This window comes from Actinomyces viscosus (assembly GCF_900637975.1).
In the GTDB taxonomy this organism is placed as follows: domain Bacteria; phylum Actinomycetota; class Actinomycetes; order Actinomycetales; family Actinomycetaceae; genus Actinomyces; species Actinomyces viscosus.
The window spans coordinates 2,018,036-2,940,781 of sequence record NZ_LR134477.1 but is presented as its reverse complement, the minus strand read 5'-3'; the positions used below and the strand labels follow the sequence as shown (position 1 = coordinate 2,940,781).

Annotated in this window: 729 protein-coding genes, 14 tRNA genes, 1 other RNA gene, 26 pseudogenes, 1 CRISPR repeat array and 1 riboswitch (2 of these 772 only partly in view); of the genes and pseudogenes, 420 read left to right on the top strand and 350 right to left on the bottom strand. The window is 68.6% G+C overall.

The genetic code is table 11. The features are described from left to right. Together EL340_RS12495 and EL340_RS12490 are read right to left on the bottom strand one after the other, a co-directional pair. A protein-coding gene (locus EL340_RS12495; protein WP_126414889.1) for a peptidoglycan-binding protein crosses the window boundary here: on the bottom strand, positions 1-191 show its start. 919 nt of this gene lie to the left of the window's left edge; 191 of the gene's 1,110 nt are visible here — the first part of the coding sequence; the start codon lies at positions 189-191; its stop codon lies off the left edge, out of view. A gap of 2 nt (positions 192-193) precedes the next feature. Next, on the bottom strand, positions 194-586 hold the full coding sequence (locus EL340_RS12490; RefSeq protein ID WP_309340516.1) for a hypothetical protein: 393 nt from the start codon (positions 584-586) through the stop codon (positions 194-196). Between the two features lie 327 nt (positions 587-913). Between EL340_RS12490 and EL340_RS12485 the strand changes: the two genes are divergently transcribed. After that, on the top strand, positions 914-1,573 hold the full coding sequence (locus tag EL340_RS12485) for a response regulator transcription factor (RefSeq protein ID WP_126414885.1): 660 nt from the start codon (positions 914-916) through the stop codon (positions 1,571-1,573). Continuing rightward, positions 1,570-2,808: a sensor histidine kinase gene (locus EL340_RS12480; RefSeq protein WP_126414883.1), complete on the top strand. Its 1,239-nt coding sequence runs from the start codon at positions 1,570-1,572 to the stop codon at positions 2,806-2,808. Before EL340_RS12485 ends, EL340_RS12480 begins: the two co-directional genes overlap by 4 nt. Positions 2,809-2,899: 91 nt before the next feature. Here the strand turns inward: EL340_RS12480 and EL340_RS15575 are convergent, their stop codons facing one another. From EL340_RS15575 to dnaK, 11 genes and pseudogenes are all read right to left on the bottom strand, one after another. Next, positions 2,900-3,166 carry a hypothetical protein gene (locus EL340_RS15575; protein ID WP_232023074.1) on the bottom strand — a complete coding sequence of 89 codons (267 nt, stop codon included), beginning with the start codon at positions 3,164-3,166 and terminating at the stop codon, positions 2,900-2,902. Positions 3,167-3,627: 461 nt separating this feature from the next. Further along, positions 3,628-4,950 (bottom strand): DUF418 domain-containing protein, encoded by a 1,323-nt coding sequence (locus EL340_RS12470; protein WP_126414881.1) that lies wholly within the window; start codon positions 4,948-4,950, stop codon positions 3,628-3,630. Positions 4,951-5,139: 189 nt separating this feature from the next. Next, a complete protein-coding gene (locus EL340_RS12465) occupies positions 5,140-6,570 on the bottom strand; it encodes a DUF418 domain-containing protein (RefSeq protein ID WP_126414879.1) in 1,431 nt (476 codons plus the stop codon). Positions 6,571-6,860: 290 nt separating this feature from the next. Beyond that, positions 6,861-7,610 (bottom strand): integrase core domain-containing protein, encoded by a 750-nt coding sequence (locus EL340_RS12460; protein WP_232023073.1) that lies wholly within the window; start codon positions 7,608-7,610, stop codon positions 6,861-6,863. Next, a complete protein-coding gene (locus tag EL340_RS15570; RefSeq protein WP_232023072.1) occupies positions 7,585-7,770 on the bottom strand; it encodes a hypothetical protein in 186 nt (61 codons plus the stop codon). Before EL340_RS15570 ends, EL340_RS12460 begins: the two co-directional genes overlap by 26 nt. A gap of 211 nt (positions 7,771-7,981) precedes the next feature. Then, positions 7,982-8,170, bottom strand: a pseudogene (locus tag EL340_RS16000) (helix-turn-helix domain-containing protein); the annotation flags it as partial. A 104-nt stretch (positions 8,171-8,274) separates the two neighbouring features. Then, positions 8,275-9,547, bottom strand: a pseudogene (locus EL340_RS12450) (DUF418 domain-containing protein). 87 nt (positions 9,548-9,634) lie between these two features. Next, entirely contained in the window at positions 9,635-10,162 is a 528-nt protein-coding gene (locus tag EL340_RS12445) for a heat shock protein transcriptional repressor HspR (protein WP_126414874.1), read from the bottom strand. Then, positions 10,159-11,199 (bottom strand): DnaJ C-terminal domain-containing protein, encoded by a 1,041-nt coding sequence (locus tag EL340_RS12440; protein ID WP_126414872.1) that lies wholly within the window; start codon positions 11,197-11,199, stop codon positions 10,159-10,161. The genes EL340_RS12445 and EL340_RS12440 overlap by 4 nt, the downstream gene beginning before the upstream one ends. 226 nt (positions 11,200-11,425) lie before the next feature. After that, positions 11,426-12,061 (bottom strand): nucleotide exchange factor GrpE, encoded by a 636-nt coding sequence (locus tag EL340_RS12435; protein WP_126414870.1) that lies wholly within the window; start codon positions 12,059-12,061, stop codon positions 11,426-11,428. Continuing rightward, on the bottom strand, positions 12,058-13,914 hold the full coding sequence (gene dnaK / locus EL340_RS12430; RefSeq protein WP_126414868.1) for a molecular chaperone DnaK: 1,857 nt from the start codon (positions 13,912-13,914) through the stop codon (positions 12,058-12,060). The genes EL340_RS12435 and dnaK overlap by 4 nt, the downstream gene beginning before the upstream one ends. Positions 13,915-14,423: 509 nt before the next feature. Here dnaK and EL340_RS12425 point away from each other — a divergent pair. Next, the gene (locus tag EL340_RS12425; protein ID WP_126414866.1) at positions 14,424-14,840 is read left to right on the top strand and encodes a serine/threonine protein phosphatase; all 417 of its coding nucleotides are present in this window, start codon (positions 14,424-14,426) and stop codon (positions 14,838-14,840) included. Positions 14,841-15,006: 166 nt separating this feature from the next. On the opposite strand, the gene EL340_RS12420 is transcribed toward EL340_RS12425, so the two are convergent. Next, positions 15,007-16,311, bottom strand: a complete 1,305-nt coding sequence (locus EL340_RS12420) for a multidrug effflux MFS transporter (protein WP_126414864.1) — start codon at positions 16,309-16,311, stop codon at positions 15,007-15,009. Between the two features lie 130 nt (positions 16,312-16,441). Between EL340_RS12420 and EL340_RS12415 the strand changes: the two genes are divergently transcribed. After that, positions 16,442-17,797 (top strand): AAA family ATPase, encoded by a 1,356-nt coding sequence (locus tag EL340_RS12415; RefSeq protein ID WP_126414862.1) that lies wholly within the window; start codon positions 16,442-16,444, stop codon positions 17,795-17,797. Further along, the gene (locus EL340_RS12410) at positions 17,794-18,867 is read left to right on the top strand and encodes a tetratricopeptide repeat protein (RefSeq protein ID WP_126414860.1); all 1,074 of its coding nucleotides are present in this window, start codon (positions 17,794-17,796) and stop codon (positions 18,865-18,867) included. Before EL340_RS12415 ends, EL340_RS12410 begins: the two co-directional genes overlap by 4 nt. A gap of 17 nt (positions 18,868-18,884) precedes the next feature. Here the strand turns inward: EL340_RS12410 and EL340_RS12405 are convergent, their stop codons facing one another. The 6 genes from EL340_RS12405 to EL340_RS12380 all read right to left on the bottom strand — a co-directional run bounded on the left by EL340_RS12405 (position 18,885) and on the right by EL340_RS12380 (position 24,260). Beyond that, entirely contained in the window at positions 18,885-19,643 is a 759-nt protein-coding gene (locus EL340_RS12405; RefSeq protein ID WP_126414859.1) for an ABC transporter ATP-binding protein, read from the bottom strand. Further along, positions 19,640-20,863 (bottom strand): FecCD family ABC transporter permease, encoded by a 1,224-nt coding sequence (locus EL340_RS12400; protein ID WP_126414857.1) that lies wholly within the window; start codon positions 20,861-20,863, stop codon positions 19,640-19,642. The genes EL340_RS12405 and EL340_RS12400 overlap by 4 nt, the downstream gene beginning before the upstream one ends. After that, on the bottom strand, positions 20,863-22,035 hold the full coding sequence (locus EL340_RS12395) for an ABC transporter substrate-binding protein (protein ID WP_126414856.1): 1,173 nt from the start codon (positions 22,033-22,035) through the stop codon (positions 20,863-20,865). The genes EL340_RS12400 and EL340_RS12395 overlap by 1 nt, the downstream gene beginning before the upstream one ends. A 164-nt stretch (positions 22,036-22,199) precedes the next feature. Next, positions 22,200-23,351: a hypothetical protein gene (locus tag EL340_RS12390; RefSeq protein ID WP_126414854.1), complete on the bottom strand. Its 1,152-nt coding sequence runs from the start codon at positions 23,349-23,351 to the stop codon at positions 22,200-22,202. Then, the gene (locus EL340_RS12385; protein ID WP_126414852.1) at positions 23,326-24,042 is read right to left on the bottom strand and encodes an ABC transporter ATP-binding protein; all 717 of its coding nucleotides are present in this window, start codon (positions 24,040-24,042) and stop codon (positions 23,326-23,328) included. Before EL340_RS12385 ends, EL340_RS12390 begins: the two co-directional genes overlap by 26 nt. Then, complete coding sequence (locus EL340_RS12380) at positions 24,039-24,260, bottom strand: hypothetical protein (protein WP_232023071.1); 222 nt, start codon at positions 24,258-24,260, stop codon at positions 24,039-24,041. Before EL340_RS12380 ends, EL340_RS12385 begins: the two co-directional genes overlap by 4 nt. Before the next feature lie 227 nt (positions 24,261-24,487). On the opposite strand from EL340_RS12380, the gene EL340_RS12375 reads away from it, so the two are divergent. Both EL340_RS12375 and EL340_RS12370 read left to right on the top strand, forming a co-directional pair. Further along, positions 24,488-25,522: a phosphodiester glycosidase family protein gene (locus EL340_RS12375; protein WP_126414850.1), complete on the top strand. Its 1,035-nt coding sequence runs from the start codon at positions 24,488-24,490 to the stop codon at positions 25,520-25,522. 1 nt (position 25,523) lies between these two features. Next, on the top strand, positions 25,524-26,936 hold the full coding sequence (locus tag EL340_RS12370) for a bifunctional glycosyltransferase family 2/GtrA family protein (RefSeq protein WP_232023070.1): 1,413 nt from the start codon (positions 25,524-25,526) through the stop codon (positions 26,934-26,936). 244 nt (positions 26,937-27,180) lie between these two features. Here the strand turns inward: EL340_RS12370 and EL340_RS12365 are convergent, their stop codons facing one another. The 4 genes from EL340_RS12365 to EL340_RS12350 form a co-directional block, all read right to left on the bottom strand. After that, positions 27,181-27,450, bottom strand: coding sequence for a hypothetical protein (locus tag EL340_RS12365; protein WP_126414848.1), 270 nt, complete (start codon positions 27,448-27,450; stop codon positions 27,181-27,183). Positions 27,451-27,461: 11 nt separating this feature from the next. Further along, positions 27,462-28,178, bottom strand: coding sequence for a RelA/SpoT domain-containing protein (locus EL340_RS12360; protein WP_126414846.1), 717 nt, complete (start codon positions 28,176-28,178; stop codon positions 27,462-27,464). Between the two features lie 234 nt (positions 28,179-28,412). Then, positions 28,413-29,111: a response regulator gene (locus EL340_RS12355; protein WP_126414844.1), complete on the bottom strand. Its 699-nt coding sequence runs from the start codon at positions 29,109-29,111 to the stop codon at positions 28,413-28,415. Then, positions 29,104-30,132: a sensor histidine kinase gene (locus EL340_RS12350; protein ID WP_126414842.1), complete on the bottom strand. Its 1,029-nt coding sequence runs from the start codon at positions 30,130-30,132 to the stop codon at positions 29,104-29,106. The genes EL340_RS12355 and EL340_RS12350 overlap by 8 nt, the downstream gene beginning before the upstream one ends. A gap of 130 nt (positions 30,133-30,262) precedes the next feature. Here EL340_RS12350 and EL340_RS12345 point away from each other — a divergent pair, with 130 nt between their 5' ends. The 4 genes from EL340_RS12345 to EL340_RS12330 all read left to right on the top strand — a co-directional run bounded on the left by EL340_RS12345 (position 30,263) and on the right by EL340_RS12330 (position 33,736). Continuing rightward, the gene (locus tag EL340_RS12345; RefSeq protein WP_126414840.1) at positions 30,263-31,039 is read left to right on the top strand and encodes an ABC transporter ATP-binding protein; all 777 of its coding nucleotides are present in this window, start codon (positions 30,263-30,265) and stop codon (positions 31,037-31,039) included. Then, complete coding sequence (locus EL340_RS12340) at positions 31,036-31,845, top strand: ABC transporter (RefSeq protein ID WP_126414838.1); 810 nt, start codon at positions 31,036-31,038, stop codon at positions 31,843-31,845. The genes EL340_RS12345 and EL340_RS12340 overlap by 4 nt, the downstream gene beginning before the upstream one ends. Then, complete coding sequence (locus EL340_RS12335; protein ID WP_126414836.1) at positions 31,842-32,585, top strand: cupin; 744 nt, start codon at positions 31,842-31,844, stop codon at positions 32,583-32,585. Before EL340_RS12340 ends, EL340_RS12335 begins: the two co-directional genes overlap by 4 nt. 206 nt (positions 32,586-32,791) lie before the next feature. After that, positions 32,792-33,736, top strand: coding sequence for an HNH endonuclease (locus EL340_RS12330; protein WP_126414834.1), 945 nt, complete (start codon positions 32,792-32,794; stop codon positions 33,734-33,736). A 302-nt stretch (positions 33,737-34,038) separates the two neighbouring features. Here the strand turns inward: EL340_RS12330 and EL340_RS12325 are convergent. After that, a pseudogene (locus EL340_RS12325) lies at positions 34,039-35,428 on the bottom strand (IS1380 family transposase). A gap of 142 nt (positions 35,429-35,570) precedes the next feature. On the opposite strand from EL340_RS12325, the gene EL340_RS12320 reads away from it, so the two are divergent. After that, entirely contained in the window at positions 35,571-36,011 is a 441-nt protein-coding gene (locus EL340_RS12320; RefSeq protein ID WP_126414832.1) for a hypothetical protein, read from the top strand. Positions 36,012-36,362: 351 nt separating this feature from the next. On the opposite strand, the gene EL340_RS12315 is transcribed toward EL340_RS12320, so the two are convergent. Continuing rightward, positions 36,363-36,590: an excalibur calcium-binding domain-containing protein gene (locus tag EL340_RS12315; protein WP_126414831.1), complete on the bottom strand. Its 228-nt coding sequence runs from the start codon at positions 36,588-36,590 to the stop codon at positions 36,363-36,365. A 709-nt stretch (positions 36,591-37,299) separates the two neighbouring features. Here EL340_RS12315 and EL340_RS12310 point away from each other — a divergent pair. Together EL340_RS12310 and EL340_RS12305 are read left to right on the top strand one after the other, a co-directional pair. Then, complete coding sequence (locus tag EL340_RS12310; protein ID WP_126414829.1) at positions 37,300-38,097, top strand: CPBP family intramembrane glutamic endopeptidase; 798 nt, start codon at positions 37,300-37,302, stop codon at positions 38,095-38,097. A gap of 458 nt (positions 38,098-38,555) precedes the next feature. Further along, positions 38,556-39,194 carry a malonic semialdehyde reductase gene (locus EL340_RS12305; RefSeq protein ID WP_126414827.1) on the top strand — a complete coding sequence of 213 codons (639 nt, stop codon included), beginning with the start codon at positions 38,556-38,558 and terminating at the stop codon, positions 39,192-39,194. Here EL340_RS12305 and EL340_RS12300 read toward each other — a convergent pair. From EL340_RS12300 to EL340_RS12265, 7 genes are all read right to left on the bottom strand, one after another. Continuing rightward, positions 39,189-39,590, bottom strand: a complete 402-nt coding sequence (locus EL340_RS12300; protein WP_126414825.1) for a type II toxin-antitoxin system VapC family toxin — start codon at positions 39,588-39,590, stop codon at positions 39,189-39,191. The genes EL340_RS12305 and EL340_RS12300 overlap by 6 nt on opposite strands. Then, positions 39,587-39,898, bottom strand: a complete 312-nt coding sequence (locus EL340_RS12295) for a type II toxin-antitoxin system Phd/YefM family antitoxin (RefSeq protein WP_126414823.1) — start codon at positions 39,896-39,898, stop codon at positions 39,587-39,589. The genes EL340_RS12300 and EL340_RS12295 overlap by 4 nt, the downstream gene beginning before the upstream one ends. Positions 39,899-39,997: 99 nt before the next feature. Then, positions 39,998-40,387, bottom strand: a complete 390-nt coding sequence (locus tag EL340_RS12290) for a hypothetical protein (RefSeq protein ID WP_126414821.1) — start codon at positions 40,385-40,387, stop codon at positions 39,998-40,000. Positions 40,388-40,521: 134 nt separating this feature from the next. Then, positions 40,522-42,273 carry a catalase gene (locus EL340_RS12285; protein ID WP_126414819.1) on the bottom strand — a complete coding sequence of 584 codons (1,752 nt, stop codon included), beginning with the start codon at positions 42,271-42,273 and terminating at the stop codon, positions 40,522-40,524. A 297-nt stretch (positions 42,274-42,570) separates the two neighbouring features. Then, positions 42,571-43,509 (bottom strand): anaerobic ribonucleoside-triphosphate reductase activating protein, encoded by a 939-nt coding sequence (locus EL340_RS12280; protein WP_232023069.1) that lies wholly within the window; start codon positions 43,507-43,509, stop codon positions 42,571-42,573. Positions 43,510-43,656: 147 nt separating this feature from the next. Further along, complete coding sequence (locus tag EL340_RS12270; protein ID WP_126414818.1) at positions 43,657-45,654, bottom strand: ribonucleoside triphosphate reductase; 1,998 nt, start codon at positions 45,652-45,654, stop codon at positions 43,657-43,659. A 450-nt stretch (positions 45,655-46,104) separates the two neighbouring features. Continuing rightward, the gene (locus EL340_RS12265) at positions 46,105-46,998 is read right to left on the bottom strand and encodes a putative endonuclease domain-containing protein (protein WP_232023068.1); all 894 of its coding nucleotides are present in this window, start codon (positions 46,996-46,998) and stop codon (positions 46,105-46,107) included. Positions 46,999-47,221: 223 nt separating this feature from the next. On the opposite strand from EL340_RS12265, the gene EL340_RS12260 reads away from it, so the two are divergent. Then, positions 47,222-48,814, top strand: a complete 1,593-nt coding sequence (locus tag EL340_RS12260; RefSeq protein WP_126414814.1) for a serine hydrolase domain-containing protein — start codon at positions 47,222-47,224, stop codon at positions 48,812-48,814. Between the two features lie 227 nt (positions 48,815-49,041). Next, positions 49,042-50,811, top strand: coding sequence for a M20/M25/M40 family metallo-hydrolase (locus tag EL340_RS12255; RefSeq protein ID WP_126414812.1), 1,770 nt, complete (start codon positions 49,042-49,044; stop codon positions 50,809-50,811). Between the two features lie 131 nt (positions 50,812-50,942). Here the strand turns inward: EL340_RS12255 and EL340_RS12250 are convergent, their stop codons facing one another. The 4 genes from EL340_RS12250 to EL340_RS12235 all read right to left on the bottom strand — a co-directional run bounded on the left by EL340_RS12250 (position 50,943) and on the right by EL340_RS12235 (position 58,084). Beyond that, the gene (locus EL340_RS12250; RefSeq protein ID WP_126414810.1) at positions 50,943-51,608 is read right to left on the bottom strand and encodes a response regulator; all 666 of its coding nucleotides are present in this window, start codon (positions 51,606-51,608) and stop codon (positions 50,943-50,945) included. A 35-nt stretch (positions 51,609-51,643) separates the two neighbouring features. Further along, positions 51,644-52,909 carry a sensor histidine kinase gene (locus tag EL340_RS12245; RefSeq protein ID WP_126414809.1) on the bottom strand — a complete coding sequence of 422 codons (1,266 nt, stop codon included), beginning with the start codon at positions 52,907-52,909 and terminating at the stop codon, positions 51,644-51,646. A gap of 189 nt (positions 52,910-53,098) precedes the next feature. Next, positions 53,099-54,748, bottom strand: a complete 1,650-nt coding sequence (locus EL340_RS12240) for a hypothetical protein (protein WP_126414807.1) — start codon at positions 54,746-54,748, stop codon at positions 53,099-53,101. 90 nt (positions 54,749-54,838) lie between these two features. After that, positions 54,839-58,084 carry a DEAD/DEAH box helicase gene (locus EL340_RS12235; protein WP_126414805.1) on the bottom strand — a complete coding sequence of 1,082 codons (3,246 nt, stop codon included), beginning with the start codon at positions 58,082-58,084 and terminating at the stop codon, positions 54,839-54,841. 435 nt (positions 58,085-58,519) lie between these two features. Between EL340_RS12235 and EL340_RS12230 the strand changes: the two genes are divergently transcribed. The 3 genes from EL340_RS12230 to EL340_RS12220 are packed head-to-tail and all read left to right on the top strand — an operon-like array spanning position 58,520 to position 65,007. Continuing rightward, a complete protein-coding gene (locus tag EL340_RS12230; RefSeq protein ID WP_126414803.1) occupies positions 58,520-61,156 on the top strand; it encodes a DNA 3'-5' helicase SftH in 2,637 nt (878 codons plus the stop codon). A gap of 18 nt (positions 61,157-61,174) precedes the next feature. Then, on the top strand, positions 61,175-62,908 hold the full coding sequence (locus EL340_RS12225; RefSeq protein ID WP_126414801.1) for an ABC transporter ATP-binding protein: 1,734 nt from the start codon (positions 61,175-61,177) through the stop codon (positions 62,906-62,908). Then, positions 62,905-65,007 carry an ABC transporter ATP-binding protein gene (locus EL340_RS12220; protein ID WP_126414799.1) on the top strand — a complete coding sequence of 701 codons (2,103 nt, stop codon included), beginning with the start codon at positions 62,905-62,907 and terminating at the stop codon, positions 65,005-65,007. The genes EL340_RS12225 and EL340_RS12220 overlap by 4 nt, the downstream gene beginning before the upstream one ends. A gap of 181 nt (positions 65,008-65,188) precedes the next feature. Here the strand turns inward: EL340_RS12220 and EL340_RS12215 are convergent, their stop codons facing one another. The 4 genes from EL340_RS12215 to EL340_RS12195 form a co-directional block, all read right to left on the bottom strand. Further along, positions 65,189-65,602: an Rv3654c family TadE-like protein gene (locus tag EL340_RS12215; protein ID WP_232023315.1), complete on the bottom strand. Its 414-nt coding sequence runs from the start codon at positions 65,600-65,602 to the stop codon at positions 65,189-65,191. A 149-nt stretch (positions 65,603-65,751) separates the two neighbouring features. After that, the gene (locus EL340_RS12210; RefSeq protein WP_126414797.1) at positions 65,752-66,066 is read right to left on the bottom strand and encodes a TadE family type IV pilus minor pilin; all 315 of its coding nucleotides are present in this window, start codon (positions 66,064-66,066) and stop codon (positions 65,752-65,754) included. Positions 66,067-66,269: 203 nt separating this feature from the next. Then, a complete protein-coding gene (locus tag EL340_RS12200) occupies positions 66,270-66,521 on the bottom strand; it encodes a DUF4244 domain-containing protein (protein WP_126414794.1) in 252 nt (83 codons plus the stop codon). Positions 66,522-66,854: 333 nt separating this feature from the next. Then, entirely contained in the window at positions 66,855-70,670 is a 3,816-nt protein-coding gene (locus EL340_RS12195; RefSeq protein ID WP_126414792.1) for a DEAD/DEAH box helicase, read from the bottom strand. A gap of 270 nt (positions 70,671-70,940) precedes the next feature. Here EL340_RS12195 and EL340_RS12190 point away from each other — a divergent pair, with 270 nt between their 5' ends. After that, positions 70,941-71,600 (top strand): GOLPH3/VPS74 family protein, encoded by a 660-nt coding sequence (locus EL340_RS12190; protein ID WP_126415486.1) that lies wholly within the window; start codon positions 70,941-70,943, stop codon positions 71,598-71,600. A gap of 269 nt (positions 71,601-71,869) precedes the next feature. Here EL340_RS12190 and EL340_RS12185 read toward each other — a convergent pair whose 3' ends face one another. After that, a complete protein-coding gene (locus tag EL340_RS12185) occupies positions 71,870-72,517 on the bottom strand; it encodes a TetR/AcrR family transcriptional regulator (protein WP_232023066.1) in 648 nt (215 codons plus the stop codon). A gap of 67 nt (positions 72,518-72,584) precedes the next feature. Here EL340_RS12185 and EL340_RS12180 point away from each other — a divergent pair, with 67 nt between their 5' ends. Together EL340_RS12180 and EL340_RS15565 are read left to right on the top strand one after the other, a co-directional pair. Beyond that, on the top strand, positions 72,585-73,544 hold the full coding sequence (locus tag EL340_RS12180) for an NAD-dependent epimerase/dehydratase family protein (protein WP_232023065.1): 960 nt from the start codon (positions 72,585-72,587) through the stop codon (positions 73,542-73,544). Then, positions 73,541-73,717, top strand: a complete 177-nt coding sequence (locus EL340_RS15565; protein ID WP_232023064.1) for a hypothetical protein — start codon at positions 73,541-73,543, stop codon at positions 73,715-73,717. Before EL340_RS12180 ends, EL340_RS15565 begins: the two co-directional genes overlap by 4 nt. A gap of 149 nt (positions 73,718-73,866) precedes the next feature. On the opposite strand, the gene EL340_RS12175 is transcribed toward EL340_RS15565, so the two are convergent. Further along, positions 73,867-75,492 carry a cation:proton antiporter gene (locus tag EL340_RS12175; protein ID WP_232023063.1) on the bottom strand — a complete coding sequence of 542 codons (1,626 nt, stop codon included), beginning with the start codon at positions 75,490-75,492 and terminating at the stop codon, positions 73,867-73,869. A gap of 191 nt (positions 75,493-75,683) precedes the next feature. Here EL340_RS12175 and EL340_RS12170 point away from each other — a divergent pair, with 191 nt between their 5' ends. From EL340_RS12170 to EL340_RS12160, 3 genes are all read left to right on the top strand, one after another. Next, complete coding sequence (locus tag EL340_RS12170; RefSeq protein ID WP_126414790.1) at positions 75,684-75,914, top strand: DUF2191 domain-containing protein; 231 nt, start codon at positions 75,684-75,686, stop codon at positions 75,912-75,914. After that, complete coding sequence (locus EL340_RS12165) at positions 75,901-76,341, top strand: TA system VapC family ribonuclease toxin (protein WP_126414788.1); 441 nt, start codon at positions 75,901-75,903, stop codon at positions 76,339-76,341. Before EL340_RS12170 ends, EL340_RS12165 begins: the two co-directional genes overlap by 14 nt. A gap of 148 nt (positions 76,342-76,489) precedes the next feature. After that, the gene (locus EL340_RS12160) at positions 76,490-77,836 is read left to right on the top strand and encodes a DUF4921 family protein (RefSeq protein ID WP_126414786.1); all 1,347 of its coding nucleotides are present in this window, start codon (positions 76,490-76,492) and stop codon (positions 77,834-77,836) included. 230 nt (positions 77,837-78,066) lie between these two features. Here the strand turns inward: EL340_RS12160 and EL340_RS12155 are convergent, their stop codons facing one another. After that, on the bottom strand, positions 78,067-78,807 hold the full coding sequence (locus EL340_RS12155) for a transposase family protein (protein WP_126414785.1): 741 nt from the start codon (positions 78,805-78,807) through the stop codon (positions 78,067-78,069). 300 nt (positions 78,808-79,107) lie between these two features. Between EL340_RS12155 and EL340_RS12150 the strand changes: the two genes are divergently transcribed. The 3 genes from EL340_RS12150 (at position 79,108) to EL340_RS12140 (ending at position 82,408) form a co-directional block, all read left to right on the top strand. Further along, positions 79,108-80,070 carry an IS630 family transposase gene (locus tag EL340_RS12150; RefSeq protein WP_232022928.1) on the top strand — a complete coding sequence of 321 codons (963 nt, stop codon included), beginning with the start codon at positions 79,108-79,110 and terminating at the stop codon, positions 80,068-80,070. A gap of 304 nt (positions 80,071-80,374) precedes the next feature. Next, on the top strand, positions 80,375-81,739 hold the full coding sequence (locus tag EL340_RS12145) for a hypothetical protein (RefSeq protein WP_232023062.1): 1,365 nt from the start codon (positions 80,375-80,377) through the stop codon (positions 81,737-81,739). A 3-nt stretch (positions 81,740-81,742) separates the two neighbouring features. Continuing rightward, positions 81,743-82,408, top strand: a complete 666-nt coding sequence (locus tag EL340_RS12140) for an SMI1/KNR4 family protein (protein WP_126414783.1) — start codon at positions 81,743-81,745, stop codon at positions 82,406-82,408. A 730-nt stretch (positions 82,409-83,138) separates the two neighbouring features. Here the strand turns inward: EL340_RS12140 and EL340_RS12130 are convergent. Then, positions 83,139-84,528: pseudogene (locus EL340_RS12130) on the bottom strand (IS1380 family transposase). Between the two features lie 252 nt (positions 84,529-84,780). Between EL340_RS12130 and EL340_RS15560 the strand changes: the two are divergent. From EL340_RS15560 to EL340_RS12110, 4 genes are all read left to right on the top strand, one after another. Continuing rightward, the gene (locus tag EL340_RS15560) at positions 84,781-85,887 is read left to right on the top strand and encodes a hypothetical protein (RefSeq protein WP_232023061.1); all 1,107 of its coding nucleotides are present in this window, start codon (positions 84,781-84,783) and stop codon (positions 85,885-85,887) included. Positions 85,888-86,025: 138 nt separating this feature from the next. Next, a complete protein-coding gene (locus tag EL340_RS12120) occupies positions 86,026-86,637 on the top strand; it encodes an Imm5 family immunity protein (protein ID WP_126414781.1) in 612 nt (203 codons plus the stop codon). A gap of 279 nt (positions 86,638-86,916) precedes the next feature. Continuing rightward, positions 86,917-87,222 (top strand): type II toxin-antitoxin system TacA family antitoxin, encoded by a 306-nt coding sequence (locus EL340_RS12115; RefSeq protein WP_126414779.1) that lies wholly within the window; start codon positions 86,917-86,919, stop codon positions 87,220-87,222. Continuing rightward, positions 87,219-87,389 (top strand): hypothetical protein, encoded by a 171-nt coding sequence (locus EL340_RS12110; RefSeq protein ID WP_232023060.1) that lies wholly within the window; start codon positions 87,219-87,221, stop codon positions 87,387-87,389. Before EL340_RS12115 ends, EL340_RS12110 begins: the two co-directional genes overlap by 4 nt. Positions 87,390-87,485: 96 nt before the next feature. Here EL340_RS12110 and EL340_RS12105 read toward each other — a convergent pair whose 3' ends face one another. The 14 genes from EL340_RS12105 to EL340_RS12040 all read right to left on the bottom strand — a co-directional run bounded on the left by EL340_RS12105 (position 87,486) and on the right by EL340_RS12040 (position 110,122). Continuing rightward, positions 87,486-88,352, bottom strand: coding sequence for a glutathione S-transferase C-terminal domain-containing protein (locus tag EL340_RS12105; RefSeq protein WP_081381267.1), 867 nt, complete (start codon positions 88,350-88,352; stop codon positions 87,486-87,488). 256 nt (positions 88,353-88,608) lie between these two features. Continuing rightward, positions 88,609-91,644: a tetratricopeptide repeat protein gene (locus tag EL340_RS12100; protein ID WP_126414777.1), complete on the bottom strand. Its 3,036-nt coding sequence runs from the start codon at positions 91,642-91,644 to the stop codon at positions 88,609-88,611. A 392-nt stretch (positions 91,645-92,036) separates the two neighbouring features. After that, complete coding sequence (locus EL340_RS12095) at positions 92,037-92,894, bottom strand: NADH-quinone oxidoreductase subunit E (protein ID WP_126414776.1); 858 nt, start codon at positions 92,892-92,894, stop codon at positions 92,037-92,039. Continuing rightward, positions 92,895-93,335 carry a YbjN domain-containing protein gene (locus tag EL340_RS12090; protein ID WP_126414774.1) on the bottom strand — a complete coding sequence of 147 codons (441 nt, stop codon included), beginning with the start codon at positions 93,333-93,335 and terminating at the stop codon, positions 92,895-92,897. It lies immediately after the preceding gene. Between the two features lie 163 nt (positions 93,336-93,498). Continuing rightward, positions 93,499-93,972, bottom strand: coding sequence for a hypothetical protein (locus EL340_RS12085; RefSeq protein WP_126414772.1), 474 nt, complete (start codon positions 93,970-93,972; stop codon positions 93,499-93,501). 163 nt (positions 93,973-94,135) lie between these two features. Continuing rightward, on the bottom strand, positions 94,136-95,191 hold the full coding sequence (locus EL340_RS12080; RefSeq protein ID WP_126414770.1) for a hypothetical protein: 1,056 nt from the start codon (positions 95,189-95,191) through the stop codon (positions 94,136-94,138). Positions 95,192-95,746: 555 nt separating this feature from the next. Then, positions 95,747-99,466: a DUF4011 domain-containing protein gene (locus EL340_RS12075; protein ID WP_269471634.1), complete on the bottom strand. Its 3,720-nt coding sequence runs from the start codon at positions 99,464-99,466 to the stop codon at positions 95,747-95,749. 336 nt (positions 99,467-99,802) lie between these two features. Next, positions 99,803-101,884 carry an ATP-binding cassette domain-containing protein gene (locus EL340_RS12070; protein ID WP_232023058.1) on the bottom strand — a complete coding sequence of 694 codons (2,082 nt, stop codon included), beginning with the start codon at positions 101,882-101,884 and terminating at the stop codon, positions 99,803-99,805. After that, complete coding sequence (locus EL340_RS12065; RefSeq protein ID WP_126414766.1) at positions 101,881-103,557, bottom strand: ABC transporter substrate-binding protein; 1,677 nt, start codon at positions 103,555-103,557, stop codon at positions 101,881-101,883. Before EL340_RS12065 ends, EL340_RS12070 begins: the two co-directional genes overlap by 4 nt. A gap of 107 nt (positions 103,558-103,664) precedes the next feature. Further along, positions 103,665-104,651, bottom strand: coding sequence for an ABC transporter permease (locus tag EL340_RS12060; protein ID WP_126414764.1), 987 nt, complete (start codon positions 104,649-104,651; stop codon positions 103,665-103,667). Beyond that, positions 104,648-105,730, bottom strand: coding sequence for an ABC transporter permease (locus EL340_RS12055; RefSeq protein ID WP_126414762.1), 1,083 nt, complete (start codon positions 105,728-105,730; stop codon positions 104,648-104,650). The genes EL340_RS12060 and EL340_RS12055 overlap by 4 nt, the downstream gene beginning before the upstream one ends. 371 nt (positions 105,731-106,101) lie before the next feature. Next, positions 106,102-107,169, bottom strand: a complete 1,068-nt coding sequence (locus tag EL340_RS12050) for an ABC transporter ATP-binding protein (protein ID WP_126414760.1) — start codon at positions 107,167-107,169, stop codon at positions 106,102-106,104. Further along, positions 107,166-108,968, bottom strand: coding sequence for an ABC transporter permease (locus tag EL340_RS12045; protein ID WP_126414758.1), 1,803 nt, complete (start codon positions 108,966-108,968; stop codon positions 107,166-107,168). Before EL340_RS12045 ends, EL340_RS12050 begins: the two co-directional genes overlap by 4 nt. Next, positions 108,965-110,122 (bottom strand): thiamine ABC transporter substrate-binding protein, encoded by a 1,158-nt coding sequence (locus tag EL340_RS12040; protein ID WP_232023057.1) that lies wholly within the window; start codon positions 110,120-110,122, stop codon positions 108,965-108,967. Before EL340_RS12040 ends, EL340_RS12045 begins: the two co-directional genes overlap by 4 nt. A gap of 699 nt (positions 110,123-110,821) precedes the next feature. On the opposite strand from EL340_RS12040, the gene EL340_RS12035 reads away from it, so the two are divergent. Further along, complete coding sequence (locus EL340_RS12035; RefSeq protein WP_232022928.1) at positions 110,822-111,784, top strand: IS630 family transposase; 963 nt, start codon at positions 110,822-110,824, stop codon at positions 111,782-111,784. 264 nt (positions 111,785-112,048) lie between these two features. Here the strand turns inward: EL340_RS12035 and EL340_RS12030 are convergent, their stop codons facing one another. After that, positions 112,049-112,900 (bottom strand): NAD(P)H-binding protein, encoded by an 852-nt coding sequence (locus EL340_RS12030; protein WP_126414757.1) that lies wholly within the window; start codon positions 112,898-112,900, stop codon positions 112,049-112,051. A 112-nt stretch (positions 112,901-113,012) separates the two neighbouring features. Here EL340_RS12030 and EL340_RS12025 point away from each other — a divergent pair, with 112 nt between their 5' ends. The 6 genes from EL340_RS12025 (at position 113,013) to EL340_RS12000 (ending at position 119,560) form a co-directional block, all read left to right on the top strand. Then, positions 113,013-113,456, top strand: a complete 444-nt coding sequence (locus EL340_RS12025; protein ID WP_126414755.1) for a winged helix-turn-helix transcriptional regulator — start codon at positions 113,013-113,015, stop codon at positions 113,454-113,456. A gap of 436 nt (positions 113,457-113,892) precedes the next feature. Further along, positions 113,893-114,942: a YdcF family protein gene (locus EL340_RS12020; RefSeq protein ID WP_126414754.1), complete on the top strand. Its 1,050-nt coding sequence runs from the start codon at positions 113,893-113,895 to the stop codon at positions 114,940-114,942. An 89-nt stretch (positions 114,943-115,031) separates the two neighbouring features. Further along, complete coding sequence (locus EL340_RS12015) at positions 115,032-115,499, top strand: TetR/AcrR family transcriptional regulator (RefSeq protein WP_126414753.1); 468 nt, start codon at positions 115,032-115,034, stop codon at positions 115,497-115,499. A 102-nt stretch (positions 115,500-115,601) separates the two neighbouring features. Further along, entirely contained in the window at positions 115,602-115,967 is a 366-nt protein-coding gene (locus tag EL340_RS12010; protein WP_126414752.1) for a hypothetical protein, read from the top strand. Positions 115,968-116,156: 189 nt separating this feature from the next. Continuing rightward, a complete protein-coding gene (locus EL340_RS12005) occupies positions 116,157-116,474 on the top strand; it encodes a DUF4235 domain-containing protein (protein WP_126414751.1) in 318 nt (105 codons plus the stop codon). 440 nt (positions 116,475-116,914) lie between these two features. Beyond that, positions 116,915-119,560 carry a (Fe-S)-binding protein gene (locus EL340_RS12000; protein ID WP_126414750.1) on the top strand — a complete coding sequence of 882 codons (2,646 nt, stop codon included), beginning with the start codon at positions 116,915-116,917 and terminating at the stop codon, positions 119,558-119,560. Positions 119,561-119,767: 207 nt separating this feature from the next. On the opposite strand, the gene EL340_RS11995 is transcribed toward EL340_RS12000, so the two are convergent. After that, positions 119,768-121,276 (bottom strand): replication-associated recombination protein A, encoded by a 1,509-nt coding sequence (locus EL340_RS11995; protein WP_126414749.1) that lies wholly within the window; start codon positions 121,274-121,276, stop codon positions 119,768-119,770. A 317-nt stretch (positions 121,277-121,593) separates the two neighbouring features. Between EL340_RS11995 and EL340_RS11990 the strand changes: the two genes are divergently transcribed. Both EL340_RS11990 and EL340_RS11985 read left to right on the top strand, forming a co-directional pair. Further along, on the top strand, positions 121,594-122,586 hold the full coding sequence (locus EL340_RS11990; RefSeq protein WP_126414748.1) for an SPFH domain-containing protein: 993 nt from the start codon (positions 121,594-121,596) through the stop codon (positions 122,584-122,586). Positions 122,587-122,650: 64 nt separating this feature from the next. Beyond that, positions 122,651-122,908: a type II toxin-antitoxin system antitoxin gene (locus EL340_RS11985; protein ID WP_126414747.1), complete on the top strand. Its 258-nt coding sequence runs from the start codon at positions 122,651-122,653 to the stop codon at positions 122,906-122,908. Positions 122,909-123,189: 281 nt separating this feature from the next. On the opposite strand, the gene EL340_RS11980 is transcribed toward EL340_RS11985, so the two are convergent. After that, positions 123,190-123,606 carry a hypothetical protein gene (locus tag EL340_RS11980; RefSeq protein ID WP_126414746.1) on the bottom strand — a complete coding sequence of 139 codons (417 nt, stop codon included), beginning with the start codon at positions 123,604-123,606 and terminating at the stop codon, positions 123,190-123,192. A 385-nt stretch (positions 123,607-123,991) separates the two neighbouring features. Between EL340_RS11980 and pulA the strand changes: the two genes are divergently transcribed. Beyond that, complete coding sequence (pulA, locus tag EL340_RS11975; RefSeq protein ID WP_126415480.1) at positions 123,992-126,901, top strand: pullulanase-type alpha-1,6-glucosidase; 2,910 nt, start codon at positions 123,992-123,994, stop codon at positions 126,899-126,901. Between the two features lie 9 nt (positions 126,902-126,910). On the opposite strand, the gene EL340_RS11970 is transcribed toward pulA, so the two are convergent. Together EL340_RS11970 and EL340_RS11965 are read right to left on the bottom strand one after the other, a co-directional pair. Beyond that, complete coding sequence (locus tag EL340_RS11970; RefSeq protein WP_126414745.1) at positions 126,911-127,651, bottom strand: response regulator transcription factor; 741 nt, start codon at positions 127,649-127,651, stop codon at positions 126,911-126,913. 127 nt (positions 127,652-127,778) lie between these two features. Further along, positions 127,779-129,365 carry a sensor histidine kinase gene (locus tag EL340_RS11965; protein WP_164719391.1) on the bottom strand — a complete coding sequence of 529 codons (1,587 nt, stop codon included), beginning with the start codon at positions 129,363-129,365 and terminating at the stop codon, positions 127,779-127,781. A 144-nt stretch (positions 129,366-129,509) separates the two neighbouring features. On the opposite strand from EL340_RS11965, the gene EL340_RS11960 reads away from it, so the two are divergent. From EL340_RS11960 to EL340_RS11950, 3 genes are read left to right on the top strand one after another with little or no spacing between them, the layout of a single operon-like run. Beyond that, positions 129,510-130,628, top strand: a complete 1,119-nt coding sequence (locus tag EL340_RS11960; RefSeq protein WP_126414744.1) for an ABC transporter ATP-binding protein — start codon at positions 129,510-129,512, stop codon at positions 130,626-130,628. After that, a complete protein-coding gene (locus EL340_RS11955; protein ID WP_309340771.1) occupies positions 130,628-131,557 on the top strand; it encodes an ABC-2 transporter permease family protein in 930 nt (309 codons plus the stop codon). Before EL340_RS11960 ends, EL340_RS11955 begins: the two co-directional genes overlap by 1 nt. Positions 131,558-131,562: 5 nt before the next feature. Next, positions 131,563-132,468, top strand: coding sequence for an ABC transporter permease (locus tag EL340_RS11950; RefSeq protein ID WP_232023054.1), 906 nt, complete (start codon positions 131,563-131,565; stop codon positions 132,466-132,468). Between the two features lie 301 nt (positions 132,469-132,769). Here the strand turns inward: EL340_RS11950 and EL340_RS11945 are convergent, their stop codons facing one another. The 3 genes from EL340_RS11945 to EL340_RS11935 form a co-directional block, all read right to left on the bottom strand. After that, positions 132,770-133,606, bottom strand: coding sequence for a DUF5979 domain-containing protein (locus tag EL340_RS11945; protein ID WP_126414743.1), 837 nt, complete (start codon positions 133,604-133,606; stop codon positions 132,770-132,772). 337 nt (positions 133,607-133,943) lie between these two features. Then, positions 133,944-134,948 carry an alpha/beta hydrolase gene (locus tag EL340_RS11940; protein WP_126414742.1) on the bottom strand — a complete coding sequence of 335 codons (1,005 nt, stop codon included), beginning with the start codon at positions 134,946-134,948 and terminating at the stop codon, positions 133,944-133,946. A 219-nt stretch (positions 134,949-135,167) separates the two neighbouring features. After that, positions 135,168-135,518 (bottom strand): winged helix-turn-helix domain-containing protein, encoded by a 351-nt coding sequence (locus EL340_RS11935; RefSeq protein WP_126414741.1) that lies wholly within the window; start codon positions 135,516-135,518, stop codon positions 135,168-135,170. A 155-nt stretch (positions 135,519-135,673) separates the two neighbouring features. Here EL340_RS11935 and EL340_RS11930 point away from each other — a divergent pair, with 155 nt between their 5' ends. The 19 genes from EL340_RS11930 to EL340_RS11855 all read left to right on the top strand — a co-directional run bounded on the left by EL340_RS11930 (position 135,674) and on the right by EL340_RS11855 (position 156,868). Beyond that, positions 135,674-138,697, top strand: coding sequence for a lysylphosphatidylglycerol synthase transmembrane domain-containing protein (locus tag EL340_RS11930; protein WP_126414740.1), 3,024 nt, complete (start codon positions 135,674-135,676; stop codon positions 138,695-138,697). Between the two features lie 400 nt (positions 138,698-139,097). Then, positions 139,098-139,235, top strand: coding sequence for a hypothetical protein (locus EL340_RS15015; protein ID WP_164719318.1), 138 nt, complete (start codon positions 139,098-139,100; stop codon positions 139,233-139,235). Between the two features lie 116 nt (positions 139,236-139,351). Next, the gene (locus tag EL340_RS11925) at positions 139,352-141,694 is read left to right on the top strand and encodes a class III lanthionine synthetase LanKC N-terminal domain-containing protein (protein ID WP_126414739.1); all 2,343 of its coding nucleotides are present in this window, start codon (positions 139,352-139,354) and stop codon (positions 141,692-141,694) included. Positions 141,695-141,707: 13 nt separating this feature from the next. Further along, a complete protein-coding gene (locus EL340_RS15010; protein ID WP_003788668.1) occupies positions 141,708-141,881 on the top strand; it encodes a hypothetical protein in 174 nt (57 codons plus the stop codon). A gap of 71 nt (positions 141,882-141,952) precedes the next feature. After that, positions 141,953-142,951: a quinone oxidoreductase family protein gene (locus tag EL340_RS11920; protein WP_126414738.1), complete on the top strand. Its 999-nt coding sequence runs from the start codon at positions 141,953-141,955 to the stop codon at positions 142,949-142,951. A gap of 168 nt (positions 142,952-143,119) precedes the next feature. Continuing rightward, on the top strand, positions 143,120-143,248 hold the full coding sequence (locus EL340_RS15750) for a hypothetical protein (RefSeq protein ID WP_267892485.1): 129 nt from the start codon (positions 143,120-143,122) through the stop codon (positions 143,246-143,248). A gap of 74 nt (positions 143,249-143,322) precedes the next feature. Continuing rightward, a complete protein-coding gene (locus EL340_RS11915; RefSeq protein ID WP_020992116.1) occupies positions 143,323-144,057 on the top strand; it encodes an ABC transporter ATP-binding protein in 735 nt (244 codons plus the stop codon). Next, positions 144,054-144,896, top strand: a complete 843-nt coding sequence (locus tag EL340_RS11910) for a hypothetical protein (RefSeq protein ID WP_126414737.1) — start codon at positions 144,054-144,056, stop codon at positions 144,894-144,896. Before EL340_RS11915 ends, EL340_RS11910 begins: the two co-directional genes overlap by 4 nt. Continuing rightward, positions 144,889-146,511 carry a zinc metalloprotease gene (locus EL340_RS11905; RefSeq protein ID WP_126414736.1) on the top strand — a complete coding sequence of 541 codons (1,623 nt, stop codon included), beginning with the start codon at positions 144,889-144,891 and terminating at the stop codon, positions 146,509-146,511. Before EL340_RS11910 ends, EL340_RS11905 begins: the two co-directional genes overlap by 8 nt. Next, positions 146,511-147,419: a helix-turn-helix domain-containing protein gene (locus EL340_RS11900; RefSeq protein WP_126414735.1), complete on the top strand. Its 909-nt coding sequence runs from the start codon at positions 146,511-146,513 to the stop codon at positions 147,417-147,419. Before EL340_RS11905 ends, EL340_RS11900 begins: the two co-directional genes overlap by 1 nt. After that, on the top strand, positions 147,412-148,155 hold the full coding sequence (gene mpaM / locus EL340_RS11895) for a daptide-type RiPP biosynthesis methyltransferase (protein WP_126414734.1): 744 nt from the start codon (positions 147,412-147,414) through the stop codon (positions 148,153-148,155). The genes EL340_RS11900 and mpaM overlap by 8 nt, the downstream gene beginning before the upstream one ends. A 27-nt stretch (positions 148,156-148,182) precedes the next feature. After that, positions 148,183-149,424, top strand: coding sequence for a daptide-type RiPP biosynthesis aminotransferase (gene mpaD / locus EL340_RS11890; RefSeq protein ID WP_126414733.1), 1,242 nt, complete (start codon positions 148,183-148,185; stop codon positions 149,422-149,424). Continuing rightward, positions 149,421-150,557 carry an iron-containing alcohol dehydrogenase gene (locus EL340_RS11885; RefSeq protein ID WP_126414732.1) on the top strand — a complete coding sequence of 379 codons (1,137 nt, stop codon included), beginning with the start codon at positions 149,421-149,423 and terminating at the stop codon, positions 150,555-150,557. Before mpaD ends, EL340_RS11885 begins: the two co-directional genes overlap by 4 nt. Continuing rightward, entirely contained in the window at positions 150,550-151,281 is a 732-nt protein-coding gene (locus tag EL340_RS11880) for a YcaO-like family protein (RefSeq protein WP_126414731.1), read from the top strand. The genes EL340_RS11885 and EL340_RS11880 overlap by 8 nt, the downstream gene beginning before the upstream one ends. 83 nt (positions 151,282-151,364) lie before the next feature. Beyond that, positions 151,365-152,114, top strand: a complete 750-nt coding sequence (locus EL340_RS11875) for a transposase family protein (RefSeq protein WP_197722279.1) — start codon at positions 151,365-151,367, stop codon at positions 152,112-152,114. A 531-nt stretch (positions 152,115-152,645) separates the two neighbouring features. Then, the gene (locus EL340_RS11870) at positions 152,646-153,695 is read left to right on the top strand and encodes a sensor histidine kinase (RefSeq protein ID WP_232023053.1); all 1,050 of its coding nucleotides are present in this window, start codon (positions 152,646-152,648) and stop codon (positions 153,693-153,695) included. Next, a complete protein-coding gene (locus EL340_RS11865) occupies positions 153,692-154,384 on the top strand; it encodes a response regulator transcription factor (protein ID WP_101559211.1) in 693 nt (230 codons plus the stop codon). Before EL340_RS11870 ends, EL340_RS11865 begins: the two co-directional genes overlap by 4 nt. A 433-nt stretch (positions 154,385-154,817) precedes the next feature. Beyond that, positions 154,818-155,498, top strand: coding sequence for a hypothetical protein (locus EL340_RS11860; RefSeq protein WP_126414729.1), 681 nt, complete (start codon positions 154,818-154,820; stop codon positions 155,496-155,498). Between the two features lie 104 nt (positions 155,499-155,602). Next, complete coding sequence (locus EL340_RS11855) at positions 155,603-156,868, top strand: SGNH/GDSL hydrolase family protein (RefSeq protein ID WP_126414728.1); 1,266 nt, start codon at positions 155,603-155,605, stop codon at positions 156,866-156,868. A gap of 126 nt (positions 156,869-156,994) precedes the next feature. On the opposite strand, the gene EL340_RS11850 is transcribed toward EL340_RS11855, so the two are convergent. From EL340_RS11850 to EL340_RS11835, 4 genes are all read right to left on the bottom strand, one after another. Further along, the gene (locus tag EL340_RS11850; RefSeq protein ID WP_126414727.1) at positions 156,995-158,863 is read right to left on the bottom strand and encodes an alpha/beta hydrolase; all 1,869 of its coding nucleotides are present in this window, start codon (positions 158,861-158,863) and stop codon (positions 156,995-156,997) included. A gap of 115 nt (positions 158,864-158,978) precedes the next feature. Next, positions 158,979-160,541: an MFS transporter gene (locus EL340_RS11845; RefSeq protein ID WP_126414726.1), complete on the bottom strand. Its 1,563-nt coding sequence runs from the start codon at positions 160,539-160,541 to the stop codon at positions 158,979-158,981. A gap of 156 nt (positions 160,542-160,697) precedes the next feature. Further along, positions 160,698-161,564, bottom strand: a complete 867-nt coding sequence (locus EL340_RS11840) for an inositol monophosphatase family protein (protein ID WP_126414725.1) — start codon at positions 161,562-161,564, stop codon at positions 160,698-160,700. Continuing rightward, positions 161,561-163,030, bottom strand: a complete 1,470-nt coding sequence (locus EL340_RS11835) for an amino acid permease (protein ID WP_197722307.1) — start codon at positions 163,028-163,030, stop codon at positions 161,561-161,563. Before EL340_RS11835 ends, EL340_RS11840 begins: the two co-directional genes overlap by 4 nt. An 80-nt stretch (positions 163,031-163,110) precedes the next feature. Here EL340_RS11835 and EL340_RS11830 point away from each other — a divergent pair, with 80 nt between their 5' ends. The 10 genes from EL340_RS11830 (at position 163,111) to EL340_RS11785 (ending at position 173,055) form a co-directional block, all read left to right on the top strand. Continuing rightward, positions 163,111-164,739: a DUF2079 domain-containing protein gene (locus EL340_RS11830; protein ID WP_126414724.1), complete on the top strand. Its 1,629-nt coding sequence runs from the start codon at positions 163,111-163,113 to the stop codon at positions 164,737-164,739. 163 nt (positions 164,740-164,902) lie between these two features. Next, positions 164,903-165,298 carry a fluoride efflux transporter FluC gene (locus EL340_RS11825; RefSeq protein WP_197722306.1) on the top strand — a complete coding sequence of 132 codons (396 nt, stop codon included), beginning with the start codon at positions 164,903-164,905 and terminating at the stop codon, positions 165,296-165,298. Beyond that, positions 165,295-165,780: a fluoride efflux transporter FluC gene (locus tag EL340_RS11820; RefSeq protein WP_126414722.1), complete on the top strand. Its 486-nt coding sequence runs from the start codon at positions 165,295-165,297 to the stop codon at positions 165,778-165,780. The genes EL340_RS11825 and EL340_RS11820 overlap by 4 nt, the downstream gene beginning before the upstream one ends. A gap of 110 nt (positions 165,781-165,890) precedes the next feature. Continuing rightward, positions 165,891-166,766 carry a DsbA family protein gene (locus EL340_RS11815; protein WP_126414721.1) on the top strand — a complete coding sequence of 292 codons (876 nt, stop codon included), beginning with the start codon at positions 165,891-165,893 and terminating at the stop codon, positions 166,764-166,766. A 160-nt stretch (positions 166,767-166,926) separates the two neighbouring features. Then, positions 166,927-167,874 (top strand): ROK family glucokinase, encoded by a 948-nt coding sequence (locus tag EL340_RS11810; RefSeq protein WP_126414720.1) that lies wholly within the window; start codon positions 166,927-166,929, stop codon positions 167,872-167,874. 182 nt (positions 167,875-168,056) lie between these two features. Then, positions 168,057-169,082, top strand: coding sequence for an iron-siderophore ABC transporter substrate-binding protein (locus EL340_RS11805; protein ID WP_126414719.1), 1,026 nt, complete (start codon positions 168,057-168,059; stop codon positions 169,080-169,082). Positions 169,083-169,107: 25 nt separating this feature from the next. Then, positions 169,108-170,151 carry a FecCD family ABC transporter permease gene (locus tag EL340_RS11800; RefSeq protein WP_232023052.1) on the top strand — a complete coding sequence of 348 codons (1,044 nt, stop codon included), beginning with the start codon at positions 169,108-169,110 and terminating at the stop codon, positions 170,149-170,151. Further along, a complete protein-coding gene (locus EL340_RS11795; protein ID WP_232023051.1) occupies positions 170,148-171,251 on the top strand; it encodes a FecCD family ABC transporter permease in 1,104 nt (367 codons plus the stop codon). The genes EL340_RS11800 and EL340_RS11795 overlap by 4 nt, the downstream gene beginning before the upstream one ends. Next, a complete protein-coding gene (locus EL340_RS11790; protein ID WP_126414718.1) occupies positions 171,248-172,102 on the top strand; it encodes an ABC transporter ATP-binding protein in 855 nt (284 codons plus the stop codon). The genes EL340_RS11795 and EL340_RS11790 overlap by 4 nt, the downstream gene beginning before the upstream one ends. After that, complete coding sequence (locus EL340_RS11785; RefSeq protein WP_126414717.1) at positions 172,099-173,055, top strand: siderophore-interacting protein; 957 nt, start codon at positions 172,099-172,101, stop codon at positions 173,053-173,055. The genes EL340_RS11790 and EL340_RS11785 overlap by 4 nt, the downstream gene beginning before the upstream one ends. 2 nt (positions 173,056-173,057) lie before the next feature. Here EL340_RS11785 and EL340_RS11780 read toward each other — a convergent pair whose 3' ends face one another. Continuing rightward, the gene (locus tag EL340_RS11780) at positions 173,058-174,353 is read right to left on the bottom strand and encodes an AI-2E family transporter (protein ID WP_126414716.1); all 1,296 of its coding nucleotides are present in this window, start codon (positions 174,351-174,353) and stop codon (positions 173,058-173,060) included. A gap of 213 nt (positions 174,354-174,566) precedes the next feature. Then, the gene (locus tag EL340_RS11775; protein WP_126414715.1) at positions 174,567-175,391 is read right to left on the bottom strand and encodes an alpha/beta fold hydrolase; all 825 of its coding nucleotides are present in this window, start codon (positions 175,389-175,391) and stop codon (positions 174,567-174,569) included. A 40-nt stretch (positions 175,392-175,431) separates the two neighbouring features. Here EL340_RS11775 and EL340_RS11770 point away from each other — a divergent pair, with 40 nt between their 5' ends. Together EL340_RS11770 and EL340_RS11765 are read left to right on the top strand one after the other, a co-directional pair. Further along, entirely contained in the window at positions 175,432-175,914 is a 483-nt protein-coding gene (locus EL340_RS11770; RefSeq protein ID WP_126414714.1) for an S-ribosylhomocysteine lyase, read from the top strand. Positions 175,915-176,241: 327 nt separating this feature from the next. After that, positions 176,242-177,216, top strand: a complete 975-nt coding sequence (locus tag EL340_RS11765; protein WP_126414713.1) for an AlbA family DNA-binding domain-containing protein — start codon at positions 176,242-176,244, stop codon at positions 177,214-177,216. 145 nt (positions 177,217-177,361) lie between these two features. Here the strand turns inward: EL340_RS11765 and EL340_RS11760 are convergent, their stop codons facing one another. After that, entirely contained in the window at positions 177,362-179,599 is a 2,238-nt protein-coding gene (locus EL340_RS11760) for an MMPL family transporter (RefSeq protein WP_126414712.1), read from the bottom strand. A gap of 131 nt (positions 179,600-179,730) precedes the next feature. Between EL340_RS11760 and EL340_RS11755 the strand changes: the two genes are divergently transcribed. The 5 genes from EL340_RS11755 to EL340_RS11735 all read left to right on the top strand — a co-directional run bounded on the left by EL340_RS11755 (position 179,731) and on the right by EL340_RS11735 (position 184,965). Further along, positions 179,731-180,366, top strand: coding sequence for a TetR/AcrR family transcriptional regulator (locus EL340_RS11755; RefSeq protein ID WP_126414711.1), 636 nt, complete (start codon positions 179,731-179,733; stop codon positions 180,364-180,366). A 371-nt stretch (positions 180,367-180,737) separates the two neighbouring features. Next, positions 180,738-181,691 (top strand): hypothetical protein, encoded by a 954-nt coding sequence (locus tag EL340_RS11750; protein ID WP_126414710.1) that lies wholly within the window; start codon positions 180,738-180,740, stop codon positions 181,689-181,691. A gap of 524 nt (positions 181,692-182,215) precedes the next feature. After that, positions 182,216-182,956, top strand: coding sequence for a 5'-methylthioadenosine/S-adenosylhomocysteine nucleosidase (gene mtnN / locus EL340_RS11745; protein ID WP_126414709.1), 741 nt, complete (start codon positions 182,216-182,218; stop codon positions 182,954-182,956). 198 nt (positions 182,957-183,154) lie between these two features. After that, the gene (locus tag EL340_RS11740; RefSeq protein ID WP_126414708.1) at positions 183,155-184,306 is read left to right on the top strand and encodes an AAA family ATPase; all 1,152 of its coding nucleotides are present in this window, start codon (positions 183,155-183,157) and stop codon (positions 184,304-184,306) included. After that, a complete protein-coding gene (locus tag EL340_RS11735; RefSeq protein WP_126414707.1) occupies positions 184,303-184,965 on the top strand; it encodes a DUF4276 family protein in 663 nt (220 codons plus the stop codon). Before EL340_RS11740 ends, EL340_RS11735 begins: the two co-directional genes overlap by 4 nt. A gap of 12 nt (positions 184,966-184,977) precedes the next feature. Here EL340_RS11735 and EL340_RS11730 read toward each other — a convergent pair whose 3' ends face one another. Then, the gene (locus EL340_RS11730) at positions 184,978-185,325 is read right to left on the bottom strand and encodes a winged helix-turn-helix transcriptional regulator (RefSeq protein ID WP_126414706.1); all 348 of its coding nucleotides are present in this window, start codon (positions 185,323-185,325) and stop codon (positions 184,978-184,980) included. 65 nt (positions 185,326-185,390) lie between these two features. Here EL340_RS11730 and EL340_RS11725 point away from each other — a divergent pair, with 65 nt between their 5' ends. Then, positions 185,391-186,248: an NmrA family NAD(P)-binding protein gene (locus tag EL340_RS11725; RefSeq protein ID WP_126414705.1), complete on the top strand. Its 858-nt coding sequence runs from the start codon at positions 185,391-185,393 to the stop codon at positions 186,246-186,248. Positions 186,249-186,431: 183 nt separating this feature from the next. Here the strand turns inward: EL340_RS11725 and EL340_RS11720 are convergent, their stop codons facing one another. Beyond that, positions 186,432-186,740 carry a thiamine-binding protein gene (locus EL340_RS11720; protein WP_126414704.1) on the bottom strand — a complete coding sequence of 103 codons (309 nt, stop codon included), beginning with the start codon at positions 186,738-186,740 and terminating at the stop codon, positions 186,432-186,434. Positions 186,741-186,828: 88 nt separating this feature from the next. Between EL340_RS11720 and EL340_RS11715 the strand changes: the two genes are divergently transcribed. Together EL340_RS11715 and EL340_RS11710 are read left to right on the top strand one after the other, a co-directional pair. Beyond that, positions 186,829-187,359, top strand: a complete 531-nt coding sequence (locus EL340_RS11715; RefSeq protein ID WP_126414703.1) for a MerR family transcriptional regulator — start codon at positions 186,829-186,831, stop codon at positions 187,357-187,359. Positions 187,360-187,498: 139 nt separating this feature from the next. Next, positions 187,499-187,927: a carboxymuconolactone decarboxylase family protein gene (locus tag EL340_RS11710; protein WP_126414702.1), complete on the top strand. Its 429-nt coding sequence runs from the start codon at positions 187,499-187,501 to the stop codon at positions 187,925-187,927. 28 nt (positions 187,928-187,955) lie between these two features. On the opposite strand, the gene EL340_RS11705 is transcribed toward EL340_RS11710, so the two are convergent. Then, a complete protein-coding gene (locus EL340_RS11705) occupies positions 187,956-189,539 on the bottom strand; it encodes an aspartate:alanine exchanger family transporter (RefSeq protein WP_126414701.1) in 1,584 nt (527 codons plus the stop codon). Between the two features lie 877 nt (positions 189,540-190,416). Here EL340_RS11705 and EL340_RS11700 point away from each other — a divergent pair. The 5 genes from EL340_RS11700 to EL340_RS11680 all read left to right on the top strand — a co-directional run bounded on the left by EL340_RS11700 (position 190,417) and on the right by EL340_RS11680 (position 195,866). Continuing rightward, positions 190,417-191,109 (top strand): TetR/AcrR family transcriptional regulator, encoded by a 693-nt coding sequence (locus EL340_RS11700; RefSeq protein ID WP_126414700.1) that lies wholly within the window; start codon positions 190,417-190,419, stop codon positions 191,107-191,109. After that, complete coding sequence (locus EL340_RS15550; protein WP_126414699.1) at positions 191,106-192,431, top strand: Acg family FMN-binding oxidoreductase; 1,326 nt, start codon at positions 191,106-191,108, stop codon at positions 192,429-192,431. The genes EL340_RS11700 and EL340_RS15550 overlap by 4 nt, the downstream gene beginning before the upstream one ends. 190 nt (positions 192,432-192,621) lie before the next feature. After that, positions 192,622-195,012 carry a carbon starvation CstA family protein gene (locus EL340_RS11690; RefSeq protein ID WP_126415473.1) on the top strand — a complete coding sequence of 797 codons (2,391 nt, stop codon included), beginning with the start codon at positions 192,622-192,624 and terminating at the stop codon, positions 195,010-195,012. Further along, positions 195,009-195,344, top strand: coding sequence for a CstA-like transporter-associated (seleno)protein (locus EL340_RS11685; protein ID WP_126414698.1), 336 nt, complete (start codon positions 195,009-195,011; stop codon positions 195,342-195,344). The genes EL340_RS11690 and EL340_RS11685 overlap by 4 nt, the downstream gene beginning before the upstream one ends. 75 nt (positions 195,345-195,419) lie before the next feature. Further along, positions 195,420-195,866, top strand: a complete 447-nt coding sequence (locus EL340_RS11680; RefSeq protein WP_408608548.1) for a VanZ family protein — start codon at positions 195,420-195,422, stop codon at positions 195,864-195,866. 80 nt (positions 195,867-195,946) lie between these two features. On the opposite strand, the gene EL340_RS11675 is transcribed toward EL340_RS11680, so the two are convergent. Continuing rightward, positions 195,947-196,030 (bottom strand) — tRNA-Leu (locus EL340_RS11675). 256 nt (positions 196,031-196,286) lie between these two features. Here EL340_RS11675 and EL340_RS11670 point away from each other — a divergent pair. From EL340_RS11670 to pknB, 7 genes are read left to right on the top strand one after another with little or no spacing between them, the layout of a single operon-like run. Beyond that, positions 196,287-196,994, top strand: coding sequence for an FHA domain-containing protein (locus tag EL340_RS11670; RefSeq protein WP_126414696.1), 708 nt, complete (start codon positions 196,287-196,289; stop codon positions 196,992-196,994). Continuing rightward, positions 196,991-197,467 (top strand): FHA domain-containing protein FhaB/FipA, encoded by a 477-nt coding sequence (locus EL340_RS11665; RefSeq protein WP_126414695.1) that lies wholly within the window; start codon positions 196,991-196,993, stop codon positions 197,465-197,467. The genes EL340_RS11670 and EL340_RS11665 overlap by 4 nt, the downstream gene beginning before the upstream one ends. Next, positions 197,464-198,888: a PP2C family protein-serine/threonine phosphatase gene (locus tag EL340_RS11660; protein WP_126414694.1), complete on the top strand. Its 1,425-nt coding sequence runs from the start codon at positions 197,464-197,466 to the stop codon at positions 198,886-198,888. The genes EL340_RS11665 and EL340_RS11660 overlap by 4 nt, the downstream gene beginning before the upstream one ends. A 1-nt stretch (position 198,889) precedes the next feature. Then, positions 198,890-200,617 (top strand): FtsW/RodA/SpoVE family cell cycle protein, encoded by a 1,728-nt coding sequence (locus EL340_RS11655; protein ID WP_126414693.1) that lies wholly within the window; start codon positions 198,890-198,892, stop codon positions 200,615-200,617. Beyond that, entirely contained in the window at positions 200,614-202,116 is a 1,503-nt protein-coding gene (locus EL340_RS11650) for a peptidoglycan D,D-transpeptidase FtsI family protein (protein WP_126414692.1), read from the top strand. The genes EL340_RS11655 and EL340_RS11650 overlap by 4 nt, the downstream gene beginning before the upstream one ends. Next, positions 202,113-203,240, top strand: coding sequence for a serine/threonine-protein kinase (locus EL340_RS11645; RefSeq protein WP_126414691.1), 1,128 nt, complete (start codon positions 202,113-202,115; stop codon positions 203,238-203,240). The genes EL340_RS11650 and EL340_RS11645 overlap by 4 nt, the downstream gene beginning before the upstream one ends. Beyond that, positions 203,237-205,237, top strand: a complete 2,001-nt coding sequence (gene pknB / locus EL340_RS11640; RefSeq protein ID WP_126414690.1) for a Stk1 family PASTA domain-containing Ser/Thr kinase — start codon at positions 203,237-203,239, stop codon at positions 205,235-205,237. The genes EL340_RS11645 and pknB overlap by 4 nt, the downstream gene beginning before the upstream one ends. Positions 205,238-205,351: 114 nt before the next feature. Here the strand turns inward: pknB and EL340_RS11635 are convergent, their stop codons facing one another. Continuing rightward, positions 205,352-206,104, bottom strand: coding sequence for a response regulator (locus tag EL340_RS11635; protein ID WP_126414689.1), 753 nt, complete (start codon positions 206,102-206,104; stop codon positions 205,352-205,354). Positions 206,105-206,219: 115 nt separating this feature from the next. Next, complete coding sequence (locus tag EL340_RS11630; protein ID WP_232023050.1) at positions 206,220-207,698, bottom strand: sensor histidine kinase; 1,479 nt, start codon at positions 207,696-207,698, stop codon at positions 206,220-206,222. A gap of 591 nt (positions 207,699-208,289) precedes the next feature. Between EL340_RS11630 and EL340_RS11625 the strand changes: the two genes are divergently transcribed. Both EL340_RS11625 and EL340_RS11620 read left to right on the top strand, forming a co-directional pair. Beyond that, positions 208,290-209,060: a DUF4352 domain-containing protein gene (locus EL340_RS11625; RefSeq protein ID WP_232023049.1), complete on the top strand. Its 771-nt coding sequence runs from the start codon at positions 208,290-208,292 to the stop codon at positions 209,058-209,060. A gap of 385 nt (positions 209,061-209,445) precedes the next feature. Further along, on the top strand, positions 209,446-210,540 hold the full coding sequence (locus EL340_RS11620; RefSeq protein ID WP_232023048.1) for a Fic family protein: 1,095 nt from the start codon (positions 209,446-209,448) through the stop codon (positions 210,538-210,540). A 147-nt stretch (positions 210,541-210,687) separates the two neighbouring features. On the opposite strand, the gene EL340_RS11615 is transcribed toward EL340_RS11620, so the two are convergent. Continuing rightward, on the bottom strand, positions 210,688-211,878 hold the full coding sequence (locus EL340_RS11615; protein WP_126414686.1) for a phosphoglycerate dehydrogenase: 1,191 nt from the start codon (positions 211,876-211,878) through the stop codon (positions 210,688-210,690). 90 nt (positions 211,879-211,968) lie between these two features. Beyond that, the gene (gene serC / locus EL340_RS11610; protein ID WP_126414685.1) at positions 211,969-213,048 is read right to left on the bottom strand and encodes a 3-phosphoserine/phosphohydroxythreonine transaminase; all 1,080 of its coding nucleotides are present in this window, start codon (positions 213,046-213,048) and stop codon (positions 211,969-211,971) included. Between the two features lie 490 nt (positions 213,049-213,538). On the opposite strand from serC, the gene EL340_RS11605 reads away from it, so the two are divergent. Further along, complete coding sequence (locus EL340_RS11605; protein ID WP_232023047.1) at positions 213,539-214,978, top strand: DUF4832 domain-containing protein; 1,440 nt, start codon at positions 213,539-213,541, stop codon at positions 214,976-214,978. Positions 214,979-215,383: 405 nt separating this feature from the next. Here the strand turns inward: EL340_RS11605 and EL340_RS11600 are convergent, their stop codons facing one another. From EL340_RS11600 to cas3g, 7 genes are all read right to left on the bottom strand, one after another. Continuing rightward, positions 215,384-216,127, bottom strand: coding sequence for a zinc transporter (locus EL340_RS11600; protein ID WP_232023046.1), 744 nt, complete (start codon positions 216,125-216,127; stop codon positions 215,384-215,386). 92 nt (positions 216,128-216,219) lie between these two features. Continuing rightward, positions 216,220-216,795 carry a DUF6318 family protein gene (locus EL340_RS11595; protein ID WP_309341050.1) on the bottom strand — a complete coding sequence of 192 codons (576 nt, stop codon included), beginning with the start codon at positions 216,793-216,795 and terminating at the stop codon, positions 216,220-216,222. Positions 216,796-217,188: 393 nt separating this feature from the next. Beyond that, positions 217,189-217,827: a CRISPR direct-repeat array (repeat unit 28 nt; unit sequence CCTCTACCCCCGCGTGCGCGGGGCTGAC). 19 nt (positions 217,828-217,846) lie between these two features. Further along, positions 217,847-219,163 carry a type I-G CRISPR-associated protein Csb2 gene (csb2, locus tag EL340_RS11590; RefSeq protein ID WP_232023045.1) on the bottom strand — a complete coding sequence of 439 codons (1,317 nt, stop codon included), beginning with the start codon at positions 219,161-219,163 and terminating at the stop codon, positions 217,847-217,849. Next, a complete protein-coding gene (gene cas7g, locus EL340_RS11585; protein WP_232023044.1) occupies positions 219,156-220,325 on the bottom strand; it encodes a type I-G CRISPR-associated RAMP protein Csb1/Cas7g in 1,170 nt (389 codons plus the stop codon). The genes csb2 and cas7g overlap by 8 nt, the downstream gene beginning before the upstream one ends. Positions 220,326-220,431: 106 nt before the next feature. Next, on the bottom strand, positions 220,432-221,007 hold the full coding sequence (locus tag EL340_RS11580) for a type I-E CRISPR-associated protein Cas6/Cse3/CasE (RefSeq protein WP_126414681.1): 576 nt from the start codon (positions 221,005-221,007) through the stop codon (positions 220,432-220,434). A 24-nt stretch (positions 221,008-221,031) separates the two neighbouring features. After that, positions 221,032-221,943: a hypothetical protein gene (locus tag EL340_RS11575; RefSeq protein WP_232023043.1), complete on the bottom strand. Its 912-nt coding sequence runs from the start codon at positions 221,941-221,943 to the stop codon at positions 221,032-221,034. Further along, positions 221,936-224,707, bottom strand: a complete 2,772-nt coding sequence (gene cas3g, locus EL340_RS11570; protein WP_232023042.1) for a type I-G CRISPR-associated helicase/endonuclease Cas3g — start codon at positions 224,705-224,707, stop codon at positions 221,936-221,938. The genes EL340_RS11575 and cas3g overlap by 8 nt, the downstream gene beginning before the upstream one ends. 388 nt (positions 224,708-225,095) lie before the next feature. Here cas3g and EL340_RS11565 point away from each other — a divergent pair, with 388 nt between their 5' ends. Further along, the gene (locus EL340_RS11565) at positions 225,096-226,406 is read left to right on the top strand and encodes an ATP-binding protein (protein WP_126414679.1); all 1,311 of its coding nucleotides are present in this window, start codon (positions 225,096-225,098) and stop codon (positions 226,404-226,406) included. An 18-nt stretch (positions 226,407-226,424) separates the two neighbouring features. Here the strand turns inward: EL340_RS11565 and EL340_RS11560 are convergent, their stop codons facing one another. The 3 genes from EL340_RS11560 to EL340_RS11550 all read right to left on the bottom strand — a co-directional run bounded on the left by EL340_RS11560 (position 226,425) and on the right by EL340_RS11550 (position 230,974). Next, complete coding sequence (locus tag EL340_RS11560; RefSeq protein WP_126414678.1) at positions 226,425-227,933, bottom strand: glycoside hydrolase family 36 protein; 1,509 nt, start codon at positions 227,931-227,933, stop codon at positions 226,425-226,427. A 273-nt stretch (positions 227,934-228,206) separates the two neighbouring features. Further along, positions 228,207-229,406, bottom strand: coding sequence for a Gfo/Idh/MocA family protein (locus tag EL340_RS11555; RefSeq protein WP_126414677.1), 1,200 nt, complete (start codon positions 229,404-229,406; stop codon positions 228,207-228,209). 77 nt (positions 229,407-229,483) lie between these two features. Then, positions 229,484-230,974 (bottom strand): CCA tRNA nucleotidyltransferase, encoded by a 1,491-nt coding sequence (locus EL340_RS11550; protein ID WP_126414676.1) that lies wholly within the window; start codon positions 230,972-230,974, stop codon positions 229,484-229,486. A 174-nt stretch (positions 230,975-231,148) separates the two neighbouring features. Between EL340_RS11550 and EL340_RS11545 the strand changes: the two genes are divergently transcribed. The 8 genes and pseudogenes from EL340_RS11545 to EL340_RS11510 all read left to right on the top strand — a co-directional run bounded on the left by EL340_RS11545 (position 231,149) and on the right by EL340_RS11510 (position 244,082). Further along, entirely contained in the window at positions 231,149-231,658 is a 510-nt protein-coding gene (locus EL340_RS11545) for an NUDIX hydrolase (protein WP_126414675.1), read from the top strand. Next, the gene (locus EL340_RS11540) at positions 231,655-234,180 is read left to right on the top strand and encodes a DUF6049 family protein (protein WP_126414674.1); all 2,526 of its coding nucleotides are present in this window, start codon (positions 231,655-231,657) and stop codon (positions 234,178-234,180) included. The genes EL340_RS11545 and EL340_RS11540 overlap by 4 nt, the downstream gene beginning before the upstream one ends. After that, positions 234,177-238,484, top strand: coding sequence for a lipid II flippase MurJ (locus tag EL340_RS11535; protein WP_126414673.1), 4,308 nt, complete (start codon positions 234,177-234,179; stop codon positions 238,482-238,484). The genes EL340_RS11540 and EL340_RS11535 overlap by 4 nt, the downstream gene beginning before the upstream one ends. Positions 238,485-238,570: 86 nt before the next feature. Next, complete coding sequence (trxB, locus tag EL340_RS11530; RefSeq protein WP_126414672.1) at positions 238,571-239,497, top strand: thioredoxin-disulfide reductase; 927 nt, start codon at positions 238,571-238,573, stop codon at positions 239,495-239,497. A gap of 109 nt (positions 239,498-239,606) precedes the next feature. Further along, positions 239,607-239,939 (top strand): annotated as a pseudogene (gene trxA / locus EL340_RS11525) (thioredoxin); the annotation flags it as partial. Positions 239,940-240,152: 213 nt separating this feature from the next. Beyond that, the gene (gene thrC / locus EL340_RS11520) at positions 240,153-241,592 is read left to right on the top strand and encodes a threonine synthase (protein ID WP_126414670.1); all 1,440 of its coding nucleotides are present in this window, start codon (positions 240,153-240,155) and stop codon (positions 241,590-241,592) included. A 220-nt stretch (positions 241,593-241,812) separates the two neighbouring features. Next, the gene (locus tag EL340_RS11515) at positions 241,813-243,126 is read left to right on the top strand and encodes an aminotransferase-like domain-containing protein (RefSeq protein ID WP_126414669.1); all 1,314 of its coding nucleotides are present in this window, start codon (positions 241,813-241,815) and stop codon (positions 243,124-243,126) included. A gap of 8 nt (positions 243,127-243,134) precedes the next feature. Continuing rightward, positions 243,135-244,082, top strand: a complete 948-nt coding sequence (locus EL340_RS11510) for a D-alanine--D-alanine ligase family protein (protein WP_126415468.1) — start codon at positions 243,135-243,137, stop codon at positions 244,080-244,082. 367 nt (positions 244,083-244,449) lie between these two features. Here EL340_RS11510 and EL340_RS11505 read toward each other — a convergent pair whose 3' ends face one another. From EL340_RS11505 to rpmH, 9 genes are all read right to left on the bottom strand, one after another. Further along, a complete protein-coding gene (locus tag EL340_RS11505; RefSeq protein ID WP_126414336.1) occupies positions 244,450-245,664 on the bottom strand; it encodes an IS256 family transposase in 1,215 nt (404 codons plus the stop codon). 3,042 nt (positions 245,665-248,706) lie between these two features. After that, entirely contained in the window at positions 248,707-250,344 is a 1,638-nt protein-coding gene (locus tag EL340_RS11500) for a ParB/RepB/Spo0J family partition protein (RefSeq protein ID WP_126414668.1), read from the bottom strand. Continuing rightward, positions 250,344-251,246, bottom strand: coding sequence for a ParA family protein (locus EL340_RS11495; RefSeq protein WP_126414667.1), 903 nt, complete (start codon positions 251,244-251,246; stop codon positions 250,344-250,346). Before EL340_RS11495 ends, EL340_RS11500 begins: the two co-directional genes overlap by 1 nt. A 107-nt stretch (positions 251,247-251,353) precedes the next feature. Beyond that, positions 251,354-251,998 (bottom strand): 16S rRNA (guanine(527)-N(7))-methyltransferase RsmG, encoded by a 645-nt coding sequence (gene rsmG, locus EL340_RS11490; RefSeq protein ID WP_126414666.1) that lies wholly within the window; start codon positions 251,996-251,998, stop codon positions 251,354-251,356. Beyond that, a complete protein-coding gene (locus EL340_RS11485) occupies positions 251,995-252,624 on the bottom strand; it encodes a Jag family protein (RefSeq protein ID WP_126414665.1) in 630 nt (209 codons plus the stop codon). The genes rsmG and EL340_RS11485 overlap by 4 nt, the downstream gene beginning before the upstream one ends. Before the next feature lie 53 nt (positions 252,625-252,677). Next, positions 252,678-253,889 carry a membrane protein insertase YidC gene (yidC, locus tag EL340_RS11480; RefSeq protein ID WP_126414664.1) on the bottom strand — a complete coding sequence of 404 codons (1,212 nt, stop codon included), beginning with the start codon at positions 253,887-253,889 and terminating at the stop codon, positions 252,678-252,680. A gap of 77 nt (positions 253,890-253,966) precedes the next feature. Next, positions 253,967-254,284, bottom strand: a complete 318-nt coding sequence (gene yidD, locus EL340_RS11475; protein ID WP_126414663.1) for a membrane protein insertion efficiency factor YidD — start codon at positions 254,282-254,284, stop codon at positions 253,967-253,969. Between the two features lie 22 nt (positions 254,285-254,306). Then, positions 254,307-254,687 (bottom strand): ribonuclease P protein component, encoded by a 381-nt coding sequence (gene rnpA / locus EL340_RS11470; protein WP_126414662.1) that lies wholly within the window; start codon positions 254,685-254,687, stop codon positions 254,307-254,309. A 1-nt stretch (position 254,688) separates the two neighbouring features. Then, complete coding sequence (gene rpmH / locus EL340_RS11465; RefSeq protein ID WP_026426261.1) at positions 254,689-254,826, bottom strand: 50S ribosomal protein L34; 138 nt, start codon at positions 254,824-254,826, stop codon at positions 254,689-254,691. Positions 254,827-255,433: 607 nt separating this feature from the next. Between rpmH and dnaA the strand changes: the two genes are divergently transcribed. The 18 genes from dnaA (at position 255,434) to EL340_RS11385 (ending at position 271,352) form a co-directional block, all read left to right on the top strand. Continuing rightward, positions 255,434-257,167 carry a chromosomal replication initiator protein DnaA gene (dnaA, locus tag EL340_RS11460; protein WP_126415467.1) on the top strand — a complete coding sequence of 578 codons (1,734 nt, stop codon included), beginning with the start codon at positions 255,434-255,436 and terminating at the stop codon, positions 257,165-257,167. Between the two features lie 552 nt (positions 257,168-257,719). Then, positions 257,720-258,850: a DNA polymerase III subunit beta gene (dnaN, locus tag EL340_RS11455; protein WP_126414661.1), complete on the top strand. Its 1,131-nt coding sequence runs from the start codon at positions 257,720-257,722 to the stop codon at positions 258,848-258,850. 13 nt (positions 258,851-258,863) lie between these two features. After that, positions 258,864-260,081, top strand: a complete 1,218-nt coding sequence (gene recF, locus EL340_RS11450) for a DNA replication/repair protein RecF (RefSeq protein ID WP_126414660.1) — start codon at positions 258,864-258,866, stop codon at positions 260,079-260,081. After that, positions 260,074-260,811, top strand: coding sequence for a DciA family protein (locus EL340_RS15150; protein ID WP_197722305.1), 738 nt, complete (start codon positions 260,074-260,076; stop codon positions 260,809-260,811). Before recF ends, EL340_RS15150 begins: the two co-directional genes overlap by 8 nt. A 336-nt stretch (positions 260,812-261,147) precedes the next feature. Next, entirely contained in the window at positions 261,148-263,175 is a 2,028-nt protein-coding gene (gene gyrB / locus EL340_RS11440) for a DNA topoisomerase (ATP-hydrolyzing) subunit B (protein ID WP_126414659.1), read from the top strand. A 68-nt stretch (positions 263,176-263,243) separates the two neighbouring features. After that, positions 263,244-265,925: a DNA gyrase subunit A gene (gyrA, locus tag EL340_RS11435; protein ID WP_126414658.1), complete on the top strand. Its 2,682-nt coding sequence runs from the start codon at positions 263,244-263,246 to the stop codon at positions 265,923-265,925. Then, positions 265,922-266,407 carry a DUF3566 domain-containing protein gene (locus EL340_RS11430; protein WP_126414657.1) on the top strand — a complete coding sequence of 162 codons (486 nt, stop codon included), beginning with the start codon at positions 265,922-265,924 and terminating at the stop codon, positions 266,405-266,407. Before gyrA ends, EL340_RS11430 begins: the two co-directional genes overlap by 4 nt. Before the next feature lie 49 nt (positions 266,408-266,456). Next, positions 266,457-266,530: transfer RNA gene (locus tag EL340_RS11425), tRNA-Ile, on the top strand. A gap of 30 nt (positions 266,531-266,560) precedes the next feature. Then, positions 266,561-266,695, top strand: a complete 135-nt coding sequence (locus tag EL340_RS15545) for a DLW-39 family protein (protein WP_009396342.1) — start codon at positions 266,561-266,563, stop codon at positions 266,693-266,695. A 31-nt stretch (positions 266,696-266,726) separates the two neighbouring features. Further along, positions 266,727-266,799 (top strand) — tRNA-Ala (locus EL340_RS11420). 95 nt (positions 266,800-266,894) lie between these two features. Beyond that, positions 266,895-267,401, top strand: coding sequence for an HXXEE domain-containing protein (locus EL340_RS11415; protein ID WP_164719390.1), 507 nt, complete (start codon positions 266,895-266,897; stop codon positions 267,399-267,401). Positions 267,402-267,521: 120 nt separating this feature from the next. Beyond that, positions 267,522-267,911, top strand: a complete 390-nt coding sequence (locus EL340_RS11410) for a hypothetical protein (protein WP_126414655.1) — start codon at positions 267,522-267,524, stop codon at positions 267,909-267,911. After that, the gene (locus EL340_RS11405; RefSeq protein WP_126414654.1) at positions 267,908-268,117 is read left to right on the top strand and encodes a helix-turn-helix transcriptional regulator; all 210 of its coding nucleotides are present in this window, start codon (positions 267,908-267,910) and stop codon (positions 268,115-268,117) included. Before EL340_RS11410 ends, EL340_RS11405 begins: the two co-directional genes overlap by 4 nt. A gap of 1 nt (position 268,118) precedes the next feature. Next, positions 268,119-268,619 carry a MarR family winged helix-turn-helix transcriptional regulator gene (locus EL340_RS11400; protein WP_126414653.1) on the top strand — a complete coding sequence of 167 codons (501 nt, stop codon included), beginning with the start codon at positions 268,119-268,121 and terminating at the stop codon, positions 268,617-268,619. A 194-nt stretch (positions 268,620-268,813) separates the two neighbouring features. Continuing rightward, positions 268,814-268,984: a hypothetical protein gene (locus EL340_RS15000; RefSeq protein ID WP_164719389.1), complete on the top strand. Its 171-nt coding sequence runs from the start codon at positions 268,814-268,816 to the stop codon at positions 268,982-268,984. A gap of 36 nt (positions 268,985-269,020) precedes the next feature. Further along, positions 269,021-269,992: a quinone oxidoreductase family protein gene (locus EL340_RS11395; RefSeq protein WP_126414652.1), complete on the top strand. Its 972-nt coding sequence runs from the start codon at positions 269,021-269,023 to the stop codon at positions 269,990-269,992. Positions 269,993-270,057: 65 nt separating this feature from the next. Further along, positions 270,058-270,507, top strand: coding sequence for a GyrI-like domain-containing protein (locus EL340_RS11390; RefSeq protein WP_126414651.1), 450 nt, complete (start codon positions 270,058-270,060; stop codon positions 270,505-270,507). After that, positions 270,504-271,352: an AraC family transcriptional regulator gene (locus EL340_RS11385; protein ID WP_126414650.1), complete on the top strand. Its 849-nt coding sequence runs from the start codon at positions 270,504-270,506 to the stop codon at positions 271,350-271,352. The genes EL340_RS11390 and EL340_RS11385 overlap by 4 nt, the downstream gene beginning before the upstream one ends. Before the next feature lie 97 nt (positions 271,353-271,449). Here EL340_RS11385 and EL340_RS11380 read toward each other — a convergent pair whose 3' ends face one another. After that, on the bottom strand, positions 271,450-274,065 hold the full coding sequence (locus tag EL340_RS11380; protein WP_331860825.1) for a CshA/CshB family fibrillar adhesin-related protein: 2,616 nt from the start codon (positions 274,063-274,065) through the stop codon (positions 271,450-271,452). A gap of 508 nt (positions 274,066-274,573) precedes the next feature. On the opposite strand from EL340_RS11380, the gene EL340_RS11375 reads away from it, so the two are divergent. Beyond that, positions 274,574-275,332, top strand: a complete 759-nt coding sequence (locus EL340_RS11375; RefSeq protein ID WP_126414648.1) for a Rossmann-like domain-containing protein — start codon at positions 274,574-274,576, stop codon at positions 275,330-275,332. Between the two features lie 32 nt (positions 275,333-275,364). Here the strand turns inward: EL340_RS11375 and EL340_RS11370 are convergent, their stop codons facing one another. Further along, positions 275,365-276,219 (bottom strand): aldo/keto reductase, encoded by an 855-nt coding sequence (locus tag EL340_RS11370; protein WP_126414647.1) that lies wholly within the window; start codon positions 276,217-276,219, stop codon positions 275,365-275,367. A gap of 88 nt (positions 276,220-276,307) precedes the next feature. Next, complete coding sequence (locus EL340_RS11365) at positions 276,308-276,853, bottom strand: hypothetical protein (RefSeq protein ID WP_126414646.1); 546 nt, start codon at positions 276,851-276,853, stop codon at positions 276,308-276,310. A 176-nt stretch (positions 276,854-277,029) separates the two neighbouring features. On the opposite strand from EL340_RS11365, the gene EL340_RS11360 reads away from it, so the two are divergent. Then, positions 277,030-277,551, top strand: a complete 522-nt coding sequence (locus EL340_RS11360; RefSeq protein WP_034473845.1) for a peptidylprolyl isomerase — start codon at positions 277,030-277,032, stop codon at positions 277,549-277,551. A gap of 199 nt (positions 277,552-277,750) precedes the next feature. Then, positions 277,751-278,590 carry a rhomboid family intramembrane serine protease gene (locus EL340_RS11355; protein ID WP_126414645.1) on the top strand — a complete coding sequence of 280 codons (840 nt, stop codon included), beginning with the start codon at positions 277,751-277,753 and terminating at the stop codon, positions 278,588-278,590. Positions 278,591-278,880: 290 nt separating this feature from the next. On the opposite strand, the gene EL340_RS15145 is transcribed toward EL340_RS11355, so the two are convergent. After that, positions 278,881-279,450 carry a cell division protein CrgA gene (locus EL340_RS15145; protein WP_197722304.1) on the bottom strand — a complete coding sequence of 190 codons (570 nt, stop codon included), beginning with the start codon at positions 279,448-279,450 and terminating at the stop codon, positions 278,881-278,883. Between the two features lie 194 nt (positions 279,451-279,644). Between EL340_RS15145 and EL340_RS11345 the strand changes: the two genes are divergently transcribed. Then, positions 279,645-280,418, top strand: a complete 774-nt coding sequence (locus tag EL340_RS11345) for a class E sortase (RefSeq protein WP_197722303.1) — start codon at positions 279,645-279,647, stop codon at positions 280,416-280,418. Beyond that, positions 280,418-280,576, top strand: a complete 159-nt coding sequence (locus EL340_RS14995) for a hypothetical protein (protein WP_164719388.1) — start codon at positions 280,418-280,420, stop codon at positions 280,574-280,576. Before EL340_RS11345 ends, EL340_RS14995 begins: the two co-directional genes overlap by 1 nt. Positions 280,577-280,683: 107 nt before the next feature. Here EL340_RS14995 and EL340_RS11340 read toward each other — a convergent pair whose 3' ends face one another. The 3 genes from EL340_RS11340 to EL340_RS11330 form a co-directional block, all read right to left on the bottom strand. Further along, on the bottom strand, positions 280,684-283,578 hold the full coding sequence (locus tag EL340_RS11340; RefSeq protein ID WP_126414643.1) for a cation-translocating P-type ATPase: 2,895 nt from the start codon (positions 283,576-283,578) through the stop codon (positions 280,684-280,686). A gap of 303 nt (positions 283,579-283,881) precedes the next feature. Beyond that, positions 283,882-287,298: a PPi-type phosphoenolpyruvate carboxykinase family protein gene (locus EL340_RS11335; RefSeq protein ID WP_126414642.1), complete on the bottom strand. Its 3,417-nt coding sequence runs from the start codon at positions 287,296-287,298 to the stop codon at positions 283,882-283,884. A gap of 101 nt (positions 287,299-287,399) precedes the next feature. Then, positions 287,400-288,776, bottom strand: coding sequence for an anaerobic C4-dicarboxylate transporter (locus tag EL340_RS11330; RefSeq protein WP_126414641.1), 1,377 nt, complete (start codon positions 288,774-288,776; stop codon positions 287,400-287,402). Between the two features lie 527 nt (positions 288,777-289,303). On the opposite strand from EL340_RS11330, the gene EL340_RS11325 reads away from it, so the two are divergent. From EL340_RS11325 to rplI, 5 genes are all read left to right on the top strand, one after another. Beyond that, positions 289,304-291,802, top strand: coding sequence for a transglycosylase domain-containing protein (locus EL340_RS11325; protein ID WP_232023041.1), 2,499 nt, complete (start codon positions 289,304-289,306; stop codon positions 291,800-291,802). Positions 291,803-292,052: 250 nt separating this feature from the next. Beyond that, positions 292,053-292,340, top strand: coding sequence for a 30S ribosomal protein S6 (rpsF, locus tag EL340_RS11320; protein WP_126414640.1), 288 nt, complete (start codon positions 292,053-292,055; stop codon positions 292,338-292,340). A gap of 27 nt (positions 292,341-292,367) precedes the next feature. After that, complete coding sequence (locus tag EL340_RS11315; protein ID WP_126414639.1) at positions 292,368-292,967, top strand: single-stranded DNA-binding protein; 600 nt, start codon at positions 292,368-292,370, stop codon at positions 292,965-292,967. An 88-nt stretch (positions 292,968-293,055) separates the two neighbouring features. Further along, positions 293,056-293,292: a 30S ribosomal protein S18 gene (rpsR, locus tag EL340_RS11310; protein WP_003783656.1), complete on the top strand. Its 237-nt coding sequence runs from the start codon at positions 293,056-293,058 to the stop codon at positions 293,290-293,292. 16 nt (positions 293,293-293,308) lie between these two features. Then, positions 293,309-293,764 (top strand): 50S ribosomal protein L9, encoded by a 456-nt coding sequence (rplI, locus tag EL340_RS11305; protein WP_003783683.1) that lies wholly within the window; start codon positions 293,309-293,311, stop codon positions 293,762-293,764. Positions 293,765-294,004: 240 nt separating this feature from the next. Here the strand turns inward: rplI and EL340_RS11300 are convergent, their stop codons facing one another. After that, on the bottom strand, positions 294,005-295,471 hold the full coding sequence (locus tag EL340_RS11300; RefSeq protein ID WP_126414638.1) for an MATE family efflux transporter: 1,467 nt from the start codon (positions 295,469-295,471) through the stop codon (positions 294,005-294,007). A gap of 799 nt (positions 295,472-296,270) precedes the next feature. Here EL340_RS11300 and dnaB point away from each other — a divergent pair. The 3 genes from dnaB to EL340_RS11285 all read left to right on the top strand — a co-directional run bounded on the left by dnaB (position 296,271) and on the right by EL340_RS11285 (position 300,760). Next, a complete protein-coding gene (gene dnaB / locus EL340_RS11295) occupies positions 296,271-297,692 on the top strand; it encodes a replicative DNA helicase (RefSeq protein WP_126414637.1) in 1,422 nt (473 codons plus the stop codon). A gap of 703 nt (positions 297,693-298,395) precedes the next feature. Beyond that, positions 298,396-299,358, top strand: a complete 963-nt coding sequence (locus EL340_RS11290; protein WP_232022928.1) for an IS630 family transposase — start codon at positions 298,396-298,398, stop codon at positions 299,356-299,358. Between the two features lie 652 nt (positions 299,359-300,010). Next, entirely contained in the window at positions 300,011-300,760 is a 750-nt protein-coding gene (locus tag EL340_RS11285; protein WP_197722279.1) for a transposase family protein, read from the top strand. A 478-nt stretch (positions 300,761-301,238) separates the two neighbouring features. On the opposite strand, the gene EL340_RS11280 is transcribed toward EL340_RS11285, so the two are convergent. The 4 genes from EL340_RS11280 to thiD form a co-directional block, all read right to left on the bottom strand. Beyond that, the gene (locus EL340_RS11280; protein WP_126414636.1) at positions 301,239-302,066 is read right to left on the bottom strand and encodes an ABC transporter permease; all 828 of its coding nucleotides are present in this window, start codon (positions 302,064-302,066) and stop codon (positions 301,239-301,241) included. Next, positions 302,063-303,106 (bottom strand): ABC transporter ATP-binding protein, encoded by a 1,044-nt coding sequence (locus tag EL340_RS11275; protein WP_126414635.1) that lies wholly within the window; start codon positions 303,104-303,106, stop codon positions 302,063-302,065. The genes EL340_RS11280 and EL340_RS11275 overlap by 4 nt, the downstream gene beginning before the upstream one ends. Beyond that, entirely contained in the window at positions 303,103-303,453 is a 351-nt protein-coding gene (locus tag EL340_RS11270; protein ID WP_126414634.1) for a PadR family transcriptional regulator, read from the bottom strand. The genes EL340_RS11275 and EL340_RS11270 overlap by 4 nt, the downstream gene beginning before the upstream one ends. 330 nt (positions 303,454-303,783) lie before the next feature. Continuing rightward, complete coding sequence (gene thiD, locus EL340_RS11265) at positions 303,784-304,602, bottom strand: bifunctional hydroxymethylpyrimidine kinase/phosphomethylpyrimidine kinase (protein WP_126414633.1); 819 nt, start codon at positions 304,600-304,602, stop codon at positions 303,784-303,786. A 330-nt stretch (positions 304,603-304,932) separates the two neighbouring features. Here thiD and EL340_RS11260 point away from each other — a divergent pair, with 330 nt between their 5' ends. Next, positions 304,933-305,532 carry a DUF1269 domain-containing protein gene (locus EL340_RS11260; protein ID WP_126414632.1) on the top strand — a complete coding sequence of 200 codons (600 nt, stop codon included), beginning with the start codon at positions 304,933-304,935 and terminating at the stop codon, positions 305,530-305,532. Between the two features lie 129 nt (positions 305,533-305,661). On the opposite strand, the gene EL340_RS11255 is transcribed toward EL340_RS11260, so the two are convergent. Further along, positions 305,662-306,273: an NAD(P)-dependent oxidoreductase gene (locus EL340_RS11255; protein WP_126414631.1), complete on the bottom strand. Its 612-nt coding sequence runs from the start codon at positions 306,271-306,273 to the stop codon at positions 305,662-305,664. Positions 306,274-306,515: 242 nt separating this feature from the next. On the opposite strand from EL340_RS11255, the gene EL340_RS11250 reads away from it, so the two are divergent. From EL340_RS11250 to EL340_RS11240, 3 genes are all read left to right on the top strand, one after another. After that, positions 306,516-306,902 carry a winged helix-turn-helix transcriptional regulator gene (locus EL340_RS11250; RefSeq protein WP_126414630.1) on the top strand — a complete coding sequence of 129 codons (387 nt, stop codon included), beginning with the start codon at positions 306,516-306,518 and terminating at the stop codon, positions 306,900-306,902. Between the two features lie 268 nt (positions 306,903-307,170). Next, positions 307,171-309,174 carry an alpha-amylase family protein gene (locus tag EL340_RS11245; RefSeq protein WP_126414629.1) on the top strand — a complete coding sequence of 668 codons (2,004 nt, stop codon included), beginning with the start codon at positions 307,171-307,173 and terminating at the stop codon, positions 309,172-309,174. A gap of 266 nt (positions 309,175-309,440) precedes the next feature. Continuing rightward, positions 309,441-310,181 (top strand): hypothetical protein, encoded by a 741-nt coding sequence (locus tag EL340_RS11240; protein WP_197722302.1) that lies wholly within the window; start codon positions 309,441-309,443, stop codon positions 310,179-310,181. 88 nt (positions 310,182-310,269) lie between these two features. Here EL340_RS11240 and EL340_RS11235 read toward each other — a convergent pair whose 3' ends face one another. The 5 genes from EL340_RS11235 to EL340_RS11215 form a co-directional block, all read right to left on the bottom strand. Beyond that, positions 310,270-312,057, bottom strand: a complete 1,788-nt coding sequence (locus EL340_RS11235; RefSeq protein ID WP_126414628.1) for a carbohydrate-binding domain-containing protein — start codon at positions 312,055-312,057, stop codon at positions 310,270-310,272. Positions 312,058-312,137: 80 nt separating this feature from the next. Continuing rightward, the gene (locus tag EL340_RS11230) at positions 312,138-313,124 is read right to left on the bottom strand and encodes a polyphosphate polymerase domain-containing protein (protein WP_126414627.1); all 987 of its coding nucleotides are present in this window, start codon (positions 313,122-313,124) and stop codon (positions 312,138-312,140) included. A 42-nt stretch (positions 313,125-313,166) separates the two neighbouring features. Continuing rightward, positions 313,167-313,988 carry a DUF4956 domain-containing protein gene (locus EL340_RS11225; RefSeq protein WP_126414626.1) on the bottom strand — a complete coding sequence of 274 codons (822 nt, stop codon included), beginning with the start codon at positions 313,986-313,988 and terminating at the stop codon, positions 313,167-313,169. Positions 313,989-314,275: 287 nt separating this feature from the next. Further along, the gene (locus EL340_RS11220) at positions 314,276-315,097 is read right to left on the bottom strand and encodes a polyphosphate polymerase domain-containing protein (RefSeq protein WP_126414625.1); all 822 of its coding nucleotides are present in this window, start codon (positions 315,095-315,097) and stop codon (positions 314,276-314,278) included. 170 nt (positions 315,098-315,267) lie between these two features. Continuing rightward, positions 315,268-316,158: a DUF4956 domain-containing protein gene (locus EL340_RS11215; RefSeq protein ID WP_126414624.1), complete on the bottom strand. Its 891-nt coding sequence runs from the start codon at positions 316,156-316,158 to the stop codon at positions 315,268-315,270. A gap of 720 nt (positions 316,159-316,878) precedes the next feature. On the opposite strand from EL340_RS11215, the gene nrdH reads away from it, so the two are divergent. Genes nrdH through nrdE form a run of 3 tightly spaced genes read left to right on the top strand, consistent with a single transcriptional unit; the run spans position 316,879 to position 319,692 of the window. Next, a complete protein-coding gene (gene nrdH, locus EL340_RS11210; protein ID WP_003788409.1) occupies positions 316,879-317,124 on the top strand; it encodes a glutaredoxin-like protein NrdH in 246 nt (81 codons plus the stop codon). 16 nt (positions 317,125-317,140) lie between these two features. After that, on the top strand, positions 317,141-317,551 hold the full coding sequence (gene nrdI, locus EL340_RS11205; RefSeq protein ID WP_126414623.1) for a class Ib ribonucleoside-diphosphate reductase assembly flavoprotein NrdI: 411 nt from the start codon (positions 317,141-317,143) through the stop codon (positions 317,549-317,551). Continuing rightward, complete coding sequence (nrdE, locus tag EL340_RS11200) at positions 317,536-319,692, top strand: class 1b ribonucleoside-diphosphate reductase subunit alpha (protein ID WP_126414622.1); 2,157 nt, start codon at positions 317,536-317,538, stop codon at positions 319,690-319,692. The genes nrdI and nrdE overlap by 16 nt, the downstream gene beginning before the upstream one ends. A gap of 249 nt (positions 319,693-319,941) precedes the next feature. Here the strand turns inward: nrdE and EL340_RS11195 are convergent, their stop codons facing one another. The 3 genes from EL340_RS11195 to EL340_RS11180 all read right to left on the bottom strand — a co-directional run bounded on the left by EL340_RS11195 (position 319,942) and on the right by EL340_RS11180 (position 323,700). Then, complete coding sequence (locus EL340_RS11195; RefSeq protein WP_232022928.1) at positions 319,942-320,904, bottom strand: IS630 family transposase; 963 nt, start codon at positions 320,902-320,904, stop codon at positions 319,942-319,944. An 806-nt stretch (positions 320,905-321,710) separates the two neighbouring features. After that, positions 321,711-322,808, bottom strand: coding sequence for a bile acid:sodium symporter family protein (locus tag EL340_RS11185; protein ID WP_126414621.1), 1,098 nt, complete (start codon positions 322,806-322,808; stop codon positions 321,711-321,713). A 184-nt stretch (positions 322,809-322,992) separates the two neighbouring features. Further along, the gene (locus EL340_RS11180) at positions 322,993-323,700 is read right to left on the bottom strand and encodes a nucleoside/nucleotide kinase family protein (protein ID WP_126414620.1); all 708 of its coding nucleotides are present in this window, start codon (positions 323,698-323,700) and stop codon (positions 322,993-322,995) included. 488 nt (positions 323,701-324,188) lie between these two features. On the opposite strand from EL340_RS11180, the gene EL340_RS11175 reads away from it, so the two are divergent. Both EL340_RS11175 and EL340_RS11170 read left to right on the top strand, forming a co-directional pair. Further along, a complete protein-coding gene (locus EL340_RS11175; RefSeq protein WP_232023040.1) occupies positions 324,189-326,690 on the top strand; it encodes a DUF7926 domain-containing protein in 2,502 nt (833 codons plus the stop codon). Between the two features lie 368 nt (positions 326,691-327,058). Beyond that, positions 327,059-328,546, top strand: coding sequence for a sugar porter family MFS transporter (locus EL340_RS11170; protein WP_126414618.1), 1,488 nt, complete (start codon positions 327,059-327,061; stop codon positions 328,544-328,546). Between the two features lie 36 nt (positions 328,547-328,582). On the opposite strand, the gene EL340_RS11165 is transcribed toward EL340_RS11170, so the two are convergent. The 6 genes from EL340_RS11165 to EL340_RS11140 form a co-directional block, all read right to left on the bottom strand. Next, positions 328,583-328,954 carry an ImmA/IrrE family metallo-endopeptidase gene (locus tag EL340_RS11165; protein ID WP_232023311.1) on the bottom strand — a complete coding sequence of 124 codons (372 nt, stop codon included), beginning with the start codon at positions 328,952-328,954 and terminating at the stop codon, positions 328,583-328,585. A 160-nt stretch (positions 328,955-329,114) separates the two neighbouring features. Continuing rightward, the gene (locus tag EL340_RS11160) at positions 329,115-330,653 is read right to left on the bottom strand and encodes an IS1634 family transposase (protein WP_126413947.1); all 1,539 of its coding nucleotides are present in this window, start codon (positions 330,651-330,653) and stop codon (positions 329,115-329,117) included. A 315-nt stretch (positions 330,654-330,968) separates the two neighbouring features. Next, entirely contained in the window at positions 330,969-331,286 is a 318-nt protein-coding gene (locus EL340_RS15540) for a HigA family addiction module antitoxin (RefSeq protein ID WP_232023039.1), read from the bottom strand. Between the two features lie 159 nt (positions 331,287-331,445). Continuing rightward, positions 331,446-333,980 carry a S8 family peptidase gene (locus EL340_RS11150; RefSeq protein ID WP_126414617.1) on the bottom strand — a complete coding sequence of 845 codons (2,535 nt, stop codon included), beginning with the start codon at positions 333,978-333,980 and terminating at the stop codon, positions 331,446-331,448. 3 nt (positions 333,981-333,983) lie between these two features. Then, complete coding sequence (locus EL340_RS11145) at positions 333,984-334,958, bottom strand: AAA family ATPase (RefSeq protein ID WP_126414616.1); 975 nt, start codon at positions 334,956-334,958, stop codon at positions 333,984-333,986. A 744-nt stretch (positions 334,959-335,702) separates the two neighbouring features. Then, on the bottom strand, positions 335,703-340,796 hold the full coding sequence (locus tag EL340_RS11140; protein ID WP_232023038.1) for a DEAD/DEAH box helicase: 5,094 nt from the start codon (positions 340,794-340,796) through the stop codon (positions 335,703-335,705). A gap of 461 nt (positions 340,797-341,257) precedes the next feature. Here EL340_RS11140 and EL340_RS11135 point away from each other — a divergent pair, with 461 nt between their 5' ends. After that, positions 341,258-342,199 carry a hypothetical protein gene (locus tag EL340_RS11135; RefSeq protein ID WP_232023037.1) on the top strand — a complete coding sequence of 314 codons (942 nt, stop codon included), beginning with the start codon at positions 341,258-341,260 and terminating at the stop codon, positions 342,197-342,199. A 40-nt stretch (positions 342,200-342,239) separates the two neighbouring features. Here EL340_RS11135 and EL340_RS11130 read toward each other — a convergent pair whose 3' ends face one another. From EL340_RS11130 to EL340_RS11120, 3 genes are read right to left on the bottom strand one after another with little or no spacing between them, the layout of a single operon-like run. Then, positions 342,240-343,013: an ABC transporter permease gene (locus EL340_RS11130; protein WP_126414614.1), complete on the bottom strand. Its 774-nt coding sequence runs from the start codon at positions 343,011-343,013 to the stop codon at positions 342,240-342,242. Beyond that, a complete protein-coding gene (locus EL340_RS11125) occupies positions 343,013-343,822 on the bottom strand; it encodes an ABC transporter ATP-binding protein (RefSeq protein ID WP_126414613.1) in 810 nt (269 codons plus the stop codon). The genes EL340_RS11130 and EL340_RS11125 overlap by 1 nt, the downstream gene beginning before the upstream one ends. Then, on the bottom strand, positions 343,819-344,427 hold the full coding sequence (locus tag EL340_RS11120; protein ID WP_232023035.1) for a TetR family transcriptional regulator: 609 nt from the start codon (positions 344,425-344,427) through the stop codon (positions 343,819-343,821). The genes EL340_RS11125 and EL340_RS11120 overlap by 4 nt, the downstream gene beginning before the upstream one ends. A gap of 184 nt (positions 344,428-344,611) precedes the next feature. Between EL340_RS11120 and nrdF the strand changes: the two genes are divergently transcribed. The 8 genes from nrdF to EL340_RS11080 all read left to right on the top strand — a co-directional run bounded on the left by nrdF (position 344,612) and on the right by EL340_RS11080 (position 350,845). Next, positions 344,612-345,586, top strand: coding sequence for a class 1b ribonucleoside-diphosphate reductase subunit beta (nrdF, locus tag EL340_RS11115; protein ID WP_126414612.1), 975 nt, complete (start codon positions 344,612-344,614; stop codon positions 345,584-345,586). A gap of 50 nt (positions 345,587-345,636) precedes the next feature. Further along, positions 345,637-346,164 (top strand): hypothetical protein, encoded by a 528-nt coding sequence (locus EL340_RS11110; protein WP_126414611.1) that lies wholly within the window; start codon positions 345,637-345,639, stop codon positions 346,162-346,164. Positions 346,165-346,177: 13 nt separating this feature from the next. Continuing rightward, the gene (locus EL340_RS15995; RefSeq protein ID WP_126414610.1) at positions 346,178-346,606 is read left to right on the top strand and encodes a helix-turn-helix domain-containing protein; all 429 of its coding nucleotides are present in this window, start codon (positions 346,178-346,180) and stop codon (positions 346,604-346,606) included. After that, entirely contained in the window at positions 346,603-347,058 is a 456-nt protein-coding gene (locus EL340_RS11100) for a hypothetical protein (RefSeq protein ID WP_126414609.1), read from the top strand. The genes EL340_RS15995 and EL340_RS11100 overlap by 4 nt, the downstream gene beginning before the upstream one ends. Before the next feature lie 68 nt (positions 347,059-347,126). Further along, positions 347,127-348,527, top strand: coding sequence for an LssY C-terminal domain-containing protein (locus EL340_RS11095; RefSeq protein WP_232023034.1), 1,401 nt, complete (start codon positions 347,127-347,129; stop codon positions 348,525-348,527). A gap of 110 nt (positions 348,528-348,637) precedes the next feature. Beyond that, positions 348,638-349,246, top strand: a complete 609-nt coding sequence (locus EL340_RS11090) for an NAD-dependent epimerase/dehydratase family protein (RefSeq protein ID WP_126414608.1) — start codon at positions 348,638-348,640, stop codon at positions 349,244-349,246. A gap of 61 nt (positions 349,247-349,307) precedes the next feature. Continuing rightward, on the top strand, positions 349,308-349,778 hold the full coding sequence (locus tag EL340_RS11085) for an RrF2 family transcriptional regulator (RefSeq protein WP_126414607.1): 471 nt from the start codon (positions 349,308-349,310) through the stop codon (positions 349,776-349,778). A 197-nt stretch (positions 349,779-349,975) separates the two neighbouring features. Beyond that, positions 349,976-350,845, top strand: coding sequence for a hypothetical protein (locus tag EL340_RS11080; RefSeq protein WP_164719387.1), 870 nt, complete (start codon positions 349,976-349,978; stop codon positions 350,843-350,845). A gap of 66 nt (positions 350,846-350,911) precedes the next feature. Here the strand turns inward: EL340_RS11080 and EL340_RS11075 are convergent, their stop codons facing one another. Further along, positions 350,912-351,898 (bottom strand): LacI family DNA-binding transcriptional regulator, encoded by a 987-nt coding sequence (locus EL340_RS11075; protein ID WP_126414606.1) that lies wholly within the window; start codon positions 351,896-351,898, stop codon positions 350,912-350,914. Positions 351,899-352,150: 252 nt separating this feature from the next. On the opposite strand from EL340_RS11075, the gene EL340_RS11070 reads away from it, so the two are divergent. The 6 genes and pseudogenes from EL340_RS11070 (at position 352,151) to EL340_RS11045 (ending at position 362,481) form a co-directional block, all read left to right on the top strand. After that, positions 352,151-355,327, top strand: a complete 3,177-nt coding sequence (locus tag EL340_RS11070; protein WP_126414605.1) for a glycoside hydrolase family 2 TIM barrel-domain containing protein — start codon at positions 352,151-352,153, stop codon at positions 355,325-355,327. Further along, positions 355,324-356,895 (top strand): MFS transporter, encoded by a 1,572-nt coding sequence (locus tag EL340_RS11065; RefSeq protein WP_126414604.1) that lies wholly within the window; start codon positions 355,324-355,326, stop codon positions 356,893-356,895. Before EL340_RS11070 ends, EL340_RS11065 begins: the two co-directional genes overlap by 4 nt. A gap of 763 nt (positions 356,896-357,658) precedes the next feature. Beyond that, positions 357,659-358,460: pseudogene (locus tag EL340_RS11060) on the top strand (FTR1 family iron permease). A gap of 49 nt (positions 358,461-358,509) precedes the next feature. Next, positions 358,510-359,325 (top strand): annotated as a pseudogene (locus EL340_RS15830) (imelysin family protein). Positions 359,326-359,390: 65 nt separating this feature from the next. Next, positions 359,391-360,524: pseudogene (locus tag EL340_RS11050) on the top strand (Dyp-type peroxidase); the annotation flags it as partial. A gap of 571 nt (positions 360,525-361,095) precedes the next feature. After that, positions 361,096-362,481 carry an amidohydrolase gene (locus EL340_RS11045; protein ID WP_126414603.1) on the top strand — a complete coding sequence of 462 codons (1,386 nt, stop codon included), beginning with the start codon at positions 361,096-361,098 and terminating at the stop codon, positions 362,479-362,481. A 163-nt stretch (positions 362,482-362,644) separates the two neighbouring features. On the opposite strand, the gene EL340_RS11040 is transcribed toward EL340_RS11045, so the two are convergent. Both EL340_RS11040 and EL340_RS11035 read right to left on the bottom strand, forming a co-directional pair. Beyond that, positions 362,645-363,871, bottom strand: a complete 1,227-nt coding sequence (locus EL340_RS11040) for a diacylglycerol/lipid kinase family protein (RefSeq protein ID WP_126414602.1) — start codon at positions 363,869-363,871, stop codon at positions 362,645-362,647. 93 nt (positions 363,872-363,964) lie between these two features. After that, positions 363,965-364,909, bottom strand: coding sequence for a LysR substrate-binding domain-containing protein (locus tag EL340_RS11035; RefSeq protein WP_126414601.1), 945 nt, complete (start codon positions 364,907-364,909; stop codon positions 363,965-363,967). A gap of 560 nt (positions 364,910-365,469) precedes the next feature. On the opposite strand from EL340_RS11035, the gene serS reads away from it, so the two are divergent. The 4 genes from serS (at position 365,470) to EL340_RS15745 (ending at position 370,153) form a co-directional block, all read left to right on the top strand. Next, positions 365,470-366,750, top strand: a complete 1,281-nt coding sequence (gene serS, locus EL340_RS11030) for a serine--tRNA ligase (RefSeq protein ID WP_126414600.1) — start codon at positions 365,470-365,472, stop codon at positions 366,748-366,750. Positions 366,751-366,762: 12 nt separating this feature from the next. Then, entirely contained in the window at positions 366,763-367,950 is a 1,188-nt protein-coding gene (locus EL340_RS11025; RefSeq protein ID WP_126414599.1) for an HAD family hydrolase, read from the top strand. After that, complete coding sequence (locus EL340_RS11020; protein WP_126414598.1) at positions 367,950-369,668, top strand: ABC transporter substrate-binding protein; 1,719 nt, start codon at positions 367,950-367,952, stop codon at positions 369,666-369,668. The genes EL340_RS11025 and EL340_RS11020 overlap by 1 nt, the downstream gene beginning before the upstream one ends. Positions 369,669-370,027: 359 nt before the next feature. Continuing rightward, a complete protein-coding gene (locus EL340_RS15745; RefSeq protein ID WP_269471633.1) occupies positions 370,028-370,153 on the top strand; it encodes a hypothetical protein in 126 nt (41 codons plus the stop codon). 2,264 nt (positions 370,154-372,417) lie between these two features. Here EL340_RS15745 and EL340_RS15525 read toward each other — a convergent pair. From EL340_RS15525 to EL340_RS10985, 5 genes and pseudogenes are all read right to left on the bottom strand, one after another. Then, a pseudogene (locus tag EL340_RS15525) lies at positions 372,418-373,285 on the bottom strand (IS1380 family transposase); the annotation flags it as partial. A gap of 47 nt (positions 373,286-373,332) precedes the next feature. Beyond that, complete coding sequence (locus tag EL340_RS11000; protein WP_126414336.1) at positions 373,333-374,547, bottom strand: IS256 family transposase; 1,215 nt, start codon at positions 374,545-374,547, stop codon at positions 373,333-373,335. A gap of 100 nt (positions 374,548-374,647) precedes the next feature. Beyond that, a complete protein-coding gene (locus tag EL340_RS10995; RefSeq protein ID WP_126414594.1) occupies positions 374,648-375,238 on the bottom strand; it encodes a transposase in 591 nt (196 codons plus the stop codon). A 119-nt stretch (positions 375,239-375,357) separates the two neighbouring features. After that, entirely contained in the window at positions 375,358-376,566 is a 1,209-nt protein-coding gene (locus EL340_RS10990) for an IS110 family RNA-guided transposase (RefSeq protein ID WP_126413232.1), read from the bottom strand. Between the two features lie 297 nt (positions 376,567-376,863). Further along, the gene (locus EL340_RS10985; RefSeq protein ID WP_126414785.1) at positions 376,864-377,604 is read right to left on the bottom strand and encodes a transposase family protein; all 741 of its coding nucleotides are present in this window, start codon (positions 377,602-377,604) and stop codon (positions 376,864-376,866) included. A gap of 525 nt (positions 377,605-378,129) precedes the next feature. Here EL340_RS10985 and EL340_RS10980 point away from each other — a divergent pair. From EL340_RS10980 to EL340_RS10970, 3 genes are all read left to right on the top strand, one after another. Further along, positions 378,130-378,873 carry an ATP-binding cassette domain-containing protein gene (locus tag EL340_RS10980; RefSeq protein WP_164719385.1) on the top strand — a complete coding sequence of 248 codons (744 nt, stop codon included), beginning with the start codon at positions 378,130-378,132 and terminating at the stop codon, positions 378,871-378,873. A gap of 175 nt (positions 378,874-379,048) precedes the next feature. Next, positions 379,049-380,323 (top strand): hypothetical protein, encoded by a 1,275-nt coding sequence (locus EL340_RS10975; protein ID WP_164719384.1) that lies wholly within the window; start codon positions 379,049-379,051, stop codon positions 380,321-380,323. After that, a complete protein-coding gene (locus EL340_RS10970) occupies positions 380,310-380,624 on the top strand; it encodes a hypothetical protein (protein WP_126414591.1) in 315 nt (104 codons plus the stop codon). The genes EL340_RS10975 and EL340_RS10970 overlap by 14 nt, the downstream gene beginning before the upstream one ends. A gap of 1,175 nt (positions 380,625-381,799) precedes the next feature. Here EL340_RS10970 and EL340_RS10965 read toward each other — a convergent pair. After that, positions 381,800-383,189: pseudogene (locus EL340_RS10965) on the bottom strand (IS1380 family transposase). A gap of 123 nt (positions 383,190-383,312) precedes the next feature. Between EL340_RS10965 and EL340_RS15520 the strand changes: the two are divergent. The 3 genes from EL340_RS15520 to EL340_RS10950 all read left to right on the top strand — a co-directional run bounded on the left by EL340_RS15520 (position 383,313) and on the right by EL340_RS10950 (position 386,155). Further along, positions 383,313-383,552, top strand: coding sequence for a transposase family protein (locus EL340_RS15520; protein WP_331860013.1), 240 nt, complete (start codon positions 383,313-383,315; stop codon positions 383,550-383,552). A gap of 962 nt (positions 383,553-384,514) precedes the next feature. Further along, the gene (locus EL340_RS10955; RefSeq protein ID WP_126414590.1) at positions 384,515-385,864 is read left to right on the top strand and encodes an AGE family epimerase/isomerase; all 1,350 of its coding nucleotides are present in this window, start codon (positions 384,515-384,517) and stop codon (positions 385,862-385,864) included. A gap of 205 nt (positions 385,865-386,069) precedes the next feature. Continuing rightward, positions 386,070-386,155 (top strand) — tRNA-Ser (locus EL340_RS10950). A gap of 23 nt (positions 386,156-386,178) precedes the next feature. Here EL340_RS10950 and EL340_RS10945 read toward each other — a convergent pair. Together EL340_RS10945 and EL340_RS10935 are read right to left on the bottom strand one after the other, a co-directional pair. Beyond that, entirely contained in the window at positions 386,179-387,303 is a 1,125-nt protein-coding gene (locus EL340_RS10945) for an ISAs1 family transposase (RefSeq protein ID WP_126413142.1), read from the bottom strand. An 889-nt stretch (positions 387,304-388,192) separates the two neighbouring features. Continuing rightward, complete coding sequence (locus EL340_RS10935; RefSeq protein WP_126414588.1) at positions 388,193-388,546, bottom strand: hypothetical protein; 354 nt, start codon at positions 388,544-388,546, stop codon at positions 388,193-388,195. Positions 388,547-388,914: 368 nt separating this feature from the next. Here EL340_RS10935 and EL340_RS10930 point away from each other — a divergent pair. The 5 genes from EL340_RS10930 to EL340_RS10910 all read left to right on the top strand — a co-directional run bounded on the left by EL340_RS10930 (position 388,915) and on the right by EL340_RS10910 (position 392,189). Then, a tRNA-Ser gene (locus EL340_RS10930) sits at positions 388,915-389,001 on the top strand. Between the two features lie 188 nt (positions 389,002-389,189). Then, complete coding sequence (locus EL340_RS10925) at positions 389,190-389,555, top strand: hypothetical protein (RefSeq protein WP_232023030.1); 366 nt, start codon at positions 389,190-389,192, stop codon at positions 389,553-389,555. Between the two features lie 128 nt (positions 389,556-389,683). Continuing rightward, entirely contained in the window at positions 389,684-390,982 is a 1,299-nt protein-coding gene (locus tag EL340_RS15140; RefSeq protein ID WP_232023029.1) for a hypothetical protein, read from the top strand. Positions 390,983-391,153: 171 nt separating this feature from the next. Next, positions 391,154-391,229 (top strand) — tRNA-Arg (locus tag EL340_RS10915). A 138-nt stretch (positions 391,230-391,367) separates the two neighbouring features. Continuing rightward, a complete protein-coding gene (locus EL340_RS10910) occupies positions 391,368-392,189 on the top strand; it encodes a shikimate 5-dehydrogenase (RefSeq protein ID WP_126414586.1) in 822 nt (273 codons plus the stop codon). A gap of 57 nt (positions 392,190-392,246) precedes the next feature. Here EL340_RS10910 and EL340_RS10905 read toward each other — a convergent pair whose 3' ends face one another. Both EL340_RS10905 and EL340_RS10900 read right to left on the bottom strand, forming a co-directional pair. Continuing rightward, positions 392,247-393,467 (bottom strand): PLP-dependent transferase, encoded by a 1,221-nt coding sequence (locus tag EL340_RS10905; RefSeq protein WP_126414585.1) that lies wholly within the window; start codon positions 393,465-393,467, stop codon positions 392,247-392,249. Positions 393,468-393,594: 127 nt separating this feature from the next. Beyond that, positions 393,595-395,055 carry a MalY/PatB family protein gene (locus EL340_RS10900; protein ID WP_126414584.1) on the bottom strand — a complete coding sequence of 487 codons (1,461 nt, stop codon included), beginning with the start codon at positions 395,053-395,055 and terminating at the stop codon, positions 393,595-393,597. 567 nt (positions 395,056-395,622) lie between these two features. Here EL340_RS10900 and EL340_RS10895 point away from each other — a divergent pair. Further along, complete coding sequence (locus EL340_RS10895) at positions 395,623-396,627, top strand: alpha/beta hydrolase (RefSeq protein ID WP_232023028.1); 1,005 nt, start codon at positions 395,623-395,625, stop codon at positions 396,625-396,627. A gap of 169 nt (positions 396,628-396,796) precedes the next feature. Here the strand turns inward: EL340_RS10895 and EL340_RS10890 are convergent, their stop codons facing one another. The 5 genes from EL340_RS10890 to EL340_RS10870 all read right to left on the bottom strand — a co-directional run bounded on the left by EL340_RS10890 (position 396,797) and on the right by EL340_RS10870 (position 404,039). Further along, on the bottom strand, positions 396,797-399,574 hold the full coding sequence (locus EL340_RS10890) for a heavy metal translocating P-type ATPase (protein ID WP_126414583.1): 2,778 nt from the start codon (positions 399,572-399,574) through the stop codon (positions 396,797-396,799). 129 nt (positions 399,575-399,703) lie between these two features. Then, positions 399,704-401,722, bottom strand: a complete 2,019-nt coding sequence (locus EL340_RS10885) for a family 49 glycosyl hydrolase (RefSeq protein ID WP_126414582.1) — start codon at positions 401,720-401,722, stop codon at positions 399,704-399,706. A 455-nt stretch (positions 401,723-402,177) separates the two neighbouring features. Next, a complete protein-coding gene (locus tag EL340_RS10880) occupies positions 402,178-402,447 on the bottom strand; it encodes a heavy-metal-associated domain-containing protein (RefSeq protein WP_126414581.1) in 270 nt (89 codons plus the stop codon). 97 nt (positions 402,448-402,544) lie between these two features. Further along, positions 402,545-402,826 carry a metal-sensitive transcriptional regulator gene (locus tag EL340_RS10875; RefSeq protein ID WP_009405316.1) on the bottom strand — a complete coding sequence of 94 codons (282 nt, stop codon included), beginning with the start codon at positions 402,824-402,826 and terminating at the stop codon, positions 402,545-402,547. Between the two features lie 445 nt (positions 402,827-403,271). After that, positions 403,272-404,039 (bottom strand): response regulator transcription factor, encoded by a 768-nt coding sequence (locus EL340_RS10870; RefSeq protein WP_126414580.1) that lies wholly within the window; start codon positions 404,037-404,039, stop codon positions 403,272-403,274. A gap of 266 nt (positions 404,040-404,305) precedes the next feature. Here EL340_RS10870 and EL340_RS10865 point away from each other — a divergent pair, with 266 nt between their 5' ends. The 8 genes from EL340_RS10865 (at position 404,306) to EL340_RS10825 (ending at position 414,565) form a co-directional block, all read left to right on the top strand. Next, entirely contained in the window at positions 404,306-405,670 is a 1,365-nt protein-coding gene (locus tag EL340_RS10865) for a YcaO-like family protein (protein WP_126414579.1), read from the top strand. A 60-nt stretch (positions 405,671-405,730) separates the two neighbouring features. Next, a complete protein-coding gene (locus EL340_RS10860) occupies positions 405,731-406,483 on the top strand; it encodes a cyclodehydratase (protein WP_126414578.1) in 753 nt (250 codons plus the stop codon). Between the two features lies 1 nt (position 406,484). Next, entirely contained in the window at positions 406,485-408,293 is a 1,809-nt protein-coding gene (locus tag EL340_RS10855; protein WP_126414577.1) for a TOMM precursor leader peptide-binding protein, read from the top strand. Next, the gene (locus tag EL340_RS10850) at positions 408,283-409,047 is read left to right on the top strand and encodes a hypothetical protein (protein ID WP_126414576.1); all 765 of its coding nucleotides are present in this window, start codon (positions 408,283-408,285) and stop codon (positions 409,045-409,047) included. Before EL340_RS10855 ends, EL340_RS10850 begins: the two co-directional genes overlap by 11 nt. Before the next feature lie 208 nt (positions 409,048-409,255). Beyond that, positions 409,256-409,459 carry a thiocillin family RiPP gene (locus tag EL340_RS10845; RefSeq protein ID WP_126414575.1) on the top strand — a complete coding sequence of 68 codons (204 nt, stop codon included), beginning with the start codon at positions 409,256-409,258 and terminating at the stop codon, positions 409,457-409,459. 98 nt (positions 409,460-409,557) lie between these two features. Further along, a complete protein-coding gene (locus tag EL340_RS10835; RefSeq protein WP_126414573.1) occupies positions 409,558-410,757 on the top strand; it encodes a PqqD family protein in 1,200 nt (399 codons plus the stop codon). Then, a complete protein-coding gene (locus tag EL340_RS10830) occupies positions 410,754-413,393 on the top strand; it encodes a lantibiotic dehydratase (RefSeq protein ID WP_408608547.1) in 2,640 nt (879 codons plus the stop codon). Before EL340_RS10835 ends, EL340_RS10830 begins: the two co-directional genes overlap by 4 nt. After that, entirely contained in the window at positions 413,390-414,565 is a 1,176-nt protein-coding gene (locus tag EL340_RS10825) for a thiopeptide-type bacteriocin biosynthesis protein (protein ID WP_126414572.1), read from the top strand. Before EL340_RS10830 ends, EL340_RS10825 begins: the two co-directional genes overlap by 4 nt. Before the next feature lie 206 nt (positions 414,566-414,771). Here EL340_RS10825 and EL340_RS10820 read toward each other — a convergent pair whose 3' ends face one another. Beyond that, positions 414,772-416,310: an IS1634 family transposase gene (locus EL340_RS10820; RefSeq protein ID WP_126413381.1), complete on the bottom strand. Its 1,539-nt coding sequence runs from the start codon at positions 416,308-416,310 to the stop codon at positions 414,772-414,774. A gap of 669 nt (positions 416,311-416,979) precedes the next feature. On the opposite strand from EL340_RS10820, the gene EL340_RS10815 reads away from it, so the two are divergent. Further along, entirely contained in the window at positions 416,980-417,471 is a 492-nt protein-coding gene (locus EL340_RS10815; protein WP_408608587.1) for a transposase, read from the top strand. A 112-nt stretch (positions 417,472-417,583) separates the two neighbouring features. Here the strand turns inward: EL340_RS10815 and EL340_RS10810 are convergent, their stop codons facing one another. After that, complete coding sequence (locus tag EL340_RS10810) at positions 417,584-418,849, bottom strand: integrase catalytic domain-containing protein (RefSeq protein ID WP_232023027.1); 1,266 nt, start codon at positions 418,847-418,849, stop codon at positions 417,584-417,586. 114 nt (positions 418,850-418,963) lie between these two features. Here EL340_RS10810 and EL340_RS16035 point away from each other — a divergent pair. Continuing rightward, a pseudogene (locus tag EL340_RS16035) lies at positions 418,964-419,563 on the top strand (IS1634 family transposase); the annotation flags it as partial. A gap of 30 nt (positions 419,564-419,593) precedes the next feature. Here EL340_RS16035 and EL340_RS15990 read toward each other — a convergent pair. Beyond that, positions 419,594-420,364 carry an IS256 family transposase gene (locus EL340_RS15990; protein ID WP_408608546.1) on the bottom strand — a complete coding sequence of 257 codons (771 nt, stop codon included), beginning with the start codon at positions 420,362-420,364 and terminating at the stop codon, positions 419,594-419,596. Positions 420,365-420,428: 64 nt separating this feature from the next. Further along, a pseudogene (locus EL340_RS15985) lies at positions 420,429-420,740 on the bottom strand (transposase); the annotation flags it as partial. Positions 420,741-421,007: 267 nt separating this feature from the next. Between EL340_RS15985 and EL340_RS15515 the strand changes: the two are divergent. Then, a pseudogene (locus tag EL340_RS15515) lies at positions 421,008-421,548 on the top strand (integrase core domain-containing protein); the annotation flags it as partial. A 784-nt stretch (positions 421,549-422,332) separates the two neighbouring features. On the opposite strand, the gene purB reads toward EL340_RS15515, so the two are convergent. Beyond that, positions 422,333-423,778: an adenylosuccinate lyase gene (gene purB, locus EL340_RS10775; RefSeq protein WP_126414569.1), complete on the bottom strand. Its 1,446-nt coding sequence runs from the start codon at positions 423,776-423,778 to the stop codon at positions 422,333-422,335. 545 nt (positions 423,779-424,323) lie between these two features. Here purB and EL340_RS10770 point away from each other — a divergent pair. Continuing rightward, positions 424,324-425,709: a hypothetical protein gene (locus EL340_RS10770; RefSeq protein WP_232023026.1), complete on the top strand. Its 1,386-nt coding sequence runs from the start codon at positions 424,324-424,326 to the stop codon at positions 425,707-425,709. 737 nt (positions 425,710-426,446) lie between these two features. On the opposite strand, the gene EL340_RS10760 is transcribed toward EL340_RS10770, so the two are convergent. The 3 genes and pseudogenes from EL340_RS10760 to EL340_RS10745 all read right to left on the bottom strand — a co-directional run bounded on the left by EL340_RS10760 (position 426,447) and on the right by EL340_RS10745 (position 430,248). Continuing rightward, a complete protein-coding gene (locus tag EL340_RS10760) occupies positions 426,447-427,985 on the bottom strand; it encodes an IS1634 family transposase (protein ID WP_126413381.1) in 1,539 nt (512 codons plus the stop codon). Between the two features lie 715 nt (positions 427,986-428,700). Next, complete coding sequence (locus tag EL340_RS10750) at positions 428,701-429,111, bottom strand: hypothetical protein (RefSeq protein ID WP_126414566.1); 411 nt, start codon at positions 429,109-429,111, stop codon at positions 428,701-428,703. 130 nt (positions 429,112-429,241) lie between these two features. Beyond that, a pseudogene (locus tag EL340_RS10745) lies at positions 429,242-430,248 on the bottom strand (IS481 family transposase). Positions 430,249-430,469: 221 nt separating this feature from the next. On the opposite strand from EL340_RS10745, the gene EL340_RS10740 reads away from it, so the two are divergent. After that, a complete protein-coding gene (locus EL340_RS10740) occupies positions 430,470-430,895 on the top strand; it encodes a GNAT family N-acetyltransferase (protein WP_232023025.1) in 426 nt (141 codons plus the stop codon). Positions 430,896-431,064: 169 nt separating this feature from the next. Here the strand turns inward: EL340_RS10740 and EL340_RS10735 are convergent, their stop codons facing one another. Next, positions 431,065-431,436 carry a hypothetical protein gene (locus EL340_RS10735; RefSeq protein ID WP_126414564.1) on the bottom strand — a complete coding sequence of 124 codons (372 nt, stop codon included), beginning with the start codon at positions 431,434-431,436 and terminating at the stop codon, positions 431,065-431,067. Positions 431,437-431,614: 178 nt separating this feature from the next. On the opposite strand from EL340_RS10735, the gene EL340_RS10730 reads away from it, so the two are divergent. Beyond that, positions 431,615-432,085 carry a helix-turn-helix domain-containing protein gene (locus EL340_RS10730; RefSeq protein WP_126414563.1) on the top strand — a complete coding sequence of 157 codons (471 nt, stop codon included), beginning with the start codon at positions 431,615-431,617 and terminating at the stop codon, positions 432,083-432,085. A 248-nt stretch (positions 432,086-432,333) separates the two neighbouring features. Here the strand turns inward: EL340_RS10730 and EL340_RS10720 are convergent, their stop codons facing one another. The 3 genes and pseudogenes from EL340_RS10720 to EL340_RS15980 form a co-directional block, all read right to left on the bottom strand. After that, complete coding sequence (locus EL340_RS10720) at positions 432,334-433,092, bottom strand: siderophore-interacting protein (protein ID WP_126414562.1); 759 nt, start codon at positions 433,090-433,092, stop codon at positions 432,334-432,336. A 159-nt stretch (positions 433,093-433,251) separates the two neighbouring features. After that, complete coding sequence (locus tag EL340_RS10715) at positions 433,252-434,229, bottom strand: C1 family peptidase (protein ID WP_408608586.1); 978 nt, start codon at positions 434,227-434,229, stop codon at positions 433,252-433,254. Between the two features lie 181 nt (positions 434,230-434,410). Next, positions 434,411-434,626: pseudogene (locus tag EL340_RS15980) on the bottom strand (C1 family peptidase); the annotation flags it as partial. Between the two features lie 136 nt (positions 434,627-434,762). On the opposite strand from EL340_RS15980, the gene EL340_RS10710 reads away from it, so the two are divergent. The 3 genes from EL340_RS10710 to EL340_RS10700 all read left to right on the top strand — a co-directional run bounded on the left by EL340_RS10710 (position 434,763) and on the right by EL340_RS10700 (position 438,416). Continuing rightward, complete coding sequence (locus EL340_RS10710; RefSeq protein WP_126414561.1) at positions 434,763-435,449, top strand: SAM-dependent methyltransferase; 687 nt, start codon at positions 434,763-434,765, stop codon at positions 435,447-435,449. 721 nt (positions 435,450-436,170) lie between these two features. Further along, entirely contained in the window at positions 436,171-436,398 is a 228-nt protein-coding gene (locus EL340_RS10705) for a hypothetical protein (RefSeq protein WP_126414560.1), read from the top strand. Then, positions 436,395-438,416 (top strand): hypothetical protein, encoded by a 2,022-nt coding sequence (locus tag EL340_RS10700; protein WP_232023024.1) that lies wholly within the window; start codon positions 436,395-436,397, stop codon positions 438,414-438,416. The genes EL340_RS10705 and EL340_RS10700 overlap by 4 nt, the downstream gene beginning before the upstream one ends. A gap of 19 nt (positions 438,417-438,435) precedes the next feature. On the opposite strand, the gene EL340_RS10695 is transcribed toward EL340_RS10700, so the two are convergent. Then, entirely contained in the window at positions 438,436-438,843 is a 408-nt protein-coding gene (locus EL340_RS10695; RefSeq protein WP_126414559.1) for a phage holin family protein, read from the bottom strand. Positions 438,844-438,889: 46 nt separating this feature from the next. Here EL340_RS10695 and hisC point away from each other — a divergent pair, with 46 nt between their 5' ends. Continuing rightward, the gene (hisC, locus tag EL340_RS10690) at positions 438,890-440,041 is read left to right on the top strand and encodes a histidinol-phosphate transaminase (protein ID WP_126414558.1); all 1,152 of its coding nucleotides are present in this window, start codon (positions 438,890-438,892) and stop codon (positions 440,039-440,041) included. Between the two features lie 26 nt (positions 440,042-440,067). On the opposite strand, the gene EL340_RS10685 is transcribed toward hisC, so the two are convergent. From EL340_RS10685 to pgm, 3 genes are all read right to left on the bottom strand, one after another. Beyond that, positions 440,068-441,204, bottom strand: a complete 1,137-nt coding sequence (locus tag EL340_RS10685) for a YwiC-like family protein (protein WP_197722300.1) — start codon at positions 441,202-441,204, stop codon at positions 440,068-440,070. Positions 441,205-441,369: 165 nt separating this feature from the next. Further along, on the bottom strand, positions 441,370-441,900 hold the full coding sequence (locus EL340_RS10680) for a GNAT family N-acetyltransferase (RefSeq protein WP_126414557.1): 531 nt from the start codon (positions 441,898-441,900) through the stop codon (positions 441,370-441,372). Between the two features lie 239 nt (positions 441,901-442,139). After that, on the bottom strand, positions 442,140-443,822 hold the full coding sequence (pgm, locus tag EL340_RS10675) for a phosphoglucomutase (alpha-D-glucose-1,6-bisphosphate-dependent) (protein ID WP_126414556.1): 1,683 nt from the start codon (positions 443,820-443,822) through the stop codon (positions 442,140-442,142). Positions 443,823-444,184: 362 nt separating this feature from the next. Between pgm and EL340_RS10670 the strand changes: the two genes are divergently transcribed. The 4 genes from EL340_RS10670 (at position 444,185) to EL340_RS10655 (ending at position 448,756) form a co-directional block, all read left to right on the top strand. After that, positions 444,185-444,583: a RidA family protein gene (locus tag EL340_RS10670; RefSeq protein WP_126415451.1), complete on the top strand. Its 399-nt coding sequence runs from the start codon at positions 444,185-444,187 to the stop codon at positions 444,581-444,583. A gap of 374 nt (positions 444,584-444,957) precedes the next feature. Then, complete coding sequence (locus tag EL340_RS10665; protein WP_126414555.1) at positions 444,958-445,962, top strand: DUF5129 domain-containing protein; 1,005 nt, start codon at positions 444,958-444,960, stop codon at positions 445,960-445,962. Positions 445,963-446,077: 115 nt separating this feature from the next. Next, positions 446,078-447,691 (top strand): DUF5129 domain-containing protein, encoded by a 1,614-nt coding sequence (locus tag EL340_RS10660; protein WP_164719382.1) that lies wholly within the window; start codon positions 446,078-446,080, stop codon positions 447,689-447,691. 174 nt (positions 447,692-447,865) lie between these two features. Then, the gene (locus EL340_RS10655) at positions 447,866-448,756 is read left to right on the top strand and encodes a DUF5926 family protein (protein WP_126414554.1); all 891 of its coding nucleotides are present in this window, start codon (positions 447,866-447,868) and stop codon (positions 448,754-448,756) included. Between the two features lie 133 nt (positions 448,757-448,889). On the opposite strand, the gene EL340_RS10650 is transcribed toward EL340_RS10655, so the two are convergent. The 4 genes from EL340_RS10650 to EL340_RS10635 form a co-directional block, all read right to left on the bottom strand. Then, positions 448,890-449,747, bottom strand: coding sequence for a DUF817 domain-containing protein (locus EL340_RS10650; RefSeq protein WP_126414553.1), 858 nt, complete (start codon positions 449,745-449,747; stop codon positions 448,890-448,892). A 228-nt stretch (positions 449,748-449,975) separates the two neighbouring features. Next, positions 449,976-450,731, bottom strand: a complete 756-nt coding sequence (locus EL340_RS10645; RefSeq protein ID WP_126414552.1) for a DNA alkylation repair protein — start codon at positions 450,729-450,731, stop codon at positions 449,976-449,978. A 4-nt stretch (positions 450,732-450,735) separates the two neighbouring features. After that, entirely contained in the window at positions 450,736-451,347 is a 612-nt protein-coding gene (locus tag EL340_RS10640) for an NAD(P)H-dependent oxidoreductase (RefSeq protein ID WP_126414551.1), read from the bottom strand. Further along, positions 451,347-451,904 carry a TetR/AcrR family transcriptional regulator gene (locus tag EL340_RS10635; protein ID WP_126414550.1) on the bottom strand — a complete coding sequence of 186 codons (558 nt, stop codon included), beginning with the start codon at positions 451,902-451,904 and terminating at the stop codon, positions 451,347-451,349. Before EL340_RS10635 ends, EL340_RS10640 begins: the two co-directional genes overlap by 1 nt. A gap of 798 nt (positions 451,905-452,702) precedes the next feature. Between EL340_RS10635 and EL340_RS10630 the strand changes: the two genes are divergently transcribed. Both EL340_RS10630 and EL340_RS10625 read left to right on the top strand, forming a co-directional pair. Beyond that, entirely contained in the window at positions 452,703-454,727 is a 2,025-nt protein-coding gene (locus EL340_RS10630) for a DUF885 family protein (RefSeq protein ID WP_126414549.1), read from the top strand. Between the two features lie 665 nt (positions 454,728-455,392). Further along, positions 455,393-456,277, top strand: coding sequence for a glycosyltransferase family 2 protein (locus EL340_RS10625; protein ID WP_126414548.1), 885 nt, complete (start codon positions 455,393-455,395; stop codon positions 456,275-456,277). A gap of 200 nt (positions 456,278-456,477) precedes the next feature. Here the strand turns inward: EL340_RS10625 and EL340_RS10620 are convergent, their stop codons facing one another. Together EL340_RS10620 and EL340_RS10615 are read right to left on the bottom strand one after the other, a co-directional pair. Then, a complete protein-coding gene (locus EL340_RS10620; RefSeq protein WP_232023023.1) occupies positions 456,478-459,105 on the bottom strand; it encodes a hypothetical protein in 2,628 nt (875 codons plus the stop codon). 440 nt (positions 459,106-459,545) lie between these two features. Beyond that, on the bottom strand, positions 459,546-460,466 hold the full coding sequence (locus EL340_RS10615; protein ID WP_126414547.1) for a fructosamine kinase family protein: 921 nt from the start codon (positions 460,464-460,466) through the stop codon (positions 459,546-459,548). A gap of 279 nt (positions 460,467-460,745) precedes the next feature. Here EL340_RS10615 and pheA point away from each other — a divergent pair, with 279 nt between their 5' ends. Both pheA and EL340_RS10605 read left to right on the top strand, forming a co-directional pair. Continuing rightward, positions 460,746-461,690 carry a prephenate dehydratase gene (gene pheA, locus EL340_RS10610; protein ID WP_126414546.1) on the top strand — a complete coding sequence of 315 codons (945 nt, stop codon included), beginning with the start codon at positions 460,746-460,748 and terminating at the stop codon, positions 461,688-461,690. Positions 461,691-462,070: 380 nt separating this feature from the next. Continuing rightward, positions 462,071-462,616 carry a low molecular weight protein-tyrosine-phosphatase gene (locus tag EL340_RS10605; protein ID WP_126415448.1) on the top strand — a complete coding sequence of 182 codons (546 nt, stop codon included), beginning with the start codon at positions 462,071-462,073 and terminating at the stop codon, positions 462,614-462,616. Between the two features lie 14 nt (positions 462,617-462,630). Here EL340_RS10605 and EL340_RS10600 read toward each other — a convergent pair whose 3' ends face one another. Continuing rightward, positions 462,631-463,593: an alpha/beta hydrolase gene (locus EL340_RS10600; RefSeq protein ID WP_331860824.1), complete on the bottom strand. Its 963-nt coding sequence runs from the start codon at positions 463,591-463,593 to the stop codon at positions 462,631-462,633. A 501-nt stretch (positions 463,594-464,094) separates the two neighbouring features. After that, positions 464,095-464,184, top strand: a riboswitch (SAM riboswitch). Between EL340_RS10600 and EL340_RS10595 the strand changes: the two genes are divergently transcribed. From EL340_RS10595 to EL340_RS10585, 3 genes are all read left to right on the top strand, one after another. After that, positions 464,178-465,341: a methionine ABC transporter ATP-binding protein gene (locus EL340_RS10595; RefSeq protein WP_126414545.1), complete on the top strand. Its 1,164-nt coding sequence runs from the start codon at positions 464,178-464,180 to the stop codon at positions 465,339-465,341. (Overlaps the previous riboswitch by 7 nt.) Further along, the gene (locus EL340_RS10590; protein ID WP_126414544.1) at positions 465,338-466,051 is read left to right on the top strand and encodes a methionine ABC transporter permease; all 714 of its coding nucleotides are present in this window, start codon (positions 465,338-465,340) and stop codon (positions 466,049-466,051) included. Before EL340_RS10595 ends, EL340_RS10590 begins: the two co-directional genes overlap by 4 nt. A gap of 149 nt (positions 466,052-466,200) precedes the next feature. Further along, positions 466,201-467,073 carry a MetQ/NlpA family ABC transporter substrate-binding protein gene (locus EL340_RS10585; protein ID WP_126414543.1) on the top strand — a complete coding sequence of 291 codons (873 nt, stop codon included), beginning with the start codon at positions 466,201-466,203 and terminating at the stop codon, positions 467,071-467,073. A gap of 202 nt (positions 467,074-467,275) precedes the next feature. On the opposite strand, the gene EL340_RS10580 is transcribed toward EL340_RS10585, so the two are convergent. From EL340_RS10580 to EL340_RS10570, 3 genes are all read right to left on the bottom strand, one after another. Next, entirely contained in the window at positions 467,276-468,472 is a 1,197-nt protein-coding gene (locus EL340_RS10580) for a glycerate kinase family protein (protein ID WP_126414542.1), read from the bottom strand. A gap of 63 nt (positions 468,473-468,535) precedes the next feature. Further along, positions 468,536-470,107 carry an SLC13 family permease gene (locus EL340_RS10575; protein ID WP_126414541.1) on the bottom strand — a complete coding sequence of 524 codons (1,572 nt, stop codon included), beginning with the start codon at positions 470,105-470,107 and terminating at the stop codon, positions 468,536-468,538. Beyond that, positions 470,104-471,735: a sensor histidine kinase gene (locus EL340_RS10570; protein ID WP_232023021.1), complete on the bottom strand. Its 1,632-nt coding sequence runs from the start codon at positions 471,733-471,735 to the stop codon at positions 470,104-470,106. The genes EL340_RS10575 and EL340_RS10570 overlap by 4 nt, the downstream gene beginning before the upstream one ends. 418 nt (positions 471,736-472,153) lie before the next feature. Here EL340_RS10570 and EL340_RS10565 point away from each other — a divergent pair, with 418 nt between their 5' ends. From EL340_RS10565 to EL340_RS10545, 5 genes are all read left to right on the top strand, one after another. Beyond that, on the top strand, positions 472,154-472,981 hold the full coding sequence (locus EL340_RS10565; RefSeq protein ID WP_232023020.1) for an ABC transporter ATP-binding protein: 828 nt from the start codon (positions 472,154-472,156) through the stop codon (positions 472,979-472,981). After that, positions 472,978-474,369 carry an FtsX-like permease family protein gene (locus tag EL340_RS10560; RefSeq protein WP_126414540.1) on the top strand — a complete coding sequence of 464 codons (1,392 nt, stop codon included), beginning with the start codon at positions 472,978-472,980 and terminating at the stop codon, positions 474,367-474,369. The genes EL340_RS10565 and EL340_RS10560 overlap by 4 nt, the downstream gene beginning before the upstream one ends. Positions 474,370-475,305: 936 nt before the next feature. Continuing rightward, complete coding sequence (locus EL340_RS10555) at positions 475,306-475,797, top strand: helix-turn-helix domain-containing protein (RefSeq protein WP_126414539.1); 492 nt, start codon at positions 475,306-475,308, stop codon at positions 475,795-475,797. A 110-nt stretch (positions 475,798-475,907) separates the two neighbouring features. Then, positions 475,908-477,212: a sensor histidine kinase gene (locus EL340_RS10550; RefSeq protein ID WP_232023019.1), complete on the top strand. Its 1,305-nt coding sequence runs from the start codon at positions 475,908-475,910 to the stop codon at positions 477,210-477,212. Positions 477,213-477,215: 3 nt separating this feature from the next. Beyond that, positions 477,216-477,908 carry a response regulator transcription factor gene (locus EL340_RS10545; RefSeq protein WP_126414538.1) on the top strand — a complete coding sequence of 231 codons (693 nt, stop codon included), beginning with the start codon at positions 477,216-477,218 and terminating at the stop codon, positions 477,906-477,908. A 184-nt stretch (positions 477,909-478,092) separates the two neighbouring features. On the opposite strand, the gene EL340_RS10540 is transcribed toward EL340_RS10545, so the two are convergent. From EL340_RS10540 to EL340_RS10525, 4 genes are all read right to left on the bottom strand, one after another. After that, positions 478,093-480,186 carry a variant leucine-rich repeat-containing protein gene (locus tag EL340_RS10540; RefSeq protein WP_126414537.1) on the bottom strand — a complete coding sequence of 698 codons (2,094 nt, stop codon included), beginning with the start codon at positions 480,184-480,186 and terminating at the stop codon, positions 478,093-478,095. Positions 480,187-480,290: 104 nt separating this feature from the next. Then, the gene (gene upp / locus EL340_RS10535; protein WP_126414536.1) at positions 480,291-480,929 is read right to left on the bottom strand and encodes a uracil phosphoribosyltransferase; all 639 of its coding nucleotides are present in this window, start codon (positions 480,927-480,929) and stop codon (positions 480,291-480,293) included. 264 nt (positions 480,930-481,193) lie between these two features. Next, positions 481,194-482,072: a response regulator transcription factor gene (locus EL340_RS10530; protein ID WP_126414535.1), complete on the bottom strand. Its 879-nt coding sequence runs from the start codon at positions 482,070-482,072 to the stop codon at positions 481,194-481,196. Positions 482,073-482,128: 56 nt separating this feature from the next. Beyond that, positions 482,129-483,514 (bottom strand): sensor histidine kinase, encoded by a 1,386-nt coding sequence (locus EL340_RS10525; protein WP_126414534.1) that lies wholly within the window; start codon positions 483,512-483,514, stop codon positions 482,129-482,131. A 196-nt stretch (positions 483,515-483,710) separates the two neighbouring features. On the opposite strand from EL340_RS10525, the gene EL340_RS10520 reads away from it, so the two are divergent. Both EL340_RS10520 and EL340_RS10515 read left to right on the top strand, forming a co-directional pair. After that, the gene (locus EL340_RS10520) at positions 483,711-484,301 is read left to right on the top strand and encodes a hypothetical protein (protein WP_126414533.1); all 591 of its coding nucleotides are present in this window, start codon (positions 483,711-483,713) and stop codon (positions 484,299-484,301) included. 263 nt (positions 484,302-484,564) lie between these two features. Beyond that, complete coding sequence (locus EL340_RS10515) at positions 484,565-485,428, top strand: aldo/keto reductase (RefSeq protein WP_126414532.1); 864 nt, start codon at positions 484,565-484,567, stop codon at positions 485,426-485,428. 231 nt (positions 485,429-485,659) lie between these two features. On the opposite strand, the gene betT is transcribed toward EL340_RS10515, so the two are convergent. Together betT and EL340_RS14985 are read right to left on the bottom strand one after the other, a co-directional pair. Beyond that, positions 485,660-487,912, bottom strand: a complete 2,253-nt coding sequence (gene betT, locus EL340_RS10510) for a choline BCCT transporter BetT (protein ID WP_126414531.1) — start codon at positions 487,910-487,912, stop codon at positions 485,660-485,662. A 151-nt stretch (positions 487,913-488,063) separates the two neighbouring features. Further along, a complete protein-coding gene (locus tag EL340_RS14985; protein ID WP_164719381.1) occupies positions 488,064-488,261 on the bottom strand; it encodes a hypothetical protein in 198 nt (65 codons plus the stop codon). A gap of 83 nt (positions 488,262-488,344) precedes the next feature. On the opposite strand from EL340_RS14985, the gene EL340_RS10500 reads away from it, so the two are divergent. From EL340_RS10500 to EL340_RS10485, 5 genes are all read left to right on the top strand, one after another. Then, positions 488,345-488,899: a nucleoside deaminase gene (locus tag EL340_RS10500; protein WP_197722299.1), complete on the top strand. Its 555-nt coding sequence runs from the start codon at positions 488,345-488,347 to the stop codon at positions 488,897-488,899. Positions 488,900-488,978: 79 nt separating this feature from the next. Beyond that, positions 488,979-489,067: transfer RNA gene (locus EL340_RS14980), tRNA-Ser, on the top strand. Positions 489,068-489,409: 342 nt separating this feature from the next. Then, positions 489,410-489,622: a hypothetical protein gene (locus EL340_RS10495; RefSeq protein ID WP_126414529.1), complete on the top strand. Its 213-nt coding sequence runs from the start codon at positions 489,410-489,412 to the stop codon at positions 489,620-489,622. Between the two features lie 515 nt (positions 489,623-490,137). Further along, positions 490,138-490,353 (top strand): hypothetical protein, encoded by a 216-nt coding sequence (locus EL340_RS15510; protein ID WP_232023018.1) that lies wholly within the window; start codon positions 490,138-490,140, stop codon positions 490,351-490,353. A gap of 352 nt (positions 490,354-490,705) precedes the next feature. Beyond that, positions 490,706-491,182: a nuclear transport factor 2 family protein gene (locus EL340_RS10485; RefSeq protein ID WP_126414527.1), complete on the top strand. Its 477-nt coding sequence runs from the start codon at positions 490,706-490,708 to the stop codon at positions 491,180-491,182. A 135-nt stretch (positions 491,183-491,317) separates the two neighbouring features. On the opposite strand, the gene EL340_RS10480 is transcribed toward EL340_RS10485, so the two are convergent. Both EL340_RS10480 and EL340_RS10475 read right to left on the bottom strand, forming a co-directional pair. Beyond that, positions 491,318-494,287 (bottom strand): ATP-dependent RNA helicase, encoded by a 2,970-nt coding sequence (locus EL340_RS10480; protein ID WP_197722298.1) that lies wholly within the window; start codon positions 494,285-494,287, stop codon positions 491,318-491,320. A 179-nt stretch (positions 494,288-494,466) separates the two neighbouring features. Next, positions 494,467-494,835: a hypothetical protein gene (locus tag EL340_RS10475; RefSeq protein WP_126414526.1), complete on the bottom strand. Its 369-nt coding sequence runs from the start codon at positions 494,833-494,835 to the stop codon at positions 494,467-494,469. 162 nt (positions 494,836-494,997) lie between these two features. Here EL340_RS10475 and EL340_RS10470 point away from each other — a divergent pair, with 162 nt between their 5' ends. The 5 genes from EL340_RS10470 (at position 494,998) to EL340_RS10455 (ending at position 498,237) form a co-directional block, all read left to right on the top strand. Then, positions 494,998-495,180 (top strand): helix-turn-helix transcriptional regulator, encoded by a 183-nt coding sequence (locus EL340_RS10470; protein ID WP_126414525.1) that lies wholly within the window; start codon positions 494,998-495,000, stop codon positions 495,178-495,180. 142 nt (positions 495,181-495,322) lie between these two features. Further along, positions 495,323-495,463: a hypothetical protein gene (locus tag EL340_RS15065; protein WP_167470558.1), complete on the top strand. Its 141-nt coding sequence runs from the start codon at positions 495,323-495,325 to the stop codon at positions 495,461-495,463. A gap of 316 nt (positions 495,464-495,779) precedes the next feature. Continuing rightward, positions 495,780-496,601, top strand: a complete 822-nt coding sequence (locus EL340_RS10465) for a nucleoside phosphorylase-I family protein (protein ID WP_126414524.1) — start codon at positions 495,780-495,782, stop codon at positions 496,599-496,601. 67 nt (positions 496,602-496,668) lie between these two features. Further along, the gene (locus EL340_RS10460) at positions 496,669-497,403 is read left to right on the top strand and encodes a glutamine amidotransferase (RefSeq protein ID WP_126414523.1); all 735 of its coding nucleotides are present in this window, start codon (positions 496,669-496,671) and stop codon (positions 497,401-497,403) included. A gap of 147 nt (positions 497,404-497,550) precedes the next feature. Then, entirely contained in the window at positions 497,551-498,237 is a 687-nt protein-coding gene (locus EL340_RS10455; protein ID WP_076066150.1) for an SDR family oxidoreductase, read from the top strand. Positions 498,238-498,333: 96 nt separating this feature from the next. Here the strand turns inward: EL340_RS10455 and EL340_RS10450 are convergent, their stop codons facing one another. From EL340_RS10450 to eccCa, 16 genes are all read right to left on the bottom strand, one after another. Beyond that, on the bottom strand, positions 498,334-498,579 hold the full coding sequence (locus EL340_RS10450; RefSeq protein ID WP_126414522.1) for a hypothetical protein: 246 nt from the start codon (positions 498,577-498,579) through the stop codon (positions 498,334-498,336). Between the two features lie 210 nt (positions 498,580-498,789). Continuing rightward, positions 498,790-499,041: a hypothetical protein gene (locus EL340_RS10445; RefSeq protein WP_126414521.1), complete on the bottom strand. Its 252-nt coding sequence runs from the start codon at positions 499,039-499,041 to the stop codon at positions 498,790-498,792. Positions 499,042-499,720: 679 nt separating this feature from the next. Then, positions 499,721-500,386, bottom strand: a complete 666-nt coding sequence (locus EL340_RS10440) for an SMI1/KNR4 family protein (RefSeq protein WP_126414520.1) — start codon at positions 500,384-500,386, stop codon at positions 499,721-499,723. Between the two features lie 224 nt (positions 500,387-500,610). Beyond that, the gene (locus EL340_RS10435) at positions 500,611-501,231 is read right to left on the bottom strand and encodes an Imm5 family immunity protein (protein WP_126414519.1); all 621 of its coding nucleotides are present in this window, start codon (positions 501,229-501,231) and stop codon (positions 500,611-500,613) included. A 265-nt stretch (positions 501,232-501,496) separates the two neighbouring features. Next, on the bottom strand, positions 501,497-501,919 hold the full coding sequence (locus EL340_RS10430; protein ID WP_126414518.1) for a hypothetical protein: 423 nt from the start codon (positions 501,917-501,919) through the stop codon (positions 501,497-501,499). Between the two features lie 511 nt (positions 501,920-502,430). After that, positions 502,431-502,778 (bottom strand): DNA/RNA non-specific endonuclease, encoded by a 348-nt coding sequence (locus EL340_RS10425; protein WP_232023017.1) that lies wholly within the window; start codon positions 502,776-502,778, stop codon positions 502,431-502,433. 120 nt (positions 502,779-502,898) lie between these two features. After that, positions 502,899-503,243: a hypothetical protein gene (locus EL340_RS10420; RefSeq protein ID WP_126414517.1), complete on the bottom strand. Its 345-nt coding sequence runs from the start codon at positions 503,241-503,243 to the stop codon at positions 502,899-502,901. Then, complete coding sequence (locus EL340_RS15505; RefSeq protein ID WP_232023016.1) at positions 503,240-504,082, bottom strand: hypothetical protein; 843 nt, start codon at positions 504,080-504,082, stop codon at positions 503,240-503,242. Before EL340_RS15505 ends, EL340_RS10420 begins: the two co-directional genes overlap by 4 nt. A gap of 230 nt (positions 504,083-504,312) precedes the next feature. Further along, positions 504,313-504,930, bottom strand: a complete 618-nt coding sequence (locus EL340_RS10410) for an Imm5 family immunity protein (protein ID WP_126414516.1) — start codon at positions 504,928-504,930, stop codon at positions 504,313-504,315. Positions 504,931-504,978: 48 nt separating this feature from the next. Next, the gene (locus EL340_RS10405) at positions 504,979-506,145 is read right to left on the bottom strand and encodes a hypothetical protein (protein ID WP_126414515.1); all 1,167 of its coding nucleotides are present in this window, start codon (positions 506,143-506,145) and stop codon (positions 504,979-504,981) included. A gap of 169 nt (positions 506,146-506,314) precedes the next feature. Continuing rightward, complete coding sequence (locus tag EL340_RS10400) at positions 506,315-506,980, bottom strand: SMI1/KNR4 family protein (protein WP_126414514.1); 666 nt, start codon at positions 506,978-506,980, stop codon at positions 506,315-506,317. Between the two features lie 3 nt (positions 506,981-506,983). Then, entirely contained in the window at positions 506,984-508,435 is a 1,452-nt protein-coding gene (locus EL340_RS10395) for a hypothetical protein (RefSeq protein WP_126414513.1), read from the bottom strand. A 35-nt stretch (positions 508,436-508,470) separates the two neighbouring features. Then, positions 508,471-509,595 carry an ISAs1 family transposase gene (locus EL340_RS10390; protein WP_126414512.1) on the bottom strand — a complete coding sequence of 375 codons (1,125 nt, stop codon included), beginning with the start codon at positions 509,593-509,595 and terminating at the stop codon, positions 508,471-508,473. Positions 509,596-509,736: 141 nt separating this feature from the next. Continuing rightward, positions 509,737-510,042 carry a type VII secretion target gene (locus EL340_RS10385; RefSeq protein ID WP_126414511.1) on the bottom strand — a complete coding sequence of 102 codons (306 nt, stop codon included), beginning with the start codon at positions 510,040-510,042 and terminating at the stop codon, positions 509,737-509,739. Between the two features lie 104 nt (positions 510,043-510,146). Then, positions 510,147-510,599 carry a YbaB/EbfC family nucleoid-associated protein gene (locus EL340_RS10380; RefSeq protein WP_164719379.1) on the bottom strand — a complete coding sequence of 151 codons (453 nt, stop codon included), beginning with the start codon at positions 510,597-510,599 and terminating at the stop codon, positions 510,147-510,149. 136 nt (positions 510,600-510,735) lie between these two features. Then, positions 510,736-514,812 (bottom strand): type VII secretion protein EccCa, encoded by a 4,077-nt coding sequence (gene eccCa, locus EL340_RS10375; RefSeq protein WP_126414509.1) that lies wholly within the window; start codon positions 514,810-514,812, stop codon positions 510,736-510,738. A 172-nt stretch (positions 514,813-514,984) separates the two neighbouring features. On the opposite strand from eccCa, the gene EL340_RS10370 reads away from it, so the two are divergent. Next, positions 514,985-516,160 carry a hypothetical protein gene (locus tag EL340_RS10370; RefSeq protein ID WP_232023014.1) on the top strand — a complete coding sequence of 392 codons (1,176 nt, stop codon included), beginning with the start codon at positions 514,985-514,987 and terminating at the stop codon, positions 516,158-516,160. A 1,697-nt stretch (positions 516,161-517,857) separates the two neighbouring features. Here EL340_RS10370 and EL340_RS10365 read toward each other — a convergent pair. Together EL340_RS10365 and EL340_RS10360 are read right to left on the bottom strand one after the other, a co-directional pair. Continuing rightward, positions 517,858-518,136: a WXG100 family type VII secretion target gene (locus EL340_RS10365; RefSeq protein WP_232023013.1), complete on the bottom strand. Its 279-nt coding sequence runs from the start codon at positions 518,134-518,136 to the stop codon at positions 517,858-517,860. Between the two features lie 59 nt (positions 518,137-518,195). Beyond that, a complete protein-coding gene (locus EL340_RS10360) occupies positions 518,196-518,534 on the bottom strand; it encodes a WXG100 family type VII secretion target (protein ID WP_164719378.1) in 339 nt (112 codons plus the stop codon). 313 nt (positions 518,535-518,847) lie between these two features. Between EL340_RS10360 and EL340_RS10355 the strand changes: the two genes are divergently transcribed. The 8 genes from EL340_RS10355 (at position 518,848) to EL340_RS10320 (ending at position 528,003) form a co-directional block, all read left to right on the top strand. Further along, positions 518,848-520,188, top strand: a complete 1,341-nt coding sequence (locus tag EL340_RS10355) for an EsaB/YukD family protein (RefSeq protein WP_126414506.1) — start codon at positions 518,848-518,850, stop codon at positions 520,186-520,188. Next, complete coding sequence (gene eccB, locus EL340_RS10350) at positions 520,188-521,513, top strand: type VII secretion protein EccB (RefSeq protein WP_126414505.1); 1,326 nt, start codon at positions 520,188-520,190, stop codon at positions 521,511-521,513. Before EL340_RS10355 ends, eccB begins: the two co-directional genes overlap by 1 nt. Next, positions 521,510-522,994, top strand: a complete 1,485-nt coding sequence (locus tag EL340_RS10345) for a S8 family serine peptidase (RefSeq protein ID WP_126414504.1) — start codon at positions 521,510-521,512, stop codon at positions 522,992-522,994. Before eccB ends, EL340_RS10345 begins: the two co-directional genes overlap by 4 nt. Positions 522,995-523,341: 347 nt before the next feature. Beyond that, positions 523,342-523,500, top strand: coding sequence for a hypothetical protein (locus EL340_RS14970; RefSeq protein ID WP_164719377.1), 159 nt, complete (start codon positions 523,342-523,344; stop codon positions 523,498-523,500). A gap of 20 nt (positions 523,501-523,520) precedes the next feature. Continuing rightward, positions 523,521-524,726, top strand: coding sequence for a hypothetical protein (locus EL340_RS10340; protein WP_126414503.1), 1,206 nt, complete (start codon positions 523,521-523,523; stop codon positions 524,724-524,726). Positions 524,727-524,752: 26 nt separating this feature from the next. Then, on the top strand, positions 524,753-525,352 hold the full coding sequence (locus tag EL340_RS15135) for a hypothetical protein (protein ID WP_197722297.1): 600 nt from the start codon (positions 524,753-524,755) through the stop codon (positions 525,350-525,352). 1,410 nt (positions 525,353-526,762) lie between these two features. Continuing rightward, the gene (locus EL340_RS10325; RefSeq protein WP_126414502.1) at positions 526,763-527,239 is read left to right on the top strand and encodes a hypothetical protein; all 477 of its coding nucleotides are present in this window, start codon (positions 526,763-526,765) and stop codon (positions 527,237-527,239) included. Beyond that, positions 527,236-528,003 (top strand): hypothetical protein, encoded by a 768-nt coding sequence (locus EL340_RS10320; RefSeq protein WP_126414501.1) that lies wholly within the window; start codon positions 527,236-527,238, stop codon positions 528,001-528,003. Before EL340_RS10325 ends, EL340_RS10320 begins: the two co-directional genes overlap by 4 nt. On the opposite strand, the gene EL340_RS10315 is transcribed toward EL340_RS10320, so the two are convergent. The 4 genes from EL340_RS10315 to EL340_RS10300 all read right to left on the bottom strand — a co-directional run bounded on the left by EL340_RS10315 (position 527,925) and on the right by EL340_RS10300 (position 531,972). Further along, the gene (locus EL340_RS10315; RefSeq protein ID WP_126414500.1) at positions 527,925-529,187 is read right to left on the bottom strand and encodes a hypothetical protein; all 1,263 of its coding nucleotides are present in this window, start codon (positions 529,185-529,187) and stop codon (positions 527,925-527,927) included. The two genes, EL340_RS10320 and EL340_RS10315, sit on opposite strands and share 79 nt — an antisense overlap. A gap of 93 nt (positions 529,188-529,280) precedes the next feature. Further along, positions 529,281-530,558, bottom strand: coding sequence for an annexin A7 (locus EL340_RS10310; protein WP_232023011.1), 1,278 nt, complete (start codon positions 530,556-530,558; stop codon positions 529,281-529,283). Between the two features lie 254 nt (positions 530,559-530,812). Continuing rightward, positions 530,813-531,550 (bottom strand): glutamine amidotransferase-related protein, encoded by a 738-nt coding sequence (locus EL340_RS10305; protein ID WP_126414499.1) that lies wholly within the window; start codon positions 531,548-531,550, stop codon positions 530,813-530,815. A gap of 38 nt (positions 531,551-531,588) precedes the next feature. Continuing rightward, positions 531,589-531,972, bottom strand: coding sequence for a DUF4190 domain-containing protein (locus EL340_RS10300; RefSeq protein ID WP_126414498.1), 384 nt, complete (start codon positions 531,970-531,972; stop codon positions 531,589-531,591). Positions 531,973-532,208: 236 nt separating this feature from the next. Between EL340_RS10300 and EL340_RS10295 the strand changes: the two genes are divergently transcribed. Continuing rightward, positions 532,209-533,639: a uracil-xanthine permease family protein gene (locus tag EL340_RS10295; RefSeq protein ID WP_126414497.1), complete on the top strand. Its 1,431-nt coding sequence runs from the start codon at positions 532,209-532,211 to the stop codon at positions 533,637-533,639. Between the two features lie 211 nt (positions 533,640-533,850). Here EL340_RS10295 and EL340_RS10290 read toward each other — a convergent pair whose 3' ends face one another. Then, complete coding sequence (locus EL340_RS10290) at positions 533,851-534,420, bottom strand: LytR C-terminal domain-containing protein (RefSeq protein WP_126415440.1); 570 nt, start codon at positions 534,418-534,420, stop codon at positions 533,851-533,853. Between the two features lie 145 nt (positions 534,421-534,565). Next, positions 534,566-534,904: a type II toxin-antitoxin system VapB family antitoxin gene (locus EL340_RS10285; protein ID WP_126414496.1), complete on the bottom strand. Its 339-nt coding sequence runs from the start codon at positions 534,902-534,904 to the stop codon at positions 534,566-534,568. Between the two features lie 376 nt (positions 534,905-535,280). Between EL340_RS10285 and EL340_RS10280 the strand changes: the two genes are divergently transcribed. The 3 genes from EL340_RS10280 (at position 535,281) to EL340_RS10270 (ending at position 537,755) form a co-directional block, all read left to right on the top strand. After that, positions 535,281-536,306, top strand: coding sequence for a hypothetical protein (locus EL340_RS10280; protein WP_126414495.1), 1,026 nt, complete (start codon positions 535,281-535,283; stop codon positions 536,304-536,306). A gap of 115 nt (positions 536,307-536,421) precedes the next feature. Then, positions 536,422-536,970 (top strand): hypothetical protein, encoded by a 549-nt coding sequence (locus EL340_RS10275; protein ID WP_126414494.1) that lies wholly within the window; start codon positions 536,422-536,424, stop codon positions 536,968-536,970. Positions 536,971-537,008: 38 nt separating this feature from the next. Then, entirely contained in the window at positions 537,009-537,755 is a 747-nt protein-coding gene (locus EL340_RS10270; RefSeq protein ID WP_232023010.1) for a hypothetical protein, read from the top strand. A 35-nt stretch (positions 537,756-537,790) separates the two neighbouring features. On the opposite strand, the gene EL340_RS10265 is transcribed toward EL340_RS10270, so the two are convergent. Continuing rightward, complete coding sequence (locus EL340_RS10265) at positions 537,791-538,501, bottom strand: TetR/AcrR family transcriptional regulator (protein WP_126414493.1); 711 nt, start codon at positions 538,499-538,501, stop codon at positions 537,791-537,793. Between the two features lie 474 nt (positions 538,502-538,975). Here EL340_RS10265 and EL340_RS10260 point away from each other — a divergent pair. Further along, positions 538,976-544,296, top strand: a pseudogene (locus EL340_RS10260) (acyl-CoA dehydratase activase-related protein). A gap of 14 nt (positions 544,297-544,310) precedes the next feature. Here EL340_RS10260 and EL340_RS10255 read toward each other — a convergent pair. From EL340_RS10255 to EL340_RS10245, 3 genes are all read right to left on the bottom strand, one after another. Beyond that, positions 544,311-544,784: a septum formation family protein gene (locus EL340_RS10255; protein ID WP_126414492.1), complete on the bottom strand. Its 474-nt coding sequence runs from the start codon at positions 544,782-544,784 to the stop codon at positions 544,311-544,313. A gap of 255 nt (positions 544,785-545,039) precedes the next feature. Further along, a complete protein-coding gene (locus EL340_RS10250; RefSeq protein ID WP_232023009.1) occupies positions 545,040-545,573 on the bottom strand; it encodes a septum formation family protein in 534 nt (177 codons plus the stop codon). A 159-nt stretch (positions 545,574-545,732) separates the two neighbouring features. Next, positions 545,733-546,740, bottom strand: a complete 1,008-nt coding sequence (locus tag EL340_RS10245) for a LacI family DNA-binding transcriptional regulator (protein WP_232023008.1) — start codon at positions 546,738-546,740, stop codon at positions 545,733-545,735. A 317-nt stretch (positions 546,741-547,057) separates the two neighbouring features. On the opposite strand from EL340_RS10245, the gene EL340_RS10240 reads away from it, so the two are divergent. Further along, the gene (locus tag EL340_RS10240) at positions 547,058-547,912 is read left to right on the top strand and encodes a TIM barrel protein (RefSeq protein ID WP_126414490.1); all 855 of its coding nucleotides are present in this window, start codon (positions 547,058-547,060) and stop codon (positions 547,910-547,912) included. Beyond that, complete coding sequence (locus tag EL340_RS10235) at positions 547,909-549,309, top strand: sugar porter family MFS transporter (protein ID WP_126414489.1); 1,401 nt, start codon at positions 547,909-547,911, stop codon at positions 549,307-549,309. Before EL340_RS10240 ends, EL340_RS10235 begins: the two co-directional genes overlap by 4 nt. A gap of 87 nt (positions 549,310-549,396) precedes the next feature. On the opposite strand, the gene EL340_RS10230 is transcribed toward EL340_RS10235, so the two are convergent. From EL340_RS10230 to EL340_RS14965, 3 genes are all read right to left on the bottom strand, one after another. Continuing rightward, positions 549,397-549,484: transfer RNA gene (locus EL340_RS10230), tRNA-Ser, on the bottom strand. Positions 549,485-549,631: 147 nt separating this feature from the next. Then, positions 549,632-550,591 carry an alpha/beta hydrolase gene (locus tag EL340_RS10225; RefSeq protein ID WP_126414488.1) on the bottom strand — a complete coding sequence of 320 codons (960 nt, stop codon included), beginning with the start codon at positions 550,589-550,591 and terminating at the stop codon, positions 549,632-549,634. 175 nt (positions 550,592-550,766) lie between these two features. Further along, entirely contained in the window at positions 550,767-551,606 is an 840-nt protein-coding gene (locus tag EL340_RS14965; protein WP_331860823.1) for a helix-turn-helix domain-containing protein, read from the bottom strand. Between the two features lie 166 nt (positions 551,607-551,772). Between EL340_RS14965 and ffs the strand changes: the two genes are divergently transcribed. The 7 genes from ffs to EL340_RS10180 all read left to right on the top strand — a co-directional run bounded on the left by ffs (position 551,773) and on the right by EL340_RS10180 (position 561,037). Then, positions 551,773-551,867: signal recognition particle sRNA small type (ffs, locus tag EL340_RS10210), an RNA gene on the top strand. A gap of 283 nt (positions 551,868-552,150) precedes the next feature. Continuing rightward, a complete protein-coding gene (locus EL340_RS10205) occupies positions 552,151-553,590 on the top strand; it encodes an Eco57I restriction-modification methylase domain-containing protein (protein ID WP_126414486.1) in 1,440 nt (479 codons plus the stop codon). Beyond that, complete coding sequence (locus EL340_RS10200; RefSeq protein ID WP_126414485.1) at positions 553,587-554,525, top strand: BsuBI/PstI family type II restriction endonuclease; 939 nt, start codon at positions 553,587-553,589, stop codon at positions 554,523-554,525. The genes EL340_RS10205 and EL340_RS10200 overlap by 4 nt, the downstream gene beginning before the upstream one ends. 119 nt (positions 554,526-554,644) lie before the next feature. Next, positions 554,645-558,430: a DNA polymerase III subunit gamma and tau gene (locus EL340_RS15500; protein WP_232023007.1), complete on the top strand. Its 3,786-nt coding sequence runs from the start codon at positions 554,645-554,647 to the stop codon at positions 558,428-558,430. Position 558,431: 1 nt separating this feature from the next. Further along, positions 558,432-559,040 carry a recombination mediator RecR gene (recR, locus tag EL340_RS10190; protein WP_126414484.1) on the top strand — a complete coding sequence of 203 codons (609 nt, stop codon included), beginning with the start codon at positions 558,432-558,434 and terminating at the stop codon, positions 559,038-559,040. Between the two features lie 259 nt (positions 559,041-559,299). Then, positions 559,300-560,208: an ABC transporter ATP-binding protein gene (locus tag EL340_RS10185; protein ID WP_126414483.1), complete on the top strand. Its 909-nt coding sequence runs from the start codon at positions 559,300-559,302 to the stop codon at positions 560,206-560,208. Between the two features lie 61 nt (positions 560,209-560,269). Beyond that, the gene (locus EL340_RS10180; protein WP_126414482.1) at positions 560,270-561,037 is read left to right on the top strand and encodes an ABC transporter permease; all 768 of its coding nucleotides are present in this window, start codon (positions 560,270-560,272) and stop codon (positions 561,035-561,037) included. 141 nt (positions 561,038-561,178) lie between these two features. On the opposite strand, the gene EL340_RS10175 is transcribed toward EL340_RS10180, so the two are convergent. From EL340_RS10175 to EL340_RS10165, 3 genes are all read right to left on the bottom strand, one after another. Further along, the gene (locus EL340_RS10175) at positions 561,179-562,261 is read right to left on the bottom strand and encodes an ABC transporter permease (RefSeq protein WP_126414481.1); all 1,083 of its coding nucleotides are present in this window, start codon (positions 562,259-562,261) and stop codon (positions 561,179-561,181) included. Further along, positions 562,258-563,202, bottom strand: coding sequence for an ABC transporter ATP-binding protein (locus EL340_RS10170; protein ID WP_126414480.1), 945 nt, complete (start codon positions 563,200-563,202; stop codon positions 562,258-562,260). The genes EL340_RS10175 and EL340_RS10170 overlap by 4 nt, the downstream gene beginning before the upstream one ends. A gap of 299 nt (positions 563,203-563,501) precedes the next feature. Next, positions 563,502-564,923: an ATP-binding protein gene (locus EL340_RS10165; RefSeq protein ID WP_126414479.1), complete on the bottom strand. Its 1,422-nt coding sequence runs from the start codon at positions 564,921-564,923 to the stop codon at positions 563,502-563,504. A gap of 466 nt (positions 564,924-565,389) precedes the next feature. Between EL340_RS10165 and EL340_RS10160 the strand changes: the two genes are divergently transcribed. Together EL340_RS10160 and EL340_RS10155 are read left to right on the top strand one after the other, a co-directional pair. Then, a complete protein-coding gene (locus EL340_RS10160; RefSeq protein WP_126414478.1) occupies positions 565,390-566,937 on the top strand; it encodes an aspartate kinase in 1,548 nt (515 codons plus the stop codon). Then, the gene (locus tag EL340_RS10155) at positions 566,934-568,022 is read left to right on the top strand and encodes an aspartate-semialdehyde dehydrogenase (protein ID WP_126414477.1); all 1,089 of its coding nucleotides are present in this window, start codon (positions 566,934-566,936) and stop codon (positions 568,020-568,022) included. The genes EL340_RS10160 and EL340_RS10155 overlap by 4 nt, the downstream gene beginning before the upstream one ends. Before the next feature lie 253 nt (positions 568,023-568,275). Here the strand turns inward: EL340_RS10155 and EL340_RS10150 are convergent, their stop codons facing one another. Further along, entirely contained in the window at positions 568,276-569,199 is a 924-nt protein-coding gene (locus EL340_RS10150) for a trypsin-like serine protease (RefSeq protein WP_126414476.1), read from the bottom strand. A gap of 49 nt (positions 569,200-569,248) precedes the next feature. Here EL340_RS10150 and EL340_RS15740 point away from each other — a divergent pair, with 49 nt between their 5' ends. The 3 genes from EL340_RS15740 to EL340_RS10140 all read left to right on the top strand — a co-directional run bounded on the left by EL340_RS15740 (position 569,249) and on the right by EL340_RS10140 (position 571,151). Beyond that, complete coding sequence (locus EL340_RS15740) at positions 569,249-569,380, top strand: hypothetical protein (RefSeq protein ID WP_269471632.1); 132 nt, start codon at positions 569,249-569,251, stop codon at positions 569,378-569,380. Between the two features lie 301 nt (positions 569,381-569,681). Further along, entirely contained in the window at positions 569,682-570,059 is a 378-nt protein-coding gene (locus tag EL340_RS10145; protein WP_126414475.1) for a thioredoxin family protein, read from the top strand. 150 nt (positions 570,060-570,209) lie between these two features. Next, positions 570,210-571,151: a macro domain-containing protein gene (locus EL340_RS10140; RefSeq protein WP_126414474.1), complete on the top strand. Its 942-nt coding sequence runs from the start codon at positions 570,210-570,212 to the stop codon at positions 571,149-571,151. A gap of 244 nt (positions 571,152-571,395) precedes the next feature. On the opposite strand, the gene hemL is transcribed toward EL340_RS10140, so the two are convergent. After that, positions 571,396-572,838, bottom strand: coding sequence for a glutamate-1-semialdehyde 2,1-aminomutase (gene hemL, locus EL340_RS10135; RefSeq protein ID WP_232023308.1), 1,443 nt, complete (start codon positions 572,836-572,838; stop codon positions 571,396-571,398). A gap of 481 nt (positions 572,839-573,319) precedes the next feature. On the opposite strand from hemL, the gene EL340_RS10130 reads away from it, so the two are divergent. Next, positions 573,320-574,090 carry an alpha/beta hydrolase family protein gene (locus tag EL340_RS10130; protein ID WP_232023005.1) on the top strand — a complete coding sequence of 257 codons (771 nt, stop codon included), beginning with the start codon at positions 573,320-573,322 and terminating at the stop codon, positions 574,088-574,090. A 60-nt stretch (positions 574,091-574,150) separates the two neighbouring features. On the opposite strand, the gene hemB is transcribed toward EL340_RS10130, so the two are convergent. The 5 genes and pseudogenes from hemB to EL340_RS10110 all read right to left on the bottom strand — a co-directional run. Then, positions 574,151-575,200 (bottom strand): porphobilinogen synthase, encoded by a 1,050-nt coding sequence (hemB, locus tag EL340_RS15060; RefSeq protein ID WP_167470560.1) that lies wholly within the window; start codon positions 575,198-575,200, stop codon positions 574,151-574,153. A gap of 171 nt (positions 575,201-575,371) precedes the next feature. Continuing rightward, positions 575,372-576,223, bottom strand: a pseudogene (locus tag EL340_RS15055) (uroporphyrinogen-III synthase); the annotation flags it as partial. 4 nt (positions 576,224-576,227) lie between these two features. Continuing rightward, positions 576,228-577,691 (bottom strand): hydroxymethylbilane synthase, encoded by a 1,464-nt coding sequence (locus tag EL340_RS10120; protein WP_331859951.1) that lies wholly within the window; start codon positions 577,689-577,691, stop codon positions 576,228-576,230. A 132-nt stretch (positions 577,692-577,823) separates the two neighbouring features. Continuing rightward, on the bottom strand, positions 577,824-579,605 hold the full coding sequence (locus EL340_RS10115) for a protoporphyrinogen/coproporphyrinogen oxidase (protein ID WP_126414470.1): 1,782 nt from the start codon (positions 579,603-579,605) through the stop codon (positions 577,824-577,826). Between the two features lie 308 nt (positions 579,606-579,913). Continuing rightward, positions 579,914-581,113, bottom strand: a pseudogene (locus tag EL340_RS10110) (uroporphyrinogen decarboxylase); the annotation flags it as partial. 263 nt (positions 581,114-581,376) lie between these two features. Here EL340_RS10110 and EL340_RS10105 point away from each other — a divergent pair. From EL340_RS10105 to EL340_RS10065, 9 genes are all read left to right on the top strand, one after another. Beyond that, positions 581,377-582,987 (top strand): glutamyl-tRNA reductase, encoded by a 1,611-nt coding sequence (locus EL340_RS10105; RefSeq protein ID WP_126414469.1) that lies wholly within the window; start codon positions 581,377-581,379, stop codon positions 582,985-582,987. Next, complete coding sequence (locus EL340_RS10100; RefSeq protein WP_126414468.1) at positions 582,980-584,566, top strand: ferrochelatase; 1,587 nt, start codon at positions 582,980-582,982, stop codon at positions 584,564-584,566. Before EL340_RS10105 ends, EL340_RS10100 begins: the two co-directional genes overlap by 8 nt. A gap of 52 nt (positions 584,567-584,618) precedes the next feature. Further along, a complete protein-coding gene (hemQ, locus tag EL340_RS10095) occupies positions 584,619-585,419 on the top strand; it encodes a hydrogen peroxide-dependent heme synthase (RefSeq protein WP_126414467.1) in 801 nt (266 codons plus the stop codon). A 206-nt stretch (positions 585,420-585,625) separates the two neighbouring features. After that, positions 585,626-586,078 carry a YbaB/EbfC family nucleoid-associated protein gene (locus tag EL340_RS10090; RefSeq protein ID WP_126414466.1) on the top strand — a complete coding sequence of 151 codons (453 nt, stop codon included), beginning with the start codon at positions 585,626-585,628 and terminating at the stop codon, positions 586,076-586,078. A 105-nt stretch (positions 586,079-586,183) separates the two neighbouring features. Continuing rightward, positions 586,184-586,489 (top strand): hypothetical protein, encoded by a 306-nt coding sequence (locus tag EL340_RS10085; protein WP_126414465.1) that lies wholly within the window; start codon positions 586,184-586,186, stop codon positions 586,487-586,489. A 3-nt stretch (positions 586,490-586,492) separates the two neighbouring features. Further along, entirely contained in the window at positions 586,493-588,070 is a 1,578-nt protein-coding gene (locus tag EL340_RS15125) for a restriction endonuclease fold toxin-2 domain-containing protein (protein ID WP_197722295.1), read from the top strand. A 20-nt stretch (positions 588,071-588,090) separates the two neighbouring features. After that, on the top strand, positions 588,091-588,513 hold the full coding sequence (locus EL340_RS10075) for a hypothetical protein (RefSeq protein ID WP_164719374.1): 423 nt from the start codon (positions 588,091-588,093) through the stop codon (positions 588,511-588,513). 311 nt (positions 588,514-588,824) lie between these two features. Further along, a complete protein-coding gene (locus EL340_RS15495) occupies positions 588,825-590,006 on the top strand; it encodes a hypothetical protein (protein ID WP_232023004.1) in 1,182 nt (393 codons plus the stop codon). Positions 590,007-590,024: 18 nt separating this feature from the next. Further along, positions 590,025-590,573 (top strand): DUF6301 family protein, encoded by a 549-nt coding sequence (locus EL340_RS10065; RefSeq protein WP_126414464.1) that lies wholly within the window; start codon positions 590,025-590,027, stop codon positions 590,571-590,573. Between the two features lie 476 nt (positions 590,574-591,049). Here EL340_RS10065 and EL340_RS10055 read toward each other — a convergent pair whose 3' ends face one another. Together EL340_RS10055 and EL340_RS15975 are read right to left on the bottom strand one after the other, a co-directional pair. Further along, the gene (locus EL340_RS10055; protein WP_197722279.1) at positions 591,050-591,799 is read right to left on the bottom strand and encodes a transposase family protein; all 750 of its coding nucleotides are present in this window, start codon (positions 591,797-591,799) and stop codon (positions 591,050-591,052) included. Positions 591,800-591,882: 83 nt separating this feature from the next. Continuing rightward, on the bottom strand, positions 591,883-592,239 hold the full coding sequence (locus EL340_RS15975; protein ID WP_408608585.1) for a DDE-type integrase/transposase/recombinase: 357 nt from the start codon (positions 592,237-592,239) through the stop codon (positions 591,883-591,885). Positions 592,240-592,264: 25 nt separating this feature from the next. Here EL340_RS15975 and EL340_RS10050 point away from each other — a divergent pair, with 25 nt between their 5' ends. The 6 genes from EL340_RS10050 (at position 592,265) to EL340_RS10025 (ending at position 596,961) form a co-directional block, all read left to right on the top strand. Continuing rightward, a complete protein-coding gene (locus tag EL340_RS10050) occupies positions 592,265-593,389 on the top strand; it encodes an ISAs1 family transposase (RefSeq protein WP_126413142.1) in 1,125 nt (374 codons plus the stop codon). Further along, complete coding sequence (locus tag EL340_RS10045) at positions 593,332-593,958, top strand: Imm5 family immunity protein (RefSeq protein WP_126414462.1); 627 nt, start codon at positions 593,332-593,334, stop codon at positions 593,956-593,958. The genes EL340_RS10050 and EL340_RS10045 overlap by 58 nt, the downstream gene beginning before the upstream one ends. A 354-nt stretch (positions 593,959-594,312) precedes the next feature. Further along, complete coding sequence (locus EL340_RS10040; RefSeq protein WP_232023000.1) at positions 594,313-594,564, top strand: hypothetical protein; 252 nt, start codon at positions 594,313-594,315, stop codon at positions 594,562-594,564. Beyond that, complete coding sequence (locus EL340_RS10035; protein ID WP_126414461.1) at positions 594,561-595,070, top strand: Dps family protein; 510 nt, start codon at positions 594,561-594,563, stop codon at positions 595,068-595,070. Before EL340_RS10040 ends, EL340_RS10035 begins: the two co-directional genes overlap by 4 nt. Before the next feature lie 185 nt (positions 595,071-595,255). Then, complete coding sequence (locus tag EL340_RS10030; RefSeq protein WP_126414460.1) at positions 595,256-595,960, top strand: hypothetical protein; 705 nt, start codon at positions 595,256-595,258, stop codon at positions 595,958-595,960. Between the two features lie 503 nt (positions 595,961-596,463). After that, positions 596,464-596,961 carry a Dps family protein gene (locus EL340_RS10025; protein ID WP_126414459.1) on the top strand — a complete coding sequence of 166 codons (498 nt, stop codon included), beginning with the start codon at positions 596,464-596,466 and terminating at the stop codon, positions 596,959-596,961. Positions 596,962-597,150: 189 nt separating this feature from the next. Here EL340_RS10025 and EL340_RS10020 read toward each other — a convergent pair whose 3' ends face one another. Beyond that, positions 597,151-597,765, bottom strand: coding sequence for a TetR/AcrR family transcriptional regulator (locus EL340_RS10020; RefSeq protein WP_126414458.1), 615 nt, complete (start codon positions 597,763-597,765; stop codon positions 597,151-597,153). A gap of 37 nt (positions 597,766-597,802) precedes the next feature. Here EL340_RS10020 and EL340_RS10015 point away from each other — a divergent pair, with 37 nt between their 5' ends. Then, positions 597,803-599,122 (top strand): alpha-amylase family protein, encoded by a 1,320-nt coding sequence (locus EL340_RS10015; RefSeq protein ID WP_126414457.1) that lies wholly within the window; start codon positions 597,803-597,805, stop codon positions 599,120-599,122. 176 nt (positions 599,123-599,298) lie between these two features. Here the strand turns inward: EL340_RS10015 and EL340_RS10010 are convergent, their stop codons facing one another. From EL340_RS10010 to EL340_RS10000, 3 genes are all read right to left on the bottom strand, one after another. Then, on the bottom strand, positions 599,299-599,700 hold the full coding sequence (locus EL340_RS10010; RefSeq protein WP_126414456.1) for a PIN domain-containing protein: 402 nt from the start codon (positions 599,698-599,700) through the stop codon (positions 599,299-599,301). Next, the gene (locus EL340_RS10005) at positions 599,697-599,924 is read right to left on the bottom strand and encodes a toxin-antitoxin system antitoxin subunit (protein ID WP_126414455.1); all 228 of its coding nucleotides are present in this window, start codon (positions 599,922-599,924) and stop codon (positions 599,697-599,699) included. The genes EL340_RS10010 and EL340_RS10005 overlap by 4 nt, the downstream gene beginning before the upstream one ends. A 208-nt stretch (positions 599,925-600,132) precedes the next feature. Continuing rightward, positions 600,133-601,188 carry a GlxA family transcriptional regulator gene (locus EL340_RS10000; RefSeq protein WP_126414454.1) on the bottom strand — a complete coding sequence of 352 codons (1,056 nt, stop codon included), beginning with the start codon at positions 601,186-601,188 and terminating at the stop codon, positions 600,133-600,135. 368 nt (positions 601,189-601,556) lie between these two features. Between EL340_RS10000 and EL340_RS09995 the strand changes: the two genes are divergently transcribed. After that, entirely contained in the window at positions 601,557-602,174 is a 618-nt protein-coding gene (locus tag EL340_RS09995; protein WP_269471653.1) for an isochorismatase family protein, read from the top strand. Between the two features lie 296 nt (positions 602,175-602,470). Next, the gene (locus EL340_RS09990; protein WP_126414453.1) at positions 602,471-602,983 is read left to right on the top strand and encodes a VOC family protein; all 513 of its coding nucleotides are present in this window, start codon (positions 602,471-602,473) and stop codon (positions 602,981-602,983) included. Between the two features lie 207 nt (positions 602,984-603,190). Here EL340_RS09990 and EL340_RS09985 read toward each other — a convergent pair whose 3' ends face one another. The 10 genes from EL340_RS09985 to EL340_RS09940 form a co-directional block, all read right to left on the bottom strand. Continuing rightward, positions 603,191-603,691, bottom strand: coding sequence for an NUDIX hydrolase (locus EL340_RS09985; protein ID WP_126414452.1), 501 nt, complete (start codon positions 603,689-603,691; stop codon positions 603,191-603,193). 9 nt (positions 603,692-603,700) lie between these two features. Next, the gene (feoB, locus tag EL340_RS09980) at positions 603,701-605,800 is read right to left on the bottom strand and encodes a ferrous iron transporter B (protein WP_126414451.1); all 2,100 of its coding nucleotides are present in this window, start codon (positions 605,798-605,800) and stop codon (positions 603,701-603,703) included. Further along, the gene (locus EL340_RS09975; RefSeq protein ID WP_126414450.1) at positions 605,797-606,276 is read right to left on the bottom strand and encodes a FeoA family protein; all 480 of its coding nucleotides are present in this window, start codon (positions 606,274-606,276) and stop codon (positions 605,797-605,799) included. Before EL340_RS09975 ends, feoB (EL340_RS09980) begins: the two co-directional genes overlap by 4 nt. Before the next feature lie 297 nt (positions 606,277-606,573). Further along, positions 606,574-607,110 (bottom strand): NifU family protein, encoded by a 537-nt coding sequence (locus EL340_RS09970; RefSeq protein WP_126414449.1) that lies wholly within the window; start codon positions 607,108-607,110, stop codon positions 606,574-606,576. A gap of 87 nt (positions 607,111-607,197) precedes the next feature. Then, a complete protein-coding gene (feoB, locus tag EL340_RS09965) occupies positions 607,198-609,339 on the bottom strand; it encodes a ferrous iron transporter B (RefSeq protein ID WP_126414448.1) in 2,142 nt (713 codons plus the stop codon). Beyond that, entirely contained in the window at positions 609,336-609,728 is a 393-nt protein-coding gene (locus EL340_RS09960) for a FeoA family protein (RefSeq protein WP_126414447.1), read from the bottom strand. Before EL340_RS09960 ends, feoB (EL340_RS09965) begins: the two co-directional genes overlap by 4 nt. 414 nt (positions 609,729-610,142) lie before the next feature. Next, positions 610,143-610,343: a PspC domain-containing protein gene (locus EL340_RS09955; protein WP_126414446.1), complete on the bottom strand. Its 201-nt coding sequence runs from the start codon at positions 610,341-610,343 to the stop codon at positions 610,143-610,145. 326 nt (positions 610,344-610,669) lie between these two features. Further along, positions 610,670-611,425, bottom strand: a complete 756-nt coding sequence (locus EL340_RS09950) for a type 1 glutamine amidotransferase (protein ID WP_126414445.1) — start codon at positions 611,423-611,425, stop codon at positions 610,670-610,672. Continuing rightward, complete coding sequence (locus EL340_RS09945) at positions 611,422-612,741, bottom strand: Mur ligase family protein (protein WP_126414444.1); 1,320 nt, start codon at positions 612,739-612,741, stop codon at positions 611,422-611,424. Before EL340_RS09945 ends, EL340_RS09950 begins: the two co-directional genes overlap by 4 nt. A 219-nt stretch (positions 612,742-612,960) precedes the next feature. Beyond that, positions 612,961-614,538 carry a bifunctional phosphatase PAP2/diacylglycerol kinase family protein gene (locus tag EL340_RS09940; RefSeq protein ID WP_126415435.1) on the bottom strand — a complete coding sequence of 526 codons (1,578 nt, stop codon included), beginning with the start codon at positions 614,536-614,538 and terminating at the stop codon, positions 612,961-612,963. Positions 614,539-615,025: 487 nt separating this feature from the next. Here EL340_RS09940 and EL340_RS09935 point away from each other — a divergent pair, with 487 nt between their 5' ends. Next, positions 615,026-615,613 carry a hypothetical protein gene (locus EL340_RS09935; protein ID WP_126414443.1) on the top strand — a complete coding sequence of 196 codons (588 nt, stop codon included), beginning with the start codon at positions 615,026-615,028 and terminating at the stop codon, positions 615,611-615,613. 210 nt (positions 615,614-615,823) lie between these two features. Here the strand turns inward: EL340_RS09935 and EL340_RS09930 are convergent, their stop codons facing one another. Together EL340_RS09930 and EL340_RS15970 are read right to left on the bottom strand one after the other, a co-directional pair. Further along, complete coding sequence (locus EL340_RS09930; protein ID WP_232022998.1) at positions 615,824-616,033, bottom strand: hypothetical protein; 210 nt, start codon at positions 616,031-616,033, stop codon at positions 615,824-615,826. A gap of 191 nt (positions 616,034-616,224) precedes the next feature. Next, positions 616,225-617,820 (bottom strand): annotated as a pseudogene (locus EL340_RS15970) (IS1634 family transposase). 114 nt (positions 617,821-617,934) lie between these two features. Here EL340_RS15970 and EL340_RS09920 point away from each other — a divergent pair. Further along, positions 617,935-618,576, top strand: a complete 642-nt coding sequence (locus EL340_RS09920; protein ID WP_126414442.1) for a hypothetical protein — start codon at positions 617,935-617,937, stop codon at positions 618,574-618,576. 32 nt (positions 618,577-618,608) lie between these two features. On the opposite strand, the gene EL340_RS09915 is transcribed toward EL340_RS09920, so the two are convergent. The 3 genes from EL340_RS09915 to EL340_RS09905 form a co-directional block, all read right to left on the bottom strand. Beyond that, the gene (locus EL340_RS09915) at positions 618,609-619,823 is read right to left on the bottom strand and encodes an IS256 family transposase (RefSeq protein ID WP_126414336.1); all 1,215 of its coding nucleotides are present in this window, start codon (positions 619,821-619,823) and stop codon (positions 618,609-618,611) included. Between the two features lie 110 nt (positions 619,824-619,933). Then, positions 619,934-620,362, bottom strand: a complete 429-nt coding sequence (locus tag EL340_RS09910; protein ID WP_126414441.1) for a hypothetical protein — start codon at positions 620,360-620,362, stop codon at positions 619,934-619,936. 415 nt (positions 620,363-620,777) lie between these two features. Beyond that, positions 620,778-620,854, bottom strand: a tRNA-Pro gene (locus EL340_RS09905). Between the two features lie 268 nt (positions 620,855-621,122). On the opposite strand from EL340_RS09905, the gene EL340_RS09900 reads away from it, so the two are divergent. Further along, positions 621,123-621,671: an O-acetyl-ADP-ribose deacetylase gene (locus EL340_RS09900; RefSeq protein WP_126414440.1), complete on the top strand. Its 549-nt coding sequence runs from the start codon at positions 621,123-621,125 to the stop codon at positions 621,669-621,671. Between the two features lie 35 nt (positions 621,672-621,706). On the opposite strand, the gene EL340_RS09895 is transcribed toward EL340_RS09900, so the two are convergent. From EL340_RS09895 to EL340_RS09875, 6 genes are read right to left on the bottom strand one after another with little or no spacing between them, the layout of a single operon-like run. Beyond that, complete coding sequence (locus EL340_RS09895; protein WP_126414439.1) at positions 621,707-622,924, bottom strand: VWA domain-containing protein; 1,218 nt, start codon at positions 622,922-622,924, stop codon at positions 621,707-621,709. Further along, positions 622,921-625,335 carry a DUF5682 family protein gene (locus EL340_RS09890; RefSeq protein ID WP_232022994.1) on the bottom strand — a complete coding sequence of 805 codons (2,415 nt, stop codon included), beginning with the start codon at positions 625,333-625,335 and terminating at the stop codon, positions 622,921-622,923. The genes EL340_RS09895 and EL340_RS09890 overlap by 4 nt, the downstream gene beginning before the upstream one ends. Then, positions 625,332-626,168, bottom strand: a complete 837-nt coding sequence (locus EL340_RS09885) for an ATP-binding protein (protein WP_232022993.1) — start codon at positions 626,166-626,168, stop codon at positions 625,332-625,334. Before EL340_RS09885 ends, EL340_RS09890 begins: the two co-directional genes overlap by 4 nt. Next, a complete protein-coding gene (locus EL340_RS15475; protein ID WP_232022992.1) occupies positions 626,141-626,455 on the bottom strand; it encodes a hypothetical protein in 315 nt (104 codons plus the stop codon). The genes EL340_RS09885 and EL340_RS15475 overlap by 28 nt, the downstream gene beginning before the upstream one ends. After that, positions 626,452-628,101, bottom strand: a complete 1,650-nt coding sequence (locus EL340_RS09880) for a DUF5691 domain-containing protein (protein ID WP_232022991.1) — start codon at positions 628,099-628,101, stop codon at positions 626,452-626,454. Before EL340_RS09880 ends, EL340_RS15475 begins: the two co-directional genes overlap by 4 nt. Next, on the bottom strand, positions 628,098-629,441 hold the full coding sequence (locus EL340_RS09875) for an SWIM zinc finger family protein (protein ID WP_126414438.1): 1,344 nt from the start codon (positions 629,439-629,441) through the stop codon (positions 628,098-628,100). The genes EL340_RS09880 and EL340_RS09875 overlap by 4 nt, the downstream gene beginning before the upstream one ends. 114 nt (positions 629,442-629,555) lie before the next feature. Between EL340_RS09875 and EL340_RS09870 the strand changes: the two genes are divergently transcribed. Beyond that, entirely contained in the window at positions 629,556-630,446 is an 891-nt protein-coding gene (locus EL340_RS09870; RefSeq protein ID WP_232022990.1) for an SDR family oxidoreductase, read from the top strand. Positions 630,447-630,599: 153 nt separating this feature from the next. Here EL340_RS09870 and EL340_RS09865 read toward each other — a convergent pair whose 3' ends face one another. The 3 genes from EL340_RS09865 to EL340_RS09855 all read right to left on the bottom strand — a co-directional run bounded on the left by EL340_RS09865 (position 630,600) and on the right by EL340_RS09855 (position 635,103). Then, a complete protein-coding gene (locus EL340_RS09865; RefSeq protein ID WP_126414437.1) occupies positions 630,600-631,601 on the bottom strand; it encodes a metallophosphoesterase in 1,002 nt (333 codons plus the stop codon). Between the two features lie 66 nt (positions 631,602-631,667). Then, positions 631,668-633,740, bottom strand: a complete 2,073-nt coding sequence (locus EL340_RS09860) for a transglycosylase domain-containing protein (RefSeq protein WP_126414436.1) — start codon at positions 633,738-633,740, stop codon at positions 631,668-631,670. A gap of 154 nt (positions 633,741-633,894) precedes the next feature. After that, positions 633,895-635,103, bottom strand: coding sequence for an IS110 family RNA-guided transposase (locus EL340_RS09855; RefSeq protein ID WP_126413232.1), 1,209 nt, complete (start codon positions 635,101-635,103; stop codon positions 633,895-633,897). Between the two features lie 675 nt (positions 635,104-635,778). On the opposite strand from EL340_RS09855, the gene EL340_RS09850 reads away from it, so the two are divergent. Both EL340_RS09850 and EL340_RS09845 read left to right on the top strand, forming a co-directional pair. After that, positions 635,779-636,114 carry a WhiB family transcriptional regulator gene (locus tag EL340_RS09850; RefSeq protein ID WP_126414435.1) on the top strand — a complete coding sequence of 112 codons (336 nt, stop codon included), beginning with the start codon at positions 635,779-635,781 and terminating at the stop codon, positions 636,112-636,114. Between the two features lie 64 nt (positions 636,115-636,178). Next, on the top strand, positions 636,179-636,370 hold the full coding sequence (locus tag EL340_RS09845) for a Sp36 family protein (protein WP_126414434.1): 192 nt from the start codon (positions 636,179-636,181) through the stop codon (positions 636,368-636,370). 187 nt (positions 636,371-636,557) lie between these two features. Here EL340_RS09845 and EL340_RS09840 read toward each other — a convergent pair whose 3' ends face one another. Beyond that, positions 636,558-637,235, bottom strand: a complete 678-nt coding sequence (locus EL340_RS09840) for a Crp/Fnr family transcriptional regulator (RefSeq protein ID WP_003779318.1) — start codon at positions 637,233-637,235, stop codon at positions 636,558-636,560. Between the two features lie 312 nt (positions 637,236-637,547). On the opposite strand from EL340_RS09840, the gene nth reads away from it, so the two are divergent. From nth to EL340_RS09825, 3 genes are all read left to right on the top strand, one after another. Then, entirely contained in the window at positions 637,548-638,285 is a 738-nt protein-coding gene (gene nth / locus EL340_RS09835) for an endonuclease III (RefSeq protein ID WP_197722294.1), read from the top strand. A 291-nt stretch (positions 638,286-638,576) separates the two neighbouring features. Beyond that, positions 638,577-639,272, top strand: a complete 696-nt coding sequence (locus tag EL340_RS09830) for an ABC transporter ATP-binding protein (protein WP_126414433.1) — start codon at positions 638,577-638,579, stop codon at positions 639,270-639,272. Between the two features lie 508 nt (positions 639,273-639,780). Continuing rightward, the gene (locus tag EL340_RS09825; RefSeq protein ID WP_232022989.1) at positions 639,781-640,686 is read left to right on the top strand and encodes an FtsX-like permease family protein; all 906 of its coding nucleotides are present in this window, start codon (positions 639,781-639,783) and stop codon (positions 640,684-640,686) included. Between the two features lie 92 nt (positions 640,687-640,778). Here the strand turns inward: EL340_RS09825 and EL340_RS09820 are convergent, their stop codons facing one another. After that, a complete protein-coding gene (locus EL340_RS09820; RefSeq protein WP_126414432.1) occupies positions 640,779-641,687 on the bottom strand; it encodes an alpha/beta fold hydrolase in 909 nt (302 codons plus the stop codon). A 261-nt stretch (positions 641,688-641,948) separates the two neighbouring features. Between EL340_RS09820 and EL340_RS09815 the strand changes: the two genes are divergently transcribed. Then, positions 641,949-642,719, top strand: a complete 771-nt coding sequence (locus EL340_RS09815) for a TMEM175 family protein (RefSeq protein WP_126414431.1) — start codon at positions 641,949-641,951, stop codon at positions 642,717-642,719. Here the strand turns inward: EL340_RS09815 and EL340_RS09810 are convergent. The 3 genes from EL340_RS09810 to EL340_RS15470 form a co-directional block, all read right to left on the bottom strand. After that, positions 642,700-643,023, bottom strand: a complete 324-nt coding sequence (locus EL340_RS09810; RefSeq protein WP_126414430.1) for a branched-chain amino acid transport AzlD family protein — start codon at positions 643,021-643,023, stop codon at positions 642,700-642,702. The two genes, EL340_RS09815 and EL340_RS09810, sit on opposite strands and share 20 nt — an antisense overlap. Beyond that, positions 643,023-643,745, bottom strand: coding sequence for an AzlC family ABC transporter permease (locus EL340_RS09805; protein ID WP_126415431.1), 723 nt, complete (start codon positions 643,743-643,745; stop codon positions 643,023-643,025). Before EL340_RS09805 ends, EL340_RS09810 begins: the two co-directional genes overlap by 1 nt. A 61-nt stretch (positions 643,746-643,806) precedes the next feature. Next, positions 643,807-644,937, bottom strand: coding sequence for a hypothetical protein (locus tag EL340_RS15470; RefSeq protein ID WP_232022988.1), 1,131 nt, complete (start codon positions 644,935-644,937; stop codon positions 643,807-643,809). A 28-nt stretch (positions 644,938-644,965) separates the two neighbouring features. Between EL340_RS15470 and EL340_RS09795 the strand changes: the two genes are divergently transcribed. The 4 genes from EL340_RS09795 (at position 644,966) to EL340_RS09785 (ending at position 646,657) form a co-directional block, all read left to right on the top strand. Beyond that, the gene (locus EL340_RS09795; protein ID WP_126414429.1) at positions 644,966-645,652 is read left to right on the top strand and encodes a hypothetical protein; all 687 of its coding nucleotides are present in this window, start codon (positions 644,966-644,968) and stop codon (positions 645,650-645,652) included. 3 nt (positions 645,653-645,655) lie between these two features. After that, entirely contained in the window at positions 645,656-645,799 is a 144-nt protein-coding gene (locus EL340_RS14960) for a hypothetical protein (RefSeq protein ID WP_164719373.1), read from the top strand. A 164-nt stretch (positions 645,800-645,963) separates the two neighbouring features. Beyond that, complete coding sequence (locus EL340_RS09790) at positions 645,964-646,209, top strand: hypothetical protein (protein ID WP_126414428.1); 246 nt, start codon at positions 645,964-645,966, stop codon at positions 646,207-646,209. After that, a complete protein-coding gene (locus EL340_RS09785; protein WP_126414427.1) occupies positions 646,199-646,657 on the top strand; it encodes a hypothetical protein in 459 nt (152 codons plus the stop codon). Before EL340_RS09790 ends, EL340_RS09785 begins: the two co-directional genes overlap by 11 nt. Before the next feature lie 210 nt (positions 646,658-646,867). Here EL340_RS09785 and EL340_RS09780 read toward each other — a convergent pair whose 3' ends face one another. Next, the gene (locus tag EL340_RS09780) at positions 646,868-647,809 is read right to left on the bottom strand and encodes a hypothetical protein (RefSeq protein WP_232022987.1); all 942 of its coding nucleotides are present in this window, start codon (positions 647,807-647,809) and stop codon (positions 646,868-646,870) included. A 457-nt stretch (positions 647,810-648,266) separates the two neighbouring features. Between EL340_RS09780 and EL340_RS09775 the strand changes: the two genes are divergently transcribed. Continuing rightward, positions 648,267-649,115, top strand: coding sequence for a Fic family protein (locus tag EL340_RS09775; protein WP_309341248.1), 849 nt, complete (start codon positions 648,267-648,269; stop codon positions 649,113-649,115). Between the two features lie 219 nt (positions 649,116-649,334). Here EL340_RS09775 and EL340_RS09770 read toward each other — a convergent pair whose 3' ends face one another. Continuing rightward, positions 649,335-650,270 (bottom strand): HAD family hydrolase, encoded by a 936-nt coding sequence (locus tag EL340_RS09770; RefSeq protein ID WP_126414426.1) that lies wholly within the window; start codon positions 650,268-650,270, stop codon positions 649,335-649,337. A gap of 475 nt (positions 650,271-650,745) precedes the next feature. Here EL340_RS09770 and EL340_RS09765 point away from each other — a divergent pair, with 475 nt between their 5' ends. The 4 genes from EL340_RS09765 to EL340_RS09750 all read left to right on the top strand — a co-directional run bounded on the left by EL340_RS09765 (position 650,746) and on the right by EL340_RS09750 (position 654,744). After that, positions 650,746-651,594, top strand: coding sequence for a cellulose synthase operon protein YhjQ/BcsQ (locus EL340_RS09765; protein WP_232022986.1), 849 nt, complete (start codon positions 650,746-650,748; stop codon positions 651,592-651,594). After that, the gene (locus EL340_RS09760; RefSeq protein WP_408608545.1) at positions 651,582-652,856 is read left to right on the top strand and encodes a TadA family conjugal transfer-associated ATPase; all 1,275 of its coding nucleotides are present in this window, start codon (positions 651,582-651,584) and stop codon (positions 652,854-652,856) included. The genes EL340_RS09765 and EL340_RS09760 overlap by 13 nt, the downstream gene beginning before the upstream one ends. A 517-nt stretch (positions 652,857-653,373) precedes the next feature. Further along, complete coding sequence (locus tag EL340_RS15120; protein ID WP_232022985.1) at positions 653,374-654,141, top strand: type II secretion system F family protein; 768 nt, start codon at positions 653,374-653,376, stop codon at positions 654,139-654,141. 90 nt (positions 654,142-654,231) lie between these two features. Beyond that, a complete protein-coding gene (locus EL340_RS09750; protein WP_126414425.1) occupies positions 654,232-654,744 on the top strand; it encodes a PH domain-containing protein in 513 nt (170 codons plus the stop codon). Positions 654,745-654,832: 88 nt separating this feature from the next. Here EL340_RS09750 and EL340_RS09745 read toward each other — a convergent pair whose 3' ends face one another. Then, positions 654,833-655,363: an alkylhydroperoxidase, AhpD family gene (locus EL340_RS09745; protein ID WP_126414424.1), complete on the bottom strand. Its 531-nt coding sequence runs from the start codon at positions 655,361-655,363 to the stop codon at positions 654,833-654,835. A gap of 57 nt (positions 655,364-655,420) precedes the next feature. Beyond that, positions 655,421-655,999: a peroxiredoxin gene (locus EL340_RS09740; RefSeq protein ID WP_126414423.1), complete on the bottom strand. Its 579-nt coding sequence runs from the start codon at positions 655,997-655,999 to the stop codon at positions 655,421-655,423. A 612-nt stretch (positions 656,000-656,611) separates the two neighbouring features. Here EL340_RS09740 and EL340_RS09735 point away from each other — a divergent pair. The 6 genes from EL340_RS09735 (at position 656,612) to EL340_RS09710 (ending at position 668,746) form a co-directional block, all read left to right on the top strand. Continuing rightward, positions 656,612-658,165, top strand: a complete 1,554-nt coding sequence (locus EL340_RS09735; RefSeq protein WP_126414422.1) for an Ig-like domain-containing protein — start codon at positions 656,612-656,614, stop codon at positions 658,163-658,165. A 209-nt stretch (positions 658,166-658,374) separates the two neighbouring features. Then, the gene (locus EL340_RS09730; RefSeq protein ID WP_164719372.1) at positions 658,375-660,021 is read left to right on the top strand and encodes a DUF7059 domain-containing protein; all 1,647 of its coding nucleotides are present in this window, start codon (positions 658,375-658,377) and stop codon (positions 660,019-660,021) included. Positions 660,022-661,185: 1,164 nt separating this feature from the next. Continuing rightward, positions 661,186-664,599 carry a SpaA isopeptide-forming pilin-related protein gene (locus EL340_RS09725; RefSeq protein WP_232022984.1) on the top strand — a complete coding sequence of 1,138 codons (3,414 nt, stop codon included), beginning with the start codon at positions 661,186-661,188 and terminating at the stop codon, positions 664,597-664,599. 85 nt (positions 664,600-664,684) lie between these two features. After that, on the top strand, positions 664,685-666,292 hold the full coding sequence (locus tag EL340_RS09720; protein WP_126414420.1) for a SpaH/EbpB family LPXTG-anchored major pilin: 1,608 nt from the start codon (positions 664,685-664,687) through the stop codon (positions 666,290-666,292). 238 nt (positions 666,293-666,530) lie between these two features. Then, positions 666,531-667,694, top strand: a complete 1,164-nt coding sequence (locus tag EL340_RS09715; protein ID WP_126414419.1) for a class C sortase — start codon at positions 666,531-666,533, stop codon at positions 667,692-667,694. A gap of 68 nt (positions 667,695-667,762) precedes the next feature. After that, positions 667,763-668,746 carry a phosphatase PAP2 family protein gene (locus EL340_RS09710; RefSeq protein ID WP_232022983.1) on the top strand — a complete coding sequence of 328 codons (984 nt, stop codon included), beginning with the start codon at positions 667,763-667,765 and terminating at the stop codon, positions 668,744-668,746. Positions 668,747-668,996: 250 nt separating this feature from the next. Here EL340_RS09710 and EL340_RS09705 read toward each other — a convergent pair whose 3' ends face one another. Genes EL340_RS09705 through EL340_RS09695 form a run of 3 tightly spaced genes read right to left on the bottom strand, consistent with a single transcriptional unit; the run spans position 668,997 to position 672,449 of the window. After that, positions 668,997-670,697 carry a sensor histidine kinase gene (locus EL340_RS09705; protein WP_232022982.1) on the bottom strand — a complete coding sequence of 567 codons (1,701 nt, stop codon included), beginning with the start codon at positions 670,695-670,697 and terminating at the stop codon, positions 668,997-668,999. 28 nt (positions 670,698-670,725) lie between these two features. After that, positions 670,726-671,487, bottom strand: a complete 762-nt coding sequence (locus EL340_RS09700; RefSeq protein WP_126415424.1) for a response regulator transcription factor — start codon at positions 671,485-671,487, stop codon at positions 670,726-670,728. Then, positions 671,487-672,449 (bottom strand): IS630 family transposase, encoded by a 963-nt coding sequence (locus EL340_RS09695; RefSeq protein WP_232022928.1) that lies wholly within the window; start codon positions 672,447-672,449, stop codon positions 671,487-671,489. The genes EL340_RS09700 and EL340_RS09695 overlap by 1 nt, the downstream gene beginning before the upstream one ends. 567 nt (positions 672,450-673,016) lie before the next feature. On the opposite strand from EL340_RS09695, the gene EL340_RS09690 reads away from it, so the two are divergent. The 13 genes from EL340_RS09690 (at position 673,017) to EL340_RS09630 (ending at position 688,064) form a co-directional block, all read left to right on the top strand. Then, positions 673,017-674,369: a PAS domain S-box protein gene (locus tag EL340_RS09690; RefSeq protein WP_126414417.1), complete on the top strand. Its 1,353-nt coding sequence runs from the start codon at positions 673,017-673,019 to the stop codon at positions 674,367-674,369. A 169-nt stretch (positions 674,370-674,538) separates the two neighbouring features. Beyond that, a complete protein-coding gene (locus tag EL340_RS09685) occupies positions 674,539-675,873 on the top strand; it encodes a PAS domain-containing protein (protein WP_126414416.1) in 1,335 nt (444 codons plus the stop codon). A gap of 296 nt (positions 675,874-676,169) precedes the next feature. Further along, a complete protein-coding gene (gene topA / locus EL340_RS09680; protein ID WP_126414415.1) occupies positions 676,170-679,091 on the top strand; it encodes a type I DNA topoisomerase in 2,922 nt (973 codons plus the stop codon). A gap of 231 nt (positions 679,092-679,322) precedes the next feature. Further along, entirely contained in the window at positions 679,323-679,925 is a 603-nt protein-coding gene (locus EL340_RS09675) for a DUF3060 domain-containing protein (protein ID WP_126414414.1), read from the top strand. Between the two features lie 51 nt (positions 679,926-679,976). Next, positions 679,977-680,705 carry a response regulator transcription factor gene (locus tag EL340_RS09670; RefSeq protein WP_126414413.1) on the top strand — a complete coding sequence of 243 codons (729 nt, stop codon included), beginning with the start codon at positions 679,977-679,979 and terminating at the stop codon, positions 680,703-680,705. 281 nt (positions 680,706-680,986) lie between these two features. After that, complete coding sequence (locus tag EL340_RS09665; RefSeq protein WP_232023307.1) at positions 680,987-681,982, top strand: sensor histidine kinase; 996 nt, start codon at positions 680,987-680,989, stop codon at positions 681,980-681,982. A gap of 80 nt (positions 681,983-682,062) precedes the next feature. Further along, positions 682,063-683,310: an OmpA family protein gene (locus tag EL340_RS09660; protein ID WP_126414412.1), complete on the top strand. Its 1,248-nt coding sequence runs from the start codon at positions 682,063-682,065 to the stop codon at positions 683,308-683,310. 97 nt (positions 683,311-683,407) lie between these two features. Then, positions 683,408-684,088 carry a DUF3060 domain-containing protein gene (locus tag EL340_RS09655; RefSeq protein WP_126414411.1) on the top strand — a complete coding sequence of 227 codons (681 nt, stop codon included), beginning with the start codon at positions 683,408-683,410 and terminating at the stop codon, positions 684,086-684,088. Between the two features lie 488 nt (positions 684,089-684,576). Next, positions 684,577-684,978, top strand: a complete 402-nt coding sequence (locus EL340_RS09650; protein ID WP_126414410.1) for a GntR family transcriptional regulator — start codon at positions 684,577-684,579, stop codon at positions 684,976-684,978. Further along, a complete protein-coding gene (locus EL340_RS09645; protein ID WP_126414409.1) occupies positions 684,975-685,802 on the top strand; it encodes an ABC transporter ATP-binding protein in 828 nt (275 codons plus the stop codon). Before EL340_RS09650 ends, EL340_RS09645 begins: the two co-directional genes overlap by 4 nt. Then, positions 685,795-686,505 carry an ABC-2 transporter permease gene (locus EL340_RS09640; RefSeq protein ID WP_126414408.1) on the top strand — a complete coding sequence of 237 codons (711 nt, stop codon included), beginning with the start codon at positions 685,795-685,797 and terminating at the stop codon, positions 686,503-686,505. Before EL340_RS09645 ends, EL340_RS09640 begins: the two co-directional genes overlap by 8 nt. 110 nt (positions 686,506-686,615) lie before the next feature. Next, entirely contained in the window at positions 686,616-687,221 is a 606-nt protein-coding gene (locus EL340_RS09635; protein ID WP_232022980.1) for a hypothetical protein, read from the top strand. Positions 687,222-687,263: 42 nt separating this feature from the next. Continuing rightward, positions 687,264-688,064: an ABC-2 transporter permease gene (locus EL340_RS09630; RefSeq protein WP_126414406.1), complete on the top strand. Its 801-nt coding sequence runs from the start codon at positions 687,264-687,266 to the stop codon at positions 688,062-688,064. A gap of 153 nt (positions 688,065-688,217) precedes the next feature. Here EL340_RS09630 and EL340_RS09625 read toward each other — a convergent pair whose 3' ends face one another. Beyond that, positions 688,218-689,900, bottom strand: coding sequence for a beta-N-acetylhexosaminidase (locus EL340_RS09625; RefSeq protein ID WP_126414405.1), 1,683 nt, complete (start codon positions 689,898-689,900; stop codon positions 688,218-688,220). 254 nt (positions 689,901-690,154) lie between these two features. Here EL340_RS09625 and tmk point away from each other — a divergent pair, with 254 nt between their 5' ends. The 5 genes from tmk (at position 690,155) to EL340_RS09600 (ending at position 696,411) form a co-directional block, all read left to right on the top strand. Beyond that, a complete protein-coding gene (gene tmk / locus EL340_RS09620; protein WP_126414404.1) occupies positions 690,155-690,934 on the top strand; it encodes a dTMP kinase in 780 nt (259 codons plus the stop codon). After that, the gene (locus EL340_RS09615) at positions 690,931-692,226 is read left to right on the top strand and encodes a DNA polymerase III subunit delta' (protein ID WP_126414403.1); all 1,296 of its coding nucleotides are present in this window, start codon (positions 690,931-690,933) and stop codon (positions 692,224-692,226) included. Before tmk ends, EL340_RS09615 begins: the two co-directional genes overlap by 4 nt. 205 nt (positions 692,227-692,431) lie before the next feature. Further along, the gene (locus EL340_RS09610) at positions 692,432-692,908 is read left to right on the top strand and encodes a hypothetical protein (RefSeq protein ID WP_197722293.1); all 477 of its coding nucleotides are present in this window, start codon (positions 692,432-692,434) and stop codon (positions 692,906-692,908) included. A gap of 81 nt (positions 692,909-692,989) precedes the next feature. Continuing rightward, complete coding sequence (locus EL340_RS09605; RefSeq protein WP_126414402.1) at positions 692,990-694,717, top strand: alpha/beta hydrolase; 1,728 nt, start codon at positions 692,990-692,992, stop codon at positions 694,715-694,717. Positions 694,718-694,818: 101 nt separating this feature from the next. After that, the gene (locus EL340_RS09600; protein WP_126415422.1) at positions 694,819-696,411 is read left to right on the top strand and encodes an alpha/beta hydrolase; all 1,593 of its coding nucleotides are present in this window, start codon (positions 694,819-694,821) and stop codon (positions 696,409-696,411) included. A 139-nt stretch (positions 696,412-696,550) separates the two neighbouring features. Here the strand turns inward: EL340_RS09600 and EL340_RS09595 are convergent, their stop codons facing one another. Further along, complete coding sequence (locus tag EL340_RS09595; protein WP_126414401.1) at positions 696,551-697,549, bottom strand: asparaginase; 999 nt, start codon at positions 697,547-697,549, stop codon at positions 696,551-696,553. 17 nt (positions 697,550-697,566) lie between these two features. Continuing rightward, positions 697,567-698,964 (bottom strand): amino acid permease, encoded by a 1,398-nt coding sequence (locus tag EL340_RS09590; protein ID WP_126415421.1) that lies wholly within the window; start codon positions 698,962-698,964, stop codon positions 697,567-697,569. 465 nt (positions 698,965-699,429) lie between these two features. Between EL340_RS09590 and EL340_RS09585 the strand changes: the two genes are divergently transcribed. The 3 genes from EL340_RS09585 (at position 699,430) to EL340_RS09575 (ending at position 701,918) form a co-directional block, all read left to right on the top strand. After that, positions 699,430-699,502: transfer RNA gene (locus EL340_RS09585), tRNA-Thr, on the top strand. 615 nt (positions 699,503-700,117) lie between these two features. Continuing rightward, a complete protein-coding gene (locus EL340_RS09580) occupies positions 700,118-700,447 on the top strand; it encodes a histone-like nucleoid-structuring protein Lsr2 (RefSeq protein WP_009746806.1) in 330 nt (109 codons plus the stop codon). Positions 700,448-701,180: 733 nt separating this feature from the next. Next, entirely contained in the window at positions 701,181-701,918 is a 738-nt protein-coding gene (locus EL340_RS09575; RefSeq protein WP_009746805.1) for a phosphoglyceromutase, read from the top strand. 90 nt (positions 701,919-702,008) lie between these two features. Here the strand turns inward: EL340_RS09575 and phoU are convergent, their stop codons facing one another. After that, entirely contained in the window at positions 702,009-702,689 is a 681-nt protein-coding gene (phoU, locus tag EL340_RS09570; RefSeq protein ID WP_126414400.1) for a phosphate signaling complex protein PhoU, read from the bottom strand. A 222-nt stretch (positions 702,690-702,911) separates the two neighbouring features. Between phoU and EL340_RS09565 the strand changes: the two genes are divergently transcribed. From EL340_RS09565 to EL340_RS09545, 5 genes are all read left to right on the top strand, one after another. Next, positions 702,912-704,201 carry a sensor histidine kinase gene (locus tag EL340_RS09565; protein ID WP_126414399.1) on the top strand — a complete coding sequence of 430 codons (1,290 nt, stop codon included), beginning with the start codon at positions 702,912-702,914 and terminating at the stop codon, positions 704,199-704,201. Between the two features lie 110 nt (positions 704,202-704,311). Further along, on the top strand, positions 704,312-705,061 hold the full coding sequence (locus EL340_RS09560; protein ID WP_126415420.1) for a response regulator transcription factor: 750 nt from the start codon (positions 704,312-704,314) through the stop codon (positions 705,059-705,061). Between the two features lie 139 nt (positions 705,062-705,200). Further along, entirely contained in the window at positions 705,201-705,683 is a 483-nt protein-coding gene (locus tag EL340_RS09555; protein ID WP_126414398.1) for a CarD family transcriptional regulator, read from the top strand. 51 nt (positions 705,684-705,734) lie between these two features. Continuing rightward, positions 705,735-706,613: an IspD/TarI family cytidylyltransferase gene (locus EL340_RS09550; RefSeq protein ID WP_126414397.1), complete on the top strand. Its 879-nt coding sequence runs from the start codon at positions 705,735-705,737 to the stop codon at positions 706,611-706,613. Between the two features lie 77 nt (positions 706,614-706,690). Then, positions 706,691-708,139 (top strand): MFS transporter, encoded by a 1,449-nt coding sequence (locus EL340_RS09545; protein WP_126414396.1) that lies wholly within the window; start codon positions 706,691-706,693, stop codon positions 708,137-708,139. 58 nt (positions 708,140-708,197) lie between these two features. Here the strand turns inward: EL340_RS09545 and EL340_RS09540 are convergent, their stop codons facing one another. The 3 genes from EL340_RS09540 to EL340_RS09530 form a co-directional block, all read right to left on the bottom strand. Beyond that, a complete protein-coding gene (locus tag EL340_RS09540; RefSeq protein ID WP_126414395.1) occupies positions 708,198-708,617 on the bottom strand; it encodes a DUF2218 domain-containing protein in 420 nt (139 codons plus the stop codon). Between the two features lie 486 nt (positions 708,618-709,103). Then, positions 709,104-709,433: a heavy metal-binding domain-containing protein gene (locus EL340_RS09535; RefSeq protein ID WP_126414394.1), complete on the bottom strand. Its 330-nt coding sequence runs from the start codon at positions 709,431-709,433 to the stop codon at positions 709,104-709,106. Between the two features lie 103 nt (positions 709,434-709,536). Next, positions 709,537-710,046, bottom strand: a complete 510-nt coding sequence (locus EL340_RS09530; RefSeq protein ID WP_126414393.1) for a SprT-like domain-containing protein — start codon at positions 710,044-710,046, stop codon at positions 709,537-709,539. 106 nt (positions 710,047-710,152) lie between these two features. Between EL340_RS09530 and EL340_RS09525 the strand changes: the two genes are divergently transcribed. The 3 genes from EL340_RS09525 to EL340_RS09510 all read left to right on the top strand — a co-directional run bounded on the left by EL340_RS09525 (position 710,153) and on the right by EL340_RS09510 (position 713,987). After that, positions 710,153-711,268, top strand: coding sequence for a hemagglutinin (locus tag EL340_RS09525; RefSeq protein WP_232022979.1), 1,116 nt, complete (start codon positions 710,153-710,155; stop codon positions 711,266-711,268). A 426-nt stretch (positions 711,269-711,694) separates the two neighbouring features. Next, positions 711,695-713,221: a phospholipase D-like domain-containing protein gene (locus EL340_RS09515; RefSeq protein ID WP_126414392.1), complete on the top strand. Its 1,527-nt coding sequence runs from the start codon at positions 711,695-711,697 to the stop codon at positions 713,219-713,221. A 286-nt stretch (positions 713,222-713,507) separates the two neighbouring features. Beyond that, on the top strand, positions 713,508-713,987 hold the full coding sequence (locus tag EL340_RS09510) for a hypothetical protein (protein ID WP_126414391.1): 480 nt from the start codon (positions 713,508-713,510) through the stop codon (positions 713,985-713,987). A gap of 484 nt (positions 713,988-714,471) precedes the next feature. Here EL340_RS09510 and EL340_RS09505 read toward each other — a convergent pair whose 3' ends face one another. The 6 genes from EL340_RS09505 to EL340_RS09480 form a co-directional block, all read right to left on the bottom strand. Next, on the bottom strand, positions 714,472-715,554 hold the full coding sequence (locus EL340_RS09505) for a hypothetical protein (protein WP_126414390.1): 1,083 nt from the start codon (positions 715,552-715,554) through the stop codon (positions 714,472-714,474). Between the two features lie 87 nt (positions 715,555-715,641). Next, a complete protein-coding gene (locus EL340_RS09500) occupies positions 715,642-716,565 on the bottom strand; it encodes a hypothetical protein (RefSeq protein WP_126414389.1) in 924 nt (307 codons plus the stop codon). A 241-nt stretch (positions 716,566-716,806) separates the two neighbouring features. Next, positions 716,807-717,880: a hypothetical protein gene (locus EL340_RS09495; protein WP_126414388.1), complete on the bottom strand. Its 1,074-nt coding sequence runs from the start codon at positions 717,878-717,880 to the stop codon at positions 716,807-716,809. A 126-nt stretch (positions 717,881-718,006) separates the two neighbouring features. Then, entirely contained in the window at positions 718,007-719,659 is a 1,653-nt protein-coding gene (locus EL340_RS09490; protein ID WP_126414387.1) for an alpha/beta hydrolase, read from the bottom strand. A 79-nt stretch (positions 719,660-719,738) separates the two neighbouring features. Continuing rightward, complete coding sequence (locus tag EL340_RS09485) at positions 719,739-720,035, bottom strand: MFS transporter (protein ID WP_126414386.1); 297 nt, start codon at positions 720,033-720,035, stop codon at positions 719,739-719,741. Between the two features lie 228 nt (positions 720,036-720,263). After that, the gene (locus tag EL340_RS09480; RefSeq protein ID WP_126414385.1) at positions 720,264-725,102 is read right to left on the bottom strand and encodes a DUF3418 domain-containing protein; all 4,839 of its coding nucleotides are present in this window, start codon (positions 725,100-725,102) and stop codon (positions 720,264-720,266) included. A 616-nt stretch (positions 725,103-725,718) separates the two neighbouring features. Between EL340_RS09480 and EL340_RS09475 the strand changes: the two genes are divergently transcribed. Beyond that, positions 725,719-726,957, top strand: coding sequence for a hypothetical protein (locus EL340_RS09475; protein WP_126414384.1), 1,239 nt, complete (start codon positions 725,719-725,721; stop codon positions 726,955-726,957). 142 nt (positions 726,958-727,099) lie between these two features. Continuing rightward, the gene (locus tag EL340_RS09470; protein WP_126414383.1) at positions 727,100-728,185 is read left to right on the top strand and encodes an endonuclease/exonuclease/phosphatase family protein; all 1,086 of its coding nucleotides are present in this window, start codon (positions 727,100-727,102) and stop codon (positions 728,183-728,185) included. 84 nt (positions 728,186-728,269) lie between these two features. On the opposite strand, the gene EL340_RS09465 is transcribed toward EL340_RS09470, so the two are convergent. From EL340_RS09465 to EL340_RS09455, 3 genes are all read right to left on the bottom strand, one after another. Beyond that, positions 728,270-729,091, bottom strand: a complete 822-nt coding sequence (locus EL340_RS09465; RefSeq protein WP_126414382.1) for an alpha/beta hydrolase family protein — start codon at positions 729,089-729,091, stop codon at positions 728,270-728,272. A gap of 327 nt (positions 729,092-729,418) precedes the next feature. Next, the gene (locus tag EL340_RS09460; RefSeq protein WP_197722401.1) at positions 729,419-730,330 is read right to left on the bottom strand and encodes a copper homeostasis protein CutC; all 912 of its coding nucleotides are present in this window, start codon (positions 730,328-730,330) and stop codon (positions 729,419-729,421) included. 56 nt (positions 730,331-730,386) lie between these two features. After that, on the bottom strand, positions 730,387-731,301 hold the full coding sequence (locus EL340_RS09455; protein ID WP_126414380.1) for a cation diffusion facilitator family transporter: 915 nt from the start codon (positions 731,299-731,301) through the stop codon (positions 730,387-730,389). 242 nt (positions 731,302-731,543) lie between these two features. Between EL340_RS09455 and EL340_RS09450 the strand changes: the two genes are divergently transcribed. Beyond that, positions 731,544-732,359 carry a trimeric intracellular cation channel family protein gene (locus EL340_RS09450; protein ID WP_232023306.1) on the top strand — a complete coding sequence of 272 codons (816 nt, stop codon included), beginning with the start codon at positions 731,544-731,546 and terminating at the stop codon, positions 732,357-732,359. A gap of 55 nt (positions 732,360-732,414) precedes the next feature. Here the strand turns inward: EL340_RS09450 and EL340_RS09445 are convergent, their stop codons facing one another. From EL340_RS09445 to EL340_RS09420, 6 genes are all read right to left on the bottom strand, one after another. Then, positions 732,415-732,732: a YtxH domain-containing protein gene (locus tag EL340_RS09445; RefSeq protein WP_126414379.1), complete on the bottom strand. Its 318-nt coding sequence runs from the start codon at positions 732,730-732,732 to the stop codon at positions 732,415-732,417. 180 nt (positions 732,733-732,912) lie between these two features. Then, entirely contained in the window at positions 732,913-733,272 is a 360-nt protein-coding gene (locus tag EL340_RS09440; RefSeq protein WP_126414378.1) for a hypothetical protein, read from the bottom strand. 324 nt (positions 733,273-733,596) lie between these two features. Next, positions 733,597-734,868 carry an App1 family protein phosphatidate phosphatase gene (locus EL340_RS09435; RefSeq protein WP_126414377.1) on the bottom strand — a complete coding sequence of 424 codons (1,272 nt, stop codon included), beginning with the start codon at positions 734,866-734,868 and terminating at the stop codon, positions 733,597-733,599. Between the two features lie 300 nt (positions 734,869-735,168). Next, complete coding sequence (locus tag EL340_RS09430) at positions 735,169-736,545, bottom strand: glycosyltransferase 87 family protein (protein ID WP_126414376.1); 1,377 nt, start codon at positions 736,543-736,545, stop codon at positions 735,169-735,171. 57 nt (positions 736,546-736,602) lie between these two features. Then, positions 736,603-737,934 carry an MFS transporter gene (locus EL340_RS09425; protein ID WP_126414375.1) on the bottom strand — a complete coding sequence of 444 codons (1,332 nt, stop codon included), beginning with the start codon at positions 737,932-737,934 and terminating at the stop codon, positions 736,603-736,605. Between the two features lie 95 nt (positions 737,935-738,029). Then, entirely contained in the window at positions 738,030-739,331 is a 1,302-nt protein-coding gene (locus EL340_RS09420; RefSeq protein ID WP_126414374.1) for a variant leucine-rich repeat-containing protein, read from the bottom strand. Positions 739,332-739,723: 392 nt separating this feature from the next. Here EL340_RS09420 and EL340_RS09415 point away from each other — a divergent pair, with 392 nt between their 5' ends. The 11 genes from EL340_RS09415 (at position 739,724) to EL340_RS09365 (ending at position 750,888) form a co-directional block, all read left to right on the top strand. Next, complete coding sequence (locus tag EL340_RS09415) at positions 739,724-740,581, top strand: PP2C family protein-serine/threonine phosphatase (protein WP_126414373.1); 858 nt, start codon at positions 739,724-739,726, stop codon at positions 740,579-740,581. Then, positions 740,578-742,089 (top strand): FHA domain-containing protein, encoded by a 1,512-nt coding sequence (locus EL340_RS09410; RefSeq protein ID WP_126414372.1) that lies wholly within the window; start codon positions 740,578-740,580, stop codon positions 742,087-742,089. Before EL340_RS09415 ends, EL340_RS09410 begins: the two co-directional genes overlap by 4 nt. Before the next feature lie 196 nt (positions 742,090-742,285). Further along, positions 742,286-743,119 carry an FHA domain-containing protein gene (locus EL340_RS09405; protein ID WP_126414371.1) on the top strand — a complete coding sequence of 278 codons (834 nt, stop codon included), beginning with the start codon at positions 742,286-742,288 and terminating at the stop codon, positions 743,117-743,119. Between the two features lies 1 nt (position 743,120). Then, the gene (locus EL340_RS09400; RefSeq protein WP_408608544.1) at positions 743,121-744,038 is read left to right on the top strand and encodes an LmeA family phospholipid-binding protein; all 918 of its coding nucleotides are present in this window, start codon (positions 743,121-743,123) and stop codon (positions 744,036-744,038) included. A 214-nt stretch (positions 744,039-744,252) separates the two neighbouring features. Continuing rightward, entirely contained in the window at positions 744,253-745,641 is a 1,389-nt protein-coding gene (locus EL340_RS09395) for an AAA family ATPase (RefSeq protein ID WP_126414370.1), read from the top strand. A 22-nt stretch (positions 745,642-745,663) separates the two neighbouring features. After that, positions 745,664-746,668: a DUF58 domain-containing protein gene (locus tag EL340_RS09390; RefSeq protein WP_126414369.1), complete on the top strand. Its 1,005-nt coding sequence runs from the start codon at positions 745,664-745,666 to the stop codon at positions 746,666-746,668. A gap of 3 nt (positions 746,669-746,671) precedes the next feature. Then, positions 746,672-747,193: an alpha-amylase gene (locus EL340_RS09385; RefSeq protein WP_126414368.1), complete on the top strand. Its 522-nt coding sequence runs from the start codon at positions 746,672-746,674 to the stop codon at positions 747,191-747,193. After that, positions 747,187-748,299, top strand: coding sequence for a VWA domain-containing protein (locus tag EL340_RS09380; RefSeq protein ID WP_126414367.1), 1,113 nt, complete (start codon positions 747,187-747,189; stop codon positions 748,297-748,299). The genes EL340_RS09385 and EL340_RS09380 overlap by 7 nt, the downstream gene beginning before the upstream one ends. After that, entirely contained in the window at positions 748,296-749,399 is a 1,104-nt protein-coding gene (locus EL340_RS09375) for a VWA domain-containing protein (RefSeq protein ID WP_126414366.1), read from the top strand. The genes EL340_RS09380 and EL340_RS09375 overlap by 4 nt, the downstream gene beginning before the upstream one ends. Beyond that, positions 749,396-750,394 (top strand): hypothetical protein, encoded by a 999-nt coding sequence (locus EL340_RS09370; protein ID WP_126414365.1) that lies wholly within the window; start codon positions 749,396-749,398, stop codon positions 750,392-750,394. The genes EL340_RS09375 and EL340_RS09370 overlap by 4 nt, the downstream gene beginning before the upstream one ends. After that, a complete protein-coding gene (locus EL340_RS09365) occupies positions 750,391-750,888 on the top strand; it encodes an NUDIX domain-containing protein (RefSeq protein WP_126414364.1) in 498 nt (165 codons plus the stop codon). Before EL340_RS09370 ends, EL340_RS09365 begins: the two co-directional genes overlap by 4 nt. 151 nt (positions 750,889-751,039) lie before the next feature. On the opposite strand, the gene EL340_RS09360 is transcribed toward EL340_RS09365, so the two are convergent. The 5 genes from EL340_RS09360 to EL340_RS09340 form a co-directional block, all read right to left on the bottom strand. After that, a complete protein-coding gene (locus EL340_RS09360; RefSeq protein ID WP_126414363.1) occupies positions 751,040-751,762 on the bottom strand; it encodes a hypothetical protein in 723 nt (240 codons plus the stop codon). A gap of 609 nt (positions 751,763-752,371) precedes the next feature. Next, positions 752,372-753,325, bottom strand: coding sequence for a hypothetical protein (locus tag EL340_RS09355; protein WP_126415417.1), 954 nt, complete (start codon positions 753,323-753,325; stop codon positions 752,372-752,374). 375 nt (positions 753,326-753,700) lie between these two features. Next, on the bottom strand, positions 753,701-754,765 hold the full coding sequence (locus EL340_RS09350) for an IS630 family transposase (protein WP_126413152.1): 1,065 nt from the start codon (positions 754,763-754,765) through the stop codon (positions 753,701-753,703). A 9-nt stretch (positions 754,766-754,774) separates the two neighbouring features. Next, positions 754,775-756,493 (bottom strand): alpha/beta hydrolase, encoded by a 1,719-nt coding sequence (locus EL340_RS09345; RefSeq protein ID WP_126414362.1) that lies wholly within the window; start codon positions 756,491-756,493, stop codon positions 754,775-754,777. Between the two features lie 81 nt (positions 756,494-756,574). Next, on the bottom strand, positions 756,575-756,871 hold the full coding sequence (locus EL340_RS09340) for an MFS transporter (RefSeq protein ID WP_126414361.1): 297 nt from the start codon (positions 756,869-756,871) through the stop codon (positions 756,575-756,577). Between the two features lie 219 nt (positions 756,872-757,090). Here EL340_RS09340 and EL340_RS09335 point away from each other — a divergent pair, with 219 nt between their 5' ends. The 3 genes from EL340_RS09335 to EL340_RS09325 all read left to right on the top strand — a co-directional run bounded on the left by EL340_RS09335 (position 757,091) and on the right by EL340_RS09325 (position 759,972). Beyond that, positions 757,091-757,783 (top strand): TetR/AcrR family transcriptional regulator, encoded by a 693-nt coding sequence (locus tag EL340_RS09335; RefSeq protein WP_126414360.1) that lies wholly within the window; start codon positions 757,091-757,093, stop codon positions 757,781-757,783. A 54-nt stretch (positions 757,784-757,837) separates the two neighbouring features. Further along, positions 757,838-758,545, top strand: coding sequence for a M50 family metallopeptidase (locus EL340_RS09330; protein ID WP_126414359.1), 708 nt, complete (start codon positions 757,838-757,840; stop codon positions 758,543-758,545). Positions 758,546-758,754: 209 nt separating this feature from the next. Further along, positions 758,755-759,972 (top strand): sugar ABC transporter substrate-binding protein, encoded by a 1,218-nt coding sequence (locus EL340_RS09325; protein WP_126414358.1) that lies wholly within the window; start codon positions 758,755-758,757, stop codon positions 759,970-759,972. A 65-nt stretch (positions 759,973-760,037) separates the two neighbouring features. On the opposite strand, the gene EL340_RS09320 is transcribed toward EL340_RS09325, so the two are convergent. After that, positions 760,038-760,111: transfer RNA gene (locus EL340_RS09320), tRNA-Gly, on the bottom strand. 222 nt (positions 760,112-760,333) lie between these two features. On the opposite strand from EL340_RS09320, the gene EL340_RS15465 reads away from it, so the two are divergent. The 3 genes from EL340_RS15465 to EL340_RS15825 all read left to right on the top strand — a co-directional run bounded on the left by EL340_RS15465 (position 760,334) and on the right by EL340_RS15825 (position 762,715). Beyond that, on the top strand, positions 760,334-760,822 hold the full coding sequence (locus EL340_RS15465) for a TM2 domain-containing protein (protein ID WP_232022976.1): 489 nt from the start codon (positions 760,334-760,336) through the stop codon (positions 760,820-760,822). Positions 760,823-760,955: 133 nt separating this feature from the next. Then, positions 760,956-761,591 (top strand): dCTP deaminase, encoded by a 636-nt coding sequence (gene dcd, locus EL340_RS09310; RefSeq protein WP_126414357.1) that lies wholly within the window; start codon positions 760,956-760,958, stop codon positions 761,589-761,591. Further along, positions 761,588-762,715 (top strand): hypothetical protein, encoded by a 1,128-nt coding sequence (locus tag EL340_RS15825; RefSeq protein WP_126414356.1) that lies wholly within the window; start codon positions 761,588-761,590, stop codon positions 762,713-762,715. Before dcd ends, EL340_RS15825 begins: the two co-directional genes overlap by 4 nt. Here EL340_RS15825 and EL340_RS15820 read toward each other — a convergent pair. Then, positions 762,691-763,491, bottom strand: a pseudogene (locus EL340_RS15820) (3'-5' exonuclease); the annotation flags it as partial. The gene EL340_RS15825 and the pseudogene EL340_RS15820 overlap by 25 nt on opposite strands. Positions 763,492-763,711: 220 nt before the next feature. Here EL340_RS15820 and EL340_RS09295 point away from each other — a divergent pair. Next, positions 763,712-764,578, top strand: coding sequence for a serine hydrolase domain-containing protein (locus EL340_RS09295; protein ID WP_126414355.1), 867 nt, complete (start codon positions 763,712-763,714; stop codon positions 764,576-764,578). A 25-nt stretch (positions 764,579-764,603) separates the two neighbouring features. On the opposite strand, the gene EL340_RS09290 is transcribed toward EL340_RS09295, so the two are convergent. Together EL340_RS09290 and EL340_RS09285 are read right to left on the bottom strand one after the other, a co-directional pair. After that, on the bottom strand, positions 764,604-765,329 hold the full coding sequence (locus EL340_RS09290) for an NPCBM/NEW2 domain-containing protein (RefSeq protein WP_126414354.1): 726 nt from the start codon (positions 765,327-765,329) through the stop codon (positions 764,604-764,606). Between the two features lie 337 nt (positions 765,330-765,666). Next, a complete protein-coding gene (locus EL340_RS09285) occupies positions 765,667-767,169 on the bottom strand; it encodes an MFS transporter (RefSeq protein ID WP_197722292.1) in 1,503 nt (500 codons plus the stop codon). 157 nt (positions 767,170-767,326) lie between these two features. Here EL340_RS09285 and EL340_RS15460 point away from each other — a divergent pair. Continuing rightward, positions 767,327-767,548, top strand: a pseudogene (locus tag EL340_RS15460) (helix-turn-helix domain-containing protein); the annotation flags it as partial. 121 nt (positions 767,549-767,669) lie between these two features. Continuing rightward, on the top strand, positions 767,670-768,203 hold the full coding sequence (locus EL340_RS15455; RefSeq protein WP_331860822.1) for an MmyB family transcriptional regulator: 534 nt from the start codon (positions 767,670-767,672) through the stop codon (positions 768,201-768,203). Positions 768,204-768,367: 164 nt separating this feature from the next. Here EL340_RS15455 and EL340_RS09275 read toward each other — a convergent pair whose 3' ends face one another. From EL340_RS09275 to EL340_RS09265, 3 genes are all read right to left on the bottom strand, one after another. Further along, positions 768,368-768,862, bottom strand: coding sequence for a hypothetical protein (locus EL340_RS09275; protein WP_232022974.1), 495 nt, complete (start codon positions 768,860-768,862; stop codon positions 768,368-768,370). Between the two features lie 385 nt (positions 768,863-769,247). Then, a complete protein-coding gene (locus tag EL340_RS09270) occupies positions 769,248-769,727 on the bottom strand; it encodes a hypothetical protein (protein ID WP_232022973.1) in 480 nt (159 codons plus the stop codon). 429 nt (positions 769,728-770,156) lie between these two features. Beyond that, positions 770,157-770,966, bottom strand: a complete 810-nt coding sequence (locus tag EL340_RS09265; RefSeq protein ID WP_126414351.1) for an exodeoxyribonuclease III — start codon at positions 770,964-770,966, stop codon at positions 770,157-770,159. A 62-nt stretch (positions 770,967-771,028) separates the two neighbouring features. On the opposite strand from EL340_RS09265, the gene EL340_RS09260 reads away from it, so the two are divergent. The 9 genes from EL340_RS09260 to EL340_RS09220 all read left to right on the top strand — a co-directional run bounded on the left by EL340_RS09260 (position 771,029) and on the right by EL340_RS09220 (position 779,741). Further along, positions 771,029-771,802, top strand: a complete 774-nt coding sequence (locus EL340_RS09260) for an SDR family NAD(P)-dependent oxidoreductase (protein ID WP_126414350.1) — start codon at positions 771,029-771,031, stop codon at positions 771,800-771,802. A gap of 247 nt (positions 771,803-772,049) precedes the next feature. Continuing rightward, positions 772,050-772,547, top strand: a complete 498-nt coding sequence (gene tpx / locus EL340_RS09255) for a thiol peroxidase (protein WP_126414349.1) — start codon at positions 772,050-772,052, stop codon at positions 772,545-772,547. A 129-nt stretch (positions 772,548-772,676) separates the two neighbouring features. Continuing rightward, on the top strand, positions 772,677-773,246 hold the full coding sequence (pyrE, locus tag EL340_RS09250; RefSeq protein ID WP_126414348.1) for an orotate phosphoribosyltransferase: 570 nt from the start codon (positions 772,677-772,679) through the stop codon (positions 773,244-773,246). A gap of 68 nt (positions 773,247-773,314) precedes the next feature. Beyond that, positions 773,315-774,034 carry a TrmH family RNA methyltransferase gene (locus tag EL340_RS09245; protein ID WP_126415414.1) on the top strand — a complete coding sequence of 240 codons (720 nt, stop codon included), beginning with the start codon at positions 773,315-773,317 and terminating at the stop codon, positions 774,032-774,034. A gap of 158 nt (positions 774,035-774,192) precedes the next feature. Continuing rightward, on the top strand, positions 774,193-775,242 hold the full coding sequence (gene fbaA, locus EL340_RS09240) for a class II fructose-bisphosphate aldolase (RefSeq protein ID WP_126414347.1): 1,050 nt from the start codon (positions 774,193-774,195) through the stop codon (positions 775,240-775,242). Positions 775,243-775,652: 410 nt separating this feature from the next. After that, the gene (locus EL340_RS09235) at positions 775,653-776,996 is read left to right on the top strand and encodes an ABC transporter substrate-binding protein (protein ID WP_126414346.1); all 1,344 of its coding nucleotides are present in this window, start codon (positions 775,653-775,655) and stop codon (positions 776,994-776,996) included. Positions 776,997-777,198: 202 nt separating this feature from the next. Beyond that, positions 777,199-778,044: a carbohydrate ABC transporter permease gene (locus EL340_RS09230; protein ID WP_126414345.1), complete on the top strand. Its 846-nt coding sequence runs from the start codon at positions 777,199-777,201 to the stop codon at positions 778,042-778,044. Further along, on the top strand, positions 778,041-778,946 hold the full coding sequence (locus EL340_RS09225) for a carbohydrate ABC transporter permease (RefSeq protein WP_126414344.1): 906 nt from the start codon (positions 778,041-778,043) through the stop codon (positions 778,944-778,946). The genes EL340_RS09230 and EL340_RS09225 overlap by 4 nt, the downstream gene beginning before the upstream one ends. A 111-nt stretch (positions 778,947-779,057) precedes the next feature. Further along, a complete protein-coding gene (locus EL340_RS09220) occupies positions 779,058-779,741 on the top strand; it encodes a MusI family membrane protein (protein WP_126414343.1) in 684 nt (227 codons plus the stop codon). Positions 779,742-779,837: 96 nt separating this feature from the next. On the opposite strand, the gene EL340_RS14955 is transcribed toward EL340_RS09220, so the two are convergent. After that, positions 779,838-780,794: a viral protein TPX gene (locus EL340_RS14955; RefSeq protein WP_164719370.1), complete on the bottom strand. Its 957-nt coding sequence runs from the start codon at positions 780,792-780,794 to the stop codon at positions 779,838-779,840. A gap of 128 nt (positions 780,795-780,922) precedes the next feature. Here EL340_RS14955 and EL340_RS09210 point away from each other — a divergent pair, with 128 nt between their 5' ends. The 7 genes from EL340_RS09210 (at position 780,923) to EL340_RS15965 (ending at position 787,597) form a co-directional block, all read left to right on the top strand. Then, on the top strand, positions 780,923-782,209 hold the full coding sequence (locus EL340_RS09210; protein ID WP_126414342.1) for an adenylosuccinate synthase: 1,287 nt from the start codon (positions 780,923-780,925) through the stop codon (positions 782,207-782,209). Positions 782,210-782,321: 112 nt separating this feature from the next. Beyond that, positions 782,322-784,181 carry a hypothetical protein gene (locus EL340_RS09205; protein WP_232022972.1) on the top strand — a complete coding sequence of 620 codons (1,860 nt, stop codon included), beginning with the start codon at positions 782,322-782,324 and terminating at the stop codon, positions 784,179-784,181. 37 nt (positions 784,182-784,218) lie between these two features. Next, on the top strand, positions 784,219-784,593 hold the full coding sequence (locus EL340_RS09200) for an SAV_915 family protein (protein ID WP_126414340.1): 375 nt from the start codon (positions 784,219-784,221) through the stop codon (positions 784,591-784,593). Positions 784,594-784,595: 2 nt separating this feature from the next. Beyond that, on the top strand, positions 784,596-784,889 hold the full coding sequence (locus EL340_RS09195) for a hypothetical protein (RefSeq protein WP_164719369.1): 294 nt from the start codon (positions 784,596-784,598) through the stop codon (positions 784,887-784,889). Continuing rightward, entirely contained in the window at positions 784,886-786,118 is a 1,233-nt protein-coding gene (locus tag EL340_RS09190) for a hypothetical protein (RefSeq protein ID WP_126414338.1), read from the top strand. Before EL340_RS09195 ends, EL340_RS09190 begins: the two co-directional genes overlap by 4 nt. 220 nt (positions 786,119-786,338) lie before the next feature. Next, positions 786,339-787,133 (top strand): hypothetical protein, encoded by a 795-nt coding sequence (locus EL340_RS09185; RefSeq protein WP_126414337.1) that lies wholly within the window; start codon positions 786,339-786,341, stop codon positions 787,131-787,133. A 221-nt stretch (positions 787,134-787,354) separates the two neighbouring features. Continuing rightward, positions 787,355-787,597 carry a transposase gene (locus tag EL340_RS15965; RefSeq protein WP_408608543.1) on the top strand — a complete coding sequence of 81 codons (243 nt, stop codon included), beginning with the start codon at positions 787,355-787,357 and terminating at the stop codon, positions 787,595-787,597. A gap of 619 nt (positions 787,598-788,216) precedes the next feature. Here the strand turns inward: EL340_RS15965 and EL340_RS09175 are convergent. Both EL340_RS09175 and EL340_RS09170 read right to left on the bottom strand, forming a co-directional pair. After that, positions 788,217-789,431 carry an IS256 family transposase gene (locus EL340_RS09175; protein ID WP_126414336.1) on the bottom strand — a complete coding sequence of 405 codons (1,215 nt, stop codon included), beginning with the start codon at positions 789,429-789,431 and terminating at the stop codon, positions 788,217-788,219. Between the two features lie 179 nt (positions 789,432-789,610). After that, positions 789,611-790,819 (bottom strand): IS110 family RNA-guided transposase, encoded by a 1,209-nt coding sequence (locus EL340_RS09170; RefSeq protein WP_126413232.1) that lies wholly within the window; start codon positions 790,817-790,819, stop codon positions 789,611-789,613. 324 nt (positions 790,820-791,143) lie between these two features. Between EL340_RS09170 and EL340_RS09165 the strand changes: the two genes are divergently transcribed. Further along, a complete protein-coding gene (locus EL340_RS09165; protein ID WP_126414335.1) occupies positions 791,144-791,893 on the top strand; it encodes a hypothetical protein in 750 nt (249 codons plus the stop codon). Positions 791,894-792,394: 501 nt separating this feature from the next. Here EL340_RS09165 and EL340_RS09160 read toward each other — a convergent pair. The 6 genes from EL340_RS09160 to EL340_RS09135 form a co-directional block, all read right to left on the bottom strand. Further along, a complete protein-coding gene (locus EL340_RS09160) occupies positions 792,395-793,093 on the bottom strand; it encodes a hypothetical protein (protein WP_232022971.1) in 699 nt (232 codons plus the stop codon). 115 nt (positions 793,094-793,208) lie between these two features. Further along, the gene (locus EL340_RS09155) at positions 793,209-793,991 is read right to left on the bottom strand and encodes an LppM family (lipo)protein (protein WP_232022970.1); all 783 of its coding nucleotides are present in this window, start codon (positions 793,989-793,991) and stop codon (positions 793,209-793,211) included. Between the two features lie 264 nt (positions 793,992-794,255). Continuing rightward, positions 794,256-795,116, bottom strand: coding sequence for an LppM family (lipo)protein (locus EL340_RS09150; RefSeq protein ID WP_126414334.1), 861 nt, complete (start codon positions 795,114-795,116; stop codon positions 794,256-794,258). Between the two features lie 75 nt (positions 795,117-795,191). After that, positions 795,192-796,136 (bottom strand): hypothetical protein, encoded by a 945-nt coding sequence (locus EL340_RS09145; RefSeq protein WP_126414333.1) that lies wholly within the window; start codon positions 796,134-796,136, stop codon positions 795,192-795,194. Positions 796,137-796,229: 93 nt separating this feature from the next. Beyond that, positions 796,230-797,300, bottom strand: a complete 1,071-nt coding sequence (locus tag EL340_RS09140) for an LppM family (lipo)protein (protein WP_126414332.1) — start codon at positions 797,298-797,300, stop codon at positions 796,230-796,232. A gap of 185 nt (positions 797,301-797,485) precedes the next feature. Next, entirely contained in the window at positions 797,486-798,337 is an 852-nt protein-coding gene (locus EL340_RS09135; RefSeq protein WP_126414331.1) for an LppM family (lipo)protein, read from the bottom strand. Between the two features lie 243 nt (positions 798,338-798,580). Between EL340_RS09135 and EL340_RS09130 the strand changes: the two genes are divergently transcribed. The 5 genes from EL340_RS09130 to EL340_RS09110 all read left to right on the top strand — a co-directional run bounded on the left by EL340_RS09130 (position 798,581) and on the right by EL340_RS09110 (position 804,107). After that, on the top strand, positions 798,581-800,428 hold the full coding sequence (locus EL340_RS09130; protein WP_126414330.1) for a phosphoenolpyruvate carboxykinase (GTP): 1,848 nt from the start codon (positions 798,581-798,583) through the stop codon (positions 800,426-800,428). Positions 800,429-800,832: 404 nt separating this feature from the next. Next, complete coding sequence (locus EL340_RS09125) at positions 800,833-801,957, top strand: ISAs1 family transposase (RefSeq protein ID WP_126414329.1); 1,125 nt, start codon at positions 800,833-800,835, stop codon at positions 801,955-801,957. 82 nt (positions 801,958-802,039) lie between these two features. Continuing rightward, the gene (locus EL340_RS09120; RefSeq protein WP_232022968.1) at positions 802,040-802,267 is read left to right on the top strand and encodes a hypothetical protein; all 228 of its coding nucleotides are present in this window, start codon (positions 802,040-802,042) and stop codon (positions 802,265-802,267) included. 91 nt (positions 802,268-802,358) lie between these two features. Further along, positions 802,359-803,189, top strand: a complete 831-nt coding sequence (locus EL340_RS09115; RefSeq protein ID WP_126414328.1) for a helix-turn-helix domain-containing protein — start codon at positions 802,359-802,361, stop codon at positions 803,187-803,189. Positions 803,190-803,324: 135 nt separating this feature from the next. Then, positions 803,325-804,107, top strand: a complete 783-nt coding sequence (locus EL340_RS09110) for a VOC family protein (RefSeq protein ID WP_126414327.1) — start codon at positions 803,325-803,327, stop codon at positions 804,105-804,107. Between the two features lie 149 nt (positions 804,108-804,256). On the opposite strand, the gene EL340_RS09105 is transcribed toward EL340_RS09110, so the two are convergent. Continuing rightward, positions 804,257-806,533: a TerD family protein gene (locus EL340_RS09105; protein WP_232022967.1), complete on the bottom strand. Its 2,277-nt coding sequence runs from the start codon at positions 806,531-806,533 to the stop codon at positions 804,257-804,259. 170 nt (positions 806,534-806,703) lie between these two features. Here EL340_RS09105 and purD point away from each other — a divergent pair, with 170 nt between their 5' ends. From purD to purQ, 6 genes are all read left to right on the top strand, one after another. After that, positions 806,704-807,990: a phosphoribosylamine--glycine ligase gene (purD, locus tag EL340_RS09100; protein ID WP_126414326.1), complete on the top strand. Its 1,287-nt coding sequence runs from the start codon at positions 806,704-806,706 to the stop codon at positions 807,988-807,990. Positions 807,991-808,274: 284 nt separating this feature from the next. Next, positions 808,275-809,225, top strand: a complete 951-nt coding sequence (locus tag EL340_RS09095) for a phosphoribosylaminoimidazolesuccinocarboxamide synthase (RefSeq protein WP_126414325.1) — start codon at positions 808,275-808,277, stop codon at positions 809,223-809,225. Further along, positions 809,222-809,935, top strand: coding sequence for a hypothetical protein (locus EL340_RS09090; RefSeq protein WP_126414324.1), 714 nt, complete (start codon positions 809,222-809,224; stop codon positions 809,933-809,935). Before EL340_RS09095 ends, EL340_RS09090 begins: the two co-directional genes overlap by 4 nt. Further along, entirely contained in the window at positions 809,932-811,962 is a 2,031-nt protein-coding gene (locus EL340_RS15450; RefSeq protein WP_232022966.1) for a hypothetical protein, read from the top strand. Before EL340_RS09090 ends, EL340_RS15450 begins: the two co-directional genes overlap by 4 nt. 133 nt (positions 811,963-812,095) lie before the next feature. Beyond that, entirely contained in the window at positions 812,096-812,350 is a 255-nt protein-coding gene (gene purS / locus EL340_RS09080; RefSeq protein WP_009393717.1) for a phosphoribosylformylglycinamidine synthase subunit PurS, read from the top strand. Between the two features lie 3 nt (positions 812,351-812,353). After that, positions 812,354-813,076, top strand: coding sequence for a phosphoribosylformylglycinamidine synthase subunit PurQ (purQ, locus tag EL340_RS09075; protein ID WP_126414323.1), 723 nt, complete (start codon positions 812,354-812,356; stop codon positions 813,074-813,076). 708 nt (positions 813,077-813,784) lie between these two features. Here the strand turns inward: purQ and EL340_RS09070 are convergent. The 7 genes and pseudogenes from EL340_RS09070 to EL340_RS09045 form a co-directional block, all read right to left on the bottom strand. Then, the gene (locus EL340_RS09070; RefSeq protein ID WP_232022965.1) at positions 813,785-814,165 is read right to left on the bottom strand and encodes a nuclear transport factor 2 family protein; all 381 of its coding nucleotides are present in this window, start codon (positions 814,163-814,165) and stop codon (positions 813,785-813,787) included. A gap of 150 nt (positions 814,166-814,315) precedes the next feature. Next, positions 814,316-814,459, bottom strand: coding sequence for a hypothetical protein (locus EL340_RS14950; protein WP_331859857.1), 144 nt, complete (start codon positions 814,457-814,459; stop codon positions 814,316-814,318). Positions 814,460-814,468: 9 nt separating this feature from the next. Next, positions 814,469-815,218: a transposase family protein gene (locus EL340_RS09065; protein WP_197722291.1), complete on the bottom strand. Its 750-nt coding sequence runs from the start codon at positions 815,216-815,218 to the stop codon at positions 814,469-814,471. Positions 815,219-815,334: 116 nt separating this feature from the next. Beyond that, positions 815,335-815,577 (bottom strand): annotated as a pseudogene (locus EL340_RS09060) (TfoX/Sxy family protein); the annotation flags it as partial. A gap of 21 nt (positions 815,578-815,598) precedes the next feature. After that, positions 815,599-816,033 carry an SRPBCC family protein gene (locus EL340_RS09055; protein WP_126414320.1) on the bottom strand — a complete coding sequence of 145 codons (435 nt, stop codon included), beginning with the start codon at positions 816,031-816,033 and terminating at the stop codon, positions 815,599-815,601. Further along, positions 816,026-816,361 carry an ArsR/SmtB family transcription factor gene (locus EL340_RS09050; protein WP_126414319.1) on the bottom strand — a complete coding sequence of 112 codons (336 nt, stop codon included), beginning with the start codon at positions 816,359-816,361 and terminating at the stop codon, positions 816,026-816,028. Before EL340_RS09050 ends, EL340_RS09055 begins: the two co-directional genes overlap by 8 nt. 193 nt (positions 816,362-816,554) lie before the next feature. Next, entirely contained in the window at positions 816,555-817,967 is a 1,413-nt protein-coding gene (locus EL340_RS09045) for a glycosyltransferase (protein ID WP_126414318.1), read from the bottom strand. 257 nt (positions 817,968-818,224) lie between these two features. On the opposite strand from EL340_RS09045, the gene purL reads away from it, so the two are divergent. Continuing rightward, complete coding sequence (purL, locus tag EL340_RS09035; protein WP_126414316.1) at positions 818,225-820,585, top strand: phosphoribosylformylglycinamidine synthase subunit PurL; 2,361 nt, start codon at positions 818,225-818,227, stop codon at positions 820,583-820,585. Between the two features lie 561 nt (positions 820,586-821,146). Further along, positions 821,147-822,310: a cysteine protease gene (locus EL340_RS09030; RefSeq protein WP_126414315.1), complete on the top strand. Its 1,164-nt coding sequence runs from the start codon at positions 821,147-821,149 to the stop codon at positions 822,308-822,310. A 19-nt stretch (positions 822,311-822,329) separates the two neighbouring features. Here EL340_RS09030 and EL340_RS09025 read toward each other — a convergent pair whose 3' ends face one another. Both EL340_RS09025 and EL340_RS09015 read right to left on the bottom strand, forming a co-directional pair. Further along, positions 822,330-822,881 carry a hypothetical protein gene (locus EL340_RS09025; RefSeq protein WP_126414314.1) on the bottom strand — a complete coding sequence of 184 codons (552 nt, stop codon included), beginning with the start codon at positions 822,879-822,881 and terminating at the stop codon, positions 822,330-822,332. 404 nt (positions 822,882-823,285) lie between these two features. After that, positions 823,286-824,648: pseudogene (locus tag EL340_RS09015) on the bottom strand (IS256 family transposase). Between the two features lie 68 nt (positions 824,649-824,716). Here EL340_RS09015 and EL340_RS09010 point away from each other — a divergent pair. The 6 genes from EL340_RS09010 to EL340_RS08985 all read left to right on the top strand — a co-directional run bounded on the left by EL340_RS09010 (position 824,717) and on the right by EL340_RS08985 (position 831,680). Continuing rightward, positions 824,717-825,742, top strand: coding sequence for an ISAs1 family transposase (locus EL340_RS09010; RefSeq protein ID WP_126414313.1), 1,026 nt, complete (start codon positions 824,717-824,719; stop codon positions 825,740-825,742). 593 nt (positions 825,743-826,335) lie between these two features. Further along, positions 826,336-826,686, top strand: a complete 351-nt coding sequence (locus tag EL340_RS09005; protein ID WP_126414312.1) for a hypothetical protein — start codon at positions 826,336-826,338, stop codon at positions 826,684-826,686. 119 nt (positions 826,687-826,805) lie between these two features. Next, positions 826,806-828,146: a C2 family cysteine protease gene (locus tag EL340_RS09000; protein WP_126414311.1), complete on the top strand. Its 1,341-nt coding sequence runs from the start codon at positions 826,806-826,808 to the stop codon at positions 828,144-828,146. 28 nt (positions 828,147-828,174) lie between these two features. Further along, entirely contained in the window at positions 828,175-828,753 is a 579-nt protein-coding gene (locus tag EL340_RS08995; RefSeq protein WP_126414310.1) for a hypothetical protein, read from the top strand. 287 nt (positions 828,754-829,040) lie between these two features. Further along, positions 829,041-830,579, top strand: coding sequence for an IS1634 family transposase (locus tag EL340_RS08990; protein ID WP_126414309.1), 1,539 nt, complete (start codon positions 829,041-829,043; stop codon positions 830,577-830,579). A gap of 378 nt (positions 830,580-830,957) precedes the next feature. Continuing rightward, positions 830,958-831,680: an IS630 family transposase gene (locus EL340_RS08985; protein ID WP_126414308.1), complete on the top strand. Its 723-nt coding sequence runs from the start codon at positions 830,958-830,960 to the stop codon at positions 831,678-831,680. Here the strand turns inward: EL340_RS08985 and EL340_RS08980 are convergent. Next, complete coding sequence (locus tag EL340_RS08980) at positions 831,651-832,400, bottom strand: transposase family protein (RefSeq protein ID WP_197722279.1); 750 nt, start codon at positions 832,398-832,400, stop codon at positions 831,651-831,653. The two genes, EL340_RS08985 and EL340_RS08980, sit on opposite strands and share 30 nt — an antisense overlap. Before the next feature lie 119 nt (positions 832,401-832,519). Between EL340_RS08980 and EL340_RS08975 the strand changes: the two genes are divergently transcribed. Then, positions 832,520-832,900 carry a transposase gene (locus EL340_RS08975; RefSeq protein WP_164719367.1) on the top strand — a complete coding sequence of 127 codons (381 nt, stop codon included), beginning with the start codon at positions 832,520-832,522 and terminating at the stop codon, positions 832,898-832,900. Here the strand turns inward: EL340_RS08975 and EL340_RS08970 are convergent. After that, the gene (locus tag EL340_RS08970; RefSeq protein WP_126414306.1) at positions 832,872-833,051 is read right to left on the bottom strand and encodes a hypothetical protein; all 180 of its coding nucleotides are present in this window, start codon (positions 833,049-833,051) and stop codon (positions 832,872-832,874) included. The two genes, EL340_RS08975 and EL340_RS08970, sit on opposite strands and share 29 nt — an antisense overlap. A 340-nt stretch (positions 833,052-833,391) precedes the next feature. Here EL340_RS08970 and EL340_RS14945 point away from each other — a divergent pair, with 340 nt between their 5' ends. The 4 genes from EL340_RS14945 to EL340_RS08955 all read left to right on the top strand — a co-directional run bounded on the left by EL340_RS14945 (position 833,392) and on the right by EL340_RS08955 (position 836,110). Next, a complete protein-coding gene (locus EL340_RS14945) occupies positions 833,392-833,535 on the top strand; it encodes a hypothetical protein (RefSeq protein ID WP_164719366.1) in 144 nt (47 codons plus the stop codon). 303 nt (positions 833,536-833,838) lie between these two features. Next, positions 833,839-834,165: a hypothetical protein gene (locus EL340_RS08965; protein ID WP_126414305.1), complete on the top strand. Its 327-nt coding sequence runs from the start codon at positions 833,839-833,841 to the stop codon at positions 834,163-834,165. A gap of 302 nt (positions 834,166-834,467) precedes the next feature. Then, entirely contained in the window at positions 834,468-835,544 is a 1,077-nt protein-coding gene (locus tag EL340_RS08960) for a C2 family cysteine protease (RefSeq protein WP_232022963.1), read from the top strand. A gap of 26 nt (positions 835,545-835,570) precedes the next feature. Then, the gene (locus EL340_RS08955; RefSeq protein ID WP_126414303.1) at positions 835,571-836,110 is read left to right on the top strand and encodes a hypothetical protein; all 540 of its coding nucleotides are present in this window, start codon (positions 835,571-835,573) and stop codon (positions 836,108-836,110) included. 115 nt (positions 836,111-836,225) lie between these two features. On the opposite strand, the pseudogene EL340_RS08950 reads toward EL340_RS08955, so the two are convergent. Then, positions 836,226-837,256, bottom strand: a pseudogene (locus EL340_RS08950) (IS3 family transposase). A gap of 393 nt (positions 837,257-837,649) precedes the next feature. On the opposite strand from EL340_RS08950, the pseudogene EL340_RS08945 reads away from it, so the two are divergent. Together EL340_RS08945 and EL340_RS08940 are read left to right on the top strand one after the other, a co-directional pair. Continuing rightward, a pseudogene (locus EL340_RS08945) lies at positions 837,650-838,656 on the top strand (IS481 family transposase). A 9-nt stretch (positions 838,657-838,665) separates the two neighbouring features. Further along, complete coding sequence (locus EL340_RS08940; protein WP_126414302.1) at positions 838,666-839,058, top strand: VOC family protein; 393 nt, start codon at positions 838,666-838,668, stop codon at positions 839,056-839,058. 148 nt (positions 839,059-839,206) lie between these two features. Here the strand turns inward: EL340_RS08940 and EL340_RS08935 are convergent, their stop codons facing one another. Further along, on the bottom strand, positions 839,207-839,404 hold the full coding sequence (locus EL340_RS08935) for a hypothetical protein (RefSeq protein WP_126414301.1): 198 nt from the start codon (positions 839,402-839,404) through the stop codon (positions 839,207-839,209). Positions 839,405-840,107: 703 nt separating this feature from the next. On the opposite strand from EL340_RS08935, the gene EL340_RS08930 reads away from it, so the two are divergent. The 3 genes from EL340_RS08930 (at position 840,108) to EL340_RS08920 (ending at position 845,548) form a co-directional block, all read left to right on the top strand. After that, entirely contained in the window at positions 840,108-840,560 is a 453-nt protein-coding gene (locus tag EL340_RS08930; RefSeq protein ID WP_126414300.1) for a cupin domain-containing protein, read from the top strand. A 239-nt stretch (positions 840,561-840,799) separates the two neighbouring features. After that, positions 840,800-844,588: a WD40 domain-containing protein gene (locus EL340_RS08925; protein ID WP_126414299.1), complete on the top strand. Its 3,789-nt coding sequence runs from the start codon at positions 840,800-840,802 to the stop codon at positions 844,586-844,588. A 210-nt stretch (positions 844,589-844,798) separates the two neighbouring features. Further along, a complete protein-coding gene (locus EL340_RS08920; RefSeq protein WP_126415409.1) occupies positions 844,799-845,548 on the top strand; it encodes a CDP-alcohol phosphatidyltransferase family protein in 750 nt (249 codons plus the stop codon). Between the two features lie 90 nt (positions 845,549-845,638). Here EL340_RS08920 and EL340_RS08915 read toward each other — a convergent pair whose 3' ends face one another. Continuing rightward, positions 845,639-846,637 carry a hypothetical protein gene (locus EL340_RS08915; RefSeq protein WP_126414298.1) on the bottom strand — a complete coding sequence of 333 codons (999 nt, stop codon included), beginning with the start codon at positions 846,635-846,637 and terminating at the stop codon, positions 845,639-845,641. Between the two features lie 129 nt (positions 846,638-846,766). Next, the gene (locus EL340_RS08910; protein WP_126414297.1) at positions 846,767-847,600 is read right to left on the bottom strand and encodes a class I SAM-dependent methyltransferase; all 834 of its coding nucleotides are present in this window, start codon (positions 847,598-847,600) and stop codon (positions 846,767-846,769) included. A gap of 299 nt (positions 847,601-847,899) precedes the next feature. Between EL340_RS08910 and gdhA the strand changes: the two genes are divergently transcribed. The 9 genes from gdhA to EL340_RS08865 all read left to right on the top strand — a co-directional run bounded on the left by gdhA (position 847,900) and on the right by EL340_RS08865 (position 864,687). Further along, entirely contained in the window at positions 847,900-849,237 is a 1,338-nt protein-coding gene (gene gdhA / locus EL340_RS08905; RefSeq protein ID WP_126414296.1) for an NADP-specific glutamate dehydrogenase, read from the top strand. Between the two features lie 325 nt (positions 849,238-849,562). Continuing rightward, positions 849,563-852,085: a 5'-nucleotidase C-terminal domain-containing protein gene (locus tag EL340_RS08900; RefSeq protein ID WP_232022962.1), complete on the top strand. Its 2,523-nt coding sequence runs from the start codon at positions 849,563-849,565 to the stop codon at positions 852,083-852,085. Positions 852,086-852,171: 86 nt separating this feature from the next. Then, on the top strand, positions 852,172-854,760 hold the full coding sequence (locus EL340_RS08895; RefSeq protein ID WP_164719365.1) for a bifunctional metallophosphatase/5'-nucleotidase: 2,589 nt from the start codon (positions 852,172-852,174) through the stop codon (positions 854,758-854,760). A gap of 219 nt (positions 854,761-854,979) precedes the next feature. Then, positions 854,980-857,394, top strand: coding sequence for a bifunctional metallophosphatase/5'-nucleotidase (locus EL340_RS08890; RefSeq protein WP_126414294.1), 2,415 nt, complete (start codon positions 854,980-854,982; stop codon positions 857,392-857,394). A gap of 354 nt (positions 857,395-857,748) precedes the next feature. Beyond that, positions 857,749-858,513 (top strand): DeoR/GlpR family DNA-binding transcription regulator, encoded by a 765-nt coding sequence (locus tag EL340_RS08885; RefSeq protein ID WP_126414293.1) that lies wholly within the window; start codon positions 857,749-857,751, stop codon positions 858,511-858,513. After that, complete coding sequence (locus tag EL340_RS08880; RefSeq protein WP_126414292.1) at positions 858,510-859,520, top strand: 1-phosphofructokinase family hexose kinase; 1,011 nt, start codon at positions 858,510-858,512, stop codon at positions 859,518-859,520. The genes EL340_RS08885 and EL340_RS08880 overlap by 4 nt, the downstream gene beginning before the upstream one ends. A 207-nt stretch (positions 859,521-859,727) precedes the next feature. Beyond that, positions 859,728-861,881 carry a PTS fructose transporter subunit IIABC gene (locus tag EL340_RS08875; RefSeq protein WP_126414291.1) on the top strand — a complete coding sequence of 718 codons (2,154 nt, stop codon included), beginning with the start codon at positions 859,728-859,730 and terminating at the stop codon, positions 861,879-861,881. Between the two features lie 226 nt (positions 861,882-862,107). Continuing rightward, entirely contained in the window at positions 862,108-862,560 is a 453-nt protein-coding gene (locus tag EL340_RS08870; protein WP_126414290.1) for a sterol carrier family protein, read from the top strand. Between the two features lie 438 nt (positions 862,561-862,998). Next, positions 862,999-864,687 carry an RNB domain-containing ribonuclease gene (locus EL340_RS08865; RefSeq protein ID WP_126414289.1) on the top strand — a complete coding sequence of 563 codons (1,689 nt, stop codon included), beginning with the start codon at positions 862,999-863,001 and terminating at the stop codon, positions 864,685-864,687. Positions 864,688-864,700: 13 nt separating this feature from the next. Here the strand turns inward: EL340_RS08865 and EL340_RS08860 are convergent, their stop codons facing one another. Continuing rightward, positions 864,701-865,219, bottom strand: coding sequence for a TetR/AcrR family transcriptional regulator (locus EL340_RS08860; RefSeq protein ID WP_126414288.1), 519 nt, complete (start codon positions 865,217-865,219; stop codon positions 864,701-864,703). A gap of 56 nt (positions 865,220-865,275) precedes the next feature. On the opposite strand from EL340_RS08860, the gene EL340_RS08855 reads away from it, so the two are divergent. Then, positions 865,276-866,121, top strand: coding sequence for an EamA family transporter (locus EL340_RS08855; RefSeq protein WP_232022961.1), 846 nt, complete (start codon positions 865,276-865,278; stop codon positions 866,119-866,121). Between the two features lie 56 nt (positions 866,122-866,177). Here EL340_RS08855 and EL340_RS08850 read toward each other — a convergent pair whose 3' ends face one another. After that, a complete protein-coding gene (locus tag EL340_RS08850) occupies positions 866,178-867,347 on the bottom strand; it encodes an amidohydrolase family protein (RefSeq protein ID WP_197722290.1) in 1,170 nt (389 codons plus the stop codon). Positions 867,348-867,551: 204 nt separating this feature from the next. Between EL340_RS08850 and purF the strand changes: the two genes are divergently transcribed. Next, entirely contained in the window at positions 867,552-869,438 is a 1,887-nt protein-coding gene (gene purF / locus EL340_RS08845; RefSeq protein ID WP_126414286.1) for an amidophosphoribosyltransferase, read from the top strand. A 177-nt stretch (positions 869,439-869,615) separates the two neighbouring features. Beyond that, complete coding sequence (gene purM / locus EL340_RS08840; protein ID WP_126414285.1) at positions 869,616-870,761, top strand: phosphoribosylformylglycinamidine cyclo-ligase; 1,146 nt, start codon at positions 869,616-869,618, stop codon at positions 870,759-870,761. Between the two features lie 285 nt (positions 870,762-871,046). Here purM and EL340_RS08835 read toward each other — a convergent pair whose 3' ends face one another. The 3 genes from EL340_RS08835 to EL340_RS08825 all read right to left on the bottom strand — a co-directional run bounded on the left by EL340_RS08835 (position 871,047) and on the right by EL340_RS08825 (position 881,114). Continuing rightward, positions 871,047-871,250 (bottom strand): DUF3073 domain-containing protein, encoded by a 204-nt coding sequence (locus EL340_RS08835; RefSeq protein ID WP_003781441.1) that lies wholly within the window; start codon positions 871,248-871,250, stop codon positions 871,047-871,049. Positions 871,251-872,026: 776 nt separating this feature from the next. Then, entirely contained in the window at positions 872,027-874,507 is a 2,481-nt protein-coding gene (locus EL340_RS08830) for a UvrD-helicase domain-containing protein (protein ID WP_126414284.1), read from the bottom strand. Position 874,508: 1 nt separating this feature from the next. Continuing rightward, positions 874,509-881,114 (bottom strand): DEAD/DEAH box helicase, encoded by a 6,606-nt coding sequence (locus EL340_RS08825; RefSeq protein WP_126414283.1) that lies wholly within the window; start codon positions 881,112-881,114, stop codon positions 874,509-874,511. A gap of 216 nt (positions 881,115-881,330) precedes the next feature. Between EL340_RS08825 and EL340_RS08820 the strand changes: the two genes are divergently transcribed. Next, a complete protein-coding gene (locus EL340_RS08820) occupies positions 881,331-881,591 on the top strand; it encodes a type II toxin-antitoxin system Phd/YefM family antitoxin (RefSeq protein WP_232022960.1) in 261 nt (86 codons plus the stop codon). Positions 881,592-882,031: 440 nt separating this feature from the next. On the opposite strand, the gene EL340_RS14940 is transcribed toward EL340_RS08820, so the two are convergent. Further along, positions 882,032-882,553 carry a hypothetical protein gene (locus EL340_RS14940; RefSeq protein WP_164719317.1) on the bottom strand — a complete coding sequence of 174 codons (522 nt, stop codon included), beginning with the start codon at positions 882,551-882,553 and terminating at the stop codon, positions 882,032-882,034. Between the two features lie 42 nt (positions 882,554-882,595). On the opposite strand from EL340_RS14940, the gene EL340_RS08800 reads away from it, so the two are divergent. After that, entirely contained in the window at positions 882,596-882,847 is a 252-nt protein-coding gene (locus tag EL340_RS08800) for a hypothetical protein (protein ID WP_126414280.1), read from the top strand. 1,009 nt (positions 882,848-883,856) lie between these two features. On the opposite strand, the gene EL340_RS15440 is transcribed toward EL340_RS08800, so the two are convergent. From EL340_RS15440 to EL340_RS08745, 12 genes and pseudogenes are all read right to left on the bottom strand, one after another. Then, the gene (locus tag EL340_RS15440) at positions 883,857-884,606 is read right to left on the bottom strand and encodes a transposase family protein (RefSeq protein WP_197722279.1); all 750 of its coding nucleotides are present in this window, start codon (positions 884,604-884,606) and stop codon (positions 883,857-883,859) included. 306 nt (positions 884,607-884,912) lie between these two features. Continuing rightward, positions 884,913-885,371 (bottom strand): annotated as a pseudogene (locus EL340_RS15960) (RNA-directed DNA polymerase); the annotation flags it as partial. Positions 885,372-885,754: 383 nt separating this feature from the next. Next, entirely contained in the window at positions 885,755-890,470 is a 4,716-nt protein-coding gene (locus EL340_RS08790; protein WP_126414278.1) for an Eco57I restriction-modification methylase domain-containing protein, read from the bottom strand. Then, positions 890,470-893,475 carry a helicase-related protein gene (locus EL340_RS08785; RefSeq protein WP_232022959.1) on the bottom strand — a complete coding sequence of 1,002 codons (3,006 nt, stop codon included), beginning with the start codon at positions 893,473-893,475 and terminating at the stop codon, positions 890,470-890,472. The genes EL340_RS08790 and EL340_RS08785 overlap by 1 nt, the downstream gene beginning before the upstream one ends. Positions 893,476-894,104: 629 nt before the next feature. Beyond that, complete coding sequence (locus EL340_RS08780; RefSeq protein ID WP_232022958.1) at positions 894,105-894,743, bottom strand: NYN domain-containing protein; 639 nt, start codon at positions 894,741-894,743, stop codon at positions 894,105-894,107. A 356-nt stretch (positions 894,744-895,099) separates the two neighbouring features. Further along, positions 895,100-895,531 (bottom strand): DUF3618 domain-containing protein, encoded by a 432-nt coding sequence (locus EL340_RS08775; RefSeq protein ID WP_126414277.1) that lies wholly within the window; start codon positions 895,529-895,531, stop codon positions 895,100-895,102. Next, positions 895,528-895,992, bottom strand: a complete 465-nt coding sequence (locus EL340_RS08770; RefSeq protein WP_232022957.1) for a DUF3618 domain-containing protein — start codon at positions 895,990-895,992, stop codon at positions 895,528-895,530. The genes EL340_RS08775 and EL340_RS08770 overlap by 4 nt, the downstream gene beginning before the upstream one ends. Next, a complete protein-coding gene (locus EL340_RS08765; protein ID WP_126414276.1) occupies positions 895,989-896,474 on the bottom strand; it encodes a phage holin family protein in 486 nt (161 codons plus the stop codon). The genes EL340_RS08770 and EL340_RS08765 overlap by 4 nt, the downstream gene beginning before the upstream one ends. A 410-nt stretch (positions 896,475-896,884) precedes the next feature. Beyond that, positions 896,885-898,615 carry an ABC transporter ATP-binding protein gene (locus tag EL340_RS08760; protein WP_126414275.1) on the bottom strand — a complete coding sequence of 577 codons (1,731 nt, stop codon included), beginning with the start codon at positions 898,613-898,615 and terminating at the stop codon, positions 896,885-896,887. Next, positions 898,615-900,483: an ABC transporter ATP-binding protein gene (locus tag EL340_RS08755; protein ID WP_126415401.1), complete on the bottom strand. Its 1,869-nt coding sequence runs from the start codon at positions 900,481-900,483 to the stop codon at positions 898,615-898,617. Before EL340_RS08755 ends, EL340_RS08760 begins: the two co-directional genes overlap by 1 nt. A 270-nt stretch (positions 900,484-900,753) precedes the next feature. Then, positions 900,754-903,348 (bottom strand): ABC transporter permease, encoded by a 2,595-nt coding sequence (locus EL340_RS08750; RefSeq protein WP_126414274.1) that lies wholly within the window; start codon positions 903,346-903,348, stop codon positions 900,754-900,756. 3 nt (positions 903,349-903,351) lie between these two features. Next, complete coding sequence (locus EL340_RS08745) at positions 903,352-904,218, bottom strand: ABC transporter ATP-binding protein (RefSeq protein ID WP_126414273.1); 867 nt, start codon at positions 904,216-904,218, stop codon at positions 903,352-903,354. A gap of 403 nt (positions 904,219-904,621) precedes the next feature. Here EL340_RS08745 and EL340_RS08740 point away from each other — a divergent pair, with 403 nt between their 5' ends. Continuing rightward, positions 904,622-907,435, top strand: coding sequence for a variant leucine-rich repeat-containing protein (locus EL340_RS08740; protein WP_232022956.1), 2,814 nt, complete (start codon positions 904,622-904,624; stop codon positions 907,433-907,435). Between the two features lie 69 nt (positions 907,436-907,504). Here EL340_RS08740 and EL340_RS08735 read toward each other — a convergent pair whose 3' ends face one another. Continuing rightward, positions 907,505-908,830: a glycoside hydrolase family 3 N-terminal domain-containing protein gene (locus EL340_RS08735; protein WP_126414272.1), complete on the bottom strand. Its 1,326-nt coding sequence runs from the start codon at positions 908,828-908,830 to the stop codon at positions 907,505-907,507. 86 nt (positions 908,831-908,916) lie between these two features. Continuing rightward, complete coding sequence (locus tag EL340_RS08730) at positions 908,917-909,336, bottom strand: metallopeptidase family protein (protein ID WP_390884246.1); 420 nt, start codon at positions 909,334-909,336, stop codon at positions 908,917-908,919. A 179-nt stretch (positions 909,337-909,515) separates the two neighbouring features. Here EL340_RS08730 and EL340_RS08725 point away from each other — a divergent pair. The 3 genes from EL340_RS08725 (at position 909,516) to EL340_RS08715 (ending at position 909,821) form a co-directional block, all read left to right on the top strand. Continuing rightward, positions 909,516-909,588, top strand: a tRNA-Glu gene (locus tag EL340_RS08725). A gap of 38 nt (positions 909,589-909,626) precedes the next feature. Next, positions 909,627-909,700: transfer RNA gene (locus tag EL340_RS08720), tRNA-Asp, on the top strand. A gap of 48 nt (positions 909,701-909,748) precedes the next feature. Beyond that, positions 909,749-909,821: transfer RNA gene (locus EL340_RS08715), tRNA-Phe, on the top strand. Positions 909,822-909,890: 69 nt separating this feature from the next. Here EL340_RS08715 and EL340_RS08710 read toward each other — a convergent pair. Next, the gene (locus tag EL340_RS08710) at positions 909,891-910,760 is read right to left on the bottom strand and encodes a helix-turn-helix domain-containing protein (protein WP_126414271.1); all 870 of its coding nucleotides are present in this window, start codon (positions 910,758-910,760) and stop codon (positions 909,891-909,893) included. Between the two features lie 146 nt (positions 910,761-910,906). Here EL340_RS08710 and EL340_RS08705 point away from each other — a divergent pair, with 146 nt between their 5' ends. The 6 genes from EL340_RS08705 to EL340_RS08680 all read left to right on the top strand — a co-directional run bounded on the left by EL340_RS08705 (position 910,907) and on the right by EL340_RS08680 (position 917,068). Continuing rightward, positions 910,907-911,536, top strand: a complete 630-nt coding sequence (locus EL340_RS08705) for an NAD(P)H-binding protein (protein WP_126414270.1) — start codon at positions 910,907-910,909, stop codon at positions 911,534-911,536. Positions 911,537-911,647: 111 nt separating this feature from the next. Beyond that, positions 911,648-912,673, top strand: a complete 1,026-nt coding sequence (locus EL340_RS08700) for an alpha/beta hydrolase family protein (protein WP_197722289.1) — start codon at positions 911,648-911,650, stop codon at positions 912,671-912,673. Between the two features lie 210 nt (positions 912,674-912,883). After that, positions 912,884-914,314 (top strand): mechanosensitive ion channel family protein, encoded by a 1,431-nt coding sequence (locus tag EL340_RS08695; protein WP_126414269.1) that lies wholly within the window; start codon positions 912,884-912,886, stop codon positions 914,312-914,314. A gap of 146 nt (positions 914,315-914,460) precedes the next feature. Further along, entirely contained in the window at positions 914,461-914,925 is a 465-nt protein-coding gene (msrB, locus tag EL340_RS08690; RefSeq protein ID WP_126414268.1) for a peptide-methionine (R)-S-oxide reductase MsrB, read from the top strand. A gap of 2 nt (positions 914,926-914,927) precedes the next feature. Next, positions 914,928-915,926 (top strand): endonuclease/exonuclease/phosphatase family protein, encoded by a 999-nt coding sequence (locus EL340_RS08685; RefSeq protein WP_126415397.1) that lies wholly within the window; start codon positions 914,928-914,930, stop codon positions 915,924-915,926. Between the two features lie 179 nt (positions 915,927-916,105). Then, positions 916,106-917,068, top strand: a complete 963-nt coding sequence (locus tag EL340_RS08680) for an AEC family transporter (RefSeq protein ID WP_126414267.1) — start codon at positions 916,106-916,108, stop codon at positions 917,066-917,068. Between the two features lie 168 nt (positions 917,069-917,236). On the opposite strand, the gene EL340_RS08675 is transcribed toward EL340_RS08680, so the two are convergent. From EL340_RS08675 to EL340_RS08665, 3 genes are all read right to left on the bottom strand, one after another. Continuing rightward, positions 917,237-918,178, bottom strand: coding sequence for a carbohydrate kinase family protein (locus EL340_RS08675; RefSeq protein ID WP_126414266.1), 942 nt, complete (start codon positions 918,176-918,178; stop codon positions 917,237-917,239). 251 nt (positions 918,179-918,429) lie between these two features. Beyond that, positions 918,430-918,750, bottom strand: coding sequence for an exodeoxyribonuclease VII small subunit (locus EL340_RS08670; protein ID WP_126415396.1), 321 nt, complete (start codon positions 918,748-918,750; stop codon positions 918,430-918,432). Between the two features lie 410 nt (positions 918,751-919,160). Then, positions 919,161-919,895 (bottom strand): ArsR/SmtB family transcription factor, encoded by a 735-nt coding sequence (locus tag EL340_RS08665; protein ID WP_126414265.1) that lies wholly within the window; start codon positions 919,893-919,895, stop codon positions 919,161-919,163. A gap of 132 nt (positions 919,896-920,027) precedes the next feature. Between EL340_RS08665 and EL340_RS08660 the strand changes: the two genes are divergently transcribed. Next, complete coding sequence (locus EL340_RS08660) at positions 920,028-921,446, top strand: MFS transporter (RefSeq protein WP_126414264.1); 1,419 nt, start codon at positions 920,028-920,030, stop codon at positions 921,444-921,446. Positions 921,447-921,566: 120 nt separating this feature from the next. Here EL340_RS08660 and xseA read toward each other — a convergent pair whose 3' ends face one another. Next, positions 921,567-922,746, bottom strand: partial view of an exodeoxyribonuclease VII large subunit gene (gene xseA / locus EL340_RS08655; RefSeq protein ID WP_126414263.1) — the 3' portion only. Its footprint extends 194 nt past the window's final position; only the last 1,180 of its 1,374 coding nucleotides appear in the window; the start codon falls outside the window, past its right edge — the gene reads right to left on this strand; the stop codon is at positions 921,567-921,569.

Below are 922,746 nucleotides of genomic sequence, written 5' to 3'. Positions count from 1 at the left end.
GTCTCGCCCTGGAGGTCGCCCTTGGTGATGGTGTCCGTGGCACCGGAGAAGGACGACTTCGTAGGCTGCGGCTTGGCGGCGAAGGGGCCGGAGCGGGTGACGAAGGCCCCGGTCCCGGCGCCGGTGGCCAGGACTGCCCCGACGCCCATGGCCAGGAAGCTTCGACGCCGGGTGCTGTGCATCGTCGTCATGGCTAGTTGTCCCCCAGGTTGGAGAAGCACTTGTTCATGACGTCCTGGGGGATCTCGCCATTGAGCTGGAGCCCCTTGCCAACTTCAGGGTCGGGGACGTCGTAGCCCTCCTTGCGCAGACACTGTGCGGCCTTGACCAGGTCCTGCTGCACCTCTGGCTTGGAGAGGTCCTCGGAGCCGGGGGCGGGGCCGACCTCCTTCTCGCACTCCTCGATGGCCTTATCGGCGGTCTCGCTCTGAGGGATCTCGACGTTGCCCTTGGAGTCGGGGTCGGGGACGTCGATACCCTTACCCCGCATGCACTGGGTGAGCTTGAGCAGATAGTCATCACCGCTTGACTGCGAGGCCGCCTCCTTGGCGTTGTCGGTGGCGGAGGTCTTGCAGCCGGCAGTCATGCCTACGGTGCAGGCAGCACAGGCCAGAAGGGCGAGGGCTCGGAGGGAGAGGTTCGTTCTTCTCATAGTCAGGAGAGTTCCTTTTCGGTACCGGTCAGTGCCGGGGATGCCGGCCGGGCTACGGTGCAGCGCCCGGTGATGTCCCCACAGCCAACTGGGACCGACGTTGCGAGAACCTTCAGGAATCCGCTTATGTGCTGGCAACACGCTCCCTGGTCAGGTAGTAGGGGAAGATGGTGTCCGACGCCGTCCGGTGGCGGTTCGCGAGCCCGGAGCCGCGAGCCCGGACCATAGTGCGAAGGAAGAGAGAAGAAGGAGGACGGGACAATGCGCGTACTCGTCGTGGAGGATGAGGAGTATCTGGCCGAGGCCATCGCCACGGGTCTGCGCCGTGAGGCCATGGCGGTCGACGTCGTCGGCGACGGGGCCAGCGCCCTGGAGCAGGTGGCGACCAACGACTACGACATCCTCGTCCTGGACCGGGACCTGCCCGTGGTACACGGCGACGAGGTCTGCCGCCAGGTGGTCGCCGAGCACCCGAGCACACGGATCCTCATGCTGACGGCCTCGCGAGCGCTGAACGCGCGCGTGGGCGGCTTCGAGCTGGGGGCGGACGACTACCTCACCAAGCCCTTCGAGTTCCCCGAGCTGGTGGCCCGGCTGCGGGCTCTGGGGCGGCGCAGCCAGCCGGCGCGCACCCCGGTCATCGAGGCCCACGGGGTACGTCTGGACCCCTTCCGCCGGGAGGTCTACCGCGACGGACGCTTCATCCGTCTGAGCCCCAAGGAGTTCGCGGTCCTCCAGGTACTCATGGAGGCCGAGGGCGGGGTCCTCAGCGCCGAGACGCTGCTGGAGAAGGCCTGGGACGCCAACGCCGATCCCTTCACCAACTCCACGCGGGTGACGATCTCGCACCTGCGTCGCAAGCTCGGAGAGCCCTGGGTCATCCAGACGGTTCCCGGAGCCGGCTACCGGTTCAGCGCATGACTGGCGCCGCTCAACCGCAGCCCGCGAACAGGGAAGACACAGACGCCGGCGGACATCCACCATCCGACTCCGGCCACACCCCGGAGGACCGGCTTCGCCGTCCGCGCCACCTGAGTATCCGGGCCCGGCTGACCGCCACCTACGCGAGCCTGGTGACGATCTCGGGGGCGGTCCTCATCATCCTGGTCTACTTCTACACCCGCTACAACACGCTCTCCATCGCCTTCGACCCGCAGCAGGTTCCCCAGATCGACCCGACGACGCCGCAGGTGGTCCAGGCGAACACGAACCTGTTCGAGCTGCTGGACACGATCCTGCGCTCCGCCGTCGGGGCGCTCATGCTGCTGGCAGTCGTGTCCGGGACGGTCGGCTGGGTGCTGGCTGGACGGATGTTGCGGCCCCTGTCCTCGATGAACGCGGCGGCCAAGCGCGCTGCCTCGGGTGACCTCAGCCAGCGCCTGGCCCTGTCCGGGCCGCGCGACGAGATCCACGACCTGGCGGACACCTTCGACGACATGCTGGCCTCGCTGGAGCGCTCCTTCTCGGTGCACCGCCGTTTCGCGGCCAACGCCTCCCACGAGCTGCGCACGCCTCTGGCCACCACGCAGACGATGATCGACGTCGCCCTGTCCGACCCGCAGGCCTCCACCGAGGACCTGCGCCGGGTCCTGAACCGGGTGCTGGAGACCAACCGCGCCAACCGGGAGACGATCGACGCCCTCCTGGACCTGGCCGACGCCCAGTCCGGCAGGCTGGCCCACGAGGACGTGGACATGGAGGCCACGGTCCGCGACGCCCTGGGACTCATCGCCCCGGAGGTGGCCGAGCGCGACCTGCGCCTGTCCACCCACCTGCTGCCCGCCCGGGTCCCGGGCGATCCGGTGCTGCTGCGCCAGAGCGTGTCCAACCTACTTCGCAACGCGGCCCGCTACAACGTCGACGGCGGCAGGATCACGGTCGGGATGGCGCACCTGGCCGACGACGTCCGGCTGACGATCCGTAACGACGGCCCCGTGGTGCCGGCCGACAGCGTCGAGTCCCTGCGCGAGCCCTTCGTCCGCGGCGAGGGACGGGGGCGGACTCGGGGATCCGGGCACGGACTGGGCCTGGCGATCGTCACGGCCGTGGCCACCGCCCACGGCGGCGCCCTCCACCTGAGCGCCAACCCCACCGGCGGCCTGACCGCCGTCCTCGAGCTGCCCGGCAGCAAGGAGGAGCCGACCGCGTCGCTGTGACCCGCCAACGCCTGACGGCCGCCAACCTCGCTGGTTGGCGGCCGTCAGGTGTAAGCAGCCGGTTGCTGGCGCGAAGACTGCGGGCGCTGCGTCAGGCCTGCGGGCCCGACTTGCTGGAGTTGGACACCAGCTCGATGAAGAGACGGATCACGAAGAGAACCGTGAGGTACGCCGGGGCGGAGAACACGAGGCTCATGAGGAACGACATCGCGTCGAAGGTGGAGCCGTCGTAGTTGCGGGGGTCGGAGATCGCGCTGGCGACAGCACCCATCTTGCCTCCCATGTAACCGACGCCGAGCCAGCCCAGGCCGACGGCGATCGAGGCGACGATGAACACGATCCGGCTGTACTTCGTCACGAACTCCTTGGAGGTGTCGAAGAGGCTGCCGACGAGGGAGTCGCCCGAGGCGGCGGGCGGGTAGGGCTGGCCCGGAGCGCCGGGGGCACCGGGGGCGCCCTGGAACTGCTGCTGGGCGGGTAGGGCTGGCCCGTGGCCGGAGCAGAGGGAGCGGAGGGCTGCTGCTGGTAGAAGGGCTGACCGGGGTTGGGGGGCTGAGTCATGAGACTGTTCGCTTCCTTCAGTGTTGGGGACGCAGGCAGGCTACCGCGTCCACTCTGCCCTGTGAAACGGACAGGTCAACCCTCACATCTTGCGAGACGACTCACACCACTCGCGATCCGGGGAGATTTCGTTCCATTGGGGCAGTTATCTGCCGTTTTACGGCGCGGACGCCCCCGAGGAACCGGGGGCGGTGCGCCAGCGCAGCCGCCGGGGAAGATCTCCCCATGGACTCATATGCCGAAACGTGCCCCTGACCGTCAGCGAACCAGCTCGTACGCGCCAGGAGACACGGCGCGCCCCACCGGGGTGACCGGAGCGGGAGGCGCCGGGAGCCGGCGGCTGCGCTCACTGCGGGCGACGGCGGTGCGCAGCAGGGTCTCGAAGGGGCCGGCGTGGCCACCATATTCCATGACTGCGCACAGGCCGACGGTCACGACCCACACCGCCAGTGCGATCCCGGCGGCACGGGCCTCTCCCAGGTGGAGGCTGATCCCGGTCAGGGCCGGGACGACCAGGAAGATGGTGGCGAAGAGGAAGGTCTGGGCGAGGTAGGCGGTCATGGAGCGGCGTCCCACGCTGGCGAGCAGCCACCTGAGACCGGTCAGCCGACCGTCCGACGTCGGACCGCCCGCGTAGAGCGCCAGGAGAGCGAGCCAGCCGCAGGCCCCGGCCAACCCCGTGACCTCGTGAAGAGGAGCGGCCCAGGCAGCCAGGTGCCCACCCGTGAACCAGATGGCGTACCCCACGCCTCCCGCAGCCCCGATTCCCAGACCGATCAGGCCGACGGCGACCAGGAGGCGACGGTGGCGCTCGGGGTGGGTGATGAGATCGGTGTCGGCCAGGCGGGCACCGAGGAACATCGCCGGGACCACCATGGACAGGAGCGCCGTCGCAACGGTGTTTCCGCCCCAGGAGGTCACGCTGGCAACGACCTGGGACAGCGGGGAGCTCGATCCGGTGGCCTCCGTCTGCGCAGCGGCTGCGCTCAGGCCCTGGGCCGCCATGAATCGCCCCATGTTGTACATCGTCGTGATGACGAGGGCGGTGAGCACGGCGCTGACGACCGCGGCTCGCTTCCAGTGCTTGCGGGCGAGCCACCCGGCGAAGACGACGGCGACCAGTCCGTAGGTGCCGATGATGTCGCCGGAGAACAGCGCGGCGTGGGCGGCGCCGAACAGGATCATCCACAGGCCTCGACGCCGCACGAGGCGGCGGGCGTCGACGGTGGCCTGTTCGCGGGCCCAGGCGACCTCCTGAGGCGTCGGCTCACAGCCGGCGTCAACCCCGGGCAGGGTATCGAGGCGGGCCGCGGTGCCCGAGGCGATGCGACGGTTGATCATCGTCGCCAGCCCGAAGCCGAACAGGAGGGCGAACAGCGGGTAGGCGCGGTGATCGACCAGGAGGGTGCGCACCCACAGCCAGGCCGTGTCGGCGGCGTCGCCGGGAGCCGAGGACCGTGTGGTGATGACCCAGAAGGGGATATTGGCCAGCGCGATGAACAGGAGCATGAGGCCGCGGGCCACGTCCGGGGCCGGGAAGCGCGGGCCCCGGGAGCCGGTGAAGGAGGTCGTGAGGTTCATACCCTTCACGGTAGGAAGCGGCAGTGATTCACACCTCCCCCACAGGGGCTGTCCAGCGGTGTTCGTCCGCTCCACCCCAGGGATGAGCGGAGCCCCGGCTCCTCCTCCCGGAGGGCCAGGGCTCCTCGTCCTCTGACTTTCCTCTCAGTCGTCCCACCCGGGGGCGGCATCCGGCAATCCGGCTGAGGCTCAGGCGTCCACCGGCAGGTAGTGGCCGAGAGCCGGTGTGCGAGCCTGGTTCATCAGCATGGTCGTGTCCGCCGACTGCGGGATCGGCGCGTCCGCGTGCCGGGCAGGAGCCTGCTCGACGCGCGGAATCGTACGGCGGCGCTCGCTGCGGGCGACGGCGGTGCGCAGCAGCGTCTCGAAGGGACCGGGCACGCCCAGCCGTTCCATGACGGCGCAGGCGCACGTGATCGTCAGCCAGGCCATCGCCGCGACCGCGGCGGCCGCTGCCGTCCCCAGTGTCAGGAAGGTCCCGGTCAGCCTCGGCATGATGACGAAGACGGTTCCAAGCATGAGGGTCTGGAACAGGTAGGCGGTCATGGAGCGGCGTCCCACGCTGGCGAGCAGCCACCTGAGGCCGGTCAGCCGACCGTCCGACGTCGGGCCGCCAGCGTAGAGGGTCAGGACGGCGAGCCAGCCGCAGCCTCCGGCCAGGCCCAGGACCATGATCAACGTGGGATCGACCTCCCAGGGCTGAGAGCCCGTGAGCGGGGCCAGGATCTCGTGGAGCGCCCCGAGGGCCCCGAGAGCCAGGCCGCCGACGCCGAGAACCACCAGGAGACCGCGGTGGCGCTCGGGATGGGCGATGAGGTCGGTATCGGCCAGGCGGGCACCGAGGAAGGCGGCGGGAAGAACCATCGTGGTGAGGGACACCCCGACGGCGAGGATGAACCACCCACCGACGTTGGTGACGAACCAGGGCAGCGCCGACAGTGCCGAGTCGGCCGCGTCAGTGGTAGCCCCGGCCGCCGGGGCGGTGCTCCCTGCGCCGGAGGCGGCCGCTGCGCCGTCGGGCGCGGACAACATCGACAGGACCACCGGCACGACCTGGATCAGAAGGACGAGGGAGCACACCGCCAGCTGGCGCTTGTGGTGCTTGCGGGCGAACCATCCGGCGAAGACGACGGCGACGATGCCGTAGGCGCCGATGATCTCGGAGGGGAAGAAGACGCCGTGGACCAGCCCGAACAGCACCATCCACAGGCCGCGGCGCCGCACGAGGCGGCGGGCCTCGATGGTCGCCTGCTCACGGGCCCAGGTGACCTCCTGCGACGTCGGCTCACGACCGGCGTCAACCCCGGGCAGGGTCTTCAGGCAGGCCGCGGTGCCCGAGGCGATGCGGCGGTTGGTCATCGTGGCCAGCCCGAAGCCGAACAGGAGGGCGAACAGCGGGTAGGCGCGCTGGTGGATGAGCAGGGTGTCGATGATGCTCCAGGTCCTGTCGGCCGCGGACAGCACGGCACGCCCCCGCGAGTCGGAGGGTGCGGAGACCCAGAAGCCGATATTGGCCAGGGCGATGAGGAGCAGCATGAAGCCGCGGGCGACGTCGGGGGCGGGGTAGCGCAGGCCGCGAGAGCCGGTGAATGAGGTCGTGAGAGAAGGCGTCGTGCTCATGACTCGACCGTATGAAAACCGGTCACTGCGCGGCGTCCGCCTTAAGCGCCGAGATCATGTCCCTCGAAAGGCGGAGGCCCTCCCCCGACCATTCTTCCGGAGGAGGGTCCGGGGGCATCGGGGAAGACGGCTCGCGGCCCGACGTGAACGGTTAGGTCCTGTTGCGAAAGCAGGGTGGTGCATCTGCGCGTTCGTAGGGTAGGTCGCGCGGTCGTACCCTTTACCCCTCTGTGCTGTCTCCTCACTTCTGAGACGTTTGAGTGTCATGACTTCTGAGACACCGGTGGGTGTCATGACTTGTGAGACGTTCGGCGGCGTCGGGGTGGTTGCGGGATGAGTCGGTAGGGCAGTTTTCTGGTGTCGATGGTGGCGCGGTTGCCTTGCTGTCTCTGGGTGGGTTGGGGCCAGGGCAGGGACACGACGCGGCGCTGGTGGTGGTCGTAGATGTCCAGGCGCGTGGGGTACTCGATCAGGGTGACCTCGGTGCCGCTCATCGGCTTGCCCAGAGACAGAGCCCGGTTCTTGTAGGACACGGTTCCGTTGGACATCACGGTGCGTCGGGCGCGGTCCACGGCGCTGTCCGATCCTGCGGGGCCGGTGGGGTCGGGCAGGCTGATGGGGCCGCCGCCGGCTGGGAGGCGCTCCAGGTCGATGGGTGCTGGGCTGGCCAGGGCCCTGGGGGTCTGGGTCCACACCCTCAGTGGGGTCAGTGCGGCGCCGTGGCCCTGGTGCTGTCGCTCGGTGTTGTAGTAGCTGGTGAAGTGGTCCAGCTCGGTGTTGAGCTCCGCCAGGGTGCTGGCCGGGTGAGCCCGCAGCCAGGTGGCCGCCGGCTGGTGGGAGCGCTCGACCTTGCCCTGGGTCTGGGGGTGTCCCACCCGCCCGCTGATGGGGCGGATGCCCTGGGACGCCAGCCACTTCTCGGTGGCACCCGGGCCCGCGGTGCGACTGGTGTTGAACGCCGCAGCGTTGTCCGACCCGATCGCCGCCGGGCGCCCCCAGGTGGTGAAGGCCTCCTCAAGGACGCTGCGGGTGCCGGCCACGCTCTCCCCGCCCCACAACGCCCTCAGGGCGGTGATGACCCGCGAGCAGTCGCCCAGCGACCTGGTAGATGGTCACCAGACGCTCCTCCAGGCGCCACTCGAAGCCGTCGATCTGCCACAGCTCGTTGGCCGCGCTGCGGGCGTGGCGCTTGTAGGACACTCTGGGACGCTTGCGCGGGGCCGGGGTCACCAGGCCGGCCCTGCGCAGGCTGCGGGCGATCGTCGAGCGTGAGGGAGCCGGGACGCTGGCGCCCTGACCCCTTCACCCACCACACCGAGGCCGGACCCGCCTCGCGTCCGGCGGCAATCAGGTCGGCTCGTACCTGGGCGATGCGCTCATCGGTGTCCGGGCCCCACACCCGCGCCGGGCGGTGCGGGGCCCGAGAGCCCGCAGTCAGCGCGGCAGTCAGGCCCTCGTGCTCAGCACGCCGGCGTATCCGGTAGAACGAGGCCCGCGAGACACCCACCTGAGCGCAGAACTCCTCCACACTCATCCCACTGGTCCTGGAGTCGAAGTCTATGACCTGCTGTCGCCGAGACGGCGAAATCGAGTTACCCATAACCCCCAGGCAACCCGCCCCACCGGTGTCTCAGATGTCATGACATCCGAAACTCTCAGAAGCCATGAGACATCACAGTACCCTCTACCCCTCGAACGCGAGACCTACCCTACGACCGCGACAGAGCGCTTGCGCTCGCTGCGGGCGACGGCGGTGCGCAGCAGCGTCTCGAAGGGGCCGGCGTGACCCCCGTGTTCCAGGACCGCGCACAGCACCACGGTCGCGGCCCAGACCGCGAGCGCAATAAGGGCGGCTGCGGCCTGCCCCACCCACAGTCGCCGGCCTGTGAGCAGGACCGGGATGAGGACGAAGACGATCCCGAACAGGATCGTCTGGGACAGGTAGACGGTCATGGACCGACGCCCGACGGCGGAGGCCAGTCTGCGCAGGCCGGTGAGTCGGCCGTCCGGCGGCGGCCCGCCGGCGTACAGGGCGAGCAGCGCCAGCCAGCCGCAGGCGCCGACGATGCCGAGGACCTCCTTGACGGCGACGTCCCACGGCCACTCCGAGATGGGCAGCACACCGGTCAGGGCGCTGTGGAGAGCGCCGAGCGCCCCGAGGGACAGGCCGCCGGCTCCCACCAGGACGAGCAGGCGACGGTGCCGCTGCGGGTGAGTGATGAGTTCGGTGTCGGCCAGGCGCGCACCGATCACCGCCGCGGGAACGATCAGTGCAACGAGGACCTGGAGGAACAGGCTCACAGTCCACACCTCGATGTTGGTGACGAACCAGGGAAGCGCGATCGCGACCGAGCCCTCCTGCGCTCCGGACCATACGGCGACGCTCTCCGGAGAGGCAAAGCCCATCGCCAGGAAGCTGCTGGTGGCCACCAGCATGATGACGGCGCCGATGGCGTACAGGTTGGCGTACCTCTTGCGGGCCAGCCACCCGGCGAGGATGACGGCGACCAGGCCGTAGGCGCCGATGATGTCGCCGGAGAAGATGATGCCGTGGACGAACCCGAACAGGAGCATCCACCATCCCCGACGCCGCACGAGGCGCCGGGCGTCGAGGGTGGCCTGCTCTCGGGCCCAGGCGACCTCCTGCGGCGTCGGCTCATGACCGGCGTCCGCGCCCGGAAGGGACCGGAGATAGGCCTGTGTTCCGGAGGCGGCGCGCCGGTTGATCATGGTCATGAGCCCGAAGCCGAACAGCATCGCGAACAGCGGGTAGGCCCGGTGGTCGACGAGGGGCACCCGGACGAACACCCACCAGGTATCGGCCACCGACGCGTGGACGGTGCCGACGTCATCGGGCGTCTTGTTCCATGACGGGACGTTGGCCACGGCGATGAGCAGCAGCATGAGGCCCCGGGCGACGTCGGGGGGAGGGGTAGCGCACACCCCGGGAGCCGGTGAAAGAGGTCGTCATCCGCATGCCAGCCACCTTACGGTTGAAGCGGCTCGACCTTCCTCCCCCACCTGGGGGATCGTCATTCCCCCGGCAGACCCGCCCCTGTCCTCGTCAGCGCTGCGGGGCCCGCGTGGGCCTCGTGGGGACGAGCGCCGTGCTCACGGGGCTCGTCCCGTGAGCGACATCGGCCGGGTTCGTCGGGCGCCCGCCTCCCGGCTCGGGGCGACGGCTCTCGTGGCCGCGGCTCCGTCGACCGGGAGCGACGACCTGGACCTCGCCGTCGGCGGCCGCGGCGAAGATCCGCTGGACGACGGCCTCCCGGGTGCGCATGCGCGCGTTGTCGGCCTCCAGCTCCTCGACGCGGGTCTCCAGGTCGAGGATGCGGCGGATGCCCTCGAGGTTGATGCCCTCCTGGGACAGGGACTGGATGCGGCGCAGGCGCTCGACGTCGCGGTGGGAGTAGCGCCGGCCCCGCCCGCGGGTCCGGGCGGGGCTGACCAGTCCGAGCCGGTCGTACTGGCGCAGGGTCTGAGGGTGCATTCCGGCGAGCTCGGCCGCCACGGAGACCACGTAGACCGCGCGCTCGGAGGCGTCCTCGGCCAGGTAGCCCAGGCCCTGCCCGGCCCGACGCCGGCTCACTTGGCGGCCTCCTCCATGAGGGTCGCCCGCGGGTCGGTGTCTCCCATGGCCTCATCGAAGGCGTTGAGGGCCTCCTTGGCGGCCCTGGAGAGCTTCTTGGGGACGGCCACCTCGATGGTGACCAGCAGGTCGCCGGTCTTCTTCCGGGTGGTGGCGCCCTTGCCGCGCAGGCGCATGACGGTTCCTGAGGAGGTGCCGGGCTTGATCTTGATCTTGGAGGTGGTGCCGTCGAGCAGCGGGACCTCGACCGTGGCACCCAGGGCCGCCTCGCGCAGGGTGACGGGCAGGTCCATGCGCAGGTTGGCGCCGTCGACCGGGTCGATGGAGTACACCGGGTGCTTGTTGACGCTGATGGTGACCACCATGTCGCCGTTCTCGCCGCCGTTGAGGCCGGCTCGCCCCTTGCCGCGCAGGCGGATCTTCTGGCCGTCGCGCACGCCCGAGGGGATGCGGACCTTCATGGTGCGCCCGTCCGCGGTCAGCTCCACGGTGGTGCCGGCGACGGCGTCGCGCAGGTCCAGTGCGGCCGAGGTCAGGACGTCGGCGCCCTTCTGCGGCTGGGGCTGGGAGCCGAAGCCGCCGAAGCCGAAGGGGCCGGGGCGCCCGCCGGAACGGGTGGGGCTGGGAGTGCCGCCGAACATGCGCAGCAGGTCGTCAAGGTCGGGCTCGCCGGCTCCTCCGGCGGTCTCGAAGCGGACACTGCCACCGCCTTGACCGCCGAACATCGAGGAGAAGATGTCCTCGAATCCTCCGGCGCCGCCTGCCCCGCCCGGCCCGCCGGCCTGGAAGCGGGCGCCGCCTCCGGCCATGGAGCGGATCGCGTCGTACTGCTTGCGCTCGGCCTCGTCGGACAGAACGGCGTACGCCTCCCCGACCTCCTTGAACTTGTCTGCCGCCGCGGCGTCATCGGGGTTGCGGTCGGGGTGGTACTTCCTCGCGAGCGTACGGTAGGCCTTCTTGATGGCGGCGGCGTCGGCGTCCTTACTCACGCCGAGGACCGCGTAGAAGTCCTTCGTCATCCAGTCCTGACTGGCCATGTTCGTGTCACCGCCTCCTTATCCGGGTGATCGTGGGTATTCCTTATCTGATAACAACAGTGATCGCTGCACGTGTCGCAGCGTCAGAAGATCGTGGTCAATGGTGTGAGTGGAGCCCGTGCTCGGGCGTCCGGTGGTCCCCGGTCCGACGGCGGACCCGAGCCAGCGTCTCTGGCGGGTCCGGGTCCGCCGTCGGACCGGGGTGGTTGACGCGCAGGCGCCGTTGTCAGGCCGGGTTGGCGACCTGGACGCGGGCGGCGCGCACGACGCGCTCACCCAGGCGGTATCCGGGCTGGAGGACCGCGGCGATGGTGGGCTCGGTGACCTCGCTGGACTCGGTGGCCATGAGGGCCTCGTGGACCGTGGGGTCGAAGACCTCGCCCACGGCGCCGAAGCGCTCCAGGGAGTACTTCTCGGCCAGGATCGACTCGAGCTTGCCGGCCGTGGTCTCGAAGGTGCCGGTCAGGTCTCCATGCTGGCGGGCCAGCTCGATCTCGTCGAGGACCGGGATGAGGGCCTCGACAACACCGGCGGCGCCAGCCTCACGGTGAGAGGCCGCGCCCTCACGGGAGCGACGCACGAACCCCTGGTACTCCTGCTGGAGGTTGTAGAGGTCCGCCCGGGCCCGGGCCAGGTCGTCGGCCGCCTGGGCGGCCTGGGCCTGAGCCTGGGCCAGGGGGTCGTCCCCCGCCGCCTCCCCGTCGGGGGAGGCGGCGTCGGACTGGCCGGCCGCGCCCTCGGATGAACCCTGGGCGAGTCCTTCGCGGACGTCGTCGGGCACCTCCTCGAAGGCCGACTCGACGGCCGCCTGGAGCTCGGGGTCGATGCCCTCGTTCTCGGGGGTGGGGCCAGCCGCGGTCACTTGGAGTCCTCGTCGTCGACGATCTCGGCGTCCACGATGTCCTCGTCGTCGGAGGACGTGGAGCCGGCGGCGGAGCCGGAGCCGGGCTCGCTCTGGGCGGCGGCGTCGGCCTGGTAGATGGCCTCGCCGACCTTCTGGGCCACCGAACTCAGCTTCTCCTGAGCGGTCTTGACCGGCTCGATGTCGTCGCCCTCGAGGGCCTTCTTGAGGTCGGAGACGGCCTCGGAGACCTCGGAGTGGACGTCCTCGGGCAGCTTGTCCTTGTTGTCCTTGAGGAGCTTCTCGATGGAGTAGGCCTGCTGCTCGGCGGAGTTGCGGGTCTCGGCGTCCTCGCGGCGCTTCTTGTCCTCCTCGGCGTGAGCCTCGGCCTCCTTGACCATGCGGTCGATATCCTCCTTGGGCAGAGCCGAGCCACCGGAGATGGTCATGGACTGCTCCTTGCCGGTGCCGCGGTCCTTGGCCGAGACGTGGACGATGCCGTTGGCGTCGATGTCGAAGGAGACCTCGATCTGGGGCACGCCGCGGGGGGCCGGGGCGATGCCGGTCAGCTCGAAGGTGCCCAGCGGCTTGTTGTCCCGAGCGAACTCGCGCTCGCCCTGGTAGACCTGGATGAGCACGGAGGGCTGGTTGTCCTCAGCGGTGGAGAAGACCTCGGAGCGCTTGGTCGGGATGGCCGTGTTGCGCTCGATGAGCTTGGTCATGACCCCGCCCTTGGTCTCGATGCCCAGGGACAGCGGCGTGACGTCGATGAGCAGGACGTCGTTGCGGTCACCCTGGATGACACCGGCCTGGAGGGCCGCGCCGATGGCGACGACCTCGTCGGGGTTGACGCCCTTGTTGGGCTCCTTGCCGGTCAGCTCACGCACAACCTCGGTGACGGCGGGCATACGGGTGGATCCACCCACGAGGACCACGTGGTCGATGTCGGAGACCTTGACACCGGCGTCCTTGATGACGTTGTGGAAGGGGATCTTGGTGCGCTCGAGCAGGTCCGCGGTCATCTCCTGGAAGTTGGAGCGGGTGAGCTTCTCATCGAGGTGGATGGGGCCGGACTCGCTCATGGAGAGGTACTGCAGGTTGATGTTCGTGGAGGTCGCCGAGGACAGCTCCTTCTTGGCCTGCTCGGCGGCGTCCTTGAGGCGCTGCATGGCGATCTTGTCCTTGGACAGGTCCACGCCGTCCTTGCTCTTGACCTGCTTGACCAGCCAGTCGACGATGCGGGCGTCCCAGTCATCGCCGCCCAGGCGGTTGTCGCCGTTGGTGGCGCGCACCTGGATGGTGGAGAAGCCGTCGTCGTCCTTGCCGACCTCGAGCAGGGAGACGTCGAAGGTACCGCCACCGAGGTCGAAGACGAGGATGAGCTCGTCCTCCTTGCCCTTGTCCAGACCGTAGGCCAGGGCCGCGGCGGTGGGCTCGTTGACGATGCGGTCCACGGTCAGGCCCGCGATGGTGCCGGCCTCCTTGGTGGCCTGGCGCTCGGCGTCGTTGAAGTAGGCCGGGACGGTGATGACCGCGTTGGTGACGGGCTCGCCCAGGTAGGCCTCGGCGTCGGTCTTGAGCTTGGCCAGGATGCGGGCGCTGATCTCCTGGGCGGTGTACTTCTTGCCGTCGATCTCGACGGACCAGTCGGTGCCCATGTGGCGCTTGACCGAGGAGATGGTGCGGTCGACGTTGGTGACCGCCTGGCGCTTGGCGATCTCGCCGACGAGGATCTCGCCGGACTTGGAGAAGGCCACGACGGAGGGGGTGGTGCGGCCGCCCTCGGCGTTCGGGATGATGGTGGGCTCGCCCCCCTCGAGGACGGCGATAGCAGAGTTGGTGGTACCGAGGTCGATACCGACAGCGCGTGCCATGTGATGTGCTCCTTGTGTTGCTTGGTCGATGTCTGTGGTGAAGGCCGGAGGTTCCGGCGTCTTCGAGTTGAGTCGTATGCACTCAGGATTGTGGTTGAGTCGAACTCTGTCAACCCGACGGTGCCCAACCTTGAGTCTGACTGGCTCAACCTTGCTGGCGATCAGTCCATTCCGAGAAGACTCAGTGACCTGTGTCATATGCGTGGGTGCAGTCCAGCCCGACCCAGCCTGCCCCAGCCCTCCAGGGGCCGCTCCACCTGACCCCGCCCACCCCAGAGCCCGGCGATCCTGCGGAAAGTGTCACGACGGGAGACTTTTCAGAGCCGGCAAGGCTCACTCCTCTGTACCCAGAGCTCTCCGACCTGCACAGACACCTCCGAGCCCCTCGGCGCCACCCCCGCCGAACGCCGCCCCCACTCCCGAATAGTCGCCCGTCGTGACACCTGCGCACCTGCTGCGAACATGACAGCCACCGCCGGCACCGTTGAAAACCCGGTAGCGTCGTGGGTATGAGCGCCCAGTCCGAGGCACAGGCCGACCTTCCCGCGCCCGAGGACGTCTTCGAGCACCTGCGCCGCGAGGACGGTGAGCACGTGGGATACATCGAGATGACCGATGATGGCCGGTTCATCCCGTACGACCTGCTGTGGACCCGCAGGGGCGCGGCAACGGACCTCGACGAGGCCGAGGCGGTCCTGGACGCGATCGGCCTGCGGCTCCTGGCGGAGGACTGGCTCCTTCAGGAGCAGGATCCGCAGACGGGCGAGGAGACCTGGGCGCGCGTCAGGATCCGCGAGATCCACCGGGACCGCGTGGTCGTGTCCAGGGCGATGGAGGACCTGTCGGCCGGCATCGCCAAGTCCGTGGACCTCATCGGCGCCATCGAGCTGCCTCTGCCGACGACGCGGCTGCGTGCAGCCCCCTGAGCGCCCGCGCGTTCGTAGGGTAGGTCGCGCGGTCGTACCCTCTACCCCTCGAACGCGCGACCTAAGGCACGACCGCGACGTCGACGGCCGGAGAGGACCCCCTCCAGCCGGACATACGCAACAGAACCTCGCGCAGTCGGTGGGCGCCGACGGACCGGAGCCGTCGCTACCCCAGGCGACGCGTACGGCGCTCGGCCTCCTGGGCCGCCAGACGCTCCTTCTCGCCCCGGTCGTGCACCCCGAAGACCGCCAGGGCGTTGGCGAGGACACCGAGGACCACGATGACGATGCCGAAGGCCACGCCGCTGGCCTCCCCGGTCAGTCCCACCAGCGGACTGACGAGCCCGCCGACGACGAACTGCAGAAAGCCGAGCAGCGCGCTGCCGGTTCCCGCCCACCGGCCGGTGCGGTCCAGCGCGAGCGCCGGGGCGTTGCCCATCGACAGCCCCAGGCAGGCCACGTGGGCCAGGAAGAGCGCCACGACCGCCACCATCAGCGGCACCCGCCCCGCCCCCGTGACCGGCTCGCGCAGCCAGATGAGGCAGACGGCGGCGAAGACGACGTCGACGGCCAGCCCCGCGATGAGCCCGACGCGCACCTGGCGGGCCTGGGAGAAGCGGCGCACCAGGGAGGCCGCCACGGCGATCGTCACCGTCACCGTCGCCCCGCACAGGCCGAAGACGGCCGTGTAGGCCACCGTCCCCATCCCCAGGACGTTGCGCAGCACGAAGGGCGCAGCGGACAGGTAGGCCATGAGCAGTCCGAAGGACAGGGCGTTGATGAGCAGCAGGCGCACGAGGACGTGGTCGCGCGCCAGCTCACGGGTGCCGTCGAGGAGGATCCGCAGGCCGCCGTCGTGGCGCTGCTCGACGGGCAGGGACTCGGGCACCCAGAGCGCGACCATGAGCACGAGCACCCCGGTGAAGGCGGCGACGACCCCCAGGATCCCGCGCCACCCGATGGGCTCGACGAGCACCCCGCCGAGGATCGGCGCGACCACGGGGGCGATCCCCTGGATCGCCATGACGACGCTGAGGGCCTGGGTGGCGGTGATCCCGCGGGAGCGGTCGGAGATGACGGCCCGCCCCAGGACCATGCCGGCCGCTCCGCCGAGCCCCTGGAGGAAGCGGGCGCCCAGGAGGACGGGCAGGCTCGGGGCCAGGGCGGCGCCGATGCTGGCGGCCAGGGCCAGCACGCTGCCCCACAGCAGGAGCGGGCGCCGTCCGAAGCGGTCGGACAGGACCCCGATGGTCAGCTGGCCCAGCGCGATCCCCACGAGGAAGGTCGTCATCGTCAGCTGGACGCTGGAGGCGGAGACGCCCAGGTCGTCGGCCATCTGGGCGAAGGCCGGCAGGTAGGCGTCGGTGGCCAGGGGCGCGACGGCCGCGAGCGCGGCCAGGGCGATGAGGAGCGTGGTGGGGAAGGTCGCCCTCAGGCCGCTGTCGGCGGGGGCGCCCGGCGTTGATGTCATGCTCCGAGGGTAGGGAGGTTTCCGGCCGGTGCGTCAGTGCCCGGGCGCGTGATGCAGTGCACGGAGCCGGCGGCGCGCACCACACACCCTCACCGGTATTCGTGTCACTGCCCACCTCTAGACTGACCGAGTGACCGACCCGCTTATTGCCTCTCTGACACGTGCCGTCGAAGCTGCTCCCGACGACGTCCGGCTGCGCACCCACCTGGCCGAGCTCCTCATCAGGACCGGCCGCAACGCCGAGGCGGTCACGCACTGCGCCATCGCCCTGCAGCACGCCCCTACCGACGACGCCGCCCGCGCCCTCATGACCAGGGCGCTCTCGCAGCAGGCCACCCAGGTCCCCAGCGAGCAGGCGCCGTCCAACGCTCCGGCGCCCTCGGAGGTCGCCGCTCCCACGGAGTCAGGGTCACCGGAGGCTCCGGTTCCCAACGGCTTGCCACCATCGGAGGGGGCCGGGGGCTTCGACTGGCGCCGGGCCGAGGAGGACCTCGGCGGCGGACCGGCCGCGCCCTTCGTGTCCTCCGTGCCATCCGGGCCCTCCAGCTCCGACCGGGACCTCTCCGAGCCTCGCCCGGTCAGGGCCGACGGCCATAGCCAGCCGGCGGACTGGGAGGTGGAGCGCGCCGGTGTCTGCCTGGCCGACGTCGGCGGCATGACCGAGGTCAAGAACCGGCTGGAGGCCTCCTTCCTGGCGCCCATGCGCAATCCCGAGCTGCGCCGGCTCTACGGCAAGAGCCTGCGCGGTGGTCTGCTCCTGTACGGCCCGCCGGGGACGGGGAAGACCTTCATCGCCCGCGCCGTCGCCGGTGAGATGGGGGCGGGCTTCCTGTCGGTGACGATCTCCGACATCCTGGACCCCTACATCGGCAACTCCGAGGCCAACCTCCACAACATCTTCCAGCAGGCGCGTGACCATGCCCCCTGCGTCCTCTTCCTCGACGAGCTCGACGCCATCGGTATCAAGCGCTCGCTCTCGCGTCACTCGGGTATTCGCAGCACCGTCAACCAGCTCCTGGAGGAGCTCGACGGCGTCAGCAGCGACAACGAGGGCGTCTACCTGCTGGCGGCGACCAACGCGCCGTGGGACATCGATCCGGCGCTGCGCCGGCCGGGGCGGCTGGACCGGACGCTGCTCGTCCTGCCTCCGGATGAGCCGGCACGCGCCGCCATCCTGCACACCCATCTGCGCGACCGCCCCGTGGAGGGGATCGACCTGCAGGCCCTGGCACGGGTGACCGAGGGGCTGACCGGTGCGGACCTGTCGCACGTGTGCGACTCCGCCGCGGAGAAGGCGCTCATGGACTCGGTGCGCACCGGCCGGCCACGGCTCATGAACATGCAGGACATGTACGCGGCGCTTAAGGAGATCCGCCCCTCGACCGGCCCCTGGTTCGAGACGGCGCGCGCAGTCGTCGAGTACTCCGACGTCTCCGGAGAGTATGAGGAGCTGCGCGAGTGGATGAAACGGCACCGCATGCTATGAGTGACGACGTATACACCCAGGAGATGGACCGGGCCGATTGGCTCGTCGACGCCGGCCAGTACGAGCGGGCCGTGCAGATCCTCGGCCGTCTGCTCGCCGGCTACCCGGACAATGCTGGTAGGACCTACAAGGCTCTGGCGGCGGCGCACAACAGCGTGGATCGACTCGAGGACTCTGAGGCCGCGGCTCGCAGAGCGGTCGCGGCACTGCCGAATGATCACAACGCCCATCGGCTCCTGGCCTACGCCCTGATCTTCCAGAACAGGGAGCCCGAGGCGGAGCGCTCGCTGAGAACCGCCCTGGAACTGGCCCCCGAGGACGATTCGCTGTTCTATCTCATGTCCACGGCACTGACCAGGATGGAGCGCACGGAGGAAGCACTGTTCTACGCGCGCGAAGCGGTCAGACTCTCACCAGAGTCGGCCGACAGCCACGCGGTTCTGGCGTGGGCCCAGATGAAGACGGACCCGGAGACCGCGGAAACCGCTCTTCAGGAGGCGCTGGCACTGGATCCTGTGAACGAAGACGCTCTGCTCCTCCAGTTCCAGGTACTCGATCGCCGCAGGAACTACCGTGGAGCCACCAAGGCCCTTGCCGCATACACGGCCCAGACCTCCCACCATGAAACTGCACGTAACGCGGTCGACGCCTTCTTGGTGAAGGGCATCGCCTTCGCTCATATCGGATTATTCGTTTGCGTCCTGCTCCTGCTCACGCTCCTCGCTCTTGTCAGGATCGCAGATCTGAGCAGTTGGCTTCTTCTTCCCCCACTGATTCTCACAGCAGCCCTCACGTATCGGACGACAGCCGCACGTATTCAGTCTTTTCGACTCGCGTTCACGAATCGCAGCCGACGGATACTGCGCTCTTTCATTCGACATCACCCATTCCTGAGCCTATGGACCGCAGCTGTCGCAGTTCTCTGGGTGGGGCTCGCTGTCGGCTTCGTCCGTACGATCCAGGGGAACGATGTCGTTCTCATCAGCGCCGCTGGAGCTACTTTTGGTCTCACTGCGCTCTACTGCGTCTGCATCTCACTTACGAACCGTCACCGACGCCGGAGCAGCTGACTGCGTGAGGCTACCGGTCAGGCGTCCTGATCTGTCTCGGGGGCGACCATGACGTGGTCGCCGTCGGGCACGATCCGCACCCGTAGGCCGTAGACCTCGGCGAGGATGTCGGGCTGGAGCACCTCGGCGGGCGGCCCCTCGGCCAGGACCTTCCCGTCGGCGAGCACAGCGAGGCGGTCGCAGAAGCGGGCCGCCAGGTTGAGATCGTGCAGGGCGACGACGGCGAGGCGTCCGGTATCCCGGTGGCAGATCCGGTGCACGTGGGAGAGCACCGAGACCTGGCGGCGCAGGTCGAGGGCGGAGGTGGGCTCGTCGAGCAGGATGAGCCCGGGCCGGCGCACGAGCGTCTGGGCCAGGGCGACGAGCTGGCGCTGCCCGCCGGAGAGCTGGCCCAGCGGCCGGTCGGCGAGCTCGGCCACGCCGAGCTCGTCCAGGGCGCCCCAGGCCAGATCGATGTCGGCCCGGCTCGTGTGCCAGGTCATGCCGCGCCGCGAGGCGGTGAGCACCGACTCCAGGGCGGTCAGGGCGGCGTCGCCGGGCAGGCCCTGCGGCATGTAGCCGATCATGCCGCGCAGGTCCCGGCCCCGGTGGCCCTCGAAGGTGATCTCCCCCAGGTAGCGGCGCAGCTGGGCCACGCAGGTGACCAGGGTGGACTTGCCGGCCCCGTTGGGGCCGAGCAGGCCGACCATCTGTCCTGTCTCCCAGGTGGCGTCGACGCCCTTGAGAACCGCCCGCCTGCCGTAGGAGAAGGTGAGGTTGTCCAGTGTCAGGCTCATGATCCGCTCCTGACGGCCGAGTGCTGGCGTCCGAAGATGATGGCGAGGAACACCGGCACGCCCACCAGCGCGGTGAGGATGCCGACGGGTACGGCCACTCCCGGCACGATGACCTGGCTGGCGGCGTGGGCGGCGGTCAGCAGAGTGGACCCGGCCAGGATCGAGGCGGGCACGAGGAAGCGCTGGTCCTCCCCCACCAGGCCGCGGGCCATGTGCGGGCCCACGAGCCCCACGAAGCCGATGATCCCGACGAAGGCCACGGACAGGGCGGCCAGCAGCGCCACCCCGACCAGGGTCCAGGAGCGCACGCGCGCGACGTTGATGCCCATGGCCGCGGCGCGGGCCTCCCCCAGGGTGATGGCGGTCAGCCGCCAGCCGTTGACCCAGAAGACGGGCGTGGCCACGAGCAGCGCCACCGTCACGGTGATGACGGCCGGCCAGGTGGCGCGCATGAGGGAGCCCATCGACCAGAAGACGATCTGCTGGAGGCTCTCGGTGGAGGCGCGGTACTGCACGAGCGCCAGGAGCGCCTGACAGCTGAAGACCAGTGCGATGCCCAGCAGGATCGTCATCTCCTTGGTCACCGAGGGCAGGCGCGAGACCATCGCGATGGCCAGGGAGGCCGCCAGGCCGGCCGTCATCGCCGCGATCGGCAGGGTCGCCCCGGTGGCCACCGGCAGCACGAGCCCGGTGACGATCGCCAGCGCCGCCCCCAGGGCCGAGGCCGCCGAGATCCCCAGGGTGAAGGGCTCGGCCAGGGGGTTGTCGAGGATCGTCTGCATCTGGACGCCGGCCAGCGACAGCGCCCCGCCCACCAGCACCGCCAGCAGCGCCGGGGGCAGGCGCAGGTTGACGACGATGTTGGCCACCCACGGGTCGTAGTCGGCGTAGAAGAGGGAGCCGAGCACCTGTCCGGGGCCGAACCCCAGTGGCCCCACCATGAGGGCCGTCAGGAAGACCGCCAGGAGCAGCCCCGTCAGACCGGTCAGCATCGCGATGCGCCGCAGGGTCCGACGCCGGTAGGCGGAGTAGGCCGACGACGCAGTGGTCGCCCCGTCCGCGGGGGCGGCCTCCTTCTCCTTCCCGGTCGCCTGAGCGGGCGGCTCGGCCGTGCCGGCTGCCGCGTCGTCGAGCCCGGAGGCCGCGGCGTCGACGTCGCCGACGTCGTCGACGCCGCCGGCTGCGTCACCGGAGGGGACCTGAGCGTTCGGGGTGCCCATCAGATGGAGGTGAAGAAGACGCCCTCGGCCTTCCACGGCATGTACTGCTCGTGGAAGTCCTTCCAGACGGTCTCCGGGTCGATGTCGGCGAAGGCCTCGGGGTTCTGCCACTTGGCGAAGGTGAGGTAGGCGATGAAGTTGTAGGGGGCGTCGTAGAACTGGTGGTAGATGCCGTAGACGCGCCGGTCGGTGAAGGCCTGGATCTGGTCGTATCCGGGCTGGTTCCTCAGCTGCTCCAGGCTGGCCTTGGCGGAGGCGTCGTCGGCCTTGTAGCCGAGGTGGACGTAGCTGGTCTGGGCGGTGTCCTTGATCTTCTGGTTCTGCCACTCGCCGCCGGTGGCGATGATGTTCTGGGGGTTGGAGGCGATGACCTGCTCGGGGGTGAGGACGCCCTCCTCGCCGGACAGGAGGCTGTCGGCGATGTTGGTGCCGCCGGTGGCGGTGACGATCGCGCCCAGGTTGGCGGTGGAGTAGGTGGAGCCGGGGTCGTTGACGCCCGGGCCGCGCCACAGGAAGGTGGTGGGTTTGGTGGTCAGGGACTTCGCCTTCTCGACGACGGGGTCGACCTGCTGCTTGTAGAACGAGACGAAGGCCTCGGCCTCCTTGCGCCTGTCGAACAGGGCTCCCAGGAGGGTGACCGAGGGGACGGTGTTCTTGACCGGGTCACGGCGGAAGTCGGTGACGACGTAGGTGATCTTCTGGCCGTCGAGCTTGTCGAGGTAGCCCTTCTCCTTGGCCGCGTTGTAGACGTCCAGGGTCATGACGAAGACGTCGGGCTTGTACTTGACGAGGGTCTCGATGGGGAGGTTGTCCTTGGCGATGGAGCCGATGGTCGGCAGCTCGGCGGCCTTGGGGGCGACGGCGACGACCTTGTCGTAGAAGTCCGGGGCGGCCTTCTGCAGGTCCTCGCCCCAGGCGACCACCTTGTCGATGGGGTTGGCCTTGTTGAGGAAGGCCAGGGAGTAGACGTGCCGGGACTCGCTCAGGACGATGTTGGTGGGCTGGGTCTCGAAGGTGACCTTGCGGCCGGTGATGTCGGTGACCTCGAAGCCACCGCCTGAGGCGCCTGCGGACGCGCCGCCGCTGGAGCTCTTGCCGGCGCGGGAGGTGACTCCGCAGCTGGCGAGCACGGCGGTGAGGGGAAGGGCCATGAGGAGGGTACGACGGCGCATAGGAGTCCTTTGGTGACGCGAAGGAGGAAGCGGATCACCTAGGACCTTAGTGCTACCTAAGTTAATTTGCCAAGAGGATAGACCTCAATTTAGTAAGGTCGAACAAATATCACAGGGACAGCCTGGACGTTTCCCCCTGGGGCAGGGAGAGCAACGCACCCCCGTCACTGCGCCGCGAGGGTGTAGGCGGCATGGACGGCCAGAACGGCGAGCAGCGCGGCGAGCGGCGGCAGGTACTTGCGCGGGTGGCGCACGACGTCGCGCTCGGACTTCCAGCCCGTCAGCGGCCGGTAGACCTCCAGGAGGACCGCGGTTGCCGCTCCGGCGACTGCGGCCGCGACTGCGGCCGCAACGGTCTCGGCGAGACTGCCACCCCTCCAGACGAGCAACGCGCCCACGACACAATTGGACGCTGCATACAACAGCGCGAGGTCCCTGGCGTAGGCGGCAAGGACTCGCCGCGAGCCTGGTGCGGCCAGCACCACGGCGCGCGTGCTGAGGTAGCGGGAGAAGTAGGCGTTCAGTGGCGTGTTGACCACGACGAGGACCAGGGGCAGCGGGAGCGTCAGGCCGCGGTCGGTCATGGTGTACGTGAAGACGAGGGCGACGACGAGCATCACCAGGGTGTTGACCTGCGTGGTGCGCACGGTCACCAGCTCGCCCAGGAGCAGGCTGCGGCGACCACCCCGGACGGTGCCCACCTGCGTGCGCCGCGCCCGCAGTCCACCGGTGCAGGCGATCGCGGCGAGGCCGGCGCCCAGGAAGAGAGTGGCCGAGGCCGCGGGAGCCGCCCACCAGGCGGCCGCTCCGACGACGAGGGCCCCGGCGGCGGCGGCACGCCGCCCGCTCGACTCCCCCGCCCACAGGGTCAGTCCCAGCGCCGCGGACCCGAGTCCGACGGCGAGCATCTCGACGGCCAGCAGCACGGCGCCGGCGTCGAGCCTCCCACCGGCACCACCGCGCCCCGCCAGCAGGGCGAGCAGGGTGATGGGCGCGGTCACCTCGAGGAGGACGACGCCGTCGACCGCGAGGAACGTGGCTCGGGCGAGCTCGCCGCGCCGGAGCGGGAAGCGGGCCAGCTCGTCCCAGCGTCCGGAGCCGACCCAGGCCGAGGCGATCGTGGCGGTCTGGCCGACGGCGGCCAGGACGAGCCCCGTGACCGCGACGCGGGGGCTGACGTGGATATCGAGCGCGGCTGCACTCCAGACGGCCAGGGCGCACAGGATGACGGCGCCCAGGGCGGTGCGGCGTCCCACGAACTGGCCGGTCACCGCCGTCAGGGCGGCCCGGCTAACCGACCAGCGACGCCACGGCATCGGAGTCCTCGGGGGTGGCGAAGGGGCCGGTCATCCGGCCGGCGGAGAGCACGTAGAGGCGCCGGGTGCAGCGGGTGAAGGACTCGGCGATGTGGGAGCTGAGCAGGATCGAGCGGCCGGACGCGGCAGCCTCGTTGATGGCGCGGTACAGGAACTCGGTGGCGGTGAAGTCGAGGAAGTCGACGGGCTCGTCCAGGAGGAGGAGGGGCGTGGTCAGGTAGAAGGCGGCGATAAGGCCCGCCTTCTTGCGTGAGCCGCTGGAGAGCCGGGAGAAGGAGGTGGTTCGGTAGCGGCCGTAGTCGAAGCCCTCGATCAGCTCCTCGAGTCGGCCCCGGTCCGGGCGCAGGCGGTAGGCGCGCTCCAGGAAGCCGATGAAGGCCTCCAGGTTCCAGGTGGGGAAGGAGTCGTCGTCGGCCAGGCTGAGGTAGCGGGCGGCCTTGAAGTGCTCGTCACCCGGGCGCACGTCACGCCCCCGGTAGCGCAGGGCGCCGAGACGCGCCCCGCGGTGGACGTCGCACAGGGAGGTGAGCATCGTGGTCTTGCCGGCGCCGTTGAGGCCGATGAGCCCCACGGCCTCGCCGGGCGCGAGGGCGAAGGAGACGTCGGTGAGCACCGGCCGGTCGCGCTCGTACCAGGCGGACAGGCCCTCGACCTCAAGGAGAGGGGCCGGGGCGTCGTCGACAGCGCTCATGAGGCCAAGGGAGAACGACGGTCGCTGTCGTCATCGCCGCCGGAGGACGAACGCATCAGCGGCCCCAGGAAGCTCAGGGCAACACCGGTGAAGACGACCGCGAGCGCCATATCCCCTCTCCTGAAGGAGACGACGGCCACCACGCAGTTGAGCACCACGGCGAAGATCCGAAAAATACGTCGACCCCGATCCGACAACACGGCGGTCCCCTCCTTCACAGGCTCACGTCGCGGGCACCGGCTGCTCGTGCCCGCCCCCACTGTAGGCCCGGGACGGGCCGCACCAGAGCGCTTCAAGGACTACTTCGACGCGCAGATTTCACCCCCTGGGAGTATTGACACCCGACGCGCTGCCGCCTTCCTGCGTCGTGCCGACCTCGCAGCTTCACAGGAGACCCACAAGGACAACCTAAGCCTGGCACACACCGCCCGGACACGGTTGTGCCATGCACAGCTCCGACACCCTCAGCCCGGCCGAGCCGCCCCAGACGGACCAGGACTCCCAGTCCGGCCGGCACCGCCGTTCGGCGAAGTCCCGTAAGCACCCGCGCCGTCGTTTCCTCCTGGGAGGCGCCGCCGTCCTGGGCCTGGCCGCCACCGGCACCAGCGCCTGGGCCCTCAACCGCTTCGTCATCGACCACGTCGAGGTCGACGACGTCACCGCCCTGGAGGCCAAGGCGCAGAACGCCGTCGCCAGCTCCTCGGCTGCCCCGGCCACCAACGAGACGGTCGGGGAGAACTCCTACTCCTCGTCCAACACGAGCATCGAGATCCAGCAGGTCTCCACCGGCTCTGGCAACGACACCGTCACCTACTACGTGGCCGACGTCAAGCTCACCAACGCCACCGACCTGCGCAGCGCCTTCGCCAACAACTCCTTCGGCACCAACATCACCGCCAAGCCCTCCGTGATCGCCTCCGAGCACGACGCGATCCTGGCCATCAACGGCGACTACTACGGCTTCCGCAGCGACGGCATCCTCATCCGCAACGGCGTCATCTACCGCGACAGCGGCAAGCGCGACGGCATGGCCTTCTACACCGACGGGCGCGTGGAGGTCTACGACGAGACCACCACCAACGCCCAGACGCTCCTGGACGCGGGCGTGTGGAACACGCTGTCCTTCGGGCCGGCGCTGGTCAACGGCGGCCAGGTGCTCTCGGGCATCGATCAGGTCGAGGTCGACACGAACGTCGGCAACCACTCCATCCAGGGCAAGCAGCCGCGCACCGCCGTGGGGTGGGTGGAGACGAACCACCTGAAACTCGTCGTCGTCGACGGCCGCAGCGAGGGCTACTCGCGCGGCGTGACCATGACCGAGCTCGCCCAGATCATGGCCGACCTGGGGTGCGCCTGCGCCTACAACATCGACGGCGGCGGCTCGTCGGCCATGTACTTCAACGGCTCGATCATCAACCAGCCCTCCAACGGGGGCGAGCGCGACACCTCCGACATCCTCTACATCGCGAACGGATCCTGAGATGAACGGCACCGACAGCCTCACTGGAAACCCCACCGAACGCCTCGCCACCTCCTCGAACAGCACGGCCCGGATTCCGAGCGGCGCTCCCGCGGCGGACGCCAAGGCGGTCACCCGCCGCTCCGTCTACCCGCAGTCCTACCCGACGGCATACCCGACGACGCGGCTGAGCCGCTCCGGCGGCGTCGAGCAGGCCGCCTCGGCGGTGGTGGGCGAGGCGCCCCGACGGGCGGCGGAGTCAACGGCCAGGGGCGGCGGCAACCGCACGGCCGTCCAGGGCTCGCCACGCGTCCTGCCTCGGGTCATCGCCCCGGCGAACCGGACGGTTGTCGGCCCGTCCGCCGGCAGCCAGGCGGCGCCGCGCGCAGGTAGCGCGCACCGCCCCCGGACGGCGGTGACGCTGGTGGTCCTCATCCCGGCCTACAAGCCCGACGAGCGTCTGGCCGAGCTCGTGGCCCGCCTGCTCGGGGCCCGCCGGGACTGCGCGGTGCTCGTCGTCGACGACGGCTCGGGACCGCAGTACGCGCCCTTCTTCTCCGCCGCACGCGCCCGCGGCGCTCAGGTGGTCAGCTACCCGGTCAACCAGGGCAAGGGGCAGGCGCTGCGCACGGGGCTGGCTCACGCGGCCGCCACCTGGCCGGAGGCGGACGTGGTGTGCACCGACGCCGATGGGCAGCACACGCCGTCGGACATCGAGGCCGTGGCCGCGAGGGTGCGCGAGACCGGGCACATGACCCTGGGGGTGCGGCGGTTCACCGGACCGGTGCCGCTGCGCAGCCGGATCGGCAACGACGTGACCGCGCTGCTGTTCCGCGGCGCGACCGGCTGGAGGCTGGGAGACACCCAGACGGGGCTGCGCGGCTACCCCGCCGGGCACCTGGCCTGGTTGCAGAACGTGCCCGGCGACCGCTACGAGTACGAGCTCTCCGCCCTGCTGCGCGCCCACGAGCTGGGGCTGGTGGTGGAGCAGGTGGAGATCGCCACGGTCTACGAGCCGGGCAACACCTCCTCGCACTTCAGGCCGTTGCAGGACTCGGCGCGGATCTACGCCCCGCTGCTGCGGTTCATGGGGGCGTCGCTGGCGAGCTTCGGGATCGACTGGCTGGGCGTCATGGTGATCTTCGCGATGACCGGCAACCTGCTTGCGGCGGTCGTGGGGGCCCGGCTGATCTCCGGGACCGCGAACTTCTTCATGAACCGCCGGGTCTTCCGGGCCCGCCGCGGCACCGTGGTGCGCACGGCGGTGCGCTACGTGGTGCTGGCGGTGAGCCTGCTGGCGGCCAGCTACCTCATGCTCGAGGCGCTCACCACGATCGGGATCCCGCTGGGGATCGCGAAGATCCTGGGCGACGGGGCCATCTACGTGGCCAGCTATGTGGCACAGCGCCGGCTGGTCTTCAAAGAGCGGGGGTGAGATCGACCGGCCGGGCTCTCCCGGCGGGTACTCCTGGGGCGGCCGGGCCTTCGGAGGCGATGTGCCGGCGTCGCCCCCGGGGACGCGAAGCTCTTGCGCTCGAGTTCGTAGGGTAGGGCGCGCGTTCGAGGGGTAGAGGGTACGACCGCGCGACCTGCCCTACGACCGCGACCCGGGCCGGACTCGAGCCCGGCCCGGCCGGCGTTGGAGCTCCGGTCTGGGCAGACGGATCAGGGCATCGCGGTCACTGCACGCCTGCGCGGATCTCATCGAGCAGACGGGCGGCCGCTCCACTGAAGTAGGTGCTGTGAGTGACTTTAACCGTCTCCAGAGAGTCGGCCCCAACAAGCACGATATCCATCTCCGGTCGATCCTGGTACTCAATTTCAGCAGCACGGTACGCGGTGGCCGCGGCCGTGATATCGGCTCCGAACGACTCATGGGACAAGAGCTCATCACGCTTGCGGTCGTAGACGAGAAGAAACTGCTGAATATATCCGGTTTTGATGCTCATGTGATCTCTCCTCAAGACGCAGAGTCAGGGTTCAGGTCAAGATTCGCCAATTCGCCAGCAATCAACGCACTGAGACTGTTTAGTCGCCGCATGTCCTCGACGTCTGGAGCCTCGCCTTCATCAAGAGCGACATACATCTTCGCAGTGAGCATCGCGTACTCCTGGACCGGAGAGGATCCATCCTGCTTGTAGTTGATGCCGAAGGCGGCACTCAACCCTTCCACGCGCTGCGCCCACTGATGCATACGCTGCGTACGCAGCTGAATCTCGATAAGTCGTTGATCCTGCTCGATAACAATGTGGACAGCCCGATAACCCGATACACGCGGCCTGCCCACGTAGTCGGAGGCACGTTTCACCGACTCCGCCCAGCGTTCACGCACGTGCGTCTCCAGCCGGCGTAACTCACCGATGTCGTTCGAGGTGAGCACAATACGGCAGCCACCAATATCCTGCATTCGTGACAGGTCCAGCTTCGACTCCCTGGAGGTGATCTTCTCAAGGATCGTAGACATACGCTTCAGGCGTTGGCTCACTTCCCCCTGGATATGGTAGGTCTCCAGAAGCGTCGTCAACTCATTACTCGTGGCCTCCAACGGACTTGCGAAGGAGGCTCTGTAGGCACTCACGACGGCAAGCGCTTGCTCGATCTCGGCTTGAGGCGTCACTCCCTCAACCTGCCTTCGCAGCACCGATCCGGCCTTACGTACCGCGCTCTTGGAGAGCATCTCCCCCTCGCATCCACCTGAAGCCGCCAATTCTCGCCCTCTACCTGAACTACCTCGAGTCTATGCGATGGCAGGACATACGAGCGACGCCCGGCATTCTTGCACACGGGTTCGTACCTTATGTCGCGCGTTCGAGGGGTAGAGGGTACGACCGCGCGCCCTACCCTACGACCGCAAGGCATGCTGCGGGGTGCGGAGGGTCGGGAGACGCGTCCACGGTACCGGTCGGCGGCTTCAGCGAGGGCTGACGAGCCCCGCCTCGTAGGCGGCGATGACGAGCTGGGCACGGTCGCGGGCCTCCAGGCGGGCCAGGAGCGCGGTGATGTGGCTGCGGCAGGTCGCCCGGGTGATGCCGAGCTCGGCCTCGATCTCGCTGTTGGACAGGCCCCGGGCGATGAGCAGGAGCACCTCTCGCTGGCGGGGTGTGAGGGTCTCGACGTCGTCGGCCCGGGCGCTGCCGGAGGCCCCGGCCGCCGTGCGCGGCATGCGGGCCACGAGGCGCGCCAGGACCTGGGGGCTGAGCAGCGACCGCCCCTCGTGCACGGTGCGCACGGCGTCGACGAGGGCCTGCGGGTCGGTGTCCTTGAGCAGGAAGCCGCAGGCGCCGGCGTGCAGGGCGCCCAGGACGTAGTCGTCGATCTCGAACATGGTCAGGATGAGGACGCGCGCGGCCTTGAGCGCCGGGTCGACGCAGATCCGGGTGGTGGCCTCGATACCGGTCAGGCCGGGCATCTGGATGTCCATGAGGACGACGTCGGGGCGCAGCTCGGCGGCCAGGGCGACCGCGCGGTTCCCGTCCTCGGCCAGGCCGACGACGCTCATGTCGGCCTCGGCCTCAAGCAGGGCGGCCAGTGTGGTGCGCAGGAGAGCCTGGTCCTCGGCGATGAGGACCCGGATGGGGGCGGCGGTCGGTCCGGGGGCGGGGTCAGTCATGGGGCGTCCTGAGCGGTTCGGCGGGGATCGTCGCCTCGACGGCGAAGCCGGGGGCGTCGGGGCGGGGGCCGGCGGCCAGGGTGCCGCCGAGTGCGGTCAGGCGCTCGTGGAGCCCGCGTAGCCCTTGCCCGGCCCCGGGGCGGGGCTCCCAGTCGGCGGCCGGACCGTCGTCGTCGACGGCGATGCGCAGCAGCCCCGGCTTCCGGCGGAGGGTCACGCGGGCACGCGTCGGGCCGGCGTGGCGGGCCGTGTTGGCCAGCGCCTCGGTCACGACCCGGACGGCGGCCCGGGCTGCTGGGGCGGGGAGACGGCTAAGGACCGCCGAGCTCGGATCGGTGTCCGCCCCTGCACCTGCGCCGGCGGCGGCATCGATCTCGACCGTGACGCCGGCACGTCGAGCCCGGTCGACGACCTCGGTGAGACCGGTGGCGATCACCTCGGCACGGCGCTCACCCGGTCGGGATCCCGAGCCGCCCGGTGCGTCCGCTGCGCCTGCTGAGTCCGCGCCGGCCACGGAGGTTGTCGCAGCTGCCGAGAGCGCCGCGACCTCTGCCACGGCTCCGGGTGTCGGCGGCGTGCTCTCGTCGCGCAGGACGGTGAGCATGCGCCGCAGCGCCTCGGTGGCCTCGCGGGAGGCGGTCTCGACGTCGCCGAGCGCACTGCGCAGACCCTCGGGGGTGGTCTCGAGGCGCTGGGCCACGGCGCAGCGCACGGTGATGGCGCCGAGGTTGCCGGAGACGGCGTCGTGCAGCTCGCGGGCGATGACGAGGCGGTCCTCAGCTATGGCACGCGCGGCGGTCTCCTGCGCCAGGCGTCGCTCGTGGGCGCGGCGGTCGCGCCGCCGCAGCCACAGGGAGGCGGCCACGAGCCCGGCCATGACGAGCAGCATCGTCACCTGGGCGCCCCACGAGGGGGTTGGGGAGAAGCCGACCAGGGTGCCCGTGGCCACGGTGAGCAGGGTGAGCCCCGTGATGGCGCGCCCGAGCGGTGAGTGGCGCGGCAGGAGGTCGGAGGCTGGCACCCGGCCAGTCTAGGAAGGTGGCCCGGGCGGCTCATCGAACCAGGGTCTGATGGACCTGTGTCTGAGGCGGAGGAGCGGTGTCGGCTCGGCGGCCGATGCTCGCGGCCGCCCGACGCGGTGGAGTTGGCGCATGATCAGTATTGAGAACCTCGTCAAGCGGCACGGGACGCGGGAGGTGCTTCACGGCGTGAGCCTGGAGGCGCGCCCGGGCCGTGTCACCGGATTCGTGGGGCCGAACGGCGCCGGAAAGTCCTCGACGCTGCGGTGCCTGCTGGGGCTGGACCGGGCTGACGGCGGGCGGGCGCTCATCGGTGGGCGCCCCTACCGCGAGCTGCGCGAGCCGCTGCGCACGGTAGGGGCGGCGCTCGACGGTTCGGGCGCGCACCCCTCGCGTACGGCGCGCGGTCACCTGGGCTGGGTGGCCTCGGGGGCGGGGATCAGTCGGCGCCGGGTGGCCGAGGTGCTCGACGTCGTAGGGCTGAGTGAGGCGGCCGGGCGGCGGGTGCGCACCTTCTCCCTGGGGATGGGGCAGCGTCTGGGGCTGGCGGCGGCGCTGCTGGGCGACCCGGAGGTGCTGGTCCTGGACGAGCCGGTCAACGGTCTGGACCCGGAGGGGATCCGGTGGATCCGCACGCTGCTGCGCCGGCGGGCCGACGCCGGGGGCACGGTCCTGCTGTCCAGCCATGTGCTGTCCGAGCTCGCGGAGGTGGCCGACGACGTCGTGGTCATCGCCGGTGGGCGGGTGCGGGCGGCCGGGACGCTGGAGGAGGTCGCCGTCGGCTACGCGAACCTGGAGGAGGCGTTCTTCTCGCTGACTGCGCCGACCGGGGACGAGGCCGACGGTCGGGCAGGCTGGGCCGGACGGGCCGGCGGTGGGGCCGGACGCGAGGACGGGGCCCGTTCATGAGTGCGGCGACGGCGCTGGTGCGCTCCCTCAAGGCGGAGGTGCGCAAGACGGTGGGCCTTCCGGGGGCCTGGCTGGGGGCGGCGCTGGCGATCGTCCTGCCGCTCCTGATCGAGTACTACACGGATCATGACCTGGCGGCGCGGCTGGCGGCCGGCGACCCGGACGCGCCGGCGCGGCTGGGCGACGTCGGCGTCATCGGACTGTACGTGGGGACGACGGGGATCGTGGTGCTGGCGGTCAGTGTTGTGGTCAGCGAGTACGCGAGTGATCCGCGCACAAGTGGGGCTTCCGGCGCTCCGCGACAGGTGGCGACAACGATGCTGGTGCAGCCGCGGCGCGGGGCGTCGGTGGCCGCGAAGCTGCTCGTGGTGCTGGGGGCTGCGACGGTGCTGCTGGCGACGGCGTGGGTGGGAACTTTCGCGCTGTGCCGGCACCTGCTGGGGTCGAGCGTGCCCTTCGAGCCGGTGCCGTGGTGGATGCTGACGGGGATCCTGACGTGGTGGGTGTTCTCGGCGATGGCGTCGATGGCGCTGGCGATGGCGACGCGCAGCGCGCTGGTGTCGATGACGGTCCTCGTCGCGATGTCGACGATGATCTCGCCGGGCGTGCTGCTCATCAGGTCTACGGATGCGGCCCGGTTCCTGCCGGACACGGCGGCGGTGCGGCTCATTGCGAGCCCGACGACGCTCAACTACGACCGGCTTGTTGAGCTGCTGTCGATCCCGATGGCGGCCGCCGTCTGTGCGGCGTGGGCGGGCGGGTGCGCGGCGGTGTGCTGCTGGGTGTGGATGAGGCGGGACGCATGAGCGGGACCGGTGCGACCAGCAGGGTGAAGGCTGCCGCAGGGGCGGCGACAGTCTGGGAGCGTGCGCTGCGCGCGGAGCTGGTGAAGGTGGTGACGCTGCCGGCGATGTGGTGGTCGGCGGCGGTGGCGGGCGCGGCGGCGGTCGCCACGGTGATGTCGGTCCTGCAGAACGTGGTGGATGGGCGAGGCTTCGGATTCGAGGAGGTCGCTCCGACATGGGCGCTGGCGGTGCAGATCGGCTTCGTGGCGGCCGGGGTGGCCGCGGCGGGCGGCGAGCACTCCACGGCGCAGGGCGTGACGAGTCTGCTGGTGACGCCGGCGCGGGGACGGCTGGCGGTGGCGCGACTCATGGTGCTGACCGGTACGGGACTGGTGGCGGCGAGCGTCCTGGTCGGGGCGAGCCTGGCGGCGTGTCCGACGACGTCGACGGCGGCGCTGTGGGCTGGGGGACGGACCGTGGTCTGGTTGACGGCGGTGCTGCTGCTGTCGGCTGGGCTCGGTGCGGCGCTGCGCAGCGTCATCGGTGCGTCGACGGCGGCCGTGGTGCTGGTGATTCTGGCGCCGCAGCTGGCCGTGTTCCTGGGCGACGCCGCCCGCTGGTTCCCGGGCCAGGCGGCCCAGATCTGGCTGGCGGCGGGCGCATCGCAGGCGGACGTCACCTCTGCCGGGCTCATCATCCTGGCCTGGACGACAGCCGCCCAGACGGCCGGCATCATCCGGCTGGTGCGGGCGGATGCGTGAGGATCGGGACGCCACGAGTACGAGCCGGACACCTCCCATCAAAACCAGGGGTGGGAGCGGGTGAGGACGCCCCCACCCCTGTCCCTTGCCGACTAAACCCAGATCACTCAGCATCGTTTCAGCGCGGTATACTTCCACCTTGTGTCCTGCAACCGCGGGCAGGCATACCCCATATCTCAGCTGCTCATTTCACGAGGAATGCCACCATGGACCGGCAAATTTTTACTCCTTCAGAGGAGCGAGATGCCCACTTCGCCGCCATGCAGTGGTTTGAGGCCCAGCAGATGAGTGGCCACGAACTCTTGACCCACAGGGAGTTAATGAATGGGTTCGCCTGGCATGGCCACCACTTCCGCCTCACCCATCAATCCCAAGGGATCTGGAAGCCTCAAGAATTTAAGGCCGCTCTGACATTCAAGACCGCAGCCCCCACTCCCGGAAAAGAAGCACCGTACGCCGATCGGATCGATGACAGCGGGTTACTTCGTTACAAGTTCTCAGATACGAAGAAATGGGCGAACGACGCAATGAAGGTAGCCGCGCAGCGGAACTATCCTCTCGCCTGGCTGGTGGGAGTGAAGCCGACCTCATCAACACTGTTATATTATGCTCGGTTCCCCGTCTACATCGTCGACATCGACGAACGCAACGCAGAGTTCATCATCGCCATCGATGAGACAACACCGGCCACCTCAGGCCTCAAGGATTCTGGACAAATTGAGAAGAAGTACGTTTCCAGGTGGACGAAGGCACGCATCCACCAACACGACTTCAGGGAGTACGTACTCAGTGCCTACCAGATCTCTTGCGCAGTCTGCGATCTTCCGCACGCACAGCTCTTGGAAGCCTCACACATCATCGCCGACTCCAAGGAAGCTGGCGTCCCTGAGGTCAGCAATGGTTTGGCACTGTGCAGACTCCACCACACCGCCTACGACCGCCATCTCCTCGGCATCGACGCCGACCGCCGCATCCACGTGGCGACACGAGCAAAGCGCATCGAGACTATCCACCTGCAAACAGGCTTACTGAAATTTGAAGGCCGCTCCCTGACGCATGTGCCAGCCTCCAAACAGATGCATCCTGATGGCGACCGCCTTGCCGAGCACTTCAAAGAGTTCCTCCAGGCAGAGGAGCAGACAGCCGGGTAGGCCCCGAAGCTTCCAGCAAGCTACATGTAACCTGACTTGGCTCATTGCGGGGTGGTTGGGTCGCTGGGGGTGTGGTTGTGGTTGGGATTGTGCGGGTTGCGTGGGTGGGGGTGCGCACTAACCTCGATCTTTCATTGGTTGGTTGAGTGGGGTGTGGGTGGCGTCGTTGCCGGTGTCGTGGGGGCGATTATGCCGGTTGGGTGTGACGGTCTGCCGCGTGTCGTCTCGCGGTGGTCGGGCCTTTCCAGGGGCCAGGGTTGTTCCTTCAGGGTCGTGGTGGGCAGGAGGCGGCGGTCGGGTGCCTATGGTGCGGGTAGGGCCTGAAAGCTGCTCAGTGCGGTCAGCAGGAGGCTGGTGAAGGGGTGGTCGGCCTTGTAGCGCAGGACGGTGCGGCGGGCACGGTGGGTGATGACGGCGGGGATGCTCATCAGGCGCAGGCGGATCGTCCTGGGCTCCCAGGTGCGGGCGGGGGTGGAGGCCAGGGCGAGCGGCTGGGAGAAGGCCAGCAGGTCACAGGCCAGGGCCACGATCAGGCACCAGATACGGTTCTGGGCGAACCCCTGCAAGGGAAAGCGGTCAAGCCCGGTGTCCTTGGCACAGCGGATACGGTCCCCTGGCAGCGGGCCCGTAGCCGGTGGCGGACCTCGAGATCGGCGAGCTGACCTACTTTTGTGTTGGTGGCGAAGGCGGTCAGCCGGTAGCCCCCGACGTCCTCGAAGCGCAGCTGGGCTCCCTGGTGGGGCCGCTCTCGGCGCACGGTTGACCCGCACCCCCTTGGGCCAAGCGGTCAGGTCCAGCAGGTCAGTGATCTCAGCGACGTCCGCACCCTGCCTGGGCTGTCCGTCAGCGTTGTAGGCCGGGTCCCAGGCGGCCTCGGGGATGGTGCCCGTGGATCTGCGGCGTGTGGTCCGGCAGCGTGAACCCCACGCTGTAGGACACCCGCCGACGGGCCAGGAGCTCAATGGTCTCCTTCGTGCCTCCGGCCCCGTCGATGCGCACCAGCACCTTTCTACCGGGTCTGGGGCCGAGCCCGGCCTGGTCCAGTGCCCGGCGGATGATCTCGACGTGGTCGGCGGCAGTGTTCGATCCCGCGTTACCGGGACGCAGCACGAGCGCCGCGCACTCACCCCCACCGTCGGGGCCGTGGTCGAACCACGCGGTCAGCGGGTGGTAGCCGAACCCCTTCTTGAAGGTCGGGGCCGCACCCTCTTTGTCTGAGTGCACATTAACCAAGGTGGCGTCGACGTCGATCACCAACGGCCGGTTCGCCGAGACGCCGGCGGTCGGTGAGTGCTCGCCGGCCAGGGCCCACACCCGATGCCGCGCTGTCCTGCGGGCCCGGTTGACGGCGGCCTCGACAGCCTCGACGTGGTCGGCCAGGGCCCCTGCAAGTCGCGAGACCGTCGGGTCGGAGGCAACAAGCCCGAAGACCTCCTTGTCGCACCGCAGCAGCGAAAGGTCCGACAGGCACCGGCCTCCCAGGGCCACGCACACCGCCAGATCCAAGATGATCTTGCCCGGGTCGTGCACCGACCCCGGCCGCCGCCACGTAGACAGGGCCTGCGAGAGCTCGTTGCCCAGGCCCGTGACCCCGCTCGTCTCGGTCAGCAGCCTCGCCCCGGCCAGACCCACCGCCGGCACCTGACCGGACTCCACACCCACAACCGGGTACAACCCGCTATTCTTCACCACGAAGGTGTCCTCCCCCTGGAGTTCTCGGATTTCAGCAACCCGCATTATTCCAGGCGAAGCGACACCTTCACCCCACTTTCACCACCTCAACGATGAAATCTCGAGGCTAGGTCGTCCCGACACAGGAAGCGAAGGTTTCTTCATGATCTACCCGCGAGACATCACGACTGAAGCCGAGGCGGCGGTACTTGAACACGCCGATCGCCTCGCCGCCGTCATCGGCAAGCACTGGCATCCCACGGACGACACCGCTCGAGACGACGTCATGCTGCTCGTCGCCGATCTCCTGCGCGCGCACGCCGAGACAGGGATCGAGATGCAGACCTGGAGAGCGGCACTCGACGTTGTCTTGGATCATCTCGCCGCAGAGCCGGAAGGAGCAGATCTGCTCCATCGTCTCGGCCGGCCGGCCTGGTTCACCGTCATCGGCACGACCAAGGACGGTCAGCGCGAGCCCGTCGCCGTCCTCCCGGGCCGGCGACGGCTGGAGGTAGCCATCGGCGCCTGGAGCACACAGGTTCAGGCACCCACCGCAGCAGACGCCGTCCGAGCCACGTCACGTGTGGACCGGCCTTCCGCCTGAGACGGTCACATTGCGAAGCATTCGCTCAGTCACAAGGATTCGCAGGTCAGTCAGCAGTCCAGCTGCCTGAGGCTGCGTCGGTGGAGTCCGGGTCGTCGTGGGCACGGCTCGCCCGTACGGCGCGCGAGATTCGAGGGCTCCGCTGGCCCTGTCTGCCTGTGGTCAATCTCCGCTCACATCACGCCACCTCAACTCGCACGATGTGAGCACGCGTCACCTACCGCGAACATAGTCCCCGCCGCTCAAACCGATGTGCGTCGTTCGCGACGCCTGGACGTTGCGAACGACGCACATGGAGCAGGTAAGACTTGCGCATCACCACCGCTCGAGACGGCAGCCCTCGACGGGACCTTACTTGATCTCGCAGGCGATGCCGTCCCGGTCTCGGTCCAGCTCTTCGCGGTATCCAGGGTCGCCCCGATACAAGGGAGCTGCTCCCGCTGCCTTTGCCTTCTTGCAGATGGGATAGTACGTGATCTCCGGCTCCGGTACGGGAGCAGGGGCCGCCGCACCACCGCCGGCCCGGGTCTCCTCTTCCGGTGTCGCCTCAGGCTCTGATGTTGGCTCAGACTCCTGCATGAGAGGCTGCAACGGAGGCTGCGATGTTGGGGCCTGCGTCGTCGGAATCGGCGACGGCGTAGGACTCGGGGTCGGGGATGGTGTGTGACTCGGAGTAGGCGACGGAGAGGGAGTCAGAGTGGGTGACGGCGACGGCGAAGCAGTCACCGTCGGAGATGTTGCTGGTGCCGGCGAACCCGCATCGTCAGCCACGGACGGAACCCCGCACCCGGCAATTCCAACGCCAAGAACCAGGGCGAGGAGGACGGGCGCCGCCGACCTCAGCAGCCCTCGGTGCTGCAGCGTCGACGAAGGCACTGGCGCCACCGAGGAGCGGGACAATATGGGAGAAATAGGGGGGCAACATGGGCGTGGTCACGGAAGCTTCGAGTGGCGAGAAGGGATAGTAAACGGCTAGCCGAGAGAATTGAGGCACTCCAGGGGCAGCGATAACTCACGCCACCACAAAATGCAATCACATTGATACACACATTATTTGCTCTTGCTGAGAATAGAAATTGAAGTGAGACCGCCTGGCAATTTTCCCTTATTGTTACGATTATTGGGTAGACTTCCATCCCCACGACAGGCGTCCGCACATGCGCTCAGGGAGCTCAGCGAGGCTTAGGAGGTCGAACCGGAGTCTGACGAACCAGGGTCTGAGGGGCGCACCGCGGCTCAGCCGCCGGGGCGATGCCGCTCTCGGGCCGGCCGTCCCACACTTCCGGCCATGAGCACCTCCCGCACGTCCCTGTCCCAGCAGACGCCGACCGCCTCCGGAGCACCGGATCCTGCGTCGTCGGACTCGGCTCCGAGCCCCGCTCCGGTCTCGGCTCCGACCGCGAGCACCCGGCCCGACCGGCTGAGCACCGTCGCGCTGGTCATCTTCACAAGCGTCTACGCCTTCTTCTTCCCGCTCCACCTCGGCCACTTTCTCATCCCCGGGGACGCCGGCCCCGCAACCGGCCTCGCGCTCTACATCGCTCTCTTCACCGTCGGCTGCGTCGCCTTCCGCTACCCGCTGGCCCGGGCCGCCCGTCAGGTAGCGGCCCGTAAGCGGCGGGCCGCCCTCACTCTCATCGTGGGCGGACTCGCCACCTTGGTGATCGAGCTCGTCGGCGGCCTGGCGTCCTCGGCCCTGCTCAACCTCGCCGGCTTGTCCGGAGCAATCCTGCAGAATGACGCCAGCGTTGCCGAAGTCATTCAGATGTTCCCGCCGATCGTCATCGTCGTCGTGCTCGGGATCGTGGGGCCGATTGTGGAGGAGATGTTCTTCCGTCAGTTCCTCATTGGGCTCATCAAGCGCTTTGCGCCAACCTGGGTGGCTGTTGTCGTCTCCAGCGTTCTGTTCGGTGCGCTGCACATGCACTCGTTCGTGCTCTCCGAGGTACTGAGTGTCATCCCGCACGCCTTCTTCGGGCTCAGCTGCGGGCTGCTCTATGTCAAGACCGACCGCAACCTGCTCTACCCGGTGAGCATCCACTGCCTCAACAACCTCAGTGCCTTCCTGCCCTTCCTCCTGTACTGAAACGACTCCCCGCCACCCCGCCCGGGAGTTGCGGGAGCATAAGCGTTTGCGCCAACGTCCTCGCAACATCGGCTCCGGTTGGCTTGCCCTCGACCACTTCACTGCGGACGGCGCCCGAGGCGCCCCGTCAGCACGAGGACACAAGGAGGCGATACCGACCACCACAATCAGGCCGAGCGCCAGGAGCGGCATTCTCATCCATAACTTCCTGCCTCATTCCCTACGGCGCTCGGCCCGGAGCCTCACCTTCCCATCGAGGAGAACGGCTACTTCTCGAGCAGCAGGACCGTGGCTCTCACAGCGCACACTCTCCGCCATCGCATGGATCGCCTGCGCGACGGAGACCCGCTGCGAGGCCGCACGTCAGGAGGGTGAGGAGAGCAAGGGCGGGGACAGCAAGACTGCCTTGTCGGGACAACATCCGCCCCGGGGGAGACGGCGCGTGCTTCAATCGGAGCATGGTAGTCGTCTCCCCCGTTCCGGTTCCGGGCCCCGTGCCCGGCGAGTCCATCCTGACCGAGTCCGACGCCTTGCTGCTGTTCAGCGGGGCACGCACCGCCTACACCTTCACCGACGAGCCGGTGACCGACGCCCAGCTGCGGGCGATCCATGAGCTGGCCAAGTGGGCGCCGACGGCGGTCAACGCCCAGCCGCTACGGGTGGTAGCCGTCCGATCGGCGGCGGCCCGCGAGCGCCTGCTGCCCTGTCGTCCCAGCGGTAATCGCGAGCAGGCCGCAGGGGCGTCTCTCCCCCTCGTCTGCGCAGCCGATCGGTCCTTCGCCGGGTCTCTGCCGCGGCTGCACCCGCGCGGCGAGCGCTACCAGCGGCTGCTGGAGGAGGGCGGGGCGGAGATGCGGGCGCGTTGGGCGCGCGCCTCAGCGCTGATCCAGACGGCCTACGTTATTCAGGCGATTCGCGCCGTCGGGCTGGCAGCCGGCCCCATGAACGGAGACGACGCTGAGGCGTTGGCGACCGAGTTCTTCGCCGGTCAGGACGTGGAGGTGCTGTTGGTCATCAACGTCGGTCACCCGGGGCCGGACGCCTACCAGGAGCGCAACCCGCGCCTGCCCTTCAAGGAGGTCTATCAGGTGCTATGAGCCCAGCGGGTCGATCGCGCTCAGCCCCCGGGACCGGGCGGCATCGGCCAGGCGGGCGTCATGAGTCAGAACCGTGACAGGATGGCGAGGGTCGTCCAGCAGCGTCGCAGTCGCCAGGTGAATGGCATCGAGAGACTTCAACTCACCAGTCAGGGCGCTGGCGCGCTCAATGACATCCGGGCCGATCTCGACGAGCTCCACCCCCGCGATGAACTCATCGACCACGCGGATATCGAAGCGCCCCCGATGCGCCGCCCGAGCCATCTCCACCGTGAGCAGACAGGAGGAGACCAGTTCCTCGGTGGCATGCGCATCCATGATGAGCTGCGCGGCCTCATCGGCGCCGGGCTGCCCGAGGAGGGAGAGCAGCGCCACCGAGGTATCGAGGTAGATCACCTGTCCTCCTCGCGCTCACCGAGGAGGAACTGCTCCAGGTCGAAACCCTCAGGCGTCCCCCACCGCCTGGCGGGCAGCGTCCAGTCGCCTGCGGCCCGACGGACCTTGCCCTCACGGACCATCCGCTCATACCAGGACTCGTCATGGCGGATCGGGACGATCTGGGCGATCGGGCGACCACGGTCGGTGACCGTCACAGGAACACCGGTGGACTCGACCTCACGGTAGACCCGCCCGGCCTGCTGATTGACCTCCCGCAGTCCCACAGTTCTGCTCCCCGAAGAAACCGGCACACCCGCTGCACTCATGACACGAGAATACGACAAAGGTTCTACATGTACTACTTTGTGGCTGCGGGGGCGGAGGCGGGGTCGAAGGCTCGAGGCTCAGCGTCAGACCCCTCGCCGCTACGGCCGGAAGATCGAGCTGTCCTCGCTGACGTAGGCGACCGCGAGCCGCTGCGTCCAGGCCATCTGGCCGACAATCTTGACCAGCGCGTTCGCGTCCGACCAGCCGACACTGATGTAGATGTAGTCGGTGCCGATGGTGTAGTCGGCGACCGGCAGCCCTTCGACCTCCCGCTCCTCCCGCTCCGCCTCGCTCAGCGCGTCGGGGCCGTTGTACGGCGGGAAGGCGCGGATGAGGTCGCGGTAGAAGGACCTGATCGCCGGGGTGGAGCCGTCGATGGTGCTGAAGTCGCGCGGCCCGTCCCACTGGGCGACCATCTGCTTCCACCACCGGGGGAAGTCCTCATCGGTCGCGCAGTCCGGCTCGAAGATCAGGAGGTCGTAGCTCATGCCCCGAGGCTAGGAGTGCGCCCCGTCACCAACCATGGACACCGCTCCCCACAACGACCTCCGACGGCGGCCCACCGCCTCCGCTGGGAGGTGGCGGGCCGCCGTCGGAAACCGGGACGCAGTACTCAGAGTGCTCAGAGCACGTAGGGGTCGTTCATCGGGTCGGTGAGGGTGGTCGGGTCAGCCACGTTGGTGTCGCGGCCGGCCGGGCCGAGGTTCGCGGCAGAGGCGGGGGCGGCGGGCGACGTCGGGACGTCGAGCTCGGCGTTGGCGCGGTTGCGCGCCAGCCATAGCTCGTAGGAGTCGGCGGTAGCGCCGTCGAGGTCCACGCTGTCGATGTCGATGCCCAGCGCCTGGGCCACGCCACGGCCGTAGTCGGGGTCCGCGTGGTAGCAGTTGAAGATGTGGCGGTGCTTGATCTGCAGGGTCGAGTCACCCATGGCGCGGGCGGTGTTCTCGCACAGGACGAGCTGCTGCTCGGGCGTCATGGCGCGCCAGAGCATGCCGGGCTGGGTGTAGTAGTTGTGGTCGTCCTCACGGAAGTCGTACATGGCGACGTCGCCTCCGGCCTGGACGGGCTCGGAGAGCTCTCGCGAGTCCTGCCAGTTGCCGTAGGAGTTGGGCTCGTAGGCATTCTCAGACCCGGCGTTGCCGTCCACCCGCATGGCGCCGTCGCGGTGGAAGCCGTGGGGGCAGGCGACGCCGCGCGGGGAGTTGACCGGAATCTGGTGGTGGTTGACGCCGAGGCGGTAGCGCTGGGCGTCACCGTAGGAGAAGAGGCGGGCCTGGAGCATCCTGTCCGGCGAGTAGCCGATGCCGGGCACGATGTTCTGGGGCGTGAAGCCGGCCTGCTCGACGTCCTGGAAGTAGTTGTCGGGGTTCCTGTTGAGCTCGAGGACGCCGACCTCCTGGAAGGGGAAGTCCGCCTTGGGCCACATCTTCGTCAGGTCGAAGGGGTTGAAGTCGGTCAGGGCCTCGGCCTGTTCAATGGTCATGGTCTGGACGTACATGGTCCAGCGGGGGTACTGGCCCTTCTCGATGGACTCGTACAGATCACGCTGGTTGGACTCGCGGTCCTCGGCGATGACGGCGGCGGCCTCCTGGTCTGTGAGGTTGGCGAGACCCTGCTGGGAGCGGAAGTGGAACTTCACCCAGGTGCGCACACCCTCGGCGTTGATGAAGGAGTAGGCGTGCGAGGAGAAGCCGTGCATGTAGCGGTAGGACAGCGGGATGCCGCGGTCGGACATGGTGATGGTCACCTGGAGGAGCGACTCGGGCAGGCTGGTCCAGAAGTCCCAGTTGGCGTTGGGGCTGCGCAGGTTGGTGCGGGGGTCGCGCTTGACGGCGTGGTTGAGGTCGATGAATTTCTTGCCGTCGCGGAAGAAGAAGACGGGGGTGTTGTTGCCGACGACGTCCCAGTTGCCCTCGGAGGTGAAGAACCGCATGGCGAAGCCGCGAATGTCGCGCTCGGCGTCGGCGGCCCCGCGCTCGCCGGCGACGGTGGAGAAGCGCATGAAGAGCTCGCACTGGTTGCCCTCGGCGGAGAAGATCGCGGCGCGGGTGAGCTCGGGGATGGCGCGGGTGACGGTGAAGGTGCCCCAGGCGCCTGAGCCCTTGGCGTGCATGCGGCGCTCGGGAATGACCTCGCGGTTGAAGTGGGCGTGCTTCTCCAGCAGCCAGGCGTCCTGGAGGGCGACGGGGCCGCGGGGCCCGGCGGTCATGGAGTCCTGGTTGTTGTGGACGGGCGAGCCGTTGGCCATCGTCATACGGCCCTGACCGACGGTGTTGTTGCGGCTGGGCAGGTGCTCGCCGAGGCCGGCGCGGGACATGGGGCAGCCGGCGGGAGCACTGTCCTGAGGGGTCTCGGGCAGGTTGGTGTCGTTCATGGGTATCTCCTTGCTCGGCCAGCGGGCCGGGGTGTCGCAAGGCGCGAGGTGCGCCTGAGCCGGTCAGGACGCCGCAGGTACCGCTGACCGCTGTCAGCCGCGACGACGAGATGACCGCCCGTCAGCAACCATAGCCGAACAATAAGGAGATGTCTCAGTAGTTGCTCTACTAAATGGGATCACTAATGTGTAGGTGGGTGTCGGCCGCCGTGCAAGCTCGCTGGCGGTCACCACCAGCGCATTGGCGGCCGACCTGCCGGATACCGACCATGGACACCGCCCTCCACGGCAGCCTCCCTACGCCGGCCGGTAGGTGAAGCGGTCCCAGCCCAGGGCCTCGATGTGCTCGGCCATGCGCTCGCACATCCCGTCCCAGCCGGGCGCCACGACGTCAAACTCGCCGCTCGTCCCCTCGGAGCGGGCCTGCTGGAGGGCATAGACCCGCGCCCCCGCCGCGTGCACCCGCCGGGCCACCTCGACGGCGTCGTCGGCCGTCACGTCCCCGGGCACCACGGTGGTGCGCACCTCGAAGTCCGGCCCGCCGCGGCCGGCCGCCTCGATGAGCACCTCCAGGCTCTCCCAGGCCCTCGCAGCCGCGCCCGCCCGGCCGACCACCTGCCCGTAGTGCTCGGGCAGGGCCTTGATGTCCAGCCCCACCCAGTTGACGAGCCCGGCCTCGATCATGTCGCGCAGCCGCCGCGGGTAGGGCCCGGCCGTGTGCAGCCCCACCTGGAAGCCCATATCGATGACCTCGCGAGCGGCGTCGGCCAGGGCGTCCTGGCGCAGGGCCTCACCGCCGGTCAGCACGACACCGTCGAGCAGCCCGCGCCTGCGCCGCAGCAGGGCGCGCACCTCCTCCCAGGCCACCTGGCCGGGCGTGCGGGCCGGGATGAGGTCCCGGTTGTGGCAGTAGAAACAGTTCCAGGGGCAGCCCTGCAGGAAGACGGTCGCGGTCAGGTGGTCGGGCCAGTCGACCGTGCTCATGGGGACGAGCCCGGCGATCACCAGGTCGTCGGCGGGCCGGCGGTTGGGGCCGACAACGACACCCTCCCGAAACCCGGTCGCTCCCAGCTCGGTTTCGGGAAGGCCGGGCTCGCCGGTTCCGCCGGTCCCACCGATGTGGGCACCCGCGGACCTCGAGCCGGCGGAGGCACCCCGGCCCGCACCGTCCTCAGTGACCCGGGCCGGCTGGGCAGTCTGTGAGTTGGTCGGCGGACGTGTCTGCGGTGAGGTCACTGCCCCCTCCTCTCGGGACGTCGTCGGGACTGCGGGGAACTGCCGGGCTGCGGGACCGACCCAAGGGCCGGCGTCATCGCGACACCGAGCCCGCTGGGCGCCGTCGCCGGATCATCCGACGGCGCCCAGCGGTCCCGGCGGGTTCTCTCAGGCGCTGACCGTACTTAGGCGCGAGACGGCCGGGCCGTGACCACCGGCAGCGACCTCGGTGAACATCTGCCGCTCGGCGTACTCGCCCTTCTTGCCGATGTTGAAGGAGCGCACCGGACGGAAGTAGCCCATGACGCGCGTCCACACCTCGCACTCGACCGGCTCAGCCTCCGGGTGAAGCTCGGCGCACTTGTCGCAGGTGAGGTGCTCGCCCACGAGGTAGCCGTGGACGGGGCAGATGGAGAAGGTCGGCGTGATGGTGATGTAGGGCGTGCGGAAGGCGGTCAGGGAGCGGCGCACCAGCTCCTTGCAGGCGGCGGCCGAGGAGATCCGCTCGTTCATGTACAGGTGCAGGACGGTGCCGCCGGTGTACTTGGTCTGGAGCTCCTCCTGCATCTCCTGGGCCTCGAAGGGGTCGTCGGTGTAACCCACGGGGATCTGAGAGGAGTTCGTGTAGTAGGGGTTGGACTCCGTACCGGCCTGGAGGATGCCGGGGTAGCGCTTGCGGTCCTCCTTGGCGAAGCGGTAGGTGGTGCCCTCGGCCGGGGTGGCCTCGAGGTTGTAGAGGTGGCCGGTGGCCTCCTGGAACTCGACCATCTTGTCGCGCACATGGTCCAGGAGGCGCACGCACATGGCGTGGCCGCGCGGGTCGGTCAGGTCGTAGGCGTCGTGGGTGAAGTTGCGGACCATCTCGTTCATGCCGTTGACACCCAGGGTGGAGAAGTGGTTGTCCAGGGTGCCCAGGTACCGCTTGGTGAAGGGGAACAGGCCGGCGTCGATGTGGTGCTGGATGACGGTGCGCTTGAGCTCCAGGGTGTCGCGGCCGATCTCGAGGAGCTCGTCGAGCCGGGCGGTCAGGGCGGCCTCGTCGTCGGCGTAGAGGTGGCCGAGGCGGGCCATGTTGATGGTGACGACGCCGACGGACCCGGTCTGCTCGGCCGAGCCGAACAGGCCGTTGCCGCGCTTGAGCAGCTCGCGCAGGTCGAGCTGGAGGCGGCAGCACATGGAGCGGATCATGCCGGGGTCGAGCTCGGAGTTGATGAAGTTCTGGAAGTAGGGCAGGCCGTACTTCGCGGTCATGGTGAACAGGAGCTCGGTGTTGGGGGCGTCCCAGTCGAAGTCCCGGGTGATGTTGTAGGTGGGGATGGGGAAGGTGAAGACGCGTCCCTCGGCGTCGCCCTCGGTCATGACCTCCATGAAGGCGCGGTTGATGAGGTCCATCTCCGCCTGAAGGTCACCGTAGGCGAAGTCGCAGACGTCGTCGCCGATGAGGGGGTGCTCGTCGGCCAGGTCCGCGGGGCAGGTCCAGTCGAAGGTGAGGTTGGTGAAGGGCGTCTGGGTGCCCCAGCGCGAGGGGACGTTGAGGTTGAAAATGAGCTCCTGCATGCACTGCTTGACCTGGTCGTAGGTCATGGCGTCCAGGCGGACGAAGGGCGCCATGTAGGTGTCGAAGGAGGAGAAGGCCTGAGCGCCGGCCCACTCGTTCTGGAGGGTTCCCAGGAAGTTGACGATCTGCCCGACGGCGGAGGAGAAGTGCTTGGCGGGGCCGGCGGCGATGGCGCCGGGGACGCCGTTGAAGCCCTGCTGGAGGAGGTCCTTGAGCGACCAGCCGGCGCAGTAGCCGGCGAACATGTCCAGGTCGTGGATGTGGAGGTCCGCCTCGCGGTGAGCCTGGCCGGCGACGGCCGGGTAGACCTGGCTGAGCCAGTAGTTGGCGACGACCTTGCCGGAGGTGTTGAGCATCATCCCGCCCAGCGAGTAGCCCTGGTTGGCGTTGGCGTTGACGCGCCAGTCGGAGCGGTCCAGGTACTCGGTGATAGTGGCGACGGCGTCCACGGTGGGGCGCTCGCCGCGGGCGACGGCGGAGTCGGCCGACGCCGGGGCGTCCGTTACGACGCTGCCGGGGACGCCGGCGAGGACGTCGGCAGAGGTGTCGGCGGCGGGCTGCGCCGAGCCGTTGGCGGGAGTGGTGGAGGCAAGGTTCTTCTCGAGCACGGGTCTCTCCGTAGGTCCTTCTCGTTCCTGTTCACGGCCTTGTCGAGCGTCGATGTGGGCCGCTCCTGCTGGGTGCCGTCAGTGACTCCGCACTGGCTCCGTACTGCCTGGTGGAAGCCAGCCGGTCGGTGGCACCGGTGTCGACCATACTCCCAAATCACAGCGGTGCGACACATCATCTTGTGCCTCAATTGTATCTCAACCACAACATCTTGCGATAGAGGCGAGGACTTTCGTCCCGATAGGAAGAGGCTTCCCGCGCGATCCCGCGGATGAGGTCAGGCCCGAAACACGGACCATCGGGACCTCATGGAGAGCACACGCACGATCCGGATCGCGTCTACCGGCGTGTTGGGACGGGGTCATCAGCGGGTTTGTGTCCAAATCTGTAACAAAAGAGCCTGCGGCCCAATCAAGCCGTCGACAGAACCGCGGAATCATGCGGTTTTCTCAAACGCACTCAACGCCCGCCACCGTCTTTGTGACAGATTTGGACACTCCCCACCGTTCCAAGGCCCTCTGCACGTCCGGGACGACCTGATGCGCGTAGACATCCTGCCTCGTGAAGCGCAGCGGCAGGAAGCCACGGGCGACAAGCCGGCGGTCGCGCCAGCGGTCGAGGCCGAACTGGTACTCGTCACAGTGGTAGGTGTAGCCATCAAGCTCCACGACCACCCACTCCTCGATCACCAGGTCCACCTCGCCAATCCCCTCGATCTCCACCCCGTCTTCGAAGCTCAACCCCGCGGCCTCGAGGTCCATTCGCGCCAGCGTCTCCAACGGGGAACGAGCCCGATCACTGGCACGGTCGAGTCGCGTGAGCGCCCGAGCCGAGCCGGGGCCGCGCAGCAGGTCGCGGACCTGCTCGGTGGTGACACGCTCATCGTGAAGTGCTGCGTCAAGAGCGATGAGTGGAGAGTCGTCCTGGACGTGGCAGCGCAGGAAACGGGCCAGCGCCGCAGGAAGTGGCTGCACCGGGAAACCATGCAGCGCAGGCGGATCCTGACTTCGATCGACATGGAGAACCTCACGTCCCGCAGTCGCAAGTCGCCCACCAGGCGGAACGACGAGATGAACCTGCTCGACCCTCCGAGCCACCGGCAGCCCGTAGTAGCGCATAGCAGCCTGGCAGGTGAGCAGCCCGCCGTGAATGCGCGCCAGAACAACGGCGCGCTCGGCACCTGGGATGCCGACAACCCCGTGCTCATGGGCGATGAGCTCACCCGCCCTCACGAGCGAGGCCACGTGACGGCGCTGGGTACGAGTCAGCTCGAGGTCCCGCATGCGCACCGCTCCGTAGCAGCCACGCACAGCAGCGAGCAGCTCAGCGTCCACAGTGTTCATGGGGCTCATTGCCACCCACCGGCGGAGTATGCGCAACCCGACGCCGACACCCTGTGGACAACTGGAGCATCCATCAGCCTGTGGCCTCCAGGGCCCGACGCGTCACCACGCCCAGAACTATCACACCGGTTCAAAGGCCGGATTTCTTTTGTCGGGCTGGCCCGACACGGGTCGACCGGCTGGCTGGATCGTTCCGGCGAGGGCGTCGGGACAGCCTGGTTCCATGAGCACCGCAACCTCTCCCGCCCCCCGTTCCGACCCGCCATCACAGCAGTTCAGGCCCGCTTCTCCCAGCCGGCCGCGTGGCCTGCTCCCCCGTTGGGCCTGCGCGGTCCTGGCGGCCTGCCTGGCCCTGGTGGTCTTCGCCGCCGGGCCGCACGCGCCGAAGGCGGACACCTCCGCCATCACCGGCGACAAGGACCTGGCCAAGCAGGTCATCGGCCTCCTGCCTGACAACTACCAGGCCCAAGGCATTCACGTCTCCGTCATCACGGCCGACTCCGTCCGCCACGCCGGTATCGGCACGGCCGCCTCCGGCCAGCAGTACACGTCCACCACCCCCATGGAGATCGGTTCGATCACCAAGACCTTCGCCGGCCAGCTCTTAGCCGACGCCATCGCGCGCGGCGAGGTCAAGGCCGACGAACCACTGTCCACCCACCTGCCCGAGCTCGCCGGCACCCCGGCCGGCGAGGCCACCCTGGAGGAGGTCGCCTCGCACCGCTCCGGCATCCCGAGCATCCCCACACAGGATGAGAGCATGTGGATGCTGCAAGGCAACATCCTGGGACTCAATCCCTTCACCGACAGCATCGACCAGCTCATCGACAAGGCCCGCACCACCGAGATGAGCACACGCGGCGAATTCGCCTACTCCAACCTGGGCATCTCGCTGCTGGGCGAGGCGCTCACCCGCGCCGCCGGGGCCGAGTCCTGGAGGTCCTACATCACGGAGCGGCTCTTCACGCCCCTGGGCATGGAGCACACGACCCTCACCGCCGGCCAGTCGGACATCCCCGACGACGCCATTCACGGCGTCCAGGCCAACGGGCGCCGCGGCCAGTCCCTCAGCGGCACAGGCACCAACCCAGCCGGCGCCGGCGTGTGGAGCACCCCGGAGGACATGACCCGTTACGCCCAGGCAGTCCTGACCGATACCGTCCCCGGCGGCACCAGCCCCCAGGAGCCGCGGTGGCCCGCCGAGGTCATGGACGGCATCAAGCTGCCGGGAGAAAAGGTCGGGTACACCTGGTACACCGACGTCGTCGACGGGCACACGATCATCAACCACGGCGGCACCACGATGGAGTACATGACGCACCTGGCCATCGACAAGGAGTCAGGCACGGCCGTCATGGTCTACACCGACCAGAACACGGACGGCACCGCCTCCGCCCTCGCCGCGGCGCTCCTGACCGACGGCCAGAAGGCCTCGACGGCGCGCATGCCGATCTCGGCCGAGATGCTGCCCCAGGGCATGCTCCTCGGAGCCTTCAGCATCCTGGCCCTGGTCATGGGCCTGTACACCGCCGCCCGCGCCGCGAGTGCACCCAGCCGTATGGCGGTGGCCTGCCGCGCGGCCTCGATCATCGCCTGCCTCATGGCGGCCGCCGCCAGCGGGCCGTGGGTGTACCTGCCCACCTGGATCCTGGGGGTGGTGGCACTGCCCGGCATGTACGGGATCGTCCGGGGCATCACGCTGTGGCCGGAGCTGCCCACCCTGCCCAGGCGCCGGGCCTGGCTCGGCTGGATGCAGGTGGGACTGACCGTCGCCTTCGTCGCCGCCTGCCTGGCCGTCGCCTGGCCCAAGGCCTGAAACGACCCGATCAGGCTGGCTCGCTCCGGCACCACCGCCCACGTTCGCGCCCTGCGCCGCGCCTTCGGGTCCCAGCCCACCGTTCCTGAAGCCGCAGAGCACGAGCGCGTCGATCAGTCCCTCCCCCAGGTGGCGGAGCCGGACACCGCAGGCCTCCACCTGAACGCCATCAACCCCGGCCCCGTGGCCGATCACTATGTCCGTACCGAACTCTTAGGTTCCTTGCCATGACCACTCACCGCTTCTCCGTACCCGATCTCGCCCGGCGCCTGTTGGCTCCGCTCGCCGCCCTGCTGGGTCTGGTGGCGGGCCTGAGCGTCTTCATCCTGCCCTCGCCCGCACCGACCACCGCCGACCCCACCGCGTTCTCCGCCGAGCGCGCCATGGCCTCGATCAACCGCCTGGCCGATGAGCCCCACAGCGTTCTGCGCCGCGAGGCGCACGACCGGGCGCGCGACGACGTCATCGGCATGTTCGCCGACCTGGGCTACACCGCCGACGTGCACTCCGACCCGCTGTTCGACCTCAGCAACCCGAGGGCGAAGATGACCTTCGACGTCCTTACCGCCGAGCAGCAGGCGGCGGTCAAGGACGCCACGGCCGACACGATCGTCGTCGACGTGCCGGGGAAGTCCGAGCGCACCATGGCGCTCATGGCCCACTACGACTCGGCCACGGTCGAGGCGGACGAAAACGGTGAACAGCGCACCACCGACGGGACCTCCCACGGGGCCGCCGACGACGGCTACGGCGTGGCCGCCATCGTTGAGACGCTCCGGGCGCTTAAGGCCGAGGGGCGCCAACCGGAGAACTCGCTGAAGATCGTCATCACCGACGGCGAGGAGATCGGCTTCGTCGGCGCCCGCAACGAGATGCGCCATCACCGCGCCGACTACGAGAACGTCGACCTCATCCTCAACCTTGAGGCCCGCGGCATGAGCGGGCCGGCATTCATGTTCGAGACCTCCCCGAACAACAGTGCCGTCGCCGGCTACTTCCTGAACCACGTCACACAGCCCGTGACCAGCTCACTCTTCCCCTCGCTGTACGCGCGCATGCCCAACGGCACTGACATGTCGATCGTCATCCCTGAGGGCTTCACAGTGCTCAACATCGCGGCAATCGGGGAGGCCGGGCACTACCACCACTCCACGGACGCCCCGCAGTACGTCAACCACTCGACCCTCCAGCACTACGGCGACCAGGTCCTCGACCTCACCCGCGCCTGGGCCTTCGACGGCCAGGCCCCCACGCTGACGGCCGACAGCGACCTCCACTTCTTCCAGCTGTGGCGGGGCATGACGGTGCGATACCCGGAGGCAGTCGGGACGGGGCTGGGGTGCCTGGCCGTGGTCAGCGCGCTCGGCTTCGTTGCACTGCGGGCCAGGTCCCTGCGCTGGAAGCGGGTCCTGGGGAGCGTGCGGGGACTGACCTGGCGGGCCGTGTTCGCTTCCGCCGCTGCGGGGCTGATGCAGCTCGGCGCTATTGCGGCGGGGTGGGCGCCGGTGAGCGGGCTCGGGCCGAATCCGCTGCTGGTGTGGATGTTCGCCGTCGGGGCTCTGGTCGGAGCGGGGCTGACGGTGCGGTTCGTGGTGCGGCGCTGGAAGGAGGGACTCGGGCAGGAGACCACCGCCGCGGTGCTGCTCCTGCTGGCGGCCGCCTGCGTACCGCTCATGGTGCTGGTGCCCGGCACCGCCTACATCCTGGTTCTCGCCACGCTGGCCCTGGCGCTGACCGCGCTGGTGCCGAGGCGGGTGCGGCCGGCGGTCGGGGCCCTGGCGGCCTTCGTCATCGTGGCGATCTTCGCGCCGATGGTCCTGCTCATTCACGAGATGCTCAGCCTCACCGCGGTGTGGGTGACCGTGTTCTTCGCGATCGTGCCGGTGGCGCCGCTGGCGCTCGTGCTCCTGCAGGCCGCAAGCCGGCGCCGGGCCGCGTTGCCCACCGCAGCAGGTGCGAACAGCGGCTCCGCCGCTCCCGCTGCCGCGACAGCGTAGGCGGATAGACAGTTACGAGCGCGACGCGCCTCGGGGCCTCGGGTCCACTCCCGGTGAGTGGACCCGAGGCCCCGACCTGTTGGGCCGGTGGGGAGCAGCGCGAGTCAGTACCGTCGAGTCAGTGCCGCCGGTCAGCGAGCGGCGTCGTCGACCGTGCACTCGGCCACGGCAACGGCCAGCTGGACCCGGTTGGTGACGCCGAACTTGTCCAGCAGGGCCGAGACATGGGTCTTGACGGTGCTGGCGCCGACGGCGAGCTCCGCGGCGATCTCGCCGTTGCCCAGACCCTGCGCCACGAGCAGGGCGACCTGGCGCTCCCGGTCGGTGACACTGTCGGGGAAGGTGCGCCGCTGCGGGGTGGCCTCGACGGCCGCCTCCACGAGCCGGTCCAGGACGGAGCCGGAGAAGGCCCGCTGGCCGTCGGCGGCGGCGTGCACGGAACGGAATATGACCTCCGGGGCACTGTCCTTGAGGAGGAAACCGGTCGCGCCGGCGCGCAGGGCGGCGGCGACCATCGCGTCGGTGTCGAAGGCAGTCAGCACGAGGACCCTGGTGTCGGGACAGTCGGCGGTGATCTGCGCGGTGGCCCAGACGCCGTCAGTGCCGGGCATGTGCAGGTCCATGAGGACGACGTCGGGGCGCAGGCTGCGCGCCGCGTCGTAGCCGCTGCGCCCGTCGGCGCCCTCGCCGAGCACGGTGATGCCGGGGTCGCTCTCGAGGATGGGGCGCAGGGCGGCGCGCACGAGGGCGTCATCGTCAACGACGACAACGCGTACCCGGCGCTGCGGTGAGTCCATGCCGATTCCTTTGCTTCTTCAATTACGTGGGATGCCTACTGTAGATCGGAACGGGCCGGGACGGCGGCCATGACGACGAACTGCCCTGCGCGCTGCGAGACGTGCAGCTCGCCCCCGAGGAGCCGCAGCCGCTCGCGCAGGCCCTCCAGGCCGAGGCCGCCTCCGGGCGCCGTCGGCCTGGGCGTGGACGGGCAGCTGTTGACGCACCGCACCACGAGGGCGGCCGCACCGGGAGCCTCGGCGACCACACCGGCAGCGGGGCCCCCGGCACCTTCGGCGCCGTCGGAGGCCTCGACCTCGCAGTCAAGGCGCACGACGCCGCCGGCCCCGTGGCGACGGGCGTTGGCGAGCAGCTCCTCGACGGTGCGCAGGACCGCGTGCCGGCTGCGGGCGCCTGCGAGGTCGAAGGATTCCGCCCAGGACTCGGCCAGGTGCAGGTCGATCTCCTGGCCCGCCTCCCGCTCCCAGGCCAGAACGTCCTCGACGTCGGACCAGGTGGCGCGGGCGTCGTCGGCGGAACCGTCGTCGTGCAGAACGGCGAGGATCTGGCGCAGCTCTCGCCCGGCGTCGGCCGCCAGGGCGTGGATACTGCCGGCGATCCTGCGGACGGCTCCGGCCTCCAGGTCGGTGCGGGTCTGGAGCGCGCCGGCATGGAGGGAGACCAGGGAGAGGCGGTGGGCGAGCGAGTCGTGCATCTCGCGGGAGATGCGGGCGCGCTCCTCGGCGCGGCTCTGGGCGATGCGCGCCTCCTGCGTGGTGCGGATGAGACGGGCCTCGCGGGAGGCCGAGCGCAGCAGCTCCTCACGGGCCTGCAGGTTGACGCCGAGCATGACGCAGACGACGCACATCGGGGCGTTGATGAAGATGCCCTGAACCACAGTCCACAGACCTTCGAACTCCGGTATCAGAATCGGAGACATAGCCATCCCCACGATCATCGAGACCAGGACCACCGGTACCGCTCGCACGCCCTTGCGCATACCGAGAACCGTGGCCGCGACGTAGGTGGCGATTTGCGTCCACGCGGGGATGCTCCCCAGAAAGACGATGAGGACGGGCAGCAGAGGATGTGGTCGCCTGAGGACCGGGATCAGAAGGAGAAGGCAGACCACGGAGATGAGCACGTGTCCGCCGTACAACGCCTGCCAGCTGGACAGCACCACACCGGCGCGACCTTCGACCCTGAGGTAGGAAGGAAGAGAGGCGAGCGTCTGCGCCACGGCGATCGAAGCGGTACCGCCCCACACGAGGAGCTGCACCCTGCGGGCGTGCGCGCTCGGGGCGATGGGGCCGTCGGTCATGGGCCGAACCCTACTGAGAGCGCCGTTGACCCCGCCTCCCCCGGCTGGGGGAGGCCGAGCGCCATTGTCAGCCGCGCACCGGCTCCCACCGCGCGCGGTCGTAGGGTAGGTCGCGCGGTCGTACTCTCTACCCCTCGAACGCGCGGCATAGGGTACGACCGCGACGTTGGGAGACGTTGACTACCCCAACTACTCCGTAGCCAACGCCAGCAGCCGCTCGCCTGCCGTTACCTCCACCAGCTGACTGCGGGTCGTGATCTGCTGAAGCTCCGGCACAGAGCGCTGCTCCTCCTCGGGCAGGTTGGCAGCGGCCATGAGCAGATCCGCCACACGACGGACCTCGTCGTCGTGTGCACCCTCTGTAGCCCAGTCCTCGAAACTCACGGAGATGTCCTTGTCCCGGGTGATGATGTCCAGGCTCGCCCCCTTCTTGCCCGTCCGAAGACGGACGTAACGCACCTCTGAGAGTGGCACGCTTCGTTCGATGTTCCCGTCCCCGGTGAGCGCCGACTGCGAGGTGAGGAAGAACCGCGTCGGCGTGATGCCGAGGTAACTGGCGGTGCCCATCAAGCGCCCCGGGGCTCCCCCGGAGACGACGTCGGAACCGGGAATGGCCTTAGCGAGACCGCTCTGAGAGACCTCTGCCAGGGCAAGGAGAGGTTCCTCAGGAGCCAGAACCCACCTGAGGATGTCAAGGGCGCGGGTCGGGGCGTCATCCTTGACCACCGTGATACTCGGCCTCAGCTCGGTGGGCCTTTCGTAGACCGCGCCGCGCAGACGGTCAACATACTCGATCATGGCACTCACGGTCTGGTTGATACTGCTTGAACGCCGAGAGCGCAGGTCGCGGAGGCTCCACCTCCGGCCGCTCAGTTTGTCGGCGAGGTGGCAGTGGGCATTGAGCTGCTCGAGAGCTCTGGTGACCCTGTTCATTGACTCTCGACGTTCCACCGGAACCTTCCTGGCGAGGAGTCTCATGAGTTCATCATCCCCAGCAGTGCGGTCGTTATCGGCCGCGATCTCGGCGGCCCTGAGCATCTGGTACCGGTAGTAGGCGGTCTCCGCCATGATGAAGCCCTGGGCGTCCGCGATGATGATCTCGGCGTTGTCTCTCAGGTAGTCCCGTCTGCCGATGTAGTCGACATCAAGCTTCTTCAGATGCTTATTGAGGTAACCGGCGAAAGTTCGGCGCTCCTCCCGCAATGAGTCCTCGAGATGCTTGACACGCTCGAAGGTTCGCGACGTCACGGTTCCCACCGTGCGTGCCTCGTCGATGGCGCCGGCGATGGTGTCACACAAGCCTCCAAGCCTGTTCCAGTGGTCCTCACGAAGGGCCTTGAGCACATCACGAGTCAGCTCGATGTTCTCATCAACCTTGCTGGAGATCGCGGTGAGCTGGGCACTGATTGCCAGAAGCGCGAGAGATGGCCCCATTTTATCCAGGACCGTCGCCGCCTGGGCGCCAGCGGCGGGCGCCCAACGGACGGAGGCGGCGAACTTGCCACCCTGAGTCAGGGTGCCCAGGTAGTAGCCGTCCTTCGCAATGGTCTGCATGGTCCGGAGATTCTGGATCGGCTCCGGGGCGAGCCTGACCAGCCCCTGAGCCGAGACAAGCCCTCCCAGGCCCTGGGCGACGAAGTTCGCGGCGCCGACGGCGTCGCTCAAGGCGTCAACGATCTCGCGATCACTGCTGTCTCCCAGCCCGAAGGGCTCGACATCCCACCCCTCCGGCGCGGCCTTTCCGAAGAGGACAGCAACGCCGGGCTCCACCTCCAAGAGAGTGAGCTCAGCCTCCACGGCCTGTGTCTCCAGTGAGGAATTGTCCTCGTTCGCTCCCATTGCTCCGCTCCTCCAGACGCCATCGTCGGTTGCTTACGGAGGAACAGTAGTCCTCGGGTACGACACCGTCGTACCCACGAGGCCTCCGGCTCAGCCTGCGGCGCCCGGGACCCGCTGAGGCTGCGGGGCGAGTGCGGAGGCGAGGTCGGCGAAGTACGGATACTGCGACCAGGCGGTACGGTCGCCGATGACATAGAGACGACGCTTCGCACGGCTCGCGGCGACGTTGACGAGGTTGACGGTCGACGAAGCCCACGCCTTTGCTCCCGGGGCGTCGGGCTTCCCTCCCAGAACGAGGAAGACCACGTCCGCCTCACGGCCCTGGGCAGTGTGGATCGTGCCACCACCCAACCCGGAATACCGTCCCTGAAGAGATCTCAACTTGTCAGCCACCACCCGGAACGGCGAAATGGCGATGATCTGCGACATAGCGACTCCCTGTTTTCGAAGCACCATGAACTGTTTGCACAGTTCCTCGATTTGGTTCTCCTGAAGATGAGAACCAGACGTTCTTTCTGGGACGTCGATCCACTGGCTTGGCGAAATCTTCGGCCCGTGAGGTCCTTCAAAGAGATCGGGGAAATCGGGATCATCCAGGTGACGCTGTACGGCGCTGACCATCATGCCCCCGTAGGCGATCTCGTTGCACAGCCCGAACATCGGATCATCGCATCGGCGGTGCACCGTCAGCGGAGCGCTCACCCACGCGAACGTTTCTCCGTGATGCAGAGTGGTCCCATAGTACGAAACACGGTCAGCAAGAGTCTGGACCGAGGCCTGCGGCGGAATCCAAGCCGGTGAGACGCCGAAGGAAGCGGCGATGTCGTACTGTGCCTTGCGCGGCATCGTGACCACCGGCTGCAGCTGTAGCGGGTCACCAACGGCTATGACCCGCCGGGACCGCCAGATCGCACCGGCAGCATATTGCGGGCACGCCTGCCCAGCCTCGTCAATGAACAGCCATCCCAAGGACTCGGGACCAAGGCCCGCGAACATGCGACCAAACGACGCGAAGGTCGTCGACACCATGGGGACGACCAGGAAGAAGGTCTGCCATGCTGCACGTAACTTCTCCGGCTCCAGACCGCGTGGGTGGGCGCCGGCAACCACCTCAATGGCTGCGCGCAGCCCCTTCACCATGTCCCCAGCCGCATTGGCCAAAAAGTCCTCATGGAGCTGCAGCGCCGCCAGGAACAGGTCAGACCGAGCCGCATCGATCTCCGCGTCGAGCCATGGAGCTCGCATCTCGCGGTACTCCCTGCCCCGTTTCTCATCCGGGTATGCGAGGCCGTAGCGCTCACGGTCCTCAGCCACCTGCCGGCACAGCTCATCCACTTCCCGAGCAACATGCCTGCGCCGGTTCTCGGTACTCGCCAGCTCGGTAGAGATGCACCGCGCTCGCTCGTCGAGGTACTGCGCGTGCTGACGCGTCTGCTGCCAGCTCTGCTCCACTGCCCGTAACTGCTCCTCGAGAGATTTCAGCCGATCTTTCCATTCACGAACAGCACGTCCCAGGGTAAAGAGTGTTTCGAGCGCTCCAGGTTTAGTTTCCACCTGCCGGTCTCGGACGGCGCTGGCTTCGAAGTACTCGGCCTGCACACGTTCGACAACAGCTGCATACCTCTGCTTTTCAACCGCGGCCTGATCCACTTCTATATTGAGCCGTTGAGCCTGCGCCGCGAGCACAGACTCCTCTCGAAGTGCGGCGGTCAGACGTTCCATACGGCCCTGTGCCGCCTGCCGCTGAGCAAGGAGCTCATCGACACGTTGCTCAACCTGGCGAAAGTCCACTCGCGCCTGAGCCCAGCTCTTATGCGCAACCTTTCCGTCGCGCCACCAGTTCAAACGTGTCTGCATACGGGGAGCGGTTCCAGGAATACGGTTGCCGTTCCGATCCTTGTCGTCGAACCAGAAGGCCGAACGGAAGGCAGTTCGATTACGCTTTCTACCCAGCCGGGCCGCCACTAACCCCCAGGCCTTCCTCACCGCTTTCTCGCACCCCTCTTTCTCTCCTTTCCCAGCCTCCGAGGCCTCCACTGCCTCTAAGACTGTGGAAGCAATATCTCCGAAATAGTCTGAACTATCTCTCCACCTATCATTGATCGCATGAAGATCAGGGATCTCAACGCTGATGTTTTCGACAGCAGCATTGTTCGTTGAAGCGACGACCATCTCGAATCCGGTGAGCTCTGAACGTAACTGCCTGACTTTGCTCCAGTGTTCACCGTCAATGGATCGCCACCGGTGCGTCGTCGTGGTGAACGCCTCCTCGGGACTCTTCAGCTCAGCGAGGCGCCGTGCACGTTCAACAACATTGCCAGCAAGGATGTCTCGCAGCATCGTCGTCTTTCCGGTGCCAGGCGGCCCATTGACCCCCATGAGACCACTCGTCTCAGAGAGCTGGTTCAGCGCCCGATTGACAGCGAACTGTTGCCTCAGCGCGAGCCCGTGCGCAGGGTTGGAGAGCCACCGACCTTTCGGCAGCTGGTCAGCCCGGACTCCTGCGTCAACAACAGCGTCATCCCTGATGACATCCGCTCGCTGATCGACAGGAAGGAGATCAGCATCACCAGCAAGGTACTCAGACAGCGCCTGCGGACAATACCCTTCCGAAACCCCCTTCATGACCTCGGCAAGATCCTCGAGAAAGAAGCTGTTGAGAAAATCGAGGTCTGCAACCGCATCGTCAGTACGACGGCCGGAAACAGCGACTGACGAAATGATGATGCGTCCACTAGCTAACCCAGGCACACCAGAGACTCCCGCAACCTGGTGCGCAATGCTCCGCAACTCCAGCAACGAGCCCTCGTCCTGAGCAGGAGGCTTCTCCGCACCGGCTACTTCACGCCGATATTCCTCGAAAGTATCCACCGCCATCATGAATTCTTCCGCAACCTGGGAGAACCCAGCACCCCAGTGCGGCCTAGGCACTTCATGGGTATTCCTAATCCGAGCGACAGCCCACAGCGCCGAGGAGAGAGTTGCAGAGTCAGGCACGAGTCTTCCGTGCTCGTCGAACATGATCGCTGCGCAGGCGCTGAGTCCGGCCGCACGTTCGTCGTAGGCATCACGATCGTCGGTGAAGACGCGATGCAAGTCCTCATAGATCTGTTTGATGTCGTACACACCGAGGTACACCGTGTGCTGCCATTTCATAGGCGTATCTCCAACCGGCTTCGGTGGATCCAAGGTGCACCACGGCAGCGCCTCCCCTGAGCCCCAGTCGACGCTCGAGCCGTCGGTTGACTTTTTCACCTCTTGTGGACTGAATAGCTCCAGCATCCACCAGTACTGCAGGATCCGCTGACGATAGTCGGAGGAAGCACTATTTCCCATGGAAGGATTCTGCCAGGTGAAGGATGTCTGAGTGGGCGTTTTGCGCGGGATTCTTCCAGTGGGGAGGGATCGCCAAGCGATGGCGTCACGGCGGGAGACTTTTAGGCGCGGCATCGCAGGTTCGTTGCCACTCACTCGCACATATGCGCAGGTCAGGGCCATGCTGGCGTGGATGCGCCAGCCCGCAGCCACCCGAAAAGTCGCCATTCGTGACACCAAGGGCTCACGGCGCAGCCCCGACGCAGACATCTCGCGGAAGGTCAACCGCGCGCGTTCGTAGGGTAGGTCGCGCGGTCGTACCCTCTACCCCTCGAACGCGCGGCCTACCCTACGACCGCGACGTTGAGAGGAGACAGGGCGGGGCGGCGCGGGCTCAGGGCGGGCCGCAGCAGCGAGACCGGCCTCGGCGGCCACCGGTGGTGCACACTGTCCCCCATGGCAGACGGGACCAGACGCGATCTCACCGGGCTCTTGGAGTCCATCGGCGGGCGCGACGGCCGGCTCGTCCACCTCCAGCGCACCGCGGCCCGCCCCGGCCGCCACGGCGACTGGCCCGACTGGGCGGATGCCGACCTCGTGTCGGCCTACCGCCGCATCGGCGTCGAACGCCCCTGGACGCACCAGGTCGCCGCCGCTCAGTCCGCCCACGCCGGCCACCACACGGTCCTGGCCACCGGCACCGGCTCGGGCAAGTCCCTGGCCGCCTGGCTGCCGGCGCTCTCCGACGTCCTGACCGCCCAGGCCTCCGGCGCCGACACGCGGATCTCCACCCACGGCCGCCGCCCCACCACCCTCTACCTCTCCCCCACCAAGGCGCTCGCCGCCGACCAGGCCGCCGCCCTCAACCGGCTCGTCGGCGGGCTCGAGGCCGTCCAGCGCGAGGCCGGTGCACCAGCCGGCTCCCTGCGCACGGTGCGCGCCGGCACCTGCGACGGGGACACGCCCCTGCCCGAGCGCGACTGGGTGCGCGCCCACGCCGACATCGTCCTGAGCAACCCCGACTTCCTCCACTTCTCGCTGCTGCCGGGCCATGAGCGCTGGACCCGCTTCCTGCGGGGGCTGCGCTACGTCGTCATCGACGAGTGCCACGCCTATCGCGGGATCCTGGGGGCGCACGTCGCCCTCGTGCTGCGCCGCCTCCTGCGGCTCGTGGCGCGCCTGCGCCCGCGCGGCCCGCAGCCGGTCGTCCTGTGCGCCTCGGCCACCACGGCCGAGCCCGCCCTCACGGCGGCCCGCCTCATCGGGGCCGAGCCCGACGACGTCGTGGCCGTCACCGACGACGGCGCCCCCACCGGGGAGCGCACCCTGGCCCTGTGGCAGCCGGCCCTGCGCGACCCCTGGGTGCTGCCGGCGCCCGGCCTCGGACCGACCCGGGCCGATCACGCCGGCGCCGCGGCGGCCCCGCAGCGCGCGACGGACTCAGGGGGCCCAGCGCAGGACCGAGCACAGGCCGGAGCCTCCGGCGCCGAGAACCGGGATCAGGCGGCAGACGCCGTCATTCGGCCAGGCGAGGCCGAGCCGGACTCGGCGGACCCGGATGAGGACCCCTCGGCGCGGCGCAGTGCCGTCGTCGAGGCCGCCGAGCTGCTCGTGGACCTGCTCAGCGTGGGCGCCCGGGCGCTGGTGTTCGTGCGCTCGCGGCGCTCGGCGGAGGTCGTGGCCGAGCGGGCCCGCCACACGCTGGGGCTCTCACTGCCCGAGCTCATCGACACGGTCTCGGCCTACCGCGGCGGCTACCTGCCCGAGGAGCGCCGCGCCCTGGAGGCCGACCTGCGCTCGGGGCGGCTGCGCGCCCTGGCCACCACCAACGCCCTGGAGCTGGGCATTGACGTCACCGGCCTGGACGCGGTCCTCATCGCCGGCTGGCCGGGCACCCGTGTCTCGCTCGGGCAGCAGGCGGGCCGCGCCGGGCGCGCCGGCAGCCGCGGGCTCGCCGTCCTCATCGCCTCCGACAATCCGCTGGACGCCTACCTGGTGCACCACCCCGAGGCGGTGTTCGCCGCCCCCGAGGCCACGGTCTTCGACCCGGCCAACCCCTACGTGCTCGCACCGCACCTGTGCGCCGCCGCCTCCGAGGCGCCGCTGAAACCCTCGGACCTGGCGCTGTTCGGCCTGCCCGACGACGCCCTGCTGCGTGAGCTGGAGAGCCGGGGCGCGCTGCGACGTCGGCCCACGGGCTGGTTCTGGAACGTCAACCTGCCCGGGCGGGCACAGGACCTGACCTCCCTGCGCGGCGACGGGCCGCCCGAGGTGCCGGTGGTGGAGGCCGACACCGGCGTCGTCATCGGCACGGTCGACGGCGCGGCCGCCGACTCCACCGTCCACGAGGGCGCCGTCTACGTCCACCAGGGGCGCGTCTACGTGGTCGAGGAGCTGGCCGACGACGTCGCGCTCGTGCGGCACAAGGCGGCGGTCGGCTACCGCACACGGGCCCGGTCGCGCTCGAGCGTGCACATCATCGCCGAGCGCGAGCAGCAGGTCTGGGGCGCGGTCGGCCCCGGGCGGCCGGCGATCACCTGGTCCTTCGGGTCGGTGGAGGTCACCAGCCAGGTGACCGGCTACCAGAGGATGGCGCTGCCCGGCGGCGAGGTCGTCTCACAGCACACGCTGGAGATGGACGAGCACGTGCTGCCCACGGCCGCCGCGTGGTGGACGATCCCGCCGGAGACCTGCGAGGCGGCGGACCTGGAGGTCGCCGCCCTGCCCGGCGCCCTGCACGCGGCCGAGCACGCGAGCATCGGGATGCTGCCGCTGCTGGCGACCTGCGACCGCTGGGACATCGGCGGGCTCTCGACGGCGCTGCACCCGCAGACCGGCGCACCCACCGTGTTCGTCCACGACGGGCACGCCGGCGGGGCGGGTTTCGCCGAGCGCGGCTACCGGGCCGGACGCGAGTGGCTGGCGGCCACGCTCGCCGTCATCGAGGACTGCGGGTGCGCCGGCGGCTGTCCCTCCTGCGTGCAGTCGCCCAAGTGCGGCAACAACAACGAGCCCCTGGACAAGGCCGGGGCCGCCGTCCTGCTGCGGATCCTGCTCGACGCGGCACCGCCCGTTGGCCCTGACGCTACGTGAGACTGCTATGTTCGCACCATGCTCGTTCGACTACTGCGCAAGCACCTGCGTCCTTATGCGGGTCTGCTGCTGTGCGTCCTGGTGCTTCAGTTTGTTCAGGTGATGGCCTCGCTGTACCTTCCCACCCTCAACGCCGACATCATCGACAGGGGTGTGGCCACCGGGGACACCGGCTACATCTGGCGCACGGGCGCGTTCATGCTGGCGGTGAGCATCGGCCAGGGCCTGTGCACGGTGGTGGCCACCTATCTCGCGGCGCGGGCGGCGATGAGCATGGGCCGTGACCTGCGCGGGGAGGTGTTCGACCGGGTCAGCGGCTTCTCCGAGCGGGAGATCTCCGCCTTCGGGGCGGGCTCCCTCATCACCCGCAACACCAATGACGTCCAGCAGGTCCAGATGCTGGTGATGATGAGCTGCACCATGCTGGTGACCGCACCGGTGATGGCGGTGGGCGGGATCATCATGGCGGTCACCAAGGCCCCGAGCCTAGCCTGGCTCATCGCCGTCTCAGTACCCACGCTGCTCATCGCCGTGGGCCTCATCGTGCGCCGGATGGTGCCCCTGTTCCGCTCCTACCAGGACCGGCTCGATGCCATCAACCGGGTCCTGCGCGAGCAGCTGACCGGCATCCGCGTGGTGCGCGCCTTCGTGCGCGAGCAGACCGAGGTCGAGCGCTTCCGGAGCGCCAACCACGACATCGCCTGGGTGGGTGAGCGCGTGGGCCGTCTCTTCGTGCTGCTCTTCCCCCTGGTCATGCTCCTGCTGGACGTGACCATCGTGGGGGTCATCTGGTTCGGCGGCCACCAGGTGGGCGACGGCACGGTGGAGGTGGGAGTGCTCATCGCCTTCATGGCCTACCTCATGCAGATCCTCATGGGCATCCTCATGGCCAGCTTCATGACCATCCTCATCCCGCGCGCCTCGGTGTGCGCCGAGCGCATCAGTGAGGTCCTGGCCACCGATCCGTCCCTGACCGTGACCGATCGGCCCGTCAGCGACTTCCCCGACCCCGGGACTGTGGAGCTGCGCGGGGTCTCCTTCTCCTACCCCGACGCCGAGGCGAGTGTCCTGGAGGACCTCAGCTTCACGATCCCGCGCGGTTCGACGACGGCGATCGTGGGCTCCACCGGCTCGGGCAAGTCCACGGTGGTCACCCTGCTGACACGGTTGCTTGACGCCACTGAGGGTCAGGTGCTCATCGGGGGCACCGATGTGCGCGCCACCGAGCCCGAGGCCCTGTGGGCCCAGCTGGGCCTGGTGCCTCAGAAGCCCTTCCTCTTCGCCGGAACCGTGGCCTCCAACCTGCGGCTGGGGCGGGAGGAGGCCACCGATGCCGAGCTGTGGGAGGCCCTGGAGGTGGCCCAGGCCAAGGACTTCGTGGCCGCCATGGACGGTGGCCTGGAGGCCCCTATCACCCAGGGCGGTACAAATGTCTCCGGGGGGCAGCGCCAGCGCCTGGCGATCGCCCGGGCTCTGGTGCGCCAGCCCGAGATCCTCATCTTCGACGACTCCTTCTCGGCCCTGGACGTGGCCACTGATGCGCGCCTGCGCGCGGCCCTGGGACCGGCCACCGAGGGGGTCACCAAGGTGGTGGTGGCCCAGCGCGTATCCACCATCATCCAGGCCGACCAGATCCTCGTCCTGGACGCGGGCCGCCTGGTGGGCCGCGGCACGCACAGCGAGCTGCTGGCCTCTTCCCCGGTCTACCGCGAGATCGTCACCTCCCAGCTCGGAGCGGAGGCAGCAGCATGAGCGCCGTCGAGAAGAAGGACCGCAGTGGGGTCTCTACGACCCCCGAGGCACCCACCGGGAAGCCGGACCAGGGCCCGCTCCAGGACCCCGCCTTGAGCGAGGAGGACCTCAGGCTCGCAGCCGAGGCCCAGGCCGCCAGTGACGACTGGACCTCCGGCCCGCCCCCGGGCAAGCCCACCGCCTTCTGGCCCTCATTCACCCGCATGGTGGGGCTCCTGGGCGCCTACCGGGGGACCCTGGTCGTCATCGCGGTGACCTCCGTGCTCGGCGTCGTACTGTCCGTGGCCGCCCCCAAGGTGCTGGGAAGCGCCACGAACATCATCTTCGAGGGCGTCATCTCCTCCATGCTGCCCGAGGGCACCACCAAGGAGCAGGCCATCGAGGGCCTGCGGGCGCGGGGCATGGACGACTTCGCCACCATGCTCGACGCCATGGACCTCAACCCGGGGGCGGGCATCGACTTCACCCGCCTGGGCCAGGTCCTCGGGCTCGTGCTGGCCCTCTACCTGGTCTCCGCCTTCCTCATGTGGCTCCAGGGCTTCCTGCTCAACCGCATCACCATGAAGGCGGTCTACCGGTTGCGCACCGCCGTGGAGGACAAGATCCACCGCCTGCCGCTGAGATACTTCGACCAGATGCAGCGCGGTGAGCTGCTCAGCCGGGTGACCAACGACGTCGACAACATCACCAACACCCTCCAGCAGTCCCTGTCCGGTGCCCTGACCTCGATCCTCACGGTCGTGGGCGTCCTGGGGATGATGTTCTCCATCTCCTGGCGCCTGGCGCTGGTGGCGCTGCTCATCTTCCCGCTCATGGGGCTGGTCTTCGGGGTGATCGGGCCGCGCTCGCAGAAGGCCTTCACCACCCAGTGGGCCCGCACCGGCAAGATCAACACCCGGGTCGAGGAGTCCTTCTCCGGGCACGCCCTCGTGCAGGTCTACGGGCGCACCCAGGCCGCGCGTGAGGCCTTCGCCGCCGAGAACGAGGAGCTCTACCGCGCGGCCCTGAGGGCCCAGTTCCTCTCGGGCGTGATGATGCCGATCATGCTGGTCATCGGGAACCTGTCCTATGTGGCGATCGCCGTGGTGGGCGGGGCGATGGTGGCCTCCGGCTCCCTGCGCCTGGGGGATGTGCAGGCCTTTATCCAGTACTCCCAGCAGTTCTCCCAGCCCCTGGGGGAGCTGGGCGGCATGGCCACAGCAGTCCAGTCGGGCACCGCCAGCGCCGAGCGGGTCTTCGAGCTGCTCGATGCCGAGGAGGACTCCCCCGACGACGACGCCCCGCAGACCGCAGGCACTACGGGCACCACCGACGCTATCGCCGCGGCGGGTAACGGCCTGACGGGCCCGGGGGTCATCGAGATGGAGCACGTGCGCTTCTCCTACAGCCCCGACACCGAGCTCATCCGCGACCTGTCGCTGCGGGTCGACCCCGGCCACACGGTCGCGATCGTAGGGCCCACGGGGGCGGGTAAGACCACCCTGGTCAACTTGCTCATGCGCTTCTACGAGATCGATGGTGGTCGCATCCTGCTCGACGGGCGTGACATAGCCCGCATGCCCCGCCAGGAGGTACGGCGGCGCACCGGAATGGTGCTCCAGGACCCATGGCTGTTCGCCGGCACGATCCGTGAGAACATCCGCTACGGACGCCCCGGAGCCAGTGACGAGGAGGTCGAGGCCGCGGCCAGGGCATGCTTCGTCGACCACATCATCAGGGCCCTGCCGCAGGGGTATGACACGGTGCTGGAGGAGGACGCCGCCAACATCTCCGCCGGCGAGCGTCAGCTGCTCACGATCGCACGGGCCTTCGTGACCAACCCGGCCGTACTCATCCTGGATGAGGCCACCAGCTCGGTGGACACTCGCACCGAGCTGCTGGTCCAGCAGGCCATGAACGCGCTGCGCGAGGGCCGCACGAGCTTCATCATCGCCCACCGCCTGTCCACGATCCGTGACGCCGACACGATTCTGGTCATGGAGCACGGCGACATCGTCGAGCAGGGCACCCACAACCAGCTCATCACCGCCAACGGCACCTACGCCCACCTCCACGCCGCCCAATTCACGGGCGGAGCCACGGTCGCCGTCGAGGACTGAGACGCGGCCAGGCAACCCGCCCCACCCCCGTCTCAGATGTCATGACATCCGAAACGCTCAGATGCCATGAGACATCACAGAACCGTCGCGGAGACAGGCTGCGATACCCAGAGTGCGTCGGTGGGCCCCCGAGCATCCCGACGCCTCACCTCAGGGGCCGATACGCCGGTACCCGGTCTGATCATGGGCCGGGAGGGGCGTCGACGGGGCCGGCACGGGCCTGGGCGGTGGCCTGTCGGGGCAGACCAAGAATCGTCGTCGGGACGACGACGCTGACGGTGACGTCCTCGCCGGCCACGGAGCAGGCGCTCATCGAGGCGCCGTTGGCGGCGGCGACGCGTCCGGCCATGGCGCAGGGATCGCCCGGAGCAATGACCGAGGACAGGACCGTGGCACCGGAGACGGCTGAGAGGTCGGCGGCGGCGCGCGCCCGGCCGGTGGCGGTCTGGGCCTGGATGAGGCCCGCGATGCCGACCGCCGCGGCCAGGAGCACCGCGATGACTCCCAGGGCATAGACCGTCCCCGAGCCGCGCTCGTCCCGCCGGGGACCGGGCTCCCGAGGGAGCTGCAGAGCCAGCTGCCGAACCAGCCACAGCACCGGCCGCAGAATCGGTCTCCCAGCCCGTTGGCGGGCCAGTCGCCCGGCCGCCCGGGCGAAGACCGCGAGCGCGCATGCCACGCAGACCCGTGGCCCTGGGCAGCAAGCCGCCGACTCCACCCGTCGGGTTCGGTCTCCCGGGCGGTTCATGGGCTGCTCGGTTCGGTGTAGACGCAGGCGCGGGCGCGCGCCGTCAGGCCCAGCCCGCCCAGGGGCCCGGGTACGGGCCGGGCGGCGGTGACGCAGGTGAGCTCGCCCTGCTCGACGCCCAGGCTCACCCCGCCGGCCACGCGCTGGGCGGCTCCGGTGTAGTCGTCCTGGCCGATGGCGGCCTGGCGGGCGGCCGTGCGGGCGGCGTCGGCCACCCGCAGCTGGGTGACGCCGGCGCTGACGGCCGCCAGGACGATGAGGAGCACGAGGACGACGGCGGGCAGCGACAGCGCCGTCTCGGCCGTCACCATCCCCTGCTCGCCTGAGTCTCCGGGCCCGCCAGGCCCGTCACCGGGTTCACGGTCCCGGTGGGCGCGGAGACCGGGAGACGGGGACGGTCCCGCTCGGCCGGAGGGCCTGCGGGAAGCGGGGCCCGGGCGGCGACGTCGGCCACCGCCGGGCACCCGGGCCACTCGGGGGCGAGCGCGCCCACCCGCTGCGATGACGCCGCACATCACACCGAGAGCGCCGACTCGATGATGGACTGCAGGGCGCCGCTCAGGCTGCCCGAGCGCATGAGCGCCAGCAGCAGTCCGGCGAAGGCCGCGGCCGCCAGGGTTCCGATGGCGTACTCGGCGGTGGCCATGCCCTCCTCCCTGGACGCCAGTCGCCGCAGAACGGCCGGCAGCGCCGCCGGGTCGCCCGGTCGGGCCAGCATCACGCTGGTGCGCAGAGCGCGCAAGGTGGTCCTGGTGGGTCTCCTCATGGTGGTTCTCCTCTGGTTGGTGGGGACCAGCGCGCTGCTGCTCCCCAGCGGGCGCCGTGCCCGCCCCACCAGAATCAGTCCGCCCCGCACGCCCGCGCTCGGGGGCTTCTCAGCCCTGTGGAGACCACCTGCAGTTCCGGGCCTGTGGAACCGGGGCCCGCCCACGCCTCAGCCGATCCGCCGAGCCGCGCGGGTGCCTCACCGGGCGGGGACATCCTGCGCGGCCGAGGACATCTCCGTCCGGCCGGGGACATCCTGCACGTGCGGGTGCAGGATGTCTGTCCCCGACGGCGTCGAATGTCCCCGCCCGGAGAATGACGCACCCGACGGCGCTCAGCCCTCGATAAGCTCGCGGATCTCGGCGGGGGTCAGAGCCGCCGGGCTGAGGCCGCCGGTGCCGCGTACGCCGGCTGCACCATCCGTGCCGGCCGCGCCCTCGGCACCGGTGACGCCGGCCTCGACGTCGCTCGCCCCCTCGACGACCCGGGCGAAGAGCTCGGCCTTCTTCTCCTTGAGGGCCATGACCTTCTCCTCGATCGTGTCGGCCGAGACGAGCCGGTAGACCAGGACCGGCTTGTCCTGGCCGATCCGGTGGGTGCGGTCGACGGCCTGCTCCTCGGCCTGCGGGTTCCACCACGGGTCCAGCAGGAACACGTAGTCGGCCTCGGTGAGCGTGAGCCCGAAACCGCCGGCCTTGAGCGAGATGAGGAAGACGTCGGCCTCGCCGGCCCGGAAGGCGTCGATGACCTCCTGGCGGTTGGAGGTGGCGCCATCCATGTAGGCGGTCCGCACCCCGGCGGCCTCCAGGTGCTCGCGCACGCCCGAGAGGTAGCGCGTGAACTGGGAGAAGATGAGGGCCCGGTGCCCCTCGGAGACGATGGGTCCCAGGTGCTCCAGCAGCACCTCGACCTTGGCCGACGGGCTCGGCCGCCGACCGGGCCTGCGCTGCCCCGCACCAGACCCAGAGAGCGCGGCGGACGCCTTGCCCTTCGCGCCCGTTTTGCCCTTCGCGCCTTTCCCACCGCGGGCCGGTTTCTTCGCGGAGCCGCCGCTGCCACCGACCGCCTGGCCCGCAACCTCGGCGTCCCCGGCCGCAGCCTCGTCCCCGCCGTCGACGAGCGCCGGGTCGAGGGCCATCTGCCGCAGGGTGGTGAGTGCCTTGAGCGCGATGAAGCGCGACTGCGCCGTGTCCTCCTCCAGCAGCCCGAGGATCCTCTGGCGCTCGCGCGCCAGGCGCTGGTCGTAGGCCTTGCGGTGCTTGGCGCCCAGCTCGACGCTGAGCACCTGCTCGGTCTTGGCCGGCAGGTCCGCGGCCACCTGCTCCTTGGTGCGCCGCAGCAGGAAGGGCCGCATCCGGCGCCGCAGCCGCCCCAGCGCCTCGGCGTCCCCGCGGTCGATCGGCTTGCGGTAGACCTGTCCGAAGCGCTCAGGATCGGGCAGCAGCCCCGGCGCCGCGATGCTCATGAGCGCCCACAGGTCCATGAGCGAGTTCTCCAGTGGTGTGCCGGTGATCGCGATGGTCGACGGCGCCCGCAGCTGCCGCACGGCCTTGTAGGTGGCGGAGGTGTGGTTCTTGACGAACTGGGCCTCGTCGCACACCACCCAGGCCCAGTCCTGCGCGATGAACTCCTCCTCGCACAGGCGCGCGATCGTGTAGGAGGTGACGACGACGTCGCAGCCCGCCGCGATCTGATCCAGGGACTCCTCGCGCTTGGCGGCGGTGCGCGTGACCGCCCGCACCCGTAGCCCCGGGCAGAACCGCTCGGCCTGCTCCACCCAGGAGCCGACGACGGAGGTCGGTGCGATGACGAGCACCGGTCCCGTCCCGGCCGGCTCGTCGGCCGCGGACACCTCGCCGCCCCCGCGGGACTCCTCGGACTCGTCGGCTCCGTCGGCTCCATCAGCACTGCCGGTGGCGCCCGCAGCGTCGGCCTCGGCAACGTCACCGGGGTCATCCGCCCCTGCCCCGTCAGAGCCGACGTCGTTCCCGACGCCGGCCCCCGCCCCGTGACCGGCGCGCTCCCGCTCCTCGACGAGCCGCTGGACGGCGGCCAGCACCTGGACGGTCTTGCCCAGTCCCATGTCGTCGGCCAGGACCCCGCCCAGCCCCGCCTGGCGCAGGAAGTCCAGCCAGCGGTAGCCCTCGAGCTGATAGGGGCGCAACCTCGCCCGCATCCCCTCGGGCACGGCCACCTCACCGGCCGTCTCGCCGGGGCCGGCGTCGTCGGTCCCGGCGGCCGACCCATCAGCGTGCTCGGCCGCGGCCTCGGCGGCGCGCGCCCGCTCCAGCAGCCGCCCGACCCTCTCCTTCCAGCGGGCCGTGGCCCGCTCGATGACGCCGAGGGACTCCAGGACCTCGTAGTAGCCGGCGTGCAGGGCGCTGACCCGTAGGGTGCCGTGGGCCTCGGGGTCGGCCAGCTCGCGCCCCTCCTCCATGAGACGGGCCAGGGCCTCGATCTCGGGCCGGTCGATGCTCACCCACGTGCCCGACTCCAGGAGCACCTCCCGCTCGCCGACGGCCAGGGCCGCCATGAGCCGACTGATGGGAATCTCCTCGTCGCCCACGTGGACGCGCACGGACAGGGAGAACCAGTCAGGGCGGTCCTCGTCGTCGTCCACGGAGGTGGTGATGACCGGGGCGTCGGCGGCCTCGCGGTAGGCGGGGACATCGTCGTCGACCTCGACGTCGAAGGCCTCCATCTCCCGCAGGACCGGCAGCGTCTGCGTCATGAAGCGGGCCGTGTCCATGCCGCGCAGGTCCAGGGGGCGCCACACGGCCGGGTGCTGGCCAGCCAGGGGCAGCAGATGGTTGAGGATCTCGCGGGCCAGCCGGGTCTCCCCCTCGGCGTCCCGGCCGGCGAGCTCGCCCTCGATGCGCCCCTCGGCGGCCGCGGCGAGGTCCCCGACGCCGTGAGCGTGGCGGACCTCGCCGTCCTCGCAGACGTAACGGATCATCCACTCGGTGGTCAGGTGGTGCTCGTCGGCGTCGACGTGGACCGCGAGCGCGGCGCGCGGCGTTGTGGGCCGGGGCATGCGGATGGAGGCGTCCGCGGACAGGACCGGCAGGGCGCGGGTGAGGGCCTCAAGGTGCTCGTTCTCAAAGCGCCCGACGTCCTGGGCCGGGATGACGATCGAGTCGCCCTCGCCCCGCAGCACCCGTGAGAGGGCCTCGGTGGGGCGGGGCTCGATCGGCATGAGCAGCAGCTCGCGCCCGGGCATCCACGTGTAGAAGCCGTGGACGGGGTCGCCCAGCGGCATGAGGGCCAGGTTGAGCTCCAGCCCGGGAACCTGCAGGCGGTTGATCTCCTCGACGTTGTCGATCTCCAAGGCGGGGGTGACGACGACGCCTCCGTCGTCGTCCCGGATGAGGTGGACGCCGCCGCGCAGCCCCTCGGCGAGGTAGACGGGCTGGCCGTGGCGCTGGGCGGTGGTGAGGGTCAGGCCGGCCGCGATCCCGCGGCGCAGCACCTCCCAGACGCGGGCGGGGGCGGACACCAGGGAGACTCGGTCATCGGCGTAGTAGAAGCCGAAGCCGTCGGCCATGCCGGCCAGCTCGCGCAGGACGCTGATGACGTCGGGGTCGACCTCGTCGTCGAGTCCCCCGGAGGCGACCTGGCTCCAGGAGGCGCCCTGCCGGTTCCAGCCGCGCTTGCCCTCGATGAGCGGCAGCATGGACGGGCCGGGCGGGGTGCCCCACATGCTGCCGGGATCGTCGACGATCTCCAGGGCCATCCGACGGCGCGGCGCACGCTCCACCTGCAGCAGGCCGGCGAGCTGGCCCTCCCAGGTGGAACGCGGGACGGCAGCATCGCCGTCGGGCTCCTCCTTGGCCAGGGCGCGCACCGTGATGAGGAGGGCGGCCACGTGCTTGCAGCTGGAGCCCACCGGGCACGAGCAGCTGTCGGTCCAGGCCGGGCGCCGAGGGCCGCTGCTGGCCGAGCGGAAGACCATGGTCTGGTAGGTGCGCGCGCCCGAGCCCTTGATCTGGGCGCTGATGATGTCTCCGCCCGCGGCGACGCCGACGCCCCGGACCCGGCCCTTGCGCGCGTAGTCCAGGCCGCGCAGGAAGGCCCGGTGGCCGACCCTGTTGATGATCCGGTCATCAGTGAGCTCCACCGGCCAGTCGTCATGCCGTACGTCCCGCGCCATGCTCCCAGGTTACGGGCCGGGTACGACACGATCGGGCGCCGCCCGCACGTAGTCGAACGCCCAGCGCGAAAGCGGACCGGCTCCGCACCGGCGAGCGACCGGGTGCGGATCGGGCACAGACCTGGCACAGAGCGGGCGCAGACCGGCCGCACACTCCAACCGACGGTCCCAGCGTCTCCCCCTCAGGGAGGACCCGGCCCGGATCCGGATCTCGCCCGTGCGAGGGATCACAGTCCAGCCACGGCGCGATGTACTGGATCCATGAATGCGATGCTGATCTGCGAAGAACTCTTCCTCCTGCTGACCAAGGACTCCGGAAAGCCCGAGAGCCGCATGACCTACCCGAGCTACGGGCTCACCGGCGCGCTGCTGACCGACCTGCTGCTGGCCGGCCGCATCTCCCTGACCGAGGAGCGCAGCCCCCGCGTCTACATCATCAACTCCGGCCCCACCGGGCACCCCGTGCTGGACTGGGCGCTGACGGTCCTGCCCGCCAAGGACGGCAAGCGCTTCTCCTCCCTGGTCTCGTGGGGCAAGCTCGACCCCACCCGCCACATCGCCGCCTCCCTGGAGGCCGCCGGGGTCGTGCGCATCCACACCGGCGGGCTGTTCGGCTCGTTCAGCCCGACCTACCCCACGCTGGACCCGGTTCCCGAGCGGCAGGTGCGCGAGCGCATCGACGGCGCCCTGCGCGGGGTGCAGCCGCCCACCGGGTCCGACGTCGCCCTGCTGTCGATCCTCCAGGCGCTGCACGTCGCGCCGGTCGTCCTGCCGCAGCAGGAGACCGGGCTCAGCCGCGGCGAGCTCAAGCGCAGGATCAAGGAGATCGCGGGGGCGAGCCCCGTGGGGCGCGCGGTGCAGCGGGCCGTGGACGCCACGACGTCGGCCATCATCGCGGCCACGAGCACAGCGGCGGTGTCCACCAGCTGACGGCCCGGCGCCCGGTCGCCATCGCAAGGAGCCGGTTCGACCGCCTGACCCCGCCCTGCGCACGACCGGGGACGTCCTCGAGACACCGCCGAGCCGGGCATTTTTCGCGTAGCCCCACAGAAATTCTGCCCGGCTACGCGAAAAATGCCCGGCTCGGCAGAGGAGAAGAAGACGAGGGGTCACTCGCCGCGGGGCCGACGGCGTCGAACGTCCCCGGCCGCAGGAAAAGGTCCCCGTACGCGTGACATGTCCCCGGCCGCAGGGAGCAGTCAGCCACCGCCGAGGGCCCGCAGCAGCAGGCCCTGCTCGACGTCGGACAGCGGTCCCTTCCCGCCAGCGCCGGCCGAGAAGGCGATCCCGGCGAGGACCGCCCCCAGGACCAGCTGGGCCCCGGCGTGGGAGTCCAGACCGGACGTGCTCTCACCGCGCGCCTGCGCCCGGTCCCGAATCTGCTCCAGGTGGATGCGCGTGGCAGTGAGAAGCTCTCCGTGCAGCAGCTCCTCGAACTCCGGGTCCCGCGGCAGCTCGCCCAGGAGGGCCAGCAGAGCCCGGCCGGTGGCCTGCGACAGCGCCTGGTTCTTGTGGGCGATGAAGGCCTCCAGGTCCCCACGCAGGGAACCGGTGTCGAAGCGGTCGGCCACGGCCGCATCGGGGGGCTCGGCCTCACCGGCCGCACCGGTCTCGATCATTCGTCTGGCCGAGGCCAGGACGAGGTCTCGCTTGGTGGGCCACCGACGGTAAAGAGTGGCCGTGGACACGCCCGCACGCCGGGCCACGGCCGCCGTCGTCAGCGCGGCGTAACCGTTCTCCGCCAGGAGGTCGCGCACGGCCAGCATGATCGCCGGCCCCAGAGCGGCGTCGACCGGGCGCCCCGGAGCGCGCCGGGCCTCGGAGCCTCGTGAACTCACTGGACTCATGGGGAGATCGTACCCACCAATAACGAAACTACTTGACTTCGTTTCTCCGAGTCACCATGCTGCGTCCATGAGTTCCTCCGCAGCAAAAGCCACTGAGAACCCCACCGGCAGCCCCACCAACGGCTTCGACTCCACCATCGACCTGAGCGGCATCCCGATCGACACGAGCAGCCCTGTCATGGTCACCGGCGCGACCGGCTACCTGGGCAGCTGGGTCACCAAGGGGCTGCTCGACGCCGGCCTCACCGTCCACGCCGCCGTCCGTGACCCGCAGGCAGGAGCCAAGGTCGCCCACCTGCACCGCATGGCCGAGCAGGCCCCGGGCACCCTGCACCTCTTCGCCGGCGACCTGCTCCAGCCCGGCTCCTACGACGAGGCCATGAAGGGCAGCGCGGTGGTCATCCACACGGCCTCACCCATCCTCCACTCGACGAACAACCCACAGCAGGAGCTCATCGAGCCGGCCCTGGAGGGAACCCGCAACGTGCTGGCCGGCGTGGAGCGCACGCCGTCGGTCACGCGTGTGGTCCTCACCAGCTCGATCGTGGCGATGCTGGGCGACGCCGCCGACCTTGAGGGCTACCCCGGTCGCATCCTGACCGAGACCTGCTGGAACACGACCTCCTCCGTGGACCACCAGCCCTACCCCTACTCCAAGACGCTCGCGGAGAAGGAGGCGTGGCGGCTTGCCGCCGATCAGGAGCGGTGGGACCTGGTGACCATCAACCCGGCCATGATCGTCGGACCGGCGCTGGGAAGCACGCCGACCAGCGAGAGCTTCAATACCGTGCGGATGATGATCGACGGCACCGCCCGCCTCGGGGCTCCGCTCCACGCCTGGGAATCAGCGTCGTCGACGTGCGTGAGGTGGCCCAGGCGCATATCGCTGCCGCCTTCCTGCCCGAGGCCCACGGCCGCTACATCGCCTCCGCCCAGGACACCGATCTACTGGCGCTGGCCGGCACCCTGCTGCCACGCTTCGGGCGGATGCTCCCGTTGCCGCGGCGCGCCCTGCCTCGGCCGGTGATGCTGGCCATGGCGCCCCGGCTCGGGGTGACTCGCGGCTACGTGCGGCGCAACGTGGGCTACACGGTCCGCTGCGACGCCTCCCGGAGCCGCCACGAGCTGGGCACCCGTTACCGACCGGTCCAGGCGTCGATGGAGGACATGGTCGCGCAGATGCTCGGCCGGCAGTCGTAGTCCGCGTCCCCGTCAGTGCTCCCGTCTGCTCGCAGCCGGGGACGTCCTCGAGACACCGCCGAGCCGGGCATTTTTCGCGTAGCCCCACAGAAATTCTGCCCGGCTACGCGAGAAGTGCCCGGCTCGGCGGAGGAGAAGAAGGCGAGGGGTCACTCGCCGCGGGGCCGGCGGCGTCGGGCGGCCCGGGACGTGCCGCCGCGCCGACGCAGGTGGTGCCAGCGCTCGCGCCACAGGGCGTGGTCCTGCTCGATCTGGGCCAGGCGGGCGGCCAGGCGGTGCGACTCCTCCACCGACAGCCCTCGGGCGTGCAGTCCCAGGTCGGCCAGGCGCGCGGCGGCGGGGGCTGCCCGCTCGCGCAGGTCGGGCAGGCCCACCAGGTCGGGCTGCGCCGGCCGCCTCACCCCTCCCGCCGGGGTACGCTCGCCCGCCGGCAGCCTGATGCCGCTGGGCGGCGACGCCGGCCGCCGCGGCTCCGAGACGTGCTCGCCGGCCGGGACGGTGGCCTCCTCGGGGGTGCGCCCGTCGGGTGCGGCGGGTCCCTGAACCACGCGCATCACCTCGTTGGCCGGAACATGGTCGCTCCTGTGCCCCAGCGCCAGCCCCGCCGCCGGTAGGACGAGCACCGAGAGCACCCCGGCCAGCACGAGTGTGGAGGCGAAGGAGGTCGACATGGCCTCGGCACTGACCGCCACCTGGGTGACGGCCACGATGATGGGCAGCGCCGTCGTCGAGTAGACCGCGATCTGGAGGCTCTGGCGCATCGAGTAGGCGCGCGAGCCGTCCCGGCGCCGCTCCACGCGGGAGGCCAGCCACACCGGCACTCCCCGCACGAGCACCAGCAGCACGAAGAAGGCCAGCAGGTTGACCACGTCCCCGGCGCTCAGGCTCATGTCGATGCCCATGCCGGAGGTGACGAAGAAGATCGGGACGAAGAACCCGTAGGCGAGGCCGTCGAGCTTCTCCTCGAACTGGGCGTCACCCTCGGGCAGGACGTGGCGCAGGACGAATCCGGCCGCGAAGGCCCCCAGGATGACGTCGAGGTCGAAGACGGTGGCGATCGCGCACAGCCCCACCAGGAGCAGGACGGTGGCGCGGATGGTGGTCTGCGCCGTCGTCGAGGCACCCAGGTGGATGGCCTCGACCAGGCGGCGCCCCACGCGCTTGACGCGACTGGTGAAGCGGACGATGAGCAGGGTGATGATGAGGAAGGCGGCCAGGATCGCCAGGCTCACCCAGGTCGAGCGCGAGCCCAGCAGCAGCGCCATGAGCAGGATCGGGCCCACCTCGCCGACGGCGCCGTGGTTGAGGATCGCGGCTCCCACCGCGGTGGGCAGCAGGCCGCGGTCACGCAGGATCGGCAGGATCGTGCCGATCGCCGTCGAGGTCATCGCGATGGCGATGGCGATCCCGTTAGCGGACAGCGCGCCGCCGGTCACCCCGATAGCCGTCACGGCCCCGAAGGCCAGCCCCAGCGAGAGCATCCAGGCGATGGCGGCGTGGCGCCCGCCGGCGCCGCGCAGCTCGTTGACGTCGATCTCGTAGCCGGCCATGAGGAAGAGGAAGGCGACGCCGAGCTCGCGCAGCAGCTCGATGGAGGGCCCCTCCCCGGCCAGTGCCAGCCCGTGGGGGCCGATAACCATCCCGCCGAGGATGAGGAGGACAACCTCGGGCACGAGCCGCTTGGGGACGGTCCAGGAGACCAGCGGCGCCATGAAGGCCACCGCCACGATGAGCAGCAGGGAGGTGAAGACCTCGGCCAGACCAGTCAGAGCCATGTCGTCTCCTCTCTTCGGTCGAGTGCGGGCAGTCCGGGGCACGCCGTGGGCCGAGCCCGGTGCACGAGTCAGAGAGACTACCCCGGCACCAGTGGGTCGCAGGCAACTACAGAGGACCCGCGATTCCGCATCGTGCTCGTTGGAGTGCACGAGTCCTTGATGACGTGATGCGCTGATGCGATCATGGTCGCATGAGGACCACACTTGAGATCGATGACCAGGTCCTGTCCCTGGCCCGCGAGCGCGCTCGCCGCGAAGGGGTTTCGCTCGGGCGCGCCGTCTCCGATCTCGCGCTGCAGGGGATCTCTCACGGGTCACGCACCAGCAAGCACGGGATCCCACTGTTCTTCCCGCCCGATAGCCGAAAGGCGCATGTGGTGACACCGGAGCTCATCGAACAGTACCGAGATGGCGACCACTGATCGCCTGCGCCTGCTCGATGTCAACGTTCTGGTGGCGTTGTCCTTACCGAACCACGCTCATCATGAGGTCGTGACCAGCTGGTTCGATGACGTAGGCCGATGGGCAACGTGCCCCGTCACTCAAGCAGCCTACCTGCGCCTACTCATGAATCCTCGAGTCACCGGATTCGAGATCGCGGTCCTTGAGGTGACCTCCGCACTCGGTGAGCTGACATCGCTTGATGACCACGTGTTCCTCGTCGACGACGCCCCACTCGCCGCACCCTCCATCAGCTTTTCGGGACTGAAAGGCCCCAAGCAGGTGACCGACTTGCACCTGGTGGATCTCGCTGCCCGTCACGATGCTGTTCTGGCCACTATGGACGGGCGCATGGTCCAGGCGCTCGAGCCACAGGACCGTCGGTACGTCGAACTCATTCCTATGTAGACGAGGTGCGGCACTCGACTCGTCGCGGACACACCTGAGGCCCCGACAGCTGATCCCACGGGGCCGTCCGCGAGAACTGAGGCGCGTCCACAGCGCCTGGCAGGCTCGCAACACGACCTGGCGCGCCGCAACGCGCCACAATGGGGGCATGCTCATGCCTTACGCCCCCTCCGCCGAACCACTCACGCGCCTGGCCGACGGGACGGTCAAGCAGATCAGCCCCTTCACCGGCACCGAGGTGTGGACCGTGCCGGGCCGCGCCAACCGCCCCATCTCGCACCCGGTGGCGGAGGTCCGCCCGCTGGAGGAGGCCGACCGCACCCACAGCTGCGCCTTCTGCGCGGCGCGCTACCTGGATACGCCCCCGGAGAAGGCACGCATCGTGCGCGGGGCCGACGGCGGTTTTGAGCGCCTCGACGCCGTCGCCGCCTCCGCCCTGTTCGACACGGTGGCCGAGTTCCGGCGGGTGCCCAACCTCTTCGAGATCCTCTCCTTCGACTACTGGCACATCAACCACGGCTACGAGATCCCTGACGCCGCCCGCGAACGCATGGAGACCTACCTGGCTGACCCGGCCGGCGTCGAGCACGTGGAGCGGGTGGCGCGCACCAAGCTGGCGGCCGCGGGCGCGGACCCGGCCTCCTGGGACACCATGAGCGAGCGGGACCGCCGCACCTTCCTGGCGGCCTTCTTCGCCGGGGGGCACGACGTCATCATCGGCCGGCGCCACTTCACCGACGACGCTCTCGACACCACGGGCCTGGCCGGTTCGGGGACGCTGAGCGTGGCCGAGCACCGCGCCTACACGCACCTGGCGATCCACGCGATGCACAGCCTGTACGAGGCCAACCGGTGGGTGCGCTACGTGGCCGTCTTCCAGAACTGGCTGCGGCCGGCCGGGGCGAGCTTCGACCACCTGCACAAGCAGCTGGTGGGCATCGACGAACGCGGCGTGACCAGTCAGCTGGAGCTGCAGAAGGTGCGGGCCAACCCCAACCTGTACAACGAGATGGCGGTGGACTACGCCGCCTACCAGGGCCTGCTGGTGGCGAGCAACGACCACGCGGTGGCCTTCGCCGGGTTCGGGCACCGCTACCCGACGCTGGAGGTGTACTCGACGTCGGCCATGCCCGAGCCGTGGCTCATGAGCCGCGAGGAGGTCGACGCCGTCGCCGACCTGGTGCACGCCCTGCACGCGGCCACGGGCGCGGACGTGCCCAGCAACGAGGAGTGGCACCACAAGCCGCTCGACGTGGACCAGCCCATGCCCTGGCACATCACGCTCAAGTGGCGGGTCTCCACCCTGGCCGGTTTCGAGGGCGGCACGAAGATCTACCTCAACACCATTGACCCGTGGACGCTGCGTGACCGAGTGGTGGCGCGCCTGGAGGACCTGCGGGCCGACCGGCTCATCGCGCCGATGGCCGTGGGCGAGGAGTGCCCGACGGCGCCCAACCGGCTCCTGTACAACCCGGTCCTCACCGCCCGGCCGTAGAGAGCGACCGCACCCGCATGAGTCGCCTTAACAGGCCTGCGCGTCCGTGTCGAGCCCTTACACGAACGAAGCCATGTTAATTACTTGACAGTCGGCCTTCGCCTCTACGTGATCAAACAGTGACTATGGTGGCGCCTGCGTCTCATCGGTCATTTGTAAGGAGAGAGGGCGATAGTGGCAGACACTCGGATTGGCGACGGGGCATCACGCCCCGACACTATGAGGATTATTCATGGGGTGTAGGTGAATATGAGTCCGAGGACTGCGGAGATGGTTTCCGGGAAGGTTTCCGGTGGTCTTCTGTAGCCGGTGTGCAGGACTCTCCAGGTCTTGATGTTGGCGATGACTCGTTCGATCTTGTAGCGGATCTGGTTGACGGTGGTGTTGTAGGTCTTGTCGTCTGGGTGGAGGGGAAGTTTTGCGGGTTTTCTTTTCGGGGTGATCATGCCCAGCCCGATGTACCCCTTGTCGCCGACATGGCGTGGTGGTGGTGTCCCGTCGGGTAGGTCGGTGGCCGGTACGTCGAGCAGGCCGCAGTGGCGCAGGGCCTGGGTGTCGTGGACCCTTCCGTCCTGGGGGTCGGAGATCCAGGCCAGGGTTCCTGACAGGGTGCAGGCCACCTGCACGTTCAGCCCCGTAGTCTTGTGCTTACCGGAGTACAGCTCGGGGTGGTCCTTCCAGGACCAGCACTGAAGCAGGGTGCCGTCGATGATCAGCTGGGCCGTGGGGTCCAGGTCCTCCACCGTCGGTACAGAGGCTTGGAGGGCCTGGGCGATCAGGGGCGTGTAGGTGCTGATGACGCGGGAGACGGTGGCCTGGGAGACGCCGTAGAGCTCGGCGAGCAGCTCCTGGGGCAGGTTGTGGCGCAGGTAGGTCAGGGTCAGTCGCACGCACAGGAACAGCCCCAGCGCCCTCGCCCCGAAGACCGGCAGATCGGGGTTCTCGGCGAAAATGGCCTCGCACAGGCCCACAACCTCACACCGAGGGATTCTCGTGCTATAGTGTGATTAAAACAAGATTCGTGTTGCTGGTTTTGTTGTTGGGTTGGTGATCGGGTATTCGTGGGGCGTCCGATGTGGGGGTGTCGCTTTCTCGTGGGGTGCTTGGCTGCTGGTGCTGGCTTCTTTTGTTGTCGTCTCTTGTGTTGTCGGCGTTTCGTGTGAGCTCTCGGGTCGAGGGCGGAATATCATGCTGGGATGGACAGGGTCGTGGTTAGTGATGATGAGTGGACTGTTTTGCAGGGCTATAAGCACCAGGCGCCTTACAGGTTGATGCGTTTGAAGTCCGAGGCGGTCGTGCTGCTGTCCAAGGGTGTGGATACCGCGGTCGTGGCCCAGGTCGTCGAGCGCACGCCCGAGACGGTGCGCAGCTGGGCTCGGGAGTGGAACCGGTACCGCCTGGCCTCAATCCACACCGGTCACGCCGGCAACCTCAACGCCTCCAGGCTCACCGCCACCCAGCGCCAGGAGGTGGCCGGGGTACTGTCCCGGCCCCCGTCGGAGCAGGGCCTGCCCATCGGGTTCTGGGACGTGCCCCATCTGGCGGCCTGGGTCTACGACCACTTCGAGGTGGAGTACGCCTCTGCCGCCTCCTACCGGTTCCTGCTGCACATGGCGGGCCTGTCCTTCCACCGCCCCCAGACCGTTGACCAGCGCCGCCCGCCCCAGGCGGACGTTGACCAGCGCATGAGCCAGATCCGTTCCGAGATCGTCCGCAAGTGGTCCGATCCCGAGGTGATGGTGGTGTGCGCCGACGAGGTGCGTATCGAGCACGAGGCGATCGTGCGCAGGGCGTGGATCCGCCGGGGGGACGCCGCCCGCCTGGAGGTCGACCGCCGCCGCCAGGCCCAGTCCTACATCGGCTTCCTGCACGAGACCGACGGCACCGTCGACTTGATGACCCTCGACTGGCAGGACACCGGCACCATCACCCAGGCCCTGATCGACCTGACCGTGAAGCACCCCGACAAGAAGAAGATCGTCATCGTGTGGGACAACGCCTCCTGGCACCGTTCAGCAAAGCTCACAAACAGCCTCAAGACCATCAAGAACCTCGAGAGGATCCACCTGATCAACCTACCCGCCTACAGCCCCGACGAGAACCCCATCGAGCACGTCTGGAAAGAAGCAAAGGACAGTATCAGCAACCACCAAAGAGCCACATTCCCCCAAACCCGACAAGCATTCGAGACCTTCATCCAGGCAAACAAGTTCCCCTACCGACTCACAAAATAATCTCGTTTAAACTCCACTATACTATTCGTCATGGCGGTTTGCTTCTTGGTTGGATTGGCTTAAGCACCAAAGATTCTCTCAAGAGCAAGCCGCCACCCTGCTTAGCGACACGCTATTACCAACAAAACACCCTAAACACCCCTATGAATAAGCCTCTATGACAACGGACACGATGCCCAGGCCTAGCACACACACAGACACAATGCCTAGGCCTAGCACGCGTGAGGCAGGAACACGATCCAGGACGCGGAACGATCTTGTCGCCAAAGCGGAGGACTCGGAGAACATTTGGACCGGCTCGCGCTTGCTGGAGGATGGCGCCGACCTTAAGGAGGCGTTCGAGTCGAACAGTTGGGTCTCTGGTGGTCTGGCGACGGCGTCTACGGTCGCTGACACGGCAGCGGCGGTGATGGATCCTCCGGGTGAGGCACTGTCTGCTGGAGTGGGTTGGCTCATTGAGCACCTGTCTCCCTTGAAGGACTGGCTCAATGAGCTCACCGGCGACAGTGACGCGGTGACTGCGGCTGCCTCGACTTGGACGAACATCGGCACCGAGTTGAGTTTGTGTGCTGATGACTTGGACCGAGTATGCTCCAGTCGTCTGGCTGGTCAGGAATCCGTGGCGGTGGCGGCATTCAAGTCCCTGCAGGCCGGCTCGGCCGCGCACCTGCGCATGACCGGCCAGCTGGCCGGCGCGATCTCGGGCGGGCTGACGGTGGCCTCGGTGATTGTGCGCATGGTGCACGACCTGGTGCGCGACGCGATCGCTGACGTAGTCGGCAAGCTCGCCTCCAAAGTCACGATCGGAGTTCTCACTGCAGGCTTGGCCGCCCCCTGGGCAGTGAGCTCGGCCGTCACTGAAGTCTCCTCCTGGGCCACTCGCTTGTCCAAGGAAGTCACCGACGTCGTGACATCGTCCAAGAATCTCAAGCTACTGCTGGAAAAGGCTAAGAAATTATTCAGCTGGGTCGCAGAGAAGTTCAAGTCCAAGGCAAAGGACGGCAAAAGTGCTGACGAAGCAACCGAGGCCGCGACAAACCCCTTGGGAGAACAAACGGTGCTTGCCGGCCCCGGAGGGCAAAATGTCACCATGCGCCAAGCCAATGAGATGGGCAAGGCGAACCCCAGAGTGTACGTAGGCAAAGGACCACAAACCCCCATCGACAAGAGTTACTATGAAGGCCGATACGGCGTAAAACTCGATAAATCCCCGCCTGAGCCCACCTCCAAACCGACCGCCGGTGGCGGCGAAGACACCCCACCCAAGGGCGACGGCGACGGAAGCGACCCAATGAGCGGGCCGGTCGTCTTCTATCCCCCTAAGAACGCAACAGCGGCTGAGATTAAAGAGGTTGACGATTACGTTGCCGGCTGTAACCGAGCACTTGAAGCCGACGCACTGTCGCCAACCGGGAGAGTCGCCACGACAGGAACCAGGCTCGGGACTGAAGCCAAGTACGCCGCTAAACTAGAGAGGATGAGGCATCCCGAATTGTATCGAGATGGCAAAGTTGCCGGCCATGTTCCTGACACCGGATGGGGGCGAGGCCCGGAGCCGCACGAGTGGCAGCCGATGTCACGCAAGGTGAACTCCAGTCTGGGGGGACAGAATAAGCGCTATCCTGTAGGGTTCAAACCGACAATATTCCTTCGCGGGGAATGGGAGTGAGACATGTCTGATACGAACACTGGCGCGTCCAGCGGAGCGAGTCGGGGTGTTCCGGGGTGGACGTGGCCGGACTACATCGGCTGGGGGTGGATGATCATCCAGGCGCGAATGGAGGCCGACTGGAAGGGCCTGTGGGACTACGCGCTACCACATGTGCACGCCACGGAGGAGACCGTGGCCAGCACCGAGGCCCAGCTGGGCTTCCGTCTGCCGGAGTCCTACCGGGGCTTCCTCCTGGCCTCCAACGGCTGGCCCTACTTCTTCCAGGACATGACGATCTTCTCCACCTCCGACCTGCTGGGTGGTGACCTGCACGAGGCCGGCCAGACCCAGTTGGAGCTGGAGGAGTGTGTCGAGGCCATGGCCGCTGATGGTGTCATCGCCGCGGACCACTTCCCCGTGGCCGCCTCGCTGGAGTCGATCGACGTTGCCCTCATGGGAAAGCCCGGCACCCCGGCGGAGGGGACCGTCTCCTGGGTACGCGGCGAAGTGATTGAGCGATACGACGACTTCCTGGACTACTACCTGTCCATGATGGAGCTCAATAAACTCGATATCGCACGTCTACGAAGGGACTTCGGACCCAAGCCCGACGGCGTGCCTCACGCCGTCATCGACCGCCCCGGCAGCCCACCGGTCTTCGAGCACGCACGCCGCGACGACCTGTAGATCGTCGCATCAGCACCTCTTCCCACGCAGTTTCAGCCTGAGGCACTGCCTACTCCCTGCCGGGAAACGAATCACCCCCGCAGGAGCACGGATACCCGCTGAAAGCCGGGGAGCAAGCCCCGTCAGCCTTGTGGTGCCGGGGCCAAGTCGAGACAACCGACTTGACCCCAGCACCACAAGGCCTTTCCGCTCCCACCCCAAGCCAGCGGATCAACTGCTTACACTCGGCCTGAAACCCAACCTGTTTAGTGAACGCCTTAAACAAGATCACTACTACTGCTCATTCACTGGGGCGCGCAGGAGCTTACGTGGCCGGACTACATCGGCTGGGGGTGGATGATCATCCAGGCGCGAACGGAGGTCGACTGGACCGGTTTGTGGGACTACGCCCTGCCGCACGTGCACGCCACGGAGGAGACCGTAGCCCACACCGAGACCCGATTGGGCTTCCGCCTGAAGTAGTACCACCGTCACCCACCAGGCCACCCATGCCCACGCCGCCTAAAACGAAGCCAGTGTCCTCAACCCCGACAGCCCCCAGGACACTAACCTCGATCTTTCATTGGTTGGTTGAGTGGGGTGTGGGTGGCGTCGTTGCCGGTGTCGTGGGGGCGATTATGCCGGTTGGGTGTGACGGTCTGCCGCGTGTCGTCTCGCGGTGGTCGGGCCTTTCCAGGGGCCAGGGTTGTTCCTTCAGGGTCGTGGTGGGCAGGAGGCGGCGGTCGGGTGCCTATGGTGCGGGTAGGGCCTGAAAGCCGCTCAGTGCGGTCAGCAGGAGGCTGGTGAAGGGGTGGTCGGCCTTGTAGCGCAGGACGGTGCGGCGGGCACGGTGGGTGATGACGGCGGGGATGCTCATCAGGCGCAGGCGGATCGTCCTGGGCTCCCAGGTGCGGGCGGGGGTGGAGGCCAGGGCGAGCGGCTGGGAGAAGGCCAGCAGGTCACAGGCCAGGGCCACGATCAGGCACCAGATACGGTTCTGGGCGAACCCCTGCAAGGGAAAGCGGTCAAGCCCGGTGTCCTTGGCACAGCGGATACGGTCCCCTGGCAGCGGGCCCGTAGCCGGTGGCGGACCTCGAGATCGGCGAGCTGACCTACTTTTGTGTTGGTGGCGAAGGCGGTCAGCCGGTAGCCCCCGACGTCCTCGAAGCGCAGCTGGGCTCCCTGGTGGGGCCGCTCTCGGCGCACGGTTGACCCGCACCCCCTTGGGCCAAGCGGTCAGGTCCAGCAGGTCAGTGATCTCAGCGACGTCCGCACCCTGCCTGGGCTGTCCGTCAGCGTTGTAGGCCGGGTCCCAGGCGGCCTCGGGGATGGTGCCCGTGGATCTGCGGCGTGTGGTCCGGCAGCGTGAACCCCACGCTGTAGGACACCCGCCGACGGGCCAGGAGCTCAATGGTCTCCTTCGTGCCTCCGGCCCCGTCGATGCGCACCAGCACCTTTCTACCGGGTCTGGGGCCGAGCCCGGCCTGGTCCAGTGCCCGGCGGATGATCTCGACGTGGTCGGCGGCAGTGTTCGATCCCGCGTTACCGGGACGCAGCACGAGCGCCGCGCACTCACCCCCACCGTCGGGGCCGTGGTCGAACCACGCGGTCAGCGGGTGGTAGCCGAACCCCTTCTTGAAGGTCGGGGCCGCACCCTCTTTGTCTGAGTGCACATTAACCAAGGTGGCGTCGACGTCGATCACCAACGGCCGGTTCGCCGAGACGCCGGCGGTCGGTGAGTGCTCGCCGGCCAGGGCCCACACCCGATGCCGCGCTGTCCTGCGGGCCCGGTTGACGGCGGCCTCGACAGCCTCGACGTGGTCGGCCAGGGCCCCTGCAAGTCGCGAGACCGTCGGGTCGGAGGCAACAAGCCCGAAGACCTCCTTGTCGCACCGCAGCAGCGAAAGGTCCGACAGGCACCGGCCTCCCAGGGCCACGCACACCGCCAGATCCAAGATGATCTTGCCCGGGTCGTGCACCGACCCCGGCCGCCGCCACGTAGACAGGGCCTGCGAGAGCTCGTTGCCCAGGCCCGTGACCCCGCTCGTCTCGGTCAGCAGCCTCGCCCCGGCCAGACCCACCGCCGGCACCTGACCGGACTCCACACCCACAACCGGGTACAACCCGCTATTCTTCACCACGAAGGTGTCCTTCCCCTGGAGTTCTCGGATTTCAGCAACCCGCATTATTCCAGGCGAAGCGACACCTTCACCCCACTTTCACCACCTCAACGATGAAATCTCGAGGTTAAGGAGGCGTTCGAGTCGAACAGTTGGGTCTCTGGTGGTCTGGCGACGGCGTCTACGGTCGCTGACACGGCAGCGGCGGTGATGGATCCTCCGGGTGAGGCACTGTCTGCTGGAGTGGGTTGGCTCATTGAGCACCTGTCTCCCTTGAAGGACTGGCTCAATGAGCTCACCGGCGACAGTGACGCGGTGACTGCGGCTGCCTCGACTTGGACGAACATCGGCACCGAGTTGAGTTTGTGTGCTGATGACTTGGACCGAGTATGCTCCAGTCGTCTGGCTGGTCAGGAATCCGTGGCGGTGGCGGCATTCAAGTCCCTGCAGGCCGGCTCGGCCGCGCACCTGCGCATGACCGGCCAGCTGGCCGGCGCGATCTCGGGCGGGCTGACGGTGGCCTCGGTGATTGTGCGCATGGTGCACGACCTGGTGCGCGACGCGATCGCTGACGTAGTCGGCAAGCTCGCCTCCAAAGTCACGATCGGAGTTCTCACTGCAGGCTTGGCCGCCCCCTGGGCAGTGAGCTCGGCCGTCACTGAAGTCTCCTCCTGGGCCACTCGCTTGTCCAAGGAAGTCACCGACGTCGTGACATCGTCCAAGAATCTCAAGCTACTGCTGGAAAAGGCTAAGAAATTATTCAGCTGGGTCGCAGAGAAGTTCAAGTCCAAGGCAAAGGACGGCAAAAGTGCTGACGAAGCAACCGAGGCCACCACTCCGCCCAACAAAAGCGGAGGCGACGGAGGCACCACCCCGCCACACAGTAAAGGCGGAACACCACCCGACCCAGATAAGGTTAAGAAGTCTCAGGAAGCCTATGAACGCGCACAACGAGCCAGAGAGGAAATGCCGCGAGGAAAAAAGTATAAGAGCAGGAAAACGGTATCCGCCAATGGCGTGAAGTCCCTAAGTGGATGGAGCCTAGATCGCCCAGGAGGTTTTCAGGGGCCAAATGTTGATGAAGTACTTCAAGTTACCGACGAAATGGGATTTCCTAGAAGGCAGGATTTTCGAGACCACGGCATTGATGGCCAATATGACGCCTCGCACGCTGAGCGACAAGAAGCAGTTGCAGCTGACGAGCCATACATTGGCGTAACCCGTGACGTCTGCGAGAACTGTGAAGATTGGTACAGAGCCTTTGCCAAGCATCGCCAACAGGACTGGTACGTCACAGATCCTACTGGAACATGGTTTTTCAGATCTGACGGGACCAGCCTCTCGCCAAGCGGAGTTGAAAAAAGGCCGACGGCACAATAGTTGAGTAAGCGACACTTTGAGGCTTATTCACAGGGCTAGCCGACGCTCGCATTTGCGCAGGTCACAGCACCTTTGACGGATACCGTGAATAAGCCTCTTTGATTCTCATCATAGTTAACCACTTGAGAAGAAGGAATCATGATTGACATTAATTCCGTGAATGAGCAGATTCAAATCGGCCACCATGAGTTGGGGTCGTCCCCCAAAGCCATCCTCTCCCTTCGTCGGCGAACCAGAATATGGGCAGCCATGAACGACCCGGACGACATAGAGATTTCTTTCAAGCATCGTGTAAAATTGAAGCTTATGTGCATACATCATGTTAAGCATATATGGCACAGCATACTTCAAGAAGAAGCAGAACTAGATGAAATGATTTCTTTGGTCTACAATCTCGTTTCAGGAAACACACCTAAAGAAGAAGGAGAGACTGCTGGCGAAAAATTTCTCCAGAAGATTACAGATCGATATGGGAATGAGAAGTCCAACTTTCCAGCTATTATGATAGCTGACGCAGTATCCGACACTGTGGTATCAGCTTGTTATATGGATCCTGATCTCGATATCGTCGATACTACTGACGATGATGACGGCATGCTTCCAGACATGCTGGAAGCCAGTTACACATGCGCCAGCGCAGCCGCCGGGGCTTTGAACTGGCAGCCAGTGGAGGAAACGGATGTGGCTGCGCGTCGGGCGTTCTGGTTGTGGTACCTGGATGAGGCGATCCCAGCCGTCCTTGCCGGCTAGCCCCACCCCTCCTCATGAGTTTCGATCCAGAGGAACAGGATGACCGCTGACCGGTCGGGTTCAAACCGACGATGATCCTCGTTGGGGAAGGAGACTGAAGGCCATGAGTGACACTTCTGCTGTGACGTACCGAGTGCGGCCCCGCGCGGCCTTCAGCAGCCCAGCGCGCTGCGCTCCTCCGACCCCACCCCGCCCGAGCGGCCACACCGTGCACGTCACTGACCTTGCACACCCTCCCGCCTGTACGTACATTATCCGTACCACCAAGGAGGCCGAAGCATGCCGATCTCAACAGCCCGTAGAACCCAGAGAATCGATCTGCGCGCCACACCGCGCCAAGAGACTCTCATTCAGCAGGCCGCTTCCCAGACGGACCGCTCCGTCAGCGAGTTCATCCTGTCCGCAGCGACACGGGAAGCCGAGCGCATTCTCGCTGATCGCCGCTGGTTCTCCGTGACGTCAGAGCAACTCGAAGCCATTGAGGCCGTGTTGGACGCTCCGCTGGAGGAGACGTCCCGCCTCGCCCACCTATGGGACCGCCCCTCCCCCTTCGGAACCCGCATCAACCTTGACGACGAATCGTGAGCGCCGGAGGCCTCGAGTCCCCGCGGCGCCTCAGGCGCCAGGACGTCACGGCCGGCTTCCGCAGCGGGGCCACCGCCCAGGATGACGTCATTCTCGGTTATTACGCCATCGCGACGGCCACATACTCCCGCGACGATGCGCCACAGGGACTCAACCACCGCAGCTGAGCCGAATGCTCGGGTCCTCCTGACCCGAACCGACCGCGAGAACCAAGCGCCGGCTCGGGCCGACGCCGGCGGCCCCGCACCGGACCGGCGCTGTCTTCAGCAGCCCAGGGCGCTGCGCTCCTCCGACCCCACCCAGCCCGAGCGGCTCTCCAGGGCGCGGAACCAGCGGGCCAGCGCCGGCCAGAAGGAGACTGACGGCGCCTCCCCGCCGGGGTAGTGCTGGCGCCCGCCGTACTCGTAGGACTGGACGGTGGTGAACAGGCGGATGTCGCTGCCGGTGGGCTTGTCGCCGCACAGGTACTGGCCAATGGCGACGACGGCGGACAGGGCCGGCCCGTCGAGCATCGTCAGGCCGTCCTCACGGGAGGCCTCCATCCGCGTGGCGCGGGCCAGGAGGGTGTCGATGACGTCGAAGCCCACGAGGACGCCGTTGGCCGCCGCCGCGGCCTTCTCCGGGTCCTGGGAGTGAGTGGCCACCGCGTGGCCGACGTTGATCTGCGAGCCGATCCACGTATCCCAGGCGTCGGTGGAGTTGCGACGGTTGAGCGGATAGAGGTCCGGGGCGCCCTCGCGCTGGAGGTCCCACCAAGCAGTGGACAGGTCGAAGAGCATGTCGCCGGAGTCGTCGCTGACGACCTCGCCGGTGGTGGTGTCCACGAGGGCCGGAACGGTGGGGGGCGGCTCGTAGCCGGGGGTCTTCTCGTAGACCTCGGCCAGGGAGCGGGCGCCGAGCGCCGGATCCACGCCGGGTTCGCCGTCGGGACCGGTCAGCTCCCAGTAGCCGTCCGCACCCTTGCCGTAGCTCCAGGACACAGGGATCGCCTCGGTCAGGCCCAGCAGGCGCCGGGCGATGAGGACGCGGCGGCACCACGGACAGGCCCCCGATGCCACGAGTCGGTAGCGCCCCGCCTCCACGGGCAGGTCGCCGCTGGGTACGAATCGGTGTGAGACTGCGATGGCCAAGGGGTGCCTCCCGGGAGGGTCGTCGAGGGGTTGGATGCCCACGGCTAATCATTCCTCGCATATCGGCCGCCGTCACCCGATTCTCACGGGGCGGAATCTCGCATCCCGTACCCGCCGACGCCGACGGTCCTCACTCAACGGGGGCATCCTGCGCGTGGGGTTGCACTATCTCTTGGCCAGGGCGGCGTCGCAGTCCAGGACAGTGTTGCGGGCCAGGGAGGAACCGCATTGCGGGCCGCGCAGCCCGCGCCACACGTCAGCGCAGCGTCTCCTCGATGGAGGCCACGAACTCCAGAGCGTCATGCCCGTCCCAGTACGGCTCGCCCAGCAGGTCGCGCACGCGGGCGCAGGCGGCCAGGGCCTCGTCGCGCTCGCCGCGCTCGGCATGCAGGCGGGCCAGCATGCACAGGGCGCGCGAGGCCGAGTCGCGGTCCTCGGTGTCCATGTAGCCATCGTAGGCGGCCTCGCAGTGCTGGACGGCCTGCCAGTTCTGGCCGGTGCGCCACAGGATCCAGGCCATGTCGTCGTGCCAGTCGCCGATCTCCCACGCCGAGGAGTAGCCCTCGGTGTCGGCCACGCCGGCGAAGGCCTGGCGGGCCTCCTCCATGATCTGGCGAGCCTCGTCGAGCCGGGCCCGGGCCATGGGCAGGGTGAGGTCGTCCACCAGCGCCCGCGCCGAGCGGCGCAGCGCCCGCCCCCGGTCCAGGCAGCCCTGGTCGGTGCGGGTGTCCTCCAGGTCGGCGGCCTGGCGGAACAGGGCGGCGGCGCGCACATTGTCTTTGAGGTTGGAGGCGGCCATCGCCGCGTGCGAGAGGTACTCCCCCGCCAGCGCCCGACGCCCCTGGTCCCGCAGGATCCGGGCGGCTTCCAGCGAGTGCTCGGCGACGCTCTCCTCCTCACCCATGGCCATGCCGGTCTGGGCCAGGAGGCGGTGCAGGTACAGGGCGATGCTCCTGGCCCCGGTGCGCTGGGCCAGAGCCAGCGCGGACTCCAGGACCTCGGCGCTCTCCAGGAAGCGCTCGGAGGCCTCCAGCGCCGAGCCCAGGGACAGCAGGGAGGCCACGGCGTACAGGGTGATGCCGGCGGCCAGCATGATGTTGGCCTGCTCGCGGAACTGGGCGATGGCCTCATCGAACTGGCCCACCTCCATGGAGGAGATGCCCAGCAGACGCCGACCGCGGGCAGCCAGGACCGGGGAGACCTTCTCGTGGCGGCGCATGACCTCCTCAGCCAGCAGGCAGCCGTTGTAGACGTCGCCGCACTCGGCCAGGACCTCAGCGCGCGCCATGTCGAGGATGTCCTCCATCCGCTCGGCGTGGCGGTCCTCGGGGACGGCCTCGGCGGCGCGGGCGACGACCTGGATCGCCCCGAGCGCCTCGTCCTTGGCGTGCAGATCGGTGAGGACCGAGGCCCCCACGAGCAGGGCGTCGGCGGCCAGGACGAGCGCGTCGGTGCCCCCGGGGTCGAGCAGCTCGGTGGACACCAGGTCCTCGACCTGGGCCTCGATCTGCCCGATGAGGGAGGTAGCCCGTTGCAGGCGCTCATCGCGCACGGCGTCCTGGGAGCGCTCGGCGATGGAGTCGGCGGTGATCTCGTTGTCGAGGTTGAGCAGGTCCACGTAGTAGGCGCCCAGTGGCCCGAAGGCCAGCTCGATGAGGGGGCGGATCCGCAGGCGCTCGGCGATGGCCTCCTCCATCTCGGTGCGGCAGGTCATGGCGGCGGCGCGCAGCAGCCCCGTGTGGTACTCCAGGCCCGGGATCTCCTCACCGATCGGGGGCAGCAGGTCGCGCGTGGCCACCTGGTCGACGACGTACCAGTAGTCCATCGTCGAGGAGCCGATGGTGCGGCGGTGGTCGACGTAGCGGCGCACCGCCTCCTCGCCGTTGCGCACCGGCCGGGGCCGCACGAGATCCACCAGGGGGAAGGGCTCATCGCCGCTCTGGTGGCTGGTGGCGGCGCGGGCGCGTCGGCCGGACGTCTCCTGGCTCGACGACGTCGTGCGGGGCGCGTGCTCCTGGACCAGGCCGTTGTCGTCGGCCACGAGACCCAGGAGGGAGGCGACGTCGGGGGCGGCGCCGTCCTCGTCCACGGTCAGGCTCGTCTGGGCCGCCTCGGGCAGCTCCTCAGAGGGCTCCAGAAGATCGACCTCCACGCCCAGCCCGTGGACCGCGCCGGGGGCGGCGTCGAAAGCGGCCCGGGCCAGGGAGCGCTCCAGGTGGTCGGAGACCGTGGAGTTGCCGTTGCGCGTGTCAAACTGCTGGGCCAGGCGCCGGGCCCAGCCGGTCATCTCGGCGTAGGCGCGCGAGATCGTGGTGGAGGACTCCAGCCCCGGCAGCGGGTACCACAGGTCGGCGGCCGGGACCTCGACGCCGAGGGCCTCCTCGCCGCGGCCCGCCCGCTCGGCCTCGCGCAGCACCAGGCTCATGCCGCGCAGGGCCGACAGCAGCACGTAGGCGGACTCGGCCTGCGCCAGCCAGGACAGGTGACGGCGCAGGATCTCCAGGCCCCGGTCCACCCGCCCCACGAGGGCCAGGTACTCCAGGTGGTAGGCCAGGGAGATGAGAGCCTTGGGGCTGCGGCGGATCTCCCGGTAGGAGCGCAGGTGCGCCTCCCAGGCCGCCCGGGGCCGGCCGGAGGCCAGCAGGGGCAGCAGCACGAGGGACTGCGTGGTCTGGGGCTGCACGGAACAGCTGACGGCGCCGGTCAACGCGGGCACGGCGGTGGCCACGGCCAGCTCCCAGGCCTCGGTGCGGTAGGCGAAGGCGACCTGACGCATGGGGTCACAGCCCTCGCAGTCGGCGTTCTCGTCGCGGTGGGTGGCCCGCCAGGCGGCCAGCTCCTCGGCGGCCTCCTCCTCGAGGCCCAGCAGGCCGGCGACCGAGGCGCGCTCTCCGTGGACGACGTGCATGGAGGCGCCCCCGGAGCGGTAGAACTCCTCGAGACTGGCCTCGAGCTGGCGCACCTTGTCCTTGGAGACCCTGGGGTTGGCGCCCGCCACGGCCACCGCCCACTTGAAGTGCCAGTGCAGGGTGCGCACCTGGGCGTCGTCGAAGGCCTCGGGATGGCGCTGGTAGCGGCCGAGGTTCCACGAGAAGGGCGCCAGCGCCTTCCACGCCTCGTTGCCCTGCTGGTAGGCCTCGGTCAGGGCCAGTCGGGTGGCGATCCGCAGGTCCTCGTCCCCCAGGGCGTCCGCCCAGCTGACGGCCTCCGCGACGAGGACCGAGGTCTGGGGGCCGTGGCCGAGGGCATCGGCGTAGGCCAGGCGCTCGAGGATGTCTTCGCGTGTTGTCATGGAGTCTGTCCTTCCGGGCGGAGCCTGACGTTGCGCCGTCATGAGGCGAAGGCTTCCACCGTGTGCTGCCAGGACGCGCGGCACGTGGTCCGCGCACCCAAGGAGCGCCGCGGGAGGAGGTCCGTCATCCCGCGCCGCTCAACGATGAACGGCGTCATAGGCGTATCGGTCTCCTTTCGTCCAGCGGGGCGGTCGTCCGACGTCCAGTGTTACCGAACAGTTATAGAATCCGCTACCGCTGCACCGGGGGGCAACTCGACCGCAGGGCATGTCGGGGTCCGCGGCGGCGCCCCCGACTCGTCGGCCCCGCACCGGCGCGCCCCGACGACGCCCGCCCCACCTCAGTGTTTCCAACGGGTGTCGGGGCGCTGAGGTCGCAGGGGCCGAGGGAGCTAGGACACGAGCAGCGGCTTGGGGGTGTTGGTTGTCTCAACCCCGGTTCCGCCGTCAGCATCACCCGCGGCGGTCATGCTCTCGTCACTCTTGACGTCGGCGGCAGGCTCTGCATGAGCCCGCGCCGGGGACTGCGCGTGCGCGTCGGTTCCCGGCCCGTCGATGACGGCGGCCATCTCCAGCGTCGCACCCCTCATCGGGTCCGTCGCCCGTGCAGGCGAGTCCGCGCCGGCGGGGGCGGCGGGCCGGGGGGAGGGCTCAGCGGGCCGACCGCCCTCACCCGGCGTGACATCACGGGCCCCCTCGTCCTCGTACGGCGCGACGACGGCAGTAGTCGCCTCCCGGCCCGCCTCACCGGGCGCCTCGGCGTCGGACCGGCTGTCGGGCTCGCCGCCGGTACCGATGTCGAGGATGCTGTCGAGGATGCTGAGGACCTCGCGCAGGGCCTCGTCGACGCCATCGAGGACGAAGTCCATGGTGCCGGCCAGCTGGGCGTCGTCGAGCCCGGCCCCGATATTGGTGAGGACCTCGGCGCACAGGCCCAGGCCGGCGTCGTCGACCTCGGTGTAGAGGGCGGGGATGAGCCGGCCGCTGGAGACCTCCTGGGCCACGGCGCGCACCCGCGAGAGCGCGGCGGCGCCCGGCACTGAGCCGGCGAGCTGGTGGTGGGCGCGCACGGCGAGGATCCGGCGGTCGACCACCATGAGCACGTAGTCGAAGCCGGCCACCGAGGAGCGCACCACCCCCTCGGACAGGTCGATGTCATAGCTGTAGCCGCGCTCGGCCAGCCAGGCGGCGAGCCGCCTGAGGGTCACGGTCGGGGTCACGGACCCCTCCGGCTGGTTCCACCAGGCCATTCAGTCCTCCTCCCAGGTGACGAGCTCGGGGAAGCGCTCCTGAACGGTGGCGAAGAAGGCCCGAGTCATTCCCAGGCCCATGTCCATGAAGGCGTCGAGCTGGACCTCACTCATGCCCGCGCCGACGTAGGCCACCATTTGGGTGCTCAGGAGCAGCAGGTTCGGGTCGTGGGCGGGGGTGACGGCCAGGTCGGGCCCGTAGGTGGAGCGGTGCTGGGTGTCGATGAAGGCGCGCATCTCGTCGAGCCGGTCGGCCGTCGGGCGCCCGCGCCACATGCCGGCCACGACGAGGGCGGCCTCCTTATCGTGCAGGTAGACGCCGATGTCGCAGCCCGGGAAGCCCATGAAGACGGCGCCGTCCTCCTCGGGGCCGGCGGCGATGCCGCGCTGGGACAGCCAGGCCTCGACCCTCTCAAGGGTCAGCGCCGGTTGTGCGCTCATGGGCGGGATCGCCTCCTTCCCGGTGCGGGGCCTGACTCAGGCTTGGCGGGGTTCGGTTCGGGTTCGGTGCTGTGACTGGTGCTGCACTGGACCTGGCCGCATTGGCCGTGCAGCCGGCTCGGCGACTTGGCGCCGACTGGCGGCGCCGGCGCCGGGCCCGGTCTCAGAACTCGATGTCGGACGCGATGTCCGCGACCGTGTCGACCTGGCCGGCTCCGGTCTGTGCGCTGCGCACGCTACCCGGAGAAGCCCCCTTGCCCCTAGTCGAGCCCGAAGCGCCGACGGCGTCGGGCCAGCTCACCGGGGACGGGCCGCCCGCCGCGCCGGAGGCGGCAGGGGCGCCGGGGCCGTCCGGGAGGCGCCCCAGGGCCTGGTCCAGGGAACGGCCCAGCACCCCGGAGGCCGACTCGGCCAGGGTCAGGCAGCGCGAGTCCATCTGCTCGGGGGTCTTGTACCCCCGGCGGGCGGAGGCGGTGGTGCGCCGTCCCTTCCCGGCGCGGGCTGCGGGCTCGGTGCGCGCGGCGCGGGAGCGCTGCGGTGCGCCCGAGGCGCCGGAGCCTCCTCGCCCAGCCGCCCTGGCGGTGGAGGACCTGGCGGTGGAGGAGCTGTCTTGGGACTTCTTGCGGAAGCCGACCATGGTGGTCCTTTCGGGAATGGTGTCGAGCGGCGCGGGGCCACGCGGGGGACGAAGAGCTGATGAGGCGACGGGCGCGGCGCAGGATGCGCGGTCGGCGTCGTCGGGCTTCAGGCCGCGTCCGCTTCGCCGGCGGGCCAGGCCGGGCGGGCGGCGGGTGGGAACGCTAGCGGGGCACCTCGCAGGAGAGCTGGTCGGCGGCGTGGGCCTGCTGGCTCCACAGCTCCTCGGTGAAGGTGTTGTCCAGGATGGAGCGGGCCAGCGGCTCGTCGGGGCGCATGATGTCGCGCACCGTCTGGAGGATGAGCTGGCGGCGGTCGTTCAGGCCCTCCTGGCCCAGGATCTGGGCCGAGCGGCCCAGGCCGCCCATGAAGTTGACGTACTCCATGGCGTGGTACTGGGGGGAGACCTCGTCGGGGCGCAGCTGGTGGGTGCGCGTGGCCAGCGCGTTGCGCACGTCGCGGCGCAGGGACTCCTGCCCGCCCTCGGAGCGCACGTAGAAGGGCAGGAGGCGGTTCATCATGAGGTGGTGGGCGATGGCGTAGTCGACGTAGTAGAAGAAGGCCAGCCCCACCCCCTCCTCGGCGGACTGCTCCGACTCGGACTTCTGCCACTCGGCGTAGCAGGTGGTCTTGGCGACCTCCTTGGCCCAGGTGGGCGCGGCCGCCATGGCCTCGGTCGGCTGGAAGGCCACGCGCGACTTACAGCGCGGGCAGGTGATGAAGACCGGCATGTGGTAGAGCTCGGGCAGCGGCACCGGGTCCCCGCACTTGTCGCAGGTGAAGGAGAACTGGGCCTGGCGCCAGTCGGTCATGGCCCGGTTCCACTCCTCGCGGGCCTGCTCGGCGCGGCCGGGGGCGAAGACCTCCTCGATGATGTTGCGCAGGCGCACCTCGAAGCCGGCCACGAGGTTGGCCGCGTCCTGGAGGCGGGCGGAGAGCTGACGGTCCTCCTCGATGGACAGGTCGGCGTCGATGTCCAGGAAGGGGGCGAAGTGCTTGGCGAAGACCCGTTGGGCCTTGGTGTGCAGGAACATGATCTGGGCCTCGACCTCCGAGCGGAAGGCGGAGACGGAGGCCGGGTCGGTGATCTGCATCTCCATCGCGGTGCGGGCCGAGCTGACGCCGAACTCCCGGGCGCGAGCCTCCAACCGGTCCAGGTAGGTGCTCAGGCGCTGAGTGAGTGCCTGAAGCCGCCGGTAGTAGCGGACGTAGGCGGACATGTCAGGCTCCTTGCGGTGGAGGATCGGGAGTATTGCTGAGGAAGGCGCCGGTTGCCGGGGCTGTCCGGGCGCGGCTCGGTGCCAGCGACGACGCCGGCTCGCGAGCCCGGCGCAGGAGGCACCCACGGCTGCCAGCACTGGGGATGCTACTCAACTGGAGACTTCAACTGCGACCTGATCGTGATCTTTTGAAATCGAGGAGCCCGATATCCGGGCAGAACTCCCCCTCGCCATTCCTCCGACGCCATGTCTTCTCGGCTGTCTACAACGGCGCCGCCAAGCCGGAGAAAAGTCCTGGTCGCCGTCGAGCCGGAGCAACTCGGGAAGCACCGACGAGTGATAAGGATCATAGTGTCGGTGCTGGCACAAACGACCTGGTCATGACGCCCGTCGTGATCCTCCCGTGATCCAACGGGACCGGCCGGGGCCCGCGCGGACCCGCCCTGCAGCCCCTGCACCTCACGCGTTCGTAGGGTAGGTCGCGCGGTCGCGCCCTCTACCCCTCGAACGCGAGGCACAAGGTACGACCGCGCGGCGCTCCCCGCACTAGCGGGGCTACGACTGCTCGCGCTCAGCCTCCTTGAGGGCCCTGGTGAGCGCCTCCGACACCCCGCGCGCACCGAGACTGCGCTTCTTGGCGCTCAGACGCTTGAGCGCCCACGTGAACAGGTCCTCCCGGGAGACCCACTCCGGGTTCTTGGCACGCGCCTGAACCATGAGCCCCACCAGCTCGCGGGGGTGGATCTCCTGGATGGAGTCCACGTGGTCCAGGGCGTTGCGGCGGTAGGACGGGGCCGCGAGCGCGTCGTCCCGGCTGGCCCACACGAAGCCGTCCTCGTCGAAGTAGGCGAAGGCCTCCCCCAGAGCGGCCCTGATCGACTCCTGACGCGACTTGACGGTTCGTGACAGTCCGAAGGCACGGGAGATCTTGACGTAGAGCCGGCGCCGCGCGATCGGGGCCTCGACCCGGCAGATGGCGGTGGCGACCTCGACGAGCACCTTCCTGGCCTCCGCATCGGTGCCGGCCCGGTCGAGGATCTCCACCGGGCGCACGCCCGCCGGGCTCCAGGCGGTGTACTCGCTGCCCGGGGCTCGCGGGCCGGAGGCGGGACCCGTGCCGGGGCTGCCAGCGCCTGCATCAATGCCTGCACCAGCGCTCGCGTCGACCTGGTCCCCCGTCTCCGCGTCATCTGCGTCGTCGTCGGTCTGCGGCCCGGCGGCCTCGATCGGGCCGGCCGCCTCCGGTTCGGGCGCTGCTGTCGACGGCGTCACCGGCGTCCAGCGACCACCGGCGGCCTCGACGAGCCGGGCGACGACGGCCTGCGGGTCCGCCAGCCACTCGGGCATCCAGACCCGTTCGACCCGCTGCCAGCCCATCGTGTGCAGGACGTCGACCGGCAGCAGGTCCCGGTCCACGACGCTCTCCCGCTGGTTCCACTGCGGCCCGTCGAGCATGACGGCGACGGTGGGGAGGGCGGGCTGGTCGACTCGCGCCAGCACGAGGTCGATCTCGAAGGTGGAGTGGCCGACGCCGGTACGGACCGTGAGCCCGGCCGCCTCCAGCGCCTCGGCGATCTCGTGGCGGTGCCAGCTCAGCGGGCTGCGCGAGGCCGGCAGGGCCCGGGGCGCCCGCCGCTGGGCGGCCTGGTGGAGGTAGGCGCGCAGGTCCTTGACGCCCCGGTGGGAGGTCCGCTCGGCGTGCAGGTCCTGGGGGTCGAAGCTGGTGAAGACGATGATCTGCCGGCGGGCCCGGGTGATGGCCACGTTGAGGCGCCGCTCGCCACCGGCGTGGTTGAGCGCCCCGAAGCTCAGTGGTACCTCGCCCCGGGCGTTGGCGGCCAGGGTGACGGAGAACAGGATGGTGTCACGCTCCTCGCCCTGGGCGTTCTCCAGGTTCCTGACGAACAGGCCGTCGCGGACGTCGAGCGCCTCGATGACCCGGGGCGAGGCGCCCTCGCGCAAGCGCTTCTCGATGAGCTCGCGCTGGCGATCGTTGAAGGTGATGACGCCCAGCGAGGGCGGGCGGTCCGGGGAGGCCTCGAAGTGGCGGAGCACCTCCTCGACCACACGCCTGGCCTCGTGCGGGTTGGTGCTCGGTCGAGCCTTGGAGCGCCTGGCCCGGTCCTCGGGCCTGAAGTAGCTGCCGGCCACCCTGCGCAGCGAGATGCCGTGCCCGCCGGGGGCGTCGTCGGGCCCGGTTGACATGGTCAGCGGACTGGGGAAAGTGAGCAGCGCACCCCCGTAGTAGTGGCGATTGGAGAAGGCCACGAGGGACTCGTCGCGGCTGCGGTAGTGCCAGGTGAGCCGGCGCTGGAGCAGGCCGCACTCCAGGCACCTCATCAGGATGGAGTCGGCCTCGGGCGCCTGGCCTCCGCTCGTCTCGCCGGCGCCGGGGGCGGGCGGCATCTGCTTGGGGTCGCCGACGACGACCACGCTGCGGCCGCGCCCCATGGCGCCCACGGCGTCGGCCACCCGGATCTGGGAGGCCTCGTCGAAGACGACGATGTCCACGTAGCGGCGGTCGGCCGGGAAGAAGCGGGCCACCGAATCCGGCGAGACGAGCAGGCAGGGCGTCAGGGCGGTGATGAGGTCCCCGTAGGTGCTCATCAGCTCGCGCACGCTCATGGTGCTCCGGCGCCGGTTGAGCTCATGGCGCAGCCCATCCACCCGGGAGCCGGCGTTCTGGAGGACCCGGTCTCGGTGGGTCAGGACGACGTCGACCAGCTCGAGGCTCAGGGCCCGACGGAGTTCTTCCTGGGTGCTGCGGTAGCGCTCGATGAGCCGGTTGTGGGCGGCGGCGTCGAAGGTGTCCAGGCCGGTGGCTCGGGCGCGCTCCTCCAGAGCGGCCTGGGCCTGGGCGGCGGCGGGGCTCTCAGGGTCCCCGGAGTCCCGAAGCTGGGCGAGCTTCTCACGGGCGTCGGCGTAGGAGGGACCCTTCGGGCCCGGCTCGTACAGGCCGCGGCGGTAGGCGTCGAGCTCGGCACGGATCCCGGCCAGCTCGGCGCGCAGCGCGGCCGGTGCGGGACGGTCGGCCGCGTCGCCGGTCCTGGCGTCGGTACTGGCGCCGTCTCCGCCCTCTCCCGGCTGCAGGGCCAGGGCCCGGCGCAGCGCCTCGCGCACGGCGGTCGGCCTCATGCCGTTGTCGTGAAGGTTGAGCAGCAGGTCCCCGATCCCGGTCTCCTCGCGCAGGCGGCGGGCGACGACGTCGAGGGCGGACTTCTTCTCGGCGACGAACATGATGGTGCGCCCCGTGGCCAGAGCACGGAAGATGAGGTTGGAGACGGTCTGGGACTTGCCCGTCCCGGGCGGTCCCTCGACGACAAGGCTGCGTCCGGCGACGGCATCGGCCACGACCCGGGCCTGTGCGGAGTCGGCCGCCAGGGGCAGGTTCTCGACCTCCCGGTCGATGTCGACCTCCCCGCCGGCCGGGACCGCGCCTCCGTTGATGTCCCCGGTATCGTCGCGCAGTCCCGCCAGGCGGGCGACCAGCGGGTTCTCCGTCATGGACTGCCAGTGGTCCTCGAGGTCCCTCCACATTCTGTAGGTGGAGAAGCGGAAGAGTCCCAGGTGGACCGTTGGCGTGACGACGTCGCCCCAGCCCGCCCGCCCGAGCCGGCCGCGCACGCCGTCGAGAATGGACTCCAGGTCGATGCCGTGCTCGTCACGCGCCGGCACCCTCAGCTCGGCCAGGTCGATGCCGGTGTCGCGCTCGAAGCGGTCGAGGAAGGAGTAGTTCGGCGTCGACACACCGGTCTCATCCAGGCCGATGCCGAAGTCATCGCCAGTGCGCTCCAGATTCACCGGAATGAGGATGAGCGGGGAGCGCAGGCGCCTGCCGCTGCTCTCCCAGTGCAGGGTCCCGATCGCCAGGTAGAGGTTGTTGGCCCCGGTCTCCTCGACGGCGGTGCGGGCACTGGTGGCCAGGGCCTGGAGGCGTTGCACACGCTCGGTGGCGGTCAGCTCGGTCTCGATGGTGTGCTCGGCCAGGAGCGCGGCAAGACGAGCCTCCTCGTCAGCGAGGCGGTCTCCAGCCAGGTTCGCGGGACGGTACCTGCCCGAGGTCAGCGAGATAAGGTGACGGTCATTGACGAGGTCCTCGACCTGGCCGATGAGCGCGGGTGGCACCCTCAGCTCGACCGGCTCCACGATGTGGTGCGAGGCGCGGTTGATGAGCGGGTTGCTCGCGGAGAGGTTGAGCAGGTTCTTCTGCCAGTCCCGGACCTGCTTGGGGGCCCTCGGGGTGGAGAGTTTGTCAGAGCTTATGGGACTGTTCATGGGGCTCATGGGCGGTTCATGGGTGATGAGGGACAGGCGTCGGCCCGCTCGACCTGGGCCGGTCGGACCGGTCTGGGCTCCGCGCGCACCGCAGGCCTGCCGGTGGGGATGCCGGTGGCCGCGGATGGACGGCCGCTGCGGACAGGGATGCGGCTTGCTCCGGCCGACGAGCGCAGATTACAACGGCTTACAACGGCCCTCCAACACGAGCGGACGCCGCTCCTCCCAAGAGTCCCTCCTTCACGCGTTCGTAGGGTAGGTCGCGCGGACGCACCGTAGGGCCCGCGGACGGCCCCTGCAGGGTCAGTCACCGAGGCCTATGGTGCGTCCGCAGTGTCAGGCGGCGGGCTCGGCAGTCTCGGCCTGGAGGGCCCGACGGCGCTCTCGGCGCTCGGCCTGCACGACCGGGTCGGGCACGGGCACGGCCGCCACCAGGCGCCGGGTGTAGTCCTGGTGCGGACGGGCGAGCACCTGCTCGGTGGGCCCGGACTCCACGACCCGGCCGCCGCTGAGCACCACGGTGCGCGCGGCGATGGAGTCGACGACGGCCAGGTCGTGGGAGACGAACAGGCAGGCGAAGCCCAGCTCGGCCTGCAGCGAGCGCAGCAGGTCCAGGACCACCGCCTGCACGGAGACGTCCAGGGCGCTGGTGGGCTCGTCGGCGATCACCAGGCGGGGATCCAGGGCCAGGGCGCGGGCGATCGCCACCCGCTGGCGCTGGCCGCCGCTCATCTCGTGGGGGTAGCGCTCGGCCATGGCGGCCGGCAGGCGCACCGCCTCCAGCAGCTCGCGCACGCGGGCCCGCCTGGCCGGGGAGTCGAAGCCGCCGTGGATGAGCATGGGCTCGGCGATCGAGGCCCCCACGGTGCGCCGCGGATTGAGCGAGGAGGCAGGGTTCTGGTAGACGACGCCGGTCGAGCGGCGCACGGGCAGCAGGTCGCGGCGCCTGGCCCCGGCCACCTCGACGCCGTCGACGCGCACGCTGCCCGAGGCGATGGGCACCAGCCCGGTGAGGGTCCCGGCGATCGTGGACTTGCCCGAGCCGGACTCGCCCACCAGCCCCAGGACCTCCCCCGGCGCGATCGTCAGCGAGGCGTCGTGCACGGCGTGGACCGTGCGCCGCCCGTTGCGGTAGACGACGTTCAGGCCCTCGACGGCGACGACGGGCTCGGCGTCCTTCGCGCCCGGCCTCTCGGACTCGCGCGCGACCGCGGCGAAGGGGTCCTCCTGGCGCAGGGAGTCCAGGCGCGGCACGGCGGCGAGCAGCTCGCGGGTGTACTCGTGGACGGGCGCCTCGAAGATCTCGCGCACGGCGCCGCGCTCGACGATGGTCCCGCGGCGCATGACGGCGACGTCGTCGGCCACGTCCGCGACGACCGCCATGTCGTGGGTGATGAGCAGGACCGCCACGCCCTCGTCCTGGGTCAGGGAGCGCAGCAGGTCGAGGATCCCGGCCTGGACGGTGACGTCGAGGGCGGTGGTGGGCTCGTCGGCGATGAGCACCGGCGGGTCGCAGGCCATGGCAAGGGCGATGCAGGCGCGCTGGAGCTGGCCGCCGGAGAGCTGGTGGGGGTGGGAACGGGCGATGCGCTCGAGCTCCTCGCCGCCCTTGCCGCCCAGGCCCACGCGGGTCAGCAGCTCGCGCACGCGGGCGTCGACCTCGGCGCGGCTGAGCCTACGGGGCCTGGCGGACCGGCCTGCCCGTCCCGGTCGACGACGGCGCCCGGCACCGGCCTCTGCCCCGGTCCCGCCGCCGATCCCGCTGCTGGGCTCAGTACCGGCCTGGGTACCGGCCCGCCGGAAGGCGCCGGGGTGGGCGCGCACGGCCTCGCCGATCTGGAAGGCGATGGTCTCCAGGGGGTCCAGGGCCGTGGTCGGCTCCTGGAAAATGGTGCCGACGAGCCGCCCGCGCACGTCGTCGAGCACCGGGCGGGAGGCGCCCACGAGCTCGACGGCGGGCGCAGCGGCCCCGGTGGCGGCCCCGGCGTCGTCACCCCCGCCTCCAGACCTGGCGGGGTCGACGACGCGCGCCGAGCCGGAAACAGCGGCGGTGGGAGGCAGCAGACCCAGGGCGCCCAGCGCGGTCACCGACTTGCCGGAGCCGGACTCGCCCACGAGGGCCTGGACCCGGCCGGGCCGCAGCTCCAGGTCGATCCCGGTGGAGGCGGGCGCGTCGCTTCCGGCGAAGGCGACGCCGAAGCCGCGCAGGCTCAGTGCCGCCCCGCCCACGGCGTCGGCCGTGCCAGCGGCACCAGCAGAGTCAGCCGCCCCAACCGCCCCGCCGGCGCCGTCGGCCGTGCCAGCGGCACCAGCAGCATCAACCGCGTCCGCTACGCTCACCGCCTCACCGGCGCCGCCGGCCGGGGTCTGCCCCACCTCGGCCCTCGGCGCGCCGGCGCCCCGGCTCCACTCACTCATGAGGCGCTCACTCCGATCACCTGGTAGCTGGGGTAGGCGGGGTAGGACTCGACGAAGAACCCGGCCACGCCCGAGCCGTGCAGGAAGGAGTTGCGTCGGTAGGCCAGGGGCACCACGGGCACCTCCTCGGCGATCGTGCGATCCAGGGCCGCCCACTGGGTCTGGGCCGCCGAGGCGTCGAGGTTGGCCTGGGCCTGGGCGATGGCGGCGTCGACCTCCGCGTTGGAGTAGCGGGCGTAGTTGGCGCCGCCGGAGCCGATCTCGGAGGAGGCGAACAGGGGCTGGATGTTGGCATTGGCCGAGGGGTAGTCCGGGTTCCAGCTGGCGATGGCCAGGTCGTAGGTGGAGCCGTCGCCCTTGGTGGCGCGCTCGGTGAAGGTGTCGGGCTCGACCGGCTCGATGGTGACCTGCAGGCCGGCCTCCTTGAGGGACTGGCCCACGGCCTCGGCGACCGCCTTGGAGGCGGCGCCGTTGTCGGTGAGCAGTACCAGGCCCGGCACGGCCTTGCCGGTTAACAGCTCCCTGGCCTTGGCGGCGTCGCGGGGGTAGAGGTCGTAGTCCTGGCGGCCGGGGATGCCCGGAGTGATGTATGTGGTGGCCGCCTGGGCGCCCAGCTCCCCGCCCAGGGCGGCGACGACGGCGGCCTTGTCAACCGCGTGGGCGATGGCCTTGCGCACGTCAAGGTCGCTGACGCGCTGGACGTTGATGGCCAGGAAGGCCAGCGGCCCGCCCTCGGGACTGGTGGCCAGGCGCGACTTGGCGCTCTTGTTGGCCGAGACCTGGGCGAGCTGGGCGGCCGAGACGCGGTCGGCGCCGAAGGCGTGGCGGTCGTCCCCGGAGTCGGCGATGAGCCGCTGGGAGGCGGTGGTCTCGTCCTGGCCCAGGGAGAAGGTGAAGGTGTCTGGCAGTGCGAGGCGCACGTCGTCGGTGTCCTTCGACCAGCTCGGGTTGCGCGTCAGCGTGATGGACGAGCCCTGCTTGTACTCCCCGACCTGGTAGGGCCCCGAGGCAATGGGCTGGTGGGAGTAGGTGGCGGGGTCATCCCCCTCGGGGACCGGGGAGAAGGCCGGCTGGGCGACGATCCAGGGCCAGTCGCCGAAGGCGCGCGCGAGGTGGAAGACAATGGTGGACTCGTCGGGGGTGGCGATGGAGTCCAGGTGGGCGCCGGAGTAGGGGCCCTGGTATCCCTCGGCGCCGGCCAGGAGGGACTTGTGGTAGCCCAGGCCGCCGGACAGGGCCGGGGCGAAGGAGCGCTCGACGCCGTGCTTGATGTGGGCCGAGGTGATGGCCGAGCCGTCGGAGAGCTTGAGGCCCTTCTTGAGGGTGAAGGTCCAGGTCAGGCCGTCGTCGGAGACCTTGCCGGTGTCGGTGGCCAGGTCGGGGGCGAGCTCGACCGGCTTGCCCGGCGCCAGCTTCCAGGTGGTCAGGCGCCGGTGGACCAGGCCCAGTGAGGTCATGGGCATGGACTGGCTCTTGGCGGGGTCCCAGCCGACGTCCGAGGCGGAGGTCAGGACCGTCAGGTTGCCGCCGGCCTTGGCGCTGGCCGAGGCGCCCGACGACGAGCGCGAGTTGGCCCCGCAGGCGGCCAGGGTCAGCGCAGTCAGGGCGGTCATGCCGGTGCCGGCCAGGAAGGCGCGGCGCGAGCCGCTGAGGGTGCGGTGGGTGTCAGACATGGGTGTCCTTCCTGTGCTGCGGTCGGCCCGTGGCGGGCCGCCGGGTCGGGGTCCCGACGCCGTCGGCGCCGGAGGGGAGGTGGGAGGCTGCGGGGGCTGCCGGCCGGCTAGATGCGGGGGTCGATGAGGGTGGCGACGGCGTCGGCCAGGAGGTTCGCGATGACGACGAAGGCGGCCGCCACGAGCGTGACCCCCATGACGACGGGGACGTCGGAGGTGCCGACGGCGTCCATGAGGAGGGCGCCCAGGCCCTGCATGGAGAAGACGCGCTCGGTGATGACCGCGCCGCCCAGCAGGCCGCCCAGGTCCAGGGCGAAGTAGGTGACCACCGGCAGGGAGATGTTGCGCATGACGTGGCGGCCCACGACCCGTCGCTCGGGCAGTCCGACGGCGCGGGCGGTGCGCACGTAGTCCTCGCCGAGGTTCTCCAGCATCTCGCCGCGCACCATGCGGGCGTAGACGGCCGCGGAGATGAGGGCGAGCACGCACCAGGGCAGGATGAGGTGCCAGGCCCAGTCCAGGGGGCTCTCGGCGAAGGGGACGTAGCCGGCCACCGGCACCATGTCGAGGGTGAAGCCGAACAGGAGGATGCCCAGCAGCCCCACGAGGTAGGCCGGGGAGGACACGCCCAGGACGGTGCCGGTCATGATGGTGCGGTCCAGGCGCGAGCCGCGCCTGAGGGCGGAGACGACGCCGGCGCCCACGCCGATGGCCAGCCACAGGACGGCGGCGCCCACGGCGATCGAGGCGGTCACGGGCAGGCGGGTGGCCACGAGCTCGCTCACCGGCGTCGACAGGCGGAAGGAGTAGCCCAGGCAGGGGGCGGCGCAGGTGATGGCGCCCGTGCCCTCGCCGAAGGTGCGCCCGGCGACGATGCCCTGGAGGTAGTGCCAGAACTGGGTGTACCAGGGCAGGTCGTAGCCCATGAAGGTGCGGGCGCGCTCGAGGTTCTCCGGGGTGCAGGGCCTGCCGCAGGCCAGGGTGGCCGGGTCGGAGGGCCACAGGGAGAAGATGGCGAAGGTGATGAAGACGATGATGACGAGGGTGAGCAGGGTGCGGGCCAGCCGCAGGCTCAGGAAGCGCGGGCGGTTCATCGCCTCTCACCGGTCCTGGGGTCGAGGGCGTCGCGCAGGCCGTCGCCGAAGAGGTTGAAGGCCAGGGTCACCAGGAACAGGGCGGTGCCGGGGAAGACGAGGTACCAGGGGTCGGTGGCGACCCAGGTGATGGCCGAGCCGATGGAGCGGCCCCAGGACGGCGTCGGCGGGGGCACGCCCACCCCGAGGAAGGACAGGGCGGCCTCGGCGGTGATCTTGCCGGGGATGGAGATGGTGGTGAGCACGATGATGGTGGCCACGAGGTTGGGTAGGACCTGGGTGGTCATGATGTGCAGGCCTCCGGCGCCCATGGCGCGCGAGGCGCCCACGAAGGTGCGCTGGCGCACGGCCATGGTCCGCGAGCGCAGGACGCGGGCGGTGGAGGGCCAGCCGAGGATCCCGATGATGAGGATCATGACCGGTACGCGCGGGGTGGTGGCGGGGATGATCGCGGAGACGGCGATCATGAAGACCAGGTGGGGGAAGCCGAGGGTGATGTCGGTCAGGCGCGAGACGATGGCGTCCCACCAGCCGCCGAGGTAGCCGGCGCTCAGCCCCAGGGCGATGGCGATGGCCATCGACAGGACGGTGGCGCCCATGCCGATGGAGAAGGAGGTGCGGGTGCCCTCGACGACGACGGCGAACAGGTCGCGGCCCGTCTGCGGCTCGACGCCGAAGGGGTGGGCGGTGCTGACGCCGCCCAGGGGGCCGGCCGGGACGCCGGAGGGGGTGAGCAGGTCGAGGTGGTAGGTGTAGGGGTCCACGCCGAGGGCGCGGGTGATCCAGGGGGCGAGGAGGGCCACGAGGGTGGTGGCGATGATGACGGTGCCTCCGGCCAGGGCCCAGCGGTCGGCGGCCAGGCGGCGCCAGACCTGGCGGGAGCCGCCGGGGCGCTCGTGGAAGGCACGGTCGGCGACGGGGGCCGGGGCGTCGGCGAGGTCAGTCGGGTCGGCTGCGCCGGTCGCGTCAACGGTGGAGGCGACGTCCGCGGAGTCGGTGGAGTCTGCGGAGCTGGCGGAGTCGGCGGGGCTGGTTGTGGCGGCGTCGGAGACAGGGGCGTCCGGGGTGGACGAGTGCACGGGGGCACCTCACAGGGTGTCAGGAGCAGGGCGCTCAGCGAATAGGACGAGGGGCTGTCGTCAGCGACAGCAACAGCTCCACATTCGCTTGGCCATGGCGTTCTCCTTGCAGGCACCGGAAGATAACGAGCAGACAGTAGCAGGAAGTCTGACGAACCGGGAAAGTCGTCTCAGTCACGCAGGCCGGTGCCGTGGGCGCAGCTCCCGACCCTCCGCACTCCGCAGCACCCCTCGGCACTCCTCAGTGCTCCCCAGTGCTCTGCGGCCCTCTCGGGATCGTAGGGTAGGTCGCGCGTTCGTACCCTTTACCCCTCGAACGCGTGGCACAAGGTACGACCGCGGCGTCGGCGGAGCGCCTGCTCCACCGCCCCTCACAGTCGGGCGGTGCGGGTGAGGTCGAGGCGCAGGCCGACGCGCTCGCCGGAGGCGTGGGGGCACTGGGCCAGTGCGGTGGCACGGGCCGGTCCGCCATCACCGTCATCACCAACGACGGGAGCGGCGCCGGCCCGCTCAGTCAGGCCGGCCAGCCCGGAGAGCTGCGCGGGATCGAGCTCGACCTCGACCTCCCACTGACCACGGCGCAGGCGGGAGGCCCGCACGGTGGCCGACAACCGCATCCCTTCGGATCTCTCCGTTCCCTGCGGCCCGCCCGGCGCGCCGACCACGCGAAGCGCGCCGGGGGTCAGGGCGAGGTCCCCGATGACGTCGAGTCCCAGGAACCGCGCCACGTTGCGGCTGCCGGGGTCGGCCCACAGGCGCTCGGGGGTGTCGATGCGCAGGAGCCGGCCGTCCTCCATGACGCCGACCCGGTCGGCCACGGTCATGGCCTCGTCCTGGTCGTGGGTGACGTAGAGCGCGGTGGTGCCGCCCCGGCGCAGGATCGCGCGCACATCGGTGGACAGCTGCTCGCGCAGCGCCCGGTCCAGGGCGGACAGGGGCTCGTCGAGCAGCAGGAGCCGGGGAGCTGGCGCCAGGGCCCGGGCCAGGGCCACCCGCTGGGCCTGGCCGCCGGACAGGGTCGTCACCCGGCGCCGCTCGAACCCCGGCAGGCCGACGAGCTGGAGCATCTCGCGCACCCGCTCATCGCGGCGGGCGCGCGGCAGGCCGGTGAGCCCGTAGGCGATGTTGCCGCCGACGTCACGGTGCTCGAAGAGCTGGCCGTCCTGGAACATGAGGCCGAAGCCGCGCTTGTGCACGGGCACGCGCACCATGTCCCGCCCGTCCCAGGCGACCTCGCCGCCGGCCACGTCCTCCAGGCCGGCCACCGCCCGCAGCAGCGAGGACTTCCCCGAGCCGGAGGCCCCCAGGAGGGCGACGACCTCCCCGGCGCTCACCTCCAGGTCGACGCCGTCGACGGCGCGCAGGTTCCCGTAGGCCACGGCGAGCCCGCGCACCGACAGGCCCGTAGAAGCGCTGGTACCACTGGTCTCCGGGCTCATGGCCGCCCACCTCCGTCCGTTGCGGCCACCGCGCGGCCGTCTCCATGTCCTCCTCCGGGCCCGAGCCGGGTCTGGAGCCACTCGCAGCCGAGCATGACGGCGGCGCTGCCCACCGCCAGCACCACGCCGCCGGCCAGGGCCATCCCCTGGTTCTGGGAGCCGGGGCTGCCGATGAGCCGGTAGACGACCACCGGCAGCGTCGGCTCCTGGGGCCGGGCCAGGAACGACGTCGCCCCGAACTCCCCCAGCGAGGTCGCCAGGGCGAAGCCGGCGGCCAGCCCGCCGGCGCGCAGCAGCTGGGGCCCGTCCACGGTCAGCAGCACCCGGGCGGGCCCGGCCCCCAGGGCGGCCGCGGCCTCGCGCTGGCGCGGGTCGATGGCGCGCAGCGTCGGCAGCAGGGTGCGCACCACCAGCGGCACGGCCACCACGGCCTGCGCCAGCGGCAGGATCCACCAGGAGCGGGTCAGGGCCAGCGGCGGGCGCGCCAGGGTGATGAGGAAGCCGAAGCCGACCGTCACGGCGGAGACCCCCAGCGGCAGCATGAAGACGGCGTCGAGCCCGGTGATGACCCGGGCCAGCGCCCGGCTGCGGGGCCGGCGCGAGATGACCAGGCAGACGGCCGCCCCCAGCGTCAGGGCGATGGCCGCGGCCGCCACGGCCACGCTCACCGAGTTCACGGCCGCCTCCCACACGGTCACGAGCAGGGCGCTGCGCCCGCCGGTCGTGCCCAGGTCGGTGTAGTTCGCCAGGGTCCAGGCGCCGTCGCGCTGCAGGGAGCGCACCACGAGCACCGCCATCGGCGCCACCAGCAGCCCCACGACCGTGGCGGCGGTGACCGCGAGCGCGGGGGCGTCGGCGGCGCGCAGCCGCGGGGCCGGGACCTCGGTGCGCAGGCGCAGGCGCGTCTGGGTGGCGGCGCGCGCCCGCTCGGCCACCCACAGGGCCAGCGCGATGACGCCGAGCTGGACCACGGACAGGACGGCCGCGCCCCGCAGGTCGAGGTACTGGGTGGTCAGCCGGTAGATCTCGGTCTCGATGGTGCCGACCCCCACCCCGCCGAGCACGAGCACCACCCCGTAGGCGGTGGCGCAGAACAGGAAGGTCAGGGAGGCGGCCGAGGCGATCGCGGGCGCCAGCGCGGGCAGGGTGACGGTGGCGAAGGCCCGGCCCGGCGAGGCTCCCAGCGCCCGGGCGGCCTCCACGGCGCGCGGGTCGAGCCGCGACCACATGGTGCCCACGGTGCGCACCACGAGCCCGTAGTTGAAGAAGGCCAGCGCGGCCACGACCGCGGTCAGCGTCCCGTCCAGGCCCAGGGCCTCCAGGGGGCCGCCGCGGGTGACCAGGGCGTGGAAGGCGACGCCGACGACGACGGTCGGCAGCACGAAGGGCACGGTGACCACCCCGCGCAGCAGGTCGCGGCCGGGGAAGGAGCGCCGGTAGAGCACGAGGGCCCCGGGGACGCCGAGGGCCACGCACACGGCGGTGCCGAGGGTCGTCTGGGTGAGGGTCTGGCCCAGGATCCGCCAGGTGCGCTCGCGGGCGAGGACCTCGCCGAAGCCGCCCAGGTCCAGGGCGCCGTCCGGCGCGAGGCCGCGTCCCATGAGCGTGGCCACGGGCCAGGCGAAGAAGACCGTCAGGAAGGCCAGCGGGCAGGCTGCGGCCAGGGCCCAGCCGATGCGCTCGCCCCAGCCCGGCCGGGGCCCGCCGGGTCCGCCCGGCCGGCCCCGCCCGCTGCCGGTCCCGGCGTCGGCTCGGGCGGCGCCGTCGGTCCCCGGGGTCTCCTCGCGCGGCGCGGTCACTTGCCGACGGCCTCGGTCCAGGTGCTCAGCCACTCCTCGCGGTGGGCGGTGATCTCCTTGGGATCCACGGTCACCGGCGCGATGGACAGCGGCCCGAACTTGGTCAGGGCCTCGGGCAGGGTGGCGTCGGGCAGGACCGGGTACATGTACATCTGGCCGGGGATATCCTCCTGGACGGCCTTGGAGAGCATCCACTCCACGAAGGCCTTGCCGCCCTCCGGGTTGGCGGCGCCCTTGAGGACCCCGGCGTACTCGACCTGGCGGAAGGCGGTGTCCAGCAGGGCGGAGGTGGAGCTGGAGGCGCCGTCGTCGGAGACCGTGAAGGAGGGGGAGGAGGCGTAGGAGACGACGACGGGGTAGGTGCCCTTGCCGCTGGCGGAGAAGTCGGTCTCGTAGGCGCTGGTCCAGTCCTCGGCGATCCGGGCGTCGTTGGCGGTGAGCTGCTTCCAGTAGTCGGCGAAGGAGCCTGCACCGAAGTGGCCGATGGTGGCCAGCAGCCAGGCCATGCCGGGCGAGGAGTTCGTGGGGTTGATGGCCACGAGCAGGCCCTTGTACTCGGGTTTGGTCAGGTCCTCGAAGGTGGCGGGGGGCGTGAGGCCCTTGCCGGTGAAGTAGCCGGTGTCGATGTTGAGGCAGACGTCGCCGACGTCGATCGGGGCGAGGGCCGGGGTGTCGGCGACGACGTAGCCCTCGGCGCTCTGGGGCAGGGTGACGGTGGCGGAGGTGTCGATGACGCCCTGGTCGAGGGCGCGGGTGGCATAGGTGTTGTCGATGCCGAAGACGGCATCGCCCAGCGGCGCGTCCTTGGTCAGGACGAGCTTGTTGACCAGGGCGCCGGCGTCGCCGGAGGTGGCGACCTTGAGGGTGTAGCCGGTCTCGGAGGTGAAGGACTTGATGAGGTCGTCCGAGACGTGGAAGGAGTCGTGGGTGACGACCGTGACGGTCTTGGAGTCGGTCTTGCCGCTCCTGCCGCAGGCGGCCAGGCCCAGGCCGACAGCGCCGGCGGCGGTGCCGGCGAGCAGGGCGCGGCGGCTGAGGGCCGGGCGGGCGGGATGGCGGGAGGGCCGGTTGCCGGGCAGCGGTGCCCGGGCGGACGAGACCGGGCGGGCGGGTCGGGCCGGCTGGCGGCCTGGCTGAGTGGACTGGGTGGTCATGTGTGCCTCCGATGGTTCTCCGGAGGGCCCGGCGGCCGCCTGCGGCGCGCCGGGGAGATGTCTCGACTTCCTTCGCCGGTGCTAACCGGAGCAGGTTCGAGGGTCTGCGGGCTTCCGCACTCTCAGCGCCGTCGGCGGCGGCCCATCGGCCAGTCGGGGCCGGGCCGACGACGGGGCGCTCCCCTGTCGTTGCAGGTCAACTGTAGTTCGTGGCCGCCCGCCGACACCAACTCCGGCACCACAAACACCCACCCGTCAAGTTCAATAAACCACCCTAACAGACAGAATAACTTACCTTACAACGTGTGGATTGTGACCATTTAAGAAAGTGCCATGACCACAATAAACGCATTTCTTAAAGAAAGGAATGGCCAGCAATCCAAATCCGCAGGTAAATATCCCGATCGTCCACAGGGCAATAGTTCTATAGTGTGATTAAAACAAGATTCGTGTTGCTGGTTTTGTTGTTGGGTTGGTGATCGGGTATTCGTGGGGCGTCCGATGTGGGGGTGTCGCTTTCTCGTGGGGTGCTTGGCTGCTGGTGCTGGCTTCTTTTGTTGTCGTCTCTTGTGTTGTCGGCGTTTCGTGTGAGCTCTCGGGTCGAGGGCGGAATATCATGCTGGGATGGACAGGGTCGTGGTTAGTGATGATGAGTGGACTGTTTTGCAGGGCTATAAGCACCAGGCGCCTTACAGGTTGATGCGTTTGAAGTCCGAGGCGGTCGTGCTGCTGTCCAAGGGTGTGGATACCGCGGTCGTGGCCCAGGTCGTCGAGCGCACGCCCGAGACGGTGCGCAGCTGGGCTCGGGAGTGGAACCGGTACCGCCTGGCCTCAATCCACACCGGTCACGCCGGCAACCTCAACGCCTCCAGGCTCACCGCCACCCAGCGCCAGGAGGTGGCCGGGGTACTGTCCCGACCCCCGTCGGAGCAGGGCCTGCCCATCGGGTTCTGGGACGTGCCCCATCTGGCGGCCTGGGTCTACGACCACTTCGAGGTGGAGTACGCCTCTGCCGCCTCCTACCGGTTCCTGCTGCACATGGCGGGCCTGTCCTTCCACCGCCCCCAGACCGTTGACCAGCGCCGCCCGCCCCAGGCGGACGTTGACCAGCGCATGAGCCAGATCCGTTCCGAGATCGTCCGCAAGTGGTCCGATCCCGAGGTGATGGTGGTGTGCGCCGACGAGGTGCGTATCGAGCACGAGGCGATCGTGCGCAGGGCGTGGATCCGCCGGGGGGACGCCGCCCGCCTGGAGGTCGACCGCCGCCGCCAGGCCCAGTCCTACATCGGCTTCCTGCACGAGACCGACGGCACCGTCGACTTGATGACCCTCGACTGGCAGGACACCGGCACCATCACCCAGGCCCTGATCGACCTGACCGTGAAGCACCCCGACAAGAAGAAGATCGTCATCGTGTGGGACAACGCCTCCTGGCACCGTTCAGCAAAGCTCACAAACAGCCTCAAGACCATCAAGAACCTCGAGAGGATCCACCTGATCAACCTACCCGCCTACAGCCCCGACGAGAACCCCATCGAGCACGTCTGGAAAGAAGCAAAGGACAGTATCAGCAACCACCAAAGAGCCACATTCCCCCAAACCCGACAAGCATTCGAGACCTTCATCCAGGCAAACAAGTTCCCCTACCGACTCACAAAATAATCTCGTTTAAACTCCACTACAGCGATGTTTTTGGAACCACCTTCGCAGTGGCAGCAGCCAACACACCCACGGCGCGCATAGGTTTCGATATTTTGATAGGGAAGTGCCACCACAGTTCTCCGTTGACGTAATAATGGCCTCTTGAGCGACACCATCATAGGTCAGATCCACCAGCAGGCAAGTCACAATCCATACAACCACTGAAACCGGCACCGAACCCGATCAGTTCACCTCAAGAGACAAAAAATTAAATCTCCGATATTTTCAGTTGCCCTCAGTTCCTGGGCCAGGGCGATGAGCGGCAACCGCCTCAGCGGCGACGGCGAGCGGGTCCATGGGTTCTCTGCCCAGCAGCCTTGGGAGGTCGTCCCCCGTTGTGGCCAGGAATCCGTGCCGGATAACACTGGCGATCGAGAGCATCATGGACAGACGGAAGGCCGACACCCCACCGCCGGCTACGAGCTGGTCCCGGAACTCGCTCAAGCTGATGTCCCTCACCTCGCAGCCCAGGCGGCCGGCGACATCGGCAGCGGAGATCGGACGGTTTCCCACCAGCTCATAGACCTTCTCCCTGTGCCTGGCAGGCTCGCTGACAACCGAGGCCGCCGCGCAGGCCAGGTCTCGGCGCGCCACTACGGCCACGGCTCCGTCTCCCAGCGGCGACACAATCCCCAGCCCCCTCCCCTTCCCCTTCCGCCTCTCCCATGAGAGCGGGGCTCCGAGAATCTCGGCGTAGACGCCGTTGCGCAGAATGGTCCATGTCATGCCACTGGCGAGGATGAGACTCTCGGCGACCCGGTGCGGCAGCGCCATCGACAGGTGGTCACCCGCGCCGGTGAGACTCGTGTAGACGAGGTGGGAGACGCCGTCGCGAGCCGCAGCCTCAACGACGGCGCGATGGAAGGCGACCTGCCGGTCATCCTCCTGCGCCCCGGCCGACACCAGCAGCAGGGTGTCGACCCCATTGAGGTCGAGGCTGTCCGGGACACCGAAGTCAACGCGCCGTTGCCCCTCCGACGGCGTACGACTGCCGCCCACCGCCGGGACTCCGCGAGCGCGCAGCTCCGCCAGGACCGCTGAGGAGAACCGTCCGCTCGCACCGGTCACCATGATCATGAGTAGGCTCCTTCACACTCATCCACGCTCCGACGGCCGACTCCCGCAACCACCGGACTGTCCACGCCACGAGCCTGGGACACCGTGCACGTACCCACAAGGAGGCAGTTTCTTGTCACCGACGCACAGCGATGTGACTACCAACGGTCCCGGACCGGCCCCTCTGGAGCGCTGCACAAGGGCGCATCGGGAGGATCCCGGTATCCGGGCGGTCCACGACCGGCTGGGAGACAAGTGGTCCCTGCTGGTGATCGTCGAGCTCGCCGGCGGGCCGCTGCGTTTCCGCCAGCTGCAACGCGCCGTCGACGGCATCTCCCAGCGCATGCTCACCCTGACCGTGCGCCGGCTCGAACGCGACGGGCTGGTGCGCCGCACGGTCTACCCCACGGTTCCCGCCCGGGTCGACTACCGGCTCACTGAGATGGGAGCGAGCCTGACGCACCTGCTGAAGGCTCTGGCCGACTGGTCGGTGGAGCACCGGGAGGACATCGCCCGCGCCCAGCTCGACTACGACCGCACCCACCCGGGCCGGCGCGAACACGAGACTGTGTCATGAGGAGATGCCCGGGTGCTGCAGCCACTGCCCCGCGCGTTCGTAGGGTAGGTCGCGCGTTCGTACCCTCTACCCCTCGAACGCGCGGCACAAGGTACGACCGCGCGCCCGCAGCAGCCGGCGCCAGGCCGGCCTCACCGCCCGCCCGCACCCCACCGTCTGAAGCCCACCGGCCTCACCTCGGGGAGGAGATGGGGAGCGCACTGTCATCATCCCAAGGGCTGAGAGGGCCGCCCCGTGAATCGTCCCAAGGACGCTCACGCCCACCTCGCGGCGCCTCCTAACCTGATCTCAGGAGCGAGGAACCGCACCGCCCGACCCCGGACCTATGATGAGCGCCGGCTCGTCGGCCCTCCGCCGTCCCGCTCCATGCCGGGAAGCGCTCACTCCCCAGCGACCAAGAAAAACGAGCCCCCTGCACCACGAGAGGAACGCACCCATGCACGCCCCCTGGTTCTTCTCCGCACTACTGGTCGACGTCGCCATCCTGGTGCCGTGGTGGCTGCTCCTGAAGGCCTCGCAGCGCCGCGACAACCGCCGGCTGCGCAACGGGGTCCTGTTCCTGCTCCTGATCAACGCCGCGTTGGGCGTCCTGCTCCACCTCACCTCCCTCATCCCGACCCTCAACGTCCCGGTGGGGCTGGCAGCCGCCGCCTTCTTCCTGCTCATCGCCCTCATGCCGTTCCTGCTCATGCTCAACGGCGTCGTCCTCATCCGCCGCGAGGGCCGGCGCCTGAGCAACCTGCTGTGCCTGATGGCCGGCCTGGGCCTCATCGCCACACCGGTGGCCGCCCTGTCCCTAGTGGCCACCGCCAGCCCCTGGGCCCTGCTGGCGGCCGCCCTCATGTTCTGCGCCTGCGCCTACCTGGGTGTCTTCCTGCTCATCTTCTTAGCCCAGACGGCGGTGCAGCGGATCTGGGGCGGGCGCCGGGCCGTGCCGCACCCCGACGTCGTCGTGGTGCACGGCGCCGGCCTCATCAACGGGAGGGGCGGGCCGCTGCTGGGCTCGCGCATCACGGGCGGCATCAACGCCTGGCGCGACGAGGACGCCCTGCGCCCCGGCGTCCCGCTGCTGGTCATGAGCGGCGGGCAGGGCCCCGACGAACCGGTCAGCGAGGCGCGCGCCATGGCCGACTACGCGATCGCCCGCGGCGTTCCGGCCGAGCGGATCCTTCTGGAGGACCGCTCGACGACGACCCGCACGAACATCGCCTACACCCGCGACCTCCTGGCCGAGCGCGGCATGGCCGACCCCCAGGTGCTGCTGGTGACGAGCTCCTTCCACGCGGTGCGCACGGCGATCCTCGCCTCCGACATGGGGGTTCCCTGGGCGGTGGCTCCGGCCCGCACGGCCTGGTTCTACATCGTCAACGCCTGGCTGCGCGAGTACGTCGCCGTCCTGACCTACCGGCGCCGGCCCGCCCTCGTCTGCGCCGTGACCGCCGGGCTCTTCTCCGTGCTGTACGCACTGCTGGTTCTCGGCGCCTAGGTCGGGCCGCGAAAGTCTGTCGGGCGTCGAGCCCGGGTTTCAGAACACACATTCTTGACCAATCGTTCCAGAATATCTATTCTGGATTCATGGGACGACGACGCACCTTCATCGAGAGCGAGGCCATCGGCTCCGCCACGGCGACCTTCGCCGAACGCGGTTTCGCAGGCGCCTCCGTGGACGACCTGGTCCGGGCCACCGGCGTCAACCGCGCCAGCCTCTACGGGGTCTTCGGCTCCAAGGACGGCCTCTTCCAGCGCTGCCTCACCGAGGCGCTGGCCGCCCTGAGCCCCCACGCCCCTCGGGCCGACGCCTCGACCGCGGCTTCAAGCAGCGTCGCCGCTACGGCAGGTCACGAGCAGCTCGACCTCATCCTCGTGGCACTCATGGAGATCGCCCCCCGCGACCAGGCCGTGCGCGAGGCCCTCGAGGACGCCCTGAGCCGGGCGGGCATCACCGCCGACACGCTCGGCCAGCGTCTGCTGGAGCGAGCCGGAGCTGCGACGTCGAGCCCAGCCGCATCGGCCGCCTCGACCTCGCCCCCGCCGTCGGCGTAGCACGCGCCGCTCCGTGTCAGCAGACACAGCAGCACCACTCAACAGACACATCAACAGACACAGCACCGCCCAGCCCACCTGCCCGCGAGAGGAGCAGACACCATGAGCCGCAACACCGTCACCCTCACCGACACCACCCTGAGCATCGAGCCGCACGGGCTGGACAAGATCTGGTCCTTCACCTCCCGGCTGGAGTTCCCGCTCGCGCACGTGCGCGGGGCCACCCACGACCCCGGCCTGCGCACCGAGCCCAAGGGGTGGCGCGGCCCCGGGCTGCGGCAGGGAGGCAAGCTCTCCGGGACCTTCCACGCCAACGGCACGGCGCAGTTCTGGAACATCTCCGGATATGAGAACACGCTGGTCATCACCCTGGAGGACGAGCGCTTCACGCACCTCTACCTCACGGTCGACGACCCCGCCGGCCTGGCCGTCCGGATCAACGCCGCCGCCCGCTCCGCCCAGGCCTGAGCCCGCCCGCGTGGCGCCGGTGCCCGGCCGGGCGATCCAGTCGGGCACCGGCGCCACGCGGGCGGGTACTGGCTGCGCCGTCGGCGCATCTGCGGCATGATCAGGACAAAGCGGTGCCGACGTCGTCGGCCCGCCACCATCACTCAGGCCACCCAGGTACGCCGCCCGCCGGGGCGCAAGGAGGACTCAATGAGCGCACAGGACCCTGCCCAGATCGACCAGTCCACCGACTTCATGTGGAAGGCGACCGCGGCCGTGGCCACCCTCGCCTCCGGTTTCGTGGCCGAGAAGGTCGTCGCGCTGGGCTGGCGGGTGATCACCGGCAAGCCCGCCCCGCGCGAGGAGGACCAGCTCCTCAACTACCAGCTGGCCGAGGTCGTCGCCTTCGCGGTCATCTCCGGGGCCACCATCACCCTGGTGCGCGAGCTCGGGCTGCGCCAGGCCGCCAAGTGGTACAGCGCCCGCCGCCCCGACTCCCCCTACGCGCAGCGCGCCATCGGCAGCTGATCGCCACTCGCTGTGAGCGTGCCGGCCCTCCAACGGGGCCGGCACGCTCTTTGTCTGCCCTTTTTCCACGCTCCCGTGTTACTCCGGGAGACTTTTCCAGCCGCGAATCGCCCACCTGCACTGCGCGCGCCTCCGGCGCCGTCGCGTCCGCCCAGGTCAGGACGGGTTGGCCAGAAGTCGCCCGAAGCACCGCCGCTCACCGCACGCCGAAAAGTCGCCAGGAGTGACACTTTCGCCTGCGGTGCCCTCCGTACCCACACCGGCGCGCGCTCAACGGCGGCTCGCACCGCCCTGCCCCTCGACCACGACTCCCGACCGCCCCGCGGGTAGGCTGACGGGAGCGCCAACGGTGTGCCGCGCAGGCGACCCTCCGGGGCGCCGTCGGCCCACCTCCGCGCGCTCCCGCCTTTGCCTTCGGAGACCTGAGGAAACCCGACCCGATGAGTGCTGTGCAGATCGCCTGTGTCGCCGTCGTCGTCATCGCCACGACGATCGGCCTGGCAGTTTTCGCACGCGCCTGTTTCACTATTGGCGCCCGCATGGCCGTGGGCCGCGCGACCGCGCCGCAGCGGCTGCGCCCGATCGGCCGGCGCCTGGCGCTCACCCTGGGCGCGCTCGTGGGCCACACCGCCTTCAAGGGCCGCCCCTTCGTCAAGGCCGCCCACTGGCTGGTCATGGTCTCCTTCCCGCTGCTGTTCCTCACGCTGGTGGCCGGCTACGGGCAGGTGCTGGGCGGACCCAGCTTCGCGCTGCCGCTCATCGGCCACACCGCCTGGTGGGCCTGGATCGTCGAGCTCATCGCCTGGCTGTCCACGGCCGGGATCGTGGGGCTGACGATCCTGCGCTGGCGCCTGACCCGCGACGGGCGGGCCGCCCCGCCCTACGCCCCCGACTCCGACGGCGGCAAGCGCCCGCGCACCTCGCGCTTCGCCGGGTCGACGTCGGCCCAGGCCAAGTTCGTCGAGGCCACGATCATCGGCGTGGTCGCCTGCGTGCTGGCCCTGCGGATGCTGGAGCACGCCCACCTGGCCCTCTCCCCCGACCCGGCCGAGCGCGCCCTGGCCTCCTGGACGCACTTCCCGCTGACGGCCTGGACCGGAGGCCTGCTCACCCCTTTGGGCGCCGGGGTGCTGGGCGAGGCGATCGTCGTCGTCGCCACCATCAAGGTGGTGCTGTCGATGAGCTGGTTCGTCGTGGTGGGCCTGCAGCCCTCGATGGGCGTGGCCTGGCACCGGTTCCTGGCGATCCTCAACGTCTACGCGCGCCGCGAGGTGGACGGCTCCAAGGCCCTGGGCCCGCTCCAGCCGCTCATGGTGGGCGACGAGCCGCTGACCGAGGCGACCATGGACACGCTGGAGGAGGCCATGGAGGCCGCCGACTCCGGCGAGGGACCGGAGGTGCGCCTGGGCGTGGGCCGCATCGAGGACTTCACCTGGAAGGGCCTGCTGGACTTCTCCACCTGCACCGAGTGCGGCCGCTGCCAGGACCTGTGCCCGGCGTGGAACACCGGCAAGCCGCTGTCGCCCAAGCTGTTCGTCATGGCGCTGCGCGACCACCACGCCGCGGCCGCCCCCTACCTGCGGGCCGCGGGAGCCCTTGGGGTCGAGCCCGACGACGTCACCGAGGAGATGGTGGCCGAGCGCCCCACCTCCGGCGGACTGGTGGGCAAGGCGCTGGGCATGCATGACGGGCTGGCGCGTGAGACGATCCTGGGCCTGGAGCCGGGCACCGCCCACACCGGCGACGTCCTCGGCGCGCTGCTGGCCGCCAAGGCCGCCCCCAGCGAGACGGGCGTGGCCACACATCCGGCCCCCTTGGCCGGAGACGTCATCCCCGCCGACGTCCTGTGGGCCTGCACCACCTGCGGGGCCTGCGTGGACCAGTGCCCGGTGGATATCGAGCACGTCGACCACGTCGTCGACGTGCGCCGCCAGCAGGTCCTCATGGAGTCGGCCTTCCCCAAGGAGCTCGGCGGCATGTTCCGCAAGCTGGAGTCCAAGGGGAACCCGTGGGGGCTGCCGGCCCGCAAGCGCATGGACTGGGCCAAGAACCTGGACTTCGAGGTGCCGGTCATCGGCGACGACGTCGAGAGCGCCGCGGAGGTCGACTACCTGTTCTGGGTGGGCTGCGCCGGCGCCTACGAGGACCGCGCCAAGAAGACGACCCGGGCCGTGGCCGAGCTGCTGCACACCGCTGGGGTGAGCTTCGCGGTCCTGGGCGACGCAGAGACCTGCACCGGCGACCCGGCCCGGCGCGCCGGCAACGAGATCCTCTACCAGATGCTCGCCGCGCAGAACGTGGAGACCCTGAGCGAGGTTGGGGCACAGAAGATCGTGGTGACCTGCGCGCACTGCTTCAACACGATCTCGCGGGAGTACCCGCAGATCGGGGGCCGCTACGAGGTCCTCCACTACACCCAGCTCCTCAACCGGCTCGTGCGCGAGGGCCGGCTGCGCCCCCTGCCGCCGCAGGCAACTGAGCAAGCCACGGAGCAGGCCGCCGATGAGCCGACGGCGCCGTCGTCGCCCGCCGCTCCTGAGGGGGGCGACGACGAGGCCGCTGGCAGCAGGGCCGCCGAAGCCGCTGAGGTTCCGGCCGAGGCGGCCTCCGCCTCGGAAGCGGGCAAGGTGGGCGGCGAGTCCGCCGCGACCGGAGACTCACCTGCCGACGACGCCCCGGCGGCGTCGGGCCGGGAGGCAACCAGTACGGAGGCGAGCGAGCCGGCCGTCCCGACGGTCACCTACCACGACGCCTGCTACCTGGGCCGCCACAACCAGGTCTACTCCCCGCCGCGCGAGCTGCTGGAGGCGACCGGCGCGACCACCGTGGAGATGCCGCGCAGCCGCGACCGGGGCTTCTGCTGCGGGGGTGGCGGGGCGCGCGCCTTCATGGAGGAGACAATCGGGACTCGCATCGCCGTGGAGCGCTCGCGCGAGGCGATCGGCACCGGCGCGCAGGTCATTGCCACGACCTGCCCTTTCTGCACCACGATGCTCTCCGACGGCGTCGCCTCCGAGGGGGCTGACGTGCGGGTTGCTGACGTGGCCACTCTCATGCTGGAGGCTGTGCGCCGCGGCGGGGAGTAGGCGGGGACATTCGACGCCGGCGGGGACCTTTTCTCCTGGGCGGGGGCATCCTGCCCGTACGGGTGCCGGTTTTCCGCCCCCGTACGCGTAGAAGGCCCCCGTCCAGAGCCGCACGCACCCGTCGGGATCAAATGTCTCCGCACACGTGACACGCTCCCGTCAGCGCGGCGAGGTCCTCATCAATACGGCAACACCCCCGGATGCGTATCAGCCCCCGCCCTCGCTGCCGGCGGCGCTCTCGCCGAGACTCCCACCGCGCTTGCGCGCCCGCAGGCCCTCCCAGTACTCCAGGCGCTCGCGGATGCGTCGCTCATGGCCGTTGGCGGTGGGCTCGTAGAGGGTCTGGCGCTTGACGCCGTCGGGCAGGTAGTCCGCGCCGGAGAAGCCGTCGGTCGTGTCCGGGTCGTACTCGTAGCCCTCGCCGTAGCCGAGCTCCTTCATCAGTCGGGTGGGGGCGTTGAGGATGTGGGCTGGTGGCATGAGTGAGCCGGTCTCGCGGGCCAGGCGCGCCGCCCGGCCGTAGCCGCGGTAGACGGCGATCGACTTGGGCGCGGTGGCCAGGTACACGACCGCCTGCGCGATGGCGAGCTCGCCCTCGGGCGAGCCCAGGCGCTCGTAGGCGTCCCAGGCCGCCAGCGTCATCTGCAGGGCGGCCGGGTCGGCCATGCCGACGTCCTCGCTGGCGAAGCGCACCAGGCGCCGCACCACGTAGAGCGGGTCCTCGCCCCCGCCCAGCATCCTCGCCAGCCAGTACAGGGCGGCGTCCGGGTCGGAGCCGCGCATCGACTTGTGCAGGGCGGAGATGAGGTTGTAGTGCTCCTCGCGGGACTTGTCGTACAGGGGCGCCCGGGAGGCGACGACGGCGTGCAGCCCCTCGACGTCGAGCAGCCGGGAGCCTCCCGGTCCGACCTCTCTCGACTCGGGTTCGCCCTCTCGGGTGCCGCTGTTCGGCCCGGGCTCGCGCGCCCCAGCGGCACCGCTCGTCACCGCTCCGGCCGGCGCCCGGCTACCTGCGTCCTGGGCGGCCAGGACCTGCTCGACCATGCCCAGCAGGTAGCGGCCGTCGCCGTCGGCCATGGACAGCAGGGCGGTGCGCGCCTCGGTGGTCAGGGCGAGGCCGCGGCCGGTCAGGGACTCGGCGCGCGCCAGCAGCTCGGTCAGGGCCACCTCGTCCAGACGACGCAGGACCATCACCTGGCAGCGCGACAGGAGGGCGCCGTTCAGCTCGAAGCTCGGGTTCTCCGTGGTGGCACCGACCAGCACGACGGTCCCGTCCTCGACATAGGGCAGGAAGGAGTCCTGCTGGGCGCGGTTGAAGCGGTGGATCTCGTCGACGAACAGGAGCGTGCTCTGCCCGATCTCACGGCGGCGGGCCGCTGCGGCGAAGACCTTACGCAGGTCGGCCACCCCGGAGAAGGTCGCTGAGACCTGCTCGAAGACCAGGCCGGTGCGGTCGGCCAGGAGGCGGGCGATCGTCGTCTTGCCGCAGCCCGGCGGGCCCCACAGGATGATGGAGGACAGGCGGCCGGAAGCGACCATGCGGCCCAGCGGGGCGTCAGGGGCGAGCAGCTGGTCCTGGCCGACGACGTCGTCGAGCGCCCGCGGGCGCAGCCGGTCGGCCAGCGGGCGGGACGGGTCGTCGACGAGGCCGGAGCCGTCGGGGCCGGCGGCGTCGAACAGTGAGGGCGAGTCCGGTTCGGGCGCGTAACGAGCCATACCCCGATCGTAGGGGCCGGCGGTGACACGAATGCCGGTCGCGCACCGACGCCGGTGCCAGTACCTGCTAACGCCCACCGACCAACACCGGCGGGGACATTCCGCACGGCCGGGGACCTTTTCACATGGCCGGGGCCATCCTGCGCGTGCGGGTGCGGGCTTTCCGTCCCCGTACGCGTGACACGCCCCCGCCAACGCGACAATGTCCCCGTACGCGCCAAGAGACCCGCCCACGACGACGTAGTGCACAACACAGGTTGACATGATGGCGTTTCTCCAAAAAATAGATATCATATTGATAACTCAAGGAGGTTCTCATGTCCGCATCCCCCGCTCGCCCCACGGATTCCCCCGTTCCTACCGACGCCTCGGACCGGCCCACCAACGCTCCCGAGCACCCCTCCAGCCGCGTCGACATTACGGAGAAGCCTGCCCTGGCCGCAGGCTCGGGCGCCGCCCTCTTTGCGCTCCTTGCCATCCTGGCCCTCACCGTGGCCACCGGGGCCCTCATCGTCTTCGGCATCATCGCGGCGGAGGCGGGCAGGCCGGGAGCCGCGCTGCGCATCACCGTGGGATGTGTCGGAATGCTCATCGCCCTCACCCTGTACAGCAGCTTCACCGTCGTAGTCCCCGGTGAGACCAGTGTGCGCCAGTTCCTCGGCCGCTACATCGGAACCGTGCGCCACACCGGCCTCATGCTCGTCCCACCGCTGACCACGGGCCAGAAGGTCTCCGTCAAGGTCCACAACTTCGAGACCAACGAGCTCAAGGTCAACGACCTGGACGGCAACCCTGTCAACATCGCCGCCATCGTCGTGTGGCAGGTCGCCGACACCGCCCGCGCCGTCTTCGCCGTCGAGGCCTACGAGGAGTTCATCAAGGCTCAGGCCGAGTCCGCGCTGCGCCACGTGGCCACCACCCACCCTTATGACGAGCCGGGCCCGGGCGAGACCTCGCTGCGTGGCGGCACGGACCTCGTCTCCGCCGAGCTGGCGGCCGAGGTCGCGGCCCGGGTGGCGCTGGCGGGCCTGGAGATTGTCGAGGTGCGCATCTCCTCGCTGGCCTATGCCCCTGAGATCGCCCAGGCGATGCTGCAGCGTCAACAGGCCGGCGCCGTCATCGCGGCCCGTGAGCAGATCGTCGAGGGCGCCGTGACCATGGTCAACCAGGCCCTCACGCGCCTGGAGGACGACGACATCGTCACCATGGATGACGAGCGCCGCGCCCAGATGGTCTCCAACCTCCTGGTGGTCCTCTGCTCCGACCAGCGCACCCAGCCCGTCGTCAACACCGGCTCCCTCTACGCTTGAACCGTGGCCTCGTCGTCCGAGACGGTCCACCCAGCGTCCGACCGGCTCCCTCTACGCTTGAACCGTGGCGGGAAAAGAGCGTAAGCAGGTCCTGCTCCGGCTGGACCCCGCCGTCCACGCGGCCATCGCCAAGTGGGCGGCGGACGACCTGCGCTCGGTCAACGCCCAGATCGAGGTCCTCCTGCGACGCGCGCTCGACGACGCCGGACGCGGCGTCACGGCCGCCCCCTTGCGCGGGCGGGGCAGGCCGAGCAAGGACGGCAGCAAGAACCGCACCACCGAGCCTACCGACGACATCGGCCCCGCCGACAACAGCGAGTAGGCGAGGCGGCCCGCTGCTCCCTAACCTCGACTGGTCCGGCCCACTCCAGGTTCCAGGTGGGCCGAACCAGTCGTACGCGACCGGAACCGCGCAGAACAGACGTGGGGATGTCCAAATCTGTCACAAAGGGCTTGGGCAGAGTGAAACGGGCGAAACGAAACCGCATGATTCCGCGGTTCTATTGCAGGCGTGAAGAACACGAAAGCTCCTTTGTTACCGATTTGGACACGATAGCGGCCCGCGGCACCTGAGGCGTCGACGAAGACGTCCACCTGCCAGGCTCAAGGCGCCCGGTCCGGCGCGCGCAGGACCGGGGCCAGTGCTGCGGCCATGACCAGGGTGAAGACGCGGTTCGCAAGGAAGTCCTCCCACGCGCTGCTCGCCGGCCAGGAGTGGCCCAGGACCAGGATGAAGGCGAAGAAGCCCAGCGCCGCCAGGACCGCCAGCCGTCGCACTCGCCCGCGGGCGAGCAGCCCGACGCCGACTCCGAGCTCGAAGGCGGCCGCCGCCAGGCTCAGCCAACCGATATTCGCCATGACGAAGCCCCGCCACAGCTCAGAGAGCCAGGGCCACAGGGCCGTGCTGCCGAAGGGCTCGTAGCTGTGCGGGGAGAAGCGCCCGACGCAGAGGTGAACCAGCGCCCCGCCCAGGAAGACGATCGCGAAGACCACCCGCGTCACCGTGCAGTACCGACTCATGGCTCTATTCTCCCGGGCGGGGACATATCTCGCCGCTGGGGGCCTTTTCACCTGGCCGGGGACATCCTGCGCGTGCGGGTGCAGGTTTTCCGCCCCCGTACGCGTAGAAGGCCCCCGGCCAGAGCCGCACGCACCCGACGGCGTCGAATGCCCCCGCGCGCGTGACACGCCCCCCATCCAGCGCGGCGCGCACCCGCCGGCGGCCCCCGAACCGCACCCCGGGGAGAACAAACCCCACCATCAGGGTGACAGGCGCCCGCCGCGCAGGGGAGACTACGAGGTGAGCGGAACCACTTGCGACCCCCACCCCATGGGGCCGCACGCGACTCGACCGGCAGGACCGGCGGCGTCCCGCCACGGCGTCTCCGTTCGGGAGGACATCACCATGACCTTCACCTACTCGATCACCTGCACACTCGACGGCACCGCGGCCTTCCCACCCGTGGCGGGCAGCGAGGAGCAGCGCGCCTACTGGGTCACCCCCACCCTCCTGGCGTGGCCACTGTCCCTGCTGCCCCGGGGGATGGACCGCGGGCTCGTCGTCACCGACTCCGGAGACCCCGTCCCCGGCTCCGGTCTCGCCCTGCGTCTCGTCACGGCACCCGACGGCGGCGCGGCGGCCGTCCACGGCCGGGTCCTGGGCGCCGACGGCATGCCCGCCCCCACGGTGACACCGCTGCGCATCGTCGGGAACCTGCCCGGCGACGTCCTCGCCACCCACCCCCACCTGGAGGGCTACATCGCCCTGAGCGCGACCGACACCGCCGGCGCCCCCCTGCTCGACGACGACGCCGTCGCCACGGCCCTGACCGGCCAGGTCTCGATCGCCCAGTACGTCGGGGTCCCGGACCCCACCGATGCCGCCGACGTCAGCGACGCCCGCCTCGACGCCTTCACCAGTGTGCAGACCGCCATCCTCCTGGACCACCTCTACGCCGAGGCCGCCACGCGCGCCGAGCTGGGCGTCACCTTCGCCGGCTCCCGCCCCTCCTTCGCCCTGTGGGCACCCACCGCCCAGGCCGTCACTCTCCTGACCTGGGAGACCGGCGACCCGCTGGGCTCGGTGCCGGAGGTTCCCGGCCCACCGACCCGTACCCCGGCCGTGCGCGGGGACGATGGCCGGTGGGTCGTCGACAACCGCCCCGACCCGCCGGCCGACGTCGATACGCACGAGCCCGGAGAGGCTCCCCGAGCCCCCATCGGGGCCGGCTGCCAGTACCTGTGGGAGGTGCGGGTCTACGTGCCCTCCACCCTGCAGGTGGAGACCAACGTCGTCACCGACCCCTACTCGACGGCCCTGACGACGGACTCGACCCGTTCGGTCGCCGTCGACCTGGCCGAGGCCGGCCTGGTCCCCGAGCAGTGGGCCCAGACCCCGGCGCCCCCGGTCCGCAACGACTCGGCCCGCAGCATCTACGAGCTCCACCTGCGGGACTTCTCCGCCGCCGACGAGACCGTCCCGCCCGAGCTGCGCGGCACCTACCGGGCCTTCACGGTGGAGGATTCCGCGGGCGTGCGCCACCTGGCCGAGCTGGCGCAGGCCGGCATGAACACGGTCCACCTGCTGCCCACCTTCGACATCGCCTCCATCCCCGAGCACCGCCGGTCCCAGCGCTCCCCGCAGATCCCCTCCGAGGCGCACCCGGCCTCGGCCGACCAGCAGGCGGCCGTCGCGGAGGTGGCCGACGACGACGCCTACAACTGGGGCTACGACCCCCTCCACTGGGGCGCCCCCGAGGGCTCCTACGCGACCGAGGGCCACCAAGACGGCGGGGCGCGCGTCGTCGAGTTCCGCGAGATGGTCGGGGCCCTGCACGCCCTGGGCCTCCAGGTGGTCCTCGACCAGGTCTACAACCACACGGCGGCCTGCGGGCAGGACCCGCTCAGCGTCCTGGACCGGGTGGTGCCCGGCTACTACTACCGGCTCGACGCCGTCGGGCGGGTGACGAGCTCGACCTGCTGCGCCAACACGGCCACCGAGAACGCCCTGTGCGAGCGCCTCATGGTCGACTCGGTGGTGCGCTGGGCCCGCTGGTACCGGGTCGACGGCTTCCGCTTCGACCTCATGGGCCACCACCCGCGCGCCGTCATGGAGCACGTGCGGGCGGCCCTGGACGCCCTGACCGTGGAGGCCGACGGCGTCGACGGGCGCTCCATCTACCTGTACGGGGAGGGCTGGAACTTCGGGGAGGTCGCGGGCAACGCCCTGTTCGTGCAGGCCACCCAGGGTCAGCTCGACGGCACCGGGATCGGCGCCTTCAACGACCGCCTGCGCGACGCGGTCCACGGCGGGGGCGCCTTCGACCCCGACCATCGCGTCTTCCAGGGCTTCGGCACCGGCCTGCTCACCCAGCCCAGCGGCCTGGACCACCGCGGCTGGAACGAGCAGTCGGCGGACCTGGCCCACCGCACCGACCTGGTGCGCCTGGGGCTGGCCGGCAACCTCAAGGACTACGTCATGACGATCTCGGACGGGACGGTGCGCCGCGGTATCGACCTCATCCACAACGGGGCCCCGGCGGCCTTCGCCTCCCAGCCCCAGGAGAACGTCAACTACGTCGACGCCCACGACAACGAGACGCTCTACGACCTGCTGGCCTACAAGCTGCCCCAGGGCATGCCGGTGGCCGAGCGGGTGCGGATGAACACGGTGTGCCTGGCCACGGTGACGCTGGCGCAGTCGCCGGCCTTCTGGAGCGCGGGCACCGAGCTGCTGCGCAGCAAGTCCCTGGACCGGGACTCCTACAACTCCGGGGACTGGTTCAACGCCATCGACTTCTCGGGGCGGTCCAACGGCTTCGGGCGGGGCCTGCCGCCGGCCAGCCGCAACGAGGGCTCCTGGGCGATCCAAAGGCCGCTGCTGCAGGACGACTGGCTGCGCCCCTCACCCGAGGAGATCGCGGCGGCCCGCTCCCAGGCCCTCGACCTGCTGCGGCTGCGCGCCTCGACGCCCCTGTTCAGCCTGGGCTCCACGCGCCTCGTCCAGGACAAGCTGACCTTCCCGGGCGCGGGCTTCGGGGCGCCGGCTGGGGTGATCGTCATGCTCATCGACGACACCCGGGGCGGGCGGGACGTGGACCCCGAGCTCGATGCCGTCCTGGTGGTCATCAACGCCTCCGGGCAGACACTCACGCAGTCGCTGCCCGAGCTGGTGGGCCGGGGCTTCCGCCTCTCCCCCATCCAGGCCGAGGGGGCCGACGAGGTGGTGCGCCGCACCGGCTTCGACCGGGCCAGCGGCACGATCTCCGTGCCCGCGCGCACGGCGGCCGTCCTGGTCCAGCCGCAGACCGCCTGAACCCTTGGCTCAGGCCCGGCCCAGGACGTCGGTGAGGTCGACAACGCCGCCGCGCAGGGCCAGCAGCACGAGCTGGACCCGGTCGCGGCAGCCGGTCTTGGACTTAAGGTGGCTGACGTGGGTCTTGACCGTGGGCATGGACAGCCACTCGCGGTCGCAGATCTCCTGGTTGGTCAGCCCCAGGGCGATGAGCGCCAGGATCTCGCGCTCGCGCTGGGTCAGGGCGTCGACCTGCTGGGCAGCCTCCGCCGCCCGGACGGCCTCAACCGAGTCCTCGGAGACGTGGCGCCCGCTGGCGGCACCGACCCCGGCACCAGCGCCGCTGACCTGGCCGGTGCGCACGGCGGTGAGCAGCCGCCGCGTGGACCCTGGGGAGATGACGGAGTCGCCGTCGTGGACCGTGCGGATCGCGGTGATGAGGTCCTGGGGCGGGGTGTTCTTGAGCAGGAAGCCGGCCGCACCGGCCTCGATGGCGCCCATGACGTAGCCGTCGGTGTCGAAGGTGGTCAGGATGACGATCCGCCCGGTGATGCCGCGGGCCATGAGCTCGCGGGTGGCGGCCAGACCGTCCAGGCCCGGCATCTGCACGTCGAGCAGGAGCACGTCGACCGGCTCGGCGGCGTTGCGCATGAGGGCGTCATTGCCGTCGACGGCCCGCCAGACGACCTCCATATCCGGTTGAGCCCCCAGCAGCATGGCCAGCCCCATGGTGAACAGCGGCTCATCGTCGGCCAGACCCAGGCGGATCACAGGCGCCTCCCCTCCTTGACGTCGACTCACCGGAAGTATCCGCTCTCCGGGTGCGACCTGTGCGGTTTTGTGCTGACGAAGTGCCGACGACGCTGTGCGAGGTTCGCCATATGAGCCCGATCGGCTTTCACTCTGGACCGGTGGGGAGGTCTGAACCGGTGGGGAGCTCCGCCCTCACCCGCCAGCCGCCCTCGGGCGTGGGCCCGGCGGTGAAGGCGCCGCCGAGGTCGCTCACCCGGTCGCGCATCCCGATGAGGCCGAAGCCCTGGTGCACGGGCCGGCCTGGTCGGATCTCGCCGCCCTCTGCGTCTGCGTCTCCGTGACCGTCCGGCGCCCCGATCGCCGACGTCGAGGGTGCCGGTGAGCCCGCCGGTGCCGGAGCGTTCTCGACGACGAGGACGGCCCGGCCCGCCGCGGTGCGCAGCGAGACGGTCGTGGCCGCGCCGGGGGCGTGGCGCAGCACGTTGGTCAGCGACTCCTGGACCACCCGGTGGAGGACCTGCGCCGCAGGCTCCGGGACCCGGCCGGTCGGGTCGGTCTCCAGGGTGACGGGCAGTCCCGCCCGCTGCGCCTGGCGCACCGGTTCCCACAGGAGGTCCGCACCCCGTTCCTGGCCCGACGCCGCCTCTGCGGTTTCGGCACCGCCCTCGGCTCCGGGGTCAACGGCATCAGCACTGCCGCCGCCACCGGTGGGACGGCCGGCAGCACCGAGACCTCCCGCATCGGCAACGCCGGCATCAGAGGCGCGACCAGCAGCGGAGCCGGAAACAGGCGCGGCGGTCGCATCACTTCCGGCGGCCGCGGCACCGTCGGGCCATCCGGCCTCCTGGGCATCGGAGCGCAGGATGTCGACCAGGGCGTGCACCTCGTCCACCGAGCGGCGGGAGGTCTCCCCGATAACGGCCAGGGCCTCGTCGGCGGCGTCCGGGTCGGTGGCCAGGATGGCGCGGGCGCCCTCGGCCTGCATGGCGATGACGGTGAGGCTGTGGCCGAGCAGGTCGTGGACGTCGCGGGCGATGCGCTGCTGGGTCTCAATGACCGCGAGCCGCCGCTCAGCGGCCTGCTGCGCCTCGAGCACCGCAGCCCGCTCGAAGGCCTGGTTGTAGCGGTCGCGACTGCGACGTCGTGCGGCACCGACGAAAGCGGCCACTGCAACCAGCAGCCAGGCGTTGGTCAGGAGTGTCAATCGTCCGACGCCTCCGTGGACCTGGTCCCCGATAAGCTCGTGCGCCCGCGTCGTCGCCACGGCCGCCCCCACCAGCTCGAGGACGAGCCCCACCCACCGCCACGGCGCCTCCAGGCGGGACTGCGTCGTCTCCACCGCGACGACCCCTGTGATGATGAAGAAGATGGAGAACTCGGTGAACAGCACCAGGTGCGCCGTCAGGCAGACGCCGGCCACGACGACGAAGAGCAGCGGGGAGTGCCGCCTCACCACCATGGCCAGGGCGCAGGCGCCCAGCAGAAGGAGGTAGAGCACCGGCGCTGCCCTTTGGATGAATCCGAGCCCCGATTCCGGATCCGGCTGGCCGATGAGGCACAGGAAGACGAAGGCCATGGCGATGACGACGTCGCTCACCGTCGTCCACGGGCCCGAGCTCGGGTAGCGCCAGGCGGCCGGAATGGTGCCGGCTAGCGGCACGGGGCGGGGCGACGTCGGCCCGGACGTCACCGATCCCACCTGCGCCGCACCGGCCCGTCGCCCTTTTCTCATGCCTGAACCGTACCGTCGCCGCCGCGCGCCTCGGAGGCCCCGGCCGGGATTTCATACTCGGGTATGAGCCTGACCAGCACGCCGATTCAGGAAGCAGACCACGGGCTGATGATCGCCCTGCCGTATGCGAGCAGGCTTGACGCCATGACGACTTCACACCGCTTCCCACCCAGTCCATCCGCTCCGCTGCCGACGCGCTCCGCCGGCCTCCGCCCCCAGCCCACGCCCGGGCAGACGGCCCTCCCGCAGGCCGCTGCCCCGCTCGTCGGCTCCTCCGACGACGCCGTCGTCCTCACTCAGGACCTCACCAAGACCTTCGGCAAGCGCACCGTCGTCGAGGGGCTGAACCTCGTGGTGCCGCGCGGGAGCGTCTACGGCTTCCTCGGCCCCAACGGCTCGGGCAAGTCGACGACCATGAAGATGCTGCTCGGGCTCCTGGCGCCCGCCCGCGGGCGGATCAACGTGCTCGGGCGGCCCTTCACCCCGGCCACGCGCGCCGAGATCATGTCGCGCACCGGCTCCATGATCGAGAACCCGCCCGGCTACGGCCACCTCACGGGCGCGGAGAACATGCGGATCGCCGCGAAGATGCAGGGCCTGAGCGAGCAGCAGGTCGACCGCGCCCTGGCGCTCGTGCGTCTGACCGAGCACAAGGACCGCCTGGTGCGCACCTACTCGCTGGGCATGAAGCAGCGCCTGGGGATCGCCCTGGCGCTGGCCCGCGAGCCCGAGCTGCTCATCCTCGACGAGCCCACCAACGGTCTGGACCCAGCCGGTATCGAGGAGGTGCGCCGCCTCCTGGTCGAGCTCGCCGGCGAGGGCGTCACCGTCATGGTCTCCAGCCACCTGCTCGACGAGATCGACCGCATGGCCTCCACGCTGGGCATCCTGTCGGCCGGGCGCCTCGTCTTCCAGGGCACGCGCACCGAGCTCATGGAGCGCTCGGTGCCGGACATCCTCATCGTCACCCCGACGCCGCAGGCCGTCCTGGACCCGCAGGTGCTGGCCGGGCTCGTGCCGTCGCAGGCTCCAGGCCAGGCGGCCTCGACGGCGGCGCCCGGAGTGCCCGACCCCGTCGATCCGGCCGCCGGCCCGGTGCTCACGGCGCAGGGCGTGCGCATCCCGGGACTGTCGAAGGAGTCGGTGGCCGAGCTCATCAGCCGCCTGGCGGCCGCCGGTGTCGAGCTGCACGAGGTGCGCCGCGAGGCCCAGAGTCTGGAGGACGTCTTCATGGACCTCACCGGACGGGGAGGTGTCCTGTGATGACCGGCATCGCGCTCTCCTCAGTCCCTTCCATCTCTCAGTCCGCCCAGTCCCCCGCCGTGGTCGGTGGCGCCGGCGGTCGAGCAAGCGGCCAGGCCGGGCCGGCCCCCGCAGCGGCTGCTCCGACGTTGGAGCGCAGTTCGCGCGGCTCAGCCAGACTCGGCTTCCTGACCTCCGTGGGCGTCGAGGTCCTCAAGATGCGCCGCCTGCGCGTGCTGCTGGTGACCGCGCTGCTCGTCATCGCCTCGGTGGTGCTGAGTAGCATCAACCTGTTCAGCCAGTCGACGATCCGGTCCTTCGACAACCCGGCCGCCAGGCCGTGGGCGATGCTGCTGCTGGGCACCGCCTTCGTCAACGCGATGACCGGGTCGGTCTTCGCCGCGGTCCTGGCCAGCCGGCAGACCGACATCGAGCACAGCGGGGCCGGGTGGAACCTGGCGGCGACGTCGGGGCTGACGCCCGGGGCCCTGTGCCGGGTCAAGTTCGCCGCGCTGGCGCTCGTCATCGTTCCGGCCGTCGTCGTTCAGAGCACGGCCCTTGTCGCCTTCGCGCGCATCATGGGCGTCAGTGTCCCACTCGACGTCGGCCCCTGGGTCACCTACACGGTTCTGCTCATCGCCGTGGACCTGGCCATGTGCGCCTTCCACCTGTGGCTCGCCACCATCGTGGAGAACCAGCTGGTCGTCGTCAGCGCGGGGCTGCTGGGCGGACTCATTGGGGCCTTCATGCTGCTGGCCCCGCCGGCGCTGGCGCGCCTGCTGCCCTGGGGCTACTACGCCGTCATCATTCCCGCCACGTTCGTCATGTCCGGAGGCAAGACCGGTTACGAGTACGTCAGTCCGCCTTTGGCCTGGGTCGCCGGGTTCCTGGTCCTGACCTCCCTTGCCTTCGCTGTCGCTACCCACCGGCTCGACCGGATCGAGAGGTGATCCCCATGAACGCATACGCATCTACCGCCGATGCCCCGCTCACCGCTGCCACCGCACCGGCCTCAGCCATGGCCTCTGCCGTGCCCGCCACACCAACCGGCCCGGCTTCCGCACTCCCGCGCCCTGCCGGTTCGGGAGCCTCCAGTCGGCGGCGCAGTGGTTTCGGCTCCCTACTGGCCGCCGAGGTCATCAAGCTCAGAAGGTCCTCGGTGTGGGTGGTGGCTGTTCTCCTGCCGCTACTGGCTGTCATTACCGGGACTGCCAACTTCATGATGAATCGTGAGGCGTTCGGAGGCTGGGTGTCGCTCAGCTCGCAGGTCGCGCTCTTCTACTCGATGATGTTCTGCTCGCTGGGGGTGGCGCTACTGGCCTCGACCGCATGGAGGACGGAGCACCGCGGCACCAGCTGGAACGCCATGAGGACGACACCGCACAGCCCTGTGGCCGTCGTGGTGGCCAAGACCCTGGTCATCTTCCTGCCAGTGCTGGTCATGCAGGTCGTACTGCTGGCACTGACCTGGCTGGCGGGCACCGTCGTCGCGGGCCTGGGACCCGCGATGCCCACGACCTTCATCGTCTCGGGCCTCCTCGCGGTCGTGGGAGCGGCGCCGCTGGTCGCGGTGCAGTCACTGCTGAGCATGACCATGCGGTCCTTCGCCGCGCCCGTGGCGGTCGCCTTCGTCGGTTGCGTCATCGGGTTCGGGCTGCTGGCGAGCCAGAGTCCTCTCGTCTACGTCATCCCGCAGGGCATCCTCAGCACGACCCTGTCCCTGGGATCGTCGGCCATGTCGACGGCCGGGAAACTGGATGCGGCCAGCATGCTGCCCATCCTCGTCTCCGTCCTCGGAGTGGGCGGCATCCTGTGGGTCCTGCTGGCCCTCGTCGCCCGCCGCACCGGCGGCGTGCGCTGACCAGCCGGTCCCACCAGCCCAGTTCTGTCCGAACGGGACGACTTTGCCCCCTCCGGTCGTGCCATCCACAGATGCACAACGCCCTGACCTGCGCAGATGCAAACCGCCTTGCGCAGGCCCCTCGTCAAAGTCGTCCCATCCGGACACTTCCGTGCCGATGAGGCCGAAACACGAGCGCAGCCGGCGGCCACCCGCGAGAACAGGACGCACTCCAGATGACGCAGCCCGCCCGGCTGGTCTCCCCTTGAGGAGAAAAAGGGGGAGACCAGCCGGGCGGGTGTGGCAGGCGCGCGGTCCTGACTCAGGCGCGCCGGCGGGCGATGAGCAGAGCCGCCCCACCGGCAAAGCCCAGCAGACCGGTCAGGGCGACCGCCAGGCTCAGACCCGTGCTGGCCAGAACCGGCGCGGGAGGAGCGGGTGGTGTCGAGGGGGTCGTTCCGTTCGGGCTCGTCACCTCCGCAGTTCCACTGGGTGAGGGCTCAACCGAGCTGCCCTGCGTGACGGACGCGCTCGCCGAAGGCGTCACGGTGTCCGGGGTCGGAGAAGGACTGGCAGTAGGCCTGTCCGAGGTCGGAGAAGGGCTAGGAGCAGGCTTGTCCGGGGTCGGGGAGTAGTAGTTGGTGAAGTACACATTATCAACCCCTTCCCCCGTGATCCTCACCGTCTCGGACGAATCCCAGTCCTCGAGGACGTACCCCTCGGCCTGAGCGCTGCCCAGATCCTCAGTAATTTCGCACATGGTTCCCACAGGCAGCGCGGGTGACTTCACCGGATTCCCATCACCCTTGGCCGTGATCGTCCCCGTGGTCTTGGCGGCGTCATCGCACTGGTAGGTGAAGGTGAACTCCTTTTTACGCAGCTCATCCAGGTCGTCGGGGTCAATACCCGAGTTGGCGGCGACATTGGTGACCGGGAATCCGCCGGTCACGAGGAGGGCACCGCTCGAAGCGCCCGGATGGTAGGCGACGGGCATGAGGTCGTAGTCCATGACCCACTTGACCACGGCGAAGGCGCCGACGTCCCCGTCGTTCGCGTCATCCGCACGAGCAGCGGGGTGGGGTAGCACGAGCACCGAGGCGATCAAGGCCGCCGCAGCGACCTGGCCGACGGAACGCGGACGGAGGGAGGAAAGAGGCACGGAAAAATCCTCTCAGTGGGACGATAGGGATGGAGGTACAACAGCGCGTTGCTGCGTCTTCAATCGCGTCGTTTCGGCTTTTACGCCACCGACAGCTCGACTGCGGCACTTTCGCACGCCGCTTGACGCTAGCAACGTAATATCTTGCCGGTCAACGCCAAGAACGGCTCTCCAGGGATCGAAACGATAACGAAGCCCGGAGCCGCCGCCCTGGCGGCTCCGAACCCGGCGCCACGGACCCTGCCGGCACACACGCCGACAAGCAGCACGTCGTACCTCACGCAGCCACCGTCCTCGCACTCGGCCACGTAGAGGTAGGCCGGCGGCCGCCCCGCCCTCACCCGGCCTTGGCGAAGAAGTTGAGCAGGGAGTCGATGTCCTGCTGCATGCGCCCCCAGCGCACAATGTGGGCGCCGGTGTCCTCATAGCGCTCGTAGCCGATGCCCGCGCCGTCGAGCGCCTTCTCGAAGCTCTGCTGGCTGGGCAGGACGATGCTCTCGTAGCGGTCCCCCTCGGTGCCGCAGACGAGGAAGATTCGCTTGCCGCGGTAGCTCTCCACGTGCTCGACCGGGTTGTCGGCGCTCACCCGCGCCTGGTCCCACGGGATCCCGTAGATCGTGCCGCCCTTGAGGTCGGCGGCGCCGGCGGTGAAGTTCGCCCAGTTGACGACCGCGCCGTCCTGGATGCGCAGGTCGGCCGGCCCCGAGTGGCAGGAGACGGACCCGAAGAGCCCGGGGTGCTTCGCGGTGTACTTCAGTGCTCCGAAGCCGCCCATGGAGAAGCCGGAGACGGCGCGCCCGGCCGGCTGCGCGATGGTGCTGAAGGTGGCGTCGACCCAAGGGATGAGCTCCTTAATGTGGAAGGTCTCCCAGTTGCGCGGTCCCACGTTGGAGGACTCGGGGTCGGAGTACCAGCCGACCGCCCCTCCGTCGGGCATGACGACAATGAGGTCGCGGCCCGCGGTGTGGTTGCGAATGTCGTACTTGGTGTCGAAGGTCGAGTAGTCCTCACCACCGCCGTGCAGCAGGTAGAGCACCGGGTAGCGGCGCGAGGCGTCGTAGCCGTCGGGCAGCAGCACGTTGACGCGGGGCAGCCAGCCGATCGACGGCGTCACCAGCTTGTAGTACTGCATGCGGCCCTGGTCCTCGCGCTCGGCCACGTTGAGGGCGGCCTGCGCCGGGGTCGATCCGGCGACGACGGCGCCGGCCCCCACGAAGGAGGCGGCGGCGAGCCCGCCCATGCCCTTGAGCAGGGTGCGGCGGTTGATCCGGTGAGCGGACGGGCCGCCGGACCGGGGAGAGGTCTGTGAGCTGGTACGCGTGGTCTTCGAGCTGAAAGGCATGGCATGTCCTTGGGGTTGTCGACAGTGACGGAGATGGTGACGGAGGCATCGGGGCGGACGGCCGCCCGTCCCGACGCCCGGTCGGCGGGTACCGACCGAGCCGTGCAACAACGCCTCACGGAGGTACCGCCATCGACACCAACCTATGAGACTTGCTTCACACCATACTCCGACCGTACGGTTAAATACACCCCCGACCGATGTCGGACACCTCAGCCCTCAGGCATCGAGCAGGGAGCGCAGGTTGCGTACGTACCGCTCGAAGGCGACCCGCCCCTCGGGTGTCAGCGCCAGGTAGGTGGCGGGGCTGCGCCCGGCGTAGGTCTTGTTCTGCTGGACATAGCCCGCACCCTCCAGCTTGGACAGGTGGGTGGACAGGTTGCCGGCCGTCATGTCCAGCAGCTCGCGCAGCCTCGGGAAGTGCAGCTCGTCGCCGACCGGCACGGCGGCCAGGGTCGCCATGATCCGCAGGCGGGCCTGAGCATGGATGACGGGGTCGATGTCGACGTCGGAGGCGGCAGCGCCGGCCGGCCCCGCCGGAACCTCGTGATGCCGGGATACAGCACTCATCGTGAACCCCCTTACTCCAAGTGGTTCGCGTTTCAAACCACTTCCAGATAGACCTCGTTGGTTCGTATCGCAAACTTCTTTGGGCGGCACCTCCCCACACGCGGGTCCTCCTGTCGTAGGAGGGCGGCACAGACTCGCCTCCTAGAATCGACCTCATGACAGATGCGGCACCAGGCTCACCCCCGTCGGCAGCCGGCCCCACCGATGCCCCGGCACTCACCGAGCCACCCCCTGTCGTCGCTCCGTCGGCCGCACCGTCACCCATTGCGTCGACAGGCTCGGCGCCGTCGGCCGGATCGGCTTCCACCTCACCGGTGGGCATCCCGGTCATCGGCGTCGCCCCGGCGCCCGAGCCCACCCCGGCCCCCGAGCCCGCAGCCCCGTGCTCGACGACGCTCCTGGTCGACACCACCGCGCACCGCCTGCGCCGCACCGAGGACCTGCTCGACCTGACCCTGACCCTCCTGGGCATCGGCGCCGTCCTCATCCTGGCGATCTACGCCCGCCAGACCACGACCGGGGTCACCCAGGACGTCCAGAACGCCCTGGCGCTGGTGCTGCGCCGCATCCTGGTCTTCCCGCTACAGGCCATTGAGGGTCTGACCACCTTCATCGTGCCGCTGGCCGTACTGCTGGACCGCCTCCTGCGCCGCTCCTGGCGCTCCTGCGGCGAGGCCGTCCTGTCGGGGATCGCCGGGTTCGCGGTCGCCGTCGGAGCCATGACCGGCCTCGTCGCATGGGGGCCGACCGCCCTGGTCATGGGGCTGACGGTCACCGCCTCGGGCACCGCCCAGCTGGGCGTCTCCACCGTCTTCGCCTCCATGGCCGGCCTGCTCACGGGCGCCGGCGACCGCAACAGCTCGACCACCATGCGCTCGGGCTGGGCGGCCCTGTGGACGATCCTGGGTCTGGCCGTCCTGCGCGGGGCCCTGACCCTGCCCGGCGCGGTGCTGTCCCTGCTGCTGGGGCGCGCCGTGGGCCTGCTGGTGCGCTACGTCTTCGGCGTGGAGGACCGCCGCGCCCACGGGGTCACGCTCGTGCGCGCGCTGCGCCGCGCCGGGATCGACGCCGTGCGCGTGGTCCGCATGGACCGCGCCCCCGAGGCGCGCGCCTGGGTGGTCACCACCGACGCCCCCCTGGGCTACACCGAGCAGGTTCGTGAGCAGGCGCGCGAGAACCCGCTGACCTCGGCCACCACGACGGACGGTGCCGACGCCGCTCCATCAGACCCGGCCGCAGTCTCCTCGGCAGGCCCCGGACGGCCCCCCGAGGAGGCGACCGGTACAGCCGGTGCAGACGGTGCCGGTCGTGCAGGTACTGTCCCGCAGGCCTCACCGACCGACGACCCGGCCGCTGCGGCGGACACGGGCGCACCCACCGCCGCGACGAGTCGGCCGGCCCGCTCCCCGCTCGATCCGACGTCGTCGGGCCCGGGCGGCACCAACACGATCAGGCCGGCCACCGACGTCGACCTGGCCGCCGTCCTGGCCGAGGCCTCCAGCGAGGCCCTGTCCCAGGAGCGGGCCTCGGTCCACCGGATGTACGCCGTGTGGGACTCGGCCGGTGAGCGCCGCAACGTCACCCTCCTCGACGCCGACCGGCAGGTGGCCGGATTCCTCTCCAACGTCTGGGACCAGATCCGCGTTCGGGGCCTGTCCCCCACCCGTGACCTGTCCCTGCGCCCTGCCGCCGAGCACGCCGCCCTCATGACGATGGAGGCCCGCCGCGCCCGCGTGCGCACCCCCGGCCTGCTGGGGATGGCAGAGGCCGCCGAGTCCGTGCTGCTGGTGACCGACCACGTCGTCGGCGCCCGCTCCATCAGCGACCTGGGGGCCGAGATCGACGACGACGTCCTGGACCAGCTGTGGAGCCAGCTCCAGCGCGCTCACGCCGCGGGGCTGGCGCACGGGAGCATCGACGCCTCGAGCGTCGTCGTCGACGAGTCCGGGCGGCTGTGGCTCCTGGACTGGGCCTCGGGCGAGACGATCTCCTCCGAGCTGGCCCGCCGCGTGGACCTGGCCCAGGCCCTGGCGCTGACCGCCCTGACCGTGGGGGCCGAGCGGGCCATCGACGCCGCCTCCCGGTCGCTGACCACCGCGCAGCTGGCCTCGATCGCCCCCATGCTGCAGCGGGTGGTCCTGCCGCGCCAGACCCGCGAGGCCATGGGGCGGCGCGGGGCCAGCCGGCAGGTGCTCCAGGACCTGCGCGACGCCCTCGTGGCGCTCACCCCCACGGCCGACGCCGAGCCCGCCCGCCTCAACCGCTTCTCCACGCGCACCGTCCTCATGGTCGTGGTGGGGCTGGTGGCGGTGTGGACGCTCATGGCGCAGCTGGACTTCCAGCAGGTCAGTGCCGCCGTCTCCCAGGCCAATGCCTGGTGGATGCTGGCGGCGCTGGCCTTCTCCGTGGCGACCTACGTGGGCGCCGGACTCACGCTAGTGGCCTTCAGTCCCGAGCGGCTCTCGCTGTGGCGCTCCACCGAGGTGCACCTGGCCAGCGCCGTCGTGTCGCTGGTGGCGCCGGCCGGCGTGGGCGGGGCGGCCATCAACCTGCGCTTCCTCAACCGCAAGGGGGTGCCCACCGCGGTCGGCGTGGCCACAGTGGCCCTGGTCCAGGTGGTCCAGTTCGTCGTCACCGTGGTGCTGCTCGTGGTGCTGGCGGCCATGACCGGCCAGTCGACCGGACTGACCCTGCCGTCCGGCTGGGTGCTGGTCGCCGCTGGCGCCATCGTCGTGGTGGCGGCGGTGGTCCTGACCATCCCCAAGGCGCGCACCTGGGCCTGGGCCAAGATCGAGCCCACCTACCGCCAGGTGTGGCCGCGGCTCGTGTGGGTCATGTCCAACCCGATGCGACTGACCCTGGGCGTGGGCGGCGCGCTCACGCTGAGCCTGTCCTACATCCTGTCCTTCAGCGCGAGCCTGTGGGCCTTCGGCTACACGGTGCCCTTCGCGGTCCTGGCCATCACTTACCTGGCCTCCAACACAGTGGGCTCGATCGTGCCCTCCCCCGGCGGTATCGGCCCGGTCGAGCTCGCCCTGACCGCCGGGCTCGTCGCCGCCGGCGTCCCCTACGGCGTGGCGCTGTCCACGGCGATCGTCTACCGCCTGGTGACCTTCTGGATCCCGATCCCGGTGGGCTGGCTCAGCCTCCAGCGCCTCCAGAAGGTCGGGGATCTCTAAACCCACCTCCGAGCTCCTCACCCCCGCCCCGCCTGCGTCTCTTCACGTCTGAGACACGGGCGGGGCGGGTCTTCGCGTCGAGGTCCCGACGGCGAGCCGGGGCCGGATGGCCGTCCGGCCAGCGGCTGCAGCAGCGTCAGTCGGCCCAGAGAGCCGGACGAGCGTGTCAGCAGGACGACTGAGACGGCGGCCCCACGCCACCCCATCCCGCACCGCCTCCCCCAACCAGCCGTCAGATATCAGCCGACCGACCCGACCGTTTCACCGATTTGGGACGCCGCGAACAGGAGTTTCATTTCAGTCATCCGATCCGGAGGCACACCGAGCCTCACATGACATCCAAGAGGACGGACAACCACAACCCGGGGAACTCACCCCCGCCACACCGAAAGGAACACCCATGGCCAAGAACATCAAGAAGAACACCGAGCTCGACGCCGAGGAGCTGGAGTCGATGGACGCCCCCGGTTGGGACGACGTCGCCATCGCCTCGATCTCCTTCGCCGGCGGTGTCAGCGTCGCCGTCGCCCTGACCTGAGACGCCTGAGGTCGGCATGGTGGGGGCGCCCCGGGCGGGTTCCCAGTGCGGCGCCCCCACCATGCAGTCTCACCACCACACACCACCGTTCAGAACGCCGAGAAAGGAGGCACCCCGTGAATCTTGGAGAAATCGCACCAACCGAGCATGAGGGCGACTCCGCCTTCTCCCCGACAATCGTTCCGGCCTCACCGTTCCGCATCTGGGACGGCACCACCCCGGAGGGCTGGGAGGTCACGGAGAACGATCAGTGGAAGTTCTACTTCCCCACGGACGCCGAGCTTCCCGACGAGGGATGGAAGATCCACATCTCGACGGTTCTGGATGAGGCCGATCAAGCACTCGACATCGTCTCTGAGATATGCCGGCAGAACTCCATAGGATTCAAGTTCACGCCGACACGCGAGATGCTGGCCTTCAAGCTCTCGAAGAACGTCTCCCGCTCAGCGGCCGGCAAGTTCTGCTGCCTCTACCCCCGAGATGAGGAGGAATGCGGGCGGATCGTCAACATTCTGCTCCACGCGCTTCGCCACATGCACGGACCGGATATTCTCACCGACCTCAGGTGCGGGGACGCCCCGGTCTTCGTCAGGTGGGGCGCTTTCACCCCCATGTACTGCACCGACGCCGACGGCATTCGCCGTCTGGCCATTCACGGTCCCGACGGCGAGCTCATCGCAGACACGCGGCGTCCCGGCCTCCACATCCCGGACTGGGTGACGTGGCCGGCATGGACCGGGCCCGGTCGGCACCGCCGCGCCAACCGCTCATCACACCTGCCATGCACGCTGACCCACGCCCTCGCCCATCACGCGGGCGGAGGAGTCTATGCCGGACAGATGCATTCCACGGGTGCCACCGTCCTGGTCAAGGAGGGACGTCCCCACGCCGGGATCGACCGGCTCCACCACGATGCCGTGTGGAGGATCCGGCACGAGGCCGAGATCCTGCGTCGGTTGCAGGGACGCGCATCCGTCCCCACCTTCCTCGAGCAGGTCGACGGCACCAGCCACGCCTATCTCATTCGCGAGATGATCGACGGCGTCACGCTGATGCGTGAACGCAACCGACGCCTGCGCGAGCAGTCGACCCCCGCCTATGAGGAGTGGGCACGCACCACTCTCGAGACGATCCGCCGGGAGCTCGAGGCGGTGCACGACTGCGGCGTCGTGCTCAACGACGTCCACGAGAACAACATTCTTCTTGCTGACGACCGCATCATCTTCTTCGACCTGGAAGCCGCCTCATGCGCGGACTGCGATGATGAGCTGGCGATGGCGGCCATTGACTATACGCCGCCGCCCAACATCCGCGGAACGACGGTCGACTGGTACTCCTTCGACATCATGACTCTGTCGATGTTCGTGCGTTCCAAGCGGGGAATCCGGCTCGGCCCGGCACGTATTCGGGCCCTGGCCCACCAGGCACGGCGCCGTCATCCATCCTGCGCAGACCTCATCGAGGCGGCGGCCGGGCGCCTGCTGGCCCTCACGCCCGTGCCACCCGACGCCCCCGGGGTGACCGGCCGCAGCACTGTCGAACCGACCCCGGACGCCATCATCGCCGCCCTCGACACGCACCAGGAGCGGCCACACCCGTCCCCCACACCGGTCGGGACGACCTCCGGCACCGAGGCCTTCTCCGGCGACGTCGGCCCGGCTCCCGCCTTCGACGCCTGCCTGCGCACCCTGGCCACCGTGTTCAGCCGGCTCGGCCTGAGCCCCTCTCACCCCGACGACGCCCTGAGCCACAGTCCCGGGCTGATGACCGGCACAGCGGGAACGGGAGCCATCGCCTGCCTGCTGGCCCACACCGGCGGGCTGCCCCGCCACGAAGCGGAGGCCATCATCCAGGAGGCGGCCAGGCGTCTGGACCGCCCTGAGCCACCGGCCCGACCGGGCATGTGGGAGGGAGCCACCGGACAGGCCGTGTTCTGGCTGCTGGCAGACCTTCTGTCCTTCATCCCCGGGTCACGGCACCGGGCCCGCTCGCTCCTGATCCAGGACGCGGCGCAGCTGGCCACGCTCGTCCCACCGCATGCCGGCGGGCTCGACGGCCGACTCGGCTGGCTCGCCGTCGTCGCCGCACTCGAAGGGCTCACCAAGCTCACCGTGCCCACCGACCTGAAGGACACCATGCGTCCCGCCCCCTCGGCGAGCACCGCCGGGTCGAGTGTGCGCAACGGCGCCATCGGCAGCCTGCTGGCCCTCAGCGTCCTGCGCCTGGCCGGCTCCCCCCTGCCCGACGTCGAGCAGGTGGCCCTGGAGTGCCTGGCCGATGACCTGGTCATCTGTACGCCGAGCACCATCGGCGTCGTCGACGATCCGGGCCTGTCCCTCAAGGGGGACTCGGCCGACGGCGTCACAGGCGCCCTCGCGGCTCTCCACCTCCTGCGGACCGCCTTGTCCTTAACGACCTCTTTCCCCAACCCGACCGCATCCGTGGTCACCCGTCACTGAAAGGAACCCCATCATGCGTCTTGCTCTCACCGTCGTCGGAGTCGTCGCCGGCATCATCATCGCCGCCATCGCACTCATCCAGCTGAGCGGATCGCTTCAGATCGCGCTGACAGGGCTCGGTGGAGGCCTGAGCATCGGCTCCATCTGGACCTTCGTTCGAGGAAACAAGCAGATCACCAGCCGATGAAGTGCCCAGCCGTCTTCCTCACTGGTACCGACACAGCCGGGATCTCACTGTATGGACGTGAGATCCGGGCTGTGCCCGTTCAGGTGGAGAGCCGTCGCCTGGAGGACAGGGTTCTCACCCTCTCCGGAAAGGTCGTTGTCCGCGTCGACGCCCTGTCATGCAATTATCGCGACCGCTCACTCATCCTGCAGGGGACCGATCCTCAGGCGGTTCACCGCGGTCCGGCGAACGAGCCCTCCCTGACCGCCTTCGGCTCCGAGTTCTGCGGCACCGTCCTGGCAGCCTCACCGGACTGCCGCCTCACTCCGGGACAGCGGGTGATGGCCTGCTCGGCCTACCCCGAGGCCGCCGAGGGAGCCGCACCCGGCGTCGTCACCAACACGGCGTCCCGGGGTGTTCTGCTCGTCCACGAGTCCCAGCTCGTTGCCGTGCCCTCGTGGATGACGACGCCGCAGGCCGCTGCCTTCGGCCTGTGCCACCAGACCGCCGCCGCGATGATCCGCAGGTCGGGAGTCGGGCCGCAGTCACAGGTCCTGGTCACCGCCGCCACCAGCTCGACGTCGATGGCCGTGCGACACCAGCTTCAGGCGATCGGCGCCTCGTGCTGGGTGGTGTCATCGAAACCGGATACTCCCCTTCTCCCCAACGAGCGCAGGCATCCCGGCCTCGAGGATCCCGCGGCGACCAGGATCCGGGTCAGTCACGTCATCGATCCCTTCTGCGACCTCAACCTCGCCGGGGCCGTCGCCTCCCTGGAGATGGCCGGCACCTACATCACCTGCGGGATGCTGCACCAGCACCCACTCATGGACGGGGTCGGATCGTGCGGATCACCGGGGGAGCTCATCGCCAGGATCATCACGGCGAACCTCACCCTCATGGGTAACTGCCTGGGTACCCGAGAGGACCTGCTTCACGCCCTCGAGCTGGCCCGGGCCGGATCGATCCCGCTGGATCCCAGCGCCATCCACCCCCGGGACGACATCGACGACTTCCTGCTGGAGGCCTTCGGTTCCCGCGAGCGCTCGGGAAAGGTCGTCCTGTCCCTGAGCCCCTCGACGAGGGTGTAGGCCCCCTGCCGTCAGTCCCTCCCATGACCCACTGCTCAGTCAATCGGACTAGCCCATCGGATGAGCCCAGAGCGCCCGACCAGGCGATCCGGAAACAGTGATCTTCCGGTGGAGTAGTGACATCACATCGAATGCCTCCCCGGCACCTCACCACGTAAGGAGACCCCCATGGACAAACCCATGAACCTCGATACCGAGATCACTGAGTTCGAGTCACTCGACGCACCTGACTGGAAGGACTCCGCAGCCGCTCTCGGTGTCCTGTTCGGACTCGGCGCCCTCATCGCGCTCATCTGACCCACCGCGACCCCCTCGGCCCCACGCGACCCGAGCGGCCCGGAGCAGCTCAGTCGCCGTAAGGAGAACACACCATGAACCTGAAGCCACTCCTAGAGATCAGCCATCTCACCAAGCGCTACCGGTCCACCACTGCGGTGGACAACGTCACCTTCAGCATTGAGCCCGGACAGTCTCTTGGGCTCCTCGGCCCCAACGGCGCCGGCAAGACCACGACGCTGCGAGCCGTCCACGGCCTTCTTCGCCCCACGTCGGGCAGCGTCTCCGTGTTCGGCCACGCGCCCCTGGCCATTCCCGATGCGGCCCACCACATCGGCTTCGCATTCGACAACACCGGGCTGCCCACCAGCCACACGGTCCACAACCACCTCGTCAACCACCGGCTCGCGGCCGGCCTGTCACGCGACGAGATGGACAGCATCGTCGACGAGTTCGATCTCGATCCTCTGATGCGTCGCCGGATCAAGGACCTGTCCACGGGCGAGCGCAAGCGGGTCAACCTGGCCACCGCCATGGCGGGGCGGCCGCAGCTCCTCGTTCTGGACGAGCCGACCAACGGTCTGGACATCGAGGGCGCCCACTGGCTGCGCCGCGTGCTCCAGCAGCACATCGACTCCGGCGGCGCCCTGCTCATCTCGAGCCACATTCTCGCCGAGGTCGAGCGCATGGTCGACAGCATCGTCGTCATCAAGCGCCGCTGCCTCTTCAACGGATCCCTCGACGAGCTGCGCCACCACGGTGGCCCCACGCTCGAGGACGCCTACCTCAACCTTGTCTCTTCCACCACCTCCAGGAGCCGTGCAGCATGACCACCAACGTCCTTTCCTCCGCGCAGACCATCACCTCCGGTCGGGCCCTGGCCACGCCGGCCCCCAGCACCAGCGGCTTGTCCGTGTTCCGCTCCTTGTGGGCTCTGACCCGCCGAGGGCTCACCGAGGCCTCCCTGAAGTGGTTCCTCGTGATCGGGATCGCTCTGAGCAGCTTCGCCACGATCTTCGACGCCAGCAAGTTCCTCAGCGAGATCGACCTGTCCAACCAGGCCGCCGTCGACTCCGTGGCCCTGCGACTCATTCGCATCGGATTCTCCGTCCTGCTGGTGTCCACCCTGTGGGGAGCCACCCAGGTGACGACCGAGTTCCGCGACGCCACTGTGGCGGCTCGAGTCACCCAGCACCGCGGCGTCGGCAGGCTCGTTGCCAGCCACGCCCTGGCCTCCTTGCCGGCCGGCCTGCTCTTCGGCCTCATCGGCGCCCTGAGCTCCACCATTCCCACCTTCGTGATCTTCCACCAGCGTGACCTGAGCATCACGATGAACGAGGATCTCGTCAGCACCGTCGTCGGCATCATCGCCGTCAGCGCCCTGGCCGCCCCGTGGGGGACCTGCTTCGGCTGGCTGCTGCGCCGCACGCTGCCGGTCATCCTCCTCCTGGTCGCCTGGACCACCTACATCGAGCCGGCCATCGTGCGCGCCCTGCCCAACGACCTGGGCCAGTACCTGCCCGGCGGCCTCCAGCTCACGCTCATCAAGGACGCCACGGCCGTCGGCGACATGTCGGCTCCGCTGGCCGCGGGACTCCTCGTAGCCTGGACGGTCGGTCTGTCCATCATCGCCACCGCAGTGACGAAGATGGGTGATCTACGTGCCTGAGCAGGATGTGCTCTCTCGCCCCCGAGGAGCTCTCCGGCTGCACCGAGACGTCGCCGTCGTCCGCCCTCAGGCCGGAGACGGGTGGGCGGTTCGCACCCCAGACAACAAGCTCCTCGGAGTCGGCGAACAGCTCGGCGAGCTGCTGGTGACCCTCAAGACCAAGGGGCCACTGACCAAGACGGATCTTCTGGAGCAGATGCCACCGCAGTGGCAGCCCTCCGATGTCGATCACGCTCTCGACGCCGTCAGCAAGTACGGCCTGGTCGTGGCCGATTACGAGATGGACTCCACTGAGCAGAAGCCGCTGTGGAGCGTCGACAACGACGGACCGCTCATCCTCAAGCTCTGCTTCAACCGCCCTGAGGCCTTCTTCATCAAGGCGGCCCCGGTCGTGAAGGCGTTGAGGAAGACCTTCCTGCGCTGGGTCCCGCTGGTCATCGCAATCCTGGGGATCCCCGCGCTGCTCTCCCTCGCCGGGAACCCGAACAGCACCTTGTTCCAGCCGCTGACGCTGGGCACCTACGGCGCTCTGCTGCTGGCCCTCACCCTGACAACCGCCATTCATGAGCTCGCTCATGGACTGACCCTCACCGCCTGCGGCGGCATGCCTCACCGCATGGGGATCATGCTGTTCTACTTCTCCCCGGCGGCCTTCTGCGACGTCACCGAGGCGTGGTTGCTTCCCCGTAAGGACAGGGTTGCGGTCGCCTTCGCCGGCATCGTCATCCAGACGAGCATCGGGGCCACCGCCCTGATCGCGAACCTCCTGCTGGGTGGGGAGCACGCCTTCCTCACCTGGTACGGGGCCAGCACCTACCTCGTGGCGCTGAGCAACCTCATTCCGTTCCTCCGTCTGGACGGCTACGTGGCCCTGGTCGGGTTCACCAACCAGTCCGGTCTCAGGCAGCGCTCCATCCAGGCGCTGCGCAATCGGGTCGCCGGCATCCCGGAGCCGCACGAGCCCCTGTGGGTCGCGCTGTTCGGGGTGGGTTGCCTGGTCACGCCCCTGGTCATCGTCTGGACCGCCGTCACGGCGATCGCGCCGAACCTGCTTCGCGGTGGCGCCGGAGGCCGAATCATGCTGAGCATGCTCATCGGGTTCTGCCTCATGAACGCCCTGGTCAAGATGATCCACGGGCTGCGCGGCTTGAAGCGCACCCAGCAGATCCGACTGTTCGTGACCGGCTTCTCCGCAGCCGTTCTGGTCCTGCTCACCCCGATCGGTACCACCACCTCCCTGGGGTTCCAGGCCACCGGTAGCCACCGCGCGGTCGCTCTGACCGGGGACGCCGCGGGCTCGGCCCCGGTGACGACCGGAACGAAGGTCTCCTTCCACCGCTCAGGGCTCCTGACGGGCCCCGCCCTCGGGCAGGGGACCGTCGTCGCCACCGAGAACTGCACGGTCCCGCTCCGAGCCGTCTCGCCCCTGCTCTCCGACGCACAGATGCCGCCCGGGACCTGCCTGGTCGTCGAGTCGGACGTGGAGCTCACCCCGGGGACGACCGGCAGGATCACCTCTCAGAAGGTGTACCAGCCGCTCGCACGCGTCATCCGCCACCAGCTCGGGCCAGTGCTTCCCGGAGGAAGCCTGTACTCCGACGACGAGGAGGACTGATGACCGCCAAGCGCGCCTCTCAGGCGATGGCCGATCTTCGGCGTTACCTGGTCGGCGCCCGAGGTGATCGGGCCGCCGTCTGGCTCGACGACGGCACCCGCTACACCCCCTCCGAGCTGCCGCCGTCGGCACTGGTCATCACCCCGCAGCCCATCTCCGCACCCGCCGCCGGCCACGAGATCGTCGTCCGGGAAGGAGACCTGACCCGGGACTGCGAGCTGCTGGTCATCGACGGAGCCATGGAGATCGCAGTCATGGACTACTCCCTGGCCGCGTTCCTCCCCGTGGCCGGCCCGACCCTCATCCGTCTGGCCACCCGGGAGGAGTGGGAGCTCTTCCTTCAGGACGCCGACGCAGCCATCACCACCGGATGCGTCCCGGCTCAGCTCATCCACCCGATGACGGTCCTGGAGGATGCCGACGCGCTGAGGACCGGCACCGTGCCGCAGACCCGCCTGACGGTGTCCTCCACCGGGGTGCACCACCACTTCCCCGGCACCGACCGCAGCCCGGCGCAGCGGGACCGGGGCGACCGCGCCTGGCTGCCCCGCTACCTCACCATCATCAACGCACTCACCACACTGCACACCCTGCAGGAGGAGCCAGTCGAGATCTCCGGCCTGGGCATGCGCCTGTCGGAGACGAGCCCGCAGACCCCGGTCGAACCGGCTGACGCACCCATCATCGTGCGCTCCCGCGCGGGAATCCGCTGCCTGATCCCCGGCAACGGCCGAATGCTGTCCGTATCGACCACCCTGGCCACGATCCTGGAGACGCTCATGACGCTACCTAACGACACCGACCTCGCCCACATCCTCGATCTTCCGCCGTCGACCATCTACCACGCCGTCGCCTCCCTGTCCGAGGCCGGCCTCATCAGCCCACGGGAGGTGGTCTACAGTGCGTAGCCCGGTTCTCTCCCCCCTGTACAGCGGCCTGGGGGCTCAGCGCTATCACGCCTTGTCCGCCCACGACGACACCGAGATCGCACTGATCCTGGAGACGCTGGAGAACCATCTGAGCCCGGATCTGGCGGATCTGCGCATCCTCGAGCTCGCCTGCGGCTCGGGTCGGGTCACGCTGCCGATGGCGGAGGCCGGCTACCGGATCCTGGCCACCGATCTGAGCCCCGACATGCTTGAGGTCCTGCGCTCCCGTATCTCCGAGCAGGACTCGGTCGCCGATGCTCCCGGAGACCTGGCCGCGCGCATCGAGGTGCAGGAGGCGGACATGAGCTCCTTCTCCTTCACGGAGCGCTTCAAGGCCGTCTGCCTGCCCACGGCCTCCATCACTCAGCTCGACGCCGAGCAGCGGCTCGGGGCCCTCGAGTGCTCCGCGCGCAGCCTCGCCCCCGGTGGACTGCTCATCGTCTCCACGGACGACATCGCCGCGGAGGGCACGACGACGATCGAGATCCAGCCCGGCATCTCCCTGACTGAAGAGCTCGATCAGGCCCGCGGCCGCCGTCGCAGCATCCTCAGATGGGGCGAGGAGTGCTACGTCTCCGAGCTGCATCTGGTCCCCTCGTCCTGGATCAGTGAGGCCTGCACCCGGCTCGGGCTGACGATCGTGGAGCGCCACTCCACTCCCGACCAGGCGATGCCGGACCACTCCGGGGTGCTTCTGGTCGCCCGCAAACCCTAGTCGACTACACCACGAGGCCTTCCTTCCATGTCTGTCACCACCGAGTTCTTCACTCCTCCGAGCACCTTCTCCTCCTCACCCCAGCCCACCCGGGCCCGCGGGACGGCGATCACCTACGCCGACGGCAGCCAGTGCCTCGACGGCATCTCCGGTTTATGGAACGTTCCATTGGGGTACGGGCACCGAGGCGTGGCCGACGCGGTTCACGCCGCTCTCCTGGAGGCCTCCTACCTCACTCACTTCCGCGGTTCCCACACCTGGGCCGAACGCACCGGGCACCGCCTGCTCGCCGCAGCGGGGGCCGATCACTATCGTCGAGTCGTCCATGCGACGTCGGGATCGGCCGCACTGGACAGCGTCATCAAGATGGTCCGTCAGTACCAGGTCGTCTGCGGCGAGCCGAGTCGCACGATCATCGTCTCCCTCAAGGGCTCCTACCACGGAACGACTCTGGGGGCCATGTCTTTGACCGGAGAGAACCTGGGGCAGAGGATCTACGGGGTCGATGGCCGTTCCGTGCGGCATATCGACCATCGCCGCCCCCAGGACCTCGCCCGTCTGCTGGAGCGAGAGGGGGACCGCGTCGCCGCTGTCGTCCTTGAACCGGTACAGGGCTCGGGCACTCACGTCGTGGGCTCCGAGTTCCTCTCCACGGTCCTGGAGGGTCGCCGCCGGCACGGCTATCTCCTGGTGGCCGACGAGGTCGCCACCGGATTCGGCCGCACAGGACCGATGTTCGCCAGTGAGACCTGGGCGGAGAGCCCCGACATCCTCGTCACCTCCAAGGGACTGACCAACGGCACCCAGGCCGCCTCCGCGATCCTTCTGGCAACGCGGGTGACCGAGGCGCTGGACTCGGCGGACTCCCCGTTCATGCACGGTGAGACGCAGGCGGGCAGCCCGGCGTCCTGCGCCGCCATCCTGGCCACCCTTGAGGCCTTTGAGAACGAGCACGTCCTGTCCCGTGGACGCGCCGTCGCCCGGCAGCTCGATGAGCGTCTTGACGCCCTGGCCGAGCGGATCCCCGGATCCAGCACCACGGGGCTGGGCTGCTTCCGCTCGGTTCAGCTTCCCGATGCCGACGGCCAGACCATCACCCGCATCATCGATCGGTGCCGCCGCAACGGCGCCATTGTTCAGCCTGGCCCGAGCAGCTTCCAGCTGGTGCCCGCCCTCGTCTACGATGCGCGCGACCTGGACCGTCTCGTGGACCGGGTTCAGGACGCCGTCTCATCGGTCCTCGCGGGTCGGGGAACGGTCGCCGCATGAAGACATCGTCCCTGCTGCTGCCAACCGGACCCGAGCTCGGCACCGGTTCCTGGTCGCGCACGCTGTCCCCGCGCACTGAGCTGGCGATCATCGACGCAGCGGTGGTGGACCATGCTCTTCCCGGGCTGCCCTCCCGTCTTCCGGTCATCCCGGTCGACGGCGCCACCGGGCTCGGAGGAGTCAGGGAGGTCGCGCAGGCCATCGAGCGGACCGATCCGCGTGAGGTGATCGCGATCGGTGGCGGCGCCACCATGGATCTGGCCAAGCTCGCCGCCCTCACGGCGGAACGTCCGGCGATGGTCGACCACCTGGAGCAGGCCGCCGACCGGTGCGGGCTCATTCCGCTGGCCGGGATCGGCCGACGGCGCCGCCTCACCCTGGTCCCGACCACGCTGGGCACCGGCTCGGAGTCGAGCAGCGGGGCCTGCTTCGATCATCGGCTCGTCGGGTTCGACGGGGAACGGGCCCGCAGCCTGGTCGTCGGGGCGGCGCTCGAGGCCGATCGCGCATGGCTCGACCCCGACCTCCTGACCACGCTGCCTCTGACCCTGGCCAGGGAGGGCGCCCTGGAGGCACTCAGCCGGGCGCTGGTGAGCACCGTGTGCACCCCCTCGAGCCTTGCCGCCTCGGAGTGGGAGGCCCGCATGCTCGTCTCCCGGCTTCGAGAGGGGCTCGATGCTCTCACCGACGGCGCGGACCCCGACCTGCTCCACCGCATCGCCTTCGCCTCGACCATGACGCACCGGGGGCTGAGCCTCAAGGGCCGGGGCAGCGCCCCCTCACCCGTATGGTTCATCGCCACCGAGCTGTCCATGGTCGCAGGAGTGCGCAAGAACGAGGCTCTCAGCGCCCTCATGGGGCCCTGGGCCCACCTCGTGCTGAACGGCCGCAGCGAATGGGGGAGGTCGGAGGTGCTGGCCGAGCTGTGGCCGCTCGGCTCCACAGAGCCCACCGAGGTCGTCAGCCGGTGGGGCCTGCCGACCTCGATTCCGCTGCCCGGCGGAGGCACGCAGCGAGTCATCCGTCGGATCGAACGCCGCTGGGGCGGGCGACTGCCCATGATGCGGCGTTTCACCACCGGCCAGCTCGAGACCCTGCTCGGGCTCTGCACCTCCGAGGGCTCCTGTGCCTGATATCCGTTGCGTCCTGGAGCCGGGCTCAGGAATCGTCCGCACCCTTCATGTCACGCCCCCGCGAGCCGGGAGGCGTCTGCTGTGGTCCGTTGGAGCACTCCTCACCGGTGACGGCCAGGAGGAGGGGCCCTTCACCATGCACGCCGTCGGCGCCTGCGGGCAGCGCCGCGACGAGACTCTGCTGCGAGCTGCGGGCGAGGTCGTGGAGCGCTGGGCGGTCGCGGCCCAGGACCGTCTCGGCCCGCCACTGCTCTTCCCTGATGCGGGACCCTCCGGAGCCGCGGCCGGACCGAGCGTCGAGTTCTGCCGCACCCGCGGTCTGCGGGAGCTGATCGAGCGCGATGCAGCGATGCGCGGCTGGTACCTGTGCCAGGGAGTACGGCGCCTTCCCCTCGCCCAGGCCCGATCAGCACTGGGCCCGCTGCAATCGGTGATCGCACCGCTGCGTGACCGGGGAGCCGAGCTCGTGGCGCTGGAGATGCCGTCGCGCTGCCGGGAGCTGAGCGTCATCATGTGCGCGATCATCGAGCCGTCTGAGCAGATCGTCGCCTGCGGCTTGGGGTGCGACTCAGCCCTGGACGGGGCGATCGCCACAGCTGCACGGGAGGCATGTCAGATCCTGGATCTTTTCACGATCATGCGAGAGGCCCTTGGTCGTCCCGACCGGCCCGAGCACCTGCGCAGCGACACGGAAGGTTATTCAGGGGCGTGTATGGGGGTTTAGGGGTTCGGTGTGTTGAATGGGTGACGGCTCGTTGGTCTGAGAGAATCAGATTGCTACATGAAACCTCTCAGGAACGAGCCGTCATGGGTAAGGGTATCACAGGCCTGGACAGAACGCAGTTGAGCTGCCTGGTGGAAATGGTGCTGGGTGATACTGAGATCTCCTTGGCGCCAAGAATTCTTGGCCCACTGGCCGCGGTGCGGGCGACGTTGATGTATTTGCGCACCAACACCTCCCAGGAGGCGATCGCCGAGATCATGGGGGTGTCACAGCCGACGATCTCGCGGGCGATCTCGGTGGTCACCCGGATCATCGCCAGGGTCTTGGGGCCTGTGCTGGCGACCGTCGAGGAGGTCCCCCATGGGGGCGTGCACATCATCGACGGTACGCTCCTGCCGTGCTGGAGCTGGAAGGATCGGACGGACCTGTGGTCGGGCAAGCACAAGCGCACCGGCCTGAGCCTGCAAGTACTGGTCAGCCCCGCCGGGCGCCTGCGGTGGGCCTCAGACCCGCTACCGGGGGCCACCCACGACACCAAGGCCATCACCACCTCCGGTCTCTTGGAGGAGATCGACCCCTCCTGCTGCATCGCCGATAAAGGCTACATCGGAACCGGGGTTCTCACCCCCTACAAGAAACCTCCCAACAGTGAGCTCACCAAGGCCCAGAAGCAGGCCAACAAATCCCTAAATGAAATCCGGTATGTCGTGGAGAGAACCATCGCGCACATCAAATCCTGGAAGATCCTGGCCCACGACTACAGGCGCCCCCTGCACACCTTCAAAGAAACTATCACAGCCACCCTAGCCCTCTACGCCTACACCAACCCCTGAATAACCTTCACGGACCGCGCAACCTGGTGGGGAGCCCCGGGAAACGTCACCGCCTTTCGGACCTGGCTGACAAAGATCAGTACAGCAGAACAGGCTGTGTCCTTTACAACGACGAATTGCGCGGAGACGAATTGCGCGGAGATGGAGTGGAAGAGCCTCGTGGAGTCAACCCACTTCACCGACCTGACACCGACACTCCCCCAGCGGATCCGCCAGGGCGGCTGGCATGCCGGGCGTGCGGAGAACCCAGCGCTCACGCCCCTGGTGACGGATGAGAGCGCACTGGGGCAGGAGCTCGTGACACCTGACACTCACCCCTTCCCTCACCCCATTCTTTGAGGTTTCCGCCACCTTGATTTCTTCGTTACCTCCACCAACAATAAATATGTGCTCCGAGGGAATAAGACTGATAGGAACATCAGACAAACGCGGCTTTCATGGCCGTCCTCGGAGGACTGGCAGTACGCATCAGCTCAGCCCTGGCTGTACGTCGCGGTAGCGGTGGTCTTCGGGACGGCGAACCTCATCCTCATGCTGACTCTGCGGGGCTCGGTCGTTCCGGAGCGGATCGTCTTCCTGACGCTGGCGCTCCTGACAACGACGGTGACGCCCCTGCGCCCCCGCCTCGGATCGATCGGCTACCTCATCGTGTGGATAGCACTCGCCTTCGCCCCTGTCGCTGAGACCGGGGACCTGGCCATCACCAACGCCGTCTCCGCCTTCCTCATGGGCCGCTTTCTCCCCCTGAGGCTCGCTGCCTCCCTCGCCCTCACCCCACCCGTCATCGTGCTGCTAGCCACCGGGGACGGCGCGTACTTCGCTTCCATGCTGTTTGACCTCGTTATTGCACTTCCAGCAGGACTCCTGGTCCGCGTCACCGTGAACTCCTGGCGCAGCGAGGTCTCCGCGGTGTCCGGGCAGCTGGAGGCCATCCGCAACGAGGTGGCCCGGGAGATGCACGATCTCGTCGCCTACTCCATGTCCCAGACGGCCCTACGGGCCAAGCTGGCCGCCAGCAAGGAGCTCTCCCCCGACCGTGCTCGCGAGGAGTTCGCCGCCATCGAGGCCACCGCCGCTGACGCGCTCCACGAGCTCCGCCTCATTCTGCGCGCCCTGCGCCGCAACGACAGCGACGACGACAGCGCCGAGGGCGGACTGGGCACGGTGACCACGGATCTGGAGGGCGCCGTGCGGGCCATCGTCGACGACCTCTCCGCCTCCGGGTTCTCCGTCACCTTCCAGTGCACCGCCACGGCGCCCTGCAGCCGTCTCCAGGCCACCACCCTGTCCCGGGTCTGCCGTGAGATGGGGGCCAACGTCCTGCGTCATGGCGACCCGCGCCGCCCGGTGACCGCCTCCCTCATCCAGAGCGAGAGCAAGGTGCACCTGGTGATGACCAACGGGGTTTCCGCGACGCACGATCTGCCCTCATCCGGCGCCGGAATCCTCGGCATGCGCGAACGCGTCACCGCTATCGGAGGCACGCTGGAGACCATGGAGGAGAATATGACCTGGATGGTCTCCGCCACCGTGCCCTCCCTGCCGACCACGAGCCCTGCCCCCTTGGAGGAACTGCCATGATCCGCATCGGTATCGCCGACGACGACCCCTTGGTACGCCGCACCCTGGCCCGACTGCTCTCCACCGAGGAGGGCATCTCCGTGGCCTGGACGGCTCAGGACGGCCAGGAGGCCCTGGACCTGATCCACTCCACCGAGACGGAGCCGGTCCAGGCCGTCCTCCTCGACGTCCAGATGCCCCGGCTCGACGGCCTCACGCTGGCGAAGACCCTCCATGAGGAGAACCCCGAGCTGGCCATCATCATCCTGAGCACGCTCATCGCCGACTCGATCTCGAACGAGGCCTTCGCCGCCGGTGTCCGCGGCTTCGTGGCCAAGGAGGACGACGTCGACGCCCTGGCCGGCGCCATCAAGCAGGCGGTGGCGGGCAACATCGTCCTCACCCCTAAGTCCTCGGCAGTGCTCAGCGAGCGCCTTCAACCCACCTCGCCCGGCTCCGGGAGCACCACCCCGCCCTCCTTCAGCAGAAAGGAGGCCTCCCCCCTCCCCTTCGGCGTCACCCTGTCCGCCCGCGAGCTGGAGGTCCTGGCACTCATCAGCGAGGCCCTGACCAACAAGCAGATCGCCAACCGGCTGAACCTGAGCGAGGCCACCATCAAGTCGCACGTGTCTGCCATCATCGCCAAGCTCGGCGTCCCGGACCGGGTCGGAGCCGCCGTCTTCGCCATGCAGCACGGCCTGGTCAGCTGAGCGACGCATCGGACTCCGACGAACCGGTGAGGCCGAGTATCCCCTCAGCCCTCCTCGAGGCGAGGTCTCCACCCATCGACTGAGTCGAGGAGCCGATGAATCCCCCACTGGAGCAGGCGAGGCTAGAGCCATCATCAACCACTGCTTCTGAAAGGCCCCTCGTCTTGTTCACCTTCTCCTTCGCCTCCTTCGCCGCACTGCTTCCCTTCAAGATTGTGGGCGAGAAGAAACCCTACTGGTCTTAAAGACCTAGCGGCGGCCCTGACCCCAACGCGGGTGAGGGCCGCCCTTGCCGTCCCCCCTCCTTCGGCCCACTGACCCGATCGGAGGATCCCCTCGCGATACGCATGCCGATGAAATAAGGGAAAGAGCCCCAGGCATTCGACCCGCACGAGCACCCCGGCAGCACCACGACACCCCCAGGAGGTGACCGATGACCGACTCCCCCACCCCCTCCACGCCTCAACCGCTCCTGAGCGCCTCCTCATACTGCGCACTGATCGCCGCCGACACGGCCGAGGCGGCAACCCTCCGCCGGCTCATCGCCGACTCCCAGGGCACGACCCTCGCCATCGACACCTCCCCTCAGGACGCCGTCGAGCTGCGCACGGACCCCGCCTCCCAGCAGACGCCCGCGGCGCAGGTCTCCCCCATCAAAACCGCGAGCCGCGACTGGCTACTCAGGACAGACGACTCCTCCCACGGCCTCGCTGACGGCGTCACCAGCATTCTGCTGCCGGCCGGCACGATCACCGAACCGACGGACAAGGAGCGTGAACAGCTCATCGAGCACGCGGCCGACCTCCTTCCCCCCGATGGTCAGCTGATCGTCTCCGCCCAGCACGTCGTCGGCAACGGATTACTGTCGGAGACCTGGCGGCTTCCCGATGGCTGCCTCATCACGGAGAACGCCGACCCGGCATCCGGGCTGCGGACCGTCACCATGCGGCAGGCCGGGCACTGGTCCACCCTCACCCTTCACCTCGTGACTCCCGCCTGGCTCGCCGAGGCCATCAAACGTCACAGCATGCGCTTGACCTTTCAGTACTCCGAGCCGCACCCCATTCTCACCCGGCACCGGATAGTCATCGTCCGCTCCGTGAAAACCGCCTGACACACCCTCTCACCGGCATAGGCTTGCTCCCGCACGCATTCATCCGCAGTCAAGCTCTCGATTCTCAATCATTTCACACAACCGACAGACTCACCGGAGGCAGCATGCTCGACCACTCCCCCTCTTCCCCCACACCCCGGACAGCGCTGCATGAAACAGCCCGGGCCAGTCGGAGGCGTCGTCGCTGCCTCATCCGGCTGAGCACGCTGGCCTCTGTCGCAGCCCTGGCCTGGACCATCGGCGGCGGCTCACCCGCCCACTCCGCCCCCCAAGGGAACACCTACGTGGCCCTGGGCGACTCCTACGCCTCCGGAGTCGGGGCACCGCCCTACGCCAGTGGCACGGATGTCCAAGGCGGTAACGGGTGCAAACGGGCCGCGGGCGCCTACGCCCACCAAGTGGCCGGCCAGACCGGCAAGACACTCGACTTCGGCGCCTGCGCAGGGGCCCGCACCAAGGACTTCTACCAGCCCGGGAAGGAAGCCGCCCAGCTCAACCACCTGAACGCCTCCACGAGCCTGGTCACCTTCTCCATCGGCGGCAACGACGCCGGCTTCTCCACACTCTTCTCCAAGTGCATCACCGCCGCCCCCTTCACCACCTGCTCCGGCAACAAGGAGGTCTCCGAGCAGGTTGACGGCGCCATCAGCGCCCTGGCCGGCAAGACCACCCGCGCGGGCATCACCAGCTATGACACGCTCGTGGCCGACATCGCCTCCCGCGCCCCGGGCGCAACCGTCGTCGCCGTCGGCTACCCGCGCATGTTCACCCCGCAGGGAGCCGGTCAGGTCCTCCCGGTACCGGGGCGCTGCGAAGGCGTCACCAAGGTGGATCAGCGCTGGATCAACGCCAAGACCAACGAGATCAACGCCGCCGCCAAGGCCGCGGCCCAGCGCCACGGCTACCGGTTCGCCGACCCCTCCGGTTCCTTCGCCGGACACGAGCTGTGTGGCAAGCAGTCCTCCTGGTTCGACGGCCTCATCAACGACGGACGCTTCCACCCCAACGCCGCCGGCCACAAAGCCATCGCCGGCTCCATCATGGGCGTCCTGAAGGAGCAGCCGGCCGCCGCGCAGGAGCTGCCCGCCGCCGCACAGGCGCAGGTGGACAACACGCGCCCCGCAGGTTCCTTCACCCTTGCCCGCAATGGCGACCAGCTGGCCCTGGACGCCTCGGCCTCCACCGACTCCGACGGCACGATCACAAACATCGACTGGTACATCCAGCGCGCTGACGGCTCCGAGGAGATCCTCACCGGGGCCCAGGCCACCGCCACCGTGCCCGCCGATGAGCAGGTCTCCGTCACCGCTGTCATCACTGACAACCAGGGCAAGGAGGACTTCACCACCCAGATCGCCCCCGCCGCCTGAGCCGCCGCGCGTTCCTCCCGGCAGGTCGCCCCTGCGCAGCCCCGGTCGTCGAACGCACACCCTCAGTGACACCAGCGGGCGGGCCGAGTGCACCTCGGCCCGCCCGCTGACTCGTTGGCTACACGCCTACTCGTTGCCGTGGCAGGTCAGGCCCTTCTTGGGCATGGTGCCGGAGACCAGGTAGGCGTCGACGGCGTCGTTGACGCAGGAGGCGTCGCCGCCGTAGGCGGTGTGCCCATTGCCCTCCCAGGTCAGCAGCTGGCCGGAGTCGAGCTGCTCGGCCAGGGACTTCGACCAGGCGTACGGGGTGGCCGGGTCCCCGGTGGTTCCCACCACGAGGATCGGCGCAGCCCCGCGGGCATGGATCTGCGTGGGCTTGCGGGTCCCGTTGTGCCCCCACACGCTACACACCAGGTCCATCCCGACCGCGGTGTTCCCGAAGACCGGGGCCTCACGCCGGGCCTGCTCGTACTGCGCGGCCCAGGTCGTCTTGTCGCCCTCCACCGGGTAGTCCAGGCAGGTGACGGCCTGGAAGGCTCCGCCGCCGTCATCCTTCGAGGAGGTGTCCTGCTCCTCGGAGGCCACGAAGGCTGAGCCGTCGCGGTGGTTGATGGCCTGGTCGAGGGCCTTGTTCAGGGGCTCCCAGTTCTGCTCGGTGGTGTAGAGGTACTCGCTCAGGGCGGTGACGATGTCCGCGCCGGTCACGGTGCGGTTCGGGTCACCGGTCGCCAGGGGCGTGCTGTTGGCGGAGGTGATGAGGTCGCGGATCTGCTGGACTCCGGCGTCGGTGCCCCCGCTCAGCGGGCAGCCGGTGGACTTCTGGCAGTAGTCCACGTAGGTGCGCAGCGCCTGCTCGAAGCCCTTGGCCTGCCCCAGTCCCTGCTCGGCGAAGGACAGAGAGGGGTCGATGGCGCCGTCGAGCACCATGCGCCCCGTGTTGCCGGGGAAGGTCTCGGCGTAGACGGTGGCGAGGTAGGTGCCGTAGGAGAAGCCCAGGTAGTTCAGCTTCTCCTGGCCGGCCACCGCCCGCAGGATGTCGAGGTCCCGGGCTGCGGAGACGGTGTCGACGTGGTCGAGCAGGGCGGCGGGCTCGGTGTTGGCGGCGCACTTCTCGGTCAGCTCCTGGAAGGACTGCCGGGTCGACTCCGCCCACTCCTCGTAGGAGTCGCCGTCCGAAGCGGCCTCGGCGGAGGCCTCCGCGGAGGGCTCAGTGCCTGCCGACGGCGTGCCCGAAGCCGACGGCGAGGCCGTGGCCCCAGCCGAGGCGGAGGGCTCAGCGGTGCCGGAGGATGAGTCGTCGTCGCTGGAGCAGGTGATGGCCGTGGAGGAGCCGACCCCGCGCGGGTCGAAGCCGATGATGTCGTAGGCCTCGAGCAGATCGGGACTGAAGGCGTTGCCCGCCCGCTCGGCGAAGGAGACCCCGGAGTCGCCGGGACCACCGGGGTTGATGAACAGAGCTCCCTGGGCGTGGCCACCGGTGGCGGCGCGCTTCTTCACGGCGATCGAGATGGTCTCGCCCTTGGGATTGGCGTAGTCCAGGGGGACGGTGATGACGGCGCAGCTGAAGGTGGCCGTGTCGGTCTCCTCCTCGGAGGAGCCGGCCATCCCGGTCGCGCCGTCGGAGCTCGGGGTGGCGGTGGCCTGCGCCGAGGCCGTTGCGGCCGTCGTGGAGGCGCTCGCCTGGGCGGTCTTCTCGGAGGCCTTCTCCACGCCGTCGGTGGCGGCGCAGGGGTACCAGGTGACGGCCTGGCGGTAGAAGGACTCCAGGCCGGAGGGAATCGGGCCCGCGACGGTGGCCGAGCCGCCCGCTGCGGGGGCCAGTCCCGTCCCGCAGGCGCTTAGGCATCCGCCGACGAGGACCGCCAGGGCACTGATGCCCGTGCGACGACGGCGCGGTGCGCCGCCTGTCATCGAGGACTGCGCGGACGTCTGCGCCGCGCTGGCGCGCCCTGAATCGACCGGACGCCGCCTTAGTGTTCTTGTCATGCGCGGCATCTTACGAAGGCCACCTGTGTCCCCCATATGCCCGGCGTGTTCGTCGGGTAAGTCACGCGGTCGTACCCTGAACCCTCGACCTCGAGGCATAACCCTCGACAGCGCGGGAGCACGATCACGAGGCGAACAGGTGCGAGACCTCTCGCTTCTGGCGCCGTCCGGGGACGGTCAGGGCCAGGTGGATCGCGATGGCGAGCATCACCGCGGCCCCCACCCCCAGGCTGACGCTGAGCCCCGCATCCGTGGCGGAGCGGACCAGCGGTGCCAGGTGGGAGCGCATCCCTGCCGGCGTGGCGGTGGGCCATCCGTCCAGGGCCCGCAGCCCCTTGCCGGAGGCCACCAGGGAGATGAGACGCTCCCGATCCGCAGTCCGCCCCAGGACACCGATCTGCGGGGCCATCGTCATCACGCTCCGGATGACGCGCTCATAGCTCACACCCATGACCGCGACCCCCATGACGATGCCGAGCTGCCGAGCGGAGGCGGAGAATCCTGAGGTCATCCCCGCGGTGTCCTCATCGGCCGAGGAGACCGCCAGCTGGTTGACGATCGTCCCGGTGGCCCCGGTGGCGGCCCCCGCCAGGACGAGCCCGGGAATGAGGACCAGCCAGGTACTCGAACCGCGCAGGAGCATGAGCAGGCAGGAGCCGACGACGCCGCCCAGCACGATTCCCAGCAGGCTCGCCCTGGCTCCGTGGCGTCTGACCGCTCCCCCGCAGGTGGCGGCCACGATGAGGGCGGAGGCGCTGAAGGGCAGGAAGCACAGTCCGGTCTGGGCGGGGGTGAGCCGGTAGATGTTCTGCGCGTACAGGGACAGGAAGGCCATTGGCCCGATGAGGGCCGCCTGGATGATGAAGCCGACCAGGACGCTGCCGGCGTAGGTGGGTTCGGTGAGGATCGAGACGTCGACCATGGGGCTGGCCGATCGTCTCTCGACGAGGCAGAACGCGGCGAGCAGCACCGCCGAGCCGGCCAGCAGGGAGACGATCACGGGCGAGGCCCATCCCCACGTGTTGCCCTGGAGGAGCGCCAGTGTGAGCGCCCCCGTCATGGCGACGCACAGCACCGTGCCCGGCCAGTCGACCTTCCTGGATGCCGCCTTGCCCGCGGCGCCGCCCCGGTCCGCGCCGACCTCGGGAACCCAGCGCGATCCGAGCCAGACCGCCAGGCCCACCGGGACGTTGACCCAGAAGATCGAGCGCCAGCCCGCCATCAGCACGAGCCCTCCGCCAAGGAGCGGTCCCAGGGCGATCGCCGCACCGGAGACCGCGCCGTAGACACCGATCGCCCGCGCCCGGGCGGGGCCGGCCTGGTAGCGGTCCGAGATCATGGGGACGCCGACGCCCAGGAAGATCGCGCCACCGACCCCCTGAATGAAGCGGCTCCAGTCCAGGACACCGACCGACGGTGCCAGCGCGCAGACCAGGGAGCCGGCCGTGAACAGGACAACGCCCCAGCGGAAGAGGCGCAGCCGCCCGACCGATCCGCTCAGCGTCGCCGCCGACATGAGGAGTGTCCCCAGCGGCAGGGTGTAGGCGTTGACCACCCACTGGAGCTCGCTCAGCGACGCCCCCAGCGCGGCCCCCATGTCAGGCAGCGCGACGGAGACGACCGTGACGTCCAGGACGTTCATGAAGCTGGCGGTGCAGATCAGCAGCAAAACGAGTGTCTGCCTCACATGGCGCACCTTTCGCGAGGGTTCCCGGGTGGTGGCACGCGCCCCCAGACCTAAACGACCGCCACACAGATTAACACCGGGGCGACCACCTGTGCGCAGTGCTCATCCGGCTGCACGACCGCACGAAGGCAAGCACCTGGCCCGCCGCAGCGAGCCTCAGGCCCCGACGGCGCGCAGGTGCCCCAGCACCTCGGCGTGGGCGGTCGGGGTGCCCACGAGGAGCGAGCCGGCGCGGCGCACGTCGAAGGGCGCCCCGTCCATCCGGGTCAGGACCGCGCCGGTCTCGGTGCACAGCAGCGCACCGGCCGCGACGTCCCAGGGCTGGAGCCGCGGCTGGGCATAGGCGACCGCGCCGCCCGCGGCCACCTCCGCCATCTCCAGGGCGGCCGCCCCGTAGCAGCGCATGCCGCGCGAGGCCTCGATGGCCTGGCCGATGCCCGCATCCTGCGTGAGCTGGTAGTGGGTGATGAGCATGCCCTCACTCAGGGGCAGGTCCTCCAGCCGCTCCAGGGCCCGCAGCGCCGCGTCGTCGGTGCCCGCCGACCCCGCCAGAAGCGGCTGCACCCATGCGCCCCGCCCGCGGATGGCCGTGTAGAGCCGGCCCGCCACGGGGTCGGCGAGGACGGCGAGCGTGGGCACGCCGTCGTCGACCAGCGCCAGGGAAATGGCCCAGTCGCGGTGGGTGGCCACGTAGTTGAGGGTCCCGTCGATGGGGTCGAGCACCCAGGCCCGCCCGCGGTAGGTCTCGAAGTCCTCGACACGGTGCGCCTCCTCACCGTGGATGGGGACGCCCGTGGCCTCCAGATGGCCGGCGATGCGCTCCTCGACGCCGCGATCGACCTGGGTGACCAGGTCGTTGCGGTGGGCCTTGGCCTCGATGCGCAGCTCCTCACCCGGGTCCAGGGCGAAGGCGGCCGCCTGGCGGACCGCAGTCACCCCGCGGGCGAGCAGCTCCTCCAGGCAGGCCGACGACGTCGGCCCGACCGACGGCTCCGGTGTCACTGACCCACCACCGGCACTCACGACTGGAGCTCCTGCTGCCTGGCGAGCCGGCGGCTGTGGACGAGCCAGGCCACGCCCAGCACCACCAGCCACAGGGGCGAGGCGAAGACCGCGATGCGGGTGTCGTGGGCCTGAGTGAGGGTCCAGATGACGAAGGCGAAGAAGCCCAGGCACAGCCAGGCCGCCCCACGCTCACCGGGCAGGCGGAAGGTGCTGGCGCGGTGAAGCTCGGGCCGCAGGGTGAGGAACCGCAGGTAGCTCACGACAATGACGCACCACACGAGGATGAACAGGACGCTGGCCACCGTGGTCACCGTCGTGAAGGCCGCGATGATGGACTTGGAGGTGTAGAGCAGCGGGATCGAGGTGAGCAGACTGGCGCAGGTGACGGCCAGGGACACACCCGGCACCGAACGGGCCGTCAGCTTGCGGAAGACGTGAGGGGCGTTGTCCGCCCAGGACAGGCCGAAGAGCATCCGGGAGGTGGAGTAGACCCCGGAGTTGGCCGACGACGCCGCGGCCGTGAGCACCACGAAGTTGACGACGCTGGCGGCCACGCCCAGCCCCGCCAGGGCGAACATGGCCACGAAGGGGCTCTCCTTGGGGTCGATCTCCTGCCACGGGGTGACCGCCATGATGGCCGCGAGCGCCCCGAGGTAGAACAGGACGATGCGCACGGGAATGGCGTTGATGGCCCGGGGCAGGGTGACCTCGGGGTCCTTGGCCTCGGCGGCGGCGGTCCCCACGAGCTCGGTGCCCACGAAGGCGAAGATGGCGATCTGGAAGGCCCCGAAGAATCCGCTCAGACCGTTGGGGAACAGGCCACCGCTCCAGATGTTGGCCAGCTGCGCCTGGGCGCCGTTGGGTGCCGTGAAGCCGCGCAGCACCATGATGATGCCGACGACGACGAGCGCCATGATGGCCACGATCTTGATGATGGAGAACCAGAACTCGATCTCCCCGAAGGCCTTGACGGTGGCGAGGTTGAGGCTGAACAGCAGCGCCACGGTCACCACCGGCGTGACCCACAGCGGCAGGTCCGGCCACCAGTACCCCACGTAGCCGGTGATGACGATGACCTCGGCCACGGCCGTCACCAGCCAGCACACGTAGTAGGTCCAGCCCACGAAGAAGCCGGCCCACGGCCCGATGAGGTCGTGGGCGACGTCGGCGAAGGACTTGTAGGACAGGTTGGACAGGAGCACCTCGCCCAGGGCCCGCATGACCAGGAAGAGGACGGCGCCGATGACGGCATAGACGAGGAACACACCGGGACCGGCCAGGGAGATCGTCTTTCCCGAGCCCATGAACAGCCCGGTTCCGATCGCCCCGCCGATGGCGATGAGCTGGACGTGACGGTTGGTCAGGTGGCGCTGGAGCTGCGGCTCGGCGTCGTGCTCCACCAGTTCTTCGAGGTCAGGCCGCTGATGCGGCGCTGAGGAGTCGGCCGCCGGGCTGGATTCGGCGGGCTGCGGCGTCTGGGACATCTCGTCTCCTGATCGTGGGTGACGCATTGAGCCTAGCGGTACCAGGTTCATCCCGGATTCACACGGGTAGGCTCTGCGCCGTGAACCTCAAGGACCAGATCCGCCACTCGATTCCGGCCGCGCTCGTCGTCGTCATCGGCGCCTGGGTGATGATCTACTACTCGGTCGTCCAGTGGCAGACGATGAAGCAGGTGCCCAGCTGGGACCTGGCGATCTTCTCCGAGCTGGCCAAGGCCTACGCCCACCTCCAGGCCCCGATCGTGCCGGTCAAGGGCGACGGCTTCAATCTCCTGGGTGACCACTTCCACCCGATCCTCATTCTGCTGGGGCCGATCTGGCGGCTCTTCCCCACGCCCCTGAGCCTGCTCGTCACCCAGGACCTGCTGCTGGCGGTCTCGGCCTGGCCCCTGACCCGTCTGGCCACCCGGCTGACGAATCAGTGGGTGGGCGGCGCGCTGGGCTTCGTCTACGTCCTGTCGTGGGGGATGCAGGGGGCCGTGGCGGCGCAGTTCCACGAGATCGCCTTCGCGATGCCGATGCTGGCCTTCGCCTCGGTGGCCTTCGTGGAGCGGCGCTGGGTGGCGGTGACGGCATGGTCGGCGCCCCTGGTCCTGGTCAAGGAGGACATGGGGCTGACGGTTCTCATGATCGGCGTGGCGGTCATCCTCACCTCGATGGTCCCGGCCTGGTACCGCAGCTGCACCGTCGGCGAGCCCGGCGGCGCCGACGAGGCCCGCAACCGGACCCGGGGGATCAAGCTGGGCGTGGGCATGATCGTGGGAGGCGTCGCGGCCTTCCTCTTCTCCATCCTCGTGTTCCTGCCGGCCTTCAACATCAACGGGGTCTGGGACTACGGGCTGAGCTCGGAGAACAAGCCCACCGCCCCCGACGCCCTGGTCCAGAAGGCCAAGGTCGTCGTCATGCTGGTCCTCACCAGCGGCGTCGTCGGGCTGACCTCGCCCTGGCTGCTGGTGGTCCTGCCGACGCTGGCCTGGCGGTTCCTGGGGTCGGTGGACTTCTACTGGGTGTGGGACAACTGGCACTACAACGTCACCCTCATGCCCATCGCGATCGGGGCGCTGCTCGACGTCGTCGCCCGCCGCCGCGCGCACGGCGCCTACCTGGCCGGCCGGCCCGTCAGGGACGTGGGGGTCGACGGCCGGGCCGTCCCCGAGCCCCGGGCCGAGGCCGCCGGCAACGCCGGCTCCGCTGGGAAGGGCGGCGCTGCCGGCCCGCGCAGGCGCCCGATCTCCTTCCCCACCTGGCTCACGGTGCCGCTGCGGCACCGCTACGTGGCTGCGGCGAGCATCCTGACCGTGGTGGTCACCGGCGTGCTGTCCGCTCCCTACCTGCCGCTGTGGAAGGCCACCGACCAGAACTTCAACACGCCCAACGCGCAGACGAAGAAGGAGGACCCCGAGGCGCGGCGGGTGGCCACCGCCCGCGAGGTCATCGCCACCATCCCGGAGGGGTCCACGGTGGTCACCGACCTGTCGATGCTGGCCTACCTGGTGCCGCGGGCCGAGGTCTCCTGGATGGGAACGAGCGGCCCCGACAAGGAGTACGTCGTCATGAACCGCAACGGCGGCGGCAACCAGTGGAACACCACCGACGCCGCCGCCTGGGGCGAGCAGCACTCCCAGCAGGGGGCGAGCTACACCGTCATCTACAACAAGAACGGCTTCCAGATCGCCAAGTGCAATGGCTGAGGCGGAGGCCGAACCGCCTGGGACCGAACCGCCTGGGGCCGAGCCCGGACCCGGCCTCAGGAGCCAGTCCGGCCCGGGGCACGCTCCGAGGCCGCCCACGTCGCCGGTTGCCGGGCCGGCCGGTGCGCCAGTCCTCCCCTCAAAGGGCGGGCGGGGTCCGTCGGTGGTCGGCTCGCTGGCGCTGGTCGCCGCGGGTGGCTGCGCCGGAACCCTGGCGCGCGCGGCCCTCGAACGAGCCTGGCCCGCCGCCCCCGGCCACCTGCCGACGACGACGCTGGCCATCGACCTCATCGGCGCCCTGGCCCTGGGGCTGCTGCTCGGGGCGCTCGGTCAGCGACACCCCCGCCTGCGACTGGTCCTGGGCACGGGGGTGCTGGGCGGGCTGACGACGCACTCGACCTTCATCCTGGAGAGCCACCGGCTCCTGACCTCCGGTGGGCGAGCCGGCCACCCGGCCCTCGGCACCGCCTACCTCCTGGGGTCGATGGCGGCCGGGCTCGCGGCGGCGGCCGTCGGACTGTGGCTGGGCGGCCGCCTGCACCGCCGGGAGGCGCCATGAGTGGGAGCGGAGCCGCCGGGCTGGTGGCGTGGCTGGCCGACTGGCTCCCTGTGGCGCTGGCCGGCGGGGTGGGGGCGGCCTGCCGCTGGAGCGTGGACAGCGGTGTCAACAGATCGGTGAACCGGATGCGTGCAGCCGCCTCGGCGGTCGCCCCGGGGCCCCGCCGTCCCGGGCAGTCCTCGTCAGCGCGAGCGCCCTGGGGCACCGTCGTCGTCAATGTGACGGCCTGCCTCCTCATGGGCCTGCTCGTGGGCTGGGCGGGCAGCACGCCGGATCCCGGGTCCCGGGCGGCCGCGGCGCTGTCCGTCCTGGGGACCGGGTTCCTGGGCGGGTACTCCACCTTCTCCACGGCCTGCGTCGAGGCGGCGCGGCTGCTGCTGGCGGGCAGGTGGGGGCCGGCCCTGATCCATGCCGCCCTCATGACGGCGGCGACCCTGGGCGCCGTCGGGCTCGGACTGGCTGCGGGAGCCGCGCTCCGCTAAACGCGCCGGTCCCCGCATCCTCCTCGAAGAGGACACGAATACGCGTCGTCTTTGCGGAAAACGGTGAGATGCGTGCGGCGGGGCGGTGCTCCTCTGACAGACTCCCTGCCATGAGTGTTCAGTCGCCTTCTCCGACGCCGACGCGGTCGAGGAGCAACCGCGCCACGGTGGTCGTCCTCGTGGTCATCGCCGTCATCCTGGTCGTCATCGCCGCACTGCTGCTGCAGAACGTCGCCTCCCGGCACCGTCAGGGCACCGCCGCCACCAGCTCGGCCGGCAGCGACGGCTCGGCCACAGCCGTCCCCGAGCCCACACCGGCGCCTCCGGTGCCCGACCAGCAGACCCTGGAACTCATCCACTCCGAGACCCACCGCAACCCCGCCGACGCCCAGGCCCGGGGCAGGGTCGACGCCCCGGTCGTCATGGTGGTCTACTCCGACTTCGCCTGCCCCTACTGCACCCAGTTCGCCCAGAACGTGGAGCCCGAGCTCGCCGACCTGGTGGACCAGGGAACCCTGCGCATCGAGTGGCGCGACCTGGCCCAGATCAGCCCCACCTCGCCCCTGGCCGCCCAGGCCGGTCGGGCCGCCGCCAAGCAGGGCAGGTTCTGGGAGTTCCACGACGCCGTCTACGCCGCCGCCGACCCCCAGGGCCACCCGGAGTACACCGAGGACTCGCTGGTCACCCTCGCCCGCAAGGCCGGGGTGGCGGCCATCGAGCAGTTCCGCACCGACATGAACGCCCCCGAGACCGTCGCCGCGGTCATCGAGGCCACCAACCACGCCCACTCGATCGGCATCACGGGCACCCCGTTCATGATCGTGGGCGAGACCTTCATCAGCGGGTACAAGGACGCCGACTACATGAAGGCCGTCATCAACAGCCAGGCCGCCAGGGCCAAGACCTCGGCAACGGCCTCAGCAACAGCCTCCGCACCCGCCAGGACCTCCACGGCGCCGGCCGCCTCGTCCGCCGCAACGCGCTGACGACGGTCAATCGGGCATCAATCGGGCTCTGCGTCCCCCGACTCACCACCACGGCGGGCCGGGGGACGTTATTCTTCCACTACTCAACCCGTCGGTCGCTGGACGGTCAGCGACGTGAATGGCAACGTAAACAACGGTCGTTTAACCAAGGAGCGCGAGCATGGCACTGAGCATTGGCGTGGATGTCGGCGGAACGAAGATCGCGGCCGGCGTCGTCGACGACGCCGGACAGGTCCTTCAGACGGTACGGCGCGACTCGCCTGCCGCCAACCGCCAGGCGATCATCGACACGATCACCACAGTGGTGCGCCGCCTGCGCGAGGACTTCCCGGAGGCGGCCACCGTGGGCATCGGGGCGGCCGGATTCGTCTCCTCCGACCGCAACACGATGGCGCACGGCACCAACCTGGACTGGACCGGGATGCGGATCGGCGACGTCGTCTCCGACGGCGTGGGCCTGCCCGTCGTCGTCGAGAACGACGCCAACGCCTTCGGCTGGGCGGAGTCCCGTTTCGGGGCGGCCCGGGGCAGGCGCAACGCCCTCATCGTCGCCATCGGCACCGGCGTGGGCGGGGCGATCATCGTCGACGGGCACCTCCTGCGCGGGGCGGCCGGATTCGGCGGGGAGATCGGGCACATCAACGTCGTTCCCGGCGGGCGCCCCTGCGGCTGCGGCCTGCGCGGGTGCCTGGAGCGCTACAGCGCCGGCACGGCCCTGGGCGTCAACGGCTGGGAGCTGGCGCAGTTCCGCCCCGCGTACGCAGCCCGCATCATCGAGCTCTCCGGCGGCGACCCGGAGCACATCTCCGGCAAGGCCGTCACGGCCGCCGCCCGCGAGGGGGACCCGGCCGCTCTGGAGTGCTACGAGCAGCTCACCCACTGGCTGGGGGTGGGGCTGGCGGACATGTGCGCGCTGCTGGACCCCGAGGTCATCGTCATCGCCGGGGGCCTGGCCGAGGCCGGGGAGATCCTGCTGACCCCCACCCGCAAGGCCTTCGCCGCCAACCTCACCGCGGGCGGCAACCGTCCCACCATCCCGGTGGTCCTGGCGGAGGGCGGCCAGGAGGCCGGGCTCGTCGGCGCCGCGGACCTCGCCCGCCAGCCCTGACAGGCCCGGCACCACCCGGCACCACCGGCCAGCAGCCGCTCACCACCGCCTCCGGATGACCTGACACGGCGTCAGCGTGGCCTACTCCACCAACCGCCCTGTTGTTAGGTGTGCCTTGCCTCGGTTAACGTCGCCATATTCGTCCGATCTCTCCTGATCGGCCCTTAAGAGAAGAGGCCTTCGTGACCGTCTCCCGCAAGTCATTCATCCTGGGTACCGCTGCCCTGTCCTCCACGGCGCTTCTGGCGGCCTGCGGCCGTTCGAGCGGCTCATCCGGCGCCTCCGGAAAGACCATCTCGATCAAGCACGTCTACGGCACCACCGAGGTTCCCGAGGGCGCCACCAAGATCGCCACCCTGGCGTGGGCCAACCAGGACGTCCTCCTGGCACTGGGCATCATGCCGGTCGGCTTCTCCAAGCAGGACTGGGGCGTGACCGACGGCTCCGGCATGCTGCCCTGGACCAAGGAGAAGGTCGACGAGATGGTCTCCAAGGGCGCCGCGCAGCCCAAGCTCTTCGACGAGACCGGCGGCACCCCCTTCGAGGAGATCAGCGCCACCAAGCCCGAGGTCATCCTGGCCGCCTACTCCGGCATCACCAAGGAGGACTACGACAAGCTGAGCAAGATCGCCCCCACCGTGGCCTACCCGAAGATCGCCTGGGGCACGCCCTGGCGCGAGACGATCACGATCGACGCCACCGCCGTCGGCAAGAAGACCGAGGGCGAGAAGCTCGTGGCCGACCTGGAGAAGCAGGTGGCCGACGCCGTCGCCCAGTACCCGCAGATCAAGGGCAAGGCCGCCGCCTTCTGCTACACCGCCGAGGGCGACGCGACCACGTTCGGCTTCTACACCACCGCCGACCCGCGTACCGCCTTCCTGTCCGACCTGGGGATGACGGTGCCGGCCTCCGTGGAGAAGGTCTCCAAGGAGAGCTCCTCGGCCTTCAACGTGGACGTCTCCGCCGAGAACGCGGACTCGCTCAACGACTTCGACCTCATCGTCATGTACGGCACCGAGTCCGACCTGGCCGCCCTGCAGGCCAACAGCCTCCTGAGCCAGGTGCGCGCCATCAAGAACGGCGCCGTCGCCTTCGTGGGCGACAACGACCCGCAGGCAGCCTCCGCCAACCCCACCCCGCTGTCGATCCCGTGGGGGATCGACAAGTACGTGGAACTCATCGCCGCGGCGGCCGACAAGGTCCAGTGAGCACCCCGGCAAGCGCCCCACCCCAGTGAGTACCTCAACAGCTCAAGCGGTTACGGGCACCGGCGCCGGCAGGCAACTGCGCCGGTGCCTGGCCGCCCTGGCGCTCCTGACGGCCCTGGCCGTCATCGCCGCCCTGTGCTCGATCGCCTTCGGCTCCCGGATCGTGGGGTTCGGGGAGATCGTCGGCGGCCTGACCGGCTCGCGCTCCGACATCGGCGCGCTGGTGGTCGCCGAGCGCGTGCCGCGCACCGTCGTCGCCCTCGTGGCCGGGGCGGCCCTCGGGGTCTCGGGCGCCCTCATGCAGGCGGTGACCCGCAACCCGATCGCCGACCCCGGGATCCTGGGCGTCAACACCGGCGCCTCGCTGGCGATCCTCATCGGCGTCGCCTTCCTGGGGATCTCGGGGGCCTCCCAGTTCCTGTGGTTCGCGCTCATCGGGGCGGCCGCCACGGCGGTGCTCGTCTACACCATCGGCTCCCTGGGGCCGGGCGGTCCGACGCCGGTCAAGCTCGCCCTGGCGGGCGTGGCCATGAGTGCGGCCCTGTCCTGCGTCATCAGCGCCGTCATGCTCCCCCTCGCCCAGGGTCTCGACGACTACCGCTTCTGGCAGATGGGCTCGCTGGGGCGCGGCACCTGGGGCTCTCTGACGACGATCGCTCCCTTCCTGGCCGTGGCGACGCTCCTGGCGGTGCTGGTGGCCAGCCCGCTCAACTCCCTGGCGCTGGGCGAGGAGATGGCGATCGGCCTGGGCGTCAACGTCACCCTCACGCGCCTGGCGGCGGCGGGCGCCGGCGTGCTCCTGTGCTCGGCGGTCACGGCCGTCGTCGGCCCCATCGGGTTCGTGGGCCTCATGGTTCCGCACACGGTGCGCATGCTCTGCGGCCCCGACCACCGCTGGCTGCTGCCGCTGTCCGCCCTGTGCGGGGCGGACCTGCTGACCCTGTCCGACGTGCTGGGGCGGATCGTCTCCCGGCCCTCGGCCGCTCTGCCGGTGGCGGTGGTGACCGCCTTCGTCGGCGCCCCCATCCTCATCATGATCGCCCGCGGTGCGAAGGTGCGTGAGCTGTGAGCGCCCGGGACATCAGCGACGTCACCGCCGTCGCCGACGCCGGCAGTGCACCCGCCGTCGGCTCGCTGCGGCCCGGCTTCTCCATCGCCGGGCGCCGACGCCGCACCCTGCGCTTCGCGGGCGTCACCATCGCCCTGACCCTGGTGGTCGCGGCGCTGTGGGTGACCACGGTGATGGTCGGCGAGACCTGGTACGGCCCCGACGAGGTGCTCGGGGTGATCGTCGGCGACTTCGTGCCGGGAGCCTCCTTCGACGTCGGAGAGGTGCGCCTGCCGAGGGCGATCATCGGACTGCTGGCCGGGATGGCCTTCGGGATGGCCGGGACCACCTCCCAGACGATGCTGCGCAACCAGCTCGCCAGCCCCGACATCATCGGCATCACCTCGGGGGCCTCGGCCTCCGCGGTCTTCGCCATCACGGTGCTGGACTGGTCGCCCTCGGGCACCGGCGTCAACGTCCTGGCCGTCACCTGCGGCCTGGCGACGGCGCTCGTCATCTACCTGCTGTCGGGATCGGGGCGCACCCAGGGCGGGCGGCTCATCCTCATCGGCATCGGTGTGGCGGCGATGTTCACCTCCTTCATCTCCTACCTCCAGCTCCAGGGCAACGTGTACAAGGCGGTCGACGCCATGCGCTGGCTGAGCGGCTCACTGGGCTCGGCCGACTGGAACCAGGTGCCGGTCCTGGCCGGGGCGATGGCGGTGTGCGGGGCCCTCCTGCTCGTCGTCGGCCGCGACCTGGGGCCCCTGACCCTGGGCGAGGAGACCGCCACCGGCCTGGGCGTGCCGGTGGACCGAACCCGCCTGGCGCTGGTCATCACGATGGTGGCGTTGTCGGCCTTCGCCACGGCGGCCACCGGCCCCATCGCCTTCGTCTCCTTCCTGGCCGGGCCGATGGTGGCCAGGCTCATCGGGCAGACCGACCGCAGCCTCCTGGTGCCGGCGGCGCTCATGGGCGCGGTCATCGTGCTGGGCTGCGACCTGGTGGCCCGCAACCTGCTGCCCACCAGCCTGCCCGTGGGCGTGGTCACCGGCCTCATGGGCGCGCCCTACCTCATCGGCCAGCTCATCCGCATCAACAGACAGGGCGCCTCCGCATGACCTCCACAGAGACATCCGCAGAGACCTCCACCCCTCCCGCGGTCCCCGAGCTCGCCACCCAGGGGCTGCGCTCCGGGTACGGCCGGCGCGTCGTCGTCGACGGCGTGGACGTGACGATCCCCAGCGGCAGGATCACCGTCATCGTGGGGGCCAACGCCTGCGGGAAGTCGACCCTGCTCAAGACCATGGCCCGGATCCTGGCGCCGGTCGAGGGCCAGGTCCTGCTCGACGGGACGCCCATCGGGCAGATCCCCACCCGGAGGCTGGCGACGCGGCTCGGCCTGCTGCCCCAGCAGCCGATCGCCCCCGAGGGGATCGCGGTGGCGGACCTCGTGGGACGCGGGCGCCACCCGCACCAGTCCATGTTCCGCTCCACGGGCGCCGAGGACCGCCGGATCGTCGAGGAGTCGCTGCTGGCGACCCGCACGGCCGAGCTGGCCGACCGCTCCATCGACGAGCTCTCCGGCGGGCAGCGCCAGCGCGTGTGGATCGCCATGGCCCTGGCCCAGCGCACGCCGGTGCTGCTGCTGGACGAGCCCACGACCTTCCTGGACCTCACCCACCAGGTGGAGGTCCTCGACCTGCTCACCGACCTCAACCGCGAGCGCGGCACCACCGTGGTCATGGTCCTGCACGACATCAACCTCTCGGCCCGCTACGCCGACCACATCATCGCCATGCGCGCCGGCAGGGTCGTGGCCGCCGGTCCCCCGCGGGAGGTGGTCGACGCCGAGCTGGTGTCGACGGTCTTCGACCTGGACTCCGACGTCATCACCGACCCGGTCTCGGGCACGCCCCTCATCCTGCCCAAGGGACGCCACCACGTGCGCGAGGCCGGAGCGCCGGCATGAGCCCTGCCAGGCCCTCCGCCTCGCCGACCTCCCCGTTCCGCTTCTTCCCCGTCACCGTGGCGGCGATCCGGGACGTGACGCCCTCGATGCGGCGCTTCACCTTCGTCGGGGAGGAGCTGGCGCACTTCGCCGACCCGGGCTGGGACCAGCGGATCAAGCTGGTGCTGCCGGCGCCGTCGTCGGGATACGAGCAGCTGCCCGACGGCGAGGACTGGTACGGCCGGCTGCTGAGGCTGCCCGAGGAGCACCGGTGCCCGATCCGCACCTACACGACCCGCTCGGTGCGCTACGACGCCCCAGACCCCGGCGGCGCGTCCAGAGCCCGGGCCGAGGTGGATGTGGACATGGTGGTGCACGATCCGCTGGGGCCGGCCTCGCGCTGGATCCACGCCGCCGGGCCCGGCACCCCGGCGGTGCTGCTGGGCCCGAACCGCCAGTGGGACGGTGAGTCCGGAGGCGTGGACTTCGTGCCGCCGCAGGTGACCGAGTGCTTCCTCCTGGGCGGGGACGAGACGGCGGCGCCGGCGATCGCCCGCATCCTGGAGGACCTGCCGGCCGACGCCCGGGGCATCGCCGTCGTCGAGATGCCCAGTGAGGACGATGCCGCCTACCTGCCCGAGCATCCCGGGATCGAGGTGCGGGTGGCCGGGCGCGGCGGGCGATCGCACGGGGAGGTGCTTGTCGAGGGCGTGCGCCGGGCGGCGGCGGAGCTGTGCCCGGTGGGGGTGCCGCAGGAGGTCGAGGAGATCGACGTCGACCGCGAGCTGCTGTGGGACGTGCCGCGCCACGCCAGGGGCGGGGAGGCGCTCAGGTGCACGAGCCTGTACGCCTGGCTCGCCGGGGAGGCGGCCGCGGTGCGCACGATGCGCCGCCACCTGGTCAGTGAGCGCGGCATCGACCGACGCTCGGTGGCCTTCATGGGCTACTGGCGCCAGGGCCGCGCCGAGGCCTGAGCTCAGTCCTTCTGCGCCCGATCGCGTCGGTGGCTGCCGGACGGCACTGAGCGGTCGCCACTCGTGACCGTCTTCGCGGCCTCCTTCTTGGAGCCGCTCGGCTTCTTGGCTCCCTGCTCGACGGCGGGGCGGCCGTGGTCGGGGTCGTCGGTTCCGACGCCGTCGCCGTCGAGGTCGAGCTCGTCAAGCACGTCCTCGTCGAGCTCATCGGGGTCGCGCACGGGCGAGTCACCGGCGGACAGGAAGATGCTCACCCAGCGCGAGCGCGGGTCGGAGTCGATGAGGAGGGCCTTGACGAACAGGGTCAGCGGCACCGCCAGGATCGTCCCCAGCGCCCCGATGACGGTGGACCAGAACAGCAGGCACAGGAACGTCGTCGTCGTGTTGAGCCCCACCGCGTCACCGGTGAACTTGGGCTGGATGAGGGACTGAATGACGAAGTTGGCCGCCACGTAGGACAGGACCACCCACAGCGCCGTCCAGGGCCCGGAGTCCACCAGCCCCAGGATGGCCGGCGGCACCACGCCCAGGACGAAGCCGATGTTCGGGATGTAGTTGGTGATGAAGGAGACCACGCCCCAGGTGATCGCCATCGGCACGTCCAGGTACCACAGGGCCAGGACGTTGATGACGGCCACGATGAGACCGAAGACCGTCGAGACCATCCAGTAGGAGCGCACCGCCTCGCAGAAGGAGACGAGGGCAGCGGCCATCCCCGGCTTGAGGACGTTCAGGGCGGCCGTACGGATCTCGATCTTGGCGGTGTCGAACATGAGGAAGACGACCACCATCGCCATGACGCCGAGCATCGCGCCGGCCGAGGTCAGCTGCCCCAGGATCGTCTGGGCAACCATGACGAGCCGGGAGGTGTCCAGAACGTCGGTGACCTGCTTGAGCACCGTGGACTGATCGACGCCCATGCTGTTGAGCTGCGCCTCGGCCTGCTGCCAGATCGCCTGGAACTTGGGGGCGTACTGCGGGAGGGTGTCGACGAGCTGGGCGACCGCGACGGCAAGGGCCGCGAACAGCAGGATGACGAAGGCGAAGATGAGCAGGATCGCCGCCGTCGCCGCGACCACGCGCGGGACCCGGCGGCGGACCATCCACGACACCAGCGGCCGGACCGTCACCACGAGGGTGAGGGCGAAGAAGGCCGGGGCGAAGAGGTCCTTGATGAGGTAGAGGCCCACCGACCCGATCGTCAGCGCCGCCAGGAGGTAGGCGATGGTCTCCCCCTGCGTGCGCTCCCCGGGGACGGGGACGGAGGCCTTCCGAGCTTTTTCCGACACAGCTGCCATGTCCGCATCCTCCCACGGGCGCGTGGCTGAGCGGCGGCGCGGCCCCTGCGCGCCGCGGAGTTGTCCGTCTCTCCCGCGGCCGGCCACGTACCCCGTCGCGGTCGTACCTTAGGTCGCGCGTTCGAGGGGTAGAGGGTACGACCGCGCGACCTACCCTACGAACACGCCGACGCCTCATCTGCTCTCGTAGCAGGACCTATGGCCTGCCGGCGCTCAGCCCACCGGCAGGACCTCGGCCAGCCAGGCGTCGACGGCGCGGTAGAAGGCCTCCGGGTCGCTGCGGCGCACCTGGTGGCCGGCGTCGGGGACGAGGACCGGCGTGATCCGCGGGTTGCCGGCGGCGGTGGCCAGGCCGTCGCGGCCCACGCGCGCGCTGCCGGGCCGGTCTCCGGTCAGGAGCAGCGCGGGGACGTCGAGCGCGGCCATCGCCTCGTCCCAGGGGACCTCGGGGGTGACGACGCCGGACAGCAGCAGGCCCGGGTCGGTGCGCTGGGAGGCCCACACACCCGGGAGGGCCTCAACCTCGGGCATGGTCTCCAGCGCGCGGCCGACGGCGGCCGGCAGGTCGGCGACCTCCGCGGCGCGGGCCCGCTCCCGGGCGGCGCCGCGGGCCAGGAGCTCGCGCGGGCTGCGGGTGCCGAAGCGGGCCGGGTCCTCCAGGACGACGCCGGTGACCAGGTCGGGGCGGCGTCCGGCGGCGACCATGGCGGTGGCCGCGCCCATCGAGTGGCCGATGACGACCGGGGCGGGCGGCGTCGCCAGCCCCAGGGCGGCCCGACCGCGCGAGGCGGTGGCGAGGTCCTCCAGGACGCCGATGAGGTCCTCCACGAGCACCTCCCCGGCCCGCTCGAGCTGGGCCGGCTCCCAGCGCGGGGACAGGCCGTGCCCGCGGGCGTCGACGGCGACCACCCGGTAGCCGCGTCCCGTCCAGTGATCGATCGCCTCGGCCAGGGAGACCGCGGAGCCGGTGATTCCGTGGAGAAGGACCAGGGTGGGGGCGGCGTCGGCCCCCGTGACGATGCGCGCCAGTGGAGTCATGACCCCATCCTGCCCCGAACCCGCCCCGTAGGCTGGACCCATGAGCGACACGAGTGAGCAGAGCACGCCGAGGATGAACGTCGAGTCCTTCAACCTGGACCACACCAAGGTGGCCGCGCCCTACGTGCGCGTGGCCGACCGCAAGGAGCTGCCCGGCGGGGACGTGCTCGTCAAGTACGACGTGCGCTTCTGCCAGCCCAACCGCGAGCACCTGGAGATGCCGGCCGTGCACTCCATCGAGCACCTGAGCGCCGAGCTCATGCGCAATCACACCGACCGGCTCATCGACTTCTCCCCCATGGGCTGCCAGACCGGCTTCTACGCCCTGATGCTGGGGGTGGAGACCGAGGAGTTCCTGCCGCTGCTGGAGGCCGCCTTCGGCGACATCCTTGAGGCCCAGGAGGTGCCGGCGGCCAACGAGGTCCAGTGCGGCTGGGGGGCCAACCACTCGCTGGCCGCCGCCCAGGAGGCGGTGCGCGACTTCCTCGCCGCCCGCGAGGAGTGGACGCGGGTCATGGCCTGACCAGGCTGGCCACGTCGGCCGCCCTCCTGGCCGCCGGGGACATTCGACGCCGCCAGGTGCGGTCTACGCGTGCGGGGACAGGAATCCCGTCCCCGCACGCGTGACATGTCCCCGCCTGGCTTCGGTCGGCATCCGACACGGCCCTAACGACCCGGCAACCCCGGCCCCGGCAGAGTCGGGGGCCGGTGCCGGCTCCGTCGTCGGGTCGTCGGGCTCCGCCGTCGGGTCTGGTCCGGCGCCGACCGTATCCTGAGGCGCATCCGCCCGTACCCGCCCGCCACCCCGCCCACGCCGCGAGGCACCGACCCGTAGAGAGCCCTGAAGTCCGTGGAGAGCATCGAGACCGTCACCATCACCAATCCCGCCAACCCCGTCCTCATCTGGTGGGTCATCGCTCAGCCCCTGCTGCTCCTGCTGTCCTACCTGGTGGGGAGGGTGACGCGCTTCCTGCTGCGCGGGCGGGTCGCCGTCTCGGACGCGGCGGCCACCCTCATCGCGCTCATCGGGCTGTGGATGGGGCTGCTGCTGTCGGGCTGGCTCTTCGAGGAGGGCGACCTGTTCTCGGTCAAGATGCTGGTGACCTCCTGCACAGTGGCGGGCGTTGTGCTGATCGTGACCTCCGCGGTCCTGGCGCGCCTGCAGCACCATCGCACGCTCCTGCCGATCGCGGAGGTCGCCCAGATGGGCGAGTCCGACCGCCTGGAGTTCAAGTCCTCGGCCCGGTGGAACCTGCGCACGGACAAGCGCGATGAGGCGATGGAGGAGGTCGTGGCCAAGACGGTGGCGGCCTTCATGAACTCCGCGGGCGGCACGCTCCTGCTCGGTGTGGATGACACCGGCTCCCTCATCGGCCTGGGGCCCGACTACTCCACCCTCAAGCAGCCCGACGCCGACCGCTTCGAGCTGTGGCTGCGCGGCATGTGGCGCACGCGCATGGGGACGAACGCGGCGGCGTTGCCGCAGGTGGACTTCGCGCCCACGCCGGACGGGACCGCGGAGGTGTGCCGGGTGACTGCGCCCCCGTCCCCGCTGCCGGTCTACCTCAAACCGGCCAAAGGGCGCGACGGGGCGGCGCTGTGGGTGCGGGTCGGCAACTCGACCCGGCGCCTGGAGGTGGACGACGCCGTCGACTACGTGATGCTGCGCTGGCCGCGGATCAACCACGTGGCCTGGCCGATCCGGCTGGGGAACTTCCTGCTGCGCCGCGACCAGTCGCGCCGGGCGCTGCCCATCAACCCCGCCGCAGCCGTCACCGCGGCCACCGCCTCCCGCAACGACGCCGTCGACGAGGGCACCGACTGACCGCCTGGCCGACTGGCCGCCTCGCGCGGCCGGGGACATTCGACTCCGTCGGGGACCGTTCCGTGCGGGCGGGGACATGTCACGCGGACGGGTGCAGGATTTCTGTCCCCGTCCGCGCGACATGTCCCCGGCCAGAAAGAAAAGATCAGTCCTCGCTGCTCTCCAGGGCCCGCTGCAGTCCCTCACCCTCGATGTCGACGACCGGGAGCAGACGGTCCAGCCACGCCGGAATCCACCAGGCCTTGTCCCCCAGCGCCGCCATGACGGCCGGGATGAGGGTCATGCGTACGGCGAAGGCGTCGGCCGCGATCCCGACGGCCAGCCCAAGAGCAATGGGCTTGGCGTAGACGTTATCGGTGTAGATGAAGGCCGCGAAGACGCCGATCATGATGATCGCCGCGGCGGCCACGACCTTCGCGCTGCCCATGAAGCCGGCTCTCACGGAGGCGAGTGCGGCCTCACGGCGGTCCTCGGGCGTGGTGGCACGACGTCGGATCCACTCCTCGCGCATACGTGAGACGAGGAATACCTCGTAGTCCATGGCCAGGCCGAACAGGACTCCCATGACGATGACGGGCAGGAAGGAGATGACGACACCGACCTTCGAGACATCCAGCAGGTCGGCTGCCCAGCCCCAGCCGAAGACCGCCCCGACGGCGCCCATTCCGGCGGCCAGGGAGAGCAGGTAGCCCAGGCTGGCGGTGAGCGGAACCGCGATGGAGCGGAAGACCACCGTGAGGAGGATGAGCGACAGGCCCACCACGACCGTGCCGAAGGGGATCAGAGCGTCGTTGAGCGACTCGGAGACATCGATGGCGACGGCAGACTGGCCGGTCACCATGACGTCGGAGACGCCGTAGGTGCTCTCGTAGTCGTCGGCGTGAGAGCGGATGTCGCGCACGAGCTCCATCGTGGCCGGGTCGGTCTGCGACTTCTCGGGGCGGATCTGGATGAAAGCGAGGGTCCCGTCCTCGTTGGGCGTGGCCATCGCGATCGTGTCGACGCCGTCGAGCCGGGAGACGTCCTGGGAGATCCCCGCGACCGCAGCGACCGGGTCCGACGCCTTGGAGATGTCGGCGATGAGGATGATGGGCGAGTTGTAGCCCTCGCCGTAGGCCGCCGTGATGGCGTCGTAGGTCTCGCGCTGCTGGGAGCCCTTCTCGGCGAAACCGTTGTCGGTCAGGGCCAGGCGCAGGCCGCCGGCGGGGATCGCGCACAGTCCCAGAAGAACCACGACGGCGCTGATGGCCAGCCAGGGGCGGCGGGTCACGCCCCGAACCCAGCGTGCGGCCGGCCCCTGGTCACCACTGCGGCCGGCGAGGAGACGGGCCTTGCGAAGCCGTCCGGGTGCCAGGCGCTGACCGAAGAGGCCGATGAGGGCCGGCACGACCGTCAGGGCAACGAGGACGGACACGGCAACGACCGCCGCGGAGGCCAGGCCCATCGTGGTCAGGAATCCGATACGGGCGACACTCAGGCCGCACAGGGCGACGATGACGGTCGTGCCCGCGAAGACGACGGCGCTTCCGGCGGTGGCGGTGGCGCGCCCGGCCGCCTCGGTGGGGGTCAGGCCCTCGGCGAGGTACTCGCGGGCCCGGGAGATGATGAACAGGGCGTAGTCGATGCCGACGGCCAGGCCGATCATGACCGCCAGGACCGGGGTGGTGGAGTTGATATCGGTGACGGTGGCGGTCACGAGGATTCCGAGCATGCCGGTTCCCACCCCGATGAAGGCAGCGATGAGGGGCGCGCCCGCGGCCGCCACGGAACCGAAGGTGATGAGCAGAACGACTGCGGCGACGAGGACGCCGACGAGCTCGACGGCGGACAGGCCGATGCCGACCTCCTGACCGATGTCGCCGCTGCGCTGGATGGTCAAGGAGGGGTCGGCGGCCTGGGTGCGCTCGGCGAGGGCGTCGATGTCCTTGGCGACGTCCTTGGCCTTGGGCGTCGTGCCGTCGATGATCGAGCCGACCGACTTATCGGTCTGGACCTGCACCAGGACGTGCTTCCCGTCGTCGGAGACCGCGGGTGCGGTGCCCGTGGCCTGGTCGCCGAACGGCGGGGAGACCATGGCGACGCCGTCGATCTGGCTGGCCTCCAGCGCGAAGGCGTTGACGGCGTCGGCGTGATTCTCAATGTGCCCGTCGGAGGCGGTGAAGAGGACCTGCTCATTGGTGCCCGCCGCCTGAGGCAGGCGTTCGGAGAGGACCTCCATGCCTCTCATGGACTCGGTGCCGGAGATCGTGAAGGTGTTGACGAGGTGAACGCCCGTCGTGGCGACGACTCCACCGAGCGCCGCCATGAGGAGCAGCCAGATGGCCAGGACGGAGACGGCATGCCTGGAGCATCGGCGCCCCACGGCGTACAGGAAGGTGGACACGAGAAGGTCCTTTCAACGAGTGACAACTTTCGATACGAGAATGTACTCGATACAGTTATGTACTGAAAGTCGTCATTCTGTGACGCCGCACACCATGACACCAGCACCTCTACCGATAGGGTTGACGCCTCATGAGCCCTCGCACCACACCCTCCTCCAGCTCCTCCGCCTCCGACCGCAGCCTGCGCAAGCGCGAGAACACCCGCGCACGCCTCGTTGAGGCGGCAGCGGACATCGTCGCCTCCAAGGGCATCGCCGGGACGCGCATCGACGACGTCGTCAAGGGCGCAGGCTTCACGCGGGGGGCCTTCTACTCCAACTACTCGTCCCTGGAGGAGGTGCTCACCGAGGCCATCGTGCTGCGGGCCAACACCCTGCTGGGGACGATCACCGAGGCCATCGAGGCGACCGAGGGCGAGCCGACGATCGACGCGCTCATGGCTCTGCTCACCACCATCCAGCCCGAGGCTCGCATGATCTATCTCCTGACCACCGAGTACTCGCTCTACCGGCTTCGCCACCCCGAAAGCCCGAGGATTCCCGACGTGAGCCGCACGGAGTTCACGGTCCGGCTCGCCACCACCGTCGAGGAGGTACTCGCCCGCATGGGCAGGCGGCCCACCGTACCCACGGCCACCCTGGCCGAGCTCGTTAGCCTTCTGTTCATGGACTCCATCGCGGACGAGGGCACCGCGACCCACCTGCGCGAGCTCATTGAGGCCGTCATCACCGGCCTCAGCACCCCGATCGCCTCCGCCGACGCCTAAGCCGTACGACACCCGGGCACAGCGCACCACAGAGCAAGCGCACCACAGAGCACAGGCGGCACCCGAAGAGGGAGAGCCGGGCCGTCGAGCCCAGCATCAGCCCGGCCCCGCACGCAGACCACCAGGACCGTCAACAGAGTCAACACGCACGGCCAGCAACGCTGCCGCCAGCGAATCTGTCCGTATGGGACGACTTTGAATCGAGGCTCCGACGCTCCGTTCGCATCAGCGCAGGTCAACCCTTTGTTACTTCCTGATACCTGCCCGCAGCGGCCGTCAAAGTCGTCCCATACGGACAAAGTGGACGCACGACACTCCACAGACCGAGCCTCAACCCAACAGTATTTGATGATGTTTGAGATCATTTGTATATGTATAAGTCGGTTGAGGTTGACGGTCTGCTGGCAGCTCTTGCCCTCCACCAGGGAGCTGCTCGCCTGAGCACCCTGTGCGACACACGGACCGAGCGCCGACGTGCCATCCAAGCCGCGAGGGACGGGCTCATCAGCCTCCACCCGAACCAGGTCATCGCGTTGAAGGATGCCGATCCCCGATTCATTCTCTGCCGCCGGGTCAAGGGCGTCATCACCTGCGCCCACGCGATGGCGTACTACGGTCTGCCGCTGCAATCAGGGACCACAGCCCTGCACATCGCCACGCCCTGCAACCAGGGCCACGTGCCGGACGGAATCGGCCACGTCGTCATCCATCGGATGAGCGGCCTCATCCTTCCAGCACCCGAGGCGGCGCCGGTGGCGAGCGTGGAACAGGCGCTCATCTGCTACCTGCGGTGCGCCGATGACCTCGACGCCCTCATCGCAGTCGATGCGGCCCTCCGCCTTCACCTCACCACCCGCCCTCAGCTCGAGGACCTCCTGCAAGGGCCGCGAAACCGCCACTCCCGCATGCTTGTGGCCCGCTCACACGCTGAGGCCAGGTCTCTTCTGGAGACAATCGCCCGCTACGAGCTGCAAGAGGCCGGGTACCAGCCAGCAACGGCCGTCTTCGTTCCCAGTGTCGGGGAGGTGGATCTTGTCCTCACCTCTCATCCCCAGGACCTCGTTCCCGGCCTCACGCCTGGCACCCAGGCCCTGCGGGCAGGCGCCGGCTCAGCGCTTCTCATCGAGACGGACGGCTACGCCTTCCACTCCTCCCACCTCGACTGGGAGCGAGACCACCTGCGCGACCAGGCAGCCATCGCTGCAGGGCATGTCCCCCTGCACCTCACCAGCCGGCAGGTCCTCCAGCACAGCACGGTGGAGATCGTCGCCCCAGTCGCCGCACGTCTGGGTACCACCCCCAGTCAGCCACTCCGAGCGAAGTGACGACTTCTCCAGCCATGCCGGCAGGGACACCCGGCGGAGTCACTCCACGCGGGCGAGGACACCCCACGCGGGCAGGCGTTCTGCCTGGGCGGGGACATGTCACGCGTACGGGTGCAGGATTTCTGTCCCCGTACGCGTGACATGTCCCCGGTGGAGGTCCGTGTGCACCTGGCCGTGCAGAATGTCCCCGCCGATGAGAGCCAATGCGAACGGCCGGCGCGTGCCTCGCTGTCCCCACGACGACAGTCTCATGCCCCACTACCTCCAGGGCGCGCTCCAGCACTCACCCCACCTCAGGGACCCACGCCCACCTCCCCGGCAAGATTCCCTCGATAGCCACGATCAACATGCAACCAGCGGCAAATCTGTCCGTATGGGACGACTTTGAATCAGAGGCTCCGACACTCCGTTCGCATCAGCGCAGGTCAACCCTTTGTTACTTCCTGATACTTGCCCGAAGCGGCCGTCAAAGTCGTCCCATACGGACACTTTCAGGCCCTGGGCGCGCTCTGTAGGCTCGGCGCGTGAGTCGCACCAGTGCTGCCGTCATCATCTCCTGCGCCATGGCCGAGGAGGCCCAGCCCTTCCTGGACGCCCTGCCCGAGCGCGCCGGGGCCACGCCACCGACGCTGCTCGGCCCCGCGCAGGCCTGGTCCCTCCATCTGCCCGGCAATGATCGCGAGCTCATCCTGGTGCGCAGCGGGATCGGCCTGGTGGCGGCCGCGAGCGCTCTGGCGGCGGTCCTGGCCCAGGTCCGCCCCAGCGCCATCGTCTCAGCGGGAACCACCGGCGGACTCGGCCGGGAGGTCGAGGTCGGGGACGTGTGCACCTCGGCGAACCTGGCCTACACCGACGCCGATGCCACGGCCTTCGGCTACGTCCGCGGGCAGACCCCGGGCCAGCCGGAGACCTTCACCGGGGATCCGGGCCTTCTGGCGCGCCTGGAGCAGGTGGGCCAGGCGGCTCTGCGCGGCGCCACGGAGTCGTCGGGAACGGCCCGGCTGCGCGTGGGCCAGATGCTGGCCGGCAACTCCTTCGTCACGGCCGCGAACGTGGCCGACACCCGCGAGGTCTTCCCCACCGCACTGAGCACGGACATGGAGTCGACGGCACTGGCGCAGGTGGCCGCAAGCGCCGGCGTCCCCTTCCTCTCGGTGCGCGGCGTGTCCGACCTGTGCGGTCCCGAGGCGGGCCAGGACTTCCACATCGCCGCCGAGGAGGCCGCCGCCCGCAGCGCCGCGGTCGTCCTGGCGCTCCTGGCCTAAGCCCCCCTTCGAGACGCCTCGCGCGCCAACCATCTCGACTCGCCCCATTCGCGGGTCAGGGCACCCCATCTAGGTCCAGCTCAGGTCGGCTCAGGTCACCGCAGCTCCCGAGATCAGCTCTCAGCGCCGGAGCCACCGGCGCCTCCCCTTTGAGACGGGCCGTTAGCGCACACAGCCCTTGTTGGTTAGGCTCGGCGTATGACTGCCGTACTGGGCCGCCTTACCGTAGAGGGATTCAGGTCGATTCGTCACGTCGAGCTGGACCTGACCACGGATGTCACCGTGCTCATCGGCGCCAACGGCTCCGGCAAGTCAAATCTGGTCAGCGCACTTGAGTTGGTCTCGCGGATTTGGGACGACTCCTTCCAGGAGTACCTGCGTCGGCGCGGAGGCGTGAGCAACCTTTTCTTCCAAGACGATGAGGGAACAGCCGAGCGCATTCTCATCACACTTTTGTCCGAGTTCAACGCCGAGGACAAACGAAACGGCTATCAGGTGGCGCTCACGCCAGACGAGATAAGCGACTCCGGACAGGCGGAGCTTCATGAACAACTGCTTTTTCAGGCAGGACGCCAGTGGCAGCGCCCTTACGACGAAGATCTTGGTTTCGGAGCTCAAAGCCGGGTACGTCGCATTGTAGAGTCCCAGAATCCAGGAAAACTCAGGAATTTCGCCAGGTACGTGCGCCCCATCCTCGAGGGCTGCCGTGTCTTCCACTTCGACGACGTATCCGACAATGCTCCGGTCAAGGGGTGGTCGACGGTCGGAGATGACCTGGCTCTGCGGTCGGACGCCGAGAATATCGCCGCCTACCTTCTCAGGGTTCGTCAGGAGTATCCCGAGAACTACCGGCAGATCGTCTCCGCCGTTCAACGCGCAGCCCCCTTTTTCGACGACTTCGTGCTCAGGCCCGATCCATCGGAGCGGATCCGGTTGCGCTGGAAGCAACGAGGACTTGACCGCACCTTCCTCGCCCGCGAGGCCAGTGATGGAACGCTGCGCTTCATCTGCCTGGCCACGCTCCTCCTGGGACCGGACCTGCCCGCCACCGTGGTTCTGGATGAGCCAGAGCTCGGGCTCCACCCGTCGGCCATCGGGCTCCTCGCGGAGATGGCCCGCGTCGCGGGGCGGAACGGGCACAAGGTCATCCTGGCCACCCAGTCAGTGCCGCTGCTGTCGCACTTCGGCCTGGAGGAGATCGTCGTCCTGGACCGGGTCGACGGCTCCACGCAGGCCACCCGCCCCGACCGTGAGGCCCTGGAGGGCTTCCTGGAGGACTACTCCACCGGCTCACTGTGGGAGATGAATCTTCTCGGAGGCCGTCCTGCTCGCGAAGACATCGACCCATGAAACAGGTGGCCGTCCTCGTTGAGGGACAGACGGAGGAGGTAGTCGTCAAAAATGTGCTGCGCGACGCCGCCTCGTCGCGCGGCATCTGTCTGACCCCGGTCGTCGTCACCACCTCATCCACCCCTACCGGCGCGCACCGAGGCGGCGGGCACTGGAAGCACTACGACGCGAAGCTCCTCGCCCTGCCCAAGGCATCTCACTGGTACCGCGTCGGCCTGCTGCTCGACTACTACCAGTATCCCCGGGGCGCTCCCGGCAGAAACACCGGCCCAGCGAATCACACCGGCGACTCCGGCCCCGGTCGGCAGTCGGCGCTTATCAGCGCCCTTCGAGGCGAGTACCCCGACCCGCGGTTCCGTCCGCTCGTCGTCCTCCATGAGATCGAGGCTCTTGTTCTCGCAGCCATCGACGCCGGGCAAGGCGATGGGCTGCTTCCCGAGCGGGGACTTGTGGAACTGCGCCAAGCCATCACCCGAGCCGGTGGACCCGAACAGGTCAATAGCGGTCCCGGCACCGCCCCGTCCAAGCGCCTGGAAGCGGCCGACCCCCGTTACATGAAGACCGTCACCGGTCCTCTCCTCATCGCCGAGGCGGGGCTCGGTGCCGTCCTGGCGCGCTGCCCCTCCTTCAGGGCCTGGTGGGAGGACCTGCTGACCTGACCACCCTGCGCGTCACCGCATCTCGCCCTCCCGCGGAACGAAGGCCGACGTCGGGCAGGTGACGCCCCACTCGTTCATCGCGTCGAGCACCGGCCGCAAGCTCCTGCCCAGCTCGGTGAGCTCGTAGACCACGCGGGGCGGGACCTCGGGATAGGCGTTGCGAGTCACGATGCCGCGGGACTCGAACATGCGCAGCCGACTGGTCAGCGTGTGTGCACTGATGCCCGGGAGCGCCGCGCGCAGCTCTCCGAAGCGCTGCGGTCCATGCATGAGCTCACGCACGATAAGCGTCGCCCACGGCCCGTCGAACAGCAGCAGGAACCTCGCCACCCCGCACTCAGGAAGATCGACCTCACTCATAGCATCGAAATCTAGCCCAATAGTGCAGTTGACGTAACTGATGCGCTGTATGCACTAATGGCGTCATGGCTTACATCGTTCATGGCGCCACAGGCGCCCAAGGCTCACCCGTCCTGGCCTCTCTCACAACCGCCGGACACACCGTCGTCGCGGCCGTCCGCAACCCCGACGCCGTCGCCGACGGCGTTCCCGCCATAGCGGTCGACCTGGCCTCGGCGGACTCCCTCGCCTCCGTCTATGAGCGCACGGACGGCGTCTTCGTCCACCTGCCCATGGGCGCACCCGAGGCGGCCGCAGCCCAGGCCCGGGCCGTCATCGAGGCAGTCGATCGAGCCCGCCCCGGTCGCGTCGTCATCTCCACCAGCGGGCAGATCGTCGACCAATCGGACTCACCCTTGCAGGCGGCCGCGGACAGCCCCATCATGACGCTCATCGACGGCGTATCCAGCAGCGTCCCCACGGCCGTCGTCGCCCCGCGCCTGTACCTGGAGAACCTTCTGCTGCCGGTGGTCCTGACTCCCGCACGGGAGGAGGGCGTCCTGCGCTACCCGCTTCCCGCCTCGTACCCCGTCTCGTGGAGCTCGCACCTGGACGTGGCCGACGTCGTCGCCCGCCTGCTCACGGATGCCTCCATCACCGGTACGGTCGCCGTCGGCCACCGGCCGGGCCTGACGGGACCGGATCTCGCCGTCGCCTTCTCCACCCACCTGGGCCGTGAGATCAGCTTCGAGGCCATCACGCCCGAGGCCTTCGGCGACCTCATCACGCCGCTCTTCGGTCCGGCCGCGGAGCCGGTCGTCGACCTATACCGGGCCCTCAATGCCCAGGACGGCAACACCATAGCCGAGGGCAACAGTGCTCAGGAGCGCCTGGGCCTGGCTCCGCGCCCGGTCAAGCAGTGGTTGGAGGACCTGGCGGTGTGAAGTCTGCAGAACCGTCACGGGCACGGGGCGTCTCCCACCAAGCCACCAGCGGGAGACGTCCCTCCTCGATTCTCTGCACGTCCTTGAGCATGCCCTGGCAGGCGCCGACTCCACGGACGAGAAACTGCGTCTCAGCAGGACATCACCGGAGCCGCAGGCACCCCCTGGCGCCACTCGGTCGGCTCAGTCCGCCTGGCGCAGGCGGGCCTCGACGCGCTCGACCTTCGCGGTCATCTGGCCGGTCCAGCCGGGACGGATGTCGGCCTTGAGCACGAGCGCCACGCGCGGGCTCACCTCGGCGACCGCCTCGCAGGCCCGCTTGACCACGTCCATGCACTCGTCCCACTCACCCTCGATCGTGGTGAACATGGACGTCGTCTCATAGGGCAGGCCGGAGTCGCGCACCACGCGCACGGCTCGGGCCACCGCCTCGGAGACCGAGCCGTCGGGCGCGTCGGTGGTGGTCGGGGACACGGAGAAGGCGAGAAGCATGCGGCCAGGCTAGCCCCGCGCCGCCACCCGGGCCGGCGATCCGCCTGCCCTTGTCTTCGAGCGCGCTCGAAGCCCTACCGTCTGCGTCATGACCACCACGAGTCCTCCGGGCGGCGAGCCCGACGGCGCCCGGCTCCGCGAGGCGCTCCGGCTCGCCTCCGTCCCACCCAGCGACGACGTCGGACCGGGGCCCTGGCCCGATGCGGCCGGATGGGACATCGCGACCACCGCCGAGCGCCTGGGCGTCAGCGCCCACACGCTGCGCTACTACGAGCGGATCGGGCTCGTGCGGGTGGGGCGCGCCGCCTCCGGGCACCGTCGCTACGACGCCGCGGCCGTGCGCCGCCTGGTCTTCCTCACCCGGATGCGGGCCTCGGGCATGACGATCCACGACCTGCGGCGCTATGTCGGCATGGTCGAGGCCGGCCGGGACACGGTGCCCGAGCGCCTGGCCATGCTCACCGAGCACCGCGAGGCCCTACAGGATCGGATCGACGAGCTGCGGCTCGCGCTGGAGGCCACCGACTACAAGATCGCCGGCTACACCCGGCAGCTGGAGGAGCAGGCCGCCGCGAAGGACGCCGACGCCGCCGCACCCGGCACCCGCCAGGGCCCGTGACTCGGCAGGGCTCCGACACCCGCCCCGGCGCGAGCCTCGTCGACGGGCTCCGGCGGCGGGCCCCGCACCACCTCCGGCACCCACCGCCCATCACCGTCACCACCATCATCAACACCGACAACAGCGAGGAGAACTCATCATGACCACTGCGCCCGTCCACCCCCAGTACGACGTCGACAGCCCCGAGAACCTGGCCCGGCGCGAGCGCGGCCTGGAGGTCGCCCGCTCGGTCGACGGCGAGGCGGCCCAGGCCGTCATCGACTCCCTGGCCGACATCAGTCCGGCGCTCGGCCACCACATCGCGGCCTTCGGCTTCGGGGACGTCTACGCCCGCCCCGGCCTGGACCCGCGCAGCCGCCAGCTCGTCACCATCGGCGTGCTCACGGCCCTGGGCGGCTGCGAGCCGCAGCTGCGGATCCACATCGGGGCCGCCCTCAACGTGGGCCTGACCCGTGAGGAGGTCATCGAGGCGATCCTGCACGCCTCGGTCTACGCCGGCTTCCCGCGAGCGCTCAACGCCACCTTCGTGGCCCGCGAGGTCTTCGCCGAGCGCGACGCCGCCGCCTGAACCCGGCTGTCCCGGCTGCGTCGTGGGGCTAGAGGGCCACGAGCACCTGGACCATGACGATCTTGACGACGATGGCCAGGGCGAACAGGGTGGCGTAGCCGGCCTCGATGCGCTCGTCGTCGCGCCGGGACAGGGCGAAGGCGAGGATCGCGGGCTGGCCGACGAGCCCGGCCAGGCCCCCGGCGGCGCGCTGCGCGGACACCCCGGCCCAGCGCGCCCCGGCCAGCAGGACGATCGCGTTGACCGCCACGATGAGCGCGGCGAGCAGCCCGACCTTGAGGCCCGTCGTCGAGAAGGCCGAGGCCGCGAAGTCGGGCCCGGAGGCCAGCCCGATCGCGGCCAGGAAGAACAGCAGCCCCAGCTGGCGGATGGTGGCGTTGGCGGCGTGCGGCAGCCCCCACAGGAAGGGGCCGGTGCGGCCCACCCACCCCAGGACCATGCCGACGACGAGCGGCCCGGCCGCCACCCCGAGCCGCAGGGTGATGCCGCCGGGCAGCGGGATCGCGACCAGCCCCACCAGCACGCCCAGCGCCATGCCGACGCCCACGGAGAAGGCGTCGATCTGGGCGATGGAGCGCTCGGAGTCGCCGAACCAGTCCGCCGCCTTCTCCAGCTCGTCGCTGGGCACGACCGCCAGCACCCGGTCGCCGAGCTCCAGGACGAGGTCCTCGCGGGCCAGCAGGTCCAGGTCACCGCGCTTGACGCGGGTGATGACGCCCTGGAAGCGCCCAGGCATATCGACCTCGGCGATGGTGCGTCCGGCCACGCGCGTGGAGGAGACGGTCAGGCGCCGGAAGTCGACGACGCTGCGGTCCTTGGCCAGGCACTTGTTGAGCCCGGTGCCCAGGTCGTGCACGGCGGCCTCGACGGCGGCCGGTGCCCCGACGATGACGACCTTGTCCCCGGGCAGCAGCTCCTCGCCGGGGGCCACGACCCGGGTGTGCCCGTCGCGCTCGAGGTAGGAGATGCGGATGCGTCCCTCCTTGAAGGCCTCCATCTCGCCGAGGGCCACGCGCTGGAGCAGGTAGACGCTGGTGGCGGTGATGCCGTCGGCGCTGGCGGGTCTCGGGTCGCGCCGCCCGGGCCAGGACCGACCCACGACCCCGGCGACGATGAGGATGGCGACGGCGACGCCCACCGGGTAGGCCAGGGCGTAGCCGACGGCGGGCTCCTGGGTCCCGGCGGCCTCGATGGCGGCGTCGAGCACCGGTGAGGTCAGGGCGCCGGCGTAGGCGCCGGAGTCCATGGCCGGGCTCACGCCGGTCAGGCGGGAGAAGAGGCCGCCGGCCCCGCCGGCCAGGACCAGGGCGAGAACGCACAGGGCCATGAGCGGCAGCTGTCGGCGCAGGTCGCGGAAGAAGGTGTTGCCGGCGGCCAGGCCCACGGTGTAGCAGAACAGCGCAAGGCCCAGGCTGCGCAGCAGGGTGAGGTTCGCGCCCAGGCGGGGGTCGAGGGCCCCGACCGCCAGTCCTACGAAGAGCGCCCCGGCCGCCCCGAAGCGGATCGGCCCGAGCGGGATCTGCCCGACGGCGGTCCCCAGACCGATGACGAGGAAGACGGTGAGGATCGGCGCCTGCGCGAGGACGTCGAGGACGGGCTGGAGCACGGACACGACGCCAGGGTAGCCGCCTGCACCCACCCGCTAAGCCCGGAGCCAGGTCTGCCCCGGATACGGATACGTGTCGCCGGGGCGTGCCATAGTAAAGACGCCTTCCACGGCGGGTCACCCCTGACACCTGCTTGATTCAGCAGGGTGTCGACCCACCGAGAGGAGGTGAAGGGAATGTGCAGAAGGTACCGCCCTCGGCACACAGCACCGAAGGACGCTGGACAGCACAGAGCCCCGACGTGGTGCGAGATGGTTAGCGCCCTCGCAGCCGCCGTCGGAGCTCTTGTCAGCTTGATTCAGCTCCTCAAGGGCTGATGCCCCTTCGGGAGCCATCCGGTGGCAGCCGGGTGGCTCCCTCTCATTATGGCAACCCGAGTCCGGCACTGTCCACATCACGGGCCGCCATCCATAGGTCTTAGAGCAAGACATCAGAAGATGCGCCGTCATGGCATCGAAGCCGGCCGCTTCGTGTCGCCGGGGCGTGCCATAGTAAAGACGCCTTCCACGGTGGATCACCCCTGACACCTTCCTGCTTGTTCGGCAGGGTGTCGATCGACCGAGAGGAGGTGAAGGACTGTGCACGCACGTCGTTACCGGCTACGTCACGCAGTACCGAAGCGATCCGGACGGCACAGAACCCCGACATGGTGCGAAGTAGTTAGCGCTCTCGCATCCGTTGCCGGGGTCCTGATCAGCTTGTTCGAGCTCCTCCGGGCCTGAGTCCCTTCGGGAGCCATCCGGTTGCAGCCAGGTGGCTCCCTCTCATTGTGGCACGTCGCGATCCTTATGGGAACGGCAGGCACCCGCCCCCATGGACACCAGCAGGACACTCCTCGACCCTTGTTAGAGTTTTTACTCTAACAAGGTCTACAGTGGCGCCATGACTGACGACGCCCCTCGACCTTCCACAGCTCCCGACCCCCCGAGGTCCCCGCGAGCGCCCCAACGCACGGCCCGACGCCGCACCGCGATCCTGGACGCGGCCCGCCACCTGTTCGCCCAGCACGGCATCGACCCGGTCACCACCAACCAGATCGCCGCTCAGGCCGGGATCAGCCCGGGGAACCTGTACTACTGGTTCCGCTCCAAGGCGGAGATCGTCCGCGCCCTGTTCGACGACTGGTCCGAGCGCATGCGCATCCCCGCCGAGCAGGTGAGCGAGCCGGCTGGCGCCCTGCGCACGCTCTGGGACCGCATCACCCAGACGCAGCAGCCGGATCCGGCCTACGCCTTCTTCCTGCGCGACCTCTTCCCCCTGCTCCACACCGACCCGGCCCTGGCCGAGGCCTACCGCCGCAGCTACACCACTCGCCGCGACGAGCTCGTCGGCGTCGTCGAGCGCATCATCGACGCCGGACTCCTGCAACCGCCGACCGCACCGACCACCATTCGCGACCTCATCAGCATGCTCTGGCTCGTCTCCGAGACCGCCCAGCCCTTCGCCGAGGCCGTCGACGACGCCCGGGTCGACTCCCAGCGCTACGGCCGCGCCATCATCGAGCCGCACCTGACCGACGCCGGACGCCGCACCCTGCACCTGCCCGCCAACGCCGACGACGGAGACCACGCATGACCCCGCCGACCAGCCCGGCCGACCAGGCCGCCCCCGGCACCGAGAGCACCCGGCTCGACGCCTCCGACGCGGCCCCCGCGCACTCCGACCGCCAGCCGCGCAAAGGTCGTCGCCTCTCCCGGCGCACAGCGCTCAAGGCCGCCGGCATCGGCGGCGCGGCCCTGGCCACCGGGGCGACCGGAATCGCCGTACGCGGGGCCACCAACGGCGTCTGGAGCGCCGGCCGCGGAGCGCCCTATGAGCTCTGGCGGCAGTGGACCCCGGCCAGCCCCGGGCTGCGGGGGATCGTCGCGGCCGCCACGTTGGCGGCCAACCCGCACAACATCCAGCCCTGGCTCTTCACCGTCGATGCGGCCGACAGCCCCGACGCTTCCACCGGCCGCATCGACCTGCACGCCGATCCCGGCCGCCTCACGCCGCTGTGCGATCCGGACGGCCGCGAGCGCACCGCCGGTTTCGGCTGCGCCCTCTACTCCATCGAGGTCGCCGCCCGCGCCCAGGGCAAACAGGCACAGGTCGAGTCCTGGCCCGACGGCGGCTCCGAGCAGTCCGACCACGTCGCTCGCGTCAGCATCACCGACGCCGATCCACCGGCCTCCTGGGAGCAGGAGCTGGCCGCGGCGATCCCGCGGCGCCATACGTACCGCGGCCCCTTCACCGCCCGCATGCCGGAGCGGACCATGCTCGACTCGCTGACCGGGGCCGCACCACAGGGCGCCCGGATCGTCTGGGTAACCGAGCCCTCCGCCGTGGCGGCCCTGGGCGACCTGTACGTGGAGGCCACCCAGGCGATCGCCAACGACGCCGAGATGTCGGCGGACTCCTTCGCCTGGATGCGCAACGACCGCTCGCAGATCGACGCCCACCGCGACGGGCTGACCCTGGACTGTCAGGGCCTGAGCGACGCCATGCTGGCGGCGGCCAAGATCCTGCCCGCCCAGTCGCGCGAGTCCTCCGACTCCTTCTGGGTCAAGAGCACCCGCGAGGTCCACACCGCCACCGCCCGCGCCTACGGGATCGTCTGTGTCGACGACGTCTCCGAGCCCCGCAACCGTCTCGACGGCGGCCGCCTGCTCCAGCACGTCCACCTGGCCGCGACGGCCGCCGGGCTCGGGCTGCACCACATGAACCAGGTCTCCGAGCGGATCGCTCGCGACACCGCACAGGGCCTACAGGACCGGTTCTCGCAGCGGTGGGCCACCATCACCGACGTCCCAGCGCCCCAGAGCCTGCTCGCCTTCCGCGTCGGCTTCCCCGAGCGCACCGTGAGGCCCAGTCCGCGCCGGGCCCTGAACGACCTCGTGCGAGGTACCAACGGGTAGCCGGCGGGTAACCGACGGAAGCAATCTCCAATAGGTGGGATAAATAGGATGGATACCGGGCTTCCCGGACCGACTTCCCGCCGTCGTCCGCCCTCATCGCTTCCTTTCTGTGACCAGGAGGAATACCCTGGAAGCCGTCACCGGAGACGATGACGCCACACCTTTTCTCGACGACGAGAACGGAATCCCGATGCCCCAGAAAGAAGCCTCTCTGCCCACCTACACGGAGCAGGAGGAGAAACGGATCATCCGCAACGCCGACGGCGTCCCCGTCGGCATACGTCCTGACAATCGATGGACACCCGCACGGATCGCCACATGGGTGGTCATCACGGCCCTGGGGGTCCTGGGCTGGTGGATGCTGGCGATCGTGCGCGGCGAGCACGTCAACACCATCTGGTTCGTGGTCACCGCCGTGTGCACCTACGCGATCGGGTACCGCTTCTACGCCCTCTACATCCAGCGGCGCATCATGCGCCCCGACGACACCAACGCCACCCCGGCCGAGCGCATCAACAACGGGCGCGACTTCGACCCCACCCACCGCGTCGTCCTCTACGGCCACCACTTCGCGGCCATTGCCGGCGCCGGCCCGCTGGTCGGCCCGGTCCTGGCGGCCCAGATGGGCTACCTGCCCGGGACCCTGTGGATCATCATCGGCGTGCTCGTGGCCGGCGCGGTCCAGGACATGCTCGTCCTGTTCTTCTCCATGCGCCGCGGCGGGCGCTCGCTGGGCCAGATGGCCACCGACGAGATCGGGAAGGTCGGCGGCATCGTGGCCACCGTCGTCGTCTTCGTCATGCTCATGATCGTCCTGGCCGTCCTGGCCATGGTCTGCGTCAACGCCCTGGCCGCCTCCCCCTGGGGCGTCTTCTCCGTGGGCATGACGATCCCGATCGCCATCGGGATGGGCCTGTGGCTGCGCTTCGTCCAGCCCGGAAAGATCACCCAGGTCTCCTTCGTCGGCTTCGGCCTGCTCATCGCCGTCATCATCGGCGGGCGCTGGGTGGCCGAGTCCTCCTTCGGCCACTACCTGCACCTGTCCCCCACCGCCCTGGTGTGGGCCATGATCATCTACGGCTTCCTGGCCGCGGTCCTGCCCGTGTGGGTCCTGCTCACCCCGCGCGACTACCTGTCGACCTTCATGAAGGTCGGCACCATCACGATCCTGGCCCTGGGCATCATCATCGTGCGCCCCCTGGTGGAGATGTCCGCCGTCACCGAGTTCGCCTTCAACACCGACGGCCCGGTCTTCGCCGGCACCCTCTTCCCCTTCCTGTTCATCACCATCGCCTGCGGCGCCCTGTCCGGGATGCACGCCATGGTCGCCTCGGGCACCAGCCCCAAGATGGTGGAGAAGGAGACCCAGGTCCGCATGATCGGCTACGGCGGCATGCTCATGGAGTCCTTCGTGGCGATCATGGCGCTGGCGGCCGCGGTCTCGCTGAGCCCGGGCATCTACTTCTCCATGAACACCTCGACGGCGACCATGAACAAGATCGCCGGCCCCGAGGTGGTCTCCTCCGCCCCCTGTAAGACCGCCGACGACCCCGAGCACCACTGCGAGAGGCTCGCGGAGGCCGCCGTGGCCAAACTCGGTGTCACCGACGCCCAGGGCCGCACGCTCAACCCCGAGTGGGACTCCTGGGACGACAACGGCAACCCCAAGACCTACACGGGCGCCGAGGCCCTGGAGCGCCTGGCCAGCGACGTCGGTGAGCCCAACGTCGTCTCGCGCACCGGCGGCGCCCCCACCCTGTCGGTGGGCATCGCCCACATCCTCCACCAGATCGGCGGTGGGCGCGCCATGATGGGCTTCTGGTACCACTTCGCCATCATGTTCGAGGCCCTGTTCATCCTCTCGGCCGTCGACGCCGTCACTCGCGTGGCCCGCTTCCAGCTCTCCGACGCGCTGGGCAACGCCTTCCCCAGGTTCAAGGACCCGTCCTGGCACGTGGGCGCCTGGGGGACCACGGCCGTCGTCGTCGCCTCCTGGGGAGCCCTGCTCCTCATGGGCGTCACCGACCCGCGCGGCGGCATCCAGACGCTGTACCCGCTGTTCGGCATCGCCAACCAGCTCATCGCGGCCGTGGCCCTGCTCGTGGTCACCGTCATGGTGGTGCGCAAGGGCTACACGAAGTGGGTGTGGATACCCGCGATCCCGCTGGTGTTCGACACGGCCGTCACCTTCACGGCGTCGTGGCAGAAGATCTTCTCCACCGACCCGCTCGTGGGCTACTTCCAGCAGTACCGCAACGCCAAGGCGCTGCTGCCCACGCTGAGCGACCCGGCCAAGATCGAGGAGACCCGGGCGATCGTGCGCAACACGATGATCCAGGGGACGCTGTCGATCGTCTTCCTGGTCATGGTCGCCTTCGTCATGGTCTGCGCCCTCATCCGCATCATCCAGACGATCCGCAACCGGGACACGACGACGTCGGAGGACCCGTACCAGGAGTCCAACTTCTACGCGCCCGAGACGATGATCGCCTCCTCGCTCATGAAGAAGGTCTCCCGGGAGTACGAGCAGGTCGGTGACCCGGCCCTCATCCCGCACAAGGCCCACGCGGAGAAGTCATGACGCGGACCCCTCCGACGGCGCAGCCGGCAGGTCAGGAGACGGGGCGGGAAACGGAGCGGCCGGGCGCCCGCCGCCGGGTGCGTGAGGCCCTGGCCCGGGCCCGCGCCCTGTGGCGGGACCTGACCGGGGAGTCCGCCTACGACCGCTACCTGGAGCGCTACGCCCGCGAGCACGCCGACTGCCCGCACCGCCCCGACGGCGCCCACGGTTCGGGGCAGGGGTCGGGACAGGGCTCGGGTCGCGCTTCGGGTCACGGGCCCATGAGCGAGCGCGAGTTCTGGCGCGCCCGGGCCGAGCAGGCCGAGACGGAGATCAAGGCCAGCTGCTGCTGAGCCCTGGGCCACACTCCTGTGCTCCGATCGTTACCGCCCGCCTTCCTCAGTCCCCGGAGGGCGGGCGGTAGCGTCGTGAGCGTGCCCACCCAGCAGTCCAGCCCTCAGGCCCCGCGCAACACCTCCCACGAGCGGATCGCCCGCGGCGCGGCGGTCGTCCTCCTGGCGATCGTCTGCGTGGCGGTCGTGTGGCCCTCCGGCCGCGAGGTCGCCGATCTCAAGGACTCGCTGGGACCGGCCTTCCTCAGCCCGGAGGGCAAGGACGTCGTCCTCAACCTGGTCATGCTGGCGCCGGCCACCTTCTGCGCCGTCGCGGGCTGGCGGGACATCCCCTGGTGGATGTGGGCGCTGGTGGGCTGCGTCGTCGGGCTGAGCGCCGAGGTGCTTCAGAGCCTCCTGCCGATGCTGGAGCGGCGGCCATCGCTGGCCAACGTCGGCCAGAACGCCGTCGGCGCCTGGGTCGGGGCCCTGGCCGCCTGGTACCTGCTGCGCCGCCTGCACCCCCGGTCCGCCTCGAGCTGACCCCACTGCTCCGAGGGGCGCTCCACTCGTCGCGGACAGCGAAAGGCCCGGACCGTGATGGCCCGGGCCTTTCCGTTCTGTGCGCGGGGGGGGACTCGAACCCCCATGATCGTAAGATCACACGGACCTGAACCGTGCGCGTCTACCAATTCCGCCACTCGCGCGAGAAGCGAGCATGAGACTAGCCCGCCACCCCCGCCGTCGTCCAATCCTCAGCCCCCTATTCGGCCGTGAGACCGCTCACGACACAATTACCTCACACAGAGGCGGCCGTCTTCCCTGCGATGACTTCGCTACCGTTACGATGGGAACGGTATCGGCCTGCGTGCAGGTCCGTGCAGGCCCATAGCGAGGCGGGACAGTCCCGCCTCCCGGCTCCATCCCGGGGGCCGCCACACCACATTGGGGGAGGTACTGTCCATGGGATTCCTGGACAAGTTCGAGAAGGGCGTCGAGAACGTCACGAACCGCGCCATGTCCCGCTTCTCGGACGACATCGAGCCCATCGAGATCGCCTCGAAGCTCCGCGAGACCATGGACAAGCGCGCCGCGTCCTTCGCGCGTGACCGCTCAGTGGTTCCCAACATCTTCCGCATCCACCTCACCCCGCCGAGCATCGAGCGCATCACGGCCTGGGGCCAGGACGAGATGGTGCGTCAGATGGAGGAGGTCGCCACCTCTCACGCCGCCGACCAGGGCTACTCCTTCGTCGGACCGGTCGAGGTCTCCTTCCTCGTCAACAACACCCCCAACGCCCCGGCCATCGAGATCGAGTCCTCCACACGGCGCGGTGCCGCCGCTCCGGCCGCCGCCGCCACCGCCACCCCGGCGCACCCGATCGTCGACATCAACGGCCAGCGCTACCTGCTCACCGGCCCGGTCACCGTCATCGGGCGCGGCTCGGAGGCGGACATCATCGTCGACGACTCCGGCGTCTCACGACGCCACCTGGAGATCCGTCTGACCCACGGCAACGCCATCGCCAGCGACCTGGGCTCGACCAACGGCACCTTCGTCGAGGGCCAGCGAGTCGACGCCGTCACGCTCGTGGACGGCAACACCCTCACCATCGGCCGCACCCAGATCCTGTTCTGGGACGGCACCCAGAACAGCGGAGTCAACGGGTGAGCGCACTCGCCTTCACGATCCTCCGGCTGGGCTACCTGGTCCTGCTGTGGTTCTTCCTGTACCTCATCGTGCGCGTCATGCGGCGCGACATGGCCGACTCCCCCTCCGCCTCTCCGGCGCGTCGGCGCTCCGCGAACGCCTCTGAGCAGCCGTCAGGCCCTCCCCCGCGGGGCCGACGCCGTAGCGCCACCCGCCTGGTCATCACCGAGGGCCCCCTGGCCGGCTCGACCGTGCCCCTGAGCCCCTCGTCCATCATCATCGGCCGCTCACCCTCGTGCACCCTGGTCCTGGACGACTCCTACGCCTCGTCGCGCCACGCCCGCGTCTTCCCCAAGGACGGCGCCTGGTGGCTGGAGGACCTCGGCTCCACCAACGGAACCATGATGGACGGCCGCCCCGTGCACGGCGCCGTGGAGCTCCCCATGAACATTCCTGTCAGAATCGGCCAAACGACGCTGGAGCTGCGCTCATGACCATATCGTTGCGCTTCGCCGCGCGCTCCGACGTCGGCCTGGTCCGCCAGTCCAACCAGGACTCGGGCTACGCCGGCCCCCACCTGTGCCTCCTGTGCGACGGGATGGGCGGACCCGCGGGCGGAGACATCGCCTCGGCGGTCGCCATCGAGCACCTCATGCCGCTGGACGCCGACTCCCACCAGGCCGGCGAGCTGCTGGGCCTCATGCGCGACGCCGTCCAGGCCGCTCACACCGAGCTCGTCACCCTGTCCTCGCAGGACCCCGACCTCGCCGGGCTGGGCACCACCTGCATCGGCGTCATGCGCAGCGGCAACAAGCTCGCCATGGTCCACGTGGGCGACTCGCGCGCCTACATGCTGCGAGACGGCACCCTCACCCAGGTCACCACCGACCACACCTTCGTGGAGTACCTCGTGGAGACCGGGCGACTCACCCGCGACCAGGCCCGCCAGCACCCCCAGCGCTCCGTCCTCCTGCGCGTCCTGGGGGACACCGAGGGCGAGGTCCAGCTCGACGAGTCGATCCGCGAGGCCGTTCCCGGCGACCGCTGGCTGCTGTGCTCCGACGGCCTGAGCGGCCCGGTGACCGCCGAGACCATCGGTGAGGTGCTGGCCGGCGTCGCCGACCCCGGTCAGGCCGCCGACCAGCTCGTCGACCTGGCGCTGCGCGCCGGTGGACCGGATAACGTCACCGCCGTCGTCTTCGACGTCGTCAAGGACGATCCCGAGCCGCAGACCGTCCCCCAGGTGGTGGGCAGCGCCGCCACCGAGCGCCTGGCCCAGGAGCGCGCGGCGGCCGCCCACCGCAAGGCCGGCGAGGGGACCGAGGCCAAGGACACCGAGGGCGCCAGCCCCGCCGCCAAGGCCGCGGCCCTCATGGCCACCCTGGAGGAGCAGCCCGACTCCGCGAAGGACTTCTCCGACGTCGACGAGGCCATTGCCGCCGAGGCCGCCACCCAGGAGAAGGCCCGACGCTGCCACCGCCGGCGGATCCTTGTGGGAAGCATCGTCCTGCTGGCCACGCTCGTCGGCGCCAGCGCCCTGTTCTACCGCTGGACCCAGACCCGCTACTACGTCTCCACCTATGACGGCCAGGTCGCCATCTACCAGGGGATCCCCCAGTCCATCGGCCCCCTTAAGCTGAGCCACTCGGTCAAGGCCTACGCGGACCTGCCGGTGGAGAGGCTCGACGACAACATCCGCGAGCGCCTGGAGGCCACCGTCAGCCAGAACTCGATGAGCGACGCGCAGACCTACGTCGACAAGACGGTCCGCTCCTACCTCAAGCCGGCCGGCTCCGGGCAGAACCCCTCCGGCTCCACAGCCTCGCCCTCCCCCACCACGACTCCCACGCCCGCTCCCGCACCGGAGGCGCCCGCCGAACCGGCTCAGCCCGATCAGGCCGGGCAGGAGGGATGAGATGACTGCTGCTCCAGGCCCCATGGGCGCCCCCGCGGGCGTCGCGACGATCCAGCCCGCCGGCACCGCGAGGCACTCGGGCCGGTGGGCGGAGGCGGCGCTGCTCGGCGTCGCCCTGGTCCTCGGCCTGGGCGGCTTCGTGCTCACCGCCCTCAACCGCACCGGCTCCTCCCCCGCGCAGACCGTCATGCTGGGAGGCTCCTTCCTCGGCCTGACCGTCCTCATGCACCTGTGGGTGCGCTACACCGCCCCGTGGGCCGACCCGGTCCTCCTGCCGGCGGCGGTGGCGCTCAACGGGATCGGCCTGGCCATGATCCAGCGCCTGGACCTGGCCTACGAGGCCAACGAGCAGTGGGAGTTCTACGTCGGTTCCAAGCAGCTGGTCTGGACACTGCTGGGCGTCATCCTCTTCTGCGCCGTGCTCTTCCTGCTGCGCGACTACCGGCGCCTGCGACGCTGGGACCGCTGGGCCATGTGGTCGGGCCTGGTCTTCCTCGTCCTGCCCTTCCTGCCGTTCATCGGCCAGAGCATCAACGGCGCCCGGATCTGGATCCGGATCGGCCCGATGAGCTTCCAGCCGGCCGAGCTGTCCAAGGTGCTGCTGGCGATCTTCTTCGCCTCCTACCTGGTGGCCAACCGCGACAACCTGGCCCTGGTGGGCCGCAAGGTCCTGTGGATGAGCCTGCCGCGCGCCAGGCACCTGGGCCCCCTGTTCATCGTGTGGGGCGTGAGCATCTGCGTCCTGGTCCTCCAGAAGGACCTGGGCTCCTCGGTCCTGCTGTTCGGACTGTTCGTCGTCGTCCTGTACGTCGCCACCGACCGCCCCTCCTGGCTGCTCATCGGCGCCGCGCTGTTCCTTCCGGCGGCCTGGTTCGCCGCCACGCACCTCCACCACGTCCAGCAGCGCATCAACGGGTGGCTCCACGCCACCGACGACGCGGTGTTCAGCGCCGCGGGCGGCTCCTGGCAGCTGCTGACGGGAATGTTCGGCATGTCCACCGGCGGGCTCATGGGGGCCGGCTGGGGCAAGGGCTCACCGACCCTCGTCACCTTCGCCAACTCCGACTTCATCTTCGCCTCGCTGGGTGAGGAGCTGGGCCTGACCGGCACGCTCGCCATCCTCATGCTCTACCTCGTCCTCATCCAGAGGGGGCTGCGCACCGCCGTCTCGCTGCGCGACGGCTTCGGCAAGCTCCTGGCCGTGGGCCTGTCCTTCGCCATCGCCCTGCAGATCTTCGTCGTCATCGGCGGCGTCACCCGGCTCATCCCGCTGACCGGGCTCACCCTGCCCTTCCTGGCCTACGGCGGGTCCTCGCTCATCGCCAACTGGGTCATCCTGGCCCTCCTGCTGCGCCTGTCCGACGCCGCCCGGCGCCCCGCCACCCACGCGCCGCGGATCATCGACACGGCCGAGCTGCCGGTCTCCCTGCGCCGCCAGGTCCAGGACGCCGGGGCCGAGGAGGCCATCGAGGAGGTCGTCGACGACTCCCCCGGCGGATTCCCTCAGGACGGTGACGACGCCGGCTACGCGGCCGCACCGACCGGTGCCGAGGCCTACGCGCCGTACGGCGCACCGGCCCCCGGCAATCCGGTGCATGACGGCTCCCCCACCGTCACCGTCAGCCCGGAGGCACCGCCTCCACCGCGCACCGCACCGGACGGGGAGACACTGCGCTCATCGCGCGCCCCGGGTTTCACTGATGACAGCGACAGGAGGCAGCAGCCATGAACCGACAGATTCGTCAGGTCGCCTTCCTGGTGCTGGTCATGTTCACCGCGCTGTCCCTGTCCGTCACCAGCGTCCAGGGGCTGGCCCGCCCCGCCATCTGGGAGCCGCTGTCCGCCAACGGCGCCCTCAACTCCGATCCGCGTAACCGCCGCACCGTCAACCGGGAGTTCGGCACCGACCGCGGCCCGATCCTGGTGGCCGGCGGCACCACCATCGCCAGCACCGAGAAGTCCGACAACGGCCAGGGCTCCGAGAACTATCAGCGGGTCTACGCCAACGGGCCGCTCTACGCCCCGGTGACCGGCTACTTCTCGCCCGCCTTCGCCTCCATGACCGGCATGGAGCAAGCGGGTAACTCGGTGCTCAACGGGGACGACCCCTCCCTGTTCTCCTCCCGGATCAAGACCCTCATCACCGGTGACTCCCAGAGGGGCGGCGCCGTGGAGCTGACCATCAAGCCCGAGATCCAGCAGGCGGCCTATGACGCCCTGGCCGGGCGCGAGGGCGCCGTCGTCGCCCTGGACCCCAGCACCGGCGCCATCCTCGCCATGGTCTCCTCGCCCTCCTACGACCCCTCGGCCTTCGCCACTCGCGACGGGAACGCGGCCAACGAGGCCAACACCACCCTCAGCGAGGACTCCTCCCGGCCGCTGGACAACCGGGCCATCGCCGGCAACCGCTACCCGCCGGGCTCCACCTTCAAGATCATCACCACCGCCGCGGCCCTGCGCACCGGCAAGATCACGACGGACTCCGAGGTCGACGCCCCCGACACCATCACCCTGCCGGGCACCAACCACTCCCTGGAGAACTACGGCGGGGAGTCCTGCGGCGGCGGCCGGACCAGCTTCTCCCACGCCTTCGCCGAGTCCTGCAACACCCCCTTCGCCCAGCTGGCCATGGACGTCGGCGAAGAGGAGCTCTCCAAGGAGGCCCACAGCTGGGGCTTCGACTCCAAGCTCTCCGTCCCGTTGACGGTCACCCCCTCCACCTACCCCGACAACGACTCGCAGGCGCAGACGGCGATGGCCGGCATCGGTCAGGCCTCGGTGCAGGCGACCCCCCTCATGATGGCGATGGTGGCCTCCACCGTGGCCAACAACGGCGAGCAGATGACCCCCTACCTGGTCTCGCGCACCCTCGACCCCGACCTCAACGAGGTCAGCACCACCTCCAAGAAGGTGGCCCGCACCCCGATCGACTCCGCCACCGCCAAGTCCCTGTCCTCCCTCATGCAGACCGCCGTCTCCGAGGGCACGGGCACCAGCGCCCAGGTCGCCGGGGTCCAGGTGGCCGGTAAGACCGGCACCGCGGAGACCGGCTCGGACAGCGGCCCCACCACCTGGTTCGTGGGCTTCGCCGGGACGGACATCAACAAGCCCCAGATCGCGCTCGCCGTCGTGCTCGACGGCAACGCCGAGACCGAGGACGGCGCCACCGGCGGCAAGGTGGCCGGCCCGGTTGCCGCCCAGGTCATCGATGCGGCGGTGAACCAGTGAAGCCCGTTGCCGGACTCCAGATCCAGGGCCGCTACGAGCTCGTGGAGCAGATCGCCCTGGGCGGTATGGGCCAGGTGTGGCGCGCCACCGACCTGCGCTCGGGCCGGGCCGTGGCCGCCAAGATCCTGCGGCCCGAGCTGACCGGGGACGAGATCTTCCTGTCCCGCCTGCGCGCGGAGGCCAAGAACTCCCAGGGCCTGCGCCACCCCAACCTCGCCGTCGTCCTGGACTCCGGGGAGAAGGACGGCACCGGCTGGCTCATCATGGAGCTCGTCCAGGGCCGGGCCCTGTCCGACATCATCGCCGAGAAGGGCACCCTGTCCCCCGCCGAGATCCTGCCGATCCTGGCGCAGGTGGCCCGCGCCCTCCAGGTCGTCCACGACTCCGGCGTCGTCCACCGCGACGTCAAGCCCTCCAACATCCTCATCAACCGCGAGGGCCTGGCCAAGCTCACCGACTTCGGCATCTCCACGGGCATCAACCAGCGTCCGCTGACGGCCTCCGGCATGGTCATGGGCACCGCCCAGTACCTCGCACCCGAGCAGGCCATGGGCAACATGGCCACCCCGGCCGGAGACCTCTACGGGCTGGGCATCATCGCCTACGAGGCCCTGGTGGGGCGCCGCCCCTTCAGTGGGGCCACCCAGGTGGACATCGCCTTCGCCCACGTCAACGAGGAGGTGCCCGCCCTTCCCGACGCCGTCCCGCCGCAGGTCCAGGCGATCGTCCTCAAGCTGCTCGCCAAGAAGCCGGCCGACCGGCCGCACTCGGCGCGCGAGGTGGCCCGCGCCCTGGACCGGGCGGTCGTGAACCTGCCCACGGACGCCTGGGATCCTCGTGAGGCGCTCAGCTGGGAGTCCACCGGTCGCCGCGGCCCGCGGACCCGCGAGCTGCCGCAGCCGGCCACCGTGCGTCCCGGTCGCCACGCGGCCGGGGAGCCGACGCCGTCGCGCACGGCCCGGCACGCCTCCGGGCGCTCCTTCCTCGGCCTCAACCTGATGACCCTGAGAGTCATCATCCCGGTCCTCGCCGTCATCACCCTGCACAGCACGGGTACGCTTGCCCATGCGCATCAGGTCATGCCAGCCTTGATGCTGAGCATCCCTGTCAAGGAGGTACTGTGACCAGTCAGTTCCCCCAGGTCCTCGCGGGCCGTTACGAGATCCGCGACCTCATCGGACGTGGTGGTATGGCAGAGGTGCACCTCGGCTACGACACTCGCCTGTCGCGGGTCGTGGCCATCAAGCTGCTGCGTTCGGACATCGCCGGCGACCCCACCTTCCAGGCCCGTTTCCGCCGCGAGGCCCAGTCCGCGGCGGCGCTCAACCATCCCGCCGTCGTCGCCGTCTACGACTCCGGTGAGGAGGAGCTCCTTCAGCCCGGCGGCGCCAGCCGCACCGTCCCCTACATCGTCATGGAGTACGTCGAGGGGCACACCGTGCGCGAGCTCCTCAGTGAGGGCGAGGCCGTCCCGATCCCGGAGGCGGTGGAGATCGTCTCCGGCGTCCTGGACGCCCTGGAGTACTCCCACCGGGTGGGGATCGTCCACCGCGACATCAAGCCGGGAAACATCATGCTGACCTCCACCGGCGCGGTGAAGGTCATGGACTTCGGCATCGCGCGGGCCATTGAGGACTCCGCCTCCACGGTGACCCAGACCCACACGGTGGTGGGCACCGCCCAGTACCTCTCCCCGGAGCAGGCCCGCGGCGAGTCCGTGGACGCCCGCTCGGACCTGTACTCCACCGGTTGTCTCCTCTACGAGCTCCTCACCGGTCAGCCCCCCTTCCAGGGCGACTCCGCGGTGGCCATCGCCTACCAGCACGTGCGGGAGATCCCCAAGCGGCCGTCCTCCCTGGCTGCCGATGTCCCCGAGTCCCTGGACCGGGTGATCCTGAAGTCCCTGGCCAAGAGCCGTGACGACCGCTACCAGGACGCCGCGCACATGCGCGCCGACCTCCAGGCGGCCGCTCAGGGCATGTCCGTGGCCGCGCCGGCCGCCGACTCCTGGTCCCCGGCCACCTCGGTCATGGCCTCATCGGCCGCCGAGCCGGTTCAGCCCACCTCCGCCTTCGCCCAGGTGCCCTCCGAGCCCTCACAGGCGCCCGCGACGAAGGAGACCGAGGAGCCCGAGAAGAAGTCCAGGAGCCACACCTGGATCTGGATCCTCGTGTTCCTCTTGTTCGTGGCCCTGGCCGTCGTCGCCGGCCGGTGGGCCTCCGGGGCCTTCGACACCCGACCGACCCCGACGCCCAGCGCCACCGTCAGCACCGTCGACGTGCCCGATGTCAGCGGCCAGGACGAGGAGTCGGCGAAGAAGACCATTGAGGACGCCGGCCTGAAGTTCGCCAAGGACGAGGTCGCCAACGACACCGTCAGCGAGGGCCTGGCCGTCTCCTCCGACCCCGAGAAGGGCACGAAGGTCGAGGAGGGCGCCACCGTCACCGTCCACTTCTCCACCGGCTCGGCGATGGTCAAGGTGCCGGACCTGGAGGGCAAGACCCAGGAGGACGCCCGCAAGGCCCTCAAGGACGCCGGGCTCGAGGGTGGCAACACCACCCTGGAGGACTCCGCCACGATCCAGAAGGACCGGGTCATCTACACCAGCCCGCTGGCGGGAACCTCCGTCGAGCGCGGCACCACGGTCGACCTGGTGCTCTCCACCGGTAACGCCTCCGTCCCCGACGTCACCGGCCAGGACGAGGCCACGGCCAAGAAGACCATCGAGGACGCCGGCCTGAAGTTCAAGCGCGGCGACGACGTCACCTCCACCGACGTCGAGAAGGGCAAGGCCGTCTCCTCCGACCCGGCCGCAGGCTCCAGCACCACCGCAGGAGGCACGGTCACCGTGCACTTCTCCAGCGGGGCGGGGGCCACCGCAACCCCGACGCCTACCGCTCCAGCAACAGCGGATCCAAATGCCTCCGTCATGCCGGAAGTGAACGGGAAGGACTCTCAGGACGTGAAGTCCGACCTAGAAGCTCAAGGGTTCAAGGTGACGATTCAGACTCAACAGTCCAAAGATCCAAACGTCCAACCAGGAATGGTCATCAGTTCCAACCCGCAGGAGGGTCAGCCGGTTAGCCCAGGTAAGGAGATCATTCTGTACGTCGCCAAATAGCGGCCCCGCTGCCAAGCAACTTGATCCCCCGCAACATGGCTGGTGCCCCAGGCCTTCCAAGGCTGGGGCACAGCCGTATCCGTGCGACTCAGCCGATCAGAATTGGTACCACACCTACCCCAGCAGGCCGGCGCGCTCGGCGAGGACCGCGAGGTGCACCCGGTTGCGTGCGCCCACCCGGTCCTGGGCGCTGTGCAGGTGGGTCTTGACGGTGGAGGCCGAGATGTACAGCCGACTGGCGATCTCCTCGGTGGTCAGTCCCTCGGCGGCCGCCGCGATGACGTCGAGCTCGCGCCGACTGAGCCCGGCGGCGGCCTGCCGGGCCTGCGCCACGGCGCGCTGACGCTCCTCGGCGCGGGCGTCGTAGGCCGCCATCATCGGCGCTGCGGCCGCCGGCTGGGAGCGCACGTACCGCAGCAGCTCCGCCAGCGCCCCGGGGGACAGGACCGACTCACCGGCCATGACCCGGCGCAGCCCGGCGTCGAGCTCCTCGGAGGCCGAGTACTTGAGCAGGTAGCCCACGGCACCGGCCTCGATGACCCGCACGACGGCGTCGTCGACGTCCCAGGTGGTCAGCGCCACGACGTGGGGGTGGCGCGGCGCCGCGCAGATCTGGCGCGTGGCCTCGATCCCGTCCATGACGGGCATGCCCAGGTCCATGAGCACGACATCCGCCTCGACCCGGCCGACGACGTCGATCGCCTGACGGCCGTCCCCGGCCTCGGCGACCACGGCGTAGTCCTCGCGCGGCCGCAGGAGCGGCTTGATGGCGGCGCGGGTGAGCGGGTCGTCGTCAACGAGGATGACGCGAACCGGGGAGCTGGGCTGGGATGTCGAGGGGGCCGGGGCGGCGAAGGGGTCGGGCACGAGGCCAGCCTAGGTGCGTCCACCGACACGATCACCGTCCCAACGGCCCAGGAGCGCACCGATTCTTCAGGCCACCTGCTCAGCACCCTTGCCGATATGTTCCGAGACCGGAGCGTCAGTGGCCGTTCTGGGGCGAGACCGCCGAGCGCCAGGGCAGGTGCGCGCTCACCACGAACCTGCCATGACCGTCGGGTCCGGCGTGGAACGTGCCTCCGCAGATCTCCGCCCGTCGGGCCATGCCTCTCAGGCCCGATCCGCCCCGCGCGTCGCCGGGCGGCAGGTCGGTTCCGGTACCGGATCCTGCGCCGACGTCGTCGGCCCGGGGTTCCTCGCAGGTCCCGGGGCTGTGAGCGTCCTGCCCGGAAACCGGCTCCCGCCGGGGGATCCGGTTGGAGCAGGTGATGTCGATGCCGGTGTCCGGCCCGCCCTCGACGCGCAGCTGGACACTCGTGCCGGGCGAGTGCTTGCGGGCGTTGGTCAGTGACTCCTGGACGATCCGGTAGACGGCGCGGGAGAGCACCTCGTCGGCCTCGGCGGCACGATCGAGGTAGATCGACGAGCTCAGCTGCTGGTGGGCGGCGAGCACCCCGTCCACGACCTCCTTGAGATCCTCCAGGCGCGGGGCGGGCTCGGCGGCGCCCACCGGTTCGCGCAGGACGGCCAGCAGGGAGCGCAGGTCCCGCATGGCGCCCTGGGCCTCCTCCCGCACGCGCTGGGCGGCGGCTCGGGGATCGTCCTCATCCGAGGCCTCCGCAGGGGACGAGGCGCCTGGGGACTCCGACGTCGACAGCACCCCTCGCTCCAGGGCCGAGGCGTGCAGGGCGAGCAGCGAGAGGCGGTGGCCGAGTCCGTCGTGCACCTCGCGGGCCACCCGCTCGCGCTCGGCCTGCAGGCTGACGGTGTCCGCCAGGCGGGTCGAGGTCCGGGTCTGCTCCTCGGCGGCGCGCTCGGCGCGGGCCGAGGCGTCGGCGGCTTCCTGGGCGCGGCGTCGCGCCTCCTTCTCCCCGTCACGTGCGCGCAGCCACAGCCCGACGGCGATCGGCAGGGCCATGGCGACCACGGCGAGGAAGAGCACCAGCTCTGCCGGCACGTGGGTGATGACGTGCGGGTCATGCGAGTCAGAGGATCCTGAGATGACAATGCCGATCATCGAGTTCCCGGTGGAGCCATGGCTCGCGTCGCGGGCGAGTGCCACGAGGGTGCCGACGGCGAGCAGCGTCCCCGTGGCCCAGGGCATGGGGTCCCGCAGGGAGCGGGCCCGGCGGACCACGGTGGTGAAGGCGATGAGTCCCACCGTCGTGTCCAGGTAGAGCGCCATACCTGCGAGCGCCGAGGCGACCGTGATCGGCACCGGCCAGCGCCGACGCAGGAAGACCGCCACGAGGAGCACCAGCCCTATCAGGAACGACGTGATGACGATCGGCCCGTTGCCCGTCTGCTTGAGAGCCTCCTCGTGGCCGATCTGCGATCCCAGTGACGTGAGCGACCCCAGGAGGCACAGGGCGAACAGGCCCACGGAGCGCAGGACCGCGAGGGTGATCTCAAGGGCTCGGCGTTGCGACGGGGACAGTGCCGGGGCAGGTGCAGGGGGCACTGCCGCGGCGACGGGAGCAGCACCGTAAGGGGGCGTCGGGGCCTGGTAGTACCGCGGGTCCGAGCCCGCAGCGGTGGCCGGAGGCGGGGGATACGCGGCGTACGCAGGTTGTGTGGAGTACGGGGGATACCCGGAGTACCCGGGGTACCCCGCGTACCCGGAATACGCGGGATAGGGAGGGTGCCTCTGCGGGATCGACGTCCCGGGGGCGGGGGCGGGCGCAGCTCGACCGGCACTGGAGCCACCACCGGGACCACCACTGGGGCCACCGCCCCAGCCCGGCGCGGGCGGGGTGGATGCGGGGGCGGGCGGGTAGCCGGGGACTGACATGTGCTCACTGTAGGGCCGGGCACCGACACGCGAGATCACCCGATAGGACACGATTCCGAACGATCGAGCGCCCGCAGTGCCGTCCTTTTGGACAGGCGCGATCGGTGCCCTTTTGGACAGCCGTCTCGGACTCATCGGTCGATGTGCGCCGGCCCCGGCCAGAGCCATCGTTGTTCTCGTCAGCTGACCCCGTCAGCTCAAGTCATCCGGCGCTGCGGCGTCCCGCTCAGTGCCTTCCTCCCACATCTCGAAGGACCCATCATGACCAGCCCCGTCAACCCTGCCAGCCCAGTCCCTCCCTCGCCCGCCGGCGCTCCCGCTCCGGGCTACCCCATGCCGCCCGCGGGCATGCCTCTTGCCGAGCCGAAGCGCTCCTGGTTCGCCCGCCACAAGATCCTCACCGGCGTCGGTGCCTTCGTCGGCGTGTGCATCGTCGTCTCGGCGCTCAACGGTGGCGGGGGCTCGGGAGCCTCCAGCGCCACCACCACACCTGCCTCCCAGTCCGTCGCCGGCGCGGCCTCCCAGGAGACCTCGGGCCAGGACGCCGCCCCCGCACCGGCCCCGGAGCAGGCGGCCCAGGGTGACGACGCGGGCAAGGCGGATTCCGGCAAGACCGAGTCGGCCGCCTCCAGTCTGACCTTCCCGGGTATGCAGAAGGACGACGTCGTCGGCAATGCCGGTGACACGATCGACGACGACGGCGTCCAGGTGACCGCCACACCCGTGGCCGCGGGTGACGCCACCTTGGGCCCGACCGCCTGCTCCACCATCACGATCACCAACACCTCCAAGAACACCCTGGATGTCAACGCCCTGGACTTCACGTTGCAGGATCCGGCCGGGGCGATCAGCAACACCGGGTTGCTCGGTTCAAGCAACCACCTGTCGGCCTCCAAGCTCATTGCGGGAGGCTCGGTCAGCGGCGACGTCTGCTTCAGCACCGACGTGTCGGCCGGGGGCCAGTACGTGCTGCTCTACAAGCCCACGCTCTCGCTGTTCGGACACCGCCGGGCCTGGGTCAACAACCTCTGACGGCCACGCCGCTCACGGGGCATCGCGCGAGCGGGGGCATGTGACGCGTGCGGGGACAGAATTCCTGTCCCCGCACGCGTCACATGTCCCTGGCCAGAGCCGCACGCACCCGCCGGCGTCGAATGTCCCCGGCCGTGAGGCAGGGAGCGCCCCCGCCCGTGAGCCACGAAGGGTCGACACAGCATCTGTTGACACTTATGGTGATGATCTGTCATCAGAGTGTGAGGGGATGTCAGATATGGATCACGGGTCCGCTACCGCCGATTCACGTGCCGCCGCCTCGTGGCCACAGGTGGCATGGGAGACCCTGCCCTGGCAGCCCCGTGACAGCGCCGCCCTCAGCTCTCGCCAACGTTCTCGTCTGCCAAGCACCTACGACTCAGCGGTGGTGCCGTCCATCGCCGACGTCGTGATCGACCTTCCGGCCGCGGTCATGGCCCGTGAGGCGGCCGCCGTGGCCGCAGTGGCGCGCTTCGACGCGGCCGCCGCCTCCGCCCTCCTCCCGTTCACCGCACTGCTCCTGCGCAGTGAGTCGAGTGCGTCGTCGCGCATAGAGCGGCTCACGTCGTCGGCGCGGCGCATCGTGGAGGAGGAGACCTTCGGCGGTGACCGCAGGGGCGGTAACGCCGCTCTCATCGTGGCCAATGCCCGAGCGATGGAGACGGCCACCGCCGCGCCCTGGCCCCCTGACCTTGACTCACTTCTCTCGATGCACCGGGCTCTGCTCAAGGACTCGGACCCGACGATCGCGGGCAGGCTCCGCCAGGAGCCGGTGTGGATCGGGGGCTCGGACCTGTCGCCGGCGGACGCCCTGTTCGCCCCTCCCCATCACAGCCAGGTGCCGGCCGCACTGAAGGACCTGCTCTCCTTCATGCGACGCCCGGACCTGCCTCCGCTGACCAAGGTGGCACTGACGCACGCCCAGCTGGAGACGATCCACCCCTTCGCGGACGGCAACGGCCGCACCGGGCGAGCGCTCACTCACGTCCTGCTGGCGGGAGAGGGGCTGTCTCGCACCGCACCACTGCCGCTGTCGGCGGTCCTGCTGACGGACGTGGACACCTATTTCCGCGCTCTGGACGACTACCGGTCGGGCTCGCCGCTTCCCATAGTGGAGCTGTTCATCAACGCGGCGCAGCGCGCGGCGGAGCTCGGTTCCTGGGCGGGGCAGGAGCTCGACGCCGTGCAGCAGCAGATGCAGGACCGCGTGTCCTCGCGCGCCGGGACACCCGACCGCGATCTCGTCCGTCTGCTGACGTCCCAGCCGGTGGTGGACGTTCGCGGGGCGGCGGCTGCGCTGGGGGTGTCGGAGCAGGCGGCTCGGCGTGCCCTGGAGCGTCTGGAGGGCTCCGACGTCGTTCAGGGGTACCAGGTCTCCAGGGGCCGGCGCGCTTGGAGGGCGCAGGACGTCCTGGACCTCATGGATGAGGTCGCCATGGGGATCGGGCGCCGGCAGCCGCCGGCAAGCCCGACTCGTTAACCCTTAGCCCCTCGCGCCTTACGTCACTCAGGGGAGCACTTGGCGCGGGTGGGGCATTCCACCCGGCCGGGTGCGGACCACATGCCCCCGGTCAGAGCCGCACGCACCCGCCGGCGTCGAATGTCTCCGGCCGTGAGGCAGGGCCGGTCAGATACCGCGGGCGGACAGGACGCCGTCGATCGCGCGCAGCTCGTCGAGGACCTTGGGCTCGATCTCGCCCTCGACGTCGACCAGCGTCACCGCCAGCTCACCGCGGGACTTGTTGAGCAGGTTGGCGATGTTCTGTCCGTGCTGGGCCACGATCGTGGAGACCTGGCCGACCATGTTGGGCACGTTGCGGTTGACGATGACGAACCGGTGCGTCCCCTCCTGGCGCGCCATGACGGCCTCGGGGAAGTTGACCGAGTTGTGCACCTGGCCGTCCTCGAGGAAGCCGCGCAGCGAGTCGGCGGCCATGATGGCGCAGTTGCGCTCGGCCTCCTTGGTGGAGGCGCCCAGGTGGGGCAGGGAGATGCACTTGGGGTGCTTGTGGACCTGCGTGGAGGGGAAGTCGCATACGTAGCCTCGCAGCATGCCCTCGTCGAGGGCGGCCACGACGGCGTCGGTGTCGACGATCTCGGCGCGCGCGAAGTTGAGCAGCACCGCGGTCTCCTTCATGAGGGCCAGGCGCTGGGTGCTCACCAGCCCGCGGGTGGCGGGGATGAGGGGCACGTGGACGGTGAGGATGTCGGCGCGGCGGAAGACCTCCTCCATGGAGTCGGCCCGCTCGACCTCGGCGCTCAGGTGCCAGGCGTGCTCCACGGAGATGCCCGGGTCGAAGCCGACGACGTTGAGCCCCAGCCCCAGGGCGGCATTGGCCACCTGCACACCGATGGCTCCCAGCCCGACGACGCCGAGCGTGCGGCCGGGCAGCTCGAAGCCGACGAACTGCTTCTTGCCGGCCTCGACGGCCTTGGCGATCTCGGCGTCGTCGCCCTCGAGGGTGTGGGCGAAACGGGCCGCCGGAATGAGGTTGCGCGAGGCGATGAACAGCCCCGCCATGACCAGCTCCTTGACGGCGTTGGCGTTGGCACCGGGGGTGTTGAACACGGGCACGCCGCGCTCGGTCAGCTTGTCCACCGGGATGTTGTTCGTGCCGGCGCCGGCGCGGGCCACGGCCAGGACGGAGTCATCGATGGGGGTGTCGTGGAGCTTGGCCGAGCGCACCAGGAGGGCGTCGGGCCTCTCAACGCTTCCGCTGACCTCGTAGAGCTCGTCGGGCAGGCGGGACAGGCCGGCCCCGGAGATGGCGTTGAGGGTGCGGATGCGGAACTTGTGGTCAGCGCTGCTGGTGGTCACGGAGGTACTTTCTTCAGGGCGTTCGGGCAGGACGGGACCGGTTCCCGCTCACAGGGAGCCGCCGGGAGCCGGGGTCGGGCTGAGGGGCGCTCAGGCCCGGGCGGCGAAGTCGGTCATGTAGTCGATGAGAGCGCGCACGCCCTCGATCGGCATGGCGTTGTAGATGGAGGCGCGCATGCCGCCCACGGAGCGGTGGCCCTTGAGGTTGGTCAGGCCCGCGGCCTGGGCGCCGGCCAGGAAGTCGGCGTCGAGGGCGGGGTCGGCCAGGGTGAAGGGCACGTTCATCCAGGAGCGCGAGCGCTTCTCGACCGGGTTGGCGTAGAAGTCGGAGGCGTCGATGGCACCGTAGAGGAGCTCGGCCTTGACGCGGTTGCGCTCGGCCATCGCCTCCAGGCCGCCGCCGTCCTCGATCCAGTGGCCGATGAGCCCCAGCAGGTAGATGGCGAAGGTGGGGGGCGTGTTGAGCATGGAGTCGGCGTCGGCCATCTTCTGGTAGTCCAGGACGGTGGGCGTCACCGGGCGGGCGTGGCCCAGCAGGTCCTCGCGCACGATGACGACGGCCAGGCCCGAGGGGCCCATGTTCTTCTGGGCGCCGGCGTAGATGAGGCCGTAGCGGCTCACGTCGATGGGCCGCGAGAGGATCGTGGAGGAGAAGTCGGCCACGAGCGGGACGTCGCCGGCGTCGGGCACGTAGTCGAACTCGACGCCGCCGATGGTCTCGTTGGGCGTGTAGTGCAGGTAGCGGGCGGCCTCGGGCACGGTGAAGGAGCCGGGCTCGGGCGTGGTCGTGTAGGAGGAGGCGGCCTCGTCGGCGGGCACGACGACGTCGAGCTCGTAGGCGCCGGCCTGCTTGATGGCCTTGGCGGACCACTGGCCGGTGTTGAGGTAGGCGACCGTGTCACCGGGGGCGGTCAGGTTGAGGGGGATGCCGGCGAACTGGGCGCTGGCCCCGCCCTGGAGGAAGAGGACGCGGTAGCTCTCGGGGATGGACAGGAGCCGGCGCAAGGTGGCCTCGGCGTCGGCCGCGCAGGCCACGAAGTCGGCCCCGCGGTGGGAGACCTCCAGAACGGACATTCCCGATCCGCCCCAGCTGGTGAGCTCGGAGGCGGCCTGCTCGAGGACGGGCAGGGGAAGCTGGGCGGGACCGGCGGAGAAATTGAAGACGCGCACGGAGTCATCATTGCCTCTTATGCGCGCAGCGGCAATCTCATCCCACCTGCCGACGACGGCGGTGCATGACCACTGCGCGAGCACCGCACGGCTACCGCACGGCCACTGCACCCACCCGGCCCCCGGGGCCTCTCAACCGCAGTCCACCTGCGAAAACATATGCAGGACTGTGACCCACGACGCTCGGAACGCCGGAGTAGCATATGTTCCGGAAGCCCTGCATCAGGTTGATCGAGTCCAGCGCTCTGCGATGAAGCACAGCGCCCCGGGGCTGTCAACTCTGAACGTTGTCAGCGATAGCACAGAGTCGTCTGCCGACTGACCGGTAGGGTTGCCTTCACGCCCAGGTCCCTACCTACAAGTTCTCATGATCGAATCACAGAACGGCGACAGCCCCTCAGCAACCTCCGAAGCCCGCGCCTCGCGGGCCGCACAGGAATCACACACTCCCGGCGGGGGCGCAACCCTCCCGCGCTCCCTGAGCCGTCAGATGCTCGGCCGGCTCCGCAAGGGCCGACGTCCACGACTGGGCGCCCTCATCGTGGCGCTGGTCGCCGTCGTGTCCCTGGCCACCGGGTTCCGGGCCTGCAACTGCAGCCGGGCCTGGACCGAGGTCTCGGCGGGGGCCACGCCGGAGGCCAACCCGCTCAAGGGCATGATGCCCTTCGCGCCGTCGGACGCCTCCTACTCACCGGGCCTGCCCGAGACGGCCCCGCCCTACACGATGGAGTGGCTGACGCTGCCGGTCAGCGACGTCGTCACCGGTCCGGGCTCCTACTCGTGGGACAGGCTCGAGGCGCACCTCAACGCCATCGCCGCGCGCGGGCACCAGGCGGTGCTGCGTTTCTACGTCGACTACCCCGGCCGCACCAGCGGCATGCCGGCCTACCTGCTCAGCTCCCAGGCGGTCCCGACCCACGAGTACACGGTCAACGGCAACGCGCCGGGCCAGTCGCTCGCCCCGGACTACAACGACCCCGAGATGATGTCGATGCTCACCGGCTTCATCTCCACCCTGGGCCAGCAGTACGACGGCGATCCGCGCCTGGCCTTCATCACCCACGGCCTCGTCGGCTTCTGGGGCGAGGGGCACACCTTCCCGATGGACGGCAAGGTCTCCGGGGAGAACCCCTCCGGTGAGAACTGGATGCCGTCGACGGCGAACCAGAACACCCTCATCGACACCTGGGACGGCGCCTTCCAGGTGACGCCCACGCTGGCGCGCTACCCGTCCGCGGAGACAGCCAAGCGCGGGGTCGGCTACCACGACGACTCCTTCGGCTACGCGACCATGGACACCGCCGACTGGCACTTCCTGCCGCTGCTGAAGAAGGCGAAGGCGGACCAGGCCTGGCAGCAGTACCCGATCGGCGGCGAGGTCTACCCGGGCATCCAGGAGTGCTCGGTGCGCAACCCGGGCAGCTGCATGGCCTCGGGCTCCAACGGGGGCACGGTGGACATGGCCGCCTCCATCAAGGCCACGCACGCGAGCTGGCTGGTGGACAACTGGGCCTTCACGACGACGCTCAGCGGCGCCGAGCGCGAGCGCGCCGTGCAGACCTCCGCCGAGACCGGCTACGACCTGTCGGTGGCGCGCTGGCGGATGCGCAACGGCAAGATCGAGGTGCAGATCGCCAACAACGGGGTGGCTCCCTTCTACTACAACTGGAGCGTGGAGGCGGTGGCCATCAACACCTCCAGCGGCGCCGAGGTCGGGCGCACGACGCTCAGCGGCGACCTGCGCAAGATCGAGGTGGGCAAGACCCAGACCTTCTCCGGCCAGCTGCCGGCGGACCCGGCCGGCGAGAACACGATCCTGGTGCGCGTGGTCAACCCGCTGGAGTCGGGCCAGCCGCTGCGCTTCTCCAGCGCCGGCCAGGACCAGACGCTCCCCGGCTACCTCACCCTGGGCCGCACTCCGACCAGGTAGGGCGGGGCGAGCGAACCAGTGGCCTCGCGGCGCCTTGGGTGGTGCCTTGGGCACTGCACGAGGTCTGGGTGCTACTGGCCGGGACGCGGGTGCACTGCACGGGAGCAGGGATCCCGTGCAGTGCGGTCAGCCCCCGGCCAGTACGACCCGCACCTCGTGGAGTAGCCGCCTCGACGGGTGAGCCGAGTGGGCTCTGTGTGGGTTCTGGCCGGTCCGGGCCGGTGCCCCGCCCAGGAGGGGTGGCTGACGGTGCTCGGTTGGTCGTGGACGCACCATAGGGTCCGGCGACTGCACCCTCGGGGCCCGTCCACGGGGCCTATGGTGCGTCCGCGGTGCAGATGAGGTCCTGTCTGTGGTGGTGAAGGTGGTCGTCTGTCGTCTGTCTTGCCGCGGAGCGTCCGTGGGTTAGTGGCCTTGGGCTTCTTCGGCGTCGTCGGTGAGGTAGGTGACGATGCGGACGAGGTCGTAGGGGGTGGAGGTCTCGGTGGTGGTGATGGTGCCGTCGATGGTGCGCCAGGTGGTTTCGCCTTGGGGGCGGTATCGGGTGGTCCAGGTGGTGGTCAGGGTGGTGGTGACGGCGGTGGCGGTGTGCTGGTAGTAGTGGGTGACGCTCTGGTGGGGGTAGGGATGGCCGGGGTCGGTGGTGGTCAGGGTGGTGCCGTCTCCCCAGTCCCAGGTGTAGGAGGTGGGGGTGAACTCGACCTCCACTGCGGTGCCCAGGATGGTGGTGGTCTGGTAGCGGGGGCTGGGGTCGGTGTAGACGATGAAGGCCTTGGAGATGATGACTCTGGGGCCGGGTGGTTGGCGGGTGATGCCGGAGCCCTGGGCGATGAGGGTGGCGGCCTGGCGGGTGGTGACGGTGATGGTGCGGGGCCCACCGCCCCCGTCGGCGGGTTCCTGAGGCTGGGAGGGGCGACTGAGGTTCGCGAGGTTGCACGCGTACTTCGCCAGCCCGTTCTCATCCTTCTCCGTGGAGCATTCCTGGTGGGGCTGCTCGTCCCATGTCGAGCTGTCTTCGTACTGAGTTGTTACGCCGTCACCAGAGGAGCCTGAACCTGTATCCTCGGATTCGGGGTTGGAGGTTACTGATCTCGAGGCATGTCCAGCAATAGAGGCGTAATCGTCTGTCGCCTGTGTGTCCCAACTCAATTCACCCTCTCCGGCTTCCTCGGCCAATGAGGGGGAAGTGAGGAATGTGAAAAACACTATTGCGAAGATAGATGCCGTCGTGAGTGCGTGTTTCATTGTGTTTTCTCTACTTCCACTCCGCCAACTAACCAGCGGCCATCCATGTAATGAACTGCGAAGTTGAGTATCTGACCTTGCATCGCTTCGGTTATCTTAGTTTCCGTTCCTCCTTTAGGATGACTTACCTGTTCGCCGTGATCGGCGATTACTTTGATTCTGTTGTAATTGTAGCCGTCGAGTTTTTCATAGTAGGTTAGATCGGTTATGGTTTGCTCCCATCTGTCGGCCCATCCGCCACTGTTGTGGAGCGTGGTGGCATTGTTGATCGTTGATTGGCAGAACTTGCAGCCGTCTTCGCTCATGGCGGCGAGCTCGGTGGTGTCGCCGGTCATGAAGGCGTAGCGGTAGAGGTCGAGGAAGTAACCAACGCTGGCTACCGCGCCCTCGGAGGTCTCCTCGTTCATCTGAGGGGGTTTAGCGGGCGCGGGTTCGGCCAGGGCGGTGTCGCGCTGGGCCTTGAGCTCGGGGGTCAGGGCGGCCTCGCGGGAGGCGGTCGCGGAGGCCTGGGCGTCGACCAGGCCCTGCTCGGCCCGGGCGATGGCCGCCGAGGCACTGGCACTGGCACTCACACTGGCCTGGGCCTTCGCGTCCCTCAACGAGCAGCCAGTCGTACCCAGGGCCAGCGCGCACACTGCCACCAGACCCGCTGCCGCTCGGCGACGGCTGCGACGCGCCCCGGACCGGTTGCGCCCAACCACTGACCTCCGGGTACGGGTGGCTGGCCACTGTCGTGGGCGCGCGGTCACAGGGGATCGTAGGGACGTACTCATCACGGAAGCCTCCTCGCCACCGAAACAACTCCACATCCGCCGGGGCGGGCAACGCTGTCCGTCCGGGCGGTGTATTGACATTACCCGCACCAACGCCCCCACCGCCAGACTTCGGCACCACCCTGTGGAAAACCCCGAGCAGCCCCGCTTTCTCGCCGACGGCGCACGCCAGCCCCTATCCGTAGGCCACCCCCTCTACCCCCGCGTGCGCGGGGCTGACATCCCCAGGCGCGTTTCTTCGCGTACAGGTCTGTCCTCTACCCCCGCGTGCGCGGGGCTGACTATCCGACCTCACCTGCGGCGATGTTCAGGATGCCTCTACCCCCGCGTGCGCGGGGCTGACAGTGGAACAAAACACTTGACGCCAAGCAGAAGCCCTCTACCCCCGCGTGCGCGGGGCTGACGTGCCTGCGCTCCTTCGACAGGGTGGGGAACCGCCTCTACCCCCGCGTGCGCGGGGCTGACGGTTTGCCCCTGACTGGACGGCCGAGCAGTTCACCTCTACCCCCGCGTGCGCGGGGCTGACTGTGCGCGCGTGTGTGTGTGGCTCGAACGCCTGCCTCTACCCCCGCGTGCGCGGGGCTGACCAGCCGAGCGCCCCCTGGATGTAATCTGGGCGCCCTCTACCCCCGCGTGCGCGGGGCTGACGACAGTATCGTATTGTTGAATTAGGAGATATTGCCTCTACCCCCGCGTGCGCGGGGCTGACTCCTGATCCATCCAAAGCCATTCGCCATTAACGCCTCTACCCCCGCGTGCGCGGGGCTGACCGCAACTCTTTCTTCGCTGACATTGCACACGAGCCTCTACCCCCGCGTGCGCGGGGCTGACCCCTTGCTGACCTGCGATGTTAACCGGCGTGGGGCCGCTGTGGGTTCACTGCCAAGGCGGTTGTCCCAAGCGGAACCATGAGGACGCCATCGAAGATGACCGGCCCGGAGACCACCGCATCGAAAGTCACCGAAACATGCCAGCACCCATTGTCCTCCTGGATGTCGACACCACCGTCACTTCGCGAGTCGGTGTGCCGTTCGGCATCAACGACTCTACGGTCGAGCCTCGAGGCACATTCCTCCAACATGGACTTGATGCGCTCGGGCGCCTCGGCTGTGGGGACAACGGTCGTCCATCGCGAGGAGGGAGCCGTGGCGGCCCGCAGAACTCGGGGCAGGGAGGCCATGGTCCTGGTCTCGGCGAGCTTGGCTTCCACCACCCCGGTCCGCACCGCGAGCCCCACCGAAGTCGCCCGACGACCTCCTGCCACGAGAACGCCTCGCAGGACCGGGAGGTGACGGCGTCCCATGCCGCCGATGAGTGGCAGCATCCACCCCGTCTCCCCAAGGGAGTCTCGCAGCTGCTCCATGACGAGAGCAGCATCAGCGGCATGCACGAGAACTGTTCCGTTTCGCCCGCTTTGAGGTAGTCGATAAAGGGAGCAGGAGCGCAGCAGCTCACGAACATCGGGCGCCACTCCGTCGCCTGACTGTGCACCCACGAGCCGATAGGTATAAGTGGGGCGCACACTCATGTAGGGGTGTGTTCCCGTCACAGTACTGCGGCGCCGCTCCTCCTCACGCGCATCCAAGGCAGCCAGTAGTGCTTCCGTTCCCACGCGCAACTGAATCCAGCCCAGTTGGTCGGGCTCCCATCGAGAATGGTGCGGCGGGGCCTCATCGACACCGTCGACGACGTCGAGCAGCACAGGCGACGTAGGCCGCCCGAGGTATTCCACGGATCGCGCCACCTTCTGCAGGACACCGAGATCGACCTGATCGTCGACGGTGAAGGTCCAACGCACGACATCGCTCGGATCAGTGCCCACCATCATGCCGCGCTCGGGATCTTTCGCCTGCTTCTCCAAAAACCGGTCGTTTCGATCGATAATCCCGGTCAGCGAACCGTCCCGCGCGGTTTTCACCTCGTTGTTGACGGGAACCCACCGCCGGTAACCGATCTGGCGCTCGCCAGCCGGAGGAGCGCTGATCCGTGGAGGAGGACATCGAAATAGCGCCTCGACCTCGGCGACCCCCTCTCCTAGCCTATGGGCAGCCGACAGCATCGCAGCCAGTACCCGTGCCGGTGCCGGCGGCCATTCAGCCTTACCATCCCCATCATGCGCATTGAACTCCCCGAGGGGAAACGAGGCCGTGATGGTCAGATCACTCATCACTGCGCCCATCAGTCTTGCGCCCATCGACGTCCAGGATGATCTTCCCCAACGGGGAGTCGTGGGTAATCGTCACAGTGGTGACTCCGTTCCAGCCGATCTCCTGACCCAGGTCACGCACCAGATCCACCAGCTTGTCAACCTCCGGCAGCGCGAGGGACTGCGACGGCGCTCCGTGCCTCTCGATCATGACCTCAAGCCCAGGTTCGCGCAGTCGCAGCTCCGTTCCTGCGCGCAGGTCCAGCCTCTCCTGCAGAAGTCGGTACAGCAGGAGAGTCAGACTGACTACGAGCGCCCGGGCGGGCTCTGGGCGAGAGAAGGCGAAGGTTCTCAATCCTGCGAAGGAGAAGAAAGCCTTTCCTTTGATGGATTCATATGTGAGGTCTGACGGGGCTTTAGCAACCTTGACGGGCGGAATTGACCCCAGTCCTAAATTAGACAGTTCCACTCCATGAATCTTGACCTCCTTACCGACTGCCGCGAAAAGCGGGTCAGTTTTTGCCGCCATACGACGCCGTTCAGATACTCCAGTCGCGACAATTTCCGACGTGAACAGCCTCGCAGAACGCGACTCTGCGGGATTCATGACGTAATAACCAAGATACTTATCCCGCGTCGCATTCAGCTCACGAGCATCCTTACCTCCCGTTTTCCTTCCCCCCTTGTTAGCATCGTCGGCGGCCTTCTGGGAGCGCTTCGTCTGCGAGTGCCACCACCCGAAGGGGATCGCCGTGGGGAACCCAGTGAGCAGGGCATCCGGCTGGGAGCGGGTGGCATTCTGAATACTCTCAAAATCAACGCCCTTCTCAACGAGTTCCTCTCGTATGAGCCTCCAGGTCGCATCGGCCTGCCGGTGCGAGAGCTCCACGGAGGTGGTCAGCACCTCCCCTTCCTCGTCAACGAGGACCACCATGGGGAAGCCCAGAACCTCAGCAAGCGTGGAGGTCCCCCCTCTGAAGCGACTGGCCAGGAGCACCTCACACCGTGAGGCTTGAGACCCCCAGCTGTCGATCGTGGCTGCCCTCCCATTATCGGGAGTCTCAAAGAATCCAACGACTTCACCGTCCTGGCGGATCGTGCTGGCCGGCGGCGTGACGGTCACCCCCGCCAAGGACTCGTATTCACCTGTCAGGCTGATCCCCGCCACCGCATCATCATCCATGAGGGCACCGAGGGTGGAGCGAAATTCTTGAGCCGTAGTCATCGTGTCATGTCCTTATCTACATATCTATCGTTATATTGGCCGAGCACCGTTCGTATCCGCACAGTCACAGCACCAACGGCATTCCGTAGCCGTAGGCCTTCCCCCTCCCGATACCCTGACGGTAAGCGGATTCCCCGGCCTCGCTGATGTGGCTGATGGTGCCGGTAAGGTCCCGGAGCGTGAAGGATCGTCCGCCTCGCCGACCAACGAACCACCGGGGCGACACCGTCGGCTCACTGACCGTCAGACCATGGCGCTCCAACAGATCGACGGCCCAGCCATGAGCTTCCTCATCGAGGACGGCCCGGACACGATTCCTACCCGACTCGTCCGCATGACGTTTCTCAGCCACCACTCGAACAGTGAAGCGCTGACCAATGACGAACCCCGACGGCGCCCCGATCGCCTGCGTTCCGGGAAGATCGATGTCGGTCCGAAATCGGATGACCAGGGAGCCGCTTTGTCCCCCGTAGTCGGTTGGCAGGGCCAGGCGGTACAGGACGCCAAGGTCGGCGCGGATCGAACGTGAAGCGCCTCCAAGATCCGGCAGGTATGACATCGCAAGGTGGTGCACTGCATCAGGTGTGCTCAGGTGCGATAGCGCCTCCGCCAGCGGAAGGACTGCAATCTGATCAGGCATGGGCTGTTGTCACCTCTTCCTCTCTCATGCCCCGGGGTGGGCGGGCGCGAACGATGTCACCTTGGCCGTGGATCCGGTGCCGCGAATGCGGGATGTCCACCGCTGCCACGGAAGCTCGGGCGGTGGGGACTCGTGCAGATCGACGAGCGCCTCAATGGTGAGGGGCACCGGATGAAGTACCCAGGTGAAGGCCTTGGCCGGATGCTCGTGTGCCATCTCGCGCTGCTGCGGCTGCACAAGCAGGTGCCCGCAGAAGGCCAGGAGATCCACAAGCGGGTACACATCGCACTCCTCGGATCCGCTGGTGACACGTGGGGTCGCCTGGCTGGCGGAGAAACGCAGCCCTGGTTTGGCCCGCGCAACAGCGAGGTCTCCACCCACAAGTCGATCAAGCTGCGCTGCCGCTGCAGAGACTGCACCATCCGCCGTCTTCAGTGACTCGCCCAGGAGTCCCCAGGTGTCCTGCACTGACTTGGCGGTATGGCTTTTGCCGCTGAGTAGGGTCAACGCTGATGAGCGAACCTGGAGGTCCGGCGTTTTGGCAATTGTCGGCTGGTCGGCCGACGTCGCGGACGCGTCGAAGACCGCTACCGGTCCAGATCCACTGAGGTCGCTTGTCTTCTTGGCGGCCCGCCAGCCGGCACATGACAGTACGTTGACCGCAGATCGGGCCGGCGTCGTCGTGGCGATGTCACGCAACCCATGTTCCCCGAGCTTCCAGGTTCGCTCCACCAGGCCGCGAGCAGCCACGCTCACAAACTCGTCCGTCCCCCCGTCATAGCCGACGACGGGGACTCCCTTCTGGTCATAGTGGAGCGTCGCTCCGGGAAGAAGGGACACCAACCCCCAGGCGGCCAGAACATACGCCGCGCGATATCCGGGTAACGCGGACAGCCGGTACTCGGCACGTTCGTGACGGTTTTCAGCACTAGTCATGGTCCTGCTCCAGCTCTTGCGACACGTCCCAGTCGGCCAGACGCAGGATCGTCTCGATCAGCGCCAGGGTGTAGGGGCCGTAGCGATCGTTAAGACGGTGGAAACGGTTCACGGCCTCGGCCCACAAGAGGTCATTCGGATCCTGATGCCGTGGAACCGTTCCGTACTCGGGCAGGCACACCGGTCCCGGACCGCGGAAGCGGCCGTGGTGGCTGAGGACCAGATGCATGACCAGGTCGGGGTCATGCACCATCTGCTCACCTCTAGCCAACCGCGCCGCCAGGCGATCGGCAGAGTCTGCTTCATGCCTCCAGCCGGAGGGCACGCCGGCCATACGCATGGAGCGGCCCCAGTACCTGCGAGGGAGCCGGGACTTGCTCAGCGGTTCCCGATGTTCCCGTTCCCCTGAATCCTTCAGGACGAGGAAGCCGCTCTCGTCCACTGCTGCGCCAAGTGCGGCCTGCATCCTGGGATCCTCCTTGCCGTCGTCATGGTGACGCCCGGCGACGACAAGGTCCTCCACCAGGTTCTCCGGCATGCCGATGCCCCGGGCCCACTGGCCTGCACGTTCACCCACCTTGTCACCATGGCCTGACAGGGTGAGCTCCTCGGTACCGACCTCGGTACTGACAGGTCGATCCGCAGTGGCCTCCACCAAGCGCAGGCGGATCCACGGGTGAAGGCTGTCCGCACCGATGACGTCGTCGTCGATCTGCCATCCCGGAGGCGCCGTGAGCAAGGCAGCCTCTTCCAGGAGATCGGCGTAGGGGTCGTCGGTGCGGATGCCATCCCCGGACAGGTCCGTGAGGAGGGTGGCCTGTCTCCAGCTCGGGTCCTCCGCAATGGACGCCAGCTCCTTGGAAACGTCCTCGGCCGTAGCAGCGGGCATCACGTGCTGCCCGGAGTAATCGTGACCGGCGCCCTCCAGCCCATACGGGTTGCTGCCATGACCCGGCCCCATCACGATGATCTGACCGGGGGTCAGATCGGGAAGGGAGGATCCAGCCTCAAGGACGCGAGGCTCTTCTTCCGACGTCGGATCCATGATGACGAGGGGCTGCGTTCTCAACGCCTGCTTCGCCACACCCTGAGCATCGCTCAGCGGAATGCTCCAGGCCTCGGCGCGCAGGTCGGGCCGCCACCGGGTCAGCTCTTCCTGGAGGGCATCGGGACTGCTGTCAGCCAGCTCTTCCACACTCTTCCGGAAGACGATGAACGCGTCCGGCCGGGGATCTGTCAGTGGTCGGATCCAGGGATGGACGGGGGCATCGTTGCGAGACCCCATGGTGCGCAGGTAAGCAACGAAAACGTTCGGAGGGATGACCACCGGGACCTGAGGCGCCTTCTCCAGTTCCTCCCGTCCATCAGTCCCGTTGAGCCGCCCTACGACCTCACCGAGAGTTGCGGCGTCATCAATCAGCTCGACGACGGCGTCGGCGGCACCCCCGTGGATCGGGTCCTTGCTCTTGGCGGAGTGAACGATGGCAACGCTGCCATCAGTCCGGGCCCCGACCCGGTTGACTCGCCCCAGGCGCTGCACCAGGGAACCGGCCTGGCAGCTCTCCGTCAGAAGGTGGGTGAAGTCAAGATCGGCACCAACCTCCAGAGTCGACGTAGCCACGACGACGGTGGCCTGAGCGTCCTGACGACCTTCTGCCCCCGTCCGATAGAGGGAGAGCCTCTTCACGGCATCCTCGCTGTGGCGAGCAGGCATCCCGCCGACCATCACGTCCACACGAGGAGCCTGATCCCCCAGGTTCCGGGCCTCCTTCTTCAGCCCGGCCACCACCTTCTTGACGGTGGCCAGGGTGTTGCAGAAGACGACCAGCGACTCTCCCTGGCCCAGCTCTCTCATGCGGGCACGGGCTTGCTCCGCAAGGGCATCTGCCGCACCGTCTGCACGGTGAACCTCCACCGGGACACTGCCACGATGCGCCCGACGCTCAGCCAGTTGAGGATCCAGGCGGCACTCCTCCTCCCAGTCCAGGACGAGACCGGGAGCAGATTCCTGGCCGGCTTCCCCGTGAAAGTCGGGAAGCGTCGTAGGGGTCGCCGTCATCGGCATGACCTGCAGTCCTGGAACGCTGCCGCCACCACGATCCTCGAGCCTGCCTTCCTCATCGCGGAGCACGGTCAGGGTTCTTAGCGCCTGCGCGGAGAGGTGGGCCTCATCCAGGACCCACAGAGCGTCCACACCTGTCAGCGCCGCATCGATGCTGCGGCGGTACGGCGAGAGCTGGTAACCGCGGAACAGGAGCCGGGAGACGGTCATGTCGAGCGTCCCGACGACGATGGCGGGCCGTGAGGGGTAGCGCGTATGCTCCGTCAGGTCCCGATCGGCGAGCCCGCCGCGCAGGCGGCGCACCTCCAGCACCTGTGCCTCAGGCGGAACCTCGAAAGCGGATCGCAGCGCCTCGGCCACCCGCTTCGCCGCCGGCCGACCGCCGGCACCTTCCCCGATCGCGTTCCTGATCGTCTGCGCCGCCTCGAAGGAGTCGTCGACGACGGCGCGCCGGTCGACAACGAGGTGCAGTCTCAAAGGCACTGTACGTGGCCGACGATGACGGCGCGCCTGCTCAGCATCCTGAGCCAGGGCGTACACCCATCCGAGGAGAACCGCGAAGGTCTTGCCCATCCCCGTGGGCACACTGAGGTAGGGCGGCGGCTCTCCCGAGGCGAGTCGCGCGGCCAGACGAACCTGGTAGTCCCTGGGGTCGTGCCCAGTGACCTCACGGAAGAAGGTCTCGAAGCGAGGAAGACTCACATCAATGCTCCTACGAGGATCTCTCACCATAGATAACTTCAACCCCCAGTCCCCTGGGGCGGCGCCACCGTCACTTCCGTACGGACCATCGATAATCCGCCACCTCCACCAGTAGTGGAGCCATGATGCTCTGAGAGACACGACGGTGGCGAGACCCATATTACAGTCAGAGGATCACCCTGTCACGGCATGCGGCGGCACCATGGCACCCGAAGAGCGTTCCGCCGTCGACATCAATCTTGACCAAACCGATTACTAACTCTTGACCAAATAGTCGATGAAGCCACGACCAACCCGTCTGGCGTCCGCCTGCCCCTGAGTCCGCAGTTATCCACAGGAGCCGTCTTTCGGCTGTACGACGGCGCAAACCGGCTCCTACGATCAATCTATGACCACCTACCAGCCGCGCCTCATGGATCAGCGCCTCCAGGAGCTGCTGCGGTCGGTTCCAGCGGTCAGCGTCGAGGGGGCCCGCGCCGTCGGAAAGACCCGCACCGCCAGAACCCACGGCACCACGTTCATCGCTGTGGACGATCCCGACGAGCGCGCCCAGCTGACCGCCATCGGCTCGCGATTCACCACGCTTCCCAGCCCCCTCGTCATCGACGAGTGGCAACGCATGCCCGAGCTGTGGGACCGGGTGCGTCGCGCCGTCGACGACGATCCTTCTCCCGGCCGCTTCCTTCTGACCGGATCCTCAACCCCCTCCCAGACACCCACGCACACGGGTGCCGGTCGCATCATCACCCTGCGCATGCGTCCCTTCAGCCTGGCCGAGCGCGCCATCGAGACCCCGACCGTCTCAGTGGGAAAGCTGCTGGACAGCACTCTCGGCTCTCAGGACTCCTCCGGGCTGACCCCGATCGAGGGATGCACCCGCGTCGCCATCGACCAGTACGTTGATGAGATCTGCCGTTCGGGATTCCCCGCCATCAGGGAGCAGCCACCCCTCGGTCGTAGCGCTCAGCTGGACGGGTACATCGAGCAGACCATCCGACACGACCTTCCAGAAGCCATCGGTGCCAAGCGGCGCCCACGATCCGTGAGGGACTGGCTGACGGCCTACGCCAGCGCTGTGGCGACAACGGCGAGTTTCACCTCGATCGCCGAGCTGGCGAACAGACCGCTGGACACCGACATGGGACAGGCAACGGCGCGCTCCTACCGGGACCACCTCAGCGGGATGTGGCTGTTGGACCCGGTTCCGGGCTGGAGCCCCAGCGAGAACGAGTTCTCCCGCAACAACCTGACCGACAAGCATCAGCTGTGCGATCCGGCCCTGGCCGCTCGTCTCCTCGGGTACGGCCCCTCCGAGGTGCTCGGAGTCGGCCATCCGATCCTCGCCAGCCCTCGCGGCACCCCGCGCCGCCCCCGAGTGCTCGGCTCACTGTTCGAGTCCCTGGTGATCCAGAGCCTTCAGGTCTACGCCGAGTTCCACAGCGCCCGGGTCTTCCATCTTCGGACCAAGGGCGGGCTTCAGGAGATCGATGTCATTCTCGAAGGGCCCCACAGGCAGATCGTGGCCTTCGAGATCAAGGCAAGGGCCACTCCCAGGCCGGAGGACACCAAGCACCTGCGCTGGCTGCGCAAGAAGATCGGACCGAGACTCGCGGACGCGGTCCTGGTGACCACCGGCCGGCTGGCGTACCGGGACGAGGACGGCATCGCCGTCGTGCCCGCCGCCCTGCTGGGACCGTGAAACCGCCCAGTTTCCGCCTCACAGCGGGTAGGCCGACGACGCCCCCTCGATGGCCTCGGTCAGGTCGATCTCGCGCTCGCCCAGCCGGAAGCGGTAGCGGCCCAGGATCTCCAGGGGCTCGTCCTCGGCGGCCAGGTAGGCGCGCACGGCCTCCTTCTCCTCGTCGTCGAGCCAGGTCATCTGGTCCGACAGGCACCGGTAGCGGCTGGCCTCGGCGACGTCGCGCAGCCACTGCATCTGGGTGTCGTCCAGGAGGTTACGGCGGTGGCGGAAGAAGACGACGTCGGGGTCGACCCCGATGACCCGCCCCAGCCAGAGCCGGTTGATGCCGGCGTGCAGGGCGTTGTAGGCCTTGGCGTCGGACAGGTCGTCGGAGGCGTAGTTCTCCCACATGGGGGCCACGTCCGGCCCGACCCGCACCGCGTCGAGCAGCCCGATGGAGGGCATGATGAGCGCCCCGGAGCCCAGCAGGAAGGTCTCGTCGCCGGCGGTGTCGCGCACGAGGCGCAGCCCGGTGCGGTAGGCCTCCTCCCGGTCGATCTGCCGGTGGCGGTAGCCGGGGATGGCGGCGGCGTTGATGAAGTCGAGCTTGAGGTAGCTGAAGCCCCACCGGTGGACGATCTTGGCGATGAGCTTGCGCACGTAGGTCTGGGCGGTGGGGTGGGTGGTGTCCAGCGCGTAGTAGTCCCCGCCCCAGTTGGAGCCGGCCACGGCCAGCCCGCCGTCGGCGTTGTGGACGAACATCTCCGGGTAGTCGCGCACCGCCCGGGAGCCGGGCAGCGCGATGAAGGGCGCCACCCACAGGCCCGGCTGCATGCCGGCCTCGCGGATCCGGGTCGCGGCGGCCTCCATGCCGTCGCTGAAGCTCTCGCCGGCCTCCCAGTCGCCGACGGCGACCTCCCAGCCGTCGTCGATCTGGAGCGTCTTAAAGCCCAGCTCGGCGACCTGCGGGATCTCGCGCTCAAGCGCCTCCTGCGAGATGCCCTCGTAGTAGGAGTACCAGGAGCACCACACGCTCTGCGGCTCAATGGGTCGGCTGCCCAGGCTCTCGCCGAGCTCGCGCGCGTAGCGGGCCATGACGGCGGTGGCCGGGCCCGGCAGGATCACCCAGCGCGCCGGGTCGCCGGACTCGGTGAAGGCCTCCAGGACCGCGGTGTCGGCGCGCAGCCGCGGCGTGCGCCCGTCCAGGCAGCCCACGAGCAGCGCCCCGGAGGCGTCCTCCAGGACCGTCATCCAGGCCGAGTGGTGGCGGGCCGGGTCGTCCCAGGGGTCGTCGTCGGCGGTCCGACGGCGCTGCTGGTTCGCGATGCGCATCGGCGCCTCGCTCAGGCGGCGCCAGCCCGACGGCGACCAGGAGTTCTGTCCGGTGCGGTAGACCTCGCCGTCGCGCATGTCGTGCAGGAGGGTCAGGTGCGAGGCCTCGACGTAGACCGCGCCGGTGGCTCCGCCGGCCCCGTGCTGGGTGGTCACCGTGCCGTCGCAGGCCAGGGCGATGCTCCGCCCGGTCAGGGTGATGTGGTGAATCATGCGCTCTCCTCGGATCCTGCCTGTCCTGCCTGCGGGCGGGTGGCGTGCGAACCCGGCCCCGTCCGGCTCGCACTGTACGTGATCGTCCCGTGATCCGATCGACCTTCACGAGCAACACCTGCTTCTGGACTTTCTCCAGTGACAGCGCCACGTAAGCCCACTCTGGGGCCGCCGGCGGCCCCATCCCAGGCACGCCTGCCGTGATGAAGTTGTTATCCGGCTCATGGCACCTGCCAAGAAGCCCGCGGAGCCGCCTCCGGCTGCTCCCGCCGCCTACTGCGGCTCCTGCTGACCGTTGTGGAAGTAGGCCGCCAGGTCCGCGTCGAGCTCGGGCACGTCGAAGGGGACGGAGCCCGAGCGCAGGGACCGGGTGGCCAGTACCCCGGCGGCAACCGCCTCGCGCGCGGAGACCGGGGAGGCCTCGGTGGGCCCGCCGTCGCGCACGAAGCGCAGGAACTCGTCGATGGCGAGCTGGTCGGCGCTGTCGTGGCCGGTGCCCTCCTCAGCGATGACGTACTCCTCGGTGGCGCGCTCGGCGTAGTGCTCCGAGCGCTCGGTCCACACCTTGACGACGTCGCCGGCGCCGTCACCGAGGTTCTCCGCCCGGCCGCGGGTGCCGATGACCGTGTAGCTGCGCCAGTAGTCGGGGGTGAAGTGGCACTGCTGGTAGGAGGTCATGACCCCGTTGCGCATGGTCATCATGAGCATCGAGAGGTCCTCGACGTCGATGACCGGGTTGAGGCCGCCGACCTCGTCGGCGGGCCAGTTGTCGAGGCTGAACCAGTCCTGCATGACGGTGCCGGCGCTCGTGCCCGGCTCCCGGCGCCCGGCGTCGCCGTAGACCATGAGTCCGCCCATGCCGACGACTCGGGCCGGCTCGGAGGCGGACAGCCAGCTCATGACGTCGATGTCGTGGGCGGCTTTCTGCAGCAGCAGGCCGGTGACGTGGCGGCGCTCGGCGTGCCAGTCGCGGAAGTAGTAGTCGCCGCCGTTGCCCACGAAGTGGCGGCACCAGATGGCCTTGAGCTCGCCGATCCGCCCGGAGTCGATGACCGAGCGCAGCAACCGCACCACCTCCATGTGGCGCATGTTGTGGCCCACGTAGAGGCGGGTGCCGGTGCGCCGGGCCGTAGCCAGGATGCGGTCGGCGCCCTCGATGGTGATGGCCAGGGGCTTCTCCAGGTAGACCGGGACGCCGGCCTGAAGGAAGAAGCAGGCCAGCTCCTCGTGCGTGTCGTCGGGGGTGGTCAGCACGACGGCGTCGATCCCGAGCCCCAGCAGGGCCCGGTGGTCCGCCACCACGGTCACGCCCTCGGGCAGGAGCCGCTCGGCGCGCGCGACGGCGTCGGGCGCGGTGTCGGCCGCGGCGACGAGCCGGGCGGGGACCGGTGAGGAGTCCGCGAGCGCGGCCAGGTAGCAGCGGGCCCCGATGCCGACGACGCCGACCCGCAGCTCTCTTGATGGTTCAAGCATTTTCTCGGGTCCCATCCGGGCCGATCCCGGCCCTTTGGTCGCGTTGTGGATGTGTGCCGGTGTCCGGTCCGTCGCCTTCAGCTCTTCTGACGGGCCGCCCACCACGAGCGCAGTGCCTGGCGGGCCAGGTCCTCGCCGATCGGTCCCTTCTCCATGCGCAGGTCCATGAGGAAACGGTAGGCCTCGCCGACGACCGGGCCGGGGGGCACGCCGAGCTCGGCCATGATCTGGCCGCCGTCGAGGTCGGGGCGGATGGCGGCCAGCTCCTCGGCGGCGCGCAGGGCCTCGATGCGCTCCTCGAGGTCGTCGTAGGCGCGGTCCAGCATGGCGGCCTTGCGGCGGTTGCGGGTGGTGACGTCGGCCCGGGTGAGCCGGTGGAGACGCTCCAGGAGCGGGCCGGCGTCGGTGGCGTAGCGGCGCACGGCCGAGTCGGACCAGGCGGCGTCGGCGTAGCCGTGGAAGCGCAGGTGGAGCTCGACCAGGCGCGAGACGTCCTTGATGGTCTGCTTGTCGAAGCGCAGCGCCCGCAGGCGCTTGGCCGCCATTCGGGCGCCGACGTGGTCGTGGCCGTGGAAGGTCACGGTGCCGTCGGGCAGGAAGCGGCGGGTGGCGGGCTTGCCGATGTCGTGGAGGATGGCGGCCAGGCGCAGCACCAGGTCGGGGCCGGGGACGGGGCCGTCGGGCCCGGTCTCCAGGTCGATGGCCTGGTCCAGGACGGTCAGGGTGTGCTCGTAGACGTCCTTGTGGCGCTTGTGCTCGTCGACGGTCTCACGCAGGGCGCTCAGCTCGGGCAGGATGACGTCGGCCACGCCGGTGTGGACCAGCAGCTCCAGCCCGCGCCGGGGCCAGGGGCTGACCAGCAGCCGCTCGAGCTCGGCGCGCACGCGCTCGGCGGAGACGATCTCCAGGCGGGGGGCCATGTCCTCCATGGCGGTCATGACGTCCATCTCGACGTCGAAGCCGAGCTGGGCGGCGAAGCGGGCGGCCCGCATGATGCGCAGGGGATCGTCGTCGAAGGACTGCTCGGCGCTGACGGGGGTGCGCAGCACCCCGGCGGCCAGGTCGGCCAGGCCGCCGCAGGGGTCGACGAGCTCGAGGTCGGGCAGGCGCAGCGCCATGGCGTTGACGGTGAAGTCGCGGCGGGTGAGGTCCCCGGTGAGGGTGTCGCCGTAGGTGACCTGGGGCTTGCGCGAGCCGACCTCGTAGGCCTCGGTGCGGTAGGTGGTGACCTCCACGATGGTGCTGCCCTTGCGCGCGCCGATGGTGCCGAACGCCCGGCCCACGTCCCAGGTGGTCTCGCCCCAGGCGGCCAGGATCCTCTCGGTCTGCTCGGGGCGGGCCGACGTGGTCAGGTCCAGGTCGTGGGGGGCGACGCCGAGGAAGGCGTCCCGCACGGGCCCGCCGACGAGGGCGATCTCATGGCCGGCGCGCACGAAGGCGTGCCCCAGGGCGGCCAGGGCGGGGGGCAGTCCCTCAAGGGCCGCTCGGGCCCGCGGTGTCAGGCCGCGGCTCTCAACGGACGCGTCCGTGGAATCAGTGGGATCGGCGGGAGCGGGATGCGCAGTCATCGGCCCAAGCCTGCCATGAACCCGGGCGAGCGCGCCGCCGTCGTCGGCGTCACCGGTCCTGTCGTGAGGACCGTCTCGCAGTCGTACCAAAGGCCGTTCACAGGCGCCGCAGTTGTGTGCGACGACGTACTCGGGCAGAGGCATCCGGCGGCCCCGACGCCCTAGAGTGTCCCTATGCCCTCGCCACGCACTCGCACGCCCCGCGCCGGAAACCCGGCTCATCGGGCGAGTGCGCGCGCTTTACCGATCGTCAACGAGACCAGTGCCGGCGGCCTGGTCGTTGACGTTCAGAACGGTCAGGCCTTCACCGCGGTCATCGCCCGGCGCAACCGCGGCGGGCGGCTGGAGTGGTGCCTGCCCAAGGGGCACCTGGAGGGCTCCGAGACCCCCGAGCAGGCCGCGGTCCGCGAGATCATGGAGGAGACCGGGATCACCGGCCGGGTCCTGCGGCACCTGGCCACGATCGACTACTGGTTCGCCGGTCACGAGCACCGTGTCCACAAGGTGGTGCACCACTTCCTGCTGGAGGCGGTCAGCGGCACCCTGACCACGGAGAACGACCCGGACCATGAGGCCGAGGACGTCGAGTGGGTCGCTCTCGACGACGTCTCCCACCGGCTGGCCTACCCCAACGAGCGCCGTATCGTGGCCGCGGCCTGGGACATCCTGGTGGGGGATGGATGACCGGCGCCGTCGACCTGTGCGCGAAGGTGGTCACCACGCTGGGCTCCCGGCTGCGGAGCAGGGCGATGGTGACCATTGCCGCCCTGCTGGGCGTGGTGGGCCTGGTGGCCCTGCCGCTGACCACCCCGCCGACGGCCCGGGCGGACCGGGTACCCGTCGGGGTCTCGGCGGACATCTCACCCGTGGCCTCGACGAAGCCGTCGGCGACGACGGCGCCCTCCTCGTCGGCCTCACCATCGACCTCACCGTCGGCCTCGGCGGCGCAGACCGGGAGCGCCGGCTCCTCGGGGCAGGGCACCGAGACGGCCGCCAACCAGGTGACGATGAGTATCGACGCCCTGGCCCCCGAGGTGCTGCACAGCGACCAGGACCTGGTCCTGACCGGAACCATCACCAACGCGACCAGCCAGGTCGTCACCGGAGCGGACCTGGTGACCAGGGTGCAGCGATCCACCGAGGTCACCAGCCAGAGCCTGGGGAAGTGGCTGACCGGAACCGACGGGTCGGGGCTGTCGGACCCCTTCACGGTCCCACTGGGCCGTGACCTCCAGCCCGGCGAGGTCGCCCAGTTCTCCATCACCGTCCCGGCCGACGAGCTGCCCCTGACCGGTGCCGACCAGTGGGGGCCGCGCGGCATCGCCGTCGAGCTGGAGTCGCAGGGCAGCCCCCTGGCCCAGGACCGCAGCATCCTGGTGTGGGACAGCGGCACCTCCGTCGCGCCACTGCGCCTGACCACCTTCATCCCTGTCACCGCCTCCGCCCAGGAGACGGCGGTTCTCGCCGGTCCGCGCACCCCGGAGCGCGAGGAGGCCCTGACCCGCATCCACAGCCGGGTCCTCGGTCTGCTGGGCATGGCCGGCGACGGCGTCGTCGTCGCGGTCGACCCCGCGCTGGTCGAGGCCCTGGGCGTCACCCAGGCCAGCCTGGAGGAGGCCACCCGCAACGGCGGCTCCCAGCCCTCGACCCCGGACGGGACCCCGCAGGCGCCTCAGGGCGGCGACTCGTCCGCGGCAACCGCCGGCCCGTCGTCGTCCTCATCGGCGTCACCCTCATCGTCGGCCTCCTCCAGCCCGTCCTCACCCTCCACACCGGCCACGGCCTCGCCGTCGGCGAGCTCCACCGCACCGTCGTCGGACGGCAAGTCCTCCGACGACACCACCCAGCTCTCCGCCGCCCTCGTGCGGGCCATCGGTACCGGAAGCCTGGTGGCCCTGCCGTGGGGCGACTCCGACACCGCGGCGCTGACGCACCTGCAGCGGACGGATCTCATCGAGACCGCCGCGCAGCGCACCCAGGAGTCGGCCCTCGTCAAGGCCGGTGCCCCGACGTCGTTGGCCTGGCTGGCCTCCAGCGTCATGGACTCCGCCACGGCCGATGCGCTGCCGGCCTCGGCGTCCACCGTCATCGCCTCACCCGGCTCCTTGCCGGTGGTCGACGAGCTCTCCTACACCCCGTCCGGCCTCGGTGCGCTCGGCGACCACGCGGTCCTGCTTCCCGAGCAGTCCCTGTCGGAGACGCTCGCCGGTGACGAGGCCTCCGGGGACGACGCCTCCGACCACGGCTCCCCGGCCTCCCAGAGCAGTCAGAGCACCCAGGCCGCAGAGCTCGACACCCGCCAGCTGCTGCGCGGCGACAGCGCGATCCTGACCCGCCAGGCCCCGGCGCTGGAGCGCGACATCGTCGTGGCAATGCCCCGCCAGGCCGCCTCCACCACGGATCCTGCCGCCCTGCAGGAACGCGTGTCCGCCCTGCGCTCGGCCTCCTGGACCCAGTCCCAGCCGCTCAGCGCCCTTGAGGAGCGCGCCCGCGCCGAGGTCGAGGCCGTCGACGAGGGGACCTCACGAGTTGAGCGCTCCGAGCCGCCGGACAAGGTGATCAACGACGACGAGCTGCCCACGGCGACCCTCGCCGCTGCTGCCAGCAGGGCCGGCACCCTGAAGTCGGTCTCCTCGGTGCTCTCCGAGCCGGCTGCGCTGCTGGGCGACTACACGGACCTGGAGGCCGTCGTCTCCTCGGCGTCCTGGCGGGCAGACCCCGCGACCCGTGACGCGCAGGTTCCGGCTGCCGAGGCCGCCGGGGCGAATGTCACCTCCTCGCTGGCCGCGGTACCGTCGTCGACCATCAACCTCATCAGCTCCGAGGCGCAGCTGCCGGTGAGGATCACCTCCTCCCTGGACCAGGACGTCACCGTCCAGGTCTACCTGGTCTCGGACAACAAGCGCCTCCAGGTCCCCAGCACCACCACCGTGACCGTCCCGGCCCACCAGCAGGCCAAGGTCACCGTGCCGATCCAGGCGGTCGGTTCGGGCGACGTCGGCCTGACGGTCCAGGTCCTCGCCGCGGACGGCACCACCGTGGGCACGCCCACCACCGTCCACATGAGAGTCCGCGCCGACTGGGAGAGCCGGGGCACCGGCATCATCGTCGGCGTCCTGGTCTCCATCGTGGTGATCGGTACCGTGAGGACAGTACGACGAGGCCGCCGCACCGCGGTGGCCCCGGCTGCACAGGAGACGGTATGAGCATGATCAAGCACGCACGAGCCAGGGGTTCGGCCTCCCAGGGGCGCAGTCAGGCGTCCCTGGCGCGGTCCTCGGCCATCATGGCCTCGGGGACGCTGGTCTCCCGCGTCCTGGGCATGGTGCGCAACGCCCTCATCGTCATGGCGCTCGGCGCCACCGGCTCGGGGGCCGCCGACGCCTTCAACACGGCCAACAACCTGCCCACGAACCTGTACAACATGATGATCGGCGGCATCCTCAACGCCATTCTGGTGCCGCAGATCGTCCAGGCGCTGCGACGGCGCAACGGCGAGGAGATCGTCAACCGCCTCCTGACCGCCGCGGCCACGCTCATGCTGGTGGTCACCTGCATCGCGACCGCGGCCGCACCCCTCATCTTCACCATCAACGCCAACTCCCTGGCTCAGGGGCAGTGGCGGACGCTGTCCTTCGCCTTCGCGTTCTGGTTCATGCCGCAGGTCTTCTTCTACGGCCTGTACGCGCTGTGGGGACAGGTGCTCAACGCGCGCTCGAGCTTCGGGCCCTACATGTGGTCCCCGGTTCTCAACAACATCATCTCGATCGCCTCGATCATGGCCTACCTTCATATCTACGGTCGCCACACGGCGGGCCAGGGGCCTGAGGTCTGGGACATTCCCCGGATCACTCTCATCGGCGCGACGACGACCCTGGGCATCGCGGTTCAGGCGCTGATCCTCTACATCCCCCTGGTGCGCTCCGGCTTCCGGCCGCGCATCATCTTCGGGGTGCGGGGCCTGGGTCTGGGCAAGACCGTCAAGGTGGCCCTGTGGGCGCTGGCCGGAGTCGGCGTGGCCAGCCTGAGCAACTGGATCACCTCCAACCTGGGCTCCTACGCGGTGACGGCCTCGGAGCAGCCCGAGTACGCGAACGTCATCGTGCCCTCGACGACCATGTGGCTCAACGGCTACCTCATCTACATGCTGCCGCAGTCGCTGGTGGTCACCTCCATCATCACCGCGCTGTTCACGCGCATGAGTGAGAAGGCCGCGGCCGGGGACTCCGCCGGCGTGCGCGAGGACCTCTCCCTGGGCCTGCGCTCAGCGGGCGTCTTCACGGTGCTGGCCACGGCGGGCATCTGCGTGCTGGCTGTCCCGGCCCTTCAGCTCTTCACCCCCTCGATCACCCTGCCCGAGGCCCAGGCGAGCGCTCCCATGCTCATCACCCTGGCGCTGGGCATCGTGCCGCAGGGCATCTGGTTCGGGACCCAGCGAGTCATGCTGGCCTACTCGGACACCAAGCGGCTGCTCCTGGCCGACGTCGTTGTCGGCGTGGTCCCGGTCGTCCTGTGCGTCATGGCCTACTTCGTGGCCCCGGCCAACCACTGGATGGCTTGGGCCGGCGCGGCCAACACGCTCAGCCAGATCGGGGGCTGCCTGGTCGTCATCCCGATGCTGCGCTCCCACCTGCCCGGCCTCGACGGCCGCAGGATCATCACCACCCACCTGCGCCTGGTCATCGCGGTGGTGCCCGCGGTCGTCGCCGGAATCGTCCTCAACCTGGTCATGGGCAATGTCGACGCCGACTCCTCCCTGGCCAAGATGCTCGCGGCCTTCGGGCACATCTGCATCGTCGCGTCCGTCATGTCGCTGGTCTACCTGCTCATGGGGCGCGTCGTGGGGATCGAGGAGATCGCCGTCGCCTTCCGTCCCTTCTCACGGATCCTGTCGACGATCGGTCGCCGTCTGCCCGGCGCACCCGGGAGAGTGGTCCTGGCGATCGCGACCTGGCTGTCGCCGCCGGCGCCGACGACGCAGGCGACGGCTCAGATGCCCGCCGTCCAGTCCTCGGCGCCACCGCCCCCTCCGCCGGGTCAGCGGGCTTCCGACCCGTCGGGTTTTTCAACGGAACCGGTCGCGCATGGTGCTGTTGGCTACACCTCCGGCGGCGTCCAGGCGGAGCCGTCCGCACCGCCGCCGCCCCCGCAGGTGCAGACCCATCCCTGGGGAGAGCCGGGTCAAATGGGGCAGCAGCACGCCGGCGGCCGGTCCTCCCAGGCGCCTGCCGGCTACACCCAGGACGGGCAGCCGGTCTACCCGCTCGCGCCTCCGCCACCGGCGCCCTCGCAGGCAGCGGCGCCGCCGCCCCCCACGAGCGCCGACTATGCGGCTGACGCCTCCCGCCGCCCCCAGGCTCCGGGTCACGTCCCCGCCAACACTCCCGGGAGTATCCCGCCCCCGCCGCCCGCCAGCATCCCCCCTTCCCGGGTGGCCACAGGGCAGTCCGCCCCCTACCCGTCCCACGCCTCTGCCCACACGAGCCACATCACCCCGGTTTGGAGCCCTCAGACAGTTACGATGGGGTCAACTGGTTCAGATGGACAACCATCTCAAGGAAGGAGACGCATGTCGGAGGCGACGCCGATCGGCAGTGGTCGCTACGGACTCCTGGGAACGCTGTCCACCACGCTGCCGCGCATCGTCAGGCACCGTGGCGTTGACACGATCCTGGATCGAGACGTCACGATCCTGGTTCTCACCGATGCGACGCTTCACCGTGACAACGTCCTGGAGTCCGCCAGCAGGGCGGTGCTGGTCGAGGACCAGCGTCTTCAGCAGGTCTACGACGTCGAGCGCGCCGAGCCCTCCGTCATCGTCACCGAGCCGCTGACCGGACGTACCTTCTCCTCCCTGGTCTCCCGGGGCATGCCCCCGGCGCAGGCGCGCGCGATCATCGGTGAGACCGCGCAGGCGCTCGACGCCGGCGCCCGCAGGGGCCTGCACCACCTCAACCTGTCTCCCGAGTCCATCCGCGTCCTTCCCGACGGCATGGTCAAGGTCAGCGGCCTGGGGATCGAGGCCGCCGCCCTCGACCTGGAGAGCCGGGTGGCCGGCCACGACCCGTCGGCCGCCGACCGTGCCGACGCCCGCGCGCTGGTGGAGATCCTCTACTACGGCCTGACCGGTCGGTGGCCGGGCAAGCGTCCCGGTATCCCCTCCGCTCCGCGTCTGGGCGGCGTCCCGGTCAAGCCCTCGACACTCGTCGCGGGAATCGACCCGATCCTGGATGAGCTGTGCGAGCGCACCTGGAGCAGCCAGCCTCCGATCTCCGCTGCGGAGGTCGCGCGGTCACTGGGCACCTGGGACCCGGTCGCCGGCTACCACGAGTCCGGGGCGACGCCGATCCCGCCGCCCCAGCGCGAGTCGTCGGCCGCCGGCGCCAGTGGTGCCGGTTCCGTCGGCGCTAACGCGGGCACGGCGGCCGCCGTCAGTGCCGCCGGCGCCGGTGTGGCCAGCGCGGCTCGCGGGGTCCTGGACCGGCTGCGGCGCAATGGCGCCGGCAAGGGCGCCACGGTCGCCCCGTCGGCGGGCCAGTCGGCGCCTGCTCAGCCCGGCCAGACGCCGCCACTGCCGACCGGCACCGGCGCGCCTGCGGAGCAGACCTCGGTCATGGAGACGCCCTCCGCCTCCGCGCAAGCACCGGCGCCGTCCTTCGACGCGACCGGCTCCCCGGCCGTGCAGGAGCCGCCGGCCAACGACGCCTACGTCCAGGTCACCGGGCCGACGAACCCGATCCCGAACGTCCTGTCGACCGCCTCCGAGACGGTCCCCGGACCCGCACCGGTTCCGGCCGAGCCCTTCACCGGCAGCTTCCCGGCCTTCGAGGACGACGAGGAGGAGATCGACCCCGAGGTCGCTCGCCAGGAGCGGCGCACCACCAACAGCATCCTGGTCACGCTCGTCCTCATCGTCATCGTCTCCCTGGCGGCGGCCAGCTACATCGTGTACCAGACGATCGGCATCCCCTTCGCGGACAAGGACCGCGCGGCCGCGGACACCGTCCCCTCCGCCAGCGCCCAGGAGGCCGGCAACGGGGGCGGGCAGCAGCAGCAACCGGCTCCCACCACTGAGGCACCTGCGACCGCGCCCGAGATCGCCAGCGTCACCGTGGTCAACAACCCGAGCTCGCAGGCGGCCAACAACCAGAAGTACCTCAATGACGGTGACACGAGCCGTGCCTGGTTCTCTCACAACACCAGCAGCGCGGAGCTGACCCAGCCGATCGATATCGAGATCAAGCTCAAGAGCCCGGCCAAGGTCTCGGAGGTCGATCTCCAGGGGACCAATGAGGGCGGGCAGGTCGAGGTCCGCGCCACGAACGTCGACAACGCCGGTGGTGGCACGCTCCTGGCCCAAGGCGCCTTCACCGCGGGGAGCACCGCCTTCAAGATCGACAAGCCCCAGGAGGTCGACACCATCGTCCTGAGGGTGACCCAGCTTCCTAAGAACAACGAGGCCGGCGAGTTCCCCTACAAGGCAACTGCGACGGAGGTCACAGTCAAATAAGAGCCTCCCTGGGAACAGGCTATATTGATTACTAGTTGCACTAGGCGACCGCCCGCCGCGGTCACCGCCCGTTCGTCAGGAGAGTCATGATTCACGACGTCGTCATTGTTGGCTCCGGCCCCGCCGGCTACACGGCCGCGATCTACGCGGCCCGCGCCCAGCTCAACCCGGTCATCCTGGCCGGCTCAGTGACCGCGGGCGGCGCCCTGATGAATACGACCGAGGTGGAGAACTACCCCGGCTTCATCGACGGAATCATGGGTCCCGAGCTCATGAACCAGATGCAGGAGCAGGCCGAGCGCTTCGGCGCGGAGATCCGCTACGAGGACGTCACCGCCCTCGAGCTGGAGGGCGACATCAAGCGCATCACCACCTCCGACGCCACCTACGAGGCCCGCACGGTCATCATCTCCACCGGCTCGGAGTACCGTCACCTGGGCATCGACGGGGAGGAGCGCCTCTCCGGCCACGGGGTGTCCTACTGCGCCACCTGCGACGGGTTCTTCTTCAAGGACCAGGACATCGTCGTCGTCGGCGGCGGGGACTCGGCCATGGAGGAGGCCACCTTCCTGACCCGCTTCGCCCGCTCCGTCACGGTGGTGCACCGCCGCGACGAGCTGCGTGCCTCGGCCGTCATGGCCAAGCGCGCCCAGGAGGACTCGAAGATCTCCTTCGCCTGGAACTCACGCGTCGTTGAGCTTCACGGCGAGGACTCGCTGACCGGCGTCACCCTGGAGGACACGGTCACCGGGGAGCGCCGCAGGCTTGAGGCCACGGGCCTGTTCGTCGCCATCGGCCAGGTGCCGCGCAGCGAGCTCGTCGCCGATGTCCTCGAGCTCGACGAGGCCGGCTACATCAAGGTCGAGGTCCCCTCGCAGCGCACTCGTATCCCCGGGGTCTTCGCCTGCGGTGACGTCGCCGACCCCACCTACCAGCAGGCGATCACGGCGGCCGGGTCCGGCTGCCGCGCCGCCCTGGACGCCGAGCACTACCTCACCACCGTGCAGGCCTGACCCGGCACCCTGCCTTCAGCGCGGAGCAGGCCGGCTCCGACCATCATTGGGGAACCATCTGCCTGCTGTGCGCTGATTCCGACTCACCCATCCACAACGTTCGAGGAGAAGAACCATGTCCGAGGCACTCGCCGTTACCGACGCCACCTTCGAGGAGGAGGTCCTCAAGTCCGAGGTCCCCGTCGTCATCGACTTCTGGGCCGAGTGGTGCGGCCCCTGCCGCCAGATGGCGCCGATCGTGGACGAGGTCGCCGCCGACCTCGGTGACAAGGTCAAGTTCGTCAAGGTGGACGTGGACGCCAACCCGGCCACGGCCCGCTCCTACGGTGTGCGCTCCATCCCCACCTTCGCGGTGGTGCGCGACGGCGAGGTCTTCCACCAGTTCAGCGGCTCCCGCCCGAAGGCCTCCTTCAAGGCCGAGGTGGAGAAGGTCCTGGCCTGACGCCGGACGGCCGCCGGCCGTCACCAGCTACCGCGACGCCGGTCTTGCTCGCCACCCCTCGTGGGGCGGTGGGCGAGACCGGCGTCGTCCACTAGTTGTCTGATGTCCTCTCGTGCCCAGTCGGACTCGTGTGTCACCTGCGGCCTCAGCCCCGTAGAATCGCCCCGGAATCGCAGTGGCACCACGGCATGCAACACGGCAAGAAGGCAGCACATGCAGCACACCCAGTACATCTCCACCCGCGGCCAGATGGCGCCCGCCGGGTTCAGTGACGTTCTTCTGGCGGGTCTGGCGCCCGACGGCGGCCTGGCGGTACCGGACCGCTTGCCGTCCCTCAGCACGGAACAGCTTGAGGACTTCAGGACCCTGGGCTACGCCGACCTGGCCACCGAGGTCATCGGCCTGTTCGCCACCGATATTCCCCGTGAGGACCTGGCCGCACTGACCCGGGCCGCCTACGGGGAGGAGCGGTTCCCGCAGCCGGTCGTCCCGGTGACCGGGCTCGACGACGTCGCCGACGGACTGGTTCTCGTGGGCCTGTCCGAGGGTCCGACAATGGCCTTCAAGGACCTGGCGATGCAGTTCCTGGGGCAGGCGATTCCTTACGTGCTGGCCAGGCAGGGGCGGGTCCTCAACATCCTGGGCGCCACCTCCGGTGACACCGGGTCGGCGGCCGAGCACGCCTTCCGGGGGCAGGAGGGCGTCAGCGTCTTCATGCTCTCGCCGGCCGGTCGGATGAGCCCGGTGCAGCGGGCCCAGATGTACACGCTCCAGGACGCCAATATCCACAACATCGCGGTGCGGGGCGTCTTCGACGACTGCCAGGCCCTGGTCAAGGCCCTGAGCAATGACGCGGACTTCAAGGCGGCCCACCACCTGGGAGCCGTCAACTCCATCAACATCGGCCGGATCGCCGCGCAGGCCGTCTACTACGTCTGGTCCTGGCTGCGGGTCACCGACGCGGTGGAGGAGGGGGCCCGTTCCGGTTACCGGATCGACGTGTGCGTGCCCTCGGGCAACTTCGGCAACATCTACGCCGGGTTCCTGGCCCGGTCCATGGGGGTGCCGATCCGCCGGCTCATCCTGGCCACCAACGAGAACAACGTACTCGAGGAGTTCTTCACCACCGGTGTCTACCGGCCCCGCTCGGCCGCGGACACACTAGCCACCTCGAGCCCGTCGATGGACATCTCGAAGGCCTCGAACCTGGAGCGCTTCATCTGGACCCTGCTGGGGCCGGAGGCCTTCGTGGAGCGCTGGGCCGAGCTGGAGGCCACCGGCACCTTTGACCTGCGCGACCAGCTCACGCGCCTGGGAGAGGAGTTCGGCTTCGTGGCGGGAACGTCGTCGCACGCCGACCGCCTGGAGGCCATCCGCACCGTCAAGGAGCGCTCCGGGCGCCTCATCGACCCGCATACGGCCGACGGCGTCACGGTGGCTCTCCGCACCATGGAACCGGGCTTCCCCACGCTCGTCATGGAGACGGCCAAGGCCGCGAAGTTCCCGCAGACCGTGGCCGAGGCCCTGGGTAGGGAGCCGGAGACTCCCGACGTCGTCGCCGAGCTGCTGGCCCGGCCCCAGAAGGTAGAGACGATCGACAACGAGGAGGCTCCCTTGCGCGCTCTCATCGAGAAGCACGCCTTGAGCTCCTGAACGGTCGACCCCACCGGAGCCGTCCCGCGCCGCGCACCATGCCCATGGTGCGCGGCGCGTTCTCATCCACCGCTGCTGCCCCGTGAGGGCCCGGTCGGCTTTGCGTGTTTCACGTGAAACACCGCGGATTCATCCTGGCCTGGCCGCGTCCTGCCCACCGGTTCGGCGTGGCAGACTTGGGTCTACGGACGCAGCAGTGGCGACCAAGGAAGGACCGCAGGTGAGTGAGGACAACAACCAGGTGAAGGGCAACCGACTCGATCCGTGGCTGGACAGCTATGCCGCGCGAGCTCATGGTTTGCGCGCCTCGGAGACGCGCTCGCTGTTCGCCGTCGCCTCGCGCCCGGAAGTGGTCTCGCTCGCCGGCGGGATGCCCAATCTCAAGGACCTCCCGTTGGAGCGGCTCGCGGAGGCCACGGCGCAGATGATCCGCAAGGACGGCGGCAAGGCGCTGCAGTACGGGAACGGTCAGGGACTGCCGCAGCTGCGGGAGCAGATCACCGAGGTCATGGCCCTAGAGGGTATCGACGCCGATCCGGAGGACGTCATCGTCACCACCGGGTCCCAGCAGGCCGTCGACATCATCACCGAGCTCTTCGTCGATCCCGGCGACGTCGTCCTGACCGAGGCGCCCACGTACGTCGGATCCCTGTCGATCTTTGCGACGTACCAGGCCGATGTGCAGCAGGTACCCATCGACGCCGACGGCGTCATTCCTGAGGCGCTGGAGGAGATGATCGTCCGTCTCGAGCGCGAGGGACGTCGCATCAAGTTCTTCTACTGCCTGCCCAACTTCCACAACCCCGCCGGGGTGACGCTCGCGGAGGAGCGCCGTCCACAGGTCATCGAGATCTGCCGGCGTCACCATGTTCTCATCGTGGAGGACAATCCCTACGGGCTGCTGGGCTTCGAGGGGCAGACCTACACGGCGCTCAAGACTCTCTCGCCCGACGACGTCGTCTACCTCGGTTCCTTCTCCAAGATCTTTGCTCCCGGCTACCGCGTAGGCTGGGCGGTCGCACCGCCGGCGGTGAGGGAGAAGATGAAGCTGGCCTCGGAGGCGGCCATCCTGTGCCCGTCCTCGGTGGGTCAGTTCTCGATCTCCATGTACCTGGACCAGTTCGACTGGAAGCAGCAGATCGTGGATTTCCGGGCCATGTACCGCGGGCGCCGCGACGCGATGGTAGCGGCACTGGAGGAGTTCCTGCCGATGTGCCACTGGAACGTCCCCGAGGGCGGTTTCTACGTGTGGGTGGGGCTCCCAACGGGGCTCGATGCCAAGGATATGCTGCCGCGCGCGGTCACCAACCTGGTCGCCTACGTCTCCGGGACCGCCTTCTACGCCGGTGGCAGGGCCGGGCAGGACCACCTGCGTCTGTCCTTCTGCTACCCCGAACCCACCGAGATTCGCGAGGGCGTGCGGCGGCTGTCCGGCGTCGTTACCCGCGATCTCGAGCTGCTGAACCTGTTCGGTCCCACTCACAGTCCTCGTCCGTCCGAAGGCGTCCACGCGCCCGCACCCGATCAGATCTGAGGTTGACGATGAACCAGTCTCCACTCCGTATCGCCGTCCTTGCCGGCGGATTGAGCCACGAGCGCGACATCTCGCTGCGTTCCGGCCATCGCGTTGCCCAGGTCCTCAAGCACCTCGGGCACACCGTCCTCGTTCTGGATATCGATGCGCGCACCATCGGATCGCTCAAGACCTTCGGGCCCGACGTCGTCTGGCCTCTGGTCCACGGCGGTCCTGGGGAGGACGGAGGCTTGCAGAACGTCCTCATCGCACTGGGGTTGCCGTATGTCGGTACGCACTCCGACGGGTGCCAGCGGGCCTCCTTTAAACCAACCGCTAAAGCCAGTGTACGCACCGGAGGCGTGATTACTCCTGATTCATTGACGCTTCCACATTCCTATTTCAGTCAGCTCGGCGCGCAGGAAGTCCTGACTGTCGTCGCAGGCCATCTCGGTCTTCCTGTGGTTGTGAAGCCTCATCAAGGGGGCTCCGGACTCGGAGTCTCCTACGCGTCGACGGCGGATGAGCTGCGCTCCGCCATGGTGGCCTGTTTCGCCTATGACGAGAGGGCACTCATCGAGCGCTACGTCCCTGGGACGGAGCTTGCTGTCTCCGTCGTCGATACGGGAGAGGGGCCACGTGCGCTTCCTCCCGTCGAGGTGGTCACCGATGGGCGCTACGACTTCGATGCACGTTACAACCCGGGCCGCTCAGAGTACTTCGTTCCCGCGCGTCTGGATGACTCGGTCATCGACATGGTCAAGAACACCGCGGTCACGGTTCACACGACCCTGGGACTTGGGAACCTTTCACGAACGGACTTGATTCTCGACGATGAGGGAACTCCGTGGTTCATCGACGTCAATGTCATCCCGGGCATGACAGAGACCTCTCTGCTTCCAATCGCCGCAAAGGCCGAGGGTGAGCTGGAGCAGCTCTACGACGCATTAGTGCGACACCCGCTTGTGCATCCGTAGGTTTGGTTTAAACGGTGGCTCCGCTCATTCAGAGTGGAGCCACCGTCGTATGTGAGGGTAATGAGGGTAAGGAGTCTGCAACTGCTCTTGTGAGTGACCGATCCACTCCCCAGGGGAGGGGTTGCCGACGACGGCATTGCGTTCACCAGTCCTCTCAACCCGGTGACCGTCGAGAACTGAGTTGTTCCTGTCGCGATGTGCTCTTTAGCCAGCATCGCCGCAACACACGGCATCTTCTGTTTCACGTGAAACACCGTCGAGAAACGGAACACCGAAGAAGCACGTGACACGCAGGTACCGGAATGACGTTAGCTCCTGAGGGTCAAGTCTCTTGATGTGGTGTAGAGGTCTTCGTGGAGTGTGGTTGTTAGCTGGTGAGGGAGGGGGCGTTGGGTAGGTTCCGGCTGCGGTTGAGGACGTCGAGGCTGAGGTAGCGGCGTCCTTCGGTCCACTCATCGGTCTGCTCTGCCAGGACGGCGCCAACCAGGCGGATAATGGCGTCTCTGTTGGGGAAGATACCTACTGAGTCGGTGCGGCGGCGGATCTCTCTGTTGAGGCGTTCTTGGGGGTTGTTGGACCAGATCTGTCTCCATACTTCGACAGGGAAGGCAGTGAAGGCCAGCAGGTCGGCTCGTGCGGCGTCGAGGTGGTCGGCAGCCTCGGGCAGGATCGTGTGGACGTAGTCCAGGAGGCGGTCGAACTGAGCCTCGACGGCTGCTGCGTCGGGCTGGTCGTAGACCGAGTGGAGCATGGCCTTGACAGCGGGCCACAGACTCTTGGGAACCACGGTCATCAGGTTAGCGGCGTAGTGGGTGCGACAGCGCTGCCAGGTCGCTCCGGGCAGGTTCGCGGCGATGGCCTCAACCAGGCCCGTGTGGGCGTCAGAGGTGACAAGCCGTACCCCCGTAAGCCCCCGGGCCACCAGGTCGGCGAGCAGCCCGTTCCAGGCCGCCGAGCTCTCGGTGGTGGCTACCCGCAGTCCTAGGACCTCGCGATGTCCGTCAGCGTTGACCCCGGTAGCGGTCAGGACCACCGCGCTGACCACGCGACCACCTTCGCGGACCTTCATGGTCAGGGCGTCGGCCGCCACGAAGGTGAATGGGCCTGCATCGCCCAGGGGCCGGTTGCGGAAGGAGGCGACCTGCTCGTCGAGCTCGGCCGCCATACGTGAGACCTGTGACTTCGACAGCGAATTGATGCCCAAAGTACCTATCAGCTTGTCCATGCGCCGTGTGGAGACCCCGGCCAGGTAGGCGTCGGCAACCACAGTGATCAGCGCCGACTCCGCCCGTTTGCGGCGCTCAAGCAGCCAGTCGGGGAAGTATGAGCCGGTGCGCAGTTTGGGGACAGCCACGTCAATCGTGCCGACCCGGGTGTCCAGGTCCCGGTGCCGGTAGCCATTGCGCTGAGCCCGGCGCTCGGGGCTGGCCTGACCGTACTCGGCACCGCACACCGCGTCAGCCTCGGCGCTCAGCAAGGAGCTGATCACCGTCTGAAGCAGGCTACGCATCAGGTCTGGGGAGGCCTGAGAAAGAGCCTCGCCAAGAAGGCGCTCAGGGTCGACAATATGAGGAGCGGTCATCGTGATGACTCCGTTCGAGTGGGTTGTAGGAGATTCCTCGAAGGATCACACGGTGACCGCGCTGCCACCAACAGCAGCCCAACCACCGCGCTACACCACACTACGGGGCACTACCCCTACAGCGAGCTGTTGAGAGGGAGGAGACGACCGCTCTCATATTCTGCGATACATGTTTCACGTGAAACCGACGTTGAGCACGCCAGTGTGTTCAACGGAGTTCTCGTCATTGCACGTCTTGAGGCAGACCCGAGCTCGCTACCCTTCGCGGACCGTTACCTCCAGGCACCCAACGTGTGGGTGCCTCGGGATGCTCCAGAGACGACGTCTCTCGCAGCCCCACCTCCACGTCGAGCACCGATGACGACATCGCTCCTCAAGTGTGACAGGGGTAGGGGTACGTCTCGTAGGTTCTCAACACTGGCACCGTCATGAAGGCAATGCGCTTTCGGAGCCATCACTCTCGCGAACGAAAATGCTGGCGACGCGCCAATCATTCACGCCACTGTTGATGAGCGAGCACGCCTGACGTTTCACGTGAAACCAATACAGCGAGACATGAAGGGTGGTCGACTCGATTCCGTTCAGGCGTGTCCGTCCAGAGACAGTGAGGCTTTGTCGTCCGCGCCGCCGATGCGCTCAGCATCGACTCCAGCTCAGACAGTCATGCTCAGCGCAGCGCCAGAATCCTGCTCGCAGCACCTGCCGTATTGGTTGTCCTCCTCCGCTACCACTCGCCAACGGAATGGAAGCTAGGGGTAGGGAACCCGATCTGATCGTGTTGCGAAACTGGGCCCGCGGGGATCTCTCAGAGCCGCAGTGAGCCACGTGAACCGTCGCGGTCATACCTTAGGTCTCGCGTTAGGGGTAAAGGGTACGACCGCGCGCCCTACCCTACGGACGCGCGGATGCCTCGCCGTGCTTTCGCAACACGACCTAACGGCTATCGGGAGCACGCCGCTGTCGGCACCAATCGATTCAGGCATGGTGCGCCTCCATCACGAGGAGAGCCCACGAGACATCAACCGTCCTCATCCTCACTAGGTACTCCACTGCGTTCCGCATGAACCTCACCTCACCCACATTGACTCCGGAGGCAACGGTCGGAGGACTCACGCGGTTGACTTGAAGACCTTGCCGGGACCGGCTGGAGCTATTCAGGTTTCACGTGAAACCTTTGGATCGAGAGCGAGCCACACATGACGTGGTATCGCGCCAAGGACCGGTGTCGATAGAGCAGCCATGATCGCTCAGTTGCTCACTCAGAAGGGACTCTCGCTCGAGTCGGCGCTTAAGCCTCACCACCCTGTCTCCTCCAGTAAGCCAACGAGGTGAAACATTCACGACGTGTCATCACGACCGTGCTGTGCATCCGTAGAGGAGTGCTACGCCGGATGATCGCCCTCCCCAGCATTACCCGCTACGTTTCACGTGAAACCGACGTTGACCCCATCAACATTCTCATCGGACTTTTATCCTCAAACCTTTCTGGCGGACGTCGGTTCGGTATCCTTCACTCTCACCTAGCCCCGAAGCGTCGGGGCTGTTGGCGCTTCGACAAGACACAGTGTCGTCCGCCCCTCCTCCACATCAAGCGGTGATGACGGCAGACCAGCCGAGGAGGAAGGGGTAGGGGCCTTCTCCTGCACCCTCGGCAGCACACCGACATGAGATAAACCGGTTTCGGGCGAAACGCATCACAGGAGATAGCCGATCATGTGTCGCTTGTTCTCATCGCCGTTAATGACATACCGCCTGACGTTTCACGTGAAATCGCAGTCCATGGCCGATCCTCTTGATGGAGGTGAGCCGCAGAAGGTACAGCGTGGCTAGCTTCGTGGAAACCACGTCGCGTTCAGCTGGTGGGTGGGCACAGTGAGTGATTGGACCGTACGACGGTGCTCTCGCCTCCTCCGCCCTGCTGTTCATAACTCCTCCCTCACGACAACCAGTTACCACAGCACCGAGACGCACGACTCCAGGGGTAGGGACCTTGCTTTGAGCTCCACCTCCCGCTCGACTCGACGCTCCAGTTGATGTCCCCGATACCCGGAATGCCCCGTGTTTCACGTGAAACCTGGCTTTCTCGAAGACGCCTTCCGGAGAACGTCGACCCATGGATGCAGCGCCGGTCGGCTACTAAATATGCAATCGAAGCCGATTGAGTCGGGAGCTCACGTCATCCAGGCGGCGCCGCCTCACCTCACCGTGTCTCCTCGTCTGCATTCTCAGCTTCTCAACAAGAGCTCCTGTCTCCTGATAGCGAGAGCAAGCCCGATACCGGTTTCACGTGAAACAACGGCGCTGGCGGCACTTCAAGTACTCCGGCTTCTATATCGTCATCTTCGTATCGAGTCGTCTGCAGCACGGTTCAGAAGCGCCGGCAGTCGACTCACTAGGCCGCCGAGTCTCTTGGGGAAGGAAGGAACAGCGTGACACAGGAAGGGACGCTGCGGAACGATCCTCGCGCTCCACCCACACTCGATCACCGCCTACTGCAAGATGAAGACAGGTCACCCCTACCCCAAGAGAGCACCTCGTCCTCACCAGAAAGCTTTGTTCAAGCCACTACTAGCGCGACCGTGAAGCCCCACGTGACACGTACAGTCGCCTCTCTTGCGCACTCGATTACACCATGAGGCCTACAGCTACCAACTTCCTTCTGAAGCCAAGGATGCTGCTCATATCGTGAGGGCGTCACGTGGACTCACCACCGATCACTTCTCCGATTTCGCAGAAACAGTCTTCGACATGCGGCCGCATCATCCGTCGACGTGCCACCCTCACTCCATCGAGTCAGCACCGCATGCGGATGCACACTCCATCTGGCTGCCAACGATCTCCGGAGCGCTCCTAAGCCGCTCACGGCTCACGCGCGAACATCAGAACGTATGCCCCCGCGGTTTCACGTGAAACACACCTTTATTCCGACCAGCATCTGCAGCATGTCCAACGGCACGGGAACAGATGCCGTCTCATGACAACAAGAAGTGGGGCCGAGACAGATACTGTCTCGGCCCCACACTGTTCTACACTCGACGTCGACTACTCCTCATCGAGCGACGTCCCCGGCGCCAGTGCGCCGACGATACGAGCAAGATCCTCATCTCCGGCGAACTCAATGGTGATGCGCCCCTTCTTCGCTCCACGTGTCACCTTCACGCGAGTATCGAAGGCATCGGACAGGCGCGTCGAGAGGGCCGGGAGAGGAGTGCTGCGAGCCCGCAGCACCTTCGGTTGATCCGATCCGGGCTCAGGATCCTCGTGAAGAGCTACGAGTTCTTCCGTTGCCCGGACCGAAAGGCCCTCTGCCACGACACGCTGAGCGAGTCGCTCCATCTCTGCGGCATTAGGAAGCCCCAGCAGTGCGCGGGCGTGGCCGGCGGAGATGACATTCGCTGCGAGTCTGCGCTGTACCAGCGGCGGAAGCTTCATGAGGCGCAGCGTGTTCGAGATCTGTGAGCGCGACCGGGCGATCCGCTCGGACAGTTCCGCGTGGGTGCACTGAAAGTCCTCAAGCAGCTGCTGGTAGGCCGCAGCCTCTTCAAGGGGATTGAGCTGGACGCGGTGCAGGTTCTCCAGGAGTGCATCGCGCAGCATGTCGACGTCGTCGGTATCCCGGACTACTGCGGGAATCGTCTCCAGCCCGGCTTCCTTGGAAGCACGTAGACGACGCTCACCCATAATGAGCTCATAACGCAGCTCCTCTCCCGGTGACGTAGGCACCTGGCGCACCACAATCGGCTGCAGCAGGCCCACCTCCGCGATCGAGGCCGCCAACTCGGAGATATCGTCCTCATCGAACACCTGGCGGGGCTGGCGAGGATTCGGGTGAATCAGTCCGACCGGAATCTCAGCGAAATGCGCACCGGGAACCGGCACCAGATCGGGAGCATCAGCTTCCGCGTCGTCGGCGTCATCGGTCTCATCGTGAACCTCAGACGACGCCGAACCGTCGACGGACTGTTCAGCCTCGGAGTGCGAAGGTCGATCATCGACGGCTTCGGACTGCTCCTCCTCCGTGTCACGTGAAACCGCCGAATCGTCCGACGTCGGCACTGGCTCTGCGGCGCTCTCCACAGCGGGGCTGTCGACCGCCGCCGCATCCTCACGAGAGGATTCCTCGACAGCCGCAGATACCGTCTCAACAGCCTCCGGCTGCAGCGACTGCTCGTCCGCTTTCGCTTCCTCGGCCATCTGGGAGCTGCTCGATGTCGTCTCCGATGTCTTCTTCGTCGAGCGCTTCCGAGTTGACTGAGACGCCGATCGAGTGCTCTTCTTGGTCGAGGTAGCAGACGACGACGCCTTTCCAGCCTTCTTCTCGGTCGTCTTCGTTGTGGAAGAAGAATCCGGCGTGGTTTCACGTGAAACAGAGGCGTTCTGCTTGCTCGTGTCCTGCGTCCTGGATGACGTCGAGCGTGTTGAGCGGCTCTTGGATCCCCGCTTCCGCTGGGAGGGAGCCAAGAGGGTGGCGGTCAGATCGCGAGTACTGCGAGCCTCCGGCTCGGGCTCCGCGTCTGCATGCTCAACCTGCGAGGCCGTGTCCTCGTGGTCCTGGACGTCTGCCTTCCGTGAGTCAGGAAAGAACACGTCAGAAGGACGGGACGCAGATACCTTCTCCTTCTGCGCCTCTGGAATCAGCGCCTGCAGACCCCGTCCAAGTCCACGCCGTTTCTGAGCCATTAGGCTTCCTCGCCTTCAATTCGGGGAGCGCCCCGCAGAGCGACCTCACGAGCCATTTTCTTATACGCAATTGCGCCGGTGGACCGGGGATCCCAGAACACCACAGGAGCGCCGAAGGAGGGGGCCTCGGCGACACGGATTGAACGCGGGACCTTCGTGTCCAGCGTTGCATCAGGGAAGTAGGAACGAACCTCGGACTCCACCTCACGAGCCAGGGTGGTACGCCCGTCAAACATGGTGAGCACAATCATCGAGACACCCAGGCCCGGATTGTGAATACGCGCGATCCGATCGATGGAACGCGTCAGCAGGGCCAGTCCCTCAAGGGCGTAGTACTCCGCCTGCATCGGAATGAGGACCTCGTCGGCGGCGACAAAGGCGTTGATCGTCATAATGCCGAGGCTCGGCGGGCAGTCGATGATGACGTAGTCGAGTGGCTCGTGCCCATCCGTTTCACGTGAAACCAGGTAGTCCACCAGCGCACGTCGCAGACGTGACTCCCGCTCTGCGGTGGAGATGAGCTCGATCTCGACAGCGGCCACATCAATCGTCGCCGGCACGCACCACAGGGTCTCGCAGAAACGGGTCTTGGCCACGACATCCTTGATAGGCGTCCCATCGACGAGGACGTCGTAGATGGAGGCGTTGTCGTCATCGTGCTCAACCCCCAGTGCCGTCGAGGCATTGCCCTGCGAGTCGGCGTCGATGAGGAGCACATGCAGTCCGCCCTCGGCCAAGGCCGCGGCAAGATTGACGGCGGTCGATGTCTTTCCGACACCGCCTTTTTGATTGGCGACCGCGATGACGCGGGTTCGCTCGGGATGTGGGAACTCTCCACCCGCTACCTCGTCTAGGGCGAGGTGCTCGGCCTGGAGCTGATCGAAGATAGACGATCCGGACAAACCTGCTTCTCCTCGGACGACGATCCAACGGCCCGAGCCAGTCGGGCAGTTACGAGTCTACGCGAGCAGGTCGATCCTTACGCGTTACACCGAACGCGCGCCGTATCTCACCGGTTCTTCGGGCGGCGAATCTCAACCACAGCAGTCGTTTCGTCGCCGGGAGTAACAACCTCATGAACCACGGCGACTGATAATTTAGCTTTTTTAATCACGTACTTGGCGTCGTCGACCTCGGCCTGTGCCCGCATCCCCTTGAGCGCGAGCAGCGCACCTCCCGGCCGCAGCAGCGGTACCGTCAGCCTCACGAGCTTGGACAGGTTCGCCACCGCGCGGGCCGTGACCACGTCATAGCGGTCCTTGATCTCCTCGGCCCGCGCCCGTCGAATGGTCACATTGTCCAGGTCCAACTCCTCGACGACGTCGGAGAGCCACTGCGTGCGGCGCTCCATCGTCTCTATGAGCGTCACCTCGAGGTCGGGTCGCAGCAGCGCAACCACCACACCAGGAAAACCGGCCCCGGAGCCGACGTCGGCCACACTTCCCCGAGCCGGCAGGAAGGGGACCACGGCGGCCGAGTTGACGATGTGCCGGCTCCACAGGCGAGGAAGCTCGCGCGGCCCCACGAGGCCGCGCAGCTCACCCTCCTCAGCGAGCATCTGCGCGAAGTGCTCCGCCGCGGAGAAGGAGACCCCGAAGATCTCCCGCATCTCCGGCGTCGGCTCCTCCACCTGGGCCCGCTGCTCCTCACTCATGCCTCGGACCGCTCCTCGACCAGCTCCGCACCGGTGTCCTCGGTCTCCTCAACAGCCTCAACCTCATCGATGCCGTCGTCCTCCACCTCGTCGGCCGGCAGGACCACGACGTAGCGGTGCGGCTCAGCGCCCTCGGACTCCGAGACCAGGCCGGCGGAGGCAACGACGTCGTGGCACACCTTGCGCTCGAAGGGGTTCATCGGCTCCAGGCTGACGGACTCCCCGGTCGTGAGTACCTTGGTGACGGCCTCCTGGGCGACCTTGGTGAGCTCGGTCCGACGATCGGCGCGGTAGCCGTTAATGTCGAGCATGAGCCGGGAGCGGTTGCCGGTGCGCGCCTGGACCGCGAGGCGGGTCAGCTCCTGAACGGCCTCAAGAACCTCTCCGTCGCGTCCGACAAGATCAGCGAGCTCACGCTCGTCGCCCTCCTCGGAGGCGACCACGGCGATCGAGGCGCGCCCGTGGTCGATGTCGATGTCGATGTCGCCGCCCAGATCGGCGATGTCGAGGAGCTCCTCGAGGTAGTCGGCACCGATCTCACCCTCCTCCTCGAGGCGCGAGACGGTGTTGCTCACAGGCTTGCCTGCGGACTGGTGGGAGGAGTCATTACTGTGCTGCTCGCTCATGATGTCATCCGTATCTGTGATGGGAACCGGGTTGTCTCACCGCTGAGCAGGTCTCAGCGGTTGCGCTTCTTCTTGGCCTGAGCCTTGCGCCGGGCCGCCGCCTCGCGGCGCTGGCGGGCTCGGCGCTCGTAACGACGTCGAGCGATCTCCTCATCGCTGAGGCCGCCGCTCTTGGAGGATGACGAGTTCTTGGATCCGGTGTCCTGGGAGTCGCTCGCGTCCTCGATCTGCTCGACGTCGGAGTCGCCGACGACGTCCGCGCGCGCCTCTCCACGGGAGTCACTCTGGCCACCGGACTTCTTCTGCCGGCTCTTGCGCACCGGCTGCACCCGCTGACCGCCGGTCCGCCCCTCGGCCTCGGCCTTGGCGACCGCCTCAGCTCGCTCCTCCTCCTCCAGGGAGGGCAGACCCTTGCGCGCCCGCTTGGCATTGACCCGCTCCCGGTACTTCTTCTCGGCCTCGCTGCCGGGCGCGGGCATGTTGCGAATGATGAAGAACTGCTGGCCCATGGTCCACAGGTTGGAGACCACCCAGTAGACCAGCACACCGATCTGGAAGTTGACGCCGGAGACGGCGAAGATCACCGGCATCACGTACATCATCATCCGCTGGGAGCGGATCATGGGGTTGTCGGAGTTCATGGACTCCGTGGACATGTTCTTCATCGTCAGCTGCGCCATGGTGTACCACTGCGTCACCGACATGATGATGATCATGGCGACCGTGACGATCTTGACCTGCGTGTTGTCGCCACTGCTCATGAAGGACGAGGACAGGCTGGCTCCGAAGACGCTGGAGTCCTGGACCTGCTTGGCCAGCTCCATCGTCAGCGGACCGATGGAGGGGCGCCCGTAGGTGCCGCCCGCGACGGCGCCCAGCGAGGCCAGCACCCGGAAGAGGGCGAAGAAGATGGGCATCTGCACCAGGATCGGCAGGCAGGAGGCCATGGGGTTGGTCCCGTGCTTGCGGTAGAGCGCCATCATCTCTTCGTTCATGCGCTGGCGCGACTCGGGGTCCTTCTTGCCCTTGTACTTGGCCTGAAGCGCCTGCATCTCCGGCTGGAGGAGCTGCATCCCCCGAGAGGCCCGGATCTGTTTGACGAACAGCGGCATGATGAGCAGCCGCACCACGATCGTCAGACCGATGATGGACAGCACCCAGGCGACACCCGGCCCGTCGGGGAAACCGACGAGGACCAGGGCCTTGTGGATCGTGACCATGACCCAGGCCACGGCCACCTTGAGGGGCCACAACAACGTGTCCATCCGTACTCCTTGTATGGGGTTCTCTTGGGAGATAAGAGCGGTATCAGTGCGATCTCAGAGTCTGAGTCGGCGTCGGATCAGCCGGTCCGTCGGGGTCGATCAGAGCTCGTCGACCGTGAAGCAACCATGAACCGGGGAACGTCACGGGGATGGTCGTAACGCCATCGCCCCTTGTCCGGAACATGATCGACTCCACCGGGGGTCAGCGGGTTGCATCGCAGCAGACGCCAGGCGGCCAGCAGCGTGCCCTTGACCGGACCGTGGACCTCCAGCGCCGTGACGGCGTAGGCCGAGCAGGTCGGGTAGTAGCGGCAGGACGCCGGCAGAAGCGGGGAGACGAAGCGCTGGTAGAGACGCACCGGAGCCAGAAGGACTCGCGTCAGCCATCGACTCATCGCTCACTCGTATCCGGTCGACTCACCGCTGCCGTCCTTGGTCCTGATGCTCCGCGTGACGCTCACGGCACCGGTTCAGAAGCCGATCCAGGTCCTTGCCCAGGGTGCTGCTGTCGGCACCGTCGGCACCGGCCAGTCCGCGTACGACGACGCGGGCCCCCGGCTCGAGCGCATCGACCCGCTGAGCCATGAGGGCTCTGACGCGACGCTTGACACGGTTGCGGTGGGTCGCCAACGGGATCTGCTTCTTGGGCACGACGACGCCGACGAGAGCCGGGGAGTCATCCCCTCTCCCGCCGGCGTGGTAGTGCACAACCAGCCTGCGGTTCCCGCAACGCGTACCTCGACGAATCGCGGTCGTGAAGTCCTCACCCCGCGCTAATCGGTGCGCCGCGCCGAGCACCTCAGGCGGCGAGGCGAGCGCGACCCTTGCGGCGTCGCGAAGCGAGGACAGCGCGACCTGCGCGGGTGGACATGCGCTTACGGAAGCCGTGCACCTTGGCACGACGACGGTTGTTCGGCTGATAGGTCCGCTTGCTCACGGGCTTAACTCCTGCTTGAGGTGATCGGAACAGTGCATCGCGAGGCTCGCGGCACTGTCGCTCGTGCGGCTGCCCCATGGATCGGGACCTGACTCCGCGCGAACGTCTGCAACAGCCTACGTTTGGCCCCCTTGCCGGTCAAACGGATGCGGCCGACTGTGACCACTGTGACCGATGACGTTATCCACACCCCATCCACACGTCATCCACAACCGAGCCCGTCCGTGTCCACGTCTGTGGGAAGCCGCCCGTCCACAGCCTTGCGAATATGTGGATAACTCACTGACCTGTGTGCACCTTCTCAGTCACGCCGAGAATGACTACGCAATGGCTACACCTCTGTCGTTTCGCGGGCTCGTGCCACATGGTCGAGGACAGTGAAACCTGGCGATCCCAGAGTTTTTTCTGAACATCTCCTGTGAGTCATTGCTCGCCTTGTCCCCAGATGTGGACAAGGCTGTGGAGAGACAGCATGATGGGACGCCCGGCCAAGACCGTCCGGTTCGCCAGGTCCACACATCCCTGTCATCATCGACGCAGTGCCCTGGCCGACGCCGGTCGGGTTGCCGTCACCGGGTTCACCAACCATGCCGATCAGGAGTCCGTCGTGCCCGACGCCGCCAACACCAAATGGCTCTCCGCCCTCGAGGTGCTCTCCAGCTCCGGAGAGCTGGGCCAGGGCAAGATGTCCATGATTCGCATGACCCACCTCATCGACGTCGACGGCACCCTCGTCCTCGTCGTCGGATCGGCCTTCGCCAAGGACATCGTCGAGCAGGCGCGCGGTCCCATCAGTGCCGCCGTCACCCAGGTGTGGGGACGCCCCATGCCCATCGAGGTCACGGTCGACACCTCCTCGGAGGTATCGCGAGCACCGATGCCGCCCGTGGCCCCCGAGCCCGTCAACCTGGCCACCGTCTCACCGGCACCATCCCCCCTGTCGGCCCCACCGGCACCCTCACCGGAGTCCTCGCCGGTGCTGTCGGGACCTTCCCCCGTGTCCGCCCCAGCCGCGGCGCCCGGCGACGTCCCCGTTCCCTCCCCGACTCCGTCCCCGACCGCTCCTGCAACCGCGCCCGCGTACGGCGAGCAGGTCGGGGACCCCGCGACCTATCCGGCCCCCGCCTCCTCACCGGTGCCCCGGCCCCAGGCCTCCGCGGCATCGGCCCCCTCGCCGACGTCGGGCTCCGCTCCGGCCATGGCGGCCTTCCCCGGCGCCTACAGTCCCGGCACCGCCGGCCCCCAGGGCTCCACCGGGCTGCTCACGCCGACGGCGGCCCATGACGTCTCCCAGCTCAATCCGCGCTACACCTTCGACACCTACGTCACCGGCTCATCCAACCGCTTCGCCCACGCCACGGCCCTGGCCGTCGCCGAGGCCCCGGCCCGCGCCTACAACCCCCTGTTCATCTACGGCGGTTCCGGGCTGGGCAAGACCCACCTGCTGCACGCCATCGGTCACTACTCCCAGACCCTCAATCCGGGGATTCGCGTCAAGTACGTCAACTCCGAGGTCTTCGTCTCCGACTTCATCGCCTGCGTGCGGGACGGCAACCAGGACGACGGACGCATGGAGGGCTTCAAGCGCCGCTACCGCGAGGTCGACATTCTCCTGGTGGATGACATCCAGTTCCTCCAGGGTAAGGAGTCGACCCTTGAGGAGTTCTTCCACACCTTCAACTCCCTGCACTCCTCGGGTAAGCAGGTCGTCCTCACCTCCGACCAGCCGCCCAAGGCCCTGGGCGGGCTCGACGAGCGCCTGCGCTCCCGCTTCGAATGGGGCCTGCTGGCCGACGTCCAGCCCCCGGACCTGGAGACCCGCATCGCGATCCTCTCCCGCAAGGGCACCGCCGAGGGCCTCGACCTGCCCTTCGACGTCCTGGAGTACATCGCCTCGCGCATCACCACCAACATCCGCGAGCTCGAGGGCGCGCTCATCCGCGTGACGGCCTTCGCCTCCCTCAACAAGCAGCCCGTCGACCAGACCCTGGCCGAGATGGTCCTCAAGGACATCATCTCCGACCCCGAGGGCCAGGAGATCACCACCTCCCTCATCATGGCGCAGACCGCCGACTACTTCGGCATCACCATCGACGACCTGTGCTCGGCCAACCGCTCGCGCACCATGGTCTCGGCCCGGCACATCGCCATGTACCTGTGCCGCGAGCTCACCGACCTCTCCCTGCCCAAGATCGGTCGCGAGTTCGGCGGGCGCGACCACACCACCGTCATGAGCGCTGACAAGAAGATCCGCACCCTCATGGCCGAGCGGCGCTCCACCTTCAACCAGGTCACCGAGCTGACCAGCCGCATCAAGCAGGCCGCACAGTCGCCCTCCTGAGCCCGTATCCGTCCCCGGCGCTCCACGTCACGGCGGTTGTGGAGGCCGCTGAGGACGACAGGTGGAGGAGTGAGCGTGTCGCTGTGGAGGTACGGCACCCTCACTGTGGAATGACATGGATGTCATTCCCTCTCTCCACCGGATCCCTCTCGCGCTCACCAGAACCACACACGTGTGCTTCCCCAGCGGGATCGTTGCCATAACAGGGAAAGAACCTGTTATCCCCAGCATCCACACGTGCTACTACACCTACAAACCAAGATGACAGGAATCGCGAAGCACGATCGGCCAACGAGGCCGGCCCGGACCCCGAGCGACTTGTCATTCAGGGAGGCCCATGGGATGAGGATGGGTGATCGCTGGTGACGGAAGCGATTGGTACGGTCTACCGTCTACACTCTCGACCCAGGACTGTGCTCCCAGCGGCGCGGTTCCTGTCACGACTACCTGCCGGCCTCCTGCCGGCACGCATGTTCCGCATGTTCCTTATTCGGTTCAGTGGTGCCATGACGCCCACTGACCGACCTACCACGATTGACGGAGGCACCTACCGTGAAGCTCAGGGTTGACCGAGACATCCTCGCCGAAGCCGTCACCTGGACTGCACGATCCGTGCCCGTCCGTCCGCCGGTACCGGTGCTGGCCGGGGTACGGCTGGAGGCCAAGGGCTCCAGCCTGGTCCTGGCCTCCTTCGACTACGAGGTCTCAGCGCACTGCGAGGTGGCCGCCGACGTCGAGGAGGACGGCGTCGTCCTCGTCTCAGGAAGGCTTCTAGCCGACATCGCCAAGGCCCTGCCGAACAAGCCCGTCGACCTGGAGGTCGAGGGCAACAAGGTGGCCGTCTCCTGCGGCTCGGCGCGCTTCTCCCTGGCGGCCATGGCGGCCGACGACTACCCGGCGCTGCCGGTCATGCCCGCCGTCGCCGGAACGATCGACGCCCATGACCTGGCCCGCGCCGTCGCCCAGGTCTCCATCGCGGCCTCCCGCGATGACACCCTGCCCCTGCTCACCAGCGTGCAGATGGAGGTCGAGGGCAGTTCCCTGGTGCTCATGGCCACCGACCGCTACCGCCTGGCCATGCGGGAGCTGACCTGGTCACCGGCCAACACCGAGCTGTCCACCACGGCGCTGCTCAAGGCCCGCACCCTGTCCGACGTCGCCAAGTCCCTGACCTCCTCGGGCGACGTGACCGTGGCCCTGAGCAGCGAGTCGGCCGCCTCCAGCCTCATCGGCTTCGAGGCCGGCGGCCGGCGCACCACCTCCCTGCTCACCGACGGCGACTATCCTCCGGTGCGTCGCCTCTTCCCGGAGTCCACCTCGATCCACGCCACGGTGGGCACCGACGAGCTCATGGCGGCGGTGCGTCGCGTCAGCCTCGTCGCCGACCGCTCCACCCCCATCCACATGTCCTTCACCCAGGGCAACCTGGAGCTCGACGCCGGGCAGGGCGACGACGCCCAGGCCACCGAGCAGCTCGTCGCCCACCTCGAGGGCGATGACATCTCCACCGCCTTCAACCCCGGTTACCTCCTCGACGGCCTGGGCGCCCTCAACCAGCCCTACGTCCGTCTCGACTTCACCCACGCCTCGAAGCCGGCGGTGCTCACGGGCATGGACTCCATCGGCGGCACCGAGGACTCCACCTTCCGCTACCTGCTCATGCCGATCCGCTTCGGAGCCTGAGACCTCACGGTGCATGTACGTCTCTGACCTCTCCCTGGACGACTTCCGCTCCTACCGCAACCTGGTCCTGTCCCTCGAGCCCGGCCCCAGCGCCTTCGTGGGCTCCAACGGGCAGGGCAAGACCAACCTGGTCGAGGCCGTCGTCTACCTGGCGACGCTCTCCTCCCACCGGATCGGGGCCGACACCGCCCTGGTGCGCCGAGCGGTGCCCGGGCAGAGTCAGCCGGCCGGCGCCGTCGTGCGCGCCCGCGCCGTCCACGGTGAGCGACCCAGCGTCCTGGAGATCGAGATCATTGCCGGCAAGGCCAACCGGGCCCGCCTCAACCGGGGCAGCTGCCGGCCCCGCGACCTGCTCGGGGTACTGCGAGCGGTCGTCTTCGCGCCTGAGGACCTCTCCCTGGTGCGTGCCGAGCCCGGGATGCGTCGAGGGTTTCTCGATGACCTGGTGGTCACGCTGCGCCCGGGCCTGTCCGGGGTGCGCGCCGAGCACGACAAGATCCTCGCCCAGCGCGCCAGCCTCCTGAAGTCCGCGCGCGCCGCCCGCTCGTCAACCGCCTCCATGCTCTCCACCCTGGAGGTCTGGGACGCCCAGCTCGCCGCTGCGGCTGCCCGGCTCATTGCCGCCCGGGTCGATGTCGTACGGCGCCTGCGACCCTGGGTGGCCTCTGCCTACGAGACCGTCTCCGGCAGCACCGGGGAGCGCTCACGCGCCCAGCTCACCTACCGCTCGAGCCTGCAGGCCCATGAGGGCCTGCCTGATCCCGACCCTCACGACGAGGCGGCCTGGCTCGCCGGCGAGGACTCCCTGCTCGACGAGGCCGCCGTCGCCACCCGCCTGGAGAGCGCCATGGGTGAGCTCCACGCCCGCGAGATCGACCGCGGCGCGAACCTCGTCGGCGCGCACCGCGACGACCTCTCCCTGTTCCTGACCGGCCTGCCCGCCCGCGGGTTCGCCTCCCACGGCGAGCAGTGGTCGCTGGCCCTCGCGCTGCGCCTGGCCTCCTACGACATGCTGCGCACCGACGTCGACGCCTACGGCGGGGACGGCGAGCCCGTCCTCATCCTCGACGACGTCTTCGCCTCCCTCGACGACCAGCGCCGCCGCGCCCTGGCCGGGATGGTGGCCGGGGCCCAGCAGGTCCTGCTGACCGCCGCCGTCGACGACGACGTCCCCGCCGAGCTGGCCGGCGCCCGGTACCGCGTGGCCGACGGCGAGGTCACCCGTGGCTGAGCACTCCCGGCCCAGCGGCCACGGGTCCACCGGCGGGGACGGCGAGCCCGCCGGTACCGGTGCCCGCGGTCTGCTTCCCGACGTCCTGGCCCAGCGCGCGCTGACCCGCCAGCGGGCCCAGGCCTGGGAGAAGGGGGACAGCCGGATACCGGCCCGCCGACTGCGTGAGCCGGTCCGAGGAGTCCGCTCCGGGGACGGCGCGGCGGAGACCGCGGAGAGGACTGCGCCCTGGGACCAGCGCCGCGAGCTGGCCCGGGCGCTGGGACAGAACCCGGACGACCCGGCCGACCGGGGCCCTGGGCTGGCACGCGGTCGTGACCGTCCCGGCCCCACCCCCTTCGACCCCCGCACCGGACAGCGGGAGCTGCGCCGCATGGTGGCCGACAACGGCTGGGCCGGAAAGCTCGCGGTGGCCGGCGTTGTCGCCCGGTGGCAGGCCATCGTGGGCGACCAGGTCGCCGAGCACTGCACCATCGAGTCCTTCGAGGCCGGACGCATCACCCTGCGGGCCTCGTCGTCGAGCTGGGCCCAGCAGCTGCGCCTCCTCCAGCCGACCATCGAGGCCCGGATCGTCGAGGCCCTGCGCTCAGGCCCCGGCGGACGTCAGGCCGGGGGCATCAGCACCGGTGACGGGGTCGAGCTGCGGATCCTGGGGCCGGCCGGACCCTCCTGGAAGCGTCGCGGCGTCGGCCTGCGCGGCACCCGCGGTCCGCGCGATACGTACGGCTAGACATCCGGTGAGCGGTAGCATGGGTAGCATGGTCGGCACGTGCTCGGCGCACCGGGCGCCGGCCGTCGTCGCAATGACCTGAGACGACCCGCAGCTCGGTGACCTGCGCGCGACAGAGGTGACCACGGGCACGCTCCTAGCTGCCCTCTGCGCAGCGGTTCACGAGCCTTTCTACGCTAGAATGCGGTGAAACCGCCCAAGGTGCGCCCAGGACCGTCCTGATGTACCCACCTACGTGTGCGCATGATCCTCCTCAGGATCGTCGCGTGAAGGGCCCGGACGGAGACATCGGACCTCTGAGGTTCCGATGCGCACAGATTGAGGAGCAACTGACACGTGTCTGACCAGGACGCCACTGTGAATCATGATTACGGAGCCTCGGACATCACCGTCCTCGAAGGGCTCGAAGCGGTCCGGAAGCGCCCCGGCATGTACATCGGTTCCACCGGTGAGCGCGGCCTGCACCACCTCGTCTACGAGGTCGTCGACAACTCCGTCGACGAGGCCCTGGCCGGCTACTGCGACCACATCGAGGTCACCATCCTGGCCGACGGCGGCGTGCGCGTCAGCGACAACGGCCGCGGCATCCCGGTCGACGAACACCCCACCGAGCACAGGCCCACCGTCGAGGTCGTCATGACGATCCTGCACGCCGGAGGCAAGTTCGGCGGCGGCGGCTACGCGGTCTCCGGCGGTCTGCACGGTGTGGGCATCTCCGTGGTCAACGCCCTGTCGACCCGGGTGGACACCGAGGTCCGCCGGCAGGGATTCGTCTGGCGCATGTCCTTCGCCGACGGCGGCCGCCCCATCACCGAGCTCATCAAGGGCGAGGCCACCGAGGCCACCGGCACCACCCAGACCTTCTACCCGGACCCGAGCATCTTCGAGACGGTCGACTTCGACTACGAGACGCTGCGCCGTCGCTTCCAGCAGATGGCCTTCCTCAACAAGGGACTGCGCATCACCCTGACCGACGAGCGCGTCGGCGTGCAGGACGCCGGGGACGAGATCACCGGTGACGACTCCGCCCCCGACGCCCCTGAGGTCGGCTTCCGTACCGACTCCTACTGCTACGAGCACGGTCTGCGCGACTACGTCGCCTTCCTCAACAAGTCCAAGAAGGCCGAGCTCGTCCACCCCGAGATCATCGACTTCGAGGCCGAGCAGACCCTGGGCGAGACCCACTCCATCAGCCTTGAGATCGCGATGCAGTGGACCAGCTCCTACTCCGAGTCGGTCCACACCTACGCCAACACGATCAACACCACCGAGGGCGGCACCCACGAGGAGGGCTTCCGCACGGCGCTGACCACACTGGTCAACAAGTACGCCCGGGACAAGGGCCTGCTCAAGGAGCGCGACGACAACCTCACCGGTGACGACATCCGCGAGGGCCTGACGGCCGTCATCTCGGTCAAGCTCTCCGAACCGCAGTTCGAGGGCCAGACCAAGACCAAGCTCGGCAACACCGAGGCCCGCACCTTCGTCCAGCAGACGGTCTACGGGCAGTTCGGCGACTGGCTGGACTCCCACCCCTCCGACGCCCGCGCCATCATCACCAAGGCCTCCCAGGCCGCCGCCGCGCGCCTGGCCGCCCGCAAGGCCCGCGAGGCCACTCGTCGCAAGGGCGTCCTGGAGTCCGCCTCCATGCCCGGCAAGCTGCGGGACTGCTCCTCGAAGATCGCCGAGGAGTCGGAGATCTTCATCGTCGAGGGCGACTCGGCCGGTGGCTCCGCCGTCGGCGGCCGCGACCCCGAGCACCAGGCGATCATGCCGATCCGCGGCAAGATCCTCAACGTGGAGAAGGCGCGCCTGGATCGGGCCCTGTCCTCCGACACGATCCGCAGCCTCATCACCGCCTTCGGCACCGGCATCGGCGAGGACTTCGACATCACCAAGCTGCGCTACGGCAAGATCGTCATCATGGCCGACGCCGACGTCGACGGCCAGCACATCGCCACGCTCCTGCTGACGCTCCTGTTCCGCTACATGCGCCCGCTCATCGAGCACGGCCACACCTATATCGCGATGCCGCCGCTGTACCGGCTCAAGTGGTCCAACGCCGACCACGAGTTCGCCTACTCCGACGCCGAGCGCGACAAGCTGCTGGCCGCCGGCCAGGGCAAGGGCCGCCGCCTGCCCAAGGACGGCGGGATCCAGCGCTACAAGGGTCTGGGCGAGATGAACGACCACGAGCTGTGGGAGACCACCATGGACCCCACGACCCGCATCCTCAAGCAGGTCACGCTCGACGAGGCGGCCGACGCCGACGAGACCTTCGCGATCCTCATGGGCGACGACGTCGAGCAGCGGCGCTCCTTCATCCAGCGCAACGCCTCCGACGTCCGCTTCCTGGACATCTGAGCGATCGAGCGATCCCGCACGTGAACCGCCGACGCACCGGCGACATCCTCTGAACACGAAGGAATCCTGTGAGCGACGAAGTTGAAGAGATCATCGGCAACGAGGGGCTGACCGACGTCGTCACCCCCGAGCGCATCCAGCCGGTCGACCTCCAGATGGAGATGCAGCGCTCCTACCTCGACTACGCGATGAGCGTCATCGTGGGCCGGGCCCTGCCCGACGTGCGCGACGGGCTCAAGCCGGTCCACCGCCGCGTCCTGTACGCCATGTACGACGGCGGCTACCGCCCCACCGCCTCCTTCTCCAAGTCCTCCCGCATCGTCGGCGACGTCATGGGGACCTACCACCCCCACGGTGACAGCGCCATCTATGACGCCCTGGCCCGCCTGGTCCAGTGGTGGTCGATGCGCTACCCGCTGGTGGCCGGCCAGGGGAACTTCGGCACGCCGGGCAACCTCGGGCCCGCCGCCCCCCGGTACACCGAGTGCAAGATGGCGCCCCTGGCCATGGAGATGCTCCGGGACATCGACGAGGACAGCGTCGACTTCCAGGACAACTACGACGGGCGCAACAAGGAGCCGGTCATCCTGCCGGCCCGGTTCCCCAACCTCCTGGTCAACGGCTCCGAGGGCATCGCCGTCGGCATGGCCACCCGCATCCCGCCGCACAACCTGCGCGAGATCGCCCGCGGCGCCCAGTGGTACCTCGAGCACCCCGACGCCTCGCGCGAGGAGCTGCTCGACGCCCTCATCGAGCAGATCCCCGGACCCGACTTCCCCACCGGCGCCACGATCCTGGGCCGCCGGGGCATCGAGGACGCCTACCGCACCGGCCGCGGCTCCATCACCCAGCGCGCCGTGGTCAACGTCGAGGAGATCCAGGGGCGCCAGTGCCTCGTGGTCACCGAGCTGCCCTACCAGGTCAACCCCGACAACCTGGCCGACAAGATCGCCCAGCTCGTGCGCGACGGCCAGGTCACCGGCATCGCCGACATCCGTGACGAGACCTCCGGACGCACTGGCCAACGGCTCGTCATCGTCCTCAAGCGCGACGCCGTCGCCAAGGTGGTCCTCAACAACCTCTACAAGCGCACCCAGCTCCAGGACAACTTCCCGGCCAACATGCTCGCCCTGGTCGACGGCGTGCCGCGCACGCTGAGCCTGGACGGGTTCGTGCGCCACTGGGTGAGCCACCAGATCGACGTCATCGTGCGCCGCTCGCGCTTCCGCCTGCGCAAGGCCGAGGAGCGACTCCACATCCTCGAGGGCCTGCTCAAGGCGATCGACGCCCTCGACGCCGTCATCGCCCTCATCCGGCGCTCGCCCACCACCGAGGAGGCCCGTACCGGCCTCATGGGCCTGCTGGATGTCGACGAGGCTCAGGCCGAGGCGATCCTCTCCCTCCAGCTGCGCCGCCTGGCCGCCCTCGAGCGCCTCAAGATCCAGGAGGAGTCCGAGGACCTGCGCGCCCGGGTCAAGGACCTGCGCGAGATCATCGCCTCCCCGGAGCGCCAGCGGGGCATCGTCTCCGACGAGCTCGCCGAGGTCGTCGAGAAGTACGGCGACGAGCGCCGCACCCGGATCGTGCCCTTCGACGGCGAGATGAGCATGGAGGACCTCATCCCCGAGGAGGACGTGGTCGTCACCATCACCCGCTCCGGCTACGCCAAGCGCACCCGCACCGACTCCTACCGCTCCCAGCACCGCGGTGGCAAGGGCATCCGCGGGGCCACGCTGCGCGAGGACGACGTCGTCGACCACTTCTTCGTCACGACGACGCACCGCTGGCTGCTGTTCTTCACCAACTACGGCCGCGTCTACCGGGCCAAGGGCTATGAGCTGCCCGAGGGCGGCCGCGACTCCAAGGGCCAGCACGTGGCCAACCTCCTGGCCTTCCAGCCCGGTGAGGAGATCGCCCAGGTCATGGAGCTCCAGGACTACGACCAGGCCGACTTCCTGGTCCTGGCCACCCGTCGCGGACTGGTGAAGAAGACGCGTCTGAGCGAGTACAACTCCAACCGCTCCGGCGGCGTCATCGCCATCAACCTGCGTCAGGACGAGGACGGCAACTACGACGAGCTCGTCTCGGCCAGGCTCCTGAGCGCCGGCCAGGACCTCCTCCTGGTCTCCCACGCCGGCCAGTCGCTGCGCTTCCACGCCGACGACGACACCCTGCGCCCCACCGGCCGGGCCACCAGCGGCGTGACCGGCATGCGGTTCCGTCCCGGCGACTACCTGCTGGCCATGGACGTCGTCGACCCCTCCTGGCAGGACGCCGACCTGTTCGTCGTCACCGAGGGCGGCTACGCCAAGCGCACCAATGTCGTCGACTACCCGGTCAAGGGCCGCGGGGGCCTGGGCGTCAAGGTCGCCAACCTCGTTGAGGCGCGGGGCAACCTCGTGGGCGCCCTGGTGACCGACTCCGGAGACGAGGTCCTGTGCATCATGGCCTCGGGCAAGGTGGTCCGCTCCGCCGTCGGCGAGGTCTCGCGCACCGGACGGACCACCCAGGGCGTGACGTTCGCCAAGCCCGACGCCGGAGACCGCATCATCGCGGTGGCTCGCAACACCGAGCGGGACATGGAGGAGGCGGTCGACGCCGCCGATAGCGGCCCGAGTGCCGACTCGGCGGACTCCACCGGCCAGGCGCAGACCGATACGGCCCCGGAAGGTGAGACTGGCGACTCTCCTGCGGACTCAGTGGCTGACACGGTAGCGTTGGAAGATAACGAGAGTGAGGTTGAAGCATGAGCCAGCCGGTTTCCATGTCCCCTGACGGCGGGCAGTCCGCAGGTGCCGCATCCATTGTGGGTGGCGCGGATGCCTCGGGTGGCAAGAGCAAGAAGAGCAAGAAGACCATTGCCGGCCCGCGCCGCGTGCGTCTGGCCCTGACCCGGGTGGACCCCTGGTCGGTGATGAAGGCGGGCTTCCTGCTCAGCTTCGCCGGGGGCATCATGCTCATCGTCGCCACGGCGGTCGTGTGGTTCATGCTGGACGCCATGCACGTCTTCTCCACCATCGAGGACCTGGTCAAGACGGTGGCCGGCGAGCGCTCCAACACCTTCTCCGCGATCGTGGCCTACCTGGAGCTGCCGCGAGCCCTGGCGGTCTCCACGATTATCGCCGTGGTGGACATGGTGCTGGTGACAGCGCTGACCACCCTGGGCGCCTTTCTTTACAACATCACCGCCACCCTGGTCGGTGGGATCCATCTCACGCTCGCGGACGAGTGATCGGATTTGGTCTCCCGTGGCCGGGTGGGTTAATCTCTTCCGGTCGCAAGGGCCTATAGCTCAGTTGGTTAGAGCGCATCCCTGATAAGGATGAGGTCGCTGGTTCGAGTCCAGCTAGGCCCACCGTCCGCGGTGAGACGATGAGGAGGTTTCATGAGGAACCGGGCAGTCGTATCAGCCGCGGTCTTTTCGTTCCTGGCCGCCGCCGGCTATGCCGCATGGCTCAGGTTCGAGGCCGCTCGCATGGAGCGCGCCGCATGGGCCGAGGTCACCGACCCCGTCGATTAACCTCCGGCGGAATAGGCGACCATTCCCCTCAGGGGCCATGGCGCAATTGGTAGCGCACCTGCTTTGCAAGCAGGGGGTTACGGGTTCGAGTCCCGTTGGCTCCACTACTTCTTCTTCATATTCTCTGCCCCCGAGGCGGACCATGGTGACGGTCCACCTCGGGGATTTTTTGGGTATCGTCGATATCGGAGGTGATGACATGGATTCCGTCTCGCTGGCGACCGGAGGCCTGTTCTTCTCGCGGCTGGCTCATGATCTTGAGGAGCTGGCGACGATGCCGGGATGGACCCACCCGGTCCTGGACAGGCTCCCCCTCCTGCCCAATGACGTCCGGTGCGAGGGCCTCTCCCGCGAGCAGGTCACCCTGGCGATCGGCCTCATAGGCGTGCTCATGGCGGCTGCCTCGATCGACGGGTACCGCACGCGCGGGCGCTCACCTTTCTACCAGGCCGCGCTCTACGGCTACGGCATGCATGCCTTCAGCCACCTGGCCACGGCCGCCCTCGCCCGGCGCTACACCCCCGGCGTGGCCACCGCACTGCCGGTCGTCCTGCCCTTCTGGATCGTCGCCAAGCGGATACTGCGAGCCCATGGGGTTGAGGTGCGTCCTCATCGATGGGTGATGCCGGCCTTTCCCGTCGTCGCCGGCGGTGCGCTCGGAACTGCCTACCTGGTGACGAGACGGAGGGCGGGAGGACGAGATTGAGAAGGAAAGTAACCTTGACTGAATGACAAGGTTACTTTATATTGATGTTGGTAGTCGGGGCGAGTCGAACTGAACCTGCCGATTGATCCGCCCCATCGTCTCCAGCGACGGAGGGCCGTCATGACCAGCGAACGCAAGGTGGGTATCGCCTACACCATCCGCTTCGGCGCCGGTGCCGTTCTCTACTCCGTCGGCGTCCTGCTCGGCATGCCCTGGGCCCGATCCCTGGGTGACAGTCCGTGGCGCTTCCTCGTCGCGCTGCTTCCGATGGCCGGGGTCGGGGTGTGCGCGTGGGCGATGATGAAACTGGCCCACGAGGCGGATGAGATGCAGGCGCGCAAGGTGATGGAGGCACTCGTCATCTCCGCCGCCGGAACGGTGACGACCTTGATTGCCTACAGCTTCATGGAGGAGGTTGGGGCGCCCCGTGTCGACATCGAGTGGGTCGGCGGCGTGTGGGCTCTGTTCTTCGGCCTCGGGATGCTGTGGTCCACCTGGCGGTACCGATGAGGAATGATCTCAAGGTGCTGCGTGCGCAGCGCAGCTGGACCCAGGCCCGGCTCGCCGAGGAGCTGGGCGTCTCCCGTCAGACGGTCAACGCCCTGGAGGCCGGCCGTTACGACCCCTCCCTGCCGCTGGCCTTCACCATCGCGCGCGTCTTCGGCCTGACCATCGAGGAGATCTTCTTCCCCGACAACGAAGCGGCCTCCTCCTAAGATGACCACCATGAGCCGCTCCGTTACGATCCCGCACCCGAGGCGGGGCCGCCGTGAGCTTGCCGAGGACACCAGGGTGCGACTCGGCCTGCACGTCAAGGCCGCCGAGCAGGCCATGATGGCCGCCAAGACCGAGGCGCTGCGGAGCTTCGGCATCACGGTCGCCCAGTACACCGCCATGCTCTCCCTGTACTACGTGCCCGAGCAGTCCTCGGCCCAGCTGGCCCGGGCCGCCGCCGTCACCACGCAGACGATGGCCACCGTCATCTCCAGGCTGGAGCAGAAGAACCTGGTTATCCGCCACCCCTCCTCCGATCACGCCAAGGTGCTCATCGCCTCCCTGACACCAGCCGGAGAGGCGATGGTGCTGCGCGCCGACGAGGTCGCGCGGAGCATCGAGCAGCGCATGGCCGAGGCCTTCTCCGCCGAGGAACGTCAGCAGCTGACCGAGATGCTTGAGCGTCTCACCGCCGTCCTGCGAGGCGACCTCGACGCCGAGTAGCGGTCGGCAGGTAGGAGGATTCCAGGCCCCGGATCCGTGACGATCATGCGAGCGAAGCGGGTGTCATATCTTCTCAACCTTTGGATATGTCGCTATGTCTGAGCGATGGACGGGGTGGGATGCACCAGGTTCCTGGGGGAAGCGGCTCGTTGGTGTCCAGATTGGTGACAAAGGAATGAAAGTCTCCAGACCGAATGAACGAGATCCTTGGAATCATGCGGTTTCACTTCGTCTCGCCGGCGACGGTCCTGGCCTTTGTCACCGATTTGGACATTTTTGGTCCCGTTGTGGCTCCTGATGGTGCTCACCTGGCTGTGGCGGCTGTCGATCAGCGGGCCATCCCATATCGAGTATCAGGCATCTGATACTGTGTTGACAACTGATACAGGAAGGTGTTGCACATGAAGGCCATGCAGATCGTCAGCTTCGATGGTGCCGCATCCGGGCTGCGCTACCAGGAAGCCCTTACTCCTGAGCCCGGGCCGGGAGAGATCGCAGTCGACGTGGACCATGCCGGTGTCGGCTACGTCGAGGCGCTCTTCGCCGAGGGACTCGTTCCCATCGATCTGCCCTGGACACCGGGGTTGGAGGTGAGCGGCCGAGTCCGCGCCCTCGGGGAGGGTGTGGATGGCTACCGGGTCGGTGAGGCCGTCGCCGCCCTGACCATCACCGGAGGTGGCGGCTACGGGCAGGTCGCCGTGGCTCCCGCGGAGCTGGTGGCGCCTCTGCCCGCCGGACTCGATCCGGTCCTCGCTGCGGCTGTTCCGGCCAACACGACGACGGCGCTCATCGCACTGGAGGAGATCGCGCACCTGCGCCGCGGTGAGAGCGTGCTGGTCCACGCCGCCGCCGGTGGTCTCGGCTCGCAGATGGGCCAGGTCGCCCGGTTACTCGGAGCCGGGCGCGTCGTCGGCGTCACTCGCAGCGAGGCCAAGCGCCAGCAGATCCTCGACCTGGGCTATGACGAGGCCTGGTTGAGGGGGGACCTGGCCGAGGCCGAACCGGCCCAGTTCGACGTCGTGGCCGACCCGGTTGCCGGTCCGGCCAGGCTGCGCAGCCTTGAGCTTCTGCGTACGGGTGGCCGGCTGCTGGCTCTGGGAGACGCCTCTCAGGATGAGGACCAGCGGGTGAGTACCACCTCGCTCTGGCTCCGGGGCATCGGGGTCATCGGCTTCAACCTCGGGGCCTACACCCAGGCGAACCCGGCGCTCGTCGGAGGCCATCTGAGGCGTGCGGTGGAGCTCGTGGCCTCCGGAGAGCTCAGCGTCCACGTCACCGACCGGCTTCCGATCCAGGAGGCCGCGCAGGCCGTCGCCGCCGTCCGCTCCGGGTCCACCACCGGCAAGATCGTCCTGACCCAGGTACAGGACTGACATCCTCTCCAAGTCCGCAAGAATCGTCGGTGAGTTCTGGGTGCCATACGAGCATCATGGTGCGCATGAGAGAAACGATTGAGTCCTTCGACGTTGTCGGTCTGCCTCTTCGAACATCGAACCGCGAGGCGTCTCTTACCATTCCTCCTCACTGGCGGGACGCTGCCGACGCCGGGCTCCTCGATCCCGAAAAGCCTGGCGTCGGCCCCGGCGTCTATGCGGTCTACACCGACTACGAGACTCCCGGCGACGATGTCGACGGCATCTACACCCTCGTCATCGGCAGGCGCATTGAGGTCGGGAGTCCGGTTCCTCCGGGCCAGGTGACTGTGACGGTCCCGGGGTCCAGTCGCGAGATCATGACGGTGGTCGACGCACGCCCGGAGAGTATCTACGAGGCGTGGGTGGGCGTCTGGTCTCGCCAGGATCTGGCCCGTGACTATTGTGCTGACTACGAGTACTACGCTCCCGATGGCTCGATTCGCCTGTCCATCGGGGTCCTTTCGGGCGCATGAGGGCTGAGCAGTACCAACGCCAGCTCGACGCCGTCACCGACTACATCTACGCCCATCTCGACGACGATCTCAGCCTGGAGACTCTCGCTCACGTCTCCGGGTTCTCCCGCTTTCACTGGCACCGCATCTACCGGGCGGTGCGCGGGGAGACGGCCGCCCAGACCGTACGCCGTCTCCGTCTGGAGCGGGCGGCCGCCATGCTCACCGAGACCTCGTGGCCGGTGGAACGGATCGCCTGGAAAGCCGGGTTCACCGGCACCGAAGTATTCAGCCGGGCTTTTCTTCGCTCTTACGGGACGACTCCCGGTCGATTCCGCATCGGTGGCCGCCCGGTATCGGCAGACTCACTGGCGATGAGCAGCGGGACCGGATCGACGTCATCGGTGAGAGAGGCTCCAGGGTGGCCGGTGCGCGTGGAGGAACGGGCCGGCTATCGACTTGTTGTGGCTGAGCACCGTGGTTCCTATCTGGATATTAGCCGAGCATTCAGTCGGGTCAAGGACCGTATGAGAGCCGGGAACTCAATGGTCGCCATCTATGAGGACGATCCCGATGCCGTTCCCCCGGCTGATCTGCGCTCGGCGGCTGGTACCGTCGTCGATCCCGACACGAGGATCCCCCACGACCTCGCAGAGAGGATGGTGCCGGCCGGCCGGTACGCGATCATGCGTTACATCGGTCCGTACTCCTCGATGCATGCCGCCTACCTGTGGCTCTACGGTCAGTGGCTGCCGAGCTCGGGCGAGGAGCCGCGAGACCACCCGATCGTCGAGGAGTACCTCACCGACGCGGCGACCACCCCGCCTGTCGAAGCGGTCACCGATATCCTCCTGCCGCTCATGTGAGGTACCCGGTCTGATGGTTCATACAGATGGGCCGCAGACACGAGGTGTCTGCGGCCGATCAGACGCGACCTGACCATTCGCTCAGGTTATGAGTCGGTCATGAGTCCAGGGCTCGACGGCGTTTGCGCGCCTGGATCGCCATGACCAACGCCGTGATCCCCAGCACCGCCCCTCCGGCGATGAGGTAGGTGGTGGTGGCGCTGCCGCCGGTGAGGGGGATGGCGGGGACGGTGGTCCTGCGGTTGGTGATGGCGCCCAGGTCGATGACCTGGTCGTGGGTGGTGATGGCGATGGTGCGCGGGGTGGCATCGAGGGTGTAGCCGGCGGGGGCCTTGGTCTCGGTGAGCTGGTAGGTGCCGTAGGTGAGGCCTGGGAGTGTGAAGGCGCCGGGCCGGGTGTTGGTGTCGAGGCTGCCTTGGGGACAGGTGGTGGTGCAGTCGGTGACGGTGCGGGTCTTATCGGTGACGGGGTGGCCGTTGGCGTCCAGGGGGGTGAGGGACCACTGGGAGCCCTGGAGGGGGTGGCCGGTCTCGTCGGTCTTGGTCCAGGTGGCTGTGCCTTGGATGGGGTTGTTGACGATGTGGCCGAGGTCGAGGGTGGGGGTGGTGTCAGTGGCGCTGACGGGGGGCGCGGAGCCGTCAAGGGTCTTGGTGATGGGAACCATGGAGAGCTGGTAGCCCGTGGGGGCCTGCGTCTCGGTGAGGGTGTACTGGTCCCAGGTGAGGTTGGTGACCTTGAAGTAGCCGGGTCGGGGGTCCTGGTCGGGTGAGTCGGTGGGGCAGGTGGTTCCGCCTCCGTTGTCGGTAGCGCAGTCGGCAACGGTGACCTGGCCGCCGGTGAGGCTGGTGGCGGCCAGGGTGAAGACGGTGCCGGCCAGGGGGTTGTTGTCCTGGTCGGTCTTGGTCCAGGTGATCTGGCCGGCTTGCGCGGTGTTGGTGATGGTGCAGTGCATCCACTCGCCGGTGGCCAGGTGGAGGGTGCTGGTGGCGTCGTCGAAGGATGAGGTGGCTTCGGTCAGGTCGGAGCTGGCGTGGGGGGTGCAGGCGATGCTGGGCTTGTACCCGGCTGCCTTGGGTGAGGTGGAGGACTCCGACAGGACGGTGTCGCCTTCGGGCTGGTAGGAGGTGAAGCCTCCGGGACCGGTGGCGGCAGTGCCGTTGGCAGGGGTGGCGCTCAGGGTCCAGTCGTTGGGGCTCAGGCCCAGGGCGCCGGCGGCGGTGTTATCGACGGTCTTGGTCATGGTCAGGTTGGGGAGCTGGACCTGGACAGGGTGGTCCTCGACCTCGCCGTTGAGGGCGATGCCGGTGGGTTGGGGGTCCTCAGCGGCCTGACCGTTGGCCAGGGGGCCGGTGATGCGCAGGCGCATGAAGGTGGTGGCCTGGTTGCCGCTCAGGGTGGCGCGCTTAGCGTCCTGGGGGACTGTCCAGGTCAGGGTGGCGGTGCCCTGGCTGGTGCAGGTGGTGACCTCGGAGCGCTCGGTGGGGGTGAAGGCGCCGTCGTGGTTCCAGTCGATCCAGCCGGCGACCTTGGTGTCCTGGCCTGAGCAGGTGATCTGCTGGCTCCACTGCTTGCCGATATCGGTCCAGATGACCCGGTCCCAGCTGGTGGGCAGGGCGTCCTCGTCATCGGTGCCGGTGGTGTCGTCCGCACTGGCGTCAGCGCTGTAGACGATCGATTGATCATTATCAGTCAGCTCGCCCAGACGAACCACAGCCGGACCAGCCGAGGCCACGCGCTGCTGCCTGGCTGCCTGAGAGAGGTTGTGCCAGGTACCGTTCTCAGCCTGGGCGGGTCCGCGTTGAGAGGAGATATCGAGCGTTCCGTAGCCGGAAAGCTGGCCGCCGTTCCAGGACGGCTGGTAGACACTTCCCGCAGTACCGTAGCTGCCGGGTGCGTCGCCGTAGTCGATATAGGAGACGACACCAAGAGCCACAGCGCTCTTACCGCCTCCCTTCACCTCAACAGAAATATTACTGGTGTTACTGATGAAGATTACTGATGAAGGGCCGTATGAGCTCTCATCTTGGTAGGAGCACTCGGAGTCATCCGTACGCAGCTTGATGCCGTTGCGGTTGCCCACAGGAGTCGACACCGTCGTCAACCCGCCCCAGGAGCTGGTGCCGCATCCCGCTGACTGAGCGGTTTCCAGAAGACGGTACGAGACGTCCCGGTTAGCGTCATAAGGACTCGGAGAAACGGTGATGTGCTCCTTCGAGGCGTTGGTCCAGTTGGAGGCCTCGGCGTCGGCGAAGACCATCCCCTCCATCGGCAGCTCGACCTTGTTGGGAATGGACTCGAGCCGGCTCTTGTCAGGCCTGACGGAGGAGGTCACCAGGTAGGACCGGCAACTCATCTGAAACTGCTGCGCAGAAGAGTCCTGAAGGTTACCGACTCCGATGAGCAGGTTGGATTGCGTAGAGCCTCCGGTAGCAACTCCGTTCCTGTAATTGGCTCCGTTGTTGTAAAGACGCGCCAGGCCATCGCCACGCCAGGTGCCTGTGTTGTACCCAACGGTAATTCCTCTGCGAGTGGTCAGCCCGGCCTCGTTCCTTCCTACACTGGTGGTGACCACGTTGGAGATGGTGCAGCGACTCGTGTGCCATATATCTCCGGACACCTGAGTGGGGGTGGACCAGGCGACGCCGGTGGTTCCGTCCGGGAGGATGTGCACCCCGCTCTCTGTACGAGTCCCGGTCATGCCGGTCCAGTCGATCCAGTCGATGACTGGGGCAAAGCGACCCAGGCCCCCGGCGGGGTCGCCGTGGACTGCCTCAGCCGGAGGGGGTGGGAGCGTGACGCTACCCAGAGCCGCTCCCGCCAGTGCCAGCGCGCAGACAGCAGCGCCGCGCCGCCGGTGGCTGCGCGACCTTCTCAACGCGTGGCGTGCTGACGTCGATTCCGTCGTGTCTGAACGGGTGAAGAGGCGGCGAAGCATGAAGCAGTACCTCGATCTAGGGGCATGGGCCTAGTCACGGTAGCACCGGTGGAAATGGCAGAATATCCTACGCGGCTTCTCGCAACGCAACAGCAATCCGGGTCACGAGAAAATCTCCTCCTGTTAATTACGTGCCCTGGTGAAATAGTTATTCCGCAGCATTCCTCCTGGGATGGGGCACATAGCGCTGCGTCTCTGCCGACGAGGCGTACGAGGGCCTGTGCGACCTGCTCGGGGGCGCTTATGATAGTGAGGATAGGCTGTACTTACTGAAAGGTGACCCCTCATGGCACATCCGTGGGAGATCTACGACGCCCTTCTTGACGCGCTGCCCGGTGACGTCGTCGTGCGTGCGGCCGGTCGGGGATCGCGCTGGAGCCGCGTCCTGAGCTCCGCCGGAGGCGTCGGCTCGGCCTGGACCATGGACGTCCAGAGCCGACCGGCCCTCATGGAGGGCCCGCTTGAGGGCCGCCCGCTACGTGACGTCGCCGCCCTGGTGAGGTCATGGAATCTTGCCGAGGCCAGCATCGGCCAGGCCGCCATCAACTCCTGGTACTCGCGTGAGGAGACCGCCTCCGCCAACGGCTTCGAGCCCACCGGCGAGGGGCTCACCTGGCGTCAGGTCTTCGACCCCTACCGGGAGATGATCGTGGGCAAGAGGGTCGCGGTCATCGGTCACTTCCCCTTCGCCGAGGCGGCCCTGGCAGCCGCCGGGCAGTACATCTGTCTTGAGCGCAACCTCCAGCCCGGCGACTGGCCGGACAGCGCCTGCGAGTACATCCTGCCCGAGTGCGACGTCGTCTTCATCTCCTCGTCGAGCTTCGTCAACAAGACCGCGCCCAGGCTCATCGAGCTCTCCCGCCACGCGCACACGGTTCTCGTTGGACCGTCGACGCCGCTCAACCCCGTGCTCCTCGACTACGGCGTAGATACCATCACCGGTTTCGTCGCAGCGCGCTCGCTGTCCGACCCGGTCGCGCTGGCCGAGCTGGTACCGGCCGGCGACATCGGGCCGGGATTCCGGGTCCACCGCCACCGGTCCTGACTGGGCCGACGTCGCAGCCCGGCCCGGCTTGCTCACACCTGAATCTGATCGGGGTGGGAGCCGGTGCGCACGTCCCGGTCCAGGGCGTCCATCGCCGACATCTGGGCGTCGTCGAGCGTGAAGGCGAAGACCTCGGCATTAGTGGCCATGCGCTGACGATGGGTCGACTTGGGGATGACCACCAGCGAGTTCTGCAGGTGCCAGCGGATGATGACCTGGGCCGGGCTCACCTCGAGGGCCGTGGCGATCTCCACGACCACCGGGTCGCTCAGCAGCCTGCCCCGGCCCAGTGGCGACCAGGACTCCGTGGCGATCCCCAGCTGCGTGTGCACGCGGCGCAGCTCGGCCTGGATCAGCCAGGGGTGCAGCTCGATCTGGTTGACCGCCGGCACCACGCCCGTCACCTCAACGATCCGGTGAAGATGATCGGGCTGGAAGTTCGACACCCCGATGGCGCGCACCCGCCCGCTGTGAAGGATCTCGATCATGGTGCGCCAGGTATCCACCAGATCGATCCCGGTCGAGTCCGCCAGCGGCCAGTGGATGAGGAACAGATCGAGGACCTCCAGTCCCAGTGCTTCCATGGTGGCATCGAAGCTGCGCAGCGTGTCGTCGCGCCGATGGTTGGGATTGTTGAGCTTGGAGGTGATGAACAGGTCCTGGCGCGGCAGGCTGCTGGCCGCGATCGCCCGTCCCACGCCCGCCTCATTGCCGTACATCTGGGCGGTGTCGATGTGCCGGTAGCCCACTTCCAAGGCATCGCGGACAACTCGCTCGGCCTCGTCGTCGGCCACCTTGTAGGTTCCGGCTCCCAGCTGAGGGATGAGCACCTCCTCCCCATTGGTTCCACGGGTCAGGGCGATGGCGGGAACAGATAAGGCGCTCATACCCCCAGGCTACCCACGGGGGCACGACGACGGCGCCGTGCGGTCAAGGAAGTCGGCACGGCGTCGTCGTCGGTGGATCTGGGGGCTGTCAGGCCTGAGCGTCCTCGGGGCTGATGCCGTAGCCGGCCTCCTCCTCGGTGGAGTCGGCCCAGTACTCCTCGGCCCACGGGTCCTCAACCGGCTGGCTGCGACGCCAGATGACGTAGGCGCCGGCGGCGGCCGCGCCGGCGACGGCGAGCCAACCCAGGGTCTTGAGCACGCGGTGCTTCTTCTGCTTCTTCACGGGAACCTCCAATGCGGCGGACTTTGCGGCAACAGCCACGCGCTGGGCGCGCTCTGTCAGGGTACCGTCCGTACCCGCTGCGGCCTGGGCAGCCACGGCGGCGCGCTGCGCACGCGGAATGTAGTCCTCGACAACCCGCTGGCGAGCCTCGTTGACCACCGGCTCCAGACGCTCCTGTGCGTCCTTCGCGGCGCGGGCCACCTCCTCAGCGGCCTTGCTCACGTGCGGTGCCGCCCACAGAGCGGCCCGCTCAGCCTGATCGACGACAGACTCGGCGAAGGATGCTGCCTCCTTGCGCAGGTGAGTGGTGTCGAGCTTCTTGTCGCAGCATGTCTTCGTCAGGCAGGACATGATTGCCTCCCAGGTCGGATACGGATACAGACGGTCGTTGTGCAACGTGCATTAATGTTCGCACCGTTGCCCGATCGGGCACACAAGATGTCCAGGCGTTTTGCCTGGGGTGAACAGCGTCGCACGCCACTCAGGGATCATGCAGATGGGCGCGAGAGCGTGCCACCATGGCACCTATGGAAGCGACTCTTCACACCAACCTCGGCGATATCCGCCTGGAGCTCTACCCCGAGCAGGCTCCCGAGACCGTCTCCAACTTCGTGGGACTGGCCACCGGTCAGAAGGCCTGGACGGATCCTCGCACCGGCGAGGAGTCCCATGCTCCCCTGTATGACAACGTCATCTTCCACCGCGTCATCCCCGGATTCATGATCCAGGGCGGTGACCCGCTGGGCACCGGCACCGGTGGCCCCGGCTACGTCTTCGACGACGAGATCGATGCCTCCCTGACCTTCGCCGCCCCCTACGTCCTGGCCATGGCCAACGCCGGCCGCCGCCTGGGCAAGGGCACCAACGGCTCGCAGTTCTTCATCACCACCGCCCCCACCGAGTGGCTTCAGGGCAAGCACACGATCTTCGGTGCTGTCACCGATGAGGCCTCCCGCGCCGTCGTCGACGCGATCTCCGCCGTTGAGACCGACCCCCGTGACCGCCCGGTGCAGGACGTCATCATCACCTCGGTGGACATCACCGAGTAGTCCTCATCAGGGCACTGGTCGGACTCTCATCCGCGACCGACCCGCCGCCTACCTGACTGCTGAGCCAACAGAGCGACCGGACACCGGGTGTGACTCGCCCCTTGTGACGCCGTCGGGACCTGCGTCCCGGCGGCGTCGTCGTACCCGGTCCTACCCGTGACGACACGTCAAGCCCTCATCATCCCCACAGGAGTACTCGATGACCTCAATGAACTCGTCCGCCGAGCAGGCGCCACCGGTGTGCCCCCGCCACCCGGACACGGTGGCCTACGTGCGCTGCCAGCGCTGCGAGCGACCGACCTGCCCCGCCTGCCAGGTGCCCAGCACCGTGGGGGTGCACTGCGTGGACTGCGCTCGACAGTCTCAGGCCGGCCGGCGCCAGGCGCGCACCCTTCTGGGCGGGAGCGTGGTGTCCGACGCCGTCGTCACCAAGGTGCTCATCGGCCTGTGCGTGGCAGCCTACGTGCTGCAGATCTTCACGCCGGCTCTCGACGCCCGGCTGGCCTTCGTGCCGGCGCAGGCTGCCGGTGAGCCCTGGCGGTTCCTGACGACCGCCTTCCTCCACGCGAACTACATGCACCTCGGCTTCAACATGTGGGCTCTGTGGGTGCTGGGCGGGGCGCTGGAGCCGGTGCTCGGGCGCTGGCGGTTCACTGCCGTCTACCTGCTCAGCGCGCTGGGCGGCTCGACGGCGATCTACTGGCTTTCCTGGCCGGGCACCGACTCCTGGGTGACGATGACGGTGGGGGCCTCGGGCGCGGTCTTCGGCCTGTTCTCGACCATGTTCGTGGTTCAGCGGCGCTTCGGGCGCGACACCTCGGGGATCGTGGCGCTGCTGGTGATCAACGCCGTCATCTCCTTCCTGGGGGCCAACATCTCCTGGCAGGGGCACCTCGGCGGGCTCGTCGTCGGCGGGATCGTCGCAGCGGTCTACGCCTGGGCTCCCCGCGGAAAGCGGCAGGCCGTCGGGGTGGTGGGAACCGTCGCGATCGCACTGGTGCTCGTGGGGCTCAATGTTGTCCGGGCCCTCATCGCCTGACAGGTCGCTGGAGCCCGGAGGAGAGGGAATGACATCGGTGGAAGAACACGGGTGTGGTTCATCCACACCTGGGGACACAGGTGTGGAAACACAGCCGTGTAGTTATCCACAGGTGTGTCCACACTTGGGGAAAGTCGGGGTGGGTCGTGGGGAGCGAGTTGTCCACTGATCCACAGGCGGTCTGTGGACGGCCTCGGCCGCCGGGTCAGGAGCACTGACAACAAGGCCCCCGAGCCAGTGCTCGGGGGCCTTGAGGCGACGTCGGCTGAGCGTGGAACGCTCTCGACGCGTTACTTCCAGCGCAGCAGGCCGAGGAAGCCCGACATCATGATGAGGAAGCCGATGTAGAGGTTGCCGTTGAACAGCCAGTCGGTGGCGTGGTGCTTAGCGAAGTAGGGCAGCGGGTACAGGCCGTTGAACAGGTAGGTGGTCACCACCCACAGCAGCCCGATGACCAGGAGCGTCACCATGGTGGGGGCGTACCAGCGCGGCGAGGCGGTGTCCTTGACCTTCGTGGGGGTGCGCGAGACCCGGTTCGCCGCGGCGCGCGACTCCTCCTCCAGGGCCTTGGCGGCCTTGGCCGGGTTGCCCGAGCGCTCAGGGTGCTTCTTCTTCTTCGACGACGAGCTCTTCTTCGCGTTCTTGCCCGCCTTGTCCTTCTTCTCGGAGTCCTTCTTCTCGGACGCGGCGGAGCTCTTCTGGGAGTCCTTCGAGGAGGTCTTCCCGGACTTCGCCGAGTCCTTGTCCTTCGTCGAGGCCTTCTCGGTGCTCTTCCCGCTGCTCTTGCTGGAGCTCTTCTTCGAGACCTTCTCCGAGCTCTTGTCGGCGTCGTCCTCCGGGGACTTCTTCTCCAAGGCCACCCTGGGTCTCCTCACTGGTCGGGGATGGTGGTGTGAGACCACCGCAATACATCCGGGCCTAGCCTAGGACATGCGCAGAAGCTTCCTCACGGTGTGCTCTGTGATACGTCCACCACTCCGGGCTGGTCACGGGCGGGGTGTGCCGCCTTAGACTGGCCGTTAAGCTCATGAAGTCTCAGTCCTGAGGAGGGGCGATGGCCAGAGGAGGTCTTGTGCGACACCGAGCGCCCGGTCAGAGCCGCGCTGTACGAATCTTCAATGGCACCTTGACCGGGATCGGCGAGCTGCTCATCACCGCCGGCCTCGTCGTCGCGCTCTTCCTGTGCTGGCAGCTGTGGTGGACCGGCATTGACGCCAACGCCAGTGCGCAGGCGGTGGCCACCCAGTTCCACGACAAGCAGGTGGAGTCCCCCAAGACCGAGGGGACCAAGCACTACGACGATCCTCCGGTGATGGACAAGGCCGGCTACGGCGAGACCATCGGGATGCTCGTCGTCCCCAAGTGGTACGGCGTCACCAACAACAACATGCCGATCCTGGAGGGCACCGGCTCCGACGTCCTGGACCAGGCCGCTGCCGGACACTACCCGGACACCCAGCAGCTCGGGGAGCTCGGCAACTTCGCCATCGCCGGGCACCGCCGCACCTACGGCAACTCCTTCCGCCGCATCGACCTGCTCCAGGAGGGCGACGAGATCGTCGTCTCCACCGCCAACACCTGGTACGTGTTCACGGTGACCAATCATGAGATCGTCCAGCCCGAGCAGGTGGAGGTCATCGCCCCGGTGCCGGATCAGCCCGATGTCCAGCCCACCGAGCGGTACATCACGCTGACCACCTGCCACGGCTCGACCGCCGGCGAGTTCGGCAACGACCAGCGCTGGATCGTCCACGCGAAGTTCTCCTACTGGATGGACCGCTCCGAGGGACGCCCGGCCTCTGTACTCAACGATCCGGGGGTCAACTGATGTACGGCTTCATCTGGAGGCATCTGCCGGGGCCTGCGTGGCTCAAGGCCATCGAGGCTCTCATCCTCGCCGCCGGCGTTGTCTACGTGCTCATGCAGTACGTCTTCCCCTGGGCCAACGAGACCTGGCACCTCTCCGGTAACGCCGACGTCGGCTGAGCGCGACGGCCGGCCACCGCCGGCTGCCGCCCCCGTCGGATAAGAACCCCAGTGGGGCCCGACCGTCATCAGACGGTCGGGCCCCACCCGTGTGCCTGGCTCCGGCTCTAGCGGTTCATGAGCCGGCTGGTGAGCTTGCGCAGCTCATCGACCCACAGGACCAGGGAGGCCATGGCGATGACGACGACCCAGTGGGTCGCATCCAGCGACGTCGTCGAGAAGGCCGCCTGAAGGAAGGGCACCTCCACCACGGCGACCTGGAGCACCAGGGTCAGGCCGATCGCACCCCACAGCCACTTGTTGACGAAGAGGTGGCTGAAGGCGCTGACCGTCTCCGAGCGGGAGTTGAGGGTGTTGAACAGCTGCGCCAGAACCAGCGTGGAGAAGGCCGCCGTGCGGGCGGTGTCCAGGTCGTCGGTGGACAGGGAGGTCTCGATGAGGCCGCCGGGCAGGAAGAAGTCCAGGGTCGCCAGGGTCGAGACGGCCATGACGGCGCCGACCAGCAGGACGCCGCTCCACATGGCGCCGTCGACCACCCGGTCCGTGGGCTTGCGCGGTGGGCGGGCCATGACGTCCTCCACGGAGGGGTCCACCCCCATGGCCAGGGCCGGCCCGGAGTCGGTGACCAGGTTGATCCACAGGATCTGGGTGGCCAGCAGCGGCAGGACGACGCCGGAGTCGCTGTGACCGCTCAGGCCGATGACCCCCGAGAGCACGACGCCGCCGAAGACGGTGAGGACCTCACCCATGTTGGAGGACAGCAGGAAGCGCAGGAACTTCTTGATGTTGTCGAAGATGCGCCGGCCCTCGCGCACGGCGTCGACGATGGTGGCGAAGTTGTCGTCCGCCAGCACCATCGTGGCGGCCTCCTTGGTCACCTGGGTGCCGGTGATGCCCATGGCGACGCCGATGTCCGCGGCGCGCAGGGCCGGGGCGTCGTTGACGCCGTCGCCGGTCATGGAGACCGTGTGGCCCTGGGACTTCAGGGCGTGGACGATCCGCATCTTGTGCTCGGGGGCGACGCGCGCGTACACGCTGGTGTCGGCCACGGCCCTGGACAGGGCGTCGTCGTCCATCGTCTCCAGCTCGCGGCCGGTGAGGACCGGGGCGCCGCGCTCGACGATGCCCAGGTCCGCGGCGATGCGCCCGGCAGTGGCCGGGTGGTCGCCGGTGATCATGAGGACGCGCACGCCCGCCCGGTGCGCCTCGGCCACGGCCACGGCCGCCTCGGGGCGCGGCGGGTCGATGATGCCGACGACGCCGGCCAGCACCAGGTCCCGCTCCAGGTCGGACAGGTCCGCCTCGCCGTCGCCGGCTGCCGCCTCGCGCACGCGGGCGGCCTCCTCCTCGGTCAGGATCCGGTAACCGACCCCCAGGGTGCGCAGCGCCCGGCCGGACATGTCCGCGATGTGCTCGGTGAAGCGGGCCCGGGCCTCGTCGGTCAGGTCGGTGGCGGTCTCGCCCAGGCGCATCTGCGTGCAGTGCTCCATGAGGACGTCGGGGGCGCCCTTGGACATGATGATCGTGCCGTGCTCGGTGTCGGTGAGCAGCACTGACATCATCTTGCGCTCGGAGGTGAAGGGGACCTCGCCGATGCGGTCGAAGCGCCCCTCGCGCTGGCCGTCGGTGCCGAGCTTCTTCTCCGCGACGAGGAAGGCGCCCTCGGTCGGGTCGCCGACGACGCTCCAGACGTCCTCGGTGACGTTGAGCTCGGCGTCGGAGGCCAGGGTTCCGCCGGAGAGCACCACGGTGACCTCGTCACGCAGGGGACCCTCCAGGGGATCGGCGTCGGGCCGGCCGTCGCGGTCGGCGTCAGGGGCGACCTCGCCGTCGGGCGTGTAGCCGATGCCGGTGACCACGGAGGTGCCCGAGGCGGTGACGACCTCCTGGATCGTCATCTCCGAGCGGGTGAGCGTGCCGGTCTTGTCCGAGCAGATGACCGAGGCCGACCCGAGGGTCTCCACGCTGGTGAGCTTCTTGACCACCGCCTTGTGGGTAGCCATGCGCTGCACGCCCAGGGCCAGGACCACTGAGAGGATGGCGGGCAGGCCCTCGGGCACGGCCGCCACGGCCAGCGAGACGCCCAGCAGGAGGGCGTGGACGATCGTGTCCGGCGTGCGCTCGGTGGCCAGGAGCAGCAGGGTGCCCACGACGACCACGGCGATGATGACCACGACGATCCCCAGCATCTTGGAGATCGCGTGGATCTCCTTCTGCAGGGGCGTGTCCTCCTCCTCGACGGAGTCGAGCATCTGGGCGATCGCGCCCATCTCGGTGTCGGCACCGGTGGCGACGACGACGGCGCGCCCCGTCCCCTGGGCCACGGAGGTGCCCCGGTAGACCATGCAGGTGCGGTCGGCCAGGTCGGTGTCCGCACCCACCGCCTCCGGGGTCTTGACGACGGCGTCGGCCTCACCGGTCAGGGAGGACTCGACCACGCGCAGGGCGGCGGCCGAGAGCAGGCGGGCGTCGGCACCGACCTGGTCGCCCTCGCCCAGGACGAGGACGTCGCCGACCACCAGCTCGGAGGAGGGAATGACCAGGCGCGAGCCGTCTCGCAGCACCGTGGAGGTCGCCTCGGTCATCGCGGACAGGGCGGCGACGGCGTCGGCGGCCTTGTTCTCCTGGACGAAGCCGAGGACGGCGTTGAGGGTGACGACGGCGAGGATGACGACGGAGTCCACCGGCACGCCCTCGGCGCCCTCCAGCACCCAGGCGATGGTGGAGATGACGATCGCGACCAGCAGCAGGTAGACAAGCGGGTCGTTGAACTGGCCCAGGAAGCGCAGCCAGGCGGGTACCGGCGGCTTGGAGGGCAGCTCGTTGGGGCCGTCGGCGGTCAGGCGGTCGGCCGCGGCCTGGGCGCTCAGGCCCGTGGAGGTGTCGGTGCCCAGCTCCGCGGCGACGGCGTCGGAGGGACGGGCGTAGGAGGGGGAGGACGGAGTCGTTGCGGTGGTTCCGGCCGGATCGGCCGGTGTGTCCATGGCAGCTGCAGTGGGCATGGACGCTATCCCATCAACGGCCGTAGCCCCTCACAAGCCTCCGCGAGCGTTTTTAGGGGTGAGTCACACGGGTAGGGGCTCCCAGTGTGACAGTTGAAGCGATTTCAGTGTGAACTTTGGAGCGGTTTCAGTGTGAACTTTGGTGAGAGCGTCGTCGGGCGCTCCGGTGCCGCTGCCCGGCACGTCCACCGCGCTCTGCGGGGACAAAACGCACGGTGGGGGACAGGACACGCGTGTGGGGACAGAAATTCTGTCCCCACACGCGTGGAAGGTCCCCGTCAGTGAACGGGAGCGGCGTCAGCCTCAGGCCAGGGTCGGCTGGAGGCCGAGCGTGCCCACGAGGTGCTCGCGGTAGGCCGGGGAGCTGACCTTGTCCAGCCAGGCGCGGGCCTCGGCCAGGCGCCCCTCGATGCCCAGGCGCTCGATGACCTCCTCGTTGTTCTCCGCGGTGTAGAAGCGGGTGAGGTCCTCGATGGCCTGGTGCGCCTGGCGGGTGTCGCGGGCGACCTTGGCGTCCAGGCGCGCCGCGTACCACGACGAGTTCAGGATGTTCTCGCGCTCGAACAGGGCGCGGAACTCCGGGCTCGTCAGGTCCCAGCCCTCACGGGAGGTGCCGTCGATCATGATCTCCAGCAGGGCCCGCAGCGGAGGCACGGCCCACTCGATGGAGCCGTCGGCCCGGTAGTGCTCGGCCACGACCTTGTGCGTGGTGACGATGATGTCCACCGAGTCGGCGAAGACCGCCTCGTCCTGCAGCTCGGGACGCAGCATCTCCTCGGTGAAGACGACGTCGGGGTGCAGGAAGATCCGCCCGAAGAAGGTCGAGGCGAAGGCCTGGTTCATGCGGTAGCCCAGACGCGAGGCCTGAACAGTGCGGCCCTCGTACTCGAAGTCCTCGATGCGCTCGAGGTAGCCGCCCTCGATGAGGCTGCGGGCGTCGCGCTCCTCGGTGCTCATGCGGGAGAAGATCTCCGGGATGAGCAGCGAGATGTCGTGGGCCACCTGGACCTTCGGGCCGATGTAGCCGGCCGAGGACAGCCAGCCGTCGTAGCCGCTGAGGGCGTAGGACAGCAGGGCCGCGTTGAGGTCGTAGATGGCCGGCAGCGCGTTGAACGGGGACTTGGTGAGCGCCCCCTCGCTGCCGGCACCCGTCGTCGAGGGGGACTTGCCGGTCATGGAGGAGATGAACTCCATGAACAGCTCGGGCAGCTCCATGTAGTGCAGCGGGTTGTAGGCGCACAGCGGCGGAACCCCGTCCTCGGGCGGGTTGTTGCGGCGCCCGGCGGCGACGACGTCGACGCTGTGGCGCAGCGGCTCGGCCAGCGGCACGTCGTGGAAGAGGTGGTTGGTGAGGTCCGCCAGCGCCACGTCCTTCGGGTTGGCGATGTCGGGTCGCACCTGGAGGTAACGGGGGTTCTTGGTGGGGGTCCCGCCCACCAGGCGCGGGTCGGCCGTGGAGACCCAGTAGGTCTCCTCGGCGGGGTCCTCGGCCTCGGGCAGGGCGGCGGCGCGGGCCACGAGGTCCTGCATGGGCTGGGTGAAGCGGGACAGTCCGGGGGCGTCGGCGGCCATCGCCCGGGCGTCCTCGGGCGTGAGCGGCTCGAAGTTCGAGATGAACAGGTCCGCGTCCGGGTCCGACATGTCCGACTCGGTCTGCTTGTCGTAGCCGCGCACGATCGCGTCGTCGGGCCGCTGGAAGAGCAGGGACTCGCAGTTGGTGACGAACTTGCGCGACAGCTCCGAGTCCGGGGTCGACACCAGGCCGCCGGGGGCCACGATCGAGGCGGTGATGTCGTCCTCGGTCTGGACCTTGGCGGCCGGTGAGAAGTCCGGGCGCAGGGACAGCAGGCGCCAGGCGCCGTCGTCCTCGAAGCCCACGCGCAGCATGTTGACCTTGATGAGCTCCTCGTCCAGGCGCAGGGAGTTGCCCTTGCGGCCGTTGATGATGCCCACGGAGAAGTGGCTGCGCCAGTCCTTGCCCCAGCTGGGCTGGTAGAAGCGCTTGACGGTGAAGATGAGCTCCTTGATGTGGGCCGGGATCGACTCCAGGAAGGCGTTGTACTCGTCGGTGTACATCGACGAGGGCGTCAGCAGCTTGATGACGCTTCCCAGCGAGCGGCGCTCGGAGAGGATCGAGCGGTGGTTGTCGCTCTTGTTGGCCGGGTCGACGAAGCGGTCGGCGTAGTTGCCGTCGAGGATCTTCTGAACGGTGTCGAAGTCCTCGTCGACGTCGCCGACGTAGGCCTCGCCGAAGACGAAGGCGTCCAGGAGGGACTTGGAGATCTCCGACTTGCCGCCGCCGGAGACGGTGGCGGGCTTGTGGGCCTGCGTGGACCAGGGGGCGGTGCCCACCAGGTGCCACTGGGTGGCGTCGCCCTCGCGGTGCTTGGCGTGGACCCGATAGCCGTTGGGGGCCACGTAGGTGTTGCTCACCAGCAGCGGGATCGAGGCCTCCTGGCCGTCGGGGCGGGTCCAGGTGATCGTCTGGTTGCGCATCGAGTAGTGGGCGCCTGCGGGCACCAGCACCACGGTCGGGTCGTCCACCACGACGGCGGAGCCGTCCTCGCGCATCTCGAAGCGGCCCGGGTTGCGCTCGACGACGTGCTCGAGGGTCAGGCCCTCGGGCGTGTGGATGTCGGTGTACTCCTGGCCCAGGTTGTAGCGCGGGTACGCGATCGCGCCGCCGGCGTGCTCCTCCTCCACGCAGCCGAAGAGGTTGGCCGAGTACCCGATCTGGGTCTTGACCTCCTTCTTGCAGTAGCCGAAGTAGTTGTCCGCGATGACGGTGACGATGACGCCGCGCTCGTCGCGGGCCACGCACTTGAAGGCCTTGCCGTCGTTGTAGAGCTCGTCCTCGTCCTTCCAGCACTGGCCGTCGCGGCGCTGGCGCTCGGTGGCCTCCTCCCAGGAGGGCAGGCCCAGCTCCTTCTTGGTCAGGGTGGTCAGGTGCGGGGCGAGGATGACGCAGCCGGTGTGGCCGGTCCAGGACTCCGGGGCCAGGGAGGCGTCGTTCTCCGGCAGGTAGGGGTCGCCGCCGTTGCCGAAGATGCCCTCGACGAAGTCCAGGTTGGAGACCAGGCCGCCGGGGGCAATGAAGCGGATCTCCATGGAGCGCTCGGCGGAGAAGCCGGGAACCTCCGGCACGACGACGGGACGCAGCAGCAGGGAGACGAAGCAGCGGGCCGGGTCCTCCTGCCTGGAGGCCCACGGCAGGGTCAGCAGGTCCTCGGGGGCCTCGACGGCGTGGGCCAGGAGGCGGGCGAAGACGTCGCGTGGGACGGCGATCTTGTCATCGGGGATCGGCAGGCCGCCCTCGGCGACGTGGAAGACGCCGGCGGTGGTGCGGCGGTCGTTGCGGGGGTTGTGCAGGACGCCGCCGAGCACCTTGTAGCTCTCGACGTAGTCGGAGGTGAAGCTGGTGGAGTCCGCCGGCAGGGACAGGGCCCGAGCCAGGCCGGGCTGGTCCAGGACGAAGGTCGAGCGCGGCAGCTGCGGGGTGGCGGCCGCGCCCTCCAGGTAGGAGTCCAGGAAGGTTTGAATGCGCTGGTCAGCAGCACAGGGGCGGTGAGCCAGCCGGCGGGAGAGCTCGCGCTGGCGCGCCAGGATCGGGGACATGAGGCGGTCCGCCTCACTCTGCTCGACCTGTGCCGGGGCGGAGATCCCCAGCAGCTCCAAACGCAGGGCGATGGCGGAAGTGGTGGCCGCGTCTGTAGTTGTCATGGCACGAGCCTAGCCAGATCGAATGACACGGTCCTGTTACGTTCTGCCCAGAAAGACGGCTTCAGGTGTGTGTTCGGGGTCGCACTGACACTGAGGGCCGGTCAGGACAGCAGCAGCTGGGACAGGGCGGTGCCCACGAGGCAGGAGGTGATGACGCCGATGAGCCCGGGTACCAGGAAGGAGTGGTTGATGACGTACTTGCCGATGCGCGTGGTCCCGGTGGGATCGAAGCCGATCGCCGCCAGGTCCGAGGGGTAGGTCGGCAGGATGAAGTACCCGTAGGAGGCGCCGATGAACCCGACGACGACGACCGGGCTCACCCCGAGCGACAGGGCCATGGGGGCGACGATGAGCAGGCCGGCCGCCTGGGAGTTCACCAGCTTGCCGATGATGAACAGGACGATGGCGTACATCCACACGTGGTTCGACAGGACGCCGGCCAGGCCGTGCTCCAGATCCTCCAGGTGTGCGTGAACGACCGTCTCGGTCATCCAGGCGACCCCGAAGATGGAGAACATGGCGGTGGCGCCGGCCTTGAACACGGGGGTGGAGGCGATCTTGCCGGCCTGCACCTTGCAGGTCAGCAGGATGAGGGCCCCGGCTGCGAGCATCACCATCTGGATGACGAGGTTCATGCTCAGGTGCTCCATCTTGCCGCCGTCGCCCGTGGGGAACTGGGGGCGCAGCACGTCGAAGGCGCCCAGGACGACGACGGCGGCGATGGCGCCCAGGAAGATCCAGGTGGCGCGGTAGGCCTCGGGCGGGAACACCTTGCCGATGAGGGTCTCGGAGCTGGACTGGACGGCGGCCCGGAACTCCGGGTCCTCCAGGCGCTTCTGGTACTCCTCGTCCTTGTCCAGGTCCTTGCCGCGGCGCATCGACCACAGGGAGGCCAGGAGCACGCCGCACAGCGACGCCGGGATGGAGATCGCCAGGATCTGGAGGACGGACCAGTGCCGGTCGGTGTTCTTGGCGATGATGGAGACCACGGACACCGTGGCCACGGAGACCGGTGAGGCGGTGATCCCCATCTGGGCGGCGACCGAGGAGGCGGCCATGGGGCGCTCGGGCCTGATGCCCTTCTTGATGGCGATGTCCGCGATGATCGGGAGCATCGTGTAGACGACGTGGCCGGTTCCGCACAGGACGGTGAGGAACCAGGTGACGCACGGGCCCAGGATGGTGATCTGCTCGGGATGTCGGCGCAGGACCCGCTCGGCCATCTGCATCATGACGTCCAGGCCGCCGGACTGCTGGAGGGTGGCGGCGCATCCGATGACGGCCAGGATGGTGAGGATGACGTCGACCGGTGCCTCGCCCGGCTCCAGACGGAATCCGAAGACGAGGACCAGCAGGCCGATCCCGGCGATGAGACCGAGGGCGATCCCGCCCTTCTTCGCCCCGACGATGAGGCAGGAGAGGATGATGATGACTTGGACGATGATGCTGAGGGTCTGGAGGGCGGAGCTGGCGTCCATGGCGGATCTCCCCAGTGAGCTGGACGGGCGGTAGCCGGCGCTCCTCAAGCGGGCGAGGAGCGGATGAGTGGAACTGACACCCTGTCAGTGTTGTGTCCAGTGTCTCACTGTTGGGCGGGGACTATTGTCCCGACCCGTACCGGCTGTTCCTGCTGCTGAGGGTCTCGGTGCCGGCTGGGCGCGAACTCACATTCTGGTTCCGCAGCCACTCGGGTACGGCTCCCAAAGCGCGTGAGCGTGCTGGTCAGGGCGAATCAGGTGGCGTTAAGGTAACGCCTGGCGGTGGTGTCATGGCTGGTTCCCAGGTCCGCATCGCTACCGTCACTCCCCACTGTTCCCCCATACTGGACCGCAGTCGACGCCCGATGCGGCTTGTCCGCAGCGATCGCGCCTGATCGCCGTCGGCAGTCCTGCACGACGGCGACCGGTGTCTGAGTCAGCGCCGGCAGCCAACATCGGTCATGATGGAAGCTACGACCGCAACCGGAGCGTTATCCCCCGCGCCGTCGCGGTACCCAGTCACCTCCATGACAGTCAACCGAAACGAGGAGCGCGTGGCAGAAGGCACGAACGGGGGCGGACCCAGCCGCCCCGTCGGCAACAAGCTGTCCCAGGTGGCCAGCGCCGGCCGGCAGGCGCTGAGCAAGGCCTCGGGGTCTGGTAAGAAGCCCGGAAGGAATCGCCGGCCCTCGCAGGCCGAGCGGTCCAAGGACTCCGCCTCGGGGCGCAAGCGTCGTTTCTTCAACTACCCTCGCGCCGGCAAGGGCCGGATCCATCGCTGGATCCCCAGCTGGCGGTTCGTCCTGGGCACCTTCCTGCTGGGGGTCCTCAGCCTTGTCGGCGCCTTCATGTGGGCCTACAACACGGTCAAGGTCCCCAAGCCCAGTGAGTTCGCCCTGGCGCAGAGCAGCACCGTCTACTACGCCGACGGAACCACGGAGATGGGCCGGTTCGCCGAGATCAACCGAACCTCCGTGGACGCCTCCTCCCTGCCGGAGTACGTGGGCAACTCGGTCGTGGCCTCCGAGGACCGCTCCTTCTACTCCAACCAGGGCGTCGACCCCAAGGGCATCGCCCGTGCGCTGGTGAACAACCTGCGCGGAGGCGACACGCAGGGCGCCTCGACCCTGACGCAGCAGTACGTCAAGAACTACTACGTCGACACCACGAGCTCCTACAGCGGCAAGTTCAAGCAGGCCATCATGGCCATCAAGATCGACCGGGAGAAGTCCAAGAAGGAGATTCTGGGCGACTACCTCAACACGGTCTACTACGGCCGTGGTGCCTACGGCATCGAGGCGGCCTCTCAGGCGTTCTTCGGCAAGGCCGCCAAGGACCTGAGTCCGTCCGAGGCCGCGCTCCTGGCGGGAATCCTGCCCTCCCCCAGTGCCTGGGACCCGGCCGAGAACCCGGACAAGGCCCAGGAGCGCTGGGCGCGAGTCCTCCAGTTCATGGCCGACGACGGCTACATCACCCAGGAGCAGTACGACTCCGCCAAGCAGGCGGGCATGCCCCAGACCATCGAGTCCCAGACCAAGCAGGTGTACTCCGGGACCAACGGATACCTGCTCCAGATGGTGCGCAGCGAGCTCGAGGACAAGGCCGGAATCGCGCCTGAGCAGATCGACACCGGTGGCTACAAGATCGTCACCACGATCAATCAGAAGGATCAGGACGCGGCCGTCAACGCGGTCAACTCCCTGCCCGCGGGCGCCTCCCCGAACCTGCGCAAGGCGCTGGTGTCCATCGACCCCAAGACGGGGGGCATCCTGGCGCTCTACGGAGGCGAGGACTATCTGACCAGCCAGGTCAACACCTCGACCGATGCCATCGCCCAGGCGGGCTCGACCTTCAAGCCCTTCGCGCTGGTGGCCGCTCTGGAGAACGGGTGGGCCCTGGGGAGCAGCTACCCGGCCACCTCGCCGATGACCATCGAGGGGCACGAGTTCCAGAACTTCAAGAACGTCTCCCTGAAGTCGGCCAGTCTGACTGAGGCCACGGAGCAGTCGCTCAACACCCCCTACCTCCAGCTCAACCGGGACCTGTCCAACCAGGTTGACTCGCAGGCGACGGCCAGTGTGGCCAACCGTGCCGGCTATCCCCAAAAGACCAAGGGGCTGGAGTCCGACGAGGAACGGGAGCTCGTGCAGAACGTCCTGGGATCGGCCTCACCGCACACGATCGACATCGCCTCGGCCTACTCCACCTTTGCCGCTCAGGGCGTCAAACGTGACACCCACATCGTGGCCTCCGTCAAGAACCCCGACGGCGGGGATCACTACACCCCGTCGACCACGGGGAAGCGGGAGTTCGAGGAGGACGTCATGGCGGACACGACCTACGCCCTCCAGCAGGTCGTCTCCGGTGCGAACGGCAGCGCGGACAAGGTGGCCGCCCAGATGGACCGTCCGGTCGCCGCGAAGACCGGGTCGTCGTCGGACAACAAGTCCGCCCAGTTCGTGGGCTTCACCCCGCAGGTGGTTACCGCGGTGACCCTCTACCAGACCGGTGAGGACGGCTCGGAGGAGTCGATCGAGCCCTGGGGCGAGTACGACGAGATCACCGGCTCGACCTACCCGGCCGACATCTTCATCGACTACATGAAGGTCGCCCATGAGGGACTGAAGGTCGAGGAGTTCCCGGAACCCGCCGAGATCCCCGCGACGCGTGGCGGCGGCACCGGTACCGCCAAGCCCACCGCCGAGCCGGAGGACGAGTCGACGCTGGCCCCCACCGCCCGGCCCGAGGAGACCCAGGCGCCCACGGAGCAGCCCACGCCGGAGGCGACTCAGCAGGGCACGCAGCCGCCTGGCGATCAGTCAACGTCTGGACCTACATCTGGTATTGGTGACGGCGATCGTAACGGCAGTGGTGAACAGACCGAAGTTCCTGGCAGCGGCGACCGAGGCGATGTTCCTGGTCCTGGTCAGGGTGGTCAAGGTGGTGCTGGCCAAGGCGGTCAAGACGGCCAGGGACAAGTTGGCGGAGCACCGCAACAGGGCGGTCCTCAGGGCCGTGACGGCTAACGTCCCACTTCTCCGCAGCTGACACCCGCCTCTCGGCGTGCACCCGACGGTGGGCCGACGACGTGTTGCATGGCACGTCGTCGGCCCACCGTCTCGGCTTTCAGGGCCACCGGGTTGTCCGGTAATGTGGCGAACTGGCTGCGTCGTCGGGCGGATGAGCCGTTTTCCGCCGGATGGTGCGCCGCACGCATCACCCTCCTGTCACGGAAGGACCGTGACCGCCACAGACCAGAGGAGGTGGGTACCAAGCATGCGTCACTACGAGATCATGATCATCCTCGACCCCGAGACGGACGAGCGCACCGCCAACGCGACGCTCGAGAAGCTGCTGCAGGTCGTCCCCAGCAACGGGGGCACCGTGGACAAGGTCGACATCTGGGGCAAGCGCCGGCTGGCCTACGACATCAAGAAGAAGTCCGAGGGCTTCTACGCCGTCGTGGACATGACCACCACGCCCGAGACCGCCCAGGAGCTCGACCGCCAGCTCGGCCTCAACGAGACCGTCCTGCGCACCAAGCTGCTGCGTCCCGAGGCCTGAGCCTCTACCGGGAACGGAGACAACGCCATGGCCGGAGACACCATCATCACCATCGTCGGGAACCTCACCGCGGACCCCGAGATGCGCTTCACGCCCTCCGGGGCAGCGGTGGCCTCCTTCACCGTCGCCTCCACGCCGCGCACCTTCGACCGCCAGGCCGGTGAGTGGAAGGACGGGGAGACCCTGTTCATGCGCTGCTCGATCTGGCGCGACGCCGCGGAGAACGTGGCCGAGTCGCTGACCAAGGGCACAAGGGTCATCGTCCAGGGCCGTCTGGTCCAGCGCTCCTTCACCACCCGTGAGGGCGAGAACCGCACGGTGGTGGAGATGCAGGTCGATGAGATCGGCCCCTCCCTGCGCTACGCCAAGGCCCAGGTCACCCGCCAGCCCCGCGGGGGCGGTCAGGGCGGCTTCGGCGGCGGCCAGGGCGGACCCCAGGGTGGCGGCTTCGGCAACCAGGGTCAGGGCGGATACAACCAGGGCGGCCCCCAGCAGGGCGGCTACAACGGCGGTGGCGGCTTCGGCGGCCAGGGCCAGTCCGGGTACAACGCCCCCGCCGGCGGCGCCGCGGACGACCCGTGGGCCACGGGCGGCTCCACCTCCTTCGGTGACGAGCCCCCGTTCTAAAGCCGCGACGTCGTCGACCCGTTCCCTCAAACACACCACACTTTTCATCTCGTAGAGCGCCCAGGCGCTCAGACCAAGGAGTACCACCATGGCGAAGCCCCAACTTCGCAAGCCGAAGAAGAAGGTCAGCCCCGTCAAGGCCATCAAGGTCGGCACCATCGACTACAAGGACACCGCCACGCTGCGGAAGTTCATCTCCGACCGCGGCAAAATCCGCGCCCGGCGCGTCACCGGCGTCTCCGTCCAGGAGCAGCGCAAGATCGCCAAGGCCGTGAAGAACGCCCGCGAGATGGCTCTGCTGCCCTACTCGAGCTCGGCTCGCTGATCGGAGGCACGCGCACATGACCACCAAGCTCATCCTCACGCACGACGTCTCCCACCTCGGCTCCGCCGGCGAGGTCGTGGAGGTCAAGGACGGCTACGCCCGTAACTACCTCCTGCCCCGCAAGCTGGCCACCCCGTGGACCAAGGGCGCCCAGCGCCAGATCGACCAGATGGCCGAGGCGCGTCGCAAGCGCTCCATCGAGTCCCTTGAGCACGCCCAGACCGCGCGCGCCTGGCTGCAGGAGAACGTCGTCACCGTCTCCGCCACCGCGGGCGACAACGGCCGCCTCTTCGGCGCCGTGACCACCGCGACCCTGGCCGACGCCGTCAAGGCCGCCGGCGGCCCCGCCGTCGACCGCCGCAAGATCCAGGTCGTGCCGCCGATCAAGTCGACCGGCCGCCACAGCGCCTCCGTGCGCCTGCACGCCGACGTCGTGGCCCCCCTCGAGGTCAACGTCGTCCCCGCGCGCTGAGCGCCACCGGGCTTCTTTCCGCCGTCGGGCCGGGGCTCCTCCTTCCGGGGAGGCGCCCCGGCCCGACGGCGTCGTGCTGAGGGTGTCCCGGCCTCGTGCTGACCTCCGGTTCGTAGGGTAGGTCGCGCGGTCGTACCCTCTACCCCTCGAACGCGCGACCTAAGATACGACCGTGCGGGCGGGAGCGGGCAGTGCGCAGCAGTGCGCTAGGGCGGGCGAGGGCCGGCGAGCGCGGGCGACTCAGTGGCGCCAGGCCGTGCCGCGGGCGCGCAGGTAGGTGGTGGCGCCGCGGGCGGCCATGAACACCCAGGCGAAGGCGATCCACAGCTCGACCAGGCCCGACGTCGAACCGGTGGCGCCCGGCAGAAAACCGCCGCCGATGAGCAGAGCCAGGGGGACGTAGGGCGCCAGCGTCACCAGACCCGCCCACGCCAGGTAGCGGCCGTCGCCGGCTCCCATGAGCACGCCGTCGAGAAGATAGACGACCCCGGCCAGCGGCAGCGCGCTGGCCGCCACGAACAGGGTCGGGGTCGCGGCCGCGATGACGCCGGCGTCGGAGGTGAAGGCATGGGGCAGCCAGGCGGCACCGGCCGCCATGAGCACCCCGATGAGCACGCCCGTCCCGGCGCCCCAGGTGAGCATCCGCCGCAGGAGCTCGTCTATGGACCAACCCGCCGTGGCCGAGGCGGTCTGAGCGTCCACGTCGGTGCTGGCTGGCGTGTCGGGCGCGGTGCTGGCCGAGGCGTCAGTGGCGGTACTGGTGCCGGGGGTGGTCGCGGTGGACGCGTCGCCGGCTCTCTGCGCCTGTCCCAGGGCGGTGCCGATGAGGGCCTGCGCCGCCACGGCCAGGGCGTCCAAGGCGAAGGCCGCGAAGGTCCACAGGGCGTTCACCACCTGGTGGGCCGCCAGCGGCACCTCTCCGAGCGCCGTCGCCGCCCATACGGTGGCCAGGATCGCCACCCGCAGGCTCAGCGAGCGGATGAGCAGTGGCGTGCCGCTGCCCAGCGAGGCCCGCAGGCCCTCACGGTGGGGGAGCAGCCCGACGTCGGCCGCCCGGGCCTCCCGAAGGATCGGGCGCGCCAGCGCCAGCGCCATGGCCGTCTGCGCGATCGCGGTGCCGGCGCCCGAGCCCGCGATCCCCATCCCGACCCCGTAGAGCAGGATCGCGTTGACGACGACGTTGAGGACCGCCCCGCCGCTGGCCACGACGAAGGGCGTGCGCGTGTCCAGCAGGCCGCGCAGCACCCCGGTGGCCGCCAGGACGACGAACATGCCCGGCAGCCCCGGGCAGGAGGCGCGCAGGTAGGCGACGGCGGCCTGCGCCACCGGGCCGTGGGCGCCCATCGCCTGAGTCAGCCACGGGGCTCCCAGTCCCAGGAAGGCGCCCGCACCCAGCCCCAGCAGGAGCGCCAGCCACATCCCGTCGACGCCGGCCCGCAGGCCCTGGGTGCGCCGGCCCGCCCCGAACAGGCGCGCGGTCGTCGCTGTGGTGGCGTAGGCCAGGAAGACGAACAGGCCCACCGTCGTCGTCAGGATCGTCGAGGCCAGCGACAGGCCCGCCAGGCTGACCGCACCGAGGTGGCCGACCATCGCCGAGTCCGCCAGGACGAAGAGCGGTTCAGCGATCAGCGCCCCCAGGGCGGGCACGGCCAGGGACAGGACCTGGCGGTTGAGGCTGGTGGGAGCGGGGCTGCTGGCGTCGGGCACTGCCCCATTGTGGACCACGGCGGACCGGAGGGGACCACTGGAGGCCCTGGGCGGTTACCGGGTGGGCGCGGTGGGCCGCACGGAGCCTGCTCGACGGCGCACACCCACCGCACGCCACCGCAGTGGGATGAGATCGTTGAGGCGAACCTGCCTGTGCCGAAGCGGTCCTCATGGCCAGGTTGAGGATCAGGTTGAGGACCGGACCCGCACCTCGGGTCCCCGGCGTCATCGGCCGGGCGGCAGGCCGGATTCTCTGGAGGATCGCACAACTACTTTCCGGAAGGATAACCCAACATAGTCTGGGAGAGTCCTGGAAATATGGCTCGTGTGGCCGTTGTCCGCCGGAGTCGGCTCAGCCTGGGGATAACTGGTGCGGATACCCCTGTAGGAGTACCACAAACGGTGTGGACCTCAAGTCGAGCGTCATGTTTGTCCACAGGTTTACCCACTTGTCCACAGATCACATTGTGATGTCGTGGGAAGTGCCTATAGGAAGCCTGAACTCTCGGATGTCAGTGATAGCAACGAAAAGTCGGCTCTCGCTGGTACGGCTGCACCAGGTGCGCACATCTGTATCCACAGCAGATGCGCCTGTGTCCCCAGGGAACCGGGGTCTTCCCACAGTGGGGGTGCGGATATCCCCAAGGTCGGCGAACTTGAGAGTTTGCGAGGGCTCACCGATGGCGTTATCGTCACGCGCGCTCCACGCGGGCGAGCGTCTTCCTGGCGCGGCGCTCCGCCGTCGGGAGCGGTAGGAGGGGCCGGTGCCAACCGGCGTGACAGTGCGGAAGGTGGCCGGATGGACAACGGCATGGGCGGGCAGGCCGGCTCGGAGGGCGGCGGCGGAAGCGTCCGGACCGACAGCGCCGCCTTCGACCGCCTCCCACCCCAGGACCTCGAGGCCGAGATGGCCACGCTGGGCGGCATGCTCCTGAGCAAGGAGGCCATCACCGACGTCATCGACGTGCTGCGCGGCCCGGAGTTCTACCGCTCGGCCCACGAGTCGATCTTCGACGCCATCGTCGAGGTCTACAACCGCTCCGAGCCCGCTGATCCGCTCATCGTGGCCGACGAGCTCTCCAAGCGCGGCGAGCTCGAGCGCGTCGGCGGCGCCCCCTACCTGGCCTCACTCATGGCCACCGTGCCCACCGCCGCCAACGCCGGCTACTACGCCCGCATCGTCAAGGACAAGGCGCTCATGCGCGGCCTGGTCCAGGCCGGCACCCGTATCACCCAGCTGGGCTACTCCACCGACGCCGGCGACATCGCCGAGCTCGTTACCCTGGCCGAGGCCGAGGTCTACTCGGTGGCCCACCACGACGGCGAGAAGGAGGACTACGTCGCCGTCTCCGAGCTCCTGGGTGAAGCCAACCTTGAGATTGAGGCCGCCCAGAACCGCGAGAACGGGGCCCTGACCGGAGTCCCCACCGACTTCATCGAGCTCGACGAGCTCACCGGCGGACTGCACCCCGGCCAGATGATCATCGTGGCGGCGCGCCCCGCCATGGGCAAGTCCACGCTCGCCGTGGACTTCTGCCGCTCGGCGTCGATCCACCACGGGATCACGAGCTGTTACTTCTCCCTGGAGATGGGGCGCATGGAGCTCATGATGCGCATCCTGGCCGCCGAGTCCAGCGTGGACATGAACAAGCTGCGCGGCTCGCGCCAGATGGAGGACCGGGACTGGACCGACGTCGCCGTGGCCTACAACCCCGTCTCCAACGCGCCGCTGTTCATCGACGACTCGCCCAACCTCACCATGCCGGAGATCCGCTCCAAGGCGCTGCGCATGAAGCAGCAGCACAACCTGGGGCTCATGGTCATCGACTACCTCCAACTCATGAGCTCGGGCAAGCGCGTCGAGTCGCGCCAGCAGGAGGTCTCCGAGTTCTCCCGCTCCCTCAAGCTGCTGGCCAAGGAGCTGGAGATCCCGGTGATCGCCGTCGCCCAGCTCAACCGCGGTCCCGAGCAGCGTACCGGCAACAAGCCCCAGATGAGCGACCTGCGCGAGTCCGGGTCGCTGGAGCAGGACGCGGACATCATCGTGCTGCTGCACCGCCCGGAGTACTACAACAACGAGGAGCGCCCCGGCGAGGCCGACATCATCGTGGCCAAGCACCGCAACGGGCAGACCCGCACCATCCCCGTGGCCTTCCAGGGGCACGTCTCGCGCTTCGCCAACATGGCGCGCGACGTCACCCCCGAGCCCACCTACGAGTAGGCCGGTTCGGCACCCGCCGGTGCCGAGCGGGACCGAGGCCGGCGCCTGGAGCCCGAGGACAGCGAGAGAGGGCGGTGGCATGGCCGCCGATGGCTCGGTGGAGCTGTCGATGTGGCGAAAGGTGCGGCTGGCATGGCGAAGAAAGCATGGGATAAATTGGGTTGGTGACTACTGAGACACAGGGGGCGCCAGAGAAGAACATGCGCAGTTATTCCGGGCTCAGTACGAGCGGAAGACATGAGTGGTATATTTGGTTCTTCGTAGTCTTGTGGCCTCTTCTTGGTGTTGGCTTTGTGGTGCTTGCTTGGTCGATGGAACGTTCATTCGGTTCGGTCTTGGTTCCGGTCGGTTATGCGTTGTTGATGCTTGGGTCGTTCTGTGCGAGTGGATACACCTTGCTATCCTCAAGATCGGCGGGTTATAAAGTGTTATAGTGTGATTAAAACAAGATTCGTGTTGCTGGTTTTGTTGTTGGGTTGGTGATCGGGTATTCGTGGGGCGTCCGATGTGGGGGTGTCGCTTTCTCGTGGGGTGCTTGGCTGCTGGTGCTGGCTTCTTTTGTTGTCGTCTCTTGTGTTGTCGGCGTTTCGTGTGAGCTCTCGGGTCGAGGGCGGAATATCATGCTGGGATGGACAGGGTCGTGGTTAGTGATGATGAGTGGACTGTTTTGCAGGGCTATAAGCACCAGGCGCCTTACAGGTTGATGCGTTTGAAGTCCGAGGCGGTCGTGCTGCTGTCCAAGGGTGTGGATACCGCGGTCGTGGCCCAGGTCGTCGAGCGCACGCCCGAGACGGTGCGCAGCTGGGCTCGGGAGTGGAACCGGTACCGCCTGGCCTCAATCCACACCGGTCACGCCGGCAACCTCAACGCCTCCAGGCTCACCGCCACCCAGCGCCAGGAGGTGGCCGGGGTACTGTCCCGGCCCCCGTCGGAGCAGGGCCTGCCCATCGGGTTCTGGGACGTGCCCCATCTGGCGGCCTGGGTCTACGACCACTTCGAGGTGGAGTACGCCTCTGCCGCCTCCTACCGGTTCCTGCTGCACATGGCGGGCCTGTCCTTCCACCGCCCCCAGACCGTTGACCAGCGCCGCCCGCCCCAGGCGGACGTTGACCAGCGCATGAGCCAGATCCGTTCCGAGATCGTCCGCAAGTGGTCCGATCCCGAGGTGATGGTGGTGTGCGCCGACGAGGTGCGTATCGAGCACGAGGCGATCGTGCGCAGGGCGTGGATCCGCCGGGGGGACGCCGCCCGCCTGGAGGTCGACCGCCGCCGCCAGGCCCAGTCCTACATCGGCTTCCTGCACGAGACCGACGGCACCGTCGACTTGATGACCCTCGACTGGCAGGACACCGGCACCATCACCCAGGCCCTGATCGACCTGACCGTGAAGCACCCCGACAAGAAGAAGATCGTCATCGTGTGGGACAACGCCTCCTGGCACCGTTCAGCAAAGCTCACAAACAGCCTCAAGACCATCAAGAACCTCGAGAGGATCCACCTGATCAACCTACCCGCCTACAGCCCCGACGAGAACCCCATCGAGCACGTCTGGAAAGAAGCAAAGGACAGTATCAGCAACCACCAAAGAGCCACATTCCCCCAAACCCGACAAGCATTCGAGACCTTCATCCAGGCAAACAAGTTCCCCTACCGACTCACAAAATAATCTCGTTTAAACTCCACTATAAAACCTGAGGTGGTGCAGACGCCCAGCGGAGTGCTTGTAACCGCAGATTACAAGTTCGATCCAGATGCTGCATCCGTTCTACTCCGATTGGGGTGCGCTTCAGTGACATTCGGAGTGTTGTTCGCTCTCATGCTGGGGGATGGTGACCCGGCTCCGGAATCGGTGTCGATAACATTCAACGCGATCTTCGCCGGGGTTGGAATTATATTTTTGGTTCGTGGGGCACAATTCTGGTGCAGAAGAAATTCCTGTCGCCGTCACCCTGGTGACGTAGAACTCTCCTACGAGGGTATTCGGCAGTGGCGTGGAAATCGTATTGCTTGTGCATCGTGGCGAGATATTGAAAGGTGGAGCGGAGTAAGGGGAAACGACCTCGGTGAGTTTCAGGACTTTTGGGAGGCCATTAGTGGAAGCGAGGTGTACTACCCAGCATCACGCGATCCAGCGATGTTCTCATCTATGCGGCGTCAACGTTTTAAGTTGATTCTGAACCCCGTAAGCAATGTATATACTATGAAGGTTATTCAGGGGCGTGTATGGGGGTTTAGGGGTTCGGTGTGTTGAATGGGTGACGGCTCGTTGGTCTGAGAGAATCAGATTGCTACATGAAACCTCTCAGGAACGAGCCGTCATGGGTAAGGGTATCACAGGCCTGGACAGAACGCAGTTGAGCTGCCTGGTGGAAATGGTGCTGGGTGATACTGAGATCTCCTTGGCGCCAAGAATTCTTGGCCCACTGGCCGCGGTGCGGGCGACGTTGATGTATTTGCGCACCAACACCTCCCAGGAGGCGATCGCCGAGATCATGGGGGTGTCACAGCCGACGATCTCGCGGGCGATCTCGGTGGTCACCCGGATCATCGCCAGGGTCTTGGGGCCTGTGCTGGCGACCGTCGAGGAGGTCCCCCATGGGGGCGTGCACATCATCGACGGTACGCTCCTGCCGTGCTGGAGCTGGAAGGATCGGACGGACCTGTGGTCGGGCAAGCACAAGCGCACCGGCCTGAGCCTGCAAGTGCTGGTCAGCCCCGCCGGGCGCCTGCGGTGGGCCTCAGACCCGCTACCGGGGGCCACCCACGACACCAAGGCCATCACCACCTCCGGTCTCTTGGAGGAGATCGACCCCTCCTGCTGCATCGCCGATAAAGGCTACATCGGAACCGGGGTTCTCACCCCCTACAAGAAACCTCCCAACAGTGAGCTCACCAAGGCCCAGAAGCAGGCCAACAAATCCCTAAATGAAATCCGGTATGTCGTGGAGAGAACCATCGCGCACATCAAATCCTGGAAGATCCTGGCCCACGACTACAGGCGCCCCCTGCACACCTTCAAAGAAACTATCACAGCCACCCTAGCCCTCTACGCCTACACCAACCCCTGAATAACCTTCTATGCATGCGCTGATTTATGTGGCTCAAGGGAACCTTGACTGGGCCCATGAATTATTTACCGCCCCAGATCGCGTTAGGCGAGTATACGATATATTGGCAGTTTCGGATGATGTCGTGGCTACGAAATAATATTCCAGTGCCGTAAGCGCGCACGCTCCTTTCTTAGATAGAAAGTGGTGCAACTGCTTAGGGGGTGGTGGCATTATATCGGAGATGTGAGTGGATTCATGTTGCTCGTAGTCCTGGTCTAGTTATTCTCGGTTTTGGAGCTACCTAGCAATTCGTGCACTTCGCAGTCGGTAAGCGATCTCTTGAGTGCCGGTCGTTACCCTTATTGGTTCGAGCCTCTATCGTCAATCGTAAGGTGATTGTGGCGCAGCACCTTAATTACCCCCCAATTTTTTTTGTTGGCCATCCTCGACAGGGAGATGAGGGCAAGTTCCTCCGGATTTCAGTGACGTCTCCGACTCATCTTCGTTCGTGCGTGCTAATCGGGTTGATGGGGTTCGGTTGATATCGCCCGCACGTGGGGGCCGGAAGGCGCACCGTGCGCAGTCGCAGGACGCCCACTGCCCAGCTCGCCGCCGTCAGCAGGATGGCCATAGCAACGCCATGCGCCAGTCCTCGGTGCAGGTAGGTCGCGGTCTGTGACCCCAGGTTCTCCACGACGACGCTGGCCAGCTCCCGCGTGGACCACAGTGGCAGGACGCGGGTCCAGCCCTCCGAGGGGTCAACGAGCACCTGCACCGCCATGACCGACAGCAGCAGAAGCGCGCCCTCCAGGTCCCGTGGGACCAGGGCGGCGGTCAGCGAGCCCAGGGGAGTGGCGACGGTGGCCGTCAGCAGCAGCATGACCGGGACCGCTCCTGGATGGGTGAGCTCGTCGCCGATGGTGGTCAGCACCAGACCGCTGTAGAGCAGTCCGACGCTCCATCCCAGGCCGAGGACGGCGAGGTAGCGTCCCAGCAGCAGCGCCGTGGGGTCCGCCCCGCTCACGGTCAGGCGGCGGTCCACCGACCGGGATGAGACCTGCGTGAACAGCGCCAGCGTCGCCGTCGCCCACCCCAGGCCGATCGACAGGAGCCGGATGGCGGTCCAGTGCGCCTCCAGGCGCACCAGGTAGAAGGTCAGTGGCAGGAGGGTCGCCAGTGCGAGGGCTCCGCGCCGTCGGGCGAGCTCACGCAGGGTGATGAGGGCGACGAGGCCCGTGGTCGCTGCCGTCGACCGGAACCGGGAGCCCTCCGAATGGGGCGGCTCCGCTCTGGTGGTGGGGTGGTGAGAGGGCAGCGTGCTCATGCGGGTTCCTTCCGCCGTGTCCATCGGGGTGCTCGGCGAGCCGTCCGGCCGCTGCCTTCCTGCGGCGCCGGCAGCTCGACGACGCGGTCGACCAGGTCGACGTCGCGCAGCAGATGGGTGACCAGCAGGACGCCCGCACCCGAGGTGCGCCAGGCCGAGATGAGGGCCCACAGGTCCTCGTAGGCCAGGGCGTCCAGGCCCTGGTAGGGCTCGTCCAGCAGGAGCAGCTCGGGAGCATCGAGCTGGGCGAGGGCGACGTTCAGCTTCTGCTGGGTGCCGCCGGAGAGCGTTCCGGTGCTCTGGTCTCCTCGGGCGGTCCAGCCCAGGCGGGTCAGGAGTCGGTGCCCCGTCGAGACCGAGCGGCCCCGCCGCATGCCGCGCGCGGCGCCGAAGAGCCTGAGGTGCTCATCGACCGTGAGCAGGGGAGCCAGGGAGTCGAGCTGGGGCGCGTAGCCGAAGCGCGGCGTTCGCTCGATGCGTCCGCTGCTCGCGCGCAGCAGGCCGGCGCAGAGCTGGAGCAGGGTCGACTTGCCGGCGCCGTTGGCCCCGACGACGGCGACGACCTCGCCCCGGTGGACGGTGAGGTTGATGCCGGACAGGACCGTGCGGCGTCCGCGGCGGGCGGAGACCTCCGTCAGGCGCAGGACGACGGGAGTGGTGGATGAGGGGCTGGTGGATACGACGGCGGGTGAGTCAGGCGTCTGCTCGGCGGTGCCGACCAGGACCTTCTGGCCGGAGGCGTCGGCGAGGTCGGTCGAGCTGAGGTCGGCGCGACTGTCGGTCAAGGGGCTGGGCGCAGGGGTGAGAGCCGTTCCCTGGTAGTCGCGCAGAGCGGAGGCGACCTCGCGGGCGTAGAGGCCCGCCGGCCCATACATCTCGGAGGGCGGCACGCCGGCCGCCTCCGCCTCGGCTCGGGTCGATGCGGTCGTGCGCGCGACCTCGGGAGCTGGAAGACCGTATGAGGCCAGTTCCTCCTCGAAGTTCCGGTACCAGTCGGTTGGGCCCAGTGCGGAATCGCGAGGTTCTTGAGCGCGGTTCACGAGGAGGCCTCCGCTCGGGCCCGCCGACCCTCGATGAGGGCGCCAACGGCTGTGGAGAAGACCCGCCACTCGGCCCGCCGTGCAGCGAGCTCTGTGCGTCCGGCCTCCGTCAGCTCGTAGTACTTGCGGGCGGGTCCCGAGGTGGAGGGACGCCAGGAGACCGCGACGAGGCCGCGCTTCTCCATCCGCATGAGGGCCGGGTAGAGCGTGCCGCCGGGCACCTCGTCCAGTCCGGCGGCGGCGAGGCGTTGAGCCAGTGACAGGCCGTAGTCGGCGTGCTCGTCCAGCAGTGAGAGCAGGCAGGGTTCCAGGAAGCCGCGCAGCAGACGGGCTGTTGAGGTATCCACGGTATATAGGCTACCTAGTTACTCGGCTATCTATCTAGTGGGGCGTGAGTGCGTCCCGGATCGCCTGGCCCGCTGTGTCACCGGCGGAGACTTTTAGGTCGCCAGGTGCTGCTTCTCGGTGGGAGGACAGGATGACTGCCCAGGTCAGAGCTCTGCGGGTGAGGTGGTGGCGCCGTCAGGCCACGGGAAAAGTCTCCCTGAGTGACAAAATGACCCGACTTTGACGGACGTCCGCCGTCAACGGCGCTGGTGGCCGTTGACGGCGGACGTACAGATGGTGAAAGCCTGCGGAGAACCTCGGCGAACTGCGGGAAACGGCGGTGGCGGGCCTCAGACCGGTCGGTACTCGCCCTGGTAGACGTAGAGGAAGGGCATGTTGCCGCGCAGCCCGTGCCGGATGGAGGAGGAGACGACCTCCTTGGCCGTCACGGCGGCCTCCAGCGGGGTGGCACCCTTGGCGAGCTCGGCGGTGACCGCGGCCGCCAGGGTGCAGCCGGCGCCGTGGACTCGTTCGGTGCCCACGGCCTCGACCTCAAGGACCTCCAGGGTGGTGCCGTCGTAGAAGACGTCCAGCGCGGTGCCGGTGCCGAGCGACGGGCCGGCCTTGGCCAGGACGTTGGGGACCCCCTGGTCGTGGATGCGCTTGGCGGCGTCCTTGAGCTGATCGACCGTCGTGATCTCTTCCGTGCCGGCCAGGGTGGCGGCCTCGAAGAGGTTCGGAGTGGTCATCGTGGCACGCGGCAGGATCTTGGAGCGCAGGGCGTTGTCCACCTCCAGGGCGCCACCGAACTCCTGGCCCTTGCAGATGAGGACCGGGTCGAGCACCACGGCGGGGAAGTCGTAGGTCTCCAGCGCCTGCTCGACGACGTCGATGGTGGGCGCCGTGCCCAGCATGCCGATCTTGACGGCGTCGACACGCGAGTGGACGGCGGCGCAGGTCTCGATCTGGTCGGCGATGACGCCGGGGTCCACCGGGACGAAGCGGTGGTTCCAATTGTCCTTGGGGTCCATGGACACGATGCAGGTCAGGGCCGTGCAACCGAAGACGCCGAGGGTGTGGAAGGTCTTGAGGTCGGTCTGGGCGCCGGCGCCGCCGGAGGCCTCGGAACCGGCGATGGTCAGGGCGATGGGAGGGGGTGCTGCTGTCATGGTCCTAGCCTGCGTCCTGATCGGGGCCGGTGGCCATCTGGGCGCACCGCGTGTTTGAGCAGCGGTGAGCGTGCAGCGGTTCCCGGCACCTTCGGTACCCGTCTGATGCTGTCTGATGCCGTGGCGCCGTGGGTGCTGCACCAACCATCAGTGTCTGCCGGTGAACGTGCCAGAAACCTGACAGGTGCCTGCTATCTGACGCCCAGTCTCTTATGGGGACAATCACTTCATCGAGCTTGCACGCGTGCAGGTTGGAGACAGCACGACCGTGCTCCGCAGCCCGAATGTGGTTTCGACAGATCGCATCACCTATGAAGGGGGACTCATCACATGACTGAGTACATCGCCGCCATCGTCTATCCGGAGAAGTCCACGACCTACGAGGCCTTCAGCAAGATCAGCGCCGCTTCCGAGCGCCTGGGAATCGTCGGTGCCGTCCTGGTCGAGCGCGATGCCGATGGTCGGGTGACGATCCCCGAGGGGGAGGACGGTCGTGCCGGTCTGGGCCTGGGAACCGGCTCGCTCATCGGTGTTCTTGTCGGAGCCCTGGGAGGTCCGATCGGGATGCTGCTGGGGCTGGGGGTCGGCTCGGCCACCGGCGCCGCGGTTGACGTCTCCCGGGCGGATGTCGGGGATCTTGCCGTGAGCACTTTCGCCAACATGCTGGCGCCGGGATCCAACGCCATCATCGCCCAGACCGATGAGGACAGCAGCACCGCTCCCCTGGACGCGGCCGTGGCCGAGCTCGGGGGCTCGATCGTGCGTCGTCCCCTCGATGAGGTCCTCGCTGAGCTCGAGGCGCAGAACGCTGCCGCCGAGGAGGCCGCTGAGGCGGCGCGTCGGGCGATGCGTGAGGAGAAGCGTCAGGAGCGCAAGGAGAACCGGGAGCGCCGTATCGAGGCGCTGCGCGAGAAGTTCAGCCGCCACTGAGAATGGGTGCGACGCCGGCACAAACTCGTGCCGGCGTCGTCGTCTGAAGCGACGAGCGACCGGGCTCGGTCGGACCGACGTGGTTCGATCGGGCCCGGCGCTCCTGTGGAGAGGCGCGTCCCCGCGGTCTCAGGCGTTCGCGATGGTCCAGCGCCGGCCGCGGTGGGCGTCCTTCTCGGCCTCGTCGACCAGGGCGACGGCGAAGTCGGCCACGGAGATCTCGCCGCCGGCGGGCTCGTCGGCGCCCTCGACGTAGCTGCCGGTGCGGGGCTTGTCGGTGAAGGTCGGGGCAGGGGAGAGGAAGGTCCAGCTCAGTGCGCCGTCGGCCCCGCGATAGAGGTCGAGGACCTCGGCGAAGGCCAGGGCCTCGGGCTTGTACTCCTCGGGGAAGCCGGGGGTGTCCACCAGGCGGGCGCCGTCGGGGGTGAGCAGGGAGCCGGCGCCGCCGACGACGACGAGCCGGCCGGTGGGGGCGGCATCGATGAGGGCGCGGTGCGCGTCGATGGCCGGCTGGGCGGACTCGCCGCGACCGGCGGAGACGGCGATGATCGTGACGTCGGAGGCGTTGACGAGGTCGACGACGGCCTGGGTGTCGGACAGGGTGAGGCTGACGTCCTGCGCGGCGCCCTCGGCGTGACGGCCCGAGCGGGAGGCCGAGACGACCTCGTGCCCACGGCGGGCGGCCTCGGCGACGACGGCCGAGCCGACCATTCCGGTTCCCCCGATGACGGCGATCTTCATGAGCTCCTCCTGAGTGGTGCTGGTTGTGTCTGAGCGAGTGCGGCGGGACACCGACGAGCTCGCGATGGCTCGATGGTATGCTTAAGGTACCAAGTACCTCAAAGTAACTACAGGAGTGTGCTGTGTCACGAGTTGTCGGGTCGGTTGGGCGCCAGCAGGAGGAGCGCCATGGCGGCGGTAGCGCTCCGGCTGCACATGAACCGAAAGGGCCGGTGCGGGCTGACGGCGCGGAGAGCCGCGGTGTGGGACGCGGTGCCGAGAAGGCTGTCTTCGACTTCGACATCCTGTCGCCGGCCTGCCCGTCGCGCACGGTGCTGCGCCACGTCGTCGACCGTTGGACCCCGCTCGTGGTGACGGTCCTGGCCGACGGGCCGAGCCGCTTCGGCGAGCTGCGCTCGCGGGTCGGCGGAGTCACCCCCAAGGTCCTCACCCAGACGCTGCGCTCCATGGAGCGCGACGGACTGGTCACGCGCACCCAGCTGCCGGGGGTGCCGCCGCGCGTCGACTACGAGCTGACCGACCTGGGCCGCAGCCTCCAGGCGCCGATCGGTGCGCTGCGCACCTGGATCCAGGACAACTCCGCCCAGATCCTGGCCCACCGCGAGCACTACGACGCCGTCGAGTCCTGACGTCCCGGTGCCCGGCTCCCGGGCGGGGGCGTTCCACCCGGCCGGGGACAGAAATTCCGTCCCCGTACGCGTGACATGTCCCCTCCGGGAGAGCGCCCGCACCCGGCCGTGCGGAATGTCCCCGCCGGTGATCGAGGGGTCCCCGCCGGCGGTCGGGACGGGCTCAGCCGGCAGCGGCCTGACCCGGTCCCTCGTCCGCGGCCGTCCCGCCGGCGGGACGGTGAGGAAATCAGTACCGCGGTGGCGTCGAATCGGGGACCATGGGTCCATGAGCGCCACCACTCCCCTCCCGCCCTCCCTCGACGACATCGTCTTCCACGTCCTGGACCCGCTTGAGGCCGCCGAACGCGACGTCTTCCTCACGCGCGTGGAGGCCTGGTACCCCGACCTCCTCGACGGGCTCACCACCCTCTACGGGGACGCCGCCGAGGACACGGCGCTCAACCTGCTGGCCCTGGCCGCCCGGGCCTACGCGGAGCGCGAGCACGAGCTGCGCCGCCTCGACCTGGCCCGCACCCTCGACCCCGCCTGGGCCCAGCACCCCGGCCGCATCGGCTACGCCGCCTACACCGAGCGCTTCGCCGGCACCCTGCGCGGTGTGGAGGACCGCATCGACTACCTGCGCGAGTTGGGTGTCACCTACCTCCACCTCATGCCCCTGCTCACCCCGCGCCCCGGCGACTCCGACGGCGGCTACGCCGTGGCCGACTACCGAACCGTGCGCCCGGACCTGGGCACCATGGACGACCTCGAGCACCTGGCCGGCGAGCTGCGCGCCGAGGGCATCTCCCTGGTGGTCGACCTCGTCCTCAACCACGTGGCCGCCGAGCACGAGTGGGCGGCCCGGGCGCGCGCCGGCGAGCAGCGCTACCGCGACTACTTCCTCATCTTCCCCGACCGCACCGAGCCCGACGCCTACGAGCGCACCCTGCCGGAGGTCTTCCCCGACTTCGCCCCCGGCAACTTCACCTGGGACGACGACGTCAACGGCTGGGTGTGGACCACCTTCAACTCCTTCCAGTGGGACCTCAACTGGCGCAACCCCCGCGTCATGGCCGAGTTCGCCGGCATCGTCCTGGACCTGGCCAACCGCGGCGTCGAGGTGCTGCGCCTGGACGCCATCGCCTTCACCATCAAGCGCCTGGGCACCGACTGCCAGGGCCAGCCCGAGGTCCACGCCATCACCGAGGTCCTGCGCGCCCTGACCCGCATCGCCTGCCCCGCCGTCGACCTCAAGGCCGAGGCGATCGTCGCTCCCACCGAGCTCCTCCAGTACCTGGGCCAGGGCAAGTACACCGGCAAGGTCTCCGACCTGGCCTACCACAACTCGCTCATGGTCCAGGTCTGGTCCATGCTCGCCGCGCGCGACACGACGCTGGCCGTTGAGGCGCTCCAGAGCCTGCCGGTCGAGCCGTCCACGGCCACCTGGATCACCTACCTGCGTTGCCATGACGACATCGGCTGGGCCATCGACGACGACGACGCGGCGGCCGTCGGCCTCAATGGCTACGACCACCGGGCTTTCCTCGCCGACTGGTACAGCGGTGAGTACCCCACCTCTGACGCCGCGGGCCTGGTCTTCCAGCACAACCCGGCCACCGGGGACCGGCGCATCGCCGGGACCGCGGCCTCACTCATCGGGATCGAGGCCGCCTCCGAGGCCTGGGAGGGCGTCACTGACACGACTCCCGAGCACGAGGTGGAGTCCCTGTGGACCTGGCGCGAGGAGCGGATCCACGCGCTGCGCATGGCCCACGCCATCCTCTACGGCTGGGGCGGAATCCCCGTCCTGTGGAGCGGGGACGAGCTGGCCCAGCCCAACGACCCCAACTGGGACACCGAGCCCGGCCACGAGGCCGACTCGCGCTGGGCCGGGCGGCCCCGGCTCGACGAGGCGCGGCTGGCCAACCGGCACGACCGCTCCACCGTCGAGGGGCGCGTCTTCACCGACCTGGCCCACATGGCTCGGGTGCGGGCGGGTCTGCCCCAGCTCGACGCCGTCGTGCGCACCCAGGTCCAGGACGTCGACGACTCCGGGGTGCTGGTGACCTACCGGGACCACCCGCGCGGCAGCTTCGTGGGCGTGTACAACGTGACGCCGCAGTGGCGCTCGGTCGCCGCCGACCAGCTCGCCCGGCTCGGCGTCATGGGGGCCACCGACGTCCTGACTGACACGGTCCCCTTCGGGTCTACCTCGCTGGAGGGGGCCGGTGACGGCCGCGTACCGGTTCCGCCTTACGCCGCCTGGTGGCTGGTGCGTTCTACTGACTGACGGTCGCCGAGGTCGCAGGACTCGGGGGCGGAGCGGAGCCTGCATATTCGCAAATAAGAAGCAATTTTACAATAAGGACTATGTGTCGGTCAAGGTCGGTCCGCCGGAATAATGGGCGATGTCCGTCTATCAAAAGGCTTGACGCTCAGGGCTGACGCGAGGAAGATAACAGAGTGCTTACGGCGACGTAGGTATCCGCTGAATTGTTCCCTATGGATGCGACACACATCATGACTACTCCTTATCCGCCTACCGCCTCATCCAGTGTGGGCACCGAGAACGTTACTGACTTCATGCTTGCGCCCGGCGAGACCTCGGTATACGGGCAGCAGTTCCTGGTATCTCTGCTGGCGCCCTATCTCAAGGGGCAGCTGATGTGCTCGAGCTCTCGGTTCGTGTACAAGGTTCCCAACACCCTTCTTGGGATCATCCCCGTCGGCACGGATGAGAACACTATTCCGATCAACTCGATCTCTGCGGTGTCGACAAGTTCGCGATTCAGTGTCGGCCGTGCCTTTCTCGCTCTGGTCTTCGCTATTTTCGGGCTGGCCATCCTCAGCGACCGTCCCTTAGGCGGGATTTTCTGCATCATCCTGGCCATTCTCTTCGGGGTGACGGCGTTGTCCTCGGCCCTGGTGGTGACGAATCACGCCGGCGGGTCTTTCGGTATTACGGTGTCGATGATCGACAACTCCAAGCTCAACGCCTTCAGGACTGAGCTGCAGAACCGTGTCTTCGCCGACCGGGAGGCCATGCGCCACGGTGAGGCTCAGGATCTTCGGATGCAGTCCTTGGCCATGCAACAGATGCAGCTCGCTCAGATGCAGCAGGCCCAGTTCCAGCAGGCCCAGATGCAGCAGCCGGCTCTTCAGCAGCCCCAGGCTCAGCCGCAGGCACAGCCCGGAGTCCAGCAGGCCCAGATTCAGCCTGGGCAGCAGGCGGTCACTGAGCCGATCCAGCAGCAGTACCCGGGGCCGGTTCCTCCTCCGCCCGGGCAGCAGCAGTGATGGCGGTTGGTGTCAGCAACTGTTGTTGAACGGGGTGGGGGCCGCAGCGTGATGCTGCGGCCCCCACCCCGTTCAGGTCCTGCCCGGCTCAGCTGCTCTGGGCGGTGCTGGACTGGCTGCTGGACTGACTGTTCTGGTTGCTCTGGTTGCCGGACTGCTGGCCGTCACCGGGCTGGCCGCCACCGGGCTGGCCACCCTGGCCACCGCTGGGAGGCTGACCGCCCTGGCCGCCACCGCCCATGGGGCCGCCCATGCCGGCCGACAGCGCCGAGGCCGTTCCCGTGGCCGAACCGCCCGACGACGTCGCCACCGTGTACTCCTGGCCCTCGGTCAGCCCCAGCACGGTGATCGCCGCAGCCGTGAAGTCGACCTTGACGGAGGCCACCTGAGACCCGGAGGAGTCGGTGACGGTGAGCGTGTCACCCGCGGTCACCGACGGCGAGCCCGTCAGCCCCACGAGCTGGGTCTCCCCGTTGGCGTCCACCGATCCGTCCATGTTGCCGGCCTCGCCGGAGACCACCACGATCCCGCCCTTGACGTAGGCCGAGCCGTTGGAGTCGATGCCGTCGGAGGAGGCGTAGGAGACCTCCACCTCGCCGCCGCTGATCGTGAGCACCGAGCCGTCGTCGGACTCGGTGTCCGCGTTCTCGTGGCCCTCGATGACGTGGTCGCCGTTGGAGGCGTTGATGCCGTCGTCGCCCGCCGCGATGGACAGCTCGCCGCCGCCCACGTTGATGAACGGCGCCTGAAGCCCCTCGTCGGCCGCGTTGATGGTGACGGTCCCGGAGTCCTGCGTGTAGCTCACCCCGGCGTTGATGCCCTTGGGTGAGGGCGTGGTGGAGTCAGCGGTCGACTCCTGCCCGGGAGGCGCCTCCTCCTCAATGGTGGCGTTGGCCTGACCGCCCCCGGCGGTGATCGTCAGCGTGGTGTCCTTGACGGTGACGTCGGTGATCGCGGAGATCGCGTCGTCGGAGGAGGTCAGCGTGATGCTCGCCTTGCCCAGGGACACGAAGCCCTTCGTCTCGTCGTTGCCCTCACTGGACTTCAGGCCGTCGCCGCCGGCCTCGACCGTCAGCGTCCCGGACTCGACCACCAGGTAGTCCTTGCCGCGCAGGCCGTCGTCGGCGGCCTTGACGTTGATCGTGGTGCTCCCGGCGATGATGAGGCCGTTCTTGGAGGAGATGCCGTCCTTGTAGGAGCCGGTCACGTCCAGCGAGCCGGCCCCGGTGACGGTGAGCGTGTCGGAGGAGAACAGGGCCGCGGTCGCCTCCTGGCCCGAGGCGTAGGTGGCGCCGTCGGTCAGCGTGTTCTTGGAGTCCTTGGCCAGGACCACGATTGCGTTGCCGGCGTCCTGGATGTCGATGGCGGGGCCGTCCGAGCTCGTGATGCTCGCGCCGTTGAGGACCAGGCGCACGTCGGCGTCGGGGGCGTTGACGACGATCCGCCCGTCGGTGAGCTCGCCGCTGATGACGTAGGTGCCGCCGCTGTTGATGGTCACGGTGCCCCCGTCGACCTTCACGTTGCTCGACGACGACCCGCCGACCGAGGCCGACGACCCCGACAGGGTGATCGTGGTGGCCGACGACGTGTCGGTGGTCCCGGCGTCGTCCTCGGAGCTGGAGGCGTCCTCCACCGAGGCGTTGGCACCCAGGATGTCGGAGACGCTCGCACCCGTCGACGCCGTGGCCACGGACGAGGAGATCGTCGTCCAGGTGGTCTCCGACTCGCTCGAGCTGGAGGCGCTCGCGTTGCCGGAGGCCGAGGAGGTGGAGCAGCCGGCCGCCAGGGCGAGCGCGGCCAGGACTGCGACGGCTCCGGTCGCGCGGCGGCGAAGTCGGTTGAGGGGCTTGGTCGTCATCGTCTTGGTGGTCTTCATCGTTTCTGTTTCTCTTCTTCTCGGGTCCGGTGTCGGATCGGTGGTCGGATCGGTGGTTGGATCGTGGCCGGGCGCGGTGCTCAGGCGGCGCTGCTGGCCGTCGCGGCGAGGCAGCGTCCGCGGGGGCGGCTGCCGGTGATGCTCTCCAGGCTGGAGCGGTCGGTGCCGAACAGGTCGGCGAGCTCGTGGGTCAGGGTTCGGTACCACCTGTTGGCGGGCAGCTCGGGGTGGAGCAGTGCCATTCCGGTGGCGTACTTCGAGATGCGGGTGGGCCGGTACCCGGCGTCCCACAGGGCGCGGTCCGCCGGTGACGGCGTGGCCGGGTTCTTCGTCTCGACGACGGCGATATCCGCCACCGCCACCGGCTCGCCGTTGTCGACGGCCGCGGTCCCGGTCGATACCGGCCCCAGGCGCCGCCAGGTCAGGGCCGTGTCGATGGTGGCTCGGGCCTCGGCGCGCGGCAGGTGCAGGGTGGTGCGCTGGTAGGTGGTGGCCATCACCGGTCTCAGCGCGGCGGCGACCTCGTGGGCGGCGGCCGAGCCGGTGACCCCCGTGCTCGCCAGGCACGCCGCCACGAAGGCGCGGCCGGGGCCGGTGAGGCGGGAGGCGTCGTCGGCCTGGTAGCCCATGCGCCGCTTGACGGTGGTGCCGCGGGCGCCGCGGGTCTTGACCTCCAGGAAGCACAGGCCGGAGTCCAGGTAGGTGCGGGTGCGGACCTTGAACCGCCGACGCCGCTTGCGGGCCGTGAGCATGAAGGCCTCCAGCTCCGGGGTGTCGAAGTAGGTCGACGCGTAGGAGAAGCGGCGCCGCTCATCGATGGACAGGACCTGGGCGTGAGGCGCGAGCCCGTCCACGAGATCCTGGGCGCAGGCCAGGGGCACCAGGTACTTGCGGTCCACGCGGGTGAGCAGACCGGCGGCGCTGTTGAGCTCGGTGAGGGTGGTCGTGGCCAGGTGCTCCGTGCTCAGGGCGGCCGGGGCCGTCCGGGCCGTCCGGTGCGTTCGAGGCGCTGCCGCCCTGGCACCCGGGGTCGCGGTGGAAGTCATCGTGGGGGTCGTGGTGGTCATCATCGCGGTCCTTTCGGTCCTGTCGGTCACCGTGGGCGGGTGTCAGCGCGCGGCCATGACAGCCTGGGTGGCCGGCTGATCGGCGGACGGCGCTGCGGATGCCGCGGTGGGCTGCGCCGCGGAGCGGGTGACGTACTGGGCGGCCGGCCTGATGGTGACGGGCTGGGTGGCGGTGTGAGCCGTGCGGGCTCCGGCCTGCACGGTGCTCAGGCGGGCACCGGCCCAGGACTGCGCGGGTGCGCCGGCCGGCTCCAGGGCGGGGGCGACGTCGTCGGACACCGTGGGGAGCTCGGGCTCCAGCTCGGCGGGGGTCTGGCGAGGCACCCGGAAGCGGACGTCGACGATGGTGGTGTCGTTGACCAGGTCGAGGCGCTGGACCTCCACCGAGCGGACCTGCCCGCCCAGGGTGTGCTCCAGGTGGGCGATGAGGGCGGTCTCGTTGGTGATGGCGTGGTCGAGCACGATCACCTGGTGGCGGTTGCGGCGCATGAGCGCGGGGTGGTCGCCGATCCACAGGGCCGCGACGACGGTGCCCATGAGGGCGGCCACCATCCCGATCGGCGCGGTCTGGATCCCGCCGAGCAGGCCCAGGGCCAGGGCCGCGAAGAAGTAGGCCACCTCGTGCTGCGCCAGCTCGGTCGAGCGCAGGCGGATGATGGACAGGACACCGAAGAGCCCCAGGCCCAGGCCGGCCGCGACGCTCGCGGTCGACAGCAGCAGGGTGACGGCCAGGACGCCCACGTTGACGCCGATGTAGGCGGCCATGAGGTCCTTGCGGGCGTGGCGTGGGGCGTAGAGGGCCCCGACCAGGACGGCGAGGGCGATCAGGTCGGCGGCGATGTAGGTCAGGGTGGTCAGGCTCATCGGGAGGCTCCTGTCGGGATCATTCGGACCGGTGCCGGGCCTGTCGAAGCGGGCGCCTCAGGTTGAGCATGTGCTCAGGGCGCGTCGCAGCGGCGTGGCTCCGTCGGTGGATAACAGTCAACGGGCGCATTCCATGAGCGGGCTGTGAAAGGGGCATGAGGGAGGCATGACTTGTTCCGACGCCGATGTGAAGCAGCGAGTAGCGCCTCCGGGGCGGGCGGTACCCGTTACTCCCGGAGGCGCTGGCGATGGGGTGGGGCGGTGGCCGAGCGACAGCGTGGTGCCGGTCAGGCCGCTGCCTGGCGCAGTGGGGCCTGGCGCTTGTAGCGGCCCAGGTCCCGATGGATGGTGCGGTGCCACCGGTTGGTGGGCAGGTTCGCGTACAGCAGTGCCATCCCGGTGGCGTACTTGGAGATGCGGGCCGGGCGGTGACCCCGGTTCCACAGGAGCCGGTCCGTGGGGGAGGCCGTGGACGGGTTCTTCGTCTCGACGACGTTGAGGTGGCCCACCGAGACGCCTTGCTCCAGGCGGCGTCCGTCGGGGTCGAACAGGTCCCAGGTTAGTTTGGTGTCGAAGGTGGCGCGGGCCTCGTCGTGGGGCAGGTGCAGGGTGGTGCGGCTGTAGGTGGAGTCCATGACCGGGACGAGGGCCTCGGCGATGGCGCTCGCCTCGTCCGGGGAGCAGGTGGAGGACTCGACCAGGCGCTCGATGACGAACAGGCGTCCGTCGGGCGTGATGCGGTCGGCGTCGTCGGGGTCGTACTTGAAGCGGTCCTTGACGGTGGACTCGCGTGAGCCGTTGGTCTTGACCTCCAGGAAGCACAGGCCGGAGTCCAGGTAGGTGCGGGTGCGGATCTTGTAGCGCCGACGGCGCTTGCGGGCGGCCAGGAAGTAGGCGTCCAGGCCGGGGGTGTCGAAGTAGGTCGAGGCGTAGCGGAAGTGGCGCAGGTCGTCGATCTGTAGGACCTGCGCTCGCGGGGCCAGGTAGTCGATGACGTCCTGGGTAGTGCCGGGAGGCACCAGGTACTTGCGGTCCATACGGGTCAGGAGGCTTGCCTCTGAGTTGAGCTCGGCGAGGGTGATCGTGTCGATGCCTTCGGTGTTCAGCACGGTGCGGTCCTTTCCGGGATCGGGAGTCTCGGGGTGGGGCGGGCTGTCGGTGCTGCGGATTGGTCGTGGCGAGGTGGCGGCGGGGTGGTGGTTGCGCGGTAGCCGCGCAGTGGTGGCGGTGTGGTCGCGGTGCGGTTGGTGTGGTCGGGTGTGGCTGCCTGGTCGGGTCTTCAGTTGTAGCGGGGGTGCACCACGGGCGGTGGCGGGGCGGTCGACTGGGTGTGCTGCTGGGCTGCTTGTTGAGAGACCTGCTGCTGGCGGTTGCCGGTGATCCAGTCGTACCGGGGTGGGGCGGTGGCCGCCGAGGCGGCGCTGTCGTGCGAGGGGGCCGTGGGCCAGGCCTGCTGCCCGGCGGGCTGGACCGGGGCGGGCGTCTGAGGCGGAACCTCCTGGACCAGGTGGGGACCCTGCGGCACGCCCTCCTGATAAGGCTGCGGGGCCGGTGTCGCTCCGACGGCGTCCGGCTGGGCGGCCGGCTGCGCTGTGCGGGGCCGACGATGCAGCCTGTAGTGCACCTCGACGATGGTGGTGTCGTTGACCAGGTCCAGGTTCTTGAGGTCGACGCTGCGCACCTGGGCTCCGAGCAGGTCCTCGAGCTCGAGGATGAGCTCGTTCTCGTCGCTGATGGCCCGGTCGAGGGTGACGGTCTGGTTGCGGTTGTAGCGCATGAGGCCGGGGTGGTCACCGACCCACAGGGAGCCGAGGATGAGAACCATGAGGATGGCGACGATGATGAGGTGGCTCTTGATGCCGCCGAGCAGGCCGAGGGCCAGGGCCGCGAAGAAGTAGGCCACCTCGCCCTGGGCCAGGGAGGAGGAGCGCAGGCGGATGATGGACAGGACGCCGAAGAGCCCCAGTCCCAGGCCGGCGCCGACGTTGTTGCTCGTTGACAGCAGCAGAGTGACGGCCAGGACGCCCACGTTGACGCCGATGTAGGCGGCCACGAGGTCGCGACGCCCGTGGCGCGGGATGTAGAGCGCCCCGACCAGGAGGCTGATGGCCACCAGGTCGGCGCCGATATAGGCCAGCGTCAGGGGAAGTTCTTGCATCAGCTGCTGCATGCTGAGTCCTTGGCGGGAGGAGATGGGCCGGGAACCGGAATATTACGATATAGGCACAATAAATCGACCTATGCAAATAATGCTAGAGCGGAGGTCTCTTATCGGGTGTGAGACTGCGTACTCTCAGTACTCTCAGTGCATTCGCGGTGCGACCCCGGTGCATCCTCGGCGCTTCGGCGGGTCTCGATCACCCTGCACTGCGACGTGGGCCATGGGTGGGTACCGGAACAATCGCCTTCAACCATCATCGAGGTCTGGCCACTTCCTGACTGTTTGCTGAGAGTCGCGACACGCCGAGGGCGTGTGTGTTCGAAGACGAATTTTTCATCTCCGTCCCCAGACCTGGGGGCAGAGCGCCGACGACGGCCGGTCCTCCCTGTGGCTAAGGGTGCCGAATAGATGTCACACCCGTGTAAGACCATCGTTCTGCGGATCGTGGAGCCGGGCTCGGCTGTCGCCCTCAGGGTGGTCGCCGGCCGTCTCCACCTGCCGTCCACGGCTTGGCGAGCGTTTTCCACAGAGAGGAGGGGTGGTGTGCACAGGACCACGTTAGGCACAGTATCTTGGGGTGGTGGACCCGGCCTACCCCAAGGGGTAGTGTCTTGCTCCGCGGGGCCGTTCTGGCCTCCCGTGAATGACAAGCGTGTGGTGCCGTCGGCGCAGTCCCTGCCCAGGGACGGGCCGCAGTCACCGCCACCGGACCCTGAGGAAGAGACGGCCATGGCGATCACCATCTACAGCAAGCCCAACTGCGTCCAGTGCACGGCCACCTACCGCGCCATGGACAAGGCCGGTCTGTCCTACGAGACGGTGGACATTTCCCTGGACGCTCAGGCTCTTGAGCAGGTCAAGTCGCTGGGCTACGCCCAGGCTCCCGTCGTCGTCGCCGGAGAGGACCACTGGTCCGGCTTCCGTCCAGACAAGATCAAGACCCTCGCCCTGGCCGTCGAGTCCGTCGCGGTCTGAGACTGCGGGGCGCGCCGTGAGCAGCAGGCCCCTGCTGGTCTACTTCTCCTCCACCTCGGAGAACACGCACCGGTTCGTGGGCAAGCTCGGCTTCCCGACGGCGCGCATCCCCCTGCGGCGCACGGACCCGCCGCTGACCGTGGACGAGGAATACGTCCTGGTCGTGCCCACCTACGGCGGTGGGTCCGTCAAGGGGGCGGTGCCCAAGCAGGTCATCGCTTTCCTCAACAACCCGGACAACCGGGCCCTGTGCCGGGGCGTCATCGCCTCGGGCAACACCAACTTCGGCCAGGCCTACTGCCTGGCGGGTGACATCATCTCCAGCAAGCTGGGGGTGCCGTTCCTCTACCGCTACGAGCTGCTCGGCACCCCCACGGACGTCGCACGCGTCAAAGAAGGATTGGAAGACTTTTGGCAGACACGCTGACGGACATCGGCTCAGAGACCGTGTCCTCCCCGGATCTGGACTACCACGCGCTCAACGCGAAGCTGAATCTCTACGACGCGAACGGCAAGATCCAGTTCGACGCCGACCATGAGGCGGCCCGGCAGTACTTCCTGCAGCACGTCAACCAGAACACCGTCTTCTTCCACGACCTGGAGGAGAAGCTCGAGTACCTGGTCGAGGAGGGCTACTACGAGGGCCACATCCTGGACAAGTACTCCCCGGAGTTCGTCAAGGACGCCTTCAAGGCCGCCTACGCCCACAAGTTCCGCTTTGAGACCTTCCTGGGCGCCTTCAAGTACTACACGTCCTACACGCTCAAGACCTTCGACGGGAAGCGCTACCTGGAGCGCTTCGAGGACCGCGTCACCATGGTGGCCCTCACCCTGGCCGACGGCGATGAGCAGCTGGCCCTTGACCTCATCGACGAGATGATGTCCGGCCGCTTCCAGCCGGCCACCCCCACCTTCCTCAACGAGGGCAAGGCCCAGCGCGGCGAGCCCGTCTCCTGCTTCCTGGTGCGCATCGAGGACAACATGGAGTCGATCGCCCGCGGCATCAACTCCGCCCTCCAGCTGTCCAAGCGTGGCGGGGGAGTGGCCCTGCTGCTGAGCAACCTGCGTGAGATGGGCGCTCCCATCAAGCGCATCGAGAACCAGTCCAGCGGCGTCATCCCCGTCATGAAGCTGTTGGAGGACTCCTTCTCCTACGCCAACCAGCTGGGGGCCCGTCAGGGCGCGGGGGCCGTGTACCTGCACGCCCACCACCCCGACATCATGCGGTTCTTGGACACCAAGCGCGAGAACGCCGATGAGAAGATCCGCATCAAGACCCTCTCACTGGGTGTCGTCATCCCGGACATCACCTTCGAGCTGGCCCGCAACAACGAGGACATGTACCTCTTCAGCCCCTATGACGTCGAGCGCGTCTACGGCCTGCCGTTCGCGGATGTCAACGTCACCGAGAAGTACCGCGAGATGGTGGACGACGGGCGCATCAAGAAGAAGAAGATCAACGCCCGCACCTTCTTCCAAACCCTGGCCGAGATCCAGTTCGAGTCCGGCTACCCGTACGTCATGTTCGAGGACACGGTCAACAGGGCCAACCCCATTAAGGGCAAGGTCGTCATGTCCAACCTGTGCTCCGAGATCCTCCAGGTCTCCGAGCCCAGCGAGCTCAACGAGGACCTCACCTTCGCCCACGTGGGCAAGGACATCTCCTGCAACCTGGGCAGCCTCAACATCGCCAAGACGATGGACTCCCCGGACTTCGCTCGCACGATCCGCACCGCTGTGCGCGGTCTGACCGCCGTCAGCGACCAGACCCACCTGCCCAGTGTGCCCTCCATCGACCGGGGCAACCACGAGTCGCACGCCATCGGCCTGGGGCAGATGAACCTCCACGGCTTCCTGGCGCGCGAGCGCATCCACTACGGCTCCGAGGAGGGCCTGGACTTCACCAACGTCTACTTCGCCAGCGTCCTGTTCGCCGCCCTGACGGCGTCGAACGAGATGGCCGTGGAGCGCGGGGAGAGCTTCGTGGGCTTCGAGGACTCGACCTACGCCAGCGGCGAGTTCTTCGAGAAGTACGTGACCCAGGACTTCGTGCCGGTCACCGAGCGCGTCAAGGAGATCTTCGCCGCCTCCAGCGTGCACGTGCCCACGCGTGAGGACTGGGCTGCTCTGGCCGCCAAGGTCAAGGAGGGGGGCCTGTACAACCGCAACCTGCAGGCCGTGCCGCCCACCGGCTCGATCTCCTACATCAACAACTCCACCTCCTCGATCCACCCGATCGTGGCCAAGGTGGAGATCCGCAAGGAGGGCAAGATCGGCCGCGTCTACTACCCGGCGCCCTTCATGACGAACGACAACCTCGAGTACTACCAGGACGCCTACGAGATCGGCCCTGAGAAGATCATCGACACCTATGCCGCGGCCACCCAGCACGTGGACCAGGGCCTGAGCCTCACGCTGTTCTTCCCGGACACGGCCACCACCCGCGACGTCAACCGCGCCCAGATCTACGCCTGGCGCAAGGGCATCAAGACCCTCTACTACATCCGCCTGCGTCAGGCCGCCCTGACCGGCACCGAGGTCGAGGGCTGCGTCTCCTGCATGCTGTGAGGGGACGTGGTTGTGAGTCGAGGGTCTCTGGAGTGAGCGGTTGGGATGAGAGTCAGCCTTACCGGGTGTTTGTTGACGAATCTGAGGTCAGTGGATACTCAATAACGGCTGTCTATGTACGACCGCAGGATGTTCACAAGATCAGGACTGTGCTTCGTAAGCATCTGCGTTCGGGACAGCGCTCCATCCACTTCACCAAAGAGCGGCCGGAAGTACGTAAGGCTGTGATATAGTGGAGTTTAAACGAGATTATTTTGTGAGTCGGTAGGGGAACTTGTTTGCCTGGATGAAGGTCTCGAATGCTTGTCGGGTTTGGGGGAATGTGGCTCTTTGGTGGTTGCTGATACTGTCCTTTGCTTCTTTCCAGACGTGCTCGATGGGGTTCTCGTCGGGGCTGTAGGCGGGTAGGTTGATCAGGTGGATCCTCTCGAGGTTCTTGATGGTCTTGAGGCTGTTTGTGAGCTTTGCTGAACGGTGCCAGGAGGCGTTGTCCCACACGATGACGATCTTCTTCTTGTCGGGGTGCTTCACGGTCAGGTCGATCAGGGCCTGGGTGATGGTGCCGGTGTCCTGCCAGTCGAGGGTCATCAAGTCGACGGTGCCGTCGGTCTCGTGCAGGAAGCCGATGTAGGACTGGGCCTGGCGGCGGCGGTCGACCTCCAGGCGGGCGGCGTCCCCCCGGCGGATCCACGCCCTGCGCACGATCGCCTCGTGCTCGATACGCACCTCGTCGGCGCACACCACCATCACCTCGGGATCGGACCACTTGCGGACGATCTCGGAACGGATCTGGCTCATGCGCTGGTCAACGTCCGCCTGGGGCGGGCGGCGCTGGTCAACGGTCTGGGGGCGGTGGAAGGACAGGCCCGCCATGTGCAGCAGGAACCGGTAGGAGGCGGCAGAGGCGTACTCCACCTCGAAGTGGTCGTAGACCCAGGCCGCCAGATGGGGCACGTCCCAGAACCCGATGGGCAGGCCCTGCTCCGACGGGGGCCGGGACAGTACCCCGGCCACCTCCTGGCGCTGGGTGGCGGTGAGCCTGGAGGCGTTGAGGTTGCCGGCGTGACCGGTGTGGATTGAGGCCAGGCGGTACCGGTTCCACTCCCGAGCCCAGCTGCGCACCGTCTCGGGCGTGCGCTCGACGACCTGGGCCACGACCGCGGTATCCACACCCTTGGACAGCAGCACGACCGCCTCGGACTTCAAACGCATCAACCTGTAAGGCGCCTGGTGCTTATAGCCCTGCAAAACAGTCCACTCATCATCACTAACCACGACCCTGTCCATCCCAGCATGATATTCCGCCCTCGACCCGAGAGCTCACACGAAACGCCGACAACACAAGAGACGACAACAAAAGAAGCCAGCACCAGCAGCCAAGCACCCCACGAGAAAGCGACACCCCCACATCGGACGCCCCACGAATACCCGATCACCAACCCAACAACAAAACCAGCAACACGAATCTTGTTTTAATCACACTATAGCAGACATAGCTAAGATGCCGATCAAGGCCGAACTTTACAAAGTGGCGGAGAAACATCGGAAAGCTCGTTCAATATGCCTGCAAGCGTTGGCTGAGACTCTGCGGGACGGGAAGTGTCAACAACTGGTTCTCGACCAGAATGATTCGGTTTGTCAGTCTGACCGGAGAGTCCTACGCAGTGCCCTTGGCCCTGGCTGGAGCGGTACATACGACCACTTCCACGATCATCAAGAGGCTCTCCTGTGGCTGCCGGATGCCATCAGCTGGTGCTGGAATAAGGGAGGAGCGTGGCGAGCCAGGCTCTCTGACATAGATCTCAAGATTGTGCCGTTGGCTAGATGATGCGCAAAACCCGGCTCGCCCACCGTCCGGAAGGCTGCCGGGTCTACTTCACAGGGCTACTGCCCTGAGCAGTTCAAGGATAGGTCATCGGATGGAGAAGTGCCAGTGCTTCAGTGGGGCTGGTGTTGATCGGCCGCTCGCATGAGCCCCCTGCCTAGGGTGTGCTGAGATGTTGCTTCACTTGGCATCGTCAAAGTTCTGTAGGCGACGACTCCTCGATGCGACGGCGCAGTTCGCGCACGGTGGCGTGCGGGTCCTCCCCGGCCGGGAACCCGCGCAGGCGCCAGTACATGGCCAGCAGGGAGCCGGTGATCGTGTGCCAGAAGGTCGCCACCGCACAGGGGGCGGCCACGGCTGCGCTCAGGTATTGCAGGGCGAGAGTCGAACCGAGCCCCGCGTTCTGCAGGCCCACCTCGATGCCGATCGTGCGCCGGTCGGCCCGCGAGACCCCGAAGGCTCGCGCCACGGCGTAGCCCAGGGCGTAACCGGTCGCGTTCTCCAGAGCGATCGCGGCGAACATGAGCGGCCCGGCGGTGGCTATGAGTGGCTGACTCTTGGAGGCCACCGCTGCCACCACCGCAGCGATGGCCACGACCGAGACCCACGGCATCGCCGGCTGGATCCGGGCCACCTGCTTGTGGAAGAAGACATTGCAGGCCAGGCCCGCCCCCACCGGCAGCAACACGATCTGCACGATCGACAGCGCCATCGACCCGGCCGGTACCTGCATGTAGGTTCCGGCCAGCCACAGGGTCAGCAGCGGGGTGATGATGGGTGCGAGCATCGTGGAGAATGCGGTCATCGACACCGATAGCGCCGTGTTGCCCTTGGCCAGATAGCTGACCACGTTCGACGTCGTCCCGCCGGGCACGCAGCCGATGAGGATGATGCCCACCTTGAGCTCGGGGGACAGCGGCAGCAGGTTCGCCACGCTCCAACCCACCAGCGGCATGACCGCATACTGGCTGAGCACGCCCAGAATGACTGGCTTCGGGTGACGGGCGATCATCGTGAAGTCCGGGATGGATAGGGTCATTCCCATCCCCAGCATCGTGATGGCCAGCAACGGCGTCATGTAACCGGCCAGTGGCACGAAGGTGGAGGGCGAGAAGAAGGCGGCGAGAAAGGCGCCGAACATGATGAGCGGGAAGACCGTCACCGCGATACGGGCGCTGCGATCCCGTCTCTTCTCGGAGGCTGCGTCGGCGGATGCCTCGACGCCGGAGGCAGCAACTGCGGTCGGCTTTTCGGAGCGCGGTGCGGTGTCGGCGTCGGTAGGGGCTGTCATGGGATGCCTCGGATCATCGGTGGAGCATCAGCGGGGATATGCCCGGCGACAATAGTCCGAGGAGTGAAAGATCGTCGTCTCAGTCCACCGTACGGACGCGCCTGAGGCCCCGGAGCAACCTGTCAAACGTGACGTGCATCTGTGAGCCCCGGGCTGCCGACGCCGGTGCGGACCTACCGAGACGCTACTCGAGTTCGTCGTCAGCGTCGTCGTCGGAGTCGGGCTCCTCCTCGGGCTCGCGCCACACCTCGTCGCAGCGGTGGACGCTCGTGGCGATGAGCCGGGCGTTGGGCAGGTCCACCGTGCGCACCCAGTGACCGGCGTCGAGCGCGCTCTTGCCGAAGTCCTCGTGCCGGTTGATGAGCCGCACCACGAGCACCTCCTCGGGCACGTCGATATGGATGAGCAGGTCGATCCGCTCACGCACCGCACCCCAGCCGCGCGTCTCCAAGGCCAGGTAGTTCCCCTCGGTGATGACGACGCCGGTCCCGGAGACGATGCCCCCAGCCGCCACCGGCTCGTGCAGATCGCGTCGGTACACCGGGACGAGGACCTGATGGGCGCCGTCGGCCCGCACCCGATCCAGAGTCGCCAGGTAGCCCTCGACGTCGAAGGTGTCCGGTGCGCCCTTGCGGTCATGGCGACCCAGCTCGTCGAGGACGGCGTCAGACAGGTGGAAGCCGTCCATGGCGACGAGCCCGGCGAAGATGCCGGCCTCCTTGAGCTGGTCCTCCAGATCCGCAGCAATCGTCGATTTCCCCGATCCGGGTGCCCCGACGAGCCCGACGACGAAGCGCTCGGGCGCAGCGTCGTCCGTCAACTGCTGTGAGAGCTGGTCGACGAGGCTGCTGACAAGGGTGGCGGTTTCGCCCACCCGCACCGTAGGGCTCATGGAACTATTATCTCAGTCAACTACCTGACTGAGATGCGGATGCTGTATCTGTATCCATTGTGATGCCTTGATGGCCGGGCGTCGGGGAGCAGATGCGGTGACGTAGGGAAAAAGGGGTGGAGGGCGCTGATTCGCCCATAGCCTCGCTCGGGTGTGCAGTGCTGCGGTCATGTTCGTCGTCGTTGGGCCGGGGGTGTCGGGGTGGAGGTCTTTGACGGCGATGCGGGGGAGCCTGGAGACGGTGGTGCGCTTTAGCAGGTTGAAACCTGATGGCCGCACAGTCGTGACTGTAGATGAGACCTGTGCTACTGAAGCTCGTCCCCGGGGAATCTAGATTCAGGTAAACGCCAGCTTATCTCCAGAATCTTCTCGAAAGGTCGCCCGTGTCTGCCATCCCTATCCCCAGAGTGCTTGGCACTCCCGCGCGTGCGGTAGGCGCGCTTGTCGCACTTGTCGCGCTCGTTGCCACGCTCCTGACGGTCCTGCCCATGCAGGCCCGAGCCGCCAACAACCCGTCGATCGCCGTCTCCGGCCTGTCACTCGTGGTCTCCAACGCCAACGGAGTCGAGGAGCCGGACAACACCTCGGTCAAGGTCGATGACATCCTCAAGCTGAAGTTCGCCTGGGATGCCCGCAATGCCAAGGTCAAGAGCGGCGACTCCTTCCGGATCCAGTTGCCCAAACAGCTCCGCAACCGCGAGCGCCTCTCCGAGCCGATGAAGGTCTCTCACCAGGGCGCGGAGCATACTATCGGTGAGTGCGCGATGGACGAGCGCACCATCACCTGCACCTTCAACGGCACTCTCGACACCATCGTTGGCCAGGGTTTTAATGAGCTGCGGGGTGACGGTTCGGCGCTGGTGGTGGCTTCTCAGGCTAGCGATTCGGCCAATGTGACCATCGATGCCAACGGCAAGCAGACCGAGGTGCCTGTGCCCGGCGGCAAAATCTCTGAGAACGTTGGCCTCAACTACACGCCGGAGAGGCTGCGCAAGTGGGCTTTCGACGTCACCAGCACCTCCAAGGCGGTGGACTGGGAGCTGACCTTTGGACCGGACCAGGTCAAGGCTGCCCTCGAGAAGAGTGGTGGCTCCCTGACGGTGGACGGCAAGACTCGCTCGACCGTCACCTTCACCGATCAGCTTGGCCCCGGACAGGCCTACGTCCAGACCAAGAGTGAGTGGAAGCTGAACATCGGTACCGCTCAGGGGAGAGAGGGCCTCTACGGCCAGGTCACCGACGCCAGCGGCACTGACCTGGACACCAGTCAGGGCGACTTCGACCTCGACGTCACCATCCAGGGCAACACCGCCACCATCACTGTGACCGGCCCCTTCGCCCCACAGACCAACTACCACGTCTACTACGCCTCGACCCCCACCACGGCCGACGGCGTCGTCCAGGCCGGCGTGGAGTACACAAACAAGGCCTCCGTGGTGGGTGCCGACATGGAGAGCTCCTACTCGGTGTACTACTCCAAGTCCTTCACCATCAACGTCGTCATGAAGCCGGGATTCGGCGGACTGGACATTACCAAGCTCCTCACCGGGTCCGAGACGGCCAAGGTGCCGGCCGGCACCACCTTCGAGGTGGGCATCAACTACACCCTGCCCGGCGGTGCCGACGTGGACACCTACCCGGGGTGGAAGGCTCCGGGGACCGTCAACCAGGCCCGCACCGGTGGCGACACCTCCATGACCGTCACCGTCGGTGAGAAGGCCGTGTACAACGGCACCTTCCCGGTCGGAACAGTCCTGGCCCTCAAGGAGGACACGACGACGGCCTCGACCACTCCCGCCGGCGTCGTCTGGGGCAGCCACACCTTCGCAGTAGGGGACCAGAACACCAACAGCCTGACCGTCGAGGACCAGAAGTCTACGGCCGTGACGCTGCGCAACTCCGCCGATCCCGCCGCTGTGGAGGAGGGTGACTTCACGGTCACCAAGGCTCTGGCCGGCGACGGCGACTTCAGCAAGTCCACCTTCGAGTTCACCTACACCTGCACTGACGGCACCGAGGGGTCGCTGACGGTGACCGGAGCTGCGACCTCGGAGAAGTCCAAGAAGGTCAAGGCCGGATCGACCTGTACCATCACCGAGGACAGCGCCAAGGCCACCCAGGGCGGCTACACCCTGACCGCCCCGACTGCGCAGACCGTGACGATCGCCAAGGACCAGACGGCCCAGGTGACGATGACCAACACGTACGCCCGTGACATGGGCACCTTCTCGGTGACCAAGGTCGTCACCGGTGTCGAGTCGGTGGACAATGAGTTCGCTTTCTCCTACACCTGCGATAACAACGTGAAGGGCATGGTGAAGGTTAAGGCCGACGGCGCTGCGGTTTCCGGCCCTCAGCTGCCCGTGGGCACCACGTGCACCATCGAGGAGGACGCACAGTCCGCCGCGGTCAAGGGGTACACCCTGGAGGCGCCCGCCTCCCAGACGGTGACCATCAGTGAGAAGAACCAGGTGGTGGCCACGACCTTCACCAACACCTACACGGCCAAGCCCTCGCCTTCTCCGTCGGCGAGCGAGTCCCCGACGCCCAGTGCCTCGCCGACCCCCAGCGAGTCGGCGACGCCGAGCACCTCGCCGTCCGCCAGCGAGTCGGCGACGCCGAGCGCCTCGCCGTCTCCGTCCACCAGTGAGTCGGCTTCGCCTTCTCCGTCGGCGAGCGAGTCCCCGACGCCCAGTGAGTCTCCGACGCCTGGTGACACTCCGGACCCGAGCGAGTCCTCGACGCCGTCGCCCAGCGAGTCGCCGTCTCCCGATCCGAGTGACTCCCCGGACCCGAGCGACCCAGCCACACCTGGCGACCCCTCCTCGCCGAGCGATACTCCGCCGGCCGTACCCAGCGATCCGGCGACGCCCGAGGATCCCTCTGGGGGTCCTCTGGCCAGTACCGGTGTCAGAATCGGTCTGCCGTTGGCGGTCGCCGTACTCGCCGTCATGGGAGGTGCCCTGCTGGTGAGCCGCCGCCGCGCCTGAGGTCGGACGCCAACCCCCACCTCCCATAGGGGCACGCCCCCGAGCATGCCTGAGTCCTAGGACCAGGTGGGCTCGGGGGCGTTGTCGTCGGCAAGCCATGACATCAATCGGACGCCTTCACCACAGGCCGGCGCCGGTAACGGCTCCGGTCCGAGTGGAGACTCCCGCCACTCGAATCAATCGACCGAACGTCAAGGACTTGGGTCCCGGCCGTGCGCCGTCGAACCGGGGTGGAGGCGAGGGTGGGGAAGAGGGCGGCGAAACAGTCGCTGTGGCGTCAGACACGGCCGTAGCCTGAGGGGGTCCGCCATGCCGCACGGCACGAAACGAGTGCCGTGCGCGACTCTTCCGACGTCAGGAAACACACCATGGCAGAGCCTTCCCCGTCATCGCAGTCGTCATCCTCTCAGCCACCAACCACCTCCTCCCCAGCGTCGACGAACTCGGACGATCCGGTTTCGACCGTCAGCCGCATCAACGCCCGGATCATCGGCATCTGCGTGGCCGCGGCCCTGGGTGGGTTCCTCTTCGGCTTCGACACCGCCGTCATCAACGGCGCCGTCGATGCCCTCTCCGACCAGTTCGCCCTCAGCGATGCCCTCAAGGGCTTCTCCGTCTCCTCAGCACTCATCGGCTGCACCGTCGGCGCCTGGTTCGCCGGGCCGGTCTCCAACCGGCTGGGCCGAGTACCGGTCATGCTCATCGCCGCCGTTATGTTCCTGGCCTCCGCGCTCGGATCAGGGCTGGCCTTCGGCGTCATCGACTTCATCGTGTGGCGCCTGGTGGGCGGCCTGGGAGTGGGGGCGGCCTCCGTCATCGCCCCGGCGTACATCGCCGAGGTCTCCCCGGCGAGTGTGCGCGGTCGCCTGGGCTCCCTCCAACAGCTGGCCATCGTCATCGGCATCTTCTCCTCCCTGCTGGCCGACGCCTGGTTCTCCGGACAGGCAGGCGGGGCTGCCAAGGAGCTGTGGCTGGGGATGGAGGCCTGGCGCTGGATGTTCATCGCCGAGGGGCTGCCCGCCCTCATTTACGGGCTCTTCGCCTTCCGGCTGCCGGAGTCCCCGCGCTTCCTTGTGGCGCGCGGCGACTACGACAAGGCCTCCCAGGTCCTCTACGACTTCACCGGCATCGTCAACGTCAATCTCAAGATCGAGGAGATCCGCTCCACCATCGACTCCGAGAAGCGCGAGTCCCTGTCCGACCTGCGCGGCTCGGCGCTGGGCCTCAAGCCGATCGTCTGGGTGGGCATCCTGCTGTCCGTCTTCCAGCAGTTCGTGGGCATCAACGTCATCTTCTACTACTCGACGACGCTGTGGCGCACCGTGGGCTTCGAGGAGTCCGACGCCCTGACCATCACGGTCATCACCTCGGTCACCAACATCGTGGTGACGATCGTGGCGATCCTCCTGGTGGACAAGGTGGGACGCCGACCCATGCTCCTGGCCGGCTCGTTGTTCATGACGATCTCCCTGGGGCTCATGGCCCTGGCCTTCTGCTTCGCCAATGTCAGCGGCGGCGAGGTCACCCTGGAGGCACCCTGGTCGCCGATCGCGCTGGTGGCTGCCAACCTGTTCGTCGTGGCCTTCGGGGCCACGTGGGGGCCGCTCGTGTGGGTGCTGCTGGGCGAGATGTTCCCCAACCGGATCCGTGCCGGGGCGCTGGCGGTCGCGGCGGCGGCCCAGTGGGTGGCGAACTTCTTCATCTCCACCACCTTCCCGACCTTCTCCAGCATCAGCCTGACCTTCGCCTACGGCTTCTACGCCGTCTTCGCACTGCTGTCGCTCCTCTTCGTCTTCTTCCGGGTGCCCGAGACCAAGGGCAAGGAGCTCGAGGAGATGGAGGAGTTGGTGGTCTGAGGCGAGCTGGAACCTACGCAGCCAGGCTCGTGATCGTCACCTTCCGCTTGAGGCAGTGCCCCCAGGCGTAGTCGCCGGTGCGATGCTGCGCCTGTCCCAGCACGATGCTGGGGCGATCCCTAGCTCCTTGGCAAGTGCTTTCACCTCATCGAGGTTGCGATGACGAGGGAGCATGTCCTCGTAGTCCTCCGGAACGAGGAAGCGGGAGGCGTAGGCGTCGGCCTCCTTCTCAAGGGCGTCATGGTCATCGTTGAGGTAGAGGCCATTCGACTCATGGAGAAGGACGTGAGCGATTTCGTGGAAGAGCGTGAACCAGAGCTGGTCGTCGCGCTTCCACAGATCCGAGAGCTGGATGAGGGGGTGCCCATGGATCCAGCGGGTAGCACTTTGGGTGCCGAGCCCCGGCATCGATGGAACCAGTGTGAGTGCCACTCCGCAGTCGCGCAGAAGAGCCTGGGCTCTCTGAATGGCCTGCACGGGATCCTCGACTGTGAGGGAGCGGAGCTCGGGAAGGGCTGCTTCCAGCTTGTCACGATCGTAGGCGGGGAAGTCTCCTACCTGAGTTGGCTCATTTAGTGTCGTGGTGGATGTTGTTGAGGGCTTGGATGAGGTCGGGTGGGAGTGGGTCGGCGGCTGTGAGGGTGTGTCCGGTGATGTTGATGGTGATGGTGCGGTAGCGGCGGGCGGTGGTGATCAGGCGTCTGATGGACCAGCCGGTGGTGTTCTCCAGCCATCGGGCCATGGCCAGGGCGGCGGTGACGATGGTCAGGTGGGCCTCGATGGACTGGCGCAGGTGGTGGTAGATGGGGCGTGCTCTCAGGTCGGACTTGGACATGCGGAAGGACTTCTCGATGTTGTACAGGCGGTGGTAGGCACCGATGACCGTCTCGGGGTCGGGGTTGGGCAGGTTGGTGACGTATCCCTTCCACCCGGCCAGGGTCCGGGCCCGTGTCTCCAGGTCGCGGTTGATGCTCCTGGTGGCGCCGGACAGGTGCACGAAGCGGTTGCGTTTGACGGGGATCTTTCCTGCGACGGCTTTCTCGGCCTTGGCGACCTGGGTGTCGATCCCGTGTAGCGTGCGTCGGGCCCTGTCGGCGCTGTAGCGGTAGTAGATGGTCTCGTCACGGCGCTGGTCGCTGGCTCCGGCGGGCCAGGGCTGGGTCAGGGTCAGCCCGTCGGGGACGTCCTGGTCGGGGTGGTTGTCGTGCCAGGAGCTGATCACGTGGGGGACGCGTGAGGTGCGTGAGCCCAGCACGTAAGACAGGCCGGCTGCCTCCAGGGCCTGCTTGTTGGCGGCGCTGATCATCCCGGCGTCGGCGACGACCACCACGTCGTCGAGGTTGTAGGCGTTCATGAAGTCGTTGATCGTCGGGATCATGGTGGCGGTCTCGGCCTTGTTGCCCTCAAAGGCCTCGGCCCGTAGAGGGAACCCGGTCTCGTCGGTGAGCAGCCCTACCGTGATCTGCGGCTCCAGGCGTCTTTCCTTCGAGAAGCCTGGCTCGCGGAAACCGTCGGCCTTGTCGGTCTCGAAGTACAGGGTCGTCACGTCGAACAGGACCAGCGAGGCCCGGTCGATGCGGGCGCGTCCGGCCAGCAGGCGCGACAGGCCCCGGGTGAACTCCTCAGCGGCGTAGCGGGGCAGATGACGCTTGACCGTGGCGTAGGACACCGGCGTCAGACCTGCCTCGGCCAGGACCCGCAGGGAGTCCTGCTTGCTGGTCGGCTCGATCAGCCTGGCGGTAACGAGCTGGCGGAAGACCTCGTCAGCACCACCGAGCCCGTCCAGGCCCACTGCCTTCCAAGCCGCTTCCAGCGTCTCCAGGAGCACTCCCATCCGGTTGGAGGTGATCGGCGCTACGCGCCCGGCCCCAGCCAGCGCCTGCGGTCCCTTTCCCCCGACGTCCGTACCGTTCAGGCCCGGCAGGTCAAGGCTGAGCTGGCCAGCGTTGAGACGCTGCCTGGCGACCTCCTTAAGCGCCGCCAGCTCAGCATCGTCATGGGCTGAGCCGATGTGCTCGATGCTGCGGGCTCCTTTGCGGGAGGAGTACACGATCTGCACCGCACGGGCCCCCGACGCCGTCCTGACCGCGCGAACGTACGGACTCATACCCCCACGTTAGTGCGCACCCCCACCCACGCAACCCGCACAATCCCAACCACAACCACACCCCCAGCGACCCAACCACCCCGCAATGAGCCAAGTCAGGTCCTAGGGTGCAGTTTCGTTCCGCAGCCCGGAGCCAGGTGGCCAGGCGGTGGGGGTCATGGCGCCCGACGGCGGAACGGCGATACGCGACGGCGCCCTGTTTCCAGGTGGCTTGGAAAGCGTTCATCGAGGAGATACCGAAGAACTGGAGCAGCCCCCGCACTGTCCCGCTTTGTCGCTGGCAGGCGCGGTGATGAATGAGTGCTTGCGAAGGTACTACCCCAGGGGGAACTCCTTGGCGCGGTCGTACTGGGTGACCAGCTTCGCGTCCGCAGCCTGGCGGGCTAGAGCCGCCTGGTATCCGGTCTCATGGAGGTTCCAGATGCGGGCAGGAACACCGGCGGTGTTCTCCAGCCTGAGCGCCATGTCGTGGCTGAGTGGGACTTTGCCTCGGAGCAGCTCGCTGACGTGCTTTCGGCTCACATCAAGTCGGCGGGCAAGCTCAGCGGCATTGATGCCCTCCTCTTCCATCCACTCCTCGATGAAGTCCCCGGTAGGCACGACGTAGTCGGGGCGTGTGGGGTTCATGGTCATGCCTGCCTTCCTTTCAGGTGCGTGGTGGTCGAGTGGTAGTCGACGATCTCGATGACGTAGGCGACGACAGGAGTGCCACCTTCATCGGTGACGACGAGTCGCCAGTTGGCGGTGAGTCGGGCTTGGTTGATTGTCGGGGCTTGGATCTGCGTAAGCCTGTCATACCTCGATGGGCACGGCGGTGACGGGGACGCTGAGCTGTGTAGCGATCGGTGTATAGAGATCGGCTCCCTGTGCGGAGGTGCTCAGCGAGACCAGGAGTGCGTACCGGACGGGTAAGTCACGGGGGTCACGTCGATTGTTGTTCTTCCACCAGCCACCGACGGGGTAGACGGCGATATGGTCGCATGCTGCGAGTTCTGCGCCAGTGCCCTGCCACTCGTCCTGGTGGAGTGAACCGTAGTGTCGTGCCCGCGTGCCGAGTAGCCAGTGATTCGAGTGGCTATCTGTGGACGAGTAGTCCTCGTCCTCCTCTTCCCGAGCCTGTCGATTCACTCTGGCGAGAAAGCCCTTCACGTTGATGTCGGTTGGGGCTTTGAGGTCGAAGCGGAGACCGTAAGAGGCATACGTGTACTTCCCCTTCCAGCCGCGCCGTGTGGCGGAGGGCTCGATGAAATAGGACAGCGTAATGCGTAGGTGCACGTCGGCTTCGCCAAGTGATTGAAGGACGTCGCGAGGCCAGGGCAGGGAGTGAAGCCGAAGCTCCCGCATCGCATACGTCTCATCGAAAGGGCAGAACTCGTCCTGAACCACCATGGTAACTGCACGGTGAGATGACGTGAGGACCGCTTCCTCCGTCGGTACTCCCCACCCGTACCGACGCAAGAGCCGAGCTCGACCGCTCTTGGTCTCGCATGCATCCAAATGCGTGCGCATCCGCTCGGTCCACCTGGCCTCATGAACCAGAAGAGCCCGTACGGTCTCCGGCCAGTAGGAGGGGTAACGGCTCATGGTGAGTGCCGCTAGCCGTGCGGCTTGCGCGGTAGCGGCGCTCGTCGCATTGGCCGATGTCAGGTCCACATCGTTCCTGATGCCGGTGGACCTGAGAGAAAGAAGAGGGTGCTTGGGTTCTGCAAAACTCTGCCTGTCCAAAAGAACGTTGCCGCCCTCCAGGCATATCTCTGGCTTGATGGGCCATGGTTTGTCGCCAAATAGTAAAGAGGTCCGGCTGTGGGGGGAGAGTTCTCCGGCGGGTGCTACCAGAGAGTAACTATGAAAGCTTGGGTCGCTCGGAACCTGATCGAGCTGAGTAAAAGCACCAACCGTTAGTGCATTCCATGACTGTCCGGGATCTCGGATTGGGGACATGTCTGAGTTGTCTAGGTGATTGATCGTGTAGGAGTTCGCGTCCACGTTCGCTGCAGAGACGATAATGAGACGTTTTGCATCAGGGTCTGGTTTCGAGATGAGAGAAAATCCGTCACTGTGAACTTGAATATCTGTGCCTACGGCGAGGGCGTCTACCGTTGCCGACCAGAGTGTCGGCCAGCCGGGGTTGGTGTCAGACTTTGTGCTGACAGGCATGCAGAAGGTGCGTCGACGAGAGGGCCCAGCCTCCGGAATGGAAATCGCATGAATGGTGGCGCTGGCATAGTCACGCTGCTGAGCTCCTGCAGGAGTGGGGAAGATTTCTACAGACTCTAGGCGATGCTTTAATCTGATTGTTTGTGTTCCTAGAAGAAGATCATCCAGGTGCTCACCGTAGAGTGCAATTCCTGCCATTGATGTGCCATGGCCGTGACGATCATGACCGGTTGAATCTGTGAAGATCGAGTGCTGGTCGCTGCTTGCCAAGGATCCCTCGAGGAGGGCGTGCGCTCGGAAGGCTCCGGAGTCGAGGTGGCACACAACTGGAGCCCTTACTTCCGCTGGAATAACCCTTGTGGAGAAATCAAGAACATATTCGAATTGCTCACTGTCGGAGAGGTCCTCGATAGTGTCAATGAACGAGGGTGTGCGAATCTCAGTGAAAGGCAGATCTGTTACAACAAGTGTCTCAAGTTGTTGTCGTGTGGCTCGGATGTGCACGATCAACGAGTCTCCTATTCGTAACTGTCGATCAGAGATCTCGAGACTAAATGACTTTATAATGCGCTCGAGCAGACCTGGGCGCTCTCGGCGCTGGTCAAGCCACAGTTCCCACCAGATCGCTCCCCCGTAAGGAGGATTTCCTTCTGATGTCCACAAGTCATTGAGATAAGTTTCCCGAATGTGAGAAATATTGGCAATCAACGCATTGTTTTTAGGTTGATTATTTTCGTCGCTGGTGGCGAGATAGTTCTCAAAAAGCTTAAAAAACTGGTGTCGAAAATCGTCGGCAACCCATATATTGGCTCGTTCAGGAGAGTCCTCTGTGGCAGGGTGAACCGATAGAAGAAGCCACTTCGGTTTTCTTGATGTCTTACCTTTCCGCGTCAACTGTGTCAGAGAGTCAAGTTTCAGTTCGAAGTCGGCGCTGACGCCCTCAAGTGTTAGGTACGTCCCATTGGCTTGTAGTACCGGGTCAAGATCCCGGGAGTCTCGGGCTTCCTGTTCTTTCGTAAATACGGTATCAATCTCTTCGATGAGACGCTTGCCGTGAGTATCGCGATCTACGGGTCTGATAGCCGTCTTTCCCATGCCGCGTGCGGCTCGTGGCCTGGATTCAACATAGCCATTGACGTACAGGTGGTCGAGGCGGGGTGACTCGGGCATGACCTACCCCAGGCTGGCGGAGCGACGCGCGGCGAGCGCCAGTTCAAGATCTGCTCGTGTCACCACAGCGTCTCCTCTCATGAGCGCAGTCTTAGCGGCTGACTCGGCTGCCTTGACGATATCCGCGTGACTGAGCCCCTCTGTGTGGGAGGAGAGTCCAGTGAACGAAACGCCTTTGGCAAGTGACCCCAGACGCTTGCGGATGACTGACTGGGCTTGCCTGCCGCTCGGCAGTGAGTAGGTGAGAACGGCGTCGAAGCGACGGAAGAGCGCACGATCCAGGATAGAGCGATGGTTGGTGGCCGCGATCACGATCGACTCCGGGCTCGCTTCCTCCAGGAACACCAGGAACGAGTTGAGGATGCGCCGTGCTTCACCGACGTCGTTTCCGCTCCTGTCCCCGCCTAGGGCGTCGAATTCGTCGAAGAGGTAGACCGCGCGGTGAGTGGCGACCTCGTCAAACACTGTCCTCAGCTTGGAGGCAGTCTCGCCCATGAACTTGCTGAGCAGGCTGTCCAGACGCACGGTGTACATCGGAAGTGAGAGCTCGGAGGCGATGACGGAGGCAGTCATGGTCTTGCCGGTGCCGGGCGGGCCCTCGAGAAGCAGGCGGTGCATAGGGGTGAAGCCGTGCTCGATCAGAACGGATCGTTGTCGCTGTTCCTGGATGACCTGCGTGATCTGCTCGCCGAGTTCCGGTGAGGTGACAAGGTCGCGCAGCCGTACCTGTGGCTGCGCGATCTCAACCAGACCGGCGACGTCGCCCTCGGGGCGCGGAAGTGTGGCCACCGTGGCAAGAGGCGTGCGTGCTCGTTGACGAGAGGAGTCGACAGCCTTCTTGATGTCAGACGCGAGCCGGTGGTGCCCCTGGCGGGCTTCCCGAGCGGCAACCTGTAGGGCGACGGAGTAGAAGGCGTCCTCGTCCCCCGAGGCGTGGCTACGCACCATGGCTGTGATGTGTGCACCGTGACCTGCCACAGATGGCCTCCCTTCCATGCTCGCCTGAGTTGTCACCGTCATCGTACGGCACGCCAGTGACACATTCCCCTGTGCCGCGCTGGGATCGTTCACACGTCCGTCGGTGGCTCGTGCTTGCTGCGGGCCAAGCCGCTTTCACACTGCATCGACTTGCCTGTCGCAAAGATATATTCAGGTGGGTCTATGTGGTTGCTGGGGTCAGTCGATCTGAAGAATAGGGCAATTCTACTCCGTAGTGCTTGATCGCATCTATGGGACTCTCGTGCAACTGGCCCACAGCGTTTCGTATCCAGTGTACTCCGCGTGCGTCGGTGAAGGCTATCTCTACGCCGGGGCGGGCGCACATCCCTCGCCACCCCTTGGGTGCGGCAAGGTGCCATTCGCCCGGAGGGAGTGTGGTTAGCTTTCTTCTATAGTCCGCTGGATAATGTTGCCCATTTTGCTCGTTGATGACGAAGGTTGCAACACAGTGGTACACAGGAGAGAAAGATTGATTACTGATGCGTATAATGTCTTCTTTTGTTTGCCCCAACTTCTGGTCGGTCAGAATCCAGGCAGTGATGCGCGCCGCTTGTTCCCGTTTCTCGTCTTCGCGTCGCCATTGAGCCTCACGTCTTAAGTTCAGTGCGGTGAGTACGGTTGCGAAGATGGTCCCTAGTGCGGCTGCGCAGGCGGCGCAATCTTGTATTGTCAACGAAGTCCCTCATTGATTTCTCGGGAGATGAGTTGGTGATCAAAGCTCGATCATTTTGTGTGATTTCCTGCTGGCAACACGTCAAGCGACGGCAGGGAGCTCACGATCTCCTGGGTTTGGACGGAGACGGTGGTGATGCGGGCGATGAGGTCCAGGAGGTAGCGGGGCTGCGCCGAGGCCGTGGGGCCGCCGCCCGCGCCCTCGGCCATCCAGTCATTGGGGTCATTGACGATCCCGGAGGCCTTGTGGGTGCTCACGTGGTAGCGGTCCAGCAGCCAGTCCAGGCCGCTGCGCGACCCCAGCAGGTAGTCCTGCGCCTGGGCGGGAATACCGGAGATCGTCACATGCTCGTTGTAGACGATCGAGGTCTTGTCGTCCTGGAGCCTGCCGTCCCGCCTCACCCGGGCGTAGCGCATCTTGTCCACGTGCAGCAGGCTGGGTGAGATCGTCTCACGCAGGTCCCAGGGCACGTCCTCCCCGTCGACGACGAGGCTCAGCGGCATCGGCTCCACGGTCTCGTAGTCCAGGTGCAGGTCCGCCAGGCCGCGCCCGGCGGTGGTGAAGGCGACGAAGTCCTCCCAGCCGGCCACCAGCGGGATATGCGGCAGCGACTTCTTCAGGTCCGCCCCGTACCGCCTCCGGTACTCGGGGGAGTGCAGGAGCGCGTACACGTAGTAGAAGACGTCATCCTTGGTGACCTCCGGCCCGTAGGCGGACTGGTAGCTGCGCAGGGTGGCGTCGGTGATGTTGTCCACCCTGCGGTAGCCGCCCAGCGCCTCGTCCTCCTGCCCGACGGCGACGCCGGACTCCCCCGCATCCTCGCCACCCGACAGGTCCAGCATGCCCGCCTCGGCCGCATGACGGCCCCCGACCGGCTCCCACGTCCACCGGGGAAAGAACTGGCCGTTGCTCGATCCCCAGAAAGCAAGATCTGGTGGCTGATCCGTCGCCATGCATGAGAACGGTTTGTCCGAGCCTGTCCCCACGACGTAGAAACCCATATTGTCGTGCCCGGGAGTCGGGAAGTAGCGACGCAAAACAGCGGGACGGTGGATGATGCCGTCGGAGGCGTTGAGCCACTGCTTGCAGAAGGGGCGGTACAAGCCGCAGTAGGTAGCTCCCGCGTCATAGGTGATGACGCGGTTCTTTGCCAGGTCGCTGTAGAGGCCTGACGTCCACTTGATCCGCATCTCGTCATTCGTGACAAGATCACGCACCTTCGCCCGGGCCTTCAGGTCAGCCGCCCGGGTGCGGTGGACGCGCTCGCGCTCCTCGTTGTACGTCTCAATGAGCCGCTGCGCCGAGTCGCGCAGGCCTGGCAGTGAGAAGTTGTAGACCCAGGCGTCGCGCCCAGTTTCGGCGCCACGAGTGTATGAGGTGAAGACTGGCTCTTGCCCCTCACCGATGGACTGCCAGGACTCGTAGCTCGGGTCGCGCTGATTGATCCAGTCTCCCTGGGCGTTCGGGGTGATGGTCTCCCACTCCAGGGTGTCGATCTGAGACTCCTCGACGATCCGCAGCTTGTCCTCACGGGACAGGTAGTCGCCGATATCCCGGTAGTGCAGCACAGCCGCACCCTCGTGCGCCGGGTCCTTGACGAGGAAGGTGACGGCCACGGTCGCGCGAGAACCCGAATCGAAGACCTTGCCTCCCTCACGCCGAGAAAGCTCGCCGGCGGTGCGTTGGTTACCCCGCAAGTTGTAAACGTAGAGATGGGAGAACTCCTCGGCCAGGGTGAGGCGCACGCCGTCGGCCGTGTTGCCGTCGATGAAGCCGCCGTTGGTGACGAAACCGATGACCCCGGCATCCCCGAGGCGGTCCGAGGCCCAGCGGATGGCCCGAAGATAGGAGTCGTACAGGGAGTTCTTGTTGGTGCCCGTGGAGCGGGCCGCGTAGGTCGCCTCGATCTTGGCGTCCAGGGATGGGTAGTGCTGGTTGGCGTTGTTGTCATTGGCGGATTCCTGCCCCACCGAGTAGGGCGGATTACCGACGATGACCTGGATGCTCTTCAGCTCCAGCTGAGCCGTGGCCCGCTCGTTGTTGGCCACGAACATGCTCTGATCCAGCGTGTCCCCGTCCTCGGTCATCTGGAAGGTGTCGGTCAGGACGATCCCGTCGAAGGGCGTGTATCCGGCCTGCGCAGGATCCGTGGGACCACCGTTATCCGCGCTGTTCGGCGGTGCGTCGTCGCGCACGAGGTCACGGTAGGTCACCTCGATATTCGCCGCCGCGATGTAGTAGGCCAGCAGCAGGATCTCGTTGGCGTGCAGCTCGCTGGCGTACTTGCGCGCCAGGTCGGCCGTGCTGATGAGGCCGGACTGCAGGAGCCGGACGATGAAGGTTCCCGTCCCGGTGAAGGGGTCGAGCACGTGCACGCCCTCATCGGTGATACCGCGCCCCAGGTGGGTGCGGGCCAGCCAGTCCACGCTGCGCAGGATGAAGTCGACGATCTCCACCGGCGTGTAGACGATCCCCAGCGACTTGGCCGTCTTGGAAAAGGCCAGGGAGAAGAACCTCTCGTAGAGCTCGGTGATGACCCGCTGCTTGCCCGCAGCGTTGTCGATCCCGGTGCAGCGCTCGCGAACCGACTCGTAGAAGCCTTCCAGCTCCTCGGTCTCCGCCTCCAGGTTGGAGCCGTCCAGTACCCGGAGCATCCGGCCCATCACCTGCGCCACCGGGTTCTCGGCCGCGAAGTCGTAGCCGTCGAAGACCGCGTCGAAGACCGGCTTGGTCACCAGGTGCTGGGAGAGCATGTCGATCGCGGACTCCGAGGTGATCGAGTCGTTGAGATTGGCGCGCAGGGCCGCCAGGAAGAGCTCGAACTCGCCCGCCACCTCCGGGTCCTGCACCCGCTTGACCAGGCGCGTACGGTGACGGGCCGCGATCGCGGCCACGTCCTTGGCCCACTGCTCCCAGTAGCGCCGCGAACCGACCTTCTGGACCAGGCGGGCGTAGATCGCCTCCCGCCACTTGCCGAGCGCCCCCAGGTCGAAGGCCGCTTGCTGAGGTGCCGGGGCGCTGGAGGAGTCTCTGTCGTCGGTGGCAGCAGCCCCGAAGGGGTCGATGATGGCGATCTTGTCCGGCTTGGACTGGTTGAGATCGATCTTGTTGACCATGGCGTCGAAGCGCTCGTCGTGCGCGCGCAGCGCCTGAAGCACCTCCCACACCACCCGGAAGGTGTCATTGTCAGACAGAACGTCCTCGGGCGACATTCCCGAGGGGATCGCCACCGGCAGGATGATGTAGCCGTATTGCTTGCCCGGCGCTAGGCGCATCACCCGCCCCACGGACTGGACGATGTCCACCTGGGACTTGCGCGGGGACAGGAACATGACCGCGTCCAGGGCCGGGACGTCCACACCCTCGGACAGGCACCGGGCGTTGGACAGGATTCGGCAGGACACGGATGTCTCCTCCGGCTCCGATGCCGACGATGCCTGCCGGGTCGGCGCCGGCCGGCCCAGATCGCCCGAGAGCCAGGACAGCAGACTGGTGCGCTCCATGATGTTCATGGAGCCGTCTACGTGGCGAACTTCCACGGATCCCAGCCGCTTCTGAGACGGGGTATCGGAGTCGACGCCGTCCGTGTCGTCGGGCAGTTCAGGCACCTCGGGTTCGTCGGTGAGCGTGAGCCGGTAGTCCTCGGCCACGTTCCTGAAGGACGAGGCGAAGCGCTTCGAGGTCTTGATATCGCGGGCGAAGGCCACCGCCGTGCGCATCGGCTGGATGTCCTTGCCGTAGTCGGCCGTATCCACACTGCGCTTGGCTAAGGCGTTCCAGCAGCCGACGATCCGGGCGGCGTCGTCGAGCGTGAGCTGGCCGTCCTGAGCCAGGGAGGACTGCATCTGATCGGCGATCTGGTCCTCTGAGACCGTGAGGACCAGGACCTTGTAGTCGGTCAGGAGGCTACGGGAGACCGCCTCACCGAAGCCCAGGCGGAAAAGCTCCTCACCGTAGGTCTCGACGTCGTCCATGGAGGCGAGGATCGCGTTCTTCTGACCGGCGCGCGCCTTGGTTGTGTCGTCATAGATACGGGGAGTCGCCGTCATGTAGAGGCGCTTGGAGGCGTGGATGTAGTCGTCGTTGTGGACGCGGACGAAAGCGGACTCATCCGTGCCCAAAGCGGTGGCGCCGGTCGTGCGATGGGCTTCGTCGCAGATGACCAGGTCGAAGCCGGGGGCGCCGAGTTCCTGGGCCTGGGCGACGGCTTCGATCGACTGGTAGGTGGAAAAGACCACCGTCATCGGGGCTGTCCCGTTGACCGGGGCGGGGCGACGCGTCAGACGGTTGGCGAGTGCCGCGCCGTCCGTGGTGGCCGGGATCGCCAGGTCCACCACCGAGATGTCCTCGCTCAGACTCGTGCGCTTGCGCCCCTTGCCGACCTTCGCATCCGAGCAGACCGCGAAGGAGCGCAGCGGCACCTCCGACTCGGCACTCCACTCCATGAGCGTCTGAGACAGCAGCGCGATGGAGGGCACGAGGAACAGGACCCGGCCGCCGGAGCCCGCCATGGCCTCTGCAATGCGCAGGGACGTGAAGGTCTTACCGGTGCCGCAGGCCATGATGAGCTTGCCCCGGTCCGCCGTGGACAGTCCCGTGGTCACCGCGTCCAGGGCCCGCTTCTGGTGCTCGCGCAGGCTCTTGCCGCCGGTGCGAACCATGACTTCGGGGGTCTCCAGGCTGAAGGAGTCCCAGTCGATCGTGGAGTTGAACAGGTCCTCCAGGCCGACCCGGGAGACCGGGATAGCCTGACGGGACACCGTCTCCTCCGCAGCCGAGTTCCAGCGCTCCGTGGTGGACACAAAGAGCCGGGAGGTGAACTCGCCCGTCCCCGACTCTGCCAGGAAGGAGTCGACGTCGTTCTTGGTGATGACTCCCGTCTGCGGGTCATAGAACTTGCACTGGACGGCGCACAGCTCGCCGGTCTCGCGCTCGCGGGCCACCAGGTCGATGCCGTGGTCCGGGCGCGTACCCCGGTCCGGCCAGTCGCTCCACATCCACACCTCGTCGAAGCGCTCGGCGTAGCGCGGATCCGTGAGAAGGAACTGGCGCACCAGGCGCTCGAAGCTCGTGCCCTTGCCCCGCTGCGTCTTCGCCTCGAAGTACAGGCCGTCCAGAATCTCTGCGATGCGCGACTGACTCACGAGGAGAAGCATACGGTGAGAAAGGCGAGATGCTTCCACGGTGAGATGGTGCGCGGTGGACGAGGATCCTGACGAGATGTGGCCGGTGCCTGCGGAACGGGGATTCCTCCCCGTTCCGTGTGCGGGGCTGGGAACTTACGGTGATGTCATGGCTCATCGTCGACGCAGCGTCTTCCGTGTCCTTCTGACCGCTCTCGCCCTGGCTAGGTCCAGCTGAATCATCGGCGTGGGAGTCGGGGCGCAGACTCCGGAGATGATGCGAATCGGTCCACTTCTTTTTGCGGTACGCCCCACTGTGAAGCAGCTAGAAATATGGGGTGGATGCGCGCGTAGGGAAGGCCCGCCCGGATCCCGGAAGATGAAATATAGTGAACGCTGTAATCCTGGGGGTCCTGTGGCTGTCATCGGTGATACTCATTGCCATTGATTCAAGTTTCTTTAAATGCCGTATTCTGGGTCCCGTGAGTCGGCTCGTTAGGCGGTTTGCGGCACTCCTCGTATTTGCCACCATTGTTGTTTACTGTTCGCTTCTTGAGTTCAACAGGAAACGAAGACTACAACGATATCTTCACCGCTTGAAAGGCGTTGACTCGGTTGAAGTGCATGCCAAGTTTTGCGGTGATGCCGGTATTCGCTGGACGATTCGCGTAGGACTGGGAAACGAACCGCCCGTCAATACCTTGATTGCCGTGGTAGGCGATTCTTTCAATAAAGTCGAGGAGATCTCCGGATCGTCTACGGCGGCCGTGGATATGGAGATCGCCTGGATGCAAGGATCCACCAGTGTCAGATGGAGCAGGAAGGTGGGTGATGCGACGGAGGCGGTCAAGGCGATTGCCGGGCTATGTATCCCTGCGATTGAGAGCTTCGAGGTTTCTTCGTATGGAACCTCGGTGCGGTATTGTGGCGCTGAAAGTTTTCCGGATAGCTGGATGGTTGTCCCCGGCTCCGATGTGTTGTCGATCGATCTCCTGCCTTTCAAACAGTACGTGCGCGTCGGCGAAGTGGGTGTGACGGTTCGGTGCACTGGATGCGCTGATCTCGGCTCTGTTCCGTTGAAGCAAGTATTCGAGGCGATTTCCCCGATTTACAGGAATAGAAAGGGGACGTCGATTAAACTGGATGAAATGGATTTCGTGTCTTGTCAGATCCAGCTGCGTGTGGCTGCCTTCGGGAGCTACGAAGACGGTCTCGATTCCGATGCCGCTGCGAAGGTGCTGGCTGTTGTCTTGGGGAATCGGGTCCTTCAGGGCGTTGAGCTCTCAACGGCCTGGGAGAGAGCCGGCTCGGAGCACGTTCGCTTCGACATGAAAAATGGGAGCGTTGTCGGGCAGGGCTGGCCTCCAAAGAGGGGTGCAACGATCCTCACGGCGGCGCAGCAGGCTGCCTCCTCCTCGTCGTGAAGGCCGAAGATCAGCCTTCCGATGGGGTAATGTCCCGCGGTCAGTCAGCGCCCAGCTGCAGCCGATCCCAGGACCGGTAGGTGATCCAGGCGCCGATCGCGGCGGTCATCACCGGAACCGCCAGCAACGGCGTGCCGACCTCCGTCCGGCGCGCGGCCCATACGATCGGGATGGACCACGGGATGCAGGAGCCGAGCCCGAACCCTGCGGCCAGATTGGTGATGACCAGGATCGCCAGCGTGAACCCGATCCCTGCCAGATAGCCGCGCCAGCGGGTCGCCGCCCACATGACCGGCAGGACACTCGCGCTGAGCAGGACGGCGATGAGCGCCAGCACCGCGAAGCAGCCGGCCGTCCCTGCCGGCCCCAGGCCGAGCAGCAGCCCCGCCGTCGTCAGTAGTGCCGCCTCGCCGAGTCCCAGCAGTGCCGCCCAGCTCAGGGTCGCCACCATCTTCGCCGCGGCAATGCTGCGCAAAGTCGGTGGAACGGCGAACAGCCCCACCATGGTGCCGTCGGTGAACTCCCGGCCGACGCTCCACGACATCACCACACCCACCGCCAGGAGCGTCGTTGCGCTCACGCTCGTGGCCCCCAGGGCGGTATAACCGTCCCAGCCGGGTGAGGTCACCATGGATGCCGCCTTCCTCCCCAGATCGGTATCGCCGGCGTGCATCGCGGCGGCGTACCCACCGGCGGTAGCGACCGTGACGAGGACCAGGCCGGCGAGCGTCGCCACGCGCGTCACCATCGCCCGGGCCAGCTTGCGAGCCTCAAGACCGAGAACAACCGGGAAAGCTCCACGTTCGGCGATCATCATGACTCCTTCCGCTCGTCCTGTAGCCGCCCCGCTCGGGAAGACCTACCGGAGCTGGGGCTCAGGGCCGCCTGGTCTGCTGCCAGGACGGCGTCGAAGAAGACGCACTCGAGGTCTGCGCCTCCGGGGCGGCCGGGTTCTTCGGGTGCGATCGTGTCGATGATCCGCCCCCGGTGCAGGACGTTGACACGGTCGGCGATGCGCGTGAGCTCATCGAAGTGGTGCCCGGTCACCAGCACCGCGCCGCCGCGCCTGGCCACGTCCCGCAGAAGATCCCTGAATCCGACGACGGCCAGCGGATCGAGCCCATTGGTCGGCTCGTCGAGGACGACGACGTCCGGCTCATGCGCCAGGGCTCCGACCAACCCCACCTTCTGACGCGTGCCCAGCGACAGGCGGCGCACAGGCGTATCGAGCCATCCGGTCAGCGCCAGCATCTCACTCATCCGCTCCGCCGCCCCCTCGGCTCGCCTGGGATCGGCCCCGTGCAGGCGGGCGGTCGCCCCGATGTTCTGCCGGGCCGTGAGTTCTGGGTAGGACGACGACGCCTCCACCAAATGGCCCACCCGCCGCCACACATCCCTGGGGCAGGAGGCGATATCGCGGTCGCACAGGAGGACCCTGCCGGAGTCGGGGCGGAGCATGCCCAGAATGATGCGCAGCGCCGTGGACTTCCCGGCACCGTTGAGGCCCACGACGGCGCGGCACTCGCCTTGCGCGACGGACATGGAGAGTTCTCGCAGAACAGGCTCTCCCCGCAGGCTGACGCTGACGCGATCAACCTCCAGGGCCGATGTCGCACCCTTCACGGTTCCTCCAGCAGGCTGAGAAGACCCCGGCTGAGCGCGGTCGCGACGCCAACGACTGCCTCGGTGCGGGATGCGGTACCGGTCTCGGTCGCCTCATCGGAAACGGTGGTCTCCTCCGCCCAGGCGAGCAGGAGGCTGCTCGCCGCACCCATGACGGCTCCGGCCGCGGCCCGCGCCGCCGCGTCGTCGACGCCCGGAACGACGAGCGCCGCGGCGATGGCGCGCTCGGTCTCCTGACCCGCGGTTCGCACGGCAGCTGCCAGCGACGGGGTGAGGGCCGCCAGTCGAACGCGTTCGTAGAACTCCCGGGAGGACATCTCCTCGCGCGCCGGCTCCTCACTTATGGCCGCAACGAGGCCTCGCACCGCCCGGGTCAGCGGACGCCATTGCCGCGGCTGGGCGCGCACGGTCGCGGCAATGAGCGGATCGAACAGGTCGTTCACCACCACGGCCTCCTTGGTGGGGAAGTGGCGGAAGAAGGTCATGTGGGAGACCCCGGCGGCCTTGGCGATCGCGGTGACCGGGACGGCGTCGAATCCCTGATCGGCGAACATCCTCAGTGCGGTCCGCCGAAGCAGGTCGGTCGTCGAAGCGCGTGGACTCATGACCAAGATGTTAGTCACTAACGAAATGTTAGTCAATAACGTCTTGTTGACGATGCCCGTGTCCGGGCATCTCCAGTGCCGGGAGGGCGGTGGGCACCACAGTCGCGACCCGGTCGGGCGTCACAGCCGGTCGGCACTGTCGTCGGTAGCATGAGGACAGCGCAGACAACCCCGGGAGGAACCGATGCACGAGCCCATCAAGCTGGTCGACCGCGTCCAGGCCATCAACTGGAACCGCCTGGCCGACGACAAGGACCTCGAGGTCTGGGACCGCCTGACCGGCAACTTCTGGCTGCCCGAGAAGGTGCCGCTGTCCAACGACGTGCAGTCGTGGGCCACCCTCAATGAGGCCGAGAAGAACATGACCACCCGGGTCTTCACCGGCCTGACCCTCCTGGACACCATCCAGGGCACGGTCGGCGCGGTCTCCCTCATTCCCGACGCCCGCACCCCCCACGAGGAGGCGGTGCTGACCAACATTGCCTTCATGGAGTCGGTCCACGCCCGCTCCTACTCCTCGATCTTCTCCACCCTCATCTCGACGGCGGAGATCGACGAGGCCTTCCGCTGGAGCGAGGAGAACAAGAACCTCCAGCGCAAGGCCCGCATCATCCTGGACTACTACCGTGGCGACGACCCCGAGAAGCGCAAGGTCGCCTCCACCATGCTGGAGTCCTTCCTCTTCTACTCCGGTTTCTACGCCCCTATGTACTGGTCCAGCCACGCCAAGCTGACCAACACCGCCGACCTCATCCGCCTCATCATCCGCGACGAGGCCGTCCACGGCTACTACATCGGCTACAAGTACCAGCTCGCCGTGCGCGAGTCCTCGCCTGAGCGCCAGGCCGAGCTCAAGGAATACACCTTCGACCTCCTCATGGAGCTCTACGACAACGAGGAGCAGTACACCGAGGACCTCTACGACGAGCTCGGCCTGACCGAGGACGTCAAGAAGTTCCTGCGCTACAACGCCAACAAGGCCCTCATGAACCTGGGCTACGAGGCGCTGTTCCCGGCCGACGCCGTCGACGTCAACCCGGCGATCCTCGCCTCCCTGTCCCCGAACGCCGACGAGAACCACGACTTCTTCTCCGGCTCGGGCTCCTCCTACGTCATGGGCACGGCCGAGGCCACTCAGGACGAGGACTGGGACTTCTGAGGCTATGAGGCAATCAGAGCTCCTGGGTGACGTGCAGTGATGGTGGGGTGATGGCCCGTTCTGATATGCGGAGGTCTGTGTGCGCTAAGCCTCGGGACGCCTTTCCGGCACGCATCCATTTCTGCTTTCTCGACGCCGAGTCTGTTGATGTACGGGCAGAGATCGCTGCTGTAGCGCAGCAGGTGGTAGCGCCGTTGGGTCTGCGAGGCTTCGCCAAGACGCAACGAGAGGCGTACATCGCGGGTGAGATCCGGGGCCGTATGAGAGCGATGGCACGGGGACGTCTGCCTGAGGAAAGTCCTTCCGCGCTGTCTCCGGTTGTCTCGCAACCCGATCTCTTCGAGCTTCGGTGGAAGTTCGTCGATGCGAGGAACGCCTTGGTGCGCGCCTATCACGGGGAGCCTGGCGATCCCGACGTCGTTGTTGTGTGCATCCATCGCAAGGAGACGAATGTGGCGGTCGTCAAGCAACGGGAGCTGCAGAACGCGGTGATGGCGGAGGGGCAGCGACGCTTCACTGTGGGTGAGCAGTGTCGCTGGGGTCACACCCGGGTCTGTTCCCACTGCCTTGACCCGTGATAGATTGGGGTCTATGACCTCGATCAAGTTGTCCCTCCAGGAGCGAGACTTTGACGAGCTGGTTGAGCATTCGGCACGACTGGCTCAGGCCGATGACGAGATGCGCTGGGCTCTCATCCAGGCCCGTAAGGAGGCCGGCCTCTCGCAGCGAGACGTTGCCGAGATGATGGGAGTGAAGCAGCCAACAGTCGCTGCCTTTGAGAGTCAGGACAATGATCCTCGGCTCTCTACTCTGCGTCGTTACGCGCTCGCCGTCGGGGCGAGTGTGGGGCATCGGGTGACTACGTGGGGTCGCACATCCTTCGAGTCGGAGAGTTGGACGCCCATCCAGGCGCCCAGTGAGGGTTGGCCGATCGTGACGGATAAGAGCGCTGGCGGTCCTCTTCCGGTCCGGCCTGAGCGAACGGTCCCGCTCGTCAGTGACTTTGCCGCAGCCGCATGAGTGCTGACCGGCGCTACGAGAACGCTCGCGACCTGCTCCCAGTCCTCGAGCTGAATCGGGTCACCGCCTACGAGGTCGCAGGCAAGCGAGTTCCCTCCTCTGAAACCACCGAGATCAAGAGTTCGATGGAGTCGATGATCGGTGGCGAGGAAGGGGTGGCCTTCATCTTCCGGGTCCGGCAGCGAGTCAAGACTGACGAGGCCGAAATCACCGCAGACTTTGAAGTTGAGTACCGGTTCAGCGAGCCAGGTGGCCAGATCTCAGAGGACGCTCTGGTTGAGTTCGCTGAGAAAGTGGCGTTCATGGCGCTCGTCCCCTATCTCAGAGAATCGGTTCACACGACTGCCATGCGTCTTGGTGTGCAGCCGCCCCTGCTAGGAATGGTGCGCCAAGGTGAGTTCCGGCTGCGCGCTGAAGACGAGATCGTCTCGGGCAGAGATCCTCAGGATTAGCCGGATCGAAGCCACTGGCTGCAGCCCCAACGCCGCCCGGTGTTGGGGCTGTTGGGTAGCGTGAGCCCATGACGACACCCGAGATGACTCGCCCCCGCCCGACGGCGCCGCCCGTCTACCGTGACGGCCCGTCCAAGATGTCGGAGGTCAATGCGCGCCCCTGGGGCGTAGACGACGTTCTGGACTCCGTCTTCTTCGCCATCGCCGCCGTCGCCACACTCTGGCTGGCCTGGCTGCTCATCGGCTCGGGCTGGCACCTCGAACCGGCGCTCGTGGTCAACTCCCTGCTGTTCTGGGCGGTGCTGGCCTACCTCGCCCTGCCGCGCCTCCACCAGGTCCTCACCTGGCTCTACGTGCCCGACTACTTCATCGGCCGCACCCGCACCCCCGACGGGCTCCTGGGCGACCCGGTCAATCTCGCGGTCAAGGGCGACGAGGAGGACATCCACGAGGCGATGGTGTCCGCCGGCTGGGTGCGCGCCGATCCCATCACGTTCCGCTCGTCGTGGCGCATCGTCCTGTCCTCGCTGCTGCGCCGCTCCTACCCGGCGGCCCCCGTCTCCAACCTCCTGCTGTTCGGGCGCAAGCAGAGCTTCGCCTACCAGAAGGAGGTCGAGGGCAACCCCTCCCAGCGCCACCACATCCGCTTCTGGTACTGCCCGCCCGGCTGGGTCCTGCCCGGCGGGGGCCGCGTCGACTGGCTGGCGGCCGCCACCTACGACCGCGCCGTCGGCCTGAGCGTCCTCACCCTCCAGGTCACCCACAAGATCGACGCGGACATCGATATTGAGCGCGACTACGTCGTTGACGACGTCCGCTGGGCCAACGAGGCCGCCGAGCTCGAGATCTGGCCGGAGTTCTTCACCTCCTACCACGACAAGAACGGGGGAGGGGACCAGGTGGTCACCGACGGCGCCCTCCACATCCTCGACCTCAACGAGGTGGTGCCCGGATCCGACTCCGGGCTCTCCCTGCGCCAGGCCCACCTCGCCGACCTCGAGGCCCGACGGCGCCGCCCCAGCCAGCTCGTCATCGCCCTGATCCTCATCGGGCTCACGATCGTCGTCGAGCTCGTGCGCGTCACCCGCATCGACGTCGACGACCTGTTGGTCGCCGCTCCGGTCGCCGGTATGGACCAGGGCGCCATCACTGCGGTCGTCGCCGTCATCGCCATAGTGTCGGCCGCCATCACGCTCGTCACCGCCGCCCTGGGCGTGGCGGCCTGGCACGGCCATCCGCGCGGGCGCATCGCCCTCATGGCCACTCTCGTTCTGGGCATCATCACTGACATGGGGCAGGTCTCCAGCCTCGGGGTCCGACAGGCCACCCTCGGCCTGGTCGTCACCAGCGCGCTCCAGGTCCTGGCTCTGCTGGCGCTCTCCGCCCGGCAGGTCCACGAGTGGGAGCGTGCCCGCAAGGAGGAGCGCCGCGCCGCCCGGACCGACGACCGAAGCGTCTCCGTAGGGTAGGTCACTCGACCATTGCCGGATCCGGGCTTGCCGCCCGCGCAATACGTGGATACGCTATATCTATAGATGTTTAACATCGCTAATACGATGAGTGAGATGAGGACAGGAACATGACTGCTGACAACACGACCGACAACACGACGCACGTCCTGCTCGGAGGCAACGGCTACCTCGGCCGGGAGGTGACACGCCAGTGGCTCGCGGCGGACCCCCACGCACAGCTCCTGGTGGTGTCGAGCTCCGGGCGCAACGAGCTCACCGACCCCCGGGTGCGCAACATCGCCGCGGACGCCCGCTCCTACGAGTCCCTTGCGGGGGTCCTTCCCGAGCGCTTCGACACCATCGTCGACTTCCTGGGCCGGCCCGACAAGGACCCGCAGGCTCTTGAGGACATCAACGCCCGGCCCGCTCGGGCCATGCGCCGCCTGGCCGAGGAGCGAGGGGCCCTGGCGATGGGCGCCGTGGGCGGCCGGCTAGGGCCGGGGTCCTTCACCCGCATCAAGAAGCAGGTCCTGGCCGAGCTCGCCGCCTCCTCGGTGCCGCTCGTCAGCGTCGAGCCCACGGTGCTCTACGGCGCCGGGCGCAGTGACGCCCTGGCCCGGATGGTGCCCCTGTTCAAGTTCCTGGGACTGTTCTCCTCCCGGTTCGCACCCGAGCGGGTGGAGGATGTGGCGGCGACAATGGTCTCCGGGCTGCGCGGCCACCTGGCTCGGCAGTGATCGCAGTGATCGCCAGTGACCCGGAGAACCGCGGAGGAGCTGGAGAAGGAGAGCGCGTCTCATGAAGATGAACCGCAGCACTGAGCAGGCGGTCTTCGTCGTCCTGATGCTCGCCCTGCAAGAAGGGCGCCGTCCGGTCGCCAGCAGCACTCTGGCGAGCATCCTCGGGGTATCGGACTCCTACCTCAAGAAGGTCCTGCGCACCCTGGTGGTGGCCGGCCTGGTGGAGGCCAGCCCGGGCCGCGAGGGCGGCTTCACCCTGGCCCGCCCGGTCGAGGAGCTGACCTTCGGCGACGTCTTCACCGTCATGGAGAGCATCGAGGCGCCGGCCACCACGCCCGAGCTGGCCCGCAGCATCTTCCCGCCGTCGGCGCACCTGGACCGCAGCATCGCGCTCGTCGAGTCGACGATGGCGCACGCCTCCGAGGCCTTCGTGCAGGCGCTGTCCGACCTCCCGCTCACGTCCCTGCTGGACAAGGGCGCCTATGAGGAGGGCAGTGTGGACTGGACTCACCGCAGCGGGGCGGCGTAGGGCTGCGTAGGGCTAGGTGTTGTGGGTCGGGTTGCGGAAGTCCGTCGGGCGTCGTGGACGCACCATAGGGCTCGCGGGCTGACCCTCACAGATGAGTCGCCGGGCCCGATGGTGCGTCCACGGCGAGGCGGCCTCCTCTGTTCTCCGCACGGCGCATCCGGTTCCTCCTGGGTCCCGGTGAGCAATAGGCTGCGTTCATGAGCGAGTACCTGGCAGGACCGCAGGAAGACAGCGCCAGCAGCGCCGGCAGTACCGACCCGGCAGATCGGGCCGGCCGGCGCACCAACCACCGCGACGACTCCCGCCCAGTTGACGGCGGTCGAGAGCACGTGCGCTTCGGCATCCCCTTCAACGGCGTCGTCCCCATCTGGCACGACGACGCCACCATCACCTGGCACCGGCCCGCCGACGGCACCGACCTGTCCAGCGTCCTGGGGATGGGCCTGGTGGAGTCCGAGCCCGGCCCGGCCGAGGCCCCGGCCGGCTGGCAGGAGCACGTCGAGACCGGCACCCTCACCGACTCCGGGCGCCTTCTGCTGCTCAAGGCCGCGACGCCGTCGGGCCGCCGCGCCATCAACGACCCCGGCGACGGCGCCCCCGTCCCCTTGGAGGCGCCGCTGAGCTACGAGGAGGCCATGGAGGGGGTCTTCGACGTCGTCAGCTTCGGCATCCACATCGGCCGCATCATGCTGCGCGCCGCCCGCGACGGCGGCATCATCCTGTTCACCCTGCGCGCGCCGCGCGACCCCGAGCCGCACCACATCCTGTCCGTGCCCGCGCAGGTCGACGACCGCGGTGTCATGAGCTTCCACCTGGGCACCCTCCAGGAGATGGAGGGCGGCGCCTGGGACGCCGCCACCCACCGCGACGGCATGTCCCTGCTCGACCTCACCGTCCCCTACGCCGATCTCGTGGCCGAGGCCGGCCTCGACGGTGAGGAGGGGCTCGACGCCGACAGCGTCCTGGAGATGGCCCAGCCGGTCATCCAGTGCATCCTCAAGCCCGGGTTCCCCTTCGCCCTGGGCGCCTCCATGCTCCTGCCCGAAGGGGAGACTGAGCCGGACTGAGCAGAACGAAGCGGCGACCGCCGTGTCCGCGCGCACCACTGAGCGGCCCTTGCGCTCACGGCAGTCCTAGGTGGCCGGCGGGGCGGTCGAGCCGCGCACGATGAGCTCGGTGGGGATGACGATGCTGCGGCTGCCGTCCATCGTCCCGGAGGCCGCCTGCTCCAGCACCAGCCCCACCATCTCGCGGCCGTGGCGCTTGAAGTCCTGGCGCACGGTGGTCAGCGGCGGGAAGCTGAACTCCCCCACGGCCAGGCCGTCGAAGCCGACGACCGAGACGTCCTGCGGCACGCGCCTGCCCTGCTCGTGCATGGCCCGGATGAGCCCCAGGGCCAGTTCGTCGTTGGCGCAGAAGACGGCCGTCACCTCCGGGTCAGCGGCCAGGCGCAGGCCGGCCTCGTAGCCCGCGGCGGCCTCCCAGCCGCCGGGCACCGGCTCGGGAACCTCCCGACCCGCCTCCTGCAGGCAGCGGGCCCAGGTGGCTCGGCGAACGAGGCTGGACTGGGAGTCCTCGGGGCCGCACACGTGGTGGACGGTGCGGTGCCCCAGCCCCAGAAGGTGCTCGACGGCGTCGCGCACCCCGCCGGCCTGGTCGGCGCTGGCCGAGGGGTAGTAGTCCACGAGCGTGGAGTCCGAGACCGCCACCGGCATCGCGGGCGGCAGGACCAGGTGCTCGCGCCCGGCCTTGCCGGCCTGTACGACGACGAGCCCGTCGATGGCCTGGTGGGAGAGCCGGTAGACAGCCTCGCGCAGGTCGTCGGAGGCGGGACGCTCCACCTGGACGAGGTTGACGGCGTAGTCGGCGGTAGTGGCGGCCTCCAGCACTCCCGCCGTGGTCAGGGCCTCTCCGGTGCGCTGGATCTGCTGGGTCAGCACGCCGATCGCCTTGAAGGAGCCTCGGCGCAGGGCCTGCGCGGCACGGTTGGGGGTGTAGCCGAGCTGGTTCATCGCCCGCAGGACCCGCTCGCGGGTATCGGGCCGGACGTGCTCCGAACCGGCCGCCACGCGCGAGACCGTCTGGGCCGAGACGCCGGCTAGGCGAGCCACATCGCTCATCGACGGCGCTCCCTGTGCGCCCCGGCTCCGCCCTGGCATGACGCGAGGTTATCAGGATTGTCAGGGGTATCCTCAGCCTGACTTCGTGGTGACGTTACCATACCATTCCTCCTCCGAGGTTGAGGAAGTCGAAACTGTGTCGGTAGATCTGCCTCACAGGGGAAGATTACGTCTATCATGTTAACGTCAACACCAGGACGTTGCACCGCTGCGCGTCCTCTGTTCCCCCAACCCCCTTCAGGGAGCCGAACAATGATCGTTCCTAGACACTTCGAGGACCTCGGCGTCCTCCACGAGCACACGCTGCCGCCGCGCTCCTACTACGTGCCCGCCTCCCGCCCCATCGCCACCAGCCCGTGGAGGCGCGAGGACTCCGACCGCTTCCACCTGCTCAGCGGGCAGTGGGCCTTCCGCTACCTGCCCAGCGTCCATGAGCTGACCGAGGCCTTCTGGGAGCAGGACGCCCCCGAGGCCTCCGGCGACGACGCGGCCCCCGGCGAGGCCGCCTCCCGCCCCGTCCCGGAGGGCTTCACCCGGATCCAGGTGCCCAGCACCTGGCAGCACCTGGGCTACGACCACCACCAGTACACCAACGTGCGCTACCCCATCCCCTTCGACCCGCCCCACGTCCCCCAGGACAACCCCTGCGGCGCCTACATCCGCGACTTCGAGTACACCCCGGACCCCGCCGCTCCCAGCACCTACCTGACCTTCGAGGGCGTGGACTCCTGCTTCTACGTGTGGCTCAACGGCACCTACGTCGGCTACAGCCAGGTCTCCCACGCCTCCGCCGAGTTCGACGTCACCGAGCTCATCCGCCCCGGCGCCAACCGCCTGGCCGTCCTGGTCCTCAAGTGGTGCGACGGCACCTACCTGGAGGACCAGGACAAGTTCCGCACCAGCGGCATCTTCCGCGACGTCTACCTCCTGAGCCGCCCGGCCGCCGTCCTGTTCGACTACGTCACCACCACCTCGCTCGGCCCGGTGGTCGGCAGCGGGTTCGACGCCGGACCGGCCACCGCCGTCGTCAAGATCCAGGGCGCCTACCGGGGCGGGTCCGTCCCCACCCGCGTCGAGCTCATTGACCACGACGGCGCAGTGGTCGCCTCCGGTGAGCTGGAGGCCTTCGCCGGCGACGACGGCTACACCCACCGGGCCCGCCTGAGTATCGAGGCCCCCTACCTGTGGAGCGCCGAGAACCCCTACCTCTACACCCTGGTCCTCACCACACCCGACGAGGTCATCACCGACCGGGTGGGCATCCGCGAGATCGAGGTGAGCGACGCCGTCGTCCACCTCAACGGCAGGCCCATCACCCTGCGAGGCGTCAACCGGCACGACTCCGACCCGGCCACCGGACCCGTCGTCGGCCTGGAGCACATGCAGTGGGACCTGCGGCTGATGAAGGAGCACAACATCAACGCGGTGCGCAGCTCCCACTACCCCAACGACCCGCGCTTCTACCAGCTGTGCGACGAGCACGGCCTCTACGTCATGTCCGAGGCCGACAACGAGAGCCACGGCACCCAGAGCCGCTTCCTGGCCGACCCCTCCTGGGACAACCAGGTCGAGCACTGGAACGAGCCCATCGCCGACAACCCCGAGTGGACCGAGGCCACCGTCGACCGCATGAGGCTGTGCGTCCACCGCGAGAAGAACCGCCCCAGCGTCATCTCCTGGTCGGCCGGCAACGAGTGCTCCTACGGCTGCACCCTTGAGGCGGCCCTCATGTGGGCCAAGGAGTTCGACCCCACGCGCCTGACCCACTACGAGAGCTCCTACTACCGCGATTCCAAGCGCCGCTACGACTACTCCTGCATCGACCTGTACAGCCGCATGTACCCCGCCATCGAGGAGATCCGCGACTACCTGGACTCCGACCCGGACAAGCCCTTCATCCTCGTGGAGTACTGCCACGCCATGGGCAACGGCCCCGGCGACCTTGAGGACTACTGGGAGATCATCCGGGCCGACGAGCGCATGTGCGGCGGCTTCGTGTGGGAGTGGTGCGACCACGCGGTGACCGCCGGGACCAGCGGCGACGGCCGCCCGATCCACCTCTACGGCGGCGACCACGACGAGGCCGTCCACGACGGCAACTTCTGCGTCGACGGGCTCGTCTCGCCCGACCGCGTCCCCCACCCCGGCCTGGCCGAGCTCAAGAACGTCCAGCGCCCCGCCCGCGTCGTCGAGTACGACCAGGACGAGGGCCTGCTCACCATCCACAACGACCTCGACCACACCGACCTGTCCCAGTACCTGCGCATCTCCTACGAGGTGCTGTGCGACGGCGTCGTCGTGGACCGCCAGGACCTCGACCTGGTCGAGCCCGTCCCGCCGCACACGAGCGTCATGCTGCGCTGCGAGCCGGAGGTCCCGCGCACCGGGCGCTGCCACCTGCTGGTCACCTACCGGCTCGCGCGCCCCGACTCGCTGCTGGCCGCCGGCCACGTCCTGGGCTTCGACGAGATCCCGCTGCGCAACGCCGACAAGCGACACCGGTGGGTCGCCGCGCTCGCGGACCGCCCCATCGGGGAGACCCGTCTGCCGGTCAGGCGCGAGGGGACCCGGATCGAGGTCGAGACCGACAAGCTGCGCTGCGCCATCGACACCCGCACCGGCCTGCCCGTGTCCCTGGCCGCCCAGGACCGCGAGCTCCTGGACCGTCCGGTCGAGCTCAACATCTGGCGGGCCCCCACCGACAACGACCGCCACGTGCGCCTGGAGTGGGAGCGCGCGCACTACCACCAGGCCGTGGCCCGCGCCTACGGCGTCGACGTCGACGAGGAGCCCGGCCGCGTCACCATCAGCGCCAACGTCGGCCTCGTGGCGCCCTCGGTCCAGCCCGCTCTGCGCGGGCGGCTCATCTGGACCCTCACTGACGACGGCGTCCTGAGCCTGAGCATGCGACTGCGCCGGACGTTGGGCTTCCCCAGCCTGCCGCGCCTGGGACTGCGCCTCTTCCTGCCCGAGGCGATGAACCAGGTCGACTACTGCGGCCTGGGTCCGCAGGAGAGCTACGTCGACAAGCGTCGCGCCAGCCACCACGGGGCCTTCAGCGCCGACGTCGTCGACCTCCACGAGGACTACATCCGGCCTCAGGAGAACGGCAGCCACGCCGACTGCAACAAGGTGATCGTCTCCGGGGGCGGCCTGAGCCTGGCCGTCGTCGGGCCGACTCCCTTCTCCTTCAACGCCTCCCGCTACACGCAGGAGGAGCTGGCCTCGCGACGGCGCAACACCGACCTGACACCGTCGGGAAGCACGGTCCTGTGCCTGGACGCCGCCATGGCGGGCATCGGGTCCAACAGCTGCGGGCCCGCCCTGCGGCCCCGCTACCAGGCCGACAGCCAGGAGCTGGGAATGGAGCTCCATTTCCTGCTCAACCCCCTTACCCACACCAGCACTCACAACGAGGTGAACCCATGAGCAGTGACAAGGCCGGCGCGTCCGGCAGCACGCAGGGCAGGCCGACCGCTGGAACCGCACTGGAGGCGGCCAGCGAGCGGAAGTACCTGAAGTGGTACAACAAGGTGGGCTACGGCTCGGGCGACGTGGCCGGCAACGTCGTCTACGTGCTCCTGTCCGCCTTCGTCATGATCTACCTGACGGACACCGCCGGGCTCAACGCGGGCGTCGTCGGCACCCTCATGATGGTCTCGCGCCTGTTCGACGGGTTCTCCGACATCATCTTCGGGGCGCTGCTGGACCGCACCAGCACGCGGATGGGCAAGGCCCGGCCGTGGATGCTGTGGGGGTTCGTAGGCTGCGCCGCCATGATCATCGCGATCTTCGCGATCCCCACGAGCCTGGGCGACACCGCCAAGTACGCCTGGTTCTTCATCGCCTACACGCTGCTCAACGCCGTGTTCTATACGGCCAACAACATCGCCTACTCCTCACTGACCGCGCTCATCACCCGCAACAGCGACGAGCGCGTGCAGATGGGCTCCATCCGCTTCATGTTCGCCTTCGGGACGAACCTGCTCATCCAGAGCATCACCGTGGGCGGTGTGGCCCTGTTCGGCGGCGGCGCCGTCGGCTGGCGGACCATGGCGATCATCTACGCGCTGCTCGGCCTGGCGGTGAACACCCTGTCGGTGCTCTCGGTCGAGGAGCTGCCGCCCGAGGAGCTGGAGAGCGAGGACGAGCCCAAGGACGACAAGCTTTCGGTGGCGGAGTCGGCCAAGCTGCTCCTGTCCAACAAGTACTACCTCATCATCCTCGTCGTCTTCCTGCTCACCCAGATCTTCACGGCCATGCTCAACATGGGCATCTACTTCATGACCTACATCCTGAACGACGCCAACCTGCTGGGGACCTTCGCCTGGGCCATCAACATCCCGCTCATCGTGGGGCTCATGGTCACACCGGTCGTGGTGAGCAGGTTCGGGGGGATGTACCGGATCAACATCGTCGGGTACGTCATCGCCACCGTGGGGCGGCTCGGGGTGCTCGTGGCGGCCTACACGCACAACATCCCGCTCATGCTGGTCCTCTCCGGTATCGCGGCCCTGGGTATGAGCCCGCTGCAGGGCACGCTCAACGCCCTCATCGCCGAGGCCTCGGAGAACACCTGGCTGCGCACCGGCAAGCGCATCGACGGGCTCATGTTCTCCTGCACGTCCCTGGGTGTGAAGGTCGGTGGCGGGCTGGGCACGGCCGTGTCCGGGTGGCTGCTGGCCGCCTCCGGCTACGACGGGCACCTGGACGTCCAGCCGGGCTCCGCCATCCAGATGCTCTACGTCATGTACGTGTGGTTCCCGCTCGTGGCCAACGCACTCATCCTCTTCCTGCTCACCCGGCTCGACGTCGAGAAGGTCAACACCGGGCTCAAGGAGCAGCTCGACGCCCAGGCGGCCGGAAAGGCCGGCGAGGGTGCTGACGGTGAGCCGGCCGCTGCGGGAGCAGCGGGGGAGGCAGGGGAGTCCGCCGACGCCGTCGAGAGCCTGGGCTCCGCGGCCGGGATCAAGAAGGGCGACGACTCGACGAGCTGAGGCCGTGAAAACCGCCGTCATGACTCGCGGGCGGGGGTGAGACGGGGGCGAAGCGGACAGTGACGCCAGGGCCCCCGCCCGTGCTCCCCGGGCGGTGTGCAGGTTGGGTTCCACCTGCGCACCGCCCGCTTTCCTCGGTTCTCGAGAGCGTGCTCCTTTCTCGAGGACTTCCCTTCCGCTCGGGTAGGCCTATTCACGTGGCCGGCCATGGGTGATCCTGCCCTTGGTGGGTGCAGGGGACACCGCGTTCGAAGGGGGTAACGGAGACGCCGAGTCCGTACCTTGAAGGCTCGAACCGGAGCCTGGCTCCCGAGCGCAACGCTCACGGCGGGACTCAGCGGCCAAGAGTCACCCGGAGGGCCCAGGTCATGCCGCTGTCGTGTCCACAGAAATGACACTGGGGCCTCAGCACCTGGATTCGAGTTGACGGATCGGCGTAATTCCAACAATTCACCAGCGCCGCACCCGCCATGACCGCTTCAATGTCATTTCTGTGGACACCAGAGTCCGCAGACCCATCGCAGTTCAAGAAAGGTGGCGGAGACTGCCATGAATAATCCTCGTTCAATAGTAGGCGCAGAATCGAGGCTTCCGATAGATAGATTAAAGAGCGATTCATAGCCGTCATGGATTTCTGAAATCGGCATCACCTGCGTTCCTCCAATGCGACTACGACGAATCCGTCGTCTTGGTCATCAGACATCTACAGGCTAGGCTTACCTTGGTTGCAGAGGTCAGACACTGATTCGTGACATGGAGGCGTGTGTTTCTCGCCAACCTGCTTATTGCCTTACGGGAGGGTTTAGAGGCCGTCCTCGTTGTCAGCGATTATCATCGCCTACCTGATTAAATCCGGTCGGCGCGACGCCCTGCCCAAGCTGTGGGCGGGTATTGGTCTGGCCGCACTCATTCCGCTGTCCGTCGGCGCCGTCGGCCTGGTGACTTGGATGATCTTCTGGATGGGCAGGAACGCCCGCGAGCTCAAGGGTGAGCTGGAGGGCTCACTGGCCAGGACCCTCGCCGGGGGCGGCTCCGGCTGGGGCGTCGTGTGGATCGCCATCGTCGCCGTCGGCCGTGAAGAAGTCGAGACCGCCCTGTTCATCTGGGCCACCGTGCGCTCCAGCATCGAGAGCTCCGTCATGCAGACCACGGCGGGCGTCGTCACCGGCCTCGTCCTGGCCGTTGCACTCGGCTTTCTCATCTACCAGGGCGCGGTGCGCATCAACTTCCGCGTCTTCTTCGCCACCACCGGATACTTCCTGGTCGTCGTCGCTGCGGGCATCGTCGCCTACGGCGTCGGCGACCTCCAGGAGGCCGGCGTCCTGCCCGGCATCATGAACCACGCCTGGGACCTGTCCACCCACCTGCCGGCCAGCACCTCGCCCCTCTACTGGCTCTACGTGCTGCTCCAGGCCATGTTCCAGCTCAACCTCCAGCCCACCGTGCTGCAGGTCGTGGGCTGGAACCTGTACATCGTGCCGCCCCTGGTGCTCCTCACCCTCCAGATCCGGGGCCGGTGGCTCTCACCGCCCCGCCAGGTCGAGGCCGTCGTCGAAGCCTCCTGACCTCCCCGCAGACCCTTCTCCCATCACCACCTCTTCACGAAGGAAAACCATGCCCACCATCAAGCGACGCAACGTGCTGGCCCTCCTCCCCCTGACCGCCATGGGCCTGGGGCTGGCCGCCTGCGCGGACAACCCCAGGAACGCCAAGGGCGGCGCCTCCGGCCCCGGCACCACCACGAAGCTCACCACCTCCCTCAAGGAGGGCACCTACTATGCCGCCTGCAAGCCCAACATGGTCGGCGAGCTCAAGGGCGTCACCCAGCTGACGATCACCAAGGGCGCCTCCATCGACATCAGCGCCGCCGAGTCCTTCGGGCTCAAGGAGGCCGGTGACCTTGACGCCGCCCGCCAGAAGGTCGCCGACCAGCTCAACACCGACACCAAGTCCCTCTACGACCTCGTCTACGGCAACATCACCGGCACCGGCGGCAAGAAGTTCGAGCTCGAGCTCGAGGACGTCGCCAACGGGGCCTCCTCCCTCCTCGAGGAGGTCGCCACCACCAAGATCGTCGGCGAGGAGGAGACCTTCTCCCGCACCGACCTCTAAGACTTCCAGGCCAACGTCGAGGGTGCCAAGGTCGCCTACGGCAATGTCGAGGACCTCATGAAGAAGAAGGACGCCAAGCTCGCTGAGAAGATCACCTCCCAGTTCAAGGCCGTCGAGGACCTCGTCGCGGCCCAGGCGACCGGGGAGACGGCTGACGGCCGCAAGACCTACAAGGACTACTCCACCATCGCCTCGGTCCAGAAGGACGCCGGCGAGGCCCCGGACAAGAACTCCTACACCGACGTGCAGCGCAAGTTCTCCGACGCCGTCAACGCCCTGAGCGAGTCGCTGTCCAAGGTCGTCGGAACCGTCCTCTGAGCCGCGCGGTCAGAACGATCCGGACACCCCGGAAGGAGTCAGCAGTGAGTGGCAAGCCGGCCGACCAGGCGGGGATCACCACCCCCGCCCAGGACAACATGTTCACCGCGGCCTTCGACGTCTCCACCACCGACGTCGAGGAGCTCAAGACCCTCCTGTCCGACTGGGCCGTGGCCGCCGAGCAGATGACCGCCGGCGAGCTCATCGGCGGCCAGCCCAGCTCCAACAAGCAGCTGCCGCCCAAGGACACCGGCGAGGCCTGGGGCTACAAGCCCAACGGGCTGACCATCACCTTCGGGGTGGGCAGGAGCCTGTTCGTCGACGCCGAGGGCAACGACCGCTTCGGCCTGGCCGACAAGATGCCGGCCGTCCTCAAGGAGGGCATGCCCTCCTTCTCCGGCGACCAGCTTCACGCCGCCCAGTCCGACGGCGATCTGCTCGTCCAGGCCTGCTCCAACGACGCCCAGGTGTGTGTCCACGCGATCCGCAACCTCACCCGCATCGCCTTCGGGACCGCCGCCCTGAGGTGGAGCCAGGTCGGATACGGGCGGACGTCGTCGACCTCCGTGGACCAGGAGACGCCGCGCAACCTCTTTGGCTTCAAGGACGGCACCAACAACATCAAGGCCGAGGACCCGGCCGACCAGCTCAACGAGCACCTGTGGGTCCAGTCCGGCGACGACGCCGCAGCGTCCTGGATGACCGGCGGCACCTACTACGTGGCGCGGCGCATCCGCATGCTCGCCGAGGTGTGGGACCGGCTGCGGCTCATCGAGCAGGAGCAGACCATGGGGCGCGACAAGCGCTACGGGGCGCCGCTGAGCATCGCCAACCCCACGAAGTCCTCCGAGGAGTTCACGGCCGTGGACTACGCGGCCAAGGACGACAAGGGGGACACGCTCGTGCCGGCCGACGCGCACATCGCCGTCGTCTCACCGGAGCAGAACCAGGGACGCCGGATGCTGCGCCGCGGCTACAACTACACCGACGGCTCCGACTCCCTGGGGCTGCTGCAGACCGGGCTGTTCTTCATCGCCTTCGTGCGGGACCCGCGCACGAACTTCTACCCGATCCTGGACCGCATGACCAAGAGCGACGCCCTCCAGGAGTATCTCAAGCACGAGGCCGCGGCCCTGTTCGCGATCCCGCCGGGCATCAAGAAGGGCGACACCATGGTGGCCGCCTCGCTGTTCAGCTGAGCGGCGGCCGGGCGGGCCTGGGTAGAGGCAGTATGCGGAGGAGATCAGCGGCGGACTGGGCGCGGCGCCCGGGGGAGTCGGGGGAGGGGCCTGCGGTGGCTACTGCACGGGGTCCGGGTCGTACTGGTCGGGGGATGACCGCACTGCACGGGGTCCGGACCTTCGTGGAGTACGCCCGTACCTCCTCCAGTAGCCCCCAGACCTCGTGCAGTGCGGGCAGCGCTGGCGCGGACCTGCTGTGGGGTGGCTTGAAATCCCCCCGGCCCTCGTGCAGTGCGGGCAGTGCGGGTGCTCCAGATGCGGCGGCCCAGGCTCATCGCCCCGACCCTCGTGCAGTATGGCCGGCAGGCAGGTGGTGAGGCCTGCTCTGCGCCGGGCCCGGCCCAGCCGGGGACATTCGACGCCGTCGGGGACAGAAATCCTGCACCCGCAGGCGTGACATGTCCCCGCCCGTGCTGGGCGGGAGGGGCTGTTGAGGTGGAGCCTGGCGATCCGCCGCACGAATGTCCCCACCGGCACCGGGGCGGGAATTGATATGGCGGGCCGACAGGCGGCTGGGCATGATGGGCCCATGCGCGACCTGAATGACCTCACCCGCCCCACCGTCCCCTCCAGCGCCATCCAGGAGCGCATGGCCGCCGAGACCGAGGAGCGCCGCGGCGTCGTCGGCCCACCGGCGGTACTGCCCGATGATGCCGGCGCCCCCGCCGACCTGCGTGCCGCCCTGGCCGAGGCCGTCGCCGAGCTGGCCCCGCAGATCGTCGAGCTCTCCCACGACATCCACGACCACCCCGAGACCGGTTTCGAGGAGCACCACGCCGTGGCCACGGTCGCCGCGCTCCTGCGCCGCCACGGCATCGAGCCCGAGGTCGGCGTCTACGGCATGGACACCGCCCTGCGCGCCGAGTTCTCCGGAACCCCCGGGGAGACCGACGGCGCCGGACAGCCGGCCGGCACCATCGCGATCCTCGCCGAGTACGACGCCCTGCCCGGCATCGGCCACGGCTGCGGCCATAACGTCATGTGCGCCAACTCCGTGGGCGCCTTCCTCGCCCTGGCCGCTCTGGCCCGCACCCGCCCCGGCGCCCTGCCCGGTCGCGTCGTCCTGCAGACCACGCCCGCCGAGGAGAACTCGACCGCCAAGGAGATCCTGTCCGTGCGCGGCATGCTCGACGGCGTCGACGCCGCCATCCAGACCCACTCCTACGCCCACGACGTCACCCACCAGACCTGGCTCGGGGTGCGTCGCCTGGACGTCGTCTTCCACGGCGTGCCCGCCCACGCCTCCTCCCAGCCCTTCATGGGCCGCAACGCCCTGGACGCGGCCACCCTGGCCCTGACCGGCATCGGCCTGCTGCGCCAGCAGATGCTCCCCATGGACCGCCTCCACGCCATCATCACCGACGGCGGCCAGGTCCCCAACATCATCCCCGAGCGCACCGAGCTGTCCATCATGGTGCGCTCCAAGTACCTCGAGACCCTCAAGGAGATCGCCGAGCGGGTCGAGGAGGTCGTCCACGGCGCCGCCCTCATGACCGGCACCGGCGTCGAGATCCTCACCTCGGAGTTCTGCAACGAGGTTCCCGTGCGCGACAACGGTCCCCTGCTCACCTCCTGGGTGCGCTCCCAGCGCGAGCGCGGCCGCGACCCCCTGGCCGCCGGCGTCCTGCCCGAGACGATCGCCGCCGGCACCGACTTCGGCAACGTCTCCCAGCGCGTGCCCGGCATCCACCCGCTCATCAAGGTCACCGACCGGCCCGACGTCGCCCTCCACACCCGCGCCATGACCGAGGCCGCCGGTGCGGCCACCGGGGACGCGGCCGCGCTCGACGGCGCCTACGGGCTGGCCGCCGTCGCCCTGGACTGGCTTCACGACGCCGGTCTGCGCCAGGCGGTGCGCGCCGACTTCGAGGCCACCGGCGGGGCGATCGACGTCGCCGGCTTCTGGGAGGAGTGAGGCGGGGGAGCCGGTCGGGTCACGACGGCCTGCCGGGCGCCGCGGACGCACCTTGGAGCCCGCGGGCTGACTCATCATGGTGAGTCGCCGGGCCCTATGGTGCGTCCGCGGCGAGCTGCGCGCCGTGCCGCAGGTCCGAAGCTCCCGTCGGCCGGGCCCACCCTCAGGCCGCCGGGCGGCGAATGAGCAGCGCCCCGGGGTCAATGCGCACCCGCATGCCCCGCGTGGGCGCCAGCAGGTCCCCGTCGACCTCGGCCAGGGCCGGTACGGAGAGCTGGACGGCCACCTCCCCGCCGCGGCGCAGCACCACCCGCCCCAGGGAACGGCTCGGCTCGGAGTACCGCGCCGCGTAGGGCGGCAGCACCTGACGGGCCAGCGAGCTCCAGCCGGCCAGGCCGGCCACCGTGTCGATGGCGGCGACGTCGAGCAGACCGTCATCGGTGCGGGCCTCGGGCAGCAGGGTGATCCCGGCCGGCAGGCGACCGCCGTTGGCCACCAGCAGGTTGCGGGCGGTCAGTCGCTCCACGCGCCGCTGGCCGGTGTCGTCGAGCAGGCTGAGAACCAGGTCCATGCGCGGCGAGCCCAGGTTCTCCATGGCCGCCAGCGCGTAGGCGCCCCATCCGACCCGCGCCTTGAGCGCCGGGCGCGTGGAGGCGACCAGCCCGGCGTCGAAGCCGATCCCGGCCACCACCATGCAGGCGTGCTCGTCGCCGAGCGTGGGTCGGGCCCACTGGCGGGGCCTGCGGGTCGCCCTCTGGATCGTGCGCACCGCCCGGGCCGCCTCGGCCGACAGCTGCGGGGAGGCGGTCGTCTCCGTCGCGCCGGCGGGTCCGGCCGGGCCGGCTGACTGGGCCGGATCGCCGGCGTCTTCTGGAAGGTGCGCGAGCTCGGCGGTTCCGGTGGATCCGGTGGCCGCCGTCCGCATCGGTCCGACGTCGGGCTCGGTCCAGGGCTCGGTCCTCACCCAGGCGAGGTCGGCGGGCAGGTCGACGCCGCGGGCCGCCACCCGGGCCGCAGCTCTCGGGTCGCCGACCGGTACGCCGAGGTTGCGGGCCGCCAGGTTCGCCGTGCCCAGGGGGATGATGCCCATCTGGGCCCCGGTGCCGGCCACGCCGGCCGCCACCGCGCGCACCGTCCCGTCACCGCCGGCGGCCACCACCAGGCGGGCCCCGGCCGCCAGGGCCAGGCGCGCCTGCATCGTGCCGGGCTCGGAGACGCTCGTCTCCAGCCAGACGGGGCCGGCATAGCCCGCCTCGCGCAGCTCGCGCTCCAGCAGGCCCCGCACCGCGGCGGTCGCACGCGGCTTGGAGGGGTTGATGACGACACAGGCCAGCGGCTGCCCGGTGCGCGGCGTCGTCGCCCGGGGCCCGCCGTCGGTGAAGCCGGTCATAGGGGCAGGTTAGCCGCCCGCACGGTCCCGGTCACGGTCCTGGAGGGCCTGGGGGCGAGGTGTGAGTCCGGCAAAGGACTCGCCCCGGCCCGCTCAGGCCGCAGCCAGGGTCTTGACGGTGGTGACGGGCAGGTCGGTCTCGCTGACCAGGCGCGAGATGAGGCCGGCCAGCTGGGCGAAGTCGGCGCCGCGGGAGGAGGAGACCCGGTGAACCAGGCCCATGTGGCGCACCGGCGCCTCGCCGGCGAACCGGGCGACGCCGTACTCCGAGGAGGGGGTCAGCAGCTGGAGCGCCCCCTCGGGGATGATCGTCACGCCGGAGCCGTGAGCGACCATGCGGGTCACCGTCGACAAGGTGGTGGCCACCGCGACCGGGGGCTGGGTGCCGTAGCGCTGGCACAGGGACAGGGCCTGGTCGCGCAGGCAGTTGCCCTCGTCGAGCAGGAGGAGGGGCTGGTCGTCGAGCTCGCTGGGGCGCACGTCGGTACGACCCGCCCAGGGGTGACCCGCGGCGGTGAGGATGACGAGTTCCTCGTCGAACATCGGGATCGCGGTGGTGCGCTGAAGGTCGTCCTCCAGCGAGATGATCGCCGCGTCGAGGCGGCCCTGGGCGAGCTGGTCGAGGTTGTCCCCGGTGACCATCTCACGCAGGTCCAGCTCCATCTGGGGCAGGGCCTCGCGCAGACCGTCGATGAGAACGGGGGCCAGGTAGGGCGCAATCGTGGGGATGATGCCCAGGCGCATCGTGCCGCTCAGGGCGGCCCCCTGGCTGGAGGCGGCCTCGTTGAAGGCCTCGGCGGCCAGGACGGCGTCACGGGCGAAGGGAAGCAGGGCCTCGCCCAGGGAGGTCACCAGGACGCGGCGGGTGGTGCGCTCCACCAGCTCGCCGCCGACCCGCTTCTCCAGGGCGGTGATCGCCTGGGACAGGCTGGGCTGGCTGACGCCGAGTGCGGTGGCGGCCTCGCCGAAGTGCTGGTGGTCGCACAGGGCCACGAAGGCCCGTAACTGGGAAAAGGATGGAGATGATGAGATCGGCATGAGTTGTGGTCCTGTGGTCGGGGCCCGCACCACTGCGATCGGCGAGCCTGATATGACGAAGTGACAGAAAATCGGAGACAGGCGACTGGCCGGGAAGAGCGGGGAGAGCGGTGTGGGATACCGGCGTGGGTGGGCCGCCTACGTGGCGACCCAGGAGCACTGTCGGGAACTATAGGGTACACCGATTGAAATGGATTGTATTCACAGGTGGATTACGTTGGTAGAGGGGTGTGGGTCACGTTCGCCGTCGGGGGCTGGTGCGGGCGAGGGGAAGCGTGTATGGACTACACGGATGTCATTCGCCCCCGATCTTCCGGTTAATTGCTGGTCTTCGTGGCCCTGGGGCGCCTCGGTGACGGGGCGGATTCGGGGAGGGTCCGACGTCGATCCGGGGGCCGGACGGCCCCGATTGTTGGGTCTGCCACTGGCCTGTGACCTTGTCTGATGATCTCAGATCCTTCCCGCCCCTGCCTGTCGTCTCGGGCCTCGACCGGGCCCGCCAGTGCCCGGGAGGCGGCCCGAGTGCGGCCCCGGGCGCGGTCCTGACTACACTCAGGGTCATGATCGACCTGCGTGCGCTTCGTGAGAACCCCGAGCCCTTCCGCGCCAGCCAGCGAGCCCGCGGTGCCGACGTCGATCTCGTTGACCGCGTCATCGCCGCCGACGAGACCCGCCGTCAGGCGCTGGCCGCCTTCGAGAACCTGCGCGCCGAGCAGAAGGCCGTCTCCCGGTCCGTGGGGAAGGCCTCGCCCGAGGAGCGCCCGGCGATCCTCGCCAGCGCCAAGGAGCTGGCCGAGCAGGTCAAGGCCGCCGAGGCCGCCTCCTCGGCCGCCGCCGCCGAGCTCGACGCCCTGGCCCGCCAGTTCGCCAACCTCATCGAGGGGGCGCCCTCGGGCGGCGAGGAGGACTACGTCGTCCTGCGCCACGAGGGCGGCGAGCCCCGCGACTTCGCCGCCGAGGGCTTCGAGCCCGCCGACCACCTGGCGATCGGCGAGGGCCTGGACATCATCGACACCCGCCGCGGCGCCAAGGTCTCCGGCGCCCGCTTCTACTACCTCAAGGGCTGGGGCATGCGCCTGGAGCTGGCCCTCATGACGGCGGCCCTGGACGCCGCCGTCGCCCACGGCTTCACCCCGATGACCACCCCCACCCTCGTCACCCCGCAGGTCATGGGGGGCACCGGCTTCCTCGGCGCCCACAGCGACGAGATCTACTACCTGCCCGCCGACGACCTCTACCTCACCGGCACCTCCGAGGTGGCCCTGGCCGGCTACCACGCCGACGAGATCCTCGACCTGTCCGCCGGCCCCAGGCGCTACATGGGCTGGTCCACCTGCTACCGGCGCGAGGCCGGCGCCGCCGGCAAGGACACCCGCGGCATCATCCGTGTCCACCAGTTCAACAAGGCCGAGATGTTCTCCTACTGCCGCCCCGAGGACGCCGAGGCCGAGCACGCCCGGCTCCTGGCCATGGAGGAGGAGATGCTGGCCCTGGTCGAGCTGCCCTATCGGGTCATCGACACCGCCGCCGGGGACCTCGGCTCCTCGGCCGCCCGCAAGTTCGACTGCGAGGCCTGGCTGCCCACCCAGCAGCGCTGGATGGAGGTCACCTCCACCTCCAACTGCACCACCTACCAGGCCCGCCGCCTGGCCGTGCGCGAGCGCCGCGAGGGCGGCACGAGCCCGGTGGCCACCCTCAACGGGACCCTGGCCACCACCCGCTGGATGGTCGCCATCCTGGAGAACCACCAGCAGGCCGACGGCTCGGTGCGCGTGCCCACGGGCCTGCGCCCCTACCTGGGCGGCTTGGAGGTCATCGAGCCCGTCGGTACCAGCGCCTGAGGACGGCCGCGTATGAGCCCCACGCCAGCCGCCTCCTCGCCGGGCGCCGACCGTGACGCGAACCGTGACGCCGCCCGTGACGCCGACGCCGTCGGAGGTCCCAGCGGTCCTGAGCCCGCCAGCAGTCCCAGCGGCGCCCCCACCGGCAACGGCCCGGCCGTCAACCCCGACACCGGGATCACCCCGGCCGGCCAGCCCCTGACCCACCTGGGCGGTTCGGCCGAGTACGTCAGCCGGCTCGACAACGGCGACAAGAGCGCCGACGGCCGAGGCGGCGGACACGCCGTGCGCCGTCGGGCCCTGGACCATGAGGAGTACCACGCCCTCGTCCAGGACCGGATGCAGGACCTCGACGCCCTGGAGGCCGCCGGCGGGGCCCGGCTCGCGCCCGGCGAGGGACTCGTCGTCGCCCTCGACGTCGACGGCACGATCCTCGACATGGACGGGCGCGTCTCGGAGCGGGTCATGGCCTCCATCGCCCGCCTGCGCGCCCACGAGGTCCCCGTGGTCATCTCCACCGGTCGGGGGATCGCCGCCGCCATGCCGGTGGTGCGCCACCTGGGGCTGAGCTCGGGCTGGATGGTGTGCGCCAACGGCGCCCTGACCCTGCGGCTCGACCCGGACGCCCCTGGCGGCTACGAGGTGGTCGACTCGCGCACCTTCGACCCGCGCACCGCCATCGAGACCCTGCACGCCGCCGTGCCCGACGGGATCATCGCCGTGGAGGACCCCGGCACCGGGTTCAAGGTCTCCCGGCTCTTCCCCGACGGCGAGCTCATCGAGGACCAGCAGGTCGTCACCATGGCCGAGCTCGTCTCCCAGCCGGTCACCCGCGTGGTCCTACGCGCCCCGGGGATGTCGGTGGAGCGCTTCTCCAGGATCGTGGCCGACTCCGGGCTGCACTCGGTGGAGTACGCCATCGGCTGGACGGCCTGGCTCGACGTCGCCCCCGAGGGCGTCACCAAGGCCTCCGCCCTCGAGGCGCTCATCGCCCGCCTGGGCGCCGACTCCGCCCGCACCCTGGCGGTCGGGGACGGCTCCAACGACGTCGAGATGATCGAGTGGGCCGGAGCCGGAGTCGTCATGGGCAGCGCGCCCCAGTGGGTGCGCGACCGCGGCGATATCCTGACCGAGCCCGTGTGGCGGGACGGCTGCGCCGCCGTCCTGGACGCTCTCATAGAACGAGTAAGGCACCCCTGATGCGACAGTCCCCTCTCCCTGTCTCCCACCACAACTTCACCCGCAAGAACCTCGTCGAGGACACCGGTCGCGCCGCCACTTCTGAGTCGGCCGGGTCGGCTGGGTCGGCCGGGTCGGCTGGGTCGGCCGGGTCGGCTGGGTCGGCCGGGTCGGCCGGCGGGCCCGCTGCGGGCCGACGACGTCGCAGCGGCCGGCTGCGGCGGACCGGCCGGCTCCTGGCGGCGGCCAGCGCCCTGACCCTGGCGGCAGTGGGCACCGCCGCCTGCTCGGCCGGCGGGGCCGGCTCGGCCTCGGCCACCGGCTGCGCCGCCTACCGGGCCTACCAGGGCCACGAGGGCACCACCGTCACCGTCTCCAGCAGCCTGACCGGCACCGAGGCAGAGCGCTTCGAGGCCTCCGTGGCCGAGTTCGAGAAGTGCACGGGCATCGACGTCGAGCACACCGGCACCACCGAGCTGCGCTCCCAGCTGCTCAACGGCTCGGGCGCCGACCTGTCCACCAGCAAGGGGGCCTCGCCGTCGAGCCAGGACGCCCCCGAGAACCTGCCCGACCTGGCGATCGTGCCGCAGCCGGGGATGGTGGCCGAGCTCGTCGACACCGGTGTGGTCCACCCGTTGTCCAACGCGGTCAACAGCAACGTGGAGGCCGGCTGGGACCGGCACTGGATCCAGGTCGGTATTCACGCCTCCGTGCCCTACGCCGCCCCGCTCATGGCCTCGGTGAAGTCCCTCGTGTGGTACTCGCCGGACGCTTTCGCCAAGGCCGGCTACAAGGTGCCCGCCACCTGGGCCGAGCTGGAGTCCCTCACCCGCAAGGTGCGCGCCGACCACCCCGACGGTTCCGTGACCCCCTGGTGCGTGGGCGCCTCCGACGGGGAGTCCACCGGCTGGGTGATGACGGACTGGCTCGAGGACGCCCTGCTCTCCACGCAGGGGCCCGGCGCCTACGAGACCTGGGCCTCGCACCGGGTGCCCGTCGACTCCTCGGGCGCCGTGGAGGCCCTCGACGCCGTCGGCTCCCTGGTCCTGGCTGACGGGAACGTGGCCGGTGGGCGTGGCTCGATCATCTCGAGGACTCCCGAGCAGGCCGGGGCCGACCTGGTCAAGGGCAGCTGCCTCATGCTGCACGCCTCCTCCTCCTTCGAGTCCCGCTTCCCGGAGGGCACCGCCATCACCGACGCCGACGGCGCCAACCCGGTGACGGTGACGGCACCCAGTCCCAGCGGGGACGCCGCGGGGGAGGCCGCAAGCTCGACCGGCGCCGATGAGGCCGCGGGGCAGACGGCTGGGGCGACGGCGTCGTCGACGTCGAACGGCGCCAAGGTCTCGGCCTTCGTCACCCCGGCTGCGGATCGCGGATCGGACGCCGTGCTCGTGGGCACCGACTACCTCGTGGCCTTCAGCCGCTCGGAAGCTGCCAACGCGGTCATGGAGTACCTGACCTCCCAGGACTGGGCCCGCAAGCGGATGGCGATGGGCGGGATGGCGACCGCCCACCAGGGGGTTGAGCCCGACCTGGCGCCCAGCGACGTCGGCAGGCGCGCTACCAGACTGCTCCAGTCACGCCAGACGACCATCGAGATGGACGCCTCGGACTCGATGCCGGTGGCCGTGGGCAGCAGCGCCATGTGGCTTGGGCTGAGCCGCTGGTCGACCGGTGCGATGACCTCACAGGAGGCGCTGGCCCAGGCCGAGTCGGCCTGGCCGAAGCAGAAGTAGGCGAGGCTGGGTGGGGCGCGTCGTGAGGGCGTGCCCGTGGTGTGGCTCGGGCCGTGCCTTGGCCCTTTACTGCACGAGGTCTGAGTGCTGCTGGATGGGAGACGGGTGTACCGCACGGGGGCCGGGGTCCCGTGCGGTACGGACAACTCCTGGCCAGTAGATCTTCAGGTGGTCGGCAAAGTCGGTTCTGGAATGCTGTTTTTTGGCACTGCTCGTGAACCGTCCGGGGTTTTGTGGGGGCGGTGATGGCACGGGAGGATCACTGCTATGGGACTTAAGGAGGTACTCGCTGGGGCTGCGGGGGCGGGCTACCGCGGTCCTGAGGAGTGTGTCGGCTTGTCTGTCGCGGTGGAGTGTGAGTGCCCGTCTGGCTGATCTGCCAGCACACCGAGACCAAGATCGAGGCTGGGAAGGAGGAGTTTGGGGCCTGGCCGATCCGCACGGTGCTGACTGGCGCCGGAGTCAAGAACGCCCCGAGCTCCTGACTCACGCCCGTTGTGGCCGGTCTCCTGGTGCCAGGAGTGTGCGCGACGAGGCCCTCAGGGCGGAGATATCCAAGGTCCGTAAGAACCGGATACTCGCCCGTAAGATGCACGTGGTGCGGGGCCGCAGCGAGGCCGCTGAGCCTCACGGTGCCGGTCATGCGGGGGCGGTGCACCGCCCGTGCGGTTGATGGCCGACCTGGGCCTACCGCGGCGTCAGGTGCGCCAAACCGCCCAGGACAGCCCGCTCGGAACCTTGAGGCCCGGTGCCCGGCCGACCTGGTGGCGGCGCCTCGAGGCCCTCGCCCTGGGTGGGCTGTGGGTCGCCGGCACTCCCCCACTACGTGGGAGGTGCCCCCTCCTGTGCGCGTACGTTCTCGGGGTGGGTGTACGTCGTCTTCACCCGCCGGCGTGTTCTCGCGGCGGGTCCTGGGGTGGCGGACCACCTGCTGGCCAGTGCGCACCGACCTGGCCCTGGAGGCCCTGGAAATGGCCCTCTGGCAGCGAGAATGAGCCGGCGCTGACCTGACGGGCCTGGTGCACCATTTGCGATCGTGGGGCGCGGTACCGGCCCTATCCGCTACGGGCAGGTCCTGGTCGAGGCCGAGGCGGTCGCCTCCGTGGGCTCCAAGGGTGACCTCCTTTCGGCTTTGCGCTGGCCGAGGCACTCAAGCTCCCTTGTACAAGGCCGAGCCCATCCTTTGGACAAGGACTCTGGCAGGACATCGACGCCGCCCGTGGTCGCCACCGCCGAGTGGGTCCACATGGTACGGGCACCACCGGACCCCACTGCGCCCTCACTGCACACATCGGCATGCGCACCCCCGGCCGAGCACGAAGCCGCCCGGGCACCCAACACCAACCACGACCACTACCGCCAGGAACAACCACAACCAGCAACCACCAGCACCAGACAAACCACCCCCCACAAAACCCGAGACTCGACAATCCGCAGCCTCATCCAGGCCGGACGCCTCAAAGACCACTTGACAGCAATCACCTAAAGCCGACGGTAAGGCTCGCCTAACACATCCTCAAACGCGAAGAGCCCGCATACAAGACGTGCACAACAGGCTCCACATGACAAGGTGGAGGGCACCCCTACGAGAGCAACCTCCACCTATGCTCATTCTGCTTGCTTGGAGCATCTTCGAGTTGCGACAGCGTTACCACTCGAGGGGTGTCGCCGTCGATCTACCGTCGACATTCCATGCTTACAGAAATGCCGCTATCCCACTTCCAATTTCCCGTAAAGGCGCCGTGCTGATTCACGACGCACCACACAGCCATACCTGCGAGCAGTGTCGCCCCAAGCGCGAGCAGTACGGCGACGAACACAAGGAACCAGGCGTCATAACGAACAATGGCGGAGTCGAAGCGAGAGCGTGCGTTGTTGACGAGTTGCATACCTACTGTGTGCATTGTCTGTGCCTCCATGTGATTTAGTTTACTCCAATATTTACCGGACGCAAGAGAAAGCTGACAAATATCAGCATAGCTGGGCGATCACACTGAACGCATAAGACTTCGGGGGTCGGCAAGCCGGTTTAGGTGGTTGGTTGGGTTAGTAGTCTGATGGCTCGTTTGTGGTGTCTTGCCAGGGATCTGGTAGGTGAGGCGATGGAGATGCCGACCCCCTGTGGAAGGCCCGAGCACCGTGGCCCGATACGCGGCAGATCGTCACACCCGTCTGGCATAATCCCACCCGCAGCACCAGCAATGACCCCGATTATCTCCACCCAAACGAACGATGAAAGATCGAGGCTAGTTGGAGTGCGCGGCGTTGAAGCGCGAGGTCCTCATGGAGCAGCGCTCCTGGGTCGATGAGCTCACCTGCCGACACCAGACCTTCAGATGGCTGAAACCGCGCACGACACCGTACGCCGTCACTCCTACTGCGGTCACATAGCCCCAACCATCTACAACCACTACGCTGGCAACCGCCGCGTAAACCAACCGTCGTGACCAACAACAAGGGACAAGGCCCGAAAAACTCCCTCGTCCGAAAAATACCACGCATCCCGCCCCCAAGAATAATCTTCCATACACCCGCAGCGACCCTTCCTGTTATTACTGCCTCTATCAACCTCGATCTTTCATTGGTTGGTTGAGTGGGGTGTGGGTGGCGTCGTTGCCGGTGTCGTGGGGGCGATTATGCTGGTTGGGTGTGACGGTCTGCCGCGTGTCGTCTCGCGGTGGTCGGGCCTTTCCAGGGGCCAGGGTTGTTCCTTCAGGGTCGTGGTGGGCAGGAGGCGGCGGTCGGGTGCCTATGGTGCGGGTAGGGCCTGAAAGCTGCTCAGTGCGGTCAGCAGGAGGCTGGTGAAGGGGTGGTCGGCCTTGTAGCGCAGGACGGTGCGGCGGGCACGGTGGGTGATGACGGCGGGGATGCTCATCAGGCGCAGGCGGATCGTCCTGGGCTCCCAGGTGCGGGCGGGGGTGGAGGCCAGGGCGAGCGGCTGGGAGAAGGCCAGCAGGTCACAGGCCAGGGCCACGATCAGGCACCAGATACGGTTCTGGGCGAACCCCTGCAAGGGAAAGCGGTCAAGCCCGGTGTCCTTGGCACAGCGGATACGGTCCCCTGGCAGCGGGCCCGTAGCCGGTGGCGGACCTCGAGATCGGCGAGCTGACCTACTTTTGTGTTGGTGGCGAAGGCGGTCAGCCGGTAGCCCCCGACGTCCTCGAAGCGCAGCTGGGCTCCCTGGTGGGGCCGCTCTCGGCGCACGGTTGACCCGCACCCCCTTGGGCCAAGCGGTCAGGTCCAGCAGGTCAGTGATCTCAGCGACGTCCGCACCCTGCCTGGGCTGTCCGTCAGCGTTGTAGGCCGGGTCCCAGGCGGCCTCGGGGATGGTGCCCGTGGATCTGCGGCGTGTGGTCCGGCAGCGTGAACCCCACGCTGTAGGACACCCGCCGACGGGCCAGGAGCTCAATGGTCTCCTTCGTGCCTCCGGCCCCGTCGATGCGCACCAGCACCTTTCTACCGGGTCTGGGGCCGAGCCCGGCCTGGTCCAGTGCCCGGCGGATGATCTCGACGTGGTCGGCGGCAGTGTTCGATCCCGCGTTACCGGGACGCAGCACGAGCGCCGCGCACTCACCCCCACCGTCGGGGCCGTGGTCGAACCACGCGGTCAGCGGGTGGGTCAAGTCTCTTGATGTGGTGTAGAGGTCTTCGTGGAGTGTGGTTGTTAGCTGGTGAGGGAGGGGGCGTTGGGTAGGTTCCGGCTGCGGTTGAGGACGTCGAGGCTGAGGTAGCGGCGTCCTTCGGTCCACTCATCGGTCTGCTCTGCCAGGACGGCGCCAACCAGGCGGATAATGGCGTCTCTGTTGGGGAAGATACCTACTGAGTCGGTGCGGCGGCGGATCTCTCTGTTGAGGCGTTCTTGGGGGTTGTTGGACCAGATCTGTCTCCATACTTCGACAGGGAAGGCAGTGAAGGCCAGCAGGTCGGCTCGTGCGGCGTCGAGGTGGTCGGCAGCCTCGGGCAGGATCGTGTGGACGTAGTCCAGGAGGCGGTCGAACTGAGCCTCGACGGCTGCTGCGTCGGGCTGGTCGTAGACCGAGTGGAGCATGGCCTTGACAGCGGGCCACAGACTCTTGGGAACCACGGTCATCAGGTTAGCGGCGTAGTGGGTGCGACAGCGCTGCCAGGTCGCTCCGGGCAGGTTCGCGGCGATGGCCTCAACCAGGCCCGTGTGGGCGTCAGAGGTGACAAGCCGTACCCCCGTAAGCCCCCGGGCCACCAGGTCGGCGAGCAGCCCGTTCCAGGCCGCCGAGCTCTCGGTGGTGGCTACCCGCAGTCCTAGGACCTCGCGATGTCCGTCAGCGTTGACCCCGGTAGCGGTCAGGACCACCGCGCTGACCACGCGACCACCTTCGCGGACCTTCATGGTCAGGGCGTCGGCCGCCACGAAGGTGAATGGGCCTGCATCGCCCAGGGGCCGGTTGCGGAAGGAGGCGACCTGCTCGTCGAGCTCGGCCGCCATACGTGAGACCTGTGACTTCGACAGCGAATTGATGCCCAAAGTACCTATCAGCTTGTCCATGCGCCGTGTGGAGACCCCGGCCAGGTAGGCGTCGGCAACCACAGTGATCAGCGCCGACTCCGCCCGTTTGCGGCGCTCAAGCAGCCAGTCGGGGAAGTATGAGCCGGTGCGCAGTTTGGGGACAGCCACGTCAATCGTGCCGACCCGGGTGTCCAGGTCCCGGTGCCGGTAGCCATTGCGCTGAGCCCGGCGCTCGGGGCTGGCCTGACCGTACTCGGCACCGCACACCGCGTCAGCCTCGGCGCTCAGCAAGGAGCTGATCACCGTCTGAAGCAGGCTACGCATCAGGTCTGGGGAGGCCTGAGAAAGAGCCTCGCCAAGAAGGCGCTCAGGGTCGACAATATGAGGAGCGGTCATCGTGATGACTCCGTTCGAGTGGGTTGTAGGAGATTCCTCGAAGGATCACACGGTGACCGCGCTGCCACCAACAGCAGCCCAACCACCGCGCTACACCACACTACGGGGCACTACCCAGCGGGTGGTAGCCGAACCCCTTCTTGAAGGTCGGGGCCGCACCCTCTTTGTCTGAGTGCACATTAACCAAGGTGGCGTCGACGTCGATCACCAACGGCCGGTTCGCCGAGACGCCGGCGGTCGGTGAGTGCTCGCCGGCCAGGGCCCACACCCGATGCCGCGCTGTCCTGCGGGCCCGGTTGACGGCGGCCTCGACAGCCTCGACGTGGTCGGCCAGGGCCCCTACAAGTCGCGAGACCGTCGGGTCGGAGGCAACAAGCCCGAAGACCTCCTTGTCGCACCGCAGCAGCGAAAGGTCCGACAGGCACCGGCCTCCCAGGGCCACGCACACCGCCAGATCCAAGATGATCTTGCCCGGGTCGTGCACCGACCCCGGCCGCCGCCACGTAGACAGGGCCTGCGAGAGCTCGTTGCCCAGGCCCGTGACCCCGCTCGTCTCGGTCAGCAGCCTCGCCCCGGCCAGACCCACCGCCGGCACCTGACCGGACTCCACACCCACAACCGGGTACAACCCGCTATTCTTCACCACGAAGGTGTCCTTCCCCTGGAGTTCTCGGATTTCAGCAACCCGCATTATTCCAGGCGAAGCGACACCTTCACCCCACTTTCACCACCTCAACGATGAAATCTCGAGGTCAAGCCCGGGGCGTTCAAATACTCCCCATCATCGGGGGGGTGCCCCTATGTGGTGTGTCAAGCGGCGGTGGGTAGTTTCGTGGCTGGTTGGGGGTCGTAGAGTGCGCCGTTGCGGATCATGGCGTGCAGGGTCAGGATGCGGCGGTGGGCCAGGGCGAGGACGGCCTGGTTATGGCGTTTGCCCTGGTTGCGTTTGCGCTGGTAGTAGGCCCGGGAGACGGGGTCGGAGCGCAGTGAGGCGAAGGCGGACAGGAACATGGCGCGCTTGAGCCTCTTGTTGCCGCCGTGGGAGACGTGCTCACCACGGATCGATGAGCCGGAGCGACGTGTGACAGGAGCGAGCCCGGCGTAGGAGGCCAGCTGGGCTCCGGCGTCGAAGGTCTTGCCCAGGGTCTCGGCCAGGAAGACGGCTGCGGTCCTGACCCCGATCCCGGGCATGGAGGTCAGGACCTGGTAAAGAGGGTGGGCCTGCACCAGGGTCTCGACCTGGGCTGCGACATCGGCCCGCTGAGCGTGCAGGGAGATGAGCTGCCTAGCCAGGTGGGGCAGCACCACTGCGGCGGCGTCGGTGCCGGCGACCACCACGGTCTGGTGCTCCAGGGCCGAGACGATCTGGCCGGCCCAGGTGGCGTGCCGCCTGCACCCGTGCTTCTTGAGCCTGGCGTCAATCCTTGCCTTGCCCGCTCGCTTCAGATCGGCTGGAGTGGGCCAGGCGGCGACGACCTCCAAGACGGCGTCGTGCTCCAGCCAGGGCCCCACCACGGCCTCGAGGGCGGGGTGGATCTGGGTGTACAGGCCCCGGATCCGGTTTGCGGTCTGGTTGACCTGGCGGGCCAGGTCCAGGTCGAAGCCAGTCAGCATGCTCAGCGCCGCAGCCTCTTCCTCCGAGGCGCTGACGGCTCTCAGGGTGTGAGGCATGGTCCTGGCTGCGCCGGCGATGACGGCAGCGTCCTTGGCGTCGGTCTTGGCGCTGCCCGGCGTCAGGTCAGCGATGCGGCGCATCGACAGCCCGGGCAGGTAGCCCACGGTGATGCCCATGTCCTGAGCCACCGCCACCGCCAGGGCCCCGATGGTGGCGGGCTGGTCGACCACCACCAGCACCTGCCCCTTTGCCTGCAGGCGCTGGTAGACCTCACGCAGCCGGTCCTCGTCGTTGGGCAGGGCCCTGTCGAGGACCTTCTGCCCGTCCCGGCTCAGGGCCGTGGCCCAGTGCTCGCTCTTGCCGACGTCGATGCCGATGAAGACGTCGATGTCCTCGATATCCATCTCTCCTGCCACCTCTCGCTGCATGGGTGAGGGTCAGCCGGTGGACGACCGGTCCCGCACCCACGTTACGAAAGACCTCACACGCAGCGGGTCGTTCCCCTTATCAGCGGTCACCAGCGCCCGGCTGCCGCGGGTGACAACACCCCCCGGATCATTAGAAGACAGGGGCAAGACATCATGCCCACAGCAGCTGGCCCAGCCCCGGACCACCCGGGACCACCAACAAGGTAACGGGGGGGCTTGATCCTCAGCCACCGCAAGGATGCACCCACCACCAAACGAGTCAATGAGGATTATTCATGGGGTGTAGGTGAATATGAGTCCGAGGACTGCGGAGATGGTTTCCGGGAAGGTTTCCGGTGGTCTTCTGTAGCCGGTGTGCAGGACTCTCCAGGTCTTGATGTTGGCGATGACTCGTTCGATCTTGTAGCGGATCTGGTTGACGGTGGTGTTGTAGGTCTTGTCGTCTGGGTGGAGGGGAAGTTTTGCGGGTTTTCTTTTCGGGGTGATCATGCCCAGCCCGATGTACCCCTTGTCGCCGACATGGCGTGGTGGTGGTGTCCCGTCGGGTAGGTCGGTGGCCGGTACGTCGAGCAGGCCGCAGTGGCGCAGGGCCTGGGTGTCGTGGACCCTTCCGTCCTGGGGGTCGGAGATCCAGGCCAGGGTTCCTGACAGGGTGCAGGCCACCTGCACGTTCAGCCCCGTAGTCTTGTGCTTACCGGAGTACAGCTCGGGGTGGTCCTTCCAGGACCAGCACTGAAGCAGGGTGCCGTCGATGATCAGCTGGGCCGTGGGGTCCAGGTCCTCCACCGTCGGTACAGAGGCTTGGAGGGCCTGGGCGATCAGGGGCGTGTAGGTGCTGATGACGCGGGAGACGGTGGCCTGGGAGACGCCGTAGAGCTCGGCGAGCAGCTCCTGGGGCAGGTTGTGGCGCAGGTAGGTCAGGGTCAGTCGCACGCACAGGAACAGCCCCAGCGCCCTCGCCCCGAAGACCGGCAGATCGGGGTTCTCGGCGAAAATGGCCTCGCACAGGCCCACAACCTCACACCGAGGGATTCTCGTGCTACTATTCGTCATGGCGGTTTGCTTCTTGGTTGGATTGGCTTAAGCACCAAAGATTCTCTCAAGAGCAAGCCGCCACCCTGCTTAGCGACACGCTATTACCAACAAAACACCCTAAACACCCCTATGAATAAGCCTCAATATGCCCCAACTACTACGCCCTCAAACACGAAAAGCTCCACAAACATTCGTAACATTGACGTTTGTCAGGCACCCCTTGTCGATCGATAAATACATTTGGTAGAGTGCCCACATGATGAGAAGCGCAGTCTGTGAACGAAATTCGACGCCACTCTTCAGTCGCTTATGTATGCCACCGTCTCGAATTGCACCGGAGTTCGCTGCTCTAATTGGCGCACACCACGCTATGCAGTGAAGTGTCCCGACGCACTAAACAGTGGTCTGAACTCAGGAGGGCGGCGTTTCTGTGCTCCTCGGTGTGAAGAATGCGTTAATTTTGCCCAATCAACCAACTACTGCTATATGAGAAGTCAAAAACTGGTGCCGAACGTTAACGTTTCGAATTTGACATTTAAGTATCGTAACGTACAAGCTCTTGATCGTGTGAACTTCACCGTCTATGCGGGGGATTTTTTCGCCATTATAGGACCGAATGGCTCTGGAAAATCTACCCTGTGCAAAGTACTGCAAGGTATACTGAGTTCCCCTAAAAACGCTGATGTCCTGATCGCTGGAAAACCTGCAGGTACGATCAGCGCCTGCCGATTGCTTGCATATTGCGGCGACAATGATCACATGCCCCGTTTTTTGACGGGGGAAGAATTTATTCATAACTCAGCGCGTCTCCACTCTCACGGTGAACACAGGATCCGCGTTTCGAGGAAGGAGATTGAAGAGACATTTGTCCAGTTGGGGATGGAGGGACGCCATAACGAAATTATGGAAACATACTCGCACGGTATGTTAAAGAAAACCCAGCTGGCTGCGTCACTACTGATTAATCCGCTAGTAATTATTGTTGATGAAACGCTCAATGGGGTGGATATAGAGGCTCAATATAAAATCGAAGTGGAACTGCGTAGATTTTGTCAAGAAGGAGGGACGGTGCTCATGTGTAGTCATGATTTTGCGATGCAATCACGAAATGCAAATAAGTTTCTCCTCCTAGATCGCGGTCGGGTAGTCGTCACTGCACCAGTCGTTGAGTTAGCGAAAGAAGGACTAAGTATCGAAGATTTGGTGAGACAGTATATCGGAATTCCCGAAAGCCAAATAAATGCCTAGAGTCGCTCCTGCTGTCGTGAGGGAACGATATGCGCGTGTGTTTGCGGTAGCGCGCATTATGTTGCTGTATATTCTTCGCGTAGTTATAACGAAAGGAGCGTTAAGATCGAGCACAGTACGTTGGGTCTCGGCTCTGTGCATTGCCTTGCTTCTGATTACAGCCAGCGCGATTTCGGTGATTACTTTTTCCGGCGCCAGAAACAACAGTTTCGCCGTTGATCTGATATTCTCCATTAACTCAATTTCTTCTGTGCTGTGGAGTGCTCTGGCGTTCTTGATCACAAAAATGTTGATGGCTAGTTCGTCTGGGATGATGTCTCTGACCAATCTATTAGCCGTGACGAATAAAGAGCGTCAACGTGCAGTGGATGTCCTTGACATTCTAGCGCTGTTTGTCATCATTAGTGCTGGACTGTTTTCTATGACAGTAGGAACGATGGTGTCGTTCGGTGATGAAGCCGTAGTTCCACTGTTGACCTGCATGGTGCTTCCGGTACTGACCACATTGGCTGTGCTTACGACGCTCTATCGAGCGACTGACCTTATGCTTGCTCATTTGGGAATCAAGAAGAACAGGGGATCTATCATGATAGCCTTGTTGTTCTTCGTGGTAGTTGCATCGTGGAGAGAATCTATTTCCCTGGTAGTAAAAATTGCGTCACCTATGGAAAAGCGGCCATTTTCAATATGGACGTTAGTGTATAAAGATCTAGTCGAAAGGTATGGTTCGGTATCACTAGTATTTATTTTTCCAGCGTGCCTCTTTGTTCTCGTTGTGGCGTTCGTGTTGGTTCCTTCAACTAACATGGAGGCCAGATCAAGATTTTTTGACTTCCCGCTTCCGGGATCGTTCGCTAGTGGAATTAAGTTTCATTTAGCGTACGCTTTGCGTAGCCGCTATGCTGTGGAATCAGTATTGCTGAGCATTGTATTTATAGCATTTATGGCAACGTTCCCACCGGGAGACATACCATCGGTGTTGTGGGGGGTTGAGCCTGTGACCTTCAGTGGTTTCTACCACTTCGCATCCGTCAACCCGTCCATACGGGTGCTCGAGCCCAATTTGAGTTCCACCAGGATGTACAGTCAAATGATGGTGTCGCAACTGCTGGTTGTTGGTTGCCTTGCCAGTTTAGCGACATTTTTTGACGTTCTGCGGGGAGAGGAACTGTCGGCGACACTGATAGGTACTGTAGGCGTCCTAGGTTCCCTCATAATCTCGATTTGTGTTGGCATCGCTATGCCGGCGATGGATGATAATCCAATTTCTGTACTTGTAGGAACTTGTATCGCTTTATCGGTCCTGATTCTGCTGTCGATCATCACTGGGGTGATTAATGTAAGTAGTGCCACAACAGTAATGTTAGTCGTACTTGTCGTGTGCCTGGTTGTGGTGTACAGCATATACTCTCTCGAAGCGAACAGAAAGGTAAACCATGCGTCACGTTAAATTGTTTCTTTTCAGCATTATGATTAGTTTTCTCATCACTGCAGGGGTGGCGGTCATAACGATTGTTGTCATGATGTTCTCAGTGCACACGGATTCGGCGCATCTTACCGGTCTGTTTGGGGCGGTTTATTTCCAGTCTAGCCTGAATGAATCTGGTAACGTTGTCGCCAGTGCAGGTATTAATTCTGTGCCTCGAATTGCTGCAATTTGGGTCGTGGTGTGTGCTGTATGTTTGGTGGCCTCCTACGCTTTCGCTGCTCTCAAGCGATACCGTGACCGCTTGATTGAACATAAGCAGTAATTGCCTCAAGGCAGCATGGATTAAGGGCAGTCTTCAGACAAAGAAGTCATGAGGGACGTCAATTGGGATGACTGCAATCTGCGCATACCTAAGTGATCCTGTGAGCCGTTCTTTACAAGGCATGTAATCCAAAATCGATAAGATGCCGATTGTGGGCCCAGGTATTGCAACCGTCACGAGGTTGTTTTACCGTAGAGTCTCTTAAAAGCGTCCGCGTTAAAACTAGGGATAGGAGTATCTGCTGATGCCCGATGATTGCCGCAATGCTGTAAAATACTTAAATCAGACACGTTGATATCTTGATATGATTGCGCCTTTAAAGTCCGTCAACGATGCCTCTTTAAATGGGTGGACCGGTCTCCAGTATCTTAGTATAACTCCATTGTTGAGGCATCTTGCAACAGTAGGGTTGTTACCTTTAATAGTTTCACTGGTAGGCTTTGTGGCGTCGTTTGGTTCTCTGGGAGGGCGGATATTTTTCGCAAAGGCAATAGTTATTGTCGTATGGGGAATGTTGGGTTCCTTTTTTCTTCACGAGTATTGTCATTTCCTTGTGGCTCGGAAGTTCAACCCAGCGATTCTTGCTAGGTGGGAAATCGGAATTCTGAGAATTTCTCTCCTAGAAACAGGAAGTAGAGCGCCGTATGAGCGGGCTGTTATCGCCGCAGCAGGACCTGTCATTACCTTTGCGGTAGGGCTGGGGTTGCTGCTTCTCTGTCACTTTATATGTTTATTCTCTGTGCTCTCTGTTGCTGTTGAAGATGTCGTAGTTATTGTGAGTATCGGGCACATGCTACACATCCTGTATCTGCTTCCTTTCTTTTCGGATGGGCGAACAATTCTATGTTGTATCGTTGCGCGATTTTGAGGAAGGGTGTGACTGTAATTGAATTCTCTGTCGACTGGGTGGTGTCTAGTTATCCCTTCGTCCTGGGAACCCGCGCTGATGTTATCCGCCACTACGACCGCCCTGTCGCGCCGGCCCCTGACCTAGCCTCGATCTTTCATTGGTTGGTTGAGTGGGGTGTGGGTGGCGTCGTTGCCGGTGTCGTGGGGGCGATTATGCCGGTTGGGTGTGACGGTCTGCCGCGTGTCGTCTCGCGGTGGTCGGGCCTTTCCAGGGGCCAGGGTTGTTCCTTCAGGGTCGTGGTGGGCAGGAGGCGGCGGTCGGGTGCCTATGGTGCGGGTAGGGCCTGAAAGCCGCTCAGTGCGGTCAGCAGGAGGCTGGTGAAGGGGTGGTCGGCCTTGTAGCGCAGGACGGTGCGGCGGGCACGGTGGGTGATGACGGCGGGGATGCTCATCAGGCGCAGGCGGATCGTCCTGGGCTCCCAGGTGCGGGCGGGGGTGGAGGCCAGGGCGAGCGGCTGGGAGAAGGCCAGCAGGTCACAGGCCAGGGCCACGATCAGGCACCAGATACGGTTCTGGGCGAACCCCTGCAAGGGAAAGCGGTCAAGCCCGGTGTCCTTGGCACAGCGGATACGGTCCCCTGGCAGCGGGCCCGTAGCCGGTGGCGGACCTCGAGATCGGCGAGCTGACCTACTTTTGTGTTGGTGGCGAAGGCGGTCAGCCGGTAGCCCCCGACGTCCTCGAAGCGCAGCTGGGCTCCCTGGTGGGGCCGCTCTCGGCGCACGGTTGACCCGCACCCCCTTGGGCCAGGCGGTCAGGTCCAGCAGGTCAGTGATCTCAGCGACGTCCGCACCCTGCCTGGGCTGTCCGTCAGCGTTGTAGGCCGGGTCCCAGGCGGCCTCGGGGATGGTGCCCGTGGATCTGCGGCGTGTGGTCCGGCAGCGTGAACCCCACGCTGTAGGACACCCGCCGACGGGCCAGGAGCTCAATGGTCTCCTTCGTGCCTCCGGCCCCGTCGATGCGCACCAGCACCTTTCTACCGGGTCTGGGGCCGAGCCCGGCCTGGTCCAGTGCCCGGCGGATGATCTCGACGTGGTCGGCGGCAGTGTTCGATCCCGCGTTACCGGGACGCAGCACGAGCGCCGCGCACTCACCCCCACCGTCGGGGCCGTGGTCGAACCACGCGGTCAGCGGGTGGTAGCCGAACCCCTTCTTGAAGGTCGGGGCCGCACCCTCTTTGTCTGAGTGCACATTAACCAAGGTGGCGTCGACGTCGATCACCAACGGCCGGTTCGCCGAGACGCCGGCGGTCGGTGAGTGCTCGCCGGCCAGGGCCCACACCCGATGCCGCGCTGTCCTGCGGGCCCGGTTGACGGCGGCCTCGACAGCCTCGACGTGGTCGGCCAGGGCCCCTGCAAGTCGCGAGACCGTCGGGTCGGAGGCAACAAGCCCGAAGACCTCCTTGTCGCACCGCAGCAGCGAAAGGTCCGACAGGCACCGGCCTCCCAGGGCCACGCACACCGCCAGATCCAAGATGATCTTGCCCGGGTCGTGCACCGACCCCGGCCGCCGCCACGTAGACAGGGCCTGCGAGAGCTCGTTGCCCAGGCCCGTGACCCCGCTCGTCTCGGTCAGCAGCCTCGCCCCGGCCAGACCCACCGCCGGCACCTGACCGGACTCCACACCCACAACCGGGTACAACCCGCTATTCTTCACCACGAAGGTGTCCTCCCCCTGGAGTTCTCGGATTTCAGCAACCCGCATTATTCCAGGCGAAGCGACACCTTCACCCCACTTTCACCACCTCAACGATGAAATCTCGAGGCTAGGTTCTTAAGGAACGTGACCGACCCCCGCGATCGGTGGGGTGTGCGTCATGACCTGGCTACGGTGCTGTCCCTGGCAGTGACGGGGGTGCTGGCCGGCTGCTGGAGCCTGACGGCGATATGGGAGGACACCACCGACCTGACCGGCGCCGACCTGCGCTCTCTGGCCTGCCGGTGGGGCAGGCCCTGCCCTCGGAGTCGACTATCCGCAGGGTCCTGCAGGATCTGGATCCCACAGGTCTCAACACCCTCTTGAGGTCATGGTTGTGCACGCGTACCGGTTCCATCGAAGGAAGAACAGTCATCGCGGCGCGTCGGCACGACCATCCGTGGCGCTCGCCAGGGGCGGGTGTCGGCGCCTCATCTCCTGTCCGTCCTGGACCAGGCAACCGGCGCCGTGCTGACCCAGGAGCGGGTGGCGGACAGGTCCAACCAGAGGTCCCCTCCCTGCCGGTCCTTCTCGAACCGTTGGACCTCGACGGGGCGGTGGTCACCGCCGATGCGATGCACGCCCAGGTAGACACAGCCGAGTGGATCACCCGGCGTGATGGCCACTACCTTCTTACGCCTCTGGGCAACCAGAAGACCCTGCGCAGGACGCTCAAGAACCTTCCCTGGAAGAGCGTCCCGTCCGTCTCGGGTGTCGACACCTCTCGCGGTCGGCGGGTGCGGCGTAGGTTACTGGGGGATCGAGGACCGGCTCCACGTCGGTCAGGGACGTGGTCTTCGACCAGGGGACCGCCACCAGCTACGCACCGCCAATGGCCCACAGATCGTGGTCGCCGTAAGGAACCTGGCCACCCGGCGTCATCCGGCTGGTCTACGGCGCCGCCATCTCCATCGCCTCAACCACCAGATCCCAATCAAGACACTCCAAAGGAGCCATCAAGCTCATTACCCAAGCCCCCACCTAAACCGACTTTGCCGACCCCTGGGGGCGAGGTCCCCCGATGATGGGAGCTGCTACACAACCCAGCTGAGAGACCTCGACGTGCTTGAGACTGCCTTCTCTTGCCCTGACCTGACGACCTTCCTGAGCTCGGGCGCCCTGGGGCTGGCTGCGGTGGGTTAACGCTGCCCTTGTTCTCGCATGCGCTGGTAGACCTCTCGCAGCCGGTCCTCGTCGCACGGGAACGAGCCGCTCATGAGCAGTCCGGATCATTGATCCGTGCGGGGCGGGTCGATAGCCTTGGACTCCCGGCGGATCAAGGAGGACTCATGGGACTGGGATGGTTTGGCGCCCCCGAGCACAAGCGCTGGCTCGCCTACGAGACGCATGCACTGCTGCACTACGCGCGCGCCGCGCAGGTGCCCACCGGATTCGGGTGGATCGGCGAGGACGGCGAGGTGGACCTCTCCCACCCCGTCGAACTGTGGATCACCGGCCGCATGACCTTCGCCTTCTCCCTGGGGGCGCTCATGGGCATCCCCGGCTGCCGCCGCTACGCCGACCACGGCGTGCGCGCCCTGGGCGGGCCCCTGCGCGACCCGGTCAATGGCGGCTGGTACTCGGCGATCCGCCCCGAGCCCGACGCCGAGGGGCGCGGCGTCCCGATCGTCCCCGAGGCCCGCAAGGAGTGCTACCAGCACGCCTTCGTGCTGCTGGCCGCGGCCACCGCGACGGCCGCCGACCGGCCCGGCGCCCACGAGCTGTTGCGCGACGCCATCGCGATCCAGGACCGCTACTGGTGGGATGACGCGCAGCAGATGCCGATCGAGTCCTACGCCTTCGACTTCACCGACCCCGAGGACTACCGCGGCATCAACGCCGCCATGCACACGGTCGAGGCCTACCTGGCCACCGCCGACGTCACCGGCGAGGTGCGCTGGCTGGAGCGGGCGCTGAAGATCGTCGACTTCGCCGTCAACGTCCAAGCGCGTCAGCACGGCTGGCGCCTGCCCGAGCACTACAGCACCTCCTGGGAGCCGCGGCTGGACTACAACCGCGACGAGCCGGCCCACCCGTTCAGGCCCTACGGCGTCACGCCGGGCCACGGCCTGGAGTGGGCGCGCCTGACCGTGCAGCTGCGCGGCGCGCTCATCAACCGCTCCATGAGCGCGCCGGACTGGATGCTGGAGGCCGCCGAGCACATCTTCGAGCAGGCCCGCACCGACGGCTGGCGCGTCGACGGCGCCCCCGGCTTCGTCTACACCACCGACTTCGATGGCGAGCCGGTGGTTCACGAGCGCATGCACTGGGTGGTCTGCGAGGGCATCTCGGCCTCGGCCGCCATCCGCCAGGCCCTGCTCGACGACGGACGCGGGGAGATCGACGTCGAGCACTACGAGCACTGCTACCGGGCCTGGATCGACTATGCCGAGGAGTTCCTCATCGAGGCGCCCGGGGTGTGGACCCATGAGCTCGACCGCGACAACCGGCCCTCGACCCGTACCTGGGCCGGGCACCCGGACATCTACCACGCCCTGCAGGCCATGCTCATGGCGCGCCTGCCGGTGTGGCCGGCGATCGGGCAGGCCCTGGCCGAGGGGCGGCTTGATGAGCCGAACTCGCTGCTGCCGGCGCGCGCCAGCAAGTCGCACCGCCGCGGGTTCTTCAGCAGGTCCTAGGAGCCGGCGCGAAAGCGGGAGGAGGCCTCCGCGCGTTCGAGGGGTAGGTCGCGCGGTCGTACCCTCTACCCCTCGACCGCGCGACCTACCCCTCGATCGCGCGACACAAGGTACGACCGCGACGTCGACCGCCGGTGGGCTCGCGGTGACTGCCGGCCCACCGGGATGGTAGGGTCTGTGCCTGTCGCGCCCTGAGGCGCGGCCTGGAGAGGTGACAGAGCGGCCGAATGTGGCGGTCTTGAAAACCGCTGTGCGCCTGGCGCACCGGGGGTTCGAATCCCTCCCTCTCCGCTCAGGGGGTCGGCAAAGTCGGTTTAGGTGGGGGTTTGGGTGAGTAGTCTGATGGCTCGTTTGGGTTGTCGTGACAGGGATCTGGTGGTGCTGGCGATGGAGGTGCCGGTGCCGTGGAAGAGTCGGATGAGGCTGATGGCCAGGTTACGCAGGGTGGCCATGACCTGTGGGCCGTTGCCGATGCGCAGCTGGTGGCGGTCCTCGTCGAAGACCACGTCCCTGACCCAGTGAAGTCGGTTCTCGATTCCCCAGCGCCCTTGGACCCAGGCCGCGACGACCTCGGGCTGGGCATCGGTCATAGGGAGGGAGCAGATCAGGTAGACCACCTCAACATGCTTCCTGCTCTTGATGGTCCTGGTGCGTCGGAGCTGGACCACCTGCGCAGCCCCGGGGAAGTCCACCCAGGCGGGAGCCTCAATCGCCTTGGCAGCGCGCCGCACCCGCCGACCGTGACCGGCATCGACGCTTGAGACGGACGGGACACTCTTCCAGGGCAGCGCCTTGAGCGTCCTGCGAAGGGTCTTCTGGTTGCCCTTGACCGTCAGCACGTAGTGACCACCACGCCGGGTGATCCACCGGGCTGTGCCTGTCTGGGTGTGCATCGCATCGGCGCTCACCACCACCCCTTCCAGGTCCAAGGGTTCGAGAAGCTCCCTGAGCGCGGGGATCTCGTTGGACTTGCCTGCCACTCGCTGCTGGGTCGGTACGGCGCCGGTGGCGTGGTCCAAGGCGGCCAGGAGGTGCGGCGCTGGGTCCTTGCTGGTGCGGGCGCCGCGCATGGTCTTGCCGTCCACGGCGATCACTGTGCGGCCGTTGATGGTGCCGGTACGCGTGCACAACCATGACCTCAGGTGGGCGTCAACGTCAGCGGGGTCCAGGTCCTGCAGGACTCGGCGGATGGTCGACTCTGAGGGCAGGGCCTGGCCCGCCGCTAGTCCCAGGGCCTCCAGGTCGGCGCCGGTCAGGTCGGTGGTGCGCTCCCATATCGCCGTCAGGCTGCGACAGCCGGCCAGCACCCCGGTCACGGCCAGGGACAGGACCGTAGACAGGTTATGACGCACGCCCCGACGGTCCCTGGGATCAGCCACGTTCCTGAGAACCTGGACCAGGGGCCGGCGCGACAAGGCGGTCGTGGTGGAAGATGACATCGGCGCGGGCTCCCAGGACGAAGGGATTGATTAGACACCACTCATCGTCCCTGCGGGGCCCGCGCCCCCGTCCTAGCGACACACCACCCCCGTCAAAACGGCTCAGACACCCCCACCCACCAACTTTGCCGACCCCCTGCCTCTCCGCTCAGAACTTGAGAACTTACTCGAACCCTCGGCAGCAGGTGTGCTGCCGAGGGTTCGAGCATTGCGGGAGTGGGGAGATGGGAACGGCTATGGTGCGATTGTCAGGCGGAGGCTTCGGGATGTGCTCGGGTCAGCTGTAAAAGTGGACTGGATTGTATTTTCCTCCATTCAGAGGGTTGTGTGCCTGATAGAAGTAGCGAGTGTCCTCGAAGGCTCGTGCTAGGCTGACGCATTTTGTTGCCCCTGGGCCGACTGAAATATGATAGCTCGGCCCTCGTCGCCCGTTTGATGGTGCTACGGTGACTCCCGCATAATCCGTGCCAGTTCCTGTGACGCAGAATCGGTCGTTCGTGTCGTCGTAACTGACCTTTGTGTATCCTCCTGTGCTGTAGTCGGTTGGTCCGAAGGAGTTGGCAGACGCTGGTGCGGCTACGGCAATTGCTCCTAGAAGTGCTGAGCTGACTGCTGCGGTCTTGATGAGGTTTCGCTTTGTGAATCGCATGGGGATCCTTCTGTGTGGCGTTGAGGTCGAGGATGACGTCGCGTTCTTTCTTGTGCCACCATGAAACCGCAGAACTCGCCCTGAAGGTAGGGGGATCAATCCCCTGTGGTTCGTGTATGAGGTGCGGTTGTGGGGGCGTGCTCGAGCCCTCGGCAGCCGATGTGCTGCCGAGGGCTCGAACGTTATAGGGGGAGGGATGGCTGTGATCTTCGGAGGGGGGTGCTTGGGGTTGCTCTTGGATCAGCTGTAGAAGTCGACTGGTTTGTGGCCATTCACTTCGTAATAGTAACGACTGTCTTCGTAGGCTCGTGCCAAGCTGACGCACTTTGTTTGTCCTTGATAGACTTTGAGAAAGTGGCTTGGGCCGCGTCCGTTGAATGGTCCGATATAAATGTAAGTCGGATTAAGGAGGCCGTTATTTGTGATGCAGAATCGGTCGGCTCCATCGTTGTAGCTCACCATTGCCTGTCCGCCGGTGCCGTAGTCCGTCGGTCCGAATGAGTTCGCTGAGGTGGGTGCTGCAACCGCTAGTGCTCCAACAAAAGCTGAGCTGATGGCTGCGGTCTTGATGAGGTTTCGTTTTGTGAGTCGCATGGTGACGTCCTCCTTTGGGTGGGGATTGAAGTTGGGGCGACTTCATGTTTGTCGTCGCATGACTATGAGACCTCGAAAATAGTGAGAATGGTAGGGGGATCAATCCCTTGTGGCCTACCTACAACAAACTCTGGTGTGAAGGGCGGGTGTTTCGCACCGGCGTTGTGTGCTGGCTACATGCGGCTGGGTAGCCTGCCGTGCTGGCTGCCTGGAGGCTGGCCCTGGGGCGGACTCGGCTTCGTCGTCGTTGATCGACGATGCTCGCCCGAGCCTCCTGCTCCGGGTGCCATGGCCTCGCGGTTTGCTCGCGGGGGCGTCCTCCCGGTAGGCTGCCCGTGCGTCCCGCAGCGGAGCTGTGGGAAGGCGATGGAGATGTCGCATAGTGGCCTAGTGCGCCTCCCTGCTAAGGAGGTTGGGGTGGAAGCCCCTCGGGAGTTCGAATCTCCCCATCTCCGCAAGAACGGAAGCCCCGGCACGCAGCAGCGTTGCCGGGGCTTCGTCGTCGGCCCAGTCGTGGTGGCTCCATGGCTGCCGTGGGAGCGGTGCCCGACTGATTCGCCTCATTTCGACCGAGTGGTCGACGCTCCTCAGGTCGAGGGCTACTGTGGTGGTGGACCATCGATCATGCTGGGAGTGAGCGGCCATGGCCAGCACGCACAACCGAAAGCAGTCGGCCGTCGGGTACGCGCTCATCGGCGGCTTCGTCCTCCTCTTCATCTTCCTCAACTGGGCGGGCCCCGGGAGGATCCTGTCGCTCGTGTCCGCGGTGACCGTCCTGATGACCCTGCTGTCCATCAGGACCCGGTCGCGAGCAGCTACGCTCGCCGCAGTCATCCTCATGGTGACCCTGCCGTTTGTTGCACTGCGGACGCATGCCGGCTCCGTCGTAGGCGCCACCGGCCCGCTGGTGATATTCGTCGGAGTCGCCTGCTGGAGGCGCTGGAAGCCTCGGAGTGGCCCGCGTTCCCGAGACGCCCACGAATCGGCTGTGGCGACCGCGCCCCGCTGAACCCCACCGACCACGCCCTGCGAGTCTGCCCCGCTCGGGGCGTTCGCCTCTGGCCGATCGGGGCGCCTGTGTGTCCTCTCGTGCCGATCCGGGATAGCGTGATGCTGTACCCGACTGAGAGGGAACTCATGTCTGACCACGACGCAACCCAGCCTCCGGCCTCCGGAACGCCCCGCCCCGGTGAGGGAGACGAGTTCAACGCCCGGACCGTCCTCATCAACCAGGAGATGCTCGACGCCGCACGCGCCGAGTCGCAGCAGGCCGCCGGGCAGGTGCCCGGTGCGGTACCCGGCGCCCAGGCACAGGCCGGATCGTGGCGCCCCGCGCAGCCCGACCTTCCCGCCGGGCCTCCCCCCGAGGAACAGACGCGCGCCTACCCCCTAGGCGCTGGAGCGGCCGCAGCGCAGCCGGCAGCTGCGCCGGCCGACCCCTATCGCCAGGCCAACCCCTATGCCCAGCAGGGTGGGACTGATCCGTTCGGGGTGCCGAGCCCGCAGCCCCAGTCCGGCCAGCCGGCTCGGTTCGGCCAGCCCGACCCGGCCGCAGGCGCCGGGGTCGGTGGAGCCGGGGCATCACCGTTCCAGTCCGGCCAGCCCGTCGCCCAGCCGGGAAGCCAGCCGACGCCGTACAACCAGCCTGCTCAGCCCGTTTGGGGTGCTCCTCAGGCCGACGGTGCCGCAGCCGCGTCGTCGCCCTTCGCCCAGTCGGCGCCCGGTACCCCCTCGGCGTCGGGCACCACCGCTGATCCTGCCGTTGGCGCGGCCCCCGGCGCCGCTGCGAGCCAGGAGACCCTGTACTGGCAGGACCAGCAGCCCCCCGTCCAGCCTGCTGCGCCACAGGACCAGCAGGCCTTCGCCCAGCAGCCGGCCCCGCACTCCCACCCCTTCAGCGGGGGGAGTCACAACGGGGACGTCGGCATGTCCTCGGTCTTCCCCACGGCGACGGCCCGTGCCGAGGCCGAGCAGGCTGCGGAGACCTTCGCTCCCGCAGCGGCGCAGCCGGTCGCCCAGTCCGCGCCGTCGTCGGCCCCCTCCGTCCAGTCGCAGGGCTCAGCCCCCCAGTGGGGCTCGGCCCCCTCCTCCGACGCCGCGGCCGGGCAGGCCCCCGCCTTCTCCGACATGGTTCCCCTCGCAGCGGGGGCGTCGTACGGACAATCGGCAGGCAGCGGCGCGCTGGCAGCGGCTCGGGGTGAGAGTGACGGCAGTGCCGACTCCGTCGGCAGCTGGCTGCTGACGATGCTCCTGATGACCATCCCCGTCGTTAACCTCGTCTACCTGCTGATGCTCGCCTTCGGCAGCGGTCACTCCATCTCGAAGAGGAACTGGGCCAGGGCCACCCTCATCTGGGCGGTCATCGCCGCTGTGCTGAGCATCCTGCTCATCGTCGTGCTCGGTGCGCTCGGTTGGCTGTTCAACACTTCTTCTTAGAGCGGGTGAGCGACCCGTCGCTCACAGCGTGAGCGCGGCCGCCACAGCGGCACTCACAGGGCCAGAGCCCCCGTCGTCGGCGGGAGCTGCGGCCCTGTGCCCATCCTCACGGGGCGCGGATTTGTCCCCTGGGTGGACGCTGAGTAGTGTTCTACCCGTCGGCAACGACAAGCGCCTGTAGCTCAACGGATAGAGCATCTGACTACGGATCAGAAGGTTGGGGGTTCGAATCCCTTCGGGCGCACCAACACCCCGCCCTCGGCTGAACAGTCGGAGCCGGGGTGTTTTCCAATTCTGCGGGTCCTTCGTGAGAGCTGCCCAGTAAATCGGCGGAAAAATGATCGCCCGGTCACGGCGAGGTCCGCGCACGTGACACAATGCCGGCGTGCGAGACATCACGAAGGACACCCGGCTGTGCATCTCCCTGTCGGCGCGGCCCACCAATATCGGCACCCGATTCCACAACTACCTCTACGAGCTCCTCGACCTGGACTTTGTCTACAAGGCCTTCACCACCACGGACATCACCGCGGCCATCGCCGGCGTGCGCGGCCTGGGCATCCGCGGCTGCTCAGTGTCCATGCCCTGGAAGGAGGACGTCATCGCCCTGGTCGATGAGATGACGCCCTCGGCCTCGGCCATCGCCTCGGTCAACACGATCGTCAACACCGACGGCCACCTGACCGCCTACAACACCGACTTCATCGCCATCCGCTCCCTGCTCGACACCCACGAGGTGCCCCGCTCCTCCTGCGCGGTCCTCGGCGCCGGCGGCATGGCCAAGGCCTGCGTGGCCGCACTGACCGACGCCGGTTTCGGTCCCGGTACCGTCGTCGCCCGCAACACCACCACCGGCCCGGCACTGGCCGAGCAGTACGGCTGGACCTGGGCGGCCTCGCCGGAGGACCTGGCGGGCGACGGCGTCGGGCTCCTGCTCAACGCCACCCCCGTGGGCATGGCCGGCGGCCCCGCCGAGAACGAGCTGCCCGCGAGCGAGGACCTCATCGCGGCCACCGGCACCGTGTTCGACGTCGTCGCCTTCCCCGCCGAGACGCCGCTCGTGCGCACCGCGCGAGCCGCCGACAAGAAGGTCATCACCGGGGCCGAGGTCATCGCACTGCAGGCCGCCGAGCAGTTCGCCCTCTACACCGGCGTGCGCCCCACGCCCGAGCAGGTCGCCGAGGCCTCCCGCGTCTCACGGGCCTGAGCGGTACGCGCCGGCCCGCTGAGAAGAACACCCCCGGCGGGCCGGCGCGGCCCGGGCTCAGGCGCTGGCGGCCTCGAAGGCCCGGGTCAGGTCCGCGATGAGGTCGTCGACGTGCTCGATGCCCACGCTCAGGCGCATGAGCCGGTCGGTCAGCCCGTAGGAGGCGCGCACCTCCACGGGCACGTCCGCGTGCGTCTGCACCGACGGGCAGGTCACCAGCGACTCCACCCCGCCCAGGGACTCGGCGAAGGTGAACACCCGCACCGATTCCAGGAAGCGCGCCACGTCCACCGACTCGGCCAGGTCGAAGCTCACCATGCCCGAGCGCCCCGGGTAGAGCACCCGCGTCACGTACGGGCTGGAGCGCAGGAACTCGGCGATCGCCGCGGCGTTGGCCTCGTGGCGCTCCATGCGCAGCGCCAGGGTCTTGAGCCCGCGCAGCAGCAGGAAGCAGTCGAAGGGGCCCAGCGTCGCCCCGGTCGTGTTGAGGCGGTAGTTCAGCTGCTCGGCCAGGACCTCGTCGGCCACCACCGCCACACCCGCCATGACGTCGTTGTGGCCGCCCAGGTACTTCGTGCCGGAGTGGACGACGACGTCGGCCCCCAGCTCCAGGGGCCGCTGCACCACCGGGGTGTAGAAGGTGTTGTCCACCACCAGCCGGGCCCCGGCGGCGCGGGCGAGCTCGGCCGCCTGAGGGATCGAGATCTCCTCCATCATCGGGTTCGTCGGCGTCTCGATGACCACCAGGTCCGCCGGGGTGGCCAGGGCCTCGCGCAGGCCCGCGATCCCCAGGACGAAGTCGACGTCGGCCGCCCCCTCCTCGGCCAGGACCTCCAGGAAGCGGAAGGTGCCGCCGTACAGGTCGCGCAGCGCCACGATCCGACTGCCGTGCGGCGCCAGCGTGCGGGTCACCAGCTCCAGGGCCGCCATCCCCGAGGACAGGGCGAAGGCTGCCGACCCGCCCTCCAGGCGGGCCAGGGCGTCCTGGAGGACGTCTCGGGTGGGGCTGGCCGTGCGCGTGTAGTCGTAGCCCGTCGACTCGCCCAGACCCGGGTGGCCGTAGGCCGTTGACAGGTGGATCGGCGTCGTGATCGCGCCCGTGGCCGGGTCCGTCCCCGTGCCCGAGCGCACCAGCAGCGTCTCAAGGTGGACCTGCGGGGCCGGGTCCGACGACGTCGGATGGTGGTGGACGGGGAAGGTGCGGGCGGCCGGCGGCTCGGGACAGGCGGGACGATCGGTGGAGCGGGGCTCGGACTGGCTGGCGGACGGGCTGGTCATGGGCGGTGTCTCCTCGGAGGCGGGGGAGTGGCAGGAAGGAATGATGGCTGACGACCGGTTCGGGCGCGGGCACTGACCGCTGGCTGGACCCGGCGGGCCGGGTGGTCCGGCCGGCCGGCGGGAGTTCTCAGGCGGACAGGGCGACGCGGCCGCGGCGGGAGGCCTCGGCGGCGCGGGCGGTCACGGCGGTGACGGCGGCCTCGAGCCGGTCCAGGGCGGCGTCGAGCGTGGCGCGGGGGCAGGCGACGTTGATGCGGGTGAATCCCTCGCCGCCGGCGCCGAAGATCCGGCCGTCATCGAGCCAGAGCCCGGCCTCGTGCAGCATGACGTCGTCGAGCTCGCCCGATTCGAGCCCGGCGGCCTTGAGGAAGCCCGAGCAGTCCAGCCACAGCAGGTAGGTACCCTCGCAGGGCGTCGCCTCGATCCCCGCGATCCGCTCCAGGCGCGCCTCGACGTGGGCCCGGGCGGCGGCGATGTGCTCGCGCAGCACGTCCAACCAGGCCTCGCCGCCCTCGTAGGCTGCCCGGCAGGCCGTCAGGCCCAGGACATTGGGCTGGGAGTAGCCGGTGGCGGCGAGCTCGCGACGGAAGGCCCCGCGCAGGCGCTCATCGGCGATGAGGATGTTGGCGACCTGCAGGCCCGCCAGGTTGAAGGACTTTGACGGCGAGGTGCAGGTGATCGTGCGGGCCGCGGTCTCGTCACTCAGGGAGGCGAAGGGCGTCGTCGCGAAGCCCGGCAGGGCCAGGTCGGCGTGGATCTCATCGGCCACGACGACAACGCCGTGGCGGGCCGCCACCTCGTCCAGGGCGGCGAGCTCGTCCCGGCTCCACACCCGGCCGACCGGGTTGTGCGGGTTGCACAGGAGCAGCAGGCGCGAGCCGGTCGCCTCGATTGTGGCCTCCAGGGCGGCCAGGTCGCGGCGGTAGACGCCATCGGCGTCACGGACCAGCGGGACGGCGGCCACGGTGCGACCGCCTGCCTCGACCACCTCGCGGAAGGGATAGTAGACGGGCTCCTCGATGAGGACCGCCTCGCCCGGCGCGGTCAGGGCGCGCACGGCCAGGGCCAGGGCCGGGACGACGCCGGGAGTCACGGTGTTCCAGCCGGCCTCCACCCGCCAGCCGTAGCGGCGGGAGAACCAGCCGGTCAGGGCCGCGTTGTAGGCGTCGTCGGGCTCGGAGTAGCCGAAGATGCCGTGGCGGGTGCGCCACAGCAGGGCGCTGGTGACGGCCGGGGCGGTGGCGTGGTCCATGTCCGCCACCCACAGGGGCAGAACATCCTCGGGGCGGCCGCGCTCGGCGGCGAAGTCCCACTTGAGGCTGGCCGTGCCGCGGCGGTCGGGGACGGCGTCGAAGGCGGAGGCGTCGACGGCGGGCGCGGTGGAGAAGGCGGAGCGCCCCGCCGAGGTGAAGGCGGCAGCGGGGGAGGAGATGGCCGGTGTGGCGGAGGAGCTGCCGACGGCGGGTGTCCGGGTCGGCGTCGGCGCGAGCCTCGGGCGGGCGGGACAGGGGGCGTCCGTGGAGTCGGTGGGCGCGGCTGTTCGGCCGGAGGCGCTGGTGCTGCTGACGGGGGTGAGGTGGGCGTGCATGGCTGGGGTCCTCTCGGGTCCCCGGGGCGTGGCGACGTGAGGCGTCGGTACAGCAGGACAGAAGGCCGACGTGCTGAGTCGGCACGGCGCTCCGGGGCGGCCGGCGCGCTGGGCCGGCCGAGGTGGCTGGGTGCTTCAGGGATGAACACGGGGCCGGGGCCTCGCGGAGTGCGACGAGCCGGCATGATGCGGCTCGGACTCTCGCCGTTACATGTCAGACAGCGACGGCTGGCGCTGTCAGCGCATGCACATTCGACCCTCGCCAAGGGTGCGCACCATCATCGTGCGGGCCTGGGGCAGAGGAGTCATCATGGCAGTGAGCATAGCGGGAGCACCGCGGCTGGCGCCACCTCGCTGAGCCGCGTCGTGATCTCGTCCGGGTTGGGAGCAGTCTCGATCGGGAGTTCTCCCCATATTTTCTACTGGTTAATAACGATAGTGTGGGCGGTGGTCGTGCCGTCTTGGCAGGTTCACGGACACTGCCGCAGCCATCACTCAGTGGAGGCGGTCCGGGGGAGGGGTTCCCCTCCTTCGCCACCACCGACGCAGCAAGGAGCTGTACATCCCATGACTCAGAAACCTGACCACGCGATGAGCCCGGATATGTCCCGCCCTCTGGCCCGTCGAGCGATCAATCGACGCAGCATGCTCAAGGGAGTGGGCGGGGCCGCCGCTCTCGCCGCCGTGGGCTCCGGCGTGTCCCTGGCCGGCGCCGCCCCCGCCCAAGCCGCAGGACTGAACGTCGTCGAGCACGGAGACGGCGGTCGCATGCAGTACTACCGGTTCTCCACACCGTCCATCGGCTGGAACCCAGCCGTCAACGTGCTGCTGCCCGATGGCTACACGGCCTCACGCCGCTACCCGGTGCTCTACCTGCTCCATGGAGGAGGTGGTGACAATGACTTCAGGATCTTCGACAAGCTGGGCATCCGGGACGTGACCGTGGGCCGCGAGCTCATTGTCGTCATGCCCGACGGAGGGCTCGCCAGCTGGTACTCCAACCTGGTGAGCTCCAATGTGGGGCCGCGCAACTGGGAGACCTTCCACATCGATGAGCTGATCCCCTGGGTGGACTCCACCTTCAGCACCATCGCGGAGTTCTCCGGGCGCGCCGTCTCCGGCTTCTCCATGGGAGGCTTCGGGGCCCTGAAGTACACGGCCAAGTACTACGGCCACTTCGCCTCCGTCTCCTGCCACTCGGGACCCGCGGACCTGCGTGGGAAGGAAGGCTCCGTGGTCACTCACTGGGCGAACGCGAGCTCCGCCGCGGTCGAGCTCGGGGGCGGCATGGTATACGGAGCCCCGTGGGACGAGGCCCGCGTGAGTGCCGACAACCCCATGGAGCACATCGAGAGCTACCAGGGCAAGCGCATCTTCCTCGTCTGCGGAACGGAAACCCTCGACCCGAATGAGGTCGTTGTCCTGCCGACCCAGAGGACCTTCGGCGGGGCGCTGGAGGCGGCCGGTATTCCTCACGAGCGTTTCGAGGACTCGGGTGGTCACATCGTGCGCCGTGATCGGCTCCAGCAGGACGTCGACGGCGTCATCGCTCACCTGACCAAGGCGGGCTGAGCGCCTTCCCGTGGTTCTGTGGGCCTTTCGGGGGCCACGGCACGCAGTCGCCGGTGCTGGTTCAAGGTCTCGGCGTCGAGAACCGCGACATCAGTGGTTCTCGACGCCGAGGGGCTTGGCCAGGAGCCGATAGGTTCTTGGCTGCTCCGCTTTACCAGCCCGGCCCTGGTCAGCCGGCTCGGCGCAGGCGCAGGGAGTTGGTGACGACGATGACGCTGGAGGCGGCCATGGCGGCCCCGGCGATCATCGGGTTGAGCAGCCCGGCGGCCGCCAGCGGGATCGCGGCCACGTTGTAGGCGAAGGCCCAGAACAGGTTCTGACGGATGATCCGCAGCGTCGCCCGCGACACCCGCACCGCCGCCACCGCGGCGTCCAGGTCCGTGCGCACCAGGGTGATGTCGGCGGCCTCGATGGCCACGTCCGCACCCGAGCCCATCGCGAGGCCCAGCCCCTGGGTCCCCGCCTGGGCCAGGGCGGCGGCGTCATTGACGCCGTCGCCCACCATGCCGACCACCGCGCCCTCGTCCTGGAGCGCGGCGACGACGTCGCGCTTGTCGGCGGGCAGCACCTCGGCCCGCACGTCGGCGGCGTCGATCCCCACCTGAGCCGCCACGTGCTCGGCGGCCCGGACGTTGTCACCGGTCAGCAGCACCGGACGGATCCCCAGCTCGCGCAGCGCCGCCACCGCCGCCCGCGAGGAGGGACGCACCGTGTCACGCACGACGAGGACCGCCGCCGCCCGCAACGATGCGGCGCTCGCGCCCGCGCCGGAACCATCGGGGGAGCCGGGACGGTCAGCGCCCTCGCCGGCGGCACCGGCGGCATCGGCGACGCTGGCCGCTGCGCTGTCGGCCGCCTCGACCGCCACGACGACGGCGGTCGCCCCGGAGTCCTGGGCCTCCTCCACGGCGGCGCTGAGAGTTTCAGGAACCTCCACGCCCATCTCATCGGCCAGCCAGCCCGGCCGTCCCACGGCCACCCGGCGGCCCTCCACGGTTCCCGACACGCCCCGGCCCTCGTGGTTGGAGAAGCCGGCAGGCGCCGGCAGGGCGCCCAGGCGCTCGCGGGCGGCCGTCGTGATCGCCGCGGCCACCGGGTGCTCCGAGGCCGACTCGACGGCGCCCGCCAGGCGCAGCGCCTCGTCCCCGAGCGGGGACAGGCCCGTGGCCGCCTCCGAGGTCGCCGCCGACGCCGGGGAGCCCTGCTCCAGCCGCTCCGGGGACGGGCCGTGAGCCCCGGGGACCTCGCGGCAGGCCTCGACGTCCAGGCTCATGCGCCCCTGGGTCACCGTGCCGGTCTTGTCCATGACCATCGTGTCCAGCGCCCGCGTCGACTCCAGCACCTCGGGGCCCTTGATGACCACGCCCAGCTGGGCGGCCCGGCCCGAGCCGACGAGCAGCGCCGTCGGCGTGGCCAGCCCCAGCGCGCAGGGGCAGGCGATGACGAGCACCGCCACCGCCGCGGTGAAGGCCGCCTGCGGGCTGTTGCCGGTGAGCAGCCAGCCCGCCAGCGTCGCGGCCGACAGCGCCAGGACGATCGGCACGAACACCCCCGAGACCCGGTCCGCCAGGCGCTGGATGGGGGCCTTGCCGGCCTGCGCGGCCGTCACCATCTGCCCGATGCGGGCCAGCGTCGTCCCCTCGCCCACGGCCGTGGCCCGCACGAGCAGCACGCCGGAGGTGTTGACGGTCGCCCCGGTGACGGCCTGACCGGCCTCGACCTCGGTGGGCACGGACTCGCCGGTGAGCAGCGAGGCATCCACGGCCGAGCGGCCCTCAATGACGACGCCGTCGGTGGCCACCTTCTCGCCCGGCCGCACGAGGAACAGGTCGCCGGCCGCCAGGTCGTCGATGCCGATGCGCTCCTCGGTGCGGACCGCGTCAGCCCGCGGCGAGCCGTCCTCGTCCAGGACGTCGACGGCGTCGCGGCTGCCCGACGGCGAGGTGAGAACCACCCGGGTCACCTCCTTGGCGCCCAGCTCGAGCAGGGCGCGCAGGGCGTCCCCGGAGCGGTACTTGGCGCGCGCCTCCGCGTAGCGGCCCGCCAGGAGGAAGGTGGTCACCCACGCGGCCGACTCGAAGTACATGTGGGCGGCGTGCCCCTGCGAGCGCGGCAGCAGCTCCATGCTCATCCGCATGCCGATGTGCCCGGCGCCGCCCAGGGTGAGCGCCCACAGGCTCCAGCCGGTCGCCGCGATGACCCCCAGGGAGACCAGCGTGTCCATGGTGAAGGCGCCGTGGCGCAGCGCCTGGAAGGCCGCCTTGTGGAAGGGCCACGCCCCCCAGGTCGCCACCGGCAGCGCCATGACCGCCACCGTCCACTGCCAGCCGGGCAGCTGGAGCGCCGGCACCATGGAGATCGCCATGATCGGCACCGACAGGATGAGGCTGAAGATGAGCCGCCGGCGCAGGTCCGCGGCCCGCTCCACGTGCGAGGCGCCCAGGGCGGGCCGGGGAGGCGCCGTCTCAGCTGCCGTCACAGGGGCCGGAGCAGTCCCGGCCGGGGTCGTGGAGGAGGGCGTGGCGGCGTCGGCCGGGTTGCCGGCGGGCGCCGACGGCGGTGCAGCCGACACCGTCGTGCGGCCGCCGGCGTTCCCGTCCTCGCCTCCGACGCCGTCGGATCCGGTGGGCCGGGCGGGCTCGGCCGCCGCTGACGACGCCGGTGCGACCGGCTCCTCCTTCACCGGCTCGATCGGTGAGTCGGAGCCCAGCAGGGCGCCGGAGTACCCGGCGCGGGCGACAGCGGCGAGGAGGTCGTCGACGCTCACCGTGCTCGGGGCGGTGACGCGGGCCGACTCGGTGGCGAGGTTGACCGAGGCGGTCACGCCGTCGAGCTTGCCCAGCTTCTTCTCCACCCGGGCCACGCAGCTGGCGCAGGTCATGCCCCCGATGGAGAGGTTGACGGTGCGCAGCTGCTCGTCCTGCTCCTGGCTGGTCGCTGTACTCATGTGAGTCTCCGTGTGAGTGTTCTTATCTGCTGCTGCCCGACGGCGCCTTGCCGGGAACCGCGGGATGCGGGCGTCAGTGGCGGGTCGGTGGCGGGTCAGTGGTGGTTCACTGACCCGCTCACTGGCCGCTTACCGGTCGGTCGCTGTCCAGCGACCCCAGAGGTCGGCGTCGAAGTTGAGACGGCCGGGCCTGTCCGACTGCCACTCGTTGTTGTCAGTGGTGACGGTGGTGTAGCCGGTTGGCTTGACGCCGGTGGCGCCGCCTCCCCGCCCCACCTTGTAACCGCGCAGGCTCAGGCCCTTGACGGTGCCGTCGGTGCTGCCGAAGCGGACCTGCCGGCCCTCCTTGTCGGTCAGTGGTTGGAGCTGGCTCTGCGTGCGGTCGATGCTCTGCCCGTTCCAGCCGTCAATCGTGAGCCCGTCGATGGTGATGTTCTCCGTGTTGGACAGCGCGTATACGCGGATCGCGCAGTTGACGCTGCCCTCGACATGGGTATTCGTGAAGGTCAGGTTGCTGACCGTCCGAGACGGATCAGCGGTATTCGTCGCGCCGGTGTCCTGCCAGCTCCGGGCCGAGTTGAAGACGCAGGAGTTGTGGGCGACGTCGCGGGAGAACATCCGGCTGTGAATGATCTCCGTGCCGGTCACGGTGACGTCGTTGACGTCCCTCGGAGTCCACCCCCACTGGAACACCGGGCCGTTCTGCCCCTTCCACACGACGTTGTTACTGAGGTCCACCGCGGAGTGGTAGAGCTTGAAGACGTCGTCGTTGGCGTGGAAGAAGGAGTTCTTCAGGGTGGACCGGCCCGCACCGGGGTTGGAGTACACCTCCAGGCCGTCGGTCTGCCAGTACCAGGCGCCCACCTGCTGGTAGTTGCTCACGTCCATGGCGAAGGTGCTCTCGTCCCCGTAGACCACGAAGGAGTGGAACGGAGGCTCCTTGATGGTGATCCCCTGCAGGGTGAGGTGCTGAGCCTTTCCGGATGCCGAGCTCAGGCGCAACGGCTTGGCGCAGTCCGCGTGGCAGTCGGCCTTGACCTTCTTCTCCGCGTCCCGGTACTCGGGGTGGTTCTGGTTCTGGAAGGAGGTGAAGCCGCCCAGCGTGTCCGCCTCGTAGACGTACTCCTCGCCGGACAGGACGCCGTAACCCGTCACCTGGTACTCGGCGGCCCCGTTGTCGGCGAAGTGGAAACCGCCTTTGACGAAGGCACCCGGCGCCAGATAGATCCGACTGATGTTGCTGGGAAGCTCGGGCAGGCTCGCCTCTCCCATGGAGTAGACGCCCGGGCCGAAGTAGAGGGTGCTCTTCGAGGTGTCCGCACCGGCAGTCGTGTTGAGGCCGCTGATGTCTCCCGGCGTCACGCTCAGGACATCGGAGGCGCCGGCGTCGGGAACCGTGCCCTTGGGCGCCGGGGGCTGGACGAACAGGAGCATCGCGTTGCGCGGCTCGGACTCCAGGAACGTCCTTGAGGTCGACTCCTCGCCGAGCAGGCCGTCCTTGTCGGTGTACGTGCTCACCGTCTGGGAGGGGAACTCCACCGAGAGGCGGTAGCCGTCCGCGGAGTAGGGGACCCGGATCCTCGCGGTGCGGCCGTTATCCTCGATGGCCTCGACCTTGACGTTCGTGGCCGCCGTGGAGGTGGGGCGCACCGTGATCTCACTCGGGTCCTTGACCGCCGCCCCGTTCAGGAGCGTCACGTAGACGAGGACCTCCTTGTCGTACTCGAAGGTCGACCAGGACATGGCCGCCTTCGTCTGCGCGGCGTAGTCGGCGCCGTCCTCGGCCGTGTATCCGCTCTTGTCCTGACCGTTGCGCGGGACGCTCAGGTAGGTGAAGGAGTCCTGCGTCTGGTCGGGCGCGGTGGCCGGGGCCACGCGCACCGAGTAGAACGGGGACTGGCGCACCTCGTCGCGGGCCACGGCGCCTTCCGTCGCCGTGCTGGCCTTGTCGTGGGTCCAGGTATGGATGCCGTCGTGCTCGCCGGCGGGCAGATGGGCCGCCGGCGCCTGGATGACCGTGGCGGGCGGGTCGGCAGCGGGGCTCGCGGAGGAGCTGGGCGCGGCCTGCGCCGTTGTCAGGGCCGGGATGACCGGGGCGACGACGAGCGCCGCCGCTGCGAGCAGCCGTTGGGGATGGGATATCGGCATGATCTTCTCCAGTGCGATCTTCAGGGACGTAATCCGATACCGATCCCGTTGGGCGCCACCGAGTCCCCCGACCGACGACGTCGCCCCGGCGGCCCACCGGTCTCCGGTACCGCTGAAAGCCGGAGGATCCCGGCGCTCAGGCCGAACAGGTTAGCCAGCGCTCTCGCCTGAGAACGGCGCGATACCAGTGGATGAACGTCTTCCAGGTCACGGACGGGTCGTCCGGGACGGCGTCGGCGACACCGCCTCCGCTTAGTTCCGGTCAGCCGATGAGGGTCTGATCGGGCATGGGATTCAACAGAAGGTGAAATGGTCCGGCTGGCCGGTCGTTCGGGACGATGCCACCGGGTGACCGCCTGTTGAGAATCCGGGATGTCCGTTGGCTGAGACGCCTCCGAGGCCTCCCGACCCCTGACGATCGCTGACGACCCCTGACGATCGCTGAGCGACTCGGCTCAGCCCTCGCGGACGTCGCGCTCGATGGCGTCGAGCGTGTAGTCCCCGGCCTCGTCAATGGCCTCGGCCAGGGCCGCGTCCTCGAGGCGGACGTCGGAGAGCACGGTGACGGTGGACTGCCCGCCCTTGTTGAGCAGGACGGAGACGTTCTTGACGCCGTCGAGGGCCTCGAGCTCCTCGGTGACGTGGGCGACGCAGTGGCCGCAGGTGAGTCCGGAGACCTTGAGGGTGGTGGTGCGGTCGACGCCGTCGGCGGTGAACTCGGTCATCTCTATAACTCCTTGGGAGGCGTGCGAGGAAAGCGGATGGAACGGAACGGGAAGAACGGGAAGGAGGCGGCCCGGCCGGGTGGCCGAACCGGGGCGGTCAGGACCGGACGAGCCGGGCGATGGCGTCGGAGGCCTCGCGGATCTTGACCATGCCCTCCTCGTCGCCGGCCTGGGCGGCGTGCAGGACGCAGTGGCTCATGTGATCCTCCAGCAGGCCGAGGCTGACGGCCTGAAGAGCCTTGGTGGCGGCGGAGATCTGCGTGAGGACATCGATGCAGTAGGTGTCCTCCTCGACCATGCGGGAGATGCCCCGCACCTGCCCCTCGATGCGGCGCAGGCGCTTGAGGTAGTCCTCCTTGGTCCCGGTGTATCCGGCCATCTCTCCCCCGTCTCTCTTTCTCGTTCGACGTCGAACATACCCCTAGGGGGTAGGTGGGTCAAGTACCCCCTAGGGGTATAGCGGTCTCTCGCTGGCACGGCACGGACCGCTCTGCACGAGGTCCGGGTCCTACTGGGCAAGGTGTGGGGGTACTCCACGTGGGTCGGACTCCCGTGCAGTGCGCCCAACCCCTGGCCAGTAGAACCCCGGCCCCGTGGAGTAGCCTCGTCAGCAGGAACGCGGGCGAGAACCGAGAACGTGGAGCTGGGTCCCGAAGACCGTTCCCCTCGCATCACGGTGCGACCCCGTACCTCGCGGATGGACGCGATCGAATGGGCGCCGAGCGGGCTCTCGCGCTACGGCGGCCCGCAGCCGACCGTGCCGCCCGGACCTCCCGCCTCCCCCTACGGGGCGGGGCGGTACGGTGCTCCGCCCCGGCCGGACCTCAGCGATCGAGTCCCGTTCCTCGGGCCTCCGAGGGACTGGGGCTTGAGCTCGGGCTCGGATTGCTCGGGGCGCTGGGCGCGCTGGATGCCGGGATCGTGAAGGGGCTGTTGGAGGCGTACCCGTGCTTGAACGCCCACACCACGATCTCCAGGCGCGACGTCGTGCCCGTCTTGTGGAACAGGCCGGTGATGTGCGACTTGACCGTCGCCTCGGCAATGGCCAGCAGCGAGGAGATCTTGCGGTTCGAGGCGCCCTCGCACAGGAGGTGGAGCACGTCGCGCTCCCGCTCCGAGAGGTGCACGCTCCCGTCCGCGCCGCGAACGGAGGCCAGGGCGTAGTCGATGAGACGCGTCGTCGGCGTTGGGGCCACGACCTTCGCCCCGGAGTGGACCGTGCGCACCGCCGCGATGATCTCCTCGGCCGGGGCGCTCTTGAGCAGGAAGCCGCTGGCACCCGCCCCCAGCCCCTGGAGGAGGTCCTCGTCGGTGTCGACGGTCGTCAGCAGGATGACCCGGGTCGACGGCGAGACGCGAAGCACCTCCCTGGTCATCTCCGCGCCGTCCATGTTCTCCATGTGGACATCGGTGATGAGGACATCGACCTGATGCGACTGAAGAAACCGCAGAACCGCGCGGGGTGAGCGGGTTGCTGTGAGGACAACGAGGTCCTCGACGTCTGAGAAATAGGACTCCAGATGGGCCAGGGCCATCGCGTCGTCGTCGACCAGAGCGAGGCCGACACGATCGGGAGAAATCTGGGAAGACATGTGTCTCCTTGGGCAGATCTGTGCAGGCCGCGGTGGTGGGGGTCGCGGTCTGCTGGGAACAGTGAACAAACTACCTGAAGAAAGCCGTTCACCGTGTAAACGTCTCCGAGACGCGCCCCGACGAAAGGACAGGTAGAACTATCCAAACAGCTGAATAGGCAGTAGATCAAAGGGCGATGTGAAGGCCTCGCGGCTTCGGGCAGGCTCTTCGCCAACGGCACTTCCCCCAAGTGTGCCTCCTCTGTCGTTCCCAGGAAGGAGGGTCCGTGTACCGCTCTGCGCTCATAGAGGGTGTGGCGCCATCGCTGGCTCGCGCTGCGTTCCTCGAGTCGCCCTTCGGCCTGGTTTCCCGTTCCACCGAGCTGCCCCAAGCGGCCGGAGAGCCGGTCTTCGCGATCTGGACCGGTCTTCTGGGTGATCCATCTGAGGCGCTGAGGTCACAGCGCAGCTGGAATCACCGTGCCGAGACGGGCAACTTCGACGGGGCCGGCGGGGCCATCGACGCCGATCGCGCCAGACACATCGCGATCGTGGAGACGATGGAACGCTACTCCAGCTGCTCATGGACGGAGGAGGAGCTGGTGTGGGACACCCCCGCCGGTCTCGGCGAGGCCGCGATCGGACCGGAGCACTGGCCGGCGTGCTCGGCCACCGAGCTGGCCGACCCCGACTGCGGGCTCATCGCCTCGGACCCCCGCGTCCCGATGCGATGGGTGCGCGGCTGGTCCCTGACCCGGGGCCGGGAGGTCTTCGTCCCGGCCGTCCTGGTCTACCTCAACTTCCCGGTACGCACCCCCTCCGAGCAGTTCGTCAACCCCATCTCCACCGGCACGGCCGCGCACTCCGACCTGCGCGAGGCGGTCCTGGGCGGGCTGCTCGAGGTCATCGAGCGCGACTCCATCGCCCTGACCTGGCTGCAGCGCCTGCGCCTGCCCGCGGTCGCCGTCGACCCCGACGCCCTGGACGAGGCGGCCGCCGAGTACCACCGGGTCGGCACCTCCACCGAGCTGAGGACCCACCTGTTCGACGCCACCACCGACTACGGCGTCCCCACCCTCTACGCCGTCCAGACCTCCCAGGTCGACCCCGAGCTGGCCCAGGTGGTGGCCGCCACCTGCGACATCGACCCGCAGCGGGCGCTGGCCAAGATCTACCGGGAGCTCGCCTCCCTGCGCATCGCCCTGCGCAGCCACGCCCGCGGCCCGCGTGCCCAGGAGATCAAGGGTCAGGACCTCACCGTGGTCGGCGGAGCCCTGGCCGACGCCGACCTGTCCATGCGCCACATCTTCGACTTCCTCCTGGAGGGGGAGCGGCCCGTCCACGGCCTGAACGAGATCGGCACCCTGGGGGCGCCGTCGGCCGGCACCGACACCGCCGACCCACTCGCGCAGGTCGTCTCCAACCTGGAGCGGGCCGGCGCCGAGGCGATCGTCGTCGACATCACCACCGACGAGGCCCGCCAGGTCGGCATGCACGTCATCAAGGCCCTCATCCCGCAGGCCATGCCCCTGTCCTTCAGCCACCACGCCCGTTACCTGGCCACCCCCCGCCTCTACGAGGCCCCCCGGGCCATGGGCCTGACCGTCCACGACGAGGCCGGGATCAACCCCGTCCGCCAGCCCTTCGCCTGAGTCATGTCACCGCTGTCCACCACGCTGCCCACGTCACCATCCGAGGAGCCCCGAACCGCCATGAGCACGACGTCGCCCGCACCCGCTGCGCAGCCGGCCCCGCAGGCCCCCTCGGGGCCGGTGACGGCCTATCTGCCCCAGGGCGGGTTCGCGCGCGCCGTCGTCGCGCGGCTGGCCGGGCCTGGCGACGTCGTCGTACCGGTCGACCAGGGGCTGGTCAGCGCCTACGTCCCCTACGCCGAGCGGGCCGTGCTCATCGCGGATCCCGACCAGACCGGCCTGCGCGAGGACCTCGACACCCTGTCCTTCACCCGGGGCATGCCCTCGCTCGGAGTGGAGCTCTTCCCCACCGAGCTGCGCTGCGGACCACTCGTGGTCCCCGGCCGCAGCGCCTGCTACCGCTGCTACGACCGCCGCCGCCGCCAGCACGGCTACCGCCCGCTGCCGACGGAGGTGGCCGCCGAGCTCGGCCCGCTGGAGCAGGCCTACGCCCACCACCACGTGGTCCTGGCCGCCGGACTCATCGCACTGGCCCTCCAGGCCCTCGACCGGCAGACGGCGGACAGTGCCGACACGGCGGCCCCAGCGGACACAGCAGATACTGCGGACACAGCGAACGCCGCGGGCGGCGAGGAGCCCCCGGAGATCGGCGGCCAGGTATGGACCATCGACCTCGTCTCGGGCATCACCACCTGCTCGCGGACCGTGGCCGTGGACCGTTGCGAGACCTGCTCGGGCCGCTACGAGGGGCGCCGCGACGGACTGCCCGCGCTCGCGGCCCTTCTGCCCGAACGCCGTAGGGAGGTGGCCTGAGATGGCCGGGGACGCTGGAAGCACCACAAGCTCCGTCATGCGCGCCGGCGACGTCGGCCGCGCCGCCCGCCGCGACCTGCAGTTCCGCATCCCCCGCAAGCCGGTGGTCCGCCTGGGCCTGCGCGCCCGGCCCGACGAGGGCGGCTGGGTCGTCGACGGCGCCCGAAAGAGCCAGGTCCTGGGCGGGGCCTTCGCCCGCGAGCACATGGGGCCCCTGCTCGAGGCCTGCGACGGCACCCGCACCCTCGACGAGATCGGCGAGGTCACCGGCATCGGCCCCCAGGCCGCCTTCGAGGCCGTCTCCCTGCTGTGGACCGGCGGCATCGTCGAGGAGGGGGACACCGAGCCCGCCCCCGCAGACCCGGCACCCGAGCTGTCGCGCCTCCTGTCGCGCCTGGGCGACTCCACCGGGGTCAACGACTCCTGGCAGGACGCCGCCCGTCGCCTGGCCGCCGCCCGGGTCGCCGTCGTCGGGGACACCGAGCTGGCCGGCGAGATGGTCGCGGCCCTGGAGCCCACGCTGCCCGACGTCCGGCTCGACGGCGCGCCCCGCCGGGGGGACACCCTTGTCGTCCTCGTCGAGACCCGCGAGTGTGCCGACCGCTCCGAGGAGGTGGCGCGCCGGTGCCGCGAGGCCGGGATCCCGCTGCTGCGGGTGCGCGCCGAGCAGGAGGCGGTGACGGTCGGCCCCTACGTCGACGAGAGCTTCTCACCGTGCCTGGCCTGCGCGAGCGCCGACGAGCCCGAGCTCGGCCCCCGCCCCGGCGCCGCCCGCCGTGACATCGTCATCGGCCTGGCCGCCCGGGCCGTGGCCGCCCTCATCGCCCGCGCCACCGTCACCCACCTGCCCGGGGACGCCCGGCGCACGGACCTGGCCACCTTCACCTACTCCGACCACCCAGTCGTCTCCCGCCCCGGCTGCCCCGTCTGCTCGGTCGCCGGTCAGGGCGAGAACCCGGTGCCGGTGGCGCCGTCGGCCCCCGTGGGCGCCCGCTACGAGCAGTCCGTGGCCATCCCGCCGGCGGCCTTCGTGGACTCCAAGGGCCACCAGCAGCACTACAAGCCCTCCAACCTGCGTCTCCAGCGCGAGTTCCGCGACTGGCCGGTCTGCCCGCGCACCCCGCTCCCGCCAGCCGACCTGAGCCGCCTCGACCAGCCCTGGCCCGTCGTGCACCCGATCAGCGAGGACAGCAGCGAGCCCGACGTCGCCCACCCCACCCTGGGCGAGCTCGCCACGATCCTGGCGCTGTCGGTCGGCGTGCGCGAGCCGCTGGGCCCTGAGCCCGCCGAGCCCGAGCAGCAGGGAGCGGCCGACGCCGCCGACCGGACCCCGCTGAGCGCCAAGCTGCGCCGCTGGACGGCCGCCGGCGGCAACATCGGCTCGGTGACCGCCTACGTCCTCGTCCCGGGTGGCGGGGAGACCGGGGAGGGCGCTGCTGAGGGGCAGCTGGCCCCGGGCACCTACGTCTACATCGAGCGCGACCACGCCCTGGCCCTCATCGGCCCGCCCCCCGGTGACGAGCAGCCCGATCCGGAGGGCGCGGTGCCCGACGGCGTCGGCGCCCGGATCGTCCTGACCGGCAACGTCGACAAGGTGGCCCGCAAGTACTTCTCCTTCGCCCTGCGGATCGCGGTCCAGGACTGCGGCTGCTCCTTCGAGGTCATCCGCCTCGTGGCCGACGCCCTGGGGGTGGCGCTGCGCGCCCGGGCCCGCTGGGACGAGCGGCGGCTCGCCCGGGCGCTGGGCACCGACCCGGCCCGCGAACCGGTCTGCATCGTCATCGACCTGGGAGGTAGCCGTGCGCACTGACTTCGAGACGCTGCGGGAGCTCATCAGCGGTTTCTCTGACGGGTCGGACTCCCGCCCGGGTGAGCCGACCTCCGACGGCCTGGCCGCGCGCCGTCCGCGGCCGCCGCTGGGCTGCCAGGTGCCGGATGCACTCCGTCCCGGCCCTCAGGCGGCCTACCCCTACGACCTGCACCAGACCTTCGAGCGTCGCTCGTCGTCCACCAGCTACGGCACCGAGCCGCTGGAGGCCGAGGCCCTGATGGCCATGGTCCGCGACGCCCTGGCCGACGACGCGCGCACCTGGGGCCAGGACGCGGTGGACTGCCCCCTGGAGCCCTTCGTCCTCCTCCTGCGTCCGCGCGGGGCCTCCCCCGGCATCTACCGGGTGCGGCTCGACGGCGTCGACCTCGTCCGTCCCCTGCCGGAGGCCGGCGTCATCGAGGGCATGACGGTGCAGAAGGAGTTCGCCCGCGCCGGCGCCATCGTCTCGGTGGCCGCCAACCTCGATCAGGCCGACACCTGGGGCGGGGCGGCCGGCTACCGCTTCACCATGAGCCGCAGCGCGGCCCTCATCTACTCCGTCCACCTGCGCGCTGTCGCCCGTGGGCTGGTGGGGACGGTCTTCGCCGGCTTCGCCACCTCCGCGGTGCGCCACCTGCTGGACTCCGACGGCGTCAGCCGCCACCAGATGTTCGCCGTCACCGTGGCCGGCCCTGTGACCAGTCCAGCCGCCGACCCGGCGGACGCCCCCGGGGTGAGCCCGGCGTCCGGCTAGCCCGGGGCGTCACCCGTGATCGCCGTCGGCCCACCGGTTGCGAGAGCGGCCCGGAGGCGAGCCAGAACTGCATACCGTGTCGTAGGGCACTACAGACCACCCCGTTCGCGGGGTTTGGGGTCCGGTCCCGGCAGGCCGGACCCCCAGGGCCCGATCAGGCCCTGCTCCTGCCCGACAACATGCGTATAGAGAAGGAGGTGAACAGCATATGACGAACAGCGCGATCGATCTCACCCTCGCCGACAGCGACTTCGGCGTCGAGGAGCTCCCCGAGGGCAACGCCCTGGGTTGCGCCTTCAGCTACGCCAGTGCGTCCTGCCCTGCCTGTGCGGCCTCGGCCTCGTGCCCGGCCAGCGCGGCCTCGGCCTCGTGCCCGGCCTGTGCGGCCAGCGCGTCGACGACGTCCTGCTGACGACCCCATGGCGGCGGGCAGGAGACCGGTGTCTCCTGCCCGCCACCAGCGGCATCCCGGATCCCCGCGAACCGACTTGAGGGAGCCATGACCCCACGATGAGCATGAGTACGGCGATGAGCAGCACTAGTGCCCCGACGAGCCCGATCCCGCGCCTGCGCCACGGCGTGAGCCTGATCGTCGGGACGGACAACCAGCCGATGCTGTTCGACTCCGACTCGGGCAGGTACCACCGGCTCGGGGCGGCCGCCGCCTTCATCGTGAACCAGTTCGACGGGGTGCGCTCCCTGCCGACCATCATCGAGGAGCTGCCCCAGGACATCGACGAGGCCGGCGCCAGGCGCATCACGAGCCTGGTCGACAGCCTGCGCGACAAGAGCCTCCTGGCGGGCAGCGAGCCCGCCCCAGCCACCCCCGCGGCCCCCGTGCGCACCAGACGCACCCACGGGCGCCACACCGCCCAGCCCCGTCAGGCCCGCCACCTCAAGGTCGAGCAGCCCCGCCGCAGCGGGGGGTGGTGGCTGCCCCGTATCATCATCGCCCGCAAGTACCACCGGATCGTCGCCCCCGTCGTCACCCTGCTCCAGCACCTCCCGGCCCGCGCGCTCAGCTGGGTCTTCCTGGCGCTGGCCGTCTGCGGGTACGCGGCCGGGGCCATGGCACTGAGCTCCCTGGCCGGAGGCCCCCGCCCGGGTGCCCTCGTGGTGGTGACGGCAGTGGCGATCCAGCTGGTGAGCATCCTGCTGCACGAGTCCTGGCACGCCATCGTCGCCGGCTACCTGGGCACCCCCATCCGCGGGCTGGGGGTGGCGCTCATGTTCTGGGTGGTCCCCATCGCCTACGTCGACCGCACCGACTCCTACCGGGTGCGCTCCCGGCGCGGGCTGACCATGCTGGCCCTGGCCGGCATCTTCTCCGACGGCGTCGTGTGCGGCCTGGAGGCGGCCGTCGCCTGGGCCTCCTCGGGAATGGTGCGCCAGGTGGCCCTGACCCTGTGCGCCTTCCAGCTCACGATGCTCGTCACCAACCTCAACCCCCTCACCCAGTCCGACGGCGTCGCCGCGGCCGAGGCGGCCACCGGCTCGGTCAACCTGCGGGGGCGCTCCATGTTCGTCCTGCGCTGCGTCCTGTCGCGCCAGCCCCTGCCGCCGGGCCTGGCCATCATGCGTCCCGCAGTGCGCTGGGGCTACTTCATCTACGGGCTTCTGTGCAGTCTCCTCGGCCTCCTGGCCTTCGTGATGAGCATTGTATGGATAGGCTACTGGCTGTACGCCCTCGTGAAAGGTTTCCTCCTATGACGCAGCCGGTTCTGTCCCGTGCCGGTGCCTCCCCATCCCGACAGCCACAGCCGCAGCCCACATCCGCCGTGACCCCCGGGGAGCCCGTCCCATCCGCTCCGTCCCCAGCCGCACCGCAGACGGTGACGGCACCCGCCCCGGAGCCCCCGGCCCTGGACCAGCCCGCCGTGGCGCTGCCGACCCTCGTGCGCCTGGGAGGACTGCCCGTGCGGGCCGTCCCCGAGACCAGCGCCGCGGTGACCGGCACCCTGGAGTACCTGCGCCGGCTCGACGAGGTGCTCGACGGCGCCGCGAACCAGCTGCTCGACCCGCTCTACGAGCTCATCCCCACCTTGGCCAAGACCGAGCGCCGCCTGGTTCTGCGGGCCAAGCGCCGGGTCTTCCAGGGGCGCGCCACCGGCCTGTCCGCCGAGGTGCTGGCGGCCCTGCCGGGCGAGGTCGGGGCCCTGCTGGAGCGCTGGGACGCCCTGGTGGCCCGCAAGGAGGAGACCCGCGGGCGCCTGGCCGTTCTCGTCGACGTCGACCTGGACCGCAGCCGTGAGCTGCTGGCGGCCGGCCTCGACGAGCCCGGTTACCAGGAGGCCCTGGCGATCGCCGCCCCGGCCCTCGTGTCCACCCTGGCCTCCCGCGGCCGCAGGATGGATGACCCCCGCGTGCTGCGCACCCTCTACACCTTGGCCACCCGGGCGGCCCTCAAGACCAGCCCCTTCTCGGGACTGACCACCGTCAACGAGGCGGGACAGCCATCCGCCGGGCGCAGCCACCGCATGGTGGCGACCCACCTGGCCTACCGCATCCTGAGCGTCACCGCCCAGGACCTGGCCCCCGACGGCGCCCTCCACCTCGAGCCCGCCCCCGTGCGTCGGGCCGTCAGCGCCCCTGGCCGAGGCTCGGCCGGCGCCTACGGGCAGTTCCCGCCCGGCGAGGACGAGGCGGAGATGCTGACCGTCGTCGGCGAGCACGAGTACGGCAACGGCATGGTCTTCCGCCAGGAGACCGTCCAGCCCGCCCGCTGGCTCCAGGAGGCCCACGACGCCCTGACCGGCGGCGGCATGCACACCGTGCTCAGCGTGCGCGACGCCTGCGAGCGCGTGGGCGGTGCCGACCCGCGCCTGCGCCTGGAGCGGCTGCTGGCCTCGGGCGCCGTCGTGCCGCGCGTGCCCTGGTACCGTGGGGAGAACCCCTTTCCGTTGCTGGCCGCCATGCTCTCACCGGACCAGCAGCGTCAGTGGGGCAAGGACCTGGCCTGGCTGGCTCGGCTCGACGAGGCCGTCGGCGCTGCCGACGGGCCCACGCGCGCCGAGCTCCTCAACCGTACGGTGCGCCTGGCCGAGCGCGTCTTCCCCGCCGGCGAGCTCGGCGAGCGGCCCAGCGGCTTCCTCTATGAGGACCGCGAGTCCGCCCGCAGCTGGCCCGATCCGCTCGAGGACGCCCCCTTCTCCCAGGACGTGCAGACCCTGGCCGAGCTCGCCGACCCCTGGGTGGCCCGCTCCCACATCTACGACCTCATGGTGGCCCGCTTCGTCTCACTGTTCGGAAACGGCGGGGTGTGCAAGGACCCGCTGGCCTTCTTCATGACCCTGGGCCACGCCCCCGACGGCGACGAGGAGATGCTGCGCGCCGCCGGGCTCGACTACGCCGCCGGGCCTAACGCCGAGCGCGCCGCCCTGTCCGGTGGGATCTCCGGCTCGCCGCGGCACCTGGGCGCCTTCCTCCAGCCCGTGGCCCCCAGCGCCCGGACCTACGCCGCCGGCGGGGGGCTCACGGTCGTCAACGCCTTCACCAACGCCAACGGTTCCCTCCAGGCCCGCTTCCACCGGCTCCTGGGCTCCGGCTTCCGGGAGCGCCTGGCCTCGCGGATCCGTACCGCCTGGGGCACCGAGCGGGTCCTGGAGATCCAGGCCAGCACCGAGTGCAACACCGGCCAGGCCGTCGCCTGCGGGCTCCTGCCGCCGCTGGGTCTGCCCGGTGAGCCGGGGGCGCCGGAGGCGGTCCCCCTCAGCTCCCTGCGGCTCGTCCACGACCCGTCCACGAGCACCCTGTTCCTGGCCGACGACGCCGGGCCCGTGGGGGTGGCCTACCTGGGCCTGACCCCCCAGTACCTCCTGGGCGGCTACCTGTCCTGGCTGGTGCTGCTGAGCGACCCGTGGTCCCGGCTGCCTCCGTTCGCGGACCACTGGACCAGCCGTCGTCGGGACCTGAAGGGGCCCCTGCCCGACGAGGTCCTGCACTCCGAGCGGGCCGTGGCCGGGCGCCTGGTGACCCGCCGCGAGTCCTGGACCTTCCCCGCCTCCCAGATCGCCCCGCTCATGGACCGCGACCTGACCACGACCCTGCTGCACATGGACGACCTGCGCAAGCAGTGGGGGATACCGGTGGAGGTGTTCGTCCACCAGCACATGCCCTCCCAGGGCGCCACCTTCGACCAGCACAAGCCTCGCTACGTGGACCTGTCCTCACCGGTCTCGCTGCTGGCGCTGCGGGGCTGGATCGATCCCGGTGCCGCACACATCAGCTTCGTCGAGGCCCTCCCGGCCCGCGGTGAGGCCCTGGGGCTCACGCGGGACGGAGAGCCGACGGTGGCCGAGTACCTGGTGGGGCTCCAGTGGCCCAAGAACCTGGGAGGCATGGCATGAGCACGCATGACGACGCCCACTCCAGCCGGCGCGAGCAGCGCAACCAGCCCAGCCGGCTCACCCGCTCCCGGCGCCTGCGCTGGCTGGGCGGGCGCGCCCGGGCAGGCGAGCAGGCTGAGCAGGTCGGGCAGTCCGGGCAGGGCGGCCCGGACGGTCGCGGCGGGGGCGCCACCCCGCAGGTGGGGGCCTCGATTCCGGGGATCCAGCCCCTGGAGATGGCCGCCGCCGATTTCGGCAGCCTGCGCGCCCAGCACAGCTCGGTGCGTCAGCGGGGATCGGCGCTGGTCAACCAGGCCGAGGACGTCGGCTGGCTGTACGCGAGGATCTACTGCGCCGGCGGGGACGACACTGACGAGCTGCTGCCCGAGATCGGCCAGTGGCTGGCTCGGGCCCGCGGCCAGTGGGACATTCGCTCGGCGCACTTCCTGCGCTTCGTCGACCTGCGCGGGCACCACGTCCGGCTGCGGCTCAAGGCCGTCGAGGGTGTCCTGGATGAGGCTTACGCGAGTATGCGCGAGCTCGACGCCATCGCCCGGCGGGCCGAGGTGCGCACGGTCGAGCGCCTCGTCTCCGACCCGTTGACCGGCGGTATCGGCGCCAGTCGGCCCGGTATCGCCTTCGGTGTCTACGGCCCCGAGTACGACAAGTACGGGGGTGTGGCCGGCGTGGAGGAGGCTGAGCGGCACTTCTACGTCTCCAGCCGGTGGTGCCTGGACCACCAGGTCTGGCAGATCCCGCGCCCAGTACCGCGGGCGGCCTTGGCGGCGCGGTTCCTGGCGCTGGCGGCTCGTAGCGCGCCGCTGCCCGAGGCTGAGCTGCTCTCCGCGCACCTGCGGATGTGGGGTTCGCGGCTTCCCGCGCACCTGCGTGACGGCAGCGCCCTGGGGCCGATCGTTCAGCAGCTGCTGGAGGTCATCGAGTTCCAGTTCGATGAGATCCCGTCCTGGAGCCAGGCGGCTGCGGCCGTGGGGGAGCTGGCCGACGACGCCGGGCGCGCCATTGGTGTCATGGGTGCGGGCACCGGCGGGCGTCGGGCCCTGGACCTGCTGCACATCGACGTCAACCGGCTTGGCCTCAACCCGGCCGAGGAGTGTATCGCCGGGCTGTGCGCCCGCCAGCTCCTGACCGGGGGCGCCGTGCCCCCGGCACAGGCCTCGGTCGCCGCCGGGTAGCTGGGCGCCGCCTGGCCCCCTGAACCTCGAAACGCGCCGAAGTGTCCACGAGGAGGGCCCTGATTGTCGATGAAGGGCCCGAAAGTGTCCATTAAGTGTCGATGAAGGTGTTCATGAAGGGCCCGAAAGTGTCGATGAGCGGCCATGAGTGTCGATGAAGGACTGGAAGTGTCCACGGTGCTGACATCAACACTGCCTGAGTTGGCTCATTTAGTGTCGTGGTGGATGTTGTTGAGGGCTTGGATGAGGTCGGGTGGGAGTGGGTCGGCGGCTGTGAGGGTGTGTCCGGTGATGTTGATGGTGATGGTGCGGTAGCGGCGGGCGGTGGTGATCAGGCGTCTGATGGACCAGCCGGTGGTGTTCTCCAGCCATCGGGCCATGGCCAGGGCGGCGGTGACGATGGTCAGGTGGGCCTCGATGGACTGGCGCAGGTGGTGGTAGATGGGGCGTGCTCTCAGGTCGGACTTGGACATGCGGAAGGACTTCTCGATGTTGTACAGGCGGTGGTAGGCACCGATGACCGTCTCGGGGTCGGGGTTGGGCAGGTTGGTGACGTATCCCTTCCACCCGGCCAGGGTCCGGGCCCGTGTCTCCAGGTCGCGGTTGATGCTCCTGGTGGCGCCGGACAGGTGCACGAAGCGGTTGCGTTTGACGGGGATCTTTCCTGCGACGGCTTTCTCGGCCTTGGCGACCTGGGTGTCGATCCCGTGTAGCGTGCGTCGGGCCCTGTCGGCGCTGTAGCGGTAGCAGATGGTCTCGTCACGGCGCTGGTCGCTGGCTCCGGCGGGCCAGGGCTGGGTCAGGGTCAGCCCGTCGGGGACGTCCTGGTCGGGGTGGCTGTCGTGCCAGGAGCTGATCACGTGGGGGACGCGTGAGGTGCGTGAGCCCAGCACGTAAGACAGGCCGGCTGCCTCCAGGGCCTGCTTGTTGGCGGCGCCGATCATCCCGGCGTCGGCGACGACCACCACGTCGTCGAGGTTGTAGGCGTTCATGAAGTCGTTGATCGTCGGGATCATGGTGGCGGTCTCGGCCTTGTTGCCCTCAAAGGCCTCGGCCCGTAGAGGGAACCCGGTCTCGTCGGTGAGCAGCCCTACCGTGATCTGCGGCTCCAGGCGTCTTTCCTTCGAGAAGCCTGGCTCGCGGAAACCGTCGGCCTTGTCGGTCTCGAAGTACAGGGTCGTCACGTCGAACAGGACCAGCGAGGCCCGGTCGATGCGGGCGCGTCCGGCCAGCAGGCGCGACAGGCCCCGGGTGAACTCCTCAGCGGCGTAGCGGGGCAGATGACGCTTGACCGTGGCGTAGGACACCGGCGTCAGACCTGCCTCGGCCAGGACCCGCAGGGAGTCCTGCTTGCTGGTCGGCTCGATCAGCCTGGCGGTAACGAGCTGGCGGAAGACCTCGTCAGCACCACCGAGCCCGTCCAGGCCCACTGCCTTCCAAGCCGCTTCCAGCGTCTCCAGGAGCACTCCCATCCGGTTGGAGGTGATCGGCGCTACGCGCCCGGCCCCAGCCAGCGCCTGCGGTCCCTTTCCCCCGACGTCCGCACCGTTCAGGCCCGGCAGGTCAAGGCCGAGCTGGCCAGCGTTGAGACGCTGCCTGGCGACCTCCTTAAGCGCCGCCAGCTCAGCATCGTCATGGGCTGAGCCGATGTGCTCGATGCTGCGGGCTCCTTTGCGGGAGGAGTACACGATCTGCACCGCACGGGCCCCCGACGCCGTCCTGACCGCGCGAACGTACGGACTCATACCCCCACGTTAGTGCGCACCCCCACCCACGCAACCCGCACAATCCCAACCACAACCACACCCCCAGCGACCCAACCACCCCGCAATGAGCCAAGTCAGGTCGATGAAGGGCCCGAAAGTGTCCATTAAGTGTCGATGAAGGTGTTCATGAAGGGCCCGAAAGTGTCGATGAGCGGCCATGAGTGTCGATGAAGGACTGGAAGTGTCCACGGTGCTGACATCAACACTGCGCTGACCTCCCAGCCTGAGAAGAAACCCCGGGATTCCAACGTTCTGTGTCAGGCGCTTCGACGGCTGGCGCGCTGATGTCAGCGCTGTGGACACTTGGCTGTGCGGGGAGTGAGTCCGCCAGGGTCTTGGCGGCGCATCCAGGTTCTCTCACCTCGGGGGCACCCACCGGTCCCTGCCTGACCCCTTCCGGCGCTCGCGCAGGGGCCCCAGAGGTCGTGTTTCGATGATGATCTGAGCCGGGTCTTCTTCAGAGCGGCCTACTGCACGAGGGTGGGGGTGTATTGGTCGGGGGTTGTGCGTACTGCACGAACCCCCGGACTCTGTGGAGTACACCCGACCCTCTGCCCGTGGATCCCGACCCTCGTGCAGTTCGGGTGGTGTCAGGTCTGATAGTCGGGCTGAGGCTCTGATCGAGCCTGCCCTTCGCCCAGGCGCACCCTGCACACCGGAGCCAACCTGCTCATCGACACCCAGGCCAGGCGTCTCGAGGTTCTGCTCGCCGGCGAGCACCACGCTGCGGTGAAGGCCTCCTGGGGTGTCTACCAGCGCCTGATCCAGGCCTACCGCACCGAGGACCCGGGCCTGGGAAAGTACCTGATGCAACGGCTCATCGACTCCCTGAGGCAGGCCATCCCCAACGAGCTGGAGGAGATCCAGACCCTGGCCAGAACCCTGACCAGCCGCAGCCAGGACATCCTGGCCTACTTCGACTGCCCCCGTACCTCCAACGGCCCCACGCCAAGCGATCAACGGACGCCTGGAGCACCTACGCGGCATCGCCCTGGGCTTCCGCAACCTGGCCAGCTACACCATCCGCAGCCTCATCCACGCCGGACGCCTCAAAGACCACCTAACAGCAACCACCTAAACCCGACGACAGGCCCCGCCTACCACACCCTCAAACACGAAGAGCCGCTATATATGTCGTAACAATCCATGCTGACGTGTGTCAGGGTGTTAGTGTCCGGGGTGCCTCATGTCAAGGTGCCCGCGAAGTGTCTTCGGTGCCTCATGTAGGAATGCCCGCCAGGTTGAGGGGTGGTTAGGAGGCTTTCCTGACTCGTACGCCTTTGTGGACGTCGGGCAGGATGCTTGGGATCTGGGCGAGGTAGAGCTGGTCGGTCTTGTCCTTGGCCAGGCGGATGAGAACGTCCTGGAGCTCGATGATGCGGCGGGTGATAGAGGCGGGGTTGAGCTGGTTGCGGTACGAGACCAGGTCAGTCTTCTGGGCCTTGGTCAGGGCGCTGGTGTCCAGCAGCCGGTCCAGTGGGGTACGAGGAGCGTCGTAGAGGCGCTTGCGCCTGCCGGCCTTATCGGTGCCCCATCCGATGGGCTTGCGGGTGGGGGTCAGGAAGTTGAGCTTGACGTTGACCTGCTCCCAGAGACGGCCCAGGACCTCGCGCTCCTCGCTGGTGTCGTAGCGGTAGTAGAAGGCGTAGCGGCGCACCAGGTGGTTGTTCTTCGACTCGATGGTGGCCTGGTCGTTCTTCCTGTAGGGGCGTGAGCGGGTGAAGTAGATGTCCAAGTCCCCGGCCCAGCGCACCACGCTGTGGTTGATGAACTCTGAGCCGTTATCGAAGTCCATGCCCAAAACGGGGAACGGGACGCATCCCACGGCGGCGTCCAGGGCGGAGATGATGTGCTTCTCAGCGTTGTTTCGGATTGAGCGAGTGAAGGTCCACCCCGTGAGCGCGTCGGTCATGTTCACAGTCCGGGTGAACTCTCCTTTGAGGGTCGGCCCGCAGTGGGCGACGGTGTCGACCTCGAAGAACCCAGGCTCAGCCTCGATCTCGTCACCGGCCTTGCGGATCTTGATGGAGCTGCGCAGCAACGGACCGGCCTTGGTCGTCGACTTGCCCCGCAGCTGCTCGGTAGCCCGCACCGGGGCGAGGTAGCGGTCAATGGTCGCCGCGCTCATGGCCACCAGCTCGTCTCTGACGGCTGGGGTGTAGCGCGGCTCGTCGTCGAGCTCACCGCTCGCCTCCAGCAGGTCCAGCAGCAGCGGCATGGACTCCTTGAGGTACTTGCCGCACTGCCCGCCGCTGGCGGCCCACACTCGCTGGAGCACCTTCAAGGCGTCGTAGGAGTACCTGCGGGCTCTAGCCCTTCGCTCCGCCGACTTTCGGCGACCCGGTGGGCGCTTGGCTGCGGCCACCAGGCGTCGGCGCGCGTTGTCCCGACTCCAGCCAGTGACTGCGCAGACCTCATCAAGGATCCGTCCCTTGTCCTTCTTCGACGCCCTCGTGTACACCCTGGCGTACTTTCCCGTGATCTCGGCCCTGGCCTGCATCGACAACCCACTTCCCATGCCCACCACGGTCCACGAGCTTCGCGGGCAGTCCTACATGAGGCACCGAGCCTCTTACGCGGGCATCCTTCATGAGTCTCGTCGGGGTCTGGTGGTGGGGCACTAAGAGCCCGTATGGTGGGCTGGTGGAGCCCGTTTGTGCGCAAGGTCAGGACAGCCTCAGGGGCCACGGCCGTTCAGATCGTGTCCAAGTCCGGTGGTGTGCGCCGGATCGTGGAGCACCTGGGCTCAGCCCACGACGAGACGGAGCTGGAGGCCCTGCTGGAGGCCGGTCGGCAGAGGATCGCCGCCTGGCAGGGCCAGGGGCTGCTGGACCTGGAGTCCCTGGAACCGGCACCGGGACACACCAATCTGGCCAGGACCACGGTGGAGTCCAAGCACTCCAGGTTGTTGTGGGAGGTCCTGCACGACTCCTACACCCGTCTGGGGCTGAGGGACGCCACTGGGGGTGATCGGGCCTTTGAGCAGATGGTCGCCGCTCGTCTGATCGAGCCGACCTCCAAGGCCCAGGTCCCCCGGGTGCTCAGTGACCTGGGCCTGGAGCCGGTCACCGTGCGGACCTTGTTCCGCTCCCTGGGGCGCTGCGTTGAGCGGGGCTACCGTGAGAGCATCTCTGGGGCCTTGTTCGAGCACGTCACCAACACTGGTGGGGGTCTGGCGCTGTGCCTGTACGACGTGACCACCCTCTATTTCGAGGCCGAGAAGGAGGACGATCGGGCCTGTCCAGTTTTCTGTGTAAGCGGTTTACAGGTAGGGGTTGATTCGGTTGGGGTAGGTGGTGGTGAGCTGGGCCAGGGCCTTGTTCCAGTCGGTGGTGATCTGTCCTTCGACGAGCTTGCCCTTGGCTTTGCGCTTGGATGCTGGCAGTCCTTTCTCCTTGTCGCGTTCTCGGGCTCGTTTGTCCTCGATGTCGCAGATCGCCAGCCACAGCAGCTTGACCACCGCCTCATCACTGGGGAAGTGGCCGCGGTTCTTGGTGACCTTGCGCAGCTGGTAGTTCAGCGACTCGATGCTGTTGGTGGTGTAGATGACGCGCCTGAGCATCGGCGGGAAGTCCAGGAACGGGATGAACCTTTCCCAGGCCCGCTCCCAGGTCGCCGCCGTCTGGGGGTACTTGACCCCCAGATCGGACTCAGAGAAGTCGGTCAGGGCTTGCCAAGCGGCCTCCTGGCTCGGGGCGGTGTAGATGGGTTTGAGAGCGGCGGCGACCTTCTTGCGGTCCCCGTAGGACACGAACCGCATCGAGGCCCGGATCAGGTGGACCACGCAGGTCTGGACCGTCGCCTGGGGCCAGGTCGCCTCGATCGCCTCGGGCAGGCCCGTCAGCCCGTCGCAGCACACGATCAGCACGTCGCTCACGCCTCTGTTGGCCAGCTCGGCGCACACATGCGCCCAGAAGGAGGCTCCTTCCTCGGCCTGGACCCAGATCCCCAGCACGTGCTTGATCCCGTCCATGTCCACCCCGACCGCGATATGGGCCGAGCGGGAGGCGACCCGGTGATTGACGCGGACCATCGGCCCGGATCGCGTCGAGGTAGATCACCGGGTAGAACTCCTCCAGCGGGCGGCGCTGCCACTCCAGGACAGCATCGGCTACCGCGTCGGCGGGTCCTCGAAATGGTCCCCGCGGACAGCTCCACACTGAGCGTGGAGGCCAGGTGGTGCTGGATGTCGCGCACTTCTCAATTCCACCGGCATACAAGCTGATGATCATCGCATCCAGGCCGTCCAGACGACGCTGGCCCTTACGCACCAGGCGCGGCGTGAAGGTCCCGGCCCGGTCCCGAGGCACCACAGGTCTCGAAGGGCCCCACCTCAGAGTCCACCGTCTTGGGCGTGGTCCCGTTCCTGGCGTTGCCGCGCGCCTGGGCGGTCGACTCGCCCTTTTCATAGCCAAGGTGCTCGCTCAAGCCAAGCGGCCAGCCCCCTCTCCAGAGCCTCCTTGACCAGAGCAGGCAGCAGGCCATCAGCCCCGGTCATGCTCACCTGCCCGGAATCAATCTGCTCAAACAAGCCATCCAGAGCCCCAGCCGAGCGCAGCTGGTCAACCACATCCCGCCCACCAGCAGGAGCCCTGTTGTCATCATCAGTAGCAGTCATCAGTGTCAGTCCTTCCAACGGAGGGGCCTACACAAACCATTGAACACGCTCGACGGCGGGGGGCTGGCGCGCTCACGGACGGGGCTCAGCTCCCGCCCTGGCCGCGGACCGCGCCAAGACCCGCACCCGCCGTCGGGGTAGCCCGGTGGGAGGCTATCGGTACATCCACCACGCGATAGACGACTACTCGCGCCTGGTCTACTCCGAGATCCTCGATGATGAGCGCAAGGAGACCGCTGCCGGGTTCTTTCAGCGCGCCAACGCGTTCTTCAAGGACCTGGGCGTCACCGTCCAGGCTGTCATGACCGATAACGGGGCCTGCTACCGCTCACGGGCCCTTTAACCAGGTCCTGTCCGCAGCCGGCGTCAAGCACCGCTACACCCGCCCCTACCGGCCCCAGACAGGCGGCAAGGTCGAGCGCTTTAACCGTACTCTGACCCATGAGTGGGCCTACGCTCACACCTACACCAGCCAGACCCAGCGCGAGGCCGCCTACCAGACCTGGCTCCACCACTACAACCACCACCGACCCCACACCGCCCTGGACGGCCAAACCCCCGCCAGCCGCGTTCACAACCTCACAGGGAAGTACAACTAGACACCACTCATCGTCCCTACGGGGCCCGCGGCCCCCGTCCCAGCGACACACCACCCCCATCAAAGCGGCTCAGACACCCTCACCCACCGACCTTGCCGACCCCCTGGGAGCCCGGGGCAGGCTGGTGGTCCGGAAGGCAAGGGTGGGGCAGAAGGGAAGAGGCGTGACGGGTGTCGGTGTCCATGGTGCTGACATCAGCTCCACATCGGCGCTGCACGTCGAGGAAATACTGCAGCATTTCAACGATCCTCACCGGGTGCTTCGATGGCGGGATCGTTGATGTCAGCGCGGTGGACACTGGGCTGCTGGCGGGACTGACGCCGCGGGGTCGTGGGGGCGGGGCCGGAGGTCCTCGTCCTGGGGCCGGTCTTGCCCTCCCTGCCTAGCCCCTTCTGGCACCTGTGTGGGGTCAGGGGGTCATGGTTAACGCCCAGTTCCGGGCCCGGGCCCTTTCCCGCGCCGAGTCGGCCGATGTGCACGAGGGCGGGGCTGAGCTGGACAGGCGTGGTGCGTACCGCACGGTCTTCCGGCATGCCGCCCAACCAGTGTCTCAGATGTCATGACATCCGAAGCTCTCAGAAGTCATGAGACAACACAGTAGGCCGGCCCTCGTGCAGTACGCACAACCCCTGCCCAGTGGTTCCGAACCCCCCGCGCAGTTTGGGTGGTGCTAGGTCTGATAGTCGGGCTGAGGCTCTGAGCGAACTTGACCCTCGCCCCGGCGAGGGTCGGGGGTCGTGCGCGGGCCGGCCGGCGGTTCCCGGTCTGATCTGCTTGCGGGCCTTCAGTCGTCCAGGTGGGAGACGAGCTCGGCGGCCAGGCCCGTATAGGTGGCGGGCGTCAGGGCCAGCAGCCGCGCCTCGACGTCGTCGGGCATGCCGAGCCCGGAGATGAACTCGCGCATACCCTCGGGCGTGACCTTCTTGCCGCGGGTGAGCTCCTTGAGGCGCTCGTAGGGGTCGGCCATGCCCGTCGCCCCTGCGACGGCGGCCGCCCGCATCGCCTGCTGGACGGGCTCGCCGAGCACCTCCCAGGTCGCCTCCAGGTCCTCCTCCAGGCGGGCGCGGTCGACGTCGAGCCCGGCCAAGCCCCGGCGGATGTTGTCCACGGCCAGCAGCGAGTGCCCCAGGGCCACGCCCACGTTGCGCTGCGTGGTGGAGTCGGTGAGGTCACGCTGGAGGCGGGAGGTGACAAGGGTGGCGGCCAGCGTGTCCAGCAGCGAGCAGGAGATCTCCAGGTTGGCCTCGCCGTTCTCGAAGCGGATCGGGTTGACCTTGTGCGGCATGGTCGACGAGCCGGTGGAGCCCTGTGCGCTCAGGCGCTGGTGGAAGTAGCCCAGCGAGATGTAGGTCCACACGTCCGTGGCCAGGTTGTGGGCGATCCGGTTGAAGCGGGCGACGTCGGAGTAGAGCTCGGCCTGCCAGTCGTGAGACTCGATCTGCGTGGTCAGCGGGTTCCAGGTCAGGCCCAGGTGCTCCACGAAGCCGCGGCCCACGGCCTGCCAGTCGGCGCCAGGCACGGAGACGACGTGCGCGCCGAAGGTGCCGGTGGCGCCGTTGATCTTGCCCAGGTACTCGGTGGCCTCGACGCGGCGCACCTGGCGGCGCAGCCGGTAGGCCAGGACCGCCAGCTCCTTGCCGAGCGTCGTGGGGGTGGCCGGCTGGCCGTGCGTGCGCGCCAGCATGGCGGCGTCGGCGTACTCGTGGGCCATGGCGGCCAGGTCCTCGACCAGCCCGCGGGCGGCCGGCAGCCAGACCTGCTCGACGGCGGCGCGGATGGTCAGGGCGTAGGAGAGGTTGTTGATGTCCTCGCTGGTGCAGAAGATGTGGACGATTTCGCCGACCTCGGGCAGCACGGTGGGGCCGCTGTCGGCGCCGACGACGCCGTGGGCCTGGGTGGCCGCGGCCAGGCGCCGCTTGAGCAGGTACTCGACGGCCTTGACGTCGTGGCGGGTCTCGGCCTCGATGGCACCGAGCTCGGCGATTGCCTCGGCCCCGAAGTCCTCGACGACGCCGCGCAGGTAGTTCTTCTCCGTCTCGCTCAGGTGGGGGGCGCCGGGCAGGACGCCGCCGTCGGTGAGGTGGATGAGCCACTCGACCTCGACCTGCAGGCGGGCACGGTTGAGGGCGGCCTCGGAGAGGTGGTTGACCAGTGGGGCGGCGACGGCGCGGTAGCGGCCGTCCAGTGGGCCCAGGGCGATGGCGGGGGAGACGGTGGAGAGATCGACCATGCCGCTCATTGTGGCAGGTTGCTGCCGGCCCCTGCGAGGTGGAGCCGGAGGGGCCCTGAATCACCGCGGAGGAGTCATTCGGCTCCGGTCCCGGTACGTCGCGATCGTGTCGCGTGGAGGACGCGCCCGGGTTGGGAACCCGGGATGAGGGGATCCGGAAACGGTAGGCAGTTCTGAACGTTCGTTGCTGATTATCACGATAAAGTCACGAAGTGTTCTCCGGGGGGTCGTGGAGCGAGCTCAGGTTCCCGTTCGTCCGGCGCCGGAGAGGTTGGTCGTCCGATAATGCTTGATTCTGGAGGTGCTGCTGGTGGCGGATCTTCACCTGGTGTGGGGTGACTTGGCGGCGTTGTCGTCATCACTGGACGGTGTGCGCGCCCCTAGCGGCGGTTCATCAGGCCAATGACCAGGGCGTGTCCAGTGGGGCTCAGGCGCTGGTATCCACTGGGCCCGGTCCCGGCCGGGGTAGGCGCACTGCGTCACTGGCGGGGCTGGAGTGAGTAATGGCTACCTGGAGTGATGTGTGCCGGTGGAATCCTGAGCCGTTGGCGCAGGCCGCCGAGTCCTTGGGCGTGGCGACGGGAGCGCTGACCTCGATCAGGGGCGAGGCGCAGTCGGCGCGGACCGGTGTCGTCTCCGAGGCACCCAGCGTCAGCGCGGCCTGTGGAGCGCTGGGGCGCTGCGAGGCCTCCCACGGTGAGCTCATCGGCCGGGTCCGCAGCATGCACCGGGCCACGTGGGACGCGTGCGACGGGGTGGCGATGGTGCGCAGAAGCGTGCTGGCCTGCCAGGACTACGCTGCGGAGCATCCGGCGGTGGTGCTTGCCGATGATGGGAGTGTCAGCGCCAGTCCCGACGTTCAGATGAATCTGTTCGAGGGCTCCAGCGGCAATAGTGTCGGTGGTGACAGTGCGGGTGGTGACGGCGGAGACTCGGCGGCCGAAGCCGCCAAGGTCGCCGGGCAGGTTGCCGAGCTCAAAGCCATGGTGGCCGCCACCCTGGCCCAGGCTAACCAGGTCGACCACGCCTACGCCGCCGCCCTGACCACAGCCGCGACTCCCAATCGTCAGCCGGGGCCTTCACCGACTCCGCCTGACCCGAACAAGCCGAAACCCAACCGTGCAGAAGAGGGGCGTGGCGTAGCGCCACGCGCTTCCCGTGAAGGCCGTAGATCTGATGACGGAAAGCAGGGCAGTATTGGCGGGGGCGTGAACAGCGAGGATGACTGGCTCGGAGAAGGCGTCCCAGGAACACGTGCGGACATGCCAGGAGTCAAGCCCTGGCAGTACTCCGGCGACACCGACCATGAGGGTTCAGGAGAGCATGGAAAGAAAAAACCAGAATGGCATCACTATGTGACCCACGAACTCGCAAACGTTGCGGCTGACGCGTGTGGGGATGCGTGGCCGGACGCATCAAAGAACCTCCACCACTACCTGGAGAACACGGGGACCCCGCAGAACATTAATGTCGACAAAATGCTCAATGACCTCCCTGATCTTCCAGATTCAACAGAGAGTCGCGTCGAAGAAATGGCGAATAAAGCCCAGAGTGAATACGAGAAATCGGGAGCGACTGGGCCGGTTACCTACCCTTTTAACACACATTGGCGTAGCGAGTACGCTGCCGAAGACGAAGACAAAAACTGGTTCTTGGCAACGGGTGGATACCAGTATGCTACCGAGGGAACAATTACTGTATATCCACCTTCGCCCGAGCATCCGAACGGCCACTACACGTGCGACTACCAGGTTCACGTGGCGGACCGTTACAACTGGGACGGCAACAAGGCCACTGAGATTCTTGGTATGAAGGTCACGGACAAGCAGTTGCAAGAACTTCATCAGACAGGGCTCGCTCAGGAGTATGATCTGGTTGGGGAGTCTTCGGTTCGAGGTAAGAGTGGTGATTATGAACCCAAGCCGAGCTAGAATATTGGGACTGATTGCAGTTAGTTGCGCATTGGCGACGGTGGTCAGTGCATGCGCATTCGCTCGATCGGATAGGGGTGCTGCAGGGCCATCTACTTCCCTCCTGCCGAGTAATCATCAGGAGGGGGCGCCCTATCCGGCCGACGTGGCATACTTGAATGAGATCCTTAGTATTGGTGAAGGTCATAGCCTGCCGGAAGGGGCTCAAGTAACGTCCGTTTCGCCAGCGACCAGATTCGCAGAGAGCTTCCCCGGAGGGTGGGGGTATGTCATTGCATTCACTGCGTCGGATCCCAGTATTCGCACCTACGTCACCGACAATACGGTGGTTCGCGGTGACCGCATTGAAGTATTTCCGAAGAAAACTAAAAAAGTTGGTGCTTTAAAAGACGTCGATCTTGATGGCATTAACAATCCATGGTCTACCGATGCATTTCCTGATGCGACTCTCGTCCTGGAGCGCCCTCTAGGACGCGGGTGGCTTGTTATCCGAGGGGCGCCGCGTTAAGAACTGTTGTTGTCTGGCGGCCGTGAGAATGCCTTCTCTCAGTCGACTTACCTATCATGCAGAAGTCAAGTAGGCTACCCAGTCGAAGGTTGCCTCATTGTTCGGCTTAGGAAGGTCGCATGCTCGTTTCTCGGAGGATGCTCCCTCCTGCGCTCGTCTCGGTTGCTGCCCCGATGGTTCTTGCTGCATGCGGCGCCCGGAGTGACGCCCAGTCGTCTCCTGAGTTGGCTCATTTAGTGTCGTGGTGGATGTTGTTGAGGGCTTGGATGAGGTCGGGTGGGAGTGGGTCGGCGGCTGTGAGGGTGTGTCCGGTGATGTTGATGGTGATGGTGCGGTAGCGGCGGGCGGTGGTGATCAGGCGTCTGATGGACCAGCCGGTGGTGTTCTCCAGCCATCGGGCCATGGCCAGGGCGGCGGTGACGATGGTCAGGTGGGCCTCGATGGACTGGCGCAGGTGGTGGTAGATGGGGCGTGCTCTCAGGTCGGACTTGGACATGCGGAAGGACTTCTCGATGTTGTACAGGCGGTGGTAGGCACCGATGACCGTCTCGGGGTCGGGGTTGGGCAGGTTGGTGACGTATCCCTTCCACCCGGCCAGGGTCCGGGCCCGTGTCTCCAGGTCGCGGTTGATGCTCCTGGTGGCGCCGGACAGGTGCACGAAGCGGTTGCGTTTGACGGGGATCTTTCCTGCGACGGCTTTCTCGGCCTTGGCGACCTGGGTGTCGATCCCGTGTAGCGTGCGTCGGGCCCTGTCGGCGCTGTAGCGGTAGCAGATGGTCTCGTCACGGCGCTGGTCGCTGGCTCCGGCGGGCCAGGGCTGGGTCAGGGTCAGCCCGTCGGGGACGTCCTGGTCGGGGTGGCTGTCGTGCCAGGAGCTGATCACGTGGGGGACGCGTGAGGTGCGTGAGCCCAGCACGTAAGACAGGCCGGCTGCCTCCAGGGCCTGCTTGTTGGCGGCGCCGATCATCCCGGCGTCGGCGACGACCACCACGTCGTCGAGGTTGTAGGCGTTCATGAAGTCGTTGATCGTCGGGATCATGGTGGCGGTCTCGGCCTTGTTGCCCTCAAAGGCCTCGGCCCGTAGAGGGAACCCGGTCTCGTCGGTGAGCAGCCCTACCGTGATCTGCGGCTCCAGGCGTCTTTCCTTCGAGAAGCCTGGCTCGCGGAAACCGTCGGCCTTGTCGGTCTCGAAGTACAGGGTCGTCACGTCGAACAGGACCAGCGAGGCCCGGTCGATGCGGGCGCGTCCGGCCAGCAGGCGCGACAGGCCCCGGGTGAACTCCTCAGCGGCGTAGCGGGGCAGATGACGCTTGACCGTGGCGTAGGACACCGGCGTCAGACCTGCCTCGGCCAGGACCCGCAGGGAGTCCTGCTTGCTGGTCGGCTCGATCAGCCTGGCGGTAACGAGCTGGCGGAAGACCTCGTCAGCACCACCGAGCCCGTCCAGGCCCACTGCCTTCCAAGCCGCTTCCAGCGTCTCCAGGAGCACTCCCATCCGGTTGGAGGTGATCGGCGCTACGCGCCCGGCCCCAGCCAGCGCCTGCGGTCCCTTTCCCCCGACGTCCGCACCGTTCAGGCCCGGCAGGTCAAGGCCGAGCTGGCCAGCGTTGAGACGCTGCCTGGCGACCTCCTTAAGCGCCGCCAGCTCAGCATCGTCATGGGCTGAGCCGATGTGCTCGATGCTGCGGGCTCCTTTGCGGGAGGAGTACACGATCTGCACCGCACGGGCCCCCGACGCCGTCCTGACCGCGCGAACGTACGGACTCATACCCCCACGTTAGTGCGCACCCCCACCCACGCAACCCGCACAATCCCAACCACAACCACACCCCCAGCGACCCAACCACCCCGCAATGAGCCAAGTCAGGTCCCTCCTGCGCTCGTCTCGGTTGCTGCCCCGATGGTTCTTGCTGCATGCGGCGCCCGGAGTGACGCCCAGTCGTCTGCTTCTTCCTTGCCGAGTAATCAACAGGAGGGGGCGCCCTGTCCGGCAGACATGGAGCACCTGGACCAGATTCTGGCAATCGGGGGTGGGCACAGTCTCCCTGAGGGTGCGCGCGTCACGTCGGTTACCCCGGCGGTCAAGCTAGCCGAACGCAACCCCAGAGGTTGGGGGTACGTTATCGCCTTCGAGGCCACCGACTCCTCCATACGGCGCTACGTCACGGACACCACCATTTTTTCAGGCGAAATTATCGAAAGGTACTCAATCGCTAAAGCTGGAGAAGTTGATGTTTCTGACATCAATTTCGATGAGATAAGCAGTCCCTGGAAAGCCGGGGTCGGGGACATGGATATTGTGTTGGAGCGACCTTTAGGGCGTGGATGGCTCATCATCAGCGGGTCGTCTCGGTGATTGATGTGTTATGACCGACTGTGAACGTCCGTGAGGGCGAGGCTGGCTTATCATTCGTGGTGCGCCACGCTGAAATACGCGTTGTGGAGCCGTGTCGTCGCTGCTCGGGGTGAGGGCTTCGACAGCATTATTGAGGCTGAGGTACCGATGTTTCTGCGAGGGGAGCCTCCGGGGTGGTGACGAAGACGGGCTGCGGGGCGGGCCTGCGCTGACGGCGGGCGTTCACGACGACGTAGAGCAGGATGCCGGCCGACGGCGGGTTGATGGCGGCTGCGGCGTCGCGGTTGTAGATGCCGTAGCCGAGCAGGGCGATCGCCAGGCCGAGGCCGATGACGCTCAGCGCCAGGACCGAGGGGCCCGGGATGCGCTGGGAGGGCTCGGCACGCTGGACGTGCTGCGCCTGGAGGAGGATGAGGCTGACCGTCAGCAGGCTCAAGGGGGTCAGGAGGGAGGTTTCCCAGCCGAACAGGCCTCCGCCGACGGTCAGGACCAGGACGGTGGTGGCAAGCGTGAAGACGACTGGAGGGAGTAGTCGCATGGTAGTGACCTCATAGGGGTGGACATGATGGGGAGTGGTACGACCAGGCAAAATCCTGCCGGATTCTTATGGTGCTTTCAACAAGTCTCCCGTCATCGTTGATGGGGAGCGCTGCCTGGGCTCGCCAACCCTAGTTGTATGAGGTCATGACGTTGGTGACGTGTGCTGGGACGCGGGTGGCGGGTGGCTGGTTGTGGCAGGCGGTGTGGGGCCGATGGTAGTTGTAGTGGTGGTTCCACACGGCGATGGCGTCGCGGCGCTGCTGCTCTGAGGAGTAGCTGCGGGCGTAGAGGCACTCCTCGGCCAGGATGCGGTTGTAGCGCTCGACCTTGCCGTTGTGGCGCGGGGTGTAGGGGCGGATTCTCTGGTGGCGTGAGGCCAGGGAGGTAATGGTTGTGGTGAAGGCCCGGGCCCGGTAGCTCGCTCCGTTGTCAGTGACGACCCGCACGAGCCTGGTCACGCCGTGGTCGGCGAAGAAGGCCCGGGCCCGGCAGAAGAAGCCGATCGTGGTCGAGGCCCTCTCGTCATCCAGGGCCTCGGTGTAGGCCAGGCGGGAGAAACCGTCGATAGCGGTGTGCAGGTAGGTGTAGCCGATCCTGGCTGCCTTGCCCCGCTTGGAGGCCTTCGCCTCAGGGGTACCGCGCCCGTGGGCCCTCCAGCCGCCCTGCGGGTGGGATGCGTCCGACCTTCTTGACGTCCAGGTGGATCATGTGGCCCGGGAAACGGGCCACGATAGGTTTGCTGACCCGGTTGGACTGCCCGGTGGGGCCTGGTGTCGCGGCGTCGGTTCAGGCCGGCTCTGTCCAGCCAGCGGGTCACGGTACGTACCGACACCACTGTCCCGCGCGCGGCGAGCTCATGACTGATGCGGCGGGCAGACCACTTGTGGGTGCGGCGCCAGTGCTCGATGAGGTCCACCGTCTCGGCACTGGTCTGGGTGGGACGGTGGACTGGGGCGCTGGAGCGGTCCTCAAGCGCCTCGGTTCCGCCCTGGCGGTAACGGGCGACCCACTTCGACAGCGTGGCGCGGGCGATGCCGGCCTCGGCGGCTACATGGGCGATAGGACGACCGGACTGGACACGCATCACGAGCCGGTAGCGGCCCTGAGGCGTCAGCGGAGCGTTACGGTGGGTCATGGCAGCAGGGCTTTCTATGTCAGAAGGATGATTCAGCACCACCCATCCTGACAGCCCAAGCCCCGCTGCCCCCACGACTACAACCTCATGACCCACAACACCTAGTCGTTGAAGCCTCCTTAATCGACAAAACCGGGCTCTACCAGGGAAAATGCAATGTGCCCGTGACGCTATAGGTACTGTGCAGGTCAGTAGATAATGAGGCTGTGGAGAGAGACCGGATGCTGCGTGGAGAGGCAGTTAGAGTCCTGGTGGAGCAGGACCTGGCCAGTGAGCAGATGCTGGCTCTCATGCGCGAAGCCGCGGAACTGCCCGACGTCGAACTGCGCAGGATCCTTGCCGAGGAGCTGCCAGTCATGGAGGTCGTGGGTACGGGCCCGCGGGGCGCGCCCACGTCCGTAGCAGCCTACGTCTCTCAGCCCAACGGTGTCGTGCTGGAGTACATCGCCGTGGCTCCGGAGCTACGCGGCGATGGGCTCGGGCGGGCGCTCGTCGACGCTCTTGCTGGTATGTCGGGGCAGGTTGTCGCTGAGACCGACGATGACGCCGTCGGCTTCTACCGGGCGCTTGACTTCGACATCGGCCCTGCGCCGTCGGACCCGCGCTGGCCGGGGCGCCGCCGCTACCGCTGCGTGCGGCGGTCCTGAGCGGCACGTGTCGGGGGCTGCGTTTCGTCCCGAGGACGTACTTCTCTTCCAAACGACGCCGCTCCGCCCCCAGCCATCTGGGGGAGAATGCAGTCCTCGTGGTGAAAGTACGTCCTCGACCGACGTCGTCGGGGAGCCGAGACTTGCTGAAGCGCGCGGGGGAGGAGACCTACCGGGGCAGGGGCGGGTCGCCGGCGGACGTGCCCTTCCTGCGGCCCTTCAGGTGGCGCCTCAAGACGTCGCCCAGCAGGGTCAGGGGGAGCAGATTGAGGGGTGCGAGGTCATCGGACACGGAGAAACCGCGTGCGAGCGCGAACCCTGATAGGACGATTCCGACGACCGCCAGAGCCAGTACTCCTGAGGGCGGCATCGTCCGTTCTCCGGGGTCGGCGTCCTGGGATCGCCGCAGGATGAGGGCGAGCAGCAGCATGCACAGCGACGTGTTGAGGCTGCCGGTCCGCCAGCCGAGCAGCAGCCCTCCGATCCCGAGCACCAGAACGATCAGGGCGACAACCAAGATGGCGAGCCTGATGAGTCGCATGGCGGGCACCTCACTGAGCAGTTCACGACGACGAACTCATCCAGATTAAACCGGAGACCTGGCTGGAGACTGCATACGGGCGCGCCCGTCCAGCTGGCCGATGCTGTGCGAGAGGCGGTGCCGTTGTGAACGAGGAGCACGATCGGCCTTCGTCGTGGTCGTGCAATATGCTGACCTCATGGGTCGTTTCCGCACTGATGATGCTCCGGCACTCATTCGTGCTGCGCGTCTGGACGCTGGGCTGACACAGACCCAGTTGGCTCATCGTGCCGGGCTGCGCCCGCCGAGCCTGGTGCGGATGGAGGCCGGGACTCAAACGGTGTCCGGCGACATGCTTGAGAGGGTGCTGCGGGCAGCTGACTACCGGCCGTCGGTTCCGCTTGCCATGCAGGCCGATGAGATCGTCGCCTGCGCTGAGTCTCATGGCCTGAGCAATCCTCGCGTTTTCGGCTCATCCGTCCGAGGGGAGGACGACTTCGACTCCGACATCGATCTGCTGGTCACACCATCAGCCGACACTGATCTGTTCGATCTGGCCCTGTTCGTCGATGACGTTGAGAAGCTCACTGGGTTCCCGACCGACGTGGTCTCCGATGCCAATCTGCCCGTCCAGCTGGCCGATGCTGTGCGAGAGGCGGTGCCGTTGTGAACGAGGAGCACGACAGGCCTCGCTTCACACCACGTGCTCGGAAGGGTGACTCGAGGCTCCATGATCGTGAGAACCTGACCGCTGAGATCTCGCTCATTCGCGACCGGATCGACGCCGGCGAGTAACTCTTCATTCTCATGGGAGCGGGGCCTGTCGTCGAGTTCGTAGGGTAGGTCGCGAGGTCGTACCCTCTACCCCTCGAACGCGCGGCACAAGGTACGACCGCGAGGACGCAGGCCTAGCCCGGCTCAGGCCTCGGAGGCCACGCCCATGGCGCGGCCGCGGATCCAGTAGGCCTGGTGCTGGATGCTGCGCCGGCTCATCCCGGAGGCGACCAGGTGGCGCCGCACCGCCTTGGTGGCGCTGCTCTCCAGGGCGATCCAGGCCCAGTCGAGCGCCAGGTCACCGGTGTCCGCCCACAGGATATGGTCGACGGCGGCCAGCAGCCTGTCCTCCAGGACCTCGGGATCCAGGCGGATCAGCTCATGGTCGCGCTCGGCCGAGGGCAGGTAGCCGTCCCCGGGCGCCAGCATGATGACGGTGGCCGGGCTGCCCACCGGGGCCGTGTTCACGGCGTCGACGAGTGCGGGCGCGGAGGCTCGATCGCCCACCAGGAGCAGCCGGTCGCCGTGGGACGGTGGGCGGTAGCTGGTGCCGCCCATGACCTGGACGGCCACCCTGGCCCCGGGCCTGACCCGGCTCGACCACCGCGACGCCGGTCCGGTGGGCTCGTGGTGCAGGAACAGGATGGTGGCGCTGGAGCGGGCCCGGTCGATGCGGGTGAGGGTGTAGGCGCGCTGGTACTCGCGCTCGCCCTCCGGGATCCACATCCGCACCCAGGTGGTGGGCGGCAGCGCGGCGGCCCCGGTCCCCAGAAGACTTGGGCACTGGACGGTCAGCTCCGTGTAGGGCGGGAGCTCGCGCACCCCGGTGACCGTGAGCCTGTGCTCCGGCACGCGCAGCGCCTTGAGCACCGTGCCCTGGAACCCGCGTCCTCCACGTGCCATCTGCTGGCTCGCCTTCCTGTGGCCTGATCTCTGTCCAAGGCGAACCTTAGCCGGAGCGGGGGTGGTCTTGCTTGGGACCGCCTGCCCAGAACCTCCTGCCCAGAACTCTCAGGACAAGGCCGCAATACCGCAGTGCCGCAAGAATCCCGACGGCGCCCCTCAGGCCATGGGGTCCCAGCTGGGCAGCATGACCGGCTCGGTCCCCAGGGCGGCGCGCACCTTGTCGGGCAGCCGGCTCGCCCGTACGACGACCTCGAAGACGTACTCGTCGAACCAGGAGTCGCTCATCGTGTGGAATCCCTTCTCCCCCAGCTTGTCGCCCCAGGAGTTCTCCACCCGCCAGCGCTGCGGGACGCCGTCGACCAGGTCCACCCCGGTCAGGCACATGGCGTGGGTGAGCGCCGACTCGCGCGCCACCAGCCGCTCGGCCTTCGTCATCGACAGGTCCACCCCGTACAGGCCCTCGTAGTCGTGCAGGCCGGCGTCCCAGATCCCCGTGTTCTTGTCGCGCTGCTTGGCGACGTCGCAGGCGAACCACACCGGCTCGCCGTCCTGGATCGCGGCGATCGCGGCGGCCTTCATGACGTCGAGCCCGGCGGTGACGTGGTCCTGGACGGGCGCCCCGACCATGACGTCGCTGCGGTCCATACCGTAGCGGGTGTTGACCGTGATCTCGGGGCGGGGATCGTGGGCGAGCACCACGAACTCCTCCACCCCGGTGACGTAGCGCTGCGCGAACTCCAGCGGCGTGAGCGTACCGATGCGGTGGAACTCCTTGTTCTTGTCCCGGTACTGCCACACGAACTCGCTGGGTGGGGTGCCCAGGTGGATGCACAGCATCCGGTGGACCTGCTCCAGGGCGGCCACGCGCAGCGGCTCGGGGTCCTCCCCGTCGGCCACCGCGGCCCGCAGACGCAGGGTCATGCGCCGCAGCAGCGTGGCCAGATGCTCGTTCATGGCGTCGGAGTCGCCCGCTGAGACCGTGTCCGGCATGGCGTAGGCGGGCACGATCCCGTACTTGGCCACCAGGCGGGCGAACTCGGGCCACCAGCCGCCGTCGGGGATGGGGGAGTGGAGGGAGGAGACGACCTCGCGGTCGTCCAGGGGCCGGTCCGCCTCGGCGATGGTGCGGGTCAGGAAGGCGTTGGCCTTTTCCAGCTTGTCGTAGAAGAACGGGAATGCCTGGCTTCCAGCTTGTCGTAGAAGAACGGGAATGCCTGGCTTCCAGCTTGTCGTAGAAGAACGGGAATGCCTGGCTCAGCTCCAGGGAGTCGAGCTGGAGCTCCTTGATGATGCGGGCGCGCAGCACGTTGAGGCCGGCGAAGGCCCAGCAGCGCCCCGAGTGCTTCTGGTCGGTGATCGAGGCGTCCGGGACGAGGTCGGACACGGAGGTGTCGATCGATGTCACCACGGCCCGGTCCAGGGAGACTCTCTCCACATCCGTGGTGGCGACGGCGTTGCTGGCGACGCGGGCGGCGGGGTCGGCGAGGAAGGCGGTGTTGCGCTGGGAGACCCAGGAGGTGTCGATCGTCATGGGGCAGAGGATAGATCGGCGGTGCGCTCGGGGCCGCTCCCGGCACGGGATGGGCTTTCTGGTGAGCGGCCGAGTGGGCGGCTGCGTGTGGGACTGAGCGACTCTTCGGGCGAGCCGACGCCGGTAGGCTCACTCCATGACCCAGCCCCACCAGCAGCACTCCGACTCCCACTGCGACGCCGGCGACCGGGACGCCGGCTCCCACGCCTCGCGCTGGGAGGAGCGCTACGCCTCGGTCGACCGGCTCTGGTCGGGCCGCCCCAACGACTGGCTGCCCGAGCTCGCCACCGGCTGGAGCCCCGGGACCGCCCTGGAGATCGGCTGCGGCGAGGGCGCCGACGTCCTGTGGCTGGCCGAGCACGGCTGGCGGGTCACCGGGCTGGACCTGTCCGCCACCGCCGTCGGACGCCTGAACCGCCGGGCCGAGCGCCTTGGCCTCGCCTCGCGCGTGACCGGCCGGGTGCACGACGTCGGAACCGGGCTGCCGGAGGGGCCCTTCGACCTGGTGACGAGCTTCTACGTTCACGGCGGACCCGAGGAGGGCTCCCTCGACCTCGTGGCCCTCCTGTCCGACGCCGCCGCCCGCGTCGCCCCCGGCGGGCGCCTGCTCACGGCCGTCCACGCCGTCAACCCGCCCTGGCACACCCACCACGCCCGGACCTACACGGCCGGTGAGCTGGTCGCGGGGCTCGCCGGGGCGACGGCCGGGTGGGAGGTCGTCGTCGCCGAGGAGCGCCGGAGGCGGGCGACGGGACCCGACGGCCAGGAGAGCAGCCGGGCCGACGCCGTCGTGTGCCTGCGCCGGCCGCAGGCCTCGGTTTGATGAAGAACCGTTGGGAACGGCCCTGAAAAACCGCCGGAATCTTCTGGGTGGCGGCCGGAATGTGGCGCAAGCAACGTAGAAATGCTGAAATGATGCCTGTTTCTCAGCATGTTCATAGGAGTTTTCGGGGGGTCCGCTCAGGATCGGTGGGTTACATAGTTACTGCCGCCGGACGGAACCGGTCACGAGGGTTGGGGAGCCCGATGACTGGCAGGTATCCGAGTTCGGGACGGGTCTTAGGGAGCCCGGACCGGACGTTCTGGCGAAGGAGGTTCCGCCTCCCCGGCCTTATGGGAAGCCGGGTAGCAGGAGGGCCTCGCGAGGCTTGGGCCCGCGGTCCGGGAGACCGGATCGCGGGCCGAGTCCTTTTCTGAGCGTCCAGCAGCCCGGCTCGGACGGTTCCAGTCGACGGCACGGATCGCAGTGGCCTGAGGCTCACGCGGATTCAGGCTTACGCGGGTACTGCACGTGGCTCGGGTGCTACTGGGGAAGGCGAGGGTGTACTCCACGAGGGTCCGGACCCCGTGCAGTGCAGTCAGCTCCCGGCCAGTACGACCCCGGCCTCATGCAGTGCGCCGCCGCCGGCGCCGCTGTCACCCCAGCGGGGCACTCTCCGCGTGCCGCGTGGTCCCCGGGGGCCACAGGCGGTGGGATGCAGGCCGGATCCACAGGGCCGAGCGCGGGCGCTGCGGTCGCCTCGGGGGCGCCCTACCGTCGAGTCATGTCTTTCTCACTGTCCCTGTCCAAGATGGACTACGACACCGCAGTCACCCAGTTCCCCGCCTCGGTGCCCGCCAGCTGGGTGGGCGCCGACTCCATCGCCTGCCAGAACGCGCTCGACAACGCCTCCGGTCTCCTGACCGCGCTGGCGACGCGTTATGAGACGGCCTTCACTGACGTCGGAGTCATCGATGCCCGCAGCTCAACGAGCGGAACGAGCCCGTCATGAGTCCGGTACCTGTTGCGGAGTCTGACGACGGTGAGACGTCGCCGGAGAATGCGGGACACCCGTGGGCCATGTGGGGCGGGAGCATCCCGGTGGTGGTGTCGGGTGGCAGCGTCTCGGTCAATACGGCTGACCTGGATGCCCTGTCCTCCAGCCTCACCTCCGCCGCCGGCTCACTCGACGACGCCAGGTCCTGGATCGACAGCGCGATTTCTGATGTCAGGATGGCCCCACTGCCCGCAGGACAGAAGATCTATGGCTCCTATGATCTGCAGCCTCATCAGAAGGAGCCGTGGTACGACGACGGGATGCAGTGCGTCGCCGGCGAGCGGCTTCCGCGATCGATGTACTCTGACCAGCCTTACGAGACAGATGAGTCGGGCGCAGTGCATTTCAACGCACTGTCCTACTTCGATGCCGTGGCTTTCGACCAGGAGCGCAACGCCGCCATCAGCGCGTTGAACGAGCTGAGCTCCGGGCCGGGCTCGCTTGTCGACGTCGCGGACACCCTGCGCGGCCTCGCCTCCGACGTCACCGCCTGCTCCCAGGCCCACACGCTCGCCGAGGGCGGCGCCGCCCCCGGTCCCGACCTCGTGGGTCCCGTGGACATCCGGGCCTTCGACGGAGGACTGGCCTACCAGGCGCTGGGAATCAGCCTCTCCGCGATGTCACCGAACGCCGTCAGCCTGGCGGCGCTGGCGATGACGCCCGGCAGTCCTCTCTACCCGCTCCTGGAGCAGTACGAGGGCGGCCAGGCCGTCGTCGAGGCCCTCCAGCTCCTCCTGGCGGACCCGGCCACCGCGCAGTGGGTCAAGGAGGACGCCGTGCGGATCGCTCTGCTGACGCTGTGGCTCACCAAGGCCAGGACGGGCCGGGAGTCGGCCACCATCCAGGCTTACCTCAAGCAGGTCTCCGAGCGCCTCGACCCCTGGGTGACGCAGCGCCTCCCCGCCCAGGTTGCCGCGGGCACGCAGACCGTGGACACCACGACCTTGACCCCTATGCAGCGCGTCACCATGTACCTGGGGATGAACGCGACGGCGCTGGGCGCCGGGGTCTACGGGCGCCAGACCGGCATCACGGTCACCCCGGTGGGCGGCAGCGGCTCCACCGTGCTCCCGCCCGCCACCAAGGATCCCCTGGGGCTCGGCAGCCCGGTCCAGGCCGGCATGACCGGCAGGGGCAAGGAGTCCAGGTCCCCGCAGAGTATCTCCGAGACGATCGCCCACTGCCAGGAGGTGCAGTCCTCCAAGAGCTCGTTGGAACAGGCCGACGACGAGGACGGCGTCATCTCCATCCAGCGGGTCGAGCACGCCGACGGCCGCGTCTCCTGGGTCGTCTACGTCCCCGGCACCACCGACTGGACCGTCGGCGACGGGGAGCCGCAGGACCTGCTCACCAACCTCGAGGGCGTGGGCGGCACACCCACGGTCATGGAGAGCGCCGTCGTCACCGCCATGCGTCAGGCCGGCATCCAGTCCGGCGACGAGGTCGCCCTCTACGGCCACTCCCAGGGCGGGATCACCGTCTCCAACATCGCCGCCGACCCGGCGATCCAGGACCGCTACAACATCACCACGGTCCTCACCGCCGGGGCGCCCACCGCGGGCGCGGACATCCCCGACGACGTCCACGCCCTGCACGTGGAGAACACCGGCGACGCCGTCCCCGGGCTCGACGCCGCGCCCACGCCCACCGGCCCCCACCGGCAGGTCGCCATGGTCGACACCCACCAGATGAGCACGGGCGACTACCCCCACGCCTCCAGCGTCTACGCGCAGGCCACCGAGGGCATCGAGGACCGGGCCCCCGAGCTGACCGACTGGAGCACCTCCTTCTCCCGCGCCTCAGGCGCCGGCGAGCAAGGGACGGCCACCACCGAGTACACCTTCACGGTCCAGCGCAACACCGACTCGTCCGGCGTGTACAAGGACGGCGACGGCTACCAGGGCGAGGTGCCGTCGTCGGCGCCCTCCTACGAGCTGCCGACCCCGGCCCCGCAGCCCTCGGGCGAGCATTAGATGGTGTTGCGAAGGCCTGTCAGTCCTCGCCGCGCACCAGCATCGCGGCGATGATCGAGGAGATCACGGAGATGATGATCGATCCGACCACCGCGGTGCCGAAGGAGGAGACCTCCAGTCCCAGTGGTACCGAGCCGCCGGCCCCCAGTGCCCCGATATGGTCCGTCAACCAGCCGGTCAGTGAGAGCATCGCACCGTTGACCACCAGGGCGAACAACCCGAAGGTGATGATGTAGAGCGGAAAGGCCAGGAACTTCGCCACGGGCTTGACCAGCGAGTTCACCAGCGCCAGCACCAGCCCCAGGATCAGGAGGTTCAGCCACATCTGGGCGGTGCCCACCCCCTCGGGCACGCTCAGCCCGGACAGGAGGCGCGTGGCCAGCCACAGGCCGGCCGCGTTTCCAATGGTTCGTGCCACGATCTCCATAGGTGCATTGTGCCTGGGCAACCTGTGCCGGTGCCAAGATGGGGCCATGACTTCAGCAGCGAGCCCCGCCATCGGCGAACCGGACCCGGCCGCCCCCGCCCCGGACGACGAGCCCTCGACGACGGTTCGCATCCGCCCCGACGTCGCCGCCCTGCCCGCCTACGTGCCCGGGGCCCGGCCCGACGCCGCCGGCCCGGTGGAGATCGCCAAGCTCTCTTCCAACGAGCTGCCCTTCCCACCCCAGGACGCGGTGATCGAGGCGATCACCCAGGCCGCGACCGGCGTCAACCGCTACCCGGAGATGACCGGGGAGTCACTGGTGCAGGCGCTGGCGCGCCGGTGGGGTGTGGGTACCGAGCAGGTCGTCGTCGGCAACGGCTCGGTCGCCCTCATCCAGCACCTGCTCGACGCCGTGTGCCAGCCCGGCGACGAGGTCGTCATCCCGTGGCGCTCCTTCGAGGCCTACCCGATCTGCGTCGCCGTCGCAGGCGCCAGGGCCGTGCGCGTCCCCCTGACCCCTGACGCGCGCCACGACGTGCCCGCCATGCTGGCGGCCATCACCCCGCGCACCCGCGTGGTCATGGCCTGCACCCCCAACAACCCCACCGGCACGATCCTGACCGCAGGCGAGCTGGCCGAGCTCGTGGCCGGGGTGCCGCGCGACGTCGTCGTCCTCATCGACGAGGCCTACCTCGACTTCGTCACCGACCCCGAGGCCGGTGACGCGCTCACCCTGCTGGCCGGGGCCCCCAACCTCGTGGTCTCGCGGACCTTCTCCAAGGCCCACGCCCTGGCCGGGATGCGCGTGGGCTACCTCGTGTGCGAGCCGGGCCTGGCCGCCGCCATCCGCTCGGTGGCCACGCCCTTCGGGGTGAACCTGCCCGCGCAGGCCGCTGCCGCCGCCGCGCTGGGGGAGGCTGAGCTGGCCCGCACCGCCGAGCGCTCGGCCACCGTCGCCGCCGAGCGCGACCGGGTGGTGGCCGCCCTGCGCGCCCAGGGCTGGGAGGTGCCCGACGCCCAGGGCAACTTCTTCTGGCTCGGCGTGAGACCGGAGACGACGGCGCTGGCCGAGCACTTCCGCGCCGCCGGCATCCTCGTGCGCCCCTTCGCCGGCGAGGGCGTGCGGGTCTCCATCGGGACGACGTCGGACAACGACCGGGTGCTGGCCGCCGCGGCCGCCTGGCGCGCCGCGCGCTGAGACCCGCCGGGGCCGGCAGGGCGTCGTCACACCGAGATGGTCACCAGGAAGACGATGCACATGACGACCTCGACGATGCCCATCGTGCCCGGGCGCAGCGGGCGGTGGCGCCGGCGCACCAGGCTCCACTGCCACAGCGGCATGACCAGTGAGCGCACGGCCAGCACCACCCACAGGACGGCGTGCCCCCATGGCAGCAGTCCTCGGGACGCCAGCCAGATCGTCACCGCTGCGACCGCCGCGTGCGCCGCCACCGTGCCGGCCAGCAGCACGTAGTTGAAGCGCTCGCGGATCATCGACTTGATGTAGGGGACCGTTCCGCAGAAGTAGGCGGCGGTCAGCGCCGTCACCAGCCACATCCAGGACCAGCCCGTCAGCGCGCCGTTGGGGGAGGCCCCTGGCAAGGGGGTGCTGGGCGTCCCCAGCCCCAGGAACCCGCCGTCGCCGCGCACCGCCAGGCTGTAGGTGACGGCGGCCATGAGGGAGGCGGCCGCCGTCGTCGACAATCCCGAGATCAGCGAGCGCTCGTGCCCGCGCCACACCTGGTGCAGTGCGATGGCGAACAGGGGCAGCAGCGGCACCGCCCACTGGATGAGGTAGGGCGCCACGAGCAGGGTGATGAGGGCCAGGGAGGCCGTCCAGCCGGTGTAGACCAGGAGCGGCAGCATAATGAGGGCGCGCTTGCGGGCCGAGCGGGTGCGCAGCCACTGCGACCAGCACCAGTAGGTGAGGTAGCCGCCCCACCACGCCGGCAGGAACAGGAGGTTCACCCAACTGAAGCCGCCTACGGCCCAGCCGACGATCGGAGGCAGCACAAGCATCGACCAGGCCCCGTGCTGGTTGGGAACCCAGGCCTTACGGCCGGGCTGGCGCCGGATCTGCTCCTGGGTGGGGGGCTTGGGGCGCTCGGTCTGCCGGGGCCGGCCGGTGGCCAGCATGATGTCGTCCTGCGGGCCCGGCAGGGACTGCTGCGAGGGGGCCCGGCGCGGCCGAGCGGCCCCGTCCGGCGTCGGGCGGGCGCCCTCGGGCGAGGCGGACTCAACGACCTCGGGGGAGGATGACTCGGAGGACTCAGCCGACTGGGAGGACCCCGCGTGGCCGGCGGATGCGGGGGAGTGCTCGACGTGGTGATCGGACGGCCTCGACGGGCGGGACTGGCTCACACCCGTCACCCTAGTCGCTCCTCCTCCTCGCGGCCGGGGACTTTCCACGCCGTCGGGTGCGAAAATCCTGCACCCGTACGCGTGACATGTCCCCGCCCGTGCGGTGGATGTCCCCGTAGGCGCAGGATGTCCCCGCCTGTGCGATGGGCGAGTGGCCGGGCGGGGTCAGGTCAGGGTGAGCCGCATCTGGTGCCAGGGCACGCCGCCGTGGTTGGAGGCGGACAGGCCCTCATCGACGAAACCGAGGCGCGCGTAGAAGGCCACGAGGTCGTCGAGGCAGGTGAGCACCAGGCCCCGGCGGCCGTGGGTGCGCGTCGTCTCGATGACGGTGCGCAGCAGGCGGGTGGCCAGCCCCTGCCCCTGGGCGGCGGGCGCCGTGGCGACACCGAAGATCATCTGCCAGGCCCCGTCGGGGTCGTGCATCGTGGGGTCCTCGTACATCGCGTCGCTCAGGTCGCGCTCGTTGGTGCACAGGCCGTTGACCAGCGCCAGCAGCGTGCCCGACTCGTCCTCGATGAGCCAGAAGTGGTCGGCGTAGTGAGCCATCCGCTCGGCGATCGTCGTCGGACTGGCCGCCTGCTCGGGTGGGAAGCAGATGGCCTCCAGGGCGGCCGCCATGGCCGCGTCCTGCGCCTGCTGGGCCGGGGCCGTCCGGGCCGTGCGGATGTGCAGGATCGTGGAGTCGGTGGTGTCCATACCCGCATTCTGGCCAGTCGGCCGCCCGACGTCGACCGCTCGCCCGCCTCCACCCTCCACAGCCGGGGACATTCCACGCCTGCGGGGACGTTCTGTCCGGTTCCTCCACAGCCGGGGACATGCCGCGCGTGCGGGTACAGAATTCCTGTACCCGCACGCGCAGAAGGTCCCCGGCTGGAGCGCAGGGTTGTGCGATCTGCCCGGCCGGTGGTGGGCGGCGGTGCTCCTTGGCCTCAGCCTCAGCCGCCCAGGGCCGCGGAGACCACCTGCTTGGCCTCCTCCTGGACCTGCGCCAGGTGGTCGGCGCCCTTGAAGGACTCGGCGTAGATCTTGTAGACGTCCTCCGTGCCCGAGGGGCGCGCGGCGAACCAGGCGTCCTCGGTGGTGACCTTGAGCCCGCCGATGGCGGCGCCGTTGCCGGGCGCCTCGACCAGTCGCGCGGTGATCTCCTGGCCGGCCAGCTCGGTGGCGGCCACGTCCTCGGCGGCCAGGGCGGCGAGCTTGGCCTTCTCCTCCTTGGAGGCGGCGGCGTCGATGCGCGCGTAGGCGCTGGCGCCGAAGCGCTCCACCTGCTCCTCGTGCAGCTGGGAGGGGGACTTGCCGGTCACGGCGATGATCTCGCTGGCCAGCAGGGCCAGGATGATGCCGTCCTTGTCCGTGGTCCACACGGTGCCGTCCTTGCGCAGGAAGGAGGCTCCCGCGCTCTCCTCGCCGCCGAAGCCGATCGAGCCGTCGAGCAGCCCGGGCACGAAGTACTTGAAGCCCACCGGCACCTCGATGAGGGTGCGGCCGATGTACGCGGCCACCCGGTCGATGAGGCTGGAGGAGACCAGCGTCTTGCCCACGGCGGCGTCGGCGGGCCAGCCGGGCCGGTGGGTGAAGAGGTACTCGATGGCCACGGCCAGGAAGTGGTTGGGGTTCATGAGCCCCCCGTCGGGGGTGACGATGCCGTGACGGTCGGAGTCGGCGTCGTTCCCGGTGGCGACGTCGTAGGGGGTTCTGCCCTCGGCGTCGGGCGTCATCTTCTCGCGCAGCGAGGCCATGGCGTTGGGGGAGGAGCAGTCCATGCGGATCTTGCCGTCCCAGTCCAGGGTCATGAAGTGCCAGGCCGGGTCCACCTCGGGGTTGACCACCGTGAGCTCCAGGCCGTAGCGCTCGCCGATCGCCCCCCAGTAGTCGACCGAGGCGCCGCCCAGCGGGTCGGCCCCGATACGCACGCCGGCCTCGCGGATCGCGTCGAGGTCGATGACGTTCTCCAGGTCGGCGACGTAGGTCTCCAGGTAGTCGTGCTTGATGACGTAGGGGCCGTCGAGCGCCTCGGCGATGGGGACGCGGGGAACGTCCTGCCAGCCGGAGGCCAGCAGCTCGTTGGCGCGGTTGGCGATCCAGCTGGTGGCGTCCGAGCCGGCCGGGCCGCCGGTGGGCGGGTTGTACTTGAAGCCGCCGTCGCGCGGCGGGTTGTGGGAAGGCGTCACCACGATGCCGTCGGCCAGGCCCGCGCCGGTGGTGCGCACGCCGGCCTCGGTGCCGGCGCCGTTGGCCCGGAGGATCGAGTGCGAGACGGCCGGGGTGGGCGTGTAGGAGCCGCGCGAGTCGACGGCGGTCATGACGCCGGCGCCCGAGAGCACCTCGATGGCGGTGCGCCAGGCCGGTTCGGACAGGGCGTGGGTGTCGCGTCCCAGGTAGAGGGTGCCGTCGGTGCCCTGGGAGCGGCGGTACTCCACGATGGCGGCGGTCGTGGCCACGATGTGGGCCTCGTTGAAGGCGGTGTCCAGAGAGGAGCCGCGGTGCCCGGAGGTACCGAAGACGACCTTCTGGGCCGGAACGGTGGGGTCGGGGACGAGGTCGTAGTAGGCGGAGACGACCTCGTCGACGTCGATGAGGTCTTCGGGCTGTGCTGGCTGTCCTGCGCGTGCGTGCATGGGGCACAGTGTGTCACGTACCACTGGTTGAATCAGCCTGTTTCGCTGTGCGAAACAACGGCTGATTCGGGCCCGGGTCTGGATCGGCCGCGGGGCCGAGACGCCCGACGACGACGGTGTTCCGGGAGAGTCCGTCGCGAAGGCCCGGCGGGAAGTGCCGTAGGTCCCGGGTGGCACCCGGGTGGCACCCGGGTAGCGCTGTGATGCGAGGGCCTGCCCGGCGGCGCCTGCCGACACCGGCCGGACCCGCGGACGTGGGTAGTCTGGCCCGGGCGCCGGCACCGCTGCTGCTCCGCCGCACCGCCGTGCCCGCCCGAAACGACAGGACAACGCGCCCCAGCGCCCAGGAGGAACGAGGAACCATGACCGTCAGCCGTATCGCCACCACCAGCGCCCCCGCCGCCGTCGGCCCCTACTCCCAGGGCGTCTCGACCGGCCAGGAGGCGGGCTCGCTCGTCTTCGTCTCCGGGCAGGTGCCGCTCGACCCGGCCACCGGCGCGCTCGTCGACGGCGACATCCAGGCCCAGGCCGAGCAGGTCCTCAAGAACGTGGGGGCCATCCTGGCCGAGGCCGGGCTCGGGTACGACGACGTCGTCAAGACCACGGTCCTGCTCGCCGACATCGCCGACTTCGCCGCCGTCAACGAGGTCTACGCCCGCTACTTCACCGGCGAGACCCTCCCCGCCCGAGCCGCCTTCGGCGTCGCCGCCCTGCCGCTGGGGGCCGGCGTCGAGATCGAGGCCATCGCCGCCCGGCCCTGAGCCGGTCCGATCCGGAGCCGCCCGGTGACGCCGCGACGGGAGCCGTCGCGATCGGCGTCGGCCACCCGGGCGCGGGCTCCTGCCGGACCTCCACCGGACCTCCACCAGGCCTCCACCGGATCCCTGTCTCCTCCCCTCCCCGACAGGGCGACACCCCGGCCGTCATGGGGCGTTAGACCCTGCCGCCGGGCCGGAGCGCTCACTAGGCTTCCTCACGGTTCCGCTTCCACGGGGCGCCCCCCTCTCACGGGGGCGCCCCGTGTTGCTCTCCCCATGGTCGGCGGCCTGGCTGCGCGGAAGGATGAAGCACGCCGGACGGCCACTGGGCCGCAGACCGGCCAGGACCCGGGGTGAGACACCATGAGAGGAGGACAATGCCGCCGACGCACCTGCCCCTCATCGTTCGTCTCGGTGGGATCCGCTCGCTGCTGGCCTTCTCGGCCGTCATGATCACCGGTCTGACGGCCGTCTTCTCACCGCTGGCCGCAGCGCTCTGGGGCCCCGTTCTTCTGCCCGCCTCGCTGCTTCTGGCCCTTCTGGGCGCCGGTGGCACCGCCTACTACCTGTGGCGCGGCCTGGCCGCGCGCCGTGTGGCCGAGCAGGCGCTGCACCACTACTCGCAGGTCACCCACGACTATGAGGCCACCGAGCTCCAGGCCCGCCTCATCCCTGAAGGCGAGCCCCGCGGCGCCCGGGTCGTGGACCACTACCGCTGGTTCCGCGACGAGTACGAGAGCCTGACCCGCTCCTGGCAGGACCTCGGCAGCCCTCGGGGCGCCCAGTGGTTCGATCCGGGGATGCTCGGGCGCGTCACCGAGCTTGAGCGGCGCTCTGCCGCACTGGACTCGACCGACGACGTCATCGCCGGCGACGCCGCCCTCCTGACCCTGTCCTCCAGCTGGGAGCGGCGCTGGTACGACGAGCAGCGGCCGGTCCTTCAGGACCTCAACCTGCTCCTGGGCCTGTGCCAGCAGATCGACTCCCACGCCTTCGCCCCCGGCGGCACGGTGGAGGCCCGGGAGCAGGTCCGCGCCCACCACCAGCGCCTCACCGAGATGACCGCCGAGCTGTCCGCCGGTCGCCTGCGGCCCTCGGCGGCGCTGGACGAGCTTGCCTGGATCGCGGCCGACGTCCGCCGGTCGGCGGGCAGCCTGGCACTTCGTGCCGCCGGCACCGGTCCGCCCCTCAACGCACTCGACGCCGGGGCGCGCCGCCGGCTGAACGCCCGAGGTTCTCCGGGCGTCGTCGGGCCCGGGCGGCACAGCGGGTGCTGGTACCCGACCGGCGGCCACGTCGGCCTCACCGGGCAGGGCAGTTCCCAGCAGTTCCTGGCTGCCCGAGCGCGCTTCTTCGGGGACGGCACCTTCCCCGGGTCCTGATCGTCGCGCCCTGTGCCCCTAGCCGGTGCCCCCGTCCACCGTCCGGGGATCCCTGCGGCCCTCGGACGCTCACAGTCGTCATCTCGCCAAGCTGCGGGAGGAAAGGGAAGCTCAGATGCAACAGTCTCACATCGCCGGCCTGGGCGGAGTCCGGTCGGTGGCGGCCTTCGTCGCCAATGTGGTGGTCAGCCTCGCCCTCATCGCGGCGCTGCCGATCATGGTCCTCTGGCCCTTCGGCGGGAGCCACCACCCCACGGTGGAGGTCCACGACGAGGCCGGGATACTCCAGACCGAGCCGCTCACCAGGGAGATCCAGGCGATGCGGTTCCGCCAGGACGTCCACGTCGCCGTGCTCACCGTCCCGGGCTGGGACGTCGACAACCTCAACGACGCCGTGCTCGCCTACGCGCGCTCCCACGAGGCCGACACCGACGTCCCGTGGATCTCGACGTCGAACCCCAACTACTGGAGCGACGGCCTGGTGATCCTCGCGGTCGCCCCCGACGCGCGCAAGGTGGGCTGCTACTTCGGTGAGGACGTCGCGGTGCCCCTGGCCCAGCAAGCCGCCATCCAGGACGCCGCCAAGGACCAGTACCGCCGCGCCGACTGGTACGGGGGCACCGTCTCCATGGCGACCAAGACCGCCGACGTCGTCGGCCGACCCGGAGGCGGCGACGTGTGGGCCAACTACGTTCTACCGGTCGTCTCGGCGCTCGCGGGCGTCGCCTGGCTCTCGTACTACCTGTGGCGCGGCTTCACCGCACGGCGTCGGGCCCGCGAGGCGCTGCGCCACTACTCGCAGGTCACCCACGACTACGAGACCACCGAGCTCCTGGCGGGCACGATCCCCGAGGACGAGCCCCACGGGGAGCAGGTCATGGCCCGTTACCGCTGGTTCCGCGGCGAGTACGAGAAGCTGACCCGCTCCTGGCAGGACTTCGGCAGCCCCCGGGGCGCCCAGTGGTTCGGCATGTCGGTGCTGAGGCGTGCCACCAAGCTGGAGAAGCGCTCCGCGATCCTTGACTCCCTCGACGACGTCATCGCCAACACCGCGACCTTCCTCAACCAGGACAACGGCTGGGAGCGGACCTGGTACAACGAGCAGGGCCCGGTTCTGGAGGACCTGCAGTCGCTGCGGCGCCTGTGCCATGAGATCGACAGCTCCAACGTCGCCACCACGGGCGCCATGCCGGAGCGCTCCAAGGAGGAGCGGGAGTGGGTCCGCTCCCGCAAGCAGCGCCTGGACGCCATGACCTCCGAGCTGGAGGACGGCTCGCTCCAGCCCTCGGCCGCGCTCGACGAGCTCGACGAGATCGCCAGCGAGACGAAGACGAAGGCGGCCCGGCTCGCGCGCGAGGCCATCGACGCCGACACCTCCAGGTACGCCGAGGAGCGTCGTCGTCGCTACGACTCGCGCTCGTCCAGGGACGCCGCCTACGCCGGCTACTGGTACCTGGGCGGCGGACACGGCTCCTACAACCCCCACTCGACGATCCGTCTCAACCCCTCCTCGCCGGCGATCTCCGTGGTCGGCTCGTCCGGTTCGGGCTCCGGCGCCGGGGGCTCCTACAGCTCCTTCACCCCGATCTCCGACCTGGTGACGGGCTACAGCTCGGCCTCCTCCTACACGCCGTCGAGCAGCTCCGGCGGGTCGGGTGGCTCCAGCTTCTCCGGCGGCTACAGCGGTGGCGGAGGCTTCTCCGGGTCCGGCTCCTCCTCCAGCTTCTGAGCCGGGTGCCCGCTGCGGTCCGACGGTCGGCGGCGAGGTGGTGGCGGGCAGCCCGGGGACGCCCGGCTGGGGACGTCCGGCCGGTGGCCGGGCCGGCCGTGAGCCGCGTCATGGGCCGCCGACGGGCCGGCGTCGGCCTGGGAGGGGCACGGGCCGGCCGGTAGGCTGACGGTCATGTCGAAGAAGAAGCGCCACGGGCGCCGCCCGGCCGCCAAGGCCACCAAGCCCCGCAAGCAGAGTATCGAGTTCGTCGCCCGCCCCTTCGCCGGCATCCCGGCCGAGGAGGACCTCGTGGCGATGGCGCAGATCATCCCGGCCGCCACGGCCACGGTGCGCCTGAGCGAGGAGCACGGAGGCCGGCAGGTCCAGCTCGTCACGCTCCTGCCCGAGTTCGTCCAGGGGCTCAAGCGCTCCGACGGCGAGGTCCTCGTGGCCATGCAGACCTCCATGCACTCCGGGGACGCCTCCCGCGACGTCGCCGCCGCGGTGCTGGCCACCCTCGATCTGCCCGAGGGTCAGGCGCTGCGCACCGAGGGCCTGCCTGAACCCGGCCCGCGCCTCCAGGACATCCTCGACACCAGTGAGCCGCCGGTCGTCTCCGTGCGCGAGACCTTCGACTTCTGGGTCGACCCCCAGGCCGCCGGTGACAACGAGCAGGCCCGCCAGGTCATTGAGGACGCCATCGAGCGCGCCAAGGAGGAGATCGCCCCGACCCGGCCCGTGCCCGGCGTCGAGCACGCCTACTGGTGCCGCCTGGGCGCCAAGGAGTTCGTGCGCTGGGTGCGCGGGGAGGACGAGGACGAGTTCTTCAACGCCTTCGCCCGCATCTACGCCGCGCGCGAGTCCGACCTGGAGGAGGGGGCGCGCTTCGTCGGCGCCTTCCGGGCCAACGGCCTGGCCATTCCCGTGTGGGAGCTCGTGCCCGGCACGGAGGCCGAGGAGCTCACCGAGCCGCTGCAGGCCATGGGCAAGCGCCTCGACGCCGCACTGGCCGATGAGAGCCCCCTGAGCCCCGAGGTCCGCCGCGCCAAGGCCGGCATCATCTCCCGCCAGGTCAACCTCTGAGCCCTTTCCCTCCTCTTCTTTCGCCGAGCCGGGCATATTTCGCCCAGACCAACAGAAATTCTGTCGGGCACCGCGAAATATGCCCGGCTCGACGGTGTTCGCAAGTGCGGGGCCGGGGCGCGGGCCGGGCGGCTCAGGTCTCGGCGACGCGCAGCCGCTGGCGCGTCACCCTCGGCAGGCCGCGCCCATAGAGAGTGCCCTCCTTCGCCTTGACGGCGGCGACGAGCACGAAGCTGAGCGAGATGAGCAGCGCCCAGCTGCCGAACTTGCCGGCATGCACCAGGTGCCAGCCCTCGGCCTGGTCGGGGTAGCGCCAGGCGCTCAACGCCGTCGCCAGGTTCTCCGCCAGCCAGAGGAAGCCCCCGATGAGGATGAAGGCCACCGTCGTCGGCATCCAGTAGCGGTCCCCGCCGACAGTGAAGTGGACGCCGCTTCCCCACAAGGCGATGAGGAAACCGGCGGCGATGAACCAGCGCAGGTCGACGATGACGTGATGGGTGAAGAAGTTGAGGTAGGCGGCCACGGCCAGCAGGCTCACCGGCCACCACCGAAAGCCGCCCACGTGCAGGTCGAGGCGGCGGAAGGACTGACAGATGTAGGAGCCGACGGAGGCGTACATGAATCCGGAGAAGACCGGCACCCCGCCGATGCGCACCGCCCCGGCATCCGGATAGGCCCAGGAGCCGGTGTGGACCTTGAAGACCTCGAGGGCCAGGCCGATGAGGTGGAAGGCGCAGATGACGCCGAACTCGCGCCAGGTCTCCAGCCTCAGGGCGACGAAGGCGATCTGCACCACGACGACGTAGATCAGCAGGGCGTCGTAGCGGGCGATCGGCGGATCGGTGTAGCTCCAGATCAGAGTGCTCACCGCAAGTCCCACGAAGATGGCGATGGCGAAGCCGCAGCAGGCCAGTTCCAGGAGGGCGAACTGGATCAGGCGGCGGGGGAGCAGGCGCCACCGACTCAAGGGAAGACGCGCGATATCGGGCACGACCGAAGTATGCCGCACCTCCGACGTCGGCCTGGCGGGGAGGGGCTTTCCCTCGCGGTCGGGGACGTCTTGCGCGTGCGGGGACAGAATCCTGTGCCCGACGGCGTCGCATGTCCCCGGCCATGAGGAAAGGTCCCCGCCCGCGCGGAATGCCCCCGTCAGTCTTATGTGTGACTATTGGGAGGGCAGACCCGGCCGGGACTGACGACCATCTGGCCGGCCAGGAGATCACCGCCTGATCGAGCGCAGTGCTCGCTTGATAATCCGTTCAGTGGCTGGGGTGGGTGACTCCTTCTGCCATCGCCTGCAGAGCTCAACGGCCCAGGCGGGCTGTGTCTTGGAGGCGTCGTTGACCCAGTTCGCCACTGAATCCTGCACGTAGCGGGAGGAGTCAGCGCGCAATGGTTCAAGTAGTGGCAGGCCCCGCTCAGGCTCCTTCTTGAGTACGGGGATGTGCCGTGCCCACACACCATGTGGACGTAGCACCTCGCTGGTAAAGCGCCGAATGCGCTCCGAAGGTTCTGAGGACCATTGCCGCAGCGCGCGGATCGCCTCGTCGGGCTGGGGCACCAAGTGCGGACGCACTGCCATCCATGACCATTCGCGTACTCCGAAGTGCGGGTCATCCGCGGCTGGCCTTGCCAGGGCTAACAGCGTGTCGACGTCGGCGTCCTTCTCTTGCGAGACCAGGGCGAAGACTGCCCAGCCCCGGACTGTGTCGGCCGGGTGGTCAGCGAGATCCAGACAGGCAGAGCGACCAAGGTGCGTATACAGCGCTTCTCCCATGATCTGCATACGGGCCAGGACGCCGAGCGAGTCGGCATACGTGGCCGCTTCAACCAGATCCTCTGGTGCATCTGGCACTACCTGCCTCAGAAGTGCGGAGTGGGTGATGGCCAGGATCTCGGCCAGTGTTCGGGACTCGTCTCGTCCCGAGTTCAGGTCGGCTTGTCGCTCTGCGGCGATGCTTGCGGTGGGGCTCATGACGTCACTTCGCCACGAGGCGGGCGATGCGCTTGAGGTGCTTCTTATGCTGGCCTCGGCTGGCCTTGCCCACCGTGCCGAAGTTGACCCACGACCGTCCACGCATGCCCAGCTGCTTGATAGCGGCGCCCAGGAACACCGAGCCGACGTAGTTGCCGCAGAACCGGCGCAGGTACCAGGTGGGAGAGGTCGAGGTGGTGAGCACCAGGACCTGCTGGATGTGGGTGAGGTGGCCCTTAACCCCGGAGGCCGTCGCGTGGTACGCCCAGCCCTGCTTCATGACCTTGTCGACAAAGCCCTTGACGATGGCGGGCACGTCGCTCCACCAGATCGGGCAGATGACGATGATGCGAGAGGCGCCCTCGATGAGCTTCTGGTAATGGCTCACCAGCGGGTCCAGCGTGCCGCCCTCGCTGAACAGGGCCAGCTCCTCGGCGGTGTAGCGCGGGTCGAAGCCATCGGCGTAGAGGTCGATGACGTTGTAGGGCCAGTTCGCCTTGTCCAGGGCGGAGGTGACGGCCTCGAGCACGGCGTGGTTGAAGGAGCCGTCGTAGGGGTGGGCGTAGACGATGAGGGTGCGCTCGCCCGTCTTCTTGGAAGTCTTCTTGGTGGTCATCAGCTGTCTCCAATCGTGACGATGGCGCGCAGGGCTGCGCGGATGAAGGTGGCGTCGGCGGTGGTGGCGCCGACAGCGATGAGCTGGGTGTAGCCCTGCAGGCAGGACCACACGAGGAGGTGAAGCGGTTCCGGATCGGTTCCCCGCTGCGCGGCCAGGCGCTCCACCTCGCCGCGGGTCAGTGCCAGCAGCGGGTGCTCATCCAACCGGTCGAGCGCGGCGATGGCCGCGGGGCTGACCTGGTTGAACTCGAAGAGCCGGGGGCGCTCGGCGGCCAGATCCACCAGGAGTGATCCGATGCCGACGAGCGACTCGATCGGGTCCTCCCGGACCAGGGCGCCCGCGCGCTCGCCCAACGAGGTGGACAGCTGGCGCGCCGCGGCCTCGAAGAGACTCGTCTTGGACGGGAAGTGCTTGTAGCAGGCGGGCGTGGTCACCCCGCAGGCACGGGCCACACCGCCCAGCGTCACCTCGCTCCACCCGTGGACCTCGATGAGGTCCAGGGTGGTGTCGATGAGCCGTTGACGGGTATCCGTGCTGCGCCGATCTATCTTCACGCCAAGTAGGTTAACTCAATTTACCTATTTGTCAAGCGGTACTGGGGCGGGGTCGGTGCGCTCCGTCGTCGCTGTCAACCGGGAGTGACCACTATGTGGTCGATCCGGGGTCGGATGGGTTGATGCGAAGAGGGCTTGACAACCCCCTTGTTAACGTTATCAACGGTGCTATCGCAACGACGTCGGGAGACTGTTGAGAACGCCCCTGACCTGCGGGAATATCGGTACGGGTGAACCTCCGGGCAGGGGTCTTGACACTCCTGCCGAGGAGGCCTTGAATCATCTCAAGTCCATCACAGCACGACGAACGCCTTGCGTCGACCAGTCCCGGCTCGTCCGGCATGAAAGGAGCACTGATGACGCGTACCGCTTGCGGCTCCGCACCGCGGTCGATGCCGATGCGCGTCAGCCCCCTGCGCTCCTGTCGGTCCGTCCAGCCGACGCCATCGATGCTCGTCGACCGCCATTCAGTGACTATCCAGTGACTATCCGCTGACGCCTTCGGGCGTCCGTGTCGGTCGGAGGGGCGAAGAGGAACCACGGGTTCCTGAGCCCGCCGCCGAGGGACCTTGCTCCGGCTCGTCGTTGAGCCTCATCAGTCGGGGTCCTGCTATCCGCCAGTTCCCAGTCCCTGTCGCCCGGGCGGCACGGAGCCCCACTTGATTTATTCGATTTCGTTCGCTGTCAGAACCATGACGCCTATGGACCTTTGTTCCAGTTCCTGGCACCCTAGTGGGACGGCAGCGTCGCCGCCGGGCCCGCCCGCCATGCGGCGAGTGAAGCGAAAGGCCTGTTGTCATGACCACTGATCCCGCGAACCGCTCTCAACCAGGCACCGCTGCGCCACTCTCCGACCTCCACGAGCAGGATGCTCAGACCGGCGGCACGGACGCCGTTCCTGCGCCCACCACCAGCCCGGTCAGTACCGGGCCGCCCGAGCGGCCACCGGTCTACCCGCAGCATCCGAGCTCCGGAACCTGGCACCCCGTCAGCACGGCCGGCGCTCCCCTGAGCGTGCGCGACGTGGATGCGGCTGCTTCCACCGCCCCCTCCGCCCACACCTCTGCCCAGGCCACAGCCCGCTCCTCCGTCCGCTCCCCCTCGGAGACCGCCGCTGCCGGTGTGGTCCTGCGCGACCTCGCTGACGAGTACGCCATGCTCCTGTGCGCCTACGACCCCGAGGCGGCCGCCCGGACCGGCCTGCCCGGAGGATCTATCCTGCCGGACTACTCGCCCGCGGGCCTGGCCGAGCGACTCAGCGCCGAGCGCTCCCTGCGTCACCGCGTGGCCGCAGTCGACCGCTCGACCGGTTCCGACGAGCTCCTGCGCCGCCACCTCCTGGAGCGCCTGGAGACCTCCATCCAGTTCATCTCCGCCGGTGAAGAGGGCGGGAACCTTGGTTTCCTCTCCTCCCCCTTCCAGCAGATCGCCCGTCAGCTGCACCGGCCCCCCGAGGCCCCTGATCGGGCCGGTTCGGAGGAGGCCGACCTCGCCGAGGCCGAGGCCAAGTGGGAGGACGCCTGGAACCTGCACCGCACCCGCCTGGAGGCGCTGCCCGCCGCCCTGGAGGGACTGGCCGCCTCCCTGGCCGCCTCCGCCGAGGCCGGTGCCATCGCCCCGCTCAGTCAGGTCGACGTCGTCGCCGGTCAGGCGCGCGATCTCGCCAGCCGCCGTACCCGGGGCCTGCCCGAGGATCTGCCGGCCACCCTGCACGTCCAGCTCCAGGAAGCTGACATCACCGCCCGCCGCGCTGCCCTGGACTTCGCCTCGCACCTGCGCACCACGCTCTCCCCACGCGCCCCCCAGGCCGAGGGGGTCGGCCGTAGGCGCCACGCCCTGTGGATGCGCCGGGTCCTGGGGACCCGGGTGGATCCCGAGGAGACCTATGCCTGGGCAACCGAGGAACTGGCCCGGGTCATCGCCGAGCAGGACGCCATCGCCGTCGACATCCTCGGTCCCGGCGCCAACGCCCACAGTCTCAACCGGCATCTGCGCGCTGACCCGACCCAGGCCTTGCGCCCTCAGGACTACACCATCTGGGCGCAGGAGGTGGCCGATGAGGCCTGGGATGTTGTCGTCGGACGGGTCCTTGACCCGCCCGACGGTCTGGGCCGCCCCCGGGTGCGCCTGGGCGAATCCGGAGCCGGCGTCGTTCGCTACGAGGAGCCGCGCGGCACCGGCGGAGAGCGCCGGCCCGGCGTGGTCCTGAGGTCCCTGGCCGACGGCGAACGACTGGTGTGGCCATGGATGGAGCGGACTACGGTTCTGCACGAGTCGGTTCCCGGCCACCACGTCCACGTCGGTGCGCACGCCACCAGCACCCGACTGACCGCCTGGCAGCGCTATCTCGGCTCAGTGGCCGGCTGCGACGAGGGCTGGGGCCTGTACGCCGAGTCCCTCGCCGACGAGCTCGGGCTCATGCCCACGCCTGAGGACCGCTTCGGCCGTCTGGCGGCGCGCCGTTGGCGCCTGGCCCGGGTGCTGGTGGACTTGGGTGTCCACTCTCGGCTGCCCGTGCCCGACGACGTCGCCGCCCTGCCCGGTGCGAGCCGCGAGTGGAACCGGGCCACCGTGACCGCCGTGCTGCGCCACCACACCGTGATCTCCGAGGGGCGCCTGCGCTTCGAGGTCTCCCGGCACCTGGGATGGCCGGCCCAACCGCTGACCTACGCCGTGGGCGAGCGGGTCTGGCAGGCCGGTCGGCGCAGCGCCCAGGAGCAAGCCCATGCCGAGGGCGGTCGGCTGGACCTGCGGGCCTTCCACAACAGGGGTATCGACCTAGGGAGCGTGGGGCTCGATCTCCTCGCAAGCGCCTTGCACTGACCTGTACGAAGAATGCAAAAGGGGCCCAGTCGTTCGTCGGCCGGGCCCTGGATGTCTCCTCCTCCGTGACCCGCGGGGCGCCCGCGCGAAGTACCGGGGTTCTCGTCTGGCGGAGGATGGGGAACCAGTGCTGCCTGCGCAAACATGGATGGACGAGATCCGCGCCGGCGGCGCGGTCACAGAGGGGCCAAGGCGTGCCGGGGCGGCAGGGGGCGTCGCCCCGGCACACAGAAGGACGCGTGGTGCGTCAGCGGAACCCGGCTCCGTTGACGGGCTCCATGGCTTCACTGTGCCACGAGAACCGGGTGTGACATGCCGAAACAGGCGATCTTAGCCTTTCTATCAGGAAATGTGTTGCTTTACTGCAATATTTGTCGGTTTCTCCGGGGACCGTTGTCCCATGCTGAAGGTTTGACACAAAATCGCTGGGGAAGGCCTGACCATAGGTCGCTTCCCCGGCGTTGGCGAGATGGCGTCGGCGTGTCGCGGCGGTGGGCGGGATGCTCCCGGAGCGCCGTCGGTGAACGCCTGGTCCGTTGGGAGTCGCGAAATCCCGCACTTAACCGTGTCAAATCGGTGAACTTGACGGGCCTCACAAAAAAGGTGTGCGACAACGGGGGGCTCAGGAGTCGGCCGGAGACCGCGAGTCTGGATACCCTGGTGGCGTGAGTCCCACCAAGCGCCCCGACCAGCGCGTTGCCGTGGTCATCCCCGCCAAGGACGAGGCCGAGCGCATCGCCACCACTGTTCGGGCCTGCCGCTCCATTCCCCGGGTGGACCTCGTCATCGTCGTCGACGACGGCTCGACCGACGGAACCCAGGACCACGCCCGCGCCGCCGGCGCCGTGACGGTCCGCCACTCCGTCTCGCGCGGGAAGGCCTCCGCCATGGAGACCGGGGCCTCCGTCGTCGCGATGCGCGACTACGTGGACGGACCCGCCCGGCTGCTGCTGTTCATCGACGCCGACCTGGGCGACTCGGCCGCCTCCTGCGCCGAGCTGGTGCCCCCGGTCGTCGACGGCGTCGCCGACATGTCCATCGCGGTTCCTCCCAAGCAGGCCGGGGCCGGTGGGCGCGGCCGGGTCGTACGCGCCGCCAGACGGGCCATCTCACTGGCCACCGGGTGGTCACCCGTGGCGCCGCTGTCCGGCCAACGATGTCTGAGCCGCGAGGCCTATGAGGAGGCCGTGCCCCTGGCCGACGGCTGGGGGGTCGAGGTCGGCCTGACGATCGACGTCCTTGTGGCCGGGCTCGCGGTCATCGAGGTTCCCTGCGACATCACCCACCGCGTCACCGGCAACGACCGGGCCGGCACGATGCACCGAGCCGCACAGTACAAGGACGTTCTGCGGGCCGTGACCCAGCGCAAGCTGCGCCGCCACCGGGTGCCGCGCGCCACCTTCGAGAAGGCGGCCGCCGAGCAGGACCACTTCTTCGCCTACCGTGCCGTGCCGCTACCGCCCACGTCCGACGACGACGTCGACCCTGCCGAGAAGCAACACGATGCCGGCGCCCCGCAGACCGTTGAGTCGGAGACGGCCGACAGCTGACGCATGACGCGCCGAGCGCGCGTCCAGGCACCTGCTCCACGAGGTCCGGGTGGTACTGGTCAGGAGCTGACCGCACTGCACGAGTCCCCGCCCCACGTGGAGTACGCCCATGTCCCGGCCAGTAGCACCCCAGGCGCGTGCAGTACCGGCAGGGTGCCACAAGCGCGACCATCTCCACCTCAGCCACTTACTGAGTCCACCTACTGACGCAGGCTCTCAGTCGGGGCGGCGGGGGAGACGCTGGTGGGCTGCGGTGAGGCGCTCCCGGTCAGTGTCAGCAGGAGTGCCAGCAGAGCGGGGGCGGCCGCCGCGAGGATGAAGCCCGCCATGGTGACGCCGGAGTCGTTGACCAGGACGGACACGACCGTCAGCACCCCCAGCGACCGCAGCGCCGTCGTCCCCCAGTGCACGGACGGGGACATGTCACGCGGCCGGGGACAGGAATTTGGTCCCCCGCCGCGTGACACGTCCCCGTCAGCGGTGGAGGCGAGCCAGACGTAGGGGCTGGTGCCGGCGCGCCAGGCCCGCACCTGCCGGCGCAGCCACCAGATGGCCGCGGCAATGAGCGCCAGCGCGCAGACCAGGCCGGCAGCGGCGTCCGGCCTCGTCACGAAGGGGCCGACCAGCGCGTACGCCTTGCGTCCCAGCACGCCCGCGGCGGAGCCGTCCACCAGCTGGCGGACGAAGCGCCCCAGATGCGTGGGGCCGGCCGGTCGGAACAGGTCGACGACGCCGAAACCGCCCACGACCAGGACCGTCGCGGCCCCGATGGCCAGCCAGCGCCGCCAGCTCAGACGTAGCCCGGCCAGGCCGGCACCGAGGTAGGCCAGCGTCGGCACGAGGGTCAGGGCGCCGCCCACGTCCGCGCCCAGCTGGGGGGCGCCGTCGACGATCAGCGCCGCACCGCCCAGCAGGCCGGTGAGGGCCAGGGCGGTTCGGCGACCGCGCCCCAGCGCCTCCCAGGCCCCGGCGGTGACGACGACGAGGGCACCGGCCACCAGTGCGAAGGCCGTGTTCGAGACCCCGTAGAAGCGGCCCGCCACCACCGCGTTCATGCCCAACGGGTTGTTGAAGGCCAGGTGAGCGCCAGCGGCGGCATCCACCAGCCAGGCCAGCGGGATCATCGCCGCCACCAGCAGCGCCACGGAGGCGGTCCGGGCGAGAGGCGGAGACGGCGAGGAGGGCGCGGGGTCGGTGGAGGGCTCGGGGGTGGTGGCCTCGTCCGGCTGCGGTGCCACCCTGGGAGACTCCTGCGAGGACGCGGGGTCGGCGGATCCGGCCGGCCCCGGGGCGGTCGCGGCGTCGAGCCCCGAGGAGGAGGGTGAGGGCGAGGCGAGGGGGCGGCTGCGCCACCGGTGCACCAGTGTCACGATCCCGGCGGTCGCCCCCACGATGCAGGCAGCGATGACTACGGCTGCGGCGAGGACGGCGGCCGGCGCCCACGATGACGGAGTGCCGTGCCGGGCTCCCACTCGCCACCACGGGACGGCGTTGACCAGCAGCAGTGCCGTCGGCAGCGCGCTCAGGACGATGGCCGCCCAGGTGACCCGGCGACGCACCGCCCGGCGTCGGTCCGGCCGGGGCCCGCGCAGCGCGAGGGCCGCCCAGACCAGCAGCAGTGCGGCCGACACCACCAGCAGGGCGCCGGAGCCGAGCACGGACAGCTGCGAGGCGCGGGCGTGTAGGGCGTCGTCGGCCAGCCGGGTGATGCGGGCATCATCGGGTGCGGTGGTGTTCGGCGTGGTGGCGGTCGCGGCGCCGCTCTGGCCGCTGACGGGCAGGCTCAGCGGCTGGCCGTCGAAGGCCGGGTCCTTGCGGCCGGCCAGGGCGGTCGTGAGGGTCGGCGTGAGGTCGGTGAGCTGGGCCAGGCCCGCGCGGTGCGTCGAGGTGCCGACGATGAGTCCGCCGGAGGTGCCGCGCGCGCTCGTCGTACCGGCCGGGAGCACCGCCATCTGGGGGCCGGGGTCCTCGTCGTCAGCCAGGGAGGCGATGAGGATACGGGTGCCGGGGCGCGCCTGCTCCTGGACCACGCGCAAGGCGCCGTCAAGGGCTGTGATCCGCTCGGCGTCGGTGGAGGCGCCCTCGGTGGTGTCGACGATGGTGAGGTCGGCGCCGGTGGCCAGGGCCTCGGACAGGGAGGGGGACGAGGACACTGTCGAGGAGGTGGTGCTCGGCGAGCCCTCGGGGGCGCCGGTGGCGAGCTGTGCTCCGGAGCCGACGGTCATGACCGAGACGTCCTGTCCTAGCGTGCGGGCCAGGGGGGAGGCGCTGTCGGAAGCGACGGGGGCGCTGGGACTGGTGCAGGGGCCGGTGGGCTTGACGGCGCTCGCGCGGGCGCCCCGGCCCAGGGTGAGCCAGCCGTCGGCCGGGCAGGTGCGGTCCGCCGGGGTGCGCACGGCCAGGTTGATCGGCTCGCTCTGGGAGGCGAAGGAGAGCAGATGGGCGGCCGCTGAACCGGCATCACCCGTGCCGGGGCCGTCGCCGGTGGTCGCTGAGGCCGCCGCCTGCAGGTCCGCCCAGGTGAGGTTGCCGGTGCCCAGGACGACGACCGGCGCCGGCTGCGAGGGCTGGTCGGCCCGTGGGGCGCCGGAGGCAGCCGCGGAGGGGGACGTGGAGCCGGGGCTCGCCGCGGGGGAGAGGCGGGAGGCCGCAGCGGCCGGGGCGAAGGACGCCTGCTCCGCTGAGCTTGCCGCTCCTGCCGGGCTCGCCGGAGTCGCAGCGGCGAGGGCCGATCCCACCATCGTGAGGATCATGCCGATGACCACCAGCAGGACCAGGACGTACACGACCGCGCGCACCAGGCGTTGTTGGCGTCGTGGAGGTCTCACCCGACCAGCCTACGGGCCGTCCCAGCCGGAAAACTGTCCGCAGGGGACGACTTTGACGCCCGCGTCAGCGAACGTCTCGCGAGCAAAACGCTCTGACCTGCGCAAACGTGAAGGGTGTTTTCGGAGGCCGGTTTCAAAGTCGTCCCATACGGACACTTTCCTCGCCGAGAACGGGGTCTGGCGGCCGAGCGGATGCCCGCGCGCAGCCCCAAGCGCCCCTGGAGTTCCCTTTCGCAACACGACCTAGGTCCTGTTGCGTGTGTCCGGGTGGGCCTCCCTCACCAGTCGCCGACGTCGCGGTCGTACCTTGTGCCGCGCGTTCGAGGGGTAGAGGGTACGACCTCGCGACCTACCCTACGAACGCGCGGGCGCTCCATCCTCCTTGTGCAACACGGCTCAGGTGTCAGCGGCCACGCAGCGTGCGCTGCGGTCGGCACCGCTCACAGGTACTGGCGGGCCACGGCGACCGCCTCGCCGCCATAGCCGCCGCCGAAGAGGAAGGCGTGAATCATGATGATGTGCCAGGAGTGGAGGCCGACCCGCTCGCGCCAGCCCGCCGCCAGCGGCGAGACCTCGTGGTAGGCCGCGTAGATCCGGTCCAGGTAGCGCTGCCCGAACACCCCCAGGGCCGCCAGGTCGGTCTCGGCGTGCGCGCCCTGCGCCATGGGGTCGATGAGCACCCCCACCACGGTGGCCGGCCCGGCCGAACCGCCCGCGAGAGCCCTCCCGGCGGCCTCCTCCTGCGGCCCCAGCCCGGCCCGAGGCGGCGCCCACTGCGCGGCCTCGTCGGCCGGGGTCCACAGGACGTTGCCGCACCACAGGTCCCCGTGCGTGCGGGCCACCGCCACCCGCGCGCCGCGCTCGCGGGCGCCGGTGCGCACCAGGGCCGGCTGGTCGGTGTCGAAGTCGCCGTCGCGCAGGCGCTCGCACAGCCGCTCGATGACGCGGGCCCCGCCGACGCTGATGGAGCCGTTGTCCCGACCGGGCTGCAGGTAGGGCAGGATCCGGTCCTCGGCGTAGAACTCGCCCCAGCGGCGCGGCTCGCCCTCCTCCGCGGCGTGCGGTCGCAGGCGGATGTCCGAGCGGCCCATCTGCGCGCGGCCGTCCCACCCGGGAGGCGCCGCCCCGAAGGCCGGGGCGCCCGCCGCGTGGGTGACGGCCAGCGCCCGCCCGAAGGCCTCCGCCCCGGCCGGCGTCACGCTCGTCGTCGTCAGCCGCGGCTCCTCCAGCCAGCCCGGGCTGCTGGTCACCGGGACCACGTGCGCGCCGCCGTCGGGCATCGCCTCGGCGAGCCAGGTCAGGCCCTGGGCCTCCAGGGCGGTGGAGACCGGGCCGTCGTCGTGCTTGCGGAAAACGCTCATGGCCCCAGCCTGCCAGGCCCGGTGCGGCTACGGGAGGTGGGGCGCCCGCCGGCGCGGAGCGACTCCGCGGGCGTGGCCCTCAGCGGCGGGGGCGGTAGCGGGGTGCTCGCCGGCGCGGAGCGACTCCTGCCGAGGCCGGGCTCAGTGCGGCTGCGGGAGGGCCGGAGGAGGGCCGCGTCCCCGCCGGGACCGGGGCCGGCGCGCCCACCACGTTCCACGGACGTTCCACGGAGCAGCCCGGTTCCGGCCGACCGGCCCGGACCTGGCTACCCTGTGCCCATGACTGCTCCCGCTCCGCTCTGGTCCTTCCTGGGGCCGGCCGGCACCTTCACCGAGATGGCGCTGCGCCAGGTCGCCCCTGTCAACGTCGAGCTCGACCCCTGCCCGGACGTGCCCACCGCCCTGGACCACCTGCGCGAGCGCACGGTGGAGGCCGCGGTTGTGCCCATCGAGAACTCCGTCGAGGGCGGCGTCAACGCCACGCTGGACAGCCTGGTGGCCTCCACGCCCCTGGTCATCGCCGCCGAGATGGCCGTCCCGATCACCTTCGTCCTGGCCGGCCGCCCCGGCACCCGCCTGGAGGATGTGCGCGCCATCTCCACCCACCCGCACGCCTGGGCGCAGTGCCGCGGCTGGGTCCACCTCAACCTGCCCGAGGCGGTCTACGTGGCCGGGACCTCCACCTCGGCGCCCGCCCGCGCGCTGGCCTCCTCGACCGAGGACACCGGCTTCCAGGCCGTCCTGTGCAACCCGCTGGCCGCCAAGGAGTACGGGCTGGAGGTCATCGCCGGTGGAGTGGCGGACAACCCCGACGCCGTCACGCGCTTCGTCAAGGTCACCCAGCCCGGCCGCGTGGGCGAGCCCACCGGCGCCGACAAGACCACCCTCCTCGTCCAGCTCCCGCACGACCGCTCCGGCGCCCTGCTGGACATGCTCGAGCAGTTCAGCGCCCGCGGCGTCAACCTCTCGCGCATCGAGTCCCGGCCCGTGGGCGACTCCCTGGGGCGCTATCGCTTCTCCATCGACGTCGAGGGGCACGTGCGCGAGGAGCGGGTCCAGGCCGCCCTCATCGGGCTGCACCGCACCTGCCCGGTGGTGCGGTTCCTGGGCTCCTACCCGCGGCTGGACGCCCGCCCGACGGCGGTGCTGGCCGGCACCAGCGACAAGGACTTCGTCGTGGCCCGCTCCTGGGTCGCCGACGTCCTCGACGGCCGCGCGCTGTAGTCCTGCCCGCCCCTGCTCGCGTCGCCGGCGGGGACATTCCACTGCGGCCGGGGACATTCGACGCCGGCGGGGACAGGAATTCTGCACCCGACGGTGTGACATGTCCCCGTTCGCGCACCGCACGCACCCGGCCGGGCAGAATGTCCCCGGCCGTGTGGTGGCTGGTGAGTCGGCCTCGGCGGTGGCCCGGGATGTGGGGTGCCGGCGCGCCAGGGCCAGGCCGGTGGACAGGTGCCCGGGGCGTGCGCAAGGCTCAGGGCGTGACTACCCCTGACGCCAGCACCGAGTCGGCCTCCGTTGCCGCTGCCTCCTCGCCCGCCTCCGCCGCACAAACGGCGCCTCTGCCGGACCGTCGGGGCTCCGGGCCCTATTCGGTGGTCATGGTGTGCACCGGCAACATCTGCCGCTCGGCCATGGCAGAGATCGTCCTGCGCGACCGCCTCGCCGCCGCGGGCGCCCCGGACTCCGGGCCAGGCGGCGTGGTCGTCACCTCCGCCGGCGTCTCCGACGAGGAGCGCGGAAACCCCATCGACTCCCGCGCCCGCCGCGTCCTGAACGAGGCCGGCTACGGCACCGGCGCCGACGACGTCTCACGCGCCACGGACATCGCCATCACCTCCCACACCGCCCACCGCGTCACCGACGCCGAGATCGTCGAGGCCGACCTCCTGCTGGCCATGACTGACTCGCACTGGAACGTCCTCCAGCGCCGCGCCGCCGGCCTGGGAGCGGATCCCTCCCGGATCCGCATGTACCGCGAGCTCGACCCCACCGCGGCCCGGCAGGCCGAGGACGTCGCCGCGAGTCGGGCCTCCCGCAGCGTCCTCAACGTCCCCGACCCCTGGTACGGCACCATGGCCGACTTCGTCGACACCCTTGAGGTCGTCGAACGGGTCAGTGACGAGCTCGCCGCCCGCCTCAGCTGAGTTTCAGTGCAGTTTCAGTGCAGGCGGTTGTCCAGCCAGCTCGTGACGGCCTGGAGGTACTCGGCGCGCGCCAGCGGCCCGGACAGGGCCAGGTCGTGGACGCCCTCGGGGATCTGGCGGACGGTGACGTCATCGCCCAGGTACTGGGCGCGGTCGATGATCTGGTCCACGTCGAGGACCACGTCGGAGCGCTGCGCCTCCTCCAGGGTGGCCCTCGCGCCGTTGCTGACCGTCGAGCAGCACACGAGGATCGGCACCCGGATCCCCAGCCCGTGGTGGACCTCGCGCTGCAGGCGGCGGATCCCCGCCAGGAAACCGGCCCGCACGGGGAAGGACGGCGCCGGCTTGAGCGCCAGGTCCCAGTCCCACTCGCCGCGCCAGCGCCGGTGCAGGGCCGCCACGTAGTTGTCCTCCTTGCCGCTGCCGGGCTCGCCGATGACTCGCTCGGGGTCCCGTCGCGAGATGAGGTCCACGAAGGCCGACCCGTAGGAGCGCACGAGCGCCGAGCCGCGCAGGTCCAGCCACGGCGAGTTGAGCACGAGGGCGTCCACGGTCCCGGGGTGGTCCGCCGTCCAGATGACCGCCTGCAGCCCGCCGGTCGAGTGCCCGTTGAGGACGACGACGTCGTGCCCGTGCTCGGAGCGGATGATGCGCAGCGCCTCGGAGATCTCCTCATCGTGGACGCGCAGGTCGCGCACGTCGTGAGGGGAGGCGTGCCCGACGCCGGCGCGCCCGCAGGCCCGCAGGTCCAGCGCGTAGAACTCGTAGCCGGCGTCGAGGTAGGCCTGGGCCAGGTGGGTCTGGAAGAAGTAGTCGCTGCGCCCGTGGAGGTAGAGGACCGCGCGCGAGTGGCGTGGCGCGCTGGCTCGGCCGGCGGCCTCGCGCTGGAAGACGAGCACGGCGTGGTCGGCGCCGGGCGCCTTCGTGGGCGACTCGGTCACCGGGATGCGGCGCGCCACCCACGGCTCGCCCAGGATGTCGGGCGCAGCGGCGCCGGAGGCGCCGGGTGCTGCGGCTGCCTTGGGTGGGGCGCTCTCGCCGGCGGAGACCGGAGCCGCCGGTGCGGCTGCGCCCTGCCCTGTGGCGGCTGCGTCGCCCGGGCCGACGGCGGCCGGCGTCTGAGCCGGAGGAGGAGGCACGGGCCCGAGCCCGGCGGGAGGCGTCCCGGACGAAGGCGCCGCTGCCGGTGGCGGCGCGGTCTGAGCGCTCCTCGTGGCGGGTCCGGTCTGGGGCGGCTCGAGGGTCGGCTCCGGCTGCGGCTCGGGGGAGGTCTGATCGGAGGGCGCGCTCATGAGCTGATCCAAGCACGCCGCCCTGGGCGGTGCGAGTAGCGTCGCCGATACGATACCTGGGAATACCCAGAGCGTTACCGAAACGTGGGCGTGGACCCGGCTGAGTGGACCTCCAGAGAGCGTGACCTCGGTCCCTTGCCATGGCCCTCGCTTGCGCCACCGAGGAGACGCTGCGTATTTTACTCGTGACCATCTAGAGCAACCGAGAGACCTGGCTCGACGACATTGCAGCAACCCCCTTCATGGTGCGGGTGCTTCCGCCAGGAACGATGGAGGAGTACGTGAGCACACCTGACCAGTCGACCGCCGGCTCTGACCGGCGCGAGGGCGACGACCCCGCCGGCCCCCAGCGCGTCGAGCATGAGGAGGGCGTGAGCGCCGACCTTCGGGACGCCGATCCTCAGGACTCCGGGACGGGCCCCGCCAGCTCGTCCGCCGAGCCCATGATCTCCCTGCGTGATGTCCACAAGGTCTACCGCCTGCGCAGCGGCAAGGAGGTGCGGGCCCTGGACGGGCTCAGCCTCGACGTCGCGCCCGGCTCCATCCACGGCATTGTCGGGACCTCCGGGGCGGGTAAGTCCACGCTCGTGCGCTGCCTGACCTCCCTGGAGCGCCCCACCAGTGGCCACGTGAGCGTCGACGGCCAGGACATGACCGCCCTGCCGGCCGCTCAGCTGCGCGAGGCCCGACGCCGCATCGGCATGGTCTTCCAGCACGCCAACCTCCTGGACCAGCGCACCACCGCCCAGAACATCGCCTACCCGCTGGCGCTGGCGGGCGTGGCGGGCGGGCAGCGGCGCCCGATCGTGGAGCGCATGCTCGACCTCGTCGGCCTGGCCGACCGCGGCGGCTCCTACCCCTCCCAGCTCTCCGGCGGCCAGAAGCAGCGCGTCGGCATCGCCCGCGCCCTCGCTGACGACCCGGCCGTCCTCCTGTGCGACGAGCCCACCTCCGCCCTGGACCCGGAGACCACCCGCTCCATCCTCGAGCTCATCAAGAACGTCCGCGACACCCTGGGCCTGACCGTCATCATCATCACCCACGAGATGAGCGTGGTCCGCCAGGTCTGCGACTCCGTCAGCCTGCTCGAGGCCGGCAGGATCGTCGAGAGCGGCCGGCTGGAGGACATCGTGCTCGACGTCGACTCCCGCCTCTCGCGCGAGATCGTGCCCTTCCCGAAGGTGCCCGAGGCCGCCGTCGCCCACGGGGAGAGCGTCGTCGACGTCTCCATCACCGCTCACCCGGGGCAGCCGGCCGCGGTCGCCCTCATGTCCATGGTGGCCGAGCTCGGCGGCGACATCGCCGCCGGCGTCTTCGAGACGATCGGCGAGGCCCAGATCGGGCGCCTGGCCGTCACCGTCCCTGGTCCCGAGACCGAACAGGCCGTGAGCACCCTGCGACAGGCCGGTATCGCTGCGGAGGTCCGCTCATGAACTCGATCCTCCTTCCGCTGGCCCAGGCGGCCCTGCCGAGCAGCCGCACCTGGTTCGACAACCCCGTCATCCAGCGCAAGCTCGGTGACGCCCTGATTGAGACCCTGGCGATGACCTTCGCGTCCGGGGCCCTGACGATCCTCTTCGGCCTGCTGCTGGGGCTGGCCCTGGTCTCCACCGGTCAGCGCGGGCAGTTCCGCAACCCCGGGCTGTACTGGGTGCTCTCCCAGATCGTCAACATCGGTCGCTCCATGCCCTTCATCATCCTCATGGTGGCCCTCATTCCGGTCACCCGGATGCTCGTGGGCACCTCCCTGGGCTGGCAGGCGGCCTGTGTGCCGCTGACGATCGGCGCGATCCCCTTCTATGCGCGCCTGGTGGAGACGGCCATCAACGACGTCGACCACGGCAAGGTCGAGGCCGCCCTCATGATGGGCGCCTCCGGGACGCAGATCACCTGGGGCGTCCTCGTGCGCGAGGCCCTGCCGATCCTCATCCAGTCGGCGACCGTCACCATCATCACGCTCCTGGGCTACTCCGCCATGGCCGGCGCCGTCGGCGGCGGTGGCGTGGGTGACCTCGCCATCCAGTACGGCTACCAGCGCAACCAGGTGGACGTCATGGTCATCACCGTGGTCGTCATCGTGGTCATCGTCGGCATCATCCAGCTCATCGGCGACATGCTCAGCCGGCTGGTGAACCACCGCTGAGGCGATCACCAGCCGGGTAGGCGCACCGGGACCGGCACGGGCCGGTCCGGATCGGTCCCGGTCAGTCCAGCTGCGTCGTCGGCCCCAGTACCGTCAAGCCTTTCTTCTCTCCCACCATCGGGCCGCCCGGCCCTGCGAAAGGAACCACCATGTCCTCCTCGTCCTCCTCCATCTCCCGCCGCACCGTCATCGCCGGCGGCCTGGCCACCGCCGCCGCCCTCACCCTGGCCGCCTGCGGCTCCAAGTCCGGCAAGAACGGTGACGTTCAGGGCATCAAGGTCGACGGCGATACCGCCACGATCACCATCGGCGCCACCCCCAAGCCCCACGTCGAGATCCTCCAGTGGGTCCAGGACAACCTCACCGAGGGCTCCGGCATCAAGCTGGACATCAAGGAGATCAACGACTACCAGACCCCCAACTCCTCGCTGGACGACGGCTCGCTGGCCGCCAACTTCTACCAGACCCCCAACTTCCTGGAGCAGCAGAACAAGGAGAAGGGCTACGACTTCGTCTCCATCGCCGACGTCCACATCGAGCCCATGGGCATCTACACCTCCAAGGGCTACAAGGACGTCAAGGAGATCCAGGACGGCGGCACGATCGTCCTCAACAACGACCCGGCCAACACGGCTCGCGGTCTCAAGCTCCTGGCCACCGCCGGGCTCATCGAGCTGGACAAGTCCGCCGAGCTGCCCAGCGACACCGACGTGACCTCCAACCCGAAGAACCTCAAGTTCACCACGGTCGACGGCGCCCAGGTCTACAAGTCGATGCCGGACGCCGAGGCCGCGGTCATCAACGGCAACTACGCCATCGAGGCCGGGCTCAACCCCAAGGAGGACTCCCTCTTCCTGGAGAAGGGCGGCAAGGACTCCGAGTACCCCAACCAGCTCGTCGTGCGCAAGGACGACAAGGACAACGAGCACCTCAAGAAGCTCGCTTCGCTCCTCAACGACGCCAAGCTGCGCGAGTACATCACCACGACCTGGCCGAACGAGGCCGTCATCCCGGCGTTCTGACGCCTGGGCTGGCCGCGGTCGGCCAGAGCCGACGCCGAGGCCGAACGCGGCCGGCACCGTGCGCCCCTTTCGCCTCGTGCCTCCTCGCGGCCGGGGACATCCTGCACGTGCGGGGACAGAAATTCCGCACCCGTACGTGCGGAGTGTCCCCGGCTGGAGCGGACTGCACCCGGCCGTGCAGGATGTCCCCGGCTGCGCCGGCTCAGGCGGCGATGGCGGCGCCCAGGAGGATGAGGCGCAGCGCCCGCACGGTGGCGTCGGTGACGAGCTCCTCAGCCCGGGAGACGGCCTCGGGCAGGTCCATGGGGACGGGGATGATGCCCATGACGGCGTCGATCCCGGCGGAGTGGACCGCCTCGGAGCCGCGACCGATCGAACCGGCCAGCGCGATGACCGGCTTACCCGCCAGCTTGGCGCGCCGCCCCACCTCGGCGGGGATCTTGCCGCGCGGCGTCTGGAAGTCGACGGCGCCCTCGGCGGTGATGACCAGGTCCGCCTGGGCGATCTGGGCGTCGAGGTCGACCCCGCACAGGTCGGCGTCCATGAGCACCTCGAAGCGCGAGCACAGCCGGGCTCCCAGCCCGGCGGCGAGCCCGGCGCCCAGGCCGCCCGAGGCCCCGGTGCCCGGGCCGGTGAGCAGGTTGCGGTGGGCCGCCTGCGCGGGGAAGGCCTGCGCCAGGAGACCGGCCCAGTGCGCCAGGCCCGCCTCAAGGGCCTCCACCTGCTCGGGGCTGGCCCCCTTCTGCGGCCCGAAGACGCGGGCCACGCCGCGCTCGCCGGTGAGGACGTTGTGCATGTTGCCGGCCACGAGGATCTCGACGTCGCGCAGCCGGGGGTCCATGCCGGAGGTCTCGATCCGCTGGACCCGGGCCAGGTTGGAGCCGGTCGGGTCGACCTCGCGGCCCTCGGCGTCCAGGAGCCGGGCGCCCAGGGCCACGAGCGCCCCCGCCCCGCCGTCGCAGGTCCCCGAGTCGCCGCAGCCGATGATGACGCGCCGGGCCCCGCCGTCGAGCGCCACCGAAATGAGCTCGCCGACGCCGGTCGTCGTCGTGGCGCCGGGGTCGCGCATGCCGGCGGGCACCAGGCGCAGGCCGGCCGCCGCGGCCATCTCCACCAGCCAGGTTCCCTGGGCCGAGCCGCCCAGGCGGGCCAGGTAGGAGTCGACCGGTTCTCCTACGGGGCCGGTGACGCGAGTGGTGATGAGGTCGCCGCCGGTGGCCCGGGCCATCGTGGCCGCCGAGCCCTCACCGCCGTCGACCAGGGGCAGCTCGACGACGACGGCTCCGGGCAGGAGCCGGCGCACCCCGGCGGCCACCGCCTGGCACACCCCTTCGGGGGAGAGGCTCTCCTTGAAACCGGAAGGGGCGACGAGGATACGGGTGGGTACGGATGTAGGCATGACTTTCCTCCAGGACTGCAGGGTTTGGGGTGACGAGTGCGAAGGGGCGGGAGCCCGGGAGGCTCACCAGCTCAGGCCCAGCAGCGGCCACAACCAGGCGCTGCAGGCCATGACCAGGACCACCATGAGGGGCCCGAGGATGAGAGACAGGCGCCGCAGGTCGTCGGGCGAGAAGGTCTCCACGCCGTCGACGTCGGCGAACATGGCCACGGGCTTGGCCGAGGACGGCAGCGTGTGGCAGAAGCCGGCGGCGGCCGTCGAGGCGAAGGCCGCCGCGGCCGGGTTCACGCCCACCGCCGGCGCCAGGGCCACGACGATCGGGATGAGCACCGCCGAGCGGGCCGAGCGCGACTGGATGACCAGGTGGGAGGCGGTCGACAGCGCCACCACCACGAGCATGAAGGGCCAGGGCGAGTCGATCCGCAGGGCGTTGAAGGCCGAGGTCGCCACCCACTCGGCGGCGCCGGTGGACACCAGCGCGTCGCCCATGGCGAGGGTTGCCGCCATGAAGACCAGCAGCGACCAGGGCGCCCTGGCCAGCGCCTTGCGCAGCGCCACCGAGCCGTAGCCGGGCAGTGAGGTCACCAGCACGCCCAGGAGGGCCACGATGGCCGGGTCGACGCCGTGCAGCGACTCGGTGCACCACAGCACCACGACCGTTCCGATGAGCAGGGCGGCCCGGTTCTCGGCCTGGGTCAGGGGGCCGGTCACCGGCGTGGGGGAGGCGGCCGCGAGATCGGCGATGTCGACGCGCACCCGACGGCGCATGTCCTCCTTGCGCGTGAACAGCCGCACGATGAGCTCGGTGGACAGGTGGCTGGACAGGGCCGCCAGAGGCAGGCCCAGCAGCAGCCAGCCGGCGAAGGAGAACTCCTGTCCGCCCGCGGAGGCCACGATGTGCGAGGTCACCAGGTGGGCGCCGGCCCCCAGGAAGGAGCCGACCGCCGACAGCAGGATGACGGTGGGGAAGATGAGCGACAGGGCGTGGATGAGCCGTTTACGGGAGGCCCGGAGGTCGGCGTCCTCGTCCGCCCCGGTGCCGAGGGCCCCGGCCAGGGCCGTGTAGACCGGCAGGAGCAGCGCGGCCCGGCCCGAGGTGGAGGGGGCGGCGAAGACGGTGGCGACGATCGCGGCCGTCACCAGGTGGAGCAGGACGCGCGGGTGGTCGGTGCCGGTCACCAGCCAGGCCGCCAGGCGGCCGGTCAGGCCCGAGGCGCTCACCCCGACGGCGATGACGAAGGCGGCCACCAGCAGCCAGATCGTGTCGTCCCCGAGGCTGGCGAACATCTCGTCCGGGCTCAGGGCGCCGGTGAGGACCAGGGCGGTGGCGGCGCCCAGGGAGATGTAGGTGTCGTCGACGTCGGTGAAGGCCCAGGCCCACACCGAGGCGATGAAGATGATCAGGGTAAGTGCTCCGGTGACGGTCAGGCTCCCCTCGGCGCCGCCCGCGCGCCAGGCGGCCACGCCTACGGCCGCGCACAGGCTCACGGCGAGGGCAGCGGACAGAACGTGCCGCCACGGCAAGCCCCGGGCCGGTGCGGGCTCGCCGCGCCTCGCCAGGGAGAGCGGCAGGGTCTCGCGCACGGTGGGCGTGTCGGTCTCGAAGGAGCCGACGGTGTCGGTCGCGGTGGTCATGAGCCGGCCTCCTCTCCCGAGGTGAGGTGCCAGGAGTCGTCGGCCGGGATGCGCAGGCCCACGGTGGCTCCCTGGCCGGAGGCGGAGACGGCGAAGACGGTGCCGTCGTGGGCGTCGGCGATGGCCCGCACGATGGCCAGTCCCAGCCCGGCGCCGCGCGGGCCGCCGCCGGCCTCGCCGTGCGTGAAGCGCTCGAAGAGCCAGTCGACGTCGTCGTCGGCCAGGCCCGGGCCCTCGTCGGTCACGGAGATCTCCAGCCCGCTGCGGCCGTAGCCGTCGGTGGTGGGCGCGATGGTGAGGGTCAGGGGGCCGTCGCCGTGCTGCAGCCCGTTGCGGGCCAGGTGGGCGGTGGCCTGGCGGAGGCGCTCGACGTCGAGCGTGGCCGTGCCCCGGGCCCTCAGGTCGAGGCTCCAGCGGCCCGGGGCCATCGCCTCGACGTCGTCGAGCAGGGTGCGGGCCAGCTCGGTGACCGCGACGTCGGGGGTGGGGTGGGCGAAGTCGCGCCGCTCGGCTCGGGTGAGGGACTGCAGGTCGTCGAGGACCCGCTGCAGCTCACCGATCTGGTGGCGCTGCTGGAGGATGGTGCGGGTGGGCGGCTGAGCGGCCAGGCGCTCGTCCATGGCGGCCAGGGGGCCGGATATCTCCTGGTGGGCGCGCAGGACGAACTGGGTCTGGCCGTCGAAGGCCTCCTGGAGACGGTCCAGCATGCCGTTGAACTCCTCGGTCAGCCCGGCGATGTCGTCGCGGCCCTTGACGGGCAGGCGCCGGCTGAGGTCCTGGGTGGAGACGGAGGCGGCCGCGGTGCGCAGGTCGTGCAGGGGCCTGAGGATCTGGCGGGCCACGAGCAGCCCGACGACGCCGGTGAGAACCAGGACGGCCGCGCTGATGCCGACCATGAGCCAGATCGTGGCGTTGAGCTGGTCCACGCGCGAGGCCGTGAAGCTCATGGTGATGACGGACAGGTGCTGGGAGGGGTTGTCGGGCTCGAGCTCGACGCGGGCCCAGCGGACCTCCCCGCTGCCGTAGCCGGTGGCGCCCGACGGCGACTGCAGCATCTTGACGAACAGGGGGTCCGTGCTGGTCAGGTCCAGGGTCGGGGCGGAGGCGCCGGAGGCCTGGGTGGCCTGACCGGTGGCGTGGTTGTAGACGATGACGGCCTCCCGGTCGGTGAGCTGCTGGCCGTCGCGGTAGACCTCCATGAGGCGGGTGGTGGAGGTGAAGGGCTGGGAGGTTCGCGGGTCGACGCCGGTGGCGGCGAAGTTCTGGAGCTCCTTGACCTCGTGGGCGACGTCGGCGTTGGCGGAGCGGGAGATGTCCGCCATGAGGGTGGAGCGCACGGAGACGATCATGCTGGCCAGGCCCAGGGCGACGACGAACAGCATCCAGGCGACGATGCGCAGTTGGGCGGGGACCGAGGAGCCGGAGACCGGGGCGGTGGACATCGGGGGAGGGGACGAGGGGACGGAGGTCATCGGTATCAGCTCCCCCCCGCCGGAGGAGGTCAGGTAGACCGGGCTGGGCTGCGCGGGCGGGCCGGGGACGACGGCCATGAACTCGGCGGCCAGCGCCAGCGCCACCGGGACGAGCATGAGCAGGGCCAGGGCGAGGATGCGGCGTGAGGTGTTCATGCTTCAACTGTCACGAGCCAGTCCTAGAGGGACCACAAGTGGGTATGAGAGTTCTCTAATGTTGAGTGGGCTAACGAAATAGTGTTATTTATAAGTCTTTGCTGGGGTGCGGGGTGCTGAGGCGGGTGCGCGCGGGGCGCCCTCCTCACGGGTGGGGACATCACCTCGTGGCCGGGGACATCTCACGCGTACGGGGGCAGAGAACCTGCACCCGTACGCGTGGAACGTCCCCGGCTGGAGCGGACTGTCCCCGGCCGCGCAGAATGTCCCCGGCCACGTTGCGACTGGGGCCGGGCGTTGTCATCTCCCGTAGACAGTTCGAGGCCCCGGGGATTGTGCGGCGGGCCGGCCGCCTAGGTTGAGCCGCGGGCGTCCGACGGCGCCCCAGGACCCACGGGCGAGAGGACGGCGCAGGATCATGGCGCTCTGGAGTGGACACGGGCAGTCGAGCCGGTCGAGCCGGTCGGGGTGCTCGGCTCAAGCCGGGCACGAGAGCGAGACCGCAGACCTCGATGGCCCGGCCGCCGTCGAGGCCTGCGAGCTGCGCAAGTCCTTCCCGGTCCCCGGCGGCGAGCCCATCGAGATCCTGCACGGCGTCTCCTGCGCGATGATGCCGGGGCGGATGACGGCCCTGGTCGGCCCCAGCGGCTCGGGCAAGTCGACGGCGCTGCTGTGCCTGGCCGGGCTGGAGGCGGCGACGTCGGGCCGGGTGAGGCTCCTGGGGCGGGACCTCGGCGGGCTTCCGGCGGCGCGGGTGGCCGAGCTCTACCGCGACTGGGTGGGCTTCGTCTTCCAGGCCTACAACCTCGTGCCCTACCTGACGGTGCGCGAGAACATCACGATCAGCGACACCCTGGCCGGCCGGCGCCCCGACCCGGTTCGCGTGCGGACGGTCCTGGCCGGGCTGGGGCTTGAGGCGCGCGCTGACGCGAGCGCGACGACGCTCTCGGGCGGCGAGCAGCAGCGCGTCGCCCTGGGGCGGGTCCTCTACCGCCGCCCGCCGGTGGTCTTCGCCGACGAGCCCACCGGGGCGCTGGACACGCGTTCGGCCGCCTTCGTCCTGGCCGAGCTGCGACGCCTGGCCGACGACGGGGCCGCCGTCGTCCTTGTGACGCACGACCTGGGGGCCGCGGCCCTGGCGGAGACCGTGCTCATCATGCGTGACGGCCGCATCGTCGACCACCGCCGGGGCGCCAGTGCCGACGAGCTGCTGGCGGCCGTCAACCAGACGGGGGCTGCGGCATGACTCGCTACACGCTGCGCGCCCTGGCCAGTCAGTGGCGGGCCTGGTCAGGGGCGGTGGTGGTGCTGGCCCTCGCGGCGGCCCTCGTCAACGTCTGCCTGGTGCACCGCATGGCCGTCACCCGCCCCGACGTCGTCGCCGCGGCACGGGCGGCGGGCGTCAACCCGGCCGAGCTGACGGTTCCGGGCGTCTCGGTCGCCTTCTACACGGCGATGGTGGCGGTCCCGGTGGTGAGTGTCGTCGGGCAGTCCTGCGTGCAGGCGCTGCGCACGAGCTGGGCCCTGTGGCGGCTCGCCGGAGCCCTGCCCCGGCAGGTCCTCACCACCGTCGTCGTCACCGTGGCGGCGCTGGGAGTGGTGGCCTGCGTGCCCGGGATCCTGCTGGGGCTGGTCGTGGCCAGGCCCTTCGCCTCCGTGCTCACCCGCCTGGCCGCCGCGCGCATGGGGCGGATCGAGGTGGCCCAGACGCCGACGACGCTGCTGCTCACCGTGGCGGTCGTGGTCGCCGTCGCGGTCCTGGGCGCGATCGGCCCGGCGTGCAGGGCGGTGCGCACGTCCGCCGTGGAGGCGGTGCGCGAGGCGGCCCCGGCCGGGCGGCGCCGCATGGGTGCGGTCCGCTGGGTCGCGGCCGGCCTGTGGGGGATGGTCTGCGCCGTGCAGCTGGTGGCGGCCTTCCTGGTCCGGCCCGGCCCGATGGTGGAGGGGTGGCCGACCGGCGGGGGCCAGGCGACCCTGGCGGCCTTCCTGCTCGCGGTCCTCGTGGTGCTGCTGGCGCCGGTGCTCGTCCCGGGACTGCTGCGCCTGTGGTCGGCGCCGTTGGCGCGGTGGGGCGGACCGTGGCTGCTCGCGCGCCGCTCGGCGCTGTGGCGTGCCGGCTCCGCGGCCAGCGCCATCGGCCTGCTGGCACTGTCTCTTTCCTTCACCGCCGCCCTGATGACCAGTCTCGCCACGAGTGAGGCGGTGGTGGAGGCCGCGCACCTGAGCGTGGCGCTCAACCAGGTGGACTCCCTGGTTCTGGCGGCGATTCTCGCGGCGATGGCGCTGCTGGGGGCCGTGGCCGTCGTCGGCATGACCTCCCGGTCCCGGCAGCGCGAGGTCGCGGTGCTGCGCTGCGCCGGGGGCACGGTGCACGGCGCGCGCCGGCAGGTGGTCATCGAGGCGGGGCTGTACGTCGGGACGGCGCTGTTGGTCTCGGTCGTGCCACTGATGGTGACGGCGGTCGGCGAGGCTGTCTTCTACGCCAGGGCGGGGCTGCCGCTGGTGGTGCGCCCCGCCGTCGGACCGGTGGTGCTCGTGGCGTTCCTGTCCTTCCTGGTTCTGGCCGCAGTACTGCTCGCCCCGATCCGGAGCGCCTCCCGGACCCCGATCGGCGCCGTCCTGGCGGCCGAGTGAGGAAGGGGGGGGCGAGTCGTCGGGTGCCTGGGATTCGCTGACGCGCCCTCCGGCCTCGTGGACTGCCGGGACCTCATGTGCGTCTCACGGCTTCTGAGGGTATCGGGTGTCATATCGTCTGGAGGGGGTGCTCGGGCGCGGAGTCGTCGGTCGTCTTGCCGGGAGGCGTACGTGCGTGAGCGTTGCGAGGGCGCCCGGGCGTGTACTGCACGAGGCCCGGGTACTACTGGCCGGGAGGTGGGTGTACTCCACGAAGGTCCAGGTCCCGTGCAGTACGGACGGCCCCAGGCCAGTACAACCCCGCCCTCGTGCAGTGGCTGGCCTGAGAGGAGCCCAGGCCAGAAGCGGCGTGCTGACCGAACGCCGCCAGGAGCTGTAGAAAGGCCAGGGTGTCCAAATCTGTGACAAAGGCTCGGACGGTTCTCATCCAGGCGGACCGCAGCCGCATGATTCCAAGGTTCTCGTTCATGCGGTCTGGGGGCTGCGGATTCCTTTGTTGCAGATTTGGACACTATCGGGCCGATTCCCCCGAAGAGTCCGGTGCAACAGATCCACGGGAGCGCTGTGATCAGCGCCCCGAAGCCATCGTGACCACAAGGTCTGCCAGGATCCCCACCTGGGAGCAGGGCCTGGCCTGCTCATCATCCCGCCCCAAGGTGGTGCGGTCCCGACTCGCTTACCTCGCAATGGTGGAACTGAGCACCTCACGCCCTCACCAGGCCGTGTCTCAGGAGCCATGACACTCAAACATCTCAGAAGGCGAGGAGACCGACATGCTCCGAGAGTTCAGGTTTCAAGACCTATGGTTCGTCCGCGTGAGCGCTGACAGAAGCGGCAGCGCTTCGCCTCGTGCCGACGCCTGCCGGGACTTACACTCAATTCGCTCAAAACGATCAATTCGAAAAAGACGAGCGAGCAGCAGTGTGGGAGTGTGACATGACGATGACGACTGAGAGCAGGACCTACCTGCCTGAGGAGGACGTCGCTGGGCGCTTCGCCGAGCTTGTGACGGCACTTGAGGCGTCCCCGGGCACGACGCCGCAGCTGACGGTCAATGGTCAGTCGATCGAGCTGACGTCCGGGATGGCTGCGGCCCTTCTCCAGGTCGCGGACGCGATGCGACGAGGACTGGCTGTCACGGTCGCGCCGCAGGACCAGCGTCTGACAACGCAGGAGGCGGCCGACATGCTCGGCATCTCTCGGCCGACGCTGTTCAGGATGCTGGAGGCCGGTGAGATCCCGTTCGAGATGGTCAGACGGCATCGCCGGTTGTTTCTCACTGACGTGCTGGAGTTCCGCGAGCGTCAGCGCCGGGCGGCGAACGAGGCTCTGTCAGACATGGTGGCCGACGCTCAAGCGATGGGCGCCTACGACGAGGACCCGGCTGAGGCACGCCAGGTCCTTCAGGAACTCCGCGCGCAGGACTGACCGATGGCGTTCTCCGCTTGCTGCGACCGTGCCTCACGGCTCGGGAGCTGCTCCGGGAGCTCGGAATCCGGGGCGTAGGGTTACGGTCACGACGGAGAGGAGGGACGCCGGTGTCCGGTGCGGAGCGCGGCTCGTCGTCGGCGATGGGGATGCGGGCCGACTGGCGGGCGCTGGGGGAGTGGGTGCGCCAACCGGCGCCCGCGCAGGCCGGCCCCGGCCTGCTCTCCACGGTGCTCCTCATCCTGTGCGCCACCTACCAGGGAGGCATGATCGGCGTCGCGGTGCTGACCGGTCGCGTCGGCGACGGCGGCCTGCTTCCCGGGATCGCGGCGACTAGGCTCAGCATCACGGTTCTCATGGCGGTGGCCATCGGGTCAACGGCCCTGCTCGCGGCGCGGCACAGGTACCCGTTGGCGGTCTTTCTAGCCGAGTGCGTCGTGTACGTGGCGGCCTCGGCGCTGGGGCTCAACAACTTCTTCCTCCTCCCGGTGCTGGTGGCGCTGGGAGGCGCGGTGAGCCGCCTTCCGCTGTGGCAGCACCTCGCGGTGATCGGCGCGGCCTGTCTCATGGTGACGGCCAGCGCTGTCCTGGTGTCCCCGCCCGGGTTCCTGCTGGAGGAGTGGCTCAGCCAGGTGGTCGCCGTCCTGCTGACGGTTGTGGCCGCGATGCTCTCGCGCAGCGTCACGGGCTGGCGGGCGGCCCAGGCCCAGGCGAGGGTCGAACGGGAAAGACTCCGGGCGCTTCGCTCCGAGCGGGACCGTGCGGTGACCCGGGCCGGGATCGCCGCCGAGCTGCACGACTCCGTGGGGCACGGCCTGACCACCATCATCGCCCTGTCCGAGGGGCTGGCCGGCAACGCCGACCCGGAGGTCGACGAGGCGGTCGGCGGCATCAACGAGGTGGCCCGGGAGTGCCTGGAGCAGACGCGCCGGGCGGTCAGGGCCCTGGCCGACGGCGGCCGGGAGCCGAGTCGGGACGCCACCGCGAGCCGGTCCTGGGATGAGATCAGGAGCGTCGTCGGGCGGGTGCGGTCGCTGGGCGTGACGGTGGTCCTCACCGAGACCGGGCAGCGGGCCGACGACGCCGGTCAGGCCGACCTGTGCTTCGCGCTCACCCGGGAGGCGCTCACCAACGCGGTGCGGCACGCGCCGGCGCTGTTGCGGGTGCAGGTGTCCTGGGACCACGCGGAGTCCGCGGTGACGGTGACGGTGAGGAACGACGGTGCCGCGGGCGCCATGCGTGACGGGGACGAAGGAGAGGACGAGGTCCGTGGCGGGGAGCCTGTGACGGGAACCGGCCTGCTGCGGCTGCGGGGTCGGGTCGAGGAGGCCGGGGGCTCCCTGGAGTGGGGGCCCGAGGCCGACGGAGGCTGGCTCGTTGAGGCGGTCATCCCGAGAAGCCGTGGAGAGGGCTGAGGCGTGGGTGCGGAGTCGGAGGGGCTGAGGCCGACGTCGGTCATGCTCGTGGATGATCAGCGTTTCGCGCGCCTGGGGTTGGCGCTCATGGTCCGCAAGGCGCCGGACCTGCGCGTGGTGGCGGAGGCCGGCGACGGGCGGGAGGCGCTGGAGGTCCTGGAGGAGCTGAACCGGTCGTCGGGGCTGCCTGACGTCGTGCTCATGGACGTGCGCATGCCCGGCCTGGACGGGATCAGCGCGACTGGCGCGGTGGCGCAGCGCTTCCCGACGGTGAAGGTCCTGGTGCTGACGACCTACGACGAGGACGACTACGCCTTCGGGGCGCTGGAGATGGGGGCCTCGGGGTTCCTGCTCAAGGACGTGCGTGCGGCGCAGCTGGCGCAGGCGGTGCGGGCGGTGGCGCAGGGCGACGCCGTGCTCACGCCGCGCGTCACCAAGGAGCTCATTGCGCGCGGGGCGCCGCGGGCGCTGTCCGGTGCGCAGCGGAAGGAGATGCGGGAGCGGTTCGGGGCGCTGACGCCCCGCGAGCTTGACATCGTCCGGCTCATCGCTGAGGGGATGTCGAACGAGGAGATCGCCGAGAGGCTGGTGCTCCAGCCCGCCTCCGTGCGCCGCAACGTCAGCCGCATCCTGGCCAAGCTCCACTTGCGTGACCGCGTCCAGATCGTCGTCGCCTGGTACAAGAGTGGTGGTTGAGAGGTATGGCCGGCCCTGGCCCCTGTACTGGCGCTCACTCGTCCTCACTCGGGCGGGGACATTCGACGCCGTCGGGGACATTTTCTCCTGGCCGGGGACATCTCACGCGTGCGGGGACAGAGAATCTGCACCCGTACGTGTGGAACGTCCCCGGCTGGAGCGGAATGTACCTGGCTGCGCTGACTCAGGACGCGGGCTTGAAGCCGGAGACCTTTCCGTCGTCCTTGTCGTATCCGATGATGAGGTTGGGTTTCACGGCGATGAGTGAGTCGCCGTTCTGCCAGTCGATGCCGGTGAACTCAATCGTTCTGCCGGTGCTGACCTCCATGAGGAGAAGTATTGAGCTGGCATCGCCGTGCCTCCAGGTGGCCAGTTCGGCGATCTTACCGCCCTGGGATGCCGCCGTGTTTGACGGGCAGGGATTGTCCTCCGAGTTATGGTCGGAACTCTCTTCGGGGTTGACGACGGAGGTGGAGTTACCATCCTTGCTGGTAATCTTGGAGACGCATCCACTTCCTTCGGAAGAGAATGTGAAGGGGGCCTTGTTGAGGTCGTTGTCCTTGTAGAACGTGACGAACTCTTCGGCGCTGATGAGGGTGTTGTCCGCAATGGCCGGCAGCTTCTTCTTGTCAGCGTCCATAAGATAGCTGGTCTTCTTCTTTCCCTTAAAGTCGTAGATCGTTGTTCTCCACTTCGATGGCTCGGATGATCCCGAATCGTCTTCGGAGGCGTCCTTCTCTCGCTGGTTGACTACCCAGCCATCGTTGAGGAACGTGACCGATGAGTCGTTGTTGACTCGCTTTCCACCCAAGATTGTCGTGTCTCCGGTGTCGATATCAATGACGGCGTTGAACAGTCCGGTATAGCGATGATTGTCCTTGACGAGGACAGCTCCGGTGTCGAGGTAAGGAGACTCCGGCATTTCTTCCACGCCGGCGATCTCGTGAGACCACTTCTGCTTCTTCTGGGAGTCCCACGCGGTGCATTTCCCGCTGCTCGTGCAGCCGATGGCGATGTCGTCGGTGATCAGCGCGTATTTATCCTCCTCCCAGGGGGCTGAGGAGGTTTTTCCTGACTCCAGGTCAATGAGGGTTGACTTGTAGACGAGCGTCTTCTTGCCCCATAGTTGGAACTCCGGCAGTAGGGCGTAGGAGGAGGTTAGGCTCTCGTCGTCGATATCGGCCTTCCAGGCCTCCTTCATGCCGCTGCCCAGCGGTGTGTAGCCGGTCAGGGTGGAGGTGCTCTTGTTGAAGGTGAGGAAGTAGTCGCCCGCAACGTATGGTTCGGCGTCCGCTTCGACGTCGGCGCTCCATGTCTTGCTGGCGCCTTTAGTCCACGCGTCAGACACGGAGATATCGCGCGAGGCTGCGTAGACGTTGCTTCTCGACAGGAAGTACCACGCGGCCACGCCGCCCCCGGTCAGCAGCAGGGCGACCGGCAGGATGATGGCGAGTACCTTGAGGCCTCGCCTCTTCCTGGGCTGTGCCTGCTGCGCATACATCTCGGCGCCGTACGCCGGCGCGGCCGACTGGCTCGGACCGTATGCCTGGCCCGGGTCATAAGCCTGAGCCTGCCCCGGGCCGTATCCCGACGGCGCCCCGCTCTGCCCGTGCGCGTACCCCGCCGGCGCCGCGCTCCGCACGCCGGGCGGCATCGCGGTCTGCTGATCCACGGGCTGCGCCGCAGACTGCATCGAGGGTGCCGAGTAGGGCTGGGCCGACGGTGGCAGGGCAACGGGCTGTGCCACCTGGGACGGGTCCTGCGGGAGAGGGCTCTGCGGGGGCTGGGCCGTCGTCCGCCCGTACCCTTGGGGCGCACCCTGCTGCGGCGCCGCCCCGGGCGCGGTCGGCTGGACGCTGCCGTAGCCCTGAGGAACCTGACCATAACCGGACCCGGCGGCGGCGCTCTGCTGAGGCTGAGCTTCCACGGTCCCCGCAGCCGTCCCCACCGCCATGGTGGGCGCCATGGCGTCAATCTGGCCCGGAGCCTGCGGTTGCGCCGGCTGCGACGGCTGTGCCGCCTGCGCCGGCGGCGTCGGACCCGCGGCCTGGGACGCTGCCCGCCCGGCCTGGCGCGCCAGCACCTCCTGGACGACGGCGTCGTCGGACTGCTCCAGCATCGCGCGGACCTGGGGCGGGATCGACGGGTTGGTCGCCAGGATCGAGTGCAGGTCGGGGCGGGTGGCGGCGATCCGCTCAAGGTCCTGAGGCGAGGCGAACCTGCTGAGCGCCGTCGTCGCGTCGTAGTCCCCGGAAGAAGGTGAGTGCCCCGTCGTCATGTCTCCTGAGCCTAACGGACTCCGCGGCGCCATATCGCGGAGTCAGACCATCATCAGTACCCGACTCGCCGTCGTGACGAAGCGGGACGACTGTGGCCGACGGCTCAGTCGACGATGCCGTAGAGGCGGTCCCCGGCGTCGCCGAGCCCGGGCACGATGTAGGCGTGCTCGTTGAGTCGCTCGTCGACCCCGGCGGTCACCACCGTGACGTTCGCGCGCCCGCCGACCGCCTCCTCCAGCGTCTTGACCCCCTCGGGGGCGGCGATGAGGCAGATCGCGGTGACGTCGCGCGCCCCGCGCTCCAGCAGGTAGTCGATGGCGGCCACGAGGGTGTGACCGGTGGCGAGCATGGGGTCGATGACGAAGCACTGGCGGCCCGAGAGGTCATCGGGCAGGCGGTTGGCGTAGGTCTCCACATCCAGGGTGTCCTCATCGCGCTTCATCCCCAGGAAGCCGACCTCCGCCGTGGGCAGCAGGCGGGTCATGCCTTCCAGCATCCCCAGGCCCGCGCGCAGGATCGGCACGACGATCGGCCGCGGGTCGGCCAGCCGGCGGCACTGCGCCAGCGCCACGGGGGTGCGGATCTCCACCTCCTCGGTGCGCACCTCGCGGGTCGCCTCGTAGGCGAGCAGGGTGACGAGCTCGTCCACCAGCTGGCGGAAGACCGCCGACGGCGTCCTCTCGTCACGCAGGACGGAGAGCTTGTGGTTGATGAGGGGGTGGTCGGCAACGTGGAGGCGCATGGGGACAGCCTAATCCCGACGCCGGGCCCGCACCGCCCCAAAATCGCATCAACGCCGCGTCAACGCCGCGCCGGTTGCCTCCGCCGGGGTGGCCTGCCGCCGGCCGGGGACATTCGACGCCGTCGGGTGCAGAATTCCTGCACCCGTTCGCGTGATATGTCCCCGCCCGGAGAAAAAGGCCCCCGCCAGCCCTTACGAGCGGCGGGGAGCAATGGGAGAAGTTTGCCCCACACGGACCACGCGGTCAAGGTGAGGTGACCGGGGTCAGGCGCGGGAGTGCAGCCAGGCCAGGACGGCCCGCACGCGCCGGTTCTCCTCGCCCGGCTGCAGGTCCAGTCCCCGGAAGATATTCGCCACGTGCTTGGCCACCGCCCCGTCGGAGAGCACCAGCCGCTCGGCGATCTGCGCGTTCGACAGCCCCTGCGCCATGAGCTCGAGCACCTCCTGCTCGCGCCGCGTCAGCCGGTCCAGCCCCTCCCCGCCCGACGCCGCACGCGAGATCCCGCCCGACGGCGTCGACGGCGAGGCCACCCCGCCCGGCGTCGCGGCCCGGGGACCGGGCGCGGTGGCCGTCCTCGCCGGTGCGCCGGTGGACGCGCCGGCCTCCGCAGCCTCCCCGGCCCCGGAGCCGGCGGCACGGGCCGCCTTCATGAGGTGGGAGACCACCTCCGGGTCGATGACCACCCCGCCGCCCACGACGACGTCGAGCGAGTGCAGGAAGTCCGCCACCCGCCCCACGCGCTCCTTGAGCAGGTAGCCCACGGCGCCACCCGAGCCGGCCGAGCCGCCGGAACTACCCGGCCCGGCCGGGGACGCCGGGGCCCTCGGGGACTCCGTCTCCTCGAGCAGGTCCTGCACGTAGGGCCCGGCCACGTAGGCGCTCAGCACCACCACCGGCAGCCCCGGATGGGCGCGGCGCAGGTCAATGGCGGCGCGCAGCCCGTCGTCCGTGCCGGTCGGAGGCATCCGCACGTCGGTGACGACGACGTCGGGCAGCTCCCCGGCGTCGGCCAGACGCTCGACCTCCACGCGCAGGGCGTCGGCATCGGCCACCTGCGCCACGACCTCGTGCCCGGCGGTCGTCAGCAGCCCTGCCAGCCCCTCGCGCAGGAGGGCGGCGTCGTCGGCGAGCAGGATCCTCATGGGGACATCCTGCCTCAGCCGGCCGGGCGGATGCGGGCGGTGGCCACCGGGACCTCTCAGACCTCCGATGCCGGTGAGAGCCCTTGCGTCTGGGCGGCCGAGTCCTGCCGCTCACCCGCCTGCTCATCCTCCCGTCCCTCCCCGCCCCACGGCGGCGTCAACGGCGCCGTGATCGTCAGCCGGGTCCCACCGCCATCGGGGGAGCTGACCTCCAGGTGCCCGCCGATGGACTCCACCCGCTGCGCCATGCCGCGCAGGCCGGTGGCGTTCTCGCGCTCGGGGTCGGCCCCACCGCGTCCGTCGTCGGTCACGACGGCGCTCAGGCCGGTGCCCGTGCAGCGCAGTGCGACCGCGGCGCGTCCGGCCCGTGCGTGCTTGGCGGCGTTCGTGATCGCCTCGGCCACCGCGAAGTAGACGACCGTGGCCACCGGCTGGGAGATCCGGGCCAGGTCGGCCTCCTCGGCCTCGACGACGACGCTGATCGGCAGTGGCGCCCGGCCCGCCAGGTCTCGCAGGGCCGGCGCCAGCCCGCGCTCGGACAGGACCGCCGGGCGGATGCCGCGCACCGTCTCACGCAGGTCCCGCAGGGCCGCCTCCGCGCGGTCCTGCGCCGCATCGATCCCCTCCAGCAGCGCGGTCCGGGACTCCGCGGTGTCCTCGTCCTCGGGCAGGGACTGGGCGGCCAGGCGCAGCCCGCCCAGGCTCATGGCCAGGGCGACGAGGTCCTGCTGGGCGCCGTCGTGCAGGTCCCGCTCGATGCGGGTGCGCTCAGCCTCGAAGGCGTCCATGAGGGTGGCGCGGCTGGCCGTGAGGTGACCGACCTCGGCGGTCAGCTGCTTGATGTGCTGCGCCTGGCGCTCGCCCGAGAGCGCCTCCACCAGCAGCAGCCGCAGCATCCCGAAGCCCAGGAGCACCCCGGCGGTGAGGGCGAGGCCGACCAGCCCGAGCGGCACCAGCGGCCAGGCGGTGCCCGGGCCGGTCATTCTCACCTCGGGGTCGCCCAGGTGAAACACGATCGGGTCCTCCGCAGAGGCCATGAAGGGCGCCAGGAAGCCGGTGCCGGTCAGAAGGACGAAGAACCCGCCGAGGAAGAACGACGCCGTGCTCAGTGCCAGGCCGCCCAGGCACAGGGGCAGGTCCTGCCGCCAGAACTCCCCGTGGGCCACGCGAGCGAGCAGCCACGGGGTCTTGCGCTCGCCCTCCTTGCGGCCGGAAGGGGCGTCCACCCCCAGAGCGCGCGCGACGACGCGCTCCAGCGCCGCCGCCAGTGGGACCGTCAGGTGGAACAGGAGGGTCATGGGGATGAGGAGCAAGAACGTCGGTATCCACAGCGCGGCGTGCAGGAGCTCCCAGCTGATGATGCCGATCCACCGGCGCCGCCGGCGGTACCAGCGGAGCGGCTGGCGCTCGGTGGGGGACGCGATGGAGGGCATTGCGGTCATGCCGAGGACGTTAACGGGCTGCGAGCCGGGGACGCACTGGTGCTGGGGCCCGCGTAGGCGTGGTGCGGGGTCCCGGGGTGGTGCTGGCACCACTGGGTGGTGCGCACGCGACCGGGAGCGAGGTAGGGCTGACTGGAAGTGAGAACGGGAGTGAGCACCAGTGTGACGCCGGTCAATGGCGAGTGAACTGGTGCCCATGATCCGAGTTCCGTTCCACCTGCCCCTGCCTCGCGCAGCCGCTGCCTGCAACGACGCAGCCTCCGCCTTCCCGGGACCGGCCCGTGCGCCTGTCCGCTTCCGGGCCTCCGCCTTCCGGGCCTCCGCCTTCCGGGTCTTCGCCGGCGCTGAGACCGATGAGATGCCCGGCCCCGTCGGGCCGGCGCTGACGGAGCCGGGCTCCGGTCGGGCTCGCCTCCGCCAACGACGTCGGGACTGCGCGCGCCGGTACGTGGCGGTGGGCGCCGAGGCCGTGGTGCTGGCCCTGCTGATCGTCGTCGTCGGACGGCAGCTGATGCCGGTGGCGGGGGCCGCCGCGTCAGGCGGGGCGGGAGTCTCCTGGGCGCACGGCCTGCTGGTGGAGGCGCGTCAGCTGCTCGCCAGGGGCGCCGACACCGGCGCGTGGACCTGGCTGATGTCGGTACTGGCCTCGTTGCTGACGGTCGCGGGGCCCTGGCTGAGGAGGCCGGCTGTGCGATGGGGCCTGGCGGCCGCGGTGGGAAGCCGGCCGGCGTCCGTCATCGCCTGGATCGTCGTGGCCGCGCTCGCGGGATTCTCGGGGCAGTTGTGACGCGCCACCCATCCCCCTCGTCGGGGCCGGCGCCGCTGCCGACGTCGAGCCGGGCAGTTTTCGCGCTGCCCTACAGAAATTCTGCCCGGCTACGCGAGAAGTGCCCGGCTCGGTGCCGTCAGGTCCAGCCGACCGTCCGGCCCCGCCGACGCGCCGGTTGGGCCGGACGCGAAAGGCCCTGACGCCGCGCGGCCCGGCGGGGCTAGGTTGTCGCCACCGACCGTTCAGCAAGGACGTTCAGCAAGGAATCGCAAGGAGAACTCATGGCCGACGGCTCCGTCCCCACCATCACGCTCAACAACGGCATCGACATCCCCCAGATCGGCTACGGCGTCTTCCAGACCCCGCCGGACGAGACCGAGCGGGCCGTGCTTGAGGCCTTCGAGGTCGGCTACCGCCACGTCGACACCGCCCAGGCCTATCGCAACGAGGAGGGCGTGGGCGCCGCCGTCGCCGCCTGTGGGCTGCCCCGTGAGGACGTCTTCCTCACCACCAAGGTGTGGATCTCCAACGCCGGGGACGAGCGCGCCGCCCGCTCCATCGACGGCTCCCTGCGTCGCCTGGGCACCGACTACATCGACCTGCTCCTCGTCCACCAGCCCTTCGGCGACTACTACGGCACCTACCGCGCCATGGAGAAGGCCCTGGCCGCAGGCAAGGTCCGCGCCATCGGGGTTTCCAACTTCTTCCCCGACCGGTTCGTGGACCTGGCGCAGCACGTCGAGGTGCCTCCGGCCGTCAACCAGATGGAGACCCACGTCTTCAACCAGCAGGCCGACAACCGCGCCTGGTACGCCAAGTACGGCACCGCCCTGGAGTCCTGGGGCCCGCTGGCCCAGGGCCGCAACAACATCTTCACCCACCCGGTGCTCAGCGCCGTCGGAGAGAAGCACGGCAAGACCGCCGCCCAGGTGGCCCTGCGCTACCTCATCCAGCTCGACGTCATCGTCATCCCCAAGTCCGTGCACCGCGAGCGCATGGTCACCAACCTCGACGTCACCGACTTCCAGCTCGACGACGCCGACATGCAGGCCATTGCCGCCCTCGATGAGGGGCGGGGCGTCGTCGACCACTACGACCCCGCGTTCCAGGAGATGCTCGCCGCCTACACGATCGAGGAGGACTGACTCTCTCGGCGCCTCCCGGTTCCCCTCTGACGGACTGCTCCCAGCCAGCCGCAGGCGGGGACATTCCACGCGGCGGGGTGCGCCCGAGAGCGGCCGGGGACATCCTGCACGTACGGGTGCAGGATGTCCGTCCCCGACGGCGTCGAATGCCCCCACCCGTGGGGAAAGGTCCCCGGCCGCGCAGGATGTCCCCGCCGGCGGAGCTGCCAGGTCGGCGGAGCCGTCGGGTTCTCAGAGCCGGCGGGAGAACCGGGACTCGGTCTTCTCGGAGGTGCCCACGTACTCCAGCCAGCGCTCGTAGTGGTCGAGGACGTCGTGGGCCACCTGGTCGGAGTTCCAGTCGACGACGTCGTAGCCCTGGCCGCCGCTGTGCGGGCGCACCTCGAGGCGCACCGTGAGGTCGTCGGCCTCGTGGACGGCGAACCCGTAGGCGGGCACGGGGGTGACCACCATGCGCACCACGTAGCGGAAGGAGTCGATGGAGCTGGACTGCTCCTCTCCGCTGTCGGTGGCGGGGTCGGAGGAGACGACCAGGCTGGCCCGTCCCAGGAAGGTGCGCTCGTCGTCGGGGTCCTGCGCCTCGGGGCCCTCGACGAAGACCTCGGCGGAGACGTTCTCCTTGCGCAGCTCGGTGGCCACCGCCTCCAGGGCCGGCACGATGCGCCGCTCCAGGGCGTGGCCGGCCTGGTCGGGGGAGACGGAGTTGAGGGTGTGCGCCAGGCGCTCGCGCCAGGGCGTCTGCTCCAGGCCCGCGGCCGACCCGTTGAAGCCGAGGGCGCGGTTGCGGTTGACCACGGACAGCGCCTGGTTGTGGGTGTCCTCGGTGCTCAGCGCCCGCCACAGGGTGTACATGATGAGGATGAGCACCCCGGAGAAGGGCAGCGCCATAACGATCGTGGCCTGCTGGAGGATGGGGATGCCGCCGGCCACGAGCATCGCGATGGTCAGGACCCCGGTTAGGGTGGCCCAGAAGATCCGCAGCCAGGGGGCGGCGTCCTGGCGCGCCGAGCGGATGCGGCTGGAGAGGTTGGCCATGACCAGGGCGCCGGAGTCGGCGCTGGTGACGTAGAAGAGGATGCCGATGAACAGGGCCAGGGCGATGAGGATCTTCTGACCCGGCAGGTGCTCCAGCATCCAGTACAGACCTTGCTCGGGCTGGTTCAGGGTGATGTCGCGGAACTCGCCGTTGCCGCGGATGACCAGGTCGAGGGCGTGGTTGCCGAAGATGGCCACCCACATGAGGATGTAGCAGAAGGGCAGCAGGAGGCTGCCGAGCACGAACTGGCGGATGGTGCGGCCGCGCGAGATGCGGGCCAGGAACATGCCCACGAAGGCCGCCCAGGCGATCCACCAGGCCCAGAAGAACAGGGTCCAGGCGTTGAGCCACGCGTCGGGCCGGTTGTAGGCGTAGGTCTCCAGCGTCAGCAGCGGGAAGCGGGTGAAGAAGTCGCCGATGGAGCCCACGAGCGCGTCGATGAGGAAGGCGGCGTCGCCGGTGATGAGCACCCACAGGGCCAGGCCGATGGCCAGCAGCACGTTGATGGTGGACAGGACGCGCACGCCGCGGTCGACGCCGGAGACGGCCGAGACCGTTGCCATGATGACGGCCAGGGCGGTCAGCCCGATCTGGGTGGGGAAGCCCTGCGGCAGCCCGAACAGGATGTTGAGGGCGACGTTGAGCTGGACGACGCCGACGCCCAGGGAGGCCGCGATGCCGAAGACCCCGCCGACCAGGGCCGCGGCGTCGACGATGTCGCCGATGACGCCCTCGGTGTGCCGGCCCAGCAGCGGACGCAGGGTGGAGCGCAGCGTGAGCGTGTCGCGGCGTCGGTAGGCGAAGTAGGCCATGGACAGGCCCACCAGCGCGTACAGTCCCCAGCCGGAGATGCCGTAGTGGAACAGGGACAGGACGATCGCGTCGCGGGCGGCCTGGATGGTCTGGCCGTCGCCGGTGGGCGGGTGCATGTACTGCTCGACCGGCTCGGCGACGGCGAAGAACAGGATCTCGGTGCCGATGCCGGCGGCGAAGAGCATGGCCGTCCAGGCGAAGGTGGAGAAGTCCGGCGTCGAGTTGTCCGGCCCCAGGCGGATTCGCCCGAACCGGGAGAAGGCCAGGGCCAGGATGAAGATGAGCGCGGCGGTGATGAGGAGGATGTAGAAGGACCCGAACCACCGGCTCGTCCAGGTCACGGCCGCACCGAAGGCGCCTTTGACGACGTCGGGGGCGAAGATCGCGGCCAGGGCGACGACGGTGATGATGGTGGCCGACACGAAGAAGACGACCGGGTTGAAGAGCTGCTTCTCGGACGGGTTGCCGTGCAGCGCGCCGAGCAGGGTGCTGGACTCGGGCTCGGGCTGGGTCGGTTTCTCGGGCGGTGAGGCGTGGCCCGACGTCGGGGTCGGCTGGGGTGAGCCGGGTGAGCCGTCTGAGGGGCTGCCTGCTGCTGGTTCGCTCTGCGCGCTCGATTCGGGGGACCGGCTCACCGACCTGCTCCGTTCTTCATGGGGACTCGCTGCGTGCTGGACTGAGGGGGCACGGGTGGACGTGGGGGAGCTGCCACGATACGGCAGGACCGAGGCCTGGGCCCAGGGCCGGATGCCTCATGTGGAGCCTATAACGGAGACCGTGCACCCGTTATGTAATTCCTCCGACGTCGCCGGCCGACGCCGGCCGACGCCGGGCGTCGTCATGGGTGCCGTGGGTGCCGTTGGATCCGTCGGAGCCGTGCGTGCCGCGCGCGGGGCTGCGGGTGCCGCGCGCGGGGCTGCGGGTGCTGTGGGGCGAGTTCTCGGTGCGTGAGGTCTGGTCGCTTCCGGTGAGCTGAGGTGGCACGGATCAAGGAGAGGTGGACGAGCGCGGTGCGGGCGGTTGTCCCGGCGCCCGCTGCCCGCTGCCGGGTCTGCCATCCTTGGACCGTGACGTCTTCACCCTCTGCGCAGTCGCCGGTCCCCTCCGCCGCCGGGCCCGACGCCGGTGCGCTCGGCGGGCGGGCGGACGTTACCGGCACCCGGATCAGCGCCTCCGTTCTGGACGCCGCGATGGTCCGCGCCCTGGAACTGGCTCGCGCGGCGGGCGAGTCGGGGGAGGTACCGGTGGGCGCCGTCGTCCTCTCGCCGGACGGGACCGCCCTGGCCCAGGCCGCCAACGCCCGCGAGGCCGAGCACGACCCGACGGCGCACGCCGAGATCCGGGCCCTGCGCGCCGCCGGTGCGGCCCTGGGCGACTCCCACCTGGACGGGTGCACGCTCGTGGTCACCCTTGAGCCGTGCACCATGTGCGCCGGGGCCATCGTCCTGGCCCGCGTGGCCCGGCTGGTGCTGGGGGCGTGGGAGCCCCGGACCGGTGCCTGCGGCTCGGTGCGCGACGTCGTGCGTGACGCCCGCGCCAACCACCGGGTCGAGGTGCGCGCCGGCCTGCGCGCCCAGGAGTCCCAGGACCTCCTGGGCGCCTTCTTCGCCGACCGCCGCTGAGGGGCGACGTCGGCCGTGACTGATACCGCAGGATGCCGCGTTGGGGCGCGGGCCGCCGCCCGTGTACTCTCGTGGGCGAGGTAGCGTGTCCGAGCGGCCGAAGGTGCAGATCTCGAAAGTCTGTGTGGTTCATAGCCACCCTGGGTTCGAATCCCAGCGCTACCGCCACCACGGGAGGGCCCGCCGGCGCAGTCACGAGCTGCACGGCGGGCCCTCGCCGTCTGTCGTGACGTTCAGAGAGCCGGCCGCATCGCCCTGTGCTCCTCGAGCCGCGTACTCCACGAGGCTCGGGGGCTACTGGGGGAGGTGCGGGTGTACTGCACGAGGGTCCGGACCCCGTGGAGTGCGGTCGGCTCCCGGGCAGTAAGACCCGAGGCCCGTGCAGTGCAGTACGACCAGAGGTGGTTTATCCTGACTAAGACCGTCACTGAAGTGGTCTGTCAGTGGGGTCGGTTTGTGTCGCAGCGATGCGCTACATTGCGGACACAACCATTGGAAGGAAGCAGTCGCATGTCCACCGCCCTTGTCTTGTCGCGTGAGGTCGTCAGGCACTTCTCGCAGGCTGAGCTTGAGGAGCGCGAGAGGGCTGTCACCAGTGAGCTCGAGCGCCGGTTCGGCAGTGTCGATGCTGCGCTTGCCCAGGAGTACACCGGTGACTATCCGTCAGACGACCTGAAGCTGTTTTCCGAGTACCACAGCTTGATGTTCCTCCTCGGCAAGTGAACGTTGGGATTGACGAGCAGACCCTCCGTTTCGCGGATGGTTTGACGCACACAGTGCGGGCAGTGTGTCCAGCAGCGCCCGAGTTCCGGGTCGACATCGCGGGAGAGGATCCCTGGAAGGCGGCTGTTCTTCCAAAAGAGAATGCCCCGATCGTCTTGTCCATCGGTGGCAGGGAGCTCCTCGACCTGGTCGTGTCCTATCGATGCACGATGTCGACGCAGCACCCTTACATGCTCATTGAGAGCTCCACCTTTGGCCTGCGCCCCCATGGTGGAGGTGAGTGGCTTGCTCGCCTTGACCACCTGCACCGCCCTTCGGCGAGTGTTCCCTGCTCACACCTTCATGTTCACGCCCATCGTGATGCGTGGACCTTCATCATGTCGCGGGATGGCCGGGGCAGTAAGCGAGGAACGGTCAAGCGGCGGGGACGGGCGGAGAAGGCTCCCCAGATCTCTGACATCCACTTCCCCGTAGGCGGCCCACGGTTGCGGCCCACGTTGGAGGACTTCCTGACGATGGCGATCGAGGATCTTGGGATCGACCATCCTGTCAATGCGCGCAAGGAGCTTGATCGGGCTCGCGCCCGATGGAGGTTGGAGCAGACGAGGTCCATCGTTCGGTCGTCGAGTGACATTGCCGCGGATGTTCTCCGAGAGATGGGGTGGGTGGTCACTCCTCCCGAGAGCTATGAGACGCAGAACCTTGTCCCGGAGTGGCTTGAGCGGTACTGACGCTCATACTCCACGAGGCTCGGGGGCTACTGGGGGAGGTGCGGGTGTACTGCACGAGGGTCCGGACCCCATGGAGTGCGGTCGGCTCCCGGGCAGTAAGACCCGAGGCCCGTGCAGTACGGCCAGGGCCCAGGACCCGAGACCCAGGATCCAGGACCCGGGCCGCCGACGGCGTCGGACCGGTCGGTTCCAGACGGTCCCGGACGGCCCTGCGGCACTCGGCGTCGAGCCGCCCCGTGCAACGCCGTGAAACACGGTGCAATCCCAGATGCACCGGGACCTGCGCGCTTGTTAAGCGCGCTGAAAGCTCTTGGTCCCTGGACTGGCCGACGCCGGGCTCTACCCTTGAGTCATGAGCCGCCGCCCCCACCGTCCCCACGAGTCCCGCTCCCTGCCCCGCACCCAGACCCAGGTTCGCTCTGCCCACCCCCACGTCTCCGAGACCGCCCCTCACGCGGCCGCCGACCTCTACGCGCTGCTGTGCGACGCCATGGTCGCCGGAGACACCAAGGCGATCGACGCCCTGCTCACCGACGACTGCGTCCTGACCCACATGACCGGCTACCCCCAGCCCAAGATCGAGTGGCTCGGGGACATCGCCACCGGAGCCATGCGCTACCACGCCCACGAGGTGGTCTCCGTCCAGGCCGACACGATCGCCGGCTTCCCGGTCATCCGCGGCCGTACCCGCACCACGGCCACCCTGTGGGGCGGGCGCGGCACCTGGAACCTCCAGATCGTCGGGTACGTCGTGCCCGACGCCGACCCCGACACCGAGCACAACCCCACCGGCTTCCGCTTCAGCCGCCTGGACGTCTCCACCTGGTGAGCCGCCGCTGAATCGGCTGCCCCGGGTCGGGTGCCAGGCTCGTCGCGGACGCACCATAGGGCCCGTGGACGGCACTGCAGGGGTCAGCCCCAGGGCTCTAAGGTGCGTCCGCGACACCTGGCAGTTTCTGGCAGGCTACCGACGCCGCCCGGTGCCCCGGGTGGCGGGCGCGTTCCACGGGTCCTCGGGCCAGGCGTGCTTGGGGTAGCGGCCGCGCATCTCGGCGCGTACCTGCGGGTAGCCCTGCTCCCAGAAGGAGGTCAGGTCATCGGTGACCGCCACCGGCCGTCGCGCCGGCGAGAGCAGGTGCAGCAGCACCGCCACCCGCCCGTCCACGATCCGCGGCGTGGCCGCCCAGCCGAAGCACTCCTGGACCCGCACCGCCAGCACCGGCCGACCCGCCTGACCGGCCTCGGCCGAGGCGGTGAGTTCACGGGAATCCCGGGAGCCCGAGGACCCCAGGGCGGCCGTGCTGCCGGAGGGGCCCGCGGCGCAGTAGTCCACCCGCACCTGCGACCCGGAGGGGACCTCGATGCGCTCGGGCACCAGCTCGTCCAGGCGCGCCGCCTGCGGCCATGGCAGCAGCGCCCGCAGCGCCCCGGCCACATCCAGCCGCTCCAGGCTGAAGCGCCGGCTCCCAGAGCCCGATCCCGGTCCCGATCCCGGTCCAGGGCCCGACGACGCGGCCCCCGCCCGCCGGCCCGACTCGGCTCCCCCGACCAGGCCCATGACCGCCGGCGCCAGCCACTCCTCGGCCCGGGCCGCCAGCGCCGTATCGCTCACATCCGGCCAGGGCTCGCCCAGGTGCTCGTGCAGCAGGGCCAGCCGGGCGCGCAGGCTGCGGGCCTCCTCATCCCACGGCAGCACGCCCAGGCCCGCATCGGCCCCCTCGGAGCGCACCCGCGCGACGACGGCGCCCGCCACCTCCTGAGGTCCCGGCGGCGGCCCCGGGGTCGCTGCGAGCGTGATGGCTCCCAGCCGGCGCACGCGCTCGGTCCTCAGGCGCCCGCCGTCCCAGACGGTGCGCTCCTCCTGGGACAGCCAGGAACCGGCCAGCTCCAGGGCCGTCTCCTCATCCAGGGGTGCCGCGGCCCGGACCAGCGCGTCCCCACGGCCGGAGGTGAGGTCGACGTCGGCCACCGCCAGCCACTCGGACTCCGCCAGGGGCGAGTCGGCCGGCAGGCGCAGCCCGGTCCCGGCGACGCTCGCGTAGTGCGCCTCCTGTCCCGCCCGGGGCGCCGGCCCCCGACGCCTGGCGATCCACTGCGGCTGCGCCGTCCCGGCCACGAGGGCCACCGCCGCCTCCAGGTCGCCCGCCCGGGCGCCGTCGGCTCCCTGCGGGCCGGGTGCAGAGCCGGGGGCGCCCTGACCGGCGCCGTCGGCCGGGGAAGCGCCGCCCGCGACGTCGGGGTTCTCCTCGACGCCGCGCCGCCAGGCCTGCTCCAGGCGGCGCGCCTCCGTCTTCCACGCCCCCGACCCGGCCCCGCCGCCGCGCACCTGCCGGGCCAGGGCCGTCAGGTCCCCGCCCGGTGCGCGCAGGTCGGCGGTCAGCAGCGCCGTGGCCCGCGCCGCCCGACGCGCCCCCAGAACCGGCGCCGTCACCAGCAGGGCCCGGGCCTCGCGCACGCCCGCCGGCAGCCCGGCCACCGCCCGCCCCAGAGGCGTCACCCCGTCGGCTCCGGCCAGCCCCAGATGCTCCAGCGCCTGACAGGCGGCCGTCATCGCCGCGGCCGGCGGCTCGTCCAGCCAGGCCAGCCCCGCGCCGTCGGGCACGCCCCACACGGCCAGCTCAAGCGCCGCCCCGGTCAGGTCCGCGGACAGGATCTCCGGGGTCGGGGCCAGCGGTGAGCGCGCCCAGTCCGTGGGCGAGCAGCAGCGGTAGACGACGCCGGGCCCCTCGCGACCCGCCCGCCCGGCCCGCTGCACCCCGGCCGCCCGCGAGACCCCCACCGTCACCAGGCCGCTCATGGACCGGGCCACGTCCAGACGCGGCTCGCGCGCCAGCGTGGAGTCCACCACCACCCGCACCCCGGGCACGGTCAGCGAGGACTCGGCCACGTTCGTCGCCACCACGACGCGCCGCCGCCCCACCGGGCTCGGAGCCAGGGCCGCGTCCTGGGCGCTCGCGGGCAGGCGGCCGTGCAGTGGCAGGACGTCGACGGGCTCAGGGTCCTCGGGGACGGCCCGGCGCAGGCGGGCGACGACGTCGTCGACCTCGCGGGCGCCGGGCAGGAAGACCAGGACGTCGCCGGCATGCTCGGCCAGCGCCCGCTCCACGGTGGCGGCGACGTGGGCGAGGAACTCGCGCGGCACCCCGCGCGGCCCCAGCCGTCCGCTCCGCCCCGGCGGCGCCCACACCTCCTCGATGGGGTGGAGCCGCTCGGGCACCTCCACCAGCGGCGCCGGGCGATCCGCGGGCTCTGTGCCGTCCGTGCCGCCCGAACCCGCCTGCGCGCCGCCCAGGACGCGGCGCAGGCGGTCGGCGTCGAGCGTGGCGGACATGGCCACGAGTGTCAGGTCCTCGCGCAGGGCCGCGCGGGCGTCGGCCAGCAGGGCCAGGAGCAGGTCGCTGTCCAGGGAGCGCTCGTGGACCTCGTCGAGGATGACGGCGTCGACGCCGGTCAGCTCCGGGTCGCGCTGGAGCCGGCGCAGGAGGAGCCCGGCGGTGACGACCTCGATCCGGGTGGACGGGCCGGTGCGCCGCTCCCCGCGCACCGCGTAGCCGACCGTGCCGCCGACCTCCTCGCCCAGGAGGGCCGCCAGGCGCCGGGCCGCCGCACGGGCGGCAATACGGCGCGGCTGGGTGACGACGACGCGGCCCGGCCTGCGCCGCGGGCCGTTGCCGTCCGATGCCCAGGTGGGCCGGGCCTGGGCGATGACGTCGGCCAGGAGCGGCGGGATGAGCGTGGTCTTGCCGGTCCCGGGCGGCGCGGTCAGTACCAGGCCTGCGCCGACGCCGTCGGAACCGGGGGAGAGGTGCTCGCGCAGCTCGGGCAGCACCTCGACCACCGGCAGGTCAGGGGGAGAGGCGAGCAGCGCCCCGATGGGGTCGGTGCGCTGCGGGAGCGTGCGGCCCTGTGGCCCGGGACGTCCGGTGCGACTCATGCCCCGATTGTGCCCGGTGGGAAGGCGCGTGCGGGGACGGCGGAGCGAGGTCGGAGCACGTGGGGTGAGCCGAGCGGCAGAAGGCCTCCGGTCACCTGGGGTGGCCGGAGGCGCAGTGGGTGGACAGGGATGAGGGGGTGAGAGGCTGTGGCGCCGGTGGCGTCCGGTGCTGGTGGCGGTTACTGCACGCCCAGGAGGATTCCTTGAGCCTGCAGGGCCTGGGTGAGCTTCTCGACGTACTCGGCGTGCGTCTTGACGGACTTGCGCATGCCGATCGCGCCGCCGATGAAGGCCGACCCCGTCGAGGAGAGGTAACGCACCAGGGTCTCGCCCTGGGGGCCGGTCCCGAACTGAAGGTTCTGCGAGAGGTAGAAGTCCTTGCCCATGAAGGCGCCGAAGGCGATGGACATGCCCTTCTTGCCGCGGGAGATCTGGACCGTGTCGCCGGAGAAGGGCGCGACGTTCCAGCCCTCGCTGGTGAAGACGTTCAAGACCGCTGTCTGGGCCTGGTCGATCGGAGCTTTGATGATGAAAGTTCGCTCAGCCATGGCTGGAGATTAGATGACAATCTATTTTTCTTGCACATTGCGTCCAATAAAGCCGTCATGTGAAGTAGGCTTGACATGACAGATTCTGTCAAGCACACTAGACATGTCAAGCAAACATGACACCCTTTTGCGGGGTGAGCGACTGCTCAAGGGATGATCGCCATGGATAACGACGTGCGCAGTCTGCGCGAGGCGCGCGGCCTGACCCAGGCCCAGCTCGGCGCCGCCCTGGGCGTGTCCAGGCAGAGCGTCAACTCCATCGAGAAGGGCAAGTACGACCCCTCCCTTCCCCTCGCCATCGCCCGCTACTTCGAGACCACCGTCGAGGAGATCTTCCATGTCTGAGTCAGATCCCGTTTCTCCCGCCTCCTCTCCCGCCCCCGCCGCTTCGTCTGCGGGCGCGTCTCCCTCCGGTTCGACGTCGAAGGCCGACAGGACCCGTAAGGGCCGCCCAGCCGCCGCGCTGTGGCCTCCCGCAGGCGGGCGCATGACGTACGTTGTCGCCGTCGTCATCCTCCTGTGGGTGGCGGCTGTGACGATCCCGATGATGCCGGCCGTTGCCATCGTCATGTGGATCCAGATCATCTGCCTCTTCGGCGGGAACATCTACTTCAACCGCACCATGTAGACCGGGGTAGACCGGGCAGGCCGGGGCCGGCCGCAGTGAGGCCCTGTTGCGAACGCACGCTGAGGCGTCGGCGTGTTCGTAGGGTAGGTCGCGCGGTCGTGCCCTTTACCCCTCGAACGCGAGACCTACGGTACGACCGCGACGGGGCGTGTGCCTTGAGGCGGTTGCTCGGAGCCTGCCGCCCCTCTCGCGAGCCGGACCGGACGGCGGCGCGCCCCGGCGACTTCGCGTAGACTTCGCCCCACCCTGGCCGGCGCCCAACGCCGGCCATCGTCCCCGCCCTACCGCCCGCCCCGGGCGCACCCGAGGAGAACCCATGGCCCAGCAGTCCGTCCCACTAGGAACCTGGGACGAGGACCCCGACGGCGCCTCCATCCTCCTGGCCACGGGGCGCGCCCGTCACGACCTCCTCGTCATCGCCGAACCAGCCTTCCTGCGCGACCTCGACCAGGTCTGGGGCCGTCCATCAGCCCGTGTGCGCCTGTCCTTCCTGCCCGGCGTCCACGCCCCGAGCGCCCCCGGCCAGGAGGACGCCCTGATGTCCTACGAGCGCGGCGGTCTCGGTGTCCTCGTGGCCCGTGGTCGCACCAGCCTGTACGAGGGTGAGTCCGTCCGCAGTACGACGGCGCTGGCTCGGATCGCCTGTGGTGCCCGCCTGCGTGCCGCCCTGCTCGTCACCCGTGCCACCCCGCTGCGCGGCTCCGGTGATGTGGCCGGAGGGGCGGCGCCGGGCCAGGTGCGCGTCGTCTCCGACCATCTCAACCTCTCCGGCGGTCCGCTCTTCCAGGCCACCGGCATGGTCTCGGCGAGCTGGGACGCGAACCTCACCGAGCGTCTGGGGCGCCTACGTGGGGTCAGTGGCAGCGCCGTCGCCGCGCTCGTTCCCGGCCCCCTGCGCCCGAGCCCGGCCGAGTCCCGTGTCCTGGCCTCCATGGGGGCCGACGTCGCCGTCACCGACTCCGTTGCTGAGGCCATGGCACTGGCCTCCCGAGGCGTGTCCGTCTCCGCCCTGACCTACCTCGACGCCCCGGCCGCCGGCGGGAACCTCGGACAGGCGCAGCTCTCCTTGCGGCAGGCCTCCGGTGTCGCCCTGGCGGCCGTCGAGGAGGTTCTCAGAAGCCTGCAGGCCGGTAACTGAACGTGATTCTGAGAACGGCGTGAGAAACGATGCTGACCCGTCTGCCGGCCCCCGCTAAGGTCATCCCGTGAAACCCTTCCTCTTCCTGGCCACCCGCAGCGACGACGAGCCCGCTGACGCCGAGTACGAGGCATTCCTCAAGCGCACCGGCCTGAACGAGTCCACGCTCGTCCGACTGCGCCTGGAGTCCCGGCCCCTGCCGCAGATCGACCTGGACGACTGGTCCGGCATCCTCGTGGGTGGCTCTCCCTTCAACGCCTCCACCCCGCCGGAGAAGAAGTCGGACACCCAGAATCGGGTCGAGGGCGAGCTCTCCACGTTGCTCGATCGCGTCGTCGAGGCCGACTTCCCCTTCTTCGGCGCCTGCTACGGCGTCGGCACGCTCGCCTGCCACCAGGGCGCGGTTGTCGACACCACCTACGGTGAGGCCGTCACCGCCCCCGACGTCACCCTCACCGAGGCCGGCCTGGCCGACCCGATCTGCGCAGGTGTCCCGAAGGTCTTCCAGGCCTTCGTCGCCCACAAGGAGGCCGTCACCGAGCTGCCGCCCCACGCCGTCGTCCTGGGGGCCGGCCAGGCCTGCCCCGTGCAGATGTTCCGCATCAAGAACAACCTCTACGCCACCCAGTTCCATCCCGAGCTCGACGGCGACTACCTCGCCCACCGGCTCGGCTTCTACTCCGGTCACGGCTACTTCGCCGACGACGAGCTCGCCGAGCTCCAGGCCCGCGTGCGCCTCGACGACGTCTCCGACTCCTGGAAGCTCCTGGCCAACTTCGTGGCCGTCCATGCTCGCGACTGACGGGCGCGCCGTCGGCACAATGTCCCAGTTCGCCCAGCGCGGGAGGAGGTGCGTGCGGTGCGGGCGGGGTGAATGCTGGGGCGCACCCGGGCCGAACCGTCTGATCGGCCCCGAAGGTCCAGGAACTCTTCAGAAAGGGCGTCGCACATGTCCCGCATCGTCATGATCGGAGGCCACGGCAAGGTCGCGCTGCTGGCCGCACCGCTGCTCGTGGAGGCCGGCCACGAGGTCGTCTCCCTCATCCGCAACCCTGATCAGGCCGACGACGTCGCCGCCGTCGGCGCCACCCCACTGGTCCTGTCCGTCGAGGAGGCCGACGTCGCCGAGCTCGCCCGGGCCTTTGCCGGCGCCGACGCGATCGTCTGGTCCGCCGGGGCCGGCGGCAAGGGTGGCCCGGAGCGCACCGACGCCGTCGACCGCGCCGCCGCCATCCGTTCTATGGAGGCCGCGGCCGCAGCCGGGGTCAGGCGCTACGTCATGGTCTCCTTCCTCACCGCCTACGGGGAGGTGTCCGTGGACCACCCGTTGCGCGCCTACGCCATCGCCAAGATCGCGGCCGACCGCCATCTGCAGACCACCGACCTGGACTGGACGATCCTGGGGCCGGGCCTGCTGACCCTGGAGGAGCCCACCGGAGCCATCACCGTGGCCCGCGTTCTCAAGGGCACCCCGTCCTCGAAGGCGCCGACGTCCCGCGGCAACGTGGCTCGTGTCATCGCCGCCGTGCTCGCCGAGCCGGCCAGCATCGGCAAGGTCATCCCCTTCTACGACGGCGACACCCCCGTCGCCCAGGCCGTTGCCGACGTGCCCCAGGAGTACGCCGACCTGTCCTGATCGCCGTCCTCGTGGGGCGGGTATTAGGGGGACTGCGGCCCGCGCTCATGGAACGAGCGCGGGCCGCAGTCCGTTGTGGCAGCAGACGCGGGCGGCCTACTTGCCGTCGCTCATGGAGCCGGAAGTGGGGCTGTCGGACATCTTGTCATCCGACATCTTCCCGTCGGACATCTTGCCGTCTCCGGTCTTGTTGTCGCTCATCTTTCCGTCGCTCATGGTGCCGCTCGGGGTGGAGGTCTGCTCCATCTTGTCCTCGTTGGCGCCCGTGGAGCCGCAGGCAGCGGTTCCGACGGCGAGGGCGGCAACGAGCAGGGCGGCGGATACGATCTTGCGAGTACGCATAGGAGAACTCCTTGGTGACGTGGGTTGGCGCGTGGCTCGGTGAGTAGTGGCGCACCGCAGGGGTGTGCCGTCACCAAGAGTTCGGAGTCTGAGGATAATTGGATGGGGCCAATAAAGCGACCCTCGTCACATTGTGTCAATGTCACACCAAGCGCTTGGAACGCAGAGGGTTTGACGACTTATTTCGGCGTGATGTCAGTGCCGCAGTTGCTAGAACCTTCTGGCGGCTCTCCGGTCTGCTTCCGTGTATTGACGGTTCGCTCCGCGGAACTGCTGCTTGAGTCGATCGAACCATCCGGTCGGGACAGCATCGCCGGTGCTGTTGGCCTTCGGTGCGGATGCACTGACTGCTACTGGCTCTGCGGCGTTGGCTGTGGTGGCGCTCAGGGTGAGTCCGGTGGCCAGGATCCCTGCGCTCAGGGCCAGGGCGAGGAAGCGCTTGGGGGTAGGTGTCTGTCGCATATTGACCTCCATTAAGATTTTCTGTGGCAGTCGCACCCTAGCAGGCCTACTGCGGTCTTGGTGGTCTTCGCTTCCTGGGTTCCGACGGCGGTGCGGGGTTGTTTGTCAGTGTGGCGGGAGCGTGATGTCCGACGGCGTCTGTTGGTGTGTCAGTGGTTAGACGTTGATCCGGCGCAGCAGGTCGGCTGGTGGTAGGGCGTCGTCCCCGTGGACCCACCGCACTGGATATACGTAGCCCGCGCCGGAGGGGAACGAGGAACATCATCAATGCGCCACACCCCCTCAGGGAGACCCCGCACCGCAACAGAGAACACGTACTTCCCGTCCAGGAACTTTGGGGAAGTGAGGCTCCGCGCTACCCGCTTCGCAAACTCTGCGGAGTCTGTGGCATGAAAAACTTTTCTGGGGCCGCTCTCGCCGTTCGTCTGTCCGGAAGTGCCGGCCGTAGCAGTTCAGGCGGGTCGTGTGCTTCCCTTGTGCTTGAGTCGGGCGCAGAAAAATCTTGTGGTGCTGGGACCAGGTCGCGAGGACCCGGGACTCTGGCACCACGGGGCCGGTGGGGTTTGTTCCCCGGCTTCAGCGGGCTCCCATACTTCTGCGGGGCGATGTGTGGCCCGGTAGGAGCAGGCAGCACGTTGCAAGGATGGGGTGGAACGGAGCGAACCGCTTATGCCGCGAGTTACAGGTCGTTGCGGCGGGCGTGCTCGAAGACGGGTGGGCTGCCGGGGCGGCCGATGACGGCGTGGGGGATTCCCTCTGGCTTGGGGCCGAAGTCCTTTCTGAGGTCGGCGGTGTCGAGCTTGTTGAGCTCCATCATGGACAGGTAGTAGTCCAGGAAGTCGTCATAGCGCTCAACAACCTCGCCGCGTACCCAGGAGACGGTGCCCTCAGCTGGGGTACCGGGGCGACCCATGAGAGCGACGTCGATCTGCTCCCGAGCAGCAACTACGGGGAAGTGGTCGGCGGCGATAACGCCTCCGGCGGCCATGGCCTCGACGCACTCCTCCAGCTCCAGCTGGGTCTGGCCGGCCTCGTGCAGCTCGCCGCCCAGCAGGTCGGAGGTGGAGAAGATCGTCATGTTCTGGTAGAAGTAGGGCCAGCCGTTGGAGGCCAGGAGGAAGCCTCGGTAGGACTCTGGTAGGCGGAAGCCCAGCTGGGCCTCCGCGTTGGACACGGTCTCCTCTGTGGCGTGCACGTGCGGAAGGGCGTAGTTCCATATGCCTTTCCAATCGGCCTCCATCCGCGCCTGGACAATCATCCACCCCCAGCTGATGTAGTTGGGCCACGTCCACCCGGGAACGCTCCGACTCGGCTCACCGGAAGCGCCACTAGTCTCACCAGTCATGTCTCACTCCCTTTCCCCAACGAGGAACGCCGTCGGTTCGCGCCCCACCGGACAATGATAATGTTGTTCCCCGGACCGAAACTCGCCGAGAACTACATCAGTGACCATGTGACGGGCGTTGAGTCATTCACCCACTATGATGAGCCGGTATAGAACGAGGGGAGGTGTTGGAGTTCAGTGAGCTGCTCGCCCACTGGCCGGCTTGCGCGAGTTTCCTCTCGCGTTCAGCGGGCCAGGACCGTCGGGATCGCCTCATCGAGGTACCACAGCCAAAACGCCCGGCGTGCAGCCACGTCAGTCTCCTCCACAGGCTGCCAGTTCAAAGCCCCAGCAGCAGCACTAGCGCAGGCGTAACTGGGTTCCAGTGAATCGGGCAGCAACTCGTCATCATCAGTTCTCGTGCTGAATGTATTGTAATCGGGATTTCTATAGCAAGCAGATACTACGGTGTGCACGGAAGCATCTGCCACATATACGGCAGGTTGAGTAATCGAGTCGTAGTTCTCAACTTCATCGTATATTTCATTGAGGAAGTCGTAGCTTTGGAGCTCTGCTTCTTCCGGAAAGATTTGTCGCCGAATTAGCTGCTCGGTGATTGCCATCATTTCTTCGGCTCGCCCATCGTTGGGGAATGCTCGATCCCACAGGTGTTGCACCTGCCGCACGCACAGAACTTGCAACATCACCCTGCGTCGGTACGTTGCATCTGCATCCTCTGGGTCGACCATCGCGCGCCAGATTTGCCGACGGAGCCTTAATGACAGTATGCGTTTCGCGTTGATTGCGTCATGAATCTCTCTTTTTCCGCTATCAATTGCTTCATCAATTGCGTTCTCGTTGAGCATAGGTCGGCTCCTTTAAGATAGTGAGGCGGCTCCCAGTCGTTGGAGGTTATTGTGGGCCGCAACGATGTGGGCTGGGGCTGGTGGTGTCAAGGCGCCGCCAGCTGCTGGAGAACGAGGGTGCCGGTGTGTGACTGTGGTGGTGAGCCGGTGTCTACAGTAGGACGACGTCTGGTCGTGGTAGTCGATCAGCAGTGGTGAGTCGGTCGTTTCTGCTGTCTGCCGGAACTGGGACGCTGCCATGTATTAACCGGTGTTGGTGGAGTTGTCAGGAGAAGTACTCGGGGTACTCCGCATAGGGGTCGTGCTCACGATGATCCACCCACTGATCAATGACCTGCTGGGGCGTGATGCCAGGAGTCAGAACGGTGTGCCCGTCGAAGACGTTCGTAGTGAACCATAACACCAAATTGGGATCCGGGTTAAGAGATCGCACCCAAACGGCAATGTCGGCAGCCTCCTCAAAGTCTGCTCCGCTCACAGATATGAGTCGATTGTCGCTGAAGTGACTGATAACCGTCGATGCTCCATCTGGAGTAAGCAGAATATCTGCATCTGTGCCGTCTTCGTCGTCGTTCCAGCGCGTCCCCTTGGAGTCCGGCCATACCTTGCTTCCTTCGTGGAGGAAGGTGTCGGTGTTGGCGATAGTGTAAGGAGAATTGAGGACAGTAAGGAGGTAATTTACGCTCATGTGTACGGTCTTTCTTTGATTAAGGAATGAAGTGAACTACCAGATCGATATCAGGGCCTAGGATGTCGCGCGCTCTCTGGCCAAGAAATTCCACGGCTTCTGGGGTGTTGGTGACTAAATTTAGAGTGGAAACTGGATTGTCTGACGATTCTATCACCTTGCGGTACCTTCGTACTTCTTTATCAAAGTCTCTCATGAGGAACTCGGGACCCTTGCCTTGGTAGAGGGCCTTGCCTCCGCCGCCTGTGTGCTTGGCGTCCCAAGCCTTAGTGATTGTGCCGTCCTTGGTAACTGAGCCCGCCCAGACTTCATCACCGTTGTCGGCCGTTAGCTGGCGCTCGACGTCGGTCCCGAGGACTCTGTGCTGGCATGGGATCTATCCTGTCGACTCAAGGGAAGAAAAACTCCCCCAGTCCGAGAAACACCACGCACCCCAGTCCCGCAGCATGCCCTCGAACCGCTCGAAAGCCTCCTGCTCACTCAGGTTCTCAGCACTCACAGGTATTACCTCCTAATGATGGTTCACGAACTTCTCTCGCCGAGGAACGCCTTCAGCGTCCGTCCACGTCGCTTTGAACTCGGTGGGTACCTGCTCGGTCTTGGTCAGCTCCGGCCCGACCGGGTCGCGGTAGTTGAAGTCCACGGCGAAGCCCTTGTAGCTGCCCGGGTCCTTCGCGATCTGCTGCTCCAGCTTCAGGTAGGACTCGAAGTCGCTGTCGGGGAAGTTCTGGTTGACTTCCTTGAGCATCGCCACCACGTTGATCCTCTCAGGCGGGCCGTGGAACTGGGTGCCGTCCCCCTGGTGATGGCCCGTGTTCGACAACAGCTTGCCGATCACGTCAGCGATCGCGTCACGCACCCCCAGATGCGATCATGTATGTCCGAGAACCATATTTCCTGACGCAGAGATAGTTTCGCGTTTAGTGCAATCGAGATCTGTTCAGTCTGCCTCGCAAGCGAGTCGGCAGAAGAACCGTTTCTAGACCCGGATGTCCCTAAGGGCATTCTCTCCTCTCTCCGTTGTTTCATAAACAAGCATCCTGCCGTCCGGCTCATCCATCGTCAGAAGCCTTTCTGGGGTAATCATCTGAGAACTTACAGGGTCGCCTGGGCGACATGCGGGTTCACGTGAGTTGGGATCCCCTAGCCATACCTCGATCATCTCGTCCTTAATTAATTGAATAAGAATCTCGGTTGTTCTGGTGACGGCAGCGGCATCGTCATTCAAGCCCTCTTCATCCTTCACAGCATTGAATGCTTCAAGGCCGCTCGTCTCAGCTTCGGTCCCCATGAACAGCACTTCGGTGACGGCTGACTCAATCATAACGCTGGATTCCCTTCCAGTGGAATTCGGTAGACTTTTCCACCCTCTGACACTCGAATATATGGACCCGAGTGTAGCGGATCTTTAGCCCAGGGTTTGCCTGGTTCATAAATAATTTGCTCGCCGTTACGGTGAGGGTTCCTAAACCTAATCCCATCAGGCTCTTTTCTTGGGGTGTCAACAATCCAGTCGTCAGGAATGATGTCAAGGACATCGTCGGCAGGACGTCCTCGTACGCTCTGCACGTCTGGAAATGGCCCTTCTGGACGAGCCTTATCCCCATTTTTGTTCGGAGTGGGCTTGGTAGAATTGGTAGCACCAGCGCCTCCCTTATTCGGGTCAGGCGGTGTTTCACCTTTACCCGGCGGGATTCCTCCTCCATCGCCGCCGCCTTTGTTGGGTGGGACGGCGCCGTCAACCCCCTTAGCGGCGTTGTCGGCGTTCTTAGAACCATGCCCCAGAGCCATGGCCGCCATGCCGGCGAACTTCTCGCCGACGTCGTCGAGCAGGGTGCTGGCCTTGTCCAGCAGGCCCTTGAGGTTCTTGGCCGAGGTCACCACGTCGGTGATCTCCTTGGCCAGGCGTGTCACCCAGGACGACACGTCAGCAACAACTGAGGACACCGCCCAGGGGGCGGCCAGGCCCGCAGTAAGGACCCCGATGACGACCTTGGAGGCGATCTTGCCGATCACGTCCGAGATCGCGTCACGCACCAGGTCGTGCACCACCCGCACGATCACCGAGGCCACCGTCAACCCACCCGAGATCGCGCCAGCCACGCCACCAGTCATCCGCAGGTGCGATGCAGAGCCGGCCTGGAGGGACTTGAACGTCGCCACCGCCACGGACTCCTGCCCGGCCAGACGCCCCGTGCACACCGCCTCCAGGTCACCGGCGCACGAGATCAGCGTGGTGGCGATGTTCGTCCACGTCGAGGCGGCCGCAGCCACCGCGTGCGAGTGTGAAACGGTGGGGGTCGAGTCGGGAGGGCTCGGCCCCCACCGTCGGTGGGTCGGTCAGTGAGGTGCTTGCTCGCTGGTCGGCTCGTGCGAGTGTCTCCGGGGCAGGGTCAGCCGGCAAGGACAGCTGGGATCGCCTCATCGAGGTACCACAACCAGAACGCCCGACGCGCAGCCACATCAGTTTTCTCAACCGGCATTGAATTTGTGGCTCCAGAAACCGCGACTGAGCAACTGTAACTGGGGTCTAGCGTGTCGGGAAGCAGCTCGTCGTCATCAACCAGGTCTTCGTCGATTTCTGCGTAGAGGTCTCGATAGCAGGCAGAATCTACCATATGAGAGGCGGCATCGGCCACCATGGCTGCGCGCAGCACATCTGGATCTCCAGTACCACGCGCCTCTACGTCATTGAGAAAACTTCCACTGCGCGACTCGGCCTCATCGGTATCAACTGTTCGATCTATTAGCTCCTGCGTCAAGGAAAGCATTTCCTCGATCCCGTCATCTCCAGGAAAAGCTCTCTCCCAAACAAACTGCACATGACGCACGCAGGCCATGTGTAGATGTGTGCGATCCCGGTAGGATCGTTCGACATCGTCTACATCCAGCATGGCCTTCCAAATTTGCGTGCGGGTCGCCAATGATAGGACGCCCTTGATGTTGTCGTTTCTGGAAAGCTCGCGCCTGCCTGCTTCGATTTTCTCGTTCAATGCGACCATGTCAATCATACTCTTGGTCTCCTATCTTGAATGATTCTGGGCATTTCGTAGGCGGCCTTACTGCTTGGTGACGGTTCCATCGGCATGGAAGATCCATGAGTTATTCGGGTCGGTCACGTACCAGTCGCGGCCCTCGTGTTGAGCCAGCTTACTGAAATACCCCTGGCAATCAGGGCACATTGCTTTAGATACGCCAATATATGGCTCCTTTGCAGTCAGAGATAGCTGTTTCTCGGCATGTGACGCATGGTACTGACCTGGCACTCCGTTATCCTTGAAATCGTGAGGTTCGGGTGTGTGTCCGATTTCATCACATTTTGTAAGCACGTTATCTATATTGGGGTCTTGGAAACCTTCAGGCCTCCGAGCGCTCCACCCACTGAGGGTTTTGACATGGTCAGACGAGACGGTCTTGCTCTTGTATGCCTTTTTCGTGTTGACTTCTTTGGCTTTCTCAGCGGCTCGCTGCTGGGCTTCCTGGGACTTCTTGGCGGGATCGTCACCTCCTCCGCCACCATCTTTGTCGCCCTTACCTGGTGGGGTTCCTCCTCCGTCGCCGCCGCCTTTGCTGGGTGGGACGGCGCCGTCAGCCCCCTTAGCGGCGTCGGCCGCGTCGTCGGCGTGCTTGGCTCCCTTAGCGGCGTTGTCGGTGTTCTTAGAACCATACCCCAGAGCCATGGCCGCCATGCCGGCGAACTTCTCACCGACGTCGTCGAGCAGGGTGGTGGCCTTGTCCAGCAGGTTCTTGAGGTTCCTGGCCGAGGTCACTACGTCAGTGATCTCCTTGGTCAGGCGGGTGACCCATGAGGCCACGTCGGAGATGACCGACTGGACCACCCAGGGGGCGGCCAGGCCCGCGGTGAGTACTCCGATGGTGACCTTGGAGGCGATCTTGCCGATGATGTCGGAGATCGCGTCACGGACCAGGTCGTGCACCATGCGCACGGCCAGTGAGGCGAGCGTCAGTCCGCCCGAGATCGCGCCGGCCACATCGCCGGTGATGCGCAGGCGCCGGGTGTGGCCTTCCTGGTGAGGCGGTTGCTTGACCGACGGCGTTGCTACTTCATCAGGTGTGGTGGTTTGCAGAATGTCGCCGCGTGTGTTCCTCAGTTCCTGTTGAGGCGAATGAGCGGTGGTGGCAACCTTGTTTAAGGTGTGCGCAGGACAGGTTGATTTAATGTTGCGACAAGCAGTCCGCTGGCTGGGAGCGGGAACAGGAAACACTTGTGGTGCTGGAACCAAGACGGCTGTTTCGACTTGGCCCCAGCACCACAGGGTCGGTGGAGATTGTTCTTCAGCGGGCTCCCATACTTCTGCGGGGCGATTCGTGCCCGGTAGGAGCGGGCAGTGCCTCAGGCTGAAACTGCGTGGGAAGAGGTGCTGATGCCACGATCTACAGGTCGTCGCGGCGGGCCTCTTCGATGACGGGTGGGCTGCCGGGGCGGCCGATGACAGCGTGAGGCACGCCGTCGGGCTTGGGGCCATAGTCTTGTCGGAGGCGGGTAATCTCGATCTTGTTGAGCTCCATCATGGACAGGTAGTAGTCCAGGAAGTCGTCGTATCGCTCAATCACTTCGCCGCGTACCCAGGAGACGGTCCCCTCCGCCGGGGTGCCGGGCTTTCCCATGAGGGCAACGTCGATCGACTCCAGCGAGGCGGCCACGGGGAAGTGGTCCGCGGCGATGACACCATCAGCGGCCATGGCCTCGACACACTCCTCCAGCTCCAACTGGGTCTGGCCGGCCTCGTGCAGGTCACCACCCAGCAGGTCGGAGGTGGAGAAGATCGTCATGTCCTGGTAGAAGCAGGGCCAGCCGTTGGAGGCCAGGAGGAAGCCTCGGTAGGACTCCGGCAGACGGAAGCCCAGCTGGGCCTCGGCGCGAGCTACGGTCTCCTCTGAGGCGTGCAGGTGCGGTATGGCGTAGTCCCATAGGCCTTTCCAGTCGGCCTCCATCCGCGCCTGGTTAATCATCCCGCCCCAGCCGATGTAGTCCGGCCACGTAAACTCCCGCGCGCCCTGACTCGCTCCACTGGACGCGCCAGTGTTCGTATCAGACATGTCTCACTCCCTTTCCCCGCGAAGGAATATTGTCGGTTTGAACCCTACAGGATAGCGCTTATTCTGTCCCCCCAGACTGGAGTTCACCTTGCGTGACATCGGCTGCCACTCGTACGGCTCTGCCGTGCCCATCCACGTGCTGTCCGGAACGTGACCAGCAACTTTGCCATCCGAATACAATTCGGGATGTGCCGTCCTCTCCTGCCGAGCCGCTCGAGCAGCCTCGTCGGCAAGAGCAGTGCCTGTCGTGGGGACTCTCCCGGTTTTCGACAGCGCGCCGGCTTCAAGTGCTCGGTTACAGCCGGCAACGTACTCTTGGTATTCCTTCATCTCAGCTTCTGTTGCGTTTTTGCGAGGATAGAAGACGACCGGGCCGCTCATTGGGTCGCTTCCGCCGCCGCCCTTTCCGTTGCCGCTGCCCTTGGGTGGGGTGCCTTCGCCGCCACCGGTGGTTGGTTTGGGGTCGGACTTGGCTGGGGCTTCGTCGAGTTTTACTCCCCAGCGGCCTTCGTTGGGGTTGGGGCGTGTGGGTTTGGTGCTCTTGGGGGTCTTGGGGGTGTGGACGGTGGGGCTGGCCTTGCCGGCCTGGCGGGCCTGGGCCATGGTCATGCCCGGTGCGCCGGCCAGCGCGTGCTGGGGGCCCAGGGAGGATGCGAGGTCCTTGGCGGCCTCCACCTTCTTGGTGACGGCCTCGCTGGCCTTGGCCGGGATACGGGCGAAGGCCGCGGCGACGTCGTCGAGCAGGGTGGTGGCCTTGTCCAGCAGGTTCTTGAGGTTCTTAGCTGACAGAACGGTGCTGGCGATGTCCTTGGACAGGCGGGTGACCCATGAGGCCACGTCGGAGATGACCGACTGGACCACCCAGGGGGCGGCCAGGCCCGCGGTGATCACCGTGATGGTCGCCTTCGACAGCAGCTTGCCGATCACGTCGGAGATCGCGTCACGCACCAGGTCGTGCACCATGCGCACGATCACCGAGGCCACCGTCAACCCACCCGAGATCGCACCAGCCACACCACCAGTCATCCGCAGGTGCGATGCGGAGCCGGCCTGGAGGGACTTGAATGTTGCCACGGCCAGGGACTCCTGCCCGGCTAGACGCCCCGTGCACACCGTCTCCAGGTCATCGGCGCAGGAGTTCAGCTTGGTGGCGATGTTCGTCCACGTCGAGGCGGCCGCAGCCACCGCGTCACTGTCACCGGTGAGCTCGTTGAGCCACTTGTTCAGGCTCCCCAGGTGCTCAATGACCCATGTTACCCCGGCGGACATCGCCTCACCCAGAGGATCCATCGCAGCCGACACGGCGTCAGCGGTGGTGGCCGCCACCGCCAGGCCACCGGCGACCCAGCTCTTGGACTCAAACGCTTCCTTAAGATCGAAGCCATCCTCCAGCAGACGCGAGCCGGTCCAGATGTTCTCCGAGTCCTTTACCTCGGTGACAAGATCGTTACCCATCACCGATCACGCCCCAGGGGGTCGGCAAAGTCGGTTTAGGTGGGGGTTTGGGTGAGTAGTCTGATGGCTCGTTTGGGTTGTCGTGACAGGGATCTGGTGGTGCTGGCGATGGAGGTGCCGGTGCCGTGGAAGAGTCGGATGAGGCTGATGGCCAGGTTACGCAGGGTGGCCATGACCTGTGGGCCGTTGCCGATGCGCAGCTGGTGGCGGTCCTCATCGAAGACCACGTCCCTGACCCAGTGAAGTCGGTTCTCGATTCCCCAGCGCCCTTGGACCCAGGCCGCGACGACCTCGGGCTGGGCATCGGTCATAGGGAGGGAGCAGATCAGGTAGACCACCTCAACATGCTTCCTGCTCTTGATGGTCCTGGTGCGTCGGAGCTGGACCACCTGCGCAGCCCCGGGGAAGTCCACCCAGGCGGGAGCCTCAATCGCCTTGGCAGCGCGCCGCACCCGCCGACCGTGACCGGCATCGACGCTTGAGACGGACGGGACACTCTTCCAGGGCAGCGCCTTGAGCGTCCTGCGAAGGGTCTTCTGGTTGCCCTTGACCGTCAGCACGTAGTGACCACCACGCCGGGTGATCCACCGGGCTGTGCCTGTCTGGGTGTGCATCGCATCGGCGCTCACCACCACCCCTTCCAGGTCCAAGGGTTCGAGAAGCTCCCTGAGCGCGGGGATCTCGTTGGACTTGCCTGCCACTCGCTGCTGGGTCGGTACGGCGCCGGTGGCGTGGTCCAAGGCGGCCAGGAGGTGCGGCGCTGGGTCCTTGCTGGTGCGGGCGCCGCGCATGGTCTTGCCGTCCACGGCGATCACTGTGCGGCCGTTGATGGTGCCGGTACGCGTGCACAACCATGACCTCAGGTGGGCGTCAACGTCAGCGGGGTCCAGGTCCTGCAGGACTCGGCGGATGGTCGACTCTGAGGGCAGGGCCTGGCCCGCCGCTAGTCCCAGGGCCTCCAGGTCGGCGCTGGTCAGGTCGGTGGTGCGCTCCCATATCGCCGTCAGGCTGCGACAGCCGGCCAGCACCCCGGTCACGGCCAGGGACAGGACCGTAGACAGGTTATGACGCACGCCCCGACGGTCCCTGGGATCAGCCACGTTCCTGAGAACCTGGACCAGGGGCCGGCGCGACAAGGCGGTCGTGGTGGAAGATGACATCGGCGCGGGCTCCCAGGACGAAGGGATTGATTAGACACCACTCATCGTCCCTGCGGGGCCCGCGCCCCCGTCCTAGCGACACACCATCCCCGTCAAAACGGCTCAGACACCCCCACCCACCAACTTTGCCGACCCCCTGGATCACGCCCCCACCCGGTACGCACCGGAAGCAGCGTCAGCGTCGGCGCCCTCCAGGGCGGTGGCCGTGCCCCGCAGACCAGTGGCGCTGTTACGCAGCCCCTTCTCAGCCGAGACCATCATTGCGTCGGCCGCGGTCTTCACCAGCGTGTAGGCCGGCAGGAACAACGGCGAGCACATGAGACCAAAGGCGTTGTCCCCCAGCGCCGCACCCGAGGCGTCCCGGGCCTGAGCCACACCAGCAGCCACCGCATCCGTATCCCTAGCACCCGAACGCAACGTCCCACCATCAACCCGAATATCAGTCATGACAGATCTCTTCCTACCTTTCTTGACATCATTTCATTGACAACAGTCAGCACCGCACCAGCCCGCCCAGATCCTCCTGAGCAGGCTGTATCGGTCACCTGGAGCTACCTACCTGGGAACACCAGACCAGGAGGCGTCTCACGCCTCTTGTTCTGCTCGGCCCGCTCGGCTCGTCGGGTCACTCCCACCTTCGGGCCGGCCATCTGCTCATAGGCCTCCAGCATCGTCCGGCCAAGTCCGGTGTCCACTCCAATGTGCCGGTCCACGATCGCCCGGATCCTGCTGGCGGCCTCACGCCGGCCAGTGTCAATGGCCTCCATGACCGCCTCGGAGAGCTGGGGCGGGCTCAGCACCTGGCTCGCTGCCGTGAAGCGCACGTCCCGCACGCGCCCGGCGGCGTCAACCACCACCGTGACCTCGCCGCCCTTGGACGTGCCCTCAACCTCCAGTGAGTCGGCCTGCTCGCGTACGCGCTCAGTGCCCTCGTGATTTCTCTGCGCCTGAGCCACCTGCTCAGCAATCTGGGACAGACGCTCCTCAACCAACCGATCAGACATGAAACCCACCCTAACCAGAACCTCGGAGCAGAAGTCGCCCCCCCAACCTGTCAGGTTATTAACAGGGGGATAACGCCCCATCCGCCTCGACATTCCTGCTCTGCATCTGGTAAAAGCCGGCAAGCGCAGCTTCTACTCACATGGTCGGTGGCGTCCAGGCGAGCTGGAGAGTATGTACACCGTCGCGGCTGATGAGCCGTGCCCGCCCGGCCGGACCGGGCTGCGGCTTCTGCCGCCCCAGCAGCGGCCCCTCATCAGGGTTGCCGGGGAGCATGATGCCCGGCGTGGACAGATCGCCGAGTGTCTGCATGATCGGCTCGTACATGGCGCGCATCGTTCCGCCGATGCGGCGCGTGAGCACCAGGTGGAGACCGATGTCCTGAGCCTGCGCCAGCAGGGGCTGCAGAGGTGCGAGCGGGTTGGACGTATTCGTCGCCACCAGGTCGTAGTCGTCCACGAGGAGATAGATCTCCGGCCCCCTCCACCAGGAGCGGTTGCGCAGCTGCTCGGCTGTGACATCGGGGCCGGGCAGACGCCCCTGGAGGTAACCCGTGAGGTCGTTGATCTCGGAGACGGCCATATCGCGGACCGACAGGTACGCGAGCAGAAACTCCTCGGGAATCTCTCCCAGCAGGTTGCGGCGCAGGTCGATGGCGAGAATACGCACCTGGTCCGGTGTCTTGCCGCGAACCAGCTCGCGGGCCAGCGCCCGTAGGAAGGTGGTCTTCCCCTTCTTGGCGTCGCCCAGCACGATGAGGCTGGGGTCCTGCTGCATGGCGAGTGTGACCGGTTCCAGACGCGCCTCGTCGATACCGATGACAGGTCCGGCGTCGGCGGGAACCATGGCCTGAAGCTCGGTCAGGTCGATCTGGGTCGGCAGCAGCCGCAGCTTAGGACCAGGCGCGCCCTGCCAGGCGTTGGCGAGCTGCTGGCAGGCATGGTGGATCCCCTGCGCCAGGGTGGAGTCGTCGTGGTCTCCGTCAATGCGTGGCTGCGCCAGGAGCATGTGGCGAGCCTGCCGATCCAGTCCGCGCCCCGGCCTGCCCTCGGGCACCTGACGGGCGATCTTCCGGTTGATCTCCGAATCGGCCGGGTCACCCAGGCGCAGCTCGATCCGGGTTCCGATGGCATCGCGGATCGCCGCCCGCAGGTCCATCCATCGGTTGGTGGACAGAACGAAGTGCACACCAAGCGCCAGTGCGCGCGGTGCCAGGTTCTGCACCTCCATGGAGATGTCCTCGAAATCGGTCTTGAGGGTGGCCCAGCCGTCGATGATGAGGAAGACGTCCCCGTACCCGTCGTCGACGCGCCCCGCAGCCCGCTCGCGCCGATAGGTCTGAATCGAGTCGATCCGGTTCGCCCTGAAGTACCGTTCGCGATCGTCGAGCAGCGAAGCGATCTCCGCCATGGTCCGAGCCACGATGTCGGGCTCGTCGCGCGTGGCCATCCCGGAGAGGTGGGGCAGGTCCAGCATCGTCGAGAACGTCCCGCCGCCCAGGTCGATGACGTAGAACTGCACCTCGGCGGGCGTACGAGTCAGCGCCAGCGCCAGCACCAGGGAGCGCAGCGCCGTCGACTTCCCTGCCAGAGGGCCTCCGACGACGGCCACGTGACCGCCGGCACCCGACAGGTCCACGGTGAGCGTCTCACGACGCTGCTCCAGAGGGACGTCGGTTATGCCCAGAGGCACAATGAGGTCGCCTCGCGCTCGCCATGACGGCGACGTCAGGCCCAGGTTCCGGTCGACCACCAGATCGGGGACGAGCGAGTCGAAGGTCTCGCTGATCTCGAGCGGCGGCAACCAGATCTGGTGCGCCGGGATGCCGTGGCCGGTCATCCGGTCCACCGCGATGTCCATGGTGGTGCTGTCGCTGTAGGCGTCGTCCTGCGGGAAGACCTCGGGCTCCAGCACTGCGGGTTCCGAGGCTTCGATGATCATCTCCTCAGGATCGTCCTCCACCTCGACGTCCTGGGCGGTGAAGGGAAGGATCTCGACAACGCCGCGAGTGACTCCGGCCGCCTTGCCGGCCCCCGGTAGCTGAAGAGCTCGCTCGGCTCGTCGAGCCGGGGGCTTGCCGGCCACGTAGGAGGCGCGGAAACGAGTCATCGTCTCGGTGTCACTCTTGAGGTACCCGCTTCCCGGTAGGGGAGGCAGGTGGTAGGCGTCCGGGGATCCCAGCACCGTGCGGGACTCGCTGGCGGAGAAGGTGCGCAGACCGATCCGGTAGGACAGGTGCGAGTCGAGACCGCGCAGACGGCCCTCTTCGAGTCTCTGGGAGGACAGGAGCAGGTGCATCTGCAGGGACCGGCCCAGGCGCCCGATGGCCACGAAGGTGTCGATGAAGTCCGGCTTGGCGGACAGGAGCTCGGAGAACTCGTCCAGGATGATGAACAGCGCCGGGAGCGGATCACCGTTGTGCTTGCCCTTGACCCGGTCCTGCTCGTAGTCCATGACATTGGCGTAGTTACCGGCGTCGTGGAGCATCTGCTGACGGCGGTTCATCTCACCGCGCAGGGCCTCGGCCATACGGTCGACCAGCCCCAGCTCGCTCTCAAGGTTGGAGATCATCGCCGAGACGTGCGGGAGGTTGGACATACCCGCGAAGGTCGCCCCGCCCTTGAAGTCGACCAGAACGAAGTTGAGCTGATCGGGTCCGTGAGTGAGCGCTAGCGCCAGCACGAGCGTGCGCAGCACCTCCGACTTACCTGAACCGGTGGCTCCTACGAGCAGGCCGTGCGGCCCCATACCGTTCTCGGCCGACTCCTTGATGTCGAGGACCACCGGCTCGCCCTCGGGGGTCACGGCGAAGGGGACGCTGAGCCGCTCGGCGCCGGTCCGCTTGACCCACTGGGTGTCGGGGTTGAAGTCCCGTACGTCTCCCAGGTGCAGGAGCCGTAGCAGATCCTCGGCGCGCTCGGGATCGGAGGTTCCCACCGGTACCGACGAGGTGATCTCCTCCCTCGATGTCTGGTAGCGCGCCACCAGTCGACGGGCGACGGCCTCGGCGCCATTGATGCTGAGTGCGTCCGCCAGGGCGGGGCTGGGGTCCTGGCCCGCCATCTCGACGTTCATGGGGACGGCTGTTTCCTCGAGCGTGCCGCGAAGGGCCGTATCCGACTGCTTGTCGGAGGGGTGCAGGACCAGACGCAGCCGGTTCGGCAGGACCAGGGGCTGGCCGGCCTGATCGGAGATGCTGATGACGGTGACGCCCTGAAGCCCACGGTCGGCTGTCAAGGGGGAGCTGGGAGGAAGCGTGCCGCCGTCGACCAGGACGATGACATGAGGCAGAGGCGGTTCTCCTGCGGAGGAGGAGAAAGTGCCTCTGGCGCTGAGGTCCTCGGGGAGCTTGCTCGTGAGCTCGTCCAACGAGTGAGCCATGAGCCGCGATGGGCCGACGGCGTCCGCCACGGAGTCGGACCAGGCGTGAGGCGCCCACTTCACCCAGTCCCACTCGGGCTCGGCCTCTTGGGAGGTGAGAACCACCAGCTGCACCAGTCCGGGGGAGGTCAGTGCCAGGATGTGCGTCAGCATCGCCCGAACCTGGGCGCGAGCCTCGTCGAGGGGGCCGACCACCTCGATATGGGAGAAGGCGCTCAGGTCGATGCCGAAGGGAAGCGCGTCCACCTCTGTATGGGTGGACACGAAGCGGTGCATCGCTGACAGGCACACGGGGTCGGGGGTGTTGAGGGGGCCGACCTCCTCGGCCTCGATGGTTGCCGCCAGTGGCTGGGAGGAGCGGCCCAGTCGGATGAGCAGGTGATCCTGACCCTGGCGTCGTTCCCATACCCGAGCTCCGTGCTGAACGAGGTACGGCAGCGCCTCCGGCTCGGGCAGGTGGCTGACGGCACTGCGCCGCTGGTTCTTAGCCGCCTCCCGAACCTCGGAGCGCACCTCGGAGATGTAGCCGAGGTACTCGCGGCGCTGGTTCGTGACGTTATTGCGGTGCTGACGGATCTGGCGGTACACGTTGAGGACCGCCATGGAGAGCATCGCCACCACCATGCCGCCGCTCATGAACAGCATGCGAGTGTTGTTGTTGTTGGAGATGGCCATGAACACCATGACGCCCATCGACCCGGTCAGCGGCAGCACCATGGTCAGTGCGCTGCTGGCGTCCTGCGGTGTGATGGCGTTCGGTGGGGCCTTGAGCTCGATCGTCTCGGTCGACGCCTCGGAAGTGTCGATTGTCACGTTCTGCTCCTCGGTGTTCATGGGGCGGGGAGGGCGCACCCTCCGTGAGGCGGAGGGGTCGACGTCGTGAGAAGTAGCCGACCGAAGCGAAGCCCACTCAGCTGGGTGCTGACGTCATAGTATCGATAGAGTCACGATTGTCTGCACCTCGGCCGACCCTCTCTCCCCAACCCCTCGGAGTACTGATCCTCGGATGAATGCGACCAGCACCCGTGTCACCCTCGTCCACGAGGGTGAGCGGCTTGATATGGCGGCACGTTCAGGCGTGTCGGTCGGTGAGCTCGTGCCTCCGCCGCTGGCGCACCAGCCCAGTGGGTTTCTCATCACAACCGCTGACGGCACTGTGGTGGACGCCGAAGCCGCCCTGGGGACGGACGTTCTCGAGGGCGCTGTGCTGGTGACCACGCCGGCTCGGGCGGGCCTGCGAGGCTACGCCGCGACGGACTCCGATCTGGAGAACGTCGTGCGTTCGTCGGTCGGGGAGACTGCGGTCGTCCTAGTGGCGGTGCTGTGCTTCCTTCTGGGAGGACTGCCGCCCTTGACCGGGCACGGGCAGCTGCTGCCGCTCGCGTTGCAGATCGGAGGGGCCTGTCTCCTGGTGGTGCTCCTGGTGGCTGCGGCGTTCAGGCCCGTCGGAGGCGGACCCGCATTGCGGGAGGCGCTGGGGGCCATGACCGTACCTCTGGCAGGAGGGGCTGCCGGCGCGCTCCTGGCGCCCGTGTCCAGCCCGGACTCCCGGCTGCTGGTCGCACTGCTCGCGGCGTGGGGCACGGGGGTGGCCGCCCTGGTGCTGTGGATCGTTCGCAAGGGAGTCGGCGAAGCGGTTGCTGCGGGCACCTGGCTCTTCCTGGCCGCTGTGGGGACCATGGTGCCCGCCGTCGGAATCTCACGCGTCCCCGTGCTTGTGGGGCTCGTGGGCGTGGGAGCCCTGGGTGGGCTGATGATTCCGAGCCTGGCGGTGCGTGTTCCCAATCAGCTGCTGCTGGACATGACGCAGCTGAGAGTCATGGGGCGCTCCGTGCGTCAGCCCGAGGTGCCGGTCGTCGACGACATCTCCTCCCGCTCGGTCTCTCAGTCCGTGGCTCACGCGGCAGTGTCCTCAGTCGCACTGGAAATCGCCTTCGGGATCATGGTGCTGCTCGGCCTGCCGACGACGGTCCAGGTGGCCTTGGGGGGCGGCGTCGCGGGATGGGGGGGCTCGAGTCGAGGTCGTGTGCGTCATGCTGCTTCTGCTCCTGCGTCCACGTACCGCGCACTCGCGGCTGCTGCGCCTGCTGCCGAGACTGGTCGTCGCCACGGCGATCATCCTGGTGCTGAGTCTGCTCTGGGTCAGCGACAGCGACCGACTCTTGGCGCGAACCGGAAGTGAAGTCGTCGCATTCATCATTTTCCTCACAACAGCCGCTGCTTTCGCTGTAGGGATGTTCCTCAGTACCGTTCGGTCGGCATGGTGGGGGCGGCTCGGCGACATCTTCCAGACGCTCGCCGCCCTCGGAACCCTTCCCGCAACCGTGATCGCAGCAGGACTGATCGACGTTATGAGGCAACTATGAGAATCACGCCAACACCTGCGGCCTCCGCGGCGAAGCGCGTGCCGGCTCGCCGAGAGTGGCGCCCCCTGACCACCGGGGAGGCGGTGGTGGCTGTCGTCGTTGATGTCCTTCTGCTCGTGATCGTCGTCCTCGTGCCGCTGCTGGCACTCAATGTCAGAGCGCTTCCCTGGATCCTGCTCTTCCAGGTGATCGCGGTGCAGAGCCTGGTTCTGGCGCGTTTCGGCAGGACGGCGGGGCTGGCGACGGTATCGGCCACAGCGGTGGTCCCGCAGCAGGGTGCGGCCCCAGGAATTGGGCGAGCACTGGCGCGAGTTCTTCTCGCGGTCCTTCTCCCCATTCGCGTTGGTCGGCAGACGACCGCGGGCCAGCACGATGGTGACGGTGAGCATCTCCTGGATCGTCTGACCGGGACCCTGACCGTCACCCGCCGTCCGGCCCCATCACAGGAGCGTCAGCGCCAGGTTTCGTCGCCCCGCGGAGAGCGGCGCCGCGGCCAACGGGGCTCGAGGGACGGCGCGCCATCATCCATGCGCTATCAGGCAGCGGCTGGACAGGGGCGCAGAGACCGCAGGCGGCGGAGCTCCTCCGGATCCGTTGCCTCAGGGCCGCCCATGCTCCAGCCTCAGACTCCACCGGTCCGTGAACGCCCTGACCTGGCCGGTCCCGGCTATGCGGGCGCGCCAGGCGGTGCTCACGCCTCCGTGGGTGCCAACCCGGCTGCCGTCGGAGGCGCGGGTGGCGGTCGGTCGCGCTTTGCGCCGCCCGTCGCCCCTCCGGCAGCGGCGGCCCCGCCACCGTCCGCGCCGCTTCCTCCTGTGGCGTCCGAGTCGCCCGCTCCGTCCCCAGCTGTCCCGTCAGCCTTCGCTGCTCCCCCAGGGCCGCCTCCGACGTCGTCGATACCGACGCGGCCTGCCTCCTTCGAGCCGGCCTCCCCCGGCAGCCCTACGCGGCCTGCATCCTTCGAGCCAGCCTCCCCCGGCAGCCCGACCCGCTCGACGGCCCCGGTCGAGACGAGCGCTCCTCTGCCTCCATCGTTGCCACCACGAATTCAGCCTGGTCGACGGCAGACGGTGGCGCCTATCGCGCCCTCGGGCAGGCCGGCTGCTCCCTCAGCCGGTGGGACTCATGCCGGTGACTACGCAGGCGCCCACCGCGCAGGTCCGAGTGACTCTGGAGGGCCGGCCGCGCCGCCGCCTCAGCCTCCAGCCGTGCAACCTGTTGTTCCTCCTGGCTCCCATTCGCCGCAGCAGCAGCCGATGCCGCCCGTCTCCGGGAGACCAGATCCCTCTGCGCCAGCATCCGGGCCGGCCTCGGTGCAGCCCGGGCGCAGGCCGGGACGGTCGGATGCCCAGCGACGTCGTCCCATGGTGTCCTGAGAAGGGCCCGAACGTCGGACGACCCGCGGTCGCCGGTACAGCGATCGCCATCGTTCTCGCAGCACGGCAATAAGACGACGCCCTGAGCCTTGAAGGCTCAGGGCGTCGAAGACTGTCGGGGATGACGACGGAGCTAATCAGGCGAAGGTGCTGGCCGCCTGGTGGTCAGTCGTGTTGTAGTTCTCGGACGAGGTGGTGACGTGGCTGCCGAGCTGCTGGATCAGCTGCTGCTGGTCGGCGATCGCCGCACGGCACTCGTTCATGGAGATGGTGTACTGCTGCTGAGCCTCACCGGACCAGCCGCTCTGGGTGGGACGCAGCTCGGCGTCCATGGCGTCCAGGTCCGCCTGGGACTGGGCGGAGCCCTGGGACATCGCGGAGGCGAGCTGCTCCAGCGATCCGTAGTTAACAAGCATGTCCGACATATTGTCTCCTGACAGTAAGTAAGGGTGAGATGAACTGGGTGTAGGTGGGATCAGGCGGGAAGGTTGTGGTAGCCGCCGCCCGCGTTGGCACCGACGCGCTGGGCTCCGGCTGCGGACTCCGCCTCAGTGCTCAGGTAGGACTGGTCGGTCGTCTTCAGGGAGTCCGAGAGTCGAGACAGTGCCTGGTCGATTCGGCGGTTGTCCTCACCGTACTGCTGGACAACCTGGGCGACGGCGGCCGCACCCTGGCCCTGCCAGCCAGACTGAGACTCGGCGGCGGCGTTCTGAACCCGCTGGCCGATGGCGTTCTGCTCGGCGCGGTGCGTGTCCACGGTCTGGCTTGCCTTGGCAAGTACGCCGCTCTCTGACTTTAGTTGCTGCTCGGCCATGAGGCTCCTCTTTTTCTCAAGGCTGCGCGTGGCAGCCACTGTGATTGAGCAACATCGAGAAGAGATGTCCCTGTGATGAGGGTCTCGAAACATTGGGATGCTGCTCTCTGGCCCGTTCAGACTAGTGCATGACAACCGATCACGGCATTAATTCACGTAATGTGATCGAGATCAGTGTGGGCAGTCTCGCCGCATGAGCCCGCCCGTCTCCTCTAGTCGTGACACCCGTTTCGTGATCTACGATGGGGTGTCGCTCGGCTGCGTCCGCAACCGGTGACGGCTCATCCTCGTCCCGCTCTCCAGGAGAAACGCCTTGCCTCCTCCCGCCTCGCGTGTCCGGCGCGGCTCCTCCCTCATGCCCGTCACCGTCGTCTACCAGCGCATCCCGACTGACGTCTCGTTGCCGGTCGACCTGCCGCTGGTCGAGGTAGTGCCGGCGCTGGCGGAAAGGCTTGAGAGTCTGGGAGAGGACGCCTCGACCTACGGCCTGTGCCTGACCACGCAGTCGGGCACGGTTCTTGACGACTCCTTGTCCCTGAGCGACCAGCGAGTGGGCGCGGGTGATGTTCTCACACTCGATCTTCGCAGCATGGAGGCCGAGCACCGTTACGACGACCTCACCGAAGCGGTTGCGGCCGCCGTCGAACGTCAACAGGTCGCATGGGAGCCCAAGGACACGATGTCCTTGTCGGTGGGGGCCACGTGCCTGCTCTTCGCTGCGGGAGGCGCTCTTCTCCTGCGCCAAGGGCCCGGCGGCTGGGTGACACCGGCCTGTGCGGCGGTGGCTTCGGGGCTGCTCATCCTGGCGACGCTGGCAATCAATCAGATGAAGGGCAAAGGGGCCTGGGCACTCGTCATGACCGCGGCGGGTCTGGCCGGTGTGGCGCTTCACACTGCGATCCAGGGGCCGCCGACAGGAATGAGGATGGCTGCGGCAGGAGCCGTCGGCGCCTCGCTCCTCGGCGCGTGCCTCCCGATGCTGGGTCGTGATCGTCCCCTGATCGCCGGTCCTATGCTCGTCTGCGTCGCCATGATGGTGACCGGGCTGGGGACCCAGGCGCTCGGCTACCCGCTGGCGCAGGTACTGGCCCTGGTCAGTGCGACAGCTGCCGGTGTCTCGCTGCTGACCCCGTGGCTCGCCCTTGCCTCGGTCCCGGTCACCATCAGCCTGCCCGACCAGCCGGAGGGGTATCACCGAGCCGAGGATGAGGGGCCGATCAAGGCGGCGCTGACGTCCCGCATCCTGAACCTGCACGGGCTGGTGCTGTCCGTGCGCATTGCCTGCTCGATCATTGTGCTGGCGTCGGTTCCCTCGCTGGCCTCGGTCGGCTACGACGGCATCGCTCTGGTGGCGGCCATTGCGGTCGCGGCGATGCTGAGCACGCGGGCGGTCCGTTCACGTGCGGATGTGACGGCCGGGGTCGTGGGCGGCATGCTCATCCTGGCGACGCTCGTGCTCGTCATTGTCCTCAGCCGAGCCAACTTCGTCATGCCCATGGTGGTGCTGGTCGGGGTCGTGGGCGTCGTGGTCCTTCTGCTGAACGTCCTGGGTCCGAGCTACCGTCCACGACTGGCCCGTGTCACCGATGTCATCGAGATCCTCGTCCTCGTCTCCATCGCGCCGTTGGCCGCTCTTGTCATCGGGGTGCTGTGATGGCTTCCAACAAGGACATCCTCAATGCGCAGCGCTTCAACCGGCAGCGTCTCATCATGGCCTTCAGCGCGGGGACGCCGGAGGGGCGAGAGCTTGAACCGCGCAACATGCTCCGGCCCGTGCTGGGCGGCATCGCGGTGGCGCTCGTCATCCTGCTGGTCTCCCTGGTGATGGGGCGGTTCACCTCGCCACTGCCTAATGAGTGGCAGAACAACACTCTCGTCGTGGTCAAGGGGGAGGGGACGCGGTACGTCACCATCCGCGGACGTCTGCGGCCGATCACGAACATCGCCAGCGCCCGGCTCCTGTCCGACCCGGGCTCCTTCAAGGAGACCACCACCGGAGCCGATGCCCTCGACGGGATCGAGAGGGGCTCGCAGGTGGGGATCGCAGACGCCCCCGAGTCGCTTCCTGCGGCCAAGTCGCTGGTCTCCCGGGGGTGGGCCGCCTGCTCCTCCACCTCAGGGGCAACGTCGACCCACGTCGGCTCCGCGCCCTCGGGCATGGGGGCGGTGGGGCATGCGCTGGTGTCCGTGGACGGGAGCTACTACCTCATCGCCAACGGCAGTCGGTACCCGATTCCATCCGAGAACCGCGACGCCATTCTTCTCGCCCTTGGCCTGGACTCGGACCCTGTCCTGGCGGTGGACGCCACCTGGATCAACCTCTTCTCACAGGGCAGCACGATCCAGCCCTTCTCGCTGCCGGACGCGGGCACCTCGGTGAGCACGCTGTCCTCATCGATCTCCAATCCCACCGCCGGTTCGCTGCTGGCGGTCTCCGACGGGTCGGGCGCTCAGCGCCACTACCTGGTGCGGGCCGATGGCCGAGTAGCGCGTCTCAACGAGGTCGAGCTCGCCATGTACCAGCTCGGTGCCCCGGGCGTCAGCGAGCAGCAGGTCAACGCCTCGGACCTGAGTCAGGTCAGTACGACGTCGTCGTCGGCGCCCACCGACTGGCCCGACACGCTGGGCAAGGGCGTCTCCGAGAACCAGAGCGCCTGCGCCGTCCTCCAGGTCAATGCCTCGGGGCAGGCGACGTCGACGATCAGTGCCAGCAACCAGATCGAGAACGGGGGAGTGACGGTCAAGGGAGGCAAGGGGGCCCTGGTGCGGGCAACCTCCGGAGGCTCCGCCGGGCAGATCTTCCTGCTCACCGATGCCGGCCGCGTCTGGGCGCTGGGAGGTACGACTGCTGACACGGTCAAGCAGCTCGGCTACACCATGAGCAACGTCTCCGATATCCCCTCGCCCTGGGTCTCGCTCTTCCCCGCCGGTCCGGAGCTGTCGAAGGCCGCCGTCTGGAAGGACGTGGCGGACAAGTGAAGTACTCGCCTCGGGCCCTTGCGATCTGCGTCCTGGCCGTGGTCCTGCTGGCGGCCTTCCCCATCATGGGGATGGCATCGTTCGCGAGCTCCAGCGCGGCCAGAGGAGTTGGCGCCGAACCCAAGGGAAGCCTGGTGCCCCGTTTTCCGGTCCCGCGTCCCTCGTCCTCACCGACGCCGGAGCCCGCTCCCTCCCAGGCTCCTGCCGAGACCACGGCGCCGGAAACGCCTTCGCCGACGCCGGAGCCGGAACCGGAGCCGGAGGCGTCGGCTGCCCAGCCCGCCCAGACCGGCGCTCCGCCGATCAGCGTGGACGTCGCCGACTGCCAGAGGGGACAGGGCTCGCTGCTGCCGTCCGCTCCGCCGGTCTTCAAGCAGATCGGGGTGGAGCAGGCCTGGAGCGTGTCCGAGGGGCAGGGCGTCGTGGTGGCCGTCGTCGACTCCGGCGTGGACGCGACCAACCCCCACCTCCAGGGGGCCATGGCGCCGGGGATCGATCTCCTCGGCCGGGGGGACGGCCAGGTCGACGAGGACGGTCATGGGACCGCTGTGGCCGGGATGATCGCCGCCCGCCAGGTGGAGGGCTCCGGCGTCGTCGGAATCGCTAAGAGCGCCACCATCATGCCGGTGCGGGTCTACCAGGGGGTCTCCGACGATCAGGTGAAGAAGGGTGTTGGACCCACGCCCGCGAGGACCGCTCAGGGAATCCAGTGGGCGGCCGACAACGGGGCCAAGGTGATCGTCGTCGGTCACATGCTCACGCAGGATGAGCCCGAGGTCCAGGCGGCAGTGAACCAGGCGACGGCGGCCGGGGCCATCGTGGTCGCCGGCGCCGGAGCGGTGGACAGTAATGGACGCTCGAGCGGCGGCGCGACGGCCTCCACCGCACCGCCTGCGACAGATGCCAACGGGGCCGAGGTGCGTTACCCGGCGGCCTACTCGAACGTCCTGGGGGTCACCAGCCTGGATGCCACTGGGGGTGTCTCCAAGGAGGTGCTGCACGGCTCCCACGTCGATGTGGCGGTTCCGGCCCAGGCCGTGCCCACGACGTTCTTCGATGAGGGGGACTGCCTGGTCTCCCAGAACCGTCCCTCGCCCTCCCTGGCGGCCGGGTACGCAGCAGGAGTGGCAGCGCTCGTGGTCGCTGCGCATCCGGGGGAGACGCCCGCGGACTGGAAGTACCGGCTGACGGCGACGGCGATCCGGCCGGAGCCGGCGACGTCGAGCCCGGCGACCGGCTGGGGGCTCATCGCCCCCTACGCGGCTTTGAACTTCGTCAACGACGGCACGGCAGTGGGGCCGGAGAACCCGCGCGGTGCCCATCCGGTTCCGACGCCGTCCCCGAGCTCCCTGAAGCCGATCGTTCCCGACCCGGCGCCCGGGCGTCGGGCGCGGCTCGCGGGAGCCACGGGTGCCGTGGGAATGGTGGCGCTGGCTCTGGGGCTGGTGGCCAGTAGGGTCCGGGGACGAAAGCAGCCCTGACGTCCTTCTGCATCATGGGTGCTACCCACGATCAGGCGATCCGTGAGCCGGGTGCTGGGGTATCGGAGTCCGCGCAGGTGGGTGATGAGCGCCGTCACGTTGGTCTCCGTCAGGTCACGACCGACTGGTAGGGTCGCTCCTGTTCTATTCGTAGGTGCGCGGATGCTTGAAGCGGGGACGCACCATGACAGCTAGCAGGAGAGTGCTCTGTGGCGGGTACGTTGAAGTGGGATGCCGAGTCGGCGTCGTCGGTGGTGTCGGACCTGAACTCTGCGAACTCGGAGATCAGCGGTAAGAGCGTGAAGGCGCCGAACGGGTGCGGATGGTCTCAGTCGGAGGCAACGCCGGTGGTTTCAGAGCTTCAGTCGACCTTGTCCCAGCTGCAGAAGAGCCTGCCGGGGCTGGCGACGAACCTGTCGTCGGCGAACACCTCGGTGCAGCAGTCCGATCGGGACAGTGCCAGTAGGACCCCGAAGTCCTCGTCGGGCTCCAGCTCCCGTTTCTGAAGAAAGTGATGTGACGGATAATGCCGATTGACACGCACCTGGATGCAACACCTGCCGACATCACTGCCTCGGCGACGGATGTGGGGACGGTGAAGACCGCCGTGGATGAGGCTGAGATCGATGTGTGGAGGGCCAACCGCACCATGCAGTCAGGAGCCCTCCAGGGGCTGACGGCTGATCAAGTCAAGACCGCTGTGGGGTTGAAGGAACGGCAGTGCCAGACGCTGTCCTCGAGCCTGGGGAGCTACAAGACGGCCCTGGAGAACCTCGGCTCCGGGCTGACGACGATCAGCTCCGACCTGGCTGGCGTCCGGGAGAAGGCGACTGCCGGCGGACTGAGCGTTGAGGGCGAGAAGGTGTTGGAGCCGCAGGCGCCACCACCGCTAACGGAGAACAATTCTGCCGAGAGGGACAAGGACCGGCAGACTCATCAAACACTGGTTGACAACTACAACACCTTGAAGAAGCTGTATGACTCGCTGGTCAGTGAGACGAGCGATATCCGCGTCAGGGAGACCGAGGTGCGTCAGACCTTCGCGGACGCCTGTTCGGCAGTCATTGACAACCCGGTGTGGAAAGAGCTCAAGGGGGCTCTCTTCCCGGACGTGTCGGCAGGTGGCGGTGTCGCAGTGGGGAAGACGGTGCTGTGGGCGAATTCCCTGGCGCAGAATGCGGCGACCCTTGCGGAGGGTGTGGGACTGAAGGCCACTAATGCCGTGGTCAAGCACCCGATGCACAGCAAACCCGGTAAATGGGTGACATCCCATGACCCCAGGCGAGGCACTCCCAAAGGGATGAAGCCTGATATGGTTCGGAATGATCGCCATCTCGCGAACTGGGAAGTTCCCAAGGGCAAGAGTGGGACCTGGGGAGGGAAGGCCGTCGCTGCGGCTCGAAAGGCTGCGCCCTATCTGGATAAGATCGATAAAGGATGCGTGGCGCTCGACTTCGGTGTCAGTGCCTACGAGCAGTGGGAGAAGGACTCCCACAACCCGTCCCTCAGTGAGGGGAAGAAGGTGGCGCGAGCCGCGACGACGGGAACTGGGGCTGCGGTTGGAGGATTAGCTGGGGCGAAGGCCGGTGCTGCTATCGGAGCGACAATCGGTGTGGCCGGTGGTCCCGTTGGAGTCGCTGTTGGAGGAGTTGTCGGAGGTATCGCTGGAGGAGTGGCGGGTTCCTGGGCCGGGAAGAAAATCGCTGGCGGGCTTAATAAGCTGTTCGAGTAGTTTTGGTTATTTGAAAGGTTTGTTGCGTGCATTCCGATCTTATTGCTGCCGTTGTTGCTTTGGTTTTAGGGGCATTAACTCTAGCGAATTGGTGGTTTGTTATGTTTTCGGATCACTGGTATGCAGATCTGCTGCGTGCGCAGTCGAAAACGTGGTTCAATCTCGGTCGAAACACTGAGTCGTTGATTTCGCCTGCCAGTGGCATGTTTTTTATGTTCGGTGGACTCGGCATGCTCATGTATCCGGGCAGAATTGACGATAGTCCCGTGGCTATGTTGTTGTTCGGTGGTTCAGGAGTTTTCTTGGCTGTGGCCGTGCTGGGGCTGATTCCGTTTCGGTTGCCGGGGCCGATGTATCCGGAGTGGCAGATGGAGAGGCGTCGTCGGGCGCTGGAGGCTGAGCGGGCCCGGTGGGATGCCGAGAGGAGAGACTCTCCTCCGGTGGGGCGGCATGCGGCGAGCCCCGGCTCGGAGAGTGGCCTCTATGAACGGTATGGCGATGGCTCGCACGACGGAGGTTCAACCGCCCCCGGTGACGAACTTCCGACGCGGGCGCGCTCCACACGCACCGACGAAGATGGCCACTGTCCTACCGACACTTCGGGTGTCGGCGGTGCAGCAGGCTAACTGAGGTGGTCGGCTGGTGGGAGCTGTATCGAGTAAGGGGGGCGGCGTCTTCGGTGGGGGATTATTGGTGTCGCCAAAGACCTCATCGTTGGAGGTGTTGTTGGAGGCGTGGGGCTGGTTCGTGGGCGGGAAAACAGGGCCAATTGGTTTAATGATAAGTTCTCTAAGTAGTTTAATGATTTGATGAGTTACTTATGGGTTCTTCTGTGATGACTGCGGCTGTCGGGCTACTCGTTCTTGGTGGTGTCACGCTAGTGAATTGGGCTTTCACAATGTTTTCCGATCACTGGTATGCAGATCTGCTGCGTGCGCAATCGGAGGCGTGGTTTAATCTCGGGCGGAACACTGAGTCGGTGATAATGCCCGCTATCGGCATGTTTTGCTCGTTTTGCGGCTTTGGGATGCTTCTGTATCCGGATACCGCTGACACGAGTGCGGGAGGATATATACTAGGGGGCGGTGCGGTGTTCTTCTTGTTCGTGGCTGCGCTGGGGCTGATTCCGTTTCGGTTGCCGGGGCCGATGTATCCGGAGTGGCAGATGGAGAGGCGTCGTCGTCGGGCGCTGGAGGCTGAGCGGGTCCAGTGGGATGCTGGCAAGAGCGACTCTTCTCCAGTGGGGCGGCATGCGGCGAGCCCCAGTTCGGAGAGTGGCCTCTACGGGCGGTATGGCGATGGCTCGCATGATGGAGGCTCACCTGCCCTCGGCGACGACCTTCCGACGCGGGCCTGCTCCGCACATGCCGACGAAGGTGGCCGCAGCTCTACCGACACGTCGGGTGTCGGTGGTGCAGCAGGCTAACCGGAATCGTCGATAGCTGGGTGCCGATTGTGTTGACTAGTATCTGGGCGGGGGTGATTGGCCTCATCATTGGTGTAGTTCTGCTGGTGAACTGGTGGTTCGTCATGTTTTCTGACTGCTGGTATGCTGACTTTCAACGCGAGCTGTCGAAGGGGCGGTTCAATCTTGAGCGTAACACAGAATCGCTACTAACTCCGGCGGCTGCGATGATGATGTTGTGTGGGGCCTGTCTTGCGCTACTGGACCACTTCGACTCTGAGAATGCTGCAGCCCTTACTTTCTTGGCTGGCATGTTCGTAGTCTGTGCAGGTATAGCTGTGCTGGGGTTGATTCCGTTTCGGTTGCCGGGGCCGATGTATCCGGAGTGGCAGATGGAGAGGCGTCGCCGTCGGGCAGAACAGGCTGCAAGAGCTGCATGGAAGGAGGGGCAGGAGGGTCCCGAGAGTGAGTGGCACTCCTCGGACGACCCCGCCCCAGCCCTCACAGGCCGAGGTTCCGAACCTCAAGGACTGTTTGACAGAAACAAGTCGGGAAGACGTGCTAGGCATGGTGATGATCTGCCGGAGCGGGCGCACCGCGCCGAGCGACAGCAAGGAGGGAGCCAAGACCCATGAGTGAGACGGTGAGTGTTCACCTGGCGCCGGGATGGCAGCCGATTACAGCGCAGGAGCTACCTGCGGGGCTGCTTCAAGGAACCGAGGACACCGTGCGCTACATCGCAGCCGCCGTGCCGCAGACGCGCACCTACGCCCCCAACCTGGTGGTGGTGCGCACCGAGCTCGGTCGGGGTGAAGAGCCGGAGCAGGTGCTCGTCGGCTCCGGGCGCGCCATCGTGGACGCAATCCCCGGAGTTCGGATGATCGATGAGTTCCCGGCCGACGGGCTGCTCGAAGGCTGCCGACTGCGCAGCGGCATCTACATCCTCGACGAAATCGCGCTGACCTTCATGCAGGTCGCCTGGATCCACGAGAGCCCGGGCGAGCGCCCCTGCCTGTGGACCGCGACCTTCACGTGCGCCACCCGTGAGTTCGGCGCCCACTTCGACCAGATGTATGAGATGAGCCAGTCCCTGGAGGTTGTGGCATGAGCTCTTTCGACGCCGACCGTGGCGTGATGATCCTGGACCCGGAGCAGTGGGACGTCCTCCAGAGGATGGTGACCGGCCCCGTTGCTGAACGCGCAAACTACGCCGAGGGCGTGCTGGCGGGCCTGGAGGACATCGGCGTCATCGACCCCTACGGGCCGACGCTGGCGGCATCAGAGGTCTTGGCCGGCCTCATGGCCGCCGATGCGCGCTACAGCCTGCGCCGGATGGACCCCAGGGACCCGATGCCGGTGCGAGACATCGTCTTCTGGCTGAACTCGCCCCGGTGCACCGTTGAACGCTACGACACCGACGGTATCCACGTGTACGGGTGCGACGACGTCGAGGTACCGCATATCGCCCTGGCCAATGACAACCTCTACCCCCGGCCCATGATTGATGACGGACCCGACGACATCTACGACACGCTGGCCGCCGCTGTGCGCCTCGGTGACGTTCAGGCCGCCGAGGCGAACATGAACAGGATCGGTTACGGCGGGCCCAAGGCCTCCCAGTTCGTGTGGGACGCCCGCGATGGGCGATGGACCATCGTGCTCCACAGCAGAGAGGACCGTGACCGGGACAAGGGCTTCGTCCCCACCGAACAGCTGATGACGCTGGGGGTGACCACGATGCTCTACGTGATCGAGGAGGACAGCGCTCCAGTCGTCGACCCGAACGGTCCCAGTCAGGGCATCCCTCTCATTCCGGTCTCGGCCACGGAGGCGTGGGGCCACATCTCATCCTGGATGTGGGCCACCCGCTGATACTGCCAGCGCCGGTTGAACCATGGGACAGTGCTGCGATGCCCCGCCGCGGCTGCCGCGCCGGTGAGGACGGCGCCGATGATGAGAGCCGCCACCAGCTCCTGAGCGGGATTGAGAGGTTTGTGCGCATACGTCGCCTCCGCGCTGATGCCATAGACGGCGACGATGAAGAGATTGTAGATATTGAGGAGTGACACGGTGGCGATAGCGGTGATCCTGAACGCAGTCCGGTGAGACGTCCTTGCCCCGAGGATCAGGCCTGCCAGAGACAGGGACATGACAATGAACGTGACGAGCAGGCCCGGTGCCAAGGTCAGCCCTAAGCCACCGGAATTGGACCAGGAGAGCCAGATTCCTGCCGTGTACTGATTGATGTCGATGTTGCTGGCATTAGATACGTACTCGAACCAAGCGAGTTCGAAGAGTCGAAGCACGGCGATGGTGAGTATGAACTCGCAACTTGCCAGGCTGAGAGTGACTGGTGCCGTTCGAGAGGGGATCAGGCGCTTGTTGAGGAGTATAGAAAGAGCTGCCCCCACTGTGGTGGTCAGCAACATGAAGATCGTCAAGATAAAAAACAGGTCATGACTGAATATATTTCGTGTGCCTGATGCCAGAGTGATTGTCTTCAGGGCGAACCATATCGACATTGCGACCATGCTCGTGTCTGGTCGATTTTTGAGAAGGTTGCGTATCGAGATGAATATCCACCAGACCGGAGGTGAGACTGACAGGTAGGCCAGTATCAGCGACAGAGCCACAATCCAGTCGGTGCCGTTGGTGGTGATCTGCCAGAAATAAAGGAAGTGGATGACCTGCAGGACGCACGTAGTCAGGATCAGCGCCGCCGCCGCCAGCTTCTCACCGCGCCAAGGGATCGGCGTGCTGACATCTTCTGGACGGCGGCCTGCGGTTTCGGCCGCGGGATAGGCGCGGAACATCGAGGGAGCCGGGCCTCCCGGTACGGGGGGCGCTCCACTCGGCTGCTGCGGGCCGTGACCCGCATACGGCTGATAGAACTGCTGGGCCCCAGTGGCGCCGGTGGGGTAATACGGCGGGTAGAGGTGATCCGCCGAGGAAGGGCCGGTGCGGATGAGCGGCACCGACTGGGTCGGGATGGCGAGTTGGCCGAACTGATCATCGGGGCTGGGGTTCCCCTGAATGGGGTGGGGTGGCTGCCGCATGCTGGCATTGTGGTCGAGTGGACTGGCGGGTGTCTATCGGTGGGGCCACTCCGCGTGTTGACCCCATGCTGTCTCAAGGCGCCGGGGCTCCGCTCAGTATCCACCTCCTGCAGGGGGGTGGGGTCGTTGGTGCTGGTGCAGGCGGCTCTGCACTCCCTGACCGACGGATACACGTGAGGTGTTACGGCTGTAGGGGCTGTTGCCAGCGGGCGGTGCGGCAGCAGGACGACGTCCTGCGAGCCATGTCGATCCGATGAGGACTGCTCCCACGATGATGATGGCCAGCAGTTCTATTGGCGAGTCAGAGGGCTTGTATGAGCGTCCGCCGCTGCTGGGAAGCCCATAGGCGACGAAAACGAGGAGGTTGTGAAGGGTCAGAAGAATGGCGGCGCTCACGGATGTGATCATAAATCCTCTGCTGTGAGGCGATCGCTTTCCCAGGAAGAGGCCCACGGTCGCCAAAGAGGTGATCACGGCCGAGATGGCCAGTCCGGGCGCCAGGGGCATGCCCTCCCCTTCTGACCATATGAGCCATGTGCTGGCCGTGTAGTGGCTGAGGCTCTGCCCTCGTGGTAGGCGCGTGTAGGCTATGAATGCGAGTTCGCTCAGACGAAAAGCGCTGTTGAGCAGTATGAACTGGCAGGATCCCAAAGCCAGGGTGACGGTCCACGGTCGAGGATTTCTTAGGCGCTGGTTGAGTCGAATGGTTAGGATGCTGCTGATGGTGCCGACGATAAATAAAAGAGCGACCACGAGGCCTTGCAGCTCATCGTAGGTTCCGCTTTGCGTGCCGCTTGTCAAGGTGAGTGATCCCAAGCCGAACCACAGTGAGAGTCCAACCATTTCGGATACCGGCTGGTTGTGGAACAAATGGCGCAGCCCGAAGTAGTGAGACCAGACCGCGGGGGTGGCGGCGATGAACATCAGGGTCAGAATAGCGATATTCAGCCAGCCTCCGCCTGTGTTGAGGGTAAGAATGAAGGTGATGTAAATAATGAACTCGAGGGCGCAGGCAATAAGCATCAGGACCAGCGCCGCCGCCTTTTCTCCGCGCCACGGCACCTGATGTCCCACGCCGTTGTCCCGGGGTGACGTCGTCTCTCTGCCCGGATGGCCCGCCTGCGGGCGTCGGTCTGCCGTGGAGTAGCCCGGAGCCGTCGCCGCCCCGCTCAGGTACCCGTGCCCGGAATCCGCGTAATGCTGCTGATACTGCAGGTAGGGATGGTACTGCGGCGTCTCGGCCGGGCTGGTGAGGTACTGCGGCGCGGGCGCCTGCGCGGATGGAGCTGGATACGGCTGCCCTGGGAAGAAGGGACCTCCAGGTGAGTGGTGAATCGCCTGCGTCGGGATCACGAGCTGCTCAGGGTCCATGTAGGAGACGTAACCTGCCGGCGTCGGCGACTGCCCGTAAGGCGCCCCGGTCGGCGCGGCGCCCACTGGCTGCTGACCGTAGGCGGCGTACGGAGAACTCGGCGAGCCCGGTGAGCCGCCGTGTCCCTGCGGCGGCCCGGGGTGGGGCGACGGGTATGTCATGGCGTGGTCCTGATGGTCGTGGCTGAAGAGTTCAACGAGTCTCATCTCCGGCCCGGGTTCCAGGGCGTCAGGCGGCCCGCCCGCCGGACGAGTCAGTCGCGTGAGAAGTGCGAGACGAAGTTGCGGATGATCTGCCCGGCGTCGTGCGCCTCGGAGGACCGGGCCCGGGTGAGGATGTCCTCGCTCATGTCCGGGTCACCGTACCCGGCCTCGTCGTAGATGCTCACGCGCCGCTCGAACCGGACGGCGTCGAGCTCGGGGTTGAACTGGCAGGCGTAGACGTTCCTGCCCACGCGCAGCATCTGGACGGGGCAGTCGGGAGAGCTCGCCAGCAGGGTCGCGTGCGCGGGAACCTCCCCAACGCCCTCGTAGTGCCCGGCGAACACGGTGACGGCCTGCGGAAGCCCCGCCAGGACCGGGTCCTCACGGCCCTCCGCCGTCAGGAACAGGTCGACGGCGCCCAGCTCCTCGCCGAACTCCTCATGCGTCCCGGTACCCAGGTAGGCGGCCAGAACCTGGAGCGCGACGCCGGTGGCCAGGAGCGGGATCCCCTCCTTGAGGATCACGGCGAGCAGCTCGTGGATCTGCTCCTCGACATGCCGCTGACTGCGGGTCTTCTCCGCGGCCGGTGTGTCCGCGTTGTAGGGGCTGGCGCCGATGAGCACCCCGGAGACGTCGGCTGCGGTGAAAGAGTCCAGGAAGTCGACCTCCTCCAGGGCGATGTGCTGCAGGTCCTCGCGCGACAGGCCACTCTGAGCCAGGAAGGACTCGTACTCGTCCTGCGCCGCCTCGTGCTCGGGGCGCGTCGTCACCATGATGAAAGGCTTCACGGGACCACTGTAGGGGACCCGTCGGCCGGCTGGGGCCGCTAGACCACGAACAGTACGAGCACCAGGATGACGAGCCAGATGATGGTGGAGGCGCAGCCGAGGATGAGGCCCAGCCAGGCCATGCCCTCCCCGGAGTCGTAGCTGTGGCGCAGCCGCTTCAGCGCCCCGGCACCGAGGATGATCGCGGCGACGCCGACGACGGGGATGAAGCTGAGCAGCCCGCAGGTCATGGCGGCCGTCGCCCCCGAGTCCGTGCGAGGGCGCGGGGCGGTGTAGCCGGGGCCGGAGAAGATCTCCGCGGGGTTGAGGTTCTCGGTGCCGGGGAAGACGAAGCCCGGTGGAAGCCCGTCGACGTACTGCTCCGGGCCCGAGGAGAAGGGCGGGGCACTGGCTCCTGGAGGTGCGGTCCGGGCGGTGCTCATGACTCCATCATGCCCGCCGGAGCCGCAGGCGGCATCGTTCCCGCGGAGGAGGCGTGAGGATCGTGAGGTCCGTGAGGACAGGGGCCGGTGGAGCGCCTCTGAGCGCCAGATCGGCACGGCCGCCGGCCGGGGGCTATGCTGAAGTCCCGGCAGGCTCTGCCGGGTCCTGCTGAGCGTCTCGCCGGATCGTCCACGGGATGCTGTCACATCCCCATCGCTCAGGCAGGAGACCGCTCGTGTCCTCATCTCCGTCTCGCGGCTGGCGCCTTCACGGCGACGGCCGGTCCATCGCTCCCGGCGAGGTCGTCGCCCCCGGTGAGCGCCTCACCTGGCCTCGCACGATCGGCATCGGTATCCAGCACGTCGTCGCCATGTTCGGCGCCACCTTCCTGGTGCCCCTGCTCACGGGCTTCGACCCGGCGACCACGCTGTTCTTCACCGGCGTGGGCACCCTGCTGTTCCTGGGGATCACCTCCGGGCGCCTACCCAGCTACCTGGGGTCCTCCTTCGCGCTCATCGCCCCCATCGGAGCGGTGACCGGTTACATGGCCGACGGCGGAGGCCCCATCGATGCCCACAAGGCCTCCCTGGCCCAGGGCGGGATCATCGCGGCGGGACTGTCCCTGCTGCTCGTGGGCGTCGTCGTCCACGTCGCCGGCGCCAGCTGGATCGACCGGCTCATGCCTCCGATCGTCACCGGCGCGATCGTCTCCCTCATCGGCTTCAACCTGGCCCCCTCGGCCTGGAACAACGTCAAGCAGGCCCCGGTGACGGCGGTGGTCACCATCGTGTCGATCCTGGTCATCACCGTGCTGTTCAAGGGCATCATCGGGCGCCTGGCGATCCTCATCGGCGTGCTCATCGGCTACGCCACCGCCGTCATGAGGGGCGAGGTCGAGTTCTCCAAGGTCATGGACGCCCCCGTGCTGGGCCTGCCCCACTTCCACGCCCCGGCCTTCGACGTCAGCTACCTGGGCCTGTTCATTCCCGTGGTGCTCGTCCTGGTCGCCGAGAACATCGGTCACGTCAAGTCCGTCTCCGCCATGACCGGGGAGGACCTCGACGACGTCACCGGGCGCGCCCTGTTCGCCGACGGGCTGTCCACCATGCTCGCCGGCGCGGGCGGCGGCTCGGGCACCACCACCTACGCGGAGAACATCGGCGTCATGGCTGCCACCCGCGTCTACTCCACCGCCGCCTACGTCGTGGCGGCGGTGACTGCCCTGAGCCTGTCCCTGCTGCCGAAGTTCGGGGAGATCATCGCGACCATCCCGGCGGGCGTCCTGGGCGGCGCGGCCACGGTCCTCTACGGCATGATCGGCATGCTGGGCGTGCGCATCTGGGTGCAGAACCGGGTGGACTTCTCCGACCCGGTCAACCTCAACACGGCGGCCGTGTCCATGGTGGTGGCCATCGCCAACTACACGCTGGCCTGGGACGGCATGACCTTCGAAGGGATCGCCCTGGGGTCGCTGTCCGCGATCGGCATATACCACGCCATGCGCTGGATCTCGAAGGTTCGCGGCACCAACCTGGAGCAGGCCTCCCCGGCCTCGGCCCCCGCCGGCACCGAGCTGGAGGGCCCGGCCTACTCCGGCCGCGCCGCCCACGCCCCCTCGGCGGCCTCCCCGGAGGCGACCTCGACGCCGTCGAGCCCTTCGGAGTGACGGGCGCCGAGCGGATCGCTGAGTGTCGCAGAGGGGCGCAGGGGTCTACTGACTGGGAGGTGGGTGTACTCCACGTGGTCGGGAGCCCCGTGCAGTGCGGTCAACCCCTGGCCAGTACCGCCCGAGCCTCGTGGAGTAGGGCGCCCGGAATCAGGCCGCAGGGTCCGCCAACCCGCAGTCTGCCTGCTCCAAGCCGCTGCGGCGCTCCCGCTCAGCCTTCCTTCTTCTCGGCCTTGTCTGCTGGGACGCAGTCGCTGGGGGCGGTGATGGGCTTGTCGGAGCCGAGCAGCTTGATCTCGTCGGCCGACAGCGCGTTCTGCAGGTACTCCTTGCCCAGGACCACCGAGACCGTGGAGTCGTCGTCGGCCAGGCTCCCGTCGATCTGCACCGTGGCGTTGGGGAAGACCTGAGCCAGGGAGTAGGCGTTGGTCAGGCTGCCCTTGGAGGACAGGATCTGCACCTCACCGTTGTAGATGCCCCCGGGCCAGTCGCTCGCGGAGGCGACGGTCATGCCCGCCTCCTCCAGGTCCTGCTGAACCTCCGTCGCCAGGCCCACCGACTCGGAGCCGTTGTAGACGTTGATCGTGAGTGTGGTGACGTCGACGGTCTTGGCGTCGACGGGCGGGCAGGGCTGCGGCACGTAGGTGGCGGTGCTCTTGGGCTGCGAGAAGCCCGGGTTGTAGGCGGGCAGGATGCCCAGCGCCACCAGGAGACTCACGGTGACCGCGACGACCATGACGGCCAGGACGGAGCCGATGACGGTGGCCTGACGGTGCTGCATGTGCCGCCGGTACTCGGTGCGCGGATCTGCGGGACTACTCACGCGATCCAGGGTAATGGACGACGGCGCTCGTCGGGTGGTGGTGGGCCCGATGTGACATGGGACCGAGCCGGGTCGTGCGACTCCTGGCCGCCTTGGGCGGGTATCAGGCGCTCGGAGGTGCTGGAGCGAGCCTCGGTGTCCCGTCCTCGGTGACCTCCAGGATGCGGGCGTGGATCGCGGTGCGGCCCTGCAGGGCCGCGCGCAGCGCCCGGTGCAGGCCGGTCTCCAGGTAGAGGTCCCCCTTGAAGGAGACGACGTGGGCGAACAGGTCGCCGTAGAAGGTGGAGTCGTCATCCAGGAGGCTGCGCAGGTCGAGAGTCGCGCGGGTGGTGGTGAGATCGGCCAGGCGGATCTGCCGGGGCGCGATGACGGCCCACTCGCGCTGAGTGGTGACCCCGTGGTCGGGATAGGGGGGCCTCTCTCGCACTGCCTTGAAGATCACGGGAACATCCTAGTGAATGAACCGGCCCGCGGCTCACGGGAGCGCCGTGGGCGGGCCAACATCCGGCTCGCCCACGGGGGCCGCAGGGCCGGCCGCAGGGCCCGAAGGGGAGCCTGCTCCCCTCGGAGGGAGGACTGTCGATCCGCGCTCCAGATCGTTATCTGTCTCACTAGTTGGAATGTGGCCTGCAGAACGATCGTCTCGTCATCTTGTTGTGATTGGCGTTATCACTACGAAATCTAGTGGTTTGCTGGGAAGGTGGGACGTCTGATGCTGTCAGCGGGTTTTATGCCTGATTTCCAGACTGTTCCCCTCCTCTTCAGGGCTCTAGTACCGTGTTGGCTGCACCGACGTCGACCGAAAGGATGCCGCAGTCATGACCGCCACGGTCCGCCGAAGCGGCTTCACCATTCCCCTGTCCCTTGTTGTCCTCACCTCGACCGCCATGCTTCTGGCCGGTTGTCAGTCCGGTGGTGCGTCCAATGCCAATCAGCAGGGCACCGCGGGCTCGTCCTCGTCGTCCTCTGCCAAGTCCCAGTCGACTGCCAGCGCCAAGCCGACCTCCGGGCAGAAGTCGGGACACGCCTCCCCTCGCATCCCGAGCCCCACGGGGAAGGGTTCCGGCGAGTCGTCCGCGCCGCAGGCCTCCTCCGGTTCCGGCTCGCGTCCGTCGAGCCCGCGTGCCAACGAGCCCCGTCCGGCCGCCAGCGGCACTGGCGCCAACAAGGCCGCGACCCCCGGCAAGACGGGCGCGTCGAGCTCCTCCAGCCCCTCCGGCCAGAACAACGGCGGCTCCTCCGCGTCTTCGGAGGCCGGTGGCGCCGAGAACCGGGCCGGCGCCTCCCCGCAGGCGCAGTCGGCGGCTCCCGAGGCTCAGGCCTCGCCCGAGCCTGCTTCGCCCACTCAGGCGCCCGCCGACGGCTCAGGCAACGCCGACCAGACGACTCCCGCACCGGCGCCCACCGAGCCCGCGGACCCCGCCACCCCGCAGGCCGGCCAGGCCACGTCCTTCGTTCCGGACAACCTCGTCTCGGAGAAGACCGCCATGGTCGTCTCGCCGTCGGGCAACATCGGCTGCGACCTGTCCGCCCACTTCGCGGGCTGCGGCGTGCTGTCCTACCGCTCCGACGGCACCTACGGCCAGGACGAGATGGGCTCGCCCAAGTGGTGGTTCGACCTCAGCAGCGGTGACACGCCTCAGCTCGGTGGTCGCAGCGAGGGAGCCTTCTCCCTGGACGAGTTCTTCCGCGGTGGCGGCTCCTCGCCCCAGGTGATCGAGTACGGCCAGTCCGTCACCTTCGGCTCCTGGGTGTGCAGCTCGGAGGAGACCGGCATGACCTGCCGCAACACCGAGACCGGCCACGGCGTCTTCCTCAGCTCCGCGCGCTACGAGACCTTCTGAGCCGGACCCGACTGGTTCCGACCATACGCATGCGTTCGCCCCGGTTCCCAGCCGGGGCGAACCTGTGCGCCCGAGTTCACGAGTGGAGCCCGCTGGAGACCAGGAAGGTGTGCGCGTGGGTGAGCAGCTGAAGAAGTCCGAGGCGTCCGCGACCGGCGTCCTCGACGGCCTTGCGAACCGATGGCTCGCCTGGCTGCGCCGGACCGGCTCGCTGGAGATGGTGGTGGAGATCGAGGCGCTGGGTGAGCGCATCGCCTGCGCCAACCGCGTGCTGCGCAAGGTCGGCCTCCTGCGCCGGATCGACTGGGTGGAGGGAGGCGTCCCCGACGAGCTCGTTCACGACGCCGTCGCCCTGCGGGGCTCCACGACCCGGGCTGACGGCGCCGCCTGGACCTGGGCCTTCCTGTCGATCAGTACGCGCGACGGCGAGCTCACCACCGACTTCGACTACGAGCGCCGCCCCGACCTGGTCCCGCCGTGCACCCGCGACGACTGCGCGGCGGAGCTGCGGCGCTTCCCCCGCGACCCGAGCCGGCTTCCCGGTTGGATGGCGGGGCTCCACACCGACGACGCCCGGGATGCAGTACCCCCAACGGGCTCGGAAGGCGATGGGGACGCGGGGTCTCGGCGGCTGGTGGGCCGTCCTGCCCTGCAGCTCCGCTAGACCATTTCCCATCTCCGTCTGCCCAGAAGGAAGATCTCGTGTCCGATTCCCCGTACTCTCCCGGCGCTCCGATCAGTGGCGGTCACTACGGTGGCAACGTGCCTCCGACGGCGGGCGCCGACGCCGCCTACGGCTACCCGCAGACCCCTGCCTCCATGCCTTCCCCGTGGCCTTCGGTGCCGCGGATCGAGGTGGGCGACGCCGTGAAATGGGCATGGTCCAAGACCTTCACCAATCCCCTCATCATCGCCTGGATCCCGCTGTCCCTCGCCGGCGTGGGCCTGGTGGTGGCAGGCCTCCTCAGCCTGGTTGACGATGACTCGCTCAATGCCGCGATCGGGGTCCCCGCGGTGCTGGTCTGGGCGCTGGTCATGTACCTGGGGATTCAGAGCGCGGCCCTGCGGGTCGCCCGCGGGGAGAAAGTGACGTTCCGGTCCTTCGTCGCCCCGCCCAATGGTTTCGACGCGGCTGCGGCCCTCGCGTTCGTCGGACTCGCGATCGCGGTCGGCTCGTTCCTCCCCTTCGGTAGCGTGGTGGCCGGCTACTTCCTCTGGGTGACGGCGATGGTGGCCATGAATGAGGGCTGCTCCTGCTTTAAGGCGATCAGCCGTTCGTGCCGCCTCATGAAACAGGGTGGGAACGCGCCCCTGGCGCTGCTCGTCCTCGGTCTGATCCATCTCGTCGGTATGTTGACCGCCGTTGGCTGGCTCATCACCGGTCCGATGGCCGCTCTCATGACGGCCTACGTCTACATGCGCGTGTCCGGTAGCGACGTGGCGCGTTGACACGGCCGGCGCCGCCCCGGGTCTCCAGCGGGCGGTCATCTGGGGCGCAGCGGGCCGGTGAGGTAGTGCTGGATCGTCGGCCCGACGACCTCCACCAGGTGATCGACGCTCGCGCCGGCAATGGGCTCCAGTCGCAGTACGTAACGGATCATGGCCAGTCCCACCAGCTGGGACCCGGCCAGCGTGGCCCTCTCGCGCGCCGAGACCCCTGACAGGCCCGACTGCTTGAGAGCCTCGGCCATCGGGACGGCGATCTGCTCGGTCGCGTAGCTCTGAACCGCCTCGGGGGCGCTGACGTCGGTGGCCATCCAGCGCAGCAGGGTGCGGAAGGTCGCCCCGTCAGCGGCGTCGTCCCAGGCGGTCAGCGACAGCCGTACCAGGCGAGGACCAGCCGAGCGCAGGTCGCCGCTGACGGCGGCCGCGATCTCCTCGCTCGCCCGCACCCGCAGGTTGACGGCTGCCCCGAACAGGTCCCCCTTGGAGCCGAAGTAGTACGACACGAGCGCCGGATCCACCCCGGCCGTGCGAGCCACCGCCCGGATCGTCGTGCCCTCGTAGCCCTGAGCCAGGAAGGACTCGCGCGCCGCCTTGAGGATCGCCTCCCGCGTGGAGGGTGTCTGCGCACCTCCCGGGTCCGGCCGACGTCGTGGCCCGCGGCGGCGGGCACGACCGGGACGAGTGGGCTCGGGTGCCTCCTCCTCGGGTGCGGCGCTCGGCTGCGGCGCGCTGACGGCATCACTGGTCACTCCAGGAGATTACGGGTGCTCCCGACGGCCGAGGCTGCCGGCCCCGGAGAAACTGGCGAAATTCCGGGAGAACACAGCGCTTGGCCGGGGTGGGCGGAGCCGGGGATGTGTGACTGCCGCCCTATTTTTAGAAAACACTATCGGCGCGATATTCAACATCGTTTAGATTCTCGGCCCGGGAGGCGGGTGTGCAAGGAGGCCGTTGGGCGTCATCCCGCCAAGAAGCGCGGTGGGCGCCGAAGGCGCCGAGCGGACATTTCAACAACGTTGAGGCTGGTGGGGCGCCTCGATACGGTGGAGCCCAGCCCACATCGCCGTCGGCTCGTAGGGGGTCGGCGCAGTCGCGCGCCGAGGTGAAGCATGTCCGATCACGATCCCGTCTCCAGCGTGCGGAGGACCGAGCCCTCCGCAAGCCCAGGACCGGCTGCGCAGCCGGCGGCGACAGCGCCCGACGGAGCCTCGACGGTCCTGCGCATGGGGCTGGACATCGGCTCGACCACCATCAAGCTCGTCCTCCTGCCCGAGGCGCCCATGGGCGCCCGGTCCGGCTCGGGCTCAGCGCCGGTGGCTCCTGTATTCGCTGAGTACCGTCGCCACAACGCGGACGTGCGCGGCGAGCTGACCCGGCTGCTGGAGGAGGTCGGACGGGCCTATCCGGAGGCCGTCGTGCGCGGGGCCGTCACCGGCAGCGCCGGACTGTCCCTGGCCACTCTCATGGGACTGCCTTTCGTTCAGGAGGTCATCGCCGAGACCGAGACCGTGCGCGTGTGCGACCCGCAGGCCGACGTCGTCATTGAGCTCGGCGGCGAGGACGCCAAGATCACCTACCTCCACCCCACCCCCGAGCAGCGCATGAACGGCACCTGCGCGGGCGGCACCGGCGCCTTCATCGACCAGATGGCCCAGCTCCTCCACACCGACGCCGCCGGCCTGGACGACCTGGCCTCCCGGTACACGACGCTCTACCCCATCGCCTCGCGCTGCGGCGTCTTCGCCAAGTCCGACCTCCAGCCGCTCATCAACCAGGGCGCCGCCGGGGAGGACCTGGCCGCCTCGGTCCTCCAGGCCGTCGTCACCCAGACCATCGCGGGCCTGGCCTGCGGGCGCCCCATCCGCGGCCACGTCATGTTCCTGGGCGGGCCGCTGCACTTCCTGCCCCAGCTGCGCGCCGCCTTCGAGCGGACCCTGGCCGGCCAGGTCGACTCCTTCACCTGCCCCGACAACGCCCAGCTCTACGTCGCCATCGGCGCCGCCCTGCTCTCCTCGGGCGAGCCGACGCCGATCGCGGAGCTGTCCACCCGACTGGCCACCCGCAAGGCCCTGTCCCTGGGCACCTCCCGGATGCGCCCGCTCTTCCGCGACGACGCCGAGCTGGAGGCCTTCCGCGAGCGCCACGCCCGCGCCCACGTTGAGCGGGCGCCCTGGCCGGTGCCCGAGGAGGCGGCCGCGGAGCCGGCCGCGGCGGATGGGGCGGACGACGAGCTCGACGACCGGCTCAGTGAGCAGCGTGATGACGAGGCGGGCGCTGCGACGTCGGCGCCAGGGGTAAGTGGGGCCGCGGAGCACCAGGAGAGCGACTGCTTCCTGGGGATCGACGCCGGATCGACGACGATCAAGGCCGTGGTCCTGGACGCGCGCGGGCGGATCGTGTGGGAGCACTACGCCGGCAACGAGGGCGACCCGGTGACGGCCGCCGTGGAGATCCTGCGCCGCATCCACCGCGAGATGCCCGACGGGGTACGGATCGTGCGCTCCTGCGTCACCGGCTACGGAGAGTCCCTGGTCAAGGCGGCGCTGCGCATCGACGAGGGCGTGGTCGAGACGATGGCGCACTACCGGGCGGCGGCCTACCTCAACCCCGGGGTCACCTCGGTCATCGACATCGGCGGCCAGGACATGAAGTACCTGCGCATCAAGGGCGACGCGATCGACTCCATCAGCGTCAACGAGGCCTGCTCGGCCGGCTGCGGCTCCTTCCTGCAGACCTTCGCCCGCTCGATGGGCCTGGAGATCGGCGAGTTCGCCGAGGCCGCCCTGCACGCCGAGCGGCCGGTGGACCTGGGCAGCCGCTGCACCGTGTTCATGAACTCCTCGGTCAAGCAGGCCCAGCGCGAGTCGGCCACGGTGGGGGAGATCAGCGCGGGCCTGTCCTACTCGGTGGTGCGCAACGCCCTGTACAAGGTCATCAAGCTCAAGGACGCCGACCAGCTCGGCGAGCGGGTCTCGGTCCAGGGCGGCACCTTCCTCAACGACGCGGTCCTGCGGGCCTTCGAGCTGCTCACCGGGCGGGAGGTGGTGCGCCCCGACGTCGCCGGGCTCATGGGCTGCTTCGGCGCCGCCCTGAGCGCCCGGGCCTCCTACGACGGCGTGCCCTCGGGCCTGATGAGCCTGGGCGAGCTCTCCCGCTTCAGCCTGACCACCGAGACCGCCACCTGCAAGCTGTGCCAGAACCACTGCCAGCTGACCATCACCACCTTCAACGACGGCCAGCGCCACATCTCCGGCAACCGCTGCGAGCGGGGCGCCACCCAGGAGCGGCGCGCCACCAAGTCCGACCTGCCCAACCTCTACGATTACAAGTACAAGCGAGCCTTCTCCTACCGGCGCCTGCTGGCGGGGGCCGCCACGCGCGGGGACATCGGCATCCCCAGGGTGCTGGGCATGTACGAGAACTACCCCCTGTGGTTCACGGTGCTCACCTCGCTGGGCTTCCGCGTCATGATCTCGGGGCGCTCCAACCATGAGCTCTTCGAGTCGGGCATGGACACGATTCCCTCGGAGAACGTCTGCTACCCGGCCAAGCTCGCCCACGGTCACATCGAGGCCCTCATCGCCAAGGGCATCACGACGATCTGGTTCCCCTGCGTCTTCTACGAGCGTGAGCTCGTCCAGGGCGCTGCCGACCACTTCAACTGCCCGATCGTGGCCACCTACCCCGAGGTCATCTGCAACAACGTCGAGGCCGTGCGCGACGGGTGGCGGGGAGGCCCGGGAGGCGCCGACGGCGCCGCGGCAGCTGAGGGAGCTGCTGGATCCGGTGGCTCGGGCGTGCGGATGCTCGCCTCGCCCCCTTCCTCAACCTGGCGGACCCCGTGAAGCTCGCCGAACGGCTCGTCGAGGTCTTCGCCGACTGGGACGTCACCCTGCCCGAGGCCCGCCGGGCCGTGGCCGCGGGCTTCGCCGAGGACGCCGCCTTCAAGGCCGACGTGCGCGCCGAGGGCCGCCGTGCCCTGAAGTGGATGGAGGACAACGGCCGCAAGGGAATCGTCCTGGCCGGGCGGCCCTACCACATCGACCCCGAGATCAACCACGGCATCCCCGACGTCATCAACACCCTGGGCCTGGCCGTCCTGTCCGAGGACTCCCTCCTGCCCGAGCCCGACGCCGCAGCAACCGACAAGCCCGAGGCGACCAGCCCTGGGGCGGGCCCGGAACCGGCGACCGGTCCCGCTGGTCCCGATGCTGCCGGCTCCCAGGCGGGTCGGTCCATGCCCGGTGGCGACCAGCCCTCCAGCAAGGCGGCTGCCGAGACCACCGGGGAGCCCGGGCAACCCGGGCGGAGCGCGGAGAGCGGTGAGGACGGGAAGGCTGGGGCCGGCAAGCGCCCCACCAGGCCTGCCCGGCCCAGGAAGCCGAAGAAGACCGACTGGGCCGCCATCGCCCGCCAGGCCGGATCGCCGCCCGCCGAGGACGAGGCCTCCGACCCCGGCGACGGTGCCGAGCACGCCGTCGCCACCGGGGCGCTCAGTCGGGCCGTGGCAGCGCTGCGCCGTCGGGTGGGGCAGTCCGGGGGTGACCCGCAGGCACCGGCCGACTGGTCCGACGTCACCGGCGTCGGCCTGCCCACCCCCGGGCCCGTAGCCACCCGGGGCGTCACCCCGCGCCTGCGGGTGCGCGACCAGTGGGCCTACCACTCGCGCCTCTACCAGGCCGCCGAGCTCGTCACCACCCGCGACGACCTCGAGCTCGTCCAGCTCAACTCCTTCGGCTGCGGCGTCGACGCCCTGACCACCGACCAGGTCCAGGAGATCCTGGAGTCCGCCGGGGGTGTCTACACCAGCCTCAAGATCGACGAGGTCTCCAACCTCGGCGCCGCCACCATCCGCCTGCGCTCCCTGGCCGCTGCCTCCGAGGCCCGCTCCGCAGGCAGGACTGCCGGGGAGGCCGCGGGCGAGGCCTCTCGGAGGACCGCCCAAGCCGAGGAGGTCACCGACGAGACCGACGACGCCGTCGAGATCGACACGACCGCCCCCGACGGGCCCGCTGAGAGGACCGTCAACGCTGCCGGGCAGCCCGAGGCGGACGGCACCGGCAGGACCGTCGGGGCCCGGGAGCTGCCGGGGGCCACCGGCCCGGTCTTCACCGAGGCCATGCGCGCCACCCACACCATCCTCATGCCCCAGATGAGCCCCGTGCACTTCCGGCCCCTGGAGCCGCTCATGCGGCGCCTGGGCTACCAGGTCGAGCTGCTGGAGTCCGCCAGCCGCGAGGACCTTGAGGTGGGCCTGCGCTACGTCAACAACGACGCCTGCTTCCCCGCCATCATGGTCATCGGCCAGCTCATCGGCGCCTTCACCGACGGCAGCCACGACCCCGACTCCTGCGTGGTGGCCATCTCCCAGACCGGCGGCATCTGCCGGGCCACCAACTACGCCGCCATGCTGCGCAAGGGCCTGCGCGAGGCCGGCTACCCGCAGGTGCCGGTCGTGGCGATCTCCCTGCAGGGCATCGAGTCCAACCCCGGATTCGAGCTGACCGCCACCATGGGCCTCAAGATGCTCCAGGGCATCATCATCGGCGACACCCTCAACACCTGCATGCTGCGGGTGCGCCCCTACGAGGTGGTCGAAGGCGCCACCCAGGAGCTCGTCGAGCGCTGGAACCGCATCATCGGCGAGTACTTCGAGCACCGGGGCCGCTCGACCACCTGGGGCGGGCGCATTGGCTACCGCCGCCTGCTGCGCGAGATGGTCCGCGAGTTCAACGACCTGCCCCGCTGCGACGAGCCCCGCCGCCCGCGCGTCGGCGTCGTCGGCGAGATCCTGGTGAAGTTCCAGCCCGACGCCAACAACCACGTCGTCGACGTCATCGAGGCCGAGGGTTGCGAGGCCGTCGTCCCCGGCCTCCTGCCCTTCTTCCTGTCCGGGCTGGTGACCGCCCAGTGGGAGGCGCAGGCCTACGGCATCGGGAAGGAGTCCGTGGCCAAGAAGAAGGCGGCCGTCTGGTTCATCGAGCAGCTCCAGGCCCCGGCCCGCGCCGCCCTGCGCGCCGCCGGTGGCACCTTCGACGTCGAGGTCTCCACGGCCGAGCTGGCCCGCAAGGCCTCGAAGGTGCTCTCCCTGGGCAACCAGGCCGGCGAGGGATGGCTGCTCACCGGCGAGATGATCGAGCTCATCGAGCACGACGTGCCCAACATCGTGTGCTGCCAGCCCTTCGCCTGCCTGCCCAACCATGTGGTGGGCAAGGGCATGTTCCGGGAGGTCCGACGCCGCTACCCCCAGGCCAACATCGTCGCCATCGACTACGACCCGGGTGCCAGCGAGGTCAACCAGCTCAACCGCATCAAGCTCATGATCTCCACCGCCCTCATGGCGCAGGACAGCGCCGGGCCCGGGGCGCCTGAGCAGGCGGCCGGGACCGGCGCCGCGGCGGTCGGGGGCGAGCAGCAGGTCGGTGCGGCGAGCAGCGTGACGGCTGAGGAGCTGCTGGCCGGGCTCGGGCCGCGGCCCGATGGGACGCCGTCGTCCCCGGATGTCGCCGAGGACCGGCGCCGTCAGCGGAGCCGGGTCCGCTGACGGGCCCGGCCGGTCTACTTCTTGGAGTTCTTGGCCGAGCCCTTGACCTCCGACTTGTCACCCTGGGCGACGACGCAGCTGATCTTGCGGTCGCCCTTGGCCCAGGTGTCGTCGCTGGGGGAGAGGTACTCGATCTGGTAGCCGGAGCTGGAGGCGTCAACCCCGATGTACTTGGTGAACTCCTCGCCCTGGCAGAAGCCCTCGCCCAGGGACTTGATCGAGCCCTCGTTGGGGAGCTTGTCGACGTCGTCGGGGAAGGTGGTCTGGGCGATGACCTCGTAGGTGTGGGCCTTGGCGCAGTCGACCACCGTGACCTCGCCGACCGGGTTGCTCCCGCCGGCCTTGTCACTCACGGTGTTGTAGCAGTTCCCGACCTCGAGATCCTTGGTGGCGGTGGTGGTGCCCGAGGAGAACAGGCTGCAGGAGGACAGCCCCATGGTCAGGGCGGCGGCGACTGGAAGAGCGAGGAGCGTGGTCAGGGTGCGCATATACCGAACCGTAACAGCCGCAATGGCGGGATTGTGCCGGTTTTCCGCGGGATCCTGGTCGCAGGTGGGGCTCCGCTGAAAAAATCTGGGATGTGGGCCGGGTGGCGACGTGAGACGGAGAGACGGAGAGTCGCCACCCGGCCGGAATAGGTGGCAGGGCGGCGAACGCCAGGAGAGTCAAGGGGGTGAGCCGTTGCTCGTGGGTGGCGGCCCGCCTGCCGATTGAGATCCTGTGCCCTGCTCGACGAGGACAGACTAGGAGTTCTTGACGGATTTGTTCAATGGGGAATGATCCGCGTTCTGGGCGAAGCAGGTGAACTCGTGATCACCCTGCTCCCAGGAGGCCTGCATGGGGGTCAGGGCGGCCACCATATAGTCCTCGGCCTTGGAGGCCGACCCCACGTAGGACTGCAGCAGCGGCTCGCAGACCGCGGAGATCTCCTCGGGAGTGTCCGACTCGGCGTAGCTGGAGGCGGTGGACTGAGCCGTTCCGATCATCTCGTACTGGTGCGGGGTGGAGCAGTCGACAACCTTCGCTTCGCTGGTGCCTGTCTGGCCGCCCCTGGTCTCGTCGACCATCTCGCTGACGCAGTCGCCGGTCTTGAGGTCGCCGATGGGGACGGTCTTGCCGTCGGCGCTTGCGCTGGAGCTGGCCGAGGAACCGGCCTTGGATGAGGGGGTGGCCGAGGCGTCGTCGGAGTCCTTGGAGGTCTCCTTGTCCTTGTCCTTCGGGGAGGCGGACGAGTCGGAGCTACTTGACGACGAGGAGTCCGTGGGCGTGGTGCTCACGACTTCATCGTCACAGGCACTGAGGCTGAGAGCGAGCAGGAGTGCGGTGGGAAGTGCGATGAGTGCAGAGGTTTTCGTGCGCATGGGTCAACCGTGACAGGAGCGCGTTGCCGCGTCGATGGGGAGAGGTACCAGTCGGCCGTGTGACGGGGAGGTGGCTCAGGGGGCCACGGGGCCGGTTGAGGCCCTCTCCACCAGCCGTGGCACGAGCACCTGCTGCGTGGGCAGATAGCGGTCCGCGGCACGTCCCACGGCTCGCTCCAGTGCCAGCTGGGCCATGAGAGAGGGGTTCTGGTCAATGGTGGTCAGCGGGACGAGGCTGGTGTCCGACCTGCGGGCATTGTCGAAGCCGACGACGCTCACCTGCTCGGGCACCTTGACGCCGGCCATGAAGAGGCCCTGAATGATGCCGAAGGCGAGTCGGTCGTTGAAGGCCGTGATCGCCGTCGGCAGGGTCCCTCCGGCCAGGATCGCCCGGGCCGCCTGGACGCCGTCGGCCTGCTCGAGGCCCCCGGGGATGATGGCTGACTCCGCTGTGAGGCCGTGCGCCTCCATCGCCTGGAGGTAGCCGGTGCTTCGCTCGGTGCTCGATGGTGCGGTCCGACCATCAACATGCACGATCCGCCGATGCCCCAGGTCGACGAGATGGTCAACCGCCATGACGATTCCGCCCTGGTCATCGATGCGAATGACGTCGACGCCGGGACAGGACAGCGGGCGTGCGACGGCGATGACGGGAACCTCGTCCGCCAGCACCCGCAGGCGACCCATGCCCAGGGAGGGCGCGATCATGATCAGGGCCTCACAACGATCCCGCAGGAGCGTCTCCGCGGCCCGGCGGTCGTCGACGGTGCCGACGACCGCCGAGAGCACCAGCTCGTGCCCGCCGGACTCGGCGGCTGTGTACAGGCCGTCGACGATCTCCGCGTGGAAGGGCTGGTGGACGCCGAAGGTGACGCCGATGAGGCCCGACCTCGCCGAGCGCAGGGCGCGCGCCCGCTGGTCGGGGCGATAGCCCAGGCGTGTCGCCACCGCCTTGACCCGGCGTCTGGTCTCCTCCGAGGCCCCGGTTGCGTCCCGCATGACGATCGAGGCCAGTGAGACTGAGCAGCTCGCCTCCTTGGCGACATCGAGGAGTGTCACCCGCTTGCTGCGTCCTCGCGCCATGGTCCTCCTTCGCCTGAGCTGCTGCGGTCTCCCGAGTGGACTGTAACGTCTAGAATTCTAGAACGATCTTTCGAGAGGTGCTCGGCATAGACCGTTGAAATATCAGGAAATAGGTGGGATCAGGTTGCAGAGTTGTGATCCTCAATGCTGGTAGATCACTAGAACGTCCTAGTCTCATTGGTGTCAGGAGGCGGCACAGAGGCCGCCGGAAACCCTCATGACGAAGGAGTCATCGTGCCCACCGCCCTGCCCGTCCGCCCCGACACACGTGAAGCAGGTCTTCTCGACACCGCCGTCGCCCTTGAGGAGGTCGTCCGATGAGCCCCGTGACCGTTCCCGCCGACAACGCCTTCACCCTCGCCGCCTGCGCCGAGATGATCTACCTCGACAAGCCCTTCCTCGATCGCGTCGACGCCATCGCCTCCCGGGGCCTCAAGGTGGAGATGTGGGACTGGACCGCCAAGGACCTCACGGCGCTTGCGGCACGGCGTGCCGACGGCGTCGAGATCGTCTCCATGACCGGCTACGTCGAGGGCGACCTCACCACCGACGACGGAGTCGCCCGGATCCTGTCCACCGCGGAGGACTCGCTCAAGGCCGCCGAGACGATCGACTGCCCCCGGCTCAACGTCCACGGGACCGGTCTCGGTGAGGGCGGCATCCCCGTGGTCGCCAACGCACATCCCAGCCCGAACGACTGGCTGCGCGCCGTCGACACCTGCCGGCGCCTGGCCGAGCTCGGCGAGCGCCACGGCCGCATCTTCACCCTGGAGAACCTCAACACCGCCGTCGACCACCCCGGCTGCCCCTTTGCGCTCGCCCGTGACACCCGTGCCCTCGTCGCTGCGGTCGACTCTCCCCACCTGCGGATGAACCTCGACCTCTACCACGCGCAGATCGGGGAGGGGAACCTCATCGAGCTGTGCCGGCAGTGCCTGCCGCTCATCGGCGAGATCCAGGTCGCCGACGTCCCCGGCCGTGCCCAGCCCGGCACCGGCGAGATCCGCTACCGCGCGGTGGCCGAGGCGCTCGCCGCCTCCGGTTACCGCGGCACCGTGGCCATGGAGGCCTTCGCCACCGGTGAGGGCGAGGACGGTTCGACGACGGTGTCCGAGGCCGCTCTCGACCAGTTCATCGACACCTTCTCCGTTTCGGGGGAGAGATCCTCATGAGTGCAGTAACCGCGGTCTCCGATCGCAGAAGAGTCGACAAGCGCCTGTTCACCATCCGCACGATCGCGACCCTCGGTGGTCTCCTCTTCGGGTACGACACCGGCGTCATCTCCGGCGCGCTTCCCTTTCTCGCCAAGGGGGCCTCCGAGGGCGGACTCGGGCTCAGCGCCTTCCAGCAGTCGATCGTCACCTCCAGCCTCACCCTGGGGGCGGCCTTCGGCGCCGTGATCGGTGGGCGTCTGTCCGACCGCTACGGGCGCAGGAAGAACATCATGACCGTGGCCGTCATCTTCCTCCTGGCCGCCCTGGGCTGCGCCCTGTCCCCGAACTATGCGGTGCTCGTGTGCTTCCGTTTTCTGCTCGGGCTGGCGGTCGGGGGCGCCAGCGCCACGGTCCCCGTGTACCTGTCCGAGATGGCGCCCGTCGCTATCCGAGGAACGATGGTGGCTCGCAACGAGCTCATGATCGTCACCGGCCAGCTGCTCGCATACTCCTTCAACGCCTTCATCGCGATCATGTGGCCCCACGCCCACGTGTGGCGCTGGATGCTCGTCATCTGCTCGGTGCCGGCGATCGCGCTGTGGGTCGGCATCCACCTGCTGCCCGAGTCCCCCCGCTGGCTCGCCAACAAGCGGCGTACCCAGGAGATGTGGGCCGTCCTCAACGAGGTCCGTATGCCCGATGAGGTGGAGGCCGAGGGCGAGGACATCGCTCGACGGGTCGAGGAGGAGGCCAGGATCGGCTCGGGGTCGTGGAGCGACTTCCGGGTTCCGTGGATCCGCAGGATCACCCTCATCGGCATCGGGCTGGCCGCCCTGTCCCAGCTGACGGGGGTCAACGGCATCATGTACTACGCCCCGACGATCCTGGAGACCACCGGACTGGGTACTCAGGCCGCCCTCGTGGCGACCATCGCCAACGGGGTCGTCTCCGTCGTCGCCGTCGCCATCGGTATCGGCTTCCTCAAGCGGCTGCCGCGCAAACGCATGATGATCATCGGTCAGACCGGCGTCGTCGTCTCCCTGGTGATGCTCGGGTTCATGTTCCTCCTGCCCGCCTCCACGGCCCGGAGCTATCTGGTGCTGCTGTTCATGCTGACCTTCCTGTTCTCCATGCAGTGCTTCATCGGCCCGACCTTCTGGCTCATGCTCGCCGAGATGTTCCCGATGCGGGTGCGCGGCCTGGCCAACGGCGTGGCCGTGTTCTGCAACTGGATGGGCAACGTCATCGTGGCCTTCGCCTTCCCCAACCTCATCGCGGCGGTCCAGGGCAACACCTTCTTCGTCTTCGCAGTCATCAACGCGCTCACGCTCGCCTTCTACGCCAGGTTCCTGCCCGAGACCTTCGGTCACACCCTGGAGTCCCTCGAGCGCCACTTCGAGGAGAAGTACTCCTGAACCCTGCGGCGTCGAGCCTCCGGGGAGTCCTGAAACGGGTCCTCGTGCCACGACAAAACCCCGGGATCATGCAGATCCCGGGGTTGGTGGCGGAGGATGGGGGATTCGAACCCCCGAGGGCTTGCACCCAACACGCTTTCCAAGCGTGCGCCATAGGCCACTAGGCGAATCCTCCAGGCGCTCCACACGGCGACAACCGCGCGCAACGAGAAAGGAATATATCGGACCGCCTGTCCCCGGGGCCAGTCCGGGGCGGTGGGATCTGTCACGCGGGGCCGGCTGCCTGCTGTGGTGGCGCATCTCAGCAATCGCGCCCTGTGGCTCAGAGCCGCTGCGAGAACAACTCGGTGATGGTGTCGAACGGAATCAGGTCGGTGCGGTCGTAGAGGTCGATGTGACGGGCTCCGGGGACCACGACCTCCTCGGCGTCGGCCCCGATCTCCTTGGCGACGATGTCGCTGAACCACTTCGAGTGGGCCTCGGAACCGGTGATGATCAGGGTCTTGCGCGGCGGGATGTCCTTGAGGTTGCGCAGTTGGCCGAAACTGACGTGCGGCATGCCGCTCTCCACGGTGAAGGCGCCGATGCTGCGCGGGTGCCAGCCGCGGTCGTTGATCTTGGCGTAGTACTCGAAGAACTCCGCCGTGATGGGGGCGAGAGCCTCGGGATCGTACTCCCCCAGGGGGAACTGGGGCGAGAGCTCCGGGGCGCCGGTGTCGACGTCCTTCCAGCGCTGCTCGGCCAGCTGGGCGAGGTGCTCTCGACGCTCGTCATCGGTCCCCTGGTACATCCAGCCGTCCCGGGTCGCCCCCGAGATGTCGTACATCGCGGCGGTGGCGACGGCGCGGATGCGTACATCGACGCTGGCTGCGCTCAGCGCGAAGCCTCCCGAGCCGCAGATGCCGATGGCCCCGATGCGCCTGCGGTCCACGAAGGGCTGCGAACCCAGGAAGTCGACGCCGGCGCTGAAGGACTCGGCGAAAAGCTCGGGGCTGGTGACGTGCCGGGCACCGCCGCCGGACTCGCCCATGAAGGGCGGGTCGAAGGCCAGGGCCACGAACCCGCGCTGTGCCAGCTCGTTGGCGTACAGCCCCGGACCCTGCTCCTTGATGCCGCCGTGGGGCGGTCCGACGACGAGCGCCGGGTAGGTCCGCGACTCCATCTTCTCGAGGGTGTAGAGGTCCCCGGCCAAGGGGATGCCATAGCGGTTGGTGAATCGCACGTGGGTGCGGGCGACCTTCTCGTTCAAAGGAAAGGTGTAGCCATCGGGCTGAAGCGGCATGAATGCTCCTTGCGCATCGAGAGGTTCGTGGGCCCGGCTCGCGCGGAGGCCGAACGTGCCGTTGAAGGCCGCGGCGGTTTCCGCCACGAGCAGCCGGCTGCCGCCAGGATGACAAAGCTGGCGGCAGGCTGCCAGGTACTGCGAGGGCCTCCCGGGTGCGCAGGCCTGCCCCTTCTCAGGACCACCCGGTCGTTCGAGCCTCGGGGGAGACGACGTCGGGTTCCGGAGCAGTGCGGGCGAAGCCCTGGGCGAGCGCCCACTGCCTGAGCGCCTCCAGCTGACGCTCGGCGTCGGTGCCGGCAATGGGGTTGTAGACCGTTACTCCGACTCCTGGGGTGCCCGGAACGATGAGCAGGTGATAGGCCAGCGAGATGTCGCCGACGGCGTGGTGGTGGAAGGTTTTGACCCCGGTGCGGTGCTCATGGACCTCCTGGCGGGCCCAGGCAGTGCGGAAGCTCTCGCTGCTGGCCTCCAGCTCGGCGATGAGAGCGGTCAGGCGCTCGTCGCCGGGGTGGCGTGCTGACTCCATCCGCAGCATGGCTGCGCTGGTCAGCTGAGCCTCGGCCAGGTGACGGCCATAGAACTCCGGGGCCGCCTCGCCGAGGAAGGCGAAGCGCGCCAGGTTCGGCTGCTCCATCGTCTCGTAGAAGCGGGCGTAGAGTGCGCGGCCCATAAGGTTCGTCGCGACGACGTCCTGGGTGACGGTGCCAGCCATCGCCGGGGTGGTGACGTGGTCCAGAACAGTGCGCACCGAGGCCGCATCGGACTGCGGCGCCTCCTGGGGGAGCGCAGGGGTATGGGCCAGAGCGAGGAGGTAGGCCCGTTCGACGTCGTTGAGCCGCAGCGCCTCGGACAGGGCCACCAGCACCGAGTTGGAGGCTCCCTGGACGCGACCGCGCTCCAGGCGCGTGTAGTAGTCGAGGCTCACGCCCGCCAGGTCGGCCACCTCCTGGCGGCGCAGCCCGGGGACCCGGCGCTCTCCGTCGTCGGGCAGGCCGACGTCGGCGGGAGACAGCCGGGCCCGGCGCGAGGTCAGGAAGTTTCGGACCTCGGTGCTGCGGTCGGGTGCGGAGGGCGTGGGACGAGGGTACTGCCGGGGCTTGAGAGCGGCTCGGGAGAGGCGTGAGCGGGGCCGATGGGGGGCTGGTTCGCAACCGGGGGCCGGATCGGGTAGTCTCTCGCTCGACCCCTCGTGCGGCGTCATCCAGTGAATCCCCCAGGACCGGAAGGTAGCAAGGGTAAGCAGGCTCTGGCGGGTGCGCGAGGGGTCCTCACGTTCCCGGGTGTTGGGGCGGACTGTCGAGCCCACCCGCCTGCACTGCACGAGGTCCGGCTGGGGTTGCACGTGGGGACTCCTCGCGTCAGCAGACCCACTCGCCCGCACTGCACGACGTCTGGGGGCCACTGGAGGAAGGTTGGCGGTACTCCACGACGGTTGACGTGTCGTGCAGTGCGGCTAACCCCCGGCCAGTGGCACCCGAGGTTCGTGGAGTACGTCCTGATCCTGTGAAGACTGGTGTGGCGGATTGCTGTCGTTGGTGGCCGGTACCCTAAGGCGTATGAACCTTCTGGAACGTGCTGCCGCTCGGCGCGAGGCGGCCCTGGCTGGTCTGGATCCAGCCAGCCGAGCAGAGCTGGGGCAGTTCTTCACTCCCGTTGCCGTTGCGAGGATCATGGCGGATCTGCCGCGCCTGCCAGAGTCGGGCACACTGCGAGTGCTGGATCCTGGTGCGGGTTCAGGGGTGCTGTCGGCGGCGTTGATAGAGCGTGTGCGGCGAGACCGCCCAGACCTTCAGGTGTCATTGACCGCGGTTGAGACGGATCGGCACCTATGGTCCGCCCTGTCTGAGACCCTGTCGGACTGTGAGACTGAGACAGGGGTGGTGACAGCCCTGGTGAAAGGCGATTTTGTCGACTGGGCTCTGCGCACTGATGAGCGTTTCGATCTGGTGATCCAGAACCCTCCGTACCGCAAGATCCGATCGGGGTCGACACTGGATACGGATCTACGTAGCGCGGGGGTGGTGGTTCCCAACATCTACGCCGGGTTCATGGCGCTCGGCGCCCTTGTGCTGAGTGCTGGTGGCCAGCAAGTTTCCATTACGCCTCGATCTTGGATGAACGGTACATATTTCAGGCAGTTTCGCCGTACCCTTCTGGCATCGTTCGGTATAGACGGCATCCACACCTTTCAGTCGCGCTCAGAGGTGTTCGGAGACCTGGGTGTGCTTCAGGAGACGATCATCGTGGCCGTGACACAGGGTGGCCAGGTCCCGATCGTCCGTCTGTCCTCATCGGTTGATCACCGCGATAAACCCGTAACTCGCGAAGTCCCGGCTTCGCAGGTCGTCACTGACGATTTCGTTTTCGTCCCTGCTTCACATGAAGATGCTGAGGCTGTTGAGTGGATGCGGCGTGCCCACTACACGCTGGCTGATCTGGGACTCGCCGTCTCAACGGGACGCGTGGTGGACTTTCGTCTCCGCGAGTATCTCAGACACCAGCCCGACGACGACGTCGTTCCAATGGTGTACCCGGCTAATATTGTTAAGAACATGGTTCTCCATCCGCGCCTCTCAGTCAAGAAGCCTCAGTGGTTCCGGGCTATGGAGCCGCTGAGAGCAAAGGTGCTGGTTCCGGCAGGAGCATATGTTTTGGTGAAGAGGTTCTCCGCCAAGGAGGAGAAGCGTCGGATCGTCTCCGCAGTCTGGTCAGATGATGCACATCAACCTGCCTTTGACAACAAGCTCAACTATATTCACTGCATGGGGCGCGGGCTGGATGAGGATCTGGCGCTCGGTCTGTCTGCCTGGCTCAACTGTAAGCCGGTCGATGACTTCTTTCGAGTGTTCTCCGGTCACACGCAGGTTAACGCCGGTGATCTGCGCCAGATGAAGTTTCCCAGCCTCGAGCAGTTGCGCCTTCTGGGGCGGAGCACGTTAGACCCTGATGCCGCTGTTCGTCAGGTGATGGGCGTCGAGCATGTGGAGGCCGCGTGAGCACTGTCCAGGAAGCCCGGGACATTCTCCGTGCCTTCGAGTTTGATCGCAAACGGACGAACGAGACTTCGGCGCGCACACTCCTGGCCCTGGCTGGGTTGGATGAAAACTGCACCTGGGCGAACGCCACCAATGAACGCATGGGGGTCCGGCACATCCTTGACTGGATGCGCGGGCCGCTGAACCATCCCATCGCTGAGAACACGCGAGAGACTATTCGCCGCTTCGTTCTGCATCAGTTCGTCGATGCTGGATTCTGTCTCTATAACGACGATGACCCGGCTCGTCCAACCAACTCCTCGAAGAACAACTACCGCCTCAACCCGGAGGCGTTGCTGACGATCAAGCTCTATGGAACATCCGACTTCGCCCCAGCTGTCGAGGAGTATCTGGCGGAGGTCGGGAGTCTCGCGGCGAAGTATCAGGCAGCTCGTGATCTCGCGCGCATCCCGGTGACGACGCCCACCGGTGAGGTATTCACGTTGAAGGGTGGTGGGCAAAATATCCTCATCAAGGCGATGGTAGAGGACTTCTGCGGCTACTTCGTTCCCGGTGGTGAAATTCTCTACGTAGGAGACGCCGACGAGAAGTTGGCAACCTTCGAGCGTGATCGCCTCGTCTCACTCGGTGTCATGGTGGATGAGCACGGGAAGATGCCGGACCTGGTGGTCTACCAGGCCAGCAGCAACTGGCTGTTCCTCATGGAGGCTGCCTCGACGCACGGTCCGGTGGACCACATTCGCTACAGCGAGCTGTCCCGCATGTTCGCCGGCTCGTCAGCGGGGATCATCTATGTCTCATGCTTCCCGGATCGATCGGTCATGAGAAGGTTCCTTGCCGACCTGGCCTGGGAGACCGAGGTCTGGCTGGCGTCCGACCCCACTCACATGATCCACCTCAACGGCGACAGGTTCCTTGGACCTCATCCTCGCTGATGCCTACCGGAACTGCGCCCGGCACTGTCGTCCACTGGCGGCCAACGCGAGCCGCTCGGTGCGCACCTGACGTGCCCGGCGCCTCGCACGGGGTCGGCCCGGCCGATTAGGCTCGGTCCGTGACCACCGCTCTGTACCGCCGCTACCGCCCCGACGCCTTCCAGGAGGTCATCGGGCAGGACCACGTCACCGCTCCGCTCATGGCGGCGCTGCGGGCCGACCGAGTCACCCACGCCTACCTCTTCTCCGGCCCACGCGGCTGCGGCAAGACGACGTCGGCGCGCATCCTGGCCCGCTGCCTCAACTGCGCCCAGGCCCCCACCGACACCCCCTGCGGCGCCTGCCCCTCCTGCCGGGACCTGGCCACCGGCGGCCCCGGCAGCCTCGACGTCGTCGAGATCGACGCCGCCAGCCACAACGGCGTCGACGACGCCCGCGACCTGCGCGAGCGCGCCGCCTTCGCCCCGGCCCGCGACCGCTACAAGATCTTCATCCTCGACGAGGCCCACATGGTCACCGCGCAGGGCTTCAACGCGCTGCTCAAGCTCGTTGAGGAGCCGCCCTCGCACGTGAAGTTCATCTTCGCCACCACCGAGCCCGAGAAGGTCATCGGCACGATCCGCTCGCGCACCCACCACTACCCTTTCCGCCTCGTCCCGCCCGACATCCTCGAGGGCTACCTGGGCCAGCTGTGCCGGGCCGAGGGCGTCGAGATCGGCCCCGGCGTCTTCCCTCTCGTGGTGCGCGCCGGCGGTGGCTCCGTGCGCGACACCCTGTCCGTCATGGACCAGCTCATCGGCGGGGCGCACGACGGCGGCGTCGACTACCAGCGGGCCGTCGCCCTGCTCGGCTACACCGACACCACCATGCTCGACCAGTGCGTCGACGCGATCGCGGCGGCCGATGGCGCCGGCGTCTTCCGGGTGGTCGACCGGGTCGTCTCCTCCGGGCACGACCCCAGGCGCTTCGTCGAGGACCTGCTCGCGCGCCTGCGCGACCTCCTCGTCATCGCCCTGGCCGGCTCCGAGGCCGGCGCGGCGCTCGGCTCCATGCCTCTCGACGAGCTCGAGCGCATGGACCTTCAGGCCCGCACCATGGGGGCCGCGGCCCTCTCCCGCGCCGCCGACACCACCGCTCAGGCACTTACGGCCATGGTCGGCGCCACCTCCCCCCGCCTCCAGCTCGAGCTGCTCGTGGCCCGCCTGCTCATCCCGGCCGGTCACGTCCAGGCCGGTGGCGCTGCGGGCGCGGCAGGGCAGGCCGGAGCCGCGGGGCAGGCCGGAGCCGCAGGACAGACCGGGGCCGCCGGGCCGACGCCGTCGCCCGCTCCCGGGGCGGGCCCTGCCAACGCCTCGGGTGGCATGCCCGCCGGCTCCGGGCGCGAGATGGCCGCCCAGATCGCCCGGCAGGCCTCCGCGGATGCCGCCGGGCGGCGCGGGGGCCAACGGCCCGAGAACGCCGGGGGAGCGGGGAATGACGGGAGCACCGCTCCCACCGCAGCTCCCGGGGTGCCCCAGGCCCCTCAGGCCGACGACGGCTGGGGGCAGACCCCGAACGCGGGCGGCTGGAACGAGCCCGGTGGCCCCCGGACAGGCCTGGCGTCCCCGGCGTCGGCATCCGCCCCGGCCGCGCCCTCGGCGCCCGCCGCGGGCCCGACGTCGGCTGCGCAGGCTCCGCAGGCCGGCGCCGCCGTCAGCTGGGATGGTCCGAACGACGCCGCCCCGCACCGCGGGCCGGCGGCTTCCGCCGCGTCCTCGGCCTCCGCCTCGTGGGGTCCTTCGGCTCCGTCGGCCGCGCCGCCCCAGCGGCCGGTCGAGCAGCCCGCACCCGGAACCGGGCAGGCGAGCGCGCCGGCGGCCCCCGTCCCCCAGGGTCCTGGCGCCGTCGGCGGTCCGGGTGGGGCCGAGGCCGCCGACGCGGAGATGATCCGCACCCGCTGGGAGGAGGTTCTCGAGGCGGCCAAGCGCTCGCGGCGCGCGACCTGGGCCCTGGTTGGCCCCAACTCCCGGCCGGGCACCGTCTCCGGAGGGGTCTTCACCCTGCTGTTCGCAGCGCCCGGTCTCGTGGGCGCCTTCGAGAACGGCGGGCACGGTCCCATCTTCTCCGCCGCCCTCCACCAGGCCCTCGGTCTGCGCCTTGAGGTGCACGCCATCGTTGCCGGTGACGGGCCCGACGGACCGGGTGGTCCCGGTGGAGCCGGAGGTCCGGGTGGAGGCGGAGGGACCGGTGGCCCTCAGGGCCCGGGCGGCTTCGGCACCGGATCCGCCGGAGCCGGTGACGCGGGCGGTGCCGGACCCAGCGCCGCCCCTGCTGGCCCCGCTGTCGGCTCCGCTGCCGGCCACAGTGCTGGAGACGGTGGAGCCCCGGGCCTGCGCAACGCTGTCGCCTCGGACGCGGGCCCCAGCGCTCCCGCCCCGCAGACGGGCGCCGTCGACTCGGCCGTTCACGGTGGAGAGGCGTCAGACGGCGATGTCGGCTCCAGCGTCCAGGGCTCCGCGCAGGTCGTCGCCGGTTCGGTGGGAGGTGGTCATGCCAGCGGTGCCGATCAAGATGGCGGCGGACCGCAGGGCTCCTACGAGGCTGGTGCGCCCTCCGCCTCGTCTGCCGCTGTCCCCCGGGCGGGCGTCGCCGGTGTCGACAGGGCCTACGATGACTCGGCGGTGACCGATCCGACCCTCAGGGCAGCAGAAGGGGCTGGTGTGCCTGACGTTCGCGATCGTGCCGATGCGGCCGCTGCCGGAGCGGCCCGGTCGGTCGGTGTTGATCCCGCCGACCGCACTCATGCGCGCCGCCCCGTCTCCACGACCTGGGACGACGGCTCCCCGATCATCGAGCCCCCGCCCGACGATGACTGGGGCCCCGACCCCTACGCCGAGGCCCCGGGGTACTCGCGATACGACGGCGCCGCCGAGTCCTCCGGACCGGCTCAGTGGACTCGGCCCGCCGGGGACCCTGCCGCTGCAGGCGCCGTCGCGCAGGCCGCCGCGGCCTCGCCCGAGCCGCGCACGGCGCCGGCCGGTCCCGCGCCCTCCGACTTCCAGGCTGTCTCCCCGGCCTCCCCGCCGTCTCCGTCCTTCTCCGCGTCCTCCGCGCCCCCGGCTCCCACAGCCCGGCCGGTCCCGGTGGCGTCGGCCCAGGGGAGCCCCGCGAACCCCACCGACCCCGACGACGGGTGGGGACCCGTCGCGGTCCCCGGGGGCGGCTCGGCCCCGGCACCTGCCCCGGTGACGGCCTCAGCGTCCGCTCACGCCTCCGACAGCGCCGACCCCGACGACGGGTGGGGGCCCGTCGCGGTCCCCGGAGGGGGCACCGTGGCCGCCCAGTCTGCTCCGGTCCCGACTCCGGCTCCCGCTGCGCCGTCGCCCGTGCAGTCCCGCTCCGCCCCCGCCGCGCAGGCGCCCGACGAGGCGCCCCTGGCCACCGTCCACCGTCTGCGCGCCCTGCCGGAGATTCCCGGCGGGGCCGCATCGTCCCCAGCCGCCCCCCAGTCCTTCCAGCAGCCTCCGTCTCCGCAGTCGCCGCAGGCGCCGGCCGCCGGCAGCGCGTCCGGTGCGCCCGGCGTCACCGCCGGGTCGCCCGGTCTGGCCCCCGTGACCTGGGAGGGAACGCCGTCGAGTCCCTTCAGCCCCGGCCCGGCCCTCGAGGAGCCCAGCGCCCCGAGCGCCCCGCCCGAGGACGACTCCACCTGGGCGCCGTCGGGCATCGCGGGCTCACGCCTGGCCGCGGCCATGGCCGCCGCCCGCGCCGCCGCGCAGGACACCGGCGCCGACTCCCTGGCCGACGACACCCCCAGCGACGACGACCCCGACGCCGAGGACGCCGGCGTCGTCGGGCTCGAGGTCGTCAAGCGCATCCTCGGCGCCCAGGTCATCGAAGAGGTCACCGTGACCCAGGAGGGACGCTGACATGCCCGCCGTCTACGAAGGCGCCGTCCAGGACCTCATCGACGAGTTCGGCGAGCTGCCCGGCATCGGCCCCAAGTCCGCCCAGCGCATGGCCTTCCACGTCCTCGCCGCCGACTCGGCCTCCGTCGAGCGCCTCATCGAGGCCCTGCGCGCCGTCAAGGCCAAGGTCCGCTTCTGCGAGACCTGCGGCAACATCGCCGAGGCCCCCCGGTGCGCGATCTGCCGCGACCCCCGCCGCGACCAGCGCGTCATCTGCGTCGTCGAGGAGCCCAAGGACGTCGTCGCCATCGAGCGCACCCGCGAGTACCGGGGCCTCTACCACGTGCTCGGCGGCGCCATCGACCCCATCAACGGCGTCGGCCCCGACGACCTGCGCGTGCGCGAGCTCTTCAGCCGCCTGGGGGCCGGCGAGGTTGAGGAGGTCATCCTGGCCACCGACCCCGACGTCGTCGGCGAGGCCACCGCCGCCTACCTCACCCGCATGCTGCGCACCATGGCCGTGCCCGTCTCCCGGCTCGCCTCCGGCCTGCCCGTGGGGGCTGACCTGGAGTACGCCGACGAGGTCACCCTCGGGCGGGCCTTCGAGGGCCGACGTCGCGTCGAGGACTGAGACTCCACCCGGTCTCCTTGCCGAGCCGGGCATTCTTCGCGTGGTCCCACGGTTCTTCTGTCCGGCTACGCGAGAAGTGCCCGGCTCGACGAATGTAAGGCGGGGAGGCGGTCGGGGCCTCGTTGGTACGGGAATTAACCGACAACTGCGGTAAGACTTGTAAAACTAGTTATACGGTGCGACGATGGAGGGGCGAGGGCGCACAGAACCCTCCCGCTGAGGCGATCCACCTCGACGGACACATCACCCAGGAGTCCTGATGAACGCCGTCACCTGCACCCACGTCACCCGCCGCTTCAGGGAGCTCACCGCTGTCGACGACGTCAGCCTCCAGGTCGCCGACGGCGAGATCTTCGGCATCATCGGCCCCAACGGCGCTGGTAAGACCACACTGCTCTCCAGCATCGAGGGCTTCGACGAACCCACCTCCGGAGAGATCTCCGTCCTGGGCCTGCACCCCGTCAAGGATGCCGGCGAGCTCGCCCACCGCACCGGCATCCAGCTCCAGCAGGCCGCGCTCCTGCCCCGACTACGGGTCGGAGAGGCCCTCGAGCTCTTCTCCTCCTTCTACGACCAGTCCTTGCCCTGGCGTCCGCTGCTGGAGCGCCTCGGCATCGCCTCCAAGGAGAAGACCGACGTCGCCCGGCTCTCCGGTGGGGAGCGCCAGCGCGTCTTCATCGCCCTGGCCCTCGTTCACGACCCCGAGCTGCTCTTCCTCGACGAGCTGACCACCGCGCTCGACCCCCAGGCGCGGCTGGCCATGTGGGACGTCGTGCGCGACATCCGCGAGCGCGGCAAGACGGTGGTCCTGACCACCCACTACATGGAAGAGGCCGAGGCCCTGTGCGACCGGGTCGCCGTCATCGACCACGGACGCGTCATCGCCCTCGACACGATCCCGGCGCTCATCGCGGCCCACGGCGGCCAGGTCACGCTCCGGATCAGACTCGGTGCGCCTGCTCCGGCGAGCCTGTCCGACGTCGAAGGCGTCACCTCCGTGACCACCGACGGCGCCGTCACCGTCGTCGGCGGAACGGGCGCTTTCGCTCAGGCGGTCCTGGCCCACCTGGCGCAGGCCGACGTCGTCGTGCAGGACATGGAGACCCACTCACCGGGTCTGGAGGAGGTCTTCCTCAACCTCACCGGGCGCGCCCTCCGGGACTCATGACCGGTCAAGGCTCCGCCGAAACCGACTATCAAGACAACAAGCGCTGAGAAGAGACACCACCATGCCGACCACGCGCACCCGCCGAACCTATACAACCCTGCTCGTCATGCTGACCCGCTCGACCCTGCGTGAGCCCGTCGGCCTGTTCTTCACCCTGATCCTCGCCCCGCTGCTGGTGGTGATCCTCGGCGTGCTCTTCGGCAACGAGCCCAACCCCCAGTTCGGGGGCCGTGGCTTCATGGACGCCACCTTGCCGGCCTGCGCCTGCCTCGTGGTGGGGATGACCGGCATCATCATCCTGCCCACCAGTCAGCTCCAGCTGCGCGAGAGCGGGGCCCTGACTCGCCTGCGGGCCACGCCGCTGAGCCCGCGGGTCTTCGTGGCGGCCGACCTGACCGTCAACTTCCTCGTCAGCCTGGTAGGCATCGTCCTGGCGCTGCTGGTGGGAGCCCTCGGCTTCGGGGTGAGGCTCCAGGGCAACCCGGTGGCGGTCCTGGCAGCCGCAGCCCTTGGGCTGGTGGCCTTCCTGGCGCTGGGATACACGCTGGCCGCCCTCTATCCGTCCTCCCGCGCCGCCACCGGGATCGGGAACGGATTGTTCATCGTCATCATGATGACCTCCGGGGCCTTCGTCCCCCAGAGCCAGATCCCGCAGGGCGTCCAGCGCGTGGCCCGCTACTCGCCCTTCCGCTACCTGGTCGACCTTGTGCAGGGGATGTGGTCCGGCCGGTCCTGGGCGGATTATGGGACGGCGCTGGCGGTGCTCGCCGGTATGACGGTGGTCTGCGGCCTGCTGGGGGCCCGGCTGTTCCGGTGGAAGACAGCCTGACTGAGGGCCACTTATCCCTTGCGGCGAGCCGGGCATTTCTCGCGTAGCCGGACAGAAAAACCGTGGGGCTACGCGAGAAATGCCCGGCTCGATGAGAGGAGGCGGCAGCCGAGGCGGTGGTGGCGAGGAGGGAAGTGCCGTTCAGGCCAGACGGATGCCGCGCGGCAGCCTGCCGGCCGGGACGCGCAGGCGCCGACTGGCCGTCACCACGCCGCCGACCCCCAGAGCCATGAGTGCTACAAGGCTCGCGGGCCAGAAGGCCAGGTGCCGCGTCGTCGGGGCGTCACCGGCCGGCGTGGGCGACGAGTCGTCATCGGAGTCGTCCACCTCGCAGGGGTTGTGGACGACCCGCTCGGGCTGGGGGTCGCGCATCCCGTCGATCACCCTGCCGATGATCGTCAGCGGTGACGGGCTGTAGATGCTGCCCCTGCTGGCCGGCTGAAGCGGTACGTGCGCGGTGGCGTCCCCCAGGGCCACGAAGGGGTTGGGGGCCAGCATCCACCAGATCCGGTCGGTGCGGGTGACGTCGTGGGTGGAGGTCTCCGGCTCGGTCTGGCACACGACCTTGTCATCAGTGGAGTCGTCGTAGCTCACCTCGTAGAGCACCTCGGTCTGCGTGCCGGTCACCACGGACGAGGCGATGGCCGTGGCCAAGGGCGTCCCGACGGTCAGGGCGGCCACCACGATGTAGGTCAGCACCGCCGAGGCCGAGGGGCGCGCCGTCAGGCTGGAGAACCCCAGGCCGATCGCGCACACCGCCCCCAGCGTGAAGACGAGGATGACCAGGTGGGCGACGAGCGCCTGCCAGTGCGATCCGCCCGCGACGGTCAGGATGATGAGGAAGGGCGCCGCCACCCCCAGGAAGGCGATCGCCGCGACCCAGGCCGCCAGCAGCTTGCCGACGACGATCTCCTGGCTGCGCAGCGCGGTGGCCTGCAGCAGCGCCAGGGTCGCGTCGGCCCGGTCGCCGTTGATCGATGTCGCCGACAGCGTGGGGGCCACGATGAGCCCGATCCCCAGGACGAAGCAGACGACGAGGTCGTAGAGTGCCACGACGTAGTCCCTGGACGGCCCGGGGCCCATCGTCTCCACGGTGATCGTCAGTCCGCCGCACAGCAGGATGAGGACGGCCAGCCAGATCCCCAGCATGACGCGCCAGCGCGTGGCCCTCACCCGCTGGCGCAGCTCGAGCACCATGATGGTGCGCACACCGGTCCAGGTCATCGGCGTTCTCCTTCCAGAGCCAGGTAGGTCTCCTCCAGGGTTCCCGGCAGCGGGGCGAAGGAGACGACCTCCACCCCGGCCTCGAGGGCCTCGCGCAGCAGGCGGGCCGCCGCCGCGTCGTCGGCGACCGGCAGGCGCACGGTCCCGTCCTCCTCCGGCGTGGCGGGCAGCTGCGCGGAGCCGGCCCAGTCGTTGAGGCGTCCGGCGTCCAGGGCTCGCATCCGCCAGGTCCGGTGCACCGGGACCGGGCTCGCGGCACCGTCGGCCGCGTCGGCCCCGGCCGGGACCTGCTCCGACGGCGAGGGGACGGCGGTTCCGCGGGACATGAAGACGACGCCGTCGACCATCTCCTCCATCTCTGACAGGATGTGGCTGGAGAGCAGGACCGTGGTCCCACCCGAGGCCAGGTCGCGCAGCAGGACGCGCAGATCGGCACGTGAGCGGGGGTCCATGCCGGCGGCCGGCTCGTCCAGGAGCAGCACCGTGGGGTCGTGGATGAGGGCACGGGCCAGCCCCAGACGCTGCTTCTGGCCCCGGGAGAGGACCCGGGCCGGCGTGCGCGCCAGCTCGTCGAGGTGGACCAGGGTGAGCATCTCGACGGCGCGGGTGCGGGCGGCGTCGGCGTCCATCCCCTGGGCGGCGGCGAAGGTCAAGAGGATCTCGGTGCAGGTCAGGGAGTCCCAGGTGCCGAAGGCGTCGGGCATCCAGCCCACGGCGCGGTGGACCTCGCGGGACTGGGTGACCGGGTCCAGGCCCGCGACGCGGATCGTCCCGGAGTCCGGGGCCAGGAGAGCCGCCAGCATGAGCAGCAGCGTCGTCTTGCCGGCGCCGTTGGGGCCGACCAGGCCGGTGACGGCGCCGTCGGGCACCGACATGTCCAGCTGGCGCACCGCGGGCGCCCGACCGAAGAAGCGGGTGAGCTGAGAGACTTCAATGCTCATAAGGGGAGGGTACTGTCCCACGGTGGGTGCTGGCTGGGGAAAGGTCCCCATTGCCGATGGTGAGAGGTGCCCCGGGCGCGGATCGCGCTTGAGGGGTGTGCGGTGAGACCTGTGGAAGGGTCTCGAGTGGTGTTCAAGTAGCGTTCGAGTAGGTTGACAGTAGTGTCACTCGGGGCGTGGATTTCCCCGTGATTTCAACGTTCCGTAGCCCTTGGGTGGCTACTCTAAAAAGTTTAGAGTAGATGTAAGTAGGTGGCTGGAGGCTTCTGTTGAGAGTGGTGAGGTAGCTGCGGTAGGGGTTAGGTGCCAGGCACATACCACGTGGCCCGCGGGTCCCGCGGTGACTGTCCCCTTCGCTCTACCAGCCCTTCTTCGCGCAGTCTCTTAAGCCACCGAAGGACCGTCGGGCGGGATGCGTTCACGCCCGACGCGATCTCTCCGGTGGCCAATGGTCCGGTGCTTCGCAGGAGTGTGACGATCTCGAGCGATCCGTGGGGAAGTCTCTTGATGACGTCGCTCGAGATGGCTGATGTCGCATCGAGCCTCACGATGACGCTGGTTGAGGTCTGACGATAGTGGGGGTCTGAGAGGCCGGCCCGGCGCATGTCGTCAACCATGCGTCGAATGCCTTCGCCGAGTTCCTGCGTGATTCCAAGGTCCGCGCACACCCTCGCGATACGGGGGTTGCGCGCGTACCGCGCGATCTCGAGCGGGCGGCTCGGGTCGCTCAGTCCGGGAAAGCGACCCGGGCTGGAAACCTCGATGCGGTGAGGGAAGATCGACACACGGATGTGGTCCCCAGCCATGGAGTAAGAGCGGTGAACGACGGCGTTCACCACGGCCTCCAGCCAGGCATCCCGAGGGATGACGTCCGTGGGGCCGAAGGTCCCCCCGTTCAGGGCCCTACGCTTGGGTGCCCACTGATCTATGAGTGCAGCCGCTTTGGCGATGACGTCCGGGATGGGGCCCTCAAGGCGCCGATCGCCGTCGGCCTCCATGGTTTGGCGCGCTCCGGTGCCTGTTTCGTCCTCTCGGTAGCGTAGGACGCGCACCAGTGCCTGCGGCAGAAGCTGCTCAGGAGCGATGCCGAAGAGTAAGAGTGCGGCGATGGTGGGCTTGCCGTCATGTGTCAGGAGGCTGCGGCTGCGTAAGACGTGGGAGTCGTCTCCGTGCGCGCCGATCTCCACTCGTAGGCGATCGATTGCCTCTCCGCTCAGTTCGGCCATCGTGATGCCGGCGGGTTGGGCCTCATATGTCTCCGCCTCCCGGTCGTAGACCAGTTCTTCCCACATAGGGCCGTCGAGCTTCACGGTGGAGTCACCCATGCGCAGGAAGGCTGTATCGTCACTGCGTCGATGGGCGTGTCGGCTGGGAGGGACCTGGGCGATGAGAAGGTGGTCTTGTGCGCCCCTGTCGTTCATCACTGAGACCTCCCGGAAGTGGGCGCGCAGTGGTGGAGCCACCATGGTCATCGGTACCTGGCGAAGCTCGTTGGTTCGAGAAGGGTTGGAGTCAATCCCCTCTACCCGCTGCTCGCTCAAGCCGACGACGACGGTTCCACCTTCCGCGTTCGCCATCCCGATGATGGCCTTGGCGAAGCTCTTCTGATCGACACGGATCGACTTGCGCTCGAACCACTGGTTTTCCGGTACTCGAGCCAGCTGTTCACCGCGCTCGCCGATGGGGAGGTTGAGTAGCTCATCGATGTCATCGTGACTCATGGGTCTACTCTAACATTTTTAGAGTACGTAAGAGTGGGGGTGGGGGGGGTGTGCTTGCGAGGGGTGTGCGGTGAGGCCTGCGGGAGGGTTTCGAGTGGTGTTCAAGTAGCGTTCGAGTAGGTTGACAGTAGTGTCGCTCTAGGCGTGGATTTCCCCGTGATTTCAACGTTCCGCACCCTTGGGTAGCTACTCTAAAAAGTTTAGAGTAGATGAGAGTGGATGGCCGATCCTCAGGTCTGTGTCTCTCTCGGCCTCTCGCGTGACCCGCTGCCACTGTGATCTCGGGGCGCGTGATATGTCGGCAACACAGTGCACCGTATGCTTGTCCCAGCCACGCCGTCGTGGGCGCCGCGCGGCGTCGGCTTCACACCTCGGAAGCCCCTGCGGGGTCGCCCGCTGTGCTGCGCGGCAGTTGACAGCAGGACTGACTGATACAGGACTGACCCAAGGACCCGAGGAGCGCCACATGGCACTGGTCGTCCAGAAGTACGGCGGCTCGTCCGTCAGCGATGTCGACGCGATGCGACGCGTCGCCCGGCGCATCGTCGCCACCCGCGAGGCCGGCAACACGGTCGTCGTCGTCGTCTCCGCGATGGGGGACACGACCGACGAGCTCCTCGACCAGGCCGCCGCCCTGACGACCGACGCCCCGGCCCGCGAGATGGACATCCTCCTGTCGGCCGGCGAGCGCATCTCCATGGCCCTGCTCGCCATGGCCGTCGGCGAGCTCGGCGTGCCGGCGCGCGCCTACACCGGCGCCCAGGCCGGCGTCCTCACCGACTCCAAGTACGGCAAGGCCTCCATCGTCGGGGTCCTGCCCGAGCGCGTGGCCCGCTCCATCCAGACCGGCGCGGTCGCCATCGTCGCCGGCTTCCAGGGCATCAACGAGGTCGAGGACACCACCACCCTGGGGCGCGGCGGCTCCGACACCACCGCCGTCGCCCTGGCCGCCGCCCTCAACGCCGACGTCTGCGAGATCTACACCGACGTCGACGGCCTGTTCACCGCCGACCCCCGCATCGTCCCCACCGCCAAGCGCATCGAGTCCCTCTCCAGCGAGGAGACCCTGGAGCTGGCCGCCCACGGCGCCAAGATCCTCCATCTGCGCGCCGTGGAGTACGCCCGCCGCTTCGGCGTGCCGCTGCACGTGCGCTCCTCCTTCTCCGACAAGACCGGGACCTGGATCTACGACGGCCGTCGCGAGGGCGCCTTCGTGCCCTCGGTCGTGGCCGCCCAGCTCGACGACGTCGTCGCCGCCGACACCGACAGCGCCGACAGTGCTGCCAGCGCGGCCAGTGCCCCCAGCGCCGCGAGCCCGGAGGATGCCGCCGCTCCGGAGGCGGCCCCCGCCGGCCAGGCCGGCCAGGCCTCGCCCTCAGACCCCGCCGGACTCGACGAGGGCCCCTCGGCCGCCGTCGTCGACTCCGCGCACCGCAACGCCATCGCCGCGCGGGCCCAGGCCCGCCCCCGCCCGTCCGCCAAGGAGGACCACGTGGAAGCCCCCGTCATCTCCGGAATCGCCCACGACCGCAGCCAGGACAAGATCACGCTCGTGGGCGTGCCCGACGTCCCCGGCGCCGCGGCCCGCATCTTCGCGATCGTGGCCGGCACCGACGCCAACATCGACATGATCGTCCAGGACGTCTCCGCCGAGGGCACGGGCCTGACCAACATCTCCTTCACCTGCCCCGACGGCGACTCCGCCACCGCCCGCGAGGCCCTGGAGGCCGCCCGCGAGGAGCTGGGCTTCCGCAGCCTGCACTTCAACCCCGACATCGGCATCCTGTCCCTGGTGGGGGCCGGCATGCGCTCCAACCCGGGGGTCTCGGCGCGCCTGTTCAGCGCCCTGAGCGAGGCCGGGGTCAACATCCACATGATCTCCACCTCCGAGATCCGCATCTCGGTGGTGGTCGACGACGCCGTACTCGACGAGGCCGTGCGCGCCGTCCACTCCGCCTTCGGCCTCGACGCCCAGGCCGCCGAGGCGGTCGTCTACGGAGGGACCGGACGATGAGCCAGTCAGTCAACACCTACACCGGACCTGCCGACGGCGTCGCCGTCGCCGTCGTGGGCGCCACCGGCCAGGTCGGCCGCGTCATGCGCGCCATGCTGGAAGAGCGCGACTTCCCGGCCCGCTCGGTGCGCTTCTTCTCCTCTGCCCGCAGCGCCGGGAGCGTCGTCGACTTCCGCGGCGCCCAGGTCGAGGTCGAGGACGTCGCCACCGCAGACCTGAGCGGCATCGACGTCGCGATCTTCTCCGCCGGAGGCGCCGCCTCGCGCGAGCACGCTCCCCGCTTCGCCGAGACCGGGGCCGTCGTCGTCGACAACTCCTCCGCCTGGCGCAAGGACCCCGAGGTCCCGCTCGTGGTGAGCGAGGTCAACCCGCACGCCCTGCGTGAGCGCCCCAAGGGCATCATCGCCAACCCCAACTGCACCACCATGGCGGCCATGCCCGCCCTCAAGGTGCTGCACGAGGAGGCCGGGCTCATCCGCCTCATCGTCTCCACCTACCAGGCCGTCTCCGGCTCGGGGCGGGCCGGGGTGGCCGAGCTGGCCGGACAGGTGCGCGCCGTCGTGAACGAGGACATGGAGGGCCTGGCCCTGGACGGGCGGGCCGTGGAGTTCCCCGCGCCGGAGGTCTACGTCGACACCATCGCCTTCAACGCCGTGGCCTGGGCCGGGAACGACGCCGCAGACGGCTCCGGCGAGACCGACGAGGAGCAGAAGCTACGCAACGAGTCGCGCAAGATCCTGGAGATCCCGGACCTGCTCGTCTCGGGCACCTGCGTGCGCATCCCGGTGTTCTCCGGCCACGGCCTGAGCATCAACGCCGAGTTTGCCCGTGAGATCAGCGTCGAGCGCGCCCGCGAGCTGCTGGAGGCGGCACCCGGTGTCACCTACCAGGACGTGCCCAGCCCCCTCAAGGGCGCCGGCCGCGACGGAACCTTCGTGGGGCGGCTGCGCGCCGACCAGGCCTTCGCGCCGGGGCACGGTCTGCAGTTCTTCGCCGTGGGGGACAACCTGCGTAAGGGCGCGGCCCTCAACGCCGTCGAGCTCGCCGAGCTGGTGGCCGCCGAGATCCAGGCTGCGCGGGGCTGAGCCGGTCTCTCCCTCCCCTTTACTCGTTCCCCGCCGAGCCGGGCATCTCTCGCGTAGCCCGACAGAATTCCTGTACCCGTACGCGCAAAATGCCCCCGACCGCAGAAGGACGCGCCCGTAAGCGCCGAATGTCCCCACAGGCGGAAGACACAGCAGGCCTACTACCGCTCGACACGCCGGGCACTCCCGTCGCATGCAGGCCGGGCCCGCCTGCAGCGGGGCGTTCTCGATGATGCTCAATAGATGACTGGTCTCACTCTCCGCTCCTGCGCCGACCGCGGTGCAGGACCCAAGCTGTCACTGCCGCACCGCCCAGGACGACGACGGCGGCGCCTGCGATGAACGGGGACGGGTTGATCGCTGAGGAGGCCTGGGCGGAGGAGTCGGTGCTCTGCCCAGCGATGGTCTTGTCGATCCAGCCCTTCTGGTCGGCCACAGGGCTGTAGACGGCGTCACGGGTCTTCGCCGTCCACGACGTCGCCTCCGTCGCATCCTCCTGCTGTGGTGTCTCCTCCTGGGGGTTGCTCTCGTTAGCCCCGTCGGCCACCGGGTTGATGCTGGCCGTGACGACGGCGGTGACCTTGCCGTTGTGGAACAGGGGGCCGCCGGAGTCGCCGCTCTGGATCGCCGCGCCCTCCTCCAGCTGGGTCGTGACACCCGCCGCGCCCTCGTAGAGGTTGTACTCGCTCTTGCCGGTGATGATCGCCTTGGCCATGGGCAGCTGCTTGCCCTTACCGCTGCCGGATGCGGACCAGCCGTAGGCCGTCGCCTCGCCGGAGTAGCGTAGCTCGTCGTCGACTTCGGTGTATCGGGACAGCTTCATGCTCTGGGCCGTGTGGATGAGAGCGATGTCCCCTCCGGGAGCCACCTCCCAACGGTCGATGGGGATCTCGCGGGTGTTGTCGCCGTTCCCCACGCGTACGGCCCCCGAGGCCTTCGCTCCCTCCGCGCCCTCGATGCAGTGACGGGCGGTGAGCACCCACTGCGGGGCGATGGCTGTGCCGGTGCAGTCGCCGAACTGGCCTTGGTCAGTGATCTTCTCCGAGACGACGGTGGCGGCCTCGGCGTTGTCCGGAGCCAGGTGCGGGCTCTTGAGGGCTTGCGCGCCGGTGGCCGGGACGAGGGCCAGCAGCCCCAGAAGGGCGGCGGTGGTCAGAATACGGGATGAATGCATCATGCTTCCTTTTCGTTGTAGTGGAGCGTGCGCGTCAGCTAGGTGTATCTAGGTGTATGAGGTCGTGGTCGGTGTCGGAGTACCAGTTCTCCAGGACACGACCTGGTCGGCATCTCTGCACGAGCGTGCGGGCGACGTCGAGACCGGTGGCTCGCTCATGGCGTCCGTGGCCGGGTACTGGTAAGACCTGCTCGACCGCCCGGTCGCCGATGATGATGTCACTGATGATGTCACTGACTGTGAATGCTCCTGCGGCACGCGTCTAAGAGTGGCAGAGGCCGGGTTGGGGTGATGTAAAGAGCCTGTCCTGTGCGCTAAACACCCTAGGGATGTCATGCGCCGGCGAGGACAGGAACTGAATCCGCTTGCCTGGGATGTCCTCATCGTCGATGCAGGAGTGAGGCCGGCCCCAGGAATAGGGTGGACCCCGGTCGTGTTGGCCGCAGTGGAACCGATCAGTATCCGCAGTCTTGAAAGGAACGCTCATGGCCACCAAGAGCATCACCGGCCCCGAGTTCAAGGACACCATCCACGGCGAGGGCATCACGCTCGTCGACTTCTGGGCCTCCTGGTGCGGTCCGTGCATGCGCTTCGGCCCCATCTACGAGAAGGCCTCCGAGGCCAACCCGGACATCACCTTCGCCAAGGTCGACACCGAGGCCGAGCAGGACCTCGCCGGGGCACTGGGCATCTCCTCGATCCCCACGCTTATGGTCTTCCGGGACAATGTGCTCGTCTACCGCGAGGCCGGAGCCCTGCCCGCCCCCGCGCTCGATTCGCTCATCACGCAGGTGCGCGAGCTCGACATGGACGCCCTCAAGGCCAGGATCGCCGAGGAGGAGGCCGCCGGCGCTCAGGCCTGACCCGCCTTACGCCTCCGCCTCAGCGCGCTGAGTCTCTCCTGGCTCCTCCAGGTGTCCGACGTCGCCCGGAAACCCGCCGTTTCCGGGCGACGTCGTCGTCTGTTACCCGGCTCGCCCAGTCAAGGGCAGAACATTACGTTTTGATATCCTATGATGGCCCGCGTGAAGTTGGAGTCCCACGTCAGTCACGCTGTCAGAGCCCGATGGGCGGTACCCGTCGGCGCCTCGGGCCGCGACGCGCTGGTGCGCCACCTGGTCTACGCCTTCCTGCGCTCCGACCCCGAGGGGGCCACGGACTGGATCGACTCGACGGTCCCCACCGACCCCGACGAGCTGCGCACCATGCTCGACTTCCTCCTCACCGCCCGGCCCCCGGCGCCCCTGCCCGAGGATATCGCCGCCGACCTCGACACCCTCCTGGAGGCCGAGGCCGCCGAGCGCGGCATGGTCGACGCCACCGAGATCCCGCCCCTGGCGATCACCGACCACGTGCCCGGGCTGCTGGGGCGCAACGTGGCCTTCTGGCGCGGCGACCTCACCCGCCTGCGCGCCGGCGCCGTCCTCAACGCCGCCAACTCCGGGATGCTCGGCTGCTTCGCGCCCGGGCACCGCTGCATCGACAACATCATCCACGCCGTCGCCGGCCCGGCCCTGCGCGCTGAGTGCGCCCGCTACATGACCTGGGCGGAGACCTTCGACCCCACCCGCCGCCAGGGCGGGGAGCCCGCCGGCCGGGCCGTCTTCACCGGCGGCTACCACCTGCCCGCCCAGCACGTCATCCACTCGGTGGGCCCCATCATCGAGGACGGCCGCAAGCCCACCCTGCACGACCGGCGCCTGCTGTCCTCGTGCTACACGAGCGTCCTCAACGTCGCGCACGCCGCGGGCCTGAGCAGCGTCGGCCTGTGCTCGCTGTCCACGGGCGTCTTCGGCTACCCCAAGCGACAGGCAGCCCTGGTGACCCTGGAGACGATCGGCCGCTGGCTGGCGGCCCACCCCGACTCCCGGCTGCGCATCGTCATCAGCCTCAACGCCGACGTCGACGTCGCCGCCTATGAGGCCGCCCTCGCCCCGCCGCCCTGGCGGCCGTAAGGGGACTGCGGCCGGACGCCGTCGGCGACGACCGGACGTGACTGTCTGCGAAGGCTTGGCGTGCCCCGGCACGCCTGAGGCGACGTACTGCACGAGGGTTGGGCTCCACTGCCCGGGACACGGGGGCACTCCACGAGGGCCGTGATCCCGTGGAGTGCGGTCAACCCCCGGCCAGTAGGACCCGAGGCACGTGCAGTGCGGGTGGCTCTGGTCGCCGACGACGGACCTGAGCCGCTAAGTGGCCTCAGTGCTGCTGAGCCGGGGCCTCCGCTCGGGCGGCTGCGCGGGCCGCGGCCGGGGCGGCTGCGGCGATGGCCTCCAGCTCCGCCTCGCCGTGCGCCGCCGAGACGAACCAGGCCTCGAACACCGACGGCGGCAGGCTCACCCCGGCCTCGAGGAAGGCGTGGAAGAAGGGGCCGTAGCGCCAGGCCTCCTGAGCCCTGGCCGCCGCGTAGTCGCTCACGCCGAGCTGCGCCGCCCGCCGGCCGAACATGATCGAGAACAGGGAACCCGCCCGCTGCACGCGGTGGGCAACCCCCTGCTCGGTCAGGGCCTGCGAGACCACCTCGCCGATGACCTGGGCGCGCTCGGCCACTGAGGCGTAGACGGCGTCGTCGGCCAGCTGGAGCGTGGCCAGGCCGGCCGCCGTGGCCAGCGGGTTCCCCGAGAGCGTGCCCGCCTGGTAGACGGGGCCGCCCGGCGCCAGCAGGTCCATGACCTCCGCGCGACCGCCGACGGCGGCCAGCGGCATCCCGCCGCCCACTACCTTGCCGAAGGTCACCAGGTCCGGCACCCAGGCGGCGCGCTCGCGCCAGTCGGCGCCCGGCCAGGAGGGGGCCGCGGCGACGCCAGTGGCCCCGGCGGGGCCGGAAACGGTGCCGGAGTCGGCGTCGGCGGTCTTGGCGGCGAAGGCCGGCAGGTCCGAGGCCCAGCCGTCGACGGCCTCCAGGCCCCACCAGCCGGCCGGTCCCACGCGGAAGCCCGTGAGGACCTCGTCGAGGATCATGAGCGCCCCGTGCTCGGCGCTCACGCGTCGGATCGCAGCGTTGAAGCCGGGCGCCGGCGGGACGATCCCCATGTTGGCCGGGGCACCCTCGGTGATGACGGCGGCGATCTCCGGGCCGCGCTCGGCGAAGCAGGCCTCCAGGGCGGCGACGTCGTTGTAGGGCAGGACGATCGTCCGGGCGGCCACGGCCGCGGGCACGCCCGCACTGCCGGGCAGGCCGCCGGTGGCCAGGCCTGAGCCGGCCGACGCGAGCAGTCCGTCGCTGTGCCCGTGGTAGCAGCCGGCGAACTTCACCACCAGGTCGCGGCCGGTGGCGCCGCGCGCCAGGCGCACCGCGGTCATCGTCGCCTCGGTGCCGGTGGACACGAAGCGGACCTTCTGCGCGGCCGGGACCCGACGGCGGACCTCCTCGGCCAGGAGCGTCTCGGTGGCGGTGGGCGCGCCGAAGGACAGGCCGCGGGCGGCGGCGTCCTGCACCGCGGCGACCACCTCGGGGTGGGCGTGCCCCAGGAGCGCCGGGCCCCACGAGCCCACGAGGTCCACGTAGTGGCGGCCCTCGGCGTCGGTGACGTGAGCGCCGCTCGCCGAAGCGATGAACCGCGGCGTGCCGCCCACCGAGCCGAAGGCGCGCACGGGGGAGTCGACGCCGCCGGGAATGACGGAGCGGGCCGCCTCGAACAGGGCCGTGTTGGTGGAGGTGTTGGTGGGGGTGGTGGGCGTGTTGGTGGAGGCGCTGGCGGGGCGGTCTGCGGGCGGCGGCTGCTGAGTCACGGTCGGTCCTGCGGGTGAAGGTGCTGGTCAGGGCTGCTCTCAACCTACCCGACCGAGGCCGTCCGCCGCGGCGTTGAACTCGGCGTTCACCGGTTGGGATGGCCGGCGAAGGCGAAAAGTGTCCGTTCTGGCGACTTTTAGACGGCGGAAACCGGTGCTTCCCGGCAACATCGCAGTTCAGAGACTGGTTACTTCTGGATACTGAATGAGGTGGGCGTCGAAAAGTCGCCACCGTGGACACTTTGGCGGCTTGGTGCCGCTCGGCGGTGCGAGTTCCGACTCGACGGCAAGCGGCAGTACCTTCATGGCGAGGACCAGCGCCGCCCCCAGCGGGTCCGGCCCCGCCTCTCCGGGAGTCACACAGTCCGTGGGAACTCGCATAGGAAACCACATGGGAACGCAACCGCAGACCTACACCGTCACCATCGAGCAGCTGGGCTTTGACAGCACCGGAAACCGCATCTACGGCGAGGTCAAGCGCCCCGACGTCCAAGGCCCCGCGCCGGTGGTCATCGTGAGCCACGGCTTCGGCGGCAACCACACCCAGAGTCCTCACACGCAGGAGCTGCTGGCCCAGCACGGCGTGGTCGTCTACAGCTTCGACTTCGCCGGAGGCAGCGGCTACCAACCCGGACGGAGCGAAGGCAGCATGACGGACATGTCGGTCATGACCGAGGTGCAGAACCTCCGCGACGCGCTCACTCTGGTGCGGGGCCTCGACTACATCGACCCCGGCCGCATCTACCTCGTCGGAGCCAGCCAGGGCGGCGTCGTCACCACGCTCGTGGCCGAGGACAACCCCGCCGGCGTACCCGGCATCGCGCTGATCTACCCGGCCTTCTCCCTGCTCGACGACGCCCACGAGCGCTTCCCCACCAGGGCGGACATCACCGACACCGCCAACCTCATGGGCCTGACCGTGGGGCGCAGGTACTTCGAGGACGTCTACGACGTCACCATCGACGACCACATGACCTTCACCGGGCAGGTCGTCATCTTCCACGGGACGGAGGACGACATCGTGCCGATCTCCTACTCGCGGCGGGCCTCAACGACCTTCCCCAACGCCACCCTGACCACGCTGGACGGGCAGGGGCACGGGTTCACCGAGGCCGCCCAGAAGGCCGTTGCCGAGGGCATCCTGCGCATGATCAACGGGTGACGGCCCATCGCCGGAGCCCGGCTCCGCACCCGCCCGGCAGGCCCTCTCGAGACGGCCCGCTCAGCGCAGCGCCGGGTTCTCGGCGATCTCCCGGGCCCAGTAGGTCAGGACCATGTCCGCCCCCGCCCGTACGATCCCCAGCACCGACTCGGCGATGACGCGCTCGCGGTCGACCCACCCGCGCTGGGCGGCCGCCTCCACCATCGCGTACTCGCCGCTGACCTGGTAGGCGGCCACCGGCACCGGGCAGGAGGCGGCGACGTCGGCCAGCACGTCCAGGTAGGGGCCGGCCGGCTTGACCATGACGATGTCCGCCCCCTGCTCGACGTCGAGCATCGCCTCGCGCAGACCCTCGCGGCGGTTGGCCGGATCCTGCTGGTAGGCGCGTCGGTCGCCGGTGAGCGTGGAGCCCACGGCCTCCCGGAACGGCCCGAAGTAGGCCGAGGCGTACTTCGCGGAGTAGGCCAGGATCGCGACGTCGTCGTGCCCGGTGGCGTCCAGGGCGGTGCGGATCGCGGCGACCTGCCCGTCCATCATCCCCGACGGCGAGACCATGTGCGCCCCGGCCTCCGCCTGCGCCACCGCCATCGCCTGGTAGGCGGCCAGCGTGGCGTCGTTGTCGACCTCGCCGGCGCGCGGGCCGCCCGGGCGGATCAGCCCGCAGTGGCCGTGGCTGGTGAACTCGTCCAGGCAGGTGTCCGCGCACACGATGACGTCGTCCCCGACCTCCGCGCGCACGGCCGCGATCCCGCGGTTGAGGATGCCGTCCTCGGCCCAGGCCGCGGTGCCGGACTCGTCGCGCTCGGCCGGCACGCCGAACAGGTCGATGGCGCCGATGCCGGCCTCGGCGCAGGCGGCGGCCTCGCGGCGCAGCGAGTCCAACGTGTGCTGGACGACGCCCGGCATCGCCTCCACGGGGTGGGGGGCGTCAATGTCCTCGCGTACGAACACCGGCAGGATGAGGGCGGCCGGGTCCACGGTGTGCTCGCGCGCCAGTCGGCGCATTGCCGGGGTGGTGCGCAGGCGGCGGGGTCGGATCGTGGGGGCCTGCGGGGCCGGGATGGCGCGGCGGGACAGGAAGTCGGCGGCCGGTCGGAGGGCGTCGGTCATGAGGTGCTCCTGGGGTCGTTGGTCGTCTCGTAGCCGGGTGGTCCGGAGAGTCGTTGACATGACGGGATCATGTGGGGGCGTTGGGGTCTGAACGGCCTCGATGACGGCCCGCAGGACACCCTCGGGCGTGGGGGAGGCGGCGGTCGCAGCAACCGGCAGGCCCAGGTCGCCGGCGGCGGCCGCGGTCGCGGCGCCGATGGCCACGAGCCGGGTCTCAGGTGGGGGCGCCCCGAGCGGCTCCAGGACGGCCCGCGCCGTGGAGGGGGCGGTGAGCACGACGACGTCCACGTCGCCCGCGCCCCAGCTGCGGATCAGGTCCCCGGGCAGGTCGCGGGCGCCGGCCGTGACAGTTGTGTAGGTGGCCACCTGCTCGACCTCCCAGCCCGCCCGGCGCAGGCCGTCGGCCAGTGCCGGGTCGGCCAGGGCCGAGGCCGGCAGCAGCACCCGCCGCGCAGGCTCCGGGCCGGTCGTGGGCGCGGCGGGAACGCTGCCGTCGGGGGCGCGCGGGGTGGTGGCCGCAGCGCGTGGGGTACCGGCGGGCTCCGTGCCCCGATCAGCATCCCGAGGCGCGCCCGGGCCACCGGCGAGGACGGGTTCCCCCAGCAGAGCGGTGGCCGAGCCCCGAGCCACCAGGTCGGGGGAGGCGCCGCTGAGCTCCGTCCAGGCTCGCGCGGTCGCCGGACCGACAACCGCCACACGCACCGAGGAGGGCGCCGGAGAGAGCAGGTGCGGTGCCAGTGCCTCGACCGTGCGCGCTGAGGTGAGCACCAGCCAGGCGGCCTCACCCGCCGCGATCTGCCGCGCGGTCGCCTCCAGGGCCCCGGCATCCCCTGGAACCGTCCGCGTCACGGCCGCGCGCAGCACCTGGGCCCCGGCACTCTCCAGCGCCGAGGCGATCCGGTCATGCTCCTTGACCCGCGGCAGCAGCACGACCCGACTCGACAGCGGCGCGCAGGCGGCCTCAGGGACTGGCCGGCCCGGGGGGTGCCCGGCCGGGCCGTTGTCTGCAGCGGAGTCCGTCATGGCCTCAGTCCCGCCGGGCCTTGTTGGCGTGCAGGTCGACGATCTCCCCGGCACCATCCTCCAGGAGGATCTCAGCGGCCCGCACCCCCAGCGCCTCGGCCGCCCGCACCGCCGCCGTGCCCGTCGCCTCTCCTGGTGTATCTGCGCCGTCGTCGGCCTCGGGCAGCTCGGTGCTCAGCTCGCAGCCGACCTCCTGAGCGCCGTCGAGCGACATGACCACCGCCCGCAGCACGAGCACCAGCGGCGAGCGGTGAGATGCCGTCGGCACCCGCCGCCTTGGCGCATCGGCCGAATCCGGGCTCCGCTCCTCACTGCGGGGCCCTTCGCCCCGGTCAGTGCGACCCGCGGCGGCTCCGTCTGACTGCGAGCCGCCGCTCGCCGACCCGGCACTCCACCCGGTCCCGGCCATGGTGGCGTCATAGCTGTGGAAGTCGTCGTTCCAGCTGATCCCGGTACGCTCCGGGTCCTCCGGCTCGACGACGTCGCCACCGCGCAGCCTGGCCCAGGCGCCCACCGGCGCCGCGCAGCCCGCGCCGAGGCGGGCCATGAGCGCTCGCTCGGCCGTCACCGCCAGACGCGTGGGCTCGTCATCGAGGACCGCCAACGCCCGGGTCAGCGCCGCCGTGCTGGCCGCATTGGCTGCGCTGCTGTCTGTGTTGTCTGTGTCGTTGTCTGCGTCGTCTGAACTCTCGTCGCCCTCCGGCGCGGCCGGCTCACCCGCCCTCGCCTCTACGGCCAGGGCCCCCTGGGCGGGCGCGGGCAGCATCGTCTCCAGGTCCAGGACCTCGCTCGCGCAGTGCTCCAGCCCCAGGCGCCGCAGCCCCGACAGGGCCAGAACCACGGCGTCCAGGTCGCCGGAGGCGTCGGCCCGGGCGGGCGCGACCGGCTCATCGGAACCGACCCCGGCCACCTCCAGACCCCGCACCCGGGCAAGGCGCGTGGGCACGTTGCCCCGCAGGTCCACGACCTCCAGGTCGGGCCGGGCGGCCAGCAGCTGCGCGGCCCGCCGCGGCGAGCCGGTGCCCACGCGGGCGCCCTGCGGCAGGGTCGCCAGGGTCAGGCCGTCGCGGGCGCACAGGGCGTCGCGCGGGTCCTCGCGCGGCGGCACGCAGACGACCTCCAGGCCCTCGACCGGCTGCGTCGGCAGGTCCTTGAAGGAGTGGACCACCAGATCCACCTCACCATCCAGGAGCGCATGGCGCAGCCGGGCCGCGAAGACCCCGACGCCGCCGAGCCGGTGCAGGGGCGTGCGGTCGCCGTCGCCGTCCGTGCGCACAGTCACCAGCTCAATGTTCAGGTCAGCGGCCGACCCAGCGGCCGAGCCGCCGAGGCCGTCTCCGGGGCCGGCCGGCGCGCTGTCGGCCGCGGCGCTGCTCAGCGCTTCGGCGACCTGCCCGGACTGGGTCAGCGCCAGACGCGAGCCGCGCGTTCCCAGCCGGACCCGCCCGCGTCCCTCAGCCGTGCTCATGCCCATCTCCTCCTTGATGCCGCTTGACGCTTCGGCCCCATCCAGGTGTCGCGTTCGTACGGCGTACCTTGGGGGTGCAACGCGAGGCCTAATATACGAACGCGACGAGGGCGCCGGCTCCGGCCGGTCGCCTCATTGACCATTCGGGTTCACCTGCGGGCTCACCTGCCGGTTCACCAGGCGCCCAGCGGCGGCGCGGGCGTGCCCGACGACGGCCGCGATCCCGGTCCCCGCCACCCACGCCCCGGTGACCTCCAGACCCGGAACCGGCGCGAGCCGCTCCTCCAGGCGCTTGGTGCGCTCCCGGTAGGCGGGCGTCACCGGCGGCAGCGTCCCGTCCCAGCGCACCAGCATGTGGTCGACGACGTCGTCCGGCGCGATCCGCACCCCGGTCAGGGCGGCCACGTCATCGAGCGCCACCGACAGGTCCACCTCCGGTCGGGGTTGCCCCGGCCGACCGTAGGACAGGCGCAGCGCGTGGACGTCCGGCCCGTGCAGCGCGCGCAGCTCGGCGCCGACCCACGGCCACTTGGCGCTCAGGTGCGACAGCGCCTTGGCCCGAGCCGGGCAGGCCGCCTCACCCGAGTCCTCACCCGAGTCCGGCCCGCTCGTGGTCGCCGCGCCGGCGGATGCCCCGGAGGCAGCAGGAACAGCAGATCCGGCGGGCCCGGCAGGCTCCGTGGGCGCCACGAGCAGGCCCGACCCCACCGGCTCCCCGCTGAGCCCGGGAGCGCGCGCCACCAGCGTGAAGCGGGCGATCGGTGCGCCCACCGGCACGGTCAGGTCCGTGGCGCTCGCGGGAAGGCCCGGCACGCCCCGCAGCAGCCGCAGCGCGGCGCCCGCCGAGCAGGCCAGGACGACCCGGTCGGTGACCACGACCTCCTCGGCGCCGTCGGGCACCGGCTCGTCCGACGGCGTCGGCCCCCGGCGCGTCGGCGCGATCCCTACCCTCCACACGCCCGAGTCCTCGCCGTCTCGCCCGTCCTCGTCGCCGGCCGACCGGAGCCACTGGGCGCCGGTGCGGGTGCGTACGCTCCCCCCACCGGCCTCGATCGCCTCGCGCAGGGCGTCGGTGAGCCGGAACAGCCCGCCCTCGACGGCCGCGTCCACGCTCCGCCCGCCGGCACCGTCCTGGCGGGCCCGACGCCGCTCCAGCACCGCCGCCACGGCCGCATTGAGCGAGCCCAGCTCCGCAGTGGCCCGCCGCAGCCCGGGCACGACGACGTCGGCCGCCAGGTCCGCTGGGTCCGCCGAGTGAATCCCCGCGACGATCGGGCGCACGAGCCGCTCCAGGACACCGGAGCCCATCCGCGCAGTGACGAAGGAAGCCAGATCGGCCGGGTCATCAGGGCCGGTGCCCACGCTCCCGGGCAGGACGGCGTCCTCCGCGGCCCGGCGCGCGGCCTCGGTACCAATGATCTCGACGACGTCGGGCGCCAGCGGGTCCGCCGGGATCCCCAGGTAGGCGTCCCGCGGGAACCGGTGCAGGGCCCAGCTCGATGAGTCTCCTCCGCCGGCGGCCGGTGCCAGCGGCGGCAGGAAGAGCCGCGGCCGGCCGTGCGGTGCGGTGGCGCGCAGGCCGAGCTCGGCCAGCATCGAGGTGGCGGCCTCGCCGCGCACCACGAAGCCCTCGGCCCCCAGGTCCAGCCGTGCCCCGCCGATCCGCCCGGCCGCGACGAGCCCGCCGGTGTACCCGCGCGCCTCGATGAGCAGAGGCCGCAGCCCGGCGCGCACCAGGTCCCACGCCGCCGTCAGCCCGGCGATCCCGCCGCCGACGACGAGCGCGTCCCACCGCTGAACCGTTGCCTGCGAGTCGTCGGTGCCCACAGGTCGCTCACCGGTCTCGGGAGGGCTCGCCTGCCCCCAGCGCCCGTCCGCCTTGTGGCCCCCGTTGTCCTGCGGATTCAGGGTCATTCAGCGCCCCTCCCGTGTCCATCCCGTCCGGGCGTGCGCGTGGTGCGGGCCAGCGGCCGGCCGCCGGGTCCCCGCGGCGCCTGGCGGCCGGGAACCTGCCGGTCCTGCCGGCCGGAGCCCCGCTGCACCACTGCCTCGGATGCCTCGGACGGTGTGTCTGTGCCCGCCCCGGTGCCCGCCGTCCCCGCTGGTGCTCCCGCTGTCGTCCCCGCTGCTGCTCCCGCTGCCGTCCCTGCCACAGTCCCCGCCGCCGAGTCCGCGACGGCGTCCCAGCCGGCCAGCGCTACGGACTCCCACTCCTGAGAGCCGTGCACGCGCGCCACGATCCGGGTGAGCACGTCCGCATCGGTGGCCGGCGGCACCCCGTGCCCCAGGTTGACCACGTGCCCCGGCGCCGCGCGCCCGGCGGCCAGGACCGCGTCCACCTCCTGGGCCACCAGCGGCCACGGCGCCGCCAGCAGCGCCGGGTCGAGATTGCCCTGAACCGGGCAGGCTCCCGCCCGCGGGTCGGCCTGGGCCAGTGCCTCGATCGCCTCACCGAGCTCGATGCGCTCATCGATCCCGACGGCGTCGGCCCCCGCCTGGCGCATGGGCCCCAGCAGCCGGGCCGTGCCGGTCCCGAAGTGGATGAGAGGAGCCGCCCGCCCGGTGGTGGGGGAGACGGCCGCCCGGGCCGTATCCAGGGCGAGCGCCGAGTAGGGCGCCACGCGCTCGCGGTAGGCGCGCGGCGACAGCGAGCCCGCCCAGGAGTCGAAGAGCTGGGCCGCGGCGGCCCCGGCGCGCACCTGGGTGGCGATGAACTCGCCCGTCAGCTGCGCGCACCAGGTCATGAGCTCCTCCCAGGCCTGGGGGTCGGAGCGCATGAGCGTGCGCGCCGCCAGGTGGTCGCGGCTGGGTCGGCCCTCCACGAGGTAGGCCGCCAGCGTGAAGGGCGCCCCACCGAAGGCGAGCACCGGCGTCCACCCGGCCGCCCCGGCACTGTGCTCCAGCCCCGCACGTGCCCGCTCGCTCAGGGACTCGCGCGCACCCGGTGCCTGCGGGCTGCCGAGCTCGACGACGACGCGGCGCACCGCCTCCTCGATCGCCGCCACGCCGTTATCCTCGGGATCCCCGGTTCCGTCCCCGAAACGGCGGGCGACCAGCTCCCTCACCTCGGCCGCGCTGCGCACCGGAGCGTCCAGCACCGGGCCGACGCCCTCCTCGATGCGCACCCCCACGCCGGCCAGGCGCAGCGGCACCATGATGTCGGAGAAGAAGACGGCCGCGTCGACGCCGTGGCGCCGCACCGGCTGCAGCGTCACCTCCGCCGCGAGCTCGGGAATCAGGCAGGCGTCGAGCATCGCGACGCCGGCGCGCTCCCGCAGCGCGCGGTACTCCGGCAGGGAGCGGCCGGCCTGACGCATGAACCACACGGGCGTGCGCGCAGGCCGACGGCCTCCCAGCGCCTCCAGGATCGCGGGCTCCACCGTCCGATCGGTGTCAATTGAATTGCGTGAAGAGCCGCTCACTAAATCGCGGCCTCCGCCCACGGAATACTGACGCCGTGTGCCTTCCTTGCGATAAGGAAACTGAATCCGAGACATATTCACTAACCTCTTCGTGCGCGTGTCCACAGGTGAGTTTTGTGTGTTATCGCAGGCAATCCTCGTGCGAGCCTGATGGTGACGGGGTGTCAGAAATAACGTGGTGACGCATTGTCCTGACGTTGAGTGCGTATCGCCACGCCGCTATTGTGCCCGCACCCCTGCATGATGTTTCAATAGCGCTCGCTGTGACTACTCATCTTCTCTCCGCCGACCACCGCCTCCCGGGCCTCGACGTCGTCGCCCGGCTGGGTGCGGTCGCCCCCGGACTGGGGCCGGCCCTCATGGCGGCCGTGCCCGCGCTGCGCGGGGTCGTCGTCCTGTCCACCTGCAACCGCCTGGCCCTCCTGCTCGACGCCGACTCCTGGGCCGACACCGGGTGCCCGGCCGCCCTCGATGCGACCGCCCTCCACTCGGGCCTCGCCTCGGCCGACGCGACCGCCGCAGCCCGGGCCGCCACCGAGCCCGGGCCTGCCGGAGCCAGGAGCGGAGCTGAGACCGGAGCCGAGCACCAGGCGCCGTCGGACCTGGGGCGGGCCGTCTCCGACCTCCTGGCCGAGCGCGCCGGCCTCGCCCCGGGCAGCCTGCGCCTGACCCACCTGGCCGGAGTCGCCGCCCGCCGCGAGGTGCTCGCCGTCGCCGCCGGACTGAGCTCGATGGTGGTCGGCGAGGCCCAGATCGCCGGCCAGGTCCGCCGCGCCGCCGAGACCGCCGCCGCCGAGGGCACGCTCAGCCCCGAGCTCGTCCGGGTCATCGAGCGTGCCTCGGCCACCGCCCGCCGGGTCGCCCACGAGACCGAGCTGTCGGGCCGGGGTCGCAGCGTCGTCGCCGTCGGCGTCGAGCAGGCCGCCGGCCACCTACCGCCCCTGGAGGGCTGCCGCGCGCTCATCGTCGGCACCGGCTCCTACGCCGGCGCCACCGTCGCCGCCCTGCGCGCCCGCGGCCTGAGGGACATCGCCGTCTACTCCGCCTCCAACCGGGCCGAGGCCTTCGCCGCCGGCCACGACCTGCGCCCCGTCCCCGCCGACTCCCTGAGCCGGGCCATGAGCCGCGCCGACCTGGTCGTCACCTGCCGCGGCGTGGGAGGCCCGGTGCTGACCGCCGACGTCGTCGCCCCCGTCGCCGCTGAGCGGCTGCGCGCCGGAGGCGGTACCCGCCGGGACGCCGACCGGACCGCCACCCGCCCTCTGGTCATCCTCGACCTGGCCCTGACCCGCGACGTCGATGAGACCGTCGGCGCCCTGCCCGGCGTCATCCACCTCGACCTGGCCCAGGTGCGCGACGCCGTCCCCGCCGCCGAGGCCCAGCAGGTGGCCGCCGCCCGCGCCATCGTGGAGGCCGAGGCCGCCGACTTCGAGCGCACCCTGGCCGGCCGCGCCATGGACCCCCTCATCACCGCCCTGCGCGCCCAGGTGGGCCGCGTCGTCGCCGAGGAGGTGGCGCGCCTGCGCCCCCAGCCCGCACGACGGCTCGCCCTGGCCGTGCCCGCCGTCGACGGACGCGCCGGAACCGGCGTGAACGGTGTCAACAGCGCCGACGCCGCCGCGGGTGCCCGCCCCCGGAGCTATGCCGCGACCCAGACCCACGTCGAGCCCGGCTTCGAGGCGACCTCGGAGGACGAGGAGCCGATGGTCTCTCTCGCCCAGGCCGAGCGCGCCCTGAACCACCTGGCCGCCCGGCTCCTCCACCAGCCCACCGTCATGGCCCGCCGCGCCGGCCAGGAGGGTAACGAGGAGGCCTACCGCCAGGCCCTCGAGCTCGTCTGGGGCCTGGAGACCGCAGGAGAGAGCCATGACTGACACCGCCGCGCCCGGACCAGGCCCCGTCGGGAACCCGGACGCCGCCCACGGCGCCGACCCGGCCGCCGGCCTCAGTGCCGGCCTGACCGTGATCCCGGCCAGCATCCCCGCCGCCGACCCGCTGGCCCCCTACGACGCCGTCCTCCTGCTGTCCTACGGCGGCCCTCGACGCTCCGAGGATGTCCTGCCCTTCATGCGCAACGCCACCGCCGGCCGCGGCGTGCCCGACTCGCGCCTCCTGGAGGTCTCCGGCCACTACCAGGGCTTCGGCGGCGCCTCACCGATCAACGCGCGCAACGCCGAGCTGCGCGACGCCCTCCAGGCCCGCCTGGCCGAGCGCGGATCCCGGCTGCCGGTCGTCGTCGGCAACCGCAACTGGCACCCCTTCGTCAGCGAGGCCCTGCGCGAGCTCGCCGACGCCGGCGCCCGCCACGTCCTGGCCCTGCCCACCGCCGCCTTCGGCTCCTACTCCGGGTGCCGCCAGTACCGCGAGGACCTGGCCGGCGCCGTCGCCCTGCTCGCCGCCGGTGCGGACGGCTCCACGGGGGACGGGTTCGAGGCCGACGCCGCCGCCCGGGTCGGCGGGCCCGGCGGCGGGCCCGTGGACCTCACCGTGGACAAGACGCGCCCCTACTACAACACCCCCGGGCTGCTGGAGGCCAACGTCGAGGCCATCGTCCGGGCCTACGGCGAGCTGGCCGAGCAGGGGGTGGATGCCGCCGACGTGCGCCTCGTGCTCGTCACCCACTCCATCCCCCTGGGCATGGAGGCCGGCTCCGCCCCGGGACCCGGCTCCGACGCCGTCTCCACCGTCACCGCCGTCCCCGGCGACCTCAGCGTTCCCGACATCGGAGGATCGTCCGCGTCCGAGACCGGGGTTCCCCGAGGGTACTCGGCGGGCCGCTCCGACCAGCGCTCGGCCGCCCGATCCCCGGCGCAGCCCGCCTCACGCCTCGCGGAGCACCTCACCGGCCGGCGCGAGCCCGGCGTCGCCGCGGACCTGTCCACGGAGGTCTCCTACGTCGCCCAGCACGAGGCGCTCGCCGCGGTCCTCGTGCCCGAGGTCGCCCGCCGCCTCGGGGAGGAGCGGGTGGAGGCCGACCTCGTCTACTGCTCACGCTCCGGGCCGCCTCAGGCGCGCTGGCTCGAACCCGACGTCAACGACCACCTCGAGGCCCTGGCCGCCGGCCGCCTGACCGACGGCAGCCCGACAGCCCGGCCCGGAGGCGTCGTCGTGGCGCCCTTCGGGTTCATCTCCGACCACATGGAGGTCGTCTTCGACCTCGACACCGAGGCCGCCCAGACCGCCCGGGACCTGGGGATGCCCTACGCGCGCGCCGCCACCGTCGGCACCCACCCGGCCTTCGTCGATTCCCTGGTCGACATCCTCATCGAGCGGGCCGCCGCCGCCCGCGGCGAGGACGTCCACCCCGGCTCGACCACCGGCGTCGGACCCTTCCACACCGTCTGCCCGCCGACCTGCTGCCGCCCCGGCAACCGCCATCCCGGCCACCACCCGGCCCACGGTGCCGACGGCGAGCACACCGGCGGGCACCAGCCGGCCATGAGCAGGCCGTGACCAGGCACGATAGCCTCAAGCCCAGCAGCTCCGGAAGAATCAAGGAGAAGAGATGAGCACCGACACCCACGGCCACCCCGGCGGCCACCCCGGCGAGGGCGGCCTGCACCGCTTCGAGGACGAGGAGCGCCGCCCCCACCGCGATCCCCGCGACGCCACCGACGTCGACCTGGAGGCCATCAACAACCAGTACCACTACACCCTCTACGCCGTCTTCCGCCTGGCCCGTCCCCTGCCCGCCTCCCAGCCCGAGCGCGAGCAGCTCCTGGGTGAGAGCGCCGACTTCGTCGAGGCCGGCGGCGTGACGACGCGCGGCTGGTACGACGTCGGCGGCCTGCGCGCCGATGCCGACCTGCTCGTGTGGTGGCTCGACGACGACCCCGAGGTCCTCCAGGACGCCTACCACCGCCTGCGCGGCAGCGCGCTGGGGCGCTACCTGGAGCCGGTGTGGTCCTGCATGGGGCTGCACACGCCCGCCGAGTTCAACCCCCGCCACGTGCCGGCCTGCCTGGCCGGGGTGGCGCCGCGCGACTGGGTCATGGTCTACCCCTTCGTGCGCTCCTACGAGTGGTACCTGCTCGACCCCGAGGAGCGCTCGCGCATGATGGCGCAGCACGGCCGCCACGGCTTCTCCAAGTACCCCGACGTCAAGGGCTCGACCCTGGCGACCTTCGGCCTGAGCGACTACGAGTGGATCCTCGGCTTCGAGGCCGACACCCTCGACCGGCTCGAAGGGGTCCTGCACCACCAGCGCTACACGGACGCCCGCATGCACGTGCGCGTGGACACGCCCTTCTACACCGGGCGCCGCGTCAGCCCCCAGGAGTGGGCCGAGCGCCAGCCCTGGGCCTGACGGGAGATTCTCCGCAGATTTCCACAGATGAGAACGTGCCGCGGGTGCGGGGACGAGCCTTGTCCCCGCACCCGCGGCACGTTCCAACCTGTCGTTACCAGATGCGACGCAGGGGTGTCGAGGCGGGTGGGTAGTTATCCCCGTGTTATTAACCCGACAGGTCGGGGAGAGGTCTCGGCCCCGGGGTGCTGGTTAGGGTGTGCCTCATGTCTGATCGGTTGGTTGAGGAGCGTCTGTCTCGGATTGCTGAGCAGGTGGCTCAGGCGCAGAGAAATCACGAAGGTACTGAGCGCGTGCCCGAGCAGGCCGACTCCCTGGAGGTCGAGGGGACGTCCAAGGGCGGTGAGGTCACCGTGGTGGTCGACGCCGCCGGGCGCGTACGGGACGTGCGCTTCGCTGCGGCGAGTCAGGCGCTGAGCTCGGCCCAGCTCTCCGAGGCGGTCATGGAGGCCATCGACACCGGTCGGCGTACGGCGGCCACCAAGATCCGGGCGATCGTGGACCGGCACATCGGTGTGGACACCGGGCTCGGTCAGGCGATGCTGGATGCCTACGAGCAGATGGCCGGGCCCAAGGTGGGAGTCACTCGACGGGCTGAGCGGTCCGAGGAGAGCAAGAAGCGCAGCGCTCCTCCCGGGCTGGTGTTCCCGGGGATGTAGCCCTGGGCGACCAGTGCGGCTTGCCTGAGCAAGGGTCGGGTGGGCTGGTGCAGTGCTGACTGTTGTCGATGAAATGGCGTTAAGAAAGGTAGGAAGAAGTCTGTCATGGTAGATATTCAGGTTGATGGTGGGACGTTGCGTTCGGGTGCCGGGGATACGGATGCGGTGGCTGCTGGTGTGGCTCAGGCGCGGGACGCCTCGGGTGCGGCGCTGGGGGATAACGCCTTTGGTCTGATGTGCTCGCCGTTGTTCCTGCCGGCCTACACGCTGGTCAAGAGCGCTGCCGACGCGATGATGGACTCCGCTGAGAAGGGGCTGCGCAACAGCGCCACCGGCCTGCGCGGCACGGCCAGCGCTCTGGAGGGTGCGGACGCTGACGCCGCTTCCGGTGCGCGTCAGGTGGGGGCGTGATCGGTGACGGGTAACGAGCTTGTTGCCGAGGTGAAGGACTCGGAGACCGTCTGGACGGGTACGCGTCTGATCGAGGACGGCTTCGACCTCAAGGAGGCGTTTGAGTCCAAGAGCTGGGTTGCTGGTGGTCTGGCGACTCTGGCGACGGCTGCTGACACGGCCTCGGCGGTGATGGATCCTCTGGGTGAGGCGATGTCGGCCGGGGTGGCGTGGGTCATTGAGCACCTGGGCAGTCTCAACGAGTGGCTCAATGAGCTCACCGGTGACAGTGACGCGGTCGCTGCGGCGGCGTCGACGTGGTCGAATATCGGTACCAAGCTGGGTTCGTGCGCTGATGACCTGGAGACGGTGTGCACGGGGCGTCTGGCGGGTCAGGAGTCGTTGGCTGTGGCGACGTTCAAGTCGTTGCAGGCGGGGTCTGCCTCGCACCTGAGGATGACCGGTGGTGTGGCCAGTGCGATCTCGGGTGGGTTGACGGTGGCCTCGGTGATTGTGCGGATGGTGCATGACCTGGTGCGTGACGCGATTGCTGATGTGATCGGTAAGGTGGCCTCGAAGGTGGCGATCGGGGTGCTGACGGCGGGTCTGGCGGCGCCGTGGGCGGTGGCCTCGGTGATTGCTGATGTGTCGTCGTGGGTGACTCGCCTGTCCAAGGAGGTCGCCGACGTGGTTCTGTCGGCCAGGAACCTCAAGGGCCTGCTGGACAAGGCCAGCAAGCTGCTTGACGATGTGGGTGCGGCTTTCGGTCGTATCACCTCCAGTATCGGTGAGGCTGCGGCTAAGGCCGGTGACGGCGTTGCCGGGGCTGCTCGGCAGGTCGGTGACTTCCTGTCCTCCCTGCGCCCGCAGCAGGCACTGGCCGGGGCGCCGGGTATGACCACGCGCCAGGCCCGTGAGGTGACCAAGGCTAGCCCCACCGTCTACAGGCCCAAGGGTCCCAAGACCACCAAGCCCTCACGGTCCAACCCCAACGAAGGCCGCTGGGGCGTAACCCTCAACGAGACCAGCACTGGAGCCAAGGGTGCCGATGACGCGGCAGACGCAGCCAAGTCCAGCACAAAGCAATCCGATGACGCTGCCAAGGCTGATGCGCCCGAAAGGGCGGAGGCAGACAGCAGCGCCGCTACCGGCGACGGCGCCACGCAATGGGATGACCCGGGGAAAGTTCAGGAGTGGTATGACGATCTCCCCACGAAAACTCACGCACCGTCGACGGAGGCATACCAGTACCAGCACAGGGTCCTCGGGACCGATGTCGAGCGTCAGTTAACGACTGACAGTGGTGAAACCATCTGGGCAGACTCAGTCACCGCGGATGGCGCGGGAATCGCTAAGGCTTGGGACGCCAAGCACACAGGGGGCGGAGACGACGCTCTCTATCAAGGTAAAGGCCCCGAGTTCCTCATGAATAAGTTTGACGATGAGATGAGGCGCTACGGCAAGGTGATAAGGTCGTCGGGCAATCCTGTCTCTAGTCTGACACTGGTCACCAACACCCCGGAGTCTGTAGAGTTTCTCGGTCAGCGCGCCCGAGATATTCTCGGCCCCGATGTAGAACTGCACATCCAGCTGGTCCCATAAACCTAGAAGGAGGAGTTAAAATGGGCGTCAGTTATCTTTGTACTACACTCAACTCGGGGCGCGTCATTGCCGATACTGATACGTTCCTTAGTGAGGGAAAGCAACAATGGCCGGACTGCGAGGCGAAACCTCTGAGTTCTGATGACCTCGAGACCGATGCAGACATCCTGCTCGAGCCGGACGGGGCGTCGACGATTATCAGCCACTTCCGTGACGGTCAGCTTATCTCTGTTGACGGGGCAGATCTTGAGGAGGCTGCCGACATTGCCGTTTGGGTGAGGTCGCTTAACCCGGATCCCAATCTGGTGCTATGGTTTACCACCGACAACTTTAATGGTCATACCGTTATGACTCCTGGCATCACGCCCCAGCAGGTCATCGACCAGTGGGTGGATCATAGCGAGCACGACCCCTATGCGGAGTATCCCGAGTACTTCTCCTGACAACTCCGCCGACGCCGACTAATACATGCGGCCACTCCGGTTTAGGACGACAGCAGAATGACTCGCTGGTCACTGCTAAGCGGCTGCCACAACCAGCCTCTTCCTGCTGCGGAGACCTGCTCACTGGCACTGAATGACTGGTGGTGTTGCCGCACCGTCCGGCGCGGCAACACCACCGCAGTTACGCGCCACTACCCTCGCTCTCCAGCAGCTGGAGGCGCCTTTACACCAGTTCCGACCTACATCGTTGTCGGCCTGAAACTGTGGCGACGTTTAAGTCGTTGCAGGCTGGGTCTGCTTCGCACCTGAGGATGACCGGTCAGGTGGCCGGTGCGATCTCGGGTGGGTTGACGGTGGTCTCGGTGATTGTGCGGATGGTGCATGACCTGGTGCGTGACGCGATTGCTGATGTGATCGGTAAGGTGGCCTCGAAGGTGGCGATCGGGGTGCTGACGGCGGGTCTGGCGGCGCCGTGGGCGGTGGCCTCGGTGATTGCTGATGTGTCGTCGTGGGTGACTCGCCTGTCCAAGGAGGTCGCCGACGTGGTTCTGTCGGCCAGGAACCTCAAGACCCTGCTGGACAAGGCCGTCAAGTTGTTCGGTGATGTGGGTGAGAAGTTCGCTGGCCTGGTGGCTATGCTCATGGGCCGTGGCTCCAAGAAGGCTGACGATGCCGTTGAGGCCGCTGAAGACGCGGTAGACGCGGCCACTGACGGCACCAAGAGTGCTGGTAATGCGGCGGACGCAGCCACCGACGGACCCAAGTCAGGAAAGAATGCTGATAAGTACAAGAAAGACATACCTGAGTTATTCCGCCAACATCAAGCCCAGAAAGCTGCAAAGCAGCAAGCAAGAGAACGCCTGAGTGAAGCGATTCCGGAAGGGTATTCTCTCAAAGACTTTAGCCGAAAGGAGATGTCGAAAACAGGGCGAAAGTTGCAGGCTGAGGGCCGCAGTCAGCGTGAAATTGACAACCTAACCGAGATGGCCGACGAGGCATCTAAAGCACATAAGAACCTAAATGACGCCGCCGCAAGGATTGGAGAGCCTGGCGGCGAGGCGCATCTCACGGAGAATGGGTACCACATTCCTGATGAGTTCCGTGCGGACAACGTGACAGTCAATAACGGAACTGCTCCACGAGGCTGGGTCGACGGGATGGCCCTGAGTCCGAACGGTGATGAAATGGTCGTTGCGGAATACAAGGGTGTAAGTGCGCAGGTGGACAGTACGCCGCGTGTGACTACTTACGAAGGGAAGGCCCCTCAAGCGTCACCTGCGTACACACGTGATCGCATGCTAAGCGACCCTCGCTTCGCCCAATACTTCCATGACCACCCCGATGTGTGGCAGAGCGTTCAGAATGGGGACACGAAGATGACGATCAAGGTGATAGCAACACGTGAACCTGGTAGAATAGAAGTCACCGACACCCCGTTCGAGCTCACACCTGAAGTCACTCAGCACCTTCAAGAATCCATCGACAAACTCTAGAGTCCCCGGAGAATATTGATGAACGCTACTACATCAAATGGTACAGGATCGACAACATCAGGCTTTCGCTGCTATCCGGTCGACCAGGCAATTGATATTATTCGAACAATAGCTGAACATCGATGGCCCATGAGCATTGAAGAGGCCTTCTCGCTGCGAGATCAGTTCGGCTGGACACCCGCTCCCGACAACGGAAGATTTTTCGTTACCCCCGTCAGCAACGGAGAAGAGGACGGAAGCATCGGCCGTGACGTGAGCAACAAAATGTATGTCTCGAGAATTAATTTCAATTTGACCACCCGAGTTACCGGTGACACAAATGATGTATTCGACTCTTCACTGAGGTCCACATATTTGACTTACGTTAATAAACTCAAGTCGATCTATGGAGTCGGAAAAGTGGATTCCGATGATAACGTAGAAACTATAATCTGGTATCTCCCATCGCGCGCCAGTGTCGACTTAGGGATTACTAAAAAATTTATTTCTGCCACCATTGAGTCTCCTGAGATGACCGACCTCACCGAAGCCGAAGAAAAGTATTTCGCAGAAGGAGGAGAGTTCTAACTTTCGCGATGAGTCTCGAAGCGGTGTCGACTGCTGGCGTATTTTCTCATATTGAGTCCACAGTGAGCAGGCTGCTTACTGAATCGAGCAGGGAAGACCTCAAGCTTGAGACGTCTACCATCGCGGGCCAGTGGATGAACTGGGATGCTGGGTGTTTTTCGGACACTGCTTGTTTGGTGTTTCAGACTGCCTTGGTTAGGTCCAGGAATTCTTGCTCAACCTCGTTAGGTGCGCAGTATCTCAGGGTCGAGTGAAGGCAGGTATGACTGGATCTCAGTTCGATCCACGAGGCAATATCATTAATCGCCTTGTCCTTCGTGGGGTACACCATTCTATGCACTCTCTTTTTCTTGAGAGTGGCGTGAAAGATTCCGCCCACGCACCCACCCAGTCACGCCCCCCGTACGCCCCGTGGACGGCCGGATACCGTAGGACTTCAGATGGTCCAGGAACTTCTGAGACGTGGTGAAGGTTATTCAGGGGTTGGTGTAGGCGTAGAGGGCTAGGGTGGCTGTGATAGTTTCTTTGAAGGTGTGCAGGGGGCGCCTGTAGTCGTGGGCCAGGATCTTCCAGGATTTGATGTGCGCGATGGTTCTCTCCACGACATACCGGATTTCATTTAGGGATTTGTTGGCCTGCTTCTGGGCCTTGGTGAGCTCACTGTTGGGAGGTTTCTTGTAGGGGGTGAGAACCCCGGTTCCGATGTAGCCTTTATCGGCGATGCAGCAGGAGGGGTCGATCTCCTCCAAGAGACCGGAGGTGGTGATGGCCTTGGTGTCGTGGGTGGCCCCCGGTAGCGGGTCTGAGGCCCACCGCAGGCGCCCGGCGGGGCTGACCAGTACTTGCAGGCTCAGGCCGGTGCGCTTGTGCTTGCCCGACCACAGGTCCGTCCGATCCTTCCAGCTCCAGCACGGCAGGAGCGTACCGTCGATGATGTGCACGCCCCCATGGGGGACCTCCTCGACGGTCGCCAGCACAGGCCCCAAGACCCTGGCGATGATCCGGGTGACCACCGAGATCGCCCGCGAGATCGTCGGCTGTGACACCCCCATGATCTCGGCGATCGCCTCCTGGGAGGTGTTGGTGCGCAAATACATCAACGTCGCCCGCACCGCGGCCAGTGGGCCAAGAATTCTTGGCGCCAAGGAGATCTCAGTATCACCCAGCACCATTTCCACCAGGCAGCTCAACTGCGTTCTGTCCAGGCCTGTGATACCCTTACCCATGACGGCTCGTTCCTGAGAGGTTTCATGTAGCAATCTGATTCTCTCAGACCAACGAGCCGTCACCCATTCAACACACCGAACCCCTAAACCCCCATACACGCCCCTGAATAACCTTCGTGTACTGGCTGCCCCGGTCGGAGCGGGAAGACCGTCACACCCTTCTCAACCGGGCATCTCCTTACCGCCATATCGATGGCCTCACACACCAGCGAGGTGCGCATATGATCAGCCATCGTATACCCCACGACTTTCTTCGTGCAGCGGTCCAGAACGGTGGCAAGATAGACGAACCCGGCCCACGTGCCTGATGTAGGAGGGGGCACCTCCCAGGGGGTCGGCAAAGTTGGTGGGTGGGGGTGTCTGAGCCGTTTTGACGGGGGTGGTGTGTCGCTAGGACGGGGGCGCGGGCCCCGCAGGGACGATGAGTGGTGTCTAGTCATCCCTTCGTCCTGGGAGCCCGCGCCGATGTCATCTTCCACCACGACCGCCTTGTCGCGCCGGCCCCTGGTCCAGGTTCTCAGGAACGTGGCTGATCCCAGGGACCGTCGGGGCGTGCGTCATAACCTGTCTACGGTCCTGTCCCTGGCCGTGACCGGGGTGCTGGCCGGCTGTCGCAGCCTGACGGCGATATGGGAGCGCACCACCGACCTGACCGGCGCCGACCTGGAGGCCCTGGGACTAGCGGCGGGCCAGGCCCTGCCCTCAGAGTCGACCATCCGCCGAGTCCTGCAGGACCTGGACCCCGCTGACGTTGACGCCCACCTGAGGTCATGGTTGTGCACGCGTACCGGCACCATCAACGGCCGCACAGTGATCGCCGTGGACGGCAAGACCATGCGCGGCGCCCGCACCAGCAAGGACCCAGCGCCGCACCTCCTGGCCGCCTTGGACCACGCCACCGGCGCCGTACCGACCCAGCAGCGAGTGGCAGGCAAGTCCAACGAGATCCCCGCGCTCAGGGAGCTTCTCGAACCCTTGGACCTGGAAGGGGTGGTGGTGAGCGCCGATGCGATGCACACCCAGACAGGCACAGCCCGGTGGATCACCCGGCGTGGTGGTCACTACGTGCTGACGGTCAAGGGCAACCAGAAGACCCTTCGCAGGACGCTCAAGGCGCTGCCCTGGAAGAGTGTCCCGTCCGTCTCAAGCGTCGATGCCGGTCACGGTCGGCGGGTGCGGCGCGCTGCCAAGGCGATTGAGGCTCCCGCCTGGGTGGACTTCCCCGGGGCTGCGCAGGTGGTCCAGCTCCGACGCACCAGGACCATCAAGAGCAGGAAGCATGTTGAGGTGGTCTACCTGATCTGCTCCCTCCCTATGACCGATGCCCAGCCCGAGGTCGTCGCGGCCTGGGTCCAAGGGCGCTGGGGAATCGAGAACCGACTTCACTGGGTCAGGGACGTGGTCTTCGATGAGGACCGCCACCAGCTGCGCATCGGCAACGGCCCACAGGTCATGGCCACCCTGCGTAACCTGGCCATCAGCCTCATCCGACTCTTCCACGGCACCGGCACCTCCATCGCCAGCACCACCAGATCCCTGTCACGACAACCCAAACGAGCCATCAGACTACTCACCCAAACCCCCACCTAAACCGACTTTGCCGACCCCCTGAGGGGATTCTATCCCTGGAGGCTCGTACTCGCGTCTGGGAGGCGATGCTGGATCCAGAAGATGCTGAAGAGTCATATCGGCGGCAAATTCAATTGAAAATCATGTGCGTGCGACGGGTTCAGCGCTATTGGGATCGAGCATTTCCTGGTGATGAGAGGATTGAGGGAATGCTTTCCTTAGTCGAAGATGTAGTCGAGTGCCGGGTGGGCTCGGAATTGGCTGAACTCCGCAGTGGTCGTTTTCTTATGGATGCGTACGACAGGGTTGAGGACTACAATTCCATAACGCAGCCTGCTGTGTTTGTCGCTGATGGTGCCGTTCATGCAGTCAGTTCTGCAACACACCGTAACCCTGAATATGACGTGTCTGATGATACGCAAGATGACGACGAACTCCTGCCGGATTCGCTTGAGACAAGTTATGCGTGCGCCAGCGCGGCTGCCGGTGCCCTGAACTGGCAGCCGGTGGAGGAGGCTGACGTCCCTGCTCGTCGGGGGTTCTGGTTGTGGTACCTGGACGAGGCGATCCCGGAGGTTCTTGCCGGTTGACCGTGCCTGAAGAGGTTCGCGCGACCGATAAGCGAGCGAGCACCATCGCCCCCGATGATAAAACCTCAATGTAAGGCTCAGGTTGATGGCGTCAGACATGGTCGATTCCATAATGGGTTGGCGCAGGAGGTGGACAACACCCTGCCCCCGGCTGCCCTGCTGCGTCGGCTCGACGTCTGACTCGCCCATGGCGCCAGCACGAAGGAGACAGGGCTCCCGCGCCGTTGAGGTGCAGGATTCAGTGCCGTCCTGTCGGCGTCGTCGCCCACCGTACGGCCGGAGCGCGCTCGTTCCGCCGAGCAGGAAGCGTGCAGGAAGACGGCCAAGGTCCAGGGGGCGAAGACGCATCTGTCCATGCTGCTGGTGGAGGTCGAGCAGGGCGCCACCAATATCGCCAGGGGGCATCAGATGGTGGCGCGGCTGATTCCGGTGGGCACAGGCGAGCGAGAGCTGGGCTTCGGCGGTTACCAGTTGCCGGACACGTTCTTCGACGAGCTGCCCGAAGAGGAGCTGAGCGCCCGGGAGGCGGGCGCACCCGCGCGCGTGACATGTCCCCGCCCGCAACCGGCCGCCTCCGGGACAAACGGCGTAGGGTGGGCGGCATGAGTGCAGAGACCAGTACAGAGACCGCTGCCACACCATCCATTGCCTTCGCCTTCACTGCCTCCGCCGCCCTGAGCGACAGCCTCCAGCGCGTGCTGGTCGACCTCGTCGCGCTGGGCATCGCCACCAAGCAGGCCCACTGGAACATCGTGGGTGAGAACTTCCGCGATCTTCACCTGAACTTCGACGCCGTCGTCGGCATCGCCCGTGAGGGCTCCGACGAGGTCGCCGAGCGCATGCGCGCCATCAACGCGACCCCCGACGGCCGCCCTGCCACCGTCGCCGCCGACTCCACCGTCCCGACCCTGCCCAAGGACGAGATCACCGTCTCCGAGGGCGTCGCCTACGTCGTCTCCGCCATCGAGGCCGCCGTGGCCACGCTGCGCGGCGTGCACGACGCCGTCGACGATGAGGACCCGACGTCGACCGGCATCCTGGAGGACCTGACCGGCAAGCTCGAGCAGCAGGCCTGGTTCATCTCCGCCGAGGACCGCAAGCCCGTGCGCTGAGCGCGGGCGTCCAAGCATCCGACGACGGCGGGCGGTTCCGGTCACTCCGGTGCCGCCCGTCGTCGTCGCGAGAGGCGAAAGGCGGGGCTCCCGCGACGAACGTCGAGACACACTCGTGACCTTCGCGGTAGTGTCGACGGGTTGGTTTCCGCCGGGTTGAATCCGGCCGACTGGGAGGAGCCCCCGTGACACGTGCCGAGATTCGCCCCGTGAACCGAGCCGGAACCCGCCGCCGGGCCGCCGTGGTCGGCTGCCTGCTGCTGGCCGGCTCACTGGTTCTGAGCGGCTGCTCGTCCAGCGGCTCCAGGTCCGGCGAGAAGAGCGCCGCGAGCAGCGCGGGCGCAACCGGTCACTCGACGTCGTCGCCCTCGGGTGTCGCCACGGCGTCGGGCAGCGCCGGCCCCGTCACCGCGGCCTCCCTGTCCGACGCCCAGCTGGGCTACACCATCACCAGCATCCCCGCCGGCCTGGACGTCACCCAGGTCAAGGTCCTCCAGGACTTCGTGGCCTACGACCAGATGTCCTGGCGGCTGTGGGTCGACGGCGGCCAGGACGTCAGCAAGGTGCCCACCGTGACCACCGGTACCCTCCAGCAGCAGCTCACCGATGACGCCGCCAACTTGAGGAGCAGGGGGGAGAAGGCCAAGACCCCGGTTAAGGTTGCTGTCTCCGAGGTCGCCGTGAGCGCCGACGGCCAGAGCGCCACCGTCTCCTACTGCGTGGACATGACGCAGGTGACCTACGTCGACGCGCAGGGCAAGGATGTCACGGACCCCACCGTCAAGGCCCAGGTCCCGGCGAGGAACACGATGGTGCCCGGAAGCGACGGGCGCTGGCTCGCCTCAGAGGAGGAGGAGACCGGCGAGCCGAATACCTGCTCGGTCGGCTGATATCTCCGGAGCCGCCGTGACATGATTGTTCTCGCCTTTCTTCGACACCTTCTCCCGGAACATCCAGTGTCCTGTCGGGGAAGAAGGGAGTCGGAAGGAGGTGGGGGCCGTGTCCAAGCCGAAAGGCCGACACAGGCAAGTCCGCAAGGACAAGGAAACGGCCCGGAAGGTGAGCGAACTGTTAACCGCAATCGCTCGCCTGATCCGGGCCGTCAGTGTCCTTGTGGATACCCTCGGCAAGTGGTTCGGATGAGCCGCTTACCTAGGGGAGCCGTCCGGTAGCCGCCGGAGAGCTCCCCGTCATTATGCCAGCCGGCTCGCGCCAGTGTCCATGTGCTGCCGAGCGCCGTCGTCGTCCTGTTGATGGGTGAGGAGCTGCTCCGCCATCAGCCTGGTGGAGTGGGGCGTTCGCGCAGGTGGGCCGGGGTTCCAGGTGAGGGTTGGCTTGCCTGTGAATCATAAGTAACACCCACAGTGGCTGGCGAAGTAGTAAGGTATTAGCCATGAACGCAGACACCATGACCACCCCCTCCATCAACCTCTCCTTCACCGCCTCCGCCGCCCTGAGCGACAACCTCCAGCGCGTGCTGGTCGACCTCATCGCCCTTGAGCTCGTGGGCAAGCAGATCCACTGGAACGTCGTCGGCCCGAACTTCCGCGACATCCACCTCAACCTGGACGACGTTGTCGGCATCGCCCGTGAGGGCTCCGACGAGGTCGCCGAGCGCATGCGCGCCATCAACGCGACCCCCGACGGCCGCCCTGCCACCGTCGCCGCCGCGACCACCGTCCCGGCCGCCCCCGAGGGCGAGATCCTCACCAGCGAGGGCGTTGCCTACATCGTCTCCGCCATCGAGGCCGTCGTCGCCACCCTGCGCGGCGTGGACGAGGACGTCGACGCCGAGGACGCCACCTCCTCGGGCATCGTCGAGGACCTCATCGGCAAGCTCGAGCAGCAGGCCTGGTTCCTCTCCGCCGAGATCCGCAAGCCCGTCCGCTGAGCCCGCGGCTCGCGCCGACGCGCTGACTCCTCACGTGGGGCCCACCTCCTGGCGAAGTGGGCCCCACGTCGTGTCTGTCCCGGTGTCCTTGTTCTGCCTTTGTCCTGTCTTTCGGCGGGCGTTGCCGCCGGGCTGTTTCCGAGCTGCCGCACTCGGGCCGCCGCCTCGGGGCTGCTCACCCTCGGGCCCTCACTTCCGCCAGTCGCCCAGCGCCCCCTCCAGGCAGCCGAGCGCCGCGTCGATGAGGCTGTGGCGCTGGTCCTCCGGGCACCCGGCGCGAACCCAGCGCAGGCAGGCGTCGTCGAGGAACCCCAGATAGCCCCAGAGGGCGAACTCGTCGCGATACCCCCGGCTGCCGCCGACGACGTCGGCCAGCGTCTTGACCGCCACCTCCCGCGCGGCCTGGCGCACCTGCGCCGCCTCGCCCGGCTCGTGTCCGGCCAGGATCTGGTAGGTCATCCAGCCGGGGGAGCGCTCCGAGATGAAGTCCAGGTAGGTCAGGATCGAGGTGCGCACGCGGTCGCGTGCCGAGGAGCCCGGTGGCAGGGCGTCGTCGGCCTGTCGGGTGAGCTTGGCGAGCTCGTCGGTGGCGCGCCGGAGGACCTGGGCGTAGATGCCGGCCTTGTTGGCGAAGTACTTGTGCACCAGGGCCTCCGAGGCGTGGGCCTCCTCGGCGATCGCGGCCAGTGAGACCTCCTCGTACGGGCGGCTCGCGAAGGCGCGGCTCGCGACGCTCAGAATGAGGTCGCGGCGCTCGGCGGGGTCCATGCGCAGACGTGGGCGCTTGTCGGTACGGGACGGCACCTTGACATGCTATCGGGTGGGGCGCACCCTTGGAGGCATGACTAGTGAGGCATCTGGAATAAGTCGTCCCGCAACGCCCGCCTGGATCGACCACGCCATCTGGTGGCAGGTCTACCCCCTCGGCGCCACCGGCGCCCCCATCCGGCCCGAACCGGGCACGCCGCTGACCGAGGTCGGCGCCGCCCCGCGCCTGGACCGCCTCGATCCCTGGCTCGACTACGCCGTCGAGCTCGGCGCCAACGGGCTGTCACTCGGCCCGATCTTCGCCTCATCCACCCACGGCTACGACACCACCGACCACCTGCGCATCGACCCCCGCCTGGGCGACGACGCCGCCTTCGACCGCCTCGCCGAGGCCTGCCGCGCCCGGGGCCTGGCCCTCATGCTCGACGGCGTCCTCGGGCACGTCGGCACCGAGCACCCCCTCTTCCGGGCCGCCCGCGCCGGGGGAGGGGAGCGGGTCCTCTTCCGCTTCGACGACGCGGCCGGCGGGGAGGACGGAGGAGACGGAGGGACCGGCCCCGGCTACGCCACCTTCGAGGGGCACGAGTCCCTGGCCGCCCTCAACCACGACTCCGCCGAGGTCCGCGACCTGGCCGTGCGGGTCCTGACCCACTGGCTCGACCGCGGTGCGAGCGCCTGGCGCCTGGACGCCGCCTACGCCGTCGACCCCGCCTTCTGGGCGAGCGTCCTGCCGGCCGTGCGCGAGCGCCACCCCGACGCCTGGTTCATGGGCGAGGTCATCCACGGCGACTACGCCGGGTTCGTGGAGGCCTCCACCGTGGACACCGTCACCCAGTACGAGCTGTGGAAGGCCACCTGGAGCTCGCTGGCCGACATCAACTTCTACGAGCTCGACTGGTGCCTGAAGCGCCACAACGAGCTGCTGGAGCGCTTCATCCCGGCCACCTTCGTCGGCAACCACGACGTCACCCGCATCGCCAGCAAGGTCGGGGCCGGTGGGGCCGCGCTCGCCGTCGTGCTGCTCATGACCGTGGGCGGCGTGCCCAGCGTCTACTACGGGGACGAGCAGGCCTTCCGCGGGGTCAAGACCGAGACCTTCGGTGGTGATGACGAGGTCCGCCCCGCCCTGCCGGCCGGGCCGTCCGAGCTCGCGCCGCAGGGGGCCTGGATGCTGCGCCTCCACCAGGACCTCATCGGGCTGCGGCGCCGGCACCCCTGGCTCGTGCGCGCCCGCACCGAGGTCACTGAGCTGGACAACCCTCGGCTGGCCTATGACGCGGTGGGGCAGGAGGGCCAGCGGCTGCACGTGGACCTCAGCCTGGAGCCGACCCCGCGCGCTGAGGTCCGCGCGCCGGGTGAGGCTCCGCTCGTCGTCGAGCCGCCCGCGGAGTGATTCCCCCTCACTGGCTCTCACGCTGGCTCGTACCGCCGGGGACAAGAACTCGCGGGCGGGTGCCATCGACGCGTACGGGGACGGAATTCCTGTCCCCGCACGCGCAGGATGTCCCCGGCTGGGATGGGGATGCACCCGGCGGAGTAGAATGCCCCGCCGATGTTTGCGGTAACCGCCTACACCTCGATCAGTGGGAGGCCTGGATGCACTGTGCTCAGGTCTCCTGGATCAGAGGTCACGACGGTGTGTCCCTGTTCCTGAGCCACGAGGACGACGTGGACGTCAACGACGTCCCGATGACCGGTTCGTCCGCACAGCAGGCCGACAGCCCTTGCTGCCATCTCATCGAGTGGCATGACCCGCACGCGGGGATCAGACAGCAGTCGCGCGACCCGAGCCTGCCTCGGACCGCCCCGCCAGGCCTGTTCCACAACCCCGGCGGGCACGCTCAGAGGCAGGTCGGCCTCCAAAGCCCGCCGAAGGAGGGCGCGAACTCGGGAGTCCCCGCGTTCAAGGGCAAGTAGCGCGCCGGTGTCCAGGGTTAAACCCTTCGCGGTTCCTCTGTTGGCGGCGGTCATGCCAGGCCCAGCTCCCTGTCCGCCCATGCCAGGTCGGAGTCGCTGACGGGGCCGAGCTCGCGGTCAAGCTCGTCCAGCAGCTGTGCCAGGCTGTCCTCCTGCTGGGCGCGCGCGACCGCTGCGCTAATGAATCCTGACACCGAAGGTGCTCGCCCCTGTTCAACGGCACGGCGAATCGAGATGACCTGCTCGTCCGGGAGGCTCACCGCAATCTTCTGAGTCATACCTGCATCATACCGGAGGTGTGATGCGCGTCGTCGTCGCCGGGTGCCGTCAGCGCGGCCGGGGACATTCGACGCCTCCGGGGACAAAAAACGCAGGCGGGTGCCATCGACGCGTACGGGGACGGAATTCCTGTCCCCGCACGCGCAGGATGTCCCCGGCTGGGATGGGGATGCACCCGGCGGAGCAGAATGTCCCTGGCGGTGCGGCTCAGGGCACCGTCGAGGGTGAGGGGGGCGAGGGAGTGGTGCGGAATCGTCGTCGGTAGGCCGACGGCGTCGTACCGAGCGCCCGGGTGAAGGCCTGCCGCATGGTGACGGCGCTGCCGAAGCCGCAGACTGAGGCCACCCGCTCGATCGCCAGGTCCGTACTCTCCAGGAGGCGCTGCGCCTCGCGCACGCGCTGGGCGCGCACCCAGGCCGCCGGTGCGGTGCCGGTCGCCCGACGGAAGGAGCGGATGAAGGAGCGGGTGCTCATCTGCGCCCGTCTCGCCAGCCGCTTCACCGGCAGTGGCTCGCCCAGGTGAGCCAACGCCCAGGTCGTGGTGCGGCCGATCGGGTCGTCGTCGGCGTGGTGCGGCACCGGCCGCTCGATGTACTGGGCCTGTCCGCCCTCGCGGTGCGGCGCGATGACGAGCTGACGCGCGACCTCGTTGGCGGCCTGGGCGCCCAGCCGCACGCGCACCAGGTGCAGACAGGCGTCCAGCCCCGACGCCGCACCCGCGGAGGTCAGCACGTCACCGTGGTCGACGTACAGGACCGACTCGTCCAGAGCGATCTCCGGGTGCTCGCGTGCCAGCGGCTCGAAGGCCCGCCAGTGCGTCACCGCCCGGCGCCCGCCGATGAGACCGGCTTCGGCCAGTGGAATCGCCCCCAGGCACAGGCCGGCGACGCTGGCGCCGCGCGTGTGCGCCGCCTTCAGCAGCGAGCACAGCTCCCGCCCCGCGGGGCGCCCGTCGGCGAACCACGCCGGGACCACGACGACGTCGGCCTCCTGTGCCAGCTCCGGACCGCCCAGGCCGCTGAGGACGTACCCCTCCGAGGTGCGCAGAGAGGCGCTGGACGGTGCGGGGGCTGGTGGCGTCGGATCCGTGCGGTCCGCGGAGCTCGTTGAGTCACCGGCGGGCACCGCCGCCCCGGGGCCAATGGTGAACAGCGAGGTCCGCCAGTCCGCCAGACCCAACCGGCTCACGGTTCCGAAGACCATCTGGGGGATCGACAGGTGGAACATGGTGATGCCGTCGAAGGCGTAGACGGCGATGCGCATGCTGCCCGCCTGAGTGAGCTCGGCTCGGCCCGGTGAGGGGCGGGTGCCGGGTGAGTGCCGAGTCGGTTGGCGTGAATCCATCGATAGTCAGCATAGGTGCCACTGGTGGGCGGCAGCCCGCCCGCACATCCTGGTGGAGGTAAGGCAAGCACCGCGCCGATGCGCGCACCCTCGGAGGCACCGTGACCGCTTTTCAGAACCAGTCCCCACAAGTCCCTCACCCTGAGTCCCGACATGAGTCCCGGCCTGAGTCCCGCGGTGGGCTGCCACCCCAGGGTGAGGGTCGTGCCCAGCCCCATACCGAGCCTGTTGCCGAGCACTCGTCAGGTGCTCGGGCTCATCGCCGTCGGCCCGGTCCCCGCAGGGCACTGGTCCTGATCGATGTGCAGAACGAGTACGCCCGCCTGCCGCTGCGCATCCGCTACCCACGTCTAAGTGACTGCCTCGAACGGATCGAGCAGGCACTCGATGCGGCCGAGAACGCCGGGATCCCGGTGGTCTGCGTGCAGCACGCCGGCCCGCCCGGCGGCCCGGTCTTCGACCCAGCCGGGAAGGGCTTCGAGCTGTGCCCCCGTATCGAGCATCGGCTGACCCCGCGGTGGAGGCGCGTCGTCAAGCATCGCGGCTCGATCTACGCGGGGACTGATCTGGCCGCCTGGCTGCACGGGCAGGGCGTCGATACGGTGACGCTCGTCGGGTTCATGGCGAACAACTGCGTCCTGGCCTCGGCGGCCTGGGGCGAGACGATCGGCCTGACGACGGAGGTGCTCGCCGACGCCGTCGGCGCCATCAACCTGCGCAACTGTGCGGGAAAGGCGGACGCGCGCACGGTGCACGCCACGCTCATGGCGCTGCTGCACTCCAACTGGGCGGCAGTGGCCACCACCGACGAGTGGTGCCGGGCACTTGGCCTCGATGAGCCGCTGCCGCACAGCAACCTGGTCGCCTCGGCAACGGCGCCGGCCGAAATGGGGATGTCCCGATAACCTGCTCATTGGAAGGTACGCCGTGATCTTCTGAGTTCTACGGGGATCGTTTCGGTGTTGAGCGAGAGGGTGCGATGTGGACATGCTCGTCGCCACTCCGCCATAATGGTGGGGAGCCATCCGGCTGCTATCCGGATGACTCCCCTCGCAAGAGGTCGGCTTAGCCGATCCACTTGCTGAGGGCATCCACAAGGACACCGACGGCCCGGACAAGGCGAGCGACAGCGTTGACTACTTCGCTCACCTTCCGGGCCGGTCTTGACCCTGACGTAGCGTGAGGGACAAGGCTCACCCGCATGAGCACCTTCAACGCATTCGAGATGAGCCCCGTCCCCGCCCCCGGGGAGGACGCCCAGCCACCTGAGCCCTTCCGCGGCATCTACGGCATGCCGATGTTCGTCACCGTCCCGACATCCGACCTGGACGCCTCGGTCGACTTCTGGACGGAGGCCCTCGGCTTCTTCACCCTGTTCACCATTCCCGGTCGGCTCGTGCACCTGCGCCGCTGGGCCTTCCAGGACGTCCTCCTGGTGCCGGCCTCGCAGGAGCCCACGCCGGCTGACGGCCCCACGATGAGCGTCAGCTTCGCCTGCGTCCTGTCCCAGATCGACGAGATCGCCGAGGCCTGCGAGCAGCGCCGACCGGGCAGCGTCACCGGTCCGCGCATCACCCAGTGGAACTCCTCCGAGGTCGAGGTCACCACCCCCGAGGGCGTGCACGTCGTCCTCACCGCCGCCAGGCCCCTCGACCCGCACGGCGAGCAGGCCGACACCTTCCGGCGCGTCGGCATCGAGGTGCCCGAGGCCTGACCGCTGTCCTCTGAGGTCCCACCCCTCACCGCGGCCTCGCCGACTAGCCACCTCACCGGTGCCGTGGCCGGGGGGGGGGGGGGGGCATTCGGCGCCGTCGGAGACGGAATTTCTGTCCCCGCACGCGCAGGATGTCCCCGGCTGGGATGGGGATGCACCCGGCGGCGCAGAATGTCCCCGGCTGTGCGCGCGGGAAGGGCGGCAGCGTCAGAACGCCGGATGGAAGCGCGCGCCCGAGGCCGGGTCGGCCAGCCAGGCCAGCGCCGCCTCGATGCGCCCGGGCGTTGAGCCCAGCAGCGGCTCGGGCAGCGCGTCCGGCTCGAACCAGTCCACGTGCGTGGACTCGTCGTCGGCCACATGGGCCCGGGCCGCGGTGCCGGGCCGCGCCCGCCCCACGAAGTTGATGTCCATGAAGACGCAGTTGTCCCCGTTGGGGAAGGCGAAGGGCTCGCCCGCGGTCACACTCGTGAGCGCCAGCACCTCCACATCCACGCCGGTCTCCTCCAGGCACTCGCGCCGGATCGCCACCGCGGGCTGCTCTCCGGGCTCGGGGATGCCGGAGACCACCGCCCACCGCCCGTTGTCGGCCCGCCGTCCCAGCAGGATGCGCCCGGCCTCGTCGACGACGACGATGCTCACCCCGGGCAGCCACAGCATGTCGTGCCCGATCTTCTGCCGCAGGGAGACGATGAACTCAGGAGTCGCCATGCCGCGAGCCTAGACGAGCATGGCGACGATGAACCGTGTGAGCGCGGCCATGACCCAGGCGGTGACGAACATGTAGCTGTAGGCGATGACCGGCCACTTCCAGGAGCCGGTCTCCCGGCGCATCGCGGCCGCCGTCGACATGCACTGGAGGGCGTAGACGAAGAACACGAGGATGGCCGCGACCGTGGCCGGGTTGAACAGCTTCTCCCCGGCCTTGTTGGTCAGGGTGTCGTGCTGGTAGGTCATGCTCGCCAGGTGGGCGCTGGGCTGCTCGGGGTCCTCGGCGGCGGCGATCTGGCCGAGCGTGGCCACGAAGGTCTCACGCGCCGCCAGCGAGGAGAGCACTGCAACGTTGATGCGCCAGTCGAAGCCCAGCGGCTCGAAGACCGGCTGGACCGTCTTGCCGATCGTCGCACCCCAGGAGTGGTCCATCGTGTAGGAGGTCTTCTGGGCCTCCAGGGCCTTGCCCAGCTCCTCGGGGTCGGTCACGATCCGCCCGTCGTCGCCCTTGACCGTCGACGACGACGGGTCCTCCACGGCCGCCGAGACCGCCGCGCACTCGGCATCGGCGGCGCAGTAGGCGTTGAACTGCTCCTCGGAGCGCATCGGCATGTTGAGCAGCACCCACAGGATGAGCGTGGTCAGGGTGATGACGGTCCCGGCCTTCTTCATGAAGCCCTTGCAGGCGTCCCACACCATGAGCCCGACGGCGCGCGGCCGCGGCAGCCGGTAGGGCGGCATCTCCATGTAGAAGGGCAGCAGCACCCCACCGCGGTCGGTGAGGCGCTTGACCACCCAGGCCGCCAGCATCGCCGAGAACGCCCCCAGCAGGTAGAGCGCGAACATGACGGTGCCGCGCGCCCCCAGGGGCCCGATCTTCGCGTCCCCGGGCACCATGAGGGAGGTGAGCAGGACGTAGACGGGCAGGCGCGCCGAGCAGGTCATGAGCGGGGCGGCCAGCATCGTGGCCACCCGGTCCTTCGCGCTGGGCAGCGTGCGGGTGGCCATGATGCCGGGGATCGCGCAGGCGAAGGAGGACAGGAGCGCCACGAAGGCCCGTCCCTCCAGCCCTGCCCGGCTCATGATCTTGTCCATGAGGAAGGCGGCTCGGGACATGTACCCCACGCCCTCGAGGAAGGCGATGATGAGGAACATGATGATGATCTGGGGGATGAAGGTGAGCACTGCGCCCACGCCCCCGATGAGGCCGTCGCCCAGGAGCCCAGCGATCAGTGGGTGGGAGTCGTCCAGCCAGCCGTGCACCAGCTGCCCCAGGGCGCTGAATCCTCCCTCGACGGCGTCCTGGAGGGGCGCGGCCCAGGTGAAGATCGCCTGGAAGAAGACGTACATGATGGCGAAGAACACCAGGGAGCCCAGCACCGGGTGGAGCAGCACCCGGTCGACGGCGGCCGTGACGCGGTCCTGCTGGGGAGCCTCGTAGTCGGCGGCGGCCAGGACCGAGTCCGCCCAGGAGGCGACCTCACCGGGCGCGCTCGGCGGCGGGAGCGGCGGGCGCTGCCAGGTGGCGACCTCGGTGAGCCGCTCGCGCAGCTCGGGCAGGCCGATCCCGCGGTTGCCGACCACCCGCACGGCCGGGATCCCCAGGGCGTCGCCCAGTGCCGCCACGTCCAGGCGCCCGGCGCGCCGCGTGAGCTCGTCGGTCATGGTGACGACCAGGCAGGTGGGCAGGTCCAGGGCCAGGGCCTCGGCCACGAAGTTCATCCCCCGCCGCAGCGTCGTGGCGTCGACGACGACCACGAGGGCATCGGGCACGCTGATGGTCTGCGAGGCGTCGGTGAGGACGTCGCGCACCGCCTGCTCGTCGGGGCTGATCGGGTCCAGGGAGTAGGCGCCGGGCAGGTCCTCGATCGTCAGGTCGGTCTCGCCGATGCGGCAGGTTCCCAGCGACCGCGTGACCGTGACGCCCGGGTAGTTGCCGGTCTTGGCGTGCAGGCCGGTCAGGGCGTTGTAGATGGAGGTCTTGCCGGCATTCGGGGCGCCGGCCAGCGCGATGCGTCGGGCCCCGGCCACCAGCGTCTTGGAGCTGGAGGACCCGCAGTGGCAGTCGGGGGCGCCGGGGGTCTCGTGCGCGGCGCAGTGGTCGCTCATCGGCGCTGCCCCTCGTCCTCGGAATCGGTGACGGCCTCGGACACGCTCTCGACGCCGTCGTCGGCCTCGGTGACGACCTCGGACACGCTCTCGACGCCGTCGTCGGCCCCGGTGACGACCTCGGACACGCTCTCGACGCCGTCGTCGGCCCCGGTGACGGCCTCGACCCGGACGATGCGGGCCTCGTGGTGACGCAGGCACAGCTCGTAGTCGGCGACGCGATAGACCACCGGGTCACCCAGTGGGGCGCGCCGCAGTGGAGTCACGACCCGCCCGGGGACGAACCCCAGGTTGCTCAGCCGCTTGATGATGGGGCCGCTGGCCGCGTCCTCCAGGAGACCGACGACGCGTCCACTGGTGCCCAGGTGCAGGTCGGACAGGGATCGTCCCGCCGGAGGCGGGGTGTCAGGGGTATCAGGGGTGTCAATGGTGCCGGTAGACGCCGACGTGCCGTGGGATGAGACTGCAGTCGTCATGTTGTCCTCGGGTGTCCTCGGATGTGCTCGGAGCTTCTCAGAGTCCTTGTGCCTGTGCCCTCTGTCTGTCCTCGGCCTCGTCTCGACGCGGGTGGCGCGCATCGACCGCCTCAGTCTGAGGTAAGGCTTTTCTATCGGCAGATTAACACACCGAACCGGTCATCTTTCGCGTGGCCCTACGGAAAAACGGTAGGGCCACGCGAAAGATGACCGGCTCGGCGATGGGGGAGTGGTGGAGAGGCGGCTCGGCGAACGAGGGGAAGGTCCGGCTCGGTGATGGGGGAAGGGCCGGCGCGGCTACCTCTCGATGCGGCGGACCTCGACCAGCCAGGGGCAGCGACGCCGCAGCAGGTGCTCGAAGCGCGCATGCATCGTGATCTCGGCGGCCGGGCAGTCGTCGCAGGCCCCCTCCATGGCCACCTCGACGACGCCGTCGCGCACGGAGCGCACGACGAGCGAGCCGCCGTGGCTGTTGACGAAGGACCCCAGTGAGCCGCCGGCGATCTGCCGGGCGGCGGCCTCCAGGGCGTCGTCGGGCCCGGACTCGTGGGCGGTGGCGGCCCCCTCCCAGGAGGTCGGGGCGCCCAGGGCGTCCACCAGCGCGCTGCGCACCCGGGCCCCCTCCGTCCGCCAGCTGTGGCCGGGGCCCAGGAGGGTGAGCACTGCTCCGTCGTCGACCCGCACCGAGTTCAGGGTGCCGTCGTCGATGAGGGCCTGGAGCATCGCCGGGGCGTGGGCTACCTCCCCGGTGAAGGGCAGCAGGCCGTCGGGGACGACCCACCGCAGCACGTCGGGATCCGGCGTGGTCACCGGGTGCGTGGGAACGACGGGCACGGCCGCCTCACCCCTCCCGAGTGTGCTGTCATCCGTCTGCTCATCCGTCTGCTCAACCGTCGGAACATCGTCCTCATCGTCTCACTCTCACAGGAAGGCAGCGACGAGTGCGTGGGTGAGCGCCGCCATGACCCAGGCGGTGACGAACATGTAGGTGAAGGCGATGACCGGCCACTTCCAGGAGCCGGTCTCGCGGCGCATGGCCCCCGCCGTCGCCATGCACTGGAGGGCGTAGACGAAGAACACGAGGATCGCGACGACGGTGGCCGGGTTGAACAGCTGGTCGCCCGCCTTGTTGGTGAGCGTGTCCTGCTGGTAGGTCATGGTGGCCAGGTGGGCGCTGGGCTGCTCGGGGTCCTCGGCGGCGGCGATCTGGCCGAGCGTGGCCACGAAGGTCTCACGCGCCGCCAGCGAGGACAGGGTGGCCACGTTGATGCGCCAGTCGAAGCCCAGCGGCTCGAAGACCGGCTGCACGGCCTTGCCGACCCTGGCCGCCCACGAGTGGTCCATCGTGTAGGAGGTCTTCTGGGCCTCCAGCAGCTTGTCCAGCTCCTCGGGGTCGGTCACGATCTGCCCGTCGTCGCCCTTGACCGTGGACGACGACGGGTCCTCCACGGCCGCCGAGACCGCCGCGCACTGGGTGTCGGCGGCGCAGAAGGCCTCGAACTGGGCGTCCGAGCGCATGGGGACGTTGAGCAGCACCCACAGGATGACGGTGGTCAGGGTGATGATCGTGCCGGCCTTCTTCAGGAAGCCCTTGCAGGCGTCCCACACCATGATGAGGATCGTGCGCACGCGGGGCATGCGGTAGGGCGGCATCTCCATGTAGAAGGGCAGCAGGATGTTGCCGCGGTCGGTGAGCTGCTTGACCACCCAGGCGGCCGCCATCGCGGAGACGGCCCCCAGCAGGTAGAGCGCGAACATGACGACGCCGCGCGCCCCGAAGGGACCGATCCTGGCGCTGCCGTCGACCGTCAACGAGATCATGATGACGTAGACGGGCAGGCGCGCCGAGCAGGTCATGAGCGGGGCGGCCAGCATCGTGGCCACCCGGTCCTTGGTGGACGGCAGCGTACGGGTGGCCATGATGCCGGGGATCGCGCAGGCCAGTGAGGACAGGAGCGCCACGAAGGCCCGTCCTTCCAGCCCGGCGATGCTCATGACCTTGTCCATGAGGAAGGCGGCCCGGGACATGTACCCCACGCCCTCCAGGACGGAGATGATGAGGAACATGATGACGATCTGGGGGATGAAGGTGAGCACCGCCCCCACACCGCCGATGAGGCCGTCGCTCAGCAGCCCGGCGATCAGCGGGTGGGACTCGTCCAGCCAGGCGTGCACCATCGTCCCCAGGGCTCCGAAGCCGTCCTCGATGGCGCCTTTGAAGGGCTCGGCCCAGGTGAAGATCGCCTGGAAGAAGAGGAACATGATCGTGAAGAACACGATGGTTCCGGGGATGGGGCGCAGCAGGACCTTGTCGATCGCTGAGGTGATCTGGTCGCTCTGGGGCGCCTGGTAGTCGGCGGCGGCGAGCACCGAGTCGGCCCAGGAGGTGATCTCGTCGGGGTCGCTGGGCGGCGGCAGCGGGGTGCGCTGCCAGGTGGCGACCTGGGCGAGCTGGGCGCGCAGGTCGGGCATGCCGATGCCGCGGTGCCCGATGACCCGCACGGCCGGGATTCCCAGGGCCTGGCCGAGGGCCGCCACGTTGAGCCGGCCCGTGCGACGGCTGAGCTCGTCGGTCATCGTCACCACGAGGCAGGTGGGCAGGTCCAGGGCAAGGGCCTCGGCGATGAAGTTCATGCCGCGCTGCAAGGTGGTGGCGTCGACGACGATGACCAGGGCGTCCGGGGCGCTGACCGTGGTCGAGGTCCCGGTGAGGACGTCGTGGACGATCTCCTCGTCGGGGCTGATCGGGTCCAGGGAGTAGGCGCCGGGCAGGTCCTCGATGGTCAGTGTGGTGTCACCGATCTTGCAGGTTCCCATCGACCGCTGGACGGTGACGCCGGGGTAGTTGCCGGTCTTGGCGTGCAGGCCGGTCAGGGCGTTGTAGATGGAGGTCTTGCCGGCGTTGGGGGCACCGGCCAGGGCAATGCGCCGGGCCCCGGCCACCAGCGTCTTGGAGCTGCCCGAGCCGCAGTGGCAGTCGGCGCCCTCGTGGTGGTGTGCGTCGGGGTGCTGCCCCTGGTGCGGCCGGCCGGCGGTGTGCTGCATGGTGTCGTGGGTGCTCACAGCGTCTCTCCTGCTGTCTGGACGGGGTCCGCGGCCACGTGCCTGCCGGCGGGTCTGGGCTGAAGGATGATGCGGTCCTCGACCTCGACGGTGGTGACCTCGACGAGCCGGGCCTCGTGGCGGCGCAGGCACAGCTCGTAGTCGGAGACGCGGTAGACCACCGGGTCTCCCATCGGGGCGCGCCGCAGCGGCGTGGCGATCCGGCCGGGGACGAACCCCAGGTTGCGCAGGCGCTTGATGAGGACTCCGCCGACGCCGTCGTCGAGCAGGCGGGTGATGCGTCCGTTGGTCCCGGGGCTGAGGTCCGATAGTGCGAAGGTGGCCGCTCCCGGTTCGGGAAGGTGGGCGGTGCCGGCGGGAGCGCGGTGTCGTGGAACAGCAAATGCCATGGTGTCCTCGGATCGACATGAAGGGTGTCTTCGTCGATGGGAGTGTAAGGCGATGCTTCTCTATCCCGCAGGAAATCAGGTCAGGCTCTGCGCCGGTGTCCATCTCCCTTTGAGGATGTTACGGGTGATGGAAGGGAGGTCGGGTGTGCCGCGCACCGGAGCCGTGGTGTTCGACAATCTGATTGTTCTGAGGCGAATGGTCGACAGCGGGGGAGGCTTGTAAAATACTTTGCGATCATTTCCTGTCGCCGCAGGTGCGGTGCGCTGTGCCGGTGGCGACAGGAAATGGTCGGTTGTTGATGTTTCGGACTGGTTGTGTCGGAATATTCCGATCGGGAAGTGGGGGTGTTTCGCCACCCGGCGCCTCTTTTGGGAAGTAAAGGTGCTCGGGGTGTCTGGCGAGGTGGAGAGGGGTTAGCCGACGGTGGGGTTGGGCATGTTCTGGGCGCCCAGGTAGTACACGAAGCCGAGTGGGACGACGAAGAGGAAGAAGGCGATGCGAACCACCCAGGCATTGACGTTCCACTTGTCGGCAAGGCCTCCGCAAACGCCGAGCCAGACCTTGTCGGCAGAACGTGCGGGCCAATCAAAACCAGAAGAATTCTGTGCTGTCATGGCAGACATTCTGCAATGTGTGAGCCTTGATGTCACATTGCGGTTTCAGCCTGAATAAATCAATGTCCAATAAGGGGTTGATGGCGTGCTGGGCGATTGTGGTGCGAGATTTCGGCGAAAGTCGGGAGCGGGGGTGTTCTGACGGTTTTTTGAGGTTTCCGTGTGGGTGGGATCGAAAAAACTTCGTGTCCAACAAGGGTGACGGGGATCTCTTTGTGTGCTCGCTCATTAGGTTTGCTTCGACTCACCAAAATAGGTGAGGTCGACTTACCCCCGTTGGTGAACGGGGCGTACCTCCCCGGTAGCCTGCACCGCCGTCGGGAGACTCAGCGGGGCCGGGACATGGCCACGGTGCGGGCGCGCTCGGCCCAGGCGTCGTCGAGCGGCGCGGGCTCCCAGCTGGAGCCCGCGTGCTCGAATGCGCGGGCCAGCAGCCAGTCGGCCACGGCCGGGTTCTTGGGCAGCAGGGAGCCGTGCAGGTAGGTGCCGATGACGTGGTGGACGCGTCCGCCCTCGGTGGAGTCCTTGCCGTTGTTGCCGTCGCCGACGCGCACCGTGCCGAAGGGGCGCGCACCCGGCCCCAGGGTGGTCAGGCCGGAGTGGTTCTCGTAGCCGACGACCGCCCCGAAGTCCTGGGTGTCCAGGGTGATGTTGCCGATGAGGCGGGTGTCGCCGGCCACCGTGTGGGTGTCCATGAGGCCGATGCCGGGGATCTCGTTGCCCTTGGCGGTGGTGAAGCCGTGCCCGAAGAGCTGGTAGAGGCCGCAGATCGCCAGCATCGGGACGCCGTCGGCCGCCCACGCCTTGAGCGTCGGACCGACCCGGGTCAGGTCCTCCTTGATGCGGTCCTGACCGGAGTCCTGGCCGCCGCCGCCCACGAGGACGTCGACGTCGCGGGGCAGCTCGTCGCCTGGGTCGTAGGAGAGGAGCTCGACGTCGTAGCCCTGCCACTGGGCGCGCCGGGCCAGCACGAGCGTGTTGCCCCAGTCCCCGTAGATGTTCATGTCCCGCGGGTAGAGCTGGAGCAGGCGCAGGCGGCCCCGGGCGGGACCGTCGGTGGTGTGCTCGTAGCGCGCGGTCATGACATGACCTCCTCAACGTCTGTCATCTCGCCCAGGATCGAGCGCAGGGCCAGCATGGCGGTGTAGGTGGTGAAGATCCGCATGGGGCGGTCGGCGTCGGCGGCCGTCCGGCGCATGAGGGCCACGGCCTTGCGCAGGTCGGGCTCGACGTCGGCGACCTCGACGTCGTCGTAGCGCAGCCGCAGCGCCATGTCCCAGGCCCGCACCCCGGTGACGACGGCGACCCCGCCGGCGCGCAGGGCCGCGAAGTCGACGTCCCACAGCCAGGACATGTCCCGGCCGTCGGCGTACTCGTCATTGATGGCCACGACGACCACCTCGCCGTCCTGCGCCTGGGAGGCCGCCGAGAGCAGGCCCATGCGGAAGCCGGCCGGGTTCTTGACCAGGGAGAGCTGGACCGGGCGACCGTCCAGGGTGAGGACCTCGCCGCGGCCGAAGGCGGCCTGCACGGTGCCCAGGGTGGTGAGCAGGCCGGGCAGGTCGGCGTCCTCGCCCAGGACCTCCAGGACCACCCCGAGGGCGGCGCAGGCGTTGAGGAGGTTGTGGACGCCGGGGATGGCGAAGTCGACCTCGTGGTCGACGCCGTCGACGCGCACGGTGGCGCGCTGGCCGTTGATGGCCTCCAGGCTCACGCGTGAGCCGGGTGTCTCACCGTCGCCGGGCTGCGCCCGGGGGCCGGGCTGGCCGGTGCGCAGGTCGTCGTCGGACAGGAACAGGGAGCTCAGGTCCTCGCCGGTGCCGAAGGAGACGACGCGGGCGGTGACGCCCTCGAGGAAGGCGGGGGCGGCCAGGCGCGGGTCGTCGCCGTTGAGGACGACGACGTCGCTGGTGGCCCGGGCCACGGAGTGCAGGAGGGAGGCGGTGTAGTCGATCTCGCCGAAGCGATCGAGCTGGTCTCGCATGACGTTGAGCAGGAGGCAGGCGCGGGGGCGGACGCGGGCCACGAAGTGCACGGCGTGGGCCTCGTCGAGCTCGAGGACCGCGATGTCGGCGTCCAGGTTGCCGGCGGCGTCGACCTCGGTGAGCAGGGAGGCGAGCACGCCGCGCACGAAGTTCGAGCCGGTCCGGTTGGTGAAGACCTTGAGGCCCTGGTCGCGCAGGAGCTGGACGGCCATCTTGGTGGTCGTCGTCTTGCCGTTGGTGCCCGAGACGACGACGACGCCGAGAGGCAGGCGGCCAAGGGTCCGCTCCAGGAATCCCGGGTCGGTGCGCTCCATGATGAGGCCGGGGAAGGCGGTGCCGCCCTGGCCGCCGCCGCGCACGCGGGCGGCCAGGCGCGCTGTGCGGCCGAGAGCGACCGTGAGACGAGAACGCATGGAACTCCTGCTGGCTCAAGAGACGGCACCGGGGTGCGTCGAGGTGTGGGTGCCCGTATGGGGACCGGCTGTGCGCAGTCTAAAACAGGAGAGCCTTTGCGGATGCATCACGGTGCTCACGTGAAAGATGCGGGAAATCAGGGGCGCCTCGTGTGCTCATGCGGGCACGCGCATCTGGGAGGGCCCGGCAGGGCGGTAGGCAGGGGCGGGCCCGTCGGCCTACCGGGGGACGACGACGTGCAGGGCGCCCTGGTCGACCTCGGCCCGCAGGGTGCGGGTGGACCCGGCCGTGTCGCCGTCGAGCTCGAAGGGGACGGGGCGGTCGGTCTCGATGAGGACCTTCCTCGCCCGGGTGAGGGTGAATCCCTCCATCTCCTGGCCGGTGAGGATCTGTGCGCCCAGGCGGGCCCAGTCCACGACCTTGCCGGGGCTGGCCAGGAGCAGGTCGACCATGCCGTCGGTGGGGGTGGCCCGGGGGAAGAGCGTCATGCCGGCGGTGATGGTGCCGACGTTGCCCATGAGCGCCATGACCATCTGGCGGCGCACGGGAGGCTCGTCGTCGAGCGTGATGGTGGCGGTGAAGGGGTCGGGGACCGCGTTCTGGACGGCGGCCACCGCGTAGGCGCCCGAGCGGATGACCCTCTTCAGACCCGAGTCGGTGGACTCCATGATCTGGGCGTCCAGGCCCATGCCGGCCATGACGACGAAGCGCTCCTCGCCGTCGTCGAAGGTGCAGGTGACCATGTCGATGGTCTGCAGGCGGCCGCGCAGCGCCAGGCGGATGGCGGCGTCGGTGTCCAGGGGGATGGACAGGTTGCGGGCCAGCAGGTTGCCGGTGCCGGAGGGGATGAGGGCCATGGGCATCTCGGTGCCGGCCAGCTCGGAGGAGACGGCGCGCACGGTGCCGTCGCCACCGGCCACCATGACCAGGTCGACGCCGTCCTCCAGGGCGCGGTGGGCCATGGAGCGGCCGGGGTCGTCGGGGGTGGTCTCCAGCCAGACGGTGGGGCGCCAGCCGGCGGCGTGCACCTCGGCGGTGACCCGGCGGCGCAGGAGCGAGAGGTCGTCGAACTTGGTGGGGTTGTAGATGACGGCGGCGCGCTTCTCGCTGCTGGCGCGCGACAGGCGGCTGTTGACCCAGCTGGTGAGGATCGCGTCGATGCCGCCGACCCACAGGGCCAGGTTCGCGAAGGCGGCGCCCAGGAGGAAGCCGCCGACGAGGTCGCTGAGCGTGGCCAGTCCCATGTACCACTGGCCGACGGCGGTCACGGCGACGGCGGCGTAGCCCAGGACGGTGCCGGTGGCGACCATGGCGCTGCGGTGGTGGGCGCGCGCGAGGGTCACCAGGACCCAGGAGGCCAGGGTCATGGCGGTGACGTGCGCGTTGGGGTAGGCGTGGGTGAAGGCGGCGATCGAGTCGGCGAAGGCGGCGCCGGGGGCGGGGTAGGCCAGGTGCAGGGCGATGAGGAACTGGGTGGGGATGCCGGCGGCGGCGATGGCCAGTGAGACGCTCAGACGGCGCATGCGCGCGGTGTAGGCGTAGACCACCCAGGCCGCGATGACGGCCAGGACGATGAGGGGGTGGGTGAAGGTTGCGAAGGCCTCGGCGAGCTGGCCGGCGGCCGAGCGGGGCTGGGTGTCCGGGGTGGGCAGGAGCGTGTCGAGGCCGAGCGGGCCGCTCGGGGGGTGCGGGTCGGCGCTCTGGGTGAGAGGGCCGGGGACGGTTAGACGGGTCCAGACGATGAAGGTCAGGGTGAAGCAGACGCACAGGACGGCCTCGACGTACTTCAGGCGCAGCGGAGGGCGGGGGGATGAGGGGGACGACGAGGACGAGGCGGTGCCGCGTCGGGACCTGATCACGCTCACTCGTCCTTTCCTCTGGTTGATTGTCCGGGAGGAAGCCTAGCCGGTGCGGCTGTGGGCGGCACATGTCCGGCTGTACGGTGGCTGAGCGGCCGGGTCCCAGGGTTCTCGGGGCCTTGAAGATCCGAAGCGGCTCGGCCGGTGCTCATCGTGGTTCATCATGCGAGATAGGGGAGGCTGCCGTAGTTATAGATTCTTGAATATGTGCTGAATTGTTGCTGATAAGAGTGTTATGTGGTGTGGAAAAGCTGGACTCTAAAAATATTCCTGGACGTATGATGTCGTGACGGTCGGCACGTTCGGCTTCATGTGTGGCGAAGAAATTTTCGAGTGGTTATGTTGCTGGGGTCCCCGATGTCTTTCCTGCCCTCCCGTGGCTCCTGAGTGACGGGAGGGCGTCCATACGATGATGGAGATCCCTATGCGTCAGCAGATTCAGTTCCTCTCCCGTGCTCTTGGTCGTCGCGAGACGGTCAAGTACCTGTCCATCGCGGCCGTCGGGGCCGTGATCGCGCCCCTGACCGGCTGCTCCGGCTCCACCCTGGCCTTCAAGAAGTTCGCCGTGGGGACGTGGAAGATCTCCTTCTCCGAGGCTGATGCAAAATACAGCGACTGGACCGGTGTGGAGCTCACGGTCAACGAGAATGGGAGGTGGACGTTCAAGACCGACCCCTATGACGGGCACCGTGGAGAGTCGACCGGCGGAACGTGGAGCTTTTCCGGTGGCGAGGTCAAGGTGATGGAGACCGGGGAGGATTCCGAGGGGAATAGGTATGGCGACATATTCTTCAACGCTCCTAACGAGGGCAAGTACGCCAGTATCGCAAGCGGCATTCCGGAGACCGTGGACACCAGTAAGCTTCCCGCCTCGTTCGAGTGGTCCTACGACACGGTGGACAGCTTCACCGTGCCGATGAAGTGGAATGAGAAGACTCAGGCGCTGACGCTGACCGCCACGAGTCGCCAGGGCGGAACCTTCTCGATCATCGCCATCAAGCAGAAGAAGTAGCTGCTAGGTCGTGTTGCGAAAGCACGGCGAGGTATCCGTGCGTTCGTAGGGTAGGTCGCGCGGTCGTACCCTCTACCCCTCGAACGCGCGGCCTAAGGGCGGGCACGACGGGGCACGTGGCTCACTGCGGCTCCGAGAGATCCCCGCAGGCCCAGTTTCGCAACACGGCCTAGTACTGTCGGCAAATCTCTGGACGGCGACGATGAGGGATTAAGCGGTGAGTGCCCGGTGGGCTTCGAGTCCCAGGCCTCGGGCACGGTGCGCCTCCAAGGCCTGTCGGCCGAGGCGCTTGCTGCCCAGGACCTCGCCGACGATCCGGACGGCCTCCTCCCAGTCGATCGGCTCCGGTGAGTAGGCCTCGGCCAGTGTGGGGAAGTCCGGAAGGATCTCGTCGCAGGCGGCCGGGGCAAGCGGGCGCACTCCACGAGGCTCGGCTCGTACTGGCCAGGGGTTGATCGCGCTGCACGGGAGCCCCGACCCATCTATAGCCAGCCTTAAGCAGATAATCAGGGTTGATCGCGCTGCACGGGAGCCCCGACCTCGTGGAGTACGCCCACGCCCCGGCCAATAGTCCCCAGATCTCGTGCAGTAAGGGCCCTGACTCATGACGGTTAGTGTGCCGGGGGTGGGGTGCTCAGGGCGGTGAGGATGTCGTTGGCGGTGTCGGTCAGACGTGGTGCGGCGGTGAGGTGGTGGCCGTTGAGGTTGATGGTGACCTCCTGCAGGCCGCGTAGCTCGCGCACGATCCTGGCGATGCTGATACCGGTGGTGTCCTGGAGGTAGCGGGCTACGGCCAGGGAGGCCATGACCACGGTCAGGTGGGCCTCGATGGCGTCATGGGTGTGGTGGAAGACGGGGCGGGCTCTCAGGTCGTGCTTGCTCATCCGAAATGACTGCTCCACGTGCCACAGCTCGTGATAGGAGGAGACGACCTCACCGGCATCCATAAGATGCGAGGGGACGAAAGGTGACGTAGCCCTTGAGACCCACCAGGGACCGGGCTCTGGCGATGGAGGCCTCATCAAGGACCTGATCGCCTTGATGGACGGTGACGAAGCGCATGCCCTTGGGACGCTTCTCGCCGGCGATGACGGCCCGCGCCCGGTTGGTCTGAGCTGTGAGGGTCTGGTTGTCCCGGGCCGCGCGCTTCTTGGAGTAGACCCATACCGCTCTCCATGAGCCCGGGTGGGTGTGCGGGTCCCACACCGGCTCGGCCTTGCGACTCTTGTCCCGCTCGCTCCGCGAGCCCCTCCTGGGGGTGATGGTGTCGATGACCTGCCCGTCGGTGAAGGCGTCCCCACTCCAGTGGAAGTGGGCCTCAAGGTCGCCTGAGGCCCGGACCTGTCGGGCGCCGACGATGAACCGCAGCCGGGCGTCGTCCAGGGCCGTGAGGTTGGCGGCTGAGAGCATGCCGGCGCCCGGCGACGATGACGAGCTCCTCGATGCCGTGGGCGGCCTGGAAGGCCTCCACGATGGGGATGATCGTGGTGGTCTCAGCCTTATTGCCCTCCCAGCACCCGATTCTCAGGGGGAAACCTTGACGGTCGACCAGCAGGCCCACGATGATCCGGGGGTCGACCCTCCTCTCCTTGGAGTAACCGACCTTGCGCAGGTCGTCCTCCTTCTCGGCCTCGAAGTAGAGGGTGGTCACGTCGTACAGGCACAGGGCCAGACCGGAGGTGTTGGTGACGTGCTCGAACAGAGCCCCAGACAGGCTCTCGCGGTAGCCCCGCTCCTGGGCCCGGGCCAGGGAGCGGAACAAGGTCCTGGTGCTGACCGACTCCAGGCCCAGGTCACCCAGCACCCGGGGGGCCTGGGCCTTGGATGTCGGCTCGATCAGACGCGCCAGAACCATCTGCTCAAAGGCCCGATCACCCCCAGTAGCGTCCCCCAGCCCCAGACGGGTGTAGACCCCGTGCAGAACGTCCCACAGCAGGCCCGAGCGCTTGGACTCCAACCGCGTCAGTGCCGACCGGGGTTGAGGCCGTGAGGAGTCCCGAAACCGCCGGTGGCGTGGGAGTCAGGTCCAGGGCCATCTGGTCCGGGGCAATACGGTGCCGGCCGATCTCCATCAGAGCAGCCAGCTCGGCCTCAGTGTGGGCCGATCCCAGGTGCTCGATCACCTTGTCCCGGCGCCCTTCCTTGACCGCGATCTGCACCGCCGTCGCCCCCGAGGCTGTCTTGACCTTACGCAGAAACGGGCTCACCACCCCCACCCTACCGGTCCCTTAGTGTGCCAGCACACCCCCAACACCACGGAATACCAACGAAAAACCCACCTCAAAACCCAGACCCCACCAAAGCGTCACGAGTCAGGTCTGATGGCGGGGCAGCGTTTCACTCATGGTCGCTACTATTTAATCACAGTCAACCTATTAACGCAATGTTTCAATTATGAGATGGGTGTCTTGCTGTTTATATCGACTGGTATGTTGGCGGTCTCGATTGCGAAGGTTGAGTTCCCTAACTCGCAGGCCTTCGGCAATGCCGACCTAACTGTCCGTTGCAAGGCGGACGCATCTGATGCGCAGCAGACAGGCGCCATCGGTGGCACGCAGGCGCAGGTAGCCTGCCAGGCCGTGACAACTGCCAGTGTTGTCGCCGCTCAAGAGCGTCTATGTCTGCCTGGTAGCGCATGCCTGTCTCCATCGTCGCGCTGGGCCGGTGCTGGCCCGCAGATCGTTCTTACGGCGACCACGGTACGCCTGCCGACCCTCAGAAGCCAGGATTTTGATACCGACCGCGCGGTAACAATTGCGTTACGCTCGGAATGGCGGGGATGTGTGTCCTCTCCCGAGGTTGCCGCCATCCAGTGTCTTCGCTGCTGCCTGAAGCTGGCCAACCGTGTTTATTCGCCTGGTTGGCAGCCGGACGTGTACGCGGCGCTGGACGGCTCACTCCTCCACGCCTCCTGCGCTTCCACCCCCTCATGCAACCTCGGCACCACCGGTCAAGTCTCTTGATGTGGTGTAGAGGTCTTCGTGGAGTGTGGTTGTTAGCTGGTGAGGGAGGGGGCGTTGGGTAGGTTCCGGCTGCGGTTGAGGACGTCGAGGCTGAGGTAGCGGCGTCCTTCGGTCCACTCATCGGTCTGCTCTGCCAGGACGGCGCCAACCAGGCGGATAATGGCGTCTCTGTTGGGGAAGATACCTACTGAGTCGGTGCGGCGGCGGATCTCTCTGTTGAGGCGTTCTTGGGGGTTGTTGGACCAGATCTGTCTCCATACTTCGACAGGGAAGGCAGTGAAGGCCAGCAGGTCGGCTCGTGCGGCGTCGAGGTGGTCGGCAGCCTCGGGCAGGATCGTGTGGACGTAGTCCAGGAGGCGGTCGAACTGAGCCTCGACGGCTGCTGCGTCGGGCTGGTCGTAGACCGAGTGGAGCATGGCCTTGACAGCGGGCCACAGACTCTTGGGAACCACGGTCATCAGGTTAGCGGCGTAGTGGGTGCGACAGCGCTGCCAGGTCGCTCCGGGCAGGTTCGCGGCGATGGCCTCAACCAGGCCCGTGTGGGCGTCAGAGGTGACAAGCCGTACCCCCGTAAGCCCCCGGGCCACCAGGTCGGCGAGCAGCCCGTTCCAGGCCGCCGAGCTCTCGGTGGTGGCTACCCGCAGTCCTAGGACCTCGCGATGTCCGTCAGCGTTGACCCCGGTAGCGGTCAGGACCACCGCGCTGACCACGCGACCACCTTCGCGGACCTTCATGGTCAGGGCGTCGGCCGCCACGAAGGTGAATGGGCCTGCATCGCCCAGGGGCCGGTTGCGGAAGGAGGCGACCTGCTCGTCGAGCTCGGCCGCCATACGTGAGACCTGTGACTTCGACAGCGAATTGATGCCCAAAGTACCTATCAGCTTGTCCATGCGCCGTGTGGAGACCCCGGCCAGGTAGGCGTCGGCAACCACAGTGATCAGCGCCGACTCCGCCCGTTTGCGGCGCTCAAGCAGCCAGTCGGGGAAGTATGAGCCGGTGCGCAGTTTGGGGACAGCCACGTCAATCGTGCCGACCCGGGTGTCCAGGTCCCGGTGCCGGTAGCCATTGCGCTGAGCCCGGCGCTCGGGGCTGGCCTGACCGTACTCGGCACCGCACACCGCGTCAGCCTCGGCGCTCAGCAAGGAGCTGATCACCGTCTGAAGCAGGCTACGCATCAGGTCTGGGGAGGCCTGAGAAAGAGCCTCGCCAAGAAGGCGCTCAGGGTCGACAATATGAGGAGCGGTCATCGTGATGACTCCGTTCGAGTGGGTTGTAGGAGATTCCTCGAAGGATCACACGGTGACCGCGCTGCCACCAACAGCAGCCCAACCACCGCGCTACACCACACTACGGGGCACTACCGACGAATGTGAAGCCCCGCGGTGTGGTGTATGAGTACTTCGTCTGCTTGGGGCGGCATTCCAAGAAGCAGCCGCAGTGCTCGTTTCGGGCAACGCTGGCGGAGCAGATTGAGGATGAGATCGTTCGGCTCTATGACCGAGTGGCGTTGCGGCCTGGGCAACGAGCTATCCTCGAAACTGCCTTGCGGCGGCAGCTGGCCATGCTGGTAGCGGAGTCGACTCAGCGGCTGACGGAAGCGAAGACCGTGCAGCGACGGCTCGAACGGGAGCGAGACAAGCTCCTCCAAGCTCACTACGCCGACGCCATTCCGCTTGACGTCCTCAAGCGTGAGCAAAGCCGGATAAGCCGTGAGCTGCGCGGCGTGGAGCGGCAGATGACGGGGCTGGAGGGTGAGATGACAGAGCGACAGGTCTTGGTTGGGCAAGCGTTAGATATTGCCCAGCACATGGACACCGCCTACCGGCAGGCTCCTGAGCACATCCGGCGCATGCTCAACCACGTGCTCTTCGACAAGGTGTACATCACACCAGACGACGAGACCGGGCTGCTCACTGCGATAGCGCGCTACCAGCCACCGTTTGATGGGGTGCTGGGGGTGAGAGGAGGAGAGCCGTGCCTGAGCAAAGAGGGTGTGGAGGTAGGAGATAGCGACAGCCTGGAAGCCTCTGGAGACGACGAAGTCACATTGAACCAGCCAAGTGACTTCGTCGTCTCGGCGCCAGAAGGGCCAGGCTTGCACGGTCTGCCAGATGATGACCTTGCTGCCCTAAAATCCAGCAAAAACAAGCAAAAACCCACGTCATGGGGCTTCCATGACGTGGGTTTGAGTGTTGACTCAATGGTCGGGGTGGCGGGATTTGAACCCACGACCTCTTCGTCCCGAACGAAGCGCGCTACCAAACTGCGCCACACCCCGTGTGCAGCAGGCGACAGCATAGCCTCCACCCACCGCGGGGAGGAAATCGGAGCTGCTGAGTCATCCGTCACGTCAGTGTTCGGCGCCTTCCGGAGTCGGAGCCCGGTTGGCGCCCGCCGGTGCCTGTGACAGGCTGGTCGCGGGCGGTCCGGTCGCCGTCGAGTCCCGGCTCGTCTCCGCACCCGGACCGCAGGAGCCCCGGAGCTCCGGGCCGGAGCTGAGGATACCGAGGAGATCCGCCCGAGGAGAGCGGAGCAGAGGAGTCACCATGCGCATTGAGGCCGTCGTCGGAGACATCACCGCCGAGAAGGTCGACGCCATCGTCAACGCCGCCAACAGCACCCTCCTGGGCGGCGGGGGAGTCGACGGCGCCATCCACCGCGCCGCCGGCCCCAGCCTGCTCGATGCCTGCCAGAAGCTGCGCGACACCGAGCTGCCCGATGGACTGCCGGTCGGCCGCGCCGGGGCCACACCCGGATTCGACCTGCCCGCCGCCTGGGTCATCCACACCGTCGGCCCCAACCGTCATGCAGGTGAGGAAGACCCCGCCCTGCTGCGGGCCTGCTTCGACAGCTCCCTGGGCCTGGCCATCGACCTGGGCTGCGCCAGCATCGCCCTGCCGGCCGTCTCCGCCGGCGTCTACGGCTGGCCCATCGCGCAGGTTGCCGAGATCGCCGTCGCCCGAGCCCGCGCCGTCGAGCAGCGCTCCCTCACCGAGCCCGACGCCGTCGGCCGCCTCGAGCTCATCCGCTTCGTCCTGTCCTCGCGGGCCAACCACGAGGCCTTCGCGCGCGAGCTCGAGCGCACCGCGCTCTGACCCGACCGGCCTACGTCCAGCGCCCTCCGGGCGGCTCAGGTCCCCTTCGCCTCCGCAGCCGCCTGCTCATCGGCCCACCTGCCCAGGTCCTCACCGTGGATCGCGGCCGCCAGCAGGTCGGGGAAGGCGTCCGGCGTGCATCCGAAGGCCGGCACGCCCATCTCGGCCAGCTGCTTGGCGACATCATGGTTGTAGCCGGGGACGCCGTCGTCGCTCAGGGCGAGCAGCGCGACGACCTGCACGCCGCTCCTCAGTAGCTCCCCCACCTTGGCCAGCATCTGCTTCGGGTCGGAGTCGTACAGGTCGCTGATGAGGATGAACACCGAGTCCGTGGGCCGCGTGATCGTCTGCCGGCAGTACTCGATGGCCGGCGAGGTGCTCGTGCCGCCGCCGAGCTGGGTCCCGAAAATGACATCGACCGGGTCTGACAGCAGCGGCGTCAGATCCGTCACGGTGGTGTCGTAGGCGACGAGCGTCGTGCGAAGCGAACGGATCGAGGCCATGACCGCCGCCATGATGGAGGCGTAGACGACCGAGGAGGACATGGACCCGGACTGGTCCATGCAGATGGTGAACTCCTTCTGGATGCCCCGATGGCGCCGGCCATGCCCGATGAGCCTCTCCGGGACGACCGTGCCCAGCTCGGGCACATAGTTCTTGAGGTTCGCGGCGATGGTCCGGTTCCAGTCGATATCGGCCAGCAGGGGCCGAGACGTCCTCGTGGAGCGGTCCAGCGCGCCGCGCACCGACTGCTGGAGGCGATCGGCGATCCGCTCCTCCACCTCCTTGACGACCTTGTCGACGACCGTGCGGGCCGTCGCCTTGGCCTCCTGCGGAATCATCTCCGACAGGGTCGCCAGCGTTGCCGCCAGGTGCACGTCGGGCTCCACGCCCTGAAGGACCTCCGGTTCCAGCAGGAGCGCCTTGATCCCCAAGCGGTCGATGGCATCGTTCTGCATGACCCGCACCACCCGGGAGGGGAAGTACCTGCGGATGTCCCCCAGCCAGCGCGCCACGTGAGGCGCGGAACCACTCAGGCTCCCGCGTCCCTTGTCCTGCGGGTCGACGTCGTACAGGTCCGCCAGCGCCGTGTCCATCGCCTTGTGTCCGTCAGACAGGGAGGTGGGGTAGCCGCTCGGGTCCACACCCAGGGCCAGGCGCCAGCGCTGCTCGATGGTGGTGGGCTCGACGTCGTCGGTCCGGTTGGCCTGAACCGTCTGATCCGTCTGGTCGGAGTGGTCGCGCGCACTCATCGGGTACCTCCCAGGATCATGCTCACCGTGTCCAGAACCGCGTCGACGTCGTTGAGAGCTTCCGGCTCGCCTCCGCCTGCGACGGAGGAGGCGAGGTCGCGGACCTGCCGGGCCAGATCCGTCTTGTGGGGGCTCGACCACTGGCCGAAGGCCCGTCGCAGCGCGGGCAGGACGTCGACGAAGGCCTGGTCCCCGATGCGCCGCAACCACTCGTCAAGCACCTCGAGCAGGCTGTTGTCATAGCTGAGCAGCAGGATGTCGCCCGCGAGGAACCCCTCGATCCACTCGGCCTGCTCCTCGGGCTGCGTGCCCTGCGACAACGCTCGGGACAGTCTCAGGGCGGCGTCCTCTCGCGCCAGCTCCCCGGCGTCCAGGAGCATCCGAGTGATGCGCCCGGCCAGCAGGCCGGGGAGGCTGCGGGTGGCCAGGGCGGAGCGCAGGGCGCCGTTCCACAGCGCCGCGGCCCGCTCGTCCAGGAGACCGATGACGCCCTGGACCTCGTCGATTGTGGTGCGCAGCGTGCGGGCCGCCTGAGCGTCCACGTTCGCGGCCGCCGCCGGCAACCCTGCGCACCCGCGCACCAGGACGGCGCGGGTCACCGCCGCCAGGCTGGATGAGTCCGTGCCGCGCACGTCCCCGTAGCGTTGGGAACGGGCCAGTGCTGGCACCGAGCCCAGTAGCTGGACGATGTCCATCTCACGTGCGGCCTGCTCGTCGAGGATCCGCAGCAGCTCGGGCACGACGTCGGACAGACCGGCCTCCAGAGCCTTCTCCACCGACCGGGTCACCTGCGGCAGTGAATCGGTGGCGGCCAGCAGGGCGTGCCCGGCGGCGGAGGCCACGGTGGTCCCGAAGGCTGCTGCCTCCACCACCTGCACGGACATCTCCGGGTCCCACTCGAGTTCCCAGACCTCCTTGAAGGTGCCCTTCGAGACCGCCCGCAGCCGCTTTCCCCAGGTGATCCCGAGAATCGCCAGGCGTCGCAGCAGCTGGGACTTGGCCAGGTCCCGGGGCTTGCGCAGGTCCAGGGTGAGCGTCTTGGGGGTCGCCGCCAGTGCCATGCGCAGACTCCTGGCGGTCGAGCGCAGGTCCGCGTCCAGGGGGACCATGGGGACGCCGTCGGGCACGGTGCCGAGCGCCTCGCCGATGTGGACCTCGCGGGTCGCGGCGGCGGCTCGCACCGCGCTGCCCTCGCACATGACCGATAGGACCGACTCGTTCAGCTCGTCGAGGCCGGCCATCGGGCGCCCACGCAGCGCGGCGAGGCTTTGCGCCAACCGTGCGGCCTCGATGATGTGGGCCGAGGAGACCGGCAGGTCCTGACGACGCAACGACGCGGCCACCTGCGTCAGCCAGCGTACGACCGGACGGTCCTGGGCGGTGAAGAGCAGGTGGTACCAGCCCGGGGAGTCCACCCCGGCGCGGTAGCCGCTGCCGCCGGCCAGGCGCCGGTGTGTCCACGGCACCCAGGTCAGTGAGGTCCTCGCCTTCGCCATGCCCTTGAGGAGGGCGTTGTCCTGTGCGACCTTCGGCGGCTTTCCGGCCAGCGCCGGAGCGTGCCAGGCCCCGCAGACGACGGCGATCCGCTCATGCCCCGCTTTCCGGGCCGCCCGTAGGACCTTGCGCATATGCGCCTCGCGGCGCAGCGTGGACTCATCGGTCTCCGGGGACGCCTCCCGCAGGAGGCCGATCGCCTCGGTCAGCGCGTTGAAGGGATCGCCCTCCATGCGCAGCTCGACGACGTCCTCCCACCAGGCCTCCGGGTCCTCGTAACCGACCAGGCGCGCCAGCTCCCCGATCGGGTCGGTGCGCACCGGACGGCCGGCGTCCTCCACCGTGACATCGCCGGTATCGCCTTCCCCAGAGCCCTCAGTCGTGTCCCAGTCGCTCGGGCCGTCCGCGTTGTCGACCTTCTCCTCGACGTGCTGCTCGGCAGTCTCGGCGTCACCCTCCGTCCGGGCCCGTTCCCGCTCGGCCTTCCGGGCGGCCAGGACAGCGGCCGCTGGCAGATCCATGAAACGGGCCTCGGCCCCGTGCTTCGCAGCCCAGGACAGTGCCTGCCACTCGGGGGAGAAGACGGCCATCGGCCAGAACGAGGCCGTCGAAGGGTCAGTGTTGTCCCAGGCGAGCAGGGCCACCGGTGGCTCCAGGCCCCGACCCGCCCACTCGATGAGGTCATTGGCGTCGGACGGGCCCTCGATGAGGACACAGTCCGGCCGGTAGTCCTCCAGCGCGGCGAGAAGCGCCCGTGCCGAGCCCGGACCGTGGTGACGGATCCCCAGGACCCGCACGGGCGGGCGGGAATCCTGAGCGTCGTCCCTGGCGGCAGTAGCCCCGGCACCCGCCTCGGTGGTGTCCGCAGGGTCGACCGCTGTGCCGGCCTCCTCGGTGACCTCGGCGCTGACGGTCACTGCCCCACCTCGTGGCAGGCGCGGTAGAAGTCGGCCCAGTCGCGGCGCTCGCGGACCACGGCCTCCAGATACTCCGACCACACAACCTGGTCGGCCACCGGGTCGCTCACCACCGCCCCGAGGATGCCGGCGGCCACGTCCGAGGGCCGCAGGACGCCGTCGCCGAATTGGGCGCTCATGGCCAGACCGTTGGTGACCACCGAGATCGCCTCTGCCGTGGACAAGGTGCCCGACGGCGACTTCAGACTCGTGCGCCCGTCCTCGGTCGCGCCCTGACGCAGCTCGCGGAAGACGGTGACCACGCGACGAATCTCCTCCAGGGCGCCCTCGGCGGGCGGCAGCTGGAGCGCCGAACCGAGGTCCTCCACGCGGCGGGCCACGATGCTCACCTCCTCCTCGGCCGAGGCCGGCAGCGGAAGGACCACCGTGTTGAAACGACGCCGCAGCGCCGCAGAGAGGTCGTTGACGCCGCGGTCGCGGTCGTTGGCGGTGGCGATGAGGTTGAAGCCCCCGTGCGCCTGCACCTCGGTGCCCAGCTCCGGCACCGGCAGGGTCTTCTCACTGAGCACGGTGATGAGGGCGTCCTGAACGTCTGAGGGCATGCGGGTGAGTTCCTCGACCCGGGCGATCCTGCCCGTCCCCATGGCCGTCATGATGGGGGAGGGGACGAGTGCCGCCTGCGAGGGGCCCTCGGCCAGGAGGCGGGCGTAGTTCCATCCGTAGCGCACCGCCTCCTCCGAGGTTCCCGCCGTGCCCTGCACCAGGAGGGTGGAGGTGCCACTGATCGCGGCGGCCAGGTGCTCGCTCACCCAGGACTTCGCCGTGCCGGGCACTCCCAGCAGAAGCAGGCCCGGTCCGTGGCCAGGGTCGCCACGGCCACCTCGATGAGGCGCCGGTTGCCGACGTACTTCGGGGTGATGACGGTGCCGTCCTCCAGCGTGCCGCCCATGAGGTAAGTGACCACCGCCCACGGCGACAGCCTCCAGCTCGCCGGCCGGGTGCGCCCGTCGACACGCGCCAGAGCGGCGAGTTCATCGGCATAGCGCTGCTCGGCGTGCGGGCGCAGCAGGGGCGCGTTCTCAGTGCTCGTGCTGGTGCTACTGGACTGGGGACTGGTCACGGGGTCTCCTCCGGGGCTGGTGAGGTGGGTGGTCGGTGGGGTGGACAGTGCAGCGGATATGCGATGGATGCTGCAGGACTCGGTACGCGGATCAGGGGGGCGGGCTCGCGCAGGGCCTCCAGCTGGAGTCGCAGGCGCAGGCCCTCGACGGTGTCGGTCACGACGGACGCCGTCGAGCCGGAGTCGCGGACAGCCTCCATCATGGACAGTGCCTCGGGGAGGACCTCGGCGTGGCAGGAGACTGGCAGACCGGCGGCCTCCTGGGAGGCCCAGTAGCCGATGTCCTCGATCCGGTGTGAGCCGAGGGTGGACCGGAGGTAGGAGACCATTCGACGGGAGTGCTTTGCGCAGTAGGGCTTGCGCCAGTAGCGGCGCATGTCGGTGAAGGTATCGACATCGCCCCGCTTGAAGGCGTCGGCCGTACAGGCCTCAATAAGGGCTCCGCTGCTGCGACGGTCCGCGGTGAACAGGGCCTCGCGCAGGTCCAACGGCTTGCCGTCGAAGGTCACCTCGGCCTCGAGGAGCCTCCGGGCAGATAGTCCGATGAGAGCCGGCCAGCGGTCCACCGGGACGCGCCCGACCACCTCCTCCAGCAGCCCGGGCGGGTACCCGGCTGCCGCTCTTCTGGCGGAGGCAGGGCCGACGTCGGCCCGGGCCGGGTCCCCGGTGTTCCTCTCGTCGTACTCATCGCGCAGGATCTCCTCGGTGACCTCGATGGGCCGGCAATCCACCCGAGTGGTGCGCAGGAACCGCTTGGTGACGTTCATGTGGGAGGCGGCGAGGGCCTCGGCACGCTGGACCAGCCCGGATTCGGGCAGGTGGAGGAGCACCTTCGCCGCCGCCTGGCGCACGCCAGCGGAACGGTCCGTCAGGGCCATCTCCAGAAGGGGCAGATCCGCCTCACTCAGGTTGGTGGCCAGCGCCTCGACGATCCCCTGACGGGCCTCGGCCTTCTCCCTGTCCCACCCCGCTACCAGAAGAGCCCGTGCGGCGACCGGGTCCTGGGCGCGTAGTTGCTTGAAGTAGGTGAGCCGCTGGGTGGTGGTGCCCAGCCGCCACACGGAGTCGTCTCCGGTACTGCCCGACGCACCACCGGGAGCGTTACCGGGGCCATGACTGAGCAGGTCCACCAGGGGCTCGACCCGCTTGCCCCACACCGGATGAGCACGAAGCACTGCCGCAGCGCGCTCGTCGATGATGCCGAGAACCACGTCGCGGTTCTCGTGCTTGTAGGCGGCCTCGTTGAGGACGCGCACCAGGAGTGGGGCCGGCAGCCGCCAGCCGCGCTCGGTGACCAGCTCCAGCGCCGTGGCCAGCAGCTGCTGCTGCGGCTTGCTGACGAGGATCTGCTCCAGGGCGGAGCACAGCGCCTTCGGCGCCAGGGGGCGCGACGACGTCGCCCAGCCGGTATCCCGGGCGGAGGGAGCCTGCGGGATCATGGCGCGGTGCACCGCGCCGTAGGCGGCGCCCGCATCCAGGAGTGCGTCCGTACCGTTCTGTGCATCGCTGGTCCTGTCCGCGTCCTGGGAACCTCTCTGGCGGGGCGGGAGCGTACTTGCGACGGCTCCGGGGAGCGCACTGGGGGAGAAGGGGCGCGTGCTGGTGCCCAGGACTGCAGCCTGGGCCAACGGGGACAGGTCACTCACAGGGCACGCACCTCTCCGGCAGTCAGAACACTCAGAGCCCACAGACCCTCGGTGGAGAGCTCGCCGGCGATCGTGACCTCGTCCCCGTCGGTCAGGAGCGGCAGGACCCACCGGGCGTCACCGGGGGTGATGATCGGCAGCACTCCATCGGAGTCCCCGATCGCCAGACTGCCGCCGTCGAGCAGCTGAAAACGCCCGGAGACCAGAACCGGTACGGCCTCCACCCACGGGTCCGCGGCGATGGCCCGCCTCCAGATCTCCCGTGCGGCAACCGTTCCCATGGTCTCGGGCTCCCATCCGGTCACCGGCTGTGCGGGATGCTTGTCGGACAGGACCACGCGCAGCTGGCCGCGGCCCGGGTAGACGTGTGCGACGGCGTCGAGCCGGGTCCCAGGAACGAGGGTGGTGGGCAAACCGCTGGAGACAGGGGAGAAGAAGAGGAGGAGTCCCCAGCGGTGGGTCGTTGTGCCGTAGAGCCACAGGCGGCGCTCGGTGAGCTTGCCCTCCACGGAGTCTCGGCCGGCGACGACCACCCAGGTGTCGCTGACGCCGGGTGAGGCCAGCACATCCTCGGTGCGCACGGTGATTCCCAGGTGGGAACGGACCGTGGCCACGAGATCCTCGGGAAGCTGCTCACGGCGGTTCCAGGCCCGAATGAGCAGGTGGAGCATCCCGAGCTCGTCGAGGAGCCGCTCGGGCCAGTCGGGAGAGGAGATACTCAGCCTCGACACAGTGTTCAGGCGCCGGGCGACGCCGGGGGCCTGGGCGTCGACCATGCGGGAGGCGAAGGCGGTCAGCTGTTTGGAACGCTGGGCAGACCCGTTGGCCAGTCCCTCCCGAAGCTGATCGGTCAGCCACCGGTCGAGGTCCGCCAGTCCGTCGGTGATGCGTCGCTCGCGGGTACGGGCGCGTGAGGCCGCGCTCCTGGCCGCAGCGGCGGCCCTATCCGGGTCATCGGGATCGTTCGCGGCCTGCTGCCGGGCGGCCTTCTGCTGGGTGCGCTTAGTGCGTCCCTCCATCCACTCGACGGCGAAGGCGGCCGGCTCCCCGTCGCTCACCTCGCCCCGGCTCCACAGGTGCAGCAGGCCGATGGCGTGTTTGCAGGGGAACTTACGGCTGGGGCAGGAGCACTTGAAGGCCGGACCGGACAGGTCCACGCACACCCGGTAGGGGCGCTTGCCCGAGCCTGAGGCGCTGCCCCACGCCAGCGCCTCGTGCACGCCGGTGTCCGACCACGTGGTGGGCGAGGCCAGCTTGAGGCCGGCTGTGGCGACCTGGTTGTCAGGCGCCAGTGCGGTGACCTGCTCCGCGCTCCAGGGCGTGATGGTCGCTGTGCTCATGGGGCCGAGAATAGGGCAGGGCTGCGACACCAATGCGCCCTGCGTGGCAGCAGCATCAACGATCCCCATGGGGAGATCTCCCCAGTGACGTGCACCCTTCCTAGACTGGCGGGCATGACCGCCGACGCTCAGCATCCGCCTCGCCCCGACGGTGACGTCCTTAGTAACGCCCTCCCCGCCGGCCGCGACCCGCTGCCCCTGGCGGGCCGCACGGTCCTGGTCACCGGCGTCAGCCGCCGCGTCGGCATCGGCCACGCCATCGCCTGCCGCGCCGCCGACTACGGGGCGAGCGTCGTCGCCCACCACTACCGCCCGCACGACGCCTCCCAGCCCTGGGGTGCCGACGACGTCGAGGCCGTCATGGCCTCCATCCGCACCCACCTGGTCGGCCCGGCCCGGCTCATCGACATCGGCGCCGACCTGGCCGCCCCCGGGGAGCCGGCTCGCGTCGTCGAGCAGGCCGTGGCCGGGGCCGGTCACCTCGACGCCCTCGTGTGCAACCAGGCGATGAGCAGCCCCGACGGCCCGCTCGCCGAGACGACCGAGGCCATCCTGGACGCCCACTGGGCCGTCGACGCCCGCGCCTCCATCCTCCTGGCGCAGGCCTTCGCCGGCCAGGACGGCTTCGCCGCACCGGCCCCGCAGCGCGCCGGGCGGCGCCACGGCGCCATCGTCTTCCTCACCTCCGGTCAGGGCCTGGGGCCCCTGCCCGGGGAGGTCGCCTACGCCGCCGCCAAGGCCGCCATCGCTGGCGTCACCCTGACGATCGCCGATGAGCTCATCGACGTCGGCATCACCGTCAACACGGTCAACCCCGGCCCCGTCGACACCGGCTACGTCACCGAGGCGGACCGCCGGGCGACGGCCGCCATGTTCCCCCAGGGCCGCTGGGGCGAGCCCGACGACGCCGCCCGACTCATCACCTGGCTGCTCACCGACGAGGCCCGCTGGATCACCGGGCAGGTCATCAGCTCCGAGGGCGGCTTCGCCCGCTGGCGCCACTGACTGCCGGCACTGAGAACCAGCACTGAGGGTCCGCCGACGGTCCTCTGAGCCCACCGGATCAACCAAAGCGTCATAGACGACACGGCTCCGCGTCATCTATGAAGTCTTGGTCGACGTTGGTGGCGCGCTCGGTCAGGAGTCGCCAGGCAGTCGTTACTGCGCCGGCAGCAGCCTCAGCAGCGTGGCCTCGGGCCGGCAGGCCAGGCGCACGGGCGTGAAGGGACTCGTGCCCAGCCCGGCCGAGACGTGCAGGTACATGTGGTCGGCCGCCCGTGGGTCCCCGAGCCGGCCCGGCCACTGCGACAGCCCGGAGGCGCGCCCCGGGTCCAGGTCGCAGTTGGTCACCAGCGCCCCCAACCCGGGCACGCACAGCTGCCCGCCGTGCGTGTGCCCGGCCAGAACCAGGTCGACGTCGTCGGCCGACATCGCCTCCAGGACCCGCCGGTAGGGGGCGTGCGTGAGCCCCAGCCGCAGGGCCCGGCCCTCACGGTCGCGGATCGCCGGCAGGGAGAGCGCCGAGGCCGCCGAACCCGACGTATCGCCGGCGGCCCGGGGGAGGGGGAGGACGTCGCGGTTGGCGTGCGGGTCGTCGACGCCGACCAGCTCGATGCGCCGCCCGCGCACAGTGAGGGAGCCGCGCCGGTTGGTCAGGTCCGCCCAGCCGCCGGCCGCCTGCAGATCGCGGACCTCCTCCCAGGGCAGGGCCTCGATGTCCTCCTCGCGGACGCGGCTGGAGGCCTTGCGCGGGTCTCGGTGCAGGTAGCGCGTGGGCAGGCGGAACACGGTGGTGCGGTAGTCGTGGTCGCCCATGACGAAGGCGCCGGGCAGACCCGTCAGCGGTTCCAGGGCCCGCCGCAGCGGCTCCAGCCCGGAGGACAGGGACAGGTTGTCCCCGGTGTTGACGACGACGTCAGGCTGCACGTCCGCCAGGCGCCGCACCCACTCGACCCTCGCCTCGGTGTGGTCGGTCAGGTGCAGGTCGGACAGGTGCAGCACCGTGAGAGGCTCCTCATCGGCGGCCAGGACCGGCACGTCGATGCGTCGCAGGACGGGGCACCGGGCCTCAATGAGGCTGTAGGCCAGCGTGGCCGCGCCCAGGGCGACGGTGGTGCCGACGACGGACAGGGCCGTGCGGCCGGCAGGGGAGGGCGTCATAGAGAGTCAGGTCCTCTTCTGTTCAGTTGTTGCGTGTGTTCATCGGTGCCGGGTGACCGGTGCCCACTAGTGGGAGGGGATGGGCAGGACCGGGTCATTCGCCAGGGCCTGCGACATGTAGTCGCGCCACATCGGCACGGCCAGATCGCTACCGTACATTCTGGCGAAGTACTGGCCACCGATAGTCCTGCCCGCGAGGCTCTTGTTGCTCTCCTTGGCGTCACCGATCCACACCGCGGTGGACAGCTGCGGGGTGAAGCCCACGAACCAGGCGTTCTCGGCCTCATCCGTGGTTCCGGTCTTGCCCGCGATCGCCCTGCCGATTCCGGCGTCCTTGGCGGTACCGCCGGACTCCGAGGTGGCCTGGAGCGTGATCGCCGTCTGATCGGCGACGTTCTGATCCATGGCCTGGGTGCAGTCGGCGCTGGGAATCGCCATGGAGGTGCCGCTGGCGTCCAGGATCGAGTCGATGGCGATGGGCTTGCAGTACTTGCCGCCGGAGGCGAAGGTGGCGTAGGCGTTGGCCATGCTGAGTGGCGGCACGGGCTTGGCGCCCAGGGCCAGCGAGGGGTCGGGATCCAGCTGGCTGCCGTCCGCCTTGGTGACGCCGATCGAAGCGGCGAACTGCGTGACGTCGCAGACGTCCAGCTGCTTGAGCATCTCGGTGAAGCCCACGTTGATGGACTGCTTCGTGGCGTCTCGGACAGTCATGACGCCGGCGTTGGTGCCGGCCACGTTGTTGACGGTCCAGGAGCTGGCGGCGAGCTCAGGGGCGCAGGGAATGTTGAACGTGTTGGGCGGATAGGTTCTTGGCGCGGACGCGTTCACCGTCTGGGCGGCCGTGTGGCCGGTTTTGAGCCACTCGGCCAGGATGAGTGCCTTGAAGGTCGAACCTGGCTGGAAGCCGACGTTTCCATCGGGGAGCTCGACCCCACCGTGCTTGGCGTCTGCCGCGAAGACGAGCTGGGAGTCCTCATAGGTGGTGTTCTGAGCCAGGGCCCGGATCTTTCCCGTGCCGGGCTCGACCGAGACGATGGTGGAGTTGGCCCCGTCGGAGTCCCCGATCGGGGTCTTGGCCTGAATGATGCTGTCGGCGGCGTTCTGCCGCTGGAGGTCCAGGGTGGTGGTGATCTTCAGTCCGCCGCGCGTCAGGAGCTGGCGGCGAGAGGCGACGTCGGGCCCGAAGTTCTCTGAGCCGAGGATCTCGTTGACCACGTAGGTGCAGAAGTAGGCGTAGCTGCCCGCGGCACCGCAGCCGGCAGGTGCTTCCTGAACATTGAGCTGGATCTCGGAGTTGACGGCCTCGTCGTACTGCTCCTGGGTAATGAACTTCTCCTCCAGCATCTTGGACAGAACCCAGTCCCTACGGCTCTTGGCCAGCTCCGGCTGGGACTCGGGGTCGTAGGCGCTGGGGGCGTTGGTCGTCCCGGCCAGCAGGGCGGCCTCGGCCACCGTCAGGTCCTTGGCGTGCTTGTTGAAGTAGTGCAGCGAGGAGGCCTCCACCCCGTAGGTGGAGGGGCTGAAGGCGGCGATGTTGAGGTAGCCCTCGAGGATCTGCTGCTTGGAGTACTTCTGCTCCAGACTGAGCGCGAACTTCATCTCCCGCAGCTTGCGGGCCACGGTGCTCTCGGTGGCGTCCTTGATGATCTTGTGGTCATCGTTCTTCAGGCCGGTCTCGATGAGCGTGTTGCGCACGTACTGCTGCGTCAGGGTCGAGGCGCCCTGGCGCGAGCCGCCCGAGTTGTTGGAGACCAGGGCGCGCACCATGCCGGTGGGGTCGACCCCCTGGTGCTGGTAGAAGCGCTGGTCCTCCACAGCGACGATCGCGTTCTGCATGTTGACCGAGATCTCGCTCAGGGGCACCACGATGCGGTTCTCCGCGTAGAACTGAGCGATCTCGCTCCCGTCGGACGCCAGGAGGGTCGAGATCTGGCTGGGCTGCTGGACGTTGAAGTCGCTGGGGAGCTCCTCGAAGAGCTCGGCGGAGGCCTTGGTCAGGGCCGCCGTGACGCCCACGAAGGGAGTGGCGAAGCCCGCGGACAGGACCCCGCCGACGCCCGACAGTGCCAGAAAGACCACGAGCATCGAGACGACCTGGGGTGGTGTCAGAGAGCGTCCGCGCGCAGAGGAGTTCGCCATGGCGCCAGCCTACGTGGAATCGCTCGGAGGATGCAGTGGCGTAGACCCCCCTCGCCCTGAGAAGACCCTAGGAGACTGCCTTGATGACCCTCTGGAGGCCCTCCGGTGACCCTCCAGCGCCCCTCCGGACAGGGGGGTGCCCCTATGTGGTGTGTCAAGCGGCGGTGGGTAGTTTCGTGGCTGGTTGGGGGTCGTAGAGTGCGCCGTTGCGGATCATGGCGTGCAGGGTCAGGATGCGGCGGTGGGCCAGGGCGAGGACGGCCTGGTTATGGCGTTTGCCCTGGTTGCGTTTGCGCTGGTAGTAGGCCCGGGAGACGGGGTCGGAGCGCAGTGAGGCGAAGGCGGACAGGAACATGGCGCGCTTGAGCCTCTTGTTGCCGCCGTGGGAGACGTGCTCACCACGGATCGATGAGCCGGAGCGACGTGTGACAGGAGCGAGCCCGGCGTAGGAGGCCAGCTGGGCTCCGGCGTCGAAGGTCTTGCCCAGGGTCTCGGCCAGGAAGACGGCTGCGGTCCTGACCCCGATCCCGGGCATGGAGGTCAGGACCTGGTAAAGAGGGTGGGCCTGCACCAGGGTCTCGACCTGGGCTGCGACATCGGCCCGCTGAGCGTGCAGGGAGATGAGCTGCCTAGCCAGGTGGGGCAGCACCACTGCGGCGGCGTCGGTGCCGGCGACCACCACGGTCTGGTGCTCCAGGGCCGAGACGATCTGGCCGGCCCAGGTGGCGTGCCGCCTGCACCCGTGCTTCTTGAGCCTGGCGTCAATCCTTGCCTTGCCCGCTCGCTTCAGATCGGCTGGAGTGGGCCAGGCGGCGACGACCTCCAAGACGGCGTCGTGCTCCAGCCAGGGCCCCACCACGGCCTCGAGGGCGGGGTGGATCTGGGTGTACAGGCCCCGGATCCGGTTTGCGGTCTGGTTGACCTGGCGGGCCAGGTCCAGGTCGAAGCCAGTCAGCATGCTCAGCGCCGCAGCCTCTTCCTCCGAGGCGCTGACGGCTCTCAGGGTGTGAGGCATGGTCCTGGCTGCGCCGGCGATGACGGCAGCGTCCTTGGCGTCGGTCTTGGCGCTGCCCGGCGTCAGGTCAGCGATGCGGCGCATCGACAGCCCGGGCAGGTAGCCCACGGTGATGCCCATGTCCTGAGCCACCGCCACCGCCAGGGCCCCGATGGTGGCGGGCTGGTCGACCACCACCAGCACCTGCCCCTTTGCCTGCAGGCGCTGGTAGACCTCACGCAGCCGGTCCTCGTCGTTGGGCAGGGCCCTGTCGAGGACCTTCTGCCCGTCCCGGCTCAGGGCCGTGGCCCAGTGCTCGCTCTTGCCGACGTCGATGCCGATGAAGACGTCGATGTCCTCGATATCCATCTCTCCTGCCACCTCTCGCTGCATGGGTGAGGGTCAGCCGGTGGACGACCGGTCCCGCACCCACGTTACGAAAGACCTCACACGCAGCGGGTCGTTCCCCTTATCAGCGGTCACCAGCGCCCGGCTGCCGCGGGTGACAACACCCCCCGGATCATTAGAAGACAGGGGCAAGACATCATGCCCACAGCAGCTGGCCCAGCCCCGGACCACCCGGGACCACCAACAAGGTAACGGGAGGAGGAGCCGGCCGGGCGTCGTCGGCGACTGTCGATGGTCGCCCGGCAGCAGGAGGTCACAAGCGGCGCGGATCAACCGCATGGCGAGACGGCGCCCAACCCTCAGAGATTTCTCAAGAGATCTTCAGGAACGGGTTGCGGCGGGGTCACGGTCCGCCGACGACGTTGGTGGACCGGAGGTGGTCCTGCGGCCGTGAGAACTGGATTTTCCAACCTTGCGAAAGGTGAGATCTCGAGGAGCCCGACGTTCAGTAATTGGCTCGCTATCAGAGAACTCCCCTTGAATGCGGTGGTGGGCGCCGGTCTTGCGGAGCTCTGCGTCGCCGAAGCCGGCTGGACGACAGAAATGGGATTTGGTGTGCGGCGCCCGGTTGCCATACGGTAACGGCTGTGACGTGACCGACAACGGCGTCGGCCGTTGAATGAATCGGGAGTGAGCATGACTCAAGACGACCAGACCTGGGCGGCCAGGGCGGCGTGCGCAACTGTCGAGCCCGACCAGCTCTTCGGCAAGGGGGCTGAGCAACGCGACGCGAGATCACTGTGCTTCGCCTGTCCGGTTCGCATGGAGTGTCTGGCCGAGGCTCTCAACTCCGAGTCCAGCTTCGGCGTCTGGGGAGGGCTGACCGAGCGGGAGAGGCGGGCGCTGCTGCGACGCTTCCCCGAGGTCGACGACTGGGGGCTGTGGCTCCAGCGTGAGGACGACGAGTTCGTCGCCGAGATCCACGCCCGCCGCGCGCCCCGCATCCTGGCCCGGGTGCGCTGCGCCTCCTGAGCCGGCCGGCGCCCGGGCGCGCTCGGACTTCCGGCGCCTCGCAGCGGGCTCTAGGCTGAGATCCATGACTGCATCATCCGACCACGTCTCCGGCGCCCCGACGGTCTGGGAGTACGTCACCGTCCCCCTCATCACCCACGCCACCAAGCAGATCCTCGACCAGTGGGGTGCTGACGGCTGGGAGCTCGTTCAGGTCGTGCCCGGTCCGTCCGGCACGGAGAACCTCGTCGCCTACCTCAAGCGCCCCCGGCCCTGAGCTCCGCCGACGAGAGCGTCGACGGAGCGGGCAGCGCAGAGGAACAGATCTCCAGCAGCGCGCCGCGTCTGCGGTCCGTGGGTACGGACCGCAGACGCGGCGTCATTACTGGTGTGCGGGGTGCCTCAGCGCCCGAGCGCCTGGCTCAGGCGTGCTGCGTGGAGGGCTCGTGACCCGAAACGGGCCCTCAGCGGGCGCGACGACGCAGGCGGTCGACGTCGAGCAGCGTGACGGCTCGGCCCTCCAGGCGGATCCAGCCGCGGGAGACGAACTCCGCCAGCGACTTGTTGACCGTCTCGCGCGAGGCGCCCACCAGCTGGGCGAGCTCCTCCTGGGTGAGGTCGTGGGGGACGTGGACGCCGTCGTCGGTGGGCGAGCCGAAGCGGTCGGCCAGGTCCAGCAGGGCCTTGGCCACGCGGCCGGGCACGTCGGAGAAGACGAGGTCGGCCAGTGCGGTGTTGGTGCGGCGCAGGCGCTGGGCCAGGGCGCGCAGCATGTCCTTAGCCAGCTGCGGGTGGGACTCCACGAAGGTCATGAGCTGGTTGTGGTCCAGCGTCAGGAGCTCGGTGGGGGCCACGGCGGTGGCGGTGGTGGAGCGCGGGCCCGGGTCGAACAGGGTTAGCTCGCCGACGATCTCGCCGGGGCCGAGCACCGCGAGCAGGTTCTCGCGGCCGTCGGCGCTGGCGTGGCCGAGCTTCACCTTTCCGGAGAGGAGAATGTAGAGGCGGTCGCCTGAGTCGCCCTCGTTGAAGAGGGTCTCGCCACGGCGCAGAGTCGTCTGCGTCATCATGGCGCGCAGTTCCTCCTGCTCATCCGGGCTCAGGCCCTCGAAGAGCGGGATCCTGGAGATAATGCTGTCTTCCACGGAGATCCTCCTGGTGGTTAGGGGGCTGGCATCCCGCATGCGGGAGCCCTCGGGTCTATCCTGCCACGGCTTGTGACCTGTGGCACGCCGTCGAGCATTGTAGCCTCCGTGTGTTGCAGGTCAAAGGGTAGTGAGCAAAATCGAGTGCGTCCTGCGACACGATTGAGCCGTGTGCGGTTGCGGGCAGGAGGCGGGATCGACTGCAATGGCGGTCGCCCGGTTCGGGCCGAGAGGGTCACGAGAGCGAGAGGGCCACGGGCGAGGCCCGGGCGGTGCTGCTGCTGACAGCGGCGCCACTGACGAGATCGCGTGATGAGATCGCGGAAGGAGGACGAGGTGCGCAGGTCGGCAGGCAGCGAGGTCGCGCTGGTGGAGGCTGACGCCCTCCCTGAGGTTCCTGAGGTGTCGGCGGTCGCGGCGCCGGCCTGGCGGGCGGGCGCCGTCGACGATGAGCTCATCGTCCTCTATCCCGACGCCGCCTGCGCCCTGGACCACGACGGCCCCTTCCAGCTGCTCGTCGCCACCGTCCTGTCCGCCCAGACCACCGACGCCCGCGTCAACACCGTCACGCCCGAGCTCTTCGAGCGCTACCCCGACGCCGCCGCCCTGGGGGCCGCCCGCCGCGAGGACCTCGAGACGATCCTGCGGCCCCTGGGCTTTCAGCGGGCCAAGGCCGGGCACCTGCTGGGTATCGGTCAGGCGCTCACCGAGCGCTTCGGCGGCCAGGTCCCGCGCAGCCGCGAGGAGCTCGTCTCCCTGCCGGGGGTGGGGCGCAAGACCGCGAACGTCGTCCTCGGCAACGCCTTCGGGGAACCCGCCATCACCGTGGACACCCACGTGGGTCGGCTCTCGCGCCGCCTGGGGTGGACGACGTCGAAGGATCCTGTGCGCGTGGAGAAGGACATTGCCGCCCTGTGGGAGCCCTGGCGCTGGACCGACGGCTGCCACCGGCTCATCGAGCACGGGCGCCGGGTGTGCTCGGCCCGCGCGCCCCGCTGCGGCGAGTGCGCGCTGCTCGACGCCGGTCTGTGCCCCCAGGTGGGCGTCTGAGGCCGGAACCCGCGGCGCCGACGCCGAGCCGGGCACTTCTCGCGTAGCCGGGCAGAAAAACTGTAGGGCTACGCGAAAAGTGCCCGGTTCGACGGGGATGGGCGGGGCAGCGGTGGGCGGGCGGCAGTGGACATCGGTGGGCGGGCCGGCGCAGCAGTGTCGGGCTAGCCCCACCTCGGGTTCGCCAGATGGCTGGATGGGATCGGCGGGCCGGCGCGGTCAGGCTGGAGGCATGAGCGCACGCCAGCCCCTGCCCCCGTCCTCCTCGTCATCATCCTCGTCGACCACTCCATCTGCGACACCACCTGCGACGCCGCCCGGGCCGGGCACGTCGTCGCCGACCTGGCCGAGGGCAGTTTCACCGCCGTCGTCGGGGCCTCCGGCTCGGGCAAGTCGACCCTGCTGCACTGCACGGCCGGCCTCGATGCGCCCACGTCCGGCCAGGTGACCATGCTCGGCGCCGTCACCTCCGGGATGCGGCCCGCCGAGCGCGCCCGGTTCCGCGCCCGCCACGTCGGCTTCGTCTTCCAGGAGTACAACCTCATCGCCTCCCTGAGCGCCGCCGACAATGTCTCCATGCCCTTGCGCCTGGCCGGCACCCCTCTGAGCGACGCCCAGACCCGGGCGGCCCTCGACGCCGTCGGACTCGGTCACCGCGCCGGCCTCAAGCCCCACCAGCTCTCCGGAGGGGAGCGTCAGCGCGTGGCCATCGCCCGCGTCATGGCCAGCCGTCCCCGGATCGTCTTCGCCGACGAGCCCACCGGCGCCCTCGACCTGAGCTCCGCCGCACTGGTCCTGGACTGGCTGCGGCGGCTCGCTGAGCAGGGGACCACCGTGGTCATGGTGACCCACGACGTCGAGGCCGCCGCCAAGGCGGACGCGGTCGCCGTCATGAGCCAGGGGCACCTGGTGCAGTGGACCGGCTGCCGGGACGCCCGCCAGATCGCCGAGCTCGTCCACTCGGCCCGGGCCGCGCGCGCCGCCTGACCGAGACAGGAGCGGGAGAAGATCATGGTCACACTCATCTGGAACGACCTGCGCCACCACGCCCGCCAATGGCTGTGGTCGCTGCTCGTCGCCACGGTCGGCGGCGCCGTCACCGGCGTCATCATCATCGCCTGGTACAGCGCCCTGAGCTGGGCGCAGTCCCAGGGCTCGGCGGAGCTCGTCAACGCCTCCCACATCATCGGCTCCAGCCTCGTGTCCTACGCGGGGCTGGCCACCGCCGTCATCCTGTCCACGACACTGGGACTCACCGTCTCGGCCCAGCAGCGCTCGCACGCGCTGTGGAAGGTGCTGGGCATCCCCGGAAGCCGGATCCGCCGCATCATCCTGGCGCAGGTCGGGGCGGTCGGCCTGCTCGGAGGTGCCCTCGGGGCGATGGCCTCGCTGCCGCTGGCCGGCGTCTACCTGCTCACCTGGCGGGAGTTCGAGGGCTTCCCGCACGACCTGCCGGTGGTCATGCCGAGCTTCGGGGGGGCCGCTGGCCATCGCCGTGACGACGCTCTTCTGCGTCGTGGGAGGGATGGGGCCGGCCCGGCGGGCGGCGTCGGTCCCCGAGATGCAGGCGCTGCGGGAGTCCGCGGCTCCGCAGACCCGGACCCGGTGGTGGCAGTGGGCGATCGTCGGCGTCCTGGTCCTGGCCCTCGTGCTGGTTCCCTTCGACAGCGCTATGCCTCTCAACGAGGCGGAGAGGGCGGAGATGGTCGCCGCCGGCGCCGATCTCAACGACCCGGGGGAGCGCGCGGTCACCGGGGGAGCCATGGGGCTCATCGCCGCGATCGCGGCCCTCAGCGTGCCGAACTGGACCCTGCGGCCGCTGCTGACCTGGTGGACCGCGCTCATCCCGGGCCGCAGCCCCGCCTGGTTCGCCGCCCGCGCCAACGCCCGCCACCGCGCCTCTCTGTCGATGACGACGATCGTCCCCTTCGCCATCGCCGTGGCCATGACCGGTACCGTCTACGCCGCCGTCGGCGCCGGTCAGGCCACCGGCGCGCAGGGGTCGGTCAACGGGTTCCTCACCGTCGGGGTGCCGATCTTCCTCATCGCCGGCGTCGGTGGAATCGCCAACATCGCCATGGTGGGGCGGGCCCGGCGCCAGGAGGGCGCGCTGCTGGGGGTCATCGGTGCGCGCACCGGGACGGTTCTGGCCTCCACCGCGCTGGAGGGCGTCATCTACGCCGTCACCGGCATCCTCTTCGGGCTGGCGGCCACCGCCTTCAGCGCCGTCTACGCCGCGCTGTACTCCGGGTGCGGGGTTGCGGTCATGGTCGCCTCGGTCCCGGTGGGGCTGCTGGCCCTGGTCAGTGGGATCTCGCTGGTACTGGCCGTGGCGACCACCTGGCTGCCCGCGCAGCTCGACCGCCGGCCCCTCATGGACAACCTGCGCCAGCCGGTGTGATCCGGCGGCACGGAGGCGCCGAGCCGGGCACTTTTCGCGTAGCCCTACGGTTTTTCTGCCCGGCTACGCGAAAAGTGCCCGGCTCGAGGGGGTCAGGCAGGGGTGGCCGGGGCGACGTCGGCCAGGAAGGGCAGCAGGGCCCGGACGAGCTCGGCCGGGGCCTCCTCCTGGGGGAAGTGCCCGGAGCGGCGGATCGTCGCCTGGCGCAGGTTGCCGGTGACGTGGTGGGTGTCGCGCGCGTAGGCCTGGGCCGGTTGAACCGGGTCGAGCGCGCCCTGGACCGACAGGACGGGCACGGTCACCGGCTTGTCCAGCGCCGCCGTCTCAGCGCGGGACAGCATGAGGTTGCGCAACGGCTCCAGGGCACTGTGGGCGGCGCCGGGGCGGGAGAGGAGCTCGGCGTAGTAAGCGGCCTCCTCGGCCACGGCCTCCCGGGTGTACGGCCCGGCCCAGGAGCGCAGCAGGCCCTCCAGGGCGCTGCGGCTGCGCAGACGTCGCTCGGCCAGGCCCGGGATCTGCAGGCTCGCGTACTGCAGCGCCGGTCCCGACAGCGCCCGGGCCCGCAGCGACCGCAGCGCCAGGGGGTGAGGGGCGCCGATCGGGACGATCGCCGTCGTCAGGTCCGGGGCCGTGTGCGGCAGCGCCCAGGCGATCTGGCCGCCGAGCCCCGCCCCGACAATGACGGCCCGCTCGTGCCCCAGGGATCGGACCACGCCGGCGAGGTCCTGGGCCAGCGTCACCAGGTCGTAGCCCGACGGCGGTCGGTCCGAGCCGCCGAAGCCGCGCAGGTCGAGGGCTGCCACGCGGTGCCCGGCCTGCGACAGGGCGGGGATCACGTGGCGCCAGGTCCACCAGCACTCGGGGAAGCCGTGGACCAGGAGGGTCAGGGGCCCGGTGCCGGTGGGGGCCTCGGGGCCGGCCAGCGCGACATGGAAACGGGTGCCGCGGGCGGTGAGGTTGCGGTGGGTCCAGGGGCCGGGGCGATTGACGTCAGCAGGCACGGCCGCAGCCTACTGGCCGGCGTGCCGTACCGCCCGCGGGGACAGTCGCGCCGCCGTCGGGGACCTGCTGCTCCAACTCCCCGCGGGCGGGGGCCTTCTGCGCGTACGGGGACAGAATTCCTGTACCCGTAGGCGCAAGACGTCCCCGCCCGCGATAGCGCCGCACCCGCCCGTGTGGAATGTCCCCGGCGGACGTAAGGTGGAGGCGGATGGCCCCACGCGCGCGTCATAGATTTCCGCCAGCAACCGGAGGGAAGCGACATGGCCACTGATCGTCACCATGACACGAACGAGGACTCTGGTGGCCGCCATGAGTCTCATGAGACTGCCGCCTCCGATGCCGTTGCTGACAGGGAGCCTGAGGTCGAGCCTTCTGCCGGCGTCGGTGTTGCCGGTGGCGATGGAGGAAGCGACGGGCCGGCGCTGATCTCGCCCGGACGCCTGGAGGCCTTCAGCGACGGCGTCATCGCCATCGCGATCACCCTGCTGAGCCTGGAGATCAAGCTGCCCGAGGACGGCGGTCCTCTGCTGCGCGCCCTGGCCTCGTTGTGGCCCAGCTATGTCGGATTCGTACTCAGCTTCCTGCTGGTGGGGCAGGTCTGGCTCAACCATCACGCCATCTTCGCAAGGGTGCGCAGCGTCGATCAGTGGATGCTCATCTGCAACCTCTTCCTCCTGCTTGACGTCGCCTTCCTGCCCTTCGCCACCTCGGTGCTCACCCGATCCCTCGAGTCCGGCCACGACGAGCGCACGGGAGCCGTTTTCTACGGGCTGGTCATGGTCGTCGGCGGGCTGTTCTTCAACGCCCTGTGGCGCGCGGCGATCCGAGACCGGGAGCGCCTGCTGCCGGAGGTGTCTGAGGCCGAGGTGCGGTCCATGACCCGGCGATTCACCTTGGGGCCGTGGCTGTACGCCCTGGCCGCCCTCCTCGGACTGGTCAGCGCCTGGCTGAGCGTGGTCACCTACGTGGCCCTCATCGTCTTCTACATGGCCGGTCACCGGCCGCGGCGGGTCAGGTCAGCAGGAGACTGAGAGCGACGTAGACGCCGGTGCCCCCGATGAGCGACAGGCCGATGGAGCGCCGCCACAGGTGCAGCCCCGCCGTCGCCCCGATCCCACCGACCGCAGGCAACCAGGTCGACGGCGCCAGGCTCACGCCGCCCAGCGTGTAGGCCACCAGGACGATCATGACGCCCAGGGGCATCGCCCGGGACAGGAAGCCCAGCAGCGCGCTGTCCCTGCGTCCGCGCAGCAGCACGAAGGGGGCGATCCGGCAGGCGAAGGTGATGACGGCGACGACCACGACGGCGATCGCGATCTGCGGGTTGGTGAGCATCACTCGGCCCCCTGTCCCGACGTCGGCGCAGGCGCCCCGGGCCGGCGGGCGCGCCAGGCGTACAGGCTCACGAGGCCGAGAGCCAGAGTCACCAGCGCCGTCAGCAGCGCGGCCGATCCGCCCACCGCCAGGCCGACGCCCCCGGCCACCAGCCCCAGGCACAGCACCCCGATATCGGGGTGGTTGCGCCAGTTCTCGATGGCCAGCACGACGAACAGGGCCGTAAGCACGAAACCGAGCAGCTCGATGCGCTCACCCACGACGGAGGCCAGCGCCGTCCCGGCCAGCGCGCCGATGGTCGTGCCCGCCACCCAGGAGAACTGGCTGATCGCCTCCACGGCCACCAGGTAGCGCCCGCTCATGGCCCGCCGGTCGCGCGCCGCCAGCAGCGCGTAGACCTCGTCGGTGATCGCGTGGACGGCGTAGAGACGCGTGAGCACCCCGCCGCGCACCCGGTCCAGAGGGAACCCCAGACCGTAGAAGACGTGCCGCCCGGAGACGAACCCGGTGGACAGGGCGATGGTCGCCAGCGGCTCGCCGCCGCCGGCCAGCGGCACCAGCAGCATCTGCATGGTCCCGGAGTAGATGACCAGGCTCCACACCGGCGCCCACCACCAGGACAGTCCCTCGGCGACCAGCAGCATCCCGGCCGCGATCCCCAGGGTCACGTAGCCGATGACGACCGGGGTCGCATCGCGGGCGGCGTCGGCGACGGACTGCATCCGAGGGGCCGGCTGCCTGGCCGCACCAGTGGAGGCCTCAGCAGGCGACCCGGCGTCGGGCTCAGTCACGGCGGTCGCGGTCGTCGGTCTCCCGCTCGCTCCGGCCGGCCCGGCGCGCCAGGTGGGCGACGACGGCGACCATGGCTGTGAGCACGCCCATGAGGATGAAGCGGCCCGACAGGCCGTCGTCCATGACGTAGGTGGACAGGGCGAGACCCAGGTCGGAGTGGGCCTGGAGCCGGTCGACCGTGGGGCCGATCACCGACTGGACGACCCCCGGCATGAGGACGAAGGGAAGACCGATGACCGCGCTGACGGCGCCGACGACGAAGGCCCCCAGGGAGGAGCGCGAGATCATGAACAGGGCGGTGGCGCAGGCCGCGGTCCCGCCCAGGATCTCCAGGGCGCCCACCGGGGAGGCGGCGGCCGGCCAGGCCGAGGAGTTGCCGCCGGTCAGAGTGGCGGCGCCGTCGTGCACGAGGAACCAGGCCAGGGGGAACAGGACGACGGCGATGAGCACCCCGGCCCAGTGCGTCTCGGTGCGCGACTCGGGCGAACGCGGCAGGCTGGTCGCGCCCTTGAGGAGGACGGAGTCGTCGTCCTGGGCCGAGCCGGTCATGGCCATGGCGGCCTGCCGGGCGCGCGAGCGGCCGCGCTCCTCGGGGTCGTCGCTCTCCAGGGAGTCGGTGGCCCCGGAGAAGCCCCGGGCGGTGGAGGTCGAGGGCCAGGAGGGCCTCTGCGGCGAGGAGGGCTCCTCCGACGGCGCCCCGGCCGGTGCGGCGCTCGGCGCCGAGGCCGCCGCGGAGCGCGGCTCGGAGGCCGTTGCGGGGGCCGAGGTGGAGGTGGGTGCCGTCGCGGAGGCGGCAGCGTCGGTAGCCGGCGTCGGACGGGTGCTCGGAGCCGGCTGGGCGGCCGGCGTGGGCCGGTAGGCCTGGGGCGAGGCGGAGGAGGGCCCCGACGGCGCGGACGGTGCCGCCGCCGGTCGCGCCGTCGTTGATGAGGCGGTGGGAGCAGCGGTGAAGGCCGCGCCAGGTGCTGCCGACGACGTCGGTGCGGAGGCGGCCGCGGAAGTCGCCTCCGCCGTGGCCGAGGCATCGGCTGAAGCCTCGGGCCGGTAGCCGGAGAGTCCTGAGGCCGGGGCCGAGGACGATGCGGCCGCCGCCGACCTGTCCGCGGGGAAGGCAGGGCGCACCGAGGAGGCGGACTCGGCAGAACGCGCCGTGGAGGCACTCGCGGCCGAGGCCGTCCGGGCCAGCTGGGCCGCGGGCGTCGCCGGCCAGGAGGGCGCCGAGGGGCGGTTGTCCACCGGGGCGTTCGCCGGCGCATCGGTCGGTGCGGTGGCCGTGGTCGGTTCAGTGGCGTCCGCCGCCGGCTCCGGTGTCGGGTGCGCCGTGGTCAGCGCCGGCTCCGAGGCCGTGGCCTTCGTCGGTGACGCCGCTGACGGTGCGGACACCGGTGAGACCGCCGACGACCCGGCAGCCGACCGGCCCCAGGACGCACCCGCGGGCGAGCTCGCCGAAGGGGCGCTCGACGTCTGGGAGAGCGGGCTCGTCGGCTCGACATCCGTGGAGGAGTCGGCCGGGCTGCCGGCGCTGTCGCCGCCGGTCGGAGGGGTGACGCCGGCAGCACTGGTGCCGGCAGCCGTCATTGACGCAGCCGCCGACGCCGACACGGTGGAGGCCGTCACCCTGGCGGCTCTGGCGGGGGAGGACGCCGACGGTGCCGAGCCGGCAGCAGCCGACGAGGCGGCCGAAGCGGCCGATGAGGCTGATACCGCCGATGCGGTTGATGCTGCCGAGGCAGTCGACGCGGCGGACGTCGTCGCGGCCCCCGACGACGCGGACGGCGCCGATGACGCCGGTGCCGCCGTCGCGCCGGTGGAGGTCGCGCTGGGCGCGGAACCGTGATCGATGCCCTCGCCGGAGGTCGGGGTCTCGGAGGCAGTGGTCTGGGAGGCGGTGGTCGAAGCAGTGGTCTTGGAGATACTGGTCTCGGAGACGGCACTGGTCTCGAAGGCACTGACCGCGCCACCGGCCGCAGCGGCCGGCGTCTGAGCCTGCGGGGCTGAGTGCGCTGAGGTCGCTGAGGCCGCTGAGCCCGTCGACTGCTGCGCAGCGTTCTCCGCGTCGACTCCTGTGTCCACGTCGTCTGCGCCGGCCTCGGGCTCGGAGACCGCGTCGAGGTCTTCGAGATCCTCCGGCTCCGTAAGGTCCTCAGAGTGCGCCGGTTCCCCGGCATCGTCTGCGCTGGGCGCCGCCACCGCCGGGGTCGGTGCGACCTCGGCGTCGGCCGCACCGGAGACCGCAGCCGGCTGCGCGCCGTCATCCGTGGCCTGCGCGGGGGAGGACGGCGTCTGCGCGGTAGAGGCGGTGGAGACGGAATCCACCCGGTCTTCCCGGTCCTCGGGATCCTTCTGCCCGTCCCGGCTCTCCTGCCGCCCCGCCTCCGGGGTCGTGGGCTCTGAGTCTGAGGGAGCCTTCGCGGTGCTGGCGGCAACGCCGACCGGTTCGGGGGCCGCAGGCGCGGCGGGGCTCACCGCGGCCGTGCCGGTCTCAGAGGCCGTCGAGGGGGCTGCCGACGCGGTGGCGGCCCCGGGCTTCACCGTCCCGGTCGGCCCCTCGGCCTTCGCCCCGCCCGGCCCCGACGACGGCGGAATCGACGGCGGCATGTCAGTGCCTCCAGTTCCTCCACTGCCTCCGGCGGCCGCGCCACCGGCGGAGCTGACCGCGCCGACCGTGCCGACTGCGCCGACCGTGCTGATCGCATCGTCTGCACCGTCCGCCTCGTCAGCCGTCGTCGGCGTGACCGGCGTGGAGGGAGTGGGACGAGACGCCTGGGTGACCTTGCCGGCGAGGCTCTTGAGGGAGGCGACCGCCTCATCGGCCAGGTTGACCGTCGCCTCCCGCGGGTGAGCCTGCGAGGCCACTGGTCCCGCGGCGGGAGTCGACGCCGTCGGGGAGGCTGAGTCGACGCCGTCGGACGTGCCAGGCGTCTGCGGGGCGGGGCGGTCTGTGCTGTCGGTGCTCACGAGGTCTCCTTACGCATGCACACGGTAGTAGTAGGGGCGGGGACGCCGGAAGGGGCTCGGTCATCCTCAGGACATGGCTGCGGGCATGGGACCCTCAGACACCGGAGCGCAACCTGGCCAGCGCGTTCGCGCGACCCTGGCGGCGAGCCATATGTGCTCCCCAGCCGATCGCCATGAGCTCGATGCCGATGGCGGCGAGCACGACGGCGTCCGGGCCGTAAGGCAGGAGCCTGGAGACCAGATGGCCGCCAGGGATCATACCGTCACTGAGAGCCGGCACCGCCAGAAGGATGAGAACCGGGCCGGTGACGCGCGCACCGAGAGTGGAGTGCGCCGTCGAGGCGCCGGCCGCGGCCAGGGCGATGAAGGAGACGAGCACGGCTGCCAGCATCAGCGGCCCGGTCTGGATGCCTGGGGCGACCGCCCGCAGGTAGGAGCGGGGCAGCAGGAAGGCCGCGAGCGCCAGCCCGGCGACCACCCAGGGCAGGGACAGGAGGTGGTCCCGCCGGCGCGAGGGCGGCGGCGTCGGGGTGGAGCCCACGGTCCGGTCGGCCTCGGTGAGCCGGAAGGCGGCGTGTCCCTGGGCGTGGCCGGCGCGGCGGGCCAGGCGCATCCCCCAGGAGCCGCCGAGCCACAGGCCCGCCAGGATGAGCATGAATCCGGTGCTGATCAGCTTGCGCTGCCATAGCTCGGACAAGGAGGACGCATGGATGGGAGCCATGAAGACCATCGACTGGGCGGTCAGGGCGGTCAGGCCCGTAACAAGTGCGCCTAGTGAGGAGCGGTTGGCGAACAGCGCGGTGACGGCCGAGGAGACCAGCAGGATGGCGCCGAGCAGCAGGGCGGTGTGCAGGGCCGGGGTCCGAGGGGCGTCGGCCAGGCCCAGAAGGACGGAGATGCTCGGGGCGAAGATGACTCCGACGACGGCGGTGAGTATGTAGTCAGGTCTACGACTGCGCGGAGCCTGCTCTGACGGGCCCGAGGACGCGGACGGCGGGGCGGAGCCCGGGAGGTTATGGGAGGGGGAGTCACTCACCTGATTGAGTCTAGGGGGTGTGCCCGGTCTGTGTCGGTTCGCGGCTGGTCAACGGCCGGTTTGCGGCCGGTTCGCGGCTGGTCCGTACGGGCCCGGGGCGGTTTCCCCGAGGTCTGAGTCCTCAAGGTCTGAGGCGGTCTGGGAAGTCTGGGACGGCCCGTGGTTGACAGCCGTCGGGGTGTGCCACAGTGGGTGCGTGGTGCGAATGTCGGTAGGGATCGGGCCGTCCGCGGCCGGGGCGCCGAAACGGCAGAGGAGACACGACCGGGCGGTGACGGCCGAACGGCTCGGCGTGTCGACCGGACGGTCGGATGCTGGGGAGGGCGCCTCCGCCGAGGCGGTGGGAACGGATGCCTCAGGGGGCGCCGGTCCCGCATCTGCCGCGTCGCCCCCCGGGGCACCGGGGGCGGCCGGGGCGGTTTCCTCTGTCTCCCCTGCGCTGGAGGCGTTGAGGACGGTGGCCGCCGACGAGCGGGTACGCGCCGCCGAGGCGGCGGTGCGTGAGGCCTGCGCCGAGCTGCGCTGGAACGAGGCCCTGCGGCGCCGGTGGCGTGAGGGCCGCGCCGAGGCGGCGATCCGGGGGGCTGTCGCCTCAGGTGGCGTTGAGGGGGCAGTGGTCTCCGCCGAGGTCCTGCGCGAGCACGTGGCCGCAGCCTCCCTGACCGAGGCCGCCACGGGTGACCCGAGCCTGGACGCCGTGGCCGGGCTGTGGCGCGCCGGGGCCCGTCTGGTCGGCTGGATGCCAGACCTGGTGGGGCGGGGCAGACCGGTGGTGCCCCCGGCGCGCTCACTGCTGGCCGTGCTGCACCGTGACGTCGTCGGGCCTCTGGTGGCCGGTGGCCAGGTGGGGCTGGAGGAGGTCGGCGTGCCGCGCTCCGGGCGGGCGCGTGCCCGGGAGGGCGGTCCGGGGACGGCGCCGCAGGGGGAGGAGCTGGCGGCGCGGCTGGCGGGGCTGGTGGAGCTCATCGACCTGGAGTCGGCGCCGGCGCTGGTGCGGGCCGCCATCGTTCACGCCGAGATGCTGTCGGCCAGGCCCTTCACGGCCGGCAACGCCGCGGTGGGGCGGCTGCTGGTGCGTCACCTCCTGGTGCGCGACGGGGTCGAGCCGACCGGCACGGCGGTCAGCGATCTTTATCCCGGGCGGGTGCCGGCGGCCTACGCCGACGCCGCCGCAGCCTATGCCTCCGGGACGATGGAGGGGGTGGTGGCCTGGGTGGTGTGGCAGGCCGAGGCGGTGCTCGTGGGGGTGCAGGAGGCTCAGCGCCTGTGTCGGGCGGTCCAGGCGGGCACCTGGCGCGCCGGGTGACTGGGCGGACGCCATGTGGGCGGCGTTGACCCGTCCTTTGTGTCACGATGGGCGACTTTTCCGCCGGTGAGGAGGGCGCTGAGGTCCCCGACCACCCTGCCGCCAAGGCTCTGACCAGTACATATGTGGAACAGTCGATGGGGGAGAGGGCTTGTCCGGTGTTGAAAAGTCGCCATCTGTGACACGTCAGGGCCCCACGAGGCGCTGACGAGGGACGGCTCAGGCCGCGCCGACGGCCCGGCGGGCCCCGCGGCGGGCGACGAGCCAGGCGGCGGCGCCTCCGACAGCGAGAACTCCCGCCGCTCCGGCGATGAGGGAGGCCCGCGTGGACAGGGTTGGAGGCTCCCAGCGCGGCCGCAGCCGCACCGGCCGGGCGAAGTCGCGCACCGGCCAGTCGCGCTCCTGGGCCATGCGCCGCAGCTCCCGATCTGGGTTGACCGCGACGGGGTGGCCGACTGCACTGAGCATCGGCTCATCGGAGATGGAGTCGGAGTAGGCCCAGCTCCGGGCCGGGTCGATGCCGTGGGCGGCGGCGTCCTCATGCAACGCCACCACCTTCTCCGAGTGCAGCATGGAGCGGGCGATGCGCCCGGTGAACAGGCCGTCCTCACCGACCTCCATGCGGGTGGCCACGGCGCGGTCGGCTCCCACGAGGCGGGCGATGGGGGTGACCATCTCGGTGATCGAGGCCGAGACGACCACGACGTCGTGCCCGGCCCGGTGGTGAGCCTCGATGAGGTCGAGGGCCTCGGCGTAGACGGCCGGCTCGATCGCCGTGGCCAGCGCCCCCTCGACGACGTCCACCAGATCGCGGCGGCTGATGCCGGCGGACATGAGGGCCAGGTGCTCCATGAGGGTGGTCGACTGCCGCGTACCGGCGCCGACCAGAAGGTAGGGGAGTTGGGCGACGAGCCCGTAGGCCAGCGCCCGCGAGGAGATGAGGCCGCTGCGTCGCATCGGGGTGCCCAGTGCCCAGGTCGACGAGGTCGCCAGAATCGTCTTGTCCAGATCGAAGTAGGCCGCTGCGCGATGCCCGGCGGGCCCGGCAGGCGTGGAGACGGCGGCGGGCGCAGCCGACGAGGCGGCTGGTGACGGCGTCGCTGTTGACGTCACTGTTGGTTGGGAGGGGTCGCTTGCGCGGGCCTGCGCGCTCATGACCCCATCTCATCATGAGTCGGGCCGCGGTGTCAGGCGTGTGAGCCCACAGGTCTCATCACTTCTCATCACCGTCCCATCGCCGTCTCGTCGCTGCTCCGTCCGCTGGGTCATCAGCCGCGTCATCAGCCGGGTCAGCATCGCCTCGGCGCCTGCGGCGGACGGCCGCGGGCGGCCAGAGGCCACAGGTCCGTTTCTGCAACCCGTTTCCACAGGTCCGACGACGTCGGTGGGCGCTGCCGGCTGCGGGTCCGCACCCTGGTGAGTGAAACCGGCGCCGAGCCGACGCCGAACGCCGGATCGGGGAAGGCGCCCGCGGAGGCAGTCGTCGAGGACACGGGAGAATCGGGAGAAGACGGTGGAGACAGTGGAAGAGCTGGAGGCACTGGAGGAAACGGTCGGGACACCGCAGAGGGAGGTGCACACGGCTGCGCGGGAGACTGCGGGGCCGGCTCAGGCATGGGACTGCCGGAACGTGACCTTCCCTCCCCTGAGACCTTCCGCGGATGAGCCCGCGCAGCCCGGTGGGGCGGCCGTGGCCCAGGTTCTGGCCCTGACCGGCGCTCGCGGGGGCCTGGGGGCCAGTGTGCTGCTGCTGCACCTGGCGTGGGCCCTGAGCCGGACCGGCCGACGGGTGGCGATGATGGACCTCGACCCCGCCGGCGGCCTGGACCTCCTGTGCGGTGAGGCCGTGCTGACCGGCCTGCGCTGGGCGGACCTTCCGGCCGAGGAGTCGGCCTTCCGGCCCGGGCACCTGGTCGGGGCCCTGCCCGTGTGGCATGCCATGCCGGTGCTCACCGCCGACGTCCGCGGCGGGCCAACCGGCTGCGAGGAGGCGGTCCTGAAGGCGATGCGCACCGAGCACGACGTCGTCCTGGTGGACCTGCCCCGAGGGACGCCCCCGCCGCCGGGCGCCAAGGTCCTGCTCCTCACCGGTCTCGACCTGCGCTCGGCCGTCGCGGCGGAGAGCATCGCCCCGCGGCTGCGGGGCCCTCATCCCGGCGACGCAGCGCCCGCCGACGCCCCGGGCTCGCCGCCGGTATGGCTCGTGGTGCGCCAGGTCGGCGAGGACGTCGCCCCCGAGGACCTCGAGCTCATCACCGGCTGCCCGGTCCTGGGGCACGTCCCCACCGACCGGGTCCTGACCAAGCGCCTCGCCCTCGGGGAGGACCCGGTGCGGGCCCGCTCGGCCACCCGGCGCGCCGCGACCGCCCTGACCCGAGAGCTGCTGGCCCGCGTTCTCGTCGCCGGGACGCCCCGGCCGGAGCCGGTCGGCGGAGGAGCCGGCGGCCAGGAGCGGGGGAGTGAGCCATGGTCCCGATGAGCCCCGATACGCCCGGTGACACCGGACGACCCACGGCACCGGGACCCGACGGCCCCGAGCTGGCCCGGGTCCGCAGCGCCCTGGCACGGGGTGCCGGCCTGGACCAGGCCCTCAACGCTGCCGCCGATCCCGCCACCGGCCAGGTGGGCATGGCCCGCCTCGGTGAGCGGGTGCGCGCCGACGTCAAGGGCGCCGGGCCGCTCCTGCAGCCCCTCATCGAGACCGATGGCGTCACGGACGTCCTCGTCAGCGGTGGCCGCACCTGGATCGACCGAGGACACGGACTCGAACCCGTCCCCAGCGCCTCCATGGACGAGCCCCGGGTCCGGGCGCTGGCCGTGCGCATGGCCGCCGCCGCCCACAAGCGTCTCGACGACGCCTGCCCCGTCGTCGACGCCACCCTGCCCGACGGCACCCGCCTCAACGCGGTCCTGCCGCCCCTGAGCGCCGACGGCACCCTGATCAGCCTGCGCACCAAGCGCCGCCGCGGCTTCACCCTGGCCGAGCTGGTCGAGGCCGGCACCATCGCCCCCGGCCTCGACGACGTCCTGACCGCCCTCGTGGCCGGCCGCGCCAGCTGCCTGGTCACCGGCGCCACCGGAACCGGCAAGACCACCCTGCTGGCGGCCCTGCTCGGGCTCGTCCCGGAGGACGAGCGCATCGTGTGCATCGAGGAGGCCAGCGAGCTGCGCCCCGACCACCCCCACGTCGTCCACCTCCAGGAGCGCGGCGCCAACGTCCAGGGCGTCGGGGCGGTCTCCATGACCTCCCTGGTACGCACCGCCCTGCGCATGCGGCCCGACCGGATCGTCCTGGGGGAGTGCCGCGGCCCCGAGGTTCGCGACGTCCTCACCGCCCTCAACACAGGCCACGAGGGTGGCTGGGCCACCCTCCACGCCAACTCGCCCGCCGACGTCCCCGCCCGCCTCACCGCCCTGGGGGCGCTCGCGGGACTCGATGAGGCGGCCGTCGCCGTCCAGGCCGCCAGCGCGCTCGACGCCGTCGTCCACCTGCGCCGGCAGGCCGGTTCCTCCGGGGCGCGCCGCTACGTCGCCTCCATCGGGGTGCTGCGACGCGGGACCACGCCGGCCGGAACGGTTCTCACCTGTGAGGAGGCCCTCCGTGTGGATGACGACGGACGCCTCGGCCTCGGCCCGGCGGCCCCGGCGCTGCGAGCCCGGATCGGTCCGCAGGCCCTCTCCCGCCTCGGTCTCGCCGGGTCGGCCGACCCGGCAGGCCCGGAGGTGAGGAGGTCGATATGACCTTGACGGCCTTGATGACTGGGCCCCTGCCCGCAACCGTGCCCGCGACCGGCCTCGTGGACGGCCCTCCGGGGCCGGGCGCCTGGATCGCGGCGGTCCTGGTCGCGCTGGCCACCGCCGTGCTCCTGCTGCCGGCCCGTCGCGGGCTGCCGCGCGGCCGGAGCGCGGGCGCCGTGCAGGCCGGCTCCAGCGCATCGCCCCCTCAGGCAGTGATCGGCGCCCTGCGCTCATGGCGGGCCGAATCTCCCGAGCCGGACCTCGGGCTGCTGCTCACCGAGGTCGCCAGCCTCCTGCGCGCCGGCGCCACTCCGCAGCGGGCCTGGACGCGTACCCTCCAGCGCGCAGGACTCGGCGAGGGATCCGAGCCCGACGACGACGGCGTCCCACCCGCGCTGCACGCGCTCGCGGACCTCCAGCACGGCTCCTGGCTTCCCCGCCTGCGCGACGGCCACCTGCACTGGCGCCCGCCTGCCAGGGGGGGCGGCGGGGCCGGCAACGACGAGCCACCGCCGCCGGGGTGCCGGGAGCCATCGCCTCCTGCCGCCTGTCGACCGCCCTGGGTGCGCCCCTGGCCGACATCCTCCAGGCCGTGGCCGGCGGTGTCGCCGAGTCCGGTCACGCCGAGGCCTCCCGCCGGGCGGCCCTGGCCGGTCCCCGGACCACCGCCCGGCTCCTGGCCTGCCTTCCCGCGGTCGGCCTGGGACTGGGGATGCTCGTGGGCGCAGACCCCGCGGCCCTCCTGCTCGACGGCGGCGTGGGCAGCGCCGTGGGGGCTCTCGGCGTCGTCCTCATGGTGGTGGGGCACCTGGTGACCAGGCGCTTCGTGCGCGCCGCGACGGCCGACGGCGACGTCGTCGACGAGGCCCTCGTCCTGGACCTGGCCGCCGCGGCCCTGAGCGCCGGGGCCTCGGTCCCCGAGGTGCTCACCGCCCTGGGGCGGGCCCTGGAGGAGGACGGCGCCGGCATCGTGGGGCGGGCCCTGCTGCTGGGCGCCGACTGGGAGGAGGCCTGGGAGGCTCCCGACGACGAGCAGTGGCGCCGTCGGCGCACCCGCCTGGAGTCCTGTCTGCGTCCCGGCTGGGAGGACGGGGCCTCGCCGGTCGCCCTCCTGGCGGCCACGGCCGCGAGCCTGCGCGCGGGCAGGCACGCCCGCGACGAGGAGGCCGCCGAGCGCCTGGCGGTCCGCCTCGTCCTGCCGCTGGGCGCCTGCCACCTGCCGGCCTTCGTCATCCTGGGGATCGCGCCGGTCGTCGCCTCGGTCGGCATGAGCATGCTCACCGGTTGAACGGCCCCTGCTCGGACGGGCCGGGCGCCTTATCGGCCCGGGTTGCCGGCTCGGGTGCGCAAACCCCCGGCACCCTGGCACGATGGGGCCATGGCACTGTCGAAGAAGCTCCTGAGCCGCGACGAGGTCGTGGTGCGGCACATGCACACCCACATCAAGGTCCTCCTGTGGCGGTTCGTCGTCGAGATCCTCCTGCTGGTGGTCGGCGTCGTCGCCTCGGTCATGGTCCCGGCCACCTGGCAGCCCTGGGGAGTCCTGGCGATCTGGGTGGTGGTCCTCGTCGTGAGCATCCCGCTCCTGCTCGTGCCGTGGCTGCAGTGGTACACGCGCACCTACACCGTCACCACCAAGCGCATCATCACCCGCTCGGGCGTCTTCAACCGCGTCGGCCACGACCTGCCCCTGACCCGGATCTCAGACATCCAGCTCGACAAGGACGTCACCGACCGCTTCTTCGGCTGCGGCACGCTCGCCCTGCAGACCTCCGCCGACGACCCGCTCCTCCTGCACGACGTCCCCCAGGTCGAGATGGTCCAGGTCGAGATCTCCAACCTGCTCTTCGACGACGTCCAGGGCGCCATCGACGCCGACCCCCGCAGCTGAGAACCCCCGGCGCACAAGGACGGCGGCCGCCCACTCCCGATGGGGAGCCGGCGGCCGCCGTCGTACCGGTCAGGATGGTGACGAGGGATCAGTCGAGGGTCTCGACGACGCTGATCGCCTGGGCCACGCCGGTCAGGGTGGCGGCGATGCGTACGGCCTCCCAGACCTGCTCGGTGCTCAGGCCTTCGCCGCGCACGGTGGCCTCATGGGCGGTCACGCACTTCTCGCAGCCGTTGATCGTGGACACGGCCAGGCTCCACAGCTCGAAGTCGACCTTCTCCACGCCGCCGGAGGTGCCGATGATGTTCATGCGCAGGCCCATGCGCTCGTTGTCGTAGGCCGAGCCCAGGAAGTGGCGGGTGCGGTAGGCGACGTTGTTCATCGCCATGATGGAGGCGGCGCCCAGGGCGGCGCTGATGGCCTCCTCGGACAGGTGGGTGCGGGCGTCCTCCATGACCTGGACCAGGACGGACTCGTTGCGGGTGGCGGCGGCCGCGGCCACGAAGGTGCCCCACTGCTGCTGCTCGGTCAGCGAGGAGGAGCGGGACAGGGTGGACAGGTTCAAGGAGAGGTCCTTGGCCCAGTCGGGCAGGGCGGAGCGCAGGTTGTCGATGCTCATGTCTTCTCGTTTCGTCGTCGGGGTGGTGGAGAGTGGTGAAGGTCGGGGGCCGGCCGGTCAGCCCATCTGGCCCAGGGCGTCGATCGTGGCGGCGCCGGCCTGCCAGTTGCAGGCGCACAGCTCGTCGGACTGGAGGGCGTCGAGCTGACGCAGGACCTCCTCGGTGTTACGGCCCACGGAGTCGGCGGTCACGGAGACGGACTGGATGACGTTGTGGGGGTCGATGATGAAGGTGGCGCGGTCGGCCTCACCGGTGGCGCGCTTGATGCCCAGGGCCTCGGTGAGCTCGCGGCTCAGGTCACTGGCCATGGGGAAGGGCAGGTCCTGGAGCTTGTCGTGGCTGCGGCGCCAGGCGTAGTGGGTGTACTCGTTGTCCACGGAGACGCCCACGACCTCGCAGTCGCGGTCCTTGAAGTCCTGGTAGAGGTCGCCGAAGGCCGCGATCTCGGTGGGGCACACGAAGGTGAAGTCCTTGGGCCAGAAGAAGACGACGCGCCAGGTTCCGGCGGGCACCTGGGAGGAGACGGTGGTGAAGTAGTCCTCGGGCCTGGTGGCCTCAACCTCCTTGAGATTGCCGGGGACGACGGCGGTGAGCTCGTAGGCGGGGAACTGGTCTCCGATGGTGAGTACAGACATGGATTTCTCCTGAGGTCGGTGCTGCTGGGGTCCGCAGGCCGGTGTCCGCGGTGGACCGTTCTGCAAACGGACGGCTTTATTGTAGATTGTAGGTTCTGCCTCCAATGAATGCAAGCTTATTAATAAGCTTGCATGTGAGTGAGATTGGCTTGTCCGATCCTGCTGCGACAGTCTTTCGGACGTGATTGCGTCCTCGGCGCATGGGTGAGGCCATAGGAGCCGTTCTTGGTGCAAAGAGGGCGGCCGGGAGCGAGCATGACGAGTCGGACCCGCGGGCTGGGCGGCCCCACCGTGCTCTTCGGCGGTGCCGACTCGGGTGTCGTCGTGACGCGCACCGGGCGCCATTGACTGTGGAGCTTATGCGTTGATGACAGCAATGGTGTGACTCGGGACTCAGTACCGGTTCAGTAACGGCTTCGCTAGTTGACGGCAGCGTGGTGAACAATTTCTGTTGGTCCGTTCTGGTGCTGAAGGCTCGTGTCGTAGGTAGCCGTACGGATCGCTTCATTCCCGTAGGTTGTCTGGAGCGTGCTCGTCGTTCTTCAGATCTGCCTACTGCTGTTCCTGTGTCGCTCCTGCTGTCGGGCGCGACGTCATCATGGAAGGACTCGCATGGCTACACTTCAGCCCTCGCCTCATACGTCGGGGCAAGGGGCCGCCGTCTCGCGGCTCGGCGGTCTCATAGCCGTCATTACACTTCTGGCCGCAGTGGGCATCTCAATCGGATCGGTCCTGATATCCCCTGCTTCCGCGAAAGAGGTCTCAGACGGGATTGTCACCTCGGCCTCCCTCTCTGGCGATTCGCTCGATGATAATGATACAACTCTTCAGTTGTCCATGAATCTCGCGCTTCCCAACGGGAAGGTTCATGCCGGCGACACGTCGCTGATTCGACTGTCTCAGGGGTTCGTGTTCATGGAGAACATGTCATTCCCCGTGGTGGGCGATGACGGGAGTACGGTCGCCAACGCGCAGACGAGCGCGGTCGACGGCGTGCTCACGCTGACGTATACGGATTATGTCGAGTCTCACTCCGATATCACCGGCAGGATCGACGTAGCCATTAAAGCGGACAAGAATACCATTGGTGATTATGGGCCCAAGGAGTTCGTGGTCACCTCGGGGACGTCTACGGTCAGTGTCGGTACTGTCATGTACAACAAGTATCAGGAGAACCTCGGTGAGGACCTGATGAAGTACGGTATTACCAGCTTCGATGACAGCTCGATCAACTATGTTGTTCGAGTCAATGCAGCGGGCACGGAGAAGACGAATGTCACACTGAAGGATGAGATCGGCACCTATGGCCTGACCTACGATGCCTCCAGCTTCAAGGTCACTAAGGGGCGCTGGGTCATCGGGGGCGATGAGCGCTGGAACCTGGTGGACGCCGTTGACGTCACCGATAACTTCGCCCCGCAGATCGTGGGAAATTCGGTCGGAGGCGCTCCGGCGTTCACGATCTCATTCGGGGATATCGGTACAGCCGGCTACATGGTGACCTACAAGGCGAATAGTAACCACGCTCCGGTCAACGCGGAGCTGTTCAAGAACACGGTCGCCCTGCTTGCCAATGACGGACAGGCGAACTCGGTCTATGAGCACACCTTCAAGTGGGAGTCCGCCGACGGTGTTGCCAACGGCTATGACTACTCGATCAACATTCACAAGACTGATACGAGCGGTGAGCCCCTTGAGGGTGCCGTGTTCGTCGTGACCCGTGACGCCTCGGGTGAGCAGGTTGGGACCATCACGACCGACTCCTCCGGGCATGCCAGCCTTAGTCGGCTTCTGCGTGACGCGTACACGATCACAGAGACCGTCGCGCCTGCCGGCTACAAGAAGGCGGTCCCTGTGCACGTGAGTGCCGAGGACCTGCGCAATGAGGAGAAGGCGGCAGATGTGACTGTCGTGGACGAGGCGGAGCAGCCTGAGCCTACGCCGGCTCCCACGCCGTCCGAGACGCCCACGCCTGAGGCCGTTGCGCCGCAGACCCCGGGATCGGACCCGAGTCGAACGCCCGACCCCGACCGCCCTGCGCCGTCATCGGACTTCCTGGCCAGGACCGGTGTCGATGTGGCTGCGCCGTTCCTCGGCGGAGCCCTCGCCGTGGTCGCCGGTGCTGCGCTCCTCGCCGAGAGGCGCCGGGCTGCGACGCGGGACTGAGACCAGTGCGACGACGATAGCGCCAGCCCGGCCCCATCGCCTGGTCGTGGGACGGGGAGCGCCCTGGAGCAGGGTGCTCCCCGCGTCGGTCGGGCGCCTGGGCCGGCGCACACCTTTCCGAGAACCTGGGAGCGGACTCGGGTGCCCCGCCGGGCTCTCCTCCGGCGGGGTGCCCGAGGCGACCGGCGTCCCGCGCTACGGTCGGTGCCATGAGTCCAGTGAGCCCCGCCAGCACCCGCCTGAAGTCGGCGTCGTCGTCCTTTCCGCCTCCTGCTCTCACCGGCGGGCAGGCGGTGAGCCTGCGGGCGGACCTGGCCGAGGCCGGCTGGGGCGTGGAGGCCGTGGCCGCGCTCCTGGGCAGGGCGGCCACGGACGCTCTGCACCGGGAGATCCGCCTGCCCGCCCTGAGGGCCGCGCGCGCCGCACTGGCCGACAGGGCCGAGGTGTCTGCCGTGGCCGTCCTGACGGCGCTGTTCATGCTCGGCGAGCCGGTCCCGGCCGCCGCCCTCGACGCCGTTCTGCCCCACACCGGAGCAGCCGGCGCCCGGCAGATCGGCCTGGTCGGCCAGGTTGATGAGACCGGGCGCGTCCGTGCCCGCGTCGACCTGCGCCCGCACGAGGCCGTCGACGACGCCGGCGAGGTCCGCTGGTGGGTGGCCTCCGATCTCGGCGAGCTCGTCACCGGCCGGCCCCTGGCCCCCGACCACGTCCTGGGCATCGGCGGCGCCGGCCTCACCCTGGCCGGCCTCACCCCGCGCACGCCAGTCCGCACCGCCCTGGACCTGGGCTGCGGCTGCGGCATCCAGACCCTCTACCTGCTGCGCCACGCCGAGCACGTCGTCGCCACCGACATCTCCGCGCGCGCCCTGGCCTTCACCGCCTTCAACGCCGCGCTGGCCGGAGTGAGCCTCACCGCCGAGCTCGGTTCCGACGCCGACTCCGCCGCCGGAACCGGCCGCCTGGAGCTTCGACAGGGCTCCCTCCTTGAGTCGGTGGCCGGCCGCCGCTTCGACCTCATCGCCTCCAACCCGCCCTTCGTCCTCACCCCTCCCGCCGTGCGCGAGGCCGGCCTGCCCCTTATGGAGTACCGTGACGCCGGCGGTCCCGTCCTGCCTGCTCTCGTGGCCGGGCTCGGCGAGCACCTCGAGCCCGGCGGCAGCGCCGTTATGCTCGGCAACTGGGAGCACCGCTCCGGGGCCGGCGGATCGTCCTGGCGCGACGCCGTCGGCTCCTGGATCCCCAAGAACCTCGATGCCTGGGTCATTGAGCGTGAGGTCCAGGACCCGGTCGAGTACGCCACCATGTGGCTGCGCGACGGCGGCCTGACCCCCGAGCGTGACGCCGACGGCTTCGACGCCGCCCTGGAGGCGTGGATCGACGACTTCGAGGCCCACGGCATCGAAGGCATCGGCTTCGGCTACCTCATCGTCCACCGTCCCGTCTGCCGGCGCCGACCGTGGCGCGTCATGGAGGAGGTCGCCACCTCAGGGGAGGGTGTCCTGGGTCCCCACGTCAGCGCGGTCGTCGCCGCCCAGGACCGCCTCGCCGGCCTCGATGATGACGCTGTCGCCGCTCTCCGTCCGGTCCTCGCCCCTGATGTCACCGAGGAGCGCCACCTGGTGCCGGGGGCCGGTGAGCCCACTCTCATCCTGCTGCGCCAGGGCGGCGGTCTGGGACGAAGTACTCAGGCCACTACGGCTGTAGCGGCTTTAGCAGGCGTGGCCGATGGCGAGCTGAGCGTGGAGCAGATCGCCTCCGCCGTGGCCGCGCTCACTGGTGTCGACGCCCTTGCGCTGCGCGGCGAGCTGGTGGATGCGACACGTCGCCTCCTGGCAGTAGGCATGCTGGTGCTGTAGCCCGCCTCCGCCTGAAGTGCTTCTCGCCAAAGAGTCGACCAAATGGTCGGCTCCCCTATGGTATTCGGGGCTCTCGTCAATAAGTGCCTGAGTGCGGAAATGTTATCTTGTGTTGTTCTTGTAACCCAAGTTGTTGTTCCGTAACTATTGATGTCGAACTGAGATGTGTGAAGGCTGGTGCAGTTCTAAGGGAAAACTCCTGTTGCGCGCGATGATGCGCGATTGTTGCCGTAGAGAGCCCTTCCGGAGTGTCGGAGGGCGGGGCTGTGTTCTATATTCATCTGCTGTCAATCTTGTTGTGCGCTCCCCGTGCGCCCTCCCTCGTGATCGGATTCCTTCGACATGTCCCTCTCATCAGTGCGCCCCCGGCGTTGGCGCGACGGGTCCCTGCGCAGGTTCTTCGCTGTCGCGGGCTCTCTTGCCATCGTCCTGGTGACGATTGTGGCGCTTCCGTGGACGGCTTCGCCGGCGGGGGCGGCTACAGACGACCTGACCGTGCCCCTGGGCGACACGTCGGCGCAGATCGAGTATGTGCGCACCATTGAGAGTGTGGACCCTATCTCTGACAACGAAGGTGGTGGTCGTCAGACGCTCTATCCGTGGGAGTGGAGCCGGTTGCGAGCCTGTATGCGCTACTCGCCTAGCTCCAACGACTTCCAGACAGATGTTGTTCGCGGTAGCAGCGGGACTTATGCGTCTGTTGGGTACGGTCGTCTAAAATATAACCACTCGGACTGTCCTCCGGAATATGAGGGGGATCCGGGCGGTGGGCAGCAGAGCTCTCTCGGTTTTCAGCCCTCCGACACCACGTCGGTCAAGGCAGGACAGGTGTTCCTCGTGGGGAAGATGCGCCATGTCAACCGGCCAATTTATGGAGATCTCAACAGGGTTACCAGCCCGGTGCTTGGGCGTTACTATGGTAACTTCAATATTAATACTGCCGGAACGATCCAGGCGAACTTCCCGTGGGTGGAAACGGATACCTCCAACACATGTACGGGCAAGATCGACTCCAACGGAAAGCTCATCATCGGGGATTATTCAACAAATAATGATAGGTCCAGGACATACTACGCCTATAACAGTAACGGCCAGGTCGGCGCGTATGGTGGCGCCTATGTCTACATGTATCAGAACGGGAGGCTGACCCGGTTCGACGGGTACATGACGCATGATTTCACGGACAAGGACGGCCGATCCTGCTCCGATGATATTCTGGATATCAAGTCTGACCGTTCTGATACCGCCTGGACTGACCCCGGCACCGGGATCAAGTACAAGCTCAAGCTGTGGGGATTCGTGAACAACGGTCAGTCCGAGCAGTGTCGCGCAGAGCTGGAGAAGAACCAGACCAGCTCGCTGGAGGAGCGCTTCGTTACCAGGGAGAGGGCCATTTCCTACGGTTGCCTCTACGGTTCGATCGAGCAGGAGCGCCCCGTCACCTTCGCCAAGGACGTGAAAGCCGATCCCTCCGTTCGGACCTCAGTGACGATCCCTCAGTTCAGCTACGTCAACGCCTCCCCGGCGGGCAGCTATGGCGCTCAGAACTGGGGGACCCTGAACAGTCTGACCCCCACCTGGGACAACGAGGCGGTCGACCCGACCACCTACACCCTGCTTGCGCCGAACGACGCCGCCACTGTGCAGGAGGAGGGAATGACGCCGCAGGCCGCCATCGACCGGGACACCGGTGAGGTCAGGGGGAGCGGCTGGTTCCTGCGTGACGTCACCTGTACGTCCGGGACTCAAGGCCTTCCACTGCTACGTCGGGACGGGGTCACCCGCCTCGACAAGTCCGACTCGGTGGACCTCAACAGGCGCACCATCCGGCTCGATCAGACCCAGCTCGCTGAGAACCAGGATGAGGTGGCGATCAAGTGCGTCTGGCACAACGAGTACGTCGTTGGCCGGGGGCGCGTCACCCTGGTGACTGTCGTTGACGGCGGCAGCGCCAAGCCCGAGCAGTGGACCATGTCCGCCACTCCCGTCACTGAGGGCCTGTTCGGACAGAAGACGGTCACCGGTGCCAGTGGCAGGACCGAGGTCACCGGGGTGTACACCGCCGGTGGCACCTACGCCCTGTCCACCGGTAACGGCCCTGAGGGGTACACGCAGAACGGCCCCTGGATCTGTACCGACAGCGATGGCAGCAGTGTTGCCGTAAACGGAGACTCCCAGTTCGTCCTTAAGGAAGGGCGCAACGTCACCTGCACCGTTCACCAGAAGCCGGTGCAGACTCCGGTCAGCGCGGCCAAGACCGTTGACGGAGCCTCCGACGCCGCTACGGCGGACTCCTACTCCTTGACCTACACCTGCACCCCCGGCCCGGACGGACAGGGCACCTCCACCGGCAAGATCGCCGTAGACGCCAAGGGCAACGCAGCCGACCTGCCCGCCCAGCGCGTGGGCGCCACCTGCACCGTCACTGAGGACGCCCACGACGCCAAGGGCCTCAAGCAGCCCCCCTCCGCAGCCGGCGGTTCCGTCAGCTGGAAGAACCCGGCCGCCTTCAAGGTGGTGACCAACCCGGGCCGCGGCGAGAAGGAAATCGCCTCGACCGCCGTCGCCCCGTCCGACGGCAATGCCGGAGGCGTTACCTTCACGGTGCCGGACTCCACCGAGGGCAGCGTCCGGGTCAAGGTCGTCAACTCCGTCGTCCCTCACGCCGGTATCGCAAAGACCTTCAACAAGGTCGCCAAGAGCACTGAGAAGGTCGACGGCAGGAACACCTTCGACCAGACCTACACGATCACGGTGACCAACCCCTCCGCCAAGGCGGATCTCACCTACGACCTCAACGACGCCTGGCAGGTGCCCAGCGATGTCACCGTCCACAAGGTGAGCATCTCCGGCGGCGCCATCACTGGCACGGAGACTCCCCAGGCGGGCGTGCCCTACGTCAAGAACAGCATCACCTTGCCCGCGGGCGAGCAGCACACCTACACGGTGGTGCTCAACGTGAGCGGCCCGGACGTGGGCCTGCCCGGCGTCGACACCTGCTCCCCCGACGCCGTCGGCACGTCCCAGGCCGTTTACAACAAGGCCTCGGTAACCACCAAGGGAGACGACCAGGCCAAGGAGGCCGCGGCCTGCGGCACCCTGCCCCCGAATCCCCAGTTCAAGGCCTCAAAGAGGGCGCTTGACGTCGTCCGTAACGGCGACGGAACCTTCACCGCGAGCTATACGGTGACGGTCACCAACACCTCGCGGGCCGCCAGCCCGGTGGTCGAGGACCTCACCGACACCCCGCAGATGCCCACCGGCGTCCGGCTGAGCTCCGTCAAGGTGCTGGAGAAGGGAACCGACGCCCAGGGGGTCACCTACCCGACCATCAACCCCGCCAACGGGACCCTCAACGGCCCCATCACCCTCATCAAGGGAGGTGCCGGTGAAACTCTCGCCGGCGCCGATCGAACCGGTGGGGAGGGCGGCAGCCGAACCTTCACGGTGCAGATGACCTTCACCGTGCGGGAGAACACCCCGGGCTTCGCCGAGTCCGACTTCCAGTGCGGTCACACTCGCGCCGACGGCAGGCCCTCCGGCCTGGTCAACACCATCGCGATGGTCGGCGACACCGATGGCGAGGAGAATAACCACGACTGCCTGTCAACCTCCGGGGCGCTGAAGTTCTCCAAGGAGATCGCCATCCAGCCCGGCAGCGGTTCCACCCTCGACGTCGTCTACACCGTGACGGTGGTCAACGAGGGCTCGCTGACCGTCTCCACCGGAGCGATCAACGACATCCCCAGCTTCGCCCCCGGCCTCGTGCCCACCACGGTGCGGGTAGCCCGTGAGATGCAGGGGGCCAGGGAGGTCACCCAGCAGGCGGACGGTTCTTACCGACTTGCTGACAACGAGACGCTCTACTCGGGCCTGAGGATCCGCTACACCGTCACCTTTACGGTGAGGGTCGACCCGTCGGTCGCCGGATACAGTGACGATCTGCTGTCGTGCACCACGGACAAGGGACTCCTCGTCCCCGGTCGCGGTCTCTACAACAAGGTCGTGCCCCAGGAGGGCAAGGACACCGATACCCGGCCCGACCACGACGTGGCCTGCGCCAACGTCTCACCCGACGCCGGTAAGCGCACCCTGTCCATCATCAAGACCGGCAGCCAGGGCCCCCTGGACGACGCCGCCTTCGACATCTACCCGATGGACCCCTCCACCCCGGGAGCCGAGCCCCTGGCCAACGCTGTCACCTTCACCGGCGGCAAGGGGACCGGAGCCTTCACCACAGTCGGCCTGGCCATCAACCGCGAGTACTGGCTGGTGGAGACCAAGGCCCCCGCTGGGCACCAGCTCATGGCCAAGCCCGCCCGCTTCAAGGTGACGGACACCGGCATCGAGCTCATCACCCCCGAGCCTGGAGGATCCGCCCTGACGATCTCGCGCAGCGGCGACGGCAAGGTCGAGGACACCATCACCGTCCGAGACGTCCAGATCGGCACCCTGCCGCTGTCGGGAGGACGCGGCATCGGGCTGAACGTCGCCGTCGCGGCCACCGCAATCACTGGAGCAGCGCTGCTGGTACTGCGCTCTAGAAAGAAGGCTTCCTCGTCCAGGCGCCCAGCCTGATCACGGGGAGAACCCCGACTCCGCTCCGTCGCGCGCGGGTCACCTCATATCCCTAAGTAGTCCCACAACACAGGAGAGAACAGACATGCACTCCCCCACCGTGCGCCGAGGCCTCGGTCTCGCCGCCGCGATGACGCTCGCTGTCGGCGCGCTCATCGCCCCGACCGGCGCGGCGGCACCCGCTGACCCGAACGGATCCACCATCGATCCCACCCACGCCACAACACTGACTGTTCACAAGTGCGAACAGACCGACAATAACGGTGTCAAGGAAGGGACCGGTAACGAGGACCCCACCACCGAGTGCAACCCGGTCTCCGGCGTCGAGTTCACCATCACCAGGCTGAACGTCGACCTGACCACCGACGAGGGCTGGAAGACTCTGGCGGCGCTCCAGGGGAATGTCGCCGGAGCCCAGGCCCTCAAGACCCAGACCTCGGAGACGATCACCACCGGCGCTGACGGTCTTGCTTCCTTCACCGACGCCCAGACCGACGTCGGCGCCTACCTGGTCAGCGAGACCAGGACCCCTGACAAGGTCATCCCGGCCGAGGACTTCGTCGTCACCCTGCCGATGACCAACCCGGAGAAGACCACCGAGTGGAACTACAACGTCCACGTCTACCCCAAGAACACCGTCTCCGGTGTTGACAAGCAGGTCTCCGACAAGCAGGTCTCCGGATCCGGTAACGACATCACCTACACGATCACGACCTCCATCCCGAAGGTCGACTACGCCGGCGGTGCCAGGATCAAGCGCTACGAGGTTGTCGACCAGCTCGACAAGCGCATCAAGAAGGACCAGCTGACGCCGGTTGTCAAGATCATCGGCGCCGCAGGCGGGAATCCGGAGATCACCCTGGTGGATGGAACGGACTACACCGTCATCACTGCTGACGGGGCGAACCACAACTGGGCGACGATCCAGCTCACCGAGGAGGGGCGCAGGAAGGCCGCTGAGGCCCGTGCCAACGGCACCGGTGAGACCAAGGTTCAGGTGACTCTCACCGCCAAGTTCGACTCTGACGTCGATCTGGAGGGAACGCTGTCCAACACCGCTGGTCTCATTCCCTCCGACAGTCCCAACTTCGACTGGGACCCGAGCAACCCCGGTACGGATGTCCCCGGTATTCCCACCACCCCAACGATCTCCAAGTACGGCAAGGTGAATCTGACCAAGACCGGTACCGACAACCTCGCCGACAAGACCAAGTACAACGGTGCTGAGTTCCAGGTCTACGAGTGCACCAAGACCGCCACGGGCGCCACTCTCAAGGACGCTGACGCCTCGACCGCTGACAAGGTAGACCCTCTGACCATCGGTGGTAAGCAGACCTTCACGACTGAGGGCCAGGGCATGGTCTCGATCGCGACTCTGCGCGCCAACGACTACGTCAATGGTGCTGAGAAGCAGCTCACCGACGATGACTACTACTGCCTCGTCGAGACCAAGGCCCCTGAGGGATACACCCTCCAGGCCGACCCGATCCCCTTCCGAGTCCTGGCCGCTGATGCTGAGAAGAAGATCCCGACTGAGGTGACCGTCACCGACGTCCCGAAGAACGCAGGTTTCCGCCTGCCGCTCACCGGCGCCAACGGCGTCATCTTCCTCACCATCGCCGGCGCCCTGCTCGTGGCCGGTGGCGCGGTCGCGGCCTACGCCAACAAGCGTCGCAACGCCGCCAAGCGCTGAGCCCGGTTCCTGCGCAGCAGGTCCCGGCAAGGCGCTGAGGCAGCGCGCCTCGACGGCTCCGACCGTTCCCTGTGGGGGAGACGGGCATCCCGTCTCCCCCACAGGGACGCCGAGGCTGATCTCCCCGCAACCCGATAACCCCGGTCAGGCCACCCCCATCCGCATCGGCGGCTCCCAGCCGCTTCCGCCTGGCAACGGGACGACGTCGAACCCCAGACGAAGGAAGGCACGGTTCCTCGTGACAGCGTTACTCCCGCCACTTCGTGACCGCTTCTCCCGCACCCGCGAACCGGGTCGGGACCAGGACGAGACCGCCGGCCCGGGACGGGGCGACCAGACCGGTGGACCCGAGACCGACAAGGCCTCCCGCCGCAGCGCACTGCGTGAGCGCGTCCTGACCTGGCTGCCGGTCGTCCTCGTCCTGGTGGGTGTCGCCGTCCTCCTCTACCCGGTCATGGCGACCCAGCACAATAACGGTGAGCAGCAGCGTCTGGCCGACATGTACACCGCCACCATCGACTCGACCAGTCCGGACACCATCGCCCAGGAACGTCAGTCCGCCGAGGCCTATAATGACCAGCTCGAGAGCGCTCCGATCCTCGACCCCTGGCTCGAGTCGCAGCGCCCCGACACCCCCCAGTACCAGGCCTACCTCCACGAGATGGACATCGACCCGGTAATGGCGCGGATCGTCATCCCCTCCATCCACGTGAGCCTGCCCGTCTACCACGGCACCGACACCCGCACTCTGGCCAACGGCGTCGGACACCTGTTCGGCACCAGCCTGCCGATCGGGGGGCCCTCCACCCACGCCGTCCTGACCGGTCACACCGGGCTGCCCACCGCGACGATGTTCGACAACCTCAACCAGGTCAAGAAGGGAGACGCCTTCTACGTCTCCTCCCTGGGGCAGACCCTCAAGTACGAGGTCGTTGACATCACCGTCGTCACGCCCGAGGAGACCGACTCCTTGCGCAAGGTCCCGGGGCGCGACCTGGTCACGCTCATCACCTGCACGCCCTACGGCGTCAACTCCCACCGCCTGCTGGTCACCGGTGAGCGCGTTCCCATGGACCCCACGGCCGCCGCGGCCGAGGAGGCCGAGGCCCTGCCCGCCCCCATGCAGACCTGGATGAAGGTCATCATCGTCGCCGTCGTCATCATCCTGGCGGTCGTCGTCGGGATCCTGGGGCGCCTGTGGTGGCTGCGCCGTCGTGCCCGGCTCGCCTCCCGCGAGGAAGGAGCCTCAGGAGCCTCCTCCGCCGACGGCAGGACCGATGCCGCCGGCGGCACGGAGCGCTGGCCCGGCCGTCATCTCAAGGACGTCGCCGGATTCGGTGGCGACGCTTCTGGCGAACGACAGGGGAATCCGCTCAGCGACGTGGAGACGCGCGAGCCGTGAGCAGTCCCGCACAGGAATCGCGACTGTCTTCCTGTTGGCGGGTGCACTTCAGAATCTACGATCTGCCAGTGGCCTCCTTCCAGTCGCTAACCTCCCAGTCCCGGGGACGGCTGCGTTTGCGCGGGGGCCTGCTGGCCCTGAGCTGTTTGGCGGCGACTCTCGGCCTGTGGGGCCTGTTCGTGTTCACCCACACCGGCCAGATGCTCGACGCCATGGCCCTGGAGGGCTCGGAGATCGGGTCGCACTACGTGAGCGACCACGCCCGCACCCTGCTGTCCGTGGTCTCGATGCCGGCGGCCGTCATCCTCGTCGTGACGATCCTGGCCATCGGTCTGCTGCGGCGCAGCCACCGTCGGGCCGTGTGGGCCGTCGTCGCCGTGGTCGGGGCCAACCTGACCTCCCAGGTCCTCAAGTACCAGATCCTGTGGCGTCCCGACTTCAACATCACCGAGCGCTGGGACAACGCCAACACCCTGCCCTCGGGGCACACGACCATGGCGGCCTCCGCGGCGGTCGCTCTCATCCTGCTGTCCGGGCGGCGCTGGAGGGCGCTGTCGGCCTGGGCCGGGGCCCTGTTCACCATCGCCATGGGCTACTCCACCCTCGTGTGCCAGTGGCACCGGCCCTCCGACGTCCTGGCGGGCGTCCTCGTGCCCGTAGCCTGGGGCGCCCTCGCGGTGGCCGGCGGCGCCTGGCGCGCCCCTCGGTCCCTGCGTTCGGGAACCGATGAGGAGGGCCCCGATGAGGTGCCAGAGCTGACCGCGGTGGGGACGATCCCGGTGACTGCCGCCGGCCCGCGCCTGTGGAGCCAGCTCGTCGGCAACGTCCTGCTGGCCTCGATCGGCACCGTGTGCACGCTGGGTGCGCTCGGCCTGGGATCCTGGGTCTGGCGGCACCTGGACGGCCCGGACACGCGCTGGCAGCTCTTCAGCGCTTACGCCACCGGGTCACTGGCCGTCGTCGGCATCACCTGCCTGGCCCTGTCCGCGCTCGTGTCACTGACGGACTGGGGGCGCACCCGGCGCAGGCACGAGCCCCGTCACCGCGACTGACCGCGACTGGCCGGACCGATTCCGCCCGGCCCTGCTCATTGGTCGACTCGGCGTCGTCAGTCTGGGCCGTGTTGCGACAGCCCGTTGGGCGCCGCGGACGCACCCGAGAGCCCGTGCCCGGCCCCGCAAGGATCAGCCGCAGGGCCTGAAGGCACGTCCGCCGGCGAGCCGAGCACCGGGCTGACCCCAAAGGCCGCTCCCTCACCCCTCTTTCCACGACACGACCTCATGACCCCCAGACCTGGTCGGCCTACTCCTCAACGACGGCGGCCGGGAGCCTGACGGAGAAGGTGGTCCCGTGATCCTCGGGAGCAGTGGATGACTCGACGTCGATACCGCCGCCGTGGGACTGAACGATCGCCAGGGCGATGGACATGCCCAGCCCCGTTGATCCCGTGCGCCGCTCGCGTGAGGAGTCCCCCCGGGCGAAGCGCTCGAAGAGCCGATCACGCACATCGGGCGCGATGCCCGGACCATCGTCGTGGATGCGCACGATGAGGGCGTCGCCCTCTCGCTCGAGCGTGGTGGTCACATGGCTGCCGGCGGGGGTGTGGACCCGGGCGTTGGCCAGAAGGTTGACGACGACCTGACGCAGCCGCTCCTCGTCACCGGTGACCAGTGGCGGCTCGGGCAGGAAGTCCTCGGTCTCCTCCCAGGTGGCGTCGGCGGGCGGCTCCAGGACAGCCAGGTCCAGCCTCCAATCGTGGTCCGGCCCGGCCACACGGGCATCGGCCACGGTGTCCACCAGGAGCCCGACCAGGTCCACCTCCTCGTGGCGCAGCTCGCGCCCGGCATCAAGACGGGCCAGCAGCAGCAGGTCCTCCACGAGCGCCGTCATCCGCACCGACTCGGAGTGCACACGGTCCAAGGCGTGGGTGGCCTCCTCCGGCAGGTCGGCGTCGGCCCCCTCGCGACGGATGAGCTCGGTGTAGCCTCGGATCGAGGCCAGCGGCGTGCGCAGCTCGTGGGAGGCATCGGCCACGAACTGGCGCACCTGGGTCTCCGAGCGCTGGCGCGCGCCCAGAGCCGACTCCACACGCCCCAGCAGGGTGTTGAGCGCCCCGCCGACCTGCCCGACCTCAGCCGACGAGGTCAGGTCCGTCTCGGCGACGCGATCCTCGATGGTCACCTCGCCGTGCTCCAGTGGCTGGGAGGCCACGCGGCGCGCGGTACGGGCCACCCGCTCCAGAGGCGCCAGCGAGGAGCGCACCATGATCCGCCCGGCCAGGGCCATGACGAGGGCTCCCACGAGGGCCACTGTCAGCTCGACGAGCAGCTGGGTGCCGATGAGCGCCTTGTCCGCCTCCAGGGAGAGACCGGTGATGACCGTGTCTCCTGAGACCTGGTCGCGCGTGGCCATCACCCGGTAGCTGCCCAGGTGGTGCAGGTGGACGGTGACAGGATGGTCGCTGGTGGCCTCGGACAGCAGCAGCCGGCAGTCCTCCTTGGAGATGGCCGCGTAGTGGCCGTCCTTGTCGATATAGGCGGCCGCCTCACCGCCGGAGGTCGACGTCGCCGGAGCGATGAGGGTCAGGGTGCCGGTGGACTGCCCGGCGGCGTCGAGCCCAGGGGGAACCCCCTGCTTGCCATGGTCGGAGTCGGCCCCGCCGGGCGGCTGCGCCCCGCCGACCTGGCTGGCCTGGCCCTCCTGGGCCGCCTGGGCGGAGGCCTTCCTGGCCTTCTCCTCCACGTCATGGCGCTTGTCGGCGGCGCGCTGGGAGGCCGCCACCAGCTGGCCATCGGTGCGCACCATGAGGGTGTGTCGCAGGCTGACGGTGGAGAAGGTGCTCATGACCGCGGCCATGACCAGGACCAGCCCGAGCACCCCGACCACGAGGCGGGTGCGCAGGCTGCGAGGTCTCCTCAGAGGACCGAGCCACCACGAGCCGCGACCGGTGCGCCGGCCGGTCTGCTCGCCGGCCGGTACCGGGGGCATGAGCCTCTCAGGCATCTACGGCTTCTCCGGCGTCCGCGCGCCGTCAGACGCGCTCGTCGGCACCGGCGGCCGGCTTGAGGACGTAGCCGACACCGCGCATCGTGTGGATCATGGGCTCGCGGCCCTTGTCGATCTTGCGGCGCAGGTAGGAGATGTAGAGCTCGACGATATTGGCCTGCCCACCGAAGTCGTAGTTCCACACCCGGTCCAGGATCTGCGGCTTGGACAGGACCCGGCGGGGGTTGCGCATGAGATAGCGCAGCAGCTCGAACTCCGTGGCGGTCAGCTGGATCTCGTCCTCGCCACGCCAGACCTCGTGGGAGTCCTCGTCCATGCGCAGGTCCCCGACCTCCAGCAGGGAGGCAGGCTTCTCCTCACTGGCACCCGAGCGGCGCAGCAGGGCACGCAGCCGGGCCACGACCTCCTCCAGGGAGAAGGGCTTGGTGACGTAATCGTCGCCGCCGGCGGTCAGGCCGGCCACCCGGTCCTCGACGGCGTCCTTGGCCGTCAGGAACAGGACCGGCACGTTCGGGCTATGACCGCGCACACGGCGCATAACCTCCAGTCCGTCGAAGTCGGGCAGCATGATGTCTAGGACGATGACGTCGGGGTCGATCTCCTGGGCGGATCGGACCGCGGCGATCCCAGTCCCGGCGGTTGTGACTTCCCAGCCCTCATAACGCAGGGCGGAGGCGAGCAGGTCGGCGAGCATCTGCTCGTCGTCGACGACCAGAACGCGCAGGGGGGAGCCATCGGCACGGGTGAGGTTCTCGGTGGGGGCGTTATAGTGGAGTTTAAACGAGATTATTTTGTGAGTCGGTAGGGGAACTTGTTTGCCTGGATGAAGGTCTCGAATGCTTGTCGGGTTTGGGGGAATGTGGCTCTTTGGTGGTTGCTGATACTGTCCTTTGCTTCTTTCCAGACGTGCTCGATGGGGTTCTCGTCGGGGCTGTAGGCGGGTAGGTTGATCAGGTGGATCCTCTCGAGGTTCTTGATGGTCTTGAGGCTGTTTGTGAGCTTTGCTGAACGGTGCCAGGAGGCGTTGTCCCACACGATGACGATCTTCTTCTTGTCGGGGTGCTTCACGGTCAGGTCGATCAGGGCCTGGGTGATGGTGCCGGTGTCCTGCCAGTCGAGGGTCATCAAGTCGACGGTGCCGTCGGTCTCGTGCAGGAAGCCGATGTAGGACTGGGCCTGGCGGCGGCGGTCGACCTCCAGGCGGGCGGCGTCCCCCCGGCGGATCCACGCCCTGCGCACGATCGCCTCGTGCTCGATACGCACCTCGTCGGCGCACACCACCATCACCTCGGGATCGGACCACTTGCGGACGATCTCGGAACGGATCTGGCTCATGCGCTGGTCAACGTCCGCCTGGGGCGGGCGGCGCTGGTCAACGGTCTGGGGGCGGTGGAAGGACAGGCCCGCCATGTGCAGCAGGAACCGGTAGGAGGCGGCAGAGGCGTACTCCACCTCGAAGTGGTCGTAGACCCAGGCCGCCAGATGGGGCACGTCCCAGAACCCGATGGGCAGGCCCTGCTCCGACGGGGGCCGGGACAGTACCCCGGCCACCTCCTGGCGCTGGGTGGCGGTGAGCCTGGAGGCGTTGAGGTTGCCGGCGTGACCGGTGTGGATTGAGGCCAGGCGGTACCGGTTCCACTCCCGAGCCCAGCTGCGCACCGTCTCGGGCGTGCGCTCGACGACCTGGGCCACGACCGCGGTATCCACACCCTTGGACAGCAGCACGACCGCCTCGGACTTCAAACGCATCAACCTGTAAGGCGCCTGGTGCTTATAGCCCTGCAAAACAGTCCACTCATCATCACTAACCACGACCCTGTCCATCCCAGCATGATATTCCGCCCTCGACCCGAGAGCTCACACGAAACGCCGACAACACAAGAGACGACAACAAAAGAAGCCAGCACCAGCAGCCAAGCACCCCACGAGAAAGCGACACCCCCACATCGGACGCCCCACGAATACCCGATCACCAACCCAACAACAAAACCAGCAACACGAATCTTGTTTTAATCACACTATAGTCACGTCATCTATTCAACAGGAAAGCGCTGTGCTCGACCACAGCGCAACCTGTGTCTCGACTGTGTTATCGATCTGAGACCCAATGGAGACCCGGAGAGACAGGCGCTGTGACATGCTTATGCGGTCGTGCGTCTCGGTTGTTGATCCCCACATCCGTGTGCACCAGAACGTTACTTCGTAGCGTAGTCGTACAGAGGGCGGCTCAGCGGTATCTCGGCCGCCTCCCTCATCCAGCGTGTCGCCGTCGGTAATCCGGCAGTGACCGATTCCCCCTAACACAGCAGGAGAGTCATGGAATACGTCGATGGCAACGAGCGCCGCTTCGGTGCCGAGGACCTGTTCTTCTCGACGACGGATACCAAAGGTGTCATTCGCAGGACGAACCGAGTCTTCGATTCGCTGTCCCGTTACAGCGCCGAAGAGCTCATTGGCTCCCCGCACAACATCATTCGGCATGACGACATGCCCGCCGGCGCCTTCAAGCTCATGTGGGATGAGCTCGAGCAGGGGCGCTCGTCGTGCGTCTACGTGCTCAACCGGGCCAAGGACGGTCTGGACTACTGGGTCTTCGCGACGATCGCCCCGCTGGCCGACGGCTACCTGTCGGTGCGTGTGCGCCCGACCAACCACGCCATGTTCACGCCCGTCAAGGAGATCTACTCCCGGGTGCGGGCCGCTGAGCGCGCCTACGCCGAGGAGGGCCACAGGCGCCGGGAGGTCGCCGAGCACGGAGCGGCGCTGCTGACCGAGGAGCTGGCGGGGCTCCAGTACCGCGACCTGCACAACTTCGCCCGGGCCGCGCTCCCGCGCGAGCTGGCCCTGCTGGTGGTCGAGGGGGTCCGGGTACCGCCGCGCGCCGAGTCGGACAACCCCATGTTCGCCGTCCTCCAGGCCGTCGCCGCGATCGAGCGGGACACCGACGAGCTCATCTACCAGCTGGGGGAGTACCAGGAGCTCATCAACGGCCTGGGCTCCTGGGCCGGCGGGGTGCGCTCGGTCATCGACCGGGCCAACCGCGTGGGCTCCCTCATGGAGGAGGTCACCAGCCCCGACGGCGAGTCCTCCGTGCCCACCGTCTCCGAACGCGTCAAGGAGCGCAGCGCCCAGGCCGTCGAGGTGCTCCGCCAGCTCAACTCCTCCCTGGTGGCGCTGTACGAGGCGGCCTCCGAGGTGCGCTTCCGCAGCTCGATGATGCGCCTGCACACCCTCATGGCCGGCATCTTCGCCGCCGCCGTCCTGGACGGGGAGGAGGGGGAGTCCGCCGACGCCATCGGCGACCTCGCCGAGGCGATGCTCTCCGACCTGGAGGAGCTGGTTCCCTCCTGCCAGGAGGCTGCGAACCTGGCCGAGCGCCTGGAGGGCGACCTGCGCACCGTGGTCAGCAACCTCGACCGCGTCAAGCGGCCCTTCCAGCGCTGGATCCGGGCCCTCCAGGACGAGGGGGCCCAGGCTCTGGTCGACGGCGTCGACGCCGAGGCCGCCCTGCAGGAGGCCGTCGCCGTGGGCGAGCAGGGCTTCCCGGAGACGGCCTCCCTGGCCGAGCTGGCCGCCAAGGCCCGCGGCGTCGTCGTGACCCTGGACGAGGCCGTCATCCGCGAGCGGGTGGCGACGGTGCGAGAAACCCTGAGCCAGCTGGGTGAGTAGTTATCGGGAATCCACAAGATAGGTCCCAACTTACTGGTGACAATGTCATAAACAGTCTTCCGCGGGCCCGCGCGTGTCATTAAGGTTTTTCTGGCACTGTGCGAGGAGCTAAGGAAATAGTCCTCGGCGAGGTGCTCCCGCGAACCATCTACCATGAAGGAGAGCACCCATGGAATCGCAGGTCGGGTACGAGCGTTTGTTCGATCCACAGGACATCTTCTTTTCCACCACGGACCTTAAAGGTGTTATCCAGAACACCAACAGGACCTTCGATACGCTCTCGCGCTACTCGCGTGAACGTCTCATCGGGGCTCCGCACAACATCATTCGGCACCTGGATATGCCGGCCGGCCTCTTCCGTCTCATCTGGGACGACCTGCAGTCCCAGCGCCCGGCCTGCGGATACATCACCAACCGGGCGGTGGACGGCCTGGACTACCGGGTCTTCGCCACGATCGTGCCGCTGCGCCAGGGCTATCTCTCGGTGCGGATCAAGCCGATGGACGGGGCGACCCGGGGCAGGGTCGAGGAGGCCTACCGCCGGGTGCGCGCCAAGGAGCGCGACCTTCAGGCCCGGGGCGCCTCGCGCCACCAGCTCGGCGAGTTCGGCGGTCGTGAGCTGGCCGCGGAGTTTCAGGCCCTGGGCTTCTCCTCCCTGCACGACATGACCCTGGTGACCCTGCCGCGCGAGGTGGCTGCCCTGGTCGACTCGGGGGTGCGTGTCCCGGCGGCCGCCCCCGAGAGCCTAGGGGCGGTGGCCCGCATCCTCAACACGGTGGCCGCCATGGAGAAGGACACCAACGCCCTGGTCTTCGAGCTCGACGAGTACCTGCGCCTCATCACCTCCATGGAGGCGACCCACGCCTCGGTTCGGGCGGTCGAGACCCGGGTGGGGCGTATCGGTCAGCTGGTCTCCCACGACGCCGGCAACGGCACCCAGACCAAGGCGCAGATGCTCGCCGAGCGCGTCTCCGAGCTCACCGGTGCCGCCGGCGCCGAGCTGACCGGGCTGCCCTCGCGCCTGCAGGTCCTGCACCAGTCGGTCACCGAGCTGCGCTTCTCCGTGGCCCTCATGCGTCTGCTCACCCTCATGGTGGGCCGCTTCGCCCAGTCCATCCTCGACGGCTCCGAGGTGGACGCCACCCGCTCCCTGACGGACCTGTGCGAGGCCCTCGAGTCCGGCTTCCGCGGGCTGGGGCCCGTGCTGCGGGCCGTGAGCACCCAGGTCGCCCAGCTCAATGACGCCCTGCACACGGTCACCTCTAGCCTGGACCGCGCGGCCCGGCGCCTGGGCCAGTGGGTCGACCTGCGCGGCGGCGGGGCCGGCTCGTCGGGCTCCGCGACCGTCGACGAGGTCGCCCAGCTGACCTCTCGCGGCTTCCCTGAGGTCCGCTCCCTGGCCGAGCTGGCCGCCGAGTGCCGCGGCCTGCACCTGCCCTACGACGAGAACATCGCCGCTCAGCGCCTGGCCACCGTGCGCAGCGCTCTGGCGGAGCTCATCTGAGGGCCGAGGCCCGAGCCCGGCCCCGTCTCAGGCCGCTCACGCCAGGATGTCCTCGCTGAGACGAAAGTCGTTTTCCGTACACTTTCCGTCCGCTGCCCGGTTGGAAAAGGTGGGCGGTGCGTTACAGTCGGCTGAGAGCCGGCCTGAGCCGGCTCCCCGCCCTTCGCCCTCGTCAGGTGCCCCGATCACCCGGATCATCACGATCACGCGGAGATCGCCCGGGCCCGCCGACGTCGCGAACCGCCCACACCCGCCAGGCGCGGCCAGCCGCGCACCACCCGTGAGGAAGGCTTTACGTGTCCACCAAGCTCGTCATCGTGGAGTCCCCCAACAAGGTGCGCTCCATCGCCGGCTACCTCGGTCCGGAGTTCGACGTCGAGGCCTCCGTGGGGCACATCCGCGACCTGCCGCAGCCCTCCGAGCTGCCCGCCACCATGAAGAAGGGGCCCTACGGGAAGTTCGCGGTCGACGTCGAGGACGACTTCACGCCCTACTACGTCGTCAACCCTGACAAGAAGAAGACGGTCGCCCAGCTCAAGAAGGCCCTCAAGGAGGCCGACGAGCTCTACCTGGCCACTGACGACGACCGCGAGGGCGAGGCCATCGCCTGGCACCTCCAGCAGGTCCTCAAGCCCAAGGTGCCGGTGCGCCGCATGGTCTTCACCGAGATCACCCGCGAGGCCGTCACCCGGGCCCTGGACAACACCCGCGACCTGGACATTCACCTCGTCGACGCCCAGGAGACCCGCCGCATCCTGGACCGCCTCGTGGGCTACGAGGTCAGCCCGGTCCTGTGGCGCAAGGTCCGCGCCGGCCTGTCCGCCGGGCGCGTCCAGTCGGTGGCCACCCGCCTCGTCGTCGAGCGCGAGCGCGAGCGCATGGCCTTCCGCTCGGCCTCCTACTGGGGGGTGGAGGCCACCTTCTCCACCGTCCTGTCCCCGGTGGACGTCACGGCCCGCCAGGACGCCTCCTTCACCGCCCGCCTGGTCACCCTCGACGGGCGGCGCGTGGCCACCGGCCGCGACTTCAACGACGCCGGCGAGCCGCGCCCGGCCGCGGTCAAGGCCTCCGCCGTCCACCTCCACCAGGTGGGGGCCACCGCCGTCGCCGAGGCCATCGGCCGGGGCGAGCCGCGTGTGGCCGGCGTCGAGGACAAGCCCTACAAGCGCCGCCCGGCGGCCCCCTTCACCACCTCCACCCTCCAGCAGGAGGCCTCCCGCAAGCTGCGCATGAACCCGCGCGAGACCATGCGCGTGGCGCAGGGCCTCTACGAGAACGGCTTCATCACCTACATGCGTACCGACTCCACGGTCCTGTCCGCCCAGGCCGTGTCCGCGGCCCGCTCGCAGGTGGCCGAGCTCTACGGGGCCGAGTACGTCCCCGAGCGCCCCCGCGTCTACGCCTCCAAGTCCAAGGGCGCCCAGGAGGCCCACGAGGCGATCCGCCCCGCCGGCGACCACTTCCGCACCCCGGCCCAGGTCTCCGGCGAGCTGACAGGAGCCCAGTTCCGCCTCTACGAGCTCATCTGGAAGCGGACGGTGGCCTCCCAGATGGCCGACGCCGTCGGCTCGACCGCCACCGTGACCGTCGAGGTGCCGCTGACTCCGGTGGCCGGTGAGTCGCGCGACTCCGGTCCCACCTTCTCCACGGCCGGCCTGACGGCGTCGGGCACCGTCATCACCTTCCGCGGCTTCCTGGCCGCCTATGAGGAGGGCCGCGACGCCGAGCGCTACCAGGACGACTCCGGCGCCGCCGGTAAGGACGCCAAGGACGTGCGCCTGCCCGCGATGATCACCGGCCAGGAGCTGGCCGCCCTGGCCGCCGAGGCCTCGGGCCACGAGACGACGCCGCCGCCGCGCTACACCGAGGCCTCCCTGGTCAAGGCCCTCGAGGAGCGCGAGATCGGTCGCCCCTCGACCTACGCGGCCACCATGTCCACGATCTCCGACCGCGGCTACGTCGACCACCGCGGCCAGGCCCTGGTGCCGACGTGGCTCGCCTTCGCCGTCACCCGCCTGCTGGAGGAGAACTTCACCGAGCTCGTCGACTACGACTTCACCGCCTCCATGGAGCGCGACCTGGACCGGATCGCCGCCGGCGATGAGGACCGGGTGGCCTGGCTGCGGCGCTTCTACAACGGGCAGGGCGCCTCCGAGGCCGTCGCCAAGGAGATCGCCGAGGCCGCGGCCTCCGGTGAGCTCGACGTGGCCGCCGCCTCCGCCGCCGAGCTGCGGGCCCAGGGCCTCAAGGGCCTGGTGGACAACCTCGGCGAGATCGACGCCCGCGCCGTCAACTCCATCGAGATCGGCGAGGGCATCACCCTGCGGGTCGGGCGCTACGGCCCCTACCTGGAGGATGCCGAGGGCAAGCGCGCCAACGTGCCGGCTGACGTCGCCCCCGACGAGCTGACCGTGGACAAGGCCCGCGAGCTCTTCGCCCGCGCCGCCGACGACGGCCGCGAGCTCGGCGTCGACCCGGTCAGCGGGCACGTCATCATCGCCAAGGACGGCCGCTACGGCCCCTACGTCACCGAGGTCCTGCCCGACCCCGAGGAGACGGCCGAAACCGCCGAGGGGGAGACCGGCGAGAAGGTTGCTACGACCGCGAAGTCCGCGAAGACGAAGAAGACGACCACGAGGAAGACCGCCAAGGCCGCCAAGCCCAAGCCCCGCACGGCCAGCCTCCTGCGCTCCATGGACTTGTCCACGGTGACCCTGGAGCAGGCCCTGGACCTGCTCAGTCTGCCGCGCGTCGTCGGGCAGGACCCGGAGTCGGGTGCGGACATCACCGCTCAGAACGGCCGCTACGGGCCCTACCTCAAGAAGGGCACGGACTCGCGCTCCCTGGAGACCGAGGAGCAGATCTTCACCGTCACCCTGGAGCAGGCCCTGGAGATCTTCGCCCAGCCCAAGCGGCGTCGGGGGCAGGCGGCGGCCCGCGGGCCGCTGCGCGAGCTCGGCGAGGACCCGGCCACCGGCAAGCCCGTGGTCATCAAGGACGGCCGCTTCGGCCCCTACTTCACCGATGGGGAGACCAACGTGACCCTGCGCCGCGGCGACGACCCGGCCACCGTCACCCCCGAGCGCGCCTTCGAGCTGCTCGCGGAGAAGCGCGCCAAAAAGCCGGCCAAGAAGCGCACCACCCGCAAGACCACCGCCAAGAAGACGACTACCAAGAAGACGGCCACCAAGAAGGCTGCTGCGAAGAAGGAGGCCTAGACGTCACGGGCGGGGACATCCTGCACGTACGGGTGCCGGATTCCTGTCCCCGAACGCGTGGACCGCACCCGGCGGGGTCGAATGTCCCCGAACATATAGGTGTTTTTGTTCCGTGAGCATGATCGCGGCCCTCGTCGCAGTTCTGAGACAGATCAGCGACGGGGCGGGCACAACCGGCCGGTATTGTATTTCGCGTACAACTCCCCACATGATTCCTGAGAGGACCCCATCATGCGCCTGCCCAAGATCGTTCTCGCCGGTACCGCGGCCCTGGCCCTGTCCCTGAGCCTGGGGGCCTGCTCCCTGTCCGTCAACGGCTCCGGCTCTGGTGACTCCGGCTCCTCGGCCGCCACCCAGGCCGAGCAGAAGGACTCTCAGAGCGCCGACACCGGCGCCTCCGCCAAGGCCGATGCTCAGGTCTCGGGGAGCTCCAACGGCTCGGCGAAGGCCTCCACCGGCTCCGACGACAAGGATGATGACAAGGACAGTGACAAGGACGGCGACGACGCCCCCATCACGGACGCCACCTGGAAGGACATCCAGAGCAAGGGCGAGCGCACGGAGGTCTCCGGCTCCTACGCCGTCCAGGGCTCCGGAGGCACCCTCAACCTGGTGGGCGACCTCGACACGCTGACGGTCCAGGGCTCCGAGGTCAAGATCGCCGCCGAGGACGTTGACACCCTCACGATCCAGGGCTCCGACGTCACCGTCTACGCCCGCGACATCGACCACCTCACCATCATGGGCTCCAACGTGACCGTCCACTGGCTGGGCGACGACCCGACGATCCAGGACACCGGCGCTGGCAACACCACCGGGAAGCTCGCCCAGTAACCCAGTGACGTTCTGAGTGACCGCCTGAGTGATCCCCCGAATGGCACTGCCGTGACCCAGCCCGCTGCACCGGCTCCGTCCGCCACCGTCCTGCTCGTCGACGACGAGGCCCCCATCCGCCGCTCGCTGGGCCCTTACCTGGAGCGCAGCGGGTACCGGGTCATGCTCGCCTCGGACGGGATGGAGGCCCTGGACCTGCTGGCCTCCTACCAGGTGGACATCATCGTCTCGGACGTCCTCATGCCCCGGATGGACGGACGTGAGCTGGTGCGCCGGGTCAGGTCCGGTGGGGCCTGGACCCCCATCATCCTGCTCACCCAGGTCGACGCCTCCTACGAGCGGGTCTCGGCCCTCGATGACGGCGCCGACGACTACCTGTCCAAGCCCTTCGACCCCGCCGAGCTCGCCTCCCGGATCCGCGCGGTCCTGCGCCGCACCCGGGGCGCGGCCCAGCCACTGACCTCGGCCTCCCGGCTGGTGGCCGGCGATCTCGTCCTGGATCGCACCTCCCGACGGGTCGCCCTGGCCGGTCGAGAGGTGACGCTCACCCCGAAGGCGACGATGCTCCTGGACTACCTCATGAGCCACCCGGGCGAGCTTCACACGCGCGATGACCTGCTGGCCTCCCTGTGGGGCATCGACTTCGCCACCTCCACGCGCGCCGTCGACCACCGCATCCGCGAGATCCGCCAGGCGCTGGGGGACGACGCCGCCCACCCCACCTACATCGAGACGGTCCCCTCCGTCGGCTACCGCTTCCGGGCCGGGGTCCAGGCGTGAGCCAGTCACCGTCGGGGGCACCGACGTCGAACCTGCCGCCATCGCTGCCTCCCCGGGAGTCCTCACAGGACGGCCGCACCCGCTACCTGCCGCCGACGCTCGACCCTGGTGGGCCTCAGACCATGGAGATCCGCCGGCCTCCCGCGGATGCGCCGTATCCGTTGCCCGGGCCCTCGGCGGCTCCTGCGCCGACGGCTCAGCCGACGATGGACCTGGCTGCGGCCGCCCGGCTGGCCGCTCAGCCCACGGCGGAGCGGCCCGCGCTGGGCGAGGGGCGGGCCGTGGAGCCTCCTTCCGGTCCCACTCCCGAGGCCGCCCCGGTCAACCCGGCCTCCGCGACCGAGCGGTCTTCCGGGAGAGGGTGGATCGGGTGGCTGATCGCGCTGCTCGTCATCGCTTTAGCGGTGGCCGGTGCCTATGTCGTCTACGGCGTGACTCCTCTGCTCATCACGACGACGGTGCCGCTCGTGGTGGCCCAGGCCGGTGCCGTCCTCCTGCTGCTGGCCCTCCTCGTCACCGTGGGGCGGCGTCGGCAGCGGCTGGCGACCGAGCGTGCCCGCCGTGAGGCCCAGCAGGAGGCCTGGGCCCACCACCAGCAGTTCCTGCGCCGGCTCGACCACGAGCTGAAGAACCCGCTGACGGCGGTGCGGGCGGCGGTCGCCGATCTGCCACAGGCCCACCCTCAGGAGTGGCAGGCCCGGGTCGACGTCGTCGACGCCCAGGCCCGCCGGATGGGCCGCCTGGTGACGGACCTGCGCAAGCTGGCCGACTTGGAGACGGCCGCGCTCTCGCTGGAGGACGTCGACATCGCCGAGACCGTCCAGGACGCCGCCCAGGCCGTCAGCGAGGAGGGTGCTGCTCGTGGCCGGGCGCCCCGGATCCGCCTGGATCTGCCGCAGGTGCCCTGGCCGCTGTCGCACGTGCGCGGCGACGGCGACCTGCTGTACTCGGCGGTCTACAACGTCATCTCCAACGCCTCGAAGTACACCGGTCCCGGCGGCACCGTGGAGGTGCGCGGCCGGGAGGAGTCCGGCACCGTCACGATCGAGGTGGCCGACACCGGCATCGGCGTGCCGCAGGCGGACCTTCCGGCGGTGTGGAGCGAGCTGGCCCGCGCCGGCAACGCCCGCGGACTGCCGGGCTCGGGACTCGGGCTGGCGCTGGTGGCGACGATCGTGCGCCGCCACGGCGGCAGTGTGCGCATGGCATCCCGTGAGGGCGTCGGAACCCGGGTGTGGTTGAGCCTGCCCGTCGCCGGCCCGGTGAGCGCGACATGAACGCTGCCTTCGGAACCCTGTCGCAGGACTGCGACAGCGCGGAAACTCGGCGGCGACAACGCGCCGGTAACGTTCATGTCATGACGAAATCAATCATCTCCCTGCCCTCCCTCGCCCTCATCACCGCCCTCGCCCTGAGCGGGTGCTCCCTGAGCATCGGGGATGGCGGCTCCTCGTCGCAGGCGCAGAGCCAGGAGACCCAGGTGAGCTCGGGCACCGGCAGCGCCGCGGGCGGTGCCAAGGGCTCGGCCTCCGCCCGGGCGACCGGTACGGCCGCCTCCACGAGCCAGGCGGTCGCCGGCTACGAGCCCGGCCAGATCCCGCCGATCCCCATGTTCTCCCTGCCTGACCTCAGCCTGCTCACCCAGTCCACGGGTGCCTTCACCCCGGACCTCACCCGCACCATCACCTCCCAGCCGGGTGTCACCGTCAGGCCCGCGCGCTGCGACGCGAGCGGCTCGCTGGTCTCCGGCTCCACGGTGCTCGGCGGCGACGGATCCATGACCACGAGCTCAGGTGCCACCTCCGTCACCAACAACGGCGATGGCTCGGGTACCTACTCCGACGGCAAGGTCTCCATCACCAACAACGGTGACGGCTCAGGCACCTACAGCGACGACAAGGTCTCCATCACGGTCAATGGTGACGGATCAGGAACCTACAGCGACGACCACCTCTCCGTCACGGTCAATGGTGACGGCTCCGGGACCTACAGCGACTCCACCACCGGGGAGTCCATCGTCCTGGGCGGTGACGGCTCGGGCACCTACAGCCGCGGCGAGGTCTCCATCGTCAACAACGGTGACGGCTCAGGCACCTACAGCGACGGCGAGATCTCCATCGTCAACGACGGCACGGGCAGCGCCGTCGTCAACGGCGAGACCATCTCGGCCAAACCGGTTCCCAAGGCCGGCAAGGTCGGCACCTTCCCCTCCATCGACGCCGCCAAGCCGGTGCAGTCCTGCGGCACGGTCATCACCCTGGAGGACAGTGTCCTGTTCGACTTCGGCTCATCCGACCTGCGCTCGGAGGCCTCGACGACGCTCACCAACCTGGCCACCGTCCTCAAGGACTCCAAGGCCCCCAAGGTCCAGGTCCAGGGCCACACCGACTCCGTCTCCGACGACGCCTCCAACCAGACCCTCTCCGAGCAGCGGGCCAAGGCGGTCACCGACGCTCTCACCTCCGACGGCGTGACTGCCGCGATCGAGTCCGTCGGCTACGGCGAGACCAGGCCCGTGGCCCCCAACGAGAACTCCGACGGCTCCGACAACCCCGCCGGGCGCCGCCTCAACCGCCGGGTGGAGATCTTCATCCCGACCTTCTGAGCTCTCCGAGCCCACCGGTGACCCGGCCGCGTCTCAGCATCCCGCCCCTCATCACCCTCACCGCATCTGAATCCACACCTGAATACTGGAGAGAACCATGTCCCCGACCACTCGTCCCCTCTCGTCCCGTCGCGCCGCCGCTGCGATCCTCATGACCCTGTCCCTGGCCGGCGTCAGCGCCTGCTCCGTCTCCATCGGCGGCGGATCCACCAACCAGGGCGCCGCCACCACCGCGAGCCAGGAGGTCGCCTCGCCCGGGCAGTCCACAGCCGCCGCGCAGCCCTCCAAGGCGGCGACCGGCTCGCAGACCCCCCGATCGGAGGCTGCGGCCTCGAGTACCCAGGAGCCGGCCGCCCAGGCCGCCCAGACCGCCTCGGCCGGGGCCAGTGCCCCTGGAGCCGGTTCCCAGCAGCCATCCGGCGACAGGCCCGGCGCGCAGGCCACCATCACTGACCACGACTGGCTCAGCGACCTCGAGAGTGTGGACCGGACCGTCTCCGCGACCCCGTCCATGCTCCTGGACCAGGCCAATGATGAGGTTCAGATCGAGGGAGACGTGGCCAACCTGAACATCTCGGCGAACAACGTGAGGGTCTTCGTCGACTACGTCGGCCTGCTGACCGTCACCGGCACCAACGCCGAGGTCTATGTCAAGGACGTCGACCGCGTCGTCATCAAGGGAAGCAACGCAGAGGTGGTCTGGGCCGGCAACACCCCGAAGATCGAGGACTTCGGGAGCAACACCGAGACCCGGCAGCAGGGCGCCAAGCGCAGCTGACATAAATCGTGTTGCGAAAGCACGGCGAGGCATCCGCGCGTTCGTAGGGTAGGTCGCGCGGTCGTACCCTCTACCCCCCGAACGCGCGACACAAGGTACGACCGCGACGGGTCACGTGGCTCACTGCGGCTCCGAGAGATCCCCGCGGGCCCAGTTTCGCAACACGACCTAAGACCGCCTCATCCTCAGACTCATCCATACTGTGTGGCCCGCCCGGCTCCCGAGCCGGGCGGGCCACACAGTATGCGCGCGATCTGTGACGGATCGGTGCTGGATCCCTGCTGGATCGCACGGTGCTGGGGCGCCTTCCCAAGGGCGCGACGTGCCTCCTCAAGGCCGGCATGACGGCTGTATCGAGGGCGACAGTGGTCTTGAGCCGGCGCGCCCCGGCCCTGACCACAGGTATCTCGCAGCGTATGTGGGCGAATGCATGCTTGACTCCACAGTGCACCTACTGTCTATAGTGTGCATGTACGGAAGGAGTTGCTATGCCGCTCTCGGTCGTTCTGTCCAATACGGCGGGAGTTCCCATTTACGAGCAGATCGCTCAGCAGGTCAGGGATGCGATCCTGACCGGCCAGGTGGAGGCCGACGAGATGCTGCCCTCGATCCGGGCTCTGGCCCGGGACCTGCGTGTCAGCGTCATCACCACCACCCGCGCGTACTCCGACCTCGTCACTGAGGGCTTCCTGGCCAACGTTCCCGGCAAGGGCTACTTCGTTCTGCCCCGGGACTCCGAGCTGGTGCGCGAGCAGGTGCTGCGGGAGGTCGAGGAGCACCTCGACCGCGCCGTGGAGCGCGCACGCCTGGCCCAGCTCAGTGACGAGGAGCTCCACACCATGCTTCAGACCATCATCACCACTTCCACGACATCCAAGGACAAGCAGTGAACCCTGTCGAGATATCCCACCTGACGAAGCACTACCCGGACTTCAGCCTGAGTGATGTCACGTTCTCCGTCCCTGCCGGTTACGTCACGGGCTTCGTCGGGGCCAACGGCTCGGGGAAGACCACCACCATCAAGGCGGCCCTGGGCATGATCCATCCCGATGCCGGTTCGGCCACCACCCTGGGCCACGAGCGCATCGGCGTCGTCTTCGATGCCCCGCCCTACAACCCCGAATGGCGCCTGAAGGACCTGGGCCGTGGCATCGGAGGTTTCTACCCCACCTGGTCCCAGGAGCGCTACGACTCCGAGCTCCAGGCCGCAGGCCTCGCCCCTACCAAGAAGGTCAAGGAGCTCAGCCGGGGCATGGGTATGCGCCTGCAGATGGCGGTGGCCCTGGCCCACGATCCTGAGCTGCTCATCCTCGACGAGCCGACTGGCGGACTGGATCCCTTGGCCCGTGCCGAGATAGTGGACATGCTCGCCCAGTTCATGGTGGTGGAGGGCCGCACCATCCTGTTCTCCACCCACATCACCTCCGACCTCGATCGGTTGGCCGACTACCTGGTCATCCTCAGTCGGGGGAGGGTCGTGGCCAATGGCACCGCCGAGGAGATCATCAGCTCCTTCCGACTCGTGCGCGGTACTCCCGAGCGCCTGACCGACGCCGTGCGCCAGGCCTGCCTTGGGCTGCGCAGCACTCAGCTGGGTTGGGAGGCCATGATGCCGGCCGACGCTGCCGAGGCGCTGGCTGACCGCATCGTCGTCGAGGCCCCCACTATTGAGGACCTCGCCGTGCACATCGCCAAGGAGGCAGGCCATGAATGACCTCATGACTGCGGATCCGCGCGAGCACCCGGGGGCGGCTGCGCTAACCAGAGCACCGGTCGGCTCGGTGGGAACAGCAGCGGCAGCCGGACGAGGGCTGGGTGGTCGAATGCTCTCCCTGGTGCGGTTGCACCTCCTGGGCCTGCGGAGTGTTCTGCGCACCCTCCTCGGCCTTCTCCTCATTGTCGGCTCCTTCAGCCTCGTCACTGGCGATATCGTCCCGGTCAGCGGATTCCTTGCGGGGAGTTCCCTGGTCGGGGGCCTGTCGGGGGTGATGGCCGAGCGCTCCGGCATCAACCGTCTGCTGGCCTCCCTGCCCGTCTCCCGGGCCGAGGTCGTCAACTCCTACTGGGCAACCGCCGTGCTGCTCCTCCTGGCCGCCTCGGCCCTCTACGCGGCCATCGGTCTCCCCCTGGGCGTACACCCGCGTGAGCTGCTCGTCCTTCCCCTCATCGTCGTCGTCGGGCAGGCCCTAGGAATTCCTGTGTTCCTGCACTTCGGGCGTGGGCGCGGCATGCTCGTCTGGACGATCTCGATCGTTGCCGTAGGGGCGCTGGGCCTGGGGATAGCCGGCTTCGGAGTGATCCAGGACCTCGCTCTGGGGACGACGACGGGCCGCGGCGTGCTCCTGGCCCTGGGGGCCAGCACCCTCATCGGCCTGTGGACGCTGAGCCATCACCTCTACCTCGAGCAGGACCAGTGAACGCCATGACGACGGGGGCAGTGCCGGTGAACGGGTGGCACATCGGACGAACCGAGATGACTGGGCCGTCCGGTCCCGGGGGCGAGAGTCGTGAGATAGCGCCTGCCAGGGTGAGGGCGGTTCTGCGGCTCGACCTCATCGTGCTGCGTCATCGTGGTCCGCTGCTCCTCCTCCTGCCGCTGTCGTTCGCACTGCTCATCGTCATGGACGTCCTGGTAGGCCGTCTGCAGGCGGTAGTGATGATGGGGGTCGCCCTGGGGCTGTGCGCCCAGTACGCGCAGGGGGCCGTTGAGACCGCTCACCGCATGGGGCGCCTCCACGGAGCGCTGCCGCTGCGGCGCAGCGAGCTGGTCGGTGCCCGTTGGATCGAGGGGGTCGCCCTGGCGTTCCTCTCCTGCCTGGTCTGCGTGCCGGTGGCCGCTCTCACCGGTGACTGGGGTGGCCTCATGGCCGGCATGGTCATCATCTGCCTGTCCGCGGCCCTTGGACTGCCCCTGTTCCTGTGCCTGGCCCCGGAGAGGGCCCTGTGGGTGTGGGGGCTGTGCCTGGGGACGGGGGTCGGTGCCCTCCACGGCGGCACGCTGCTGCTGGCCGGGCCCGTGGCGGTGGTGCTGCGCGAGCCGGCGCCCGCGGTACTGGCTGCCCTGGCCTGTCCCGCCCTCCTAGGTTCCTCCCTGGTGGTCACTCTGCGCTGGTACGAGCGCCAGGACCACTGAGACCCGGTGGGAAAGAAGCAAGAAGAAGTAAGGAGACCGGCCATGTCCGAGTCCATGCCCATGTCCGTGACCAGTGGACGAGCTGTATCCACCATGCCCGCTACCGCCGAGTCATCCAGAGGTCGCGCTCCCGGTGCTCCTGCTGCGGTGCGGGGGACGGGCGCACTGACCCGGTGGGAGGCGGTGCGCGCCGTGATGCGCCTGGAGCTGCTCATCGCTTGGAGGAGACGGGATACCGCGGCGCTGCTGGTGCTGTGTGCGCTTGGTGTTCTGGGCGTGGTCGTGCCCGGGGTGAGGGGGTGGCTGGGGCCCTTCTACCTGTCCCCAGAAAGACTGGCGTACTACCTGCCGGTCGGCGCATCGATGGCGGGCCCGATGCTATGGCTGCCCTCTCGTGAGGCCCGGATGCGCCAGCTCTACGGGGCACTGCCCGTCACCCGTCTCGATATTCTGGCTGCCCGCTACCTCCTGCTCTCGGTCGGCTGGGTGATCGCGCTCCTCGGGAGCTCTGCGGTGGCACTGGCCGTGGGCGGGGCATCGAATGATGCCGTGGGCCGGCATCTCGCGTATCTGACCTGCTTCGGGATGATTGTCGCGGTGACGCCTCCCTTGCTCGCTGCGCATGGCGGAACCACCTCCCTCCCCGTGCTCACCCTATGGGGCCTTGCGATCTGCTTCATCGTTGAGTTGCCCGCGGCCATCGGGGTGCAGATTGCGCTGTCGGCCATGCCCCAGCAGGTGGTGCTGGCCGGCGGACTCGGGCTAATCACCGTGCTCTCCGCAGTGGGGCTGGGCACTTCCTGGCGGGGCTGCCGCCGTATCTACCTCAGACAGGACCACTGAGAGCGTCGCCTGAGAGCGCCAGTGGCGGTGGGGGCCGGCGTCGTCCTGCTGGCGGGCCCTCCTCTTCGCCCTGGACCTGCCGTGGGGGCCATGGCTGCTGTCGCGCGTGCAGGGTGACGGGAGGTGACGGATCGGTGCTGGAGTCCTGCTGGCTCACACTGCGCTGGGGCGCGCTGCGGGGCTGAGCAGCCTCTCGCGCTGCCTCCACAGGGAGAAGGGCGCGGCGTCGTCGGGGTTCCAGATCCGGCTGGCCATGGCCCGCAGCAGAGGACGGACGCCCTCGGCGACCTCTGCCTCGGTCTGCGCCTCGGGAACGTCGCACCAGATGGCGAATGACGCCCCCAGGTTCCAGCCGGGCTGCGGATCCGGCCAGGCCTGCGGCCCATGAACCCGGTGCTCGGGGAAGTGCCCCGGCCGCCAGCCGTAGACCTCCTCCACCGTCGGCCTGCGGAAGTAGGGGTGCCCCTCCTGGGCGAGCACGTAGTAGAAGCGGGTGTCGTTGACGTTGATGATGTCGTGGCCCTCGTCCACAAGAGTGCGCACGGTGGGGAAGCTGCGGTGCCCTCCGGTCCAGTAGGTGACGACGACGTCGGCGGGCAGGGTCTGGGTCGTCCCTGGAACACTGAGCGCGTCGTTCCAGACCCGCACCCGGTCCTTGCCCAGATCGTGCAGCTGGGCAGCCACCGACTCCAGGTAGGCCACGTAGCCGTCGAGGACCGTCGCCTCGGCGCCGGCGCGGCAGTGGGCGCGGGCGTAGTCGAGCAGCTGCGGGAAGCGCTCGCCCATGTCCCGATGGAACCGAGCGTCGTCCTCCTCGTCGTCGGCTCCGAGAGGGAAGACCTCGTCCCCACCCAGGTGCCAGGACCGGGAGGGGAACAGCGCCGCGAGCTCGTCAATGATGTCGGCGACCAGTGCCCGCGCGCCCGGCTGCGAGTAGTCCAGGATCCGGCGGCCCGCGGCGGTGCCATCCACCCGCCACTCGGGGTGGGCGCTCAGGACGGCCTCCATGTGGCCGGGCACATCGAAAGCCGGAATGATCTCCACGTGGTACCGGGCCGCGACCGCAACCAGCCGGGCCAGCTCCGACTGCGAGAGGTGCGCGGCGCTCACCACCTCGGGGTGCCGGCGGCTCTCCAGGCGGAAGCCCTCGTTCTCGGAGAAGTGCAGCTGAAGCTCATTGAGCTTGACCCACGACATCTCGCGAACCCGGTCCAGCAGCCAGTCCAGGGTGAAGTGCTTGCGGGCGGCGTCGAGATGCAGACCGCGAACCGGCCGCGTCGGAAAGTCCCGCACGACGCCGGCCTCCACCCGGCCCTCCCCGGCCAGGCACTGCAGCAGGGTGCGCGTCCCGTAGAACACGCCGGCCACCGTTGCGGCCCTGATCGTCACCTGCTCGGTCGTCACCTCCATCTCATAGCCCTCGGCACCGAGAACCTGCCGGTCCGGGGTGTGGGGCTCGACGACGAGCAGGATCCGTCCCTCCCGCTGACCAGCTTCCTCGGCGACGTCCGAGACCACCGGGGGACGCTGCAACAGCCCCAGGTCGTGCTCGGAGCACATGGCCTCGATCTCGGAGGCCAGCAGGTCGGCGGTATCGAGGATGCCGGCGCGATCCTCGCCGTCGTGCTGGGCGCGGGCGTCGTCAGGCCCCAGGGTCCGGCGGTCCGCGCCCGCCGTCGGCGACGACGTCGAGGTGGCGATGACGGTGGAGGGGCGCAGGCGGAACGGCGACAGTGCGCTCGGCTGGAAGGAGCGGACTGCCGGGATGACGCGCGCCATTCCGGACAGGGACGGTGAGGCGGGTGCCCGGGCGGGGGAGGGCGGTTCGATTGTCATGGAGGTACTTCCGAAGTCTTCTCACCTCTTGCCCCCGCCTTCCTGAGCTCCTTTGAATCAGGGGACGGCGAAGTCAGTGAGTGAGAACGGTGAGGGGGTGGTGCGGCGGGGCCCGCGCCGACGCCATCCTCCACTACGACCGCCCGCCGCGCCAGTTCCTGCCTCAGTCGTGGCCCGGTCGTGCTCCACTCGTGCTCCACTCATGGTCCAGTCCTCCGGGCTGCGGCGGCCGCCCCGGCCGCTAGGCTGGGGACGTGACTCAGCCGCCCCCCGCCACGGCCCACCCCGGTCTGTTCATCTCCTTCGAGGGAGGCGACGGCGTCGGCAAGACGACGCAGATCCGCATCCTCGCCGACCTCCTGGCCGCCGCCGACGTCGACCACATCCTCACCCGTGAGCCGGGCGGCACCGATCTCGGCCTTGAGATCCGGCGCCTCCTCCTGCACGGGGAGTACGTCGCCCCGCGCGCCGAGGCCCTCCTGTACGCCGCCGACCGCGCCCACCACATCGCCACCCGCGTGCGGCCGGCGCTGGAGCGCGGCGCCGTCGTCCTGGCCGACCGCTACCTCGACTCCTCGGTCGCCTACCAGGGGGCGGCCCGCTCGCTCGGCCCCGAGGAGGTGCGCGACCTGTCCCTGTGGGCCACCGAGGGCCTCCTGCCGGACCTGACCATCCTCCTCGACGGCGACCCCGACCTGGCCGAGCAGCGCGCCACCGGCCGCGGCGCCAAGGACCGCCTCGAGCAGGAGGGCGACGCCTTCCGCACCGCCCTGCGCCGGCAGTTCCTCGCCCTGGCCGAGGCCGAGCCCGAGCGATTCGTCGTCGTCGACGCCGACCGGCCCGTCGACCAGGTGGCCGACGACGTCATCGAGGCCGTCATCGGGGTCGTCACCGAGGCCGTGCGTCGCCACGGCGTGCGCCACGAGCGGGGCGGGGCCCACCAGGGGGTCCTCGTCGGCCTGGAGTCCTTCGTCGAGGCCGCCGCCCGCCGCCGCGACGGGCAGCGGACGAGCCGGCCGGGGGCGCAGTCATGAGCGTGTGGGACGACGTCGTCGGCCAGGCCAGGGCCGTGGACGCCTTCCAGGCCGCGGCCCTGGCCGCCCGGGAGGTGGCCGAGCAGCGCGAGGCGAGCATCGCCGCCGGCGCTGCCCCTGGGGCTGTGGTCGGCGGGGACGGCGGTGCCGGCGGGGACGGCATGGGACGCGGGGGAGCGGGGACCTCGGCCGGGCTCGCCATGACCCACGCCTGGCTCGTGACCGGCCCGCCCGGATCCGGCCGCTCCAACGCCGCCCGTGCCTTCGCCGCCGCCCTGCAGTGCACCGGCCCCGTGCCCGGCTGCGGCCAGTGCAAGCCCTGCCGCGACGTCATGGCCGGCTCCCACCCCGACGTCGTGCGCCTGGCCACCGAGAAGCTCATCATCACGATGGACGAGGTCAAGACCCTCATCGGCGAGGCCCAGCGCCGCCCCTGGACCGGCCGCTGGCGCGTCATCCTCGTCGAGGACGCCGACCGCATGGCCGAGCGCACCACCAACGTCCTGCTCAAGTCCATCGAGGAGCCACCGCCCCAGACCGTCTGGCTGCTGTGCACCCCCAGCGCCGACGACGTCCTGCCCACCATCCGCTCGCGCTGCCGCCTGGTGACGCTGCGGATCCCACCGGCCGACGCCGTCGCCGAGCTCCTCGTGCGCCGCGACGGCGCCGACCCCGACCTGGCCGCCCGGGCCGCCCGAGCCAGCCAGTCGCATATCGGGCTCGCCCGGCACCTGGCCACCGACGCCGACGCCTGGGACCGGCGCCGCCGCCTCCTGCTCGCCCCGGTCTCACTGCGCAGCGTCGGCGACGCCGTGCTGGCTGCCGCCTCCCTGGTCGAGGCCGCCGAGTCCGAGGCCAAGGAGGCCACCGCCGAGCGTGACGCCCGGGAGAAGGCCGAGCTGACCCGCGCCCTCGGCCTGGAGAGCGACGGGAAGATCCCGGCGGCCCTGCGCGCCCAGATCCGCCAGCTCGAGGAGGACCAGAAGCGCCGCGCCAAACGGGCCCGCACCGACGTCCTGGACCGGGCCATGATCGACCTGCTGTCCTTCTACCGCGACGTGCTCACCACCCAGATGGGCAGCGACGTCGAGCGCGTCAACCTCGACCTGTCCGACGCCGTCGACCAGGCCGCCCGCACGACGGTCCCCGAGCAGTCCCTGGCTCGGATCGCCGCCATCGAGGAGTGTCGCAGCCGTCTGCGCTCCAACGCCGCCCCGCTGCTGGCCGTCGAGGCTCTTATGGTCCAGCTGCGACCCCAGGCCGCGCCGATCGCCCAGTCCGCAGCGAGATGACCGTCGTGTCCCCGGCTGGAGCCGAGGTGGGGCGACGACGTTAAAGACGTTAAAGCCGAGACGCCGGTCGTGAGATGTGGAAGGGTCGTCGTATGACGGCAACCTACTACGGGGGCGGTGGGCCCACCCCCCAGTTCCGCCCGGTTGTTCGCCGCTTCGGCATGGTGGAGCAGTTCATTGGCCTGGGTCTTATCGTTTTCGAGTCGTGGAGCTGTTATTCGGGCTGATCCTCTTCAGGCACCTGGGCTACCAGTCGATGCTCATCTGCGTAGCAATATCGGTGGTGCTGATCTTCGTGGGGTACCCGGTGTGCCGACCACGCACCGTCTTCGACCAGTCCGGCATCCACAGTCGGACGGCACTGCGTTCCTACGACATTCCCTGGCCCGCCTCCCGACGCGACTTCATTGCGCGCTACGGTGCAGGTCGGTTCATCCACCCCAACGGCAGAGGTGGGAGTGCCTACGCCGTCGTGCGAACTCGCGGCGGGGAGGTGGTGCTAGGAGGAATGATCACTCGGGCGATCACTTCGGACAGGGCGTACCAGCTCATGGAGGTCGAGCTGGATCGGATCTGGATGTGGGCCGCATCCTGGGGACTGGTGCGTCTCGAGAACCCCACGGGCATTCCCCGTGGCAATGGTGCTCCAGGGGTATGGGGCTACGGGCCGGCTCATCCCTGAGAAGGATCACACGCCGGTCGGTTAATTCATATGATCCACGGCATGGAAAGAAGAAGAGCGTGGTTCAATCGTCGCAAAGACATGGTTTCCTCGGTGGTAGGCAGAGGCGGACACTTCGCTCGGGGCGTCTCGGCGCGTCGTCGGGTGTCTGCTGGGGTGCTGGCGGCTGTGGCGGGTGTGTGTCTGGGGGTGGGGGCCGGTGTGGTTCCTGCTGCGGCGGCTCCGGTTGTTCCGGCTGGGGCGGCGGTGCCTGCGGGGTTGGAGTCCTTCTACAACCAGAAGGTCGAGTGGTACGACTGCGGCGCTACCGGTGGGATGGAGAGGTCGGCGGAGGCGACGGCGTTCAAGTGCGCCAAGGTCAAGGTGCCGTTGGACTACTCCAAGCCCGAGGGCGAGACCATTGAGATCGCCATGAAGAAGCACGTGGCCACCGGCTCGGTGCGTCAGGGCAGCCTCTTCATCAACCCCGGCGGCCCCGGTTACTCAGGGGTGGAGATGGTGGAGAGCAACGAGACCCAGTTCTCGCCCGACCTCAACGCATCCTTCGACATCATCGGCTTCGACCCCCGCGGGGTGGGGGCCTCGACGCCGATCACCTGCGACGTCGTCGGGGGAGCACTGCCCGCCGGCGCGGCTCAGGCAGCCATGGGAGTCAATGACCCCCTGCCCGGTTCCCTCGCCGCCGACGCCGCCGGCGCCGACCCCACCCCCTTCCAGGACGCCCAGGACCCCGCCGCCGACGGCGCGGCGCAAGGGGACATCAGCTTCCAGACGCTCATCGACGAGATCACCAAGGACTTCAAGCAGGAGGAGGCCCAGTGCGCCGCCAGCACCAAGCCGGCCGGGCTGCTCGACCACGTGGACACCGTCTCGGTGGCCCGGGACCTCGACGTCCTGCGGGCGCTGTCCGGGGATGACAAGCTCAACTACCTGGGCTTCTCCTACGGCACCTACCTGGGGGCGCACTACGCCGAGCTCTTCCCGGCCAACACCGGCCGCATGGTCCTCGACGGGGCGTTAGATCCCAGCCTCTCGCTGGCGGAGCGCGCCTCCGGCCAGGCAGCGGGCTTCGAGAGCTCACTGCGCACCTACGTCGAGCAGTGCCAGGCGGGTCAGGCCGTCCAGGCCGGCCAGAGCTGTCCTCTCACCGGCGATACCGACGCCGGGGTCCAGCAGATCCGCGACCTCATCGCCGCAGCCGACCAGACGCCACTGAAGACCTCTGACCCGAACACCACCGTGGACGGCAGCACGATCCGCGTCGTCGTTCGCCGCCTCATGTACTCCTCCGAGTACTGGAGCTTCCTCACCTATGCCCTCGACCAGGCCATCACCCAGAACGACGGCTCCTACCTCCAGGCGCTCTACGGTCCGGCGACGGCCGGCTCCAGCGCACCGACCTACTACGCCGTCAACTGCCTCGACATCCCCGTCCAGGGCGATATGGCCAGCTGGGAGAAGGAGTACCAGCAGAACATCCAGACCTCGCCGACCTTCGGCGCCTCCTTGAGCAACCAGGACGCGCGCTGCCGGGCCTGGGGGCACAACGCGACCCGTCAGCCCGCCCCCATCCACGCCAAGGGGGCCGCCCCCATCCTGGTGGTGGGTACGACCGGCGACCCGGCCACTCCCTACGCCTGGTCCGAGGCCCTGGCCGAGCAGCTCGAGTCCGGCCGGCTCCTGACCTGGGAGGGCAACGGCCACACCGCCTACGGACGCTCAAGCTCCTGCATCCACAGCGCGGTCGACGGCTACCTCATCAACGGGAAGGTGCCCGAGCCAGGCGCGACCTGCAAGGGCGGTGAGTGATGCCGGCCCGCACGGGGGCGGGTGTGACGATGGGTACTTGTCTCCACTCCACCTTCAGGAGGAGGATCCTGACGACTTGGCATCATAGGGTTCATTCCGTGATGACTGAGACTTCTCATCGGCCCCGTACCAAGCGCCTCGTCGCGGCGATCGCCGCGCTCCTGGTGTGCAGCGGCCTGACGGCCTGCCAGGGCGGCTCGGATATCAAGGCCTCGCCGGCCACGGCGTCGGCCTCGGCAACGGTCCCGGCAGGGCTGGAGAGCTTCTACACCCAGAAGGTCTCCTGGTACAACTGCGCCAAGAAGGGCATGGACCAGGCGAAGTCCGGGGAGGACACCGGCTTCACCTGCGCCAGGATCAAGGTGCCGCTGGACTACGACAACCCCGGTGGTGAGACGATCGAGATCGCGGTGAAGAAGCGGGCCGCGAACGAGGACTCGGTCGGTTCCCTGTTCATCAACCCGGGCGGCCCCGGAGGGTCGGGCGTCGACCTGGTCGAGAGCGTCGGATCCTACTTCTCCAAGAACCTGCTGGGCTCCTACGACGTCGTCGGGTTCGACCCGCGGGGCGTGGGGTCCTCGACGGCGATCGACTGCCTGACCGACGCCGAGCTCGACGCCGAGCGGGCCGGCGCCAACGACCCGGCGACGCCGTCGGCGACCGCGACCATTGAGCGGGCCCAGAAGATGAACACGGCCTGCGAGTCGAAGACCAGCACCCCGGGGCTCCTGGACCACATCGACACCATCAGCGCGGCCCGGGACCTCGACATCCTGCGTGCCGTCGACGGCCAGCAGGTCCTCACCTACCTGGGCTTCTCCTACGGCACCTACCTGGGCGCGACCTACGCTGAGCTCTTCCCGGCCAGTACCGGCCGCATGGTCCTCGACGGCGCCGTCGACCCCTCGTTGAGCGCGGAGGACCTGGCCCTGGGCCAGGCCCAGGGCTTCGAGGCCTCGCTGCGGGCCTATGTGGAGAGCTGCCAGAGCTCCAAGGTGGGCTGCCCCCTGAGCGGAGACGTCGACTCCGGGGTCTCCCAGATCCGCGAGCTCCTGGAGTCCACGAAGACCTCACCGATCCCGACCTCCGACGACCAGCGGCCGCTGACCTACGACTTGGCCCTCTACGGAGTCCTGGGCTCGATGTACCAGACCAGCCTGTGGCCGTCTCTCAACCTGGCCCTGGGGCAGGCGATGGGCAACATGGGGGAGCCGGACGGAAGCGGGCTGCTCACGATCGCCGACGCCATCTCCTACCGGCAGAGCGACGGCAGCTACTCCGGCAACGCCGCTGAGGCCCTCATGGCGGTCAACTGCCTGGACTTCCCGGTCCAGGGAGACGATGCCTCCTGGGAGCAGGACGCCACCACCATCAAGGAGGCCTCGCCCACCTTCAGCTCGCAGCTGCTCTACCCCGACGCCTACTGTCAGGGCTGGGGGCACGAGTCGAGCCGCAAGCGTGAGAAGATCACGGCCTCCGGCGCCCCGCCGATCCTCGTGGTGGGGACCACCGGTGACCCGGCCACCCCCTACGCCTGGTCCGAGGCCCTGGCCGAGCAGCTCGACTCCGGCCAGCTCCTGACCTGGAAGGGCAACGGGCACACCGCCTACGGCCGCTCCAACGACTGCGTCAAGAACGCCGTCGACACCTACCTGCTCAACGGGACGATGCCCGACAAGGGACTGACCTGCTGACCGGTGCGCCGGTCCACGGCGCGTCCTGCCGCGGTACCCGCCAGGGATGAGATCGGCCCCGGACGGCTCGTGAAGCCGTCCGGGGCCGATCTCTGCGGGGCGCCTTTGCGGGAAGGAGCCGGCTCCGGTAGCGGGGCGCCTACTCGCTCAGCTCGCCGGCGATGGAGCGCTCCATCCAACGGGTCAGCTCGCCTCCACGCAACCCCTGCGAGAGCAGGAACTGCACCTTGGCGTAGGCGGCCTCCAGGGTCATGTCGCGGCTGCCGACGGCACCGCTGCGGGCGAGCGCGTCCCCGGCCTCGTAGTGCCCCAGAAGGACCTCGGACTCGTGGCACTGGGAGGTGACGATGACGGCCGTCCCGGCGGCGATCACCCGCTCGATGACATCGGTCAGCCCCGGCTCCTGGGAGGGGAGGTTGCCGACCCCGAAGGCCCGCAGGACCACCGCCTCGGGCAGCGGCGTCAGCAGGGCCTCCAGCCGCGTCGCGGTGATACCCGGGGCCAGGTCGATGACGACGACGTCGTGACGCGCATAGGGGGCGGCGCCCCTCCAGCCGGCCCCTGCAGACGTCGCCGCCGCCCACTGCCACGGGGCGCCGGTGGTGGCCAGCGGGGCGGCATTGGGCGACTCGAACCCGGTGAAGGCCCACGAGGAGGACTTCGTCGCCCGGTTCCCGGCCAGGAGCCGGTGACCGAAGAACAAGGAGACCCCGCCGATGCGCCCGGAGGTGGCGGCCTTGAGCGCGCCGGTGACATTCGCTGCGGCGTCGGAGCCCAGGACCCCGAGCGGGAGCTGGGAGCCGGTGACGACGACGGGCGTGGGCAGGTCCGTCAGCGCGTAGGACAGGGCGGCGCTCGTGTACGCCATCGTGTCGGTCCCGTGCAGGACCACGAAGGCGGCCTCCGGGTCGGCCGCGGCATGAGCGCGCAGATCGTCCACGATCGCCTGCCAGGACAGCGGGGTGGCGTTCGAGGAGTCGATGAGCGGCTCCAGGGAGGTCACCGTCACCGCGTGCGCCAGGGGCGTGCCCTCCAGCAGGGAGCTGAGCCAGCCCTCCAGGTCGGCGCCGGGAACGAGGCCGTGGGGGGAGTCCACCATCCCGATGGTGCCCCCGGTGTAGGTGATGTGAACGTGCATGGGTCGGCTCCTGCCGGTCAGGCGTCGTGCGGTGAGGCGGACGCGGACCCGTCCACCTCGTCGGCGAGGACCTCCTCGAGGAGGTCTCCCCGGATCCGCCCCCGCACTGCGTACCAGCCTGCCACCATCATGGCGACGACGACGGCGAACAGCGCCAGAGTCCACCGTCCGGCCGGATCGGCGAGGTTGGAGGCGACAACGACGGTGAAGAAGGCCAGGGCGGCGTAGTTGGTCCAGGGGGCCCCGGGCATCCGGTAGGCCGGGCGCACCTCCCTGCCGTCACGCACCTGTCGGAGGAAGGCGAGGTGGGTGACGAGGATGGCGCCCCAGGTTCCGGCGATGCCGATACCGGCCAGGTTCATGACGATGTCGAAGGCGTCGCCGGGCAGGTAGGCGTTGAGGACGACGCCGAGCAGGCCCAGGGCGGAGGTGATGATGATGCCCCCGGCGGGAACCTGGTGCTTGTTGAGCCCGGCGGCGACCCGCGGGGCCTCCCCGGCCACCGCCATGGAGCGCAGGGTGCGGCCGGTCGCGTACAGGCCGGCGTTGAGGGAGGACAGCGCGGCGGTGAGCACCACGACCTGGATGATGTCGCCGGCGTAGGGCACGCCGATACCGGAGAAGAAGGTGACGAAGGGCGACTCGGTCTTCGAGTAGGAGGTGTAGGGCAGAACCAGGGCCAGCAGCATGACCGAGCCGACGTAGAAGACGAAGATGCGCAGAATCATCGAGTTGATCGCTCGGGGCAGGATCTTCTCGGCATCCTTCGCCTCACCGGCGGCCACTCCCACCATCTCCGTGCCGCCGAAGGCGAAGACCACGCCGAGAGTGAGCGCGAAGACGATCGGGAATCCTTCGGGGAAGAAGCCCCCGTTTCCCAGAATATTGTGAGTGCCCGCGGTGATCGCCTCCCCGTTGGAGGCCGTACCGGTGTGAAGCCCGAGAATAATGGCGACGACGGCGGCCACCATGAAGGACACGATGGCGGCGACCTTGATGAGCGCGAACCAGAACTCGGCCTCCCCGAACATCTTGACGTTGAGCATGTTGAGGATGAAGACCAGGACGAGGGCCACGAGTGCGAAGACCCACTGCGGCACGATCCGTAGATCTTTCCAGTAGTGGAGGTAGAGCGCCACGGCCGTGATGTCGGCCATGACCGTCACCGACCAGTCCAGGAAGAAGAACCATCCAGTGATATAGGCGCCCTTCTCCCCGAGGAACTCACGGGCATAGGAGACGAATGCGCCTGAGGAGGGCCTGCGGATGGCGAGCTCGCCCAGTGCGCGAACCATGAGAAACGCGAAGACGCCGCAGATGGCGTAGGCGAACATCAGGCCGGCCCCACCTTCCTTGAGGCGACCGCCGGCCCCCATGAAAAGACCGGTGCCGATGGAGCCGCCAATGGCGATCATCTGCAGGTGGCGGTTCTTCAGTGACTTGTTGTAGCCCGCGTCGCCGCGGTCCTGGACGAGTTCGCCCTGGAGTGAGCCGGCGGGAGGACGAGATGAATCCGGTTGGGGTGACGGGCGGGCGGAGGAGGAGCTGGACGAAGACCTGGACGAAGACTCGGCCATGGGGATCCTTACGGGAGGGAGACCTGTTGAATGACGTGCGGAGAATACCGGGGTCCGGCGGAGGCGGCGCAGGTGGTGCCGACGCCGATGCCGGTAAGCACTTATCTCTAGGATGCGCGCTGCTCCCCTCATACTCCAGTGCGGATCCGGAAGATCCGGGTGCAGGGGTATGTGTTGAGCTGAGGTCCCGTCGGCGTGCGAGGGCCGGTTCACTGTGTCGAGGAACACGGCCGACGGTGTTGTGCTGGATTGCGGTGGCGGGTGCGGGAACGGTATCTTCGGCTCTGCTGCTTACGTCAGAGCGCCGCCTTAGCTCAGTCGGCAGAGCGATTCACTCGTAATGAATAGGTCGTGGGTTCGATTCCCACAGGCGGCTCGATCGGCCCCGGGAGCACTTGTCTCCCGGGGCTTTCGCGTTGGCCGGCATCTTGTTGGGTGTGCGTTCTGACACATCTCTCCCTCCGTGTCCGCCCTCCCGCGGCGCTGCTTTCTGGAAGGGGTGTGTGCCCCAAATGCTCAACGTTGAGCGATTGGGGTGATGCCGGACGTCGGAGAGGGTGGGATTTTACTGGCCCGACGGTGCTTCCTGGGATGAGGGCGCGGTGTCGGTGGTGGTCGTTGATCTCTTCCGGCTGAGAGAATCCTCCACTGCTCTCTGAGAGCCCTCTGGGAGGCGTTCTATCGCGGCTCGACCGGTCTGCGGATACCTCTAGTCGACTGGAAGGACGCGCCTGACGGGCGTGGTTTGTCCAGCCGTGTCTCGTGGAGATCTCCAAAGGAGGCATCAGGGCTTTCACAGTTTTCCTCCCCGAGGCCGGGCTGCATGGGGCGGTATGCCGGCGCGGGGCGCCGCGGGTTTAGGACGGTGAGTGCGATCAGTAATGCAGCTGGCGAAAAGTTGTGTTGCATTGAGGGCGACTATTGTTTAATCTAACGTTGTCCGCAGCGGGATACATGCTTAGGCCCGCTCCCCCAGTCAGAATGAGGAATCATGGCACAGAAGACTCAGGTCATCCTCGTCGACGATGTCGACGGGTCCGAGGCCAACCAGACCGTTACCTTCGCCCTTGATGGCGTGACCTACGAGATCGACCTGAACGATGAGCACGCAGCGGCTCTTCGTGAGTCCCTGGAGGAATGGGTCGGAAAGGCTCGTCGTACCGGCGGCCGCCGTAGTTCCGGTCGCCGTCGTTCCAGCGGTCCTTCCGACACTCAGAAGATTCGCGAATGGGCCCGTGAGCAGGGCCTGGAGGTTTCTGATCGCGGTCGTGTCTCCGCCGAGGTGCGCAAGGCCTACTACGAGGTCAACCCCAGCAACTGAGAGTGCGCGGGTGCGGCGGGCTCATGTGAGTCGGCACCCTGCATCGAGCTAACCTCGAGCTTATTGCCACCTCGCACCGTGGCCCTGGTTACGCGCTCCGGCGCATTACCAGGGCCGCCGTGTTTTCAATACGTGAATATGGCCTTCATGTCAGTGGCGTGAGGGCGGGACCTGTCCGCGGGTGACCTCTCGTCGTCGGGGCTGCCGCTGAGAGACCTGAGCCTGAGCGGCAGCGGGTGGCCGCCGGGCGCGATCGCGGGTTCCGACGTCTCGCCGCGCCGGCCTGTACAGCCGGCCCGCACAACAGGCTCTAGCGCCTGTTATGAAAGTCTGTTGGGGGCTGCGGCTGAGCGGTCGATCCAGGGGTCTGTACCGCGCAGGGTTACTGCACGTGGTCGGGGTGCTGCTGGGGGAGGTGCGACCGCACTCCACGAGGGTCCGGACCTCGTGCAGTGCGGTCGGCTCCCGGCCAGTACGACCCGGAGCCCGTGGAGTAGGTGCGGGAGAACGAGGGCGCGGCCCCAGCGACGTCCTAGGTCGTGTTGCGACATGTGGGGCTGCGGCAAGGCACGTGACCCGTCGCGGTCGTACCTTAGGGCTCGCGTTCGAGGGGGTAGAGGGCACGACCGCGCGACCTACCCTACGAACACGCGGACGCCTCATCGTGCTTTCGCGACCGGCTCTAGGACCCCAGGGCCTCGCGCCGTGCCGGGGATCCTGGCAGGATAGAGCCATGGCTTACACCCTCGTACTGCTCCGCCACGGCGAGAGCGAATGGAACGCGAAGAACCTCTTCACCGGCTGGGTCGACGTCCCGCTGTCAGACAAGGGCCGCGCCGAGGCCGTCCACGGCGGCGAGCTCCTCAAGGAGGCCGGTGTCCTCCCCGAGAAGCTCTTCACCTCGATGCTGCGCCGCGCCATCATGACCGCCAACCTGTCCCTGGACGCCGCCGACCGTCACTGGATCCCGGTGGAGCGCGACTGGCGCCTCAACGAGCGCCACTACGGCGCCCTGCAGGGCAAGAACAAGAAGGAGATCCGCGACGAGTACGGGGAGGAGCAGTTCATGCAGTGGCGCCGCTCCTACGACGTGCCGCCGCCCGCCATCGAGCCCGGCTCCGAGTTCTCCCAGGACACCGACCCCCGCTACGCCGGCGAGCCCATTCCGGCCACCGAGTGCCTCAAGGACGTCCTCGAGCGTCTCCTGCCCTACTGGGAGGGCACCATCGTCCCGGAGATCAAGACCGGCAAGACCGTCATGATCGCCGCCCACGGCAACTCGCTGCGCGCCATCGTCAAGCACCTCGACGACATCTCCGACGACGACATCGCCGGCGTCAACATCCCCACCGGGATCCCGCTGGTCTACGAGCTCGACGAGGAGACCCTCAAGCCCCTCAAGAAGGGCGGCCGCTACCTCGACCCCGAGGCCGAGGCCAAGATCGCGGCGGTGGCCAACCAGGGCAAGTGAGCCCACCGGCTCTCCGCTTCCCCTCAAGGACGCGGGCGGCGTCGAACCTGAGAAAGGTTCGACGCCGCCCGTCTCGTTGGCGCGGATCGCTCAGTGGAGCGCGTCGGCGTCCTCGGCGTCGTGGGTCTCCGGCATGGAGGCCCCCGAGACGAGGTAGGCCACGCGGCTGGCCACCGACGTCGAGTGGTCGCCGAAGCGCTCCAGGAACCGCCCCATGAGGACGGCGTCGATGACCTGCTGGCGGCTCAGGTCGTGGGCCGGGTCCAGGATCATCTGGAAGGAGCGCCGGTGCAGGGCGTCGAGCTCGGCGTCGTTGGACTGGATGACGGCGGCCAGCTCCAGGTCCCGCGTCGAGATGAGCCGGGCGACGTCCTTGCCCGCGCGCACCGCCAGGTCCGCCATCTGGAGGATGAGCCCCAGGACCGGCTCGGGCAGCGGCGGCTCGGGGTAGCGGCCCCGGGCGATGGCCGCCACGTGACGAGCCAGGTCGCCCTGGCGCTCCAGAGTCTGGGCCATGCGCAGCGCGGACAGGACGTTGCGCAGGTCCCCGGCCACCGGCTGCTGACGGGCCAGCAGCATGACGCACAGGTCGTCGATGTCCCGCTGGAGGTCATTGATGCGCTCGTCGGCGTCGATCACCTGCTCGGCGATGACGATGTCCCCCTGGCGCAGGGACTCCGCGGCCCGCTCGATCGCGGTGGCGACCTGGTTGGCCATGGACTCGAGGTCGGAGCCCAGCTGCTTGAGCTCCTGATTGAAGATGGCGCGCATGAGGCTGCTCCTGTTCCGGGCGGGGGCCGATGACTCGTGCCGGTCGGTGATGTCGATGATGCGGCTCGACGGCGCCGCTCAGCGCTGCCGCCGAGGGTGCTGCCAAAGGATATCGGTGGATACCGGTCCCAAGCACAGCAGCCCTGTGACGTCGCCGCAAGCGGCACGCCCAGGGGCGGATCCGGCCGGAAAGCGCCGTCGGGTCTCAACTACCCTAGAAACGTGGGTCCAACCGTCACCATTCTCCTTGCTGCCGCCGCCGTGGGTCTCGTGTGCCTGGGGGCGGGGATCGGCGTCGTGCTGTCCCGTCGCAGGCGCGAGGCGGCCACGAGCGCCGCCGACCTCGCCGGCCTGGCCGGGACCGACACGACCGTCCCGGTCCTGGCCGCGCTGCGCTCGACGGTCGTCGTCCTCGATGACGACGACGAGGTCCTGCGCGCCTCGGCGTCGGCCTACACCTTCAACATCGTGCGCGACGACGCCGTCGTCGAGCCGACCGTGGCGGAGATGGTCAGGCGGGTCCGAACCTCGGGCCGGGCTCAGGACGCCGCCGTCACCGTGGCCCGGGGGAGGGTCCCGGGGGCCGGCCAGTTCCATCTGCAGGTGCGCGTGGCCGGCATCGGGCAGGGACGCGTCCTCATCCTCATCGAGGACCACACCGCGGCCCGCCGGGTGGAGGCCATGCGCCGCGACTTCGTCGCCAACGTCTCCCACGAGCTCAAGACCCCGGTCGGCGCGATCCAGCTGCTGGCCGAGACCGTCGAGGCCGGCGCCGACGACCCCGACTTCGTGCGCGACTACTCCGGGCGCATGCGCAAGGAGGCCCGCCGGCTGGGTGTCCTGGTCCAGGAGATCATCGAGCTCACCCGGCTCCAGGAGGGCGACGCCCTGGCCGAGCCCGAGGTCGTCGACATCGACGAGGTTGTCGCCGAGGCCGTGGACCGGGTTCGCGTCGAGGCCGACGGCCGCCAGATCACCCTCGTGGCCGGAGGCACCAAGGGGCTGCGGGTGCGCGGCGACGCCGCCCTCATCACCACCGCCGTGCGCAACCTGCTGGACAACGCCATCCGCTACTCCGAGCCCCGCACCCGGGTGTCGGTGGGCGTCTCGCAGGACCCGCAGGACCCCGAGATCGTGCGCATCGCCGTCGTCGACCAGGGGATCGGCATCCCCAAGGAGGAGCAGGAGCGCGTCTTCGAGCGCTTCTACCGAGTCGACAAGGCCCGCTCGCGCGCCACCGGCGGCACCGGCCTGGGGCTGAGCATCGTCAAGCACGTGGCCGCCGACCACGGCGGCACCGTCGAGCTGTGGTCCGCCCCGGGACGGGGATCCACCTTCACCCTCGTGCTCCCGCGCCTGCCCGAGGGGGAGCCGGTCCACAACGAGCCCGGTGCGGAAGGTCCCGCTGAGGAGGATCCGGTCGAGGGCGATCCGATCGACGACGCAGCCGGCCAGTCGCCGGAGCCCTCTCCAGGGCGGCCTTCAGATCGGTCGTCAAGGAGTGCGTCGTGAGCCCGGCAGAGTCCTCCGCGTCCTCCGCATCCTCTGTGTCCTCTACGGCCTCCGCAGCGCCGGCCGTGGGACAGGCCGCGGCGCGGACCGTGGCGTCACCGGCATCGTCGATGTCGCCGCCGGCGTCGCCGACGTCGCCGGTCGGCCCGACCCGCATCCTCCTGGTCGAGGACGAGGAGAACTTCCGCGACCCGCTCGCCTTCGGCCTGCGGCGCGACGGCTTCGAGGTGGTCGAGGCCGAGGACGGCCAGCGCGCCGTCGAGATCTTCGAGTCCTCCCGACGACCCGGCGGCGTGGGGCCCATCGACCTGGTCCTGCTGGATCTCATGCTGCCGCGCCTGGACGGGACCGAGGTGTGCACCCGTATCCGGCGGTCCTCCTCCGTGCCGGTCATCATGCTCAGCGCCAAGGACACCGAGCTGGACAAGATCGTCGGCCTGGAGATCGGCGCCGACGACTACGTCACCAAGCCCTACTCCTACCGGGAGCTTCTGGCCCGCCTCAAGGCCGTTCTGCGCCGTAGTCGGGCGGTCCCCGTAGAGCCCGAGCAGGTTCTGGCTGCCGGCCGGGTGCGGATGGACGTGGAGCGCCACGAGGTCAGGGTCGACGGCGAGCCCGTGGCCATGCCGCTGCGGGAGTTCGATCTCCTGGAGCTGTTTCTGAGGCATCCCGGACGTGTTCTCACCCGCAGCCAGATCATCGAGCGCCTCTGGGGACCTGATTACGAGGGGGACACCAAAACCCTGGACGTCCACGTCAAACGACTGCGGGGCAGGATTGAGGCCGACGCCTCCAAACCGGTTCTCATCACCACGGTCAGAGGCCTTGGCTATCGACTCGACAGCGGCTCGGAGCGCTGAACCCTCTTTCCGGGGCCCTCGCATTCCCGCCCTGATTTGAACCGTGACCGCCGTGACCCCTGTGAGATACGTCCCCGATCTTTTCGCGGAATGACCTGATAAACTAGAGGCCCGCAAACCAGTCTGGAGAGTCATCCTTATGACCTATGAAGTCGGTGAGACTGTCGTCTACCCGCACCACGGGGCCGCCCGGATCATTGATATCCGGCAGCGCAAGGTACGCGGTGAGGAGAAGACATACCTGCAGCTCGAGGTGGCTCAGGGTGACCTGACCATCCTGGTCCCCGCCGAAAGCGTCGAGCTCATCGGCGTCCGCGACGTCGTTGACGAGACCGGGCTGGAAAGAGTTTTCGAGGTGCTGCGAGCACCGTTGACCGAGGAGCCCACGAACTGGTCTCGCCGGTTCAAGGCCAACCAGGAGAAGATCGCCTCCGGAGACGTCATCAAGGTCGCTGAGGTGGTGCGGGACCTCTCCCGTCGTGACACGGACCGGGGCCTGTCCGCCGGTGAGAAGCGCATGCTGGCCAAGGCCCGTCAGATCCTCGTCTCCGAGCTGGCCCTGGCCCAGAAGACCCCGGAGGAGGAGGCCGAGTCCCGCCTGGACGAGGTCCTCGCCTCCTGAACCGCACGGAGCTCGGGCTCAGGCGGTGACGCGCACGGTAGCGTCCTGCTCGTGAGCACCACTCCTGCATCCCAGTCATCCGCCCCGCCCGAGTCCGCTCCGGCTGGGGCGGTCGCCGTTCTCACCGCGGCGGGCTCCGGCTCCCGCCTGGGGGCCGGTGTCCCCAAGGCCCTCGTCCCTCTCGGCGGCATCAGCCTCCTGCGGCGAGCGGCAACCGGCCTCATCGCCTCCGGGGAGGTCAGCCACCTCGTTGTCACCGCCCCTGCCGACGACGTCGAGCGCTTCCGCGCTGAGCTCGACGGTCTGACCGACGGTCTGACCGACGACCTGCCGGACGGTGCGCCAGGCGGGCGCCGGGAGACGGATCCCATCCAGGCGCGGGGGGCGGGAACCGGGATCCAGGTCGTTGCCGGCTCGGCGCACTCGCGGCAGGCCTCCGTGGCCCTGGGGCTCGCGGCGGCCCTGGCCGCGGTGCCGCAGGCCGACGTCGTCGTCGTCCACGACGCGGCGCGAGCGCTGACGCCGCCGGAGGTGACGCGGCGGGTGATCGCCGCCGTGCGCGCCGGGCACGAGGCCGTGGTCCCGGCACTGCCCGTGACCGACACCGTCAAGGAGGTCGAGGCCGGTGAGGCCGGCGAGCCCGAGCCCGTCGTCGGCACTCCCCGAAGAGCCCGGCTCCGGGCGGTCCAGACCCCGCAGGGTTTCGAGACGGGCGCACTGGTGGCCGCCCACCGCGCCGGGGCCCAGCGGGCCGGGGACGAGGCGCTCGCCGCCTCTGACGACGCCGGCCTGGTCGAGGCCCGCGGTGGCCGCGTAGTCGTCGTCGCCGGGGACGAACGCGCCATGAAGGTGACGACGCCGATGGACCTGGCCCTGGCCGAGCTGCTCCTGGAGCGCCGGTCCCACGAAGGACCGCGACAGATCTCCTGAGGATGGGGAGAACTGACGATGAGTTCTGTTTCCCTTTCGATACCGTGACAAGCACAGATGGTTCTATCGTCTCTCCCATGAGCACGACAGTGACGCCTGCTCCCACGCAGGCCGGCTCCCGCACCCGGCTCCTGTCCTGGCCCGTCATCGCCTGGGGCCTGTGGGACTGGGGATCGGCGGCCTTCAACGCCGTCATCACCACCTTCGTCTTCACCGTCTACCTGGTCAGCGACTCCTTCGGGCCCAAGGCGGACAACGAGTCGTCGCTGTCGATCGGGCTGGCGGTCGCCGGACTGTTCATCGCCCTGCTGGCGCCCGTGACCGGGCAGCGCTCCGACAGGGCCGGGCGGACCATCTTCTGGCTCGGGGGCTACACCGCCGTGGTGGTGGCGGTCTCGGCGGCGCTGTTCCTCGTGCGGCCGGAGCCCGGCTATCTGTGGCTCGGCATCGTCCTGCTGGGGATCGGCAACATCTTCTTCGAGCTGGCCTCCGTCAACTACAACGCCATCCTCAACCACCTGGCCTCCAAGGACCGGATCGGCGCCGTCAGCGGCCTGGGGTGGGGGATGGGGTACCTCGGCGGCATCGTCCTGCTGCTCATCCTCTACGTCACCCTGGTCGGGCCGAGTCCTCTCATCTCCTTCCCCGCCGGCAGCGGCATGGGGGTGCGCGTGGCCATGCTGGCCTCCGCGGCCTGGTTCGGCCTGTCCGCGCTCCCGGTCCTCATCAACCGCTCCCGCAGGCTCGGGCGCTCTCGCACGGACCGCGATGAGGAGATGGATGAGGGCCTGGCGTCCGCCGAGCCGGGACGGGACCGGGCTGGCATGGAGGTCGAGCCCGAGGAGGCCGTGTCCCACCATGTCGAGCACAAGGAGTCGATCCTGACCTCCTACAGGCTGCTGTGGCGCACGCTGCTCCAGCTTCACCACTTCCAGCCGCGGCTGCTGTGGTTCCTGCTCGCCGCCGCCGTCTTCCGCGACGGCCTGGCCGGAGTCTTCACCTACGGCGGCATCATCGCCCAGAACACCTTCGGCTTCTCATCGGGCGACGTCATCATCTTCGCCATCGTCGCCAACATCGTGGCCGGTATCGCCACGATCGCCGCCGGGCGGCTCGACGACCGCTTCGGCCCGCGCAACGTCATCATGGCCAGCCTCATCATCCTGGTGGTGGCCGGGCTGCTGGTCTTCATCCTGCACTCCGCCGGCACGGTGGCCTTCTGGGTGCTGGGTCTGCTCCTGTCGGCCTGTGTGGGGCCGGCCCAGTCCGCCGCCCGCTCCTTCCTGGCCCGCATCATCCCCGAGGGGCAGGAGGGTGAGATCTTCGGCCTCTACGCGACCACCGGGCGGGCGGTCTCCTTCATGGCCCCCATGATGTACGGCATCTTCATCTACCTGGGCACACGCGTCGTCGGGCCGGGGGCCAACTACTGGGGGATCCTCGGGATCGTCGCCGTGCTGGCCACCGGCCTGCTCCTCATGCTGCGGGTGGGTGACCCCGTGGCCGAGGAGGCCTCGGCCACGTAGCCGGCTCGGGCCGGTGACACCGGCCCGAGTCGCGCGGGACAGAGACGAGGGGAGCCGATCAGGACGAGGCCTTGCGGGCCTCTCGCTCAGCGCGCATGCGCTCAAGGTCCTCCGGGGTCAGTGGCCCCTGGGTGGTGCCGGGCGTGCCGTCCTGACGGCTCCAGCTCACGGTGAGGCCCTCCTTGGCGCCGAAGCGGGCCAGGTGGATGCCGACGACGTGCTCGAGCCTCTCGAGGTGCTCGTCGTCAGTGGACAGGTCGAGCTGGAGGACGCCGTCGTGGCAGGAGAGCGCGACAACGCCGGTGACGGTCCCCTCGCGGTCGAAGGTCAGGGAGCCGGAGGCGGCGCCCTCGTCCCACGCGGTGGTGATCTTACGGCCCATGTGGCCGGTCAGCTGCTTGCCGTAGCGGGCGGGACGATCCGTGGTCACGCGGGCGGTGGACAGTCGCGAGAAGGTGGGCTGTGCTGAATCGGCCATGCCCTTATCCTTGCGCGCTTCTTCATCCGTGACACCTATGAGGTCTCTGACATCGCGGACGGACGGCGGCGTGAGTTGCCGGGTGACCGGGAGCTGTCAGCGTGAGGGCGGTGCCGGTGTGGTGCGTGCCGCTGGCCTGCAGCCGTTGAAAAAGGACTCGGCCCGCGGTTCGGAAGTCCGAACCGCGGGCCCAAGCCTCGCGAGGTCCCACCTGCGACCCGGGGTCCCATGCACCCGAGGAGGCGGTTCCTCCTTCGCCGGAACGACTACGCCAGGCTCCCTATGACCTGACGCCGTCTCAGGAATACGATCCGTCACTGGGCTCCCCAACCCTCGAGACCGTCCCTGTCCGGCGGTGGTCACTATGTAACGCCACCACCCTGTGAAGACGAGGGGCAGAATCCTGGAAAAAAACTGGGAAATTCTCGGTCGGGTCGATTCGATGAGTCAAGAGTTCTTCCGGAGGGCCTGGGCGATCATCATTGCTCAGGAGATCGGGGAGAAGCGTACGGCTGTTCCGCTTGCCGTCACCATGAGCATGCCGTTGTCCGAGCCCAGGGTCTCATAGTCGATGTCAACACCGACGACGCCTTCGGCGCCCAGCTCCTGGGCGCGCTGAACCATCTCCGCCAGGGCGGTCTCCCGGGCCTGGACGAGCTCGGCCTCATAGGTTTGAGAACGGCCGCCCACAATGTTGCGGAATCCTGCCGCCATGTCCTTGAGCGCGTTGACTCCGGCGATCGTCTCGCCGCAGACGACTCGCAGGTACTGGGTGACGGGGTAGCCCTCGACGGTGGGCGTGGTGGTAACGATCATCGGTGTGACTCTCCTGTTATGCCGATGTAACTGGCGGGTAGGAGCCTACTATCGTCCGGTCATTTCTTCGTGACCTTTCCGGGTGGTTCTGGCTGCTCTGTGGTCATCGTCGAGCCGCTCTCAGAAGGCGGCTGTAGCGCGCGCTGATCTCCTCGTGGGCGACGGGCTCGCCGTCGAGGCTCCAGGACAGCAGGTGCTCCAGGCTGAATCGGGGAGCGCAGCGCGAGCAGGAGACGGGCGAGGCCGGGCGGCGCATCCGATCCACCTCATGGCCTGCCGGGCACCTGCCCACCCACCGGCCTCGCACTCGCGGTGCCCGGGCGTCCACGAGCCGTCGGCCCGTGGCTCCCAGGCGGGTCGCCTCGGCCGCCCAGACGGCGTCGTGCCCGTGGTGGGGCCCTACTCGGGCGTGGGCGATCTCGTGCAGGATCGTCTCGCGCACCTGCGCCTCGTCATACAGGCTCATGAGGTGGCGGCTGAGCGTGAGCCGGCGTCGCGCGTGGTCCGTCTGACCGGCCCGACGGCGCGCCCGGTCGAGGCCCAGCTCCCAGTCCCCGACGTCGGCCTCCTCCATGAGAGTGCGCGCCAGGCTCAGGACGTCGGGAAGATTCACGGTCCCACAGTACGCTCCGGCGCGACTTCCTGGACGGCCGCTTGTTCCGGGAACTCCTGGCTCCGTGGGGCGGTGCGTCCGGTCGTTGTATGACACGATGATGCCGATGTCCCACCATCCCTCCAACCGACGTTCGCGGGCCCGCCGAAGCGCCGGCGGCTCCGCATCGTCTCAATCGGCCCCCGCCTCGCAACGCGCCCGCCCGACGGCGCAGCGCGGCGTCGACCGCGCCCGGCCCAGTGGCCAGGGCCGCCATCCCGGGCGGACTCAGGAGCGCCGGGGAGGCTCCGAGCGCCCGGGCCGTCTCAGAGCTAGCGTCAAGCGTCGCAGGCGTGGTCGGGGAGGTTCCGTCCTGGCCTTTCTGCGCAGTCCGCTCGGCGTGGTCCTCGGCGCCTTCCTGGTCACGCTCCTGGTGGGTCTGATCGCGCTGCGCGCGGCCGGCTCCTCGCTCAGTGGGCTGATCAACCTGGGGCGGCAGACCTCCGGGGCCACCAGCTCCGCACCGACCCCGCTGGCGCCCGATGCGAGTGGTTTCGACGCCTCCCGCATCATCGACGACGAGGTCTTCTACGACGCCGACGCGATGACGCGCGAGGAGATCGCGACCTTTGTGACGCGGGTCAACGCCGGGTGTCAGCCGGGCAGCGACGGCACCGAGTGCCTGGCGTCGGCCACCTTCTCCATGCCGGCCCGCGAGGCCACCACCTTCTGCCCCGGCGGCATCGAGGCCGCCTCCGGGCTCAGCGCGGCCGACGTCGTCTGGCAGGTCTCGCAGGCGTGCGACATCAATCCTCAGGTGCTCCTCGTCCTCATCCACAAGGAGCAGGGGCTGCTGACCGCCTCCGGTCAGAGCCTGAGCGCCCGCGACTACGAGGCTGCAGCCGGTTACGCCTGTCCCGATCAGGGAACCTGCGACCCTCAGTGGGCCGGCTTCTCCTCCCAGCTCTATGGGGCGGCGTCCCAGTTCCAGCGCTACCGTCTCAACCCGGGGACCTATGACGTGGTGGCGCAGCGGCCGACGCAGATCGCCTTTTCGCCCGACGCGCAGTGCGGCAGCAGTGAGCTCACGGTGACGAACCAGGCGACGGCGGGCCTGTACAACTACACGCCCTTCCAGCCCAACGAGGCGGCCGGCAGCGGCGGCGACCAGTGCACCTCGTGGGGGAACTGGAACTTCTATGGCTACTTCAAGACACTTTTTGGAAGTCCGACGTCGAACTGACCGCTCTCGAACGTGTCGAGAATCTGGCACCGTTCCAACGGTCTTGAGGTAGGGTGTTGTCATCCCCGGAGGGCCGTAACCATATCGTCATCAAGCGTCATCATTTAGATGCGTTATTTCCAGCCTTCTCTCAGACAGCGTCGGCAGAGTCATAGTCACCGCTGGACGGTGGCGGCCGCGAGGTACTGGGGAGTACCGCTGACCGGCAACCATCGAGTCTGGGCCACAGCCAAGGGAATGTGCTCGGACGTTCCAGTGAAGGAGGACCCGCTGCCGAATGGGAACCGGTAAGCGACCTCGTTGCGAAGGGCCCGGCCCGGTGGTCTAACCGGGGCGGGCCTTCGCAGTGCCTGGGCGCAGGGCCATCCGGCCCGCGCCCAGGCTTCCTTCCGGAAGACCTCCCCGAGGGCATGACATGATGCGAGTATGACGTTGCCGCCGGTACTGGCGACCACCTGGGTCGTCATCGAGTACCTCATCAAGATCGCCGCGCTGGGCACGGTTCCCGAGAACCGCCGCCCGTCGTCGTCGACCGCGTGGCTGCTGCTCATCTTCCTGCTGCCCCTCGTGGGACTGCCGCTCTACCTGCTCATCGGCAGCCCGTGGGTCCATGGCACCCGCCGTCGCCAGCAGCACACCGTCAACGAGATCACCCTCGACTACACCCGCGCCATGCCCGACCTGCCCAAGGGGGCCCGCCCCTCGACCTACCTGGCCGGGGCGCTGCGCATGAACCGCCGGCTCACCGGCCTGCCCTGCGTCAGCGGTGAGGTGGTGGCCGTCCACGCCGAACCGAGCAGCACCTACGAGGCCATGGCCCGCGCCGTCGACGCCGCCACCGACCACGTCCACGTCGAGTTCTACATCATGAGCTGGGACGAGGTCACCGAGGTCTTCTTCGCCTCCCTGGAGCGCGCGGTGGCCCGCGGGGTCACCGTGCGTCTCCTGCTGGACCACCTGGGCAGCCGCAAGTACCCCGGCTGGAAGCAGTTCTGCCAGCGCATGACCGACGCCGGCATTCGCTGGCGCCTCATGATGCCGCTGCTGCCGCTCAAGCGCCGGTGGCGCCGCCCGGACCTGCGCAACCACCGCAAGATCCTCGTCGTCGACGGTGAGAAGGCCTTCATCGGCAGCCACAACGTCATCGACCCCACCTACCGGACCCGGCGCAACGTGCGGGCCGGGCGCCGCTGGGAGGACCTGTCCGTGGAGGTCACCGGCGAGATCGTCCTGGAGGCCCAGGCCATCTTTGCCATGGACTGGTACTTCGAGGCCGGTGAGCAGCTCGAGGCCTTCGACCTGGCCCTGGGCACGCCGGTGGAGACCCTGCCGGAGATGGCGGGGCTGCCGGGCATCCCGGTGGGGACGCCGGCCCCGAGGCCCGGGCGGCCCGATGCCGTCGTCAACGCCATGCAGCTCGTCCCCTCCGGGCCCGGCTACCCCACCGAGCCGAACCTGCGGATGTTCCTGGCGCTCATCAACGGGGCCAAGCGGCGCGTGTCCATCACCAGCCCCTACTTCATCCCCGACGAGGCGCTGCTGTCGGCGATGACCTCGGCCGCCTACCGGGGGGTGGAGGTCGAGCTGTTCGTGGGCAAGGAGTCCGACCAGTTCATCGTCAGCCACGCCCAGCGCTCCTACTACTCGGCGCTCCTGGCGGCGGGGGTGCGGATCTACCTCTATCCGTCGCCAACCGTCCTGCACTCGAAGTACATGACGGTCGACGACGAGGTCGGGGTGATCGGGTCCTCCAACATGGACTTCCGCTCCTTCGCCCTCAACTACGAGGTCATGCTGCTGGCCTTCGGCGGGGACCTCGATGACCTGCTGCGCATCAACGACGCCGACTACCGGGCCATCTGCACCGAGCTGACCCCCGAGCTGTGGGCCACCGAGCCCTGGTATAACCGCTACGTGGACAACGTCTGCCGCCTCATGTCCGCCGTGCTGTAGGGGTCGGTCAGTGATGAGAATTTCTCCCAGGCGGATCTCAGGTTTGTGGGAAATGTACAACGTGTCGCCGTCTGGGTCGCCTGTGTCGTAAGGGATGGTTTTGTTGAAATGGCTTGTGTGAAATCGATGGTCAGAGACGAATGTGGGAACCTCGAATATTTGACATGCTATCTGATGAGAGTTTTTTCACGGAGGGTTATGATAGATATGTCAGTCATCCGGTCGGTGGGTTGTGATGAATGTGGAATGCTCAAGTATTCTACTTGAGCTCGAAGGAGAGGTCTCAATGAGTGCGACGCGAGTGCTGGGACGGGTAAGTGTTCCAGTGATGGCTTTTGTTGTGGCGATCGGAATGTTGTTCGGCTCGGCAGGGCAGGCTGTGGCTGCACCTCAACCGGTTGCGCAAAGTCCTGAGCAGGCGAAGGTGGTGGAACTTCAAGCCGAGTATAAGGCGAAGGCTTCACCTGAAGACTACCGGAAAGCGGTTGAGACCTATGATCGGCTGGTCGCGGGAAAGCCTGACCCCGTTGAACAGCCGGCTTCTGTGTGCGTCAGTATCCCCAAATGGGCTATTGTTGGTTATGCCTGGTATGTCATTGTGGCTGGTGGTGCCACGGCTGCGGTAGGGGGCTTCCTAGATGGGACCATTGTCGGTCTTCCTGCGGGTGCCGTGTTGAATGCAGTGGGAATCGGCGCAACTGTTACTGGAAGTGGGCTTCTGTACTGGACGGATCACACATCGTGGCCCAAGCGTGTGTGTGTCTGAGGTCTATCTTGGGCGGGGTCTGTTGAGTCCTATGTGGACGTATCTCCCCTTTCGTGCGTGTTCATCTGAGTGAAGTTTCATGGTCAAATGCTGGGAGGTGAATAATGAATATCCCTCAGTGGATGTGGGCCTTGTTGTTCGGATGTACCTGCGTGGCGCTCGGAACGGGGATCCGTCTGTACCGGACCAGGCACTCTTGGATGCGCAAGTATCGGGACGACCAGTCCCGGCGCTGAGCAGATCAACAGGCATCGACGTCGTCGGCCCCCGCACTGGGATGGTGCGGGGGCCGACTGTGTGGAACCGGAGAAAGAGGCTGCGGAAGACGCGGGTGGAGGGCTCGTGCCTCCCGCAGCAGGTGTTCTGATGACGTGACTTCAGAGTAGAGGCGCCAGCCTCCGGTGTGATCGTCCAGACGGGTGAACGAGGTGCTGATGGAGCTCCTCCTCGCGGAGGAGGGTCCGTCATATTCGGGGGTGGCCGTCTAGAGTTCGGTGGCGCGTTGGAGGATGGCGGCTTCGTCCTGGCCTCTTGTTCCGTGGTGCTGGGGTGTCCAGGCGCCGTCCTGGCAGGTGAAGGTGATCGAGTCGGAATCGTTGCTGGTGTTCTTATCGGGTGTGTTGTTGATGGTGAGGGTGGTCAGGCCGGCGGCGTTGCAGTCGGTGACCGCGTGGACCACGGGTGCGGCAGTGTCGACGGTGAGGCTCTGATCGGCGTCGGTGACCAGGCCGGTGATCGACAGGGTCTTGCCGCTCGTCTTGATCGTCCCGGTTGCTCTGACCTGCCGTGCGGCGGTGACGATCTCTTGAAAGGGTGGGGTAGCGAACTGTCCGTCGTCGTCGCTGTAGGTCTCGACCAGCCATCCGCGCATGCTCAATGAGCGTGTGGCTCGTGAACCGCTTGGGCTGGTCAATGTGCCGGGTATGGTGGTGACGGAGCCGTAGTCCACGCGCAGGTCTGAGGGCTCCTCGGGGCGAAGGAGCGTGACGGCCTCTCCTACCGGGGTCAGGTCCTTCACTGTGCGTGCCTTGATGTCGCTGGAGGCGGCACCGAGGTCGAAGTAGGAATCGATACTGCTGTTTTTGACTGTCCAGCTCAGATGCACACCGGCGATCATGCCGCGTTCCTCCTTGCTGTTGCCGAAGGCGGCGTCGTGGGTGGAGGCCAGTAGCTGGGCCGCCTGCTCGGGGCTGGTCTCGTCCTTCAGACGCGCATCCACTCTGGCGACAGTGCCACCTGGGTCGGCGGATGCCTCAACGACCTTGGCTGAGACGACGCTCGGGTCGCTGGACAGGTGCTTGGCAGCGGCGTCCGCAATATGGCGGACCCTGGCCGCCTCCGGTCCATGGCCGGGATTCGTGGCGACATCCACCAGGTAGGCCGCCCCGACAACCGCCAGCACGGCGACCACGAGCACGACCCGGACGGTCCACCACGTCGCTGACTTGCCGGACAGTGCAGCCCTCCAGTCACGAGGGGCCCTGCCGTGGCGGGCAGAATCCGGCTCCGTCCCCTCCGGTTCAAAGGGGGCGCGGTCCTGGTCGGGTTCGGCGTGCTCATCGGGCACTGGCTGCTCCCTTTCTGGCTGCTTGACCTGTCGTCTTGGGGTGGCTGATCGTCGTGACGGCGCAGGTGCTGCCCGGTTGGTGGTCGTCTAGAGCTCGGTGGCTTTTTGGAGGATGGCGGCCTCGTCCTGGCCTGTGCTGCTCTCGTGCTTGGGGGTCCAGGTGCCGTTGTTGCAGGTGAAGGACAGCCAGGGGTCGGCGACGCTGGATGTGGTGTTCAGGGCCCAGTTGTTGAGGTGGAGTGTGGTCAGGCCGGCGGTGGTGCAGTCTGCGACGGCGTGGACGACGGGGGCGGCGGTCTCGGGGGTCAGGCTCTTGGTGTCGTCGGTGACCAGGCCGGTGACGGACATGGAGTCGGTGTCGAGGTCGATGGTGCCGGTGGTGCTGGCCTGGCTGGCGGCGGCGATGACCTGCTCGAAGGCGACGGTGTTGGGGAACTGTCCCTCTTTGTTGCTGGTGGAGGTGACTTTCCAGCCGTTGAGGGTGAAGGTCCTGGAGGAGTTCGGGACTCCTGGTTGTGTGAAGGTGGTGGGGGTGGTGGTGACCTGCCCGTAGTCAACTCGTTTGCCAGTGATGCCCTCGATGGTATTTGCCTCGCCTGCGGTTGCCAGGACGAGTCTGACGAACTCGGCGTCTGCGGGCTTGGTGGCGCTGAATGAGGTGCTGATGCTGGTGCCGTGCAGTGTCCAGGACAGGGTGATGAGGAGGTAGATGTTGGTGTCGGAGCTGTTCTTGCCGAAGGCGGCCTGTTGGGTGGAGGTCAGTAGGTCGGCCACGGCATCGGCGCTGGTGTCGTCCTTGAGGCGTACGTTCAGGCGGGCCTCGGTGCCGCCGATATCGGCCGAGGCCTCAATGATGTCAGCGGAGAGGACGTCAGGGCTGTTGGACAGGTGCTTGGTGGCGGCGTTGGCGACGCGACGGACCTCGGCGCCTTCTGGGCCGATGTCGGGGTTGAAGCTGATGGCTATCGTGCGGATGAGCAAGCCGATCGCCAACACAGCGACGAGTACCATGATCCACAGTGCGCAGATCCGAACGGACCTGCCTGATGGCAGCTTCCTCCAGCCGAGACGAGCCCTACCATGCCGGATAGAACCGGTCAGCTTTCCGGCTCCCTTGCTCGGCGCGTGCCTGGTCTGCTTGTCGGGCATCAGTACCTTCTTCCTGCTTGTCCGAAGTATTCTTCCCGATTCTTTGTGGTTGTGGGGGTGTTCGGGCTGACGGTGCAGAGGCGAAGGACGAACGGTGGGGCTGTTATAGTTCGGCGGCTTTGTTGAGGATTTCGGTGTCGCTGGGGCTGGGGGAGTCGAACCGCGACGCCCAGGTTCCGTTGTTGCACACGAAGGTTATCCAGAGGTCGTCGCTGGCGGGCTCCTTCTTGGCTTCGTCGTTGAGCTTGAGTGTGGTGAGTCCTGCGGCTTGGCAGTCGGCGACGGTGTGGATGACGGGTGCTGCTGCCTCGGGGGTGAGACCTTTGCGCTCGTCGGTGGCCAGGCCGGTGACGGACAGGGTGGTGCCGTTGAGGTCGATGGTGCCGGTGGGGCCGGCCTGTCTGGCGGCGGTGATGAGCTGGTCAAAGGGTGGGTTGCTGAATTGACCGTCGATTTTGGCAGTGGAGGTGACCTTCCAGCCGTTCATGGTGAAGGTCTTGGAGGATCTCTTGACGCCTGGTTGGGTCAGGGTGGTGGGGAGTGTGGTGACGTCTCCGTAGTCGATCGTGGGTCCCTGATACTCGTCGATGTTGCCGGTGAAGGTCTTCGCTTCTCCGACGGGGGTGAGTGCGCGTTTCATGTCGGTCCGGATGGCCTCGGGGTCTCGTTGACAGGAGACGTCGATGTCGATGGTGGTGCCCTTGGCGTTCCAGGACACGGAGATGACGAATTCGCCGCTGTAGTGGGGTACCTGCTGGAGTGTCTTCTGGCGAGTAGAGGCCAGCAGGTTGGCGGCCGCCTCCGGGCTGGTGTTGTCCTTGAGGCGCACGTCCAGTCGGACGTCGTTGCCTCCGAGGTCGGCTGAGGCCTCAGTGGTCTCGGCGGAGATGACGTCCGGGCTGCTGGAGAGGTGCTTGGAGGCTGTGCTGGCAACGCGCCGGACTTGGAAGCCATCCGGTCCGCTGGCGGGGTGCACGGTGATGTCGATCAGATAGATGACACCACCAATGATCACCACGAGGACGACCAGCATCACCCGGATGGCCCACCATCCCGCCGACCTGCCTGACGACGGTTTCCTCCTGCCGACAGAGGCGTCGTTGCCCGAGTTGACGGCCGGGGCTTCGTCTGCGCCGGCGTCCCCTCTATGTTCAGGTGTGGTCTGCTCGTCAGGCATCGGCTGCTTCCTTACTGGCTGAATGGACGTATTTTTTCCTGATCTGTTGTGTTGGGCTAATCGGCTGCTCTACTTCTCCGTCCGTTTCGCGGGGGCGACTCAATCTGATGCCCTGCACATGAATTACTATCCGTGTTTAATTGACGGCCGATCAACATAGTCGGGTTTCACGCCTTTCAAGATTTGTCCTTGGCTGTGCAGGGAGGTACTGCCTTTGTCTGTGTAGTGTGAATGTCCTGACGAGTATTTGTAGGGGCCGTTGGCGTCTGTGTCTAGTGCTGTAAAATCAGAGTTAGGGTTGGTGGTGGGGTTTCCTCCATAGTATCCAGATGCTGCAATTGGATCCCAATTGTTCGCTGCTGCGAATGTGTGGTCAGGAAGCATGTGGAATTCTGAAGCGTCTACTGAGCTGGGGCCTGGTGAACCCATGATGGAAAAATCGTCTGGTGCGGTCGATTGCCTGAGGGCGTATCCGGTCGTTAGGGAGCCGTAGGAGTGGCCAGCCGCCATCAGGTGTGGATCTCCATGGTGGGTCTCCTGAAGGCCATCATAGAAGTCGGCCATGTGCTTCCCCCCTTCCTTGGCTTCTCCTGAGGAGAAGACTTTTTCTGTGTGAGGAGCATCGTAGCCCAGCCAGGTTACCCCCGCGACGGTTTCCTGCCCCTTTTCCTGGTCCTTATTTTCGGTCGTGGACCACCCCAATCCACTTTCCGTCATAATGTTCTCGGTGCCGTTCACATACTTCGCAGGATCACCATTACTCTTGGCGAGGCCGTTATCAACCGTTGAGTCCATGCCCGGCGTGGATACCACCACGTGGTCGGCGTTGTCGACATCCCCGGAAGCGATTGCGGCCCGGAAGTGGTCGCCACTGTTGTCCAGCACTAGCAGGGTGCGCCCATTTACAGGCGCGGGCATGCCTTCCTTGTCCAGGGACTTGGGCTTTCCTCTGCTGTCCAGGAACATGGCCGACAGGGCGTGAATGTCCTTTTGTCTCTGGAGCATTTCTTTATACCCCGGAGTGACGATGCCGTCTCTTGTGAGCTTTGGTTCGTAGTCTTTGACACTCTTGTCTATCTCGGCTTGCGTGATGGGGAGCCAAATCAAGTTCGCTTGGTGTCGCTCATTTGAGGGGATGCCGTCAAGGTTGCCGATCCAGGCCGGGTGCTTGTGGATGATGTTCTCTTGCTGCGCCTTAGTCAGTGAAGTCCACCAGTCGTTGACCTGACTGGGTGTCCACTTCGGGTTCGGAGGCCTCTCTCCATGGTTGACCACCTCGGGGCTCGGGCCGTTTGCCGTATCGTCCAGTTTGACGATTTCATCGTAGACGGATGAAATGAAGGTGACGGTGTCGCGTGCCTGCTCTACTAAACGGTCTACTTCATTTTGGTATGAAGTAATCGATGTGCTGGCGCTGGCGCCACTTTGTTGGTCCTTGACTGCGACGGTATTGTCGTCTTTGATTTCTAACCCTGCCGCGGATACGCTAGATTGGGTGCTTGATGCACTATTCTTGATCGTGTTTACGGTTTCGGAGGCGTCCTTGAGGTCGTTTCCCGCTTTACTCAGCCCTGTCCATAGGTCTTCGGCGTCGTCGGCGAGGATTCGTCGCGCCTTAGCTTCGGCCTCGAAAGTTTTTCCGGACAAGCCGTCACCTAGGTCTTTCTTTTGAAGGTCGGCGTTGACCTGCTCGTACTTGTGTGAGGCGGCTATCAAGGCGTCGCCGGCCGTGTCGAGGTTGGTGCCATCCCAGGACAGGAGGTCATTGAACGTAACCACGGGGTCCTCCAAAAGAGTAAACGGACTGAGTTGTTAAGGGTGAAGTGTGTTAAGTGGGGGTGATGGTGTCTGACGTGGGTCAGCTGTCGCCGTTCTTGGGGGTGCAGGCCGCGGCGCCGTCGGCGGCATTGAGCTGGTTGGTGGCGTTGTAGATGCCGTTGGAGTGATTAGTCAGCCGGTTGACGAAGGTCGTGCGCGCCTTGGAGACCGCGTCGGCCGCCGTTGAGGCCTTGCCCGACAGTCCGGCACCGGTCAGGCCGGTCGTCGAGGAACGAACGTCGGAGTCCCCACCCGAGGCGTTGACCTCGCTGACGCAGTTGTCCACCTCCGACCTGATCTTCGCCGTCGTCGCCTCACAGGTCTGCAGATCCGCCATCCGCCCCGTCCCTTCTTCCCGCAGCAGCTCCCCGCGCAGGCGGTGGTCTCCCGTCGACAGTGCGCTGCGAACCTATTGTGAATACGCTGTGGCAGCCACAGCGAACTAACCGTTCAGACACTAGCCGACACTTATCGGCTGCGGGCGAGTTATGAACGACGTCTTGAAACTTGAGATGCGCGGCGTTTATTGGATTCGGCGACCAATAAATCTGGTGAAGGCGCGGGCTCAGACGCCGCTGACCAGTTTGGTGATGCGCTGGAGGCTCACCTTGCGGCTCGTGCCCAGCCTCTGGGCGAACAGGCTCACCCGCAGCTCCTCCACCATCCAGCGGGCCTCCTCCAGCAGGGCCTCGCGCTGCGGGTCGGCCGGCAGCGAGGCCGCCTTGGTCCGGGCCCTGTCCACGACCTCCTGGGCCTGAGAGACCTGGAAGGCCAAGGCCGCGTCCTGGGAGGCGGCCGACGGCGAGGAGGCCGCCTTCTCCACCCGCATCACCAGGGCCCTCAGGTAGCGCTCCAGGTGCGCCAGGTGCTCCGGCGGGGTGGCGGTGAGGAATCCGTCGGGCACCAGGGCCGCCGCGTGCTCGCGCACCTCCTGGAGCGTGCCTAGCAGAGTCAGCGAGGTGTGCTCACCCACCACGCGATCCACCTCGCGAGCCGCCTTGAGAGCCGCGACCGCGTACCGGGCCACCCGGTAGACCTCGTCCTCAAGCTCGTCGCGCATGAGACCGACGAGGGAACCGAAGACCTCCCGCGTGCGCACCTCGGTCAGCGGCCTGCCGGTGCCCGACGCCGCCCAGCACCCGGCCACGATCCGGGCGGCCGCCACCTCCATGTCCTCCACCAGCGCCCCGGTGCTCCCGTAGGGGCTTGCCGCCAGAACGAGGGACTCCTGCGCACTCCACCGGCTCGTCACCCGGGCCGTCGGCAGCGCCGTGCGGGCCAGCGCCAGGGCCGTGACCCCGGCGCCATGAGCGCTCGCCTGGGCGACGGCGTCGGGTAGGATCCTTAAGTTCGCGCTCCTGGCCGAGGCGGCCACCAGGGCCGGGTAACCGCGCACCACCAGACCGGCCCGGCCCGCCGACTCCACCGAGGCCGGGATCGTCGAACCGTCCGGCTCTCCCAGCCCCGGAACACCGCTGGGCCAGTCGGTCAGGCCCCGCCGCTCCTCCAGCCCGGAGATCGCAGCGCTCGGGCCGCCGGCCTCGCCCGCCCCGGCGGCGCCGTCGGGACGCCGGGCGGCTGACTGCTGACCGCCTCTGTGCGCGCCCTTCCCCCTGCGGCCCTTACGGCCGGGCTTTCCGCCCCCGCCCCGGGAGTCCTGTCGCTCCTGGGCCTCGGCCATCGCTTGCGCTAGGGCGCCGCGCACCACCGAGCGCACGGCGGCCCCCGTCCTGCCCGACAGCCGCTGCTGGAGCGAGACCAGGTCCCGGCTGCGCCCGATGACCCGGCCCCGGGCGTCCAGGGCCGCGAAAGCCATCGCCAGGTGCTCCGGCAGCCGCTCGGCGGCCTCGGCCCAGTCTGCCTCCGTGATCTCCACACCCTTGAGACGGGAGACCACCTGGGCGAAGGCCTCCTCGAAGGGGACCTCTGGGCAGCTCGCGCCGGGCGGCGTCGGGAAGCTCTCCTGCAGCTGCGCCCACACCTGGGCGCCCACGTCCGGGGCCGGCACCAGCTGACGGCGCACCCGCTTGGGCAGGGCCCGGATCGTGGCCACGCACAGCTCGGCGCGCATCCCCGGCACCAGCCAGTCGAAGCCCTCCGGGCTCAATCGTCCCAGCACCTCCACCGGCACCTGGACACTGACCCCGTCCTCGGCCTGGCCCGGCTCGAACACGTACTCCAGGCCCAGGGTGAGATCGCCCTGCACCCAGGTGTCCGGGAAGCCGCTGGCGTCGCCCCCGCCGGGAAGCAGCAGCTCGCGGGTGAAGTCCAGCAGGTCCGGGGTGGTGCGCCGCTGATCCTTCCACCAGGCGTCGAAGGCCGCCGCCGAGGTCACCTCCTCGGGGATGCGGTCGTCGTAGAAGTCGAACAGCGCTGCGTCGTCGGCCAGCAGACCGTGCTCACGCCGACGCCGCTCCACGTCCTGAAGCTCCTCGATAAGCGCCCGATTGCGCTCGACGAAGCCGTGCCGGGCGTGCCAGCCGCCCTCCACCAGGCCCGAGCGGATGAACATCTCCCGAGCCACCTCGCGGGCCGAGTCCGTCCCCACGCTCGCCAGCGTCGCCGGCCGGTCCGCCACCAGCGTCATCCCGTAGAGCAGCACCTTCTCGTGAACCATCGCCGCCCCCTGGCGGGTCGACCAGTACGGCTCGCCGAAGACGTGACGGGTCAGGCCCGCCCGGTCGGCCACCTGCTCGATCCACCGGGAATCCACCTTGGCCACCGTGCGGGCGAAGAGCCGGGAGGTCTCCACGAGCTCGGCGGTCATCACCCAGTCATAGGTCTTGCGGCGCAGCCCCGAGCCCGGCCAGATCGTGAAGCGGGTCCCGCGCGCGCCCGCGTACTCCCGACGCCGCTCGTCCCAGTTGCCCACGTTGGACAGCAGCCCCACCAGCAGCGAGCGGTGGATGGCGTCGGCGTCGGGCGTGTCCGCGCTGCGTCCCAGGGCCACGACGGCGGCCGCCACACCCCCGTTGGCGACCTGGGCCGCGTGGCTGCCCGGTTCCAGAGCCTCGGTGGCGGCCCGGATCGAGCGGGCCGTCGGCAGCTCCACCGGGGCGGCGTCCAGGCCGAGGGGCCGGGCGAGCTGACGCAGCTGGGCGTGGACGTCCTGCCACTCGCGCACCCGCAGGTAGTGCAGGAACTCGGCGCGGCACATGCGCCGGAAGGCCGAGCCGGAGAGCTCACGGCTCTGCGTGCGCAGGTAGCGCCACAGGTTCAGGTAGGTCAGGAAGTCGCTCGTCGGGTCGGCGAAGCGCCGGTGCAGGGCGTCGGAGGCCTCCTGCTTGTCCGCCGGACGCTCGCGCACGTCCTGGATGGACAGGGCCGCCACGATGACCATGACCTCCCCGACGCAGCCCAGCTCGCCCGCCTCCAGGAGCATGCGCCCTAGACGCGGGTCGATCGGCAGGCGCGCCAGGCGCCGCCCGATCTCGGTCAGGCGCGGTCCCCGGCGGCCCCGCCCGGCGCCGTCGGACCGGGGCGAACCGGCCCCGGCCGGCTCGATCGCGCCGATCTCCGTGAGCAGCTGCAGCCCGGAGCGGACCTGGCGGGAGTCGGGAGCGTCCAGGAAGGGGAAGTCCTCCACCGCCCCCAGCCCCAGGGCCGCCATCTGCAGGATGACGCTGGCCAGCGAGGTACGCAGGATCTCCGGCTCGGTGTACTCCGGGCGCGCCTCGAAGTCGGACTGCGAGTAGAGGCGGATAGCGATGCCGTCGGCCACGCGCCCGCAGCGCCCCGCGCGCTGGTTGGCGCTGGCCCGACTGACCGGCTCGATCGGCAGGCGCTGGACCTTCGTGCGGTTGGAGTAGCGGGAGATGCGCGCCAGGCCCGGGTCGATGACGTAACGGATCCCGGGAACCGTCAGGGAGGTCTCGGCCACGTTCGTGGCCAGGACGATGCGGCGCACCTGGTGGGCCTCGAAGACGCGGTGCTGCTCGGCGGCGGTCAGGCGCGAGTACAGGGGCACGACCTCGACGGCGCCCGGCGTGCGCGAGCGGCCGTCGGGCGTGTAGCGCGCCCCCAGGTGGTCGATGAGGGCCGCTTCGGTGTCGCGGATGTCGCGCTCACCGGCCAGGAAGATGAGGATGTCGCCGCTGGGCTCGGCCAGGAGCTCGTCGACGGCGTCGAGGATCCCCGTCACCTGGTCCTTGGGCTCGCCGGAGGCGGCGCCCGCCCCGCCGGTGGCGGCCCGCCCCCGACCCTTGCCGCGAGCGCCCTGGTTGCGAGGGCTGAGCGAGGTGGGGGCCGTGCCGGAGCGGACGGCCTCACGGCGGGCCCGCGCCGCGGCGCGCACCGCCGGGTCGGGGGAGGTCAGAGCCTCCAGCTCGGCCTCGCTCAGCTCCCCGGGCGCCGCCGGGCCGGGCTGGGGGCCGGCAGCACTCCCGGCGTCTGGGGGTGTCGAGCTGCCGGCGTCGTCGGGGGAGGGCTCGACGTCGTCGGGAGCCAGCGGGCGGTAGCGGACCTCGACGGGGTAGGTGCGCCCGGAGACCTCGATGACCGGGGCGGGAACCGTGAAGGGCTGGCCCCGGTCGCCGGTGAGCGCGCGGCCGAAGTGCTCGGCGAAGCGCTCGGAGTCGATGGTGGCCGAGGTGATGATGACCTTCAGGTCCGGGCGCTGGGGCAGCAGGCGCGCCAGGTATCCCAGGATGAAGTCGATGTTGAGGCTGCGCTCGTGGGCCTCGTCCACGATGATCGTGTCGTAGCGGCGCAGCTGGGGGTCGGACTGGATCTCCGCCAGGAGGATGCCGTCGGTCATGAGCTTGACCAGGGTGTTCTCGCCGACCTCCTCGGTGAAGCGCACCTGGTAGCCGACGACGCCGGCCGGCCCGATCGGGGTGCCCAGCTCGGAGGCGATGCGCTCGGCCACGGACCTGGCCGCGATGCGCCGCGGCTGGGTGTGGCCGATCATCCCGGTCACGCCCCGCCCCAGCTCCAGGCAGATCTTGGGCAGCTGGGTGGTCTTGCCGCTGCCGGTCTCCCCGGCGACGATGACGACCTGGTGGTCGCGGATGGCGGCGGCGATCTCCTCGCGGCGGGCCGAGACCGGCAGCTCCTCGGGGTAGACGATCGCCGGGACGGCCTCGGCACGGGCGGCGAGCTGTTCGGGGGAGTAGCCCTTCCAGGTGCTCCGACGTCGGCCCGAGCCCTTGGGATGGTCCTTGCCCGAGGCCTTGCCCTGGCGCCGGCCCTGGCGGGCCCTGCCACGAGAGGAGCGTCGGCCCTGCCTGCCTTGAGCGCTGTTGCCGTGGCTGTCGCGAGCGGGGTGCTCCTCGCCCCGCCCCTCACTCTGCCCGGCGCCCTGCTCGCTGCCCTGCTCGTCGCCGTGTTGGCTGTCGTGATGGCTGTTGTGCCGGTCGGCCCGATCGCCGTCGTGACCCCGGTTGCGGTCCTCGCCCTGTTCCATAGGTGACCCATTGTTCCCTATGCGTGCGCCATCGCCCCTCTCAGGTCGCTGACAGCGGAGGAGCGACGACGTCGACGGCCTGGCGGGATCCGGCCCGGTCCCGACCGGCGGGCCCGGGTACCTACTCCACGAGGTTCGGGTCGCACTGCCCAGGGGCTGGCCCCACTGCACGAGCTTCCGAACCCTGTGGAGTACACCCAGACCCCTCCCAGTAGTCCCCAGCCCCCGTGCAGTACCCGTGGGCAGGGAAAAGGCCAGACTCGCCGATCTGGGCCGTGAAATACTGACCGCCATGACCGACTACCCCCAGCGTTCCGGCCATCCCCAGGGATCTGATGGGGTGCCCTACCCTCCCCAGGGCCCTCAGCCTCCTGCCGGTTTCCCGGGCTCCTCAGCCTCGCAGAGCCCCTATGGGGTGGACTGGTCTGCGGGCCGGCCGCCGGGCCCGTACCAGGGACAGCCCCAGTCCGTTCCAGGTGAGCACGTCCCAGGTGCCGCGGCGGTTTCGTATCAGACTGGTCCGGTCTACCAAGGGGCCCCGGTCTTCCAGGGCGCGCCCGGCGGCCAGGCCCCCGGAGCCCAGAACCCCGGGCGCAAGCGGCGAACCGTCGTGATCGTGGCGGTCGTGACGGTGCTGGTCCTGGCGGTGGCCGGAGGTGGCGTGGCCTACTGGTGGCTACATGGCCGAGGCGGAAAGTCGACTGATCCGAGTGCGTCGTCGGGATCGGGCTGGACCAAGGCCTGGGCCAACGGTTACGAGCAGGTCTGGGCGCTTGACCCTCCAGACAAGTCGCCCGGCCGCGGGGCGAGAGTCTCGATCGAACACGTCGGTGACACGTTCATCCGGGCGGTCGCTGAGGACGCCAAGGTGCATGTCGAGGTGTTCTCGCTGGCGAACGGGGCTCCTGAGCCCCTGTGGGAGGAGGATTTCGAGTCCGAGGACGAGTACTACGTCGTGCGGGTGTGGCAGGGGAGGCTGATCGCCGGTGACAAGCTCATCGACCTGGGCTCCCAGAAGCGTGAGGACGCCCCTTGGGGAGCCGGTGCCTCGGTCTCGTTGAAGGGCGACAACGTGATCTCCTGTGACGGGGCGACGTGCACCATGTGGTCCCCGTCGAAGCAGCAGGTCTGGCAGGAGGAGCTTCCCTTCGATGACCCCGGGCAGGTCTATGTCTCCTCGCGTATCGACCACTACGCGACGGCCTGGACGCATCGAGGCAGGGACACGCAGTATCTGGTCCTCGATCTCGACACAGGCAAGACGAAGGAGCTGGAGGGTGCATCGTCGAACTCCTCACCCATCGATCTGCAGGACGGTTGGATGCTCTACGACTCCCAGAATCCATCCTCAGGGCAGCCGGACAAGGTGACTCTCTTCAACCCCGATGGCTCACTCAAGGAGACCTTCGAGGTGGGTGTGCCGGAGGACTTCACCGACTACCCCTGGTCTCCGCAGACCTTCACCCTCGACCAGGCCCGAGCCTGGCTCAAGGACGGCGATACCTCCTGGGCCCCGGCCACGTACTCGCTCAACAAGGATGACAAGGAGTGCAGGTCCATCACGGTTGCGGGCCAGCGCATCGAACTGGGCGAGAACAACTCGCTGTCCTCGAAGTTCTCGGGTGGATGCTTCGGCGTGCCCATCCAGGGCGTCTATGAATCGGGTAGCGGTGAGATCGGCGTCTTCCTTGAGCGCAACGGCGAGAGCGAGTCGCTTCTGCACCTCGTCGATATGTCAACCGGGAAGAGCCCAGAACCACTTTCCTTGGGGGACTGGGGCGGTTACGAGCCCGAAGGCGACTTCCTCATTACCTACGAGGACAGCGGGGCGGTCAAGGCCTACCGGCCGGCCTGATCCACCCGGTCCGTGCCACAGGCGTCGGCGGCCACGCAGCGCCCGCCCAGGGACGCTGAGGGCGTACACGACTGCGGTCTGCGTCGGCTTCCTGGCGGTCTGGGGCCTGGCGGTCGGGGGCGGCTTCTGGTTGAGTGGGGTGATGAACCGTCGTCGACAGATCCTGCGGTGGATTCCCGCAGGCGTCCTCATCGCCCTGGCCCTGGCGAGCTTGTTCCTGCCGACGACGGCGCTCGTCTTCGCCCAGCTCATCGCCATGCGCTCACTGCTGGCACTGGGGGCGGTGCTCACGGGTGTCGCGTTCCTCGTGGCCGCCGGTGGGCTGTGGTGCCGAGCGCGCCGTCGACCCGCGCGCCCCGGGGAGAGAAGCCTCCGGGCGGGGCTGCGCACCGGGGTGGTCGGTCTGGTCCTCCTCCTGGTGGCGGGAGCCCACGGCGGTGTCCTGCTGGCCCGAGGCGTGCGGGAGAGCCCTGTCAATGCGGATGGCACCAGTGCCATCGGCGTCCTGAGCCTCAACACCGAGCGGGAGGGTGCCGACATCGAGACGGTCGCCGGGCTGGCGGACGATGCCGGGGTGGATGTCGTGGTCCTGCCGGAGACGACGCAGCGCTACGGGCAGCAGCTGGCCGAGGCCCTCAAGGAGGCGTCGTCGGCCAAGGGCGGGGAGACCTTCGCGGTCTTCTCCGCCAGCGGGATACCACCTGGCCTGGCCGAGCAGGGGGTCGACGTCGAATCGGACCCGGCCTACTCCACAACTGTCCTCGTCTCCTCGCGCCTGGGCGAGTACCGGCAGGTACAGGGACCCACCGACACAGGCTTCGGCGCGGTCCGGCTCGAACCGGCTGACGGGGACGGCCCCGTCATCGTGGGCGCCCACACCTACCCGCCGGTGCCGGGCGCTATGGCCTGGTGGAGGAGCTCGGTGGCGGGCGTGACCTCGCTGTGCAGTCGCCCGCCCGGTGGACTCATCGTGGCCGGCGACCTCAACGCCACCCGCGACCATGCCCCGCTGCGCGACCTGGGAGGGTGCGCGAGCGCCGGGGAGCAGGCCGGGATCGGGGGCCTGGCCACCTGGCCCAGTGCCACCGGTACCAGCTGGCTTGGCGCCACCATCGATCACGTCCTGGTCGACGACGGTGCCTGGCGGGGGAGCGGCGGCAGAGTAGTCACCGTTTCCGGGACGGACCACCGCGCCGTCGTCGTCCGGCTCGTCGCGGACGCATCGTAGGGCTCGGCGACTGACCCTTGCGGGGCCGTCCGCGGGCTCCAGGGTGCGTCCGCGAGGCTCGACGGACGACGTCAGCCCCACGACTCAGCGCAGGCGCCGGCGAGCCCACTCCAGGCTCAGGCGGGCGACCTCCTCCTGCGCCTGGTCCAGGGTCTCGGCATGGACGTGCACCATCTGGCTGGAGTCGGGCAGGAGCGGGAAGCCCTCGGCCGTGGCCTCGGCGGTGTCCGGCAGCTCGTTGGACAGCACCCCGTGCACCATGAGCACCGGCCAGGGCAGGTCGGCCAGGGTGCGCTCCGGCTCCTGCATGGAGAAGTCCGCCAGCGTCTCCTTGGACAGGATGTTCCACTCGCGCGAGTTGGGGTTGTCGTCCACCAGGCGCGTCAGCCCGTGCTGGGCGAGCTCATCGAGCTGCTCGGGGGAGAAGACCTCCTCCCACAGGATCGACTGCGGGCCCACGATGGCGCCCACGAGCACGGCCGTGCGCACCTGCTCGGGGCGGGCCAGGAGCGCGGCCGTCGCTCCGAAGCCGTTGGCGTGGATCATCTGCCGGGTGAAGCCCAGGCCGGCCAGCCAGCTGGAGGCCGCGCGCAGGTCCTCGGCCTCGCCCGCCAGGGTGATGACGTCGTCGTCGGACTCGCCCAGGCCGGAGAAGTCCAGGCTGAGCGTGGCCAGACCCGCCTCGCGGTAGCGGGCGCCGATCCGGTCCAGGCGGCCGTTCTGGCCGTGGCGGTCGGTGAGGAAGTCGTGCGCCAGCAGGACCACGCCCTCGGCCCGCGCCTGCGGGGGCTGGGCGTCGTCGGGCGTCGTGGAAACCTCCAGATCGATCGGAGCGGCCCCGGCGGGCAGGTCGAGGGTGCCGGCCAGGGTGATCCCCCGAGGGGTATCGATGCGGACGTCAGTCATGGGGTCAACCTAAGACAGAAAATAGGGGCGGTCATGGGGGTTGTGGGGGTAGTTGTCCCAATTGCGCTTCCAGCGTGATGGAGGCGCTGAGACGTCCGATCGCACCGAGCGCTGTGGATATCTACGAACCGTGAGGATTCCTTGACAGCAGCGGGATCGGTGGGGGTGGGAGCGGGCGGGAGAACGGGGCGAGGAGGGGCGTCGGGACAAGGAGCGGGAGGTGCGACGACGTCGGGCGCCGCCCCGTGTGATTCAGGGCGGCGCCCACCGTTGACGCGCGGATGGGGGTGGGGCCCGGAGGGGGCTCGCGGAGGGTGGTCGGTGGGGCTACTCGGGGAGCGGGACCGTGCGGACCGCCTCCACGGCGCGACGCACCAGGGCCTCGTCGGTGCGCTGGGGCTCGTCTGGGGTCATCCCCTCACGCGGGCAGCGCATGTGGACCTCGCGCACGCCCGTGGACTCCACCAGGTCGACCAGGCCGTGGGGACGCACGGCCCCGGCCGCGACCACGGTCGGCCCGCCGCTGGCCACGAGCCCGGCGATCACCGAGGCGCCGTCGGCCGCGGTCTGCGCGGCCCCGCTGGTCAGGACGTAGCGCACGCCGAGGCCCTCCAGGTCCCCGTAGGCCTCGACGGTGTCGCGGCAGTGGTCGAAGGCCCGGTGGAAGGTGACCGGAGCGCCGTTGGCCATGTCGACCAGCAGGCGCACCAGGCCGCGGTCGACCGCGCCGTCCTCGGTCAGGGCGCCGACGACGAAGCCCAGGTCCACGGCCGGCGGCAGCGCCCCGCGCCCCCCGCCCGTGGCCTGGGGGCGGGTGAACTCGGCCATCTCCAGGGCCAGGGAGGCGATGCGCCGCACGTCAGCGATCATGGCCCGGCCCTCATCGGCGTCGTAGACGAAGAACCCGCCGCGGGGGCGGATGAGGACGCGCAGGCCGAAGGGGGCGGCGGCCTCGGGCTTGTCCGCCCAGTGGGCGCCGGCCTGGGCTCGGCGCTGCTCCACCTGCTCGGCGGCGGCGAAGATGGCGGCCTCGACGGTCCCGATCGAGGGAGTGGTGCCGGCGGCGGTGAGGTTCGCGCCCAGCTCGGCGCGGTCGGCCCCGGCGCGAGCGGAGATCCTCACGCCCTCAACGTCCTCGACGCAGGTCTCCAGGACGATGTGGTCGGGGCGGCGCCAGGTGGGGGTGGGGGCGGTGGTCGTGTGCTGGCGCAGCGACGGTGCTGAGCCGGTGAGCCTCATTGCGTTCATGTGGCTGAGTCTGACATGTCCTGAGGGTGATGAAAACAGGGTAGATGTCAGATGTCCTCGAGGTCCTCGTAGGACTTGGGATCCTCGATCGGCTCCAGGTGCGCCGAGATGCGCAGGCTGGCGTCGGCGTCGACCAGCTCGTCGATGACCTGCTCGGTGAAGTCGTGCCCCTTCTTGACGCTCCAGGCCGCGGGAACCAGCACGTGCAGCTCCATGAAGCGCCGGTTGCCGGCCTCGCGCACCCGCACCGCGTGAAAGTCGATCATGCCCTGGCGGCGGTGACGCGCCAGGACGCTCTCGACGCTCTGGAGCACCTCGGTGGACGGGGCGATGTCCATCAGCCCGCCCACCGAGTCGCGGATGAGGGTGAAGCCCGTCCACATGATGTTGAGCCCGGCCCCCAGGGCGACGACGGCGTCGAGCACGGCCGAGTTGAAGACTGCCACCAGGGCCACCCCGACCAGGACCGCGGCGGAGGTGACGACGTCGGTGGCCAGGTGCTTGGCGTCGGCCACCAGGGTCATGGAGCGCTCGCGGCGCCCGGCCCGGTAGAGCACCCACGCCACCGCGCCGTTGAGCAGCGAGGCGATGACCGAGACCGCCAGGCCCACTCCCAGCTGCTCGGGCATCTGCGGGTCGATGAGGCGCCCGATGGCGGAGATGATGATGAAGGCGGCCGCCACGAAGATCATGACGCCCTCGACGACGGCCGAGAAGTACTCGGCCTTGGAGTGACCGAACTGGTGGTCGGCGTCGGCGGGCTTGGCCGCGATCCTCAGGACGATGAGCGCCACGACCGCCGCCACCAGGTTGACCACCGACTCGGCGGCGTCGGAGAGCAGACCCACCGAGCCGGTCAGCCAGGCCGCGGCCCCCTTGAGCGTGATCGTGCCCAGGGCGGCGCCGATGGACAGCCACGCGTAGGAGCTGAGGTCCTTGGGGGGTGCGTATCGTGAGGACACGCCCCGATCATCGCGTGGGCCGGTGCGCTCTGGCCACCTGAGGTTTCGCATCGCCGCAACGCCGCGAGCCCAGGGGCTCGGCGCCCGGTCGGCGGGCCGGGCGTGGGCTAAGGTGGCTCGCGACTGCGGCGTGCCGGACCGGCACCGGGGCCGGCACCATGGTCGACGGCGGTGCGAAGGAACCACAACATCGGTGAAAGGCGGGGGATCGGGTGCTGGACGTCTCCTCCCTCGCGCTTCACATGCCGGCCTCCCTGACCGACACCTTCCGGGTGCTCGACCTGTGCGGCGTCCTGCTCAACGGGATCCTGGGCGGGCTCATCGCCCGGCGCAAGAACTTCGACCTCGTGGGCTTCGTCGTCCTGGCCATGCTCACGGCCACGGCCGGCGGCATCCTGCGCGACGTCATGATCCAGGCCGGCCCGCCCTTCGCCCTGACCGACCCCTACTACCTCTACACCGCCTGCCTGGGGGCGACGGTGGCCTGGTTCGTGCCCCTGACCTCGCGCCCCACCCGGCGACTGCTCGTGGTCGCCGACGCCGTCATCCTGGGCTGCTGGGCCGCCACCGGAGCCTCGAAGGCCCTCACCCACGGGCTCGGCGTCATGCCGGCCCTCCTGCTGGGCTGCCTCACGGCGATCGGCGGCTCCATGATCCGCGACGTCGCGGTGGGGGAGACCCCGGCGGTCTTCGGCGGCAACAAGCTCTACGCGATCCCGGCGCTCATCGCCGCCGGCACCCAGGTCGTGGCGGTGAAGGCGGGGGCGGCCGACGCGCACGCCATGCTGGTGTCCACCGCCGTGGGGGCGGGACTGTGCGTGCTCGCCTACTGGCGCTCCTGGCAGCTGCCGGTCATCGCCGACCGGGAACGGCGCCGGGCAGGGCGCCGCAGCGAACCGGGAGCACTGGTCGGCTGGCGCCGGGCGCTCATGATGGGGCCGCTCAAGCCTCCCGCCTGGCGCGGGCGGGCCGGACGCGCGGCCGGGGCCTGCCAGGGCCGTGAGGACGCGGATCGGGGGGCCCCGACGTCGTCGGAACCTCCCGATCAGTGCTCGTAGTCAGCCGGGGGCCGCTGGGGCCTGCCAGGGCGGCGTGCCTGGGCCTGCCTGGGCCTCAGGCGTTCTCGCCGACCGGGCGCACATTGGCCTCGCCGGCGTCGACGGGCTGGGACTGGCCGCCGCCCTTGGACGACGGCGCCCCGAAGAGCCGCTCCTTGACGGCGTCGGCGACCTTCTCGGTGACGGCCTCTCCCTGGGTGCGCACGGCCTGCTTGACGTGGCTGGAGGCGGCGTCGACCCGGGTGCGCACGAAGGGCTGCTCAGCGACCCTCGAGGCGGCGGACTTGATGCGCTCGTACTGGGCGCGCCCCGCGCGGGTCCCGAGCACGTATCCCGCGCCGAGTCCGAGGATGAAGGGGATCTTGCCGGCCATATCTGTCTCCTGAGCTTGAGGGAAGCGCTGGTTGATGAGTCATCACCATACCGGCCACGGGCCGGGGCGACCTCCGTGAGGACTCCCCAACGGCGGCCTGATCGCCCACAGCGTCACCTGCCATGGCGATCGCGGAGCGCGGCGGAGTTACGGAGCTACAGGGGCGCGGGGCCCGCGGCGTCACATGGCTGCCGGCGAGGAGTCCTCGGCGGCCTGGTCGCCGGTGCTGGATCCGTGGGAGCCGGGCTGGGCGCTGACGAGACCGTCGGGTGAGACGGTGGTGATGTAGGAGCGTCCACCCAGGACCACGCCGAGCGCCACCAGCAGGCCGGTGCCCATGAGGGCCGCCACCTGCAGCACGCTCAGGTCGGCCAGGATCGCGTGGCGGCGCAGTGAGGCGGTGGTCGAGGGGGTGGAGCCCGCGCGGGCTGCCGAGCGCGTCGTCGGGAACGACTGGCCGGCGGCCGGCTTCGAGGAGTCCTCGGAGACGCCGGCGGTGGCGCCGGTGAGATCGGTGGAGTCGGTGGAGAAGGGGGACATTGCGGTTCCTCCTGTTTCGATGGGGATGGGAACGGGGCGTGCGCCCCATGTGGAACCAGGTAACCGTCGGGACCTGTCGGCCTCGTAGGGCAAGTCTGTGGTGTTCCTGTGAAGAGGTGGAGGAGTGGGGCGAGCCGCATGCTGCCGGGGATCGACGGTGGGGGAGGAGGCAACGTGAGACATGCCGCACCGACGAAGGGTGGGGGCTGTGCGGGACGGTGCGGGACTGTGCGGGACCGCGCGGGGCCTGCGGGGAGCTGCGAGGACCTGTGGGGGCCGCCTCCGGGAGCACGCGGGCGGCATCCGGTGGTCGCCCCGGGGCGGTCAGCGGCGAGCCGGGGCCTCCAGCAGCCAACGGGGCAGGAGCCGGGCCAGCTCGTAGCCGTCGGCGCCCACGACGACGGGCACGTCGGCCTCGGCCAGGGTGCGGGCCTCGGGGCCGATGCCCATGGGGTGGGCGGTCAGCCCGCCGGCGAGCACCTGCTGGGTGGCGGTCAGGCGGCGGATGGCGACGGCGGCGATCCGGTCGGCGTGGTGGCGGGCGGCCTCGCCGTAGATGTGCGGGTCGTGCTGGCCGTCGTCGCCGAAGAGGATCCAGGTGACCTGAGGCAGGTCGATCATCAGTCGGCGCAGCTCGGTGCGCTTGTGCTCGATGCCCGAGCGGAACCAGCCGGTGTTGGTCGGCCCCCAGTCGGTCATGAGCGCGGGCCCTGAGGGGAAGCCATGGCGGGAGAAGAAGGAGCGCAGCGTGGGGACCACGTTCCAGGCGCCGGTGGACAGGTACATCATCGGGGTGCCCGGGTGGGCGGCCTGGATGCGCGAGTAGAGCTCGGCCATGCCGGGGACGGGCTCGCGCGCCGAGGAGTACTTGACGAGCTGGTTCCAGGCGGCCACGAGCACGCGGGGGACGTGCGTCACCATGGCGGTGTCGTCGATGTCGGAGATGATGCCCAGGCGCGGACCCTCGGGGATGATGAGGACCTTGGCGGCGACGGCCTCCGCGCCCATCGCCTCGATCCGGGCCTCGTGCCAGCCCGGCTCCAGCCCGTGATCGCGCACGACGACGTCGATGTAGCCGCCGCGGTCGGCCCGCGTGCGCACGCTGGCCCGGCCCACGTGGACGGTCACTGGCAGGAAGGCCACCGGCACCTCGATGAACAGGCGCCAGCCGCGCTGGGCGTCGAGCAGGCTGGTCAGGGCGAAGTCGCGGGCCTGGGCGGGGCTGACCGGCAGGGAGGCCGGCAGGGAGCGGAACAGCGGGCCCTCGGCCGGTGCGTCCTGGGGGCGCATGACCATGCGGGCCAGTACCCGGGCCATGGAGGCGGGCCGGGCGGCCTCGGCGGAGGCGGCGCGAGGCACGGGGGGCGTCTCCGGGCGGACGGTGCTCCGGGCTCTCGCGTGGGGCGGCATGTCGTGCCGAACCGACGTCGGCCCCGGCGGGTCTGATGGCGTGGACGGTTCCGGGTGGGCCGGAGCGCAGGTGCCGTAGCCGTCGTAGGGAATGACGCGGGGGCGCCAGCCCTGACGCTTGAGGACGGGGACGGAGTCGCGGTGGAACTGGTCCTCGACGGCGCGGGCGATGTCGGAGAGGGGCACCGTTCGATCCTAGATGACGGGCCGAATCCGGGGGCCGATGTGGAGACGCGATCTGAGGGGTCTGAAGCGGGGTGCCTCGGATTTCGCCGCGGGCGGGCTACTCCACGAGCCTCGGGACCTACTGGCCAGGGGTTGGGCGCACTGCACGAGGCCCTGGACCTTGTGGAGTATCCCCGCGTCCCGGCCAGTGGACCCCCGGGCTCGTGCAGTGCCCACGGGGCACCGCGGGGCGACCGCCCTCGCCCCTCATGTCATCGCAGCGCCCTCATCCAGTAAGTCATCCGCTGAGTCATCCCTGAGTCATCCACTGACGCGACCGCTCAAGGCCGCCAGGCGCCGGCCCGACGCCCACCACAGGGTGGCTCCGCAGCCCAGGGCCCACCAGGTGTAGCTCGAGCCGACGACCTTGGCCCAGGCGGGCCAGTTCTGCTCGACGTGATTCTGCTCGGGGAACCACCACTGCATCGCCAGGACGAAGACGAGGGCCCCGGCGACCCCGGCGACCCCGAGCGCGGTGGAGCGCCAGCGCCAGGTCGCCGCCGCCACCGACATGAGGGCCGGCAGGCACCATACCCAGTGGTGCGACCAGGAGATGGGGGAGATGAGCAGCCCCAGCACCATGACCACGCTGACCTGAAGGGTCAGGACCAGGCCGGCCTCTGTAGCGCCAGCGGAGTCCGCGGTGCCGGCGACGCCGTCCTTGGTGCCGCCCCGCAGCCGGTCCAGCCGGCGGCACAGGAACCACGCGGCGACCACCGTCAGCAGCGAGCACACCGCCCAGGTCGGGTTCCAGGCCGACTCCGGCAGCGCCCGCGCGATCGCGCCCTTGAGGTTCTGGTTGCCGGAGTAGTCGGCGAAGCCGGCGCGCCCCGGGTCCCACATGGCCGACGTGAAGAACTCCCACGTCTCGGCGGGAGCCGCCAGCCCGGCCAGGGCCGTCAGCCCGACGGCGCTGCCGGCCATCGTGGCGGCGGCCCGCCACTCGCGTCGCGCCAGAAGCACCAGGATCGCCACCGCCGGCGTCAGCTTGATCGCCGCGGCCAGGCCGCTGAGCACGCCGCGCCACCGCGATCGGGTGGGCACCACGAGCAGGTCGACGGCGACCAGGGCCATGAGGATGGCGTTGACCTGCGCGTACTCCATGGTCTTGGGGAAGGGCTCGAGCGCGATCACCCCGATCAGCGCGAGCCACGGCGCCAGGCCGTGCGCCGTGCGGATCCTGACCCCCAGCTGCCTGAGCACCGCGTACGCCGTCACGGCGGCGCACAGCGGGGTGGCCGCCATCAGCAGCACGGTGGCCGACTGGTACGACATCCAGGTCAGCGGCGTGATGACCCAGGCCGCCAGCGGCGTGTAGGTGAAGGGCCACAGGTGCTGGGGCGGGTTGGCGTACCAGGAGTAGAGGTCTCCACCCTCGTGCCACTGGCGAACCGCCTCGTAGTAGACGAACGAGTCGAGCTTGAAGAGCCACTGGCCGTTGTCGTCCACCAGGGACCAGTAGGCGGGCACCAGCAGCACGAGCCACCCCAGGACGGCCACGACCGGTGCGCGCGCAGCGGCAACCAGAGGCGCGAGCCGGGTTGCCGGCGCGCGGTGGTCACGGTCCTGACGGTCCTCGGTCTCGGAGCCGGACCGTGCGGATTGGGCCTCGTTCGGTGAATTCCCTGCGATGGACATCGCGCTGAGTGTAGAAGAGGCGCAGAGCCTGCCGGGAATTGAGAGCCGATCGTCTCGTCAGTGGGCGGCCAGGGGGCGAGCGGTCCTCGCTCGCCTGAGGGCGGGAAGTCCTACGATCCCGGCCACGACGGCGACCCAGGCGAAGCCGGCAACCGCCAGGTACCCTGCCCGTGAGCCGCCGGCGTCCGCGGCCTGCCCCGCCAGCAGCGACCCGACCGAGACCCCCACATTGAGCGCGGTACTCACCCAGGCCAGCCCCTCGGTGAGCTGGGACGGGGCCACCGTCACCTGCACGATGTTGTTGCCGCTGGTCAGCGTGGGGGCGATGGCCAGCCCCGTCACCAGGGCCAGAACCGACAGCACCACGAGGTTCGGCGCCAGTGAGAAGGTCGACGTGCCCACGGCCAGCGCCACGAGCCCGGCCATGAGCTGCTTCCACAACGGCCACCCCCACGTGCGCGAGCCGTAGAGGAGGGCGGCGGCGAAGGACCCCACGCCCCAGACCGCCAGCACCAGGCCGGAGGCCGACTTGTGTCCGGCCTCGGTGGCGAAGGCGACCGCGGCCACGTCGTTGGCCCCGAACATGGCCCCGGCGAGCAGGAAGACGACGACGGCGGCCACGACGGCCCCGTAGCGCAGAACCGGACGGTGCCGCGCGGAGTCATGAGCCGCTCCGTCGGCCCGGTACCCGGCGTCCTCAGAGGTCCCAGTGGCCTTGGCGGCTCTGGTGACTTTGGCGGTCCCGGTGCTCTCGGTGGCCCCGGCCCGGCGCTGCGGCCGGTGAGGATGCGGGACGGGCTCGGTGGCGCGCTGGCTGAGGAACCACAGCCCGCCGAGCAGCTGCATCGCCAGGCAGGCCACCCATCCCGAGGTCACCGGGAGGAACGGCGTCGTGCACAGGGCGGTGGCCAGCACCGGCCCGAGGATGAAGGCCACCTCGTCCAGGGCCGCCTCCAGGGAGAAGGCCGCGTGGACGTCCTCGGGACGAGTGAGCATCGCCGTCCAGCGTGCCCGCACCAGCGAGCCCATCGAGCCGGCCAGCCCACCCGCCAGGGCGGCCAGCACCGCCAGAACCCCCAGGTGCATGCGCGCGGAGGCGGCGGCGACCAGCCCCGCCAGACTCACCGACGACACCACGATCGCCGGCATCATGACGCGCGACTGGCCGTAGCGGTCGACGCACCGGGCCAGGACCGGGGCCCCGACCGCCATCGCCACGAAGTTCGCGGCGCTGACCAGACCGGCGGCCGTGTAGGAGCCGTAGAGCTCCTCGACGGCGAGGATCGTCGAGATCCCCACCATCGACATGGGGAACCGGGCGATGAGACCGGCGGTCGTGAAGGAGCGCGCGCCGGGGCGAGAGAGGATCGTGTTGTAGGAGGTGGCCATGTCAGGACATGTCAGGAGCTGCCGGGAGAGCGTGGGTGCCTGCTGGCGGCCGGACCGGCCCGGACCGGTCAAGGGACCGGCCCGGACGAGACCGCTCAGCGGCCGTGGGTGGTGGACTCGACCCCCTCGCGACTGAGGGTGAAGCCCTCACCGCTGACCTGGCTCCAGCACTGCATGCCGTTCTCGGTCGAGGTGCAGGCGAAGCTGGAGTTCTTGGCCGAGTAGTTGTAGTTGAGGCTGCTGCCGCTGGGGGTGAAGGTCGATCCGCAGGACTGGGTGGACTGCCCGTTGGTGCCGATCTTGACCGTCAGAGGCCGTGAGGCGGGGCAGGCGGAGGTCGCCGCGTGCTCGTTGATGGTGCAGGTCACCTCGTTGTCACCCAGCGTGCAGGTGATGTTGCCGCTGGGTGCGTTGAAGGCGGACATCTCCTGAGCCCCGTTGGGAGCGGGCGCCTTGAGGGTGGGCGTCGCCGAGGTGCTCGCGGTGGCCGAGGCCTTGGGGGAGGCCGACGACGCGGCACTCGGGGCGGCACCGGCCCCCTGACTGCTCTGGGTCGTGGCCTGGGTGTCCGATCCGGTCGCCGAGCTGTTGCCGTCACCTCCGGAGAGGTACCAGGACGCCAGGAAAACCAGGATGATGATCACCATGACGCCCAGGATCAGCAGGATGCGGTTGGACGTCAGGAAGGAGGAGGGGGCTGAGGAGTCGTCGTCCTCGGTGCCGACACCGAAGACGCCGGCGCTGCTCTCGGTCGTGGCGGAGGCCTGCGCGGCGGAGGGAATGACCGGGCTCTGCGCCTGGGAGACGTTCGCCGACTGCTGGAAGGTCTGCTGCAGGGCAGGCTGGACCGGTCTGGCCGGTGACTGGGAGGGAATGGCCTGGGTGGGGTGGAAGGTGGGGTCGGAGACGGTCGGGTCGCCGGAGGCCCGGAAGCGGTCGACCTGGGTGTTGGCGCCGGCCGCGCTGAAGGCGCTGGACGCGCTCGCGGCGCTCCTCGAGCTGGTTGCGGAGATCGCAGAGGTTCCGGAGGCCCCTGAGACGCCGGAGGAGGCGCTGCCGGGCTGGAGCGAGCGGGGCAGGGTCACCTGAGTCGGAGCCTCCGAGGACCTGGCCGACGGCGACGCCGGCTGGGCGCCGGGGGGTGAGACGACCGCCAGGTGGGGCTCGCCCTGAGGTGACTGGGCCGACTGGTTCTGCCCGCTGCGGGAGGCCAGGGCGGCGTCGACCGCGGGGTCGCCCAGGGTGCCCAGCCATTCCAGGAGGGCGGGATAGGTCCGCGGGTTGGCGGCGATGTAGGGGCGCAGGCCGGGGTAGTTCTGTGCCAGCTGGTGGAGGGTCTCCAGCTCTGCGTTGGGATCTTGCGCGCGTGCGACAAGCTCGTCCTTGGCCTGAGACATGCTGGGTCCTTCGAGGGTCGGGAAAATTGCGTCGGTCCAGGTTGTGACCGGCACCTGGCTCCGTCGTGGATAGGGTGTCGGGACCACCTGCGGTGCCGAGTCAGGGAACGCGGTACCGCGCTGGTGGCGCATGGGCCGGAGAACCGGCCGCGCAGAAAGACTACCTGAGGAGCCTGCGGTGCTGACTGCCTGACGGGTCACGGCCGACCGTGACAACCCGTGACAAGCGGTGCAGGACGAGGGGCCGGGAGCAGGGCGGGGACGACGCCGCTGTTCGCCTTCGGCGCGGTTCAGGCTCCCGTATGGTGAAATCTCTGCCGTGGTGCGGTGGTTCCGGAACGGGTGCTGGGGTTTACTAGGGGAGTGCAAGCAACGCAGGTGAAAGGGAGACGATGACCGAGCACGTTCGTGCTGACGCCGAGGCCCTCGTGATCCGCGGCGCAGACGGCGCCGGGCCCTCCGAGGTCGTTGTCGGCGCGGCCACTGACGTGGGGCGCCTGCGCACGATCAACGAGGACGGCTACCTCGCCATCGCCCCGGCCTTCGTCGTCGTCGACGGCATGGGCGGGCACGCCGCCGGCCGGATGGCCACGCAGGTCGCCCTCGACTCCCTCTACTCACTGGCCGGGACGAGCGTTACCGACGTGGAGACGGTCGTCCGTGCGGTGATGGCCGCCCAGGAGGCGATCGTCTCCATCCCGTCCCACGCCGCCTACCTGCCCGGCGCCACGATCGCCGGCGTCGTCCTGGCCTGGATGGAGGACGAGCAGGGGGTCACCCGGCCGACCTGGATCATCTTCAACATCGGGGACGCCCGGGTCTACCTGCTGCGCGACGACATGCTCTCCCAGGTCACCCGGGACCACTCCCGGGTCCAGATCCTGGTCGAGACCGGGGAGATCACCCCCGAGCAGGCGCGGCGCGACCCTCGCCGCAATGTCGTCACCCGCGCGCTGGGAGGGGGCATCGCCGACTCCGCGGTCCCCGATCTCTACAGCGTCCCGGTCGCCGCCGGAGATCGGCTGCTCATCTGCTCCGACGGCCTGAGCGACGAGCTCGACGACGAGGCCATCGCCACCGTGCTGGCCGCCGGCTACACGGCGCAGCGCACGGCCGAGCTCCTGGTGGCGGCCTCCTTGGAGGGGGGCGGTCACGACAACACCACGGCCGTCGTCGTGGACTCCATCGAGGTCCCGGCCTCCGCCCCGGCGTCCGTCCTCGGCGGCACCTCGACCCAGGAGGCGCAGTGACCGCATCACCTCTGCCAGGCGAGCGCGTTCCGCTGCCCGAGGGGCTGACGCGGCTCTCGGACGGCTCTCTGCGGGCCGACGGCGTTGACGGCGTGGCCGTGATCGGCCCGGCCGCCGTGGCCGCCTCGCGTACCGTCTCCGTCGAGGCGGGACTGCGGGTCCTTGAGGCCCTGGGCGGTACCCACCTGCCCAGGGTGGGGCCGACGGCGCCGACCGCGCCGGCCACGGCGGCGGGCGAGGCTCTGACAACGGCATCGACGACGGCCCGGCGACCCGGGCTGCGACCCGTCGCGGCCGAGGAGGCCTTCGACGCCGCCGAGGTCGTCCCGGGGGAGCCCGGCGACGAGACCACGCTGCTCAGGCCGGTCGCCCTGGTGACGGAGCTGCCGCATGATCGGGACGCCTCCCTGACGCTCCCGGGCACTGAGGACGCCGCCGACACTGCCGGTGCTGATGGCGCCGGCAACGCCGACAGCGTCGGCAATAGCGTCGGCAGTGCTGACAGTGCTGGCAGTGCTGCCGGCGTCGTGTCCGTCGCGGGTACTGCGGATCTCATCGGCGGGCGCAGCACGGAGGCGAGCGGAGGACCGAGCCAGGAGGAGGACGAGTCGGCCCCTGTCGCCGAGCCCGTCTCGGAGCCCGCCTCGGAGTCCGCGGCGCCGAGCCTGGCCGAGTCCTCTCCCGAGATACCGGAGACGGGCGTCTGGGAGGACCCCGACGACTCCCCTGAGCCCGTGGGCGAGGGCCGGGAGGACACTGGGGCCGACGACTCCGACACCGACACTGATGGCATCGACACGTTCCCGGACTACCCCGAGCCCGAGCCCGGATCGGGGCGTCGACCTCGAGGTGCCCACCGGGCCCCGTCGGCACCCTCGGCGAGCTCGGGAAGCCGGCCGACGGCCGACACCCCCACCGCGCCGGACAACTCCAAGAGCAAGCAGCCCCAGCCGGTCCGGGCCCCCCAGCCCTTGGAGGCGCTGCCCAACACCGAGGTCGTCTCCGCCTCCGAGGCCGCTCTCATCGCGGCGCCGCCGGTACGGGCGTCGATCTGCCCCCAGGGGCACGCCAACCCGCCCGAGATCCGGGACTGCCTGACCTGCTCCCAGCCCCTGGCGGGCGTGTTCTCCTACGTGCGCCGACCGGCGCTGGCCACGCTGACCCTGTCGACGGGGGCCGCCGTCGAGGTCGCCGGTGACGTCGTCGTGGGACGGGCTCCCCAGCTGCAGCGCGGGGGTGATCCGCACATCGTGGCCCTGGTGGCGGTGCCCAGCCCGCAGCACATGGTCTCGCGCTCCCACCTCATGCTCACCACCTCGGGGTGGAGCATCCTGGTTCAGGACCTCGGCTCCTCCAACGGCACGGTGCTGGCGCGCCCCGGTGCGACGCCCGTCCTGCTGGGCTCGGGGATACTGACGCCGGTCTTCATGGGGGACCTGATGGATATCGGCGACGGCGTGACGCTTCGTATTGATCCGCCGGCATGGCTGCGGCCCCGAAGTGGGTGAGGTCATATTCTGCCGATGATGCTTCGCCGGTGCGGAACCGGGTTCTCGGCAAGACTTGTCACAGGCGTCGGCACCACCTCGTCGCAACGTCAGACAACATCAGACAGCACCAGGCGGCTCGGTGCTTGCTACTGCGGCCCCGTCGCTCCGTTGCTGACCGCTCCGGAACGAGACTGGAACTGTGGAAGGAGAACTAATGAGTGACCTGACCTGGACGGAGATGCCGGAGGTCAATCCCGAGCAGCCCGACGAGCTCGTCCTGGACTTCTCCGGCGAGATCTACCGGGTCGCTTCCACCGACACCTTCGTCATCGGCCGAGGCGGCGACCTGGACATCGACGACAACCCCTACCTCCACCGCCGCTTCCTGGTCTTCGCCTTCTCCGAGAAGCTCTGGTGGATCGCCAACGAGGGGAGCCGGCTGTCGGCCACGCTGACCGACGGCGAGGGGCTGGTCCAGTCCCGCCTGGCCCCCGGAGCCCGGATCCCCCTGGTCTTCCCCCGGGTCATCCTCACCTTCTCCGCCGGACCCACCACCTACGAGATCAACCTCGTCACCTCCGGGGAGGACCACTTCTCCGGGATCGACGGCGTGCGCCAGTCCTCGGGGCAGACCACCATCGGGGTGACCCCGATGACCCGCTCCCAGCTGCTGCTCGTCCTGGCGCTGTCCGAGCCGGTACTCAAGCGGGCCGGTACGGGTGCCGCCGAGATCCCCTCCTCCGCGGCGGCCGCGTCGCGCCTGGGATGGCCGCTGACCAAGTTCAACCGCAAGCTCGACAATGTCTGCGAGAAGCTCGACCGGGTGGGGGTACGCGGGCTGCGTGGCGGCCGCGTCGCGGGAGCGGCCTCCAACCGGCGCACCGCCCTGGTGGAGCACGCCGTGTCCACCCTCATGGTCACGGCCGAGGACCTCTACATGCTGGATGAGGAGCAGGCCGCCAACCAGGCGGCGGCCGACCAGACGGCCGAGCGCTCGGTGACCACCGCTCCAGTCGCCCAGAGCTCGTCCGCGGCGCCGAGGAGATGACGTGGCGCGAGGCGTGGTGCGTGACCGGGGTGACGCCGATCTGCCCGAGAGGCCGTCGGGGACCGTGACTGAGGCGAGCATGTCCCGGGAGTCGTTCTTCGAGGAGGTCCTGGAGGGCGACGTCGAGGAGGGCGATTCCGCGGAAGGCGGCCGACGCCGTCCCTCGCGTCGCCGGGGGCGGCGCTGGGTGGTGATGCTCCTGGTGCTCGTCGTCGTCGTGACGGCCGGGGCCGTCGGGGCGGAGTACCTCGTACGCGGACAGGTCGATGCCGCGGTGCGTTCCGCCCTGCCCGGGCTCAGCTCGGACGCGAAAATCGCCACCAAGGGGATCGTTCTGCGCCAGCTCGTCGGCGGCTCGCTGGACAGCCTGACGGTGGACTCCGACAGCCTGGAGATCACCTCCAGGGGAGAGGGCGGGGGCACGGTCACGCTCAGCGACGTCGACGTCGACCTCAGCCGTATCAGCCTGCGTTCGCCCTACCCGACCGATACGGTGACAGCGTCGGGAACGATCAGCTGGCGGCAGGTGGCCGCGCTCGCCGCCCGGTCTCATCCGAAGATGCAGGGCATGACGCTCAAGGCCAAGCGGACCGGGACCAGCGCTGAGGATCCTGGAGCCATCCAGGCCTCTGCGTCCCTGCTCGGCATGAGCGGGGACGCGGAGATCGTTCCGTCGGTGGGGGCCGACGGCAACCTGGTCCTGACCGTCACCTCCACCCGCATGGGAGGGGAGCAGGCCGGGGTCGACGTCGGCACCGGGGACGACAGCCTGCTCAGCTATGTCGGGCTGGACTCCCCGGAGATCACGATTCCGGCCGAGTCCCTGCCTCAGGGGCTGCACCCGACCAGCGCGATCGTCACCGACGACGGGATCCGGATGAGCCTGGCCGGAAACCAGGTGAACCTCGGCCAGCTGTGAGGTCGGGGGCTGCCGGCCCGATCACGATTCGTCTCACATTTTCTCTGAAGTGACGTCATTGCAGCGAAAGGTATGACTGCGCCAGTCCTGTGGGGAGGACTGCCCTCCTTGGACGCCCCAGCAGGCGCTGCCTCGTATAGCCTGCCAATGCGTTGCCTATCCATGCGTCAGCACGCAGAGCGCGGAATCCCATCAGAACCGAGCAAGGAGAACCATGAGCATGCAGCCCGAGCACCGTGCCCAACCCGGCAGTCAGTCGGGCGGCTGGGGCAGCGGTCAGTCGACTGGCCGGTCGGCTGGTCAGCCGACAGGGCAGCCCATTGGTCAACCGGCTGCTCAGCCCAGCGGGCAGCCGGCTTCTCGGCGGACCGCTCAGCCAACCATGTCCTCCTTGGGGCAGGGCGGTTCGGCCGTGCCCCAGCAGCCTCCTGCCTTCCCGCCTGCGGGGGCACCACAGACCTCCGGGGCTCACGCGTCCCCCTCAGCGCCGTCATCGTCCAGGACGACGGTTCCCGGTTACCCCTCCGGTCCTGCGGCCCCGGCCGAGGAGAAGGCCACCACCGGCCCCCTGCCCTCCCGTGAGACGCTGCGCCGTGAGGCCCGTGCCGCCTCCAGCCGCCGGGGTGCCGGGGACGCCGACGTGGAGCGCGCCGGAGCACTGCTGAAGTCCGTTGCGGACATCTTCTCCCAGCGGGTCGTCGGCCAGGAGCAGCTGCGCACCGCGCTGGTCACCTCGCTGATGTCCAGTGGCCACATCCTGCTGGAGTCGGTGCCCGGCCTGGCCAAGACCACCGCAGCCCAGACGCTGGCCTCCGCCGTCTCCGGCTCCTTCCGGCGCATTCAGTGCACTCCCGACCTCATGCCCAACGACATCGTGGGCACCCAGATCCTCAACTCCTCCACCGGTGAGATGACCACCCAGCTGGGGCCGGTTCACGCCAACATCGTCCTGCTCGACGAGATCAACCGGTCCAGCGCCAAGACCCAGTCGGCCATGCTCGAGGCCATGCAGGAGCGTCAGACCTCCATCGGCGGCGTCGTCTACCCGCTGCCGCACCCCTTCATGGTCCTGGCCACCCAGAACCCCATCGAGGAGGAGGGCACCTACGTCCTGCCGGAGGCGCAGATGGACCGCTTCCTCATGAAGGAGGTGCTCACCTACCCGCGGCCCTCGGAGGAGGCCGATGTCCTGGACCGGATCTCCAACGGCGCCTTCGACAAGCCCGTGAGCGGACGGCCCATCTCCACTGACGACGTCGAGTGGCTCCAGCGGGCCGCCGAGCGGGTCTACGTCGACCCCGTCATCAAGCAGTACATCGTCGCCCTCATCAACACCTCCCGCTGCGGAGGGCCCCGGCCCGTGCCCGGTCTGGACCGGCAGGTGCGCGTGGGCGCGTCCCCGCGCGGCGGCATCGCGCTGATGAAGGTGGCCCAGGCCGTCGCCCTGCAGGAGGGGCGCACCTACGTCATCCCCGACGACGTCCGCCTGCTGCGTCACGGGGTGCTGCGCCACCGGCTGGTGCTCACCTACGACGCCCTGGCCGACGGCGTCGCCCCCGAGGCGATCATCGACGCCATCTTCGCCGCCGTCCCCACACCCTGAGCCGGTGGGGACCAGCTGAGCGATGAGCATGGAGGCACCTGACGCTCTCGGAGCACCCGAGGCCGACCCCGGCGGCGGGCGGCGCGGCGCGCGGATCGAGCGCCTGCGCGCGGCCCTGAGCCTGCCGACCCTGCGACGGGCCACCGGGCTGCTCGACGGGCGCCACAAGTCGGTCTTCGTCGGGCGCGGGCAGGACTTCGACGACATGTCCTTCTACCGGCCCGGGGACGACATCTCCGACATCGACTGGAAGTCCTCGGCCCGTCTGGGCCAGCCGGTCATCAAGCGCTACCAGCGCGAGTCCATGATGTCGATGGTCCTGGCCGTGGACACCGGCCGGACCATGGCGGCAACGGCCCCCTCCGGGGAGGACAAGCGCGACCTGGCCCTCGGGGTCGCCGAGGTCTTCGCCTACCTGGCTCGAATGCGGGGCGACTCGGTGGCGCTCGTGGCCGGGGACGCCGGCCGGACGATCTCACGTCCGGCGCGCTCGGGGGCCAAGCACGTGGAGACCCTGCTGACCCTGCTGGCCCGCACCTACGAGGACCTCGACGTGCCTGTCGAAGGAGCGCCCGACGGCGTCTTCGAGCTGGCCCCCGGGGCGCCCCCCTCCAGCCTGCCGCGCCTCATGGAACGGGTGAGCACCTGGCACCGCCGTCGCAGCCTGGTGGTTCTCATCACCGACACCGCCCACCCCGGTCCCGACGCCGCGACCTGGCTGCGGCGCCTGTCGATCCAGCACGAGGTGATCGTCGTGCAGATCGAGGACGACGATCCGCTGCGCCCCGACGGCGGCCGTGGGCGGGACATCGACCTGCCCTTCGAGATCCCGGCCTTCCTGCGCGCCGACACCTACCTGGCCGCCCAGGCGGCCGTGGTGCGTGAGCAGTGGCGATCCGCCGTCGAGCAGGTGCTCGAGGCCCGGCACGTGGAGTACGGCGTCGTCTCCTCCGAGGAGACCCTCATCGACTCCATCGCCGAGCTCCTCCAGCGCGAGCGCGCCGCCGTGGCCCGAGGGAGGCGGTGACCAGTGCAGATCATGCCCCCGGTCCTCATGCCGATATGGATGGTCATCGTGATGATCGTCGGGATCCTCCTGGTGAGCGCCTGGCTGCTGCGCACCTTCCTGGTGACCCGCAGAGACACCTCCCGGGAGGTCGGAGACATCCCCATGGCGCCGCGTGAGCGCCGTCAGTGGGGCGATCGTCTCACCGAGATCGCCCAGCGCTGGAACGGCGACGAGCTGGACCTGCGCGATCTGCACCTGGAGCTGGCGGCCCTGCTGCGCGGCTTCGCCGAGGCCCGCAGTGGTGAGGAGATCACCACCGCCACGGTCTCGGAGATCCTCGACATGGCGGACACCGCCGGGCCGAGCTCGGTGGAGGAGCGCCGGCGCAGCGTGCGCGAGGCGGGTCACCCCCTCGACACCAATCCGCTGGGTCATGTCGGCGAGCTGCTCGCCGTGTGGGAGCAGCCCTCCTTCGACCGTGAGCCGGAGTCCGCCGCCGAAGAGGCCCTGAACCACGCACGGGAGGTGGTCACCCGATGGTGATGCCCTGGCTGTTCGGCATCCTTGTCGCTCTAGCCGTGGTGGCGGTCATCGCGGTCCTCGTCCGCGATCGCCGCTCCAACGGACTGTCCGACCCCACGTCCCGCAAGCCCCTGAGACTGCCCTGGAGGCATCAGGAGGTCCAGGACGCCGGGGGGCTCCCGCGGCGCCTGGCGAACTCGGCGAGCCTGTTCCAGCTTCCCGCGGTGCGCTCCCGTATCCGGTTCCAGCGCCGGTTGCACGCGCTCCTGGCGGTTCTGCTGGCCGTGTGCCTGCTGAGTGCCTCGGCCATCGCTGGGCGCCCCGTGCGCGTCACCGAGCGCTCCGACGCCCTGGCCAACCGGGACATCGTCCTGTGCCTGGACGTATCGACGTCGATGGTGAAGATCGACTCCTCCGTCCTGACCACCTTCGCCGACATCCTGGAGGACTTCGACGGCGAGCGCGTGGGGCTCGTGGCCTGGAACTCCGCCGCCCAGACCATCGTCCCGCTCACGGACGACTACGAGCTGCTGCGGCAGCAGATGGACGACCTGAGCGACGTGCTGGACATCGACCCGGACAACCCGACCTACAAGCAGGCCCTCAGGTACAGCGAGACCTTCAGCGGGACCCAGAACCAGAGCGTCAACGGCTCCTCCCTCGCCGGTGACGGGCTCGCCTCCTGCGCGCAGGCCTTCGACAACCAGGGCCTGGAGCGCTCCCGCTCCATCATCCTGGCCACCGACAACCAGGTCATCGACCCCGACAACGAGCAGATCTACTCGCTGCCCGACGCCGTCAATCTCCTGGCCGAGCGCAAGATCCGCCTGTTCTCCATCTACGGCGCCGACGACGAGCAGTCCCACCAGTACGAGCTCGACCAGAGCCCCGAGGCCTCCCGCGAGGAGCTCAAGACCGTCACCGAGGGACCGGGACGGGGCCGCTTCTATGACGTCGAGGACTCGGGGACCGGCGGCGATATCGTCAAGCAGCTGGAGAAGACCGAGGTCAGCGCACTGGGAGGCCGCAAGCAGACTCGTCGCACCGACATCCCCCAGAGGCTCGTCATCACCCTCTCTCTGGTGCTTCTGGGCTATCTGGGGCTGACCACCTGGAGGCGAGCATGAGACCAGTTCCCATCATCGGAGACTTCGCGTTCATCCCGGTCACCTGGTGGATCCTCGTCCTCCTCGTGGCCGGTGCCCTGACGGCCCTGCTCGTCGTCTCCCGCCGTCGGCTGAACCGCGACGATGCCGAACCGGCCGCCCGCCAGGCCTGGTGGCGGCGCCTGGCCATCGTCGTCGTCACCGTGCTGGCGATGGCGGGGCCGGCGATCCGCGGCACCGAGGCCATCAGCGTCTCCAACGTGGAGATCTACATGGTGGTGGACCGCACCGGGTCCATGGCCGCCGAGGACTACCAGGGCAAGGGGCCTGACGGCGTCGACCAGGCGGCCTCCACCAGGCTCGACGGCGTGCGCTCCGACATGCGCGCCGTCCGGGACGCCTTCCCGGACTCCCGGTTCTCCATCATCGCCCTGGACAACACCGCGGCCACAGAGCTGCCGCTGACCCACGACACCAACGCCGTCGACTCCTGGATCGGCTCGTTCAAGCAGGAGGTGACGAACCACGCCACCGGCTCCTCGCTGGAGGTGGCGCTGCCGCTGCTGGGCCAGTCCCTGGTCCAGTCCCAGCAGTCCGACCCCAAGGACATCCGCCTCGTCTACATCTTCTCCGACGGCGAGGCCACCGATGACGGCCGTGGCGCCCAGGCGGCCGACAGCGCAGGCATCTCCTGGCAGTCGCTGGCCGGCCTCGTCGACGGCGGCGCGGTACTGGGCTACGGAACCGCGGAGGGCGGGCAGATGCGCAGCTACGACGGCTCGGCCGCCACCGGCGAGCACACCCAGTCCGACTACATCGCCGACGGGGAGGGCGGGCAGCCGGGCGTGTCGAAGATCGACGAGAACGAGCTCCAGACCGTGGCCAAGGACATGGGGCTGCCCTACTACCACCGCACCGGCGGGTCGGGCGACGACCCGACGAGCGCGTTCACCAACCTGGACATCGAGGCCGTCACCTCCGACGGGCGGACCAAGACCAACGCCCGGGTCTACCTGACCTGGCCCCTGGGAATCATCGCCTTCGGCCTGCTGCTGTGGGAGATCATCGACCTCATGCGAGCCGACCGTCGCCTGCGTCTTCTCATGGGAAGGGGGAGATGATGACGATGGGAAACACCCCTGGCGAGGGCCTCGGTCACGGCGGCCTCGGACCGGGGAGCAACGGGCCGGGACCCGCCGGCGCTCCCGCGGATGAGACGCTCGACTACCTGCAGGAGGCCGACGCCTCTGACGGAGCCTCAGCCCAGGACCCCTCAGCCCCCGAGGACCCCCGACGGCGCGAGGCCCGCCTGCGTCGACGTCGTCGTCTCCTCAAGATCGGCGGGGTGCCCGCCGTGCTGGCCACGATCATCTCCCTGTGGCTCGGGTCGATCTTCCTCATCTCCCTGTCCGGCAACCGTGCGGTGGCCGCCGGGCACTACGACACGGCGCTGTCCCGCTACCGCACGGTGGCTCGGATCAATCCCTGGCTGGAGCAGTGGCGCGTCTACTTCAACCTGGGGACCGGCCAGCTCGCCGCGCAGGATCCGACCTCCGCGGTCTCGACCCTCAACAAGGCGCTCGCCAAGGCTCCGAAGGCCAAGAGCGACCCCCAGACGAAGGCGAAGCAGGCCGGTTCCCCGGAGTGCATGGTGCGCACCAACCTGTACGTCGCGCACCTCTCGCTGGCCGCCCAGGCACAGGAGAGCGGCAACACCACGTCGGCGACCGAGCACACCGAGGCCGCCAAGAAGGCCGCCGACACCTGCGAGGTGCCGCCCCCGCCCGAGCAGGACCCCTCGGCGACGCCCAGCTCTGACCCCTCGGCCACGCCCAGCTCCGACCCCTCCTCGTCCCCCAGTTCTGACCCCTCGGCCAGCTCCAGTAGCGACCCGAGCTCGACGCCTAGCTCGGACCCGTCGACTACGCCCAGCTCAGAGCCCTCGGAGTCCCCCAGCTCGGACCCGTCGTCGTCGGCCTCGAGCTCCCCGGGTGAGACCCCCTCCAGCTCCCCGACCCCGGCCGATGACCGGGCCCAGCGTCTGCGCGACCGCAACAACGGCGGTGCGGGGTCCAGTGAGAAACCCGGTGGGGACAGCGGGGGGAAGCCCTGGTGAGCGGATCCGATACGGCGGGCCCCTCCCGGCTCGTGGTGGCGGCCGCGGTACTGGACCGGTTGGAGCACCCGACGACGCTGCTGTGCGCGGCCCGCTCCTACCCGCCCGAGCACGCGGGGCAGTACGAGCTGCCCGGGGGCAAGGTCGAGCCGGCGGAGACTCCCCGGCAGGCCCTGGCCCGCGAGCTGGACGAGGAGATCGGCCTGCGGGTGCGGCTCGGATCAGAGCTCGTGGCCCCCGGTGACCTGGCGGTTCCCGCCCCGCCCGGTGGCGCTCCGGGTGACGAGGCCCCGGCCTGGCCGGCCATGCACGGATTCCGGATGCGGGTGTGGCTGGCCGAGCCGGCCCGGCTCGGGGACCGGGGGCGGGCCGGTGCCGACCACCAGAGGCTGGAGTGGGTGAGCCTGGACCCGCCCGATCGGCTGCGCCAGCTGGCGTGGCTGGAGGCGGACCTGCCGATCATCGACGCGCTCGTGGCCGCGCTGGGCCGCTGATGACGTCAAGGCGGGCAAGCGCTTCGGCGGTGTCCCCAGCCCTGGAGCTCTGCCGTCATCAGACGCATCGATCTCGATCTGCTGGTTTTCTGATGCGTCTTCCACGTGTCCTCGACGACCCCGATACATAGGTGGGCCGGGAAGTGAGTTCTTACAGTTGGGCGGCTTTCTGGAGGATGTCGGCTTCCTGCTGTCCTATTCTGCCGTCGTCCTTGGGGGCCCAGGTTCCGCCCTTGCATACGAGAGTTCGCCAGGGGTCGTCGTAGCTGGCTGTTGTGTTGAGGTTGAGCTCGGACAGTCCTGCGGCGTGGCAGTCGGCGACGGCGTGCACGACGGGCGCTGCGGCGTCGGCAGTCAGGCCGCCATCGTCTGTGGCCACGCCGGTAACCGACATGGAGCCTGGGGTTGCCTCGAGCTCGATCGAGCCGGTGGCGCTGGTCTGACTGCTCGCAGTGATGACCTGCTCGATGGGTGGGGCGGCGAACTGCCCGTCCTCGTTGCTGGTGGATGTCACCTGCCAGTCGGCCATGGTGAAGAGCTTCCGTGTGCGTGAACCGGAGGGGCTGGTCAGTGAGGTCGGAGGAGCTCCGACTTCTCCGTAGTCGATCTCCAGAGCGGAGGATCCTCCTCGCCTGATGGTCTTGGCCTCGCCGACTGGGGTCAGGGCGCGTGTGGTGCTGGAGACGATGTCGGTGGTGGCGCGGCTGGCGTCGAAGTCGGCTGCGATGCTGGTGTCTTCCAGGGTCCATGACATGGACACGGTGAGCGTGATCTTCTGGACGCCGCCCCTGGTGTGGAGGGCTGCCTCGTGGGTGGAGGCCAGCAGGTCAGCGGCCTGCTGGGCGGTGGTGCCGTCTTTGAGGCTGATAGTCACGCGAGCTGAGATATCCGACGGAGTGGAGGCCTCGGATGACGCGGAGGGTGTTGAGGTGACGAGTGGGCTGTGGCTGAGGTGGTCGGCCGCGGCCTGGGCGATCCTGCGGGCGTGAGCACGATCTGCCGGTCCGGCTTGAGGGTGCAGACTCGCATCGATCCGGACGAACGCCATCCAGATACCCACCATTCCCACGATCACCGCAATAATCACCACCAGGCACCCTCTGAAGAGACGGTCTGGTGACTTACGGGGCAACTTTGAGGGCTCCTCAGTAGGTGATGCCTGAGCATCGGAGATCGTGCTGGATTGAAATTTCGGCTCGTCAGCAAGACTCTCCTGGTTGCCGCCCTCCTGCTCATGGCTGGACTCGCTGCGGGGGCAGGTATCGGTAGTGTGATCGTCTCCAAGCTCGGCCTTCCAACGGCTGCCGTCACCGGCCTCACCTGCTGATGCTGAGTTGCCCTGATCCGAGGGTACGGAATGATGGTCCTGGTCGGGTTCGGTGCGTTCGTCGGGCACTGGCTGCTCCCTTTCTGGCTGCTTGACCTGTCGTCTTGGGGTGGCTGATCGTCGTGACGGCGCAGGTGCTGCCCGGTTGGTGGTCGTCTAGAGCTCGGTGGCTTTTTGGAGAATGGCGGCCTCGTCCTGACCTCTGCTGCTCTCGTGCTTGGGAGTCCAGGTGCCGTTGTTGCAGGTGAAGGACAGCCAGCGGTCGTTGTCGCTGGAGAGGCCTCGTTGTACTTTGTCGTTGAGCTGGAGTGTGGTCAGGTTTGCGGCGTGGCAGTCTGCGACGGCGTGGACGACGGGGGCAGCGGTCTCGGGGGTCAGGCTCTTGGTGTCGTCGGTGACCAGGCCGGTGACTGACAGGGTGTCGTTGTCGAGGTCGATGGTGCCGGTGGTGCTGGCCTGGCTGGCGGCGGCGATGACCTGTTCGAAGGCGACGGTGTTGGGGAACTGTCCCTCTTTGTTGCTGGTGGAGGTGACTTTCCAGCCGTTGAGGGTGAAGGTCCTGGAGGAGTTGGGGGTGCCTGGTTGTGTGAGGGTGGTGGGGGTGGTGGTGACCTGCCCGTAGTCGGCCTGCAGTGCTGAGTTCTCGCCTTCGCGTGTGATCGTGCTGGCCTGGCCTGCGAGGGCCAGGTCGCGACGGACCTTGTCGCTCAGGGTGGTGTCTGAGCCGCCTGATCCGTCTGAGTCGCGGCAGCTGAAGTAGGTGTTGATGTCGGTGCCCTGAAGGTTGCCGGTGAAGGTGATTCCGACGGTGATGGCGCCCCATATGCTGTGTTTCTGGGCGGTGCGGCAGGTTGAGGGCAGTATGTCGGCGAGGTTGTCCACGGTGGTGTCGGTCTTGATGTGGGCCTCGACCTCGGCGACTGAGCCGGTGCCGGAGTCGGCTCCTGCGTACGTGGTCCGTGCTGACTGGATGTGTGAGTTGCTGGAGAGGTGCTTGACGGCGGCCTTGGCGACGTCCTGGGCGCCGGCGTTGCCGGGGCCCAGGCGCGGGTCCAGGCCGGCTGCCACCCAGTAGAGGAATGCGCCGAGGAGTACCAGGAGGACGACCATGCTCACGCAGCCGATCTTGAAACACCCCGGCCCGTGGGAGGAGCCCTGCGTGGGCGGGGCCTGCTCTACAGGGTCTACAGAGACTGCAGGGTCCGCAGGGTCTGCGGGTGCTGACTCCGGGGGAGCATCGTCGGAAGCCTCATCGTGTTGTCGGTCATTGTCAGTTGTTTTGTCTTGAGGGGGAGGGGACTGTTTGTCGGAACTGTTGTCAGTTTCGTTTCTCATGTTCGACGCCGGTTCGAATCGTGAATACGGTGCAGGTGTGTTGCGTGCAAGGCTGCCACATTGTGGTGCTCAATGAACTTGGTTGTCCCTGAGGGGTCAGGGTGAGGTGGGTGCTAGAACTTTTTCGGAACGACGTAACTGTGGCGGTCTTTAATCAAGCTTTTCTTGGGTTGGTGTGATGGGTAGGTGCTCGAAGTCGTAGTCGAAGGTGCGGCTGGTGATGTAGCTGGTGAATGCGGTGTAGGTTTCCTCGGGGTTGTCTCGTTGTATGTTTGAGATGTTCTTCTTGGCGGTGTTCCAGACGTGCTCTATTGGGTTGTGGTCGGGCGCGTAAGGAGGTAGGTAGATCGGCCTGACGCGCTCCAGGGCCTGGCCGGGCTCATACAGGTCAGTGACCGCCTTGGCGTGGTGGAAGCCGGCGTTGTCAAGAACAACAGCGATCTTGTCGTTTGCCGTCTCGCGTACCAGACGGGCCAGGGCCAGGGTGACCTGCTCGGCGTTCTGGTTGCCCTCGATGGGGTAGACGCGCACCTGCTTGCTGGTCAGGCTCAGGGCGCCGAAGAAAGACTGGGCCGAGCGTTCTCGGTCGACATAGATCTTGGTCCGACGGCCGGTGGGCAGCCACATACGCCGGGTGACGGCCTCGTGCTCGACGCGCACCTCGTCGACGGTGTAGACCTCCCAGCCCCGGGCCAGCAGGTCGGCGACCTCCTGACGGACCTGGTCCATTCGCTCGGTGACGGCGGCCTCGTCGCGGCGCTTGTCGAAGGGGTCGGGCAGCTTGAAGCTCATCCCCACGAAGCGCAGGAGCAGCTGGTAGGAGGAGTCTGAGGCGTACTCCACGCCGAACTTGATCCGCACCACGTCACGCAGGGCCGGTACGTCCCAGAAGTCCGCCCTGATCCCGCTCTGGGCCGGTGGCCTACTCAGGATCCGCTTGAGCTGCTCCTTGTGGGCGCGGGTGAGCTTGGCGGCGTTCTCGTTGCCGGCGTGCCCAGTGACAACCGAGTGCAACCTGGAGCACCGCCAGCGGCGCAGCCAGTTGCTCACCGTCCTGCGGCTGCGGCCGACCATCTCAGCGATAACACCCGTGCCGACACCACGAGAGGCATACAAAATGGCCTCAGCCTTTAAACGCACCAGGACGAACGAGTCACCGCGTTTCTTCCACGCCAGAAGAACATCCCGCTCCTCCGCAGTCACATCAACAACCACACACACATTCTATATCGATACCCCCAAAACCACCCGACAACACAACCCCAGAAGGAAACTTTGTTTAATGCCGGCCATGGGCTTGTCTCCTCGCAGGATCTCGCCTAGGTTGTGGGCGGATGTTGTCTCTGGCTTGGTGTACATGGAGTGGCCGCCGGATGGGCCCAGTCCGGCTTCGCGGTGCATGCTTGTGTCCAGTTCTGTGTAGTCTGAGTCTGGGGAGGAGATGGGGTCCTCTCCGAATCCTGGAAGCCACCAGGACTGAGAGGCGACGGGATCGCCTGGAGCCTGGGCCGCATACATGTGGTTGGGCAGCATTCCTAGTTCAGAGGCGTCGACGGAGCCTGGGCCTGGTGATCCGGCGACCGCCACGTCGTCTGGTGCGTCTGACAGTTCCAGTGCATTTCCTGTGACGTTCGAGCCGTACGAGTGTCCGTACGCAACCATGTGGGGGTCTCCATGGTGGGTGGCTTGAAGGCCCTCGTAGAAGTCGGCCAGTTCGGGAGCGGCTTTCTTGGCTTCGTTGTCGTTGAGTACGGTTCCCTCGGACATGCTTAGGGTCTCTTGCCAGCCGGGGGCGTCGTATCCTAGCCAGGTCACTCCCGCCACGGTTTCCTGGTCTTCATTGCCGGCGGTGGATTGTTCCAGGCCGCTTTCTTTCATGATGGTCTCGGTTCCGTCAACGGAGCCACCCTGCTGCCCATTCTTTGCGATCCCATTCTCCACGGTGGTTGTCATGCCGGGGGTGTGGACGACGACGTGATCGGCGTTGTCCACATCTCCGGAGGCGACTGCGGCTCGGAAGTGGTCACCACTATTGTCCAGCACCATGATCGTTCGCCCCTTCGCGTCCTTGCGCTCCCCCTTGTCGTCGAAGAACATGGCTGATAGTGCGTGAATGTCGTGCTGTCTCTTCAGTAGCGCTTCGTACTCTGGGTTAGGTGTCTCTGTGTAGTAACCAGACCCACCGGCGGTGGAGTGCCACGTTACTGTTTTCTTGGGTTCAAAGTCAGCAACTTTCTGGTCGATCTCGTGCTCCATAATGGGGAGCCACACCATGTTCGCCTCGTGTCGGTCGTTTGAGGGGATTCCGTCGAGATTTCCGATCCAGGAGGGGTGCTTCTCAATGATATTCTGCCGCTGCGCGTCGGTCAGCGAGGTCCACCAGTCATTCACCTGGCTGGGTGTCCACTTCGGGTTCGGGGGCCTCTCGCCGTGGTTGACTACCTCAGGGCTCGGACCGTTGGCGGTGTCATCCAAGGATGCGATCTTATCAAACACGGAAGCAATGAAGGTGACGGTGTCGTTCCCTTGGTCAATAAGATTGTCGAGCTCGGCCTGGTATGAGTTGACTTCGTTTTGAGGGTAAGGTCCTTGGTAGGTGGGTGATGTTGTCACTGCCTCTCCGACAATGGTTAGGTTGTCGCGTTGTATGCTCCACTGAAGGTTGTAGGCGGCGTTTTTGATCTCCGTGACGGTGCCTGATGCGTCCTTGAGGTCGTTGCCGGCACTGCTCAGTCCGGTCCACAGGTCCTCGGCGTCGTCGGCCAGGATCCGCCGTGCCTTGGCCTCGGCCTCGGCGGTCTGGCCGGACAGGCCATCGCCCAGGCCCTCCTTTTTGAGGTCGGCGTTGACCTGCTCGTACTTGTGTGAGGCGGCCACCAGGGCGTCGCCGGCCTCGTAGAGCTCGGTGCCGTCCCAGGACAGCAGGTCGTTAAAGGTAACCAAGAGCTTCTCCAGACGTGTGAAGGATGGTCGGTCGCTAAAGAGAGAGTTGTGTCAAGCGGGGCTGGTGGTGCGTGGTGCTGGTCAGCTGTGCCCGCTCTTGGGGGTGCAGGCCGCGGCGCCGTCTGCGGCATTGAGCTGGTTGGTGGCGTTGTAGATGCCGTTGGAGTGATTAGTCAGCCGGTTGACGAAGGTCGTGCGCGCCTTGGAGACCGCGTCGGCCGCCGTTGAGGCCTTGCCCGACAGTCCCGCACCGGTCAGGCCGGTCGTCGAGGAACGAACGTCGGAGTCCCCACCCGAGGCGTTGACCTCGCTGACGCAGTTGTCCACCTCCGACCTGATCTTCGCCGTCGTCGCCTCACAGGTCTGCAGATCCGCCATCGATCCCGCCCCTTCCTCGCAGCGGTGGTCCACTCACCATCGACAATGTGCTGTTGCGAATACACTGTGACCGCCGGAGGCCACAGTGAGCCAACTGTCCAGATAGTAGCTCGGCTCCGCCGCATGCGAGGGAGTTAGCAACGACGTATTAGAAACCCAGGTCCACCGGTTTCCTGACACTTCTATCGCCCCCGTCATCTCGTAGGTTAGGGTGACCTCATGCCGAAGATCCTGGGTTCCTCACTGGCCGAGCATCGAGAGCGCACGCGCACGGCCCTGTTCCAAGCGCTCTCCGAGCTCATGAGCCAGCGCAGCTTCGACAAGATCACCCTGTCCGACGTCGCCAACCACGCGGGTGTGGGGCGCACGGCCGTCTACAACCACTTCGCGGACAAGGAGGACCTCCTCCTGGCCTTCATGGAGCACGAGGCCGGCCGCTACGCCGAGGAGCTCTCCCGGGCGCTGGCCGGGACGGAGGACCCGATCGACCGCCTGCGCATCTACGTGCGCCAGCAGGCCCTCATCGCCCGCCACTTCCACTTCCCGACGTCGGGGCCGCTGGCCAACTCCGTCTCCCGCGGCACCGCCGGTCGCCTGCGGGCCCACGGCGCGCTCCTGGCCCAGATGCTCTCCTCGATCCTCACCGACGCCATGGACCAGGGCCTCATCCCCGCCCAGGAGCCCGAGCAGGTCATTCCCCTCATCCACGCCACCGTTATGGGCGGGCGCCCGACCCCCACGGACCCGGAGCGGCGCCGGGCCTACCTGGACTCCCTGGACGCCTTCGTGCTGCGGGCGGTAGGGGCCCGCCAGCCGGCTCACGCCGTCCCGACCATTGCCCGCCCCCACGCCACCGAGCCGGTGGAGGGGGTCGGCCGACCCGGTTCGCTTCGTCACAGCGCGGTCGGCTGACAGCGTGCGCCGTGGGCTGCCGTGCGCACAGGTGCGCCTGGCAGACTTCCGCCCGTGAACCTGAGCTGGACTGATACCTGGAACGACCTGCTGGCGCGCGCCTCGAACGTCGTCGGTCTGGATCCCGGCGTGCTGTGGCCGGCGCTGGCGATCCTCTTCATCGTGCTGGCATGGGGCCCGGCTCGCCGCTGGGGCCGCACCCTGGTGACGATCGTCCACGAGGCCGGGCACGCCGCCGTCGGCCTCATGGTGGGGCGGCGCTTCCTCGGCTTCGTCGTCAGCCGGGACCTGTCCGGGCACGCCGTCACCTCCGGCAAGCCCGCCGGCCCCGGCCGGGTGGCCACCTCCTGGGCCGGCTACCCGGCGCCCGCGGTCCTGGGCGCCGTCGTCGTGCTTCTGGCGCTCCACGGCTGGGCGAGCGCGGTCCTGCTGCTCGGGCTGGCCATCCTGGCGGTCCTGCTGGTCATGTCCCGCTCAGTGCGCACGGTCCTCCTCGTCCTGCTGGTGGCGGTCCTGACCGGCTCGCTGTGGTGGTGGGGAGGATCGTGGCGCGACGGCGTCGTGGCCGGGATCGGGCTGGCCCTCATCGTCGGGGCCTGGGACTCCTTGCGCGACGTCGCCGTCTCGCGTGATCCGCAGCAGGACCATCGCACGCTGGCCCAGCTGACCGGCCTTCCCGCCGGGGTGTGGCTGGCGACCTGGTTCCTCGTGGACGCACTGGCCACCGGCGTCGTCGTGCTGGCCCTGCGCGATCTTCTGTGAGGCGGGGCCCGGTGCCGGACGCATGACCTCCTGCCGGCCCGGGCCGACCTGCGCTCCAAGATGGCCTAATCTTCCTCCTGGCGACGCCGAGCCCCGCGGGCCCGTCCGCCGTCCCCACCCGACGTCGATCGCCGCGCCTTCCTGCGCGCCGCCGGCGGCCGGGGACCATCCCGCTCCCGGGCACCCCGGGATTCCCTCAAGGAGAACACATGATGCTGACCCGTCGGACCCTCGGCCTGACCACCCTGGGACTGGCCGTCTCGGCCACGCTCGCCGCCTGTTCGTCGAATTCCCAGGACGAGGCCACCGAGGCGGGCAAGATGGCGCTCATCGTCTCCGACGCGGGTGAGACCGCCTCGGAGGAGCTGTCCAAGGCGGTGGAGGCCTTCACCAAGGAGACCAAGGTGGAGGTGGACGTCAAGACCGTCTCCGACATCTCCCAGGAGCTGGCCCGCGGGATCACCGCCGACCCGACCGTTGACGTCGTCGTCCTCAACCCGGCGCAGCTGTCCAGCTACGCCGGCTCCCTGCACGCCTGGGACCAGGGCTCGACCGCCGTGAAGGACGCCCACCCCGCCCTGGTGACGAGCGCCACCAGGCAGGGGAGGATCAGCGCTGCGCCCAGGGACGTCTCCACGCTCGCCCTGTTCATCAACACCTCGCTGTGGTCGGCGGCGGGCCTGGGCGAGTCGGTCTACCCGACCACCTGGGAGCAGCTCGAGCAGGTGGCCGCCTCCCTCACCTCCGACGGCGTCGTCGGACTGACCCTGGACGCCTCCTACTCGCGCGTCGGCGCCTTCATGGTCCAGGGCGGCGGGGGGCTGACCAGCGCCGACGGCACCCAGGCGACGGCCTCCTCCGAGGGGTCGGTCGCGGGACTGACCGAGGTCAAGAACCTCCTGTCCTCCGGCTCGGCCGGTTGGGGCGCCGACCTGCCCGCCGGGTCGGCGGCGGATGCCTTCGGTCAGGGGCAGGCCGCCATGGCGGTGGAGACGGACGCCCTGGTGAAGACCCTGGCGGATGTCTACTCGGGCGTCTCCTACGCGGTCGTTGAGCTGCCGGCCGGCAGTGGCGGCAAGGGGACCCTGCAGTTCCCCTCCTTCTACGCAGTGGTCGAGGCCTCCAAGCACAAGGCCGACGCCATCCGGCTCGTCGAGTACCTCACCGGCGCCGAGCGGCAGGTGGCCCTGGCCGGCGCTGCGGGGACAGTGCCCGCCGGCCGCTCCGCCGGTGAGACCTGGAAGGGCAAGCACGCCGACCAGGCCGCCTTCCTGGCCGGCGTCGAGTACTCCCAGGCCGTGCCCTCCGCCCCTGGTGTCTCCGACGTCATCGCCAACCTCGACAACGAGCTGCCGGGGCTGGCCGCGGGCGACCCCGCCGCCATCCTGGCCGGCGCCCAGGTGAACCTGGAGGCTCTCCTGTCCTGACGTGGCGGGCGACCGACGACAGACGACAACGAGGGCCCGGACCGTGATGGTCCGGGCCCTCGGGCTGGAGCGGGTGACGGGAATCGAACCCGCGCTGTCAGCTTGGGAAGCTGAAGTTCTACCATTGAACTACACCCGCGTGGCACCGGTGGACCTGCGTCCCAGGTGCGTGCGGAAGTCTAACCCAGACTCCGGCCGTCTGCGCAAATCGATCTCAGGAGGTTCGCCTAACGTGTCGGCGGGGTGCCGGCGGAGCGCCGGCGCACTGCCGTCCTCACCGTGGACAGGCCCTGCCGGCGATGGCCTCTGCCGTTAGAATCGCAGATGTTCCTCCGGACACCTCGACGCATGCGGTGAGTACATGACCTATCCGACAGATCCCTTCGATCCCGCCTCGGGCCTCCAGCCGGATGCACCGGCGCTTCCCCCAGGATCCTCTGCGGGGGAGCACCCGGGGGCTGAGTACCCGCCCAACGCCGGTCAGCCCGGTTACGGAGCGCAACCTGGATACGACCCACGGGCGGGCTACGGGCCCCAGCCCGGTTACGGTCCCGGCTATGCTCCGCCGCCCGGATACGGCCCCTATCCGGGCTACGGTCCCGCCCCGGGCAAGTCCAAGGTGGCCGCCGGTGTCCTGGCGCTGCTCATCGGCACCCTCGGGATCCACAACTTCTACCTCGGTTACACGGGCAAAGGCCTCATCCAGCTCCTGGGCTCGCTCCTCAGCTGTGGAATCCTGGCCCTTCCAATATGGATCTGGGCCTTCGTCGAGGGGATCCTCATCCTGACGGCCCGGCCGGGCGAGCCGCCGTGGGGCGTTGATGCCGACGGTCTGCCGCTGAGCAGCTGAGGGGCGAGCAGGACGGGCCTGGTCCGTCCGGGGCTCGTCCGGACCCGTGCGGGGGAAGTCCGCGGGGGAAGTCACTGGCGCCGTCGGGAGACGTGGTTCCTGCACTCCTCGGCAACCTGGCACAATCGGGCCCGTGCTGCTCTCCGACCGCGATATCCGCACCGAGCTCGACGCCGGACGGGTCGTCCTCGACCCCTGCGACCCTGAGATGATTCAGCCGGCCTCCATCGACGTGCGCCTGGACCGCTGGTTCCGTCTCTTCGACAACCACCGCTACCCGGTCATTGACCCGGCCGCGGACCAGGAGGGCCTCACCCACCTGGTCGACGTCGGCGCCGACGAGCCCTTCGTCCTGCACCCCGGCGAGTTCGTCCTGGGGGCCACCTACGAGCGCATCACCCTGCCCCACGACGTCGCCGCCCGCCTGGAGGGCAAGTCGAGCCTGGGCCGCCTGGGCCTGCTGACCCACTCCACCGCCGGGTTCATCGATCCCGGCTTCACCGGGCACGTCACCCTGGAGCTGTCCAACACGGCCACCATGCCCATCAAGCTCTGGCCGGGTATGAAGGTGGGGCAGCTGTGCTTCTTCCGCCTGTCCAGCCCCGCCCAGGCCCCCTACGGATCGGGAGCCACCGGCTCGCGCTACCAGGGGCAGCGCGGACCGACGGCCTCGCGCTCCCACCAGTCCTTCCACCGCACCCGTATCCCCGACGCCCCGGCGGCCCCCGCCGACGGCGCCGGTTCCGTCCCCCAGGAGAAGCACGCATGAGCGACTCGACCGACTTCGCCGTCTCCCTACCCACCGACACCGGTACCTTCACGGCCTCCTCCATGCTGCCGGTCGGCCTGCTGGACACCAACCACGTCCTGCTCCTGGCCGACGATGTCGCCCCCGACGAGGTCGAGGCCCTGGCCCTGTCCCAGGACATCCAGGCGGGCTGGGTGGGGGTCTCCAGCCTGCAGCTCTTCCCCGGGGTCTCCCTGCTGGGCCCCTGGCAGGTTGACGCCGAGATGCGTAACCTCCTCGGGGCGCCGGAGTGGACCACGCAGCTGATGATCCTGGACTGCCCCCGAGTGCGCGCCGGCGCCCTGCCGGCCGAGCTCGCCGGCCTGGACCCGCTGTCCGACGCCTTCCCTCACGCCCAGCCCACCGGAGCCGAGCTGGTGGCCCTGACCCGCCTGCGCGCCATCGCCCGGCGCCTGGCCGGGGCCCTGCGACTCATTCCCGGTGGGGACACGGAGGAACCGGTCCTGGTCGAGCCCAGCCCCGAGGTCTCCGCCTCCCTGACCGTCTACGCCCCGGTGTGGCTCGGCCCGGAGGACCTGGCGGCCGTCCTGCGGCCCGTGGCCCCCGAGGTGACCACCGCCCTGGAGGCCGTCCAGCCCCGGGGCGCCGTCGGGCTCGATGCCATCGATCCCGAGCAGCTGGAGAGCCTCGTGGAGCGCATCGGCCCGGAGGTCTTCGAGAAGGCCTGGCGCGGCTCGGAGAAGGTCCGCCAGGACACGATGCGCCAGGAGATCGTCGCCGCCGCCACCGGCAACGTCATCGAGGAGATACGCGACGGCTACGCGGTCGTGACCCCGGTCGACCCCGAGCACGAGGGCTGGGGCCGCATCGAGGTGCGCGCCGGCGCCACCGACGGGCTGCCGCTGGCCGTGCGCGGGGAGCCGTGGGCCCGCGGGGCGGTCCTGTCCTACGACCTGCGCTGGATCCCCCAGGACCAGGCCGACGCCTACGCCGAGGTGGTCTCCCGCTCCCGGCGCCGCGAGCGTCAGACGGCCCGGGACCTGGTGGAGGAGCTAGCCACCGTCCTGGTCTCCGCCGTCTCCGGGGTCGCCGTGGACGACGACGGGTTCCTCGTCTCCCTGGGCGAGGACGCCGAGGAGGCCTGAGACTCGGGCCGGGGGCGCTCGGCGCCGGGGGTCGTGCGCGCCGTCAGGTGCTCGACGCCGGCCCGCGCCCTTCCCGCGTCCCAGTGCCAGCCGGTGAAGCGCCGGGCGTCGACGAGCGCCCGGGCCCAGGGCACCGGCTCCTCGCCCCGCTGCGCCCCCACCGCCAGGTAGTGGCGCAGGAGGCCGGCGGCGGCCAGAGCGTCGTCGAGCGCGTTGTGGTGGCGGCCGATCTCCACCCCGGCCACCTCGCAGCAGGTGGTCAACCGGCGCGACGGCGTCGTCATGAAGTGGCGCGCCCACTCCATCGTGCACACCCGCGGCACCCGCGCGCCGCGGTCGAGCAGCCCCCGCGTCCCCAGCGCCTGGGTGAGGAAGCCGACGTCGAAGCGGGCGTTGTGGGCCACGATCGCCCGCCCGGCCAGGTCGGCCACGAGCAGGTCGGCGACGTCGTCGAGCCCGGGCGCCCCGATGAGCTCCTCGGCGACAAGACCGTGAATGTGAGTGGGGCCGACATCCACGCCCGCGCCGGGGTCGATGAGCGTGGACCAGCTGCGCTCGACCCGCCCGGAGGCATCGGTGAGCACGAGCGCGATCTCCAGGATCGAGTCCGTCGTAGGGGACAGGCCCGTGGTCTCCAGGTCGACGACGGCGTAGCCGACACCGGCGGCCTCGGCCAGGTCCTCAGGTGTGAGAGCGGCCGCCGCCTGTGCGGGAGCCATGGGGGACAGGGGGCGCAGCGGGCCGCGGTCGGCGGGCGGGCGGTGGTAGAAGGGCATCGCCCCGATCCTCTCGCGAGCGGGCGCAGTTCGCAGACTCGCGGCGCGCCGAGTTCTGCGCGGCCCTGTCCGGGCTGTCCCCGGCTCCGATCCGGCCGGCGCTCGAGGCCGTACCCCGCGGCTCGCGGGCCGCACCGGGGCCTCGGGTCTGGAGGCGTAAGGTACGGTCGCGAGGGAGCAGGCCTCCCGCGTTGAGACACGATCCTGGCGAGGAGAAGCGATGAGCATCCCGGACACCTCTCAAGCGGACGCCGTCCTGCCGGCCCTGGCCGACTTCCCCTTCCCGACCGCCCTCGTGGTCACCGGCGCCCCTGCCGCCGACGACGGTGTGCTCCTCGAGGCGGGTGAGGTCGACGAGGTCTTTCCCTTCGCCTCGGTCACCAAGCCGATCGTCGCCTGGGCGGCCCTGGTCGCCGTCGAGCGGGGGCTGCTGGACCTGGACGCTCCTGCAGGACCGCCGGCCCCGGAGGGGGCGGCCATCGGGAACCTGCTGTCCCACTCCTCGGGGATCGCGGCCGACTCCGACGAGCGCCTGGCCGCTCCGGGCGTGCGCCGCATCTACTCCAACCGCGGCTTCGAGATCCTGGGGGACCGGCTCCAGGAGGCCACCGCCACGCCCCTGGAGACCTGGGTGGAGGCCACGGTGCTCGAGCCCCTGGGGATGGCCAGCGTCCTCATCCCCGGTTCGCCCGCCCACTCCGGTGAGGGCAGCGCCCGCGACCTGTCACTGTTCGCCCGCGAGCTGGCCGCGCCGAGACTCGTCTCGCCCGCGCTCGCGGCCCGGGCTTGCGCACCGGTCCTGCCCGGGCTCGACGGCGTCCTGCCCGGTTACGGGCGCCAGACCCCCAACTCGTTCGGTCTGGGGGTGGAGGTGCGCGGATCCAAGTCCCCGCACTGGACGTCCGGGGGCAACAGCCCGCAGACCTTCGGGCACTTCGGCCAGTCCGGTTCCTTCATATGGGTGGATCCGGTCGCCGAGCGCCAGGCCGTCTTCCTGGGAGCCGAGCCCTTCGGGGCACTTCACCGCAAGACGTGGCCCGCGCTGGGCGACCAGATCCTGGCGTTGTCAGGGGATCACGGCCGGTGATGGCCGCCCGCCCCGCAAGCGCGCGTCACTCGGCTTTGACGTTGAAGATGACGCCGGTGGTGGACTTGTCGTCTATCAGGGGCTTTTCCTGCTTCTGGGTGATGGGCGTGAGCGTGATCTTCAAGGCGTTGACGTTCGCGACGTTGACGTCGAAGGGGTGCGCGTCGTTGAAGGGGACGTCAACCGTCTCGATCTCCTTACCATCGGCGAAGACGGCCACCCTCACCAGGAGGTCGGAGCTCTCGGAGTCATTGGCCTGACCGACGTTGAACGTGACTTTCTGGAACTTGTTGGCCAGACGCAGCTCGATCTCGCCGGTGTGCAGCCAGTCGAGCTTGGTGCCGACTCCCATGGTGTTGGTGGTCGAGGCGACGTCGTAGCGCTTCTCCTCCCAGCTGCTGCCCGTGGCGGGCTGCTGGAAGTCTGAGAGCCGAAGCTCGCGTCCCTTGCTGTTCTCCGGGGTGAGGCCGTTCGTGGTGGCCTCCGCGGAGGGGTTGCCGGAGGTGGTGGCGGATGCTGCATCGGTGGCGCCGGCGGTGGTAGTGGCCGTGGCAGAGGCCGATGCGGACGCGGTGGCGCTGGGAGTGGCGGATGCGGAGGGGGTGGAGGTCGTGGCCTTCGAGGCCGAGGCGGAGGACGTCGATGGCGATGAGGAGAAGGGCAGGCTGCCGCAGGCGGCCAGCGACAAGGTGGCGACGGGAATGAGAGCGGTGGCGATTCGACGTGCGGGAGAGAGTTTCGAGGAGTTCATGGCGAGAGAATAGCGACGCCGGTCGGTGGATTCTACTGTGATTCCGGAGTCCGGGACGGGGGAAATGGAGAAGTATTCGATTTCGACCGGTTGAGGTAATATATTTGTGAGCCGCATGAAGTCTTGACATCATTGGAGAATCTGGGTCCTGGCGGAAATTTTGTGTCCCCGTCTCGGAGGTGTGTGAGGCCCCCTTCTCCGGGATGGGTAATATTCCCCTAGGGCCGTGGTCTTATTTATCCGGGCGCCTCATGGTTCTCTGTGCTGAGCGGCGCCAGAGTCCGTATCGTATCGAGAGGTTGCGCTTATTCCAGCGGGTGTTATCACAGCGCCGGGCTCACTGCCCGGATCGGGACAACCACCTGAAGGCGAGAGCACCCAGAGCCGCGCACAGGAGCACGGCCAGGGCCACGGCGAGGTGAAAACCGTCGACGAAGGCCGCCTTCGCCTGGGTGGCGGTGGAGGAGGTGAGTGCTCCGGCGTCGAGAGTCTCCCCGAGAGCGGGGGCCAGCCCGGGCCCGCGAAGGCGGAACATGAGGGTCGCCGTCGAGCCCAGAAGGGCGATGCCCAACGCGTTCCCGATCTCGTTGGAGGTCTCGGCGATCGCTCCAGCAGCACCGGCGCGCTCCGGGGGAACGGCCCCAACGGCGGCATCGGCCACCAAGGAGAAGGAGATACCGTAACCGAGCCCGGCGACGGCAGTGGAGGCGATGAACCAGCCGATGCCCTCGGTGGTGCGAGTGAGCAGCAGCAGGGCCAGCCCGCCGGCCATCGTGACGTGGCACGTGAGCAGAGCCCTGCGCTGACCGACCCGCTCGGCCAGCGCGGGAGTCAGGACGCAGGAGGCTGTCAGGACGAGTGCGCCGGGAAGGGCGAGCAGCGCTGCGGTGAGAACCGACAGGCCCAGGACGGACTGCAGGTAGACGCCGCTTAGATAGGCCGCCGCGGACCACACGACCAGTGAGATCACGCCGGTGAGGATGGCGATGGTGAAGACCTTGCCCCTGAACAGCCCGACGTCGACCAGGGGGTGCTCCAACCGGCGCTGTCTCGCGAGGAACCAGACCAGCAGGCCGGACCCCGCGGCCGCCGACATCGCGACCAGTGGAGACAGGTCATAGGCCGCCGCCCGTTTCACGGCGTAGACGGTCAGGAACATGCCGGCGGCGGACAGGTCGATGCTGAGGAGGTCCACCGCGGCGGGGCGGGCGGCTCTGACCTCGCGCAGGACGAAGGGTGCCGCGAGCAGAAAGACTGCGACGACCGGCAGATTGATGAGGAACACCGAGCCCCAGAAGAAGCGGCTCAGCAGCAGCCCTGCGATGACCGGGCTGATGGCGAAACCCGTGGCGAAGGTCGCGGCGAAGATCCCGATCGCCCGGGAGCGCAGACGAGGGCTCACGAACAGCTCGCTGAGCACTGCGAGTCCGGAGGGCAGGAGTGTCGAACCGCCCAGACCCATAACCGCGCGCGAGGCGATCAACCAACCGGGGGAGGGGGACAGGGCCGCCAGCCCCGAACCGACGCCGAAGACGAGGGCCCCGCCGATCAGGAACCGCAGGCGTCCGAACCGGTCGCCGAGGTTGCCGAAGGTGATGAGCAACGAGCTGACGGCGAAGCCGTAGATGTCGAGGATCCACAGCGCCTCATCGGCGCTGGGCCCGATGGATCGGGTGATGGTGGGCATCGCCAGGAAGAGCACCGAGCCGTCCATGGAGACCAGCAGCACCGGACCAAGCACCACCAAGAGGCCGAGCCAGGCGCGCCGCGGAGCGCGGTCGTCCTGGTCGAGGGGGCTGGGGGCCGAGGGGCAGTGGGCGGGTACGTCCGTCGTGTTCATGCCCATCATGCTCGGGGCCTCCGCCGTCACCGGCCATGCCCCTGGGGTGGGTACACCTCGCAGGGGTAGGCGCGGCGGATGACGGGTGCCTACGCTGAGCAGGACACCGGCTGAGGGACGACTGCAAGCGATGACGTGAAGGCGGGGTGGAGACGGAATGGAGACGGTGACGGCCACGGCAGAGGTCCCCGGCGAGACGCTGGGAGCGTTCCTGAGGACCCGCCGGGACCGGGTGACGCCGCAGGCCCTGGGGCTGAGCTCCTATGGGACGACCCGACGTGTTCCGGGGCTGCGGCGTGAGGAGCTCGCCCAGCTGGCCGGGCTGAGCGCGGGCTACTACACCCGGCTCGAGCAGGGGCAGGCGGGTCGCGCCTCCTCTCAGGTGCTCGACGCCCTGGCCCGGGTCCTGCGGCTCGACGGCGTCGAGACGACGCACCTGCACAACCTCGCCCGCGGTCCGGCTCTCTCCCGTCTGGAGGTACCGGACGAGGAGGAACCCGATTCGCACGTGCTCGCTCTTCTGCACGCCCTGGGGGAGAGCGTCCCAGCCGTCCTGCTGGGGGCGGCGAGGAGATGTCCTGGCGTGGAATCGGACCGGGCGCGCCCTGCTCGCCCCGCACCTGGACTACGGCTCGCCGCGCCTTGCCGGCACCAGGCCGTCCATTCCCCGAATGTTCTTTCTCGATCCCGTGCACCGAGGCCTCTACCGCAACTGGGAGGATCTGGCGCGTATCCACGTGGGATACCTGCGTCTGACGGCGGGGGTGCACCCCACCGATGCGCACCTGGCGGGGCTCATCGGTGAGCTTGCCATGCGCAGCCGGGTCTTCTCCCGGCTGTGGTCCACCGGAGAGGTTGCCGACTGCACCACCGGTCCGATGGATCTGGACCATCCGGATATCGGCCGCGTGGATGTCGACTATCAGATCTGGCTTCAGCCTGACAGTCCTGATCACCGCCTCGAGGTGTACACGCCGCGGGACGGCCCATCCCATGATGCGCTCAGGCGGCTGGCTGTCCGGGCTTCCAGCTAGGTCGTGTTGCGAAACTGGGCCCGCGGGGGATCTCTCGGAGCCGCAGTGAGCCACGTGACCCGTCGCGGTCGTAGGTTATGTCTCGCGTTCGAGGGGTAGAGGGTACGACCGCGCGACCTATCCTACGAACGCGCGGATGCCTCGCCGTGCTTTCGCAACACGACCTAGTTCTGCTTGATGGGGAGGGTGGCGTTCTCAAGATTGCGGACCGAGGCTGTCAGCCTGTCGGTGCTCACCTGCACCTCGGCGGTGCAGACAATGTGATCGCCCCGAGAGGACCGGCTGACACGAATACTACGATCGACGGGGCGTCCTGAAAAGTCGGCGTACTTCTGGCCGCAGTCGACATCGGCCGGTGCGTCATAGAACTCCTCGGAGGCGTGATCATCATCGCAGGAGGAGGGGTGGCCCTGACGGTTGAGGCACCTGCGGAACTCTCCGCCGTCCTTGTAGCCGTTGTGGTCGTTGTCGACCGTCCAGATGTCCTCGAGCGATGCACTCGGCATCCCGGAGGAGCGTTCGACGACGCACTGATCGTCCACGTTCTCAAACGGCCTGACGTCGATACCCGAGGCAAGGAGGTCGAGGCCCGGGACTCCGCCCATGTAGAGGATGAGCGATCCCTCATCGCAGGAGGCGCCGGCCGGTTTGGCGAACACCTCCCGGGAGTGCGGCGTCCCGCAGGGTGTCGGAGTGTCCCCGTTGTAGCAGCCTGCCTGCAGAGTTGGTGACGCGGAGATGTCCTCACTGCCTGGCGGGTCGCTCTCCCTCGGGGCCTGGGATTGTGATTCAGGGGTTGCATCTCCTGAGGGTCGCTGTGGTGCCTCCTGTGAAGGTGTGCTTTTCCCGCTGAGTCGGTCTACCAAAGAAAGAGTAGCCTCTGCGGCGCTTGGAAGAGCTGCGATCAGCGTTAGAATGGCAACAACTAGGCCAATGCTGACCTTCCGGCGCTTGGATAATCTGTGCCATAAGCCGATTATGCTATGGGATCGTGATTCTTCGGTGTGTCGGTTGGTGTTGCGTTTAAAGAACTTCACTGCGTCCTCATTCGAGTCTCATGTCGAACATGACTCCGGTGATGGATCCTGGTCGATAATTAGTTTTTCCTTCCGCTGTCAGTGGAAGGAGCTCGATCTTGAGGGCGTTGACATTCGATACGTCGACTTCGACCGGCTTGACTTCGTTGAAGGGAATGTCGATCAGCTGGTCGTTCTTGCCATCTTTGTATGTTCCTACTCGCAGGAGGAGATCTGAGGACTCTGAATCGTTTGCCTGTCCGGCCTTGAAGGTGAGCTTGGTGAATCGGTTCTCCAGTCGGAACTCGAGCTGTATCCCTCTCGTTCCTTCTAGCTTTGCTCCGATGCCGTTGATGCCGCTAGTGGTGGCCACGTTGTACAGGTTCTGCTCGAGCTCTTCCGGTGGGTGGAAGAAGTCTTCTCGTGTCAGGTCTCGGCCCTGGGTGTTGACGGGCGCTCCGGTGGCGGAGGTCGGTCCCGGGGTTCCGCCGTTGCTGGCGGCGTTCATTGGCGTTGTGGACTGGGTGGTCGCCGTGGTGCTGGCCGTGGGGGAGGAGGTGGTGGTCGGCGTCGGAGTCTCCGTGTGACTCGGGGAGGGTGAGGGGCTCTCGGTGGGTGGAGTCGTCGTCGGCTGCGTGCTGGGCTCGGAGGCGGTGCGCTGTCCCGAGCAGGCCGCCAAGGCGAGGGTTGCAAGGGCGGAGAGACTGATCGCGTTGCGCCGGCTGAGAGGCTGCTTCGAGCGTTTCATACGGGCATGATATTGCCGTTATTTCAGCAGAATGAAGGGGGTGAAGTGAGATCGTCCCACAAATAATTCCGAAATATTCTGACTGATTCGTCGATTGAGTTCTGCATGCCTGAGTGGCAGGCGGCCCACGGCTGGATGCCGGGCGGCTCCGTTTGGCCGCCCGCTCTTCTCGGTTTTGCTCTGCGGCCCTCAGTCGACCTCGACGATGACGGGGACGTGGTCGGAGGCGCCCTTGCCCTTGCGCTCATCGCGGTCGATGGCGGCGCCGGTGACGCGGCCCGACAGGGCCGGCGAGGCGTAGACGAAGTCGATGCGCATGCCCTCGTTCCTCGGGAAGCGCAGTTTCTGGTAGTCCCAGTACGTGTAGTTGGTGACCCGCTCACGGGTCACCTCCTGCATGCCAGCCTCGGCGAAGGCGGCGAAGGCCTCCCGCTCCGGCGCCGAGACATGGGTGGCTCCCTCGAAGACACTCATGTCCCACACGTCCTCGTCCCTGGGGGCCACGTTCCAGTCGCCCACCAGCGCCAGCGGGAGGTCGGGCTCGGACTCCAGGCAGGCGGCGACGTCGTCGCGCAGGACCCGCAGCCAGTCGAGCTTGTACGTGTAGTGCGGGTGGGTGAGCTCACGGCCGTTGGGCACGTACAGGCTCCACAGGCGCACGGGCGCCGATCCCGATGCACCTCCCACGGTCGCCCCCAGGGCCCGGGCCTCCACGGCGGGCTCGGCCTCGGGCTTGGCCGCCCAGCCGGGCTGACCCGGGAAGGAGGTCGCGACGTCGTCGAGCCCCACGCGCGAGGCGATCGCCACCCCGTTCCACTGGTTGAGCCCGTGAATCGCCAGCTCGTAGCCGGCGGCCTCGAAAGGCTCGACCGGGAACTGGTCGGGCCGGCACTTGATCTCCTGCATCGCCAGGGCGTCGATGTCCTGGCGCTCCAGGAAGGCCAGGACGCGGTCGACGCGAGTACGGATGGAGTTGACGTTCCAGGTGGCCAGACGCATGGCGGCAGCCTAGCCGGTGCGGTTCCCATCAAGCACTCAACAAGCGCCCGTAGCCTGCCGCCATGGGAACAGCACTTGTCACCGGGGCCACGAGCGGCCTCGGCCTGGAGTTCGCCTGGCAGCTCGCCCAAGCCCGTCACGATCTCGTCCTCGTCGCGCGCACTCCCGAGCGCCTGCGGGAGGTGGCCGAGGAGATGCGGCAGTTCGCCGGGGTGCAGGTGGAGACTCTGCGGGCCGACCTGTCCAGGCGTGACGAGCTCGAGCTCGTCGCCGAGCGCCTGCGCGATCCGGGCAGGCCTGTGGGGCTCCTGGTCAACAACGCCGGCTTCGGACTGGGGCAGCCCTTCGTCGGGGGTGACCTGGCCCGTGAGGAGCAGGCCCTTGACGTCATGGTCCGGGCGGTCATGGTGACCTCCCACGCAGCGGCCGGTGCCATGGTGGAGCGCGGTCGCGGCGCCATTCTCAACGTCTCCTCCATGACCGCTCACACCGCCATGGGCACCTACGCGGCCCACAAGGCCTGGGTGCTGCGGTTCACCGAGGGGCTGGCTGCCGAGCTCGCCGGCACCGGGGTGACCGCCACGGCGCTGTGCCCCGGTCTGGTGCACACCGGCTTCCACGCGGCGGCCGGGATCGACGAGACCCAGTGGGGGGACCCGCTGTGGCTGGACGCCGAGCGGGTCGCCATCGACGGGCTGGCCGCAGTGCGCCGCGGGCAGGTGATCTGTACCCCGAGCCTGCGCTACCGCAGCGCCAACGCCGCGCTGCGGCTGGCTCCCCGCTGGTTCGTTCGTCGGGTGGTCGGGCCCGAGCGCTCCGGCCGGGCCTCCGAGTAAGGCCGCAGAAGAAGTGTCACGGATGGCGACTATTCGCCCCCGATTCTTGTGAACCCTCGTCGTTGCTGACCTCCTCAACGACACTGACCGGCACAGATGCGAGACGACTGGTTGAGGACGGTATCGGAAAAGTCTCCCATCGTGACAGATCGGGGCGCATGCACCGGCTCGCAGCCCGATCTCACCCGGGAATCGCCCAGGGCTGAGGGCGGTGGTCAGGAGGCGGGTGACCTGCAACGATCTCAGCATGGCTTCCATTACCTTCCACGGAGACCCCGTCACCACCGTCGGCGAGCTGCCCGCTGTGGGCCAGGTCGCCCCCGCCTTCGATCTCGTGGGCGCCGACCTGGCCCCCGTCACCAGCCAGTCCCTGGCCGGCCGCCGCGTGGTCCTCAACATCTTCCCCTCGGTGGACACCGGGGTGTGCGCCGCCTCGGTGCGCCAGTTCAACAAGCTCGCCTCCGAGCTGGACAACACCACCGTGGTCTGCGTCTCCGCCGACCTGCCCTTCGCGGGCGCCCGCTTCTGCGGCGCCGAGGGCCTGAACAACGTGGTGACCGGATCGACCTTCCGCTCCACCTTCGGCACCGACTACGGCGTCACCGTGGCCGACGGCCCGGTGGCCGGCCTCATGTCGCGCGCCGTCGTGGTCCTCGATGAGAACGGCACGGTCCTCTACACCGAGCAGGTCCCGGAGGTCGGCCAGGAGCCCGACTACGACGCCGCCGTGGCCGCCCTGTCCTGATTCTTATCTGCGGCCGCCAGGCTGTCTGGAGTCCCGCCCCTCCCGCATGACGCGGGGGATGGGCGGGACTTCCGTCTTGGTGGGTTTCCATCCGGCGCGCGAGCCGCCGGTCCCACTACCATCGGAGCCGTGAGCACCAACGATTCCCACATCGCCCGCCTGGCCGAGCTCGTCAACGAGCTCTCCGTCGTCCGCGGCAAGGTCACCCTCGCCTCCGGCCTCGAGTCCGACTTCTACGTGGACATGCGCCGCGCCACCCTCCACCACGAGGCCGCCCCCCTCATCGGCCACGTCATGCTCGACATGCTGGAGGAGGCGGGACTCGGCACCGACGAGATCGACGCCGTCGGCGGCCTGACCATGGGAGCCGACCCCGTGGCCGCCGCCATGCTGCACGCCGCCGCCTCCCGCGGCCTGGACCTGGACGCCTTCGTCGTGCGCAAGGCCGCCAAGGACCACGGCATGCGCCGACGCATCGAGGGGCCCGACGTCACCGGGTGCTCCGTCGTCGTCCTGGAGGACACCTCCACCACCGGTGGCTCCCCGCTGGAGGCTGTCGAGGCCCTGCGCGAGGCGGGAGCCGACGTGCGGGCCGTCGCCGTCATCGTCGACCGAGCCACCGGTGCGCGCGAGCGTATCGAGGCCGCCGGCCTGCCCTACTACGCGGCGCTCGGTCTGGCCGACCTCGGCCTGGAGTGAGCGCCCGACGAGGCCCGTCGGCATCGGCTCACCGAGGCGAGGACGGCGGGGGCGTCAACCCCGCGGACCTGCCCGAGGGGGAGCACCGGCCGGCTGCGCCCGCAGCGGCTCCGGCCTCATCCTCCGCGCCTTCGGGGCTGAGCCCGGAGGAGGACCGGCCGGCCGACGTCCGCCAGGTCGGCGTCGGCCCCTGGCCCGGCGGTCCCGAGGCCTGGCCCACCGACGCCCGCTACGACCCCGAGCTGCTCGCGGGAGGAGACCGGCGCAACGTCGTCGACCGCTACCGCTACTGGACCGTCGCGGCGATCCGCGCCGACCTGGCCGCCCGCGCCCACCGGCTGCACATCGCCATCGAGAACGTCAGCCAGGACCTCAACATCGGCTCGATCGTGCGCAGCGCCAACGCCTTCAACGTCGCCGGTGTCCACATCATCGGCCGACGCCGCTGGAACAAGCGCGGCGCCATGGTCACCAACCGCTACCTGAACGTGCGCCACCACCCCGAGCCAGGTGAGCTGCTCGCCTGGGCGGCCGCCGAGGGCTACGAGGTCCTCGGCATCGACAACGGCCCCGGAGCGCAGCCCCTGGAGAGCGCGGCACTGCCCGAGCGCTGCCTCATGGTCTTCGGCTCCGAGGGTGAGGGCATCAGCGCCGAGCTGAGCGCCGGCTGCTCCCGCCTGCTGCGCATCGGCCAGTACGGCTCCACCCGCTCCATCAACGTGGCGGCCGCGGGGGCGGTGGCCATGCACACCTGGATCCTCCAGCACGCGGGCCCCGCCCCGGACTGAGCCTCCGGCCCGAATCGCCCCCGCCGCCTCCGCCGACGCCGCTGCGCCTCCGGGCACCCCCGAGGCCCTCCGGGACCATGATCCGGTTCACCTCGGTCCGAATTCGTGGAACAATCGGCCCCGCACCACTGACTCATACAGAAATCAGGAGGCACCCAGTGGCCATTGCAACCCCGGAGTCCTACGCCGACATGCTTGACCGCGCGAAGGCCGGCAAGTACGCCATCCCCGCGATCAACGTCACCTCGTCCCAGACTCTGTCCGCCGCCCTCAAGGGCTTCGCCGACGCCGAGTCCGACGGCATCGTCCAGATCTCCAACGGTGGTGCCGCCTACTGGTCCGGGTCCTCGCGCCTCGACCGCGTCAAGGGCTCGATCGCCTTCACCGCCTACGCCCGCGCCGTGGGCGACCTCTACCCCGTCACCATCGGTCTGCACACCGACCACTGCCCCAAGAAGCTCCTGGCCGACTGGATCCACCCGCTCATGGAGATCGAGGCCGAGCAGGTCAAGAACGGTGAGCTGCCGATGTTCAACTCCCACATGTGGGACGGCTCCGCGGAGGCCCTCGACGACAACATCGAGATCGCCGTCGACATGCTCAAGCGCGCCAAGGCCGCCAACGTCGTGCTCGAGATCGAGATCGGCGCCGTGGGCGGCGAGGAGGACGGCATCAAGGGCGAGGAGAACGCCAACCTCTACACCACCGCCGACGACGCCTGGAAGGCCGTCGAGGCCCTCGGTCTGGGCGAGAACGGCCGCTACATCACGGCCCTGACCTTCGGCAACGTGCACGGCTCCTACAAGCCCGGTCACGTCAAGCTCCGCCCCGAGATCCTCGGCGAGATCCAGAACGAGGTTGCCAAGCGCCTCGGTGACCGCCTGTCCTCCAAGGTCGGAGACAGGAACTCGCCCTTCGACCTGGTCATGCACGGCGGCTCCGGCTCCACCGACGAGGAGATCGCCACCGCGGTGCGCAACGGTGTCATCAAGATGAACGTCGACACCGACACCCAGTACGCCTACACCCGCCCGGTCGCCGGCTGGATGTACACCAACTACGAGGGCGTCCTCAAGATCGACGGCGAGGTCGGCAACAAGAAGCAGTACGACCCGCGCGCCTGGGGCAAGGCCGCCGAGGAGGGCATGGCCGCTCGCGTCGTCGAGGCCTGCGAGCGCCTCGGCTCCGTCGGCTCCGCCCGCAAGTGAGTCCTCGCCCCGCCTAGGGGTGAACGGCTGAGCAGCGGCTGATCGCTGCACGTGGCCCCGGCACTGTGATGGTGCCGGGGCCGCGTCGTGCGTGCGCCACGGGGCCTCCGGGAGGGGGCGTCGCCGAACCGGCCGAGCGGTTGCATTCTTGCAGAGTGGCTGGAGGCCGCTGCAGTGTCTTATGTGGCTTGCTGGGATCCGGGTCGTTGCAGGCAAAAATAGCACCGAAGGTTGATTTGTATCCCTGAGACTCAGGTCACTCATTGCAAGCCTTGCAGCAATGAGAGCCGGAAATGTGTCATGATGAGTCGTCGCCGTGAAGCCGACGGACCAGCCGCCGGCGATACGGCAGTCGCACCTCGCGGACGCCCTCGTCCGCCCCTGTCCCATGCGTCCAAAGGAGGACTTCAATGCGACTCATCTCCCGCCGCTCCGTGCTGGGCGGAACCGCCGCGATCGCCGTCGCCGCGACCCTGGCCGCCTGCTCGAAGGGATCATCCGGCTCCGACGGCGACGGAGGCGTCTACTTCCTCAACTTCAAGCCCGAGTCGGAGCAGGCCTTCAAGGACATCGCGGCCGCCTACACGAAGAAGACCGGTGTGGCCGTCAAGGTCGTCACCGCCGCCTCCGGCACCTATGAGCAGACCCTGAAGTCCGAGGTCGCCAAGTCCAACCCGCCCACGCTGTTCAACCTCAACGGTCCCGTGGGCTACGGCAACTGGAAGGAGTACGCCTCCGACCTGTCCGACGCCGACTTCACCAAGCAGATGACGGACGAGTCCCTGGCCCTCAAGGGCGACGAGGACAAGGTCGTGGGCGTGCCGTTGGCCATCGAGGGCTACGGCATCATCTACAACGCCGCCATCCTCAACAAGTACTTCGCCATGGAGGGCGCCAAGGCCACCGCCGTCGACCAGATCAAGGGCTTCGACAAGCTCAAGGAGGTCGTCGAGGACATGCAGGCCAAGAAGGCCGAGCTGGGCATTGAGGGTGTCTTCGCCGCGACCTCCCTGTCTCCCGGCGAGGACTGGCGCTGGCAGACCCACCTGGCCAACTACCCCGTCTACTACGAGTACCGCGACGACAAGGTCGACGACCTCACCGAGATCAAGCTAACCTACTCGGACAACTACAAGCAGATCTTCGATCTCTACCTCAACAACTCCACGATCAAGCCCACCGAGGCCAGCGCCAAGACGGTCACCGACTCCATGGCCGACTTCGCCCTGGGCAAGGCCGCCATGGTCCAGAACGGCAACTGGGGCTGGTCGCAGATCTCCGAGGTCTCCGGCAACACGGTCAAGGCCGAGGACGTCCACTTCCTGCCGATCTACATCGGCGTGGCCGGTGAGGACAAGACCAACATCGCCATCGGCACCGAGAACTACCTCACGATCAACTCCCAGGCCTCCGACGACGCCCAGAAGGCCACCAAGGACTTCCTCACCTGGCTCTTCACCGACGCCGAGGGCTCCAAGCTCGCCGCCGAGAAGCTCAGCATCATCGCCCCCTACAATGCCTACGCCGAGCTGGCCCCCTCCGACCCGCTGGGCAAGGATGTGGCCGCAGCCGTCAACAACAAGGACCTCACTCCGGTCAAGTGGGTCTTCCCGACCTTCCCGAGCCAGGACTTCAAGGACCAGCTCGGCCAGCACCTGGCCCAGTACGCCTCCGGCAGCACGGACTGGGCGAAGGTCAAGGAGTTCTTCGTGACCAACTGGGCCTCCGAGAAGAAGGCGGCCAAGGAGGGCTGACGTCGGCGAGTCGCCCGAGCCCGTCCGAGCCGTCGTCGACGGCGCTGCCCCGGCAGGCCCGTGACGGAGACTCATCTCCCCAATCCCCCTTCCCGTTCGGGGTGACGGTACGCCTGAGCCGTTCGGTTCACGCGTCGTCGCCCCGGCGGGAGCCCCGGTACCCGGCCGCTCCGGCGGGTACCGGTCGCACCTCGAGGCAGATATGACCAAGGCACTGAAAAAGTTCTTCCCAGTATTCGCGGGGCCGACCCTGTTGGCCTTCATGATCGCGTTCATCGTCCCCTTCTTCATGGGGCTCTACCTCTCCTTCACCAAGTTCAGCACCCTGACCAACGCCCGCTTCGTGGGCACCGACAACTACGCCAGGGCCCTGGGGGAGCGCAGCGACTTCCCGCAGGCCCTTGTGTTCACCGCCGTCGTCTCGGTCATCTCGATCATCACGGTGAACCTGGGCGCCTTCGCCCTGGCCTACTTCCTGACCCGCAAGCTGCGCGGCACCAACTTCTTCCGCGCCGTCTTCTTCATGCCCAACCTCATCGGCGGCATCGTCCTGGGCTACACCTGGCAGGTCATGCTCAACGCGATCCTCCAGCGCTGGGGCCAGACGATCGTCAACGACTGGCGACTGGGCCTGGCCGGCCTGGTCATGCTCGTCAACTGGCAGCTCATGGGCTACATGATGGTCATCTACATCGCCGGCCTGCAGAACGTGCCGCCCGAGCTCATCGAGGCCTCCCAGATCGACGGCGCCGGCCGCTGGCAGACGCTGCGCAACGTGACGCTGCCGATGATCATGCCCTCGATCACCATCTGCCTGTTCCTCACCCTGGCCAACACCTTCAAGATGTACGACCAGAACCTCGCCCTGACCAACGGGGCCCCGGCCAAGCAGACCCAGATGGCCGCACTCAGCATCGTCAACACGATGTACAAGAAGATCGGTCAGGAGGGCGTCGCCCAGGCCGAGGCTGTCATCTTCTTCCTCATCGTCGCCGCCATCGCGCTCATCCAGCTGCGCGCCACCCGTTCCAAGGAGGTCGACGCGTGAGCACCGCCGTCCAGACCCGAGTCCCCGGATCCGCCGCTGCCGCCCGCAAGGCCGGTCGGAGGGCCGCCTCGCACACACCCGGCCAGAACGCGCTCGTGGGACTGCTGGCAGTCCTGGCCCTCGTGTGGGTCATTCCCCTGGCCTTCATCCTCATCAACTCCTTCAAGGGCAAGTTCTACATCTCCGACAGCCCCTTCGCCCTGCCGACCGCCAAGACCTTCGCCGGCCTGGACAACTACGCCACCGGCCTGGCCCTGTCCGGCTTCGCCAGCGCCATGGGCTGGTCGCTGTTCATCACCGTGGGCTCCGTCGTCGTCATCGTCTTCCTGACGGCGATGACCGCCTACTACATCACTCGCATCAAGACCTGGTGGACCTCGGCGATCTACTACGCCTTCGCCTTCTCCATGATCGCGCCCTTCCAGATGGTCATGTTCCCCACCGTCAAGGTGGCCGACCTCCTCGGCCTGGCCACCCCCTGGGGCATGATCGTCCTCTACCTCGGGTTCGGCGGCGGCCTGTCCGTCTTCCTGTTCGCCGGCTTCATCAAGTCCATCCCCATGGAGATCGAGGAGGCCGCCTACATGGACGGCTGCTCCCCGCTGCAGACCTACTTCAAGGTGGTCATGCCGCTGCTCAAGCCGACGGCGGTCACCGTGGCTATCCTCAACGCCATGTGGGTGTGGAACGACTTCCTCCTGCCCAACCTCGTCATCGGTCAGGACGATCGTTACAAGACGATCCCGATCGTCATCCAGTCGCTCGTCGGCTCCAACGGAAACCGTGACATGGGTGCCCAGATGGCCATGCTCGTCTTCGCCATCGTCCCGATCGTGGCCTTCTACCTCTTCGGTCAGAAGCACATCATCGAGGGCGTTGCCGCAGGAGCGGTCAAGGGCTGATGCCCGCGCGCGAGTCCTGAATCGGGCGGTTCTCGGGTCCCACCGTGGGCACCGGGAACCGCCCGTATCCTTTCCACCTGCTACTGCACGAGTCCAGATGAAGGAGATCCCGTGGCCCTGTTCCCCGGCCCCGACAGCCCCGCCTACCGGGCCTGGTCCGCAGCGGCCGACGTCGTCATCCTCAACGCCCTGACCCTGGCCGGCTGCCTGCCGGTGGTGACCGCCGGCGCCTCCCTGACGGCCTGCGCCCGCGTGGCCGGCCAGATGGCGGCCGACGACGACCCGGCGGTGCTCGCCACCTGGTGGCGCTCCTTCCGCCTCAATCTGCGCCAGTCCCTGACCTGGTGGCTGCCGGTGCTCGCGCTGGCGGCCCTGGGAGCCTGGGAGTACCTGGTGCTGATCGACGGGGTCCCGGCTGACCAGTACGCCGGTCAGCCGGGCGACCTGGGCAGTGCGACCGGCGCGGTGTCCGGGCTGGTGCTGGCCGGGGGAGCGCTCCTGGCCTCGGTCCTCATCTGGCTGCTGCCGCTCGCGGCCTTCTTCGACGCCCCTCTTACTCGGCACCTGACCAATGCCGTACGGCTCGCCGTCGGGCGCCTGGGGATCACGGTCATCTGCCTGGTGATCGTGATCGCGCCGGTGGGGGTGCTCTGGGCGCTGCCCGCCATGAGGGCGGCGGTGCTCTGGTTCATGGTCCTCATCGGCCCGGCCTTCCAGAGCTATCTCATGGCGCTGGCACAGCGCTCCACGATGACGGCGCTCGGTGCTCCGATGCCGGAGCCCCGCAGCTCATGACCCGGTTCGGGGGGAGCGACGCGTACTCGCCACCCTTTTAGCATGATGGTCCCGGAATCAGGCGATTCCGGGACCATCACGGTCGCTGGGAGCGTCTCAGTACCCCTGACCGGGGTAGCCGTTGTAGGGCTGTTCCGGTTGGCCGTTGTAGGGCTGCTGGTAGGGCTGGGCCTGAGGTTCTGTGTAGCCCGGCTGGTAGGGCTGAACAGGCTGACCCGGCGGGTAGGGCTGAACAGGCTGACCCGGCTGGTAAGGCTGAACAGGCTGACCCGGCGGGCTGACGAGCGCCTGGTTGGGGTCGTAGCCCTGAGCTGGGGTCGCGTAGGGGAAGAACTGGGGCTGGTTCTTCTTCCTCTGGTTCATGATGACTACTGCGACGATGCCGCCCGCGACGGCCACGGCGAGCAGGCCCACAAGCGCCCACACCCAGGTGGAAGTGGAGCCGCTCTCTCCTGCGGAGTCCTGAGCGCCAGACGTCGCGCCGGAGGCGGCCTTGTCCTTCCCCTTGACCCGGTGAGAGTCCCCGTCGTTGAAGGAGACCTTGGTTCCGTCGGTCTCGCCGCCGTCGGCTTCGGTGACCTCGCCGGGGAAGGTCACCGACTGTGTGATGTTGAGGGTGGTGCTGGAGGGCTGATCGTTGAACTCGGGGGTCGTGACGATGAACTCGTCACCGCTGTGCGTGACGTTGTCTGTGGACTCCGAGATCGAGTTGCTCCCCTGCAAGGTGCAGGTGCGCGTGTCGCCCTCTTCCTTGAACTCCACCTTGACGTCCTTGTCGTTCGAGTTGTCGGTGTCGAAGGTTTCCTCGTTGCAGACGCTCTTACTCAGCGTCTGGGTGGATCCGCTCTCCGACGCCGTGAACTTCATGGTGAAGGTCTCGTCCTCCCTGATCACGATGTCGGTGGATAACGTCATGCTGACGTCGTCCTCAGCCGCGGGAAGGGCGTGTCCTGGGGCGCCGGACAGAGCCAGGGCGGAGGACACGGTCAGGACGGAGAGGACTGCCAGTGCGGAGCGCGGTGCGGAGAAGCGGCGAATGGTGAGCTCAGGCATGTATCCCACCGTATCGTCTCCTCGGAAGGTTGGGACTGGATCGTCATCGGGATCTTTGCCTCCGGGCTCCGGTAGGCTAGAGGACGGTGTGTCCACCGGCACGCCGTCACTGAAGCCAGGGAGCAGCCATGCCAGCCGTTGTCGTCGTCGGGACCCAGTGGGGAGACGAAGGAAAGGGCAAGGCGACTGACCAGCTCGGTCAGGACGTCGACTACGTCGTCAAGTTCAACGGCGGTAACAACGCCGGCCACACCGTGGTCATCGACGGCGAGAAGTTCGCCTTCCACCTCCTGCCGGCCGGCGTGCTCACCCCCGGGGTCACCCCCATCATCGGCAACGGCGTCGTCGTCGACCTGGAGGTCCTCTTCAGCGAGATCGCCGAGATCGAGTCCCGAGGCAAAGACGCCTCCAGCCTCCTCATCAGCGCCAACGCCCACATCATCCCCTCCTACAACCGGGTCCTGGACCGCACCACCGAGCGCTTCCTGGGCTCACGCCAGCTGGGCACCACCGGCCGTGGGATCGGCCCCACCTACGCGGACAAGATGAACCGCGTGGGCATCCGCGTCCAGGACCTCTTCGACGAGTCGATCCTGCGCCAGAAGGTCCACTCCGCCCTGGACCAGAAGAACAGCCTCTTCCTCAAGGTCTTCAACCGGGCCGCCATCGACGCCGACGCCGTCGCCGACGAGCTGCTCTCCTACGCCGAGCGGGTCCGGCCCATGGTCGTCGACTGCTCCCTGGTGCTCAACAGCGCCCTCGACAAGGGCAAGACCGTCCTGTTCGAGGCCGGACAGGCCACGATGCTCGACATCGACCACGGCACCTACCCCTTCGTCACCTCCTCCAACCCCACCGCCGGCGGCGCCTGCACGGGTACCGGCGTGGGGCCCACCCGGATCGACTCCGTCGTCGGCGTCGTCAAGGCCTACACCACCCGCGTGGGGGAGGGGCCCTTCCCCACCGAGCTACACGACGAGATGGGCGAGCGCCTGCGCTCCGAGGGCGGCGAGTTCGGCGTCACCACCGGCAGGCCCCGGCGCTGCGGCTGGCACGACGCCGTCGTCACCCGGTACGCCGCCCGCGTCAACGGACTCACCGACCTGGTCATGACCAAGCTCGACGTCCTCACCGGGCACGAGACCATCCCCGTGTGCGTCGCCTACGACATCGACGGCACCGTCACCCAGGAGATGCCGCTGACCCAGTCCGACTTCCACCACGCCGTCCCCGTCTACGAGGAGCTGGAGGGCTGGAGCGAGGACATCAGCCAGGTGCGCCGCTTCGCCGACCTGCCCCGAGCGGCTCAGGACTATGTGCTGCGCATCGAGGAGCTGGCCCGCTGCCGCGTCTCGGCGATCGGTGTCGGGCCGGGCCGCGAGGCCACGATCTCGCGTCACTCTCTCATGAGATGACGACAGCGGGGCGGGCATGACCAGCGGCTACTCGACGACGTCACGTGGAGGAACGGGCTTAGAGGACTTCCGGGAGCGTGCGGACCGTGGCCGAGCCGCCCAGGGGTGCTCGGTGCTGGTGCTCGGCGCCCTCTGCCTGGCTCTTGGTATCTGGAGCTTGACCGTCTCTCAGGTACCGCTGGGGACGATGTTCGTGGTGGGCGCGCTGAGTGTCACTCTGTACGGGGGCGGCAGGATCGCGATGAACCGCGAGATCTCGAGGTCTGCCGACTACTGGCAGCAGGGGACCGGTTTTCTTCAGTTCGGGCCTTCACGGCGCATCGGTCTGCGAGACTACCTGCCGGCCGCAGTGGCGTTGACGGGTGCACTGGTCGCTGTGTGGATGCAGCTCGTCTCAGGCGTGGACTCGGCCGACGACGTGTGGACGCTCGTACTGGCGGCGATCATGCTGCTCGGGGCGATACTGAATGTTGTCACCGTTCCTCGCGGTGGCAGGGGAGCACCGGAGATCATCCTGACGCCGGATGCCGTCTGGGTGTGGACGGGTGGCCGCAGGCGCGCCTGCATTCCCTGGGCGGTGCGGCCGAATCTTGAGGCCAGCATCATGCACCGCATGCGGCCGCACGTCATGATCACGGGTGGTACGGGCGGTCCGGTGCTGTTCCCCATCGTTGTCGTGCCGATCGGTCACGCTCAGCTTCAGACGGTGCTCAGGTTCTACACGACTCACGCCGAGCTGCGAGGTGAGCTTGCTACCGGCCGGGGACTGCAACGGGTGCGTGCCTTTATGGCGGCGCCTGACCTAGTGGGCGAAGGCGTTGGAGACGCCGTCGTGCCGGAGCAGGTTCGTGGGGGAGGCCCGGAGCAGGTCCGCGGGGGATCTGTCCTTCCAGCCCCAGAACCAACCCGGCCGATCGATGCGTTACCGTCTCCGGTATCACCTTATGGAGGTGCGCCCTATCAGGACACCCCGAACGGGGGAGCACCGTATGCGACACCGCCGCATGGTGCGGTCGGGGCTCAGACAGCAGTGCCGGAGCCGGCGGCGCCGTTCGGCTCCGCGGTGACCAGGCCTCCAACTCCACCGGCTGCGATCGGGTACGGACATGGCGATGGTCTTCCGCCCTCGGAGACGTTCGGGATGCGTCAGGAGGCAGATGATCCGCGACGAGACGACAGCTCTAGATCCTCGAAACCGGTGTCCTGCGCGGAGGCGGACCGAAAAGCGCGCCGTGCCCCCTGGCGCTTCCTGATCTGGGCCATCATTGTCCTCGTAGGTTCCGCCTACCTCACCAGCAGTCGGCAGACCAGCGTCTTCCTCCTCGGGCTCGTCGTCTTCCTGGTGCTTCTGATCCACGCCGTAGCACTCGCCGGGGCTCGCAGATGCCGAACGGTCGCCCACCGACGGTGGACCTGGAGCAGTGAGGGAGTCTGCCTGACAAACACATGGTTCGTACCGCTGGCGATCCACGTGGAGATGACGCTCCTGGGGATTGGGAGTCTGCTGTCGGTGGGGCTTCTGGCGGTCGGTGATCGTGCTGATCGAGGAGGCGTCGTGCTGCCGTTCCTCCTCGCAGTAGCCCTCCTAGTGACCGCAGCGTTTGTTGGGCTGGGAACTCCGCTGCCCCGTCGTCGCAGTGAAATCGTCCTGGACCCAGAACGTATCCGCTTCGCCGTGGGGACCCGCCGTGAGTCACCCTTCTGGTGGGCGGACCAGCCTCGGGTTGCGGGCATCGGCTCAGGAGGCGCGGTGCTGATGGATATCGAGCCGATGGGCCGGATCAAGGCACGTCTGGACACTCAACCGCTGAACTACGTGCAGCTACAGCGAGTCGTGGCCTTCTATACACGCCATCCTGAGCTGCGCGGGGAGCTCGCCACTGAGGAAGGCCTGTGGCGTGTGCAGGGGCTCACTGGACCGCGTCGGTGGCACCTCTGGAGCGACCAACGTCACAGTACTAGTGGTAAATAGCGCTGCGATGTACAAGTGGTCTCGATAGCGTCGGGGCATGAGATCTTCTCGTGACTTCATGTTGCTGTCCCCTCCTGAGCAGGCGGAGGCCGCTGAGCCCCTGGGCGATGAGGGATCGCTCGGTCCGGACCCGGAGCGTCCGTTCGTGCCGCCTGCGCTGTATCTGCCCTCGACTGGGGTGCCTAATGCGAGGGGCACGGAGATTGAGCTACGGCGTCTGAGGGATGGGCGGAGGGCGTTGCTGGCTTATACGGCTGTTGATCGTCTGGTGAAGTGTATGGGGCCGAATCAGCCGTGGGCGCTGTTCCTCACGGAGAACCTTGACGAGCTTGCTGAGGCGCAGCCCTTCGACGTGGTCATGCTGGACCAGCGTATACCACGGGAACTCTGGCATCAAGAAGAAAGGAGATAATAATGGCCAACGAACTTAAAATAGATTATGATGATGCAGAAGATATCAAGAATAATTTTTATACCGCCCGAGATGATTTAGAGAGCGATGAAAAGGGATTTCCTAAGAGTGTGGATGGCGGCGACGGAACAGAATACATCGTCGACATGATCACTAAGATTGCTGAGGATGCAGGAGATATAGCGATTTGCTCCGGACTTGGTGGAGACAAAATGGCGAATGCTGCGGATAAAATTAATGGGGTGGACGAGAGTGTTGCCCAGACCTTCCGACAGATGGAGAAAGAAATATCATGAGTACTGGTGGGGACATTGATGTTACTATTCCCGGAAGCGAATCGTCTGTTGATGACGCCGCACGGTGGTTAGAGGGACTGCGTGACAATGCCAGCAGTGCAGCAAATTTGTTCGCTAAAAACGGATCTGGTACCGGAGTTGGGGGTGAAGTCGGTCTCGCCGTAGGTACGTATTCAACTACCTTGTGTGATGCGGTTAAAAATGTTCATGACCGGGCAGAAAAAGTTGCAGACGTCATCCGCTCTTTTGCGGACCAGCTGTCATGGCGAAAAAATGACATGAAAGAGCATCTTGAAACGGCTAGCGGTGATGGCCTGCAGGTAGATGGAAATATCATCAGATATCCCGCGCAAGTGTCATCACCTGGAAAGTTTCCGCGGAAAGGCTCGAAGAAAGCCAGAGATGATTGGTTTGCTGCTGATGAAGCGTACGACAACTACCTAGCTAAAGTTCGAGACTTCGAAAAGATCAAAGGCAGAGTCGAAGCTACGTTCAATGCACTGAATGACTGGATAGTAAACAATCTCGTTACTGCTAAAAAAGATGCCTTAAAGGACCCTTATTCTGGTGCGATCAAAACTTTTGTGGAGAATACAATAGGTGTCGCAACTCGAGAGGGTGGATACTTGGAAAACGTTTACAGTTCGAGTGCAGATTCCTTGCGGGAGGCTGCTTATGCTTGGGCATACAACCGGGCCGCCGACAAGTCTCACAGCCCGTCAGTAAAAACTCGAAGTCGACCTCCAAGCAAAAAAGCGATTGAGAACAAGCTGAACAAGCCAAAGCCGACAGCCATGCGAAGAACCGCTGATGGGCTTGAAGCAGTCGGAGACGGCGTCCGCAAGTTCGCAGGGAAGGCTGTGGCGTTTGGCGGTCCGGCGCTCGATCTTGCAACCGGCGCCCCATTAGCTAAAGTTGCGGCCACGACGGCTGCAGGCATAGTCACGGTGGCGCTCTTACCCGAAGCCGCTACTGTGGGTGGTGTCATTGTAGTCGCTGGCGTAGCGACACTCGCGGCAGAAGGGGTAGGTTGGCTCTATGATAATGCAATATCATTGGAGCATCGAGAGATTATTAACCACCCTTGGGAGGAAACAAAGAAAGAGGTAGGTAAAGGAGTAGATGCCGTCGGGAACTGGGCTGAAGATACTGGGAAGTACCTGGAGGATAAAGCCTCGGATGCCTGGAATAGCGCATCGGCTTGGACGTGGGATAAACTTGGCGTATAAGTGACCTTTGCATTCGTAAGGTGTTGCACTTAAATCCAGTTTTGTGGATTCTCGCCGGTCCCTTGGAGGCGTCTTCTGCATACTGGGCGTGCGCATGCGTGGCCAGTCACCTTAAGTTACCGAGGTCGGCGTCGTCGAGGCTGCGAATGCATGATCGACAGGAAGACAGTTGCACGTGGGTAAAGTGAGACCAATGGACGAGTCGTATTCGTGTTCGGCCATGGACGCGAATCGTCTCAAAGAGGTATATTATTATGGATTCTTCGGGATCGTCCTGCTCTGTGCCAGTGTGCTATATTCCGGTATCTCATTGGCGCCGACGCTGGTGTTCTATCGCACCGGCGGGACTTATCTGGTTGCGCAGGCGTTGATGCAGTACGCGCAGTTTAGATTCGCAAAAAAGTCGTACAAGCGCTGGAACGCAAGTGGTGGTGAGGTAACGTTCGGACCCTCGTTGCTATTTCTCATATGGCAAGTCATGAACTCCATCATTCTGATTGCTGGAGCAGCAGTGATTGGGATGATGGCTGTTGCGGGAGGCGATTCGACTACACTGCGGGTTACCTATGCGGCTGCCATGCGTGCGTTCTTCTTGCTGGTCATGGCAATAATGAGTCTAGCGACGTTTCCGTTCAGTGCAATGACAGAACCGGAGATCATTCTCAACTCGAACGGAATTATTGTCTGGCCCGCAGGGAGGTACATGACCCGAATTAATTGGGGTGATCGACCTCGCGTGGTAGGCGGCCGAAGGTGCAATGGTGGGATGTTCGTTCTCATTGAGGACAAAAACGGGTTGCAATATAGCTTTCCGATGCCCTACCTTCCATTGGGGTATGTTCAATTTAAAAAAATTATTGACTTTTACTCAAATAATCCTGATGCTCGCGAGTATCTTGGTCACCGAGAAGGGTTGGTCCATGTTCGCAGGCTAATGTATTCTCCTGTTTCGTTTATCGTTGAAGACCTTAATGCTCTCAGTGAGAATAGGGGTGAGTCGACAGCGGGCCGGTAAATTCGGTCTAGTTGGTTGGCCGAGTGGCTCGCGACTCTTTATTGTTTGAGGGTGCGGTGGGTGGAGCCTGTTGTCGGGTCGAATCGTCCCGGGTTTGATGGAGGCGGTGATGACAGGAAGGATCACTTTCATGGTGTTAAGGAAATACTCGTTGGAGCTGCGGGAGCGGGCCACGAGGACGGGCGCTGAAGGCGCTGGCTGGCCCGGCGTGGGCCAAGGGCGTGGTGCGCAGGATCGCTGAGGATCTGGGAGTCCACCCCGAGGATCTGCGCTCCTGGGTCAAGAAGGCTCAGGCCGATGGTGGTCTGAGGCCGGGAAACACCAGCGATGGGGCGGCCCGGATCAAGGAGCCGACGTTGGAGGTCCGAGAGCTGCGACGAGCCGACGCGATTCTGAGGAGCGCGTCGGCTCGTCTATTGCGGCGGAGTGTGAGCGCCCGTCTCGCTGATCTGCCAGTACATTGAGGCTAAGAAGGAGGAGTTCGGGGTCTGGCCGGTCTGCCGGACGCTGACCAGTGCAGACGTCAAGATCACCCCGAGCACGTGGCTCACGCAGCCATGACTCGTCCTCCATCAGCCACGGTGGTTGCGCGACGAGGCTCTCAGGGTGGAGGTACCCAGAATCCACAAGAACAAGGAACCAGCTACTCGGTTCTGGGCGCCCGCAAGATGCACGTGATGCGGGGTCGCCCTGAGATTGCCGAACGTCACGGTGCCGGTCACGTGGCCCGGTGCACCGTCGAACGCCTCATGGCCGACCGGGGTCTACCGCGGCGTCAGGCGCGTCAAGTCGCCCAGGACGACCCTGCCTCGGCACCTTAAGGAGCGCGGTGTCCGGCTGACCTGGTCAGGCGGCACTTCGAGGCCTTCGCCCTGGGTGGGCTGTGGCTCGTCGATATTCCCCCGCAAGCGGGAGGTACCCCTCCTACGTGCGCAGTTTCTCCGGGTGGGTCTATGCGGCTTTCGTGACTGACGTGTTCTCGCGGCGGATCGTGGGCTGGCAGGCCACCTAACGGCAGTGTGCACCGACCTGATGGGGTCAAGTCTCTTGATGTGGTGTAGAGGTCTTCGTGGAGTGTGGTTGTTAGCTGGTGAGGGAGGGGGCGTTGGGTAGGTTCCGGCTGCGGTTGAGGACGTCGAGGCTGAGGTAGCGGCGTCCTTCGGTCCACTCATCGGTCTGCTCTGCCAGGACGGCGCCAACCAGGCGGATAATGGCGTCTCTGTTGGGGAAGATACCTACTGAGTCGGTGCGGCGGCGGATCTCTCTGTTGAGGCGTTCTTGGGGGTTGTTGGACCAGATCTGTCTCCATACTTCGACAGGGAAGGCAGTGAAGGCCAGCAGGTCGGCTCGTGCGGCGTCGAGGTGGTCGGCAGCCTCGGGCAGGATCGTGTGGACGTAGTCCAGGAGGCGGTCGAACTGAGCCTCGACGGCTGCTGCGTCGGGCTGGTCGTAGACCGAGTGGAGCATGGCCTTGACAGCGGGCCACAGACTCTTGGGAACCACGGTCATCAGGTTAGCGGCGTAGTGGGTGCGACAGCGCTGCCAGGTCGCTCCGGGCAGGTTCGCGGCGATGGCCTCAACCAGGCCCGTGTGGGCGTCAGAGGTGACAAGCCGTACCCCCGTAAGCCCCCGGGCCACCAGGTCGGCGAGCAGCCCGTTCCAGGCCGCCGAGCTCTCGGTGGTGGCTACCCGCAGTCCTAGGACCTCGCGATGTCCGTCAGCGTTGACCCCGGTAGCGGTCAGGACCACCGCGCTGACCACGCGACCACCTTCGCGGACCTTCATGGTCAGGGCGTCGGCCGCCACGAAGGTGAATGGGCCTGCATCGCCCAGGGGCCGGTTGCGGAAGGAGGCGACCTGCTCGTCGAGCTCGGCCGCCATACGTGAGACCTGTGACTTCGACAGCGAATTGATGCCCAAAGTACCTATCAGCTTGTCCATGCGCCGTGTGGAGACCCCGGCCAGGTAGGCGTCGGCAACCACAGTGATCAGCGCCGACTCCGCCCGTTTGCGGCGCTCAAGCAGCCAGTCGGGGAAGTATGAGCCGGTGCGCAGTTTGGGGACAGCCACGTCAATCGTGCCGACCCGGGTGTCCAGGTCCCGGTGCCGGTAGCCATTGCGCTGAGCCCGGCGCTCGGGGCTGGCCTGACCGTACTCGGCACCGCACACCGCGTCAGCCTCGGCGCTCAGCAAGGAGCTGATCACCGTCTGAAGCAGGCTACGCATCAGGTCTGGGGAGGCCTGAGAAAGAGCCTCGCCAAGAAGGCGCTCAGGGTCGACAATATGAGGAGCGGTCATCGTGATGACTCCGTTCGAGTGGGTTGTAGGAGATTCCTCGAAGGATCACACGGTGACCGCGCTGCCACCAACAGCAGCCCAACCACCGCGCTACACCACACTACGGGGCACTACCCGCAGGAATGGTGGGCTCAGCTAAGATAAGTCATTGGGTTAGGGGGGTGCCCCTATGTGGTGTGTCAAGCGGCGGTGGGTAGTTTCGTGGCTGGTTGGGGGTCGTAGAGTGCGCCGTTGCGGATCATGGCGTGCAGGGTCAGGATGCGGCGGTGGGCCAGGGCGAGGACGGCCTGGTTATGGCGTTTGCCCTGGTTGCGTTTGCGCTGGTAGTAGGCCCGGGAGACGGGGTCGGAGCGCAGTGAGGCGAAGGCGGACAGGAACATGGCGCGCTTGAGCCTCTTGTTGCCGCCGTGGGAGACGTGCTCACCACGGATCGATGAGCCGGAGCGACGTGTGACAGGAGCGAGCCCGGCGTAGGAGGCCAGCTGGGCTCCGGCGTCGAAGGTCTTGCCCAGGGTCTCGGCCAGGAAGACGGCTGCGGTCCTGACCCCGATCCCGGGCATGGAGGTCAGGACCTGGTAAAGAGGGTGGGCCTGCACCAGGGTCTCGACCTGGGCTGCGACATCGGCCCGCTGAGCGTGCAGGGAGATGAGCTGCCTAGCCAGGTGGGGCAGCACCACTGCGGCGGCGTCGGTGCCGGCGACCACCACGGTCTGGTGCTCCAGGGCCGAGACGATCTGGCCGGCCCAGGTGGCGTGCCGCCTGCACCCGTGCTTCTTGAGCCTGGCGTCAATCCTTGCCTTGCCCGCTCGCTTCAGATCGGCTGGAGTGGGCCAGGCGGCGACGACCTCCAAGACGGCGTCGTGCTCCAGCCAGGGCCCCACCACGGCCTCGAGGGCGGGGTGGATCTGGGTGTACAGGCCCCGGATCCGGTTTGCGGTCTGGTTGACCTGGCGGGCCAGGTCCAGGTCGAAGCCAGTCAGCATGCTCAGCGCCGCAGCCTCTTCCTCCGAGGCGCTGACGGCTCTCAGGGTGTGAGGCATGGTCCTGGCTGCGCCGGCGATGACGGCAGCGTCCTTGGCGTCGGTCTTGGCGCTGCCCGGCGTCAGGTCAGCGATGCGGCGCATCGACAGCCCGGGCAGGTAGCCCACGGTGATGCCCATGTCCTGAGCCACCGCCACCGCCAGGGCCCCGATGGTGGCGGGCTGGTCGACCACCACCAGCACCTGCCCCTTTGCCTGCAGGCGCTGGTAGACCTCACGCAGCCGGTCCTCGTCGTTGGGCAGGGCCCTGTCGAGGACCTTCTGCCCGTCCCGGCTCAGGGCCGTGGCCCAGTGCTCGCTCTTGCCGACGTCGATGCCGATGAAGACGTCGATGTCCTCGATATCCATCTCTCCTGCCACCTCTCGCTGCATGGGTGAGGGTCAGCCGGTGGACGACCGGTCCCGCACCCACGTTACGAAAGACCTCACACGCAGCGGGTCGTTCCCCTTATCAGCGGTCACCAGCGCCCGGCTGCCGCGGGTGACAACACCCCCCGGATCATTAGAAGACAGGGGCAAGACATCATGCCCACAGCAGCTGGCCCAGCCCCGGACCACCCGGGACCACCAACAAGGTAACGGGCAAGAGTGTCACCGTTTCGAAAGCTCTCCTTCAGTTCTGGAGGAGAACTCGCAACGCGGGACTGTGGGCGGTTAGACCGCTCAAGAGGTGTGGTTGCATTCACGGCACTCGTTGCCGGCATCCTCATGGTCTTTCTGTCGTTTATCCCTAACTCGTCGATTGCGCTCCAAGCGTGGCTGCTACTTATTGGCTGTTCCAGTATTGTCTATGGGGTGCACGGGTACGTACTGTATTCACGCATTGATGGTGCGGATCGGTACTGGCGTGGTGGCGAAAGCTGCGTCAAGTTTGTGCCGCCGGTCATCGTTGAGGTGGCGGAGGTTCTTGTCAATGCAATGATGACTGTATCGTCGTTGGTCTCACTGTGTTTGGCGTTGTTGTCAGGTATGGATATTCCAGGCGATAGAAGAGCGCTTTCATTCTCTCTCCTGATGACCGCAGCCAGTATCCTCGCGTGGACCGCTGTGCCGATTTATGTTCCTGGGAGTCCTGCCATCGAATTACGTCCCGGTGGTATGACAATCTGGCCGTTGGGGATCGGACGCAGGTATGTGCCCTGGGACTCATGTCCGGTGGTAGTGGGAAGTAAAAAGGTTGCAGGAGTACAACGCGCGGTTATCGCTTACGAGACGGGGGCAACATATGTTTCTATAACCAGTATCCCGTTGGGGTGTGAGCAGCTTCGTCGAGTCGTCGCATTCTATGGGGCTCATCCTGAGCTTCGGGGGGAACTGAAGCAACAGCGTGGACTGGAGCGAGTTCGTGAACTGATGTACACCACCGTTGATGATATTGAAGAAGAATTGAAGAATGGCTCGGCCAGGACTGTGAGCGAGTGAGTTATGGAAGCTGCACCCATAACTAAGACCGTCTGAAGCGTCGAACAGCGCTTGTCATACTTTCTCTGAGCCAGCGTGACCGGAACTTGCCCTGCCAAGTGCTACATCGGCCGCAGCCTCATCCACCTAGGATGCCTCAAAGACCGGGCCGAAGTAACGGCCTGAGTCTGACGATAGGCGCCGGCTGCCATCCAAAAATATGAAGAACTGGCTTGAGGGTCAGTAACCGTCGTACGTGCCGTGCTCCGGTGGTCGATACGGTCCACTGGTTCCAACTGATGGAGGATTAGGATAAGGGGGCTGTTGCTGCGACTGAGACGAGTATGGAGGCTGCACAGGTATTGGCGGTGCAGCTGCTGCGGTGCTTTTATGGAATGGCTGTGCCTGCTGAGGCCACAACTGGGAGGGGGCGTGCCGCCCGGTGTGGGGAGACTGGTGGTGAGAGTGTGTTTGGGAGGCGTATCTTGCTGGAGCTGTACTGTAAGGTGCTCGCGCAAGCACCTAAAGGTACCTCTGCTCCCGGCTTTTTTTGACGGAGGTGGTGATGGCGGTGATCACTCCGCCCGCAGCGAGTCCGAGAACGACCAGTATTCCAATAATCCAGGCTGCGTTTCCAGTTGATCCTGAGGTCGAGGAGGCATTGGTGTCTGATGTATCGTTTCCTCGCGCATGGTTATCATAGAACGTCTCGAAAACTACCTTGTTTTTCGAATCGTCCTCAATTCGTCCGCCGCCAGCATCGGTTACTTTGCCGGGAAATACAACGGATAGTGCTGGGGAGTTATTAACGTCTTCCTCGGATATGGAGTCCACGTGGGTGTCGACAACGTACTCGTCTCCGTCATGCGTCACGTACTCGTTGTTGGAAACGCTGGTGTTGAGAACTACCTTGCAGGTAGGAGTTTTGTTCTCGAACGAGAACGATACCTCGGGCGTAGCTGAGCCCTTTGAAAAGTTTTCGGCGACACAGAGTTCCTTGAGACTCTGTTCGTCGTCGGACCGCGTAGTGGCCAGGAAGGTGGTCGTCACCTTGTCGTCCGACGTGATGACGATCTCGATACTGACCTTCTCCTCGTCGGTGCTCGCCATGGGGACGGCGGCACTCGCAGGCGTCGCCACCGCCGTAAGGAGGGGGCCGGCAAGACAGAGAATGCCGATGAGGGGTACTGCTGGAGTGCGCCGAGAGGCGGGGTGGTGCATGTGCCGCCTTAGAACTGCGTGGACTGAGTGAGGTGCATCCGAGTCATGACATTGCACCGGCGGCCCTGAGCGCTCTGCATGGATAGCGTGTTGCTCAGGGCCGCCGTACTGGACGTCAGTAGGAGGTTGGCGCGTCCGGCTGGTTGTCCGAAGACGGGGGAACGGGGCCAGGGTTCACAGCACCGCCGTGCTCCTGCTGCGTGTATCCCGGGGCGACTGGGCCCTGGGGCTGTGCGGGAACCGAACCGGGTGCCTGTGTCTGGTCGGGAACTGGGGTCTGAGGCGGCTGGGCCGCGTATCCCGGGGCTCCAACCGGGTACGCCTGGTATGCCTGCTGCTGAGTCACCTTCTTACGATTGTTCAGGTACCAGTAGGCGCCGCCCCCGGCGGCTGCGACCACCAGCACTCCGATGATCACCCAGACCCACGGGAAGGCGGGAGTGTCCTTGCCCGTCACCCGGTAGTCGCCGGCCTCATTGAAGGTGACGGTGGTTCCGCTGACCTTTCCGCCATCGGAGTCGGTGACCTTTCCGGGGAAGGTCACCGACAGGGAGAAATCCATGTCGGCGTCGGCACTGGACATGGCGCCGCGCTCGGTGTCGAAGACGTACTCGTCTCCCGTGTGCTCGATGAGATTACTGCTCTTGGAGATCTTGTCCTTCCCGCTGTAGGTGCAGGTTGGACGTCCTCCGGGCTCCGAATAGGTCGCCTTGGCCTCATTCCAGGCCCCGGACCCTCTCGAATCCTCACAGCTCTCCTTCAAGTCATCCGATGACACCGAGGAGTCCTTCTCGTTTTTTGCAATACTCACCTTGTAGTCGTAGGTGTCGTCCTTGTTGATGGTGACGTCAACGGTGAAGGAGCCTTGACTGTCCTGATCCTTGGCGGTGGACGTCAATGCACTGCCTGCAGGGGAGACAAGTGTGAGAGATGCGAGAAGTGGGAGGAATGTTAATGCGCTCAGGGAGCGGCGCAGGGGAGTAGTTGCTGCTATGGGCCTCACCCTAGACGATCGTCGGAGGCGAGATGGCTGAATGGACGATAAAAATCGGCCGGAATTTTACGGAATAACAGAGTGAGCATCAGATGACCGATAAAAAGGGACGTGGCCTCGGAGTCGCAGGACTCCGAGGCCACGATGGCAAGTGGTACAGGGTGGGTGTCAGTAGGCGCCTTGTCCGGGTTGGTCGGTGCCGTAAGGGGGCTGACCTGGCTGCTGCTGTGCCTGGGGTGTGCCGTAGCCGGCCTGCTGGTCAGGCTGGGCCTGGGGTGTGCCGTAGCCGGCCTGCTGGTCAGGCTGTGCCGGGAATGCCTGGTTCGGGTCGTAGCCCTGAACGGGGGCCCCATAGGCGGGCTGGCCCCGGTTCTTCCTGCTGCGGGTGATGAAGAAGGCGGCCGCGCCTCCGCCGACTACTGCCAGAACGCCCACGCCGACGAGGATCCAGACCCACATCGGGGTCGATCCGTCACTGCCTTTGACGGTGTGCGTGTCGATGTCGGTGAAGGTGACCTTGTTGCCGTCGACCTTGCCGCCGTCAGCATCGGTGACCTTGCCGGGGAAGGTGACGGTCTGGGTGACGTCAACCTGACTCGCGGAGCCGGCATTGTCGCTTCCGGTCTTGACGACGTATTTATTGCCCTCATGCTTGATCAGATCGTTGCTGTCCTTGATGGGGCCGGACTCTTCGAGGGTGCAGACCGTAGTGTCTCCATCCTCCTTGAAGGTGGCTTTGACATCGGAGCCGCCAATCCCTGCGCCGGCGAGAGAGTCGGAGTTGCAGTTGCTCTCGTTAAAAATTCCGAGACCAGTGGAATCGTTGATAACGATCTTGGACGTGTAGGTGTCGTTCGATTTGACCACGATGTCTGACGTGAGTTTTATCCCGGAAGCCGAGTCGTCAGCCAGCGGAGCGGCGTGCCCGGTGGGCGCGGCCAAGCCGAGAGGGGCGGACAGAGCAAGGGTGGCAAGAGCTGTCAACACGGATAGGGGCGCGGGAACGCGGCGGGCGATGGCAGATGTCATGGGCCCACAGTAACGGTTTCGATGCCGGGTTGTAACCGGATCTTCGTGGGGACCGCTCCCCTCGCGTGTGGCTTGTCACTGGGGCTGCTGCGGCGGGGGCCAGCTGCTGCGCTGCTGGGGCGTCTGCGTAGGGGAGGGCGGGTAGGGCCTGTTGACCGTGTCGGAGGGGGAGTAGGGCGGCGACGGCTGCACGGGGTACTGCTGGGACGACTGTGGAGATGACGTCTGCACGGGATACTGCGGCTGAGGAGTCGCATGGCTGAGGTGAGGTTGTTGCGGTACGGCGCCCTGGGCGGGGGCGGCCTGCGGGTAGGGGCCTGGCGTGCCCTGCTCGCGTTGCTGACGACGTCGGACCACGACCGCCGTCGCGATGAGGCCGGCCGCCACGAGCGCGCCGACGCCACCGATGATCCAGGGCAGCACTCTCCTGGTTGTCATCTCGGAGGCGGGACGGTCCTGTCCCTTGACGACTCGGCCCTTGAAGTCCCGGAAGGAGACGGTGTTCTCTGCGTCCTCCTTGACTTCTCCACCTGCGCTCTGGGTCACCTTTCCGGGGAAGGTGGCGGCGTAGTACAGCTGCAGCTCCTCGGGCGGCGTCTTGCGTCCGTTCATACTGGTGGTATCGATGGAGTACTCGTTATTGTCATGGTCGTGCTTGATCGCGCCGTTGGTCTCGGAGATCTTCCCCTTTCTGGTAATGGTGCAGACACGTTTATCTTTCCCGTCGTCGAATTTCGTCTCCGCGTTGGCGAAGATGTTCGGCTCCAGAAGGAAGTAGTCTAGGTTACAGCGATCCTCGGTAATAGGAGGGATCCAGCTGTAATTCGTCTGATCGGTGATGACGAAGGACGCCTCAAAGATGTCATCGCTCTTCACGGTGACGTTCATGTCGATGGCGACATTCAGCTCGTTGAGCGTCTGCCCTGGAGGAGAGACCAGGGCCATCGCGGCAACGACGGCGAATGCGGCCAGCGCAGCCAGCGTGGTGCGGACTCTCCTGAAGGCGACAGTGAAGCTCATGGCGCCACCATAGCTATCGCCGCGGTCGCCCGGCGGCTGCTTGAGGGGCAGTATTCCCCAGCGGTTCCCCAAAGGCTCCCTGGCAGCGGCCGGCTACCCGCCCTGGTAAGGCGGGTAGGGCTGCATGCCCTGACCTCCGGTGCGCGCCTGCTGTGGCCGGAAGTCGGCGTGCCCATGTCCCTCCTGGTAGGGCATCTGGGTGTAGTCGGGACCGGGAGCGTAGGGCCCGTAGATGCCGGGGCCGGCTGAATAGCCCCCGTTCTGATAACCCGCGTCTTGAGGCGGAAAGGTGCCGGCGCCCGGGCCGGGCTCGACGTACGGGGAGTAGCCGGCCTGGAGATCGGCGACCGGATAGGGCTGGGTCGGCCCCGACGTCGGCGGCTGGGTGCCGGGCAGCGGAGACTGGTACGGACCGCTGATGTAGACGTCCGACGGGATCGCACCGGGGGCTCCAGCGTCCCGAGGAACCTCGCCGTACGGCGATGCGGGATTCATTCGCTGGGCTCGACGAACCCTCAGGAGGTAGAGCAAGACACCCGCGACGATGAGGAGGACAGCGCCGGCGGCCACGGCAACCATCCACCACCGCAGGTGGAACATGCCGTCCTCGCCCTCGGCATGAAGACCGTCGGAGCTCTCCAGCGCATCGTCCCAGGTGACCTTGTTGCCGTCGTTCCTGCCGTTGGACTTCGTCACCTCACCGGGAAAGGTCACGGACACGGAGACCTTGGTGTTTCCCCCGATGTTCTGGGAGGAGAGCTGGGGGTTCTTCGAGCTGAGCTTGCTCAGAGAGCCGGGGGACAGGTCGAAGACGTACTGCCCGTCCTTGTGCTTGATCGTCCACGTGTCGGTCTGAAGCTTGCTGAGCGGGACCGCCTTGGCGGTGACCTGACATGCCGGATTGTCATTGTGGGACGTGAAGCTGTAGGTCGCCTCGACGCCTTCGGGAAACGGGGTCGACTTCCCCAGCTCCTGCTCAGTGCAGTTCTCCTTGGTGATGAGCCGCAGGTCGGAGGAGTCCCACATGATGTAGGTCAGGTCGGCGGTCTCATCGTCGTGGATGACGAAGTCGTAGCGGACTCCGCAGCCGGCCAGGATCAGCGTGAGGGCGGCCAGAACTGCCGCGACCACAGGCCGTGGGACGTTGCGGGAGGCATGATTCATGCGTCGAGTCTAAGTCGGTGCTGTTGCCGCCCGGGAGTGTCTGTCCGATTCCTCCGCTCCGGAAGGTCCTCTGAGGACGTGCGCGGCCCAGCGACCCAGCGACCCGACACCCCTGCCCTGATGACCTGGTACGGAGGTGTGCCGGCGGGTGACGGCTCCGCGTCGTCGTCGGCGCTGACCGGCTGCTACTCCGCTGATTTCTCCTGCTTCTCGCGCGTGCGCCGTCTGCGCTTTAAGCGCCCTGCGGTACGTCGGCGCGCAACGGCCGCGGCCAGGACCCCGCCGAGCAGTACCAGGCCCGCGGTGATCCAGACGCTGGAGCGGCTCCACCACGACACGCCCCGGGAGTCCTGGGCGTAGCCCGAGGCGCTGACCCCCTTGGCCACGGTGTCGGGATCGTCCCAGGTGACCGTGGTGCCTGAGACCTTCCCTCCGCCGGACTGAGTCACCGCACCGGGGAAGGTGACGGAGACCTTGGTGTCGACGACGCCCTTGAAGGACGTGCTGCTCGGCTGAGGCTCCCCCTGGCCTCCCGATGGATCGGCGGTCGCCTGCGGTACCGCCCCTGCCGCCCCCGCGGCGTCGTCGGTCCCGCCGGAGCCCTGCGGGTCGGAGGAGAACGGTTGGATCGTCACCTTGTAGACGTCGCCGTCGCGCACGACGATGGTGTTCGGCTCGGCCGCCGAGGCCTGGGGCACCTTGACGCCGCTGATGCTCACCTGGCAGCCGGGGCCGTCATCGCCGGTCAGTGGCTCGGCCTTGACCGTGGTGCCCGCGGGCACGCCCAGGGTGGTGGGGTCGGAGTACGCGGAGCAGTCGGGGGTCTTGCCCTGGGGGAAGACGGTTCCGGTCGTGTCCCGCATCTCCAGGGCGACGTCGTAGCTGCCCTGGGCGCTGATGGTCATATCCATATGGGCGGTGCAGGCGCTCAGCCCCAGGCAGGAGGCGGCCACCAGGGCCGGGCGCACCAGCGAGCGGAGCCGAGAGCTCGTGGCGGGTCGCCAGGGACGGGACACGGGAGACGGCACGACGGGCATGCGGGCACGCTACACGCTCGCACTGGACCTTCACTGAGGGCGGAACGATGCCGTTTCAAGGGCGGCAAAAGCCGTCATCCTCCCGAATGTGGCCGATCACATGCCGGCATGGCCGGGAAGAGAGGCCCAGTTGGGACCTTCGGCGATGTGACCTCAGGCGCCGGGTGGGGGAGTATTGCCCTCGACCGAGCGAGTCGGCAACGGCGCGCTCACCGGATCAACACCCCCAAGGAAGGGACTCGCATGACTGTGTCTGAGAAGGACGTCCGCGCCGCCGCGCCGGCTAACGCCCCTGAGGATGTCATTGAATTCGTCACGCGTATCGCCGAGCTGGCCAAGCCCGAGAACGTCTACTTCGCGGACGGTTCACAGGAGGAGTGGGACCGCCTGACCACCGAGATGGTGGAGTCGGGCATGTTCACCCGCCTCAACCCCGACAAGCGCCCCAACTCCTTCCTCGCGCGCTCCCTGCCCAGCGACGTCGCCCGCGTGGAGTCCAGGACCTTCATCTGCTCCGAGAAGGAGGAGGACGCCGGCCCGACCAACAACTGGTACGACCCGGCCGAGATGAAGAAGATCCTCCACGAGAAGTTCGACGGCGCCATGCGCGGCCGGACCCTCTACGTCATCCCCTTCTCCATGGGCCCCCTGGGCGGCCCCATCTCCCAGCTCGGCATCGAGCTGACCGACTCCCCCTACGTGGTGGTCAACATGCGGATCATGACCCGTATGGGCTCGGCCGCCATGGACCTCATCGCCGAGGGCCGCCCGTGGGTCCCGGCCGTGCACTCCGTGGGTGCGCCGCTGGCCGAGCACGAGAAGGACACCGCCTGGCCCTGCAACGACGAGAAGTACATCACCCACTTCCCGGAGACCAACGAGATCTGGTCCTTCGGCTCCGGCTACGGCGGCAACGCCCTGCTGGGCAAGAAGTGCTACGCGCTGCGCATCGCCTCGACCATGGCCCGCCGCGACGGCTGGATGGCCGAGCACATGCTCATCCTGCGCCTGACCGACGAGAAGACCGGCAAGCAGTACCACGTCACTGCCGCCTTCCCGAGCGCCTGCGGCAAGACCAACCTCGCCATGCTCCAGCCCACCATCCCGGGCTACAAGGTCGAGACCGTCGGTGACGACATCGCCTGGATGCGCCCCGGCCCCGACGGGCGCCTGCGCGCCATCAACCCCGAGGCCGGCTTCTTCGGCGTCGCCCCCGGCACCTCCTACGACACCAACCCGATGGCCATGGACACCATGAAGGCCAACACCATCTTCACCAACGTCGCCCTGACCGACGACGGTGACGTGTGGTGGGAGGGCATCGACGCCCCGATGCCGGAGCACCTCATCGACTGGCAGGGCAACGACTTCACCCCGGCCGACGCCGCCGAGGGCAAGAAGGCCGCTCACCCCAACAGCCGCTTCACCACCCCGGCCTCGCAGTGCCCGATCATCTGCCCCGACTGGGAGGCTCCCGAGGGCGTGGCCGTCGACGCCATCCTCTTCGGCGGACGCCGCGCCACCAACGTGCCGCTGGTCGCCGAGCAGTACGAGAACGCCCACGGCGTGTTCATCGGCTCGGCCGTGGCCTCCGAGGTCACCGCCGCCGCCCTGGACGCCAAGGTCGGCTCCCTGCGCCACGACCCGATGGCCATGCTGCCCTTCTGCGGCTACCACATGGCCGACTACTGGTCGCACTGGCTGGAGATGCAGGAGCAGCTGGGCGACAAGTTCCCGAAGGTCTACCAGGTCAACTGGTTCCGCAAGGACGAGAACGGCAAGTTCATCTGGCCCGGATACGGCGAGAACTCCCGTGTGCTCGACTGGATCGTGCGTCGCGCCTCCGGCGAGGCCGACGCGATCGACGGCGTCACCGGCCGCTACCCCAAGTTCGAGGAGTTCAACCTCGAGGGCCTCGACCTGGGCGAGGAGGAGTGGGCCAAGATGTACGACATCGACCCCGAGGCCTGGTCCGCCGAGATGGACGACACCGAGGAGTACTACAAGCAGTTCGGTGACAAGCTCCCCGAGGCCATCAAGGAGCAGCTCGCCAAGTTCCGTGAGCGCATCGCCGAGGCCAAGAAGGCCTGATCACGGCTGAGCCCCTTCCCCGCGAAGGGAGCTGACGGGGGTTCCCACCGGTTCGCCGGTGGGAACCCCCGTCTTCTGGTCCGCTCAGTGACTGCGACGCTCCACCAGGGGAACCACGACGTCGTCGGCGGAATGGTGAGAGCCGCCCGCCGGAGAAGCGGATTGGTGCGGTGGTCGGGATTACAGTGGTGCGTGGCTGAAAAGGTCAGGTGCATGTTGCACCTGCCGCAGTCGAGAATCGCAGCACTGCCCGGGGGAGCCGAGTCAGGGGGTCGGCAAAGTTGGTGGGTGGGGGTGTCTGAGCCGTTTTGACGGGGGTGGTGTGTCGCTAGGACGGGGGGCGCGGGCCCCGCAGGGACGATGAGTGGTGTCTAGTCATCCCTTCGTCCTGGGAGCCCGCGCCGATGTCATCTTCCACCACGACCGCCTTGTCGCGCCGGTCCCTGGTCCAGGTTCTCAGGAACGTGGCTGATCCCAGGGACCGTCGGGGCGTGCGTCATAACCTGTCTACGGTCCTGTCCCTGGCCGTGACCGGGGTGCTGGCCGGCTGTCGCAGCCTGACGGCGATATGGGAGCGCACCACCGACCTGACCAGCGCCGACCTGGAGGCCCTGGGACTAGCGGCGGGCCAGGCCCTGCCCTCAGAGTCGACCATCCGCCGAGTCCTGCAGGACCTGGACCCCGCTGACGTTGACGCCCACCTGAGGTCATGGTTGTGCACGCGTACCGGCACCATCAACGGCCGCACAGTGATCGCCGTGGACGGCAAGACCATGCGCGGCGCCCGCACCAGCAAGGACCCAGCGCCGCACCTCCTGGCCGCCTTGGACCACGCCACCGGCGCCGTACCGACCCAGCAGCGGGTGGCAGGCAAGTCCAACGAGATCCCCGCGCTCAGGGAGCTTCTCGAACCCTTGGACCTGGAAGGGGTGGTGGTGAGCGCCGATGCGATGCACACCCAGACAGGCACAGCCCGGTGGATCACCCGGCGTGGTGGTCACTACGTGCTGACGGTCAAGGGCAACCAGAAGACCCTTCGCAGGACGCTCAAGGCGCTGCCCTGGAAGAGTGTCCCGTCCGTCTCAAGCGTCGATGCCGGTCACGGTCGGCGGGTGCGGCGCGCTGCCAAGGCGATTGAGGCTCCCGCCTGGGTGGACTTCCCCGGGGCTGCGCAGGTGGTCCAGCTCCGACGCACCAGGACCATCAAGAGCAGGAAGCATGTTGAGGTGGTCTACCTGATCTGCTCCCTCCCTATGACCGATGCCCAGCCCGAGGTCGTCGCGGCCTGGGTCCAAGGGCGCTGGGGAATCGAGAACCGACTTCACTGGGTCAGGGACGTGGTCTTCGATGAGGACCGCCACCAGCTGCGCATCGGCAACGGCCCACAGGTCATGGCCACCCTGCGTAACCTGGCCATCAGCCTCATCCGACTCTTCCACGGCACCGGCACCTCCATCGCCAGCACCACCAGATCCCTGTCACGACAACCCAAACGAGCCATCAGACTACTCACCCAAACCCCCACCTAAACCGACTTTGCCGACCCCCTGGGTGTGTGCCTGGCCGGAGTCCCGGTCCGGCCTGTTTGTCGCAGGCGACAGAATCTTCGCCGTGCGTGCCAACGGGCAGCACCTCGCTTTGGATGGCGCAGGTGTCGCCTGGGGGAGTTTTCAGCGGCGCCAGGAACAGCTGGTGGCCCGATGTGAAGCGATGTGGCTCTGGGGTGTCGCTCGGGGCGCTACTCGCGAAACTGGCCGGTATGTCGCCGTGAAGAGTGCGGATATGCAGGAGGAGCGCGAGATCCTCGAGCAAGGTATGGGGCTGAAGGTTCCGCACTGAGCGGTGGGGAGGATTCTCTTCTCCTTCTTTCCTGACCTGAGTGTCCGGGCGCGAGCCCCTGCCGGAGGTCGCCGCTGTGTAGCGTGTCGTCATGCGCGAGCACTCACCTGACGGGCTCATGTCGCCGGGCCTCGCCCACCTGATCGCCCCGGCCGCCGACGGCGCACAGGCGGAGCACTCGCCCGACCTCGATGCCGCCGACCTGGCGCTGCGAGCCACCCAGTACCTGCGCACCCACTTCCGGGAGCGCCTCACCGTCCGCGACCTCTCAGAGCACCTGGCCTACAGCCCCTCCCACCTCACCCGGGTCTTCACGGCCGCCGTCGGCACCTCGCCCATGGACTACCTGGCCGCCTGGCGCCTTCACCAGGCCAAGCACCTCCTCGTCGCCCACCGGCTGGGCGTGGCCGAGACCTGCCACGAGGTCGGCTACACCTCCGTGGGCACCTTCAGCCGGCGCTTCCTGCGCGACGTCGGAACCCCGCCCGGCGCCCTGCGTCGCCTCGCCGACCGGGTCTCCGAGCGGACCCTGCCAGCCGCGAGCCTCTTCGTGCCGGCTGTCAGGAGGATCCGTCTGCGCCTGAGCCTGTCCGACGACCAGCGCCGCGGCCTCGGGCCGTCGCCGCATCAGTGGATCGGCACCTTTCCCAGGCCGGTTCCCAGCGGGCTGCCGGCGACCGGGACGCTGCGCCGGCACATTGACGAGGTGGAGCTGCCCGTCGTCCCCGACGCCCCCTGGATCCTCGTCACCGTCATCCCCGACGGCGCCAGCGTGCACGAGCACCTGGCGCCGACCCGGCCACTCGTCGCACGGCTGCGCGTCCCGCTGCCGCCCGCCTCGGGTCCCATCACGCTGCCGGTTCGCACCGCCCTCCCCTGGGACCCCGCGGTCCTCGTCGCCCTGGCGGCCATGGTGGTCTGAGGGCGGTCCCGCAGGGGCGTCGCGCAAGAGAGCAGGATCGGAGTCGTTGGCGCCACTCCTGCCGGTCTACCGTCGTGGAGCGTCATGACGTCCTTCGACACACTGCCGCATTGCCGTACACGCAAGGAGCCACTGATGACCGACACGACCGCCGCCACCTCCGAGCCCGCCGAGGCCCTCACCGGATTTCCCTGCTGGGTCGAGCTGTACACCCCGGATATCGACTCCTCCGCCGACTTCTACCGGAACCTTCTCGGGTGGGAGATCGCCCGCCCCGAATCGGGCGGGACACTGACCACCGAGGTGCGTCACGGAGGCCGGCTCATCGCCTCCTTCGAGCCCGCCTCCGAGGCCCCGGGTGGACCCGGTTGGCAGGTCAGCTTCATGGTCGACGACGTCCGCGCCGCAGCCGGTGCCGCCGAGAGAACCGGCGGGAGCGTGATCCTGGCGCCCACCCCCGTCACCGAGGTCATGGCCTACGCCCTCGTCTCCGATCCCGACGGCAACGTCGTCGGGCTCATGGAGGATGAGGAGGCCGAGGGGCCCTACCCTCGCCGGGCGGGGATGCCGGTGTGGTTCGACGTCCTGGCCGGCGACCTGGAGGCCTCCGAGCGCTTCTACCGGCAGGCGGCTGGGTGGCCCACCCGCCGGCTGACCATCGCCGACCAGGAGCAGGACTTCTACACGAGCGTCGTCGGCGGCGTCTCGGTCAGCGGTGTCGGGCGGGCCGGCTACTTCGGTGAGGCGGGTCCGTCAGCGTGGCGCGTCTACTTCGGGGTCGAGGACGCCGACGCCGCCGCCCAGCGGGTGCGCGAGCTCGGCGGGAGCGTCGTCGCCGAGCCCATCGACATGCCCTTCGCGCGCATGGTGGAGGTCGCCGACCCGCACGGTGCGCGCTTCCTGCTCACCACCTTCTGACCTCCGTGCAGCAGCCGGGCGGGACCGCTGACGGCTCCGCCCGGCTGCGTCCGGAGAGCGAGGGCGCTGGATGCGGAGTATGCGGAAGGAAGCACCCCCATGGCCGGATACGGGCGAGCATACCCCGATTTACTCCGGCCTACTCTGGCCTACTCCGGCCTACTTCCGAGCTGCTCAGGCTCCGCGTTCCCGGTGGAGCCGAGCAGGGCCAGGATCCTCTCGGTCTGCCACGGCAGGACCCCGCCATCCCCGAGGACCAGGTCGGCGTCATCGGGGTCCTCGACGACGTCGTCGGCCAGAAGGCCCAGCAGGTGCGCCAACGGCATGCGCCGGCCCTGCAGCAGGTCCAGCAGGTGTGCCAGGACCTGGTTGGTGCTGTGGTCCAGGTTCACCAGCCGTTGCTTACTCATGCGCACAGCCAGGTCCCACCAGATGAGGCGGCGCTCTGCCAGGTCGATGATGAAGGGCGTGGCGTTGAGCCTGGGCGAGGTCAGGTCGAGGCGCTGCATGACGCTGGAGGCCTCGAAGACCTCACCACGCTGCGGGTCCCCGTCACGGGCCATCGCCCCGGCCCAGCACTCGGGCACCTGGTCCAGGGGGTGCTGGGAGTAGGAGTGGACCGTCATGACGACGTAGCGCCAACCGCATCGCAGCGCCTTGGGCAGCGTGACGTCGATGAACTCGGCCGCCCCCTCCGGCGCGGAGGTGAGGTCCCCGGAGTGCACGGCCGCCTCCGAGCGCAGGTTGTAGTAGGCGATCTGCTCGGTGCGCGTGAGGTCCTCGGACACGAGGAAGGCCGACAGGTCCAGGTCCACGCGGCTTGCTCGGCCATCAGGCGGACCAGAGGCTTCCGGACCCTGCGGAAGATCGCGCCAGTGCAGGAAGAACCGGATCGTCTCCCCCTCGGGGAGGGGCAGGCGGGTGCCGCGCCCCGCCGTGCGCAGGCCCGGCGAGGCCGAGCGCTGCCCCAGTGGCACCGTGTATCCCTCGTAAAGGCGCTGGTCGACGGCGATCCGCCCCAGGTGCGCCCGCCCGCGCAGGGCCTTCTCGACGGCGCGAACCACCGCGGCGTCGGCGGGGCCGGGGTGACGCGTGCTGGGGATAAGGGTCGTCTTGATGTCCGTGCCCGCCTTGATGGCCACGACCCGCCAGGGCAGGACCTCCGGCCCGGGGGAGGAGAAGTACTCCCACAGGCGCACCAGCACGGGCAGGGAGACCCCGGGGGCGACTCGCGCGAACTCGGCGACCACGCGCTCGCGGGTGGCATCGTCCTGGCTCAGACGCAGCAGGTGGTTGAGGCGGCGGGCGAAGACCCCGGGGCGGCCCGACATCAGGCGGATGGCTCCCTCGACGTCGCGACGGGCGAGCGCCTGCTCCAGGCGGGAGCTGAAGCCCGGCTCGGCGCGCCCGGAGGCGACCTGGCCCAGGAGCTCGGCGGCGCGCGGGAAACGGCGCGCGTAGTCGCCGGCCCGCAGGTGGCGGGCCAGCCGCTTCCAGCGCTCGGCCCGCCGAGCCATCTCCTCCACGGCGTCCCGGCCGTCCTGGTCCCTCCCGACGGTGTCGAGCAGCCCCAGCAGTCGGCGCCGCTGGGCGCGGGAGAAGGACGGGAAGCGGCACGGCTCGGCCAGGGAGACGTCACCGGCCGCCATGGCGACCGCCAGGCGCAGCACGTCGGTGACCGTGCGGTAGGAGGCCGAGAAGTCCAAGTCGGGGAAGGCGACGGTCAGGACGGCGAGATTCTCCTTGACCGTGATGCGCGGCGCCCGGGCGGGCCCGTGGTCGCGCAGCACCACCAGGTCCGAGCGGTCCTGGGCGCTGAAGGGGGTCGCCTGGGCTATCAGGTCGGTCACGATCCGCTCCAGGTCCTGCTCCGTGGCCAGGCCCAGTTCAGTGAGGGGGCCGTCGTCCTCCGGCAGGGGTTGGCGGGGACTGGGCCGGTAGTCCGGCAGGATCCGGGTCCCGATGAGGTCGCCCAGGTAGTGCAGGGCGGCATTGACCAGCAGCGTGGTCTCGCGGGCGTTGCGGACCTGGACGGGGAAGTCCGGGTAGAAGGGCCGGTACTCGGCGGTCGGCGAGCCGGAGGTGAGGCGGGCTGCGGCGTTGACCAGTGCCCAGGCCTGCTCGGGGTCGGTGAGAGCCTGCCGGGCTGGGGCGGAGAGCGCGTAACCCAGGGCTCGCAGAGTGGTGAGGGCGGTCTCGATCCCCGGGTCGGGGCTCTGGTCCGGCCCGGGGGCCTCGCTGCGCGATGAGGTGGAGCGGGACGAGGTCACCGCCGGTCGGCCCGAGGCCTGGGGCAGGTAGACCGCCCCGAGCCGGCGGATCGTCACCGCGTTGATCCGCTCAACGCTCTTCTGGTCGATCTTCTGGGTGACCTCCGGGGTAGTCGCAGGGGCGGACGTCGTCGCAGGGATCTGATCGCCTACCACCGGGCCTCCTGGTACGTGGCAGTCCGGAGCCTTCATGCCCCGGAACCGGTGCGAGCCTACTCGGAGGCGACGCGGTTCTCCTGAGTAATCAGACGGGCCGGCTCCGAGCCCGGACGCGCGGAGCCCGTGATCCTGGGCGTGATGTGGCCTCCATCATCTAGGCTGACGCCGTGAAGATCCTGCTCCTCGGCTCCGGCGCGCGCGAGCACGCCCTCGCCCGCGCCCTCGCCCGTGACCCGCAGACCACCGAGCTCGTCGTTGCCCCCGGTAACCCCGGGACCGCGGCCATCGCCACGAACCTCAACATCGACCCCTGTGTCCCCGAGGAGGTCGTCGCCCTGGCCACCCAGATGGGGGCCGACCTCGTCGTCGTCGGTCCCGAGGCGCCGCTGGTGGCCGGGGTCGCCGACGCCGTGCGCGACGCCGGGATCCCCTGCTTCGGCCCCAGCGCCGAGGCCGCCCGCCTGGAGGGCTCCAAGGCCTTCGCCAAGGAGGTCATGGCCGCCGCCGACGTGCCCACCGCCGAGGCCGCCGTGTGCACCACCGAGGCCGAGCTGACCGCCGCCCTGGACCGCTTCGGCAGCCCTTACGTCGTCAAGGAGGACGGCCTGGCCGCCGGCAAGGGCGTCGTCGTCACCGACGAGCGCCCCGTCGCCCTGGCCCACGGACGCGCCTGCCTGACCCGCGGCGGCGGCCGCGTCGTCGTCGAGGACTACCTCGACGGCCCCGAGGCCTCCCTGTTCTGCGTGTGCGACGGCGCCACCGTCCGCCCCCTGGCCCCGGCCCAGGACTTCAAGCGGCTCCTCAACGACGACGCCGGCCCCAACACCGGCGGCATGGGCGCCTACTCGCCCCTTCCCTGGGCGCCGGCCGACCTGGCCGAGCAGGTGGTGCGCGAGGTCGCCCAGCCCGTCGTCGACGAGATGGCCCGCCGCGGCACCGCCTTCGTCGGCCTGCTCTACTGCGGCCTGGCCCTGACCAGTCGCGGACTGCGCGTCGTCGAGTTCAACGTGCGCTTCGGCGACCCCGAGACCCAGGCCGTCCTGGCCCGCCTGACCTCGTCCCTGCCCGAGCTGCTCCACGCCGCCGCCACCGGCCGTCTCGCCGAGGTCCCCGAGCCCACCTGGTCCGAGCAGTGCGCCGTCGACGTCGTCATCGCCGCCCCCGGCTACCCCGGAACCGTGACGACCGGCGGTGCCGTCAGCGGGATCGAGGCTGCCGAGGAGGTCGACGACGTCCACGTCCTGCACGCCGGCACCGGGACCACCGAGCGCGACGAGCTGGTGGCCACCGGCGGACGCGTCCTGTCCGTCGTCGCCCTGGGGCCCACCGTGGAGGAGGCGCGGGCGCGCGCCTATGAGGCCGTTGAGCGCATCACTCTCGAGGGCGCCCAGTACCGCACCGACATCGCCCGCACTTCTTCCGAGACCAAGCACACACTCACCGCTCTTTCCTGAGGCCGGCTCGCAGCGCCGCCGGTGCATGGTCCTCGCGTGCACCGGCGTCGGTGTTGACCCACGTCAACATCCTGTCCGTCGCTCCGGGGGCTCCCGGGCGCCCGATCCGTCACCTTCCCGCCGGTCGGATTTGCTCCGGTCCGTACCCGGCCGCTCCTTCATGCCGACCCGGATGAATTGGCGTGATGCCGCGGTACGCGAGCGGGACAGGAGTGGTGACTCACGCAGGCGACGCCGCCGTCCGGAACCGGACACAGGACACCCGCCGATGGCAGGATGGGGGTATGACTCAGTCCGCGAGCTCCGCCTCCGTCAGCCCCGGAGCCTCAGCACCCGCCTCCCGCGCCCCCGCCGTTCCAGGCTGGGAGCACCGCTCCAGCGGCAAGGTCCGGGACGTCTACGCCCCCGCCGCCGACGGACCCTGGGGCGGTCAGGACGTGCTCCTCGTGGTCGCCTCGGACCGCATCAGCGCCTACGACCACATCCTGGCCACCCTGATCCCGGACAAGGGCAGGGTCCTCACCGCCTTGAGCGCCTGGTGGTTCGAGCAGCTCGCCGACGTCGTCCCGAATCACCTCGTCTCCCTCGACGTCCCCGCCCAGGTCGCCGGGCGCGCCATGATCTGCCGGCGTCTGGAGATGTACCCGGTGGAGTGCGTGGCCCGCGGCTACCTCACCGGTTCCGGCCTGACCGAGTACCGGGAGAACCGGTCCGTGTGCGGCGTGCCGCTGCCCGAGGGCCTGACCGAGGCCTCCCGCCTGCCCGAGCCGATCTTCACCCCGGCCGCCAAGGCCGAGCTCGGTGAGCACGACGAGAACGTCACCTTCGAGCGCGTCGCCCAGATGGTGGGGGAGTCGGCCGCCACCGCTCTGCGCGAGACGACCCTGGCCCTCTACACCCGGGCCGCCGAGATCGCCCAGGACCGCGGCATCATCCTGGCCGACACCAAGTTCGAGCTCGGCACCGACGCCGACGGCAACCTGGTCCTGGGAGACGAGGTCCTCACCCCCGACTCCTCCCGCTTCTGGCCGGCCGACGCCTGGGTGCCCGGTCAGGTCACCCCCTCCTTCGACAAGCAGTACGTGCGCGACTGGCTCACCTCGCCGGCCTCCGGCTGGGACCGCGGCGGGGACCAGGAGCCCCCGGCGCTGCCCGACGACGTCGTCGAGCGGACCCGAGCCCGCTACCTCGAGGCCTACGAGCGACTGACCGGCCGCCCCCTGGAGCTGTCATGACCACCACCTCGCCCTCCTCAGACGTCCCCGATACGGGTGCCGCCGCTCGCGCCTTCAAACCGGGCCCGGGGTTCTACGTCCTCGTCTGCCTGATCGTCCTGACCGTTGTCCTGGCGCTGTCGGCGGCCATCACCTCCGCCCTCGGGGTGACCGGGCCCTCCCGCCTCCTGGGTGGCACCGCCCTCATCCTGGTGGGACTGGGCATGCTCGCCTCCCTGCGGGTCTCCGCCCGCTCCCTGGTGGTCAACGCCCCCCGCCTGCGCCTGGAGCGCAACCGGGTCCGCGCCGCCCAGGCCCGCCAGCAGGCCGAGTCCACCAAGTCCTCCAAGAAGGCTGCCGGCGCTGCGGGCGGCAAGAGCGCCAGGGGCAAGGCGGGCAGGGGCTCCCAGTCCTCCCAGCGGGGCTCGGGAGCCGACGACGCCGCAGCCGCTCAGCCCGGAGGTGAGCTGGCGACGCTCACCGTGCCCGGAACCAAGGTGCTGGTCCCCGAGTCGACCGGTCGGCGCGAGCTGACCACCCTCGACGTCGTCTCCGGCCCGGTGACCACCGCGCTGGCCGCGACCTCCGTGGGGCGTGCGGCCGACGAGCACCTGGCCGGGACCTCCACCGGCGAGACCCTCATCCGTGTCGGCCAGCTCCTCCTCGGCGCCACCGGCTTCGTGCTCGTGGCCCTGGGGCTCGCCTCGATCCTGGGACAGGTGATCTCATGACTCCCCGTGAACGACGTCCCGACAATGAGCAGGGGCCCGTCAACTGGGGCATCGTGCCCAAGAAGACCCCTCGCCCGAAGAGCGCCGCCGGCAGGCCCGGCGGCAGCGGGCTGCTTGAGGTCGTCCGCCCCGGCAACAACCCGGCCTCTGCCGCCTCGAACGCCTCCGGCGCCTCTGCCGCATCCGCCCCCGGCTCGGCCGACGGCGCCGCCGGCGCCCGCGAGGCGGGCAGCCCGGCGGTCATGACGGAGGAGGACATGCGCTCGGCCGCCGCTCAGGCCATCGCCTCGGGGACCGCTGACGCCGTTGACGCCGCCATCGCCATCGACCTGGCCGACGCCACCGGTGACGACACCGGCTGGGCCGACTCCACCCTGTCCGCCGGATCTCCCGCCTCCCCGGTCTCCCTGCGCGCCGTCCGCGGCTACGGGCGCGGGCCCAGCGCTGCGGCAAGCGCCCCGGAGAACGGGGCAGAGGCCGAGCGGCGCATCACCGCGGTCGATGCCGTGGGCAAGGCCGCGGGTGGCGCCGCAGACGGTGCCGGGAACGGTGCAGCACGGGACGCTGCGGCTGACCCGGCAGGCGAGACCGCGGATGAGACAGTGGGCGAGGCGGCGGCCAGCGCCGTCGACGAGAACCCGGTGCCGAACGGTGACGTCGGTGACGGCGTCGACGATCCTGAGGAACGCGACGAGCCCGCTCTCACCGGCGCCCCGGTTTCGCCCGCGGGCAGCAGCTCTGTCAGCACCAACAGCGCAGGCAGCGCCAACAGCACCAATAGCGCCGCAGGTGCCGGCGCCGCCCAGCAGGAGCGGGCCGCTGCCGGCGTCAACGAGAACCGTTCGCCGCGGCCCGTCGTGCGCCCCACCGCCGTCGACGGGCCGGGCAACGCCCCCCGGTCGGGAGCCACCACCACCCGCGTCTTCACCATCTCCCAAGGCCGGCCCACGGCCGTGCCCAGCGCCTCCTCCGGTGCCGGCAGCGCTTCCGGGGCCGAGGCGCCACCACCCGCATCAGCCGCCCCCGCTCCCGGCGCTCCGTCCTCCCGTGGCTACGGCTACCAAGCCCGGCCCGCCTCCTCCGGTTCCGGTGACGCCCCTGGGGCGGCGTCCCGGACCGCTCCCGGCGCGCCCGCCGGCGCCGCCAACACCACCAACAGCAGCACTGCCAGTAACGCCGGCAACGTCACCGGCAGTACCGCGTCCGCTGTCGAGCCCGAGGAGGACGCCGGCATGCTGGCCGAGTCCAGCGCCTGGGAGGCGGCCACCAACGCCCTCGACACCGAGGAGATCAAGGCCCAGGGCGGCGGCACCGACTGGGGCGTGGGACGGGGCCCCGCCAAGGGACGCGGCCCCCGCCGCCCGTCCTCCGGAACCGACTGGGGCGTGGGACGCGGTCCCGCCAAGAGCTCTGGCGCCCGGACCACCTCCCCCTGGCCCGCAGCGGTACGCAGGCAGCGCCTGGTCGGTGTGCTCTTCGCCCTGGCGGGCCTGGTCCTGGCCACCGTCTCGGCCATGAACCTGGCCCGCAACGCCGAGGCCGGTCACCTGTGGATCCCGCCGTGGCTCGTCGCGGTCCTCGGCGGGGCCGGGCTGGTGGCCGCCGCCGGCTACCTGGCCTGGGCCGGAGGCACCCCCCTGCGCCGAGAGGCCGAGCGCTGGAAGCCCGGCGTCCTCGACGCCGCCGCGGGCCTGACCACCGGCACCGTCAAGGTCCATGACCCCGCCCGACTGGTGGCCCGCGCTCGCGGACCGCTCCTGCTGGGCACCTCCGAGCGCGGAGACGAGACGGCCCCCACCGTGGACTCCGGGCCCAGGCCGGTCATGGGAACCTCCACCGTCGACCAGTCGACCCGCGCGCCGGCGGGAGTGGCCGGCGCGGTGGGCGGCTTCATGCTCGCCAGTGCTGTGGTCTGCGCCGTCGTCGCCCTCATTCTGGGGGCCAGCTGGCTCATCGCCACCGCCGCCCTGACCCTGGGCGGGATCGTCGCGATCCGACTGGCCGGCGAGTGGCTCGGGCAGGTCTGAGCCGGCCCCAACCGTTGCCGGTGCCGCGGCGGGGTCGCCTCGGGGACGCCCGCTGTCCGGCCAGACGAATGCTCCTGGCCAAGTCCGGGTAGTCTTGGCTGCGCACTCATCCCGCCTTATCTGAGGAGCACCCATGGGACGCATCGTCGTCGAGGTCATGCCCAAGCCCGAGATCCTTGACCCCCAGGGCAAGGCCGTCGTCGGGAGCCTTCCCCGCCTCGGATTCGACCAGTTCACCGGGGTACGCCAGGGCCGCCGCTTCGAGCTGACCGTGGACGGCCCCGTCACCGAGGAGCACCTGGCCGCCGCCCGTGAGGCCGCCGACACCCTCCTGTCCAACCCGATCATCGAGGACGTCGTCTCCGTGGCCGCCGATGAGGAGGCCTGAGCCGTGAGTGACTCCGCCAGTACCTCTCCCACCGCCCGTATCGGCGTCATCACCTTCCCCGGCACCCTCGACGACGTCGACGCCGTTCGGGCCGTCCGCCTGGCCGGGGCCGAGCCGGTGAGCCTGTGGCACAAGGACGCCGACCTGCATGGGGTCGACGCTGTCGTCGTGCCCGGAGGCTTCTCCTACGGCGACTACCTGCGCTGCGGCGCCATCGCCCGCTTCGCCCCCGTCATGGAGGAGGTCGTGGCCGCCGCCGAGCGCGGCATGCCGGTGCTCGGCATCTGCAACGGCTTCCAGATCCTCGCCGAGGCCCACCTCCTGCCCGGCGCACTGCTGCGCAACGCGAATCAACGCTTCATCTGCGTCGAGCAGCGCCTGCGCGTAGAGAACGCCGAGACCGCCTGGACCAACCGGTTCACGGCCGGTGAGGAGATCGTCATCCCCATGAAGAACGGGGAGGGCAACTTCATCGCCTCGCCCGAGGAGCTCGACCGCCTCGAGGGCGAGGGCCTCGTCGTCTTCCGCTACGTGGGCAATCCCAACGGCTCCGCCCGGGACATCGCCGGCGTGCGCAACGAGCGCGGTAACGTCGTCGGCCTCATGCCCCACCCGGAGCACGCCGTCGAGTCCGGTTTCGGCCCCGGCTCGCAGGCCGGTCCGCGGACCGGCACGGACGGCCTGGGGATCTTCCGCTCCGCCATCGACTCGCTTCTGGCCGTCTGACGGAGCCGGTCGCGCTGACACCTGACAGCCGTCAAGGTTGAGGACCCGGACGCCCCGCCCTCCGAGTTATCCACAGATCCGCGTCGGGCCTGTGTAGAACTGTGGAGAGGGTGGGGCTTCCTGCTGTCCGATGTCCGTCGGGCTGGTCTCGCTCGAGTTGCGTGACGATGAAGAATGTGCTGTCGCCGTCGGTGGGTGCATCAGCGCGGAAAGCCCTCGGGCCGTCCCGGACTTATCGGACGGTTTGCCCGCGTTTCCAGGCAAAACCCTGTCTATAGCGATGATGTCTCAAGGTCTGTGACTGGGCTTGTGGGAAGCCTCCAGAGGTGTTGCTCGTGACGGCGAGAGGTATCGAATGGGGTTGTGCACAGGAGAAGCGGCGACATCCCAAGAACCCACACACCCCTGCACAAGCCTGTGGACAAAGCCTGTGGATAACTTCGCTCAGGGTGTGACTGAACTCCCTGAGACGGGCCTGCGAACCGGCTTCCAGAAACACCTGTCGGTCGTCCTTCGGGACGGCCGACAGGTGGCGGGCGGGGTCGTCGGTGGCAGCTCGGGGAAGAGTGGCAGGTCGCGCACGGCCTCGGCCCAGGCGAGACGCCGTCGGCCGGGCAGACGCAGGTGGACGCTATGTCTGTGAATAGCTCTGGCGGGTTCGTCCGTCTGTGAGTCGCATTCCAAGTCCCCTGCCGCGACATGTGGCTTTCACTGAAGGGCTGTGGGTGGCCTGTAAGACAGTCTGTCGAATACCAAATGACTCTCCTTGATTAACCCTGACTCAACGAGAAAACACTCGCTGGCTGGGGAGGATCGGGTCGCGGGGGTATGAGGAAAATAGTAGAGCACCGCAGTGTTGTCATCGCCGAAGGCGGCACGCGGTGTGTATCCCTCCATGACCTTCATGAATCCACCGAGGTAAGTTCGGTACTCCTCCTTGCCGTTGATCTCTTTTCCGGGTGCATGCACGACTATGTCGTCGTCCACAAAGCTCATTGCTCTGTTGAGGTCGCCGCTGGTCCAGGCCTCATGGTAAGCGGTGGCGACGTCTAAAGCCTTGCCTGAAGTGGTCTTGCTGTCGGCGGTCATATGTTGCTCCTCAATGAAGTGGTTCATGACTTCGTTTCGTGACGTGCTCTTCAATGGCGGCTCGGAAGCGGCAGAACTGGTCAGTGGAGTTGTCCTGCGCCAGGTCTTCGAAGAACTCGAAAAGGGATGTCGGTAGTCCGTGGAGGGTTGTCATGATCTCCGGGCTCCGTTCTTGCTCCTCGATTCCCTGCCAGCGATGACACGGTTGTGGCTCATAGCGGCGTCGACCCAGAAGGTGAGGTGCTCGTCGTCGGCGATGGCCTCGGGGACGACGGTGATCCAGCCGGGTCCCATGAAGGTTATTCAGGGGTTGGTGTAGGCGTAGAGGGCTAGGGTGGCTGTGATAGTTTCTTTGAAGGTGTGCAGGGGGCGCCTGTAGTCGTGGGCCAGGATCTTCCAGGATTTGATGTGCGCGATGGTTCTCTCCACGACATACCGGATTTCATTTAGGGATTTGTTGGCCTGCTTCTGGGCCTTGGTGAGCTCACTGTTGGGAGGTTTCTTGTAGGGGGTGAGAACCCCGGTTCCGATGTAGCCTTTATCGGCGATGCAGCAGGAGGGGTCGATCTCCTCCAAGAGACCGGAGGTGGTGATGGCCTTGGTGTCGTGGGTGGCCCCCGGTAGCGGGTCTGAGGCCCACCGCAGGCGCCCGGCGGGGCTGACCAGTACTTGCAGGCTCAGGCCGGTGCGCTTGTGCTTGCCCGACCACAGGTCCGTCCGATCCTTCCAGCTCCAGCACGGCAGGAGCGTACCGTCGATGATGTGCACGCCCCCATGGGGGACCTCCTCGACGGTCGCCAGCACAGGCCCCAAGACCCTGGCGATGATCCGGGTGACCACCGAGATCGCCCGCGAGATCGTCGGCTGTGACACCCCCATGATCTCGGCGATCACCTCCTGGGAGGTGTTGGTGCGCAAATACATCAACGTCGCCCGCACCGCGGCCAGTGGGCCAAGAATTCTTGGCGCCAAGGAGATCTCAGTATCACCCAGCACCATTTCCACCAGGCAGCTCAACTGCGTTCTGTCCAGGCCTGTGATACCCTTACCCATGACGGCTCGTTCCTGAGAGGTTTCATGTAGCAATCTGATTCTCTCAGACCAACGAGCCGTCACCCATTCAACACACCGAACCCCTAAACCCCCATACACGCCCCTGAATAACCTTCCATGTCTCGCCCGGCCCCCATCTGAGCCTGCTCGGCGCCAGGCTCGGCCAGGAGTGCCCCATGATGCTCGGCATCCACACGCACCAGGAGATCGCCACTCTTTCCGACGCTGACGATCATCTTGTCGTTGACCATGATCGCGCGGCCTCCGAACATGGAGACCTCGCGCACGTCCGGTTCATCATCCACGAGGTCTCGGACGCGTTGAACGAGACTGCGCTGCTCGGGCGTCATTGCTGCCATGGCTTCGCCTCCCATCGGCGATCAGTCGGTCAGGGGTTGCCAGTGGTCCGGCCCGGCGTCCCCTCCCGCACCGGCCACCTTGAGTCGGGGCATGAAGTGGGCCCAGCCATGCGCGTGCCCGCGCACCTCGCTCTCCGGCAGGTCGAGGTGGCGCAGGTCGACACGCGTGCCGCCAGTGGTCGGGGTCAGGAGGAACTCGACCCTGGACGCGCCGGCGAGCAGGTCGTCACTGCCGGCGAACCCCCACGAGACCACCACGCGCGTGAACGGCTCGACCACGAGGTACTCACCCCGCACCGGGTAACCGGCGATATCGACCGCGAACCGGCCTCCCGGCCTCGGGTCAAGATCGGCGTACTGACCCATCCACGCCGTCATGCCCTCGTTGGTGGTGAGGTACTCGAACACCGCCTGCGGGGGCGCCGCGATCTCGATGGAGTCTCGGAACTCAGCCATGCCGCTCGTCCTCTCGCTGCTCGACGGCGGACTTGAGGGCTGCCAGCCTTCCGGGCCAGAAGTCGTCGAGGTAGGAGCGCACCGCCGCCAGTCCATCCGTGTTGAGCGTGTACAGGCGGCGCGTGTGATCGGCGCTGACGGTTGCCAGGCCCGCCTTCTGAAGGGTCCGAAGGTGATGTGAGGCGGTTTGCTGCGACAGCCCAACCGCCTGCGCGACGACGCCGACAGGCTGCGGGCCTGAGCGGATCACCCTTAGGATCGCCCGACGGTTCCCGTCGGCCAGGGCTCGTAACGCCACATCGACATCAATCACCTCCGCTGCTCCCACGCGCTCCTCCTCAGGTCGATGACTTCACTCTAGCACAAATACCCACATGTACTCATGAATATTTGTAGATAGTGATGTCATCTCCTTCGGGGTGGCGAACCGTATTGTGACTGGTCCTCTGGACCGAGTGGGAACGAGGCCTGTCCCGAGCCGGATCTGCTCGGGCCTGCCGGTGCCGTCAGCCGGTCAGCCGCTAGCCCACCAGGTCGGCCACGATCTGCAGGAGGTCCTGCAGGTGGCGGTTGGACAGGAACTCCCGGCGCACGGACTCGTGCGCGGCCAGCCCCATCTCCTGGGCCCGCTCGGGGAAGAGCAGCAGGTCGCGCACGGCCTCGGCCCAGGCGACGCCGTCGGCAGGGTTGACCAGGACGCCGTCGACGCCGTCGTCGATCTGGTCGCGGATACCGCCCACCGCGGAGGCCACCACCGGGGCCTTCTTCCACATCGCCTCGGCCACCGTCAGTCCGAAGGCCTCGATGAGGGAGCGCTGGGTGACCACCGAGCTGACCCGCTGGACGGCGTTGACGACGGTGGCGTTGACCTCCCGGTCCTCCATGCTCACCGCGGCCACGTGGATCCGCGAGGCGACCGAGTCGGGCAGCACCGAGCAGCGCTCAATGATCTGGGTGAGGGCGGCCTGCGACTCGGGCCCGTCCGGGGTGGGGCCGATCAGCAGAAGGTGGGCGTCCTCGGGCAGGATGGCGATGTTGTCGGCGAAGGCCTCCACCAGCTCCAGGCCACCCTTGAGACGGTCCCACCGGTTGACCTGGGTGATGACGCGGGCCCCCAGCGGCACCGGTCCGCCAGCCAGGACCGGGTCGTCGGCCAGGCCGCGGAAGGCGTCAGCGCGCCCGTCGTGACGCATGAAGGGCACGGCCTCGAAGGGCGGCTCGCCGGCGAAGATCCCGGACAGGCGCGCCACCGACCAGGCCTCGTCCAGGTCGAGAACCCGGTTCTTGGGGGAGTCGGCGTCGATCGAGGGGGCCAGAACCGCGCAGCGCTCGGCCTCGATATAGGGCGGGCGGTACTCGGGCCGGGAGACGACGACGAGGTCGACGTCCTCCAGGTAGCGGTCCAGGAAGGCCCAGGCGTAGTCGGCGGCCTCGCCGGCCCCCTCGGCGCCTGCGTGGCAGCGCCAGATGACCGTGGCGCCCACGGCCTTGAGAGCCTTGGCCAGGCCCGCCGTGGGCGGGTCGTGGAGGATGACGACGTCGTCGGGACGGACCTCGTCAACGATGTTCTCCGCGTTGGAGGACAGGACGTGCTCGTAGATGTCGCGCTGCTTGTCCCCGAGCTTGCCGCCGTCGCCGCGGTCGCCGTGGATACCGGCGTGCAGGCGGGCCGCGATCTGGGTGAACTCCTCGGGGGCGTCCAGGCTCAGCCAGCGCACGTCGAGGCCGGCGCCCAGGGCGTAGCCCACGAGGGGCGCGACCGTCTCCGCTGGTCCCGAGCCCGCGGCGGCCGACGGCGTCACCGTCCACACGGTGCGTCCCTCCAGCAGGGCCTCGGCGCCCGTCAGGCTCGTTTGCAGCCGTCTGACGGCCACCTCGTCCAGGTGGCTCTCCAGGTGCGACAGGGGCAGCGGGGCGACGTCGATGTCTCTCATGCCATGATCTTCCCCCGAAATCGTGTGAGTCGCAGCACTTTGAGCGTGGGCGTGGCGTCTCGTTGCCGTTTCTCCATATTTCTCGGCCGGATTCCAGGCCGCCCGGGCGTGGCCCGGTCGGGGCGCGGGTGGGACCCGGGCGGGGCGCGGTGGCGGCGCCGTGGACGGGGCGGAGCCCGGTGCGCTGCTGATGTGGGGCGCCGTGGGGCGCGGGTAGGCTTGGCCCGGCCGCACTCCCTCTTCGACCAGGAGCACCCATGGCGCCCGAGCCCGCGATCCCAGCCCACCACCCCGACACCGTTGCCGACGCCGCCGCGACCCCCGAGCGGGAGATGCCCTGGAAGGAGCTGGGGCTCAAGGCCGACGAGTACGAGTCCATTCGCGAGCTGCTGGGACGGCGCCCCACGAACGCCGAGCTGGCCATGTACTCGGTCATGTGGTCCGAGCACTGCTCCTACAAGTCCTCCAAGATCCACCTGCGCCAGTTCGGCGCCAAGACCACCCCCGAGATGCGCGAGCACCTGCTGGTCGGCATGGGCGAGAACGCCGGCGTCGTCGACATCGGCGACGGCTGGGCGGTGACTTACAAGGTCGAGTCCCACAACCACCCCAGCTACGTCGAGCCCTACCAGGGGGCCGCCACCGGCGTGGGCGGCATCGTGCGCGACATCATCTCCATGGGGGCGCGGCCCGTGGCCGTCATGGACCAGCTGCGCTTCGGCGCCGTCGACCACCCCGACACCGCGCGCGTCGTCCACGGCGTCGTGGCCGGCGTGGGCACCTACGGCAACTCCCTGGGGCTGCCCAACATCGGCGGTGAGACCGAGTTCGACTCCTCCTACCAGGAGAACCCGCTGGTCAACGCCCTGTGCGTGGGCGTACTGCGCCACGAGGACATCCACCTGGCCAACGCCACGGGCGCCGGCAACAAGGTCGTGCTCTTCGGGGCGCGCACCGGCGGCGACGGCATCGGCGGGGCCTCCATCCTGGCGTCCGAGTCTTTCGAGGACGGCATGCCCGCCAAGCGCCCCAGCGTCCAGGTGGGCGACCCCTTCATGGAGAAGGTCCTCATCGAGTGCTGCCTGGACCTGTTCAGGGCCGGGCTGGTCCTGGGCATCCAGGACCTGGGCGCCGCCGGCATCTCCTGCGCCACATCCGAGCTGGCCTCCAACGGCGACGGCGGCATGCACGTCGACCTGGAGAAGGTGCTGCTGCGCGACCCCACCCTGACCGCCGGCGAGATCCTCATGAGCGAGTCCCAGGAGCGCATGATGGCCGTCGTCGCGCCGGACAAGCTTGAGGAGTTCATGGCTGTCATCGACAAGTGGGACGTCGAGGCCGCCGTCATCGGCGAGGTCAACGGCTCGGGCCGCCTGACCATCGACCACTTCGGGGAGCGGATCGTCGACGTCGACCCGCGCACCGTGGCCCACGAGGGCCCCACCTACGAGCGCCCTTACGCCCGCCCCGCCTGGCAGGACGAGCTCAACGCCGACACCACCGAGCGCCTGGCCCGGCCCGAGAATGCCGAGGAGATCGCCGAGCAGGTGCGCGCCGTCGTCGTGAGCCCCAACCAGGCCTCAACCGCCTGGGTGACCAACCAGTACGACCGGTTCGTGCGCGGTGACACCGCCTTGTGCCAGCCCGACGACGCTGGTGTCATCCGCGTCGACGAGGCCACCGGCCGCGGCGTGGCCATCGCCACCGACGCCAACGGCCGCTTCACCAAGCTCGACCCCGCCACCGGCGCCGCCCAGGCCCTGGCCGAGTCCTACCGCAACGTGTGCACCGTGGGTGCCCGGCCCCTGGCCGTCACCGACTGCCTCAACTTCGGCTCCCCGGAGGACCCCGACGCCATGTGGCAGCTCGTCGAGGCCATCACCGGACTGGCCGACGCCTGCGCCGTCATGGGCGTGCCGGTCACCGGCGGCAACGTCTCCCTCTACAACTCCCACGGCAAGGTCAAGGGGCAGATCGACTCCTCGATCAACCCCACACCGGTCGTCGGCGTCCTGGGCGTCATGGACGACGTGCGCCGTGCCAACCCCTCGGGCTGGCACGAGGAGGGCCTGGCCATCATGGCCCTGGGCGCCACCGCCGACGAGCTCGACGGCTCGGCCTGGTCCCGAGTGGTTCACGACCACCTTGGTGGGCGGCCCCCGCGCGTGGACCTCGAGGCGGAGATGGCGCTGGGCCGCGTCCTGCTGGCCCTCAGTGAGGCCGAGGAACCCGACGGCGAGCCGCTGGTGCGCGCCGCCCACGACTGCTCGGCCGGCGGGCTCATCCAGACCCTCGTGGACTCCTGCCTGCGCTGCGGCGTCGGCGCCAGCGTGGACCTGACCGCGATCCAGGAGGAGGGCGTGGACGACTTCACCGCCCTGTTCTCCGAGTCTGGGGCCCGCGCGATCGTCGCGGTGCGCGAGGAGCTCGTGCCCGCCATGATCGCGGCAGCCGAGGCCGAGGACGTCGCCGTGGCCCGCCTGGGGACCACCGGTGGTGACCTGCTGGTCGTGGCCGGCAGCGACCTGCTCTCCGACGGCGGTGCCGGCCGGCCCCTCGTCCTGGACCTGGCTGAGCTCGGAGCCGACGTCGACGGCGTCCTGCCGGCGCTGTTCTGAACCTTCTGCGCCGAGCCGGGCGTTTTTCGCGTAGCCCTACCGTTTTTCTGTCCGGCTGCGCGAGAAGTGCCCGGCTCGATGGCGCGGTGCTCGGAGCGTTGGAAGGTTGTCCCCAAGGGCGGGTCGTTGGTCCCGATATTTCTACTGAGTCTGAAATTAAATTTCTCTCGTTCCCTGATTTCTGTAATACCGCTCAGGTTCAGTGCGTCTCGTGCGCTCGGTGGGGCTGAGCGAAGGAGTGGTCTCTGATGGCGTGGCGGATCGTGCTCCCGGCTTGTGAAGACGTGTGTGGTCTGGGGGTGGTCGGTGAGTGCGGGGCTGGCCGGTCTGACGAGGGTGATTGGTACGCAGGTTCCTGGCTCGGCGGGTGGGGTGAGGTCGTTGGCGGCCTCGTGGCGCAGGTCGGGGGCCACCGTGTCTGAGGGGGCGGGGCTGATGGAGTCTGCTGGGGCGGCGACGCCGTCGTGGCAGGGGGCCAGTGCGCAGGCCTTTGCCGCTGCCGCCTCGTCCCTGGCCGGCGGACTTGGCGCCACGGTCGGGGAGCTGGACCGCGGCGCCGGGGTGCTGGACACCTACGCCGGGGTGCTGGACACCTACGCCGGGGTGCTGGAGCGAGCCCACGCGATGGCCGCCGAGCTGCGCGTCCAGGCGGCTCGCCTGCTGGTGACCGCTATCGCCAGCCCCGCGACCGCGCCGGCCTGCGAGGTCCTGGCCGCCACGATCACCTCGGCCTTCGACGGCCTGCTGAGCACCGTCGACATGGCCGCCACCCACACCGCCACCTCACTGACCACCGGGGCAGGAGGTTCGGACCGTGCTGCCAGTGCCAAGGGTAAGGGCGGCGGGAATGACGCCGCTAAGGACAAGCGTGGTTTCGGGCAGGATCTTGAACGCCTCAAGGAGCAGGCTGACGGCAAGGGCGACTGGGATCCTGACGCCAACCAGACCATCATTCCTGACTGTTTTATGCTTGTTACTCTTCAAGGGTATTCAGCGACCGAGGAGGGCCAGCAGTTCCTGCGTGATCACGTCAGGTGGGACGAGGGCAAGAACTGCTTCGTCGTCACCCTCTACGACGACGGCAAACCCGTCGACGTCGAAGTGAGGGACTACTATGCCAACGGCAGTACGGATGAGTATGGGCGCCCTACTCTTATGAGTATCTATGAGCGTGCCTACGGGGAGAAGTTCGGCGAGGAGGGGCTGAACAATAGGCCCCCCAGCGAAGCGATGGAACGAATTTCCGGACATGCGGCTACTGTTGTCGACACGGAAGGTGGGCCAGGATTCTTCGGCTGGTTCACCGGTGAGGACCACAAATATACCGGCAAGGAGTGGGCGACCATTGATCGCGCCGTCGATGAGGGGCGTCCTGTCGTAGCGGTGACTGCTGAAGATATTAAGGAGAACACAACTGTCCGGGCCGTCACTGACACCAATGGTGACGGAAAGATCGACACCAAGAACAAGGGGGCTCACGGGGAGGTGCTCGACCAGGAGGGTACTCGAGTTCTAGGGGGCGGACATAAGACTCAGGACGGCGAGAAAAGCGCCCATGCTTATACGGTGGTGGCAGTTGATGATCAGTACGTCACACTGAGGAACCCCTGGGGGATGAATCCAACACCGGAAGCCGAACATGCAGATAATGGACTCATCAGGATAAGTCGAGAAGACTATGAGAGGTACTTCTCGCAGACTAGCATTGGGGAAGACCCAGAGTGAGTGATGTCGAATTCCTGTGTTATTTCCGTGTGCACGGGTCGATTTTTGTACACAGGGAGAGTCCTGGATCAAGGACGATGTTCACCACGTAGTCCCATCCACCAGTTTTTCTGTCTTTGCTGAAGTTAATCTCTGGAATGATCGGGGGTGCGTTGACTTCGAGGAGGGTGACTGTTCCCAGTCCCTCGATGTGGACACTCTCGCCGAGGCGCATCTCATAGTCCTGTTCTGCTCCATGGAACGGTTTCCATGCCACTGTGCCGACCCACCGGTGACTTCTCGAGTACAGAAGACCTGGATGTAGTCTTCCATGCCGTGTTTCAGGTGCGGGAATTTCCCAACTGAGGTATCTTACTTCGCCCTCCTCAACGCCGGCTGGCAGGGGGACGCTGGTGGTGGTGGGATGGGTCCAGTACAGCCATCCGGCGGTGCAGAGTGCGGTGGTGAGGGTGGCTACGATGATTCCTAGAATGAGGCGTCTCTTCGTTTTGCCTCGCCTGAGTTGATCGTCTGCTTGAGAAGTGGGTGGCGCTGCGTCTTTGTTAGTTTCGTCGTCCTGGTGGTCTGCCACGGGTTGCCCTCCTTCTCAAAGTGGGTGATGGGGAGAGGATACACTGAATTTATTTGGGTGACAGGGTGGTTGGATGGGGAAGTGAGCGCAGCTTGAGCTGCGTTGCGTCAGGTTTTCTGCGGGGCTGTTCAGCCCAGGGGGTCGGCAAAGTCGGTGGGTGATGAGGGATGAGCCGGTCTGACGGGGGCTTTGACGGGGTTTGGTGTGTCGTTGAGACGGGGGCGCGGGCCCCGTGGGGACGATGAGTGGTGTCTAGTCATCCCCTCGTCCTGGGAGCCCGCGCTGATGCCATCCTCCACCACGACCGCCTTGTCGCGCCAGCCCCTGGTCCAGGTTCTCAGGAACGTGACCGACCCCCGCGATCGGCGGGGTGGAGCCTGTCCAGTTTTCTGTGTAAGCGGGTTCTATAGGTAGGGGGCGAATCGGTCGGGGTATGCGGTGGCGGGGCTGGGCCAGGGCCTTGTATCTGGTCGGTGGTGATCTGTCCTTCGACGAGCTTGCCCTTGGTTCTGCGCTTGGAGGGTGGCAGTCCTTTCTCTTTGTCGCGTTCTCGGGCTCGTTTGTCCACGGGTGTCGCAGACCGGCCAGCTTTCGGCAGCTCGGGCCGCTGCCTCATCGCTGGGGAAGTGGCCGCGGTTCTTGGTGACCTTGCGCAGCTGGTAGTTCAGCGACTCGATGCTGTTGGTCGTGTAGATGACGCGCCTGAGCATCGGCGGGAAGGCCAGGAAGGGCGTGAACCTCTCCCAGGCCCGTTCCCAGGTCGCCACCGTCTCGGGGTACTTGACCCCCAGGTCGGAGGCGGAGAAGTCGGTCAGGGCCTGCCAGGCGGCCTCCTCGTTGGGGGCGGTGTAGACGGCCTTGAGGGCGGCGGCGACCTTCTTGCGGTCCCCGTAGGACACGAACCGCATCGAGGTCCGGATCAGGTGGACCACGCAGGTCTGGACCGTCGTCTGGGGCCAGGTCGCCTCGATCGCCTCGGGCAGGCCCGTCAGCCCGTCACAGCACACGATCAGCACGTCGCTCACGCCTCTGTTGGCCAGCTCGGCGCACACGTGCGCCCAGAAGGAGGCGCCTTCCTCGGCCTGGACCCAGATCCTTAAGGCACGTGCTTGATCCCGTCCATGTCGACCCCGACCGCGATGTGGGCCGAGCGGGAGGCGACCCGGTGATTGACGCGGACCTTGACCCGGATCGCGTCGAGGTAGATCACTGGGTAGAACTCGTCCAGCGGGCGGCGCTGCCACTCCAGGACGGCGTCAGCGACCGCGTCGGTGATCTTCGAAATGGTCCCTGCGGACAGCTCCACACTGAGCGTGGAGGCCAGGTGGTGCTGGATGTCGCGCACTTCTCAATTCCGCCGGCGTACAGGCTGATGATCATCGCATCCAGCCCGTCCAGACGGCGCTGGCCCTTACGCACCAGGCGTGGGGTGAAGGTCCCGGCCCGGTCCCGGGGAACCTCGATCTCGAAAGGCCCCACCTCGGAGTCCACCGTCTTGGGCGTGGTCCCGTTCCTGGCGTTGCCGCGCGCCTGGGCGGTCGACTCGCCCTTTTCATATCCCAGGTGCTCGGTCAGCTCAGCGCCCAGGCCCCTCTCCAGGGCCTCCTTGACCAGGGCCGGCAGCAGGCCATCAGCCCCGGTCATCTTCACCTGGCCGGCATCAATCTGCTCGAACAAGCCGTCCAAAGACCCCGCCGAACGCAGCCGGTCGACTACATCCTGCCCACCAGCAGGAGTCGCGTTGTCGTCATCAGTAGCAGTCATCAGTGTCGGTCCTTCCAACGGAGGGGCTTACACAAACCATTGAACACGCTCGCGGGGTGTGCGCTTGAGGCCTGCCCACGGTCCTGTCCCTGGCCGTCACCGGGGTGCTGGCCGGCTGCCGGAGCCTGACGGCGATATGGGAGCACACCACCGACCTGACCGGCGCCGACCTGCGCTCTCTGGGGCTGGAGGAGGGGCAGGCCCTTCCATCGGAGTCCACCATCCGACGGGTGCTCCAGGACCTGGACCCCGCAGACCTCGACGCCCATCTGATGACCTGGTTCTACACGCGTACCGGCACCATCAACGGCCGCACAGTGATCGCCGTGGACGGCAAGACCATGCGTGCAGCGCGCAGGGGCGAGGATCCGGCGCCGCACCTCCTGGCCGCCTTGGACCACGCCACGGGCGCCGTGCTTACCCAGGAGCGGGTGGCCGGCAAGTCCAACGAGATCCCCGCACTCAGGGTTCTGCTTGAGCCCCTCGACCTGGACGGGGTCGTGGTGACCGCTGACGCCATGCACACCCAGGTGGACACCGCCCGGTGGATCACCCGGCGTGGTGGTCACTACGTGTTCACCGTCAAGGGCAATCAGAAGACCCTGCGCAGGACGCTCAAGGCCCTGCCGTGGAAGGACGTCCCGTCCATCTCCTCGGTCGAGCGCTGCCACGGTCGGTGGGTGCGGCGCACCGTCAAGGCCCTCGAGGCCCCTCAGCGGGTGGACTTCCCCGCCGCCGCCCAGGTGATCCAGATCCGACGCACCCGAACCGTCAAAGGCCGCAAGCGTGTCGAGGTGGTCTACCTGATCTGCTCCCTGCCCATGACCGACGCCCAGCCCGAGGCCGTCGCGGCCTGGGTCCGCGGGCACTGGGGGATAGAGAACCGTCTCCACTGGATCCGGGACGTGGTCTTCGACGAGGACCGTCACCAGCTGAGCACCCGCAACGGCCCCGAGATCATGGCCGCCCTAAGGAACCTGGCCATCAGCCTCATCCGCCTCTTCCTCGGGCCCGGCGTCTCCATCGCCTCAACCACCAGATCCCTGTCCAGACGCCCCAAACGAGCCATCAGCCTACAGACCCAACCAACCCCCTAAAACCGACTTTGCCGACCCCCTGCTGTTCAGCCTGATGAGCGGTTCTTGAGTCTCGGGGGAGGAGGGGGTGGGGACTGCTGGTTGGCGTGTGTTGAGGTGGGTGGTGGCTGCGGGGCTGACCGTCATGGGGCTGGATGCCGCCTCCGACGAGCTTGCTGGCCCGGTCTGACTCTGCCTGGTCGACGATGCTCTCCGATGGTGTCGCCTCTGAGGGGGCTGACGTGCGGGTTGCTGATGTGGCCACGCTCATGTTGGAGGCTGTGCGCCGCGGCGGGGAGCAGGCGCCCTGAGGCGTCGTGAGTCGTCCGGGGCCACCCTGAGGCTCCCCGGGTCTTTCTGAGTCGTGCCGGGTTGTGCCGGGTCGGGGTTGTGCGGGGTTGTGCCGCAGGGGTGGGTTGCGCGCCTGGTGGGGTGGGTGTTGATGGGGAGTTCTCCCCGGGGTGCCGGGCCGATGGTCCCTTACTTTTTTCTGGATGCACGATTAGTTTTCTCATCGTTCCCTGATTCCTACAAAACCGCTCCAGGACACGGCACGGGTGACTGGTGCCCCTTGGGGTGGTGTGTGATTGGAGTGGTCCCTGGTGGTGTTGCAGGTGGTGCCTGACGAGCTGGCGCGGGCGGTGTCGCTGGCTGATGAGTGCTCAGCCGTGCTGGGGCCGGTCAGCGTTGAGCCCGGCAGCAGCGGCGACCTGGGGCCGGCGGTGCTGGTAGCGGCCGCAGCGGCCTACGCCACCACCCAGACCTGCGGCGCCCGCGACGGCGCGGCCGGGGCCGACCAGATCGCAGACGGCGTCAAGCACGCCATGACCAGCCTGGCCGAGGCCGACGAGTCCTCAGCCAGCGGCGCCCGCGGCCTGCTGACCCCCACCGGCGGGGCGGGCCTGGGCGCCGGAGCCAAGGCCGGGACCGGACGCGGGGCCCACGGTCTGGGGGCAGGCCGGTGAGCGCCGGGGCGGTGAGTGCGGGGCTGGCCGGCCTGACGAGGGTGATCGGTACGCAGGTTCCCGGCTCCCCCGGCGGGGTGCGGTCGCTGGCCGCCTCGTGGCGCCGGTCAGGAGCCACCGTGACCGAGGGCGCGAGCCTGATGAGCTCCGCCAAGGCGGCGACACCGTCATGGCAGGGAGCCAGTGCGCAGGCCTTTGCCGCTGCCGCCGCATCCCTAGCCGGCGGACTTGGCGCCACGGTCGGGGAGCTGGACCGCGGCGCCGGGGTGCTGGACACCTACGCCGGGGTGCTGGAGCGAGCCCACGCGATGGCCGCCGAGCTGCGCCTCCAGGCAGCCCGCCTACTGGTCACCGCTATCGCCAGCCCCGCGACCGCACCGGCCTGCAACGCCCTGGCCACCACCATCACCAGCGCCTTCAACAACCTCCTGACCACCATCGACACAGCCGCCACCCACACCGCCACCTCACTGACCACCAGCACCAGCACCCAAAGCCGCAACAGCGGAACGACAGCCAAAGCGGGAGCCCCAAAAGGGCACATCAAAGGGCCCTTGGACTGGACTATGCAACTCTGGTCAACCTTGCTTGAAACTCGTCCGTTTTCGGATGAGGATATTAGGCGGTTGCGGGAACAGGCCGACGGCAACGCCGACTGGGACAAGGACGCCAACCAAGGCGGCATTGGTGACTGCTACCTGCTCGCCAGCCTCCAGGGCTACTCCCAGACCGAGGAGGGCCAGCAGCTCCTGCGTGACCACGTCAGGTGGGATAAGGCCAAGAACTGCTTCGTCGTCACCCTCTACGACAACGGTAAACCCGTCTACGTCGAGGTAAACGACTACTACTCCGACGGCAGTAAAGACTCTCAGGGCAGACCAACCCTCATGAGCCTCTACGAGCGCGCCTACGGAAAGTACTTCGGGTATCGCGATCTCGACGATGGTGGGACCCCTGGAGAGGACGGTATGGAGGCTGTTGCGGACGCAGATACTCGCGTCATCGGCACCATGGAGATACCTGTCCTTGGCGGTAATATCCCTCTTCACAAGTACAGTTCTAAGGACTGGGAAAATATGGAGCAGGCTGTTAAGGAAGGAGAAGTTGTGGTCGGGTCGACATCCGGAGGGGACTTCAGTCGCGGCGACACGGTCGAAGCGGCCAGCGACACTAACGGTGACGGCAAGATCGACACCGAGAACCCTGGCAGCAACGGTAAGGCGCCTGATAAGGAGGGTGACTATCGAATCGTTGGAGGTGACTACGACCATGACCCGAAAACAGATCCAAGTAGTCATGCGTATACGGTTGTCGACATTGATGACAACTATGTCACCTTGCGTAACCCCTGGGGAGAGAACCACGCCTCCGGCGGTAGTGAAGATGGTGGCCTCATAAGAATCACTCGGGAGGATTACGAGAAGTACTTCGAGCACACCATCATCGGTCAGGTTCCCTGACGTCTGAAGTTCCAGGAAAGAGGGAAGCATGACGGAGGAGAGACATGGGAGCGGTGTGGCGGGAGTCTACGTCTCCGGAAATACCGTTCCACAAAACTTCGGAAATCAATCGAGCGGGGGTGGGGTAGCTAAAATCCTGCTGTGGGTGGTTGTCGCTGTCGTTGTTGTTGCGACGGCAGCAGGGGTAGGTGGCTGGGTGTGGTCGACTCACATGGGTGCGGTCGGCGGCTCTCAAGCAACCGAGAAACCTCCCTCGCCACTTAAGAGCACCCCCCTTCCGTCTGGAGTTGAGAGGGGTGAAGTCATTACTCTTGGTGGGTCGCTCCCGTCTGAAAATACCGATAAGGGGATACTCGAATCCGCCGGCATGCACGTCGAGAACAATCGGTGGGTCGGCTCGGTGCGCTGGATACCCATCGGGGGAGAGTCGGTCAAGTACGATCTACCTCTAGGTAAAAGCGTCCACATCGATGGGTTGGGTACCGTCACCCTCTTTTCTGTCACTCCACCGTCCACCGCGCCGCCTGACAAGACTAAGAGTGGCGGGTCAACAAGTACACTCCACATCAACGTCAATCTGGATCCCGGTGAATCCTTCCATCCTTGATGGGATTGTTGATGTGAGGTGAGGGTCGCTGTGGCTCCAATCCCCGTGGCCCTGTGTCGCCATACGACTTAGTTGTGTGGGCGCGGGTTGAATACTGTGCACAGTGAGAGTCCAGGGTCAAGGATGATGTTCACTCGATAGAGCCAGCCCCCGGCTTTTTGCTCCCTACCAAGGTTGATCTCCGGGACCTGACTTGGCTCATTGCGGGGTGGTTGGGTCGCTGGGGGTGTGGTTGTGGTTGGGATTGTGCGGGTTGCGTGGGTGGGGGTGCGCACTAACGTGGGGGTATGAGTCCGTACGTTCGCGCGGTCAGGACGGCGTCGGGGGCCCGTGCGGTGCAGATCGTGTACTCCTCCCGCAAAGGAGCCCGCAGCATCGAGCACATCGGCTCAGCCCATGACGATGCTGAGCTGGCGGCGCTTAAGGAGGTCGCCAGGCAGCGTCTCAACGCTGGCCAGCTCGGCCTTGACCTGCCGGGCCTGAACGGTGCGGACGTCGGGGGAAAGGGACCGCAGGCGCTGGCTGGGGCCGGGCGCGTAGCGCCGATCACCTCCAACCGGATGGGAGTGCTCCTGGAGACGCTGGAAGCGGCTTGGAAGGCAGTGGGCCTGGACGGGCTCGGTGGTGCTGACGAGGTCTTCCGCCAGCTCGTTACCGCCAGGCTGATCGAGCCGACCAGCAAGCAGGGCTCCCTGCGGGTCCTGGCCGAGGCAGGTCTGACGCCGGTGTCCTACGCCACGGTCAAGCGTCATCTGCCCCGCTACGCCGCTGAGGAGTTCACCCGGGGCCTGTCGCGCCTGCTGGCCGGACGCGCCCGCATCGACCGGGCCTCGCTGGTCCTGTTCGACGTGACGACCCTGTACTTCGAGACCGACAAGGCCGACGGTTTCCGCGAGCCGGGCTTCTCGAAGGAAAGACGCCTGGAGCCGCAGATCACGGTAGGGCTGCTCACCGACGAGACCGGGTTCCCTCTACGGGCCGAGGCCTTTGAGGGCAACAAGGCCGAGACCGCCACCATGATCCCGACGATCAACGACTTCATGAACGCCTACAACCTCGACGACGTGGTGGTCGTCGCCGACGCCGGGATGATCGGCGCCGCCAACAAGCAGGCCCTGGAGGCAGCCGGCCTGTCTTACGTGCTGGGCTCACGCACCTCACGCGTCCCCCACGTGATCAGCTCCTGGCACGACAGCCACCCCGACCAGGACGTCCCCGACGGGCTGACCCTGACCCAGCCCTGGCCCGCCGGAGCCAGCGACCAGCGCCGTGACGAGACCATCTGCTACCGCTACAGCGCCGACAGGGCCCGACGCACGCTACACGGGATCGACACCCAGGTCGCCAAGGCCGAGAAAGCCGTCGCAGGAAAGATCCCCGTCAAACGCAACCGCTTCGTGCACCTGTCCGGCGCCACCAGGAGCATCAACCGCGACCTGGAGACACGGGCCCGGACCCTGGCCGGGTGGAAGGGATACGTCACCAACCTGCCCAACCCCGACCCCGAGACGGTCATCGGTGCCTACCACCGCCTGTACAACATCGAGAAGTCCTTCCGCATGTCCAAGTCCGACCTGAGAGCACGCCCCATCTACCACCACCTGCGCCAGTCCATCGAGGCCCACCTGACCATCGTCACCGCCGCCCTGGCCATGGCCCGATGGCTGGAGAACACCACCGGCTGGTCCATCAGACGCCTGATCACCACCGCCCGCCGCTACCGCACCATCACCATCAACATCACCGGACACACCCTCACAGCCGCCGACCCACTCCCACCCGACCTCATCCAAGCCCTCAACAACATCCACCACGACACTAAATGAGCCAACTCAGGTGAGAGTCCGGGGTCAAGGATGATGTTCACTCGATAGAGCCAGCCCCCGGCTTTTTGCTCCCTACCAAGGTTGATCTCCGGGACGGTCGGGGGTGGTTCGACTTCGAGGAGGGTCGCTGTTCCCAGGCCATCGATGTGGACGCTCTCGCCGAGACGCAGCTCATAGTCCTGTTCCGCTCCATGAAACGGTTTCCATGTCACCGTGCCAACCCATTCGTGGTTCCTGGAATACAGCGGCCCTGGGAACAGGCTTCCGTGTATCGTCTGTGGAGAGGGAAGTGCAGAGCTGATGGCCGGCATTAAACAAAGTTTCCTTCTGGGGTTGTGTTGTCGGGTGGTTTTGGGGGTATCGATATAGAATGTGTGTGTGGTTGTTGATGTGACTGCGGAGGAGCGGGATGTTCTTCTGGCGTGGAAGAAACGCGGTGACTCGTTCGTCCTGGTGCGTTTAAAGGCTGAGGCCATTTTGTATGCCTCTCGTGGTGTCGGCACGGGTGTTATCGCTGAGATGGTCGGCCGCAGCCGCAGGACGGTGAGCAACTGGCTGCGCCGCTGGCGGTGCTCCAGGTTGCACTCGGTTGTCACTGGGCACGCCGGCAACGAGAACGCCGCCAAGCTCACCCGCGCCCACAAGGAGCAGCTCAAGCGGATCCTGAGTAGGCCACCGGCCCAGAGCGGGATCAGGGCGGACTTCTGGGACGTACCGGCCCTGCGTGACGTGGTGCGGATCAAGTTCGGCGTGGAGTACGCCTCAGACTCCTCCTACCAGCTGCTCCTGCGCTTCGTGGGGATGAGCTTCAAGCTGCCCGACCCCTTCGACAAGCGCCGCGACGAGGCCGCCGTCACCGAGCGAATGGACCAGGTCCGTCAGGAGGTCGCCGACCTGCTGGCCCGGGGCTGGGAGGTCTACACCGTCGACGAGGTGCGCGTCGAGCACGAGGCCGTCACCCGGCGTATGTGGCTGCCCACCGGCCGTCGGACCAAGATCTATGTCGACCGAGAACGCTCGGCCCAGTCTTTCTTCGGCGCCCTGAGCCTGACCAGCAAGCAGGAAGGTTATTCAGGGGTTGGTGTAGGCGTAGAGGGCTAGGGTGGCTGTGATAGTTTCTTTGAAGGTGTGCAGGGGGCGCCTGTAGTCGTGGGCCAGGATCTTCCAGGATTTGATGTGCGCGATGGTTCTCTCCACGACATACCGGATTTCATTTAGGGATTTGTTGGCCTGCTTCTGGGCCTTGGTGAGCTCACTGTTGGGAGGTTTCTTGTAGGGGGTGAGAACCCCGGTTCCGATGTAGCCTTTATCGGCGATGCAGCAGGAGGGGTCGATCTCCTCCAAGAGACCGGAGGTGGTGATGGCCTTGGTGTCGTGGGTGGCCCCCGGTAGCGGGTCTGAGGCCCACCGCAGGCGCCCGGCGGGGCTGACCAGCACTTGCAGGCTCAGGCCGGTGCGCTTGTGCTTGCCCGACCACAGGTCCGTCCGATCCTTCCAGCTCCAGCACGGCAGGAGCGTACCGTCGATGATGTGCACGCCCCCATGGGGGACCTCCTCGACGGTCGCCAGCACAGGCCCCAAGACCCTGGCGATGATCCGGGTGACCACCGAGATCGCCCGCGAGATCGTCGGCTGTGACACCCCCATGATCTCGGCGATCGCCTCCTGGGAGGTGTTGGTGCGCAAATACATCAACGTCGCCCGCACCGCGGCCAGTGGGCCAAGAATTCTTGGCGCCAAGGAGATCTCAGTATCACCCAGCACCATTTCCACCAGGCAGCTCAACTGCGTTCTGTCCAGGCCTGTGATACCCTTACCCATGACGGCTCGTTCCTGAGAGGTTTCATGTAGCAATCTGATTCTCTCAGACCAACGAGCCGTCACCCATTCAACACACCGAACCCCTAAACCCCCATACACGCCCCTGAATAACCTTCCAGGTGCGCGTCTACCCCATCGAGGGCAACCAGAACGCCGAGCAGGTCACCCTGGCCCTGGCCCGTCTGGTACGCGAGACGGCAAACGACAAGATCGCTGTTGTTCTTGACAACGCCGGCTTCCACCACGCCAAGGCGGTCACTGACCTGTATGAGCCCGGCCAGGCCCTGGAGCGCGTCAGGCCGATCTACCTACCTCCTTACGCGCCCGACCACAACCCAATAGAGCACGTCTGGAACACCGCCAAGAAGAACATCTCAAACATACAACGAGACAACCCCGAGGAAACCTACACCGCATTCACCAGCTACATCACCAGCCGCACCTTCGACTACGACTTCGAGCACCTACCCATCACACCAACCCAAGAAAAGCTTGATTAAAGACCGCCATGAGGTATCCGGCCTCGCCCTCCTGGACTCCGTCGGGCAGGGGGACGCTGGTGGTGGTGGGGTGGGTCCAGTACAGCCATCCGGCGGTGCAGAGCACGGTGGTGAGGGTGGCTATGATGATTCCCAGAATGAGGCGTCGCACCGTTTTGCCTCGCCTGGGCCGATCGTCTGCTTGGGCAGTGAGTGGCTCGGTGTCTCCGTTGGTTCCGTCGTCCTGGTGGTCGGCCACGGGCTGCCCTCCTCCTCAAAGTGGGTAATGGATAAAGGATACACTCAATTTATTCGAGCGAGCGGATGGCTGGAGGGAGAAGTGATCGCAACCTGACCTGAGCTGCTTTGTGTTTAGCTTCCTGCGGAGGCATTCAACGTGGTGAGGACTTCCTGAGCCGCAGGGGAGAAGAGATCGACGGCTGCAGACTGGCCCGCGTTAAGGCTGATAGTGACTGTGGGGCCGACCGCCATAGAGCTAGCCACCATCTCCGATGAGCTCACCAGCTCAGCCGGGCCCCGCCTGGTCCACGATGCTCTCCGATGGTGTCGCCTCCGAGGGCGCTGACGTGCGGGTCACCGACGTGGCCACGCTCATGTTGGAGGCTGTGCGCCGCGGCGGGGAGCAGGCGCCCTGAGGCGTCGTGAGTCGTCCGGGGCCACCCTGAGGCTCCCCGGGTCTTTCTGAGTCGTGCCGGGTTGTGCCGGGTCGGGGTTGTGCGGGGTTGTGCCGCAGGGGTGGGTTGCGCGCCTGGTGGGGTGGGTGTTGATGGGGAGTTCTCCCCGGGGTGCCGGGCCGATGGTCCCTTACTTTTTTCTGGATGCACGATTAGTTTTCTCATCGTTCCCTGATTCCTACAAAACCGCTCCAGGACACGGCACGGGTGACTGGTGCCCCTTGGGGTGGTGTGTGATTGGAGTGGTCCCTGGTGGTGTTGCAGGTGGTGCCTGACGAGCTGGCGCGGGCGGTGTCGCTGGCTGATGAGTGCTCAGCCGTGCTGGGGCCGGTCAGCGTTGAGCCCGGCAGCAGCGGCGACCTGGGGCCGGCGGTGCTGGTAGCGGCCGCGGCGGCCTACGCCACCACCCAGACCTGCGGCGCCCGCGACGGCGCGGCCGGGGCCGACCAGATCGCTGACGGCGTCAAGCACGCCATGACCAGCCTGGCCGAGGCCGACGAGTCCTCAGCCAGCGGCGCCCAGGGGCTGATGGCTGCGGGCGCGGGTGCCCGTGCCGGTGGGGGGCGTGGCGGCCTGGGGGTGGGTCGATGAGTGCGGTACCAGTCGGACTGTCAGGGTTGGCTGCTGTGATCGCTACGCGGGTTCCTGGTTCTCCTGGTGGGGTCAGGGCTCTGGCTGCGTCCTGGCGCAGGTCTGGGGACAGGATTGGTGAGGGGGCGTCGTTGATGTCCTCGGCGGGGTCGTCGGCGCCGTCGTGGCAAGGGGCTAGTGCGCAGGCTTTCTCGGCTGCGGCCTCGTCACTGAGTGATGAGCTCTCCGGCAGGGCTGGGGAGCTGGGGCGTGGGGCTGGTGTGATGGATGCTTATGCGGGTGTCCTGGAGCGGGCTCATGGTATGGCCGCTGAGCTGCAGGCTCAGGCTGCTCGCCTGCTGGTGACCTCGATCACCAGTCCCGCGACGGCTCCTGCCTGTCAGGTGGCGGCCACCGTCATCACCACCACCTTCAACGCCCTGTTGTCCACCGTCGACCTGGCAGCGACCACCGCAGCCGCCTCACTGGCTACCGCAGCAAGCACCGGTCCACGAAGCGGGAAGAACAGTGAGCCGTCAGAAAACAAGGGAAGCACACCGCAGCTTTCAAGGGAGGACAAGAGGCGGTTGCGGGAGCAGGCTGACGGCAACGGCGACTGGGACCCCGACGCCCACCAAACAGTCATTGGTGACTGCTACCTGCTCGCCACCCTCCAGGGCTACTCCCAGACCGAGGACGGTCAGCAGTTCCTGCGCGACCAGGTCAGGTGGGATAAGGGCAAGAACTGCTTCGTCGTCACCCTCTACGACAACGGCAAACCCGTCTACGTCGACGTGGATGACTACTACTCCGAGGGCACCAAAGATGACCAGGGGCGACCCACTCTCATGAGCCTCTACGAACGTGCTTACGGCAAGCACTTCGGCTTTCAAGACCTTGACGACGGCGGTGTGGCTGAAGAAGATGCTATGGAGGTCAGCACGGGCACAGATGCCTACCACGTCGACACGTGGGGCTCGGAACCTGGCTGGTTCGGCTGGACCTTTCCAATAGAGGACCACAAGTACGACCAAGGTGAATGGGACACCATTAAGAGCGCCGTTGACTCCGGGCAAGTCGTTGTCGGGACAACCACAGGAGGGGATTTCAACAATGGAAACAAAGTCACGGCGGTAACCGACACCAACCGTGATGGTAAAATTGACGCCACCAGCGCGGGCGGGAACGACGCACAGTCGGACAAAGAACAAGAACTCACAATTAGCGACCACCACTCATATACCGTTGAAGGCATCGACGACAACTACGTTACCCTACGCAACCCATGGGGGAACAACAAGCATCCCGACAATGTTGCAGAGCCCGGGGGTCTCATCCGAATCACCCGAGAGGACTACGAAAAGTACTTTGCTCGCACAGGCATCAGCCCAGTACCCTGATGCGGCAGACGTCCAAAAGAGTACCTATGACAGATATGCAGCATGATCGCAGTAAGGCAACAATTGGCGACGTGAGAAACGATGCGACATTGCGCGAGTATGACGGATATACGAGAAGGGTGGGAAGCAAGAAAACAATGCTGCAAGCAGCCATCGTCATTGTTGTTGCGATTGCGGTGGGGGCGGGCGGCTGGCTGTGGTGGACCCACCCGAGCACCACGAGTGTTTCCTTGCCGGCTGAGGTAGACAGGGGTGAGACAGTCCCCCTCGCTGATTCACTTCCTCCCCCACAGACCAGAACGGGAGCGCTGGGGTATGACAGCCTACGCTCCGAGCGCCATCAGTGGATCGCCTCGGTGCGCTGGACCCCCATGGGAGGGAAGCCGACCACGTACGAGATGCACCTGGGTGAGAGCGTCCACATCGACGGCCTGGGCACCATCACCCTCCTCGCCGTCAACCCACCGCCCCTTCTCTCAGACCAGAAGTCTGGCGGCTGGACTATCAAGGTCAACATCAACCTCAACCCAGACCTGCACTGGTGTAAACCCTGGAACCCCTGCTGAGCCCGTGAAGACGGCTGGTCTTCACTGAACTCGCCTCATCTGGGGATGCCTTTGTCCAACGCTGCGCTTCTAGAACTCGGGGCCTTGTCCCTTGTTGTTGGACGTGGGGGTTGGTTTACGCGGCGGTTGCCAGCGTAGTGGTTGAGGTCTGTTGCTCGTAGGTGGTTGGGGGTAGGTGGCCGCAGTAGGAGTGGCGGCGTACGGTGTCGTGCGCGGGTGGGCTACCTGAAGGTCTGGCGCCGGCAGGTGAGCTCATCGGCCCAGGAGCGCTGGTCCATGAGGACCTCACGCTTCAACGTGGCATTAAATGACTCGGCCAGCGCGCCTGTCGCGCTGGAGCCGACTGCTCCCATGGACTGGGTCACCCCGAGCCTCTTGCCCTCGGCGGCGAAGTCCTTGGAGGTATAGACCGATCCGCGGTCGCAAGTGGAACACGGCGCCCTTCAGGCTCCCTCGAGTGGCCGCGGCCTGCTGGAGGGCCTCGATGACCAGGGAGGTGCGCATGTGGCCGCGCAGCGCCCAGGCGACCAGGCGCCGGCCGTGCGCAGTCGATGACGGTAGCCAGGTACAGGTTCGTCCCGTCGGCCAGGGGTAGGTAGGAGGGGGCACCTCCCACGCAGTGGGGGAATGTCACCGACGTACCTGTGGTTGGGGGCCGGGGCTGTGAATTCACGCTTGAGCAGGTCGGGGCACCTGGCTCCGGCCCGGTCCGGCACGGTGGTGCGCACCCGGCGCCGCCTGCGGTAGCCGGCGGGTACCCGCGGCGTGCATCAGCCGAGCAACCCGTTTACGGTTCACACGCCCGCCTGCTGAAGGGATCCCACCGGCTCCCCGGGCCGGGCTTGACGGCCTGAGTGTGAGGCTCAGCGTTGGCAGCCTCCAGGCGCGCGATCGGCTCTGAGGCAGTCTCCTGCGTGCCCGCCAGTCCGGGAGTCGTCGGGCCTGCGTGGACGCAGCCGGCTGACAGCTGGACTGCCATCGGCGCCGGTCTTACGCCCGGTAGCGTACCGGGCCAGCCACTGGCGCAGCGTGCCGCGCTCGACGCCCAGGTCCTGGGCGATCCCACGCACCGTCGCCCCCGGTGTCGTCTCGTACAGGTCCACCGCCTGACGCCGCAAGCTCCTCAGAGTAGCTCTTCCTAGCCATGCTCAGATCATCTCGCTCTCCCCAGCCCAAAGGCCGGAATCAGCGTGTCCAAACAACAGGGTCAAGCCCCGTGATGCGCCTGGCTGCTTGCCCGGTCGTCTCATTGACGACTGCGCGCCTCGTGATGGAGGGCTGACGTGGCGGCGAGGAGCACGACCAGGGGGGCCTTACTGGAAGGAGTGGCTGGAACAGCGCTGGCCGGCTCTCGGGAGGACGCGGAAGTTGAAGGGCATCATGAGCCGGTCCTGTTAATTCCTGTCAATGCTCCCCTGGACCTAAAGGTCTTCGCTAGCTGTTGTGGGTCATGAGGTTGTAGTCGTGGGGGCAGCGGGGCTTGGGCTGTCAGGATGGGTGGTGCTGAATCATCCTTCTGACATAGAAAGCCCTGCTGCCATGACCCACCGTAACGCTCCGCTGACGCCTCAGGGCCGCTACCGGCTCGTGATGCGTGTCCAGTCCGGTCGTCCTATCGCCCATGTAGCCGCCGAGGCCGGCATCGCCCGCGCCACGCTGTCGAAGTGGGTCGCCCGTTACCGCCAGGGCGGAACCGAGGCGCTTGAGGACCGCTCCAGCGCCCCAGTCCACCGTCCCACCCAGACCAGTGCCGAGACGGTGGACCTCATCGAGCACTGGCGCCGCACCCACAAGTGGTCTGCCCGCCGCATCAGTCATGAGCTCGCCGCGCGCGGGACAGTGGTGTCGGTACGTACCGTGACCCGCTGGCTGGACAGAGCCGGCCTGAACCGACGCCGCGACACCAGGCCCCACCGGGCAGTCCAACCGGGTCAGCAAACCTATCGTGGCCCGTTTCCCGGGCCACATGATCCACCTGGACGTCAAGAAGGTCGGACGCATCCCACCCGCAGGGCGGCTGGAGGGCCCACGGGCGCGGTACCCCTGAGGCGAAGGCCTCCAAGCGGGGCAAGGCAGCCAGGATCGGCTACACCTACCTGCACACCGCTATCGACGGTTTCTCCCGCCTGGCCTACACCGAGGCCCTGGATGACGAGAGGGCCTCGACCACGATCGGCTTCTTCTGCCGGGCCCGGGCCTTCTTCGCCGACCACGGCGTGACCAGGCTCGTGCGGGTCGTCACTGACAACGGAGCGAGCTACCGGGCCCGGGCCTTCACCACAACCATTACCTCCCTGGCCTCACGCCACCAGAGAATCCGCCCCTACACCCCGCGCCACAACGGCAAGGTCGAGCGCTACAACCGCATCCTGGCCGAGGAGTGCCTCTACGCCCGCAGCTACTCCTCAGAGCAGCAGCGCCGCGACGCCATCGCCGTGTGGAACCACCACTACAACTACCATCGGCCCCACACCGCCTGCCACAACCAGCCACCCGCCACCCGCGTCCCAGCACACGTCACCAACGTCATGACCTCATACAGCTAGCCTGGAGGCATGATTGATCACATCTCGGTGAGTGTCAGTGATCCGGTGGCCTCGAAGGCCTTCTATGAGGCGGCGCTCGCGCCGCTGGGCTACCGCGTCGTCATGGAGTTCGCGCCCTTCGTTGGGTTGGGTGCCCCGGCGCCCGGTGCGCCGGAGGATGATTCGGTGCGCGCGGACCTGTGGCTGGCCCCGGCTGAGAAGCCGACGCCGTGCCATGTCGCTGTGACGGCGTCGTCGACGGCGCAGGTGGACGCCTTTCACGAGGCGGCCCTGGCGGCGGGCGGCACCGACAACGGCGGGCCCGGCGAGCGCCCGCACTACCACCCCGGTTACTACGGTGCCTTCGTCCTGGATCCCGACGGCAACAACCTCGAGGCCGTCTTCCACGGCACCGGCGACTGAGACCGGCTCGCGCGCCTCAGTCCCACCGCTCCTGCCTTCGTCACGGCCGTCGTCGACGGGGACATGAGGAAAGGTCCCCGTCGACGCAGAGTCTCCCCGGCCGGTCCCAGGCGGGTAGCGGGGCCGGGGGAGGCGGTGCGCTTGGAGGTCATCTACTTCCGGCGTCGGTGCTTCCACCGGTGATGAGTGCGGACGCGGCGCGTGTGACGCCGATGAGCACCAGGCACAGGCAGAGGACCCCGGTCAGGAGCGCGGTCAGGACGGTCTTGAGCCAGCGGCGCCCGGAGTGCTCGCCGGCGCGGGTAAGACCCTGGCTCGTGGGGCGGGAGGTTGTCATCGCAGTCATGACTCCAGACTGCGTGATCGTGGCCCGCGGCACATCGGGCTGGTGGGTGATCCCCCACCAGCCCATATCCATCCGAAGGAGGGTGAGTGCCGGCGAGCTTCCTACTCAGGTTGGAGGCGAGAGGCGGTTGGGGCGGTCGGCGGGAGGTGGTCCCGGCTGCGGCGCTCCAGGCCGGGGCGGTACCGGTTGTCGGCGGTGTCGGTCGGTCCCTTCCGTCCCGCGCGGCCGTGGACGGGGGTGAATCCGATGAGCACGCGGGCGCGTAGGGTGATTTCGCCCTGCGCGGCCGTCTGCGGGGACCTTCTGCGCGTACGGGGACAGAAAACCTGCACCCGTTGGCGTGAGATGTCCCCGCACGTGAGGGGTGTGCCAGGACACGTGAGGGGTATGCGGGGGAGGGGAACACGTGAGGGACGCGTGACAGGGCTCCGGGGAGGTCCGGCAGGGCCTGGATGTTCCGGGCTCGCCGCACTACCGTCGAGATCAGCTGGCGCTGCCGACCGGCGTTGACCATCGACCGGCAACGGGAGCTGCCCGGTGTCGCGGCCCCGCCCCATCGAGATCCATCGAGGCCTTAGACACCGTTGGGCGACGCCGACCGCTGTCCGTCTGTGTCCGCCGCGCCCGCCGGCCCCGGGTTCTCGGCACCGGATCCGCACCAGACCCGCGCCAGTCCTCTATCCGGCTCCAGGAAGGACCCGCCATGACCGCCACCACTGATGAGACCGTCTTCGCCGCCGAGAACGTCTTCGGCAGAGGCGAGGCGAACACCGCCTTCGCCCAGTACTTCTCCGGCGAGAGCTTCCTCAAGCCCCTCGTGACCGACCCCGAGTGCGCAGTGAGCGTCCACAACGTCACCTTCGAGCCCGGCTGCCGCAACAACTGGCACATCCACCACGCAACCTCCGGCGGCGGCCAGGTCCTCATCTGCACCGCCGGCTCGGGCTGGTACCAGGAGGAGGGGCGCGACGCCGTCAGCCTCGATCCGGGTGACGTCGTCTTCATCCGCGCCGGCGTCAAGCACTGGCACGGGGCCAAGGCCGACTCCTGGTTCTCCCACATCGCCCTGGGCGTGCCCGGGGACAGCCCCTCCAACGAGTGGCTCGAGCCCGTCGACGACGCCCACTACGACGCCCTCGGCGGTGACCGCCGGTAAATGTCCGGGTGTCTCGGGAAGATATCGAAATGGTCGGCGACTCACTCGTCGACGGGCGAGCAGAGCCTCTGCGAGCCCTTCCCGGCGGTGCGCGGTGGCGCGGAAGACGGCGTCACCGCGTGTCGCGCGCCCGGCGTGGCGCCCTCTCAGCCGCGGATTTGCCAGATATCACTCAGGTAACTGCTCGCAATCGGCTCAAGATGCCGCAGATACCTCGCAGAGATCTCTAGACTTCAACCATGACTGTGCCTTCAGAGACCTCGGGGACGATCGACCCTCGCGAGGTGTCACTGTATGCCGGCCACTTCGACGCTCTGTGGGGAGTGGCCTGGAGCCCGGATGGCACGCGGCTCCTGTCCGGATCACACGACGGTACCGCCCGTGTCTGGGACGCCAGCCGCGGCACCGAGCTGTTCGCGCTGGCCGGCCCTAGTCTGTCCATCAGCGCCGTGGCCTGGAGCCCCGACGGCACGCGCCTCCTCACCGCGGCGGAGGACCACAGCGTGCGCATCTGGGACGCGACCACCGGCGCCGACCTGCTGACCCTGGGTGTCGGCGGCTCCGGCGTCGGCGGGGCGGTGGCCTGGAGCCCCGACTCCACCCGCATCCTCACCAGCTTCGACGACGCCTCGGCCCGCATCTGGGACGCCGCCAGTGGCCAGGTGGTGCGCACCCTGTCCGGCCACACGGACCACCTCACCGCCGTGTCGTGGAGCCCCGACGGGACCCGGGTGGCCACCGCCTCCGACGACGGCACCGCCCGGGTCTGGGACGTCACCACCGGCACCGAGCTGCTGCGCGTGGGCCCCATGGCCTTCGTGGGGCGCGGCGGCACGGTGGGCGCCGACGGCAGGCCTGCCCACGTCGGCCCGATCGAGCCGATGACCGGGCTGTCATGGAGCCCGGACTCGCGCCGCATCATCACCGCCTTCGACTCGGCCGAGCCCCGGGTCTGGGACGCCGCCACCGGCGAGGAGGTCCTGAGCCTGCACGGCCGCGACCGCCGTTGGGTGAGCGTGGTCTCCTGGAGCCCCGACGGCAGCCGCATCGTCACCGACGACATCTCCGGCACCACCGCCCACATCTGGGACGCCGCCACCGGCGAAGAGCTGCTCAGCCTGCGCGGTCACACCCAGTGGGCCTGCGCCCTGGCCTGGAGCCCGGACTCCCGCCGCGTGGCCACCGGCTCGCACGACGACACCGTGCGCGTCTGGGACGCCGCCACCGGCCAGACCCAGCTCGTCCTGGGGGCCGGCAACTCCGTCGAGACCGTCTCCTGGAGCCCCGACGGCTCGAAGCTCACCATCGGCGCCAAGGTCGGGGGCAACCGCGTCTGGGACGCCACCACCGGCGAGCCGCGGCTGACGGTGGACAACGGTGCCCGCGAGCTGAGCGAGGTCGCCTGGAGCCCGGACGGCACCCGCCTGGCCACCTCCTCCTACCTCTCCCCGCGCGTCCTCATCCTCGACGCCTCCACCGGTGACGTCGTCCAGGCCCTGACCGCCGGCGAGGACGACGTCAACGACGTCGCCTGGAGCCCGGACAGCGAGCGCATCCTCACCGGCCTGGGAGACGACCGCGCCGCGATCTGGGACGCCGCCCGCGGCGAGCGCGTCCTCACCCTTGAGGGGCATCGCGACATGATCACGTCGGTCGCCTGGAGCCCCAACGGCCAGCGCGTCCTGACCGGATCCCAGGACGGGACCGCCCGCATCTGGGACTCCACCACCGGCGAGGTCATCCACACCTACACCGGCAACTGGGTGCGCGACGTCGTGTGGACCCAGGGCGGTCCCCGCGTCGTCACCGGCAGCGCCGACGGCGCCGCCCACGTCTGGGACGTCATCACCTCCGGCGAGCTGGTGACGCTGCGCGACGAGGGCGCCATGGTCCGCTCCTACGCGTGGAGCCCCGACGGCACCCGGGTGCTGGCCGGCTTCGACGACGGTGTCGTGCGCGTCTGGGACGAGGTCTCCGGCAAGGTCGTCCTGTCCCTGGCCGGCCACCGCTTCGGCGTCACCGACGCCCAGTGGAGCCCCGACGGCACCCTGATCCTCACCGGCTCCGAGGACGGTACGGTGCGCCTGTGGGACGCCTCCACCGGTGAGATGACCGGACTGTTCCTGTGCTTCCTGCCCGACGGCGGGGTCGCCATCCTCGACGCCCCCTCCCTGAGCCTGCGCTCGGGTCCCGGTGAGGTCTGGGACTATCTCGGCCGCCCCGAGATCCTCGCCGGCCAGCTCACCCGAGTGGGCGTGGAGCGGCGCCAGTACATCAGTTCCGACCCGCTGCCCGACGTCGCCGCGGAGCCCGCTCCGGCCGCCCAGACGGACCAGGGCCCGGTCTCGGAGGAGCCCTCCGAGGCACCCCGGGCGCCTGAGGCCGCCGAGGTCAGTGAGGCGCCTGAGGCTGCTGCGGTCGTCGAGCCCGCGCAGCGGCCGGAGCACGGGTCTGCGGCGTCGGCCGGTTCTGCGGCTGAGGCCGAGGCCGCGCCGGCAGACTCCGGTGCTGCCGCCCAGGTCGGTGCCGTGGTCGACGAGAGCGTGACGGACCAGGCCGAGGCGACACCGGCCCCCGCCCCCGAGACCGCCGACGACGCTCCTGGTGAGACCGTGGCTGAGCCCCCTGCCGAGGGCGTCGCCGAGTCCGTCGCGGCGGAGGCCGAAGAGCCCGCAGCCGCCGAGGCCGAGATCGCCACCCCGGTCTCCGCCCCTGAGACGGAGGACTCGGTCGCCGCCCGCCAGGCCCGGCACGCGGCCGAGACCGCTCACACGCCCGCTGAGGTCGTGGAGGCGGCCGAGGTCGCTGAGGCCCCGGTGAGCTCCGAGCAGCCGGCTGCGCCGGCCGAGACCGAGCCGGTGGCCGCGCCCACGGGTGAGACCCTCCTCGTCCAGCCCTTCCCCGTCGACCAGGGCCTCGTGGACGGCGAGGTGACGGCGCCGCCCGTGACGACGCCGTCGGTGGCTGGGACGCCCGTCGCTCCCGCTGAGGAGCAGGGCGTGACCGAGGTCGGTGCCGAGGCCGTCATCGAGACACCGGCCGCCCCGGTGCCCCAGACCGACTCGGCCGCCAGCGCGCGCCGGGCCCGGCACGCGGCCGCCACCGCCCAGACCCCCGCCGAAGCAGTCACCGAGACGGTCACTGAAACGGTCACTGAGCAGGGTCACGAGGGCGCCGCCGAAGCGGTCGTCGAGGAGGCCCCGGCCGCACCGACCCAGGTGGCGCACTCCTCCGGGACGGCCGAGTCGGCCTACGAGCCGGTGGCGGTCCCCGCCGTCGAGCACGTCGGCGGTGAGCCCGTGGCCGCGCCCACCGGTGAGACCGTCGCCCACGTGGGCCAGTCCGAGCCCGTCCAGGCGGAGACCCCCGAGCAGCAGCCGACGGCCGTCTCCGGTGAGGCCTGGGATCACGTGGCGGCCTCCGGTTCCGAGGCCGTCTCCGCGCCGACCGCCTCGACGCCCGAGGGCGAGCCCGAGGACCGCGCGGCGCAGGAGGCTCCCGCCGAGCAGTCCGACATCGAGGAGAACGCGGAGAACGTCGCGAGCTCTCAGACCCCCGAGGTGCCTGCCGGGCCCGCGGAGACCACAGAGGCCGCAGAGGCAGAGGCTGCGGGCGCGGCCGAGGCGGCTGCGGAGGAGCCCGTCGAGCCCGCCCCGGCCCCCTGGGGGGACGAGGAGCTGCGTCGTCGGATCTACACCGAGGTCCAGGAGTTCGTCGCCGCCATCGCGCGCCGCGACGTCAACGAGCTGGCGAGCCGCTACGGGATCGCCGGCAACGACCTGGCCGGTCTCGACGAGCAGCTGGCCGGCCTGTCCGCCCCCGCCGCCGACCTGGCCCTCTACCCGGTGGAGCAGGCCGACGACTACGTGGACGGCCTCCACCGGCTGAGCCTGAGCGAGCTGGAGGGCGGCGGCGTCGTCATCACCAGCGAGCTGTGGGCCCACGACGCGGACACCGGCGCGCGCCTCATCGCCCACTGGAACCCCATGGGGATCTACCCCTTCGACTTCCGCAACGTGAGCGTGTGAGTCATCTCCTGTGAGCGCCTTCCGGGCGCACCGCAGCCAAGTGCGTCCTCGTCCCAGCAGGGACGGGGACGCACTCGGTTCCCGGGCAGGATCGGTGAGCCGGCCGAGGGGCGAGCGCGGTCAAGGGCGGTACCGCCTGCGAATATGTGCCGAGACTGTGAACCGCATAGACTTCCCACCATCAGTGTCACCCACCGAGAGGGGATGTTTGTGTCGACGGCGCAGTACCCGGCGCGGGCCCGTGTCGCCGCCTGGGCAGTGCACATCTTGACCATGTCGGGGCTGGTGTGGGCCAGCCTGGCCATGCTCGCCACCATCCACCCCCGCCGGGAGTTCACCTGGATGTGGTTCTGGCTCCTCGTCGCCCTCGTCGTCGACGGCGTCGACGGCACCCTGGCCCGGCGCGCCAAGGTCTCCGAGATCATCCCCTGGTTCGACGGCGGCATCGTGGACATCGTCGTCGACTACCTCACCTGGACCTTCATCCCGGCGGTCTTCATGTACGTGGCGCTGCCGATGGGCCCCAGACCGGTGGCCGGCCTGCTCATGGCCCTCATCCTGAGCTCGTCAATGTTCTGCTACGCCAACAAGCAGTGGAAGTCCACCGACTACTACTTCGTGGGCTTCCCCGCGGCCTGGAACATCGTGGCCCTCATGTTCTACGTGCTGCAGACCTCGGCGACCGTCAACATCATTGTCACCCTGGTCTTCGTGGTGCTCACCCTCGTGCCCACCCACTACGCCCACCCGGCCAGGGTCAAGCGCTTCCGCACCCTCAACATCGCCGCGGTGGCGGTGTGGTTCCTGGCCACCTGCTGGCTGGTGGCGATCCATCCCCAGCGGCCCCTCAGCCTGGTGGCCGTCATCGTCGTCTCCGGTGGCTGGTTCCTGCTCGCTGGGGTCCTGCGCTCGATCCGCGGTGCGGAGCGGGACACGGTGCTCACCGGATCCAGCTCCTGACGGGCCGGCTGCAGGCACGTACCCACTCAGCACGACGGCCACCCTCCATGAGGGGGTGGCCGTCTCGTCGTCCTGCCGGGTGAGTCCTGCTCAGCCGGCGCGTGGGGCGCGCAGGCCCCGGGCGACGGCCACGTCCCGCAGCCAGCGCCCGCCCTCGAGCAGGAAGGTGGCCAGCACCAGCCCGATAACCACCATGATGACCCAACCGGGGTAGCCGTGGCCGTGGCCGTGGTCGCCGGCCAGGAAGAAGTACACGTAGGGCGCCACGAAGGTGATGAGGGTGACGAGGAACCCAGCGAAGCGGACGCGGCGCCGTCGGCCCGCGACCATCGCGATGATGCCCCACGTGTAGGGCACCGCGGTGACGATGTCGATGGTCCACAGCACCCAGGGGTTGCCGCGGAAGCCGGGGGCGTAGACGGCCGGCAGCGCCCGCAGCGAGGAGTAGATGAACACCGTCGCGTAGGCCAGGAACCGGGGGTTGTGCAGGAGCCGGACGATGCCGGCGCGGGGTACCAGGTCCACCTCCGCCTCGCGCAGGGCGGCCAGGGTGTGCCGCGAGACGCGCAGCGGGTCGGTGCCCTCCAGAACCGTGCGCAGGTAGCTGATCTGCGCGGGCGTCCCGGTGGCCCACTCATCCAGCAGCCGGCGCGGGCTCACGGCGACAACGACGGCATCGTCCTCGGTGGCGCCGCCGGCCTCAGGGGCCCCGGAGCCCTCGGGTGCGTCCAGGGAGGCGATGTGGACGAGGTGCTCGCCCAGGACCGCCCGCAGCCGCCCCAGCTGCGTCGGGCTCACCTCGCTCAGCCACAGGCGCTGCCCGTGCTCGACGGCCAGCGACAGCGCGTGCCCCAGCGCCCAGCCGTGCTCGTCGGGGGCCAGGAGCTCCTCGGGGACGGAGACGTGGGCGAGCTCGGGCACCTCGGCGACGTTGAAGCGCGTCAGGTCCCCGACCCGGTCGACGACCGCCACCGCCCGCAGAACCTCGGGGTCCAGGACGTGACGTCGGACGACGGGCAGCTCGGTGACGGAGCGCAGGGCCATCAGGTCCATCACGGAGGAACGGGAGGTGGGAGCGTGTTCGGGCATTGAGGCGAGCCTAGAGGAGCGGGCCCGAGTTGTATGCATCCTGCGGCCTGATGCGGTCCACTCCTCACCGGCGACTGCGGGGACGTGCACAACCGACCGGGACCGAGGACCCGCCTCCCGCCCCTTGCTTCAGGGGCGGGCGATGACCTCGCCGTGCACGACGACGAACCAGGCGTCCTCGCTCCGACCCCACTGGCGCCAGGCCCCGGCCATCGTCTCCAGGTCGTTGCTGCTGGCCAGCCCCAGCTCGACGGCGCGCGGCCCGAAGGAGGTCAGGCTCCGCTGCGCCCAGGTCTCCGACTGCCAGGCGCGGTCGGCCGGCGTGGCGTAGCACCAGGTGGAGGCCGAGGCTCTCACCTCCGTGAAGCCCGCCTGACGGGCCCAGGCCAGCAGCCTGCTCCCGGCGTCGGGCTCGCCCCCGTTGGCCCGGGCAGTGGCCATGTACACCGAGCGCCACAGCTCCATGCCCTCGGGATGCGGGAACCAGGTCATGGCGGAGTAGACGGCGTCGCGCACGGCCACGACCCCGCCGGGGCGGGTCACCCGCCGCATCTCGGCCAGGGCCCGTACCGGGTCGCCGAGGTGCTGGAGGACCTGGTGGGCGTGGACGACGTCGAAGGCCTCGTCGTCGAAGGGCAGGGCCGTGACGTCCCCGCCGGTCAGCTCCACCTGCCCGGTCAGGCCCCGCTCGGCCAACGTCGCCCGGGCGGCCTCCAGCGCACCCGGCGCGGCGTCCAGGCCGACGACCCGGCCGGGAGCGACGCGCTCGGCCAGGTCCGCGGTGATGGTCGCCGGCCCGCAGCCGACGTCGAGCAGGTCCATGCCGGCGCGCAGGTGGGGGAGCAGGTAGGCGGCCGAGTCCGCGGCGCCGCGACGCGAGTGCGCGCTCAGGACCGCCGCGCCGTGGCCGTGGGTGTAGCGGGCCGCGTCGCGGGCGTCCCCGCCGGAAGCGCCCGACGCCACCCGCCCGTCTGACCCGACCGAGCCGACCGAGCCGACCGGCCTGTCAGAGCCAACCGAGCCATCAGAGCCGTCTGAGCTGTCCGGATACTGTTCACTGCACATGCCCCGATCATCCGAGAAATGTGACCTCGGCTGCTTAACGGTCCGATATGCGGCCCTGATGCGGCCTTTGCGACGGCTATGTTTCCGCCGGATCGCGAGATGTTTCGTCTCAGTGAACGTCTCGGTGGAAGTCTTTTCGCGGCGCCGCGGCGACCAGCCAGGTGCTGAGCTTATTCCGCTAGGCGAAGGAGTCCCCCATGCAGGACGTTGTTGAAAAGGTCTACGAGCAGGTTGTGGCTCGCAACCGTGGAGAGGTCGAGTTCCACCAGGCCGTCCACGAGGTGCTGGAGTCACTCGATCCCGTCATCGCCAAGCACCCCCACTACGCGGAGGGCGCCCTCCTGGAGCGCATCGTCGAGCCCGAGCGTCAGATCATGTTCCGGATCCCGTGGGTCGACGACGCCGGCCAGGTCCACGTCAACCGCGGCTTCCGCATCGAGTTCAACTCCGCGCTGGGCCCCTACAAGGGCGGCCTGCGCTTCCACCCCTCGGTCAACGCCGGCATCATCAAGTTCCTCGGTTTTGAGCAGATCTTCAAGAACGCCCTGACCGCCCAGGGAATCGGCGGCGGCAAGGGTGGCTCCGACTTCGACCCGCACGGCCGCTCCGACGCCGAGGTCATGCGCTTCTGCCAGTCCTTCATGACCGAGCTCCAGCGCCACATCGGCCCGTCCACCGACGTCCCCGCCGGCGACATCGGCGTGGGCGGCCGCGAGATCGGCTACCTGTTCGGCCAGTACAAGCGCATCCGTAACTCCTACGACGCCGGCGTCCTCACCGGTAAGGGCCTGGCCTGGGGCGGCTCCCTCGTGCGCACCGAGGCCACCGGCTACGGTGCCGTGCTCTTCGCCCAGTCCATGCTCTCCACCAAGGGCGAGTCCCTGGAGGGTAAGAAGGTCATCGTCTCCGGTGCCGGCAACGTGGCGATCTACGCCATCGAGAAGGCCCAGCAGCTCGGCGCCACCCCGATCACCTTCTCTGACTCCTCCGGCTACGTCGTCGACGAGGCCGGTGTGGACCTCGATCTGCTCAAGCAGGTCAAGGAGGTCGAGCGCGGCCGCGTGGCCGACTACGTCGAGCGCCGCCCCGGCGCCCGCCTCGTGACCGGCGGCTCCGTGTGGGACGTCCCCGGCGACGTCGCCCTGCCCTGTGCCACCCAGAACGAGCTCGACGGCGACGCCGCGGCCACCCTGCTGCGAAACGGCTGCGGCGTGGTCTCCGAGGGCGCCAACATGCCCTCCACCCCCGAGGCCGTCGAGGCCTTCCAGAAGGCCGGCATCCTGTTCGGCCCCGGTAAGGCCGCCAACGCCGGTGGTGTGGCCACCTCCGCCCTTGAGATGGAGCAGAACGCCGGCCGCACCCGCTGGGACTTCGCCACCGCCGAGGCCAAGCTGACCGACATCATGGCCGACATCCACGACTCCTGCGTCGCAGCGGCCGACGAGTACGGCCGCCCCGGTGACTACGTGCTCGGTGCCAACGCGGCCGGTTTCACCCGCGTTGCCGACGTCATGATCGCCCACGGCATCGTCTGATGCTCGGCTGACACCAGCTGATCCGGGCCTGCGCCCGCAGCGACGGCGTCCGTCGCCTCCCTGAGGAGGTGGCGGACGCCGTCGCTGTTGCGTGATGGGGTGGCGTAACAACCGGACAATCTACTGACTGGATGGGATCGTAAAAAACACTGCAAAATATCTGGGAGGGGCGTATCGTGGAGATGTTCCCTTCCTCACGTGATCCCGATCTCCATCCCTACGTCCCACGAGGATTGACATGAGAATATTTCCAGCTCGGGGAGCGCGAGTCTGCGCTGCGTTGAGCGCCCTGGTCGTGACTGCACTGAGTCCCATGGGTGGTCCCATGGTTGCCGTTCCGGCGACGTCCCTAGCGGCACCGGCCGCCGCCGTCGAGAAGCCTCCCGATAGTCCCGAGGAGGCGGAGGAGGCAGAGGAGCCTGAGGATCCCGGCGATACGGTGCGTATCAAGCTGGTGAGTATCGCCGACCTCCACGGCCACTACTATGCGACTACCGGGTACAACCCTGACACCGGTGACTACGACGGCCCCAGGGATCCCGGACTGGACCGAATCGACTGCGCCGTCAACGGGATCCGCGAGAACTTCCCCAACACGCTGTTCGTCTCCACCGGGGGCAATATCGGGGCCTCGCCCTATACGTCCTCCTTCGTGCAGGACCTTCCCGTCATGCGTGGGCTCAATGTCATGGGGCTGGACGTCTCCGCCCTGGGGGTCCACGACCTCGAAGGCGGGCTGAAGGACCTCGAGGAACGCATCCTTCCCACCGTCGACTTCCCCGTTCTGGCGGCGAACGTCTCGGGCTCGGATGCCCTGGACGCCGAGGGGAGCGGGCGTGGGGTCTATATCAAGGAGGTTGACGGGGTTCGTGTGGGCTTCATCGGTGTGGTGACCGATGACCTGCCGGCTCTGGTCTCCTCCTCCACGCGCGAGCAGCTCACCGTTGCCCCGGCCGTGGACACGGCCAACGCCCGGGCGGCCGAGCTCAAGGACGGGGATCCGGCCAATGGTGAGGCCGACGTCGTTGTCGTGCTCAGCCACGAGGACGCGGCCTCCACCGCGACACGCTTCTCCAGGAACGTCGACGCCGTCGTCGGTGGCCGCAGTGGACGGGAGTACGGGCAGCCCGTCACCGGGTTCGAGGGAAACACCATTCCCGTCGTCCAGCCCGGACGCTACGGTCGGAGCTTCGGCGACATGCTTCTCGAGTTCAATCGGGCGACCGGGGAGACATCGGCCTACTACGCGAGTACCACACCGATCGACAGCTATGACTGCCTCCAAGGAACTCCGGGGCTGGGGGACGTCACCGGGGGGAACTGGGGCACTATCGATGCCGTCGCGAAGCAGCCGCTGGCGCATATCGGAGCCGACTTCCTGCGGGGCTCGGACGGAAGCGTCCCGGACACGAACGCGGGCGCGGAGTCCCCGATCGCCGATCTGGTCGCCGAGTCCTACCGAAGCTGGGTGGCCGACATCAAACCTCCCGGTGCCGACCACTACGTCGGCCTGGTCAAGGCCAATGACATCAAGGACGACCTCACCTACCTCGAGTCCGGCAGCTACGAGGACCTCAAACGGCCGGACCAGGACGGCCTCGTCTCCTACGGTGAGGCGCTCGCCGTCCAGCCCGACAACAAGGAGCTGGCCTACACCACCCTGACCGGAGCCGAGCTCAAGGCGCTGGTGGCCCAGCAGTGGCGGCCCCAGGCGGGCCCGTCCGTCCTCAACCTGGGACTGTCCTCCAACGTGGACGTCATCGTGGACCCCGGGGCGACGGCCGAGAGCGGGACCGTTCCCGCGATCCGTGAGCTCCGGGTCGACGGCCGGGTCCTGGCCGACTCGGACACGGTAGTCGTGGCCTCGACCCACGAGCTGCTCTACGACGGCGTCGACTTCACCGTCCCCGACGAGAAGGTCATCGTCGACGTCGGCTCGCTCCAGCACCACGTCTTCATCTCCTACCTGCGCTCCCTCGGGGATGAGCCGGTGATGCCCGCATACTCCAAGCGCCAGGTGGGCATGAGTGCGACGCCGAAGCCCGACCAGGCCGGCACGGTGACGGTCACGATGGACTCCCTGGCCTACACCAACGCCTCCGAACGGGGCCTCGGTGCGCAGAGGGTCCGCGCCCTGTCCGGGGGCAAGGAGTTCTTCAGCCAAGGCGTCGACCTGACCGTGGACCGCACCGGCCCCACCACGGGGAAGGCGAGCTTCGACCTCACCATCCCCACCGACGCGCCGACGGCGACCTGCCGGGCCATCGCCGAGGAGAGCTGCCGCTGGGTGGCGCTGGAGTCGGTGGACGCCTCCGGCACGGTCCTCAACAGCTTCTACGTCGAGGTGCCGGCCATCGCGCAGTCCACTGCGCAGTCGACCGCACAGCCCACCGCGACGCCGTCGGCCACCCCCAGCCCGCAGCCGGCCCCCTCCACAACGGGCGCCCCCGCGCCGCAGGCGAGTGCGTCCCCATCCGCCGGAGCCACCGCGTCGACAGGGTCGTCCGCGGCTCCGAGCGCGCCGGCGCCCGGGGGAGGGGACTCCCGGCAGCCGGCGGGTGACGGCTCCGGAGGCGGGGGTGCGGGTGAGTCCGCGTCCGCAGCACCCGCAGGCGGCGTTCCTGCACATCCCGAGGCCCCTGTCGGCGTCGGCGGTCTGCCCCCGACGACGAGCGGGGGAGGCGCCGGCGCTCCCGATGCCCGTGGCGGGGCCGATGGCAAGCCGGTCGGCGGCTCGGGTGGCTGGCCCCTGGCCCGCACCGGTGCCTCGCTGAGCGCCGGCGTCATCGCCCTGGCTCTGACCGCCGGCGGCTACCTCATCCTGCGCCGCAGACGGCGAGAGGGATGAAGGGCCCCGGTGGCGGTGGCCCGCCGCCATTACCTCCACTGTCTGAACGCCATCCCACACGCTTTTCGTACTGACTAAGGAACATCATGAGACTCATATCGCGACGGCGCGGACGAGTCTGCGCCGCATTCGGTGCCCTGGCCCTCGCCGCACTCAGCCCTTACTCCCTCGCCGCCCCCGCCGGCATGCTTAGCACCCCGGGTGCCGGAATCTCCGCGGCCGCTCTTCCCACACAGTCCCCGGACGGAGGCGTCGACATCGACCTCGTCGGCATCTCCGACCTGCACGGGTATATCGAGACGGTTTTTCAGAAGGACCCGGAGACCGGAGAGTCGAATTACCCTCATCTCGACCTGCCCGGCGCGGTGACCCTGGCATGCAATGTCGGCAAGGTGCACACCGCCAATCCCAACACCCTGTTCGTCTCCTCGGGGGACAATATCGGCGCGTCCTACTACGGCTCCTCGGTCACCGACGATGAGGGGACACTGACTGTCCTCAACAGGACTCTTCTGACCGCTTCGGCGATGGGCGTCCATGAGCTCGATCATGGCCTCGGTGACCTGGAGGGACGTGTCCTTCCATATGCGAACTTCCCCGTTCTGGCGGCGAACGTCTCGGGCTCGGATGCCCTGGACGCCGAGGGGAGCGGGCGTGGGGTCTATATCAAGGAGGTTGACGGGGTTCGTGTGGGCTTCATCGGTGTGGTGACCGATGACCTGCCGGCTCTGGTCTCCTCCTCCACGCGCGAGCAGCTGACCGTCGCTCCGGCCGTGGACACGGCCAACGCCCGGGCGGCCGAGCTCAAGGACGGGGATCCGGCCAATGGTGAGGCTGACGTCGTTGTCGTGCTCAGCCACGAGGACGCGGCCTCCACCGCGACACGCTTCTCCAGGAACGTCGACGCCGTCTTCGCCGGGCGCAGCCACGTCCCCTACGCACAGACCGTGATGGGGGTCGACGGCAACCGGATCGCCGTCATCCAGCCCGACCACTACGGTCTGATGCTCGGCATGGTTCACCTCAACTACGACCGGGATACCCAACAGGTCTCCATCGTCAGTATGGAGAACCGGGACCTGCGGGAGAACTACTGCTATGAAAGCCCTTTTGAGTCCGTCGATATCTTCTCCGGCAAGCTCTACAACAAGATGATGGATCTGGGGGCCGCTCGGCAGGTCGCGTGGATCGGGGCCGACTACCTGCGCGGCTCGGACGGCGTGACTCCGGGGGCTCATTCGGGCACCGAGTCCACGGCCGCCGATCTGGTGGCCGAGTCCTACCGGTACTGGGTCGCGGATATCGCCCCCGCCGGTGAGCCGGCGGCCTCCGCTCACTACGTGGGGGTCGTTCGGGCCGACGACCTCAAAGCCGATTTCCGGTACAGGAGCACCGGGAACTATCACGGAGAGGTGCCTGCCGATGAGGTCGACGGCGTCTTCACGGTCGACGAGATCCGCAATGTCTCCCCCGACGATAAGGAGATGGGCTACGTCCCCATGAGCGGCGCCGAGCTCAAGGCCCTCATCGCCCAGCAGTGGCGCCCCGGCGCCGAGCCGCCGGTCGTCCAGCTGGGACTGTCGGCCAACGTCGACGTCATCATGAACCCCGTCTCCCAGACCGAGGACGGTGCCGCCCCCACGGTCCGCGAGATCCGTGTCGACGGTCAGGTGCTCGCCGACACGGACACGGTCGTGGTGGCCTCCACCACCGAGCTGCTCACCGGCGGCGCGGGCTTCACGCTTCCCAGCGAGAGCCGGACCGTGAACGTCGGCTCGCTCGGACGCGACGCCACAACCCGCTACCTGGCCTCCTTCAACCACCAGCTGCTCAGACCGAGCTACGTCAAGCGGCAGGTGGGCATGAGCGTGACACCCAAGGTGGGAAGCACGGACACGGTCTCGGTGAGCATGGACTCCCTGGCCTACACCCACCCCACCGAGCAGGCCCGGGGCGCCCGCCGGGTGCGCGCCGTGTCCGGGGACAAGGAGTTCTTCAGCCAGAGCATCGACCTGACCGTGGACTCCTCCGGTCCCACCACGGGCAAGGCCGACTTCGACCTCGCCATCCCCGCCGACGCACCCACCGGAGCCTGCCGCAGCGTGGAGGCGCCGAGCTGTCGCTCCGTCACCGTGGAGTCCGTCGACGGCGTCGGCACGGTTCTCAACAGCTTCTACGTCGAGGTACCGGCCACTGCGCAGTCCACCGAGCAGCCCGAGGCGACGCCGTCGACCACGCCCGGCCCGCAGCCGGATCCGTCCGCGACGCCGTCGGCCAGTCCGGCACCGGGGGCGAGCTCCACCCCGTCCGACGGGACCGCCTCCCGGCAACCGGAGGGTGAGGCCCCCGGGGACGGCCAGGCGACCGCCTCCCCGACGCCGACGCCCGGCAACGGCTCCAGCGCGGCCCCGAGCGGGAACCAGGCGACCGAGTCTGCAGGCGGGCCTGCTGCCAGTCCCACGGCGCCCGTCGGCGTCGGCGGCCTGCCTCCCGCCACAAGCAGGGGAGGTGCCGGCGCACCCGAGGCCCGCGGCGGGGCCGATGGCAAGCCGGTCGGCGGATCGGGCGGCTGGCCCCTGGCCAGCACCGGGGTGTCACTGAGTGCCGGCGTCATCGCCCTGACCCTCGTCGCCGGCGGCTACCTCATCCTGCGACGCAGACGGCAGGCTGACTGACTCCCAGGCGGGAGAAGTCAGAGAAGCCCATGACCGCGCCCGCCGCCCCGCTCGGGGTGGCGGGCGCAGCCATCGTCCGGGGAACCAGCCGGATCCGTGAAAAACAGGGTATAAATGGGTGGGCTCATCCGACTGCGCACCTTCCCTCCCCACCGCAGACCCGGCATGACCGCCCCGATCCCCATCCCCGCGCCTGACAGAGAACCACGAAGGAACGACATGCGACTGCTCTCCACGCGCGCCAGGCGGGCCGGATCCGCCCTGGTGGCGATCGCCCTGGCCGCCCTCGGCCCCCTCGCCCTCGCCCCGGCGGCCGGAGCCGAGGAACCGGCCCCGCCGGCTGTAGCCCCTGTGGCCCCTGCGGCTCCCGCCGCCGGCGCCACCACCATCGACCTGCTGGGCATCACCGACCTGCACGGCCACATCTCCCGAACCACCCAGACCGACCGCGACACCGGCCAGACATCCGTCGAGGACCCCGGCGCCGTCACCCTGGCCTGCGAGGTCTCCGCCGCCCGCGCCGCCAATCCCAACACCCTGTTCGTCTCCGCCGGCGACTCCGTGGGCGGCTCGGCCTACGTCTCCTCCATCCTCCGGGACCGCCCCACCATCGAGACGCTCAACGCCATGAAGCTGGACGCCTCCGCCCTGGGCAACCACGAGCTCGACCAGGGCCTGAGCGACCTCGAGGACCGCATCCTGCCCGCCTCCGACTTCCCGATCCTGGCCACCAACGTCTCCGGCTCGGCGCCCCTGACCGCCGAGGGCAACGGGCGGGGCGCCTACATCAAGGAGGTCGGCGGCGTACGCGTCGGCTTCGTCGGCGCCGTCACCGACGAGCTGCCCACCCTCGTGTCGCCCTCGGCCCTGTCCACCCTCACCCTGAGCCCCGCCGTCGCCGCCGCCAACGCCCGGGCGGCCGAGCTCAAGGACGGGGACCCCGCCAACGGCGAGGCCGACGTCGTCGTTGTGCTCAGTCACGAGGACGCCGCCACCACCGCCACGAGCTTCGGCGGGAGCGTCGACGCCGTCTTCTCCGGGCACACCCACGTGCCCTTCGCCCAGACCGTCACCGGGGCCGAGGGCAACCAGATCGCCGTCGTCCAGGCCGACCACTACGGCTGGGCGCTCGGACGCATCCGCCTGAGCTACGATCCGGCCACCGGCAAGACCACGGTGGTCAGCGCCGACAACGAGGACCTGCGCACCTCCAGCTGCACCACTGACGCCTACGGCGTCGCCGGGATCGTCGCCCAGGCGGAGAAGGACTCCGCCACCGAGGGCGGCAAGCCGCTGGCCCGGATCGGATCGGACTTCCTGCGCGGCTCGGACGGCACCGGCCCCGGCTCCAACCGCGGCACCGAGTCCACCGCCTCCGACCTCATCGCCGAGTCCTTCCGCAGCTGGCTCGCCACCGACATCCAGCCCGCCGGCTCCACCAGGTACATCGGCATCATGAACGCCGGCGGCGTGCGCGCCGACCTCCTCTACGCCGCCTCCGGCACCGAGGGTGACGGCGTCCTGACCTCCGGGGAGGCCTACACCGTCCAGCCCTTCGGCAACGAGATGGCCTACACCACCCTGACCGGCGCGGAGCTGAAGGCCCTCCTGTCCCAGCAGTGGCAGCCCGGCTCCAGCCGGCCCGTCCTCACCCTGGGGCTGTCCAGCAACGTCGACGTCCTCACCGAGGCCAGTCGTCGAGACGGCTCCGCCCCCGCGATCCGCGAGATCCTCGTCGACGGCGTGCCGCTGGCCGATGAGGACACGGTCGTCGTTGCCTCGAACTCCTTCCTCCTGGCCGGCGGCGACGGGTACACGGTCCTCAAGGACAAGCCGTCGACCAATACCGGCATCCTCGACCGGGACGTCACCTCCGCCTACCTGGCCTCCTTCGGCGACCAGCCCGTCAAGGCCGGCTACTCCAAGCGGCAGGTCGGAATGACGGTGCAGCCCGTGTACATCAGCTCAGGAGGCCATGCCCATCCCGACTGGGTCGACGTGTCCATGGACTCCCTGGCCTACACCAACGCCTCCGAGCAGGCCGCCGGCGCCCGGCGCGTGCGCGCGAGCTCCGGGGGCACGGAGATTCTCAACGAGGACCTCGACCTCACCGTCGACCCCACCGGTCCGACCACCGGCAAGGCAAGCTTCTACCTCACGGTCCCAGATGGCGCCCCCACCCGCGCCTGCCGCACGGTGCAAGCCACCACCTGCCGCTGGGTCGCCGTCGAGACCCTCGACTCCGAGGGCAACGTGCTCAACAGCTTCTCAGTCGAGGTCAGGGCCAAGAGCTCAAGCGGTGCCGGAGACGGCTCCGACACTGCTGCGGACGACTCGGGTGGCGCCGTGGACGAGTCCGGCGACACCGGGGGCTCGGACAGCGTCACGCCCGGCTCGCAGGCCGGCGGCGGTGTGGAGCCGTCCGCGGCAGCGAGCGCGCCGGCGGTGCCTGCCGGTCCCACCGGCGCACCCGCCGGGGCGGGGGCGCGTGCGACGCAGGAACCCGCTCGGGCGGCCGGGCCGGCCAGTGACGGCCCCCTGGCCCGCACCGGTGCCTCGCTGGGCGCGGGGGCGCTCGCCCTCGCCCTGCTCGCTGCGGGCGCCTACCTGATCCTGCGCCGTCGTCGGGCCTGATGGCGCTCGCCGCAGGACGGCGCCCTCGGTGCGAGAGCCTCCAGAGCGCACCGCTGTGACGGAGCCGCCGTGACGTGGCCGTCGGGTCCGTGCCGGTCAGAGCGCTGCGGGTCGGCGCGACCGGCCGTCACGGCTCGAAGGCAGCCCGTTGCGGACACGACCCTGCCGCCCGACCACCGTGCGTGGTCGGGCGGCAAACCGTTTTCAGGACAACCAATCAAATGTATTGTGAGTCACTCAGGGGTAGACGTGACTGTCTGAACGGACATACACTCGTGCCCGTTCAGACATCTAAGGCTGTTATAACGCCCGAACAGGCGTTTCCGGTCAACGACACCGACGTCAGGGGTGAGCATGCGCATCGAGGACAGGCACCGCCAGATCGTGGAGCAGGTGCGCGGCGCCGGGCGCGTCCTGGTCACCGAGCTCGCCGAGCACTTCGACGTCACCCCCGAGACGATCCGCCGCGACCTGACCGCCCTGGACCGCAACGGCGCCCTGCGCAAGGTCCACGGCGGCGCCATCCCCGCCCCCGCCCTGCCCGAGACCGGGGTGACCCAGCGCGAGCAGGTCAACACCTCCGCCAAGCAGGCCATCGCCCGGGCTGCCCTGGAGCGGCTGAACCTGGAGCCCGGCACCACCCTCCTGGTCGACGCCGGCACCACCGCCGGGGCCGCGGCTCGCCTCCTGCCCGCCGAGTGGGAGCTGACCATCATCACCGACTCCGTCCTGACCGCCGCCTCCCTGGCCGCCGCCGGGCACACCCGGGTGCGGATCCTGGGCGGCCAGCTGCGCGGACTCACCCAGGCCGCCGTCGGCCCCGAGGCCGTCGAGACCCTGTCCACCCTGCGCGTCGACGTCGCCCTCCTGGGCGCCAACGGCGTCAGCGCCGCCCACGGGCTGTCCACGCCCGACCCCGACGAGGCCACCGTCAAACGCGCCATGGTGCGCAGCGCCCGCCAGGTGGTGGCCCTGGTCGACTCCACCAAGATCGGCCAGGAGCACCTGGTCTCCTTCGCCTCCCTGACCGACGTCGACCTCCTGGTCACCGACGTCGAGCTCCCGCCTGCCCTGACCGAACAGCTCGCCACCACCGAAACCGAGGTCCTCGTCGCATGATCCTGACCCTCACGCCCAACCCGTCCCTCGACCGCACCGTCTCCCTGCCCGCCCCCCTCCAGCGCGGCGCCGTCCAGCGCCTGACCGGCGTCGTCATGGAGCCCGGCGGCAAGGGCGTCAACGTCGCCCGCGTCCTGTCCAACTCCGGGCGCGCCGCCACCACCGTCCTGCCCGCCGCCGAGCACGACCCCATCCTCGCGGCCCTGGGGGCCCTCGAGCTGCCCGGGCTCACCGTCCACCCGGTGCCCGTGGCCGGCGCCGCCCGCATCAACACCGCGGTCACCGAGCCCGACGGCACCACCACCAAGCTCAACGAGCTGGGGGCTGGCCTGAGCGAGCCGGAGATCGACGCCGTCGAGCACGCCCTCCTGGAGACCCTGGCGACCACGCCGCTGCCGGCCGGCGCCGCCCCCCACCACTGGGCGGTCCTGTCCGGCTCCCTGCCGCCGGGCGTGCCGGCCAACTGGTACGCCCGCCTGGTCCGGCTCCTGCGCGAGGCCGCCCCGGGGCTGCGCATCGCCGTCGACACCTCCGACGAGCCCCTGGCCGCCCTGGCCGCCGAGCTGCCCGACTCCGCCCCCGACCTCATCAAGCCCAACGGAGAGGAGCTCGGCCAGCTCGCCGGACTGCCCACCGAGCGCGCCATGGCCCTTGAGGAGGGCGCGATGGAGGGGAGCTACGGCCCCGTCGTCGACGCCGCCCGCCTCCTGGTGGGACTGGGCATCGGCGCCGTCATGGTGACGCTCGGGCCCGCCGGCGCCGTCCTGGTGACCGCCGACGGCGCCTGGCACGCCACCGCCCCCGAGGTCCCGGTGGTCTCCACCGTCGGCGCCGGGGACTCCTCCGTGGCCGGGTACATCCTGGCCGACGTCAACGGAGGCGACGAGGCCGAGCGCCTGAGCACCGCCATGGCCTACGGCTCGGCCGCCGCCTCCCTGCCCGGAACCACCCTGCCCACGCCCGCCGACCTGCCCGAGCAGCCGGCCGTCGTCACCCGCCTGGAGTGAGCCGGCCGCGGCGGCGCCCAGGCCCAGGAGGGCTGACGCCGCCGGCCGTCGTCGGCCGCCGCCGGGACCTCCGACCAACCCGACCATCCGCTACACCGTTCGCCTCTGATCGCCAACCGACCACCAACCGCACCTGACCGCCTCGACCACCTGTGACACGCACCCGCCGCCCGCCGGGCGGCAGCACCTCGGACACCAAGGAAGACCATGACCGAGAACACCCCACTGATCATCCCCGAGCTGGTCGCGCTCGACGCCGACGCCGGCCCGGGCAAGGAAGACGTCATCGAGTTCCTGGCCGCCACCGTGGCCGGCGCCGGCAGGGCCTCCAGCCCCGACGGCCTGGCCGCCGACGCCAAGAAGCGCGAGTCGACCGCCCCCACCGGGATCCCCGGCGGCATCGCGATCCCGCACTGCCGCAGCGCCCACGTCCTGGCCCCCAGCCTCGGCTTCGCCCGGCTGGCCGAGCCGGTCGACTTCGGGGCCGCCGACGGGCAGGCCGCCGACCTCGTCTTCATGATCGCGGCCCCCGACGGCGCCGACGACTTCCACCTCCAGCTCCTGGCCAAGCTCGCCCGCGGCCTCATGCAGTCCGAGTTCACCGACGCGCTGCGCCAGGCCGCCGACGCCGAGGAGGTCGCCCGGATCGTCACCGGACAGGTCCAGCCCGAGCTGCTCGACGGCGCGGGAGACGCCGAGGAGAGCGAGGCCGCGCAGGACGCTGGGGGCTCCAAGACCGCTGAGCCCGCGGCCGCTGCGGCGGCGTCGGCCCCAGCGGCGGGCGAGACCGTCATCGTGGGCGTCTCCTCGTGCCCCACCGGCATCGCGCACACCTTCATGGCCGCCGAGGCCCTGGAGCAGGCCGGCAAGGACCGCGGCATCACCGTGGCCATCGAGGGGCAGGGCTCGGGCAAGATCGACGCCCTCGACCCCGACCTCATCGAGCGTGCCACCGCCGTCATCTTCGCCCACGACCTGCCCGTCAAGGGACGCGAGCGCTTCGCCGGGAAGCCCGTCATCGACGTCGGCGTCAAGGCCGCCGTCAACGACGCCGGGTCCCTGGTAGACAAGGCCCTGGCCGCGGCCGACGACCCGAGCGCGGCCCGCGTGCCGGCCGGCAGCGAGTCCGCCGAGGACAGCGAGGAGGGCGACGAGCACTGGGCGCGGCGCCTCCAGCGCTCCGTCATGACCGGCGTGTCCTACATGATCCCCTTCGTGGCCGCCGGCGGTCTGCTCATCGCCCTGGGCTTTCTGCTGGCCGGGTACGACGTCGCCAACCTCTACGAGAAGATCTCCATCAGCGACTACTCCCTGTGGAACCTTCCCGGCAACGAGTTCGTCCACCAGATCACGAACTCGGCGGGCGACGTCGTCGGCACCGAGACGATCACCGTATCCCAGTCCGGCCTGCTGCTGTACATCGGGTGGACGCTGTTCCTGCTGGGGCAGGCGGCCATGTCCTTCCTCGTCCCGGCCCTTGCCGGCTACATCTCCTTCGGCCTGGCCGGGCGGCCCGGCATCGCGCCCGGATTCGTCATGGGCGTTGTCGCCGTCGAGGTCGGGGCCGGGTTCATCGGCGGTCTGGTAGGCGGTATCCTCGCCGGCTACTTCGCCGCCTGGCTGGCCGGGCTCAACGTGCCGGCCTGGCTGCGCGGGCTCATGCCCGTGGTCATCATCCCGCTGGGCACCACGCTGGTGGTCGGCGCCATCATGTACATGGTTCTCGGGCTGCCGCTGGCCTCCCTCATGACCGCGCTGCAGAACGGGCTGACCTCCATGTCCGAAGGCGGCTCCGCGGTGTTCCTGGGCATCATCCTCGGCCTCATGATGTGCTTCGACCTGGGCGGGCCGGTCAACAAGGCCGCCTACCTCTTTGGTACCGCGGGGCTGTCCGCCGCCAGTGCCCAGAACACTGCGCCCTACGAGATCATGGCCACCGTCATGGCCGCCGGTATGGTGCCGCCGCTGGCAATGTCGGCCGCCACCTTCCTGCGCTCGCGGCTGTTCACCAAGGCTGAGATTGAGAACGGGCGCAGCGCCTGGCTGCTGGGGCTGTCCTTCATCTCCGAGGGCGCCATCCCCTTCGCCGCCGCCGACCCGCTGCGCGTCATCCCGGCCACCATGGCCGGTGGTGCGGTCACCGGGGCCATGACCATGGCCATGCACGTCGGCTCGCGCGCGCCCCACGGCGGTGTGTTCGTCGCCTTCGCCATCACCAACTTCGGCGGGTTCCTCCTGGCGATCCTGGCCGGGACGGTGGTGAGCACCGCGCTGGTCATCCTGCTCAAGGGGCTGGGGCGCAGCAAGGAGGGTCAGGGCAGTACGGGCAGCGCCGAGGCGCAGCCTGCTGCTGCCGCCTGATCCGGTTCCCGACCGCTGTCACGAGGACGGCCCGGCCCCTGGAGGCCGGGCCGTCCTCGTCGTTGCGAGGGGGAGGTCGGTACTGCACGGGCCTGGGGTGCCACTGGCCAGGAGGTGGGTGTACTCCACGGGGTTCGGGGGTTCGTGCAGTGCGGTCAGCCCCTGGCCAGTACGGCCCGAGCCTCGTGGAGTGGGCCTCTGGGTGCGACTGGGTAGGCTTCGCGCCATGGCTGCCAGACGACGCATCGACCCCGCGGTGGGCGCCCAGGCCCTGCGCCAGTGGGCCCAGGAGCATGACGAGACCCAGGAGGCCCCGGGTGACGGTGCCGCGAGCACGGCCGGTGCCGGCGGGGACGCCGGTTCCGTGAGCCCCGCCGACCGGGCCGCCCGGCGCCGCATCACCGCCACCGCTGTGCGCTACACCCTTGAGGAGCTCGCCGCCTGCGCTCCCGGACGCTCGGTCGAGGTGCGGGTCCCACCCTTCGGCGTCACCCAGGCCGTCGCCGGGACTGTCCACCGCCGGGGGACCCCGCCCAGTGTCGTCGAGACCGACGCCTCCACGTGGCTGGCCCTGGCCACCGGCCGACTGACCTGGCAGGACGCCCTGGCCAGTGGTGCCCTGCAGGCATCCGGCGAGCGATGCGACCTGTCCGCCTACCTGCCCCTGGTCAGATTCTGAGAGCTTCGCGCCGGCCTGCGCCGGTAGGCGTCGCTGCCACTGCCAAGACCCTGCCGCCGCATGACGGCCCTATGAGACGTCCGCGTGTTCGTAGGGTAGGTCGCGCGGTCGTACCCTCTACCCCTCGACCGCGCGACTTACCCCTCGACCGCGACGAGGTACGTGCCTCGCCCGGCTCAGATCCCCGCCGCCCCTGAGTCGCAACGTCTAGGGCTCCGTAAGGGGCAAGAGTGTCACCCATGGAGACTTTTCAGTGCGGCATTGTGCGTGGCGCCTCAGGTCACGAGGCTCTGACCAGCGCAGACACGTTCCGGTTGGTGCCCCGCCGCGCACGTCCGGCCCGAAAAGTCGCCACCAGTGACACATTGGGGCGGCGGTCCGACCCCGTAACCGCCTGTTGATCTCGGTGCCAGTGGCCGGCGCCGGTAGGTTCGTCCCATGAGTCGCACGCGCCTGAGCACCTACACCGCCCCGCCTGCCGAGGTCACCCGCGCCCTGGACGAGCTGCGCGCGCAGTACGAGGTGCCCACCGCCTTCCCGCCCGAGGCCCTGGCTGAGGCCGAGGCCGCCGCCACCGCCTGGGCCCAGGACGGCCCTGCCCGGCTCCTGGCCGAAGGCGCCCGAGACGCCCGCGACCTCGACCTGGTCACCATCGACCCGCCCGGGTCCATGGACCTCGACCAGGCGGTACTCCTGGAACGCCTGCCGGTGCAGGGCGACAAGGCCGGGGCGACGCCCGCCCAAGCATCTGCCTCGTCCAACCCGGCGCCCGCCTACCGCGTCCACTACGCCATCGCCTCGCTGGCCACCTTCGTCACCCCAGGTGGCGCCCTGGACGCCGAGCTGCGCCGCCGCGGCGAGACCATCTACGCCCCCGATACCGCCACGCCCCTGCACCCCGAGGTCCTCTCCCACGGCGCCGCCTCCCTCCTGGAGGACGTGGACCGCCCGGCCTGCCTGTGGACCATCGACCTCGATGCCCGCGGCGAGGTCGTCTCCGCCCGCGTGGAGCGCGCCCTCGTGCGCTCGCGGGCCCGCCTGACCTACGACCAGGTCCAGGCGGCCATCGACGGGGAGGGCTCCCTGCCACCGGCCGCCCCCGCCGACCTTCCCGAGCTCCTGGCCCAGATCGGCCGCCTGCGCCTGGAGCGTGAGGCCGCGCGCGGCGGCATCAGCATGACCACGCCCGAGCAGGTCATCGAGGTGACGGGAGCGCCGGAGTCAGCCGGAGCGCCGGAGCCGGCCGAGGCGGACCCCTCCGGGGCGGCTGAAGCGGCCGGCCCCGAGGGGGCCGCCGGGGCTACGAGCCCGGGCGGCTACCGGCTCGCCTACCGCGTGCCCGTGCCCGCCGAGCAGTACAACGCCCAGATCTCCCTGCTCACCGGCATGTGCGCCGCCCGGATCATGGTCGAGTGCGGCGTCGGCATCCTGCGCACCCTGCCGCCGGCGCGCCCCGAGGACTACGCCCGCCTGCGGCGCGTCGCCGCGGCGCTCGGCATCGACTGGCCGGCCGCCCGGCCCTACCCCGAGCTCGTGCGCGGTCTGGATCATGCCGTGCCCGCCCACGCCGCCTTCATGGACCAGGCCATGTCCCTGTTCCGCGGGTCGGGCTACCTCGCCTTCGGTGCGGGCGGCGTCGGTGTCCCGGCCGACGACGAGGCCTCCGACACCGAGGAGGCCGTCCACTCCGCGATCGCCGCCCGCTACGCCCACGTCACCGCGCCGCTGCGCCGCCTCGTGGACCGCTACGGCGAGGAGGTCTGCATCGCCGCCTGCGCCGGGGCGCCCGTGCCCGAGTGGGTGCTCCAGGCCCTGCCCGACCTGCCCAGCGTCATGGAGCAGACCGGCAAGCGCGCCCGGGCGATCGGTCGAGGCGCCCTGACCGCCCTGGAGGCCCTCGTGCTGCGCGGCCACGAGGGTGAGGACTTCGACGGCGTCATCACCTCCGAGCGCGACGGCCGCGGCGAGCTCGTTCTGGCCGAGCCCGCCGTCGTCACCGAGATCCGCGCCGGCAAGGGGTCCTCCGACGACGGCCGCCTGCCGGTCGGCGAGCCCGTGCGGGTCCGCCTGCTGTCCGCCGACCCCGCCACCGGCATCCGCTTCACGCTCCTGCGAGACCAGTCCTGAGGCGCTCGGCGCGTCAGTCCTGTGGGAGGAGCTGATCCAGGAGCTCCTCGGGCTCGGCTTCGACGAGGTCCAGCGCGCCGCGCGAGGCGAGCGAGGCGACGCCGTGGACGGCTGCCCAGGCGGCGGTTGCGGCGGCCTCGGGCGCATCTGGGTGGTCTTGCGCGAAACGGGCCCGCCACTGCTCAAGGAGCGGCAGGGACGTGGCTCGCAGGTTCCTGCCGCTGCCGGCCAGCAGGTCGTGGCGGGTGATGAGGTCGAAGGCGTCCGGGTGCTCGACGGCGTAGGAGACGTAAGCCCTCGCGGTGTCCTTGAGGCTCCCTCCGGCGTCGGCGACGTGCTCGCGAAGCTCGCCGAGACAGACCTCGGCGATCGCGGCCAGAAGCAGCGCGAGGGTGGGGAAGTGGCGTCTCGGTGCGCCGTGGGAGATGCCGCAGCGCCGGGCCACCTCCCGTACCGTCACCGCGCCGATACCGCTTTCATCAAGCAGCTGCCGTCCTGCCCGGATCAGCCGGTCCTCGGTCTTCTCGCTCATGGTCATAGCCTGCATGTTGTAGACGGCGTCTACAACTGGTAGACATCGTCTACATGATGGTTTTCGGGTCCTCCCTCGCCCTGGTTGCGGTTGGTTCCGCGCTGCACGCCCTGTGGAACGTGCTGGTCAAACGGTCCGGCACCTCCGACGTGACCTTCGTGTGGGTCTACAGCGCCATTGCCGCGCCGCTGTGGCTGGGGGTGCTGGGGGTGGCGGCGCTGACCACTGGCCTCGGCTCCGCGTGGTGGGCGGCCCTCGTCAGCACGGCGCTGCACACCGCCTACGCCGCGGTGCTCCAGCGCGCCTACTCGGCGGCGGAGATGTCAGTCGTCTACCCGGTCTCACGCGGGCTGGCGCCGGTCCTCGTGACGCTGGCGGCGGCGCCGTGGGCGGGGACCCCGAGCGCGATGCAGGTCGTGGCGCTGCCCGCCGTCATGGTCGGCGTCGTCCTCGCCTCGGGCGCCACCTGGCACAACCTGACCCGCGCCCGGGGATTCTGGGCGGGCAGCGCCGTCGCCTCCTGCACTGCCGCCTACACCCTGTGGGACGCCTTCGCCGTGGCGCACCTGCACGTCTCGGTCATCCCCTATATGGCGCTGTCCAGCGTGGCCCAGCTCGCGCTGCTCACCGCCGTGCTGGTCCGACGTCGCCGCGAGCTGCCGGCCGCGCTGACCGCAGGCTGGGCGCGTGCCGTCCCCATCGCGGTCCTGGTGCCGACGACCTACGCGCTGGTGCTTCTGGCCATGCGCCTCGGGCCCCCGTCCGTCGTCGCCACCTCCCGGTGCCTCAACGTGGTCTTCGGTGTCATCGCAGGAGTGTGGCTCCTGCGCGAGCCGTTCACCAGGCGATCAGTGCTGGGCGTGGCGATGATCGTCGTCGGCGTCCTCCTGGGGGCCGGCTAGCGCTGCCGGAAGGACGCGGGCGGGCCGACAGACCCACGCGGCGCGAGCTCAGGCACCTAGAGCCCCAGGAGGCGCTCGGCGTTGCCGTGGGCGATCGCCGCCCGCTGGGCCTCGGTGAGGTCGGCGGACTCCAGATAGGCCCGCACCCCGTCCAGGCTCTGGTAGGGGTAGTCGGTGGAGAACAGGATCCGCTCGGCCCCCAGCAGCGCGACGCAGAAGGCCAGCTGCTCGGGGTTGAGCATCCCGCTGGGGGTGACGCTCACGTGGCTGCGGTAGGTCTCCAGGATCGTGCGCTCCAGGCCCGTCGCCTCCCGGGGCAGGGCGTCGTCGAGCCGCCGCAGGAAGAAGGGCACCATCTCGCCCCAGTGGCCGCTGATCACCTGCAGACCCGGGTGCCGCTCGAAGGCCCCGGACAGGATGAGTCGCACGACGCCGACCCCGGCCTCGTGGTGCCAGCCCCAGCCGAACATCGCGAGCCGCGCGTCGATCTCCTCATCGAAACCGCTGTAGTAGGCCTCGGCCGCACCCGGCGCCAGCAGTCCCGGGTGCAGGTAGATCGGCACCCCGAGCTCGGCCAGGGCCGCCAGGACGACGTCGTAGCGGGAGTCATCGAGGAAGGTCTCGCCGGGGCGGCCGTTGAGCAGCGTGCCGTGCATCCCCAGGTCGGTCACCGCGCGTCGCAGCTCGGCGGCCGCGGCGTCGGGATCGTGCCAGGGCAGCGCGGCCAGGGCGGCGAAGCGGTCGGGGTGCTCGGCGACCGCGCCGGCCAGCAGGTCGTTGGCCTGGCGTGTCAGGTCGTTCTGCTCCCGGGGCGGGGCGAGCTGCGGGAAGCCGCCGATGGACAGTACCTGCATGTCGATCCCCGCGGCGTCCATGTCCGCCAACCGCGCCTGACCCAGGTCCATGAGCTTGCGCGCCGAGACGTCCTTGGCAATGACGTGTGGGCTCGTGGCGCCCTCGGCGTGCAGCCCGTCGGTGACCCGGCTGCCCCAGCCGGCCAGGTACGGGGCGCTGCGCCCGGCCACCGGCCCGGACGCCCGGGCCAGAGGGGCGCTCAGCGCGTGCTCCTCAACGCAGATGAGCCGCATGCGGTGAGCCGTCGGGGCCGCCGAGGCCGCCGAGCCTGCTGTGGCCGCCGTAGTTGCTGAGGCTGCCGAGGCTGTTCCACCTGCGGCGCTGTCCGTCGTCGTTCCATTCGTCATGCCATTCGCCGCGGAGGAAGTCATGCCCGAAGCCTAACCAGTGTCCCGCCCCGTCTCGCTCCGGCCGGGGAGGGAGGGAAAGTCCCTCCGGGAACCTTCAGACTTCGGTGGGTCCTGACTTCGACAACCTCCAAAACCGCAGCATCCCACCCCTCGACGGCGGGTCAGCGGGCCGGCTCCGGCCCCCGCCGATGGGCAGAGGACCGCGGGCCATGAAAGACTGTGCCCGTGCGCACCGGTGAGAATCCCACGCAGACCACCTCTGACCACCCCGACGACGCCCGCCACGCCCCCCGGGCGGGCTCCTTCGAGCCCAGCCGCCGGCCCGGCCCGGCCGACCTCGCGGCCCCTATGGCCCCCTCGGCGCCTGTGGCCGCGGCCCCTGCGGCCTCCACGCCCTCTGCACCCTCTGCGTCACCTGAGGTCGCCCCCAGCCTGACGGCCCTGCCCGACGACCACTCCGACGAGCTCGAGCCTGAGCCGCGCGAGGAGTGCGGCGTCTTCGGCGTGTGGGCCCCCGGCGAGGAGGTCTCCCGCCTGACCTACTTCGGCCTGTACGCCCTCCAGCACCGCGGCCAGGAGGCGGCCGGCATCGCCACCTCCAACGGCTCCCAGATCCTCGTCTACAAGGACCTCGGCCTGGTCTCCCAGGTCTTCGACGACCAGGCCCTGTCCAACCTCACCGGGCACATGGCCGTCGGTCACGTCCGCTACGCCACCCAGGGCGCCACCACCTGGGAGAACGCCCAGCCGATGCTCGGTCCCGCCGCCGGCTCCACCCTCGCCCTTGCGCACAACGGCAACCTCACCAACACCCGTGAGCTCATGGACGCCGTGCACGCCACCTCCGGGGAGGACCTCAGTGGCGAGCTGGGCCGCGGCTCCTCCACGGACACCGCGGTCCTGGCCGCCCTGCTCAACCTCATCTCCGAGCGCGGCGCCCTGGAGGGCTGGGACTCGGCCGCCGACATCCTCACCTCCGGCATCACCGACGACGCCGAGCTCGACGCCGCCTACTCCGCGCCGGCCCCCCTGAGCGTGCCCCAGGCCGCCCGCCGTGTCCTGCCCATGCTGCGCGGCGCCTTCTCCCTGGTCTTCATGGACGAGCGCACCCTCTACGCCGCCCGCGACCCCCACGGGGTGCGCCCCCTGGTGCTCGGGCGCCTGGGCAACGGCTGGGCCGTGGCCTCCGAGACCGCCGCCCTGGACATCGTCGGCGCCACCTTCGTGCGCGAGGTCGAGCCCGGCGAGCTCATCGAGATCGACGAGGACGGCGTGCGCTCCTCGCGCTTCGCCACTGCCCGCCGCGCCGGCTGCGTCTTCGAGTACGTCTACCTGGCCCGCCCCGACACTCGCATCGCCGGGCGCAGCGTCATCGCCTCGCGCAACGAGATGGGCGCCGCCCTGGCCCGCGAGCACCCGGTCGAGGCCGACCTCGTCATCGCCACCCCCGAGTCGGGCACCCCGGCCGCCATCGGCTACGCCCAGGCCTCCGGCATCCCCTACGGGCAGGGCCTGGTGAAGAACGCCTACGTGGGGCGCACCTTCATCCAGCCCACCCAGACCCTGCGCCAGCTCGGCATCCGCCTCAAGCTCAACCCCCTGCGCGAGGTCATCGAGGGCAAGCGCCTCGTCGTCGTCGACGACTCCATCGTGCGCGGCAACACCCAGCGGGCCCTGGTGCGGATGCTGCGCGAGGCCGGCGCCGCCGAGGTCCACGTGCGCATCTCCTCCCCGCCGGTCATGTGGCCCTGCTTCTACGGCATCGACTTCGCCACCCGCGCCGAGCTCATCGCCACCGGCATGAGCGTGGAGGAGATCGGCGAGTCCATCGGGGCCGACTCCCTGGGCTTCCTGTCCGTGGAGGGCATGGTGGCCGCCAGCGGTCAGCAGGCCGACGACCTGTGCCTGGCCTGCTTCACCGGCGACTACCCGATCCCGCCGCCCGTGCGCAGCCTGAAGTCCGCCGCCATCCCGGTGCGCCGCGTGCCGGCCGCCTACCGGGGGCGGCGCCGCGGCGAGCAGTCCGACGACGCCGAGCGCACCGTGCCGCTGGGCAGCATCACCCGACCGGACCTGGCCTCCGGCAGCCCCCTGGGCTCGACGACGTCGTAGCCCGGGCCCGGCGTCGGCCGAGCCCCGGCCGGCCGTGCCCGGTCATGCCGGCCGAGCCGTCGTCGCCCGCCGGACCGTCTTCGTCCTCGCCAGCGAACCAGCCAGCCTCCGCCTGCCAACCGCCTGCCAACCGTCACCCACCCGCCTTTGAGACCCGAGCCCCCAAGGAGCCACCACATGAGTCAGCAGCCCGACCAGACCGCCCCGGGAATCACCTACGCCGCCGCCGGCGTCGACACCGCCGCCGGGGACCGGGCCGTCGCGCTCATGAAGGACGCCGTGGCCGCGACCATGACGCCGGCCGTCGTCGGCGGCGTCGGGGGCTTCGCCGGGCTCGTGGACGTCTCCGAGCTGCGCGACTACCGCCGCCCCCTGCTGGCCACCTCCACCGACGGCGTGGGTACCAAGGTCGCCATCGCCCAGGCCCTCGACATCCACGACACGATCGGCCAGGACCTGGTGGGCATGGTCGTCGACGACATCGTCGTGGTCGGGGCCCGCCCCCTGCTCATGACCGACTACATCGCCTGCGGGCACGTCGTCCCCGAGCGGATCGCGGACATCGTGCGCGGCGTCGCCCAGGCCTGCGCCGCCGTCGGCACGCCGCTGCTGGGAGGGGAGACCGCCGAGCACCCCGGACTCATGGCCCCCGATGAGTACGACGTCGCCGGCGCCGCCACCGGCGTTGTTGAGGCTGACCGCATGCTGGGCGCCGAGAAGGTGCGAGCCGGTGACGTCCTGGTCGCCCTGGGCGCCTCCGGACTGCACTCCAACGGCTACTCGCTGGTGCGCCGCGTCGTCGAGCACGCCGGCTGGGGGCTGGAGCGCGAGGTCCCCGAGTTCGGACGCACCCTGGGCGAGGAGCTGCTCGAGCCCACGCGCCTGTACGCGCGCGTGTGCCTGGCCATGCTGGAGACCCTGTCCTCGCCGGCGGCCCCGGGGCCGGTCCACGCCCTGTCCCACATCACCGGCGGGGGACTGGCCGCCAACGTCGCCCGCGTCCTGCCGGCCGGGCTCATCGCCGACGTCGACCGGGCCTCCTGGACGGTGCCGCCGGTCTTCTCCACCGTGCGCGAGCTGGGCTCGGTGCCGTGGGAGGACCTGGAGGGCACCCTCAATCTCGGGGTGGGGATGGTGGCCGTGGTCGACCCCGCCGCGGTCGACGCCGTCCTGCGGGTCGCCGAGGGGTCCGATATTCCCGCCTGGGTGCTCGGCGACGTGCACGAGGCCGCCACGTACGAGGCTCGGGACCGCGTCGTCTCCGGCACCAAGGGAGTTGATGGCGGCGCCGTCGACATCCACGGCGGCTACCGGACCGCCTGAGGCCGCTGCGGCGAGGCCCCGTCGGACACGTGTCCGACGGGGCCTTTGCGCCGTTAAGTGTCACGCTTGGCGACTATTCAATCCCGCTGAGGCCGGCCCTGGTGCCCTGCGCGAGGACAGCACGACCCTGACCTGGGTCGATGCGACGCAGGTTGATCGAGTCAGGAGTGAAGAGTCGCCGAGAGTGACACGGATGGCTGCCTGACGGCCTCGACTCACGCGCTGGTAGGCGCGCGGAAGGGCCGGTAGGTGCGTCCCTCCGGCCCTCCTCGACTGGGGGTGGGGCTACTTGCCGCCCTCGTCCCAGTCATCATCGTCGACGGCATACTTGGCGGCCAGTTCCTCGTAGTCGATCTCGTCATCAGGCTCAGATCCCGAGGATGCTGAGACGAGCTCCCGCTCCAGAGCCTTGTAGTCGGTCTCCGGGCTGAAGTACTTGAGCTTACGGGCAACCTTGGTTGCCTTGGCCTTCTGACGGCCGCGCCCCATAGGCTCGACCCCCTCCAACGTGTCACGGCGCGCACGTGGGCGCGCTCTTCCTGGTCAAATATGTCGTGGGCCAACCGTACAACGTCAATGCGCACGAACACCATTCGGACACCGGATGCGAATCGTGGTGACGCACACCCCACATATGGGACAGGCAGTCCAAGAAGCCCTCAGGGGGTGCTCAGTCCATCCTCGGTAGACCTACAGCAACCCCGCGGATGCTGCCCAAGAGTCGCCCGAAGCCCCTCCAGAGGCGTCGGTGCCGCTGCCCCGGATGGTCCCTGGGGAAGGGGTAAGGGGGTGGGGTGCCGAGCGCCGGGGGTGCTCGGCCGCGCTTCGCCCGAGGCGTACATAACGGCGAGGCCCATGAACTGCCTTCCTGCGGTGCGGGACGGTGCTCGGTGGTGAGTGGGGCGGTGGCCTCTGGGGTGTGCGGGGCGGCTCGCAACGTGATCGACGTCCACAGCGTCTCAGTCGGTGGCCTCTGGGGTGCGCGGGGTGGCTGTTCGTGGGGGTTGTGGGGGCGGTTTTGTCCGTCAGGGACGACTTTGAAGCCGCCGCGGGCCGGCGCCGCTGGCCCAAAACGCTCTGACCAGCGCAGATGCGAGAGCCCCTTGAAGGTGCCTCCGTCAAAGTCGTCCCTGGCGGACACTTTTGCGTTGATGTCCCGCCGGCGCGTCTGCCTCGGCGGATCGCTTGGCGTACGGGTGGCTTGGTGTCCTCGCAACGGATCGCAGAGCGGAGTCCCGTAGCGCGCGGAGGCGAGGAGGCAGGGCCTACTGCGTGAGGGCGGTGATGAGGGGGCTGGCCTCACCGGCCCAGGAGATGGCGAGCTGGTCCCTGGCACGGGTCGCGGCCACGTACAGCAGCGAGCGCTCCCGCAGCAGGGCGTCCGCGCCATCGGCCTCGGAGTACTCCTGGTCCCGCAGCGACCGGGGGATCGCGCTGCGTGAGACGTCGAAGAGCAGGACCTTGCGGAACTCCAACCCCTTGGCCCGGTGCATCGTCATCACCACCGGTCGGCCACGGCCGGCCGCCTCACGATCCACGGCGCGCACCTCCACCCCGTGCTGCGCCAGGCCATTGACAACGGCGTCGCGCTGGTAGCGGTCGCGTACGAGGACGGCGATGGTCTCCGGAGCGCTCTCCCCACTGTCCCGGTCCTGCTCCAGCCACCGGCTCAGCAGCTCGGCGGCCTTGCTGAGCTCTTCGGCGCGGTCGGCGGCATGGAGGAGCAGGGGCTCGGGCCCCGAGCGCGGCGAGACGTAACGGTGCTCCTCGGCCTGGCCTTCCATGTCCTCGTAGGCGCCGGGGTCGAGGATCCCGAAGGCCGCGTCGAGGTTCTGGCGCGTGGTCCGGTAGTTGCGGGTCAGCCGCCGCGAGCGCCCACGCACCTGGATCCCGTAGTGGCTCAGCGTGATCTTCTTGCCGTAGATCCGCTGGTGGGAGTCCTCGGCCAGGAACAGGTCATCCGGCCCGGCCTCCACCAGGGCCCGCAGCAGCTGGAGGTGGGCGGGCGTCAGGTCCTGGGCCTCGTCGACGAGCACGTGCCGGAAGGGCCGGGGCACCCCTCGCTCCGCCTGCTGGTCCAGCCAGGCGGCAGCCAGGGCGAGCTGCTCGGAGAAAGAGGTGACGCCCAGGTCTGCGCTGCGGTCCCGGTAGCGTTCAACAGCCTTCCATACGGCAGCGCGCTTGGAGCGGTCGAGGGCCACGCCCCGCCCGGGCCGCCGCACGCGCAGGTACTGCTGGAGAGTGGTGACTCGCTGGGGCAGCACGATCATCTCGTACTCGGACTCCAGGAAGTCGGCGGACCGCAGCCCCTCGGGCAGCTCGTCGCCCATGAGGGTGAGGACCTCCTGCCACACATCGGCCCGGGGGTAGGTGAGCACCTGCCGGCGAGGCTGGCCGATGACCTGCTGCGCCGTCTGGGCGATGGCGTCCCCGGCGCGCTGGAGGATCATGCGCGCGACCCGGTCCAGGCCGCTGACGAGGACACCGGGCTCGCCGAGCTTCTCGGTGAAGGCGAGCTCCGGGGCGAGCTGGGCCAGCTGACGGCGCAGGTCGTCGGCGAGGTTGCGCGTGTAGGTCGTCAGCAGGATCCGAGGCTCCTGCCCCGCGGCCTCATCCCGCTCGGTGAGCTCGACGGCGCGGTGCACCGCCACGACCGTCTTGCCGGTTCCGGCGCCGCCTGAGATGCGCATGGGGCCACGTGCGTGCCGCTCCACGAGGGCGCGCTGCTGAGGGTGCAGGAAGAGCTGCCACTCGGCGAAGGTGAGCCCCTCGATGGCGCGGCGCAGGTCCTCGTCGCTCTCCAGCCAGGTGAAGGTGGTGCGCGCCGCACGGGTGCGCAGGCCGGCGATGAGGTCGGCGTCGGTGGGGTCGCAGGCCACCTCGTCGGCGGGCAGCAGCCCGAAGTCCTCACGGACGTCGGCGATCGTCGAGCCGGTGGCCAGGTTGAGCAGGGCCTCACCCTGCCAGGCGACCCGGGCGGTGGCGGCCAGGTCGAGGACCTGGGACTCGCGGGTGGCCGCGAGCGCCGCGGCGCCCAGCCGAACATCGATACCGAGCTCGTCGCGCAGCACCTCCACGCTCAGGCCCTCGGGCCATCTCGGTGCCTGGTCGCGCCCGGGGACGACGACGGCGCCGGCCACAGGAACAGCCCCGCCCCTACTGCGGGGGTCCTCACCGCGGTGGCCCGCCGCAGTCTTCGAGGCAGGTCCTGCGTCCGGGGCGGCAGCAGGCCCGGCAGCCGGGGCCTTGGCCGCCTCCTCGTTGCGGCGGCGGGCCTCGGCGTTGGCCGCCTGGATCCGGGCGGTCTCGCGGGCGATCTCGTCGGTCTCGCGCTGGGCGGCGGCGAGCTCGGCCTGGGCGGCGCGTCTGGCCTGCTCGACAGCGTCGGCGTCCTGGGCGATGAGGTCCCTGATGTGGGTGACCTCGGTGGTCCCGTTGTAGGGGTTGATGCCGACGGTGACGGACTCGGCGATCTTGTTGGCCTCATCGTGCTGCCAGATGCCGTGGATGACGTAGACGGGCCCGGCCTCGGCGCTCAGCTCGAACAGGACGGCCCGGTAGGAGTCGGTGACGCGCGCGGTGCGCACACGCCGGTCCTGCGCCCCGCGAATGTGCTCCAGGTGCAGACCCGAGCTCGTGGTCATGGTGGCGAGCTTGGTGATGAACGGCCCGATCTTGGCCCTGAGGGACGGGTCCTTGGTGGTGGCGTCCTTGGTCTTGCTGCTGGGCCACAGGATCGCGGGCATGTCAGTGTCCTTCCAGGAGCTCGGGGATGAGCGCGCAGATGTCGGCGGTGGTGCGGGCCGGATCGTCCCCGGTGACGACGACTCTCCAACCGTCTGCCGTCAGGGCTTCGACGTCGCCCTCCTGCGGCTCGGCCAGGACGGCGACCTTGGGCGCGGCCCAGGACAGGTCCGTCATGATGCCGCCGGCCAGCTCGACGCCGTCGCCCTCGTGGGGGACGCCTGCGGCCGCCAGGTGGGGCAGGAGCGTGAGGATGGCGGCGGGGGTGAGGTCCCGGTCGACGTCGTCCCAGCCGAGATCGTGCATGGTGGCGGGGCTGCCCGCGACGTCGGTGACGGTGGTCCGGGTGTCGGCGCGGGCCCGCAGCTCGGCCAGGGCCCGGCTGGTGGTGGTGATGTCCACGGGGCTCTGGGCCAGGGCGAGGACGTTACTCAGCCGCAGCCAGGTCAGCCAGGCCTCGGCGTGGTCGGGGGAGGCCAGGGCCTCCTCGGAGTCGTCGAGCACGAGGGCCATCCCCGTGGTGGAGGTCCCGGTGAGCCGGACCGCCAGGGCGAGGTGGGGGATGGCGAACACCGAGCCTGAGGTCCTGGCCCCGGTGGTGCCGCCTCCGGACGCCGGGGCCGCGCCGCTGGGCTCGGTGCCGTCGGGTGTGGCGCCACCGGGTTCGGGCAGGTCGTCCTCGGGCCGCAGGGCGCGCAGCGCCTCCCACAGCGGGTCCGCGCCAGCCTCCTGGGTGGGGGAGTAGTGCAGGGAGGCGTTCTCGCTCAGGGGCAGGCGCTGGGCGGCGCCGACAACGAGCGGCCCCCAGACGGAGTCGGCCAGGGCGCTCATGGCTCTCGCCTCCGGGCTGGGGTCGGGGCCGGTGTCGGGGCAGCCCGAGTCGTCCAGGAGCATCGCCTCCAGCAGGGCCATCGGCCCGCCGCGCCAGGCGGCGACGGCCTGCTCGGTGACGCTGCCTGCGCGGGCGGGCCCCAGGGAGCCGTTCATGAGCCGGGCGACGGCGTTGTCATCGAGCCAGGCCGGGTCCCATGGTCCGTCCAGGTCCTCGACGCCGACGGAGACGACCCGGTACCCGGCGGCGCGCAGCCGGGCGCGCTTGTCGGCGTCGTCGGCCAGGCGGTTGTGCGTGCGGCTGGCGTGGTAGCTGCGCCCGTCGGTGAAGATGGCGATGGGGCTGCGGCCCCCGGGGCGCAGGCAGGTGAAGTCGGGGCGGGTGCCGCTCGCGTCGAGCTGGGGGCGGATCCTCCAGCGGCCCCCGTCGATCTCCAGGGCGGGTGCGCCCGAGGGGTCGGAGATGGTGCGCACGGCCATCTCCTTGCTCATCAGCTCGGCGAGGGCGGCCCGGAAGCGTACCTCCAGGGGGCTCTCCCCGGTGCCGGCGCGCACGGCCTCGTCGGTGACCGTCCACTGGGGTATGTCCGGGTCGAGGCCGGCGAACTGGCCCTCGGTGTCAGCGGTCTCAAGCCCCAGGAGCTGGCCGATGGCGTGGAAGGCGGCGGCGCGAGTGACGTCGCCGGAGACGGCGTGGGGCTGGAGGCAGTCGGGGCACATGTCCTTGCCCTCGGCCCGGCACGGGCAGGTCGCCAGGCGCTGCCCGGTGCGCACGAGCAGCCGCCAGAGCCGGGCGGGGTCGTCGTGGTCGGTGAGGTAACCGGTGCCTCCGGGGACGGTGTCGTGCAGGAGGAGGGCGGGGCGGGTCTCGCCGGGGGCACCGCCCGCGACGGGGTGGGGGACGCCGACGATCCCCAGGTGGTCGGGGGACCCACCGGTGGTGATCTCCAGGCCCAGGAGGATCGCGGAGGCCAGGGACTCCACCCCCACCCGGTCGGTGGCGAAGCCCAGGGGCAGCACGAAGGCGAGGGCCTCGGTGCTCAGCTCACGCATGAGGTCGACGCCGATGGCGTGCTCCACCGGGTCGCTGCGGTGCCGGCACCAGGGCCGGTGCTCGCGGGCGGAGGAGGTGCCGGTGCTCGTGTCGAGCTTGCCGCAGGCCTCGCACAGGCGGAAGTCCCGCGAGGCCACGGCGATGCCCGCGACCCGGTCGACGCTCTGGCCGGCCAGGGCCCGCCCGGTGTTGAGCCAGCGCAGGCTCATGGCGCGGTAGCGGGCCAGCCCGAACCCGGAGGCCTCCACGCTCCACTGGCGCACCGCGCGCGTGGGGTCGATGTCGGCCAGGGGCAGGACCTCGAAGTGGGTACGGATCCGTTCGTCGCTGGAGTCCCCGATCCGGGCGTCGTCCCTGGAGACGTCGGCGAAGACCCGGGTCAGGCGCATGACCCGCCGGGCCCGCCCGACGTCGGCGATGGCGGTGTCACCGCACCTCGGGCACTGAGGGGGCGCGGCCGGCGCGTGCTCCTGGGGGCCGTGGACGTCAACGTACCCGCAGGCCTCGCAGGTCAGCCACCACTGCGCCTGGTCCTGCAGGTCAGAGGCGTCGATGCCCTCGATGCCCATCTCCAGGCCGCGGGTGTAGAAGGTGGCGCCGGGGGCGAACTCCTTGAGGGCGTGGACGGAGGCGCGCTCGACGTCGCAGGGCTCAGTACGGAACTCGTCGGTCTCCGGGTCGCGCCAGGAGACGCGGGCGGACAGGCGCACCGAGTCGTCGATGAGGGTGTAGTTGGGCAGGATGCCGTGGCGCTCCAGGGCCGAGACCCAGTGCTCCTGCTTCAGCTCGAAGATCCGGGTCTGGGCCGCCTTCTGGGCGCCCTCGGCGGCGCGTAGGGCCCGGGCGTCCTCCTCGGTGGCGTTGGGGCGGTCGGCGACCACCGTCAGCTCGGGCAGGGCCTCGCGGATCTGGCGCTCCTGGCGGTGCAGTCGCTCGGACTCGGCGCGGTGCTCGGCGGCGGCCTGCTCAAGCATCTGGCGGGGTCCGGCGCCACCGTCCTGAACCACCCAGGCGGTCAGCCGGTCGAGCGCCGGCGTGCGCGTCGTGAAGGCGGCGGTGAAGGCCTGTGCAAGCAGGGGGCCGTCGCGCTCGATCCGCTCGCTCATGGTGGCGATGAGGGAGCCGTCCCCGGTGGCGCCCAGAGCGGTCTCGGCAGTGGCGCGGCTGTGGCCGCCGGAGGGGACGGCCGGGTGGTTCTCGCGGGTGAGGGTGTCGATGACGGAGGCGAGGAACTGGCGGCGCAGGATCTCCTCGGCCCCCAGGTAGGTCGACGGCGGCGCCACCGAACCGTTGAGGAGGCGTGTGGGCTCGTCGAGCACCGGGAGCTGGTTGCGCCGGCCGGGCACGTAGGCCAGGGCGAGCGCCGAGCCGCTGCGGCGCCCCGCGCGGCCCACCCGCTGCACGTAGGAGGCGACCGTCGCCGGCAGGGAGCCGAGCATAACGGTGGACAGGTCCCCGATGTCGATACCCATCTCCAGGGTGGGGGTGGCCACGAGGACGTTGGGGTCGCCCGGCAGCTGATCGGGGCGCTTGAAGCCGGTCTCGACCTTGGCGCGCTCGTTGGCGTCGAGCAGGGAGGTGTGCTCGTGGGAGTCGACCCGGCGCACGTGGGCCCCGGCGTACATGCTCCGGTAGAAGCTCTCCGCCGGGTGGGGGCCGGCCTCCAGGTGGCCGGGGCACGCGGCGGCCGGGCAGGGGGCGCCGTCGAGCTGGCCGACGGTGGCCGCGGCTGCGGGCAGCTGGGTGCGGCAGGTGCCGCACACCAGGAGCAGGGCCTCACCGGCGGTCTCGCCCAGCGGGGAGATGACGACGCGTCCGGCCGGCAGCCCGTAGACGGTGCCGCCGCTGTCGGTGCTGGTGGCGGTGAGGATCTCGGCTTCGGCCAGGTGGGCCAGGAGGGCGCAGGCCAGGCGGGCGGCGTGAGTGGGCACCACGTCCAGGCACTTGCGGGTCCAGGTGGCGTACCAGGACCTGGATGAGCCCGCCGGCACGAAGGCCGACTTGCGGGTGTCCAGGCCGCCACCCACCTGGGGGAAAGCGGGGGCGGCGCGCCCGGTGGGGAAGGCGGGCTGGCCCTGGTCGCGGTTGCGCTTGTACCAGATCCACAGGCGCTTGCCGTCGTCGCGCTTGTAGCGCGCCAGCCACTCGTGGTCGATGGCGCCGTCGCGGCGCATGTGCTCCAGGGTGCCGCGCACCCAGGTGAGCAGGCGCGCGTCGGTGAGGTCCTCGAACCCGTCGAGGGCGCCCTGCCGGCCACCGCCGAGGGCCTGGCGGGCCAGGTCGATGAGGGCGGCGGCCTCGCCGGCCCGGACGTGGACGCTCACCGAGCCGGTGGCCTCCAGGGTGCGCCCGTAGGTCGACTGGAGGCCCACCTCCAGGGCGATGTCGAACAGGAGCCGACGGCGCACGTGGGGCTTGGCCCGGCTGCGCCCGGAGACCGGGGCTTGCGGGTCCCAGTAGGGCTTGAAGCGCTTGTGCTCGGTCAGGTCCGCCGGGACGAGCCGGTAGCGGTCGAAGGCGCTGGCCTGGGCGTCGTCGAGGGCGGCCTCGGCCCACTCCTCGATGGGCATCTCGGCGGTGAGCGCCCCCCGCAAGGCCGAGCGCAGGCTCATGGTGTGGGAGCGCTGGTTGACGAAGCCGGCGCGGTGGGCGGCGTCCTGCACGGAGTCGGTGAAGATGAGGGCGCGCTTGTCGGCGTCGTCCAGGGCGTCGTCGCCGAACAGGGTGGTCAGTGACACCGACAGGAGCGTGGCGACGGCCGAGCCGAGGAAGCGGATCGAGTCCTTGTCCCCGCAGGAGGGGCACACGTCGCGGGTGGAGTCCTCGGCGATGCTGCGCTCGTCGCCGGTCAGGGTGAGGACCGGCAGGATGAGGCCCTCCTTGGCCTCCGGGTCGTCGTCGGCCGGGCGGCGGGTGAGGAGCTCGCGGCTGTTGACGGAGTACCAGCGCAGCCCGGGGTGGTGGGCCTGCGGGGCCGGCTCCCCGGCCTCCAGGCGGGCGCGGTAGTCGGCGTCCTCGCCGGGGGCGTGCAGCAGGGCCCGGAAGCGGGGGTCGCCGATCTTCCGGTCGCGGCGCACGTGGGACTGGTCCTCCTTCTCCTGCTGCCCGGTGGGGGCCAGGACGATTCCCCAGCCGGAGCGCCCGCAGGAGCGGCAGTACAGGGCCGGGCGCGCCGGCTCGTCGACCTGGTGCTGCTCGGCGATCGCGTCACTCCAGCGGAAGGCGGGCAGGGAGCTCAGGGCCCGGTCGACGCGGGTGACCTCCCGGATCCACAGGGTGACCTCCACGTTGACCGCGCGCCGGTCGGGGCGGCCGTCCAGCCCGGCGCGCACCACCGACAGGGCCGCCAGGATCGCCGAGAGGACCCGGCGGGCCAGGTCCGGCTCGTGGGCGGGGCCCAGCAGGGCGTGGGCGAGTTCGGACAGCCGCGTGGAGCGCTCGGCGGCGCGCACGAGGTCCAGGACGTCCGGGTGGGCCTGGAGCGCGGAGGCCAGGGCGGCGGCGTCGAGGGTGTCCTCAAGGTCCTCGGGCAGGTCGTAGAGGTGGGCGACGACACCGCGCAGCAGCTCCTCCGGGGCGGGGGAGGCGGCCTGGGCGAGCCGGGCCAGGGCCTGCAGGTTCTCACCGGGCAGGGACCTCAAGCTTCGGGCGAGGCCGGTCAGGCCCTTGGCGGTGGCTGCGCGGCGGTGGGCGTCGGCCCACTGGTCGAGGTCGGCGCGGGTCTCGGTGACGACGGCGTCGGCGGGCAGGTCCGGCCCGAAGACGTCACGGGCGAAGGCGAGCATCCGGGAGGGATCTGCGCCGTCGCCGAGGGTGGCGGAGGTGGCCACGGGGCACACGGGCCCCAGTGGGGAGGCGGCGAAGGCCTCCTGGCGGGGGTCGTCGGCGGGCAGGTGGGCGCGCAGGGTCAGGCCCAGGCGCCGCAGCAGCATGGCGACGTCGGTGCCCTGGGCGCTGTCGTAGGTGTGGAACTCATCGAGGACGAGGTAGGTGAGGGAGGCCGCCGAGGCCCGCCACAGCTCACGGTCCTCGGGGCGCAGGAGGAGCTGGTCGAGCATCTTGTAGTTGGTGAGCAGGATGTCCGGCGGGTCGTCGCGGATGACGTAGCGGTCGGTGATGAGGGAGTCGGCGGTGACGTGCTTGCGCGGCTGGGCTGAGGAGTCGCCCGTGTAGAGGGCGGCGCGCACTGCCGCCAGGGCGGGGTCGTTGGTGATGAGGCGGGCGAGGCGGCCGGCCTGGTCGGTGGCCAGGGCGTTCATCGGGTAGAGGATGAGGGCCTTGATGCCGGTGATCCCCTGGGCGCGGGCGCGCAGGACGTGGTCGAGGACGGGGTGGAGGAAGGACTCGGTCTTGCCCGAGCCGGTGCCGGTGGTGACGATGGTCGGCTCGGGGCGGTGGCCGGCCTTGGTGGTCAGGCGCCGGTAGGCGTCCTCCTGGTGCTGGTAGGGGGCCAGGCCCGGGTCCCAGTTGAGGGGGCTGTCGGCCGGGGTGGTCTGGTTGGCGGGGGAGGTCGCACCGGGGCCGGCGGCGGGCGCGCTCGCGGCCAGGTAGGGCAGGCGCAGGCGCACGAAGGGGCCGACGAAGACGCCCTGCTTCTCGTCCTCCAGGAAGTCGGCGAGCACCCGCCTGGGCTCGGCGTCCGTGAGCGCGAAGGTCGTCGACAGGTAGTCGACGATGGAGCGCCGGATGCGTTCTGCCTGAAGGCTAGGGAGGAGGAGCGTCATTGGTGGAGTGTGCTGGTGATGGGGCGGTGGGGTGCGGATGAGGCGCGGGAGCCGAGCCTGCCGGGGCGGCGCGGCTTTGCGCGGATCGCTGTTGTTCCGGGAGGAGAATCCCGCAGGGCAGAGGCTACCCCAGTGAGGGGACGGGAGAGGCGGAGCCCGAGTCGCTTCTTGATGACAAGGCGTACATATTTGCGCCCTTCGCCCATACTGGGTGCCATGCCCGATCTGCCTGTCTTCGCTGCGCGCAGCCGGCTCGACGATGTCGTCAACGACGCCTGCGCCAGCCATGAGCCCGTCTTCCTGACTTGCCGGGGCCGCCGCGTAGCTGCGGTGATCGGCGCCGACGACTTGGAGCGCCTCACCCAGGCGGCGGAGGACCTGGCGGACATTGAGGCCGCTGACGACGCCCGTGCCGAGATCGCTGAGCACGGCACCATCCCCTGGGACGAGGTCAAGGCCAGCCTCGGGCCCGCATGACTCACCGGATCCAGTTCAGCCCGGCGGCGGAGTGCAGATATACCGTTGTCGGCTGTGTGACCTGCGCTTACATCCGGCCACCTGAGGTGGCACCGATCAAGCCCAGCGCAACACGACCTGCCGCAAGAGCCGTCGACGACCGGAGTGTCCACCTCAGGTGGATCCGTGCCACCTGACCTCGCGGGATTCCGGAGACCGTCACCCAGCGCGAAGACGTGTACCGAGTTAGATCTCCCGCAACGGCCCACGCCAGGCGCGCCGCTTCTCGTATCCACCGTGCTCCACGGACTTCGCGGGCAGTCCTACATGAGGCACCGAGCCTCCTTCGCGGGCATCCTTCATGAGTCTCGTCGGTTGGTGGACATGGCGGAGCGGCGCCAGCCATAATAGTGGGGAGCCACCCGGTTGCCGCCGGTTGACTCCCCTGGCAAGTGGCTGGTCTATCCGAACCACTTGCTGAGGGCATCCACAAGGACACCGACGGCCCGGACAAGGCGAGCGATTGCGTTGAGAACGTCGCTCACCTTCCGGGCCGTTACCTTGCCCTTGCGGACGTGTGTGCGTTGGCCTTTCGGCTTGGACACGGCCCTCACCTCCTTCCTGACCTCTCCTTCCCCGGCAAGGACACATGGACGTTCCGGGAGGAGGTGCCGAAGGGAGGCAGGTCTCATCATGGCAGCCTGCACTGACATCCTGAGCTTGGTCCTACCGCGGTTGTAGGCCGCGGCAGTTTGTACGTTGGTAACAAAGGTTGACATCTGTGTTGTGTGGCAAATATAGTTGCCATCATGGGGTTTTTGAAGAGTGCGTGGAAGCACGGCTTCACACGAGAGGATATCGACCATGCGCTGAACAATCCCGTGACAGTCCATTATTTCGACGGATATGTCATCGTCGTCGGTCCTTCTCGGTCCGGTCACCTGATCGAGGTCGGTGTCAATGATGACGACTTCGTCTTTCATGCTATGTCTGCGCGCGAGAAGTTCTTGAGGAGGAATTGAAATATGAAGCCCACCGAAGAGATGCTTGACGAGGTCGAGAACGCCAACAACGGGGATGGTCCGGATCCTGTGGCCACGGTCGAGGATCCTGCCCTCGCAAGAATTGCGGTCGCGCAGATACGGCTCCGTGCCGCCGAGCGTGCGCTCGATGAGGCTGTGATGGAAGCCCGTGATGTTGGCCTATCGTGGCAGGCAATAGGGGACATCTTGGGTATGACTCGCCAGGGTGCGAACAAGCGCTTCCACGCCGCCTGAGGAGTCGTGGATATCCACGTGGTCCTGGGGTCTATTGCGAAAGCACGATGAGGTGTCCACGTGTTCGTGCCTTATATCGCGCGTTCGTACCCTTTACCCCTCGAACGCGAGACCTAAGGTACGACCGCGACGTCGATGACTGGCAAGAGACAATCTCCGCCAGGGCGGAACCAACACTACGCCGATTCTGTGCCGTGACAACCAGACATTTACTTAGGAGTCGTAAGCGCGACTTACGCAGCCGTTGACCTCGCCCATGCCACAGCTGCGATCCGCCTAACACTTTTGCCGCCACCGGCAAACGGAGACTCGGTGGAGAGCCCGACGGTGGGGGAGACATCTCCGACGAGGCTGCCCTGCGTGCTGGCTTCACCCAGGTTGCCGCTATTCAAAATAGGGCCGTGTCGAGCATTCACTTTGAGTTAAGGGTGCTCATCGATGGATGTTGGATCGTAGTCTGGTGCTGTCTTCGGCGTCTTCCAGTTACACCATTCTAGATACTTTAATGTAATTTTATTGGCCGGGCTTCTGCGGAGAAGTCTGGCTACTTGGCTATGAGGGGATCCGGCATTAAGGAGGGCGAGCGCCAAGATTCTATCTCTTTGTGGTCCAGGGTTCTCATCGATTATCGAGTGTGCCCGAACTTTAAATGTTCTGGGTTCTAGTCGTGATAACCTGTCCGCCGCGATAGCGAGGCAGTGTATTGATGTTCCTTGGTCAATCCATGACCAAAGCAGATCTCTAAGATCAGTTTTTATTTCATTTGAAGGTACCGAAATCGCGTACTGGGCGCGCACCCACGGGAGAGATGTAAGTGGAGCCGAAATAGACTTTGCGGCCCAGTCAGAAAGGTCTAGAGGGAAGAATGGGTGGTCTCTGCCTGATAGAATGAATCGACCAAGTCGATCTGCGGCATGAGGCATGCGGGGGGCCTCTGATGCCCAATCTTCAATCCGATTATAAAACCCATGATGTTTTAGGCTCTTCAAAACTCTACCAAGAAGGTTATTCAGGGGTTGGTGTAGGCGTAGAGGGCTAGGGTGGCTGTGATAGTTTCTTTGAAGGTGTGCAGGGGGCGCCTGTAGTCGTGGGCCAGGATCTTCCAGGATTTGATGTGCGCGATGGTTCTCTCCACGACATACCGGATTTCATTTAGGGATTTGTTGGCCTGCTTCTGGGCCTTGGTGAGCTCACTGTTGGGAGGTTTCTTGTAGGGGGTGAGAACCCCGGTTCCGATGTAGCCTTTATCGGCGATGCAGCAGGAGGGGTCGATCTCCTCCAAGAGACCGGAGGTGGTGATGGCCTTGGTGTCGTGGGTGGCCCCCGGTAGCGGGTCTGAGGCCCACCGCAGGCGCCCGGCGGGGCTGACCAGTACTTGCAGGCTCAGGCCGGTGCGCTTGTGCTTGCCCGACCACAGGTCCGTCCGATCCTTCCAGCTCCAGCACGGCAGGAGCGTACCGTCGATGATGTGCACGCCCCCATGGGGGACCTCCTCGACGGTCGCCAGCACAGGCCCCAAGACCCTGGCGATGATCCGGGTGACCACCGAGATCGCCCGCGAGATCGTCGGCTGTGACACCCCCATGATCTCGGCGATCGCCTCCTGGGAGGTGTTGGTGCGCAAATACATCAACGTCGCCCGCACCGCGGCCAGTGGGCCAAGAATTCTTGGCGCCAAGGAGATCTCAGTATCACCCAGCACCATTTCCACCAGGCAGCTCAACTGCGTTCTGTCCAGGCCTGTGATACCCTTACCCATGACGGCTCGTTCCTGAGAGGTTTCATGTAGCAATCTGATTCTCTCAGACCAACGAGCCGTCACCCATTCAACACACCGAACCCCTAAACCCCCATACACGCCCCTGAATAACCTTCCAATTGTAGGGCGACTGAATCTCGATGGGTTGGCAAGTATCTCCGATTCGAGGTCGACTAGAAACGAATCGTCGTAAAATATGAGTGGAGGCTCGTCATATCCTGCATCGACAATGACCGGCTCCACTTCAATAAGTTTATTCTCTTCTTCTTCGATTTCTTGTACAAGCTGAGTGGATGTGATGATGCTTGTTTTTGAAGTATTGATTTCGAGACCGAACCGACGGGCGTCGTTTTGAATTACCGTTAAAAGGTCGTGAAGTTCTTCGTAACTACCTTCGAAGCTAATGTCATCCATCCATCGTCGAGCGCTAGTAATTCGCCCTGTAAATAGCCTTTCGGAAATGCGTAGATCGATATAATAGAATGCGAGTTGAGCGAGAATAGAGGCTGCGTTACTGCGTTGCGGCAACCCTCGACGCCCCGGGGTTGTGGCATGCTGCTCTAGAACGCTGTTGATAATGTTGGCAGCGGTCGTTTTTCCCACGGTTTTATATACGAAGTCTGAAACTTCTTTGTGGTCGATAGAGGCAAAACATGAGGTAATATCGGTTTGGGCTGAGTATTCTGATTGTAAAATGTCTTTCTTTGTGCCGGTATATTGAGTCCACTCGTTCGACGATTGTCCCGCGAATTTTCCATTACGCATACGCCAGCCGTAGACCCAATCTTCGAGGGATTCATGAAGACTGGGAGCGACTTGTAATGCCGCTGCAGCGAAAGCTAGGGATGATTGAAGGTCTTGTGTGACAGCTGGTCGTGTTGCAAAGAAACTCTTAGGGAAGTCGAAGGGGAGGAAAGATGGTGGACTGGTGAAATTAATGCCACTAGATGTTTTTCCGATCCCAAGCGTCGATGCGTCGAGGGTTTTGGTGAAGTTTGCGTCGAGTTCGGGGAAATTCCAAGGATCTCGATACCAAGCTCCATATTGTTCTGACTTCAAAAGATTTGTAGCTGAGACAATGTCAAGTCCGAAGGTGCCGTTGTCGGTGTTATGGGAATTCTTGCTCATGATGACTACTTAAATTTGAGTTAACTGCGTGATGTGAGGGCGGTGTGGATGCGGCGGAAGTCGGACTCGCGGTCGCGGATGCGGAAGGGGAGGATGTACTCGTAGGAAACGCCGGAACCGGGGTGGGTGTGAGTCCGCTCCGAGAGTGGCATATCCTCGTTGGAGGTGGGGCGCTTCTCCCAGGCCTGGCGGACCGGAGTCGGCACCTGGCGGCCATTCGCGTCATAGACATAAGCACCCTGACCCCGGCCATGGTCATAGTCGTACAGCACCGCGAACTGAGTGCGGTAGATCGTGCACAGATCATCGATCGGAACACCCAGCATCATCGCCACCATGACGTCAATCTCCGCCTGAGCGTTCCGACGATCCTCGGCCCGGCGCAATGGTGTGTCCACCGTCCACTCCGGGCCAATCGGACGCTCATCATGGCGTTCCAAAATCGGTGCATCGTTGAGGAACTTATCATTCCAACACTCAGCCCAGAGGTCCGCGTATGCCTCAGTCACACAGTTGAGGCGCAGGGTGCGGAGCAGCACTCGTGACGCCAGTGGGTGTACCGGCGGCAGCGTGAAAAGACGTTCGAGATCGCTCGCGTGGACATGGCCGCGGCCAGATGAACGAATCATGAAGTCGGCGAGCAGTGATGATGCCACGGTTTGAACCGCAACGATAGGCTTCCGCGACTTGAGCGTCGTTGCCGATGAGACCGTGTGGACGTGTGCGGCTCCTCGTGGTATTAAGACTGCTGCCAGAGTTCGTTCTCCGGTGAGTGGAGCCATATTACGCCAGGCGATGCGGTAGTGGTCGCGGGCGGAGGAGCCGCCCCAGTGGGTGTAGAGGCGGTCGTAGGCGTCGCGATCACCCGCGGGCTTGTACTGGGTGACCGGCCGGGCGCCCGCAGGAAGAGCCTCGAAGTCGGTGGCGGTCCAATCCAGAAAGTTCCGCATAGTCTCGTTGGGCTGCTTGTACAGTGGTGTTGAGACGTAAAGGTGAGGCCCTTGAAGGATGGCGTCCTCCCAGGATGATGGGCCCCAGTCCTTGACGAAGCGGCCGTTGTTGAAGTCGGTTGTCTCGTTCCAGCCGGACGAGAACTCTAGGGCGAGGCCTCCAATGCGAGGCTGGCGGGCCAGTGTCTCCAGCGTGCGAGCGGCTGCCGAGTTCACGGTGGACACCATCGGAGTAGAACGCCAGTCGTCTGCTTCAGTTACGGCCTGCCATGTTCGAAGAACTGTCTCGTCAACCTGTTGAATCCGCGCTGCATGCGGTCTCAGGTCCCAAGTTGCGGTATGAGGGTCCTTGAATCCAGGTTCCTCCCCGCTGCCATCGTGCATGAGGGAACGCAGCACCGTCTCGGGATGATAGAGGGAGGTGGCATGAAGGAACGAAGGCGGCCGTTCAGTGCTGTAAACGTGGATTCCGTAGATCTTCTGATGCTGAATGTCGAAAAGCTGGAGCTCGTTAATGAACTGCCAGTGACGGCGCAGGTGTCGGTAGGCGGCAGCCCGCAGGTCCGGCGTCTTGGCGTCGGTGAAATGGGTCTCCATGTGGATGAGCGAGGCGATGCCGTTACCGCTTTGATGTGCCCACACCTGGCACATGAAGGCCCGGTAGAGATCCGGCCGGCCTTCCATGAGGGGGTAGACGGTCTGATCGCTGACGAACTCGGCGAGAACCTCCGTCTCGGCAGCTCCGTCCAGCACCGTGTTGAGCACACCAGGGCGTGCGAGAGTGCGTGGCATCCTCTCGTTCCTTGCGGCCACTGACGGTTTCTTCGCCAGCATCCACCATGGGTCGCCATCGGCGAGAAGCGTCTCGACTGCGACGTCGGGCCTCACCCACGGCGGGTTCCCCACCTGGAGGTCGAAGCCGCCGCGGGCGAAGACGGTGGCGAAGTCCAGCTCCCAGTGGAAGAAGCCCTGAGCCTCGGCCACCTCCCGCACAACCTCCAGCCACTCGTGCTCGGCGATCACCGACTCCACCCGGCGGGCGCCGGCAAGACCGAGCTCCACCTCCTCCATGCTGTCCAGCTCAGTCCAGGAGGAGCCCTCGACCAGGGTCCCGTCGGTGCCCTTGGCGTCCTTCACCTGCTTACCCAGAAGCGCCTCCAGGGCGCCCAACCACTCATCCAGGCTCGGCGGCGCCACGTGAGTGGTCAGCGGCCAGAACCACAGCGCGCACCACGCATCCATCACCAGCCGCAGCCGCCGGTACGCCGAGCCCGGCGCCGCCAGGTAGGCCTCGATCTCCTCGCGGGACACCGTCGAACCGGCGGCCGGCTCTGCCTTGCGCCCCCACAGGTCGATGCGCCGGGAGGCCTCCGCCTCCGCCACCCGCAGACGACGCAGCGTCAGCTCCCACAGCACCTCCACGCGCCGGGCCAGGGCCGCCAGCCGCTTCGTCTGGACCGCCGTCGGCGCCTTCGTCACCTCCCGGCGCCAGGCCTTCAACTTCCTCAGCCGCTCGGCCTCCACCAGGTCGCGCACCTGCTTGGGCACCTCCACCGCACTGCCCCAGCCCTTGGCCGGCAGCAGGAAATGATGGATGCTGCCCGAGACGTCGAGCGCCCCGCCCAGACGGTGCCGGGAGGCCCGGGCGTCGTCGTCGAGCACGGCCGCCACCTGGCTCAGCGGCTCGGCCACCGGCGTCGCCGTCAGCCACGCCCGCTTCTTCAGGTCCGAGACCGCGTACAGCGCCCGCCTGGCCCCCACGAGCGAGTTGCCGCGGCGCAGCCGCAGCCCGAACCACGGGGCCGCCAGCCCCTCCACCATCGTGTCCAGCCACAGCGACACCTCGGCGAGCTCGACCGCCGTCGCATTGAGGTCCACCCCGTAGACCTGGTGCAGGGCCAGGTACGCCTTGACCCTCGCCAGCTCCCGCGGCCGCTCCTCCGGGTCCACCCGCCGACCCAGCTCCCTCTCCCGACGGGACAGGTACTGCTCCGCCAGCTGGCGCACCGCCTCGATCGCGAAGGCCCCCGACCCCAGCGCCGGCTCGCACACCGTCAGATGCAGGATCTCCTCCGCGCTCGTCGTCCGCCCATCCTGATCCAGCAGCTCGGCCAGCGCCTGCTGCACCGTGAAACGGGTCAGCACCTCCGGGGTGTAGAAAGAGGCCGAACGCTGCCGGTCCCGGCCCGAGAGCCGGTAAACGAACTGGCCCTTCTCATAAGTGACGTTGCGGGGCTCGCCGGTCGCCTCATCCTCCACCGTCACGAAGTCCTTCTCCTCCAGGCCCTTCATGACGTCCTCGGGCACCACCCACGAGCCCTTCGAGGCATCCCCACCCGGCGCCACCTCCCACAGGGGCTCGGCGGCGAAGGAGCCCGAGTAGCTCATGAGCCCCTCGTAGACGGCACCCAGTTGGTTGATGCCCAGCTCCACATAGGAGATGAAGCCGCGCCCGCTCTTGCCGTTCTCACTGGTCAGCAGCAGGTGGCGCAGCACCCGCAGCAACGCCCCGTTACCCAGGCCCACCTCGTCAATGAGGGCGGTCGCCACCGGGCGGAAGAGGTCGGCGCGCATCGGCCGGAAGACCAGGCCGTCGAAACCGCCCTCCTCCTGGGCGGACACCTCCGCGTTGCGCCCCTCATCGACCAGGCGGAACAGCCGGTCCAAGGACTCATAGATGTGCGTGCCCGCCTGGGCCGACTCCTCATGCAACTCCCTCAAGGCCAGCTCACGCAGACGATCCAGGCCGTAGCCGGCGTCATACTCGGCGGCACCCACCGGCAGGACCCCCAGCTCGGGGCTCGCCTCCGCGTAGAGCAGGAAGATGATCCGGTAGATGTAGCGCAGCGACTGCAGGGCCAGGTCCTGCGCCCGCTCCTGGGGCAACGGCTCCAGCCCCCGCGCGGCGCGACGGCGCACCACCTCGTTCGCGATGATCTCGATCGAGGAGCGCACGCCCTCGCGCAGGTCCTTCGAGACTCCCACCGTGTGGGCCGCCGAGTCCTCCAGGGTGGCCGCCCACCAGGTCTCGCCCTCCGCCGTCGGCACCAGGGAGCGGGCGTCCAGGCAGGTCAGGGCCCGCTCCACCTCGCCGCCGCGCCTCGTCTCGTTGCGTTCGACGACGAGCTGGACGTTGACCGCCAGCCAGCGGCCCTCCGGCCAGCGCTCCCGCTCCGCCACCAGCGCCCACTGGCCCGCCAGCACCAGGGCGAAGGCCGGACCGTGCTCATCAGTCATGAGCGTCGACAGCGCCCGCGAGATCGACTCGACCGGCTCCGCCCCCTCCAACACCGGGGCGGCGGGATCGGCCAGGTCCACCGGCTCCCACTCCTCGGCGAGGGTGGGGGCGTCCTTGACGAGCAGGTCCTCCACCGTCGTCACCGGTCGGGCGCGCAGCAGCGCCAGCGGCGCCGGGCCCTCATCGCCCACCGGCCGCACCAGGGTCACCGGGCCCCGCTCGGTCAGGCGGTACTCCGCCGAGGCGAAGCCCAGGATCTCGCGCAGGAGTGCATCGAGCTCCCCAGCCGCCTCCAGGGCGGCGCCCGTCAGGGACTCGGAGCCCTCCGCGGGCAGGGCCGCCAGCAGCTCGGCCAGCCGGGAGCGCTCCGAGCGGAACCGGGAACGCGGCGTCGGCTCCGCGCCCGGGGCGGCCGGCTTCTCCAGGGCCTCCCACTCCTTGCGGCGCTCCAGCACCCGCGCCAGGAAGGACTCCTTGGTGGCGTCCGTGGTGAAGTAGTGCTCGCTGATCCAGTCCTCACCCACGACCAGCGCGTCCGACACCGCCATTAGAGCTCTCCTTCCATCCCGAAGTCCTGAGGCACCACAACCAGCAGCGGGCGCACCAGCGTGTGCGCCGGCAGGTGCTGGTTCATGAGCTCGCGCTCCTGGGCCACTGTGAAGCGCTGGGCGCGCAGGTGCCGGTTCTGGACCAGGAGACCCGCCTCGTCATCCCAGGCGTTGGCGTGCTCCGCCCAGGCGTCCACGCGCTCGCGGGCCTGCCGCCTCGCCGCCTCCACCGTCAGCGCCATCTGGCGCTTGGCCGTCTTCACCGCCGGGGCGATAAGCGCCTCCAGCAGGCCGGTGTCCCGCACCGGGCCGGAGTTCCTCAGTTCGCGGGAGATGCCGGCCTCCGCGAACATGGCCGCGGGGGAGGGGTGCACCTGCCCGATCGGTACTGCCCCGAGTGGCCGGCCCGCAGCCAGGTCCGCCCGCGCCCTGGCCGCGTCCAGAACGGGGAAGGCGATTCTGACGCACACCATCGACACCGTCCGACCCGCCTGATTCGTCAGCGTCCCCAGCAGCAGAACGGTCGGCGAGTCCACCTCGCCGCGCACCGCGAACACCGAGGAGCGACCGAGCTTGGCCAGGACCCGGTCGCCGGCCCAGTCCAGCACCGGGTGCAGCGGCCCCAGGTAGTGGGCCTCCGGCCATGAGGAGTCCGAGGAGTCGCGCAGCGCCTCAGTGAGCAGACGCGCGCCCTTCTTCTGCGTCGTCGCCAGCAGCAGGTGCTCCTGGACGCGGCGCTCACGCAGGTAGGACTGCGGCAGGACCGACAGCCGGTGACGCAGACCCGCCGGGGGCACCATCTCCACCACGTGCTGCGTGCCGTGCTCGCGCCAGGAGACGCCACCGCCGCCGGTCTGGCGCTGCTCGGCCTCCTCGGGGCGCTCATAGAGCTCGGTCAGGGCCTGGCGCAGATAGTCCAGCTGCGTCTCGTACAGGATCGAGGTCGGCAGTGGGGCCGCGGGTTGGACGGGGCCGGCCGGGCCTGCGGGGGCAGCGGAGCCGGAGGCGTCGGCCAGTTCGGGCAAGCTGCCGGGACCGGTGGAGCCGCCAGGACCGGCGGGAGCCGGATCGGCCGGATCAGGCGAGCCACCGGGACCAGTGGGCTCAGCGGCGTCGTCGGCCCTGGCCTCGGCCGTGCCCGTGAGGGTCGCGAACAGTGCCGCCATGGGGTCCAGGGCGAGGGCGTCGTCGGCGTCGGGGACGACCTCGTCAATATCCGTGCCGGCCTCAAGCGCCTCACGGATCGCCGCCTCCTCCTTCTCGCCCGAGTACAGGCCCATGAGGGAGGCGGCGTCGCCCAGGGCCCGGTGCGCCTGATCCTCCTTCTCCATCAGGCGCGTGAGCACCCGCACGTCGCCGGAGAAGCGCGGGTCCGACGGGTCCAGCAGCAGGGTCGTGATCTGCGGCGAGACGCTCTGGCCGTAGCGGTCGATGCGGCCGTTGCGCTGCTCGATCCGGATGAGCGACCAGGGGATGTCGTAGTGGATGAGCTCATGGCACTGGGCGTGCAGGTTGACGCCCTCCGAGGCCACGTCGCCGGTCACCAGGACGCGCACCGGCGTGTGCGACTGGCGGAACTGCTCCACGATCTCCTGCTGCTCTACGTCCGACAGGCTCCCGTGCATGACGCGCACCGCCTCCGGCGGCAGGTTCAGGTCCTCTCGCAGGTGCTCGGCCAGCCAGGTGAGCGTCGCGATGCGCTCGGCGAAGACGACGACGCGCTTGGTCGAGGAGCGCGAGATGCCGATCCGGCGCAGCTCGGCCAGCAGCGCCTGGTACTTGCCCGACGACGTCGTGTTGGCCTCGATGGCCAGCTCGCGCAGGCGGGACAGGGCCTGCGACTGCTCCGAGGGCTGGGAGCCGGCCTCGGTCGCCCGGCGGCGTCGGGCCAGGCGTTCGTCGATCGTCTGGATGAGCGCCGCCGGAGACGACAGGAAGGACTTGGCCAGCGTCCAGGCGAACAGGGCGTCGCCGCGTGAGCCCGACCGCCCGCTGCCCGGCAACGCGGCGCCGTCGGAGCGGTGCAGCCAGGTGCGTGAGAGCTCGTCGGCCACCGCGTCCTCGGCAGGGGAGGGCTGCACCAGCTTGTTGACCGGAGTCAGGCGCTCCTTCCAGCGTCCGCCCACGACGTCGCGTACCTCGTCGGAGTGACGGTGACGGCGGATGACGAGGCGACGCACCGCCTCCTCGTCAGGCTCTCCGTTCGCTCGCACCGCCGTCGGCTCCAGCAGACGGATGAGCTCGGCGAAGGACTTCGGGTTGCCGTTGTGGGGCGTGGCTGAGGCCAGGATGAGGGCGTCGGTCTGACGGGCCAGAATGTCCGCGAGCCGGTTGTTGAGCGTGCCCTTGTTGGTGACGTTGTGCGACTCGTCGATGACGACCGCATCCCAGCGCTGCTTGCGCAGATGATTGAGATAGCGGTCCGACTTCAACGTGTCGATGGAGATGATTGCGCGGTGGAACACCGAGAACGGGTTGCGTGAGGCCGGCACCGAACGGCGCACCCGCTGGATGCCCACCGAGTCCAGGCGCACGAAGGGCAGGGCGAAGCGCGACCACATCTCGTGCTGCATCTGCTCGAGCACGTGACGGGGCGTGACGATGAGGATGCGGTCGCCCCGGCCGCGGCGCACGAGCTCGGCCAGAATCATGCCGATCTCCAGGGTCTTGCCCAGGCCCACGGTGTCAGCCAGGAGGATGCGCGGGCGCAGGTTCGCCGGGTCCAGGGCCTGGCGCACTGCCGTCAGCTGGTAGGTCAGCGGGTCCGCCAGGACGTCGCCCACCACGGCCAGGTCCGTGGAGGTTGCCGGCAGCGCTGTCTTGCGCAGCGTCGCCTCCAGCCACAGTCGGGAGAGCCGGTGGCGGGTGGAGGTGTCTGCGATGACGCGGGTGTGGCGGGGGTCCACCGGGATGATGCGGTCGATGCCGGCGGAGAACTGCGCGGTGGTGTCCCGGACCAGCTCGGACAGGCCCTGGACGGTCACCAGCGTGCCGTCGGACGTCATAGAAACCTGGGTGACGAGCCAGTCCTCATCGCGCACCCGGACCACGGAACCCGGCGCGACATCAAGGGAAGGGGCAGGATCTGTTGCCGTATCCGGGGGAGTAGGGGGCGCCGTTGTCACGGAGACGATCTTAAGACTCGGGTGCAGGTGGTCGAGACCAATTCGGGGCGGTGACCGATCTGTGACCTGCGGGGGTGGCCTCTGGGGTGTGCGGGGCGGTTGCTCCTGGGGGTTGTGGGGGCGGTTTTGTCCGTCAGGGACGACTTTGAAGCCGCCGCGGGCCGGCGCCGCCGGCCCAAAACGCTCTGACCAGCGCAGATGCGAGAGTCCTTCGAAGATGACGCTGTCAAAGTCGTCCCTGGCGGACACTTTTGCGCCGATGCCCCGCTGGTGCACGTCCTCGACGGATCGCCCGGAGCGCGCGGACGCACCGGCTTGCACGTGATGAAGGCGGTCGGCGGGCAGAGCGGAGTCCCGTAGCGCGCGGACGCACCATAGGGCTTGCGGGCTGACCCACAGAGGTGAGTCGCTGGGCCTGATGGTGCGTCCGCGACGGGGATGAGGCCGCTGTCCGCGAGGGGGCCGATGCCTGCGAGGGGCCGCCCTCCGCCTCAGCGGCGGGCGAGATATCAGGTGTAGTCGATCGGGTCCAGGCTGGAGTGAAAGTGCTGCTCCGTCATGGAAGTGGTCCACAGTCGGCGTTCGGTCTTGATGCGGCCTCGCGTGCTAGAGACTCCAGGGTGGTACCACTTAGCTGCTTCGACTTTGGCGCTGCCAGTTCGGGCAGCGTTGTCGAGGGCTGGAGCGAGGTCTGTGTCCCGGGAGGCGAGAACCACGACGTCGTACATGCCGCAGCGAGCCAAGTCGACGAGCGTCAAGGCGCATAGGACATCGACGCCCTTTTCTTGTCTCGATGCGCGGATAGGTTGCTTGACTCCATCGATGTACTCCCATGAGTACTTCAGCGGTCGCAGCGTCACGTTGACTACTCCGTGATGCCCTCGGGTCCACTGTGCCTTCTGGGCTTGGTTACGCCGGTATGCATCGCTGTCATCCTCCGGGATCGGTAGGCCCCGAAAGACCTCAACTCTAGAGACCTTGACCTGGTAGGCATCGTCGTTCTTCGCGTTACGGGCGCAGGCAAGCTGGCTGGCAAACCGGTAGGGGTCGATGAGGGCTTCCTCGGGAGGACGCCCTGGCATGTACAAGCCTGCCGCCGTGAGATGGACGTTCTGGTAGTCAACGATGACCGCCATTGTGAGGGCCACGAGTAGCCTCCTACAAAGAAAAATAGACCCCGCCAGTCCCGGAGGACGGCGGGGAGTTATGGGTACAGATTAGAGGTTCTCTGCGTGCTTGACCAGATAACGCATGTGTGCTTCACATCACATAGTTGTTCGATGGTAGGCGTGTGCTCTCACGAGCTCGGTCTCGGACCACCGCGGTGATATCACTGTCCTCATCACATGCCTGGCGCGCGGACGCACCATAGGGCTTGCGGGCTGACCCACTAAGGTGAGTCGCCGGGCCCTATGGTGCGTCCGCGACGGGGATGAGGCCGCTGTCCGCGAGGGGGCCGATGCCTGTGGGGCCGCCGATGCCTGCGAGGCGGCCGGCCCCTGCCTCAGCGGCGGGCGAGGCGGGTCAGGAGGATGCCGGCGGTCACCACGCCTCCGGCGACGGCGGCCGCCTTGGCGAGCGCGGAGGTCGCCTCGGCGTCGCCCTGACGGGCGCTCTCCCAGGTCTGCTCGGCCTGCTCGGCCAGCCTGCGGGCTTCCTCACGCAACCGACCGGCGCCGGCCGCAGCCTGCTCGCGCAGCTGGTCGGCCCTCGCCGTGGCCTGCTCGCGCAGGTGCTCGCCGGCCTCCCGCGCCTGGGTGCGCGGGTCCACCCGGGCCGCGAGCTCGTCAACGCTCGCCGCCAGAGCCACCCGCTGGGCGCGCAGCCGCTCCTCGATCTGCTCGGGGCTCAGCGGCTCGGCGCCGGTCTCCTCGGCGCCGCCAGCGCCGCCAGCGCCACCGGCACCGGACGCGTCGGCCTGCGAGCCGCTGGTCATGGCCGGGCCGCCCGGGAGCGGGAGAAGGCCTTGACCGCGGCGACGGTGGCCGTGACGCTCAGGCCGGCCAGCGCCAGGCCCGCGACCGTGACGATCCCCAGCGAGGCGGGGTCGCCGTCGCGGGCGTCGTCGAACAGGCGGGTGACCCGCTGGCCGAGGGTCATCGTGCCCGGCTCGTAGGAGTCGACCCCGCCGTCGGGGTCGGTGCCCCCACCGACCAGGGAGGCCAGACGGCTCTTGACCTGCCCGACCGCGTCCTCGGCCTTGCTGACGGCCTGGTTGCGCAGGCCCTGCACCGTCTCGCGGGCCTTGAGCTTGGCGACCCTGGCCAGGCTGTTCGGGGCCAGGCGCGCGGCGAGCTCGTCGACGTCGGCGGCCAGCGCCCGGCGCCGGGCCTCCATGTCGGACAGGACGGCGTCAGCGGACGGCTCTGCGGGCGCGGGTACTGCGTTGGTGCTCACTTGGCGTTCCCCCTCTCCAGGCCGGAGGCGACGGCGCCCTTGACGGTGTTGACCGACTCCATGAGCCCCTCCTGCGGCGTGGGGGCGCTCTCCTTGGCCGCCTGGAGCCGCTTGACGCCCACCAGGGCCAGCGGCACGGCGATGACGATGAGGAGCAGCGCCACCACGAGGAAGGCAGCCCACAGCGGCATGACGTTGGACAGCCCCGACGTCAGCGACCCCAGCAGCAGCCCGAAGGCGAACAGGGTCAGGACCCCGGCGGCACCGAGCAGCCCGGCCCCCAGGCCCATCTCCTTGGCCATGCGCTGGCCCTTGGCCTTGGCCAGGTCGATCTCGCCGCGCACCAGCGCTGAGATGTTCTCCGAGATACGGGCGATGAGCTCACCGAGCGTGGGCTGGGACCCGTTGGTCCCCCGAGGAGGCACGGCGGAGGCCGACGGCGTCGCCTGCGACGGCGGGGGAGGTGGCTGGTTGTTGGGCATGAACGGACCTTCTCGTGTGAGGTGCAGCGTTGGGTGCAGCCGACTGACTGCCAGGCGGCGGGATCGCGACAGTGGGACGACCCGCCGACCCAAGAATCTCACAGCGCGCGCCATCGTGGAACAACGCAGGCCCGGGCGGGTTTGTAGGTTTGCTGAATGAGGCCTGCCTTTCGCCACCGGCGATCTGCGGTGGAGACCTCGGCTGCGCCGGCTGCACCGGCTGCACGAGGTCTGGATCCTACTGGGAGAGGTGTGGGGGCACTCCACGTGGGTCGGACCCCCGTGCAGTGCGGTTAACCCCTGGCCAGTGGGACCCGAGGCTCGTGGAGTAGCTCGGTCAGCGAGTACCTGGCCGCAGGCCGCAGCCCGGAAGCCTCACCTTCACCCTCACCCTCGCCGGTGCACTACTCCTAGTTCCAGGCCTGCCAGAGGCTCGCGTACTCCCCGCCGAGCGCCACGAGCTCGTCATGGGTGCCCAGCTCCACGATCCGCCCGTCCATGACGACGGCGACCCGGTCGGCGTCCTGCGCCGTGTAGAGGCGGTGGGCCACCTCGATGACGGTGCGCCCGGCCAGCGCCGTGGACAGGGTCCGCTCCAGGGTGCGCGCGGCGCGCGGGTCCAGCAGCGAGGTGGCCTCGTCCAGGATGAGCGTGTGCGGGTCCAGCAGCACCAGCCGGGCCAGCGCCACCTCCTGGGCCTGGGCCGGCGTGAGGCTCAGGTGCCCCGAGCCGACCATCGTGTCCATCCCCTCGGGCAGCTCATCGACCCAGGCGTCGGCCCCGATGGCCTCGATCGCCTCGCGGATCGTGTCGTCGGAGGCGCCCGGGCGCCCCAGGCGCACGTTGTCCGCCACGGACCCGACGAACACGTGGTGCTCCTGGGTCACCAGGGCCACGTGGCGGCGCAGCTCGTCCTCGGTGAGGTCGGTCAGCGCCACCCCGCCCACGGTGACGCTCCCGGAGGTGGGCGGGTTGATGCCCGCCAGCATGCGCCCCAGCGTCGACTTGCCCGAGCCGGAGGGCCCGACGACGGCCAGCCGCTCCCCGGGCACGAGCTCCAGGTCGATCCCATGGAGCACCTCGACGCCCTCCCGGTAGGAGAAACGCACGTCGTCGAGCACCATCCGCGTGCCGTCGGGCTGCTCACCGGTGGGGGCGCGGTCGTCGGGGACCTCCTCAACACCCAGGATGCGGGACAGGGAGGCCTGGGCGATCTGGACCTGGTCGATCCAGAACATGAGCTGGCCCACCGGCTTGCGCAGCTCCATCGCGTAGAGCGTCACGGTGGTGATCGCCCCCAGGGGCGCGTAGCCGCGGGCCGCCAGGAACCCGCCCCACAGGAGGATGACGACGACGGGCGCCCGCCAGGCGACGTCGAGCACCATGAACAGGCGCACCCGCAGCATCGCCGTGTAACGCTCCAGGGACCAGGCCTCCTTGATGGAGGCCATGATGGCCCGCTCGCGGCGCGCCCCGATGCCCAGCGCGTCCACGGTCTCGGCGTGCTCGACCGTCTCGGAGACCGCGCCGTTGAGGCGGGCCTGGGCGGCCGACTCGGCCCGGTAGGCGGGGATGGAGATCGGCAGGTACCAGCGCATCATCGACCACACCGGCGGGGCGATGACGAGCAGCCCGAGCGCCAGGACCGGGTCGGCGAAGGCCGCCGCCAGCAGGGTGAAGACGATCGTCACCAGGCACACGAGGATCTGGGGGATGCCCACGCGCACGAGGAACTCGATCCGGGAGACGTCGGTGGTGGTGCGCCCCACGAGGTCGCCGGTGCCGGCGGACTCCACGGCGCTCAGCGGCAGGTGCACCACCCGGTTCATCATGCGCTCGCGCAGGTCGGCGAAGACCGACTCGCCCAGGGTCCGGGCGTACTTCTGGGCGAAGCGGTTGATGAGCGCCCCCACGAGGGTGACGGCGATGATGGTCAGCACGATCCGGTCCACGTAGCCGGCGTCGGCCCGCCCGGCCGAGACCCGCCCCACCAGGCGCCCCAGCAGCTGGGGGGCCACGAGCGTGGACAGGACGGCCACGATCTGGAGGGCCAGCACGACGGCGAAGCGCCACCGGTAGGAGGCCATGATCCGGAAGGTCTTGCGCAGGGCGACCGGTCCGGGTGCGACGGGGAGCGCCATCAGCAGCTCACCTCCGCGTCCTCGCCCAGGGCCCGGGAGACGACGGCGCGGTAGTCGGCCGCCTGCGCGTCGCCGGAGCGGGCCATCGCCATGAGCTCGCGGTGCGTGGAGCGCAGGAGCTCGGTCCCGCTGGAGTCCAGGAAGACGACCTCGTCGCAGGCCTCCAGCACCAGCGGGGAGGCGGTGACGACGACGGTGGTGCGCCCGGCGCGGGAGCGGTGCACCTGGTTGGCGACCCGGGCCTCGGTGTGGGAGTCCAGGGCGGAGGTCGGCTCGATGAGCACGAGCGTGGGGGCCTCGGTGAGCAGGGCCCGGGCCAGGGCGACGCGCTGGCGCTGCCCGCCGGACAGGGACCGGCCCTTCTCGGTGATCATCCCGGCCAGGCCCTCGCTGAGCGAGGTCAGGACGTCGCCGGCGTCGGCGATCTCGATGGCCTCCAGCAGGCGGTCGTCGCCGGGCGCGTGGCGCTCCTGGGCGCGGACCTGCTGGTCGACGTCGGCCCCGGTGGTGCGCTCGGCCTCGGCGCGCACGAGCTCCTTGAGGTCCGCCGGCCGCGGGTCGGGACCGCCGCGCACATCAAGGGCCTCGCGCAGGGTCCCGGTGAAGAGCTGGGCGGTCGCCCCGGCCACGACGATGCTGGCGCGCACCTGGTCCAGCGGCATGGTGGTCAGCGGCCTGCCCGCCAGGGTGACGGTGGGCCCGGAGTCGGTGAAGCGGCCCAGGCGCGTGGCCAGCTCGGCTGAGACCTCCGGGTCCGGGCACACCAGGGCCGTCATGCGGCCCTCCTCCAGGCGCAGACCGCTTCCGGTGTCCACCAGCTCACCGCTGAGGGGCTGGGCGGCGGCGGGGTCCAGGTCGAGGCGCTCCACGAGGCTGCCGGCCGCCGGCGTCACCTGCAGCAGGCGGCTCAGGCGCCGGGCCCCGACGATGGCCCGGGTGTAGTCCTGCACGGAGTTGGTGAAGACCCACAGCGGCCAGGACAGGTAGGCGGTGTAGCCGTAGAAGGTGATGAGCCCGCCGGGGGTGAGGCTGCCGGCCACGGCCATGCGGGCGGCGATCCACACGACGACGGCGGCGAAGAGCCCGGGCAGCAGCACCTGGAGGGTCATGAGGGTGGCCTGGGAGGAGGCCACCTCGACGCCGCGGCGCCGCAGCTCCTGGGAGGCGTCCCGGTAGCGGCGGGCGAAGACGTCCTCCCCGCCGATGCCCCGCAGGATCCGCAGGCCCGCCACCGTGTCGGTGGTGATCGTGGTGACGGCGGACTGCGCCTCGCGCTGGACGGCCTGACGCTTCTGCAGGGGGCGGATGACCAGGGTGACGATCGCCGCCACCAGCGGCATGCCCAGGATGACCACCAGCCCCAGGCTCACCGAGGTGCGGAGCATGAGGACGGCCACGACGATGAAGCTGGCCGCCGCCCCCAGCAGGGCCGGCAGGTGCTCGATGAGATTGCCCAGGTAGTCGGCGTCGGAGGCGATGATGGTGGCGACCTCGCCGGTGGAGACCTGCCGGGACAGGTCCTTGCCGGTGGCGGAGACCTGCCGGCCCACGAGCCGGTCGACGTCGAAGGCCGTGCGCATCCAGGCCGTCACCCCGAAGTAGGACAGCATCGTGTCCCCGACGGCGTAAACGACGAACAGCACCAGCAGCAGCGCCCCGATCCCCCAGACGCGGGCGTTGAGGCCGTTCTCGATCCCGGCGTCGAGGGCCTGGCCCAGGAAGGCCGGCACGATCGCCTGGATGATGTTGGAGGTGCAGGCCGCCAGGGTCGCCAGCGCGACCGGGACGGCGGCGCGGCGCAGCAGCCACCGCAGAAGAGCCCCGGCCCCGATGGACGGGGGCTGGGGCAGCGGGGCGTCGGGGCTCATCGACGGCGAGGACAGTGCGGACGGGCTGTTCGGGGCGTTCCGGAACGACCGGGTGGACGGCTCGGGCATGATCGCACGAGGCTATCGGAGCCGGGGCGGGTGCGGCAGAGGGAGAACCGGTGAGATGGGAGATAGCGCGCCGGCGCCCCGGTCGGTCCCCACTGAGGGGGACAGGCCGGGGCGCCGGGGTGAGTGGTTCCGTGAGTAATCCGGTTCCGGGTGGATCGAGCGGGCCGGGCGGTGACCGCCCGGGTTCTCCTGCTCGTCTCCTTACTCGGTGGCGATGGCGTCCAGGACGGGGACCCGGGAGGCGCGCAGCGCCGGCCACAGGGCCGCGATGATGCCGACCACCACGGAGAGCACGAGCATGCCCACCATCTGACCCCAGGGGATGGTCAGGGTCTTAAGGCCCTGGTCCTCCAGAATCCTCTTGAGGGCCGCGGCCAGGACCACGCCGGTCGCTCCGCCCAGCACCGTGCCGTACAGGGCGGTGAGAACCGACTCGGTGATGATCTCCCCGGCCAGCTGGGCCTTGCCCAGCCCGACGGCGCGCATGAGCCCGATCTCGCGGGTGCGCTCGGAGACCGAGAGCACCAGCGTGTTGACGATGCCCAGGATGGCGATGACGATGCTCAGACCCAGCAGGCCGTAGAGGACCGCGAGCATCTGGTTGATCCGCTGGCCGACCTGGTCGGAGATCTCGTTGGCGTCGAGCACCGAGTACTGGTAGGTGTCGGCCACGATGTCGCGGGCCTTGCCCCGCACCGTGTCGAGATTCGCGCCGTCGTCGAGGGTCAGGAGCATGCCCAGGGGCGAGTCCAGGACGTGAGCCGGGTCGGTGCTGGTGCCCGGCGAGGTCCAGGAGCCCACCGATGCCGCCACCTCGGGGGAGACGAAGTAGTTGCCGCCGATTCCCTTCGGGTCGACGACTGCGCCCACCGTGGCCTCGAGGGCGCCGTTGGGACCGGTCATCGTGACCTTGTCACCCACTGCGAGGCCCTCGTCCTTCGTGGCCGCCACGTGGGTGGCGTCCAGAGCCTCCAGGGATCCGGAGACTACGGAGAGGTCATAGGCCTTGGGGTACGTGGCGGGCTCGATGACGACGACCTGGGCGGTGGGGTTCTGCTTGCCGTCGGGCTTGGTGACCGCGTCCGCGTAGACGGTGTAGGAGGAGGTCTCCTTGACGCCGTCGATCGCGGCGATGTCCTTGGCCTTCTCGTTCGAGATCCGGGCGGTCAGGCTGCTCGCGGTTGCGGGCTGGACCAGCAGGTCGGCCTTGAGAGCCCTGTTGATCTCGTCGGCGGTCGAGGAGTTGAAGGAGGCGGCCAGCGTGGCACCGGCGCACACCAGGGCCATGCCCACCATGAGGGCACCGGAGGTGTTGGCCGTGCGGCGCGGGTTGTGGACGATGTTGCGCACCGCCAGGCGCCCGGCCGGCCGCAGCAGCCGGAAGGGCAGACCCAGCACGGCCACCACCGGACGGGCCAGGGTGGGGGAGACGATGAGTAGTCCCAGGACGACGCCGCCCGCGCCCAGCCCCATGATGAGGTTGCGCTGCTCCAGGTCCTTGTTGACCCAGGCGGCGGCGACCGCGGCCGCGCCGGCGGCCAGCAGCAGCCCGCCGATGATCGTGCGCAGGACGAGCGACTTCTCCCGCGAGCCCGACACGCCGCGCATCGCCTCGACCGGGTGGGTCAGGGCGGCCTCACGCGCCGGCAGCAGTGCGCCGAGGACGGTGACGGCCAGTCCCACCGCCAGGGAGATCGCGATGATGGGCCCGGTCAGGCCGGTGCCTTCCAGCAGCGGCATGCCCATGGTGTCGAGCAGCTTGGACAGTCCGGCCAGGAGACCGGCGCCCGCGGCCACGCCCAGGGCGGCCCCGACCACTCCGATGACGACCGCCTGGAGGAACACGACGCCGAAGACCGAGGCGGGTGAGGCGCCCACCGCCCGTAGGAGGGCGAACTCCTTGACTCGCTGGCGCACACTCATCGCGAAGGAGTTCATGATGATGAAGGAGCCCACGAACATGGCGATGACGACGAAGACCAGCAGGAAGACCTGGATGAAGCCCAGCTGGTCCTCGATGGTCTTGTTCTGCTCCTTGATGACCTCGGCGCGGGTCTGAACCTGGGCGCCGTCGGGGAGGATCTTGGTGACCTCGGACTTGACCGTGTCCACCGAGGAGCCCTGGGCGACGTCGATCGAGATGCTTGAGACCCTTCCGTCCGGGGCGGCGAGGGGCATGAGCCAGTTCGGGTCCAGTCCCACGACCGTCGCGCCGGCCATGGGCGAGTCGAAGGCGAACTCGCCGACCACGGTGACCTCGGTGGGTGAGCCCTGCAGGACGATGTGCGTCTTGTCCCCGACCTTGAGACCGGAGGTCTTCAGGGCCCCGGACTCCAGGGCGATCTCGCCCTCGCCCTGGGGAAGATCACCTTGCACCAGCTTCCGACCCGGCTCCTTGTCGAACATGGGCAGGAAGAGCGTGGGGGCGCCGGAGGTGGTCACGGGGGCGTCGTTGGCGCCCACCAGGACCCCGGTCATCTGGATCCCGGGGTTGGCGGCCTCGACGCCGTCGATCTGCTTGATCGTCTCGGTCAGGGAGCTGTCGATGGGCTGGGTCTGCGGCGTCGAGGAGCTGGAGCCGCTGCCGCCACTGGCTTTGTCGTTGCCGATCTTGGGGCCCTGGACGTAGAGGTCCGAGGTGGCGGTGGAGGACACGAGCTTGGAGAAGGTCTCCGACATGGAGGCGCGCAGGGCCAGGGTGCCCGACAGGAACGCCACCCCCAGCACGACCGCGAAGGTGGTCAGGAAGAACTGCTTGGCATGGGCGCGTACGGAGCGCCAGGCTACTCGTCTCACGGCTCAGGCCCCCTTGACGGCCTCAGCCTGGGCGCCGGCCGCGGGCGCGGCCGGCCCGGACTGCCCGGGCTGCATGGACTCCGCCTCGCTCAGCTCGCGCAGGGCGTCCAGGACCCGGTCCCGGTTGGGATCGGTCAGCTGGGCCACGACGTGCCCGTCGCGCAGGAAGATGACGGTGTCGGCCCAGGCGGCCGCCTCCGGCTCGTGGGTCACCATGACCACCGACTGCCCCAGGTCGTCGACGCTGCGGCGCAGGATCTCCAGGACCTGGTCGGTGGAGTGGGAGTCGAGGTTGCCGGTGGGCTCGTCGGCGAAGACGACCGCCGGCTCACCCACGAGCGCCCGGGCGCAGGCCACGCGCTGGACCTGGCCGCCGGAGAGCTCGGCGGGCCGGTGGGACAGGCGCTCCCTGAGGCCGACGGCGTCGACCACCTGGTCGAAGCGCTGCGGATTGACCTTCTTGCGGGCGATGTCCAGGGGCAGGGTGATGTTCTCCGCCGCGGAGAGGGTGGGGACCAGGTTGAAGGACTGGAAGATGAAGCCGATGCGCTCGCGGCGCAGGCGGGTCAGGCGGCGCTGGCTCATCGAGGAGACCATGTCGCCGTCGAGCATGATCTGCCCGGAGGTCACCGAGTCCAGGCCGGCCAGGCAGTGCATGAGCGTGGACTTGCCCGACCCGGAGGGGCCCATGATGGCGGTGAAGCGGGCCCGGGCGATGTCGACGTTGACGGCGTCGAGGGCTTTGACCGCCCCCGAGCCGCGGCCGTAGATCTTGGTGAGACTGCGGGCGGAGACCACGGGGTCGTCCACCGGCCGGTGAGGTGCGAGAACGGAGGGTGCTGTGGCTGGTGCGGGAACGGAGCTACTCATAGGTTCAGTCTGGCAGCGGCATGGCTCAGTCGAATCCTCCTGCCGGAGGACCGGGCCCTGACCTCCTGGCCAGTCAACCCTGATCTGCAGTAGGGGAGGTCCCTGAGACGACGGTGGGACGGCGCAGGTAAACGATACGGACAGCGATAGGAGCAGGCTCGGGCTCAGCGCCGGTGTCGGCAGAGGGGTTGCGTTGGTGCGTCTGGGGCGGCCCGACTTGCCGGGGACCCGGCTGGCTCATGGTCGGGCGGTGGATTTCCTCGGCCGATGCCGTTTCTTGACCCTCTTGGCCGATTCGTGACTACCATCGTGGCTGATCGGCGTCTTGTGAGGGACCCATGACGGGTTTGTGACGAGCCTGATCAGTTGAGGTCACCCATACGTTCTCCCGGAAGGTCTCTGCATGGATCCGGTTCAGCTCATGATGGCCGCTCATCAGGCCGATGCGGCGGTCGCCGCCCAGACGCCGGACCAGGCCCTGCAGGCCGCGATCGCGCAGAGCCGTCCCGATCTGTGGGTGGCGTTGTCGACCAACCCGGCGGTCTACCCCGATCTGCTCGACTGGTTGGCCAGGACCGGCAACGCTGAGATTCTGGCCAATCTCCGGGCGCGAGGCCACCTGACCGACGACGCCGCTGCCGGGACTGCCGGATCCGCTGAGACCGCCGGGACTGCGGGCAGCGGTGAGCCCGTCGCCGCTGCCGGGGCTCCGGCTCAAGGGGCGCCGACTGAGGCGGAGCAGGCCGATGCGGCGGTTGCCGCCCAGACGCCGGACCAGGCCTTGCAGGCTGCGATCGCGCAGAGCCGTCCTGATCTGTGGGTGGCGTTGTCGACCAACCCGGCGGTCTACCCCGATCTGCTCGACTGGTTGGCCAGGACCGGCAACGCCGAGGTTCTGGCCAATCTCCGGGCGCGCGGCCACCTGACCGACGACGCCGCTGCCGGGACTGCCGGGTCCGCTGAGGACGCAGCCGACGCAGCCGACGCCGAGAGCGGCGAGCCCGCCGTGGAGCCCGCTGTCGCTCGGGAGATGTCGGCCGAGGACGAGCTGGTTGAGGCGGCTCCGGTCGACGCCGATGAGGCCGACACGACCGATGAGACCGATGAGTCCGGGGCTGATGAGCCTGAGCCGGATGAGGGTGATGAGGCAGTTGACGAACCGGTGATCGATGCCGACTCTCAGGAGGATCAGGAGTCGTCGGAGGAGCCGACGGAGGAGCCGGCAGCCGAGGCGCGGAGCTCTGGTGAGCCTGCGGATGAGACCGATGATGAGCCTGAGGGGCCGGCTGCCGAGGAGAACGCGGATGCCGCTGATGACCTCTCAGCCGAGGACGGCTCTGCTGAGGATGACTCTGCTGAGGACGGCTCTGTCGAGGATGACGAGCGGGAGGCCGAGGAGCCTTCTGAGGAGGCCGCGGACCAGGACAGTGACGACCGGGACTCGGAGGAGCCGGTCGCCGAGGACTCCGCAGCCGATGACTCGGCCGAGGAGGAGACCGATGAGACGGCCGAAGGCGCCGGGGAAGCAGAGCCTGCGGCTGCAGCCGATGAGGTCGAGAGCTCCGCTGACGAGAGTGATGAGGCCGGCGTCGAGTCGGAGGAGGACGAGCAGGAACCCTCCGACGAGGAACCCGCGGCCGACGTGCCCCAGGACGCCGACCAGGACTCGGAGGAGTCGGTCGCCGAGGACTCCGCGGCCGATGACTCGGCCGAGGAGCCGGACGAGCCTGAAGACGCCGAGGACAATACCGAGGACATTGCCGAAGACGCTTCTGAGGACGCTTCTGAGGACATTGCCGAAGACGCAGCAGTGGCGGCCCCTTCCGAGGAGGACCTTGAGGAGGAGCCCGAGGCGGCTGCAGAGGATCAGGTAGCCGACGACGAGGCTGCCCCGGCAGATGGTGAGGCTGAGTCTTCGTCTTCGGCCGAGGAGGCCGGCAGTCAGACCGAGGCCTTCCCAGCCACCGAGGCCACCGCCGTCTTCGCCGCGTCCCAGCTGCCGGCGGCCGACTCCGCCGAGTCGGTGGCCATGCCCATGCCCCCGCCGCCGTCGGCCGAGGACATTGCCGCCTGGGCCGAGACCCCCAGCGGGGCGCCGTCGGGCTTCTCCGCTCCTCAGCCGGCGGTGGAGCTGGACATGTTCGGTCCCCAGATGCCTCCGCCGCAGCAGAAGCAGACAACGGGATCAAGCAACGGCCGCCTGGTGGCGGTGATCGTGGTGCTCCTCCTCGTCATCGTCGGCGGGGGAGGCGTGTGGGCCGGCTCCTACTTCTCGGGCAGGAATGACGACTCCTCCGGCAGCTCCCAGGACAAGGCCGACGGCCAGGGCGGTAAGCAGGACTCCGGCCAGGCCGACGCCGCCGCAACAGCGACCGCGTCGGCGCTGCCCTCGGGCGCCATCAAGGCCTGCTCCAGCATGCCGGACCTCACCATCACCTCGGTTGAGGACGGCCAGGGCGAGCTCAAGGTCCAGGCCAACGTGACGACCTCCTGCGCCGACGGCGACTTCCTGGCCGGCCCGTCCAACCAGGTCCTCATCTACAGCTCCACGAGCCCGACCGGCGGAGCGGACACCGACCACCTCGTGGCCTCGGGAACCTTCGACCTCTCCAGCGATCCGCTGATCATCCCCAACGGCGGGCGGACGCTGACGCTGCGCTTCGGCGAGCAGCACTACTTCCGCATCGCCAAGGACCTCGACCTCAAGGGCCTCAAGATCACCCCCACCTTCGACCGGGGCTCCCAGTCCAGCGTCACCTCGAGCAGCTCCGCGAACTCCCCGATGACGATCGCCTCGTCCTCAATCTCCAGCGCCAACCAGGAGCAGCAGGACGAGCAGGCCGCCGGCCAGGCCCTGCGGTGGCAGGCCGACCACGACCGCCCCGTCGTCATGAGCAAGTTCCTGGGCAAGTGGACCCCGCAGCTGTCCTCCAAGCAGGTGAACCTGTTCGCCGACGGGCAGACCTGGACCAACCGGCTCATCCTCGCGGAGTTCCTCAAGACGCGTCAGGCCGACCCGAACGCCGTGCTCGTCAACAGCAGCGACTGGTCGGTGTTCGACGTCGGCGGCTGGTGGGTGACCCTGTCCGGCGAGCTCTACGGAAGCGCCGACGAGGCCAACGCCTGGTGCGACGCCCAGGGCTACGACGCCGAGCACTGCCTGGCCAAGCGCATGGAGTCCAGCGGCCCGCCGCAGGGCACCACGAAGTCCCGCTGAGGCGCCGGACCGGCTCCAGCGCCTCCGAGCGGTCCTTCTGAAGCCACCGGCTCAGGAGGACCGCCGGCCTCAGGACTGGAGGCTGCCCTTGAGCGCCAGGACCCGCGCGGCCGACTCATCCACCCGCGCCGCGAAGGCCGGGTCCGACTGCGCGGCGGCGATCAGGGCCTTGACCATGTCGGCGGCCACCGTCGGGTCGGCCGAGGCCAGCACGATGTCGCAGCCGGCCCGCACGGCCCGCACGGCGCGCTCGCCGGCGGCCACGCCCTGCACCTGGACGGCCGCGGAGACGTCGTCGGTGATGACCACCCCGGAGAAGCCCATCTCCGTGCGCAGCATGTCGGTGACGATCGTCGAGGAGAAGACGGCCGGCGCCGAGGCGTCGATGAGCGCGTAGGTGGCCGAGGAGACCATGATGACCTGCGCGCCGGCGGCGATGGCGGAGGCGAAGACACCGACGGCGGCGTCAGAGCTGCGGGTGGTCGTGCGGTCGACGACGTCGGCGGAGGTGTCCGTGTTGGCCGTGACCCGCCCCAGTCCCGGGAAGTGCTTGTAGGTGGGGATGACGCCGGAGGCCTGCATCCCCTCGGCGAAGGCGCCGGCCTGCGAGGAGACGGTGGTGGCGTCGTGGCCGTACTCGCGGCCCCAGCGGCCGATGGGCTCGTTCGTGGACGGCCGGGCGACGTCGACCAGGTCGATGACCGGGGCCAGGTTCATGTTCACACCGGCGTCGGCCAGCTCCTTGCCCCAGGTGCGCGCCGAGGCCGCCAGCTGATCGCGCGGTTGGCTCGACTGGTCCATCGCCGAGGGCATGTCGGAGAAGCCCGAGCCGGACAGGACCTGGACCTCGCCGCCCTCCTGGTCCGTGGCCACGAGCATCCTGGTGTCATGGGTGGTGCCGGGGCCGACCTTGGAGGTGAAGCCGCTGATGACCTTCTGCGTCGCCTGGCTGCCCGCGGTGGTGCGGCCGGCGATGAAGATGTTGCCGACGTGGTGGCTGGCGACCGCGTCGGTGGAGGCCTGCGCGGGGGAGGCGGCATCGACCCCGACCATCATGAGCTGGCCGACCTTCTCCTCCAGGCTCCAGCCCTGCAGCGTCCCGGCGCTCGCGGAGGCGGATGGCGTCGCGCTCGCGGCCGCGGCCGTGGTGGGTGACGGTGCGGCGCTCGACGGCGTCGGCGCCGCAGTGGTGGGTTTCGCGCTGGGGGAGGCGCTTCCGGCCGACGAGGAGCCGGGGATGAGGGAGCACCCCGCCAGCGAGCCGGCGCCCAGGAGGGCCGCCAGAAGCACTGGCCGTCGACTCATGTTCTGCGGGGACTCGCCCGGGGCGGTGGGGGCGGGAGGCTCCCCGGCACCCGGAGCGGCAGGCCGATGACGGTCGTTCATGCCGGCCACACTAAGGCAGGCCCCGGGGGGTGCGCGAGGCAAATTGGCTCTCAAGGTCTATTCCCGGCGCGTCCTTGTCGGCAGCGTCTCCGGCGCTAGGCCCAGCCCAGCTCGTGGAGGCGCTCGTCGGGGATGCCGAAGTGGTGGGCCACCTCATGGATGACGGTCACTGTGATCTCCTCCACCAGCTCCTCACGGCTCGTGCACCAGCGCTCCAGCGGCCCGCGGAAGATGAGGATGCGATCGGGCAGCACCATGGACCAGCCCTCGTCGCGCTCGGTGAGAGGGACGCCGTCGTAGAGCCCCAGGAGCGTGGGCAGCCCAGCCTCGTCGTAGTCCTCCTCGGTGAGCATCTCCGGGTCGGGCTCGTCCTGGACGAGGACGACGACGTTGTCCATCGCCTCGGCCAGGTCCGCCGGGATCTGGTCCAGGGCGTCGCCGACGACGTCCTCGAAGTCCTGCTCCGACATCCGCCCCGGCGCCTGTTCCGGCTCTTGCTGGTGCGCTTGGCTCACGGGGCCAGCCTGCCAGATTGCGCAGGCCTTCCTCGACTTCTCCTCGACCTGGGTCTCGGGCCGGAATCCCGCCGAAAACCGAGCGGTGAGGAGGGTCACGTCGCTGGGATTTGCGCTGCGGAAGACTGTCCCCTTAGTGTTCATCCCGGTTCGAGGCGCGACGACGTCGAAGGCCCCTGGCCCCCATCGTCTAGCGGCCTAGGACCCCGCCCTTTCACGGCGGTAGCACGGGTTCGAATCCCGTTGGGGGTACGGATTCGCACAAGTGAATAACACAGTGAATTCACACTGGCCTCGTGGCGCAGTTGGTTAGCGCGCCGCCCTGTCACGGCGGAGGTCGCGGGTTCAAGTCCCGTCGAGGTCGCGGAAAGGGTTGGTCCGATCAGAAATGGTCGGGCCGATTCCATCCCAAGGCTCTGTAGCTCAGTTGGTAGAGCGTTCGACTGAAAATCGAAAGGTCACCGGATCGACGCCGGTCGGAGCCACTGCGAGAGGCCCGGAACCCACAAGGTTCCGGGCCTTCGCTCATGTTCCGGCGCAAGTCTTCGGAGCTCTTAGGGCTCGTCCGGGGCGCCACTGATCTCCAGGAGGCTCGCGAAGGTCCGGCTCGTCTGCTCGTCCCCGTCGACCGGGGTGTAGCAGTACAGCGTGAGGTCTGCGATCCCCGGGGCCGTCAGGGCCTGGAACTGCAGCGTCATGGGCCCGGCCTGAGGGTGGTTGAAGCGCTTCGTCCCCGAGTGGTGCTGGGTGACGTCGTGATCCCGCCAGCGGGCGGCGAAGGTCTCGGAGGCGGTCAACGTGTTGACCACCTCACGGAGCCTGGCTGAGCCGGGGGAGCGGCTGGTCTCCAGGCGCAGCATGGCCACGCACTCGTCGGCTATCAGCGACCAGTCCGGAAAGAGGCTGCGGGACTGCGGGTCCTCGAACATGAACCTGGCGAGGTTGGGGCGCTCCTGCGCGCGATCGAAAACGGGTGCGTGAAGGGCTCTCCCCGGCGGGTTGGCGGCGACGATGTCCAGCGAGCCGGACAGGGCGAGCACGGCCACCCTCGACATCCCGGCGATGATGCTTCGTATGGTGGGCGGGAGCGCCTGGCTCGGTTCGACCTGCTGCGCAGGCTCTGGGGGACCCGCGGGGCGGCGGGCCCCGTGCACGAGGGAGATCAGGTACCCGGTCTCGACAGGGTCGAGCCGTATGGCGTTGGCAACAGCCTGGAGGACGTCGTCGGACACCCGGGAGACCTCTCCGCGCTCGATCTGCGTGTAGTACTCCGCACTGATGCCGGCCAGGGAGGCGACCTCCTCGCGGCGCAGGCCGCTGACGCGACGCCGGCGTCCCCGTGGCAGCCCAACGGATTCGGGCTGCACCTGCGCGCGACGCGACATGAGGAAATCGCGAACCGGGTTGTCGGCATTGCTCGTCACATCAGCACTGTACGTGGCCGTCTGTTTTTATCCAGGGGATCGCAATCCCCCCCCCCCGATAACCTCGGCTTGCTGGAGACCGATCGGTGTGTCAGTGTGAAACGTCGACCAACCAATCGGTGGTTGAAGACTGCAAAGGAGTGCTGATGAGTAGGATCGTGGTTCTGGGCGCAGGCGGGCAGATCGCTCGCCACGCCGTCGAGATGCTGGCCGAGCGCGGGCACGAGCTGGCCCTCGTGGTGCGCAGCGCCTCACGAGTGGCCTCTGTATCTGCCGGAGCCAGCGTGGTCGAGGCCGACGTCCTCGACGCCCCCGCGCTCACTGAGGCGATGCGGGGAGCCGACGCCGTCTACGCCAACCTGTCCGGACCCGTCGACGAGCAGGCCCGCGTGATCGTCTCGGTCATGGACGAGCTCGGCATCAAGCCCCTGGTGTTCGTCACCTCCCTGGGGATCTACCACGAGCTGCCCGAGCCCTTCGAGTCCTGGAACGACGCGATGATCGGTCAGGAGCTGGTCCGCTACCGCGCGGCGGCCGACGTCATCGAGGCCTCCGACCTCGACTACACCATCCTGCGGCCGGCCTGGCTCACCAACGCCGACGAGCTCGACTACGAGACCACCGGCCGCGACGAGCAGTTCAAGGGCACGGAGGTCTCCCGGCGCAGCGTCGCCGCGGTCGTCGTCGAGGCCCTGGAGGAGCCCCAGCGCTTCGCCCGCACGAACCTCGGCGTCAACAAGCCCGGCACGGACGGCCCCAAGCCGTCCTTCATGTGAGCCTTCGAGTCGCCGGGCACTCCGCCTGCTCCCCTCTGCCCTCTCCCCGCTCCCGGCTGGTCCGCCATCGGTTCAGCCGCCCATGTTTCACCACTGAGAAGATCGCAGGAGATGACCGCCATGATCGGTTTTGACTCTCAAGGCAACCGGATCGACGTCGACAAGGACCTGGGGCAGAACGACGTCCCCGAGCCCGACCCCACTCAGGCGCCCACGGGCGCCGAGGGCCGGGAGGCCCTGGACGCGCTCGTCGAGCAGTACGCGCAGATGTTCGCCCACGGAGCCCGCACCCCGGTGATCAAGCGGCCCAGCGACGTCGGCATGGAGTACGAGGACGTCTTCTTCCCCTCCATGGACGGCACGCCCCTGGAGGCGTGGTTCATTCCCGCCGACTCCGACCGGCTCCTCATCGTCAACCACCCCATGACCTGCAACCGGTACGGCTTCCCCGGCCACCTGGAGCCGTGGAACACCATGTTCGGCGGCTTCGAGGTGGACTTCCTGCCCGAGCTGCGCCACCTGCACGACGCCGGCTACAACATCCTCACCTACGACCTGCGCAACTGCGGCCTGAGCAGTGACGCCAACGGTGTCATCAGCGGGCTGGGCCTGCTGGAGTGCCGGGACGTCGTCGGCTCGCTGCGCTACGTGCGCAGCCGCCCCGAGCTGGCCTCGATGAAGCTCGGCCTGTTCAGCCGCTGCATGGGAGGCAACTCCACCATCATCGCCATGGACTTCTGGCCCGAGGAGTTCGCCGACGTGCAGGCCCTGGCCGTCCTCAACGTGGTCTCGGGCAAGACCTTCATCGAGCGCGGAGCCGAGAACATCGGGCAGGACCCGGCCGAGGCCGCCCAGATGCTCAGCGAGCGCCTGCGCGACCTCGTCGGCTTCCGTCTGGATGAGGAGACGCCGCTGCCGCACGCCCACGCGGTCAAGGTGCCCACGCTCATGGCCCAGCTGCGCCGGGACTTCCTGGTCCACGGCGAGCAGGACGGCCAGGAGATCTTCGACGCGCTGGGGACGAAGACCAAGGAGCTGCTGTGGGTCGAGGACTCCAACCAGCGCTTCTACGTCTACAACTACTTCGGCCAGCACCCCGAGAAGCTCATCGCCTGGTTCGATGAGCACATCGCCTGACCTGAGCAGGCCAGACCAGACCTTGGGTGACGACGTCGGCTGAGGCGTCGAGTCCCTGAGGCAAGAGGAGGGGCCCGGAACCTTACAGGTTCCGGGCCTCCCTCATGCCCTCGGTCGTCCTTGTCCTCGGTGATGGTTGTCAGCGTGTGCGATCGCGCCCGCGGTCGTTCGTCACAGCCCGGGCACAGCCCCGCTGCCTAGGCTGGCCTCATGCTGTTTGCAGCCACCACGCCTCCCGCGACCCCCAGTGCGGATCCCTCTGCCTCCCCGACTCCCACGCCCACCTCCGGTCCCACCGGAGTGCCGTCCGTGAACGTTGACGAGACCGTCAAGGCGGTCACCAAGACGACCAACGACCTCGTCACCATCGGCTGGCAGGCCGGTGCCGGTGCCCTCATCGGCATCCTGATCGCCGTCGTGGCCGTGGCGATCCTCAGGTTCATGGGCCGGCGCCGGCTCCTGTACCGCGAGATCGTGGACTTCGGGCGCCGGCCCGCCTACGCCGTCGGCGCCATGACCGGCGCCTTCCTGGGCACGCAGATCGCCCTGGCCGGGCTGCGACAGACCAAGGAAGACTCGACCACGATGGTCATCATCGAGCGCGGGGTGACCATCGCCCTCATCCTTTCGGTGACCTGGCTCGTCGTCGCCTTCGCCAAGGCCATCGAGTCCACCGTCGTCAAAGGCGTCCAGGCCAGCGAGAACCAAGGACGCGCCAACCGGGTGACCACCCAGAGCCAGATCATCCGGCGCGTCGCCCAGGTGATCATCATCATCGCCGGGCTCGTCGCCGCCATCATGACCTTCCCCAGCGTTCAGCTCGCCATGGGCTCGCTGCTCGCCTCGGCCGGTCTGGCCTCGGTCATCGCCGGTATGGCCGCCCGCTCCACGCTGGGCAACGTCTTCGCCGGGCTCCAGCTGGCCACCACCGACGCCATCCGCGTGGACGACATCGTCGTCGTCGACGACGAGCAGGGCACCATCGAGGAGATCACCCTGACCTACGTGGTCATGCGGACCTGGGACGAGCGGCGCCTCATCCTGCCCTCGACCCACTTCACCGAGAACCCCTTCGCCAACTGGACGCGCGGCGGCTCCCAGAGCACCGGCACCTTCACCCTGGACCTGGACTGGCGCGCCCCCATCGCCGCGATGCGCGCCGAGCTGGCCCGGCTCGTGGCCGCCTCGACCGTCTGGGACGGGAGGCAGGCCTCCCTGGAGGTCTCCGACGCCGTCAGCGGCCACGTCACCGTGCGCGTCGTCCTGACCGGGGCCAACCCCGGCGACGTCGGCGCCCTCAAGTCCTACGTGCGCGAGGAGCTGGTCACCTGGCTGCAGCGCGAGGCCCCCTACGCCCTGCCGCGCACGCGCGTGGAGGTCGACCAGGTCGAGGTCACCCAGGACCTCAGCCCCGAGGAAGTGGCCCGCACGGCCCAGGAGATCGTCGCCAAGCAGAAGGCCGAGGCCGACAGCGCCTCCAGCACGTCGGCCGGTGACGACGCCGAGGGCGCCGGGGCCACCGAGGCCGAGGGGGAGACCGCGGCTCATGGCCGGGGGGCCCGGCGCGCCGTCACCCTCGGGCGAGCCATGGGGCGCTCCCTGCTGCACCGCGCCCGGCGCGGGGGCCTGGGCCCGCGCTGACCCGGACCGGCGGGCTGACAGAGCCGTCTGGGGTGCGGCCGGCCGCCGTCGGACCCCCGCTACGTTGCCGACAGCCCGCCGGATGGGTGCGTTTTCGCTGCGTGAACGCGGTTCGCCCGGCGCCGTCGGGCGGGCACGATGAGCCCATGAGCACCAACACGAGCGGCGAACCGTCCACGACGCCCACCTCCACGCCCTCCGCCCCGGCCCTCGACCTGGAGGCCGCGGCGCGCACCGACGCGCAGTGGCGTGCGGCCCTGAGCCCCATGGAGTACCACGTGCTGCGCGAGGCCGGTACCGAGCGGCCCTTCACCGGGGCCCTGCTCGACGAGCACCGCGAGGGCGTCTACCGCTGCCGCGGCTGCGGCGCCGAGCTGTTCCGCTCCACCACCAAGTTCGACTCCCACTGCGGGTGGCCCTCCTTCTACGACCCCTCCAGCCTTGAGGCGGTCACCCTGAGCACCGACACCTCCCACGGCATGGTGCGCACCGAGGTCCGTTGCGCCACCTGCGGCAGCCACCTGGGCCACGTCTTCGACGACGCCCCCCAGACCCCCACCGGTCAGCGCTACTGCATGAACTCCGTCAGCCTCACCTTCGAGGAGGAATGAGCATGATCCGGGTCCTGAGTCTCAACCTCCAGCACGGTCTGCCCGGCGCCGGGGCCGGGGACGGCAGCGCCGCCACCGGCTCGCTGGCCGGCGCCGACATCTCCGACCCGGCCACCGCCCGCGCCGTCATGCGGGCCACGGCCGAGCAGATCGCCGAGCTGGCCCCCGACGTCGTCGCCCTCCAGGAGGTGGACCTGGGCCAGGCCCGCTCCGGGCGCCTGAACCAGGCCGCCTTCCTGGCCGAGGAGCTGGGGATGCCCACCTGCCGCTTCGCCGCCAGCTACGCGGGGCCGGTCGTGGGCCTGCGCCGCCGTCCGCTGCGCAGCGCGCTGAGCTCGCCGACCGACGACGTCTTCGGGCTGCTGCGCGCCGCCGTCGGGGCCGGGCCGATCGGCTACGGCAACGCCCTCATCTCCCGCTTCCCGGCCGCCGGCTGGCACGTCAAGCGCCTGGGGCGCGGGGCCTCCAGCGTCGAGAAGCGCGGCGAGCGCGCCTGGGACCCGCGCTCCTACCACGTGTCCACCGCCTCCCACCGCGTCATGGTGGCCGCCACCCTCGACCTGCCCGAGGAGGTCGGCGGCCCGGTCCGACAGCTGTCGGTCGCCTCCACGCACCTGGCGACCCGCGGCTCCATGGCCGCTCGCCAGCTCGCCGCCGCCTGGGGGGCGCTGGCGGGGCTGCCCGGACCGCACCTGCTCGTGGGCGACTACAACCTCAGCGCCGAGCAGGTCGGTGCCCTGGGGCTGGGACGAACCGTGGGGGAGGGGCTCACCTTCCCCGCCGCCGGCCCCACGCGGCGCATCGACCACGTCCTGACCGACCTGTGGCCCACCGGCCCCGACGGCCTGCCGCTGTCGGACGAGGCGGCCGTGGCCGCCGCAGCCGCCGCAGGCTCGGAAGGGGGTGGAGGCCCGCTGCTGCGCGCCGTGGAATGGGGGACGGCCTCCTTCATCATCTCCGACCACGTCGGCACCTGGGTGGACCTCGAACCGGTCGGCTAGCGGTCCCTGCTGCCGCTCCTCCGGCCGCTCCTCGCCCGCGCGGTCGTAGGGTAAGGCGCGCGGTCGTACCCTCTACCCCTCGAACGCGCGACCTACCCTACGAACTCGAGACCGGGCGGCCCTCCCTCCTGTCTTCGAACTATCATCGCTGTCAGGACGGCTGATGACAGGGGGTGGCTATGGCCGACGTCGTGGCGGGGCTGGCCGTCTTCGGCGCTGTCATCGCCGTCGGCTGGCTGCTGGTGCGCACCCGGGCCGTGCCCGCCGACGCCGACGGGGTCCTCACCCGCGTCTGCTTCTTCGCCGCCACGCCGGTGCTGCTCGTGACCACCTTGAGCCGGGCCGACCTCACCGCCGTCGTCTCACGGGCCACCGCCGTGGCCGTGGCCGCGGAGCTCGCCGCCATCGTCTCCGCCTGGTGCCTGCACCGCCTCGTGCTGCGGCACGCCACCGCTGAGGCCACGATCGGGGCGTTGGCCTCCGGCTACGTCAATGCCGCGAACCTGGGGATCCCGGTGGCCGTCCTCGTCCTGGGGGATGCGGCCACGATCGCCCCGATCCTCCTGCTCCAGCTCCTCGTACTGACCCCCGTCACCTTCACCGTGCTCGACGCCGTCACCCGCCGAGGCAACCCGTCACGCCTGGCGACCCTGACCGTTCCGCTGCGCAACCCGCTGCTGTGGGGCGTCGTGGCCGGGACCGCCGCGAACCTGGTCGGGGTGAACCTGGAGGACTGGTGCGGGGGCTACCCGGCCCAGGGCCTGGAGATGCTCGGGCGCGTCGCGGTGCCGCTCATGATGCTGGCCCTGGGCATGAGCCTGGCCGGGGCGCCCAAGCCGCTCCAGGACCCCGAGTCGGACCGGCCGGGGCAAAGCATGAACAGGCGCAGCGGACTGTGGCTGGCCGTGGCCTGGAAGCTGGCCGTCATGCCGGGGCTGGCCGTCGTCGTCGGGCTGGCCGCAGGCCTCGGCGGGGCGCAGCTGCTCGTCCCGGTCGTCACCGCCGCCCTGCCCACCGCGCAGAACGTGTTCATGTACGCCTCGCGCTACGGGGTGGGCAAGGACCTGGCCCGTGACGCGGTCCTGCTGACGACCGCCGGATTCGTGCCCGTGGTCCTGCTCGCCGCCGCGATCCTGCGCTGAGCCTGCCCCAGCGCCGTTCCACCGGCGGGGACAGTCTCTCGTGGGCGGGGACGTTCGACGCCGTCGGGGACAGAAATCCTGCACCCGACGGCGTGAGATGTCCCCGCCGAGTTCGTGGACGCACCCGGACGTGTGGAATGTCCCCGCCGAGCAGGCGGGAGATCGGCCTCAGGCCAGCTCGTCGCGGGTGGGCGGGTTGGCCCCGGCCCGTGAGACCGTGATGTCGGCGATGGCCGCGGCATGGCGCACGATCCGCTCCAGGGTCTCGGCGTCCACCGCGCGCAGCGCCTCGCGCCGGTCCGCGCCCACGAGGTCCTCGCTCCACAGGGCGTCCTCCAGACCGCCCATGAAGGAGTCGCCGGCGCCGACCGTGTCGGCCACGACGACGCTCGGGTCGGCGGGCACCTCCAGGCGCACCCCGGAGGCGGACAGGGCCAGGGCGCCGTCCTTGCCGCGCGTGACGACCACGACGGCCGCGCCCTTCTCCAGCCAGGAGCGCAGCACCGTCTCCAGGTACGCGTCCTCGCCGTAGAGCCAGGCGATGTCCTCGTCCGAGCACTTGACCAGGTCGGACAGGCCCACGAGGCGCTCAACGATCTGGCGGGCGTCCTCCGGCTCGCCCATGAGCTGGGGGCGGGCGTTGGGGTCGTAGGCGATGGTGGAGGTGGCGCGGGTCTCGCGCAGCACCTGCTCCACGGTGGCGGCGCCGGGGGAGAGGATCGCGGCGATCGACCCGGTGTGGACCAGCAGCGGCGCGGCGCCGTCGGCCAGTGCGGGGCGCGGCGGGTTCCAGTCCAGGTCGAAGACATAGGTGGCGGCTCGGTCCTCACCGATGGTGGCCTGCGCCGTCGAGGTGCGCGCGGCGCCGTCGGAGCCCGGAGCCAGCCGGACCCCGGAGGCCTCCAGGTGGGCGCGCACCGCCCTGCCGCGCTCGTCGGTGCCGATCCAGCAGTGCAGCTCGGCGTCGCGGCCCAGGCGCGCCAGCCCCAGGGCGACGTTGGCGGGCGAGCCGCCGGGGATGTCCACGGGCTTCTGCCCGGGGTGGATGACGACGTCGACCAGGGCCTCGCCGATGACGAGGGCGGATCCTTGACGGCCAGGTGCGGTCATGGGTGACTCCTTTGTGCGGGACCGGGGTCCGGTGGCTGTGGGTTGAGGTGAGACGGGGGCGAGAGATGAAGAAGCTTGGACGGACTGGGGGATGGTCATCAGAGGAGGCCGCGGCGGCGCGGTCCTCCCGGAGGTGATCGGCGAGCTAGTCGATGGGGCCGGAGGAGGCGGGCGGGCGGATGCGGACAGACTACCGACCCTGCGCTGCTCTCCGGGCGTGTCTCGTCCTTGTCGGTCTCTGTCAGTTCCTGTCAGTCGTCGGAGTCGTCCTGTGCGACCGCGGCCAGGCGGGCGCGGGCGTCATCGAGCCAGGTCTGGCAGCGCTGGGCCAGGGCTTCGCCGCGCTCCCACAGGGCCAGGGAGTCCTCCAGAGGGACGGAGCCCGCCTCGAGGCGCTGCACGACGGCCACCAGCTCCTCGCGGGCCCGCTCGTAGCTGAGCGAGGCGACGTCCTCATTGGCGCCGGAGGCACGGTCGCCGGAGGACGCCGACGATGCCGACGCCCCTGAGTAAGGGCTGTTCTGGGTTGAGTACTCGTCTGGGTACTGGTCGGAGTACGGGCCGGGGTTCATCTCGGAGCTCACGCCTCGATTCTCGCACGGGCCGGTTCGGGCGCCGAGCGGGTGGGCTGGCGAGCCAAGACTGTTAGAAGATACCGAGAGGCTGTGTTCGGGCGCCGAGCGGGTGGGCTGGCGTCTGCGGGGCGAGAAATGTCCAGGAGGGACGACTTTGACGACGCTCTCGTTGAGGCGTGTTTGCATGTGTGCTGGTCAGAGCGTTTTGCCGTGGCGGCTCCTGGCCGCTGGGGCTTCAAAGTCGTCCCATACGGACAAAATCCGGGTCAAGCGGCCCGTCACTGCCGCCCGATTGCTGCCCGGTGACCACCTGGATCGCGCGGACGCACCGTAGGCCCCGACGACTGACCCTCAAGGGGCCGCCCGCGAGCCCGATGGTGCGTCCGCGGTGACGCATGGGCCCGCGTTTACCCGTTGTCAGAGGGGGAGCTCTCATCGAGGCGTGCAAGGACGGCCCCCAGACCCGCCTGCATCAGTGCCTCGCGGCCCGCCTCTGTGAGGGCGACGGCCCGACTCTTCCCGATGCGTGAGATCCAGTCCTGGTGGAAGAGAAGGTCGGTCAACGCTGCCCCCAACCGGCCACCGAGATGGAACCGCCGTTCAGTGGAGTCCAGGCACGCTTCCCCAGGAGCGCGACGTGGCTCCGGCAGTCCCCAGGCCACCAGAAGAGCCTCCCCGCGGTCGGTCAGCTGCCACGAGGCGTTCAGGTATCCGTACTCCTGGAGCTGCTCGGCCAGCCCCACGCCGAGCCTCCCCGCCAGGTGGTGGTAGCAGGTGCGCGCCGCGAGCAGCTGCCTGTTCGCCGTCCAGGCGTTGAGACTACGCGCTGTTGGCAGCGTCGATGTCGCCATCGCCCCCAGCCCTTCGATGATCCGGGCCGCCTCGGCTCCCGCAAGCAGGACGTAGCAGTGCCGTCCCTGACGGACCTTGGTGACGATTCCTCGTGCCGCGAGCACGTCGATGTGCTCACTGGCCGTCGACCGCGCGATCCCCGCGTACGAGCCGAGCTCGCCCACCGTCCAGGCCAGTCCGTTCATGAGCGCCGCGCACATGGCCGCCCGGGACGGGTCTGCGAGCGCCGCAGCCGTACCGGCGATATCGGGAACCGCCTCGGGAAAGAGACGATCGGGCAGCCATGGCATGCAGCCAGTATGCGCCCGCACCGGTTCGGTCCGGACCGAACGAGAACCGCCCTAACCTGCCAGGAGCCGGCGGCGAACGGTGACGGCTGAAGGACGACGCCGGATGGGACCCAGGATGATAAGGAGCTCCTCATGAGCGGACACCGACGGCACGACGCACTCATCGCGGCGCTGCTCGGGTTCTTCATCGTCATGCTCGACACGACAGTCGTCAACGTGGCGCTGTCGCAGATTGGTGCGGACCTCGGTGCGGCGGTCACGTCCTTGCAGTGGGTCGTCGACGCCTATGCCCTCACCTTCGCCGCTCTGCAGCTGTCGGCAGGCTCGGCCTGCGACCGGGTTGGCGCCAGGAGCGTCCACCTGCTCGGCCTGGTGGTGTTCGGCCTGCTCTCGGTGGCCTGCGCCCTGGCCCCCACCGGTGGGGTGCTCATCGCCTCCCGGGCGCTGCAGGGAGTCGGTGCCGCCGCCATCGTTCCGGCCTCACTGGCGATCCTGTCCCTCATCCACGATCGTCCCGCCGACCGGGCCCGAGCCATCGGCCTGTGGGGAGGAGCAGGAGGAATCGCCGCGGCCGTCGGCCCGGTGGCCGGAGGCCTGCTCGTCACCTGGACCGGCTGGCGGTTCGTGTTCTGGGTGAACCTGCCCCTCATCGCGATCACCGCGTGGCTCACCGCCCGTTGCGTGCCCAGTCCGACGACGCATTCGGTGCGGCTCCGAGGAGGTAGTGACCTGCCCGGTCAGGTTCTCTCCGTCGTGGGGCTCGCCGCTGCCACCTACGGAGTTATCGCCGCGGGTGAGAGTGGCTGGAGCCTGTCCGTTGTCGCCTCGGTCCTTGTCGGTCTCGTTCTGCTGATGGTCTTCGTGATGGTCGAGCGCATCGTGAGCCGACCGATGCTGCCGACGGCGGTGTTCTCCCGACCGCGGTTTGCTGTGGCCACCACGGTTGGGTTAGCGCTCAACACCGGCTTCTTCGGCCAGCTCTTCGTCCTGTCCCTGTTCCTGCAGCGCTACCTGGGCTACGAGCCGTGGCTCGCAGGCCTGGCCCTGGCGCCGCAGGCGTGCAGCGCCGTCGTCGCGTCCCCACTGGGAGGAAGGGTGACAGCCAGGATCGGAGCGTTTCCCACGATGCTGATCGGACTGCTCATCGGGGCGGCCGGCTTCTGCGGACTCGTTCTCACTACTGCCTCGACGCCGTACCCGGTCGTTGCGGCGCTGACCTTCCTGGGTGGTTTCGGTACCGCGCTGACCATGCCTGCGGCGACCGCGGCTGCGGTGGCCTCCGCACCGACGGGCTACACCGGAGTCGCTGGAAGCGTTGTTAACGCGGCGAGGCAGACCGGCAGCGTCGTCGGCGTGGCGGTCCTGGGCAGCATGATCGCCGCGGGCGATGTCCTCACCGGCTTCCACCAGGCGGTTGTCGTCGCCTCGGCCGTCTTCGTCGTGGCCGCAGTCCCGGTCGCCGTCGTCTGTGCCGCAGGCTCCGGGCGGCCCGCCACAGCTGACCGGAGCCCGTCTGAAGCGCGCGGACGCACCGTAGGCCCCGACGACTGACCCTCAAGGGGCCGCCCGCGAGCCCGATGGTGCGTCCGCGGTGACGTCGGGCGCTTGTCGGGCGCTCGGATGCCGACGACGGGCGCGGGCCCCGGAGGCAGTGCCCAGTAGTCGGCCTGCTCAGTCGATGTTGGTCGGCCGCGGCTTGGTGGCGCCGACGACCTGGGCGACGAGCCGCCCTGAGGCCAGCACGCCCTCGATGAGGTCGCCCTTCTTGACGTCCTCGGCGCTGGTGATGACCTTGCCGCCGGGGGTGCGCAGGATCGTGTAGCCGCGGTCCAGGACGCCCTGCGGCGACAGGGCCGTCAGGCGGGCGTGGTCGGCGCGCAGGTCCGCGGCCGCCAGCGACAGGCGGTGGCTGACGGCCCGGCGCATCCGGTCGCGGGCCTGACCCAGCTCGACGATCCGGTCGCGCACGATCGAGGTGGGGTTGGCCATGACCGGCCGGGCCCGCAGCTGGTCCAGCGCCGCCTGCTCGGCGTCCAGGCGCGAGGTGAGCACGGCGCGCAGGCGCTCGCGGGCCGAGTCCAGGCCGACGGTCTCCTGGGCGAGGTCGGGCACGATCCGGCGGGCGGCGTCGGTGGGGGTGGAGGCCCGGTAGTCGGCCACCAGGTCCAGCAGGGGGCAGTCGGTCTCGTGGCCGATCGCCGAGACCAGCGGCGTGCGGCAGGCGGACGCGGCGCGCACGAGCCCCTCGTCGGAGAAGGGCAGCAGGTCCTCGACGGCGCCGCCCCCGCGGGCCACGACGATGACGTCGATCTCGGGATCGGCGTCGAGCTCCTGGATGGCGCGGGTGACCTCGCCGACGGCGCGCGCCCCCTGGACGGCGACCTCCCGGATCTCGAAGGGCAGCCCCGGCCAGCGCAGGCGGGCGTTGACCAGCACGTCGTCCTTGGCCTTGGCCTGGCGGCCGCACACGAGCCCCACCTTGCGCGGCAGGAAGGGCAGGGGCTGCTTGCGCTCGGCGTCGAACAGGCCCTCGGCGGCCAGGATGCGGCGCAGCTGCTCGATGCGCGCCAGCAGGTCGCCGACGCCGACGGGCCGGATGTCGTCGGCCTGGAGCTGCAGGGAGCCGCGCCTGGTCCAGAAGGTGGGCTTGGCTCGGATGACGACGCGGGCGCCCTCGCTCAGCTCGGCGCCGGTGCGGGCCAGGACGGCGTCCAGGACGCGCGCGTAGATCGCCACCGACATGGAGACGTCGGCGTCCGTGTCCCGCAGGGTGAGGAAGGCCATGCCCGCGCCGGGGCGGCGGTTGAGCTGGATGATCTGGCCCTCCGCCCACACCTGGCTCATGCGGGCG

What these genes read in the sequence shown, in the direction of transcription:
- EL340_RS11285 (WP_197722279.1), top strand. Translation starts at nt 300,011, where the DNA reads ATGGGTAAGGGTATCACAGGCCTGGACAGAACGCAGTTGAGCTGCCTG.
- EL340_RS10760 (WP_126413381.1), bottom strand. Translation starts at nt 427,985, where the DNA reads ATGAGTCCGTACGTTCGCGCGGTCAGGACGGCGTCGGGGGCCCGTGCG.
- EL340_RS10310 (WP_232023011.1), bottom strand. Translation starts at nt 530,558, where the DNA reads ATGGACCCTGAGCAGCTCGTGATCCCGACGCAGGCGATTCACCACTCA.
- EL340_RS10555 (WP_126414539.1), top strand. Translation starts at nt 475,306, where the DNA reads ATGACGATGACGACTGAGAGCAGGACCTACCTGCCTGAGGAGGACGTC.
- EL340_RS11870 (WP_232023053.1), top strand. Translation starts at nt 152,646, where the DNA reads ATGCTGACTCTGCGGGGCTCGGTCGTTCCGGAGCGGATCGTCTTCCTG.
- EL340_RS12265 (WP_232023068.1), bottom strand. Translation starts at nt 46,998, where the DNA reads ATGAACACTGTGGACGCTGAGCTGCTCGCTGCTGTGCGTGGCTGCTAC.
- EL340_RS08825 (WP_126414283.1), bottom strand. Translation starts at nt 881,114, where the DNA reads ATGACGCTCCTCCTCCCTAGCCTTCAGGCAGAACGCATCCGGCGCTCC.
- EL340_RS10730 (WP_126414563.1), top strand. Translation starts at nt 431,615, where the DNA reads ATGGGTCGTTTCCGCACTGATGATGCTCCGGCACTCATTCGTGCTGCG.
- EL340_RS10605 (WP_126415448.1), top strand. Translation starts at nt 462,071, where the DNA reads ATGGTGTGCACCGGCAACATCTGCCGCTCGGCCATGGCAGAGATCGTC.
- EL340_RS09495 (WP_126414388.1), bottom strand. Translation starts at nt 717,880, where the DNA reads ATGCCTGACGAGCAGACCACACCTGAACATAGAGGGGACGCCGGCGCA.
- EL340_RS10475 (WP_126414526.1), bottom strand. Translation starts at nt 494,835, where the DNA reads ATGGCTGAGCGAACTTTCATCATCAAAGCTCCGATCGACCAGGCCCAG.
- EL340_RS11335 (WP_126414642.1), bottom strand. Translation starts at nt 287,298, where the DNA reads ATGACAACTACAGACGCGGCCACCACTTCCGCCATCGCCCTGCGTTTG.
- EL340_RS09335 (WP_126414360.1), top strand. Translation starts at nt 757,091, where the DNA reads ATGCCGAAGATCCTGGGTTCCTCACTGGCCGAGCATCGAGAGCGCACG.
- EL340_RS12010 (WP_126414752.1), top strand. Translation starts at nt 115,602, where the DNA reads ATGAGCCGCAACACCGTCACCCTCACCGACACCACCCTGAGCATCGAG.
- EL340_RS10890 (WP_126414583.1), bottom strand. Translation starts at nt 399,574, where the DNA reads ATGAGTACAGCGACCAGCCAGGAGCAGGACGAGCAGCTGCGCACCGTC.
- EL340_RS10075 (WP_164719374.1), top strand. Translation starts at nt 588,091, where the DNA reads ATGGGCGTCAGTTATCTTTGTACTACACTCAACTCGGGGCGCGTCATT.
- EL340_RS10005 (WP_126414455.1), bottom strand. Translation starts at nt 599,924, where the DNA reads ATGACTCAGAAGATTGCGGTGAGCCTCCCGGACGAGCAGGTCATCTCG.
- EL340_RS10655 (WP_126414554.1), top strand. Translation starts at nt 447,866, where the DNA reads ATGTCGAAGAAGAAGCGCCACGGGCGCCGCCCGGCCGCCAAGGCCACC.
- EL340_RS09580 (WP_009746806.1), top strand. Translation starts at nt 700,118, where the DNA reads ATGGCACAGAAGACTCAGGTCATCCTCGTCGACGATGTCGACGGGTCC.
- EL340_RS11260 (WP_126414632.1), top strand. Translation starts at nt 304,933, where the DNA reads ATGACTGAGTACATCGCCGCCATCGTCTATCCGGAGAAGTCCACGACC.
- EL340_RS08680 (WP_126414267.1), top strand. Translation starts at nt 916,106, where the DNA reads ATGGCCGACGTCGTGGCGGGGCTGGCCGTCTTCGGCGCTGTCATCGCC.
- EL340_RS15550 (WP_126414699.1), top strand. Translation starts at nt 191,106, where the DNA reads ATGACCCCGCCGACCAGCCCGGCCGACCAGGCCGCCCCCGGCACCGAG.
- EL340_RS11410 (WP_126414655.1), top strand. Translation starts at nt 267,522, where the DNA reads ATGACCAGCGAACGCAAGGTGGGTATCGCCTACACCATCCGCTTCGGC.
- EL340_RS09630 (WP_126414406.1), top strand. Translation starts at nt 687,264, where the DNA reads ATGTCCGAGTCCATGCCCATGTCCGTGACCAGTGGACGAGCTGTATCC.
- EL340_RS09855 (WP_126413232.1), bottom strand. Translation starts at nt 635,103, where the DNA reads ATGGATATCGAGGACATCGACGTCTTCATCGGCATCGACGTCGGCAAG.
- EL340_RS11740 (WP_126414708.1), top strand. Translation starts at nt 183,155, where the DNA reads ATGACTGCCGTACTGGGCCGCCTTACCGTAGAGGGATTCAGGTCGATT.
- EL340_RS11725 (WP_126414705.1), top strand. Translation starts at nt 185,391, where the DNA reads ATGGCTTACATCGTTCATGGCGCCACAGGCGCCCAAGGCTCACCCGTC.
- EL340_RS11940 (WP_126414742.1), bottom strand. Translation starts at nt 134,948, where the DNA reads ATGCCTTTCAGCTCGAAGACCACGCGTACCAGCTCACAGACCTCTCCC.
- EL340_RS10630 (WP_126414549.1), top strand. Translation starts at nt 452,703, where the DNA reads ATGACCACTGATCCCGCGAACCGCTCTCAACCAGGCACCGCTGCGCCA.
- EL340_RS09195 (WP_164719369.1), top strand. Translation starts at nt 784,596, where the DNA reads ATGGCCAACGAACTTAAAATAGATTATGATGATGCAGAAGATATCAAG.
- EL340_RS09270 (WP_232022973.1), bottom strand. Translation starts at nt 769,727, where the DNA reads ATGAACGCCGCCAGCAACGGCGGAACCCCGGGACCGACCTCCGCCACC.
- EL340_RS09370 (WP_126414365.1), top strand. Translation starts at nt 749,396, where the DNA reads ATGATGACGATGGGAAACACCCCTGGCGAGGGCCTCGGTCACGGCGGC.
- EL340_RS15015 (WP_164719318.1), top strand. Translation starts at nt 139,098, where the DNA reads ATGGCCAAGAACATCAAGAAGAACACCGAGCTCGACGCCGAGGAGCTG.
- EL340_RS08940 (WP_126414302.1), top strand. Translation starts at nt 838,666, where the DNA reads ATGATTGATCACATCTCGGTGAGTGTCAGTGATCCGGTGGCCTCGAAG.
- gdhA (WP_126414296.1), top strand. Translation starts at nt 847,900, where the DNA reads ATGCAGGACGTTGTTGAAAAGGTCTACGAGCAGGTTGTGGCTCGCAAC.
- EL340_RS08870 (WP_126414290.1), top strand. Translation starts at nt 862,108, where the DNA reads ATGGCTGCCAGACGACGCATCGACCCCGCGGTGGGCGCCCAGGCCCTG.
- csb2 (WP_232023045.1), bottom strand. Translation starts at nt 219,163, where the DNA reads ATGAGTGATCTGACCATCACGGCCTCGTTTCCCCTCGGGGAGTTCAAT.
- EL340_RS10040 (WP_232023000.1), top strand. Translation starts at nt 594,313, where the DNA reads ATGCTGCTGGTGGAGGTCGAGCAGGGCGCCACCAATATCGCCAGGGGG.
- EL340_RS11020 (WP_126414598.1), top strand. Translation starts at nt 367,950, where the DNA reads ATGCGACAGTCCCCTCTCCCTGTCTCCCACCACAACTTCACCCGCAAG.
- EL340_RS08755 (WP_126415401.1), bottom strand. Translation starts at nt 900,483, where the DNA reads ATGAGCCCCGACGCCCCGCTGCCCCAGCCCCCGTCCATCGGGGCCGGG.
- EL340_RS11365 (WP_126414646.1), bottom strand. Translation starts at nt 276,853, where the DNA reads ATGTCCTGCCTGACGAAGACATGCTGCGACAAGAAGCTCGACACCACT.
- EL340_RS09070 (WP_232022965.1), bottom strand. Translation starts at nt 814,165, where the DNA reads ATGACCGCCGACAGCAAGACCACTTCAGGCAAGGCTTTAGACGTCGCC.
- EL340_RS11215 (WP_126414624.1), bottom strand. Translation starts at nt 316,158, where the DNA reads ATGCAGCAGCTGATGCAAGAACTTCCCCTGACGCTGGCCTATATCGGC.
- EL340_RS11750 (WP_126414710.1), top strand. Translation starts at nt 180,738, where the DNA reads ATGTATAAGTCGGTTGAGGTTGACGGTCTGCTGGCAGCTCTTGCCCTC.
- EL340_RS11165 (WP_232023311.1), bottom strand. Translation starts at nt 328,954, where the DNA reads ATGCCGGGGCTCGGCACCCAAAGTGCTACCCGCTGGATCCATGGGCAC.
- purS (WP_009393717.1), top strand. Translation starts at nt 812,096, where the DNA reads ATGGGACGCATCGTCGTCGAGGTCATGCCCAAGCCCGAGATCCTTGAC.
- EL340_RS09460 (WP_197722401.1), bottom strand. Translation starts at nt 730,330, where the DNA reads ATGAGGCTCACCGGCTCAGCACCGTCGCTGCGCCAGCACACGACCACC.
- EL340_RS15000 (WP_164719389.1), top strand. Translation starts at nt 268,814, where the DNA reads ATGAACGAGATCCTTGGAATCATGCGGTTTCACTTCGTCTCGCCGGCG.
- EL340_RS08800 (WP_126414280.1), top strand. Translation starts at nt 882,596, where the DNA reads ATGAAGCCCACCGAAGAGATGCTTGACGAGGTCGAGAACGCCAACAAC.
- EL340_RS09990 (WP_126414453.1), top strand. Translation starts at nt 602,471, where the DNA reads ATGAGCACCTTCAACGCATTCGAGATGAGCCCCGTCCCCGCCCCCGGG.
- EL340_RS11990 (WP_126414748.1), top strand. Translation starts at nt 121,594, where the DNA reads ATGTCCGCATCCCCCGCTCGCCCCACGGATTCCCCCGTTCCTACCGAC.
- EL340_RS09625 (WP_126414405.1), bottom strand. Translation starts at nt 689,900, where the DNA reads ATGACAATCGAACCGCCCTCCCCCGCCCGGGCACCCGCCTCACCGTCC.
- EL340_RS11775 (WP_126414715.1), bottom strand. Translation starts at nt 175,391, where the DNA reads ATGACTCCACTGGCGCGCATCGTCACGGGGGCCGACGCCGCCCCCACC.
- EL340_RS08880 (WP_126414292.1), top strand. Translation starts at nt 858,510, where the DNA reads ATGATCCTGACCCTCACGCCCAACCCGTCCCTCGACCGCACCGTCTCC.
- EL340_RS10140 (WP_126414474.1), top strand. Translation starts at nt 570,210, where the DNA reads ATGATGGCCCGCGTGAAGTTGGAGTCCCACGTCAGTCACGCTGTCAGA.
- phoU (WP_126414400.1), bottom strand. Translation starts at nt 702,689, where the DNA reads ATGCGCGCCATCTTCAATCAGGAGCTCAAGCAGCTGGGCTCCGACCTC.
- serS (WP_126414600.1), top strand. Translation starts at nt 365,470, where the DNA reads ATGATCGACCTGCGTGCGCTTCGTGAGAACCCCGAGCCCTTCCGCGCC.
- EL340_RS11370 (WP_126414647.1), bottom strand. Translation starts at nt 276,219, where the DNA reads ATGAGCGCCTTATCTGTTCCCGCCATCGCCCTGACCCGTGGAACCAAT.
- EL340_RS11345 (WP_197722303.1), top strand. Translation starts at nt 279,645, where the DNA reads ATGGCCAGAGGAGGTCTTGTGCGACACCGAGCGCCCGGTCAGAGCCGC.
- EL340_RS08665 (WP_126414265.1), bottom strand. Translation starts at nt 919,895, where the DNA reads ATGCCATGGCTGCCCGATCGTCTCTTTCCCGAGGCGGTTCCCGATATC.
- pheA (WP_126414546.1), top strand. Translation starts at nt 460,746, where the DNA reads ATGACTGCTCCCGCTCCGCTCTGGTCCTTCCTGGGGCCGGCCGGCACC.
- EL340_RS12480 (WP_126414883.1), top strand. Translation starts at nt 1,570, where the DNA reads ATGACTGGCGCCGCTCAACCGCAGCCCGCGAACAGGGAAGACACAGAC.
- EL340_RS12375 (WP_126414850.1), top strand. Translation starts at nt 24,488, where the DNA reads ATGCACAGCTCCGACACCCTCAGCCCGGCCGAGCCGCCCCAGACGGAC.
- EL340_RS10880 (WP_126414581.1), bottom strand. Translation starts at nt 402,447, where the DNA reads ATGACCGAGTTCACCGCCGACGGCGTCGACCGCACCACCACCCTCAAG.
- EL340_RS10560 (WP_126414540.1), top strand. Translation starts at nt 472,978, where the DNA reads ATGACTCGCTACACGCTGCGCGCCCTGGCCAGTCAGTGGCGGGCCTGG.
- EL340_RS09290 (WP_126414354.1), bottom strand. Translation starts at nt 765,329, where the DNA reads ATGAACTCCTCGAAACTCTCTCCCGCACGTCGAATCGCCACCGCTCTC.
- EL340_RS11580 (WP_126414681.1), bottom strand. Translation starts at nt 221,007, where the DNA reads ATGCCTGATCAGATTGCAGTCCTTCCGCTGGCGGAGGCGCTATCGCAC.
- EL340_RS09600 (WP_126415422.1), top strand. Translation starts at nt 694,819, where the DNA reads ATGACTGAGACTTCTCATCGGCCCCGTACCAAGCGCCTCGTCGCGGCG.
- EL340_RS11930 (WP_126414740.1), top strand. Translation starts at nt 135,674, where the DNA reads ATGACAGATGCGGCACCAGGCTCACCCCCGTCGGCAGCCGGCCCCACC.
- purM (WP_126414285.1), top strand. Translation starts at nt 869,616, where the DNA reads ATGAGTCAGCAGCCCGACCAGACCGCCCCGGGAATCACCTACGCCGCC.
- EL340_RS09975 (WP_126414450.1), bottom strand. Translation starts at nt 606,276, where the DNA reads ATGACGACTGCAGTCTCATCCCACGGCACGTCGGCGTCTACCGGCACC.
- EL340_RS11605 (WP_232023047.1), top strand. Translation starts at nt 213,539, where the DNA reads ATGCTCGGCCGGCTCCGCAAGGGCCGACGTCCACGACTGGGCGCCCTC.
- EL340_RS09135 (WP_126414331.1), bottom strand. Translation starts at nt 798,337, where the DNA reads ATGCCCGTCGTGCCGTCTCCCGTGTCCCGTCCCTGGCGACCCGCCACG.
- EL340_RS08765 (WP_126414276.1), bottom strand. Translation starts at nt 896,474, where the DNA reads ATGCCCAACAACCAGCCACCTCCCCCGCCGTCGCAGGCGACGCCGTCG.
- EL340_RS08990 (WP_126414309.1), top strand. Translation starts at nt 829,041, where the DNA reads ATGAGTCCGTACGTTCGCGCGGTCAGGACGGCGTCGGGGGCCCGTGCG.
- EL340_RS10905 (WP_126414585.1), bottom strand. Translation starts at nt 393,467, where the DNA reads ATGACCAGCCCGTCCGCCAGCCAGTCCGAGCCCCGCTCCACCGATCGT.
- EL340_RS11035 (WP_126414601.1), bottom strand. Translation starts at nt 364,909, where the DNA reads ATGCCGATCTCATCATCTCCATCCTTTTCCCAGTTACGGGCCTTCGTG.
- EL340_RS11255 (WP_126414631.1), bottom strand. Translation starts at nt 306,273, where the DNA reads ATGAAGATCGCCGTCATCGGGGGAACCGGAATGGTCGGCTCGGCCGTC.
- hemB (WP_167470560.1), bottom strand. Translation starts at nt 575,200, where the DNA reads ATGACCGACGCCCTCCGACCGGCCGCCGACTTCCTGTCCCGCCGCGCC.
- EL340_RS11485 (WP_126414665.1), bottom strand. Translation starts at nt 252,624, where the DNA reads ATGAGCGAGCAGCACAGTAATGACTCCTCCCACCAGTCCGCAGGCAAG.
- EL340_RS10680 (WP_126414557.1), bottom strand. Translation starts at nt 441,900, where the DNA reads ATGGACACCACCGACTCCACGATCCTGCACATCCGCACGGCCCGGACG.
- EL340_RS09515 (WP_126414392.1), top strand. Translation starts at nt 711,695, where the DNA reads ATGACGTTGCCGCCGGTACTGGCGACCACCTGGGTCGTCATCGAGTAC.
- EL340_RS10160 (WP_126414478.1), top strand. Translation starts at nt 565,390, where the DNA reads ATGGCACTGGTCGTCCAGAAGTACGGCGGCTCGTCCGTCAGCGATGTC.
- EL340_RS11550 (WP_126414676.1), bottom strand. Translation starts at nt 230,974, where the DNA reads ATGACTGCGCATCCCGCTCCCGCCGATCCCACTGATTCCACGGACGCG.
- EL340_RS09810 (WP_126414430.1), bottom strand. Translation starts at nt 643,023, where the DNA reads ATGCTCACCAACCCGCAGATCGCGATCGCCGTCGTGGTCGTCGCCGTC.
- EL340_RS11290 (WP_232022928.1), top strand. Translation starts at nt 298,396, where the DNA reads ATGCGTTTGAAGTCCGAGGCGGTCGTGCTGCTGTCCAAGGGTGTGGAT.
- EL340_RS12225 (WP_126414801.1), top strand. Translation starts at nt 61,175, where the DNA reads ATGCTCGTTCGACTACTGCGCAAGCACCTGCGTCCTTATGCGGGTCTG.
- EL340_RS10660 (WP_164719382.1), top strand. Translation starts at nt 446,078, where the DNA reads ATGCAACAGTCTCACATCGCCGGCCTGGGCGGAGTCCGGTCGGTGGCG.
- EL340_RS12015 (WP_126414753.1), top strand. Translation starts at nt 115,032, where the DNA reads ATGGGACGACGACGCACCTTCATCGAGAGCGAGGCCATCGGCTCCGCC.
- EL340_RS09175 (WP_126414336.1), bottom strand. Translation starts at nt 789,431, where the DNA reads ATGACCGCTCCTCATATTGTCGACCCTGAGCGCCTTCTTGGCGAGGCT.
- EL340_RS09915 (WP_126414336.1), bottom strand. Translation starts at nt 619,823, where the DNA reads ATGACCGCTCCTCATATTGTCGACCCTGAGCGCCTTCTTGGCGAGGCT.
- EL340_RS09150 (WP_126414334.1), bottom strand. Translation starts at nt 795,116, where the DNA reads ATGACATCTGCCATCGCCCGCCGCGTTCCCGCGCCCCTATCCGTGTTG.
- hisC (WP_126414558.1), top strand. Translation starts at nt 438,890, where the DNA reads ATGACTTCAGCAGCGAGCCCCGCCATCGGCGAACCGGACCCGGCCGCC.
- EL340_RS11500 (WP_126414668.1), bottom strand. Translation starts at nt 250,344, where the DNA reads ATGGCTCAGAAACGGCGTGGACTTGGACGGGGTCTGCAGGCGCTGATT.
- EL340_RS09660 (WP_126414412.1), top strand. Translation starts at nt 682,063, where the DNA reads ATGACGAAATCAATCATCTCCCTGCCCTCCCTCGCCCTCATCACCGCC.
- EL340_RS10150 (WP_126414476.1), bottom strand. Translation starts at nt 569,199, where the DNA reads ATGATGCATTCATCCCGTATTCTGACCACCGCCGCCCTTCTGGGGCTG.
- EL340_RS11185 (WP_126414621.1), bottom strand. Translation starts at nt 322,808, where the DNA reads ATGACAGCCCCTACCGACGCCGACACCGCACCGCGCTCCGAAAAGCCG.
- EL340_RS11855 (WP_126414728.1), top strand. Translation starts at nt 155,603, where the DNA reads ATGCTCGACCACTCCCCCTCTTCCCCCACACCCCGGACAGCGCTGCAT.
- EL340_RS09685 (WP_126414416.1), top strand. Translation starts at nt 674,539, where the DNA reads ATGGAATCGCAGGTCGGGTACGAGCGTTTGTTCGATCCACAGGACATC.
- EL340_RS09045 (WP_126414318.1), bottom strand. Translation starts at nt 817,967, where the DNA reads ATGAGAGACATCGACGTCGCCCCGCTGCCCCTGTCGCACCTGGAGAGC.
- EL340_RS09595 (WP_126414401.1), bottom strand. Translation starts at nt 697,549, where the DNA reads ATGCACGTTCACATCACCTACACCGGGGGCACCATCGGGATGGTGGAC.
- EL340_RS09650 (WP_126414410.1), top strand. Translation starts at nt 684,577, where the DNA reads ATGCCGCTCTCGGTCGTTCTGTCCAATACGGCGGGAGTTCCCATTTAC.
- EL340_RS11045 (WP_126414603.1), top strand. Translation starts at nt 361,096, where the DNA reads ATGCGCGACCTGAATGACCTCACCCGCCCCACCGTCCCCTCCAGCGCC.
- EL340_RS14945 (WP_164719366.1), top strand. Translation starts at nt 833,392, where the DNA reads ATGAGCTCACCAGCTCAGCCGGGCCCCGCCTGGTCCACGATGCTCTCC.
- EL340_RS15750 (WP_267892485.1), top strand. Translation starts at nt 143,120, where the DNA reads ATGGACAAACCCATGAACCTCGATACCGAGATCACTGAGTTCGAGTCA.
- EL340_RS09115 (WP_126414328.1), top strand. Translation starts at nt 802,359, where the DNA reads ATGCGCGAGCACTCACCTGACGGGCTCATGTCGCCGGGCCTCGCCCAC.
- EL340_RS10340 (WP_126414503.1), top strand. Translation starts at nt 523,521, where the DNA reads ATGCCGATTGACACGCACCTGGATGCAACACCTGCCGACATCACTGCC.
- rplI (WP_003783683.1), top strand. Translation starts at nt 293,309, where the DNA reads ATGACCACCAAGCTCATCCTCACGCACGACGTCTCCCACCTCGGCTCC.
- EL340_RS10115 (WP_126414470.1), bottom strand. Translation starts at nt 579,605, where the DNA reads ATGACCCTGAATCCGCAGGACAACGGGGGCCACAAGGCGGACGGGCGC.
- EL340_RS09465 (WP_126414382.1), bottom strand. Translation starts at nt 729,091, where the DNA reads ATGACTGACGTCCGCATCGATACCCCTCGGGGGATCACCCTGGCCGGC.
- hemQ (WP_126414467.1), top strand. Translation starts at nt 584,619, where the DNA reads ATGAGCACCGACACCCACGGCCACCCCGGCGGCCACCCCGGCGAGGGC.
- EL340_RS10925 (WP_232023030.1), top strand. Translation starts at nt 389,190, where the DNA reads ATGGCCAGCACGCACAACCGAAAGCAGTCGGCCGTCGGGTACGCGCTC.
- upp (WP_126414536.1), bottom strand. Translation starts at nt 480,929, where the DNA reads ATGCGCCTCCACGTTGCCGACCACCCCCTCATCAACCACAAGCTCTCC.
- EL340_RS10025 (WP_126414459.1), top strand. Translation starts at nt 596,464, where the DNA reads ATGAACGCAGACACCATGACCACCCCCTCCATCAACCTCTCCTTCACC.
- EL340_RS09260 (WP_126414350.1), top strand. Translation starts at nt 771,029, where the DNA reads ATGGGAACAGCACTTGTCACCGGGGCCACGAGCGGCCTCGGCCTGGAG.
- EL340_RS12315 (WP_126414831.1), bottom strand. Translation starts at nt 36,590, where the DNA reads ATGCAGGAGTCTGAGCCAACATCAGAGCCTGAGGCGACACCGGAAGAG.
- EL340_RS12310 (WP_126414829.1), top strand. Translation starts at nt 37,300, where the DNA reads ATGAGCACCTCCCGCACGTCCCTGTCCCAGCAGACGCCGACCGCCTCC.
- EL340_RS09985 (WP_126414452.1), bottom strand. Translation starts at nt 603,691, where the DNA reads ATGGCGACTCCTGAGTTCATCGTCTCCCTGCGGCAGAAGATCGGGCAC.
- EL340_RS09760 (WP_408608545.1), top strand. Translation starts at nt 651,582, where the DNA reads ATGGTCCCGATGAGCCCCGATACGCCCGGTGACACCGGACGACCCACG.
- EL340_RS10205 (WP_126414486.1), top strand. Translation starts at nt 552,151, where the DNA reads ATGAACCTTCTGGAACGTGCTGCCGCTCGGCGCGAGGCGGCCCTGGCT.
- EL340_RS09705 (WP_232022982.1), bottom strand. Translation starts at nt 670,697, where the DNA reads ATGCCTGAGAGGCTCATGCCCCCGGTACCGGCCGGCGAGCAGACCGGC.
- EL340_RS11995 (WP_126414749.1), bottom strand. Translation starts at nt 121,276, where the DNA reads ATGGCTCGTTACGCGCCCGAACCGGACTCGCCCTCACTGTTCGACGCC.
- EL340_RS12040 (WP_232023057.1), bottom strand. Translation starts at nt 110,122, where the DNA reads ATGACCACCCAGTCCACTCAGCCAGGCCGCCAGCCGGCCCGACCCGCC.
- EL340_RS09445 (WP_126414379.1), bottom strand. Translation starts at nt 732,732, where the DNA reads ATGGCCGGCAAGATCCCCTTCATCCTCGGACTCGGCGCGGGATACGTG.
- EL340_RS10875 (WP_009405316.1), bottom strand. Translation starts at nt 402,826, where the DNA reads ATGGCCGGATACACCGGGACCAAGGAGGACTACCTCAAGCGCCTGCGC.
- EL340_RS10480 (WP_197722298.1), bottom strand. Translation starts at nt 494,287, where the DNA reads ATGAGTCGCACCGGACGTCCCGGGCCACAGGGCCGCACGCTCCCGCAG.
- EL340_RS12210 (WP_126414797.1), bottom strand. Translation starts at nt 66,066, where the DNA reads ATGGTGACGGCCGAGACGGCGCTGTCGCTGCCCGCCGTCGTCCTCGTG.
- EL340_RS11505 (WP_126414336.1), bottom strand. Translation starts at nt 245,664, where the DNA reads ATGACCGCTCCTCATATTGTCGACCCTGAGCGCCTTCTTGGCGAGGCT.
- EL340_RS10945 (WP_126413142.1), bottom strand. Translation starts at nt 387,303, where the DNA reads ATGTCATCTTCCACCACGACCGCCTTGTCGCGCCGGCCCCTGGTCCAG.
- EL340_RS10245 (WP_232023008.1), bottom strand. Translation starts at nt 546,740, where the DNA reads ATGGCGCGAGGACGCAGCAAGCGGGTGACACTCCTCGATGTCGCCAAG.
- EL340_RS09770 (WP_126414426.1), bottom strand. Translation starts at nt 650,270, where the DNA reads ATGAGCGCGCAGGCCCGCGCAAGCGACCCCTCCCAACCAACAGTGACG.
- EL340_RS10100 (WP_126414468.1), top strand. Translation starts at nt 582,980, where the DNA reads ATGACTGACACCGCCGCGCCCGGACCAGGCCCCGTCGGGAACCCGGAC.
- EL340_RS10710 (WP_126414561.1), top strand. Translation starts at nt 434,763, where the DNA reads ATGACCCAGCCCCACCAGCAGCACTCCGACTCCCACTGCGACGCCGGC.
- EL340_RS10735 (WP_126414564.1), bottom strand. Translation starts at nt 431,436, where the DNA reads ATGCGACTCATCAGGCTCGCCATCTTGGTTGTCGCCCTGATCGTTCTG.
- EL340_RS11170 (WP_126414618.1), top strand. Translation starts at nt 327,059, where the DNA reads ATGGCAGAGCCTTCCCCGTCATCGCAGTCGTCATCCTCTCAGCCACCA.
- EL340_RS09395 (WP_126414370.1), top strand. Translation starts at nt 744,253, where the DNA reads ATGAGCATGCAGCCCGAGCACCGTGCCCAACCCGGCAGTCAGTCGGGC.
- EL340_RS11900 (WP_126414735.1), top strand. Translation starts at nt 146,511, where the DNA reads ATGACCGCCAAGCGCGCCTCTCAGGCGATGGCCGATCTTCGGCGTTAC.
- EL340_RS11340 (WP_126414643.1), bottom strand. Translation starts at nt 283,578, where the DNA reads ATGCCCACTGCAGCTGCCATGGACACACCGGCCGATCCGGCCGGAACC.
- EL340_RS11780 (WP_126414716.1), bottom strand. Translation starts at nt 174,353, where the DNA reads ATGGCAGCTGTGTCGGAAAAAGCTCGGAAGGCCTCCGTCCCCGTCCCC.
- EL340_RS10435 (WP_126414519.1), bottom strand. Translation starts at nt 501,231, where the DNA reads ATGCTCAACGAGAACGCAATTGATGAAGCAATTGATAGCGGAAAAAGA.
- EL340_RS11950 (WP_232023054.1), top strand. Translation starts at nt 131,563, where the DNA reads ATGAACGCATACGCATCTACCGCCGATGCCCCGCTCACCGCTGCCACC.
- mpaD (WP_126414733.1), top strand. Translation starts at nt 148,183, where the DNA reads ATGTCTGTCACCACCGAGTTCTTCACTCCTCCGAGCACCTTCTCCTCC.
- EL340_RS11885 (WP_126414732.1), top strand. Translation starts at nt 149,421, where the DNA reads ATGAAGACATCGTCCCTGCTGCTGCCAACCGGACCCGAGCTCGGCACC.
- EL340_RS11160 (WP_126413947.1), bottom strand. Translation starts at nt 330,653, where the DNA reads ATGAGTCCGTACGTTCGCGCGGTCAGGACGGCGTCGGGGGCCCGTGCG.
- EL340_RS11850 (WP_126414727.1), bottom strand. Translation starts at nt 158,863, where the DNA reads ATGCCGCGCATGACAAGAACACTAAGGCGGCGTCCGGTCGATTCAGGG.
- EL340_RS10860 (WP_126414578.1), top strand. Translation starts at nt 405,731, where the DNA reads ATGAGCACGACGTCGCCCGCACCCGCTGCGCAGCCGGCCCCGCAGGCC.
- EL340_RS12335 (WP_126414836.1), top strand. Translation starts at nt 31,842, where the DNA reads ATGAGCGGGACCGGTGCGACCAGCAGGGTGAAGGCTGCCGCAGGGGCG.
- EL340_RS10255 (WP_126414492.1), bottom strand. Translation starts at nt 544,784, where the DNA reads ATGCGCACCCTGACCACGCTCCTCGCTCTTCCAGTCGCCGCCGCCCTG.
- EL340_RS10175 (WP_126414481.1), bottom strand. Translation starts at nt 562,261, where the DNA reads ATGACCTGGACCGGTGTGCGCACCATCATGGTGCTCGAGCTGCGCCAG.
- EL340_RS09745 (WP_126414424.1), bottom strand. Translation starts at nt 655,363, where the DNA reads ATGAGCATCGACAACCTGCGCTCCGCCCTGCCCGACTGGGCCAAGGAC.
- EL340_RS08675 (WP_126414266.1), bottom strand. Translation starts at nt 918,178, where the DNA reads ATGACCGCACCTGGCCGTCAAGGATCCGCCCTCGTCATCGGCGAGGCC.
- EL340_RS10565 (WP_232023020.1), top strand. Translation starts at nt 472,154, where the DNA reads ATGGCGCTCTGGAGTGGACACGGGCAGTCGAGCCGGTCGAGCCGGTCG.
- EL340_RS09935 (WP_126414443.1), top strand. Translation starts at nt 615,026, where the DNA reads ATGCGTCAGCAGATTCAGTTCCTCTCCCGTGCTCTTGGTCGTCGCGAG.
- EL340_RS09725 (WP_232022984.1), top strand. Translation starts at nt 661,186, where the DNA reads ATGACGCATGATTTCACGGACAAGGACGGCCGATCCTGCTCCGATGAT.
- EL340_RS10955 (WP_126414590.1), top strand. Translation starts at nt 384,515, where the DNA reads ATGGGACTGGGATGGTTTGGCGCCCCCGAGCACAAGCGCTGGCTCGCC.
- EL340_RS09675 (WP_126414414.1), top strand. Translation starts at nt 679,323, where the DNA reads ATGCGCCTGCCCAAGATCGTTCTCGCCGGTACCGCGGCCCTGGCCCTG.
- EL340_RS09640 (WP_126414408.1), top strand. Translation starts at nt 685,795, where the DNA reads ATGAATGACCTCATGACTGCGGATCCGCGCGAGCACCCGGGGGCGGCT.
- EL340_RS12345 (WP_126414840.1), top strand. Translation starts at nt 30,263, where the DNA reads ATGATCAGTATTGAGAACCTCGTCAAGCGGCACGGGACGCGGGAGGTG.
- EL340_RS09340 (WP_126414361.1), bottom strand. Translation starts at nt 756,871, where the DNA reads ATGGCGGATCTGCAGACCTGTGAGGCGACGACGGCGAAGATCAGGTCG.
- EL340_RS10585 (WP_126414543.1), top strand. Translation starts at nt 466,201, where the DNA reads ATGTCCTCCTCGTCCTCCTCCATCTCCCGCCGCACCGTCATCGCCGGC.
- EL340_RS09815 (WP_126414431.1), top strand. Translation starts at nt 641,949, where the DNA reads ATGGCCACTGATCGTCACCATGACACGAACGAGGACTCTGGTGGCCGC.
- EL340_RS12410 (WP_126414860.1), top strand. Translation starts at nt 17,794, where the DNA reads ATGAGTGACGACGTATACACCCAGGAGATGGACCGGGCCGATTGGCTC.
- EL340_RS11820 (WP_126414722.1), top strand. Translation starts at nt 165,295, where the DNA reads ATGAGTGGGAGCGGAGCCGCCGGGCTGGTGGCGTGGCTGGCCGACTGG.
- EL340_RS11000 (WP_126414336.1), bottom strand. Translation starts at nt 374,547, where the DNA reads ATGACCGCTCCTCATATTGTCGACCCTGAGCGCCTTCTTGGCGAGGCT.
- cas7g (WP_232023044.1), bottom strand. Translation starts at nt 220,325, where the DNA reads ATGGATGATGATGCGGTGGCGGGGATCAGCCTGACAGGTGAATACGAG.
- EL340_RS09375 (WP_126414366.1), top strand. Translation starts at nt 748,296, where the DNA reads ATGAGACCAGTTCCCATCATCGGAGACTTCGCGTTCATCCCGGTCACC.
- EL340_RS08995 (WP_126414310.1), top strand. Translation starts at nt 828,175, where the DNA reads ATGACGGAGGAGAGACATGGGAGCGGTGTGGCGGGAGTCTACGTCTCC.
- EL340_RS09720 (WP_126414420.1), top strand. Translation starts at nt 664,685, where the DNA reads ATGCACTCCCCCACCGTGCGCCGAGGCCTCGGTCTCGCCGCCGCGATG.
- EL340_RS11405 (WP_126414654.1), top strand. Translation starts at nt 267,908, where the DNA reads ATGAGGAATGATCTCAAGGTGCTGCGTGCGCAGCGCAGCTGGACCCAG.
- EL340_RS08850 (WP_197722290.1), bottom strand. Translation starts at nt 867,347, where the DNA reads ATGACTTCCTCCGCGGCGAATGGCATGACGAATGGAACGACGACGGAC.
- eccB (WP_126414505.1), top strand. Translation starts at nt 520,188, where the DNA reads ATGGCTTCCAACAAGGACATCCTCAATGCGCAGCGCTTCAACCGGCAG.
- EL340_RS09145 (WP_126414333.1), bottom strand. Translation starts at nt 796,136, where the DNA reads ATGAGCTTCACTGTCGCCTTCAGGAGAGTCCGCACCACGCTGGCTGCG.
- EL340_RS08900 (WP_232022962.1), top strand. Translation starts at nt 849,563, where the DNA reads ATGGTTGCCGTTCCGGCGACGTCCCTAGCGGCACCGGCCGCCGCCGTC.
- EL340_RS10015 (WP_126414457.1), top strand. Translation starts at nt 597,803, where the DNA reads ATGACTAGTGAGGCATCTGGAATAAGTCGTCCCGCAACGCCCGCCTGG.
- EL340_RS11660 (WP_126414694.1), top strand. Translation starts at nt 197,464, where the DNA reads ATGACCATATCGTTGCGCTTCGCCGCGCGCTCCGACGTCGGCCTGGTC.
- EL340_RS09265 (WP_126414351.1), bottom strand. Translation starts at nt 770,966, where the DNA reads ATGCGTCTGGCCACCTGGAACGTCAACTCCATCCGTACTCGCGTCGAC.
- EL340_RS11315 (WP_126414639.1), top strand. Translation starts at nt 292,368, where the DNA reads ATGGCCGGAGACACCATCATCACCATCGTCGGGAACCTCACCGCGGAC.
- EL340_RS10145 (WP_126414475.1), top strand. Translation starts at nt 569,682, where the DNA reads ATGGCCACCAAGAGCATCACCGGCCCCGAGTTCAAGGACACCATCCAC.
- EL340_RS10580 (WP_126414542.1), bottom strand. Translation starts at nt 468,472, where the DNA reads ATGCCTACATCCGTACCCACCCGTATCCTCGTCGCCCCTTCCGGTTTC.
- EL340_RS10180 (WP_126414482.1), top strand. Translation starts at nt 560,270, where the DNA reads ATGCCGACCACGCGCACCCGCCGAACCTATACAACCCTGCTCGTCATG.
- EL340_RS12250 (WP_126414810.1), bottom strand. Translation starts at nt 51,608, where the DNA reads ATGGACTCACCGCAGCGCCGGGTACGCGTTGTCGTCGTTGACGATGAC.
- EL340_RS10395 (WP_126414513.1), bottom strand. Translation starts at nt 508,435, where the DNA reads ATGGGTAACGATCTTGTCACCGAGGTAAAGGACTCGGAGAACATCTGG.
- EL340_RS12115 (WP_126414779.1), top strand. Translation starts at nt 86,917, where the DNA reads ATGCCGATCTCAACAGCCCGTAGAACCCAGAGAATCGATCTGCGCGCC.
- EL340_RS12065 (WP_126414766.1), bottom strand. Translation starts at nt 103,557, where the DNA reads ATGTCTGACACCCACCGCACCCTCAGCGGCTCGCGCCGCGCCTTCCTG.
- EL340_RS14950 (WP_331859857.1), bottom strand. Translation starts at nt 814,459, where the DNA reads ATGGGACCCGGCTGGATCACCGTCGTCCCCGAGGCCATCGCCGACGAC.
- EL340_RS09895 (WP_126414439.1), bottom strand. Translation starts at nt 622,924, where the DNA reads ATGAGTGCGCGCGACCACTCCGACCAGACGGATCAGACGGTTCAGGCC.
- EL340_RS11700 (WP_126414700.1), top strand. Translation starts at nt 190,417, where the DNA reads ATGACTGACGACGCCCCTCGACCTTCCACAGCTCCCGACCCCCCGAGG.
- EL340_RS11980 (WP_126414746.1), bottom strand. Translation starts at nt 123,606, where the DNA reads ATGAGTCGGTACTGCACGGTGACGCGGGTGGTCTTCGCGATCGTCTTC.
- EL340_RS11655 (WP_126414693.1), top strand. Translation starts at nt 198,890, where the DNA reads ATGACTGCTGCTCCAGGCCCCATGGGCGCCCCCGCGGGCGTCGCGACG.
- EL340_RS08740 (WP_232022956.1), top strand. Translation starts at nt 904,622, where the DNA reads ATGGATCCGGTTCAGCTCATGATGGCCGCTCATCAGGCCGATGCGGCG.
- EL340_RS08785 (WP_232022959.1), bottom strand. Translation starts at nt 893,475, where the DNA reads ATGACGTCCGACGGCACGCTGGTGACCGTCCAGGGCCTGTCCGAGCTG.
- EL340_RS11070 (WP_126414605.1), top strand. Translation starts at nt 352,151, where the DNA reads ATGATCGTTCCTAGACACTTCGAGGACCTCGGCGTCCTCCACGAGCAC.
- EL340_RS12240 (WP_126414807.1), bottom strand. Translation starts at nt 54,748, where the DNA reads ATGGGAGCGAACGAGGACAATTCCTCACTGGAGACACAGGCCGTGGAG.
- EL340_RS08660 (WP_126414264.1), top strand. Translation starts at nt 920,028, where the DNA reads ATGAGCGGACACCGACGGCACGACGCACTCATCGCGGCGCTGCTCGGG.
- EL340_RS11330 (WP_126414641.1), bottom strand. Translation starts at nt 288,776, where the DNA reads ATGGACGCCAGCTCCGCCCTCCAGACCCTCAGCATCATCGTCCAAGTC.
- EL340_RS11650 (WP_126414692.1), top strand. Translation starts at nt 200,614, where the DNA reads ATGAACCGACAGATTCGTCAGGTCGCCTTCCTGGTGCTGGTCATGTTC.
- EL340_RS09870 (WP_232022990.1), top strand. Translation starts at nt 629,556, where the DNA reads ATGACCGCCGACGCTCAGCATCCGCCTCGCCCCGACGGTGACGTCCTT.
- EL340_RS08930 (WP_126414300.1), top strand. Translation starts at nt 840,108, where the DNA reads ATGACCGCCACCACTGATGAGACCGTCTTCGCCGCCGAGAACGTCTTC.
- EL340_RS12330 (WP_126414834.1), top strand. Translation starts at nt 32,792, where the DNA reads ATGGACCGGCAAATTTTTACTCCTTCAGAGGAGCGAGATGCCCACTTC.
- EL340_RS10035 (WP_126414461.1), top strand. Translation starts at nt 594,561, where the DNA reads ATGAGTGCAGAGACCAGTACAGAGACCGCTGCCACACCATCCATTGCC.
- EL340_RS11235 (WP_126414628.1), bottom strand. Translation starts at nt 312,057, where the DNA reads ATGAAGACCACCAAGACGATGACGACCAAGCCCCTCAACCGACTTCGC.
- EL340_RS12340 (WP_126414838.1), top strand. Translation starts at nt 31,036, where the DNA reads ATGAGTGCGGCGACGGCGCTGGTGCGCTCCCTCAAGGCGGAGGTGCGC.
- EL340_RS08835 (WP_003781441.1), bottom strand. Translation starts at nt 871,250, where the DNA reads ATGGGGCGCGGCCGTCAGAAGGCCAAGGCAACCAAGGTTGCCCGTAAG.
- EL340_RS11910 (WP_126414737.1), top strand. Translation starts at nt 144,054, where the DNA reads ATGACCACCAACGTCCTTTCCTCCGCGCAGACCATCACCTCCGGTCGG.
- EL340_RS09875 (WP_126414438.1), bottom strand. Translation starts at nt 629,441, where the DNA reads ATGAGCACAGCGACCATCACGCCCTGGAGCGCGGAGCAGGTCACCGCA.
- EL340_RS11230 (WP_126414627.1), bottom strand. Translation starts at nt 313,124, where the DNA reads ATGACCACCACGACCCCCACGATGACTTCCACCGCGACCCCGGGTGCC.
- EL340_RS11395 (WP_126414652.1), top strand. Translation starts at nt 269,021, where the DNA reads ATGAAGGCCATGCAGATCGTCAGCTTCGATGGTGCCGCATCCGGGCTG.
- EL340_RS15010 (WP_003788668.1), top strand. Translation starts at nt 141,708, where the DNA reads ATGCGTCTTGCTCTCACCGTCGTCGGAGTCGTCGCCGGCATCATCATC.
- EL340_RS12070 (WP_232023058.1), bottom strand. Translation starts at nt 101,884, where the DNA reads ATGAGTGAGTGGAGCCGGGGCGCCGGCGCGCCGAGGGCCGAGGTGGGG.
- EL340_RS15995 (WP_126414610.1), top strand. Translation starts at nt 346,178, where the DNA reads ATGACCTCGATCAAGTTGTCCCTCCAGGAGCGAGACTTTGACGAGCTG.
- EL340_RS08820 (WP_232022960.1), top strand. Translation starts at nt 881,331, where the DNA reads ATGCCCGATCTGCCTGTCTTCGCTGCGCGCAGCCGGCTCGACGATGTC.
- EL340_RS11955 (WP_309340771.1), top strand. Translation starts at nt 130,628, where the DNA reads ATGACCGGCATCGCGCTCTCCTCAGTCCCTTCCATCTCTCAGTCCGCC.
- EL340_RS11415 (WP_164719390.1), top strand. Translation starts at nt 266,895, where the DNA reads ATGGATTCCGTCTCGCTGGCGACCGGAGGCCTGTTCTTCTCGCGGCTG.
- EL340_RS12165 (WP_126414788.1), top strand. Translation starts at nt 75,901, where the DNA reads ATGGCGACCACTGATCGCCTGCGCCTGCTCGATGTCAACGTTCTGGTG.
- nth (WP_197722294.1), top strand. Translation starts at nt 637,548, where the DNA reads ATGAGATCGCGGAAGGAGGACGAGGTGCGCAGGTCGGCAGGCAGCGAG.
- EL340_RS10855 (WP_126414577.1), top strand. Translation starts at nt 406,485, where the DNA reads ATGGCCGGGGACGCTGGAAGCACCACAAGCTCCGTCATGCGCGCCGGC.
- EL340_RS09805 (WP_126415431.1), bottom strand. Translation starts at nt 643,745, where the DNA reads ATGCAGTCCGTCGCCGACGCCGCCCGCGATGCGACCCCGGTCGTCATC.
- EL340_RS12020 (WP_126414754.1), top strand. Translation starts at nt 113,893, where the DNA reads ATGCACGCCCCCTGGTTCTTCTCCGCACTACTGGTCGACGTCGCCATC.
- nrdF (WP_126414612.1), top strand. Translation starts at nt 344,612, where the DNA reads ATGCACGAGCCCATCAAGCTGGTCGACCGCGTCCAGGCCATCAACTGG.
- EL340_RS11095 (WP_232023034.1), top strand. Translation starts at nt 347,127, where the DNA reads ATGACGACACCCGAGATGACTCGCCCCCGCCCGACGGCGCCGCCCGTC.
- EL340_RS10325 (WP_126414502.1), top strand. Translation starts at nt 526,763, where the DNA reads ATGAGTGAGACGGTGAGTGTTCACCTGGCGCCGGGATGGCAGCCGATT.
- EL340_RS09845 (WP_126414434.1), top strand. Translation starts at nt 636,179, where the DNA reads ATGACTGCATCATCCGACCACGTCTCCGGCGCCCCGACGGTCTGGGAG.
- EL340_RS09170 (WP_126413232.1), bottom strand. Translation starts at nt 790,819, where the DNA reads ATGGATATCGAGGACATCGACGTCTTCATCGGCATCGACGTCGGCAAG.
- EL340_RS15540 (WP_232023039.1), bottom strand. Translation starts at nt 331,286, where the DNA reads ATGACCATGAACCCCACACGCCCCGACTACGTCGTGCCTACCGGGGAC.
- EL340_RS09605 (WP_126414402.1), top strand. Translation starts at nt 692,990, where the DNA reads ATGGTTTCCTCGGTGGTAGGCAGAGGCGGACACTTCGCTCGGGGCGTC.
- EL340_RS10365 (WP_232023013.1), bottom strand. Translation starts at nt 518,136, where the DNA reads ATGCTTGTTAACTACGGATCGCTGGAGCAGCTCGCCTCCGCGATGTCC.
- EL340_RS10720 (WP_126414562.1), bottom strand. Translation starts at nt 433,092, where the DNA reads ATGGCACGTGGAGGACGCGGGTTCCAGGGCACGGTGCTCAAGGCGCTG.
- EL340_RS11960 (WP_126414744.1), top strand. Translation starts at nt 129,510, where the DNA reads ATGACGACTTCACACCGCTTCCCACCCAGTCCATCCGCTCCGCTGCCG.
- EL340_RS10990 (WP_126413232.1), bottom strand. Translation starts at nt 376,566, where the DNA reads ATGGATATCGAGGACATCGACGTCTTCATCGGCATCGACGTCGGCAAG.
- EL340_RS14955 (WP_164719370.1), bottom strand. Translation starts at nt 780,794, where the DNA reads ATGCCTGAGCTCACCATTCGCCGCTTCTCCGCACCGCGCTCCGCACTG.
- EL340_RS08670 (WP_126415396.1), bottom strand. Translation starts at nt 918,750, where the DNA reads ATGAACCCCGGCCCGTACTCCGACCAGTACCCAGACGAGTACTCAACC.
- EL340_RS09440 (WP_126414378.1), bottom strand. Translation starts at nt 733,272, where the DNA reads ATGTCCCCCTTCTCCACCGACTCCACCGATCTCACCGGCGCCACCGCC.
- EL340_RS12075 (WP_269471634.1), bottom strand. Translation starts at nt 99,466, where the DNA reads ATGAACAGTCCCATAAGCTCTGACAAACTCTCCACCCCGAGGGCCCCC.
- EL340_RS11085 (WP_126414607.1), top strand. Translation starts at nt 349,308, where the DNA reads ATGAAGATGAACCGCAGCACTGAGCAGGCGGTCTTCGTCGTCCTGATG.
- EL340_RS10645 (WP_126414552.1), bottom strand. Translation starts at nt 450,731, where the DNA reads ATGAGCCCCACCGCAAGCATCGCCGCAGAGCGACAAGCCGACCTGAAC.
- EL340_RS09470 (WP_126414383.1), top strand. Translation starts at nt 727,100, where the DNA reads ATGAACCGTCGTCGACAGATCCTGCGGTGGATTCCCGCAGGCGTCCTC.
- dnaK (WP_126414868.1), bottom strand. Translation starts at nt 13,914, where the DNA reads ATGGCACGCGCTGTCGGTATCGACCTCGGTACCACCAACTCTGCTATC.
- EL340_RS11785 (WP_126414717.1), top strand. Translation starts at nt 172,099, where the DNA reads ATGAGCCCTGCCAGGCCCTCCGCCTCGCCGACCTCCCCGTTCCGCTTC.
- EL340_RS12175 (WP_232023063.1), bottom strand. Translation starts at nt 75,492, where the DNA reads ATGGCTCTGACTGGTCTGGCCGAGGTCTTCACCTCCCTGCTGCTCATC.
- EL340_RS11565 (WP_126414679.1), top strand. Translation starts at nt 225,096, where the DNA reads ATGACCACCTACCAGCCGCGCCTCATGGATCAGCGCCTCCAGGAGCTG.
- EL340_RS12080 (WP_126414770.1), bottom strand. Translation starts at nt 95,191, where the DNA reads ATGTCCGCCTACGTCCGCTACTACCGGCGGCTTCAGGCACTCACTCAG.
- EL340_RS10390 (WP_126414512.1), bottom strand. Translation starts at nt 509,595, where the DNA reads ATGTCATCTTCCACCACGACCGCCTTGTCGCGCCGGCCCCTGGTCCAG.
- EL340_RS10320 (WP_126414501.1), top strand. Translation starts at nt 527,236, where the DNA reads ATGAGCTCTTTCGACGCCGACCGTGGCGTGATGATCCTGGACCCGGAG.
- EL340_RS10410 (WP_126414516.1), bottom strand. Translation starts at nt 504,930, where the DNA reads ATGATTGACATGGTCGCATTGAACGAGAAAATCGAAGCAGGCAGGCGC.
- EL340_RS09950 (WP_126414445.1), bottom strand. Translation starts at nt 611,425, where the DNA reads ATGACCGCGCGCTACGAGCACACCACCGACGGTCCCGCCCGGGGCCGC.
- EL340_RS09920 (WP_126414442.1), top strand. Translation starts at nt 617,935, where the DNA reads ATGGCGGGGCAGCGTTTCACTCATGGTCGCTACTATTTAATCACAGTC.
- EL340_RS11540 (WP_126414674.1), top strand. Translation starts at nt 231,655, where the DNA reads ATGACCGGCGCCGTCGACCTGTGCGCGAAGGTGGTCACCACGCTGGGC.
- EL340_RS10740 (WP_232023025.1), top strand. Translation starts at nt 430,470, where the DNA reads ATGCTGCGTGGAGAGGCAGTTAGAGTCCTGGTGGAGCAGGACCTGGCC.
- EL340_RS10870 (WP_126414580.1), bottom strand. Translation starts at nt 404,039, where the DNA reads ATGTCTTCCCAGATTTCTCCCGATCGTGTCGGCCTCGCTCTGGTCGAC.
- EL340_RS10470 (WP_126414525.1), top strand. Translation starts at nt 494,998, where the DNA reads ATGGATAACGACGTGCGCAGTCTGCGCGAGGCGCGCGGCCTGACCCAG.
- EL340_RS12140 (WP_126414783.1), top strand. Translation starts at nt 81,743, where the DNA reads ATGTCTGATACGAACACTGGCGCGTCCAGCGGAGCGAGTCGGGGTGTT.
- EL340_RS12000 (WP_126414750.1), top strand. Translation starts at nt 116,915, where the DNA reads ATGAGTGCTGTGCAGATCGCCTGTGTCGCCGTCGTCGTCATCGCCACG.
- EL340_RS11670 (WP_126414696.1), top strand. Translation starts at nt 196,287, where the DNA reads ATGGGATTCCTGGACAAGTTCGAGAAGGGCGTCGAGAACGTCACGAAC.
- EL340_RS15825 (WP_126414356.1), top strand. Translation starts at nt 761,588, where the DNA reads ATGAGCGACTCGACCGACTTCGCCGTCTCCCTACCCACCGACACCGGT.
- pgm (WP_126414556.1), bottom strand. Translation starts at nt 443,822, where the DNA reads ATGCACGCACGCGCAGGACAGCCAGCACAGCCCGAAGACCTCATCGAC.
- EL340_RS11245 (WP_126414629.1), top strand. Translation starts at nt 307,171, where the DNA reads ATGAGCGCCACCACTCCCCTCCCGCCCTCCCTCGACGACATCGTCTTC.
- EL340_RS10440 (WP_126414520.1), bottom strand. Translation starts at nt 500,386, where the DNA reads ATGACTGGTGAGACTAGTGGCGCTTCCGGTGAGCCGAGTCGGAGCGTT.
- EL340_RS11720 (WP_126414704.1), bottom strand. Translation starts at nt 186,740, where the DNA reads ATGCTTCTCGCCTTCTCCGTGTCCCCGACCACCACCGACGCGCCCGAC.
- EL340_RS12220 (WP_126414799.1), top strand. Translation starts at nt 62,905, where the DNA reads ATGAGCGCCGTCGAGAAGAAGGACCGCAGTGGGGTCTCTACGACCCCC.
- EL340_RS12060 (WP_126414764.1), bottom strand. Translation starts at nt 104,651, where the DNA reads ATGAACCGCCCGCGCTTCCTGAGCCTGCGGCTGGCCCGCACCCTGCTC.
- EL340_RS14940 (WP_164719317.1), bottom strand. Translation starts at nt 882,553, where the DNA reads ATGAAAGACGAAGTCGTCATCATTGACACCGACCTCGATCAGGTGACC.
- EL340_RS09295 (WP_126414355.1), top strand. Translation starts at nt 763,712, where the DNA reads ATGAGCATCCCGGACACCTCTCAAGCGGACGCCGTCCTGCCGGCCCTG.
- EL340_RS11180 (WP_126414620.1), bottom strand. Translation starts at nt 323,700, where the DNA reads ATGAGCCCTACGGTGCGGGTGGGCGAAACCGCCACCCTTGTCAGCAGC.
- EL340_RS10400 (WP_126414514.1), bottom strand. Translation starts at nt 506,980, where the DNA reads ATGTCTGATACGAACACTGGCGCGTCCAGTGGAGCGAGTCAGGGCGCG.
- EL340_RS09560 (WP_126415420.1), top strand. Translation starts at nt 704,312, where the DNA reads ATGTCGCCGCCGGCGTCGCCGACGTCGCCGGTCGGCCCGACCCGCATC.
- EL340_RS09090 (WP_126414324.1), top strand. Translation starts at nt 809,222, where the DNA reads ATGACCACCACCTCGCCCTCCTCAGACGTCCCCGATACGGGTGCCGCC.
- EL340_RS12290 (WP_126414821.1), bottom strand. Translation starts at nt 40,387, where the DNA reads ATGAGCTACGACCTCCTGATCTTCGAGCCGGACTGCGCGACCGATGAG.
- EL340_RS15975 (WP_408608585.1), bottom strand. Translation starts at nt 592,239, where the DNA reads ATGACTAGACACCACTCATCGTCCCTGCGGGGCCCGCGCCCCCGTCCT.
- EL340_RS10225 (WP_126414488.1), bottom strand. Translation starts at nt 550,591, where the DNA reads ATGCCGCTTCAGCCCGATGGCTACACCTTTCCTTTGAACGAGAAGGTC.
- EL340_RS12180 (WP_232023065.1), top strand. Translation starts at nt 72,585, where the DNA reads ATGAGTTCCTCCGCAGCAAAAGCCACTGAGAACCCCACCGGCAGCCCC.
- EL340_RS12360 (WP_126414846.1), bottom strand. Translation starts at nt 28,178, where the DNA reads ATGCTCTCCAAGAGCGCGGTACGTAAGGCCGGATCGGTGCTGCGAAGG.
- EL340_RS15440 (WP_197722279.1), bottom strand. Translation starts at nt 884,606, where the DNA reads ATGGGTAAGGGTATCACAGGCCTGGACAGAACGCAGTTGAGCTGCCTG.
- feoB (WP_126414451.1), bottom strand. Translation starts at nt 605,800, where the DNA reads ATGAGCGACCACTGCGCCGCGCACGAGACCCCCGGCGCCCCCGACTGC.
- EL340_RS11710 (WP_126414702.1), top strand. Translation starts at nt 187,499, where the DNA reads ATGACCACTGCGCCCGTCCACCCCCAGTACGACGTCGACAGCCCCGAG.
- EL340_RS11730 (WP_126414706.1), bottom strand. Translation starts at nt 185,325, where the DNA reads ATGAGTGAGGTCGATCTTCCTGAGTGCGGGGTGGCGAGGTTCCTGCTG.
- EL340_RS11390 (WP_126414651.1), top strand. Translation starts at nt 270,058, where the DNA reads ATGAGAGAAACGATTGAGTCCTTCGACGTTGTCGGTCTGCCTCTTCGA.
- EL340_RS10370 (WP_232023014.1), top strand. Translation starts at nt 514,985, where the DNA reads ATGAATGCGACCAGCACCCGTGTCACCCTCGTCCACGAGGGTGAGCGG.
- EL340_RS09575 (WP_009746805.1), top strand. Translation starts at nt 701,181, where the DNA reads ATGGCTTACACCCTCGTACTGCTCCGCCACGGCGAGAGCGAATGGAAC.
- EL340_RS12470 (WP_126414881.1), bottom strand. Translation starts at nt 4,950, where the DNA reads ATGAACCTCACGACCTCCTTCACCGGCTCCCGGGGCCCGCGCTTCCCG.
- EL340_RS09510 (WP_126414391.1), top strand. Translation starts at nt 713,508, where the DNA reads ATGAGTGCGACGCGAGTGCTGGGACGGGTAAGTGTTCCAGTGATGGCT.
- EL340_RS08865 (WP_126414289.1), top strand. Translation starts at nt 862,999, where the DNA reads ATGAGTCGCACGCGCCTGAGCACCTACACCGCCCCGCCTGCCGAGGTC.
- EL340_RS09125 (WP_126414329.1), top strand. Translation starts at nt 800,833, where the DNA reads ATGTCATCTTCCACCACGACCGCCTTGTCGCGCCGGTCCCTGGTCCAG.
- EL340_RS09405 (WP_126414371.1), top strand. Translation starts at nt 742,286, where the DNA reads ATGAGTGACCTGACCTGGACGGAGATGCCGGAGGTCAATCCCGAGCAG.
- EL340_RS11560 (WP_126414678.1), bottom strand. Translation starts at nt 227,933, where the DNA reads ATGATTCACCACATCACCCTGACCGGGCGGAGCATCGCCCTGGCCTGC.
- EL340_RS11690 (WP_126415473.1), top strand. Translation starts at nt 192,622, where the DNA reads ATGCCCCAGAAAGAAGCCTCTCTGCCCACCTACACGGAGCAGGAGGAG.
- EL340_RS09615 (WP_126414403.1), top strand. Translation starts at nt 690,931, where the DNA reads ATGAGCGTGTGGGACGACGTCGTCGGCCAGGCCAGGGCCGTGGACGCC.
- EL340_RS09955 (WP_126414446.1), bottom strand. Translation starts at nt 610,343, where the DNA reads ATGACAGCACAGAATTCTTCTGGTTTTGATTGGCCCGCACGTTCTGCC.
- EL340_RS11545 (WP_126414675.1), top strand. Translation starts at nt 231,149, where the DNA reads ATGCCCTCGCCACGCACTCGCACGCCCCGCGCCGGAAACCCGGCTCAT.
- EL340_RS11065 (WP_126414604.1), top strand. Translation starts at nt 355,324, where the DNA reads ATGAGCAGTGACAAGGCCGGCGCGTCCGGCAGCACGCAGGGCAGGCCG.
- EL340_RS11100 (WP_126414609.1), top strand. Translation starts at nt 346,603, where the DNA reads ATGAGTGCTGACCGGCGCTACGAGAACGCTCGCGACCTGCTCCCAGTC.
- EL340_RS08860 (WP_126414288.1), bottom strand. Translation starts at nt 865,219, where the DNA reads ATGAGCGAGAAGACCGAGGACCGGCTGATCCGGGCAGGACGGCAGCTG.
- EL340_RS09555 (WP_126414398.1), top strand. Translation starts at nt 705,201, where the DNA reads ATGACCTATGAAGTCGGTGAGACTGTCGTCTACCCGCACCACGGGGCC.
- EL340_RS12005 (WP_126414751.1), top strand. Translation starts at nt 116,157, where the DNA reads ATGAGCGCACAGGACCCTGCCCAGATCGACCAGTCCACCGACTTCATG.
- EL340_RS09590 (WP_126415421.1), bottom strand. Translation starts at nt 698,964, where the DNA reads ATGATCGCCATTGGCGGCTCCATCGGCACCGGTCTTTTCATGGGGGCC.
- EL340_RS12285 (WP_126414819.1), bottom strand. Translation starts at nt 42,273, where the DNA reads ATGAACGACACCAACCTGCCCGAGACCCCTCAGGACAGTGCTCCCGCC.
- EL340_RS11325 (WP_232023041.1), top strand. Translation starts at nt 289,304, where the DNA reads ATGACAGTCAACCGAAACGAGGAGCGCGTGGCAGAAGGCACGAACGGG.
- EL340_RS09355 (WP_126415417.1), bottom strand. Translation starts at nt 753,325, where the DNA reads ATGGTCGTCCTCCTGGTACTCCTCGGCGCATTCCTCTACTGGGTGGCA.
- EL340_RS08760 (WP_126414275.1), bottom strand. Translation starts at nt 898,615, where the DNA reads ATGGCGCTCCCCGTCGCACCCGGACCGGTCGCCCTGCGCAAGACCTTC.
- EL340_RS10455 (WP_076066150.1), top strand. Translation starts at nt 497,551, where the DNA reads ATGTCCCGCATCGTCATGATCGGAGGCCACGGCAAGGTCGCGCTGCTG.
- EL340_RS09230 (WP_126414345.1), top strand. Translation starts at nt 777,199, where the DNA reads ATGACCAAGGCACTGAAAAAGTTCTTCCCAGTATTCGCGGGGCCGACC.
- EL340_RS11575 (WP_232023043.1), bottom strand. Translation starts at nt 221,943, where the DNA reads ATGACTAGTGCTGAAAACCGTCACGAACGTGCCGAGTACCGGCTGTCC.
- EL340_RS12320 (WP_126414832.1), top strand. Translation starts at nt 35,571, where the DNA reads ATGATCTACCCGCGAGACATCACGACTGAAGCCGAGGCGGCGGTACTT.
- EL340_RS10695 (WP_126414559.1), bottom strand. Translation starts at nt 438,843, where the DNA reads ATGGAGATCGTGGCACGAACCATTGGAAACGCGGCCGGCCTGTGGCTG.
- EL340_RS09750 (WP_126414425.1), top strand. Translation starts at nt 654,232, where the DNA reads ATGGCACTGTCGAAGAAGCTCCTGAGCCGCGACGAGGTCGTGGTGCGG.
- EL340_RS10595 (WP_126414545.1), top strand. Translation starts at nt 464,178, where the DNA reads ATGGAGGAGTACGTGAGCACACCTGACCAGTCGACCGCCGGCTCTGAC.
- EL340_RS10065 (WP_126414464.1), top strand. Translation starts at nt 590,025, where the DNA reads ATGAACGCTACTACATCAAATGGTACAGGATCGACAACATCAGGCTTT.
- EL340_RS10820 (WP_126413381.1), bottom strand. Translation starts at nt 416,310, where the DNA reads ATGAGTCCGTACGTTCGCGCGGTCAGGACGGCGTCGGGGGCCCGTGCG.
- EL340_RS10520 (WP_126414533.1), top strand. Translation starts at nt 483,711, where the DNA reads ATGATCCGAGTTCCGTTCCACCTGCCCCTGCCTCGCGCAGCCGCTGCC.
- EL340_RS12385 (WP_126414852.1), bottom strand. Translation starts at nt 24,042, where the DNA reads ATGAGCGCTGTCGACGACGCCCCGGCCCCTCTCCTTGAGGTCGAGGGC.
- EL340_RS09065 (WP_197722291.1), bottom strand. Translation starts at nt 815,218, where the DNA reads ATGGGTAAGGGTATCACAGGCCTGGACAGAACGCAGTTGAGCTGCCTG.
- EL340_RS08915 (WP_126414298.1), bottom strand. Translation starts at nt 846,637, where the DNA reads ATGCCCGAACACGCTCCCACCTCCCGTTCCTCCGTGATGGACCTGATG.
- EL340_RS09450 (WP_232023306.1), top strand. Translation starts at nt 731,544, where the DNA reads ATGCCGGCCTCCCTGACCGACACCTTCCGGGTGCTCGACCTGTGCGGC.
- EL340_RS09960 (WP_126414447.1), bottom strand. Translation starts at nt 609,728, where the DNA reads ATGGCATTTGCTGTTCCACGACACCGCGCTCCCGCCGGCACCGCCCAC.
- EL340_RS12090 (WP_126414774.1), bottom strand. Translation starts at nt 93,335, where the DNA reads ATGAGCGCACAACCGGCGCTGACCCTTGAGAGGGTCGAGGCCTGGCTG.
- EL340_RS12465 (WP_126414879.1), bottom strand. Translation starts at nt 6,570, where the DNA reads ATGAGCACGACGCCTTCTCTCACGACCTCATTCACCGGCTCTCGCGGC.
- EL340_RS09235 (WP_126414346.1), top strand. Translation starts at nt 775,653, where the DNA reads ATGCGACTCATCTCCCGCCGCTCCGTGCTGGGCGGAACCGCCGCGATC.
- yidC (WP_126414664.1), bottom strand. Translation starts at nt 253,889, where the DNA reads ATGGACACGTTGTTGTGGCCCCTCAAGGTGGCCGTGGCCTGGGTCATG.
- EL340_RS09110 (WP_126414327.1), top strand. Translation starts at nt 803,325, where the DNA reads ATGACCGACACGACCGCCGCCACCTCCGAGCCCGCCGAGGCCCTCACC.
- EL340_RS11375 (WP_126414648.1), top strand. Translation starts at nt 274,574, where the DNA reads ATGGCACATCCGTGGGAGATCTACGACGCCCTTCTTGACGCGCTGCCC.
- EL340_RS10085 (WP_126414465.1), top strand. Translation starts at nt 586,184, where the DNA reads ATGGTAGATATTCAGGTTGATGGTGGGACGTTGCGTTCGGGTGCCGGG.
- EL340_RS09500 (WP_126414389.1), bottom strand. Translation starts at nt 716,565, where the DNA reads ATGGTACTCGTCGCTGTGTTGGCGATCGGCTTGCTCATCCGCACGATA.
- EL340_RS09535 (WP_126414394.1), bottom strand. Translation starts at nt 709,433, where the DNA reads ATGATCGTTACCACCACGCCCACCGTCGAGGGCTACCCCGTCACCCAG.
- EL340_RS11280 (WP_126414636.1), bottom strand. Translation starts at nt 302,066, where the DNA reads ATGAGCACGCTGCCCTCTCACCACCCCACCACCAGAGCGGAGCCGCCC.
- EL340_RS09695 (WP_232022928.1), bottom strand. Translation starts at nt 672,449, where the DNA reads ATGCGTTTGAAGTCCGAGGCGGTCGTGCTGCTGTCCAAGGGTGTGGAT.
- EL340_RS09540 (WP_126414395.1), bottom strand. Translation starts at nt 708,617, where the DNA reads ATGGCCGATTCAGCACAGCCCACCTTCTCGCGACTGTCCACCGCCCGC.
- EL340_RS12050 (WP_126414760.1), bottom strand. Translation starts at nt 107,169, where the DNA reads ATGAGCCCGGAGACCAGTGGTACCAGCGCTTCTACGGGCCTGTCGGTG.
- EL340_RS11790 (WP_126414718.1), top strand. Translation starts at nt 171,248, where the DNA reads ATGACCTCCACAGAGACATCCGCAGAGACCTCCACCCCTCCCGCGGTC.
- EL340_RS09690 (WP_126414417.1), top strand. Translation starts at nt 673,017, where the DNA reads ATGGAATACGTCGATGGCAACGAGCGCCGCTTCGGTGCCGAGGACCTG.
- EL340_RS08705 (WP_126414270.1), top strand. Translation starts at nt 910,907, where the DNA reads ATGAGTAGGATCGTGGTTCTGGGCGCAGGCGGGCAGATCGCTCGCCAC.
- EL340_RS10055 (WP_197722279.1), bottom strand. Translation starts at nt 591,799, where the DNA reads ATGGGTAAGGGTATCACAGGCCTGGACAGAACGCAGTTGAGCTGCCTG.
- EL340_RS10640 (WP_126414551.1), bottom strand. Translation starts at nt 451,347, where the DNA reads ATGACCACCAAGAAGACTTCCAAGAAGACGGGCGAGCGCACCCTCATC.
- EL340_RS11770 (WP_126414714.1), top strand. Translation starts at nt 175,432, where the DNA reads ATGAGCGACACGAGTGAGCAGAGCACGCCGAGGATGAACGTCGAGTCC.
- EL340_RS12400 (WP_126414857.1), bottom strand. Translation starts at nt 20,863, where the DNA reads ATGGGCACCCCGAACGCTCAGGTCCCCTCCGGTGACGCAGCCGGCGGC.
- EL340_RS09730 (WP_164719372.1), top strand. Translation starts at nt 658,375, where the DNA reads ATGAGTCCAGTGAGCCCCGCCAGCACCCGCCTGAAGTCGGCGTCGTCG.
- EL340_RS09945 (WP_126414444.1), bottom strand. Translation starts at nt 612,741, where the DNA reads ATGCGTTCTCGTCTCACGGTCGCTCTCGGCCGCACAGCGCGCCTGGCC.
- EL340_RS10995 (WP_126414594.1), bottom strand. Translation starts at nt 375,238, where the DNA reads ATGCGGGTTGCTGAAATCCGAGAACTCCAGGGGAAGGACACCTTCGTG.
- EL340_RS11715 (WP_126414703.1), top strand. Translation starts at nt 186,829, where the DNA reads ATGACCACCACGAGTCCTCCGGGCGGCGAGCCCGACGGCGCCCGGCTC.
- EL340_RS10485 (WP_126414527.1), top strand. Translation starts at nt 490,706, where the DNA reads ATGAGCCGCCGCCCCCACCGTCCCCACGAGTCCCGCTCCCTGCCCCGC.
- EL340_RS09545 (WP_126414396.1), top strand. Translation starts at nt 706,691, where the DNA reads ATGAGCACGACAGTGACGCCTGCTCCCACGCAGGCCGGCTCCCGCACC.
- EL340_RS10385 (WP_126414511.1), bottom strand. Translation starts at nt 510,042, where the DNA reads ATGACTGATATTCGGGTTGATGGTGGGACGTTGCGTTCGGGTGCTAGG.
- EL340_RS10420 (WP_126414517.1), bottom strand. Translation starts at nt 503,243, where the DNA reads ATGATTGAGTCAGCCGTCACCGAAGTGCTGTTCATGGGGACCGAAGCT.
- EL340_RS11400 (WP_126414653.1), top strand. Translation starts at nt 268,119, where the DNA reads ATGACCACCATGAGCCGCTCCGTTACGATCCCGCACCCGAGGCGGGGC.
- EL340_RS11360 (WP_034473845.1), top strand. Translation starts at nt 277,030, where the DNA reads ATGGAAGCGACTCTTCACACCAACCTCGGCGATATCCGCCTGGAGCTC.
- EL340_RS10090 (WP_126414466.1), top strand. Translation starts at nt 585,626, where the DNA reads ATGTCTGATCGGTTGGTTGAGGAGCGTCTGTCTCGGATTGCTGAGCAG.
- EL340_RS11835 (WP_197722307.1), bottom strand. Translation starts at nt 163,030, where the DNA reads ATGTCCCAGACGCCGCAGCCCGCCGAATCCAGCCCGGCGGCCGACTCC.
- EL340_RS12120 (WP_126414781.1), top strand. Translation starts at nt 86,026, where the DNA reads ATGATTGACATTAATTCCGTGAATGAGCAGATTCAAATCGGCCACCAT.
- EL340_RS09425 (WP_126414375.1), bottom strand. Translation starts at nt 737,934, where the DNA reads ATGGCCACCTCCTACAACACGATCCTCTCTCGCCCCGGCGCGCGCTCC.
- EL340_RS10235 (WP_126414489.1), top strand. Translation starts at nt 547,909, where the DNA reads ATGAGTGCAGTAACCGCGGTCTCCGATCGCAGAAGAGTCGACAAGCGC.
- EL340_RS11810 (WP_126414720.1), top strand. Translation starts at nt 166,927, where the DNA reads ATGGCACTGAGCATTGGCGTGGATGTCGGCGGAACGAAGATCGCGGCC.
- EL340_RS09285 (WP_197722292.1), bottom strand. Translation starts at nt 767,169, where the DNA reads ATGAACACGACGGACGTACCCGCCCACTGCCCCTCGGCCCCCAGCCCC.
- EL340_RS10130 (WP_232023005.1), top strand. Translation starts at nt 573,320, where the DNA reads ATGGGAACGCAACCGCAGACCTACACCGTCACCATCGAGCAGCTGGGC.
- EL340_RS12030 (WP_126414757.1), bottom strand. Translation starts at nt 112,900, where the DNA reads ATGATCATGGTGACCGGTGCGAGCGGACGGTTCTCCTCAGCGGTCCTG.
- dnaB (WP_126414637.1), top strand. Translation starts at nt 296,271, where the DNA reads ATGGACAACGGCATGGGCGGGCAGGCCGGCTCGGAGGGCGGCGGCGGA.
- EL340_RS11935 (WP_126414741.1), bottom strand. Translation starts at nt 135,518, where the DNA reads ATGAGTGCTGTATCCCGGCATCACGAGGTTCCGGCGGGGCCGGCCGGC.
- EL340_RS12195 (WP_126414792.1), bottom strand. Translation starts at nt 70,670, where the DNA reads ATGGCGCGGGACGTACGGCATGACGACTGGCCGGTGGAGCTCACTGAT.
- EL340_RS12100 (WP_126414777.1), bottom strand. Translation starts at nt 91,644, where the DNA reads ATGACAACACGCGAAGACATCCTCGAGCGCCTGGCCTACGCCGATGCC.
- EL340_RS09850 (WP_126414435.1), top strand. Translation starts at nt 635,779, where the DNA reads ATGACTCAAGACGACCAGACCTGGGCGGCCAGGGCGGCGTGCGCAACT.
- EL340_RS09740 (WP_126414423.1), bottom strand. Translation starts at nt 655,999, where the DNA reads ATGTCTGTACTCACCATCGGAGACCAGTTCCCCGCCTACGAGCTCACC.
- EL340_RS10000 (WP_126414454.1), bottom strand. Translation starts at nt 601,188, where the DNA reads ATGCGCATCGCCGTCTACGCCTTCGACGGCATCACCATGTTCCACCTG.
- thiD (WP_126414633.1), bottom strand. Translation starts at nt 304,602, where the DNA reads ATGACAGCAGCACCCCCTCCCATCGCCCTGACCATCGCCGGTTCCGAG.
- EL340_RS10700 (WP_232023024.1), top strand. Translation starts at nt 436,395, where the DNA reads ATGAGTCCGGTACCTGTTGCGGAGTCTGACGACGGTGAGACGTCGCCG.
- EL340_RS11090 (WP_126414608.1), top strand. Translation starts at nt 348,638, where the DNA reads ATGACTGCTGACAACACGACCGACAACACGACGCACGTCCTGCTCGGA.
- EL340_RS10835 (WP_126414573.1), top strand. Translation starts at nt 409,558, where the DNA reads ATGAGCATGAGTACGGCGATGAGCAGCACTAGTGCCCCGACGAGCCCG.
- EL340_RS09390 (WP_126414369.1), top strand. Translation starts at nt 745,664, where the DNA reads ATGAGCATGGAGGCACCTGACGCTCTCGGAGCACCCGAGGCCGACCCC.
- EL340_RS09865 (WP_126414437.1), bottom strand. Translation starts at nt 631,601, where the DNA reads ATGACGCCCTCCCCTGCCGGCCGCACGGCCCTGTCCGTCGTCGGCACC.
- EL340_RS09485 (WP_126414386.1), bottom strand. Translation starts at nt 720,035, where the DNA reads ATGGCGGATCTGCAGACCTGTGAGGCGACGACGGCGAAGATCAGGTCG.
- EL340_RS11510 (WP_126415468.1), top strand. Translation starts at nt 243,135, where the DNA reads ATGAACCAGTCTCCACTCCGTATCGCCGTCCTTGCCGGCGGATTGAGC.
- EL340_RS15140 (WP_232023029.1), top strand. Translation starts at nt 389,684, where the DNA reads ATGTCTGACCACGACGCAACCCAGCCTCCGGCCTCCGGAACGCCCCGC.
- eccCa (WP_126414509.1), bottom strand. Translation starts at nt 514,812, where the DNA reads ATGAACACCGAGGAGCAGAACGTGACAATCGACACTTCCGAGGCGTCG.
- EL340_RS12035 (WP_232022928.1), top strand. Translation starts at nt 110,822, where the DNA reads ATGCGTTTGAAGTCCGAGGCGGTCGTGCTGCTGTCCAAGGGTGTGGAT.
- EL340_RS08775 (WP_126414277.1), bottom strand. Translation starts at nt 895,531, where the DNA reads ATGACCAGCGGCTCGCAGGCCGACGCGTCCGGTGCCGGTGGCGCTGGC.
- EL340_RS10705 (WP_126414560.1), top strand. Translation starts at nt 436,171, where the DNA reads ATGTCTTTCTCACTGTCCCTGTCCAAGATGGACTACGACACCGCAGTC.
- EL340_RS08700 (WP_197722289.1), top strand. Translation starts at nt 911,648, where the DNA reads ATGACCGCCATGATCGGTTTTGACTCTCAAGGCAACCGGATCGACGTC.
- EL340_RS09860 (WP_126414436.1), bottom strand. Translation starts at nt 633,740, where the DNA reads ATGGCGAACTCCTCTGCGCGCGGACGCTCTCTGACACCACCCCAGGTC.
- rpsF (WP_126414640.1), top strand. Translation starts at nt 292,053, where the DNA reads ATGCGTCACTACGAGATCATGATCATCCTCGACCCCGAGACGGACGAG.
- EL340_RS11625 (WP_232023049.1), top strand. Translation starts at nt 208,290, where the DNA reads ATGACCAGCCCCGTCAACCCTGCCAGCCCAGTCCCTCCCTCGCCCGCC.
- EL340_RS11865 (WP_101559211.1), top strand. Translation starts at nt 153,692, where the DNA reads ATGATCCGCATCGGTATCGCCGACGACGACCCCTTGGTACGCCGCACC.
- EL340_RS09655 (WP_126414411.1), top strand. Translation starts at nt 683,408, where the DNA reads ATGTCCCCGACCACTCGTCCCCTCTCGTCCCGTCGCGCCGCCGCTGCG.
- EL340_RS10575 (WP_126414541.1), bottom strand. Translation starts at nt 470,107, where the DNA reads ATGACCACCGCGACCGACACCGTCGGCTCCTTCGAGACCGACACGCCC.
- EL340_RS11915 (WP_020992116.1), top strand. Translation starts at nt 143,323, where the DNA reads ATGAACCTGAAGCCACTCCTAGAGATCAGCCATCTCACCAAGCGCTAC.
- EL340_RS12170 (WP_126414790.1), top strand. Translation starts at nt 75,684, where the DNA reads ATGAGGACCACACTTGAGATCGATGACCAGGTCCTGTCCCTGGCCCGC.
- EL340_RS09420 (WP_126414374.1), bottom strand. Translation starts at nt 739,331, where the DNA reads ATGTCTCAGGCCAAGGACGAGCTTGTCGCACGCGCGCAAGATCCCAAC.
- EL340_RS11875 (WP_197722279.1), top strand. Translation starts at nt 151,365, where the DNA reads ATGGGTAAGGGTATCACAGGCCTGGACAGAACGCAGTTGAGCTGCCTG.
- thrC (WP_126414670.1), top strand. Translation starts at nt 240,153, where the DNA reads ATGCAGCACACCCAGTACATCTCCACCCGCGGCCAGATGGCGCCCGCC.
- EL340_RS10665 (WP_126414555.1), top strand. Translation starts at nt 444,958, where the DNA reads ATGCCGCCGACGCACCTGCCCCTCATCGTTCGTCTCGGTGGGATCCGC.
- tpx (WP_126414349.1), top strand. Translation starts at nt 772,050, where the DNA reads ATGGCTTCCATTACCTTCCACGGAGACCCCGTCACCACCGTCGGCGAG.
- EL340_RS10670 (WP_126415451.1), top strand. Translation starts at nt 444,185, where the DNA reads ATGACCGTCAGCCGTATCGCCACCACCAGCGCCCCCGCCGCCGTCGGC.
- EL340_RS11355 (WP_126414645.1), top strand. Translation starts at nt 277,751, where the DNA reads ATGACCTCAATGAACTCGTCCGCCGAGCAGGCGCCACCGGTGTGCCCC.
- trxB (WP_126414672.1), top strand. Translation starts at nt 238,571, where the DNA reads ATGATTCACGACGTCGTCATTGTTGGCTCCGGCCCCGCCGGCTACACG.
- EL340_RS08955 (WP_126414303.1), top strand. Translation starts at nt 835,571, where the DNA reads ATGACAGATATGCAGCATGATCGCAGTAAGGCAACAATTGGCGACGTG.
- EL340_RS10240 (WP_126414490.1), top strand. Translation starts at nt 547,058, where the DNA reads ATGAGCCCCGTGACCGTTCCCGCCGACAACGCCTTCACCCTCGCCGCC.
- EL340_RS08890 (WP_126414294.1), top strand. Translation starts at nt 854,980, where the DNA reads ATGCGACTGCTCTCCACGCGCGCCAGGCGGGCCGGATCCGCCCTGGTG.
- EL340_RS09900 (WP_126414440.1), top strand. Translation starts at nt 621,123, where the DNA reads ATGCGCATTGAGGCCGTCGTCGGAGACATCACCGCCGAGAAGGTCGAC.
- EL340_RS09140 (WP_126414332.1), bottom strand. Translation starts at nt 797,300, where the DNA reads ATGAATCATGCCTCCCGCAACGTCCCACGGCCTGTGGTCGCGGCAGTT.
- EL340_RS15465 (WP_232022976.1), top strand. Translation starts at nt 760,334, where the DNA reads ATGACCTATCCGACAGATCCCTTCGATCCCGCCTCGGGCCTCCAGCCG.
- EL340_RS15495 (WP_232023004.1), top strand. Translation starts at nt 588,825, where the DNA reads ATGACCGGTCAGGTGGCCGGTGCGATCTCGGGTGGGTTGACGGTGGTC.
- EL340_RS10450 (WP_126414522.1), bottom strand. Translation starts at nt 498,579, where the DNA reads ATGCGTACTCGCAAGATCGTATCCGCCGCCCTGCTCGTTGCCGCCCTC.
- EL340_RS11120 (WP_232023035.1), bottom strand. Translation starts at nt 344,427, where the DNA reads ATGAGTCCACGCGCTTCGACGACCGACCTGCTTCGGCGGACCGCACTG.
- msrB (WP_126414268.1), top strand. Translation starts at nt 914,461, where the DNA reads ATGAGCACCAACACGAGCGGCGAACCGTCCACGACGCCCACCTCCACG.
- EL340_RS15065 (WP_167470558.1), top strand. Translation starts at nt 495,323, where the DNA reads ATGACGTACGTTGTCGCCGTCGTCATCCTCCTGTGGGTGGCGGCTGTG.
- recF (WP_126414660.1), top strand. Translation starts at nt 258,864, where the DNA reads ATGTACGTCTCTGACCTCTCCCTGGACGACTTCCGCTCCTACCGCAAC.
- EL340_RS12395 (WP_126414856.1), bottom strand. Translation starts at nt 22,035, where the DNA reads ATGCGCCGTCGTACCCTCCTCATGGCCCTTCCCCTCACCGCCGTGCTC.
- EL340_RS11040 (WP_126414602.1), bottom strand. Translation starts at nt 363,871, where the DNA reads ATGACCGGCTTCACCGACGGCGGGCCCCGGGCGACGACGCCGCGCACC.
- EL340_RS10825 (WP_126414572.1), top strand. Translation starts at nt 413,390, where the DNA reads ATGAGCACGCATGACGACGCCCACTCCAGCCGGCGCGAGCAGCGCAAC.
- EL340_RS12365 (WP_126414848.1), bottom strand. Translation starts at nt 27,450, where the DNA reads ATGAGCATCAAAACCGGATATATTCAGCAGTTTCTTCTCGTCTACGAC.
- EL340_RS11430 (WP_126414657.1), top strand. Translation starts at nt 265,922, where the DNA reads ATGAGCCAGCCGGTTTCCATGTCCCCTGACGGCGGGCAGTCCGCAGGT.
- EL340_RS10570 (WP_232023021.1), bottom strand. Translation starts at nt 471,735, where the DNA reads ATGAACACCTCACGCCGCATCCTCGCCCTGGCCCTGCTCATGCTCGTC.
- EL340_RS12425 (WP_126414866.1), top strand. Translation starts at nt 14,424, where the DNA reads ATGAGCGCCCAGTCCGAGGCACAGGCCGACCTTCCCGCGCCCGAGGAC.
- EL340_RS12095 (WP_126414776.1), bottom strand. Translation starts at nt 92,894, where the DNA reads ATGGCCTGGTGGAACCAGCCGGAGGGGTCCGTGACCCCGACCGTGACC.
- EL340_RS08895 (WP_164719365.1), top strand. Translation starts at nt 852,172, where the DNA reads ATGAGACTCATATCGCGACGGCGCGGACGAGTCTGCGCCGCATTCGGT.
- EL340_RS11130 (WP_126414614.1), bottom strand. Translation starts at nt 343,013, where the DNA reads ATGATCGCCGAACGTGGAGCTTTCCCGGTTGTTCTCGGTCTTGAGGCT.
- EL340_RS10050 (WP_126413142.1), top strand. Translation starts at nt 592,265, where the DNA reads ATGTCATCTTCCACCACGACCGCCTTGTCGCGCCGGCCCCTGGTCCAG.
- EL340_RS09055 (WP_126414320.1), bottom strand. Translation starts at nt 816,033, where the DNA reads ATGGCTGAGTTCCGAGACTCCATCGAGATCGCGGCGCCCCCGCAGGCG.
- EL340_RS15510 (WP_232023018.1), top strand. Translation starts at nt 490,138, where the DNA reads ATGGCGATCGAGGATCTTGGGATCGACCATCCTGTCAATGCGCGCAAG.
- EL340_RS12405 (WP_126414859.1), bottom strand. Translation starts at nt 19,643, where the DNA reads ATGAGCCTGACACTGGACAACCTCACCTTCTCCTACGGCAGGCGGGCG.
- EL340_RS10750 (WP_126414566.1), bottom strand. Translation starts at nt 429,111, where the DNA reads ATGCGACTACTCCCTCCAGTCGTCTTCACGCTTGCCACCACCGTCCTG.
- EL340_RS10970 (WP_126414591.1), top strand. Translation starts at nt 380,310, where the DNA reads ATGCGTCACGTTAAATTGTTTCTTTTCAGCATTATGATTAGTTTTCTC.
- EL340_RS12200 (WP_126414794.1), bottom strand. Translation starts at nt 66,521, where the DNA reads ATGAGGAGACCCACCAGGACCACCTTGCGCGCTCTGCGCACCAGCGTG.
- EL340_RS08960 (WP_232022963.1), top strand. Translation starts at nt 834,468, where the DNA reads ATGGCCGCTGAGCTGCAGGCTCAGGCTGCTCGCCTGCTGGTGACCTCG.
- EL340_RS12420 (WP_126414864.1), bottom strand. Translation starts at nt 16,311, where the DNA reads ATGACATCAACGCCGGGCGCCCCCGCCGACAGCGGCCTGAGGGCGACC.
- EL340_RS12190 (WP_126415486.1), top strand. Translation starts at nt 70,941, where the DNA reads ATGCTGATCTGCGAAGAACTCTTCCTCCTGCTGACCAAGGACTCCGGA.
- yidD (WP_126414663.1), bottom strand. Translation starts at nt 254,284, where the DNA reads ATGAGTCGATGGCTGACGCGAGTCCTTCTGGCTCCGGTGCGTCTCTAC.
- EL340_RS12230 (WP_126414803.1), top strand. Translation starts at nt 58,520, where the DNA reads ATGGCAGACGGGACCAGACGCGATCTCACCGGGCTCTTGGAGTCCATC.
- rsmG (WP_126414666.1), bottom strand. Translation starts at nt 251,998, where the DNA reads ATGAGTGAGGAGCAGCGGGCCCAGGTGGAGGAGCCGACGCCGGAGATG.
- EL340_RS09415 (WP_126414373.1), top strand. Translation starts at nt 739,724, where the DNA reads ATGACCGAGCACGTTCGTGCTGACGCCGAGGCCCTCGTGATCCGCGGC.
- EL340_RS11755 (WP_126414711.1), top strand. Translation starts at nt 179,731, where the DNA reads ATGAGCCCTCGCACCACACCCTCCTCCAGCTCCTCCGCCTCCGACCGC.
- EL340_RS10885 (WP_126414582.1), bottom strand. Translation starts at nt 401,722, where the DNA reads ATGCCGATATCCCATCCCCAACGGCTGCTCGCAGCGGCGGCGCTCGTC.
- EL340_RS12185 (WP_232023066.1), bottom strand. Translation starts at nt 72,517, where the DNA reads ATGAGTCCAGTGAGTTCACGAGGCTCCGAGGCCCGGCGCGCTCCGGGG.
- EL340_RS12485 (WP_126414885.1), top strand. Translation starts at nt 914, where the DNA reads ATGCGCGTACTCGTCGTGGAGGATGAGGAGTATCTGGCCGAGGCCATC.
- EL340_RS09200 (WP_126414340.1), top strand. Translation starts at nt 784,219, where the DNA reads ATGAGATCTTCTCGTGACTTCATGTTGCTGTCCCCTCCTGAGCAGGCG.
- EL340_RS08980 (WP_197722279.1), bottom strand. Translation starts at nt 832,400, where the DNA reads ATGGGTAAGGGTATCACAGGCCTGGACAGAACGCAGTTGAGCTGCCTG.
- EL340_RS10495 (WP_126414529.1), top strand. Translation starts at nt 489,410, where the DNA reads ATGTCCACCGCCCTTGTCTTGTCGCGTGAGGTCGTCAGGCACTTCTCG.
- EL340_RS10515 (WP_126414532.1), top strand. Translation starts at nt 484,565, where the DNA reads ATGGCCGACGGCTCCGTCCCCACCATCACGCTCAACAACGGCATCGAC.
- EL340_RS10465 (WP_126414524.1), top strand. Translation starts at nt 495,780, where the DNA reads ATGGCCCAGCAGTCCGTCCCACTAGGAACCTGGGACGAGGACCCCGAC.
- EL340_RS12255 (WP_126414812.1), top strand. Translation starts at nt 49,042, where the DNA reads ATGACCACTCACCGCTTCTCCGTACCCGATCTCGCCCGGCGCCTGTTG.
- EL340_RS10895 (WP_232023028.1), top strand. Translation starts at nt 395,623, where the DNA reads ATGACTCAGAAACCTGACCACGCGATGAGCCCGGATATGTCCCGCCCT.
- EL340_RS09380 (WP_126414367.1), top strand. Translation starts at nt 747,187, where the DNA reads ATGGTGATGCCCTGGCTGTTCGGCATCCTTGTCGCTCTAGCCGTGGTG.
- pulA (WP_126415480.1), top strand. Translation starts at nt 123,992, where the DNA reads ATGACCTTCACCTACTCGATCACCTGCACACTCGACGGCACCGCGGCC.
- EL340_RS12390 (WP_126414854.1), bottom strand. Translation starts at nt 23,351, where the DNA reads ATGCCGTGGCGTCGCTGGTCGGTTAGCCGGGCCGCCCTGACGGCGGTG.
- EL340_RS10290 (WP_126415440.1), bottom strand. Translation starts at nt 534,420, where the DNA reads ATGCAGCACCGTCAGGCCACCGTCATCGGCTCCGTCCTGGCCGTCATG.
- EL340_RS10590 (WP_126414544.1), top strand. Translation starts at nt 465,338, where the DNA reads ATGAACTCGATCCTCCTTCCGCTGGCCCAGGCGGCCCTGCCGAGCAGC.
- EL340_RS08695 (WP_126414269.1), top strand. Translation starts at nt 912,884, where the DNA reads ATGCTGTTTGCAGCCACCACGCCTCCCGCGACCCCCAGTGCGGATCCC.
- EL340_RS12160 (WP_126414786.1), top strand. Translation starts at nt 76,490, where the DNA reads ATGCTCATGCCTTACGCCCCCTCCGCCGAACCACTCACGCGCCTGGCC.
- EL340_RS11965 (WP_164719391.1), bottom strand. Translation starts at nt 129,365, where the DNA reads ATGAGAAAAGGGCGACGGGCCGGTGCGGCGCAGGTGGGATCGGTGACG.
- EL340_RS10010 (WP_126414456.1), bottom strand. Translation starts at nt 599,700, where the DNA reads ATGACCGCCGCCAACAGAGGAACCGCGAAGGGTTTAACCCTGGACACC.
- EL340_RS11075 (WP_126414606.1), bottom strand. Translation starts at nt 351,898, where the DNA reads ATGAGCGATGTGGCTCGCCTAGCCGGCGTCTCGGCCCAGACGGTCTCG.
- EL340_RS08830 (WP_126414284.1), bottom strand. Translation starts at nt 874,507, where the DNA reads ATGCCCGCGATCCTGTGGCCCAGCAGCAAGACCAAGGACGCCACCACC.
- EL340_RS11080 (WP_164719387.1), top strand. Translation starts at nt 349,976, where the DNA reads ATGAGCGAGTACCTGGCAGGACCGCAGGAAGACAGCGCCAGCAGCGCC.
- EL340_RS12440 (WP_126414872.1), bottom strand. Translation starts at nt 11,199, where the DNA reads ATGGCCAGTCAGGACTGGATGACGAAGGACTTCTACGCGGTCCTCGGC.
- EL340_RS10845 (WP_126414575.1), top strand. Translation starts at nt 409,256, where the DNA reads ATGACGAACAGCGCGATCGATCTCACCCTCGCCGACAGCGACTTCGGC.
- EL340_RS09430 (WP_126414376.1), bottom strand. Translation starts at nt 736,545, where the DNA reads ATGTCCATCGCAGGGAATTCACCGAACGAGGCCCAATCCGCACGGTCC.
- EL340_RS10445 (WP_126414521.1), bottom strand. Translation starts at nt 499,041, where the DNA reads ATGCGACAGACACCTACCCCCAAGCGCTTCCTCGCCCTGGCCCTGAGC.
- EL340_RS12490 (WP_309340516.1), bottom strand. Translation starts at nt 586, where the DNA reads ATGACTGCCGGCTGCAAGACCTCCGCCACCGACAACGCCAAGGAGGCG.
- EL340_RS12305 (WP_126414827.1), top strand. Translation starts at nt 38,556, where the DNA reads ATGGTAGTCGTCTCCCCCGTTCCGGTTCCGGGCCCCGTGCCCGGCGAG.
- EL340_RS08745 (WP_126414273.1), bottom strand. Translation starts at nt 904,218, where the DNA reads ATGAGTAGCTCCGTTCCCGCACCAGCCACAGCACCCTCCGTTCTCGCA.
- EL340_RS11385 (WP_126414650.1), top strand. Translation starts at nt 270,504, where the DNA reads ATGAGGGCTGAGCAGTACCAACGCCAGCTCGACGCCGTCACCGACTAC.
- EL340_RS15450 (WP_232022966.1), top strand. Translation starts at nt 809,932, where the DNA reads ATGACTCCCCGTGAACGACGTCCCGACAATGAGCAGGGGCCCGTCAAC.
- EL340_RS08875 (WP_126414291.1), top strand. Translation starts at nt 859,728, where the DNA reads ATGACCGAGAACACCCCACTGATCATCCCCGAGCTGGTCGCGCTCGAC.
- EL340_RS11195 (WP_232022928.1), bottom strand. Translation starts at nt 320,904, where the DNA reads ATGCGTTTGAAGTCCGAGGCGGTCGTGCTGCTGTCCAAGGGTGTGGAT.
- EL340_RS10525 (WP_126414534.1), bottom strand. Translation starts at nt 483,514, where the DNA reads ATGACCGCAATGCCCTCCATCGCGTCCCCCACCGAGCGCCAGCCGCTC.
- purB (WP_126414569.1), bottom strand. Translation starts at nt 423,778, where the DNA reads ATGGTCGATCTCTCCACCGTCTCCCCCGCCATCGCCCTGGGCCCACTG.
- EL340_RS15545 (WP_009396342.1), top strand. Translation starts at nt 266,561, where the DNA reads ATGAGGAACCGGGCAGTCGTATCAGCCGCGGTCTTTTCGTTCCTGGCC.
- EL340_RS11225 (WP_126414626.1), bottom strand. Translation starts at nt 313,988, where the DNA reads ATGAGCCTGACCACCCTGACCTACATCGCCGCCGACCTGATCGCCCTC.
- EL340_RS10170 (WP_126414480.1), bottom strand. Translation starts at nt 563,202, where the DNA reads ATGAGCATTGAAGTCTCTCAGCTCACCCGCTTCTTCGGTCGGGCGCCC.
- EL340_RS14995 (WP_164719388.1), top strand. Translation starts at nt 280,418, where the DNA reads ATGTACGGCTTCATCTGGAGGCATCTGCCGGGGCCTGCGTGGCTCAAG.
- EL340_RS08855 (WP_232022961.1), top strand. Translation starts at nt 865,276, where the DNA reads ATGGTTTTCGGGTCCTCCCTCGCCCTGGTTGCGGTTGGTTCCGCGCTG.
- rpsR (WP_003783656.1), top strand. Translation starts at nt 293,056, where the DNA reads ATGGCGAAGCCCCAACTTCGCAAGCCGAAGAAGAAGGTCAGCCCCGTC.
- EL340_RS09735 (WP_126414422.1), top strand. Translation starts at nt 656,612, where the DNA reads ATGGCTACACTTCAGCCCTCGCCTCATACGTCGGGGCAAGGGGCCGCC.
- EL340_RS12295 (WP_126414823.1), bottom strand. Translation starts at nt 39,898, where the DNA reads ATGAGTGCAGCGGGTGTGCCGGTTTCTTCGGGGAGCAGAACTGTGGGA.
- EL340_RS11735 (WP_126414707.1), top strand. Translation starts at nt 184,303, where the DNA reads ATGAAACAGGTGGCCGTCCTCGTTGAGGGACAGACGGAGGAGGTAGTC.
- EL340_RS10380 (WP_164719379.1), bottom strand. Translation starts at nt 510,599, where the DNA reads ATGTCTGATCGGTTGGTTGAGGAGCGTCTGTCCCAGATTGCTGAGCAG.
- purL (WP_126414316.1), top strand. Translation starts at nt 818,225, where the DNA reads ATGGCGCCCGAGCCCGCGATCCCAGCCCACCACCCCGACACCGTTGCC.
- EL340_RS10280 (WP_126414495.1), top strand. Translation starts at nt 535,281, where the DNA reads ATGACCGCCACGGTCCGCCGAAGCGGCTTCACCATTCCCCTGTCCCTT.
- EL340_RS09095 (WP_126414325.1), top strand. Translation starts at nt 808,275, where the DNA reads ATGACTCAGTCCGCGAGCTCCGCCTCCGTCAGCCCCGGAGCCTCAGCA.
- EL340_RS08925 (WP_126414299.1), top strand. Translation starts at nt 840,800, where the DNA reads ATGACTGTGCCTTCAGAGACCTCGGGGACGATCGACCCTCGCGAGGTG.
- EL340_RS10360 (WP_164719378.1), bottom strand. Translation starts at nt 518,534, where the DNA reads ATGGCCGAGCAGCAACTAAAGTCAGAGAGCGGCGTACTTGCCAAGGCA.
- EL340_RS10830 (WP_408608547.1), top strand. Translation starts at nt 410,754, where the DNA reads ATGACGCAGCCGGTTCTGTCCCGTGCCGGTGCCTCCCCATCCCGACAG.
- EL340_RS11025 (WP_126414599.1), top strand. Translation starts at nt 366,763, where the DNA reads ATGAGCCCCACGCCAGCCGCCTCCTCGCCGGGCGCCGACCGTGACGCG.
- EL340_RS08685 (WP_126415397.1), top strand. Translation starts at nt 914,928, where the DNA reads ATGATCCGGGTCCTGAGTCTCAACCTCCAGCACGGTCTGCCCGGCGCC.
- EL340_RS10810 (WP_232023027.1), bottom strand. Translation starts at nt 418,849, where the DNA reads ATGGGAAGTGGGTTGTCGATGCAGGCCAGGGCCGAGATCACGGGAAAG.
- EL340_RS10900 (WP_126414584.1), bottom strand. Translation starts at nt 395,055, where the DNA reads ATGCACGCCCACCTCACCCCCGTCAGCAGCACCAGCGCCTCCGGCCGA.
- EL340_RS10540 (WP_126414537.1), bottom strand. Translation starts at nt 480,186, where the DNA reads ATGACGACGGGGCACTCACCTTCTTCCGGGGACTACGACGCGACGACG.
- EL340_RS08790 (WP_126414278.1), bottom strand. Translation starts at nt 890,470, where the DNA reads ATGGCGGTGTCGGACGCGCTGGTCGTGGGTGAGGACTGGATCAGCGAG.
- EL340_RS09525 (WP_232022979.1), top strand. Translation starts at nt 710,153, where the DNA reads ATGTCCCACCATCCCTCCAACCGACGTTCGCGGGCCCGCCGAAGCGCC.
- EL340_RS10120 (WP_331859951.1), bottom strand. Translation starts at nt 577,691, where the DNA reads ATGAGCACGGCTGAGGGACGCGGGCGGGTCCGGCTGGGAACGCGCGGC.
- EL340_RS10615 (WP_126414547.1), bottom strand. Translation starts at nt 460,466, where the DNA reads ATGAGCGTTTTCCGCAAGCACGACGACGGCCCGGTCTCCACCGCCCTG.
- EL340_RS09185 (WP_126414337.1), top strand. Translation starts at nt 786,339, where the DNA reads ATGGACGCGAATCGTCTCAAAGAGGTATATTATTATGGATTCTTCGGG.
- EL340_RS09130 (WP_126414330.1), top strand. Translation starts at nt 798,581, where the DNA reads ATGACTGTGTCTGAGAAGGACGTCCGCGCCGCCGCGCCGGCTAACGCC.
- EL340_RS10315 (WP_126414500.1), bottom strand. Translation starts at nt 529,187, where the DNA reads ATGCGGCAGCCACCCCACCCCATTCAGGGGAACCCCAGCCCCGATGAT.
- EL340_RS11150 (WP_126414617.1), bottom strand. Translation starts at nt 333,980, where the DNA reads ATGCCCGAGTCACCCCGCCTCGACCACCTGTACGTCAATGGCTATGTT.
- EL340_RS11860 (WP_126414729.1), top strand. Translation starts at nt 154,818, where the DNA reads ATGACCGACTCCCCCACCCCCTCCACGCCTCAACCGCTCCTGAGCGCC.
- EL340_RS15990 (WP_408608546.1), bottom strand. Translation starts at nt 420,364, where the DNA reads ATGGTCCGCGTCAATCACCGGGTCGCCTCCCGCTCGGCCCATATCGCG.
- EL340_RS12150 (WP_232022928.1), top strand. Translation starts at nt 79,108, where the DNA reads ATGCGTTTGAAGTCCGAGGCGGTCGTGCTGCTGTCCAAGGGTGTGGAT.
- EL340_RS11175 (WP_232023040.1), top strand. Translation starts at nt 324,189, where the DNA reads ATGCAGGCCCGAGCCGCCAACAACCCGTCGATCGCCGTCTCCGGCCTG.
- EL340_RS11685 (WP_126414698.1), top strand. Translation starts at nt 195,009, where the DNA reads ATGACGCGGACCCCTCCGACGGCGCAGCCGGCAGGTCAGGAGACGGGG.
- EL340_RS10430 (WP_126414518.1), bottom strand. Translation starts at nt 501,919, where the DNA reads ATGAGCGTAAATTACCTCCTTACTGTCCTCAATTCTCCTTACACTATC.
- EL340_RS09210 (WP_126414342.1), top strand. Translation starts at nt 780,923, where the DNA reads ATGCCAGCCGTTGTCGTCGTCGGGACCCAGTGGGGAGACGAAGGAAAG.
- EL340_RS10935 (WP_126414588.1), bottom strand. Translation starts at nt 388,546, where the DNA reads ATGCGACTCACAAAACGAAACCTCATCAAGACCGCAGCCATCAGCTCA.
- EL340_RS08885 (WP_126414293.1), top strand. Translation starts at nt 857,749, where the DNA reads ATGCGCATCGAGGACAGGCACCGCCAGATCGTGGAGCAGGTGCGCGGC.
- EL340_RS09160 (WP_232022971.1), bottom strand. Translation starts at nt 793,093, where the DNA reads ATGCACCACCCCGCCTCTCGGCGCACTCCAGCAGTACCCCTCATCGGC.
- EL340_RS11110 (WP_126414611.1), top strand. Translation starts at nt 345,637, where the DNA reads ATGGCCCGTTCTGATATGCGGAGGTCTGTGTGCGCTAAGCCTCGGGAC.
- EL340_RS10185 (WP_126414483.1), top strand. Translation starts at nt 559,300, where the DNA reads ATGAACGCCGTCACCTGCACCCACGTCACCCGCCGCTTCAGGGAGCTC.
- EL340_RS08935 (WP_126414301.1), bottom strand. Translation starts at nt 839,404, where the DNA reads ATGACTGCGATGACAACCTCCCGCCCCACGAGCCAGGGTCTTACCCGC.
- EL340_RS10155 (WP_126414477.1), top strand. Translation starts at nt 566,934, where the DNA reads ATGAGCCAGTCAGTCAACACCTACACCGGACCTGCCGACGGCGTCGCC.
- EL340_RS10300 (WP_126414498.1), bottom strand. Translation starts at nt 531,972, where the DNA reads ATGAGCACCGCCCGGACCGCACCTCCAGGAGCCAGTGCCCCGCCCTTC.
- nrdH (WP_003788409.1), top strand. Translation starts at nt 316,879, where the DNA reads ATGGCGATCACCATCTACAGCAAGCCCAACTGCGTCCAGTGCACGGCC.
- EL340_RS11555 (WP_126414677.1), bottom strand. Translation starts at nt 229,406, where the DNA reads ATGCTTGAACCATCAAGAGAGCTGCGGGTCGGCGTCGTCGGCATCGGG.
- EL340_RS12245 (WP_126414809.1), bottom strand. Translation starts at nt 52,909, where the DNA reads ATGACCGACGGCCCCATCGCCCCGAGCGCGCACGCCCGCAGGGTGCAG.
- EL340_RS09325 (WP_126414358.1), top strand. Translation starts at nt 758,755, where the DNA reads ATGATGCTGACCCGTCGGACCCTCGGCCTGACCACCCTGGGACTGGCC.
- EL340_RS10530 (WP_126414535.1), bottom strand. Translation starts at nt 482,072, where the DNA reads ATGAGGATCCTGCTCGCCGACGACGCCGCCCTCCTGCGCGAGGGGCTG.
- EL340_RS09190 (WP_126414338.1), top strand. Translation starts at nt 784,886, where the DNA reads ATGAGTACTGGTGGGGACATTGATGTTACTATTCCCGGAAGCGAATCG.
- EL340_RS14960 (WP_164719373.1), top strand. Translation starts at nt 645,656, where the DNA reads ATGCCCTCGCCGGAGGTCGGGGTCTCGGAGGCAGTGGTCTGGGAGGCG.
- EL340_RS12370 (WP_232023070.1), top strand. Translation starts at nt 25,524, where the DNA reads ATGAACGGCACCGACAGCCTCACTGGAAACCCCACCGAACGCCTCGCC.
- EL340_RS12085 (WP_126414772.1), bottom strand. Translation starts at nt 93,972, where the DNA reads ATGGTCGGCTTCCGCAAGAAGTCCCAAGACAGCTCCTCCACCGCCAGG.
- EL340_RS11815 (WP_126414721.1), top strand. Translation starts at nt 165,891, where the DNA reads ATGAGTGTTCAGTCGCCTTCTCCGACGCCGACGCGGTCGAGGAGCAAC.
- EL340_RS10165 (WP_126414479.1), bottom strand. Translation starts at nt 564,923, where the DNA reads ATGAGTCACGATGACATCGATGAGCTACTCAACCTCCCCATCGGCGAG.
- EL340_RS12355 (WP_126414844.1), bottom strand. Translation starts at nt 29,111, where the DNA reads ATGACTGACCCCGCCCCCGGACCGACCGCCGCCCCCATCCGGGTCCTC.
- EL340_RS12235 (WP_126414805.1), bottom strand. Translation starts at nt 58,084, where the DNA reads ATGGGAAATAGTGCTTCCTCCGACTATCGTCAGCGGATCCTGCAGTAC.
- EL340_RS12260 (WP_126414814.1), top strand. Translation starts at nt 47,222, where the DNA reads ATGAGCACCGCAACCTCTCCCGCCCCCCGTTCCGACCCGCCATCACAG.
- EL340_RS11535 (WP_126414673.1), top strand. Translation starts at nt 234,177, where the DNA reads ATGAGCATGATCAAGCACGCACGAGCCAGGGGTTCGGCCTCCCAGGGG.
- EL340_RS09480 (WP_126414385.1), bottom strand. Translation starts at nt 725,102, where the DNA reads ATGGAACAGGGCGAGGACCGCAACCGGGGTCACGACGGCGATCGGGCC.
- recR (WP_126414484.1), top strand. Translation starts at nt 558,432, where the DNA reads ATGCCCGCCGTCTACGAAGGCGCCGTCCAGGACCTCATCGACGAGTTC.